The following is a 692136-nucleotide window of genomic DNA, read 5'->3' as shown; positions in this document are numbered from 1 at the left end:
ACTTAGAGTGGCGCAATATCGGATGACGTCCGCAAACCTTGTAGGCAAACTCCGAATCGTCCGTTTTGGGCACTTTGATGTCTTGTTGTGCTTTTCTTCGAAGGGATAGTCTCCGGACGTCGCTGATCATTCAGCGATCGGGCTTGGAAACCCGTCGAGCGTAGAGCAACAACGTGCCCAACATGACCGCAGGCGTTTACGGCTGCAATGCTGTGTCATGGCGGTTGTGCGTGGGACGTCTTCGGACGTGCCGGTTTCCTAAGCTCCCGGTTTTCCAACCTGCGCACAGCTGCCACCCATTCGCTTGGAAACGAACGTGGCGGCTCCTCAGCTTGGGAGATTTACCATGAGCAAAACTGATTCAGCATCAACCTCAAACCTAAAAACCATCGGCCTCACCCCCTTCATCTACTGTTCAAACGAAACACTGTTCCATGTCACTCGCGGTGTTCCCCTCGCCGAAGCCCTGGCCCAAGCCTCCAATCTGCTGTACCTGGTGAAAGCGCTGACCATCGACGCCGCCTACGTCAAAGACACCGACCGCCACGCCTGGGCCGCGCATTACCTGACAGCAATGAGCAAGGCAGTGATCGATGATGTGACAAAGGTATTGGAGCGCGAATCTGAGCAGGCCGGGGCGAATCCCAGGGCATAGCGGCGGACTGATCGTGGAATGAGCCTCGATAATTCGGGGCTCTCTCATCAGAGATCGACCGGTGCGCTAAGCCCAAACACCCAACGCTGGAATGGCCCGCACTGGCCGTAACCGCTCAAGGATTTCACGGGTAAAAACGACCTCATAGGTATCCGCCGCCCTGCCCCACTGCTCAACGATGACCATGCCGGCGACCAGCACGCGTGCCAATTCAGTGATCGTATCGGCCAGATCTTCGACGATTTCTTGGGTCCGGCCCCACACGCGATCAGTCATCACTCGGAGCTCAGCCGCAATACGCTCAGCGGACGCAGGGTCCGTATCGGGACAGGTGATATTGCGCAGCAAATGCTGAAGCTCTTTTACTTTTGCGTAATCCTGTTCCGCCCCCAGCGCACCTTTCAGGATGGTGACCGCTTTCGTTTTGTCGACGCGGTTCCCGGACCGATGGGTCGAAGAGAGTGTCTGGCCCATAGCGCCGGCCAACAGGACCATCATCCGGGCTTCCAAATGCGCTTTCATTGCTTCCATCGACGAAATCGGGCGCGCCAGGGTTATGGAAGCGCCCCCTTGATGCCGCAAGTCCATGGTCACCGACAGAGTCACGCCGCCCGTTGCAAACCCCAATGCGCGGGCCACGACGTAGTGGCCCATTTCATGATGGGCGATCTGTAATGCGTGATCCCGTACAACGGAAGGCGTCCTGTTCGTCATGTCCATCGCCTCACATCCCTCGATAGCCCGTTCGACTATGCCTGACGGTTTGCGTCCATCCTTCCCGCGTTGGGCGCCGGTGTCGGTGTCCAGTGCGAAAACTTTGCCGTAGACGGTGCAGGTGTAGACCGTGTCGCAGGTAAAAATGCCTGAACGGTACTGAGGCTAGACCAAACATCCTGCATGCGATTGGTGCTGTAACATGCGGCCCCATTGATGTGTGTTGCTGGAGACAACCTTTGCCTGACACTCGCCCGCCTGTGCTTGACGAAATCGACCGCCAATTGATCGCGGCCCTGCAGATCAATGCCCGCGAAAGCGTGGCCATGCTCGCCCGCCAATTGGGCATCGCCCGCACCACCGTGACGTCGCGGCTGGCACGACTGGAAAAGGCCAGGGTCATCACCGGTTACGGCGTGCGCTTGGGCCAGCGTCTGGTGGACGGCGGCTTGCAGGCGTACGTCGGGATCACGGTGCAACCGCGCTCCGGCAAGGAAGTGTTGCGGCGGCTGAGCGCCATGGCTCAGGTTCAGCAGTTGTGTGCGGTCAGTGGCGAATTTGATTATGTGGCGTGGTTAAGGACTGATTCGCCGGAGCAACTGGATCAGTTGCTGGATCAGATCGGCAGTGTGGATGGGGTGGAGAAGACGACCACGTCGATCATTTTGAGTAGCAAGATTGATCGGGGGCAGCCGGTTTGATTTCACCCGGAACGCTTCGGTGTCTGGCTGGGCGTCTTCGCGGGCAAGCCCGCTCCCACCTGGACATTGTGTATCGATAGTTCGTCGTTTTGGTCAAAAAATTAGCAAAATGACGACACATTGCGTCTTATTAACGTGTTCTACGCTCTCTAGAATGGCTGCCATCTTTTCCTATACTCAGACGCGTACCCCGCGTCCGGTCGCCAGCAAGGTCAGCCATGAACAAGAACAATCGCCATCCTGCAGACGGTAAAAAACCAGTCACCATTTTCGGCCCGGACTTTCCTTTCGCCTTCGACGACTGGATCGAACACCCTGCCGGCCTCGGCAGCATTCCAGCGCACAACCACGGTGCCGAAGTGGCAATCGTCGGCGCCGGTATCGCCGGTTTGGTCGCCGCCTACGAACTGATGAAACTGGGCCTCAAGCCCGTCGTCTATGAAGCCTCGAAAATGGGCGGTCGTCTGCGCTCACAGGCGTTCAACGGGACGGATGGCATCGTCGCCGAACTCGGCGGCATGCGCTTCCCGGTGTCGTCCACGGCGTTTTACCACTATGTCGACAAGCTCGGTCTCGAGACCAAACCTTTTCCCAATCCGCTGACGCCTGCCTCTGGCAGCACCGTGATCGACCTGGAAGGCAAAACCCACTACGCACAGAAACTGGCGGATCTTCCTGCACTGTTCCAGGAAGTGGCTGACGCGTGGGCGGATGCACTGGAGGCCGGCTCGCAGTTCGCCGATATCCAGCAAGCGATCCGCGACCGCGACGTGCCGCGCCTCAAGGAGTTGTGGAACACCCTGGTTCCGCTGTGGGACGACCGCACCTTCTACGACTTCGTCGCCACCTCCGAAGCCTTCGCCAAGCTCTCGTTCCATCACCGCGAAGTGTTCGGCCAGGTCGGCTTCGGCACCGGCGGCTGGGACTCGGACTTCCCGAACTCGATGCTGGAAATCTTCCGCGTAGTCATGACCAACTGCGACGATCACCAACATCTGGTCGTCGGCGGCGTCGAACAAGTGCCGCAAGGCATTTGGCGCCATGTGCCGGAACGTTGCGTGCACTGGCCCGAAGGCACCAGCCTCAAGTCGCTGCACAGAGGCGCGCCACGCTCCGGGGTTAAAAAAATCGCTCATGCGGCGGATGGCCGTTTTGCGGTGACCGATAACAACGGCGACACCCGCGAATACGCTGCCGTATTGACCACCTGCCAGAGCTGGTTGCTGACCACCCAGATCGAGTGCGACGAAACTCTGTTTTCGCAAAAGATGTGGATGGCCCTCGACCGCACCCGCTACATGCAATCGTCGAAAACCTTCGTGATGGTCGACCGCCCGTTCTGGAAGGACAAGGATCCGGAAACCGGCCGCGACCTGATGAGCATGACCCTCACCGATCGCCTGACCCGTGGCACCTACCTGTTCGACAACGGTGACGACAAACCTGGGGTGATTTGCCTGTCGTACTCGTGGATGAGCGACGCGCTGAAAATGCTGCCGCACCCGGTGGAAAAACGCGTCGAACTGGCGTTGAACGCGCTGAAAAAAATCTACCCGAAAGTCGATATTGCGGCGCGAATCATCGGCGATCCGATCACCGTATCGTGGGAAGCCGACCCGCATTTCCTTGGGGCTTTCAAAGGCGCACTGCCCGGTCACTATCGCTACAACCAGCGCATGTACGCTCACTTCATGCAGGACGACATGCCGGCCGAACAGCGCGGGATTTTCATCGCTGGCGACGACGTTTCGTGGACGCCGGCGTGGGTCGAAGGCGCGGTGCAGACCTCGCTCAACGCGGTATGGGGCATCATGAAACACTTCGGCGGTGAAACTCACGCCGAGAACCCGGGTCCAGGAGATGTGTTCAACGAGATCGGTCCGATCGCCCTGCCCGAGTAAAAGGAGTTCCAAATGCGCGTAGCCTTATACCAATGTCCACCGCTGCCCCTGGACGTCGCCGGCAATCTGCAACGCCTGCATCAACTGGCGCTGGAAGCGAAAGGCGCCGACTTGCTGGTGCTGCCGGAGATGTTCCTGACCGGTTACAACATCGGTGTCGATGCCGTCAGCGTGCTGGCGGAGGTGCACAACGGTGAGTCGGCGCAGCAGATCGCGCGCATTGCCAAAACGGCAGGGATTGCCATTTTGTACGGTTATCCCGAGCGCACCGCGGACGGGCAGATCTACAACGCCGTGCAATTGATCGACGCCAACGGCGAGCGCCTGTGCAACTACCGCAAGACTCATCTGTACGGCGACCTCGATCACTCGATGTTCAGCGCCGGGCAGGGTGATTTTCCGTTGGTGGAGCTCAACGGCTGGAAACTCGGTTTCCTGATCTGCTACGACGTCGAGTTTCCGGAGAATGCGCGGCGCCTGGCCCTGGCCGGCGCCGAGCTGATTCTGGTGCCGACAGCGAACATGATTCCTTACGACTTCGTCGCCGACGTGACCGTGCGCGCCCGCGCCTTCGAAAACCAATGTTACGTGGCTTATGCCAATTACTGCGGCAACGAAGGCGAGATTCACTATTGCGGCCAGAGCAGCATCGCCGCGCCGGACGGCAGTCGCATCGCTCAGGCAGGACTCGATGAAGCGCTGATTGTCGGTGAGCTGGATCGTCAGTTGATGGTCGACTCGCGCGCCGCCAATCGCTACTTCCTCGATCGCCGCCCGGAGCTTTACGGCGAGCTGAACAAGCGCTAATCCGCTAGCATTAGCGCTTCCCTGTTCTGGAAGTGCTCATGCCTGCGCTGAATCCCCCTCGCCCTCACACTGAAATCCTGGCCAACGGCTTGCGGGTGACCCTGCGTCATGCCCCGAATCTGAAGCGTTGTGCGGCCGCGTTGCGGGTCGCTGCCGGCAGTCATGATGTGCCGTTGGCATGGCCAGGCCTGGCGCATTTTCTTGAGCATCTGTTGTTTCTCGGTACCGAGCGTTTTCCTGCGGAACAAGGGCTGATGGCCTACGTGCAAGGTCATGGTGGGCAGGTCAATGCGCGAACCAGCGAGCGCACCACCGACTTCTTTTTTGAACTGCCGCCTCAGGCATTCAGCGGTGGGCTGGAGCGTCTGTCAGACATGCTCGCTCATCCGCGTATGAATCTGGACGATCAGCTGCGGGAACGGGAAGTGCTGCACGCGGAGTTCGTCGCCTGGTCGCAGGACGCGACGGCGCAACAGCAACTGGCGCTGTTCGACGGGCTTTCGCCGACTCATCCGTTACGCGGCTTTCATGCCGGCAACCGTGACAGCCTGCCGGTGGCGCAAGCCGAGTTCCAGCAAGCGCTGAAGGATTTCCATCAGCGGTTTTATCAGACCGGACAGATGACGCTAAGCCTGGCCGGCCCGCAAAGTATCGAAGAGCTTAAGCAACTGGCGCTGAGTTTCAGCGCGGCGATTCCCACGGGAGAAATCGTCCCGCAACTGGCTCCTGTGTCGCTGATGGAATCTTCGGACGCCAGTTATCAACAGGTGAACGAGCGCAGGCTTGATCTGCTGTTTACCTTCGAATCGCTGCCCACTTCATCGGCCGAAGCCTTGGCGTTTTTGTGCCATTGTTTGAATGCCTCGAAACGCGGCGGGCTGCTGGCTGAATTGAGCGCACGCGGTGTGGCTGAGCACTTGAACGCCGAGCCGCTGTACCAATTTGCCGGACAAGCCGTGCTGCACGTTGAGTTCACGACGGCAGAACCGGCGAGCGTCCTGCGCGGGCAGCTCCTGGACTGGATGGGCTTCTTTGCCTCTCAGCAAGACTGGCCCCGTCTGCGTGATGAATACGCCGCCATGCTTCAGCGCCAGCAACAAGTCAGCGGCGCGCTGCAACTGGCCCGACTCGATAGCGAACAGCTTGAAACCGGCCTGTCCGAGCAAGGCGTTGCAGCGCTCAAGGACATCCTGAACAAAATCGGCGCTGTGGATAACTTCAGCGGTGAATGGCAACTGCCCGCACCGAATCCGTTCTTGAGCACCGAAGCGCCGCCGCAAAACGCCGGCCTGATTCGCGGGCAAACCAGCAAGCACCGTGGCTTGCGCACATTTGCTCAGGACCGTTCGCGCAGCCGTCGTGAAAACTCGCCGATGCAATTCAGCCAGGCTTTGCCGGATAACACCGCTGAGGGCGCGATTTATTTGCGATGGCGGCTCGAGGCCGAACCTCATCCCCGTCTTCAACAGCATCTGGAAAACAGCCTGCAGCCACTGCGCGAGGAGGCACGCCAGGCGGGCGTCGACTTTTCCTTCAGCGCATCGGGCAATGAATGGCTGCTGAAGGTGACGGGGCTGCAGGAACCGATGCCGAGCGTTCTCGAACATGCACTGAAAGAGCTGACACAACCTGCTAGCGAGTTCTCACAGGAAGAACCGAAAAGCCCTGCGCTGATCCCGATTAAACAACTGCTCAAGGCGTTGCCCGATCTTCTCCTTGAGCACAGCGGTGTCTCTGAAGACCTGCAGCAGCTATGGTCAAGTGCGCGCTGGGAAGGTCTGGCGACTGGCCTTTCGGCACACACTCAAGCCGCAATGGGTTTGGCCCTGAGCCGGGTGCCAGGCGTTGCAGACACCCAACCGTCCACGCCGAACTTGATCAACTCACAGCGCCTTTGGACAACGCTTGACACCGGCTCCAGCGAACACGCGTTGTTGCTGTTCTGTCCGACGGCTACCCAGGACATCCGCGACGAGGCCGCCTGGCGTTTGTTGGCGCTTGTCTGTCAGACACCGATCTATCAGCGCCTGCGCGTGGAGCTGCAATTAGGTTACGCGGTGTTCAGCGCACTGCGTCAGATCCACGGGCTGACCGGGATCCTGCTTGGCGTCCAGTCTCCGGATACCTCGCCATTGAAGTTGCTGGAACACATGGTGCGCTTCCTGAGCGACCTGCCCGGATTGGTCGAGGCGATCGACGAGGCTTCTTTCATCGCCCAGCGCCAGGCGTTGGCCGATCAATTCGACATCGCCGCCTTACCCTTGGCCCAGGCTGCAGAGCTGCTCTGGCAAGGCAGGTTGACTGGCCGCCCGTCGGATTACCTGACGCAGCTGAGCTTGTCGATTCTAACCATCGACCGCTCCACCCTGCTGGCCGCCGCCCATCGACTGAAGAACGCCGAAGGCGGCTGGCGCTGTCTGGCCAGTGGTTCGCAGCCAGAGGCGCCTTGGCAAGTGGCAAAATGATCATTACCGCTGCTGCAATGAGCTTTTCCGAGATTGCAGGCCAATCAATGTGTAATTTTGAGTAACATAGCCACCTAACTATCTGAACATCTCCGGCTGGAGGTGGACTATATGTATAGATCTCAACCGTCCCATCACCTGAAGGAGCGCTCCCATGTCCTGGTCCAAACCTGCTTACACCGACCTGCGTATCGGCTTTGAAGTCACCATGTACTTCGCAAGCCGCTAAGTTTGTCCTGCCGTTCAGCGCCTCGGTTTGCCGAGGCGTTTTTATTTTCAGCGTTGAAATGATGGAGCACCCATGTTTGTCCAGATTCTAGGTTCCGCCGCTGGCGGCGGTTTCCCCCAGTGGAACTGCAACTGCGTGAACTGCGCGGGTTTTCGCGACGGGAGCCTGAACGCCAAGGCGCGGACCCAATCGTCCATCGCGATTTCCGATGACGGCGTGAACTGGGTGCTGTGCAACGCCTCGCCGGACATCCGTGCCCAGCTCCAGAGTTTCACCCCGATGCAACCGGGCCGCGCCCTGCGCGATACCGGCATCAGCGCGATCATCCTGATGGACAGCCAGATCGATCACACCACCGGCCTGCTCAGCCTGCGCGAGGGTTGCCCGCACAACGTCTGGTGCACCGACATGGTCCATGAAGACCTGAGCACCGGTTTCCCATTGTTCACCATGCTGACCCACTGGAACGGCGGGCTGAACTGGAACCGCATCGAGCTCGACCAAAGCTTCACCATCCCGGCGTGCCCGAGCCTGCGTTTCAGCCCTCTGCCGCTGCGCAGCGCTGCGCCGCCGTATTCGCCGCACCGCTTCGACCCGCATCCGGGCGACAACATCGGGTTGATCGTTGAAGACCTGAGTACCGGCGGCAAGCTGTTTTACGCGCCAGGCCTGGGCAAGGTCGACGCACCGCTGCTGGAGATCATGGCCGGCAGTGACTGCCTGCTGGTGGACGGCACGATGTGGGACGACGACGAAATGCAGCGTCGTGGTGTCGGCACCCGCACCGGCCGGGAGATGGGTCATCTGGCGCAGAACGGCCCCGGCGGTATGCTGGAAGTGCTGGAACAGTTGCCCAAGCAGCGCAAGGTGCTTATCCACATCAACAACACCAACCCGATCCTTGATGAGGATTCGCCGGAGCGTGCCGAGCTGGTTCGGCGTGATGTTGAAGTGGCGTATGACGGCATGAGTATTGTGTTGTAGGGCATCGAGACCGCTGCACGGTCTATCGCCAGCAGGCTGGCTCCCACAGGGGAATGCGATCAACTGTGGGAGCGAGCCTGCTGGCGATGAGGCCGATCCAGACGCCACAAAATCCACCGGCTGCACCCGGAGACCAAAATGACTGACACCGCAATGTCCCCCGCCGAATTCGAAGCAGCCCTGCGCGCCAAGGGCGCCTACTACCACATCCATCACCCGTACCACGTGGCGATGTATGAAGGCCGGGCGACCCGCGAGCAGATTCAGGGCTGGGTCGCAAACCGCTTCTACTATCAGGTGAATATTCCCCTGAAGGACGCCGCCATCCTTGCCAATTGCCCGGACCGGGAGATCCGCCGCGAGTGGATTCAACGCCTGCTCGACCATGACGGCGCCCCCGGTGAAGACGGTGGCATCGAAGCCTGGTTGCGTCTGGGCCAAGCCGTCGGCCTCGACCCGGACCAACTGCGCTCCCAGGAACTGGTGCTGCCCGGCGTACGTTTCGCCGTGGACGCCTACGTCAATTTCGCCCGCAGGGCCAATTGGCAGGAAGCCGCCAGCAGCTCACTGACCGAGCTGTTCGCGCCGCAGATCCACCAATCGCGCCTCGACAGTTGGCCGCAGCATTACCCGTGGATCGACCCGGCCGGTTACGAATATTTCCGCACCCGCCTGGGCCAGGCGCGCCGCGATGTGGAACACGGCCTGGCGATCACGTTGCAGCACTACACGACGCGGGACGGCCAGGAGCGCATGCTGGAAATTCTCCAGTTCAAACTGGACATTCTTTGGAGCATGCTCGATGCCATGAGCATGGCCTACGAACTGAAACGCCCGCCGTATCACAGCGTGACCGAGCAACGGGTCTGGCATAAAGGAATCACCTTATGAGTTTCGATCGCAGCAAGACCCCGACCTGGCGCCCCGGCTACCGTTTTCAGTACGAACCGGCGCAGAAAGGCCATGTGCTGCTCTACCCGGAAGGCATGATCAAGCTCAATGAAAGCGCCGCGCTGATCGGTGGTTTGATCGACGGTGAACGTGATGTCGCGGCGATCATCGCCGAACTGGACGCGCAGTTCCCCGGCGTGCCGGAGCTCGGTGACGACATCGAGCAATTCATGGAGGTCGCCCGTGCTCAGCACTGGATCGAACTTGCCTGATCCCGTGTCAGACACGTTACCGCCCAAACCGGAAATCGGTCTGCCGCTGTGGCTGCTGGCGGAACTGACCTACCGCTGCCCGTTGCAATGCCCGTACTGCTCCAATCCGCTGGATTTCGCCGAGCAAGGCAAAGAGCTGAGCACCGAGCAGTGGATCAAGGTGTTCCGCGAAGCGCGGGAAATGGGCGCCGCGCAGCTGGGCTTTTCCGGCGGCGAACCGCTGGTGCGCCAGGACCTCGCCGAGCTGATTGCCGAAGCGCGCAAGTTGGGTTTCTACACCAACCTGATCACCTCCGGCATCGGCCTGACCGAGCAGAAAATCAGCGACTTCAAGAAGGCCGGCCTGGACCATATCCAGATCAGCTTCCAGGCCAGCGACGAGCAAGTGAACAACTTGCTGGCTGGCTCGAAAAAGGCTTTCGCGCAGAAGCTGGAAATGGCTCGCGCGGTAAAGGCTCATGGCTATCCGATGGTGCTGAATTTCGTCACCCATCGGCACAACATCGACAAGATCGACCGGATCATCGAGCTGTGCATCGCCCTTGAGGCGGACTTTGTCGAACTCGCCACCTGCCAGTTTTACGGTTGGGCGCAGCTCAATCGGGTCGGACTGTTGCCGACCAAGGAACAACTGGTCCGCGCCGAACGCATCACCAACGAATACCGCGCCAAACTCGAAGCCGAAGGGCATCCGTGCAAGCTGATTTTCGTCACGCCGGACTACTACGAAGAACGCCCGAAAGCCTGCATGAATGGCTGGGGCAGTATTTTCCTGACAGTGACCCCGGACGGAACCGCGCTGCCGTGTCACGGCGCCCGACAGATGCCGGTACAGTTTCCTAATGTGCGCGATCACAGCATGCAGCACATCTGGTACGACTCGTTCGGCTTCAACCGCTTTCGCGGTTACGACTGGATGCCCGAGCCATGCCGCTCGTGCGACGAAAAAGAGAAGGACTTCGGCGGCTGCCGCTGCCAAGCCTTCATGCTCACGGGTGACGCCAGCAACGCCGACCCGGTGTGCAGCAAGTCGGAACATCACGACGTGATTCTCAAGGCCCGCGAAGAAGCCGAGCACGCGACCCAGACCATCGAACAACTGGCCTTTCGCAATGAACGAAACTCACGACTCATCGCAAAAAGCTGAGCCCTTCAGCGCCGCCAAAGCGGTCGCTGCCGGTGTCGACTTTGCCGAACTACAGGTTGGCCAGCATGGCCTGTTCTGGAACGAGTACCGCCCCGAGGACGCCGCTTGCCGCATCTGGCATTGGCGCGATGGCCAGGCACATTGCCTGACACCGTTGGGTTTCAGCGTGCGCAGCCGGGTGTACGAATATGGCGGCGGAGCGTTCTGTCTGACAGATGACGGGGTGGTTTTCGTCAACGAGGCGGATCAGCAGTTGTATCGCCAATCGCTGACAGGCGAAACGCCCGAAGTGCTGACATCCGGCGAATGCCGCTACGGCGATCTGCAATTTGCCAACGGGCAAGTGTTGGCCGTTGAAGAACATCGGGATCGGCATCGTCTGGTGGCCATCGATCTGGTGGACGGCGCACGTCATCTGTTGGCCGAAGGTGCGGACTTTTATGCCGCACCGACGTTGAGCCCTGACGCTCAACGGTTGGCCTGGATCGAGTGGAGTCGCCCGGACCAGCCATGGACCGCGACGCGCCTGATGGTTGCCGAGCGCCGGAGCGATGGCCGTTTCGCTCAAGCCCGCTGTGTGGCGGGCGATGGTGTTCAGGAGTCGCTGCAACAACCGCGATTCGATGACAGTGGTCGTCTGTATTGTCTGACGGATCGTGGCGGCTACTGGCAGCCGTGGGTCGAGTCGTCCAATGCGTTGCGTCCGCTGCCCGGCGCTGCGGCTGATCATGGGCCCGCGCCCTGGCAGTTGGGGGGTTGCACTTGGCTGCCCTTGAGTGAAAACAGCTATCTGGCCAGTTGGACCGAAGAGGGATTCGGCCGACTGGGCATTGGTGGTGACACCACAGAAGACTTCACCGGGGACTACAGCCGATTCCGATATCTCGCACTGGATGATCAATTCATCTACTGCATCGCCGCTTCACCGGTCAGCTCGTCAGCCGTGATCGCCATTGACCGCAAAACCCGACAGGTCAAGGTCTTGGCCGGGGGAGTCGCACCTTTGCCCGCCGAGAAAATCAGCGTCCCGCAAACCTTGCGCTACCCGAGCGGTGCAGGCGAGGCGCACGGTTTCTTCTACCCTGCAATGACTGGCGACACGAAGCCGCCGCTGGTGGTGTTCATCCATGGCGGCCCGACATCGGCGTGCTACCCGATGCTCGATCCGCGCATCCAGTACTGGACACAACGCGGCTTCGCCGTGGCCGACCTCAACTACCGAGGCAGCAGCGGCTATGGCCGGGCTTACCGCCACGCGCTGTACTTGAGTTGGGGTGACGTAGATGTGGAAGATGCCTGTGCGGTGGTCGCTCATCTCGCCGAGCGCGGATTGATCGACGGTGACCAGGCGTTTATTCGCGGTGGCAGTGCCGGCGGCTACACCACGCTGTGTGCGCTGGCGTTTCAGCAGGTCTTCCGTGCGGGCGCCAGCCTCTATGGCGTCAGCGATCCCGTCGCACTGGGCCGCGCGACCCACAAGTTTGAAGGCGATTATCTGGATTGGCTGATTGGTGATCCTGAACAGGATGCCGAGCGCTACGTCGCACGCACGCCATTGCTGCATGCGAGCAAGATCAGCGTGCCAGTGATTTTCTTTCAGGGCGAACTGGACGCCGTGGTCGTGCCGCAACAGACCCGCGACATGGTCGAGGCGCTGCAACAAAACGGCATTCTAGTCGAAGCGCATTATTACGCAGACGAACGTCACGGTTTCCGCAAGGCCGGTAATCAGGCCCACGCGTTGGAGCAGGAGTGGTTGTTTTATCGGCGGGTAATGGCGCTCGAAAGCTGAAACTGCGTCGCTTCAATCCCTGGCAAGCCAGCGCCTACAGGACCAGTGAGATCCCTGTAGGCGCTGGCCGGCAAGCGAAAGCGATCTATCTGACACCGTGATACTCAACGCTTGGCGATGATGTAGACCGCATGCACGATCCCCGGAATATAACCGCACAACGTCAGCAGAATATTCAGCCAGAACGCGCCGGCGAAACCGACTTGCAGAAACACACCCAGTGGCGGCAATAGAATGGCGATGATGATGCGAATGAAGTCCATAGGGCAGCTCCTGAGTTGAAGTGGGCTCGTGTGAGCCTTACTGCTAATCGACCAACACCGTTCGTCAGGGTTCAGTGCGAATGCTCACTGAATACCGATATCCAAACGAATCTGCGGACAAAAAAACGCCCCACGTCAAAAGAATCAAACGTGGGGCGATGCGTTATACCGCGAGACGGTTCGGGAATTCGTGTAGGGCGGTTCTGATCAGACGGCAATCCCTTTGCGGCATTGCAGTTGTGCGGTACGCACCCGGGAAAAGGCGCGAGCCAGGCGCAGGAGCATTTCGTCGATGTTCGCCTTGCTGACGCTGAGCGCCGGGGTGAGACGCAGGCAATCGGCTTGCGGGGCGTCGAGTAGCAGGCCTTCGTACAGCGCGGCTTTAACCACGGCGTCAGCCGAGTCGTCGGACAGGGTCAGACCCCAGAGCAATCCCTGACCACGCAGTTCGCCGTGACCATAGCGATGAGCCAGACGTGCCAGGCCTTCGCGCAAGTGCTGGCCGGTTTCCCTGACATGTTCGAGAAAACCCTTGTCCTGCACGCTATCGAGCACGGCCAGACCCGCCGCGGTCATCAGTGCATTGCCATGATGGGTGCCCGTCAGCTCGCCGACGTCGAAACAACAAGCCTTGCCTCGCGCCAGCAGCGCCGCCAAGGGCACGCCACCGCCGAGGCCTTTGCCGAGGACGACGATATCGGCTCGCACGTCGTAGGACTGTTCCGCGAGTAAGGTGCCGAGGCGACCGAGGCCGGTTTGCACTTCGTCGAAGATCAACAGGATGCCGAGCTCACGGCACAGGCGTTCGACACCCTTGAGGTAATGTTCGGTGGCGGGGATTACCCCGGCTTCGTTCTGGATCGGTTCAAGCATGATCGCCACGGTCCGGGCGTCAACGGCGGCGTGTAGCGCGGCCAGATCATTGAACGGCACATGGCTGAAGCCCGGAAGTTGCGGTTCGAAGCGATTTGCCAGCCTGGAACTGTCCGACGCCGGAATCGTCCCGAGACTACGGCCATGGCAACCGTTGTTGGCCACGATGATCCGCGACGCACCGCCGCGATGCCGCTGGCCCCATTTGCGCGCCAGTTTGATCGCCGCCTCACAGGCTTCACTGCCACTGTTGAGCAGGTACGCCTGATCACTGCCGGTGCTGACGCAGAGCCGCTCGGCGAGGTTGAGCATGCCGCGGTTGTGCAGGCCAAAACCGGGGTTGATCAGCGATTGAGCCTGCGCCGTAATCGCGTTGACCAGAACTGTAGGGCTATGTCCGAGGCTATTGGCCCCGCCACCCTGGGAAAAATCCAGATAGGCGCGGTCGTCGCTGTCCCATAACCAGGAGCCCTGACCGCGCACAAAAATCTGTTTCGGCCGCTCGACACTGGGCATCAGGCACTCGCTGGAAAGATTGTCACTTCTGGGCGGTAGGAAAGGGTCCGCGCTCAAGTCGTCAAGACTGGGCGCATTACGCCGTAAATTGAACAAATTCATCCGAAAAAACCTCGTTTGAGGTGTTTTGCCTTACCTATGTAAACACCTTCGGCGTAAACGCTAGTCATTGCGCTCCATGGCCCTGCAAGCCTTGTGAATGCGGTTAGACTAGGCTCAGCCAGGGCGTCGAGCCATTTCGATTTATCAGCAATTTCAATAAGTAAAACTTATGGATTTCAAGCAACTGCGTTATTTCGTCGCGGTCTACGAAGAGGGCCATGTGGGCCGGGCCGCCGAGCGACTTTCAATCTCCCAACCGGCACTCTCCCAACAGATTCGCCAGCTCGAAAAAAATCTCGATGTGAGCCTGTTCGAGCGCAGTAGCAAACGCTTGCTGCCGACCCTGGCCGCTCACACGCTGTACAACCACGCCTTGCCCTTGCTCGATGGCCTGCAACGGGCGCGTGAAGCATTGGGCAATTTCAAGGGACAAGCGCTGCGCACCCTGGCCATTGGCGTGCTGCAAACCGTTCACACCAGCCTGGTGCCGCAGATGCTCGAGCGCGTGCGTAAGGCGCAGCCGCACTTGGTGGTGCAGATCTATGAATTGACGGGATTGGAGATCGAACGGCGGCTGCTCAATGGTTCGCTGGACATCGGCATCAGTTACCTGCCACCCCGTCAGCCGGGGCTGCACGGCGTGATGTTGTACGAAGATGAACTGACACTGGTCATCCCGGCGGATCACCCGCTGCGCGAATTCAAGAAAGTCTCCATGAGTCAGGCCGCCGAGTTGCCGATGTTGCTGCTGGGCGAAGAGTTTCAGGTGCGGCAGATCTGGCAGACGCAATTGGCCAGCCTGGGTCGACGCCCGCAGGTGCAGGCCGAACTGAATAACATGGCGGGAATTCTCGACAGCCTGCCGCACACCCGGTTGGCAACCGTCCTGCCCGGTCGTTCGCAGAAGGTGCTGGGCAACGACGAACTGCTCTGGAAACCGCTGACCGAGCCACGGGTGCCGTTGAAAGTCGGGTTGGTATGTCGCGATGTGCAACGGCAACAAGCGTCACTGGCCCTGTTGCGGACCTTGCTGGAAGAAGTGATGAATGGACCGAATGAAGGCTCTACCACCCTGGATGGGCTGAGCTGACTACTTTTCTGCGGGCAAAAGAAAACCCCGCCGAAGCGGGGCTTTGCAGACTGTTTCCCTGACATCCATTTCGCTCCGCCGTCCTGGCAGAATCCTACGTGTCCGTGTTGTTGCTTTGCGCTTCCTGCGCGACGTCCATGAGAAGTAGATTAGCTGTGGATCCAATCTTCATCTATGGGAGAAGAGCAGCAAGTTATGTAAGCGAATGCTTACATGACGTTACATTGTCAGAACTGCGCTGCGTCCAGCAGGAACAGCGACTCGCTACCGGCCTTCACCGACGCGCTCAACGAATGAATACGCGGCAGTAGACGGGCGAAATAGAACCGCGCTGTGCCCAATTTGCTCGCGTAGAAATCGTCCTGCGCTTCTTTGCCGAAGGCAGCCTTGGCCATTAGTGCCCACATGTAAGCGTAAGCCACGTAACCGAAGGTTTGCAGGTATTCGACCGACGCTGCGCCGATTTCATTCGGGTTGTTTTTCGCCCGATCCAGCAGCCACACCGTCAGCTCGTCGAGCGTGGTCACGGCATCGTTCAGCGGCTTGGTGAACTCAGCCAGGTCAGCGCTGGCCGTCGCGGTGAAGTGACGAATCTCGTCGGCGAACAGGTTGTAGAACGCCCCGCCGCTACCAACGATCTTGCGCCCGACAAGGTCCAGCGCCTGAATGCCGTTGGTGCCTTCGTAGATCTGAGTGATGCGCACGTCGCGAACCAGTTGCTCCTGGCCCCATTCACGGATGTAACCGTGGCCGCCGAAAACCTGCTGGCCATGAATGGTGGTTTCCAGACCGAGGTCCGTCAGGAATGCCTTGGCTACCGGGGTCAACAGCGCCACCAGGTCTTCCGCGCGTTTGCGAGTGGTCGCTTCTTCGCTGAACTTGGCGGTGTCCAGTTGCATCGCCACGTACGTCGAGAAGGCACGGCCGCCTTCGTTCGAGGCTTTCATGGTCAGCAGCATGCGACGCACATCCGGGTGGACGATGATCGGGTCGGCCACTTTGTCTTTGTTCTGCGCGCCGGTCGGCGAACGGCTTTGCAGACGGTCGCGAGCGTATTCAACGGCGTTCTGATAAGAGCGCTCGCCAGAAGCCAGGCCCTGAATGCCGACGCCCAGACGCTCGTAGTTCATCATGGTGAACATCGCCGCCAGGCCTTTGTTCGGCTCGCCGACCAGGTAACCCACGGCTTCGTCGAAGTTCATCACGCACGTTGCGGAGGCCTGAATGCCCATCTTGTGCTCGATCGAACCACAGGTCGCCGGGTTACGCGCACCGAGGCTGCCATCGGCGTTGACCATGAACTTCGGCACCAGGAACAGCGAAATGCCTTTCGGACCGGCCGGCGCATCTGGCAACTTGGCCAGTACCAGGTGAATGATGTTCTCGGTCAGGTTGTGTTCACCGCCGGTGATGAAAATCTTGGTGCCGCTGACTTTGTAGGAACCGTCCGCCTGAGGCTCGGCTTTGGTACGGATGATCCCCAGGTCTGTACCGGCGTGTGGCTCGGTCAGGCACATGGAGCCGGCCCAGACGCCGGCGTACATGTTCGGCAGGTAAGCGGCTTTCAGCTCTTCGCTGGCGTGGGCGTTGATCGACAGGCAAGCGCCAGCGGTCAGCATCGGGTACAGACCGAACGACAGGCTCGCGGAGTTGACCATTTCTTCGACCTGAGCCGAAACCGCCTTGGGCATGCCCATGCCGCCGTAGGACGGATCGCCACCGACACCGACCCAACCGCCTTCAGCGTAAGTCTGATAAGCCTGTGGGAAACCTGCGGGCGTGGTGACGGCACCGTCCGCCCAATGGCAACCTTCTTCGTCAGCCGCACGGTTCAGGGGCGCGATGCTTTTGCTGGTGACCTTGCCGGCCTCTTCAAGAATGGCTTCAACGGTTTCCGCATCCACGGTATCGGCCAGTGCGGGCAACTCGGCCCAGAGTTTGGCGACCTCGAACACTTCATTGAGGACGAAGCGCATATCGCGCAGGGGCGCTTTGTAGTCAGCCATGGCAAACCTCGCAAGATCTTTACAGGTGATTCGTAGGAAGAGTGTTTTCTTTGGGTCCGAGTGTAACCCAACAACTTTTGCGACACATAGGGTCAGCTAGTGACCATTTTGTAATTTTTAGTCATCAACAAAAAGCCCGCGCAAGGCGGGCTTCCATGCAGAGGGATTGAGGCTACAGCGCAAACAGCTCCGCCGGCAGCTTCATCAGGCAATCGCTGCCCGCTTCAATGGCCGCGCGATGAGCGGCAGTACGCGGCAACAAGCGCTTGAAGTAAAACTCGCTGGTCGCCAGTTTTCCCCGGCAGTAATCGGCATCGCCGCTGCCCGCATCGAGATGCGCCTGAGCCACCAGCGCCATGCGCAGCCACAGATAGCCGAGGATGATGTAACCGCTATACATCAAGTAATCCACGGACGCAGCGCCCACTTCGTCCGCATTTTTCATCGCCGCCATGCCGACCTGCGTGGTCACTTCGCCCCACTGTTGATTCAACCCGTTGAGTTGCGCCACATAACTGGCGAGTTGCGGATGATCGGCGTTTGCCGCGCAGAACTTGTGAACGATTTTGGTAAAGCCCCGCAGCAGTTTGCCCTGGCTGCCGAGCACTTTGCGCCCGAGCAAGTCCAGCGCCTGGATGCCATTGGTGCCCTCGTAGATCGGAGCGATCCGGCAATCGCGAACCAACTGCTCCATGCCCCACTCACGAATGAAGCCGTGGCCGCCAAACACCTGCATGCCATGGTTGGTCACTTCCAGCCCGGTGTCGGTCATGAAGGCTTTGCAGATCGGCGTCAGGAACGCCAACAGGTCTTCGGCGTCCTGCCGCGCCGTTTCATCCGGGCTCAGATGGGCGACATCGAGTAACTGCGCGGTGAAATAGGTCAGCGCGCGATTGCCTTCGTTGAAGGCCTTCATGGTCAGCAACATCCGGCGCACGTCGGGATGAACGATGATCGGGTCGGCAACTTTTTCCGGTGCTTTCGGGCCGGTCAGCGAACGCATCTGCAAGCGGTCGTTGGCGTATTTGATCGCGCCCTGAAAACTCGCCTCCCCCAGACACAAACCCTGCATCCCGGTGCCGAGACGCGCATGGTTCATCATGGTGAACATGCAGTTCAGGCCCTTGTTCGGTTCACCGATCAGGAAGCCCTTGGCCTCGTCGAAGTTGAGCACGCAGGTGGCCGAGGCCTTGATGCCCATTTTGTGCTCGATCGAGCCGCAGGAAACGCCGTTGCGCTCGCCCGCTTCACCGTCGGCATTGGGTAGGAATTTGGGAACGATGAACAGCGAAATGCCCTTGGTGCCTGCAGGCGCATCCGGCAGTTTCGCCAGCACGAGGTGAATGATGTTGTCGCTCATGTCGTGTTCGCCGGCCGAGATGAAAATCTTGCTGCCGGAGATCGCGTAACTGCCATCGGCGGCAGGCACGGCGCGGGTCTTGATGATGCCCAGGTCTGTGCCGCAATGGGCTTCGGTCAGGCACATGGTGCCGGTCCATTGGCCAGCGGTGAGTTTGCTCAGGTAGGTGTTTTTCTGTTCTTCGGTGCCATGGGCGTGGATCGCCGACATCGCCCCGTGCGTCAGGCCCGGGTACATGCCCCAAGAGGTGTTGCTGGAGCCGACCATCTCGCTGATGACCAACCCCAGCGAACTTGGCAACCCCTGGCCGCCATACACCGGATCGGCCGCCAGGCCATGCCAGCCACCTTCCACGTATTGTGCGAAGGCTTGCTTGAAGCCTGTAGGCGTTGTCACCACGCCATTGTCGAAACGGCAGCCTTCTTCGTCGCCGCTGCGATTGAGCGGTGCGAGAACGTTCTCACAGAATTTCGCGCCTTCTTCGAGGATTGCATTGACCATGTCCGGGCTGGCATCCGTGGCGCCCAGCGCGGCGTAGTTGCTGTGAAAATCGAAGACGTGGTCGATCAGAAAGCGCATGTCGCGCAGAGGAGCTTTGTACTCGGGCATGGTCATTTCTCCGGCAGCAGATTGATCAAACCTACTGCTGCCGACCGCGCCTCACAATCACAGTCCAGACGCTGAATGCGCCATCATCACTCAACCCGCAGCCACCTCGCGCACTGCACCACGACGTTTCTGCCCGTAAGCCACCACACAGTTTCGCCCCGCACCTTTGGCGGCGTAGAGCGCCTCGTCGGCCGACTTGAGCACTTTTTCCGGGTTGCGTTGTTCCACGCGTTCGGCGACGCCGATGCTGACGGTCACCGACACACTCGAAGCCCCTGACCCGGCACGGCGCTGACGACCTTGCAGGTCGTCCTGAGGACGGTTGTCCTGGTTACGCAGTTGAATGTTGTAGGTGGCGATGGATTCGCGGATGACTTCCAGGTGCGGCATGCACTCTTCAAGCGTCTTGCCCGCGAACACCAGCGCGAATTCCTCACCGCCGTAGCGATACGCCCTACCGCCGCCGCCGATTTTCGACAGTTTGCTGGCAACCAGTCGCAGCACCTGATCGCCGACGTCGTGGCCGTGGGTGTCGTTGAATTTCTTGAAGTGATCGACGTCGCTCATGGCCAACACGTAATTGCGCCCCAGGCGCTGCATGCGCTCGTTCAACGCGCGACGGCCGGGCAAACCAGTGAGCTCATCGCGAAAGGCCATTTGATAGGCTTCATGGGCAACCGCCGCCGCAATCATCAACATCACCTGACTGCACATGATGTTCAGGGTGAACGGCAGGATGAAAGTCTTCGGCAACGCCCAGAACAACCCGAGCAAACCCACCAGTTGGGCGGCATGCAAGGGTCTCGGGTTACGCCAGTATTGCCAGCTCAGTAGCACGAACGAAGCGATAAACACCGGGTAGGACAGCTGAATCAGGCTCATCCACGCGCCATGCAGGGCTGGCCAGCGGATTTCCGACAGCCACATCAACAGCGCCTGTGGGTAACTTTGCTCCAGGCCTAATGCCACGCTGCCGACGGCCAGCAATACCGCGAAACGCGCGACCATGTCCTGGAACAGATGGGTGCGTTCCTGCCACGCCGCGAATACGCCAAACATCAGCGGCAACAACAGACAGCACAGGTGAAAGACCACGGCGGCATCTTCACGCACTCTGCCGTTGTCGCGGTAATAGTCGGTCTGGGTGTCGAGCAGGTAGTAGGCGATGTACACCGTGACCATCAGAAACAGTTCACGCTGACGTCGGTAAACCGCGCAATAAGCGCCGCCGAGCAACAGCACCAACGTCGGCAGCACGTTGAACAGCGAAGTGAAGAAGACGTTCAGGTCCTTGACGTAAGCAGCCGCCAGCCCCGCAAGCAAAAGCAGAAGTGACGGTAGGAAATGACTGAAACGTACAGCGGAAGAACGCGGCAAGGGTAAAGCTCCGACCCGTCATGTCTATAGATGGCATTGTGCCCACTACTTTAACGGCAGGACCTCGGATTTTCTGAGTGTTTTGATAAGGTTTTTTTGACGCCGCATTACTGACTACCTTCCGGCAGCCAGCAATGCACGTTTGAGCCCCCCTCAAAGGTCGTTAAAAAACGGCTGCAATGGCCCCTCTGCGACACCGCGACCTTCTGCGCCAACGGGCTTGAGCGTTACCACCGCGTCCATGCCCTGCCGTGTGGTTATCTTCGGACTGACCGGTTTTGGCGTCACCGCGTTTTCATCACCCACATGCCCCTGCGGAATCACCAGCGACGGATGATCGAATGGCGCTTGCTCCCACGCCACGCGCGGGTCAGTCAGGCCGACCTCCATGAATTTGACCAGGGCATCGACTTCGTCGGGCGTCAGGTTCAGCGACGTCATATCCGGATCAAGGTTCGAGGTGTTGTGCTGGTTCACACTGGAATGGTCAAAGCCACTGGTGTTGTTCGCTTCCGAGCCACGCCGGTCACCGCCGCGGTTGTAGAACTCCATGACCTGTTTGAGCGTCGCCCGGCTACCATTGTGGAAATACGGCCCGGTCAACGCGATGTTGCGCAGCGTCGGCGTCTTGAAGGCACCGTCGACGGCATCGCGGAAGCCGGGATTGGGTTTGAGCGTCGCATCGCAAGGCAATGCCGAGCTCAACGGTGCTTCGAAGGTGCAGACATCGACGTCCAGCGAATCAGGCACTTTACCGCCCTGGATCTGCGTGTTGTATTCGCGAGTGAACGCCAGCGGATTACCCCATGCATCCGTGCCGCCGAGCGCCAGGTCTTCCGAGGTCGGGCGCACACCGGTGTTGTAGAAACCGTTGTCGTATAGCGTGGTCAGGTTGTCGGCCATGACCATCCGTTCGATGCGCTCCCGTGGATGGAACAGCAAGCGACTGCCAGCGTTGGTCAACTCCGCGCCACCATGGCAACTGACACACTTGCCCTTGCCGAGGAAAAGATTCATGCCCTCGACCTGCTGGGCATTCATGGCCGAATGATCGCCCTGCAAGTAAGCGTCCAGCGGAGCCTTATCCGAGATCAGGGTGGATTCGTACATCTGGATCGCCAAGCCGAAGAACAGCGGGAAATTGGCCTCCATCTGGGTGTACGGCGCATCGCCCAGCAGCACTTGCTGCGTGGCATTCCACAAACGTGGCTGGAACGCAGCCTTGATCAGTTCACGGTAAGTCGGCCTGCGCGCACCGGAAACGGAGGCCAGCACCGAATCGGTCGAGGAAATCCGTTGCTGCTTGAGCATCAGCGTGTCGAGCATGCGCCGGCCAATGTCCGCAAACGTACGCCCGCCGCAGGACATTTCCACCGGACTGCCAGGAGGCCCCACGGCCTGCGAAGCTGCCGAGGCATCCTTGAGCGCCAGTCGCACCTTGGTCGCCACGCCACCGCGATCACCGGTGACGAAAATCCCGGCATCGGGGTCGCGGTTGCCAAAAGGCGAGAAACCATTGAACACATTGTTCGCCCGACCATCCCAGAAATTACGCACGTTGAACGCGGCGTTGATTACCGTCGGCGCGTTACGCCCGGTGCTGCGACGGACATTGATGCCGCCTACCTGGAATATGCCGTCTGGCTGCGCCGTGCACTTGTCGAAACGCGCTTGGTGCGGCTTGACGAAGTTGGCGTCGAACACGCCTTGGGAGCCGATCACATCGTCGGTGGAATAGAGGATCGGCGAATTGCGATCCAGTGGATCGGCCAGCACGTGGGTCGGGAAGTCGGTTTTCTTCAGCGTGTAGTTCGGACCGCCCTTACCGCCAGACTTGGTCAAGTAGGAAGCGACGTCGCCCGGAATGTCGGAGGCGACAAACGGTTTGTTAAAGATCGAGGCGACGTTGGCATTGGTGTTTGCCTGGCCAGGGTTGATCTGGTTGGTGATCCGGTGATCGACACCCGCGTGAAAGTGGCAGGACGCGCAAGCGGTCGAGCCATCGCTGCCGATCTCCATGTCCCAGAACAGCGCCTTGCCCAACAGGATCGCCGCTGAGCGATTGAGGACGTAGTCAGTCATCAGGTCGACTTTGCGCCCGCCTTCGCTTCCCGAGGGGTCGGGTGGCGTCATGCCGTGTAACGACTGCAAGCTGGGGACGTCTGCCACGGGCGTGACAACCTCTGGCGGGGAAGCAGCGATAGCGCTCTCGCAAGCCAGACTGACAGCGATCAGGCCACCCGCGATCGAGTAGGCCCAGCGGATAAGACGAAGGATGCTCAAGGACTTCATCATGATGGCATTCTCGATTCAGTACGGAGTAGCCAGGCTCCGGGATTATCCTGTTACGAGAGGAACTCATCACCAGGGATATTGCCGCTCGCACGAGTAAACGCACCAACTAGAAGTTGGCCGTTGCGAAACGAGGCCTAACTGGAAAAATACTCTCTTGGCTCAGGCTTAATTAAAACGTTGTTTTTGTCGCACCGTGAGGTGCGCTTAACTCAACTCTAGCTGTAACAAAAAATCTCAACAGCAAAATTTAATATTTTTTATCTCGACTGACCAACGCCTCAGCTAGTAGCCATCGGTCGGGAAGCCCATCAATGGCAACTACAAACACCCACTCAATTGCGGTGAACTTCCCCCCCATTCTTGGGTGCCATTCCCCAACCACAATTGATCAGCGATAAAATATCAATACATTACAACGTGTTAAGAAGATTATTCAGAAAAACAAATATTGGCAAAGTAATTGCTAATTCATAACTCGCAAGACAACCAGAACTGTCTTCCCTATTTTAGAGATCCGACAACTGGTTGAACTAATCATCACCAATCAAAAAAACAATACTCGTGCGCTAGTTGCATTGCGCGAGCTATTGTTTTTATTTTTATATGAGCGCAAAAAACAATTTACCTCATAGACCTCTCTATTTTCCACTTGCCATCCGCCTGATATTAAGCGTATCTATAGACAACGTTTCTCAATTACCTATTTATAACTGCCCGAGGGGAGATTAGTTCAGTACTCCCAAACATGGGCGCCTATCCCCCCCTACTTCGGTGCCATTCATATAGATATCGTTTCGTGGAATACCACAACACCAGCGCAGTGCGCATTTATTGCTGGCTAACGACCGTTGGTGCCAATTCGGCACGACTACTGCTTTGCACGTTCCAGGCTCAAGGAATGTCTCTCGCGATTGTGTCCGGAACCGGCCAACGCATCGCCGATTGAATGCATCTGAAGGCTGAGTGTCAGGTATGTCGTAACCATGCTCAGACACTTGCCCTCTGGATCGAGCTCCAACTCGACGCACACGCCTTTCCGTCTTCACTGCGCGGGATTCAGCGCATTGGCAGGTCTGCGAGTCGATTGGCCGGCAACAGGTCCCGCAAGATTGTGGAGAGAACCATGAGCTTATCCCTACACGCAAAAGCGCTGGCATTAGCGCCGTTCCTCAAGCGACTCAACGGCACCTCAGGTCACCACGCGCTGCTGGCTGGCGCTGTCGCCGTCGCGCTCGCCATTGGAGGGGCAGGTCATGCACTTGCCCAAGGCGGCGCGACGGCCAAGCCCGTCAAGGGCGTACCCTCGCCGTTCTCGACCCCCACGTTGCCTAATCCGGTGTTCACCAATCCGGAAGCGATTCATGGCTTTGACGTCACGGGTTTCATCCAGAGCATGACCTTGGACCCCACCAATGCGAACTGCCCCGGCACCACCGATCCTGGTCGGTTTGGCGGGACCGTCCAACTAAACGGCGTCACGATTACCGTCCCGTGCAATACGATTTTGCAAATGCCGGCCAATACCCTGACCTGGGCGGATTTTGTCAGGGGTGGGTCGCTTGCGCTCAACAAAGGACCGACTTCATACCCCTCGTTCGAGATCCATGTGGTGGGCAATACCGTCTCCAACAAGCAAATGGCCGGGCTGATCTTTGTCTCGCAGCAAGCGGCGAATGCCGGCAGCGGCTACATCACCCGGATCGACTACACCAACGGCAACCTCGAAGTTGATAGCGGCACGCCTCTGCAACCGACGATCATCCAGATCAACGACCCAAGCGGTCGCTTTGGTCGTGCTCAAAGCCCCGACCCCCGGTTCTCCGTGGATGACGCCAACCCGACTATCCACGCTGCCACCGGCTACCCGATGTGCGTGCCGCGCACAATTTCCGGGGACGATGCTCTCTGCCCTCAGAAAAACCGGCCAAAAGTCGTGACCCCGACCACCACAAACAACTGCCGCAACTTCAGCCAGGCGGGGGTGGTACCTCCGGCCAGCGGAGAGCTGTCCCCTCCGGTTCTGGGCCAGGTTTATTGCAGTCAGTTCGTCATGAAGCGCTTCAGCGATGCTTCGCGCACAGCGACCGACCCCGACCCTATGCAACAGGCACCGTTCGAAGTCGGCGACTTCATCAGCTACGCGGGTACGCTATTCAAATCGGCCACAGCGGGTACTCCGGACTTTATCTCTGCTCACACGATCGAGGCCAACATCGGGATCTACACCCAGCCCGGTACGCAACCCAGCTATCTGGCCATCGGGGAATTCGGTATCGGTACCGCCGACCCCGCCGCAACGGCCATCAACGGCGTAGCGCAGGAGACGCAGGACCGGATTTTCCTGGAAGCATCGACAACCGACGTGAAAACACCCGTCGATATCTATCTGATAGATGTCAATCCTTCGACGGGCATACAAACCAATCGCTGGGTTACGCCTTATGAGATGACAGGTGAATGCAACCCTGCACAGTCCCTTCCAGCCAGTTGCTTTGGTGTCTCGGGTGGCATCACGAGCCAGAACATCGGCCCTCAACCACAACGCGCGAGGATTCGCGCGACCAAGGCACCGACCGGGCTTCTCAGCCAGCCGACCCGCACCTTGCGCGTTGTTGCGCGGTCACTTTGTGTTCCACAGCTGACCGCTTCCCAGACCGCCGTGGACAGTTGCATTCAAAATGCCGGCCGGTTGACGGTGGCCAACGGTCTGATCGCCGGGCAGTACGTGGCGCCAGTGTTTGAGTTCATCTTTCCGGAAGGCGTCAAGCCTGGCGATCCGGTGGTCCCGAACGACTTCTGGCACCTGCCGTTCCTGCGTAACGGAGAAGGCGCAGGCACTCCGACCGGCGTCGGCCCTCTGGACCCGACCCCTTGGTAGGTAACGTCTGAGCAGTCAGGAAGAAGCAAAAAAACCGCCGCTCCCAAAAGAGCGGCGGTTTTTTTAGAACTGCGCTAAGGCTTAGTAACCCAGTGCGAAGTCTTCTTCTTTCATGTCCATCAGGTTGTTGGCGCCCGACAGCATGGTCACTACGTGAGTGCGGGTACGTGGCAGGATGCGCTGGAAGTAGAAGCGCGCGGTCTGCAGCTTGGCGGTGTAGAACGCTGTTTCGGTGGTACCGGCAGCCAGTTTTTCAGCAGCCAGACGCGCCATGTCAGCCCAGAAGTAGGCCAGGCAGGCGTAACCGGAGTACATCAGGTAGTCCACGGAGGCCGCGCCAACTTCTTCGCGATCCTTCATGGCAGCCATACCGACCTTCATGGTCAGCTCGCCCCACTCTTTGTTCAGCGCAGCCAATGGCTCGACGAACTCTTTGACGGCTTCGTTGCCTTCGTTGGTCTGGCAGAACTTGTGGACGATCTTGGTGAAGCCTTTCAGGGCCTCGCCTTGAGTCATCAGCACTTTGCGGCCCAGCAGGTCGAGTGCCTGGATACCGGTGGTGCCTTCGTACAGCATCGAAATGCGGCTGTCGCGAACGTTCTGCTCCATGCCCCACTCAGCGATAAAGCCGTGGCCACCGTAGATTTGCACGCCGTGGTTGGCGGATTCGAAACCGACTTCGGTCATGAAGGCTTTGGCGATTGGCGTCATGAACGCCAGCAGCGCGTCGGCTTTCTTCTTCTCTTCTTCGTCCACGCCGTACTTGACGATGTCGACTTGCTTGGCGGTGAAGTAAACCATTGCGCGGTTGCCTTCGGCGAACGCTTTCATGGTCAACAGCATGCGGCGCACGTCAGGGTGCACGATGATCGGGTCAGCGGCTTTTTCCGGCGCTTTCGGGCCAGTCAGCGAGCGCATTTGCAGACGATCGCGAGCGTATTTCAGGCCGCCCTGGAAGCCGATTTCGGCGTGGGCCAGACCTTGCAGCGCTGTGCCCAGGCGAGCGGTGTTCATGAAGGTGAACATGCAGTTCAGGCCTTTGTTCGCCGGGCCGATCAGGAAACCGGTGGCCGCGTCGAAGTTCATCACGCAGGTCGCGTTACCGTGGATGCCCATTTTGTGTTCCAGGGAACCACAGGTCACCGCGTTGCGCTCGCCGATCGAACCGTCTTCGTTCGGCATGAACTTCGGAACGATAAACAGCGAGATGCCTTTGGTGCCAGCCGGTGCATCCGGCAGACGTGCCAGCACGATGTGGACGATGTTGTCGGCCATGTCGTGTTCACCGGCCGAGATGAAAATCTTGGTGCCGGAGACTTTGTAGGAACCGTCGGCCTGAGGTTCGGCCTTGGTGCGCAGCATGCCCAGGTCGGTGCCGCAGTGTGGCTCGGTCAGGCACATGGTGCCGGTCCATTCGCCAGACACCAGTTTGGTCAGGTAGGCGTGTTGTTGCTCAGGCGTGCCGTGCTCGGAGATGGTGTTCATCGCACCGTGCGACAGGCCTGGGTACATGCCCCACGACCAGTTGGCTTCGCCGACCATTTCGCTGACGGCCAGACCCAGGGACTCCGGCAGGCCTTGGCCGCCGTGTTCCACGTCGTGAGCCAGGCTTGGCCAGCCGCCTTCGACGAATTGCTTGTAGGCTTCTTTGAAACCGGTCGGGGTTTTAACGCCGGACTCGCTCCAGGTGCAACCTTCGGTGTCACCCACGCGGTTCAGCGGAGCCAGCACCTGCTCACAAAACTTGGCGCCTTCTTCGAGAATGGCGTCAACCATGTCCGGAGTTGCGTCCGAGCAAGCCGGAAGGCTCTGATAGTGCGCTTCGTAGCCGAGCAGTTCGTCACGAACGAAGCGAATATCACGCAAGGGGGCCTTGTAGTCAGGCATAGCGATAAACCTCTGCTGATGTAACCGGGAATGAACGACCGCGTTGATTTGTTGTGACGGTCAAACAGTTGTTTGAAACATACGTTTACGCCTAAATCTTGTCAAGCGCCGATCTTTTGCCGTTCGTCATCACACGTCTCGAATGCCAGAAACGAGAAGACGCAACGCTGCTGCCCGAGCAACACGCCGTTTCAGAAAGTTTAGTTAAGGGAGAAGGACTTACGCACAAAAACGCCGCGAAGGGTCGCGGCGTTGGCGGTCGGGTTCAGCGGGTGATCAGGCGAAGGTGTCGATCAGCGTACCGAGCATTTCATCGGAAGCTTTGGCAACTTTGACACCGGCCTCAACCTGAAACTTGCCCTGAGCCATCTCGACCATGTTGCTGGCGAGGTCTGACTGCTGGCTGCGATCAACCGAACGCAGGCGATTGACCTGGGCATCGGAGGACTGGCTGGTCACCGAACGCTCGACCATATTGTTGGCGATCTGGCCCGAGGCCTGATCGACACGGTTCTGCCCTGTCTGAATAGTGCTCAGACCGGCATAAAAAGCGCTACTTCCTGAGATTTCCATGGGAGAACTCGTCCTATATAGGATCAACAGTCGCCATTGAACCAGACCCGCCCGCAAAAGGCCCGACAAAAACACTAATGGCACAGTGCCTTGTCATAGTTAAAACCAGCGCGTGCAACTTCAGTCCAGCAAATCCAGTTGAAGATACTCCGCCACCGCCTCAGCGGTCACTACCTTGAGCTTCGGCACGCGCCCCAGGCACGGCGCGGGGATCCGCTCGGCCAGCGTGGCGAGGTTTTCTTCCAGGCGTGAAGTCTTGGCATCGATGATGTTGGCCACCCAACCCGCCAGTTGCAAACCGTCCTGTGCAATCGCCTCGGCCGTCAGCAGTGCATGGTTGATGCAGCCCAACCGCACACCGACCACCAGAATCACCGGCAGATCCAGCGCCATGGCCAGGTCCGACAGGTTGTCCTGATCCGCCAGCGGCACGCGCCAGCCGCCGGCGCCTTCGATCAGAGTGAAATCTGCCTGCATCTGCAGAATCTCCTGCATGGGCACCAGCAACGATTGCACGGTCAACGCCACGCCTGCCTCGCGTGCCGCCAGATGCGGAGCGATGGCCGGCTCGAAAGCCACCGGGTTGACCTGTGCATACGTCAGCGGCACCGAACACTCCGCCAACAGCGCCAACGCATCGGCGTTGCGCAAGCCCTTGGGCGTCACGTCGCAACCGGAAGCCACCGGTTTGCCCGCCGCCGTACTCAGCCCGGCCAACCGCGCGGCATGCAGCAACCCCGCCGCCACGGTGGTCTTGCCGACATCGGTGTCAGTCCCGGTGATGAAATACGCTGCGCTCATAAGGGTTTCTCCAAAACGGCATACACCACTTGATAAGTCGCCGGCAGGCCTTGGGCCTGACGAAACTGTTCATACGCCTCGACCAGGCCGAGGATCCGCGCCCTGCCCGTCAAACCACCCGGCCGACCGGGGTTCAGATTGTGCGCGCCCAGCGCCTTGAGTTCATGGGTCAGGCTGCGCACGTCCGGGTAATGCAGTACGTGAGGACGGGTTTGCAGGCTCACGACCTGCAGACCACTGGCCGCGCACAGATGTTGATAAACCCCAAACTCGCGGAAGCGGTTGACGTGCACCATGCCATCGACCTGACGCCAACTGTCTCGCAGCTCAAACAACGTGCCCACGCACAGACTAGCAAACGCAAATTTTCCGCCAGGTTTCAGCACGCGATAGGCTTCGCTGAGCACCGACGCGAAGTCGGCGCACCATTGCACCGCCAGGCTGGAGAAGATCAAATCACAGGTCGAATCCTGCAATGGCAGCCGCTCCGCATCCCCGGCGATGAAGTGCGTGGCGCCACCCAATGGACGCGCGTGATCGAGCATGCCTTCGGCAATGTCCAGCGCCACGCCGTGACCGGCCGGAAAACGCTCGCCCAGCACGCGACTGAAATGCCCGGTGCCACACCCAAGATCCAACCATCGAACCGGGACGAAATCGCTCGGCAAACGGCTCAACAACTGACTGCCGACGTCACGCTGCAATTCGGCGACGCTGTCGTAGCTGGCCGCTGCACGGGAAAAGGACGCCGCCACCTGGCGCTTGTCCGGCAGACCGCCGGGCAGGTTGGGAAGAGATAAATCAGTCATCACCGAACTCATGCAAAAAGGCCTGGATCGCCCCCGCCACACCGTGGGGGTCTTCCAGAAGAAACGCGTGGCTGGCCTGTTCGATCAGACCGATTTCAACGTCCGGCAGCAACGCCAGCAAGTCCCCTGCCGCTTCGGCCGGAACCAGTCCGTCAAGGCCGGCGAACAGGTGCAATTGCGGGCCGCGAAAGGCCTGCAACGCCTGACGGGTATCCAGTTGTGCAAGCAACTCCAGACCGTTCATCAACACCGCAGCAGAGGCGTTTGGCGCACCGCCGAGCAGCAGCCGCGACAGCCCGCGCGGGTCTTCGGCGCCTTGCGCGCAAAGCAGCGAAAAGCGCTTCACTGTCAGGCGCGGATCGGCGTTGCAGCCTGCCAGAAATGCGTCAAAGGTCTCGCCGGGCATCGCGCTCGGCCACTGGTCGCGGGCAACAAAGGAAGGATTGCTCGCCAGGGTCAGCAAACCGCAGCAACGATCCCCGCGACGGGCTGCCAACTCGGCGGCGAGCATGCCGCCGAGCGACCAACCGCCAAGCCACGCATCCTGAGGCACGGTCGAGTCCAGCTCTTCGAGCCATTCTTCAAGGTCGCTGGATTCCAGCTCCGGCAACGGCTCGATCTCGACGCGCAGGTGTTCATCCAGCCCTTGCAATGCAGCCGCCAAGGGCTCCAGCGGAGAAATCCCGAGACCCCAGCCGGGCAGCAGAATCAGACGATCACGCATGGCTTGGCTCCGGTCCCAGTTGTTGAAAACAATCGGCCAGTCCATTTAACAATAGCTGCACCTGCGCCTCGCTGTGGGCAGCGGTCAGGGTCACACGCAGACGGGCGCTACCGGCGGGCACGGTCGGCGGACGAATCGCAGTGACCATCAGACCGCGTTCGCGCAGCATCTGCGACAGCCGCACCGCACGCCCGGCATCGCCAATCATGATCGGTTGAATCGGGGTGAAGCTGTCCATCAACGCCAGGCCGATCTGCTCGGCGCCCTGGCGGAACTGGCGGATCAGGATGTTCAGATGTTCACGTCGCCAATGCTCGCTGCGCAGCAATTCCAGACTTTTCAGCGTCGCGCAGGCCAGGGCCGGCGGTTGGCTGGTGGTGTAAATGTACGGACGGGCGAACTGGATCAGGCTCTCGATCAGCTCTTCGCTGCCGGCGACAAACGCGCCCGCCGTTCCGAATGCCTTGCCGAGAGTGCCGACCAGCACCGGCACGTCTTCCTGGCTCAAGCCGAAATGCTCGACGATCCCGCCGCCGTTGGCACCCAACGGACCGAAACCGTGCGCGTCGTCGACCATCAACCACGCGCCTTTGGCCTTGGCTTCCCGGGCCAGCGCCGGCAGGTCGGCAATGTCGCCATCCATGCTGAACACGCCGTCGGTGACCACCAGCGTATTGCCGGTAGCTTTCTCGAGACGATTGGCCAGGCTCGCCGCATCGTTGTGCAGATAACGATTGAAACGCGCGCCGGACAGCAGGCCGGCATCGAGCAACGAAGCGTGGTTGAGCCGGTCCTCCAGCACCGTATCGCCCTGCCCGACCAGCGCAGTAACCGCACCGAGATTGGCCATGTAACCGGTGGTGAACAGCAACGCGCGCGGGCGGCCAGTCAGGTCCGCCAACGCTTCTTCCAGCTCATGATGTGGCGTGCTGTGGCCGATGACCAAGTGCGAAGCCCCGCCGCCGACACCCCATCGAGACGCCCCGGCGCGCCAGGCTTCAATCACTTGCGGGTGATTGGCCAGGCCCAGGTAATCGTTGTTACAGAACGCCAGCAACGGCTGGCCATCGACCACCACTTCCGGGCCCTGAGGGCTTTCGAGCAATGGACGCTGGCGATAGAGATTTTCGGCACGACGGGCAGCAAGGCGTGCGGCGAGATCGAAAGACATGCAGGCCTCGCGGTTCAGGAATTAAAAAGCAGTATCACAAAACCTGTGGGAGCGGACTTGCCCGCGATGACGGCGTCACATTCAACATAGATGTCGACTGAAAAATCGCTATCGCGGGCAAGCCCGCTCCCACAAGGTTTTGCATTCCAATCAGAGGAATCGGCGGAGGCTTCAGACAGCCGCGTTATAAAACTGCTCGCTGCTCTTCTGCTCCACCAGCGCCTGTTCGATGGCTGCCTGGTGCACTTCATCAGCATGCTCTTCGCGTGCTTCCGGCAAGATGCCGAGGCGCGAGAACAGTTGCATGTCCTTGTCGGCCTGCGGGTTGGCAGTGGTCAGCAGTTTTTCGCCGTAGAAAATCGAGTTCGCACCAGCGAAGAACGCCAGGGCCTGCATCTGCTCGTTCATCGCTTCGCGGCCGGCGGACAGGCGCACGTGGGATTGCGGCATCAGGATGCGCGCGACGGCGAGCATGCGGATGAAGTCGAACGGGTCGATGTCTTCGGCATTTTCCAACGGCGTACCGGCGACTTTCACCAGCATGTTGATCGGCACCGACTCCGGGTGCTCCGGCAGGTTGGCCAGCTGGATCAGCAGGTTGGCGCGGTCGTCGAGGGTTTCGCCCATGCCGAGAATGCCGCCGGAGCAGATCTTCATCCCGGAATCACGAACGTAGGCCAGGGTTTGCAGGCGCTCGCTGTAAGTGCGGGTGGTGATGATGCTGGTGTAGAAATCCGGCGAGGTATCGAGGTTGTGGTTGTAGTAGTCGAGGCCGGCCTTGGCCAGCGCTTCGGTCTGATCCTGATCGAGACGCCCGAGGGTCATGCAGGTTTCCAGGCCCATGGCTTTTACGCCCTTGACCATCTCCAGCACGTACGGCATGTCTTTGGCCGACGGGTGTTTCCACGCCGCGCCCATGCAGAAACGGGTCGAGCCGATGGCCTTGGCGCGTGCAGCCTCTTCGAGGACCTTCTGCACTTCCATCAGTTTTTCTTTTTCCAGGCCGGTGTTGTAGTGACCGGACTGCGGACAATATTTGCAATCTTCCGGGCAGGCCCCGGTCTTGATCGACAGCAGCGTGGAAACCTGGACGCGGTTGGCGTCGAAATGCGCGCGGTGCACGGTCTGCGCCTGGAACAGCAGGTCATTGAATGGCTGAACGAAGAGTGCTTTGACTTCGGCCAAAGACCAGTCATGACGCAGGGTTGCAGAGGTGCTGGCGCTCATGGGCGTTTCCTTTGTTTTATGCTGGGCAAGCGGTCGGGGACGGAATACCCACAGACGCGACACGGATGTTCGGCATATTTAAGGAAGAGCGATGCGCTGTCAACCACGATACGAGAAGCCGGTTTACATCTGGTTAAAAAACAAACAACTCTGCTTGCTCTGCGGCGAGACGGCCGAAGACGCCACGCCGATCTGCATGGCCTGCGAAACCGAACTGCCCTGGCTCGGCGATCACTGCCAGACCTGCGCCCTGCCGTTACCCGCAGCGGGCATGACGTGCGGTCAATGCTTGCAGCAACCGCCGCCCTTCGAACAGGTGATCGCGCCGTGGACCTACGGTTTTCCGGTCGACAGCCTGATCACCCGGTTCAAGCACAACGCGAAGTGGCCGTTTGGTCGCCTACTCGCCGAACTTCTTGCGCAATCCCTGCAACATCACTTCGATGAAGCGTTGCAACGGCCAGATGCGCTGGTCCCCGTTCCGCTCGCCGCTAAACGTCTGCGCCAACGGGGGTTCAACCAGGCGTCGATGCTGGCCCGCTGGCTCAGCGCCAGTCTGAATATTCCATGCGATGAAACGCTGCTAAAGAGGGTTCAAGACACCAGCGCGCAACAAGAGCTCAAGGCCGACGCCCGTAAAAAAAACCTGCTCAACGCATTCGCACTGACACCGGGTGCGCCGATCAAAGGTCGCCACCTGGCGCTGGTGGACGACGTGTTGACCACCGGCGCCACGGCCCAGGCACTGGCCCGTCTGCTAATGAACGCCGGCGCCGCGCGAATCGACATCTACTGCCTCGCGCGCACACCAAAACCCGGCGACGCGGTTTGACCTGATGACACAAAACCTGTGGAAGTGAGCCTGCTCGCTCCCACAAGTGTTTGGCCTGACTTGACTCCCGGGCTTGCAGCCGCCAACTTCCTTTGCATCATCCCAGCCCAAAGCGCCTCGCCATGTCCTTGCCTACGTTGTTGTCCCAGCACATTGTCCGGCGCCCGCAGCGCATTGCCTTGTTGCAACACATTGCCGAGCAGGGCTCGATCACCCGCGCCGCGAAAAGTGCGGGCCTGAGCTACAAAGCGGCATGGGACGCCATCGACGAGCTGAACAACCTTGCGCAGAAACCACTGGTGGAGCGCAGTGTCGGCGGCAAGGGCGGCGGGGGCGCCAAGCTGTCCAGCGAGGGCGAGCGCGTGTTGCGCCTGTATCAAAAGCTGCAGATGTTGCAGGCTCAGGTTCTGGAAGCCGCCGAAGACGCCAGCGACCTCGATCTGCTCGGCCGCCTGATGCTCAGAACCAGCGCACGCAATCAATTGCACGGCAAGGTCATGGAAATCGAAGTTCAGGGACGCAACGACCTGATCCGCCTGGAATTGGCTGAAGGCTTGATCCTCGTTGCGCAGATCACTCACGACAGCACACTGCGCCTGGAGCTGGAAACCGGCACCGAAGTCGTCGCCCTGATCAAGGCCGGTTGGCTCGACCTGCTGGCCATCGAAGTCCCTGCAACCCCCGGACACAATGACCTGACTGGCATCATCGAAGAAATCCTCGACGCCGAAGATGGCCCCAGTGAAGTGCGCATTGGCCTGCCCAATGGCCAGACGCTGTGCGCGCTGGCCGAGCCGCTGCACCTGGGAATCCAGCGCCTCGCCGTCGACAAACCGGTGCGAGTGCAGTTTTCGCCGTCCAACGTCTTGCTCGGTACGCCGCTCTGAAACATAAGCGTCATTAACGCGCTTTAAGGTGACTGCAAAAACCCGCAGGGAGCCTGATGTGAGCCTATTAGAAGACAATCAAAACACCGACCTCGAGAACATGGTCGGCCTCAGCCGTCGCGGCTTCATCAGCGCGGGCGCCCTGTGCGGTGCTGCGATGTTCCTCGGCGGTAATCTGCTCAGCCGCAGTGTGCTCGCCGCGAGTGTCAGCGCCGGCACCAGCAAACTCTTGGGCTTTGACAGCATCCCCGCCGCCACCAGCGACGCCATCACCCTGCCAGCGGGCTACAAGTCTTCGGTGCTGATCAGTTGGGGCCAGCCACTGCAAAAGAACGGCCCGGCATTCGACCCGAGCGGCAACGGCAGCGCTGAGCAGCAGGAAGTCCAGTTCGGCGACAACAACGACGGCATGAGCCTGTTCGAGTTTCCCGGTGAGAAAGACCGGGCGCTGATGGCGATCAACAACGAATACACCAACTACCGCTACCTCTACCCGCACGGTGGTATGCCGCAATCGTCCGAAGAAGTGCGCAAGGCGCTGGCCTGCGAAGGCGTGTCGGTGATCGAAGTGCAGCGCAAGAACGGCCATTGGCAATTCGTCCAGGGCTCGCGCTACAACCGGCGCATTCACGGCAATGCACCGATCAGCCTGAGCGGTCCGGCCGCCGGCCACGCACTGGTGAAAACCAGCGCCGACCCGCACGGCAAAAACGTGCTCGGCACCTTCCAGAACTGCGCCAACGGCAAGACGCCGTGGGGCACTTATCTGACCTGCGAAGAAAACTTCACCGATTGCTTCGGCAGCAGCAATGCCGAGCAGAAATTCGACGCCGCGCAAAAACGCTACGGCGCGGTGGCGACCAGTAAAGAGATCAACTGGCATCAACACGACGAGCGCTTCGACCTGGCGAAAAACCCCAACGAGCTCAACCGTCATGGCTGGGTGGTGGAAATCGACCCGTTCGATCCGCAATCGACCCCGGCCAAGCGCACCGCGCTGGGCCGTTTCAAACATGAAAACGCGGCCCTGGCCGAAACCCATGACGGCCACGCCGTGGTGTACATGGGCGACGACGAGCGCGGTGAATTCATCTACAAATTCGTCAGCCGCGACAAAATCAACCACAAGAACCCGAAAGCCAATCGCGACTTGCTCGACCACGGCACCTTGTACGTGGCGCGTTTCGACGCGGGCGACGGCAATGCCGATCACCCGAAAGGCCAGGGCGAGTGGATCGAGCTGACCCACGGCAAAAACGGCATCGACGCCAGCAGCGGTTTTGCCGATCAGGCCGAAGTGCTGATTCATGCGCGCCTCGCGGCCACGGTGGTGAAAGCCACGCGCATGGACCGTCCGGAATGGATCGTCGTCAGCCCCATGGATGGCCAGGTCTATTGCACACTGACCAACAACGCCAAGCGCGGTGAAGACGGTCAACCGGTAGGCGGGCCCAACCCGCGCGAGAAGAACGTGTACGGGCAGATTCTGCGCTGGCGCACCGACCGTGATGATCACAGTTCGAAAAGCTTTGCCTGGGATCTGTTTGTGGTCGCCGGCAACCCGGGTGTCCACGCCGGCACGCCGAAGGGCGGTTCGTCGAACATCACGCCACAGAACATGTTCAACAGCCCGGATGGTCTGGGTTTCGACAAGGCTGGGCGCTTGTGGATTCTCACCGATGGCGATTCGAGCAATGCCGGTGATTTTGCCGGTATGGGCAACAACCAAATGCTCTGCGCCGACCCGGTGACCGGGGAGATTCGTCGGTTCATGGTCGGGCCGATTGGTTGCGAGGTGACAGGGATCAGCTTCTCGCCGGATCAGAAGACCCTGTTTGTCGGGATTCAGCATCCGGGGGAAAACGGTGGTTCGACGTTCCCTGAGCATTTGCCGGATGGCAAGCCACGGTCTTCGGTGATGGCGATTTCCCGTGAGGATGGCGGGATCGTCGGCGCCTGATAGGCCCTCATCGCCGGCAAGCCAGCTCCCACAGGGGACTTGCGGAGTGTCGCAGATCCAGTGTGGGAGCTAGCCTGCTAGCGATGGCAACACCACTCATCTCAAGCCTTAACACTAAAGTAAGCCCGTCTGCGCTACCATGCTTGGCCGGACGCGGCAGCCTGCTGCGCGCAGGAGTCAGCATGGCCCACCCGTTTGCAACCCTCACCCCCGACCTCGTGCTCGATGCCGTTGAAAGCATCGGCTTTCTCAGCGACGCGCGCATCCTGGCGCTCAACAGCTACGAAAACCGCGTCTATCAGGTTGGCATCGAAGACTCCGAACCGCTGATCGCCAAGTTCTACCGCCCGCAGCGCTGGACCAACGAAGCGATTCTCGAAGAACACCAGTTCACCTTCGAACTCGCCGAGTGCGACGTGCCGGTGGTGGCGCCGATGATTCACAACGGCGCCAGCCTGCACGAACACAACGGTTTCCGTTTCACCCTGTTCCCCCGCCGTGGCGGCCGTGCGCCGGAGCCGGGCAATCTTGATCAGCTGTATCGCCTCGGCCAATTGCTGGGGCGCCTGCATGCCGTCGGTGCGACCAAACCGTTCGAACACCGTGAAGCCTTGGGCGTGAAGAACTTTGGTCACGATTCGCTGAACACCTTGCTCGAAGGCAACTTCATCCCGAAAAGCCTGCTGCCGGCCTACGAGTCCGTGGCCCGCGACCTGCTCAAGCGCGTGGAAGACGTTTACGACGTCACGCCGCACCAGAACATCCGCATGCACGGCGATTGCCACCCCGGCAACATGATGTGCCGCGACGAGATGTTCCATATCGTCGACCTGGATGACTGCCGCATGGGCCCGGCGGTGCAGGACATCTGGATGATGCTCGCCGGTGACCGTCAGGAATGTCTGGGGCAGTTGTCGGAATTGATGGACGGCTACAACGAGTTTCACGACTTCAACCCGCGAGAATTGGCGCTGATCGAACCGCTGCGCGCGTTGCGCCTGATGCATTACAGCGCCTGGCTGGCACGCCGTTGGGATGACCCGGCGTTCCCGCACAGTTTCCCGTGGTTCGGGACGGAGCGGTATTGGGGCGATCAAGTGTTGGCGTTGCGTGAGCAATTAGCGGCGCTCAACGAAGAACCCTTGAAGCTCTTCTGACCCCTGTAGGAGCCGGCTTGCCGGCGATGGCATCGACGCGGTCACTCTGAATGACAGCGGTGATGCCATCGCCAGCAAGCCAGCTCCTACAAAACTCCTGACACATCTATACAATCCCCACTTTGTTAGCTGCCTAAGCAAGGATTCTGCATGCAAGCTGCCAACCCGCGTCGCGGGTACATCCTGGGCCTCACTGCCTACATCATCTGGGGACTTTTCCCCATCTACTTCAAAGCCATCGCCGCGGTGCCCGCCGTGGAGATCATCATCCACCGCGTGCTCTGGTCTGCACTGTTCGGCGCGTTGCTGCTGATGGTGTGGAAGCATCCGGGCTGGTGGCGCGAGTTGCGTGACAACCCGAAACGGCTGGCGATCCTCGCCCTGAGCGGCACGCTGATCGCGGCCAACTGGCTGACGTATGTCTGGTCGGTGAACAACGGGCGCATGCTCGAAGCCAGTCTCGGTTACTACATCAACCCGCTGGTGAACGTGTTGTTGGGAATGTTGATCCTTGGCGAACGTTTGCGACGCATGCAGTGGATCGCAGTGGGGCTGGCGGCAGTTGGCGTCGCGCAACAGGTATGGCAAGTCGGCAGTCTGCCGTGGGTGTCGCTGGTGCTGGCGTTGACGTTCGGTTTCTACGGTTTGATCCGCAAGCAAGCGCCGGTCAAAGCGCTACCGGGTCTGGTGGTGGAGACCTGGATGCTGGTGCCGATTGCCATTGCCTGGCTGCTATTCAATCAGACGGCCCTAAGCGCCCAGCCCGAGTTCTGGACTACGTCCCAAGCCTGGTGGCTGGTCGCCGCCGGTCCGGTAACGCTGGTGCCGTTGGTATGTTTCAACGCTGCCGCACGGCATTTGCCCTACACGACATTAGGATTTCTCCAGTACCTGGCACCGACATTGGTGCTGTTGCAAGCCGTCCTGCTGTTTGGCGAGCACCTATCGTCCAGCACACTGGTCGCGTTCATCTTTATCTGGGCGGGTCTGGCGGTTTACAGCGTCGACGCGTGGATAAGTCTGCGCCGCCGCAGCTGATCAAAAATCGTACGAACCTCTACAGGCCACGCCTCTCGTGGCCTGCATCGATCCTTCCCAAGGTTATCCACAGCGTGATCCCCGGCGTTTGTGCGCAACTTGTTGAAACTGATGGTTTTTTGATCAGATCTTGAAGAAGCCCGGCCGGCGTGGGCTGGCGGGCTGTCTCTACAGGTTATCCACAGGCAGGTGCACGTATAACTTGGATAACCCTGTCAGGGGTCACTGCGCAACACCAATTCCACCATCAAATCGTCCGCCAGGGTTTCCAGGCGCGACTGCAGCACGTCGAGCGAGAGGGTCAGCGGCACGGCGAGAATCGCTTCGGCGTGGAACAACGGCTCGCTGCTCATCGGCGCCGGACGCACTTCCGTCACCAGTCGTTCCAGATTGACCCCCTGCTCACTCAACAGACGCGTGATGTCGCGCACAATGCCCGGACGATCATTGCCGACCAATTCCATGGCAATCGGTTTCCAGGTGCAGGATTGCTCGATGCCGCTTTCAGCGATCAGCACACGAATGCCGTGGGCGGACAACGCTTGTAAGGCATCGACCAATTCGTCGTAGGCCTCAGCCGGCACGCCCACCCGAAGAATCCCGGCAAACTGCCCGGCCATGCGTGACATGCGGCTCTCCAGCCAATTGCCGCCGTGCTCGGCAATGCATTGGGCGATGCGCTCGACCTGCCCAGGCTTGTCCGGTGCGAAAACTGTAAGTACGAGGTGGTCCATGGCGCAGCCCTCTTTTGTTATAGAAAAAGAAGTATAGGCAAGGGGCAATTCTGTGTGGAATCGTCGGACGCCATCGCTGGCAAGCCAGCTCCTACAGGGTCTTGCGCAAACCTTGTAGGCGCTGGCTTGCCAGCGATCCGGAGCACCACCGATCTGAAGCGAACAACAAATCGTGTACAACTTCTTATATTTAACTGGAACAATCTCATACTTTTTTGAGAACATCCCCATCCCCGACGTGACTGCAATGCGTCACGGGGTCGCAGAACGACGTAATTAGTCTAATTTTCACAACCGCAACTCATCATGTAGTATGCCGCAGCGCGCACTACATAACGTTGGATCGATGTCTGCCACAGGCGCGGTCGCAGCCCTGAAAGCCCTATCAGCAAGGCCTCAAAGCCGTTGATCGGTTCCATCCCAGCCGCCCGAAATGGCATGTACTGGTGGAAGGGGTTTGTGGTTTAAATAGCCCGAGGCTTCATTGTTAATTTGAAGAGCTGAAAAGCGAAATAGCTGAGCAGAGTGAGGCAAGCAATGACTGAACACGTTCAAGTCGGTGGCCTGCAGGTCGCCAAAGTCCTGTTCGACTTCGTGAACAACGAAGCCATTCCCGGAACCGGCCTCACCGCCGACCAATTCTGGGCCGGTGCCGACAAGGTCATCCACGACCTGGCGCCGAAGAACAAAGCCCTACTCGCCAAACGCGATGATTTCCAGGCTCGTATCGACGGCTGGCACCAATCCCGTGCCGGTCAGGCGCACGACGCTGTGGCTTATAAGGCCTTCTTGCAAGACATCGGTTATCTGCTGCCAGAAGCGGCCGATTTCCAGGCAACGACGCAAAACGTCGATGACGAAATCGCCCGCATGGCCGGCCCGCAGCTCGTGGTGCCGGTGATGAATGCGCGTTTCGCGCTTAATGCTTCGAACGCCCGCTGGGGTTCGCTGTACGACGCGCTCTACGGCACCGACGCGATCAGCGAAGCTGACGGCGCGGAAAAAGGCAAAGGCTACAACAAGGTTCGCGGCGACAAGGTGATTGCCTTCGCCCGCGCCTTCCTCGACGAAGCCGCGCCATTGGCTGCCGGCTCCCACGTCGACTCCACCAGCTACAAAATCGTTGACGGCAAACTGGTGGTCGCCCTCAAAGGTGGCAGCAACAGCGGCCTGCGTAACGACGCTCAGTTGATCGGTTTCCACGGCGATGCTGCGGCACCGACCGCGATCCTGCTGAAAAACAACGGCCTGCACTTCGAAATCCAGGTCGACGCCAGCACCCCGGTCGGCCAGACCGACGCTGCCGGCGTCAAAGACATTCTGATGGAAGCCGCACTTACCACCATCATGGACTGCGAAGACTCCGTCGCCGCTGTCGATGCCGATGACAAAGTGGTGATCTACCGCAACTGGCTCGGCCTGATGAAGGGCGACCTGTCGGAAGAAGTCTCCAAGGGCGGCAAGACCTTTACCCGCACCATGAACGCTGACCGCACTTACACCGGCGTCGATGGCAAGGAACTGAGCCTGCACGGTCGTTCGCTGTTGTTCGTGCGCAACGTGGGTCACCTGATGACCATCGACGCGATCCTCGACAAAGACGGCAACGAAGTACCGGAAGGCATTCTTGACGGTTTGCTGACCAGCCTCGCGGCGATCCACAGCCTCAACGGCACCAGCTCGCGCAAGAACAGCCGAACTGGCTCGGTCTACATCGTGAAGCCGAAGATGCACGGCCCGGAAGAAGCTGCGTTCACCAACGAGTTGTTCGGTCGCATCGAAGAGGTGCTGGGCTTGCCGCGCAACACCCTGAAAGTCGGGATCATGGACGAGGAGCGCCGCACCACGGTCAACCTCAAGGCCTGCATCAAGGCCGCCAGCGAGCGCGTGGTGTTCATCAACACCGGTTTCCTCGACCGCACGGGCGATGAAATCCACACCTCCATGGAGGCCGGCCCAATGGTGCGCAAGGCCGACATGAAGGCTGAAAAGTGGATTGGCGCCTACGAGAACTGGAACGTCGATATCGGTTTGAGCACCGGCCTGCAAGGTCGTGCGCAAATCGGTAAGGGCATGTGGGCGATGCCCGACCTGATGGCGGCGATGCTGGAACAGAAAATCGCTCACCCGATGGCCGGTGCCAATACCGCTTGGGTTCCTTCGCCGACCGCCGCTGCGCTGCACGCGCTGCACTACCACAAGGTCGACGTGTTCGCCCGTCAGGCTGAACTGGCCAAACGTGCGCGCGCCTCGGTGGACGACATCCTGACCATCCCGCTGGCGGTAAACCCGCAGTGGACCGCCGAACAGATCAAGAACGAACTGGACAACAACGCCCAGGGCATTCTCGGATACGTGGTGCGCTGGATCGACCAGGGTGTTGGTTGCTCGAAAGTGCCGGACATCAACGACATCGGCCTGATGGAAGACCGTGCCACGCTGCGGATTTCCAGCCAGCACATCGCCAACTGGTTGCGCCACGGTATCGTCACCGAAGCGCAAGTGATGGAAAGCCTCAAGCGCATGGCGCCGGTGGTTGACCGTCAGAATGCCAATGACGCGCTGTACCGTCCGCTGGCACCAGACTTCGACAGCAACATCGCCTTCCAGGCGGCGGTCGAACTGGTGGTTGAAGGCACCCAACAGCCGAACGGCTACACCGAGCCGGTTCTGCACCGTCGTCGTCGCGAGTTCAAGGCTGCCAATGGCCTGTAACTGAGCGTTTGCGCTGGACAAAAAAAGGCCCTGATCTTCGGATCAGGGCCTTTTTTGTTCACTTGAAATCGGCGGTGCTGCCTTCGCGGGCAAGCCACGCTCCCACAGGGTTTTATATCGAATGGAAATTCTGTATACGACACAAAACCCTGTGGGAGCTGGCTTGCCAGCGAAGGCGTTCGAACAGGCAATCTATAACCTGGATCAGGGCTCCATCCCCAACTCACGTTTGACCAGCCCCAGCAGTTTCACGGTATCAACCGGCTTGAGCAGAAAGTCCACCACGCTCAAATGCATGGCCGCGATGGCGTCCTTCACGTCGGCATCGCCGGAAACGATGATGATCGGCATCGCTGCCCGAACCGACTCACGCACCTGGCGGATCAACTCCAGGCCATCGACATGCCCCATCCTCAGATCCGTAATCACCAGGCCGATCGAGGGTTTCTCTTCCAGCATCTTGAGCGCGGTTTCGCCGCTGGCGGCGGTCAGGCAGCGGATCCCATCCAGCCCCAGAATTTCCGAGAGCAGCTCCCGGGCGTCCTTGTCATCATCGACGATCAGCACGCGCTGCGGCGGCAAGTCGGGTTCCAGCATGATGGCACTCAGCGCCTCGCGCTCGGCGTCACTCAAAATATCGTGGTCGGACATGGCTTACTCTACGTTTTCATTTCTTTTCCCTAGCACATCCGTCAGACATCGCTAAGTGGCGCAACAATGTGCACTTCGTCGGATTTATTTCCTATAGGGGAAAGGATAGGTTCTTCCCAAGTTTGCGTAGGGTATTTCCGAAATTTCATCTCCGGCAGGGCCGACCTAGACTTACGTCCAATGGGCACCCTGCGCGCAGGGGCCGACCATGACTGAGTCATCCGACAACAACAATTCATAAAAAGACTGCGGTAATGGTTATGAGTAAAGCGGACGCCTTCACACAGGCAGGAAAAACCGCGGTGTTGCAGAACATCCAGGGCACTTTGCAATTCCTTCAGCGCTTCCCGCCCTTCAATCAGATGGAACACGCTCACCTGGCGTACCTGGTTGAACAATGTCAGCTACGTTTTTATGGCCCAGGCGAGAGCATCATCAAACCCGCCGATGGCCCGGTTGAGCATTTCTACATCGTCAAACAGGGCCGGGTCGTGGGAGAACGTCCCCACACGGCCAAGGGCGGCACGGAAACCACCTTCGAAATCACCACCGGCGAGTGTTTCCCCCTCGCCGCGCTGCTGGGTGAGCGTGCGACGCGCACCGAACACCTGGCCGCCGAAGACACGTTTTGCCTACAACTGAACAAACTGGCGTTCATCAAACTGTTCGCACTTTCCAACGCGTTTCGCGACTTTGCCCTACGCGGTGTGAGCAGTTTGCTGGATCAGGTCAACCAGCAAGTCCAGCAAAAAGCCGTGGAAACCCTCGGCACCCAATACTCGCTGAATACCCGTTTGGGCGAATTGGCCATGCGTCACCCGGTGACCTGCAGCCCGATCACGCCGCTGCGTGAAGCCGTAACCCTGATGCACGAGCAGCAGGTCGGCAGCATTGTGGTGGTCGATGAACACAAGGCGCCGCTGGGTATTTTCACCCTGCGCGACCTGCGCCACGTGGTGGCCGAAGGCACCAACGACTTCAACGAAGCCATCGAACGGCACATGACCCAGGCGCCGTTTTTCCTGTCGCCGGACCACAGCGCCTTCGATGCGGCGATTGCCATGACCGAGCGGCACATCGCCCACGTTTGCCTGGTCAAGGATCAGCGCCTGTGTGGCGTGGTCTCGGAACGTGACCTGTTTTCCCTGCAACGGGTCGACCTGGTGCACCTGGCGCGGACCATCCGCAGCGCCCAGAAGGTGGAAAACCTGGTGGCAATGCGCGGCGAGATCGGCCAATTGGTCGAGCGCATGTTGGCCCACGGCGCGTCGTCGACCCAGATCACCCACATCATCACCCTGCTCAACGATCACACCGTGTGCCGGGTGATCGAACTGACCCTGGCTGAGAAAGGCGACCCCGGTGTGCCCTTCAGCTGGTTGTGTTTCGGCAGCGAAGGTCGCCGCGAACAGACGCTGCACACCGATCAGGACAACGGCATTCTGTTCGAGGCGCGGGACGCGGCGCACGCCGCCGAGCTTCGCGGCAAGTTGCTGCCCATCGCTCAACAGATCAACCAGAGCCTGGCGCTCTGCGGTTTCACCTTGTGCAAGGGCAACATCATGGCCGGCAACCCCGAGCTGTGTTTGTCCCGGGCCGAATGGGCGCGGCGTTTTGCGGCGTTTATTCGCGAGGCGACGCCGGAAAACCTGCTGGGTTCGAGCATCTATTTCGACCTGCGCGTGGTCTGGGGCGACGAACAAAGCTGCGAGCAGTTGCGTCGGGGGATTCTTGATCAGGTCGCCGACAACCGGCTGTTCCAGCGAATGATGGCCGAGAACGCCTTGCGCAACCGTCCACCCGTAGGACGTTTCCGCGAGTTTGTGCTGGCGCGCAAGAACGGTGAGAAGGCCACGCTGGACCTGAAAGTCCAGGGCCTGACCCCGTTTGTCGACGGCGCCCGCCTGTTGGCGCTGGCCCACGGCATCGAGGCGAACAATACGCTGGAGCGCTTTCGCCAACTGGTCGAGAAAGAAGTCATCGAACGACTGGACGGTGCGGCGTACGAAGAGGCGTATCACTTCATCCAGCAAACCCGCATGCAGCAACATCAGCTACAGACCCGGGAGAATTTGCCCTACTCCAACCGGGTCGATCCCGACAGCCTTAATCATCTGGACCGACGCATCCTGCGTGAATCCTTGCGCCAGGCCCAACGCCTGCAAAGCAGCCTGTCCCTGCGGTATCAGCTATGAGCCTGTTTTCATGGCTGCGCCCGGCGGCGCCGATGCTGTCCGGGGAATTGCAACAGCGTCTGCAACGCTTGCCGGCGGGTGCCGAACTCAGGGAATGCAGCCTGCGCGAACAGCGCTGGGTGGTGCTGGACCTGGAAACCACCGGGCTGAACCTGAACAAGGATCGGGTGCTGTCCATCGGCGCGGTGGTGATTGAGGACGGGGCGATCGACTTCAGTCAGCAGTTCGAACGCACGCTGCAATGCGCTGACATGAAATTGGCGCCGAGCGTGTTGATTCACGGTTTGGGCCCGAGCGCGATTGCGGCCGGCAGCGATCCGGCGCAGGCCTTGGTCGAGTTCATGGAGTTTGTCGGCGACAGTCCGCTGCTGGCGTTTCATGCGCCGTTTGATCAGCACATGCTCGGCCGCGCACTGAAAGATCATCTGGGCTACAAGTTGCAGCATCCGTTTCTGGATGTGGCGGATATCGCGCCCCTGCTCTGCCCTCAGGCGCACATTCGCGAGGCGGGGCTGGATGAGTGGATCGACTGGTTCAAGCTGGAGGTGTTCGAGCGTCACAACGCCAGTGCCGACGCGCTGGCGACTGCCGAGCTCGCGCTGATCCTGTTCAGCCGTGCGCGCCAGCAACAGATTGATAGCCCATTGAATCTGCAGCAGCGGTTGAGCCAGTGGAAACGCAGGCAGCGAACGCCTTCCTTCTAAATTTGTTGCGCCTGTCCTGACGCCTTCGCGGGCAAGCCCGCTCCCACAGGTTTTGTCTCGCTCGCACATTGCTGAACGACCACAAAACCTGTGGGAGCGTGGCTTGCCCGCGATGAACGATGACTCGATCCCATTGAATACACGCCGTTAAACCCACCTGACCAGTGGCCAATTGCTTACCTCCCCCGCCTCTGCCACAATCGCGAACAATTCTCGTTACTTAACACTTCCCAATCGGTGATGCTGCGTGTCGTCAGTCCAAAGCCCCCACAGTGAGCTCGTCGGTGCGTTATATCGCGACCACCGCAGTTGGCTATTGGCCTGGCTTCGACGCAATATCGCCTGCCCGCAACGGGCCGAAGACCTGAGCCAGGACACCTTCGTGCGCTTGCTGGGCCGTGATCAACTGAATGAACCTCGCGAACCGCGGGCGTTTCTGGTGGCGATCGCCAAGGGCCTGCTGTTCGACTACTTCCGCCGCGCTGCGCTGGAACAGGCCTACCTCACCGAACTGATGCTGATCCCCGAAGGCGAGCAGCCGTCGGTGGAAGAGCAGCAGATGATCCTCGAAGACCTGAAAAACATCGACCGCCTGCTCGGCAAACTCTCGAGCAAGGCGCGGGCGGCGTTTCTCTATAACCGTCTGGACGGTCTCGGCCACGCGGAAATCGCCCAGCGTCTGGGCGTGTCGGTGCCACGGGTGCGTCAGTATCTGGCGCAGGGCATTCGTCAGTGCTACATCGCGCTGTACGGTGAGCCGGTGTGAGCCCGGTCAGTTCCAAACCGGTCTCGGCGCAGGTGCTGGACGCGGCGATTGCCTGGCAATTGTCACTGGATTCCGGCAACCCGGTGGAGCGCGAAGAGTTTGCCAAATGGCACGCCGCCCACGAAGAACACGCCCGCGCCTGGCGCCAGTTGGGCATGCTCGACCAACGTTTCAACGTGGCCAGCGGCCCGGCCCGCACCGCGTTGCTGCAATCACGCGAAAGCATTCGCCGACGAGTGCGCAAACTCGGCAGTGGCGTGGCCAGCATCGTTGCGGTGATTGGCCTGGCGCTGTTTGCCGGTGATCGTTATTTGCCGGTCGACTATTGGCTGGCGGACCAGCGCACCGCCACTGGCGAGCAACGCACCCTGCGCCTGAGCGACGGCACGCTGATCAACCTCAACACCCACAGCGCCGTGGATGTGCGTTTTGATGAGAAGCAGCGCCGGGTGATTCTTCAGGAAGGGGAAATCCTCGTCGAAACCGGCCACGGCGACGCTCGGCCGTTTATCGTCGAAACCCGCGAAGGCAGCATGCGTGCGCTGGGCACGCGGTTCCTGGTCAAGCGCGAGGAAGAAGGCACGCGCCTGAGCGTGTTGCAGTCGGCCGTGGCCGCCCACCCCGAGTCGAGCGCTGAAGAACAGATTCTGCGCGAAGGCCAACAAGTGCTGATGCGCAACAACGGCCTGGGCCCGATCATCGCGCTCAACCTCGGCGCCGATGCCTGGACACGCGGCATGCTGGTGGTGGACAACACGCGCCTGGAAGACCTGGTTCACGAGCTCGGTCGTTATCGGCGTGGGCATCTGGGCGTTACGCCCGAGATCGCCGACCTGCGCATCACCGGCAGCTTCCCGTTGCACGATACCGACCTGGCGTTGAGCGCCCTGCTGCCGACCTTGCCGGTGCAGATCGAGCAGCACACGCCATGGTGGGTGACGGTGGCGAAGGCGGATCCCAAGCCCTGAGCTGATGTTGTCTGAACGGACGCCTTCGCGGGCAAGTCGAAGAGGCCATCAGCCTCACCACAATTGTTGAATCGAAATTATTTTCATCCAGCCCTATCACTTTTGCATTCTCGTCCGGCACCTAGGCAATTGAGAAGTATTCCCTTTCAGGAGCCGCCGTATGTCCCGTTCGCTAGACACCTTGTTGCGCCCCAGTTTGCTGGCACTCGCCATCGCCCTTTGCACCCCTCTGGCCAGCAGCTCACTGATCGCCGCCGAGCAGACGTCCAGCGTTCGCGCTTACAACCTGCCGGCCGCGCCATTGGCCAGCACGTTGAACCAGATCGCCAGCCAGTCGGGTCTGGCACTGTCGCTGAATCCGTCGCTGGCAGCGGGCAAGACGTCGGCACCGGTCAATGGTCAGTTCGACGCGGCGGGTGCTTTGCGGGCAGCGTTGCGCGGCACCGGTCTGCAACTGGAACAGAGCAGCAGCGGCACCTACAGCCTGGCGGCCATGCCTGAAGGCGTGATGGCGCTGCCGGAAACCAGCGTAATCGGCGTAGAAAACACTGAAAACGCCTGGGGCCCGGTTGACGGTTACGTTGCCACTCGCACCGCTGCTGGCACCAAGACCGATACGCCGATCGTCGAAGCGCCCCGCTCGATGTCGGTGATCACCCGCGCCCAGATGGAAGATCGCGGCGTCCAGAATCTCGATGACGCCGTGCGTTACATGCCAGGGGTGATCGCCAGCAGTTATGGCAGCGACTCCCGCGCCGACTGGCTGCGCGTACGCGGCTTCGAGCCAACCCAGTTCCTCGACGGCCTGCCGTTGCCAAAAGGCTCCTACGCCAACCCGAAGGCGGAAACCTGGGATCTGGAACGCATCACGCTCCTGCGCGGCCCGGCCTCTTCGGTGTACGGCCAGACGCCACCGGGCGGCATGCTCGACATGGTCAGCCGCCGTCCCGATGCCATTGCCAGCCACGAAGTACGCGCCGAAGTCGGCAGCAACAATCGCAAGCAAATCAGCTTCGACAGCACCGGAAAAATCGATGATCAAGGCCAGTTCCTGTACCGCGTCGACGGCGTTGTCCGTGACAGCGGCATGCCGATCGACCACAGCGATGACAAGCGCTACAACCTCGCCCCGAGCCTGACCTGGAACATCGACGACGATACACACCTGACGTTCCTCTCGCAGTTCACCCGCGACGATACCGGGGTCAGCGGTCAGTTCCTGCCGCTGCAGGGCACCAAACTGGCGTCTCCGGCCGGGGCGAAAATTTCGCACCACAAAAACCTCGGCGATCCGGATTCCGATCACTACGACCGCACCTATTACGCATTGGGTTACGCCTTCGACCATCGCCTGAACGATGTCTGGCAGTTCAAGCAAAACCTGCGCTACACCAAAAGCGATTTGTCGTTCCAGCAAGCTTATGCGTCGTTCGGCGACGTCGTAGCGGCGGACGGCACCCTGCGCCGTCTGGTCGATCAGGTCGATGAGGACATCAGCCAGTTCGCCGTGGATAACAACTTCCAGGCTGACTTCCAGACCGGTGCGCTGAGCCATGTCGTGCTGCTGGGCCTTGACCACCAGCGGACCAACACCAATTACAAATGGCTCGAAGGCAACGCGCCGAACAGTAACGTGATCAACCCGATCCGTGGTGCGGACTTCTCCAACGTCGCGTACAACACCTTTTACGACTACAACCAGAAAACCAACCAGACCGGTCTCTACGCCCAGGACCAGATCTCTCTCGACAAATGGCGCCTGACCCTCGGCGGCCGTGAAGACTGGATTCACAGCTCGACGCAGTTCAATAACCAGGGCGATGCCACCAACACTCAGCGCGACAAGGCCTTCAGCGGTAACGCAGGCCTGAGTTACGTATTCGACTCGGGGATCACGCCGTACATCTCTTATACCGAGTCGTTCCAGCCTTCGATGGGCGCCGATGCCCGTTCGACCCAGTCGTTCAAACCAACCGAAGGCAAGCAGACCGAAGTCGGCGTGAAGTACCAGCCACCGGGCAGCCGCACCTTGCTGACCGCCGCCGCGTTCGACCTGCGCCAGCAGAACGTGTCGGTGTCGCAGAACAACGTCACCAGCCAGATCGGTGAATTGAAAGTGCGCGGTATCGAGCTTGAAGCCACGTCCGAAGTCACCGACAACCTGAAACTGGTGGGCTCCTACACCTACACCGATACCGAGATCCTCAAGGGCGACGACAAGGGCAACCGGATGAAACTGGTCCCGCGCAATCAGGCCTCTCTGTGGTCCGATTACACGTGGCACGCCGGTGCGCTCGACGGGTTTGGCGTGGGCGCGGGCGTGCGTTATGTCGGCGATACCTACGGCAACACCGCCAATACCAACAACGGTCACGTGGGTTCGTACACCGTGTACGACGCTGCCGTGCATTACGACCTGAGCCGTTTGAACCCGGTGCTGGCAGGCGTCTCGATTGACGTGACGGCGAAGAACCTGTTCAACAAGGACTACCTGTCGACCTGCGATGGCACCTGGTGCTACTACGGCGACGAGCGCAATGTCGTGGCGGCCGTGAACTACAAGTGGTAAGCCGCTGAGCGGGTTTCAGCCACACAAGGGTCACGGTACAGCTGTGGCCCTTTTGCATTTGGATGGGTCATGAAAAGCAAAACAATTCGCCGCTGGTCCTTCGTCCACACCTGGACCAGCCTGATCTGCACGGTCTTCCTGCTGATGCTGGCGCTGACCGGCTTGCCGTTGATCTTCCACCACGAAATCGACCACTTGCTGGGCGATGCCGCGGAGTTGAAGCAACTGCCGGCCGACACTCCGCGACTGGATTTGCAGCAGTTGGTACAGGCTGCGGAAAAACATCGGCCCGGCGAAGTCATGCAGTATTTCGGCTTCGACGAAGACGAACCGAACGCCGCCCTCGCGATCATGGCGGCCACCGCCGGCACCGAGCCGAATTCGTCGCACACCTTCATGCTCGACGCCCGCACCGGCGAAGCGCTGGAGATGCCGTCGGCCAACGGCGGTTTCATGATGGTCATGCTGCGCCTGCACGTGGACATGTTCGCCGGGCTGCCAGGCAAGTTGTTGCTGGCGTTCATGGGAATACTGTTTGTGCTGGCGATCGTGTCCGGGACGGTGCTGTACCTGCCGTTCATGCGTCGATTGAAATTCGCCACCGTGCGCCAGGACAAATCCACGCGCCTGCGCTGGCTCGATCTGCACAATCTGATTGGCGTAGTGACCCTGACCTGGGCGCTGGTGGTCGGCGTCACCGGCGTCATCAGTGCCTGCGCCGACCTGCTGATCGCCGCGTGGCGCAATGACAGCCTGAGCGCGATGGTCGCACCGTATCGCGATGCGCCAGCGCTGACGCAACTCGCGCCTGCGACCCGATTGCTCGAGATCGCCGAAGAAGTCGCGCCCGGCATGCAGCCAGACTTCATTGCCTTCCCTGGTACGCGGTTTTCCAGTGAGCATCACTACGCGGTGTTCATGAAGGGCAGCACGCACCTGACGTCGCACTTGCTGACGCCGGTGCTGATCGACGCGAGTACCCTGCAAGTCACCGCCGTGGCCGAACGGCCGTGGTACATGGACGCCATGGGCATGTCGCAGCCGCTGCACTTCGGCGATTACGGCGGCATGCCGATGAAAATCCTCTGGGCGATGCTGGATGTGCTGACCATCATCGTGCTCGGCAGCGGGGTTTATTTGTGGGTGGTACGGCGCAAAGCGGCCAGGCCTGTGCTGGAGCAAGCGGAGGCCAACGCATGAAGCCGCGGCAGTCGAACTTCTGGAAAGTCTTCGCCACGCCGACGGTCATTGCGCTGTTCAGCGCGGCGGGGTTGTTTGCCGCTCTATTGGGCGATGGCGTGTGGGATGCCTTGAGTTGGCTGGGTTTAGGCGTTCCCGCCGTGCTGGCCTTGCGCGGATTGCTACAGCGCCGTAAATCCCTGTAGGAGCATCTCTGGACCGCCAACAAAGCCACTTGAGCTGTCGGACCAACACGCTATGCTGCCGACACTGTCCACCGACCGAGACGCTGCCATGTCCGCCCCGAGCATGACCCTCTACCACAACCCGCTGTCACCTTTCGTTCGCAAAGTCATGGTGCTGCTGCACGAGACCGGTCAGCAAGACCGCGTTGCCCTGCAAAACTGCGTGCTCACGCCGCTCGCCCCGGACTTGCCCCTTATCAATGACAATCCACTGAGCAAGATCCCGGCCTTGCGCCTAGCCGATGGCAACGTCATTCACGACAGCCGGGTGATTCTCGACTACCTCGACCACCAACACGTCGGCAACCCGCTGATTCCACGCGCAGGCTCGGCCCGCTGGCGGCGTCTGACCCTGGCCTCCCTGGCCGACGGGATCATGGACGCTGCAGTGCTGACGCGCTATGAAGTCGCCTTGCGCGCCCCGGAAAAACATTGGGACGAATGGCTCGACGGCCAGCGCGACAAGATCCGCCGCGCCTTGGCGCTGCTTGAAGCGGATGCGATTGCCGAGCTGACCAGCCATTTCGATGTCGCGGCGATCAGTGTGGCGTGTGCGTTGGGTTACCTCGACCTGCGCCATCCGGATCTGCAATGGCGCGAGGTCAATCCGAAGTTGGCGGACTGGTATTTTGAGGTGAGCCAGCGGCCTTCGATGGTGGCGACGATGCCTAAGGTCTAGTTTTTCGCTGACTGTCAGGGCCTCTTCGTCGCAGGGCCGCCCGGAGCGAGCTTGCTCCGGGCGGCCCTGCGACGAATGCACCGCACCGGATCAACCGGAAACAACCCGAAAATCAGCGTCGCCAACCCCTCCCCCACCCGCTGATCCTCGCGCAAACCCAACGACCGGCTCATTTCACCACCCCGATATCAAACTCCAGCGGCTTGGCTGCCTTCTGCCCGATCCCGTACCAGTCCAGTTTGCGGGTCAGCACCATGAACACGCCCAGCAACCCGAACAGCAGCAACGAACCCATCAACAGCGCGTAATCCTCGGCACTCAACAAGCCATAGAGCAAGCCATACAGCGCCGCCAGTCCTGCCGAAAAACTCAAACCGTGACGCACACTGCGCAGCACGTGACAGACATAAAAACCAATCAGCAACACGCAACCGCTCGCCGACAACAGATACGCCAGGGCAAAACCGATGTGCTCGGACAACGACAGCAACAACAGGTAGAAAAACGCCAGCGCCACGCCCACCAACGCGTATTGCACCGGGTGCACCGCCAGGCTTTTCAGGACTTCGAAAAGGAAGAAACCGGCGAAGGTCAGGACGATGAACAGCAGCGCGTATTTGATCGCGCGGTCGCTTTTCAGGTACTGGTCCACCGGGTCGATGAAGCTCACGCCAAAGCTGCGGCCGCTGAACGCTTCACAATCGCCGCCGGACACGCAACTGCTCAGCGCTTCTTGCAGGTTGGTGGAGAAAAACGAAGTCTGCCAATTCGCGGTGAAGCCCTGATCGGAGACTTCGCGCTGGGCCGGCAGGTAGTTGCCGATGAAGCTCGGATGCGGCCAGTTAGCGGCCAGCGAGACTTTGCTGGTCTTGCCCACCGGGAGGATTTGCAGTTGGCCGGTGCCTTGCAAACGCAGGTCGAAACCGAAAGCCAGCTCCGTGGCTTGCAGGGTGTTCAGTGCTGGTAGCGTCACGTGCACGCCCTCGCCCAGCCAGCCCACCTGGCTGCCCGGCACGAAGTCCAGGCGCAGGTCATTGACTTCCAGTTTCAACGCATTCTCGATGCCGCGAATGTCGCTGATGCCGACCGCGAGGAACGGCTGATCGAACTGGTAATCAGCGAAGTTTTCCTTGATGCCCAATTGCGCCGGGATCGAAAAGTGTCCGCTGATGCGGTTGTCAGCGTGGAACAGCCGCGCCTCGTAAATGCCCCGCGCACGCAGCTCGGTCTGAACCTGCCCGTCGAGTTCGAAACGCTCCGGCAGGAAATATAAACGGCCGCGTTCTTCACCGATCTCCTGGTAACGCTCGTTGGTTTTTTCGTTGAGTTTCCAGCTGCGCACCACTTTGCGATATGGCACCACCATCAGCGGTCCGCTCAATCGCTGGCTGTAGCTGGAACTGCGCGCGATGTCTTCGAGCACACCGTCGCGCAGTTGTTGTCTGTCCTGGATCACGCCGTTGATCATCAGCAACGGGATCAGCAACAGCAGCATCAGTAGGGCGATGGCCCCGAGTTTAATGGTCAGATTTCGGTTCATGGGACTCTCCCTGTTTGGATGGGGAGAGTCTGGGATCGGAGTGTGTGGGGTTTATGGAGGGAATATGGAGAGTGTGTGGAGACTGGGCCGGCCCCATCGTCGGAACGCCGGCGATTGGCCGCGACTCGGTTCTAAGGCAGGCGCAGAGTCACTTCAACCCCACCCTCGACATTGTCGATGTTCAATGTCCCGCCATGTAACTTGACCACTTCTTCCACGAAGTTAAGCCCCAACCCAGTGCTCTTGCGCCCGCTGTCCGGACGCGGCAAGGAATAGAAGCGCTCACTCAATCGCGGCAACGCGTAGTCGGGAATGGCCTCGGCCTGGTTGAACAGTTTGAATTCAATCTGCTCCCCAATCGGCTTCGCGCTGAATCGCAGCGCGCCATTCGCCGGCGTAAAATCCAACGCATTTTCCAGCAGATTGCCCAGTGCCTGACGCAACAAAAACGGCTCGCCAGTGATCGCCAGATCCGCTGGAATCGCCTGATCCACGCATAACCGTTTACCTTCGATTCGCGCGGCCTGCGCATTCAGCAGTTCATCCACCAAACCCGCCAACGACACAGCCACCCTCTCTTCCAGCCCTTGGCGCTGTTCAACCTGCGCCAGGTTCAGCAGCCGCTCGATCAACTGCTGCATGCGCACGCTTTCGCTATCGATGTTGCTGACGAATCGCTGCCGTTGATCCAGCGGCATCTCCCCTTGCAGCAACTCCGCCGCGCCGCGAATCGCCGCCAACGGGCTCTTCAATTCATGAGTCAATGTGTGCACATAACGCTCGACGTACGCCTTGCCTTCGAGCTGGGTGCGCATCTGCTCCACCGCTGTTGCCAGTTGCTCCAGTTCGCCGCCGCGATAATGCGGGACCTCGACCCGCCGGCCTTCACTCACGGCTTTCGCGTAAGCGGTCAAGCGCCGCAGCGCCGCGCTCAACCACCACGACAACAGCGCGCCAAACAGCAGACCGAGGCCGATCAGCCCGGCGCCATAAGCGAGCAATCGCCGCTCTGTACGATCCACATACGGTTGCAATGAGCTGTTGGGCTTGGCCACGGTGACCACGCCGATGATCTGGCCGTTGTCGCGAATCGGTGCACCGACGTGCATCACGGAAGAGCCGGGATCATTCGGATCGCTGCGACTGGAACGGGCGCCGTACTCGCCCCGTAAAGTCAGTAACACGTCGTTCCAACGCGAATAATCCTGACCGACAGCCGCGCCACTGGAGTCCAGTACCACGATGCCTTTGGCGTCCGTCACGTAGATGCGATGGTTGACCTGATTTTTCGGCAGCCCCCAGATGCTCGCTTTCGGTTGCCGCTCGCCATAGGCCTTGAGCAGTTCGGGCCAGCGGTTCTGGTTGAGGGTGCCGGCCTTGAAATCGTCGCGCAGGATCTCGGCCATCAGGTTGGCAGTGTCGACCAGGGTTTCTTCGGTGGACTGGCGCACGCCGGGGCGGATTTCTTCCATCACGGTGCTGAGCACGAAATAGCCGGTCAGGCCGATGAACAGCACATAGACCAGGAAAATCCGAATCCCCAATGGCATCAGCTGTGCCCCGGACTGTAGCTGTAACCGAGGCCGCGATGGGTCTGGATTGGTTCGGCATCAGCCTTCACCAGGCGCAATTTGGCGCGCACGCTCTTGATGTGGCTGTCGATGCTGCGCTCGTACCCGGCGTCGGCGGGGACGCCCAGCGCATCCAGCAACTGCTCGCGGCTGAAGACGCGTTCGGGTTGTTCCAACAGGCATTGCAGCAGATGGAATTCGTGGCGGGTGAGGCTCAGCGACTGGTTTCGATAGCTGATCTGTACCCGTTCACTGTCGATACGAAACAGCGCAGATCCGACGTCAGCCACTGCACGCGGCGCCATGCGTTTGAGGATGGCCCGGACCCGCGCGGCCACTTCCCGTGGGCTGAACGGCTTGACTACATAATCATCGGCACCGATTTCCAGGCCCACGACGCGATCGATTTCCGCATCGCGGGCACTGAGGAAGATCACCGGCACTTCGCTGAAACGCCGCAATTGCTTGCAGGTTTCGAAGCCGCTGATGTCCGGCAGGCCGATGTCGAGAATGATCAGGTCGGCCGGGGTCTGGCGCTGATGTTCCAGCGCAGCGGCGCCAAGGCTCAGCCACGTCGTGGTGAACCCTTCGCCCTGCAAGGCGAAAATCAGGGTGTCGGCAATCGCCGCTTCGTCTTCGACAATCAGGATGTGAGGCATGGCGTCCGAGCCCGGCAGTTAAGTGGGCGAACGGTGCCCCAAGCCTCACGTCGCGTCAATGAGACCACTTGAAATCAGCAGTCGGGTTTGTCGGCCGTAAAACGTCGCGCCGGGTTCACGGCGGCGCCGAATTCACGCAGGGCTTTGGCGCCGATCAGCAGCGGGTAGTTGAAGCTGCTGCGGTCGGTCAGGTTGACCTCGACCGTGCGCTTGACGTTGCCCAGGCACAGTTCCAGATCGACCACTGGCCGCTTGGTGGGCGCCGCGGCATCTTCATCCTCGTCTTCTTCGGAGCGGGTCTTGATCTTGCTGATCCGCGCGACTTTGTGCTCGTAGACCTTGTTGCTCGCGTCTTTGGTGGCGAGGCGGAAACGCACCCACTCATCGCCATCGCGGGTGAAGGTTTCGATGTCCTTGGCCGACAGCGATGCGGTCAGGGCACCGGTGTCCATTTTGGCCTTGAGGACTTCACCGCCGATTTCCGGCAGCGCAATGTATTCGTAGCGCCCGTACAGGGTCGGCTCGGCAGCCAGGACCGGCAGGGCCACAAGGGAAAGCAGTGCGAGGAGGGATTTCACGTAAGGGGCATCCTGGGAAAGTGGGCAGCGGAATTTTAGACCGTCAGTGAGCAATTCGTTCGTTCTTGAGATCTTTCGCGAGCAAGCCCGCTCCCACAGGGTTTTGTGTCGCATCGCAATTCTGTGAGCGATACAAAAACCTGTGGGAGCGTGGCTTGCCCGCGAAGAGGCCAGTACAGTCACTGGAGCAATTTGATCTGAATGGCATCGAAATATACCGAGACATAGGTGAAACATTCGTCACCCCCGATTTGGCCTGTCGCCCGAAGCTGCTTATCATGGCGCGCCCAAACGCTTTCAAGAGTTACTTATGCGCCGCCTGCTCACCGGCTGTTTCGTTACCCTGCTGCTGTTGCTCAATACCCTGGTCCTCTTCGGGCCGCTGATGCTGTTTGCGCTGCTCAAACTGGTCCTGCCCGGGCGCTTGCGCGATCACGCCTCGAACGCGGTGATGTGGATCGCCTAAACCTGGGCCGAGATCGACAAGCTGACTTTCCGTCTGTGCATCCCCACGCAATGGGACATTCGCGGCGGCGCTGACCTGCGGGTCGACACCTCGTACCTGGTGATCAGCAACCATCAATCCTGGGTCGATATCCCCGCGCTGATCCAGACGCTCAACCGGCGCACGCCGTTCTTCAAATTCTTCCTCAAGAAAGAACTGATCTGGGTGCCGTTCCTGGGCCTGGCGTGGTGGGCGCTGGATTACCCGTTCATGAAACGCTACACCAAGGCATTCCTGGCAAAGCATCCTGAGTTGGCCGGCAGGGACCTGGAGATCACTAAAGCGGCGTGCGAGTTGTACAAGCGTCAGCCGGTGACGGTGGTCAATTACCTGGAAGGCACACGCTTTACCGCCGCGAAACGTGCCCGGCAGCAATCACCCTTCACCCACCTGCTCAGGCCCAAGGCTGGCGGCGTGGCGTTTGTACTGGCGGCAATGGGCGAACAACTGGATGCCATCCTCGATGTGACGGTGGTGTATCCGCAGCAAACGATTCCGGGGTTCTGGGATTTGCTCAGCGGTAACGTGCCGAGGGTCATCATCGACATCAAGACCCGCGAACTCGACCCCGCGCTGTGGCAGGGCGACTACGAGAATGATCCGGTATTTCGCGAAACGGTCCAGAACTGGGTCAACCAGCTCTGGATCGAGAAGGACCGGCGCATCGACGCGTTGCGCGCCGAGCACCGCTGAATCAGGTACCAGTGCCTGCGCCCCAGATCCCGCCCAGGCTTGTCAGCAGTGACCCACCGACGCCCTGCTGACCGAAAAATTGCAGAAGCACGGGGGCAAACAGGCCGATCATGCCCGTGTCCATGCCCAATGCGTTGAACGCACTGCCCAGGTCGTTGGCGTTATTCACGTTGCCCAAGACGTTGTCCAGACCTGCCGCTTTGCCGGACGAGCCAAGCAAGCCGCTGAGGACGCCCAGTTCACCGCCACCCGACAGTAAGTCGATTCCGGGCACGCTTTTGGCCAATTCCGAGTAGTCGGTCGAACTCAATTGATTCTTCGCCAGACCGAGCATCGCCCCGGCACCGCCAATGGCTTGTTGTGGCGTCACGTTCAATTGGCTAAGCGCACTCAGCAGACCGGCCGTCTGCGAGGTCGGCGCGGCTACGGCGGCGTCATCGTCCTGCGTGCCGGAGATGGCATTGGCCGCATCGAACAGGCTGAACTGAGCAAAGACCGGACTGGCCGCCAGACACATCAGCGAAGCCAGTGCAAAACCGCGTGAAATCTTCATCCAGACATCCTCATGTGCCATGAAAACCGCCCGGCAATGGGCGGCGAAAAATCCTGTTTTGGACTGGCGTCCAAGGGGATTGTTCCCAGCCTTGGCGAGCCCCTGACGAACAGTCGAAAAACAATTTACCGACGCTGCATCCAGTCCCGCCCCGCCTGCGTATATCAAGCACGGACAGACACTCTTGGCCGATTCCCTTCACGAGGATCATCACCATGAAATGCACTTCGATCAAAACGCCGTTGATTGCCAGCCTGGTGACCCTGGCCCTTGGCGGCGGATTCGCCATGAACACCGTACAAGCAGCAGACACAAGCCAAGCGGTCATCGTCGGCGGCCAGAGCATGATGCCGAGCAAGGACATCATCGATAACGCGGTGAACTCCGCCGACCACACCACCCTCGTCGCCGCCGTGAAAGCCGCTGGCCTAGTCGACACTCTCAAGGGCAAAGGCCCGTTCACCGTGTTCGCCCCGGTCAACTCGGCCTTCGCTGCGCTGCCAGAAGGTACTGTCGATACCCTGCTCAAACCCGCCAACAAGGCGACCCTGACTCACGTCCTCACCTACCACGTGGTCGCCGGGAAACTCGACATGATGACCCTGGCCGAGAAGATCAAGGCCGGTGGCGGCAAAGCCGAACTGACCACCGTAGCCGGCGGCAAGCTGTGGGCGATGATGAACGGCCCGCACAACATCACGATCAAGGATGAAAAAGGTGACGTCGCTGACATCACCACCTATGACGTGTACCAGTCCAACGGTGTCATTCAGGTCATCGACAAAGTACTGATGCCGAAAAGCTGAAGGATGCCGCCGACCCTGCGCATCGGGGTCGGCGGTTTTCCGAGGTGACCGCCCATGAATGGAACAACTGCGCACCGTGAACTAACCTCTGCCTGCAACCGGCACCTCACACAGCCCGCCTCGATTGCCTGGAGAACTGCTATTCCCACCGCCGACGCCGATCAGCTCAGGCAGCTTCTGGCCCAGTGTTCACTGGGTGACCGCCGCGCTTTCGAGACGCTTTACCGCAGCGTCGGCCCACGGCTGCATGGCGTAGCGCTGCGTTTCATGGGGCGACCAGATCTGGCTGAAGAAGTGCTGCAGGAAAGCTTCGTACGCATCTGGAACAACGCCTCGCGCTATGAGGCGCATTTGTCGGCGCCGCTGACCTGGATGATCAACATCACCCGTCATCAGGCCATCGATCAGTTGCGCAAACACCGCGACCGGCCGTTAAGCGACCTTGAAGAACAGGCGCTGGTGGATGAAAGCCCATCGGCCCACGAACAGCTCAGCAGTGCCCGTGAGGCCAACGCCTTGAACCGCTGCCTGGAAGGCCTTGAAGGTATGCAGCGTCAAGCGATTACCGTGGCTTACTTTCAAGGATTGTCCTGCTCTGAGCTCGCCGAACACCTGGCTGCGCCGTTGGGCTCGGTGAAATCCTGGATCCGCCGTGGCATGGAGCGCCTGCGCAGGTGCCTTGAATCATGAACTATCAAACCCCGACCTTGCGCCGCGCCCTCGCCGCCGATTACGCCATTGGCTTGATGCCTTTTGCTGCTCGTCGGCGTTTCGAACAGTTGTTGCTGGAAGACGCGGCGCTTCGTGCTGAATTGGCTCACTGGCAAGAAAGCCTCGCGAGCCTGACCGAAGCGCTGTCCGAGCAACCGGTGCCGGAACGAGTGTGGCGGGGAATTAAGGCGCGGATTGAGCCGCAAGTACTGCACATGCCGGAAAAACGTCGGTTCTGGAGTTGGTTGCGAGTGACGGCGGCGGTTTGCTCGCTGGTGATCGCCGTGACGTTGGGCGTGATTTATAACCGCGACAGCGCGCGTTACAGCGCCACGCTGCTGACGGCCGACGCGCAGCCTGCGCTGAAGGTTGAAGCGCATGAGGATTATTTGAACGTTGAAGCGCTGACGCTGGCAGCGGTTGATCCGGGGCGAAGTCTGGAGTTGTGGGCGATTCCGGCGGATGGCAAGCCGATTTCCCTTGGGGTGATTCCGGTGGGCGGCAAGGGTCGGGTCGAGCTGAGCGATGCGCAGAAGGCGTTGATCGGCAAGCCGATTGCATTGGCGGTGAGTCTTGAACCGAAGGGGGGTTCGCCAACTGGCCAACCAACCGGACCGGTTCTCTATCAAGGTGCGCTGGCGGCGCTTTGAGCCCACACCGCACCCTGCAGGAGCTGGCTTGCTGGCGGTGGCGGTGGCGGTGGCGGTGGCGGTGGCGGTGAATCTGGCGCACAGAGTTGTCTGCATCGCCCGCAAACCGGCGCCTACAGAGAAGCATGTTTGGCGTTGGAACCCGAAAACAGGAATGCGTGTTCGGCGCAGGCACCCTAAAAAACGGCGACCCGAGGGTCGCCGTTTTGTTGTGCGTGAAGCCTTACGCCGCGCTGAACAGCTTGTGCGGATCGATCACAAACTTCTTCGGTACGCCCGCATCGAACTCGCCATAACCACGCGGTGCGTCATCCAGGCTGATGACTTCCACGCCGACGATGTCAGCAATGTGAATGCGATCCCACATGATCGCCTGCATCAACTGGCGGTTGTACTTCATCACAGGCGTCTGGCCGGTGTGGAAGCTGTGGGATTTGGCCCAGCCCAGACCGAAGCGAATGCTCAGGCTGCCCATTTTTGCGGCGGCATCCACGGCACCTGGATCTTCCGTCACGTAGAGGCCAGGGATACCGATTTTGCCGGCCACCCGAACCACGCCCATCAGCGAGTTGAGCACGGTGGCCGGAGCCTCGTGTTTCACGCCGTCATGGCCGTGACCGCGTGCTTCGAAGCCTACGGCGTCGACGGCGCAATCCACTTCAGGTTCGCCCAGCAGCGCGGCGATTTGTTCGTGCAGCGGGGTGTCCAGGGACAGGTCGGCAATTTCGAAACCCTGCGCCTTGGCATGTGCCAGGCGAACGGTGTTGACGTCACCGATGATCACCACTGCCGCGCCCAGCAGGCGAGCGGAAGCAGCAGCGGCCAGACCGACCGGGCCGGCGCCGGCGATGTACACGGTGCTGCCGGGGCCAACGCCGGCGGTCACTGCGCCGTGGTAACCGGTCGGCAGGATGTCGGAGAGGCAAGTCAGGTCGCGGATTTTCTCCATCGCGCGATCACGGTCCGGCAGTTTCAGCAGGTTGAAGTCGGCGTACGGCACCATCGCGTACTCAGCCTGGCCGCCGGTCCAGTCGCCCATGTCGACATAACCGTAAGCACCGCCCGGACGGGCCGGGTTCACGCTGAGGCAGACACCAGTGTGCATTTCCTTGCAGGAGCGGCAGCGCCCGCACGCCACGTTAAACGGTACGGACACCAGGTCGCCAATCTGCAGGTTCTCGACGTCGCTGCCCTTCTCGATCACTTCACCGGTAATCTCGTGCCCCAGGACCAGGCCGGTTTGGGCGGTGGTACGACCGCGCACCATGTGCTGATCGGAACCACAGATGTTGGTGGAAACCACACGCAGGATGACAGCGTGGTTAATCTTCCTGCCGCGCGGGTCCTGCATTTTCGGATAGTCGATTTTCTGTATTTCGACTTTGCCATTGCCGAGATACACCACACCACGATTGCCAGACATGCTTTCACCTCGCTGTTGTTTTTATGTAGCGGTCGCGTCGCCATGGAGCGGCGGCGCGTTGATTGCTCGGGTTAGTGCTTGTGTCTTGTGTTGTTTGTCAGGGCCTCTTCGCGAGCAAGCCCGCTCCCACAGTTGACCTTTGGTGTGACCGGGATTTGTGAGCAGACACAAATTCCCTGTGGGAGCGGGCTTGCTCGCGAAGGCGATTTAAAGAACGACGGTCCTGTTCGCGTTAAGAAACACGCGCCTTTCGATGTGATATCCCACCGCCCGCGCCAACGTCAGCCCTTCAATATCCCGCCCCTTGGCGATCAAGTCTTCCGGGTAATGACTGTGGTCCACGACCTCTACGCCCTGAGCGATGATCGGGCCTTCGTCCAGGTCGTTGTTGATGTAGTGCGCCGTGGCGCCGACCAGTTTCACGCCTTTGTTATAGGCCTGGTGATACGGCTTGGCGCCTTTGAAACCAGGCAGCAGGGAGTGATGGATGTTGATCGCCTTGCCATCGAGTTTGCGGCACAGTTCCGGCGACAAAACCTGCATGTAGCGCGCAAGGATCACCAGTTCGGCGCCGGACTCTTCGATCACCTGCAACACCTGACGTTCCTGCGACGGTTTGTCGTTCGGGTCGAGCGGGAAGTGGTAATACGGAATCTGGTGCCAGTCGGCCAACGGCTTGAGGTCCGGATGATTGGAAACCACGGCGGCGACATCCATCGACAATTGGCCGATGCGCTGGCGGTAGAGCAAATCGTTGAGGCAGTGATCGGCCTTCGAGACCATGATCACCACTTTCGGCCGGTAGTTCGGCGGGGTCAGTTCGAAGATCATGCCGAAGGCCTGGCCACGCTCTGCCAGCCCGGCGCGGAAGGCTTGCTCGTCGAAGCCGTCGGGCTGACGGAATTCCACGCGAATGAAGAAACGGGACGAGAGCCGATCATCGAACGAATGGTGCTCGGTAACGTAGCAGCCCTGCTCGAACAGAAAGCGGGTCACCGCGTCCACGGTGCCGAGAACGCTTGGGCAGTCGGCGGTCAGAATCCATGTGTCTGGGGCGCGGCTCATAGTGCGGTGACTCCTGTTGTTATGGGCAACCGCTGCGCGGTTGATCGCCGGCAAGCCGGCTCCTACAGGGTTTTGGTGCCCCTGCAGGAGCCGGCTTGCCGGCGATAAAATCTCAAGCCTGGACGCTAAGGCCGTACTCAGCCGCCGCATCCTGCAACCACAACCACCAGTAATCCGAGAAGCTGCGGCGAATCACCAGTTCCCAGGTGTCTTCGGCGGTGTGGCGGATCACCAGTTGCGACTTGGCAAACACGGTGCCGACGGCCTTGCCCACCGGGAAGCTGTTGGGGTGAACGTCGTAGCTGGTGGATTTCATCAGCACCTGGCGCACGTTCGGGCCGCTCAGTTCGAGGACTTGCTGGCCACCGCTGACGTTGACGATCTGAATATGCAGGTCGCCCAGCGCTTCACGGAGTTTTTGCTCGGCGGCAAACTCTTCGCCGGTCGGCACGATCAGCAGCCACTCATCCGGCCCCACCCATTGCAGGCTGGTTTCACCTTTGACGATGACGCTCAGAGCGCCCGGCAATTCGATGCCGAGGGCCTTGTGCACGCCAGCAGCGAATGCGGCATCGTGGCCATCGCCACGGATCGTCAGGTGGCCGAGGAGTTTTTTCTCACGCACGATCACGCCGGCGTTTTTGCGGCCCTTGCCGACCAGGCTGGCGAGGTCGGCATGATGCAGCGACGACTCGGCCTTGGCCCCGGTGGTTGGGCGTTGTTGGTAAACATTGGCTGCGGTCATAAAGCACCTGTCTTGAATTCTGTTGTGCGGTTGGTCTCAACCCTTGTGGTGACCGGGCTGTCGTCTTCGCGAGCAAGCCCACTCCCACATTGATTGATGCCTGACTCAAATTCCCTTGGCGACTTCGATCCTGTGGGAGCGGGCTTGCTCGCGAATCGCTCAGACGACTCGGTGCAACTGCCCGCCCACAGGCCCCGAGGCCATCAAATGTTCTGGCGATCACCCTTCGGATCGAAGAACACCGAAGAAACGATTTCCGCCTCGATCACGCTGCCATCCGCCAGCGGAGCGAACACGCGTTCACCGATCCGCTTCAAGCCGCCCTTGACCACGCCCATGGCAAACGAATAGCCGAGGGAGTTGTGCAGGTAGCTGGAGGTGACGTGACCGACCATCGTCATCGGAATCGTCTGCTTGGTGTTGAACACCAGTTGCGCACCTTCCGGCAGCCATTTGGTTGGATCGATCGGCTTGAGGCCCACCAGTTGTTTGCGCTGATCGCGCACGCAGTCTTCGCGGTTCATGCCACGCCAGCCGATCCACGAGAACGGTTTGGTGCGACCGACACACCAGCCCATGTTCAAGTCGTCCGGGGTCATCGAGCCGTCGGTGTCCTGACCGACGATGATGAAGCCCTTCTCGGCCCGCAGGATGTGCATGGTTTCGGTGCCGTACGGCGTCAGGTTGTACTTTTTGCCAGCCTCGGCGATTTTTTCGAGTACGCCCATGGCGTAGTCGGCTTGCACGTTGACTTCGTACGACAGCTCACCGGTAAACGAAATCCGGAACACCCGCGCCGGAACACCGCCGACCAAGCCTTCTTTCCAGGTCATGAACGGGAAGGCTTCGTTGCTCAGGTCGATGTCGGTGACTTCGCTGAGCAGCTTGCGGCTGTTCGGCCCGGACAGGGTCATGGTTGCCCAGTGATCGGTCACGGAAGTGAAGTACACCTTCAGTTCTGGCCATTCGGTCTGGGAGTAGATTTCCAGCCATTGCAGCACGCGTGCCGCGCCGCCAGTGGTGGTGGTCATGACGAAGTGGTTGTCGGCGAGGCAAGCGGTAACGCCGTCGTCGAACACCATGCCGTCTTCTTTGCACATCAGGCCATAACGCGCCTTGCCCACGTCGAGCTTGGTCCAGGCGTTGGTGTAGATGCGGTTGAGGAACTCACGCGCATCCGGGCCTTGAATGTCGATCTTGCCGAGGGTCGAGGCGTCCAGCAGGCCGACGCTGTCGCGCACGGCTTTGCATTCGCGTTTCACGGCGGTGTGAATGTCTTCCCCGTTTTTCGGGAAGTACCACGGACGTTTCCACTGACCGACGTCTTCGAACTCGGCGCCGTTCTTCACGTGCCAGTGATGCAGCGCGGTGTGACGGACGGGTTCGAAGATGTGCCCACAGTGACGGCCGGCCACGGCGCCGAAGGTCACCGGCGTGTAGTTCGGACGGAACATGGTGGTGCCCATCTGCGGGATGGTCACGTTCAGCGAACGGGCGGCGATGGCCAGGCCGTTGACGTTGCCGAGCTTGCCCTGGTCAGTGCCGAAGCCCAGTGCGGTGTAGCGTTTGACGTGCTCGACCGACTCGAAGCCTTCGCGGGTCGCCAGTTCGATGGCAGCGGCGGTGACGTCGTTTTGCAGGTCGACGAATTGCTTCGGTGCCCGTGCGGTGTTCTTTTCGTGCGGCACCTGGAACAGCGCCAGCGTCGGCTCTTCCAGACGGCTCAGGGCTTTCGGCAAGGTGCCTTCGACCACGCTGAAACCGGCTTCGCTGGCGGCGCGAGCGCCACCTTCAAAACCATCGGCCAGGGAATCGCCGAGGCCGTAGACGCCGTTGATGCCACCGACGCACACGCGTTTCTGCGGTGCTTCGCCCGGTACGAAACCGAGGATGTCTTCACGCCAGATCGGCTTGCCGCCGAGGTGCGAAGCCAGGTGAACCACCGGGCTGTAACCGCCGGAACTGGCGATCAAATCGCAATCGAGCCACTCGCCAGGACTGGTCACGGCGTGTGCTTTGACGTCGATTGCGGCGACGCGAGCGGCAGTCACGTGCTTGCTGCCACGAGCTTCGATCACGGCGCTGCCGGTCAGGATGCGAATGCCTTTGGCGCGTGCTTCTTCCACCAGCGCACCACGCGGGTTGCTGCGGGCGTCAGCGATGGCCACCACTTGCAGGCTGGCATCGAGCCAATCCAGGGCAACGCGGTAGGCGTGATCGTTGTTGGTCGACAGCACCAGTTTCTTGCCCGGTGCCACGCCGTAACGACGCACATAAGTCGACACAGCACCGGCGAGCATGTTGCCCGGCACGTCGTTGTTGCCGTAGACCAGTGGACGCTCGTGAGCGCCGGTCGCCAGCACCACACGTTTGGCGCGAACCCGGTGGATGCGCTGACGCACCTGGCCAATCGGGGCGCGGTCGCCGAGGTGATCGGTCAGGCGCTCGTGAATGGTCAGGAAGTTATGGTCGTGGTAACCGTTGACCGTGGCGCGCGGCAACAGCAGCACGTCCGGGGTGTCTTTCAGTTCGGCAATGACGCTGGCGACCCACTCGGTGGCCGGCTTGCCATCGAGGCTTTCGCGGGAGTCGAGCAGGCTGCCGCCGAACTCTTCCTGCTCATCGGCCAGAATGACGCGAGCACCGCTGCGCGCAGCTGCCAGTGCAGCGGCCAGGCCCGCCGGGCCACCGCCGACGATCAGCACGTCGCAGTGCTGGTTCATGTAGTCGTAGGTGTCCGGATCGTTTTCGGTCGGCGAGCGGCCAAGACCGGCGGCCTTACGAATGTACTTCTCGTAAGTCATCCAGAACGATTGCGGGTACATGAAGGTTTTGTAGTAGAAGCCCGGCGGCATCAGCTTGCCGCCGACCTTGCCGAGAATCCCCATCATGTCGTTGTTCACGCTTGGCCAGCCGTTGGTGCTGGTGGCGACCAGGCCTTGATAGAGCGCTTGTTGCGTGGCGCGTACGTTGGGGATCTGCGTGGCTTCGGTCGCGCCGATCTGCAGCACGGCGTTCGGCTCTTCGGCACCGGCGGCGAAAATGCCGCGCGGACGGGAGTATTTGAAGCTGCGACCGATGATGTCGACACCGTTGGCCAGCAATGCAGCGGCCAGAGAATCGCCTTCAAAGCCTTTGTAGACCTGGCCGTTGAAGGTGAAGCTCAGCACTTTGTTGCGGTCGATCCGTCCGCCGTTGGACAGGCGATTGATCTGGCTCATACCTTCTCTCCCAGAGCCGTCGTAGCCGCTTTCGAGCTATCGGTCTTGTCGGTGAATTGTGGCTTGGTGCCGATCTTGTAGGTCTCGAGAATCTCGTAGGTCACGGTGTCGCGGGTGGCGTTGAAGTACTGACGGCAACCGGCGACGTGATCCCACAGCTCGTGGTGCAGACCGCGAGGGTTATCGCGGAAGAACATGTAGTCGCCCCACTCCTCGTCGGTGCAGGTGTTCGGATCCAGTGGACGCGGGATGTGCGCCTGGCCGGATGCGTGGAATTCCTCTTCGGAGCGCAGTTCGCCGCAGTGAGGACAGAAGATATGCAACATGGGGATTTCTCCTGTTAGTGGGCAACCGCAGCAGCGCCGTGCTCATCGATCAACGCACCGTTGTGGAAACGGTCGATGGAGAAAGGTGCGGCCAACGGGTGCATTTCACCCTTGGCCAGACTCGCGGCAAACACGTTGCCCGAGCCAGGTGTTGCCTTGAAGCCACCGGTGCCCCAACCGCAGTTGAAGAACATGTTCGGGACCGGGGTTTTCGAGATGATCGGGCAGGCATCCGGCGTGGTGTCGACGATGCCGCCCCACTGCCGGTTCATGCGCACGCGGGACAACACCGGGAACATCTCGACGATGGCCTGGATGGTGTGCTCGATCACCGGGTACGAACCACGCTGGCCGTAGCCGTTGTAGCCGTCGATACCGGCGCCGATCACCAGGTCGCCCTTGTCGGACTGGCTGATGTAGCCGTGCACGGCGTTGGACATGATCACGCTGTCGATAATCGGTTTGATCGGCTCGGACACCAGCGCTTGCAGCGGGTGGGATTCGATCGGCAGACGGAAACCGGCAAGCTTGGCCATGTGCCCGGAGTTACCGGCAGTCACTACGCCGACGCGCTTGGCGCCGATGAAGCCCTTGTTGGTTTCAACGCCGATGCACACGCCGTTTTCCTTGCGGAAACCGATCACTTCGGTCTGCTGGATCAGGTCCACGCCCAGTGCGTCGGCGGCACGGGCAAAGCCCCACGCCACGGCATCGTGACGGGCCACGCCGCCGCGACGCTGGACGGTTGCGCCCATCACCGGGTAGCGAGTGTTCTTCGAGCAGTCGAGGTACGGGATCTCGTCCGCCACTTGCTTGGCATCGAGCAGCTCGCCGTCCACGCCGTTGAGGCGGTTGGCGCTGACCCGACGTTCAGAATCACGAATGTCCTGCAGGGTGTGGCACAGGTTGTAAACGCCGCGCTGGGAGAACATCACGTTGTAGTTCAGGTCCTGGGACAGGCCTTCCCACAATTTCATCGCGTGTTCGTACAGGTGCGCCGACTCGTCCCACAGGTAGTTGGAGCGAACGATGGTGGTGTTGCGCGCGGTGTTACCGCCGCCCAGCCAGCCTTTCTCGACCACGGCCACGTTGGTGATGCCGTGTTCCTTGGCCAGGTAGTAAGCCGTGGCGAGACCATGCCCGCCACCGCCGACGATGACCACGTCATAGACCTTTTTAGGGGTCGGCGTGCGCCACATTTTCTGCCAGTTTTCGTGATGGCTGAGGGAGTGTTTGAAGAGGCCGAAGCCCGAGTAGCGTTGCATAGTCATTTACTCCAAAACCGCGCTCAGCGATAAACCGGGAAGTCCGCGCACAGGGCCGATACTTGCTGCGCGACATTCGCCTCGACATCGGCGTCGCCGAGGTTGTCGAGGATGTCGCAGATCCAGCCGGCCAGCGTGACGCACTGGGTCACCTTGAAGCCGCGCGTGGTCACCGCCGGGGTGCCGATGCGCAGGCCGGAAGTGACGAACGGCGACTGTGGATCGTTCGGGACAGCGTTCTTGTTCACGGTGATGTGGGCGCGACCGAGTGCTGCATCCGCCTCTTTGCCGGTGAGGCCCTGACGGATCAGGCTGACCAGGAACAGGTGGTTATCGGTGCCGCCGGACACTACATCGTAGCCGCGTTTGATAAATACGCCGGCCATGGCCTGGGCGTTGTCGATCACTTGTTGTTGGTAAGCCTTGAAACCTGGCTCCAGCGCTTCCTTGAAGCACACCGCCTTACCGGCGATCACGTGCATCAGCGGGCCGCCCTGTGCGCCGGGGAATACGGCGGAGTTGAGCTTTTTCTCGATCTCTTCGTTGGCCTTGCACAGGATCAGGCCGCCACGTGGACCGCGCAGGGTCTTGTGGGTGGTGGTGGTGACCACATCGGCATACGGCAGCGGGTTCGGGTACAGGCCGGCAGCGACCAGACCGGCGACGTGAGCCATGTCGACGAACAGCAGCGCGCCGACCTTGTCAGCGATCTGACGGAAGCGCGGGAAGTCGAGGGTCTTGGAATAAGCCGAGAAGCCGGCAACGATCATCTTCGGCTTGCATTCGACGGCCAGACGCTCGACTTCGTCGTAGTCGATCAAGCCGGTCTTGGTGTCGATGCCGTACTGCACGGCGTTGTACAGCTTGCCCGAGGACGACACCTTGGCACCGTGGGTCAGGTGACCGCCGTGAGCCAGGCTCATGCCCAGAATGGTGTCGCCCGCCTGGATCAGGGCCAGGTAAACGGCGCTGTTCGCGGAAGAACCGGAGTGCGGCTGGACGTTCGCGTAATCGGCGCCGAACAGTTGCTTGGCGCGTTCGATGGCCAGGGCTTCAACCTTGTCGACGTGCTCGCAGCCACCGTAGTAGCGCTTGCCCGGATAGCCTTCGGCGTATTTGTTGGTCAGGCCGCTGCCTTGCGCTTCCATGACGCGTTTGCTGGTGTAGTTCTCGGACGCGATCAGCTCGATGTGATCTTCCTGGCGTTGCTCCTCGGCATTCATCGCCGCCAGCAGTGCATCGTCGTAACCCTGGATCTGGTCTTGCTTGCTGAACATCGCGTCTCTCCCAGCGGCATCTGTGCGCCATTCGTCTCGGTAAGGCACGGCGTTTCGGCAGTGCCCTTTGATAGCGATGGTATGACCGGCGCAGACAGGTCAAATGCCTATGGACGCCACGCAAAGGTGCGTTTACGACATGGCGGGAAATGACAGGCCGAGCCCCATTCTCAAATCAGCGAGAAACCCTGTGGGAGCTGGCTTGCCAGCGATGGTGGCGGCACATTCAGCAGTGAAGGCGACTGACCCAACGCTATCGCTGGCAAGCCAGCTCCCACAGGGTTATGCGGCAATGTGGTGGATGATTAGCAGCAGGAGGAAATGCAACGGATACAAGGCATACGCCCAACGCCGCATTGGCGGCGGCTGGAAATGCCGGGCATGTCGCAACAGGAACAGCCCGAGCAATGGCGCGATCAGACAAGTGGCGATGCCGAGGATGGCGGCAGTGCTGCCAAACCGCGTGGCGTGATACAGCACCTCCCATTGATTGGCGGCCAGACAGATCAATCCCGGCAACAGGCTGAAATACCAGGGCCGCCTCAACACCAGCAACATCGCCAGTGGCAACAGCACACCGAAGAAACCAAACATCAGCCATTGCGGGAACAGCGCCGCCAGCGTTAGAGCGCCGACAGCCAACAGTCGCGATTGCAGCGTTGGCTGCTGCCAGCCACGCGCAACCAACAGCCCAAGGGCCAGCGTAGGCAACACGTTCAAAGTGTCGGGATCAGGAATGAACATCCTGTAAGGGATTTCGCTGATGGCACTGAACAGCACTAACCAGCCCAGATAGCGCCATTGATGTGTTAATTGCCGTGAACGCGCCAGGTTCGCCGCCATCGCCAGACAGAACCACGGGAATGCCAGTCGCCCTGGCACATACAGAAAATCGAGGGAGTAACCGACATATCGCAGGTGATCGAGCACCATGCTCAGCAGCGCCAGCCACTTCAGCAGATCCAGTGCCCCATCCCGTTGCGTCATGTGCATAATTGCCCGTCGTCTTTGTGTTTTTCTGTCAGACGCATCCTGTGTGCTCGCCGGATGATCTTCGGTAAAGTGCGCACCATCATTGACCACGAGACGCTTCACCATAAGCGTCCCGACCACGGAAAGCAGGGCCATGACCGATAAGAGCCAACAATTCGCCAGCGACAACTATTCCGGTATCTGCCCTGAAGCCTGGGCCGCGATGGAACAGGCCAACCACGGCCACCAACGCGCTTACGGCGACGATGAATGGACCGCTCGCGCGTCCGATGATTTCCGCAAACTGTTCGAAACCGACTGCGAAGTGTTCTTCGCGTTCAACGGCACCGCTGCCAACTCGCTGGCCCTGTCGTCGCTGTGCCAGAGTTACCACAGCGTGATCTGCTCGGAAACCGCCCACGTCGAAACCGACGAATGCGGCGCCCCGGAATTCTTTTCCAACGGCTCCAAATTGCTGGTCGCCCGCACCGAGAACGGCAAGCTGACCCCGGAATCGATCCGCGAAGTAGCCCTCAAGCGCCAGGACATCCACTACCCGAAACCGCGCGTCGTGACCCTGACTCAAGCCACTGAAGTCGGCAGCGTCTACACCCCGGAAGAAATCCGCGCCATCAGCGCTACCTGCAAAGAACTCGGCCTGAACCTGCACATGGACGGCGCGCGTTTCTCCAACGCCTGCGCATTCCTCGGCTGCACACCGGCCGACCTGACCTGGAAGGCCGGCGTTGACGTGTTGTGCTTCGGCGGCACGAAAAACGGCATGGCGGTGGGCGAGGCGATTCTGTTCTTCAACCACAAACTGGCCGAAGACTTCGACTACCGCTGCAAACAGGCCGGGCAACTGGCCTCGAAGATGCGTTTCCTCTCGGCGCCGTGGGTCGGAATTCTGGAAAACGACGCCTGGCTCAAATACGCCAAACACGCCAACCACTGCGCGCAACTGCTGGCGGAACTGGTCAGCGACATTCAAGGCGTGGAACTGATGTTCCCGGTGCAGGCCAACGGTGTATTCCTGCAACTCTCGGAACCGGCGATCGCCGCACTGACCGCCAAGGGCTGGCGCTTCTACACCTTCATCGGCAACGGCGGCGCACGGTTCATGTGCTCGTGGGACACCGAAGAAGAACGTGTTCGTGAGTTGGCGGCGGATATCCGCGAAGTGATGTCCCGCTAACTCTCGATGACGACACAAAGCCTGTAGGAGCTGGCTTGCCAGCGATCGCCTCGACGCGGTGTGCCCGACACACCGCCATCGCCGGCAAGCCGACTCCTACAATTTCGCATCAAAGCATCCCTCTTGTGGACGACACAAACCTGCAGGAGCTGGCTTGCCAGCGATCCAGGCGACCCGGTGTCCGCTCTGGCGACATCGATGACTGCATGATCGCACCACCCGCCTTGGTCTACATTGAATCGCTCAGATAACAATAATCAGGAGCGCACGCATGTCCCTACAAGGCAAAACCCTGTTCATCACCGGCGCCAGTCGCGGGATTGGTCGTGAGATCGCACTGCGGGCGGCGCGGGAGGGGGCCAACATTGTGATTGCGGCCAAAAGTGCCGAGCCGCATCCCAAACTGCCGGGCACGATTTTCAGCGTCGCGAAAGAAGTCGAAGCCGTCGGCGGCAAAGCGCTGGCCTTGCAGGTGGATGTGCGCGATGAAGTCGCAGTGCGCGAAGCACTGGCCCAGGCCAACGAACATTTCGGCGGCATCGATGCGCTGATCAACAATGCCGGCGCAATCAAGCTGACCGGCGTTCAACACATCGAGCTCAAGCGCTTTGACCTGATGCACCAGATCAACACCCGCGCCGTGTTGCTGTGCAGCCAGGCCGCCCTGCCTTACCTGAAGAAGAGCAGCGGCCACATCCTCAACCTGTCTCCGCCACTCAACCTGGCCACCCAGTGGTTTGCCCAATACAGCCCGTACACCGTGACCAAATACGGCATGAGCATGCTCACGTTGGGCATGAGCGAGGAATTCAGGAACTACGGTATCAGCGTCAACTCGCTGTGGCCGCAGACCATGATCGCCACCGCCGCCATCGAGTTTCAGCTCGGCTCGCGGGAGTCCTTCAAACACGCGCGAACCCCGGCAATCATGGCGGATGCGGCTCATGTGATTCTGGACAGCAGCGGTCGCCGCATCACCGGTCGGTTGCTGATTGATGAGGAAATACTTCGGGAGCATGGCGTGACCGAATTCGATCACTATCGGTTCGCCCCCGACAGCAGTGACAAACTGATGCCTGACCTGTTTATCGATTAATAAACGGTCAGTCATGACACCGCGAAACCTGTGGGAGCGGGCTTGCCCGCGATAGCGGTAGGTCAGGCAACGTTGATGTTGAATGTACCGCCGTCATCGCGAGCAAGCTCGCTCCCACAGGTTGCGTTGCGTGTATTAAAACTCGATGCGCACATCACCCTTCGGCACGCTGCAGCACGACAGGATGTAGCCCTCGGCTTCGTCTTCCTCGGTAATCCCGCCGTTGTGGTCCATCTCGACCTCGCCTCCCAGCTTCATCACCTTGCACGTACCGCAGATGCCCATCCCGCAGGCCTTCGGAATCAGCAGGCCGAGCTTGGCCGCCGCCGCATGCACGGTTTCACCCGGGGCCACGCGAATACTCTTGCCGGACGAGATAAATTCGACTTGATGCAGGTCCGCCAAATCGACTTCCGGCGCGTCGGCAGCAATTTCGGCCTGTTCCACCGCATCCGCACGAGCTTCCGGTGGCGTGGCACCGAAGGACTCCTCGTGATAGCGCTTCATGTCGAAACCGGCGGCTTCGAGCATGCGTTTCACCGCATTCATGTACGGCGTCGGGCCGCAGCAGAACACTTCGCGCTCAAGGAAGTCCGGCGCCATCAGTTCGAGCATCTTGTGATTCAGGTAACCGCGATAACCGGCCCACGGCTCGCCCAGGCCATGCTTCTCGCAGATCAGGTGCAGGCTGAAGTTGTCGATCCGCGACGCCATGTGTTCCAGCTCGCGGTGGTAAATGATGTCTTTCGGCGAACGGGCGCTGTGGATAAACACCATGTCGACGTTGCCGTTGGTGTCGTAGAACCAGCGCGTCATCGACATCACCGGCGTAATACCGACACCGCCGCTGAGGTAGAGCACTTTCGGCGCGGTGAAGTCCATGGCGTTGAACAGCCCGACCGGCCCGTGCACCGCCAGTTCCTGACCTTCATGCAGGGTGTCGTGCAGCCAGTTCGACACCTTGCCGCCCGGTACGCGCTTGATGGTCACGGAAAAGCTGTACGGCACCGACGGCGAGCTGGAAATGGTGTAGGAGCGCATGATCGGCACGCCGTCGATTTCCAGCTCCAGGGTGACGAACTGACCCGGCTTGAAGAAGAACAGGATCGGCTGGTCGGCCATAAAGCAGAAGGTGCGCACATCCCAGGTTTCCTGGATGACTTTGACGCAACGGACGATGTGTCGACCATTGGCCCAGGTCTGGGTGGTTACCGGATTCAGGAAGCTGTTGGACATGCTGTTCTCCACCGCCGATGGTCGGCCTTATGTTGACGATTCTGCGTATAGCGCAGGCCACCCATTTACCTATCTGCGACATTCACATACTTATCGCGACCAGCCCCCAACTACCGGGGGTTGCGCGTCGGGAACAGATTGGGCCATGTCGCCCATGGATAAGGTTCCGGGCAACGCCGGCCCCACACTCGCTCCACACAACGACAGTTTCTTTACACCTTGCGTAGCAAACCGCATCAGCCACTATTTCGCCGGCCACACAGAATGGCCATGAGGATCTAATCGATGGACGTCACCGCAAAAATCAGCCTGGGCGATCCGCTGGAACCCGCACGCAAGGCCACCGCGCAGATGTTGCAAGAGCGCGAGCGTACTTTCTCGCTGCCGCAGCCGTTTTACTCTGACGAGCGGCTGTTTGATATCGACATGCAGGAGATCTTCCAGAAAGAGTGGTTGATCGCCGGCATGACCTGCGAGATCCCGACCAAGGGCAATTACCTGACCCTGCAAGTCGGCAAGAACCCGATCATCGTGATTCGCGGCGCCGAGGGCGTGGTGCATGCGTTCCACAACGTCTGCCGTCACCGCGGTTCGCGGCTGTGCACCAGCGAAAAAGGCAAGGTCGCCAAGCTGGTTTGTCACTACCACCAGTGGACCTACGAACTGGACGGTCGCCTGCTGTTCGCCGGCACCGAAATGGGCGCCGACTTCGACATGAAGCAGTACGGCCTCAAACCGGTGAACGTGAAGACGGCCGGCGGCTACATCTTCATCAGCCTGTCGGAGAATCCGCCGGCCATTGATGACTTCCTGTCGACGCTGAACCATTACATGGAACCGTACGACATGGAGAACACCAAGGTGGCAATCACCACCACCTTGATGGAAAAGGCCAACTGGAAACTGGTGCTGGAAAACAACCGCGAGTGCTACCACTGCAACGCGTCGCACCCGGAACTGCTGAAAACCCTGCTGGAATGGGACGACGTCACCGACCCGCGCGCCGACCAGGCGTTCAAGGACCACGTCGCCGCCTCCGCCGCTGCCTGGGAAGCGGAAAAGATTCCTTACGCTCACGCCAGCTTCGGCCTGCGTAACCGCATCGTGCGCATGCCGCTGCTCAAGGGCACCGTGTCGATGACCCTGGACGGCAAACAGGGCTGCGCCAAACTCATGGGCCGCATCAAGAATCCGGACCTGGGCTCGATGCGCATCCTGCACCTGCCGCACTCGTGGAACCACTGCATGGGCGACCACATCATCGTCTTCACCGTGTGGCCGATCAGCGCGCAGGAAACCATGGTCACCACCAAGTGGATCGTGCACAAGGACGCGGTTGAAGGCGTGGACTACGACGTGGAGCGCATGCGCCAGGTCTGGGATGCGACCAACGACCAGGACCGTCGCCTGGCGGAAGAGAACCAGCGCGGGATCAACTCCACGGCGTACCAGCCGGGCCCGTACTCCAAGACCTATGAGTTTGGTGTGGTGAACTTTGTGGACTGGTACAGCGAGCGTCTGCTGAACAATCTGGGGGCTGAGCCTGCGCCGTACCTCAAAGGGGTGCCGGTTCAGGGTTAAAGATCAAAAGCATCGCGAGCAAGCTTGCTTCTACAGGTCCGGGTCGTTCACACAATGGGTGTACGCCCCCGAGTCCCTGTAGGAGCAAGCGTGCTCGCGATGGCGGCACTCCTCGCAATACATCCCCTCCTGATCCCCCCCGTTTTAGAACTGTACGAAATATGATCTATTCCGTTCAGCGCTATGCCCTCCGCGGCTTCCAGCCTTCCGCAAACAAGTTATCCACACCTCCACCCACAGCAAATGGGGACAAGTGCGTGATGACGAATAACTTTCTCCACAGAAATCGAAGAAAATCCGTGACTTATCCAGAAGCAGGGTTTTGCACAGCGATTGGTTGTTTTTTGACCTGATGCCTGAAAGCCACGCAATACGTGGCCTGTAGCGGATGGCGAACACCTTATCCACAGAAGCGCCAACAGACTTTGGGGGCAACTTCGGCGCCTCTGTGGAAAACCACCGAAAGCCACGATAAATCAGGCTTTGCGCGAGATTTGTGGCTTTAAATCGGCAAATTGATCATTTTTTAATCATGCGCCGGACAAGCCCGGTTTATAAGGCCTGTAGCGGACAGCGAACATCTTATCCACAGAAGCGCCAACAGAGATTGGGGGCAAGTATTGGTGAACGAGCAGTCTCATCCTCTGGAAAAAGCCAGAAAAAACCGCAACTTAGGCTGGTTGTTTTTTGTACGAAGGCTTGCAGGGCTTGATTTGTATAGCGTGTAGCGATGGGCGAACACGTTATCCACAGAAGCGCTAACAGGGATTGTGGGTAACTGCATCCGAATTGTGGAAGCTCGCTCGCGATAGAGGTCAACCGGTCAACACCATCGTTGAATTTGATGGCCTCTTCGCGAGCAGGCTCGCCCCCACAGGGATTTGCTTATGCTTGAGGCCGATACATCAAATAGGCTTCACCCGTAACCCGAATCATCGGGTGTGGCGTGATCTGGCAGGTATCGACGATGCGAAAGCCCTGGCGCTCGTAGAACCGGCGGGCGCCGGTGTTGACGGCGTAGTCGATCAGGCTCAAACCCTTGAGGCCCAACTGGCTGGCGCGCTCGTGCGCGTGGCCGAGGAACTGCTTGCCGAGGCCCTGATTGCGCCAGCCCTCGTGCAGCGCGAGGCTGGAGATGTAGAGCGTGTCGGGGACTTCCATGTCGGCATACGGCGCCAGCACCGGGTCGGTCGTGGGTTCGGCCAGCGGATCGTGGCGCATCGCGTAGCTGTGCATCATGCCGATGACCTGCCCGTCTGCTTCGGCAATCAGGCAGTTCTGCCAGGAGAAATCCACATCGTCGCGGGCATAACGACTGGCGCCCACTTCCAACAGATCCTGGCCTGGCTCGGCCAGTTGACTCCAGATGTAATCCGAAGCGCCCTCTGACGAAATCTGGAACAGACGAGCAATCTCGCGCGCGTCCGCGCGCAGGGCCGAACGAAATTCAACGGTCATTATTTTTCCTTGTGGGAGCGGGCTTGCTCGCGAAAGCGGTGTATCAGACAACATCAATGTCGACTGAACCGCCCTCTTCGCGAGCAAGCCCGCTCCCACATTAGATTTGCGCAGGTGATGTGTTAGCGAACCACACCTTCTTCGATCAGCAACTTGAGGATTGCCTCGGCACCCGCTTGCGCAGTCACGCCCTTGAGCACCTGCCCGCCGCCGCCACTGGCTTTGGCCGTCGCCGCTTTCATCCGGTCCGCACCGCTTTTGGCTTTGATCACTTTCAAGCGTTTAGGCCGTGGCTTGGCCGGTTGCAGGGTCGCGACTGCCAACAGTTCATCGTCGATCACTTCGACTTCATCTGCCTGCAACACCCCGCGCCGAGCCGGGCCGTACGCGCTCTGCCGAGGCTTCGGCGCCGCGTTATCCACTGTGGCGAGAAACGGCAGCCGCACCTTCAACCGACGGCGCTGACCACGCGGCAGCGCTTGCAAGACAAGCGCCGAACCGCCATCGATGGATTCAACCTGAGCCAGCCCGACCACCAGCGGCCAGCCAAGGCTTTCGGCCAGCAGGAACGGCAGCATGCCCGAGCCTTCGCCGGTTTCTGCCTGGCTGCCAGTCAGTACGACTTGCGCCCCGGCATCGCGCAAATACGCGGTCAATGCCGGCAAGGCATCAGCGCCGCAGGGTTGTTCCAGCACATGCAACTGTTCCAGGCCCATGCCCAGATAAGCGCGCAGCGCAGGTTCCGCGACATCACCGGCGTGCAACACTTGCAGGTTATCCCCAGCCAGTTGCAGACCCAATTCCACGGCGCGCGCGTCCTGCTCGGCGCGACGTGGCCGGCCGGAAGTCGGGTGGGCGCCAATGGACACCAGGCTGATGATTTTCGTGCTCATAACCCTTTCCTTCCCTTAAGCCGCATCGCGCTTGGCGTCGTCGCGGTAAGCCGCTACCGCATCGATCAAGGCTTGAAGAATCTCGGCGCTCTCGCCGATCACCGACAGGTCGGCCCGTTTGATCATGTCGCAACCAGGGTCGAGGTTGATCGCCACCACCTTGTCGCAGGCACCGATGCCTTGCAGGTGCTGGATCGCCCCGGAAATCCCCACCGCCACGTAAACCCGCGCAGTGACCCAGGTGCCGGATGCGCCGACCTGTCGGTCGCGAGCCATGAAACCATCGTCCACCGCCACCCGGGACGCGCCTTCGGTGGCGCCGAGGGCTTCGGCGGTCCTGTGGAAAAGTCCCCAGTCCTTGACCCCGTTGCCGCCGGAGAAGATGAACTCGGCTTCGGCCATCGGAATCGCCGCCGGGTCCACCGCCACCGCGCCGAGATCTTCGATCCGCGACAAGCTGCGCGCGACGGTTGTGGACAACTCCACCGGCAAGGCTTCGTGACGGGTTTCGCTGACCGGTTCTGCGCACTCGACAGCGGCCAGAATCAAGCGCGCCACCGGACGTGCAAGGTCTTGTAACCCGGCGCCTGCGCGACCGATGCACTCCTGATCCTTGACCTGCCAGACCCGCGTGGCCGGGCGCTCGCCAAGTGCAGCGGCAAAGCGTCGACCGAGTTCACCGCCACCGCTGCGGCTGTCCGGCAGCAGCCAATGACGCGGGCTGAACTGGTTATCCACAGCCCGCAGGCCCTGCACCCGTTGTTCCGGTGCATAACCGCTGAACTCATCGCCATCCAGCACCAGCAAGCGATCGACGCCAGCGGTGGCGAAGGCACTTTCCTTGTGTTCACCGAAGACCACGGCCAATACCGCGCCGTCCTTGCCGGCCAATTGATGCGCCAGACCGAGCAAGTCACGGTCGTGGCTGCTCAAGCGCCCGCCGACCATGTCCGGCACCACGCTGATGTAGAACGCCGGTGCAGGCACTTGATGCAGCGGCAACTGCACTTCAACGGCAGCCGAACGTTTGCTCGCGCCGCCCTGTTGCGCGCCGCTGCGGTCGATTCGCTTGATGCCATTGGGACCGATAAAACCGATGCCGTGAGGATTCTTGCGGATGACGCCGTTCGGCCCCATCCAGCTGTGTTGCGCCGGTTGCATGGCCGCGTGCAGCGGGTGCAAACGGTTACGGGCGATCCATTCGGCGCGGGGGTCGCGGCGGATAATGTCGCTCATCAGTGGGCCTCCGCAGGTTCACGTTGGGCCGGGGTGCCCGGTTTGCTTGGCGCTGCGTCTTCGAGCAAGGCGTCGGCCACCAGTTCGGCGATGTCCTTGATCAACGGACGCGGTTCGACCACGCCTTCGAGCATCGCGGTGCACTGTGGACAACCCACGGCCACCAGTTCGGCGCCGGTTTCGCGGATGTCGTCCATGCGCATGTCGGGGATCCGTTGCTTGCCCGGGATGTCGGTAATCGGCGCACCGCCACCGCCGCCGCAGCAGCGTGAGCGGAAACCGGAGCGTTGCATTTCTTTCACTTCAATCCCGAGGGCGCGCAGCACTTCACGCGGCGCCTCGTACTCGCCGTTGTAGCGGCCGAGGTAGCACGGATCGTGATAGGTCACGCTGCTGCCTTTGTGCTGGCCGAGATTGAGCGCGCCCGCGTCGATGATTTCCGCCATGTAGGTGCTGTGGTGCTGCACCAGGTAGTTGCCGTCGAAGGCGCCGTACTCGTTTTTCAGCACGTGGAAGCTGTGTGGGTCGCAAGTGACGATGCGGTTGAAGCTGTACTTGGCCAGGGTCTGGATGTTGCGTTTGGCCAACAACTGGAAGGTCGCTTCGTCGCCCAGACGTCGGGCCACGTCACCGCTGTCACGCTCTTCGAGACCGAGTACCGCGAAGTCGACTTTGGCCGCTTTCAGCACTTTGACGAAGGCGCGCAAGGTGCGCTGGTTACGCATGTCGAAGGCGCCGTCGCCGACCCAGAACAGCACGTCGGTGGATTTCTTTTCGCTGAGCAGATTGAGGTTCAAGTCCGCCGCCCAGTTCATCCGCCCACCCGGTGCGAAACCGCCCGGGTTGTCGGTGGCGATCAGGTTTTCGAGGACTTCGGCGCCCTTGTTCGGGGTCGCGCCTTTTTCCAGGGTCAGATGGCGGCGCATGTCGACGATGGCATCGACGTGCTCGATCATCATCGGGCATTCCTCGACGCAGGCACGGCAGGTGGTGCAGGACCACAGGGTTTCAGCGTCCACCAGACCGTTAACAATCGGTTGATGCGGATTGCCCGCGTGTTCGCCGATGGCTTTGCCCGGATAGGGGCTGCCGGCGAACTTGGCGTCGGTGCCACCGGCGAGGCCGACGACCATGTCCTGGATGAGCTTTTTCGGGTTCAGCGGCTGGCCGGCGGCGAACGCCGGGCACGCCGCTTCGCATTTACCGCACTGCACGCAGGCGTCGAAACCGAGCAGTTGGTTCCAGGTGAAATCCTTGGGCTTTTCCACTCCCAGTGGCGCGGTCGGGTCATTGAGGTCCAGCGGTTTCAAACCGGTGGAACGACCGCCATTGAAACGTTCGGCACGACGGTGCCAGGCCAGGTGCAGGGCCCCGGCGAAGGCGTGCTTCATCGGCCCGCCCCAGGTCATGCCGAAGAACAATTCCGAGACGCCCCACAGCACACCGACACCGAGGATCGCTGCCACCACCCAACCACCGAAGTTTTCCGGGAGGATGCCGGCGACCGGCAGGGTCACCAGGAAGAACGACGCCGAGAACGCCAACAGGCTTTTCGGCAGGCGCATCCACGGGCCTTTGGACAAACGGGCTGGGGGGTTGCGCCGACGCAGGTAGACAAAGATCGCGCCGATGAACATCACCGTCGTCATCAGCAACAGCGCATAGCCGAGGAAGCGGTTATGCAGGCCGAAACCGTGCACCAGAATCGCCAGCACCACGGACGCCACCGCACCACCGGCCGTGGCCACGTGGGTGTTGGCGATGTATTTGTCCCGCGCGACGACGTGGTGCAAGTCGACCATGTAACGCTTGGGCATAGCCAGCAGGCCGCCGATCAGGTCGACCTTGGAGGCTCGGCCCCGGCGCCACATAGCCACCCGCCGCAACGCGCCGAGGACAGCAAGGCCCAGGGCTGCGAACAACAGGATTGGAAGAAGGGTGTTCAACATGGTGGAGCTCCCAAAGACCGCAGGGTCTTGCAGGCCTAACTACCTGGATGCCTTGCTCGATTCCTGTGGGAGCGGGCTTGCTCGCGAAGACGGACTGACATTCAACATCGATGTCGTCTGATCCACCGCTTTCGCGAGCAAGCCCGCTCCCACAGGGTTATCCACAAGCTCTTAGAAATCCTTGCACAACCGCAGCGCGTCATAGATCGCCGCGTGGGTGTTGCGCTGGGCCACGCAGTCGCCGATGCGGAACAGCAAGTAGCCGTCGCCCGCCTGACTCAGCGAAGGTTGCGGCTTGATCGCGAACAAAGCTTCGATGTCCATCTGGCCTTTGTTGCGCGAGCCTTCCTTCATGGCGTAGTAGATTTCTTCGTCCGGACGCACGCCGTTTTCGACGACGACCTGGTCCACCACCCGCTCCTCTTTGGCGCCGGTGTATTCGTTTTCCAGCACCGCCACCAACTTGTCGCCTTCGCGGTAGACCTTCTCCAGCATCATGTCGCCGGTCATGATCACTTCTTTCGGGTACATGCTGCGGTAGTACGTCGGGAACGAGGTACCGCCAATCGCCACGCCCGGCTTGATGTCGTCAGTGACGATCTCGACCTGGCTGCCCTTGTCGGCGAGGAAGTCGGCGGTCGACATCCCGGTGAACTCGCAAATGGTGTCGTAGACCAGCACGTTCTTGCCCGGCGCCACTTTGCCGTCGAGGATGTCCCAGCTGCTGACCACCAGGCCTTCAGCCGCGCCCCAGTGTTCGTTCTGCTCCAGGAATGGATGGCCGCCGACGGCGAGCACTACCACGTCCGGACGCAGGTCGAGAATGGTCGCCGCATCGGCGGCCACGCCCAGGCGCAGGTCGACTTTCAGACGCGCCAGCTCCAACTGGAACCAACGGGTGATACCGGCGATCTGGTCCCGTTGCGGGGCTTTCGAAGCGGTGGTGATCTGCCCGCCGATGAATTCTTTCTTCTCGAACAGGGTCACGTCGTGGCCACGTTCGGCGGACACACGCGCCGCTTCCATTCCGGCAGGACCGGCACCGACCACCACGACTTTGCGTTTCACACCGGTCGATTTCTCGATTATGTGCGGCACGCCCATGTATTCACGGGAGGTCGCGGCGTTCTGGATGCACAGCACGTCCAGGCCCTGGTACTGACGGTCGATGCAGTAGTTGGCGCCGACGCATTGTTTGATCTGGTCGATCTGGCCCATCTTGATCTTGGCGATCAGGTGCGGGTCGGCGATGTGGGCGCGGGTCATGCCGACCATGTCCACGTAGCCGCCTTCCAGAATCCGCGTTGCCTGGTTCGGGTCCTTGATGTTCTGCGCGTGCAGGACCGGGGCCTTCACCACTTCCTTGATCCCGGCGGCCAAGTGCAGGAACGGCTCCGGTGGATAACTCATGTTCGGGATAACGTTGGCCAGGGTGTTGTGGGTGTCGCAACCCGAACCCACCACGCCGATGAAGTCGATCATGCCGGTGTCGTCGTAGTACTTGGCGATCTGCTTCATGTCTTCGTGGGACAAGCCGTCCGGGTGGAATTCATCACCGCACAAACGGATGCCGACACAGAAATCCGGGCCGACTTCAGCCCGCACAGCCTTCAGTACTTCCAGACCGAAACGCATGCGGTTCTCGAAGCTGCCGCCCCATTCGTCGGTCCGTTTGTTGACGCGAGGGCTCCAGAACTGGTCGATCATGTGCTGGTGCACGGCGGACAGTTCGACGCCATCCAGGCCACCGGCCTTGGCCCGCGCGGCTGCGCTGGCGTAGTTGCCGATCACCCGCCAGATTTCTTCCGGCTCGATGGTTTTGCAGGTCGCGCGGTGCACCGGTTCACGGATGCCCGACGGCGACAGCAGGGTCGGCCAATGCTCGCCGTCCCAACGCGAGCGTCGGCCCATGTGGGTAATCTGGATCATGATCTTGGCGCCATGCTTGTGCATGGCATCGGCCAGGTTCTGGAAGTGCGGAATGATCCGGTCGTCGGCCAGGTTGACCGACTTCCACCAGCCTTGCGGGCTGTCGATGGCCACACTGGAAGAACCGCCGCAAATCGCCAGGCCGATCCCGCCCTTGGCCTTCTCTTCGTAATACTTGACGTACCGGTCGGTGGTCATGCCGCCGTCGGTCGCGTAGACCTCGGCGTGCGCGGTGCTGAGCACGCGGTTGCGGACGGTCAGTTTGCCGATCTGGATCGGCTGGAACATTGCTTCGAAAGCCATGGCGGGTTCCTCGACTTACAACGGCTTGACGGTGAACAAACCGTCGTCGTGGCCTTCTTCGGAGCCACCGTAGACTTGCTCGGCAACCGTGCGAATGTTGCTGCCACGGGCTTGCAGAATCTGGTCCATGGCACCGGCAAACCAGCCAGTGAACATGTAGTCGACCTTGCGCCCGACCTTGCCGTAGACGTAGACGAACGCCGAGTGTTCGAGCTTGACGCTGGCGGTGCCTTTGTCGAGGTCGATGTCCTGGATCTTGAACAGGCCCCAGCCGCGTTGCGACAGGCGTTTCATGTAGTGCTCGAACACCGCGACGCCTTCCAGGCCGTGGCATTCGGCTTCTTTTTCACACCAGTGCCAGGCGGACTTGTAGCCGGCCTTGTAGAGGATCTCGGCGTAGGCTTCAGCACCCAGGACTTCTTCGATGCCCATGTGGTTGTTGACGAAGAAATGACGCGGCACGTACAGCATCGGCAGGGCGTCGGAGGTCCAGACACCGGTTTCGCTGTCGACTTCGATTGGCAATTGCGGGGCGATCTTGGCCATGGAAACTTAACTCCAGAAAAATTTTGGTGTTGCCCCCGACGCGGACGGCCGGGGGAAAGGATTCTTCAGATGCGACGGCTTATTCGCCCCAGACATCCTTCAAGACGTTGACCCAGTTCTCGCCCATGATCTTGCGCACTACGCGCTCGGAATGGCCGCGCTTGAGCAGGGTTTCGGTCAGGTTCGGGAACTCGCCGACGGTGCGGATGCCCAGCGGGTTGATGATCTTGCCGAAGCTGGTCAGACGGCGGGCGTAGCCCTTGTCATGGGTCAGGTATTCGAAGAAGTCCTGGCCATGGCCCTGGGTGAAGTCGGTGCCGATGCCGATGGCGTCTTCGCCAACGATGTTCATGGTGTATTCGATCGCTTCGGCGTAGTCGTCGATAGTCGAATCGATACCTTTGGCGAGGAACGGGGCGAACATGGTCACGCCGACGAAACCGCCGTGATCGGCGATGAATTTCAGTTCTTCATCGGATTTGTTGCGCGGGTGAATTTTCAGACCCGACGGCAGGCAATGGGAGTAGCAGACCGGTTTCTTCGATTCGAGGATGACTTCTTCAGAGGTTTTCGAACCGACGTGGGACAGGTCGCACATGACGCCGACGCGGTTCATCTCGGCGACGATTTCACGACCGAAGCCAGAGAGACCGCCATCGCGCTCGTAGCAACCGGTGCCGACCAGGTTCTGGGTGTTGTAGCACATCTGCACGATACCGACGCCGAGCTGCTTGAACACCTCGACGTAGCCGATCTGGTCTTCAAAGGCGTGGGCATTCTGGAAGCCAAAGAGGATGCCGGTCTTGCCCTGCTCCTTGGCCTTGCGAATATCGGCGGTGTTGCGCACCGGAATCACCAGGTCGCTGTTCTCGCGGATCAGCTTCTGGCTGGCAGCGATGTTGTTGACGGTGGCCTGAAAGCCCTCCCACACCGACACGGTGCAGTTGGCCGCAGTCAGACCGCCCTTGCGCATGTCTTCAAACAGCTCGCGGTTCCACTTGGCGATAATCAGCCCGTCGATAACGATGCTGTCGGCGTGCAATTCGGCTGGGCTCATCAGGCTGTCCCCTATTAGCGATTCATGCGCCGAATCGTGTGCCGGCGCTTTGGGGCCAGCATATGCCTGAGGACCGGTGCAGCCGGGTGCAAAAACGACAGGGGGTTTGCCGAAAGCGTCAATCTGCGACAAAGGGTCGTTATCGGGCCTTATCACCTGACTGTTCAATGCCGGCCGCTTGGGCCAGAATTCGGCGCATTACTGGATGCTTACTGGATTTAGGGCGACCCAATGAAATCGATCTTCCTGGCTTTGGCACTGATAGCGACCGGCGTACAGGCGGCTGAAGAGTCCGACACCAACCCCTGCGATGCGGTCGAAAACGACGTCCAGACCCTGGAATGCTCGGTCTACAGCCGAACCACCGCCGAAGACCTGCTCAAAGACAATTACCAGAGCCTGGCCGAGCGCATGCAAACGCTCTACGGCAAGAGCCCGACGCAACTGACCGACATCAGCGCCAAAATCAAGGCCGCCCAACAGCAATGGCTGAAGACCCGGGATGCCGATTGCGCAGTTGAAGCGTTTCCGGCGACCAGTGGCAGCAAGGCCTTCACCATTGCGCAGAATGATTGCGTGGCGCGGATGAGTGATGAGCGGTCGGAGTTTTTGGAGTCGATTGGGCAGGAGTGAGCCCGAGTTTCCGTCAGAAGCTGGCAACGTCGCCGGCTTTCGGTCCTCAAGAAATGCTGTTTCCTACAAACCTCACCGACCAAGGCTACAGCGCTCTCAATACCTCGTAGCGACCCCTGACAGCCGGGCAATATCCCGACATGCTTCGTTAATTGGCCGAGAGAGAAATATAAGTAACGATTGGAAAATCTTATAAAAGACTTATATTCTCCCATGAACAGTATTCACTGGACTCGAAAGGCCGTTAAGCAGCTTCTGAAATTGCATTCCGCTCACCAGATCCAGGTCCGTGATGCCGTCGCGGTGCTGATTGACATGCCTGACATAGGCAATGTCAAAGCACTGGTCGGTCATGACTACGCCTATCGACTTCGAGTGGGTAATTATCGAGTCATGTTCGACTGGGATGGCGCAATCAAAGTGGTCAGTATTCAAGAGGTCAAAAAACGCGATGAACGCACCTACTGACGTTCAAATCATCAACGACGCGGAAGGCAACCCTGCTTTCGTGGTCATTCCCTACGCGCAATATGTGGCGAAGAAGATTGAGCCCGATCTGATTCCCCACGAAGTCGTCAGCCGCATCGTCGATGGCGCAACACCGATTCGCGCCTGGCGCGAACACCTGAACCTTACCCAGGATGAAGTGGCCAAACGCATGGGTATTTCCCAGCCGGCGTTTGCCCAGCAAGAGACGGTTGCGAAGCCGCGCAAAGCCACCCGCGAGAAAATTGCCGCAGCGTTTGGCATCACGGCCAACCAACTTGAGCTGTAGGCTGCACACAACCATTTGTGAAAGGGATCGAAATGAAAATCTGCGGCATCGAAATCAAAGGCAGCGAAGCAATCATCGCCGTGGCCTCTCTCGACGATCAGGTGCTGAGCCACGTCGCGCTCAGTACCAAAAAAATCGCCCTCGACGATGACGACGAGGCCGCCAACGTCAAGGTCTTTGCCGCTCAAGTGGCGTCGTTTGTACGTGAGAATTCCATCGACCGGATCGCGATCAAGAAGCGCAGCAAGAAGGGCGAGTTCGCCGGTGGGCCAACCACGTTCAAGATCGAGGGTGTTTTTCAGTTGCTGGAGAGCTGCGAGGTGACGCTGTTGTCGCCGCAGACGATCAATGCGCAGAACAAGAAGTTTGATTTTGAGCTGCCGGCGACGCTGAACAAGTATCAGCATGAGGCTTACAAGGCGGCGTGTTCGGCGCTGGTGAAGAAATAACCCAATTCTCTAACGACACCCATCAACTGTGGGAGCGGGCTTGCCCGCGATGGCGGTGTATCAGCCAGCATCAATACTGAATGTGCCGACCTCATCGCGGGCAAGCCCGCTCCCACAGGTTTTTTGGGTGTTGCCGAAATTTGCGCTCAAACCAGCTCCCGCCCGTCTCCCAGACGTCGGCGATCTTCCCGTGGACACCGCTCAAAACGTGCCCGATAACTGCGGGTGAAATACGACGGCGATTCAAACCCGCACGCGATGCTCACCTCCAGCACACTCATGTCCGTCTGTCGCAACAACTGCCGCGCTTTCTCCAGCCTTAGCCGCAGGTAGAAATTGCTCGGCGTGTCGTTCAGGTGCAACCGAAACAACCGCTCCAACTGCCTGCGCGTCACCTTGATCGACTCCGCCAACTCCAATGTGCTCAGCGGCGGTTCGCTGTGCTGTTCCATCTCACCGATCACGTGAACGAGTTTCTTGTTGCTGAGGCCATACCGCGTGGCGACTTCCATGCGCTGGTGATCTTTGCGCGGGCGGATGCGGCCGAGCACGAATTGTTCACTGACCTGGATCGCCAGTTCCGGGCCGTGGGCCTGGGCAATGAGGTCGAGCATCAGGTCAATGGAGGCCGTGCCGCCGGCGGAGGTGATGCGCCGACGGTCTATCTCGAACAGCTCCTGGGTGACGCTGAGCTGCGGATACGATTCCTTGAAGGCGTCGATGGCTTCCCAGTGCAGGGTCAGGCGATGGCCGTCGAGCAGGCCAGCCTCGGCGAGGACGAAGCTGCCGGTGTCGATGGCGCCGAGAGTGACGCCTTCGTTGTCCAGTCGACGCAGCCAATGTTCCAGCGCCGGGGTAGCGAATTTCAGCGGTTCGAAACCGGCGACCACCAACAGCGTCGCACCTTTTTTCAGCGGTTCCAGCGCCGCATCGGCGTTGACCGACATACCGTTGCTGGCCAGCACAGCGCCGCCGTCCGCACTCAGCACATGCCAGCGATACAGCTCGCCGCGAAAACGATTCGCAACCCGCAACGGCTCAATGGCCGAGATGAAACCGATGGCCGAGAAACCCGGCATCAACATGAAGTAGAAATCCTGGGACATGGAGCGCACTCGATTCGCGGGTAACGAGAGGGAGGGGAGCGTGTGATGTTGATACGCCACTTGCGAGCGGCATTCAAGAGGACAGGTCGCTGCAGTGCAAGAGCTGGTCGCCGCTGTGCGCTTTCAGCGGGCCTTAGCTGCGTAACTTGGCATCACCGGCGCACAAAGACGACCGGACCCACAATAACGAACTGCCGAGGAAACCTGAGATGAAACGACTGATCAGCAGCTGTGTTCTTGCACTCAGCGGTACCGCTTTCCTGAGCGCCAGTGTCATGGCCGCCGAACCTGCATCGTGCCAGAACGTACGCATGGGCGTGGTGAACTGGACCGACGTGATCGCCACCAGCGCCATGACCCAGGTCCTGCTCGACGGCCTCGGCTACAACACCAAACAAACCAGCGCCTCCCAGCAAATCATTTTCGCCGGGATTCGCGACCAGCGCCTGGACCTGTTCCTGGGCTACTGGAACCCGTTGATGACCCAGACCATAACGCCATTCGTCGATGGCAAACAGGTCAAAGTGCTTGAAGCGCCGAGCCTGAAAGATGCCCGCGCCACCCTTGCCGTGCCGACGTACCTCGCCGACAAGGGCCTGAAAACCTTCGCCGATATCGCCAAATTCGAGAAAGAGCTGGGCGGCAAGATCTACGGCATCGAGCCGGGCTCGGGCGCCAATACTCAGATTAAAGAGATGATCGCCAAGAACCAGTTCGGTCTCGGCAAATTCCAGTTGGTCGAGTCCAGCGAAGCCGGGATGCTGTCGGCGGTGACCCGGGCGACCAAACGCAACGAAGCCATCGTGTTCTTCGGCTGGGCGCCGCACCCGATGAACGTCAACGTGAAGATGACTTACCTGACCGGCAGCGACGACGCGCTCGGCCCGAACGAAGGCATGGCCACGGTCTGGACCGTCACCGCGCCGAACTACGCCGAGCAATGCCCGAACATCGGCCGTCTGCTGAGCAACCTGACCTACACCGCCGAGGACGAGAGCCGGATGATGCAGCCGTTGCTGGATCACAAGGACGCCTTCGAATCGGCCAAGCAATGGCTCAAAGATCACCCGCAAGACAAGCAGCGCTGGCTGGAAGGTGTGACCACCTTCGATGGCAAACCGGCGGCTGACAACTTGAAAATCACCAGCAAATAAACCCCGTTTGAACCACCGACTCGCAGCCCTACGGGGCTGTGAACGGAATCATCACGCCTGCAAGGAACCCGCCTCATGAACCACGACGTCATCATCACCTGCGCACTCACCGGTGCTGGCGACACGACCAGCAAAAGCCCACACGTGCCGGTCACCCCGAAACAAATCGCCGCTGCCGCCGTGGAAGCCGCCAAGGCCGGCGCCACCGTGGTCCACTGCCACGTGCGCAACCCCGAAACCGGCAAGTTCAGCCGTGACGTGGCGTTGTACCGCGAAGTCATGGAGCGCATCCGCGAAGCCGATGTCGACATCATCGTCAACCTCACTGCCGGCATGGGCGGCGACCTGGAAATCGGCGCGGGCGAGAACCCGATGGAGTTCGGCCCCAACACCGACCTGGTCGGCCCGCTGACCCGTCTGGCCCACGTTGAAGACCTGCTGCCGGAAATCTGCACCCTCGATTGCGGCACCCTGAACTTCGGCGACGGCGACACCATTTACGTCTCCACCCCGGCGCAGCTGCGGGCGGGCGCCAAACGCATTCAAGAGCTGGGCGTGAAAGCCGAGCTGGAAATTTTCGACACCGGTCACCTGTGGTTCGCCAAACAGATGATCAAGGAAGGCCTGCTCGATGACCCGCTGTTCCAGCTGTGCCTGGGCATCCCGTGGGGCGCGCCGGCCGATACCACCACCATGAAAGCCCTGGTCGACAACCTGCCCGCCAACGCCGTGTGGGCCGGTTTCGGCATCGGTCGCATGCAGATGCCGATGGCGGCGCAAGCGGTGCTGCTCGGCGGCAACGTGCGGGTCGGTCTGGAAGACAACATCTGGCTGGACAAGGGCGTGCTGGCGACCAACGGCCAACTGGTCGAACGCGCCTCGGAAATCCTCAGCCGCCTCGGCGCCCGTGTTCTGACGCCGGCGGAAGGCCGGGCAAAAATGGGCCTGACCAAGCGCGGTTAATCCGAACCTACACCTCACCTGTGGGAGCGGGCTTGCTCGCGAAAGCGGTGGTTCTGACGCAAGAGGTCTGCCGGATGTACCGGCCTCTTCGCGAGCAAGCCCGCTCCCACATTAGATCACCGAATTCTTTCAGGACGTCGCCATGACCTTCATCACCGAAATCAAAACCTTCGCTGCCCTGGGCAGCGGTGTCATCGGCAGCGGCTGGGTGTCTCGCGCCCTCGCACACGGCCTCGATGTGGTGGCCTGGGACCCGGCGCCTGGCGCTGAAGCCGCCCTGCGCAAACGCGTCGCCAATGCCTGGGGCGCACTGGAGAAGCAAGGCCTGGCAGCCGGCGCCTCGCAGGATCGGCTGCGCTTTGTCGCGACCATCGAAGAGTGTGTTCGCGATGCCGATTTCATTCAGGAAAGCGCTCCCGAACGTCTGGATCTGAAACTGGAACTGCACAGCAAAATCAGCGCAGCGGCCAAGCCCAATGCACTGATCGGTTCCAGCACGTCCGGCCTGTTGCCGAGCGAGTTCTACGAGAGTTCGACCCACCCGGAGCGCTGCGTCGTCGGTCACCCGTTCAACCCGGTGTACCTGCTGCCCCTGGTGGAAGTGGTCGGTGGCAAGAACACTGCGCCGCAAGCCGTTCAAGCGGCGATGAAAGTCTACGAATCCCTCGGCATGCGCCCACTGCACGTGCGCAAGGAAGTACCCGGTTTCATCGCCGACCGTTTGCTCGAAGCGCTGTGGCGTGAGGCGCTGCACCTGGTCAACGACGGTGTGGCGACGACCGGTGAAATCGACGATGCGATTCGCTTTGGCGCCGGTTTGCGCTGGTCGTTCATGGGCACGTTCTTGACCTATACCCTGGCGGGCGGCGACGCGGGCATGCGCCACTTCATGGCACAGTTCGGTCCGGCGTTGCAGTTGCCGTGGACCTATCTGCCGGCCCCGGAGCTGACCGACAAGCTGATTGATGATGTGGTGGACGGCACCAGCGATCAGTTGGGCAAACACAGCATTTCAGCACTGGAGCGCTATCGTGATGATTGCCTGCTGGCGGTGCTGGAGGCGGTGAAGACCACCAAAGAGAAGCATGGGATGGCGTTCGCCGACTAAACCCCAGCGCTTTCTGTAGGAGCCAGCTTGCTGGCGATCGGATAGACGCGGTGTTTCAGAGTGACCGCGTTATCGTTCATCGCCAGCAAGCTGGCTCCTACAGGTTCTCGTTATTTCAGGACTTGATGACATGCCTGCACTGACCACCTACCAAACCACAATCATCCCCGATTGGGTCGACTACAACGGCCACCTGCGCGACGCGTTTTACCTGCTGATTTTCAGCTACGCCACCGATGCGCTGATGGATCGGTTAGGCATGGACAGCAACAACCGCGAAGCCAGCGGCCATTCGCTGTTCACCCTCGAGCTGCACCTCAATTACCTGCATGAAGTGAAGCTCGACGCCGACGTTGAAGTGCACACCCAGATCATCGCTCACGACAACAAACGCCTGCACCTCTATCACAGCCTGCATCTGGCCGGTGACGACAAAGAGCTGGCGGGCAACGAACAAATGCTGCTGCACGTCGACCTTGCCGGTCCCCGCTCCGCGCCGTTCAGCGAAGAAACGCTTGGCAAGCTGCAAACCATCGTTGCGCAACAAACCGACCTGCCCACCCCGGACTACATAGGTCGAGTGATCGCGCTACCCCTAAAAAAATAACAAGGAGATCGCCATGAACACCGCCGCCGCTTTTGCCGACTTCCGTACTTATCCGTTGATCAGCGCGCTGAGTGGCGTGCAGGCCCTGGCGGATCGCGTTCTTGTGACATGGGCGGATACCCGAGTCAGCCCTTTTCATCATCAATGGCTGCGGGACAACTGCCCGTGCCCGCAATGCGTCTACACAGTGACCCGTGAGCAGGTGCTGGAAATCGTCGATGTTGCAGAGAACCTGGCGGCGGCAAATGTGGGTGTCGATGCTGAAGGCTGCCTGTGTGTCGATTGGCAGGACGGTCACCGGAGTCGCTTCGATCCGGGCTGGTTGCGGGCCCACGCTTATGACGACGCGTCCCGCGCCGAACGCCGGGCCGGCAAGCCAAAATCCCGGCTGTGGAAAAGCGACTTGCCGCTGCCGGTGTTCGACTATCAGGCATTGATGAACGACAACCACGCCTTGCTGCAGTGGCTGCTGGCCGTGCGCGATATCGGCCTGACACACGTGCGTGGCGTACCCACCGAACCCGGTTCGCTGAAACTGATCGCCCAGCGGATTTCCTTCATCCGCGAGAGCAATTTTGGCGTGCTGTTCAACGTGCAATCCAAGGCCGATGCCGACAGCAACGCCTACACCGCGTTCAACCTGCCATTGCACAGCGACCTGCCAACCCGTGAATTGCAACCGGGGCTGCAATTTCTGCATTGCCTGGTCAATGACGCGGACGGCGGCGAGAGTATTTTTGTCGACGGTTTCGCGATTGCCCACGCGCTGCGCGAGGAAGATCCCGAGTCGTTCAAAGCCCTGTGTGAAATCCCCGTGGAGTTTCGCAACAAGGACCGTCACAGCGACTATCGCTGCCTCGCGCCGATCATCGCTCTGGATGCGGTCGGGCAGGTGTCGGAGATCCGCATGGCGAACTTCCTGCGTGGGCCGTTCGATGCGTCGGTGGAGCAGATGCCCAGGCTGTATCGCGCTTATCGGCGTTTTATTGCGATGACTCGCGAAGCGCGATTCCGGGTGATGACGCGGCTCAATCCGGGGGAGATGTGGTGTTTTGATAACCGCCGCACGCTCCATGCGCGCAATGCGTTCGATCCCGCCAGCGGCGCCCGGCATTTCCAGGGGTGCTATGTCGATCGGGATGAGTTGTTGTCGCAGATCCTCGTGCTCCAACGCTAGACCGCATCATCGTTCATCGCGGGCAAGCCACGCTCCCACAGGTTTGGCGTCGTTCGCCAAATCTGCGCCCCCACCCCAGTCCTGTGGGAGCTGGCTTGCCAGCGATGGCGGTCGCACAGGCAACACCCAATTCCCGCACTCACAGGCAAAAAAAACCCCGATCAAGCCGTGACAGGATCGGGGCAGAGGTGGGTACTGTTGAGGAGCCGTTGCGCGAGGGTGACCAAACCTTCGTGAAGCCAGCTGAATCCAGTGTGCCCCCTCCCCTCGATGGCAAGTTAGCCGAAAACGACCTGTTCATAGGTATTGCGGCCATTGCGACAAATCGTCCTTGCCGACGCCAACGGCCCCTACCAGAATCGAACCACGACACCGTTCCCTGAAGAAGGATTGCGTCATGATGTACGCCGATTTGATTGACCAGGAAGACCTGTTGGGCCAACTGAAATCGTTGGGCTTTCAAGTCCCGAGCGGCGCCACCGCCGAGCAGGCTTGCGAGTGCGCGGTGCGCGGTTTGAATAACGAACGGGCAACAGTGCTGCGCACCATGGTCAAGCAGATGTACACCAGCAGCGCGACGATCCTGCCGGCCGTGCGCCAGGCCATCGACAAGCAGTTGCTGCCGGCATTGGCTGAGTACCAACAAAGCCACCGCGCCTGACGCATCGCTGGTTTGCTAGAGTGGTGGCCTTCCTGACCACCACGAGCGATCACCGATGCTCCGTATCCACCCCTGCCAGTCCAGCGAACAAGTGGGCTGGCTACCTTTGCGCCAGGCACTCTGGCCCGATGCTTCGGAACAGGAGCATCGCGACGAAATCGCCGAACAGCTGCGTCAGCCGCAACGCTATATCAATTTCGTCGCCTACGACGCAGGGGAACAACCCGTCGGCCTGGCCGAAGCCTCACTGCGCCAAGACTATGTCAATGGCACCGACAGCTCGCCGGTGGTGTTCCTGGAAGGCATCTACGTGGTGCCGCAGCAACGCCGCCAGGGAGTGGCCGCACGACTGATCGAACAAGTGGCGCAATGGGGACGGGAACAAGGTTGCGGGGAAATGGCCTCGGACACCGACGTCGATAACCTGGTGAGCCAAGAGACGCACAAGGCGCTCGGTTTCGAGGAAACCGAGCGCGTCGTATTTTTCAGGCGCCAGCTCTGATCAGAGACGGACGCTGGCGAACGTCGACTCATTGCGCGCCTGACTCAGCGCCGACAACGGCCCGGACAACGGCGACAGCACCAATGCTTGCGGCAGCGGCATCATCGCCACTTGTTGCGTGGTGTTGGACCCTACGCGCTCGTCACGCGGTGGAATGCCGAAATATTCGCGGTAGCACTTGGAGAAGTGCGGCGTGGACACGAAGCCACACACCGACGCCACTTCGATGATCGACATCGGCGTTTGCTTGAGCAATTGTCGGGCGCGGATCAGGCGCAGCTTCAGGTAGTAACGCGACGGCGAGCAGTGCAGGTACTTCTGGAACAAGCGCTCGAGCTGGCGACGGGACACGGCGACGTACACCGCCAGTTCGTCGAGGTCGATCGGCTCTTCCAGGTTGGCTTCCATCAGCGCGACGATTTCCTGCAACTTCGGCTGGTTGGTGCCGAGCATGTGCTTGAGCGGCACGCGCTGGTGATCCTGTTCGTTGCGGATGCGCTCGTAGACGAACATCTCCGAAATCGCCGCCGACAGTTCGCGGCCGTGATCACGGCTGATCAGGTGCAGCATCATGTCCAGCGGCGCGGTGCCGCCTGAGCTGGTGAAACGGTTACGGTCGAGGGTGAACAGGCGCGTGCTCATGGCCACTCGCGGGAAGGCTTCCTGCATCGAAGCCAGACATTCCCAGTGCACGCTGCAATCGAAACCGTCCAGCAGGCCGGCGCAGGCCAGGGCCCAACTGCCGGTGCAGACCGCACCGAGGCGCTTGGATTGACGCGCCTGGCTTTGCAGCCACGACACATGTTCGCGAGTCACGGTGCGCTGGATGCCGATACCGCCGCAGACAATGATGGTGTCCATGGAGGGTGCTTTGTGCATGGAGGCGTCGGGGGTGATCTGCAGACCGTCACTGGCCCAGACCTGACCGCCATCGACGGTGAGGGTGGTCCAGCGATACAGCTCGCGACCGGACAATTGGTTGGCCATGCGCAGGGGTTCGACTGCGGAAGCCAGAGAAATAAGCGTGAAATTGTCCAGCAGCAGAAAGCCGATGGATTGAGGCGCACGGTTCTGGGGTTGAGCCCCGGAGTTGGACGTCGTCATCGCGGTATCTCCTCACACAAAGCGGGTGATGGCCTCAGGCGGAGGCTCTTGTTATTGCCATCATTCTCGCGTGGGAGACGGGCTTTGTAATGACAGAGCAATTGCCATGCCTAAAATTGAATGCGCGTTCAATAACTCCTGAAAACGACGTCGCGGCGCGTCTATATAAGCCGCGTCGCGCGTGTGGGTTATAAGGAGCATTCACGGGGGCAAGCGCTCTGCTGCTTTGCGTGTGAGCAGATCGGTAGCACTTGTGGGAACAGGCCTGCGGCGCCTCTGGAAAGAGTGTCACCGCAGGCACAGGAGACGGGCGGTCAGGGCCGGACTGGCTCCCTGACTTGTTGCAAGTGCCTTATCTGTAAGCGACGCGCCAAAACGTGGCGCGCCCGGGATTTTGTGTTCACTTAGTGCGCAGTTTTGACTGGTCTGGCGCCTTCGCGAGCAAGCCCGCTCCCACAGTGGATTTGTGAACGATACAGTCCAAATGTAGGAGCGGGCTTGCTCGCGAAGCAGGCGACCCGGTTTTACTGAATCAACACTCCACCGCACTCACCGCCAACCCACCGCGCGATGTCTCTTTATATTTGTCATGCATATCCGCCCCGGTATCACGCATGGTGCGGATTACCCGGTCCAGCGAAATAAAGTGCTGGCCATCGCCACGCAACGCCATCTGCGCCGCGTTGATCGCTTTCACCGCCGCAATCGCATTGCGCTCGATGCACGGCACCTGCACCAGCCCGCCGACCGGGTCGCAAGTCAGGCCGAGGTTGTGCTCAAGGCCGATTTCCGCCGCGTTGCATAACTGCTCCGGGGTGGCGCCGAGAATCTCCGCCAACCCCGCTGCCGCCATTGCGCAAGCCGAACCGACTTCGCCCTGGCAACCGACTTCCGCGCCGGAGATGGAGGCGTTCTTCTTGCACAGAATCCCCACCGCCGCAGCACTGAGAAAATAGTCGACTACGTTGGCCTCCGTCACCACCTCGCTGAACTTCATGAAGTAGTGCAAAACCGCCGGAATGATCCCCGCCGCACCATTGGTCGGTGCCGTGACCATGCGCCCGCCGGCGGCATTTTCTTCGTTGACCGCCAGGGCGAACAAGTTGACCCATTCCATCGCACTCAGGGTCGAACCGATCACGTTGGGCTTGTTCAGCTCTTGCAGGCTGCGGTGCAATTTGGCCGCACGACGGCGCACGTTCAGGCCACCCGGCAAGATGCCTTCGTGCTTGAGGCCTTGTTCGACGCAATCCTGCATGGCCCGCCAGAGTTTCATCAGGCCGGCGCGGATTTCTTCTTCGCTGCGCCAGATCTTTTCATTGGCCATCATCAGTTCGGCCACGCGCAGGTTGTGCTGCTTGCAGAGGCTGAGCAGTTCGACGGCGCTGGAGAAATCGTACGGTAACTCGGTGCGATCCAGGTCCACCACACCGCTGGAAGCCTGGGCTTCATCGACAACAAAGCCGCCGCCGATGGAATAGTAGGTGTCGCGATGCAGCTCGCCGTCCTCGCCTTCGGCGATCAGGGTCATGGCGTTGGGGTGGAACGGCAGGTTCTCGTCGATCAGGCGCATGTCCCGGGCCCAGATGAACGGCACGGACAAACGACCGTCGAGCAGCAGGGTGTGGGTTTCACGCAGGGTTTCGATGCGCAGGCCGATTTGCGACGGATCGATCGCGTCCGGCCACTCGCCCATCAGCCCCATGATCACCGCGTTGTCGCTACCGTGACCGATGCCGGTGGCCGACAACGAACCATAAAGCTGAACTTCGACGCGCTGCACTTGCTCCAAAAGGCCCTGCTCACGCAATCCTTGCACGAACAGCGCCGCGGCCCGCATTGGCCCTACGGTGTGCGAGCTGGAAGGGCCGATGCCGATTTTGAACAGGTCGAAAACGCTGATAGCCATTACTGCCGAACTCCTGGATGTGCCAACTCCGGACGCAAGAGCGCCCAGTGACGGAGCTGCTACGCTCAAGCTGCAATCCGTCGGGATGGCCGCATCATCAGGCTTTTATCGTGTGGTTCGACGTCTCACACCGACGCACTCATGCCCACTAACGCCGCAGGTCTTTTACGTAGCGTTTTCGCCGTTTTTTTGCGGTTCAGAACGGCAAAAGGGCCTGAAAAAATCTGTAAACGACGTCACCGACACTGGATGCGACCATCCCTGTACTGGTTACGACGCACCCTGTAGGCGTCAGATTTTCACTGGTACATGATCGTATCGACTCGATTGCAAGGCGCCGTGGTAGAGCTGTCTCCAAAACGCCATCCAACCGCAACCTATAAGTGCGGTGGTCCAGTCGGAACACTGCCAAAAAAAACACCAAGGAGTCCATCCATGAAAGGTTCCCCGTCGTTGTTGTTGGCCGCCATGCTGAGTCTGCCGTTACTGGCTCAAGCCGCAGAACCCGCTCAGTGCAGTACCGTAAACTTCTCCGATGTCGGCTGGACCGACATTACCGCCACAACCGCCACCACCAGCGTTGTGCTCAACGCCCTCGGCTACAAAACCAAAACCACGATGATTTCCGTGCCGGTGACCTACAAGTCTCTGGCCGACGGCAAGAACATGGACGTATTCCTGGGTAACTGGATGCCGACCATGGAAAACGACATCAAGGCTTATCGCGATGCTGGCACTGTGGAAACCGTGCGCACTAACCTCACCGGCGCCAAGTACACCCTCGCGGTGCCACAAGCGCTGTACGACAAAGGGCTACATGACTTCGCCGACATCGCCAAATTCAAGAAAGAACTCGACGGCAAGATCTACGGCATCGAGCCAGGCAACGACGGCAACCGTCTTATCCAGAGCATGATCGACAAGGACGCCTTCGGCCTCAAAACCGCCGGTTTCAAAGTCGTCGAGTCCAGCGAAGCGGGCATGCTGTCGCAAGTCGACCGTGCCCAGAAACGCGATACCGCCGTGGTTTTCCTCGGCTGGGCACCGCATCCGATGAACAAACGCTTCAAGATTCAGTACCTGACTGGCGGTGATGACTTCTTCGGCCCGGACTTTGGTGCCGCCACCGTTGCGACCAACACTCGCAAGGGTTATACCGAGGAATGCAGCAACGTCGGCCAACTGCTGAAAAACCTGGAATTCACCGTCGACATGGAAAGCTCTCTGATGGGCAACATCCTGGACGACAAAATGAAGCCTGACGCGGCCGCCAAGGCCTGGCTGAAAAAGAATCCACAGGTGCTCGATACCTGGCTCGCTGGCGTGACCACCATTGACGGTAAACCAGGCCTGGAGGCCGTTAAAGCCAAGTTAGCGCAGTAATCGCTTACGCCGGGCGAGCGTGCTCGCCCGGGCTGTTTATTTCCTTGCATGCGGACGTTCACTACCATGCTGATTGATCAGAAAATCCCTTTAGGCCAGTACATCGCGGGCTTCGTTGAATGGTTGACGCAACACGGCGCCAGCACCTTCGACGCAATCGCGGTGACACTGGAAACGATGATCCACGGCGTGACTTTCGCGCTGACCTGGTTCAACCCGCTGGCATTGATCGGCCTCATCGCGCTACTGGCACACTTCATTCAACGCAAATGGGGACTGACGGTCTTCGTCATCGCCTCCTTCCTGCTGATCCTTAATCTGGGGTACTGGCAGGAAACCATGGAAACCCTCGCCCAGGTGCTGTTCGCCACCCTGGTCTGCGTGGTCATCGGCGTGCCGCTAGGCATCGTCGCCGCGCACAAACCGATGTTCTACACCCTGATGCGTCCGGTGCTCGATCTGATGCAGACCGTACCGACCTTCGTTTACCTCATTCCTACCTTGACCCTCTTCGGTCTGGGTGTGGTCCCGGGTCTGATCTCCACGGTGGTGTTCGCGATTGCCGCGCCTATCCGCCTGACTTACCTGGGCATTCGCGATGTTCCTCAGGAACTGATGGACGCCGGCAAAGCCTTCGGCTGCTCGCGCCGTCAACTGCTCTCACGGATTGAACTGCCCCACGCTATGCCAAGCATCGCGGCCGGTATCACCCAGTGCATCATGCTGTCGTTGTCGATGGTGGTGATCGCGGCACTGGTGGGCGCCGATGGCCTGGGCAAACCCGTGGTCAACGCACTGAACACTGCTGATATCGCCCTGGGCTTCGAAGCCGGCCTGGCGATCGTATTGCTGGCGATCATGCTCGACCGTATCTGCAAACAACCCGACGCTAAAGTAGGGGGTGACGCATGAGCATTATTCGCTTCGAAGACGTCGACGTAATCTTCTCCAAAGACCCGCGCGAGGCGCTCAAGCTCCTCGACCAGGGCATGACCCGCGACCAGATCCTGAAAAAGACCGGGCAGATTGTCGGCGTCGAAAAGGCCAGCCTGGACATCGAAAAAGGCGAAATCTGCGTGCTGATGGGCCTGTCCGGCTCCGGCAAATCCAGTCTGCTGCGATGTATCAACGGCCTCAACACCGTGAGCCGCGGCAAGTTGTTCGTCGAACACGAAGGCAAGCAGATCGACATCGCGTCCTGCACCCCGGCAGAACTGAAAATGATGCGCACCAAGCGCATCGCGATGGTGTTCCAGAAATTCGCCCTGATGCCGTGGCTGACGGTGCGCGAGAACATCAGTTTCGGTCTGGAAATGCAGGGTCGGCCTGAGAAAGAACGGAAAAAACTGGTTGATGAAAAACTTGAGCTGGTGGGCCTGACCCAGTGGCGCAACAAGAAGCCCGACGAGCTCTCCGGCGGTATGCAGCAACGTGTGGGCCTGGCCCGCGCACTGGCAATGGACGCCGACATCCTGCTGATGGACGAACCGTTCTCGGCCCTCGACCCGCTGATCCGCCAAGGCCTGCAGGACGAACTGCTGGAGCTGCAAAGCAAGCTGAACAAAACCATCGTCTTCGTGAGCCACGACCTCGATGAAGCCCTGAAGCTGGGCAGCCGTATCGCGATCATGAAAGACGGTCGGATCGTCCAGTACAGCAAGCCGGAAGAAATCGTCCTCAACCCGGCGGACGACTATGTGCGGACCTTTGTCGCCCACACCAACCCGCTGAACGTTTTGTGCGGTCGCAGCCTGATGCGCACCCTGGACAACTGCAAGCGCATCAACGGTTCGGTATGCCTCGATCCGGGCGGCGATTCGTGGCTGGACCTGGCGGAAGGCAACACCATCAAAGGCGCACGCCAGAACGGTGCGAGCCTGGATCTGCAGAACTGGGTACCGGGCCAGGCAGTTGAAGGCCTGGGGCGACGGCCGACGCTGGTGGACTCGAACATCGGCATGCGCGATGCGTTGCTGATTCGTTATCAGACCGGCAACAAACTGGTGCTGCACGACAACAATCATGTGGTCGGGATTCTCGGTGACAGCGAGCTGTATCACGCGCTGCTCGGCAAGAACCTGGGGTAAGGCAGCAGACACAAAAACGCCGCGAGAGGATCGCGGCGTTTTTGTTTATGGGGATATCGGGTCATGCAGCGTTGCGGCTGATGGCCCCTTCGCGAGCAAGCCCGCTCCCACAGGAGTATGCATTCCAATGTGAGAGCGGGCTTGCTCGCGAATGAAGGCGACGCGGTGCCTCAGGCTGAAACACCACGCCTGTTCAACTCTCAGCTATAGACACGGCCAAGGAGCTGCCGATGGCTTTCAAACTGATCGAGCACGTCACGGGTGATCTGATCCTGAGTGAAGCCCATCAAGTCGTAGTCCTGGCTGCCGTTGTGCAGGTACACCTCGGCGCGGTAGTAGCGTGCACGCGGTTCGTCAGCGCTTTCGGCCGACACCGTGTCGCTCGCCGCCGCCAGATAGCCATCCAGGCTCACTTCGTAGACAAAAGGGTTGCCCTCTTCCATCTCGATCCGCACGCCCATGCAACGCTTGGACTTACCGAGCAACGTTTGCACGTCCAGACCTTGGGCGCGCAATTGCACGGTCGCATCTTCCAGCGCCGGGCTGACTTGCTTGTCCATGAAGCGCTGAACGATCGACTGGTTCGGTTGCAGGTCCAGTTGGGTCAAGCGCTCGCTGAAACCGCGACGACCGCGTGCGGCCAACTCCGCTTGCTCCTGTTCGACCTGCACATCCTGGCGCATCTGCTTGTGCAAACCGAACATGAAGAACACCAGCACCACCGAGAACGGCAGACCGGCCAGCACCACCATGGTTTGCATGGCTTCGAAGTTACCGGCGAACAGCAGGCCGATGGTCACCAGGGTAATCACCGCCGACCAGAAGATCCGCAACCAATGCGGCGCATCTTCATCAACGTTGCCGCCCTTGCAGGACAGGTTGGCCATCATCACCGCGCCGGAATCCGCCGGGGTCAGGAACAGCACGAAACCGACAAAGATCGACACGCCGATCACCACTTTCGACGCCGGGTAATGCTCCAGCAACTGGTAGATCGCCATGGACGGCTGTTCCAGCGCCGTCTTCCCGAGCTCCACCGCCCCATGGTTCATCACCAGGTCCAGGGCCGAGTTACCGAAGATCGACAGCCATGCCAGGGTGAAACCCAGCGGGATCAGCAGCACACCGGCTACCAGCTCACGCACCGTGCGACCACGGGAAATACGCGCGATGAACATGCCGACAAATGGCGCCCAGGAAATCCACCAGGCCCAGTAGAACAGGGTCCACAGGCCCAACCAGCGGTCGGACTTCTCACTGTCGCCTTCGTACACGTAAAGGTCGAAGGTCTTCAGTACCACTCCGTTGAGGTAGTCACCCACGTTCTGCACGAAGCCGTTAAGCAGGTGCAAGGTCGGGCCAAACAGCAACACGAAAATCAGCAGGCCGCTGAACAACACAATGTTCAGGTTGGACAGGCGGCGAATGCCGTTCTCCACGCCGGACACGGCCGCGATGGTCGCCACGGTGCTCATCACGATGATCACGATCAGCAGGTTGGTGTTGCTGTGCTCCATGCCGAACAGGTTTTCCAACCCGGAAGACACTTGCAGCGAACCGATCCCCAGGTTCGTCACCAGGCCCAGCAGGGTCACGAACATGCCGAAGCCGTCCACCGCGTGACCGGCCGCGCCTTTGACCCAACGCTCGCCCACCAGCGGATACAGCGCCGAACGCAACGCCAGCGGCTGGTTATGACGGTACGCAAAGTACGCCACGGCCAAACCGACCAGTGCGTAGATCGCCCAGCCATGCAGGCCCCAATGCAGGAAGGTCAGTTGAACAGCCTGACGCGCCGCCATGTTGCTCGCGGCCACGCCTTCCGGCGGGTTGAAGTAGTGGTCCAGCGGCTCGGACGCACCGAAGTACAGCAGCGAGATGCCGATACCCGACGAGAACAGCATCCCCGCCCAGGCGCCGTAACTGAAATCCGGGGTGTCGTCCTTGCTGCCCAGTTTGAGCTTGCCGTATGACGAGAACGCCAGGCCGACCACGAACACCAGATAGGCGGCGATCACCACCATGTAGTACCAGCCGAAGCTGCGGGACAGCCAGGCCTGGGCGATACCGAGCAATCTGCCAGCCTCTTGCGGGGCGATGATCAGAATGGCGGTCAACAGCAAAATCAGCGCGGTAGAGGTGTAGAACACCCAACCGTTGACCGTCACCTTCTCGGGTGGGGTCTTTATTAGAGAGGCAGAACTCATGGCACAGAGGCTCCGGGCAGTGCGGGAGAGGAACACAAGGCAACGCGTTACCCGACCAATCGGTTAGTTGGCAGCCGACCGGCGGGTGATATAAAGACAGCCCGAAAAAAGCCCGAAGCCCCGGAGCGCCAGTGCGCGGGGGTTTCGAGCGTTTTCAGATGTCGTTTTTCCGCCAACTACACGTAGGAAAAACCTGTAGGCAGCGACGAATTGTCGCAGATCTTATTCTTTGTTGATTGAACGTTCAATCAAAACAAAATAGACTGGCCTTCAATCCGATAGACGTTTTACGTCCGCCGGAAGGCCTAAGGAGATGTGCAAGATGCCCAAGGTCGGTATGCAACCCATCCGCCGCCAGCAATTGATCGAAGCCACATTGCAGGCTGTCGATCAGGTCGGAATGGGGGACGCCAGCATTGCGCTGATCGCCCGTTTGGCCGGTGTCTCGAATGGCATCATCAGTCACTATTTTCAGGACAAGAATGGCCTGATCGCCGCCACGATGCGGTATCTGATGAGCGTCCTCAGCGAGAACGTCACCGCGCGCCGCCAGGCGCTGGCAGATGACAGCCCACGGGCCCATCTGCAGGTGATTATCGAAGGCAACTTCGACGCCAGCCAGGTCAATGGCCCGGCAATGAAAACCTGGTTGGCCTTCTGGGCCACCAGCATGCACCAGCCGTCATTGCACAGGTTGCAGCGGATCAACGATCACCGTCTGTATTCCAACCTGTGCTGCCAGTTCCGCCGTGTGTTGCCGCTTGATAAAGCGCGCAGTGCCGCCCGTGGCCTGGCAGCCCTCATTGATGGCTTGTGGTTGCGCGGCGCGCTGTCGGGAGACGCTTTCGACACCGAGCAGGCGCAACAGATCGCTTACGAATACATGGATTTCCAATTGGCCAAGCAGGTGAGTTAGAGCACACATAAACGCTCAACCCCTGAACTGCTGCTGATCGGTGTTGCCACAACCTAATGGCATCACCCCAGTGGCCTACGCCAACCACTTATGCACTTGCGAGGACACTATGGCCCGTTTCGAACTGCAAAAACTCTACATCGATGGCGGTTACTCCGACGCCAGCAGCGACGCCACTTTCGAAGCCATCAACCCGGCTAACGGTGAAGTCCTCGCAAAAGTACAACGTGCGACCAAGGAAGACGTCGAGCGCGCCGTCGTCAGCGCTGAAAAGGGCCAGAAAATCTGGGCCGCCATGACCGCCATGGAGCGTTCGCGCATCCTGCGCCGTGCCGTGGACATCCTGCGCGAGCGCAACGATGAACTGGCCGCCCTGGAAACCCTGGACACCGGTAAATCGTTCTCCGAAACCAAATATGTCGACATCGTTACCGGCGCTGACGTGCTGGAATACTACGCAGGCCTGGTGCCCGCCATCGAAGGCGAGCAGATCCCGCTGCGCACCACGTCGTTCGTCTACACCCGTCGCGAGCCGCTGGGCGTAGTGGCCGGTATCGGCGCGTGGAACTACCCGATCCAGATCGCCCTGTGGAAATCCGCACCAGCCCTCGCGGCCGGTAACGCGATGATCTTCAAGCCAAGCGAAGTCACATCCCTGACCACGCTGAAACTGGCCGAGATCTACACCGAGGCCGGCCTGCCAGCCGGCGTGTTCAACGTGTTGACCGGCAGTGGCCGTGAAGTCGGCACCTGGTTGACCGAGCACCCGCGCATCGAAAAAATCTCCTTCACCGGCGGCACTGACACCGGCAAGAAGGTCATGGCCAGCGCTTCCGCATCGTCGCTCAAAGACGTGACCATGGAACTGGGCGGCAAATCGCCGCTGATCATTTTCGACGACGCCGACCTCGATCGCGCCGCCGACACCGCGATGATGGCCAACTTCTACAGCTCCGGCCAGGTCTGCACCAACGGCACTCGCGTGTTCATCCCGACTCATTTGAAAGCCGCTTTCGAAGCCAAGATCGCTGAGCGCGTTGCGCGCATCCGCATCGGCAACCCGGAAGACGAAAACACCAACTTCGGCCCACTGGTCAGCTTCGCCCACATGGAAAGCGTGTTGGGCTACATCGCCAAAGGTAAGGAAGAAGGCGCTCGCGTGCTGTGCGGCGGCGGTCGTCTGACCGACGGCGAATTCGCCAAAGGCGCGTTCGTAGCACCGACGGTGTTCACCGACTGCACCGACGAGATGACCATCGTTCGCGAAGAAATCTTCGGCCCGGTCATGGCGATCCTGACTTACGAAACCGAAGAAGAAGTGATCCGTCGTGCCAACGACACCGACTTCGGCCTGGCCGCAGGCGTCGTCACCAAGGACCTGAACCGCGCTCACCGCGTGATTCATCAACTGGAAGCCGGTATCTGCTGGATCAACGCCTGGGGCGAGTCCGACGCGAAGATGCCGGTCGGCGGCTACAAGCAGTCGGGTGTTGGTCGTGAGAACGGCATCAGCTCGCTGAACAACTTCACGCGCATCAAATCGGTACAGGTCGAACTGGGCGATTACGCCTCGGTGTTCTAAGACCCGGGTCTTGTATTGCCAGCGGGTCCGCCTTCGCTGGCAAGCCAGCTCCCACAGGTTTGGTGTTGCCCACCAAATCTGTGGCAACCCCGATCCCTGTGGGAGCGGGCTTGCCCGCGATCGAGTGCGCAGCACTCGCCAGACCTGACCAACTTCAAAGAGGGTGCATTTCAATGTCCCAAGAATTCGATTACATCATCATCGGTGCCGGCTCGGCCGGTAACACCCTGGCGACCCGTCTGACTGAAGACGAAGGCGTCACCGTCCTGCTGCTCGAAGCGGGCGGACCGGATTATCGTCTCGATTTCCGCACACAAATGCCCGCCGCATTGGCGTTCCCGCTGCAAGGCCGTCGCTACAACTGGGCCTACGAAACCGATCCAGAGCCACACATGGACGGTCGCCGGATGGAATGCGGTCGCGGCAAGGGCCTCGGCGGCTCTTCGCTGATCAACGGCATGTGCTACATCCGTGGCAACGCGATGGACTACGACAACTGGGCCAAACTGCCAGGTCTGGAAGGCTGGGATTACCTGAACTGCCTGCCCTATTTCCGCAAAGCCGAAACCCGTGACATCGGCCCGAACGACTACCACGGTGGCGACGGCCCGGTTAGCGTGACCACGCCGAAAGCCGGCAACAACCCGCTGTTCCACGCCATGGTTGAAGCCGGCGTGCAAGCCGGTTACCCGCGCACCGAAGACTTGAACGGTTACCAGCAAGAAGGCTTCGGCCCGATGGACCGCACCGTGACGCCGAACGGCCGTCGCGCCAGCACCGCGCGCGGTTACCTGGACACGGCCAAGAAGCGCTCGACCCTGACCATCGTCACCCACGCCCTGACCGACAAGATTCTGTTCGAAGGCAAGCGTGCGGTCGGCGTGCGTTACCTGATCGGTGCAGCAGAAGAGCGCGTTGAAGTGCGTGCGCGCAAAGAAGTGCTGCTGTGCTCCGGCGCCATCGCATCGCCGCAGATTCTGCAACGCTCCGGCGTCGGCCCGGCCGAATTGCTGAACAAGCTCGACATTCCGGTGGTCCACGACCTGCCAGGCGTCGGCGAAAACCTGCAGGATCACCTCGAGTTGTACCTGCAATACGCCTGCACCCAACCCGTCTCGCTGTACCCGTCGCTGCTCTGGTACAACCAGCCGGCCATCGGTGCCGAGTGGCTGTTCAACGGCACCGGCATCGGCGCCAGCAACCAGTTCGAAGCCGGTGGTTTCATCCGAACCCGTCCGGAATTCGATTGGCCGAACATCCAGTACCACTTCCTGCCGGTCGCGATTAACTACAACGGCAGCAACGGCGTGAAAGAGCACGGCTTCCAGGCGCACATGGGCTCCATGCGTTCGCCGAGCCGTGGTCGCATCCAGGCCAAGTCCAAGGATCCGCGCGAGTACCCGAGCATCCTGTTCAACTACATGGCCACCGAGCAAGACTGGCAGGAATTCCGCGACGGCATCCGCCTGACCCGCGAAATCATGCAACAGCCGGCACTGGACGCCTTCCGTGGTCGCGAAATCAGCCCGGGCATCGACGTGCAAACCGATGAGCAGCTCGACAAGTTCATCCGCGAACACGCCGAAACTGCATTCCACCCGTCGTGCTCGTGCAAGATGGGCACCGACGACATGGCCGTGGTCGATGGCGAAGGTCGTGTACATGGCATGCAAGGTCTGCGCGTGGTCGATGCCTCGATCATGCCGATCATCACCACCGGCAACCTGAACGCGCCAACGATCATGATCGCCGAGAAAATCGCCGACAAGATCCGTGGTCGCAAGCCATTGCCGCGCAGCACGGCCGATTACTACGTGGCCGGTGATGCACCGGTGAAAGGCAAGTCGTTGCGGGATGTGAGCCTGACTGCTCAATAAGCCGTAACACCGCGGTGCTGCCAATCGCGGGCAAGCCCGCTCCCACAAGGATCTCGGTCGGATCAAAATTTCAATCCGACACAATACCTGTGGGAGCGGGCTTGCCCGCGATGAGGGCAGACCAAACACCACACCTCTCCCGGCAAACCCTCCCCACACAGCACCGCCCTTGATCCCACCCCCCGCCCAGGCCTAATCTAGCGCCACGCAAACGTTTCACCCCCCGCGCAACACCGCTACACCGCCACTCCAGACCAAGGAGGTTCCCGAATGTTCGATTTCCACCCCCAGCTCAAGCAGCGCTTTGCTGCCTTGCGCACGGGCGCTGAATTCTTTTCGTTGCGTTATGTGCGCGAGTCCGGCCAGTACCTGTCGGTGCGCAAGAACGTCGCCGAACCTCCGAGCCTGAGCCGTGACGAAGGCGCGATGCTGACCGTGCGCGTCAACGGTGTCGAAGCCTACGCCGCGACCAACGACCTGTCGCCGCGAGGCCTGCAATCGGCGCTGGACCGAGCCGAGCAACAAGCTCGCCTGCTCAAGCCTCACGCCCTGCTCGACCTGCGCGACCAAGCCGTTTCCAGCGACCGCGCCGACTATTTTTCGCCAAACCTCGACCAGCCCTTCCCGTCCCTGAGCGATTGCTACCAACTGCTCGGCGCCGAATCCGCGTCGGTGCCCAAGGACGAGCGACTGGTGAACTGGCAGGTCAGCGTCGGCATCACCCACGTTGAGCAGATCTACCTCAACAGCGCCGGCGCCGAGCTGCGCCAGGCCCAACGCTTCGTCTACCCGGGCCTCGATGTCACCGCCTACGACGGTAACGACAGCCAGACCCGCAGCCTCGGCCGCGAAAACTTCGGTCAGCAGGGCGGCGCCGACGTGATCAGCCGTTGCGGCCTGATCGGTGCAGGCCCGACAGTCGCGGATCAGGCGCTGCAATTGTTGCTGGCGCCGAACACCCCGCAAGGCCCGCGCGACCTGCTGCTGATGCCCGATCAGATGATGCTGCAGATCCACGAATCCATCGGCCATCCGCTGGAGCTGGATCGCATCCTCGGCGATGAACGCAATTACGCCGGCACCAGTTTCGTCAAGGCAGAAGACTTCGGCCATTTGCAGTACGGTTCGACGCTGCTCAACGTCACCTTCGACCCGGACATTCCCGAGCAGCTCGCCAGCTACGGCCATGACGACGACGGCACCGCCGCGAGCAAGCAATTTCTGATCAAGGAAGGCTTGCTGCTGCGCCCACTGGGCGGCGCACTTTCGCAATTCCGTGCCGACATGGACGGCGTCGCCAACAGCCGCGCCTGCGGCTGGAACCGCCCACCGATTGATCGCATGGCCAACCTCAATATCGAGCCCGGCGATCAGCCGCTGGAACAACTGATCGGCAATATCGAGCATGGGATTTTGATGAGCACCAACCGTTCCTGGTCCATCGACGACGCGCGCAACAAGTTCCAGTTTGGCTGCGAGTGGGGCCAGTTGATCGAAAACGGCGAACTCAAAGGCGTGGTGAAAAACCCGAATTATCGGGCGATTTCCGCACAGTTCTGGAAAAACCTCAGCGCCGTTGGCGACGCCAGCACTTTCAAGGTTCTGGGTACGCCGAACTGCGGCAAGGGCGAACCGAATCAGGTGATCCGTGTCGGCCATGCATCGCCGGCCTGTGTGTTCAGCAATGTGGATGTGTTTGGGGGAGACGCCTGATGAGCACTGCAAAAAGTCAGGCTGATTCGTTCAAGGCCTTGGTCAACGGGTTGCACGAGGCGATTCGCGAGCCGGAGCAATTCACCCTCAGCTACGCCGCCGAGTCGTCGGCCTTCGTGCGTTTCAACCATGCCAAGGTGCGGCAGGCCGGCCAGGTGCAACAGGCGAGCGTCGGTCTCAAACTGATCAACGACGGTCGTCACGCTGACCTCGACATTACGCTGTCGGGCGATGCGCACGTCGACGCTCAGCGTCTGGCCGAAGGCCTGCAACAGTTGCGCGACACCCTGCCGCTGCTGCCGCAGGATCCGTATCTGCTGCTCAACTACACCGGCTGGCAAAGCAAGAACGTGCAAGAGCATCCGCTGCCAGATACCGAGCAGGTGGTCGCCGAAATCACCCGGGCCGCCGAAGGGCTGGACCTGGTCGGCTTCTATGCCGCAGGCCCGATCAGTCGCGGCTTCGCCAGTTCTTCAGGCGCGTTCGGCTGGCATCAGGCCAACAGTTTCAACTTCGACTTCAGCCTGTTCCATGCGAACGGTCAGGCGGTAAAAGCCAGCTACGCCGGGCATGACTGGAACAGCGAAGGGTTTGCCCGGCGCTTCCAACAGGCGCGTGAGCAACTTGAGTTTCTGGGTCGGCCGTTGCGTACCTTGGCTCCGGGTCAGTATCGCGCTTACCTGGCGCCGGCCGCGCTGGAAGAAATCATGGGCATGTTGTCCTGGGGTGGTTTCTCGGCGCAGTCGATTGCCAGCAAGAGCAGTCCGTTGCAGAAACTCTACGCGGGCGACCATTCGTTCAGTCCACTGGTGTCCCTCGACGAGCACGTCAGCGGCTCGTTGAGCCCGGCCTTTTCGGGTGAGGGGTATCCACGCACTGACCTGAAGCTGATCGTCGAAGGCAAGGCCAGCGCGCAATTGGTCGGCTCACGCAGCGCCGCCGAGTACGGCCTGACGGCCAACGGCGCCAGCAGCGGTGAATCGCCGACGGCGCTGAACATGGCGTCGGGCGCACTGCCGGATTCAGAGATCCTCAAGCAACTGGGCACGGGTCTGTACATCAGCAACCTCTGGTACCTGAACTACTCGGACCAGCCGGGAGCACGCATGACCGGGATGACACGGTTTGCGACGTTCTGGGTCGAGAACGGCGAGATACAGGCGCCGGTCAGCACCATGCGTTTTGACGACAGTGCGTACAGTTTGCTGGGTTCACAACTGGAAGCGTTGACCGAAGAGCGTGAGCTGTTGCTGTCGGCGAGCACTTACAGCCAGCGGGCCACGGCTTCGGCGTTGTTGCCGGGCGCACTGATCAGCCGCCTGACGCTAACCCTGTAACCCCGCAAATCCCGTAACGATGCAAAACCTGTAGGAGCTGGCTTGCCAGCGATGAGGCCGGCAAACCCAACATCACTGTCGCCTGACAGTCCGCCATCGCTGGCAAGCCAGCGCCTACAGGGATTGGGGAAACACCAAGATTTCTGCGACTCAAACCCTGAGGTCCCATGCCCAACCGCCAGCCTCTCGATGCCGTCACCGCCCGCTGGTTGCCGTGGGTCGTCGCCATTGCCTTCTTCATGCAGTCCCTCGACGGGACCATCCTCAACACCGCCCTGCCGGCCATGGCCCGCGACTTGGCGGAAGACCCGCTGCGCATGCAGGGCGTGATCATCGCCTACATGCTTACCGTCGCCTTGCTGATCCCCGCTTCGGGCTGGATTGCCGACCGCTTCGGCACCAAGAAAATCTTCTTCGGCGCGATCCTGCTGTTCAGCTTCGGCTCATTGCTCTGCGCCTTGTCGAGCAGCCTGAGCATGCTGATCGGCGCCCGAGTGATTCAGGGGCTGGGCGGTGCGCTGATGCTGCCGGTCGGACGGCTGGTGGTGCTGCGCGCCTACCCGCGCTCGGAACTGGTGCGGATCATGGGGTTCATCACCATTCCCGGCCTGCTCGGCCCGTTGATCGGCCCGACGATGGGCGGCTGGATGGTCGAATACCTGACGTGGCACTGGATCTTCCTGATCAACCTGCCAGTCGGCGCTGTCGGTTGCTATGCGGTGTGGAAATTCATCCCCGACTTGCGCGGCACTGAACGCACGCGGTTCGACAGCCTCGGCTTCTTGCTGTTTGGCGCGGCGATGGTGCTGATCACCATCGCCATGGAAGGCCTCGGCGAACTGCACCTGCCGCATCTGCGCGTGATGTTGCTGCTGTTCGGCGGCATGGCCTGCCTGGCAGCGTATTGGCTGCGGGCCGGGCACATCGAAAACCCGCTGTTCGCGCCGTCGCTGTTCAAGACCCGAACGTTCGCCGTGGGCATTCTCGGCAATCTGTTCGCCCGGCTGGGCAGCGGCGCGTTGCCGTTCCTCGTGCCGTTGTTGCTGCAAGTGGCGTTGGGTTACTCGCCCTCTCAGGCAGGGATGAGCATGTTGCCGCTGGCGGCGGCGGCGATGTTCGCCAAGTGGTTCGCCCGGCCGCTGATCGAGCGCTTGGGCTATCGCATCGTGCTCACCGGCAACACCCTGGCGCTGGGGTTGATGCTGGCGAGCATGGGCCTGGTCAGCGAACAGACGCCGTACTGGCTGCTGCTGGGCATGCTGGCGGTTCTCGGCGCAATCAACTCCTTGCAGTTCACCGCGATGAACACCGTAACCCTGATCGACCTCGACGACGCCAGCGCCAGCAGCGGCAACAGCCTGCTGTCGGTGGTCGCGCAATTGTCCTTGAGCCTGGGCGTCGCGTGCGCCGGTGCGCTGCTTGGCGGGTTCACGGCAGAGGTCGGAAACGATGGCGTGGACACCGTGCTGGGCGCGTTCCAACTGACCTTCGTGACGGTCGGAATCATGGCAATGCTGGCTGCAACGATCTTCTCGCAGCTGTCAAAGAAAGACGGACGGCGTGTCAAACGTCCGGAAGAACACATCGAACCTTAGGGCCAATGGCCACGGGGCTGATACACTGCGCGACATTTTGTTTTGCAGGCCAGTCCCGTGACCACCATCGCCACCGCTTTTAATACTTTGCCGCTGTCCGCCGCCATGCTGGCTAACCTCGACTCTTTGGGTTATGCCAAGATGACGCCGATCCAGGCGCAAAGCTTGCCGGTGATCCTGAAAGGGATGGACCTGATCGCCCAGGCCAAGACCGGCAGCGGCAAGACCGCCGCCTTCGGTATCGGCCTGCTGAATCCGATCAATCCGCGCTTCTTCGGTTGCCAGGCGCTGGTCATTTGCCCGACTCGCGAGTTGGCGGACCAGGTGGCCAAGGAACTCCGTCGTCTGGCCCGCGCCGAAGACAACATCAAGATTCTGACCCTGTGCGGCGGCGTGTCCTTCGGCCCGCAGATCGGTTCTCTGGAGCACGGCGCGCACATCATCGTCGGCACCCCGGGCCGGATTCAGCAGCACTTGCGCAAGGGTTCGCTGATCCTGCATGGCCTGAACACCCTGATCCTCGACGAAGCCGACCGCATGCTCGACATGGGTTTCTACGACTCCATCGAAGAAATCATTGCCCAGACCCCGCAACGTCGCCAAACCCTGCTGTTCTCGGCCACGTACCCGTCGGGCATCAAGCAATTGGCCGCGAAGTTCATGCGCAACCCGCAGATCGTCAAAGCCGAAGCGTTCCACGACGACACGCAGATCGAGCAGCGCTTCTACGAAATCTCCCCGGACGAGCGCATGAGCGCCGTGACCAAAGTGCTGGGCCACTTCCGTCCGGCGTCTTGCGTGGCGTTCTGCTACACCAAGCAGCAGGTTCAGGAAACCGTTGATCACCTGACCTCCAAAGGTATTTCTGCCGTCGGCCTGCACGGCGATCTGGAACAGCGTGACCGCGACCAGGTGCTGGCGATGTTCTCCAACCGCAGTACTTCGGTTCTGGTGGCCACCGACGTCGCCGCCCGCGGTCTGGACATCGATGCGCTGGACATGGTGATCAACGTCGAACTGGCCCGCGACTCGGAAATCCACATCCACCGTGTTGGCCGTACCGGCCGCGCCGGTGAGAAAGGGATTGCGATCAGCCTGGTGGCGCCGTCCGAAGCCATCCGCGCCCAAGCCATCGAGAAACTGCAGCAGTCGCAGCTGAACTGGGATCAGATCGAAAACCTCACCTCCCAGGGTGGTGGCCCGTTGCTGCCGGTGATGAGCACGTTGTGCATCGGCGCTGGCCGTAAAGACAAGGTTCGTCCGGGCGATATTCTTGGCGCACTGACCGGCGATGCCGGGATTCCGGGCGCCCAGGTAGGCAAAATCGCGATCTTCGACTTCCAGGCATATGTGGCGGTTGAACGCGGGATCGCCAAGCAAGCCTTGCAGCGTTTGAACGACGGCAAGATCAAGGGCCGTTCGTTGCGCGTGCGTATCTTGTAAGGGATCGTCTGGCTGACAGAGATCAAATGTGGGAGCGGGCTTGCTCGCGAAGGCGGACTGACAAACAACATCCATGTTGAATGTGCCGGCCGCTTCGCGAGCAAGCCCGCTCCCACATTGGTTTGTCGGTGAATCTGAATTTTGTATGAGGACACCGTTTTGCGCTCTACCGAAGTCGTGATCATTGGCGCTGGCGCCGCAGGGTTGATGTGTGCACTGACCGCCGCCGGGCGCGGGCGCAAGGTGATGTTGCTCGACCACGCGAACAAGGCCGGCAAGAAAATCCTGATGTCGGGCGGTGGCCGCTGCAATTTCACCAACATGTACACCGAACCGGGCAACTTCCTCTCGCAGAACGAACATTTCTGCAAATCCGCACTGGCGCGCTACACCCAGTGGGATTTCATCGGCATGGTCGCCAAGCACGGCGTGCCATACCACGAGAAGAAACTCGGCCAACTGTTCTGCGATAACAAATCCAGCGACATCCTTGAGATGCTCCTTAACGAGTGCGATCAGGTCAGCGTCAGCCTGCACCTGGATACCTCGATCCAGACCATCGAGAAGCTGGAAAGCGGTTATCTGCTGGACACCACACTGGGCCAGATCACCTGTGAATCGCTGGTGATCGCCACCGGCGGTCTGTCGATCCCGACCCTCGGCGCCACCGGTTTCGGTTATCAGGTCGCCAAGCAGTTTGGCCACGAACTGTTGCCAACCCGCGCCGGCCTGGTGCCGTTCACCATCACCGATCAGCTCAAAGAGCTTTGCACCGAGCTGTCCGGCACGTCGGTCGATTGCCTGGTGAGCTGCAACGATCAGAGTTTCCGCGAGAACATCCTGTTCACCCATCGCGGCCTCAGCGGTCCCGCAATCTTGCAGATTTCCTCGTTCTGGGAGTCCGGCGACTCGGTGGAGATCAACCTGATGCCGGATCACGATGTGCCGAGCTGGCTGCAACAGCAGCAGGCCGAACGTCCGAACAGCGAACTGAAAACCCTGCTTGGCGAGATTTTCACCAAGAAGATGGCCAATCTGTTGGCGGACAACTGGTTCGTCTCGAAACCGATGAAGCAATACACCCACGCGGAAATTGCCGACATCGCCGAGAAACTGGCGAGCTGGAAAGTGGTACCGGCCGGGACCGAAGGCTACCGCACGGCGGAAGTGACGCTGGGTGGCGTCGATACCAACGAAGTGTCATCCAAGACCATGGAATCGCTGAAAAGCCCTGGTTTGTATTTCATCGGCGAAGTACTCGACGTGACCGGGCACCTGGGCGGTTTCAACTTCCAGTGGGCCTGGGCATCGGGCTACGCGGCAGCGCAATACGTCTGACACACCGCGTTATCGTTCTTCGTCGCAACGCCGCCCGCAGCAAGCCGTCTCCTACAGGTTTTGCGTTCGCCACAAAATCCGGGCATGACGCAAACCTTGTAGGAGCCGGCTTGCTGGCGAAGGCGTCCTGACAGACGACAGGGAACTTAAGGAACAGATTTTGCTGTCAGATGTGATCGGCGCCATTGCGTCGGCGTCATTACTGGCTCAATTTAGCGTCATTGCCTCGGAAGGCCTTCGCACTTCATGCCATCGACCCCTTTTCGTCAGTCCCTGCGTCGCCTCTGGGCGCTGGATAAATTCAGTTACAGCGTGCGGGTGTTCATCGCCCTGACCGGCAGCATGGCGCTGTGTTGGTATCAGGATGAAATGGGGCTGCTGATCCCGTTGTTCCTGGGGATCATCGCCAGCGCCCTGGCCGAAACCGACGACAGTTGGCAGGGCCGCCTCAATTCACTGGCCGTAACGCTGGTTTGCTTTATCGTCGCTGCGTTGTCCGTCGAACTGCTCTTCCCCTACCCCGTCCTATTCATCATCGCCTTCGCCCTGGCAAGCTTCTGCCTGACCATGCTCGGCGCACTCGGCGAGCGTTATGGCGCGATTGCCTCGGCGACGTTGATTCTGTCGGTCTACACCATGATCGGCGTGGACCAGCGCGGCGGCGCAGTGACCGATTTCTGGCACGAACCGGTGCTGCTGGTGGCCGGCGCGGCGTGGTACGGCTTGCTCTCGGTGTTGTGGCAGGCGATGTTTTCCAACCAACCGGTGCAGCAGAGCCTGGCGCGGCTATTCCGTGAATTGGGCTTTTACCTAAAGCTGAAATCGTCGCTGTTCGAACCGATCCGGCAGATGAACGTGGAAGCGCGACGACTGGAACTGGCCCAGCAGAACGGTCGAGTCGTGGCAGCCCTGAACGCCGCCAAGGAAATCATTCTGCACCGGGTCGGCAACGGGCGACCGGGCTCGAAAGTCAGCCGCTACCTGAAGCTGTATTTTCTCGCTCAAGACATCCACGAGCGCGCCAGTTCCTCGCACTACCCCTACAACGCGCTGGCCGATGCCTTCTTCCACAGCGACGTGCTGTTCCGCTGTCAGCGCCTGCTGCGCCAGCAGGGCAAGGCTTGCCGGGCGCTGGCGGAATCGATCCAGATGCGCCAGCCGTTCATCTATGACGCCAGTTTCGCCGAAGCCCTCAGCGACCTGCACGCGTCCCTTGAACATCTGCGCATCCAGAGCAACCCGGCCTGGCGCGGTCTGCTGCGATCCTTGCGCGCACTGGCGGCCAACCTCGGCACGCTTGATCGATTGCTCAGCGACGCCAGTAACCCCGACGCCCTCGCCGACGCCACCGACAGCAGCCTGCTCGACCGTTCACCACGCAGCCTCAAGGATGTGTGGATACGCTTGCGCACGCAGCTGACGCCGACCTCGCTGCTGTTCCGCCACGCCCTGCGCTTGCCCCTGGCGTTGAGCATCGGCTACGGCATGGTGCATTTGATTCACCCCTCGCAAGGTTACTGGATCATCCTCACCACGCTGTTCGTCTGCCAACCGAACTACGGCGCGACCCGCCGCAAGCTCGGTCAGCGGATCATCGGCACCGCCATCGGCCTGACCGTGGCGTGGGCGCTGTTCGATCTGTTCCCGAATCCGCTGATCCAGTCGTGTTTCGCCATCGCCGCTGGCGTGGTGTTCTTTATCAACCGCACCACCCGCTACACCCTGGCCACGGCCGCGATCACGCTGATGGTGCTGTTCTGCTTCAATCAGGTCGGCGATGGTTATGGGCTGTTCCTGCCGCGACTGTTCGATACCTTGCTCGGCAGCCTGATCGCCGGCCTGGCGGTGTTCCTGTTCCTCCCGGACTGGCAGGGCCGACGCCTGAACAAAGTGCTGGCCAACACCCTGACCTGCAACAGCATTTACCTGCGCCAGATCATGCAGCAATACGCCGCCGGCAAGAGCGACGACCTGGCTTATCGCCTGGCCCGGCGCAACGCGCACAACGCCGATGCCGCGCTGTCGACGACACTCGCCAACATGCTGATGGAGCCGGGGCATTTCCGTAAGGAAGCGGATGTCGGGTTCCGCTTCCTGGTGCTGTCACACACCTTGCTCAGCTATTTGTCAGGACTGGGTGCACACCGTGAAACCTTGTTGCCGACGGACGTGCGCGAACAGTTGATCGAAGGAGCCGGCGTGAAACTGGCGGCCAGCATCGATGAGATCGCTCAAGGGCTGGCGAGCAAACTGCCGATTGCGATTCAGAGCGATGAAGAAGAGGCACTGGCCAATGAGCTGGAACAGATGCCGGACGAGATCGACGAGGGGCAGCGATTGGTGCAGACGCAGTTGGCGTTGATCTGCCGGCAGTTGGGGCCATTGCGAACGTTGGCGGCGCATTTGATCAAGGACACTGGCGAGGATTGAAATCTGTAGTGGCTGGGCAGGCCTCATCGCTGGCAAGCCAGCGCCTAAAGTAGGCAACACCGATCTCTTGTAGGAGCTTGCTTGCCAGCGATGACGCCATCAGCCCCCCACAAAAACTACATCCCGTGCTGCTTCATCAGCTGCTCATAACTGCCATCCGCTTTCATCTCCGCAATCTCGCGGTCGAAATTGGCCACGATCTCTTCATGATGCGGGTTTTTCAGGCTGACCAGAATGTGCAGGCTGTTCTCGCTCAACGGCTTGGGCAGGAACTCCACGGCATTGCGCACCTTGGCTGACTCCCGTGCCAGGTAGTAACGCGCGACGTATTCGTCCTCCAGCGTCAGCTTGACCCGATCGGCAGCGACCATGCGCACGGCCATGGCGAAGCTGTGCACCGGGACTTTCTGAAGCGAGGCGTCCTCATCGAACGCTGGTGCATAGGCGTAACCGCGCACCACTGCAATCGGGTAGGTGTGCAACTGCTCCAGGTTGTTGTATTCGATCGGTGCGTCCTTGCGTTTGAGGAAGCGCACGCGGTTGAGCAGGTACTCGCCGGAAAACTGGCCAAGTCTGGTGCGCTCTTCGGTATACCAGGCGTTCACCAGCACATCGTAACGTCCCTCGCCAACACCCATCAGGGCGCGCGCCCAGGGCACTTGCTCAAAGTCACTGGCATAGCCGGCCCGCGCCAACGCGGTGCTGACAATGTCCGTCGCCAGGCCGCCATTGATCAGTGTGGCGTCGGTAAAGGGCGGCCATGAATCGGCTACCAGCCGCAGCTTTTCCGCTGCCGCGCTCTGAGTCAGCAACAGCAATCCGGTCAAGGCCAAAGCTCGATGCAATCGCGGCATGCTCGAAAATCCTTAGCGGGCTGCTGCCCGACGTTTTTTCAGCCAAAACTCCAGGGCCCCGTACCGGCGAAACCCAGGTACTGACATTAGCTCATCGAAGCCACTGCACAGCGCTTCACCCCAGATTACACAAAGAAGACAACGCCGCGCGAAATGAATGATGGCATTTTGGCCTTTTTCACAGATTTCTCTGCCATAAAGACATCTTTCATCGAGGCGATTAGTATCGGAGCGACTTGGTCAACGGAATGTGAAAATGACAATCGATTGGATCTGCAAGCACCACAGCGATCTGGGCAAAGAGCAGCTGTACGCCATTCTGCAGCTACGCGCAGAGGTATTCGTTGTGGAGCAGAAATGCGTCTATCAGGACATCGACGGCCAGGACCTCGAGAGTGACACCTGCCACTTGATGGCCTGGAACGGTGATCGGCTGGTGGCGTACCTGCGCTTGCTCGACCCGGAACTTCAGGGCGGCGATGTAGTGATCGGCCGGGTGCTTACCGCCCCGGAGGCGCGCGGCAAAGGGTTGGGTCATGAGCTGATCGCCCAGGCGTTGAAGCAGGCGCAAAAACGCTGGCCTGACGTGCCGGTTTATCTGTCGGCCCAGGCGCATTTGCAGGGGTACTACGGGCGGTACGGGTTTGTCGTGGCGGGTGAGGAATACCTGGAGGATGGTATTCCGCATATCGGGATGCGTCGTCCTTGAGGGCCCTATCGCTGGCAAGCCAGCTCCTACAGGATTTGCGTGGCCGCCGGATTTGCGCACGACGCATCCCTTGCAGGAGCGGGCTTGCCCGCGATGGCGTCATAACTGGCACCGCAAATTTCAGGGATACTCCAACACCGCTTTGATCTGCCGCAGATTGCGCTCGATCCACCCCCGATCAATCGCTCCCCACTCGCGAATCCGATAACGCCCGGCATGATTGCGCGCGCCCTCTTCCTGCTCGAACTCGCAAATAATGTCCAGATCCGCCAACGCCGCAATGGTGTCCTGCGCCGTGCGCCGGGGCATGCCGGTCGCTTCGGTCAATGCCGGGACGCTGCTGGCCAGCCCGCTGTCAATCAGGTACGCCACGTACAAGCGGCGATAGAAGCTGCTTTTGGTCTTGCTTACGTCCATCCATACACTCCTTCGGCTACTGCATATCCCGCCACGTCAGGTACACCCGCAAATCGAATTCGACCTGGTGATAACCCGGCAACATGTGTTCGCACAGTTTGTAGAACGCCTTGTTGTGATCCGATTCCTTGAAGTGCGCCAGCTCGTGCACCACGATCATTTTCAGGAATTCGGAAGGTGCCTCCTTGAACAGCGAGGCCACGCGAATTTCCTTCTTGGCCTTGAGTTTGCCGCCTTGCACCCGCGAGATCGTGGTGTGCAGGCCGAGCGCACGATGGGTCAGGTCCAGACGGTTATCGAACAACACTTTGTCGATGGTCGGGGCGTTACGCAGGTGTTCCTGCTTGAGGTCCAGGGCATAGGCATACAGTGCCTTGTCACTCTGCACGTCGTGCTTTTGCGGGTAGCGCTTGTCCAGGTAATCGCCCAGCCGACCTTCGGTGATCAGCCAGCGCACCTGGTCCTGCAACTCAACGGGATAGGCCTGAAGGTATTTCAACGCAGTCATCGGGAGGGCAACATCAATTACTGAAAGGCCGCCAGTGTAGCGAATTCAATCGATCAACGTGCTCCAGTCGAACGGCTGCACAAAGTCGCCGACGTCCTCGGCCATCATCGGCCGCGCCACCAGGAAACCTTGCACATACTCGCAGCCATTGGCTTGCAGCCATTCATATTGCGCGACGGTTTCCACCCCTTCGGCAATCACCAGCATCCCGTACTGCTTGCACAGGTCGATCACATTGCGCACCAGCGCCGCATCCCGCGAAGACGCTGGCAAGCGAGCGATGAGATGGCGATCGAACTTGAGCGTGTCCAGCTCCAAGTCGCGCAGATGAGTCAACGAGCATGGCCCGGAACCGAAATCGTCCAGCGCCACCCGCACCCCCAGATTGCGCAGCAGGCGCAGTTGTTTGCGGGTTTCCTCGGGGTTGTGCATCAAGGCCTCTTCCGTGACCTCAACTTCCAGATGCCGCGCCTGCAAGCCATGGCGCTCCAGCACCTGACGCAACTCGGTGACCAGGTTGGGCATGCTGAACTGTGTACTGCTCAAACTGACGCCCAGCACCAAGTCCTCGGCAAACAAGGTTTCCCAGGCTTTACGTTGCCCGGCACCGCGCTGATAAATCCAGCTGCCCAGACGACTGATCAACCGCGCCTCCTCCAGCAACGGCAAAAACAGTCCGGGCGGCACATCGCCGACGCTTGGATGCTGCCAGCGCAGCAGTGCTTCGAACCCGCGAATCTGCCCTCCGGCAATGGGCACCTGCGGTTGATACACCAGATTGAAATCACGGTTTTCGATAGCGGTGCGCACACTTTCTTCGAGCATCAACCGTGAGCGCGCCCGTCCGTTCATGTCATGGTCATAGAAGCGATATTGCTGACGCCCGGCACGCTTGGCTTCGTACATCGCGATGTCGGACGCACGCAGCAAACCATCGAGATTGGCCCCGCAATCCGGATACGTGGCGATGCCGATGCTGGCGCCGAGGGCGATATCCAGGCCATCAATCTGCTGACAGATAGACACCCGTTCAATCAGCTTCTCGGCAATCTTGGCCGCTTGCTCGGGGAACTCCAGGTCGAGCAGTGCGGTGAACTCATCGCCACCCATGCGCGCCAGAATGTCGAAAGGCCGCAGGCAGGCTTTCAATTGTTCGGAGACCCAGCGCAACACCCGGTCGCCGGCGTCGTGGCCAAGGGAATCGTTGACCCGCTTGAACCCATCGAGATCGAGGTAGAGCAACACCCACGCGCTGTCAGAGCGCTCACCGCGCAGCAGCAGGTTTTCCACGGTCTGATAGAAACCACGGCGATTGAGCAGGCCGGTCAATGGGTCGGTCACCGCCTGAAATTCCAGTTGCTGATGCAGATGACGCACCACCGACATGTCCAGCACCGTCACCACCATCGCATGTTGCTCAGTGGGCAATGGCGCACATGAAAGTGCTACGGGCACCTGCTGGCCCGGTGCCGTACGCAACAGCGCATCGTGCAGGCGCAAAGTCTCACCGCGCTTGTAACCGGCCAGCAGTTCGGAGTCGGCCCAGACCGGAACATGTGGCTTTTGCAGGTAATTCAGAAACTCTTCGCGTTGCAGGTCTTGCACCGTGGCATTAAGCAATCGCGACATCGCCGGGTTGGCAAAGCGGATCAGACCGTCCTCACCGACCACCAGAATGCCTTCGGCGGCGTTGTCCAGCACCGAGGCATTAAAGGCGCGCGCGACCTCCAGATCGTGGCTCAGGCGCTGTAACGCCCGGCGGTTACGCTGATGTTCGAGCAGCGCCTGGACTTTGGGCTTGAGAATCTGCGGGTCGAACGGTTTGAACAGGTAATCCACCGCACCACTGGCATAGCCCTTGATCACGGCGTCCTGGGACTGCTCGTTGGCGGTGAGGAAAATGATCGGCGTGAGACAGGTACGCTGACTGCCGCGCATCAGGCGCGCCACTTCAAAGCCGTCCATGCCCGGCATCTGCACATCCAGCAGCACCAGGTCGATATCGTGTTCGAGTAAAAGACTCAGGGCTTCGAAACCGGACGCAGCGGTGATGACCTGCCAGTCCTGGCGCTGCAACAACGCGCGCATGCTGATCAGGTTTTCAGGGTAATCATCGACGATTAAAAGGGTTGAGCCGCCTTCAGCTGGCGTGGGTTGCGCGCATTCCATGCTGCTTCTCTATGTCGGGGCGTCAGGCCGGTTTCTCGTGAAAACCGGACACGTAACAAGCCTTCACTCTAGACCGGGATCTGCAAAAGCAGAAGCTGTCAGTACGCCATCATTTAACCAAAGGGTTCATTTGCCGACTAACGGTCGCCTCTACAGCCCGCTAAAACCGGGAAAGATGGCCTTTTAACAGGATTTTGACGTCATCCATTTGTCAGGCAGTCGTTAACAAAACCGCCTTCTACGCTTATAAAGAGCGCCCTCCAAGGCGCGTGCCAGAGCTTCTGGTACGTCCGTGCTGCAAAATTCGTGGAAGCTTTGCCTATGATCGATCTCGCATCCTGGAACCTCAGTGTTCCCGTCGGCAACCCGCCGTACACCGTTGAAACAGCCAAACTGGTGAAGGGTTTCAAGGATCAATACTTCCATTCCGACACCGGCACTCTGTTTTTCTGGTCGCCGGTGACCGGCACGAAAACCGAAAACGCTAAATATCCGCGCACCGAACTGCGGGAAACCTACAGCAACGGCACCCTGAAAAACTGGTACTACCCGGACGCCGACAACGCCCTGCGTGCCACGCTGGCGATAAACCAGGTGCCGAGCTCGGGCAAAATCGTCATCGGCCAGATCCACGCCTTTGAAAGCCAGAAGCCCATGGTCAAGGTCGAGTATCAGTACAAGACCAGCAGCAAGACCGGCAACATCGTCGCCAAAGTGCGTATGCACCCTGATGACGGCGAAGGCCGGGTGATCACCATCGCCACCGGCGTGAAGCTGGATCAGGAGTTTTCCTACCTCATCCACCTCAGCCCCGGCGGTGCGCTGGGCATCAGTGCCGCGGGTTACCAGTGGGACACCAACATCAGCGCCACATGGCGGGTCAAACCGTTGTATTTCAAGGCCGGGGTGTATGTGCAGGACAACACCGGGTACACCAGTGAAGGCGGGAAAGTGACGTTCAGCAAGCTGGATATTGATCACGACAAGTAAAATCATCCATAAAAAAACCCGCCTCTCGGCGGGTTTTTTATGCGGCTAAAACGCTGAAGGATTAGTTGACCTTGGCGTTCAACTCACCTTTCAGATAACGCTGGTACATCGCTTCCAGCGAGACCGGTTTGATCTTCGAAGCGTTGCCGGCGGTGCCGAAGGCTTCGTAGCGAGCGATACACACATCACGCATCGCCGTTACGGTCGCGCCGAAGAACTTACGCGGGTCGAACTCGCTCGGGTTGGTAGCCATCAGGCGACGCATCGCACCGGTGGATGCCAGGCGCAGGTCGGTGTCGATGTTGACCTTGCGCACGCCGTGCTTGATGCCCTCGACGATTTCTTCAACCGGTACGCCGTAGGTTTCTTTGATGTCGCCGCCGTACTGGTTGATGATCGCCAGCCACTCTTGCGGAACCGAAGACGAACCGTGCATGACCAGGTGAGTGTTCGGGATGCGTTTGTGGATTTCTTTGATGCGGTCGATGGCCAGCACGTCGCCGGTAGGCGGCTTGGTGAATTTGTAAGCGCCGTGGCTGGTGCCGATGGCGATGGCCAGGGCGTCGACCTGAGTGCGCTTGACGAAGTCAGCGGCTTCTTCCGGGTCGGTCAGCATCTGGCTGTGATCCAGAACGCCTTCGGCGCCGATGCCGTCTTCTTCACCGGCCATGCCGGTTTCCAGCGAACCCAGGCAACCCAGCTCGCCTTCTACCGAGACGCCACAGGCGTGAGCCAGGGCCACGGTTTGTTGGGTGACACGAACGTTGTAGTCGTAGTCCGTCGGGGTCTTGCCGTCTTCGCCCAGGGAACCGTCCATCATCACCGAGCTGAAGCCCAGTTGGATGGAGCGCTGGCAGACGTCAGGGCTGGTGCCGTGGTCCTGGTGCATGCACACCGGGATGTGCGGGAATTCTTCGATTGCCGCGAGGATCAGGTGACGCAGGAACGGCGCGCCGGCGTATTTGCGAGCACCGGCCGAAGCCTGGACGATCACCGGGGAGTCGGTCTTGTCAGCGGCTTCCATGATGGCGCGCATCTGCTCAAGGTTGTTGACGTTGAAGGCTGGAACGCCGTAACCGAATTCGGCTGCGTGGTCCAACATCTGGCGCATGCTGATAAGTGCCATTGTGTGTGTCTCTCCCGGTTTGGGTCGTTAATCGTGCCAGCCTGCCGGAGCGGCGGCGGCTATTCAAGTTATTGCAGATCGGGGGTCAGCCCGGCCTGCGAATTCGGTGTTGCAAAATTCTCAAGAACTACACAGATCCACTGTGGGAGCGGGCTTGCTCGCGAATGCGGTTCAACATTCAACATTTGCGCAAGCTGACCCGCCGCCTTCGCGAGCAAGCCCGCTCCCACATTTCGATCTGCTTCCACATTGGATCTGTGGTGTATCAATTACTGCGCTTTACAACCGCGGCCGATCAAATCGTTGGTGGCGACCCAGTAAACCAGGCCTTCCTCACCTTTTATGTGAAGCGCCAGCATGTCGTTGCTGTACAGCGAACCTTCGGCGCCCGGCTCGAGCTTCAAGCGATAGACCTGATCGGCCCCGCCGAGGCGCACGTCGACGGCCTTGCGACTGTCGTCGGTGTAGCGCCAAACCACTTTGGCCTGACTGTCGCAGGTCCAGGTGGTCCAGCTGTCCGTCGATTCGGCCGGCTTGAACAGGTTGAAATTCGAGCAACCTGCCAGCAGAGCCAGCGCCGTAATGGCGATAAAACCTTTCATCCGTGTTCCTCGACCGACGGCGCACGCTGCCAGCCCTGAGTAAGGAGTCAGACCCGTCAAGGGCAACCACGTTCCTTGGCGGGGGTCTGTGTTTCGTATTTGTCCAGTCCGTCAGGCCCGGAACGCTTGTTGAGCACCGGGTTGGTTTCCGCTTGCCAGTCAGCCTGGTAGCAGCCTTTCTCCACCGACTGCGGCGCAGGTTCCGGCTTGGCTTTCGGGTTACTCCCGCAAGCGGCCAGCGAACCTGCAACGATCAACAGCGCGAGCACCTTGACCATGTGAACACTCCCTTGCCTGGTCAAATCAGCGACCTCAGGCCTTGGCCCGACTTTCCAGGACTTCCACCGCCGGCAACACTTTGCCTTCGACGAATTCGAGGAATGCGCCGCCACCGGTAGAAATGTAGGAGATCTGATCTGCGACGCCATATTTATCGATGGCCGCCAGGGTGTCGCCGCCGCCCGCGATGGAGAACGCCGAACTTTCTGCGATGGCCTGGGCCAGCACTTTGGTGCCGTTACCGAACTGGTCGAATTCGAACACGCCCACCGGGCCGTTCCACAGGATGGTCTTGGACGACTTCAGCAGCTCGGCGAAATTCGCCGCGGTCTGCGGGCCGATGTCCAGGATCATGTCGTCTGCCGCGACGTCGGCGATCAGCTTGACGGTCGCAGTGGCGCTTTCAGCGAATTCCTTGGCGACGACAACGTCGACCGGCAGCGGCACGCTGACTTTGGCGGCGATGGCGCGGGCGGTGTCCAGCAGGTCCGGTTCGTACAGCGATTTGCCGACCGGGTGACCGGCCGCCGCCAGGAAGGTGTTGGCAATGCCACCGCCGACGATCAGCTGGTTGCAGATCTGGCTCAGGCTGTTCAGCACGTCGAGTTTGGTCGAGACCTTGGAACCGGCAACGATGGCGGCCATTGGCTGGGCCGGGGCGCCGAGGGCTTTGCCCAGTGCGTCCAGTTCAGCGGCCAGCAGCGGGCCAGCAGCCGCAACTTTGGCGAACTTGGCCACGCCGTGGGTCGAACCCTCGGCGCGGTGCGCGGTGCCGAAGGCGTCCATCACGAACACGTCGCACAGGGCGGCGTATTGCTGGGCCAGTTCGTCAGCGTTCTTTTTCTCGCCTTTGTTGAAGCGCACGTTTTCGAACAGGACGATGTCGCCGGCCTTCACGTCAACGCCGCCCAGGTAATCGGCCACCAGCGGCACTTCACGGCCCAGGGCCTTGCTCAAGTAGTCGGCGACAGGCTTGAGGCTGTTCTCGGCCGAGAATTCGCCTTCGGTCGGGCGGCCAAGGTGCGAGCAGACCATCACGGCCGCGCCTTTTTCCAGGGCCAGCTTGATGGTCGGCAGCGAGGCCAGGATTCGCGCATCGCTGGTGACAACACCGTCCTTGACTGGGACGTTGAGGTCTTCGCGGATCAATACGCGCTTACCTTGCAGATCGAGGTCGGTCATCTTCAACACGGTCATGGGTCGCACTTCCTACGGTTTTTTTGAAGTTGCTGTTTGCAGATAGTGTTCTGCAACGTCCAGCATTCGGTTGGCAAAACCCCATTCGTTGTCGAACCAGGCCAGGATGTTCACCAGCCGTGGGCCGGAAACTCGGGTCTGACTGGCATCGACGATCGCCGAATGTGGGTCATGGTTGAAATCGCAACTGGCGTGAGGCAACTCGGTGTAGGCCAGCAGGCCTTTGAGCGGGCCGCTGGTGGCAGCCTCGCGCAGTATCCGGTTAACCTCGGTGGCGTCGGTGTCGCTGACGGTCTGCATCGTAATGTCGAGGCAAGACACGTTCACCGTCGGCACCCGCACGGCTTTGGCCTGAATTCGTCCGGCAAGTTCCGGCAACAGGCGCTCGATGCCACGCGCCAGACCAGTGGACACCGGAATCACCGACTGAAACGCCGAACGCGTACGGCGCAAGTCTTCGTGATGATAGGCGTCGATCACCGGCTGATCGTTCATCGCCGAGTGGATGGTGGTGATCGACACGTATTCCAGACCGATGGCCTGATCCAGCAGGCGCAACAGCGGCACGCCGCAGTTGGTGGTGCAGGACGCGTTCGATACCAGCAGCTCGTCGCCGGTCAGGCAATCCTGGTTCACACCGTAGACGATGGTGGCGTCGACATCCGCCTCGCTGGCCATCGGCTGGGAAAACAGCACGCGCGGCGCACCGGCGTCGAGAAAACGCTGGCCATCTTCGCGGGTGTGGTAAGCGCCGGAGCACTCCAGCACCAGATCGACGCCCAGCGACGCCCAATCGATGCCTTCGGGGGTGGCACTGCGCAGGACCTTCACGCAGTCACCATTAATATGCAGACAATCGCCGTCGACCTTCACTTCGCCGGGAAAACGCCCGTGCGTGGAGTCGAAGCGTGTCAGGTATTCGATGCTGGCCATGTCTGCCAGATCGTTGATCGCGACAATTTCAAACCCGGCCGCCGACCCTCGCTCAAACAACGCACGCAAGACGCAACGACCAATCCGGCCATAGCCGTTGAGTGCAACTTTGTAGGGACGCGGTTGAGGCATGGGGTTCTCGATTACCGTAGTGAATCCATTATTGCAGCGCTGCCTGAACTACCGCTATCGCGGGCAAGCCCGCTCCCACAGGGATCTACATCATCCGTGTGGGAGCGGGCTCGCCCGCGATGGCGTCAGTTCAGACGACACATTTTCCGGATCAGTCTTCCAGCAGCTCTTCAGCCTGACCCAGGATGTTTTCCAGGGTGAAACCGAACTCTTCGAACAAGGCAGGCGCAGGCGCCGACTCGCCGTAGGTGGTCATGCCGATGACGCGGCCTTCCAGGCCCACGTACTTGTACCAGTAGTCCGCGTGAGCGGCTTCGATGGCGATACGGGCGCTGACTTGCAACGGCAGAACCGCTTGCTTGTAGTCGGCGTCCTGAGCATCGAACACGCTGGTGCAAGGCATCGAAACAACGCGCACTTTGCGACCCTGTTCAGTGAGCTTGTCGTAAGCCTGAACGGCCAGACCCACTTCCGAACCGGTCGAGATCAGGATCAGCTCAGGCTCGCCTGCGCAGTCCTTCAGCACGTAACCGCCACGGGCGATGTCAGCGATCTGCAGCGCGCTGCGCTCCTGATGCTGCAGGTTCTGACGCGAGAAGATCAGCGCCGAAGGGCCATCCTTGCGCTCGATGGCCGCTTTCCAGCAAACCGCCGATTCAACGGCATCGGCTGGACGCCAGGTGTCGAGGTTCGGCGTGCTGCGCAGGCTGGTCAGTTGTTCGATTGGCTGGTGAGTCGGGCCGTCTTCGCCCAGGCCGATGGAGTCGTGGGTGTAGACGAACACCACGCGTTTCTTCATCAGCGAGGCCATGCGCACTGCGTTGCGCGCATATTCCATGAACATCAGGAAGGTGGCGCCGTAAGGCACCAGGCCGCCGTGCAGGGACACGCCGTTCATGATCGCGCTCATGCCGAACTCGCGAACACCGTAGTACACGTAGTTGCCGCTGGCGTCTTCGGCGGTGACGCCTTTGCAACCTTTCCACAGGGTCAGGTTGGAGCCGGCCAGGTCAGCGGAGCCGCCGAGGAACTCCGGCAACAGTGGGCCGAACGCATTCAGGGCGTTCTGGCTGGCTTTACGGCTGGCGATGGTTTCGCCTTTGGCCGCGACTTCAGCGATGTAAGCCGAGGCTTTTTCAGCGAAGTCGGCCGGCAGTTCGCCGCTCAGACGACGGACCAGTTCGTTGGCCAGCTCAGGGAAAGCCGCGGAGTAGGCAGCGAAACGCTGATCCCACTCGGCTTCGGCCGCGCGGCCGGCTTCCTTGGCGTCCCACTCGGCGTAGATGTCGGCCGGGATTTCGAACGGGCCGTGGTTCCACTTCAGCGCAGCACGGGTCAGCGCGATTTCCGCGTCACCCAATGGGGCGCCGTGGCAATCTTCTTTACCTTGTTTGTTCGGCGAACCGAAACCGATGGTGGTCTTGCAGCAGATCAGGGTCGGCTGCGCGCTTTTGCGAGCGGTCTCGATGGCGGTCTTGATCTCTTCAGGATCATGACCGTCAACGTTGCGGATCACCTGCCAGTTGTAGGCTTCGAAACGCTTAGGGGTGTCATCGGTGAACCAGCCTTCGACTTCGCCGTCGATGGAGATGCCGTTGTCATCGTAGAAGGCGATCAGTTTGCCCAGGCCCAAAGTACCGGCGAGCGAACCGACTTCGTGGGAAATGCCTTCCATCATGCAGCCATCACCCAGGAACACGTAGGTGTGGTGATCAACAACGTTGTGGCCCGGACGGTTGAATTGCGCCGCCAGGACTTTTTCTGCCAGGGCAAAACCCACGGCGTTGGCCAGGCCTTGGCCGAGTGGACCGGTGGTGGTTTCGACGCCAGGGGTGTAGCCGAATTCCGGGTGACCCGGGGTGCGGCTGTGCAGCTGGCGGAAGTTTTTCAGGTCATCGATCGACAGGTCGTAGCCGGTCAGGTGCAGCAGCGAGTAGATCAGCATCGAGCCATGGCCGTTGGACAGCACGAAGCGGTCACGGTCGGCGAACGATGGATTGCTCGGGTTGTGCTTCAGGTAGTCACGCCAAAGTACTTCGGCGATATCCGCCATACCCATAGGGGCACCGGGATGGCCGCTGTTGGCTTTTTGCACGGCATCCATGCTGAGGGCACGAATGGCGTTGGCACGCTCACGACGGCTGGGCATCGCTGTTCTCCTGCGGATATTGAATCGAGAGTGAATAAAACGAATCGGAAAAAAGGCGAGCATTTTCCCTCACCGACCCGCCTCGGGGCAATGACAGATAGTCATCTGAAGGCGTTTTTCCGGTGGATAAAGTCGCATTCGCCTGATGAAACCTTTCCGCTGACGATTTGTAGACTGACCCTTTCTGCGAGAAGTGCCATCTATCGAGCAATATCAAAACTTTTTGATATTGCTCTTGCGGTGCTTTCTGACCGTCACTAGACTGCTGGCCCTATGAATTTACGCGTGCCTTCCATTCAACATGACGAGTGCGATGAGCTGGCGGCCTTGTGCAAGGCTGGCGGCGATCCTCTGCGTCTGAATGTATTGCGCGCACTGGCCAACGACTCGTTTGGTGTACTGGAGCTGGCGCAGATTTTCGGCATCGGTCAGTCAGGGATGAGTCACCACCTCAAGGTGCTGGCCCAGGCCGACCTGGTCGCGACGCGTCGTGAAGGCAATGCGATTTTCTACCGTCGCGCCCTGCCTCACACCGATCTGTTGGGTGGCAAGCTGCATGCCGCGCTGCTCGATGAAGTGGACAACCTGACCCTGCCTGCCGACGTGCAGTCGCGGATCGGTCAGGTCCACGGGCAACGAGCAGCGGCCAGTCAGGACTTTTTTTCACGGGTCGCGGAGAAGTTTCGCGCCCAGCAAGACCTGATTGCCGGCCTGCCGCAGTACCGCGAAAGCGTAGTGGCCTTGCTCGACAAGCTGGGTTTCAGTGAAGGCGCCACGGCCATCGAAATCGGCCCCGGCGACGGCGCTTTTCTGCCGGAGCTGGCGCGCCGCTTCACCCACGTGACGGCGCTGGACAACAGCGCAGCGATGCTCGAACTGGCGCGCCAGGTCTGCGATCGTGAATCTTTGACTAACGTCAGCCTGCAACTGGCCGATGCATTGAACGGTGTAAGCCTTCAGGCCGATTGCGTTGTACTGAACATGGTGCTGCACCATTTTGCCGCGCCGGCCGATGCACTCAAGCACATGGCCGGTTTGCTGCAACCAGGCGGTAGCCTGCTTGTGACAGAGTTATGTAGCCACAACCAGAGTTGGGCCAGGGAGGCCTGCGGTGATCTCTGGTTGGGGTTTGAACAGGACGATCTGGCCCGTTGGGCCACCGCTGCGGGACTCGTTCCCGGGGAAAGCCTCTATGTAGGCTTACGTAATGGTTTCCAGATTCAGGTCCGCCATTTTCAGCGACCGGCTGGCGACACTCACCATCGGTAAATTCAGGAAAAAATCGAGATGAGCGAATACTCCCTCTTCACCTCCGAGTCCGTGTCCGAAGGGCACCCGGACAAAATCGCCGACCAGATTTCCGATGCGGTGCTGGACGCCATCATTGCTGAAGACAAGTTCGCCCGTGTAGCGTGCGAAACGCTGGTAAAAACCGGCGTGGCAATCATCGCAGGTGAAGTCACCACGTCGGCCTGGGTCGACCTGGAAGAAATCGTCCGTAACGTCATTCTGGACATCGGCTACAACAGCTCCGATGTCGGCTTCGACGGCGCAACGTGCGGCGTGATGAACATCATCGGCAAGCAATCCCCTGACATCAACCAGGGTGTTGACCGTGCCAAGCCTGAAGATCAGGGCGCCGGCGACCAGGGCCTGATGTTCGGCTACGCCAGCAACGAAACCGACGTGCTGATGCCAGCACCGATCACCTTCTCGCACCAACTGGTTCAGCGTCAGGCCGAAGCTCGTAAATCAGGCCTGCTGCCTTGGCTGCGCCCGGACGCCAAGTCGCAAGTGACTTGCCGTTACGAAGGCGGCAAGGTTGTCGGTATCGACGCTGTTGTACTGTCGACCCAGCACAATCCTGAAGTGTCGTACAAAGACCTGCGCGAAGGCGTGATGGAGCTGATCGTCAAGCACGTGCTGCCTGCCGAACTGCTGACCAAAGACACCCAGTTCCACATCAACCCGACCGGCCAGTTCATCATCGGTGGCCCGGTAGGTGACTGCGGTCTGACTGGTCGCAAGATCATCGTCGACAGCTACGGCGGCATGGCCCGTCACGGCGGCGGCGCGTTCTCCGGTAAAGATCCATCGAAGGTTGACCGTTCGGCTGCCTACGCCGGTCGTTACGTGGCGAAGAACATCGTCGCTGCCGGCCTGGCCGAGCGTTGCGAGATTCAGGTTTCCTACGCGATCGGTGTTGCTCAGCCGACTTCGATCTCGTTGAACACCTTCGGCACCGGCAAAATCAGCGACGACAAAATCGTCAAACTGGTTCGCGAAGTGTTCGACCTGCGTCCATACGCAATCACCACCATGCTCGACCTGCTGCACCCGATGTACCAGGAAACCGCAGCGTACGGCCACTTCGGTCGCACTCCGGCGACCAAGACCGTGGGCGAAGACACCTTCACCACGTTCACCTGGGAAAAAACCGACCGCGCTGACGATCTTCGTCTGGCTGCCGGCCTGTAAGACTTCCCCGGCGGTACCCAAAAGCCCTGCACGGTTCGCCGTGCGGGGCTTTTTATTGCCTAGCGTTTGGGAGCGAATCGCGGCTCTCACGAGCAAGCCCAGTCACCCGGTAACACCAGGCAAAACACCCGCCTCCACCGCCAGAAAATACTGACTAGCCTTCGTATATTCCAATTGAGCAAGGACGCTCACGATGCTTCTGCGCCTGTTTCCGGCTTTCTTCCTGAGTTTTTTTTGCCTCACTACAACTGCAGCCGACTGCCCCGACTGGTCACCCGCCCGGACACTGGACGAAATCACCGCCCTGCAAAAAAAAATCGACATTTGGGACGACAACTATCACCGCCATGGTCGCTCACTGGTCGCCGACGAACTCTACGATCAGTCCCGTGCACGGCTGACCGAATGGCGAAAGTGTCTTGACCTGGATCTGGCGCCCGAACCCTTGCGTACCGCTGGCGGCAAGGTAAACCACCCTATTGCCCACACGGGGCTGGAAAAAGTTCGGGATAGTCATGCAGTCGAAAACTGGCTGCGCAGCCGCGAGGACATCTGGATACAACCCAAGGTTGACGGCGTAGCCGTGACGCTGATCTATCGCAACGGCGTGCTACATCAGGCGATCAGTCGCGGTGACGGCGTGAATGGGCAAGACTGGACGACCTCGGCGCAACTGATCCCCACCATCCCCCGCCAACTGTCGCAACCGTTGGACCTGCTGGTGCAAGGCGAACTCTATTGGCGACTGGCCGACCATGTGCAAGTCAAGGCCGGAAGCCTCAATGCTCGCGCCACCGTGGCCGGCTTGATGGCGCGCCGGGAACTCACCCCTGAGCAAGCCGCCGGTATCGGCTTGTTTATCTGGGAATGGCCACAAGGCCCGGCCGGCTTGCCCGCTCGCATTGCCGCGCTGGCTGAGCTGGGCTTGCCGAGCATCGCGCCTTACAGTCAGCCGGTGCAGACGTTTGCCGATGCCGAACACTGGCGCGATCACTGGTATCGCTCGCCCCTGCCCTTTGCCAGTGACGGTGTCGTCCTGCGCCAGAGCCAACGCCCTTCGGCCGAACGTTGGCAGGTGAAAACACCGCACTGGGCCGTCGCCTGGAAATACCCTTTCGCCCAAGCGTTAGCTGAAGTGCGCAAAGTCGACTTCAAGGTAGGTCGCACCGGACGGATTACCCCCGTCCTGGACCTGAAACCGGTGACGCTCGATGACCGGCAGATCAAGCGCGTTAGCGTCAGCTCCCTGCGCCGCTGGGCGGAACTGGACATCCGGCCCGGTGACCAGGTGTCCATCAGCCTTGCAGGGCTGACCATTCCCCGGCTCGATGGCGTCGTTTGGCAAGCCACCGAACGCCCGGCGCTGAAGGCGCCGCTGGCAGCCGACTTTCATCATTTGAGTTGTTGGCAGCCGACGCCGGGCTGCGAAAGCCAATTTCTCGCGCGACTGACCTGGCTCAGCGGCAAGCAAGGGCTGGCCTTGCCTCATGTCGGACCCGGAACGTGGGAGAAGCTTTTCGAAACAGGCCACCTGAATGGCCTACTGGATTGGTTGACACTCGATGCTCAAGAGCTTGCTAACATTAACGGCTTCGGCGAGCGCAGCAGTACTCGTCTCCTGAACAGTTTCAACAGCGCCCACCAACGGCCTTTTACTCGCTGGCTCAAAGCCTTGGGTTTACCACCGACCGGCCAGGCACGCCTCGCCGACTCCTGGCAGGAACTGGCACAACGAAACACCGAACAATGGCAGGCCGAAGCCGGAATAGGGCCGGGACGCGCGGCGCAATTGAGCGCATTTTTCCGCGACCCGCAGGTCCTGGCCTTGAGCGAAACATTACGTGCGGCGGGGATCGACGGTTTTTAGCGACCGCAGATACTCGCCCACCTGGGAACCCAAAGATGCCGATGGGCTCAAACGCCCATCGCCCTATCGACCCGATTGCACTTGCACATGGAGCTTTTATGAAATTCCTTTCACCGCTCGCCCTGCTGACCCTCTGCAGCGTGATGGCCGTTCCACTGATGGCCGCCGAAGAGGCCCCGGGGCTGACCGGTTGTGCCGCCAAGAAACAGGGCATCATCAACCAGATCGAGCTGGCCAAATCCCATGGCAACGCCGATCAGCAAGCGGGCCTGGAAACAGCGCTGAGCGAAGTCACCGCACATTGCACCGACGCTTCGCTGAAGAAGGAGCGGGAAAACAAGGTCCTCGACGCCAAGCATGAAGTCAGCAAACGTCAGGCCGACCTCGACAAGGCTATGAAGAAAGGCGATCCCGAGAAGATCAACAAACGCAAAGACAAACTGGCCGAGTCGCGCAAGGAACTGCAGGACGCGCTCGACGAGCTGGATAAGTAAAAGCAGCGACTCATCATGCATCCTTGGTGCTTTCGCGGACGCCTTCGCGGGCAAGCCCGCTCCCACAGGTTCAGCGCAATCCTTGTGGGAGCGGGCTTGCCCGCGAAGGCGTCAGTAAGAGCACCGCAATTTAATGATCCCGAAACTCTTTATGGCACGCACTGCAGGCATCTTCGACTTTCTGCACAGCAGGGCCCAGGTTACTGGCCTTGTAAGGCTGAACCTTGCTGGCAACCACCAATTCACCGGTGGCGGCTTCAAGGGTTCGGGCCATGTCCTGAAAGCGTGCCTGCTTCTGCCAGACATCGTCTTTGGCGCTGGTGTGATCTTCTTCGCGCACTTGCGGAAAATGCTTCCACGGCTCATGGGACAGCGCGTCGAGTTTCACCGCGCCGTCAGCGAATTTCGGGCCATCGAACGGAATGCGGCCGCGCAACATGCCACCAAGGTCTTCGCCGGTCTTGAGCATTTGTTTGAAGATTGCCTTGCGCTGACCCAATGGCGAATTCGGATCGACACCGCCGCACGCGGACAAGGTCAGGCAGGCCAGCAATACAACGGAAAGTCTTTTAAGAGTCATGGTGGCTTCAGGTCACGGGAAACGGCGGCCAGTATCCTCGCGTCATCGGTAAAGACCAATAGCCCTATTATCAATAAGGGTTGTTTGAGCGCATGGAGCACTCAGGCAACCGACAAAGGAATTACTCCATGAACAGCCGTTTCAAGGCATGGCGTCACCGCCTCGCCTGGACCCTTCCGATAGTGGCCGTGCTCGCAGGCTGCACCGGCGGTGACAACAACACACCGAAAACCCACGCACTGGCGACTTATTCCAGCGCCACCTGGGAAGCCCTGCCGACAGTCTCCGATAACGACCTGATCGCCGGTTTCGGCTCATGGCGCAGTGCCTGCGCCCGACTCAAGGCTGACCCGATCTGGGGCTCGACCTGCGCCGCTGCCGCCAACGTGCCGCTAACCGCCAATGACATTCGCGGCTTCCTCAAACAGAACCTCGACGTCTACGGCCTGCGCGCCGCCAACGACAATCCCAACGGTTTGATCACCGGTTACTACGAACCGGTCTACCCCGGCAGCCTGACCCAGACTGCCGTGGCGAACATCCCGGTGTACGGGGTTCCAGAGGACATGATCATCGTCTCTCTGGACAGCATCTACCCGGAGCTCAAAGGCAAACGCCTGCGCGGACGGCTCGAAGGTCGCGTGCTCAAGCCTTACGACGATGCCGCAACGATCGAGACCAAAGGCGTCAAGGCACCGGTCGTGGCATGGCTGACCGACCCGATGAACCTGCAATTCCTGCAAATCCAGGGGTCGGGACGCATTCAGCTCGACGACGGTCGTCAGTTGCGTATCGCGTATGCCGACCAGAATGGCCATCCGTATCGCCCCATCGGCCGCTGGCTGGTGGAGCAAGGCGAACTGAAGAAAGAAGACGTGACCATGGGCGCAATCAGCGACTGGGCCAAGGCCAATCCGGCGCGCATTCCGCAACTGCTTGGCAGCAACCCGAGCTACGTGTTCTTCACCCGTAACCCGGACAGCAACGAAGGCCCGCGCGGCTCGCTGAACGTACCGCTGACTGCGGGTTACAGCGCGGCAGTGGATCGCAAAGTGATCCCGCTGGGCAGTCTGTTGTGGTTATCCACGACGCGGCCAGACGGCACCGCACTGGTGCGTCCGGTGGCGGCTCAAGACACTGGCGGCGCGATTGCCGGCGAAGTTCGTGCGGACTTGTTCTGGGGCACCGGCGAAGCAGCCGGGCAATTGGCAGGTGACATGAAACAGCAGGGGCAGATCTGGATGCTCTGGCCCAAAGGCGCGGCGTTGCCGCAAGTGCCTCAGGTGGCTGATGCGGTGAAGACCAATCCTTGAGCCCTGGATTGGCAGTCAGATAGTCATCGCGAGCAAGCTTGCTCCTACAGGGGATCTGCGGCGCACACACAATGTGTGACCGAAGATAATCCAGTGTGGAAGCGGGCTTGCTCGCGAAGGGGCCAAGACAAACACCGCAGAAAAGTCAGACAGAAACCACAAAGAAACTGACAACCAACCCCATCCCCACAAACCACACCAGCGACCGCAGAATCGCCCAGTCCGCCAGGTAGCAAATGATGTACAGCAGACGGCTGGTGATAAATAAAACCGACAGCACATTGATGGTCACCAACTCGGCATTGCCAGCCAGATGCGCAACGATTACCGCCGCCGCGAACGCCGGGGTGATTTCAAAACTGTTCTGTTGCGCCGCATGTGCGCGCCTACCCAAGCCATTCAGCGACTCAAGAAAGTCCCGTGGATCATGGTTGTCTTTCAGACCATACCCGCCAACGACCTTGGCAATGGCCACGCAGAGATAAGGCAGGAAGATCGCGATCAAAATGCACCACAGAGCAACCGTCATATAGCAGTCCCTTGTTTTGAGTTTAAAAAATTCGGATTCCGGTCAAAACTTCATCACCAACATACCGATCAGCACCAACCCACAGGCTAAGAGCCGTGGCCGACCGAAAGGTTCTTTCAGGTAGCGCATACCAAACAGCACCACCAGAATCACGCTGATCTCACGCAAGGCCGCCGCCTCGGCAATCGACCCCAGTTGCATTGCCCACAGCACCAGAGCGTAGCTGAACAACACGCAAAACCCGACCGCCAACCCCAAGCGCCACTGTTCACGCCAGAACAGCATGAACGCCGGTCGCTTGCGCACCAACGCGAGCAAGGGAAACGGCCAGGCGCTGAGCAACGTCACCCAGACCAGGTAATCCAGCGGGTGCGACCAGCGCCGCAACGCCTGGCCATCGATGAAGGTGTAGCAGCCAATGCACAGCCCAATCAGCGCCACCACTGGCAACATCGACCACGGCAAACGCGCCCCGCCACCGCCCTGCCACAGCAGGCACAACATACCAAACGGGATAAGTAGAATTCCAAAGATCTGCTGATTCGTCAGCACTTCCCCGGCAAAGATCAGCGTCAAGGCCAGCACCACTAACGGCGACAAGCCACGCATCAGCGGATACACCAAACCGAGATCACCGACCCGATAGGCCTGAATCAGCAGATAACGATAGAGCAATTCGAACGCTGCCGATGCGAGAATCCATGGCCAGATTTCGATGGGTGGCAACGCCACGAACGGCAGCATCAGCGCGACAAAAAGCATCGCCACGCTGTCCATGCAGGCCACGACCAACAACCGTTCCGCACTGAATTTGATCAGGGTGTTCCACACCGCGTGCAACAGCGCCGCCATCAACACCAACGCCGTCGCAAGCACGGCACACTCCTTTTTATTGATCCCCCTACCCTGTAGGAGCTGGCTTGCCAGCGATGAACGATGACGCGGTCCGCCTGTTGGACCACGGCTCCTACAGAGCCGGGGGGAGAATTGATTCGCCATATGTCAGCAGCTGTTTATACTGCAAGCGACCACGCCGCACTCAGTTGCGCACAGACTAATTCCAATAATTTCTGCCATGGCCCGCTCTCTTCGAGAACGGCCGTCGGCTTGCGTATGCCTGATCACAGCGTCAAGACTACCGACCGAGACCTTGCGCATGCCACTCGCCTTGCTTGCCCTCGCTGTTGCCGCGTTTGGCATCGGCACCACTGAATTCGTCATCATGGGCTTGCTGCCCGACGTCGCTCGCGACCTTGCCGTGAGCATTCCCCACGCCGGTCTGTTGATCACCGGTTACGCCCTGGGCGTGGTGTTCGGCGCGCCGATCCTCGCCGTCGGCACCGCCAATATGCCGCGTAAAGCCACGCTGCTGGGCATGACGCTGATGTTCATCCTCGGCAACGTGCTCTGTGCGCTGGCACCCAACTACGCCACGCTGATGGCCGCGCGAGTCGTCACCGCATTGTGCCACGGGGCGTTCTTCGGCATCGGTTCGGTGGTCGCGGCCGGTCTGGTCGCGCCGAACAAACGGGCGCAGGCGATTGCCATGATGTTCACCGGCCTTACCCTGGCCAACGTGCTCGGCGTGCCATTGGGCACTGCGCTCGGCCAGTACGCCGGTTGGCGCTCGACGTTCTGGGCGGTGTCGGTGATAGGTGTGATCGCCGCGATTGCGCAGTGGGCCTGGTTGCCGAAAGACATCGTCATGGACAAGGCCAATCTCGCCAGCGAGTTCAAGGTGCTGGGCAAGGTCAACGTGCTGTTGGCTTTGGGCATGAGCGTGCTGGCGTCGACCAGCCTGTTCAGCGTGTTCACCTACATCGCGCCCATTCTTCAAGACATCACCGGGGTCAGCCCCCACGGCGTGACGATTATGCTGCTGTTGTTCGGTGTGGGTTTGACGGCGGGCAGCATGCTCGGCGGTCGCTTGGCCGACAGTCGTTTGTTGCCCTCGCTGGTGGGCATGGCGTTGGCGGTGGTGGTCGTGTTGGCCGCGTTCACGCAGACCAGTCACTCGGCGATTCCGGCGGCGATCACGCTGGTGTTGTGGGGGATTTTTGCCTTCGCTCTGTGCCCGATCCTGCAATTGCTGATCATCGATCAGGCGCATGAAGCACCCAATCTGGGTTCGACGCTGAACCAGAGCGCTTTCAATCTTGGTAACGCTGCAGGCGCCTGGATGGGTGGCCTGGTGGTCGCCAGTGGCGCGGATCTGGCGGACTTGCCGTGGACCGGGGCGCTGGTCAGTGGCTTGACGGTGCTGACAGCGCTTTTCTTCATTTACCTGCAACGTCGCGGTGTGGCTGCGGTCAATGTGTCCGGCTGAAAAATTACATCTTTGCTGAAACCGATTCGCGAGTCTGCTCTCGAAGAAGCTGACTCGCTGCATCTGCCAAAACCTGTTTTCCAACCAAGGACCCCGGATGCTTGAACTTGTCGCTGCCTTTATCTGCCTCACCACCCTTCTCACCTACGTGAATTTCCGCTTCATCGGCCTGCCCCCGACCATCGGCGTCATGGTCACCGCGCTGATGTTTTCCTTGTTGCTGCAAGGGTTGAGTTTCCTCGGTTATCCCGGCCTCGAAGAGCGTGTGCAACAGCTGATCGGCCAGATCGATTTCGGTGATCTGTTGATGAACTGGATGCTGTCCTTTCTGCTGTTCGCCGGCGCGCTGCACGTCAATCTCTATGACCTGCGCAGCTATCGCTGGCCCATCGGCCTGCTCGCAACGTTTGGCGTATTGATCGCCACTGCCGTGATCGGCAGCCTCGCGTATTACATCTTTGCTCTGTTCGGCTGGCACGTGAGCTTTCTGTATTGCCTGCTGTTCGGCGCGCTGATTTCCCCGACCGACCCGATCGCGGTGCTCGGCGTACTGCGAACTGCCAACGCGTCCAAGCCGCTTAAAACTACCATCGTCGGCGAATCGCTATTCAACGATGGCACCGCAGTGGTGGTGTTCACCGTACTGCTGGGCATCGCGCAACTCGGCGAAACCCCGACCGTAGGCGCCACCGCCATGCTGTTCGCGCATGAAGCGATGGGCGGCGTGCTGTTTGGTGGGCTGATCGGTTACCTGGTGTATCTGATGATCAAGAGCATCGAGCAGCACCAGATCGAAGTCATGCTGACCCTGGCACTGGTGATCGGCGGCTCGGCCATGGCGTCGGAACTGCATGTTTCCGCACCGATCGCGATGGTGGTCGCCGGCCTTATCATCGGCAATCTAGGGCGCAACCTGGCGATGAACGACATGACCCGAAAGTACCTGGACGGTTTCTGGGAGCTGCTCGACGACATGCTCAACGCCCTGTTGTTTGCCCTGATCGGCATGGAGCTGTTGCTGCTGCCGTTCAACTGGCTGCACGTGCTGGCGGCCAGTTTGCTGGCCCTGGCGATTCTGCTCTCGCGCCTGTTGACCGTGGCGCCGGCTATCCTGCTGCTGCGGCGCTGGCGCACAGTGCCGCGCGGGACAATCCGGATTCTGACCTGGGGTGGCTTGCGCGGTGGTGTTTCGGTGGCGCTCGCCCTGGCGCTGCCATTGGGCCCGGAGCGTGATTTGCTGCTGAGCATCACCTACATCGTGGTGTTGTCGTCGATCCTGTTGCAGGGCTTGAGCATCGGCAAACTGATCAAGCACGTGACCCGCGATGAGCCTGCGCCAACGGCACAGGCCGGGCATCACTGATTACTTTTTGACCTGCTGCGGGTCGGGCTCCCGATCCGCAGACTGCTTCGGCGGCCCGCTTTCGCTGCGAATCTGCGCATGACTCAACAGCGCAAAGATAAAGCTGCCACCGATGATGTTCCCCGCCAGCGTCGGCCCGGCGAACACCAGCCAGAAATCCTTCCACGGCAACTCGCCGGCAAACACCAGATACGACACCTCGGCCGAACCGACGACGATGTGGGTGAAATCCCCCAGCGCCATGAGGTAGGTGATGAGGATGATGATCCACATCTTGGCGCTCTCCATGGACGGAATCATCCAGACCATGGTCGCGATCATCCAGCCCGACACGATGCCTTTGGCGAACATCTTGCTCGCGTCGTTCTCCATGACCTTGCGCCCGATATCGAGGAAGGCCAGGTCGGTCTTGGTGTCGAAAATCGGCAGATGCAACATCACATACGCGACCAGCAAGGTGCCGCAGAGGTTGCCCACCAGCACCACCGACCACAGCCGCAACAACCGGCCGAAATTGTTCAGGGTGGGTTTGGTCATGACCGGCAGCACCGCCGTCAGGGTGTTCTCGGTGAACAATTGCTGGCGGGCGAGGATGACCGCAAGGAACCCGGCGCAGTAACCGAAACTGGCGATCACCTTGAAGTGTTCGCCGTCCGGCAGGCGCGAGTTGAGCAGCCCCATGGCCATCAGCGACAGGCCCATGGTCAGGCCGGCGGCGAACGCCGACCACCACAACGCGGCGACGCTGCGCTCGAGCTCCTGATCGCCCTGGGTGCGGATGATTTCGTGCAGTACCGCCGCACGTGGTGGCTGGTTTTTATCGACGTCGTGCTGTTCTTCAGCCGAGAGGTTCGGGGTCTTGCCGTCTTTTTGCGTGTCCATAAAGCTCCGCAACCGGTGGCGTGTCATGTAGGTACGACACGCGAGGTTCGGCGCTGTTCAGTGCTTACACAAATTGTAGGAGCCAGCTTGCTGGCGATGGGGCCGACTCGGTTTCTGTGATGAGGCTGATGACGCTATCGCCGGCAAGCCGACTCCTACGGACCCGCATTACTCGTCCCTGAACTGGTCTTTGACGTATTTGATCTCGGTCCGGCCGTGCGGCGCGGGCAGGCCATCTTCACCGAGGTTGACGAAGACCATCTTCTCCACCGTCAGGATGCTTTTGCGGGTGATCTTGTTGCGCACTTCGCAGGTCAGGGTGATCGAGGTGCGGCCGAACTCGGTGGCGGTGATGCCCAGTTCGATGATGTCGCCCTGGCGCGAGGCGCTGACGAAGTTGATTTCGGAAATGTACTTGGTGACCACGCGCTGATTGCCCAACTGGACGATGGCGTAGATCGCCGCTTCTTCGTCGATCCAGCGCAACAGACTGCCGCCGAACAGCGTGCCGTTGGGGTTGAGGTCTTCGGGTTTTACCCATTTGCGGGTGTGGAAGTTCATGTTCACTCCTGAGCGTCTGGCCGAATGATGGGCGCCATCATGGCAGAGCCCGGACTAGAGCTCTATCAAGCATCGTCTATGGCTCCGATTACCGTTCAGACATTGACCTGCAGAAAGGCTTTGGAAGATCAGCATAGCCCGCTATAATCGCCCCCGTTTCAAAACGGTAACGTTCCATTGATACCGTTTTCCCGCCACCTGTCCGAGGGGCGCTGCAGCAGGTTCAACCTGTCAGGCTCGGATGGGGCGTTGCCTGGTCTCATCGACCAGACACTAAACGCACAACGGCGCCCATTCGCATACATTACGAATGGAGGCTCTTCATGAGCGCTGTTATCACGCCTGCAGATTTTAACGATTACAAAGTCGCCGACATGTCCCTGGCTGCCTGGGGCCGTCGCGAAACCATCATCGCTGAATCCGAAATGCCAGCCCTGATGGGTCTGCGCCGCAAGTACGCCGGTGAGCAACCGCTCAAGGGCGCCAAGATTCTCGGCTGCATCCACATGACCATTCAGACTGCCGTGCTGATCGAAACCCTGGTTGCCCTGGGTGCCGAAGTACGTTGGTCGTCCTGCAACATTTTCTCGACTCAGGATCAGGCCGCTGCCGCTATCGCTGCTGCCGGCATCGCGGTTTACGCCTGGAAAGGCGAGACTGAAGAAGAGTACGAGTGGTGCCTGGAGCAAACCATCCTGAAAGATGGCGCGCCTTGGGATGCCAACATGATCCTCGACGACGGCGGCGACCTGACCGAGCTGCTGCACAAGAAATACCCGGCCATCCTGGACCGCGTCCACGGCGTGACCGAAGAGACCACCACCGGCGTTCACCGCCTGCTGGACATGCTGGCCAAGGGCGAGCTGAAAATCCCGGCCATCAACGTCAACGACTCGGTGACCAAGAGCAAGAACGACAACAAGTACGGCTGCCGTCACAGCCTGAACGACGCGATCAAGCGCGGTACCGACCACCTGCTGTCCGGCAAGCAAGCGCTGGTCATCGGTTACGGTGACGTGGGCAAGGGCTCGGCTCAGTCCCTGCGTCAGGAAGGCATGATCGTTAAAGTCTCCGAAGTCGACCCGATCTGCGCCATGCAAGCCTGCATGGACGGTTTCGAACTGGTTTCGCCGTTCATCGACGGTATCAACACCGGTACCGAAGCAAGCATCGACAAAGCGCTGCTGGGCAAGATCGACCTGATCGTGACCACCACCGGCAACGTCAACGTTTGCGACGCCAACATGCTCAAAGCACTGAAGAAGCGGGCTGTTGTCTGCAACATCGGTCACTTCGACAACGAAATCGACACCGCTTTCATGCGCAAGAACTGGGCATGGGAAGAAGTGAAGCCACAGGTTCACAAAATCCACCGTACCGGTCCTGGCGCATTCGATGCCCAGAACGACGACTACCTGATCCTGCTGGCCGAAGGCCGCCTGGTGAACCTGGGTAACGCCACCGGTCACCCAAGCCGCATCATGGACGGTTCGTTCGCCAACCAGGTTTTGGCTCAGATCTTCCTGTTCGGTCAAAAGTACGCCGACCTGTCGCCAGCCCAGAAAGCCGAGCGCCTGACCGTTGAAGTACTGCCGAAGAAACTCGACGAAGAAGTGGCCCTGGAAATGGTCCGCGGTTTCGGCGGCGTTGTGACTCAACTGACCAAGACCCAGGCCGACTACATCGGCGTGACCGTCGAAGGCCCGTTCAAGCCGCACGCTTACCGCTACTGATTCGACCCGCTGCCTGCTCTCCCTTGTGGGAGCGGGCTTGCTCGCGAAGGCGATTTATCATTCAACATTGATGTCGTCTGACACACCGCCTTCGCGAGCAAGCCCGCTCCCACATTGGGATGTGCAAGCCTCCGGCTTACGTGTTTCCAAGGATATGACCATGTCCCAAGACCGTCGCTACAGCTTCGAGTTCTTCCCTACGAAGACCGACGCTGGGCATGAAAAGCTGCTCGCCACTGCTCGCCAGCTGGCAACGTACAACCCCGATTTCTTCTCCTGCACCTATGGCGCTGGCGGCTCGACCCGTGATCGAACCCTCAACACCGTGTTGCAGCTCGAAAGCGAAGTCAAAGTCCCTGCCGCACCGCATCTGTCCTGCGTGGGCGACAGCAAGGAAGACTTGCGCGGCCTGCTGGCGCAATACAAGGCTGCTGGCATCAAGCGCATTGTTGCCCTGCGCGGTGACCTGCCTTCGGGCATGGGCATGGCCAGCGGCGAAATGCGCCACGCCAACGATCTGGTCGAATTCATTCGTGAAGAGACCGGTGATCATTTCCACATCGAAGTCGCCGCTTACCCGGAGATGCATCCGCAAGCGCGCAATTTCGAAGACGATCTGACCAATTTCGTGCGCAAAGCCAACGCTGGCGCCGACAGCGCGATTACCCAGTACTTCTTCAACGCCGACAGCTACTTCTACTTCGTCGAGCGTGTACGGGCGAAGGGCGTGAACATCCCGATCGTGCCGGGCATCATGCCGATCACCAACTACAGCAAGCTCGCGCGCTTCTCCGATGCCTGCGGTGCGGAAATCCCGCGCTGGATCCGCAAGCAACTGGAAGCCTACGGCGACGACACCCAGAGCATTCAAGGCTTTGGTGAACAGGTCATCACCGAGATGTGCGAACGCCTGCTGCAAGGTGGCGCGCCAGGGTTGCACTTCTACACACTGAACCAGGCTGAAGCGAGTCTGGCGGTGTGGAACAACCTGAAGTTACCGCGCTGACAAACGTTTAAAGCAAGATCAAAAGATCGCAGCCTTCGGCAGCGCCTGCATTGAATGTGTAATTCGTGCAGGCGCTGCCGACGCTGCGATCTTTTGCTTTTAACGCGCCTTTATTGTGAAGCAAGGCACGGAGATAGAGCTTCTGGAGCGGGTTTCTGGCTCTTTACGGTTTCTCGTCGTAATCTCTGGCCATGCCTTTGATCGCCCAGTTACTGACCGTGTTTCTTTTCACTTGCCTGAGCTTCGCCGCCCGGGGCGAGAAACTGCGCGTTGTTACTGAACCGTGGGCGCCTTATGTCTACGAGGAAAACGGCAAATCACTGGGCCTGGACTACGAAACCACGGCCATCGTCTTCAAGCGCCTGGGGATCGAAGTCGAGTGGCAGTTCCTGCCGTGGAAACGCTGCCTGTCGATGCTTGAAACCGGCCTGGCCGATGGTGCGCTGGACATTTTCCATAGCGATGAGCGCGATGCGACCCTGCTCTACCCCAGCGAACCGCTGTCGGAAGTCCAGTTCGTGATGTTCTATGCCAACGAACGCCCGCATCCGTTTAGCACCCTCGACGACCTGAAAGGCCTGACAATCGGCACATCGCCGGGCTATCTGTACAGCCCGGACTTTAGCGAATCGACCATGTTCACACGCGAACCGGCGCCGACCCATGAAGCCAACTTCGGCAAACTGGTGCGCGGCAGGATCGACCTGCTGATCACCGATCGCCGGGTGGGCCAGCATTTGCTCGACGAGTTGGACATCCGCGACAAGATCAGCGAAAACCCGACCATCATCAGCCAGCAGAGCCAGTTCCTCGCGGTGCGCCGCAACGCGGGCATGGACTTGCTGGTGCAGCGCTTCGGCGCCGAGCTCAAACGCTTCAAGCGCGAACCCGCGTACGCCGAACTGAGCGCCCGTTATGGCGCCGATCCGGCTGCCAGCACGAAAACGGCCGGGGCCACCGCCGCCGGCGAAAAAGCCGTTGAGCAGCAGGAAAGCGGCGCGCAGTGATTGCTCTGTTATACTCCGGCCTTCCCGCCAGGCTCACGCCCGGACGCTCGGACTTGTTCAAGGCATCTCGACCCCGTTACAGCGCAGCTTTTCAGCCCGCGCGAGCGCTCCAGACGAGCTTTCAAGGCCCAGCAGGACCGGACGGGATTGCGTTCTTCTTAAACGCCATTCGCGCCAGGCAAGACTCCCATTGGGCCAAGCCCTAACTAAAACAGGATTACTCATGTCCTTTGCTTCCCTCGGTCTCTCCGAGGCTTTAGTCCGCGCCATCGAGGCAGCGGGCTATACCGAGCCTACTCCGGTGCAACAGCGGGCCATTCCCGCCGTGTTGCAAGGTCGCGACCTCATGGTTGCGGCTCAGACAGGTACTGGTAAAACCGGCGGCTTTGCCCTTCCGATCCTGGAGCGGTTGTTCCCCAACGGTCACCCGGACAAATCCCAGCGTCACGGCCCGCGCCAACCGCGCGTATTGGTCCTGACCCCTACTCGCGAACTCGCGGCCCAGGTTCACGAGAGCTTCAAGGTTTATGCCCGTGACCTGAAGTTCGTCAGCGCCTGCATCTTCGGCGGCGTCGGCATGAACCCGCAGGTTCAGGCCATGTCCCGTGGCGTTGACGTGCTGGTAGCTTGCCCCGGTCGTTTGCTTGACCTGTGCGGTCAAGGCAGCGTCGATTTGTCCCACGTGGAAATCCTCGTGCTGGACGAAGCCGACCGCATGCTCGACATGGGCTTCGTCCATGACGTGAAAAAGGTCCTGGCCCGTCTGCCAAGCAAACGTCAAAACCTGCTGTTTTCGGCGACGTTCTCCAAGGACATCACCGACCTCGCCGGCAAGCTGCTGCACAACCCGGAACGCATCGAAGTCACGCCGCCGAACACCACGGTCGAGCGCATCGAGCAACGCGTGTTCCGTCTGCCGGCCAACCACAAGCGTTCGTTGCTGGCGCACCTGATCACCGCGGGCGCCTGGGAACAGGTGCTGGTGTTCACCCGCACCAAGCACGGCGCCAACCGCCTGGCCGAGTACCTGGACAAACACGGCCTCAGCGCCGTCGCCATCCACGGCAACAAGAGCCAGAACGCGCGCACCAAAGCCCTGGCCGACTTCAAGGCCGGCGAAGTGCGCATCCTGGTCGCCACAGACATCGCCGCGCGCGGCCTCGACATCGATCAGTTGCCACACGTGGTCAACTTCGAACTGCCGAACGTCGACGAAGATTACGTGCACCGTATCGGCCGTACTGGCCGTGCCGGTCGTTCGGGCGAGGCGATTTCGCTGGTCGCTCCGGACGAAGAAAAACTGCTGAAAAGCATCGAACGCATGACCAAGCAGAAAATCGCCGACGGCGACCTGATGGGCTTCGATTCCAGCGCCGTAGAAGCCGAGAAGCCAGAAGTCCGCGAGCGTCCGGATGTGCGTAACCCGCGCAACCCACGTGGCCCGCGCGGCGACGGTCCGAACGGCACTGGCGGCGGCGGCGGTCGTAAAGACAAAGGCAAGGACAAGGGCGGCAAGGAAAAACCTGCGGCCACCGGCCGTGGCGATCGCCCTGCCCGTGAGCACAAACCACGCGAAGGCACCCCGGCTCGCGAGCAACAGCGTCCGGCGCCACGTGCTGCCGCTGATCGCGCTCCAGACGAGTTCCTCGACGACGACGTGGATAACTTCGGTAACCGCGTTGACTACGTGCCTCAAGCCAAACCGGCCCAGGGCCGTGGCCGTCGTCCGGGTGCTCCGGCACAAGGCGCGGCAGCAGGCGCAGGTGCGGGTGCGGGTGCTCCGCGCACCGGCGGCAAGCCTCAAGGTCGCCAGAGCGGTCCACGCAGCAGCGACGGCGCAACCACCGGCACCCCGCCGGCCAAGCGCAGCGGCCCGCGCAATGGCGCGCCACGTGACGGTCAGGCCCGTCGCGAAGAGTCCCGCAACCGCCGCCCGGCCCGTACCGACGAGCAGCCTCGTTCGGAACCAGCCGTGCAGAACCCGCGTGGCCCGGCACCGAAGATCATCCATAAAGAGTCGAAAACCGATCGGTTCCCGACACCTGAGCAACTGGATCAACTGCCAGGTCGTCCGCGCGGCGAAAAACCAGCGTTGCTGACCCGCAATCGCTAATTTAACGCCGCAATAAAAAATGCCCCTGATCGCGAGATCCGGGGCATTTTTGTTTTCCGCGGCAGACACAAATCCTCACCCCACCAACAATCCGCTGTGGGAGCGGACTCGCTCGCGAAGCGGCCGTGTCAGTCCACATCAATATTGAATGTGCAACCGCATTCGCGAGCAAGCCCGCTCCCACCGGGGGGCTGCGTGATGCCTGGTATTTGTGTTCATTGAAGATCAAATGTGGGAGTGAGCCTGCTCGCTCCCACCGGGGATCTGCGTTTCCCATATAACTTTTTTCAGGCAATAAAAAACGCCCCCGACCGTAAGACCGGGGGCGTTTTTGTGTCGGGCGCGAAAGTTACTTCGCTTTGACACCTTCAAACGTGATGTACAGATCAACCGCGTCGGACTGTGGACCCAGGTCCATCATCTTGCCGAAATCAGAGCGCTTGATGCTGGTGGTGCCTTCGAAGCCTGCACGGTAGCCGCCCCATGGATCCTTGCCTTCACCCAGGAACGTGGCCTTGACCACGATTGGCTTGGTCACGCCGTGAATAGTCAGGTCACCGGCTACATCAGCAGTGACTTTGCCATCGGCGTTTTTGCCAGTGGTTTTAACGCTGGTGGAGACGAAGGTCGCCTTGGCGAATTTATCCACTTCCAAGAAGTCTTTGCTGGAGATGTGCTTGTCGCGTTCAGCGTTGTTGGTGAAAACGCTGGCGGTGTTCACGTTGAACTCGATCTTGCTGTCTTCTGGCTTGGCAGCGTCGAAGCTGAACTTGCCGTCGATATCCTTGAAGGTACCGGTGATGTAGCTGTAGCCCAAGTGGCTGATCTTGAAGTCAACGAACGCGTGCTGGCCAGTCTTGTCGACGGTGTAGTCAGCAGCCATTACGTTAGCGGACAGCAGGGCCGAACCGATTGCCAGAGCGGCCAGAGTCTTTTTCAACATGCTTTATTTCCTTTTGGAGTCGAGGTTGAATTTCAGGCTTTGCGACCGAGCATTCGCTTGAGGGTCACATCACGGTCAATAAAGTGGTGCTTCAATGCTGCCAACGCATGAAGGCCGGAAAAAATTACCAGCGCCCACGCCAGGTACAGATGAATCGCACCCGCGGTATCTGCCTGGTCCGGTAGGCCGGAAACCAGTGCAGGCACTTCAAACCAGTCAAACACCGGAATCCCGACACCTTCTGCGGTGGAAATCAGGTAGCCGGCAATCATTACAGCGAACAGACAGAGATACAGAAAAGCATGCCCGAACTTCGCGCCCAGGCGCGTCATGCGGCTGTAGCTGGCGAGGGTCGGAGGCGGTGGACTTATCAAGCGCCAGACCACACGAAACAGCATCAACCCCAGCAGTATCAGGCCAATACTCTTGTGGATATCCGGCCCTGCCTTGCGCCAAGGGTCGTAATAACCGAGATCGACCATCCACAGGCCCAGAGCGAACATCCCGAACACCGCCAGCGCTACGCCCCAGTGCATGAAGATGCTGACCCAGCCGTAGCGAGAAGAAGAGTTTCGTAGTTGCATTGCCGAGTCCCTGTAAGTGCTGGCCCAAGACTATCGAGTTATCTATCGATTTAAAGCGGAAAATTTCGCTTTGAAATATCGAGAAATACGATCAACAGTCTCCAAGGGATGAGTTAAGGAAAGATTAAAGGCCAATTTACCGAAAAATGTGGCTCACCTGAAGAACACCCCGGCCAAAGCGTTTATTCGCGGCGGACTGCGATTTTTTCGCTGGGGGTCTTTTTTGGCATCGGCCTTACGGGCTGTTTTTGACGGGGCTTTGGCGGGTGCCTTCTTGCCCGGGTCGGCTTCACCGATCCAGCGCACCCGATGGCTGCCGCTCCCTTTTCTGTTTTACGCCAGTTCGCGATGAGCTTTTTGACAAGCGATAAATATGTATAACCGTTTGCGCATTTGAACTTGATCAAATGAGACCTCAACAGTTCATTACCAAGGTGAAATACATGGCTATTCGTTATACACCCTTTCAAGCAAGTGACTCGCCGGTACTGCCGCCCAATCAAACGATGTCAGCGGGGCAGTACCTTATGCCCGTGAACGGACGATTTCGATTGGTATTGCAAGTTGATGGAAATCTGCTCATTAAGGAGGGTGAAGCTGTAGTCTGGATTGCAGATGGCAATCAGATTTACAGCAGAACCTTGCATCAGAAAAGAATGCGTGAACCTCTACAGTTTGCGATCAGCAACAATGGTTTTCTTTATGACCCGTCCAGAAAGCGTTTATGGATTGCTGAAAGCACCCATAGCATTGATAAATCACTTTAGTAGAACACTCGTATGGTTATCCAAAATGATGGAAATTTGGTCATTTATGATCAGCGCACGGGAAACCCGTGCTGCGCTAGCCTTGGGTTCGTCCCCGGCCGCATTCCGAAGCCGAAGGAAAGGCTGATCAGAGCACTACCGGACGGTAAACAGATTTATGAATGGAAGTTTTCAGCAGGCCCTCTTTAACCCTGGTTAATTACTTATATATTTAAGAGCTTTTGAAGACCGGAGGCGGCTGTAAGCAATCGGGACTGTACGGATCCATATCGCATTTATAGGCCTGCTCCTGGTTATATTCTTTAGGAAAAAAGTGGCCATTTTCACAACCAGAAAGTGCTATCAACACAATTATTACTGTAAGTGCTTTCATATGACCTCCAGTTTTTGAAGATCATAGATGTCAATATCAGGCGACATCTATCATTTCGCTCTGATTCGTTTGTGGGAAGTATCTGATATATCGCTGAGGCGTGTAGGACCGGGGTCATGATTGTGCGACTCTTGGGTACCGCACAGGCAAAGCCGGGATGTCTCATGTTTGATAAATAAGCAAAAAAAAACGCGGCCCTTGAGCCGCGCTTTTTTTACACCTGAACGTTACTGAGCACTGGTCTCAGTAGTCGCCGCCGGTTTGGCTGCTGGTTTCTTCGCTGGCTCGGCTTTTTTCGCCGGAGCCTTTGCCGGGGCTTTTTTCGCCTCGGTCTTGGCCGCAGGTTTCTTCACCGCAGCTTTGGATGTTGCCTTTTTGGCTGGCTCAGCTTTCACCGGTGCTGCTGGCTTCGGTGCTTCCACTGGCGCAGGGGCCGGGGTTGGCACTGGAGCAGGTGCCGGTGCTGGCGGAGCTACAGGCTCTGGCGCCTTGACCGGTTCCGGTTTCTTATCGTCATCCGAGCCACCGAACAGATTGGTGAAGAAGTTTCCTTTCTTCGCCGCCACCGCGCCGGCCGCTGCTGCGGTCGCAGCCGGAACAACCTTCGCCGGTTCAAACGACTTGCCCGCCGCCAGGTCTTCAACCTGAATGGCCGCACGCTGACCGGTGCGCAACGCGCCTTCCAGAGTGCCCGGGTACAAGGTGTCGGTGTGTTCGCCAGCGAACGCTACGCGTTGCAGCGGACGTTCCCACAAGCGCCAGTACTTGCTGATCTGGCCCGGACCGAAGGCCAGGTACGCGCCACCCATCGATGGGTCGGTGCTGTAGCGACGGATTTCATAACCGGTGAACGCACCGCGCGCCTGTGGATAAAACGCGTGCAGACGAATCAGCACCTGATCGACCATCTGCTTGTCGCCGAAGGCCTGCATCACCCGCGCGTTGTCGCCGGACAGGTTGATCACCACGTTGGCACCACCCTTCAGCGCCGGCTCGACCCACAACATGCCCAGGCCGGTGTTGCTGTAGATCTCGCCGGACATGCGCGCCTTGCTTTCCCACACTGGCGTCTTGAACTTCAGCATGATCTGGTCGCGCCAACCGTAGTTGGTGCCTTTGATCGCGCCCAAGTGCTGGGCATCCAGCGCCGGGGTCATCGCGATTTTGTTCAGTGCGCGCAACGGCACCGCTACCACGACGTAGTCCGCCTGATAGCCGACGCTGCCGACTTTGACGGTCACGCCGTCCTTGTCCTGGGAAATGGACGAGACCGGGGAGCTGGTCTTGATGGTTTTCAGCTGTTTGACGAACGCCTGGGCCAGCACCGGGCTGCCGCCGAGCAGGCGCGAAGCGCGCAGGTCGCGGTCGGACACGCCACGGTAAACCCGGCTCTGTTGCGCGTAGTACAGCAGCGACAGGCGCGAAGGTTCGTCATAACGGGTACGAATTTGCTGGTTGATCAATTTGCGGGCCGTGGCGGGCAACGTCAAACGGTCGAGCCAGTTGGAGACGTTGATCTGATCCAGGGCATGCAGCGTGCTGTTCGCCGCCGGATTCTGCGGGTCTTCGATCGAGCGCGCCAGATCGTCCAGGGTCTTTTCGTAGCGCTTGAGCGCGTCAGCGGTAGCCGGTTCTTTGGTGGCCAGGTCAGCGGCGGTGTAATACACGCCGTCGATCAGGTAGCTCGGCGTGCGCACGAACTCAGGGGCCGGCGTGGTGCTCAGCTTGAACGTCGAGACGTACTTGTTCAGCACCGGTTGAGTCTTGTCGTTGCCGATCCACTCGCTGGTGGCCATACCGGAACGACCGCCCAGGCTCGGCTTGGCTTCCAGCAGGGTCACCTGCCAGCCTTTGTTCTGCAGTTCGTAAGCCGCCGTCAGGCCCGAGAGCCCGCCGCCGATCACGATCGCCGTTTTATCCTTGGCCAGCGCAGACACGCTGAACAGCCCCAACATCACCAGCGCACAGGCGCGCAGCCAACCAGCAGACATTCAGCGAACTCCGGAAATACACGAGAAAAAAGCAGTTTTACGAGTCAGGCGACTCAAAGAACCGCGAAGAATACGTCAGCCATCAAGGGCCCGCCAGCAACGTCTGTCGCCCTAAACAAAGTAGCTCATTCGACACAATGGGTTGTCCCGATGCCACGCATTGCATAGGCTTGCGCGATTGTATGTCCGCGCCTGTCGCGGACCGCCTCGAGGAGACTGGATATGGGCCTGAATAATCAGTGGATGCAACGCGATCTCGCGGTGTTGTGGCATCCCTGCACCCAGATGAAAGACCACGAACAGTTGCCGCTGATCCCGATCAAGCGCGGTGAAGGCGTGTGGCTGGAAGACTTCGAAGGCAAACGCTACCTCGACGCGGTCAGCTCCTGGTGGGTCAACGTGTTTGGCCACGCCAACCCGCGCATCAATCAGCGCATCAAGGATCAGGTTGATCAACTGGAGCACGTGATCCTCGCCGGGTTCAGCCATCAACCGGTGATCGAGTTGTCAGAGCGCCTGGTGAAGATGACACCGGAAGGCCTGACGCGGTGTTTCTACGCCGATAACGGTTCGTCCTGCATCGAAGTCGCGCTGAAAATGAGTTTTCACTACTGGCTCAACCGCGGCCAGCCGAACAAGAAGCGCTTCGTCACCCTGACCAACAGCTACCACGGCGAAACCATGGCGGCGATGTCGGTGGGCGACGTACCGCTCTTCACCGAAACCTACAAAGCGTTGCTGCTGGACACCATCAAGGTACCGAGCCCCGATTGTTACCTGCGCCCGGACGGCATGAGCTGGGAAGAACACTCGCGCAACATGTTCGCCGCGATGGAACAGACCCTGGCCGAACATCACGACAGCGTTGCGGCGGTGATCGTCGAGCCGCTGATCCAGGGCGCCGGCGGCATGCGCATGTATCACCCGGTGTACCTGAAACTGCTGCGCGAAGCTTGCGACCGATATGGCGTGCACCTGATCCACGACGAAATCGCCGTCGGCTTCGGCCGCACCGGAACCATGTTCGCCTGCGAACAGGCCGGCATCCGCCCGGACTTCCTCTGCCTGTCCAAGGCCCTGACTGGCGGTTACCTGCCGCTGGCGGCCTGCGTGACGACCGAAGACGTCTACAGCGCGTTCTACGACGACTACCCGACCCTGCGCGCCTTCCTGCATTCCCACAGCTACACCGGCAACCCGCTGGCGTGCGCGGCAGCCTTGGCGACGCTGGATATCTTCGAAGAAGACAACGTCATCGAGAACAACAAGGCGTTGGCCGAGCGCATGGCCTCGTCTACTGCACATTTGGCCGATCACCCGAACGTCTCGGAAGTGCGGCAGACCGGCATGGTATTGGCCATCGAGATGGTCAAGGACAAGGCCACCAAGGAAGCTTACCCGTGGCAGGAACGTCGCGGCTTGAAGGTGTTCCAGCATGCGCTGGAGCGCGGTGCGCTACTTCGTCCATTGGGCAGCGTGGTGTATTTCCTGCCGCCCTACGTGATCACCCCGGAGCAGATCGACTTTCTGGCGGAAGTCGCCACTGAAGGAATCGACATTGCGACCCGCAATAGCGTGAGCGTCTCGGTGCCGAAAGACTTCCATCCCGGGTTCCGCGATCCGGGCTGATTGATTTCACTCAAGCGTCTGTGGTTCCTGCGCTGCCGCCATCGCGGGCAAGCCCGGCTCCCACAGTGACGGCGTACACCCTGTGGGAGCGGGCTTGCCCGCGATAGGGGCGCCAAGACCTACACATGAATTACAGAGACCCAGCATGAGACTGTCCCGCTTCTTTATCGACGCCCCCCTGAGCACCGGCGAGCACGAGTTGCCCGAGGCCCAGGCCCACTACATCAGCCGCGTGCTGCGCATGGCCGAGGGTGATGCGCTGCAACTGTTCGACGGCTCGGGCGATGAGTTTCGCGCGACGCTGGCCGAGGTCGGCAAGAAGCGCGTCGTGGTGCAGATCGACGAAAGCTTCGCCGGGCAAATCGAATCGCCGCTGCAGATCCATCTCGGCCAGGGTTTGTCCCGTGGCGAGCGGATGGATTGGGCGATTCAGAAAGCCACGGAACTGGGCGTGACTGAAATCACCCCGATCTTCAGCGACCGCTGTGAAGTCCGACTGAAAGACGAGCGTGCCGACAAACGCTTGATGCATTGGCGTCAGGTGGCGATCAGCGCATGCGAGCAATGCGGGCGTTCACGGGTACCGGTGATTCATCCGCCGGTGCTGCTGGCGGATTGGTTGAAGCAGATTGAGGCGGATTTGAAGTTGGTGTTGCATCCGGTGGCGGAGCCGTTGGTGAGTCACGCGAAGCCGGGGACGCTGGCGTTCTTGATTGGGCCTGAGGGTGGGTTGTCGGAGGCTGAGGTGGATCAGGCCAAGGGCGCTGGTTTTCATGCTGCTCGCCTCGGCCCGCGGGTGTTGCGCACGGAGACCGCGCCGGTTGTGGCGTTGGCGGTGGCCCAGCAGTTGTGGGGTGACTTCTAGGGCCCCATCGCTGGCAAGCCAGCTCCTACAAGGGTTCGTGGTGGCCGCAGATTTTGTGTGCGACACAAAACCTGTAGGAGCCGGCTTGCCGGCGATGGCCGTGACACGATTTAAAGGACGTAAAAGAAAATCGCCACAAAGTGCAGCAAACTCCCCGCAATCACGAACAAATGCCAGATCCCGTGCGCATGCCGCAACCGATGATCCAGGGCGAAGAAAACAATCCCCACGGTGTACAAAATCCCCCCCGACGCCAGCCACGCGAACCCGGTCGTGCCCAGCGCCGCCAGCAGCGGCTTGACCGCCACCAGCACGATCCAGCCCATCACCGCATAAATCACAATCGACAAAATCCGCGCTTCCGAACGCGGCTTGATCTCTTGCAGGATGCCGATCAGCGCCAGCCCCCAGACAATCCCGAACAACGTCCAGCCCCACGGCCCGCGCAAGGTCACCAGGCAAAATGGCGTGTAGCTGCCGGCGATCAACAGGTAGATCGAAAAGTGATCGACCTTCTGCATGATCGCTTTCTTGCGCCCGCGCACGCTGTGGTAAACGGTCGAGGCGCTGTAGAGCACCATCAAGGTGAAACCGTAAATCGCCACGCTGACAATCTTCCACGGGCTGCCGTCCATGCCGGCGATCACCAGCATCCACACCACCCCGACCGCCGCCGCCACCGCCCCGACCAAGTGCGTCCAGGCGTTCAATCTTTCCCCGTGATACATGTATTGCTCACCTCGAAATCCAATCCAACATCGCGCAAGGCTCAGGCCTCAAGCGTAAAAGCGCAATGTTTCAAACTACAAACACCCCAACATACGTGCACAATCGAGCCATTCGAACAAGAGTCACGCCCATGCTGATCGACGAAGAATTGACCCTGAAAAAGCTCGAGGTGTTCCTCGCCTTCATGCGCACCGGCAATCTGGCTCGCGCCGCTGCCGAATTGCAGACCAGCAACGTCAGCGTGCACCGGGCGATCCATTCCCTGGAAAACGCCCTGCGCTGCCCATTGTTCAAGCACGAAGGCCGAAACCTGACGCCGCTGGAAAGCGCTTATGTGCTGGAAGAACGAGCGCAGAAGCTGATTCAGGACGTGGTCGAAACCGTGCGCCTGACCCGCGAAGCCGCCGGGTTCTCGGCGGAGCGCTTCAAGTTGGGCTCATTGTATTCGCTGACGGTGAAGACCGTGCCGCAACTGATCATGGGCCTGAAGATCCGCCGCAGCGAACTCAACATCGACTTGATCCTCGGTTCGAATTTCGACCTGTTGTACAAGCTCAAGAACATGGAAGTCGACGCAATCCTGGTGTCTTTGGACGACAGCGTGAACGACCCGGACTGTGAGCAGATTCCGCTGTTTTCCGATGACATCTTCCTGGCGACCCCGGCGGACTCGAAGTTTGCCCAACGCATCGAAGTGGATCTGGCCGAAGTCCGCGACGAAACGTTCATCACCCTGACCCAAGGCTTCGCCACGCACCAGGATGGCAATCGGGTGTTCAAGCAGGCGGGGTTCGAACCGAAGGTGGCGATGCAGGTCAACGACATCTTCACCCTGCTGAGCATGGTCAGCTCGGGGGTGGGTTATGCGTTGCTGCCGGGGCGGATTGCGGCGGTGTATGAGAACCGGGTGAAGCTGATTCCGTTGCAGGAAAAGTATCGGTTGCAGCAGCACATCGGCGTGGTGTTCTTGAAGGCCAAGGAGCGCGATCCGAACTTGCTGGCGCTGCTGGCGGAGTGTCGGATGTATGCCAATCGCCACGCTTGAGACCGCGTCGCGGCCATCGCTGGCAAGCCAGCGCCTACAGGGTGTGCCGCATTCCTTGTAGGAGCCGGCTTGCCGGCGATGGCGTCAAAGCAGCCGATACAAATTCAGAACCTACCCAACAATCCCCCGAACAATGAAGTACAGCAACGAAGGCCCCAGCAAGCACCCTAGCCCGGTGTGGAACGTCGCGGTCAACGCGCCATAAGGCACCAACCGCCGATCCGTCGCCGCCAACCCGGCGGTCACACCGCTGACGGTGCCGGCCAACCCGCCAAACACCATGGCCGAGCGCGGGTTATCCAGCCCCATCCAGCGTGCGGCCATCGGCGTGCCGACCATCACCAGGATTGCCTTGATCAACCCGGTGGCAATCGACAGCGCCATCACATCGGAACTGGCGCCAATCGCCGCACCAGTCACCGGCCCGACGATGTAAGTCACCGCGCCCGCGCCGATGGTGGTCATGCTCACCGCATCGCGATAACCGAACGCCCAGGCAATGCTCGCCCCGACAATGAACGGCAGAATCGTGCCCAGCAGCAGCGCGATCACGCCGATCATCCCGGCCTTCTTCGCTTCGGTGGCCTGCACTTCGAAGGCCGTGGCAACGATGGCAAAGTCGCGCAACATCGCGCCGCCCATCAACCCGATACCCGAGAACAGCGTCAGGTCCGCCAGGCCTTTTTGCCCGCCGGTCATGGTGCCGCCGACCCAGGCCAACACCAGGCCGATGACGATGGCAATCGCCGAGCCATGAATTCGCCCGAACGTCAGGCGTTTGGACAAGACCACCGACACCCACATGATCACGCCGACAAACGCGAACGCCGTGACCAGACCGTTATGCTCCAGACCTTTCTCGATGAGATCCCACATATCAGCGACCTCCTACTGGCGTGCCAACCGGGGATACTTCCTCGGGTTCATCGGGCAACGGTTCGCCTTTGTGGGTCCGACTGATCAGGGCAATGGTGCAGCCGCAAAGCACCACTGAACCGATCGCGGCAAGCACCGCCACCGGGCCGCCGTGCAACGCAGTCACGACGTTCTGTTGCGCCGCCATCGCCACCACCACCGGAATGTACATCGCACCCCAGAAGCCGACGCCCATCTCGCAATCCTTGGTCATGCCGCCACGCTTTTGCATCCACAACCGTGCGCAGATCAGCAGGATCATTGCGATCCCGACCCCGCCCACATTGGATTTAACGCCGAGCAACACGCCAAGCGCGTCACCCATGATCACCCCCGCCAGCGTACAGATCGCCAACAGCGCCACACCGTAAATAATCATTGTTGTAGTCCTCAAAGTGCATCGTCGAATGTTGTTTTTGTTGTTCGAAGGCCTGAGTCGGTGGTCTAGGGTTGGCGGCTTCCCTCCTCACGCAACAGCGCCTGCAAGGTGTCGAGCCGCGCCCCGTCGAAGGCAATCACGGTGCCCTGCTCGAATACCCGGCGCGCCAGCCCGGTCAGCACCGCACCGGGCGGCATTTCGATCTGTAGCCGTACGCCGCGCTCGTAGGCGCTTTGTACCGTGCCGCGCCAATCGACGATGCGGCACATGTTGTAAGCCAGGTCATCGCGCAAGGCTTCGATGTTGATGATGGGCCGGGCGCGACTGCCGCTGAGATAGCCCAACGTCGGCGTTTTCAGCAGCACCTTGGCGAAGGCTTCGGCCAGGGTTTTCGCTGGTGCATCCAGCAGCGGACAGTGCGACGGCACACTGACGGCCAAGCGTTTTGCCAAACCGGCACCGCGACGCTTCGCCAACGCCGCCACGGCGTTCATTGCTTCATCGCTGCCGGCAATCACCACCTGGTTATCGGCATTGATGTTGGCCAGATAAACCGGCGTGTCGACGCTGTGAACCTGCGCCAGCAACGTTTCCACCGTCGCCAGATCGAGGCCGATGATCGCCGTCATGCCGTAACCGTGTGGGTAAGCCTGCTGCATCAATTCACCACGCAGGCTGACCAGATGCAGTGCATCACTGAAGCTCAAGGCCCCCGCTACCACTGCCGCCGGATAGGCGCCAATGGACAATCCCGCCACGTAATCCGGTGCCATGGACAACTGACGCGAAGCTGCGACACCGGCGATCAACAGGCAAAGCTGAACCGCCCGTGTCGACTTCAGCGCTTCGGCAGAATCGAGCAGCAACACCTCTTCACCGAGCACTTCACTGGCCTCGATCAGCGTCTCGCGCGGCAAACGATGGAGCATGCCCGGCTGCTGCGCGCCTTGCCCTGGGAACACCAGCAAACTGCTCACGCTGCTTGCTCCTGCGGGTTCCACGGATCAATCACCAGACAGGCTTCACGGGCATTTTTCAGCAGCACCCGGCGTGCGGAGCCGGCCCATTCGCGCAGGGCAACGGCACCGAAAGGCGTCTGCAATTGCATGTCCACCTGGCACACAGCCGTGTCCAGAATCTTCAGCAGTGCCTGCGCCTTCAAGCGATCCAACGGTTGCGGTGTGCGCAGGATCAAGTCGAGATCGCTGCCCTCGTGTAATGCCTGAAAACCGCCGGCCAACTCAAACCCGGCGCTACCGCTGACACCCCACACCCAACCGCAGCCATCGAGCAGCGGCCGCAGTTGGCGCAGGTCACGCACTGCCGGCAGATCCCGCTCAATCGAGACATGACGAAGCTCTTCCGGCCTGACGCAACGGGAAATCGCATCGACCGCCATCACCGTTGCAAAGCGCTGCTCGCGCAACCGTCCACGCACGCCGACCGCGATGAAGTCCGGCGTACTCAACGCACGCCGAACCACCACTGGCTGTCCCGCATGGAGCGACTCGACCACCCACGCGGGCGCATCTACGGGCAACTGCTCCGGGGTCATCCCCCACAGCAGGTCGTGAGCCAGAAACGTGTTCACCACTGTTCTCTCAGCAGTTGGCGAACCTTGCTCGAAGCGGCGCGGTTACTCGCGCCCAAGCGGCCGCTCAAATCGCGACCGCTTGCGGCAACATTGCCAATCGCCAGACTCAGGCACTCCGTCACCCGCGCCAGATCCGCTGATGTGGGCTGCTCAATCTGCTCCACCGACAGGGTTTCCCAAAGCAGACCGAGACTGGCGTAGCTGTCGATGTCATACGCCATCGGCGGCACACTGGCGGCCAGCGCCTCCAATTCTTCAACACTGCGCAAGGTCACCCGAGCTGCTGACGCCTTGCCCATCGCATGCACCATCACGCCCGGATCACGCAGCGCGATCAATCGATTGGCCTGATACCCATGGGCCAGAAACGCCCCGGACATCGCCTTGCCCACCAGCAAACCAATCACCGCATGGCCGGCCAACCGGGCACGGGCATAACTGTCTGCCGCAGCGGCAAGTGCCTGATGAATGCCGAGTGCTTCTTCGCGCCGACCGTAGGCCTGACTCGGCACATCGATGATCGCGATCACGGCGCGCTTGTGCGATTTGTCAGCGTCAGCCGCGATGATTTCATCCACAGCCTTGGCCAACCCCCAACCTTCCAGCAAACCCACTTCACCGTTGCGAGCGCGGACAAAACGGTTGTCGGGATCAGCCACCACCGCGATAAACCGCACGGGTTGTTCGCCCACCACACCATCAGCGACTTTCAACGAAGCCGGCAGGCCGTCCACCGGTTTCGCGCCCGCACTCAAGGCGTCGAACCAGTGCAAACCTCTCAACGAATACGAACTCATGAGCGCTCTCCTTGATACAGATCGCGAACCGTTGCCGCATCGATTTGCGGCTCGGCGTCCAGGCGGGCCAACCGTTGCAGGAACAGGTCGGCCTGACGGCTGCGTTGTTGTTCCGGCAAGCCTTGTTGCAGCAACTCACTGACCTGCTGCTGGATCTGCGCCACGTCATCGGCAACAAAGCGATCCGCCAACCCGCTGGCAAAACGTTGCTCGCCACCGGTCAGGCTCCAGATGAAAGGCCGGTCGCGGGAGTCGTATTCCTCAAGCCCGGCTTCCTGTTCGATCACCTGCGGACCGTTCAGACCAAGCCGTGCTTCCTGGGTGACCAATAAATAGCTGCACAACCCGGCGGCAATCGACATCCCGCCAAAGCAACCGACGCTGCCCGCCACCACGCCGATCACCGGCTGGTATTGGCGCAGATCGACAATCGCCGCATGGATGTCGGCAATCGCTGCCAGCCCGAGGTTGGCTTCCTGCAAGCGCACGCCGCCGGTTTCCAGCAGCAATACGGCGCGGGTGGGAATGCCGTTGCGGTTGTCTTCGGCGGCCAGCTCCAATGCACCGGCAATCTTCGCCCCGCCGACTTCACCGAGGCTGCCGCCCTGAAACGCGCCTTCGATGGCGGCGATCACCACTGGCAACCCACCGATGCTGCCCTTGGCGATCACTACGCCGTCGTCGGCTTGCGGCACCACGCCCTGGCGCGCCAGCCATGGCGACATGACGCGTTGAAACGGGTCGAGCAATTCGCGCAAGGTGCCGGTGTCGAGCAAGGCTTTCGCCCGTTGCCGCGCGCCCAGTTCGACGAAGCTGTGTTTGTGCAGGAGGTCTTTGCTGTCAGTCATGGCCGATCTCCTCAAAGCCTTGTTCCAGACGCAAGCGCACCACGCCGGGTGTTGCGCCGAAGTCGTGGATATCGATGGCCATCGCCGACGGTGTCTGGCCGTCGAACATCCGCGCAAACAGATGCTGCCAGCGTTGTTCGGCGCCATTGACCGAGGTCTGCACCTTGATGGTCAGCTTGCCGGCCTGACCCGGTTCGATCAGCACTTCCAGATCGCCCGAGCCGACACAACCCACCAGCGTGCGGCCGCGTGGCGGCTGCCCGGCGGGGAATTCAAAGGATAAGGTTTCCATCAAAACGCTCCCTGGTTGAGGCCGTCAGCCGACTCGATGCGGTCGATGAACAGGCAGGCGGCGAGCAGGTCCGCAGCACCGCCGGGCGAGGCATTCAACGCGATTAATTGTTCGTCCAGTTCATGCAAACGACGTCGGCCGGCGAGGCTGGCGCTGCCGCCCGCATCGAGCACCGCTTGCGCGCCGAACTGCATGGTTTGCAGGCCGTGTTCGCCGGCGCGGTAGAGCACGCAGGTGTCACTCAGTTGAGTCATGATCGCCAGCAAGGCATCGAGGCGGGCGTTCTGCTCGCCATGGCCGGCGGCGCGGCTGCGTTTGAGTTGCGGCAAGGCGCGTTGAATCACCGAAGGGAAACCGAGTTGGGCTTCTTCTCGGGCACCGCGAGCGCCGTAGCGTTGGGCGACTTGAGCGCCGTGGCTCAAAGGACGTGGCGCGTAGCGGTCATCGAGCAAGGCCAGGCGTGCAGCACGCAACGTGATTGAGCCGGCGGACGTGGATTGCGGCTCCAGCGCCATGGCAGCGACCAACAGGCCCAAGGCCCAAATCGCCCCGCGATGGGTATTCACACCCCCGGTGGTGGCGAGCATTGCCTGCTCCCCTTCCCGACCGATTCGTCCCACCGCTTCGCGCAGCGGCAAGCCAATTTCGCCAAACGCGCTGGCCGCTTCCGCCATTTCCTTGAACGCCGGCCACAGCGACAACGCCGACGCGTGCATCAGCCCGAGGTGCAAATCGGTATGCGCGCCATTGCCGCGACGATCGACCAGCGCCGGTTTCGGCGACAAGTCCGCTTCGTCGATCAGCGCGTCCACCGCCAGGTCCGCCAGCCGTTCGGCCAGGGTTAACGTTTTCGGTTGCAGGTTGAAGGCGTGCATTACCAGCTCCTGAATTTGGCGGGCGGGCTGTAGAGGCCACCGGACCACTCGACCAGATCGGCCACGCTTTTGGCGGCGAGCAATTCGCGGGTGGCGTCGGTGCGGCGGATGCCGAGATCTTCAGGCAAAGCGATCAAGCCTTCGCGGCGCATGCGGGCGGTGTCTTTCGGGTTGTGGCGCAGGCCGATGACGGTCACGCCGGCGACGGCGGCGATCATCGCCTGGCGTTCTTCCAGCGAACGCGCCTTGTACAGATAGGCGATGCCTTCCTCGGTCAGCAGGTGAGTAACGTCGTCGCCGTAGATCATGATCGGCGCCAGCGGCATGCCGCTTTTCTTCGCCACTTCAATCGCATCGAGGGTTTCGACAAAGGTCGGTTTGCCGCCCTCCTGGAAGGTCTCGACCATTTGCACCACGAGTTTTTTGCCGCGTTCGAGCAAGGGTTCCGGCGCATCGCCGTGGCGCATGTCGAGCCAGGCCGGCGTGCCGTGACGACGCCCACGCGGGTCGTGGCCCATGTTCGGCGCCCCGCCAAAACCGGCGAGGCGACCACGCGTCACTGTGGAAGAATGGCCGTCACCATCGACTTGCAGGGTCGCGCCGATGAACAGGTCCACCGCGTATTGCCCGGCCAGTTGGCTGAACATCCGGTTGGAGCGCAGAGAGCCGTCGCGCCCGGTGAAGAACACGTCGGGCCGCGCGGCAATGTAGTTTTCCATGCCCAGTTCAGTGCCGAAGCAATGCACGCTTTCGACCCAGCCGCTTTCGATGGCCGGGATCAGGGTCGGGTGTGGATTGAGCGTCCAGTTACGGCAGATCTTGCCTTTGAGGCCGAGGGATTCGCCGTAGGTCGGCAGGATCAATTCGATGGCGGCGGTGTTGAAACCGATGCCGTGGTTCAGCGACTGGACGTTGTGTTTTTCGTAGATTCCGCGGATCGCCATCATCGCCATCAACACGTGCACAGGCTTGATGTGCCGTGGGTCGCGGGTGAACAGCGGTTCGATGTAGAACGGCTTGTCGGCCACTACGACGAAATCGACCCACGAGGCGGGGATGTCGACGCGTGGCAGGTCAGTGACGTCGTCCACCAACTGATTGACCTGCACGATGACGATGCCGTCGCTGAAAGCCGCCGGCTCGATCAATGCCGGCGTGTCTTCGGTGCTGGGGCCGGTGTAGATATTGCCGGCGCGGTCGGCCATGAAACCGGCCGAGAGCACGACGTTGGGAATCAGGTCCACCACCAACCGCGCGTAGAGCTCGATGTAGGTGTGGATCGCGCCGATTTCCAGCAAGCCATCTTCAAGCAATTGGCTGATGCGCAGGCTTTGAGTGCCGGCAAACGAGAAATCGAGCTTGCGGGCAATGCCGCGTTCAAACAGGTCCAGATGCTCGGAACGGCCGACGCTGGGCATGATCATGTGCAGGTCGTGCAGTTTTGTCGGATCGGCTTTTGCCAGTGAGCGGGAGAGGAAATCCGCCTGCTTCTGGTTGTTGCCCTCCAGCACCACGCGGTCGCCGGGCAGGATCAAGGCTTCGAGCGCCGCCACGATATTGTCGGTGGGCAGGACCACACCGTCGGCCAAGCCTTTGACCAACGCCAGACGCCGCTGCTTTTCGCTGCGCCGCCGCGTCCATCGCGAGTCGGGGGATATTGTTGTTGTCATGACCACTCCACGGGTTCGCTGTCGTGGGGGTCACCTTAGGAGTGTTGGGGTGGGGGCATCAATCAAGCAGAGAGACGGATCGTTACGGTCAGGGTAATGATCGGCTGAAGGGATCAATTGGCAGTGCTGTCGCCTTCGCGGGCCAGCCCGCTCCCACATTGGAATGCATTTCAAATGTGGGAGCGGGCTTGCTCGCGAAGGGGCCCGTGAAGTCACAGCAAATTCAGGATCAGTCGATCAGCCCGGCGCTCACCAACAATTCCTCCAGCGCCAACAAATCCGGCACCTTCGCCACTTGGTCCCCCACCTGCACCGCCGCCTGTTCCAGCGAACACAACGGCACATCGACATAGCTCAATTGACTGTCGAGCTTGTACGAGCGTGGAATCCCCTGCACCAGCAATGCGATGAATTTCAGCTCCGGTCGCCCACCGAGCGCATTGAGAATGACGATCCGCGCCCGCTCCCCAATCACAATCTTTTCGCCGCACGCCGACTCAAAACTCAGCAGCGGAATCTGCCGGTTGCGCCATGTAACCCGCCCGAGATACCACGGTGGGGTGTCGAGGTCGAAGGCGCTGGATTGGTAATCGATGAGTTCCGCAACCGCGACGTTGGGCAAAATCAAATTGCGATCCGCCAAGGGCAACAACAGCCCCGTGAGGTTGCTGGTGCGATGTTCAAGCATGGGTTTTGCTCCACAGGGCGATGCTTTCGAGCAGCACCGATTCCTGGTACGGCTTGCCGAGGTAGTCGTTGACGCCGATGGCCATGGCGCGGTCGCGGTGTTTCTGGCCGGTGCGCGAGGTGATCATGATGATCGGCAGGTGTTGCAGGCGCTCGTCGGCGCGCACCTGGGTGGCGACTTCGAAACCGTCCATGCGCGGCATTTCGATGTCCAGCAGCATCAGGTCCGGCAGGTGTTCTTCGAGCAGCAACATGGCATCGACGCCATCCTTGGCGGTCAGTACGTTCATGCCGTGGCGTTCGAGCAAACGGCTGGTGACCTTGCGCACAGTGACCGAGTCATCGACCACCAATACCAGCAACGGCTTGTGCGGCTCGGTTTCTGCGTCCTGCCTCAGCGGTTGTTGCGGCACCCGCGCCTGCATCGCGCGGATCGGCGCCAGCAGATCGACAATCAGCACCACGCGGCCATCGCCCAGAATCGTCGCCCCGGACAAGCCCTGCACCGCGGCGAATTGCGGGCCGAGGCTTTTCACCACGATCTCCCGGGTGCCGGCCATGGCATCCACCTGAACCGCGATGTGGCGCTCGTTGCATTGCACCAGTAACACCGGCAACGGCAGGCTCTGGCCCAACAGTTTCGGGCGCGTGCTGGTCTTCAGCAGTTCGCCGAGGTAGCACAACTCATAGTGCTGCCCGGCGTATTTGTAGGTCGGTGGATCGAGCCGGTAATGCCCTTCAAGTTCGTTGGGCAGCACACGCACGATGCCGTCGATGGTATTCAGCGGGATCGCGTATTGGTCCTCACCGCACTGCACCATCAGCGCCCGATTGACCGACACGGTGAACGGCAGGCGAATGCGGAAATGCACGCCCTGCCCCGGCACCGAGTCGATGCTCATGCTGCCGCCCAGTTGCCGGACTTCCTCGTGAACCACGTCCATGCCGACGCCGCGCCCGGAAATCTGGGTGATTTTCTCGGCAGTGGAAAACCCCGGTTGCAGGATGAACTGCAGCACGTCGCGGTCGCTGATGTCGCTGTCCGGCGCGAGTAATCCGCGCTTGATCGCCTTGCGCCGCACCGCGTCCAGCGGCACACCGGCGCCGTCGTCGCGGATGTCGAAAATGATATCGCCGCCCTCACGAGACAGGTCGAGGGTGATTCGGCCCTGCGCCGGTTTTCCGGCCGCGATGCGCACTTCGGCGGATTCCAGGCCATGGTCCACCGCGTTGCGCAGCATGTGCTCCAGCGGCGCGGCCATGCGTTCGAGGACGTTGCGGTCCATCTCGCCTTCAGCATTACCGACCACGAATTCCACGTCCTTGCCCAGTTCGCTGGCGACCTGGCGGACGATGCGTTTCAAGCGCGGCAGCATCCGCTCGAACGGCACCATGCGCGAACGCATCAGGCCTTCCTGCAACTCGGTATTGACGCGGCCTTGCTGTTGCAGCAGGTTTTCCGCGTCCTGATTGCGCCGGTCGAGCGTGTCCTTGAGGTCGAGCAGGTCGGAGGCGGATTCGAACAGCGCCCGCGACAGTTGATGCAACTGCGAGTGACGGTCCATTTCCAGCGGATCGAATTCTTCGTAGCCCGAGCGCTCGGCGTCGACTTGCTGGCGGCTGAGAATCCGGCCCTGGGTTTCGGTATCGAGCCGACGCAATTGATCACGCATGCGTTCGATGGTGGTTTCCATCTCGTTCAACGCCACGCGGGCATCGTTGACCTGCTGTTCGATGCGGCCACGGAAGATCGAGGTTTCCCCGGCCAGATTGACCAAGTCGTCGAGCAGTTCAGCCGAGACCTTGACCATGTCGGCACCGGCATCAACTTGTGGCGCAGACGCCTCGACCTTTGGCGCAGCGGGCACGGCAACCGGTGCTTCGAGCACTTCCGGATGGCTGAAATTCCTGATCGCGTCGATCAGCCGATCCGCTGGCGGCAACGGTTGGCCGGCGCGGGTCGCGTCGAGCATTTGCGCCAGTCGGTCATGGCTGCTTTGCAACAGCCCGAACAGCGCGGCAGTCGGTTTCAGCGTGCCGGCGGACAAGCCTTCGTAGAGAAACTCCAGCTCATGGGCGAGGTCGCCGATCGGGCCGATTTCCACCATCCGCGCACCGCCCTTGAGGGTGTGCAGGTCGCGCAGCAGGGTTTCCATTTCCTGACGACTGGAAGGTTCGGCCTGCCAGCGCACCAACGCCGCGCCGGAGTTTTCGATGATGTCGAAACCTTCCTCGAGGAAGATTTCCAGCAGCTCCGGATCATGCCCCGGTGAGTCCTCGGCCCGTGCAGGCTCGGCGACTTCTGGCGCACTGGCGTTGCCGTGGCGGAACTCGCGAATGGCTTCGATCAGCTCAGCCGGATCACCCAGCGGCTTGTGGTGCTGTAATTGCTCAAGCAGTTGCGCCAGTCGGTCATGGCTGTGTTGCAACAGCTGCGCCAGCGTTTCGCTGTGACTGTAACGGCGATCGACAAGCCCTTCGTAAAGGCTTTCCAGCTCATGGGCGAGGTCTCCCACCGGATTGACCTCGGACATCCGCGCACCGCCCTTGAGCGTGTGCAAATCCCGCTGCAACGACAGCAACGGTGCGGCGTTGTCCGGGTCATTCAGCCAGCGCTGCAAGGCCTGACCCGCGCTTTCGAGGATATCCACTGCCTCTTCGAGGAAGATCGACACGATCTCGTCGTCCAGACCGCGATCTTCTGTAGGCGCTGGCTTGCCGGCGATGGTCGTTAACGTTGACGCGTTTTCATGGGATAAACGCGGCGCCTGTGAGTCCATCGCCGACAAGCCGGCGCCTACAGAGGTCTGCGCCAGTTCGGCGGTGACGCTGCCCAGTTCCCGAATGCTCAGGGTGCGGCTGCCGTCACTGCGAATCAGGCCCATGGCCGACGGGTCGAGGCTCGCGTCGAGCAAACCGCGCAAGGCCCGGATACGCTCCGGTTGCGGGCTGACTTCCTGACCGGCAGCCAACTCGTCGAGCATATTGATCAGCGCTTCGTGGGCACTTTTTGCCTCATGGAAAAACGCCTCGCTGACCGCCAGGCTGCTTTCTTCGACGGCACCGTAGAGATCAAGCAAGGCTTCACAGAGCTCATCCACCGGATGCAAGTCGGCCAGGTGCGCGCCTTCGCCGAGGGTGGTCAATTCATCCAGCAGCGCACTGAGTTCCTGACGTTCACCGGGGTGCTGCTGCCAACGCTGCAACAGGCTTTCGGCGTCCAGCAGGATGTCCATGCCCTGAGCCAGGAAGTTGTTGATCAATTGCGGATCGCGCTTGGTTCGCAGCGCCAGGCTCGGCGTGTTCAACAGGGCTTGCAGACGCTCGGCCAGCAGCGCCTGGGTTCTTTCGATCAACGAACGGGCGCCGGGAATTTCCGCCAGCGGATCGACCTTGAGCTGGCGCAGCCCGACGCGGAACACGCCTTCGGCTTCCAGCAGCAATTCGACCTCGTCGAGGTCCAGGGCGATCAGGTGCGCCTTGTACTCACGGGCCAGTTGGTCCAGCGGCGTCGCCAGCTCGGCAATCGGCAACACGCCGGCCATGGACGCACTGCCCTTGAGCGTGTGCAAGGCGCGTTGCAATTCGTCGCTGGCCTGCAACGGCACCTGTTCGGCGGCCTGATCGAGGAAACGGTTGAGGCTGGCCAGATGGGTTTCGGCTTCGTTGCGAAAGATCTCCAGCAACAACGGGTCGAGGGCCGCGACATCCTGCACGTCCTCATCGGCTAACGGCTTGTCACCCTTGGCGAGCGCATGGGCGCGGGCGGCCAGTTGGTCGACGTCGTTGCGCTGGCGCTGGGCATTGCCGGCAAACTCAGCCACCAGTTCCGGCAGCAGGTTCAGTACATCACCGAGCAGTTGCTGCACTGCCGGCCCGGGTTCAATGCTGTGCTCCAGCACGCGGTTGAGCAGGTTTTCCACGGCCCACGCCAGTTCACCCAGCACCAGCGCGCGCACCATCCGGCCACTGCCTTTGAGCGTGTGGAAGGCCCGGCGCAGTTCGCTCAGGGTCGATTCGCTCTTGGGATTGGCCGCCCAGCGTGGCAAATATTCCCGGAGGATCTCCAGGACCTCGTCGGTTTCTTCGAGGAAGACTTCCCGCAGTTCATCGTCCACCGGCTCTTCACCTGGTGGCGGTGGCAACAGGCTGCCCGGCGTACTCAGGGCCGGCGGATTGACCGCCGACACCGGGTTGGCGAGGACATCGGCCAAGGTCTGGACGACGTCCGGATCGTCCAGTTCCTGCAAGTCTTGCATGACCTGCGCCTCACTCGGGCTGAGCACATCGTCCAGCACCGGCACGGTCTGTTCGCTAGGGAAAAAGCCGAGCGCTGCCAGGCCCTTTTCCGCAACGTCGAGCAGTTGCTCACCGGACGCTTCCGGGTCATCGCTCAGACGCTCAAGGTAATACTCGATGCTGGTGATGACGTCGGCCAGGCTGTCCAGCGCCTGCCAGCCAGGCTGGTCCGGGTCCAGCAGCAGATGCTCGCGGATAAAGTGGTTGCAGGCTTCGATCAGGCTCGCCGCACGGCTCAGCGGGATCATCGCCAGCGCGCCGCGCACCTGAGTGAGCAAGGCCGGCAACGGTTGCAGATGCTGGCGGTCCCAGTCGGCGTCGATGTAGTCGACGATCATGTCCTTGGCCTGCTGCAGGCAGATGCGGGCTTCCTTGATCACGATCTGGTGGATCTGCGTCAGGTCGGTGGTCGGCAGGCGGCTTTCTTCCTGGCTCTCCGGCTCGACAGTGCCGACCATGCCGGCCAGCGTCGCCTCGACGTAGAGCAAGGCGCCGGCGACGTCCATCAGGATTGCATCATTGGGTTCGCGCTGGCCCTGGGCGAGGCTGAGCACCACCGCCAGTTGATCGATGATGACCTTGCGCGGCTGGCCGAAACCGAGCACCGCCAGGGTGTCGGCGATTTGCCGCAGCGGTGCCAGCAGGCTTTCGAGGTCCGAGGCGTGCTGGCGGTCGCTGCGCACGAACAGGTCCAGGCGTTCTTTGACCCGCACCAGCTCTTCGCAGAGCGCGGCCAGCACCGAGCGCATGGCATCGCGGTCAGGGCCGGCCAGCCGTGCCCGTTCTTCGTCGACCATCGCGCTGTCAGGCAGCGCGTCGTCCAGTCCGTAGCGATCTTTCATGGTCAGCATCTGCCCGGTGGGGTGTTCGGCTTTGGCGATGTAAAACAGCAAACTCTTGAGCAACTCCGGCGGCGCCGGCTGATTGATCGCGCACATGCCCTGTTCGAGCAGGCGTTTGAGTTCTTTGTCAGCGTCTTTTAACAGGCTGCGCAGGGCCGGACTGTTGGCGATCGAGCCGCCGTGCATGCCTTCGACCAGCGCCGAGCAAACTTGCCACAACGGGCTCAGCGGCGCATTCCCGCACAGCCCTTCGAGGCGTGAAAACACGGTGCTCAGGTAACCGAGATGGGTGTCGTCATCCTGCTCGCGCAGCAAACCGGCCAGGGCCATCTGCAGCATCTGGCGCAACTTGCGCAACACGTTCGGCAGGTCCGCCGGTTCCAGCAGCGCCAGCACCTCTTCATCCAGTGGCGGCAGGCCCGGCAATTGCGGGGTGAACAGGCTGGTTTCCGATAACAGGCTTTCGCCACGGGCGCTGCGCAGGTCGTTGATCAGCGGCAACACCACCAACGGCAAATCGCGGCGCGCGCCTTGTATGCGGTCGAGATAGACCGGCAGCTGACCGATCGCTTGCAGCAGCAAGCGGATCGCTTCGTCGCGATGAATGACGCGGTCCTGCTGCAAGGCTGCGGTCAGTTGCTCCATTTCTTCGGCGAGCAGGGCCGCGCCGTAAAACTCGACCATCTGCAAACTGCCGTGAACCTGATGGATGCACGCCAGGCATTCACTGAGGGCGTGCGTCGCCTGAGGGTCATCAAGCAACGTTTCAATCGCCTGGTGAGCCACTTTCAGCGTTTCGGCAATCTCGCCTTTGACCCATTCGAGGGCCACATAGTCGTGCCGATCACCCATAACCACTCCGTTCATCGTTCGAGCGCCCGCGGGCGCTTCACACTTTATCCACAGTCTGCGCCTTGGCCGCCGGCAAGGTGAAACCGGACACCGAGCGTCGCAACTGGCTGGCCATTTTCGCCAGGTTACCAATGCTCTCGGCCGTGGCGGTGGAGCCGGACGAGGTCTGCGTGGTGATCTGCTGGATCACGTTCATCGTCAGGGAAATCTGCCCGGCCGAAGACGTCTGCTGTTGGGCCGCGTTGGAAATACTCTGGATCAACGCCGCAAGGGTTTTCGACACGCCTTCGATTTCTTCCAGGGCCACACCGGCATCCTGCGCCAGACGCGCACCGCGCACCACTTCGGTGGTGGTTTGCTCCATGGAAATCACCGCTTCGTTGGTGTCGGCCTGGATCGCCCGCACCAGTGTTTCGATCTGCCGCGTCGCGGCGGAGGAACGCTCGGCCAGCCGTTGCACCTCGTCGGCCACCACCGCAAAACCGCGCCCGGCATCACCGGCCATGGAAGCCTGGATCGCGGCGTTGAGTGCGAGGATGTTGGTCTGGTCGGCAATGTCATCGATCAGGCTGACAATGTCGCCGATCTCTTGGGAAGACTCGCCCAGACGCTTGATGCGCTTGGCGGTGTCCTGAATTTGCTCGCGAATGTTGTCCATGCCGTGGATGGTGTTGTGCACCACTTCATTGCCCTTGTTGGCGATTTCCACGGAACGCTCGGCCACCGCCGAAGATTCGGCGGCGTTGGCCGACACCTGATCGATGGACTGCGCCATGTCGTTGATCGCGGTGGAGGCCTCGCTGATCTGTTGCGCCTGATGCTCCGAGGCCTGCGCCAGGTGCATGGCGGTGGCCTGGGTTTCCTGCACGGCGGCGGCGACCTGGCCGGCGGTGAGGTTGATGGTTGCCACCAGATCGCGCAGCTGGTCCACGGAATAGTTGATCGAATCGGCGATGGTCCCGGTGAAGTCTTCGGTCACCGAAGCGGTCACGGTCAGGTCGCCGTCGGCAAGGTCTTCGATCTCGTCGAGCAGGCGCATGATCGCGTTCTGGTTGCGTTCGTTCTTCTCGGCCGTCTCGCGCAGCTGACGGTTGGTTTCGCGCACCATCACCATCCCGATGAGGATGATCGACATCAGCGCCGCCAGCCCCAGAACGTAGCCGCCAATGGTGTCTGAATTGCGCCCGCCGGCGAGGTTTTCGAAGCCGGTGGCCAGGTGCGAGGCTTCGTCGAGCAGGGTTTGCGACAAGCTGAAAATATTAGTCGCCGATTCGCGGACCTTGAACAGCTGCGGCGAGGTTTCGAGGATTTCATCGACCGAACCGGAGACGAATTCGAACAGCTCGGAAATCTCGATCAACCGGGCTCGGGCATCACGGTCTTCGACCTCGCTGACCTTCAGTGCCGGATCGCCCTGCAGCATGCCGTTGAGGACTTTGCCGAACCGCGAAGCGTCGCGACCGAACGCATCGGCGGCCTGCTGCGAACTTTCGTCGCCGGACAGCACGGTGTTCACTGCGCCAAGGATACGTTCGGCCAACAACGACTGCCGCTGGGCCATCGCGACCTGAGCGGCAGGTGCGCCGCGTTGCAGGAGGATTTCGACAACTTTTTCGTATTCGACCTGCAACTGCGGCACGGTTTCGGCCAGGGTGGCGGCGACTTGATGCAGCGACAAAACCGTCTGTTCACTGGAGAGGATGGCGTCGGTGTTTTTCAGCAGGCGCTCCCAATCGAGCTGCACGGCGCGCATTTCCGGGCGCACGGTGGACGGTGCCGGCGGCAGGCCGGTGGAAGGGTCGCCTTTCTTCAGGTAGCCCCAGCGCTGGGCGAAATCGTTGCGCGCATCGCTGAGCAACTTGAACGCCGCCGCTTTGCCGGCGGCGGCTTCAGTAGCGTTCTTGGCGATGCGTTGGGACAGCACGCGCAGCTCACCGGCGTGGCCGATGTACTGTTTGTCGTACGAGGCCTGGGTATTGAGGTAAGCGAAGTTGGCGAACAGCAGCATGATGAAGACAATCAGCGCGATGAACAGCGCGATGATCTGCGATCGGCTGCGCGACCCTTCTGGCTTGCCTGTTTTTGCTTTTATCATCGGTCCTCGCCTGTTAACCAACCACCTTGAAACCTGGCACGGACCTGTGGGAGCTGGCTTGCCTGCGATGGCATCACCTCGGTTCCAAGTCAGACCGAGTCGCCTGCATCGCGGGCAAGCCCGACTCCCACAGGGTCCGTGTTTACAGCGCTACGTGCATAAAGCTTTGTGACTGCGCCAGCGCGAACGGGCTGAACACCTGCCAATTCTGCTCACGCTGAAACCGGCCTTTGATGAACGGTGCAATCGGGCCGCTCAAGTTATCCACCGGCTGAAAACTGTCCTGGGCAAAGTGCTGAAGGCCGAAAACCTCATCGACCATCAACCCGGCAAACACGTCGTTATGTTCCACCACCAACACCCGCCGCTGCTTGCGCACGGTCGATAGCTCATGGCCAAAGAAGCCGCACAAATCCATCATCGGCAACAAGCGCCCGCGCAGGTTGGCCACTCCCTTCACCCAGGGCTTGACCCCCGGCAGTTGCGTGAACCGTGGCTCGTGCAGGACTTCGCTGACTTCGCCCATCGGCGCGACGTACCACGCTTCGCCCAAACGAAAACCGATGCCGCTCCAACTGTCCTGTCGGGTTGGCTGCGACGGCAGATCCGCCGCCAGCAGACGACAACGCTGGTCGATCTGCAGCAGCAGTTCGAAGGCGGTCAGCGACTCGGTCATGGTCGGGTGATCAACCGGCCAGCACGTTATTCAGGGTTTTGATCAGGGTCTCTTCGTCGACCGGTTTGGTCAGGTAATCCTTGGCGCCCTGGCGCGTGCCCCAGACCTTGTCGGTTTCCTGATCCTTGGTGGTGATGATGATCACCGGGATGTGCCCGGTTTCCGGGTCTTTGGTCAACTGACGGGTCGCCTGGAAACCGTTGAGGCCGGGCATGACGATGTCCATCAGCACGGCGTCGGGTTTTTCCTGACGGGCCAGGGCCACGCCGTCGGCGCCGTTTTCGGCTTTCAACACTTCATGACCGTGCTTTTCCAGCATGCCGGTCAGTTTGTACATTTCGGTCGGCGAATCATCGACGATCAGAATACGTGCCATGGTTTTCCCCATTCTTCTTGTCGACGCCGGGCCCGTTGGCCGAGCGTCACTGTGCGTGTCCTACTGCGGCAAAACAGCGGCGAAGCCCGGTACATGGGCCTGGATCGCGTTCAGCAGTTCTTCCTTGCTGAAAGGCTTGGTCAAAAACTGATCGGAGCCGACGATGCGCCCCTTGGCCTTGTCGAACAGCCCGTCCTTGGACGACAGCATAATCACTGGCGTGGACTTGAACGCACTGTTGTTCTTGATTAAAGCGCAGGTCTGATAGCCATCCAGACGCGGCATCATGATGTCGACGAAAATGATGCCCGGATGATTGTCGGCAATCTTGGCCAGGGCATCGAAACCGTCGATGGCCGTGATGACCTCACACCCCACGTTCTTCAGCAGCGTTTCGGCGGTGCGACGAATCGTCTTCGAATCGTCGATCACCATGACCTTCAAGGCGCTGGAATGCTGGTCCATAGATGCTCTACCGTCGCCTTTGCGAATCAATTTGTCCGTTTCCGATAACCGGAGGCTCGAAACCCTTGATGTTTAAGGGCCAGAACGATATGGCAGCCTTTTTAGCACAGTCTCCAAATGCAATCTATCGGGCGGCCTTTGCAGTGGTTTTTCCTTGACCGGGAACACACTCAGCGCCACTCTGACGCCACTTTTTCTGGCCTTGCGCCTACCCAAATTTCGAGGAAATACCCATGAGCGTTCGCGTCGGGATTGTCATGGACCCTATTGCCAGCATCTCCTATAAAAAGGATAGCTCGCTGGCCATGCTGCTGGCCGCGCAGAAGCGCGGTTGGGAGCTGTTCTATATGGAACAGCAGGACTTGTACCAGGGCGAAGGTGAAGCACGCGCGCGGATGCGGCCGCTGAAAGTCTTCGCCAACCCTGAGAAATGGTTCGAACTGGAAGCCGAGACCGACGCGCTGCTGAGCGATCTGGATGTGATCCTGATGCGCAAGGATCCGCCGTTCGACATGGAGTTCGTCTACTCCACTTACCTGCTGGAACAAGCCGAGCGCGCCGGCGTGCTGGTGGTCAACAAGCCGCAGAGCCTGCGTGACTGCAACGAAAAACTGTTCGCCACGCTGTTTCCGCAGTGCACGCCGCCGACTGTGGTCAGCCGCCGCGCTGACGTGCTGCGTGAATTCGCCGCCAAACATGGCGATGTGATCCTCAAGCCGCTGGACGGCATGGGCGGCACCTCGATCTTCCGTCACCGCGCGGGCGATCCGAACCTGTCGGTGATCCTCGAAACCCTGACCGCGCTGGGCACCCAGCAGATCATGGGGCAGGCGTACCTGCCGGCGATCAAGGACGGCGACAAACGCATCCTGATGATCGACGGCGAGCCCGTGGATTATTGCCTGGCGCGGATTCCGGCGGCCGGCGAAACCCGTGGCAACCTCGCCGCCGGTGGCCGTGGCGAAGCCCGCCCATTGAGCGACAAGGATCGCTGGATCGCCGCGCAAGTCGGCCCGACCCTGCGCGAGAAAGGCCTGCTGTTCGTGGGCCTCGACGTGATTGGCGAGCACCTGACGGAAATCAACGTCACCAGCCCGACCTGCATTCGCGAGATTGATAACGCGTTCGGCACCGACATCGGCGGCCTGCTGATGGATGCCATCGATCAGAAGCTCAAGGCCCGTTGATATAGAACAGCCAAGATCGAACCAACATTGCGTTATCATCCGCGGCCTGTGAAAAACGCGATGTTGGTTTTTTTGTCATGACGCTCCCGTCCGATCTGCCCGCTGAACTCGCCCATCGTGGCGTGCGCCCGGCCGATCGCCTCGGATTTACCCTGTTTCTCGCGGCGCTGATTCACCTGGCCTTGCTGTTGGGCGTCGGCTTTACGATGGTCGAACCCAAGCAAATCAGCAAAACCCTGGAAATCACCCTCGCCACCTTCAAAAGCGAAAAGAAGCCGGCAAAGGCTGACTTTCTGGCGCAGGAAAATCAGGAAGGCAGCGGCACCCTGGATAAAAAGGCGATCCCCAAGACCACCGAGGTCGCGCCGTTCCAGGACAACAAGGTGCAAAAAGTCACGCCACCGCCGGCCGCCAAGCCTGAAGTTCAGGAAGCGCCGCCCAAGGCTGCCGTGACCACCGTCGCACCGAAGCCGAAAAAAGCCGCGGCCAAGACCGAAGAACCCAAACCGGTGACCAAACCTGCGGTCGCCGCGCCGACGTTCGACAGTGAACAACTGTCCACCGACATCGCCAGCCTCGAAGCGGAGCTGGCCAACGAACAACAGCTGTACGCCAAGCGCCCGCGCATTCACCGCCTGAGCGCCGCTTCGACCATGAAAGACAAGGGTGCCTGGTACAAGGACGAATGGCGCAAGAAGGTCGAGCGCATCGGCAACCTGAATTACCCCGACGAAGCGCGGCGCCAACAGATTTACGGCAATTTGCGCTTGATGGTCTCGATCAACCGCGACGGCTCGCTGTATGAAGTGCTGGTGCTGGAGTCGTCCGGGCAACCGCTGCTGGATCAGGCGGCGCAGCGGATCGTAAGGCTGGCGGCGCCGTTTTCACCGTTTACCGGGGATTTGTCGGATATCGATCGACTGGAAATCATTCGGACGTGGAAGTTTGCGCGCGGGGATCGCCTCTTCAGTAATTAGTCACAAAGCATAACCCTGTGGGAGCGGGCTTGCCCGCGAAAGCAGTCTTTCTGACACATTGATTTTGAATGTAGCGCCCTCATCGCGGGCAAGCCCGCTCCCACAGGGAATCAATTGTTGTCGGGATTTGCGGCATTTCCTACGCATCCCCAGCTTGTCAGTTCGCCCCTCCAACGCCACACTAGCGCTCATGAAAAACGTCAGCCCAAGCTACCTCAAGCATCACTTCCTGATCGCCATGCCGCACATGGCCGACCCGAACTTTGCGCACACCTTGACCTACATCGTCGAGCACACGGCCAATGGTGCCATGGGGCTGGTGGTCAACCGTCCGCAAGACCTGAGCCTGGCCGATATCCTCGAGCAATTGCGCCCCGATATCGAACCGCCGATGCTCTGCCAGCATGTGCCGATCTTCATCGGCGGCCCGGTGCAGACCGATCGCGGGTTTGTCCTGCATCCGTCAGGCAAGCAGTTTCAGGCGACCGTTGATCTGGAAGGCGACCTGTCGTTATCCACCTCCCAGGACGTGTTGTTCGCCATCGCCGACGGTGTCGGTCCGGCCAAAAGCCTCATCGCTCTCGGTTATGCGGGTTGGGAAGCCGGACAGCTTGAGGCCGAACTGGCCGACAACGCCTGGCTGACCTGCCCGTTCGATGCCGACATCCTGTTCAACACCAGCAGCGAACTGCGCCTCGACGCGGCGGCCAAGCACCTGGGCGTCAATCTCAGCCTGCTCACCAGTCAGGCGGGACACGCCTGATGGCCCTGCGGCTGATTCTGGGTTTCGACTACGGCACCAAACAGATCGGCGTGGCAGTCGGCCAGATGATTACCGGCCAGGCCCGCGAGTTGTGCACGTTGAAGGCGCAAAACGGGGTGCCCGACTGGAATCAGGTCGAAGCGCTGATCAAAGAATGGAAGCCCGATGCCGTGGTGGTCGGCCTGCCGCTGAATATGGATGGCACGCCGAGCGACATGTGCCTGCGCGCCGAAAAGTTCGCCCGCCGTCTCAACGGCCGCTACAACCTGCCCTTCTATACCCACGATGAACGCCTGACCACGTTTGAAGCCAAGGGCGAACGACGTGATCGTGGCGGGCAAAAAGGCAGTTACCGCGACAACCCGGTCGACGCCATCGCCGCCGCCCTGCTGCTGCAAGGCTGGCTCGACGAAAACAGCGCACTGTTCGAATCCTGAAGAGCCGTGACCAGCGACTCTCTATAGCGACAACCCGAGCCACCTCCTGCACCACCCGGCCCGGGCCCAAGAAGGAGCAACCATGAGCCTGCCCAATCCCGCCGAACTGATCAGCCAGATGGCGATCCGTCTCAAGGCACATCTGGAACACCGTGGCATCAGCGAACCGCGCTACATCGGTATTCGTACCGGTGGCGTCTGGGTCGCCCAGGCGTTGCTCGAAGAACTGGGCAGCGATGCGCCGCTCGGCACGCTGGACGTGTCCTTCTACCGCGACGATTTCAGCCAGAACGGCCTGCACCCGCAAGTGCGCCCATCCGCGCTGCCGTTCGAGATCGAAGGCCAGCACCTGGTGCTGATCGACGACGTGCTGATGAGCGGCCGCACCATCCGCGCCGCCATGAACGAACTCTTCGACTACGGCCGCCCGGCCAGCGTGACGCTGGTATGCCTGCTGGACCTGGACGCCGGCGAACTGCCGATCCGCCCGAACGTCGTGGGCGCGACCTTGTCGCTGGCGGCCCACGAGCGCGTGAAGCTGTCCGGCCCGGAACTCAAGCTCGAACTGCAAGACCTCGCCCTTTAATTCGCCCTATTGAGAGTCCCCCTCGCGATGACGCCTCTAGAAACCAAGCGCCCGCTGCAGCTCAATGATCAGGGCCAGCTGCGCCACTTCCTCTCGCTCGACGGTTTGCGCCGCGAGCTGCTGACGGAAATCCTCGACACCGCCGACTCGTTCCTCGAAGTCGGCGCCCGGGCCGTGAAGAAGGTTCCGTTGCTGCGCGGCAAGACCGTGTGCAACGTGTTCTTCGAGAACTCGACCCGCACCCGCACCACCTTCGAACTGGCCGCCCAACGGCTGTCGGCCGACGTAATCACGTTGAACGTGTCGACATCGTCGGCGAGCAAGGGCGAAACCCTGCTCGACACCCTGCGCAACCTCGAAGCGATGGCCGCCGACATGTTCGTCGTGCGTCACGGTGATTCTGGCGCGGCGCACTTCATCGCCGAACACGTGTGCCCGCAAGTGGCGATCATCAACGGCGGCGACGGCCGTCACGCCCACCCGACCCAAGGCATGCTCGACATGCTGACGATCCGTCGGCATAAGGGCGGTTTCGAAAACCTTTCGGTGGCCATCGTCGGCGACATCCTGCACTCGCGGGTCGCGCGCTCGAACATGCTGGCGCTGAAAACCCTCGGTTGCCCGGACATCCGCGTGATCGCGCCGAAAACCCTGCTGCCGATTGGCATCGAGCAATACGGCGTGAAGGTCTACACCGACATGACCGAAGGCCTGAAAGACGTCGACGTGGTGATCATGCTGCGCTTGCAACGTGAGCGCATGACCGGCGGCCTGCTGCCGAGCGAAGGTGAATTCTACCGCCTGTTCGGCCTGACCACTGCGCGCCTGGCCGGGGCCAAACCGGATTGCATCGTCATGCACCCGGGTCCGATCAACCGGGGCGTTGAGATCGAGTCGGCGGTGGCCGACGGTCCGCATTCGGTGATTCTCAATCAAGTGACCTACGGCATCGCGATTCGTATGGCCGTGCTGTCCATGGCCATGAGCGGGCAGACTGCCCAGCGTCAATTCGAGCAGGAGAACGCCCAGTGAAGCTCAGCATTCTCGGCGCCCGTGTGATCGATCCAGTCAGCGGGCTGGATCAAGTGACTGATATCCACATCGAAGCCTGCAAGATCGTCGCCCTTGGCGCCGCACCGGCCGGTTTCGTTGCCGTCGACACCCTCGACGCCCAGGGCCTGGTGGCCGCACCGGGGCTGGTTGACCTCAACGTCGCCCTGCGCGAGCCGGGTTACAGCCGCAAAGGTTCAATCGTCAGCGAAACCCGCGCCGCCGCCGCCGGAGGCGTGACCAGCCTGTGCTGCCCGCCAAAAACCAAACCGGTGCTGGACACCTCGGCCGTGGCCGAACTGATCCTCGACCGTGCCCGCGAGGCCGGCAACACCAAAGTCTTCCCGATCGGCGCGCTGAGCAAAGGTCTGGACGGTGAGCAACTGGCAGAGCTCGTTGCCTTGCGCGACGCCGGTTGCGTGGCCTTCGGCAACGGCCTGGAAAGCTTCCGCAACACCCGCACGCTATGCCGTGCGCTGGAGTACGCGGCGACCTTCGACCTGACGGTGATTTTCAACTCCCAGGACCATGATCTGGCCGAAGGTGGCTTGGCGCATGAAGGCCCAACCGCCAGTTTCCTTGGTTTGCCGGGCATTCCGGAGACCGCCGAAACCGTGGCACTGGCCCGGGATCTGTTGTTGGTCGAGCAAAGTGGCGTGCGCGCGCACTTCAGCCAGCTGACCAGCGCTCGCGGCGTGGCCCTGATTGCTCAGGCTCAGGCGCGTGGACTGCCGGTGACCGCCGACGTGGCGTTGTATCAACTGATCCTGACCGACGAAGCGCTGATCGATTTCAGCAGCCTCTATCACGTCCAGCCGCCGCTGCGCACCCGCGCCGACCGCGATGGCTTGCGTGAGGCAGTGAAGTCGGGGGTGGTCTCGGCCATTTCCAGCCATCACCAGCCACACGAGCGGGATGCCAAACTGGCGCCATTCGGTGCAACTGAGCCGGGGATCAGCAGTGTCGAACTGCTGCTGCCGTTGGCGATGACGCTGGTGGAGGATGGCTTGCTGGATCTGCCGACGTTGTTGGCGCGCCTGAGTGCCGGGCCTGCCGAAGCCTTGCGCCTGCCAGCGGGGAAACTGGCGGTGGGTGGGGCTGCGGACATCGTGCTGTTCGACCCGACGGCTTCGACCGTGGCCGGTGAAACCTGGCTGTCCAAGGGTGAGAACTGCCCGTTCATTGGGCATACCCTGCCGGGTGTGGTGCGTTACACCCTGGTGGATGGGCGGATCAGCCACCAGGCGTAAGACCGCGTCGCTCCAATCGCGGGCAAGCCCGCTCCCACAGTGATTGTGTGAGGCCACAAACGTGCGGCCAACCGATAATCCTGTGGGAGCCGGCTTGCCGGCGATGACTTACTGGAAGGTGCCGCGATTCTGCGCGTTACGCACAGAAACCTGATCATTCAGCGTCCAGAAGTCATACAAAACCCCCAGAAAGAACAACCCGCCCGTCACCAGGTACAGCAAACCGCTGATCCATTTCCCCTGATACATCCGATGCACGCCGAACACCCCCAGAAACGTCAGCAGAATCCACGCTACGTTGTATTCGATAGGCCCGGCGGTAAAACGCAGGTCCGCTTCACGGTCCATGGCCGGGATCAGAAAGACGTCGATCAGCCAGCCGATACCCAACAAACCGAAGGTGAAAAACCAGATCGTCCCGGTCACCGGCTTGCCGTAATAAAAGCGGTGAGCACCGGTAAAACCGAAAATCCACAGCAGGTATCCGATCACTTTGCTGTGGGTATCTTGATGTGGAACCGGGTGTTGATAGGTGTTCATGAATGACCTCGAATCACACGATAGATAAATATTCTTGAATTCTTTGTGACTTTTTTACAGGTGGCCGACGTATGGCAAGTGTTACCTTGTTTGCCGTCAAACCCTTATAGCACCTGACTTCTGTCCGACAATGGCGTCCATTTGCAGCGTATTTGGTTCCGTTGACCGCCAGGTTGAATCGACCAACGGCCTCGGAATGACAAAAAAAGCTGTTATAAAGTTTCGCGCTAACCCATATGAGCCTTGCCTAATGCGTCCATTTTTCAAGACATGGCTAACCATTTGCCTTTTGATGCCACTGGCCGCCCACGCCACCAATCGTGAGCAACGTCTTCCTAACGTTAATGGTTACACCCCAAAATCCCATGTTTCTGCTCCTTCGAGCAAAAACAAACAAACGGCCAAGCCATCGACTTCGCTGAGCAAGGCCAGCAGCAAGCTTGTCCCGCCGATGGCGAGCAAGGAAAGCAGCAACGTGCTGAGCCGCGCCGTCAACGTCCTCGGTACACCTTACCGTTGGGGCGGCAGCAGCCCAAGTAAAGGGTTCGATTGCAGTGGCCTGGTGAAATACGCGTTCAACGACGCCACGTTTGACCTGCCGCGCACCTCGAACGCCATGGCCAGCGGTCATGGCGAGAAAGTCGATCGCAAGGATCTGAAGCCGGGCGACCTGATTTTCTTCAACATCAAGAGCCGCCGGGTCAATCACGTTGCCATCTACCTGGGCAATGACCGCTTCATCCACGCACCACGCCGTGGCAAATCGGTGACCATCGACACCTTGAAGAAACCGTATTGGGAAAGCCACTACGTGGTAGCCAAGCGGGTTCTGCCTAAAGAGAAGAACACGCTGCAGGTTGTTCAGCGCTGATTCCAAATCCCGGGCCCAACCCGGGATTTTGCTTTGAACATGCCGGACCCTTCGCGAGCAAGCCCGCTCCCACAGGTTTCAGAGGTGTTCACACAATTTGTGTACGCCATAAATCCTTGTGGGAGCGGGCTTGCCCGCGAAGGGGCCATTGAAAGCACTACACATCTCCCGGTCAAAAATTATCCGGCGACCGCGCCTTCTCCCGCGCATGCTCGCGGCTGATCAAGCCCTTGGTCACCAAATCCTTCAAGCACATATCCAGCGTTTGCATCCCCAGATTCCCGCCGGTCTGAATCGACGAGTACATCTGCGCCACCTTGTCCTCGCGGATCAGGTTACGGATCGCCGATGTCCCCAGCATGATTTCGTGCGCCGCAATACGCCCGCCGCCGATCTTCTTCACCAGCGTCTGCGACACCACCGCCAGCAACGACTCGGACAGCATCGAACGCACCATCGACTTCTCATCCCCCGGAAACACGTCCACCACCCGGTCGATGGTTTTCGCCGCCGACGTAGTGTGCAACGTGCCGAACACCAGATGACCGGTCTCGGCAGCCGTCAACGCCAGACGAATAGTTTCCAGATCGCGCATCTCGCCCACCAGAATCACATCCGGGTCCTCCCGCAACGCCGAGCGCAAGGCCGTGGCGAAGCTGCGGGTATCGCGATGGACTTCGCGCTGATTGATCAGGCATTTGCGTGATTCGTGGACGAACTCGATAGGGTCTTCAATGGTCAGGATGTGGTGATGACGATTGTTATTCAGGTAGTCGATCATTGCCGCCAGGGTGGTGGACTTGCCGGAACCGGTCGGGCCGGTGACCAGCACCAGACCACGGGGGGAGTCGGTAATCTTGCGAAACACTTCTCCCATCCCCAGGTCATCCATGCTCAGGACCTTCGACGGAATGGTCCGGAACACCGCGCCGGCGCCCCGGTTCTGGTTGAACGCATTGACCCGAAAGCGTGCGACTCCGGGCACGTCAAAGGAAAAATCGGTTTCCAGGTGCTTCTCGAAGTCCACCCGCTGGGTGTCGTTCATGATGTCGTAGACCAGCTCCTGAACTTCCTTGTGATCCAGGGCTGGCAGATTGATGCGCCGTACATCGCCGTCGACGCGAATCATCGGTGGCAGGCCGGCCGACAGGTGTAAGTCGGACGCGCCCTGCTTGGCGCTGAAAGCCAGCAGCTCAGTGATATCCATAGCACTCCTCAATTCCAGTAGAATGCCGCCAACCTCAGACCCGCTGGCGCCTCTTGAATGTCCACGATAGCAGACAACATTGCCCTGGTTAGTTCACGCATCCGGGCTGCCGCCCTTGCCGCCCACCGCGACGAGCACAGCGTCCAGCTACTGGCCGTGAGCAAGACCAAGCCCGCCGAGGCCCTGCGCGAAGCGCATGCCGCCGGACTGCGCGACTTTGGCGAGAACTACTTGCAGGAAGCCCTGAGCAAACAACTCGAATTGGCCGACCTGCCCTTGATCTGGCACTTCATCGGCCCCATTCAATCGAACAAGACTCGGGCTATCGCCGAGCACTTCGCCTGGGTGCATTCCGTGGATCGCTTGAAAATTGCACAACGTCTGTCCGAACAACGTCCTGCCGATCTGCCGCCGCTGAACGTCTGCATCCAGGTCAACGTCAGCGGTGAAGCCAGCAAATCCGGCTGCACCCCGGCCGATCTGCCGGCCTTGGCCAAGGCCATCAGCGAACTGCCACGCATCAAACTGCGCGGGCTGATGGCGATTCCCGAACCGACGGAAGATCGCGCAGCCCAGGACGCCGCATTTGCGGCCGTGCAGAGCCTGCAAGCCAGCCTGAACCTGCCGCTCGACACCCTTTCCATGGGCATGAGCCACGACCTCGAGTCGGCCATCGCTCAAGGCGCCACATGGGTCCGTATCGGTACGGCTCTCTTTGGCGCCCGTGATTACAGCCAGCCTTGATGGCTTTCTTTATAAGGACCTGACATGAGCAAGACTCGTATTGCCTTTATCGGTGCCGGCAACATGGCTGCGAGCCTGATCGGCGGCCTGCGCGCCAAAGGTCTGGACGCCACGCAGCTGCGCGCCAGCGATCCGGGCGCTGAAACCCGCGCCAAAGTGAACGCCGAACACGGCATCGAAGTATTCGCCGACAACGTCGACGCGATTCAAGGCGCCGATGTGGTCGTTCTGGCGGTCAAACCGCAAGCGATGAAAGCCGTCTGCGAAGCTATTCGCCCGAGCTTGAAGCCGAACCAACTGGTGGTGTCGATCGCCGCCGGCATTACCTGCGCAAGCATGAACAACTGGCTCGGCGCGCAACCGATCGTGCGCTGCATGCCCAACACCCCGGCGCTGCTGCGTCAGGGCGTGAGCGGTTTGTTCGCCACCGCCGAAGTCAGCACAGAACAACGCCAGCAGGCGCAAGAGCTGCTGTCGGCCGTTGGCATCGCCTTGTGGTTGAACGAAGAGCAGCAACTGGACGCGGTCACCGCCGTCTCCGGCTCGGGCCCTGCGTACTTCTTCCTGCTGATCGAAGCCATGACCGCCGCCGGCGTGAAACTCGGTCTGCCGGCCGATATCGCCGCGCAACTGACCCTGCAAACCGCACTGGGCGCCGCGCACATGGCGGTTGCCAGCGATGTCGACGCGGCTGAACTGCGTCGCCGCGTCACTTCGCCGGCGGGCACTACAGAAGCTGCAATCAAATCGTTCCAGGCTGGCGGCTTCGAAGCGCTGGTGGAAAAAGCACTCGGCGCCGCTGCGCACCGCTCGGCCGAAATGGCTGAGCAACTTGGCCGCTAATCAGCTCTTACAAAGGAATCAATGATGCTCGGACTCAATGACGCTGCCATTTTCATCATCAAAACCCTGGGCAGCCTGTACCTGCTGATCGTGCTGTTGCGCTTCATCCTGCAACTGGTTCGGGCGAACTTTTACAACCCGCTCTGCCAGTTCATCGTCAAGGCCACCCAGCCGCTGCTCAAGCCGCTGCGCCGGGTCATCCCGAGCATGTTCGGGCTGGACATGTCGTCACTGGTGCTGGCGCTGATCGTGCAGATGCTGTTGATCGCGGTCATCGTGTCGCTCAAAGGCTTTATGGTCGACTGGGTGCTGTTGGTGCCTTGGTCGCTGATTGCACTGTTCTCGCTGTTTTTGAACATTCTGTTCTACGCGATGATCATCAGCGTGATTCTGTCCTGGGTCGCCCCGGGTAGCCACAATCCGGGCGCCGAGCTGGTCGCGCAGATTACCGAACCAGTACTCGCCCCGTTCCGCCGGATCATTCCGAACCTGGGTGGCCTGGACATTTCGCCGATCTTCGCGTTTATCGTGATCCAGTTGCTGCAAAGCTGGCTGATCCCGCGCCTGGCCTACTTTGCCCTGATGCCGCAAGGGCTGCTCGGGTTGATCTGAAGCGGGCGATAACCTGTTAAACCGAGTCATCGTTCATCGCGGGCAAGCCCGCTCCCACAGGAATTGCACAATACCTGTGGGAACGGGCTTGCCCGCGATGGGCGCGCCTCGGTCTAACTGAATGAATTGAGGCCCGGCCTTCGCTTGCCGCTAACCCCACCGGTCTTTAGACTTACGCCTCATTTCAACGAGAGCAGGGTCGATGCCAACTGCCTTTCCCGCCGATTCTGTTGGTCTGGTGACGCCGCAAATGGCGCACTTCAGCGAACCCCTGGCCCTGGCCTGCGGCCGTTCGCTCCCAGCGTATGACCTTATTTACGAAACCTACGGCACGCTGAACGCCACGGCGAGCAACGCCGTGCTGATTTGCCACGCCTTGTCCGGTCACCATCACGCCGCCGGTTTCCACAGCCCCGACGATCGCAAACCCGGTTGGTGGGACAGCTGCATCGGCCCCGGCAAGCCGATCGACACCCACAAATTCTTCGTGGTCAGCCTGAACAACCTCGGCGGCTGCAACGGCTCCACCGGCCCGAGCAGCATCAACCCGGAAACCGGCAAGCCGTTCGGCGCCGATTTCCCGGTGCTGACCGTAGAAGACTGGGTGCACAGCCAGGCGCGTCTGGCCGACCGCATCGGCATCAGCCAATGGGCCGCCGTGATTGGCGGCAGCCTCGGCGGCATGCAGGCGATGCAGTGGAGCATCACCTACCCCGATCGCATTCGTCACTGCCTGGCCATCGCCTCGGCACCGAAACTGTCGGCGCAGAACATCGCTTTCAACGAAGTGGCGCGCCAGGCGATCCTCACCGACCCTGAGTTCCACGGCGGTTCGTTCCAGGAAGCGGGCGTGATCCCCAAGCGCGGCTTGATGCTGGCGCGGATGGTCGGGCACATCACCTACCTGTCCGATGACTCGATGGGCGAAAAATTCGGCCGCGGCCTGAAGAGCGAAAAGCTCAACTATGACTTCCACAGCGTCGAGTTCCAGGTAGAAAGCTACCTGCGTTATCAGGGTGAAGAGTTCTCCGGTCGGTTCGATGCCAACACGTACCTGCTGATGACCAAGGCGCTGGACTACTTCGACCCCGCGGCAAACTTCGACGATGACCTGGCGAAAACCTTCGCCGGCGCCTCGGCCAAGTTCTGCGTGATGTCCTTCACCACCGACTGGCGCTTCTCCCCGGCCCGCTCGCGGGAACTGGTGGACGCGCTGATGGCGGCCAAGAAAGACGTGTGCTACCTCGAGATCGACGCTCCGCAAGGCCACGACGCCTTCCTGATTCCGATCCCGCGTTACTTGCAGGCGTTCAGCAATTACATGAACCGCATTACGTTGTGAGAAAGCCATGAGAGCTGATCTGGAAATCATCCAGGAATGGATCCCCGCCGGCAGCCGCGTACTCGACCTCGGTTGCGGTGACGGCGAGCTGCTGACCTGGCTGCGCGATAACAAGCAAGTCACCGGTTACGGCCTGGAAAACGACCCGGACAACATCGCCGAGTGCGTGGCCAAGGGCATCAACGTGATCGAGCAGGACCTGGACAAGGGCCTCGGCAACTTTGCCAGCAACAGCTTCGACATCGTGGTCATGACCCAGGCGCTGCAAGCCGTGCACTACCCGGACAAGATCCTCGACGAAATGCTGCGGGTCGGTCGCCAGTGCATCATCACCTTCCCCAACTTCGGTCACTGGCGCTGCCGCTGGTACCTGGCGAGCAAGGGCCGGATGCCGGTGTCCGAGTTTCTGCCGTACACCTGGTACAACACGCCGAACATCCACTTCTGCACCTTTGAAGACTTTGAAGCACTTTGCCGCGAACGTGAGGCCAAGGTCATTGATCGGCTTGCCGTGGATCAACAGCATCGGCACGGGTGGGCCAGTAAGCTATGGCCTAATCTGTTAGGTGAGATCGGTATTTACCGCGTCAGCAGTCCAGGGCTGCAAGACCACAAGGTCGCGGTCTGAACCACGACATTCCAAGGAGAACGATCATGGGTCGTCTAGCACTGTTTTTACTCACTGCCTGCCTGAGCGTCACCGCCATGGCCGCCGACGTCATCAAGGGCGAGCGCCAGGAAACCTTTGGCGACGTGACGGTGCACTACAACACCTTCAACTCCACGTTCCTGACACCGGACATCGCCAAATCGGCCGAGCTGATCCGCAGCAAGCACCAGGGCGTGATCAACGTCTCGGTGATCAAGGACGGCAAACCGCTGATCTCTAACGTCAGCGGCACGGTCAAAGACCTCACCAGCCAGACTGTGCCATTGAAATTCAAGCAGATCACCGAACAAGGCGCGGTCTACTACATCGCGCAATACCCGGTCGAGCAGCAGGAAATCCGCACCTTCGAGATCAAGGTGCAGAACGGTGACAAAATCAACACCATCAATTTCAACCAAGAGCTTTTCCCCGGCGAATGATCAATTTCACGCAACTCGTACTGGCCAGCCACAACGCCGGCAAACTCAAGGAACTCCAGGCCATGCTCGGCGACTCGGTGCAATTGCGCTCGATCGGCGAGTTCAGCAGCGTCGAGCCTGAAGAAACCGGCCTGTCGTTTGTCGAGAACGCCATCCTCAAGGCCCGCAATGCCGCGCGCATTTCCGGCCTGCCGGCGCTGGCCGACGATTCCGGGTTGGCGGTGGATTTCCTCGGCGGTGCGCCGGGGATCTACTCGGCCCGTTATGCCGATGGCCAGGGCGACGCGGCGAACAACGCCAAACTGCTCGATGCCTTGAAGGATGTGCCGCAAGCCGAGCGTGGCGCGCAGTTCGTCTGTGTGCTGGCGCTGGTGCGTCATGCTGATGATCCGCTGCCGATCCTTTGCGAAGGGCTGTGGCATGGGCGCATCCTGACCCAGGCCAGTGGTGAACACGGCTTTGGCTACGATCCGCTGTTCTGGGTGCCGGAACGCGATTGCTCCAGCGCCGAGCTGAGCCCGAGCGACAAGAACCAGATCAGTCATCGCGCCCGTGCAATGGATCTGCTGCGCCTGCGTCTGGGCCTGAAATGACCCACGACTCATCCGCGTCGCCGCTGATCTTCGGCGGCGCCGCACAATCGCCTCGGGCCGCGCTTCCCGTGCTGCCGCCCCTGGCGCTGTACATCCATATTCCGTGGTGTGTGCGCAAATGCCCGTATTGCGACTTCAATTCCCACACCGCCAGCCCGGTGCTGCCGGAGCAGGAATACGTCGACGCCTTGCTGGCCGACCTCGATCAGGACCTGCACGCGGTCTACGGCCGTGAGCTGAGTTCGATCTTCTTTGGTGGCGGCACGCCGAGCCTGTTCAGCGCCGAGGCCTTGGGCCGCTTGCTCAAAGGCGTAGAGCAGCGCATTCCGTTTGCCAGTGATATCGAAATCACCCTGGAAGCCAATCCGGGCACCTTCGAACAAGAGAAGTTCGTTGCTTACCGCGCACTGGGCATCAATCGCCTGTCGATCGGCATCCAGAGTTTTCAGGAAGAGAAACTCAAGGCACTGGGGCGGATTCACAACGGCGATGAAGCGGTGCGAGCCGCCGGCATGGCGCGTCAGGCCGGGTTCGACAACTTCAACCTGGACTTGATGCACGGCTTGCCCGATCAGTCGCTGGACGATGCCCTGAGCGACCTGCGCCAGGCCATCGCCCTGAAGCCGACGCACCTGTCCTGGTATCAGCTGACCCTGGAACCGAACACGGTGTTCTGGAACCAGCCGCCTGTGCTTCCGGAAGACGACACACTGTGGGACATTCAGGAAGCCGGTCAGGCGCTGCTCGCCGAGCACGGTTACGCACAATACGAAGTCTCGGCGTATGCCCAGCCCGGTCGTCCGGCGCGGCATAACCTCAATTATTGGAGCTTCGGCGACTTCATCGGCATCGGCGCCGGCGCTCACGGCAAGCTCAGTCATCCGGACGGGCGCATTGTGCGGACCTGGAAGACGCGTCTGCCGAAGGATTATCTGAACCCGGAAAAAAGCTTCAAGGCTGGCGAGAAAGCGCTGACCAACGATGAACTGCCGTTCGAATTCCTGATGAACGCTTTGCGTCTGACTGAGGGGGTCGAGTCGCGGCTGTATCCAGAACGCACCGGGCTGAGCCTGGAAAGCCTCGCCGAAGGCCGCCGGGTCGCCGAACAAAGCGGCCTGTTGCAGGTCGAACCGTCACGTCTGGCGGCCACCGAGCGCGGACAGCTGTTTCTCAATGATTTGCTGCAAACATTTCTGAGCTGATTTCAGCCTTAAGGGAAAACGAATGGATTTGATACTCGACCTGCTTGCCACCGTATCCCGATGGAGCCGCAGCAACCTGTCGGAAATCTCTCTGGCGCTGGTGGGCTGTTTGCTGGTGCTGTTCGGCGCGGACATCAAGGGCTGGGTCGACCAACGTCTGGGCAGCATCGCCGGCGCCTTGCGCGTCCCGCTGCTCGCGCTGGTGTGCATGGTCGGCAGCGGCCTCGCGCTGATCTACGCCACGCCGTGGATCATCAAAGGCCTGAGCCAGTTCAACAACTACAGCCTGGCGCCGGTGTTGTTGGTGGTGCTGGTGCTGATCGGCGTCGTCGCCGACCGCCGCTGACCTTCCACTACACACAAAACAAATGTGGGAGCGGGCTTGCTCGCGAAAGCGGTTGATCATTCAACATTGATGTTGACTGACACGACGCCTTCGCGAGCAAGCCCGCTCCCACATTGGGTATTGCGCAGGGCTCAGGACAGTTTTTCGAACTTCAAGTCCCACACGCCATGCCCCAGTCGTTCGCCACGGCGTTCGAACTTGGTGATCGGCCGTTCAGCCGGGCGCGGCACGCACTTGCCGTCTTCGGCGAGGTTGCGATAACCCGGCGCAACGTTCATCACTTCCAGCATGTACTCGGTGTACGGTTCCCAATCGGTGGCCATGTGCAGCACACCGCCGACCTTCAACTTGCTGCGCACCAGTTCAGCGAACGACGCCTGAACGATACGGCGCTTGTGGTGACGGCTCTTGTGCCATGGGTCCGGGAAAAACAGCATCAGGCGATCGAGGCTGTTGTCGGCGATGCAACGGTTGAGCACTTCGATTGCGTCGCAATCGTAGACCCGCAGGTTGGTCAGGCCCTGAGTCAGCACGCCATTGAGCAGCGCCCCAACGCCCGGCCGGTGCACTTCCACGCCAATGAAATCCTGCTCCGGCGAAGCGGCGGCCATTTCCAGCAGCGAATGGCCCATGCCAAAACCGATTTCCAGCGAACGCGGCGCCGAGCGACCGAACACCTGGTCGAAGTCCACCGGTGCATCAGCCAATGGCAGCACGAACAGCGGCGTGCCCTGTTCCAGGCCTTTTTGCTGGCCTTCGGTCATGCGTCCGGCGCGCATCACGAAACTCTTGATGCGGCGGTGTTGGCGCTCGTCGCCTTCTTCCGTCTGGATTGGCGTGTCGTTTGATTCAGTCATCAATGGCTCTTACTTGATCAGACCATCCAGCGGCGAAGAGGCGCTGGCATAGAGTTTTTTCGGCATACGGCCGGCGAGGTAGGCCAGGCGGCCTGCAACGATGGCGTGTTTCATGGCTTCAGCCATCATGATCGGCTGCTGGGCATGGGCGATGGCCGAGTTCATCAGCACCGCTTCGCAACCCAGCTCCATGGCGATGGTGGCGTCGGAAGCTGTGCCGACACCGGCGTCCACCAGCACCGGAATCTTGGCTTCTTCGAGGATGATCTGCAGGTTGTACGGGTTGCAGATCCCCAGGCCCGTGCCGATCAGGCCGGCCAGCGGCATCACCGCGATAACGCCGATTTCAGCCAGTTGACGGGCGATGATCGGATCATCGCTGGTGTAGACCATCACGTCGAAGCCTTCCTTGACCAGCACTTCGGCGGCCTTGAGGGTTTCGATCACGTTGGGGAACAGGGTTTTCTGATCCGCCAGCACTTCCAGCTTCACCAGGTTGTGGCCACCGAGCAGCTCACGGGCCAGGCGACAGGTGCGCACAGCCTCGGTCGCGTCGAAGCAACCGGCGGTGTTTGGCAAGAAGGTGTAGCGATCCGGCGACAGGACTTCGAGCAGGTTCGGTTCGCCCGGGTTCTGGCCGAGGTTGGTGCGGCGCACGGCGAAGGTCACGATCTCGGCACCCGAGGCCTCGATGGCCAGGCGGGTTTCTTCCATGTCGCGGTACTTGCCGGTGCCTACCAGCAAACGCGACTGGTAAGTACGACCGGCCAGGACGAAGGGCTTGTCGCTACGAACGATGCTCATGGGAAATCCTCTGTAGGGGTGAGGTTCTTGCAGAATTCTGTGCCCTTGCGAGCCGGGCGACTAGCCGCCGCCGATGGCGTGCACCACCTCGACGGAATCACCATCGTTCAGCGTGGTTTCAGCATGTTGGCTGCGCGGGACGATATCCAGGTTGAGTTCAACCGCGACCCGACGTCCGGTGAGTTCCAGACGGGTCAGCAGAGCCGCAACGGTTTCACCGTCGGGCAGTTCAAGGGATTCGCCGTTCAACTGAATGCGCATGCCGAATGCCGCCATCATTTTTAGGGGCTGGCATTCTAGCCCGATCAGTCTTGGCGACCCAAGCCATTCGTCATGAAATGGACCACCCGGTCAGCTCAACCGCCAGGCGGCAAGGCCCAGGCAGAACCAACCGACCAGGAATGCCAGGCCGCCGAAGGGTGTGATGATCCCGAGCTTGCTGATACCCGTCGTGGTCAACAGGTACAGGCTGCCGGAAAACAACAGGATGCCAATCGCAAACGAAGCGCCGGCCCACGTAATCAAACGGCCGGGAATCTGCGTGGCGAGCAATGCAACACCCAGCAACGCCAGGGTATGCACCAGCTGGTAAGTGACGCCGGTGTGGAAGATCGTCAGGTATTCAGGCGTCAGACGGCTTTTCAAGCCATGGGCAGCGAATGCGCCAAGGGCAACGCCAGTGAAACCGAAGAAAGCGGCCAGCATCAGAAAGCCACGCAGCATGAAGAACTCCAGTCAGACTCGATCAACAGGGTCTGTATAATGGCCCGCTCAACGGGTTCGGCCAAGCCATCAATATGCTGCGTTTATTTTTGCGACGATTTACAAAAGCCGTGCTCTGGTTCGCGGGTGGCAGCGTATTGCTGGTGCTGATTTTTCGCGTGGTGCCGCCACCGGGCACGACGCTGATGGTCGAGCGCAAGATCGAATCCTGGTTCGACGGCGAACCGATTGACCTGCAACGCACCTGGAAACCCTGGGATGAAATGTCGGACGACCTGAAGGTTGCGGTGATTGCCGGAGAGGATCAGAAATTCCCGGAGCATTGGGGTTTTGATCTGGGTGCGATCCGCGCCGCACTGGCGCACAACGAGCTGGGCGGTTCGGTGCGCGGCGCCAGCACCTTGAGCCAGCAAGTGTCGAAGAACCTGTTTTTGTGGTCAGGCCGTAGCTGGTTGCGCAAAGGTCTGGAAGCCTGGTTTACCGGGCTGATCGAAGTGTTCTGGCCCAAGCAGCGGATTCTTGAGGTGTACCTGAACAGTGTCGAGTGGGATGACGGGGTGTTTGGCGCGGAAGCGGCGGCCAGGCATCACTTCGGTGTTGGCGCTAAAAGCCTTAGCCGCCAGCAATCAAGCTTGCTGGCTGCGGTGCTGCCTAATCCAAGGGTCTGGAGTGCGAGTCATCCGACCAACTATGTTGCACGACGGGCTGGCTGGATCCGGCAGCAGATGAGTCAGTTGGGGGGCGACAGCTATCTGCTGGGCCTCAACGATTCGCGCCGGGCGCCTTGGGCTCAGTAGTCGAACGCTACTTTATGAACACTGAAGAGCCCTGTGGGAGCGGGCTTGCCCGCGAAGGCGTTGTGTCAGTCAACACAACAGTCACAGACACACCGCTTTCGCGGGCAAGCCTGCTCCCACAGGGGCCAAGGTGAAGCAGGAAACCCCGCACAAACAAAAACGCCCCGATCAATGATCGGGGCGTTCTTTATTGCCTTCGCGCAGCTTAGGCGGCGATCGACAACTTGAGCTTGTTCATCGCACTCTTCTCGAGCTGACGAATACGCTCGGCCGACACGTTGTACTTCTGCGCCAGGTCGTGCAGCGTGGCTTTCTCTTCAGCCAACCAGCGCTGATAAAGAATGTCACGGCTGCGGTCGTCCAGCACTTCCAGCGCTTCGTGCAGGTTGTGGTTGGAGTTGTCGCTCCAGTCGGCATCTTCCAGTTGACGGGCCGGGTCATACCGGTGGTCTTCCAGATAGTTGGCCGGCGATTGGAAAGCACTGTCATCGTCCGCTTCTGCGGCCGGGTCGAAGGCCATGTCATGGCCGGTCAGGCGACTTTCCATCTCGCGCACTTCACGCGGCTCTACGCCGAGGCTTTCCGCCACACGGTGGACTTCCTCGTTGTTGAGCCACGCCAGGCGTTTCTTCTGGCTGCGCAGGTTGAAGAACAGCTTGCGCTGGGCCTTGGTGGTCGCGACTTTCACAATGCGCCAGTTGCGCAGGATGAACTCGTGAATTTCCGCCTTGATCCAGTGCACAGCGAACGACACCAGACGCACACCCATTTCCGGGTTGAAGCGCTTGACGGCCTTCATCAGCCCGACGTTACCTTCCTGGATCAGGTCGGCCTGAGCCAGACCGTAGCCGGAATAGCTACGGGCGATATGTACGACAAAACGCAGGTGGGCGAGCACCATCTGCCGAGCCGCCCCCAAATCCTGCTCATAGTAGAGACTCTCGGCCAGTTCACGCTCCTGCTCCGGCGTCAGCAATGGAATGCTGTTCACGGTGTGCACATAAGCCTCCAGGTTCGCACCCGGGACCAGAGCATATGCAGGTTGCAAAGAATTGGTCATACGAAAAAACCTCCGTCTTACAAACTCGTGCAGTTCAGCACTGCGAAAATTGACCGGAAACCGAAAGACAAGTTCCCAAAAACGCTGAAAGGTCAATACGAGCAAAATGATACTACTTAGGCGCAAGCTCCCTCAGGTGGCGTGCGACTGCAATCCATGCACCGATATACCCCAACAGCACCGCGCCAAGCAAGAGAGACAGACCGTCGGCAGCTGGCACTCCGGCCAGCGCAAAATTACTGCCGTACAAACCGGCCAGTCCAACCACTGCCTCGTTCAGCCAGTTCAGGCCGAACGCCAATACGCCCCAGGAAAGTATCCCTGCACCGAAGCCATACAACGCGCCCATATACAGAAAGGGCCTGCGCACATAACTGTCAGTGCCGCCGACGAGTTTAATCACTTCTATCTCTGTGCGGCGGTTTTCAATATGAAGACGAATGGTATTGCCTATCACCAAAAGTAATGCAGAAACCAGAAGCACGGTCAGACCGAAGACAAAACGGTCGCCCAGCTTGAGGATGGCTGCCAGACGCTCGACCCAGACTAGATCAAGTTGTGCCTGTTGTACCTTCGGCAGCTCGGAAAGTTTTTGTCGTAATGCTTCAAGCGCGGGTTTGTCGACTTCGTTCGGCGTCACCAGCACCACGCCCGGCAGCGGGTTTTCCGGCAGCTCCTTCAGCGCTTCGCCCAGGCCGGACTGCTGCTGAAACTCTTCCAGTGCCTGATCGCGGCCGACATATTCCGCATCGGCGACGCCGGGCATGCCTTTGATCTGTTCACGTAACGACTCGCCTTCAGCCGGGCTGACCTCAAGTTGCAGGTACAGGGAAATCTGCGCCGCTCGCTGCCAGGAACCGCCGAGACGCTCCACATTACTTAGCAAAAGTGACAGACCCATTGGCAAACTCAGGGCCACCGCCATCACCATGCAGGTGAAGAAACTGCCGATGGGCTGCTTGCCCAGGCGGCGCAGGCTGTCCACCAGACTGGCGCGATGGCTTTCGACCCAGGCACGAAACAGCGTGGCAAAGTCCGGGCCGTCGTCATCGTCGCGTTTTTTCTTCTGCGGTTGCGGATCGGCGGCTTTCGGCGCCACGCGTTCGGAAACCTTGGGGCTGCGTGTCGCACTCATACGCCCGCCTCCCCGTCGCCGATCAGTCGACCGCGTTGCAGGGTCAGCATGCGGTGGCGCATGCGGGCGATCAGGGCCAGGTCGTGGCTGGCGATCAGCACGCTGGTGCCCAGCCGGTTGATGTCTTCGAACACACCCATGATCTCGGCCGCCAGACGCGGGTCGAGGTTACCGGTCGGCTCATCCGCCAGCAGCAAGGCCGGACGGTGAACGATGGCGCGGGCGATGCCGACGCGCTGTTGCTGGCCGGTGGACAGGTCGCCGGGGTACAGATCGGTTTTATCCGACAGCGCCACGCGCTCAAGGGCCGAATCCACACGCTTGGCAATCTCGGCTTTGGACAGACCCAGAATCTGCAACGGCAATGCGACGTTATTGAACACCGTGCGATCAAACAGCAACTGGTGATTCTGGAACACCACACCGATCTGCCGACGCAGGTAAGGAATCTGCGCGTTGCTGATGGTGCCGAGGTCCTGGCCGGCGAGCAGCAATTTGCCGGTGGTCGGCCGTTCCATGGCCAGCAGCAGACGCAACAAGGTGCTTTTACCGGCGCCAGAGTGGCCGGTCACAAACAAGAATTCGCCCCGACGGACTCGAAAGCTCAGCTCATGCAAGCCGACGTGACCGTTCGGGTAGCGTTTACCGACCTGTTCGAAACGAATCATGAACGCTCCCGCTCGGCAAACAGTGCCTGGACAAAGGGTTCTGCTTCAAAAGTACGCAAGTCATCGATGCCTTCACCGACGCCGATGTAGCGAATCGGCAGGCCAAACTGCTTGGCCAGGGCAAAAATCACCCCGCCCTTGGCGGTGCCGTCGAGTTTAGTCAGCGCCAGGCCGGTCAGTTCGACGGTCTGGTTGAATTGCTTGGCCTGGCTGATGGCGTTCTGCCCGGTACCGGCGTCGAGCACCAGCAGCACTTCGTGCGGTGCGTCGGCGTCGAGCTTGCCGATGACCCGGCGCACTTTCTTCAGCTCTTCCATCAAGTTGTCTTTGGTGTGCAGGCGACCGGCCGTATCGGCGATCAGCACGTCAATGCCACGGGCCTTGGCAGCCTGCACGGCGTCGAAGATCACCGAAGCCGAGTCAGCGCCGGTGTGCTGGGCAATCACCGGAATTTTGTTGCGCTCGCCCCAGACCTGCAATTGCTCGACCGCCGCGGCACGGAAGGTGTCGCCCGCCGCCAGCATGACTTTCTTGCCTTCGAGTTGCAGTTTCTTCGCCAGTTTGCCGATGGTGGTGGTCTTGCCGGCGCCGTTGACGCCGACCACGAGGATCACGAACGGTTTGCTCTGCGAGGTGATTTTCAGCGGTTGCTCGACGGGCTTGAGCATCGCCGCCAGTTCAGCCTGCAGGGACTTGTAGAGTGCGTCGGCATCCGCCAGCTCTTTACGCGCGACCTTTTGGGTCAGGCGCTGGATGATCACCGAAGTGGCTTCAACGCCAACGTCGGCGGTCAACAGACGGGTTTCGATGTCTTCGAGCAGCTCGTCATCGATGATTTTTTTGCCGAGGAACAGGCTGGCCATGCCTTCGCCGATGCTGGCGCTGGTCTTGGACAGGCCTTGCTTGAGACGGGCGAAGAAACCGGCTTTGGTTTCTTCGGTGCGCGCAGGTTCGGCGGGTGTTTCGACCGGCACGACGGGCGCGGCGGCAACCGGAGCGACAACCGGCGCAGGCGCAGGCTCTGGCTCAGGCTCAGGCGCTTGAACAACCGGAGCGGCTGGAGCAACGAATGCAGGCATCACAGGCTCTGGAACAACCGGCGCTGGCTCGGCCACAACAACCGGCGCAATCACGGGAACCTGAACCGGCTCAGGCGCAAACGCCGTCGGTGCCGGAATCGGCGGGGTAATGTGCGGTGCCAATTCGTCTTCGACCAACGACACTGGCTCTTCCGCCACAGGCAAGGTCAGCCACGGCTCGGCGACAGGCCTCAGCGGCTGCTCAGCCACCACGACTTCAGGTTCCGCCTCAACCACCGGTTGCAACACCGGCTCGGCGATCGGCAAGACAACCGGCGCCGGCGCTTCATCTATTACCGGTGCAGGTACTGGCTCAGGAATGGGTTGTGGCTGTTCGACGACGGTTTCCTGCGGCTTTTTGCGCAGCCATCCGAACAGGCTTTTCTTCTCGCCAGCCGCAGCTGGGGCTTTCTTGTCGTCGTTGGAACCAAACATGGAGGACGGCTATCTCACAGTAGCGACGCGCCAAAGGGCGCCTCGGCAAATAAATATTCGATGCAGAACAGACTGCGATTGACCCAGCTTGTTCACGCGCAACATTTTGTAGAGGTGCAAACAGCCCCTCAAAGGTCGACTAATACGAAGGACTGGAACGGCATCGTCGGCGAAAACGCAGAGTTTAGCTGACAAACTCAAAGCTTCCGGCGCAAACCCAAACAACCTGCTGACCGATCAAAGGCCTGATAGGCGTGGCCGCCAGTAAAACGGATCAGTATCCTAGCACCCTCTCGCCCGCCGACGCTAAGACCAAGCGGGCAGCTCAACAGGTTTAAAAACGAATGAATGCTCTAGCCCGCCGCGCTGCAGGCCTGCTGTTCAGCACAGTTTGTCTGCCACTTTCAGCCCTCGCTGCCGATCCGCAACCCACCCACGAGTTCACCCTCGACAACGGCCTGAAGGTCGTCGTGCGTGAAGACCATCGCGCGCCGGTGGTGGTTTCCCAGGTCTGGTACAAGGTCGGTTCAAGCTACGAGACGCCGGGTCAGACCGGTTTGTCCCATGCGCTGGAACACATGATGTTCAAGGGCAGCGAGAAAGTCGGCCCGGGCGAAGCCTCGCTGATCCTGCGCGACCTCGGCGCCGAAGAGAACGCCTTCACCAGCGACGACTTCACCGCGTATTACCAGGTGCTGGCCCGCGACCGTCTGGGCGTGGCCTTCGAGCTGGAAGCCGATCGCATGGCCAGCCTGCGCCTGCCGGCCGACGAGTTCGCCCGCGAGATCGAAGTCATTAAAGAAGAACGGCGCTTGCGTACCGACGACAAGCCAATGTCCAAGGCCTACGAACGTTTCAAGGCCATGGCCTACCCGGCCAGCGGCTACCACACACCGACCATCGGCTGGATGGCAGACCTGGACCGCATGAAAGTCGAAGAGCTGCGCCACTGGTACCAGTCCTGGTACGTGCCGAACAACGCCACGCTGGTGGTGGTCGGCGACGTGACGCCGGACGAAGTGAAAACCCTGGCCCAACGCTACTTCGGTCCGATCGCCAAACGTGACGTGCCGCCGGCGAAAAAACCGATGGAACTGGCCGAGCCCGGCGAACGGCAGATTACCCTGCACGTGCAGACCCAACTGCCGAGCCTGATGCTGGGTTTCAACGTGCCGAGCATCGCCACCGCCGAAGACAAACGTTCGGTCAACGCCTTGCGCCTGATCTCGGCCCTGCTCGACGGCGGCTACAGCGGGCGTATCCCGACGCAACTGGAGCGCGGCGAAGAGCTGGTGTCCGGCGGCTCGTCGAGTTACGACGCCTACACCCGTGGCGACAGCCTGTTCACCCTGTCGGCAACGCCGAACACGCAGAAAAACAAAACCATGGCCCAGGCCGAAGCGGGCTTGTGGAAGCTGCTCGAACAGCTGAAAACCACCGCGCCGTCCACCGAAGAGCTGGAGCGCGTGCGGGCTCAAGTGATTGCCGGCCTGGTTTACGAGCGCGATTCAATCACCAGCCAGGCCACTGCCATCGGCCAACTGGAAACCGTCGGCCTGTCGTGGAAACTGATGGACACCGAACTGGCTGAACTGGAAAGCGTCACGCCAGACGACATCCAGAAAGCCGCCAAGCTGTATTTCACCCGCGAACGTCTCAGCGTCGCCCATGTCCTGCCACTGGAGACGACTCATGAGTGAGCGTAAAAAACCACGTCTGGCCTTGATCGGCCTGATCGCTGTCGCACTGATCGGCTCTGCGGTCTTCTATTTCTCCAAGACCGCCGATTCCAACGCCAGCGAAGCCCTCGACAAGGCCAAGTCCAGCCAGAAACTGCAATCGCTGGCCGAACTCGACGGCAAGGCACCGAGCCGCCGCACGCTCAACGTGCAGACCTGGAACACCGCCGAAGGCGCCAAGGTGCTGTTCGTCGAAGCCCGCGAGTTGCCGATGTTCGACATGCGCCTGATCTTCGCCGCCGGCAGCAGCCAGGACGGCGATGCGCCAGGCCTGGCCGTGCTGACCAATGCGATGCTTAACGAAGGCGTGGCTGGCAAAGATGTCGGCGCCATCGCTCAGGGCTTCGAAGGCCTGGGCGCCGATTTTGGCAACGGTGCGTTCAAGGACATGGCGCTGGCGTCGCTGCGCAGCCTCAGTGCCGCCGACAAACGCGAGCCCGCGTTGAAGCTGTTCTCTGAAGTCGTCGGCAAACCGACCTTCCCCGCCGATTCGTTTGCGCGCATCAAGAACCAGATGCTCGCCGGCTTCGAATACCAGAAACAGAACCCCGGCAAACTGGCCAGCATCGAGCTGATGAACCGCTTGTACGGCGATCACCCGTACGCGCATTCCAGCGATGGCACGGCGAAAACCGTTCCAGCCATCACTCTGGCTCAGTTGAAGGCGTTCCATGAGAAAGCCTACGCCGCCGGCAACGTGGTGATTGCGCTGGTGGGCGACCTGTCCCGCGCCGAAGCGGAGGCGATGGCTGCGCAAGTCTCCGGCGCGCTGCCAAAAGGCCCGGCGCTGGCGAAACTGCCGCAACCGGCCGAACCGAAAGCCAGCATCGGTCACATCGAGTTTCCGTCCAAGCAGACCAACCTGATGCTCGCGCAACTGGGCATCGACCGTGACGATCCGGATTACGCCGCGCTGTCCATGGGCAACCAGATCCTCGGCGGCGGTGGCTTCGGCACCCGCTTGATGAGCGAAGTGCGCGAGAAGCGTGGTCTGACCTACGGCGTGTATTCGGGCTTCACCCCGATGCAGGCGCGCGGCCCGTTCATGATCAACCTGCAAACCCGCGCCGAAATGAGCGAAGGCACGCTGAAACTGGTGCAGGACGTGCTCGCCGACTACCTTAAAACCGGCCCGACCGAGAAAGAACTCGACGACGCCAAGCGTGAACTGGCCGGCAGCTTCCCGCTGTCCACCGCCAGCAATGCCGACATCGTCGGCCAGCTCGGCGCGATGGGTTTCTACAACCTGCCGTTGAGCTATCTGGAGGACTTCATGCAGCAGTCCCAGAGCCTGACTGTCGAGCAAGTCAAAGCAGCACTGAACAAACACCTGAGCACGGACAAAATGGTCATCGTCAGCGCTGGCCCGACCGTGCCGCAAAAGCCGTTACCGGCCCCTACTGATAAACCTGCCGAGCAGCCGCTCGGGGTTCCGGAGCATTAATGGCCACTCGTCCTAAAAAACCTGTTCACAACGTGCACAACGGCGTGAATCAACTGCGCATCATCGGCGGTGAATGGGGCAGCCGAAAGCTGAGCTTCCCCGATGCTCCGGGCTTGCGTCCGACGCCGGACCGGGTGCGTGAAACCCTGTTCAACTGGCTGGCGCCTTATATCGCCGGCGCCAAGGTACTTGATCCATTCGCCGGCAGCGGCGCGTTGTTCCTCGAGGCGCTGTCCCGTGGCGCGGCGATGGGCCAGGCGCTGGACGCCAGCAACATCGCGGTCTCAAGCATCAAGGAACATCTGGGCACCCTGCGCTGCACCACCGGCCAGATTCAGACGGCCGATGCCTTGCGCTATCTGGAGACTCAGACCGCGAGCGCTTATGACGTGGTGTTCCTCGACCCACCGTTCAACCAGAACCTGTTGCCGGCCGTTTGCACGCTGCTGGAAGAGCGCCATTGGCTGGCGGACGATGCGTGGGTATACACCGAAAGCGAAACCGCCCCTTCGACGCTTGGTTTGCCGGCGAACTGGCGCCTGCATCGCGAGCAGAAATCCGGGCGCGTCTACTACTCGCTGTGGCAGCGAAGCGCTGAAATATCTTCTTAAAGGAATCGCCTGGACGGAGAACCGTCCGTCCAGAGCGCCCTGCCGATTTCTCAAACAGCAACATACCCGGTTTGCCTAGTTCTTTTCCTTTAGTTCACTGTGAACTTGCGAAACAACTCGCATGGACGCAAAGGACTATTAACGGAATGAAAGCATCAACTAACGAGACAACTTCCAGCTCAACTACCGAGTTCACACTCGATAATGGCCTCAAGGTCATTGTGCGCGAGGATCATCGGGCACCGGTGGTAGCCTCCCAGGTCTGGTACAAGTTCGGCGCCAGAGGATGGGGATGAGTCCGGCGCCGGCAAAGTACCAGACAAGGAAAACTCCGACCAAGGACTGCAATCGCTGGCTGAACTCGACGGCCAGGCGCCAGGTCACCGCACGCTTGATATTCAGACTTGGAACACCGCCGAAGGCACCAAAGTATTGTTCGCCGAAGCCCGAGGGCTACCGATGTTCGACGTGCGCCTGACCTTCGCTGCCGGCAGCAGCCAGGATGGAGGCACTCCGGGTCTGGCCATGCTGACAAACTTGATGCTCAACGAAGGTGTTGCCGGCAGGGATGCCAACGCGATTGCCCAAGATTTCGAAAGCCTGGGCGCACAGTATGCCCCCGGCACTGGTCTGGATACGGCGCAGGTCTCCCTGCGCAGCCTCAGTGCCAAGGACAAACGCGATCCGGCATTGACGCTCTTCGCCGAAGTCGCAGGCAAGCCGACCTTCCCTGACGATTCGCACGCACGCCTGCGCAATCAGACCCTTGCCGCTTTCGAAGATCAGAAGCATGAGCCGGCCAAACTGGCGAGCCTTGAGTTGATGAACCGCCTATATGGCGATCATCCGTACGCGCACGCCAGCGATGGCACGGCGCACGCCATTCCGTCCATCACCCCGACACAGCTGCGCGCGTTCCACGAAAAAGCCTACGCGGCCGGCAACGTGGTGATCGCGTTGGTGGGCGACTTGTCCCGTGCCGAAGCCGAAGCCATTGCCGCGCAGGTATCCGCAACCCTGCCCAAAGGCCAGGCCCTGGGGAAAATTCCGCAACCGATGGAACCCAAGGCCAGCATCAGCCACATCGAATTCCCATCGAAACAGACCATTCTGATGCTCGCGCAACTGGGCATCGACCGTGACAATCCAGACTACGCGGCACTGTCCATGGGCAATCAGATCCTTGGCGGCGGCTTTGGTACTCGACTGATGAGCGAAGTGCGCGAGAAACGTGGCCTGACGTACGGCGTGGTTTCGACCTTCGCCCCGATGCAGGCGCGCGGTCCGTTCATGATCAAGTTGCAGACCCGCGCCGAAATGAGCGAAGGCACGCTGAAACTGGTCCAGGACCTGCTTGCCGACTACCTTGAAACCGGCCCGACCGAAAAAGAACTTGATGACGCCAAGCGCGAGTTGGCGGGCAGCTTCCCGCAGTCCACTGCCAGCAACGCACAAATCGTCTCGAAACTGGCGTCTATCGGCTTTTACAACCTGCCGTTGAATCACTTGGACGACTTCATGCTGCAGTCTCAGCGCCTAACCGTAGAGCAAGTCAAAAGCGCATTGAACAAACACCTGAGCATGGACAAATTAATCATCGTCAGCACAGGCCCGACCGTACCGCAAAAGCCATTGCCGGAGCCTACTGGCAAACCTGCCAGGTAATCACTCAATCTGTCAGGCGACTTGCGCCGCATCGGAATGCAGAAATCCGGGCGCATCTACGACGCGTTGTGGCAACGTATGTCAGAGATCGCCGGTAAACCGACCGGCCTGAAAAGGTGTGCACAGGTTGCGCACCGCTGCATCGAGAGCAATCGTGTCCCCTCCGTCAGAACGCTTCACCCCTGCCTTCGGCCTCGGCAACCCGCACCTGCAAACTTTGTGGGGACCGCTGTGGCGCAAAACCACGCACATCGAACGCGAGCGCGAACGCTTGTGGCTCGAGGATGGCGACTTTCTTGACCTCGACTGGCACGGTCCGCACAGCGCCGATGCACCGCTGGTGCTGGTGTTGCACGGCCTGACCGGGTCTTCCAATTCGCCTTACGTGGCCGGCGTGCAAAAAGCCTTGGGCGCCCAAGGCTGGGCCAGCGTTGCGCTGAACTGGCGTGGCTGCTCCGGCGAGCCGAATCTGTTGCCGCGCAGTTACCATTCCGGCGCCAGCGAAGATTTGGCCGAAACCGTCAAGCACCTGCGCGCCAAACGTCCACTTGCGCCGCTGTATGCGGTCGGCTATTCCCTCGGCGGCAACGTTTTGCTCAAACACTTGGGCGAGACCGGCAGCGACAGTGGCTTGCTCGGTGCCGTCGCGGTGTCGGTGCCGTTTCGCCTCGATCAGTGCGCCGACCGTATCGGCCAAGGTTTCTCGAAGGTCTACCAGGCGCACTTCATGCGCGAGATGGTGGGCTACATCAAGAATAAACAGCGACAGTTCCAGCATGACGGGCGCACAGATGGCCTGGCGGAATTGGCCGCGCTGGGCTCGCTGGAAAACATGCGCACCTTCTGGGATTTCGATGGCCGGGTGACCGCGCCGTTGCACGGTTTCACCGATGCGCAGGATTACTATCGCCGCGCCTCGAGCCGTTACTTTCTGGGCGAGATTCGCACGCCGACGCTGATCATTCAGGCCGCCGACGACCCCTTCGTATTTCCTCACAGCCTGCCGCAAACCGAGGAGCTGTCTGCCTGCACTCAACTCGAATTGCAGGCCAAGGGTGGGCATGTCGGCTTCGTCGATGGCTCGTTCCGGCAGCCGGGTTACTACCTGGAACGGCGCATCCCGCAGTGGCTGACCACCGTGGGTCGCGGGTAAGCCGATGAACACCGATCAGGGCGAATCGATCCGTTTCTGGCAAACAACGCCGCTGGCCGGGGTCGAGTTGTTGTCCGCGCGCTACATCGAACACCGTTTCGCCCCGCATGTGCATGACGGGTACGTGATCGGGATGATCATGGCCGGTGCCCAGCGGTATCGCTATCGCGGTGCCGAACACCTGGCGGGCAGCGGCACGCTTGTGTTGATCAACCCCGACGAGTTGCACACCGGGCACAAAGGCACGGAAGACGGTTGGTTGTACCGGGCGTTTTACCCCGATAGCGGGAAGATTCTGTCGCTGCTCGATGAGCTGGAACTGCCGACCCACGACTGGCCGGCATTTGGCGCCACGCTGTATCGCGATCCGGATCTGGTGAAGGGCTTCTGCCAACTGCATCGTCTGCTCGAAACGCCGTCCACCGCCCTGCAACAGCAGACAGCCTGGCGAGAGATGATGTTGTCGCTGCTGCAACGTCACGCCTCCGTTCCGGACGCCGGAAAACCCGGCAAGGAACACCGCGCGGTGACGCAGGCCAAGGAACTGCTGCAAACGCAATTGGCGGCACCGCCATCGCTGGAGGAACTCGCGGCAGTGGTCAACCTGTCGCCCTTTCACTTCGCCCGGGTGTTTCGCAGCGCTACGGGCATGCCACCGCACACCTGGTTGATGCAGCAGCGCATCGCTCGGGCGCGGGCGTTATTGCAGAAAGGCTGTTTGCCGTTGGAGGTAGCGACGCAATTGGGGTTTGCCGACCAGAGTCATCTGAGTCGACAGTTCAAGCAGGTTTACGGGGTGGGGCCGGGGGCGTATCGCAGAGCATTACTGTAGGAGCCGGCTTGCTCCTACAGGGGATGGGCGTTTATTCGCCGGTGGCGACGCCCCGCGCAGGCTCGTTGATCCATTCGCTCCACGACCCGGCATACAACGATCCCAATGGATAGCCCGCCAGGCACAACGCAAACAGGTTATGGCACGCCGTCACGCCGGAACCGCAATACGCCACCAGATCGGTCGGTGAACGATTGCCGAGTTTCGCGGCAAACCGCTGCTTGAGCTGATCGGCCGGCAGAAAACGCCCGTCGCTCCCCAGGTTGTCGGTGAACGCCGCACATTGCGCGCCGGGAATGTGCCCGGCAATCGGGTCGATCGGCTCCACTTCGCCCTTGAAGCGCGGCAAGGCGCGCGCATCGAGCAAGGTCAGATCGGGCCGGCCGAGACGCTGCTGAAGCTGTTCGGCGCTCAACAACAGCGCATTGTCCGGGCTTCCCGTGAAGGTGCCACGTTCAGCACCGCAAGCATCAAGACTCAAGGGCAAACCCGCCGCGTGCCACGCCTTGAGCCCGCCATCGAGGATAAACACGCCGTCACGCTTGCCCAGCCAGGCCAGCAACCACCACGCCCGCGCCGCGTAGGCACCGGGACCGTCGTCGTACAAAACCACATCACTGTCGGCATTGATGCCCCAGGCTTGCAGGCGTTCTATCAAGTCCACAGGTTGCGGCAACGGATGACGCCCGGTCACCCCCTTGACCACCGGCCCGCTCAAATCACGTTCAAGATCGGCGAAGCTCGACCCGGCGATATGCCCTTCGGCATAGCTGCGCTGGCCGTAGTCCGGGTCATCGAGGGCAAAACGACAATCAAGAATCACCAACCCCGGCGGGTCCTTTTTCAGGTCCAGTGCTTGCGGGCTGATCAGTTGCGCAATGGGCATAACGGGCTCCTGTGGGGGTGTCGATTTTGAATCCTACTGCACTTCTTCCAACGCCTGGGCCAGCGGCACGTAATACTCCTCGCACAGCGCGTTCACCGCATCGCGAGACTGATCGGTGACGAAGCCGGCCTCCAGCACCAGCACCTGATACACGCCTCTTTTAATCGCCTGCTCGCTCAGATGATTGGAGTTTTCCCGCGTGGTGCACAGAAAACGCACCCAGGACGTGAGGATGATCCACGCATTGAGCGTCAGGGATTCAATCTGCACCTTGTCCATTTGCAGGATGCCCGCGTCGACGAAGGCGGCGTAGATGTGCGTGCCATGGATCAGGCAGCGCTGGGAAAAGCGCCGATAACGGGCGGCCAGTTCCGGATCGCTGTCGAGCAAGTGCTCCAGATCACGGTGCAAAAACCGGTAGCGCCACATCGCCGCCAGCAACTCCTGAAGGTAGAAGCGCTTGTCCTCAACCGTCGAGGCGCGCCCCTGGGGCGGGCGCAGGAAGCTGTCCACCAGGCTTTCGTACTCACTGAACAACACGGCGATGATCGCCTGCTTGTTGGGGAAGTGGTAGTACAGGTTGCCCGGAGAAATCTCCATGTGGGCAGCAATGTGGTTGGTGCTGATGCTGCGCTCGCCCTGCTGGTTGAACAGCTCCAGGCTGTTCTGCACGATGCGCTCGCTGGTTTTGATCCGAGGGGCCATGGCTTGAGCTTTAATTCAGAGTGCGTTGAGGGGCATCTTACGGCCTAACCGCGAGTGGATAAAACAACACGATGCCAGGATGGCATTTGACTTTATAGAGCATAGACTCTAAAAAGCTCTTCATTACAATAAAATCCGGAGCCGACCATGACTGCTGACATCGCCTATCTGCAGAACCTGCAGCAGCCCCTGGAGGAACTTCAAACCCGGTTCGACGCCCAGCGCGCAGCCTATGCCGCCAACCCGATGCCGCCCGCCGCCCAGCGCCAGCAATGGCTCAAAGCCTTGCGCGATTTGCTGAGCAATGAACGTCAGGCCCTGATCGATGCGATCAGCCAGGACTTCAGCCACCGCAGCGCCGATGAAACCTTGCTCGCGGAACTGATGCCCAGCCTGCATGGCATTCATTACGCCAGCCAACACCTCAATGGCTGGATGAAACCTTCGCGGCGCAAGGTCGGCATGGCCTTTCAGCCGGCCTCGGCCAAAGTGGTTTATCAACCGTTGGGCGTGGTCGGGGTGATCGTGCCGTGGAACTACCCGCTTTATCTGGCCGTCGGGCCGTTGGTTGGCGCATTGTCGGCGGGCAATCGGGTGATGCTCAAACTCAGCGAGTCGACCCCCGCCACCGGCCTGCTGCTCAAGGAGTTGCTCGGCCGGATCTTTCCCGAAGACCTGGTTTGCGTGGTGCTCGGCGAGGCTGATATCGGCGTAGCGTTCTCCCGCTTGCGTTTCGATCACCTGCTGTTCACCGGCGCCACCAGCATCGGCAAACATGTGATGCGCGCAGCGGCCGAAAACCTGACGCCGGTGACGCTGGAACTGGGCGGCAAGTCCCCAGCCATCGTCTCTCGCGATGTGCCGTTGAAGGATGCTGCCGAACGCATTGCGTTCGGCAAGACGCTCAACGCCGGGCAAACCTGCGTCGCCCCGGACTACGTGCTGGTGCCGGAGGATCGCGTGGGCTCTTTCGTCGAAGCCTACCGTCAGGCGGTTCGCGGGTTTTATCCGACACTGGCTGACAACCCGGACTACACCGCGATCATCAATGACCGGCAACTGGCCCGGCTCAACGGCTACATCAGCGATGCCACCAGCAAAGGTGCGCTGCTGATTCCGCTGTTCGACCAGGGCCAAGGCCGGCGCATGAGCCATAGTCTGCTGCTCAACGTCACTGACGAGATGATGGTGATGCAGGACGAAATCTTCGGTCCGCTGCTGCCGATCGTTCCGTACAAGGATCTGGATGAGGCGTTTGCCTACGTCAATCAACGCCCTCGTCCGCTGGCGCTGTATTACTTCGGCTACGACAAGCGCGAACAAAACCGCGTCCTGCATGAAACCCATTCCGGAGGTGTGTGCCTGAACGACACGTTGCTGCACGTCGCGCAGGACGACATGCCCTTCGGCGGCATCGGCGCTTCGGGCATGGGCCATTACCACGGCCACGAAGGTTTCCTGACGTTCAGCAAGGCCAAGGGTGTGCTGATCAAACAGCGTTTCAACGCGGCGAAATTGATCTACCCGCCGTACGGCAAATCCATTCAGAAGCTGATCCAGAAGCTGTTTATCCGCTAACGACCGTCACCGTCGGGTAATAACAATAATGAGCCCAGGCCTGTCCGATACACCCGCGCTGTCACGGCGCGGCTTGCTTAAATTCAGCCTCGGCGCGAGTGCGTTTCTGGCCACCGCCGGACTCGGCGCGAGCCTCAGCGGGTGTTCGTCGAGCCTCCCGGCCAGCGGTTTCGCGATGCTGCGCAGCGGCGATCTGCTGTTTTTGCGGGCGCTGATTCCGGTGATGCTCGATGGCGCCGTGGTCGCCGGGAAAATGCCGATGGCGCTCGACCAGACCCTGCGCGGCCTGGATCACAGCCTGAATTACCTGTCGCCGGAAATGCTCAAGCTGACCCGACAATTGTTCGACGTGCTGGGGATGGCCGTGACGCGCGGGCCGTTGACCGGGATTTGGGGCAGTTGGGAGAACGCCAGTGCCGATGAGATTCGGCATTTTCTTGAACGCTGGGAAAACAGTTCGTTGAGCCTGTTGCGCATGGGCCACAGTTCGCTGCTGCAACTGGTGATGATGGCGTGGTACAGCCGCGCGGAATCGTGGGCGCATTGCGGGTATCCGGGGCCGCCAACGGTTTGAGACCCGGTCGACCCAATCGCGGGCAAGCCCACAGAGTTCGAGTCGTTCACAAAAGGGTGGCCCACCTTAAATCCTGTGGGAGCGGGCTTGCCCGCGAAGGCGTCAGCCGCTTCACCACAGAATCGAAAAACAATAAGAGAACCCAAAGATGCCCGTACCCGATCCGTTCCGCGAAGGCATGGCCCGTGGCTGGAAAACCCACAACGGCTCGCAACTGACCCAGGACCTGACCCTCGAAGCGGACGTGGCGATCATCGGCAGCGGCGCGGGCGGCGGTACTACCGCGGAAATCCTCAGCGCCGCCGGCTACAAGGTGTTGCTGATCGAAGAAGGTCCGCTCAAAACCAGCAGCGACTTCAAAATGCTTGAAGACCAGGCCTACACCAGCCTCTATCAGGAAGGCATCGGCCGCATGAGCAAGGACGGCGCGATCACTATCCTTCAGGGCCGCGCGGTGGGCGGCACCACGCTGATCAACTGGACTTCGAGTTTCCGCACCCCAGAGCCGACGCTCGAACACTGGGCCAGGGAGCACGACGTCAAAGGCCACAGCCCGGCCGAGATGGCGCCATGGTTCGAGAAAATGGAGCAGCGTCTCGGCGTCGCGCCCTGGAGGGTTCCGCCCAACGCCAACAATGACGTGATCCGCAAGGGCTGCGAGCAGCTTGGTTATAGCTGGCACGTGATCCCGCGCAACGTGCGCGGTTGCTGGAATCTCGGCTACTGCGGCATGGGCTGCCCGACCAACGCCAAACAGTCGATGATGGTCACGACCATTCCAGCGACCTTGGAAAAGGGTGGCGAACTGATTTACCTGGCCCGCGCCGAGAAACTGATGATCAAGGATGGCAAGGTCACGGGCCTGCAGTGCGTGGCGATGGATGACCGTTGCGTCGCCCCCACAGGCAAGACGATCACGGTCAAGGCGCGGCATTACGTACTGGCTGGCGGCGGGATCAACAGCCCCGCGCTGCTGTTGCGCTCCGACGCGCCCGATCCGCACAAACGTTTGGGCAAACGCACGTTCCTGCATTTGGTGAACATGTCCGCCGGGCTGTTCGACGAAGTGATCAACCCGTTCTACGGCGCACCGCAATCGATCTATTCCGACCATTTTCAATGGCAGGACGGCACGACCGGCAAGATGTCCTACAAGCTCGAAGTCCCGCCGCTGCAACCGGCCTTGGCGGCAACATTGCTCGGTGGTTTCGGCCAGGAAAGCGCCCGACACATGGAAAACCTGCCGCATACCCACGCCATGCTGGCGTTGCTGCGCGATGGCTTTCACCCGGACAGCCCCGGCGGCAGTGTCGAGTTGCGCGGTGACAATACGCCGGTGCTCGATTATCAGGTTTCACCCTACGCTTGGGACGGTTTGCGCCGCGCTTTCCACAGCATGGCCGAAATCCAGTTCGCCGGTGGCGCCAACGCCGTGATGCCGATGCACGCCGATGCGCACTATGTGAAAACCCTGGCTGAAGCACGCACGCTGATCGACGGCCTGAGCCTTGAGTTGTATCGCACCCGCCTGGGCAGTGCCCATGTGATGGGCGGTTGCGCCATGGGCGAAGACCCGAAAAACGCCGTGACCGACAGCCTTGGCCGGCATCATCAACTGAGCAACCTGTCGATCCACGACGGCTCGCTGTTCCCCACCAGCATTGGCGCAAACCCGCAATTATCGGTCTACGGGCTGACGGCGCAACTGGCGACTTCGCTGGCCGAACGTTTGAAAAACCCATGAAAAGAGCGAATATTCCCATCGTCTATAGTGCTTTCTTACCCAAAAGGCGACTTGGCCGACCGGGAAGGCTGCGATACCATCCGACTCCCCAACGGACTCCCGCCAGGACGACGCGATGAACCGAGTGTTGTACCCAGGTACCTTCGACCCTATTACCAAGGGCCATGGCGACTTGGTCGAACGCGCCGCGCGCCTGTTCGATCATGTGATCATCGCCGTCGCCGCCAGCCCGAAGAAAAACCCGTTGTTTCCCCTGGAACAGCGTGTGGAGCTGGCCCGCGAGGTCACTAAACATCTGCCGAACGTTGAAGTCGTCGGTTTCTCGACGCTGTTGGCACACTTCGCCAAAGAGAAGAACGCCAACGTGTTCCTGCGTGGTTTGCGCGCGGTCTCGGACTTTGAATACGAATTTCAGCTGGCCAACATGAACCGTCAGCTGGCGCCGGATGTGGAAAGCCTGTTTCTTACGCCGTCCGAGCGTTATTCGTTCATCTCCTCGACGCTGGTCCGTGAAATCGCGGCCCTGGGTGGCGATATCACCAAGTTCGTCCACCCTGCGGTGGCGGACGCCCTGACCGAACGCTTCAAGAAATAAACCTGTAGGAGCCAGCTTGCTGCGGGCGGCGCTCCGACGATGGACGTTAACGGTGGCGAGGGCTACCTGAATGAACGCGGCGCGCTCCCGTCCATCGCCAGCAAGCTGGCTCCTACAGCTCCAATGCGGCACAATTGCGCGCATTGGTTTTTAGCGCCCGGGCCTGCCGCCCCGGCTGGAGTTAGCATGTCCCTGATCATCACCGACGATTGCATCAACTGCGACGTCTGCGAACCCGAGTGCCCGAACGCCGCCATTTCCCAGGGTGAAGAGATCTACGTGATCGACCCGAACCTGTGCACCCAGTGTGTCGGCCACTATGACGAACCTCAGTGCCAGCAGGTGTGCCCGGTGGATTGCATTCCATTGGACGAGGCACATCCGGAGACTGAAGAGCAGTTGATGGCGAAGTATCGGGTGATTACCGGCAAGGCTTGAATGTGCGGTGTCTGTCCTGACGCCATCGCGCGCAAGCCCGCTCCCACAGGTATTGCGCGCTCCCCTGTGGGAGCGGGCTTGCTCGCGAAGAGGCCATCAGCCACACCGAAGACCTGACTGATCACTCCCGCTGCTCAAACCCCTCCCCGATACACCCCAGACACCGCACGAACGCTGCTTTCGCCGGGTCAACCACCAACGCCTGCCCTGCATCGCCGACATTGCCGCCCAACGCGGTAAACGGCAACGACACCACAAACGCCCCCGCGCCGATCACCGTTGCCACGACCAGCAAGGGTCGGGCAATCAGCAAGTCGCCGAGCATGGCGTACGCGGGGGGATTCTGGATGGTGTAGCGCGGATCGCCGCTGCCGGTACTTGCTGCCAGCGCTGGCGCACCGACACTCAGCAGCAAAACGACGGCAAGGGTTCGAAACAGGTTCATGGCACGGTCCTTCGACTAGGCAGTGAGAACACTGACTATAGACCGTAGGAGCATCAGCTCTGACAGCGCGGGCAAAAGACGCTGGCGCGCTGCCCGAGTTTGACTTCCCGCAGCTCTGTTGCGCAGACCTTGCACGGTTGACTGCCACGGCCGTACACGAACAATTCCTGCTGAAAATAACCGGGCTGACCATCGCCACCGATAAAGTCGCGCAACGTCGTACCGCCGCGCTCGATGGCGGCGGCCAGGATGCGTTTGATCTCGATCGCCAATTTCAGATAGCGTGCCCGGGAAATACTCTTGGCCTCACGACGCGGATCGATCCCGGCCGCAAACAGCGCTTCGGTCGCGTAGATATTGCCCACGCCGACCACCACCGCGTTGTCCATGATGAATGGTTTGACCGCCATCGAACGCCTGCGGGATTGCTGGAACAAGCGCTCACCGTCGAACAGATCGGTCAACGGCTCCGGGCCCAGGCGAATCAGCAATTCGTGGTTGAGCGGATCGAGGCTCCAGAGCATCGCGCCAAAGCGTCGCGGGTCCGTATAGCGCAATGCCAGGCCCGACTCCAGCTCGATATCCACATGCTCATGCTTGGCGGCCGGCATGCCGACTTCCACCAGACGCAGATTGCCCGACATGCCCAGATGGCTGATCAACGTGCCGACTTCGGCGTTGATCAGCAAGTACTTGGCGCGCCGTTCCACCAGCACGATACGCTGGCCGGAGAGACGCACATCTAGGTCTTCGGGGATCGGCCAGCGCAGGCGACGGTCACGCACGATCACCCGGCTGACGCGCTGGCCTTCCAGGTGAGGCGCAATTCCGCGGCGGGTGGTTTCGACTTCTGGCAGTTCAGGCATGGCGCACTCGAATCAGGCTCTGACGATACTCAGCGGTGAGTGCCGAGGTCGCGAATCGTTTGTTTGAGGGTTTCGAAGTCATAGTCCGAGAGGCCGACGTAATCGAGCACCAGCGGCGCGATGGTGTTCCATTCGTGGTCCTCGTTCTGGTTGCCCAGTACCCGGTAGGACGCACAAATGTGCTCGGCCATTTTCAGAATCGCCAACAGGTTTTTCAGCGGGCTGTTGCGCGATGACTCATCGCTGAAAATCGCCAGCGCGTTGTGGTGGTTGGCAATGGCGGTGCTCACGTGCTCCGGCAGGCGCCAGGATTTCGCCGTGTAATAACCCACCACCGCATGGTTGGTATTGAACACCCGATTCTCGGTGTCCACCACCCGGCATTCAGCGCTCGCGTTGGCGTAGGCCACTTCGAGTGTCGTCATGTAGTCAGGGAAGCGCTGCAACATCAGCGGCACGCCGCAGTCGTGGAACAGGCCCAAGGCGTACGCTTCATCCCCCGCCTGGACGCCGATGCGCTTGGCCAGGGTCAGGCAGGTCATCGCCACATCCTGCGCGGTGTCCCAGAAACGGTTCAGGGTGACGATGGTGTCATCGTTCATTTCACCCTTGATCGACTGTGCGTTGATCAGGTTGATGATCGAACGGCTGCCCAGCAGATTCACCGCACGCTGGATCGAAGCGATCTTGTTGCTCAAGCCGTAATACGGCGAGTTGACGATTTTCAGCAGGGAACCAGAGAGGCCAGGGTCCTGGGAGATCAGCTTGGCGATCACCTCCAGATCCGGGTCGGGCATGTACTGCTCCATCTGCAGATCCACCATGATCTGCGGCTGGGCCGGCACGCTGATGCCTTGCAGGGACTGTTGGATCTGTTCGGTGGTCAGCTCTTGGGACATAAGTACACACTCTGGGACAGGCGCCGATTCTAACCTTTATAAAGTTGGATCCGACACACTGGCTGACTGATCGGACAAAGTTTCATACAAATGTTTACAGGATCACGTGGACCTGGAGGCGCTGGCTTGCCGGCGAAGGCGTCATCAGCGTTTCATCGCCCACCCGGCCCGCCACCACCCTCAACACGCTATACTCCCGCTCTTTTTTCCGGAGCGACGTCATGTCCCTGCCTAGCCTGCGCCTCAAAGCCAACGCCGACCGTCGCCTGCGAAACGGTCACTTGTGGGTCTACAGCAACGAAATCGATGTAGCGGCGACCCCTTTGCACGGCTTCAAGGCCGGCGACCAGGCGATCCTCGAAGCTGCCGGCGGCAAGCCGCTGGGCATCGTTGCCATGAGCCCGAACAACCTGATCTGCGCCCGCCTGCTGTCGCGCGACATCAAGTTGCCGCTGGACAAATCGCTGCTGGTGCATCGCCTGAACGTCGCCCTGTCCCTGCGTGACCGCCTGTTCGACAAGCCGTTTTATCGCCTGGTCTACGGCGATTCCGACCTGCTGCCAGGCCTGGTGGTCGACCGTTTCGGCGACATCCTCGTGGTGCAGATCGCTTCGGCGACTATGGAAGCGCATAAAGACAACGTGATCGCAGCGTTGACCCAAGTGCTCAAGCCAAGCGGCATTCTGTTCAAGAACGACTCTGCGGCTCGCGATGCCGAAGGCCTCAATCGCTACGTCGAGACCGTGTTCGGCCTGGTGCCAGAGTGGGTGGCGCTGGAAGAGAACGGCGTGAAATTCGAAGCGCCGGTCATCCAGGGCCAGAAAACCGGCTGGTTCTACGACCACCGCATGAACCGCGCACGCCTGGCCCCATACGCCAAAGGCAAACGCGTGCTCGACCTTTATAGCTACATCGGTGGCTGGGGCGTGCAAGCGGCCGCGTTCGGCGCCAGTGAAGTGTTCTGCGTCGACGCTTCGGCCTTCGCCCTCGACGGCGTCGAGCGCAACGCAGCGCTGAACGGTGTCGCCGAAAAAATGACCTGCATCGAAGGCGACGTCTTCGAAGCCCTGAAAGAGCTAAAAGCCAGCGAAGAACGTTTCGACGTGATCGTGGCCGACCCGCCGGCGTTCATCAAACGCAAGAAAGACATGAAAAACGGTGAAGGCGCCTACCGTCGCCTGAACGAGCAAGCCATGCGCCTGCTCAGCAAAGACGGCATCCTGGTCAGCGCATCCTGCTCGATGCACCTGCCGGAAGACGATCTGCAAAACATCCTGCTGACCAGCGCCCGTCACCTGGATCGCAACATCCAGATGCTGGAACGCGGCGGCCAGGGTCCGGATCATCCGGTGCACCCGGCGATTGCTGAAACGCGCTACATCAAGAGCATTACTTGCCGGTTGCTGCCAAACAGCTAATCGCTGCCTGATTGCGGGAGCGAGTCAGCTCGCTCCCGCAATAGATTCGGAACAGTCCTACACCTCCTGCATTGACTTCCATGTCCATCAGGTCAACTCTCGGCCACCCCTCACGGATCGAGAGCGTTGTTGATGAACCCTTCCACGCACACCGCGAAAAAATCCTCGCTCATCCTGCTATTGATGACGATGACGCTGCTGGGTGTTTTCCCGCTGGACGTCGTACTCCCCTCTTTTCCCGCACTCTCTGACTACTTCCGTACCTCCGCGTCCGACATTGCCCTTTCGGTCAGCTTGTTCGCCATTGGCCTTGGGCTCTCCGTGGTGCTGGTCGGACCGCTATCGGATTTGTGGGGGCGCAAGACCCTGTTACTGGCCGGTATCGCCATCTCGATGGTCGGCGCGACCGGTTGCCTGCTTTCCAGCGAATACAGCGGGTTCCTGGTGTTTCGCGTCATTCAGGCCGTGGGTTGCGGTTCCTTTGTGCTGTCGCAGGCCTTGATTCAGGATTTGTTCGTCGGCAAAGAACAGGAGCGAATCAGGATCTGGATGACGACCGGCGGCGGGGTGTTCATTTCCATATCGCCGCTGCTCGGAACCTGGCTGCAAATGCATCTGGGCTGGGACGGCAGCTTCTATGTCTTTATCGCGTTGGCCGCCATTGTCTGGATAAAGGCTGGCGTCTTGCTCAAGGAAACGCCGCGCAGTCATACGGCGCCGCCCGCTCGCTTTTTCAGTGCCTATTGGCGGCTGTGTGCCGACGTACGCTTCATGGGCTACTGGCTTATTTCCGGCCTGGCCTTCGCCTGCCATTTTTCATTCATCGTCATGTCGCCGATCATTTTCATGGAGCGCCTGGCACTCACGCCCTACGAATTCGCCTGGACATTGTTGCTGTATGGCGTGGCTTATGTGTTCGGCGGGATAGTCGCCAGCGCGCTGCATCGGCGCCTGCCGGCCAACTCGCAGATCGTGATCGGCCTCGGGCTGATCGCCCTGTCGGGGCTGGTCATGCTGTGGCTGGCCAATCAGTTCGGGCTCACTGCCGCGGCGGTGCTGATCCCCATGCTCATTTGCACGGCCGGCACCACCATTGCCCGGCCTATCGCCAATTCCAAAGCCATGACCCTTTATCCACAGGATGCCGGTACGTCCTCATCGGTCGGCGGCGTGATGATCTTCTTCTGCGGCGGCGTGATCAGTGTGGTGATCAATCTCGCTTCGGAAGACCTCACCACGGCGCTCGCCTTGTGTTTCCTGGTCCTGAGCGCCGCAGGTCTGGGTCTGAACGCGCTGATCATGCAGCGCAATCTGGCGCTGAACGCGAGTTGATACACGCCGGTCGTCATCCCGCTCGCGCCACCGACGCCGGATCAGCGTTTCCCGGCATTCCCTCCTGACGCCAGCCGTGTAGAATCGCGACATTCATCGCCAGTCATCCCCCGGCGGGTTTATGAGCTCAAGCTGAAGCGCGCGGCGATCCCGCAAAGTTATCGGCAACTTCCGGACACACGGCCATTTCTGAGTGTTCCAGACGTCAATAGAAGCTCACTTCCCTTTTGATACCTGATTAGCCGCCCGGAGTGCTTCATGCCTGATTACCGCTCGAAAACATCCACCCACGGCCGCAACATGGCCGGTGCCCGCGCATTGTGGCGCGCCACGGGGATGAAAGATGACGACTTCAAAAAGCCGATCATCGCCATTGCCAACTCCTTCACCCAGTTCGTACCGGGCCACGTCCACCTCAAGGACCTGGGCCAACTGGTCGCCCGCGAAATCGAACGCGCCGGCGGTGTAGCGAAAGAATTCAACACCATCGCTGTCGATGACGGCATCGCCATGGGCCACGACGGCATGCTGTATTCGCTGCCAAGTCGCGAGATCATCGCCGACTCCGTCGAATACATGGTCAACGCCCACTGCGCCGACGCCATCGTCTGCATCTCCAACTGCGACAAGATCACCCCAGGCATGCTGATGGCCGCCCTGCGCCTGAACATCCCGGTGATCTTCGTGTCCGGCGGCCCGATGGAAGCCGGCAAGACCAAACTCGCTTCCCACGGCCTCGACCTCGTCGACGCCATGGTGATCGCCGCCGACTCCAGCGCTTCTGACGAGAAAGTCGCCGAGTACGAGCGCAGCGCCTGCCCAACGTGCGGCTCGTGCTCCGGCATGTTCACCGCCAACTCGATGAATTGCCTGGTTGAAGCATTGGGCCTGGCCTTGCCTGGCAACGGTTCGACCCTGGCCACCCACAGCGACCGCGAGCAGCTGTTCCTCCAGGCTGGCCGCACCATCGTCGAGCTGTGCAAACGTTACTACACCGACAACGATGAGTCGGTACTGCCGCGCAACATCGCCAACTTCAAGGCGTTCGAAAACGCCATGACCCTGGACATCGCCATGGGCGGTTCCACCAACACCATCCTGCACTTGCTGGCCGCCGCCCAGGAAGCCGAGATCGACTTCGACCTGAAGGACATCGACCGCCTCTCGCGCCACGTGCCGCAACTGTGCAAAGTTGCGCCGAACATCCAGAAGTACCACATGGAAGACGTGCACCGTGCCGGCGGGATCTTCAGCATCCTCGGCTCGCTGTCCCGTGGTGGTCTGCTGCACACCGACCTGCCGACCGTGCACAGCAAAACCCTGGCTGAAGGCATCGCCAAGTGGGACATCACCCAGACCGACGACGAAGCGGTGCATCACTTCTTCAAGGCCGGCCCTGGGGGCATCCCGACGCAAACCGCGTTCAGCCAGTCGACCCGTTGGGAAACCCTGGACGACGACCGTGAAAACGGCTGCATCCGTAGCGTCGAACACGCCTACTCGAAAGAAGGCGGCCTGGCGGTTCTCTACGGCAACATCGCCCTCGACGGCTGCGTGGTGAAAACCGCCGGCGTCGACGAGTCGATCCACGTGTTCGAAGGCAACGCGAAGATCTTCGAAAGCCAGGACAGCGCCGTACGCGGCATCCTCGCGGACGAAGTGAAGGCCGGCGACATCGTGATCATCCGTTACGAAGGCCCGAAAGGCGGCCCGGGCATGCAGGAAATGCTGTACCCGACGTCGTACCTGAAATCCAAAGGCCTGGGCAAAGCCTGCGCCCTGCTCACCGACGGTCGCTTCTCCGGCGGCACTTCGGGCCTGTCCATCGGCCACGCTTCGCCAGAAGCCGCTGCTGGCGGCGCGATTGGCCTGGTGCAGGACGGCGACAAAGTGCTGATCGACATTCCGAACCGCTCGATCAACCTGTTGATCAGCGATGAAGAAATGGCCGGGCGCCGTGCCGAGCAGGATCAGAAAGGCTGGAAGCCTGTGGAAAAACGTCCACGTAAAGTGACCACCGCACTGAAGGCCTACGCCCTGCTGGCGACCAGCGCCGACAAGGGTGCTGTGCGTAACAAGGCGATGCTCGACGGGCTGTAAGCTTCAGTCGCAGATATAAAAATGCCCCGCCAAAGTGCGGGGCATTGTTTTGATAACAAAGCCGGGTTGGCAGTAGTACCTCTGTGAATGTCACGCCGCCATCGCGGGCAAGCCCGCTCCCACAAGGTCTCGGGTGAAACACAGATTGTGTGAACACCCAAGATCCCTGTGGGAGCGGGCTTGCCCGCGATTGAAGCGCCTCGGTCTTACTGAATCTCTGCCGGTGTCACGACCACCCAGTTCTTGTCCGCCGTCACCGGCAACCCTTCCTTGGCCTGTGCTGCGGCGTGCTTGGCCATCATGCCGTTAATCTGGGTCATGTATTTGTCCTTGCGGTTGACCCACAAGTGGATGCCGCCCTTGGCCACGTCGACACTGTGGAACAGCATGTAACCGTCGCTGCTCGGGGTGTCGCCGCCGACCAGTACCGGTTTTTTCCATTCATCGATGTAGGTCAGGATCGCCGCTTGCTTGCCGGCCATCCAGGTCGCCGGGGTCCACAGGTACGGGGTCAACTCGAGGCCAAGGTTGGCCTTCTCGTCATACTTGCCAGCGGTGATTTGTTTGCGCGCCGTGGTCAGTTCGCCGGACTTGGGATCCTTGAGCAGCAGGCTTACGCCGATCACGTTTTGCGGTTTGACGTTGTAGCCGTACTTCGGATCGGAGGCGACCATACGCACCAGCTCTTCGGAAGCGGCGGTCATCACGTAGACCTCGATGCCGTTCTCCATCAGCTTGTTGTACAGCTCTGCCTGGCCGGTGAAGACTTTCGGCGGGTTGACGTCGAGGTTCTTGACCACGTCGCCTTCGTAATAAGTCGCAGGCACCGGTTTGCCAGAGGCCATCAACTCGTCGACATAGCCTTTGAGTTCCTGGAGGGTAAAACCGGAGAACACCTGGGCGACCCATGGGTAGCAAACCATGTCGTCGACTTCGCAGAGACGGTAGTAGTAACTGAACAGGCTTTCCTTGTGGTCGGCGGTGTCCTTGAACGGCATCAGTTTCAGGGAGGGGTCGAGTTTCTCGCGAGTGATCAGGCCCTTGTTTTCCATGAACGGCAGCAACGACTCTTCAAGGTCATAGCGGTAACTGGTGTTGTCCATGTCGAACACCGCGTAGTTACCCTTGTTGGCGTTCGCCGCGATCATCGCGTCCAGCGCCTTGGCCTGATCGGCTGGCCAGTGCTTCAAATCGGTGGCGAAGACCTGGCCGGCGAGGCCCAGACAGAGTGCAGCAGCCAGAAATTTCGGTGCGAGTTTCATCGGCGGTTCTCCCTGATTCAAAGATATCGACGCTAACAAATAACTGTGACAGTCCTCGTCTGTCAGCGACCGTACACGTCCCCTTCGCGTCAGTTGCATCCCCGACAGCGACATCCGCTTATTCCAAAAACGACAGTTATCAGACTTTTTTGATATTAATTCATTGAAAATCAAGCTGTTAGGCTTGCCGGTTCGCAGCTGCCCCGGAAGGCAGCTGGCACATGTCTAATGGGAGTTCCAATGAATCTGCCGCTGATTCTCAACCTGCTGGTGTTCCTCGCCCTGCTCGTCGCACTCGCACAAACCCGTCACACGACGTGGAGCCTGGCTAAAAAAGTCCTGCTCGCTTTGGTTTTGGGCGTGGTGTTCGGCGTCGCTTTGCACACGATTTACGGTGCCGGCAACCCGGTATTGAAAGCCTCGATTGGCTGGTTTGATCTGGTGGGCAACGGTTATGTGCAGTTGCTGCAAATGATCGTGATCCCGCTGGTGTTCGCCTCGATCCTCAGTGCCGTGGCCCGCCTGCACAACGCTTCGTCGCTGGGCAAGATCAGCTTCCTGACCATCGGCACGCTGCTGTTCACCACCGCCATCGCGGCGCTGATCGGTATCGGTTTGACCAACCTGTTCGGCCTTACCGCCGAAGGCCTGGTCGCCGGCACCCAGGAAATGGCCCGCCTGCAAACCATTCAGACCGACTATGCCGGCAAGGTCGCCGACCTGAATGTGCCGCAGTTGCTGCTGTCGTTCATCCCGCAAAACCCGTTCGCCGACCTGGCCCGCGCCAAGCCGACGTCGATCATCAGTGTGGTGATCTTCGCTGCATTCCTCGGAGTCGCCGCGCTGCAACTGCTGAAAGATGACGTCGAAAAAGGTCAGAAAGTGATCAACACCATCGACACCCTGCAAGCCTGGGTGATGCGTCTGGTGCGCCTGGTGATGAAGCTGGCCCCGTACGGCGTGTTGGCGCTGATGACCAAAGTGGTCGCCGGTTCCAACCTGCAAGACATCATCAAGCTTGGCAGTTTCGTCGTGGTGTCTTATATCGGCCTGGGGCTGATGTTTGTGGTTCACGGCGTGCTGGTCTCGGCGGCGGGGATCAACCCGCTGCGCTTCTTCCGTAAGATCTGGCCGGTGCTGACGTTTGCCTTCACCAGCCGTTCGAGTGCAGCGACGATTCCGCTGAGCATCGAAGCGCAGACCAGCCGCCTGGGTATTCCGCAGTCCATCGCCAGTTTCGCCGCTTCGTTCGGCGCGACCATTGGCCAGAACGGCTGTGCCGGTCTGTACCCGGCGATGTTGGCGGTGATGGTGGCGCCGACCGTGGGCATCAACCCGCTGGACCCGCTGTGGATCGCGACGTTGGTGGCGATTGTGACGCTGAGCTCGGCCGGTGTGGCCGGTGTCGGTGGCGGCGCAACGTTTGCGGCGCTGATCGTGTTGCCGGCGATGGGCTTGCCGGTGTCACTGGTGGCGTTGCTGATATCGGTGGAGCCGCTGATTGATATGGGGCGGACGGCGTTGAACGTGAGCGGTTCGATCACGGCCGGGGCGATGACCAGCCAGATCATGCAGCAGACGGATAAAGAATTGCTGGATGCGGATGAGCATTCGGAGTTGGCTCACGCTTAAGACTTTCATTGTCTGAGCGGGCCTCTTCGCGGGCAAGCCCGCTCCCACAGGGTTCCGCGGTGTGACTCACCGGAAGTCCTTGTGGGAGCGGGCTTGCCCGCGATGCTTTTAGATTTTTTCCCAGACTTCGAAGCTGTACGCTGGTTTGTCGCCTTCGGCCGGATTCGGCACATTCGACAGCAACTTCCACTGGTCCAAATCAAACTCGGGAAACCACGCATCACCGTCCGGGCTCAACGCCACGCGCGTCAAATACAACCGATCCGCCTGCGCCAACCCTTGCGCATACAGCTGCGCGCCGCCAATGAGCATCAGTTCATCGACGCCCTGCTCTTTCGCCCATTCTTCAGCGCGAACCACCGCAGCCTCCAGCGACGGATAAACCTCCGCGCCTTCCAGCACCAGATCCGCCTGACGGCTGACCACGATGTTCAACCGGCCCGGCAGCGGACGACCGAGGGAATCCCAGGTCTTGCGACCCATGATGATCGGCTTGCCGAGGGTGGTGGCCTTGAAGTATTTGAAGTCCCCGGGCAAGTGCCAGGGCATGCTGTTGTCGACGCCGATCACACGGTTTTCACCGAGGGCTGCGATCAGGCTGAGGGGGAGTGATTTAGTCATGTCGGCGAGGATACCAGAGCCTCCCGTACCCCGATAAGCGCCACAGCGGTTATGCTCACAGCTCAATTGAGCGACGGGATGCCGCGTGACTGAACTGAATAACCTCTGGCTGACGGAAACCATTCGTCTGCGGGAAGAACACGCCGGCCCTCTGGATGACCTGGAAGCCAACCGACTGGCCCGTAGCGCGGGCGGCGACCTGCCGACACGGATTCAACATCGAGCCTTGTGGCTGGCCGAGCGCGACGGTTTGACCGAAGCCCTCAGACATTGGCTGCAAGGCGCGCGACTGGCGCTGCTGATGTTGGCCGTGCTGGCCGTGGTCAGCGGCGCCGGTCTGGCGTTTGCCGCGCTGGGTGACGGACAAACCCCGGTCAATGTGTTCTGGGCCTTGGGCAGCCTGCTCGGGCTGAACCTCATTCTGCTGCTGAGCTGGGCGCTGGGCCTGGTGTTTGCCGGTGAACATGGCGCAACGCTGGGGCGCTTGTGGTTGTGGCTCAGCGAAAAACTCGCCCGCGACGCCAAAGCCGCGCAACTGGCACCCGCCCTGCTGTTGTTGCTGCAACGACAAAAACTCAATCGCTGGGCGCTCGGTGTGTTGGTCAATGGCCTGTGGTTGCTGGCGATGCTCAGCGCATTGGTGATTCTGCTGATGCTCATGGCAACCCGGCGCTATGGCTTCGTCTGGGAAACCACCCTTCTCGGCGGCGACACGTTCGTCGCCATGACCCAGGCTCTAGGCGCCCTGCCGGCGCTGCTGGGCTTTAGCGTGCCCACCGTGGAAATGATCCGCGCCAGTGGCGATGCCGCACTGAACATCGAAAGCGCTCGTCAGGCCTGGGCCGCGTGGTTGGTGGGCGTGTTGCTGGTCTACGGGGTTTTGCCGAGGTTGTTGTTGGCGCTGTTGTGCCTATGGCGCTGGAAAAGTGGCCGCGCCAGGTTGCGTCTGGATCTGAACCTACCCGGTTACGCGCAACTGCGCGAACGGCTGATGCCCACCAGCGAACGCCTGGGCATCAGCGACGCCGCGCCCGCGCATCTGCATCGCGTCGAAAGCACCGTCAGCGAACTGCAAAGTGCCGGCGCGTTGCTGGTGGCCATCGAGCTGGACGATCAACGGCCGTGGCCGCCAGCGCTGCCGAAAACCGTGAGCGACGCTGGCATCCTCGACAGTCGCGAATCGCGCAACAAACTCCTTGAACAGCTGAGCCGTTTCCCCCCGGCCCGATTGGCCATCGCCTGTGATCCACGGCGCTCGCCGGATCGCGGCAGTCTCGCACTGATCGCCGAACTGGCCCGCAACGCCAGTGCCACCCGCGTCTGGTTGCTGCAAGCACCGCCCGGCGAAGCGCTGGATGCCGAGCGCCTCGGTGACTGGCATGTGGCGTTGCAGCAACTGAACCTGCCCTTCGCCGACTGCGCGCCGTTGAGCTGGCTGGAGACCGGTCATGACTGATTCGTTGAAAGCGCCGTTGAAGCTCGCCGTGGTCGGCCACACCAACGTCGGCAAAACCTCGTTGCTGCGCACGTTGACCCGTGATGTCGGTTTCGGCGAAGTCTCCCATCGCCCGAGCACCACGCGACACGTCGAAGGCGCGCGGTTGTCAGTGGACGGCGAGCCCTTGCTCGACCTGTTCGACACCCCGGGCCTGGAAGACGCCATCGCCCTGCTCGACTACCTCGAACGCCTGGAGCGTCCTGGCGAACGCCTCGATGGCCCGGCGCGGCTGGCGCGTTTTCTTGAAGGCAGCGAAGCGCGGCAGCGGTTCGAACAGGAAGCCAAAGTGCTGCGGCAGCTGCTCACCTGCGATGCCGGCCTCTATGTGATCGACGCCCGCGAACCGGTGCTGTCCAAGTACCGCGACGAACTGGAAGTGCTGGCCAGTTGTGGCAAACCATTGCTGCCGGTGCTGAATTTTGTCAGCAGCGCCAACCACCGCGAACCGGATTGGCGTGAAGCGCTGGCGCGTCTGGGCTTACATGCCCTGGTGCGTTTCGACAGCGTGGCGCCGCCGGAAGATGGCGAACGTCGACTCTATGAAAGCCTGGCGCTGCTACTGGAAAGTTCTCGCGAGCAACTGGAGCGTTTGATCGCCGATCAACAAGCCCAACGTCTGGCCCGCCAACAAAGTGCGGCGCGGCTGATTGCTGAATTGTTGATCGATTGCGCGGCGTGTCGGCGCAGCGTGGTCAGCGACGCGGAACAGGAACAACAGGCGATCGGCGAACTGCGCAAAGCCGTTCGGCAACGGGAACAGCGCTGCGTCGAAGCCCTGCTCAAACTCTATGCCTTCCGCCCACAGGACGCGGCGGCCAGTGATCTGCCGCTGCTCGATGGCCGCTGGGGTGATGACCTGTTCAACCCGGAAACCCTCAAGCAACTGGGCGTGCGCGTCGGCGGCGGCATCGCGGCGGGTGCGGCAGCCGGGGCCGGGGTGGATCTGCTGGTGGGCGGCTTGACCCTCGGCGCAGCCGCGCTGGCCGGCGCGATTGCCGGCGGCGCCCTGCAAACCGCGCGCAGTTATGGCAGCCGGTTGCTGGGCAAGATCAAGGGTCAGCGCGAATTGACGGTCGATGACAGTGTGCTGCGGCTTTTGGCACTGCGTCAGCGGCAATTGCTTCAGGCGCTGAATGCGCGCGGGCACGCGGCGATGGACAGCATTCAAGTCGCCACGCCACAGGACAAGAGCTGGCGCGAAGGCAAACTGCCAGAAGCCCTGAACAAGGCTCGGGCACATCCGCAGTGGTCGTCGCTAAACCCGCACGCGAAGTTGAATCAGGCGGAACGGCAGGAGCAGATCGAGGTGTTGGCGCAGCAGCTTTAGTTCTGAGGTGTAAGCGCGGACCTCATCGCGAGCAGGTCGCACCGTCGCGCCCACAGGGAAATGCTTATTCCTTGCGGGAGCGACGGTGCGACCTGCTTCAGACTTCGACGCTTACTTCCATTTGAACTTCAGGTAGGTATCACTCAGCAACGACACCAGCTCACGATCCGCCGCATCCGTATCGCCATCGTTATCCATATCAAAGTGGATCGACCAGTCCAGTCTCCCATTGTTATCGGTGTCGTAGGCAGCCGCGGTGTAAGCCAGCGTCTTGTCCGTCGGTTTTCCCGTGCCTTCGTGAAAGTGCAAACGCACCGTATCCGGGCTGCCATCCCCGGCGACATCCTCGGTGAACATTTTCAAATAACGCTTTGTAGAAGCGCCGGGGTTGAACCAGTTGAGTCTGAGACAGGCATTGGCGAAGGTCTTTAACAGACGTTGGTCAACGCTGTTTTCCTTATCGTCATTAGTGACGTCGCCCATTTTGTAATCGACTTTGCCATCGGCATCGAAATCCAGTGCGAAGGCTTTGTTGACGAGGACATCGTCACCGGGTGTACAGGCGGATTCATAAAACTGCAGCAGAACAGAATCGGCCCGACCATTGCCGACCCGATCCTGAACGGTGACTTTCAAATAGCGCATGAGTGTTCCTCAACAATAAAGACACTCAAACACTAGCCGCTCGAAAACACGCGAGCCATGGCTCAACTTCGCCACAGTAAGTAAGGGGTTTCGCTAAAGACAAGCCGTAAAGGGATTCTCAGTTGAAGGAACACTGGCCTTGGCCAGCAGCGCCGATGCCTTTGCCTTTAACACTTCGAGATCAATCACTGGCACCCACATTTCCTTGGCCAACTCATCCCAATGCCGCATGCGCAAACTGACGGCGCACAGCGGGTCATGTTCGAACGCTTCAGCCTCCGCCTCGGTCATCACCCCGCCCTGATACGCCAGGGTCCGGCGGCTGGCTTCGCTCAATCGCGCGTAGTACCCAGGCGTTTTGAGTGTCAGATAACGCTTGGCCTGAACGTGGTACTCCACCAGCCGCGCCATACGCTCGCTGAAACCTGCGCGACGTAAGTATTCAGCACCCAACTGCTCGTGGCCGACCACGCCAAAACCGCCCATGTTCTCGGCACCCTCGACGCAGATGTGCCCGATGTCGTGGAAGAACGCGGCGAGCACCACTTCATCATCGAAGCCTTCCGCCATGGCCAGCTCCGCAGCCTGGGACATGTGCTCGACCTGCGACACCGGCTCACCGATGTAATCGCTGTCGCCAAAGCGCTCGTACAAACCGAACACCTCGGCGATCACTTGCGCAGTGCGGTCCATCAACGCTCTCCCAACAATGTCGCGACATTGTGCTCGGCCATCGCGGGCCCGACGCTCATGCCGACGCCGGTGTGCATCAGTGCCACGCTCACGCCCGGCATCGGCCGCAGGAACGAGAACGGCCCCGGCCCCCGCGAACCATAGACACCCTGCCAGCGTTCGAGCACTTGCACCTTGCAGCCCAGCGTCTGCTCGGCCAGTTCGATCATCCAGTCGTCGACCTGCTCGGCGTTGAATGGCGAGGGGTCGCGGCCATAGTGGTGGGAATCGCCAATGATCAGTTCGCCGTAAGGCGTCGGGCTGATCAGCAAGTGAATACCGTTTTCGTGCAAGTGCGGTTCTTCACGCAGGATCTGCGCCTGCACCGCCGCCGCTTCCGGCAGGTCGGCGAAGGCGCCGTAATGCACGCAACTCAAACCAGTGAGCAACGCGTGTTGAAGGTTGAGGTTGATCTGCGGTCGGGCGCGGAGCATTTGCAGGCGGCAGATTTGCGGGTCAAGCGCGGCGATCGGCTCGGCGAGCAAGGTCTGATAATCGTGGCCGGAGCAGACGATGATCTGCTCGGCGCTGAAGGTGCCGGCGGTGCTGTGCAAACGACCCGGCTCGATGTCGCGCACGAGGGTAGAGAAGTGAAACTCGACGTTCATTTCACGGCGCAGGTAATCGATCAACGCCGGGATCGCTTCGCGGGAATACAGTTGTTGATCGTCCATCCCGTGTAACGCGGCGCGGTGATGACGGAACTGGCCGCCGTACAGGTCACGCAATGCGGCGCCGCGCAGCAGGTCGACGCGGTAACCGTGTTCCACGGCGCGTCCGGCGCAAAAAGCTTCCAGCAGGTGTTCTTCGGCTTCGCTGCGGGCGAACAGGTACGAGCCGTTGCGTTTCAGTTGCAGGCCAGCCAGTTGCGCCCATTGGCCCCAGATCTCGCGGCTGGCCTTGGCCAGTTCGAGCATCGGGCCGGGTGGCTGGCCGGTGACCAGCGCTTGGCCGAAGTTACGCACCGAGGCGCCCAAGGGCGTTTCGCTGCGTTCGAAAACCGTGACCTTGAGACCGCGTCGGGCGGCAGCGTAGGCGTGGGACAGGCCGAGAATGCCGGCGCCTACGATCAGCAGGTTGTTGTGGTGTGTCATGTGGATTTGTCCTGAATTCAAAGCCGCCATCGCTGGCAAGTCGAAACGTCGCACCGCAGCTCCCACAGGGATTTAGGGTGAACACAGGTTTTGTGAACACCACGGACCCTGTGGGAGCTGGCTTGCCAGCGATGAGGCCCTGTCAGCCAATAGAGATCTTACTTGGCAGCCACTTTCTCGGACTTGCCGTCATAGCGCTTGCGCCACTCGCTCAGGATCTCGTCGCGATTTTTCGACGCCCAGGCAAAGTCGTTCTTGATCAGACGCTGCTCGTAATCCGCCGGCAATTCAGTCTGCGGCTTGGCAATCCCCGGCTGTGCAAGCACCGCGAAGTTCTCTTTATAAAGCTCCATCGCCGCCGGGCTGGCCGAGAAGTCAGCCAGCTTCTTCGCCGCGTCTTCGTGCGGGGTGCCCTTGATCACCGCCGTTGCTTCGATCTCCCAGCCCAAACCTTCTTTCGGCAGGATGATGTCCAGCGGTGCGCCCTGACGCTTCAACTGAACAGCCGGGTATTCAAAGGAAATACCAATCGGAAACTCCCCCGCCGCCGCCAGTTTGCAAGGCTTGGAACCGGAGTGGACGTACTGGCCGATGTTCTGGTGCAGGTCATCCATGTACTGCCAGCCCTGCTTCTCGCCGAAGGTTTGCAGCCAGGCGCTGACGTCGAGGAAACCGGTGCCGGACGAGGCCGGGTTGGGCATGACGATCTTGCCTTTGTACTCAGGCTTGGTCAGGTCCTGCCAGCTCACCGGTTTGCTCAGCCCCTGCTTTTCGGCTTCGACGGTGTTGAAGCAAATGGTCGCGGCCCAGACGTCCATGCCGACCCACGCCGGAGGGTTGGCGGCGTCGCGGTAGTTGCCGCCGATCTTGCCCAGGTCCTTCGGCGCGTAGCTTTGCAGCATGCCTTGCTGATCGAGAATCGCCAGGCTCGATGCCGCCAGGCCCCACACCGCGTCAGCCTGCGGGCGGGCTTTTTCCGCCAGCAGCTTGGCGGTGATGATGCCGGTGGAATCACGCACCCACTTGATCTCGACGTCCGGGTTGGCTTTTTCGAACGTTTCTTTGTAGGTCTTCAGTTGTTCGGCTTCGAGGGCGGTGTACACCGTCAACTCGGTTTTCGCCGCGAAGGCGTTCAGGCTGAAAGCGGTGAGGACAGCAGCGGCCAGGGCCAGGGGCTTGAACATGATCTTTTCCTGTTTTGAGTTGAGGTTGCGGGAGTGGAAATCAGTGACCGGGCGCGGTCTGCCGCCAGGCCTGGGAGCGGCGCAGCAAACCGCGCGAGGCCCCGGCCAGCAGCAGCGACACGCCCGCCGAGGTGAACAGAATCAGGGTCGACATCGCCGCCGCGCCGCCAACGTTGCCGGCGTCGTCCATGTTCAACACCGCCACCGCCGCGAGGAGGGTGTCGGGGCTGTAGAGGAAGATCGCCGCCGAGACGGTGGTCATCGCCGAGACGAACAAGTAGCGCACGATGTCCAGCAGCGCCGGCAGGCAGATCGGCACGGTGACGCGCAGGTAATGCCGGTATAGCGGCGCTTTGAGCGACAGCGCGGCGGCTTCGAACTCGGCGTCGAGTTGACGCAGCGCGGTGGTCGCGGTCATTTGCGCGGTGGTCAAATAGTGAGCAATGGTGCAGACCACCAGCAGGGTCATGGTGCCGTAGAGCACATGCAGCGGGTTGTCGCTGAGGTTGAAGAAGAAGACGTAACCCAGGCCCAGCACCAGACCCGGCACCGCCATCGGTACGAAACTGAGCATGCGCAGGGTCAGATTCAGTCCGCGCTGGCCCTTGGTTTTTTCCATCAGGTACGCGCCGGTGAAGATCAGCACGCTGCCGATCAACGCCGTGCACAGGGCCATCTTCACGCTGTTGCCGTAAGCCAGCCAACCGCCACCCGCCGTGTCGTTGAACTGGTAATGGTTGAGCGACAGCGACAGGTTGTACGGCCAGAATTTCACCAGCGACGAGAACACCGCCATGCCGAACACCAACAGCAACACCGCGCAGATCAGCAACACGATGGCCAGGTAGCAACCGTCGCGCAGCTTCGACGGTACCGGTTGAAAGACCTGTGCACGACCGCTCATGGAGTCACCGTGACGCCGACGCAACCAGGCATCAACCGCGAAGCTGAACAGCGCCGGCAGCAACAGGACCATGCCGATCAATGCACCGCGACCGAATTGTTGCTGGCCGACCACGGCTTTGTAGGCTTCCAGCGCCAGCACCTGATAGTCGCCGCCAACCACCACCGGCACGCCGAAGTCGGTGATGGTCAGGGTGAAGACCAAACAGAACGCTGCGAACACTGCCTGACGCGTCGCCGGCCAGGTGATGCTGCGGAAGGCCTTGGCCGGACTGGCGCCCATGCTGGAGGCGGCATCGAAGAGGCGCGCATCCGCCAGGGACAGCGCCGACAGCAAAATCATCAAGGCGTGTGGGAAGGTGTAGATCACCTCACCGAGAACAATGCCCCAGAAGCCGTAGATATTGTCCGAGAGCAAACCGCGCAACAGGCCCTGGTTGCCGAACAGATAAACCAGTGCAATGCCCGGCAGCATCGACGGCGCCATCAGCGGCAACAACGACATCCCACGCCAAATGCCTTTGCCCGGAATCAACGTGCGTTGCAGCGCGTAGGCAAACAGGTAGGCCAGCGGTACGACAATGGCCGCGACGCTGAGGGACACTTTCAGGCTATTGCCGAGCAGCCAGTGAAAATTCGCACTCGTCACCAGTTCACGCGCCGCGACCAGACCACCGCCCTGCCCGGCTTCCGAGCTGAAGCCACGCCAGAAGATCGCCAGCAACGGCATCAACACCGCGACGCAGAGCAACACCAGTAAAAGCACTTTGCCACCGACCACGAACACCCGGTCACCGATCTCGGCACGGGAGGTCTGCCGAACCTGCTTGTGCGGGATCGGCAGCGCGATGTGCGCGCTCATCAGGCAAACACCTGCAGGCTGTGCGGCGGCAAGGCGACCATGATTTGCTGCGCACCGAGGCGCGGCATGGCTTCCGGCGCCAATTCCGCCAGCAATGCGTGGCCCGGCAGTTGATCGAGTTCGAAACTCATGCGGCAACGGTTGCCGAGGAAGGTGATTTCGCGAACCTTGGCCGGGAACAGGTTTTCCTCATGCACCAGCGGGTTGACGTTGATCGCCTCAGGCCGGCAGAACAACCGGCCTGACGCGGCTTTGGCGCTGCCGTCCGCCAAGCGCATGTTCATCCCGCCAACCTGCGCATGGCTGTCGCTGCTGCGCTGGAATGGCAGCCAGTTGCCTTGGCCGACGAACTCCGCCACAAACGGCGTGGCCGGGCGGTCGTAGATTTCCTGCGGCGTGGCGTACTGCTCGACCTTGCCGTTGTTCATCACAGCGATACGATCGGCCATCAGCATGGCTTCGTCTTGATTGTGCGTGACCATCAGCGTGGTGATGCCGAGGTTGCGCTGCAGTTGGCGCAGTTCGGTGCACAAGTGCTCGCGAACCCGGGCGTCGAGGGCCGACATCGGTTCGTCGAGCAGCAACAAGGACGGCGACGGCGCCAAGGCGCGGGCCAGTGCGACCCGTTGCTGCTGACCGCCGGACAATTGGCCGGGGTACTTTTTCTCGCTGCCGGTCAGGCCGACCAGTTCCAGCATCTGACCGACACGCTTGCGCACTTCATCGCGACCGCTACCAGCGAGGCCGTAGGCAATGTTCGCTTCGACGGTGAGATTGGGGAACAGCGCGTAGGACTGGAACAGAATGCCGTAGTCCCGGGCCTGAGGTGCCAGGTGCGAGACGTCGCGATCGCCAAGGTACAACTCGCCGCTGTCCTGCTTCTCGAGACCGGCGATGCAGCGCAGCAAGGTGGTTTTGCCACAACCCGACGGCCCCAGCAGACACACCAGTTCACCGGCCGCCACGTCGAGGGAAACGTTATCCAGCGCAGTGAAGGCGCCGAAGCGCTTCTGCACGCCACGCACCCTCATTGGGGCGCCGGGGTTGGTCAGGGCAGTTGCGATGGAGTGGTTCATGGACAGGCCTCATCAAGCAGATGGGGCTCATCCTAGGGATGTAATGCGTCCGTCATGTGGCAGTGAGGCCAAAACGGCTGATAGTGGTATTCGGGGATTTGGGTTGGGCCTTCAAGGCAGGTGGTGTCTGGACTGACGCCTTCGCGGGCAAGCCCGCTCCCACAGTGGGCAGTGGTGCTCACACATCTGGTGCTCACCACAAAACCCTGTGGGAGCGGGCTTGCCCGCGAAGAGGCCATCAGCTTCGCCGAAAGTCTCAGGCCGGCGCCATCTCCTGCGCCAACCCGAGAAACGCCGCCGGCAACCGCGCGCCTTTGCGCTCCTTGAGGCAGTACAAATACTCGGGAATCTGCGGCGCATTCTCGATGGTCAGCACACGCAACTGCGGATCATGCGGTACTTCCTGCCGGGCAATGATGCTGATCCCAATGTTGCGCAGCACCGCCTCACGAATAGACTCACGGCTGCCAATCTCCAGCAACGGCCCGAAACTCACCCCGGCACTGGCCAGCAATTCTTCAGTCAGCCGCCGAGTGGTCGAGCCGGACTCACGCATCAACAACGTATGCCCGGCCAACGCACTCAGCGGCACATGATCATGCACCGCCAACGGATGATTGCGATGCACCGCCAACACCAGCGGATCGCTGCCGAGCACCCGGCGAATCAGTCGCGCATCATCAAGCAATTGCGAGGAAGCGGCGACGTCGACCCGGTAATCCTCCAAGGCTTCAAGGACCTGCTGCGAGTTGCCGATTTCCACCGACACTTCCACTTGCGGCAAGCGCTCGCGGAAGGTCTTCACCAGATCGAGGATGTAATACGGAGCGGTGGCGGCGATGCGCAGCGTGCCCTGGACCTGGCCGCTGTTACGCAGGAAAAACTCGATGTCGGCTTCCTGTTGCAACAGCGCCTTGACCATCGGCAACAACCGCGCACCTTCATCGCTGACACTGAGGCGGCGGCCGCCACGGTAGAACAGTTCGACCGAGTACTGGCTTTCCAGGTTGCGGATCTGCGTGGTCACGGTGGGCTGGCTCAGGCCAAGTTTTTTCGCCGCCAGGGTAATGCTGCCCAGGCGGGCCACCATGTAAAACGCCTTCAGCTCGGCACTCAGCACACCCGCTCCTCATCGCTTACTTGCGCAACAGGCGCAAACCGTTGAACACCACCAACAGGCTCACGCCCATGTCGGCGAACACTGCCATCCACATGGTGGCGATCCCGGCGAAGGTTACCCCAAGAAAGATCGCCTTGATGACCAATGCGAGGGCGATGTTCTGTTTGAGGATGCTCGACGTCTGCCGCGACAACCGGATAAACGCGGGAATTTTGCGCAGATCGTCGTCCATCAGGGCGACATCGGCGGTCTCGATAGCGGTATCGGTGCCTGCGGCGGCCATGGCAAAACCGATCTCGGCACGGGCCAGCGCCGGGGCGTCGTTGATGCCGTCGCCGACCATGCCGACGCGATGGCCCTGGGCATAAAGTGCTTCGATGGCTTGCAGTTTGTCGGTCGGCAGCAGATCGCCTTTGGCCTCGTCGATGCCGACCTGCGCGGCAATCGCCTGGGCGGTGTGGACGTTGTCGCCGGTGAGCATCAGGGTCTTGATGCCCAGATCGTGCAGCTGCTGGATCGCCTCGCGGCTGGATTCCTTGACCGTATCGGCCACGGCAAACAGCGCCAAGGGACCGGATTTGTCGAGCAGCAGCACCACGGACTTGCCCTGTTTCTCCAGCGCAAACAGCTTTTCTTCCAGCGCGGGCGAACACAGATTCAGCTCTTCCACCAAACGGTGGTTGCCCAAGTGGTAGGTCTTACCGTCGATCTCGCCGCGCACCCCGCGACCGGCGAGCGCTTCGAAGTTATCCACAACGAGCGAGGAAAACGATTTATCCACAGCCGCGTTGGCAATAGCCAGCGACACCGGGTGGTCCGAGCGGCCGGCCAATGCGGCCGCAATTGCCGGCGCCGAGGCCTCGGCCGTCGGATCAAGCGACAGATAATCAGTCTGCACCGGCTTGCCGTGGGTGATCGTGCCGGTCTTGTCCAAGGCCAGGTAATCCAGCTTGTAACCACCTTCCAGATAAACGCCGCCCTTGACCAGAATCCCTTTGCGCGCCGCCGCCGCGAGGCCGCTGACGATGGTCACCGGGGTGGAAATCACCAATGCGCAGGGGCATGCGACCACCAGCAACACCAGTGCGCGGTAGATCCAGTCGAACCAGACTGCGCCCATGAACAGCGGCGGAATCACCGCCACCGCGAGGGCGAAGATGAACACGGTGGGGGTGTAGATTTTCGAAAACTGGTCAACGAAACGCTGGGTCGGTGCCCGTGCGCCTTGCGCCTGTTCGACGGCGTGGATGATCCGCGCCAGGGTCGAATTGTTGGCCGCAGCGGTCACGGTGTATTCCAGCGAACCGGCCTGGTTGATGGTGCCGGCGAAAACCTTGTCGCCAATGGTTTTCTCAACCGGCAGGCTTTCCCCGGTGATTGGCGCCTGATCGATGGTTGAACTGCCGGACACCACTTCACCATCCAGACCCACTCGCTCACCGGGCCGAACTCGTACCCGCGCACCCAGTTCGATGGTTTTGACGTCCTGCAAAACCCAACTGCCGTCGGCCTGCAGCACCGTCGCCTGCTCCGGCGTCATCTGCATCAAGCCGCTGATGGCGTTGCGCGCGCGGTCCAGGGACTTGGCCTCGATCAACTCGGCCACGGTGAACAGGAACATCACCATCGCCGCTTCCGGCCATTGCCCGATCAGGACCGCGCCGGTCACCGCGATGCTCATCAATGCGTTGATGTTCAGGTTGAGGTTCTTGAGTGCGATCCAGCCTTTTTTGTAAGTGCTGAGGCCGCCACTGAGGATCGAAATCAGCGCGATGATTGCCACCACCCAGTTGGGCGCCGCACTGGTGAAGTGGATCACTTCGGCGGCGAGCGCGGTCACGCCGGACAGCGCCAACGGCCACCACGGTTTTTTCTCAGGTGCCGGCGCGGGTGTTTCGACACCCTGCTCCAGCGGCTCGGCCTGCATGCCGAGGGACTTGATCGCATCGATGATCGGCGCGGTGCTTGGCAAGTCGTGAGTGACGCCCAGCACGCGGTTGATCAGGTTGAATTCCAGTTGCTGCACACCGGCGAGCTTGCCCAGTTTGTTCTGGATCAGCGTCTGCTCGGTCGGGCAGTCCATCGCGTCGATGCGGAAACTGCTCAACCGCGCATTGGCGGTTGGCGTTTCGCTAAGTTTGATCAGCGCCGGCGCCGCCGCTTTTGAGGAGCAGCAGGAATCCCCATGACCACCATGGTCATGCTTGTGCACAGGCTGCAGCTTGTGGCTGTGATCGTGATCGTGATCGTGATCGTGATCGTGACCAGCCTCGGGGGTGTGGGTGTGTCGGGAATCGCTCATTGGGTCGCGTCCATGAAGGTGCCTGTTGCCAAGTAAAGACCCTGTAGCCACTATAGGGTCAAGCACCTATTTTGAGATGACCCTCATGAAGATCGGAGAACTGGCGAAACTGACGGACTGCGGCGTGGAAACCATCCGCTATTACGAGCGCGAAAACCTCCTGCCGGAGCCGGCCCGCAGCGACGGCAACTACCGCGTCTACACCCAGGACCACGCCGAGCGCCTGACCTTCATCCGCAACTGCCGCACCCTCGACATGACGCTGGAAGAAATCCGCAGCCTGCTGGCCTTGCGCGACAGTCCGCAGGATCAATGTGAAAGTGTGAATGCGCTGATCGATGAGCACATTCACCACGTGAAAGCGCGGATCGATGGGTTGTTGGCGTTACAGGCACAACTGCTTGACCTGCGCCAACGCTGCGGCGAAGGGCCGGAAATTGATCAATGCGGGATTTTGCAAAGGTTGGAAGTGAGCGGCGGGGTTGTGGCGACGGAGGTTGAGCATTCACATGTGGGCCGCAGTCACGGCCATTAAACCCACCGCATAACCAAATGTGGGAGCGAGCTTGCTCGCGAAGACGGTGTGTCAGTCGACAGAAATGTTGTCTGACACACCGTCCTCGCGAGCAAGCCCGCTCCCACAATTAGTGCGGTGTTGAGACTTAAACCGCCATCGGAGCGGTCATCGGCGGATGGTGCTCGTAGCCTTCTAGCGAAAAATCGCTCGGCTCGATCAACTCAAGCCATTCCGGCTGATAAACACCGGTCTTGGCAAACTCCGGCACACGATCACTGATCACCAGCTTCGGCATCGGGAACGGCTCGCGCTTGAGCTGTTCGTTGAGCATGTCCAGATGGTTTTCGTAGACGTGAGCATCACCGATGAAATAGGTGAACCAGCGCGGCGTGTAGCCGGTCAGGCGACCGATCAGGCTCAGCAGCGCAGCGCCTTCGGTGAGGTTGAACGGCGTGCCCAGCCCCAGGTCGTTGGAGCGGATGTAGAGCGTCAGAGAAATCTCTTTGGTCTCGACATTCGGGTGGAACTGGTACAGCAAGTGGCACGGCGGCAGGGCCATTTCATCGAGCTGCGCGACGTTCCAGCCGTGGAACAGGATGCGACGGCTGCCCGGGTCCTTGATGATGGTGTCGACGCACTGGCGGATCTGGTCGATCGCCTTGTACAGGACGACGTAGGCCTGACCGTCTTCTTCGCCTTCAGCAATCTGCCGGTAGCCTTGCTTCAGGGTCTGCTCGATGGCGGCTTGATTGCTGACCGGGATCTGCTTGTACGCCGGCCATTTGCGCCATTGCACGCCGTAGATCTCGCCGAGGTCGTCTTCGCCCTGACGGAACGGGTTGGCCAGCCATTGTGCGTTTTCGTTGGCGTTCTGGTCCCAGACCTTGCAGCCCAGCGCACGGAATTCGGCGGCGTTGTTCACCCCACGCAGAAAACCGCACATCTCGCCGATGGCCGATTTGAAGGCCATTTTGCGCGTAGTGATCGCCGGAAAACCTTCCTGCAGGTCATAACGCAGCATCGCGCCCGGGAAGCTGATGGTGTTCACGCCGGTGCGGTTGGCCTGTTTGGTGCCGTTCTTGATGACGTGGGCGACCAGTTCGAGATATTGCTTCATGAGTTACCTGTGTCCTTGAACCCGGAGGCCGTCGCCCCCGGGGTTCGAATTTATACGGCTGCCGCTGGAGTTGCCGGGGCGCGGTGATACGCCAGCCAGATCAGGAACAGACCGCCGACGATCATCGGCACGCAGAGCACTTGGCCCATGGTCAGCCAGTTCCAGGCCAGATAGCCCAGCTGCGCGTCCGGCACGCGGACGAATTCGACGATGAACCGGAAGATGCCATAGAACAGCGCGAACATCCCGGACACCGCCATGGTCGGCCGCGGCTTGCGCGAAAACAGCCAGAGGATGGCGAACAGCGCCACGCCTTCCAGGGCGAACTGATACAGCTGCGACGGGTGACGCGCCAGTTGCGCCGGATCGGTCGGAAAGACCATTGCCCATGGCACGTCGGTCGCCTTGCCCCACAACTCGGCGTTGATGAAATTGCCAATACGCCCGGCGCCCAGGCCGATCGGCACCATCGGCGCGACGAAGTCCATTAACTGGAAAAACGACTTGTTGTTCTTTTTACCGAACCACAACGCCGCCAGCATCACGCCGATAAAGCCGCCGTGGAACGACATGCCGCCCTTCCACACTTCGAAAATCAGCGTCGGGTTGGCCAGGTAAGCACTCAGATCGTAGAACAGCACATAACCCAGGCGACCGCCGACGATAACGCCCATCGACATCCAGAAGACCATGTCGGAAAGTTTCTCCTTGGTCCAGGTCGGGTCGAAACGGTTGAGCCGGCGCGACGCCAGCAGCCACGCACCGCCGATGCCGATCAGGTACATCAAACCGTACCAATGGATTTTCAGCGGACCGATGGCCAGGGCCACCGGGTCGATCTGCGGGTAAGGCAGCATTGCGACTCCTCGTTAGAGTTGAAAGCTTCAAAATTCCCGGGCGACGCTGCCACCTCAGGATTAAGCCAGGATTGTGCGATGGGTCAGATCAGAAAATTCAAACCCACGCAGAACAGCAAAGCGGCGAACAGTCTTTTCAGCAACTTCGGCGACAGCCTGTGGGCCAGCCGCGCACCGAGGCGGGCGAAGACCATGCTGGTCAGGGCGATCCCCAGCAGCGCCGGCAAATAAATAAAACCGAGACTATGGGCCGGCAGCAACGGATCGTGCCAGCCCAGAATCATGAAACTTAATGCACTGGCCAACGCAATCGGCAGACCGCACGCCGAGGACGTCGCCACCGCTTGCTGCATCGGCACGCTGCGCCAGGTCAGGAACGGCACGGTCAGCGAACCGCCACCAATCCCGAAAATCGCCGAAGCCCAGCCAATCACCGTGCCGGCCACGGTCAGACCGACTTTCCCCGGCACCGTTCGGCTGGCCTTGGGTTTGACGTCCAGCGCCAGTTGCGCAGCGATGACCAGGGCGAATACGCCAATGATTTTCTGCAGGTTTGGCCCGGATATCGCTTCGGCCGTCAGCGCGCCGAACCCGGCGCCGAGCAGGATGCCAACGGTCATCCAGGCAAAAATCGGCCAACGCACGGCGCCGCGGCGATGATGCTCGCGCACCGCGTTGACCGAGGTAAAGATGATCGTTGCCAGGGACGTACCGACCGCCAGGTGCGTCAGGATCGAGGCGTCGAAACCCTGCAAGGTGAAACTGAACACCAGCACCGGGACGATGATAATTCCGCCGCCGACGCCGAACAGTCCGGCCAGCACGCCTGCGCAGGCGCCGAGCGCCAGATAGAGCAGAAATTCCATGTACGACCCCCAAAGAAGAGCGGCATGGTAACGGATGCATGGCCTTCGGCTCCACTGGATGGCGATGGATACCCGCTCAATGACTGCGTAGAGTGGGCAAAAAACACACAAGGACCACCTTATGTGCCTGATTGTCTTTGCCTGGCGCCCGGGTCACGCCCAGCCGCTGATCGTCGCCGCCAATCGCGACGAATTCTACGCCCGTCCCACCCTGTCACTGGCGTCATGGCCCGAAGCGCCGCACGTCCACGCCGGACGCGACCTCGAGGCCGGCGGCACATGGATCGGTGTCGGCGCCAATGGGCGCTTCGCGGCGCTGACCAATATTCGCGATCCCCATCAACCGGCCGGTCGAAAATCTCGAGGCGAACTGGTCGCGCGTTTTCTGGGAGGGGACATGCCAATTGATGATTACTTGGACGACGTTGTCGGACGTTCGCTGGAATATGCCGGTTTTAACCTGCTGATCGGCAATGCCAATGAACTGTGGCACTTCAATGCGCGGGAGTCTGAAGCGGTGCTGCTGCCGGCCGGGGTGTATGGGGTGTCGAACGCGGGACTGGATACGCCGTGGCCGAAGTTGCTCAAGGCGCGGGCGGCGCTGGAGACTGTTCTGGAGGATCCGCAGCCGGAGGCGTTATTGGCGTTGCTCAGTGATTCGCAGACAGCAGCATTTGCAGACCTGCCGGACACGGGTGTCGGGTTGGCGACCGAGGCGTTGCTGTCGAGTGTGTTCATTGCCAGCCAGAGCTATGGGACTCGGGCGAGTACGGCGTTGATCGTTCATGCAGACGGGACACGACATATGGTCGAAAGGAGTTTCGGGCCATATGGGGGGCATCTTGGGGAAGTGGAGATCAGGATATAGATGGTTTTGTCAGGGCTGACGCCATCGCGGGCAAGCCCGCTCCCACAGGGTCCATGGTGTTCACACATCTGTGCTCACCCTAAATTCCTGTGGGAGCGGGCTTGCCCGCGATGGGAGCGCCGCAGATTCAGAGGGGTTTGACCGCAGCCGGATTGACCATCTTCGCCAACCCAAGGTTCTTCAGCGCCAATTGCAGCGAACTGTGGATCACTTGCGGGTTGTCGATGGTCATCAGCTCCGCGAGCAATTCCTTGGCCTTGCTCAGGTTGATCTGGCGCAGCATCCACTTCACCTTCGGCAGGTTGGTGGCGTTCATCGACAGGCTGTCGAAGCCCATTGCCATCAGTAGCACCGCCGCCGCCGGATCACCGGCCATCTCGCCGCAGATGCTCACAGGCTTGCCTTCGGCATGGGCATCACGCACCACGTTCTGCAACGCCTGGAGCACCGCCGGGTGCAGGTAGTCGTAGAGGTCGGCCACCCGTGGGTTGTTGCGGTCCACGGCCAGCAGGTACTGGGTCAGGTCGTTGGAACCGACCGACAGGAAGTCCACTTGCCGCGCCAGTTCCTTGGTCTGATAAACCGCCGCCGGAATCTCGATCATCACGCCAATCGGCGGCATCGGCACGTCGGTGCCTTCGTCGCGGACTTCGCCCCAGGCGCGGTGTATCAGGTGCAGGGCTTCTTCCAGTTCGTGGGTGCCGGAGATCATCGGCAACAGAATCCGCAGGTTGTTCAGGCCTTCGCTGGCCTTGAGCATGGCGCGGGTCTGCACCAGGAAGATTTCCGGGTGATCGAGGGTGACGCGAATGCCACGCCAGCCGAGGAACGGGTTGTCTTCCTTGATCGGGAAGTACGACAGCGACTTGTCGCCACCGATGTCCAGGCTGCGCATGGTCACCGGTTGCGGGTGGAACGCGGCGAGCTGCTCACGGTAGATCGCCAGTTGTTCCTTTTCGCTCGGGAAACGCTGGTTGATCATGAACGGCACTTCGGTGCGGTACAGACCAACACCCTCGGCGCCGCGCTTTTGCGCCCGCGCCACGTCCGCCAGCAGGCCGGTGTTGACCCACAGCGGCATGCGGTGACCGTCGAGGGTCACGCACGGCAGGTCGCGCAGGGAATCGAGACCGAGCGCCAGTTGCTTCTCTTCTTCCACCACCTCGGCGAACTGCTTGCGCAGCACGTCGCTGGGGTTGGTGTAGACCTCGCCGCGATTGCCATCGACGATCAATTCGATGCCGTCGACCTTGGCATACGGCAGATCGACCAGGCCCATCACCGTCGGGATGCCCATCGCCCGCGCAAGGATCGCGACGTGAGAGTTACCGGAGCCGAGAACCGAGACCAGACCGACCAGCGTGCCTTCTGGCACTTCGCCGAGCATTGCCGGCGTCAGTTCTTCGCTGACCAGAATGGTTTTTTCCGGGTAGACCAGATTCTGCTGGCGCTCTTCCTGCAAGTAGGCGAGCAAACGGCGGCCAAGGTCCTTGACGTCCGAGGCGCGCTCACGCAGGTAGGCGTCGTCCATCAATTCGAAACGATTGACGTGCTCGGTAACCACTTGGCGCAACGCGCCCTGGGCCCACTGACCGGTCTTGATCACCGTGGTCACTTCGCTGCCCAGCGCCTCGTCGGCGAGCATCATCAGGTAGACGTCGAACAAGGCCCGCTCTTCGGGGCGCAACTGCGAGGCCAGTTTGGCCGACAACGCACGCATGTCGGCGCGCACGCCTTCGATGGCGGTCTTGAACAGCGCCAGTTCGGCGTCGATGTCGGTGATGGTCTTGTCCGGCACCACGTCGAGATCAGCCGGTGGCAACATGACCACCGCCGTACCGACCGCCGCACCTGGCGAACCTGGCACGCCGACGAACTTGGCTTCCTGGATGCCTTTGCCCTGACGGCCCAGGCCACGGATCGAACCGGTGGCCTCGGCGTGGGCGATAACCCCGGCGAGCTGCGCGCTCATGGTCACGAGGAAGGCTTCTTCGCCTTCATCGAACTGACGACGTTCTTTTTGCTGAATGACCAACACGCCGACAACGCGGCGGTGGTGAATGATCGGCGCGCCGAGGAATGAGGCATAGCGCTCTTCACCGGTCTCGGCGAAGTAGCGGTAGCGCGGGTGATCCGCGGCATTTTCGAGGTTCAGGGGTTCTTCACGCGTGCCGACCAGGCCGACCAGACCTTCGTTGGGTGCCATGCTGACTTTGCCGATCGAGCGCTTGTTCAAGCCCTCGGTCGCCATCAGCACGAAGCGGTTGGTCTCGGGGTCAAGCAGGTAGACCGAGCAGACCTGGCTGCCCATGGCCTCTTTGACGCGCAACACAATAATCCCCAACGCCGCCTTGAGATCCTTGGCGGAGTTAACTTCCTGGACGATCTTGCGCAGCGTATTGAGCATGGCTCGGGGTCGAACTCCGTCGTCAGTCGCGCGCTAAAAGGCGCGGGGCAAGCTCTTTGAGAGCGCGTCGATACACCTCGCGCTTGAATGTCACCACCTGGCCCAACGGATACCAATAGCTGACCCAGCGCCAGCCATCGAATTCCGGTTTACCGGTCAAATCCATCCGCACCCGCTGCTCGTTGGAGATCAGGCGCAGGAGAAACCATTTCTGTTTCTGGCCGATGCACAGCGGTTGGCTGTGGGTACGGACCAGACGTTGCGGCAAACGATAGCGCAACCAGCCCCGGGTGCAGGCGAGAATTTCAACATCTTCGCGCTCCAGACCCACTTCTTCGTTCAACTCGCGGTACAAGGCGTCTTCCGGCGTCTCCTGAGGGTTGATACCACCCTGTGGAAACTGCCAGGCATCTTGATTGATACGGCGAGCCCATAGCACCTGTCCGGCATCATTCGTGAGAATGATCCCGACATTGGGGCGGAAACCATCGGGGTCGATCACGGCAACAACCTCGCAAACGCATGTCGCCGCATTGTTCCACAAAGGTTGTGAAGGCAGCAACGAGCCGGCCTACCTTATGTGCACTCTTGTGAAAAGTCCGTATTCTGGACGCCTTTCTACAGACTTTTCAGCGAGTAACTGCAATGCGCCTGGCTTTATTCGACTTGGACAACACGCTTTTGGGCGGCGACAGTGACCACGCCTGGGGCGATTACCTGTGCGAACGCGGCTTCCTCGACGCCGTCGCCTACAAGACACGCAACGACGAGTTCTATCAGGATTACCTGGCCGGCAAGCTGGACAACGCCGCCTACCTCAACTTTTGCCTGGAAGTCCTGGGCCGTACCGAAATGGCCACGCTCGATCAATGGCACAGCGATTACATGCGCGATTGCATCGAACCGATCGTGCTGCCCAAGGCGATCGAGCTGCTGGCCCAGCACCGCGAAGCGGGTGACAAACTGGTGATCATCACCGCGACCAACCGTTTTGTAACCGGGCCGATTGCCGAGCGCCTGGGCGTCGAAACCCTGATCGCCACCGAGTGCGAGATGGTCGATGGTCGCTACACCGGGCGCAGCACCGACATCCCGTGCTTCCGTGAAGGCAAAGTGACGCGGCTGAATCGCTGGCTGGAAGAGACCGGGCATTCACTGGAAGACAGTTACTTCTACAGCGACTCGATGAATGATTTGCCGCTGCTGGAACAAGTGGTGAATCCGGTGGCGGTTGACCCGGATCCTAACCTGCGCGCCGAAGCCGAGAAGCGTGGCTGGCCGGTAATTAGTCTGCGCGGCTGATATCGCCATCGCAGGCAAGCCAGCTCCTACAGAGGCTTTGGGTCGAACGCTAAATGTCGGCACGACGCAACACCTGTAGGAGCTGGCTTGCCAGCGATGGGTGCGACTTGGTGCCAACCCTTAAACCGGCTTCGCGCCCATCAACCCTGCAATCGCGATAAAACAAACAAAGCTGAGCAGTGCAAGGGCAAAGGTGAACTTGCCGCTCCCTCCCGATGCAGTACGCAATTTGTTAAGCCGCACCAGCAACCAGAACCAGCCCAACGCCGCCACGGTGTAGAGCACGCTGGACGCCAGCAACCAGGTCTGCCCCAGCGGCCAGCCCACCAGATGCACCATCCACCAGCCCGTAAACGGCATGCTCAGCAACGCCACACCCATCAGTAGCCAGACGAACACTCGTGGCCGCTGCAGCGTGCGTGCCGCAGCAGTCACATCGCCATTACGCCGCGTTTGCCAGACCCAGATCCCCAGGCCCAGCGCACAGCCCAACAGTATTGCCGTCGCCGCGGTGTGAGCCATTTTCAGGGCAGTTAACGTTTCCATTGTTCGATTTCCTTATGACCTGCCCATCAGCGTAGCCGCTCAGCCGAGAAACAGCTTATAGGCCGGGTTGTCGCTTTCGTCCCAGTACGGGTAGCCGATTTCTTCCAGCGCCGCCGGCACCAGATGACGCTCCTCGTGAGGTACTTGCAGCCCTGCGACCACCCGACCGTCCGCCGCGCCGTGGTTACGGTAGTGGAACATCGAGATGTTCCAGCGCCCGCCGAGCTTGCTGAGGAAGTTGAACAGCGCACCCGGACGCTCCGGGAATTCAAAGCGCAGCACCACTTCATCAACCACCTGCGCCGCGCGCCCACCGACCATGTGCCGGATGTGCAACTTGGCCAGTTCGTTGTCGGTCAGGTCCAGCACCGGAAAACCCTGCTCGGTCAGGCTGGCAAGCAGCGCACTGCGCGGATCGTTTTCCGGGTGCGTCTGCACGCCCACGAAGATGTGCGCTTCGCTGCCGGTGTTGTAGCGGTAGTTGAATTCGGTGATCTGGCGTTTGCCGATGGCTTCGCAGAACGCCTTGAAACTGCCCGGTTTCTCGGGGATGGTCACCGCAATGATCGCTTCGCGGCCTTCGCCCAATTCGGCGCGTTCGGCGACATGGCGCAAACGGTCGAAGTTGACGTTGGCGCCGGAATCGATGGCGACGAAGGTGTGCCCGGTGACAGCGTGCTGCTCGACGTATTTCTTGATCCCGGCCACGCCCAAGGCGCCGGCAGGTTCAGTGATTGAGCGGGTATTGTCGTAGATATCCTTGATGGCTGCGCAGATCTCGTCAGTACTGACGGTGATCACTTCATCGACATAGTCTTTGCAGATGTCGAAGGTGTGCTGACCGATCTGAGCCACCGCAACGCCGTCGGCGAAGATGCCTACGGTCGGCAACACCACGCGCTCACCCGCAGCCATGGCGGCTTGCAGGCAATTGGAGTCGTCCGGCTCGACGCCGATGATTTTGATTTCCGGTCGCAGGTATTTCACGTACGCCGCGATCCCGGCAATCAGCCCGCCGCCGCCCACCGGGACGAAGATTGCATCCAGTCGCCCCGGGTGCTGACGCAGAATCTCCATGGCCACCGTGCCCTGCCCGGCAATGGTGTGGGGATCGTCATACGGGTGAATGTAGACGTAGCCCTTTTCGTCGACCAGCTTCAGCGAGTAGGCCAGGGCTTCCGGGAACGAATCCCCATGCAGCACCACTTTGCCGCCGCGGGAACGCACGCCTTCGACTTTGATCTCCGGGGTGGTCTTGGGCATGACGATGGTGGCTTTGACGCCGAGCACTTTCGCCGCCAGGGCCAGGCCTTGCGCGTGATTGCCCGCTGAAGCGGTCACTACGCCGCGTGCGCGTTCTTCGTCGCTCAGCTGCGTGAGCTTGTTGTAGGCCCCTCGAATCTTGAACGAGAACACCGGCTGCAAGTCTTCACGCTTGAGCAAAATGGTGTTGCCCAGCCGCTCGGAGAGCTGGCGGGCAATCTGCAATGGGGTTTCTACGGCAACGTCATAAACGCGCGAGGTGAGGATCTTTTTGACGTACTGTTCGAGCATCGGAAAGCATCACTGAGCGGGTTGGGCAGGGCCAAGGAGTCTAACCCGGCTTTCGACCGGGCGACCACACGAATCAAGAGGTTTTAGCCCGGCATGGGGCTATAATGCCGGCCTTTCCGTTCTCCCCTTGCCCGCTTTCGGAGCCCGCATGACCCAGGATCAACTCAAACAGGCAGTGGCCCAGGCCGCCGTCGACTTCATCCTCCCGAAACTCGACGACAAGAGCATTGTCGGGGTCGGCACCGGCTCCACCGCCAACTGCTTCATCGACGCCCTGGCCAAACACAAAGGTGCGTTCGACGGCGCCGTTGCCAGCTCCGAAGCCACCGCTGCGCGCCTCAAGGGCCACGGCATTCCGGTGTATGAACTGAATACCGTCAGCGATCTGGAGTTCTACGTCGACGGCGCCGACGAAAGCGACGAGCACCTGAACCTGATCAAGGGCGGCGGCGCAGCCCTGACCCGCGAGAAGATCGTCGCGGCCGTGGCGAAGACCTTCATTTGCATCGCCGATGGCAGCAAGCTGGTGCCGGTGCTCGGCGCGTTCCCGCTACCGGTGGAAGTGATCCCTATGGCCCGCAGCCACGTGGCGCGCGAGCTGGTGAAGCTCGGCGGCGACCCGGTTTACCGTGAAGGCGTGTTGACTGACAACGGCAACATCATTCTGGATGTGTTCAACATGCAGATCACCAATCCAGTGGAGCTGGAGACGCAGATCAACGCGATCGTCGGCGTGGTGACCAACGGTTTGTTCGCGGCGCGACCTGCGGATTTGCTGTTGCTGGGCACCAGCGAAGGTGTGAAAACCCTGCGCGCCCGGTAAGCCCGACACAAAACACTGTAGGAGCCAGCTTGCTGGCGATAGCGGCGTAACAGGCAACATAGAGTTGAATGTCACGGCCTCATCGCCGGCAAGCCGGCTCCTACAGAGTCTGTGTTTATGTATTAGGGTTGTGCCGGTTTTTTGAAGACGTAGAACAGGTTCGGCTCGCTCACCAGGTACAGCGTACTGTCGTCATCCATGGCGATCCCTTCCGCTTGCGGCACCGTCTTCTGCAACCCCTGACGCCCTTTGTTCAGTGACAGGGTGCTCAGCGGACGCCCGTCCACATCCAGCTCCAGAATCAGTCGCGACTCGTCGGACAGCGCCAGCAAATGACCGCTGCGCTCGTCGTATTGCAGACTCGACAGGTCTCGCACAAACATCCCGGCATCACGCTTGGGGTTGTTGACCACGTGCACCGCGTAAGACTTTTCCGGGTTGTAATGCGGAAAACCCTGCACTTCGTAGATCAGCATCGGGTCACGCTCCTTGGCGACAAACAGTCGCTTGCCCACAGAGTCGTAAGCCAGGCCTTCGAAGCCCTTGTTGCTGCTCATGTGCACGCCGAGGGTTATCTGTTCGGCATCCGCCGCATCGAGGAACGTCGTGTCCTTCTCCAGATGAATCTTGATCAGCCGTTGCTGGCGCTCGTCAGTGACCACATACGTGTCGGCGCTGATGAACTCCACCGCCTCCGGATCACCGAAGCCGACCAGCGCGATCCGCCGAATGATCTGGCCTTCCAGCGACAACTCGATCAGCTCGGAGTTTTTGTTGGTGACGGTGAAGAGGCTTTTGCGCACCGGATCGAAGGTCAGCGCTGACACATCGTCGTCCAGGCCTTCGATGACCCGGCCCTCGACCGTGACCTGATAGTGACCCAGGCCGATGGACTGTTCGTTCTCCGGTTGCCAAAGCGTATGCAGATTGAACCAGGCCCGCTCGAACAGCCGCAGGTACTGCCCGAACGCAACCAGCACGATCAGCGCAATCACCAAGAAGATCAGGATCAGGGGTTTGGGACGGACAAGTCGACGCATTCAGGCAAGCTCGGGATCAGGACGGACGGATGAAATACCACGGCAGTCTGAATTGAAGCTTAATGGCCATTAGTCTGAGACTACAACCGAGTTACGCGTTTCCTACAAATCTTCTGTAGGAGCCGGTTTGCTGGCGATGGTATCAACGCGGTGTGACTGATTCGCCGCGGTGATGCCATCGCCAGCAAACCGGCTCCTACAGGTTCACTGTTGCTTTTCGAAACGATAGAACAGGTTCGGCTCGCTCACCATGTACAGCGCGCCATTGTCGTCCATGGTCACGCCTTCGGCGCGGGGTATGGTGCTCTTCAGGCCATTGAAACCACCCAGCAAGGTCATGAAACTGACCTGCTCGCCTTTCTCGTCCAGCTCCAGCAGCAAGTGCGAGTCGGCGGACAACACCAGCGTATGACCGGTGCGTGGGTCGATGGCCAGGGCCGAGAGGTTGCGGATGTCCAGCTCGTCGCTCGCAAGCTTCTGTTTGTCGCCGGTGAGCGTCTGACTGTCGGTGCTTTTCCAGGTGAACAGCGCCGGTGGCCGTTCCTCACCCAGTAGCATTTGTTGATTGCGCGCATCCCAGACGACCGCTTCGAAGGCTTTGTTCTGATCTTTCGATGGGCCGAGGTCGTACTTCGGGAAGTTGGCGATGTTCAGCTCACGGGTATCGGCGTCGACCTTGACGATGGTCAGCAAGTGCTCACGCTCATCGACGATGGCCAGTAGACCGTTGCCCATGACCGTCACGGCTTCCGGATTGCTCCAGCCCACCAGTGGCATTTTGCGCAGAACGTCGCCCTGCAAGGTCAGCTCCACCAGGAACGGGTTCTTGCCCATCACCGAGAACAGGGTTTTGGTTTGCGGGTTGTACGCCAGGTCGGACGCTTCGTCCTTTTCCATCCCCGGCAACAGCTTGGCGTCGATTACCGCACGGTAATCCGGCAGCCAGACACTTTCTTCGCGTTGGGCCGGGCTTTCAAAGCGCTCCAGCACCCAGAGCACACCGCGATCATCCCAATGCATCGCAAATGCAAGGCCATACGCAGCGGCCGCGACCAGCAAAAGCCAGGCATACCAACGCATGAAAAAGCGCGGGCGACGGGCAGTTTTAAGCGTGGGCAGCGGTTGAGTGGCCTTCAAGGGATGCGTTCCAGAAATTCAGGCTAAGGGTAATAGCACAATTGGGACCGGCTCAGACGCCGCAAACCCGGGAATTATCCAGACAAGATGTGAAAAAAACGGCAAATGGCGGGATTGCCCTGCATGAGCGCCGCTTTGCATGAGGCAGAAACACAATCCCCTGTAGGAGCCGGCTTGCTGGCTCCTACCAGGGTTGGCGCTGTGTTAGCGGACGCTGCTGGTGAAGCTGCTGGCACCTGGCAATTCGATAACCAATTCATCACCGACATTCAGCGGACCGACGCCCACGGGCGTGCCCGTGAGGATCACGTCACCCGCCTGCAGCGAAAAACAGCCAGCCATGTGCTGGATCATCGGCACGATCGGGTTGAGCATCGCGCTGCTGTTGCCATCCTGGCGCACTTCGCCGTTGATGGTCAGGCGAATGCCGATGTCGGTCAGGTCAGCAAAGGTGCTGCCGGACACGAACGGCGCAATCACGGCCGCGCCGTCGAAGGACTTGGCGATTTCCCACGGCAAGCCCTTGAATTTCAGCTCGGCCTGCTTGTCGCGCAGGGTCAGGTCCAGAGCCGGGGCGAAACCTGAAATAGCGTCCAGCACTTCTTCACGGCTTGGCTTGGTCGACAAAGGCTTGCCGATCAACACGGCGATTTCCGCTTCGTAGTGCACCGAACCGCGCTCGGTCGGAATGCTGAAACTGCCTTCCAGCGGCACGACGCAGCTGCCTGGCTTGATAAACAGCAGAGGCTCCGTTGGCACCGGGTTGTCCAGCTCCTTGGCGTGTTCGGCGTAGTTGCGGCCGATGCAGACCACTTTACCCAAAGGAAAGTGGATACGCGTACCGTCGACATACTGGTGCTGATAGCTCATTGACCGACTCCTGGTTCGTAGCTTTTAAGTTCGAAAGTCAAACAGCGAAAATCTTGCCCGGGTTCATGATGCCGTTCGGGTCGAACACCGCTTTGACCGCTTTCATGTACTCGATCTCAACCGGCGAGCGGCTATAGGTCAAGTAGTCACGTTTGGTCATGCCCACGCCGTGTTCGGCGGAAATCGAACCGTTGTACTTCTCGACGGTTTCGAACACCCACTTGTTCACGGTCGCGCATTTGGCGAAGAACTCGTCCTTGCTCAGGTTATCCGGCTTGAGGATGTTCAAATGCAGGTTGCCGTCGCCGATGTGGCCGAACCAGACGATTTCGAAGTCCGGATAGTGTTCGCCGACAATCGCGTCGATTTCCTTCAGGAACGCCGGGACTTTCGACACAGTGACCGAAATGTCGTTTTTGTACGGCGTCCAGTGGGAGATGGTTTCGGAAATGTATTCACGCAGTTTCCAGAGGTTCTGCAGCTGGGTTTCGCTCTGGCTCATCACGCCGTCCAGCACCCAACCCTGCTCGACGCAGTGTTCGAAGGTTTCCAGTGCGTGGTTGGCCACTTCTTCGGTGGTCGCTTCGAATTCCAGCAGCGCGTAGAAAGGGCAGTCGGTTTCAAACGGCGCCGGTACGTCTCCGCGGCCCATGATCTTGGCCAGGGCTTTGTCGGAGAAGAATTCGAATGCAGTCAGATCGAGCTTGCTCTGAAACGCGTGCAACACCGGCATGATCGAGTCGAAATCGGCAGTGCCGAGCACCATCGCTGTGAGGTTTTTCGGTGCGCGATCGAGGCGCATGGTCGCTTCGACCACAAAACCGAGGGTGCCTTCAGCGCCGATGAACAGCTGGCGCAGGTCGTAGCCAGTAGCGTTCTTGATCAGGTCGCGGTTCAGTTCCAGCAGATCGCCCTTGCCGGTGACGACTTTCATGCCGGCCACCCAGTTGCGGGTCATGCCGTAGCGAATCACCTTGATCCCGCCGGCATTGGTACCGATGTTGCCGCCAATTTGACTGGAACCGGCCGACGCGAAGTCCACCGGGTAGTACAGGCCTTTTTCTTCCGCGACGTTCTGCAGATGCTCAGTGACCACGCCTGGCTGACAAACGGCGGTGCGGTCGGTGAGGTTTACGTCGAGGATCTGGTTCATGTAGTCGAACGACACGACCACTTCGCCATTCGCGGCCACTGCAGCGGCGGACAGCCCGGTGCGACCGCCGGACGGCACCAGCGCGACCTTGCGTTCATTGGCCCAACGCACGATGGCCTGGACCTGTTCGGTGGTCTTCGGGAACACGATGGCGGTCGGGGCCGGGGCGAAGTGCTTGGTCCAATCCTTGCCGTAAGCGTTCAGGGAGTCAGCATCGGTCAGCACCTTGCCAGGCTCAACCAGGGTCTTCAGCTCTTCAATCAAGGCAGGATTGGTCATCGACAGAACTCTCGAACAATTCATGGTCATCCTGAGAACGCTTCACGTCGCAGGAATGAGTGTTTAGCGGGGAGCTTATGCTAGCATACCGACCCCGCAGGATAGTGCCCAACGGCTGTTCTGCGGCGACGGTTTAGTTGCCGTCCGGGTCAGCCTCTGTTGACCATTTCCTGCCATTTTTCTCCGGGATACAGGTTTACGCAGATGAGCAAGACTTCTCTCGATAAGAGCAAGATCAAGTTCCTTCTTCTCGAAGGCGTCCACCAATCGGCTGTCGACGTTCTCAAGTCGGCTGGCTACACCAGCATCGAGTACCTCACCGGTTCTCTGCCGGAAGCCCAGTTGAAGGAAAAGATCGCTGATGCGCACTTCATCGGCATTCGCTCTCGCACTCAACTGACCGAAGAAATCTTCGATCACGCGAAGAAGCTCGTGGCTGTTGGGTGTTTCTGCATCGGCACCAACCAGGTTGACCTGAACGCTGCCCGCGAACGCGGTATCGCGGTGTTCAACGCGCCGTACTCCAACACCCGCTCCGTTGCCGAGCTGGTGCTGGCCGAAGCGATCCTGTTGCTGCGCGGCATCCCTGAGAAGAACGCTTCCTGCCACCGTGGCGGCTGGATCAAGAGCGCAGCCAACTCCTTCGAAATCCGTGGCAAGAAGCTGGGCATCGTCGGTTACGGCTCGATCGGTACTCAATTGTCGGTCCTGGCTGAAGGCCTGGGCATGCAGGTGTACTTCTACGACACCGTGACCAAGCTGCCACTGGGTAACGCGACCCAGGTCGGCAACCTGCACGAGCTGCTGGGCATGTCCGACATCGTCACCCTGCACGTTCCGGAAACCGCTGCAACCCAGTGGATGATCGGCGAGAAAGAAATCCGCTCCATCAAGAAGGGCGGCATCCTGATCAACGCTGCTCGCGGCACCGTGGTCGAATTGCAAGCCCTGGCGGACGCGATCAAGGACAAGCACCTGATCGGCGCGGCCATCGACGTATTCCCGGTGGAGCCTCGCTCCAACGACGAAGAGTTCGAAAGCCCGCTGCGTGGCCTGGACAACGTGATCCTGACCCCGCACATCGGTGGTTCCACCGCTGAAGCGCAAGCCAACATCGGTCTGGAAGTGGCAGAAAAACTGGTCAAGTACAGCGACAACGGTACGTCGGTATCGTCGGTGAACTTCCCGGAAGTGGCTTTGCCGGCTCACCCTGGCAAGCACCGCCTGCTGCACATCCACGAGAACATTCCGGGTGTGATGAGCGAGATCAACAAGGTCTTCGCCGAAAACGGCATCAACATCTCCGGTCAGTTCCTGCAGACCAACGAGAAAGTCGGCTACGTCGTGATCGACGTCGACGCCGATTACTCGGAAATCGCCCAAGAGAAGCTGCAGCACATCAACGGCACCATTCGTTGCCGCGTGTTGTTCTGATCGCGACTCGATCGACAAAAAAGGAGACCTTCGGGTCTCCTTTTTCATGGGCGCTACTAACGTTACTTGACGTTGACGGTGATCTTCTCAGAGACGATCGGCGGATCGAAGGCCATATGGTTCATGTCGCCCAACTCCAACTGCAAGGTGTGCTTGCCCGGTGTCAGCGTCAGCTCGGTTTCTGTCTGCGCCTTGCCGAAATGAACGTGATTGGCATCTGCCGGAATGACTGCACCTGCTGCAACTACATCCTTGGCATCGACCAGCAAATGGTGGTGGCCAGTATTCTTGGTGGTATCGCCCGCTGGCGCCAACGCCACGTTCTCAACAGCGAATTTGATTTTGAACGTTTGCGGGACCGTCCCACCATCCTTAGGAGAAACGATGGACACTTCAGCACCCTTGGGTGCCGGCGTAGCCGCACTGGCCAGCACCGAAACGCCCATCAACAGGCCAGCCAATGCCGCTCGTGACATAAAGGTTTTCATTCTCTTCTCCAGTTTTTTCGTAAAATCCGCGTAGCCATGACAACTTCACGGCCTTTCGTTGTCGAAGGCACCGACAACCATAGCAAAGCGAGCCTGAACCAGCGCATCGCGATAAATGTATTCAAAGGAGTGACCATGCGCTTTTTGCCTGGCCTGATCTGCCTGCTACCCCTTTTGAGCCCCTTGGCTCATGCCGAACTGATTGACGACGTAAACGACCGCGGCGAATTGCGTATTGCCCTTGAGGCTAATACACCGCCCTTCAATTTCAAGGACGACGGCCAACTCAGCGGCTTCGAAGTCGAGTTGGGTCAACTGCTGGCCAATGAACTGGATATACGGGCCGACTTTGTCGTGACCGACGCCAGCGATCTGTTGACCGGCGTTGAAAGCGGCAAGTACGACATCGCTATCAATCACTTAACAGAGACCCCGGCGCTCAAGGATCGTTTCGACTTCAGCGAACCTTACCTTCACACCGATGCGCATTTGATCGCGCAGAAGGAAGAGCCACCGCGTTCCATCCTGTTGGTGCAGTCGCTGACCGAAGAAAAGCCGAAAGCCACCCCGGCCGAAAACCTGGCGATTCCGTTTCAGAAGGGTAACCCGGCGTTTCATGCCAGCCTGGAGAATGCATTGCAGCGAATCAAGGCCGATGGGCGGCTGGAGGCATTGCAGAACAAATGGTTCGGAGCGGATGCGAGCGCGGCACCGAAACCCTGAGCCCACCGACAATCAAATTGATCACCGAGATCCCCTGTAGGAGCCGGCTTGCCGGCGATGAGGCCGTAACATTCAAAATCTATATTGACTGTTACACCGCTATCGCCGGCAAGCCGGCTCCTACAAGGGATTCGCGTTTAAGAGTTGCAGCGCGGCGGCGGCTTCTGGCAATTGGAGCTCGCTGAAGACTTGTACGCCATGGCGCTTGAGCAACGCCGCTGTCACGCCTTCACCGCTGACCTTCACGCCACTGAACGTGCCGTCATAGGTCAACAAGTTGCCGCAGGATGGGCTGTTGGCCTTGAGCACGGCAATGTGGATGTCGTGTTTACGCACCAACTCCAACGCTTGGTAAGCACCACTTCGAAACTGCGCGCTGACATCCTCGCCGTCGGTAGTGATTACCGCCGCCTGCCCCGCCAGCACTTCACTACCCTGCCCGCCCGGGATTTCCGCCGCCGCCCGTGGCGTCGGCAAGCCACCGGCAACTTCCGGACACAACGGCACGACGCGACCTTCGTCGAGCCACTGTTGAAGCTGATCGAACGGCCAGCTGGCCCCGCCGTCGTAACGTACGCGGTGGCCGAGCAGACAGCGGCTTACCAGAATTTTCTGCATGATCAGAACGGCTCGTTGCCACGGCGCCGGAACCAGCCGGTCAACGACAGGCGATCCCGCGTCGCGGGCAGGACTTCGTGGGGCACTTCGCCCGACAGGAACACCACCAGGCATCCGCCGGTGGGCACCACATCGTATTCGGCGCCTTCCTTGAGGTACATGCGCAACTGACCGCCGTGCTCCGGCAGCCAGGCGTCGTTGAGGTAGACCACGGCCGAGACCATGCGTCGATCATCGTCGCGGAAGCGGTCGACATGCTTGAGGTAGAAAGCGCCGGGCGGGTACAGCGCGAAATGGCTTTCGAAGTCTTCCAGCCCCAGATACAACCCACGATTCATCGCCTCTCGCAGGCTGTCCATCAACTGCAGATAGCTGTCGCACGCCAGGGCCTGACCCGGCTCGATCCACTGGATTCGGTCACCGCGAATCCCCTCGCGAATCTCCGATGTCGGCCCGTGCCCCACGGCGGCCGGGGCCAATTCACCCTCGGCAGCACGTTTACGGCACTCAGCCGCCAGTTCTTGGGTCAGACCCAAAGGCAGGAAAATATTCTGCTGCGACCAGCCGTGCTCAGCCAGGTCGTCGACGATACGTAACAGCAGCGGGTGATCAGAGGGTATTGGCATGGCGCGCATAGTATTCCTGTGCCGGAAAATCGGACAGAGCCACGCGGCGGCTTGATACGAATTCTCGACAAGTCCGTATGCCGCACGGAGAATAGTCGCCTGCTGACAGGAGTCCCTATGCGCCGTTTGCTTTTCTCACTGCTGATGTTCTGCGTTTTGCCCGCGTGGGCAGACGGCCACGACCAGTTGTACAAGGTCGCCGGCTGGCCAGAACAACGCGCGCATTTCAACGATGCCCTCTCAGCCGCTCAGCAGCGTTACCAGAACAGTCTGCCGCCGGCGGTGTTTCAGGCGCTGGTGAACAACAGCAATCAGCGTTTTGCCCCGCAAGCGGTGGACCAGCGCGCCGAAGCGCAATTGCGCAAAACCCTCGCCGATCCGAAACCTGCCCTGACCTTCTTCCAGTCGCCGCTGGGCAAGAAGATCGTCGCCGCCGAGTTGCTGGCGACCCGTCGCGATCAGCTCGCGAAGAATGCCAAGGGCCTGCCGAAGATTGAGGCCAGCGACAGCCGTACGCTGATCATCGGTCACCTCGCCCAGGCCTTGCCCGCGCGTGAGGCCGGCGCGGAAGTCAGCCTGGCGATTGCCGGTGTCGCGGCCGACAGCCTGAGCTCGATGATCCCCGGCCTGCTCGGTGGCGGTCAGGCGCAGGGGCTGTTGAACGGTCAGCGTCAGCGCTTGATGGACCAGATCGGCAGCGACCTCAACAACACGTTGTTGTATGTCTATCGCGACCTGTCGGATAACGAGCTTGAGGAGTTCGCTACCTTTGCCGAATCGGCGGAAGGCAAGGCGTATTACCAAGCGGCGCTGGCAGCGATTCGGGCGGGGTTGGCGGTGGGGCAAACCCCTTCAAACCTCAGCCAGTAATTTCTGAAATCTGCAGCGCCCCCATCGCGGGCAAGCCCGCTCCCACAGGTTTTCGGTCGAACTCAAAATCGCGGTAAACATCGATCCTGTGGGAGCGGGCTTGCCCGCGATGGGGCCATAACGGCCGCTACAAATTCCGCCCCTTGATCCGCTTCGTCAAAAACCCGAAATATTCCCCGCGCAACGCCACGGTCTCATTCGCCAAATGATGCCGCGCCTCTGGCAACATCAATACCTGCGGCCGATCGAACTTGGCTTTCAACACCTCAAGGTTGTGCTGCCAATCCACCGTCATGTCCGCCTGCCCTTGCACGATCAGTGGTCGCCGAGTGCTGTCGGGCGCGGCTTCGATGCGTTTGATCCAGCGCGCCAGCGCCCCGACCCAGGCTGTGGGCAAGCGCAGCGGTTGCAACGGATCGGCTTGCAGGAACGGCAGGAAATCCGGGTCGTTGGAGTTTTCGCTGAAGCGTCGGGCGATGGCTTTGACGAATGGCCTGAGCAGGTAATAACTGAGCTGTGACCAGCCCCAGGCCCGCGGCCTCACCAGCGGCGACAACAGGATCACCTGACCCTGTGCCGGACTGCTCGCCCCTTCGTTGAGCACATGGTCGATCACGATGGCGCCACCGGTGCTCTGCCCGCACAGGTGCCACGGCTGCGGCAGATCGAGGGATTTCGCCTCGGCGAACAACCCTTGCAGCGTGTCCTGATACTCGGCGAAATCCTTGATGCTCGCCCGTTCGCCGCTGGACAGACCGTGCCCCGGCAAGTCGCAGGCAATCACCGCAAAATCCTGATCCAGCGCCCACTCGATCACATGCCGGTAGAGCCCGGTGTGATCGTAGAAACCGTGAAACACAAACAGCGTCGCCTTCGCCCGCTCCGGCCACCACACCTGGCTGACCACGTCATAAGCATCCACCTCAAAACGCCCAAGGCCTCTGCGTAGCTGACGCGCCGGAAAATCCACACCGTAGAACCGCTGATACGCCTGCGCCTCCACGGACAGCGGCTGCCACTCGGCCAAAGGCCGCAGGCTGGCACGCAAATGATCAGGGGCGAAAGTGGCAGACATGGGCAATTCCAGAGCACGAAGCGGACTTTGTAAGCCTGCGATATTCATCTGTCGCGGCAAGCATGGCAAGCTGGGCGACCTTCGAGGATCGACACCCATGCGTTCGCCCTACCGCCCCCCACTGCTTGCCTGCCTGCTGACCCTCGTGTGCGCCGGTGTTTTGTGGGCCGCTTACGACTGGTTTCAAGGACGCTACCTGCGGGCGTTCAGCGAGCACACGGCGGTGTTTTCCGGCGACCCATTGCACCTGCCCGACAACCTCGCCGGCCCCGGCGCCATTCGTCTGGTGCATTTCTGGGACCCGGCCTGCCCGTGCAACGTCGGCAATCAGCAACACCTGAGCGAACTGGTCGAGCAGTACGGGCCGCAGGGCGTCGAGTTTTATGCGGTGCAAAAACCCGGCAGCCACGGCCAGTTGCCGAGCACCCTGAGCAGCCTGAAGACCATCAGCGTCCTCCCAGGCTCAGAACAAATCCCCGCCAGCCCGGCCGTGGCGATCTGGGACCGCAGCGGCAAACTCGCCTACTTCGGCCCTTACAGCGAAGGCCTGACCTGCAATTCGAACAACAGCTTTATCGAGCCGATCCTGCAAGCGTTGAACGCGGGGCGCGCGGTGAATGCCACGCACACACTGGCAGTCGGGTGTTACTGCCCGTGGCCGGTCGATACAACGAAGTAGGGACAAACACGGCAGCAAGAATCCCTCCTACGGGTGATGGGCCGATTCAGCAGGTCGTGGTAAACAGTGACGCCAGGGAATTGCTGCCACTCATAACAAGAACAAGGAATCGCCATGAAACGTCTCCTGACTGCGCTCGCCCTGCTGATTGTCGTGCTCGCCGCCGGCGCCGGCTGGTACGTCTACAGCAAGCAGCCGACACGCCAGGGCATGGTTGAACTGCAACACCTGCAAGGCTCCGTCACCGTCCGTTACGACGAGCGCGGTATCCCGCACATCCGCGCCGAAAACGAAACCGACCTGTACCGCGCCCTCGGCTATGTGCACGCCCAGGACCGGCTGTTCCAGATGGAAGTCCTGCGCCGCCTCGCCCGCGGCGAACTGGCCGAAGTGCTGGGCCCGAAACTGCTCGACACCGACAAGCTGATGCGCAGCCTGCGCATTCGCGAACGCGCCGAAACCTACCTGGCGAATATGGACAAACAGTCGCCCGCCTTCATCGCCATGCAAGCCTATCTGGACGGCATCAACCAGTATCAGGACAGCCATGCAAAACCTGCGGAATTCGATGTACTGGGCATTCCAAAACGCCCGTTCACCGCGCAGGACACCATCAGCATCGCCGGTTACATGGCCTACAGTTTTGCCGCGGCGTTTCGCACTGAACCGTTGCTGACATACGTGCGCGACCAGTTGGGCGCCGAGTACCTGAACGTCTTCGATCTCGACTGGCAGCCCAAAGGCGTGCTGGCTAACAACCTCAGCGGCACCCCACCGCCCCTCGCCAGCGCCGACTGGAAAGACCTCAATGCCCTCGCCCGCCTGAGCGAGCAGGCCCTCGCGGACAACGGTTTGCCGCAATTCGAGGGCAGTAACGCCTGGGTCGTCGCGGGCAATCGGACCAAAAGCGGCAAACCGCTGCTGGCCGGTGATCCGCATATCCGCTTTTCCGCGCCGTCGGTGTGGTACGAAGCGCAACTCTCGGCGCCGGGCTTCGAACTCTACGGTCACTATCAGGCGTTGATGCCGTTCGCCTCGCTGGGGATGAACCGCGACTTTGGCTGGAGCATCACCATGTTCCAGAACGATGACCTCGACCTGATCGCCGAAAAGGTCAACCCGGACAATGCCAACCAGGTCTGGTATCGCGGCAAGTGGGTGGACATGGTCACCAGCGAACAGCAGATCGCAGTCAAGGGTCAGCCGCCGGTGAAGTTGCTGCTGCGCCAGTCGCCGCACGGGCCGATCGTCAACGATGCGCTGGGCAACAGCGTCGGCAAGACACCCATCGCCATGTGGTGGGGGTTTCTGGAAAGCCAGAACCCGATCCTTGAAGGTTTCTACCAGCTCAACCGTGCCGACACCCTGGCCAAGGCACGCAGTGCCGCCGCCAAGGTCCAGGCGCCGGGCCTGAACATCGTCTGGGCCAACGCCAAGGGCGACATCGGCTGGTGGGCGGCGGCGCAACTGCCGAAACGTCCGACGGGTGTGCGGCCGTGGTTCATCCTCGACGGCAGCAGCGCCGAGGCGGACAAGGACGGCTTCTACCCGTTCAGCGCCAACCCGCAGGAAGAAAACCCGGCGCGGGGCTACATTGTCTCGGCCAACTTCCAGCCCGTGTCGCCGACCGGCATCGAGATTCCCGGTTACTACAACCTCGCCGATCGCGGGCTGCAACTCAATCGCCAGCTCAGCGACAAGTCCGTGAAGTGGGATCTGGAGGCCAGCCAGAAGCTGCAACTGGGCACTACCACCGGCTACGGCCCGCGTTTGCTCGCGCCGTTGTTACCGGTGCTGCGTGAAGTGGTAAGCGATCCGGCCGAACTGAAACTGGTGGAACAACTGGCTCAGTGGACAGGCGACTACCCGCTGGACTCCACCAGCGCCACGCTGTTCAACCAGTTTCTGTTCAACCTGGCTGACGCGACGATGCACGATGAACTGGGCAACGACTTTTTCGAGACGCTGCTGTCGACTCGGGTGATCGACGCTGCGCTGCCGCGTCTGGCGGCGAACGCCGACTCGCCATGGTGGGACAACCGCAACACCCTCGGCAAGGAAACCCGTGCCGACACGGTCAAGGTGGCGTGGCAAGCGAGCCTCGCTCACCTCAAGAGCACGCTGGGTGCGGATTTCGCGCAATGGCAGTGGGGCAAGGCGCACACGCTGACCCATGGTCATCCGCTGGGGCAGCAGAAGCCGTTGGACCGGATTTTCAATGTCGGGCCGTTCGCGGCGCCGGGCACTCATGAGGTGCCGAACAACCTCTCGGCCAAGATCGGCCCGGCGCCGTGGCCGGTGACTTATGGGCCGTCGACCCGACGCCTGATCGACTTCGCCGACCCGGCGCACAGCCTGACCGTCAACCCGGTAGGCCAGAGTGGCGTGCCGTTTGACCGGCATTATGAAGATCAGGCTGAAGCGTATGTCGAAGGGGTGTACTTCCAGGCGCATCTCAATGATGAAGAGGTGACGGCGAATACGCGCAGTACGTTGAAGCTGTTGCCGGCGCGCAGTGCTCAGTAGGTTTGTATTGGCTGGACTGGCCTCATCGCTAGCAGGCTAGCGATGAGGCCCGCAAGAACAACGCAAATCCCGGTTCAAACCATCGCCGCAAAATTCAACCTGAACTGCTGCGGCGTCACCCCCAACCGGCGATTGAACACGCTGCGCATATGCTGGGCATCGCGAAACCCGCACTGATACGCCACCGTCTTCAACGGCGCAACGGTGCTTTCGAGCATCACCCGTGCCGCATCCACCCTCGCCCGCTCGACGAATTCCGCCGGGGTGATTTTCGCCTCTTTGGCAAACACCCGGGAAAAGTTGCGGGCGCTCATGTTCGCAGCGTTGGCGAGGTCGGCGTTGGTCAAGTCGCCGGTCAGGTTGGCCAGCACGTAGTGCTGAACCATCGCCACCGCCGACGTCGGCTCGGCGTGGGGCGTGAGGAACGGACTGAACTGTGATTGCCCGCCCGAGCGCTGGGTGAACACCACCAGACGCTTGGCCACGCTGAGCGCCACTTCCGGCCCATGATCACGGGCCAACAAGTACAACGACAGATCAATCCCCGCCGTGACCCCGGCCGAGGTGTAGAGCTCGCCATCCTGCACGTACAACCGATCCGCTTCGACCCGCGTCGAAGGGCACAACGCCGCGAGCGCAGCGGCATCGCCCCAATGAGTCGTCACCGTCCGTCCCTCGAGCAATCCTGCTCGGGCGAGCATGAACGCACCGTTGCAGATCGAGCCGAATCGTTGCGCCAGCGCACTGGCATCGCGCAGCCAGGCATCGAAGGCCGCGCCGAAATCCATGAACCGCAGCTGCGGACCGCCGGCCACCAGCAACAAGTCGTACGCCCCCCGCGCCTCGCTGAAATGCCGATGGGCGTTGAGCGACAAACCGTTGGAACAGGGCATCACTCCACGTTCGACGCCAATCACCTCCAATTGATAGTGATCCTCCGGTGCCAGGAAACGATTGGCCTCGGAAAACACATCCATGGGACCCGTGACGTCCAGGGACTGAACGCCGGCGAAGACCACGATGGCAACGGTTTTACTCATGGCAAGAACGCCCTCAATGACACCGAATGCACGCAACCTTTGTAGGAGCCGGCTTGCGGGCTCCTACAGGTGTGCGCAGGACTCCAACCGTAGCCAATCCACGCCCAACAAGCGAGGTTGGCGCGATATGCATGCTCATTGGCAAGGATCGCAGCCATGGATCGATTGTCCGGTTTTGGGGCCGGGAACAGACTTGCTCCATCAGCGCCGCCACGGCGTTCCCCACGAGGACAGCACCATGAGCAGCACCATCGCCGGCATCAAAATCCCCGACAGCGCGTTGGCCCGGGCCACCACGGAATACATTCGCGACGTCGAATCCGACCTGCTTTACCACCACTCGCGCCGGGTGTTTCTGTTCGGCGCGTTGAGCGGTGAACGCAAGCAACTGGCCTACAACCCGGAGCTGTTGTACGTCGGCGCGATGTTCCATGACCTGGGTCTGGTGGAAGGTCATCGCACGGACGACGAACGCTTCGAAGTCGATAGCGCCAACGCCGCCAAAGCGTTTCTCAAGCCTTATGGACTGAGCGACGACGATCTCGAGCAGGTGTGGTTGTCGATTGCCCTGCACACCACACCGGGCGTGCCGCAACACCTGCGCCCTAACGTCGCGCTGGTCACCGCCGGGGTTGAAATGGATGTGTTGGGTATCGACTACGCCGCGTTCCCCACTGTGCAGCGTGAGGCGGTGGTGCATGCTCATCCGCGGGGAGAGGGGTTCAAGGAATGCATTTTGTGTGCGTTCGCCAACGGCTTCAAACACAAACCGGATACCACGTTCGGCACGGTCAATGCGGATGTGCTGGTGGACAGTGAGCCTGGGTTCAAGCCGATGAACTTCGTCGAGATCATCCGCAAGTCGCCTTGGGTTTCCTAAAAACCTGTGGGAGCGGGCTTGCTCGCGATGACGTCGCCACATTCAACAGCAACGTTGGATGTGAGCTCGCAATCGCGGGCAAGCCCGCTCCCACAGGGATTTGGGCTGACCACCGGATTTGTGGTCAACCCTGTTTAAACTCACGCCGCTTCCGGCGCCTGCTGTGCGCGACGCACGTCCGGTTGCTTCCACGAATCGGCAGCGCTTTCTTCGATGGCCTGCTGAATCGCACGCTTGCGCGCTTCCTCGGCACGACGGCTGAAGAACCAGACCAGGAAGGTCATCAACGACACCGCCAGCAGAATCAGACTGGCCACGGCGTTGATCTCAGGCTTCACGCCCAGACGTACCGCCGAGAACACTTCCATCGGCAAGGTGGTCGACCCCGGACCCGACACGAAGCTGGCCAACACCAGGTCATCCAGCGACAGGGCGAACGACATCATGCCGCCCGCGCCCAGCGATGGCGCGATCATCGGGATGGTGATCAGGAAGAACACCTTCCACGGCCGCGCACCGAGGTCCATGGCCGCTTCTTCGATGGACAGGTCCAGCTCACGCAAGCGCGCCGACACCACCACCGCCACATACGCCGCACAGAACGTGGTGTGGGCGATCCAGATGGTGACGATGCCGCGTTCCTGTGGCCAGCCGATCATCTGCGCCATGGCCACGAACAGCAGCAACAGCGACAGACCGGTGATCACTTCCGGCATCACCAGCGGCGCGGTGACCAGGCCGCCGAACAGCGTGCGGCCCTTGAAGTGGGTGATCCGGGTCAGGACGAACGCCGCCAATGTCCCCAGCGCCACCGCTGCCACCGCCGTGTAGCAGGCGATTTCCAGCGAGCGCACCACCGAGCCCATCAGTTGCGTGTTGTCCATCAGGCCGACGTACCACTTGATCGACCAGCCGCCCCACACCGTCACCAGTTTCGAGGCGTTGAACGAGTAGATCACCAGGATCAGCATCGGCGCGTAGATGAACAGCAAGCCCGCGATCAGCATGAAACTCGAGAAACGGAAGCGTTTCATTCTTTACCCTCCATTTCCTTGGCCTGACTGCGGTTGAACAGGATGATCGGCACAATCAGGATCGCCAGCATCACCACCGCCAGGGCAGACGCCACCGGCCAGTCGCGGTTGTTGAAGAATTCTTGCCAGAGCACTTTACCGATCATCAGGGTTTCCGGACCGCCGAGCAGTTCCGGGATCACGAACTCACCCACGACCGGAATGAACACCAGCATGCAACCGGCGACGATGCCGTTCTTGGACAGCGGAATGGTGATCTTCCAGAAGCTGTTGAACGTGCTCGAACCGAGGTCCGATGCGGCCTCCAGCAGGCTGTTATCGTGCTTCACCAGGTTGGCGTAGAGCGGCAGGATCATGAACGGCAGGTACGAATAAACCACGCCGATGTACACCGCCAGGTTGGTGTTGAGGATCTGCAGCGGCTCGTCGATCCAGCCCATGGTCATCAGGAAACCGTTGAGCAGACCGTTGTTGCTGAGGATGCCCATCCACGCATAAACGCGGATCAGGATTGCGGTCCAGGTCGGCATCATGATCAGCAACACCAGCACCGTTTGCATCTCTTTACGGGCACTGGCAATGGCGTAGGCCATCGGATAACCGATCAGCAGGCAGAGGATGGTGCTGATCAGCGCCATCTTCAGCGAGCCGAGGTAAGCGGCGATGTACAACTCGTCACCGGCCAGCATCGCGTAGTTGCCGAGGTTGAGCAGCACCTGCAGCTTCTGGTCAACGAAGTTGTAGATTTCGGTGTACGGCGGAATGGCCACGTCGGCTTCGGCGAAGCTGATCTTCAGGACGATGAAGAACGGCAGCATGAAGAACAGGAACAGCCAGATGAACGGGACCCCGATGACCAGCTGACGGCCACCGGGAATTATTCGATTGAGGCGGCGTTTGAATTTGCGCATGTTCATGAGCGAAGTACCACGCCGCTGTCGTCTTCCCACCACACGTAAACCTGGTCACCCCAGGTTGGGCGCTGACCACGGCGCTCGGCGTTGGCGACGAACGACTGGACGATCTTGCCGCTCGGCAGTTCGACGTAGAACACCGAGTGACCACCGAGGTAGGCGATGTCGTGCACCTTGCCGCTGGACCAGTTGTACTCGCAGGTCGGCATGGTCGGCGTCACCAGCAGTTTTTCCGGACGGATCGCGTATGTCACGGATTTGTCCTGCACCGAGGTGCTGATGCCGTGGCCCACGTAGATCTGCCGATCCAGGTCTTTGCAGGTGATGGTCGCATGGCCTTCGGCGTCGTCGATCACTTCACCGTCGAAGATGTTGACGTTGCCGATGAACTCGCAGACCAGGCGGCTGGTCGGGGTTTCGTAGATGTCGATCGGGCTGCCGATCTGGGCGATCCAGCCCAGGTGCATGATCGCGATGCGCTCGGCCATGGTCATGGCCTCTTCCTGGTCGTGGGTCACCATGACGCAGGTTACGCCGACGCGCTCGATGATCTCGACCAGCTCCAGCTGCATTTGCGAACGCAGCTTCTTGTCCAGCGCACCCATCGGTTCGTCGAGCAGCAGCAGCTTCGGTCGCTTCGCCAGCGAACGCGCCAGGGCCACACGCTGACGCTGACCGCCGGACAGTTGATGAGGCTTGCGCTTGGCGTACTGGCTCATTTGCACCAGCTTGAGCATTTCGGCCACGCGGGCGTCGACTTCAGCTGCGGGGATTTTGTCCTGCTTGAGACCGAAGGCGATGTTCTGCGCCACGGTCATGTGCGGGAACAATGCGTAGGACTGGAACATCATGTTGATCGGTCGCTCGTACGGCGGCATGTCAGTGATGTCTACGCCGTCGAGGAAAATGCGCCCCTCCGTGGGCCGTTCGAAGCCTGCGAGCATGCGCAGCAAGGTGGATTTGCCCGATCCCGAACCGCCGAGCAGGGCGAAAATCTCGCCTTTCTTGATTTCCAGGGACACATCGTCCACGGCAATCGTCTCGTCGAACTTCTTCGTGACCCGGTCGATTTTGACCAGCACCTGTTTAGGTGACTGGTCGCCCTCGAGGGCTTTCTTATAGGCGCCGGAGGCAACTGCCATTTACGAAACTCCCAGAAAAAAAGAGTGCAGTTCGCTCAAGGTGAGCCAACCTTGGATAGTTTGAGCCTTGAAGCTATTTACCCGACTTGACCTTGGTCCAGCTGCGGGTCATCAAACGTTGAATGTTTGGTGGTAACTCGACCGACACGTAGGTCTTGTCGAGGACGGCTTGCGGTGGATAAACCGACTCGTCGGTGCGGATGGACTGTTCCATCAGTTTGTCCGAGCCTGGGTTGGGGTTCGCATAGCCAACAGAATCACTGACCTGTGCGATCACCTCGGGTTTCAACAAATAGTTGATGAACGCATGGGCCTCTTTGAGGTTGCTCGAATCCTTCGGTATCGCGAGCATGTCGAACCACAGCGCACCGCCTTCCTTGGGAATGGTGTAGGCCACATTCACCCCTTTGCCGGCCTCGGCCGCCCGGGCCTTGGCCTGGAACATGTCGCCGGAGAAACCGATGGCGATACAGATGTCGCCGTTAGCCAGGTCCGCGATGTATTTGGAGGAGTGGAAGTAGGTCACGTAAGGCCGGACTGCCAGTAACTTGGCTTCGGCCTTTTTGTAATCTTCGGGGTTGGTGCTGTTGGCGTTGAGGCCCATGTAGTTAAGAACGGTGGGCATCATTTCATCAGCGGAGTCGAGGAACGCCACGCCACAACTGTGCAGCTTCTTGATGTTCTCCGGCTCGAATACCACTGCCCAGGAATCGATCTTGTCGACTCCCAGCACAGCCTTGATTTTGTCGACGTTGTAACCGATGCCGTTGGTGCCCCACAGGTACGGCACGGCATACAGGTTACCCGGATCGTTTTGCTCCAGACGCTTGAGCAGCACCGGGTCGAGGTTGGAGTAGTTCGGCAACTTCGACTTGTCGAGCTTCTGGAAAGCACCGGCCTTGATCTGCTTGCCGAGAAAGTGGTTGGACGGCACGACCACGTCGTAACCGGTACGCCCGGCCAGCAACTTGCCTTCCAGGGTTTCGTTGGAGTCGAAGACGTCGTAAACCGGTTTGATGCCGGTCTCTTTCTGGAAATCTGCCAGGGTGGTCGAGCCGATGTAGTCCGACCAGTTATAAATATGCACCGTGCCGGCGGCCTGGACACTGACAGCGAGTGTCAGTCCGGCACCGACCAGCAATGCATTGCGCAACAAAGAAAAAATAGGCAAGTGGAGGTCCTCTAAAATTAGTTGGGCCCAAGTTGCCCCGCGTTACATGACAGTCGTGGCTGCCCAGCAACAAAACCGGCGCGCAACTTACCCTCGAAAAACCGTTCCAGCAAAACTTTCTGTCATTTAATTACACCGGCTGCCGTCGCCGCGCAGGCGACGACAACAGGTGGTTACTGCAAAACCGGCTTATTTACCCGATTTGATCTTGGTCCAGCTGCGAGTCAGGATCCGCTGGGTCGCGGCCGGCAAGTCGGCAATCGCGTACAGCTTGGCCAGCACGTCGGCAGGCGGGTAGACACCCGGATCTTCAGTGATATCTTTTTCCACCAGCGGGGTAGCCGCCGCGTTACCGTTCGGGAAACGTACGGCGTTGGTGATTTCGGCCATGATTTCCGGCTTCTGCAGGAAGGTCATGAACTTGTAGGCGCCTTCGACGTTTTCGGCATCTTTAGGGATAGCGACCATGTCGTAGAAGCTGCCGGCACCTTCTTTCGGAATGTTGTAGCTGACTTTCACCTTGTCACCGGCTTCAGCCGCACGGGACTTGGCCTGGTAGATGTCACCCGAATAACCCACGGCTACGCAGATGTTGCCGTTGGCCAGGTCGGAAATGTACTTGGACGAGTGGAAGTAGCCCACCGAAGGACGAATCTTCAGGAATAGTGCTTCGGCTTCGGCCAGTTGTTTTTTGTCCTGGCTGTCGGTTGGATAGCCCAGGTAGTGCAACGCCACCGGAATCATCTCGGTTGGCGAATCGAGGAAACTGATACCGCACGATTTCAACTTCGCGGCGTTTTCAGGTTTGAACAGCAGGTCCCAGGAATTGGTCGGTGCATCGGCACCCAGTGCAGCCTTGACCTTCTCGGCGTTGAAGCCGATACCGATCGAACCCCACATGTACGGGAAGGCGTGTTCGTTGCCCGGGTCGCTCACCGATACTGCTTTGAGCAGGTCAGTGTTCAGGTTCTTCCAGTTAGGCAGCTTGGACTTGTCCAGCTTCTGGTAAACGCCAGCCTTGATCTGCTTGGCCAGGAAGTTGTTCGACGGCACGACGATGTCGTAGCCGGACTTGCCTGCCAGCAACTTGGCTTCCAGGGTTTCGTTACTGTCGAATACGTCGTACACGACTTTGATGCCGGACTCGGCTTCGAACTTCTTGATGGTGTCAGGAGCGATGTAATCAGACCAGTTATAGACGTGCAACACCTTGTCGTCCGCCTGAACCGCACCCGCCATTATGCCCATCAGGGACATGGCGAGGAGTGTCTTGCCAGCAAGCTTTTTTCCTAATGCCTTCATGCGTAATGCTCCAAATTTTTTCTTTTTTTGAACCACTTTGTTCAGCGGCCGAACCCGGACAACTGGAACCGCGGCTAGTCTGGCAAGATCCGAGGCGGTCTTTCAAGGAAAGGCCACCCTTTGGAACTGCTCTGAGCGAAAGTTTCATGTCTCCCGCTCAGAGCCTAGCACTTAGCCCTGCAACGCACTCAGGGTCAGGTCCAGGCACTTGCGTGCCTTTGTTACCAGCTCATCGATTTCAGCCTTGGTAATCACCAGCGGCGGAGCAATGATCATGGTGTCCCCCACAGCACGCATGATCAGGCCGTTGTCGAAACAGAACGTGCGGCAGATCATGCCGACGCCCTTGCCTTCGTAACGTTTGCGCGTGGCCTTGTCCTGAACCAGCTCAATGGCCCCCAGCAGACCCACGCCACGAACTTCCCCCACCAATGGGTGATCACTCAGTTCCCGCAGACGCTTCTGCAAGTAAGGTGCCGTTTCGGCATGAACGTGCTCGATAATTTTTTCTTCGCGCAGGATGCGGATGTTTTCCAGCGCTACCGCAGCCGCTACCGGGTGACCGGAGTAGGTGAAGCCGTGGTTGAAATCGCCGCCTTCGTTGAGTACGGCGACCACTTCGTCACGCACGATCAAGCCACCCATCGGAATGTAGCCGGACGTCAGGCCTTTGGCGATGGTCATCATGTCGGGTTTGAGGTCGTAGAAATCGCTACCGAACCACTCACCGGTGCGGCCGAAACCACAGATCACTTCGTCTGCCACGAACAGGATGTCGTACTTGGCGAGGATTTCCTTGATGCGCGGCCAGTAGTTGTCTGGCGGAATGATCACGCCGCCGGCGCCCTGGATCGGCTCGGCAATAAAGGCACCGACGTTGTCCACGCCGATTTCCAGAATCTTCTCTTCGAGCTGATTGGCCGCCCACACACCGAACTCTTCCGGCGTCATGTCACCGCCTTCACCGAACCAGTACGGCTGGGCGATGTGAACGATGCCTGGGATCGGCAAGTCGCCTTGTTCGTGCATATAGGTCATGCCACCCAGGCTCGCGCCGGCCACGGTGGAACCGTGATAACCGTTCTTGCGGCTGATGATGACTTTCTTTTTCGGCTGGCCCTTGATCGCCCAATAGTGGCGAACCATGCGCAGCATGGTGTCGTTGCCTTCGGAACCGGAACCGGTGAAGAACACGTGGTTCATGCCTTCAGGTGCGATGTCGGCGATGGCCTTGGCGAGCTCAAGCACCGGCGGGTGAGCGGTCTGGAAGAACAGGTTGTAGTAAGGCAGCTCGCGCATTTGCTTGCTGGCGGCATCAGCCAGTTCATCGCGACCGTAGCCGATCGCTACGCACCACAGGCCGGCCATGCCGTCGAGGATCTTGTTGCCTTCGCTGTCCCAGAGGTAGACGCCCTTGGCGTTGGTGATGATCCGCGGGCCTTTCTCTTTCAGTTGCTTGAAGTCGCTGAACGGGGCCAGGTGGTGATCGTTGCTCAGGGTTTGCCATTCACGGGTTTGCGGGTTGTTGCTGGTCATGCGAATTCTCCTTGGAATCGGTTAGAGCGCCGCCAAAAGCAGCGGCGCCCGGCGCATCAGACGGCGAAGAGCAGGAATTCCCGCTCCCAGGAGCTAATGACGCGCTTGAAGTTTTCATGCTCGGCCCGCTTGACCGCGACGTAGCCAGTGATGAATTTTTTGCCCAGGTACTTCTCGACGGTCGCGCTGTTTTCCATACGTTCCAGCGCGTCTTCGATGGTCAGTGGCAGGCGCAGGTTGCGGCGTTCATAGCCGCGCCCCACCACCGGCGCACTTGGGTTCAGGCCTTCGACCATGCCGATGTAACCGCAGAGCAGGCTCGCGGCAATCGCCAGGTACGGGTTGGCATCGGCCCCCGGCAGGCGGTTTTCCACCCGACGGTTTTGCGGCCCGGCATCCGGAACCCGCAGGCCCACGGTGCGGTTCTCTTCGCCCCACTCCACGTTCACCGGCGCCGACGTATCCGGCAGGAAGCGGCGGAACGAGTTGACGTTCGGGGCGAACAGCGGCAACAGCTCGGGGATCAGTTTCTGCAAGCCACCGATGTGGTGCAGGAACAACTGGCTCATGGTCCCGTCTTCATTGGAGAAGACGTTCTTGCCGGTCTCGATGTCGATGATGCTTTGGTGCAAGTGCATCGCGCTGCCAGGCTCGCCGGTCATGGGCTTGGCCATGAAGGTGGCCGCCACGTCATGCTTGAGCGCGGCCTCGCGCATGGTGCGCTTGAAAATCAGGATCTGATCAGCCAGAGACAGGGCATCGCCGTGACGGAAGTTGATTTCCATCTGCGCCGTGCCGTCTTCGTGGATCAGCGTATCGAGGTCCAGCTCCTGCAGTTCGCACCAGTCGTAGACGTCTTCGAACAGCGGATCGAATTCGTTCGCCGCTTCAATGGAGAACGACTGCCGACCGATTTCCGGGCGACCGGAACGGCCAATCGGCGGTTGCAACGGGTAGTCCGGGTCGTCGCTGCGCTTGGTCAGGTAGAACTCCATTTCCGGCGCCACGATCGGCTGCCAGCCCTTGTCGGCATAGAGTTTCAACACTTTCTTGAGCACGTTGCGCGGCGACAGTTCGATCGGGTTGCCTTGCTTGTCGTAGGTGTCGTGGATCACCTGAGCGGTCGGTTCGATGGACCACGGCACCAGGTAAACCGCGTTCTGGTCGGGGCGGCAGATCATGTCGATGTCCGCCGGGTCGAGCAGTTCGTAATAGATGTCGTCTTCGACATAGTCGCCGGTCACGGTCTGCAACAGAACGCTCTCGGGCAGGCGCATGCCTTTTTCAGCAATGAACTTGTTGGTCGGCGAAATCTTGCCCCGGGTGATCCCGGTCAAGTCGGCGATCATGCATTCGACTTCTGTGATCTTGTGGTCTTTCAACCAATCGGTGAGCTGGTCGAGGTTGGTACTCATAAATGCCTCTTAGGCTGAGTTTCCTGACTCTTATAAGTCAGGCGTTGTTTGACGCATGGGCGTCGCTTGGTACAGATTGCCACTGCAATTACCGCGCACAAATACCTGCCTCGACGATGGCATGGGTGAACGAGCGTAATGCGAGACGTGCAGAATCATGAGCAGCGACCGACACGTTCGTCGGGCCAGCTCTGTAAAACGGTTCTATATTGGAAGGACAACCCGTAAAGAGAATGTCGCACGGACCGTCCAGAATATCGGACGGAGCCAGCAAGACTGCCGGGGAAGGAAGAGTCGACGGCACGCCTTCGGCAACACGGGCCTTGGCGTGGACGTGACGATCGCCACTGATGTGATGAGCATGCAGACCGATCTGCCTAGAGCAGATGGCGACGCCGATTAACGGCAGGCGAGACATGAAGCACCCCGGTATTATTGCTGTTATGGGTTTGATTCGAGCTTAGCCTTGTTCATTTTTTTACACAACACCCCCGTAAAAAATACAACACGGCCCGCTCAAGCCCGCGGTCAGCAAAGTGCTCAATGGCATAAAAACGCCCCAAAGTGCCTCAAAAAAGCCTCATGGGCGCTTTTTTAGGGCAAAAAAGGCCTCGCTTGACTTCGGCATGCCGTTCGGGTTGACTGAAACCCGAAGAGATCAATGATTGATATTTTTAACAACAAAGGTGTTGCATCATGTCGGTACCCCCGCGTGCCGTTCAGCTTAACGAAGCGAACGCGTTCCTTAAGGAACATCCTGAGGTTCTGTACGTTGACCTTCTGATTGCGGATATGAATGGTGTGGTGCGCGGCAAGCGCATTGAACGCACCAGTCTCCACAAGGTTTACGAGAAAGGCATCAACCTGCCGGCCTCTCTATTTGCTCTGGATATCAACGGCTCGACGGTGGAAAGCACCGGCCTGGGCCTGGATATCGGCGATGCTGACCGAATCTGCTATCCAATCCCTGACACCCTATGCAATGAGCCCTGGCAGAAGCGCCCTACCGCGCAACTGTTGATGACCATGCACGAACTCGAAGGCCAGCCGTTCTTTGCCGACCCGCGAGAAGTGCTGGCCAATGTGGTTCGCAAGTTCGACGAGATGGGCCTGACCATCTGCGCTGCGTTCGAACTGGAGTTCTACCTGATCGACCAGGAGAACGTGAACGGTCGTCCGCAACCGCCACGCTCGCCAGTGTCTGGCAAACGCCCGCATTCGACTCAGGTGTACCTGATCGACGACCTCGACGAATACGTCGACTGCCTCCAGGACATTCTGGAAGGTGCGAAAGAGCAAGGCATCCCGGCCGACGCCATCGTCAAGGAAAGTGCTCCGGCGCAGTTCGAAGTGAACCTGCACCACGTGGCCGACCCGATCAAGGCTTGCGATTACGCCGTCCTGCTCAAGCGTCTGATCAAGAACATCGCCTACGACCATGAGATGGACACCACCTTCATGGCCAAGCCTTACCCGGGCCAGGCGGGCAACGGTCTGCACGTACACATTTCGATTCTTGATAAAGACGGCAAAAACATTTTTGCCAGCGAGGATCCCGAGCAGAACGCCGCACTGCGTCACGCGATCGGCGGTGTGCTCGAGACCCTACCGGCGCAGATGGCTTTCCTCTGCCCGAACGTCAACTCCTACCGTCGTTTCGGCGCACAGTTCTACGTGCCGAACTCGCCGTGCTGGGGCCTGGACAACCGTACCGTAGCGATCCGCGTTCCAACCGGCGCTTCCGATGCCGTGCGCATCGAACACCGTGTGGCCGGCGCCGACGCCAACCCGTACCTGCTGATGGCTTCGGTGCTGGCAGGCGTGCACCACGGCCTGACCAACAAGATCGAGCCGGGCGCGCCCGTGGAAGGCAACTCCTACGAGCAGAACGAGCAAAGCCTGCCGAACAACCTGCGCGATGCCTTGCGCGAGCTGGACGACAGCGAAGTCATGGCCAAGTACATCGATCCGAAATACATCGATATCTTCGTGGCCTGTAAGGAAAGTGAGCTGGAGGAGTTTGAACACTCCATCTCCGACCTCGAGTACAACTGGTATCTGCATACCGTGTAAGCGGTTGCAGTAAAAAAGAACGCCGCAGGCTGATAAAGCCTGCGGCGTTTTTTTGTACTCGAGATTTGTTGCGAACATTCCCCTCAACAAATAGGAATGCCCCTACGGAAACGTCGGACGCAACCTGCATAGCTGAGCATTGCGCGATCACACACTCAAGAACGCCGGGACTTGGCCGGTATTCCTTCTAGAGTGTTGAAAAACGATCATGAAAAAACAGCTATTGGGTTCAGCGATCACGCTGATCATCGCCGGCGTGTGCAGCAGCGCCTGGGCAAGCACAGGAAAACCCGCTGACTGGAGCTACACCGCGCCGACCGGCCCGGAAAACTGGAGCGAATTGAGCAGCGAATACAAACGCTGTACCTCCGGCCAAGCACAATCGCCTATCGATATTCGTGATGCGATCGAGACTGAACTTGCCCCCCTGGCCTTCGCCTATCGACCGGGCACCGCCACCGTTCTGAACAACGGACATACCATCCAGGTGTCCTCATCGGGAGCTGGCAGCATCACCGTACCCTCTGGCGACTACGCGTTCGTGCAAATGCACTTCCATTCACCCAGCGAAGAAAAAATCATGGGGCGCACCTTCCCGCTAAACGCGCACCTGGTTCACCGCAACACCGCAGGCGAACTCGCGGTGGTTGCATTGCTGTTTGAAGAGGGAGCACACAACCCGACGCTGGAACCGATCCTGACAGCCATGCCTACTCAAGCGGGCGGCTTGGCGACCCTGGATTCGCTGAACATTGCCGATCTTTTGCCCACAACTCGTCACTACTATTCCTACACGGGATCGCTGACGACTCCACCGTGTTCTGAAGATGTGCGCTGGCATGTGTTTTCCACAGTGATGCAGCTCTCCACAGCACAGCTGCAGGCTTTCCAGGCGCTTTACCCGATGAACGCACGCCCGGTTCAACCCTTGAACGGTCGTAGTGTACAACTCGGCGGCTAAACCACTCCGACAGGAAACACGGGCATCAGGCAGCGTACAGACAAGGTGCAATGCGCCTCGTACAATGCCCGCTGCCTTTGCCGGAGACTCCAATGACGCGCCCCGCCACCATTCGCAAACCCCGCGCCCGCAGCCAGGCGCGGATCGATTCGATACTCGATGCCGCCCGCACGCTGCTGGCCGCCGAGGGCGTGGCCAGTCTGTCGATCTACAGCGTTGCCGAACGTGCGGAAATCCCACCCTCCTCGGTCTACCATTTTTTTGCCAGTGTCCCGGCCCTGCTCGAAGCGCTGACCGCCGATGTGCACGCTGCTTTCCGCGCCTGCCTGCAGGCGCCCATCGACCACGCCGCACTCAACGGCTGGCGCGACCTGTCGCGGCTGGTGGAACAACGCATGCTCGACATCTACGACGAAGACGCGGCCGCCCGCCAGTTGATCCTCGCGCAGCACGGGTTGACCGAAGTCACTCAGGCCGACCGTCAGCACGACATTGAACTCGGCGACCTCATGCACAAACTGTTCGATCATCACTTCGAGCTGCCGAAGCTTCCGGGTGATGTTGATGTGTTTGCCCTGGCGATGGAGCTGGGGGATCGGGTGTACGCGCGTTCGGTGCAACAGCATGGGCAGATCACGCCGCGCATGGCCGAGGAAGGGATGCGGGTATTCGACGCTTATCTGGGGTTGTATTTGCCGCCGTACCTGCCGAGTAGATTAATCACGACCTGAATTTTTCGCGGGCTGCACCGGCCCATCGCGGGCAAGCCCGCTCCCACAGTGATCTCCAGCGTGTGACAAATAGCGCGCATACCCGAAATCCTGTGGGAGCGGGCTTGCTCGCGATGGCCGCACCGCCGAACTCCACTGAATCACATGCATAAAAAACCCCGAAGGGCTAAAACCCTCCGGGGTTGTGTGCACTGCACGCGATCACAACTTGGCGATCGACACCTCGGTGGATTTCACAAACGCGATCACTTCGCTGCCGACCACCAGTTCCAGCTCTTTCACCGAGCGAGTCGTGATTACTGAAGTGACAATGCCGGAAGCGGTCTGCACGTCGATTTCCGACAGCACGTCACCCAGGACGATTTCCTTGATCGAGCCTTTGAACTGGTTACGAACGTTGATGGCCTTGATAGTCATGATGTTGATTCCTGTCGTTGGATGAGGCTTGAGTTATTGAGCCCAGCGCAATTGCGTAGGCAAGGGTGAAACAGGTTCCGGTTCCGGCGGCTGGCCGGGCAGCGCGAGGACGCGATTGAGGACTTCGGTTTCCAGCGCCGCCAGCCGATGCGAACCCCGAACCCGAGGGCGCGGCAGTTCCACGTGCAGGTCGAGGCCGACTTCGCCCTCTTCGATCAGGATCACCCGATCGGCAATCGCCACCGCTTCACTGACGTCGTGAGTCACCAGCAACACGGTGAAACCGTGCTGTTGCCAGAGCCGTTCGATCAGTTGCTGCATTTCGATGCGGGTCAGGGCATCCAGCGCGCCCAGCGGTTCGTCCAGCAGCAGCAAGCGCGGTTGGTGGATCAGCGCGCGGGCCAGGGCCACACGTTGCTTCTGCCCACCGGACAGCGCCGCCGGCCATTCATTGGCGCGATCCGCCAGGCCAACCGACTCCAACGCTTCCAGCGCGTGTGGCCGCCAGTTGCCTGAGAGCCCGAGGCCGACGTTGTCGATGACTTTTTTCCACGGCAGCAGACGCGCTTCCTGGAACATCAGCCGGGTGTCTTCCCGTGCATCGCTCAGCGGCGCGGACCCGGCCAGCAACTCACCGCCAGTCGGTTTATCGAGACCGGCGAGCAAGCGCAGCAAGGTGCTTTTGCCGCAACCACTGCGCCCCACCACGGCGACGAACTGGCCGGCCGGGATGTGCAGATCAATCTCGCGCAGCACCTGCCGCGAACCGAAGGTTTTTTGCAGCTTGCGCACCACCAGCGGAATGCCGCGCAGCAGGCGTGGAGGTTGTTGAGCCGTCATACGGCACCTCCTTTGACGACCTGATACGCCGGATGCCAGCGCAGCCACACACGTTCAAGTCCACGGGCCGCGAGGTCGGCCAGTTTGCCGAGCACCGCGTACATCAGGATCGCCAGCACCACCACATCGGTCTGCAAAAACTCCCGCGCATTCATTGCCAGGTAACCGATGCCCGCACTCGCGGAAATGGTTTCGGCGACGATCAAGGTCAGCCACATGAAGCCCAGCGCAAAACGCACGCCGACCAGAATCGAAGGCAATGCACCCGGCAAGATCACCTGACGGAACAGGCTGAAACCGGACAAGCCGTAGCTGCGCGCCATCTCCACCAGCGCCGGATCGACGTTGCGGATGCCGTGATAAGTGTTGAGGTAGATCGGGAACAAGGTGCCCAACGCCACCAGGAAAATTTTCGCCGACTCATCGATGCCGAACCACAGGATCACCAGTGGAATCAGCGCCAGGTGCGGCACGTTGCGGATCATCTGCACCGAACTGTCGAGCAGGCGTTCGCCCCATTTCGACAGGCCCGTGATGAAGCCCAGCGCCAGACCGATGCCGCCACCGATGGTGAAACCCAATGCCGCACGCCAGCCGCTGATTGCCAGGTGCGTCCAGATTTCACCGCTGCGCACCAAGCTCACGCCGGCTTCGATCACGGCAATCGGCGCCGGCAGAATCCGTGTCGACAACCAGCCTGCCGACACCGACAACTGCCACACCGCCAACAGCAAAATCGGCAGCGCCCAAGGCGCAAAGTTGTGGATGATTCTGTTCATGGCGCGCCTCAGCTCTGGGACGCAGCTTTGGGAAGAATGTCGTTGGCGACCATCTCGCCGAACGGGCTGACGTAACCGGCGCTCTTCGGCAGCTCCGGACGCTCGATGTCCAGGTGCGGGAACAGCAGCTCGGCGACGCGGTACGACTCTTCCAAGTGTGGGTAACCGGAGAAGATGAAGGTGTCGATGCCCAGGTCCGCGTATTCCTTGACGCGAGCCGCCACGGTCGGACCGTCGCCGACCAATGCGGTACCGGCACCGCCACGCACCAGGCCGACGCCGGCCCACAGGTTAGGGCTGACCTCCAGATTGTCGCGGCTACCGCCATGCAGCGCGGCCATACGTTGTTGACCGACAGAATCGAAGCGCGCCAGGGAAGCCTGGGCACGGGCGATGGTGTCGTCGTCCAGGTGCGAGATCAGTCGATCCGCCGCTTGCCAGGCTTCTGCGTTGGTTTCGCGGACGATCACGTGCAAACGAATACCGAAGCGCACCGTGCGCCCGAGCTTCGCGGCTTTGGCGCGAACCTGTTCGATCTTCTCGGCCACGGCGGCCGGCGGTTCGCCCCAGGTCAGGACCATTTCCACTTGCTCGGCGGCCAAGTCTTGCGCGGCTTCCGAAGAGCCGCCGAAGTACAGCGGCGGACGCGGTTGCTGGATCGGCGGATAGAGCAACTTGGCGCCCTTCACGCTGATGTGCTGACCGTCGTAATCGACGGTTTCGCCTTCCAGCACGCGGCGCCAGATCCGGGTGAACTCCACCGAAGCTTGATAGCGTTCTTCGTGAGTCAGGAACAAACCATCGCCGGCCAATTCTTCCGGATCACCGCCAGTCACCAGGTTGAACAACGCACGCCCACCAGACAGACGATCCAGTGTGGCAGCCTGACGCGCGGCCACCGTCGGGGAAATGATCCCGGGGCGCAGGGCGACAAGGAATTTCAAACGCTGGGTCACCGGGATCAGCGACGCCGCCACCAGCCACGAGTCTTCGCACGAGCGGCCAGTGGGAATCAGCACGCCGCCGAAGCCCAAACGATCCGCCGCTTGCGCGACTTGTTGCAGGTAACCGTGGTCAACGGCGCGAGCGCCTTCGGCGGTGCCAAGGTAATGGCCGTCGCCGTGGGTAGGCAGGAACCAGAAAATATTGAGGCTCATGGAGTGGTCTCCTTGGGGAATCGAATTACTGCGCTTTGGCAACGGCTGCCGGCGGCGTCCAGATCACGTCTTTGATGCTCAGCGGCTTCGGAATCAGCTTGAGCTGGTAGAAGCTGTCGGCGATTTTCTGTTGTGCGGCGACCACTTCCGGGGTCAGGAACAACGCGCCGTAGCCCTGGCGTTTCACCGAGGTCAGGGTGATGTCTTCCGGCAAGCCGAGCAGTGGCGAGACCTGTTTGGTCACGTCTTCAGGATTGGCCTTGGACCATTCGCCAACGGCGCGCACTTCTTCCACGAGGGTCTTGATCACCTCGGGATTTTTCTGTGCGTAGGGTTTGGTCGCCAGGTAGAACTGATGGTTGTCGACGATGCCCTGACCGTCGCGCAGGGTGTGCGCTTGCAGCTGCTTCTCGGCGGCGGCCTGGTACGGGTCCCAGATGACCCAGGCATCGACACTGCCACGCTCGAACGCGGCGCGGGCATCGGCCGGCGGCAGGAACACGGTCTGGATGTCGGTGTATTTGAGGCCGGCGTCTTCAAGCGCGCGGACCAGCAGGTAGTGAACGTTGGAGCCTTTGTTGAGCACGACTTTCTTGCCCTTGAGGTCCTTCACCGATTTGATCGGCGAGTCCTTCGGCACCAGGATCGCTTCGCTGTGCGGCGCCGGCGGTTCGTAGGCGACGTAGAGCAGGTCGGCACCGGCCGCCTGGGCGAATACCGGTGGGGTTTCGCCGGTGACACCAAAGTCGATGGAGCCGACGTTCAGGCCTTCAAGCAGCTGTGGGCCGCCAGGGAATTCGGTCCATTGCACGTCCACGCCTTGGGCGGCGAGGCGTTTTTCCAGGGTGCCTTTGGCTTTGAGCAGCACCAGCGTGCCGTACTTTTGATAACCGATCCGAAGCGTCTCGGCGTGTGCTTGAGTAATGGCGCCGAAGGACACAGCCGCAGCAAACAGAGCGACCAGACCACGACGCAAAATGACAGTGCGCATAGCGCTCTCCTTTTTGCAGTTGGGTTTTGGCTGCACCTGCTTGGCCGTTGGCGGCTGAGTAAGGTGAGTACATCAAGTTGGGGTGTGGCTTGAGTGCAGGCTTAAATGCTCCAGCGAGCACTCAACAAACGATCATTCAGCAGGTTCGGATCAATCGGCTTCGGCCGTCGGGCCATGGCGCTGAAGAACAGCTCCAGCGACTCATTCAGTCTTTGTTCCAGCTCCGGCGCCAATTGCGCCTGGGCGCTGCCTTCGCCGTAAGCGATCTGGCTGTCGACGGCGAAAATCCCGTGGAGCATTTCCTGGGCTTTCAATGCCGACAGCACTGGCTTGAGTGCGTAATCCACCGCCAGCATGTGAGCGATGCTGCCACCGGTCGCCATCGGCAACACCACTTTGTGGGCCAGGGCGCGTTCGGGCAGCAAGTCCAGCACGGTTTTCAGAGCGCCGGAGAACGACGCTTTGTAAACCGGGGTAGCGATCAGCAGGCCATCGGCGTTTTCAATCTGTTGCAGCAGGTCGATCACCTTGGGGCTGTCGAACCGGGCGTGCAGCAAGTCTTCGGCCGGGAAGTCCCGTACCTGGTAACTCACCACTTCCACCCCTTGCGCTTGCAACCAGCGTTGGGAGCGCTCCAGCAGCACCCCGGAACGGGAGCGTTGGCTTGGACTGCCACCGAGTGAGACGACCAGCATTCAGATGATTCCTTGAACGGTGTGGGCGATTCGCAGTGCGCGATCTCGCTTCAATGGAAGTGACCTTAACAGGTGATTTATATATCCATAAATCATATTTATTCATTTGGTTATGCGTTTAAGAGATATACAAAAACCGTTCTTCCGGGCAAAAAAACAGGCCGTGAAAACGGCCTGAAATGCCCCTGCTTTGTGGATGCTGCTGAATCTGAATATTGGGTTGCCTGATAGGCCGCTATCGCGGGCAAGCCCGCTCCCACAGGGTGTGGGGCTTGCCATAAATCTTCGGTCCTCCTTGATCCACCGTGGGAGCGGGCTTGCCCGCGATGGCGGCATCAGCCGCAGCGCATTCGCTGAGGGCTTACTTGTTCGGTTGTGGCGTCAGGCGCAGATACGGTTTCACCGCCCGATAGCCTTTGGGAAAGCGTTTCTTGATTTCCTCCGGATCCTGAAGCGACGGCACGATCACCACTTCTTCACCGTCCTGCCAGTTGGCCGGGGTGGCCACCTTGTAGTTGTCGGTGAGTTGCAGCGAGTCGATTACCCGCAGGATTTCATGGAAGTTGCGGCCGGTGCTTGCCGGATAGGTGATGGTCAGCCGAACCTTTTTGTTCGGATCGATCACGAACAGCGAACGCACGGTCAGGGTGTCGTTGGCGTTGGGGTGGATCAGGTCGTACAGGTCCGAGACCTTGCGATCAGCATCGGCCAGGATCGGGAAGTTGACGGTCGTGTTCTGGGTTTCGTTGATGTCCTCGATCCACTTGTGGTGCGAGTCCACCGGGTCCACGGACAGCGCGATGGCCTTGACCCCGCGCTGGGCGAATTCATCCTTGAGCTTGGCGGTGAAGCCGAGTTCGGTGGTGCACACCGGGGTGAAGTCCGCCGGGTGGGAAAACAGCACGCCCCAGCTATCGCCCAGCCACTCATGGAAACGGATGGTGCCGGCGCTGGAATCCTGTTCGAAGTCGGGTGCGATGTCGCCGAGTCTAATGCTCATGGTGGGCTCCTGATGAGTGGGTGTAGAACTCAACTGTAGCTTGTGTTTTGGATTTATTAAAAAGAATAAATATCGATCCTCTTAGATCACAAATGAATATTAAAAATCTGTTCACTGGACCTTCAAAGGCATCGCGACGACTATCGCTTCCAAGGTTCGAGAAGGCCTTGAGTTGCTGCAAAAGAGCGAAATTTCAGGGTGGGATTACGGGGGTGACCTCACCTCGAAAACGCAAAAGCCCCGCCCGGCGTGATGCCGGGCGGGGCTTTTTTTCAGCGGTTACGCGAGCGCTATTACAACAGCGGGATCGAGTAGCTGACGATCAGGCGGTTTTCGTCCTGCGAACGAGTGCTCGGCAGGTCGGTACGCCACATAGCGTTTTTCCACATGAAGCCAAGGTTTTTCAGCGGGCCTTCTGGTATTACGTAAGCCAGAGTAAGGTCGCGTTCCCACTCGGAAGCACCGTTAGCCAATTGCCCACCGCGAGCGTTGGAGGTATCAATGTCATCGCCTTTCAGGTAGACAACACCGGCCGTCAGACCTGGTACACCGACTTTGGCAAAGTCATACGAGTAGCGTCCTTGCCAAGTGCGCTCGCCGGCACGGGCGAACTTCTGGATTTGCATGTCAGTGATGATGTAAGCCGAGGAGCCGTCGCCCTGGTTAATCCACGGGAAGTCACTGCTACCGTTGCTTACCTGATAACCACCACCGAAGGTGTGACCGGCGACGGTGTAAAGGAACAGGCCGCTGTACAGGTTATTGTCGACCTTGCCTTTACCGTTTGGCGCATTGTAGTTGCCAGACGTGAAGTAGTTGGCGTCGTGACCGTTGGCACCGTCATCCCGGCTGTTGAAGTAGCGCAGGTCGGATTTCAGTACGCCCGGGCCGATTGCCCAGTTGTGAACCAGACCCAGGAAGTGCTGCTTGTAGAAGTCTTCCAGGTTACCGTAGTAGTACTGGGCAGTCAGGTCTTTGGTGATTTTGTAGTCACCGCCACCGTAATAGAATTTGTTGCTGTCGCGACCAGCCGCAGTGCGACCGTTGGCACCAGCGATCGACAACTCTTCGTTGTTGCTGGAGTTACGACCCTTGGCGTGCTCGATCTGACCACCGACCAGTGTCAGGTCCTTGATCTCGCCCGAAGTGATCTGGCCCCCCTGGAAGGTTTGTGGCAGCAGACGACCGTCGTTGGTCACGATGACCGGCAGTTTTGGCTGCAAGGTACCCAGCTTCAGTTCAGTCTGGGAGATCTAGGCTTTGGCAGTCAGACCCAGGCTGGAGAAGTTATCAACCGCTTCGCCGTTGGACTTGCTCGGGAACACGGTGCCGCCATAAGCGTTACCTGGGGTGCCATTGGCGTTAACGTTGCCGTTAGTGCCGCCGCCCGAATCCAGACGTACACCCAGCAGGCCGATGGCGTCGATACCGAAGCCGACAGTGCCTTGGGTATAACCGGAAGTGAAGCGCAGATCGAAGCCTTGGCCCCACTCTTCGTTTTTACTTGGGCTGGCAGTGCCGTCACGGTTATCCGTGTTGATGTAGAAGTTACGCAGCCCCAAAGTAGCCTTGCTGTCTTCGATGAAACCGGCGGCGCCTGCCTGCTGCGCCAAAACCCCTACGGCCACAGCCAGGGCCAAGGTGGACTTGTTCATTGTTTCGCTCCTCTCGTTTCTAATTTTTCGGTCCTGAGTCGAATGCTCTGGATCCTGAAATGTGCGTGTACCGCTGACGGCAATCCCCGCGCCATTCAACCGATGCGTCTAAGTCAAAGGTCTGACGGCGGCGAATGGGCCGGCATGGTAAACGTAAAAAAACTCAATTCATTCTTTTTCATGCCGTAAGGAAATAAAAAACGGCGTTTTGATCGCTACGGGACACTAGGTATCGGCCCCGACGGGATGCACTTTAGTGGGTTTATCTTAAAAGCTAAAAAGAATAATAAATTACTAAGTAATACCGAATTAGAATATGAAAAAAATCGCAAAAAAAAGCCTCGCCAACCGGCGAGGCTCTTTAGATAAGGCTGTTACAGGAAGCTGTAGGTGTAGTTGAAGATCAGACGGGTCTGGTCTTGGTCAACAAGGCTGGTGCCGTCGCCACGATAAGTACCGTGACGCAGAGTGGTGCCAAACCCTTTCAGCACGCCCGTTTGAATCACGTAATCGATACGTGCGTCGGTCTCATGCTCGCTGAGGTCTTTACCAGTACCGCTGGCAGCTTTGATGTCCTGACCACTCAGGTAAGCAATCGAAGCTTTCAGGCCGGGCACGCCCAGCGAAGCGAAATCATAGGAGTACTGACCGTACGTGGTGTTTTCACCAGCACGGATGAAGCTGCCCACCGTGGCGTCGGTAAACGAGTAGAAGCTGGCGCCGCCGCCGCCTTCAGGACGCCCGTTACCATCAACAACGTTAGCTTGGTTCAAGAAGACAAAGCCGCCGTCATCGTTGACACGCTGATGCCCGAGCAGGAACGCGCTGCCACCCAGGGTGTAGGTGAACGTGGCGTTCCAGGTCTTGTTATCGACCTCGCCCTTGTTCTTGGCGTAGCCACCGTTGTTGCTGAATTGGTACCCGGCGCTGCCGTTGCCGTTCTTGCCGTCGGAGCTGCTGTCAAAATAACGCAGGTCAGTCTTGAACGACTGGTTCGGGGCGATTGGGTAAACGTGCACCAGGCCGAGGAAGTTCTGTTTGTAGAAGTCTTCCAGGTTGGCGTAGTAGTACTGCAGCGTCAGGTCTTTGGTGACCTTCCAGTCAGCACCGGCGTAACGGAACTGGTTACTGTCCTGAGTGGCGCCCGCCACAGACAGGCCAGTGGAGTTCGAGGAGGCGCGACCTGTCGCTTGCTCCAGTTGACCCAGGTTGAACGTTACGTTGTCGATTTCCTTCGAGGAGATGGTGCCACCTTCAAAGGTTTGCGGCAGCACGCGGCTGTCGTTCGCAATCAGGATCGGCATGTTTGGCTGAAGAGCGCCACCCAGGTGAGCCTCGGTCTTGGAGAAACGCGCCTTGACGTTGCCCGACAGACGGCTCCACTCATTCGATGCCGATTTGTCGCTATCGCTAGGATTGAAGGAGTTGCTGTCCGGGTGATGGCCCTTGCCACCGTCCAGATGGATACCGACCAGCGCCTGGGCATCGATACCGAAACCGACGACACCTTGGGTAAAGCCCGACAGGTAATCGAACTTCAGACCTTCAGCGGTTTCTCGCTGTCTGTTTGAAGGAGTACTGGAAGTGGTGTTGGCAGCATTTTCACGGTTATCGGCGTCGAAATAATAGGTACGCGAACTAACCGATGCCTTGCTGTCTTCGATGAAACCGGCGGCGCCTGCCTGCTGCGCTAAAACCCCTACGGCCACGGCCAAGGCCAAGGTGGACTTGTTCATTGTTAAGCTCCTCTCGTTTCTAATTCTTGTATTCCTGGTCCTGGGTCGAATGCCCGGAATCCTAAGATCCGCGATTAGCGCCAGAGCGTGACCCACAAGTCAATCGTAACTATGTGTGTCTACGACTATGGTCTAACCCCCCATTTTTTGGTCCATGCAGGTCATGAGTTCGTCATAAACCTGAAAAGAATGACTGAATTCTTTTCTCATACCGTTTAGGAATTTAGCTCACCGTTTAGAACCCCCTCGGACTAGAGCGGCCAGCTCATAAGCTAATTGCTAAATGGTATTTATTAGGCGTTTTTTAGATCGATTAGGTTTGGAAGCACTTCCGCAACAATTCCTATCGATAAGGCCTTCGCCATGACGACCAAGCGCGCACTATCCAACCCAATTGTTACAGTTTGTGTATCGGTATTATTTTCTTTTTCCGCCCATGCCGCGAACCTCACCGTGGGTTATCAAACCGGCATAGACCCCAGCAAAGTCCCGCAAGCCGATGGCCTCTACGAGAAAACCATCGGCCAGAAAATTGACTGGCGTCGTTTCAATAGCGGTCCGGAAGTGGTGACGGCGATTGCCTCGGGTGATGTGCAGATCGGCAACCTCGGCTCAAGCCCACTGGCTGCAGCCGCTTCGCGCAATCTGCCGATTGTCGCGTTTATCGTTTCGGCCCAGATCAACGCCGCCGAAGCGTTGGTGGTGCGCAACGGCAGCGGCATTAATAAACCGGAAGATCTGATCGGCAAGACCATCGCCACACCGTTCGTTTCAACCTCTCACTACAGCTTGCTCGGCGCCCTGAAGCACTGGGGCCTGGACGCGTCGAAAGTCAAAGTGGTGAACCTGCAACCGGCGGAGATCGCTGCGGCCTGGAAGCGCGGCGATATTGATGGCGCGTTCGTCTGGTCGCCCGCGCTGGGGGAAATTCGCAAGACCGGCAAGACCTTGACCGACGCCGCACAGGTCGGCCAGTGGGGCGCACCGACCTTCGAAGTGTGGGTCGCGCGCAAGGATTACGCCGAGAAGCATCCGGACGTCGTGGCGAAATTCGCCAAGGTCACCCTGGACTCCTTCGCCGATTACGCAGCGCATAAAGATAGCTGGACCGCGGATTCGGTGCCGGTACAGAAAATCGCCAAACTGACCGGCGCCAATGCTGCCGATGTGCCGGAATTGTTGGCCGGTTCTACCTTTCCGGACGCCAAGGCGCAACAAACCACTGCGCTGCTGGACGGTGGCACGGCGAAGGCGATTGGTGAGACGGCGAAGTTCTTGAAAGAGCAAGGCAAGGTCGAGACGGTGCTGCCGGATTATTCGCCGTATGTCAGCGCGAAATTCGTCACCGAATAATTTTGCGGTTGCTTTGCAACCCATCGCCGGCAAGCCGGCTCCTGCAGGGGATCACCCAAACTCTGTAGGAGCCGGCTTGCCGGCGATGGCAACGACACGGTTACAAGGTTTTTTCGAAGATCTTCGAATTACGCTGATAGTTGTACAGCGATGCCCGCGCCGACGGCAGGCGCTCGACGCTGCTTGGCACGAACCCGCGCTCGCGGAACCAGTGAGCGGTACGGGTAGTCAGGACAAACAAGGTTTTCAAACCCTGAGCCCGGGCACGGGTTTCAATCCGTTCCAGCAGCTCATCCCCGCGACCGCCATGACGGTACTCCGGGTTCACCGCCAGACACGCCAACTCCCCCGCATCCGAATCGGCAATCTGATACAGCGCTGCGCAAGCGATGATCATGCCTTCGCGCTCGACCACACTGAACTGCTCGATCTCTCGCTCCAGCACTTCGCGCGAGCGACGCACCAGAATCCCTTGCTCTTCCAGCGGGCTGATCAAGTCCAGCAAACCGCCAACGTCTTCAATCGCCGCCTCACGCACGACCTCGAATTGTTCCTGCGCCACCAACGTACCGCCACCGTCACGGGTGAACAGTTCGGTCAGCAGTGCGCCGTCTTCGACGTAACTGACAATATGACTGCGCGCCACGCCGCCCCGGCAGGCCTCGGCCGCCGCATCCAGCAACTCGGCCTGATAGTTGCTGCCCAGGCGCTGCAAATGCGCCGGCACTTGTTGCGGGCGCAGTTCGCGCACCAGACGACCGTTTTCATCGATCAAGCCCAGGTCCGCGCCGAACAGCAGCAGTTTATCGGCCCCCAGATCAATGGCCGCGCGGGTGGCGACGTCTTCGCAAGCGAGGTTGAAAATCTCACCGGTCGGCGAATAGCCCAACGGCGACAACAGCACGATGGAGCGCTCGTCCAGCAGGCGATTGATGCCTTTGCGGTCAACCCGGCGCACTTCGCCGGTGTGGTGATAGTCGACACCTTCGAGCACACCGATCGGCCGTGCGGTCACCAGGTTGCCGCTGGCCACCCGCAGGCGCGAGCCCTGCATCGGCGACGAGGCCATGTCCATGGACAGGCGCGCTTCGATGGCGATACGCAACTGTCCGACCGCGTCGATCACACACTCCAGCGTCGCCGCATCGGTGATGCGCATGCCGTGGTGGTAATGCGGGGTCAGGCCGCGTGCGGCGAGACGGGTTTCAATTTGTGGACGGGAACCGTGAACCAGCACCAACCGCACGCCGAGGCTGTGCAGCAGCACCAGGTCGTGGACGATGTTGCCGAAATTGGGGTGCTCCACGCCGTCGCCGGGCAGCATGACGACGAAGGTGCAATCACGGTGGGCATTGATATAAGGCGAAGCGTGACGAAGCCAATTAACGTATTCGGGCATGAACCTGGGCCTGTAATAAATAGCAGCCAAAAAATGGGCGAAACAGAAAACGCACAGCGGGCTGATGGTTATCGTCGGAACAGGCTTGGCAACACGCGCGCTCTCCTCATGAATACGGGTTTGATCAACGGTTATTTACGTAACCTGTAGGAGCCGCCCGCAGCAAGCCGGCTCCTACCGGTCATGTGGCCGACACGGGTGTCAGGCAGTAATGCTCAATCAGTTGACGTAATAGATGCACGGTAGGCTGCAAACGTGACATTTCGAGGTATTCCCCCGGTTGGTGCGCACATGCGATGTCACCCGGGCCAAGCACCAGCGTTTCGCAGCCAAGGCGTCGAAGATAAGGCGCTTCCGTCCCGAACGCCACTGCTTCGGCGCGATGACCGGTGAGCTGTTCCGCGATGCGGACCAATTCGGCGTCCTCGGCCTGCTCGAAGGGCGGCACTTCAGGGAACAGCGGCGCGTAATCGATTTTCACCTGATGGCGCTCGGCAACCGGCTTGAGTCTCTGCAAAATCTCCGCGCGCAGCACCTTGGGGTCCATGCCCGGCAACGGACGCAGGTCGAATTCCAGTGAGCACTGGCCGCAAATCCGGTTGGGGTTATCCCCGCCATGGATGCAGCCGAAGTTCAGGGTCGGGGTCGGCACGCCGAACTGCGGATTGCGGAATTCACGTTGCCACAGCAGGCGCAGGCCGCGCAGTTCGCCAATCGCATCGTGCATGGCTTCGAGGGCACTATGGCCCAGGCGCGGATCGGAGGAATGGCCGCTCTGACCGAGAATGTCGATGCGCTCCATCATGATGCCTTTGTGCATGCGGATCGGCTTGAGCCCGGTCGGTTCGCCAATCACCGCTGCACGGCCCAACGGCCGCCCGGCGGCGGCCAACGCACGCGCACCGGACATCGAGCTTTCTTCATCGCAGGTGGCAAGGATCAGCAATGGTTGCTTGAACGGTTGGTCGAGCAAAGGAATCACGGCTTCGATGGCGAGGGCAAAAAAGCCTTTCATGTCGCAACTGCCCAGACCGACCCAACGGCCATCGACTTCGGTCAGCTTCAGCGGATCGGTCTGCCACAACGCGCCATCGAACGGCACCGTGTCGCTATGCCCGGCGAGCACCAGACCGCCAGGGCCGGAACCAAAACTGGCCAGCAGGTTGAATTTGCCGGGGCTGACTTGCTGGATATCGCAGGCAAAACCCAGATCACCGAGCCACGTCGCCAGCAAATCAATCACTGGGCGGTTGGATTGATCGAGGCTGGCCTGGGTACAACTGACTGAAGGTGCGGCAATCAGCGCAGCGAACTGATCTTTCATGGACGGCAAAAGCATCGCTGACTCCAACTCGCGAATTGAAGTCCATCATAGAGCCATCCAGCGACAGGAATAAACCGTCGCGGCGCGTAGGTCTTATGAGTCCTGTACACTGCACGACCTTGGCAGCCACACATTCCCCCGGCTGCGCTCCCGATCCTGGATTTTCCGGCCATGCAAAAAGAAACTGAAATCAAACTCCGCGTCAGCCGCGAAACCCTCGCCGCACTGCGCGAGCACCCGCTGCTGAAAAAACGCAACAAAAGTGGCTGGGAACGCCGTGAACTGATGAACCAGTACTTCGACACGCCTGAGCGCGACCTGGCCCGTGCCAAGGTGGCCCTGCGCCTGCGCCGTGATGGCGAAGAAGTGATTCAGACCCTCAAGACCCGTGGCCAGAGCGTCGCCGGTTTGTCCGAGCGAAACGAATACGACTGGAACCTGCCCAAAGCCAAGCTCGACGTGAAAAAACTCGACGGCGAATGCTGGCCTGAAGAACTGGCCGAGCTGGACAAGAAAACCCTGAAGCCGATTTTCACCACCGATTTCGTCCGCGAACGCGCTGAAATCGCCTGGGGCCGTGGCAAGACCAAAGTGGTCATCGAAGCCGCGCTGGACCTTGGCCACGTGGTGGTCGGCAAGCAGAAAGAAGAAATCTGCGAGCTGGAACTGGAACTGCGCGAAGGCGAACCGGCCGCGCTGCTGGAGCTGGCCGCCGAACTGGCCGCAACGCTGGCCCTGATGCCGTGTGACATCAGCAAGGCCGAACGCGGTTATCGCTTGTACGACGCCAACAGCTATTCGTTGAGCCTGCCGGCGCCGCAGATCAGCGCCGAAATGCCGCTGGACGACGCGTTCGCCGCGTTGAGCTGGCATTTGCTGAGCAGCAGCCAGCGTCTGGCCGAGCAATATCGCTTCAACGGCCACTGGCGTCTGTTGCAAGACTGGGTGGAAAACCTCGCTGAACTGCGCGCCCTGCTGAGCAGCCTTGGCCAAGCGGCGCCGCGTCAGTCGACGCACGATCTGCGTCTCGCGCTGGATGCCTTGCTTGAAGACTGGCGTCCGCTGGTTCAAGCCGGTCTGGACGACGAGGACGTACGTAAAGCTGCGCCGGAGCAGTTCCTCGAAGAGCTCGAAGACCCGCGCTGGGGCTTGTTCTCGCTGAATACCTCGCGCTGGTTGCTGGCCCGCACCTGGACCGCTGATCGCAATGTTCGCGGCAATCGCCAGGGCGCTGCGCAACTGGGTAGCTGGTTGCCGCGCTTGCTCGGCGAAGAAGCGACCTCCCTGCAATTGCAGCGCTACCAGCAGCAGCCGGAAGATCTGGCCGAGCAACTGCCGCGCATCGAGCGCATCCAGGCCTGGCTGCACCACGCCCGCAACGTGCTGGAGATCCCGGAAATGGATCGGCTGTATGGCGAGCTGAAGCAGCTGGCGCAACTGGCCAACGAGCCGATCACTGAAGAATCGCTGGACGCGCGCAAGCAGCAGGCGATTGCCGTGTATCAGAATCGTGCCTGGAAAATGCTGCTGCGCATGTAAGTCCGCTATCGCTGGCAAGCCAGCTCCCACAGGTTTTTGTGTTGAAACACTATATGCATTCCAACACTGAACCTGTGGGAGCTGGCTTGCCAGCGATGAGGCCAGCACAGCCAATCCAAAAACTCAGACCGGCAAACTCGTCGTGGACTTGATCTCCGACAACGCGACAATCGAGTTCACCTCCTGAATCCCCGGCACCATCGACAGCTTCTCGAAGAAAAACCGCTCATACGCCTCGATGTCCGCCGTGACAATCCGCAACAAGAAATCCACCGACCCCATCAGCACATAACACTCCAGCACTTCGGGAAAACCGCGAATCGCCTCGGTGAACTCCGTGAAGTTCGAACGCCCATGTGCGTTGAGTTTGACCTCGGCAAAAATCTGCGTGTTGAGCCCGATTTTCTTCCGGTCCAGCAGCGTCACTTGACCACGAATGATCCCCTCTTCTTTCATCCGCTGAATCCGCCGCCAGCACGGCGACTGCGACAGCCCCACCTGCTCGGCGATCTGCGCGCTGGAAAGCGAAGCGTCCTCTTGCAGCAACGCCAGAATCTTGCGGTCGTAGCCATCCAGCTCGCTTTGCATAGAAAAACCTGTAATCGATGTCTTGTTGAATAGCACGATTCGATAAATCGCCAATAAGCCCCATCATAGATAAGAAATGCCCAGCATCGAATGTAAAAATTCCTCCAGTGATTTTGGAGACCAACCATGCCGCATCTTGAAGCCGTCAACACCCCGCCCACCCGCGCTGATGTCTGGAACGCCAGCAACGCCCACTGTCGCGTGCACTATCAACTGCTGGCCGAAGCCGAACCGGACGTGCTGTGTCGGGCGCTCAATCTGTTCGCGTTGCAGTGCCTGACCCCGCAACAGGTCAACGTGCAGCGCACGGGCGATCTGCTGGCAATCGACATCGTCATGGACGGGCTGAGCTGGCACCGTGCTCAAGTGATCGCGGAAAAATTACGTAACCTGATCAGCGTCTGTTCGGTGGACCTGCAAGCGTCTGATTTTGCGTGGGTTGAAGCGACTCAGGCGACGGGCTGAAAAAACCCGATACGGCTTCGTCGGGTAGTGGCCCAACGATCAGCGGGTCCACGACTATCCTTTGCGAACTGTTGTTCACGAGGAGCCCGCATGTCCGTTCAACTTGCCCTTCAGGACCGCTGGCTGGATCTCAATGATTTGCTGCGCGAACTGGTCGCCCAGGGCTTTATCAGCCAGGACTCGGCCGAGCACGCGCTGAATGCCCGCCGCCGTCACGCCGCCAATGGCCAGATGCATCCGCTGGAGTTCATCGCCAGCCAACAGCTGGACGACCTCAGCCGTCCCGGCAAACACCTCGACCTGGAAAGCCTGACCCTGTGGCTGTCGCAGCAGGCCGGTCAGCCGTACCTGCGCATCGATCCGCTGAAAATCAACGTCGCAGCCATTACGCCGCTGATGTCCTACGCCTTCGCCCAGCGCCACAAGATTCTCGCGGTGTCCATTGATCGCGACGCGGTGACCGTGGCCAGCGCCCAGCCCTATGTCAAAGGCTGGGAAGCCGACCTGACCCACGTGTTGAAGCTGCCGATCAAGCGTGTAGTGGCCAACCCGGTGGATATCCAGCGCTTCAGCGTGGAGTTTTTTCGCCTGGCCAAATCGGTCAGCGGCGCGACCAACGCCGATCAACAGAGCAACACCCTGGGCAACTTCGAACAGTTGCTCAACCTCGGCGCCAGCGATCAGGAGCCGGACGCCAACGACGCGCACATCGTCAATATTGTCGATTGGTTGTTCCAGTACGCCTTCCAGCAACGCGCCAGCGATATCCATATCGAACCCCGGCGCGAGCAGGGCACGGTGCGCTTTCGCATCGACGGTGTGTTGCACAACGTCTATCAATTCCCGCCGCAGGTGACCATGGCGATTGTCAGTCGCCTGAAGAGCCTCGGGCGGATGAACGTCGCGGAAAAACGCAAACCCCAAGACGGCCGGGTCAAGACCAAAACCCCGGACGGGGGGGAAGTCGAACTGCGGTTGTCGACGTTACCGACGGCGTTCGGCGAAAAAATGGTCATGCGGATCTTCGACCCGGAGGTGCTACTCAAGGATTTCGATCAACTGGGGTTCTCCGCCGAAGACCTGCGCCGCTGGCAGGACATGACGAGCCAACCCAACGGCATCATTCTGGTCACCGGCCCGACCGGCTCGGGCAAGACCACCACGCTCTACACCACGCTGAAGAAACTGGCGACACCGGAGGTCAACCTCTGCACCATCGAAGACCCGATCGAGATGGTCGAGCCGGCATTCAACCAGATGCAGGTCCAGCACAACATCGACCTGACCTTCGCCGCCGGGGTGCGCGCGCTGATGCGACAAGACCCGGACATCATCATGATCGGCGAGATCCGTGACCTGGAGACGGCCGAAATGGCGATTCAGGCCGCGCTCACCGGCCACTTGGTGCTATCGACGCTGCACACCAATGACGCGCCCAGCGCTATCAGCCGCCTGCTGGAACTCGGCGTGCCGCATTACCTGATCAAGGCCACGGTGCTCGGCGTCATGGCGCAACGGCTGGTCCGAACGTTGTGCCCGCACTGCAAGGCACCGCTGACACTGAGCGAAGAAGACTGGCAAACCCTGACCAAACCCTGGCAAGCGCCACTGCCGGGCAATGCCCAGCGCGCCATCGGTTGCCTGGAATGCCGCGACACCGGCTATCGCGGCCGCGCCGGGGTGTACGAAATCATGCAACTGACCGATGGCCTCAAAGCGCTGATCAACCCCGACACCGACTTGCTGGCGATCCGGCGTCAGGCGTTCAAGGAGGGCATGCGCAGTTTGCGACTGTCGGGCGCACAGAAAGTCGCCGCAGGCTTGACGACGATCGAGGAGGTGCTGCGGGTGACGCCGCAGAGTGAGCAGAAGTAGCTAAGTCCGTGATGGAACTTGACCCAGTCATTGGCAATCCAAGCCCGTAGTTAACCAGTGGAGTCACCCATCATGCGTCTCAAACTTGCTGTCGCTACCATCGCCTTGTTGTCCCTTCCAGTCGGTTCGGCAATGGCCGACAGCTTTTGGCGTAACGTCATTTCATCCGGTGCAACCACCGGCTCGACTTACCTGACGTTCAAGGATCACAAACTGATCATTGCCGCCCAGGACGATGCCGGCAGCTTCGTCGCCAGCGACGGCGGCATTCGCGGCCCTTACCTGGAAGCGGCGATGCAGAAAGTTCGCGCAGACAACCCGGGCCTGCAAGCTACGGACATGGAACTGGCGAATGCGATCCTGGCGAAGAATGCCATCGCGTCGGAATAACATTTAAGGCTGAACAAAAATGCCGCTCACATGAGCGGCATTTTTTTGCCTCACACCCCCCCTGTGAGAGCGGGCTGCCCGCGATGACGTACTGTCAGTCGACATCAATGTTGAAGCTGAGGACCTCATCGCGGGCAAGCCCGCTCCCACAGGGTTAAGTGTGTTGTGGGAAATCAGCGGTAATCATCCACCGGCACACAGGCGCAAAACAGGTTGCGGTCGCCGTAGACGTTATCGACACGGTTCACCACTGGCCAATACTTGTGCGCCTTGGTGTGCGCATCCGGCGTAACGGCCTGCTCGATGCTGTAAGGCCGCTCCCACACCCCGGTGATGTCGGCCAACGTATGCGGGGCCCGTTTCAACGGATTGTCTTCCGCCGGCCAGTTGCCGTTTTGCACCTCAGTGATCTCCGCTCGGATACTCAGCATCGCCCCGATAAACCGGTCCAGTTCCGCCTTCGATTCACTTTCGGTCGGCTCGACCATCAAGGTGCCCGGCACCGGGAATGACATGGTCGGCGCGTGGAAGCCGTAATCCATCAGGCGTTTGGCGACGTCCTCTTCGCTGATGCCGGTCAGTGCCTTGAGTGGCCGCAGGTCGAGAATGCACTCGTGGGCCACCCGATCGTTGCGCCCTGTGTAGAGCACCGGGAACGCACCGGACAAATGCTGCGCCAGGTAATTCGCGGCAAGGATCGCCACTTCGCTGGCGTCCGCCAGTTGCGGCCCCATCATCGCGATGTACATCCAGCTGATCGGCAGAATGCTCGCACTGCCCCAAGGCGCGGCGCTGACTGCGCCGTTCTGCGGCAACGGGCCGTCAATCGCCACCACCGGGTGGTTGGCCACGAACGGCGCCAAGTGTGCCCGCACGCCAATCGGCCCCATGCCCGGACCGCCACCGCCGTGGGGAATGCAAAAGGTCTTGTGCAAATTCATATGAGAAACGTCGGCGCCAATGTCCGCCGGCCGCGCCAGCCCGACTTGCGCATTGAGGTTGGCGCCATCCATGTACACCTGACCGCCATGGCTGTGGATAACTTCACAGATCTCGCTGATGCCTTCCTCGTACACACCATGGGTCGAAGGATACGTCGCCATCAGGCAGGCCAGTTTGTCACCGGCAGCCGCGGCTTTTTCCTTCAGGTCATCGAGGTCGACGTTGCCCGCTTCATCGCACTCGACGATCACCACGCGCATCCCGGCCATTTGCGCCGACGCCGGGTTGGTGCCATGGGCCGAGGACGGAATCAGGCAGATCTCCCGCGCTCCTTGATGCCGACTCTCGTGGTATTTGCGAATCGCCAGCAACCCGGCGTACTCGCCTTGCGCGCCAGAGTTGGGCTGCATGCAGATCGCATCGAAACCGGTGATTGCACAGAGCCAGCGCTCCAGCTCTTCGATCATCAGCGAGTACCCAGCCGCCTGCTCTTTCGGCACAAAGGGGTGCAAATGGGCGAACTGCGGCCAGGTGATCGGGATCATTTCGCTGGTCGCGTTGAGCTTCATGGTGCAAGAACCGAGCGGAATCATCGATTGATTGAGCGCCAGGTCCTTGTTCTCCAGTTGCTTGAGGTAACGCAGCAGCTCGGTTTCGCTGTGATGGGCGCTGAACACCGGATGACGCAAATAAGGTGAGGTACGCAGCAGCCCGCCGGGAATGCCTGAAGGCAGGGTTTCAGCGTCCAGTTCGTCGACGTTGAGCCCATGATCGGCACCCAGGAAAACATCGAACAACTTCGCCACGGTGCTTTCGTCAGACGTTTCGTCGAGGCTCAGGCCCAACTGCCCGCGTCCCAGGATCCGCAGGTTGATCTGTGCGGCCTGCGCGCTTTCGATGATCGCGGTTTGAGTGCCACCGACCTCCAGCGTCAACGTGTCGAAGTAGTGTTTGTTCAAGCGGACAATGCCGCGCCGCTCCAGACCCGCCGCGAGGATGCAGGTCAGCCGGTGAACACGCTGGGCAATCTGCTTCAGGCCTTCGGGGCCGTGGTAGACCGCATAGAAACTGGCGATGTTGGCCAGCAGCACTTGGGCGGTGCAGATGTTCGAATTGGCCTTCTCCCGGCGGATGTGTTGCTCGCGGGTTTGCAGGGCCATGCGCAACGCGGTGGTGCCGCGCGCATCTTTCGAGACGCCGATGATGCGCCCCGGAATCGCCCGTTTGTATTCATCGCGACTGGCAAAAAACGCCGCGTGGGGGCCGCCGTACCCCATGGGCACGCCGAACCGCTGGGACGAACCGAACACCACATCCGCGCCCAACTCTCCCGGCGGCGTCAGCAACAGCAGGCTCAGCAGATCGGTGGCGACGCAGGCCAGAGCTTGCTGGGCGTGCAGGTGATCGATCAACGGACGCAGATCGCGAATCTCGCCGTGGGTGTCGGGATATTGCAGCAGCGCGCCAAACACCTGGTGCTGTTTCAAGTTATCCACAGCGTCGATGATCAGCTCGAAGCCAAAACCTTCGGCTCGGGTCTGCACCACGGAAATGGTCTGCGGATGACAGTTTTCATCGACGAAGAACAGATTGCTTCTGGACTTGGCGACACGCTTGGCCAGGGCCATGGCTTCCGCTGCCGCCGTGGCCTCGTCCAGCAGCGAGGCGTTGGCCAGCTCCAGGCCGGTGAGGTCGATGGTCAATTGCTGGAAGTTCAACAGCGCTTCGAGTCGACCTTGGGCGATCTCGGGTTGATACGGCGTGTAAGCGGTGTACCAGCCGGGATTTTCCAGGACGTTGCGCAAAATGACGGTCGGCGTCAGCGTGCCGTGGTAGCCCATGCCGATCAGGCTGGTCCAGACCTGGTTCTGCTCGGCGTAACCACGCAGTTTGGCTAACGCGGCTTCTTCGTCGAGGGCGGGTGGCAGGTCAAGCGCGCGGTTCAGGCGAATTCCCGGCGGCACTGTCTGCTCGATCAGTTCGACTCGGCTGCCGACGCCAAGGCTGTCGAGCATCGCCTGCTGCTCGGTGGCATCGGGCCCGAGGTGGCGGCGAAGGAAGGCATTGGGGTCGCGTAACTGGCTCAAGGACGGCAACTGGGACATGACGGGCTCTCTCTTGACTGGCGCTCAACGTCGATGCAACACGGTCAAACCAGCATAGCAGCCGCTGCCAACAGCGAATCTCGGTGGGAGGTTGACACCTACCCTGTGGGAGCGAGCCTGCTCGCGATGACGATAGATCAGTCAACATCGATGTTGAATGGCAAGCCGGTCTCGCTCCCAAAAGGGGGAATCTGCAGGCAATAAAAAGCCCCGACAGGTCGGGGCTTTGGGGTAACGCTGAAGGCTTACTCGCCGATGGCGGCCTTGTAGCCAGCCGCATCGAGCAGCTTTTCCAGATCAGCCGTGTTGCTTGGCTTCAATTTGAAGATCCAGGCACCGTACGGATCGGAGTTGAGCAGTTCCGGGGTTGCGCTCAGTTCTTCGTTGATCGCGATCACTTCACCGGCAACCGGGGAATAGATGTCGGACGCGGCTTTAACCGATTCAACGACACCGGATTGATCGCCAGCAGCGAAGGTGGTTCCGACTTCGGTCAGTTCAACGAACACCACATCACCCAAGGCTTCCTGAGCGTGATCGCTGATGCCCACAGTGACGGTGCCATCGGCTTCCAGACGGGCCCATTCGTGACTTTCGGCAAAACGCAGGTCGGCAGGGATATCGCTCATGTTCTGTGTCCTCAGGAAAATTGTCAGCGGTCGTTGCCCGCCAGAAAAGGTTAGATCAAGGTTTTGCCATGGCGTACGAAGGTCGGTTTGACCACTCGGACCGGGTACCACTTGCCACGGATTTCCACTTCTGCGCGGTCGGCAGTCGCCATTGGCACGCGCGCCAGTGCAATCGACTTGCTAAGCGTAGGAGAGAAACTACCACTGGTGATCTCTCCTTCGCCAACATTGGCGATGCGGACCACCTGATGAGCGCGCAAAACCCCACGTTCCTCAAGGACCAGACCCACCAGTTTGTGCTGTACGCCACCCGCCCGTTCGGCTTCGAGCGCGTCGCGGCCGATGAACTGACGAGAGGCTGGCTCCCAGGCGATGCTCCAGGCCATGTTCGACGCCAACGGCGAAACATCTTGATGAATGTCCTGACCGTACAGGTTCATACCGGCTTCGACACGCAGCGTATCCCGCGCCCCGAGGCCAATCGGCGAGATACCCGCGCCGACCAGATCGTTGAAGAAGCCCGGCGCCTGATTGGCCGGCAAAATGATTTCCAGACCGTCTTCGCCGGTGTAACCGGTGCGCGCGATGAACCAGTCACCGTCAGGCTGGCCTTCGAACGGCTTGAGCAACTGGATCAGGTTGCCGCGAGACTGGGTGACCAGTTCGGAAATTTTGTGTCGGGCATGCGGGCCTTGAATGGCCAGCATCGCCAGCTCGGAGCGCTCGTTGAGCTGCACATCGAAGCCGTCGAGGTGCGCTTGCATCCACGCCAGGTCCTGATCGCGGGTGGAGGCGTTGACCACCAGGCGATAACCGTCGTCGAGGCGATAGACGATCATGTCGTCGACGATGCCGCCACGCTCATTGAGCATGGTGCTGTACAAGGCACGGCCGGGGCTGTGCAGGCGTTCGACGTCGTTGCTCAGCAAATGCTGGAGCCAGGCCTTGGCCTGCCCGCCGCTGACATCGATCACGGTCATGTGGGATACATCGAAAACCCCGCAATCGCGGCGCACCTGATGGTGTTCCTCGACCTGCGAGCCGTAATGCAGAGGCATATCCCAACCGCCAAAATCGACCATCTTCGCGCCGAGGGCGAGATGAAGGTCATACAGAGGCGTACGCTGTCCCATGGGTTTCTCCTTCCGGGCGTGGCGAAGATGCGGGCCAGTGCTGCACGGGGTGAAAGCCTTGAAATAGAAGGCTTTCAGCCGATTTCAGCAACCGGGTCTGTAGGACGGACCGCACCGAATGCCGCGCATTGTAGCCTCAAGGTGTAGGACTGGCACCTAGGTGTTTCGATGCGCCGAACGTCGAATCAATCCGATGACCGGTAACAGCCCGACCAAAACCAGGGTCAACGCCGGCAATGATGCCCTCGCCCACTCGCCTTCGCTGGTCATTTCGAAGATGCGCACGGCCAGCGTGTCCCAGCCAAACGGGCGCATCAGCAGGGTCGCGGGCATTTCCTTCAGTACGTCGACGAACACCAGCAATGCAGCGCTCAAAGTGCCGGGCAGCAATAACGGCAGATACACTTTGAAAAACAGTCGTGGCCCACTGACCCCAAGGCTACGTGCCGCTTCGGGCAAAGATGGCCGTATTCGCGCCAGGCTGCTTTCCAGCGGCCCATAGGCTACCGCGATGAATCGCACCAGATAGGCCAGCAGCAAGGCCGACAGGCTGCCCAACAACAGCGGCTTGCCGGCGCCACCCAACCAACCCGATAGCGGAATCACCAGCTCGCGATCCAGGTAACTGAACGCCAGCATGATCGACACCGCCAGCACCGAACCCGGCAGCGCGTAGCCGAGGTTGGCCAGGCTGACACCGGAACGGATCGCCCGGGTTGGCGCCAGGCGTCGGGCAAACGCCAGTATCAGCGCGACGCTGACGGTGATCAGCGCCGCCATGCCGCCCAGGTACAAAGTGTGGACGATCAGCCCGCTATAACGCTCATCCAGATCGAAACGCCCGCGCTGCCAGAACCACACCACCAATTGCAGCACCGGAATCACGAAGGCGCAGGCAAACACCAGACCGCACCAACTCATCGCCGCCAGCGCTTTGAAACCGCGCAGTTGATACAACGCTTTGACTCGCGGTCGTTCGTTGCTTGCGCGGTTGGCCCCGCGTGCGCGGCGCTCGCCGTACAGCACGACCATCACCACCAACAGCAACAGGCTGGCCAGTTGTGTGGCCGTCGAAAGGCTGAAGAAGCCGTACCAGGTTTTGTAGATCGCCGTGGTGAACGTGTCGAAGTTGAACACCGACACCGCGCCGAAATCCGCCAGGGTTTCCATCAGCGCCAACGCCACACCCGCGCCGATGGCCGGGCGTGCCATTGGCAAGGCTACTCGCCAGAACGCTTGCCACGGCGATTGCCCCAGGACTCGCGCCGCTTCCATCAGGCCTTTGCCCTGTGCCAGGAACGCGGTACGCGCCAGCAGATAAACGTAGGGATAGAAGACCAGCACCAGAACGAGGATGACGCCGCCGGTCGAGCGGACTCGCGGCAATCGCAGCCCCGTGCCGAACCATTCGCGCATCAACGTTTGAACGGGACCGGCAAAATCCAGCAGCCCGACGAAGACGAAGGCCAACACATAGGCGGGAATCGCGAACGGCAGCATCAACGCCCAATCCAGCCAGCGCCGACCGGGAAACTCGCAGAGGCTGGTCAGCCAGGCGAGACTGACGCCCAACAGCGTTACACCGACACCGACGCCGAGCACCAGGGTCAGCGTGTTGCCCAGCAGCCGCGGCATCTGCGTGTCCCAGAGGTGGGACCAGATTTGATGATCGATGGTTTGCCAGGAGAGCAACAGAACACTGAGGGGCAGCAAGACCAACGCAGCAATGGCGAAGACCAGGGGATACCAGCGACGTTGGGCGGGGTGGGCCAAGGAAAAGCTCTCGTTTAAATGATTATGCCCACGCTCTGCGTGGGCACACATCTTGTGACGCTCTGCGTCACGCTTCGACGCAGAACGTCGGTGGATGCATTCCCGCGCGGAGCGTGGGAACGATCAGCACGCCCCGCATAAGCGGGGCGCAGTATATCGACAGACTTAGTTCCAGCCAGCCCGATCCATCATGCGAATCGCTTCAGCCTGACGCTTGCCGGCAACTTCCACCGGCAAGGTATCGGCGACGAACTTGCCCCAGGCGGCGACTTCCGCGGACGGCGACACCGCAGGGTTGGCCGGGAATTCCTGGTTCACATCAGCAAAGATCTTCTGCGCCTCAGGCGTGGTCATCCACTCCACCAGGGCCTTGGCCGCTTCCGGGTGCGGCGCGTGTTTGGTCAGGCCGATGCCCGACAGGTTCACATGCACACCCCGATCGCCCTGATTCGGCCAGAAAAGCTTCACCGCCAGGTCAGGCTTCTGCTTGTGCAGACGGCCGTAGTAGTAAGTGTTGACGATGCCGACGTCGCATTGGCCGGCGTTGATTGCCTCCAATACCGCGACATCATCGGAGAACACGTCGGTGGACAGGTTGTTGACCCAGCCTTTGAGAATCTTCTCGGTTTTCTCGGCGCCATGCACTTCGATCATGGTCGCCGTCAGGGACTGGTTGTAGACCTTCTTCGCCGTACGCAGGCACAGGCGACCTTCCCAGTTCTTGTCGGCCAGACCTTCGTAAGTGCTCAACTCGCCCGGTTTCACCCGGTCGGTGGAGTACGCGATGGTCCGCGCCCGCAGGCTCAGGCCGGTCCAGGCATGGGAAGCCGCGCGGTATTGCAACGGGATGTTGGTGTCGATGGTTTTCGAGGTGAAGGGTTGCAGGATGCCCATCTGCTCGGCCTGCCAGAGGTTGCCGGCATCGACGGTCAGCAGCAGGTCGGCTGTGGCGTTTTCGCCTTCAGCCTTGATGCGCTGCATCAGCGGCGCTTCCTTGTCAGTGATGAACTTCACCTGAACACCGGTTTTAGCGGTGTAGGCATCGAAGACCGGTTTGATCAACTCGTCGATACGCGAGGAGTAAACCACCACCTCGTCGGCGGCCTGGGCGGCGGTGCTGCCAATCAGGGTCAGGGCGAGTGCGGTCAGTAGACGCTTCGGTGCCAACATGGGAGCGATCTCTCGATTTGAAAAAGTGAGGCGAATGATAAGGACTCACATTTAGCTTCTCAATCGAACAGTTCGCGGAGGAGTTACCAGATGTTGCATGGCTGGAGCTATGGGATAGTTTTACCGGCCCCTTCGCGGGCAATCCCGCTCCCACAGGGATCTCCAGTGTTCACACTTAATGTGTGTCCACCTGAAATTCTTGTGGGAGCGGGCTTGCCCGCGATGAGGCCATCAGTCGCAGTGAAAATCTTAAGCCTTGGCAAGTGCCGGCAGATCCCCGATCAACCCCAGCGCCTCACGCACAAACAACGCTTTGGCCTCCGGCATCTGATCAACCATCTTCAACCCGGCATTACGCAACCAGCGCACCGGCAGCGGATCGGCCTGGAACAACCGCTCGAAGCCTTCCATCGCCGCCATCAACGCCAGGTTGTGCGGCATGCGCCGACGCTCGTAGCGGCTCAGCACTTTCACGTCCGCTAACCGCTCGCCCCTTCCAGCCGCTTGCAATAGCACTTCGGCGAGCACCGCAGCATCAAGGAAACCGAGGTTCACCCCCTGCCCGGCCAACGGGTGAATGGTGTGCGCCGCGTCGCCGATCAGCGCCAGACCTTCGGCCACATAACGCTTGGCATGACGCTGACGCAGCGGCACGCACAGACGCGGATCAGCGCTCAGCACCGTGCCGAGCCGGCCTTCAAAGGCGCGTTCCAGCTCCAGGCAGAACGCTGCATCGTCCAGCGCCATCAGCCGTTCTGCTTCGCTCGGCGTGGTCGACCAGACGATTGAACACCAATCCTGCTGACCGTCGCGTTCCAGCGGCAGAAACGCCAAGGGGCCATTGTCGGTGAAGCGTTGCCAGGCCGTCATTTGATGAGGCTTGGCGCTGCGCACACTGGTAACGATCGCGTGGTGCAGATAATCCCACTCGCGCGTGGCCACCCCGGCCAGGCGCCGCACGGCCGAGTTGGCGCCGTCCGCCGCAATCACCAGCGGCGCACGCAAGGTACGGCCATCGGCGAGCGTCAGCAGCCAGTCATCGCCGGAACGGCGCATCTGCTCCAGGCGCGCATTGGCCAGCATCCCGAGGTCGCAGTCGTGCAAACGGTCGAGCAAGGCGTCCTGAACCACGCGGTTCTCGACGATATGTCCGAGCACGTCGGCATGTACGCTGCTGGCGGAAAAGTGGATCTGCCCGGTGCCGCTGCCGTCCCAGACATGCATGTCGGTGTACGGGCTGCTGCGCCGACTGGCGATGCCGTCCCACACGCCCAGGCGTTCAAGAATCCGCTGGCTGGCCGCCGATAGGGCGCTCACCCGCGGTTCGAACGGCGCTTGCCCGTCGAAGGGCTTGACACTCATCGGGCTGCCATCCAGCAGCAGGACTTCCAGCCCGCTGTCCTGTAACGCCAGCGCCAGGGCGCTGCCGACCATTCCGGCTCCGACAATCAGCAGATCTGCGCGCATGTCCATGCTTTAAGCCTGTCTCGCTTGCGGCTTGAGCCGCACGTAAAGGGTTTTCTGGACCCGCGCCACCAAGGTGCCGGCGCCGTCGTGGATATCGACCTGCAACTGCGGCAGGTATTTTTCGCCGTTCGCCGTTTGTCGGCGGACCTCATCGAGCAAGGTCTCGTCGATCCTGAAATTGGCGAACACCGGGCCTTTGCCCGGCGAGATGAAATCGATGTCTGCCGCTTTGTCCCAGACGATGTAATGGCGTCCGAGGTTTTCCATCAGCATCAGCATGTAGAACGGGTCGACCATCGAATACAGGCTGCCACCGAACTGCGTGCCGACGTAATTGCGGTTGTACCAGCCCAATCCCATGGACACCTTGATGTCGCGAAAATCATCGCTGATGTGCCGCACACGAACCCCGGCGCCAAGGTACGGCGGGTAGAAGGTCATGAACCAACGCATCAACCGCGCTTTGCCGAACGTACTCGTCAGCCACTTAAGCATCGGGACGCGTTCCCAGCCCCATGGCCTGTCGGGCGAACCAGCGCTTGGCCGGCGGCAGCAGATCGAGGCCGAGCAGGCCGAGGTTGCGACCCAGCGACACCAACGGTTGAGTGCTGCCGAACAGGCGCGTGACTTGATCGGAAAAACCTACGGTCAGGTTCTGGTCCATCCGCTGGCGTTCGCGATAAGCCTGCAAGGTCGCGAAGTCGCCGGGCGAAGTCTCGCTCCCCAGCAGTGCGTCCGCCAACGCTTGCGCATCTCGCAGCGACAGGTTGAACCCCTGGCCGGCAATGGGATGCAGGCTGTGGGCCGCGTTGCCGAGAATCGCCAGATGCGGACGCACCTGCTCTTCGGCCTCGATCAGCGTCAACGGATAAAGATGCCGAGCGCCCACTTGTTTCAACGTGCCGAGGCGGTAACCGAACACGCCCTGCAATTCGCTGAGGAAACTGCGTTCATCAAGGGCCGCAAGCCGTTGCGCGTCCATGCCCAGACGGGTCCAGACCAGGGCGCAGCGGTTTTCCGGCAGCGGCAGCAACGCCATCGGACCGTCGTCGGTGAAACGTTCGAACGCCATGCCGTTGTGCGCTTCGCTCGGGGTGATGTTGGCGATCAGCGCACTCTGGTTGTACGGGCGCTTTTTGATGCCTATCCCCAGTTGCTCGCGCAGGCCGGAACGGCCGCCATCAGCGAGCACCGCGAGGTCGCATTCCAGGGTGGTTTCGTCGTTGAGGGTCAGGCGATAGCCGTCGGTCAGCGGCTCCATGCGCGAAACTTCCGCCGGGCAGCGCCAAGTGACCACGTCCTTGTCCAGGCCTTGCCAGAGGCATTGGCCGAGCCAGGCGTTTTCCACCACATAACCCAGCGCGGGCACGCCCTCCTCCATCGCCGACAAACGCGCGGTGGAGAAACGGCCACGGTCGGAAACGTGAATCTGCTTGATCGGCTCGGCGCGGCGGGTGATTTCCTGCCACACGCCCAACCGTTGGTAAATCTGTTTGGCACCGTAGGACAACGCCGAAGAACGGGCGTCGTAGCTCGGTTGATAGCTGTCGCCGGGGGCAAACGGTTCGATCAGCACGATCTTCCAGCCACGCGCCTTGGCCCCGGCTTGCAAGGCCAACGCGAGGCTGGCGCCGACCAGACCGCCACCGATAATTGCCAGATTGACTCGACTCATGCCGCTTTTGTCCGCGCTTCGGCCATCAAGGCCTCGATCTCGGCGACCGTTTTCGGTACGCCGCTGGTCAGGATTTCACAGCCGCTTTTGGTCACCACGACGTCGTCCTCAATGCGCACGCCAATGCCGCGCCATTTTTTCGCTACGTTCTGGTTGTCCGGGGCAATGTAGATCCCCGGTTCCACGGTCAGCGCCATGCCGACTTCCAGCACGCGCCATTCGCCGCCGACCTTGTACTCGCCGACGTCATGCACATCCATGCCCAGCCAGTGGCCGGCGCGGTGCATGTAAAACGCTTTATAGGCTTCGCTGGCGATCAATTCGTCGACGTCGCCCTGCAACAGGCCCAACTTCACGAGGCCGCTGGTAATCACCCGGACTGTGGCTTCGTGCGCCTGATTCCAGTGTTTGTTCGGGGCGATTTCGGCAAAGGCTGCTTCTTGTGAAGCCAGCACCAATTCGTAGATCGCCTTCTGTTCCGCTGAGTACTTGCCGTTGACCGGCCAGGTGCGCGTGATGTCGCTGGCGTAGCAGTCGATCTCGCAACCGGCGTCGATCAGCACCAGATCGCCGTCCTTGAGCACCGCGTCATTCTGCTGGTAATGCAGGATGCAGCTATTGCGCCCCGCCGCGACAATCGAGCCGTAAGCCGGCATCTTCGCCCCGCCCTTGCGAAACTCATAATCAAGCTCGGCTTCCAGGCTGAACTCATGCAACCCGGCCCGGCTGGCCTGCATCGCACGTATATGCGCCTGAGCGGAAATCCGCGCGGCTTCGCGCATCACCTTCACTTCTGCCGCCGATTTATACAGGCGCATGTCGTGCAGCAGATGATCCAGCGCAACGAACTCGTTCGGCGGCTGGGCGCCGAGGTGCGCCTTGGAGCGGATCACGTTGATCCAGTCCATCAGGTGGCGATCGAATTCCGGGTTGCTGCCCATGGCCGAATACACCCGGTCGCGCCCTTCGATCAGGCCCGGCAGGATGTCGTCGATATCAGTGATGGGGAACGCGTCGTCGGCACCGAAGTCGCGGATCGCGCCTTCCTGGCCGGCGCGCAGGCCATCCCAAAGTTCCCGTTCGGCGTTGCGCTCACGGCAGAACAACAGGTATTCGCCGTGCTCACGGCCAGGCATCAATACGATGACGGCCTGAGGCTCGGGGAAACCGCTGAGGTACTGGAAGTCGCTGTCCTGGCGGTAAACATGCTCGACGTCGCGGTTGCGGATGGCTACCGCGGCGGCGGGCAGGATGGCGATGCTGTTGGGTTCCATCTGCGCCATCAAGGCCTTGCGGCGACGGCTGTATTCCGATTTCGGGATATGAATCATGGGCAGATGGCTTTTCCTGGCTCGCGATTAATGCAACGACGGTTTGGCGGCGGCCTGTGCGTCCGGCTTCCGGGTCTCGGAGAACAGCAGCAGCGGCGCGACACGCAGGTATTCCATGACTTCCATGTAGTCGCTTTCGCCGTCGTCGGACTCTTCCAGCGCGTCTTGCACCTGGGAGATGGCCGCCAGATCCTGCAACACTTCGGTGGCCTCGGTGCTGAGCATGCTGCTGTCGCGGCAGTTCAGGCCAAAACCGCTGAGGAAGCCCTGGCACCATTGGCCCAGTGCGGCGGCACGGTCAGCCAGCGGTTCGTCATCGGTCGGCAGCAGCAGAACGACGGTCACGTCGTCGCCGGTGAGTTCGCCCTTTACCATCTCTTGCAGGCCGATCAAGGCATTGCGAACGTTGTCTTGCGGCTCGCCTTCGAGCAGCTCGGCGGCATCAACCAGCCAGCCTTCGGCATCGAAACCGGCGCCGGCGCAACTGCGGCCGAGCAGCAGGCCATGCAGTTCGGCGGGCGAGACGTTATGACCGCTGGAAGTCAGCAGGGTGGCGAAGGCTTGGTACGGAGAATTCTGAATGGGCATGGGCAGCTAGGCGCCAGACGGCGCTATGTCTAGAATGAAGGCCTTGTATCCTACATCGACAGACTCGCCAAGACTATTAAAGGCTGTCCGCCCGCGACTACCTCCATCAGTTAGATATTCAGTGGACACAATGGAAGACACCGACCTGCAAGCGCTGATGGCCAGACTCGAATTGCTAATTAGCCGAGTCGAGCAACTTAAGAGTCAAAATGGACTCCTACTAGCTCAGGAAAAGACCTGGCGCGAGGAACGCGCTCACCTCATTGAAAAGAACGAAATCGCCCGGCGTAAGGTCGAATCGATGATTTCGCGCCTCAAGGCCCTGGAGCAAGACTCATGAGTTCAAGCAATAGCGTAACCGTGCAGATCCTCGACAAAGAGTATTCGATCATCTGCCCCCAGGAAGAGCGCAGCAACCTGGTGAGCGCTGCGCGTTACCTGGACGGCAAAATGCGTGAAATCCGCAGCAGCGGCAAAGTCATCGGCGCCGATCGCATCGCCGTGATGGCCGCGCTGAACATCACGCACGACCTGCTGCATAAGCAGGAAAGTCCGGATGTGCAGGTCAGCGGCTCGACCCGTGAGCAGGTGCGCGACCTGCTGGATCGCGTCGATCTGGTGCTCGCTACTGACCCGGACGTCACCAAGGGCTGATTCGCCGAACAGCTTGGGGTATACTCGCGTCACTCCCTGGGGTGCTTGCCAGTTGACGATGTCCCTGAGCCGATTCGCACTACCCTGGAAGTTGCACGTTGGGCTGGTGTGCATGTCCGCTAGACGGAAAGCCTTAAAGCCTACTGCATCTTCCACCTTGAACTTTCGGGTTCAAGGGCTAAGTCAGCAGCGGTTCATCCGGGGAGCCTGATTCCAGTCCGATGCCGGTTTAAATACCGGCATCGGCTTTTTTACGGGTACGCTTTGTGTACCCGCACTGCCGAAGCCCGAACCCATGACCGAACCTGCGCTGCTGCCCCGCCCGCAACTTCGTCGCATGCTGCGCAAGGCCCGCCGCGCACTGACAGCCAGTCAGCAGCGACAGGCCGCTCGCGGGCTGTACAAGCAACTGGCCCAGCAGCCGTTGTTTCGCCGCGCCAAACATATCTCCCTGTACCTGCCCACCGACGGTGAAATCGATCCGCGTCTGTTGCTGCGCGCCGCGCAACGTCGGGGCAAGGCGACTTACCTGCCAGTGCTCAGTGCCTGGCCGCGAACCAAAATGGTGTTTCAGCGGATTCGCCCCGGCGAAAAACTCCAACCCAATCGCTTCCGTATTCTCGAACCCAGGCACAACCTCGCCCGGCAACGCAAAGTCTGGGCGCTCGATCTGGTGTTGTTGCCGCTTGTGGGGTTCGACGATGTCGGTGGCCGACTTGGCATGGGCGGTGGTTTTTACGACCGGAGCCTGGCGTATCTGGCGCGGCGCAAAAACTGGCGCAAGCCGACGCTGTTGGGGCTGGCCCATGAATGTCAGAAGGTCGGACGACTGGCTCAAGCGAGCTGGGATGTGCCGTTGCAAGGAACGGTGACAGACAAGGCGTGGTATTTCGCAGACTAGACGCCACTGGAATCAGCGGCGTCGAAAAGACAGTTTCAGCGCTTGAAGGCCGACGGCTGTTGTTGCTGCGCGATTTCAATCGGCGCATCGGTCTTGTTGCTCCACAGGCTTTGGGCATAGCCAGTGGTCACGACGCCAAGGCCGAACAAAATAACCAATATCCATAGTAAATCCGGTTTGCGTTTCATCGATTGCCCCCCAAAGGCACATCAACACGATGACAGCAGCGGTTTCCGTTGTAGGTGTAGGCCGTGCAGCAGCGTCAAGCTTAGAAGGCCGGCATTTTGCGACAACGTGAACCGACACGCAAACGCTGGCGTCAACCGACCGTCGGTTTGTCATAAAATTGCCCGACAACTTGCCCACCTGACTCGCAAGGAGCAAAAACCATGGCCTATTGGCTGATGAAATCCGAGCCCGACGAACTCTCGATCAAGGGTCTGGAGAAGCTTGGCAAAGCGCGCTGGGACGGGGTTCGCAACTACCAGGCGCGTAACTTTTTGCGGGCCATGGCGGTGGGGGATGAGTTTTTCTTCTATCACTCCAGCTGCCCAGAACCAGGAATCGCCGGAATCGGGAAAATAGTCGAAGCCGCGTATCCCGATCCAACGGCGCTGGAGCCGGAGAGTCATTACTACGATCCCAAGGCCACCGTTGAGAAAAACGCCTGGAGCGCGATTGATGTTGCGCACGTCGAGACGTTTTCCAAAGTGCTCAAACTGGATTATTTGAAACAGCAGACGGCGCTGGCGGAAATGCCTTTGGTGCAGAAAGGTTCGCGGTTGTCGGTGATGCCGGTGACTGCCGAGCAATGGGCCGCAGTGCTCGATTTGCGCTAAATACAGCAGAACCACTCAGTCATCCTCTTTTTAGTCACTCGATCGCGTAGGCTTGCCTCTTGAATTGACTGGTATCAAATCGTCTTGGTGTCAAATTCGCCAGACTAGGACGCAACAGCCGCAGGATGCTCGCATGTCTACCCATAGCCGCTCTTCGATTTTTTTCGCCAGTGCCTTGATGGCCCTGCTATTGGCTGCCGGTGGTTTCGGATATTGGAAGTCCATGCATGACCGTTTACCCGAAGGTTTGTATGTCGGTAACGGTCGCCTCGAAGCCACCGAAGTACAGATCGCCAGCAAGACACCGGGGCGCCTGGCCGAGGTGCTTGTCGATGAAGGCGACAAGGTGACCAAGGGCCAACTGCTGGCACGCATGGACACCCGCACCCTCGAAGCCCAGCGCAGCCAGGCCGAAGCCGAGGTGCTGCGCGCCCGGGAAAATCTTTCCGCTGCCCAGGCCAATGTCCAACTGCGCCAGAGCGAACATCTGCTGGCCCAACAGGAACTCAACCGCTCACAGGAGCTGTTCAAGCACGGTTTCGTGAGTGGCCAGATCATTGATCAACAAAAGGCCCGCCTCGACACCGGCAGTGCCGCGGTTGCAGCGTCCCGGGCACAGGTGTCGGCCGTCGGCGCGGCGATTGGTGCCGCACAGGCACAGGTTGCGATGTTGACCAGCGAAATAGATGACAGCAGCCTGCGGGCGCCTATCGATGGGGTCATCCAGCTGCGCATGGCCGAACCCGGCGAAGTGCTCGGCGCTGGCGGACGCGTTCTGCTGCTGATCGACCCCAACGACCAGTACATGAACCTCTATCTCCCCGCCTCGGTAACAGGTCGCCTGGCGGTCGGCGACGATGCGCGAATCCTGCTCGACGCCCTGCCCGACCACCCACTTCCGGCAAAAATCAGCTTCGTCGCAGGCAAGTCGCAGTTCACCCCCAAAGAAGTCGAGACCCGCGATGAGCGGCAAAAACTGGTGTTTCGCGTCAAGCTGCGCCTGACCGATCCGAGCGCCCTGCCCCAGGCTAAACCGGGTATGCCAGGTGCCGGGTATGTGCGCACCGCGCCGACTGACTGGCCGGCCAATCTGCAATGACCAGCCTGGCGCTGCAAGCGACCGGCATCAATCACCGCTACGGCCAGCAGCAGGCGCTGAGCGATATCCATTTCAGCCTGCCCGCAGGAACCCGCTGCGGGCTCATAGGGCCCGATGGCGCCGGCAAGTCCAGCCTGCTGGGGTTGATCGCGGGGGTGAAAATCCTGCAGGAGGGTCAGCTGGAAGTGCTCGGTGGCTCCATCCAGGATCGCCGCCATCGCAGCAGTCTTTATGCCCGAATTGCGTTTATGCCCCAAGGTCTGGGCGGCAACCTGTATCCCGAATTGTCTATCAGCGAGAACATTCAGTTTTTTGCCACCCTGTTCGGCCTGTCGAAAGCTGAATGCAATCAACGTATGCACAACCTCTTGCTGGCCACCGATCTTTTGCGATTTTGCGATCGTCCGGCGGGCAAGCTCTCCGGCGGCATGAAACAAAAGCTCGGACTCTGTTGCGCGCTGATCCATGAGCCAGACCTGCTGATCCTCGACGAGCCGACCACCGGGGTCGATCCCTTGTCTCGCCGGCATTTCTGGGAACTGGTCGACGACGTCCGCCGACAACGCCCGCAACTGACATTGCTGGTGGCCACGGCTTATATGGAAGAAGCCGAGCAATTCGAGCACTGCCTGATGCTCGACGCCGGCAAGCTGATTGCCACAGGGCTGACCGGCGAACTGGCAGCAGCGACGCCGAGCGGCAAACTTGACGCTGCATTCACGCATTTTCAGGACGACGGCAGCCAAGACAAACCGGCATTGGTGATTCCATCCAGAACCGGCGACAACGCGGACATCGCCATCGAAGCCCACGAATTGACCTTGCGCTTCGGCGATTTCACCGCCGTCAACAAGGTCAGTTTTGCCATTGGCCGAGGCGAAATTTTCGGTTTTCTCGGCTCCAACGGGTGCGGCAAAACCACCACCATGAAAGTTTTAACCGGGCTTATTCCGGCCAGTGAAGGCAGCGCCACATTGCTGGGCAATCCGGTGAATGCCAAGGACCTGGCGACACGCAAACGCGTCGGGTTCATGTCCCAGAGCTTTTCCCTGTACGGCGAACTCAGTGTCCGGCAGAACCTTGACTTGCATGCCCGGCTGTTCGATTTACCCAAGGCGGACAGCACTCAACGCATCAACGAACTGATCCAGCGCTTCAATCTGGGCAGCGTCGCCGATCAACAGTCCGGCGCCCTGCCCTTGGGTCTGCGCCAGAGACTGTCACTGGCCGTGGCCGTGCTGCATCGTCCGGAAGTGCTGATTCTCGACGAGCCGACTTCCGGCGTAGACCCGGCGGCGCGCGATGATTTTTGGCGATTGCTGGTCGAGCTCTCGCGTGAGCAAGGCGTAACAATCTTTCTTTCCACGCACTTCATGAACGAAGCCCAGCGGTGTGACCGCATCTCGCTGATGCACGCCGGCCAGGTACTTGCCTGCGACACCCCTGCGGCGCTGCAACAGCAGTTCAAGGGCGAGACCCTGGAAGCGGCGTTTGTCACGTGCCTGGAACAGGTCCAAGCCCCCATGGAAACCCCGGCGCCGGTAGCGTCCGACGAGCCACCGGTCAAACGCACCACGCCGCTGAAGGAACGTCGCTTCAGTCTCGGGCGCCTGGTGGCGGTGGCCAGCCGCGAAGGCAAGGAGTTGCTACGCGATAAAGTGCGGATGGCATTTGCCTTTCTCGGCGCCATTTTCATGATGGTGATCTTCGGCTACGGCATCTCCCTGGACGTGGAAAAACTCGCCTTCGCGGTCTTCGATCAAGACCAGACACCCCAGAGTCGCGCGTATCTGGAAGCGTTTCGCGGTTCTCGTTACTTCGACGAACAACCGCCCATTCGCGACGCGAAAGAATTGCACCGCCGCCTTCAACGCTCGGAAATCAAACTGGCGCTGGAGATTCCACCGGGATTTGGACGGGATTTGTACGCCGCTCGACAGCCCGTCGTGGCGGCCTGGCTCGATGGCGGCATGCCTTTTCGGGCCGAGACCAGCCGCAATTACGTGGAAGCGGTGCACCAGGCCAACATTGAACAACTGGCCGAGCAGAGCAGCCCGGCGTTGAAAGGGCAGGCGGCAGCCAAACTGGAAACCCGTTTCCGTTACAACCAGGATGTCGTCAGCGTCAATGCCATCGGCCCGGGAGTCATGGCACTGATCCTGGCGTTCATCCCCGCCATGCTGACGGCGCTGGGTATTGTCCGGGAGAAAGAACTGGGGTCGATCACCAATTTTTACGCCACGCCGCTGACCCGACTGGAGTTCCTGCTGGGCAAGCAGGCCCCTTATCTGGCCATCAGCCTGATCAACCTCGCCGTGCTGGTCGCCATGAATCGCTGGCTGTTCGGCGTGCCGTTCAAGGGCAGCGGTCTGACCCTGGCATTGGGCGGGCTGCTCTATGTGTTGGCAACCACCAGCATGGGCCTGCTGATCTCATCGTTCACCCGAACCCAAATTGCCGCAATCCTCGGCACGATGATCATCACCAGCCTGCCGACTATCCAGTTTTCCGGGTTGATCGTGCCACGCTCATCACTCGACGGTGCTGCAGCGATCATGGGGATGTTGTTTCCAGCCGGCTACTTCCTTGATCTTGCCGTCGGAACGTTCACCAAAGCTCTGGACCTGCGTCAGTTATGGCCACAATGCCTGGCATTGTTCGGATTCTTTCTGGGGTTCACCGGGCTCAGTCTGATCATGCTGAAAAAGCAGGAGGCCTGATGCATAAGTGTGCGCATATCCTGCGACTGGGTCTCAAGGAACTGACCAGCCTGCGACACGACAGCGTGTTGCTGCTGTTCCTGTTCTACGCCTTCACCGTAGCGATCTACATGCCCGCCGCCGGTTCGGTGATCGGTGTCCACAACGCCAGCGTGGCCATCGTGGACGAAGACCACAGTCACCTGTCGCGACAACTGGCCCAGGCCCTGCTACCACCGGAGTTCCAGCCACCGGTGTTGCTGCCTTACGGGCAACTCGATCAAGTCATGGACAGTGGTCGGTATACGTTCGTGATCAACGTACCGGCCGGTTTCCAGACAGACTTGTTGGCCGGTCGCCAGCCGGCGCTGCAAGTCAACGTCGATGCCACAGCCATGAGCCAGGCGTTCATGGGCGCAGGTTATATCGGGCGGATTTTTCAGCGCGAACTGCTGAACTATACCGGCCAGAGCAATGCCGCCAGCCAGTCCCCGGCGCTGCTTACCACCCGCTCGCTGTTCAATACCAATCTGGAAGGCGGCTGGTTTCTGGCGGTGATTCAAATCGTCAACAACATCACCATCCTCGCCATCATCCTGACCGGCACGGCGTTGCTGCGTGAACGCGAGCACGGCACCCTCGACCATCTACTGGTGCTACCGCTGACGGCGCTGGAAATCATGTTGGCGAAAATCTGGAGCAACATGCTGGTGGTGGTGCTGTGCACGTGGCTATCGCTGGAAGTGATTGTCAAAGGTGCGCTGGGCGTGCCGCTGGCCGGCTCGATGAGTCTGTTTTTGCTGGTCACCGCGGTTTATCTATTCGCCAGCACAGCACTGGGAATTTTCCTCGCGACCCTTGCCCGGTCTACCCCACAGTTCGGCCTGCTGGCCATTCCGGTGATCATTCCGATGTTGCTGTTGTCCGGTGGCAGCACACCGCTCGACAGCATGCCGCAATGGCTGCAATGGGTGATGCAGGGCTCGCCGTCAACGCACTTTGTCAGCCTGAGCGCCGCGATATTGTTTCGTGATGCCGGGTTGAGTGTGGTGTGGCCGGACCTGCTGGCGCTCACGGTGATCGGCCTGCTGTTCTTCGCGATTGCATTGCTGCGGTTTCGCCGGAGCCTGACGTCCTGAAGCATTGACCATTGGCGCCGCATGGCTTCCAGCGATGGCACTCTGAAGGCACCATCGCTGGCAAGCCAGCGCCCTTGAGATCCGGACTTACTGAATAATCAGGTTGTTGAACAACAGATCCTCAACCACCGGCTTGCCGGTTTCATCGTTCATGATTTGCTGGGTCTGCTTCAAGGCTTCCTGACGCAGCTTTTCCTTTCCCTCGATGCTGTTCATCGCCTCGGTGGTTTGCTGGGTGAACAACGCCACCAGTTGATTGCGAATCAACGGTTCATTGGCCTTCACCAGTTTGGCCGCCTCATCACCGGTGACCCGCAACGCCACGTCAGCCTTGAAGACCTTCAACTTCGGCGTGCCATCCAACCCGTAGTTACCCACGAATGGCGGGCTCAGGGTCAGGTAGCTGACTTTCGGGGCTTCACCTTCTTTGGCGGCTTCTTCAGCCACTGCTGCCACAGGCAGAGACAGGGCCAGCAACAACATGATCCACGCTTTCACAATTCGCTCCTTATCCGGTTTGCGGCCTAGCATAACGACCCGCCGCGCAAGCACAAGCTTATGGCTGACTATCAGGGCGGGGCATGCTCGTTGACCCGTTGACTCACACACCTACACTTATCGGCCATCACTCCCAAAGGAATAGCCCTGATGAAAGCCGTGCTGTGCAAAGCCTTCGGCCCTGCCGAATCGCTGGTGCTGGAAGACGTCGCCAGTCCTGTCGCGAAGAAGAACGAAATCCTGCTGGACGTGCACGCCGCCGGGGTGAATTTCCCGGACACGCTGATCATCGAGGGCAAATACCAGTTCAAGCCGCCCTTCCCGTTTTCTCCGGGCGGCGAAGCGGCTGGCGTCGTCAGCGCGGTAGGCGAAAAGGTCAGCCACCTGAAAGTCGGCGATCGGGTCATGGCCCTCACCGGTTGGGGCAGTTTCGCCGAGCAGGTCGCCGTTCCGGGTTACAACGTGCTGCCGATCCCGCCGTCCATGGACTTCAACACCGCCGCTGCTTTCAGCATGACTTACGGCACCTCTATGCACGCGCTCAAGCAACGCGGCAACCTGCAACCGGGTGAAACCCTGCTGGTGCTGGGTGCCTCCGGCGGTGTCGGCCTGGCCGCCGTGGAAATCGGCAAAGCCATGGGCGCCCGCGTGATTGCCGCCGCCAGTAGCGCCGAAAAACTCGCCGTAGCCAAGGCTGCCGGCGCCGATGAACTGATCAACTACAGCGAAACCAGCCTGAAGGACGAAATCAAGCGCCTCACCGACGGCCAGGGCGCCGACGTGATCTACGACCCGGTGGGCGGCGACCTGTTCGACCAGGCCATCCGCGCCATCGCCTGGAACGGCCGCCTGCTGGTGGTGGGCTTCGCCAGCGGACGCATTCCGGAACTGCCGGTCAACCTCGCCCTGCTTAAAGGCGCCGCGGTGGTTGGCGTGTTTTGGGGCTCGTTTGCTCAGCGCCAGCCTCAGGACAATGCGGCGAATTTCCAGCAGCTGTTTGGCTGGTTTGCCGAGGGCAAGTTGAAGCCACTGGTGTCGCAGGTGTATCCGCTGAGCAATGCGGCGCAGGCAATCAATGATCTTGGCCAGCGCAAGGCGATTGGGAAAGTGGTGGTGCAGGTTCGCTGAATCGCAGCAGGATGCAAAAAGGCCAGGACAACTGATGAGGTTGTTCTGGCTTTTTCGATACATGACTGGAAAACAGACAGCGCTTCATGTTTCCAATCAAAGTAACTCGCGAATTTCCTTCGGCAGAAAATGCACATACCGCGTCGCCTGATGCGTATTACAACGCCGAATAATCGAAGGCACGCTCTTGTTGAGTTTAGCGATGAGCTCCAGACGTCTCGCCTCCGGCAATTGCGCGGGCGAAAGGGAGTGAGTGAGGTAACTGCGCGTCCAGCTGAACACCGGCATGTCCACCCACGAGTAATCTGCAAGCCGCAGTGCTGCCTTGGCGACCTCACCACAACTCAACTTTTTCAACGCCTCGTTGGCATGAATCGGCATCTTGTCGTCCAGTCTGAACACCATCGGCGCGACCACCTGGATTTGCGCGGGTCGCTCGATGGAAATCTCCCAGGGCTTGTATCGCCATTGGCTTACCGCCGTTCGGGAGGCTTCGACAAGATCGGGATGAGCGTCCTTTGAGGCCTCGACCTGGCTGACCGATCCGTCGGCATGGACGGTAAAACTGACATTCAGCGCGCCGGTTATACCGCTTCGGGAAAGTGCTACAGGGTAAACCGGCTTGGGATTGTTCTCCGGAATCAGGAACACCTCGCCAGCCCTGACTTCGATGGACAAAACCAGCAAAAGCACACACAAAAACCACCGCATAACTCCCACTCCTTCGCGACTGAAAAGCCAGATCTGGCAACAGCACATAGGGTAAGGCTCGATGATTTTTTGCATAACGCCATGGCTTCCCCTTTAGACGCAGGACGTTTCCCAAAGCCCCGCCCTACTCTGGACAAAACCGCGTCATAAAGGATCGTCAGGTAACAATTCCCACAGCGCCCTTCACTTATACCTGAGCGACATGTTCGCAAAAGAACATGCGATCTCCAACATTTCCGCTTTTTTGAGGATGCGAACCAGTGCTATTTTCGGTAACGAAACTGTAACATTCGCATCCGCAGTCAAAACAAGAAATCTGGAGCTCTTGAATGTTTGCTTTCTTTCGTCCTGCCGCACATCAGGCTCCATTGCCTGAAGAAAAAATAGACAGCGCCTACCGACGCCATCGCTGGCAGATCTTCGCCGGCATATTCATCGGCTATGCGGGTTACTACCTGCTGCGCAAAAACTTCTCCCTGGCCATGCCCTACCTGATCGAAGAGGGCTATACCCGTGGTGAGCTGGGCCTGGCGTTGTCAGCGATTGCTATCGCTTACGGCTTGTCCAAGTTCCTGATGGGCATTGTTTCCGACCGTTCCAACCCGCGCTTCTTCCTGCCATTCGGCCTGCTGGTTTCTGCCGGCGTGATGTTCATTTTCGGTTTCGCGCCTTGGGCGACGTCCAGCGTGACCATCATGTTCATCCTGCTGTTTATCAATGGCTGGGCGCAGGGCATGGGTTGGCCGCCGAGTGGCCGGACCATGGTCCACTGGTGGTCGCAGAAGGAACGCGGGGGCGTGGTGTCCTTGTGGAACGTGGCGCACAACGTCGGCGGCGGCCTGATCGGCCCACTGTTCCTGCTCGGCATGGGCCTGTTCAATGACTGGCACGCGGCGTTTTACGTGCCTGCAGCAGTGGCCATGGCCGTGGCGGTGTTTGCCTTCGCCACCATGCGCGACACGCCACAATCGGTTGGCCTGCCGCCGATCGAGAAGTACAAGAACGACTACCCGGAAGGCTACGACGCCAGCCATGAAGAAGAATTCAGCGCCAAGGAAATCTTCGTCAAATACGTCCTGCGCAACAAAATGCTCTGGTACATCGCCATGGCTAACGTCTTTGTCTACCTGCTGCGTTACGGCGTGCTGGACTGGGCACCGACCTACCTCAAGGAAGCCAAAGGCTTCAGCGTGGATAAAACCTCGTGGGCGTATTTCCTCTACGAGTGGGCTGGTATTCCCGGGACGCTGTTGTGCGGCTGGATGTCGGACAAGATCTTCCGTGGCAACCGTGGCCTGACCGGCATGGTGTTCATGGCGCTGGTGACCGTGGCGACGTTGGTGTATTGGCTGAACCCGGCCGGCAACCCGACGGTCGACATGATCGCGCTGATCTCGATTGGTTTCCTGATCTACGGTCCGGTCATGCTGATCGGCTTGCAAGCGCTGGAACTGGCACCGAAGAAAGCCGCCGGTACGGCAGCGGGCTTCACCGGCTTGTTCGGTTACTTGGGTGGATCAGTCGCGGCCAGTGCAGCCATGGGCTACACCGTGGACCATTTCGGCTGGGACGGCGGTTTCGTCTTGCTGATCGGCGCATGCCTGCTGGCGATGGCGTTCCTTGCGCCAACCTTGTGGCACAAACAGGTCGCCAGTCAGTCCCGCGAAGCCATCGCTTGATCGACCTTTGATTTACAGCGCTTGAGCCGCGCCTCCAGATTCCGGTCTGGCATGGCGTGGCTACGCAGGGCGTTGGCGGTCTGCTCGACATAATCGCGAGTGGTGCCGTAACGCCCGCAAGCGTTTTCAAACACATGGCTCAGCACGTGATCCGGCAAGTTACCGGCATAGCTGGGCAAGTGTCGCTCCAACACGAACCCCAGCGCCTGAACCTGGCTGCCATCCTCGAGACGGCAGTTGAGCCAGTGCGGGCGATACGAAGGGAATGGCATTTCGCGCTGCCACAACGCGTAAAGAGAGGCTTCGAGTTGTTCTTCCGGCAAACGATAAGCGAAGCCGCTGCAAGAACCGCCGCGATCCAGGCCAAACACCAACCCTGGCACTTCCGGCGTGCCGCGATGTTCGTGGGACCACAAATACAAACCGCGATGGTAGCCATGCACCCGACCGCGAACGCGCTCAACTGCCGCGCACTCAGGGCGCCAGATCAGCGAGCCATAAGCGAACAACCAGACCGGCCCACCCTTGTGGCGTGCCATGGTCGACTGCATCGAACTGAGCAATTGTTCGTGCGTAAGCTGCGGCCCCAGATCGAGCCGCGGAGGGTAAGCCAGATTCATAAAAGCAGATTCAATGGCGCTCATGGCGAATAGCGTTCAGCTCCCCGCGGGTAATGAATTACTTAATAGAACGCACCGCTGTAACAATAAGGCACATATGTTTTAAGGCAATTTAAGTGCCATGGCACAGTTCTTAAATAATTGCCTGAGTGCGATATAACCTACCGATATTTATATAAATCTATAAATACCGATCGGCTATATAGGGAGTTATAACGATTAAGAGCTTGGCTCAAGAGCGCGGCGCGTACGCAAATACATCCGCACGCATCTGATGAGCATCCATCCCGGCTTCGACCAGAGCATCCAGCGTGCCATAGACCATGGCCGGAGAACCGCTGGCATAGACATGCAGCGCTTTGAGGTCAGAAAAATCCTCGCACACCGCCTCATGCAACATCCCGCAGCGCCCCTGCCAGCCGCACTGATCGCTGACGACTTTATGCAGGAACAGATTGGGCAGTTTCAGCCACTCATCCCAATGCTCGATCTCATAGAAGTCTTCAGGGCGACGTACGCCCCAATACAGGTGCACCGGATGCTTGAAGCCCGAGGCCCGGCAATGTTCGATCAGGCTATGGATCTGGCCCATACCGGTGCCCGCGGCGATCAGCACCAGCGGACCGTCCGGCAACTCCGCCAGATGGGTATCACCGAAGGGCATTTCGATTCGCACCAGCGGATTGCGCTGCAGTTGCTCGATCAGGCTCAACGCACTGCTTTCGCGCGCCAGTACGTGAATTTGCAGGTCACGCCCCGCATGCGGTGCCGAGGCCAGGGAAAAGGCGGATTTCTCGCCGTTCTCCCGCTCGATCATCAAATACTGACCGGCGTGATAACGCGGCGGCTTACCGGCCGGCGTGCGCAGGCTCACACGCCAGGTATCGCCGCCGACATCTTTGCATTCAATGACCTGACACGAGACGCTGCGCACCGGCAATTCTCCCAGCGCGAGCACGCCATCCCACAGCACGATGCAGTCTTCCAGCGGCTCTGCTATGCAAGTGTAGAACTCGCCATGGTCGCGCACACCACCGGCCTGTTCGACCCGTCCTTCCACCAGCAACGCGGCGCACACATGGCAGTTGCCGTTACGACAGCTTTGCGGGCATTCATAGCCCAGACGGCGTGCGCCATCGAGAATCCGCTCGCCGGGCAGAATCTCAAGCACTGCTCCGGAGGGCTGCAAAGTTACACGCATCAATCTATTCCTAACTGATTCCAGATGGCATCGATCCGTTGGGTCACGGCGTCGTCCTTGACGATCACCCGGCCCCACTCGCGAGTGGTTTCGCCCGGCCATTTATGCGTGGCATCGAGCCCCATCTTCGAGCCCAGCCCGGAGACCGGCGAGGCGAAGTCGAGGTAGTCGATCGGCGTGTTGTCGATCATCACCGTGTCGCGCTTGGGGTCCATGCGCGTGGTGATGGCCCAGATCACGTCGTTCCAGTCCCGCGCGTTGATATCGTCGTCTGTGACGATAACGAACTTGGTGTACATGAACTGTCGCAAAAACGACCAGACACCGAGCATTACCCGCTTGGCATGGCCGGGATACGACTTCTTCATGGTCACGATGGCCATGCGGTACGAGCAGCCTTCGGGCGGCAGGTAGAAGTCGGTGATCTCCGGGAACTGCTTCTGCAGGATCGGCACGAACACTTCGTTCAGTGCGACGCCGAGAATCGCCGGCTCATCCGGCGGACGACCGGTGTAGGTGCTGTGGTAGATCGGTTTGATCCGGTGGGTAATGCGCTCGACGGTAAACACCGGGAAGCTGTCGACTTCGTTGTAATAACCGGTGTGGTCGCCGTACGGACCTTCGTCGGCCATTTCGCCCGGATGGATCACGCCTTCAAGGATGATTTCGGCGGTGGCCGGGACTTGCAGGTCATTGCCGCGGCACTTCACCAGTTCAGTGCGGTTACCGCGCAGAAGACCGGCGAAAGCGTATTCGGAAAGGCTGTCCGGCACCGGCGTCACGGCGCCGAGGATGGTCGCCGGGTCAGCGCCGAGCGCCACGGAGACCGGGAACGGCTGGCCCGGATGCTTTTCGCACCACTCGCGGTAATCCAGCGCGCCGCCACGGTGGCTGAGCCAACGCATGATGACCTTGTTGCGGCCAATCACTTGCTGACGGTAGATACCGAGGTTCTGCCGGTCCTTGTTCGGACCTTTGGTGACGGTCAGGCCCCAGGTGATCAGCGGCCCGACATCGCCGGGCCAGCAGGTCTGCACCGGCAGCATCGCGAGGTCGACGTCGTCGCCTTCGATGACCACTTCCTGGCACACCGCGTCTTTGACGACTTTAGGTGCCATGGCGATGATCTTGCGGAAGATCGGCAGCTTCGACCAGGCGTCCTTCAAGCCTTTCGGCGGCTCGGGTTCCTTGAGGAACGCCAGCAGCTTGCCGATCTCTCGCAGTTCGCTGACCGCTTCTGCGCCCATGCCCAGCGCAACGCGCTCGGGGGTACCGAACAGGTTGCCGAGGACGGGAATGTCATAGCCCGTCGGGTTTTCGAAAAGCAGGGCCGGACCTTTGGCACGCAAGGTGCGGTCACAGACCTCGGTCATTTCGAGCACCGGGGACACCGGAACCTGGATGCGCTTGAGTTCGCCGCGCTGTTCCAGGCCGCTGATAAAGTCGCGCAAGTCGCGATACTGCATGCGTGAGCCTCGTATTGGCCGTGGCGTTCGGGGGCTGGCAGTTTAGCGCCGAACCCCTGTGTTCAGAACAACGAAGTGCCGTTCATCAAAAATCAGATAGCAAAAAGCCGGGTTTCCCCGGCTTTTGCTGGTCTATCGACTTACTTGCGTTTCATCGACAGGAAGAACTCATCGTTGGTCTTGGTCGTTTTCAGCTTGTCGACCAGGAACTCGATGGCAGCGATTTCGTCCATCGGGTGCAGCAGCTTGCGCAGGATCCACATACGCTGCAACTCGTCGTCGGCCGTCAGCAACTCTTCGCGGCGGGTGCCGGAACGGTTGATGTTGATGGCCGGGAACACGCGTTTTTCAGCGATACGGCGATCCAGCGGCAGTTCCATGTTGCCCGTGCCTTTGAATTCTTCGTAGATCACTTCGTCCATCTTCGAGCCGGTTTCAACCAGCGCGGTGGCGATGATGGTCAGCGAGCCGCCTTCTTCGATGTTCCGCGCGGCGCCGAAGAAACGTTTCGGTTTCTCCAGGGCGTGGGCATCGACACCACCGGTGAGCACTTTGCCGGAGCTCGGGATCACGGTGTTGTAGGCGCGAGCCAGACGGGTGATGGAGTCGAGCAGGATCACCACGTCTTTCTTGTGTTCGACCAGGCGCTTGGCCTTCTCGATCACCATTTCGGCAACCTGCACGTGGCGGGTTGGCGGCTCGTCGAACGTCGAGGCAACCACTTCGCCGCGCACGGTGCGCTGCATTTCGGTTACTTCTTCCGGACGTTCGTCGATCAGCAACACGATCAGATGAACTTCAGGGTTGTTACGTGCGATGTTGGCAGCGATGTTCTGCAACATGATCGTTTTACCGGCTTTCGGCGGTGCAACGATCAGACCGCGCTGGCCTTTGCCGATCGGGGCGCACAGGTCGATGACACGACCGGTCAAGTCTTCGGTGGAACCGTTGCCGGCTTCCATCTTCATGCGCACGGTCGGAAACAGCGGGGTCAGGTTCTCGAAGAGAATCTTGTTTTTCGCATTCTCGGGACGATCGTAGTTGATCGTGTCGACCTTGAGCAGCGCGAAATAACGCTCGCCTTCCTTCGGAGGACGGATCTTGCCAACGATGGTGTCACCGGTGCGCAAGTTGAAACGGCGGATCTGGCTCGGCGAGACGTAGATATCGTCCGGGCCGGCGAGATAGGAAGCGTCAGCGGAGCGCAGGAAGCCGAAGCCGTCCTGGAGAATCTCCAGCACGCCATCACCGGAGATTTCCTCGCCGCTTTTCGCGTGCTTTTTGAGCAGGGAGAAAATCACGTCCTGCTTGCGCGAACGGGCCATATTTTCTATGCCCATCTGTTCGGCCAATTCGAGCAGTTCGGTAATCGGCTTTTGCTTGAGTTCAGTCAGATTCATATAGGAATGACGTAATCATTTATGGAGGGGGGGGAAATTAAGCTTTTGGCTTAATGAGGCCGCGCCGCAGAGAAGGCGACAGGATCGCGTACTTATTCGAAAAGGAGTGCGTCGGCGACGGCTAGCAGGGGGCAGTGGAGAAACCAGTGCGGGGCCGAATGTACCACCTGAGTTTCGGAGCGTCTAGCCCTCAATAACGAAAAAGCCCCGCAATATGCGGGGCCTTTTTTCGGACACTTTACTGCGACGCTTAGATGTTGGCGTCGAGGAAAGCAGCCAGTTGCGACTTCGACAGTGCGCCGACCTTGGTCGCTTCAACGTTGCCGTTCTTGAACAGCATCAGGGTCGGGATACCACGCACGCCATGCTTGGCCGGGGTTTCCTGGTTTTCGTCGATGTTCAGTTTGGCAACGGTCAGCTTGCCTTTGTAGGTTTCAGCAATCTCGTCCAGAACAGGAGCGATCATTTTGCAAGGGCCGCACCATTCAGCCCAGTAGTCGACCAGTACAGCGCCTTCGGCCTTGAGTACGTCGGCCTCGAAGCTAGCGTCGCTAACGTGTTTGATAAGATCGCTGCTCATGGAAGTCTCCAGGTTGTAAGCAAAAAAACGTGGCCCATCATAGCCGCCCTTCCCTCGTTCAGGAAGGTGCAGATGATTGAGTCTCGCTATGGTGGTCCATGAGTTTGGGTATAGCTCAAGTCAGGATGTGGCGGGAGCGACGAAGGCAATTCCGGTGCGCAGCGCGGCATTGCGCACATGTTCGTGCATCGCCTTCTGCGCCGCAGCGGACGAGCGGCGGGCCAGTGCACGGAGGATTTTGCGGTGCTCCTGCCAGGTTTCCATGGCGCGCTCGGCCCGGATGAACGGTAGCTTCTGGCTCTCCAGAAAAATATCGGCACTGGCTGTCAGGATGCTCAACATCGCCTGATTACCGCTGGCCAGCAGGATGCGCCGGTGAAACTCGAAGTCCAGGCGCGCCGCCGCCTCGAAGTCGCCAACCTTCAATTCGTTGCGCATCGCGGCGACGTTGTCCTCCAACGCATCGAGTTCATCGGTGCTCAACGTCACGGCAGCCAGCCCGGCGGCAAAACCTTCCAGGGCATAGCGCAATTGGAAAATATCCAGCGGCGACGCCTGTGCCGCGAATGGCCAGCTCAGCGCCGCATCGGCGCGAGGCAGGTCTACCGGGGCCTGTACGAAAACGCCTTTGCCCGGCTGAATACTGATCACGCCCAATGCACTCAGCGACGACAACGCCTCCCGCAACGACGCCCGACTGACCCCCAATTGCACCGCCAGATCCCGTTGCGAAGGCAAGGCATCCCCCGGCCCGAAACCGTGTTCGGCGATCAATTTGCGGATGGCTTGCAGCGCCACTTCAGGTACAGCTCGGGAGATCGAATTCATGGTTTTCGGACGAACCAGGCGAATGAGCGGCTAGTTTTAAAGCTATTCGCGGCGCCCGGCAAGTCGTGCCCCACCGGGGTTCGGTGATTGGCGAAGATGCGCTATCAGAGTGCAAAACACCGCGCGACTGTTCAGACCAGTAAGACCGAGCAACACCAGCAATTCCGCAGCTTCGCGCCCGCAAAACCGATGTTGGCATGGCCCGTGCTCTGTCGATCCGCAGAAATCATTCCTCGCCGATCCGGAGATTTGCCATGACCCTGCGTTACAGCGCCCTCCTCGCCTCCCTGTTCGCCAGCCTGTTGCTGAGCCAGGCGCCCGCCCATGCCGACGGTCTGGAGGACGTGGTCAAACGCGGCGTCCTCAAGGTTGCCGTGCCTCAGGACTTTCCGCCGTTCGGCTCGGTCGGCCCGGACATGAAACCCCGCGGCCTCGATATCGACACCGCCAAACTGCTGGCCGACCAGCTCAAGGTCAAACTCGAGCTGACCCCCGTCAACAGCACCAACCGTATCCCATTCCTGACCACCGGCAAGGTGGACCTGGTGATTTCCAGCCTCGGCAAGAACCCTGAACGCGAGAAGGTCATCGACTTCTCCAGCGCCTACGCGCCGTTCTACCTCGCGGTGTTCGGCCCGCCGGATGCCGCCATCAAAGGCCTGGACGACCTCAAGGGCAAAACCATCAGCGTCACTCGCGGCGCCATCGAAGACATCGAACTGACCAAAGTTGCCCCCGAAGGCGTAACCATCAAGCGCTTCGAAGACAACAACTCGACCATCGCCGCCTACCTCGCCGGCCAGGTTGACCTGATCGCCAGCGGCAACGTGGTGATGGTCGCGATCAGCGAGAAAAACCCGAAACGCGTACCGGCGCTGAAAGTGAAGCTCAAGGACTCGCCGGTCTACGTCGGGGTGAACAAGAACGAGCCAGCGTTGCTGGGCAAGGTCAACCAGATCCTCGCCACCGCCAAGACTGACGGCGCGCTGGAAAAAAACTCACAAACCTGGCTGAAAGAGCCGCTGCCGGCCGATCTTTGATCGTCGCTCGGGAGACTTGATATGGCCTATCAGTTCGACTTTCTGCCGGTGGTGCAAAACACCGACCTGCTGCTGCGCGGTGCGCTGTTCACCCTGGAATTGACGGCCATCGGCGCGGTGCTCGGCGTCGGTCTGGGCATCATCGGTGCGCTGGTGCGGGCGTGGAACATCCGTCCGTTCTCGGCGATCTTCGGGGTTTACGTCGAGTTGATCCGCAACACGCCGTTTCTGGTGCAGCTGTTTTTCATCTTCTTCGGTTTGCCGTCGCTGGGCCTGCAGATCTCTGAATGGCAGGCGGCGGTGCTGGCGATGGTGATCAACCTCGGCGCTTATTCCACCGAGATCATCCGCGCCGGCATTCAAGCGATTCCGCGAGGACAGCTGGAAGCCGCAGCGGCGCTGGCGATGAGCCGTTTCGAAGCCTTCCGCCACGTGATTCTGCTGCCAGCGCTGGGCAAGGTGTGGCCGGCGCTGAGCAGCCAGATCATCATCGTCATGCTCGGCTCGGCGGTCTGTTCCCAAATCGCCACCGAAGAGCTGAGTTTTGCCGCCAACTTCATTCAGTCGCGCAACTTCCGCGCCTTCGAAACCTACGCCCTGACCACGCTGATCTACCTGTGCATGGCGCTGCTGATCCGCCAACTGCTGAACTGGATCGGCCGTCGATACATAGCGAGGAGCAGCCAATGAGCGATTTCACCTTCTGGGACATCGTGCGCAACTTGCTCACAGGGCTGCAATGGACGCTGGCGTTGTCGCTGGTGGCGTTTATCGGCGGCGGGTTGATCGGCTTGCTGATCATGGTCATGCGCATTTCGAAAAAAGCCCTGCCACGCAACGTTGCACGCACCTACATCGAGCTGTTCCAGGGCACGCCGCTGTTGATGCAGCTGTTCCTGGTGTTCTTCGGGGTGGCGCTGGCCGGAGTGGAAATCTCCGCGTGGATGGCGGCGGCGATTGCCCTGACCCTGTTTACCAGCGCTTACCTGGCAGAGATCTGGCGCGGTTGCGTCGATTCGATCCCCAACGGCCAGTGGGAAGCCTCATCGAGCCTGGCGCTCAACCCGCTGGAGCAACTGCGCTACGTGATCCTGCCGCAAGCGCTGCGCATCGCCGTGGCGCCGACCGTGGGGTTTTCGGTGCAAGTGGTCAAAGGCACCGCCGTGACCTCGATCATTGGCTTCACCGAACTGACCAAGACCGGCGGGATGCTTGCCAATGCGACCTTCGAACCGTTCATGGTCTACGGCCTCGTCGCCCTCGGCTACTTCCTGCTCTGCTACCCCTTGTCCCTCAGTGCGCGCTACCTGGAAAGGAGACTGCATGCCTCTGCTTAGAATTTCCGCCCTGCATAAATATTACGGCGACCACCATGTGCTTAAAGGCATCGATCTCAGCGTCGAGGAAGGCCAGGTGGTGGCGATCATCGGCCGCAGCGGCTCGGGCAAATCGACACTGCTGCGCACGTTGAACGGCCTGGAGTCGATCAACGACGGCGTGATCGAAGTCGACGGTGAATACCTCGACGCGGCCCGCGCCGATCTGCGCAGCCTGCGGCAGAAGGTCGGGATGGTGTTTCAACAGTTCAACCTGTTTCCGCACCTGACGGTGGGCGAGAACGTGATGCTCGCGCCGCAGGTGGTGCAGAAAGTGCCCAAGGCCAGAGCCAAGGAGCTGGCGCGGGAGATGCTGGAACGGGTCGGGCTGGGGGAAAAGTTTGATGCGTTCCCGGATCGACTGTCCGGCGGTCAGCAACAGCGGGTGGCGATTGCCCGGGCTTTGGCGATGTCGCCCAAAGTCTTGCTGTGCGACGAGATCACCTCGGCGCTGGACCCGGAACTGGTCAATGAGGTGCTGAGCGTGGTCCGGCAACTGGCCAAGGAGGGCATGACGCTGATTATGGTCACCCATGAAATGCGTTTCGCCCGGGAGGTTGGGGATAAGTTGGTGTTCATGCATCTGGGGAAGGTGCATGAGGTGGGGGATCCGAAGATTTTGTTCGCGAATCCGCAGACGGCGGAGTTGGCGAATTTCATCGGGACGGTGGAAGCGACAGCCTGAAGGTTTTTGAGGGTCTGTGATGGCCTCATCGCGGGCAAGCCCGCTCCCACAGGGTTCGCTGTGCGCTTCGATTCCGCGAACGACATAGATCCTTGTGGCAGCGAGCCTGCCCGCGATTGACCGCGCAGCAGCCACCTGCTTTCCTGCGCAGGATCAAGGCTTTGAACACTGCGCGTTGGCGTCAGCCTTTGATCGTGGCACGATGTCTGGGTTATCGACCGAGACCCCCTGACCATGCCGCAATCCCAAGCCAAGAATCTGTCCCTGATCGCCGCAATCGACCTGGGCTCCAACAGCTTTCACATGGTCGTGGCCAAGGCCCAGAACGGCGAAATCCGCATTCTCGAGCGTCTCGGGGAGAAGGTTCAGCTGGCCGCCGGCATCGACGAAGAGCGCAAGCTCAGCGAAGAATCCATGCAGCGCGGGCTCGATTGCCTCAAGCGCTTCGCCCAACTGATCAACGGTATGCCCCAGGGCGCCGTGCGGATCGTCGGCACCAACGCTCTGCGTGAAGCCCGTAACCGCAACGAATTCATCCACCGCGCCGAAGAAATCCTCGGCCACCCGGTAGAAGTCATCTCCGGCCGTGAAGAAGCGCGTCTGATCTACCTCGGCGTGTCCCACACCCTCGCCGACACGCCGGGCAAACGCCTGGTGGCCGACATTGGCGGTGGCAGTACCGAATTCATTATCGGCCAGCGCTTCGAGCCGCTGCTGCGCGAAAGCCTGCAAATGGGTTGCGTCAGCTACACCCAGCGCTATTTCAAGGACGGCAAGATCACCCCGGCCCGCTACGCCCAGGCGTACACGGCGGCGCGGCTGGAGATCATGAGCATCGAACACGCCCTGCATCGCCTGACCTGGGATGAAGCCATCGGCTCTTCGGGCACCATTCGCGCCATCGGTCTGGCGTTGAAGGCCGGCGGGCACGGCACGGGGGAGGTCAACGCCGAGGGCGTGGCCTGGCTCAAGCGCAAGCTGATCAAACTGGGTGACGTCGAGAAAATCGATTTCGAAGGCATCAAGCCTGACCGCCGGGCAATCTTCCCGGCGGGCCTGGCGATTCTCGAAGCAATCTTCGATGCCCTCGAACTGCAACGCATGGATCACTGTGAAGGCGCTCTGCGCGAAGGCGTGCTCTATGACCTGCTGGGCCGTCATCATCATGAAGACGTCCGGGAGCGCACGCTCAGCTCGCTGATGGAGCGTTACCACGTCGATCTGGAACAAGCGGCACGGGTCGAGCGCAAAGCGCTGCATGCCTTCGATCAGGTGGCAGCGGACTGGGATCTGGATGACGGCGTCTGGCGCGAGTTGCTGGGCTGGGCCGCCAAGGTCCATGAAGTGGGCCTGGACATCGCTCACTATCAGTACCACAAACACGGTTCTTACCTGATCGAGCATTCGGACCTGGCCGGGTTCTCCCGCGAAGACCAACTGATGCTCGCGCTACTGGTGCGTGGCCACCGTCGCAATATTCCCAAGGACCGGTTTGCCGATTTCGGCGACGACGGCATCAAGCTGATTCGCCTGTGCGTACTGCTGCGCTTTGCGATCCTGTTCCATCACATCCGCGGCACCCAGGAAATGCCTCAGGTGGTATTGCACGCCAATGGCCATAGCCTGGATGTGCAGTTCCCGGAAAACTGGCTGGACGAAAACCAGCTGACCCAAGCCGACTTCGCGCTTGAAGCGGAATGGCTGACACGGGTTGGTTTCGTGCTCAACGTTCGATAAACCACCGATAACCGCTCGGAAAACACGGGCATGTAGGAGCCGGCGTGCTGGCGATAGGATCTCAGCCTTGCGGTGATTGCAGGATCGTCATCGCTGGCAAGCCAGCTCCCACAGTGACCTGCAAGGGATAGTGGAAACAAAAATGGCGATCCGCAGGGATCGCCATTTTTTATGCCACGTGAGGCTTAACGAACGGCCAGAATCGGGCTGCCCAACCGCTCCAGCAACGTCGCCTGCGCACTGCGCGGGTTCTGGTTGCCGGTCGGTGTGTTGCGGATGTAACGACCGTCCGCCTGCAGACTCCAGCTGTGAGTGTTATCAGTGAGATAAAGCTCCAGCTCTTTCTTGACCCGCATGATCAGCTTCTTGCCTTCCACCGGGAAGCAAGTCTCGACGCGCTTGTCGAGGTTGCGCTCCATCCAGTCGGCACTGGAGAGGAACATCTGCTCTTCGCCGCCATTGAGGAAGTAGAAGACCCGGGTATGTTCCAGGAAGCGACCGATGATCGAACGCACGTGGATGTTGTGCGAAACCCCGGCAATTCCTGGACGCAGGCAGCACATGCCACGCACCACTAGATCGATGCGTACGCCGGACTGACTGGCCTTGTACAGCGCGCGGATGATCTTCGGATCGGTCAGCGAGTTGAACTTGGCAATGATGTGCGCCGGTTTGCCGTCGAGAGCGAACTGCGTCTCGCGGGCAATCATGTCGAGCATGCCCTTCTTCAGGGTGAAGGGTGCGTGCAGCAGCTTCTTCATGCGCAGGGTCTTGCCCATGCCGATCAACTGGCTGAACAGTTTGCCGACGTCTTCGCACAAGGCGTCGTCCGAGGTCAGCAGGCTGTAGTCGGTGTACAGACGGGCGTTGGCGGCGTGGTAGTTGCCGGTTCCCAAGTGGGCGTAACGCACAATCTCACCGGCCTCGCGGCGCAGGATCAGCATCATCTTGGCGTGGGTCTTGAAGCCGACCACACCGTAAATCACCACCGCACCGGCCGCTTGCAGACGGCTGGCCAGTTGCAGGTTGGACTCTTCGTCGAACCGCGCACGCAATTCGATCACCGCGGTAACTTCCTTGCCGTTACGCGCGGCATCGACCAGCGCATCAACGATTTCCGAGTTGGCGCCGGAACGGTACAGGGTCTGACGGACCGCCAATACGTGCGGATCCTTGGCCGCCTGGCGCAGCAGATCGACCACCGGCGTAAACGACTCGAACGGGTGCAGCAGCAGGATGTCCTGCTTGCTGATCACGCTGAAAATGTTCTCGCTGTTCTGCAGCAGTTTCGGGATCTGCGGCGTGAACGGCAGGTATTGCAGCTCGCGCTGACTGTCCAGGCCGGTGATGCTGAACAGGCGGGTCAGGTTGACCGGACCGTTGACCTGATACAGCTCGGTCTCGTGCAGGTTGAACTGCTTGAGTAAATAGTCGGACAGGTGTTTCGGGCAGGTGTCGGCTACTTCCAGACGCACCGCGTCACCGTAGCGACGGGAGAACAACTCGCCGCGCAGAGCGCGGGCCAGGTCTTCTACGTCTTCGGTGTCGACCGCAAGGTCGGCGTTACGGGTCAGGCGGAACTGGTAGCAGCCCTTGACCTTCATGCCCTGGAACAGGTCATCGGCGTGCGCGTGGATCATCGACGACAGGAAGACATAGTTGTCGCCAGGGCCACCGACTTCTTCTGGCACCTTGATGACGCGCGGCAACAGACGCGGTGCCGGGATGATCGCCAGACCGGAATCGCGACCGAAGGCGTCGATGCCTTCGAGCTCGACGATGAAGTTCAGGCTCTTGTTCACCAGCAACGGGAACGGGTGCGTCGGGTCAAGGCCGATCGGAGTGATGATCGGCGCGATCTCGTCACGGAAATAGCGGCGGACCCAGGTTTTAAGCTTGGTGGTCCAGTAACGGCGACGGATGAAGCGGACCTGATGCTTCTCCAGTTCCGGCAACAGAATGTCGTTGAGGATTGCGTACTGACGGTCGACGTAACCGTGCACCAGCTCGCTGATTCGGGCCAGGGCCTGGTGCGGTTGCAGACCATCGGCGCCGGCCTGTTCACGGGCGAAGGTAATCTGCTTCTTCAGGCCGGCCACACGAATTTCGAAGAACTCATCCAGGTTGCTGGAGAAAATCAGCAGGAACTTCAGCCGCTCCAGCAACGGATAGGACTCGTCCAGCGCCTGTTCCAGCACGCGGATATTGAACTGCAGTTGCGAGAGCTCGCGATGGATGTACAGGCTGCTGTCATCCAGGCCCGGAACGACTATCGCTGGCGCCGCCGGCGCGGTTTCGACCACCACCGCGGGTGGAGCAGGCTCCAGCACCGGTGGGGTTTCAGCGATTTGCTCCACCACAGGTTGAGCCTCTTGTACTGCAACTTCAGTGAGTCCTTCGGTATTCATCGAATGTTCCTGGGAGGGCTATTTTTGCTCTCGTAACAATTGAGCAGCACGAACGGCAAAGTAAGTCAGGATGCCATCAGCGCCTGCACGTTTAAAAGCGGTCAGGGATTCGAGGATAACCCCTTCGCTCAACCAGCCATTCTGGATCGCCGCCATGTGCATGGCGTATTCACCGCTGACCTGATAAACAAAGGTCGGCACTTTGAATTCTTCTTTGACCCGGTAAAGGATGTCCAGGTACGGCATGCCTGGCTTGACCATGACCATGTCCGCGCCTTCTGACAAGTCCGCCGCCACTTCGTGCAGGGCTTCATTGCCGTTGGCCGGGTCCATCTGATAGGAGGCCTTGTTGGCCTTGCCCAGGTTCAGCGCCGAGCCGACCGCATCGCGGAACGGGCCGTAATAGGCGCTGGCGTACTTCGCCGAATAGGCCATGATCCGCACGTTGACGTGATCGGCCAGTTCCAGGGCTTCGCGGATCGCCTGGATGCGACCGTCCATCATGTCCGACGGGGCCACCACTTGAGCACCGGCTTCGGCGTGGGACAAGGCCTGCCTGACCAGTGCGTCGACGGTAATGTCGTTTTGCACGTAGCCTTCTTCGTCGAGGATACCGTCCTGACCGTGAGTGGTGAACGGGTCCAGCGCGACGTCGGTGATCACACCCAGTTCAGGGAATTGCGCACGCAGGGCACGAGTGGCGCGCTGGGCAATACCTTCAGGGTTCCACGCTTCGGCGGCGTCCAGCGACTTGAGTTCCGATGGCGTGACCGGAAACAGCGCCACGGCCGGAATCCCCAGCTCGACCCACTTGGCCGCTTCCGCCAGCAACAGGTCGATGGTCAGGCGTTCGACGCCGGGCATCGAGGCCACCGCTTCGCGACGGTTTTCACCGTCCAGCACAAATACCGGCAGGATCAGGTCATCGACGGTCAGGACATTTTCACGAACCAGTCGACGCGAGAAATCATCACGCCGATTGCGGCGCAGGCGGGTGGCTGGAAACAAGCGATTGGCAGGGGTGAAGCTCACGGCAGACTCCTGAGCCCGCGCTAACGGGCGAGCGTGACAGTTATAAGCGGCCATTATGACGGACAGATGACAGTCGTGCTTAGCCCTGTGACACGTAGCCGCATTCCATTGTCCTTGTAGGAAATGTTCACGTCGAGACACATTTGGACACTTTCATGAATGTGCACGAAGGCGTAGGCTGCGCGTTCATTTCGCCAGCACCCAGACAATGCTCCAACAATTTCTGCATGACTTCGGCTACTTTGCCCTTTTTCTCGGCACGTTCTTCGAAGGCGAAACCATCCTGGTGCTCGCAGGCTTCCTCGCGTTCCGTGGTTACATGGACATTAACGTGGTGGTGGTCGTGGCGTTTTTCGGCAGTTATGCCGGCGACCAGCTGTGGTACTTCCTGGGACGCAAGCACGGCCGCAAGTTACTGGCGCGCAAGCCTCGCTGGCAGATGATGGGCGACCGGGCACTGGAACACATTCGCAGGCACCCGGACATCTGGGTCCTGAGCTTCCGTTTTGTCTACGGTTTGCGCACGGTGATGCCGGTAGCGATCGGCCTGTCAGGCTATCCGCCCGCACGTTACCTGTTGCTGAACGGGATCGGTGCCGCGATATGGGCGACCGCACTGGCGGCAGCGGCCTATCACTTCGGCGCGGTACTCGAAGGCATGCTGGGCAGCGTCAAAAAATACGAGCTATGGGTGCTTGGCGCCCTGCTGATACTGGGCGTCGTGCTGTGGCTGCGCCGGCGTTTCAAGAATGCGCGTCTGGCGAAGCAGGTCTACGCCGACGAGCAGGCCTTGAAGGCCGAGCAGGCCAAGGCCGCCGAGGTCAAGACGCCAAACGAGTGAAACGGTTTCTGCAACAGTAGAGACCGATTCCGCTGAGCAGGCTGTAACTCAGCAGGCCGACCCAGCCCACCGCGCTGGCCGGCCACAGCCCGAGCATCGGCGCCAGCCACACCAGCGGAACGTTCGACGCCAGCCGCAGCAACTCCAGCTTCAACGCCCACGGGCGATTCTCCAGGGCCACGCCCAACGTAAACAAACCCAATGCCACCGCACTCCAGCCGAGCACCAACGCGGCGGTCGGCAGATGCGGCTCGAAGTTCATCAAATAGCTGCCCAGCGCGATGTACACACAGAACTGCAGAACGACGTAGAGCTGCTGGCGCCCGTCCAGCGACACCTCGAATTTGCGGAACTGACTCAGATCCGGCTTGTTCATCGGGTACTTGGCCGCCACATCCGCCGGCCGCCAACCAGTGCGCATGAACCAGATCCGCAGCTTGTCCCACGTGCTTCCAGCCCGTCGCGCGTCATCCCAGAGCTGCGCGTAAAACTGCACGTTCGCCCACAACGGATTCCAGCTTGCCAGCGGCGTGGTAACGCCGAAGATCACCGGCTCGTTGTCGTCCTCTTCCTGGAACGAGCCAAATAGGCGGTCCCAAATAATGAACACCCCGCCGTAGTTGCGATCCATGTAGAGAGCGTTCTGTGCATGGTGGGCCCGATGATTGGATGGCGTGACGAAGAACCACTCGAACCAGCCAAGCTTGGGAATGTGCCGGGTATGCACCCAGAATTGATACAGAAGGTTAAGCGCGGCGACGCTGATGAACACCAGAAGCGGCACGCCGAGTACCGCCATTGGCAGGTAGAAAATCCAGCTCAACAGGAACCCGGTACTGGTCTGGCGCAACGCGGTGGAGAGGTTGTAGTCCTCGCTCTGGTGATGCACCGAATGCGCCGCCCAGAGGATGTTGCGTTCGTGGCCCATGCGATGCAGCCAGTAGTAGCAGAAGTCGTAGAGCACGAAGGCGAACACCCAGACCCAAACGCTGCTGGCCGAGAGTTCGAACAGCGCCAGATGCTTGAGGGCAAAGGCATAGGTCAGCAGCCCCACGCCTTTGGTCAGCAGGCCGGTGGTGGTGGACAGCACGCCAGTGCTGATGCTGTTGATTGCGTCGGCAACACGATAATTGCTCACCCCGCGCCAACGGTCGGCCAGCAGTTCGACGGCAATCAGCACAAAGAAAAACGGCACCGCATACAGAATGAAGTCCATGACGCGCCCCGGTCGGAATCTTGAGGACAGATGCTAGGTGTAGCCGCGAATTAACCCTATGGCAACGAGTGACAAATTAGTGGACATTTAACGCCATGAATCTGGAGAAAAGCCCATGAGCAAAAAAATTGCAGTGATCCTTTCCGGCTGTGGCGTCTACGACGGCGCCGAGATCCACGAAAGCGTGATTACCTTGCTGCGACTCGATCAGCGCGGCGCGCAGGTGCAGTGTTTTGCGCCAAACATCGCGCAGCTGCACGTGATCAACCACCTGACCGGCGAAGAAATGCCCGAGTCACGCAATGTGCTGGTGGAATCGGCGCGGATTGCCCGGGGCAACATCAAGGATCTGCGTGAGGCTGACGTCGAAGACTTCGACGCGCTGATCGTGCCCGGCGGTTTCGGCGCGGCCAAGAACCTGTCGAACTTCGCCATCGAAGGCGCTGGCTGCACCGTGCAACCCGATGTCCTCGCCCTGACCGAGGCGTTTGCCGAAGCGGGCAAACCGGTCGGGCTGATCTGCATCTCGCCAGCGCTGGCCGCGAAGATTTATGGACCGGGCGTGACCTGTACCATCGGCAATGATGCCGACACTGCCGCGGCGATGAACAAAATGGGGGCGACCCACGCCGACTGCGCGGTGACAGACATCGTCGAAGACAAAGCGCGCAAACTGGTGAGCACCCCGGCGTACATGTTGGCGCAAACCATTAGCGAAGCAGCGTCCGGCATCAACAAACTGGTCGACCGCGTGCTTGAACTGACCCACGAAAACGACGCCTGACACGATTCAAATGTGGGAGCGGGCTTGCTCGCGAAGGCCGTAAACGATGATGCGTCTAGCCTGACACCCCGCGTCAATCTCGGGTTTCTCGCGAGCAAGCTCGCTCCTAGAGCTTGCGCGTTAGCCGCGTAAGAATCCGGTCCAGCGCATTGGCGAATGCCTGCTTCTCACGTTCGCCAAACGGCGCCGGGCCGCCGCTCATCTGCCCCTGTTCACGCAAATCGGTGAACAGGTTGCGCACCGCCAGCCGATCACCCATGTTCTGTGCGTCGAACTCCTTGCCTCGCGGGTCCAGCGCCGCCACGCCTTTCTTCACCAAACGGTCCGCCAGCGGCACATCGCTGCAAATCACCAGCTCGCCGGGCACCGCGTGTTCCACCAGATAATCGTCCGCCGCATCCGGCCCGCTCGGCACCACAATCAGCTTCACCAGCGCCAGCCCAGGCTTGATCTGCGGCTGCCCCGCCACCAACACCACTTCGAATTGGCGCTTGAGGGCGAACTTCACCACCAGATCCTTGGCCGCCCGAGGGCAGGCGTCGGCATCGATCCACACGCGCATTGTGTTTTACCTCTCCAAAAAAAATCGCTGGCAGCCAGCCTCAACAGGTTATACCCAATCCTGTAGAGCCGGCTTGCCAGCGATTGTGAGCGTAGCGAATGCCTTTAAGAAACCTGCACCCGCCGCTTCTCCGCCATCCAGCTACGCCCATACAACACAATGATCGCAATGATCGCCACCGCCTGAGCACTCAGCGAATACGCATCGGCGTGAATGCCCAGCCAGTCGAAGTCAAAGAACGGCACCGGCCGCGTGCCGAAGATCCCGGCTTCCTGCAACGCCTTCACGCCATGACCGGCAAACACCACCGACAACGCACACAGCAACCCGGCGTTGATACTGAAGAACAGCGACAGCGGCAATTTCGCCGAGCCCCGCAGGATCACCCACGCCAGACCGACCAACAACACCAGTGCCGTCGCACCGCCGGCCAACACGGCGTTATGCCCCGCTGGCCCGGCCTGCAACCACAAAGTCTCGTAGAACAGGATCACTTCAAACAGTTCGCGATACACCGAGAAGAATGCCAGCGTCGCAAAACCGAAACGCCCGCCGCCGCCCACCAGGCTGCTCTTGATGTAATCCTGCCAGGCTGCGGCGTGGCGACGGTCGTGCATCCACACGCCGAGCCAGAGCACCATGACCGCGGCGAACAGCGCCGTCGCGCCTTCCAGCAGTTCACGCTGCGAACCGCTCACATCGATCACATACGCCGCCAGTGCCCAGGTCGCCAGACCGGCCAGCAGTGCCAGGCCCCAACCGACGTTGACGCTGCGCACCGCCGATTGCTGGCCGGTGTTGCGCAGGAAGGCAAGAATCGCCGCCAGCACCAGAATCGCTTCCAGACCTTCACGCAGCAGAATCAGCAGCCCGGAAACGTAGCTTAGGGACCAGCTCAGACCATCGCTGCCCAACAGGCCGGCGGATTCTTTCAACTTGGCTTTGGCCGCTTCCAGACGCTGCTGGGCCTGGGCCACCGACAAACCGTCCTGCAACGATTGACGGTAAGCCATCAGCGATTTTTCGGTGTCTTTGCGCACGTTGGCGTCAACGTTGTCCAGCGAGCTTTCGACTAGCTCGAAACCTTCCAGATACGCCGCCACCGACAAGTCATAGGCTTGATCATGATCGCCGGCACGATAGGCCGCGATGCTCTTGTCCAGCGTCGCGGCGGTGTAATCGAGCAGTTGCGCCGGGCCACGCTTGACCTGCGGCGGTTGCGCACGCTGGGCGCGGAAGGTCGCGGCGGCTTGCGGGCCTTCAGCGGCCAGCACTTCGGCCGGGGTCTGACGGGCCAGGTCGGCGATGTTGTAGGTTTTTTCGGATGTTGCCGTAGCCGGATCGGCACTGAAACTGGCGATGTAGGTCGCCAGGTCCCAACGCTGACGGTCGTCCAGTTGATCGGCGAAGGCCGGCATGTCAGTGCCTTCTACGCCCATCCCCAAAGTGTTGTAGATCGCGTAGAGGCTCAATCGGTCCTGGCGCGCAACATCGCGCAGATTGGCCGGCGGCGGCGTCAGGCCGACACCGGCGGGGCCATCCCCGGCACCGGTATCGCCATGGCAGACCGAGCAATGTTGGGCGTACAGCGGCGCGCCCCGGGTCGGGTCCGGCGTAATGATCGGTGCCTGACTGACTTCATAAGCCACCGCCAGCTTCGCTCCAAGCTGCCGAGCCTGACGGGCGACGTCCGCACCGTCCTGACGAGCAGCGATGGCGCTGTGCAGTGTGCTGACGCCCTGCTCCAACCCTGCCTTTTCCGGTTTGTCCGGCATGGCGGCGATCAAGCCTTGCAGCACCTTGGTAAATTCCAGCTGCTCGCGGTACTCGGATTCACTGATGACCTTGCCCGCTTGCACAGATTGCGGGTAGTCCGCGCCGATGTAATCGAGCAAATGCAGCGCTTGCGGCGCGCCTTCCACGGTGTCGGCCAGCAGATTGGAACTGCACAAGGCAAACAGCGGCAACACCAGCCAGGCCAGGAAACGGGACGGGGCAGTCATGAATGAATCTCAATTGGAAATACGAAGTAACACATTGTTCACTTCGAATGAGTTTCACTCAAGCTTTGTTGTGTGAAATGCAGAGGCCGCCGGTGTTTCCGCGCCAGGCCGTGCGCTCTGTGCAGGCGCCGGATTGCCGGCGATGCAGTCACCCAGGTGTTTCAGTAACACCGTGTGTGCTGCCTTCGCCAGCAAGCCGGCTCCTCCGGTTCGATGACACGGGAACGAAAAAGGCGACCTGTCGGGGTCGCCTTTTTTTGTGCCTGACGGTTTTACACCGCCGCTTTACGCAGCGTCGCCATGAACGCCGCTGCGCCAATGAACAGCCCGGCAAACGTGCGGTTCATGCGTTTTTGCTGTTTGGGCGTGCGCAACAGGCGCAGCACTTTGGACGCCAGACCGGTGTAACCGGCCATGACGATCAGGTCAACGCAGACCATGGTCACGCCGATGATCAGGTACTGAGCCAGCAGCGGCGCATGGGGGTCAATGAACTGCGGCAACACTGCCAGCATGAACACCAAAGCCTTGGGGTTGCTGATGTTGACCAGGAAGCCACGGAACACCAGGGCCATCGGCTTGCCGATCTGACGCACCGCCGCGTCGTCGCTCATGTCGCTGGGCAGCGCGCGCCATTGCTTGATCGCGAGATAAACCAGGTACGCCACGCCAAACCATTTGATTGCGTAGAAGGCGGTAGCCGAGGCCGTGAGGATCGCGCCGACACCGGCGCCGACAATCGCGATCTGCACCGCCAAACCCAATTGCAGTCCCAGGGCGTTCCAGTAACCGCGCCAGAAACCGTATTGCAGACCGCTGGACATCGACGCAATGGCGCCGGCACCGGGAGACAGGCTGATCACCCAGCAGGCGGCAAAAAACGCCAGCCATGTTTGAAGCTCCATCGAACACCTCGACTCAGACTCGTGACAGACGTCTAAGCTAATGCGGCTCGGGGCCGATGACTACCGATTTTTTTGCGGGATGTTACAACTTGAGGGCCCCTTCGCGAGCCAGCCCGCTCCCACAGTTGACTGCGTTCTTATGAGACGACTCGGTCTAATGTGGGAATGGGTTTGCTCGCGAAAGCGGTGTTTCAGGCTACAGAAAATCTATTTCTCGAAGCCGCTTGAAGGGAATACATCACTACCACGCCAGCGTCGAACCGAGCGCTGGAAGAACAAACTGTTGGGCACCTGCACCATCGCGCTGCCGGTGCCGAGCTCTTGCGCTTCGATCAGCGTGGTGTAGAGCAGATTGATCGCCACCACCCGACCTTTGACGCCGGGCTTGTCGGTGGTGTCCACCAACTCGACGACGTCGCCAATACGGAACGGGCCGACGGTGAAGATCAGGATCGCGCAGAGCAGATTGGAGAGCACACTCCACATGGCGAAAAACGCCACCGCGGCCACCGCGACGAAACCGGACAACGCGGTCCAGAGCACCGTCGCCGACACCCCAAGGCGTTCCAGCACGAAAATCAGCGCACTGCCCATGATCAGCCAGCGCAACCCGCCTCGTAGCGGCATCAGCAACTGCGGCGGAAACGGGTAGCGCTCGCCCAGCCGAGTCAGGCATTTGGCGACGAAACGTTGCGCGAAGTAACCGGCCAACAAGATCAGCAGGATTTGCACGACAAGCCAGATCGGCTCGATCCAGACAGCCGGCAGCGGCAGCTTGAACGCCTCCATCAGGACAGCGCCTCCAGCTCCGCCTGCATGCTTTCCAGCAATTCCAGGGCTTCCATCCAGGCTTCTTCCAATTCGGCTTCACGCACCTTCAGCCTGGCCTGTTCGGCCAGCAGATCACGCAGGTCGTTCTTGCGTGCCGGTTCGTAAATGTCGCTGTCGCCGAGGCTGGTGTCGATCTTCGCCAGTTTCTCGTGCAGCTTGCCCAATTCGGCTTCGAGCTTGTCAGCCTCGCGTTTGTGCGGTGCCAGTTGCTGACGTAACGCAGCGGCGGCCTGACGCTGGGCCTTCTTGTCAGTCTTGTCTGGATTGACCGGTGTGTTGCTGACCGGGGCGTTGCGCTGACGGTAGTCGACCAGCCAACGGGCGTAGTCTTCCAGGTCACCGTCAAACTCTTCGACCTTGCCGTCCGCCACCAGATAGAAATTGTCGGTGGTGCTTTTGAGCAGATGCCGATCGTGGGAGACCACCAGCACCGCACCACTGAATTCCTGCAGGGCCATGGTCAGCGCCAGGCGCATTTCCAGGTCCAGGTGGTTGGTCGGTTCGTCGAGCAGCAACAGGTTCGGCCGCTCCCAGGCGATCAACGCCAGGGCCAGACGCGCCTTCTCGCCGCCGGAGAAGTTCAGCACCGGTTCGTCGATGCGCGCACCACGGAAGTCGAAACCGCCGAGGAAGTCGCGCAGAGTCTGCTCACGCTCGGTAGGTGCCAGGCGCTGCAAGTGCAGCAACGGACTGGCCTTCGAGTCGAGGGAATCGAGCTGATGCTGGGCGAAGTAACCGACGACGGTGTTCTCGCCACGGGTCAGTCGACCAGCCAGCGGCGATAGCTCACCGGCGAGGTTTTTGATCAGGGTCGATTTACCGGCACCGTTGGGACCGAGCAAACCGATGCGCGCGCCGGGGGTCAGTTGCAGCTTGACCTTCTCCAGCACGGCTTTATCGCCGTAACCCAAACGGGCGTCAGACAGGTCGATCAGCGGGCTGGAGATCTTCGTCGACTCGCGAAAGACGAAGTCGAACGGCGAATCAACGTGGGCAGCGGACAACTCTTCCATCCGCTCCAGCGCCTTGATCCGGCTCTGGGCCTGACGGGCCTTGGTGGCTTGGGCCTTGAAGCGGGCGATGTAGCTTTCCATGTGCGCACGTTGCGCCTGCTGCTTCTCGTAGGCCTGCTGTTGCTGGGCCAGACGTTCGGCGCGGGCACGTTCGAAAGCACTGTAACCACCGCGGTACAGGGTGATCTTGCGTTGATCGACGTGAGCCACGTGATCGACCACGGCATCGAGAAAATCCCGGTCGTGGGAAATCAGCAGCAAGGTGCCGGGGTAGCTTTTCAGCCACTCTTCGAGCCAGATGATGGCATCGAGGTCCAAGTGGTTGGTCGGTTCGTCGAGCAGCAGCAAGTCCGACGGGCACATCAATGCCTGCGCCAAGTTCAGACGCATCCGCCAACCACCGGAGAAATCTCCTACCGGGCGATCCATCTGTTCGTTGGTGAACCCAAGGCCGGCCAGCAGCTTGCGAGCGCGGGCGTCGGCGGTGTAACCGTCAGCGCTGTCGAGCTCCGAGTGCAGGCGGGCCTGAGCGGCACCGTCATGGGCGGCTTCGGCCGCGGCGAGGTCACGTTGCACCTCGCGCAGGCGCAGGTCGCCATCAAGCACATAGTCGACCGCCAGGCGTTCGAGCGTCTCGATTTCCTGGCGCATGTGGGCGATGCGCCAGTCGGCCGGCAGGAAGCAGTCACCCGAGTCCGGGTGCAGTTCACCCCGGATCAAGGCGAACAGGCTCGATTTGCCGGCGCCGTTGGCACCGATGAGGCCGGCTTTGTGGCCGGCGTGCAGGGTCAGCTCGGCGTCTTCTAGCAGACGTTGCGGGCCACGCTGTAAAGTCAGGTTCTGAAGTCGAATCATAATGGCGGCGGAGTCTACCAGCTTCGTTCGCAACTGGCGCGAGTAGCACTATGTCCTCTGACCTGTGGAGCTTTTCCCTTGGCACTTACGCCCGTCCCGGCGTTGAAGCCGCGTGCCTGACCTTGCAGTCGGCGGGGGTGAATGTGTGCCTGTTGCTGTGTGGATTGTGGCTGGGACAGCGGGGTATCGCCTGCAACGAGCAACGATTGCAGGAGCTTCGCAATGTGGCGGAGCCCTGGGACGCAGAGGTCGTTCAACCGCTGCGCGGTTTGCGCATGCAATGGAAAGTCATCGCGACTGAGGACGCCGAACTGAATGCGTTACGCGAACAAGTGAAAACCCTGGAGCTGCAGGCCGAGCGGCATTTGCTGAGGCGACTGGAACGAGCAGCGTTGAATTGGCCGCAGAATGAAGTGACCGATGTATCGGCCTGGCTGGAGGGTGTGGCGGCGGGTGCCGCCCACCTGGACCGCGACGCGCTGTATCAGCTGCGCGTCGCGGCAACCGGCACTTAGGAAGCGCTGGTTGGGGTGGAGCTGGTGCTCGACGGTGCGACTGGCGTTGGCCCAGTGGTGGCTGTCGAGGTGGAGGCTGCTGGGGCTGGAGCGGCCGAAGCGGATGGCGCTGGCGTCGCTGGTTTGGCAGCAGGGGTCGGCTTGGCAACGGCGGCCGGTTTTTTTACGGCAGATTTGGCTGCAGTTGCTGGTTTGGCAACGGCTGGCTTGGCAGCAGCAGTTTTTGCGGCTGGTTTTGCGGCAGGTTTTGCGGCAGGTTTTGCGGCCGTTTTAGCAGCTGGTTTTGCGGCTGGCTTGGCAGCGGTTTTTGCCGCGACTGGTTTTGCAGCAGGTTTCGCAGCGGCGGTTTTAGCTGCTGGTTTTGCGGCAGGTTTGGCAGCTGCAGTTTTCGTCGCAGCAGGTTTGGCGGCAGCAGTTCTGGCAGCCGGTTTCGCAGCTGCAGTTTTCGCAGCGGCAGGCTTGGCAGCGGCGGTTCTGGCAGCCGGTTTAGCAGCAGCCGGTTTCGCAGCGCTGGCAGCAACCGCTTTTTTCGCCGCAGGTTTAGCTGCAGGTTTCGCCGCTGCTTTCACAGGTGCCTTGGCGGCAGGCTTGGCCGGTGCTTTTGCAGCAGCCGGCTTGGCAGCGGCTTTCTTGGCAGGGGCCGCAGCAGGCTTGGCCGAACGCAGGGACAACGCCTTGCCGACAGCCTCTTGTACACGACCGACGCCCTGGGCCAATTTCAGGCTTTCTTGAGCATCGCGCTTGAGTTGCAGAATGTAGGCACGGGTGTCGGACTGACGATCCTTGAGGGCATCGAGCACGTCTTCAAGTTGCTGCACGCCGTCCTTCGCCTTGGCTTGTGCCTTGGCTTTGCCGGCTGCCGCAGCGTCCTGCAATTTGGTGCGGGATTTGTGCAATTTTTCCTGCGCTTTTCCGCGCTGTTTTTCCAGTTTGGCGAGCAGTTTTTCAGCATCAGCCAAGGCTTGGGAACAAGCGGTTTCCAAATGCTCGAGCAGGCTGCCCAACAGTTGTTGGAGTAAGTGCAACGGGGTATTTACAGGCTTCTTGGTGGCCGACATGGTTTACCTCCTGGCTGACGTGGGTGCGGCTCATACTAGACCTCTGCAGGGACCGCCGCTAGGGCATGTTGACAGTATCGAAAGCGTCGCGTTGCAACGGATCGAAAATCTTCTGCGCTTGCGCAAAACAAGTTCACTGTCGAACGCATTCACACTGGCATAATCTGCCGCATCTCAGGTCGGAGAGTGCCCATGTCGCGCTACCTTTTTTTAACGTTTTGCGTATTTTTTTCCATCGCCCAAGCCGCCGAAAAAACCAAGGAAAATGAAGCTCACGATCTCGCTTACAGCCTGGGGGCGAGCCTCGGCGAACGCTTGCGCCTGGAGGTTCCCGACCTGCAACTTCAGGCGCTGGTAGAAGGTTTGCAGCAAGCCTATCAAGGCAAACCCCTGGCCTTGAAAGATGAGCAGATCGAACAGATTCTGACCGAGCACGAAGCGCAGACAGCGTTGCAGCCAACCCCGCCGCAGAGCGAAGCCGCCCTCGAAAAAGAGCAGCGGTTTCTCGCCGAGGAAAAAACCAGACCCGGCGTTCGCGAATTGGCCGATGGAATATTGTTGACCGAGCTGACACCCGGCACCGGCGTGAAAGCAGGGCCCAATGGCAAGGTCCAGGTGCTGTACATCGGTCGCCTTCCCGACGGCACCGTGTTCGATCAGAACACTCAGCCGCAGTGGTTCAGTCTCGACAGCGTGATCAGCGGATGGCGCAGTGCGCTGCAAAACATGCCGGTCGGTGCGAAGTGGCGACTGGTGATTCCATCGGCCCAAGCCTATGGCGCCGACGGTGCCGGCGACTTGATCGAGCCGTTCACACCGCTGGTATTCGAAATCGAATTGCGCGGCGCAACCAGCTAAAGAGCGGAAACAAAAAACGGCGCGCAGAGCGCACCGTTTTTTGAGGGTGTTGCAGGAAGGGGTTCAGGCTTGAACCGAATCCTCTTCCTTGTGAGCGGTGTGCAGCACTTCGATCAGGCAATCTTCCAGCTCGAAGCGTTCGTGCAACAGACCACCTAGCTCCTTGAATTTCTCTGCGACACACTTGCCTGCATCGCACAGGTCGTTGAACGCGAGCAGCTTTTCGGTGATCACGTCGATGCGTGGGTAGATCGTCTCGGCGAGCTCCAGACCACGCTTGTCGTTGAAAGCCTTGGCCTCCCCCGTCAGCTGTTCGTAGATCTCGAAGTGCCCGGCAGACACGTAATCGACCAGCACGCCGCAGAATTCCTGCAATGGCTTGCGGTTTTCACCCAGAGCCTCAGGCTTGGCGCCGAGAGCATCATAGGCCCGAACCAGTTCGTGACGCTCCTGCAACCAGCGATCGATCAGCAGATGCACTCCACCCCAGCGTTCCTGAGCATTCTGACAACTTTCGAGCATGGTGATCTCTCTTCCCTTGTGGGTCATGCTGCCCTACACCTGTCGCACACTTGAAAATCAAGAATCGGCCAGGCAGAGCGTCATTCGAGCAACATAATTCCAATGACACGTGCGGGCCAGATTATGCCCGCGCGACTGTGGCTTCAAGGTACGCAGGAGATAAAGTTCATACAAGTGTTTAATCGCCCGCCAGCGCCCGGTGCGACGACGTGCCGCTCAGTGGTCGCTGACAAGCGATCCAGACAACGCGCAGCAACTGGTAAGCACTCAGGATCGTTACGCCGATGAAGAAGAGCAAACTCCACTCGGGGATGCTCAGGTCGAACAGCGTCCAGGAAATCTGTGTGCATTCGGCCGCACCTTTGAACATCTGCTGCACCACATAAACCAAGGGAGTGCTTGTGGACGGATCCGCCAGATTGAGCGAGCACGCCGACAGCTGTTGCACCGGATCACTTTGCAACAACACCTGACGCCACGCTGTCACCGTACCCGCCAGACTGCACAACAGACCGAGCAGCCAATACAGGAACGAACCGACGCGACCGGGGCCATGAACCGAAGCCATCAGGCAGCCCCCCGTGAGCATGGTCAGGCAAAACCGCTGTAAGAGGCACAGCCCGCAGGCCTTGAGGCCGACTGCATATTCCAGGTAGTAGGAAACGCCCAAAGCCAGGGTGCCGGCAATGAAAACCATGAAAAACAAGGAGCGTGAGCAGGCCAACGACATGGCTTTTCCGTACCAGTAGAGACAAGTGGTTACGGTAGAGGAAAGCGCGCCAGCCTTTCAAGGCAAGGCAGCACGGACACTTCAACAGAAGTGTAGGGAATTCCCGACAGAAGCGAGAGGATCAAGCGCAGTCCTCTGTAGGACTCTGCCTAAGAGGCATTACGAAAGTAAGAAAACGTCGTTGCAACACCTACTGCGTGGCGAGGGCGCTAGCGCCCTCGCCACGTAATCAGGCGTGAACCGGCACGGGCAACGGCGCCGCCAGCAAGCGTTCATCCAGCAGGCCAAGGCCTTCCTGAAACAGCTGGTTGCTGCGTTCGGTGTCGCCCAGTTGCGCCAGCAAGCGGGCCAGCTCGGCACAGGCTTCCGGGTTGCGCTGCACACGCAGGCTGCTTTCCAGATAGTCCCGCGCCTTGCCCCACAAACTGTTTTGCAGACACAGGCGACCGAGGGTCAGCAGCAGGCTCGGGTCAGCCGGATGATCCTTGAGCCAACCCTCGGCGGTCTGCAACTGACGTGCTGAATCACTGCCGCGAACCAGTCCGTAAAGGCGTGCCAGATGGCTGTCGTAATTGCGCTTGAGCGCTGTTCGCAGGACCTCTTCGGCCTCGATCTGAGCACCCAGTTGCCGAAGTTGCTCGGCATACGCCAGTACCAACTGCGGTTCCTGGCGCTGAGCCGAAGTGAGTTGTTGCCAGGCGCGGTTGAGCGATTGCAAACCGACCGTTCCGTCTTCTTCCTGACGCGCTGCCAGCGACAGGTTTTCACCCCAGGCCCGGCGCTCGAGTTCGGCCAGCTCGGCCGCTGGCAAGACCTTGTCCTTGCGCAGCTCCGGCAACAGGCGAATCACCGCGGACCAGTCGCCACGCTGTTGATGCAAGCGCTGCAACTGACGCAGGGTCTGTGCGTTATGAGGATGACGCTCATGCATCGCCTGCAAAGTCGTGAGGGCGCCGTCGGTGTCGCCACGGTCGGTCTGCAATTGGGCGTGACTCAGGGCAATCGCCAGCTCGGCCTGGGGCTGGCGCTCCAGCGCGCGTTCCAGCAGGTTGTCGCTCTCCTCATAGTGACCCTGTTCGTTCGCCGCACGGGCAGCGCCAAGGTAGTAAAGCAGCGGCTGGCGCTCGGCTTCGGCGGCGCGATGCAGATGACGCTGCGCGCTGGCCCAGCGACCTTCAGCCAGGTCCAGTTGACCGTGTTCAATCGCCACTTGCACCCGACGACTGCGATTGCGCCGCGACCAGGGATTGACCACGCCGCTGGAGGCCGTCACCAATTCGATCAACGCCTTGATGCCCCAGAACACCAGCCACAGCACCGCCACTAGCGCCAGGGTGGCCCACAGGCTCGATTCGAAACGAAAGCTCTTGTAGGCGATCAGCACGTAGCCGGAATGCTCGGCAATCGCCAGCCCCAGCGTGGCGGCAACGGCGATGGCCAGAAACACGATCACATAGAGTCGTTTCATGGCGTGGCCTCCTGCGCGGTGCTTGCGGCAGGTTTGGCCATGGGTTTGATCGAGTCTTCGGCATTGACATTACGTCGCTCGAGATAGCCCTGAACCGCGCTCAGCGTGCCGGTCAGATCCGGCGTGACCACGGTGACTGGCTGCTTGCTCAACTCACCCACCTGCTCGAGCATCACTTTGCTCTGCGGGTTGTCCGGGTTGAAATTGCCCTTGAGCACGTCCCGCGCTTCGGCCAGCGCCTGAGTGTAAACCGCAGCCTGACCATTGAGCGCTGCCCACTGCGCCTGCTCCAGTGCCAGGCTCAGGGCCAGGCGCACCTGGCTCAGGCTCTGCCCTGCCAGCAGCGGACGGACATTTTTATCGGCGTTGAAATCGATGCGGATGTAACGCGAGATCTGATCCCACCACTGCGCCCAACGACTGGCGCCGTCGCCATCGGCAGTCAAGCCCAGCAGCGATTCGCCCCGATCCTTGAACTCGGGCGCCAGCTCAGTGAGGTTGATCACCTGATCGCGTAATGCACCCAGTCGCAGGAAGAGACCGGTGCGATCCGGTTGTTCGGTACTGCGCAAGGCGACCAGGGTTTTCGCCACTTGCTCGCGAGCGGCAAAGGAACCCGGATCGTTCTGCTCGCGAAGAATTTCGTCGGCGCCCTGCACCAGCGCTTGGGCGCTGCTGATGTCCTGCAACGCCGAAAGGCGCAGGCTGGCCAGGCGCAGCAAGTGCTCGGCCTCGGCCAGACGCCAGTCCTTGCGGCTGGCGCCGAGGACGGTTTCCAGACGTTGATTCAAGCGCTGCTGCTCGCCTTGCAGTTGAATCACCAGACGGCTGCGAGCGTCCAGTTCTTCGGCGGCAGGCATTTGCTCGAGGCGTGCGCTCAGGCGCTGTTCGTTGAGTTTCAGACTTTGCGCCTGATCGTTCAACGCCTGCACCTGACTCAACTGCTGCTGCGTACTGGCTTGCAGATGACGCACCTGCCAGACGCCCCAACCGCCCACCGCCACACCGGCGGCGCCCAGCAGCAGCGCGACGATTGCCAGCCCGTTGCCACGGCGCTGCACTGCAGCAGGCGGGGCACTTTCAACCGGTGCATCAACCGGCGCATCAATATCGATCACTGGCCGGGAGTCATCTTTTGGCAAGGCTGTTTCGCTCACGTATCCATCCTTTGCATTAGAGAACGGGTTCGGGATGCTCCCGTAACGCCGTCAGCAAAGCCGCGGCACTGGCGCCACGACAATCCACAACTGTTTGGGCCCCGGTGGCACGTGCCAGCTCGGCGACCCTGGGGCTTGGTACAAACAACGGTAACTGCGCCAATTGTGGCCAGGCATCGCCGGCCAATTGATACAGATGCTCAAAACCCTGTCCACTGCTGACCACCAGCCCGTTCAAGCGTTCCGCCCTGATCCGCTCAGGCAGTGCGGCCGGCGGGTAATGTGGAAGCTCGCGGCGATACAATTCCAGATACTCGACACTAGCACCAAGCTCGCGCAAACGCTCAGCGAGCAACTCACGGCCACCCTCCCCACGCAGGATCAGCACCCGTGGGTCAGGCCCCGCGATCGCCTCGCGCAAAGACGCAAGCTTGAGCAAGGCTTCACTGTCATCACCTTCGCCCGGGAAACTCACGTCCAACCCATGATCATCAAGAATCTGCGCCGTCGCCGCGCCCACGCTGAACCACTTCGGGCGCGGTGGTTGCGGCCAGTATTGGTCGACCAGCTCCACGGCGATTCTGGCGGCAGGTTTGCTGACCACGATGATCGCGCAGTAGCGATTCAGATCCTGAATCACCTGGCGCATTGTGGCAGAGACAGCAATCGGTTCGATTTCCAAAAGCGGCAAGCTGCTGCTGAAAATCCCCGCTTGGGCCAACACAGCGCTCAGCGCCGCCGACTCATCCGCCGGACGCGTCAGCAGCAGGCGCCAGCCCGTCACTCGTGACCTGCCTCACCGTAGACCGCTTTCAGAATGTCATTGGCACCCTGGCTCAGAAGGTCTTCGGCCACTTGCACGCCCAGGGCTTCGGCATCGCCGCGCGGCGCACGGGCTTCAGCACTGAGCAGCAAGCCGCCGCTCGGATCCCCCACCAGGCCACGTAACCAGATCTGCTCGCCTTCCAGCACGGCGTAGCAGGCGATTGGCACCTGGCAACCGCCATTCAGATGTTTGTTGAGGGCACGTTCGGCGGTGACACGGATGGCGGTGTCCTGATGGTGCAGCGGCGCGAGCAAGGCGTGAATTTCGCTGTCGGCGGAGCGGCATTCGATGCCCACGGCACCTTGGCCACCGGCAGGCAGGCTGTCATCGACACTGATCGCCGAGGTGATGCGATCTTCGAAGCCCAAGCGAATCAGGCCGGCCGCCGCGAGGATGATGGCGTCGTATTCGCCGGCATCGAGCTTGGCCAGGCGCGTATTGACGTTACCGCGCAGGAAGCGGATTTCCAGGTCCGGGCGACGGGTCAGCAATTGAGCCTGACGGCGCAGGCTGGAAGTGCCGACGATGCTGCCTGGCGGCAATGCGTCCAGGCTGGCATAAGTATTGGAGACGAAAGCATCGCGCGGGTCTTCTCGCTCGCAGATGCAGAACAGACCGAGGCCTTCAGGGAAGTCCATCGGTACGTCTTTCATGGAGTGCACGGCGATGTCGGCGTCGTTTTCCAGTAGCGCGGTTTCCAGCTCCTTGACGAACAGGCCCTTGCCGCCGATTTTCGACAGCGGCGAGTCGAGCAGCTTGTCGCCGCGACTGACCATGGGTACCAGCGTCACGAGCAGACCCGGATGGGCCTCTTCCAGACGGGCTTTGACGTATTCGGCCTGCCACAGGGCGAGTGCACTTTTGCGGGTGGCGATGCGGATTTCGCGAGAGGACATGGATCAATCCGTACTGAATAGATACGGCGGATAATAACAGCTCAGCCAAATCCACTTTGACTTGAATCAGGTATTGCCTGGCCTCCCTGGCCCCGGACGTCCGGCAATCGGGTGAGGAATTCGCCTGCGGGTGGCGAATTAAAGCTGTTGCATCATTTTGCGCACACCGGCCACATGGCGCCGACTGACGATCAGGGCGTCGCCGTTCAGGCCTTTGAGGAACAGCTGAAAATGTCCCAGTGGCGTGCGTTGCAGGCGTTCGATGCGTTCGCGGGCGACCAGGGCATTGCGGTGGATGCGCACGAAACGGTCGCCGAATTCATCTTCAAGGGCCTTGAGCGGCTCATCCAGCAGCACTTCGCCGCCTTCGTGGCGCAAGGTCACGTATTTGTGGTCGGCAATGAAGTAAACCACCTGCCCCAGCGGGATCAGTTCAATACCTTTACGGGTACGGGCGCTGATATGGCTGCGCGGGCCGCTGCCGGTTTCGGCGGCGGGACGGGTCAAAGCCGCAAGCTGGATACGATTGGGGCGCTCGGCTTTTTTCAACGCGTCATGCAATTGTTCTGTACGCACAGGTTTCACCAGATAGCCTACGGCGCTGGCCTGTAAGGCTTCCACGGCAAATTCATCGGGCCCTGTGCAAAACACCACGGCTGGCGGGGTCTCGCGTTCGCACAATCGTGCAGCCACTTGCAGGCCATCGAGGCCCGGCATGCGGATATCGAGCAGCACGATATCCGGTTTGTGGCTGTCGATCAGTGCCAACGCTTCTTCGCCGTTCGTGGCGCTGGGCTCCAGGACGCTGTATCCCTCGAGTTCGCCGACCATTCGGCTCAGGCGCTCGCGGGCAAGGGGTTCGTCATCAACGATCAGGACATTCATATTGCGCTGGATTCCTGCGTGAGTCTCGCACAAGGATAGCGTAGACAGGTGAAGTGACGTCCGTCACCGCGATCCACGCTAAGACTAGCGCGAGGGCCAAAAAGTGCCGCCGGGCCGACGGCTAAATTTTCATCATCCGGGCAATTGGCGACCCAGGCCCGCGTTGGCGAGGCATCGCCGTAGGGTTTGCTGATACACAATATGAACACCCCCTCTTCTTATAGTCCGCTGCAACACCGAGAAGTGCGCTGATCCTACTGTCCAACTGTAGACGGTTGCCGGGACGTTATTGCTCAAATGAAAAATATTCGTTGCGCAATTTCCGCACCACCTGCTTCGAGTATGGGCCGAAGGATGAGAAAAAAACGTGTCGACCAGTGTCAGCGACAGGATTGGCAACCCTGTTATTATCCGCGACAGCTTTCAACGCCATCTTTCTCCAGCCGATACGAGCGAATTCATGAGCACTGACAAGACCAATCAGTCCTGGGGCGGCCGCTTCAGTGAACCCGTCGACGCTTTCGTCGCCCGCTTCACCGCCTCCGTCACTTTCGACCAGCGCCTGTATCGCCACGACATCATGGGCTCGATCGCCCACGCCACCATGCTGGCCAAGGTCGGCGTGCTGACCGATGCCGAGCGCGACAGCATCGCCGATGGCCTGAAGACCATCCAGGGTGAAATCGAGGCCGGCCAGTTCGACTGGCGCATCGACCTCGAAGACGTGCACATGAACATCGAGGCGCGTCTGACCGACCGCATCGGCGTGACCGGTAAAAAGCTGCACACTGGTCGCAGCCGTAACGACCAGGTTGCCACCGACATTCGCCTGTGGCTGCGTGACGAAATCGACCTGATCCTGGCGGAAATCACTCGCCTGCAAAAAGGCCTGCTGGAACAGGCCGAGCGCGAAGCCGGCAGCATCATGCCCGGCTTCACTCACCTGCAAACTGCGCAGCCGGTAACCTTCGGGCACCACATGCTGGCCTGGTTCGAAATGCTCAGCCGCGATTACGAGCGTCTGGTCGATTGCCGCAAGCGCACCAACCGCATGCCGTTGGGCAGTGCCGCGTTGGCCGGCACCACGTACCCGATCGACCGCGAATACACCGCGCAACTGCTGGGCTTCGACGCCGTGGGCGGCAACTCGCTGGACAACGTGTCCGATCGTGACTTCGCCATCGAGTTCTGCTCGGCCGCGAGCATCGCGATGATGCACTTGTCGCGTTTCTCCGAAGAGCTGGTGCTGTGGACCAGCGCCCAGTTCCAGTTCATCGATCTGCCGGACCGCTTCTGCACCGGCAGCTCGATCATGCCGCAAAAGAAAAACCCGGACGTGCCAGAGCTGGTTCGCGGCAAGACCGGCCGCGTTTTCGGTGCACTGATGGGCCTGCTGACCTTGATGAAAGGCCAGCCTTTGGCCTACAACAAGGACAATCAGGAAGACAAGGAACCGCTGTTCGACGCCGCCGACACACTGCGAGACTCGCTGCGGGCCTTTGCCGACATGATCCCGGCGATCAAACCCAAGCACGCGATAATGCGCGAAGCGGCCCTGCGTGGTTTCTCCACCGCCACCGACCTGGCCGACTACCTGGTGCGTCGTGGCCTGCCATTCCGTGACTGTCACGAAATCGTTGGCCATGCGGTGAAGTACGGCGTGGAAAGCGGCAAGGACCTGGCGGAAATGAGTCTGGAGGAGCTGCGCAAGTTCAGCGACCAGATCGATCAGGACGTGTTCGCCGTGCTGACGCTCGAAGGTTCGGTGAACGCCCGCGACCATATCGGCGGGACCGCTCCGGCGCAGGTCAAGCAAGCGGTGGCTCGCGGTCAGGCGTTGCTCGCCAGCCGCTAAATCGTCAAAAGCTTCGCGAGCAAGCCCGCTCCCACATTAGATCGGCGGTGAACACACATTTTGTGAACACCAGAGATTCAATGTGGGAGCGGGCTTGCTCGCGAAAGCGACCTGTCTGACGCTACAAATCTACTTCTTGGACGCGACCATCGCCAGGAACGCGGGCATCGCCGCTTCCTTGTCCGCCGCAATCCGCTGCACGTTCGGGTTCTGCTCCAGACGCTCGAGCAGCGCCTTGGCCGCCGGCAAGTCGGCCAACAGATCAATACCAAACAGCTTGTGCGCCACCGCACAGGCCAGCGGCACGCTGTACAGGAAATACAAATCCGCAATGCTCAGGCTGTCGCCTGCGACATAAGGGGCAAACTTGCCGTGCCGTTCAAGCGAGGCAAAACCCAGCAGCAATTCGGCTTTGGTCTTGTCCTTGATCGCGTCCGGCACCGGCATGCCGAAAAACGCTTCGCCGTAGCAGGCGCGACCCGGCAGCTCGATGTACAGCTCGATTTCCTTGGCCAGCGCCAAGACCTGTGCACGCTCGAAAGGATCGCCCGGCAGCAGTGGCGTGCCCTTCTGGCTCTGTTCGATGTACTCGAGAATCACCGCGGTTTCGTTGATGAACCCTTGCTCGACGCGCAGCACGGGCACCTTGCCACGTGGACTGATCGCCAAAGCTTCGGGGCTAGTGCCCGCGTAAAACGGCACCTCCTCGAACGGCAGTCCTTTTTCCAGCAGCGCCAGTTTCACCATGTTGTAGTAGTTGCTGACGGGAAATCCATAAAGCTTGAGCATCACAAAGCCTCCGGGCCGTGCGGGGTTGGCAGTGCCTGCGTTATAGAACGCCAAGGCGTTTCTCGCCAGCAGCATCATCGCGCTGAATGCAGGTAAACTGCCCGCCTTAACTTGAGGAGCCTGCCATGAGCGAGCCGACCGACATCGACAGCGACGAAGAAGAATTCACCGAAAATACCCTGATTGAAGCGATCGAAAACCAGATCGAAAGCGACAACCCGCCAGCGGCCAAGGCGACCTTCAACAAGCTGACCCTGGTGGGTTACGAACGTGAGGAAATCCTCAACCTGATGGCCCACGTATTAGCGGTAGAAATCGACGCGATCCTTGAAGAAGACCGCGCATTCAACACCGAATGGTACGAAACAGCCTTGCGCGCATTGCCGGAATTGCCGCCGGAAAAGAAGTAAGCGAACACCCTCCGGGAGCGGCTTGCCCGCTCCCACACAAATTGTCACCCATCATTCCTGCCTTCCCCCAGACCGGGACTACACTGGTACGCACCCCGCTGCCGCACCACCCGCCGGGGAATGCTTCCCGCGGTGAAAAAACCCTGTTGCGAGCACTGGACATGCCGCGCGAGTGGGATCACCTTAGGGGCGCTGTCGTCCAATTCCTAGAAAGTCTGGAGTCCTTATGTCGCTTACCCCTGAGTTGGTTGCCGAACTGGAAATCCTCGCACTCTTCAACCTGGACAGTTCCCAGGAAGGTTTGAAAATTCATCAGACCGCTGCCCCGAAAGCCATTGCTGCCGCTCAACGCCTCTACGAAAAAGAACTGATCGACCAGCCCGATGGCGGTTACCTGACCAGTCTGGGTCGTGATGCCGCGCAAAGTGTGCAAACCGTTCTCACCATTCTGAGCGTCGAGGAAACAGCCTGATCCACCGTATCGCCCACGGAAACCCCTGTTACGGGATTTCCGCGGGCACTCTCTGATACAAACTGTCGCCCAACGATAGAAATCTGACGCCAAAAAACAAAATCAGCCTGATAGTCCCGGAGCCGAGGCGCTAAACTGCCCCTCATCCTGAGACCCTCCACGTCCGAGCCCTGCGAGCCGGTTTGAGCTGACATGACCCGCACCCATGAAATCCGCCCCGATCTGGACGAGGGAATCGACCGCAAGGTTCTCGGCCAGCTGCGCGCACGTTTTCTAAAGCTCAACGAGGGCCGCATGGCGCGAGCCATGGAAGGGCTGTCGACCCGTCAGCAAGGGGTGCTGACCCTGCTGCCGCTGTTTTTTCACGTCAATCATCCGCTGTTGCCGGGTTATGTTTCCGGAAGCACGCCCGCCGGGCTGTCTAACTTCGAGCCTGACGCCAACGCCCTGGCCGAAGCCCAACGCCTGACCCGTTCGTTTTCCTACAAGCCGCGCCACGGCAGCAATCCACCCCGACCGATTCACGGCCTGTTCCTGATGGGCAGCCTCGGCACCCTCGCCCAGGCTGATCAGAGCGATATGGACGTGTGGGTCTGCCACGCGCCGGACTTGAGCGAAAGCGAACTCAACGAGCTGCGTAAAAAGTGCCAGTTGCTCGAAACCTGGGCCGCGAGCCAGGGCGCCGAGGCGCATTTCTTCCTGATCGACCCGGCCCGCTTCGTGCTCGGCGAACGCGACACGCAATTGAGCTCGGAAGACTGCGGCACCACCCAGCATTACCTGCTGCTGGACGAGTTCTACCGCACCGCGATCTGGCTGGCCGGCCGCACGCCGATCTGGTGGCTGGTACCGGTTTACGAAGAGGCCGCCTACGACCGCTACACCCACACGCTGCTGTCCAAGCGCTTCATCCGTGCCGACGAAACCCTGGACCTGGGGCATATGGCGTACATCCCGCCCGGCGAATTCATCGGTGCCGGGCTCTGGCAGTTGTTCAAAGGGATCGAGTCACCCTACAAGTCGGTGCTCAAGCTGTTGCTGACTGAGGTCTACGCCAGCGAACACCCCAAGGTTCAATGCCTGAGTCTGCGTTTCAAGCAAGCGGTGTTCGCCAATCAACTCGACCTCGATGAGCTGGACCCGTACATCGTGGTCTACCGGCGCATCGAGGAATACCTCATCGCCCGTGGCGAACCGGAGCGCCTTGAACTGGTGCGGCGCGCGCTGTACCTGAAGGTCAACCGCAAACTCACCGGCAGCAGCAGTCGCACCCAAAGTTGGCAGCGCTCGCTGCTGGAACGCCTGGCCCAGGAATGGCACTGGGATCAGCGTCAACTGGCGCTGCTGGATAGCCGCAGTCAGTGGAAAGTCCGTCAGGTCAGTTCCGAACGCCGGGCGCTGGTCAACGAACTGAATTACAGCTACCGCTTCCTCACCGAGTTCGCCCGCAGCGAACAGACCGTCAGCCTGATCAACAAGCGCGACCTCAACGTACTGGGGCGACGTCTGTACGCCGCGTTCGAGCGTAAGGCCGACAAAGTCGAGTTCATCAACCCGGGCATCGCCCCGGATCTGGCCGAAGACACCCTGACCTTGGTGCATGCGCCAGACAAGAAAGAATCGGGACAGACCCAGTGGGGCTTGTATAACGGCAGCCTCACCGCCCTCGAGTGGGTGCAATTCGCGCCGATCAAGCGCAGCCGCCAATTACTGGAGCTGCTGACCTGGTGCCACCGCAACGGCGTGATCGACAGCAGCACGCGCCTGGCGTTGCACCCAGGCGACAGTGACCTGAGCGAGTTCGAACTGTTCAACCTGCTCGGCAGCCTGCAACAAAGCATCGCCCTGCCCCTGCCCACGGTCGCCGAAGAACCGCTGCTGCGCGCCAGCGTCCCGAGCGAGGCGCTGATTCTGGTGAACGTCGGCGTCGATCCGCTCAAGCATCACCGTGACCTGAATATTCTGATGACCACCGAGCGCACGGACTCCCTGAGTTACGCCGGGGTCCGCGAGAACCTGGTGCTGACCCTGGATCAGGTCACGCTCAACAGCTGGAACGAGGTGTCGGTCAATCGCTTCGACGGCCCTCACGCCCTGCTCGACTGCCTGCGCGATTACCTCAACAACCTGCCGAACGGCCCGCAGCAGCCCAAATTACGCGTGCGGTGCTTCTGCCACAACCGCGCGCAGTTCATCGCGCAACGGGTTGAAGAGGTGATCGACACCGCGCAGAACCTGCTGCTGAGCAAGCTCAATCACCGCTACCTGATTCAGGTCCAGCAGCATTACCACGTGCTGGAGTTGGTGCCGGGGCAGGTCAACCATGTCGCCCTCGCCACCCTGCCGGCGCTGTTCGACTACCTCGGTGAAGAACTGGCGAGCTACAGCCCGCTGCACCTGGACCCGATGGCGCTGGAGGATCAGGACCTGGCGCAGATTCTGCCCATGGGTCAGCCAGAGTGCGTTCAGGTGTTCTACCGAATTCACGAAGACCAGGCCGATCTGTACGTGCTGGATGAATTCAATGCCTTGTGGCAGCAGCGCTTGCCCTACCACGACGAACACAGCCTGTTGGTGCCGTTGCAACGGTTCCTGCAATCGATCCAATACCGGCGCGATGCCTTGCTGCCGATGGACGCCGCCCAGCCACTGAGCCTCGAGACGCTGTATTACCAACTGCTGCCGTCGGGTCCGGGACGAGCGCGCCGGGTCGACGCTCGAATCGCCCCGCAAACCCCGGTCAACAAGCCGTTCTATGATGTGCAGGCGATCGTCGGCAAAGCCGCGCCGGGCAAGGTGCAAGTCACGTTGTATTGCAATCAGCGGGAATTTTCAGAGCTGGAGCATGGCGACCAACTGTTCAGTGTGGTCGCCCGGGAAATCGTCGAGCAGCGCCGTGAAACCGAACGCTATCGCTGCTACATCACCGACCTGGACCTGTCGGGCCTGCTCGGTGATGGTCAGAGCTCAAGCAATTTGTATCTGCGCTACAAGGCCGATCTGGAGCGCGCATTGAATGACGCGCTCGAGCAGGTCTGAGGAAGGTTATTCCGGGAAGGCGCCGCCATTGGCAGGCTGCGATTCGACCGCCAGCAGGGTCAGTTTCAGGGTCTTGCCTCCTGGCGCCGGCCAGTCGATGTGCTGGCCAACCTTCAGACCCAGCAGTGCGCTGCCGACAGGCGCCAGAACGGAGATCTTGCCTTCGTCAGCGTTGGCATCCTTGGGATAGACCAGCGTCAGGTGATAGTCCTTGCCGCTGCTTTCTTCACGGCAATGCACACGGGAATTCATGGTCACGACATCGGCGGGCACTTCATCGTGACCGACCAGCGTATCGGCGCGATCCAGTTCGGTTTGCAGCGCGATAACGCCCGGCAGCGTGTCATCCAGGCTGTCGATCAGGCGCTCCAGACGTTGAACGTCCAGACGAGTAAGGGTGATGGAAGGTGCGGTCATGATAGAGGCAGACTCCTTTCTTCTGCACAGAAAAAGCAAAACCCCGCCAGAAAAAGGCGGGGTTTTCACGAACCTCGATGGGTTGAGGCGTTTCTGGACACTATCACAGCTCAAAAAATATACAAGCCACAAGCGGACAGCGTGCAATCCCCTGTAGGAGCCAGCTTGCTGGCGACAGGATCTTGAACTTTTCAGCGACCTTAAGGCCGCCATCGCTGGCAAGCCAGCGCCTACAGAGGATCGGCGCTGGCTTTGCGATTGGAGGCTTGGGCGCAAATCGTGCGCCGGCGCTCATCATCGGCCGAGCGCCATTCGCGGATGTCTTCGACATGGCGAAAACACCCCAGGCAGACCTTCTGCTCGTCCAGCCGACACACTCCGCTGCACGGCGAAGGCACCGCCGGGCTGACATTGCTGTAGAGCGGTTTTGGCGGTCGAGCGGGTGCAGGCTGGGTCACGATCTCACAGACCTTCGAAATCGAGTTCAACGCCAGCCTGTTGCTGGACGATGCGCTCAAGCATCTCGCCGAGCTGCTCTTCGCTCTTGTCGCACATCCAGCGCTCGCCCTCTTCGTCGTAGTCAAAGTGGAATCCACCCGACACCGCCGCCAACCACAGCTGACGCAGTGGCTCCTGACGGCTGAAGATCAACTGGCTGCCGTTTTCGAACTTGACGGTGAGCACACCGGCCGAGCTCTCCAGATCGATATCCAGGTCGCTCTCGTCGAAAATATCCTCCAGCGATTGCTGGGTGGCATCGACCAGATCGTGGAAACGGGCTTCGGTCAAACTCATTGCGGCAACCTCAAAAAGTGTCTGTTCACGCTCAAGCGCCGCAAGATACGGGCGAGCCCCGGTGATTGCAAAGGATAACGACCAAGCACCGATATAGGTACATCAAACACCGCCCCTGTGAGAGCGGGCTTGCTCGCGAAGGGGCCAGCACATTCAACATCTTTATTGACTGAGCCACCGCGTTCGCGAGCCAGCCCGCTCCCACAGGGGTTGCAGGATACCGACTGGCATCGGGCAAGGCCCGCCGGACGGGAGCCCCCTCGCATAGGCAAGCTGCCGGGTGGCCGGTATACTCCGGCGCAATTAACGCATTTTCAAGGATTTCGCCATGAAGCGCCTGATCTCTTCCCTTGCTGCGCTCGCCGCGGTTGCCTGCCTTGTGTCGGCCTGTGGTCAAAAAGGCCCGCTGTACCTGCCTGACGATTCCCAGGACCCTGCCGAGCAGGCCCAGTCCTCGCAAAAGCAGCCGTCGAAAGCTCACAAGCACGACGTCTACCAATAAGGGAACGCCATGGACGCTTTTAACTACCGTGACGGCGAGCTGTTCGCGGAAGGGGTTGCCCTGTCCGCCATCGCCGAACGCTTTGGCACACCGACTTACGTCTACTCCCGCGCCCACATCGAAGCCCAGTACCTGGCGTTTGCCGATGCACTGGCCGGCATGCCGCACCTGGTCTGCTACGCGGTCAAGGCCAACTCCAACCTGGGTGTATTGAATGTCCTGGCGCGATTGGGCGCTGGTTTTGACATCGTTTCCCGTGGCGAGCTGGAACGCGTACTGGCCGCCGGCGGTTGCGCCGACAAGATCGTGTTCTCCGGCGTCGGCAAGACCCGTGACGACATGCGTCGCGCCCTGGAAGTCGGCGTGCATTGCTTCAACGTCGAATCCACCGACGAGCTGGAGCGCCTGCAAGTGGTCGCCGCCGAACTGGGCGTTCGCGCACCGATCTCGCTGCGCGTGAACCCGGACGTCGATGCCGGCACCCACCCGTACATTTCCACCGGTCTCAAAGAGAACAAGTTCGGCATCGCCATTGCCGACGCCGAAGACGTGTACATCCGTGCCGCGCAGCTGCCGAACCTGGAAGTGGTCGGTGTCGATTGCCACATCGGTTCGCAACTGACCACCTTGCCGCCGTTCATCGACGCCCTCGACCGCCTGCTGGGCCTGGTCGACCGCCTCGGCGATTGCGGCATCTACCTGCGCCACATCGATCTCGGTGGTGGTTTGGGCGTACGTTATCGCGATGAAGAGCCACCGCTGGCCGCCGACTACATCAAAGCCGTGCGCGAGCGTCTCGACGGGCGTGACCTGGCGCTGGTGTTCGAGCCGGGCCGTTTCATCGTCGCCAACGCCGGCGTGCTGCTGACTCAGGTCGAGTACCTCAAGCACACCGAACACAAAGACTTCGCCATCGTCGACGCGGCCATGAACGACCTGATCCGTCCGGCACTGTATCAAGCCTGGATGGACGTCACCGCCGTGCGCCCTCGCGCCACCGCCGCTCGTGCCTACGACATCGTCGGCCCGATCTGCGAGACCGGCGACTTCCTGGCCAAGGATCGTGAACTGGCTCTGGAAGAAGGTGACCTGCTGGCCGTGCATTCGGCCGGTGCTTATGGGTTTGTCATGAGTTCCAACTACAACACCCGCGGCCGTACCGCCGAAGTGTTGGTGGACGGTGATCAGGCATTTGAAGTGCGTCGCCGTGAGACGGTAGCCGAGTTGTTTGCTGGCGAAAGCCTGCTGCCGGAGTAAACCCATGCTGCTGCGTTTTACCAAGATGCACGGCCTGGGCAATGACTTCATGGTCCTCGACCTGGTCAGCCAGCACGCGCACATCCTGCCCAAGCATGCCAAGCAATGGGGCGATCGCCACACCGGCATCGGTTTCGACCAGCTGCTGATCGTCGAGGCGCCGAGCAACCCGGACGTGGATTTCCGCTATCGGATCTTCAACTCCGACGGTTCCGAAGTGGAACAGTGCGGCAACGGTGCCCGCTGTTTCGCCCGCTTTGTACTCGACAAGCGCCTGACCGCAAAACGGCAGATTCGCGTCGAGACCAAAAGTGGCATCATCGAACTGGATATCCGCAGCGACGGCCAGATCAGCGTCGACATGGGCGCACCGCGCCTGGTGCCGGCCGACATTCCGTTCGTTGCCGACAGTCAGGCGCTGAGCTACTCGCTCGATGTCGACGGTACCGCAGTGGAACTGGCCGCCGTGTCGATGGGCAACCCGCATGCGGTGTTGCGCGTCGCGGATATCAACAACGCACCGGTGCATGAACTAGGTCCGAAAATCGAGCATCACCCGCGCTTTCCGGCACGGGTCAATGTCGGCTTTCTCCAGGTCATCGACCGGAACCGCGCGCAGCTGCGCGTCTGGGAACGCGGTGCCGGGGAAACCCAGGCCTGCGGTACTGGCGCCTGCGCAGCTGCAGTGGCCGCGATCAGCCAGGGGTGGATGGATTCGCCACTATTGATCGACCTGCCCGGCGGGCGTCTGTCCATTGAATGGGCAGGCCCAGGCCAACCGGTGTTGATGACCGGCCCGGCAGTCCGAGTTTATGAAGGACAAGTGCGTCTTTGAGTGAGTCAAACCCATGACCGACAAGCCCCAGGTTCCCGCCCTACAGCCCGACGAATCCCCTTCCGAAAGCCTTGAGGCGGCGGCGATTGCCGCGTACCTGGAGGCTCATCCGGATTTCTTCGTCGAGCACGAAGAACTTCTTCCGGCAATGCGCATCCCGCACCAGCGCGGCGACACCATTTCGCTGGTCGAGCGCCAGATGACCATCCTGCGCGACCGCAACATCGAATTGCGTCATCGCCTCTCGCACTTGATGGACGTGGCCCGCGACAATGACCGTCTCTTCGACAAGACCCGCCGCCTGATTCTCGCGCTGATGGACGCCACCAGCCTTGAAGATGTGGTGATCAGCGTCGAAGACAGCCTGCGCCAGGACTTCCAGGTGCCCTTCGTCAGCCTGATCCTGCTGGGCGACAACCCGATGCCGGTCGGCCGTTGGGTGACGCACGCCGACGCGCAAACGGCCATTGGCGGCCTGCTTTCGGAAGACAAAAGCGTCAGCGGCAGCCTGCGCGAGCATGAACTGGACTTCCTGTTTGGCGAAGAGCAGCGCAAGCAGATCGGCTCGACCGCCGTCGTCGCCATCAGCCATCAAGGCATACACGGCGTCCTGGCCATCGCCAGCCGTGATCCGCAGCACTATAAAAGCTCGGTCGGCACGCTGTTCCTCAGCTACATCGCTGAAGTCATGGGCCGCGTGCTGCCACGGGTCAACAACTCCCTTCGCTCGGTGCGCTGATCGTGGAACGGCAACTGGACGCTTACTGCGAACACCTGCGCAGTGAGCGGCAGGTGTCGCCTCACACGCTGTACGCCTACCGCCGCGACCTCGACAAAGTGCTGGGCTTCTGTGCCAAACAGAACATCGGCAGCTGGGCCGCGCTGGATATCCAGCGCCTGCGCAGCCTGATCGCTCGCTTGCATTCCCAGGGGCAATCGTCGCGCAGTCTTGCGCGGTTGCTCTCGGCGGTGCGCGGGCTCTATCACTACCTGAATCGCGAAGGTCTTTGCGACCACGACCCGGCCAATGGCCTGGCACCACCGAAAGGCGAGCGCCGCCTGCCGAAAACCCTCGACACCGACCGTGCGCTGCAACTGCTTGAAGGCGCGGTAGAGGATGATTTCCTGGCACGGCGGGATCAGGCGATTCTGGAGCTGTTCTATTCCTCGGGTTTGCGGCTGTCGGAGCTGACCGGGCTCAATCTCGATCAGCTCGATCTGGCCGACGGCATGGTTCAGGTACTCGGCAAGGGCAGCAAGACCCGACTGCTACCGGTCGGCAAAAAGGCCCGCGAAGCGCTGGAACTGTGGCTGCCGCTGCGAGCCTTGACCAACCCGGCGGATGACGCGGTGTTTGTCAGCCAGCAAGGCCGGCGCCTCGGACCCCGGGCGATTCAGGTGCGGGTCAAGGCCGCCGGCGAGCGCGAACTGGGGCAGAACCTGCATCCGCACATGTTGCGGCACTCCTTCGCCAGCCACCTGCTGGAATCCTCGCAGGACTTGCGCGCGGTGCAGGAACTGCTCGGCCACTCGGACATCAAGACCACCCAGATTTACACCCACCTGGACTTCCAGCACCTGGCGACGGTTTACGACAGCGCCCATCCACGGGCCAAACGCATTAAGGGCGATGATTCATGACGATCCAATTGATTACCTTCGACCTCGACGACACCCTGTGGGACACCGCCCCGGTGATCGTCAGCGCCGAAGCCGTATTGCGTGAATGGCTGACTGAACACGCACCGAACCTGGGCGCGGTGCCGGTGGAGCATTTGTGGGGAATTCGCGAACGCATCCTGAGCAGCGAACCGGGCCTCAAGCATCGAATCAGTGCCTTGCGTCGCCGGGTGCTTTTTCATGCACTGGAAGAGGCCGGCTACGGCCATGATCAGGCGTCAGACTTGGCCGATCAGAGTTTTGAAGTGTTTCTGCATGCCCGGCATCAGCTGGAAATCTTCCCGGAAGTCGAGCCGACGCTGGAGGTGCTGGCCAAACACTACGCACTCGGCGTCGTCACCAACGGCAATGCCGATGTGCGTCGTTTAGGGCTGGCCGACTACTTCAAATTTGCGCTGTGCGCCGAAGACATCGGCATCGCCAAACCGGACGCCCGCCTGTTTCATGAGGCCTTGAAGCGTGGCAACGCAATACCCGCAACGGCGGTGCATATCGGCGACCATCCGGGTGATGACATTGCCGGGGCGCAGCAGGCGGGGTTGCGGGCGATCTGGTTTAACCCGCAAGGCAAATTGTGGGAAGCGCAGAAGGCGCCGGATGCCGAGATTCGCAGCCTGACCGAGTTGCCGGCATTGCTCACGCGATGGAATTCGGTATCCGCCTGACACATAACCTGTGGGAGCGGGCTTGCCCGCGATAGCGGCGTGTCAGGCAACATCACTTTCGAATGTAATTGCCCCATCGCGGGCAAGCCCGCTTCCATAGGGGATCACAGCAGTCTTGGAATTTTTGTACCGCCCATGAAAAAGCCCGCAGCGACGGCGGGCTTTTTCAGCAAGCAAGGGCAGACGCTTAAATAGGCCGGCTGCCGTACTTGTTATCAGGCTTCTTGGGAGGATCGGCGACCACGTTGGCCTCCACTTCCTGCACCTTGCCGCCCTTGGCCAGGAACTCTTCCATGGCCTTGGCCAGGGCATCGCGCTCCTTGTTTTTAGCTTCGACGCTCGGCAGCTCATCGACTGACACAGCAGCCTTGGCCTTGCCTTTGGCGGTCGGAACCGGTGTCTCACCGCCGTCGTCGTCAGCAACGTCTTCCGCTGCTGCTTCCAGGCCTTCTTCAGCCTCGTCTTCGTCGCCTACTTCGAGGTCGTCGTTTTCCAGATCATCGTCGCTCATGTTCTACCTCATGACTTGCGAAAAGCAGATTAGTTATAGCCCAGCTTCACCGTCTGTCGACAGCCGCCGGAAAAATTCAATAACCACTGGTGACCAGCGGCTCATGCCCCTTCACCGTGCACGGTGGCGAGGACTTTACGGGCACCGCCAAAATCACGGTGCTCGCCCAGATAAACGCCTTGCCAGGTTCCCAGCGCCAGTCGGCCTGCCGCAATCGGCAAACTGAGCTGACAGCCAAGCACGCTGGCCTTGAAGTGCGCCGGGAGGTCGTCCAGGCCTTCGTCGTTATGCTCATAGCCGTCTGTGCCTTGTGGGATCAGACGATTGAAAAATCGTTCGAAGTCGCGACGTACCGCCGGATCGGCGTTCTCGTTGATGGTCAACGACGCCGAGGTATGCTGCAGCCACAAATGCAACAGACCGACCCGACACGCCTTGAGTTCAGGCAGGCCGGCGAGTAACTCGTCCGTTACCAGATGAAAGCCCCGGGGCCTCGCCCGCAGGGTAATCAGAGTCTGTTGCCACATACAGTTCTCCGCACGTTCGGGGCGCATTCTAGCGCGCTCTGGGAAAAAACAAAGGCCCTAATATTCCTTCAATCATGTAAGCCATTGGCCGCAGAAAAACGCCCGCCGTAAACCCCACTAAACGTGTGCGAAAAAACCTTTCAGCAGTCCCTTCACTGACAAACTCCAGACAAAAAAATGCCCGGCAAGCCGGGCAAGTTTTTTAGGCGCGTCTTACAAGTTGTAGCCGCGTTCGTTGTGAAGTGCCAGATCGATGCCGACGGCCTCTTCTTCTTCGGTGATACGCAGACCCATGACGGCGTCCAGCACCTTGAGAATGATGTAGGTGACGATCGCGGTGTAGATCACCGTGAAGCCCACGCCTTTGCACTGAATCCAGACTTGTGCGGCGATGTCGGTGACGGTGCCGAAGCCACCCAGCGACGGTGCAGCGAACACACCGGTCAGGATCGCGCCGAGGATACCGCCGATGCCGTGCACACCGAAGGCGTCCAGGGAATCGTCATAACCGAGTTTGCGTTTCAGGGTGGTGGCGCAGAAGAAGCACACCACGCCCGCAGCCAGACCGATCACCAGAGCGCCCATCGGGCCCACGGTGCCAGCGGCCGGAGTGATGGCAACCAGACCGGCGACCACACCCGAAGCGATACCCAGTGCACTTGGCTTGCCGTGGGTGATCCACTCGGCAAACATCCAGCCCAGTGCGGCGGCGGCGGTTGCGATCTGAGTCACCAGCATCGCCATACCGGCAGTGCCGTTGGCCGCTGCGGCGGAACCGGCGTTGAAGCCGAACCAGCCGACCCACAGCATGGCCGCACCCATCAGGGTGTAACCGAGGTTGTGCGGGGCCATTGGGGTGGTCGGGAAGCCTTTACGCTTGCCGAGCACGATGCACGCCACCAGACCGGCCACACCGGCGTTGATGTGCACCACGGTGCCGCCAGCGAAGTCGAGCACGCCCCAGTCCCACATCAGGCCGCCGTTGCCGGACCAGACCATGTGTGCGATCGGTGCATACACCAGGGTGAACCAGATGCCCATGAAGATCAGCATCGCGGAGAATTTCATCCGCTCGGCGAAGGCACCGACGATCAACGCAGGGGTGATGATGGCGAAAGTCATCTGGAAGGTGATGAACACCGCCTCAGGGAACAGCGCCGCCGGACCGGTCAGGCTCGAAGGCGTGACACCGGCGAGGAATGCCTTGCCCATGCCACCGAAGAACGAGTTGAAGTTGACGACGCCCTGTTCCATGCCGGTGGTGTCGAACGCGATGCTGTAGCCATAAATGACCCACAGAATGCTGATCAGACCGGTAATGGCGAAGCACTGCATCATCACGGAAAGAATGTTTTTGGAGCGAACCATGCCGCCGTAGAACAGCGCGAGGCCGGGAATGGTCATGAACAGCACGAGGGCTGTCGAGGTCATCATCCAGGCGGTATCGCCGGAGTTGAGGACTGGGGCCGCCACTTCGTCTGCCGCCATGGCCAGGCTGGGCATTACGAGGGACAACAGGGCTCCTAGCCCTGCGAATTTACGCAGAGTCATATTGTTTTCTCCTGGGGCGTTGGGTTTGTGGCGGCTTTTAAATCGCGTCGGTATCGGTTTCGCCGGTACGAATGCGAATCGCCTGTTCCAGATTGACCACGAAGATCTTGCCGTCACCGATCTTGCCGGTGTTGGCAGCCTTGGTTATCGCCTCGATAACCCGGTCAAGATCCTTGTCGTCAATGGCGACATCGATCTTCACCTTGGGCAGGAAATCGACCACGTATTCCGCGCCGCGATACAGCTCGGTGTGACCCTTCTGCCGACCGAAGCCTTTGACTTCAGTAACGGTAATGCCCTGCACGCCGATCTCGGACAGCGATTCGCGCACGTCGTCCAACTTGAACGGCTTGATGATGGCAGTGACTAGCTTCATGAAAACTCTCTCCCGAATTGGTGGACTTGCCCCAGGAAAACAAACCCGGCTCAAGTCTAAGCGCAGTGCCTGGCTTTGTAACGCATCGTCGGCCTTACCTGCCCGTCCGACGCCAGCTAACCGCTCCGTACGAAACACTTCCCCCGTTTCGCTTGGCGCACTGCATTCGTCACAGCGACTGCATCAGTGCATGGGTCACTAGGCACTAAGCAGAAAGCTTGCCATCTCCACAAAACTCTCTGTTTTCAAGCGGTTGGCCGTAGATGTCCACCACATCACCGCAACACCGGACGCGTTACGCACAACAACGGTGCGATGCCGTCCGTCCGCATGCGCGAAAAGCGTGCATCCCTGCCGTCGGGATTGACTATAGACACTGCGTGATACACTGCCCGCCATTGTTTCCAGGACCTTTCCCATGCTCGCGCCCAAAGACTTCCTCGACGCCCTGACCGGCACCGCCTCCCGCCTCTTCAGCGGCGAAACCCCGCTGCCGAAAAGCGAAATCGAAAGCCAGTTCAAGGCGCTGTTGCAGAGCGGCTTCAGCAAACTGGACCTGGTGAGCCGGGAAGAATTTGATAGTCAGATGGTTGTGCTGGCGCGCACTCGGGCCCGCCTCGAGAGCCTTGAGGCCAAAGTCGCGGAGCTGGAAGCGAAGCTCATTCCCCCTGCCGAGTAACCCACGATCCCTGTGGGAGCGGGCTTGCCCGCGAATGGGGTCGCCTCGGTCTACCAGCCATCCCACGCTGGACGGACCACCTCTGTAGGAGCTGCCGAGGGCTGCGATCTTTTGATCTCAAACCTCGCAAAAATCCCGGCACCTTCCTACAAGAAAACCACCGCCGTCCGATTGTGTCGCCAAGTATCCAGCCTCTAAGCTCCCCCCAGCTGAATATTCAGCTCCGGGTTTGGCGACCCGGATAGCATCCAGACACATCGCGACCACGTTCGAACCAGGGAATTGTTCCCATCTCGAATTATGGCGGCTATGCGTGGGAGACTTTCGGGTCTGCCGGTTGGGTGCGTTACCGGTTCGCCAACCCGCGCATGGCTGCCACCCTTTTCGTTTGGCGACGATCAGAGGCAGTTTTCTTCATCGCACCTCGAGAACTGCACCATGGACGACAACTATCTGATCCCCCACGTCTTCACGCGCCACAAACTCCACCTACACGCCCTTCTAATAGAAAACCAACCCTGGTTCTGCGCCCGCGACCTTGGCCGCCTCCTGCGCCTTTACATCGAAGAACGCACCCTCCGCAAACTCGACCCCCGACCAACACCAAACCACGCGAATGCTCATCCACGGCAGCATCGAACACACCTTGCTGATCAGCGAATCCGGCGTCTACGCATTATTGATCTACCACTACTGCCCCGAATATCGAGCCCTGCGCGAATGGCTGACTCACGACGTCGTCCCAACCCTGAGAGACGCTGAGCAACCCACGACAACCGAACGTCCAATGCTGAGCCTGCTGAACTGGCCGGACATGTCGCTAAGTTTGCTGCACTGGAACAACCAACCATGGATTCGGTTGCAGGATGTTCCGCAGTTGGTGCCCGAGCAGATGATTTCGATACCCGCTATCAATGCGCCTTGGTGGAAAAGAGCCGCGAAGATGCTTCACGTATTCTGAACAAAAGCCCCACGCTTTTGGCGTGGGGTCCAATAAATGCCAGACGACCATCAGGCACAGTGCGCGATTGTTTGATGGGGATCAGAGATCTACGTGGTAGCGAGCCTGAGTCGGAAATGCCCCTCAGACTTGCCTGTAGGAATTCCCGTGACTGCGATCTTTCCACCCGCATAAATCCCGGCAATGCCCTACAACGTTCTCATCCGCGGTCTGATTGCGCGCAAAAGCCCCCCTTTTTAAGCTCACTTCTCAAATGATTCATTTGAACGCACTCGTTCGGAGCAAATGCAGTCCACCTTGAATAAGGGATTCTGGCGACTGCGATCCCAGCAATGGAATGTTCAAAATACTACAAGGAGTAATACCCATGGAAATTTATAAGTCTTTGTTTGCCGCTTTAACTTTGACTGCACTTTATACAAGCCCGGTTGTTGCCGGACCACCTGTAACGGTGACCTTCAAAAATATTGGAATCAAAACTGCTACGTATACACCCATAAACAACAACGAGTTTATTACTAAAACAAACGCATCCCATACGCCTGAAGCTTCCATTATTCCAAACAGCACAGATACATACCGCATACAAAGCAACGCGGGCTACACCCATGCTAACTTGCGCTATCAGAGCGGCAATAAAACATGTGTTTATTTATCAACATTCGTGACTGCTCCCGGCCCTGGCGCGACGAAAGTCCCCAAATGGAATAACGCAGCCACTCCTAGCGGCGGTGCTACCTGCACCATCAGAACAACTAGAACAAATCCGTCCACCTATGCCTGGTCAATTGAAATCACCATGAAGTAAAGCTGGTCTAGAGACAATGATGCTCGGCAAACCTTGCCGACAATCAACCCACACATCATTTTCTACTCATAAATATCAGGAGCTAAAATCATGATCAACGCAATAAGCAGCCCTGTAAGTGATACCGGTCAAGCTCTGACAGGTACAAAAAAAGTGATCTCTATTCTCAAGAACGACAGAGGCATCAGCCAAAGGACCGTCCAAGATTCCGCCGGCGCAAATGGCAGCAACAAGGTGTCCATGTTAGCGAGCCAATTGAGCGAGGCCTCTACACGTGCGCAAGCTCGCGATATACGCATGACAAGAACGGAACTGGCGTCGATGGCCAGAAACACATTCAACGAACTGGAAAGCCCTCATTACACTGCGAATAAATCAACACATGACGCTGAAGTCCCTGACACGGACAACGCCGAGTTATTAGCACGAGCCAAAAGTGCAACTCAATACACGAGAGGGGCAGGCAATAATCCGTTTTCCGGGATGCCCGTGGATCAACTGGCGCTGATCACTTACGATGAAAGCGGAACCTTCACTGTCAACGAAAGACGGGCCGCACTGGAAGAATCTGCCAGACAAGAATTTGCGTGGCGACAGAAAGTCATTGCCGAAGCAGAACATGAATACAACACCACTGGGAAATCGGTGAAATTCTTCCAAAGCATCCTTGATCATTACAAGGGGCTACCCCTGATAGAGCAATCGAAGCATCCCGAGAATTACGCAACCAAACTGCAGGGATGGATTGATTTGAATTTCAACCATTTCACCCTTATGGCGGAAGGCAAAAACAAGCTGGACATCGAGATTTTCGCAAATAAGGTCTTGGCGGGCAGCAGCAGCTTATTTGGCTAAATGCCGTCTTCCGAATAGCCGTTCAAATTTAACGACAATGTCTTAATCCACACGCGCATTGACTATGTGGCGAGGGCGCTTGCTCCCTCGCCACATAGTCAATGCGCTGCCCGTAGAACCGAGCAACATCTTGCGAAACTTCCCCACCTTCAAATCACCGCGAAAACACGACTCGCCATCTACCCTTAAAAAACCCGCAGGAAGCGGCCTCCGTAAAGCTCAAGGAACGACCATGTCCCTCTCCATCGTCCACAGCCGCGCCCAGATTGGCGTGGATGCGCCCGCCGTCACCGTCGAAGTCCACCTGGCCAATGGTTTGCCATCGCTGACCATGGTCGGTTTGCCCGAAGCGGCGCTTAGATGTTGTATTCTCAAATTAGAACATCGTCCTTTGAGATAGCCACTCATGAAGAAAAAAGTTTTTTGCTACGTCCGATTCAGCTCGAAAAAACAGGAGCATGGAGACTCGATCGAGCGGCAGCAAAGGCTGATCAATGGTTACCTAGAAAAACATAACGCCGAGATCGTCGAGCAATTCAACGATCTGGGAGTCTCGGCATTTCGGGGAAAAAACGTAAAAGCCGGGCAATTGAGCAGATTTCTTGACCGTGTGAAAAAAGGCGAAATTGGGACTGGAGACACTCTTATTGTCGAATCACTGGACCGAATCTCCAGACAAAAAGAGCTAGATACGATCTCAATTCTCGCCTCTATTCTAAACGCTGGCGTTGTCATTTTTACTCTTGCTGACCAGCGAGTTTATAACGCTCAAGACGAAGATCATGCGAATCTAATTTTTCAGATAAATTTCATTATCAGTCGTGCGCATGATGAAAGTTTAACAAAACAACGTAGATCAATTTCTGCCTGGGCACGCAAGCACGAAGAAGCCCGAAGCGGAAAGGCAGTGATGACGAAAAAACTTCCGTACTGGCTGAGAACAATCGAAGATAACGGCGCAACAAAAATTGTAGTAATTGAAGAGAGAGCAAAAGAGGTTAGACGGGCATTTGAGCTTGCCTCATACAAGCTTGGAGCGCAGGCAATAGCAATAAAAATTAACGGAGAGGGTTCCGAAAAGAGATGGACACTTATTGCTATAAGGCATCTCTTAAGCTCGAAGTCAGTTTATGGCAGCTTTGAGGCTTTCAAAACGAAATCATTAAGTGGGACGTTGGAAAAAAACCAAGCATATGAAGAGATTGAAAATTATTTTCCTCCAGTAATTGAGAAAAGCGAATTTTACAAGGTACAGGCAACTTTAGAAAAAAACAAAGAGATATATGCCACACGAGGACGGACCCCGAAAGGCTTTCGTAATGTCTTCAAAGGGTTGATAAAGTGCCTCGACTGCGACTCCTATCTTCACCAAAGTTTTATGAAGAGGAAAGGAAAAGAGTACATGTATCTTATTTGCCATAAAAGTTTAGTAAATGCCTGTCCCAGTGGCAAAAAAGTGATAATTCCTTACCGACACGTGCTTGAGCCTTTCCTTCTATTCTTCAAAAATTATGGAATTGAGAAATTGCTCTCAAGTTCAAAATCTCATGATCTGAAAAATAAGTTATCAGCGGTAAACCAAGAAAGGGCTAGCAAAAATGCCTCCCTACTTAGAATGTCTAGTGATATCGAAAAAAACAATGGAATAATCCCCAAAACCTTAATATCGCTTATCACAAAAATCGAAAGTCAGCTGTCGAAACTTGAAGAAGAATATAACATGCTTTTGGGACAGCTTGAAAACCTAGAGGCATCAGACGTAATAAAAAATGAGATTACGCGCACAGAGCTTCAGGAGTTGCTAGAGAGCGAAGAAGGAAGATTGAAATTCAATTCCTTGCTATCCGTTCAGAAAATTGAAGTATTAGTTAGCAGGAACTTCGGTGAAGAATATAGCAGCATGTTCATTTTCTTCCATGAGAAAGGATTTTCTGAAAACATAAGATTTAACCGAAAGGAAGCCATACTCCCTTTTACGGGACGATACAATTTCTACACCCGAACATATAGCGATGGTTTCGTAGGCGAACCTACACCAATCGACAATGTAGATCATGAAAACTTCAAAATCGACTGGTCATTGTAGTTATTTTTTAAGATAATTCGCCATGCCGACGAACGGTGAAACATCAATAAACCATTAACGATCTTGCCAATGAACCCGCATCGTAAACGGATTTATTAAAAAACTCTAATTTTACAAAATTATAGGTTTTCAATACGATCTTCGTGAGACGCACGACAAAGGGCGACTAGGCTCCTAAAAGTCGTAAGCCGAAGTTAATTGTGCCTAAAACTCGTCAACTGTAGAAGCTTGAATTGGATTTATAGCTGGAGCTAGTACAGGAAAGGTAGGAATACAAAAGAATGCAAGAAGTCCAAATTGAAAATATTAAGCTGAAATCATTTAACGAAGAAAGACTGCCTCACTCTCCTTATTGCACCGACGATCGCCAAGACGGCCTGGTGATAAGGCCGCTGCGAACAGCGATTAAAAAACGCTACATACAATTCAATCCACCTCACGCGCTTTATTGGATAGTACTTGACATCGACATGCCAATTATGGGCAGCCTTACGATGAGTAAAATACTTGAAGGTGAAATCCCCCAACCCAATTTTCTAGTCGAAAATCGGGAGAATGGCCATGCGCATGCTTTCTTTGGATTGAAAACACCGGTAGCGAAAGGTGATCATGCGAGCAAATCGGCTTTAAACTATGTCGCTGCTATTGAAGCGGCGTTAATTCGAGCATTCGGTGCTGATGCGCTCTACACAAATCTCATCAGCAAAAACCCGCTCAATCCTCACTGGAATCTGATCGATTTAAGATCAGAGCTGTACACGCTGGGGGAATTGCATAAAAAATTGGATCTCCGTGGCCCGTCTAAAAATATAATGCGCCGCATCGCCCTAGAAGAAGCTAAAGCGCAAGGCATTGCGCGCAATTGCCAAATGTTTAACCGTATTCGCTCATATGCTTACCAAACTGTCAGAGAATACAGGCAGTCAGCATCGTTCAACGAATGGCAGCGCCTATTAGTTTCCAAGGCCGAAGTCTATAACGACTTCCCCGCCCCCCTCTTATCTAAAGAACTGAGCCATATAGTAAAGTCGGTAGCGAGGTGGACATGGTCAAAGTACACCGCTAAGAGCGCGGCTGAGTTTTCTCGACTGCAAGCGGAACGAGGCGCCAAGGGCGGTATAGCTAGCGCTCAAAAGCGCTCAGCTGATGCTGGTTCTGGTGATGCTTTTAATGAAAAAATGCGGCAGCTAGGCAAGCGAAATGGTAAAGGGATCTCGGCTGCTCAACCCTGGCTCGAAGAAGGCATTAGCCGCAGTCAGTGGTATCGAGACAAGAAAAAATTGGTCCCAATTGAATCAACTGGTTCGCAGCCTGTGCTAGAGGCACCGACTCAAACAACACAAGCCGAATTAGGCGTTTGGGGGATCATCTTTGAATTCCCATGGAAGCAACCTCTTCGTACCGCCCCTACTCCGACCCTGCACAATTCTTTCTCAATCGATCTAGACGAAGAAGACGAAGAGGTGCATCCGATCTGCCTCTACGATGAACTCGGTGAGCTAAAATAAGATACATAACTCCAATCGCCCGCCAAATGGGAAGCATTCCTGTCTTTGGCACAAAGCGAAGCCTAGTCAGATAACAGTGCCTTTAGGGGGGTTAGCTTTTGATCTTAGCTGTGTAGGGGCTCTAACACTATACTAAACCTATTGAAGATAAAGATTGAGTTGCCCCCACATAAGAACGATCAAAAAAGCCACCCTGAAACGCTCCAGAATCCGCTGTGGGGTGTTTGGACACACATATCAGCATACCTGAACACTTTCTGTAAAACTCGTCTTAAAGGCAGCTTGGAGGCCCTGTAACAGGAACCCGGACGTTCGCAGCCTGTGCGAGAGGCACCGATTCAAACAACACAACCGGAATAGGCTTTGGGGGATCAGCCTTGAAAACCAATTTCGTATGCGTACCGCCCCTACTCCGACTCTGCACAATTCTTTCTCAATCGATCTAGACGAAGAGTTGCATCCGATCTGCCTCTATCCTGATCTCAGTAAGCTAAAATGAGATACATAACTCCCATCGCCCACCAAATGGTAAACATTCCTGTTTGTGGCACAAAGCGAAGCCTTTTCAGATAACAGTGTCTTTAGGGGGGGGGGTAGCCCTTGATCTTAGCTGTGTTACTCATTACTAAGGAAATCCTGAAAAAGACTTCCTGATTTGGCAAAATCCCCGGACACCAATCGCCGAGCTTTTCGATGATGAAGCAAATGACCTTCGCCGATGCCGAGTACGCCGGTAAGCGCAAGCAGACCCGCAAGGAGCTGTTTCTTATCGAGATGGATCGGGTCGTACCCTGGAAGGGTTTGATTGCCCTGATCGAACCTCATTACCCGAAGGGCGAAGGTGGTCGTCCAGCCTATCCGTTGATGGCGATGCTGCGGGTTCATCTAATGCAGAACTGGTTCGGTTACAGCGATCCGGCGATGGAAGAGGCGCTGTACGAGACGACGATCTTGCGCCAGTTTTCCGGTCTGAGCCTGGAGCGAATCCCGGATGAAACCACCATCCTCAACTTCCGTCGCCTGCTGGAAAAGCACGAGTTGGCCACTGGTATTCTCGGCGTGATCAATGGCTATCTGGGCGACCGTGGCTTGTCACTGCGACAAGGCACCATCGTCGATGCCACGCTGATTCATGCGCCCAGTTCGACCAAGAACAAGGACGGCAAACGCGACCCGGAAATGCATCAGACAAAGAAGGGTAACCAGTATTACTTCGGTGCCAAAGCGCACATTGGTGTCGACGATGAGTCAGGGCTGGTGCACAGCGTGGTGGTCACTGCGGCCAACGTCGCGGACGTAACCCAAGTCGACAAACTGCTACACGGTGCCGAGAACGTGATCGGCGCTGATGCGGGATATATCGGTGTCGAGAAGCGCGAAGAACATGCGGGACGCCAAGTCATCTGGCAGATTGCAGCCCGGCGCAGCACCTACAAAAAACACGGCAAACGCAGCGCGTTGTACAAAGCGATACGCAAGATCGAGAAAGCCAAGGCCCAGGTTCGCTCCAAGGTTGAGCATCCCTTTCGGGTGATCAAGCGCCAGTTTGGTTATACCAAGGTGCGCTTCCGGGGCTTGGTGAAAAACACAGCACAGATGGTGACGCTGTTCGCCCTGTCGAACCTATGGATGGCGCGTCGACATTTGCTCTCCAGCGCAGGAGAGGTGCGTCCGTAATGGGAGAAATGGCTGCTACGAGGCGCTTGCAGCGGCAAAAATGGATGAAATAGACAGTAGATTTGACCGGGATTTGAACGGCTGTCGTTTTTTGAAAGCGCCGATGACGAAGTAGCCGGAAAATAGGGGTCTACTTCAGACCTTCCCTAACACTATACTAAACCTATTGAAGGTAAAGATTGAGTTGCCCCCACATAAGAACGATCAAAAAAGCCACCCTGAAACGCTCCAGAATCCGCTGCGGGGTGTTTGGACACACATATCAGCACACCTGAACACTTTCTGTAAAACTCGTCTTAAAGGCGGCCTGGAGGCCCTGTAACAGGAACCCGGATTAATCAACTGCTTGTAAAGGAAATTTATTCGTTTCCGAATATTTGATTCCCACCCTCGCGAAACTGCAATCCCCTTGCGTTAACGATCCGAATTTAGAGCCATTGATGCAATATAATCTCTGACAATAATCTTTGCGGCGGGGTAAACTAAAGCGCTGGTGAGTTGCGTGCCATCCAATCTGGATCGCTCAATAAATAAGTCAAACAGACTAGTAATTGCTTGATCTGACGCAACAAAAAAGACATCTGCTTCAATACGAGCTATCGCATAGCCAGCAAGAAGAGCCTCGCATTTAACCTTACGTTTAACATTAGCCTGCGCATCCAATATAGCCTGCAACTCCGAAGAATTCATAACGTCAATTGCTGAGGTAGCGACATGATCAGGAATACTAAAGTTATCCAGAATATATCTAGCCTTTAGCTTGCACACTCTTACATCCACATCTAATTCATTCATCTCAAACTCTCCTATGATTTCAAATAAAATACAGTGCAACACTTGAACAACCAAGACCAAATAAAAATTTATATGCCAGCAGGATGCAAAAATAATTGGTATAGCAAATTCCTATTTACTCCATACCTCTTGAACGTCATCGCTATCGATTAAGAATAGAAAATCGCCTCATGGTGCAAATGACAAACACCCCTCCGCTCTAGACCATTCAAATTATCAAGGAGACAAACATTAGATTATAAAATGTGAAATGCATTGATGCTAGTCTTATACAAACTCACAAATCGCCACGCATTAGATGCAGACGAAATCCTAGGACCTATCGTCAATAGGTACTTACAGTTACCGCCCGCCCCGCTGGGCGAATTCGACCAGTTAGGGTCGGTATTTCAATAAAATTTCATTTCGCGTGCTCAACTTCGACATCAGTACAGCACGCACAAAAAAGCATCGGCTTGTTCAGACCATGCTAAGCCCCGATTGGGATGAAGAGCATTAAGTGAAGTGAGAGTACTGCTTTTTCATTTCTAAACCACCTATGCGGCGGTGCGAGTTTCTAAACCGCTTATTCAGCGGTCAAGGCAGCTCTCACTTCCTCAAGACACCTGATTTCTAATGCCTATGCTACTAACCGTTTTCAGGGATTGCCAATTGAATGTTCGGATCAAATCAGTTATTGACATCGGTGAAATCTATGTCAATCACACAAACAATTTGCTTCATCTATACATCAGTGTAAACACCTCTCGGGGCTTCTCCCCTGTCCCCCGATAGCATCTCAGCAACAGGCGGCCAAAAGCCCGGCCACCCATCGCTGAGGTGCTCCACTAGGAGAGCATTCCGGCAAGCTCAGGTTTTCATACGGGACTTGTAGTCGCTGACAACCCGAGAAAGCTCTCGATCCGTCGCGAGAACCTCCCCTAACAACCGTGTGACGAGTGGAGTTGCGACAGGGCAAAGGCTGATAAAATCGCGCATCTGCGTACACAACTCCTGAGCCACTATCACCTGATCCCACCAATCATTCAAAGATTTGCACGAAGCTTTCAGATCCGTGCGGTGCAGTTCGCCCGTGGTATGCATGCCCACCCCACACATTCCAGCAATAAAAGCGTAGACATCCGCTCGCGTTTCGAATGAACGTCGGCGTGTCTCAACCAGCGTGAACGGTGGATTCGCTTCGAACTCCACATTCACCGGTCGCAGCTCCCGAACGTTAGATTCTCGCCGAATTAGGGAAACGGCCTCACGCACCCTTCGAGAATATAACCGATCCAGAATGAGCGTTTGCACCACGAAGCCCTTAAGCTTACTGCTCAGCCCCCGAGGTAATGGTTTTAGACCACTATCCGTCATCTCCTTACTCATTAAAACTTCACAAAAATTTTTGACTATCAATAAATTGCCCGCAACGACAAATAACTCTTGAGCCACGGAAAACGTGCAGAGATAACGATCATCGATCAACTCTATATTCAACCCAGGAACTGTTGTGCTCATTACCTGCCTCCTTATTAGATAACTCAATATAGAAGCATAAACTTTAAATGCCCAATGAAAAATTTTAGTTGCAACTAAAAAACCGATAGCTGCACTCTATGTCAATCACACAAACAATAGCCTAATTGAATAATATGACAAAAATAGTGATATAATAAGCTCATAAAAACAAGAGCTAAGAAATCATGGCCAAAGACCTGAAAGACAATGTAACAATCGACATGTTTAATGTTCTCTATCCAAAATTAAAACCCGGTAGAAAAGCCTTGTTTGGCGAGCCGATGTCAGCAGCACAACGATCGCGAAAATACCGCGCAGAAAAAAGAAATCAAAGCATTATCATCATGAACAAGGCTACTCAGGGTGGGTACTGCGTACTCACCCTGAACCTTGCGATGGGATTCTCCCCTCGACCCCTTAAAAGCAGCATCTGTGGGGACTCCCCACTCCCCATTTCAAGCCCATAATAATAAGAACAGGGTAATAGTCATGAGAGAAGTAGTACCGAAAAAAAAGAAAGCGGCACCAATAAATACGACGCGCATTCATATAAAGCTAAACAAAGATCTGAAGGCAGAGCTTGCTCAGAAAGCTGCCGATAACTATATGTCGCTCAGTCAACTGTTATTACAAAGTGCGCGCCTATCGCAGATTACAATCAAGCGCGTTGAAGCTCCAAAGTTGTCGAAAGAGCTATTAGCGTTGACGGCAGCGACGAATAAGTTTGGCGCACAATTGAATATGATCAGTAAACACTGCAATTTTTATAAAAATGGCAGTGACACCATGAAGATCTTTCAAGCGCTGATTGACGTTGAGCGTGGCCTTGCTGATCTGACTAGCGCTGTGCTGGCTGGTGGTGTGGAGGTAGGCGATGGCGCTCCACGGATTTAGCACACACGGGGCGGGGGGTGGATCAGGCCCCGTTGGCTACTTTGTGGCGGGTGAGTACTACGCAAAATCCGTCGATGAGAAGGGCGAGAAAGTCGCGGAGTGGAAGCCGCGTGAACCCTTGCCACAGGTAATAGAGGGTGATCCTGCACTGATGATTGCAATGATCGACGCCGTGCAGGCAAAGCATAAATACACAAGCGGGGTGCTGTCGTTCACAGCTGAAGATACCTTGAAGCTGAAAACCTTAGGGCTCGACGAAGCGGTTCAGGACATAACAGCACGACTGAAAGAAATGCTTTTCGCCGGCATCAGCGAAGAACACCAGCACATTCTGATAGTTGCACAGACGCATTTAGACCGGCTTGAGCTGCACTATGTGACACCTCGCTGGAACTACGAAGTGGATAGAGCTTTCAATCCAGCACCACCAGGCTCGAAGAAATTCGAGGCTATGGATGCCTTGATGGATTTTATAAACGTCAAGTATGGCCTTGATGATCCCCGTGATCCGATGCGTGCCCGAGTCACAAAAAATCCACTATGGACTCCACAAGAAACTAAGCCGCTTCGGGATCAGTTGAACAGTTTTTTTACCGATATTGTCGCTGATGGAGTGATCAATAATCGAGTTGAATTAATAAAATTTGCAAAAAATGCGGGATTTGAAATAACGAGAACCGGAGCTGATTACATAGGCATTAAGGCGCCTGGATCAGATAAAGCGGTCAGACTAAAGGGAGAAATATTTAATGAGCGATTCACTAGCCGTACTGAGCTTGCAAATACACAAGGAAAAAGCGCAGAACGAGCTGCTTATCTCGAAAAATCAGCAGTTGTTGAACGCTATAAAAACGCAGTCAGCGAACGTCGAGCGTTTATCGAAAAGCGTTTCAGCAAAGCACTCAGCAATATCAGGCGCGGAAAAACGCATGAAGAGACTCGCAGCTTCTACGCAAAAAGTCGAGGCAAGAGTATCGAAGTCAGCAAAAACAGTATTGGTCCTGTGCGCCCTAACAATAATAGCAAACGCGTTTATAAGGATGATGTGAATGACGGATTTGGAAAAGAAATTGATTCAATTATTACAAGAGCAGAACGCAATATTAGCGACAGGCAACGATCAACTCATAGAGCGAATAGCGCTTTTTACCGAGGAACTGAATTGCTTACGGCAGGAGCTACAGTTATTAAAGCAGCTAACCAGCGCCTAGAAGCACCACAGAATCGAAACTATGCGTTCTTACCATCTACACCTGCTGATGCGATAGCCGTTATCGGTGAATCTACCGGGACGATGGATAGTGGCGATGCTGAAGCTGATAGAGTAATAAATAAGAAACGATCTGAATCCGGATCACTGAATAACAAATTGCGGCAAATAGAAGCAGCTAACAAAAAGAATAGCGGTAATTATTCTCCAGCCTGAGTCGTGTTAAACTCGACGATATAACAACAAAGGGTGTACAACATGACAAACGATTCATTAGAGGTAAGTGTTGCTGAGTTCGTAAAGGGGGTTGATGACATTTTTGAACGTCAACTGAAGCTCATGGATGAACTCCGCGAGTCTTTTAGGCTCATCGCGGAAGCTATGCAGAAAAGCTTGCATCCCAAAGAGCTGCCATCACTGGAAGAAATCGGAGTAAACAAAAATTATCTCCATAGAAAAGTTACAACTTCAGAAATTAGCAGAACAAAATTTTCGAGCCCGTCCGTTCAGTTATAAGCGGTAGATTTCTAACTTGCTCTCGAAACCAAAAGCTAATCGCACCTAAAAATCATCGAATAAAAAAGCCCCGTCAACAGGCAGGGCTGTACGCTTTACAGTCACGCTAATGTATTATCTACCGTGCTCAGCCATCTTGTTGCGAGGGTCGGTCGCAACGCTTTTGTTTGCCGGATCAAGTTCATCCGCAGCAGCATATGCTTGAGCCGCGCTGATAGGGCGACCAGAACAACCAACCGACGGCAAGATAACTAGGCCGAGGAAAGCGACTGTCAGCAGAAATTTAATTTTTTTCATACGATCTACCGTTTATTCCTTAATTGTAAATCTAACGCTTTCTGTGAGGTTTAATAAGGCGAATTCCAATTACCTTGAAGGGTTGCCAAACGCAAGCCGCGCTTTGAAATGGTCTATTAACATTAAGTAGGCTGCGCTGAGTCCAATCAATGCAAATACAACGACAGACATTAATATTGAGTGCGTAGCTTTTAAAATCACGATAAAGAAAGGGCTCATTAACAGCGCAATGGCAAGTCCAAACATGCAAACCAAAAAAATCGGCCACGTCTTGCTCTCATTGATTACTTCACCATCTTCAAGCTGAATCGCATAAAGAGTGTGCGTTCCAAAAATCCTACGTACGAGTGATAATTTTACTTTCGCTCCGACCTTCAGAAATGATCGAGTATAATCATTACAACTTACGTTTCTAATGCGCTTACCGTTGATTTTGACAAACGAAAGCGTTCGTTCGCCTTGGTCATATGACCCAAATCCAATTTCTTCGATTAAGCCATCACAAATTACGAGCGCCATATTACCCCCAATGCGTACTGACTGCCGTTGATGTGTTACTGCTTACTTACTTACAAAGCAAGGAATTCACTTTATCGAACCCCTCGACTTTAAAGACGTATCCAACAGGTGTATTTCGACCCACAATACCTTCAGTTGTGATCACCAAATCACGTGCTCCCTGGAGAGATGTAGCGAGCCTACTACCGATAGGGGCTTGTAACTCGGTTCGCTTCAAGTCTAGCGACCATGTCTCGGTGAACTCTGGCTTGCTGTCGATTTTGAATGTCAGATCGAAAACCTTGTGGTTTCCGTTTGCAAATCCAAGCATGTAAGGCAAAGCCTCAAGATTCATGGTGCGTTCACCGATAAAACATGAAATTGATAACCTAAGATTTCCATAGTTCGGAACGCCCAATGTTCCGATAGCAGGCGTCATTGCAGAACTGAAGTAACCTTTTTTCCCCAAGCTTGGCTGAGTAGCCGTTTCTGGTTTGGTGCGAATCCAATTGCCAAAGATGGTGCCTCCCATGCTGGTCGCCTTCGCACGACATGAGGGGGCAGCTTTACCCGCCAAGATATCGCAAGCATCAGCAGATGCTGGGGATGGGATAACTAAAATTCCGATAGAAATGGGAGCCAGGCGAATGGCTATTTTTATTGACGCTCTTAAATGGAATGTCACCGAATCATCCTTATTCAAGTCCGAACATCAAATCTCTAGCTGGAAGTGTTGAAGAAGCCGCCACGTTTTCCGGCGTAGGTTCACAGCGATGGAAAATCGATCTCACATGGTGGCTTTAGGCAATCATCACATAAAAACCCGTTTTGGGATAATCCTTTTTCAGGATTATTAAAGTAGTCGGCCCATTTTCGACTGCCCACAGTGACTTCTACCTATTCAGAACCCTATCAGCTGATGCTTACGCTGCTTTTCGAGTCGCGTAAAAACGCCAAAATCACTCAAGCGCAGCTCGCCGAGCGTTTGGGCAAACCACAATCCTTCGTGTCCAAATATGAACGCGGTGAGAGGAAGCTCGACGTAATCGAATTCCTTGAGGTGTGCCATCAGATCGAGACCGATCCTCACGTAGTGATTCAGCATCTGTCGGATTTCGTCCGTAGGTAGCTCGCGAGAGGCACGAATAGGGTTTTGCTTGTAGAATCTATCCCTCGCTAGGTGCTGGCAGTTTTCATCTAGCTGGGTGGCTCAGCGTCTAGCGAGCCTTCTCAGCTTGATTGATGGCCAATTTGCTATGGTATGGGTAGAGACGGTTAGAAATGTCGCCGGATGAAATGGGCCGACCCGGTAGCTATCGTCCATCGCATATCGCCAAGTAGAATAAGTGTCTTCTGCCAATCCTTTGAGAACAATCAATTGCTGCGAGAATGTGAAATAACGAACCCTAAGCGTCACCTCGACTCAGAGGAGATCGCGGGGAGGAAATTGTTTCCGTACTACGCGGGCTTTTCCAGTAAATTTGTAGAGAACATTCTACCAACTTTGAATCTGCGCTCTGGAGCGAGGGTTTTAGATCCTTGGAATGGTAGTGGTACTACGACTATAGCAGCGTTCAATCAAGGGCTAACTGCAATCGGCTCTGATCTAAATCCTGCAATGGTCTTGGTTGCTAAAGCGGCCTTCGTCTCTAGATATGATGTAGAAAGTCTCATACCTTTAGCATACTCGATTACTGAAAAACTTAGCGACCACGTTGAAGGGGTCGAAGAAGATCCCTTGGGAAATTGGTTTCATCCAAGGTCCGTAGCACTTGTTAGAGCAATTGAAGGACGAATTAATCGCACCTTGGTGTCGCATAGCGCATATCTACCTCTTGATTCGTGTTGTGCATTAGAAAAAGTAACGCCACTAGCCGCTATCTTTTATCTTGCCTTATTTCGAGTAGTCCGCCGCTGGACGCAAGATTTCGTAGCGTCCAATCCTACATGGACTCGATTAGCTAAAAGCGCAGAAGAAAAGAAGCGACTTACTAAGAAAGATATTTCAGAGCAGTTCGTACAAGAAATAAAATTATTGTGTGAACACCGAGAGCGCTTTCCAGTTTACAGCGACACAGACCAGAGCCGATTACAGCTGTTGCTTTCTAATGCTGAAGCTCTCCCATTAGAAAGTGAAACAGTTGAAGCAATCATCACATCGCCTCCGTACTGTACTCGCATAGATTATGCTGTAGCCACTTATGTTGAATTGGCTGTTCTGCGAATAGGGGGGGAGAAGTTTTCCACCTTGCGGCGTAATCTGACTGGAAGTTCAACTGTTCAAAAAAATGCGATTGCGGTTAATCCTGCCTGGGGTGAAACTTGCCAGGCGTTCCTTAACGCAGTCTACGAACACCCATCTAAAGCTTCAAAGACTTATTACTTCAAGAACCACTTGCAGTATTTTGACTCACTTTACCGCTCATTAAACGAGGCAACAAGAGTTCTGGCTCCTCAAGCTCCCTGCGTTCTCGTAGTTCAAAATTCGTACTATAAAGAAATTCGCAATGACGTTGCCGCAATTGTGGGAGAGATGACTCAAGGCTTGGGGATGCGACTAAAAAAACAAGCTGACTTCTCAGCGTCCAGGTCGATGGTCGACATGAATAAGCGGTCACAAAAATATATAGGGAATCGCTCGACCTTCGAAAGCGTATTGCTATTTGAGAAAATCAGTTAGCGGTGTTTTGGCGGTACGCTGCCCTATAGCGTGGACGGACAAATTTGAGTTTCGACGCATGTTCTTCCACTGTATCCAAAAAGTAGGAACATATGCTGTAAGTTGCGCTTAGCCTAATTTCTATGTCTCGTATAGTCATACCTTTACCCGCATCTCCAGCCGCTTCTCTGCCATGAGCAACAGCATTTCTCTTCTCAGTGATTTCCTTGAAATAGCCTACCTCGCTCTCTTCGGCAGTGGCAGGCTTAGTTATACCTAGACACAAAAATATTTCTAGAACGGTTTTTGGGTATACATTATGAAGATACGAGCCAAACACCGTATCAGGTATTGAGCACGTTAGATCGCTTCCTACACCAGTAAATATCGCTCGCCGCGCTTCCCACTTCTTCTTTTCTGACGTGTCACGAGCCGACGTTAACTGAGAGTCCAATGCTATGGAATATAGGGCTTGCTCCAGATGCTTTGTACTGACATTCAGGCTACACAAATTATTTATGAAGGCTTGGGTGCCTTGCGTAATCGTGTACTCCATTGCACCGTATATCGAAACATATATAAGCCCCCGAAGAGTCAACGAGAGCGACGTAGGCAAGTTAGGGACGCCGTCTTCTGGCTCTTCTTGTTTGATGCTCTTCAGAAGCTCTCTCGCCTCAGACAGGCGCGTGTTCATTCCTTCTCGTACATATTGACAGATAGTCACAGCGCGTCTCGAACATATTCTATACGACCGATTACGAATTTTTTTTGATTAGACCCCGCGCCTGTATAGCTTTTAAGTGTTTTATCATCGATTAGTGGATGAAGCTTGTCTGCCTTCACGACTTTCCCCTGCTTTAACGCCAGAGCGACCCCCACAGCTAATGCCTCGTACAAATTCACTGGGGTGACAGCTCTACCACGGGATATCCCGAGGGGAAATGCTTCACTCAGGAGCGCAACAGTTTTGTCGAACAGCTTTTGGTCCGCCAAGTTGATCCTAGTGTTGCGATGGGTGCTCATGTACCCATTTAGAAAGTCTTTTACCGAGTGGTCGAACTTTTGGTAGTTTTCAAGATAAGTGAAAAATCGTAGAACTAATTCTTCATATGTTCCATTTAGGCTCTTTGTGTCGTGGACTTTAACGACTTTCCTAAAATCTTCTCTCGCGGCTAGTTCCTTAATGCTTTCATTAAAGTCGCCACGGTATACACAGTTTCTAATTTCTTGCGGCGTAAGCGATACTCCGCCTGTATTTAAACGTTCGAATAGATCAAATCGTACCGCAAGGTCACTTTTATCGTTAAGTACTGTAACCCTTATCGGTCTAGTCGATAAGTGCAGTTGAATGGACTTCGGAAGGTCATTAAAACTTACTCCATTGAAGTGGTCGAGCTTATCTAAACCCTTCAATGTTAGTGGTTCGTCACGCTTAATTCTTTCCAGTAGTGCCGGGCTTCCAATAAAATGGCTTAGCGACCCAAGCCTCTGCACTCCATCAACCACTTCCCACGTTGAATCGGGGTTTGTTGCCATAAACAAGCTTGGCACTGGAATTCCGAGAAATACTGATTCGATCAGCACCGATTGCCTTTCGGCGTCCCAAATAAACTGTCTCTGATACTCAGGAGGCACGAAAATATCACCGGACTCAACCATATCCATGACCTGCCGAACAGAAAGGTCGTAGCTATCGAAGGATACGGATTTTCGCTTACTTTCTAACTGGGATTGAATCGATGATATTTGTTTGGCAGTTAGAGCCATGAGTGAACCTCTGACTGCACCGATGTCGGTGCTCGAAACGTTATTGCCCGACTCTCGTGATGAGGATAGGCTGAAATGTGCCAATAGTTTTAGTCAACTTTAGTCGGAATGTCACGGTGTAAATCGCTAATATTTTCTATCACCTGCTTGCAGGTTGTTGTCCGTTGCTCTGGACTTATCGAAGGTTAGGTAGCCGGGCTATCCCCTTCGATGCTATTCACAATTTTTGCGATTTGCACAGGCTGCTGAGCGCTCTATGGCTGCTATGCGCATGGGAGCGGGCCCCAGCACTCCCCAAAAGCCACTTAGTGGATTCGGCTAATCTGTGGCGGGAGCCGCCTCCCGGTTCTCTTTGGAGACTTGCAAGGTTAATTGATAAACGGTGGTACAGAAATTTAGCGAGGATAATTCGAAAAGATGGATGCGCCTATTTTACTTCGCAGGCAACAACAGAGTAGTCATCACGAATTTTTCGTGACTCGATTGTGTTTTTTATTTCTGATATGAAATTGGTCATCGACTTAGCATTAACAGAAATATCTCGCATTTCATTCTTTTGTATCAAGGAATGAGCCCCGTCGGTCAAGAGCACCAAGCGATCTCCACTCTCAAGCCCGAAACTATCTAGCTGTAGCGTATAATCGTCTGCCGCATTCATTACTGAAAGGAGAATATTCTTTCTGTGGTAATTTTGCGCTCGTTGTTTACTTAAAATTCCGTCATCTATCAACCGCTGAACTTCAGTTTGGTCTTTTGTCCGAGAAACTAATCCGTTCGCACGTAGATGGTAAATTCGACAATCTCCAACATGGCCTACTACGGCCTGCTTATCTTTAATAAAAACCAAGCTTAACGTAGTGGCCATCTCTCTAAGCTCTTTCATCTCATCGCCCTTAAGAGCCAGGTTTTTTTTCACCTCCTCAAATAAGCTTTCTACCGAGATGCCAAAGTCTTTATCCACAAGCGAAGAAATTACTTCGACAGCAGTTTTGGAAGCTATCGCCCCTCCGGGCTTTCCTCCCATGCCGTCGGCAACGGCCAAAACAATAGCGCTATCTCCCAGCTCCTTTATTAAGGTCGAGTCCTCGTTTGGCTTGCTTCTGCCTGCCTTGGAAAAAGATACTGCTTCGTACTTCATCGATGTCATGCTAATGGCAAAAGGATTGGGTGCAGAGATGCTTTATTAAAACTTATAGATTTTTCCATCTGTGCAATTTTCCTCTTGAAATCTATCTGTTGTACATCGATCTCAATTTTAATTCTTTCCGCTAATGCCGGTGGCATAGCAGTTCCTAGCATGAATGCGGCTTTCCGCTCTACATACCAGCGGTTGTGAGACGTACCTAAGTCTAGCAGAGCGATAGTAATGCTTGCTTTCAATGCCAAACCGGCACCGTTATAAAAACACTCTGCCTTACTTGCTAAAACATCACAATATTCAAAATCAAAGCTATGACCACATATATGCTCAGAAAAGAAGCTTCCCATTGCGACGAACAAATCAGGAGCGTTGGCATTTAGATATTGAATATGGTCAATAGATAGCGCTTTAAGAATGTTTTCGACGCTTTGGTTTTTAGCAATATTGCGTTCGATTTGAAGAAAAACTGAATCCCACTCGTCGTCACCTAATGGTTTTCCAGTACGGAGCATCTCAACGATAGACTCCTCCCCAGAGGAGTTGAAGGATACGGGCTGAGTATTTAGAACTTGATAAAGTTCATCTCGGAGAACTGAGACGTTAGCGTATCTACGAAAAGTGACACGTTTTGTACACTTTTCTATGATCTTCCCAATTTCACCTGGCAGAGTCAGTTCGGTATAGGGGATACGTTGTGCAGAGTTACCAAAAATATCATGCAATATGGCGCCAAACGCATAGATATCTGCGCTAGGAGTTGCCTTCCGGAAGCTTCCAATCAATTCGGGAGCAGCGTAGTTTTCAGTGCCTCCATTAGCATTGGTGCCAGTCAGTGTTGAGGATTGACTATTTGTTGCACTCATCAAGCCGAAGTCAGAGATAGCGTAAAAGGGTTTACCATCTAGCGCTGTGAATCTCAGAATATTTGCTGGCTTTAGATCTCTATGGACGATGTCTAAGCTGTGGATATGCTCTAGTCCTGCGAGAATATCGAACAAGGCGGTGTGGAGGTTCTCGCCGAGAGTTGGGTCAAACTCCAGCTCTTCCTTCAGTGTGCAATCCGCCACCGGCATAATAAAGGCAAGCGGATCTTGATCCAAAAAGTGCTCTATTATCCTGACAACGTTAGGATGATTGATCGAACTTTGGTAGCGAACTTCTCGGATGAAACGTTGCTTTAGGTGCGCGTCACCAACCGCTGCAATCAGGTGGGGATGCGGGTCATACATTTTTTGCGCAAACATCTGCCCATGTTCATTGGTGACAATGTCGACCCGTGCAAAACCGCCTCGACCTTTTTCGCTTTTGAAGAAATAGCTCATCCTCGGTATTTCCCTATCAGGTATCTAGTCGATTTTGCTAGTTGTCCCAGCCCCCACGGACAGGCACCAAATCCCCTGATCATATCAATTTCGCCCTGAAAAGTCCCGACTCCCGGCCCCTGCTGCTTCACAAATTGATTTGTTAAATCGCTAGCTAAGTGCGGTAAAGGAAAGCAAGGACCGGGTGCGCAGTGCGATCATCAACTCAGGCCTGCAATTCCCGGCGCGGCGTATCACGCTGAATCTCGCTCCCGCTGATTTGCCGAAGGACGGCGGACGATTCGATCTGGCGATTGCCTTGGGGATTCTGTCTGCCAGCGTGCAGGTGCCAACGTTGACGCTGGATGACATTGAATGCCTTGGAGAGTTGGCGTTGTCTGGCGCGGTACGTGCCGTGAGAGGCGTGTTGCCGGCAGCGCTGGCTGCCCGCAAGGCTGGGCGCTCGTTGATGGTGCCGCGAGCGAACGCCGAGGAAGCGTGCCTGGCGTCAGGGTTGAAGGTGTTTGCCGTGGATCACCTGCTGGAAGCCGTTGCGCATTTCAATGGGCATACACCGGTCGAGCCTTACGTTTCCAATGGCCTGCTCTACGCCAGCAAACCCTATCCAGACTTGAATGAAGTACAGGGCCAACTGTCGGCCAAGCGCGCTCTGCTGATCGCGGCGGCGGGCGCTCATAACCTGCTGTTCAGCGGACCACCGGGGACCGGGAAAACGCTTCTGGCGAGTCGTTTGCCAGGACTGCTTCCGCCATTGGCCGAAAATGAAGCACTGGAAGTCGCCGCCATTCAATCCGTCACCAGTTGCGTACCCTTGAGTCACTGGCCGCAACGACCCTTCCGCCAACCTCACCATTCAGCCTCGGGCCCGGCGTTGGTGGGCGGTGGCTCAAAACCACAACCCGGCGAAATCACCCTCGCCCATCATGGTGTGCTGTTCCTCGACGAACTTCCGGAATTCGATCGCAAGGTGTTGGAGGTTTTAAGGGAACCACTGGAATCCGGCCACATCGTGATTTCCCGCGCCAAGGATCGGGTGAGGTTTCCGGCACGCTTTCAATTGGTCGCCGCGATGAACCCATGTCCCTGTGGATATCTTGGCGAACCCAGTGGCAAATGCAGTTGTACACCGGACATGGTCCAGCGCTACCGCAACAAACTGTCGGGGCCATTACTGGACCGTATCGACCTGCACCTGACGGTCGCCCGGGAAGCCACGGCGTTGAATCCTGCGCTAAAACCCGGCGACGACACCGCCACTGCCGCGCAGCTGGTCGCCGAGGCCAGAGAGCGGCAACACAAACGTCAGGGCTGCGCGAACGCTTTTCTTGATCTGCCGGGCCTGCGCAAACACTGCAAGTTATCCACAACCGACGAAACCTGGCTGGAAACAGCGTGCGAACGACTGACCCTGTCCTTGAGGTCTGCGCATCGATTGCTCAAGGTCGCGCGCACATTGGCGGACCTCGAACAGGTCGATGGCATCACTCGTGAGCATCTGGCGGAAGCGTTGCAGTACCGGCCAACCGCCAGCTGATGCCGTCACTCCTTGGTGAGATCCACCAACGGCGTCTGCCGTACCTCGGTTTCACGCCCGCCCTGAATATCACTCACCTGTTTCAGCGCCTTGTCCACAGCCCCCTTGTCCGCCAACAGGCTGTAGCTGATCTGAAACTGCTTGTGCTCCTTCGGTGCAATCGTCGGCACCAGCCCCAGCGGTCGCTGATAGCGCCGGTTATAGGAGAAGCTGGTCCCCGGCTCGAGACCGGTGACGTAGCCCTGGCCTTGGGTATCGGTGTTTTTCCACAGCGAAAACACGGGCAACTGCTGCGTATTGAACCCAACCGACACCCCAAGGCTCCCGGCCTTGTTATGCAGCACGGTCAACGTGTCACCCTTGGCATCGCCATAAGGCACAACGTTGTAAACCGTCTCGTCGTAGTCCTTGGTCGGTGCACGATAGGTCTGCCACTCGGGCAGATCACCCTTGGCCTTGTCGTTGAATGGCGACACCTGTTTAACCGGCGCAGCAAAACGCGCGCCTTGCTCCAGGAATGGCGTGCTGAAGTTGCTGTGGTACAGCGCCTGATATTCCTTCGGATAGTCGCCGTTGTTGGTCAGGGTATCGTTGAGGGTGAACGCTGCACTGCCAGGCTCAGTGACCAATTCAGTGATCACCGAGAAGTCGACTTTCTTGAACGCCTGCTCTTTCAGCTCGCCGCGCAGGCTGATGGCATACGGCGGTTTATCGTCGATGTGCAGGGTGACGGTGCTGGCCGGGATATTGGCAGCACGGCCGTGCAGGGTCAGGAGTTCGCCGTTGTCGACGCCGGGATGGCCGACCCATTCGTAGCCGCAGCGGGCGACCAATTCGTTGAAGCCTTCGAGCCAGCCGAGTCCGCCGCGACCGTTGAGTTCGATGAAGGACGGGTTGACCACGTCCTTGACCGGCGAATCCCAGCCCATGCGCACATTGCCGACCGAGGCCTGCAAAACGTTCATCCCGCGAGTCGGCACCACCGAGAGTTTCATCGTGCCGTTATCGATGTCGACGATGCTGACACCCTCCTGTCGGCCGCCGTGCAAGGTGCGCAGGGTTACGGAAAACGGTTTGTCGGTTTTGACGCCGAGTTGCTGGCTGGTGATCTGCCAGTTCTGCGCCGCCTTGTCGGCATCGAGCAGCACGTAATCCCAGGCCATGGCGTGGGAGGCAGCAGTGAGGGCGCCAAGAGCAACGGCGAATTTGAGCGGGGTCATGAGGGTAGCCTTTCTTGGAGTTGTGCATTTTTTATAGCGCTGATGAATCGTTTCAGCAAGATTAAAAACGGCACGCGTCCAAACGTTCTCCGGCCAATTCAAATTGACCTCAAGCAACGCCCGCTCTCTTACGCTAATCTCATACGGTTTTGGCCCACAGGCCGATTGACGGCGACATCATTATGACATTAAGGTCGCCAGCTAATTGCAGGAGCAAGCACGGGCATTTCCGCCCGTCATTTGCGCAACGGATCATATGGAGTTTGGATGCGCGGGGCACTATTACGCAGCGGTAAGAGCGGGTCATTCACTGCCCTGGGCGAAACAGGTCAACCGGTCTACCGGGCGGCTTTGCAGTTGCGCGAAGCGATTCGCCGCAAGAACCCCGAGATGGTCGATCACCTGGCCATCCCGCAAAGCGATGAACTCGGTAATCAGATCGACTGGTACAGCGGCCTCGAAGGCGATGTGATCCCGTGGAGCAGCGCGACCGAAGAAGAGCGCGCGCCTGCGCGCCGTCAGCTTGAAGCCCTAAAAACAGCCCTCGATGACTTGAGCCTGCGGTTCCTGGGCAGCGATCCAGCCGAACAGCAGCAAGGCGACAAGGCCGTTTTCGGCAAGTTGCTCAAGCGCGTCATTCATTTCCCCGACGAAAACTTCGTCTATCTGGTGCAAGGCAAACCGGTGCTGACCTTTTGGGGTTTCGAGCACGCCGGTGCCGACCGCAATCGCGATCCCCTGCACTGTCTCTATGAGGTTGCACCCGTATTCACCCTGCCACCCGTGGTTGAAGCGCCGGTCATTGCGCCCGTCGTGCCGGTAGTGGCTCGTCCGTGGTGGCGGCGCTGGTGGTGGCTGTTGCTGCTGCCATTCTTGCTGCTGCTGTTGTGGCTGTTGCTTGGGTTGCGCGGTTGCGTTCCGATTCCGCTGGTGGCGATAGATCTGCTGCCAGAAGGCGTCGTGCCGGTAGAAAACCACCTGGAAGAGCCACAATTGACCGGTCATGCCACGACGCTCAATGGTGTTCCCGTGACAGGTTCTGTCTCCGGCACGACCACCGGCAATCCCGGGGTTGGCACCGCCGAAGTGGAAACTCCGGCACTCGACGGCAAGGACACGGGGGCACCGGCGAACGATCCGGCCAAAGACCCGGCAGCCGAATCTGCTACCGCGCCACCTGATCAAGCACCGCCGAAAGCCGAAGCACCTGTGGCCCCACCCCTGGACGCAGAAAAACCGGCGTCCACCCAGGCTAAACCCGGCCCGGCGCTGAGCATTCCCCCTGACGCCGCCGACGGCGCCGCCGATTTCCTCGACGGTCAGTACCGCGCCGGGGCCGGCATTCAGGATCGCCGGACCGGCAAACCGTTGCGCCTTGAATACCAGTTCAAGGACGGCAAAGGCGAAGTCACCGTGCACCAGGCCGACGGCTCCAAATGCAGCGGCCCGGTCACCGCCGCCATGAAGGGCGGCAGCCTCGCCATCGACAGCCAGGGCCAGGCCGTGTGCGGCGATGGCAGCACTTACGACATGCCCAAGGTCAACTGCCGCAAAGGAGCGACCACGGTCGCGGACTGCACCGGCGGTTACGGAAAAGATCAATTCCCCATGTCCATGCGGCAAATGGGCGAATAAGCACGGAATAACCCGACATGTTGCCTGAAGTCACCCAATTCGAAGACACCGTCACGCTCGTCAGCGACACCGGTATCCAGTTCATGGATTTCGCCCTGCGCCTGGATCCTCGCAAAGAGCCGGCAGGAGAGTTCGCGCCGATGATCAGCGGGCTGATCTGCCGCTTGATGTACAACGAAGAGAAAGACTTCTACTTCTACGAGCCCGAACCGGAAAAGGTCGAAAAGGCCAAACCGGCGTTCAGCGTCGACATGAAAAGCAGTCTCGAACTGCTGGACGGTATCTGGCTGCCGACGCCGTTTTTCCGCTTCATGCCCCCCCACCGCTTCGACGAAGGCCCGAGCAACTGGTCGCGCATGCGTCTGGTGAAACTGGCGACGCCCGACATCGACGGCAACACCCATCGCCTGACGATGGCGTTCGACAGCCGCGTGATGCCCAAGCGCGACGGCACTGCCTATCTGGCGCCGAACGAAGAAGACATCAGCTCCGGCGTGTCCTTCAAACTGGCGACCAAGGCCAGCGAAACCCGCTGGTTCCTGGCCCAGCCGTGGGTCAACGAATGGCTGCTCGAAGTGTTCAACGAGGGCAATGCCCACCGTTCGCGTGAAGAGCTGGACATCGACATCCGCGCCAACTATCACCTGGCGCACTACCTCAACTTGCTGAGTCTTTTGAGCAAGCCATCGGCGGCGGCGCAGTCGACGGCCCGGCCGAAAGTTGAAATCCCTGAATTGAAAGTGGTCGCCAACGACAGCAATGGCCTGGTCAAACCGATTCCGGTGGACCTGGTGCTGGACGTCGGCAACTCACGCACCTGCGGCATTCTGATCGAGAACCACGGTCAGGCCGGCTCGGGCCTGAAGCAGAATTACGTGCTGGAACTGCGTGACCTGATCACCCCCGAGCACACCTACAATCAGCCGTTCGAAAGTCGCGTGGAATTCGCCCAGGCGTATTTCGGCAAGGACCACTGCTCGGTCAAAAGCGGTCGGCATGATGCGTTCCAGTGGGCGACGATTGCCCGCGTCGGCAATGAAGCCAGCCGTCTGGCCAGCCGTCGCCGCGGCACCGAAGGCTCGACCGGCCTGTCCAGCCCGAAACGTTACCTATGGGACGAAAACGCCTACGGCCATGGCTGGCGCTTCAACTGCTCGTACATCAAGACCGACAACGAACCGTACGCCACCGCTGCGCCGTTCTCGCACCTGATCAACGAAACCGGCGAGGCGCTTTACAGCCTCGAAGAAGACGATCGTCTGCCAGTGTTCATGCCGCGCTACTCGCGCAGTTCGCTGATGACTTTCATGCTCGCCGAGGTCCTGGCGCAGGCGCTGTCGCAAATCAACAGCCCGGCGCAACGCTCGCGCCAGGGTCACACCCGTGTGCCGCGCCAGCTCAACAGCATCACCCTGACCGTGCCGCCAGGCATGCCGCAGGCCGAGCGCAGCATCCTCAACGAACGCATGCAGCAGGCCATCGGCCTGGTGTGGAAAAGCCTCGGCTGGCACACCGGCGAGGAAGACCCGCATCAGGATCAGGCGGTCAGCCCGCGCACGCCGATCCCGAGCATCCGCGTCGAATGGGACGAAGCCTCCTGCGGCCAGTTGGTGTACCTGTACACCGAGGTCAATGAGAACTTCGCTGGTCACCCGGAAGAGTTTTTCGACACCATCGCCCGGCCGGACAAAACCGACCGTGAGCGCATTACCCTGGCGACCATCGACATCGGCGGCGGCACCACCGACCTGGTGATCACCGATTATCGCCTCGACCGTGCCGGCAATACCGGCAGCGGCAGCAACGTGCACATCGTGCCCGAGCAGCGTTTTCGCGATGGCTTCAAAGTGGCCGGCGATGACATTCTGCTGGACGTGATTCAGGACTTCGTCCTGCCGAGCTTCGAGAAAGCCTTGCAGGTCTCAGGCGTCAAATCGCCCGACTCGCTGATGTCGCGGCTGTGTGGCGATGAATCGGTCAGCGCCCAGGACATGATCCTGCGCCAGCAACTGAACCTGCAGGTATTCGCACCGCTGGGCCTGGCGCTGCTCAAGGCCTACGAGCATTACGATCCGCAGGACCAGCAGGAAGTCAGCACCCAGACATACCGCCAATTGCTGGGCGACAACGCGATCAGCCAGACAGTGCTCGACTACGTCAACGCCGCCGTGCGTCGCGATGTCGGCGGTCAAAGCGCCTTTGACCTGTATGAATCGCCGATCAGCTTCGACCTGCAAAAGCTCCACGCTGCGTTCCTCAACGATCAGATCAACATCACCAAAATCCTCGGTGCGCTCTGCGAAGTCGTCGCGCATTACCCGTGCGACGTCCTGCTGCTGACCGGCCGCCCTTCGCGTCTGCCCGGCATTCAGGCGTTCATCCGCAAAGTATTGCCGCTGCCACCGGGGCGCATCCTGGCACTGCAGAATTACCGCACCGGCGGCTGGTACCCGTTCCACAAGAACGGCCGGATCGACGACCCGAAAAGTACCGCTTCGGTCGGCGCGATGCTGTGCCTGTTGTGCGCCAACCACAGCGTACCGAACTTCTACTTCCGCTCTTCGGCGCTCAAACCGTATTCGACGGTCAAGCACATCGGCGTCATCGACCTGAACAACGTGATCAAGGATGCCGACGTGCTGTACCGCGACATCCAGTCCGAAGACTACAAAATCAAGCTGCCGGAGATCGGCACCGGCGATGCCGCCGACACGCCGCAACTGGAAATGCGCGGCGATCTGCGCCTCGGTTTCCGCCAGTTGGCCGCCGACCGCTGGGCCGCTTCGCCGCTGTACACCTTGCGTTTCACCAAGGCCGGTCGGGAGAAGTTCTCCCGCGCGATCGGTGAAAACGGCAGCGCGCCGCTGCTCAAGGTGCGCTTCGAAGTCAAACCGGCGGACAAGTACACGCGCAAGCAGGATCTGGTCAGCGACCGCCTCTCGGTACGCGACATCGAATCCAACAGCAGCAACGTCAACTTCAACCCGCGCAGCGACCTCGAGCTGGAACTCAACACCATGCTCGACGCCGGCCTGAGCGAGACCAAGTACTGGCTCGACAGTGGAAGTGTGAAACGCAAATGAATGACCTGACCCCCGATCAACATCAGCTCTCTACCCGCTGGGCCGCTGTTTATGAAGGTGCCGGTCAGGCGCTGGAGTGGATTGGCCAGACCCGTGTCAACGCGCCGCGTCTGGACAGCGAAGCCGACAACCTGAACATCCGCCTGCACCGTGCCCGCAACCTGGCTCACAGCCTCGGTCGCGTGGCCTGCACGCCGATGACCATCGGTTTTTTCGGTTTGTCCCAGGCCGGTAAGTCCTATCTGATTTCGGCCCTCGCGGCCGGGCAGAACGGCAAACTGGAAACCGATTTCGGCGGCCAGCGCCTGGACTTCATCAAGCACATCAACCCGGTGGGTGGCGGCAAAGAAGCCACCGGCCTGGTGACGCGCTTCAGCCGTCGGGCCACGCCAAGCCAGGACCCGGCTTTCCCGGTGGAGCTGACGCTGTTCAAGGAAATCGAGCTGGCGAAGATTCTCGCCAACTCCTGGTTCAAGGATTTCGACCTCGAACGGATTTCCTACGAGATCGATGAAGAACGCATCCAGCGCGTGCTGAAACCGTTTGAAGGCCGCGAGACCGGGCCGCTGCAACCGGGGGTCAGTGCTGACGATCTGGTGTCGCTGTGGGATTACCTGCGCGACAACTTCCGTAACTCGGTGAAGAAGCTCGAGCACCTGTATTGGCCGAAAGCCTTGCAACTCGCACCGCGCCTGAATTTCCAGGAGCGTGCCGAGCTGTTTGCCATCCTCTGGGGTGAGCAAAGCGAGCTGACGCGCGTGTATCAGCAACTGGCCGGCGCGTTGCACAAGCTGGGGCTGCCCGAGACCGTATTCGCACCGTTGAAGGCCTTGGTGAGTTTCGAAAACGACACCTACAGCCAGCGCGACAGCATCATGAACGTCGACATCCTCGAGCGCTTCGGCAGCCCGCGGGACTTGCCGATAGACGTGCGGCCTCAGGTCGCCGGTCGCCTGCAAAACAGCCAGGGCATCCCGGTGGCGCAACTCGCAGCACTGACCGCCGAGATGACGTTCGGCCTGATCGAAGACCCGGCTGATGACATCGTCAATCAGGTCGACTTGCTCGATTTCCCCGGCTATCGCGGACGTAAAAAGCTGCACGAAATCGCCGACTCCAACGACCCGGAGTCCGCCACCAAGGACAACTCCGTCTCGCAGCTGATTCTGCGCGGCAAGGTCGCTTACCTGTTCGAGCGCTACACCGACAACCAGGAAATGAACGCGCTGGTGGTGTGCACCGGCTCGACCAAACAGAGTGACGTCAACGACGTTGGCCCGGTGCTGACGCGCTGGATCGAAAAGACCCAGGGCGCCGACGCAGCCGCTCGCAGCAAACGCGACACCGGTCTGATCTGGGCATTGACCATGCTCGACCTGCGCATCACCAACTCCCTTAGCCTGACGCCCGATCAGTACGACGAGAGCTGGAACGGCATGGTCAAGCTGACCATGCTGGAGCGCTTCGGCAGCCTGAGCTGGATGAACGACTGGGCCGGCACGCCGTTCCAGAACACCTTTCTGGTGCGCAAGCCGCGCATGGATGCGGCGTTCATCGTCCAGGACGCCAGCGGCGCCGAAACCGGGATCAACGCCAGTTACCAGGAACGCGTCGATGCGCTGGGTGAAAGCTTCGCCCGCAACGCCCTGGTGTGCAAACACGTGAACAGTCCCGCCAATACCTGGGAAGAAATGCTGCGCAACGATGACGGTGGCATCAGCCACTTCAGCGGCAGTTTCAAGGGCGTGGCCAAGATCGAATTCAAACTGCAGCGCATCCGCGAGCAACTGGACGAATGCCTTGAAGGCCTGACCACGCACGGTCTGAGCACGTGGTATCACGCCGACGGTGATGGCGCCGCAGCCGCCAAGAAAGCCCAGGCACAGATGATTCTGTCGGTCCTGGGCCGTCGTCCGGCGATGCTGGGCGAACTCATCGATCAACTCGACATGCCGAGCGAAGAGGTGCGCGACCTGTACCTCAGCGGTGTGTACGAAACCGATGACGAACCCGCGGTCAGCGACGAACCGGTCGCCCCGACACCGAGTCAGAGCCTGTACGGCAACGACGCCGGTTTCGATTTCGATTTCGCTGATGACGCAAGCCCCGACAGCACACCGGCCAGCAGCAAGACCCACACACAGGCTCCGGAACTGCAAAGCAACGAGCACCGCTTTGCCAAGGCAGCCTTCAAGGCTTGGGTGGCGCACCTGCGGGATCTGACCACCCGGCAAAGCCTGCTCAACCTGCTGGGGCTGGAAAAGGCCTTGCTCGAAGCGGTGGTCGACGAGCTGATCACGGCCGGCTATCGCCAGGACTTGCCGGGGCAACTGAGCCGCGCTGTGCTCAAGCGTGCCCAGAGCGGCGCGCGGCGCGATCAACTGGTCGAGCGTCAGGTGCTGGAAGTGCAACGCGTACTGCGCGATTTCGTGTCCTGGTTCGGCTACCTCCAGAAACCCGTGAGCGAACGTCCAAACAGCCGGGCCGGTGCCAAGGCTCCGTTGTTCTCGTTCTACACCGACATCGATCCGGGACAGGTGCCGGTGCTGCCGCCGCAACCGGCGAACCAGGCGCAACGGTTTCTCGGCGACTGGCTTTCGGGCCTGGCCTACATCACACAGGACAACGCCGGCCATGGTGCCGGTCGCGAAATCACCCCTGAACAGAACGAACGGCTGGGCCAAGTGCTCACAGCCTTCGCAGCGAGATAAGCAATGCCAATTCGTGTCGACCTGCTCGCCTTAGAACCCAATGTGCCTGGCCGGGCCTGCCTCACTGTGAAGAAATGGCAGGGTGGCGAGGAACAGCTGGAATTCTCCATTCAGCGTAACCAGGACGGTTTCTACCTCCAGGATCAACAGGCCTGGAGCAACAACCCGTTCTGGTTCAAGGTTTCGCGCTTCACGGTCGCGGCCAGTGGCGAAGCGCTTGAAGCGCAGATCGGCCCGGAAGTGGTCGACCCGCTGCTGGAAGGCAGCGCCAACTCGCAATTCCAGATCGAACTGCGCGAGCAGAGCCTGGGCCATGCCGACAAAGGTGTGGTCCGGCCAGGCGTCGGGCTGCTGCCGTCCACGGCCGGTGGCGAGACGCGCTCGACGTACGGCGGCGCAGATTTGACTGCGCCGACCACACCGGCCCCGGAGATCCCGGAACTGCCGGAATTGACCCTGCCCACCACCGAACCGGAAATCGAACTGGAATCGGTGCCCAACGAACGCGCTTACACCCCTCCTGCGCCACCGGTGAAGAAAAGCAACAAAGGCCTGATCGGCCTGGCGCTTGTGCTGGTCTTGCTGCTGGCAGCAGCAGCCGGGTTCTGGTTCTACAAACGCACTCCGGCGCCCGCCCCGGCCGTCGCTGCCGCTGCACCGGCCAGTGCTGATGCACAAGCCTGCACCCTCGACAGCATGAACAGCCTGCCCGAACTGACCTTCGTCCAGACCTGCATCAAGGCAGCACCCGACAGCGCCAAGCTGCTGGAGATCATCAACGAAGCCAAGGCCGGCAAACACTGCGGTGTCGCCCAGCGCCTGTACGCCAACCGTGCCCAGGCTGGCGACGCGCTGATCGCCAACGCCTATGCCCGCGAGTACGACCCTAAATACCTGAAGGCCAGCGAGTGCTTCCCAGCGGCTGACAACGCCACCGCGGCCTACTGGTACGAAACGATCCTCACCCAGGACCCGAACAACGCCGAAGCCAAGCAGCGTTTCGAGGAGTTGCAGAAGTGATGCGTTCGCCCATGAGTCGTTTCCTGCTGAGCAGCGCCGCGCTGCTGGCGCTGTGCATCAGCCCGCTGTCCCAGGCGGATGACAAACCGCTGATTCAGGCCGGTAAAAAAACCTTGTTCCAACGCGTGCTGACCACCCCAGGTTGCAAGATCAGCCCGACGGCGGGCGGCGCGGCAGGCGAGGAGCAACCGGTATTCAGCCGTTTCTACGTGTACGAACGCGCCCAGGCGGCCAATGCCGAGTGGCTGAAAGTCGGCCCCGACAGTTATGGCAAAACCATTGGCTGGCTGCCGGCAAGTTGCACCACCGACTGGAAAATGCAGCTGACCCTGGCCTTCACCAACCCGGCCAACCGTGACCGGTTGCTGTTCTTCAAGGAACGCGCCACGGTCGAAGGCATTCTCGATGCGCCGGACCCGGTGAGCAAAGTCGCCCCGCTGCGCGCTACGTTAAAGAAGGGCAAGCAAGCGCCCGGCGTGCTGGCCGAAGAACCTGAATACTTCGTCGACCTGCAAAAGCAGTTCTACCTGCTGCCCGTGCTCAGCGGCGAAGAAGTCATGACCGAAGCCGGCTTCCGCACGCGCCTGCTCAATGTCGCATCGGTCAGCAAGCCCGACGAAAAAGACCCCAAGGGCGGGGCTGGCAAAAATGCGTCCGGCGGCAAAGAGGCCGAAGACAAGGCCGCCAGCCAACTGAAGGAATTCAGCGCGGCGGTGGTGTTTGTCATCGACTCGACGATTTCCATGGACCCGTACATCGACCGCACGCGCGAAGCGATCCGCAAGGTTTATCAGCAGATCGAATCGCAGAACCTCGGCAAACAGGTCAAATTCGGCCTGGTGGCGTTCCGTTCCAGCACTGAAGCGGTGCCGGGGCTGGAATACACCAGCAAGATGTACGCTGACCCGGCTCAGGTGAAGGACAGCTCCGACTTCCTCGCCAAAGTCGCTGACCTCAAGCAGGCCAAGGTGTCGAGCAGCAGCTTCGACGAAGACGCCTACGCGGGCGTCATGCACAGCATCGACAAGGTCGACTGGAGCCAGTTCGGCGCGCGCTACGTGGTGCTGATCACTGATGCCGGCGCCATCGAAGGCGACGACAAACTGTCGAAAACCGGTTTGAGCGCCTCGCAGGTTCGCCTTGAAGCCGCCAACCCTGGCGTGGCGATTTACACGTTGCACCTGAAAACCCCGGCAGGCATCAAAGACCACAGCAAGGCCGAGGCGCAGTACCAGAATCTGTCGACTTACCCTGGCACCAACACCTCGCTGTATTACCCGGTGAACGCCGGCGACATTCAGGAGTTCGGCCGCAAGGTCGATGCGTTGGCCACGGCGATCACCTCGCAGGTCAAAGCCGCCTACATGGGCGAAGACGCCATCGGCAGCGCCGCGAACGCCAAGCAGGACCCGGCCGAGAAGAAAATGCTCGAGGACGCCGCACTGATCGGCCACGCCATGCAACTGGCCTATCTGGGCGAGAAGACCAACAGCAAGGCCCCGCCGGTATTCAAGGCGTGGATCACCGACCGTGACCTGATCAAGCAGAACATCCCCACCACCGACGTGCGGGTGCTGCTGACCAAGTCCCAGCTCAGCGACTTGAGCGACGTGATGAAGCAGATCCTCGACGCCGCCAACGAAGGCCTGATTTCGCCGACGGAGATGTTCGATCGCCTGCGCTCGGTGGCCGCGACCATGGGCGCCGATCCGAACCAGCTCAAGCAGAACGGCAACGCCAAACTGGCAGACATGGGCGTGCTTGGCGAGTACCTCGAAGACCTGCCATACCAGAGCGAAGTGCTGAACCTGGATGAAGAGACCTGGAAGAGCTGGGACGGTCTGGCGCAGGAGAAATTCATCCGCACGCTCAACACCAAACTGCGGCACTACCAGCGTTACAACGCTGATGTCGACCGCTGGGTGGCGTTAGCCAAGGACAGCGATGCGCGGGACAACGTGTACCCGGTGCCTCTGGAAATGATGCCTTAACGAGACGCCCATGCTCGATATCAGGAACCTGCTGGTGCGCCGTGGTGAAGGCGCGCTGGCCCATCACGTGCGCCTGCCGCAATTGCAGGTCGGCGCCGGGGAAATCCTCGCCATCACTGGCGAGAGCGGCTGCGGTAAAAGCACGTTACTTGAAGCCATCGGCCTGCTGCTGGCGCCGGTCGAACTTGAGCGTTTTCGCCTGGGTGCAACGCAGGGTCAAGACATCGCCCAATTGCTTGCCTCAGATGATCAACCGGCTTTGGCGGCGGTGCGTTCGCGGCATCTGGGGTTCATTCTGCAAAGCGGCGGCCTGCTGCCGTTTCTGAGTGTGCGCGACAACATCAGCCTGCCCCGTCGCTTGCTCGGCATGTCGGCCAACAGCGCGCACATCGACCATGCGGTTGAGGTATTGCGCCTGCAAGGACTGCTGGATAAAAAGCCGCAGGCGCTGTCGATCGGCGAACGCCAGCGCGTGGCCTGCGTTCGCGCCATTGCCCACGAACCGCTGCTGCTGTTGGCGGACGAACCGACCGCCGCGCTCGACCCGCACAGCGCACGGCGCCTGTTTGAATTGCTGCTGAGTCTGGTCTCGAGCATGGGCCTGAGTGCCCTCGTGGTGTCCCATGACTGGGCGTTGCTCAAGGATTTCGGCTTGCCGCGACTCGGCGCTATCAGCCGTCAGGGAGAGACACTGTTTGAACCGATGGACTGATCGACTGCGCCTGCTGGGCACGCTGGCTCTGCAAGACCTGTGGCACGACCGCAAGGTGTCGCTGTGCATTGCCGCGTCATTGGTGGCGGTGATCGCGCCGTTGTTGCTGCTGTTCGGCCTCAAGCACGGCGTGGTCAGCCAGTTGCAGGACGAACTGCTACGCGACCCGCGCAACCTCGAAGTAAAGATGCTCAGCAACGGCAACTACGACACTGCCTGGATCGAGCGCCTGCGCCTGCGACCCGAAACCGGTTTTGCCCTCGGCCAGACCCGCTCGCTCAACACCCAGGCGGATTTGCTGATCGGCATGCAGCGCTTCGTCGAAGGCGCGGAAATCATCGCCACCGAACCCGGCGATCCGCAGCTGAACCTGCCGCAACTCAACCCCACCGGCGATCAAGTGATCCTCAGCGCCCGCGCCGCACAACGCTTGCAGGCCAAGGTCGGCGACCGCGTGCAACTGCGTGTGTTGCGTCGCCTGGAAGGCGTCAATGAGCGCGGCGAGATGACATTAAGCGTGCTGGCGATACTCGATGGTGCCCGTTTCGGCCGCGCTGCCGGGTTTGTCGCCCCACCGCTGCTGCTGAACCTGGAGCGCTTTCGCGACGGTTACCAGGTCAGCGCATTCGGTATCGACACCGGCAAACCTCAGGGCGATCTGCAACCGCTGTATGCCCGCGCCCGCGTTTACGCCCGTGACATCGACCAAGTGGCACCGCTGGAGCGCTGGCTCAACGAACAGCACATCGAAACCTCGAGCCGACTGGCCGACATCGACAACGTCAAAGCCATCAACCATGTGCTGGGGCTGATCTTCGGCGTTATTGCCCTGGCGGCGTTGATCGGCTGTGTGGCGTCGATGGTCGGCGCGTTCCTGGCCAACATCGACCGCAAGCGCAAAAGCCTCGCGGTGCTGCGCCTGCTGGGGTTCAAGCGCACGGCGGTCGCCGGTTTCGTGGTCCTGCAAGCGCTGTTGCTGAGCCTCGCTGGCTACCTCGGCGGATTAGCTTTTTACGCGGTCGGCAGCCATCTGTTCGACTACTTGCTCGGCAGCAGCCAGGCCACCGGCACCTTTGTCTGCCACATCACACTTTGGCATGGCCTCGCCGCCCTGCTCCTGACCTTTCTGGTCGCTGCACTGGTGGCCGTGATCGGCGCCGTGCGAGCCATCAGCATCCAACCTGCGGAGAGTCTGCGTGAGCTATAAACGTTTTGGCTTGCTGTTGCCCCTGAGCCTGGGCTACCTGCTCGACGCCTCGGCGGCGGGCTGGGAAGAGAAGTATTACAACCCGATGCCCGAGGCCAGCGACGTCGTGCTGCCGATGCCCTGCGAAGGCTCGATGGTGTTTCGCAAGGTGTTCATTCCGGTCACCGGACCGCTCGACGACTACCCGATCAACATCGGTCAGGACGGCGCGGAATACGGCTACGTCGAACAGACTCGACCGACGTTTATCGCCGGCAGTTTCACGGGGGCCAAGAACGACAAATCCCGCTACTACCTGATGGCCAAGTACGAGATGAGCCAGTTGCAGTACGCCGCCCTGACCGACGAAACCTGCCCCACCGCCGCGACCAAAATGCGCCTGCCGCAAGTCGCCGTGAGCTGGGTGCAAGCCGTCGAAGCGGCGGACAAATACAACCTGTGGCTACGCAAGAACGCTGCCGGCAAGCTGCCGAAAGAAGACGGCGCGCTGGGTTTCCTGCGCTTGCCGACCGAAGTCGAGTGGGAGTTCGCCGCGCGCGGCGGCCTGGAAGTCGGCGCCGCGGAGTTTCGCGATACGCGCTACCCGATGCCCGATGGCATCAACGCTTACGAGTGGTTCGCCGGGGCGCAATCGTCCAACGGCAAATTGCAGTTGTCCGGCCTGCAAAAGCCTAATCCGCTGGGCCTGCATGACATGCTCGGCAACGTCGACGAAATGATGTTCGAACCGTTTCGCCTGAACAAACTTGACCGTCAGCACGGTCAGGCGGGCGGCTACGTCGTGCGGGGCGGCAACTACCTGACGGCCCAGGCCGACCTGCGCACCGCTTTGCGCAAGGAAGAGCCCTACTACAACGCCGAAGGCCAGGTGAAAAACAAAACCACCGGCCTGCGCCTGGTCCTGGTCTCGCCGACCCTCACCTCTCGCGAACGCGTGGCCAGCATCGAAAGCAGCTGGAAGAAACTCGGCACCGGCAGCAAGGAAACCGAATCAGCCGACAAAGGCACGGTTCAGTCGCTGAACACGCTGGCCTCGGGCGTTGAAGACAAAGCGCTCAAGGAAAAACTCCAGGCCCTGGAAAACCAGCTGCGCGCCAGCAACCAGCAGCAGGAAGAAACCCGCGACCAGGCGATCCGCGCCAGCCTCAACCTGGGTGCGTTCCTGTGCACCAAGATGCTCGACGACGGCCAGTACGTGGACTTCCTGCAGAAAAACTACAAGCTCAATTGCGAAGCCGCCGACAAAGACGCCAGTTGCGACATGCGCAAGGGCAAGCTCGACGAGCAGAAGGATCGCCTGCACAAACTCAGCCGTTACTACGCCAGCAGCCTGGTGGAATCGGCGACGTTGTACGGTCAGCCGCTGCTCGAGGCACAGGTTCCGGTGATGGAAGAAATCATCACCCGCAACAAACAGCTTCAGGACCTTAAACCGTACTTGCGCACGCACTGGGCGAATCAGAAGACCTTTCTGCAAAAACAGAAGATCGATACTGACGCCTGGCTGACCAGCTGCAAGACCGTCACTCAATAACAACTGCCAACACCGTCATCAAGGAGCCCCACCATGTCGCGCAGCCTTTGGACTCGCTTCAAGCTACAGATCGCATTCGTTGTTACCGGCAGCCTGTTGCTGACCGGTTGCGCCAACACCGGCAGTTCAATGCTCGGCGGCAGCGACGGCACAGACCCGCGCCTGACCCAGGGCAATGACGCGCAGTTCTTCAGCAAATCCGGTTACCAGGCTTGCGCCGTCGGCGCCGGCGTCGGCATCCTCGGTTGCGCGCTGTCCAACAGCAGCAACAAGGCGGTCTGCGCCATCGCCGCCGGTATTACCGCGTGTGGCGTGGCCATGGGCGCGAACTATTATCTGGATCAACGTCGCAGCGAATACTCCGACACCACCACCCGCCTGGCGAAGATGAACAGCGACGTCGAGCAAGACACCCGCAATGTGATTGCCCGCACCGAGACCGCTCAGCAAGTGATCAAGGATGACCAGGTGCGCATCGCCCAGATCAAAAAGGACATCGTCAGCAAGAAGATCGACAAGACCAAGGCTCAGGTGCAAATCGCCGAAATCGATTCGAACATCGCGCGCCTGCGCAAGGACCTGGGCAACATGCGCAACAAGGTCACCGAGTACACCAAGGTGGCCGACCTTGAGCGTCAGCAAGGCTCCAGCGCCGAGATGAAGCAGGTGGATGTGAGCATTCTGAAAATGAACGAGAAAGTCGCGGCCCTGCAAAAGGAAGTCGACGGTCTCTACAGTCAGCGCTCCGCAATCACTCTGGGTTAAGCACATGACGTTACGACAATTTGCAGTCATGACCGCCGTCCTCGCCTTGAGCGGTTGCGCGACGAAACCCGGCGAATGCGACGCGACCAATCGCGACAGCAGCATGCTGACCAAGATGAACTGCGACTACTCTGGTGGTTACAGCGATCAGGTCAAACAGAAGGAACTGGCCCTGGCCGAGTCCCGCCAGCAAAACGCGATGTTCCGTCAGGTGTACGAGAACATTCAGGCTCAGCAGCTGAGCAGCAAAACCGATTTGGCCAGCCAGCAGAAATCCCAGGCTGAACTGAACCAGTCGCTGGGCAAGTTGCTGACCTCGCTGAAAGCGCGTCGTGGCAATGAAGGCCAGGTGCAGAAGCAGATCGCCGGGCTCGAACAGCAGCTCAAGGACTCGCAGGCTGCGCCCGTGACCAAGCCTTCACCGGCGGCACTGGCCGCCAAGCAGGAACAGCTGAAGACGTTGCAGAAGAAGGTCAATCAACTGCAATTCAGCCTCGGTTACGAAGAGTAACTTTTCACCCCGCAGGCCTCCCGCCGGAGGCCTGCAGCCTTTTCAGGAATCGACGTCATGCAGCGGGTCATCAGGGATGCGCAAGCCACACCGGAGGGGATGAGTGCGCTGCAAGCCAAAGTCGCCCTCATCCAGAAACACTTTCCGCCGACCGTCGCCAGTCTCTTCGCCATCCCGCGAATGGGCAGCGGCGAGGTGCTGGAATGGTGGACCGAACTGGGTGGCCAACCCACGCCCTATGCCGACCTCAACGAAGACGCTCAACGGCGATTGCTGGAAACCTATGAAGTGCGTCAGACGTCCCTCGGACAGTTGGCGGACGAACTGCAAAAACGCGGTCAGCCCACGGTAGCGGATGACTTGCGCAGCCTGCTCGGTACACCCGAGCTGGACAAACTGTACAGCCTCAACGGTGAACCGTTGGTGGTGCGCTGGAACCAGCGACCGCCAAAACCGATTGTGCCCCCGGTCGTCCCGCTTGCTCCGCTGGCTGCGGCCGTGCCGCCGTCGCGCCGGGGATGGTGGATCGCGGCGGCATTGCTGGCGCTGCTGTTGTTGCTCCTGGCGCTCTGGGCTTACTGGTGGTTCCTGCACCGGGAAAAAGTTGTACCGGTCGAACCGATCGCCCCTGTGGTGACGCCGATTGAGAAACCGGTTGCACCTGTTCCCGAGCCGGTGGTGGAACCGGAGCCTGTCGTGGAACCGGAACCGGAACCGGAACCCGTACCGGTTCCAGAACCAGCACCGGTGCCCGCCCCCAAACCGGTCCCGCCGCCCAAACCGGTGGTGGCTGCCCCGCCACCGGCACCGACGCTGGACAACTTCGCGTGCCGCAAAAAGGCGCCAAACGCAGAGATCCCGCAATTCGTGGTGGTGCTCGACACCTCGGGCTCGATGGATTTGAACATCAAGTCAGTGAAAGCCGATGAGGACTGGTTCTTCGGCAATGAGATGAACAAGTACCTGGATGCGAACCGCACCATGCAGATCTTCGCCAAACCCAGCCGCATGGACGTCGCCAAGGACTCGCTGGCCGGCATGATCAACGGGCTGGACCCGAAGATCGACACGCGCCTCATCACCTTCGCCGGCTGCAACAGCACACCGGACCAAGGCGTGTTCAAGTTCGGCGACCGCCAGCGGCTGATCAACGGGATTCGAGGCCTGGTTCCCAACGACGGCACACCGCTGGCCGACAGCCTGGCCCACGCAGCAAGCACCGTCGATGGGCGCAATAACGATGCGGTGATCGTGATGTTCGTCGACGGTGAGGACGGTTGCCAGAAAGACGCTTGCGCGGTATCGCGCCAAATCGCCAGGGAACAACCACGGCTGCGGGTCAACGTGGTGAAAATCGGTGCCGGTGGCCCGTCCCGCTGCATCGCTGAAAACACCGGTGGCCGGGTTTACAGCAGCACTAACGCGGCAGAATTGGGCAACCAGCTGAAAATGGCGACCAAGGAAGTGTCGAGCAACGCCAAGTGTGATTGATCGGCAGGACTGCAGATCGAGGTGAGACCATCGCGAGCAAGCTTGCTCCTACAGGATGTGTGGCGTTCTACGCTTTTGTGAACGACATCAAAACTGTAGGAGCAAGCTTGCTCGCGATGGCGATTTCAGGGGCGACTCAACGAAACCGGTCAACCTCTTGGCGCAATTCGGCCGCCAGACTCTCCAGCTCCTTGGCCGTAATCGCCAGGTTCGACACCACTTCCCGCTGCTCACTGTTCGCCAGCGCAATGCTTTGCAGGTTGCTGCTGAGCAGGGTCGCGGTGCTGCTCTGCTCCTGGGTCGCCGTGGTGATCGCGGCGAATTGCTCACCGGCGGAACGGCTTTGCTCATCGATCCGCGCCAGCGCCGAGGCGACGTTGGCGTTGCGCGACAAGCCTTCCTGCATCAAGACGTTGCCCTGCTCCATGGTGCTGATGGCGTTGCCGGTTTCCTGCTGAATGCTCTGGATCATCCCGGAAATCTCATCCGTGGCCTGACGGGTACGCGAAGCCAGGTTGCGCACTTCATCGGCCACCACCGCGAAACCACGGCCCTGCTCCCCGGCACGCGCCGCTTCGATGGCGGCGTTGAGCGCCAGCAAGTTGGTTTGTTCGGCAATCGAGGTGATCACGCCGACAATGCCGCCAATCTCCTGCGAACGCTGACCCAAGGTGTTGATCACCGTGGCGGTGCTGTTCAACGCGCCAGCGATTTGCTCCAGGGACGAGGACGCTTCATCCATCGATGTACGACCGATCTGGGTTTGCTGTGCGTTTTCCTGCGCCAGACGCTGAGTGCTGCCCATGTTGTCGGCAATGTTCAACGAGGTGGCGCTGAATTCTTCCACGGCCCCGGCCATGCTGGTGATCTCGCCGGACTGCTGCTCCATGCCTTCATAGGCACCGCCAGACAAACCGGACAACGCCTGGGCACGGCTGTTGACCTCTTGCGAGGCCCTGCGGATGTGCTCGACCATCGTCGACAGCGCCTGGCTCATCTGGTTGAAGGCGCGGGCCAACTGACCGATTTCGTCGTTGCTCGACACACTCAGACGCACGCTCAGATCACCCGCACCCAATGCTTCGGCCTGACGCACCAGATCGCCCAGCGGTGCGAGTTTGCTGCGCAGCAGCCAGACAGCCGAGCCCACGGCGATCAACATCGCCAGCAGACTGCCAATTGCCAATTGAATGCCAACGCTCCAGGTCACCTCGCGGATTTCGGCTTTCGGCATGCTTGCCACCACCGACCACGGCCCGCCTTCGAATGGCACGGCAATGCTGTAGAAATCTTCCGCCGTGTCGCTCCAGAAATTGCCCTTGCCCGGGGTTTTCGCCAGAACGGCGATGGCCGGGACGGCTTGATCCAGTGCTTGCACGCCGGCAATCGGCACCAGCCATTTGTTCTGTTCGTCCAGCAGCGCCAACGAACCGGTCTGGCCGATGCGGAAGCGCTTGAGGTTGGCGAACTGCGCGTTCTGCGCGTCGGTGTAATCGAATCCTACGAACAGTACGGCAATCACCTTACCGCTGCTGTCGCGTACGGGGGTGTACTGCGTCATGTAGGAACGTTCGAAGAGCAACGCGCGACCCACATAGCTCTGCCCCGCCATCAAGCGTGCATAGGCCGGATTGGCATGATCCAGCAGCGTACCGATGGCGCGGCTGCCGTCCTGTTTGCTCAGGGAGGTGCTGACCCGAATGAGCTCATCGCCGCTGCGCACGAACACCGTCGCCACGCCCGCGGTCATTTGCTTGAACTCGTCCACTTCCTTGAAATTGTTGTTCAACACTTCGCTGCCCAGGTGCAGGCCCGGGGTCTGCGTGCCCGCCACGGCCACCGGCTCGTCCGGATGTACGCTCAGCCCTGCGCTGAAGCGCTTCTCGAACAGCCCGGCCAGACGCTGGGTACTTTCACGCAGCGTGCCGTGAAACGTACTCAACTGGTCGGCCAGCAACCGCGCCTCGCTCGCCAGGTGCTCTTCGCGGGTGGCGAGGTTGGCCGTGTCCAGCGAACGCAGCGCAAACAGGGTACTACCGCTGATGACGATCGCCAGGATAACGGCGAGCGCAAGGCCAAGCTGTGAGGCGATGCGGGCACGAGGTTGAGACATGACAGCTCCTGGCCAAGTGGCCGGATCTTCATTGATCGGCTCTCAGCAACTTTTTTAATAATGGGAATTGCGTCGAACCTGCACGAAGGTTCCATCTGCAGATTTTCGGCGGCAAATCTGAATACTTGAGTAAAAAGCCCGGATATGGCTCAAGGCCGCTATTTCGAGGGCTCTATCGATTCAGCTCAAGTGTTCGACGTCCGGCAATTTCATCGCCTGCGCTTCGCTTTGCAGGAAATCGCTGAGGCGGCGCAAACGTTCACCTCCGGGGCGTGTTTTCGGCCAGACGAGGTAATAATGCTCACCGCTGGCGACGGCGGTCGGCCACGGTAAACTCAGACGGCCCTGCGCCACATCCTCGGCCACCATCAAAAGATCGCCCATCGACACGCCATAACCCCGGGCGGCGGCAATCATCCCCAGCTCCAGCGTATCGAACACTTGCCCGCCCTTGAGCGACACTTGATCCGTCAGCCCCATACGCTCCAGCCAGTTGCGCCAGTCACGTCGGTCCGGCGTCGGGTGCAGCAATTCGGCCTGGGCCAGGCGCGCGACGTCCCACGGTTGATCCTTCAAAAGATTCGGTGCGCCGACCGGAATCAGTTCCTCCGGGAACAGCAGACTCGCTTCCCAGTCCGGCGGAAAATGCCCGTTGCTGAGGATCACGGCGCAGTCGAACGGCTCATGATTGAAGTCCACCGAGTCGACGTCCATCCAGGCGCTGGTCAGTTGCACCTCGTTACCCGGTTGCAGGTGGCGGAAGCGGCTGAGCCGCGCCAGCAGCCAGCGCATGGTCAGGGTCGACGGCGCCTTCATGCGCAGGATGTCATCTTCGGCGCGCAAGGTATTGCAGGCGCGCTCAAGGGCGGTGAAGCCTTCGCGAATGCCCGGCAGGATCAGCCGCGCCGACTCGGTCAGTTGCAAGTTGCGCCCGCTGCGGTGAAACAGCCGACAGGCAAAGTGCTCTTCGAGCGTACGAATGTGCCGACTGACCGCACTCTGGGTAATCGACAACTCTTCAGCGGCACGGGTAAACGAGCTATGCCGCGCCGCCGCTTCAAATGCGCGAAGGGCATATAAGGGAGGAAGACGACGAGACATTCGGAAAGCTCCCATAGCGCAATGGCGTCAACTTATCAGAATCTCCTCAGGATGAGTTTTAATCATGCCACCCATCCTTTTTATCCCTTTGTGCAAACCCTGCAGAGCGCCGAGAATCGACGCTTTCCTGTTCTCTTTGACCCTAGAGCGTGATGACCATGCAGCATCCAGCGCGTATTGAACTCTGGGCCATCCTGCGGCTGGCGGGGCCGTTGATTGCCTCGCAGTTGGCGCACATGCTGATGGTCCTAACCGACACCTTGATGATGGCGCGCCTGAGCCCCGAGGCGTTGGCCGGGGGTGGACTCGGCGCGGCGACCTATTCGTTTGTGTCGATCTTTTGCATCGGCGTGATTGCGGCGGTCGGCACCCTGGTGGCGATCCGTCAGGGCGCGGGCGATATCGTCGGTGCGGCGCGGCTGACCCAGGCCGGGTTGTGGCTGGCGTGGTTGATGGCATTGGTGGCCGGGTTGCTGCTGTGGAACCTCAAACCGGTGCTGCTGCTGTTCGGCCAAACCGAAACCAATGTGCACTCGGCCGGGCTGTTCCTGACATTCCTGCCGTTCGCCCTGCCCGGCTACCTGAGCTTCATGGCCCTGCGCGGCTTCACCAGCGCGATTGGCCGGGCGACGCCGGTGATGGTCATCAGCCTCGGCGGCACGGTAGCCAACTTCGTGCTCAATTATGCGTTGATCACCGGGATGTTCGGCCTGCCGAAAATGGGCCTGGTGGGCATCGGTCTGGTCACGGCGATTGTCGCCAACCTGATGGCCGTGGCGTTGGCGATGCACATTCGACGGCACCCGGCGTACGACGCGTATCCATTGCGCCAGGGTCTTTCGCGGCCAAACCGGCAGTACTTGAAAGAGCTGTGGCGTCTCGGCCTGCCGATTGGCGGCACCTACGCGGTGGAAGTCGGGCTGTTTGCCTTCGCCGCGCTGTGCATGGGCACCATGGGCAGCACGCAACTGGGCGCGCACCAGATCGCGCTGCAGATCGTCTCGGTGGCGTTCATGATTCCGGCGGGGCTTTCCTATGCGATCACCATGCGCATCGGCCAGCATTACGGCGCCGGGAATCTGCTGGACGCTCGATTGGCCGGTCGAGTCGGGATCGTTTTCGGCGCGGCTTCGATGCTCGGCTTCGCGATGGTCTTCTGGCTATTGCCGAATCAATTGATCGGCCTGTTCCTGGACCACAATGACCCGGCCTTCCGCCCAGTCATCGAACTGGCGGTGAGCCTGCTGGCAGTGGCGGCGTGGTTCGAGCTGTTCGACGGCACGCAAACCATCGCCATGGGCTGTATTCGCGGGCTCAAGGACGCCAAGACCACGTTTCTGGTTGGGTTGGGTTGCTACTGGCTGATTGGCGCGCCGGCCGCGTGGTGGATGGCGTTCCATTTGCACTGGGGGCCGACGGGCGTCTGGTGGGGATTGGCGTTGGGATTGGCGTGCGCGGCGGTGAGCCTGACGCTGGCGTTCGAGTGGAAGATGAAGCGGATGATTCGGCGGGAGCCTTCGCAACAGCAGCGTTTCGAGGTCCCTCAGCCAGACTGAGATCCCCCTGTGGGAGCGGGCTTGCTCGCGAATGCGGCGTGTCATTCAGCATTGATGTGACTGACACCGCATTCGCGAGCAAGCCCGCTCCCACATTTCGTTCGGGGTTAGCTCACGATTTCCAGTACGGGCTGCTGGCTGCTGCCAAACGTCAAATAATCTATCAGCTCCGCCAACGGCAACGGCTTGCTGATCAGATAGCCTTGCACCTGATCGCAACCAAACCCGCGCAACAGATCCAGCTGCTCCGGCGTTTCCACGCCCTCGGCGACCACTTCCAGATTGAGGTTGTGCGCCAGGTTGATCATCGCGTGCACCAGTTTGCGATTCTCTTCGCGCCCTTCCATCCCGCCGACGAAACTCTTGTCGACCTTCAACAAGGCAATCGGCAGGCTGTTGAGGTGCACGAAGGACGAAAACCCGGTGCCGAAGTCATCGAGGGAGAAGCGCACGCCCAGGCGCCCGAGGGCATCCATCGTCTGCTTGACCAGATCGCTGCGGCGCATGACGGCGGTTTCGGTCAGCTCGAACTCCAGCCATTGCGCCTCGACGCCACGTTCGGTAATCAGCCGGCTCAGGGTCGAGAGCAACTGGCTGTCCTGAAACTGCCGGAACGACAGGTTGATCGCCATGTGCAGCGCCGGCAAACCGCGCTCACGCAACGCCTGCATGTCGCGCAACGCGCGGGAAATCACCCAGTAACCGAGCGGCACGATCAAACCGCTTTGCTCGGCCAGCGGCACGAACTCGCTTGGCGGCAACAACCCGCGCTCGGCATGGCGCCAACGCACCAGCGCTTCGAGGCCGACGATCTGGCCGTCCTCCAGGTTCAGGCGTGGCTGGTAATGCAGTTCCAGCTCATCGCGACGCAACGCCCGGCGCAGCTCGCTTTCGAGGTCGGCCATGCTGCGGGCATTGCGGTTGATGCGTTCGTTAAAGATGTGAAAGGTGCAGCCTTGGGTGCTCTTGGCCTGCTGCATGGCGATGTGCGCGTGCCACATCAGCGGGTCGGCGCCGGCTTGGGCGCGGGCGTGGGCAATGCCAAGGCTGGAGCCGATCAACAGGCTTTCGCCGTCGACCCAATAAGGCTCGGCCAACGCTTCGGTGATGCGTTCAGCCATCCACTCGGCGCGTTGCGGCGCGCGGCGGGTGTCGATCAGCAGGGCAAATTCATCGCTGCCCAGCCGCGCCAGTTGATCGCCGGCCTCGAGCTGGCTTTTCAGGCGCGCGACCACTTGCAGGATCAACCGGTCGCCGGCCTGATGGCCGAGGGCGTCGTTGGCGTGGCGGAAGTTGTCGAGGTCGAGATGACCGAGGGCCAGGCCACGTCCGTCGTTTTCTGCCAGGCGCGCGGCCAGCAAGGTCTGGAAACCCTGGCGGTTGGCGATGCCGGTCAGCGGGTCTTGCTCGGCCAGGCGTTGCAGGGTGTTTTCCAACACGCCGCGCTCGCGCACATGGCGCAGGCAACGGCGCAACATGCCAGGGTCGAGATGATCGCGCACCAGCCAGTCGCTCACGCCGTCGGGCGGCAACAGCGGCTCTTGTTCGAGCAGCAACACCGTTGGCAAATTGCAACGGCCGGGCGCCGGCTGAAGGGCCGGGATCGTCAACAACACCGCGCTGCGGTTGTCATCGAACAGAGCGCTGACCGACTCCCAGCTCGGAGCGCTGATGAGCACGGCCGAGCTCCCCATCGGAGCCAGACACTCGCGCAACAACGCTGCCCACGCTGGCTCTTCGGCCAATAGCAGCAAACGCAAGGGTTCGACAGGCGTAGACAAGCTAGCTCCCTAGACTCTGCAATGATGTAGGCGGCGGGCATTATGCCGTGCCGATAACCAATGACCAACGACATCAGTTATCAAACGAGACCTTTGTATCCGGAATTACGAACATTAGTCGCAAATTCATCGCGCATCCTGCGTGAAAGTAACAAAACCGGCAAATATAGATCGCGTGCTGCGTCACAAGTCGGAGAGAGCAGCACAATTCGCTGAGCCTGTTAAAATGCCGGCCCATTTCGCAAACGACTCCCTGATTTCGTATGTCCCGACTCAATCCCCGGCAGCAAGAAGCCGTGAGCTACGTCGGCGGCCCTCTTTTGGTGCTCGCCGGTGCAGGCTCCGGCAAGACCAGCGTGATCACGCGCAAGATTGCGCACTTGATCCAGAACTGCGGCATCCGCGCCCAGTACATCGTCGCCATGACCTTTACCAACAAGGCTGCGCGCGAGATGAAGGAACGGGTCGGCACCCTGCTCAAGGGCGGCGAAGGCCGTGGCCTGACGGTGTGCACCTTCCACAACCTGGGTCTGAACATCATCCGCAAGGAACACGCGCGGCTGGGCTACAAACCGGGCTTCTCGATTTTCGACGAGACCGACGTCAAAGCCCTGATGACCGACATCATGCAGAAGGAATACGCCGGCGACGACGGCGTCGACGAGATCAAGAACATGATCGGCTCGTGGAAAAACGACCTGATCCTGCCCGCCGAAGCCCTGGAAAACGCGCGCAACCCCAAGGAACAGACCGCCGCCATCGTCTACACCCACTACCAGCGCACGCTCAAGGCGTTCAACGCGGTGGACTTCGACGACCTGATCCTGCTGCCGGTGAAACTGTTCCAGGAACACGCCGACATCCTCGAAAAGTGGCAGAACAAAGTCCGCTACCTGCTGGTGGACGAATACCAGGACACCAACGCCAGCCAGTATTTGCTGGTGAAGCTGCTGATCGGCACGCGCAACCAGTTCACCGTGGTCGGCGACGACGACCAGTCGATCTACGCCTGGCGTGGCGCCCGCCCGGAAAACCTGATGCTGCTCAAGGACGACTACCCGTCCCTGAAAGTGGTGATGCTGGAGCAAAACTATCGCTCCACCAGCCGTATCCTGCGTTGCGCCAACGTGCTGATCTCGAACAACCCGCACGAGTTTGAAAAACAACTGTGGAGCGAGATGGGCCACGGCGACGAGATCCGCGTGATCCGCTGCCGCAACGAAGACGCCGAAGCCGAGCGCGTGGCGGTCGAACTGCTGACCCTGCACTTGCGCACGGACCGGCCGTACAGCGATTTCGCGATCCTGTATCGCGGTAACTACCAGGCCAAGCTGATCGAGCTGAAGCTGCAGCACCACCAGATTCCGTATCGCCTGTCCGGCGGCAACAGCTTCTTCGGACGTCAGGAAGTCAAAGACCTGATGGCCTACTTCCGCCTGATCGTGAACCCGGATGACGACAACGCCTTCCTGCGGGTAATCAACGTCCCACGCCGGGAGATCGGTTCGACTACCCTGGAAAAGCTCGGTAACTACGCCACCGAGCGCAAAATCTCGATGTACGCCGCCACCGACGAAATCGGTCTGGGCGAACACCTGGATGCGCGGTTCACCGATCGCCTGTCGCGCTTCAAGCGTTTCATGGACAAGGTTCGCGAGCAGTGCGCCGGCGAAGACCCGATCTCGGCGCTGCGCAGCATGGTCATGGACATCGACTACGAGAACTGGCTGCGCACCAACAGCTCCAGCGACAAGGCCGCCGACTACCGCATGGGTAACGTCTGGTTCCTGATCGAGGCGTTGAAAAACACCCTGGAGAAAGACGAAGAAGGCGAAATGACCGTCGAGGACGCCATCGGCAAACTCGTCCTGCGCGACATGCTGGAACGTCAGCAGGAAGAGGAAGACGGCGCCGAAGGCGTGCAGATGATGACCTTGCATGCCTCCAAGGGGCTGGAATTCCCTTACGTGTTCATCATGGGCATGGAAGAGGAAATCCTCCCGCACCGCTCCAGCATCGAAGCCGACACCATCGAAGAAGAACGCCGCCTGGCCTACGTTGGCATTACCCGCGCACGTCAGACGCTGGCCTTCACCTTCGCCGCCAAGCGTAAGCAATACGGCGAGATCATCGACTGCGCGCCCAGCCGCTTCCTCGATGAACTGCCGCCGGACGACCTGGCCTGGGAAGGCACCGACGACACGCCGGTTGAAGTCAAAGCCGTTCGCGGCAACACCGCATTGGCGGATATACGGGCGATGCTAAAGCGCTAGAATTGAGCACTTTTCAACCAAACACTTTTTGACAAGCTAGGCGCACACGGCGCCAGTAGAGGAACGCTTCATGGAAGCACTGCACCAGAAAATTCGCGAACAAGGCATCGTGCTTTCCGATCAGGTCCTGAAGGTCGACGCCTTTTTGAACCACCAGATCGACCCGGCGCTGATGAAACTGATCGGCGACGAGTTCGCCGCGCTGTTCAAGGACTCGGGCATCACCAAGATCGTCACCATCGAAGCCTCGGGCATCGCCCCGGCGATCATGACCGGTCTGAACCTCGGCGTGCCGGTGATCTTTGCGCGCAAGCATCAGTCCCTGACCCTGACCGAAAACCTGCTGTCGGCGACCGTTTACTCGTTCACCAAGCAGACCGAAAGCACCGTGGCGATCTCCCCGCGCCACCTGACCAGCAGCGACCGCGTGCTGATCATCGATGACTTTTTGGCCAACGGTAAGGCGTCCCAGGCGCTGATCTCGATCATCAAACAGGCCGGCGCGACCGTCGCCGGTTTGGGCATCGTGATCGAGAAGTCGTTCCAGGGTGGGCGTGCGGAACTGGATGCGCAGGGTTATCGGGTTGAATCGTTGGCTCGGGTGCAGTCGCTGAAGGATGGGGTTGTAACCTTCATCGAATAACCAGCAGCACCGTATATCCCCTGTGGGAGCCAGCCTGCTAGCTCCCACAGTTGGTTTTGCGTTGGGCGTTATTGCGCGGTGGCTTTCAGGCCAGCGAGCAACAACCGCTGAAACAAATCCTCTTTCAGGCCTTCCGGGTTGGTCAGTTGCATCCGCTCCAGATGCTCAGGAAACGCTGCCGGCTCCGGCGCATCCAGTGCTGCCTTGCCCAACTCCAGAATCTCCGTCAGCTTGAACTTGCTCTTCAACCAGTTCAGCGCCCGCAACAGGTCCCGTTCTTCAGCCGTGAAATCACTCCCCAGCGGATACTCCGGAAACAACTGCGGATGTCCGGCCTGAATCGCCTGCAAGCGTTCCGGATGGTTGTCGGCAAAGCGCGGATCGAGATGAAAATTCTTCGGTAGTTTGCCGGCGCTCTGCGCCTGCTCGATCAGCCCCGACTGGAAACGTGAATCGCTGATGTTGAGCAACGCCTCGATCACCGCCGCATCGGTCTTGCCGCGCAAATCGGCGATGCCGTATTCAGTGACCACGATGTCGCGCAGATGCCGCGGGATCGTGCAATGGCCGTACTGCCAGACGATGTTGGAACTGACCTCCCCGCCCGCCTCGCGCCAGCTGCGCAGCAGCAGAATCGAACGCGCGCCTTCCAGCGCATGGCCCTGGGCGACGAAGTTGTATTGCCCGCCGACACCGCTGAGCACCCGTCCGTCTTCGAGTTGATCGGCCACGCCGGCGCCAAGCAATGTCATGGTGAACACAGTGTTGATGAAGCGCGCATCCAGGCGCTGCAAGCGTTTGAGCTCTTCCTGGCCGTAGAGCTCGTTGATGTAGCTGATGCGGGTCATGTTGAATTCGAGCCGTTTGCTTTGCGGCAGCTCGCGCAGGCGTTCATAAAAGCTGCGCGGCCCGAGGAAAAACCCGCCGTGCACCGAAATGCCGTCGGTCTGCGCAGCCTCGTCCAGCGTGCCGGCATTCGCCTGTTGCTGAGTGGCCACATCCGGGTAGACCTTGCGCCGCACGATCCCGGCGTCGGCCAGCACCAGCAAGCCGTTGACGAACATTTCGCTGCAACCGTAAAGGCCTTTGGCGAACGGTTCGATGCCGCCCTCGCGGTCGATCAACTGCGCCCATTGGCTGAGATTGATCTCCGCCAGTAAGGCCTTGTAACCGGCATTGTCGGCCTGCCGCGCCAGCAACGCCGCCGTCAGCGCATCGCCCATGGCGCCGATGCCGATCTGCAAGGTGCCGCCATCACGAACCAGGGCGCTGGCGTGTAATCCGATGAAATGGTCCTGGAAACCCACCGGCATGTTCGGCGTCGAGAACAGCGTGGTGTTGTCTTTCTCGTCGACCAGCAGGTCGAAGGTATCGATGCCGATTTCGGCGTCGCCGGGCATGTACGGCAAGTCGTTGTGCACCTGGCCCACGAGCAAGACTGTCTGCCCCGCCGCCCTGCGCTTGGCGATCATCGGGAACAGGTCGAGGGTGATGTCCGGGTTGCAGCTCAGGCTCAGGCGATCCGGGTGTTCGGAGTGGCTGGCCACCAGTTGCGCGACCAGGTTCAAACCGGCAGCGTTGATGTCCCGCGCAGCATGACTGTAGTTGCTGCTGATGTAATCCTGCTGGGCGGACACGCTATGCAGCAGGCTGCCGGGTTGCATGAAAAACTGCTGAACATGGATGTTGGGCGGCAGGTTGTCCTTGCGCAGACCCGCGAGGAAATCCAGCTCCGGGTAGTCGCCGAACACTCGCTCGATGAAGGGCTCAAGGAAGCGCTTCTGCAAACCGTCGCCCAATGCAGGACGGCCCAGACACAGCGCGGTATAGATCGTCAGCTGCCGTTCGGGCAATTGCGCCACGCGTTGATACAGCGCGTTGACGAAGTGGTTGGGTTTGCCCAGACCGAGGGGCAGGCCCATGTGGATATGCGCTGGCAACCGTGCCAACACCTCATCGACCGCTTGTTCAATAGAACACAGCTGCACCATCTGATCCTCCCGTACTTTCCGTGAATTGGGGTTGGACCGAGCTTGCCGGGTCTTTGCTGCATTGAACAGCCTCGGGGCAGTAAATCACCTGTAGGAGCTGGCCTGCCGGCGATCCAGACGCTGCGGTTGGCCAGACACACCGCGTATTTCTTCACCTCCGGCAAGCCGGCTCCTACAGAAACCAGGTGAACAGGCACAAAAAAGCCGCTCGAAAGCGGCTTTTTCGCGAAAGATGTTGGCGTTTTACAGGCCGGACATCTCTTTGATGGCGCCTTTCAGCTCATCATCGGAGCAGTCGGCGCAGGTGCCTTTAGGCGGCATCGAATTGATACCGGTAATGGCTTTGGCCAGGATGCCGTCGAGGCCGCCCTGGTGATCGGCGCGTTCTTTCCAGGCAGCCTTGTCACCGATTTTCGGCGCGCCCAGCAGGCCGGTTCCGTGGCAAGCATTGCAATGTTTGGCAATCACGTCTTTAGGGGCCTTGGCACCGCCGCCGCCGCCAGAAGCAGCAGCCACTTCCATGCCCTTGCACTCTTGACCTGTCACGCAGACCTGGCCAACTGGCTCAAGGCGCTTGGCAATATCGTCGTTGGTCGCAGCTTGAGCGCTGACAGCCCATAGGGCCAATACGGTTGCTGGTGCAGCCAGCATTTTCATAATTAGGTTCACGCGTTCACCCTCAATGGTGGCTAGTCACGCCTACGGCCACGGTTCGCAGGCGGGCGCAAGTATAGCGGTAAGCCCGCCGCACTGAAACAACCCCAAAGTCGAAGGGGTCTTGTTGCGCCGCGGAAAAACCCGTTGGGTGCCGCTGCCGTGCTGGCAGGACGCCTCTTCTCTTAAAAATTCGCAGGTGTGGCTGCGCTGATTAGTCGCGCCGGCGCATCGAACGGATTACGGAAACGGTGCGGCTTGGTACTTTCAAAGTAGTAGCTATCACCGGCTTCAAGCACAAAAGTTTCCAGCCCGACCACCAGTTCCAAACGCCCTTCCACCAGAATCCCGGTTTCCTCGCCCTCATGGGTGAGCATTTCGTCACCGGTATCGGCGCCAGGCGGATAGATTTCGTTGAGGAAGGCGATAGCGCGGCTCGGATGCGCCCGGCCGACCAGTTTCATGGTCACTGCGCCATCGGAAATATCGATCAGCTCGTTAGCCTTGTAGACGATCTGAGTCGGTTTTTCCTGCAGGATCTCTTCGGAAAAGAACTCGACCATGGACATGGGAATCCCGCCCAGAACCTTGCGCAGCGAACTGATCGATGGACTGACGCTATTCTTCTCGATCATCGAAATCGTGCTGTTGGTGACGCCCGCGCGTTTGGCGAGTTCACGCTGCGAAAGACCTTTGAGCTTACGGATGGATTGCAGTCGTTCACCGACGTCCAATGCTTGCGCCTCCAGGGATTCAGGTTGTAGAAATATTGAGCGTTATCATGGCGACAGCGTTCAGTATTTACAACACTTTGGCCTGAATCCTGTTCGGCGAGGCGACTTCTGGTTCGCGAGGTTCGGGTCAAGCCCCGGAATAGAGCAGCGGAACCCGGCGCAGGTTGCAGAAGATCTGGTAGGGGATCGTGTCCGCGGCTTCCGCCACGGTGCTGGCGAGCACGTTTTTGCCCCACAACTCTACGGTTGAGCCGAGGCCGGCTTGCGGCACATCGGTCAGATCGATGCAGAGCATGTCCATCGACACCCGGCCGATCAACTGGCTGCGCTGACCGGCAACCATCACTGGCGTACCGGTCGGTGCGTGACGCGGATAGCCATCGGCATAACCCATGGCCACCACGCCAACGCGCATCGGCTTCTGAGTGATGAATTTGGCGCCGTAACCAATCGGCTCACCGGCCGGCAGCTCACGCACGCAAATCACTTTCGATTCCAGGGTCATCACCGGTTGCAAGCGCGACGCCGTGGCGTTGGCTTCCTCGAACGGCGTGGCGCCGTAGAGCATGATGCCCGGACGAACCCAGTCGCTGGGAATCTGCGGCCAACCGAGCACTGCCGGCGAGTTGCGCAGGCTGACCTCGGCCGCCAAGCCCTGACGCGCCGCTTCAAATACCGCCACCTGCTCGGCGCTGGCTTGGCTGTGCAGCTCATCGGCGCGGGCGAAGTGGCTCATCAGCACCACTTTCGCGACCTTGCCACTCGCCAGCAGACGCTGATAGCCCGCCTGGTAATCCTTTGGATGCAGACCGACCCGGTGCATGCCCGAATCAAGCTTAAGCCAGACCGTGATCGGCTTGCTCAGCGCGGCTTTTTCGATGGCTTCGAGTTGCCACAGAGAATGCACCACACACCAGAAATCATGCTCGACGATCAGCGCCAGTTCATCGGCTTCGAAAAAACCTTCCAACAACAACACCGGCGCCCGAATGCCCGCGGCGCGCAGCTCCAGCGCTTCTTCGATGCAGGCGACGGCAAACCCGTCCGCCTCGGCTTCCAGCGCCTGGGCACAACGCACCGCGCCATGGCCGTAGGCATCCGCCTTGATCACCGCGAGGGCCTTGGCCCCGGTGAGTTCACGGGCGATCTGGAAGTTGTGGCGCAGGGCTTGAAGGTCGATCAGGGCACGGGCTGGGCGCATGGCGGCAGGGCTTCTAGGCGGTCATGGGAATAAAATCCGGCGCTGGCTGACGGCGTGAACCGCCAACAGCACCGGAAGAGGGATCTTTCTGACAGGCTTACGGCAGCGCGGCTACAACCGACAGCTCGATCAGGATTTGCGGTTCGCACAGCTTCGATTCAACCGTCGCACGGGCCGGGGCAACGCCTTTAGGCAGCCACTTATCCCACACCGCGTTCATGCCTTCGAAGTGCGCGTCGATGTCTTTCAGGTAAATCGTCACCGAGAGCAAATGGTGCTTGTCGGTACCCGCCAGATCGAGCAAACGCTCAATATTGGCGAGGGTTTCGCGAGTCTGCTGTTCAATCCCGGCGCTCATGTCATCGCCGACCTGCCCTGCCAGATACACCGTACCGTTGTGAGCGACGATCTGACTCATGCGCTCATTGGTGAGCTGGCGCTGGATTGCCATGTTTTGCGGACTCCTGGATTTTGCTGCCATAACGGGAAATATCGAGGCCTTCGGCGCTGATCTGCGGCGTTTTCTTCGCCATCAGGTCGGCCAGCAAACGGCCGGAACCGCACGCCATGGTCCAGCCGAGCGTGCCGTGACCAGTGTTCAGGAACAGGTTGCTGAACGGCGTCGCACCCACAATCGGCGTACCGTCCGGCGTGGTCGGACGCAGACCGGTCCAGAAACTCGCCTGGGCCAAATCGCCGCCCTGAGGATAAAGGTCGTTGACGATCATCTCCAGGGTTTCGCGTCGACGCGGGTTCAGCGCCAGATCAAAACCGGCGATTTCTGCCATGCCGCCGACGCGGATACGGTTGTCGAAACGGGTGATCGCGACCTTGTAGGTCTCGTCGAGAATGGTCGAAGTCGGGGCCATTGCCGGGTTGGTGATCGGTACAGTCAGGGAGTAACCCTTGAGCGGATACACCGGAGCCTTGATGCCCAGCGGCTTGAGCAGTTGCGGCGAGTAGCTGCCGAGTGCCAGGACATAACGGTCCGCGGTTTCCAGCTTGCCGTCGATCCACACACCATTGATGCGGTCACCCGCGTAGTCGAGGCGCTGAATGTCCTGGCCAAAGCGGAACTCAACACCGAGCTTCACGGCCATTTCGGCCAGTCGAACGGTGAACATCTGGCAATCGCCGGTCTGGTCGTTCGGCAGTCGCAGGGCGCCGGCGAGGATGTCGGTAACGTTGGCCAGCGCCGGTTCAACGCGGGCAATGCCGGCACGGTCGAGCAATTCGAACGGCACGCCGGACTCTTTCAGTACGGCGATGTCTTTCGCGGCGCCGTCGAGCTGAGCCTGGGTGCGGAACAGTTGCGTGGTACCAAGGCTGCGGCCTTCGTAGGCAATACCGGTTTCAGCGCGCAATTCGTCGAGGCAGTCACGGCTGTACTCGGACAGACGGACCATGCGCTCCTTGTTGACCGCGTAACGGCTGGCGGTGCAGTTGCGCAGCATCTGCGCCATCCACAGGTATTGGTCGATGTCGGCGGTGGCCTTGATCGCCAGCGGTGCGTGGCGCTGCAACAGCCACTTGATGGCCTTGAGCGGCACACCCGGCGCGGCCCACGGCGAGGCATAACCCGGAGAGACTTGCCCGGCGTTGGCGAAACTGGTCTCCATGGCCGCAGCCGGCTGACGGTCCACCACCACCACTTCAAACCCGGCACGCGCCAGATAATAAGCACTGGTGGTACCGATGACGCCGCTACCCAAGACCATAACGCGCATTTTCATATCCCTCATCGCGGCGTGCCGCTGACGTTTGTAGTTCAGACCGTAGATGTGGGCAGTTTAAAAAAGATTAGCCAGTGCATTTCACTATATAAGTGCCTATATTTGGCGACAATTCTCGGCAAAAACGCTTTTCACGGAGGCGCATCCCCTATGCGTACCAACACTCAGACCAAACGTGAGCTGGACAAGATCGACCGCAACATCCTGCGGATCCTGCAAGCGGACGGGCGTATCTCCTTCACCGAGCTCGGGGAAAAGGTCGGGCTCTCGACCACGCCCTGCACCGAGCGGGTCCGGCGCCTGGAGCGCGAAGGGATCATCATGGGCTACAACGCCCGGCTGAATCCGCAGCACCTTAAGGGTAGTCTGCTGGTGTTCGTCGAGATCAGCCTCGACTACAAATCCGGCGATACTTTCGAAGAGTTCCGACGCGCGGTGCTGAAATTACCCCATGTGCTGGAGTGCCACTTGGTGTCAGGGGATTTCGACTATTTGGTGAAGGCGCGGATTTCCGAGATGGCCTCGTATCGCAAGCTGCTGGGCGACATCCTGCTCAAACTCCCGCATGTGCGGGAATCGAAGAGCTATATCGTGATGGAGGAAGTGAAGGAGAGCTTGAGTCTTCCGATTCCGGATTGAGACTTTGTGGTGCCTGTTCAGGCTTCATCGCTAGCAGGCTAGCTCCCACAGTTGATCTTCAGCGCACACAAGTCCGGTTGCGACACGGACCCATTTTGGGGGCTAGTCTGCTAGCGATTACAGGCGACTCGGTCTTCGCTCAGACGAGGACCTGTCGGGTCGACGCCATGTACTCATGAATCTGCTTCTCCACCCGCGGATGAATCAACTCCACCGGCCCCCGCCCATTGGGGCACGGCAATGTCTTGGTGGTCCCGAACAACCGGCAAATCAACGGTCGCTCGTCATACACCGTGCAGCCGTTCGGCCCTAAGTGAACGCAGTTAAGTTCATCCATCGCCGCATCCTGCTCGGCGCGGGTCTTGCGCGGCAGGCGGGACATCTCTTCGGGCGAAGTGGTCACCGGCCCGCAGCAGTCATGGCAGCCGGGCACGCACTCGAACGAGGGAATCTGCTGGCGTAGCGTGCGAATTTTCTGACTGTTGCAGCTCATCGAAACGGTGACCTAAAGCGGACTGAAGCGCGATTCTGACGCAAACGCGCCGATCCAGACAGCCACAACCGACCAGTGTTGCCCGTGCCGGAAGGTCCGGCTTATGCTCCGTCAAATTTTCCAAACACAAAAATCAGGATGACGCGCATGAATGCCCGTGCTCAGCACACTGCCTCGTATTACGCCGCCAGCAGCTTGCCGCAGCCCGAGTATCCGGTGTTGCAAGGCGAACGGGTGGCCGACGTGTGCGTGGTCGGCGGCGGGTTTTCCGGGCTGAACACAGCCCTTGAGCTGGCAGAACGCGGCCTCAGCGTGGTGCTGCTCGAAGCGCACAAGATTGGCTGGGGCGCCAGCGGCCGCAACGGTGGGCAGCTGATTCGTGGCGTCGGCCATGGGCTCGATCAATTCGCCCACGTGATCGGCGCGGACGGTGTGCGTCAGATGAAACTGATGGGGCTGGAAGCGGTGGAAATCGTCCGACAGCGGGTCGAGCGTTTTCAGATCCCTTGCGACCTGACGTGGGGTTACTGCGATCTCGCCAACAAACCCCGCGACCTGGAAGGCTTCGCCGAAGACGCCGAAGAACTGAGCAGCCTCGGCTACCGCTACGAAACCCGTTTGCTGCAAGCTCATGAAATGCATTCGGTGGTGGGTTCCGACCGCTACGTCGGCGGACTGATCGACATGGGCTCGGGCCATTTGCACCCACTGAATCTGGCACTGGGCGAAGCCGCCGCCGCGCAGCAACTGGGTGCAGAGTTGTTCGAACAATCGGCGGTAATCCGCATCGATTACGGCCCCGAAGTCAACGTCCACACGGCCCAGGGTTCGGTACGCGCGAAGACGTTGGTGATGGGCTGCAATGCCTATCTCAACCAACTCAACCCCGAGCTCAGCGGCAAAGTGTTGCCGGCCGGCAGTTACATCATCGCCACCGAGCCCTTGAGTGAAGAACAGGCCCACGCCTTGCTGCCGCAGAACATGGCAGTCTGCGATCAGCGGGTGGCGCTGGATTACTACCGGCTCTCGGCGGATCGCCGCTTGCTGTTTGGTGGCGCCTGCCATTATTCAGGTCGCGACCCCAAGGATATCGCCGCGTACATGCGGCCGAAGATGCTCGAGGTTTTCCCGCAGTTGAGTGGGGTGAAAATCGATTATCAGTGGGGCGGGATGATTGGCATCGGCGCCAATCGGTTACCGCAGATCGGCCGACTCAAGGACCAGCCGAACGTGTTTTACGCTCAGGCTTATTCCGGTCACGGGGTGAATGCCACGCATCTGGCGGGCAAGTTGTTGGCCGAGGCGATCAGTGGGCAACAGGGTGGCGGGTTCGATCTGTTTGCGAAGGTGCCGCACATGACATTCCCGGGAGGGAAGCATTTGCGCTCGCCGTTGTTGGCGCTGGGGATGTTGTGGCATCGGCTTAAAGAGTTGGTCTGAGAAATCTCAGTGCCCTCACTGACGCCTTCGCGAGCAAGCCCGCTCCCACATTAGGTCTTCAGCGAACATGGATTGGGTGTTCGACGACGATCAAATGTGGGAGCGGACTTGCTCGCGAATGGATCTAACGAACACCGCCAGTCTCAGATCCGCCAGAACGGCTTAAGCCCCTCCTCCCGCGCCTGCTCCCGACTCAACCCGACATCCTTCAACTGCTCAGGCGTCAGCTCCAGCAACGCCTTGCGCGTGTGCAGACGATGCCAGAACAGACCCCAGCGACTCAGGCCGGACGGTGCATTGCGCATCTGCGCCCCGCGTGTACCGTTGATTTGCCCTGCCGCCAGTTCCTGACTGCGTAACGTCAGCCGCACATCGCTCAAGCCGTTCATTTTGATTGCTCCTGTTTACTTGGGTAGCCAGAGCTTTCATGATGCGTGGGCGGCGAAAAGCATTACAGATTCAACTTAACAGTATTAATTCCATACAGATTTGGTACTTCAGCCTCTGAATCTTGATTTTTTAGCTGATCTGTACTGGTTAACGAAATCACCCACATCGAGACTGCGCCATGACCCTTTACGTCAACCTCGCCGAATTGCTCGGCACGCGGATCGAACAGGGCTTCTATCGCCCCGGTGACCGGCTGCCGTCGGTGCGGGCGTTGAGCGTCGAACATGGGGTCAGCCTGAGCACGGTGCAGCAGGCCTATCGGGTGCTGGAAGACAGCGGCCTGGCGATGCCGAAACCCAAGTCCGGCTATTTCGTCCCGGTGAGTCGCGACCTGCCGGAGCTGCCGGCGATTGGCCGGCCGGCCCAACGACCCGTAGATATCTCGCAGTGGGATCAGGTGCTGGAACTGATCCGCGCAGTGCCGCGCAAGGATGTGGTGCAACTGGGTCGCGGCATGCCGGACATCACCACGCCGACCATGAAACCGTTGCTGCGCAACCTTGCGCGTATCAGCCGACGGCAGGACATGCCCGGTCTGTATTACGACAACATCCACGGCACCCTCGAACTGCGTGAGCAAATCGCCCGCCTGATGCTCGACTCCGGATGCCAATTGACCGCCAACGACCTGGTGATCACCACCGGCTGCCACGAAGCGCTGTCCACCAGCATTCGTTCCATCTGCGAGCCGGGCGACATCGTCGCGGTGGATTCGCCGAGTTTTCACGGCGCCATGCAGACGCTCAAGGGCCTGAACATGAAGGCCCTGGAAATCCCCACCGACCCACTGACCGGGATCAGCCTCGATGCGCTGGAACTGGCCTTGGAACAATGGCCGATCAAGGCCATACAGTTGACCCCCAACTGCAACAACCCGCTGGGCTACATCATGCCGGAGTCGCGAAAACGCGCGTTGTTGACGCTCGCACAGCGTTTCGACGTGGCGATCATCGAAGACGATGTGTATGGCGAACTGGCCTACAACTACCCGCGACCGCGCACGATCAAATCCTTCGACGAAGACGGCCGCGTCCTGCTTTGCAGCTCATTTTCCAAGACGATCGCGCCGGGTTTGCGCATCGGTTGGGTTGCACCGGGCCGCTATCTGGAGCGGGTGCTGCACATGAAATACATCAGCACCGGCTGTACTGCGCCGCAACCGCAGATTGCCATCGCCGAATTCCTCAAGGCCGGTCACTTCGAACCGCATTTGCGGAGGATGCGCACGCAATACCAGCGCAATCGCGACATGATGATCGATTGGGTCAGCCGCTATTTCCCGGCAGGTACCCGCGCCAGTCGCCCGCAAGGCAGTTTCATGCTCTGGGTCGAATTGCCTGACGGCTTCGACACCCTGAAACTGAACCGAGCCTTGCACGACCAGGGCGTACAGATTGCCGTCGGCAGCATCTTTTCTGCCTCGGGCAAATACCGTAACTGTCTGCGTATGAACTACGCTGCCAAACCAACAGCGCAGATCGAAGAAGCGGTGCGCAAGGTCGGCGCCGCGGCAATTAAACTGCTGGCGGAAACCGACAGCAGGGCCGACTGACCTTTCTGCGCAATCCAGCGTCCATATGCCGACACCTGCCGCCAATCGGAACGATCCCACGTGAGAGTCAGACAGCCCCTGCTCGCTCTTCTGCTACTCGCCTCGTTCCTGGGCGGTTGCGCCAGTCTCGATGTTCAACGCGAACCGAGTCAGGCGCTGCCCGCCAGCGACTCGGCATTCGGGCGATCGATCCAGGCTCAGGCCGCACCCCACGAGGGCAAGTCCGGTTTTCGCCTGCTGTCCAATAGCGGCGAAGCCTTCATGGCCCGCGCCGAGTTGATCCGCAACGCCCAAAGCAGCCTCGACTTGCAGTACTACATCGTCCACGACGGCATCAGCACTCGCATGCTGGTGGACGAGTTGCTCAAAGCCGCCGACCGTGGCGTGCGCGTCAGAATCCTGCTCGACGACACCACCAGCGACGGCCTCGACTGGATCATCGCCACGCTGGCCGCGCACCCGCAGATCCAGATCCGCCTGTTCAACCCGCTGCACCTGGGCCGGGCCACGGGCGTGACGCGCACCCTGGGCCGACTGTTAAACCTGTCGCTGCAACACCGGCGCATGCACAACAAGCTGTGGCTGGCGGACAACAGCGCGGCCATCGTCGGCGGCCGCAACCTGGGGGACGAATATTTCGATGCCGAGCCCAACCTGAATTTCACTGACATCGACATGCTGGGCGTCGGCCCGGTCGCCGAGCAGCTTGGCCACAGTTTCGACCAGTACTGGAACAGCGCACTGAGCAAGCCGATCGATGAATTCCTGTCGAGCAAACCGACACAAAAGGACCTGCAAAATACCCGCACGCGCCTGGAAGAGTCGCTGGAAGAGACGCGCAAGCAGAATCATGCGCTGTATCAGCAGCTGATGACTTACACCACCAACCCGCGCATGGACATCTGGCGCCGGGAGCTGATCTGGGCCTGGAACCAGGCCTTGTGGGACGCACCGAGCAAGGTTTTGTCGGATGGTGAGCCTGACCCGCACTTGCTGCTGACCACGCAGTTGGCGCCCGAGCTGACCGGGGTCAGCAAAGAGCTGATCATGATCTCGGCTTACTTTGTGCCTGGCCAGCCAGGGCTGGTTTACCTTACTGGCCGCGCCGATGCCGGAGTCTCCGTCAGCCTGCTGACCAACTCGCTGGAAGCCACCGACGTGCCCGCAGTGCACGGCGGTTACGCGCCCTATCGCCGGGCGCTGCTGGAACATGGCGTGAAATTGTACGAATTGCGTCGCCAGCCCGGCGAAGGCGGCGGCAGCGGGCCGCATATTTTCTACGGCAAGTCGTTCCGGGGCTCCGACTCCAGCCTGCACAGCAAGGCGATGATCTTCGACCAGCAGAAATCCTTCATCGGCTCGTTCAACTTCGACCCACGCTCAGTGCTTTGGAACACCGAAGTCGGGGTGCTGGTGGACAGCCCCGAACTCGCCGCGCATGTGCGCAAAGCGGCCATGGAGGGTATGGCGCCGCCCGTGAGCTATCAGGTGAAACTGGAAAATGACCGGATCGTCTGGGTGACTGAAGACGACGGCAAAATGCACACGCTGACCAAGGAACCGGGAAGCATGTGGCGCCGTTTTAACGCCTGGATGAGTGAGGCGGTGGGTCTGGAGAAAATGCTGTAGCAGGCACTATAAAACCCTGTGGGAGCGGGCTTGCCCGCGAAGAGGTCGATACATCCGCCATTATTTTCTCAGCTGATACACCGCTTTCGCGGGCGAGCCCGCTCCCACAGGATATGTGTGTGACTGGCAGTTTGGAGTCAGGCAGGTTCGGGGACAGTGCCGAATGCCCCCTGACGCATCAGCAAAATCACCAACCCGAACGCCCCTGCCGCCATCAGCAACGGCAACGCATGACCGCTGATCCACTGACTGCCGGCGCCAGCCGCCAACGGCCCGATCAGACAACCAATGCCCCACAGTTGCGCAATGTGCGCGTTAGCCCGCACCAGCGCATCGTCGCGGTAACGCTCGCCGATCAGGATCAGTGACAGGGTGAACAAGCCCCCGGCACTGGCGCCGAACAGCACCCACAACGGCCAGATCAGCAACGTGTCGATCAGCAACGGGATCGCCAGGCTCGAGAGCATCAGCACCACGGCGCAACCGGTGAACAACGTACGTCGCGAAAGACGATCCGCCAGTGCGCCAATCGGCAGTTGCAGCAAGGCATCCCCGACCACCACGGTGCTGACCATGGCCAACGCGATTTCTGTGGTGAAGCCCTGGCGCAGGCAATAGACCGGCAGCAAGGTCAGGATCATCGCCTCGAACGCGGCGAACAGCGCCACGCCCCAGGCGATCGCCGGCAAGCCTCGGCAGAACCCCCACAAATCGCTGAAGGTCACGCTGCAGGCTTCACTGGTCGGTGCACCGCTGCGACCGAGCAACAGGAACGGTGCCACCATGAGCAAGCAGACACCCACCCAGAATCCATAATCGTGTTCGGTGCCCAAAACGCCCAGCAACAGCGGCCCAGCCAACTGACTCAGGGCATAGCTGCTGCCATACAGCGCCACCAGACGGCCGCGCCACTGCTCGACCACCAATTGATTGATCCAGCTTTCACCGAGGATGAAGACGAGGGTCAGGATCACCCCGATCATCAGCCGCAGCACCAGCCATACCGGATAACTCGGCAACAGCGCCAGCAAACCGATGGATGCCGCCCCGGCCCACAGACACAAACGCATCAGATTGGCCGTGCCAAGTCGCGCCGCCAGATGGCTGGAAATTTTCGCCCCCAGCAATACGCCAATCGCCGGCATCGCGGCCATTACGCCGATGGCAAACGAGCCGTAACCCCAGCCTTCCAGGCGAAATGACACCAGCGGCATGCTGACGCCCAGGGCCAGGCCGACACTCAAGACCGACGCCAACACGGCGAAATAAGTCGCCCAACGCATGTTCCACGCTCCTGTGGATTGTTATTTTTCACAGACAACACAAAACAAATGTGGGAGCGGGCTTGCTCGCGGAGAGGCCATTACATCCAACATCATGGTTGGCTGTTACGGCGCCTCCGCGAGCAAGCCCGCTCCCACAGGGATCTGCGTCGCTCAGGAGCCCGATAAACTGTCGGGCCCCATCACTGGCTTACAACTTGATCCAGGTCGCCTTCAGTTCGGTGTACTTGTCGAACGCGTGCAGCGACTTGTCACGGCCGTTGCCCGACTGCTTGAAGCCGCCGAACGGTGCGGTCATGTCGCCGCCGTCGTACTGGTTGACCCACACGCTACCGGCACGCAGCGCACGGGCGGTGAGGTGAGCCTTCGAGATGTCCTTGGTCCACACCGCAGCGGCGAGGCCGTACGGCGTATCGTTGGCAATCGCGATGGCTTCCTCGGCGGTATCGAAAGCAATGACCGACAGGACCGGGCCAAAGATTTCTTCCTGAGCGATTTTCATCGCGTTGCTGACGCCATCGAAAATCGTCGGCTCAACGTAAGTGCCACCGGTTTCCTGCAGCGTGCGCTTGCCGCCAGCGACCAGTTTGGCGCCATCGGCGTGACCGGATTCGATGTAGGACAGCACGGTATTCATCTGCTGGGTGTCCACCAGCGCGCCGACGTTGGTCGCCGGGTCCAGCGGGTTGCCTGGCTTCCAGGTTTTCAGGGCCTCGATCACCAGCGGCAGGAATGTGTCCTTGATCGAACGCTCGACCAGCAGACGCGAACCGGCGGTGCAGACTTCGCCCTGGTTGAAGGCGATAGCGCCGGCTGCTGCTTCAGCGGCAGCTTGCAGGTCTGGCGCATCGGCGAACACGATGTTCGGGCTCTTGCCGCCGGCTTCGAGCCAGACGCGCTTCATGTTCGATTCGCCGGAGTAGATCAGCAATTGTTTGGCGATCTTGGTCGAACCGGTGAACACCAGCGTGTCGACATCGTTGTGCAGGGCCAGGGCCTTGCCGACGGTGTGACCGTAGCCCGGCAGCACGTTCAGCACGCCTTTCGGGATGCCGGCTTCAACGGCCAGCGCAGCGATGCGGATGGCGGTCAGCGGCGATTTTTCCGACGGCTTGAGGATCACCGAGTTACCGGTGGACAGCGCCGGGCCGAGTTTCCAGCAGGCCATCATCAACGGGAAGTTCCACGGTACGATCGCGCCGACGACGCCCACCGGCTCGCGAGTGACCAGACCCAGCTGATCGTGCGGGGTCGTGGCAACTTCGTCGTAGATTTTGTCGATGGCTTCGCCGCTCCAGCTCAGGGCTTGCGCTGCGCCGGGAACGTCGATGTACAGGGAATCGCTGATTGGCTTGCCCATGTCGAGGGTTTCAAGCAGGGCCAGCTCTTCGGCGTGCTGTTTCAGCAGGCCGGCGAAACGGATCATGGTGGCTTTGCGTTTGGTCGGCGCCAGGCGCGACCAGACGCCGGAATTGAACGTAGCGCGAGCATTTTCAACAGCACGCTGGGCGTCGGCGGCGTCACAGCTGGCAATCTTGCCCAGCAGACGGCCATCGACCGGGCTGATGCACTCGAAGGTCTCGCTGGAGACGGCATCGGTGTATTCGCCATTGATGTAGGCACGGCCTTCGATCTTCAGATCGCGAGCCCGTTGTTCCCAATCGGCACGAGTCAGGGTGGTCATTCGAGTGTCCTCCTCTTATTGAATACGAGCGCCCCGCGTTCTTCGCGGACGTCCCCAGGAATTCTGCCCGGCCAGCCTGCAATTCGGCCCAAGGCAACCGCCACCCTAAACCAGTGACCGGGGTTGTTTCAATATATTTGACATAAGGTCGGCAAACGGCCTTGCGGTGTTCATTTTAATAAACATAGACTTTGGGCTTTCCAGCACCTTTCCAGCCACTCGCGCCGCAATCACGGGGGATAACAACAATGAGCATCCAGAACATCGTCGACTTCAGCCAGGCCACCACCAAGCCCGAGCGTTACAGACCAGACCAGGCGAAAATCTTGAAAGGCGACCCCGAGCAGGTGGTTTACAACCACTACAACAGCCCGTGTGGCCAGTTGAATGCGGGCGTGTGGGAAGGCGCGGTTGGCCAGTGGCACGTGAACTTCACCGAACATGAATACTGCGAAATCGTTCAGGGTGTTTCGGTGCTGCGCGATAACGATGGCAACAGCAAGACCGTGCGTGCGGGTGATCGCTTTGTAATCCCGGCCGGGTTCAGAGGCACCTGGGAAGTGCTGGAGACTTGCCGCAAGATCTATGTGGCGTTTGAACAGAAGGCCTGAAGATTTGTGTTGTCCCCGCCGGCCTCATCGCGGGCAAGCCGCTCCCACAGGTTTTGTGATCGACACAACGCCCTGTGGGAGCGAGCTTGCTCGCGATGAGGCACTGCCTGACACCACTAAATTCAAGCAACAAAAAAGGCCCGTATCTCGCGATACGGGCCTTTTTCGTAAGAGGGAAAAATCAATTACTTGATTTTGCCTTCTTTGTAGATCACGTGCTTACGAACAACCGGATCAAATTTCTTGATCTCGATTTTGTCCGGAGTAGTGCGCTTGTTCTTGTCGGTAGTGTAGAAGTGACCAGTACCGGCGCTCGAGATCAAACGAATCAATTCACGCATGATTATCTCCCTTAGATCTTGCCAGCTTTGCGGATTTCGGCCAGCACGACAGTGATGCCACGCTTGTCGATGATACGCATGCCTTTGGCAGATACGCGCAGACGCACGAAACGTTTCTCTTCTTCAACCCAGAAGCGGTGATGCTGCAGGTTCGGCAGGAAACGACGACGGGTTTTGTTGTTTGCGTGGGAAATGTTATTCCCAGTCACCGGACCCTTACCGGTAACTTGACATACTCTCGACATGCCTCAGCCCTCTAAAACCACATGCCCAACCCGGCATGGGTTGGCCGCTTAATCTCTCAGTCATTTGGCGCCAGGCGCCGCGTTTCTTTAGAGGTCTTACCGGCTACACCTACAGTGAAGGAACCGGGCCCCTAGAAAAGAGCGCTGCTTTATACCAGAAAGACTGAGGTGCAACAACATTCCGTGCGCACAGACTTGATAAAAAACCCATTTTTCAGGCTGCGAGCGCCTTGGATAAAGGCTATCGTCGATAAAGACCGCTCGTCGCAGAACATCGGCCAACCGGCCAATCCGGGAGTTTCCTCAAGCAGCACTCGCCGAAAACAATCGCACATACTCCCCTTAAAATGAAAAAGGGGATAGTCATTTGCAAAAGAGCCCACTAGGGTAAGCCTTTTCCAGACTGCACTTGCAGATGGGCCTTCGATCTGTAAAGGAATCCGACCATGCGCCTCGCTGCCCTACCGCTGTTGCTCGCCCCGCTTCTACTGAGCCCGCTGGCCCAGGCCGCCGCCCTGAGCGTCTGCACCGAGGCCAGCCCGGAAGGGTTCGACGTGGTGCAATACAACTCGCTGACCACCACCAACGCCTCGGCCGACGTATTGATGAACCGCCTGGTGGACTTCGACACGGCCAGCGGCAAAGTGGTCGCCGGCCTCGCGGACAGCTGGGAAGTCACCCCCGATGGCCTGACCTACGTGTTCAAGCTGCACCCGCAGGTGAAATTCCATCGCACCGAATATTTCAGCCCGACGCGCGATCTGAGCGCCGAAGACGTGAAATTCAGCTTCGACCGCATGCTCGACCCGGCCAACCCTTGGCACAAAGTGGCGCAGAGCGGCTTCCCACACGCGCAATCGATGCAGTTGCCGGCATTGATCAAGAAGATCGACGCACTGGACCCGCTCACCGTGCGTTTCACCCTCGATCATCCGGATTCGACGTTCCTGCCAACCCTGAGCATGGGGTTCGCCTCGATCTACCCCGCCGAATACGCCGACCAGTTGCTGAAAGCGGGCACCCCGGAGAAGCTCAACAGCCAGCCGATCGGCAGCGGGCCGTTCGTGTTCACGCGCTTCCAGAAAGACGCGTCGATTCGCTACAAGGCCAACCCGGATTACTTCCGTGGCAAGCCTGCAGTGGACCCGCTGATCTTCGCCATCACCCCGGACGCCAACGTGCGGTTGCAGAAACTGCGCCGTAATGAGTGCCAGATTGCCCTGTCGCCGAAGCCACTGGACGTACAAGCCGCGCTGAAAGAGCCGACGCTGAAGATCGAAAAGACCGACGCGTTCATGACCGCGTTCGTCGCCATCAACAGCCAGCATCCACCGTTGGACAAGCCGGAAGTGCGCCAGGCAATCAATCTCGCGTTCGACAAGGCCAGCTATGTCAAAGCCGTGTTCGAAGACACCGCCGAACCTGCCAACGGCCCGTACCCGCCCAACACATGGAGTTATGCCAAAGGCTTGCCGGGCTACGTGCATGACGTGGAAAAAGCCAAGGCCCTGATGGCCAAAGCCGGGCTCAAAGACGGTTTCCAGACCACCATCTGGACCCGTCCCTCCGGCAGCCTGCTGAACCCGAACCCAAGCCTCGGCGCGCAAATGCTCCAGTCGGACCTCGCGGAAATCGGCATTCAAGCCGAAATTCGCGTAATCGAATGGGGCGAAGTGATCCGCCGCGCCAAGGCCGGCGAACACGATCTGCTGTTCATGGGCTGGGCAGGCGACAACGGTGACCCGGACAACTTCCTGACGCCGCAGTTTTCCTGCGCGGCGGTCAAGTCCGGCACCAACTTCGCCCGTTACTGCAATCAGGATCTGGACAAGCTGATCAGTGCCGGCAAGACCACTTCCGAGCAAGGTGTACGCACCAAGCTTTATGAACAGGCTCAGGCGCAGATCCAGCAGCAGGCGCTGTGGCTGCCGCTGGCGCATCCGACGGCTTTTGCGCTGATGCGCAAGGAAGTCGAGGGTTATTCGGTGAGCCCGTTTGGCCGCCAGGATTACTCCAAGGTCAACCTCAAGTAGTCGCTACAACACTAAACCTGTGGGAGCGGGCTTGCCCGCGATGAGGCCGGCAGATCCAACCTAGGTGCCGACTGTGCAGGCGCCATCGCGGGCAAGCCCGCTCCCACAAGGTTTTCGGTTAACTGAAGCCCCTTCTACATCCACCCATATTCAGCCATCGACAGCGGATCTCCGTCGCCGATGATGAAGTGGTCGAGTATTCGCACATCGATCAGGTCCAGCGCCTCCTGGAGGCGCTTGGTCAATTGTCGATCGGCTTGGCTGGGGTCGGGATTGCCTGACGGATGGTTGTGGCAAAGGATCAACGCTGCAGCGTTATGGGCCAAAGCACGCTTGACCACCTGACGCGGATAAACGCTGGTGCAGTCGATAGAACCACGAAACAGTGATTCAAACGCCAGCACTCGATGTTTCGAGTCCAGAAACAGGCAGCCAAATACCTCATGAGGCTCGTGTCGCAGCATCGACTTGAGGTAGTCACGCACGACCAGCGGATTCTCCAACACTGAACTGTGGCGCAAGCGTTCAGCCAGGTGCCGACGGGCCATTTCCAACACTGCCTGCAACTGAGCGAATTTCGCCGGACCGAGCCCTAATTGCTTGCTGAATGTTGCTTGATCGGCTTCCAACAGCGAACGCAGACTGCCGAACTGATTCAACAGATGTCGCGCCAAATCCACTGCGCTTTTACCCGCCACGCCGGTCCGTAAAAAAATCGCCAGCAGCTCAGCGTCCGAAAGGCTCGCCGAGCCCAACTCCAGCAACCTCTCCCGCGGCCGTTCCGCCGCCGGCCAATCGCGAATACTCATAGCACCTCCCTGTCTGTGGGCGCCGCTGTTCCGTAGCGGTCGCTGTGATATCGTAGCCCATCTTTTTTGCGGGCGATTTCACTCCTGGGGAGGGGGTATCGCCACGCAGTCATTAACGAAATGAAAGGCAGACCTATGCAGCGGCTGTATCGGAAACGCATCGTTCTGGGCGTCGGCGGCGGCATTGCTGCCTACAAGAGCGCTGACCTGGTTCGCCGTTTGATCGACCAGGGCGCCGAAGTGCGCGTGGTCATGACCCGTGGCGGCGCCGAGTTCATTACTCCGCTGACCATGCAGGCCTTGTCCGGCCACCCGGTTCATCTGGACCTGCTGGACCCGGCGGCCGAAGCCGCAATGGGCCATATCGAGCTGGCCAAGTGGGCTGACATGGTGCTGATAGCTCCGGCCACTGCGGACCTGATTGCCCGTCTGGCCCAAGGCATTGCCGACGACCTGCTGACCACACTGGTGCTGGCCACCGACGCCGTGGTTGCCGTTGCCCCGGCGATGAACCAGGCCATGTGGCGCGACCCGGCGACCCAGGCCAACCTGCAAACCCTCGAAAACCGCAACATCAAAGCCTTCGGCCCGGCCTCCGGTAGCCAAGCCTGCGGCGATGTCGGGCTCGGCCGCATGCTCGAAGCCGTCGAACTGGCCCAGTGCGCGGCGGACTGCTTCCAGCGCCAGGCACTGACCGGCAAACACGTGCTGATCACCGCTGGCCCGACCCAGGAAAACATCGACCCTGTCCGCTACATCACCAACCACAGCTCCGGAAAAATGGGCTTTGCCCTGGCCGAGGCCGCAGTTGAAGCCGGCGCCCGCGTCACCCTGATCACCGGCCCGGTGCACCTGCCGACCCCGGATCGCGTCACGCGCATCGACGTGGTCAGTGCCCGCGACATGCTCGCGGCCTGTGAAGCCGCGATCCCTTGCGACCTGTTCATTGCCTCCGCAGCGGTCGCAGACTACCGCCCGGAAGTCGTCGCCCCACAGAAACTCAAGAAAGACCCTACGAACGGCGACGGCTTGTTGCTACAGATGGTCCGCAACCCGGACATCCTGGCCACCATCGCCACGCGCCCCGACCGTCCGTTCAGTGTCGGCTTCGCCGCTGAAACCGAACACCTGCTCGATTACGCGGCGCGCAAATTGAAAGACAAGAACCTCGATTTGATCGTCGCCAACGACGTCGCCAACCCGAGCATTGGCTTCAACAGCGAAGAAAACGCCTGCAGCGTGATCGACCGCGAGCTCCACGCCACACTTTTCGCCCAGACCAGCAAGAGCAAAATCGCTCGCCAGCTGATCACTTTTATCGCCGAACGTCTGAACCAGGTTTAATTTACATGCACGCTTTACAAGCCAAGATCCTCGACCCCCGCATCGGTACTGAATTTCCGCTGCCGCAGTACGCCACCCCAGGCTCCGCCGGCCTCGACCTGCGCGCCATGCTGGAAAAAGACACCGTGATCAAGCCGGGTGAAACCGTGCTGATTCCGACCGGCCTGTCCGTTTACATTGGCGATCCAGGCTTGGCGGCGCTGATTCTGCCGCGCTCCGGCCTGGGCCATAAGCACGGCATCGTGCTGGGCAATCTGGTCGGGTTGATCGACTCCGATTACCAGGGTCCACTGATGGTTTCGTGCTGGAACCGTGGCCAGACCGACTTCAACATGGTCGTGGGCGAGCGCCTCGCCCAATTGGTGCTGGTGCCAGTGGTTCAAGCGCATTTCGAAATGGTTGAAGAGTTCGTCGAAACCGAGCGCGGCGCGGGCGGTTTCGGGCATTCCGGCAGCCACTGATCGAAAAGCAGGCGACCTTGTGGCGAGGGGGCTTGCTCCCGCTTGAGTGTGCAGCGCTCATACCGGAACCGCTGCGCCCGAGCGCGGGCCGGCCTGCGGGAGCAAGCTCCATCGCCACAAATTGCACGAACGTCATCTGCAAGGTTTAACACTGGAAATCAAGGCATTGCCCGCCAAATGCTCAGTGAAACCGGTGTCATGGCCTTTTCGCACCACGAACTCTCTGCGGAAAACGCCGTCATACCCTTCAGTTTGAGCCGGCCGACGAGTTCTTCGCTGACAGGTCCAGCCACTTTCGAGATGGAGCATTCCTACAGATGAGCACCCCAGCCCAAGTCGCACCCACATTCCCCGACAGCATTTTCCGCGCCTACGACATTCGCGGCACCGTCCCGGAATTCCTGAACGCTGAAACCGCTTACTGGCTTGGTCGCGCCATCGGCGCCCAGAGCCTGTCCCAGGGCGAACCGAACGTTTCCGTTGGCCGTGATGGTCGCCTGTCCGGCCCGGAACTGGTCGAACAACTGATCAAAGGCCTGGCCGAGGCCGGTTGCCATGTCAGTGACGTGGGCCTGGTGCCAACGCCGGCGCTGTACTACGCCGCCAACGTACTGGCCGGTAAATCGGGCGTGATGCTGACCGGCAGCCACAACCCGTCGAACTACAACGGCTTCAAGATCGTCATCGCTGGCGATACCTTGGCCAACGAACAAATCCAGGCCCTGCACGAGCGCCTCAAGACCAACAACCTGAGCAGCGGTAAGGGCAGCATCACCCAAGTCGAGATCCTCGACCGCTACAACACTGAAATCGTCGAGGACATCAAACTCGCTCGCCGCCTCAAAGTCGTGGTCGACTGCGGTAACGGCGCGGCTGGTGTGATCGCCCCACAACTGATCGAAGCGCTGAACTGCGAAGTCATCCCGCTGTTCTGCGACGTCGACGGCAACTTTCCGAACCACCACCCGGACCCGGGCAAGCCTGAAAACCTCGTCGACCTGATCGCCAAGGTCAAGGAAACCAACGCCGACCTCGGCCTGGCTTTCGACGGCGACGGCGACCGCGTTGGCGTAGTGACCAACACCGGCAGCATCGTTTACCCCGACCGCCTGCTGATGCTGTTCGCCCGCGACGTAGTGGCGCGCAACCCGGACGCGGAAATCATCTTCGACGTCAAATGCACCCGCCGCCTGACCCCGCTGATCAAGGAATACGGCGGTCGTCCGCTAATGTGGAAGACCGGTCACTCGTTGATCAAAAAGAAAATGAAACAAACCGGCGCCCTGTTGGCCGGCGAAATGAGCGGGCACATCTTCTTCAAGGAGCGCTGGTTCGGTTTCGACGATGGCATTTACAGCGCCGCACGGCTGCTGGAAATCCTCAGCAAGGAAAAATCCACCGCAGAAGAGCTGTTTGCAACCTTCCCGAACGATATTTCTACGCCGGAAATCAATATCCATGTGACCGAAGAGAGCAAATTCAGCATCATTGATGCATTGCACGACGCGACGTGGGGCGAAGGCGCCGACCTGACCACCATCGACGGCGTGCGAGTCGACTATGCCAAAGGCTGGGGCCTGGTGCGCGCGTCCAACACCACGCCGGTGCTGGTGCTGCGCTTCGAGGCCGATGACGAGGCTGAATTGCAGCGCATCAAGGATGTTTTCAAAGTCCAGTTGAAGCGTGTTGCACCTGATCTCCAATTACCGTTTTGATCTTCTGATTCACCCGGAGCCCTGAATGACCCTCGAACGCGAAGCCGCCGCCAACACCGCCAAGGTCCTGTCCGAAGCGCTGCCTTACATCCGCCGCTATGTCGGCAAGACGCTGGTGATCAAATACGGCGGCAACGCGATGGAAAGCGAGGAGCTGAAAACCGGCTTCGCCCGCGACATCGTGCTGATGAAAGCCGTCGGGATTAACCCGGTGGTGGTTCACGGCGGCGGCCCGCAAATCGGCGACTTGCTCAAGCGTCTGTCGATCGAGAGTCACTTCATCGATGGCATGCGCGTGACGGATGCGCAGACCATGGACGTGGTGGAAATGGTCCTCGGCGGCCAGGTCAACAAGGACATCGTCAACCTGATCAACCGTCATGGCGGCAGCGCCATCGGCCTGACCGGTAAAGACGCCGAGCTGATTCGTGCGAAAAAGCTCACCGTGACCCGTCAGACCCCGGAGATGACCCAACCGGAAATCATCGACATCGGCCAGGTGGGCGAAGTGGTCGGGATCAACACCGACCTGCTGAACCTGCTGGTCAAAGGCGATTTCATTCCGGTGATCGCGCCGATCGGCGTCGGCGCCAACGGCGAGTCGTACAACATCAACGCTGACCTGGTGGCCGGTAAAGTCGCTGAAGCGCTGAAGGCTGAAAAGCTGATGCTGCTGACCAACATTGCTGGCCTGATGGACAAGTCGGGCACGGTCCTGACGGGTCTGACAACTCAGCAAGTGGACGACTTGATCGCCGACGGCACGATCTACGGCGGCATGCTGCCGAAGATCCGTTGCGCGCTGGAAGCGGTTCAGGGTGGCGTGGGCAGCTCGTTGATCATCGATGGTCGCGTGCCGAATGCGATCCTGCTGGAAATTTTCACCGACACCGGCGTAGGTACTTTGATCAGTAACCGCAAGCGTCACTGATATACCAATATCAGAAGATCGCAGCCTTCGGCAGCGCCCACGGACGTACGAATATTCCGTAGGCACTGACGAAGTCTGCGATCTTTTTTATGGGCATAGGAATCGCCTTACCTGACTCAGCGAAACGTCTGACATCGCGCAGGAATCAATCTGCATAGGATCTGCCCTGTATCCACAGGAGGACTCCCTCATGAAAAAAGATTACGTTCCTTACGGCAGCGATGTTTCCGCAGGCACTTACGAGTGTGTCGACTGCGGCCACCCATATTCGAATCAGGCCAAAACGTCGATGCCGCCGTGCCCACAGTTTCGTAAAACCGTACATTCGCTCTATGGCTGGAAAATTCTGACCGGCCAAGGCGACGCGGTGAAAGATCCCTACCCGGAGAAGTCGGAAAAACCTGGAATCAAAAGCGCCGAGGTCATCAAGCCAGCGAGCAAGAAATAACCTCGCGGACGCCCCCGATCCAGAAAAAAACCCCGATCAGCCTGACTGAGCGGGGTCTTTTTTCGCCTGCGATCCCTGAGGGAGCTGCGGTTATACGCCGAATTGGGCGCGGTAGGCTTCTACGGCTGGCAGGTGCTGCTTGAGCTGCGGATCGTCCGCGAGGAATTCGAGCACCTGGTTCAGCGAAACAATGCTGATCACCGGAATCCCGAAGTCACGCTCCACTTCCTGGATCGCCGACAGCTCACCATTGCCGCGCTCCTGGCGGTTCAGGGCGATCAGCACGCCCGCTGCCTTGGCGCCTTCCTGGGAAGCGATGATCTGCATCACTTCACGGATCGCGGTGCCAGCGGTGATCACGTCATCGATGATCAGCACGTCGCCGGTCAATGGCGCGCCAACCAGGCTGCCGCCTTCGCCGTGTGCCTTGGCCTCTTTGCGGTTGAAGCACCATGGCAAATCACGGTTGTGATGCTCAGCCAGGGCCACCGCAGTGGTTGCCGCCAACGGGATGCCTTTGTAGGCTGGGCCAAACAACACGTCGAACGGGATGCCGCTCTCGACGATGGCTGCCGCGTAGAAACGACCCAGCTGCGCCAGGGCCGAACCCGAGTTGAACAGGCCGGCATTGAAGAAGTAAGGACTGGTGCGCCCGGACTTCAGGGTGAACTCACCGAAGCGCAAAACGCCGCGATCGATGGCAAAACGAATGAAATCGCGCTGATACGCTTGCATGAAAAAACCCCAAATACCACGGATTTAGCTAATTAGGTTGACGCCGTGTATCATACACGCACGCGATTTTTGGGGCCATTTATGCGGATCATCAGTGTGAACGTCAATGGTATTCAGGCTGCAGTGGAGCGAGGTTTGCTCAGTTGGCTGCAAGCACAGAATGCCGACGTCATCTGCCTGCAGGACACCCGCGCCTCCGCCTTTGAACTGGACGATCCAGCCTTCCAACTGGATGGCTACTTCCTTTATGCCTGCGAAGCCGAAGTTCCCGCCCAGGGTGGCGTGGCTTTGTATTCGCGGTTGCAACCGAAGGCAGTCATCAGCGGTCTCGGCTTCGAGACGGCCGACCGCTATGGGCGTTACCTGCAAGCCGATTTCGACAAGGTCAGCATCGCGACCTTGCTGCTCCCTTCGGGGCAGAACGGCGATGAAGACTTGAACCAGAAGTTCAAGCTAATGGACGACTTCGCCCGTTATCTGGATAAACAGCGGCGCAAACGTCGCGAGTACATTTACTGTGGCTCACTGTACGTGGCGCAACAGAAGCTGGATATCAAGAACTGGCGCGACAGCCAGCAATCTCCGGGTTTCCTGGCGCCTGAACGGGCCTGGATGGACGAGATTGTCGGCAACATGGGTTATGTCGATGCCCTGCGCGAAGTCAGCCGTGAAGGTGATCAGTACAGCTGGTGGCCGGACAACGAACAGGCTGAGATGCTCAACCTGGGCTGGCGCTTCGATTACCAGATACTGACCCCGGGCCTGCGCCGCTTTGTTCGCAGCGCACGTTTGCCACGTCAGCCACGGTTCTCGCAGCATGCGCCGCTGATCGTGGACTACGACTGGACACTGACCATTTAATTTGTCCAGGTCGGTTGAAAAAAATGCCCGTATCGCAAGATACGGGCATTTTTTATGGATATTCAGCAGCGATCAGAACTTCAAGCAGCGGCAAAAAACGGCAGCGTGAGGTACAACTTGATCACGACGACATTAATGATGTCGATGAAGAAAGCGCCCACCATCGGCACCACCAGAAATGCTATTTGCGAAGGCCCGTAACGCTGTGTCACCGCCTGCATGTTGGCAATGGCCGTTGGCGTTGCACCTAATCCAAAACCACAATGCCCCGCCGCCAGTACTGCCGCATCATAGTTACTGCCCATGACTCTGAACGTCACGAAAATCGCATACAGCGCCATGACCAACGCTTGAGCAGCCAGGATGATGAAGATCGGCAACGCCAGTGCAGCCAGATCCCACAGTTTGAGTGACATCAGAGCGATTGCCAGAAACAGCGACAGGCTGACATTACCCAGCACGGAGACCTCACGCTCAAACACCTGATACAGGCCCAATGCGGAAAGCCCATTGCGTAAAACCACGCCCATGAACAAGACGCATACGAATGTCGGCAACTCAAACGCTGTTCCTTGAAGCTGGCCATTCAAGAGGGAGCCAGCCATCAGGCTGACGGCGATCAAGGCGAGTGTCTCAATAAACGAAAAAGGCGTGATCGAACGCTCTTTGTTTGGCTGCTCAAAACCCTTCGGCAACCGCAGCTTGTCTTGCTCGAGGCAGGGTGCCTGGACGCGCTTGATCAGCAAGCGAGCGACCGGACCACCAATCAAACCACCCAGTACCAAGCCGAACGTCGCAGAGGCCATCGCAAGTTCAGAGGCGGAGGCCAGGCCGTACTTCTCACTGAACGTGGCGCCCCATGCAGCGCCTGTCCCGTGACCGCCGGCCAATGTAATCGAGCCCGTCAACAAGCCCATCAACGGATCGAGCCCCAACGCCGTCGCGAGTCCGATGCCCATGGCATTCTGGACCACCAGCAGGCCGATGACCGCCAGTAGAAACACCCCCACAACGCGACCGCCTTTCTTCAGGCTGGCGAAGTCCGCACTCAATCCAATCGTGGCAAAAAACGCCAGCATCAAGGGCGTCTGCAGTGAAGTATCAAAGCGCACTTCAATATCAAGGCCCCGTAACGCCAAGAGCAGCAAGGCGACCACAAGACCACCGGCTACGGGCTCAGGGATATTGTAGGCACGTAAAAAACCAACACGTGTAACAAGGCCGCGCCCGAGCAACAGCACTAAAGAGGCGGCCACAAGTGTTCCGTAAAAATCGAGCTGAATCATTGAAATTATTCTTTTATATATATTCAGGGGCGAACTTTTTACCTGGACACGCCACTTGAACGGGTTGATCTCTCAACACTGGCTAGTATTTGATTCAAGGACCGTCAATGGTCAGAATATATCGAAATATTTCTTGATAAATATTACTTGGCGCAACTTTATCAACCACCAAGTCCCATTGCCAAGCTCCTACACCGCGCTGAGACCGTGCAGTTGTGACTAGAAGTGTAGGAAAGAGATTTGTACAAGTGAGAGTCTGGACAGTGGCTTAAGCTTTCAGCCATTTAACTTTCAGATCGAGGGAAAGTTCTAACTTTAAAAAAGAAAAGTCCTACAAGAAAGGGTAATTAAATTAAAATGTCGGCGCACTGCGCGTTGCACACAACCCGATGCCTATCGATATTTTTATGCACACTAAAATCTCAATATGGGAGCGGGCTTGCTCCCACAAGAGTTACGCGCTGCTCGCTACTTGATCAGCCGCCAAGTGAACGGATACCTGTAAGGGACTCCTTCATTGGCCTTCACACCAGCAATGATCGTTAACACCAACGCACCAATCGCCACCAGACCAAACAGGAAGAACCCGATGATCACCACCATCAGCAGGAAGCAAATGGCGGAGGCAATAGCGACGGTGATCTGAAAGTTCAGCGCCTCCTTGCCCTGCGCATCGACAAACGGGTCCATCTCGCGCTTCATCTGCCAGAGAATCAGCGGGCCGATCAGCGTACCGAACGGAATCCAGATCCCCAGCAAGGCGGACAGGTGACAAAACATCGCCCACTGCCGAACTTCTTTGCTCGGGGTGGGAAGCAGCTCTTGCTCGCCACTCATAACGTCCTCCTTGCCTGGAATGGTTCCGGTCAGTCAGCCAGTGCAGCCTTTTGCAATTCGAAGATTTCGCTCATGCCTTTCTTCGCCAGCTCCAGCATGGCAGTCAGCTCTTCAGGCTGGAACGGTGCGCCTTCGGCTGTGCCCTGCACTTCGATGAAGCCGCCAGTGCTGGTCATCACCACGTTCAGGTCAGTCTCGGCAGCCGAGTCTTCCAGGTAGTCGAGATCGAGCACAGGTTCACCCTGGTACATGCCGACCGAAACGGCCGCGATCATTTGCTTGAGCGGGTCGCCGCCTTTCAGGCCGCCACGCTTCTTGATCACTTTCAAGGCATCGACCAGTGCAACCATGGCGCCAGTGATGGACGCAGTGCGGGTGCCGCCGTCAGCCTGGATCACGTCGCAGTCGACGTACAGGGTGACGTCGCCCAGCTTGGACATGTCCAGCGAAGCGCGCAGGGAGCGACCGATCAAACGCTGGATTTCCAGGGTCCGGCCGCCTTGCTTGCCGCGACTCGCTTCTCGCTGGTTACGCTCGCCGGTGGCGCGCGGCAGCATGCCGTATTCGGCCGTCAACCAACCCTGACCCTGGCCTTTGAGGAACCGCGGCACGCCGTTTTCGACGCTGACGGTGCAGATGACTTTGGTATCACCGAACTCGACCAGTACGGATCCCTCGGCGTGTTTGGTGTAGTTGCGGGTAATGCGGATCGAGCGGAGCTGATCGGCAGCGCGACCACTTGGACGTTTCATAGGGAATACCTGTACGGGGGACGGAAAACTGCCGAGCATTATAGAGCCGTGCGCCAGGGCTGGGCACTTCTAAAAAATCCGCCCGACGATTGAAGGCTCTGACTCGAGCTTAGAACAGAGCTTAACCGACGGCCTGCAGCCCTTTGTCACACCGTGTGTTTGGGCGCATCCGCCCCACTGCGCTACAATCCTGCGCCTTTGCTGCCTCTCGGCTTAAATTCATATAGATCGGGTGTGCGAAACCTCTGGTAACGCATGAACCTGCATTGCGAGGTACCTCCATGGTGCACAGCATGACCGCCTTCGCCCGCGTCGAGAAAGCCGGCGCCCAAGGTACCCTGAGCTGGGAATTGCGCTCGGTCAACAGCCGCTACCTGGAACCGCACTTGCGTCTGCCGGAGTCGTTTCGCGATCTCGAAGGCGCGGTCCGCGAAGCGCTGCGCCAAGGCATCTCCAGAGGCAAACTCGAATGCACCCTGCGCTTCACCGAAGAAAACACTGACAAACCCCTGCAAGTGGATCGCGAGCGCGCCGCGCAATTGGTTGCCGCCGCTGAGACCATCGCCGGCCTGATCAAGAACCCGGCGGCGCTGAACCCGCTGGAAGTGCTGGCCTGGCCGGGCGTGCTGGTGGGCGACGCCACCGACCCGCAAGCCTTGAATGCCGAAGCACTGGCACTGTTCAACGAAGGCCTGAAGGAACTCAAGGCCGGCCGCGAGCGCGAAGGCGCGGAGCTGGCGCGGTTGATCAATGATCGCCTGACCGCTATTGAAGAAGACGTGGTGACCCTGCGAGAACTGGTCCCGCAGATGCTCGCCACCCAGCGCCAGAAAGTCCTCGACCGCTTCGCCGACATGAAAGCCGAGATGGACCCGCAGCGCCTGGAGCAGGAAATGGTCATGCTCGCTCAGAAGAGCGACGTCGCCGAAGAACTGGATCGCCTGAGCACTCATATCATCGAAGTTCGCCGGGTACTCAAGTCCGGCGGCGCTGCCGGTCGGCGCCTGGATTTCCTGATGCAGGAGCTCAACCGCGAAGCCAACACACTGGGCTCCAAAGCCTTCGACCCGCGCAGCACCCAGGCGGCGGTCAACCTCAAAGTGTTGATCGAGCAGATGCGCGAACAAGTACAGAATATTGAGTAAGGCAAACCCGACATGACCCACAGCACCGGCACCCTGTACATCATTTCCGCCCCTTCGGGCGCGGGCAAGAGCAGCCTGGTCAAAGCCCTGACCGACGCTGATCCGGAGATCCGCGTCTCGGTCTCCCACACCACCCGCGCCATGCGCCCCGGTGAAGTGAACGGGGTGAACTATCACTTCGTCTCGCGTGAAGCGTTTGTGAAGATGGGCGAACATGGTGATTTCCTGGAGCGCGCCGAAGTGTTCGGCAATCTCTACGGCACTTCGCAAAGCCATCTGCAACAGACCTTGGATGCAGGCCACGATCTGATCCTGGAAATTGACTGGCAGGGCGCCGAGCAAGTGCGCAAGTTGATGCCGCAAGCCCGCTCGATCTTCATTCTGCCGCCATCCCTGCAGGCCTTGCACCAGCGCCTGACCAATCGCGGCCAGGACAGCGACGAAATCATTGACGGCCGCATGCGTGAAGCCGTCAGCGAGATGAGCCACTACGTTGACTACGACTACCTGATCATCAACGACGATTTCGCCCATGCACTGCGCGATTTGCAGGCGATTTTCCGTGCCAATCAGCTGCATCAGAAGCGTCAGCAGCAGCGCAATGGCAAACTTTTGGCTGAATTGCTCGGCTAAAACAGCACTTCCCAAAACCGCCGCAAGGGCTTTACATTGGCACTTGCAGCGCGTTGAAGGGCTTGGTCAAAAAATCAGCGCTTCCCTAATCGCTGGTGATTTTTTAAACTGTTCAGTCCGCTCGCCCACCCGGGCAGCGCGCATATTGCATTCGCTCCGAGGAATACCATGGCCCGCGTAACCGTTGAAGACTGCCTGAACCACGTGGAAAACCGTTTTGAACTGGTCATGCTGTCCACCAAGCGTGCCCGTCAACTGGCCACCGGCGGCAAAGAGCCTCTGGTTCAGTGGGAAAACGACAAGCCTACCGTTGTAGCGCTGCGTGAAATCGCTGAAGGCCTGATGAGCTACGAGTTCATCGCCAACGCAGAAATCGTCGAAGACGAACCGCTGTTCGCAGCGTTCGAGGACGAGTCCAACGAGGCCGTCTAAGCCTATGCCTGGTCGACGTAGCACGGCGCGGGGTCACAGCGAACGGCAGGAGTCATCATGCCGAGCATAGACGCCCTCGCCGATCGCTTATCGACCTACCTCGGCAAGGACCAGGTCAACCTGGTCCGCCGAGCGTATTTCTACGCCGAACAAGCCCACGACGGCCAACGCCGCCGCAGCGGTGAGGCGTATGTCACGCATCCTCTTGCCGTGGCGAACATTCTTGCCGACATGCACATGGACCATCAGAGTTTGATGGCTGCGATGCTGCATGACGTGATCGAAGACACCGGCATTGCCAAGGAAGCGCTGCAAGCGCAGTTCGGCGAAACCGTGGCCGAACTGGTCGACGGGGTCAGCAAACTGACCCAGATGAACTTCGAGACCAAAGCCGAAGCTCAAGCCGAAAACTTCCAGAAAATGGCCATGGCCATGGCACGCGACATTCGCGTGATCCTGGTCAAGCTCGCCGACCGCCTGCACAACATGCGCACGCTGGAAGTCCTGTCCGGCGAAAAACGCCGGCGGATCGCCAAGGAAACCCTGGAAATCTATGCGCCCATCGCCAATCGGCTGGGCATGCACGCCATCCGCATAGAATTCGAAGACCTCGGCTTCAAGGCCATGCACCCGATGCGTTCCGCGCGGATCAACCAGGCGGTCAAGCGCGCCCGGGGCAACCGCAAGGAAATCGTCAACAAGATCGAAGAGTCCCTCAGCCACTGCCTCGCGATCGATGAAATCCAGGGCGAAGTCAGTGGGCGCCAGAAACACCTCTACGGCATCTACAAAAAGATGCGCGGCAAGCGTCGGGCCTTCAACGAGATCATGGACGTCTACGCGTTCCGGATCATCGTCGACAAGGTCGATACCTGCTACCGCGTGCTCGGTGCCGTGCACAACTTGTACAAACCGTTGCCGGGACGCTTCAAGGATTACATCGCGATTCCCAAGGCCAACGGCTATCAGTCGCTGCACACCACGCTGTTCGGCATGCACGGTGTTCCGATCGAGATTCAGATCCGCACCCGTGAAATGGAAGAGATGGCCAACAATGGCATCGCCGCCCATTGGCTGTACAAATCCAGCGGCGACGAGCAGCCCAAAGGCACTCACGCCCGCGCCCGCCAGTGGGTCAAGGGCGTGCTGGAAATGCAGCAACGCGCCGGCAACTCGCTGGAATTCATCGAGAGCGTGAAGATCGACCTGTTCCCGGACGAGGTCTACGTGTTCACACCCAAAGGCCGGATCATGGAGCTGCCCAAAGGCTCCACCGCGGTCGATTTCGCCTACGCGGTGCACACCGACGTGGGCAACAGCTGCATTGCCTGTCGGATCAATCGTCGTCTCGCGCCGCTGTCCGAACCGCTGCAAAGCGGCTCCACGGTCGAGATTGTCAGCGCTCCCGGCGCACGACCAAACCCGGCGTGGCTCAACTTCGTGGTCACCGGCAAGGCGCGGACGCACATCCGCCACGCACTGAAACTGCAACGCCGCTCAGAATCCATCAGCCTCGGCGAACGCCTGCTGAACAAGGTACTCAACGGTTTCGACAGTGCCCTGGACAAAGTCCCGGCCGAGCGCGTCAAAGCAATGCTCACCGAGTACCGCCTCGAACTGATCGAAGACCTGCTCGAAGACATCGGCCTGGGCAACCGCATGGCTTATGTGGTCGCTCGTCGCTTGTTGGGAGAAGGCGAGCAGTTGCCAAGCGCGGAAGGTCCGCTGGCGATTCGCGGCACCGAAGGGCTGGTACTCAGCTATGCCAAGTGCTGCACGCCGATCCCGGGCGACCCGATTGTCGGTCACCTCTCCGCGGGCAAAGGCATGGTCGTGCACCTCGACAACTGCCGCAACATCAGCGAAATCCGCCACAACCCGGAAAAATGCATCCAGCTCTCGTGGGCCAAGGATGTCACCGGCGAATTCAACGTCGAGCTGCGCGTCGAGCTGGAACACCAGCGCGGCCTGATCGCGCTGCTGGCCAGCAGCGTCAACGCGGCCGACGGCAATATCGAAAAAATCAGCATGGACGAACGCGATGGTCGCATCAGCGTGGTCCAACTGGTGGTCAGCGTGCACGATCGCGTGCACCTGGCCCGCGTGATCAAAAAACTGCGCGCACTGACCGGGGTGATTCGCATCACCCGCATGCGCGCCTAAGCCCACTATTACAAGGAGTCATTCATGACCAAGACTGTTATCACCAGCGACAAGGCCCCCGCCGCCATCGGTACTTACTCCCAGGCGATCAAGGCTGGCAACACCGTTTACATGTCGGGTCAGATTCCTTTGGACCCAAAAACCATGGAACTGGTTGAAGGCTTCGAAGCCCAGACCGTCCAGGTGTTCGAGAACCTCAAAGCCGTAGCCGAAGCCGCTGGCGGTTCGTTCAAGGACATCGTCAAACTGAACATTTTCCTCACCGACCTGAGCCACTTCGCCAAGGTCAACGAGATCATGGGCAAGTACTTTGATCAGCCATACCCTGCCCGCGCCGCCATCGGTGTGGCTGCCCTGCCAAAGGGTTCGCAGGTTGAAATGGATGCCATTCTGGTCATCGAGTAATGCGTCCGGCGCAGCCCCACAGGCTGCGCCGCTGATGTTGCAAAAGAAAGTGTTCTGAAAGGATTCCACCATGCGCCAAGCGCTTGCTCTCTCGCTGGTCGCCCTACTCTTGGGCGGATGTGCCAGCAACCCTGCCGACCGTGACATCAGCGGCACCTGGATCAACCAGGTGGCGATCGATGCTGCGTCCAAAGGTGGCCCTCTGCGCGAAGCGCTCCAGGCATACGGCCCAAACCTGGAATGGGACGTCAACACCAAGGCCAGTCAGGCCCGTTACACCAACGGTTTTGAGAACGTCGAAGGCAAGCTGCTCGGCGAAGCGTCCGGCGCCTGGAAAGTCGACTTCTACGGCAGTTCCGCCAGTGAGTTGAAGCGTGACGGCAAGCAACTGAGCCAGGCCGCCAGCGACAATGAGCCCGCACAAGTCTTCGACCGCGCATTGATTCCCGTGCCGGATGGCGCACCGATTGGCGCGAGCTTCGAACGCGCGCTGTATTCGGCCTACATGGGCGGTAGCTGGAAAGTCGTCAGCGGCCCCGGTGAAGGCAGCACCGTGCAGTTCCAGGCCGACGGCCAGGTGACCGGTTTGCCGGGGGCGGATCGCTATGCGCTGTGTCTGGCTGGCGATTGCGCATCGATGAGTGGCGGCAACGACAACATGTGGCTGCAACTCAAGGGCCAGGGCAACACCTGGATCTTTGCGCGCAAGGGCAAGGAACTGGAGATCCTCCAGACGGTGAACACCGCGCAGGCAGACGAAATGCCGCAGTTCACGCCGGGTCAGCGCAAGTGGTTGCTGGAAAAGCAGTAACCCGGTCTAAAGACCACCGAAAAACCAATGTGGGAGCGGGCTTGCTCGCGAAGGCGGTTTAACAGCCAACAATGATGTTGAATGTTATGACCCCCCTTCGCGAGCAAGCCCGCTCCCACATTTGGTTTGTGGTGACTGGGAATCAGCAGCGGCCTTCGAGGATCGCGGCGTAGCCTTCGCGATAGCTCGGGTACTTCGGCACCCAGCCCAAGGCCTTCGCCCGCGCATTGCTGCACTGTTTGCTGCCCGTGCGCCGCACGCTCGCATCCTCGGACCATTCGGTCACGCCCAGATATTCACGCAACCAATCCACCACTTCGGCCAGCGGTGCAGGCGCGTCGTCGACACCGATATAGACGTCATCCAACGCCACACCGCGCCGATCCGCCTCAAGCAGAAACGCCATCAGCCCCGCCGCGTCATCCGCGTGAATCCGATTGCCGTACAACGGCGGATCGATCGCCACGCGATATCCGCGACGGACCTGCGTCAGCAGCCATTCGCGGCCCGGGCCGTAGATGCCGGTCAAACGCACGATGCTCGCCGGGATGCCACTGTTGAGCGCCACTTGCTCCGCTTCCAGCATCAGTCGACCTGAATAGCCGGCAGCGATGGTCGGCGACGTTTCGTCGACCCACTCGCCGTCCTGCTGGCCGTAAACACTGCTACTGGAAACGAACAGCAGGCGATTGGGCACCTGCCCGTAGTCGTCCAGCCACTCGAGCACATGCTGCAAGCCCTCGACATAAGCGGCGCGGTAACCGGCTTCATCGTGATCGGTGGCTGCCGCGCAATACACCAGGTAATCCACCGCACCGACCGGCCAGGTTTGCGGACAGTCTTTGTTGAACAAGTCGCCGGCAACACCCATGACACCGTCCGGCAAGCGTGAAACATCCCGGCGCAGGCCATGGACCTCCCACCCGCCAGCCAACAATTGCGTGGCCAGACGACTACCAACATCACCGCAGCCGGCGATCAAAACAGAAGGCGCGGACATCAAAAAACTCCTATCGGAAAGCCACAGACTAGCGCCGGCAATGGACGAGCGGCTAGCAATGAAGGAAAAAAGATACTCTATTACTTTTGTTAACAAGAATTACTTGCAATAATGCCCGCCACTTTTGTTCTCGGCCTTCGAGGCCTGGAAGAACATTTACCGTCTTTTTCTCTCAGGTCCGGCCAGCATGACACGCTATCAATTCCCCGCTTCGCCAACCAAACGACCTCGCGCCTGGAGCGCAGTGGCCGCCCTGCTGCTCAGCCTGATGCTGGCGCCAACCGCCACATTCGCTGACGCACAAGCGCCGGCCACCCCGGCTGCCGCCACTGCGCCCGCTCCTGCCGACCACGCCACACCGGTCGCCACCGACCCGGCCCAGGCCGTAGATACCGCCAGCGAAGACACTCCGCAAGTCCTCGAAGCCGACAACACCCTGGGCATGGCCCATGACCTGTCGCCGTGGGGCATGTACCAGAATGCCGACATCATCGTGAAAATCGTGATGATCGGCCTCGCTATCGCGTCGATCATCACCTGGACCATCTGGATCGCCAAGGGTTTCGAGCTGATGGGCGCCAAGCGCCGGCTGCGCACTGAAATCGTCCACCTGAAGAAGGCGGCCACCCTCAAGGAAGCCAGCGCGACGGCCGCCAAGCCCGGCACGCTCGCCAACCTGTTGGTGCACGATGCGCTGGAAGAGATGCACCTGTCGACCAACAGCCGCGAAAAAGAAGGCATCAAAGAGCGCGTGGCTTTCCGTCTCGAGCGCCTGGTCGCAGCCTGCGGTCGCAACATGAGCAGCGGCACCGGCGTACTCGCCACCATCGGTTCCACCGCGCCGTTCGTGGGCCTGTTCGGTACCGTGTGGGGCATCATGAACAGCTTCATCGGCATCGCCAAAACCCAGACCACTAACCTCGCCGTCGTGGCCCCCGGCATTGCCGAAGCCCTGCTGGCGACTGCGTTGGGCCTGGTGGCCGCGATTCCAGCCGTTGTGATCTACAACGTGTTCGCCCGCTCCATCGCCGGTTACAAGGCGCAAGTGTCCGACGCCTCGGCAGAAGTCCTGTTGCTGGTCAGCCGCGACCTCGACCACCAGCCTGAGCGCAGCTCGCAACCGCACATGGTGAAAGTGGGGTAATCGGCCATGGGCCTGCATTTGAAAGAAGGCGCAGACGACGATCTGGCCGAGAACCACGAAATCAACGTCACGCCGTTCATCGACGTGATGCTGGTGCTGTTGATCATCTTCATGGTGGCCGCTCCGTTGGCCACCGTGGACATCAAGGTCGACCTGCCTGCCTCCAGCGCCAAACCGGCGCCACGACCAGAGAAACCGGTGTTCCTCAGCGTCAAGGCTGACCAGCGCCTGTTCCTCGGCGAAGACGAAGTGAAAGCCGAAGCCCTCGGCTCCACGCTCGACGCCAAGACTCAGGGCAAGAAAGACACGACGATCTTCTTCCAGGCCGATAAAGGCGTGGACTACGGCGACCTGATGAGCGTGATGGACAACCTGCGCTCCGCCGGTTACCTGAAGGTGGGTCTGGTCGGGCTCGAGACGGCAGTCAAGAAATGATCACGACGCGCCATAAGCTGACGCGTTACAGCGGGAGCCTGGCCGTGGTGCTGGGCGTCCATGCGCTGGCCATTGCGCTGGCGATGAACTGGACCGCACGACCACCCATCGAGCTGCCGCCGCAGGCGATGATGGTCGAGCTGGCACCGGTTCCGGCCCCGCCACCACCGGCACCGCCGAAGGTGATAACGCCGCCACAACCACCCGCGCCGGTGGAAGAACTGCCGATCCCGAAACTGGCCGAAGTGCCGAAGGCAGAAATTACCGTACCGAAGCCGGTCAAACCCAAGCCCAAGCCGCAACCGCCCAAGCCTGTGGAGAAAAAGCCAGACCCGCCGAAGGAAAAACCTTCCGAGGAAAAACCGGCCGACACTCAACCGACCCAGGCACCGACGGAGAAATCCGCGCAACCGGCACCGGGTCCATCGCCCGCGCAGCAAGCAGCCAAGGCCAGTTGGCAAGGCACCCTGCTCGCGCACCTCGCCAAGTACAAAAAGTACCCGGCCAGTGCTCAGGCGCGGGGCAAGGAAGGTTTGAACCGACTGCGCTTCGTGGTGGATGGTGAAGGTAACGTGTTGTCGTTCGAACTGGTGGGTCGCTCGGGCAACGCCGATCTGGACCGGGCCACACTGGAAATGATCCGACGCGCCCAGCCGCTGCCCAAGCCACCGGCGGACATGTTGAACAACGGCTCCATCGAAATTGTTGCGCCGTTTGTTTACTCGCTGGAACGCCGCCGTTAAGTCACCGCCGAACCACTGTAGGAATGAGCTTGCTCGCGAAGGAGGCGAACGATAACGCTTGAAGCCTGACACCCCGTGGCGGTCTCAGGTTTTTCGCGAGCAAGCTCGCTCTTACAGGGATATGTATCAACCATAAAAGGCGCCGAAAAGGTGCCTTTCGCATATCTGCCAGCGGCAAACCGGAATTGCCCGGTGTCACTCGACACACTCTCTCTGATAACGTGCGTCTATCGATTGCAGCCGGTATGCTTGGCCCGCAACTTCATGGACGCTTGCTATGACTCTTACAGAATTACGCTACATCGTTACTCTCGCCCAAGAGCAGCACTTCGGCCACGCGGCCGAGCGTTGCCACGTCAGCCAGCCGACCTTGTCGGTGGGCGTGAAAAAGCTTGAAGACGAACTCGGTGTGCTGATTTTCGAGCGCAGCAAAAGCGCCGTGCGCCTGACCCCGGTCGGTGAAGGCATCGTGGCCCAGGCGCAAAAAGTCCTGGAGCAGGCCCAAGGCATCCGCGAACTGGCCCAGGCCGGCAAGAACCAGCTGACCGCCCCGCTGAAAGTCGGCGCCATCTACACCGTCGGCCCGTACCTTTTCCCGCACCTGATTCCACAACTGCACCGGGTCGCCCCGCAGATGCCGTTGTACATCGAAGAAAACTTCACCCACGTGCTGCGCGACAAACTGCGCAACGGCGAGCTCGACGCGATCATCATCGCCCTGCCGTTCAACGAAGCCGACGTGCTGACACTGCAGCTCTACGACGAGCCGTTCTACGTCCTGATGCCGGCCCAGCACCCGTGGACGCAAAAAGAATCCATCGACGCCGCCCTGCTCAACGACAAGAGTCTGCTGTTGCTCGGCGAGGGCCACTGCTTCCGCGATCAAGTGCTGGAAGCCTGCCCGACGCTGACCAAAGGCAACGACGGCGCCAAGCACACCACGGTCGAATCCAGCTCGCTGGAAACCATTCGCCACATGGTCGCCTCGGGCCTCGGGATTTCGATCCTACCGCTGTCGGCCGTGGACAGCCATCACTACGCCCCCGGCGTAATCGAAGTGCGCCCACTGACGCCGCCGGTGCCGTTCCGTACCGTGGCCATCGCCTGGCGTGCAAGCTTCCCGCGTCCGAAGGCGATTGAAATTCTCGCCGACTCCATTCGCCTGTGCTCGGTGGCCAAGCCGCCCGCGCCGGTGGTTGCGGCTTAAGTCGCAGTCATGACCGAGTTGTCGCAAGTGTCGGTCACGGCACTCAAGGGTGTCGGCGAGGCCATGGCCGAGAAATTGGCCAAGGTCGGCCTGGAGAATCTCCAGGACGTGCTGTTCCACCTGCCGCTGCGTTATCAGGACCGCACCCGCGTGGTCCCGATCGGCCATTTGCGACCGGGGCAAGACGCCGTGATCGAAGGCACCGTCAGCGGCGCCGATGTGGTCATGGGCCGGCGCCGTAGCCTGGTCGTGCGCTTGCAGGACGGCACCGGCGGGCTCAGCCTGCGCTTCTACCATTTCAGCAACGCCCAAAAAGAAGGCCTCAAACGCGGCACGCGGATTCGCTGCTACGGCGAAGCGCGGCCCGGCGCGTCGGGACTGGAGATCTACCACCCGGAATACCGCGCCATCACCGGCGACGAACCGCCGCCGGTGGATGAAACCCTGACCCCGGTCTACCCGCTCACCGAAGGCCTGACCCAACAGCGCCTGCGCCAATTGTGCATGCAAACCCTGACGATGCTCGGCCCGACCAGCCTGCCCGACTGGCTGCCGACCGAGCTGGCGCGAGACTATCAACTGGCACCGCTGGCCGACGCGATCCGCTACCTGCATCACCCACCCGCCGATGCCGATGTCGATGAACTCGCCCTCGGTCATCACTGGGCGCAGCACCGTCTGGCCTTTGAAGAACTGCTGACGCATCAACTGTCGCAGCAACGTCTGCGCGAAAGCATGCGTTCCCTGCGCGCGCCGGCGATGCCGAAAGCCACAAAGTTACCGGCGAAATACCTGGCCAACCTCGGCTTCGCACCGACCGGCGCCCAACAACGCGTCGGCAACGAAATCGCCTACGACCTCAGTCAGCACGAGCCGATGTTGCGCTTGATTCAGGGCGACGTCGGCGCGGGTAAAACCGTGGTCGCGGCCTTCGCCGCGCTACAAGCGTTGGAAGCCGGTTACCAAGTCGCGTTGATGGCGCCGACCGAGATCCTCGCCGAGCAGCACTTCATCACCTTCAAGCGCTGGCTCGAACCGCTGGGCATCGACGTCGCATGGCTGGCCGGCAAGCTCAAGGGCAAGAACCGCGTGGCCGCGCTGGAACAAATCGCCAGCGGCACACCGATGGTGGTCGGCACTCACGCGCTGTTCCAGGACGAAGTGAAGTTCAAGAACCTCGCGCTGGTGATCATTGACGAACAACACCGTTTCGGCGTGCAGCAGCGGCTGGCGTTGCGGCAGAAAGGCGTCGGCGGGCGCATGTGCCCGCATCAACTGATCATGACCGCCACGCCGATTCCTCGGACATTGGCGATGAGCGCCTACGCCGACCTCGACACCTCGATCCTCGACGAACTGCCGCCCGGCCGAACCCCCGTCAACACCGTGCTGGTCACCGACACCCGGCGGGTCGAAGTCATCGAGCGGGTGCGCGGCGCTTGTGCCGAAGGGCGTCAGGCCTATTGGGTGTGCACGCTGATCGAAGAGTCGGAAGAGCTGACCTGCCAAGCCGCCGAAACCACTTACGAAGACCTCACCGCCGCCCTCGGCGAGTTGAAGGTCGGGCTGATTCACGGCCGCATGAAGCCCGTGGAAAAAGCCGCCGTGATGGCCGAATTCAAGGCCGGCAACCTGCAACTGCTGGTCGCCACCACCGTGATTGAAGTCGGCGTCGACGTGCCGAACGCCAGCCTGATGATCATCGAAAACCCCGAACGCCTCGGCCTCGCACAGTTGCACCAATTGCGCGGCCGCGTCGGTCGAGGCAGCGCCGCCAGTCATTGCGTGCTGCTCTACCATCCGCCGCTGTCGCAAATCGGTCGTCAGCGCCTGGGCATCATGCGCGAGACCAACGACGGCTTTGTCATCGCCGAAAAAGACCTGGAGCTGCGCGGCCCCGGTGAAATGCTCGGCACGCGGCAGACCGGTCTGCTGCAATTCAAGGTCGCCGACCTGATGCGCGACGCCGATCTGCTGCCCGCCGTGCGCGACGCCGCACAGGCATTGCTGGAGCGCTGGCCGGATCACGTCAGCCCGCTGCTCGACCGCTGGCTACGCCACGGGCAGCAATACGGCCAAGTGTGAGCACCGTCGCAGTTTCTGAACCCTGCCTTTAAACAAGCTGGTTATACTCCTGCAATTGTTTGAATACGGATACAGACCATGAATGAAGCTGCCCTCGTCCCCGAAACCCCGCACGCTCCGTCTGTTATTCGGCTGCTGCTCGCCAAACTGGGCATCGCCTACGAAGAAGTCCTCGATCACCACGGCCTGAATGCCTCGCGCAAGGTGCAAGCGGTGTTGCTCGACGACGCCGTGGGCGCGCTGATGGTGCTGTTCCCGCAAAGCCAATTGCTCGACCTCAACCGCCTCGCTGAACTGACCGGCCGCCGCCTCGCTGCCGTGTCGACCGAGCGCCTGGAAAAGATGCTCGGCAAACACAACCTGAACCTGTTGCCCGGCCTGCCGGCGCTGACCAGCTCGCCGTGCCTGTACGAAGAAAGCCTGCTGCGCGAGCCGAAGTTGCTGATCAACTCGGGCGAGCCGGGCGTGCTGCTGGAAATCACCAGCGAAGCCTTCAAGACCATGCTGACCAAGGCCAGCGCCGCCAACTTCGGCGAGAACGTGAGCAGCATCCGCCCGAACCTCGACCGCCCCGACGATGACCGCGAGGAAATCACCCAGGCCGTCCAGGCGTTTACCGCGCGGCGTATCCAGCAACGTCTGGAAGCCACCATCGAAATTCCGCCGCTGGCCGAGACCGCGCAAAAAATCATAAAACTGCGCGTCGACCCCAACGCCACCATCGACGACATCACCGGCGTGGTCGAAACCGACCCGGCGCTGGCCGCACAAGTCGTGAGCTGGGCGGCGTCGCCGTACTACGCCTCGCCGGGCAAGATTCGTTCAGTGGAAGACGCCATCGTGCGGGTGCTGGGTTTCGACCTGGTGATCAACCTCGCGCTGGGCCTGGCCCTGGGCAAAACCCTCAGCCTGCCCAAAGACCATCCGCAACACACCACGCCGTACTGGCAGCAATCGATCTACACCGCCGCCGTCATCGAAGGCCTGACCCGTGCCATGCCCCGCGCCCAACGCCCGGAAGCCGGCCTGACCTACCTCGCCGGCCTGCTGCACAACTTTGGTTATTTGCTGCTGGCCCACGTGTTCCCGCCGCACTTCTCGCTGATCTGCCGCCACCTGGAGGTCAACCCGCACCTGTGCCACAGCTTCGTCGAGCAACACCTGCTGGGCATCAGCCGCGAACAGATCGGCTCGTGGCTGATGCGCTACTGGGACATGCCGGACGAACTGGCCACGGCGCTGCGCTTCCAGCACGACCCAAGCTACGACGGTGCTTACGCTGAGTACCCGAACCTCGTCTGCCTGTCCGTGCGATTGCTGCGTAGCCGCGGCATCGGTTCCGGTCCGGATGAAGACATCCCCGACGCCCTGCTGGAACGCGTCGGCCTGACCCGCGACAAAGCCAACGACGTCGTCAGCAAAGTTCTCGAGGCTGAAGTGCTACTGCGCGAACTGGCCTCGCAATTTACTCAAGCCTAAAAAGCTTCGCGGGCAAGCCACGCTCCCACAGGATTTAGGTGATCCTGTGGGAGCGTGGCTTGCCCGCGATGAACCCACCTCGGTCTACGTGAAACTCCCCTCGCCACAGGGTTAATCATCGGCCTCAAACCTTGGCTTTAGCCTTAGCCTTCCGCGGCTTCAAATACTTGGTCAACCCCTGAAACCAGATCACCAGCGCCGGGTTGCCCTTGATCTGAATCGACTTGTCCTGAATCCCCGTCATAAACGCCAACTGCTTGTTCTTCGCCTGCATCGTCGCAAAGCCATACGCCGCATCTTTAAAGGCAATCGCAAACGCCGGCTCGGCATAAACGCCCGACTGGCTGGTAATGCGCTGATCCTTCACAAAGAAATGCCGCGCCACTTTCCCGTCCAGGGTCTGTAGCTGGAACACCAACTCCTTGTCGCCCAACTGCTGTTGAAACGCAGGATTGGTCCGACTGGCCTTACCCATCAACAAACCCAGCATCCACAGAAGAAAACGAAATTTCATGCGCACAGCCTCAAGAGAAAAATGAACGGCCGGCGCAGTGTAGCGGCTTCAAGCGAGAACGCCACCATTGCGCAGTGTTAGAAGAAGATGCCGTACTTTTTGACGCTGATGACTACCAAGTCATTGACGAAACACTGCTGTTTAAAAGGCCGGATTAATTGAGGTTTCTACGCTCGACCGTATCGGACATTTCCTTCGACTCACGGCGTTGTTCATGAACTAGGCAGCTACTGGCTTCGCCGATAGTCTTTGTTCGTTACCGCAAAAACGGTGACACGGACGTGCAAGTCCGGTACATATCGCCGCACACTCGCCAACCAAACGTCGAGCGTTTTTTTGCTCGCTGTAGATGCTTTATGGCGGCTGTGCGTGGGAGGTCCCTTTGGGGTCTGCCGGGTTCCGATATGCCCGGTCTTGCACACCTGCGCACGGCTGCCACCCTTATTCGAATGCAAGCGATGAGGAGTCAGCCACTCCCAATAACACATATCGGAAATGCCAATGATCAAGCCAACACCCAACCCCCCAGAACACGAAGCCACCTCCCCCTACGAATCCTTCGACTCCAAAAAACTCCACGAAGCCGCCGAACGCGCCCTCGACCATCACCTCGGCACCGCTCCGGATAAACAATCGAAACGTCGCAACGGTGCGCTCTTCATCGTCGCTCCCGACCTCCACACCGAAACCCTCTTGGCTAATGCTTCGGAAGACCTGCTGTCCATCAGCGCCATCGCCGCCGACCTCGCGGACGATGTGGACGGTTCACCCCGCTCCAAAGCCCTGGCGCTAAGTCGGATGGCCGACGGGGTGCATTTGTTGGTGGAGCGTGCGCTGGATCATCTGGATGAGCCGGAAATGGCGGCGATTTTCGCCAGACAACAACTCCGCGTCGATTGAACTGTAGGAGCCGGCTGCTGGCGATGGCGGTGTGTCAGGCGACTTCAATGTTGATTGATAAGCCGGTATCGCCAGCAAGCTGGCTCCTACAAGGGGCTCGCGTTGTCTGATCCGAGGGCGACCGGCAGGACCTTCACGACCATAAAAAAATGGGCACCCAACCCGGTTGGCGTGCCCATTTTTTGTTCCGCTCCCGCGCTGCGCGGGAAGTCGGTAGGTGTTACGGATTAACGCTGTCTTTCAACGATTTGCCGGGCTTGAACGCAACGGTGTTGCTGGCCTTGATTTTCACGGGCTCACCGGTTTGCGGGTTTTTGCCAGTGCGGGCTCCGCGGTGGCGTTGCAGGAAGGTGCCGAAGCCGACCAGCGTGACGCTGTCCTTGCGGTGCAGGGCGCCGGTGATTTCTTCGAGAACGGCGTTGAGAACGCGGTTGGCCTGCTCTTTGGTGAGATCTGCTTTTTCCGCGATGGCGGCAGCGAGTTCTGGTTTACGCATTAGTGAAGCCCCTTTGACGGTTTTTTGTTGTTATGTCCGTGCTGTTCTCGTTGGAACAGCGCCCAAAGCGCCGCAGGTGCTCTACTCTGCGGCAGACGGGAGTGAGGATGGCACGCACCGAAGAGCCGCGCCAGTCTCGGCGCGACGTTTGTAGGGGCAAAAGCGGGGTGATTCCGACAGAACGACCGGTATTTACGCCAGCAGCGGTGGAAGTTCTTTGTTAAGCGCGAGTTTTTCCATCACCGCCGCGCCTGTCAGGGCATATCCGAGCAATTTGCCCGTGGCATCGCGGCATAAAGCCTTGATGTCAGCGCCCTGCCCTTCGACCGTCCACACACCTTCCAAACCCCGTGGCGGCGGGGAAACCACCAAGGGGCAAACAGGCGTTTTGACGGTGATTGGCATTGCGCCATAGCTCACCGCGGTCGGGTTTCCGGCGAGGGTTTGTGCCAGCGCTCTCGCACAGCTCATGAGGGGCATCACGTACAGCAGATTCAGCCCGTCGACTTCGGCGCAGTCGCCCAGCGCGTAGATATTGGCGTGAGAGGTTTTCAGGTGACGGTCGACGACCACGCCGCGATTGACCTGCACACCGGCAGCCGCCGCCAGGTCGATGCGCGGACGCAGGCCGATGGCCGAAACGACCACGTCGCAAGGGATAACCTGACCGTCCGACAGATGCGCTTCCAGTCCATCGGCAACACGCTGCAAGCGATTGAGCACCGGCCCGAGGTGGAAACGTGCACCGAGGCTTTCCAGCCCGGCCTGGACCGCAGCGGCTGCTGCCGGGTGCAGCAGGGTCGGCATGACCTGTTCGCACGGTGCAACCAGTTGCACCTCGTAACCGCCCAAGATCAAGTCGTTGGCAAACTCACACCCGATCAGGCCGGCACCGAGCAACAACACCCGACGCTTGCCAGCCGCAGCCGCGCGAAAGCGCGCGTAGTCTTCGAGGTCATTGATCGGGAACACCGCGTCCGCCGCGTCACCCTCAATAGGCACCCGCACGGTTTCGGCGCCCCAAGCCAGGATCAGGTCGCGGTAGATCACCGATTCTTCGCCGATCCACAGGCGCTTGTGGCCAGGGTCGATGCCGCTGATGCGCGTGTGGGTGCGCACTTCGGCCTTCAGTTGCTCGGCCATGGCGCCCGGTTCGGCCATGCTCAGGCCATCAGCGTCTTTGTTCTTGCCGAAGCCCGTGGAAAGCATCGGCTTGGAGTAGGAGCGCCCGTCATCGGCGGTAATCAGCAGCAGCGGGGTTTCGCTATCGAGTTTGCGAAACTCCCGGGCCAGGTTGTAGCCAGCCAGCCCGGTGCCGACGATCACGACAGGTGCGTTCATTCCTTACTCCTCTAAATGTCTTAGTTGATTTCGATCATTTCGAAATCCATCTTGCCGACGCCGCAGTCCGGGCACAGCCAGTCTTCCGGCACGTCTTGCCACAGGGTGCCCGGCGCAATGCCGTCATCCGGCCAGCCGTCGGCTTCGTTGTAGATCAGGCCACAGACCACACATTGCCACTTTTTCATTCAGGTACTTCCTCAGGGTTCAGGCTTATTGCCGGCGCGAACGGTCGATGGTTACAGCGCTGCCGTCCGGCTCAGGGCGTTTTGTACTGATCGGGCCCGCCAGATGCAAGCCTGTTCGACGCAATGCCGTGCCGGATCAATCAAAATCGCCGACCGACATGGTAAGCTCGCCGCCTCATTTGCTGCCAATAATGACTCACTGTGCCGCACTCAAAACCTCCATTCTGGCTTCCCCAAAGCCGACTTTCGCCGCTCCCCGACACGTCTACCCGCGACTGGTTGTTCGACGAAGGTTCGCTGACCCGACGGCTGACCCGCTTGTCGAATGACGGCTTCAGCGTCACGCCATTGTTCGAAGGCTGGCAATCGCTGCGCGCCGACGAATGTGCGGCGCTGGACCTGGCCGAAGGCAGCGAAGGCTGGGTGCGCGAGGTGTATTTGCGCGGTCACGGCGAGGCCTGGGTGTTTGCTCGCAGCGTGGCGGCACGCAGCGCGTTGCAGGGCGATGGTTTGCACATGGACGAGTTGGGCAGCCGTTCGCTGGGCGAGTTGCTGTTCTGCGATCAGGCGTTCCAGCGCCGCGCCATCGAGGTTTGCCACTATCCTCAGGAATGGCTGCCGCTGGAGTGTCGGGCAGCTGACTTGTGGGGCCGGCGCTCACGTTTCGACCGTGGCGCCTTGAGCGTACTGGTAGCCGAAATCTTCCTGCCGACCTTGTGGCTCGCCACCCGCGCCCATCCGGAGAACTGCTGATGTACCAGAGCCTGCTCAAGTCCCTGAACCGCTTGAACCCAAGGGCCTGGGACTTCATCCAACTGACGCGCATGGACAAGCCGATCGGCATTTACCTGCTGCTGTGGCCGACGCTGTGGGCGCTGTGGATTGCCGGCAAAGGTTCGCCGTCGCTGGCCAACGTGGTGATCTTCGTGCTCGGCGCGGTGCTGACCCGCGCCGGCGGTTGCGTGATCAACGACTGGGCCGATCGCAAGGTTGATGGCCATGTGAAACGCACTGAACAACGGCCATTGGTGAGCGGCAAGATCAGCTCCAGGGAAGCGTTGGTGTTTTTTGCGCTGTTGATGGGCGTGAGTTTCCTGCTGGTGTTGTGCACCAACGCGGCGACGGTCTGGCTATCGTTCGGCGGCCTGGCGCTGGCCTTTAGTTACCCGTTCATGAAGCGCTACACCTATTACCCGCAAGTGGTGCTGGGCGCGGCGTTCTCCTGGGGGATGCCGATGGCGTTCACCGCTGAAACCGGCGAGTTGCCGGCGGCGGCGTGGCTGCTGTGGATTGCCAATCTGCTGTGGACAGTGGGTTACGACACGTATTACGCGATGACGGATCGCGACGACGACTTGAAGATCGGTGTGAAATCCACGGCGATTCTGTTTGGCGAGGCCGACCGGGTGATCATCCTGACCCTGCAAGGGTTGGCGTTAGGCTGCCTGCTGCTGGCCGGTTCGAAATTCGAGTTGGGCGGCTGGTTCCACCTGGGATTGCTGGCGGCGGCGGGCTGTTTTGCCTGGGAGTTCTGGTACACCCGTGGCAAGGACCGGATCCGCTGCTTCAAGGCGTTTTTGCACAACCACTGGGCGGGGTTGGCGATTTTTGTCGGGATTGTGCTGGATTACGCCATTCGCTGATCGCCCTAGCCGCTGCCGAACGCATGTTTCGGCAGCGGCTACAGGTTTGATCGGTTACTTCTGCGACTCGTGAACGACGTGCCACACGTCTTTCATGCCGTCGCCTTTCATTTCTCCAGGTTTTTCGTCCTTCACGAACGTGTACAGCGGTTTGCCGTCGTAGGCATATTGCATCATGCCGTCATCGCGCTTGATGACCGTCCATTTACCCTCAGCCTTGGCACCCGCTGGCGCCATCATCGGTGGCCAGTTTTTGGCGCAATCGGCATTACACATCGACTTGCCGCCAGCGTCCTTGTCGAACGTATAAACGGTCATGCCCTTGTGATCGACCATCATCCCGCCTTTCATCATGGCGGGTTCGGCAGCGAAGGCCATGGTTGGCAAAGCCAGAGCAGCAGCCAGCATCAGCGCCTTAAGGGAGAACGAATATTGAGTCATGGAAACCTTCTCTTGTGGTTGTCAGGATTCGGACTTAGAGCTTAGTTCAGGATCATGACTATCGCCGGGCGACTAAAATACTGTCACACGACTGCAATAATTCCGTTATCTAATGCGGCGCAAGACAGTTAAATGACAAGAGGATTAATGGCATGGTTGGCAGGAGCATTCTGATCGTCGACGACGAAGCGCCCATTCGCGAAATGATCGCCGTGGCGTTGGAAATGGCCGGCTATGACTGCCTGGAGGCCGAGAACTCGCAGCAGGCCCACGCGATCATTGTCGACCGTAAACCGGACCTGATCCTGCTCGACTGGATGCTGCCCGGCACCTCCGGCATCGAACTGGCCCGCCGCTTGAAGCGCGATGAGCTGACCGGGGACATCCCGATCATCATGCTCACCGCCAAGGGTGAAGAGGACAACAAGATCCAGGGCCTGGAAGTCGGCGCCGACGACTACATCACTAAACCGTTTTCCCCCCGCGAGCTGGTCGCGCGCCTCAAAGCCGTGCTGCGCCGCGCCGGCCCGACCGATGGCGAAGCGCCGATTGAAGTCGGCGGCCTGCTGCTGGACCCGATCAGCCACCGCGTGACCATCGACGGCAAACCCGCCGAGATGGGCCCGACCGAATATCGCTTGCTGCAATTTTTCATGACCCACCAGGAACGCGCCTACACCCGTGGCCAGTTGCTGGATCAAGTCTGGGGCGGCAACGTCTATGTCGAGGAACGCACCGTCGACGTGCACATCCGTCGTCTGCGCAAAGCCCTCGGTGATGCCTACGAAAATCTGGTACAAACCGTGCGCGGCACCGGCTACCGCTTTTCTACCAAAGCCTGATCCGGAGCTTTCCCGCCCGACAAGCTGACAAGGACGCTCGTTCAAGTGAACCAAAACTGGCATGGCACCCTGATTCGCCACATGCTGCTGCTGGTCACCGCCTGCCTGGTGATCGGCCTGATCACCGGCTACTACGGCTGGAGCCTCGCCGCGGGCCTGGGCCTCTACCTGGCCTGGACCCTCAAGCAATTGCTGCGTCTGCACGAGTGGCTGCGCCTGCACAAACCCGATGAAGCGCCGCCCGATGGCTATGGCCTGTGGGGCGAAGTGTTCGACAGCATCTATCACTTGCAACGCCGCGACCAACGGGTACGCGGACGCCTGCAAGCAGTGATCGACCGGGTCCAGGAATCCACTGCCGCGCTGAAAGACGCGGTGATCATGCTCGACACCGACGGCAACCTCGAATGGTGGAACCGCGCGGCGGAAACCCTGCTCGGGCTCAAGACGCCGCAGGACAGCGGTCAGCCGGTGACTAACCTGGTGCGCCATCCGCGCTTCAAGGAATATTTCGAGCAGGACAGCTACGCCGAACCGCTGGAAATCCCTTCTCCGATCAACGATCGCCTGCGCATTCAGCTGTACATCACCCGCTACGGCAACAACGAACACTTGATGCTGGTGCGCGACGTGACGCGCATCCATCAGCTGGAACAGATGCGCAAAGACTTTATCGCCAACGTCTCCCATGAACTGCGCACGCCGCTGACGGTGATCTGCGGGTATCTGGAAACCCTGCTCGACAACGTCGAGGACGTGAACCCGCGCTGGTCCCGTGCGTTGCAGCAGATGCAGCAACAAGGCGGGCGCATGCAGACGCTGCTCAATGACTTGCTGCTGCTGGCCAAACTGGAAGCCACCGATTACCCGTCGGACAACCATCCCGTGGCCATCGACGGTTTGCTGCAATCGATCAAGGGCGACGCACAGCAACTGTCCGGGCAAAAGAATCAGCGCATCACCCTCGAAGCCGATCCGACGATTCTGCTCAAGGGCAGCGAAGCCGAATTGCGCAGCGCATTCTCCAATCTGGTGTTCAACGCGGTGAAATACACCCCGGCCGAAGGCAACATTCGCATTCGCTGGTGGGGCGACGAGCAAGGCGCGCACCTGAGCGTGCAGGACTCCGGCATCGGCATCGACAGCAAACACCTGCCGCGCCTGACCGAACGCTTCTACCGTGTCGATTCCAGCCGCAACTCCAACACCGGCGGCACCGGGCTTGGGCTGGCGATCGTCAAGCATGTGCTGCTGCGCCACCGCGCACGGATGGAAATCAGCAGCGTGCCGGGCCACGGCAGTACGTTTACTTGCCATTTCGCGCCGGCCCAGGTCACCAAATCCCGGGTCATCAGCACGGCCGATTGATACCGACCAGCACTCGCCACTAGGCAATCAACAAGTCAGCCGCTACATTGGCTGACTTGTGCCTGCCCTTCAGGCACCGCATTTACCCCTTTTTCGAATTCACGGAAACCGCAAAACTCCATCATGGACCCTTCCCCTGGCTTTACCCTCGCGACACTCTTTGCCGACTTCGGCATGATTCTTTTTGCTCTGATCCTGGTTTTGCTCAACGGTTTTTTCGTTGCGGCGGAATTTGCCATGGTCAAACTGCGCTCGACCCGGGTCGAGGCCATCGCTGAGAAAAACGGCTGGCGCGGGCACATCCTGCGCACCGTTCACAGTCAGCTCGATGCCTACCTGTCGGCGTGCCAGTTGGGTATCACCCTCGCTTCCCTTGGTCTTGGCTGGGTCGGTGAACCGGCGTTCGCGCACATCCTCGAGCCACTGCTGGAAACCGTCGGCGTACAGTCGGCCGAGGTGATCAAAGGCGTGTCGTTCTTCGCCGCGTTCTTTGTGATCTCGTACCTGCACATCGTGGTCGGCGAACTCGCGCCGAAATCCTGGGCCATCCGCAAACCGGAGCTGCTGTCGTTGTGGACCGCCGTGCCGCTGTACTTGTTTTATTGGGCAATGTACCCGGCGATTTACCTGCTCAACGCCAGCGCCAACACGATCCTGCGGATCGCCGGTCAGGGTGAGCCCGGCCCCCACCACGAGCACCATTACAGCCGTGAAGAACTGAAACTGATCCTGCACTCCAGCCGTGGCCAGGACCCCAGCGACCAAGGCATGCGCGTATTGGCCTCGGCCGTGGAAATGGGCGAGCTGGAAGTGGTTGACTGGGCGAACTCCCGCGAAGACCTGGTGACGCTGGAGTTCAATGCGCCGCTCAAGGAAATCCTGGCGATGTTCCGTCGCCACAAGTTCAGCCGTTATCCGGTGTACGACAGCGATCGCCAGGAGTTCGTCGGCCTGCTGCACATCAAGGACCTGCTGCTGGAACTGGCAGCCCTGGACCACATTCCCGAGTCGTTCAACCTGGCTGAATTGACCCGCCCGCTGGAGCGGGTGTCGCGGCACATGCCGCTGTCGCAGTTGCTTGAGCAGTTCCGCAAGGGTGGCTCGCACTTCGCGCTGGTCGAAGAGGCCGATGGCAACATCATCGGTTACCTGACCATGGAAGACGTGCTGGAAGTGTTGGTCGGCGACATTCAGGACGAACACCGCAAGGCTGAACGCGGGATCCTCGCGTATCAGCCGGGCAAGCTGCTGGTTCGCGGCGACACGCCACTGTTCAAGGTCGAGCGCCTGTTGGGCATCGATCTGGATCACGTCGAAGCCGAAACCCTCGCCGGGCTGGTTTATGAATCCCTGAAACGGGTGCCGGAAGAGGAAGAAGTGCTGGAAGTCGAAGGTTTGCGGATCATCATCAAGAAAATGAAAGGGCCGAAGATCATTCTGGCCAAGGTTCTTATGCTCGACTGAGCCAAACCCTTGTAGGAGCCCGCAGCAAGCCGGCGCCTACAGATTGATCATTGTTTGCCCAACGCAAAGTTGGGCAACGCCCCCACCGGTTGATTGAACTGGTACGGAATCGACACCAGCCCCAACCCGGTATTGCGCTGCACCACGAAATGCAGGTGCGGCCCGCTGCTGTTGCCGGTGTTGCCCGACAGCGCCAACGGACTGCCCACCGATACGCGCTGCCCCTCGCGAACACTCACCGAACCTCGTTTGAGGTGCAAGTACACGCCCATCGTCCCGTCATCGTGCAGCACCCGCACAAAATTGCCCGACGGATCGTTGCCGCGCCCGGTCTGGGCATTTTCGGTTTTTACCACCACCCCGCCCCGCGCGGCGACGATCGGCGTGCCTTCGGGCATCGCGATGTCCATGGCGTAGCGATTCTTGGGGCCGAAGTGGCTGTATTGGCCATTGGCGCCCTGACTCAGCCGAAACGGTCCGCCACGCCAGGGGAACGGGTATCGATAGGCCATGGCAGCCCCTGAGGGATCGCCCAGGAAGTATTCAAATTTGGGGATGTACGTGAGCGGCCTTTCAGCCTGCGTCGCCGTAAGCAGCGCCAGACGAATGCTGCTGCGCGCCGGCATGACCCGGCGAATCGGTCGGCTCGGCGCACCGCTGACGTTCTGCAGGCCGGCGAAGCTCAACTCGATTTCTACCGGTGCATACAGGTCATTGCGCACGTAAACGCTGTCGACGCCCTTCTTCTTTGAGATGACCAGGTACACCTGCCGCTCAAGGTGCTCGACCATGCGATCACGAAACGTGAACACCTGGGAGTCCTTCGTGGGGCGGTCGCTGTAGGAGACCACGCCATTGGCATCGGTGGATTTGTAGATAGTCATCGCCATGGCTGCGGTGGACGCCATGAACAGACCACAGAAAAACAGCAAGCGCGCGAGCATGGGCAGGATTCTGTCGAGTAAGGCCTGGGAAAGAGCCTAGCAGCTGCAATGGACCCGGGTAGTCGGCAGATGTTTCAAAATGGGCAGTTAAGCGGATGTGTGGTGAATCTGAGGGCCCCTTCGCGGGCAAGCCCGCTCCCACAGGTTTTGTGTCGGTCATGTCATTGATGACAACCCAAATCCTGTGGAGCGAGGCTTGCCCGCGATGGCGGACTGTCAGGCGACGAAGATCACGCGCCTGGAACGAAATGCTTCTGCGCCGTACCACGTGCTATCAAACGGGAGATGTAATCGAGTTTCTGCGCGTCCTGATCAACGAAACGAAACGTCAATTGCAGCCATTCGCTGTCGGGCTTCTGCTCGTGGGCGACGATGGCGTGGAGGTAGCCGTTCAGACGGGCGACTTCAGCGTTGTCGCCCTGCTCCAGATCGAGCACGGCGCTGTCGAGTACTTGCGGCAGGGCTTCGCTGCGTTTGACCACCAGCAGCGCTTCCTTGAGGCTCAAGGCCTTGATCACGCATTGCTGAATGCCGTTCGGCAGGCGTAATTGGCCTTGGCCACGACCGCCGGATGGCGCTGCAGACGCCACGGGCGCTTTCACCGGCGGGCTGTTGAGCAAACCACGGGACGGTGCGGCAGCCGCTGGCGCAGCAGCGGCAGGACGGGCAATCGGGGCCGCCGATGCAGCAGCCGGCGCAACGCTGGCCACGGCAGGCTTGCCGCCGGTCAATGCGCTCAAAGAATCGTTGCCGAATGCCGAGTTCATTTTGGTCGGCGCGCTGTTCATCAACGTGTCGAGCTTGCCGACCTTGTTCAGCGCCTGCTTGACCTTGGTCAGCAGCTGTTCGTTGGTGAACGGCTTGCTGACGTAGCCGGATACACCGGCCTGGATCGCCTGGACGACGTTCTCTTTGTCGCCACGGCTGGTCACCATGACAAAGGGCATGGTCTTGAGGTTGTCCTGCTCGCGGCACCAAGTCAGCAGTTCCAGGCCGGACATTTCCGGCATTTCCCAGTCGCACAGGACCAGATCGAACGCTTCCCGAGCGAGAATGGCCTGAGCCTTCTTGCCGTTGACCGCGTCTTCAATGCGGATCCCGGGGAAGTAGTTGCGCAGGCACTTCTTCACCAGGTCACGAATGAACGACGCATCGTCCACGACCAATACACTGACCTTACTCATCCATCACCCCTTTAAAAAATCCCGGCAAGCATACCGCTTTGCTGATGGCACATTGCCAAAAACCTTCAGTCACGCCGGGACTTTTCGTTCGCGGGTGCTGCATTCAAATTCGTAAACCCGCAAACAAAAACGCCCGGCCAAAAGGCCGGGCGCTTTACTTGGGCAATATTACTTATCGTCAACTTTGCCCGGAACATTAGCGGTTTCACCACTTGTGCCTTCAACTTCTTCCTTCATGCGCTTGAGGCCCAAGTGGCGCACGTCGGTGCCGCGCACCAGGTAAATCACCAGCTCGGAAATGTTGCGCGCGTGGTCGCCGATGCGCTCCAGCGAACGCAGCACCCAGATGATGCTCAAGACCCGCGAGATAGAGCGCGGGTCTTCCATCATGTAGGTGGCGAGTTCACGCAGGGCGGTCTTGTATTCGCGGTCGATGATCTTGTCGTACTGCGCCACCGACAACGCCAGGTCGGCATCGAAACGGGCAAACGCGTCCAGTGCGTCACGCACCATGTTGCGCACCTGGTCGCCGATGTGGCGCACCTCGACGTAACCGCGCGGGGCTTCGCCTTCCTCGCACAACTGGATGGCGCGGCGGGCAATCTTGGTCGCTTCGTCGCCGATGCGCTCCAGATCGATCACCGACTTGGAGATGCTGATGATCAAACGCAAGTCGGACGCCGCCGGCTGACGACGGGCGAGAATGCGCAGGCATTCTTCGTCGATGTTGCGTTCCATCTGGTTGATCTGGTCGTCGATCTCGCGCACCTGCTGGGCCAGGCCGGAGTCGGCCTCGATCAGCGCGGTCACCGCGTCGTTGACCTGCTTTTCCACCAGCCCGCCCATGGCCAGGAGGTGGCTGCGCACTTCCTCCAGCTCGGCGTTGAACTGCGCGGAAATGTGGTGAGTAAGGCCTTCTTTACTAATCATGTTGGCGTCCTTGGAGCGTCCGGTAAGGTGCGGTGGGCCGCAGCGTCAGTTCAGTGAGCAACCACAGCTTCCTAGCCGTAACGACCGGTGATGTAGTCTTCGGTCTGCTTCTTCGCCGGATTGGTGAACAGGGTATCGGTGTCGCCGAATTCCACCAGTTTGCCCATGTACATGAACGCCGTGTAGTCGGAAACCCGCGCGGCCTGTTGCATGTTGTGGGTCACGATGACGATGGTGAACTTCGATTTCAGTTCGTAGATCAGCTCTTCGACTTTCAGCGTCGAGATCGGGTCAAGTGCCGAGCACGGTTCGTCGAGCAGCAGCACTTCCGGTTCCACGGCGATGGTCCGCGCGATCACCAGACGTTGTTGCTGACCACCGGACAGGCCGAGTGCCGACTCGTGCAGACGGTCTTTGACCTCGTCCCACAGCGCCGCACCTTTCAACGCCCACTCGACCGCTTCGTCGAGGATGCGCTTTTTATTAATGCCCTGGATGCGCAGGCCGTAGACCACGTTTTCGTAGATGGTTTTCGGGAACGGGTTCGGCTTCTGGAACACCATGCCGACGCGACGACGCAGCTCGGCAACGTCTTCGCCCTTGCGGTAGATGTTGTTGCCGTACAGGTTGATTTCGCCTTCTACGCGGCAGCCGTCGACCAGGTCGTTCATGCGGTTGAAGGTGCGCAGCAGCGTGGACTTGCCGCAGCCGGACGGGCCGATGAAGGCGGTCACGCGCTGTTTCGGGATGTTCATGCTGACGTCGTACAACGCTTGTTTGTCGCCGTAGAACAGGCTCAGGCCCGGCACTTCAATGGCCACGGTTTCCTGTTCGAGACTCAGGCTCTGTTTGTCGCGACCCAGGGCGGACATGTTGATGCCGTGGGTATGGGTTTCGTGCTGCATGGGAGGCTCCCTGTGCTGACAAATTCGGTTCGTTGATCCGCGGCGGAGCCAGCGGGTTACTCAAATTCTGTGTCTGTCGCGGTCCCTGTGGGAGCTGGCTTGCCAGCGATGCAGGCGATGCGGTGTTTCAATAACACCGCGGTGATGCCATCGCTGGCAAGCCAGCTCCCACAGGACTTGTATTAGCTGTCGAGTGCTTTGTATTTTTCGCGCAGATGGTTCCGGATATAAACGGCCGACAGGTTCAATGTCGCGATCACCAGTACCAGCAGCAGCGCCGTGGCGTACACCAGCGGTCGTGCGGCTTCGACGTTCGGGCTCTGGAAGCCGACGTCATAAATATGGAAGCCCAAGTGCATGATCTTCTGGTCAAGGTGCAGGTACGGGTAGTTGCCGTCCAGCGGCAGCGACGGCGCCAGCTTCACCACACCCACCAGCATCAGCGGCGCCACTTCACCGGCGGCGCGCGCCACGGCGAGGATCATGCCGGTCATCATCGCCGGGCTGGCCATTGGCAGCACGATCTTCCACAAGGTTTCAGCCTTGGTTGCGCCGAGGGCCAACGAGCCTTCACGCACGGTGCGAGGAATCCGCGCCAGGCCTTCTTCGGTGGCCACGATCACCACTGGCACCGCCAGCAGCGCCAGGGTCAACGACGCCCAGAGCAGACCCGGCGTACCGAAGGTCGGCGCCGGCAGCGCTTCCGGGAAGAACAAGCGGTCGACCGAGCCACCCAGCACGTAAACGAAGAAGCCCAGACCGAACACGCCGTAAACGATGGCCGGAACGCCCGCCAGGTTGTTCACGGCGATGCGGATAATCCGCGTCAGTGCGTTCTGCTTGGCGTACTCACGCAGGTAAACCGCCGCCAGGACACCGAACGGGGTCACGATCATCGCCATGATCAGGGTCATCATCACGGTGCCGAAAATCGCCGGGAAAATCCCGCCTTCGGTGTTCGCTTCACGCGGGTCGTCGCTGAGGAATTCCCAGACCTTGCTGAAGTAGAAACCGATCTTGGTCATCGTGCCCATGGCGTTCGGCTGATAGGCGTGAACCACTTTGCCGATGCCGATTTCAAGCTCTTTGCCGTTGGCATCGCGGGCCGTCAGGCTGTCGCGGTTGAACTGGGCGTGCAGGTCGTTCAGGCGCGCTTCAATGTCCTGATACCGTGCGTTCAGCTCGGCGCGCTCGGATTCCATGTCCGCTTGCGCGGTGGCATCGAGCTTGCCCGCCAGTTCCAGTTTGCGACCGTGCAGACGGATGCGCTCGAGGCCGGAGTTGATTGCGCCGATGTCGACCTTTTCCAGGGTCTTGAGCTGGGCCGCGAGCTTGTTCACGCGATCCACTCGTGCCTGCAACTCAGGCCACGCCGCTTCACCTTCGGCGATGACCTTGCCGTCCTGTTTGACGTTGACCAGGTAGCCGTAGAAATTGCCCCACTCGCGACGCTCAATGGCCATCAGCTCAGGCGGGGTTTTCTGATTAGTCAGCCACTCGCCGACGATCCAGGTGAAGTCGTTGCCGTTCAAATCACGGTTGCCGACCTTGATCAGCTCGCGGGTCATGAACTCCGGGCCCTGATCGGGCACAGGCAGGCCAGCGCTTTTCAGGCGCTCGCGCGGCACTTCTTCTTTCTGCACCACTTCGCCGATGACCAGGTGATTGGCCTGGCCCGGTACGTCGTAGCTGGCATGAATCAGTTCCGCCGGCCAGAAGTGACCCAGACCGCGCACGGCAATTACCGCGAGCAGGCCAATGGTCATGATGACCGCGATGGACACCGCGCCACCGCTGATCCAGACGCCGGGGGCGCCGCTCTTGAACCATCCATTCAGGGAGTTCTGTTTCACAGACTTCTACCTTTCTTAAAGCGACGAGTATTTCTTGCGCAGACGCTGACGAATCAGTTCTGCGAGGGTGTTCATGACGAAGGTAAACAACAGCAACACCAGCGCCGAGAGGAACAGCACGCGGTAGTGGCTGCCGCCAACTTCCGATTCGGGCATTTCCACCGCAACGTTGGCGGCCAGCGTTCGCAGACCTTCGAACAGGTTCATTTCCATGACCGGGGTGTTACCGGTGGCCATCAGCACGATCATGGTTTCACCGACCGCACGGCCCATGCCGATCATCAACGCCGAGAAGATGCCCGGGCTGGCGGTGAGGATCACCACCCGCGTCATGGTCTGCCACGGCGTGGCACCGAGGGCCAGGGAACCGAGGGTCAGGCCGCGAGGCACGCTGAACACGGCGTCTTCGGCAATGGAGTAGATGTTCGGGATGACTGCGAAGCCCATGGCCAGGCCGACCACCAGTGCGTTGCGCTGGTCGTAGGTGATGCCCAGGTCGTGGGAGATCCACATGCGCATGTCGCCGCCGAAGAACCAGGTTTCCATGTACGGGCTCATGTACAGCGAGAGCCAGCCCACGAACAGGATCACCGGAATCAGAATCGCGCTTTCCCAACCATCCGGCACTCGCAGGCGGATCGATTCAGGCAGGCGGCTGAAGACGAAGCCGGCCACCAGGATGCCAATCGGCAGCAGCATCAGCAGGCTGAAAATGCCCGGTAAATGCCCTTCTACATAAGGTGCGAGGAACAGGCCGGCGAAGAAACCGAGGATCACCGTCGGCATCGCTTCCATCAGCTCGATCACCGGTTTGACCTTGCGGCGCATGCCTGGGGCCATGAAGTACGCGGTGTAGATCGCCGCAGCAACGGCCAGTGGAGCGGCCAGCAGCATGGCGTAGAACGCGGCTTTCAGGGTGCCGAAGGTCAGCGGAGACAAGCTCAGCTTCGGTTCGAAATCGGTGTTGGCGGCGGTCGATTGCCAGACGTATTTAGGCTCGTCGTAGTTCTCGTACCAGACCTTGCTCCACAGCGCACTCCAGGACACCTCCGGGTGCGGGTTGTCGAGCAGCAGCGGTTGAATCTTGCCGCCCGCTTCGACGATCACGCGGTTGGCCCGTGGCGAGAGTCCGAAGATGCCCTGGCCTTCTACGACCTGATCCACCAGCAAGGTGCGGTGCGCGGTGCTGTGGAACACGCCGAGCTTGCCGGAAGCGTCGAGGGCGATGAAGCCTTTGCGACGTTCTTCGGCAGTGATTTCAACGATCGGCGTGGTGCCCATCTGGAAGGTGCGGATCTGCTTCAAGCGCAGTTCGCCGTCCGGGTCGCGAGCCATGAACCACTGGGCCAGGCCACCCTTGGAGTCGCCCAGGATCAGCGAGATACCGCCCACCAGTTGGGTACTGGCGGTAATCTCGGCATCGCCGTTTTCGAGCAGTTTGTAGCGACCGTTCAAGCTCTTGTCGCGCAGGCTGAACACGTCAGCTTGCGCACGACCGTTGATCACGTACAGCCATTGCTGACGCGGGTCGACGAAGATGTTCTTCACCGGCTCGGTCATTTGCGGCAGATCGATGCGTTTCTGCTCGCTGGTGATTTCGCCGGTCATCATGTTTTCTTCGCTGGTCAGCGACAGCACATTGAGTTGCGAACCGGTGGAACCGACCAGCATCAGGGTCGAATCAGTAGCGTTGAGGCTGACGTGCTCCAGCGCACCGCCCGCCTCGTTCAGCGCGATCGGAGTTTCGCCGTACGGGTATTCAACGGCTGGCGAGATGGTTTTCTTGCCGTCCGGGTAGCTGACTTTATAGGTGTGACGGAATACCAAAGCCTGGCCATTGGAGAAGCCCACAGCGACCAGTGGATGACCGGGCTGGTCTTCGCCGATGGACGTTACGCTGGCCCCGGCCGGAACCGGCAGATCGACGCGCCTGAGTTCGGCGCCACTGTCGATGTCGAAGAACAGCGCCTGCCCTTTGTCGGAAACGCGCATGGCGACCTGGTTCTGCTCTTCCAGGGAGATCATCAACGGCTTGCCGGCGTCTTGCATCCAGGCAGGCGTGATGGCGTCCTTGGCGGTGAGGTCGGCCCCCTGGAACAGGGGCAAGACGACGTAGGCGAGGAAGAAGAAGATCAGCGTGATCGCGCCGAGAACGGCGAGGCCGCCAACGAGGACGTACCAGCGGGTCAGGCGATCCTTGAGCGCGCGGATACGGCGCTTGCGTTGCAACTCAGGCGTATTGAAATCAATTCGCTTGGGGGGATTTGTAGTCATGGTGGAATTGGCCAGATCAGTCATGCGCACACCCTAGCGATCCTGTATGACAGAAAGATGACAATGCAGTGACGCGACAAATCCGCCGCCAGCGCTAACTGGCAGTGGATAGGAAATTTGGGGGTGTAGAAGCCGGCTTGCTGGCGATGGCATCACCGCGGTGAACCTGTCAGACCGAGTCGACAGGATCGCCAGCAAGCCGGCTCCTACAGGTCCGGGTTTACCCCGGACCTAGGGTTTTACTTTTTTGCGACTTCAGCGCCGCCTTCCGCAAGACCCAGGTCAGCCAGTGCTTTTGCAGCAACCTTGGCCGGCAGTGGGATGTAGCCGTCTTTCACTACAACTTCCTGGCCCTGTTTGGACAGAACCAGCTTCACGAACTCGGCTTCCAGCGGGGCCAGAGGCTTGTTCGGCGCTTTGTTGACGTAAACGTAGAGGAAGCGCGACAGCGGGTACTTGCCGTTCAGGGCGTTCTCTTCGGTGTCTTCGATGAAGTCAGTGCTGCCTTTCTTGGCCAGGGCAACAGTCTTCACGCTAGCGGTTTTGTAGCCGATACCCGAGTAACCAACGCCGTTCAGCGAGGAGCTGATCGACTGCACGACCGAAGCCGAACCTGGTTGCTCGTTGACGTTTGGCTTGTAGTCGCCTTTGCACAGGGCTTCTTCTTTGAAGTAGCCGTAGGTGCCGGATACCGAGTTACGACCGAACAGTTGAACCGGCTTGGTGGCCAGGTCGCCGGTCACACCCAGGTCGCCCCAGGTTTTCACGTCGGTTTTAGCGCCACACAGACGAGTGGACGAGAAGATCGCGTCGACTTGTTCCATGGTCAGGTGCTGGATCGGGTTGTCTTTGTGAACGAAGACAGCCAGGGCGTCCACGGCAACCGGGATTGCGGTTGGCTTGTAGCCGTACTTCTGCTCGAAGGCAGCCAGTTCGGTGTCCTTCATCTTGCGGCTCATCGGACCCAGGTTAGCGGTGCCTTCAGTCAGCGCAGGTGGCGCAGTGGCGGAGCCAGCGGCCTGAATCTGGATGTTTACGTTCGGGTATTCTTTTTTGTAGTTCTCAGCCCACAGGGTCATGAGGTTGGCCAGGGTATCGGAGCCGACGCTGGACAGGTTGCCCGACACACCAGTGGTCTTGGTGTAGCTCGGGATCGACGGGTCAACAGCGGCAACCGCGTTGGCAGTCGCAACGCCAGCAGCGACAAAAGTCATTGCCGCCATCAAACGCTTCAGTTTCATGCCTTACTCCTAGCAGATAGGGTGTGTTATTCGGGGCCAAGTATCAGCAGGCCGTGTGAACACTCTATGGCTGAAATATGACAATTGGATGAAAGGCCAGCATTTGGCTTTTTACAGGATAATTCGCGGCGCGTTCATCGCGGGCAAGCCCGCTCCCACAGGGATTCTGCGCAGAACACAGAACCTGTGGGAGCGGGCTTGCCCGCGATGAGGCCAGTACAGTCGATAAAGAAGTCGGCTTAACGCCCCTTCTTCCAGAGGTACGCACCCACCAGAATCCCGACACCACAGATGATCGCGACGTAATACGCCGGCCCCATCGGGCTCTCCTTCAGCAGCAACGTCACCACCATCGGCGTCAGGCCACCGAAAATCGCATAGGCCAGGTTGTAGGAGAACGACAGCCCGCTGAAGCGCACCACCGCCGGGAAGGCTTTGACCATCACGTAGGGCACGGCACCGATGGTGCCGACCAGCAAACCGGTCAGGGCGTACATCGGGAACAGCCAGTCCGGGTGGTTGAACAGGCTGTGATAGAAGGTCCACGAGCTGAGCAGCAACGCCGCACTGCCGAACACAAACACCCGGCCCGCGCCAAAGCGGTCGGCCAGCGCACCGGAAGCCACACACCCCAGGCTCAGGAACACAATCGCCAGGCTATTGGCCTGCAACGCGGTGGTCGGCGCAAAGTGGTAGACCGTCTGCAGCACGGTCGGGGTCATCAGGATGACCACGATGATGCCCGCGGACAGCAACCAGGTCAGCAGCATGGAAATCAGAATCGCCCCGCGATGGTCGCGCAACACAGCGCGCAGCGGCACTTCTTCGGCCAGCGCCTTGCGCAGTTGCAGCTCGGCGAACACCGGCGTCTCGTGCAACCAGCGGCGCAGGTAAACCGAGAACAGGCCAAATACGCCACCGAGCAGGAACGGGATCCGCCAGGCGTAATCCGCCACTTCCACCGGCGTGTAAAGGCTGTTGATCGCCGTGGCAACCAGCGAACCCAGGAGGATGCCAGCCGTCAGACCGCTGGTCAGGGTGCCGCAGGCGTAGCCGATGTGCCGCTGCGGCACGTGTTCGGAAACGAAGACCCACGCGCCAGGCACTTCACCACCAATCGCCGCGCCTTGAATCACCCGCATCAGCAGCAACAGGATCGGCGCCCACATGCCGATCTGCGCGTACGTCGGCAGCAAACCCATGATCAGGGTCGGCACCGCCATCATGAAAATACTCAGGGTGAACATCTTCTTGCGACCCAGCAGGTCGCCGAAGTGCGCCATTACAATGCCGCCCAGCGGTCGCGCCAGGTAGCCGGCGGCAAAGATGCCGAAGGTCTGCATCAGGCGCAGCCACTCGGGCATGTCGGCCGGGAAGAACAGCTTGCCGACCACCGTGGCGAAGAACACGAAGATGATGAAGTCGTAGAACTCCAGCGCACCGCCAAGGGCGGACAGCGATAAAGTCTTGTAGTCATTGCGGGTCAACGGACGTGCGGATTGCGTTGGCTGCGCAGTGCTCGAGGGCGCTGTGGTCATGGCAAGGCTTCTCTTATAGTCGGATCTGCAACCCCAGCAACGCTGGCGGAGGCTTGGGCAGGTCCGGCACGATAGCAAATTGTTCGAAAAAGCACATAGAGGTGCGTATTTGACGGTCAAAATGAGAACCGGACGGTCGTCTCGGAGTCTACCGACCGATATACTCGCGATCTTGCAACCGTTCGAAAGGGTTGCTGTGCGAAGACGCTGCTGGCGCGGCCAGTCGATTTCGCAGAGTTTCCCTTTAGGCGCCTTACGAAAAACGTGACGAACGCAGTATGTTCGGGGGAATCGTTTTTTCTGAGACGGCTATTCACCGAAGTACCAATGAAGAGTCACGGGTCAGAGGCACCCCCGGCATGATAGAGCTCGAACAAGAAGATCCAATCCCGCAAGGCGACCTGGCCCTGCAAATTACCGCGCTTCCGCGTGAAACCAATGGTTTCGGCGATATTTTCGGCGGCTGGCTGGTGGCGCAGATGGATTTGGCCGGCACCGCAATGGCCAGCAAAGTCGCTGGCGGGCGCGTGGCGACCGTAGCGATCGACCGCATGGCGTTCCTGGTTCCAGTGGCGGTGGGCGCTCAGCTCTCCTTCTATACCCAGGCCCTGGAAATCGGCCGCAGCTCGATCCAGATGATGGTCGAGGTCTGGAGCGACGATCCGCTGTCCAGCGAGTGGCGCAAAGTGACTGAAGCCGTGTTTGTGTTCGTGGCCATCGACGGCAGCGGTCGCACCCGTTCGGTTCCGCCACGCGCGCGTTAAACGCGGCGCGCGTTTTGCGGTCCATTGCAGTCATTGTTCCTGATCGAGAATTGCCCCATGAGCACGCCCAACGTTGAAGCCGTGAAGCTGGATGAACTGAACTGCTGGCGCATCCGCCACGGTCAGGCCGAATTGCTGGTCGCCCAGCAAGGTGCGCACATTCTCAGTTATCAATTGGCCGGCCAACCGCCGCTGATCTGGCTCAACGACGAGGCCGTGTTCAAGACTGGCAAGAGCATCCGCGCCGGCGTGCCGGTGTGCTGGCCGTGGTTCGGCAACCTTTCGCGCAACCCGCCGAGCGTTCAGGCGATGCGCGTCAGCAACGAACCGCCGAGCGCCCACGGTTTTGTACGGGCAATGGACTGGGAGCTGGGCGGCATCGAAACCGAAGGTGAAAGCCTTAAAGTGGAATTCGTCTTGCCCTACCCCGATGGCGGCTTTGCGGGCTGGCCGCATCAGGTCGATTTGAAGTTGAGCATTCGTCTGGATGAGCACCTGCACATCAGCCTGACCAGCCACAACCAGGGCTCGGAAAAAGTCACGATCAGCCAGGCGCTGCACAGCTATTTCGCCGTCAGCGATGTGCGCAATGTGCATGTTGAAGGGCTGGATGGCTTGAATTACATCGAGACGCTGGATGACTGGAAAACTGTGCCCCAGACCGGTGAGCTGCGTTTTACCGGCGAGACCGATCGCATCTACCTGAACACCCCGGCGAAGCTGAGCATTGTCGATCCGGCCTGGGAACGACGTATCGAGCTGACCAGCAGCGGTTCGCGTTCGGCAGTGATCTGGAACCCGTGGATCGATCGCGCGGCGGCGTTCAGCGACATGGCCGATGATGGCTGGCAGCGGATGCTGTGCATCGAGACGGCGAATGTGATGGATGACGTCGTGACGTTGGCGCCGGGTGCCAGCCATACGCTCGGCGTGAGCATCGCCAGCACTGTGCTGTAAAACTGTAGGAGCCAGCTTGCTGGCGATGGCGCCTCCAAGACCGCTATCGCCAGCAAGCCGGCGCCTACAATGTTTTTACAAATCCGACTCCTTGACCACCCGCACCTTCGCCGCATCCAGCGCATACGCCGCATCAGCCAGATCGTTGTTGACCTTCTCGATCTTCAACGTGCCGGTCACCCACAGCGGCGTGTAGATATCACTCAGCTTCAACCCTTTCGGATAACGCACCAGCACCAACTGGTTAGGCGGTGGTGGCGGCACGTGGATGCAGGCGCCCGGATACGGCACGAGGAAGAACAGCGTGCTGCGGCCCTTGGCGTCGGATTCCAGCGGCACCGGATAACCGCCGATACGGATGTTCTTGTCGTTCATCGACGGCACGGTTTTGGTCGAGTACATCACCGCCGGCAAGCCCTTGCTCTGCTTCATGCCACCCTTTTCGGTAAAGGTGCCATTGGCTTCGGGGGAGTTGTGGTCGATTTCGGGCATGGCTTCGAGGGCTTTCTGGTCCGACTTGGGCATCAGTTCGAGCCAGTCGGTTTCCGGCAATTCGCCGGCATGGGCAAGGCCCGAACCCAGTAGAAGAAGAGTCAACAGAAGACGGCGCATGAAGGTGCTCGGCAAGAGAGAGGACGATATAACGCCGAGCATTCTAGCCCTCCCTGCGTGCGGCGCAGAGAGGGCTTTGTCGCTTGGATCAGTTTCTTTTGATCAAGCCGTAGATCACCAGCAAAATCACGGCGCCAACCAGCGCACCCAGGAAGCCTGCACCCTGGCCAGCCTGATAGAAGCCCAGAGCCTGACCGCCATAAGTGGCCGCCAGCGAACCGCCGATACCGAGCAGGATGGTCATGATCCAGCCCATGCTGTCATCGCCCGGTTTCAGGAACCGGGCCAGCAGGCCGACGATCAAGCCGATAAAGATGGTTCCGATAATTCCCATGGCATTTCCCTCTGATTGGTTGGTTATGCGAAAGACTAGTCAGACTTTCGCATCCTGCCATGAGAGAACGGCGGTCCCTGAATGGTTCCGCCGCTGCCACATGAAACTGTTTATTCGGCGATCAGTGCTTCGACCTTGAGGATCTGTGCCGCCAGCGTCTCGCGATCTGCACAACGCAGGTTGGCGTGACCGACCTTGCGGCCGGTCTTGAACGCCTTGCCGTAGTGGTGCAGATGGCAATCGGCGATGGCCAGGACTTTTTCGGTCTCCGGCACTTTACCGATGAAGTTGAGCATCGCGCTCTCGCCCACCTTGGCCGTCGACCCCAACGGCAGGCCGGCAACGGCCCGCAGGTGGTTTTCGAACTGGCTGCACTCGGCGCCTTCAGTGGTCCAGTGCCCGGAGTTGTGCACGCGCGGGGCGATTTCGTTGGCCTTGAGGCCACCGTCGACTTCAAAGAACTCGAACGCCATCACGCCAACGTAGTTCAACTGCTTGAGCACGCGGCTGGAGTAGTCTTCGGCCAGGGCTTGCAGCGGGTGGTCGGTGCTGGCCACGGACAGTTTGAGGATGCCGCTGTCGTGGGTGTTGTGAACCAGCGGGTAGAACCTGGTTTCGCCATCGCGGGCACGCACGGCGATCAGCGACACTTCGCCGGTGAACGGCACGAAGCCTTCCAGCAGGCAGGCGACGCTGCCCAGTTCAGCGAAGGTGCCGACCACGTCTTCAGCGCTGCGCAGGACTTTCTGGCCCTTGCCGTCGTAACCCAGGGTGCGGGTTTTCAACACGGCCGGCAGACCGATGGAAGCCACGGCGGCATCCAGATCGGCTTGCGACTGGATGTCGGCGAACGCCGGGGTGGGAATCCCCAGGTCCTTGAACATGCTCTTCTCGAACCAGCGATCGCGAGCGATGCGCAGGGCTTCGGCGCTCGGGTAGACCGGGACGAATTGCGACAGGAACGCCACGGTTTCAGCCGGGACGCTTTCGAACTCGAAGGTCACCAGATCGACTTCATCGGCGAGCTGACGCAGGTGATCCTGGTCGCCGTAATCGGCCCGCAGGTGTTCGCCCAATGCGGCTGCGCAAGCATCCGGCGCGGGGTCCAGGAAAGCGAAGTTCATACCCAGCGGGGTGCCCGCCAGCGCCAACATGCGACCCAACTGGCCGCCACCGATTACACCGATCTTCATCGTCAACAACCTCAGGCGATGCGTGGGTCTGGATTTTCCAGGACGCTGTCTGTCTGCTCAGCACGGAAAGTCTTCAGCACTTCGTGGAACTGCGGGTGCTTGGCGCCGAGGATGCTCGCCGACAGCAGCGCGGCGTTGATCGCGCCGGCCTTGCCGATGGCCAGGGTGGCAACCGGAATGCCTGCTGGCATTTGCACAATAGACAGCAGCGAATCGACGCCCGAAAGCATCGACGACTGCACCGGCACGCCCAGCACCGGCAGGTGGGTCTTGGCCGCACACATGCCTGGCAAGTGGGCCGCGCCACCGGCACCGGCGATGATCACCTCGATGCCCCGCGACTCGGCCTCTTCGGCGTACTGGAACAGCAGGTCCGGGGTGCGGTGGGCAGAGACCACTTTCACCTCGTAAGGGATGCCGAGCTTTTCCAGCATATCGGCGGTGTGGCTAAGGGTGGACCAATCGGACTTGGAGCCCATGATCACGCCAACCAGTGCACTCATCGTCGTGCCTCTTCTCTCTGGGCGCCCGCAGGCGCGTCAAAAAACAACAAGCCACGCAAAAATGCGTGGCTTGATTGTACGAAAAATGGCCGGACGAACCGGCCGAAGGCCGCGCAGTATACCTCAATGAAGCGGATAAACAGCCCCCGAAACGACCATCTGTCATACGGCACAAAGTACCCGCTTTATTGACCTGAAGGTCAAGAGCACACAACACCCGCCACGGCACTTCAGAGCAATAACCGAATCGATGACCAATGCGCACAAGAAGTGCCACTTATAACCCTCAAACACCAAGTAATAAATAAGGGATACCCACAAGTTTAGATCCCGAAAAAACTCGTGTTATATATCAAACGGCACCAAATTAACGTGCCACCTACTTAATCAATAACCACTTTTAACGCCCTCACTTCATTGACCGAGAGCGATTTCTCCATGAGCCTTAACTATGCACACACTATTAAAAGCACTACTGATACTTGTCACCACCTTGAGCATCAACATCAGTGCCCACGCACTAAATGACAATCAACTCAAAGACGAGCCTTTGAACCCGATCCGGATTTTCGTCATCTTCCACGATGATGTTCCTGAATCGAAAAGAAGTTCAACCTACGTTGATCGCATTCGCCCCTTTGTCATCGAGTTCAAGCGTATCACTGGCCGGCACATCTCAGTGGTCTTCGATCGGAACCGGCCGCCCTATACCAACTTCAACTACCAATCCGATGACCAACAAAAAATGTTTGAACAGTGGAAAAAGCTCGCCTGGGCATACAAGAAAGAACGACATGACAATAATGAGTTCTTGTCTTCGCACAATGACCGGATTCTCTTGATCACCAACGATTACATCAAAGGCAGTCCACTAATGGGCGGCGTGGGTGGGCTCGCGACTCAACCTGGACACGCCGCAATTGCCTCGTTCGAGCAAGGACAGGCCATTGCGCATGAACTCGGGCATACCTTTAATGCACGCCATGAGGACAGTGAAGTTCTTTTTAAAGGGTGGTGGTGTGAAACCTTTATGTTTCCGGAATCGTTCGTGCTTCGCTCTAATTGCTATGTGTTTAGTAAAACAAACGAATACCGTATCAAGGCCTATGTCGACAGCCTCTATTGAAAGTGCCTCAGCTGCCCTCTCTTAACCCAACAAGAAACAACAAAAAGGAACACCGCGTGAAAAACAATAAAACAAATCAAGCCAAAAACCCCATCCTTTTAATGGTCTATATCCACGACGACCTGGATGGGTATGATGAAGGCAAACTTTACGACGACCATTTCGCCTGGCTGAAAACCGAGCTCGAATATATATCCGGTCGAGACGTCACAATCATCTTCAACTCTAAATCCACCTCTCCGGGAATGACCCATTACCACTACAAAAATGAAAGCATTTACGATTCAGGTCAGGGCTGGAAAGCAATGGTTAAAGCGTTTACTTCGAAGGTAGAGGAGACCCGACCTTACGATCCGGACCTCAATAAATTCCTCTTGTTAACTCGCAACCCGATCAACAGCCGCGTTGCCGGCGCTGCGATCGAAAAAGGTCAGAGTGGAATCGCTTCTATTTTCTACTACATGGCACCCGCACACGAAGTGGGCCATATGTTCGGTGCCACCCATGACGATGCGGACGTGATCTACGACGGCTGGTGGCATGACACGATCATGAAAGCTGACTGGGCGACGACTTTTCGTGGCAATGCCTACCGTTTCAGCGACAAGAACCGAGAGAATATTCGTCACTACCTCAATCAATTCGACTGAAACGCCGCTGAGTCTGACCATCGGGTGCAAGCCATTTGCATGGGCTTGCACCCGACTCAGGAAGCAGGGCTGGCCGCCCCGCCTTCCAGCTTGCGCCACAACAATCGCACGTTGGCCTTGCGCACCAGCGCACAGCGATACAGACGAATCTCCAGCGGCACATGCCATTGCGGGCCGCCGCAAACCACCAGCTCACCGCGCGCCAGTTCGGCGCGCACGCTCAGTTGCGGCACCCAGGCGATGCCCAGGCCTTCCAGCGCCATGCTTTTCAGGCTGTCGGCCATGGCAGTTTCGTAAATGGTGGTGAAGCGCAGCGCCCGCTGACGCAACAGCATATTCACCGAGCGCCCGAGAAACGCTCCGGCGCTGTAGGCCAGCAGCGGCACACTGGCATCGCCTTCCAGGTCGAACAGTGGCTTGCCGTCAGCGTCCGCCGCGCAAACCGGGAGCATTTCGGTGTGGCCCAGGTGCAGGGACGGGAAGATTTCCGGGTCCATCTGCATCGCGGCGTCCGGGTCGTAGAACGCCAACATCAGGTCGCAACCACCTTCGCGCAGCGCATGCACGGCGTCGCCGACGTTGGTTGCCACCAACCGCGTGGCGATGTTCAAACCTTCATTACGCAACTGCGCGATCCAGCGCGGAAAGAAGCCCAAGGCCAAGGAGTGGGCGGCGGCGACCTGCATCACTTCGCCCTGCCCGCCTTCCAGATGGTGCAGGTGGCGCAGCACTTCGCCGAGCTGTTCGACCACGGTCCGCGCAGTCACCAGAAACAATTGCCCCGCCGCCGTCAGCTCGATTGGCGTGCGTGAACGATTGACCAGTTGCAGCCCCAGCGCGGCTTCAAGGCTGCGGATCCGTCGGCTGAACGCCGGCTGAGTCACGAAACGGCGTTCGGCAGCCTGGGAGAAGCTGCGGGTGGCGGCCAGGGCACTGAAGTCCTCAAGCCATTTACTTTCCAGATTCATCACGTCCTCCCGGATACGCACCAAATTAGGTCACACGCTCGCCGCACACACGGCGTCACATGGGCATTATGCCGAATGTGCATAGGCCAGTGTTTAACAGCATTGGCCGAAAATTCTCCACAAGCCTAGCATTTGCAGTGTTCCGGCACAGACCGGGTCCATATCGAGATGATTTCTATCATGTCCTCCGCTGCATCTTTCCGCACAGAAAAAGACCTGCTTGGCGTACTCGAAGTACCGGCTCAAGCGTATTACGGCATCCAGACCCTGCGAGCGGTGAACAACTTCCGTCTCTCCGGCGTCCCGATTTCGCATTACCCGAAGTTGGTTGTCGGCCTCGCCATGGTCAAACAGGCCGCTGCTGACGCCAACCGCGAGCTGGGTCACCTGAGCGAAGCCAAGCACGCTGCCATCAGCGAAGCCTGTGCCCGATTGATCCGCGGCGATTTCCACGAAGAATTCGTGGTGGACATGATTCAGGGCGGCGCTGGTACGTCGACCAACATGAACGCCAACGAAGTCATCGCCAACATCGCGCTGGAGGCCATGGGCCACAGCAAGGGCGAATACCAATACCTGCACCCGAACAACGACGTGAACATGGCGCAGTCGACCAACGACGCCTACCCGACTGCGATCCGCCTGGGTCTGCTGCTGGGTCACGACGCATTGCTGGCCAGCCTCGACAGCCTGATCCAGTCGTTCGCCGCCAAGGGTGAAGAATTCAACCACGTCCTGAAGATGGGCCGTACCCAGCTGCAAGACGCTGTGCCGATGACCCTCGGCCAGGAATTCCGCGCCTTCGCCACTACCTTGAGCGAAGACCTGGCACGCCTGAAAACACTGGCGCCCGAGCTGCTGACTGAAGTGAACCTGGGCGGCACCGCGATCGGCACCGGCATCAACGCCGACCCGCGTTACCAGCACCTGGCCGTTCAGCGCCTGGCATTGATCAGCGGTCAACCGCTGGTTCCAGCCGCCGACCTGATCGAAGCCACCTCCGACATGGGCGCCTTCGTGCTGTTCTCCGGCATGCTCAAGCGCACCGCGGTCAAGCTGTCGAAGATCTGCAACGACTTGCGCCTGCTGTCCAGCGGCCCGCGGACCGGCATCAACGAAATCAACCTGCCGGCACGTCAGCCCGGCAGCTCGATCATGCCCGGCAAGGTCAACCCGGTGATCCCGGAAGCCGTGAACCAGGTAGCGTTCCAGATCATCGGTAACGACCTCGCACTGACCATCGCGGCCGAAGGCGGCCAGTTGCAACTGAACGTGATGGAGCCGCTGATCGCGTTCAAGATCTTCGACTCGATCCGCCTGCTGCAACGCGCCATGGACATGCTGCGCGAGCACTGCATCGTCGGCATCACCGCCAACGAAGCGCGCTGCCGCGAACTGGTCGAGCATTCGATCGGCCTAGTCACCGCGCTGAACCCGTACATCGGCTATGAAAACGCCACCCGCATCGCCCGTATCGCCCTCGAAAGCGGCCGCGGCGTGCTGGAACTGGTGCGCGAAGAAGGCTTGCTCGACGAAGAAATGCTCGCCGACATCCTGCGCCCGGAAAACATGATTGCTCCGCGTCTGGTTCCGCTTAAAGCCTGATCCGACGCGTTACTTGTAGCACCGCTCACCAGGTCGAGGGACTAGACACCTCTCACCTTTTGAGGGCTTGAGGATTTATTCCCCAGGCCCTTTTTTTTAACTTTTTGGCAGCCAATCAGAATGCTTGGGAGCTGAGAAATATGGGAGCGGGCTTGCTCGCGAAGGCATCGGCAGATCCAGCATTAATGTGTCTGACGCACCGCCTTCGCGAGCAAGCCCGCTCCCACAAAAAGCAGCTCCCACATGAACCGGACCTCGAAAGGGTCAGGTGTTTCAAAGCTTCGTTTCACCGAATGCACCACAACCGTGCAGACGGGCGCTGCACTGATAGGTATAGTGCCGCCCCTCTTCGCGTGAGCGGTCGTCGGTAACGAGGCCCAAACCCATGCGAAACCCGAACTAATAACAAACCCGCAATATGAAACCGGGACGAACCTTCGCCTCGCCTGTTTTGCCGTGCGCAAACCGGTGTAACGCGATGTTTCCGACCGCCCAGCATTTGCCTACACAAAAAACAGCGAGGAATAATCCATGCTCGAAGTCATTAACGACTTCCTCTCAGGGAAAGTACTGATCGTGCTCATAGTCGGGCTCGGTAGCTACTTCACGATCCGCTCGCGTTTCGTTCAATTGCGTCACTTCTTCCACATGTTCGCGGTGTTCCGCGACAGCCTCAAAAGCAGCGCCGGCCAACTCAGCTCGTTCCAGGCCCTGATGCTCAGCCTTGCCGGCCGCGTTGGTGCTGGCAACATCGCCGGTGTCGGCATCGCCGTGACACTCGGTGGCCCAGGCGCGGTGTTCTGGATGTGGGTGACCGCGCTGGTCGGCATGTCCAGCAGCTTCTTCGAGTGCTCCCTCGGCCAGCTCTACAAGCGCTGCGATTCCGACGGCACCTACCGTGGCGGCCCGTCCTATTACATCCAGCACGGCCTGCAGAAACGCTGGTTGGGCATGATCATGGCGTTCCTGTTGCTGGTGACCTTCGGGTTTGCCTTCAACGGCCTGCAATCCCACGCCGTGACGCACTCGCTGAACAACGCGTTCGGTTTCGATACCACCTGGACCGGTCTGGCCCTGGCGGTGTTGCTGGGCCTGGTGTTCATCGGCGGGATCAAGCGCATCGCCAAGGTCGCTGACCTGTTGGTGCCAGTGAAAACCCTGGTGTACATCGGCGTGACCATCTACGTGATCGTGCTGCAATTCGACCACGTACCGGCGATGCTGATGACCATCGTCAAAAGCGCCTTCGGTCTCGACCAGGCCTTCGGCGGCCTGATCGGCAGCGCCATTGTCATGGGCGTGAAGCGTGGCGTGTTCGCCAACGAAGCGGGCCTGGGCAGTGCGCCAAACGTGGCCGCAGTGGCTTCGGTCGAGCACCCGGTTGCTCAGGGCGTGGTTCAGGCGTTCAGCGTGTTCCTCGATACGTTCGTGATCTGCACCTGCACCGCGTTGCTGATCCTGCTCTCGGGCTTCTACACCCCGGGCTTCGAAGGCGACGGCATTGCCCTGACCCAGAACTCGCTCGCCGCCGTCGTGGGCGACTGGGGCCGGATGTTCATCTCCGTGGCACTGGCGCTGTTCGTGTTCACCTCGATTCTCTACAACTACTACCTGGGCGAGAGCAACCTGCGCTTCCTGATCGGTGAAAACCGCAAGGCGCTGATCGGCTACCGCGTGCTGGTACTGGTGTTGATTTTCTGGGGTGCGATCGAGAACCTCGGCACGGTGTTCGCGTTTGCCGACATCACCATGACCCTGCTCGCGTTCGTCAACCTGATCGCGCTGTTCCTGCTGTTCAAGGTCGGCATGCGCATCCTGCGTGACTACGATGACCAGCGCGCTGCCGGGATCAAGACTCCGGTGTTCGATTCGAGCAAGTTCCCGGATCTGGACCTGGACCTGAATGCCTGGCCAGCCAACCCGCCAGCCGCCGCCACCAAGGCAGAAGCTGAAGCGCAAGGCGTACCCGCAGCGCAACGCTGATCGGTAAAAAAACCGGGCGCATCCCCTGTGCCCGGCGTGACACAGCGTGCGGCCGGCGTCATGCTCGGCCGCACGCTGTCATCGTTCTCGGAGAACCCCCATGAATTCCTCGACTTACCCTGCCGCCCAGCACGTCATGGTGCTCTACACCGGCGGCACCATCGGCATGCAAGCCAGTGCGAATGGCTTGGCCCCGGCCTCCGGTTTCGAAGCGCGGATGCGTGAATACCTGCACAGCCAGCCTGAGCGGGTGGTGCCGCAGTGGCGCTTTCGCGAGATGTCACCGCTGATCGACAGCGCCAACATGTCCCCGGCGTATTGGCAGCAACTGCGTGAAGCGGTGGTCGACGCGGTGGATGTACAAGGCTGCGACAGCGTGCTGATCCTGCACGGCACCGACACCCTCGCCTACAGCGCGGCGGCCATGAGCTTTCAACTGCTCGGCCTGCAGGCCCGGGTGTGCTTTACCGGTTCGATGCTGCCGGCCGGCGCGACCGACAGCGATGCCTGGGAAAACCTCGGCGGCGCTTTGGTTGCGTTGGGTCATGGCTTGGCACCGGGCGTTCATCTGTACTTCCACGGCGAACTGCTGGACCCGACCCGTTGCGCGAAAGTCCGCAGCTTCGGTCGGCATCCGTTCAAGCGCCTGGAGCGTCAGGGTGGTGGCGTGAAGGCGACTTCACTGCCCGCCGCGTTGAACTACAACCAGAGCAAGCAGCTGGCGAAAGTCGCTGTGTTGCCGCTGTTCCCCGGCATTGGCGCCGAGCAACTCGATGGCGTGCTGAACAGCGGCATCCAGGGCCTGGTGCTGGAGTGCTACGGCAGCGGCACCGGCCCGAGCGACAACCCCGAGTTTCTCGCCGCGCTTTCGCGGGCGCGGGACAACGGTGTGGTGGTGGTCGCAGTGACGCAGTGCCATGAAGGTGGCGTCGAGCTGGACGTTTACGAGGCCGGCAGCCGGTTGCGCGGCGTCGGTGTGTTGTCCGGTGGCGGCATGACCCGAGAAGCGGCGTTCGGCAAGTTGCACGGGTTGCTGGGTGCGGGTCTCGAAGCGGCTGAAATTCGTCGGTTGGTAGAACTCGACCTCTGCGGCGAACTGAGCTGACACACAAAACCTGTGGGAGCGAGCTTGCTCGCGATGGCGGAATGTCAGTCACATCAATGTTGGATGTGCCGCCGCATCGCGGGCAAGCCCGCTCCCACAGGTTCATCATTGGGCACATAACTTGCTGCGTTCCAGCCATCCCAAGGCTGGAAGCCGCCCATGCTCCACTCGCACCTCACCACCCTCAACGCCGTCTCGTTGGTGCTCAATGCCTTCAAAACCGAAGGCTTGTCCAGCGACGCATTGCTCGCGGGCAGCGGCATCAGCGCAGCGGACCTGAACCGTGCGGACACGCGCATCACCACCAACCAGGAGATGCAAGTCTGCGCCAACGCGGTCGCGCTCAAGCGTGATATCGGCCTGGAGCTGGGTCGGCGCATGCACGTTTCCTGCTACGGGATGCTCGGCTATGCGCTGCTCACCAGTGCCACCTTCGGTGACGCTTTGCGCCTGGCGATACGTTATCCAGCGCTGTTGGGAACACTTTTCGAGCTGAGCCTGGAGGACGACGGCGAACGCATCTGGTTCGTCGCCGCCGACTACCGGGAGAGTCCGGCGATGGCGGTGTTCAATGCCGAGTTCTGTCTGGTGTCATTGAAAGTCATCTGCGACGACCTGCTCGGTCACCCGCTGCCGTTGATCGCCGCACGCTTCGAACATGCTGCTCCGGACTATCAGGCGACCTACGCCGAACACTTCAACTGCCCGCTGCACTTCAACGCGCGAGACAACGCCTTTGCCTTCGACAAGCGCTGGCTCGACCAACCCTTGCCGCTCGCCGATGTCATCACCCATCAGGCCATGGCCGAACGTTGCCGCAAGCAGAACCTCGAGTTCACCGGCCGCCAGGCGTGGCTGGGGCGAATTCGCCAGTTGCTCAGTGCTCAGCTCAACGCGGCGCCGGGCCTCGAAGGCCTGGCCGAACAGATGAATTGCTCGGCACGCACCCTGCGTCGGCACCTCAAGGATCTGGGGTGCAGCTATCAGGAATTGCTGGATGAACTGCGATTCGAGCAGGCCAAGCAAATGCTCTGCGAAGACCAGATGCCGATTTACCGGATCGCCGAAGTGCTGGGTTTCAGCGAGACCGCGAGTTTCCGTCATGCGTTTGTTCGCTGGAGTGGTGTGGCGCCGAGCCAATTCCGCCCGCACTGACACACCCTGTGGGCGGGCTTGCCCGCGAAGGGGCCAGTACCTCCGACACAGCATCATCGGTTGAAATATTGCCTTCGCGGGCAAGCCCGCTCGCACAGGGCCTGCATTTCACGCCCAAGGTCGGTGCACCACCTTGCCAACAAGGGGCGAATTTCGGTCAACTATTTTGGCCATATCGATCCCCTTTTGGCCTTTCCTGCCGTTCTCTGAATCGTCATCCGCCGCAAGACTGTGTTCAACCGAATCAGCCTGCGGAGAACAAGAAATGCTGACGATCTACTCGGATGATCACCACCTGCACCACGGCCGTTGTGAACTGATCGACGGGCAACTCAAGCCCTGCTTCGAAATGCCCTCGCGCGCCGACCATGTGCTGGCACGGGTACAAAACCAGAAGCTCGGCCCGGTAGAAGTGCCGAAGGACTTTGGCCTCGACCCGATCGCGCGCATCCACAGCCGCGACTACCTCGACTTCTTCAAAGGCGCCTGGGCGCGCTGGACCGAATTCAACACCGACGGCGACTTGCTTCCTTACACCTGGCCGGCTCGCACCTTGCGTCGTATCAAGCCCACCAGCCTGCACGGCGAACTGGGTTATTACAGCTTCGACGGCGGCGCGCCGATTACCGCTGGCACTTGGCAAGCGGCGTACAGCGCAGCCCAAGTGGCGCTCACCGCCCAGGCGGAAATCCAACGCGGTGCGCGCAGCGCCTTCGCCCTGTGCCGTCCACCGGGGCATCACGCCGCCAGCGACTTGATGGGCGGCTATTGCTACCTCAACAACGCCGCCATCGCCGCTCAAGCCTTCCTCGATCAGGGCCACCAGAAAGTCGCGATCCTCGACGTCGATTACCACCACGGCAACGGCACACAATCGATTTTCTACGAGCGCAGCGACGTGCTCTTCACCTCGATCCACGGCCATCCGGAAGCCGAATTCCCGTTCTTCCTCGGTTATGAAGACGAGCTGGGCGAAGGCGCAGGTGAAGGCTTCAACTTCAACTACCCTTTGCCGGCCGGCAGCGGCTGGGACAGCTGGAGCGCAGCGCTGGAGCAAGCCTGCAAAGAGATCGAAAAGTACGGCGCCGACATCGTTGTCGTGTCCCTGGGCGTCGATACGTTCAAGGACGATCCGATCTCCCAATTCAAGCTCGACAGCCCGGATTACCTCGCGATGGGCGTACGCATTGCCAAGCTTGGCGTGCCGACCCTGTTCGTGATGGAAGGCGGCTACGCGGTCGAAGAAATCGGCATCAACGCCGTGAACGTTCTCGAAGGTTTTGAAAGCGCTCAATGAGGAAACATCAATAATGAACAGACTCAAGCGTTTTATCGTCCCCGCCCTGTGCGCCACGGTGCTCAGCGGGGCCGTTCACGCCGAAGAGCGAACGTTGCGCGTCTACAACTGGTTCGACTACATCACCCCCAAAGCGCTGGAAGACTTCAAGGCACAGAACACCCAGACCAAACTGGTCTACGACATCTTCGACACCAACGAAGCGCTGGAAGCCAAGTTGCTGACGGGCAACTCCGGGTACGACGTGGTGGTGCCGTCCAACGTGTTCCTCGCCAAGCAGATCGAGGCCGGCGTTTTCCAACCGCTGGACCGTAGCAAACTGCCGAACTGGAACCACCTCGATCCGAAGCTGATGAAGCTGATCGAAGCCAACGATCCGGGCAACAAATTCGGCGTGCCATACATGTACGGGACCATCCTGATCGGCTTCAACCCGGACAAGGTCAAAGCCGCGCTGGGCGCCGACGCCCCGGTGGACAGTTGGGACCTGATCTTCAAGGAAGAGAACATCAGCAAGCTCAAACAGTGCGGCGTCGCCCTGCTCGACTCGCCGTCGGAGATCTTGCCGCTGGCCCTGCAACACCTCGGTCTGGACCCCAACAGCAAGAAGCCGGCGGACTACGAGAAGGCTGAAGCGCTGTTGATGAAAATCCGCCCGTACGTCACGTACTTCCACTCCTCCAAGTACATGGCCGACATCGCCAACGGTGACATCTGCGTCGCCGTGGGTTATTCCGGCAGCTTCTCCCAGGCGGCCAACCGCGCCAAGGAGGCCAAGAACGGCGTGATCGTCGACATGCGCCTGCCGAAAGAAGGCGCGCCGATCTGGTTCGACATGCTCGCCATTCCGAAGGGCGCGAAGAACACCGAGGACGCCTACACCTTCATCAACTACCTGTTGCAACCGCAAGTGATCGCGCCGGTCAGCGACTTCGTCGGCTACCCGAACCCGAACAAGGACGCCACTGAACTGGTCGACCCGGCGATCCGCAACAACCCCAACCTGTATCCGACCGAAACGGCCATGGGCACGCTATACACGCTGCAACCGCTGCCGCGTGATGCCGAACGTGCGCGCACGCGGGCCTGGACCAAAATCAAGTCAGGGACCTGAAGCGCCCCCCTGAAAACCGAAGACCCGCCGTGATGCGGGTCTTTTTTTGTCTGCGACATTTATGTACCGCCAGACACATGGGCACGCCCGATACCGTCCCCTGATCCAGCGCTGCGCAATCAACAGCGGCGCATCCTCAATCAGGAGACGACCATGCCCGAAACCGCTTCCCCGAGTGCAGAAAACACACTGACCCAACTGGTCACCGGCCCCTCGATCAGAGAGGTTGCAGCGACCGCATTGGCGCCTGCACTCAACGCGCTGTATCCGCAGTTGACGATTGATCCAACGCGGCGCATTCGAAGCTCGCAGTGCGAATGACGATCTCCATGCGATCTCGATCTATCGCAGCGAAATCAGCCCACAACTGGCGACTGCACTGTTCTTCGCAAAGGTTTTGCCATCGGCCTCAAAATCGTAAGCCTGGCGTCAGTAACCGCTTAACGCCGCCAGACCTTTTCCAGGCGCCCGAGTGCGGTACTGATGGCCGCCTCGGGCACAGCCGCGAAACCCAGGACCAGCCCCGCACGCTGGTCCACCGGGTGCTGCGAATCCGGCAACCAATAGTTGCTCAGCGGATTGATCTCGACATCGACGCTGGCGGCTTTTTCCACCAGTTCGTACTCGCGGGCCTGTGAGTCGACCGCCACCGTCAGATGCAACCCTGCCGCGACACTCGGCAGGCTGCCGATGCCGGGGATGTTCTGCGGCCAGCCGGCCAACAATGTATTGCGTCGACTCAAGGCGGCACGGCGCATGCGACGGATGTGCCGCTGGAAATGCCCGGCCGCCATGAACTCGGCCATCACCGCTTGGGTGCTGACTTCGGAATGCCGAACGTCCACCGCTCGACGCTGAGAAAACGCCTGCACCAGTGCGGGTGGCAACACCAGATAACCCAGGCGCAATGCCGGGAACGCGACTTTGCCAAAGGTCCCGACGTACAAGACCCGGCCCTGTCGATCGAGTGCCGCCAACGGCGCCAGGGGGGCGCCGCTGTAACGGTATTCGCCATCGTAGTCGTCCTCGACGATCCAGCCCTGGGTGCGCTCGGCCCATGCCAGTAACTCAAGACGCCGCGCCAGACTCATCACCACCCCGGTCGGGTATTGATGCGAAGGCGTGACATAGGCCAGCCGACAATCGCTTAATCCGGCCAGTTCGGTACAGTCGATGCCCTCACTGTCCACCGACACTCCGTGCAATTTCGCGCCGGCCACGGCGAACGCATGACCCGCCGCCCGATACCCTGGATTTTCAATCGCCACTCCGTCGCCCGGCTCCACCAGCAGCTGTGCACAAAGGCTAATCCCCTGCTGCGCGCCGCTGGTGATCACTATTTGCTCAGCCGTGCATTGCATCCCCCGTGAGCTGCGCAAATAAGCGGCGATCAGTCCGCGTAAGCGCGCGTCACCCGCCGGATCGCCATAACACAACTGCTGCAAATCCGGTTTACGCCAGAAAGCCGCATTCAGCTTGGCCCACACCGCGAAGGGAAACAGGTCGAACGCCGGAACGCCCACCCGAAAAGCCCGAGGCGGACCACTGGGCGGCGTGGCCAAATGGTTCTTTTCAACGCGCCCCAGCGCTCCGCTGTGGATAACTTTACTGGATGGAACCACAGGTAAATCCAGCCAATTTGTGGATAAGGCTGTGGGTAACCCTGTTGAAAACCCTGTGGATACTTTTGTGGATAGTTTTTTCGTGGGCAGCGCCGATTGAGGCAATTGCGCGACGTAAGTCCCGTCACCGACACGCCCCTCGATGAAGCCTTCTGCGTAGAGCTGATCGTAGGCCCGGACCACGCTATTGCGGGAAATCGCCAGCGCTGCCGCCAAATCCCGACTGGCCGGCAATCGTGTGCCGCTGGCCAGTCGCCCGTCGAGCACCCGCAGGCGCAAGGCCTGATAGAGCTGACGACTAAGACCCTGACGGCGGTCAAGTTCGATGCCGGCAGGGTTGAATGACAGGGAAAGCGGCGCTTCGCTCATGGCAATGGACCTATGAAATTGGTCGTTAATGGCTCTTACAACAGACCAATAGCCTGCCTAGGATGGGCGCATTCGCCAAGGAATTTTTCCATGTACAACCCCAGCGGCTTTGCCATCAAAGATTTGCATGAACTGCAGCAGCAGATAATCGATACGCGCCTGGCCGTGGTGGTCACCCACGACGAGCAAGGCTTGCAAGCCAGTCATCTACCGCTGCTGCTCAGCCCTGACCAAGGTCCGAATGGCACTCTGTACGGGCACTTCGCCCGAGCCAACCCGCAATGGAAGGCACTGCAAAATGGCGCCGAAGCGTTGGTCATTTTTGCCGGTGCCGACGCCTACGTCAGCCCGGGGTTTTATCCGAGCAAAGCCGAGCACGGCAAAGTCGTACCGACCTGGAACTACGTCGCTGTACACGCCTACGGCACCGCAGAAGTTTTCAGCGATGCCGACCGCCTGCTCAACCTGGTCAGTGCGTTGACCGATCGCCATGAAGCCGGTCGGGCCCAACCGTGGACAGTCGCCGATGCACCCGCCGATTACATCGACGGCATGCTCAAGGCCATCGTCGGGTTTGCCCTGCCGATCCAGCGCCTGGAAGGCAAACGCAAACTCAGCCAGAACCGCAGCGCCGCAGACATCGCCGGCGTGCGCGAGGGGCTCGCCGCCAGCCCCGATGCGCATGATCAGGCCCTCGCCCACTTGATGCGCTAAGGATTGAACATGAGTCAGATTGAAATCCGCCAGGTCACAGCCGACGAACACGCGGCGTGGCTGCCGTTGTGGCAGGCCTACCTGCGCTTCTACAACACCGAATTGCCTGAGGCAGTCACTGCCAGCACGTGGCAACGCTTGCTCGACCCGACCGAACTGACCCATTCGGCCTTGGCGTGGTGCGACGGCAAAGCGGTTGGCATGGTGAACTTCATCTACCATCGGTCGAACTGGAGCATTGAAAACTCCTGCTACCTGCAAGATCTGTTGGTAACCCCAGAAACCCGCGGCACCGGCGTCGGCCGCAAGCTGATCGAGTTTGTCTACGCGACCGCCAAAGCGGATGGTTGCTGCAAGGTCCACTGGTTGACCCACGAGACCAACGCCACCGCGATCCAGCTTTACGAGCGCATCGCCGAACGCCCTGGTTTCATCCAGTTTCGCAAAGCCCTTTAGTGTTCAAGGAGAACGACATGACGACTTCACTCGCGGACTGGAAAGGTGCCCCGGCCCCCTCCGTGCAAACCCTCGAAGGGCGGTTTATTCGCCTGGAAAAACTTGACCCGGCGCGTCACGCCGACGGCTTGTGGAAAGCCCTGCAAGGTCCCGGCGCCGACCCGAAACTCTGGGACTATTTGCCTTACGGCCCTTTCCCCGAGCGCAGCGTTTTCAACGACTGGCTGAACAACCACGCCGCCAATAGCGACCCGTATTTTTTCAGCGTGATCGACCGTGCCAGCGGTGATGTGCAAGGCATTCTCAGCTTGATGTCGATCGTTGCGGCACAAGGTCGCATCGAGATCGGCCACGTCACGTTCGGCGCGCCGATGCAGCGTTCGCCAAAAAGTACCGAAGCGGTGTATCTGCTGGCCAAAGAATCGTTTGCGCTGGGCTACCGGCGTCTGGAGTGGAAGTGCAACAACGGCAACGCCCGCTCCAAGTACGCGGCGGAGCGGTTGGGGTTCAGTTTTGAAGGGGTGTTCCGCCAGCACATGGTGGTCAAGGGGCAGAACCGGGATACCGCGTGGTATTCGATTCTGGATTCGGAGTGGCCGGCGATTGGTGCGGGGTTTGAGCGCTGGTTGAGCGATGAGAATCAGGCGGGGGCCGGGCAGGTGAAAACGTTGGCGCAGTGCCGCGGGTAATTTAGCGGCGCCCTTTCGGACGCCCTCGCGGGCAAGCCCGCTTCCACAGGGTTTTGGGTTGACCACAAATTTGTGATCAGCCCCAATCCAATGGGGGAGCGAGACCGGCTTGCCGGCGATTGGCTTCACCCCAACTTCTGGGCCAGCACCGCAATATGCTCCGGCCCAATCCCACAGCACCCGCCCAAATGGCTGGCGCCGCGCTTCTGCCAATCGGCCGCCCAATGCAGATAACCCGGCGGATCAAGGTCCTCGCGCAACGGGTCGAGACCGTCATTGGCCGTCGCCTCTTTCGGTTGCGGCGGGAAGGCATTGGCGTAAGCGCCGATGTGAATCTTCACCCCCAAACGCTCGAACGTTTCCCGCGCCGCATCAATCGCCGCACCAATCACTTCCGGCTGACTGCAGTTGAACAGCAACGTCTCGACGCCCAGCTCGGCAGCCACCGCAGCCGCTTCAGCCACAGGCTCACCGGAGCGTAAGCGCGGGACTTCGTCTGTGTCCTCATCCTTCAGGGTAAAAGACAGCCAGAACGGCTTGCCGTCTTTCGGCAGACCGGCGTGAATCGCTCGCGCCTCAACGATCGAACTCTGGGTTTCCGCCAGCCACAAATCAACATGGGGTCCCAGGCCTTTTACCAGCGGCGTCAGCAGTTCAGTTACCCGACTGGCGTCGAACAGGTCTGGGCGGTAGGAGCCAAACAGCGGCGGCAGTGAACCTGCCAGGCGGACCGGTTTGCCCGAGGCATCAACCGCACGCCGTGCCAGCTCACCGGCCAGCGCTGCAAGCGCCTGCCCCTCAGCAGCAAAACGCTCTTCGCCAATGTGAAACGGCACCACCGCGTAACTGTTGCTGGTGATCACGTTCGCACCGCTTTCGATATAAGCCGCGTGCACCGCTTCCACCGCCTGCGGCGCTTCGCTCAAGGCCAGCGCCGACCACTCGGGCTGCCTGAACGGCGCACCCCGGCGCTGCAACTCACGACCCATGCCGCCATCCAGAATCACCGTGCTTGCTGCGCCCATATGCTTTTCACTCATAAGCTTATGAAAAAAACTCACTACCGGAGTCATATTTATAACTATTTAATACGTACCATTCGGTGAATAACAACCAATTTTTTTCAGGGATCGACTGTGAAACTTCAACCACTCCTGGCCCTGGGCCTGACGATTCTGGCCGCCTCCACCCAAGCCTTCGGTGGCGCCACGCTGGACCGCATCGAGCAAAAGAAAGAACTGGTCGGCGTGCTGATGGAAAGCTATCCACCCTTCTCGTTCCTCAATGACCAGAACCAACTCGACGGCTTCGACGTTGATGTGGCCAAAGCCGTGGCGAACAAACTCGGGGTCAAACTGCGCCTCGAAACCCCTTCCTGGGACGTGATCGCCGCCGGCCGCTGGAGCGGACGCTATGACATTTGCATTTGCTCCATGACCCCGAGCAAGGCCCGCGCCGAAGTCTTCGACTTCCCGGTCGAGTACTACGCCTCACCTGCGGTGATTGTGGTCAACGCCAAGGACGACAGCATCCACAGCGCCAAGGACCTGAGCGGCAAGAAAGTCGGCCTCACCAGCGCCTCCAGTTATGAAAGCTACCTGAACAAAAACCTGGTGATCGAAGGGGCCGAAGACACGCAGTTGCAGTATCCCTTCGAGAATGTGCAAATCGCCCCGTACGACACCGACAACGTGGCGTTCCAGGACTTGGGGCTGGGCGCGGGCGTGCGACTGGATGCGGTCCTCACCAACCTGGTCACCGCGCAGCCGCGACTGACCGAAGACAAACGCTTCAAGCTCGCCGGCGAACCGCTGTACTCGGAGCCAAACTCGGTGGCCATCGAAAAAGGCGACGCGCAGTGGGACGCCAAGGTGCGTGACGTATTCGCGCAACTCAGACAGGACGGCACCCTGAGCAAGCTCTCGCAAAAATGGATCGGCGCCGACATCAGCAAATGACTTCCTTTCCCAATCCACCTCAGCCGCCCGAACCGGTGGCTGAGTCTCGGCTGCAACGGATCTTCGGTTTTCGCACGCGGCTATACCTGACCTGGGCGGCAATGCTGGGTCTGTTCGCCAGTTTTTTCCTGAGCTTCGACCTGAAGTTCTCGATCATCCTCGACAAACTGCCCAACCTGATCGGCCTGCACCTGGCGCCAAACGGCTTTCTGCAGGGCGCGGCGCTGACACTGTTTTTGTGCCTGTGCTCGATCCTCGCGTCGTCGCTGCTGGGCTTCATCACGGCCATTGCACGGCTGTCGAAAAGCGCTGTGGCCTTCGGGATTGCGAGTTTTTACGCCTCGTTCTTTCGCGGCACCCCTTTGCTGATCCAGATCCTGCTGATCTACCTGGGTCTGCCGCAACTCGGCATCGTGCCGGGCGCCGTCGTCGCCGGCATCATCGCCCTGTCGCTGAACTACGGCGCGTACCTGAGCGAAATCTTCCGCGCCGGCATCCTCGGCGTCCCCCACGGCCAACGCGAAGCCTCGCTGGCGCTGGGCATGCGCGAAACCGTGATCTTCTGGCGCGTCACCCTGCCGCAAGCCATGCGCACCATCATCCCGCCGACCACCAATCAATTCATCTCGATGCTCAAAGACTCGTCACTGATCTCGGTGATGGGCGTTTGGGAAGTGATGTTTCTGGCGCAATCGTATGGGCGGTCGAGCTATCGGTATATCGAGATGCTGACGACGGCGGCGATTATTTACTGGGTGATGTCGATTGGGTTGGAGCTGATTCAGGCGCGGATGGAGCGGCATTACGGGAAGGCGTATTTGAGCCGTAGCTAGGGAAGGATTGCAGCTTTCCAACATACGCAGCTCTTGTAGGAGCCGGCCTGCTGGCGATAGCGATCTCAAGGACGCCATCGCCGGCTAGCCGGGCTCTCCAGAGCAATCAGCTATGGGTAGACGAGTTTCCAGGCCTTAACAAACAGACCGGTCCTGAAATGCTGTAGGCAAAAACGCTGGCTCATGAAGGTCGCTACGCGAATAGACCTCAACGCCAAATTTTAGCTACAACCGAATGTCCAAGACCCTGCAAAGATGCCCGAAACGCCCGGCATTCAAGCACTGGGCTTGCCTCCTAAAGTTCGACCTCCTGAAAAACGAGGTCGCACTCAATGCCCAAGCCTTACACCCATCGCCCGCACCGACTCGCATTAGCAATCGCGCTCACACTCGGCAGCATCGAGCTGTCCATGGCTCAGCAAGCAGAGCCTGTTACCGTCATCGAAGCTCCCGTCAAGAAGACTAGTGCAGCGCCTTGGCCTAAAAAAGACGACCTTCTGGCGATCAGAAACTTCATAGGCCCGATGTCGCATGCCGTCAACGCCGCTGCGCCTGAACCGAAAGAACCGTCCATTCCGGTGGAATCCGCTCCACCGGCTCATGAACCTGTGGATCTTGCTGCAGACCTTTACGCGTTTCCCGAAACGCCCAACGATTCACGCTTGCCAAACCTGCCCGAAACAGTCGCAGAGCACATCACCGCAGAGCCGATCATCAATGACCCGTTAGCAACCGGGAAATTGCCCCCTTCGATGGATCAGCATGATGAAACTCACAAGACACCTGACACCCCTTTCGAACCGGTAAACGGCGACGTCCCGCTTACGTTCGAGGACTTTGCGAAAGCCGACACAACCAAGCGCACTGTTGCTTCAGGGCAGTACGCAAGCATCGACGGAGTCTCGCTGGCGCTAGGGGACGAAAATGACCTGTTGATCATCAACAAGGGCGCCAGCTTTTCAGGGGAAATACAGGGCGCAGAGGGGGTGAACGGCATACTCCTGGACTCACCCGAAGGCGGCATACTCGGCCAGACCCGAAACTTTCTTGGCTTGCGAGTCGCCCAAGGCGCCTGGACGTTGATCGGCACAGGTGACTTTGGCTTGGGAGCAGAAGTGTTGAGCGGTGCGAAGCTGTTCAACAGGGGCAGTATCGCGGGGGACGTCGGCGTTTTCGAGGGCGGCACCTACGGTGGGCACGGTGAAGTTCGCGACCTGTTTGTAGACGGTACGCTAATGGTCACTGAGCTGTTGGGGGCGCCCCACGTCAAAAGAAACCTGACCCTTACGGAAGACGCCACACTGTCTTACGCGGTAACCGCCGCCGGTAAAATACCGACCCTTGTTGTCGACGGTGTAGCCGAGCTTTGGAACTCCTCTCTGAATCTCGTCGCACTGCCGGGCAGCTATTCCACCAGCAACGTATATACCCTGCTCCGGGCCAGCAAAGTGAACGGTGAGTTCGATCATGTCACCAGCAATCTGGCGTACTTGACTCCAAAACTATTCCAGTCCGAAACCGAGGTGATGCTGCAATACGCTCGCAATGAATTGCCGTTGGGGTACTTCGCCCTAAACGACAACAGCGAGAACTTTGGCCAGAGTGTTGTGGAACCTGCCGCCTCAGCAAATGCCGCCATTGCTGCCCTCCTCGGTTCGACCGTGGACACTGCGGCCAATGCCCTCGATCAACTCGCTGGTGACAACACCGCCAATCTCGCCAAGATGACCCTGAACAGCGACGCCCCGATCAGCGCCAGCCTGCTTTCGGCCATGCGTCAGTTGGATAGCGCCGATAGCAAACCCGGCAGGCGAAACAACGCGCCTCGCTTGGCTGCCGGCAGCGAAAACGACGGTAGAGTCTGGCTGCAAGCGCTGGGACACGGTGGGAAAGTGGATCGCGACTATGACGCTCTGCGCCATTCCACCAAGGGTCTGGTCGTGGGAGCCGATTGGGCAATTGATGAGGAATGGCGCTTGGGTGTGATCGGCGGCAAATCCGACACTCGCCTGGATAGCCGCACACTCGATGGTGACCTTGATAGCTGGCATTTGGGGGCCTATGCAGTGCGTCAGAATGGACCGCAGGCGCTGCGTTTGGGGCTCACCCATAGCAGCCACGATGGCCGGACCAAACGTCGAGTAGCCTTCAATGGATTCAGCGACAATCCCAAAGGTCAGTACGAGGCCAATACGCAGCAAGTCTTCGCAGAAGCGGGTTACAACCTGGGGCGCGACGTCTACCGCATCGAACCGTTCGCCAGCCTCGGCTATCAGCGCTACCAACGCGACGGCTACACGGAAAAAGGTGGGGATGCGACCCTGAAAGTCTTGGGACAAACGCGCAACAACGTCAACAGTACCTTCGGTCTGCGCGTGGCGAAGCTCAATACGTTCGATAACGGCATGCAGTTGACCCCGCGTTTCAGCGCAGGCTGGAAGCAGACTTACGGTGAACTCGAGAGCCACACCCGACAAAAACTGGCGACGGGTGGCACGCGCTTCACCGTAGAAGGTGCACCGCTGGATCGTCACAGCGTGGTGCTCGATGCCGGGCTCGACCTGTCTCTTTCGGCGCGGCATACGTTGGGCGTTGGCGCCACCGGAGAGATCGGCACCGACAGCCGAAACCATGGCGTCACGGGCCAATGGCGAATGACCTTCTAACCCTCACAAATCCCGGGCGAAAAAAAAGGGGAGCACATGCCCCCCCGAGGTTTAAAGCGTTACATCGAGGCTGTTAACTCAGCCTTCGATCTCGATCAGTATTTCGCCCGGATTCACCCGATCGCCCTTGGCCACGTGGATGGCGGTGACTTTGCCGGCGATGGCCGCCTGCACTTCGGTCTCCATCTTCATCGCTTCGGTGATCAGCACGGCCTGGCCGGCTTTCACCACATCGCCTTCCTTGACCAGCACGTCGACGATGTTGCCCGGCATGGTGGTGCTGACGTGGCCCGGCGCAGTGGCTTGCTTGCGCTTGCTGCTGCCGCCGCTGACGAATTCGTTGAGTGGCTCGAAAACCACTTCCTCAGGCATGCCGTCGATGGACAGGTAGAAGTGACGCTTGCCTTCAGCCTTGACGCCGACACCGGTGATGTCGACGCGATAGGTTTCGCCGTGGACGTCGATGACGAACTCGGTCGGCACGCCTTCGCCACCGGCAGAGGCTACGCCACCCGCTTCTGGAATCGGCAACAGCACTTCCGGGGTGAGCGTGCCGGCAGCGCGTTCTTCGAGGAATTTGCGGCCGATGTCCGGGAACATCGCGTAGGTCAGCACGTCCTCTTCAGACTTGGCCACGGCGCCGATTTCGGCACGCAGCTTGGTCATTTCCGGCTTGAGCAGGTCGGCCGGACGAACGTCGATCACTTCTTCGCTGCCAATGGCCTGGCGACGCAGTTTTTCGTTCACGGTGCCTGGCGCCTTGCCGTAGCCGCCTTGCAGGTAAAGCTTCACTTCGTTGGTGATGGTTTTGTAGCGCTCGCCGGCCAGCACGTTGAAGAACGCCTGGGTGCCGACGATCTGCGAGGTCGGGGTCACCAGCGGCGGGAAGCCGAGGTCCTCGCGAACGCGCGGGATTTCCGCCAGCACTTCCCCCATGCGGTTCAGCGCGCCCTGCTCTTTCAACTGGTTGGCCAGGTTGGAGATCATCCCGCCCGGCACCTGGTTAACTTGCACACGGGTGTCGACGGCGGTGAATTCGCTTTCGAACTGGTGGTACTTCTTGCGCACGGCGTAGAAGTACAGCCCGATCTCTTGCAGCAGCTCCAGGTTCAGGCCGGTGTCGAACTCGCTGCCTTTAAGGGCGGCAACCATCGACTCGGTGCCTGGGTGGCTGGTGCCCCAAGCGAAACTGGAGATGGCGGTGTCGATGTGGTCGGCACCGTTTTCGATGGCCTTGAGTTGGCACATCGCAGCCAGACCAGCGGTATCGTGCGAGTGAATGAACACCGGCAGCGACTGCTCGGATTTCAATGCCTTGACCAGTTCGCCAGTGGCGTAAGGGGTCAACAGGCCCGCCATGTCCTTGATCGCCACCGAGTCGCAACCCATGGCTTCCATCTGCTTGGCTTGCGCCACGAACGCCTCGATGGTGTGCACCGGGCTGGTGGTGTAAGCGATGGTGCCCTGGGCGTGTTTGCCCGCCGCTTTGACCGCTTCGATGGCCACGCGCAGGTTACGCACGTCGTTCATCGCGTCGAAGATGCGGAACACGTCGATGCCGTTGACCGCAGCCTTGGCGACGAAGGCTTTGACTACGTCATCGCTGTAGTGGCGATAGCCCAGCAGGTTCTGGCCACGCAGGAGCATTTGCAGGCGCGTGTTAGGCAGCGCCGCGCGCAGTTGACGCAGACGTTCCCACGGGTCTTCTTTGAGGAAGCGCACGCAGGCGTCGAACGTCGCGCCGCCCCAGCATTCCAGCGACCAGTAGCCAACTTTGTCGAGCTTGTCGCAGATCGGCAGCATGTCTTCGGTGCGCATGCGGGTGGCGAGCAGCGATTGGTGGGCGTCGCGCAGGATGGTGTCGGTAACGTGGATTTGCTTGCTCATTGTTCTTTTCCTCACAGGCCTGCGTGGGCGGCGATGGCGGCGGCGATGGCCAGGGCCAGCTCTTCGGGTTTGCGCTTGATCGAGTAGTTGGTCAGTTCAGGGTGGGCTTCAACGAAGCTGGTGTTGAACTGGCCGCTGCGGAATTCCGGGTTACGCAGGATTTCCTGATAGTAGGCGGCGGTGGTCTTGACCCCTTGCAGACGCATGTCGTCGAGGGCGCGCAAGCCACGGTCCATCGCTTCTTCCCAGGTCAGCGCCCACACCACCAATTTCAGACACATGGAGTCGTAGAACGGCGGAATGGTGTAGCCGGTGTAGATCGCCGTGTCGGTACGCACACCAGGACCGCCGGGTGCGTAGTAACGGGTGATCTTGCCGAAGCTCGGCAGGAAGTTGTTTTTCGGGTCTTCGGCGTTGATCCGGAATTGCAGGGCGAAACCGCGGTGCTGGATGTCTTCCTGTTTCACCGAAAGCGGCAGGCCGGACGCGATGCGGATCTGTTCACGCACGATGTCGATGCCGGTGATTTCTTCGGTGATGGTGTGTTCCACCTGCACCCGGGTGTTCATCTCCATGAAGTACACCTCGCCCTCAGCGAGCAGGAACTCCACGGTACCGGCGTTCTCGTAGCCCACAGCCTTGGCCGCACGCACCGACAGGTCGCCGATGTAGGCACGCTGTTCCGGGGTCAGTTGCGGGCTCGGGGCGATTTCGATCAGCTTCTGGTTACGGCGCTGGATCGAGCAGTCGCGCTCGAACAGGTGCACCACGTTGCCAAAGCTGTCGCCGAGGATCTGCGCTTCGATGTGTTTGGGGTTGACGATGCATTTTTCGAGGAACACTTCCGCCGAACCGAAGGCCTTGGTGGCTTCGGAAATGACCCGAGGGAATGCTTGTTCAAGTTCTTCGCGGCTGTCGCAGCGACGGATACCACGGCCACCACCACCGGAAGTCGCCTTGAGCATCACCGGATAACCGATGCGGTCGCCTTCGATCAAAGCTTCGGCGATGTCCGCGACGTTGCCCTCGGTGCCTGGGGTGACGGGGACGCCAGCCTTGATCATGCTGCGACGGGCCTCAGTCTTGTCGCCCATGCGGCGAATCACTTCAGCCGATGGACCGATGAACTTGATCCCGCGTTCTGCGCAGATATCTGCCAGTTCAGCGTTTTCCGAGAGGAAACCATAGCCGGGATGCAACGCATCACAACCGGTTTCTACCGCCAGATTCACCAGCTTGCGCGCGTTCAGGTAACCGGCCAGCGGCTCGGCACCGATGCTGTGGGCTTCATCCGCGCGCTTCACATGCAAGGCATGGCGGTCGGCGTCGGAATAGATCGCGACCGAGCGAATGCCCATCTCGGCGCAGGCACGCACGATTCGTACGGCAATCTCACCACGGTTGGCGATCAGGATCTTTGTTATCACTTGGAGTTTCCCTTGAGCCGGTGGTACCCACGACCTGTTAGACCAGGTCGACGCGTGACCAAATGTTTCAATTTGGTCGCAGGCCCACACTAGTCCCCACAAGGAATAAACAAAAATGATTAATTATTGGGTCAGGCATAAGTAAAGACTTATAGTTGATTCATCAGCCTGCGGCGGGAGCGTTCAAATAATGCGTAAGTCATTGATGCGTATGACATTACGTCAATTGCAAATCTTCAATGAGGTCTGTGATTTACGGTCATATAGCCGCGCGGCCGACGAAATGTCGCTTACACAACCTGCTGTGAGCTTACAAATTCGTCAACTTGAGGAGCTGATTGGTCAGCCGCTGTTCGATTACGTCGGCAAAAAACTCTATATGACGGAAGCTGCCGAAGCCCTCCAGCGCGCCAGCCGGGATATTTTCGGACGCCTGGAAAACCTCGACATGCAGCTCTCGGACATGCAGGGATCGTTGCAAGGCCAATTGAAACTGGCGGTGGAATCCAGCGCCAAGTATTTCGTGCCACACCTGTTTGCCGCGTTCAAACGCCAGCATCCTGAAGTGAACCTGCAATTGACGGTGGTCAACCGTGGGCAAGTGATCCGGCGTCTCTCCGACAACCGCGATGACCTGGTGATCATGTCCATGGTGCCGCAGGACATGGGGCTGGAGTTTCTGCCGTTCCTCAACAATCCGATCGTGGCCGTGGCACCGCCGGATCATCCGCTGTGCCACATGGGCCCGCTACGTTTGCAGGACCTCGAACCCTACACGCTGCTACTGCGTGAACCCGGCTCGGGTACGCGACTGGCGTGCGAAGAGTATTTCAAGGAAAAGCGCGTGCACTTCAACCAGACCCAGGAGGTCGCATCGGCCGAAGCGCAACGTGAATGTGTGCTGGCGGGTCTGGGCGTTGCGCTGTTGACGCGCCACGCCCTGAACCTTGAATTGGCGACCGGTGGACTGATCGAGCTACCGGTCGAAGAACTGCCGCTGTTTCGCAGTTGGTGCCTGGTGCAGGCCAAGGCCAAACGGCTGTCGCCGGTGGCCCACGCATTCCTTGCGTTTATCCGCAGCGAACGGGTGCAGATCAGCGCCCTGGTTGAGCGTTTCGACGGGAAGTTGCGGGCGCTGCCTGCCAGTAATTGAGTTCCAGCTCAGGAAAATCACCGATCTCGGCCAGCAGCTGGCGGCGTTCGCAGCGATCTTCGATGGCGCGGCGAAACTCCATGCGCCGCTGGTCTTCTTGCTGACGACGGGTTTTGACGGCGCTGTTGCGTTCTTCGTAGGGCTGGGCCATTTCGAGTCTCCCAAGGCGAGTACGGGAGTTACAGGATGGGCGCGAGGGATGACGGTTTGGCGGCGGGCGGGTTACAGGCAGATGAAAGTTGTCGTGTTTGAGGACGCCTTCGCGGGCAAGCCTCGCTCACAGGAGAACGCGGTCAACTGTGGGAGCGAGCCCGCTCGCGATTAAGGTCGGAACGACCTTACGACGACGTCAGTCGTCGAGGGCTTTCACCGACTTGGGAGACAACCGCAAGCTGCGCAGGCTGCGCTTGACGCTCTTGAGGTGGTTGACCAGGCTCGGCCCGCGCGCCATGGCCACGCCCATCGCCAACACGTCGATCACCACCAGGTGGGCGATGCGCGAGGTCAGCGGCGTATAGATTTCGGTGTCTTCGTGCACATCGATCGCGAGATTGACAGTCGACAGTTCGGCCAGCGGTGTCTGACTCGGGCACAGGGTGATCAGCGAGGCGCCGCTTTCGCGCACCAGGTTGGCCGTGATCAGCAGGTCCTTGGAGCGCCCCGACTGGGAAATACAGATCGCCACGTCAGTCGGCTTCAACGTGACCGCCGACATCGCTTGCATGTGCGGGTCGGAATACGCGGCCGCCGTCAGCAGCAAACGGAAGAATTTGTGCTGGGCATCCGCCGCCACTGCACCCGAGGCGCCAAAGCCGTAAAACTCGACACGCTGAGCCTGGGACATCAGCGACACCGCGCGCTGCAATTCCACCGGATCGAGCTTCTCGCGAACCTCCATCAGGGTATGCAGAGTGGTATCGAAGATTTTCAGGCTGTAGTCGGCGACAGAATCGTCTTCATGGATCGCAAACTGGCCGAAGCTCGCGCCCGCCGCGAGGCTCTGCGCCAGCTTCAACTTCAGATCCTGAAACCCGGAACAACCGATGGCGCGGCAGAACCGCACGATGGTCGGCTCGCTGATGCCAACGCTGTGGGCCAGGTCGGCCATGGAGCTGTGCATCACCGCCGCCGGGTCAAGCAGCACGTGGTCGGCGACCTTGAGCTCCGACTTGCGTAACAGGTGGCGTGACTGGGCGATGTGTTGCAGCAGATTCAAGGGGCTGGACTCTTTGTTATTGGCATGCGCCGGGGATGTAGCAAGCTTGTAGTTATACTACATGAATTGGCCTTTTGCCTGCTCAATGCGTAACCGAATCCCTCGTTTTCAGGCGTGCGCGCTTCATGTAGCACTCATTGCCAGCGCTTCAGTGCAACCGAAGCACACCCTTGAGGCTGATACCTCCTCTGATCGACCTACTCGAAGTTTTCGTAGCTTAGTTGCCAGAACAACAAAGTAATTAAACACCCACACTTACAAATACAACTAATAAACCTCTTCCAAAAACAACTTAGCCTAGTTACTTTGATCGGGCAGGACGCAATCAAACTTAATTACAGGAGTTACACACCATGAGCATTAAAACCAAAAACTGGACCGCACAAATTGACCGCATGCCTGGCGCCGCTTCTTTCCGTGCCTTCGGCACCGTAACCGTTGCACACACAGGCATTACCCCTAAACTGGTAATGACGGATCTTCAGGATAAATCCTTTGATCTGCGACTGGAGTTGCTGCTTGAGAACTCTAACGACATTTCGCTACAAGTTGAAACAGACAAAATTGTCGAATATAAATCGCTGGGGGACTCCAATGTTTCCGGTGTGAGCATTTTCTATAAAGGTGAAAAAATTCACCACATCGATAAAGTGCTGATTACCAACTAAGTCTATAAACACCTTCCCGTCACTTTATGTGGCGGCAAGGTCTGATTGCGCAACGCACTTTCAGTGGGTCGATTGCGCTCGCAGAAGGTCCGCCAACCCACCCGCTTCTATCGGGCGACTGATCAGATAACCCTGCACTTCATCACAACGCTCAGCCTGCAAAAACTCGAGCTGCTCAGTGCGCTCCACGCCTTCAGCCACTACCTTCAACGACAATCCGTGAGCCATGGCAATGATCGCCCGGGTGATCGCGGCATCCACACTGCCCTCCCCCAGACCGCGGATAAACGCCTGATCGATCTTCACGTAATCCACCGGAATGCGCTTGAGGTAGCTCAAGGACGAATACCCGGTGCCAAAATCGTCGATAGCCAGTTTCACCCCAATATCACGCAACTGCTGGAAGGTCGCGATGATGTGTTCGACGCTGTCCAGCAACTGGCTTTCAGTGAGCTCCAGTTCGAGGTAGTGCGGCGCCAGGCCGGTTTCCTCCAACACCTGGCGCACCAGGCTGACCAGCTTGCCCTGCCGCAACTGATGCACCGACAAATTGACCGACACCCGAATCGGTTCCAGCCCCTGACGCTGCCATTCGCAGGCCTGCCAGCACGCCTGACGCAACACGAACTCGCCGATCGGGCCGATCAGGCCGGTTTCCTCGGCCAGGCCGATAAAGTCTCCTGGCGGCACGCTGCCCATGGTCGGGTGATCCCAGCGCACCAAAGCCTCGGCGGCATTCAGCCGGCCCGTGGCGAGACAGAGTTTCGGTTGGTAAAACACTTTCAGTTGTTTTTCTTCGATGGCTTTACGCAGTTGGTTTTCCAGCTGCAAGCGCTCAAGCGTGCTGGCTTGCAGACTGTCGGTGTAGAACTGGAAATTGTTGCCGCCCAGGTGTTTGGCATGTTGCATGGCCATGTTCGACTGACTCACCAGCGCGGAGATCTCCCGTGCGTTGTCCGGCAACATGCTGATGCCCATGGAGGCGCTGACCACCAGTTCATGCCCCTCGACGGTCACCGGCAAACGCAGCTTGGTCGACAGGCGAGTCGCGACCCGCGCCAGGCTCGACAGGTTGCCGTAAGCGTCGAACAGGACGGCGAACTCGTCGCCAGACAATCGAGCGATGGTGTCCGCTTCCGGCAGTGCGTTGACTAGCCGCCGGGCCATTTTCTGCAACAGCTGATCGGCGACTTCATGGCCAAGGCTGTCGTTGAGCAACTTGAAGCGATCAAGGTTGATGTGCAACAACGCGAGGCTGCGTCCGCCCTGACGCACACGTTGATGGGCTTCGCGCAACCTTTCGCGGAACAGCGAACGGTTCGCCAGGCCGGTCAGTTCGTCGTAGTGAGTCAGGTAGCGCATGCGCTCTTCGGATTCGCGTCGCGCCGAGAGATCGGCGAAGAAGCCGACTATATGACTGACATTTCCCCGCGTATCCCGCACTGCGTTCAATTGCAGCCACTGCGGATACAGTTCGCCGTTCTTGCGCGTCTCAACCAACTCGCCCTGCCAACTGCCGTGTTGCTCCAGCGCCTGATGAATCGCCCCGTAGTGGCGACGGGCATCGCGAGTGCACGGCAACTCCACGACGTTGCGCCCGAGCATGTCGTCGATGTCATAGCCCGTTAAGCGGCTGAACGCCTGGTTTACCGCGATAAGTGCGTAATTCGGATCGAAAATCATGATGCCTTCGCTGGCGGCCTCGAACACCGTCGCCGCCAGTTGCTGCTGGGCTTCCTGACTTTTGCTGGCGCTGATGTCGCGGCGGGTGCCGACCATGCGGATCACCCGGCCGTTTTCACTGCGCTCAACCGCTCGCCCGCGGTCCTCGATCCAGACCCAATGACCATCGCCATGGCGCACGCGGTATTCAATCTGGTAGTCCTCGCTGCGGCCCTTCAAATGCTCGACCAGCGCGCGCCTCAGCGACGGCAAGTCCTCGGGATGCAGGCGCGGCTTGAGGTGACGCAGCATGGCCGTGACGAATTCCGGCGCCAGGCCGAACAATTCCTGAATATGGGTGTGATGGACTTCGTCGGTTTGCAGGTTCCAGTCCCATAGCCCCAGCTCACTGGCCTTCAAGGCCAGCGCCAGGCGTGCCTCACTTTTGCTCAGGGCCTGGTTGGCCGCATCCAGCTCCAGGCTGCGCTGGGCGACGCGGCTTTCCAGTCCAATCTGAATTTCTCGCAACTCGTCTTCGGCACGACGGCGCTGATCGATTTCTTTGGCCAGATCGTGGTTCAACTGGTCGCTACAGCTCTGGGCCTGCTGCAAGTGCTCGATCAATGCCTGATTCTGGAAGCGGCGCAACAACCCACGGTCAATCAGCCGATTGACCTGCCAGGCGACCACGCTCAACGCCCCCAGCAAAATCAGGCCGAACCAGCCCCAACCCTGCTCCTGCTCGTCACCGCCCCAGAATAGATAGGCAATGGCCGGCAACAGGCACGGCAAGGTGAAGGACAGGAAGGCTGGCAGGCTGACCGCGTAGGCCACGCTGGCCGAAAGGGCTGCCGCGCCGATCAGGCCGAACACCCAGGCTTGCTGGATGAAATTGTCGGCGGGCACCAGGGCAATGCCGGCGCCGGCCAGGGTCAGGCCGGTCATGGCCGAGCCGAGCAAAAACATGCGCCGCCAGACCGGATGGGCCTGACGGTTGGGAATGGCCGAATCGAACGCGGCGACCTGAATTACCCGCAACGCCACCAGCGACAACAGCCACACCAGCCAGACGCTGACCAGAAAGTAGCGCTGCGGACTCCAAAGCAATCCCGCACACACCAGGCCATTGATCAGCATGAACAGCGTCGGCAACAGCGAGCCTTGATAAAGCAGGCGCGTGCGCTCGACCGCCATTTCCATGGCGTACTGTTTGCGGATAACCCGGGGCTCCACAGTGGGGCCCGACAGGTCGGAGCTGAGGGTCATAGGCAATGTTCTTGTTCTTATAATGATGAGCATGAGCCCGAAACGTGGACGGAGCATACACAAGCCAATGCCCTTACCAAACTGCTCCAGATCATAAATGCGACAAAAGTCTGGAGGCCCTTTGCCCCCCGAAAACGCTGGAAGCGAGCCCCGCCAACGCCTGCAGCCAGTGACCGACCGGTCGTCCTGCGCGTATCTTTCATCGGCTAAAGCAAAGCGGGGTTTGCCCGGTGTGACGTCGCCCCCTAGAATGCCCCGATGCGCGATGATCTCTCCCTTCTGCTGAACTCCCTCAACGATGCCCAACGCCAGGCCGTAGCTGCCTCCGTGGGTCGTCAGTTGGTCCTGGCCGGTGCTGGTTCCGGTAAAACCCGAGTGCTGGTGCACCGTATCGCTTGGTTGATCCAGGTCGAGAACGCCTCGCCCCACTCGATCCTGTCGGTGACCTTCACCAACAAGGCCGCAGCCGAGATGCGTCATCGCATCGAGCAGCTGATGGGTCTTAACCCGGCCGGCATGTGGGTCGGCACCTTCCACGGCCTGGCGCACCGCTTGTTGCGGGCGCACTGGCAGGAAGCCGGCCTGAGCCAGACCTTCCAGATTCTCGATAGCGACGACCAGCAACGCTTGGTCAAACGCGTTATTCGCGAGTTGGGGCTGGACGAACAACGCTGGCCGGCCCGTCAGGCTCAATGGTTCATCAACGGGCAGAAAGACGAAGGTCTGCGTCCGCAACACATTCAAGCCAGCGGCGACCTGTTCCTGGCGACCATGCGCAGCATTTATGAGGCCTACGAGGCCGCGTGCCTGCGCGCTGGCGTGATCGACTTCTCCGAATTGCTGCTGCGCGCCCTCGACCTGTGGCGCGATCACCCGGGTTTGCTGGCGCACTATCAGAAGCGCTTCCGGCACATTCTGGTGGACGAGTTCCAGGACACCAACGCCGTGCAGTACGCCTGGCTGCGACTGCTGGCCAAGGGCGGCGACAGCCTGATGGTGGTCGGCGACGACGATCAGTCGATCTACGGCTGGCGCGGCGCGAAAATCGAGAACATCTATCAGTATTCGGATGATTTCCCGGACGCCGAAACCATTCGTCTGGAGCAGAACTACCGCTCCACCGCCGGCATCCTCAAAGCGGCCAACGCCCTGATCGCCAACAACACCGGGCGCATGGGCAAGGAGCTGTGGACCGACGGCGGCGAAGGCGAAGCGATCAATCTGTACGCGGCGTTCAACGAACACGATGAAGCACGTTACGTGGTGGAAACCATCGAAAGCGCGCTGAAAACCGGCTTGGCCCGCAGTGATATTGCGATTTTGTACCGCTCCAACGCTCAATCGCGCGTTTTGGAAGAAGCCTTGCTGCGCGAGCGTATTCCGTACCGCATCTATGGCGGTCAGCGCTTCTTCGAGCGGGCTGAAATCAAGAACGCCATGGCTTACCTGCGTTTGCTGGAAGGTCGGGGCAACGATGCGGCACTGGAGCGGGTGATCAACGTTCCGGCCCGCGGCATCGGTGAGAAAACCGTTGAAGCGATTCGCGACCATGCGCGCCACAGTGATGTGTCGATGTGGGAGGCCATGCGCCTGCTGGTCGCCAATAAAGGCCTGACCGGTCGCGCAGCGGGCGCGCTCGGCGCATTTATCGAGCTGATCGAGAACCTTGCCGCCAAGTGCATGGAAATGCCACTGCACCTGATGACTCAGACCGTCATCGAGCAGTCCGGACTGATCGCCTACCACGAAGCGGAAAAAGGCGAAAAAGGCCAGGCTCGGGTAGAAAACCTTGAGGAATTGGTCAGCGCAGCGCGCAATTTCGAAAACGCTGAAGAAGACGAAGACCTGACGCCACTGGCGGCGTTCCTCGGTCACGCGTCGCTGGAGGCTGGTGACACTCAGGCCGATGAGCACGAAGACAGCATTCAACTGATGACTTTGCACAGTGCCAAAGGCCTGGAATTCCCCTACGTGTTCCTGGTGGGCATGGAAGAAGGCCTGTTCCCGCACAAGATGAGCCTGGAAGAGCCTGGCCGTCTTGAGGAAGAGCGTCGCCTGGCCTATGTCGGCATCACCCGGGCGATGCAAAACCTGGTGATGACCTATGCTGAAACCCGACGCCTGTATGGCAGCGAAACCTACAACAAGGTGTCGCGTTTCGTACGTGAAGTGCCGAAAGGCCTGATCCAGGAAGTGCGCCTGTCCAACAGTGTCAGCCGCCCGTTTGGTGGCGGGCAGCAGCAGAGTTCCAGCAGCCTGTTTGGCGGCAGCGAGATTCCGGACACCGGGTTCAGCCTCGGCCAGGCCGTACGGCATTCGGTGTTTGGCGATGGTGTGATTCTGAACTTCGAAGGCGCCGGAGCTCAGGCCCGGGTGCAGGTGAACTTCAGCGAAGGCAGCAAGTGGTTGATGTTGGGTTACGCGAAGCTGGAAGCGATTTAAGGGCTCTCCGTTTTAGGTGGGAGCGAGCCTGTTCGTGAATGTAGGCGCCTCCATGTATCCGGAAAATCGCGGTGCGGCTTTCGCGAGCAGGCTCGCTCCTACAGGGATTTTTGTTGAAACCACCTCGGCAGGTTGATCTGTATAGGCGCGAACCATGGGCTCAAGTTTCTTTTCTTCCTGGACATTCTGGGCCCTGATGTCGGCAGTCTTTGCCGCCATGACCGCGATCTTCGCCAAAATCGGCATCGAAAACGTCAACTCCGACTTCGCCACTTTGCTGCGCACCGTGGTGGTTTTGGTCAGCCTGGCCTTGATTTTGTACGCCACGGGCCAATATCAGTCTTTAGAATCGATTTCGGCCAGAAGCTACCTGTTCCTGCTGCTGTCGGGACTGGCCACCGGCGCCTCATGGATCTGCTACTTTCGCGCGTTGAAACTGGGGCCGGCTTCGCTGGTCGCTCCAGTGGACAAACTCAGCGTGGTGCTGGTGGCGGTGCTCGGTGTGATCCTGCTGGGTGAAAAACTCGACCTGCGCCAATGGGGCGCAATCGGCCTGATCACGGCCGGTGTGGTCATGCTAGCGCTGCGACGCTAAGCCCTCTCCTACAGAACTTATCCACTCGTCCTACGGACCAAAGTTAACAGGCCTTACTGCGCTGACTGAAGCTGAACGCAACCTGTCAGGCAAAAGCCCGAAACACTCTGCCGCTAGCCAGTAACACTTCAGCTGTGCAACATGGCGCGCGTGCCATCCACAAATGGGAATTCCCTTTATGAAACGTTTTCTTAGCATCGCCATGGCGTTGTGCATCGGCCTGACGATGAGCCTCGACGCCAACGCCAAGCGCTTTGGTGGCGGCAAGAGCTCCGGCGCTGCGCCGACTCACCAGACCAGCCAAATGGCTCCTTCTTCTGCTGCAGGTGGCGCTGCTGCCACTGCGGGCGCGGCCGGTGCCGCTGGCGCTGCGGCCAAGGCCGGCGGTGCTTCGCGCTGGCTCGGCCCTCTGGCCGGTATCGCGGCCGGTGGCCTGCTGGCCTCCATGTTCATGGGCGGCGGCTTCCAGGGCATGCAGATCTTCGACATCCTGATCATGGCGGTCATCGCCTTCCTGGTCTTCCGTTTCATCGCCGCTCGTCGTCGCAAGCAGCAGGAGCACCTGGCGCCAGCCGGCGCGCCGATGCAGCGTGAAGTGTTCGAGCAGAAGCCCACCGCCATGGGTTCGATCTTCGGTGGTTCGGCTGCTTCGGCTGCCGCTCGTCCGGTGATCAATGCGCCGGCCTGGTTCAATGAAAATAACTTCATTGAAGCTGCACGCAACCACTTCCAGTCCCTGCAGCAACACTGGGATGCCAACGAAATGGACAAGATCGCCGAATTCGTGACCCCGCAATTGCTTGAGTTCCTCAAGCGCGAACGTGCCGATCTGGGTGAGGGTTTCCAGTCCACCTACATTGATAACCTCAATGTTCAACTGGACGGCGTCGATGATCGCGCCGACAAGACCATCGCCACCCTGACCTTCAGTGGTGTGTCGAAAACCTCGCGTTTCGACCAGGGCGAAGTGTTCAGTGAAAGCTGGAACATGGAACGTCCACAGGGTGAAAACCAGCCTTGGCTGGTTGCCGGTATCCGCCAGAACGGTTGAACCGACCCGCGTTAAATGTGTCGCAACAAAACCCCGGCCTCGGCCGGGGTTTTCTATTTCGCGGTTGCATCTATAGCGAGCTACTGTATAAACCGCCCCAACTAAACCGCGCCATCAAGCAAGAGGATCCCGGACGTGGAAGAAATCATCGAACAACTGCGTGAAGCCAACGAACCGGTACCGGTCCCCTTGGAGTTGCCCGACGAAGATCAGATCGTGGAAATCGAAGAACAGCTGTTCATCGACATTCCGTTTGTTTTCAGAGAATTTTTGCTGACCGTCAGCGACGTGGTCTACGGCAGCCTGGAGCCGGTGACCGTCACCGACCCGCAATCCCACACCTACCTGCCGGACGTTGCCGCCAACGCCTGGGATGCCGGTGTCGATCGCAGCATGATTCCGATCTGCCAGGACGGCGACGACTACTACCTGGTCGAAGAAGACGGCACTGTAGTGCTGTGGCAAGCCGAGGAAGAGCTGATCGCCGAAGAAACCTGGGAATCGGTATGGCACTGGGCGCGGGACGTCTGGCTGGAAAGTTGAGTCGTCTGACGCGCAGCGTGGTCAATGCCCCGAAGATTCCTTGTGATTGTCCAGGGTTTCCAGCAAAGCCACCTGCATCCGCGTGTGCACGCGGATAAACCAGCGCCAGAGCAACGCCGCCACGGCGGCCGCGACCACGACAACCAGCACCAGCAACTTGTTGGTCGGCAGAATACTGGCCGACAAGGCTGCCAACAGCAGGAAGATCACCAGCAGCGACAGGATCGGAATCACCTCGGCGATCACCCGACGCACTCGCTGTGTGTGGCGACCAGCCATCTCCGGTTTCACGCCCATCTCCGCCAACAACATCGACAGCGCCTTGAGCTTGCGATAGGCGGCGATCAGGAACGGCAGCGACAACAGCAACGCCCCGCCCCAGATCAACGCCTTCTGCCAGCTCGGGTCACTGATCCAGTCCTGCAAATAGGCAGACATGCGCTCGGCAAAGAAAGCGCCCGAGAAGAAAATCGCAATCACCAGCGCCAGATTGACCCCCACCTGCAACAGAATCCGCCGGATCATCGACGCCAGTAGCGCGCCTTCACCCTGGGGCTGGATGCTGCGCAGCCATTCGCCGTACATCCCCAATACGCGGCCCAACCGCTGCGGCATCACGCCAGCCAGCTTGATCGACAGCGGGTCGGCGGCGCGGATCAGATAAGGCGTCAGCAGCGTGGTGATCACCGACACTGCCACAGCGACCGGGTAGAGGAAGTTGCTGGTGACCTGCAGGGTCATGCCCAAGGCCGCGATGATGAAAGAAAATTCGCCAATCTGCGAAAGACCCATCCCCACGCGCAGTGAGGTGCGTCCGTCATTGCCGGCGATAAAGGCACCGAGGCCACAGGACAGCATCTTGCCGAGTACCACAGCAACGGTAATGACTGCGATTGGCCAGGCATATTGCAGCAGGATCATCGGGTCCAGCATCAGCCCGATGGCAACGAAGAAGATCGCACTGAACAGGTCGCGAACCGGCTCGATCAGTCGTTCGATCTTCAGCAATTGCCGCGACTCGGCCATGATCGCGCCAATCAGGAACGCACCGAGTACCATGCTGTATTCGAGCTTGACCACCAACAGGCAGAAGCCGAAACACAGTCCCAGCACCGTAATAAGCAGCATCTCGTTGCTTTCGAATTCGGCCACGTAGGCCAGCAGTCGCGGCACCAGCAGAATCCCGATCACCAGTGCAACGATCATGAACAGCGACAGTTTTCCGACCGTGGAAAACACTTCGCCGGAACTGACTGTGCCGCTGACCGCGATGCTCGACAACAAGGCAATGATGCCGATGCCGAGAATGTCCTCGACGAACAGTACGCCGAAAATCAGCTGCGCGAAGCGCTCGTTTTTCATCTTCAGGTCATTGAGTGCCTTGACGATGATGGTGGTCGACGAGATGGCCAGGATCGCCCCGAGGAACAGCGAGTCCATGGTATTCCAGTCGAACCAGCGGCCGATTTCGTAGCCGATCCAGATCATCAGCACGATCTCCAGGAACGCCGCGATAAACGCCGTGGCGCCGACCTTGAACAGTTTGCGCAGGCTGAACTCCAGGCCCAGGCAGAACATCAGGAAAATCACCCCAAGTTCGGCGAGGGTCTTGATGGTTTCTTCGTCGTGGATCAGGCCGAAGGGGGGCGTGTGCGGGCCGATGATAAACCCGGCGACGATGTAGCCGAGGACGACCGGTTGTTTGAGGCGGTGAAACAGCACGGTGACCACCCCGGCGACCAGCATGATCACTGCCAGATCCTGAATAAAACTGATGGCATGCATGGTGTGGGGCTCCTTAGGGTGGACTTTCGGAGGGTAACACCGCGACTTCCGCCAGAAAGGCGGTGCAATATATGGAAACAGATCGATCCGGCGTGACGGCGATCACCCGCCCGGCGTCCCGATAACTGTGGTTTGAGAAAACCGAACAGGCACCCGCAGAGGTGCATCCCTCCGAAACCTGCCTTGAACCGTGAGAACGCTATGGAACCCGGAAACGCCCAGCTGTCGATGACGGTATTGATGACCCCCGACATGGCCAACTTCTCTGGCAATGTCCACGGCGGCACCTTGCTCAAGTACCTGGACGAAGTGGCCTACGCCTGCGCCAGCCGTTATGCCGGCCGCTACGTGGTGACCCTGTCGGTGGATCAGGTGATATTTCGCGAGCCGATCCATGTCGGCGAACTGGTGACCTTCCTGGCGTCGGTCAACTACACCGGCAACACCTCCATGGAGGTCGGCATCAAGGTAGTGACCGAAAACATCCGCGAGCGCTCGGTGCGCCACACCAATAGTTGCTTCTTCACCATGGTCGCGGTGGATGACGACCGCAAGCCGGCCGCCGTGCCGCCGCTGCAACCGCAGAACAGTGAAGACAAACGCCGCTTCATGCAGGCCCAGCAACGTCGGCAGATTCGTCAGGAACTGGAAAAGCGCTATCAGGAGATCAAGGGCGACGCCTGACACGTTTGGCCGTTAAATCGCATCCGACTTGCCCGCGAAGCTTTTAAAGGCTGATTGCCGTCGCTTCAAACCGCACGCGCGGATGCGCAATTCGGTCTTGCGCCCGCACCAGCTCCAGCTCGTAACTGGCGCACGCCTGGGTCTCCAGCAGCACTTCGTGCACTGCCGACGCAGCAAATTCAAACGCCGCCACCAGGTTGTCTCCCAACAGTACACGCGCCAGAAACAGCCCGGACGTCAGGTCGCCAACACCCACCGGCTGACGCGGAAACGCCAGCATCGGACGTCGCAGGTGCCAGCTGCCTTCACTCGTCACCAGCAACATCTCAAACGCATCCGCCGGTTTGCCGGGATAGGCCAGATGCTTGACCAGCACTGCCTGCGGACCGCGTGCCAGCAACGCTCGCGCCATGGCCAGGCAATCGAACAGCGATTGCGGCTTGCGGCCCGAGAAGCTGTCCAGCTCCAGCTGGTTCGGGCACATGAAGTCCGCCATGGCGGCCGCTTCCTCCAGCAAAAAATCGCTGACTTCTGCCGGTACGCTGCACCCCTTCTCCGGATGGCCCATCACCGGGTCGCACAGGTACAGCGCCTTGGGATTCATCGACTTGATCCGCGCCACACCCGTCAGAATCGCCCGGCCCTGAGCGGCACTGCCGAGGTAACCGGACAACACCGCGTCGCAATTGCCCAGCTCGCCAATCGCAGCGATGCCTTCGACCAACTCGGGAATCTGCTGCGGTGCCAGCACTTCACCGGTCCACTGGCCATATTGGGTGTGGTTGGAAAACTGCACCGTATTGAGCGGCCAGACGTTCACCCCGACCCGCTGCATCGGGAAAACCGCGGCGCTGTTGCCAGCGTGGCCGAACACCACGTGGGACTGAATGGCGAGCAGATGGGGCGTACGTTTCATGCGGTGAGTTCCGTAAAACGATTGAAATTCGAGCCGCGCAGTATGCGACTAAACGCAGCCTGTACGACAGACCGGCGACGCAGTTAAGCTGGCACTATCTTGTTGGAGCACCCTGTTGATGCTGACCCTCGGAAATATCTTCGTGCTGATGCTGCTGGCCACCGGCGGCGCGTGGCTGTGGCACAACCATGGCTTGCGCGAGCGTGCGCTGGAGCGGGTCAAGCAGCATTGCGGCAAGCTCGGGATCGAGTTGCTGGACGGCAACGTGGCGCTGAAAAAAATAGCCTTCATCAAGGATGCCAACGGTCGGCGACGCTTGGCTCGCGTCTACAACTTCGAGTTCACGGTGACCGGCGAAACCCGCCATAACGGCACCATCACCCAGTTCGGCGCCCACAGCGCGCAGATCGAACTGGCGCCTTACCCCATGCCGTTCGACGACACGCCTCCGGTGGTCGACGTAGTGAAGCCGAGCGCAGAAGTGATTGAGCTTAGTCAGTGGCGGCAAGAACACACAAAATGGCGTCCTTAATTCAATCGGCAGTCGGCCAGTGCTCTTTGCAGTGAATCAACTTCCTGTGGCTCTTTGAAAATCAGCTCGATTCGCGAGTCCCGGCGCCATTCGCTGGGCTGCCAATCCAGCGGCGAGTTATCCAGGGCATTCGCCGAAACCCAACCCGCGGCGCTGTGGATAACCAGCTTAGCCCGTCGCCACACAAGGCTTTCGAGCCATCGACCAACCCGAGTGGAATCGAATGTCTGGCTCGGATGCCAGCGCCAACCGATGCTCCAGCCGCCCTCCTGTTCCTGACTCAAGCAAATCGGCACCACGGGATCGCTCCAGATGGCCGGCATCTGCGCCAATCCTGTGGGTTGGACGAAGTTATCCACACCCGCCACCGCCCGCGCTTCCAGGCCCGGTAACTCGCTCAATGGCAACACCGCCTGCTGCGTCCAGTACACACGCCGTGCCGGCAACTGCGCGACGATTCGCTGACGATCGCCTGTGTCGAGATTTTCCGACTTGTTCAGCAACAGCAACCCGGCGCTGCCCAACGCCTCTTGCTGCGTCACAGGCAACGGTTTGCCGGCCGCCAGCGCTTGGGCATCCAGCACCAGTACGCAGGGCTGCACGGCCAGCACACCCAGCCACGGCGCCTCATGCAATTGCCTGAGCAACTGCGCCGGATGGCCCAGTCCGGACGGCTCGATGAACAACCGATCCGGTCGCGCCGTGCGCAGCAGGCGTCCGAGACCGATCTGAAACGGCGCACCATTAACGCAACATAAACAGCCCCCGGCCACTTCGCCCAGTGCGATACCATCGGCGTCCTTGGTCAGCAACGCCGCATCGAGGCCGATCTGGCCGAACTCGTTAATCAGCACCGCCCAGCGCTCGTTCGCCGGCCGCTGCGCCAACAGATGCTTGATCAAACTGGTCTTGCCTGCGCCCAAGGGGCCGGCAATGACGTGCGTGGGAATGTTCTGCAACATGGTCGGTGTTTTCTGAGGAGGTAAAGGATGCGGTTGATTGGCTGGACGTTGCTTTTGGCGCTGGTTTGCGGCGAGGCGCTGGCTCAGGCTTGCGTGGTACATAGCACGGCTGAGCGACTCGACGTAAAAGTCTGCCAGCAGAACCGCAACATCCCGGAAAAACTCTTCGCCGACGGATTTTGTCAGCCCAACCTTCCTGGCCAAAAAGTCGACGTGCAATACGTCGACCAATGCCCCGGCGGCGCATTCGGTGTGTGCAGCAATGCCCAAGTCGCCAATATGCCTTACCGGCAGGATATTCACTATTACGGCGTGGCGACCGACGCGGCGTACCTGAAGCCGTTCTGCGAAGGCCAGAGCCAGGGCAACTGGCTCAAGCCTTGATCCGCTAACTCAGCCAGTCGAGGGTCAGGATCAAGCGACGCTCGCCCGTCGCGAGTTGCGGCGAACGGTGGATCAGGCCAAAGCCTTCGTTGCCGTGCCATTTCTCGCCTTTGAGTAAAGCCACGTACCCGCTGTCGATGTGCTGGATCAGCGAGTCATCCATGGGTTCGGCTTCGGGTTTGCTCAATTGGCGACGATCCATCGCGCCTTCCTTCAGCCATTCGCTGCCGATTCCGGCATACGTGGAGATCAAGCGCACCGGCACATGATCGACGTGAAAACGCGGGCACATGGCGCTGTCCAGAACCCGCAGACGCACGCCAATACGCTGGGCGCCCAACAGACAGGCGAATGCGCTGACCAGCCAGGAAACGTCGGCGATAAAGCCTTCATACCCCTCAAGATCGCTAAAGCCCGAGGCCAGTCCGTGCAGATTGGGCTCGGTGTCGTCACCGGGCATTTCCAACACCAGCGACTCAGCCAATGGCTCGTTCAGCGACAGCAACAAACTGCAGAAATCGGCGATATGCGCCGGGAGTCGACGCTGCCAAATGGCGAGGTTCACGCCTTCGTCCAGAATCCGCGCGAGGGCTTGCGGCGTATCGCCCTGAACCTGACTAATGACCGGTCGCAACTTCAAGGTCGGCGTCAGCATCACGCGGTTTCCTCTGCATGCCAGGGGCCGAATGGATCGGGCAACAATTGCCAGCCCTCGACACCTGACGCCATCTCTTCATCACTCAGCAGGCAGTCGTCGAGTTCTACGTGGAGTAAGGGGAAGTCGATGTTCTGGCCAATGAACACCAGCTCCTGCCGACAATCGCCAGTGGCGGCCGTCCAGTTTTCCATAATCCCGGCGGTGCTTTCTTCGTCCTGCGGCCACTGGCTTTTCGGCACGAAACGCCACCAGCGTCCGGCATAACCATGGCGCATCAAGCCGCCCGCCTGGGACCAACTGCCCGCGTCCATGGGTTTGCTCGCCAGCCAGAAAAACCCTTTCGAACGCAACAGTTTGCCATTCACCCACGGACGGTCGATGAAGCTGAAAAAGCGCTGTGGATGAAACGGCCTGCGAGCTCGATACGCTGTGGAAGCGATGCCGTACTCCTCGGTCTCCGGCACGTGTGCACCGCGAAGCTCCTGCAACCAACCCGGCGCCTGCGCGGCTTTTTCAAAGTCGAAGCGACCGGTGTTGAGGATCTTCTTCAGCGCAATTTCGCCCATGACCATCGGGATGATTTCGGCTTGCGAGTTCAAGCGTTCGAGGATCGCGATCAGCTCCTGACGCTCGCGGCTGCTGATCAAATCGATCTTGCTGATGAGGATCACGTCGGCGAATTCGATCTGCTCGATCAATAGATCGGTGATCGAACGCTCGTCCTCTTCGCCCAGGGTTTCGCCACGGGAGGCGAGGCTTTCGGCGGCCTGATAGTCGAGCAGGAAGTTCATGCCATCGACCACAGTGACCATGGTGTCGAGCCGCGCGATGTCGGCCAGGCTCTGCCCTTCTTCGTCGCGGAAAGTGAAGGTTTCCGCCACGGGCAGCGGCTCGGAAATGCCGGTGGATTCGATCAGCAAGTAATCGAAGCGGCCGTCCCTGGCGAGTTGGCTGACTTCTTCCAGCAGGTCTTCACGCAAGGTGCAGCAGATGCAGCCGTTGCTCATTTCCACGAGTTTTTCTTCGGCACGGTTCAGGGTGACATCACGCTGAACTTCGCTGCCATCGATGTTGATTTCGCTCATGTCGTTGACGATCACGGCGACCCGCAGGTTTTCGCGGTTACGCAGCACGTAGTTGAGCAACGTGCTTTTTCCGGCGCCGAGAAAGCCCGACAAAACGGTCACGGGGAGACGATTGGGCATCAGGTTGAACCTCACAGGAGATGCCCGGTCGCAGGGCCGGGCTTAATTCAATGTTATAGTATAACAATGCAATTAAACCACTCCCCTCTTGCCGACCGTGACAAAGGACAGGATGCTGGAGCCCGTTCGCCCTGTGAGAAATCCCATGCGCATCGCCCTGAAATTAACGCTGATGAGCGTTTCGCTGCTGCTCGCCGTAGACACCTGGGCGCAAATCCCGAGCCTTGCCACCTGCACTCGCAGCGCCAACCTGCTGGCCTGCGTGGATGCGGACGGCAATGCTTACAGCGTCAACACCGTCGGCAGTACGATCTACTTGCGCGGCTTCGAACGGGCAGGCAAGCGCTATTGGGCGCAAACCAACAGTCGCTACGGGCAACTGACATTCTTCACCGGGATCGCTTCCGACGGGGAAGCCTGGGTGGGCTATAACCGGCGGGTTGGCTGGACCACCATCAACCGGTTTTCCAGCTCCGGCGGCAGCAGTGCAAGGTTCACCTGCAGCCGGATGACTGGCTGCTAGGCCTGCTGATGCGGTGCCGTGAGCAGCCGCTGACTGTCGCGAGCGTTGGAAATGAAGCCGGTTTCCACCAGGATCGACGGCACGTCCGGTGACTACAGCACAGCAATTCCCGCCTGTTCCACGCGCTTCTGATGCCGCGTGGTAATGCCCGCCAGACTGCCGAGCACGGTGCTGCCCAACTGCAAACTCGCGGCGAGGGTGGCGTTCATCGACATGTCGAGAATCACCCCGGCAAGCATCGGGTCCTTGTCCTTGAGATTGAGCAAGCGGGTGGCTCCCAACAGGTCCGCGCCGTTCTCTCGCTGCGCCATGAGCAAGTGACGTCTGTGCATGGTGAAAGCCGCTCGTGAAAAAGGCGTAGTCGATTTTAATGTAATAACATAACATGCAGGGCCGACTTCCACGATGGACCTGCTCATGAATGCGCTGACTCTGCCGGATATTGCCGCGCAGGCCTCACGCCAAGCCCTGCCACTTGAATGGGTGGGCATGTGCGGCATTGCTCTTCCAGTTCTATTCAATGGCCAGAGATTGAGCGCGAAGGCCGATGCGGGTGTGAGCCTCGATGATGGAGAAACGCGCGGCATTCATATGTCGCGGCTGTACCTGGCGCTGGAAATGCTCGAGCAGGAAAACCTGACGCCGGCCCTATTGCGGCGTGTCTTGCAGCGGTTTCTCGATACCCATGAAGGTCTATCCAACAGCGCCTACCTGAAAATTCATGCGGATTTATTGCTCAAACGACCCGCGCTGATCAGTCCCTTGGCCGGTTGGAAATCCTATCCAGTCAGCATCAATGCACGTTTGAAAAACGCGATGTTCCACGTGGAACTAAAAATCGACATCCCTTATTCCTCAACGTGCCCCTGCTCAGCCGCACTGGCTCGGCAGTTGATTCAGCAGCAGTTCGTCGATGACTTCGCCAATCAGCCACTGCAACACGCCGATGTTTTGGCTTGGCTCGGCGCCACGAAGGGCATCGTTGCCACACCGCACAGCCAACGCAGCAATGCGCAGCTTAAACTGCGTCTGGATGATTATCTCGATGACTTGCCACTGATTGCGCTGATCAATGACGCCGAAGCCGCCCTCGGCACCGCCGTTCAAACCGCAGTAAAGCGTGCAGACGAACAAGCCTTCGCGCTGGCCAATGGTCAAAACCTGATGTTTTGCGAAGACGCCGCTCGACGCTTGAATCTAGCCTTGAAGCGCTCGACCGGCATCAACGCCTTCCACCTGAAAGTCGTCCACGCCGAAAGCCTGCACGCCCACGACGCCGTCGCCGAAAGCCGATGGAATTGGGAGGCCGCATGATTCGCTGCGAAGCGTTGCGCTGGGGCGCACCGGGCCAACCGCTCACGCCGCCGATAGATGTCGAACTGAACCAAGGCAGCCTGACCGCCGTGATCGGCGCCAACGGCTCAGGCAAAAGCAGCCTGTTGAAAGTCATCGCCGGCCTGCAAAAACCACTCACCGGAAAAGTGATCCTTGATGTTCCACGCAAAGGCTCACTGTCGTTTCTGCCCCAGCAACAGCACCTCGACCGGCAATTTCCGATCAGCCTGCAAGAGTTGGTCGCGGCGGGTTTTTGGGGCAGCAAGCAATCCGCCGACGTCCGAAGCCAACGCCTCAAAGCCGTGCTGGAAAACTGGTGCCTGACCGGCCTGGAACAGCGCCCATTGATGGCCCTCTCCGGCGGTGAATTGCAACGCGCCCTGCTCGCCCGATTGAGCCTCGCCGAAGCCCCCTTGCTATTGCTCGACGAACCTCACGCCGCCCTCGATGAGCTCGGCCAATCATTGCTGTGGAAAAACATTCACGCCTGGCACGCCGAAGGCCGAACCCTGGTGGTCGTGTGTCATGACCTCGCCGCGGTGCGCCAACACATTCCTCAAACGCTGTTGATCAAAAGCAGCGGCTGCGTCCTCGGCTCAAGCACCGAGCTTATCCGTCAGCAACCACAGACGCAGGTGGCCTGATGCTCACCGCCGCTCATCTATGGCAGCCCTTCCACGAGTTTGTGTTCATGCGCCGGGCACTGCTCGGTGGCTTGGTGTTGGCCTGCAGCACGGCACCGCTCGGGGTGTTTTTGATTCTGCGGCGTATGAGTTTGATAGGCGATGCGGTCGCTCACGGCATCTTGCCTGGCGCCGCGCTCGGCTTCTGGTTCGCCGGACTGAGCCTGCCGGCACTGACCTTCGGCGGTCTCGGGGCGGGCCTGAGCATGGCCGGGCTCGCGGCATGGATCACCCGCCGCACCGGCCTGCGAGAAGATGCGAGCCTCGCTGCGATCTATCCCATCTCACTCGCCAGCGGCGTGCTGATCCTTGGCATCGCCGGCAAACGTCTGGACCTGTTGCATCTGTTGTTTGGCTCCGCGTTGGCGGTCGACGGCCCGACGTTGACCGGCATGTTATGGGTCTCAGGGATCAGCCTCATCGCCATGGTGCTTATCTACAAACCGTTGTTGCTGGATACCCTCGACCCACTCTTTCTGCAAACCGTCAGCCGTCTCGGTCCGTTGGCACACGGCATATTCCTGACATTGGTGGTACTGAATCTGGTCATCGGATTTCAAGCCATTGGGGCGTTGATGGTCGTCGGGTTGATGATGTTGCCCGCCGCCGCATCGCGTTTCTGGAGCCGACGGTTGCCTGTGTTAATGGCCATCGCGGGGCTGCTCGGTTGCCTCTCGGTATGGCTCGGCTTGTTGCTGTCGTTCTACTACTCGCTGCCCAGCGGCCCGGCGATCGTGTTGGTCGCCGGTGGTGGGTATGTGCTGTCCGTGGTGTTCGGACCGGTGCACGGCTTGCTGCGCCGCCCGCCCTTGCTCACATCCCAATGAGGTGTTTCCCGATGCGCGCTTTACTCGTGCTGTTCAGTTTGATGCTGTCGATGTCGTTGTCTGCGGCAGAAAAACTGCAGGTGGTCACCAGCTTCAGCATCCTCGCCGACATGACCCATCAGGTCGGCGGCGAGCACATCCAGATCACCAACATGGTCGGCCCCGATGCCGATGCTCACACCTATGAGCCGACCCCGGACGATGCCAAGGCATTGCTCAAGGCCAGACTCATCATCAAAAACGGCTTGGGTTTCGAGCCATGGCTGGATCGCCTGGTGACCAGCACCGAGACCAAAGCCCCGGTCATCAGCGCGAGCCACGGCGTCATCCCACGCTCGCTGGATGAAGACGGCGAGGCCGTTCCAGACCCTCATGCCTGGCACAACCTGGCCAACACCGAGCTGTACATCAGCAACATCACCAAGGCGCTGATTGCCGCCGACCCGGCGAACAAAACCGATTACGAACGCAACAGCCAGGTCTACCTGAAACAGATCTACGCACTGCTCGCCAAGGCCAAAGCCAAACTCGGCTCGCTGCCGCCGGGCAACCGCAAGATCGTGACGTCCCACGATGCATTTGGATACCTCGGTCAGGCCTATGGCATCGACTTCATGGCGCCACAAGGTCTGTCCACCGAGCGTGAACCTTCCGCCGCCGAAGTCGCGGCGCTGATCACCCAGATTCGTCAGGCCAAGGTCAAAGCGGTGTTCATGGAGAACATCAAGGACGCTCGTCTGCTCAAGCAGATTGCCGATGAAAGCGGTGCGCACATCGGTGGCACGCTGTACTCGGATGCGCTCGCGGCAACCGGTGCGGCGAGTACCTTCACCGGGTTGTTCGAGTACAACCTCAACACCTTGTACGAGGCGTTGAGCAAGCCATGATACGCAAAAATCCCTCCGGTGATTTGCCGCTGATTGCGGAGTCCGCCTACGTCGATAAAACCGCGATCATCTGCGGCAAAGTGGTGATCGGCGAGAACGTCTTCGTCGGCCCCTACGCGGTGATTCGCGCCGACGAAGTCGACGCCTCGGGCGAGATGGAGCCGATCACCATCGGCGCAAACTCGAACATCCAGGACGGCGTGGTGATCCACTCCAAGTCCGGGGCGGCAGTGACGATTGGCGAATTCAGCTCGATCGCCCACCGCTCCATCGTGCATGGGCCGTGCTCTGTCGGCGACCGGGTGTTCATCGGGTTCAACAGCGTACTGTTCAACTGCGCCGTCGGTGACGGCTGCGTGGTGCGACACAACTCGGTGGTCGATGGCCGCGACTTGCCCGCCGACTTCTACGTGCCCTCCACCACCCGCATCGGGCCCAACACTGACCTGTCGCAATTCCCGCCGGTGAGTGTCAGCGCCTCGGAGTTTTCCGAAGACGTGGCGCGCACCAACGTCGATCTGGTGCGCGGCTACAAAGCCCTGCAGAACGAGTTCTGACCATGAACAGCGTGCTGATTGGCAATGCCCGACTGGTCAAACACAGCGTGAGCACCACGCGGGTATCGGGGCAAATGGCCTGGCACGACAAACCTCTTAATGACAGCTGCCAGGATTTACCGCTACGGTTTATGCGCTAGCGCAGCACTCGAGAGCATCGACATGATCCACATCACTCTGAGCGATGGTTCATTGCGTGAATACGACCAACCGTTGTCGGTGTTTGAGTTCGCCGCGAGCATTGGTCCCGGGCTCGCCAAAGCAGCCGTCGCCGGCCGGGTGGACGGCGTGTTAGTGGACTGCGAGTTCATGATCGAGGCCGATGCCCGGGTCAGCATCGTGACGCCTCAAGAGCCCGATGGCCTGGAGATTTTGCGCCGCTCCTGCGCATTGATGCTGGCGATGGCCGTGAAACAACTCTATCCAAGAGCGCAATTACAGTCCGGATCGGCGCTGGGTGACGGGTTCTATTTTGAGTTTGCCTTGGAACGACCGTTAAACCTGGTCGACCTTGCAGGCATCGAAGCACGCATGAAAACCCTGGCGGCGACCAATCATTCGATCCGTCGGCGCGAGCCGTCATTGCGGTCCAGGGACATGGAAAAATTGACGCCCTACCTGCTCGGGGACTTCGAATGTGTGTCGACAGGTCCGCACGCCCCTGCCACTAGAGTGTTGCAGGCATTCGTGCTCGATCACATCAGCGGCACTGCGCCACAGCGGATCTATGGCACTTGCTGGTCCTGCCAGGAGGAACTGGAAAACTGGCGCGCCCCACCCCACGTGATGGTCGTGAGCATGGATGATCGCCAATCGGATTACGCACAGTGGGTGACCGAGGCGCTGCGCCGAAGCGACGTACGCGCCCGTGCGGATCTGCGCAACGAGAAGGTCCGCAACAAGATTCGCGAACACAGCCAGCAAGTGCCGTATCTGGTGGTGATCGGGGAGAAAGAAAAAGCAGGCGGGTTTGTCAGCGTGCGCAGTCGCACCGGGGAGGATTTTGGCCGGATGGCCATTGAAGCGATGTGTGACTGGCTGAGATTAACGGGCATTGCGGGCGTCTGACTGGACGCCTTCGACGGAACGCCGCCCGGAGCCGGCTCGCTTCCACAGGATGTACGCCATCCTGTGGGAACGAGGCCTGCCCTCGAAGCTTTTAGGCTCTTGGTTTTACCGTCCCGCAATCCTGCCCCAACCAGACTGCGCGAGTATCAAGGCTGCCCTTCTGCTGAATGCCAGTGGCGTTGAACGTGCCGTTGACCTTGGTGGTGAACTCACGATCACTCAAGAACGTCGCCACGCCCGCACCCTGCGCTTTCGGGCAGCTGAAGCGGAATTTCCACTGATTGCCGGTGCGCTCGGTGATTTCCTGCTTGCAGCCCGATTGCGGATCCGTCAGCGGAATGTTGTCGCTCTTCACTTGCTCCGGCGTCAGGCAAGACCGAATCCCCTTGCCGCCCATGGTGATGCCTTGCTTTTCCAATTGAGCGCGCTGTTCAGGCGTCATTTGGCTCTGAATCTGACCGAGGATCAGTTGCAGATCCGGCAGGTTCTGGTCATCGACTTTCATGTTGCTCGAGGTCAATTCCCACAAGCCCGGCTGCAGCATCTGCGCCTGAGCGGCCACCGGAAGTGCTAAACCTAAAGCCACAGCCAAACCCAGCAGACGAACGTTCATCGAGTAACTCCTGATCAGTAGTGGCCGTTAGACGTCAGCCACGGGCTTCGGTTCATGGGCCAATTAAATAGCGACATTCTGCACGGAACATGGTCTGTTAAGCACTGAATCTTCAGGAGCAAGGCTGCCCCCATGGATTATTTTGGACCGCATATTTTCGGTTACCTGATCGCACTGCTGCACTCCTTAGGCATGATCGCCGCCATCCATGCCGTACTGACCGTTCGGACCGCCCAGGGCTCGATCGCCTGGGCCTTGTCGCTGCTGTTCATTCCCTACCTCACGCTCATCCCGTATCTGGTCTTCGGCCGCAGCACTTTCGATGGTTACATCAAGGCGCGGCGACAGGCCAACGAGGAAATGCGCAAGGCCATCTCCGAGTTGAACTGGCGCCCGTGGGTTGAAGAAGCGCTGACCGCCCGCGCCTCCAACGCCTACGCATCATTAAGGGCGATGCCGAAACTGGGGCGCATGCCATGCCTGGCGAACAACGAAGTCAGCCTGCTGATCAACGGCCACGCCACCTTCGAAGCGATTTTCGACGCCATCAGCCAAGCAAAGGAAGCCGTGCTGATCCAGTTTTTCATCATCCACGACGACCGCCTGGGCCAACGCCTGCAAACCTTGTTGCTGAAAAAAGCCGCTGAAGGTGTCCCCGTTTATTTACTGTACGACCGCATCGGCAGCCACTCCCTGCCCCACAGTTATGTGCAGCCACTGCGCGATGCCGGTGTCGAGGTCAAAGCCTTTGCGACGCGTAGCGGTTGGCTCAATCGCTTTCAGGTCAACTTCCGTAACCATCGCAAGATCGTCGTGGTGGACGGTGTGGTGGGGTTCGTCGGCGGGCATAACGTCGGCGACGAATACATGGGTGAGAAGCCCCCCCTCGCCCCTTGGCGCGATACTCACGTGCGGGTATGCGGGCCAGTGGTGGCGTGCATGCAGGAGTCCTTCGCCGAGGACTGGTTCTGGGCTGCGCGCTCGTTGCCGCCGTTGATACTGCCGGACACGTATCCGGACAACGGCGTGCTCTGCCAATTGCTTGCCAGCGGGCCAGCCGATTCCTACGAAACCTGTTCGCTATTCTTCGTCGAAGCCATCCACGCAGCGACAGAGCGCGTGTGGATCACCAGCCCCTACTTCATCCCCGACGAAGCGGTGTTCGCGGCCTTGAGGCTGGCGGTTCTGCGCGGCGTGGATGTGCGATTGCTGCTGCCTTCACGACCGGATCACCGCATCGTCTACGCCGCCTCCAGCCTGTATGCCTTCGAAGCCGTGCGCGCCGGTGTGCGGGTATTCCGCTACGAGCCCGGTTTCCTGCATCAGAAAGTGGTATTGATCGACAGCGAAATCAGCGCCATCGGCAGCGCCAATATGGACAACCGTTCGTTCCGGCTGAATTTCGAAGTGATGTTGCTGACGGTCGACAGTGTGTTTGCCGACGAGGTGGAGCGGATGCTCAACGACGACTTCGCCCAAGCGCATGAAGTCGCCAAAGAAGAAAGCCGGGAGACCCACCGCCTGCAACAGGTCGGCATGCGGATCGCCCGGCTTATTTCACCGATACTTTAAGGGTTGTACATGTCGTCGCGGGTCCAGGGCAGTTCATGGCTGCCATCGGGGTGGGCTTTAACCGCGAGGATCTGGTGCAGGTTGATCCAGCCCCGGGCAAACGCATAGGCGCAGCCTGCCAGATACAGCCGCCAGATGCGCAAGGCCTGCTCCGGCACCTCCCGGGCCGCTGCTTCCAGGTTGTCCTCCAGGCGTTCGCTCCAATGGTCCAGGGTGCGCGCGTAGTGCAGGCGCAAACTCTCGACATCGACGATCTCCAGCCCGGCTTCGCTGATCTCGGCAGAGATCATCGACAGGTGCGGCAGTTCGCCGTTGGGGAACACGTATTTCTCGATGAAATCACCCGCGCCGCGCCCCACCGGCCGGCCATCGGTGTGCTTGGCGGTGATGCCGTGGTTCATCACCAGGCCGCCCTCTTTCACCGCGCCAAACAGGGTTTTGCAGTACTCGGCCAGGTTCGCGTGCCCCACATGCTCGAACATGCCGACGCTGACCACTTTATCGAAGCGTCCGTCCTGAGGCAGGTCGCGGTAGTCCAGCAGTTGCAGCTCGACCAGATCGTCGAGGCCTTCCGCAGTCACCCGTTCACGGGCCAGCGCCAATTGCTCTTTGCTCAACGTGATCCCGAACACCTTCGCGCCAAACTCCCGCGCCGCATAGCGCGCCAAACCGCCCCAACCACAACCGATATCCAGCAGGTACTCGCCAGGTTGCAGGCGTAACTTGCGACACAGGTGGCGGAATTTGGCTTGCTGGGCCTGCTCCAGCGTTTCGCTGCCGGTCTCGAAATAGGCGCAGGAGTACGCCATGTCACTGTCGAGCCAGAGCTGATAAAACGCGTTGGAAAGGTCGTAGTGATAGGAAATCGCCTTGGCGTCGGTTTCCTTGTCGTGGACGGTGCGAACAGGCTGACTGTCGAGGTCGCCGAGCAACGCCTGGCTCCATTCATCAACAACGCGGATCACTTCGCTGATGGAGCCTTCCAGCTCCAGTTTGCCCTCGACAAAGGCCGCTCCGAGCGCATCGAGGCTGGGATGAGTCAACTGGGTAACCATTTGTGGGTCCTTGACCACAATCGTGACGCTGGGCGTCGGCCCCAGATTAAATTCATGGCCGTCCCAGAGTCGCAGGCGTAGCGGTAAATGCAGATTCTGTAAGGCCGGTGGAAGTTGCGCGAGCATGGAATATCCCCCTTGTTTCAGACGTCTGATGTGAGGGTAGACCATGATTGAAAAATAGCTGGCTATCGATTTAATAGCCGCTTTCTATGCTTCACAGCGCTCTAAACAAGCGACGCACATTCACAGAAGTGATTGCCCTCACACTAGATGACTGCGAATTCCACGCACAGTTCTGAAATGTTCACATCCCTCAGACATCGTCCTTCATCTTGAGCAACGGCTCTTGGAAACGCAGCAACCGCCCAGCGTTCCCCAATACCAGCAACGTACTCAAGTTATGCAGCAGCGCAGCAATCATTGCCCCTGCCGCGCCGAGCCAGCCGAAGGCCGCGAAAGCGACAATTGCCAGTGTCCAGCCCAGGCCGATGATCACGTTGACCTGCAAGGTCTGCCGGCATTGACGGCTCAAACGTACGCACGTGCCCAGCCGACGCAGGTCGCTGCCGATCAGCACGATATCGGCGGAAGCCAAGGCAATATCCGCCCCACCCGCGCCCATGGCGACGCCCACCACACCGGCCTTGAGTGCCAGCGAATCATTGATGCCATCCCCGACCACCATCGGCCGGAAGCCGCTGCCGATTTCTTTCAGCACGCGGTTGAGTTTGTCCTCGGGCAAGGCCTGGGCCTCGACATCGCTGATTCCGACATCCCGGGCCAGGGAATTCGCGACACTTTGGCGATCGCCGGTGAGCAACAACTGTCGGCCCAATCCGAGTTCACGCAACTCACTCAGGGCGAACCGCGCTTCAGGTTTGACGCTGTCCGCGAGCAATAGCCAGGCAAGGAATTCACCGTTGAGCGCCAACCCGGCAATCGGGCCATCGTGGTCGGGAACGACTGAGGTGGCGATCGCCAATTGCGCGAACAACTCCGGTCGCCCGAGCGCCGCTTCGCCCTGCCCCGTCATCGCGACCACGCCCAGGCCCTGCCGCTCGTGAATGTCCGTGAGCAGCAGAAAGTGCTCCTGAGCGACCAAACCGGCGAGCGCGCGACTGACCGGGTGACTGCTGGCGGAACCCAGGCTGGCAGCCAGTTTCAGCACGTGGCTGCGGTCTTCCAGCGGACTGTCGATGGATTGCAGGCGCAAAGTGCCGAAGGTCAGCGTCCCGGTCTTGTCGACCACCAACGACGTCAGATCCGCCAACTCTTCGAGAAACGCCGAACTGCGGATCAGAATCCCGTGACGGGCGGCAACCGCGACGCCGGCAATCGCCGTGGCCGGTGCCGACAACACCAACGCACACGGGCAGGCTGCCACCAACACGGCGAGCATCGCTTGCGCATCGTTGGTGATGAACCAGGTCACAGCGGCCAGCAACAACACCAGCACCATGTAGCTGCCGGCGTAGCGTTCCAGCAACCGGGTGATTGGCGGTTTGGAGCGCTCGGCGCTTTGCATCAGCGCGATGACTTTCCCGAGTGTCGATTCGTTGCCGGTGCGGGTCACTTCAATGTGCAGCAGGCCATCAAGGTTGATCGCCCCGCCGAACACCGTCATGCCGACGCCCGCCTCCACCGGCACCGACTCGCCCGTGATCGACGCGGTATCGAGACTCGCCTGACCGGAGAGGACACGACCATCGGCCGGCACTCGATCACCAGCGCGCACCTCCACGCGGTCGCCAGCCTTGAGTGTGCTGTTGTCGACTTCAACGATGGAGCCATCCGTCTGAACCTTGCGCGCATGGCTGCGCGTCAGTTTGCCGAGCGCGTGAATCGCCTCCTGAGAACCGATGACGCTACGCTCTTCCAGCACATGGCCGAAGATCATGATGATCGGCAATAACGCAGCGGTCAGCAGATCGCCAGTCGCCCAGGCACCCAGCATCGCCAACGCAATCAACTGATCAGTGATCCCGTGCAGGCTGGGATAGCGCAGGCTGTACCAGGCCGAACGCATCACCGGCACGGCCACCAGCAACGAGGCAAAACCCAGCAGCAATTGACTGACGCCCGTCTGCTCCGGCGACCACCAGCGCCAGATCAAACCGAGCGCCAGCAAGCCTAGCGCGAGCATGGCCAGAGTCAGTTGGCGTGCAGCGCTGCGCTGTTCGGCCGAGGACAACATGCTCGGTGCGGCGGCAGTTTGGGCGGTCATTGTGCAGCTCCCTGAATGATCAGGCGGGAATCGTCTTTCGGATTGACCGTGGTCACCGAGCCAGCCTGGCCAAGTATTTTCGGCAAGCGTTCACGGTAAATGCGCAGCAGCATTTGCGGGTCGGTGCCTTGTTGTTGCGCCTTGGCCAGGCTCACTACCGTGGCCGTGTCGGCGGAGGCTTTGGCCAACCGTTCGCTGGCTTGAGCGTGGGCGACTTGCAGCGAGCGGTCGGCTTGCTCGTTGGCGGCCTGAGTGAGTTTCTCGGCGTCAGTGCGGGCATTGGCAACGGCTTTGTCGGCTTGCTGACTCGCCGTCAGAACCGCGTTGAACGCATTGACCGCAGGTCCTGGCAGACTCGATTGCACATCGACACGCGCCACTTCGATCCCCAGCCCCTGCCCGGTTGCGGTCAGTTGCGCGAGACGCTGATTGATCCCTTGGACCAGATCTCCGCGCAGGCGCTCGCGCCTTTCCGCCGCTTGATTGTCCGCGCCGATCAGCTCCGGTCGGGCGACCAGGATGGTGTCCAGATCTCGTGCGGCGGCCAGTGCCACGGCACTGCGGGTCACCAGCCGATCCAACGCAGGCAGCACGTGTTCACCTTGAACCACGAACGCATACGGCTCGGTGACTTTGTAGAACACCCGCACATCCAGTTGCACCACCCCCGCGTCACCGGTCAGCAGATAACCGGAACCTGCCAGCGCATCACTGATCGGCGTGGCGAACGTGGCGGCGCGGTCGGCCTGCAACGCGACATCGCTGCGCAGCAGATTGTCGACCCGACGCTCGATCACCCGATCTGCCGCCGGCAACAAAATCACCTGCTCGAACGGTCTCGGCCACGCCAACAACAAACCGGCATTCTGGATGCGATTCAGCGCGCCAAAGTGCAACACCACCGCGCGATTTTGCGGGTCGATTTGCCGTACGTTGGAGAACGCCCACGCCAACGCGGCCAATACCGTCACCGCATACAGGGCGAGAAAAGCCAAGCGCCCGGCCTGAATCCATGGGCTGCTCAATTCAATTGTTCCACGTGGAACCAAATTCATGGCTGCGACCCGGACTTGTTATCGAGCGTTGGCGGCCCGTCAACCAAGACCCGGAACGGCGCGGCATCGGTGCGCAGAATCAGTTTGGTTTCAGGCGTAACGATGGTGCCCAAGGTATCGAGGGAGCGCAGCAAGTTGTACAGCTGCGGCGAACCCGCGTAAGCGCGGCCGTAAATCTGTGCGGCTTCGACCCGGGATTGAGCTTCGATGTCAGCGGCTTTTACCGTGGCATCGGCCTGGACGATTCGGGCATCACGTTCGGCAGCGGAACGGATTTGCGCCGCTTCACGCTTGCCGATGGCCGTGCGTTCGGTGGCGATTGTTTCACGCTCGGCACGCATGCGATCGACCGTGGCGGTGAGGGTCACCGACGGCAAGGTCAACCGTTCGATGCCGACTTGCAGCACGCGAACGCCATAAGTGGTGAGTAACTGCTGATCGATTTGCTGACGCAACTGCGCTTCGAAGTCGGCAATGTGCACCTGGTTGGCATCGGTGTTCACCAGATTGGCCAGATCAAAACTGCTGGCCGTGGTTTCCAGTGCCGAGCCGACGAAGGTGCGAATTTGCCGCGCCGCTTCGTCCGGCTGATTCTGCACGGCACGCATGAAGCGCTGCACATTGTCCGGATCGCCTTGCACCTGCCACGCCACGTAAGCCTGAACGATGATGCGCAAACCGTCGCGCGTGCCCACATCCTGCAAACCGCTGGACGTGGTGCGCAGCCGCAAATCGACGGGAATCGCCGCTTCAAAAGGTGCGGGCCAACGCCAGCCCAGTCCCGGCTCCAGCAACACCCGCGACGGATTACCGAAGCGCGTGATCACCGTGGCCTCGCCGGAACGCACCTGCACCAGGCTCGCCGCAGCGATGGCAAACGCCACCAGCAACGCCGCCCATCCCATGCGTCGCCATGGGAATGGACCCGCTTCCTGTGGATCGCCATGGTGGTGATGCCCACCATGGCCGTGATCGTGGCCGGCGTGGTCATCATGATCGTGAGTGTGCGACTGGCTCAATTGGCAGCTCCTGGCTGAGCAGTTTTACGCGTCGATGCGGGATCAACCGGCAGCGTGAAAGTACGGAGGTCGATGGTCGGCGCGCTGCTGCCGCCGCCCAGACGGTGATCGAGAACCAGCAACCTGGCGTTGCTCAGGCCCTGGGAGAGCTGGCTGAAATACTGCTCCAGCACGAACGCCTGGCCGGCGCTGGCATAGGCTTTTTGCTCGGCGCTGAATTTCAGATCGGCCGCTTGCGCAGTAGCGTTGATTTCACGAGCGCTGGCCGTCGCTTGATCGCGCGCAATGCTGGCCTGCAATTGCGCCTGATGGGTGGCTTCGGCAGCTGCGCCGCGTTCACGCGAGATCAAGGCTTGCGCAGCAATTTGCGCCGCTTGCACGCCGTGATACGCGTTGGCCGCGCCGGCCGGTGGGTGAATCGCCTCGACCACGGTCGCGAGAATTTCCACACCGCTGTCGAATTTTTCCAGGTCCGCCTGCACCGCGCGGCCGATCTCCTCGGCGAGCCCTAGCCTGTCCTCACCGAGCAGACCGTCGAGGGTCCGAGAAGCAAAGTCGTGCACCAGAATTCGGCTGGCGGTGCTGCGGATCAGTGTGGGGACGTCGGCGCTGTTGTACGTCGCGGCCAACGCGGCTTGATCCGTGAGGCCGATGCGATAGACGAAACGCACGTCCATGTTGACGATCTGGAAGCTCTGTTTATCGGCGCGACTACTGGCAATCACCTGAGACTTGTCGTTCACATGACTGGCGTCCCACAAGCGATTGGCCGTCGTCGGCGCCGCACCTTCAGCCGGTTCAGCCACCCTCGGCGCCGCCGCTTCGCCGACACTGGTGGCCAACTCGTGAACCACACCGTTCTCGACACTCAACACCCGGCCCAGCGGCCACGGCAGACCTGCGTGCAAACCGGGCCCGAAGACCTCCACCGGTTTACCGAAACGCTCGTAGATGCCCCGCCCTTGCAGGGCAATTTCGTGAATACCGGTGAGCGACCAACCGACCAGTACCACCACCGCCAGCACCGGAACGAACGCCCGGCGCATGTAAGTGAAGGCCCAGATCTGCCGCAGATCGATGCCGAAGCGGTTATGTAACTCGTGTTGCAGCGCCAGCAACGGTTGGGGCGGCCAGCGCAGCATATCGGCGACGAAGCTGCGTGCCAGCAACGCAGGCTCGAGTTGTTCACGCTGCGGACTGAACAGTGACAACACCGCGCGTAGCAGCAATTCGACTGCGACCAGCCCCGGAAGCAGGCCAATCAGCACCGCCAGACGTACCGGCCACACCGACGCTTCGCTGCCCAACAAAAGGCACAGCGCGCTTAGCACCAGGCAGATGATTGCCACGCGCGTCAGCTGCGCCAGCGAACCTGCTTCGGGCCATTGCGCCACGTTTTCCTGGGCAAGCTGCCGTTCCAGCACCAGCAAGCCGAAGGCCAGCAGCAACGACAATGCCGCCGCGACACTGGCCGAAAAACCCAGCGCTGCGGGAGGCAGGGCCAGGTTCCAGACCTGTTCGACGCTCAACAATACCAGCAGAGCCCAAGCGCCAAGCCACAACGTCGAGGCGCCGATCTGCGCCAGCAGCCGTAGCCATCGCTGACCGATGCGCTCCAGCAGTCGTTCATACCAACCCATCGGCGGCGACTCAGCGACAACGTCTACTGGTTGCATCGCCGGGTTCATCGCCCTTGCGCGCCACTGCGTCACCCACCACGCCGATTGCAGGCCGGCGATCAGCACCAGCAAACCGGCGCTCTGATTGACCAGCAACGCCGGCCATAGCGACTGCGGCGCAAACAGCCCGACGAAAAACGCCAGCAGCCACCCTGCCCCTGCGAGCGCGCCGAGGCCGATTGCCAACTGGCGCAATCGCCGCCCTTGAAAGACTGCCTGTTGAAAGCGCGGCAGTCCGGCTACGGTTGCGCCCTCAATCTCGAGATCGACTTGCATACCACCCCAGTGATTTTCTTTGCTCACGTCGCAATTAGTTACGATATAACAAAACCCGTGAAATTTTTGTACTCAGTCCTTCTATCTAAGGACGCTCAACCTGTCGCTTGGCTGAAGCCTTGACCGAAAGGCCCGGCAGCGAACATATTACGCTCGTAATTTTATTCAGGAACTACGTTTATCCAGCCCGATTCCCGTTCAATTCAGGAGTACATCCATGAGCAACTATGACGTCGTGATACTGGGCGGAGGCCCCGGCGGTTACAACGCGGCGATTCGCGCCGGTCAGTTGGGCCTCAAAGCCGCCTGTGTCGAAGGCCGCGCCACCCTCGGCGGCACCTGCCTGAACGTCGGTTGCATGCCGTCCAAGGCATTGCTGCATGCTTCTGAACTGTATGACGCGGCCATGGGGGCGGAATTTGCCAACCTCGGTATCGAGGTCAAACCCACGCTGAACCTCGCGCAGATGATGAAACAAAAGGATGAAAGCGTTACCGGGCTGACCAAAGGCATCGAGTTTCTGTTCCGCAAAAACAAGGTCGACTGGATCAAGGGATGGGGCCATATCGACGGGCCAGGCAAAGTCACGGTGACGGACAGCCAGGGCGGCAAGACTGAACTGAGCGCCAAGGACATCATCATCGCCACCGGCTCCGAGCCCACTCCCCTGCCCAGCGTGGACATCGACAACACGCGCATTCTCGATTCCACCGGTGCGCTTTCTTTATCCGAAGTACCCAAGCATCTGGTGGTGATCGGCGCCGGGGTCATTGGCCTGGAACTGGGCTCGGTGTGGCGGCGTTTGGGCGCACAGGTGACGGTGGTCGAGTTTCTCGACCGGATCTGCCCCGGCGTGGACGGCGAGGCGGGCAAAACCCTGCAACGCTCGTTGAGCAAGCAAGGCATCAGTTTCAAGTTGAGTTCGAAAGTCACCAGCGCCACGACCTCGGCGAATGGCGTTCAACTCAGCGTCGAACCGGCGGCCGGCGGCACTGCCGAATTGCTCGAAGCCGATTACGTGCTGGTGGCCATCGGGCGCCGGCCTTACACCGACGGGCTGGGCCTGGAGAACGTTGGCCTCACCACGGACAAACGCGGCATGCTCGCCAACCAGGGTCATCGCACTGAAGCGGCAGGCGTGTGGGTCATCGGTGATGTCACCTCGGGGCCGATGCTCGCGCACAAGGCTGAAGATGAAGCCATGGCCTGTATCGAGCAGATCGTCGGCAAGGCGGGCGAGGTCAATTACGACCTGATCCCCAATGTCATTTACACCCGACCGGAGCTGGCCAGCGTCGGCAAGACCGAAGAGCAACTGAAAGCTGAAGGGCGCTCGTACAAGGTGGGTAAATTCCCCTTCACCGCCAACAGCCGGGCGAAGATCAACCACGAGACTGAAGGCTTCGCCAAAGTGCTGGCCGATGAACGCACCGACGAAATTCTCGGCGTGCACCTGGTGGGCCCGAGCGTCAGTGAAATGATTGGCGAATATTGCGTGGCCATGGAGTTCAGCGCTTCTGCTGAAGACATCGCGCTGACTTGTCACCCTCACCCGACCCGCTCCGAGGCGTTGCGCCAGGCGGCGATGAATGTGGAGGGGATGGCGACGCAGATGTAGGGCTGGAGATTTGCGGTGTCGGGCCTACCATCTTCGCGAGCAAGCCCGCTCCCACACTGGTTTTGTGTACGCCACAGATCCCATGCGTGCGAGCCTGTTCGCGATGGGTGCAACTCGGTTTAGAGCGGTAAATGCTCCAACGGCAACGCCCCCGGCGTTTTCACCGTGTGAATCGCAAAGTTGCTGCGGATGTCACTCACCCCCGGCAACTTCAGCAAACGCCCGGTAAGAAAGCGGTCATAAGCGCGTAAGTCCGGCACCACCACCTGCAACAGAAAATCCGATTCCCCTGACACCAGAAACGCCGAAATTACCTCGGGCAACGCCATCACCGCCACGCGAAAGGCTTCGGCCTGCTCGTCGTTGTGGCGTTCGACCTTGACCCCGACAAACACCGTCAGCCCCAGCCCGACTTCATCGCGATCCAGGTTGGCCTGGTAGCCGCGAATCACCCCGGCTTCCTCCAGCATCCGCACCCGGCGCAAACAGGGTGACGCCGACAGACCGATTTCATCCGCCAGTTGCACGTTGCTCAAGCGACCGTCCCGTTGCAGGGCGGCGAGAATCTTGCGGTCGTAAGCGTCGAGTTTCATGTTTGGCAGATCCTGCTGGCGTAGATCATATTGAGTGGCAGGTTATGCCAACCAACGACTATTTAGAAGCAAACTACGCAACCACCTGCCCTGCGCTTCAGCCCTAGACTGGCGCTACCGAATCGACAACGAAAGGAGTGCAGCATGGCGGGGCTTTGGCTGTTTTTCATGGCGCTGGCAGTGGTTTACCTGTTGCCGGGCCCGGACATGATTCTGCTGCTGCAGACCGGCGCACGCCAAGGCAAAGGCGCGGCGCTGGCCACGGCGGTGGGTTTGGGCATTGCCCGAGGTTGTCATGTGGCCTTGGCGGCGCTGGGGTTGGCGGCACTGTTCAAGGCTGCGCCCTGGACCTTCGATGTGGTGCGCCTGGCCGGGGCCGCGTACCTGTTGTGGATCGGCATTCAGTGCCTGCGAACCACGATGCTGCCAAACCTGAACGGAGCAGATGCAGCCTGTGGAAAACTTCATTGGCGCCAAGCCATTCAGCGCGGATTGCTGACTAACCTGCTGAACCCCAAGGCACTGTTGTTCTGCTCGGTGCTGTTGCCGCAGTTCATCGATCCACACGCCGGACCGGTACTCGCACAATTCGCCACCCTCGGCGTGGTGCTGGTTGGTGTCGGCCTGTTGTTCGACAGCACGTACGCCTTGGCCGGCGCCGCGCTTGGCCGTTGGCTGCAACGCAGTCCTTCGGCCCAGCGCTTCCAGCAATGGTTGTTTGGCAGCCTGTTGATCGGTTTTGCGGTGCGGCTGACCTTTGTACAGCAGGCGTGAAACTCACTGAGACTTACGGCGGCGACGATTAATCAGCAACAACGCCGCTGCGATGACCGCCAACACACCGCCAACCTTTAAAGGCGTTTTGTACGGCCGCAGCTCGGAGCGCGCTGCGTCAGTGACTTGGGTGACGTAGCGCTGGTCGGCGCTCTGAAAGTCCGGATCCTGACATTGGTGACCAAAATCACCCGCCCAGATGACATACGGACCTTCCTCGACGTAACGGCGATAGAACGCGCTTTGCTCTTGCAGGCTAGTGCCCCACGAAGAAGCCTTGCACAGCACCGACGCGAAAGCCTGACTGCTATGGGGCAAATGATCAGCCGCTTTACTTGCCAGCGCGGTGGCGACAAACCGGTAATGGAAACGCTCATCTGGTTGCGCCAACGTGGCTTGCTGCCGTTGCACCTCACCCGCGGCCATCAAGGGGCCGACCTTTAGCTCGGGAGCCTCCAGACTGTAATTGCCACCGAAGGTGGCGTAATCCGGAGACAGCTCGTAACCCAACAGCTCCATCCCGTCGAAACGAGCCAATGTCGCGGCATAGTAATAAGCGAATGCCCGTTTGGTTGGCCACCATTTCGATTCGGCGTCGTGGCGCAACTCCCCGTACCACTTGGCCTTGGCCTGCAAGTCGGCACTGTCGAAATAGCCCGGCGCTTCGTCGTAACGCTCCTCACGCAGCAAGCGCCGCCCAAGCAGGTTGCGCAACTTCGCCGCCACTGGCAGCGGCACGTAATTGTCGCGATCCTGCTGAGTCAGCGCAGGCGATGCCGGCACCTGCGTGTCGACGTAATGCTTGAGTTCATCGACGGTCAGCACGCGCTCAGCGACGGTCGCGGCATCGAACCAGTAAATGTCGTTGCTGCGATAAAGTTGATCAAACGCCTGCAGATAATCCCCACGTTGCAACGCCAGGATCGCGCTTTCCCCCTCGACCCGGCACTTGGGCTGAAGTGTTTCGAAATCCCAGTCCGGCGTCCGCCGCTCACCCCACGACTCGTTCTGCGGGAAGGCTTGGGCAGCCTTGGCGTACGCTGCGGCGGCAGCCGTTTTATCGCCCTCGCGCATCGCCAGTTTCGCCCGCAGCCACCACGCCAGGCCACCGTCGCCAGCGTGTTCAAGGAAGGCCTTCGCAGTGACGTAATCACCCTGTTGATAATTCACCGCGGCCAGGCGATCGGCGTTATCGAGGCTACCGCGCGTGCTGCTTTGCAGCAGTTTGATCAGTTTTTGTTCGTTCGGCGGTTGATCACCAAATGACCAACCCAAGCGACTGATCAGGGACGCCGTCACCAGTTGCTGCACTGGTTTGCCTTTAAGCAACGCGGACAGTTGCTCGTCAGGCATTGCCGCCAGATCCGCCATCAATAGCTTTAGCGAGGTGTAGCCCACCGCCGAGCCGTGGATATTCTGCGTGGCGTAGAGTTCGATTGCGCTGTCCCAGTCGCCCGCCGTGCGAGCAACGCGAGCTTCTTCGCCGAGGCTGGCGACACCCAGCTCCAATGGATCGCTGAAGCCTTCGATACTCAGCTGACGCGTCTGCTCGAAGGCCTTGCGCGATTGCGTCAGCAGGTCGGGCGTAGCGTCCGCTTCGCTGCTCATGGCAAACAGCGCCCGGCCCAGCGAGTACGCGGCCCAAGTACTGCGCAACGCGCGTTGATCCGCCGGCAATGCGAGCACTTTCTGGAAGTAATCGGCGGCCAATCCATGGTCACCGGCGTTGAACGCCACGGCACCGGCCAGATAGAACCTGAGCTCGGTCGGCAGGTTTGCGCCCTGCGCCTCGACCTGATGAGCATCGCTCAACGTGCGCAGTTGTTGGACCAACGCCTGCTGCTCCACCGTCAAACCAGCCTGTTCGGCCTCATCCCGCTGCACGGCATAGTCCGGCGCGTCCATGCCGCTGTAGACGACTTCGCTGACGTTTTTCAAACCCGCAACCGCCTGCCCGAGACGACTGATCTCGAAGCGGAAATTGCCCTCCGGCAACTCCGCCAGCGACTGGCCCCGGTTGTCGAGCAGGCGCATCGGGAAATCCGGCCCGCAGGCCATCGCCGAACCCAATGGAAAACTGAGGCTCAGGCAAAGCAAATGGCGGGGCCAGTTACGGAACAACATTCGAACCTCCTTGATCAATATTTGTGCAGCGCGCCCAACCAATGGCGCGCTGCCCGCCGGCCGGAATCCGACCGTCGCGCAGGCGGGTGAAGGTAAGCAGATCCGGGCTTTGTTGCAACGCATAACCGGCCAGGGCATCGGCGCCCTCGCAGCCTTGCACCGCGAGCGTCAGACGTACGGGCCAGGCGCTGTCGAGGTTGCCTTGATTGCTGACGCTGACGTCATAGAGGCCATCGCGCGCCGAGAGTTTCAGCGTCAGGCGACTATCGAGGGCATCGCCACGGGCTACGGCGCGCAAAGTCGTCAGGCTCCAGGCCCGGCGATCATGGGCCAATGGCAGGCGAAACCAGATCAGCCCGGCCAGATGAGGCGGTGGATCGTTGCGTAAATCGGTGGCCAGCGTGCTCAGTTGCTGCGGGTCGGCCAGCAATTCGCGGCGCTCGCCGGCGCGTTCAATCGGCACTTCGCTTTCCACGTCGGGTGCGCCGCTCGCCTGCGGTAACAGCGCTACGCCATAGGCCGGTAGCGCCAGATAAAAGGGTTTAGAAGTGATGCCGCTCCAGGCGCCGGCCCATTTTCGGGCCTGATCCGGGTCAAACAACCCCATGCGCGGGTCGCTCACCGCATGCACCTGCAACACGCTGCTATCGACTGTGGATAACAATGCAGGCAGTTCGGGACTGTCGAGCCACGCCGGCAACGCGGTAATGCTCAGCGGTATGGACGCCGGAAGAATCGCACGCAAATCCGTGAGGAATTTCCGATAAGCCGGTAGGCGAGCGTTACCGGCATCGTGGTCGATTTCCACACCGGAGAGCATCAGCCCCTGCGCCTGCCAATCGCTGAGCACTTGCTGGATCTGCGCGGTGACCTCGTCCTGGTCCAGCGACTTGAGCTGACCATCGAGACGAATCACCGCAATCAACGGCCGGCCATCCTGTTTGAGCAGCACCGGGTCGATTCGCGCCCGGCTCCAACCCGCCTTGGGGAACGCTTGCAAGGCCAGCACCCGCAGGCTCGAAAAATCCGCACGGCTGTCGTTGAGTGCGGCTTCGTGGGCCGGCGTCCATTGTCGTTGCCAGACGTAGAGTTGCTGATCGAGCGGCGGTGCGTCCTGTCGTTCACAACCGGTAAGCACAGCCAGCATCACCAGCAAGCCTGACAGGCGAGCGAGAAAAACCATAAAGCATCCTTTGAAGCTGCTGAAGGCAGTGTCCGTCAGATGCTACAGGTCGAGCACCAAGGGCTGCGAGCCCTGCGCCGGAATCGCACAACAAATCAGGACGTGTCCTTCATCCGGCACTTCCGCTGGCGGCTGTGGATAATTCACCTGGCCGCTGATCAGGCGAGTCTTGCAGGTCCCGCAGGAACCGCCGCGGCAACTGAATTCCGGGCGCAAGCCACGGCTTTCCGCCAACTCCAGCAAGCTGCCGCCATCGGGTTGCCAGCGGGCTTCTTTGGCCGAACGCTCGAACACCACCGGCACCGACGTGGTCGCGGCTGGCGGTTGCTCGATCACGACCGCGTCGGGGTCCGGCTGGCGACGCAAGGTCGATGGGCCGAAAGTTTCGGCGTGAATTCGCGTGTCGCGGATGTCCAGTTCCCGCAGGCCGTCGTACAGCGCCTGGGTAAAACTGCCCGGGCCGCAGAGGACAAAATCCAGCTGATCGTAGTCTTCCACCTCAAGAATGGTCTTGAGCAACGCGGTGTCGATCCGTCCGGTCTGGTCAAAGTCCTCGCCCTCTTGAGCATCGGCCTCCGGCTGACTGAGCAGACGCAGCACCCGCACCGCATCACCGGCGCCCTCCAACAAACGATCCAGCTCTGAACGAAACGGTTGATCGGCCAGCGTGCGCGAACTCTGGAAAAACCATGTAGGCCGAATGCGCCGGGTGCGCAGGCCTTGATACACCACCTCGCGGACCATCGACAGCAAGGGCGTAATGCCTACACCGGCGGCCAATAACACCAGCGGTCGACGCTCATGGGGTGCCACGGTGAAGTGCCCTTGCGGCGCGCGGGCCTCCAACAGATCACCGACACGAACCTGCTCGTGCAGGTGCGAGGACACCAGCCCTTCGCGCTTCACGCTGATGCGGAAAAAATCATCGGACGGCGCGCTCGACAGGCTGTAAGTGCGGATATGCAACTCACCGTCAATGGTGAACCGCAGCGGTAAATGCTGCCCTGCTTGGAACAGCGGCAACCCGGCGCCATCGGCGGGCTCCAGATAGATCGAGCGGATGTTGTGGCTTTCCGCTTCGATCCGCACCACCCGCAGCGGCCGCCAACGATCACCCAGCGCCTGGGCTTGCAGGCGTGAGTGGGCCTGCTCCCAGGTGCCTGTCAACAAACTGGTGGGAGAGACGCCGTCGAAGCGCCAACGCAGAGCCAGTGCCGCGGGCCGACGCACCACCTGCTCCACCTCGAATGTCCACAGACGCTCAGCACCTTGAAAGGCCTCGACCTGCGGGCCTTCAAGAATGACTTCGGTGCGACCGCTGAGGTGCAGCAGGTCGCCCGAGTTGAAATCGATAAACAGCAAACCCGCCCGGGGATTGATTAGCAAGTTGCCCAAGGTATTGAAAAACAGGTTGCCGGCGAAGTCCGGGATGGTCAGGCGATTACCTTCCACCTGTACGAAACCGGCCTGACCGCCACGGTGTGAAACGTCCACCGAGCGACGGTCGTCGACATCCACATAGCTGGCAACGAAAAAGGTATCGGCGCCGGAGATCGTGGCTTTGGCCGCATCATCCAGACCGTTCAGGTGCTGCGCGATGCGCATCGCGGGATCCGCCAGCGGCACCGTACGGAATTGCCGTAATTGAATGTATTGCGGGCAGTTGCCGAAGGATTGTTCGACCGTTACCCCGAAACCACTCGCCGTCACCGCGCCGACGCGACCATTGAGGCGGTTGCGCCGCCGCGTGTGCAGCTCGATCCCCAACAAGCCGATCGCTGCACCATCGGTCAATTGCGCCGGATCATCCGCGCCCGGCAAGCTGTTGAATTGCAGCACACCCGGCTCGGGCGAGTGAGCGAAGCCCGGTTGCCCTTCAAGAATGCTCGCCCAAGGGTTGCCGTCGACGTCCACCGCGCCGTACAGCATGAACGGCAGTTGCTCATAGAATGTACGGTGCTGGTCCGGCATCTCAGTGCGAACCACCCTACGACCCAACGCCTCCATTCGCTCGGCAACACCGACGTGTGCCTGCAACTGTTTTTCGCCCGCGTGCCAAGGTGAATGGTCCATTACGGCTTCTCCCCTGCGCGCCAGGCGCAGTGTGAACGGCCCGACAATGTCGGGCCGCAAGTATCAGGCATTTTTCTGCAGGCCGACGACGGTGCGCGGCATGCCGACAAAACCAGGCAAGGCTTCGATGCGCGCCAGCCAGGCTCGCACGTTGGCGTAGTCTTCGAGCGACACGTTGCCTTCCGGAGCGTGGGCGATGTAGCTGTAAGCTGCCACGTCGGCAATGGTCGGTTCGCTGCCAACCAGATAAGGCGAAGCAGCCAGCTCCTGATCGATCTGTTTGAGCCAGATGTGAGAGTAAGCAATCACCTCTTCAGCGTTATAAGCCGCGCCAAATACAGTGATCAGCCTTGCTCTGGCCGGACCAAACGCGATGGGTCCAGCGGCAATCGACAACCAGCGTTGAACCTTGGCCGCGCCGACCGGATCGGCTGGCAGCCAGCGGCCGTTGCCGTACTTTTGCGCCAGATAAACCAGAATCGCATTGGAATCACCCAGCACCACACCCTGATCGTCGATGGCTGGCACCTGCCCGAACGGGTTGATCGCCAGGTACGTCGGCTGTTTGTGCTCGCCCTTGGCCAGATCGACAAAGATCAGCTCGGTGGGCAGTTCCAGCAGGGACAGCATCAGTTCCACACGATGAGCATGGCCAGAGCGTGGGAAGTTATAGAGTTTGATCGCTTGCATGGTCGACTCCGCTGGGTGGTGGTGCCGTTCAGGAAAGATCAGCACCGATGAGCGCTATCTTCCACCCGCAACCAAAACAACAGAATAACCAGCAAACGCAATCAATTATTTCAGCCAGCGCAATAAACCATCAGCCCTGCAAGGCCGGGTGATCCCGCAGCGCTTTCACCGTGAAATCGACAAAGCTGCGAATCCGGGCCGGCGCATTGCGGCCGCCCTGATACACCACATGGATAGGCAGTGGCGGCAGTTCGAAGTCAGCCAATACGATTTCCAGTTCGCCGGAAGCGACTTTACTGGCGACCTGATAAGACAGGACACGGGTGAATCCCAACCCAAGGCACGCTGCATTAATAGCGGCCTGATTCGCTGTCACCACCAATCGTGATTCAGCCCGTACGCTGAGTGGCTGGCCCGCATCCTGAAAAGGCCAGCTTTTCAGCTGACCGATAGCGGACGTTGAAATAACCGGTGCACGCGCCAGCTCCTGAGGATGCACGGGCCTGCCCTGCGTCTCTAGAAATGGTGGAGAAGCGCAAATCACCCGCCGGACTTCGCCGACGCGGATCGCGTGCTGGTTGCTATCGGGCAACTCACCGATGCGCACAGCCACATCAATCCCCTCCTCGACCATGCTCACCACCCGATCGACCAGCACCCCATTGATGCAGACTTCAGGAAACTGCTTCAGATAACTCACCATCACCGGCGTAACGAACAACTCGCCAAATAACACCGGCGCGGTGATCGTCAGTTGCCCACGAGGTTCGGCGTGACTGCCCGCCGCCGAATCCTCCGCTTCCTGCACCTCAGCGAGAATCCTCCGACAGTCTTCGAGATACCGCTGACCCGCCACGCTCAAATGCACGCTGCGGGTGGTGCGCGTCAGCAGCAACGTGCCAATGCGTTTTTCCAGCGCGGCAACGGCACGCGTGACACTGGCCGCCGACATCCCCAAACGCCGCGCCGCCGCCGAGAAGCCTTGCTCCTGGGCGACGGCGGCGAAGACCTGCATTTCCTGGAATCGGTCCACTGGGCAAGTTCTCCATTCATATAAAAATCGCAACCGTCAGGCTGCGATTTTGAGCGCGACATCGAAAGCGACCTAGTCTGACATGACCGGGAAACAGTGAGGGCGTGGTCATGGCAAAGGACAAGAAGCGGGCACAAAAGCCGCAAATGGCTGACAGTCCGAAGATGAGCAACAAAGACTACCTGAAAGCGCTACGCGAACTGCACGTTGAAACCGTCAAGCTGCAGGAGTGGGTGCGGCACAAGGGCATCAAGGTGTGCATCGTTTTTGAAGGGCGCGACGGTGCTGGCAAGGGCGGAACCATCAAGGCGCTAACCGAGCGGGTGAGTCCGCGCGTCTTCCGGGTGATTGCGCTAGCTGCCCCTACAGAACGCGAGAAAAGTCAGATGTACGTGCAGCGCTACCTGCCGCATCTGCCGGCGGCTGGCGAAGTAGTGATCTTCGATCGCAGTTGGTACAACCGTGCGGGCGTGGAGCGGGTGATGGGGTTCTGCACCAAAGACCAGGCGACCCGTTTCCTGAAATCGGTACCCTTGGTGGAACGTGCAATCGTCGATTCAGGCGTCATCCTGATCAAGTACTGGCTGGAAGTCAGTCAGGAGGAGCAGACACGACGGCTTCAGGCTCGCATCAAGGATGGACGTAAGATCTGGAAGCTTACGGGCATGGACCTCAAGTCCTACAGCCGCTGGTACGACTACTCACGCGCACGTGACGACATGTTCAAGATGACCGACACCGAGCATGCCCCGTGGTTGGTGGCCAACTCCAATGACAAGCGACGGGCTCGCCTGAACATCATCACCGACCTGCTCAGCCGCATTCCCTATGAGCATGTTCCGAGGGAAACCGTGAAGTTGCCCAAACGCCAGAAGCCAGGCGCCTATCGGGAACCGGATTATCCACTGCGATTGATAGCGGAAAAATTCTGAGCTGAATGTAAAAGGGGCAAGGTCCTGTCAACAACAGGAACCTTACCCCTTGAATTTAGAGAATTAAAACTGTCGCGGAAGGGCTACGCATTTCGTGGCCTGCAGAGGCTTCGACAGAAAGCACAAAACTGTCGCAACCGTCCATTTAGTGGGTTCAGCCCCAAACTCTAGAGAATTAAAACTGTCGCAGCCGGAACCGACGCGGCCTTCATGCATATTCAAGAGCACCGTCGGTTGGTGAGCCGTTGATCCCAGGATTTAGCGCTGCGCTGGGAGCACTGACACAGTTCCCTACAAATGCGCTACTGGCATGCTAGGCAGCTTTCCCGCCCTGAGCCATCACAGAAGTCACAGTGACAGGCTTCACCTGCTTCACCCGTTCCATCGCACTCTTTACACTTTACCTCTTCCGTTCCTCCGCAAGCTAGGCAGTCGTCCTCAGATAAATAGCCTGTTCCACGGCATGGATCACAAAAAACGGTTCCCTGGCCACCACAATAGCCACATGAATCTGCTCCGACAGCCCCCTCGCCATCGCAGTTACTGCATTCCCGTGTCTTGTCAGCATATGGATCATAGGAATAACCACTACCGCGACAGTCAGGACATCTGACGTCATCCCGGCCGCCATGACAGGTTGCGCAGTTGGCATAACCATTTATACAGTGTGGGCACTCGATATCGGTAGGCTCAGAATCGCTCTCCGTTGGGCAAAAATGCGCAATGAGAGCTTGATACATTCCTTTCTTCCAATGGTTTACAAATGGAGCGGTAGCTTCACCCACATCTAAAATTGTTTCTCTAATAATTTGCTCGGATATTCCCTTACCACGCATACTATGCATTTGTGCCAGTATCGTTAGTGCGCTCTTACCCGCAATAGATCTATATCGACCACCGATATTGAAGTCTCTAAAATGCTTGGCCGCCCTTAACTTATCTACAGTTTCCCAACTATCGGGCGGCGCTACTTTAAAATCAAAAACGCCAGGCTTTTCATAACTTCCTGGTCTGAAACTGGCAAATATCCATTGATCACTGAAAAAGCAGTCCTTGTCAGTGTATGGCTGAATTATCTGATCTTCGGCTTCCACGGCATAATCAGTAGCCTTTGAATCCATATTACAGTCCCTACACGAGGGAACTAGATTACTTGGCAAAATCGCAAACTGTGGAAAATTAAACTTGGGCAAAAAGTGATCTAAATTTCTTGGCCTACCCAAGCCTCCACAGAAAGGGCAGTCATCAAGAGCTACTGCCAAGAGATATTCGTATATTTCCCTAGCCGGCTTAGTTCCCGGAACTAAGTATTGCTCATAAACCTTAATCAGATCCGACTTCCTCAGCACTCCAATGACAACTGGATCCGGATCAGCTGTCAGATCGAGTGGTGCGATCTTGTATAAAATTCCGCTTCTTGATGTCTGCTCATACTCTAAAGCCGCAGCTAAAAGCTTCTCTTTAGCTGCTTCTACTCCAGCTTTTAGTGCTGCATTTCCAGTTACGCCTTCTATGCAACGGTCAATTACATTTTCAGCACTGTACACAGCGCAGTTAAGACGCATCATAGGCACTCTCCTGATCTCTTGTCTCTACTAAAGATCTAAGCAGTGCCCTGCCTTCCAAACCTAGTTGGCCGTTATAATCTTCGATTATCTGCTCATACTTTTTTCCGGTTCTAACAGATGCGGCTAATAAGTCGTGAAACCCAGAACGTTCTACCTCTAAGTTGAAAACCTCACTGGTTAAAACACCAACATTCTCACCAAATGTTTCAATCTTTGGCCGACAGGTCACAGGTAGAGCGTCCAAACCATACCATTTGGACATTATTGCCAGATGAGAAAGTCGCATCGCAGAAGGGGCAGGATGCTAACAAGATAACATTATGATTCCCGCATACGGTCACGCCACGCTGATGGCTGCGGCGCCAGTAAGAATAACCAAAGGTACCCAAATCATCTCTGACGCATTCAGGACAATACGCATATTTGGTCTTATCTAGGCTTGGGCTATCACTCTTGGAAATATAATCTTTTTGCGAGTAGGAAATATCGTGAGTGTCCTTGAACACACCGGTAAGTGCATAACTGGTGTGATCATGAAGTAAACGATTGAAGCCATAGCATCCTGACCAATTCAGAACTGACGCAATGGTTTTTATCGTCAGCTTATCGATTCTGTATGGTAGGAGCTTTTTTAGCTTCGAGAAATCCGGATTTCCCAAATTGAGGTAAAGGGTTCGCTGCATATACGAATGTAGCGATTCATCGCGCTGGATTCTCGGAGTCATATGGAGGTCGGAGCAAGGCTGCTTCGTGCAGGCAATAGGGATTTTTGGCACGTCTGTAACAGGCGCTGATCAGAGCAATCAGCAACCTGCGACAGATTTAATTCACCAGCGACAGTTTTAATTCTCTAAAACCACCCTCGACTCAGCTGTGGATAACTTATTCCACAGTGACGGACTTCGCCAGGTTACGCGGCTGGTCAACGTCTGTGCCTTTCAACACTGCGACGTAGTACGACAGCAACTGCAGCGGGATGGTGTAGAGGATCGGCGACAGAATGTCGTGGATGTGCGGCATTTGCACAACGTGGGTGCCTTCACCGTTGGTCATGCCGGCCTGCTCGTCAGCGAAGACGATCAGTTGGCCACCACGGGCGCGGACTTCCTGGAGGTTAGATTTCAACTTCTCCAGCAATTCGTTGTTTGGCGCCACGGTCACTACCGGCATGTCGTTATCCACCAGCGCCAACGGGCCGTGTTTCAGCTCGCCGGCCGGGTACGCTTCAGCATGGATGTAGGAAATTTCCTTGAGTTTCAGGGCACCTTCCATCGCGACCGGGAATTGCGCGCCACGACCAAGGAACAGGGTGTGGTGCTTCTCGGCGAACAGCTCGGCGATTTTCTCCACAGTGCTGTCCATGGCCAGGGCTTCGCCCAGACGGGTCGGCAGGCGACGCAGTTCTTCAACCAGTGTCGCTTCGACGCCTTTGGCCAAGGTGCCGTGCACCTGCCCCAGGGACAACGTCAGCAACAGCAGGCCAACCAATTGAGTGGTGAAGGCTTTGGTCGAAGCCACGCCGATTTCGCGGCCGGCCTGGGTCAGCAAGGTCAGGTCGGATTCACGCACCAGCGAGCTGATGCCGACGTTGCAGATCGCCAGGCTGGCGAGGAAGCCCAGCTCCTTGGCGTTGCGCAGCGCGGCCAGGGTGTCGGCGGTTTCGCCGGACTGGGAAATGGTCACGAACAGGGTGTCGGGCTGCACCATGACTTTGCGGTAGCGGAATTCGCTGGCGACTTCGACCTGGCACGGGATGCCGGCAAGCTCTTCCAGCCAGTAACGGGCGACCATACCCGCGTGGTAGCTGGTGCCACACGCGACGATCTGCACGTTGCGCACTTTGGCGAACAGCTCGGCAGCCTGTGGGCCGAAAGCCTGCACCAATACGCCGTCCGGGCTCAGACGACCTTCAAGGGTACGCTGCACCACGGCGGGTTGTTCGTGGATTTCCTTGAGCATGAAGTGGCGGAATTCGCCTTTGTCCGCCACATCGGCGCCGTCACGGTACTGCACGGTTTCACGCTGAACAGTCTTGCCGGTAACATCCCAGATCTGCACGCTATCGCGACGAATTTCGGCGATATCGCCTTCTTCCAGATACATAAAGCGGTCAGTGACCTGGCGCAGGGCCAACTGGTCCGAAGCGAGGAAGTTTTCACCCAGGCCCAGGCCAATCACCAGCGGGCTGCCACTGCGAGCGGCAAGCAGACGATCGGGTTGCCGAGCGCTGATCACGGCCAGGCCGTAAGCACCGTGCAACTCTTTAACAGTGGCCTTGAGGGCCACAGTCAGGTCGTGCAGATCCTTGAGTTTGTGGTTCAGCAGGTGGGCGATGACTTCGGTGTCGGTGTCCGATGTGAACACGTAACCCAATGCCTTGAGTTGTTCGCGCAGGGCTTCGTAATTCTCGATGATGCCGTTGTGCACCACCGCCAGATCACCGGAGAAATGCGGGTGAGCGTTGCGCTCGCACGGCGCACCGTGCGTGGCCCAGCGAGTGTGGGCGATGCCCAGGCGACCGACCAGCGGCTCGGCCTGGAGCGCCAGTTCCAGCTCGCTGACTTTACCCGGACGACGCATGCGCTCGAGTTGTTGGTCATTGGTATAAACCGCCACACCGGCACTGTCATAGCCACGGTATTCCAGGCGCTTGAGGCCTTCGAGGAGGATGGCAGTGATGTTACGTTCTGCGACTGCACCGACAATTCCACACATGCTATTTCTCCTGACTGACAGCCGCGCATATCAGCGTGATACCGCGGGCTTGTATCTGATCGCGTGCCTCCAGCGGCAGGCGATCATCGGTAATTAGGGTATGGACGCTGCTCCATGGCAGCTCCAGGTTGGGAATCTTGCGGCCGATCTTGTCGGACTCCACCATCACGATCACTTCCCGAGCGACATCCGCCATGACGCGGCTGAGTCCCAGCAATTCATTGAAGGTAGTGGTACCGCGCACCAGGTCGATGCCGTCGGCACCGATGAACAACTGATCGAAATCGTATGAGCGCAGCACTTGCTCGGCAACTTGCCCCTGGAAAGACTCGGAGTGCGGGTCCCAGGTGCCGCCAGTCATCAACAGCACCGGCTCGTGTTCGAGTTCACTCAGGGCGTTGGCGACATGAAGCGAGTTGGTCATCACCACCAGACCCGGCTGCTGACCGAGTTCCGGAATCATCGCCGCGGTGGTGCTGCCGCTGTCGATGATAATCCGTGCATGTTCGCGAATCCGCGTGACCGCTGCGCGGGCAATCGCCTGTTTGTATCTGGACACCGGCTGACCAATATCGGCGACCAGTTCCTGAGGCATAGTGACCGCACCGCCATAGCGACGTAACAAAAGGCCGTTGCTTTCGAGTGCCGCCAGATCCTTGCGAATCGTAACTTCCGAGGTTTCGAAGCGCTTGGCCAGCTCATCCACACTGACTTCGCCCTGCTCATTGAGCAAGGCGAGGATGTTGTGACGGCGTTGAGGTGTATTGCGCTTGGACATGACTTGATAAGTTTCGATTCGAAAGATAACGGAAGCAATCAAAACCTATTGACGAAACTTCGTCAAGCGTGAGGCGATAAAAAGATCTGTGGATAACCTTGTAGGAGCCGGCTTGCTGGCGATTGCGGTTCCACTGATGTACCGCGTCGTTTCGATCGCCAGCGAGCCGGCTCCTCCATGGATTGTGGATAACTTATGGTTTTTTGATTTTCTCTGGCCGTTTCCAGCCGTCGATATTCTTCTGCCGTGCACGGCCGACGGCCAACTGCGCGTTATCCACATTCTGCGTGATGGTCGATCCGGCTGCAGTGGTTGCACCGCTAGAGATATCCACAGGCGCCACCAACGAGTTGTTGGAACCGATGAACACGTCCTCACCCAACACGGTTTTCCACTTGTTGACGCCATCATAGTTACACGTGATGGTGCCCGCGCCGATGTTGGTCCGCGCGCCGATCTCGGCATCGCCCAGATACGTCAAATGACCGGCCTTGGCGCCTTCGCCCAAGTGAGCGTTTTTCAGCTCGACAAAGTTACCCACATGCGCACGAGCCTCCAGCACGGTTCCGGGACGCAGGCGTGCGAATGGCCCGGCATCGCTGCCTTCGCCCATGATCGCGCCGTCGATATGGCTGTTGGCCTTGATCACCACGCCTTTACGCAGGGTGCTGTCCTTGATCACGCAATTCGGCCCGATCACCACGTCATCTTCGATGACAACCTTGCCTTCGAGAATGACGTTGATGTCGATCAGCACATCGCGTCCGACGGTGATATCGCCGCGGACATCGAAACGTGCCGGGTCGCGCAGGGTCACGCCTTGGGCCATCAAACGGCGACCCGCACGCAGCTGATAATGACGCTCGAGTTCAGAAAGCTGCTTGCGATCATTGGCGCCCTGCACTTCCATGGCGTCATGAGGCTGCTCGGTGGCCACCACCAGACCATCGCTGACCGCCATGGCAATCACATCAGTCAGGTAGTACTCACCCTGGGCGTTGTTGTTGGAGAGACGGTTCATCCAGCCGCCAAGTTGCGCGAACGGCAGCGCGAGAATGCCGGTGTTGCCTTCAGTAATCGCACGCTCGGCTTCGTTGGCGTCTTTCTGCTCGACGATGGCCGTCACCTTGCCGGCAGCATCACGGACGATGCGGCCATAGCCGGTCGGATCGTCCAGCTCCACGGTCAGCAAGCCTAATTGCTGCGGCGCAACTTGCTTGAGGAGGCGCTGAAGGGTCTCGACTTCGATCAACGGCACGTCGCCGTAAAGAATCAGGACGGTATCGGACTCAATGAATGGCACTGCTTGAGCAACCGCGTGGCCAGTACCCAGCTGTTTGTCCTGCAGAACGAAATTCAGATCATCCGCTGCCAGTCGCTCACGTACGGCGTCGGCGCCGTGGCCAATCACCACGTGGATGCGCTGTGGATCAAGTTGCCGAGCGCTGTGGATAACATGACCGAGCATCGAGTTGCCGGCAATTGGGTGCAGAACTTTCGGCAGAGCCGAACGCATGCGAGTGCCTTGGCCGGCAGCGAGGATAACAATTTCAAGAGACATGACAGGCTACCAATCCTGGGTGGTCAGCGGCTGCGACCAGGTTATGAAAATCGGAAAAGAAAAAAGGGTAGCCGAGGCTACCCTTTTTAATCAATCGCGCAACAAGTGATGGCCTGTTAGTGGCCGAACTTCTTGCGGATCTGCTGGACGGTGCGCAGCTGAGCTGCAGCCTCGGCCAGACGTGCGGCAGCAGAACCGTAATCGAATTCCGCGCCCCGCTCATGCAAGGCCTTCTCGGCAGCCTTAACGGCTTCCTGAGCGGAGGCTTCGTCCAGGTCGGCAGCTCGTTGCACGGTGTCGGCAAGAACCTTGACCATGTTCGGCTGAACCTCGAGGAAACCACCGGAGATGTAATACACCTCCTCTTCCCCGCCCTGCTTGACCAGGCGGATCGGGCCAGGCTTGAGATTAGTGATCAGCGGCGCGTGGCCCAGGGCGATACCAAGATCACCCAGTGCACCGTGCGCAATCACCATCTCGACCAGGCCGGAAAAGATTTCTCCTTCCGCACTGACGATATCGCAATGGACTGTCATAGCCATCTGATTGCCTCAACCTAAATTAGCGCCCGTTGCCGGGCGCCGGGATTACAGTTTCTTGGCTTTCTCGATCGCTTCTTCGATGCCGCCGACCATGTAGAACGCTTGTTCTGGCAGGTGGTCGTAGTCACCGTTGAGGATGCCTTTGAAGCCAGCAATGGTGTCTTTCAGGGAAACGTATTTACCCGAAGCACCGGTGAAGACTTCAGCCACGAAGAACGGCTGCGACAAGAAACGCTGGATCTTACGAGCACGGTTTACCAACTGCTTGTCGGTTTCCGACAGCTCGTCCATACCTAGGATCGCAATGATGTCCTTCAGTTCTTTGTAACGCTGCAGAACATACTGTACGCCACGAGCGGTGTCGTAGTGGTCCTGACCGATCACGTTAGGGTCCAACTGGCGCGAAGTCGAGTCGAGTGGATCGACCGCCGGGTAGATACCCAGGGAAGCGATGTCACGGGACAGAACGACGGTGGCGTCCAAGTGGGCGAAGGTGGTCGCTGGCGACGGGTCAGTCAAGTCATCCGCAGGTACGTATACCGCTTGGATCGAGGTGATCGAACCGTTTTTGGTCGAAGTGATACGCTCTTGCAGAGTACCCATCTCTTCGGCCAGGGTCGGCTGGTAACCTACTGCGGAAGGCATACGGCCCAGCAGTGCGGATACTTCAGTACCGGCCAGGGTGTAACGATAGATGTTGTCGACGAACAGCAGAACGTCGTTACCTTCGTCACGGAACTTCTCGGCCATGGTCAGGCCAGTCAGAGCTACGCGCAGACGGTTACCCGGCGGCTCGTTCATCTGACCGTAAACCAGTGCCACTTTGTCCAGAACGTTGGAATCCTTCATCTCGTGGTAGAAGTCGTTACCCTCACGAGTACGCTCACCCACACCGGCGAACACGGAATAACCGCTGTGCTCGATGGCGATGTTACGGATCAGTTCCATCATGTTTACGGTTTTGCCTACACCGGCACCACCGAACAGACCAACTTTACCGCCCTTGGCGAACGGGCAAACCAGGTCGATAACCTTGATGCCGGTTTCCAGCAGGTCGTTGCCGCCAGCTTGTTCAGCGAAGGTTGGCGCAGGACGGTGAATGCCCCAGCGCTCTTCGGTGTCAATCGGGCCAGCTTCGTCGATCGGGTTGCCCAGAACGTCCATGATCCGGCCCAGAGTCGCTTTACCGACCGGTACGGAGATGGCTGCGCCAGAATCGGTGACTTCCAGACCGCGCTTCAAGCCCTCGGTGGAACCCATCGCAATGGTACGAACCACGCCGTCGCCCAGCTGCTGCTGAACTTCAAGAGTGGTGCCTGCATCGCTTTTTACACTCAAAGCGTTGTAGATGCTCGGTACGCTGTCGCGTGGGAATTCCACGTCGATAACGGCGCCGATGATTTGAACGATACGTCCGCTACTCATAGCTGGATCCTCTGAATATTTGAACCGTTAAACCGCGGCAGCGCCGCCGACGATTTCCGAGATCTCTTGGGTGATCGCAGCCTGACGCGCCTTGTTGTAGACCAGCTGCAAATCGCTGATCAAATCACCGGCGTTGTCGGTAGCGTTCTTCATCGCGATCATCCGCGCAGCTTGTTCAGCCGCGTTGTTCTCGACCACCGCCTGGTAGACCTGCGACTCCACGTAACGGATCATCAAGCCGTCAAGCAGCTCTTTGGCGTCCGGTTCGTAGAGATAGTCCCAGTGGTGCTTGAGTTCTTGATCCGGGGTTGCCACCAGCGGAATCAACTGCTCCACGGTAGGCTGTTGCGTCATGGTGTTGATGAACTTGTTGGACACAACGCTCAAACGGTCGATACGACCATCGAGGTAGGCATCCAGCATCACCTTGACGCTGCCAATCAGATCATTGATCGATGGCTCTTCACCCAGGTGGCTGATAGCGGCTACGACGTTGCCGCCGAAGTTGCGGAAAAAAGCCGCACCCTTGCTACCAACAACACACAGATCGATCTCGACGCCGTTTTCACGGTTTTTCGCCATGTCCTTGACCAAGGCCTTGAACAGGTTGGTGTTCAAGCCACCACACAGACCACGGTCACTGCTCACCACGACATAACCAACGCGCTTTACTTCGCGATCGATCATGAACGGGTGGCGATATTCCGGGTTAGCGTTGGCCAAATGGCCAATAACCTGGCGGATGCGCTCCGCGTAAGGACGGCTAGCAGCCATGCGCATTTGTGCCTTGCGCATTTTACTGACCGCCACTTTTTCCATGGCGCTGGTAATCTTTTGCGTGCTTTTGATGCTCGCAATCTTACTGCGAATCTCTTTTGCGCCTGCCATGTAACACCTATCAGGTTAGCAAGCGGGAGCCTTGCGGCTCCCGCTGCGGCTTACCAGGTTTGGGTGGCCTTGAACTTCTCGATACCGGCTTTCATGCCAGCGTCGATTTCGTCATTGAAGTCACCCTTCACGTTGATCTTCGCCATCAAATCGGCGTGATCGCGGTTGAAGAAAGCAATCAGCGCTTGTTCGAAGCTGCCGATCTTGGCGATTTCAACGTCAGTCAGGAACCCACGCTCAGCGGCATACAGCGACAGCGCCATGTCAGCGATCGACATTGGTGCGTATTGCTTCTGCTTCATCAGCTCGGTAACGCGCTGACCATGCTCAAGTTGCTTACGGGTCGCTTCGTCCAGGTCAGAAGCGAACTGGGCGAATGCCGCCAGTTCACGGTACTGAGCCAGAGCGGTACGGATACCACCGGATAGCTTCTTGATGATCTTGGTCTGAGCGGCACCACCCACACGGGATACCGAAACACCGGCGTTCACAGCAGGACGGATCCCGGAGTTGAACATGGCCGATTCCAGGAAGATCTGACCGTCGGTGATGGAAATCACGTTGGTCGGAACGAACGCGGAAACGTCGCCAGCCTGGGTTTCGATGATCGGCAGTGCGGTCAGGGAACCGGTTTTGCCGGTCACTGCGCCGTTGGTGAACTTCTCTACGTATTCTTCCGAAACGCGGGATGCGCGCTCCAGCAGACGGGAGTGGAGATAGAACACGTCGCCTGGGTAAGCTTCACGGCCTGGTGGACGGCGCAGCAGCAGGGAAATCTGGCGGTAAGCCACTGCTTGCTTGGACAGATCGTCATAAACGATCAGCGCGTCTTCACCGCGGTCGCGGAAGAATTCACCCATGGTGCAACCGGAGTACGGTGCCAGGAATTGCAGTGCTGCAGATTCCGAAGCGCTCGCTGCCACGACAATGGTGTTAGCCAGTGCGCCGTTTTCTTCCAGCTTGCGAACCACGTTGGCGATGGTCGATTGCTTCTGACCGATCGCTACGTAGACACAGAAAATGCCGCTGTTTTTCTGGTTGATGATCGCGTCGATCGCCAGAGCGGTTTTACCGATCTGACGGTCACCGATGATCAGCTCACGCTGGCCACGGCCGACAGGGATCATGGCATCGACAGCCTTGTAGCCAGTCTGTACAGGCTGGTCTACCGACTTACGCCAGATCACGCCTGGAGCAACTTTCTCGACCGCATCGGTCTCGGTGTTGTTCAGCGGACCTTTGCCGTCAACTGGGTTACCCAGTGCGTCGACTACGCGACCCAGCAGTTCCTTACCAACCGGAACTTCGAGGATGCGGCCGGTGCACTTGGCGCTCATGCCTTCAGCCAGAGACTGGTAGGAGCCCAAAACTACGGCACCTACGGAGTCTTGCTCCAGGTTGAGAGCCATACCGAAGACGCCGCCCGGAAACTCGATCATCTCGCCGTACATGACGTCGGCCAGACCGTGAATCCGCACGATACCGTCAGATACGCTGACGACAGTGCCTTCGTTACGGGCTTGGGAGGTCACATCGAGCTTGTCGATGCGGCCCTTGATAATTTCACTTATTTCGGAAGGATTGAGTTGCTGCATTGCTCTGCTGCCCCTTCAAACTCAAGATTTCAATGCTTCGGCAAGGTTCGCGAGTTTGCCGCGAACCGAGCCATCGATAACCAGGTCGCCGGCGCGGATGACAATGCCCCCAATAAGGGATTTGTCTTCCTCGACTTGCAGGCGCACTTCCCGGTTGAGTCGTGCACTGAGAACCTTGGCGAGTTTGTCTTGCTGTTCTTGGTTCAATGCAAAAGCACTGGTCACTTCAACGTCTACCGATTTCTCTTGTTCGGCCTTGTACAGGTCGAACAGAGCGGATATCTCCGGCAAAAGCGGGAGACGGTCGTTTTCGGCAACGACGTTAATGAAGTTCTGCACCTTCACATCAAACTTGTCGCCGCACACGTCAATAAACGTGGCGGCCTTGTCTGCGCTCGTCAGTCGCGGGGCCTTGAGCACGCGCTGCATGGTGTCGTCTTGCGACACTGCTGCAGCCAGGCCGAGCATGGCTGACCAAGAGGCCAGTTGCTGGTGGGCCTGGGCGTGCTCGAAGGCTGCCTTAGCGTAAGGTCGGGCCAACGTGGTCAATTCTGCCATGATCGCCCTCGCTTAAATTTCAGCAGCCAGTTTGTTTACCAGCTCCGCGTGCGCGTTTTGATCGATTGTGGCACCCAGAATCTTCTCGGCGCCGCCAACGGCCAGAGCACCCAATTGGGCACGTAGCGCGTCTTTGACACTGTTCAGTTCCTGCTCGATCTCGGCCTGAGCCTGAACCTTCACACGGTCAGCGTCGATACGGGCTTTTTCAACAGCCTCTTCAACGATCTGGTTACCGCGTTTCTTGGCTTGCTCAATGATTTCAGCTGCCTGAGCCTTAGCTTCGCGCAGTTGTTGACCCGCTTTATCTTGGGCCAACTCCAGGTCGCGAGCTGCTCGGGCGGCAGCGTCCAATCCATCCGCGATCTTCTTCTGACGTTCGTGCAAAGCCGCGATGACCGGAGGCCACACGAACTTCATGCAAAACAGTACAAAAATGAAGAACGCAACGGACTGGCCAATCAGGGTTGCATTAATGTTCACGCCAACACCTCGCTCGTTCGTTGCACATCAAACCAATCACTCGAAGGTTCGAGTGATTAGCCAGCGAGTTGACCAACGAATGGGTTCGCGAAGGTGAAGAACAAAGCGATACCAACACCGATCATGGTTACGGCGTCGAGAAGACCGGCAACGATGAACATTTTAACTTGGAGCATTGGAACCATTTCTGGCTGACGCGCTGCGCCTTCCAGGAACTTGCCGCCCAACAGGCCGAAACCAATTGCGGTACCCAGTGCGCCCAGGCCGATCAACAGTGCAACAGCGATAGCGGTTAGACCAACTACAGTTTCCATCTTTCCTCCCGACTTTTACGTCGTATGGTTTAGGTTTTTTAGATTTTAAAGCGGTAAAACAAATCGTTTCATAGCCCTGTTCGGGCACCCACCCGTTTGACCGGGTGGGACATCAGACTAGTCGAGACTGGTCTTAATGGTTCTCTTCGTGCGCCATCGACAAGTAAACGATGGTCAGCATCATGAAGATAAACGCCTGCAGGGTGATGATCAGGATGTGGAACACAGCCCACGCCCACTGCAGAACTACGCCCAGGCCGCTAAGCCAGAGCAGACCGCTGCCGAACATCACAGCAATCAGAATGAAGACCAGCTCGCCGGCGTACATGTTGCCGAACAGACGCAGCGCCAAGGAGATTGGCTTGGCGATCAGGGTGACGAATTCCAGCAGGAAGTTCACCGGGATCAGCAGCGCTTGCAGGAAAATGTTCTTGCTGCCGAACGGGTGCAGGGTCAGTTCGCCGATGAAACCGCCGATGCCCTTGACCTTGATGCTGTAGAAAATGATCAACGCGAACACCGACAGGGCCATGCCCAAAGTAGCGTTCGGGTCAGTGGTCGATACGGCACGGAACGGAATGTGCGCATCGCCAGTGATCAGGATGGCCAGCTGAGGAATCCAGTCGACCGGGATCAGGTCGACGGCGTTCATCAGGAAGACCCAGACGAAGATGGTCAGCGCCAGCGGTGCAATCACCGGGCTACGGCCATGGAAGCTGTCTTTCACGCTGCCATCGACGAATTCGACCAATACTTCAACGAAGTTCTGCAAAGCACCAGGCTGACCGGAAGTCGCCTTCTTCGCCGCCATGCGGAAAAGAAGAACGAAGATCAGACCCAAAGCGACCGACCAGCCGAGAGTATCGACGTGGAAAGCCCAGAAGCCCATTTCTTTGGCTTCTGCTGCGGTGTGGGCAAAACCCCACCCGCCGGTTGGGTGCTGACCGAAAGTCAGGTTCTGCAAGTGGTGCTGGATATAGCCCGAAGCGGTTGTTTCTGCCATGGTTGCCTCAAACGCCCTAAGGTCTCGAAAGTCTTGTTCTCATCAGCAGGGGCGCGAACCAGCTGACCAGTTGGGTCAACACGAAGACGCCGAATACAGCTAGCGGCGCCAATGGCTTCACACCTGCGAACGTCAATGCAAAGAGCACTGCCGTCAAAATCAGTTTGCCCGCCTCACCGGCATAAAAAGACCGGACGATGGCTTGAGCTGCTCGGGCGCCGGAAAACCGAAATGCCCTGTGAGCGAAATAAACATTGGGCAGCAAGGCTATCAGGCCTCCGCAAAGTCCTGAGTATCCGGTAACGACTCCATGCCAGTACCAGAGCGCCAAAGCGGCCAGTAGCAAAACGACAAATTGAGCCATCAACACCGGAAAAACTGCCAGGCGATGGAACGGCAAGCGGTTTGGCATGCGGCTCTCCATCGTTTTTGCTCCCCAATGATCGGCTGCCAGAATTCAATAACTTGGCATAATTTGTGCCGACAAAATGCGCGCAGAGTATAGGGGCGGTTCTGCCCCTATTCAACTGTCAGGTAGTGATTTCCGACTGCACGCTACATGAGGAAATGTTTCAGCGGATGTGGGCAAGCACACCTTGAAGCTCATCGAGGGAGTTGTAACCAATTACCAACTGCCCCTTCCCCTTCTTTCCGTGTCGGATCTGCACCGCAGAGCCTAGGCGCTCGGCCAGGCGCTGCTCGAGTCGAGCGATATCCGGGTCCGGTTTTGTGGCTTCCACAGGCTCCGGTTTACCACTCAACCACTGGCGAACCAGTGCCTCGGTTTGGCGCACCGTCAGCCCCCGTGCGACAACATGTCGCGCCCCTTCAACCTGTTGATTCTCCGGCAAACCAAGCAAAGCACGCGCATGACCCATTTCCAGGTCACCGTGCGAGAGCATGGTTTTGATAACTTCCGGCAACGCGATCAAGCGTAGCAGGTTGGCCACGGTCACGCGGGATTTGCCCACCGCTTCGGCCACTTGTTGCTGAGTCAGCTGGAATTCCTGCTGCAAACGCTGCAGGGCCACCGCTTCCTCGATCGGATTGAGGTCTTCGCGCTGGATGTTCTCGATCAGCGCCATGGCAATGGCGGTTTCATCCGGCACATCGCGCACCATCGCCGGGATGGTTTCCTGGCCAGCCTGCTGGCTCGCGCGCCAGCGGCGTTCGCCGGCAATGATTTCGAAGCGGCCGCTGCCGATCGGGCGAACCACAATCGGCTGCATCACGCCCTGGGCCTTGATCGACTGGGCGAGTTCTTCCAGCGCTTGCGGGTCCATGTCCCGACGCGGCTGGTACTTGCCGCGCTGGATCAGATCCAGCGGCAGGTGCTGCAACTCACGCTGATCGGCTTGTACCGCCTGCTCTTCCAGCGAGCTGACAGTCGGACCGCTCAGCAGTGCATCCAGTCCACGTCCGAGACCTCGTTTCTTGACGGCCATGGGGATTCCTTAAGTTGCCTGAGCAGCGGCGGTGCGTGAGTTTTTGCGCTGACGGCGAACCATCTCGCCGGCGAGTGCCAGATAAGCAATGGCGCCCCGCGAAGTCTTGTCGTAGGCCAGCGCCGGCATGCCATAGCTTGGCGCTTCGGCCAGGCGGATGTTGCGCGGGATAACCGTGTCGTAAAGCTGCTCGCCGAAGTGTTCCTTGAGCTGCGCCGACACGTCGTTCATCAGGCTCAGGCGCGGGTCATACATCGTCCGCAACAGGCCTTCGACTTTCAGGTTCGGGTTCAACAGTTCAGTGATGCGCTTGATGTTATCCACAAGGTCGCTCAAGCCTTCGAGGGCGAAGTACTCGCACTGCATGGGGATAATCACCCCATCTGCAGCGACCAAAGCGTTCAGCGTGAGCATCGACAGCGACGGCGGGCAGTCGATCAAAATGTAATCGTAGTTTTCACGGATCGGCGCCAACGCACTGCGCAGGCGGCTTTCCTTCATCTGCATTTCCAGCAGAACCACTTCGGCAGCAGTCAGGTCACGGTTGGCCGGCAACAGTTGGTAACCACCGTGCTCGGAATAGTGCATGGCCTGGGCCAGATCGCATTCGCCGATCAACAGGTCGTAGACCGAGTTTTCCAGGCCGTGTTTATCCACACCGCTACCCATGGTGGCGTTGCCCTGTGGATCGAGATCGATCAACAGCACCCGGCGCTTGGTAGCGACCAGGGAAGCTGCGAGGTTGATGCAGGTGGTGGTTTTACCCACACCACCTTTTTGGTTCGCTATCGCGAATACCTTAGCCATTCTTGCTTGTGTTCCCAATCATGCCGTGCGGCGCAGTATCAGCAGATGGCGTTGGCCTTGGCAACCAGGTACGGCCAGGGCGTGTTCGCTATCGAGGTGGAAGTCTGCCGGCAATGCTACCAGCTCATCGGCCGGATGAACGCCCTTCATTGCCAGCCAGCGTGTATCGGCATCGCCGAGGTGGCGCGTCCAGTTGCTGAAGTTCTCCATGCTGCTGAACGCCCGGGAAATGATCCCGTTAAATGGCTGTGCAGGCTGGAAGGCTTCGACGCGACTGTGGATAACTTGCAGGTTATCCAGTTTGAGTTCGAGTTTGACCTGGGTCAGGAAGCGGGTTTTCTTGCCGTTGCTGTCCAGGCAGGTGACCTGGGACTCAGGAAACAGGATGGCCAACGGAATACCCGGCATGCCGCCGCCGCTGCCAACGTCCAGCCAGCGACCGTTTTCCACGAACGACATCACGCTCAGACTGTCGAGCAAGTGACGCGAGACCATTTCGTCCGGATCGCGCACGGCGGTCAGGTTGTAGGCCTTGTTCCATTTGATCAACAGGGCCAGATAGCCCAGCAGCTGCGTGTGCTGGGTTTCGGTCAGTGCGACACCGAGCTGGCAAGCACCTGTGGATAACTCTTCGGCGTGTTGCGAGGTGACCAACGAACTCAAGCGCTTTGCTCCAACTGACGGCCCGCGCCGCGTTTTTTCAAATGAATCATCAACAGCGAGATCGCTGCCGGCGTGACACCCGGAATGCGTGACGCCTGGCCCAAAGTTTCTGGACGGGTCGCACCGAGCTTGCTTTGGATCTCTTTGGAGAGACCGGAAATGTTCGTGTAATCGATATCCACAGGCAGTTTCGTATTTTCACTGGCCCGCAGACGTGCGATTTCGTCTTGTTGACGATCGATGTAACCGGCGTATTTGGTCTTGATTTCGACCTGCTCGGCAACCTGTGGATCTTCTGCGCCGCCACCGGTCACGGCGATCAGACCAGCGTAGTCGATTTCCGGGCGGCTCAGCAGGTTGAGCAAGTTGTATTCGTGGGTCAACGGTGTACCGAATTTCTCGGAAATCGCATCGCCCTGCTCGGTGCCCGGGCGGACCCAGGTGCTTTTCAGGCGTTGTTCTTCCAGATCGATGCTTTCGCGTTTCTTGCAGAAAGCCGCCCAACGCACGTCATCGACCAGACCCAGTTCGCGACCTTTTTCGGTCAAACGCAGGTCGGCGTTGTCTTCGCGCAGGATCAAGCGGTATTCGGCCCGGGACGTGAACATCCGGTACGGTTCCTGAGTACCCAATGTAATCAGGTCGTCGACCAGCACTCCGATGTACGCCTCGTCGCGACGCGGGCACCAGGCGTCTTTGCCCTGAGCACGCAGTGCGGCGTTGGCCCCGGCCAGTAAACCCTGGGCGCCGGCTTCTTCGTAACCGGTGGTGCCGTTGATTTGACCGGCGAAGAACAGGCCGGCAATCACTTTGGTTTCCAGGCTGTACTTCAGGTCACGCGGGTCGAAATAGTCATATTCGATGGCGTAGCCCGGACGAACGATGTGCGCGTTTTCCATGCCGCGGATCGATTGGACGATCTGCAATTGCACGTCGAACGGCAAGCTTGTGGATATCCCATTCGGGTACAGCTCGTGGGTGGTCAAACCTTCCGGCTCGATGAAGACCTGATGGCTTTCCTTGTCGGCAAAGCGATGGATCTTGTCTTCGATCGACGGGCAATAACGCGGACCTATGCCTTCGATCTGCCCTGCATCGGAATACATCGGCGAACGGTCGAGGTTGGCCGCAATGATTTCGTGGGTGCGGGCGTTCGTGTGGGTAATCCAGCAGCTCACCTGTTTCGGGTGCTGCTCTTTGGAACCCATGAATGACATCACCGGGATCGGCGTATCGCCTGCTTGCTCGGTCATCACCGAGAAATCCACAGAACGACCGTCGATACGCGGCGGCGTACCGGTTTTCAAACGACCAACGCGCAGTGGCAATTCACGCAAGCGGTGAGCCAGGGCGATTGATGGCGGATCACCAGCGCGACCGCCGGAATAATTCTGCATCCCGATGTGGATAAGTCCACCGAGGAAGGTGCCAGTGGTCAACACCACAGAATCCGCGAGGAAACGCAGGCCCATTTGGGTGACAACACCGCGCACGGTTTCCTGTTCGACGATCAGGTCATCAGCGGCTTGTTGAAATATCCACAGGTTCGGTTGGTTTTCCAGGGCTTCGCGGACAGCGGCCTTGTACAGAACCCGGTCGGCTTGAGCGCGAGTTGCACGCACGGCCGGGCCTTTGCGGCTGTTCAACACACGAAACTGGATACCACCCTTGTCGGTGGCCATGGCCATCGCGCCGCCGAGGGCATCGATTTCTTTCACCAAGTGGCTTTTGCCGATCCCGCCAATGGCAGGGTTGCAACTCATGGCACCGAGGGTTTCCACGTTATGCGTCAGCAACAGGGTTTTTGCCCCCATACGTGCTGACGCCAGTGCTGCCTCGGTACCGGCATGACCGCCGCCGATGACGATCACTTCAAAACGGGAAGGGAAATCCACCACGCACCTCGTGCCTGCTTCAGTTAGGTAATCAGGAATAGTTTGAGCTCAGGTTTTTGGACCTGGTCGACAAGTATAGGGACTTCGCCCTTCCTAAAGAACCCTTTGCACAAAATTTAACCAGCTGTGGAGAAGTCGGGGTTATAGAAATTAAAAAGAGAGAAATTTATTAAATCTTTGTTTTTATGTTTATTTCTACTGAGGCACATTTCTGTGGATAGATCTCTACAGGCCTTTATATTCAATATGTACAGAGATTCAAAAACCTGTGGTCATGTACCAACGAGGCCCTTGGATAACCGGTTTAAGCCTGTGGATTAAAGGGGTGGTTATCCACAGAGGGGGTTATCTTCAGTTTTTAGGCCCTGTTATCAACTGCCCTTAGTGGCAGTTATTCACAGGGCTTAATCCACAGAAAAGCGGTGATTGATCAATTCACGGACGCGGAAAAACCGCCCAGGCAGAAAGAATCTGCTCGGTGGTGGAGACAATTCAAGGAGAGGAGTGAGAACAGACAGGCGCGAATGGCCTGTCTGTGAACAACGGAAAGACTATTTACCGATGCAGAAGCTGGAAAAGATTCGTCCAAGCAGATCATCGGAGCTGAATGCACCGGTAATCTCGCCCAAGGCATGTTGAGCCTGGCGCAAATCTTCGGCCAGTAGCTCGCCGGCACCTGCCAGAGTCAGCTGTGCACGGCCGTGCTCAAGGGATGCGCTGGCATGACGCAATGCCTCAAGGTGACGCCTGCGAGCGCTGAAGCTGCTTTCCGACGTCTGCTCATAGCCCATGCAGGCCTTGAGATGATCACGCAGCAGTTCCAGGCCTTCGCCGGCCGACTTGGCGCTCAGGCTGATGGTCACATGGCCATCTTCACTGACTTCCAGGGCAATCGCTTCGCCGGTGAGGTCGGCCTTGTTACGGATCAACGTAACTTTCGCCGGATCCGGGCGAATTTCCAGAAACTCTGGCCACAACGCGAACGGATCAAGCGCTTCCGGTGCTGTGGCATCGACCACCAACAGCACCCGATCTGCTTCGCCAATGGCTTTCAACGCTCGTTCAACACCGATCTTTTCCACATGGTCATCGGTATCTCGCAGACCAGCTGTATCCACCACATGAAGCGGCATGCCATCGATGTGGATATGTTCGCGCAGAATGTCACGGGTGGTGCCGGCAATCTCGGTCACGATCGCCGCTTCGCGACCGGCCAGTGCGTTGAGCAAACTGGATTTACCTGCATTTGGCCGACCGGCGATCACCACCGTCATGCCGTCACGCAATAACGCACCCTGACCGGCTTCGCGCAACACGGTGGATAACTCGTCCCTGACCTTGTCGAGCATGCTCAGAACATGGCCATCGGCAAGGAAATCGATTTCCTCTTCCGGGAAATCGATAGCCGCTTCGACATAAATCCGCAGGCCGATCAGTTGTTCGGTGAGGTTATGCACACGATCGGAAAATGCCCCCTGCAAGGAACGCAGTGCATTGCGGGCAGCCTGTGCAGAACTGGCCTCGATCAGGTCAGCGATCGCTTCGGCCTGTGCGAGGTCGAGTTTGTCGTTGAGGAATGCGCGTTCGCTGAATTCACCAGGCCGTGCCAGACGACACCCCAGTTCAAGGCACCGCTTGAGGAGCATATCCAGAACAATCGGACCGCCATGACCTTGGAGTTCCAGCACGTCTTCGCCCGTGAACGAGTTCGGTCCTGGAAAATACAAAGCGATGCCCTGATCCAGCACCTCTTCGTTTTTATCGAGAAACGGGCCGTAGTGGGCGAATCGCGGCTTGAGTTCACGACCACTGAAGGCCTTGGCCGCAACGCTCGCCAGCGGCCCGGAAATACGGACGATGCCTACGCCGCCACGACCTTGAGCGGTGGCGACGGCGGCGATGGTTTCACGAGGAGCGCTCATAAACCGGTATCCAGACAAAAGTGGCAGATAGCAAAACGCCCCACTAGGGGGCGTTTTGAGTGGCTATTCACAGTGTAAATCAGGCAGCTGCTTTGGTAGCCGCTTCGATTTTACGAGTGATGTACCACTGTTGGGCGATCGACAGGCAGTTGTTCACTACCCAATACAGCACCAGACCGGCCGGGAACCACAGGAAGAAGAAGGTGAAGATGATTGGCATCAGCTTCATCACCTTGGCCTGCATCGGATCCGGAGGTGTCGGGTTCAACTGCTGCTGGATGAACATGGTTGCACCCATGATGATCGGCAGAATGAAGAACGGATCCTTGATCGACAGGTCAGTAATCCACAGCATGAACGGCGCTTGGCGCATTTCAACGCTTTCCAGCAGAACCCAGTACAGCGAAAGGAAAACCGGCATCTGCACGAGGATTGGCAAGCAACCACCCAGCGGATTGATCTTCTCCTTCTTGTACAGCTCCATCATGGCTTGCGACATTTTCTGCCGGTCATCGCCATGTTGCTCTTTCAGTGCCGCCAGCTTCGGTGCCACTGCACGCATGCGGGCCATGGATTTGTAGCTGGCTGCCGACAGCGGGAAGAAAATCCCTTTGATCAGCATGGTCAGGAAGATGATCGACCAGCCCCAGTTACCGACCAGCGCGTGGATGTGTTGCAGCAGCCAGAAGATTGGCTGGGCAATGAACCACAGAATGCCGTAGTCGACGGTCAGTTCCAGACCTGGGGATAACTCTTTCAACACAGCCTGGCTTTTCGGACCGGCGTACAGAACAGCGCTGGTTTCGGCTTTCGCACCTGGCGCAACAGTCATTGCCGGTGCGGTGTAACCGATGATGTAGTTGCCTTTGCTGTCTTTACGGGTCTGGACGACATTGTTTTCGCCCTTGGCCGGAATCCACGCGGTCACGAAGTAGTGTTGCAACCAGGCAACCCAACCACCATTAACGGTTTCTTTCAGCTGAGCCTTGTCCATGTCCTTCATCGACACTTTCTTGTACGGCTCGTTACTTGTCCACAGGGCGGCGCCCAGGTAAGTCGCGGTGCCGGTGGCGGTGCTGGAAGAAGGATCGGAGCTGGCGTCACGCTTCAATTGCGCGAACATCGCGCCGGACCAAGGCTTGGCGCTTTCGTTGTCGATCAAGTAGGAAACGGTTACGTCGTACAGGCCACGTTTCACGGTGAAACGCTTGATGTAGTTGACGCCGTCCTTGCTGAACTTCAGGTCCACGACCAATTGGTCCTGACCGTCAGCCAGTTGGTAGATCTTCTTCTCGGAGGAGTAAACCGGACGACCGGCAGGACTTGCGTCCGGACCATCGGTACCGATCAAACCGCTTTGAGCCAGATAAGTCCGCTCGTTGCCGTTATCGAACAACTGGAATGGAATTTCCGGGTGGTCCTGGCGACGTGGATACAGCGGCAACGTCAACTGAGCAACATCACCACCCTGTGGATCGATTGCCAGGTTGAGCACATCCGTTTTGATCTGGATGAGGTCTTTGCTTACAGCTACTGGTGTTTCAGCAGGTGCAGTGGCACTGGTATCGCTTGCGGCGCGTGGAATGTCGTCACTGACAGAAGCATTATTGCCAGTCGCCGTATCCGGTAGGCCCGGTGCGGTAGTACTGGAAGCAACATTCTGAGTCGGCAGGGCAGCCTGGCCATAGTCCTGGTTCCATTTAAGAACCATAACGTAGGACACGATTGCCAGGGCGACGATCAGGATCGTGCGTTTGATATCCATGATTACTCGGCCATCGAAGAAGAACGGGAGGTAGGGATAGGTGGAACCGGGTCATAACCACCGGGATTCCACGGATGACAGCGACCTAAACGACGAAAGGTCAGCCAGCCACCGCGCAGAAGGCCATGATTTTCTATGGCTTCTAACGCGTAGCAGGAACAACTGGGGTAGAAACGACAGTGACTGGCCATCAGGGGACTAATGGCATAGCGATAAAACTGGATCGGAACGAGTGCCAGTTTACGCATCGGGACTGTCTACCCCTACAGTTTCGGTTTTGACTGCTGGTACCGGCGTGCTGCGTGCCAGACGCTTCCAGAGTTTGCCGAAATGCTGAATCAATTCGGGGTTTTCTACGTCACCCAAACCTTTGCGCGCGACGATAACAATGTCCCAGCCGACCAGTGAATCCTGGTGCAGACGGAACGATTCGCGCATCAGACGTTTGAGGCGATTGCGCTCGACGGAGAGCTTTACGCTCTTTTTCCCGATAACCAGCCCGAGACGGGGGTGATCAAGATCGTTGTTGCGCGCAAGGAGCAGGAGATTTTTCCCCGGAACCTTGCCGGTAGGGGAGTCAAAGACTGCCTTGAAATGCCGGGGAGTAAGCAGACGCTTTTCCCGACTGAAGTCCTGACTCACCTCCAGTGCCGGATTATCAAACTGCCAGACGCGCACGACCTTTGGCGCGACGACGCGACAGGACGGCGCGACCGTTCTTGGTAGCCATGCGAGCACGGAAACCGTGGGTACGAGCGCGTTTGATAGTGCTTGGTTGGAAAGTACGTTTCATTGTCGTGTTACCTGGTTCGTCCACAACGGGCCGGAATGGCCCCCGTTTTAAGAGACCGGGGATTCTAGAGAAAGCAAGCCTCTAGGTCAATTTCCAACCAGCGTTTCCTTATAAATAGATCTGCAGACGTTTTGCTCGTCCCTGCTTCCTGCCAAATATAAAAATAAAGAAGGAAAGTATTTAAAGCTTTTCTGTAAAGCTTATAAAAGCTAGGGCGCCGACTATCTGTGGATAACTACCTTCAGACCTTCTACGACGGGATGTACAGAGAATGACAACTACAGTGGAAAACGGTGGTCAGCCTGTGCTGCACTGTCGGATAAGCTGTGTGTGAAAGGGTCTGTTATCCACAGGCAGGTTATCCACCGGGTTTCGCCCCCACTTGTGCAACGACCTCAGGGGCGGTTATCCACAGACCTTATGCACAGACCACTGGTCGTCTTTTTTACGTATAAAACGCTGATTCTTCTTGGTCGGTGAACAAGCTACGTGTGGATAAGTCGGCGTCTGGCCGCTACAATGGCCGCTTGTTTTTGCCTCACCGGCTTTCAACTTAGGGGATATCCGTGTCAGTGGAACTTTGGCAGCAGTGCGTGGAGCTTTTGCGCGATGAGCTGCCTGCCCAACAATTCAACACTTGGATCCGTCCACTACAGGTCGAAGCCGAAGGCGACGAGTTGCGTGTCTACGCACCGAATCGTTTTGTTCTCGACTGGGTCAACGAAAAGTACCTGGGCCGCGTCCTTGAACTGCTCGATGAGCATGGCAATGGCATGGCACCGGTGCTGTCCTTATTAATAGGCAGCAAACGCAGTTCGGCACCGCGTGCGGCGCCGAATGCTCCGTTGGCCGCTGCTGCGTCGCAGGCTCAGGCGCCTGCCAGTGCTCCGGCACCCGCCCCGACGACTACGCAAACCAAGCGTTCGACACAGAAAGTTGCCGAAATCAGTGAAGAGCCATCGCGCGACAGTTTCGATCCGATGGCCGGTGCCAGTTCTCAACAGGCTCCTGTGCGTTCCGAACAGCGCACCGTGCAGGTCGAAGGTGCGCTCAAGCACACCAGTTACCTGAACCGTACGTTCACCTTCGAGAACTTCGTCGAAGGTAAGTCCAACCAGTTGGCCCGGGCTGCGGCCTGGCAAGTGGCGGATAACCCGAAACACGGTTACAACCCGCTCTTCCTTTATGGCGGCGTTGGCTTGGGTAAAACCCACTTGATGCACGCTGTGGGTAACCATCTATTAAAGAAGAACCCGAATGCCAAGGTCGTGTACCTGCATTCCGAGCGTTTCGTGGCCGACATGGTCAAGGCGCTGCAACTGAACGCGATCAACGAATTCAAGCGCTTCTACCGTTCGGTGGATGCGTTGCTGATCGATGACATTCAGTTTTTCGCCCGTAAGGAACGTTCGCAGGAAGAGTTTTTCCATACCTTCAACGCCCTGCTTGAAGGTGGCCAGCAGGTCATTCTCACCAGTGACCGCTACCCGAAAGAAATCGAAGGCCTTGAAGAGCGACTGAAATCCCGCTTTGGCTGGGGCTTGACGGTAGCCGTCGAGCCGCCGGAGCTGGAAACCCGTGTTGCGATCCTGATGAAAAAGGCTGACCAGGCTAAAGTCGATCTGCCCCACGATGCGGCGTTCTTCATCGCCCAACGTATTCGTTCCAACGTCCGTGAGCTGGAAGGCGCGCTTAAACGCGTGATCGCCCACTCACACTTCATGGGCCGCGATATCACCATTGAGCTGATTCGCGAATCCCTGAAAGACCTGTTGGCGCTGCAAGACAAACTGGTCTCTGTGGATAACATTCAGCGCACTGTCGCCGAGTACTACAAGATCAAGATCTCTGACCTGCTGTCCAAGCGTCGCTCTCGCTCGGTCGCTCGTCCGCGTCAGGTTGCCATGGCTTTGTCCAAGGAGCTGACTAACCACAGCCTGCCGGAAATCGGCGATGTGTTCGGCGGCCGCGACCATACGACTGTTTTGCACGCCTGCCGCAAGATCAACGAACTTAAGGAATCCGACGCGGACATCCGCGAGGACTACAAGAACCTGCTGCGTACACTGACCACTTGATGAACACCAGCGCAGCTTATTAAGGCAAGGGACTAGACCATGCATTTCACCATTCAACGCGAAGCCCTGTTGAAACCCCTGCAACTGGTCGCAGGCGTCGTCGAGCGCCGACAGACCTTGCCGGTGCTCTCCAACGTGCTGCTGGTTGTCGAAGGCCAGCAACTGTCGCTGACCGGTACCGACCTGGAAGTCGAGCTGGTCGGTCGTGTACAACTCGAAGAGCCGGCTGATCCAGGTTCCATCACTGTGCCTGCGCGCAAGCTCATGGACATCTGCAAAAGCCTGCCGAATGACGCGCTGATCGACATCAAGGTCGACGAGCAGAAGCTGGTGGTGAAGGCCGGCCGTAGCCGCTTCACCCTGTCGACCCTGCCGGCGAACGATTTCCCAACGGTGGAAGAAGGCCCGGGTTCGCTGACCTGCAGCCTGGAGCAGAGCAAACTGCGTCGTTTGATCGAACGCACCAGCTTCGCCATGGCCCAGCAGGACGTGCGTTATTACCTCAACGGCATGCTGCTGGAAGTCTCGGCCGGGATCATCCGCGCCGTGGCCACTGACGGTCACCGTCTGGCCATGTGCTCGATGCAGGCCGACATTGGTCAGCCGGATCGCCACCAGGTCATCGTGCCGCGCAAGGGTATCCTCGAGCTGGCGCGCCTGCTGACTGAGCCGGACGGCATCGTCAGCATAGTTTTGGGTCAACATCACATCCGCGCCACCACGGGCGAGTTCACCTTCACCTCGAAACTGGTCGACGGTAAATTCCCGGACTACGAACGTGTTCTGCCCAAAGGCGGCGACAAACTGGTGCTTGGCGACCGTCAGGCGCTGCGTGAAGCCTTCAGCCGCACCGCGATTCTGTCCAACGAGAAGTATCGCGGCATCCGTCTGCAACTGGCCAACGGTCAGCTGAAGATCCAGGCCAACAACCCGGAGCAGGAAGAAGCAGAAGAAGAAGTGGGCGTTGAGTACAACGGCGGCAATCTGGAAATCGGCTTCAACGTGAGCTATCTGCTCGACGTGCTGGGTGTGATGACCACTGAGCAAGTTCGCTTGATCCTGTCCGACTCCAACAGCAGTGCGCTGGTGCAAGAGTCCGACAACGACGACTCGGCCTACGTTGTCATGCCGATGCGTCTGTAATCATGTTCAGCAGAAGCTAGATGTCATTAAGTCGCGTCTCGGTCACCGCGGTGCGCAATCTGCACCCGGTGACCTTCTCCCCCTCCCCCCGAATCAACATTCTTTACGGCGCCAACGGCAGCGGCAAAACCAGTGTTCTGGAAGCCATTCACCTGCTGGGGCTTGCCCGTTCGTTTCGTAGTGCCCGTCTTTTACCGGTTATTCAGTACGAGCAATTGGCCTGCACGGTCTTCGGTCAGGTTGAATTGGCTGAGGGTGGGCACAGCGCACTGGGGATATCGCGCGACCGCCAAGGCGAGTTCCAGATCCGTATTGATGGGCAGAATGCGCGCAGCGCAGCACAGCTAGCGGAAATCCTGCCGCTGCAACTGATCAACCCTGATAGCTTCCGTCTGCTTGAAGGTGCACCGAAGATTCGCCGGCAGTTTCTCGACTGGGGCGTGTTCCACGTGGAACCGCGATTCATGTCTACCTGGCAGCGCTTGCAGAAGGCCCTGCGCCAGAGAAACTCTTGGCTGCGGCATGGTACACTTGACGCCGTTTCGCAAGCGGTTTGGGACAGGGAACTGTGCCAGGCCAGCGCTGAAATTGATGAATACCGCCGTGCCTATATCAAAGCCTTGAAACCAGTCTTTGAACAGACCCTAAGCGAATTGGTTGAGCTTGAAGGTTTGACGCTCAGCTATTACCGAGGCTGGGACAAAGACCGCGAATTGAGTGCCGTGCTCGCTGGTTCCGTTCAGCGGGACCAGCAAATGGGTCATACCCAGGCCGGACCACAACGCGCTGATTTGCGTCTCAAATTGGGCGCACATAATGCCGCGGACATCTTGTCCCGTGGTCAGCAGAAGTTGGTGGTCTGTGCATTGCGGATTGCCCAAGGGCACCTGGTCAGCCAGGCCCGACGCGGCCAGTGTATTTATCTGGTGGATGACTTGCCGTCCGAACTGGACGAGCAACACCGCCGTGCGCTTTGCCGCTTGCTGGAAGACTTACGCTGCCAGGTGTTTATCACCTGTGTAGATCACGAATTATTGAGGGAAGGCTGGCAGACGGAAACGCCAGTCGCTCTGTTCCACGTGGAACAGGGCCGTATCACCCAGACCCACGACCATCGGGAGTGAAGGCATTGAGCGAAGAAAATACGAATACCTACGACTCAACGAGCATTAAAGTGCTGAAAGGCCTGGATGCCGTACGCAAACGTCCCGGTATGTACATTGGTGACACCGACGATGGTAGCGGTCTGCACCACATGGTCTTCGAGGTAGTCGACAACTCCATCGATGAAGCGCTCGCTGGCCATTGCGACGACATCAGCATCATCATCCACCCGGACGAATCCATCACCGTTCGCGACAACGGTCGTGGCATCCCGGTAGACGTGCACAAAGAAGAAGGCGTCTCGGCAGCCGAGGTCATCATGACCGTGCTGCACGCCGGCGGTAAGTTCGACGACAACTCCTACAAAGTATCCGGCGGTCTGCACGGTGTAGGTGTCTCGGTTGTTAACGCACTGTCCAAAGAACTGATTCTGACCGTCCGCCGCAGTGGCAAGATCTGGGAACAGACTTACATTCATGGTGTTCCGCAAGAGCCAATGAAGATCGTTGGCGAGAGCGAAACCACCGGTACCCAGATTCACTTCAAGCCATCGGCTGATACGTTCAAGAACATCCACTTCAGCTGGGACATCCTGGCCAAGCGGATTCGTGAACTGTCCTTCCTCAACTCCGGTGTCGGCATCGTCCTCAAGGATGAGCGCAGCGGCAAGGAAGAGCTGTTCAAGTACGAAGGTGGCCTGCGTGCGTTCGTTGAATACCTGAACACCAACAAGACTCCGGTCAACCAGGTATTCCACTTCAACATCCAGCGTGAAGACGGCATCGGCGTGGAAATCGCCCTGCAGTGGAACGACAGCTTCAACGAGAACCTGTTGTGCTTCACCAACAACATTCCGCAGCGTGACGGCGGTACTCACCTCGTGGGTTTCCGTTCCGCACTGACGCGCAACCTGAACACCTACATCGAAGCTGAAGGTCTGGCGAAGAAGCATAAAGTCGCCACTACCGGTGACGATGCGCGTGAAGGTCTGACCGCGATTATTTCGGTAAAAGTGCCGGATCCGAAGTTCAGCTCGCAGACCAAAGACAAGCTGGTTTCTTCCGAAGTGAAGACCGCCGTCGAACAGGAAATGGGCAAGTACTTCTCCGACTTCCTGCTGGAAAACCCGAACGAAGCAAAACTGGTCGTCGGCAAGATGATTGACGCCGCCCGTGCCCGTGAAGCCGCGCGTAAAGCCCGTGAGATGACCCGTCGCAAAGGCGCGCTGGACATCGCCGGCCTGCCGGGAAAACTGGCTGACTGCCAGGAAAAAGACCCTGCCCTTTCCGAACTGTACCTCGTGGAAGGTGACTCTGCTGGCGGTTCCGCCAAGCAGGGACGTAATCGCCGCACCCAGGCCATCCTGCCTCTCAAGGGCAAGATCCTGAACGTTGAGAAGGCGCGCTTCGACAAGATGATCTCTTCGCAAGAAGTGGGCACCTTGATCACCGCATTGGGCTGTGGCATTGGCCGCGACGAGTACAACATCGACAAGCTGCGTTATCACAACATCATCATCATGACCGATGCTGACGTCGACGGTTCGCACATCCGAACCCTGCTGCTGACCTTCTTCTTCCGTCAGTTGCCAGAGCTGATCGAGCGCGGCTACATCTACATCGCTCAACCGCCGCTGTATAAGGTCAAGAAAGGCAAGCAAGAGCAATACATCAAAGACGACGACGCCATGGAAGAGTACATGACGCAATCGGCCCTGGAAGATGCGAGCCTGCACCTGAACGAAGAAGCCCCGGGTATCTCCGGTGAAGCGCTTGAGCGTCTGGTGAATGACTTCCGTCTGGTGATGAAGACCCTCAAGCGTCTGTCGCGCCTGTATCCACAGGAACTGACCGAGCACTTCATCTACCTGCCTGCTGTCAGCCTGGAGCAATTGTCCGATCACGCAGCGATGCAGGATTGGCTGGCCAAGTATGAAGTTCGGCTGCGCACCGTCGAGAAGTCGGGTCTGGTCTACAAGGCTAGCCTGCGTGAAGACCGTGAACGTAACGTGTGGCTGCCAGAGGTCGAACTGATCTCCCACGGCCTATCGAACTACGTCACGTTCAACCGTGACTTCTTCGGTAGCAATGATTACAAGACCGTTGTCTCTTTGGGCGCTCAGCTGAGCAGCTTGCTGGACGAAGGCGCGTACATCCAGCGTGGCGAGCGCAAGAAGCCGGTCACCGAGTTCAAGGAAGCCCTTGAATGGCTGATGACTGAAAGTACCAAGCGTCACACCATCCAGCGATACAAAGGTCTGGGTGAGATGAACCCGGATCAGCTGTGGGAAACCACGATGGACCCAAGCCAGCGCCGGATGCTCAAAGTGACCATCGAAGACGCCATTGGCGCGGACCAGATCTTCAACACCCTGATGGGTGATGCGGTCGAACCTCGTCGTGACTTCATCGAAAGCAACGCCTTGGCGGTATCCAACCTGGACTTCTGATCCAGCGGATTTGCCAAATAAAAAACCAGCGCATTGCGCTGGTTTTTTTTGGGATTTTTCCGGGATTCGGCGTAAAGCGCCTGAAAAAAACGTGGTGTTGTCTTGATGATAGATGTTATATGTATAACATCATTGATTATAATGACATCTAGATAACAGTTCCTCGATCGGTGCGCTGACATGTCTACAGAAAAGAACAGCTTCCTTCAGTTGCTCGAGCAAGAGTTCTCCAACCTGACTCCGACTGGCAAACGCATTGCCAGCTACCTGTTGGGCAACCCGGATCAGCTACCGTTCGAGTCGGCCGACAGCATCGCGCAGCAGGCTTCCACCACCGGCATTTCCGTGGGGCGTTTTTTCCGTTCGCTGGGTTATCAGAACATTGATGAGGTCAAACAGAGTCTACGCGGCGAAGCGCCGGCGTCCTGGTTGATCACCGACCGCATCGGTGCCTTTCGCACTGAAAGCACTCTAGAAGACGCGCTCGACCGCTCCATGAGCCGTGAGATTGAGGCCATCCGGCACGTCTATGGCTTGGCGCGAAGCAGTGCCTTCGCTGAAATCGTGCAGCGCATCTACGAAGCCGATGCGGTATTCATTCTCGGCATCCAGTCGACGCGCGGGATTCTCACCGCGTTTCACAGCCACCTTGAATACATTCGGGCCAAGGTCTACTACGTCGACGGCTTGTCCGGCATATATGCCGAAACCCTGAATTCCGGCTTTGCCAATCCCTACGCAATCATTTCGGATTTCCGGGCCTATTCCAGTGTGACCCGAACCTTCTGCGACGCCGCCATCGACAGCAACCTGCCCTTGGCCCTGATCACCGATCTGCAATGCCCATGGGCACGTGACTACCCGCTGGATCTGCTGCAACTCAAAACCGATGTCGGGCAGTTCTGGGACTCCCCTGCCCCGCTGGCCTGCCTGTTGAACCTGATGGTGTCGGCCGTTGCGGAAAAGTACGGCGATCGCCTCGATGAACGTCTGAGCAAAAATCGACAATTGCAAAAAGCTTTCGGCCAGTTCGAAGGCTAGATCCATCCAATCCCAACTGGAGTTTTTGCGTGAACAACAGCCCCCTTGTAGAGATTGATGCCGAGCGATATCAGGTGCAAATCGATCTGATCTACGCCAGTGCCGACAATCTGGCAGGAAAGGTGATTTACCCCAGTGCCCGTTGCCTGCTGCATCGCCAAGCGGCCGAGTGCCTGGGCAAGGCCAGTGAACTGGCGCGGCTGGCCGGTTACACGCTGCGCATCTATGACGCCTACCGTCCACCCTTCGCCCAGTTTCTATTGTGGGAGGCGTTGCCTGACGGCAACTACGTGCGCGATCCCCATTTGGGTTCCCACCATAGCCGTGGCGTGGCAGTGGATTTGACTCTGGTGGGGAGTGATGGACAGCCGCTGGATATGGGCAGCGCCTTCGACACCATGGAAGAGAAGTCCCATCAGTTCTACCCCGACCTTCCCGTTCACGTGCAACGCAATCGTCTGCTGTTGCTGGGAATCATGCTCGCGTCCGGGTTCTGCGCAATTCCCACTGAGTGGTGGCATTACGAACTTCCGGATGCCGATGATTACCCCTTGCTGGAAGACGACCAGACTACGTTCTCGAACAACTAAAACCGCAACAAATCGATAACGAAACCAAAGAGTTTCGCAACCTACGCAACACGATAACAACAAGTCAGCATTACCTGCTTCACCTGCAACTGCCCGGTTATAGCTTTTATAAAAAACCTGACGTACTTCCATACATCGAATGATTAAGGAAACCGGCATGACCCCAATGAACACCGTGACCCGCAAAACCTTTCCACGCACCAGCAAGCTGCTGCTTGGTCTACTGTGCAGCGCGATGAGCCTGGGCGCCTGGCAAACCGCTTCGGCGGCGACGGCTCAGGACACTCTGGTCATCGGCAAGCCCGCCGACCCGCAAACGCTCGACCCGGCGGTAACCTTCGATAACAACGACTGGACCATCACCTACCCGTCCTATCAGCGGCTGGTGAGCTACAAAACCGACGGTGACAAGAGCAGCACCGAAGTGACAGGGGATCTGGCGGAAAGCTGGACCGTATCGCCGGACAACCTGGTGTGGGAGTTCAAGATCAAGCCCGGAAACAAGTTCGATGACGGCACCGCGGTGGATGCCTCCGCCGTGAAGTTTTCCTTCGATCGCCTGATGACCCTCAAGCAAGGGCCGTCCGGTGCATTTCCTGAGGACATGGTGGTGGCGGTGATCGACCCGCAGACCATCCGCTTTACGCTGAAAACGCCGTTCGCCCCTTTCCTGTTCACCCTGGCCCATAACGGCGCCTCGATTGTTAACCCGCTGGTGGCCAACAAAGGTGCCGAAACCAATGCCTGGCTGTCCAGCCACACCGCAGGCTCCGGTCCTTTCCGACTGACCAACTGGCAAAAAGGCCAGTCCATCACGATGGAGCCGAACCCCTACTTCGCCGGTCCCAAGCCTGCGTTCAAAACCGTGATCCTCAAGACTATTGCGGAGCCCTCGGTGCGTCGGCTGCAACTGGAGCGCGGGGACCTGGATATCATCGAAGACATGCCCGAAGATCAATTGGGTGCACTTGGCGGCAAGCCGGGCTTAGTGGTCAGGGATTTTCCTTCGCTGCGCGTCACTTACCTGTACCTGAACAACAAGAAGGGACCTCTGACCGACGTCAACGCCCGTCGTGCGATCACCGAAGCGGTGGACTACAACGGTATCGTCAAGGGCATTCTCAAGGACAAGGCCAAGCTGCTGAACGGGCCGATCCCGGATGGCATGTGGGGCTACGACAGTTCGCTGCCGGTGATGAAGCAGGACATGGCCGCCGCGAAGAACAGCCTGGCCAAGGCACCTCAGAAGATCACCAACCTGAACTACATGTACTCGGACAAGGACGCCAACTGGGAACCGATCGGCCTGACCTTGCAGGCGGCCCTGGCACCCCTGGGCATCAACCTCAAACTGGAGAAAACCGCCAACGCCACCCTGCGTGAACGTGTTGGCCAGGCCGACTACGACATCGCGGTAGGGACCTGGAGCCCGGACTTCGCTGACCCGTACATGTTCATGAACTTCTGGTTCGACTCCAAGATGCAGGGCCTGCAAGGCAACCGCTCGTTCTACAGCAACCCGGAAGTCGACAAGCTGATTCGTGAAGCGGCCGCTGTCAGCGACACCGCCAAGCGTGTCGAGCTTTACCAGACTGCGCAGAAAAAGGTGCTCGACGACAGCGTCTATGCCTACCTCTATCAGAAGAGCTACTCCCTGCCGATGCGTGATTCGGTCAAGGGCTACGTGTTCAACCCCATGCTCGAACAGGTGTTCAACCTGGGAAGCATGAGCAAGTAAACATGCTCCTTCGCGCCAGCCCCGGTGGTTGGCGCGGCTTCTGATTTCGTCGCTCGTGTAACTGAGGTGCCAGATGGCCTTCCTGACATTGTTGCGCAAGCGCCTGCTCGGCTTGATGTTGGTCGTGTTCGGTGTTTCGCTGATTACTTTTTCAATTTCCCACCTGATCCCGGGCGACCCTGCCCGATTGATCGCCGGTGACCGCGCCAGCGACGCTCTCGTAGCCGGCATCCGTCATCAACTTGGATTGGATCTGCCGCTGTATCAACAATACGGTCGCTACCTGATGGATCTGTTGCACGGGGACCTGGGAACCTCGATACGCACCAACCGTCCCGTCCTGGAAGACTTGCAAGCGTTCTTCCCGGCGACACTGGAACTGGCGCTGGTCGCACTGACATTGGCGATTCTGGTCGGTGTGCCGCTGGGCGTGTTGTCAGCGGTTTACCACAACCGGCTGATCGATCAGATCGCCCGGACCCTGGCGGTCACCGGTATATCCACGCCGGCCTTCTGGCTCGGCCTGGGTGCAATCGTGTTGTTCTACGGCCATCTGGGCTGGCTGCCCGGTGGTGGCCGGTTATCTGAAGGACTCTCGCCGCCACCGACGATCACGGGTTTTTATCTGATCGACTCGCTGCTGGCGGGGGATGTCCGGCTGTTTCTCGATGCGGCCGAACACCTGATTCTTCCAGCCGCAACGCTGGGCTTCGTGACTCTGGGGGTTGTCGCCCGGCAGATCCGCTCGGCCATGCTGGATCAATTGGGCGAAGACTACATCCGCACCGCGCGCGCCTATGGCCTTTCCCGGTGGACAGTGATCCTGCGTCATGCTCTGCCTAACGCTCTAATACCTTCGGTGACCGTCCTCGGGTTGACCCTGGGTGATTTGTTGTACGGCGCGGTACTGACCGAAACCGTATTTGCCTGGCCCGGAATGGGGGCCTATGTGGTCAAGTCGATCCAGTCGCTGGATTTCCCGGCGGTGATGGGCTTCGCCATTTTGGTTTCGTTCATCTATGTCCTGTTGAACATGGCTATCGACCTTTTGTATCGCGTGATCGACCCACGCATCGGCGAGGTGAATTGAAATGTCCGTGACTCTGACAGCGGCACATGGCCTGCGCAGGGCTGAAAAACTCGCCTACCTGGCATACCAGATCCGCCGGAGCCCGCTGACCATGGCGGGCCTGCTGATCACTTCTATCGTATTGCTGTGCATGATCTTCGCGCCCTGGCTCGCCAGCCACGACCCGAATGCACTGAACCTCGGCGAACGCCTGGCGCCGCCATCCGCCGACCATTGGTTCGGCACCGACGAAGTGGGCCGCGACTTGTTCAGCCGGGTGCTGTTCGGCAGCCAGCAGTCGGTGGGTGTCGGCCTGTTCGTGGCTTTTACCTCCTGTTTCATCGGCGGGCTGCTGGGGTGCTTTTCGGGGGTGATCGGGGGGCGTTTCGACGCACTCATCATGCGCCTGATGGACATCATGCTTTCAGTCCCGTCACTGGTACTGATCATGGCATTGGCGGCCGCATTGGGCGCGAGCCTGTTCAACGCCATGCTGGCCATCACCTTGGTGCGAATCCCATCCTACGTACGACTGGCCCGTGGCCAGGCCTTGAGCATTCGACAGATGGGTTACGTCAAGGCCGCCCATACGTTCGGGGCCGGACGCTGGCACGTGGTGCACTGGCACGTGGCGCGAAACGCAATGCCGCCCTTGCTGGTGCAACTGAGTCTGGATATCGGTAGCGCAATCCTCATGGCCTCGGCCCTTGGATTCATCGGCCTGGGGGCGCAGCAACCAACCGCCGAGTGGGGCGCAATGGTCGCCACCGGGCGCAACTACATCCTCGATAACTGGTGGTATTCGACCTTTCCAGGCGTGGCGATTTTGATCACCGCCACCGGTTTCAACCTGCTGGGCGATGGTGTACGCGACCTGCTCGACCCACGGCAACAGGGGAAATGACAATGCAGAATTCGAGCCCGGTGCTGGCCATCGACAATCTGAGCCTGGAATTCCCGGCTTACAAAAACAATGTGAAAGCCCTGAACGGCGTGACGTTGCACGTCAATCCCGGCGAAATCGTCGGTGTGGTGGGCGAGTCCGGGTCGGGCAAGTCGGTCACGGCCATGCTCAGCATGCGTCTACTTCCCGAGCGCAGCTATCGGATTACTGCGGGCAGCCTCAGCATGCTCGGCCGCGACATGCTGACAACGCCTGAAAAGGAGCTGCTGCAGATTCGCGGACGCGATGCGGCGATGATCTTCCAGGAGCCGATGACCGCCCTGAACCCGACCCGACGCATCGGTCGACAAATGCTCGATGTGATCATCCATCACCAGAAAATCAGTGCTGCCCAGGCGCAACTCAAGGCGATTGCCCTGTTGCGCGACATGCACATCGCCAGCCCCGAGCACGTATTGGAGAGCTACCCGTTCGAACTGTCCGGGGGCATGCGCCAACGGGTGATGATTGCGCTGGCGTTCTCCTGTGAACCGCAACTTTTGATCGCCGACGAGCCGACCACCGCGCTCGACGTGACGGTGCAACGCCAGGTGCTGTTGCTGCTGCGAGAAAAGGCCAGGCAACGGGGGACTGCTATTTTGCTCATTACCCATGACATGGCATTGGTGTCGCAGTTCTGTGACCGGGTGTATGTCATGTACACCGGCGCTGTGGTCGAAGAAGGCCGCACCGTCGACGTGATGAACAATCCGCAACACCCCTATACCCGTGGGCTGCTCAGCGGCCTTCCGGAAATGGTGGAACCGGGCCAGCCGTTGCTGACCATTCCCGGGCAAGTCCCCAACCTCGCTTCTTTACCCGAGGGCTGCACCTTTCAGGAGCGGTGCTCATACGCCATGCCTGTCTGTGCCAAACGCCCTACCCTCAATGCCATCAACGACCAACGTAAAAGCGCTTGCTGGTTGCCCGTCAAGGAGCTTTCGTGATGAACAATGCCGTCCTTCATAGTGCTATCGACATGGCTCCCCCGATTCTTCAACTCAACGATGTTCGTGTGCGTTTCCCCGTGAGTAACGACTGGCTGGGTCGGCCGCGAGGCTATGCTCACGCCCTGAATGGCATTGATCTTCAGGTACGAGCGGGCGAAACTCTGGGGATCGTGGGTGAGTCAGGCTGTGGAAAAAGCACATTGGCGCAGCTGTTGATGGGCTTGATTGCGCCCAGCAGCGGCGATTTGAACTGGGCCAGTTGTACTGGCAGCGAAGGCCGCAACAACGTGCAGATTGTGTTCCAGGACCCCCAGTCTTCGCTCGACCCGCGTCTGCCGATCTGGCGGATCATCACCGAGCCGCTGTACGCCCGGGGTCATGCCGATCGAGCACAGATGCGCGAGGTGGCAGCCAAGGTCGCGTCCCAGGTCGGTATCCGCCCGGAATACCTGGACCGCTTTCCCCACCAATTTTCCGGCGGCCAGCGTCAGCGGATTGCCATTGCCCGGGCTCTGTCCTCCGACCCGGACATTATCGTCCTCGACGAACCCACATCGGCGCTGGATATCTCGGTTCAGGCGCAGATCCTCAATCTGCTCGCAGAGCTGCAACGAGCCCGCAACCTGACCTACATCCTCATTTCCCATAACGTTTCCGTCGTGCGGCATATGGCAGACCGGGTAGCGGTGATGTATTTGGGGCAAATCGTCGAGCTTGGCCAGGCTGCCCAGGTGCTCGACCAGCCACGCCATCCCTATACCCGCCTGTTACTCGACGCGGTGCCGCGACTGGGCGCTGCGCTGCATGAAGAGCAGGTGGCGGCGCCTACCGAATTGCCGGGTAACCGTCATCTGCCAACTGGCTGCTTCTTTCGAGAACGTTGCAGTCTGTGCACCGTTGGCTGTGACAAACCTCAGGTCCTGCAGGGAGATGAGCAGCAGCGGGCGCGGTGTCATTTACAAGGCTGATTTCCTGTCGGCAGAAAGCATGTTGTAGCGCATAAAAAAACCGGCTTTATTAGCCGGTTTTTTTGACCTTAGGGAAAATCTATGCACATTTTTCCGAATTTTATGAATTTAAGAAATATATAGTTAAATCATAGCCTTAAAAGCAAAACACGGCGTGTGCCAGCAAAACGGTACACAGGTTATCCACAAAATCTCAGACAGCCATCTGATCGTTCGCGGCAGGCGCTTGCGGAGCGGGAGGAAGCGAGCCCATTTCCCGTTGCATCTGCTCGTTCCAGGCCTGAACCCGGTCATTGAGGTTGGCAATCGCGCGGGGCCCACTCCCTTCGGCGTACATCGGCTCGCCGATGATCACAGTGATGACGCCCTGTTTCTTCGCCCAACCGGTTTTCGGCCAGAATTTGCCGGCATTGTGCGCAATCGGCAGCACCGGTAGTTCGGCATTGACGGCCAACGCGGTACCACCTCGTGAGAATTTTCCGATGGTGCCGTAAGGAACTCGCGTTCCTTCGGGGAATATCAGCACCCAGACGCCATCCTTCAGCAGTTCATCGCCCTTCTTCGCAACATATTTGAGCGCGGCCTTCGGGTTGTCACGGTCGATGGCGATGGGGCGCAACATGGCCATGGCCCAGCCAAAGAACGGCACAAACAGCAATGAGCGCTTCAGTACCTGGCTCAACGGCTCGAAGTAGGCCGAGAGAAAGAACGTCTCCCAAGTGCTCTGGTGGTTCGATTGAATCACGCAGGGCTGGTCAGGCACGTTCTCGGCACCCTTTACTTCGTAGCTGATGCCCAGAAAGACTTTGCTCAGCCACAAGGCGCAGCGGCACCAGTACACGTTGATAAAACGATAGCGCGCCTTGAACGGCAGAAATGGCGCGATAAAAAAGCTCAGGCTGCACCAAAGCAAGGAGCTGGTGCCCAGCAGCAGGTAAAAGAGGAAGGTTCTGATGGCCTGCAGTATCGACATGGCGACGTTTACCGTGCGGGCTCTGCCCGTCTATATAAAGCGCACTCCCGATCAATCCTTGGTCAGGAATCTCGAAAACGCTCTAATTGTGGATAAGTTCTGCGGCAATCGCCGCGAGATCGTCAAAAATCAAGGTGCCTACCGGTAGGGTTTTGCCCAAAGTCTTTTCGCCTTTCCCGGTCTTTACTAAAACTGGCTGAGAATCGACGGCTTTGGCGGCTTCCAGGTCACCAAGACTGTCGCCGACGAACCATAGATTAGTCAGCGAAACGTCGTAATGCGCGGCGATGGTTTTCAGCATCCCGGGTTTTGGCTTGCGGCAATCGCAGCCTTCGTCCGGCCCGTGCGGGCAATAGACGATCAGCCCGACCTCACCACCCTGCTCCGCCACCAACGAGCGCAAGCGCTCGTGCATGGCGTCCAGGGTGGCGACGTCGTAATAGCCGCGAGCGATGCCCGACTGGTTGGTAGCGACCGCCACCGTCCAGCCGGCCATGCTCAACTGCGCGATGGCTTCGATCGAACCGGGGAGCGGATTCCACTCCTCTACCGACTTGATGTAAGCGTCGGAGTCGTAATTGATCACCCCGTCCCGATCGAGAATCAGCAGTTTCAAACAGTCTTACCCCAGCAACGAAATATCGGCGACGCCGAGGAACAAGCCCCGCAGACGCGCCAGCAGCGCATAGCGGTTGGCACGTACCTTGGCGTCCTCAGCGTTGACCATCACCGCTTCGAAGAATGCATCCACAGGCTCACGCAAGGCTGCCAGACGTGCCAGCGATTCGCTGTACTGACGCGCCGCAGCCATCGGTTGCACCGCTTGGTCCGCCTGCTGAATCGCCGAGTACAGGGAGAATTCGTTGGCGTTGTCGAAGTACTTGGCTTCAACGACTGTCGGAATAGAACCTTCAACCTTGCTCAGCAAGTTCGAAACGCGCTTGTTCACTGCAGCGAGGGCCGCTGCTTCGGGCAATTTGCGGAACGCTTGCACCGCTTGTACGCGCTGATCGAAGTCCAGTGCCGAACCCGGCTTCAGGGCACGAACCGACAGGTAAGTCGCAACGTCCACGCCTTCATCTTCGTAACGGGCACGCAGACGGTCGAAGACGAATTCGAGTACCGCGTCGGCCAGGCCAGCAGCCTTGATCTTGGCACCGAACGCATTCACGGCAAACGCCACGGCGTCGTTCAGGTCGAGGTCGAGCTTCTTGTCGATCAGGATGCGCAACACGCCGAGAGCAGCACGGCGCAGGGCATACGGGTCTTTGCTACCGGTTGGCAGCATGCCGATGCCGAAGATGCCGACCAGCGTGTCGAGTTTGTCGGCGATGGCCACGGCCGCACCGGTCAGGGTGGTCGGCAGCTCAGCACCGGCACCGCGCGGCATGTATTGCTCGTTCAGCGCCAGCGCGACTTCTTCCGGCTCGCCGTCATTGAGGGCGTAGTAGTAACCGGCGACGCCTTGCATCTCCGGGAACTCGCCGACCATCTCGGTCGCCAGGTCGCACTTGGACAGCAGGCCGGCACGGGAAGCCCATGCCGCGTTGCCGCCAATGCGTTGTGCGATAAACGCAGCCAGTTTGGAAACGCGCTCGGCCTTGTCGTAGACGCTGCCGAGTTTTTCCTGGAACACCACGTTTTGCAGGCGCAGGTTGAAGTCTTCGAGTTTCTGCTTCTTGTCTTGCTTGAAGAAGAACTCGGCGTCGGTCAGGCGTGGACGAACCACTTTCTCGTTACCGGCGATGATCTGCTGCGGGTCTTTGCTTTCGATGTTGGCCACGGTAATGAAACGTGGGAGCAACTTGCCGTCGGCATCCAGCAGGCAGAAATACTTCTGGTTGTCCTGCATGGTGGTGATCAGCGCTTCCTGCGGCACGTCGAGGAAACGCTCCTCGAACGAGCACACCAGCGGCACCGGCCATTCAACCAGCGCCGTCACTTCGTCGAGCAGGGCGGGCGGAACGATTGCCGTGCCTTCCTGCAGGGTCGCGAGTTCTTCGGTGCGCTTGCTGATGATGGCGCGACGCTCGTTGGCATCGGCCAATACGTAGGCGCCACGCAGGTCGGCCAGGTAGTTGGCTGGCGCGGTGATGCGTACGCTTTGCGGGTGATGGAAGCGGTGGCCACGGGAGTCACGGCCGGCCTTCTGGGCGAGGATGGTGCAATCGATGACTTGGTCACCGAGCAGCATCACCAGCCATTGGGTCGGGCGAACGAATTCTTCTTTGCGAGCACCCCAGCGCATGCGCTTCGGGATCGGCAGGTCGTTCAGGGAATCTTCGACGATGGTTGGCAGCAGGCTCGCGGTCGGTTTACCGGCGATGCTCTGGCTGTAACGCAGCTTTGGACCGCTCTGATCGATTTCGCTCAGCTCAACGCCACATTTCTTGGCGAAACCCAAGGCTGCTTGAGTCGGGTTGCCTTCGGCATCGAACGCAGCCTGACGTGGCGGGCCGTCGAGGTTGATGCTGCGATCCGGTTGCTGGGTAGCCAGCGCGGTAATCAGCACAGCCAGACGACGTGGCGCGGCGTAGACGGTTTTGGCTTCGTAGCTCAGGCCAGCAGCTTGCAGGCCCTTGTCGATACCGGCCAGGAACGCGTCGGCCAGGGTGTTCAGGGCTTTGGGTGGCAGTTCTTCAGTGCCCAATTCAACCAGGAAATCCAGAGCACTCATTGTGCAGCCTCCAGCTTAGCCAACACTTCATCACGCAGGTCCGGGGTCGCCATCGGGAAGCCCAGCTTGGCGCGAGCCAGCAGGTAGGCTTGCGCAACGGAACGCGCCAGGGTGCGAACACGCAGAATGTATTGCTGACGCGCAGTCACCGAGATTGCCCGGCGCGCATCCAGCAGGTTGAAGGTATGGGACGCCTTCAACACCATTTCGTAGCTCGGCAACGGCAGCGGCTGGTCGAGTTCGATCAGGCGCTTGGCTTCGCTTTCGTAGAAATCGAACAGCTCGAACAGCTTCTCGACGTTGGCGTGTTCGAAGTTGTAGGTCGATTGCTCGACTTCGTTCTGGTGGAACACGTCGCCGTAGGTCACTTTGCCGAACGGACCGTCAGCCCAGACCAGGTCGTAGACCGAGTCCACGCCTTGCAGGTACATGGCCAGACGCTCGAGGCCGTAGGTGATCTCGCCGGTCACCGGGTAGCACTCGATGCCGCCCGCCTGCTGGAAGTAAGTGAACTGCGTCACTTCCATGCCGTTCAGCCAGACTTCCCAGCCCAGACCCCAGGCGCCCAGTGTCGGCGATTCCCAGTTGTCTTCAACGAAGCGAATGTCGTGGACCAACGGGTCCAGGCCGACATGCTTGAGGGAGCCCAGGTACAGTTCCTGGAAGTTGTCCGGGTTCGGCTTCAGGACGACCTGGAACTGGTAGTAGTGCTGCAGACGGTTCGGGTTTTCGCCGTAGCGGCCGTCAGTCGGGCGACGACTGGGCTGCACATAAGCGGCGTTCCAGGTTTCCGGGCCGATGGCGCGCAGAAACGTGGCAGTGTGGAAAGTCCCGGCGCCTACTTCCATATCGTAGGGCTGAAGTACCACGCAACCTTGCTCGGCCCAGTATTGCTGGAGGGCGAGGATCAAGTCTTGGAAGGTACGCACGGCTGGCGTAGGCTGGCTCACGAAATTCACCTGTTTCTTGGGCTGCGATTTAAAGAGCGGGAGTATACCCGATTCATTGCTGCGCACGCCCCCTGGAGCCTTATGCCACGCTGCTTTTGGTGTTCCGAAGATCCGCTGTACATGGCTTATCACGATCAGGAGTGGGGCACGCCGCTACGCGATGCGCAGGGTTTGTTCGAGTTGCTTTTGCTCGAAGGGTTCCAGGCCGGCCTCTCATGGATCACCGTGCTGCGCAAACGCGAGCGTTATCGCGAGGTGTTGTTCGGCTTCGACGTGCAGCGCGTGGCGCAGATGAGCGACGCTGAAATCGATGAATTGATGCTCGATCCCGGCATCATCCGTAATCGCCTCAAACTGAATGCGGCCCGCCGTAATGCGCAGGCCTGGCTGGCGCTCGAAGACCCGGTCGAGTTTCTCTGGTCCTTTGTCGGCGGTGCGCCGGTAATCAATCATTTCAAGGATCGCACCGAAGTCCCGGCGGTGACGCCAGTCGCCGTGGAGATGAGCAAAGGCTTGAAAAAAGCCGGCTTCACCTTCGTCGGTCCGACCATTTGCTACGCGCTGATGCAGGCCTCGGGGATGGTCATGGACCACACTCGGGATTGCGATCGCTACGCGACGTTGACGAACGGCGGTTAGAATAGCCGCCTCGCGCACAGCACAAGATCAGGAGTGACCTGTGGATAAGTTGAAAGGCGCCTTGCTGGTAGGCGCTCTGCGGTTGTTTGCCCTGCTTCCGTGGCGAGCAGTGCAGGCGGTGGGCTCAGCCATCGGCTGGGTGATGTGGAAAACCCCTAACCGTTCCCGTGACGTGGTGCGGATCAATCTGGCCAAGTGCTTTCCCGAGATGGACCCTGCCGAGCGCGAGCGTCTGGTCGGCCAGAGCCTGAAAGACATCGGCAAATCGCTGACCGAAAGTGCCTGCGCGTGGATCTGGCCGGCGCAGCGTTCCATCGACCTGGTGCGCGAAGTCGAAGGGCTCGACGTCTTGAAAGACGCCCTCGCCTCCGGAAAAGGTGTGGTCGGCATCACCAGCCACCTCGGCAACTGGGAAGTGTTGAACCATTTTTACTGCAGCCAGTGCAAACCGATCATTTTCTATCGTCCGCCAAAGCTCAAGGCTGTGGATGAATTGCTGCGCAAGCAGCGGGTGCAACTGGGTAACAAGGTCGCCGCTTCGACCAAGGAAGGCATCCTCAGCGTCATCAAGGAAGTGCGCAAAGGTGGTGCAGTGGGCATTCCCGCTGACCCGGAACCGGCCGAATCCGCGGGGATTTTTGTGCCGTTCTTCGCTACTCAGGCGCTGACCAGCAAGTTTGTGCCGAACATGTTGGCAGGCGGCAAAGCGGTCGGGGTGTTCCTGCACGCCCTGCGACTGCCGGACGGTTCGGGCTACAAAGTGATCCTCGAAGCGGCGCCGGAAGCCATGTACAGCACTGATACCGCGACGTCCTGCGCGGCCATGAGCAAGGTGGTCGAGCGCTACGTGCGGGCTTACCCGAGCCAGTACATGTGGAGCATGAAACGCTTCAAGAAGCGTCCTCCTGGCGAAGAGCGCTGGTATTGAGTTGATTGGCATGATCTGTGGATAACCTTGGGTTCAGAGTTATCCACAACTGTTCAAGAAAGGGCGCAGAAGATGTCCGAACACCGTAAATCGTTTCGCATCAAGATCAGTCATGAAAGCTTCGGCGAATGCCTCGGCCAGACCCGCAATCTCTCGACCACGGGTGTCTACGTCAAGCATCCGGGCTTGTCGACGCTGCCCAAGGGCGCGGTTGTCTATGGTCAGGTACAGGGTTTACCCGCAGGCGCGCCGCGGGTTCGCATGGAAGTGGTGTTGGTGGACGCCGAGGGCATCGGCCTGCGCTACCTCTGATCAGTGAGCCTGACGCTCAAGCTTCTTCAGAAACACCGTCATCTCCTTCTCCGCCTGCTTGTCGCCGTGAGCCCGAGCAGCTTCCATCCCCTGCTCCCACGCCTGACGCGCGGCCGGATAATCCGCCAACGCCAGATGCGCCTTGCCCAACAACTTCCACGCCGCTGAATATTTCGGATCGAACTCGACGCAACGCTGGAAATGTTCGGCGGCCTTGGCGTTTTCCCCAAGATCCAGATAACCCTTGCCCAGGCCGAAGCGCAGCAATGAGTTATCCACACCCTTGGCGAGCATTTTTTCCAGGGATTCGATCATGGGTGGATTCCTTACCGAAGTTATTCAGATATGCCTGTGTGTTTTTGAGATCGCATCGCGGGCAAGCCCGCTCCCACCGGGATCTTCAGTGAACATAAAATGTGTGCACGACCGAGAACCTGTGGGAGCGGGCTTGCCCGCGAAGAGGCCGGTCTGACCACCGCAAATGCGGATCAGAAGAAGCTAAGCCCCACATGGAACAACTTCTCCACATCCCGAATATGCTTTTTATCCACAAGGAACAGAATTACATGGTCACCCGCCTCGATCACCGTGTCGTCGTGGGCAATGATCACTTCTTCATCACGAATGATCGCGCCAATCGTGGTGCCCGGCGGCAGACCGATGTTCTCGATGGCTTTGCCGATCACTTTGCTCGACTTCGCATCGCCATGGGCAATCGCCTCGATGGCCTCTGCCGCACCACGGCGCAATGAGTGCACGCTGACGATATCGCCACGGCGCACGTGGGCGAGCAAGGTGCCGATGGTCGCCAATTGCGGGCTGATGGCAATGTCGATGTCGCCACCCTGGATCAAATCGACATAAGCCGGGTTGTTGATGATCGTCATCACCTTCTTCGCGCCCAGGCGCTTGGCCAGCAACGACGACATGATGTTGGCTTCGTCGTCGTTGGTCAGGGCCAGGAAGATGTCAGCGTCGGCGATGTTCTCTTCCATCAGCAAGTTGCGGTCGGAGGCACTGCCCTGCAGGACCACGGTGCTGTCGAGGGTGTCGGAGAGATGGCGGCAGCGGGCCGGGTTCATCTCGATGATCTTCACCTGATAACGGCTTTCGATGGCCTCGGCCAGACGCTCGCCGATCTGCCCGCCACCGGCGATGACGATGCGCTTGTAGCTCTCGTCGAGGCGGCGCATTTCGCTCATCACTGCGCGAATATTCGCCTTGGCGGCGATGAAAAACACTTCGTCGTCGGCCTCGATCACGGTATCGCCTTGAGGCAGGATCGGCCGGTCACGGCGGAAAATCGCGGCAACGCGGGTTTCGACATTCGGCATGTGTTCACGCAACTGACGCAGTTGCTGACCCACCAATGGGCCGCCGTAATACGCCTTCACTGCAACCAGCTGCGCTTTGCCTTCGGCGAAGTCGATCACCTGCAACGCGCCCGGATGCTGGATCAGGCGCTTGATGTAGTTGGTGACCACTTGTTCCGGGCTGATCAGCACATCCACCGGAATCGCTTCGTTATCGAACAGTTCGGAGCGCGTGAGGTACGCCGCTTCGCGGACACGGGCGATTTTCGTCGGGGTGTGGAACAGGGTGTGGGCGACCTGACAGGCGACCATGTTGGTTTCGTCACTGTTGGTCACCGCGACCAGCATGTCGGCGTCGTCCGCGCCGGCCTGGCGCAGCACCGTCGGCAGCGAGCCGCGGCCCTGCACGGTGCGGATGTCCAGCCGATCGCCGAGGTCGCGCAGGCGTTCGCCATCGGTGTCGACCACCGTGATGTCATTGGCCTCGCTGGCCAAGTGTTCCGCCAGCGAACCGCCGACCTGCCCTGCGCCGAGGATGATGATTTTCATCCAGTCACTCCCTTAAAACCGGTTAACCGCGCGCGGCGGCGATCTTGATCAGCTTGGCGTAGTAGAACCCGTCATGGCCGCCTTCCTGGGCCAGCAACTGGCGACCGTGGGGCTGCTTGATGCCCGCCGTGGTGGCGAGGTCCAGCTCACGGGCGCCTGGCGTGCGGGCGAGGAAGGCTTCGATGACTTCGGTGTTCTCGGTCGGCAGCGTCGAGCAAGTGGCGTAAAGCAGAATGCCGCCCACCTCCAGAGTTATCCACATGGCATCGAGCAATTCGCCTTGAAGTACGGCAAGTGCGGCGATGTCATCCGGTTGGCGGGTCAGCTTGATGTCCGGATGACGACGGATCACGCCGGTGGCCGAGCATGGCGCGTCGAGGAGGATGCGCTGGAACGGTTTGCCATCCCACCAGGTGGCAGTGTCGCGGCCATCGGCGGCGATCAGTTCGGCACTCAGGCCCAGGCGTGCGAGGTTTTCTCGCACACGCACCAGCCGCTTGGCTTCCAGATCCACGGCAACAACACCGGCCAGTGCCGGTTCGGCTTCAAGGATGTGGCAGGTCTTGCCGCCCGGTGCACAGCAGGCGTCGAGCACCCGCTGGCCCGGCGCGAGGTCGAGCAAGTCAGCGGCCAGTTGCGCCGCTTCGTCCTGCACGCTGATCCAGCCTTGGGCGAAACCCGGCAGGCTGCGTACATCGGCGGCGGCGTCGAGGATGATGCCGTCGCGGCTGTAAACGCAGGGGTTGGCGGCGATGCCCGCATCACTCAGCAAGCCCAGGTACGCGTCGCGGGTCTGATGACGACGGTTGACCCGCAGAATCATCGGCGGGTGCGCGTTGTTCGCCGCACAAATGGCTTCCCATTGCTCAGGCCAGAAGGCTTTCAGGGATTTTTGCAGCCAGCGCGGGTGAGCGGTGCGTACCACCGGGTCATGCTCCAGCTCGGCCAGCAGCGCTTCGCTTTCGCGCTGGGCGCGGCGCAACACGGCGTTGAGCAAGGCTTTGGCCCATGGCTTTTTCAGTTTGTCGGCGCATCCGACGGTTTCACCGATGGCGGCGTGGGCCGGGACGCGGGTGTAAAGCAGTTGATAGAGACCGACCAGCAATAGCGCCTCGACATCGGCATCGGCGGCTTTGAACGGCTTTTGCAGCAACTTGGCCGCCAGTGCCGACAAACGCGGCTGCCAGCGTGCGGTGCCGAACGCCAGGTCCTGGGTGAAGCCGCGGTCGCGGTCTTCGACCTTGTCCATTTGCGTCGGCAGCGAACTGTTGAGTGAGGCTTTTCCGTTCAGAACTGCGGCAAGTGCCTTGGCGGCGGCCAGACGTGGATTCATTGCGCATCCACCGCTTGACCGAGCACGCTGCCGACGGCGAATTTCTCACGACGGCTGTTGAAGAAGTCGCTGAAGTTCAGCGCCTTGCCACCGGGCAATTGCAGACGGGTCAGGCATAGCGCTTGCTCACCGCAGGCGACGATCAAGCCATCTTTGCTGGCGCCGAGGATTTGCCCTGGTGCGCCCTGCCCTTCAGCAAGGTTCGCGGCCAGCACTTTCAGCGCTTCGCCGTTCAACGTGCTGTGGGTGATCGGCCATGGGTTGAAGGCGCGCACCAGACGTTCCAGCTCAACGGCCGGGCGATTCCAGTCAATGCGCGCTTCGTCCTTGTTCAGTTTGTGTGCGTAGGTGGCGAGGCTGTCGTCCTGCACTTCGCCTTCCAGCGTTCCGGCGGCGAGGCCGGCGATGGCTTGAATCACCGCCGGTGGACCGATTTTCGCCAGACGGTCGTGGAGGCTGCCACCGGTGTCTTCAGCAGTGATTGGCGTGGTGACTTTCAGCAGCATCGGGCCGGTGTCGAGGCCCAGTTCCATGCGCATCACGGTCACGCCGCTTTCGCTGTCGCCGGCTTCAACGGCGCGCTGGATCGGCGCCGCACCGCGCCAGCGTGGCAGCAACGATGCGTGGCTGTTGATGCAACCCAGGCGCGGAATATCCAGCACCACTTGCGGCAGAATCAGGCCGTAGGCGACCACCACCAGCAAGTCCGGCTTCAGGGCGGCCAGTTCGGCTTGAGCGTCTTCATTGCGCAGGGTCGGTGGTTGCAACACCTGGATGTGGTTTTCCAGCGCCAACTGCTTGACCGGGCTCGGCATCAGCTTTTGCCCGCGACCCGCCGGACGGTCCGGTTGGGTGTAGACCGCGACGATCTCGTAAGGGCTGTCGAGCAGGGCCTTGAGGTGTTCGGCGGCGAATTCCGGGGTGCCGGCAAAGACGATGCGCAGTGGCTCAGTCATGGGAGCAATCTCTGAAAAGAAAAAGGCTTGCCGCAGCAAGCCTTTGAAAGGAGGGCATCAAGCGTTCTGGCGATGGAGCTTTTCCAGTTTCTTCTTGATTCGGTCGCGTTTGAGGTTGGACAGGTAGTCGACGAACAACTTGCCATTGAGATGGTCGCATTCGTGCTGGATGCACACGGCGAGCAGGCCTTCGGCGATCAGTTCGTAAGGTTGGCCGTCGCGGTCCAGAGCCTTGATCCTGACCTTCTGCGGGCGATCGACGTTTTCGTAGAAGCCCGGCACCGAGAGGCAGCCTTCCTGGTATTGCTCCATCTCGTCGGTCAGGGTTTCGAACTCGGGGTTGATGAACACCCGTGGTTCGCTGCGGTCTTCGGAGAGGTCCATCACGACGATACGTTTGTGCACGTTGACCTGGGTCGCGGCGAGGCCGATGCCTGGCGCTTCATACATTGTTTCAAACATGTCATCGACCAACTGACGCACTTCGTCGTCCACTACGGCCACAGGTTTGGCGATAGTGCGCAGGCGCGAGTCGGGAAATTCGAGGATGTCTAAAATGGCCATAAGCTTAATTGCTGCACATGTGAGGTAAAGTCGGGTCGATGGCCTGGCGGGTCCGAAGATGCAGGCTACCGTTGTAAAACGTAGCTCCTTTCTTTGTGAAGAGCCAGGAGCGAGCCACGGGGGCTCTGGCGTTTTACGCGAACGCACATAATAAAGGGATTCACCGCATGAGGAAATCACTACTCGCCTTGCTCCTTCTGGCCTCGGCCGGTTTGGCGCATGGGCAAGTGCAACTCAAGGAAGGTTTTCCACAGCAATACACAGTGGCGGCGGGCGACACACTTTGGGACATCTCCGGGAAATTCCTCCGTGAGCCGTGGAAGTGGCCCGAGCTCTGGCAGGCCAATCCGCAGATCCAGAACCCCAATCTGATTTACCCCGGTGATTTGCTGTCGCTGGTCTACGTTGACGGTCAGCCGCGTCTGACCCTCAATCGCGGGGCTTCCAGGGGCACCATCAAGCTCTCGCCGCGGGTGCGCAGTTCGCCGGTGGCCGACGCCATCCCGAGCATTCCGTTGCAGTCGATCAACAGTTTTCTGCTGAGCAACCGCATCGTCGACAAGGTCGAGGATTTCGACAAGGCGCCGTACATCGTCGCCGGCGATGCCGAACGGGTGCTCAGCGGCACTGGCGACCGGATTTTCGCTCGCGGTCATTTCGACCCGAATCAACCGGTCTACGGCATCTTCCGCCAGGGCAAGGTTTATACCGACCCCGAGAGCAAGGAGTTTCTGGGGATCAATGCCGACGACATCGGCGGCGGTGAAATTGTCGCTACCGAAGGTGATGTCGCGACGCTGGCGCTGCAACGCACGACTCAGGAAGTGCGCCTCGGCGATCGCTTGTTCAGTGGCGAGGAGCGATCGATCAATTCGACTTTCATGCCCAGTGCACCAAAAAACCAAATCAACGGCCTGATCATTGACGTACCGCGCGGGGTTACCCAGATCGGCGCGATGGATGTCGTCACGCTGAACAGGGGCCAACGCGACGGTCTCGCCGAAGGCAACGTGCTGGTGGTGATGAAAACCGGCGAAACCGTGCGTGACCGGGTCTCCGGACAACCGCTGAAGATTCCCGATGAACGCGCCGGTTTGCTGATGGTGTTCCGCACCTACGACAAACTCAGTTACGGGTTGGTGCTCACCGCATCGCGCTCCTTGGCGGTGATGGACAAGGTGCGAAATCCGTAAGCAGGCTCCACAAGTTACCAACAGAGTTATCCACAGCTTATTCCCGTTTGAACGGGGCTCATAACGATCAAGGATGATCCATGTCGCTGTCTGCTGTTACACCGGTTTCCCCTGCGGAACTGGAAGCCCGTTTACGTCTGCATCGTTTGCCGGAGCTCGGTCCTGCACGTTTCAGAAAACTGCTCGAGGCCTTCGGCTCGGCGTCCAAAGCCATCAGTGCGCCGGCCAGTGCCTGGCGTTCGCTGGGCTTGCCGCCTGCTTGCGCCGAGGCTCGCCGGACCGATGCTGTCCGGGACGGCGCCAGCCACGCATTGGCCTGGTTAGAGCGTCCGGGCCAGCATTTACTGATGTGGGACCAGCCTGAGTACCCGGCGCTGCTGGCGGAAATCAGCGACGCGCCGCCGCTGTTATTCGTCGCGGGCGATCCGGGTATTTTGGAAAAACCGCAATTGGCGATGGTCGGCAGTCGACGTGCTTCCCGCCCGGGGATGGACACCGCCGCTGCGTTTTCGCGCAGTCTGGCTGGCGCCGGTTTCGTCATCACCAGCGGTCTGGCGCTGGGTATCGATGCCGCCGCGCACCAGGCTGCTCTGGACGTGGGCGGGCGAACGGTCGGCGTACTTGGCACGGGACTTGAAAAGTTTTATCCACAGCGCAACCGGAGGCTCGCGGAGGCCATGATTGCGTCGGGAAGTGCCGTGCTTTCAGAGTTCCCGCTGGACGCCGGACCTACGGCCAGCAACTTCCCGCGACGCAATCGCATCATCAGCGGTTTGTCTCTCGGTGTGCTGGTGGTCGAGGCCAGTGTCGCCAGCGGTTCTTTGATCACTGCGAGGCTGGCGGCGGAGCAAGGTCGTGAGGTATATGCGATTCCGGGATCGATCCATCATCCCGGTGCCAAGGGGTGTCACCAGCTGATTCGCGACGGCGCGATGCTGGTGGAAACCATTGAACATATCCTCGAAGCGTTGCGCGGCTGGCAACAATTGCCGTTATCCATGCAGGCATCGTCGGTGACGCATCCGTTGCTGATGCTGCTGCACGCGGCGCCGCATACCAGTGAAGCGTTGTCCGTCTCCAGCGGCTGGGCGCTGCCCAAAGTACTGGCGGCGCTGACGGAGCTCGAAATGGACGGCCGTGCGGTCTGCGAAAGCGGGCGCTGGTTTGCGCGGGTGAGCTAGGTTTTATAAGGAACATCGGTAAACTGCGCAGAGCCTTATTCCGGAGAGTTTTTCATGGTCAACAGTTGGCGTGTGCAACAAGCCGCGCAAGCCATTCGCGCAGGGGCGGTGATTGCCTATCCAACCGAGGCGGTCTGGGGCCTGGGTTGCGACCCGTGGGACGAAGAGGCGGTGGAACGTCTGCTGATGCTCAAGGGGCGGTCGGTGGAAAAGGGCCTGATTCTGGTCGCCGACAACATTCGCCAGTTCGACTTCCTGTTTGAAGATTTCCCCGAACTGTGGATGGACCGCATGGCCAGCACCTGGCCGGGGCCAAACACCTGGCTGGTGCCGCATCAGAATATGTTGCCGCAATGGATTACCGGCGTGCACGAAACGGTGGCGTTGCGGGTCAGCGATCACCCGTTGGTGCGGGATTTGTGCGCAGTGGTCGGACCGTTGGTGTCGACCTCGGCCAACCCTCAAGGACGGCCGGCGGCACGGACGCGGATTCGCGTGGAGCAGTATTTCCGCGGGCAGATTGATTTGATCCTGGGCGGCAATTTGGGTGGGCGCAAGAATCCGAGTGTGATTCGCGATCTGGCGACCGGGAATGTTATTCGCCCGGATTGAGACCGAGTCATCGTTCATCGCTGGCAAGCCAGCTCCCACAGGTTCGAGTCGTTTGAACATTTTTTGTACGACTTGGACCTTGTAGGAGCTGGCTTGCCCGCGATGGCGTCTTCAAGGCAACAAAACAGTCGAACCGGTAGTCCGTCGCGCCGACAATTCGGTCTGCGCCTTCGCCGCATCAGCCAGTGAATACTTCTGACTGATATCCACCTTCAACTTCCCGCTGATGATCATTTCAAACAACTCATCCGCCATCCGCTGCAGGTTTTCAGCGTTGTTGGCGTAAGTCGCCAGTGTCGGCCGGGTCACGTACAACGACCCTTTCGCTGACAAAATCCCCAGGTTCACCCCGTCCACCGCGCCCGATGCGTTGCCAAAACTCACCACCAGACCGCGAGGCGCTGCGCTATCCAGCGAAGTCAGCCAGGTGTCTTTGCCGACACCGTCGTACACCACCGGGGCTTTTTTCCCGTCGGTCAATTCCAGTACGCGTTGTGCGACGTTTTCGTGGCTGTAGTCGATGGTCGCCCACGCACCGTTTGCCTTCGCCAATGCGGCTTTCTCCGGCGAGCTGACCGTGCCGATCAACTTCACGCCCAACGCCTTGGCCCATTGGCACGCCAGCGAACCGACACCCCCGGCAGCGGCGTGAAACAGAATGGTTTCGCCGCCCTTGAGTTCGTAGGTTTGACGCAGCAGGTATTGCACGGTCAGGCCCTTGAGCATCACCCCGGCGGCCTGTTCGAAGCTGATCGCGTCCGGCAGGTGCACCAGATTGGCTTCCGGCAATACGTGAACTTCGCTGTAGGCGCCCAATGGGCCGCTGCCGTACGCCACGCGATCACCGACCTTGAAGCGGGTGACTTCACTGCCCACCGCTTCGACGATCCCCGCGCCTTCAGCGCCCAGGCCCGACGGCAAGGCCGGTGGCGCATAGAGGCCGCTGCGGAAATAGGTGTCGATGAAGTTCAGGCCGATGGCCTTGTTAGTGACGCGGACTTGCTGCGGGCCCGGCTCGGCAGGTTGGTAATCCACATACTCGAGCACTTCGGGGCCGCCATGGGCGCGGAACTGGATACGCTTTGCCATCTGAACTCTCCTTAGGTCATAGCTACTGAGGTGTAGCGCGAAGCGCCCTATCGAACTCCCAAGCTTGATCCCCGTCAACTGCGGTGTGTCCATCTGCAATGTTATGCTACGCGCCCATTTGCGCCGGCCCCCGCTCCAATGGAGCACCGCGTAGTTTTGCCCGATTCAAGGTGAAGACATGACGACCCGCACCGAGGCCGTAAAAGCCTACCTGCTTGACCTGCAAGATCGCATTTGCGCTGCCCTGGAAGCCGAAGACGGCGGCACGCAGTTCGTCGAAGACGCCTGGACCCGGCCTGCCGGCGGTGGCGGTCGCACCCGCGTGATCGAGAACGGAGCGGTCATCGAAAAGGGCGGCGTCAACTTTTCCCACGTGTTTGGTAGCGGTCTCCCACCGTCCGCCAGCGCCCATCGACCGGAACTGGCCGGGCGTGGCTTTGAAGCCCTCGGCGTGTCGCTGGTGATTCACCCGCACAACCCGCATGTGCCGACTTCCCACGCCAACGTGCGCTTTTTCATTGCTGAAAAAGAAGGTGAAGAGCCGGTCTGGTGGTTCGGCGGCGGCTTCGACCTGACTCCGTATTACGGCATTGAAGAGGACTGTGTGCATTGGCACCGCGTCGCCGAGCTGGCCTGCGCACCGTTCGGCCCGGACGTCTATTCACGCTACAAAGCCTGGTGCGACAGCTACTTCCACATCAAGCATCGTCATGAGCCGCGCGGTATCGGCGGCCTGTTCTTCGATGATTTGAACGAATGGGATTTCGACACCAGCTTCGCCTTCATGCGCGCTATCGGCGACGCCTACATCGACGCCTACCTGCCGATCGTGCAGCGTCGCAAGAACGATGCGTTCACCGCCAAACAACGAGAGTTTCAGGAATTCCGCCGTGGCCGTTACGTCGAGTTCAACCTGGTGTATGACCGTGGCACGCTGTTCGGCCTGCAATCGGGTGGGCGTACCGAGTCGATCCTCATGTCGCTGCCGCCGCAAGTTCGCTGGAGCTATGACTGGAAAGCTGAGCCCGGCAGCGAAGAAGCGCGTCTGACCGATTACTTCCTGCAAGACCGCGATTGGTTGGCCAAGGCCTGAACGAGGAATCCTGATGGACCGTTACGTCGTATTCGGTAACCCGATTGGCCACAGCAAGTCGCCGTTGATCCATCGTCTGTTTGCCGAGCAGACCGCTCAGCAACTGGACTACAGCACCTCGCTGGCGCCGCTCGACGACTTTTCCGACTTTGCCCGGGCGTTTTTCCTTGAAGGGCGCGGGGCGAACGTGACGGTGCCGTTCAAGGAAGAGGCGTTTCGTCTGGCCGACAGTCTGACGGAACGAGCGCAGCGGGCTGGCGCGGTGAACACCCTGAGCAAACTCGTCGATGGCACGTTGCTGGGCGACAACACCGACGGCGCCGGGCTGGTGCGGGACCTGACGGTCAACGCCGGTTTCAGCCTCAAAGGCAAACGCATCCTGCTGCTCGGCGCCGGCGGCGCAGTACGCGGCGCGCTGGAACCTCTGCTGGCCGCGCAGCCCGCCTCGGTGATCATCGCTAACCGCACGGTGGAAAAAGCCGAGCTGCTGGCAGAGTTGTTCGCGGATCTGGGGCCGGTGTCGGCCAGTGGTTTCGACTGGTTGCAGGAGTCGGTGGACCTGATCATCAATGCGACATCGGCCAGTCTGTCAGGCGATGTGCCGCCGATTGCCAGCAGTTTGATCGCGCCGGGCAAGACGGTGTGCTACGACATGATGTACGGCAAAGAGCCAACCTCGTTCTGCCGTTGGGCGACTGAACACGGCGCGGCGGTGTCGATGGATGGTTTGGGGATGCTCGCTGAACAGGCAGCAGAAGCCTTCTTCCTGTGGCGCGGCGTGCGCCCGGAAACGGCGCCGGTGCTGGCCGAACTGCGCCGACAACTGGCTGCATAAACCTGTAGGAGCCGGCTTGCGATCCAACGATTACGCGGTGTGCCTGATGCGCCGCGGGGCCCTTGTCGCCAGCAAGCCGGCTCCTGCAGGGCATTGTTTCAATCCTCGAAATGGATCGGGCATTTCTCCGCGCCTTCCAGCTTTCGCAACTCCTCTACCACTGGCGGCCGCGCCCCGCGCAAGGTCAGGCTACGGTTCTGCTTGCGCAGTCGCCGCGCTTCCTGGTGCAGCATTTCCACCCCCGAGTAGTCGATGAAGTTGATGTGTTGCGCCTCGATCACCACCCGTGCGCCGTGCATGCGTTGCAGGCGCACTTGCAGGTAATGACTGGCACCAAAAAAGATCGAGCCGCCGACCCGCAGAATGTCTTCATCGCCGTCGCGCCAGTGCTGCACTCGCGGTTGCGACGTGCGCTTGAGGTAGAAAAACAGCGATGCGAGCACCCCGGCATAGATCGCCGTCTGCAATTCCAGCAACAGCGTGGCGACACAAGTCAGGGCCATCACCACGAACTCGGCGCGGCTGACTCGCAACAACGCGCGAATGCCGCGATGGTCGACCAATCCCCAGGCGATCAACAGGATGCTGCCGGCCATGGCCGGGATCGGGATGTGCGAGATCAGCGCTGCGCCGAAAAGCGCAAACAACGTCACCCACAACGCGGAAAACACCCCCGCCATGGGCGAACAGGCGCCCGCGTCATAGCTGAGGCCGGAACGGGTAAAGGAACCGGCTGACAGCGAACCGGAAAAAAACGCACCGACCATGTTCGATAAACCCTGAGCGCGGACTTCCTGATTGGCATCGAGCAATTGCTGCGAGCGCGCCGACAAGGAACGGGCAATCGACAGGCTCGTCACCAGCCCGAGCATCCCCACCGCCACCGCACTCGGCAGCAATCGCAAAATCATGTCCAGATCCACTGGCAACGGACTGAAGGGCGGCAACCGCCCGACAAACGCGCTGACCAGCTTCACGTGGCCGAACATCGATGGCCACAGCCAAACCAGCAACCCGGCGAGGATCAGGGTGATCAACAGTGTCGGCCAGCGAGGCAGCGACCATTTCAGGATGATGCCGACGACGACTGTTGCCAGCCCCAGCACGAGCGAGGGTTTATCCACAGCATCGAGGTTGCGCAGCAGCATCAGAAAACTGTCCAGTGCGGTGGCCTGGCTGGGCAGGTCCAGCCCCAGCAGGTTGGGCATTTGACCGATGGCAATCACCACTGCGGCGCCGAGGGTGAAGCCCAATACCACCGAGTGCGAGACGAAATTCACCAGCGCGCCGAACCGCAGCAGCCCGAGCAACCACTGGAAAATGCCGGCGAGGAGCGTCAGAAGCAGGATCAGCGTGATGTAGTCCTTGGACGCGGGAACGGCCAGAGGACTGATACTGGCGAACAGGACGATAGAGATCGCTGCCGTCGGCCCACAGATCAAATGCCACGACGAACCCCAGAGGCAGGCGATCAGCACCGGGATGATGGCGGCGTACAAGCCGTATTCCGGTGGGAGACCGGCGATCAGCGCGTAGGCAATGGATTGCGGCAACGCGAGAATCGCGCCGCTGAGGCCGACGATCAGGTCCCGGCCGACGCTGGCGCGGGTCTGCCGGGGCAACCAGGTGAGGAAGGGGAAGAGTGAATGGCGGCTGGGAAGGGCCATGGGTCCTCTCGGTCGGGAATTTGCACAAGGGTAACAGGAACACCTGTAGGAGCCGGCTTGCCGGCGATGGTGGTGTATCGGGCGCCATCAATGTTGACTGATGCGCCGCTATCGCCGGCAAGCCGGCTCCTACAGGTAGCCATCCAGACCCTTGTGCAGAAGGGTCAGAGCTTGGCTTTTACCGCCGGCAACGCATCCTTGCCGTCCACCGTCTTCACGCCATCCAGCCACTTATCCAGCACCGCCGGATTGGCCTTGATCCACGCTTTTGCTGCATCAGCGTTGCTGACCTTCTTGTTCACCACGTCGGCCATGATGCTGTTTTCCATTTCCTGGGTGAAACTCAGATTGGTCAGCAACTTGCCAACATTCGGGCAGGCCTCGGCGTAACCCTTGCGGGTCAGGGTATGGACGCTGCCGGTGTCGCCGAAATACTTCTCGCCGCCCTTCAGGTAATGCATTTTCAGCTGCACGTTCATCGGATGCGGGGTCCAGCCGAGGAAGGTCACGAATTTCTGTTTCTTCACCGCGCGAGACACTTCGGCCAGCATCGCCTGCTCGCTGGACTCGACCAGTTTCCACTGGCCCATGTCGAAGTCGTTCTTTTTGATGATCTCTTGCAGCGAAATGTTCGCCGGAGCGCCGGAGCCGATGCCGTAGATCTTCTTGTCGAACTTGTCGGCGTATTTGTTCAGGTCGGCAAAGTTATGCACACCCGCGTCCCACACGTAATCCGGAACAGCCAGGGTGAACTCGGTGCCATCGAGGTTCTTTGCCAGTTGGGTGACGTCGCCGGTGGCCACGAACTTGTCGTAGAAGCCCTGCTGTGCCGGCATCCAGTTACCCAGGAACACGTCAACCTGGCCATCCTTCAAACCGCCAAAGGTAATCGGCACTGCGAGGGTGTCGACTTTAGGTTTGTAGCCCATGCCGTCCAGCAGAAACCCGGTGATGGCGTTGGTTGCGGCGATGTCGCTCCAGCCAGGGTCGGCCATTTTCACCGTCTCGCAGCTCTGATCGGCATACGCCGACGCACTGCCCAGAGCCAGCAGCCCGACCGTCAGTACTGTGGATAACTTTTGCATGGGCTTCCCCTTAACATTATTGGTTTTGGCAGGGTTGTGGATAACGTGCTTTGCGCTCCAGATCGTCGAGGTCGATGTGGTTGCGCATGTACTGCTGACTGGCGTCTACCAGCGGCTGGTGATCCCAGCTCTTCAGCTTGCCGATGGTCAGCGCGTCGGCGACGAAGCGTCGACGCCGCTGGCTCGCGAGCACCTGTTGGTGGATCGCCGGGATGTTCCATTTGGTCCGTGCTTCGGCCAGAAATTCCTCGAACAGGGGCCGATGTTGCGGCGAATGGCTGAGTTCTTCCTGTTCACGCGGGTCGTTGTGTACGTCGAAGAGTAGGCACGGGTCGTCTTCGCTGTAGATGAATTTGTAGGCACCGCGACGAATCATCATCAGCGGGCTGATGGTGCCTTCGGCCATGTATTCGCCGAAGACTTCGTCGTGACCGCCCTGCCCTTGCAGGTGCGCAACCAGTGAGCGGCCGTCCAGTGGCAGGCCCGGCTCAAGCGAGCCGCCGGCCAGCTCGACAAACGTCGGCAACAGGTCGGCGGTGGACACCGCTGCGCTGACCCGTCCGGCGCCAAACTGGCCCGGAGCACTTATCAACAGGGGCACTCGCGCGGCCATTTCGAACCAGTGCATTTTGTACCAGAGCCCGCGTTCGCCGAGCATGTCGCCGTGGTCACCCGAGAACACGATGATCGTGTCATCGATCAGCCCGGTTTCTTCCAGCGTTTGCAGGAGTTTGCCGACGTTGCTGTCGATATAGCTGCACGCACCGAAATAGGCCCGGCGCGCATCGCGGATCTTATCCACAGGCAGCGGCTTGTCCCACAGGTCGTAAACCTTGAGTAAACGCTGTGAGTGCGGATCAAGTTCGGTTTGATCCGGGGTTTCGGGCAGAGGAATGTCGGCATCGTCGTACATTTCCCAGAAAGCCTTGGGAATGGTGTACGGGTCGTGTGGGTGAGTCATCGACACGGTCAGGCAAAACGGCTGGTCGCCCTCATCGCGGATATGATCGAACAGGTATTGCTGGGCCTTGAACACCACCTCTTCATCGAAATCCAGCTGATTGGTGCGCACGCACGGCCCGGCCTGCAGCACCGACGACATGTTGTGATACCAGGTCGGGCGCACGTCCGGTTCGTCCCAATTCACCGCCCAACCGTAATCGGCCGGGTAAATGTCGCTGGTCAGGCGTTCTTCGTAACCGTGGAGCTGGTCCGGACCACAAAAATGCATCTTGCCGGACAACGCGGTGCGGTAACCGAGGCGGCGCAGGTAGTGGGCATAGGTCGGTACATCGGCGGGGAAATCGGCTGCGTTGTCGTAGGCGCCGATCTTGCTCGGCAACTGACCGCTGACCAGGGTAAAACGCGACGGCGCGCACAGTGGGCTGTTGCAATAAGCGGCGTCGAACACCACGCCTTCGGCGGCGAGGCGGCTGAGATTGGGCAATTTGATCGGCGAAGGGCCGTAGAACGGCAACATTGGCGCGGCCATCTGATCGGCCATGATGAAAAGAATATTCTTGCGCTTCATGTGATCGCGGCATTCCATAGTGAATATTTATGCGAAAGTGCTGCGATTGAGCATGGAGCCCATGTAGTTTGTGGTAAAGCCCATGCCAGGCAATGACTAGGATAAGCACAGCTTATGTATGACGCCCTCGGTGATTTGTCTCTGGATTTGCTTCGCGCGTTCGAAGCGTCCGCTCGCCAGCGCAGCTTCACCGCCGCTGCGGTAGAGCTCGGCACCACGCAGCCGGCCATCAGTCAGCAGATCAAACGGCTGGAAGATCAACTCGGGACGCGGCTGTTTGATCGCATTTATCGGGGCATTGAACTGACTGAGTCAGGAGCCATTCTTTTCGAGCAGGTTCAGCTCGGTTTGCAGAATATCGACGCAGGATTGAGTGCGATCAGTGCACAGCATCAGCATGAGGTATTGCAGGTCGCCACCGATTTTGCCTTTGCCGCTTACTGGCTGATGCCGAGGTTGCATCGCTTTCACGCGGCCAATCCTCAGGTCGACGTTAGCCTGGTCACCAGCGAACGCAGTCTGAACATGCTGCGCACCGATATCGACGTCGCCGTGCTGTTTGGTGACGGACGTTTTAAACAGGGCGAAAGCCATTGGCTGTTCAGCGAAGAAGTGTTCCCGGTGTGCAGCCCCCTGTTGTTGAAAGATCGCCGCCTGCCCATGCCGGCTCAAGGGTTGCTGGAATTTCCGCTGCTGCACCTGCGCGGCGAAAACAGCAGCAACTGGTTCGACTGGAGCGGCGTGTTCCGCGAGTTGGGGATTACTTCGGTGCCGGCACCCGGGCAATTGCGATTCGACAACTACACGTTGTTGATTCAAGCGGCGATTGGCGGCCAAGGCGTGGCGATTGGCTGGCGGCACCTTGTGGATAACTTGCTGGCACAAGGTTTGTTGTGTCGGCCAATTGCTGAAACAGTGATGTCCCGCTTGGGTTACTACGTGGTGCTGCCCCAACGCAAACGGCGCGGGGCGTTGATTCAACAGTTTGTGGATTGGTTGATGGCCGAACAGGCCAGCAGTGCGCAATCGCTGAGTGGCCTGCCGCTGCCGTCTATCGCTGTGTAGGGCCGGCCGCGATGAAATTTACGTGCTCGCCCACGTGCAGGTTGAGCTGCAGTTCATCGGCAATCCCCACCGCCACTCGGTTCAAGCGCTCCAGTGGTTCGGCCAGTCCCGGTTCCAGGCTGCTGCTGACGTGACTGAAATGCTCGATCGTCAGCCCCGCGACGCCGCGTGGCGCATTGACCAATGTCCAGCGCAACGCGCTGCTTTGCAGGGCTTCTCGGATTTCTTCGGCGGCGTGGCGTTGCAGTTGATCTTCGATCTCCGGTTCGTCGAGCACCTCGAAATCACCCACCAAAAACAGTCGGGCAATGCCGGCAGCCTGCATGCCGTCGATCAGCGCATCGACGGCCAGCACCTGTTCGACCGGGCCCGGAACAACGGTTTTTTCCACGTGTTCGCTGTTGAACGGCAACCCTGGTGCGTCTAGCAGACAGATGACGGCCGAGCAGCCCGCGACGCTTTGCTTCACGCGCTCGGCCTCGAACAGGTCGCCTGTCTTGGTCCGTAAACCGGGGCGTGGCGCGAGCGCCGTCAAGTCATCGAGGATGGCGATTACTTCATGCTGGCGCCGCAGCATTTCAGCCATCAGCGCACTGCCCAGGCTACTCATGGCACCATAAAGCACCACTTTTACCACCGAGGTTTCGGCATTTTTCATGGCTGAGCTCCGTTTTCCTACGTATATAGCGTGGGACCAGTGGGAAACGGCGACGGTTCGACTGGGATTCAGAGGGTTTCAGATGCAACAGATCAAGGGCTACCACGCCCACGTGTATTTCGACGCCACTACCATCGATCAGGCGCGCGCCTTGTGTGAGCGGGCGGCACGGTTATTTGCGCTGAAGATGGGGCGGGTACATGAGCGCCCGGTCGGCCCGCACCCGGACTGGAGTTGCCAGCTTGCATTCGAGCCGGAACTCATCGGCGACGTGTTGCCGTGGCTGGCGCTCAACCGCCAGGGGTTGGTGGTGTTGCTGCACCCGGACACCGGCGACGATCTGCTTGACCACACCGAACATGCGATCTGGATGGGCGCGATCCGGCCACTGGACCTGTCTATTTTTTGATCACAGGGTTTCTTCGGCTTCACCCGGCAGGTGCTCGTCCAGGTGCAGCCATGGCAGACGGCTGCCTGTCCAGATGTGCCGTTCGGCCGGAGCCTGCTCGGGATGATCGAGGGTGGCGATGGTCAAGTCGATGTTTTCGGGACTGAGCTGTGTCACCAGCGCGAGTTGCGCCCCACAGGTCGGGCAGAAATAGCGTACGCAGCTGGATGACGAGGCGTACTGCGCCGGTGTGCCTTTGCGCCATTCAAAGGTGGGTGCGGGCACGGTGATCCAGGTGGTCACGATCCCGCCGCTGACCCGCCGGCAAATCGAGCAGTGACAGTGGGCGATGTCGTCCAAAGGTCCGCGGAATTGATAGCGCAGATGTCCGCAGTGGCAGCCGCCGGTGTGTGTCTCGTTCATGGCATCGCTTCCTGATGTGTATTGACTGACGCCATCGCGGGCAAGCCCGCTCCCACAGTGATCTGTGTGTGCCACAAACTGCTGCTTCGCCGCAAAACCTTGTGGGAGCGGGCTTGCCCGCGATGGCCTCAACTCGGTTTCCCTCTCTGCCCGGTCCGACGACCGGTCGTACATCCGGTCAATGCTTTCATCGGCGAAAGCTCGGTGAAAGCTTCCCCGATTAGGATCGCCCCACTACCGGCAACAGACCGGTCGGCCAATGCCAGTGTTTTATCGCTCGCAGAGCCCATTTAACAACAACAATGGTGATCCTGATGTCTTCTGCTACCCGCCGCTTCGCTGCAACTCCGCCCGTACGCCTCGTGCTTCCCGTTCTGCGCTGACCTATCCGGTTCGCCCATTCCTTAGCCGCGCTACGCCTGGAGTATTCCCATGCTGACTTTCCTTGGCTTCGCCATGGTTATTACGTTCATGTTCCTGATCATGACCAAGCGCCTGTCCGCGCTGATCGCCCTGATCATCATTCCAATCGTCTTCGCCCTGTTCGGTGGTTTTGCGCCGAAAATCGGCCCGATGATGCTCGAAGGCATCACCAAGCTTGCGCCGACCGGCGTGATGCTGATGTTTGCCATCCTCTACTTCGCCCTGATGATCGACTCCGGCCTGTTCGACCCGGCCGTGCGCAAGATCCTCAAACTGGTCAAGGGCGACCCGTTGAAAGTTTCGGTCGGCACCGCCGTACTGGCGCTCGTCGTTTCCCTCGATGGTGACGGCGCGACCACTTACATGATCTGCGTGGCCGCCATGCTGCCGCTCTACAGCCGCATCGGCATGAGCCCGCGGATCATGGCCGGTCTGATCATCCTCGCCGGTGGCGTGATGAACATGACCCCATGGGGCGGCCCGACCGCCCGTGCCGCGAGTGCGCTGCATGTGGACCCGTCGGCGATCTTCGTACCGATGATTCCGGCGATGGCTGCCGGTGTCGTGGCCATCCTGGCGATCGCTTACTTCTACGGGAAACGTGAACGTGCGCGTCTGGGTGAACTGCATCTGGTGGGCGACGAAATCGACCACAGCGAAATCAGCGTTTCGCAGTTCCCGGACGCCCGTCGTCCGAAGCTGATCTGGTTCAACGGCGCCCTCACGTTCGCGCTGATGTGCACCCTGATCGCAGGCCTGTTGCCGTTGCCGGTGCTGTTCATGGTGGCGTTCAGTATTGCGATGATCGTCAACTATCCTTGCCTGCAACAGCAGAAGGATCGCGTCGCGGCCCACGCCGGTAGCGTGCTGGCGGTGGTCGGTTTGATCTTCGCGGCGGGTATCTTCACCGGTATCCTGTCGGGCACCGGCATGGTCGATGCGATGTCGAAGAGCCTGTTGGCGGTCATCCCGGATTTCCTCGGCCCGTACCTGGCCGTGATCACCGCGCTGGTGAGCATGCCGTTCACGTTCTTCATGTCGAACGACGCATTTTATTACGGCGTGTTACCAGTTCTTGCCGAAGCCGCCAGTCATTACGGTATAACCGCGGTTGAAATGGCACGTGCCTCGATCGTCGGTCAGCCCGTTCACTTGCTGAGCCCGCTGGTACCATCGACCTATTTGTTGGTGGCCTTGGCCGGTATCGACTTCGGTGACCATCAGCGCTTTACCCTGAAATGGGCAGTGCTGGTGTGCATGTGCATACTGGTTGCAGCATTGCTGATGGGGATTTTTCCGCTGTTCAGCACTCTATAAGCCCAAGACTCACCACAACGGGTCCAGGCTTCGCTGTTTGAAGCCTGGGCCCGTTCTGGTTTAACACTCGCTCAAAGGAATACACATGGAATGGCTGACCAACCCTGAAATCTGGGTTGCCTTCTTTACCCTGACCGCCCTGGAAATCGTCCTGGGTATCGATAACATCATCATGATTTCGATCCTGGTCAGCCGCATGCCCAAACACATGCAGCAGCGCACCCGGATCTTCGGCCTGGCGCTGGCCATGGTCACGCGGATCCTGTTGCTGCTGTCGATCACCTGGGTCATGCGCCTCACCGCAGACCTGTTCGAAGTGTTCGGCCAGGGTATTTCCGGGCGAGACCTGATCCTGTTCTTCGGCGGTCTGTTCCTGTTGTGGAAGAGCTCGCAGGAGATGTACCACGCGCTGGAAGGTGAAGACGAAACCAACGAGGAGCCGAGTGGCAAGGGCGGCAACTTCATCTACACCATCATTCAGATCGCGATCATCGACATCGTGTTCTCGCTGGATTCGGTCATCACCGCAGTCGGCATGGTTTCCCACGTACCGGTCATGGTCGCGGCGATCATTGTGGCAGTGCTGGTGATGATGTGGGCTTCGGGCACCATCAGCGAGTTCATTGACAAGCACCCATCGCTGAAGATGCTGGCGCTGTCGTTCCTGTTGATCGTCGGTACCGTGCTGATTGCTGAATCCTTCGACGTGCACGTGCCAAAAGGCTACGTCTACTTCGCCATGGCGTTCTCGCTGGCGGTGGAAGCGATCAACATCAAGATGCGCACCGCGATTGCGAAAAAGAGGAAACAACAGGATCCGGTCAAGCTGCGCAAGGACATTCCGGGCCAGTAACCCCGGACTTGCCTGAATACGCAAAACCTGTGGGAGCGGGCTTGCTCGCGAAGACGTAGTGTCAGTCGACATCAATGTTGCCTGATACGACGCTTTCGCGAGCAAGCCCGCTCCCACATTGTTTTTGCGCAACCGAAAGGCTCTGTTTTCATGACAGTTTTGTTTCAATCGTCTCTTTAGCTATGCGATGCTGGCGCGCAGACCGTTAGCCAACTACAGCTTAAGTACACAACGTAGAAAGTCGCGCGGCACCGTCAACTTGCTCCTTTGGGGCGCTACCACCACAGGGGGCCGTATGCTCACCCTGCTCAATTTGCTATCTGCCGTGGCCTTGTTGATCTGGGGCACGCACATCGTCCGAACCGGCATTTTGCGGGTCTACGGCTCCAACCTGCGCCATGTGATCGGCCAGAACATGTCCAAGCGCTGGCTGGCGTTCATCGCCGGCATTGTCGTGACCGCCATGGTCCAGAGCAGCAACGCCACCGCGATGCTGGTCACTTCCTTTGTCGGCCAGGGCCTGATGGCGCTGATGCCGGCGCTGGCGACCATGCTCGGCGCCGACGTCGGGACCGCGCTGATGGCGCGGGTGCTGACGTTTGATTTGTCGTGGCTGTCGCCGCTGCTGATTTTTCTTGGGGTGATTTTCTTCCTGTCGCGCAAACAGACGCGCCTGGGCCAGATGGGGCGGGTGGCCATCGGTCTGGGGCTGATCATTCTGGCCCTGCAACTGATCGTCGAAGCCGCCGCACCGATCACCCAGGCCCAAGGGGTCAAGGTCATCTTCGCGTCGCTGACCGGCGATATCCTGCTCGACGCCCTGGTCGGCGCCCTGTTCGCAATGGTTTCCTACTCCAGCCTGGCCGCCGTCCTGCTGACCGCGACCTTGGCCGGTGCCAGTGTGATCAGTTTGCCGGTGGCCATCGGCCTGGTGATCGGCGCGAACATCGGCAGCGGCATTCTGGCGTTCATGAGCACCAGCATGCAGAACGCTGCGGGTCGTCAGGTGGCGCTCGGGAGCTTGTTGTACAAGCTGATCGGCCTGCTGCTGATCATTCCGGTGCTCGACCCGTTGGTGCACTGGATCGACAGCCTCGACTTCAGTCCCCAGGAAATGGTCATCGGCTTCCACCTGCTCTACAACACCGCGCGCTGCCTGATCTTGCTGCCGACGGTCGGCGTGATGGCGAGGTTGTGTGCATGGCTGTTGCCGGAGCGCCCGGAAATCAACGGTACGGCCAAACCACGGCACCTTGATCCGACGGCGCTGGTCACCCCCAGCCTGGCGCTGGCCAACGCCGCCCGCGAAACCCTGCGTATTGGCGACCTGATCGACAACATGCTTGAAGCCATGCTCGACGTGCTGCGCGGCAAACAAACCGCCGTCACCCAGGAAATGCGCCGGCTGACCGATGACGTGGAAGCGCTCTACAGCTCGATCAAGCTCTATCTGGCACAGATGCCCCGCGAAGACCTCAGCGAGCAAGACAGTCGGCGTTGGGCGGAAATCATCGAACTGGCGATCAACCTCAAACTCGCCAGCGACTTGATCGAACGCATGTTGCGCAAGGTGCAGCAGCAGAAAACCTCGCAACGCCGGTCTTTTTCCGAGGTCGGCCTGGACGAATTGGCGGGGCTGCATAGCCAGCTGATTTCCAACCTGCGTCTGGGATTGTCAGTGTTTCTCAGTGCCGACAAGGAAAGTGCCCGCCAGTTGCTGCGTGAGAAACGTCGTTTTCGCGCACAGGAACGGCGCCTGGCCCATGCTCACGTCAGTCGGTTGCAACGTAAGATCGTGCAGAGTATCGAGACCAGCTCGCTGCACCTGGAGCTGATCGCCGACATGAAACGTCTGAATTCTCTGTTTTGCAGCAGCGCTTATGTGGTGCTGGAAACATCGGACACCGGCGCGTTGGCCGTCGACGATTTGGCTGACATCACGCATTCACCCTGAACGTCCACAGTTGCTTGAAGTCTGTTGAACTTACGCTAGCCGTATGGAAACTCGTTATGCGTTGTCTGTTGTTCGCCTGTCTGTTACTTGTCTCACTCCCTTCGTTTGCCCTGGACCGGTTTCAGGTTGAGGGCTATACCCTGCCCAACGGCTTGCAATTGCTGCTTAAACCCAGCACCGAACGCGGGCACGTGGCGATTCGCCTGGTGGTCGGTGTCGGTATCGATGATTTCAGCTGCGCCGACAAGGAGCTGCCGCACCTGCTCGAACACTTGCTGTTCAGTGGCATCGACGCCACCGGCGAAGGTGGACTGGAGGAGCGCATGCAGGCGCTGGGTGGCGAGTGGAACGCCTACACCAGCAACGCCGACACCACGTTCGTCATCGAAGCCCCGGCGAAAAACCAGCGCAAAGTCCTCGATCTGCTGCTGGCGCTGTTGACCCAGACCCGAATCGACGACAACGCGATCAACGCCGCCAAGCAAGTGGTCGAGCGCGAAGACGGTGGCCATTACTCGCACTTGCAACGCTGGCTGGATCGTCAGGACCTGGGGCACACCGCGAGCAATCAACTGGCCGTGGAGCTGGGCCTTAAATGCCCGGAGCGGGCCGAGGTCGATCACCTGACCCGCGAACAATTGGAGACGGTACGCAAAGCCTGGTATGCGCCCAACAACATGACACTGATCGTGGTCGGCGACCTCGACCGCTTGCTGCCGGGTTATCTGGAACGGGCCTGGGGCGAGCTTGACGCCATTGACCCAACCGATCATCCGCCGCTGCCGCAGATCCAGGCCAGCGCGACCCATGAACGCACCTTGAGTCACGGTTTCGTCGGCGGCGGTGCGAAATTGCACTGGCTGGTACCGGAGCCCGTGCTGGAAGATCAGCACGACGAAACCTTCGACCTGCTCAAGGATTATCTGGATTGGGCGCTCTATCGTCAGATGCGCCTCGCCCATGGCTTGTCTTATGGCCCCTCCGCCGAGCGTGAAGTGTTTGGCGGGGTGGGTTTCATGAGTCTCAACGCCGACCTTGAGCGCGACGCTGTGCCGCAGGCGCAACAGGTGCTGGATGAGTTGAAAGCCACTTTGCTCAAGGACGGCCTGGATGCCGACACCTTTAACCGCCTCAAACAGGCCGCCATCGCGCGGCAGGCTTGGGCCGTGCAAGGCAACAGTGCGTTGGCCGATTACTATTGGAGCGCGCTGGGTGACTACGAGGAAGGCCGTTTCGCCGACCCGGCCAAGGAACTCCAGGGGGTCACGCTGGCAGAAGCCAACAAGGCTATGCGCGAATTGCTCTTGCAACCGGGTTATCTGCGGATCGAGAAGCCGTTGATGAGTTATGACCAGGTGATGTGGGTGATTGCCGGGGTGTTTGCTTTGATGGTGCTCGGGCTGTTGGCCTGGCGCATCCATCGCCGCCGAAACCACCCCCTGTAGGAGCTGGCTTGCCAGCGATGGAATTCAAGGCACCGCGTTTATCCGCAAAGCACGCGTTATCGTTGACGACCATCGTCGGCAAGCCGGCTCCTAAAGTTCGTCGTAGGTCAGGATTTTGTGTTCGCCCATAGCGCGGCACTCTCGCCACACCGCCTCCTCGGCGGTAATCTGTCGGGGATATTTCCTACGACTATTGTGAATCGCCGAATGCCTACCCTGACCTTGTTCGTACAGCGCATCCTCGAGTTGATGAAGCGCTACCCAGGGGTCATTGCGCTCGGCGGTTTCATCTCCGGGGTCGGCAGCTTCATGTTGGTGGATCGCCAGCAAGGCCTGGCGACCTGGATCACCATCATCATGGTGCTCAGCTGGATCTGGCTGATGCTGGAAAACAGCCTCACCAAGCTTTTCACCCGAATCTTCAAGCGTGAAATCCCCCAGCCGCTGCTGCGCTACGCCACGCAGATGATCCACCAGGAAAGTCTGTTCTTTGTCCTGCCGTTCTTTTTCATCACCACCACGTGGAACAGCGGCCAGTTGTTTTTCACCGGGCTGCTGGGCATCGCGGCGCTGATTTCCATCACCGACCCGCTCTACTACAAATGGCTGGCGCCCCGGCGCTGGGCGTTCCTGGCGTTGCACACCCTGACGCTGTTCGCGGCGCTGTTGACCGCCCTGCCCGTCATCCTGCACCTGACCACCTCCCAGAGCTTCAAACTGGCGCTGGGCACGGCTGTCGTGCTGTCGTTCCCGAGCCTGGCGTCGATCTTCCCCATTCGTACCGTGCGCAACGCGTTGGCAATCTTGAGTATCACCGTCGGCATCGGTGGCGTGGGTTGGGTGCTGCGCTCGTGGGTGCCGCCGGCGACCTTGTGGATGACCGATGTGGCGATCAGCACGCAAATGCAGGACCGCACGCCCGGCAAAAGCCTGGACGAAGTCAGCGCCGAGCAGATCCGTGGCGACGGCCTCTACGCCTACACGGCGATCAACGCCCCGCGCGGTCTCGACGAGCGCATTTACCATGTGTGGCAGTTCAACGGCAAAGAGGTCGACCGCATCGCCCTGGATATCCACGGCGGGCGCAAGGAAGGCTATCGCGCCTGGACCCACAAGCAGAATTTCCCCGGCAACCCGGCGGGCGACTGGCAGGTGCGGGTGCTGACCGAAGATGGCCAGTTGATCGGCGTGTTGCGCTTCAAGATCACAGACAGCACACCGATCAAAGAAAAGTAGTGTGGTTCGTGCTATTACGTAGATCTGTGTTACAGCCGAACAAGCACGGAGCTTATGACCAGCAGCACAACGCCCGGCAGTGCCTTGATGGACACTTCGCACACCCCTGCACAATTGCGGGTCATGGGTGACTGGACGCTCGCCCATTACGCCGATCTCAAGACGTTGAGCGAAAAGCTCCGCGGCCAATACGACGACAGCACCCACATCGACCTCAACGGCCTCGGCGCACTCGATACGGCCGGGGCATCGCTGCTGGTGGAATTGCTCGGTTCCGACCGCCTGGGCAAATCCGCCGAACATCCCGACTGCACCTTGTCTGTCGCCGATCGTGCATTGCTGCAGACCGTTTATTGTTCGATGACGGACTTCTGCGTACCGATCAAGGAAGCGGAAATCGGCGTCGGCATTCAACTGCTGACCCGTATTGGCCGCGCGGTAGACGCCGTCTGGCAAGACACCCTGCAATTGCTGGGCTTCGTCGGGCTGATCCTGGAAACCATCGCCCGCAGCCTGTTCCGTCCCAAACGCTGGCGCATCACGCCAATGGTCGCGCACATCGAACAGACCGGCCTCGACGCCGCGCCCATCGTCGCCCTGCTGACGTTTCTGGTGGGCGCCGTGGTGGCGTTTCTCGGGGCGACGGTGTTGGCGAGTTTCGGTGCGAGCATCTTCACCGTGGACCTGGTGGCGTTCTCGTTTCTACGTGAATTCGGCGTGTTGCTGACCGCGATCCTGATGGCCGGGCGCACCGCCAGTGCGTTTACTGCGCAAATTGGCTCGATGAAGGCCAACGAAGAAATCGACGCCATTCGTACCTTGGGTCTCGACCCGATGGAGTTGCTGGTGGTGCCACGCGTGCTGGCGCTGCTGGTGGCGCTGCCGATGCTGACCTTTCTGGCGATGCTCTCGGGGATTGTCGGCGGTGGCGTGGTCTGCGCCGTGGCGCTGGATATCTCGCCGGCGATGTTCTTGTCGCTGCTGCAAACCGACATCGGCGTGCAGCATTTTGTGGTCGGCATCGTCAAAGCGCCGATCTTCGCCTTCCTCATCGCCGCGATCGGTTGTCTTGAAGGCTTCAAGGTCAGCGGCAGCGCCGAGTCTGTGGGCGCACACACTACATCGAGCGTGGTGCAGTCGATTTTCGTGGTAATCGTGCTCGACGCCGTGGCCGCGCTGTTTTTCATGGAGATGGGCTGGTGAGTCGTCTACCCCGAGCGCCCTCCGAGGCGGTGATCGAAGTCCGTGGGCTGTGCAATCGCTTTGGCCGCCAGAGCGTGCACGAGAACCTCGATCTGGATCTGTACAAGGGCGAAATCCTCGCCGTGGTCGGCGGTTCCGGCAGCGGAAAGTCAGTGCTGCTGCGCAGCATTGTCGGCCTGCGCCAGCCCAGCGAAGGTGTGGTGAAGGTCTTCGGCAAAAACCTGCCGACCCTGTCCGAGCACGAACGCTCGATGGTCGAACGGCGCTTCGGGGTGCTGTTTCAGAAAGGCGCGCTGTTCTCTTCGCTGACCGTGACCGAAAACGTCGCCCTGCCCCTGATCGAACACGCCGGCCTGAGCCGCAACGATGCCGAACACCTGGCAGCGGTGAAACTGGCGTTGGCCGGGTTGCCGCTGTCGGCGGCGGACAAGTACCCCGCTTCGCTGTCCGGCGGCATGATCAAACGCGCGGCGCTGGCCCGCGCATTGGCGCTGGACCCGGACATCCTGTTCCTCGACGAGCCCACTGCCGGCCTCGACCCGATTGGCGCGGCGGCTTTCGATCAGTTGATCCTGACCCTGCGCGATGCGTTGGGGTTGAGTGTATTTCTGGTGACCCACGACCTCGACACGCTCTACACCATCACCGACCGCGTGGCGGTACTGGCGCAGAAAAAAGTGCTGGTGGCTGACGCCATCGACAAGGTTTCGGAAACCGACGACGCGTGGATTCACGAATACTTCCATGGCCCTCGCGGCCGCGCGGCGCTGACAGCCGCTCAACAGCTCAACGAGGTCTGACATGGAAACCCGAGCCCATCACGTATTGATCGGCCTGTTCACGGTGATTGTGGTGGCAGGCGCCCTGCTCTTCGGCTTGTGGCTGGCCAAGTCCAGCGTCGATACCGAGTTCAAGGATTACGAGATCGTCTTCAACGAGGCGGTCAGCGGCCTGTCCAAGGGCAGTGCCGTGCAGTACAGCGGGATCAAGGTCGGCGACGTGGTGACCTTGCGCCTGGACCCGAAAGACCCGCGTCGGGTGTTGGCGCGGATTCGTCTCGGCGGCGATACGCCGATCAAGGAAGACACCCAGGCCAAACTGGCGCTGACCGGGATCACCGGGACCTCGATCATCCAGCTCAGTGGCGGCACGCCGCAGAGCCCGACGCTCAAGGGCAAGGGCGGTGACCTGCCGACCATCGTCGCATCGCCCTCACCCATCGCCCGGCTGCTCAACGACAGCAACGACCTGATGGCCGGCGTGAATGTGTTGATGCACAACGCCAATCAGATGTTTTCGTCGGAGAACGTCGAGCGCATCAGCAAGACCCTCGAACATCTGGAACAAACCACCGGCACCATCGCCGATCAGCGTGGCGATATCCGCCAGGCGATGCAGCAACTGGCGTCGGTCGGCAAGCAGGCCAGTGCGATGCTGGAACAGACGTCGGCACTGATGCGCAACGCCAACGGTTTGCTCAACGATCAGGGCAAGCACATGTTCGGCAGCGCCGAGCAGGCGATGAAGTCGCTTGAACAAAGCAGCGCGACGATCAACAAATTGCTGACCAACAATCAGGATTCCCTCAACAGCGGCATGCAAGGCCTCAATGGTCTGGCCCCCGCTGTACGTGAGTTGCGCGATACCCTGACCTCGTTGCGCGCGATTTCCCAGCGCCTGGAAGCCAACCCGAGCGGTTACTTGCTGGGCAATGACAAGAACAAGGAGTTCACGCCATGAAGCTGACTCACATCGCCCTCCTCGGCGCTTTTGCGCTGACCAGCGCCTGCTCGATCCTGCCCAAGTCCGAGCCGTCCGATGTCTATCGGTTGCCCTCGGCCCAGAGCGTTTCTCCCAGCCACGGCACGCCGCAACGCTGGTCACTGCGCCTGACCAAACCGCAGGCCAGCGAGGCGTTGAACAGTTCGCAAATCGCTGTGATTCCGCAAGGCGACCTGATCAGCAGCTACAAGGCTTCACGCTGGAGCGATCCGGCGCCGGTGCTGCTGCGTAATCGTTTGCTGGACGGTTTTCAGCGTGACGGTCGGGTCGTGTTGCTGAGCACCGACGACAGCAATTTCCAGGCGGACCTGGAATTGGGCGGGAGTTTGCAGGCGTTCCAGACTGAATATCAGGGCACGAATGCGAGCGTCGTCGTGCGGCTGGATGCGCTGTTGGTGCGCGGTTACGACCAGCGCATTCTCGCCAGCCGCCGCTTCGAAGTGCGTCAGCCGTTGAGCGATGTGCAGGTGCCAGCGGTGGTGGCCGGGTTTGGCCAGGCGAGTGATCAATTGACGGCGCAAGTAGTCAGCTGGGCGGTGGAGCAAGGACAGAAACTCGCGCCGTCACCGCGACCTTGAAACCCTGCACAGACCCAATGTGCGAGCGGGCTTGCCCGCGAAAGCGGTGTGTCATTCACTATTGATGTCGCCTGGCAGGACGCCTTCGCGAGCAAGCCCGCTCCCACATGGGGTTTTGTGGTTATCCGAAGAACCAGTAACAGACGCCGATAGCGCCGAGAACGCCCGCCAACTCCGCCAGCAATGCACACCCCACCGCGTGCCGTGCCCGCTGAATCCCTACCGCGCCGAAGTACACCGCCAGCACATAGAACGTCGTCTCGGTACTGCCTTGAACCGTCGCCGCCACCAATGCAGGGAAGCTGTCGACCCCGGACGTTTTCATGGTTTCGATCAGCATCGCCCGTGCGGCGCTGCCGGAGAACGGCTTGACCATCGCCGTCGGCAGCGCGTCGACGAAGCGCGTGTCCCAACCGGCCCATTCCACCAGATGACGAATCCCGTCGAGGCCGAAATCCAGGGCCCCGGATGCGCGCAGCACGCCCACCGCGCACAGCATCGCCACCAGGTACGGCAACAGATTCTTCGCTACATCGAAGCCTTCTTTCGCGCCTTCGACGAAGGCCTCGTAGACCTTCACTTTGCGCAGCGCGCCGATCACCAGAAACAGCATGATCAGCCCGAACAGCGTCAGGTTGCCGAGGATCGAAGACAGGCCGGCCAGCGCGGTCGCCGAGAGCGTCGCCAACAGCGCCATGAAGCCGCCGAGGGCGAGGGCGCCGGGGATCAGATAGGCGAGCACCACGGGGTCCCACAGGCGTAGACGCTGCATGAAGGCCACCGACAGCAAACCCACCAACGTCGAGCAACTGGTGGCCAGCAGAATTGGCAGGAACACCAGCGTCGGATCCGGCGCACCTTGCTGGGCGCGGTACATGAAGATCGTCACCGGCAGCAGGGTCAGCGATGAGGCATTGAGCACCAGAAAGAGGATTTGCGCATTGCTGGCAACGGTGGCGCTGGGATTCAGCTCTTGCAGCGCCTTCATGGCTTTAAGGCCGATTGGCGTGGCGGCGTTGTCCAGGCCCAGGCCGTTGGCAGCGAAGTTCAGGGTGATCAGGCCGATGGCCGGGTGACCGGCCGGCACTTCCGGCATCAGGCGCAGGAACAACGGGCCCAGCGCCTTGGCCAGCCATTCGACGATCCCGGCTTTCTCGGCAATCCGCAGAAAACCCAGCCAGAGGGTGAGGGTGCCGAACAGCAGGACCATCACCTCGACCGACAGCTTGGCCATGGCGAAAATGCTTTCCACCATCGCCGCGAAGATCCCGGCATTACCGCCGATCAGCCACTGCGCCAGCGCCGACACGGCCGCGACGATGAAGAAGCCAAGCCACAGGCCATTGAGCATCAGTTAAATCCCCCGAAGAATGCGGCGAATGATAGCGGGGTAGCCAGAAACGACAAACCCCGGATTTCTCCGGGGTTCATATACACGCCACGCATCTGTAGGAACCGGCTTGCTGGCGATCGTGACGCCGCGGTGTATCAGTCACACCGCGTTATCGTTCATCGCCAGCAAGCCGGCTCCTGCAGGGTTAGTTGTTAGACACTTCGCCAGCCGGCAATTTTTCCTTGCTGCGCCAGTGCGGCAGGGAATTCCAGTAGCGCTGACCCTTGGCGTCGTCGTACATGCCTTCCCAACGGGAGATGACCAATACGGCCAGGGCGTTGCCGATCACGTTCAGAGCGGTACGGGCCATGTCCATGATGCGGTCGACACCGGCAATGAACGCCAGGCCTTCCAGCGGAATACCTACGCTGCCCAAGGTCGCCAGCAGCACCACGAAGGACACGCCCGGAACACCGGCGATGCCTTTGGAGGTGACCATCAGCGTCAACACCAGCAGCAATTGCTGGCTGATCGACAGGTCGATGCCGTAGAGCTGGGCAATGAAGATGGCCGCGATGCTTTGATAAAGCGTCGAGCCGTCGAGGTTGAACGAGTAACCGGTCGGCACCACGAAGCTGCAAATGGCTTTCGGCGCCGTAGGCTTCCATCTTCTCGATCACACGCGGCAGCACGGTTTCGGAGGAGGCGGTGGAGTAGGCCAGCACCAGCTCATCCTTGAAGATGCGCATCAGTTTGATCACCGAGAAGCCGAACAGGCGGGCGATCAGGCCCAGCACCATGAAGGCGAAGAAGGCGATAGCGAAGTAAACCAGGATGACCAGCTTGGCCAGCGGCAGCAGGGACGCGAAGCCGAAGTTGGCGACGGTCACCGCGATCAGGGCGAACACGCCGATCGGGGCGTAGTTCATGATCATGTGGGTGACTTTGAACATGCTTTCCGACACGCCCTGGAACATTGTCACCAGCGGGTCGCGCAACTCGGGCTTGAGGCTCGACAGACCGAGACCGAACAGCACCGAGAAGAAGATGATCGGCAGCATTTCACCGCGAGCGATGGCTGCGAAGATGTTCGACGGGATCAGGTTGAGGATGATTTCGATGAACGCGTGTTCATGCTGCACCTCGGCGGCCGTGGCCTGGTACTTGGAAATATCCACGGTACCCAGGGTGCTCATGTCGATGCCGGCGCCCGGGTGGAACACGTTGGCCAGCACCAGACCAACGACGATGGCGATGGTGGTGACGATCTCGAAGTAGATGATGGTCTTGAGGCCGATGCTGCCGAGTTTCTTCGCGTCACCGACGCCTGCAATGCCGACGATCAACGATGAGATCACGATCGGGATCACGATCATCTTGATCAGACGGATAAAGATATCGCCTGCCGGTTGCAGAACGTTGCTGATCCACCAGACCTTCTCGGCACTGAAATGGTTGAGCAACGCACCGATTGCAATCCCCAATACCAGACCGATGAGGATCTGCCAGGCGAGGCTAAGCTTTGCCTTCTTCATATCTTTACCCTTACTTGCGTTTGACTCAGGCAGATGCAAGAACTGGAACGCCTGCGGCGAAAAAGTCTGGTGCATCTGCCCCCGTATAAGGTGCCCCGGAGCGAGTATTTATGGCTCTCTGGCAGGCGAAAAAAGGCGCAACTATTCCGATGCAAGGAAGCGACGTCTAATGCCGTAAACGCCTACCCTATGCCGAATCGGCATGAGGTTTTTTTACTGAAACCGACGTCGCAAACGGTTCGAATGTGACATTTCGGCAGGCATAAGTGCCGTGAACCGGCCATCTCAGGGCGGGGAGAGTGTTTTTTGATCAGTTGTGCAGGAGGGTTATTTCAGAAAAATCCGACTATGACAGGCGAGCAATCGCTACAAAAACAGGCGTTTTTTTCTCGATGTACGGTCACGCAAAAAACACCGGGGAAAGTATTTTCCAGTGATCCTCAGTATCAATGTGAGGGTAGACAAGCGAAACCGAATGGATCGCTCTACTTCAACGCTTTGCGCGGACAAGCTCTTCGCAAGTCCGTCGAACTCTGGTGGCTCGGCGAACTTGCGTCGCAGCTTTTTCCTGACCCGGCCCTTTCGCAGGTACTCCCTGTACCCGTAGGTCACTCCGCCCCTGAAACAGGCAGAACGTCCCGACCCCTTGGTCATGCGTCTACCTTCCTCGGGTAGCGCATTGGAGAGAAGCAATGCTGCTTCTTTCGTGTGACAAATTCAGTACCAGTTCGGATCTTTTTTCAGTTGTTCCATCAACAGGTCCTGCATGCCTTGGTCAGGCTTGCCGAGGAAGCGGTAATCGGCATGCCGAGTCGGCGACTTGTCAGCCGGCAATCCAGCAGGCACTTCGACCAACATGGCGTAAGCATCCTTCTTGTTGAAGCTGACGGCAACGATCAGGCGTTTGTTGAGGCATGTGTCATGCGATTCGCAGAGCGGCCCCACCAGATACTTGTCGCCATCTTCTTCCACTGCATTCATTTGCTCGGCGTCGCCGGACAGGTTCATCACCCATTCCGGCAAGCGTTCTTCCTTTTTCACCACGCCTTGCCAGGTGTTATGAAACTGCGAGTCTGCGCTTAACAACTCGTTGACCCGCGCCTGGCCATCATTGGCCGCCATCACCGTGGCGCTGCCGCCCAGAAACAGGGCGGCTGCCAGCGTTTTCAGTGAAACGTTCATCTTCAACCTCGACCGCGACGGCCAAAGAAGAACGACGCAATGAACATCACCAGGAACACGACAAAGAGAATCTTGGCGATACCCGTTGCGGTGCCCGCGATACCACCGAAGCCCAGTACTGCGGCGATGATGGCAATGATCAAGAATGTGATTGCCCAGCTCAACATGGTGATTCTCCTTACGCTTTTATTTAGAGGTGTTGCTCGTGATGCTTACCCCGGCGCAGCGAGCGCGCCAAGTTAGTGTGTTTAGAACACCCAACGTTCCTGACGTGGCATCTCGTCCGCAGGCTGAGCCTGGTCGACATCCATCATTCGCATCGGGACGCTGTCGGCGAAGCTGCTGCTGACGGCGCTGAAGTGGGTTTGGGTCGGATGTTGAATCGGCACGCGTGGCACTTCTTGCTGCTGGCTCTGCTCCCAACGCTGAAACTGCTGGCCGCCGATCAAAGTGATCAAGAGCGCCAGAACAGCAAACAGGCCTTGCTGGATATGCAGTGGCGAGATACGCAATTGGGCGGCACGTTGGCGATTCATCCTGAAGCTCCTCCCACTTCTGTGGTGATTTTGTAATGGGCTAGGAGTTGCTGAATGCCCTGGTTAATCAGGTTGTTGCAGCCTGCGTGCCAGTTCTTTATGTAAAAAAAAGTTAAGAAAATCAAAAGCTTATGTTCTTTGTTGAAAGCATGTCGGACGCATCCTGCACGATAGCCCTTTCGCAGTCGTGCGTAATGCACGATTAATTCGTAGGAGCTTTCACTTTTTTTGAATTGCGAGGAGGGCGCGGATGTCACAAGGGGAGATGGGAATCGCTTGAAAACCGGCTATCTGATTAAAAAACAACAAAATCAGGTAATTAGCCGTAGGGTGATGAGAGAGCTACCCTGCTGTGGTCGGAATCGACCAGAATAAACCATGCAACTTGCCCGATTTTTCCGGGACTAACCCAGATCATTCTTTAAGGAGCGTAGGAAAATGGAGTCAGCCACTGAGCATCAAGGCCGCATTCTGCTGGTGGACGACGAATCCGCCATCCTGCGAACGTTCCGATACTGCCTCGAAGACGAAGGCTACAGCGTCGCCACCGCCAACAGCGCGGCCCAGGCCGACGCGCTGCTGCAACGCCAGGTGTTTGACCTGTGCTTCCTCGATTTGCGCCTCGGTGAGGATAATGGCCTCGACGTGTTGGCGCAGATGCGCATTCAGGCGCCGTGGATGCGCGTGGTGATCGTCACCGCACATTCGGCTGTGGACACCGCGGTGGATGCCATTCAGGCCGGCGCCGCTGATTATCTGGTTAAACCGTGCAGCCCCGATCAATTGCGCCTTGCCACCGCCAAGCAACTGGAGGTGCGGCAACTGTCGGCACGTCTGGAGGCGCTGGAAGGTGAAGTGCGCAAACCCAAGGACGGTCTGGATTCCCACAGCCCGGCGATGAAAGTGGTGCTTGAAACCGCCCGCCAGGTGGCCAACACGGATGCCAACATCCTGATCCTCGGCGAATCCGGTACGGGTAAGGGTGAGCTGTCCCACGCCATTCACGGCTGGAGCAAACGCGCGAAAAAGTCCTGCGTCACCATCAACTGCCCATCGCTGACGGCCGAGCTGATGGAAAGCGAGCTCTTCGGCCACAGCCGTGGCGCGTTCACCGGTGCCAGCGAAAGTACCCTCGGGCGCGTGAATCAAGCTGATGGTGGAACGCTGTTTCTCGACGAAATCGGCGATTTTCCCCTGACGTTGCAGCCAAAGTTGCTGCGTTTCATCCAGGACAAGGAGTATGAGCGCGTCGGCGATCCGGTCACCCGCCGCGCCGATGTGCGCATCCTCGCGGCCACCAACCTCAACCTTGAAGACATGGTCCGCGATGGCCGTTTCCGTGAAGACTTGCTCTATCGCTTGAACGTCATCACCTTGCACCTGCCGCCGCTGCGCGAACGACGGGAAGATATTCTGAACCTGGCTGACCGTTTTCTGGCCCGGTTCGTCAAGGAATACGCGCGTCCCGCCCGGGGCTTCAGTGATGAAGCCCGTGAAGCGCTGCTCAGCTATCGCTGGCCGGGGAATATCCGCGAGCTGCGCAACGTGATCGAGCGGGCAAGCATCATTTGTCCACAGGAACGGGTGGAAATCAGCCACCTGGGCATGGCCGAAACCCCCGTCAACAATGCGCCACGCATTGGCGCTGCGCTGAGCCTGGATGAACTGGAGAAGGCCCACATCGGTGCAGTCCTCGCCACCGCCGACACGCTGGATCAGGCCGCCAAGACGCTCGGCATCGACGCCTCGACCCTCTACCGCAAACGCAAGCAGTACAACTTGTGAGCCTTGCCCGATGAAACTGGCGATGAAGTTGCGAACTCGGCTTTTTCTGAGTATTTCCGCCCTGATCACCGTGGCGCTGCTGGGGCTTTTGCTCGGCCTGGTCAGCGTGATGCAGATGGCGGGGACCCAGGAAGCGCTGATTCGCAATAACTTCGTCACTCTGGACCTGGGCCTGAAGATGCGTCAGGCCCTGGGCGATCAACTGATTCTCATGCTGAGCGACAAACCCGATGCTGCGGCGTTCGAAACGTCTAAGCAGCATTATTTTCAGCTGCTGGATGAAGGCATCGCCCATGAGCAGGTCCAAGAAAGAGGCCAATACGGGTTCAGACAAGCCAAGGACGATTACCTGCGTTTTCTTCAGGCGCTGAACCTGGCGCAAGATCCGTCTCATGTGCTGAGTGGTAACGAAGACCTCACCGAAAAATTCAACGTCTTGCGCAACGGGCTGATTACCGAGCACAAGCGCGCGCTGGATAACATCAATGAAACGCAACTTCGGGCGCGGGAACGGGCGCTGCTGATTGCCGGCCTGCTCGGGTTGGTGGGACTGACCGTGCTGATCATCGGTTTCGTTACCGCTCACGCGATCGCACGTCGTTTCGGCGAGCCGATCGAGGCTTTGGCCCAGGCCGCCGACCACATCGGCCAAGGCAATTTCGAGGTAACCCTGCCGATTTCCTCGGCAGTGGAAATGAACCTGCTGACCAAGCGATTCGGGATCATGGCAGAGGCTTTGCGTCAGCATCAGGCCACCAACATCGACGAGTTGCTCGCCGGCCAGCAGCGTTTGCAAGCGGTGCTCGACAGCATCGACGACGGTCTGCTGATGATCGACCGCGATGGCCATCTCGAACACCTCAACCCGGTGGCGCAGCGCCAGTTGGGTTGGGACACTGATCGGCTTGGCCAGGGGCTGGGCAGCGCGCTCGAACGACCCGAGCTGGACCAACAGTTGCAACTGGTGCTGCGTGGCGGCAGTTTGGAGCGGGCGCCGGAGGACCTCAGTATCGAGGTCGATGGCGAGTCGCGGTTGCTCACGTACAGCCTGACGCCGGTCAGTCATACGCAGGGCCATATTCTGGGCGCGGTGATGGTGTTGCATGACGTCACCGAGCAGCGAGCTTTCGAGCGGGTGCGCAGCGAATTTGTGTTGCGCGCTTCTCATGAGCTGCGCACGCCCGTCACCGGGATGCACATGGCATTCGGCCTGTTCCGTGAGCGCGCGCATTTTGCGCAGGACTCGCGAGAAGCTGATCTGCTGGACACGGTCAATGAAGAGATGCAGCGTTTGATGCAGTTGATCAACGACTTGCTGAACTTCTCCCGCTACCAGAATGGCCTGCAGAAACTCTCGCTGGCGCCGTGTTCCATCGAGGAACTCCTTGAGCAGGCCCGGTCGCGGTTTGCCGATGCGGCGCAAGAGAAGGGCATCGACCTGCGGGTGGAGGTGCAAGGGCCATTACCGTGGTTGCAGGCCGATCAGCCGCAACTGGACCGTGTGCTCGACAACCTGATCGACAACGCGCTACGCCATACCGGCCCTGACGGCCTGATACGTTTGCAGGCACGGCGTCACGGGGAGCGGGTGATCATTAGCGTCGAGGACAATGGCGAAGGCATCGCTTACGGCCAACAGGGGCGGATCTTCGAGCCCTTTGTTCAGGTTGGACGCAAGAAGGGGGGCGCGGGGCTCGGTCTGGCGTTGTGCAAGGAAATCGTGCAGTTGCACGGTGGGCGGATGGGCGTCTATTCGCGGCCGGGGCAGGGTACTCAGTTCTATATGGCGTTGGCGGTTTAACGCGGGTTTACGCTTCGTCATCCAGGCGTCGGCCGGCCAGTCGCCGACCCCGGGTAATCAATTCGATGAACTGTACGGCGCTCAATGCATGGGCAAACAACCAGCCCTGACCGAACTTCACCCCTTCACTGCTCAAGAATACGGCTTGGGCTTCATGCTCGATGCCCTCGGCAATCACCTTCAGGTTCAGCGACTGGGCCATGTGAATAATGTGCGGTGCCACGCCACTGCTGGCGGCGTCATGCCCCAACGCATCGATGAACGCCTTGTCGATTTTCAGGCAGTCCACCGGCAGGGTTTGCAGGTAGGCGAGGCTGCAATAGCCAGTACCAAAGTCATCGATCAACACCTGATGCCCGACATCGCGCAAGGCTTGCAGATTTTCCCGGGCCACTACCACGTCAATCAATCCTCGCTCAGTCACCTCAAAGGCAATCTGCTTGGCCGCGACCCGGTGCAAGGTCAGCAGGCGTGCCATCACCTGGCCGATACGCGGCACCATGACATCGCACGCGGCGAGGTTGACCGAGATGTACAGTTGCGGATTGGCCCGCAACAACTGGCCCAGCTGTTCCAGCAGGCGTTGCAGGACGAAGTCGGTCATCTGACGGATCTGACCGGTGTTCTCCGCCATCGGAATGAACAGGTCGGGGCTGGTCAGCGTGCCGTCCGGCCGCCGCCAGCGCAGCAATGCTTCGGCGCCGACACAGTTGCGGCTGTCGAGGTTGAAGATCGGTTGATACAACACCTGCAACTCGCCTCGTCGAATCGCACCGGTCAATTCCGCGTCCAGCGACTGCCGCTGACGCACCAGCAAAAACACCATGAAGCCCACCAGTATTCCCAACGCCAGGCTGGCCGGCACCAGCCACCACCAGGCGGTTGGCACATTCACGGCGGTGCGCGGGGTGATCAGCACCAATTGGTACTCAGGGCTCTTGGTCGGCATGAGATAGATCAAGCGAGTCGGGGTGACTTGCAAGGCTTCGCTGCTTTTCGGTGGCCAGGGCTCGGTCGGCGGCCAGACTTGCGCGGAGCCCAGCACCGGAATCGCGCGGGTGCCGTGGTCAAGTATCACCAAAAGACTGCTACCCGGTGACAGGTCGACCATGTCGGTCAAATGTCCACGAGAGGTCGCGACACGAAAATTGCCACGCCCGAGCATAAGCGCGGCCCGGTTTTCATCAGGTTCGGTGGTGGTGTTCAGCCAATAACTGTAAGTGGGGTCTTTAATGTCCGGTGCTCGTGCCAGCGACAGTCCTTCCTGGCGTGGACGGTTAGAGCAGATCTTCGAGGCATCCATATACGCGGCCTCGTAAACAAAGCGGTAGTTGAAGCTAACCTGCTGCAAAGTGGCGATCATTTCTTTGTCGCAGATTCGCAGCGGTTGGGCCTCCAGATCATCGAGCCCTTCGCGCAGTTGCCCGAACAACTGCTCCAGACGCGCAAGAAATCGCTCACCCTGCGCGTTCATTTCCAGGCTTTCGTTTTGCTCGATCTGATGAATGGCCACGAACAGGCTGAGCGCCAATAACAATACGCTGCTCAGGGCAGCAGCCAGCATCGCCAAAAACAATGGGCGATAGAACCAGCTACGAAGCGTCTCTCGAGCAGCAGGCATGTTGGAATATCCGAAGAATTACCAATGAGTTATAGCTGCTGATTGGGAAAAAGCCCGGACCGTCGGGCGGGCGTCATTATTTTGTCTGATTCAACACCTGAAGCAGCGCTGCGGTTTGCGCGTCTGGCAGGCCGTCGAAGCGTGACGGCCGGAAGTGCATTTGAAACGCTGCGATGACATGGCGCGTCGCGACATCCAGTTCACCGGTTTGTGGCGTGGCATACCCCAGGCGGGCCAACTGCCCCTGGAACCAGCTGATACTCGGCATTTGTACGTCGAACCGGTTCTGTTGACGCGCCACGTCCTGCTCGTCCGGCCAGACGCCGAGGCCTTCGGTCGCCAGACGTTTCCAGGGAAAGAGCGGTCCCGGGTCAAGCTTGCGCAACGGTGCGATGTCGCTATGGCCGATTATGCTGCGCGGGTTGATGGCGTAGCGCTTGCTGATGTCTTTGAGCAGGACGATCAAAGACTGGACCTGAGCTTCGCTGTAGGGGAACCAATAACGCCCTCCGGTCGGGGTTTCCTTGAAGCCCGGATTGACGATTTCGATGCCGATGGAGCTGGAATTCAACCAGGTCCTGCCTTGCCATTCACTTTCCCCTGCATGCCACGCCCGTAGATTTTCATCCATCAACTGGTAGATGGTGGCGTTTTTGTCGTCGCCGATGAGGTAGTGGCTGCTGACTTCGCCATGGGTCAACAATTGCAGCGAGCGTTCGAGCGAGGCGGAGGTGTAATGCACCACCACGAACTGAATGCGGCTGTCGTGATTGACCGAAGGGTGACTGGTGTCGAGGCGGGGGCCGCTGGCGCAACCGGCTAACAGGATCAGCGACACGATGAGGGCAAGATATTTCATGGTAGAAGGCAATACACGCAAGACAGTAATGCAACAGTGTAACGTACTGCCTTGCGCGAGAATGGTTGGCGCGAACTTTTAAACAAAATGGAACAATTGGCTGTCAGCCCAGTTCCACTCGGTTACGGCCAGCATGTTTTGCCCGATATAGCGCCTGATCGGCTCTTTTAAGCACCAGATCACTGTGTTCCCCAGGCTTGAACGCTGTCAGTCCCATCGAAATGGTGATGGTCACCGGCTCACTTTTGAAGTGGAACGGGCAGGCTTCGATTGCTGCGCGCAAGCTTTCCAGAAGTTTGGCGCCGACGGCCGGCACTGTGGCGGGCATTAACAGGACAAATTCTTCACCGCCAAAGCGGGCAATGAAATCCGTCCCGCGCAGCCGTTTGCGCAACACCGTGGCGATGATTTTCAGCACTTTGTCGCCGGCAAGGTGGCCATAGTTATCGTTGATGCGTTTGAAATGGTCGAGGTCGAGCATGGCCAGCAGAAGGGTGTTGCCGTGTTGTTGCCACTGATGGATTTCGTGGTCGAGCCGTTCGCTCCAGGCTGCCCGGTTCGGCAGCCCGGTCAGCGGGTCGATCAAGGCTTTCTGGCGCTGCTCTTCGAGGTGTTCGCGATAACCCTGGGCTTCCTGCTCCATGTGCGCCACTCGTTCGGCCAGGCCTTTCAGGCGGGCGGCCACTTCCTGTTCGCGTTCGTCGCGCTGCTTCTGGTGCTGGTCCATGGTGCCGAGCAGACCTTCGAGGTGGTTCTCCAGGACATGCTTGAGGTCTTCCAGGTCTGCGGCTTCCTGCATGCTGCTCTGCAAACCGTCGACTTGCTCGCGGATCTGCGTGTCCATTTGCCGTGCGGCAGATTGGTTATCGGCATGGCCATCGCTGGCGGCTTGCAAGTTGCTCTGGAACGACTCGAGGCGTTCGTTGAGTTGCTGCAAGTAAACTTCGAACTCGTGTTGCCCGCTGTTGTTGATGGCCAGCATCAAGGTTGCCAGATCGTCGAGGATCGGCAGCAGTTCGTACCAGTTCAAGCCGTTTTGCAGGCGATCACGCATCGCTTCAGCTTGTGGGCGGTGACGTTCGGGCAGCGACAGGTCGTCGAGCAGGCCCAGTAGCGTGTCTTCGATGTGCTTGGCCACCGAGCTGTAGGACGGCTCGGGCGAGTCCGGAAGGGCGTAGAGAATATCGTGTTCAGGTTGTTCCGGATCGATGGCTGCCAGCGCCTGGGCCATGGCCGAGGGCAGGGGCAGGCTGTCGAGAAACACCACTGGGGTCAGTTCGTCGGGATTGATGGGCGGTTGGGCCTCGACGACCGGCGTCTCTGCGGCGGGTACCGGCTGCTCTGGTTGTTGAGTCTCTGGTTGGACCGGTGTTTCTATCTCGGGCGCTGGCGGAGGTTCAACGACAGGCGGCACAAACGCCACCACAGCAGGCGGCGGGGTGTCTGTTGTCGTGTCGGTTGCCAGCGGCTCGGTGGCGGCCGCGGGGGCGTCAGGCACGGTCACTGGTGGCTCTTCGGCGGCGGTCGAGGATTCGACGACGACTCGCGGCGCGTCGGCAGGCAAAGCAACAGGGGCTTCGACAGGCGGTGGCGCGGACACATGGGGCTCAGGGGTTGCAGCTTCCGGAGCGGCTTCATCCGCTTCGCGACTGCCGAACAATCGTTGCAGCAAGCCTGGACGACCGGGTTCTGCCGGGTTCTCCAGCTGACTCAAGGCTTTACCTTGCAGGCCGCTCAGTTCGCTGAGCAGCAACGGGATCTCGCGTGCCTGGCTGACGCGTCCGTCCAGCGTTTTGGCGAAATTCTTGAGTGGCCGACTGACTTCCCGGGGCAGCGGCAACGTTTGCAGTTGCGCAACCAGCGAGGTCAGCGCGGCACTGGTTTGATTGACTCGGGTTTCGCGACGCTGTTCGGAGTCGAGTACGGCTTTTTCCAGTCGCGGAAGCAGCGCCGCCAGGCCCGCATCCATGTCATTGGTGCGGATGACCTCACGCATTTCTTTCATGCACTGGTCAACCGCGCGGTCGGTGCCCTCGGCCGCCAGAGTACTGCGCACCAATCCCCGACGCAGCAAGTCGAGCCGGGCGTCCCAGCGACGCTCGAGTTTTTCCTGTTGTTCGATGCTTTTGAGGTATTTCTCTTTCCAGCGTTGTGCTTCGTCGCTCATTCAAGGGTTCCGCGAGGGGCAGGACTCAACGCGGGGAATGCATCGGCCGTGAGCGAACCCGGCAGACGAATCTCTACCGCGACCGGCAGGTGATCGGAAATGGGTTGTGCCAGCACTTCGACCTTTTCGAGGGTCAGGGTCGGGCTTAGCAGAATGTGGTCCAGGCAGCGTTGCGGGCGCCAGCTGGGGAAGGTCGCTTCCAGTTGCGGCGCCAGCAGACCGAGGTCGCGCAACGCGGAGTTTTGCAACAGGTCACTGGCATGAGTGTTCATGTCACCCATCAGTACCTGGTGTTTATAGCCGCCAATCAACTCGCGGATGTAAGCCAGTTGCATGCTGCGGGCGCGTGCGCCCAGTGCCAGATGCATCATGACCACCACCAGCGCTTCCGGACCTTCACCGAAACGCACCAGAATCGCTCCGCGACCCTTGGGCCCCGGCAGCGGATGATCTTCAATCGCCCACGGGCGCAGGCGGCTGAGCACGCCATTGCTGTGCTGGCCGAGGCGACCGAGATTGCGATTGAGTTGTTGATACCAGTAGGGGAAGGCGCCGAGTTGCGCCAGGTGTTCGACTTGATTGACGTAGCCGGATCGCAAGCTTCCGCCATCGGCTTCCTGCAGGGCGACCAGATCGAAGTCGCCCAACAGATTGCCGATCTTTTGCAGATTGTCGGCACGCCCGGTATGCGGCAACAGGTGCTGCCAGCCCCGGGTCAGGTAGTGCCGATAGCGCTCGGTACTGATGCCGACCTGGATATTGAAACTAAGCAAGCGCAGACGGCTGTCTGCGGGCAGGCCCGTCGATTCCAGGTGATGTTCGTTGACCCGCGGATCGTGCAGGCCGACGACGCGTTCAGTTCCCCAGCGGCGCATGGCAGTCGCCGCGCTTAGTTGGCGGCAGCCTTGTTCGCCGCCCGCTCTTTGTCGACCAGTTTGTCGGCCAGTTGCAACGCCTGCTCGGCGCCGCCGGCAGAACCCACGTCAAAGCGATATTTACCGTTGACGATCATGGTTGGAACGCCGGAAATTTCATACTTCTTGGCCAGTTCGCGCGCCTTTACGATCTTGCCCTTGATGGCGAAGGAGTCGAAGGTCGCCAGGAACTTGTCCTTGTCTACGCCTTGAGTCGCCAGGAAGTCGGCCATTTCATTCTTGTCGACGAGTTTTTTGTGCTCTTTCTGGATCGCATTGAAGACCGCAGCGTGCACTTTGCTCTCGACGCCCATGGCTTCCAGGGTCAGGAACATCTGGCCGTGTGCGTCCCATGGGCCGCCGAACATCGCAGGAATACGGACGAAATTCACGTCGGACGGCAGCTTCTCGACCCAAGGATTGATCACTGGCTCGAAAGCGTAGCAATGCGGGCAGCCGTACCAGAACAGCTCCACCACTTCGATCTTGCCAGGCACCGCAACCGGAACCGGATTGCTCAGTTCAACATAAGGGGCGGCGGGGGCTTCGGCGGCTTGGGCAGTCATGCCGAACAGGCTGGCAGCGACGAGTGCGGCGCTGATGATCAGATTACGCATGCTTTACTCCTGGACAATTTTGGTCGCCTCGCGCGACCTGTTTTCAGACAGGTCATGGCGGGCTTGAGTTCTGTAGTGTAACGGCAGCAGGCACAAAAAAGGGTGGCCTGAGCCACCCTTTTTATACTTGCTGCGACGGATTAATAGAGCGTTAACGTTGCAGGAGATGTACGTCCCGCCCGCCGCGCGATTCGCCGGTCTTAGTGCAGGCCCTGAATGTAGCTCGACACTGCTGCGATGTCTTCGTCGCTAAGGCGTTTGGCAATGGTCTGCATGGTTTTGGTGTCGCCATCGTTGTTACGGCCGCCTTCTTCCTTGCGGAACTCGGTCAGCTGCTTGGCGATGTATTGAGCGTGCTGGCCACCCAGGTGCGGGAAGCCGGCAGCCGCGTTGCCGGCGCCATTAGGCGAGTGGCAGCCGGTGCAGGCTGGCAGGCCTTTGGCCAGGTCACCGCCACGGAACAGTGCTTCACCGCGAGCCACGACTTTCGGGTCGGCGGCGCCAACGCTGCCTTTCTGGCTGGCGAAGTAGGCGGCGATATCGGCCAGGTCCTGATCACTCAGGTTGGTCAGCAGGCCGGTCATTTCCAGTACCGTGCGTTTGCCGGACTTGATGTCGTGCAACTGCTTGTTCAGATAACGCTCGCCCTGGCCTGCCAGTTTCGGAAAGTTAGGCGCCATGCTGTTGCCATCCGGGCCATGACAGGCGCCACATACTGCGGCTTTCGCCTGACCAGCAGTCGCATCACCTGCAGCATGGGCAATACCGGAAATCCCCACGGTCAACAGCAGACTCACGATCAATTTGTTCATCAGCTAATCCAACTACGGCTAAGGGTTAAAGAGTTATGGACCGGGATCACTCGCTCATCCACTGGATGATGACTTGGTAATCCTCGGCACTGCAGTCCATGCACAAACCACGCGGCGGCATCGCCTTGAAACCCTGGGTCACGTGTTGCACCAGCGTCTCCATACCTTTCGCCAACCTCGGCGTCCAAGCTTCCTGATCGCCCTTTTTGGGCGCCATGGGGAGTTGGCCGGAATGACAGGCACCACAAACACGGTTGTACACAGCTTCCGGATCCTGTGTAGCCTGAGCGCCGTAAAGCGGCATCAAGACACCGGCAGCTAGCAGCCATTTCGTCATAAAACGACCTTTTCAGGGTTGAGAGCGTTCTGCGTTCTGATGCGGAATCAAGGTCAATCGCTCTCGTGAACTTCATCCTACGCTGGGACAAAGCGCACACAAAATCTGCGGCATTATATACTGGCGTCACTGAAACGGAAACGACACCGCTTGCCGCGTCCATTCCCGGCGCCGCCCACATCGGAAATCCCATGCAACTCAAGAACCCCATCCTCGGCCTGTGCCAACAGTCCACCTTCATGCTCAGCGCTGCCAAAGTCGACCAATGTCCCGACGACGAAGGCTTTGAAGTGGCCTTCGCCGGGCGTTCCAACGCCGGTAAATCCAGCGCGTTGAACACCCTGACGCATGCCAGCCTGGCGCGGACCTCGAAAACGCCGGGTCGCACGCAACTCTTGAACTTCTTCAAGCTAGACGAAGATCGGCGTCTGGTCGACCTGCCGGGTTACGGTTACGCGAAAGTACCTATCCCGTTGAAGCTGCACTGGCAGCGTCACCTGGAAGCTTATCTGGGTGGTCGCGAGAGTTTGAAAGGCCTGATTTTGATGATGGACATCCGTCATCCAATGACCGATTTCGACCTGTTGATGCTCGATTGGGCCGTCGCCAGCGGCATGCCGATGCACATTCTGCTGACCAAAGCGGACAAGTTGACCTACGGCGCGGCGAAAAACGTCCTGCTCAAGGTGCAGTCGGATATCCGCAAAGGCTGGGGTGATGCGATCACCATTCAACTGTTCTCGGCGCCAAAACGTCTGGGCCTGGAAGACGCCTACACTGTACTGGCGGGCTGGATGGAGCTGGCGGACAAGGGCGCGGAGCCCGTCGAGCAGTAAATCGCAGGCAAAAAAAACCCCGGACTTCTTATGGGGAGGGGGAAGTTCCGGGGTCCAAGTTCCGGACCGCTAGGGCGGGGTCCAGATATCTGCCAACACTTAACACAACATTAGGAGCATGAAGGGCTTCACCAGCCATTCAGTAACTCTGAGTGGCGGTTCACAGGTTTAGTTCCGGCGCTTCAAAAACCATTTGAAATAAGCCGAATCGCTATCCGAAATAAGCGCCCTGCGTCCCTTCTGCCGCGGCACTATGCCGCAGCAGAAAACACCTTTTCAGACGGCTCAGTGAGCCTCATCCCAGTTATTTCCTACACCCACCTCGACCAGCAGCGGCACATCCAGCTTCGCGGCGTCGCTCATGTGCACGCGAATTTCTTCACGAACCTGATCGACCAGGTCTTCACGCACCTCAAGCACCAATTCATCGTGCACCTGCAGGATGACTTTGGCGTCGAGACCTGACGACGTCAGCCAGTTATCCACCGCCACCATGGCTATTTTGATGATGTCTGCCGCGGTGCCTTGCATTGGCGCGTTGATCGCCGTGCGTTCGGCGCCTTTGCGCAGGGCCGGGTTTTTCGCGTTGATTTCCGGCAGGTACAGGCGACGACCGAAAATGGTCTCGACAAAACCTTGCTCGGCCGCCTGGGCGCGGGTGCGCTCCATGTATTCCAGGACGCCTGGATAGCGGGCGAAATAGCGGTCGATGTACGCCTGGGACTGTTTGCGATCGACGCCGATCTGCTTGGCCAGGCCAAACGCGCTCATGCCGTAGATCAAACCGAAGTTGATCGCCTTGGCGCTGCGGCGCTGATCAGTGGTGACCTGCGTCAACTCGACGCCGAACACTTCGGCGGCGGTGGCTTTGTGCACGTCCAGGTCATTGCGGAAGGCGTGCAGCAAACCCTCGTCCTTTGCCAGGTGCGCCATGATTCGCAGTTCGATTTGCGAGTAGTCAGCGGCCAGCAGCTTGTAGCCTTTGGGCGCCACAAACGCCTGACGAATCCGCCGGCCTTCGGCGGTGCGAATCGGGATGTTCTGCAGGTTCGGATCGCTGGACGACAAACGCCCCGTCGCCGCGACGGCCTGATGATAAGACGTGTGAATCCGCCCGGTGCGCGGGTTGATCTGCTCCGGCAGGCGGTCGGTGTAGGTGCTTTTCAGTTTGCTCATCGAGCGGTATTGCATCAGCACTTTGGGTAGCGGGTAATCCTGCTCGGCCAGTTCCGCCAGCACCGCTTCGGCGGTTGAGGCCTGGCCTTTGGCGGTTTTGCTGAGGATCGGCAAGCCGAGTTTTTCGTACAGGATCACGCCCAATTGCTTCGGCGAACCGAGGTTGAATTCCTCACCGGCGATGGCAAATGCCTCACGCTCCAGCGCGACCATTTTCTCGCCCAGCTCGACACTCTGGATACCCAGCAGGTTGGCATCGACCAACGCGCCCTGACGTTCGATCCGTGCCAGCACCGGCACCAGCGGCATTTCAATGTCGCTCAGGACCTTGCTCAGGCTCGGAATAGCGTTGAGCTTTTCCTGCAGGGTTTGATGCAGGCGCAGCGTCACGTCGGCGTCTTCGGCGGCGTACGGGCCGGCCAGTTCCAGGGAGATCTGGTCAAAGGTCAGCTGCTTGGCGCCTTTGCCGGCGATGTCCTGGAAGCTGGTGGTGGTGTGATTCAGGTACTTGAGCGCCAGGCTGTCCATGTCGTGACGGGTCGCGGTGGAGTCCAGCACATAGGATTCGAGCATGGTGTCGAAGGCAATACCTTGTACGGTGATGCCGCAGCTCTGATCGCCACCGATGGCGCAGTTGGCCAGGATGTTCATGTCGAACTTGGCGTGCTGGCCGACCTTGAGTTTGTTCGGATCTTCCAGAATCGGTTTCAGCGCACGAAGTACGGTGTCGCGATCCAGCTGATCCGGCACGCCCATGTAGGAATGGGTCAGCGGAATGTAGGCGGCTTCGTTGGCCTGTACAGCAAACGACAGGCCGACCAACTGCGCCTGTTGCGCATCGATGCCGGTGGTTTCGGTGTCGAAGGCGATCAGTCTGGCGTCGTTGAGCTTCTTCAGCCACAAGTCGAAATCGGCCTGGGTGAGGATTGTGGTGTATTTGAGTTCGCTCTCGACGGCGGCTTCTTCAACCACCGGCGCGGTGACTTCCTGGCCGGAACGTTTGGCGTCGCGCTGATTTTCTTCAAACCAGCTTTTGAACTCGAGCAGGGTATAGAGCTCGGCGAGCTTGTCGTGATCCGGCTTGCCCATTTGCAGGTCGTCGAGGCCGATGTCCAGCGGCACGTCGATCTTGATCGTCGCCAACTGATAGGAGAGGAAGGCCATCTCCTTGTGCTCTTCGAGCTTGGCTGGCAGGGTCTTGGCGCCACGAATCGGCAGGGTCGGGACGATATCGAGCTGGGCGTACAGCTCGGTCAGGCCGCCGTTTACTCCAACGAGCAGGCCGGAAGCGGTCTTGGGGCCGATGCCCGGAACGCCCGGGATGTTGTCGGACGAATCGCCCATCAGTGCCAGATAATCGATGATCTGCTCGGGAGCGACGCCGAATTTCTCCTTCACGCCGTCCACGTCCATGCTGCTACCGGTCATGGTGTTGACCAAGGTAATGTGGCCGTCGACCAGTTGCGCCATGTCCTTGTCGCCAGTGGAGATGATCACCGGACGGTCAGCGGCGGCGCTGCTGCGGGCCAGCGTGCCGATTACGTCATCGGCTTCGACGCCTTCGACGCACAGGAGCGGGAAACCCAGGGCGATCACGCTCTGGTGCAGCGGCTCGATCTGTACGCGCATGTCGTCGGGCATGCTTGGGCGATTGGCCTTGTATTCGGCGTACATGTCATCGCGAAATGTCCCGCCCTTGGCGTCAAACACCACGGCGAACGGACTGTCCGGGTACTGCTTGCGCAGACTCTTGAGCATGTTCAGCACGCCTTTGACCGCTCCGGTCGGCAGACCTCTGGAAGTGGTCAGCGGCGGCAGGGCGTGAAAGGCGCGGTACAGGTAAGAAGAACCGTCCACCAGGACGAGGGGGGCTTGGCTCATGAGCAGGATCAACCTTTTCGGCGGGTCCGGCGCTAGAATAGCGGGACCGTTGACGACAAAGGGACAAGGTTATCATGCGCACACTAAATCGCCTGTTGCTGGCTGGCTTGTTTGCAACCGTTCCAATGGCCGCCATGGCGGCGGATGATGCGCCGACTCCGGAGCCGGAAGTCACGATCCGCACGGAAGGGGACAAAGTCATTCAGGAGTACCGTCAAAACGGTTTCCTGTATGCGATCAAGGTCACGCCGAAGGGCGCACCCCCGTATTTTCTGGTGCGTGCGGACGGCACGGATGCAAACTTCATCCGCTCGGATCAGCCGGATATGCTGATTCCGTCGTGGAAAATTTTTGAGTGGAAGTAGTTTCTTAATTTCAATCGGCGCTGGCTCAAGCAGCGGCGCCCGTACTGGCAGTTAAAACATGTCTGTGTTCACCCCGCTGGCTCGGCCCGAGCTGGAAACCTTTCTCGCCCCCTACGGGCTCGGCCGCCTGCTTGATTTCCAGGGGATTGCTGCCGGCAGCGAAAACACCAACTTCTTTATCAGCCTGGAGCAGGGCGAATTTGTCCTGACCCTGGTTGAGCGCGGTCCGGTTCAGGAGATGCCGTTCTTCATCGAATTGCTGGACGTGCTGCATGAAGCCGATCTGCCGGTGCCCTATGCCTTGCGCACCACTGACGGCATCGCCTTGCGCGAACTGGCCGGCAAGCCTGCACTGTTGCAGCCGCGTCTGGCCGGCAAGCACATCAAAGTCGCCAACGCACAGCATTGCGCTCAGGTGGGAGAGTTGCTCGGGCACCTGCACCTGGCGACCCAGGCCAACATGATCAAGCGCAAAACCGATCGTGGGCTGGACTGGATGCTGGAGGAGGGTACGCAACTGCTGTCGCACCTGAATGCTGAGCAAAGTGATTTGCTGCAACGGGCGCTGGATGAAATCACACAGCAAAAAGAGAAAATCCTGGCGTTGCCACGGGCCAACATCCACGCGGACCTGTTCCGCGACAACGCGATGTTCGAAGGCACGCACCTGACCGGGTTGATCGACTTCTACAACGCGTGCTCGGGGCCGATGCTCTATGACGTGGCGATTGCCTTGAATGACTGGTGTTCGGACGACGACGGGTTGATCGATGGGCCACGAGCGCGGGCGTTGCTGGGGGCTTATGCCGCATTGCGACCGTTCACCGCTGCCGAGGCCGAGTTGTGGCCGACCATGCTGCGTGTGGCCTGTGTGCGGTTTTGGCTGTCGCGGTTGATTGCCGCGGAGTCTTTCGCCGGGCAGGACGTTTTGATTCACGATCCGATGGAGTTTCAGCAGCGCTTGGCGCAGCGGCAGAAGGTCAGTACGCCGTTGCCGTTCGCGCTCTAAGTGCCAGGCAAATAAAGACTGGCATTACTGCAATCACCTGTGGCGCGAGCATGCTCACGCCACAGGTTTTGTGTCGGTTACAACGACTCCAGACACCCCGCCAAATCATTCCCCAACTTCTCCAGCACCTGCTCATACCCCTGAGCAGTCGCCGGCGTGTACCCGCCCAGCGCATCCAGCTCCGCCAGTTTCACCGGCAAACCTGCCACCAGCGTTTCTGCCAGACGCGGCCGCAATGGCGGTTCACTGAACACACAGGTCTTGCCGACTTCCTGCAACCGCGTCCGCATCGCTGCGACGTGCTGGGCTCCCGGCTGCACTTCGGCGGCGACGCTGAATACGCCAGTGTGCTTGAGGCCGTAGGCGTCTTCGAAGTAGTCGAACGCTTCATGGAACACAAAGTACGGTTTGCCCGCGATACCCGCCAGCCGCGCTTTCAAGCGCAGGTCCAGCGCGTCGAGACGGCCATCAAATGCTTTGAGATTGCTCTGATAGCGCGCCGCGTTGTCCGGATCGGCAGTGCTCAGGTCCGCGGCCATTTTCGCTGCGATCACCCGAGCGTTGATCGGCGATAACCACAAATGCGCATCCAGGCTGCCCGGACGGTGATCGTGATCATGCTCGTCGGCTTCGTCTGCGTGCGAGTGACTGTCTTCGGCGAAACGGCGCAATTTCAGTCCCGGCAAATCCTGCACTGCAACGCTCGGCAGTGTACGACCATTCAGCACGCGAGGCAGGAAACCTTCCATGCCCGGCCCGATCCAGTACAACAGATCCACCGACTGCACCTTCCGTACGTCGGACGGGCGCAACGCGTAGTTATGCGGCGAAGCCCCCGGCGGCAGCAGCACTTCCGGAATTGCCACACCGTCCTGCACCGCAGCGGCAATCAACTGAAGCGGCTTGATGCTGGTGAGGACTTTGACCTCGGCCTGGGCGGAGCCGATCAGCAGGAAACTGGCGACAAATACGACAAAGATAGAAAAAAGTCGGGACACGATGACCACTCGAAGAGGCGAGAACGGGTAACATAATAACGTCTCTCACAAAACTCGTCGCCGCTCATGCCTAAAACACCGATTGCCAGCCGTCCCCACGACCACTCTCATTGCGTGCATAGCGCACTGTCTGAGGCCGATGCCTTGTGCGCACGTCAAGGCCTGCGCCTGACCGCCTTGCGCCGGCGGGTGCTGGAACTGGTGTGGCAAAGCCACAAACCGTTGGGTGCCTACGACATCCTTGCGGTGCTCAGTGAGCAGGACGGCCGCCGCGCCGCGCCGCCGACCGTGTACCGAGCGCTGGATTTCCTCCTGGAAAACGGCCTCGTGCACCGCATCTCCTCGCTGAACGCCTTCGTTGGCTGCAATCACCCGGAGCACGCGCACCAGGGCCAATTCCTGATCTGCCGCGAATGCCACGCGGCCATCGAACTCGAGCAGAAATCCATCAGCGACGCGATTATCAACAGCGCCAAGGATGTCGGGTTCGTTGTCGAAGGCCAGACCGTCGAAGTGGTCGGCCTCTGCTCGGGTTGCCAGGGGGCTTGATGAGCAACGCGTTGATCCGCCTCGAGCAGGTTGCCGTCACGTTTGCCGGGCAAAACGTGCTGGACAACATTGAGCTGAGCGTCGAGCCGGGGCAGATCGTCACCCTGATCGGCCCCAATGGTGCTGGCAAAACTACCCTCGTGCGGGCGGTGCTCGGTCTGTTGAAGCCGGACAGCGGCAGCGTATGGCGCAAGCCGAAACTGCGCGTTGGTTACATGCCGCAAAAACTTCACGTCGATCCGACGCTGCCGCTGTCGGTGCTGCGCTTTCTGCGTCTGGTGCCAGGCGTGGATCGTGTTCGCGCCTTGGCGGCCCTCAAGGAAGTCGGCGCCGAACAGGTGATCGACAGCCCGGTGCAAAGTGTTTCCGGCGGTGAAATGCAGCGCGTGCTGCTGGCTCGAGCACTGCTGCGCGAACCGGAACTGTTGGTGCTTGATGAGCCGGTGCAGGGCGTCGATGTGGCCGGGCAGGCCGAGCTGTACAGCCTGATCACCCGTCTGCGTGACCGTCATGGTTGCGGCGTTTTGATGGTTTCCCACGATTTGCATTTGGTGATGAGCACCACCGATCAAGTGGTCTGCCTCAACCGTCATGTCTGCTGTTCAGGCCATCCCGAGCAAGTCAGCGGCGATCCGGCTTTCGTCGAGCTGTTCGGAAAGAACGCACAAAGCCTGGCGATTTATCACCACCATCACGACCACGCCCATGATCTGCATGGTTCGGTGGTCAGCGCGGCCCCGGCGGCCCAACCTCACGTTCACGGAGATGGCTGCAAGCATGGCTGATTTTCTGCTCTACGCCCTGCTTGCAGGTCTGGCCCTGGCATTGGTGGCGGGCCCGTTGGGTTCGTTCGTGGTCTGGCGGCGCATGGCTTATTTTGGCGACACCCTGTCCCATGCAGCCTTGCTCGGCGTGGCATTGGGCTTTCTGCTGGATGTCAGTCCGACGGTGGCGGTCACCGTCGGTTGTTTGCTGTTGGCGGTGTTGTTGGTGACTTTGCAACAGCGTCAGCCGCTGGCGTCCGACACGCTTTTGGGAATTCTCGCACCGAGCACGCTCTCTCTGGGGCTGGTCGTACTAAGCTTCATGCACGAAGTGCGGATCGACCTGATGGCGTACCTGTTCGGTGACCTGCTGGCGATCAGCCCGACGGATCTGGCCTGGATTCTCGGCGGCAGCGCTGGCGTTCTCGTGTTGCTGGTGACGTTGTGGCGGCCATTGCTGGCGATCACGGTGCATGAAGAGTTGGCCAAGGTAGAAGGTCTGCCAGTGCCGGCGTTGCGCCTGACATTGATGTTGCTGATCGCCGTGGTCATTGCGGTGGCGATGAAAATCGTCGGCGTGTTGCTGATTACCTCGCTGTTGATCATCCCCGCGGCTGCGGCACAACGTCACGCCCGGTCGCCGGAACAGATGGCACTGGGCGCGAGCCTGCTGGGCATGCTCGCCGTGTGTGGCGGGTTGGCGTTGTCGTGGTTCAAGGACACCCCGGCGGGCCCATCGATTGTTGTGACGGCCGCCGCACTGTTTCTGCTGAGTTTTGTCCTGCCCCGCCGAGGGGTGTAGACTTGCTCGTTTTTTGCGCAAATAGAGAGTCGCAGGAATGAAGCCGTTCGCCTCCCGTTATCTGCTCCTTGTCGCATTTTCGCTGCTACTGGGCGCATGCCAAAGCACGCCACCGGCGGCCACCGAGGCCACTGATGCGCGGGCCACGGCCATCGCACAGCTCGAGCAAAGCCTCGCGAGCAGCGAACTGGCCACTGCCGAAGGTCAATTGGCGGCCTTGCAGGCCGAGTCACCCAACGATCAATCCCTTGAGCAATACCAGCGTCAGTTGGCCGAGGCCTATCTGTTGCGCAGTCAGATCGTGCTGCAAAAAGGCGATGTGAACGCTGCCGCGACAGCGCTGAGCCGCGCGCGGGTGTTGATGCCCAAGGCGCCAGCGCTGACCGGCGGGGTCAACAATGCCATCGTCAACGCGCGCAAGGCTGAGCTGGATAAAGCCGAAGCAGCACTGAAGGCTGCCGAGGCCAAGCCGCAGGCGAAAGTGATTGATCCGACGGCTGAAAGCACCACGGTTGAGTTGAACCTCATCGATATGGGCAAACTTCGTCGGCAACTCGACGCTATCGCCACGGATGTGGTGAATTATCAGTGTGACGTAAGCATTCAGGCGCCACGTACGCAGGACTACCCTTGGTTGGCGACGCTGCTGACCAAACGGGTAAAGAAGCTGGATTCGGGGTTTGACCTGAATCTGAAGAAACAGATCCTGCGCAACATTCCGGCGCAGATGGTTCTGAGCCCTCGCAAGCCTTAAAAGCATCGCGGGCAAGCCCGCGATAGCGTCATTTCAAACAACAAAGATCTTAAGCCGGAATCGCCTTGGCTTTAGGCTCCCGATCCCACACCCGATGCTGCCCGATCGCGGCGAAAAACGGCTTGATCAATTTGGCATCCGTCCCCACGATCAACCCCGCATCAGCCTCCAGCTTCAACACATCCAGCAACTGCTTCGCCTCGCCTTGCAGCGCGATTGCCTTCAAGTGCTTGTAAGCCTCCAGCACGTAGTGCAGCGCCACGCCATCACCGCTCAACGCCTTGATGGATGCCGCGCCACCGGGCACGAACACCGCGTCGAAGGCAATCGAAGGCAGCCCTTCCATCGAAGCATCCACCGGCAGCGTCTTGCCGTCAGCGGTGGTCACCGGCGCCGAAGTCGGGCCGAGCAATTTGGCGTGCGCACCTTCTGCCATCAGCGCTTTCTTCATGGCATCGATGGCGGCGCCATCAACCCCATTGGCCGCCAGAATCGCCACTTTTCGGGTTTTGATATCGCCCGGCAATAGATTTGCCTGGCTTAGCGCTGGCGAGCGATCCAGTGAGACTTTGCGCACCTCGACCGTCCCGGCTTTCGGAGCGGGCAAGCCGAGGTTTTGCGCCACGCGTTTGGCCAGTTCCAGATCGATGTTGGCGAGGATTTCGTTCACCTCGCGGGCGCGGATGTGCTCTCGCTCAACCTTGCCCAACTCGAAGCTGTAAGCCGAGATGATGTGTTCCTGCTCGTGCTTGCTCATGCTGTGGAAAAACAGGCGTGCCTGAGAGAAGTGGTCGCTGAACGACTCGCTGCGCTGACGGATCTTGTTGGCGTCGATACGTTCTGGATAACTCTCGAAGCCGCCGTCCTGAGCGGCTGGCGGCGTCTCTTTCGGCCAGCCGCCATCAATGGAGTTGGGCTCGTAGGACGCACGCCCCTTGTCGATGGTGGTGCGGTGCAACGCATCCCGCTGGCCGTTATGGAACGGCGCCACCGGACGGTTGATCGGGATCTCGTGAAAATTCGGCCCGCCGAGTCGGCTGATCTGCGTGTCGGTGTAGGAAAACAGCCGACCTTGCAGCAGCGGATCGTTGGAAAAGTCGATCCCCGGCACGATGTGTCCCGGGCAGAAGGCGACTTGTTCGGTTTCGGCGAAGAAGTTGTCCGGGTTGCGGTTCAGCGTCATTTTGCCCAGTGGCGTGATCGGCACCAGTTCTTCCGGGATCAGTTTGGTCGGGTCGAGGATGTCGAAGTCGAAACTGTGCTCGTTTTCCTCTTCGATGATCTGCACGCCCAGCTCCCATTCCGGGTAGTCGCCGATCTCGATGGACTCCCAGAGGTCGCGCCGGTGGTAGTCGGTGTCCTTGCCGGCGAGCTTCTGTGCTTCGTCCCACACCAGCGAACACGTGCCGGCAGTCGGGCGCCAATGGAATTTGACGAAGCGCGATTTGCCCTCGGCGTTGATCAGCCGAAACGTGTGCACGCCAAAGCCCTGCATGCTGCGCAGGCTTTTCGGGATCGCCCGGTCGGACATTGCCCAGATCACCATGTGCGCCGACTCCGGCACCAGCGAGACAAAATCCCAGAAGGTGTCATGTGCCGAGCCGCCGGTAGGCATTTCGTTGTGTGGCTCGGGTTTTACTGCGTGCACGAAGTCAGGAAACTTGATCGCGTCCTGTATGAAAAACACCGGCATGTTGTTGCCCACCAGGTCGAAGTTGCCTTCGTCGGTGAAGAACTTCACGGCGAAACCCCGTACGTCGCGCACGGTATCGCCTGACCCGCGTGGCCCCTGAACGGTAGAAAAACGCACGAACACCGGGGTTTGCTTGCCCGGATCCTGCAGGAAACCAGCCTTGCTCAGCACAGAATGGTTTTCATAGCTCTGGAAGTAACCATGAGCGCCGGTGCCGCGGGCGTGGACGATGCGCTCGGGAATGCGTTCATGGTCAAAGTGCGTGATTTTTTCACGCATGATGAAGTCTTCCAGCAACGACGGCCCGCGAGCGCCGACCTTCAACGTGTTCTGGTTATCCGACACCTTCACGCCCTGGTTGGTGCGCAGGGCCTGTTCGGTGGCGTCGGAGCGAAATTTTTCCAGGCTGTCGAGCTTGGTATTGGTGTTGCCGCGGTCGAGAGTTTCGGTCCCGGCCAGAGCGCTTTTGGGGGCGGCAGGTTTTTTAGTACTCATCAGTCGTAGACTCCTCGTTGCGATTCCTGCCGTAGCCAGGACGCTTATGCATGCCCCAGGCACGGCACCGGGGGCGTTTTCGAGTTGCCCTATTAGTGACTGATGGGGTTTTTAGCCGTTCCTTTTTTTCTGACCTTTGATCGCGTTATTGCCAAATCGAAGGTTGAATGCGGAATAAATGCTAATAACCTCTATACGGACAGGCTAAAATGCGCGCCCGGCTAACCGCTGATCCTTTTTCAACGCGCCCCACAAGGTTCGCTACGTGATCGAGTTTCAAAACGTCCACAAAACCTACCGCGTCGCCGGTAAGGATATTCCCGCCCTGCACCCGACCAGTCTGTCGATTGAGAACGGTCAGGTCTTCGGCCTGATTGGTCATTCCGGTGCGGGAAAAAGTACTCTGCTGCGTCTGATCAATCGCCTGGAGAACTCCAGTGGCGGCAAGATCATCGTCGACGGCGAAGAAGTCACGGCGCTGGACGCCAACGGCTTGCGACGCTTCCGTCAGCAGGTCGGGATGATTTTCCAGCACTTCAACCTGCTGGCATCCAAGACCGTGGCCGACAACGTCGCGTTGCCGCTGACCCTGGCGGGTGAACTGTCGCGCAGCGAGATCGACCAGCGTGTGGCCGAGTTGTTGGCGCGGGTGGGGCTGTCCGACCACGCCAAAAAGTACCCGGCGCAGTTGTCGGGTGGCCAGAAGCAGCGCGTCGGCATCGCCCGCGCCTTGGCAACCAAGCCGAAAATCCTGCTGTGCGACGAAGCCACCAGCGCCCTGGACCCGCAGACCACCGCGTCGGTCCTGCAATTGTTGGCCGAGATCAACCGCGAACTGAAACTGACCATCGTTCTGATCACCCACGAGATGGATGTGATCCGTCGCGTGTGCGACCAGGTGGCCGTGATGGACGCTGGCGTGATCGTCGAGCAAGGTTCGGTCGCCGAGGTGTTCCTGCACCCGAAACACCCGACCACCAAACGCTTCGTCCAGGAAGACGAGCAGATCGACGAAAGCGAGCAGCGTGACGATTTCGCTCATGTGCCAGGTCGCATCGTGCGTCTGACCTTCCAGGGCGAAGCGACCTACGCGCCATTGCTGGGAACCGTCGCTCGCGAAACGGGCGTGGACTACAGCATCCTGGCCGGTCGTATCGACCGCATCAAAGACATTCCCTACGGGCAACTGACCCTTGCGGTCACCGGCGGCGACATGGAGGCGGCGTTTGCCCGCTTCACCGCGGCTGACGTTCATATGGAGGTGCTGCGTTGATGGAAGCCCTTACAGTTTTCTTCTCCAATATCGACTGGTTCGAAATCTGGCTGGCCACTGGCGATACCCTGCTGATGCTCGGCGGTTCGCTGTTGTTCACCGTGCTGCTGGGCCTTCCGCTGGGAGTGTTGTTGTTCCTTTGCAGCCCGCGTCAGTTGCTGGAAGCCAAAGGTGTGTACGCGATGTTGTCGCTGGTGGTGAACATCCTGCGTTCGCTGCCCTTCATCATTTTGCTGATCGTGATGATCCCGTTCACCGTGTTGATCACCGGCACCTCGCTGGGTGTCGCCGGTGCGATTCCGCCGCTGGTGGTCGGTGCCACGCCGTTCTTCGCGCGTCTGGTGGAAACCGCCTTGCGTGAAGTGGATCGCGGCATCATCGAAGCGACCCAGGCCATGGGCGCGACGACACGTCAGATCATCACCAATGCCTTGCTGCCGGAAGCCCGCCCGGGCATCTTCGCGGCGATTACGGTGACAGCGATTACACTGGTGTCCTACACGGCGATGGCCGGTGTGGTCGGCGCCGGTGGTCTGGGCGACCTGGCGATCCGTTTCGGATACCAGCGCTTCCAGACTGACGTGATGGTCGTCACGGTGGTGTTGCTGCTGGTGCTGGTTCAAGTGTTGCAAACCGTTGGCGACAAGTTGGTCGTACACTTCTCGCGCAAATAATTTATGAGCAGGCCATTCGCTGGCGGGCGCCGCAAGCGGATATTCACAAGGAGTTAGCTGAATGAAAAAATTACTCGTCGCGTTTGCTGCCGTTGCAGCCTTTTCCGCTCACGCCGACACCCTGACCGTCGCGGCCACCCCGGTCCCGCACGCAGAAATCCTCGAATTCGTGAAGCCGGCACTGGCCAAAGAAGGCGTGGACCTGAAGGTCAAAGTCTTCACCGATTACATTCAGCCGAACGTGCAAGTGGCCGAGAAACGTCTGGACGCCAACTTCTTCCAGCACCAGCCGTACCTTGATGAGTTCAACAAGGCCAAGGGCACCCATCTGGTTTCCGTGGCCGGCGTGCACCTGGAACCGCTGGGCGCTTACTCCAGCAAATACAAAGCGCTGACCGAACTGCCGGGCGGCGCCAAAGTGGTGATCCCGAACGACGCCACCAACGGCGGTCGTGCGCTGTTGCTGCTGGCCAAGGCTGGCCTGATCAAGTTGAAGGATTCGAACAACATCCTGTCGACCGTCAAGGACATCACCGAGAACGCCAAGGACCTGAAAATCCGCGAACTGGAAGCCGCGACCATCCCGCGCGTGCTGACCCAGGTCGACCTGGCGCTGATCAACACCAACTACGCGCTGGAAGCCAAGCTCGATCCGGCCAAGGATGCGTTGGTCATCGAAGGCAGCGACTCGCCGTACGTGAACATCCTCGTTGCCCGCCCGGACAACAAAGACAGCGAAGACATGAAGAAACTGGTTGCCGCGCTGCACAGCCCGGAAGTGAAAGCCTTCATTCTCGAGAAGTACAAAGGCGCGGTCGTGCCGGCGTTCTGATCTACCGCTTGAACGAAAAATGGGGCGCATTGAATGCGCCCCATTTTTTTATGCCTGAAACACAGTGCCTGTAGGAGTCCGGCTTGCCGGCGATGGCGTCCGTGAGATCGCCATCGCCGGCAAGCCGGGCTCCTACAGGGTTTCGCGTCGCTTATTTGCGTTTGAGCATTACCGGCAACTGCGCCACCAACTTCGCGTTGTTCAACGGTGCGCGAATAAACCCGCGCTGTGTACCGTCCGGCCCGATCACCGCCAGGTTGCCGCTGTGGTCAACCGTGTAGTTCGGCTTGCTGGTGTCCGCCGGAATAAACGGGATGCTCACCGCGTTGGCCAGTTTCTGAATGTCGTCCACCGACGCCGCCGTCAGGCCCAGGAACTGCGGATCGAAGTAACCCAGGTATTGCTTGAGCTGCTTGGGGGTGTCGCGGTTCGGATCGACGCTGACCAGAATGATCTGCAATTTATCCACAGCCTCGGGCGGCAGTTCGCTCTTGATCTGGCGCAGTTGGGCGAGGGTGGTCGGGCAGATGTCCGGGCAGAAGGTGTAGCCGAAGAACAGCAGGCTCCACTTGTCTTTCAGCGCGTTGACCGCCACCGGTTTGCCGTCCTGATCGGTCATCGTCACGTCCGGCAGGTTACGGCTTTGCGGCAACAGGATGATCCCGGCGTCAATCAACGCGGTCGGGTCGCCCTGGCCTTTGCCGGACAGCACTTTGTTGATGGTCAGGCCCAGGACCAGCGCGATCAGGGCGACAAGGATGAAGACGGTTTTCTGGGTTCGAGTCATAGGTTCAACAGTAGGTAGTGGTCTACGAGCAGCGCGATAAACAGCAGGAACAAGTAGTAAATAGAGTACTTGAACGTGTTGATCGCTGCGTGCGGCCGAGTGCCACGGTACAGCACCACGGCCCATTGCAGAAACCTTGCGCCCAGTCCCAACGCACAAACCAGGTAAAGCATGCCGCTCATGTGGATCACGTACGGCATCAGGCTCACGGCCAGCAGTGCGAAGGTATAAAGCAGGATATGAATCTTGGTGTAGTGCTCGCCGTGGGTCACCGGCAGCATCGGAATGTCGGCCTTGGCGTATTCCTCTTTGCGGTGAATCGCCAGAGCCCAGAAGTGCGGCGGGGTCCAGGCGAAGATGATCAGCACCAGCAACAGCGGTTCGGCGCTGATGTGGCCGGTGGCAGCCGTCCAGCCAAGCAGCGGCGGGGCGGCACCGGCGAGGCCGCCGATGACGATGTTCTGCGGCGTCGCGCGTTTGAGGAAACCGGTGTAGACCACCGCGTAACCGAGCAAGGAGGCGAGGGTCAGCCAAGCGGTCAGCGGGTTGGTGAAGGCCAGCAGCAACGCCTGACCCAGCACCGCCAGCACCAAGGCGAACGTCAGCGCTGCCGTCGGTGAGACCCGGCCTTCGGCCAAGGGACGTTTGTGGGTGCGCGCCATCACTGCGTCGATGCGCCGGTCCACCACGTGATTCACCGCCGCCGCACCGCCAGCGCACAAGGCGATCCCCAGGTTGCCGAACACCAGCACCGTCCACGGCACCCCGGCGCGGGTCGCGAGGAACATGCCGACCAGCGAGGTGATGAGCATCAGCACCACCACTTTTGGCTTGGTCAGCTCCAGGTAGTCACGCCAGATCGCCTGACTGTGACGTGCGCCGATCAGAGTCGCCATGGCATCTCTCCTTTTATTGTTATGGGCCCGGCTGAATGTTTACGCGGGCTGAAGCGCCAGCGCACAGGGGATTGCTGTTTGACCCGAACCAGACGGGTTCGAGCGTGGTAATTGACCAGCACCATCGTCAGCAACAGCGCGGCGCCGCCGGCGTTGTGCGCAACAGCCACCGGCAGCGGCAGGTGGAACAGCACGTTGCTGATGCCGAGGGTGATTTGGGCGGCGAGGGCGATCAGCACCAGCCCGGCGAGGCGCGTCATGCCGACGACTTTCAGCTGCCACGCCAGCCCGAGCAGCACCAGCGTCACCAGCAGCGCGCCGATGCGGTGAGTGACGTGAATCGCGGTGCGGGCATCGCTGTCCAGTTGTCCGCCGAGGTAATTGGGGCCGATGTGTTGGGTCAGGTGAAAGCCATTGGCGAAGTCCGCCGGCGGCAGCCATTGCCCATGGCAGGTCGGGAAATCGATGCAGGCCACCGCCGCGTAGTTGGAACTGACCCAGCCACCGAGGGCGATTTGCAGGATCACCAGCAACAACCCGGCCGTCGCCCAGTACTGCAAACGCCGGGGCACGGTCAGCGCCGGCAGCACGCCGGACAGGCGCAATGTCAGCAGGAACAACAGGCTCAGCGTGGCAAAACCACCGAGCAAATGCCCCGTCACCACTTGCGGCCAGAGCTTGAGCGTCACCGTCCACATGCCGAACGCCGCTTGGGCAATCACTACCGCCAAAAGAAACAACGGCAACTTCACCGGTTGCCCCGGATGACGACGATGCACCCACGCGCGACCGGCCAACACCGAAATCAGCAACCCCAGCGTGCCGGCGAAGTAACGGTGGACCATCTCGTTCCAGCCTTTGTGCGCTTCAACAGGCGCATCGGGAAAGTGCAGTTCGGCATGGGCCAGTTGGGCTTCGCTTTTCGGCACGCTGATAAAACCGTAGCAACCCGGCCAATCCGGGCAACCGAGGCCGGCGTGGGTCAGGCGGGTGTAGGCGCCGAGCAGCACCACAATCAGTGCCAGCAGGGTGGCAAACAGCGCGAGGCGAAATCCAGGTTTGGCCATGACGATGCCCTTATCCGATGTTCGACAGTTTCAGCAAATGGCGCAGGTCGTTGAGCAGATCCTTGCCCTTCACCGTCGGGTCGTAGCGCAGCACCAGATTGCCGTGCGGGTCGATGATCCACAGTTGCGGCACGGTTTTGTCGCCGGTGGTCTTACTGAAGGTGGTCAGGTCCATGGGAAAGCGCTGCAGTTGCGGGTATTCGCGGTTCAGCTTGGCTTCGTAGTCGCTGCTCAGCGGTTGCGCGGCGGCCAAGGCGTGGCTGGCACGAGAGGCATCGCGACCGAGGCCGATCTGGATTTGCCGCGCCAGATACACCAGTTGCTGACAGTCCACCGAGCAATCCTTCGGCGCAGTGACCAGTATCTGCCAGCGTTCCTCTTGCGCCTGCACGCCGAGGTCGGCGCGGGTCTGGCCGTTGCCGATCAGTTCGCCGTGATAGCTGCGACCCTCCGGCACCCAGAACTGCAACTTGTACATGCCGGTGGCGAGGATCATCGGACCGATCACCCCGAGCAGGATCAGCAACAACTGCAAGCGACCCTTGCGCCGGTTTGCCGGCGTTTTCGCCTCAGACATGCTGGGTGGATTCATGGCCGCTCCCATGGTGTTTCTCCTTTGCGTTGTGCCAGCCGAGGTAGATAAAAAGGCCAAGCAGGGCGATCGACATGGCGAACCACTGCACGGCATAAGCGATGTGTTTTTCCGGCCCCATGGCCACCACCGGCCAATCGGCCTGGTAAGTCGCGGGTCCGGTTTCTGCGCGCAATTCGTAGGCAAACCCTTCACGGTCCAGCGCCTTCCAGAGCCTCGCGGGCTCAACGGCGGTGACTAATTCAGGCCAGGTGGCGGTGTTCGGATCGGCATGCAGTTGAAACGTCGCGCCGGGCGAAACGTAGACCCAGGCATCAAGACTTAACGCCTGAGTCGGCGTGGTGAATTGCGGCGGTGTGCGCCGGTCCGGCCACGGCAGCCAGCCGCGATTGACCAGCAGCCACAGCCCGGTGGCCTGATCCTGAAACGGTTGCAGCAGTTCGACGCCGACCTTGCCGTCACGCTGGCGGTTATCCAGCAGCAGGCTATGCGCGCCATCGAATTGGCCGTGCAGGCGGACGCGGCGGAACGCTGGGTCGTCGGTGTGTTGCAGCTCGGTGCTCGCCATCGGTTCGGCGGCACGGCGCTCGGCGTAGGTGTGCAGCAGCGCGCTTTTCTCCGCGCCCCGGTTCAGTTGCCAGAAGCCGAGCGACACCAGCAGCGGCAGCAGGAGTGCGACCACCAGCGTCGGCACGATGCCCGGCCGAAAGCGCTTCATGGCAGCGCCAGAAAGTCGGTCATCGCGATAGCTATACTCAAATGCATCGCCTTACCCCCGGAGTCTCACCATGCTCAAAGCAGCCATCGTCCTGATGCTGATTGCCACGGTTGTCAGCCTGTTCAGCGGCCTGTTTTTTCTGGTCAAGGACGACAGCAGCTCGAACCGCCTCGTCATTGCCTTGAGTGTTCGTGTTGCCCTGGCCGCCATCACCGTCGGCTTGATCGCCTGGGGTTTTTTCAGCGGCCAGTTAGTCTCTACTGCGCCTTGGTAAAGCCTCAGAGCACGTAGACGAAAACGAACAGCCCGATCCACACCACGTCCACGAAGTGCCAGTACCAACTCGCCGCCTCGAAGCCGAACTGGTGCTCGTTATCGAAGTGCCCGCGCATGATCCGCATCAGCATCACGAACAGGATGAGGGTGCCGATGGTCACGTGGGCCCCGTGGAAACCAGTGAGCATGAAGAAGGTCGCGCCGTAGATGCCCGAACCCAGGGTCAGACCCAGTTCGTGGTAGGCATGCATGTATTCTTCAGCCTGAAAACCGAGGAACGCGCAGCCCAGCAACACGGTGATCGCCAGCCAGATTTTCAGTGCGCCGCGATGGCCCTTTTTCAAGGCGTGGTGGGCGATGGTCACGGTGACGCTGGAGCTGACCAGCAAGATGGTGTTGAGCAGCGGCAGGCCCCAGGGGCTGATGACTTCCTTGGGCGGCGGGAACAGTTTCGAGTCGGGATTGTTCAGCAGCGGCCAGACGAACTCGAAGTTCGGCCAGAGCATGTGCGCGATCCCTTTGGTGCCTTCACCGCCGAGGGCCGGACCGGAGACATGGCGTACATAAAACAGCGCGCCGAAGAAGGCGATGAAGAACATCACTTCCGAGAAGATGAACCAGCTCATGCCCCAGCGGAACGAGCGATCCATCTGCGCGCTGTACAACCCTGCGCGACCTTCCTTGATCACCGTGCCGAACCAGCCGAACAGCATGTAGGCCAGCAGCAGGCCGCCGACGAAAAAGATCAGCGGGCCGTGGGATTCCGGCCGCGCGGCCTTCAGGTCGTTGAACCAGGTCGCCAGACCGAACACGGTGACGAACATGCCAACCGTGGCGATGATCGGCCATTTGCTTTGGGCCGGTACGTAATAGTGCTCATGAGTTGCCATTTATTGTTCTCCTTATCGGGCACGCTCAGCCGCCAGCGTTTACAGCTACCGGTGGATGTCGGGCGGTGATATCGAACAGCGTGTAAGACAGCGTCAGATGCTTCACATCCTTGGGCATGTCACGGTCAACGATGAAACGTACCGGCATCTCGATCCGTTGACCGGGCTGCAGTACTTGCTGGGTAAAGCAGAAGCATTCGGTCTTGTGGAAATAGGCAGCGGCGTTGCTCGGCGCAATGCTCGGTACTGCTTGGGCGCTCATCGGCTTATCCGTCGGGTTGTGCGCGATGAAAATCATCTCGTTCACTGCGCCAGGGTTGGCGGTCAGTTCATCGCTCTTGGGGTAGAAATCCCAGGACATGTCAGCGGAATTGGTCGACAGAAACTGCACCCGTACCTGCCGCGAGGTATCGACGGTTTGTTCGCCCTCGTACTGCCCGGCGGTCTTGCCGTTGATGCCGAACGCCTTGCACATCACGTCGTAGATCGGCACCAGGGCAAACCCGAAGATAAACATCGCCACCACCACCATCAGCAGGCGGGTAACCAATTTTTTCATCGAAATCGAGTCAGCCATGATTCAAACCCTCAACACCAACCCCTGTAGGAGCTGGCTTGCCAGCGATGGCGGTGCGTCTGGCACACCGCGTGGAATTCATCGCCGGCAAGCCGGTTCCTACAAGGAGGATGTTCATTTCACTTCCGGCGGTGTGGTGAACGTGTGATACGGCGCCGGTGACGGAATGCTCCACTCCAGGCCTTCCGCGCCATCCCACGGTTTGGCCGGTGCTGGCGGGCCGCCGCGGATGGTTTTGATCACGATGAACAGGAAGAAGATCTGTGTGGCGCCGAACATGAACGCGCCGATCGACGACACCATGTTGAAGTCGGCGAATTGCAGGTTGTAGTCCGGAATCCGCCGCGGCATGCCCGCCAGCCCCACGAAGTGCATCGGGAAGAACGCCATGTTCATGCCGATGAACGAGAGCCAGAAGTGCAGCTTGCCGAGGGTTTCGTCGTACATGTGGCCGGTCCATTTCGGCATCCAGTAATAGGCCGACGCGAAGATCCCGAAGATCGCCCCCGGCACCAGTACGTAGTGGAAGTGCGCGACTACGAAGTAGGTGTCCTGGTATTGGAAGTCCGCCGGCGCGATGGCCAGCATCAGCCCGGAGAACCCGCCGATGGAGAACAGGATCACGAACGCCACCGCAAACAGCATCGGTGTCTCGAAGGTCAGCGAGCCTTGCCACATGGTGCTGGCCCAGTTGAACACCTTGACCCCGGTGGGCACCGCGATCAGCAGCGTCGCGTACATGAAGAACAACTCGCCCACCAACGGAATGCCGACCACGAACATGTGGTGCGCCCAGACGATGAACGACAGGAACGCGATGCTCGCCGTCGCATAAACCATCGACGTGTAGCCGAACAGCGGTTTGCGCGAGAAGGTCGGGATGATCGAGCTGACGGCGCCGAAGGCCGGCAGGATCATGATGTACACCTCGGGGTGACCGAAGAACCAGAACACATGCTGGAACAACACCGGGTCACCGCCACCGGCGGCACTGAAGAAACTGGTGCCGAAGTGAATGTCCATCAGCATCATCGTCACGCACCCGGCCAGCACCGGCATCACCGCAATCAGCAGGAATGCGGTGATCAGCCAGGTCCAGACGAACAGCGGCATTTTCATCAACGTCATGCCGGGGGCGCGCAGGTTGAGGATGGTGGCGATCACGTTGATCGCGCCCATGATCGAGCTGATCCCCATCAAGTGAATGGCGAAGATGAAGAAGGTCACGCTTTCCGGTGCATAGGTCGTCGACAGCGGCGCGTAGAAGGTCCAGCCGAAGTTCGGTCCGCCGCCTGGAGTGAACAGGGTCGACACCAGCAGGATGAACGCCGCCGGCAACAGCCAGAAGCTGAAGTTGTTCATCCGTGGCAGGGCCATGTCCGGCGCGCCGATCATCAACGGGATCATCCAGTTGGCGAGGCCGACGAACGCCGGCATGACCGCACCGAACACCATCACCAGACCGTGCATGGTGGTCATCTGGTTGAAGAAGGCCGGTTCGACGATTTGCAGCCCCGGCTGGAACAGCTCGGCGCGAATCACCATCGCGAACGAGCCGCCGAGCAGGAACATGCAGAACGCGAACCACAGGTACAGCGTGCCGATGTCCTTGTGGTTGGTGGTCAGCACCCAGCGCATCAGGCCTTTGGCGGGACCGTGGGCGTGGTCGGCATGACCATGGTCATCAATGACGGCGCTCATGGCGTGTCTCCTGCAAACAGATGGGCTGGGCAGGCCGGGGCGCGCAGCCCCGACCGGTTCCTTACGTACGCAATAGACCGGGTCATTTGCTTTCCGCCTGTTTCAGCTCCAGCACTTCTTTTGGCGTGACCATGTCGCCCTTGTTGTTGCCCCAGGCGTTACGTTCGTAAGTCACGACCGCCGCGATATCGACTTCCGACAGCTGTTTGCCGAACGCCGCCATCGCGGTGCCGGGCTTGCCGTGGAAGACGATGCTCAGGTGACCTTCTTTCGGTCCGGTAGCGATTTTCGAGCCTTTGAGTGCCGGGAACATCGGCGGCAGGCCCTGACCTTCAGCCTGGTGACAGGCCACGCAGGTGGTGTGATAGATCTTGTCGCCGCGCTCTTTGAGCTCGTCGAGGGTCCATTCCTTGCTGGTCAGCTCTTTGAGCTGCAGGGCCTCGGCCTTGCGCTCGCCCAGCCATTTTTCGTAATCGGCCTTTTCCTTGACCTCGACCACGATCGGCATGAAGCCGTGGTCCTTGCCGCACAGCTCGGCGCACTGGCCACGGTAAATGCCGGGCTTGTCGATACGGGTCCAGGCTTCGTTGACGAACCCCGGGATCGCATCGCGCTTGACCGCGAAGGCCGGCACCCACCAGGAGTGGATGACGTCGGCGGAGGTCACCAGGAAGCGCACCTTGGCGCCAATCGGCAGCACCAGCGGCTTGTCGACTTCGAGCAAGTAATGCTCGCCCTTGGTTTCCTTGTTGTGGATCTGCTCGGCGGGGGTGGCCAGGTTGCTGAAGAACTCGACGTCCTGGCCCAGGTATTTGTAGTGCCACTTCCACTGATAACCGGTGACCTGGATATCGATATCCGGCTCACTGGCGTCGTACATCTTGATCAGGGTGGCCGTCGCCGGTACCGCCATGGCCACCAAAATGATGAAGGGCACGATGGTCCAGAGGATTTCGACGGTGGTGCTTTCATGAAATTTCGCGGCCACCTGCCCGGTCGAGCGGCGGTGGACCATCATCGACCAGAACATGGCGCCGAAGACGATGATGCCGATCACTACACAGATCCAGAAAATGGTCATGTGCAGGTCAAATACTGCGTGACTGATTTCAGTCGCTCCCGGCGCCATATTTACAGTCCAGGCGGCTTGCGCCTGACTGAAAATCGACCACAACAGGAGGCCCATCCAGACGTGTGGATGTCGCATCATTGCGGGTTCCCCTTATCGTTCTTGTTATCCCGCCGGCTTTCACCTGCGGCAAGGGAGCGGCTTTTTCAGACTACGAACTTGAATCGCCGGGTCTTGCTGCGCGTGCAGTCGGACGTCATCAGCTAACTCCATTCCAACCCGAGTATAGACAGCGACTGCTACCTCGCAATGTGAGGGCGTAAATCATCTGAAACAGCTGGGACTTGCGTTCGAGGTCACGAATGGAGAAGGATGCAGACGAGTGATGGCACATCGATATAACTTTGACGTCTCAAGGATGAAATATTTATGACAAATGCGTCTTAGCAGGTTTCGGATGCCAGCTAAGTTATGTCTTCCCTATTTCATTGCCTTTGTTCCCTGGAGTTTTCATGAACACCGCCGCATTGCGCGAGCAGATCCAAAAAGCCCAACAACACGAGGCCGAGACCGGCCTGCTGACGCGACAACTGGAAAGCAAACTGCCTCATCTTCACCCATCGATCCAACTGCCGGAGGCGGATGCCAAGGGCGTGCTGACGCGTTTTGTCGCCGCTTACATCAATGAAGTGCCTGATCTGCTGGATGCAGCCAATGAAGTTGCCAGGGAAGCGGGTATCGAGTCACAGATCAAACCGGTGCTGGAAATCGCCGAGCAGTACTTCCTCCAGCCGCCAGCGGTCATGGCCGGGCACATCGGGCTCGACAGTCTGCTGGACGAAGCCTATCTGGCGCATCGGTTTGTCGAAGAGGTCAACGACCTGTACATCAAGCACTTTGGCCAGCCACTGATCCCCTTGGACATGACTGTCGCCAACCTGATTGCTCACAATCTGATCGGTGAGGAGTTTGCCAACCAACTGGATGAAGTGGTGCACCACGCGGTGGACAACATGCTCAACGAGGACAGCTTTGCGCTGGAGTCGGTGGAAGCCTACCGCGAGAAGCTCAGCAGCCCGGATACCGGCGCTGCGTGGAAACGCTGGCCATGCATGTCCCGCCGGTTAGGCGTGGGCCTGGAGCTGGACCAGCCAGCAGCCTGATTCTTTGGAATCGACACCATCCCCTGTGGGAGCGAGCAGGCTCGCTCCCACATTGTTGGTGTTTTATGCCGTAGAACCTACTCCGGTGGTCGTCCGCAACCGTCCCTCCAGCCTGCGCTTCAACCCCCGCGCTTCAATCAACAGCGTCGAACCCTTGGCCGCATTGGCCCGCGCCCATTCCTCCAGCAACTCCAGGCACGAATGATCGATGTAGCTCAGGTTATTGAGCGGCACATGCACCGTCGCGCCGGCGGGAATGGTCCCCAGCACCTGAGTCAGCGCCGGCACCTTGAGAAAGGTCGCGGCCCCGATCAGTCGCAGCTCCATTTCACCGTCCTTGGGCAGATCGATCAGACTGATCTTCAACCGCGAGGCTTTCCACGCCAGTTTGGCCAGGGTCAGGCCGAAGCCGATCAGGACGCCGGTCAACAGGTCGGTGAAGATGATCGCCAGCGCTGTCGCCGCGTAAGTGAACATCGGCATCCGGCCGTATCGGCCCAGACTGCGGAAGGCTTTCAGGTCCACCAATTTGAAACCGGTGTAAACCAGCACACCCGCCAGGCTTGCCACGGGAATGCTTTGCAGCACGCTCGACAGCAGCAACACGAACGCCAGCAACCACAGGCCGTGGAAGATCGTCGACATTCGTGTGGTGGCGCCGGCCTGAACGTTGGCCGAACTGCGCACGATCACGCCGGTCATCGGCAACGCACCGAGCAAGCCGCAGAGCATGTTGCCGACACCTTGAGCCGACAATTCCCGGTCAAAGTCCGAGCGTTGGCCGCTGTGCATGCGGTCTACCGCTGCGGCCGAGAGCAAGGTTTCGGCGCTGGCGATGAAGGCCACGGCGAAGGCGGCGATCAGTAAGGTCGGGTCTGCGAGGTTGAGCAAGTCTGCCGGTTTCAGCCAATCGATGGCTTCCGCCAGATTGGCCGGGACTTCCACCCGTTTGACCCGCAACGCGAGCATCAGGCTGGCGACAGTCGCCAGGCCTACACCCAATAGCGCTCCCGGAATGAAGCGCAGGGAATGTGGACGGAGTTTTTCCCACAACCACATCACCGCTATCGTCGCGAGCCCGAGCAAACCAGCCTGCCATCCAAAAGACGGCAAGGCTTGCGCCACGGCAGCGGGGAAGGCCGCCAGGTTATCCAGCCCGGAAGGTTTCGGCACTGAGTCGAGCATCACATGCACCTGCGACAACACGATCAGCACGCCAATCCCGGCCAGCATGCCGTAAACCACCGCAGGCGCCGTCACCCGAAACCAGCAGCCGAGCTTCAATCGTCCGGCGACCAGTTGCAGGAACCCCGCCAGCAGCAGGATAGGCCCGAGCATGGCGATGCCATGCTGGCGCACCAGTTCGAACACCAGAACGGCCAGACCTGCCGCCGGACCACTGACTTGCAGGGGCGACCCCGCGATCCAGCCGACTACCAGACCACCGATGATCCCGGTGATCAGACCTTTGGCGGGTGGCAGGCCCGAGGCAATGGCGATGCCCATGCACAACGGCAGGGCGACCAGAAACACCACCACGGAAGCGAGCAGCTCCCGTGGCAGAACAGCTTTGAGTTGCGCAGCACGCATGTTGATTCTCCCGAAGTTTTCTTCAGGCATGGCGAGGCCGGGCCGCTGAAACAGCGGCCGGGCTCAAACCACACAGATTTTTAGGAAGATTTAGAAGCGCGCTTTGGGCGTCGCCACCGGAGTCGGATGGCTGCCATCGAGCGGCAGGAAACGACTCTGATCGGCGTCATAAGCTTTGATTGCGCTGGTTTCGATGTCATAGACCCAGCCATGGATGAACAGATGACCGTTCGCCATGCGCGAGGCGACCGAGGGATGAGTACGCAAGTGCTGCAATTGGGCGATGACATTCTCTTCGGTGAGGATGTGCATTGTTTCGTTTTCGTCGGCGCAGTTGCAGTTGTCATGCACCATGGTTTTCGCGACTTCCGCATGCCGCAGCCAGGCTTTGACCGTGGGCATTTTTTCCAGGCTGTCGGGATTGAGCACCGCACGCATCGCGCCACAATCGGAGTGGCCGCAGATGATGATGTGTTGCACGCCCAGCGCCAGCACCGCGTACTCGATGGCGGTGGAAACGCCACCGTTCATTTGACCGTAAGGCGGTACAACGTTGCCCACATTGCGGGTCACGAACAGATCGCCAGGTGAACTGTGGGTGATCAGTTCGGGCACGATGCGCGAGTCGGCGCAGGTAATGAACATCGCCCTTGGCTGTTGAGCGGTGGCGAGTTTCTTGAAGAGCTCTTCCTGCTGCGGAAAGATCTCATGATGAAAATGCAAAAAGCCGTCAACGATATGCTTCAACGCTGCATCGGCGGTTTCCGCTTCGGGCTGGGCGGAAGCCGATGCAGCCAACGGCTGTTTATCCTTGTCACTCATGAATTCATCCTCATTGGCGGAGTCAGGGAATTTTCCCGTTTTGTCCGGTGTGAAGCCAGTGGCTGTTAAAAAAACATCCGGGCGGTAAATCTCGACCCGTCAGTCACTCGATGAACAAGGTAGCGGTCGAAACTTAACTCAAACTGAATGAACCGCTCTAGAACGTGTGTTCCAGATCACAAAAAACGTGACCAGCCTAAGTGCGCCGCACGTTTCTCACTACTAAACCTTAGGCCAATTGTCCTCAAATCAGCGACATCTGGCGACCCGGCGGACAAAAGGCTTCGCAATCCAGATTGAAACCTTCCCGCTGATTGAGCCCCAGGCGCTTGATGGTTTTGGCAAAGCGTTGCGCCAGCAGGTCGGCAAATGGACCTTCGCCGCGCATCCGGCTGCCAAACCGGCTGTCGTAGAGCTCGCCACCGCGGCTCTGGCGGATCAGGCTCAACACATGGGCTGCCCGTTGGGGGTAGTGGGCCGCCAGCCATTCTTCGAACAACGGCGCCACTTCCAGTGGCAGGCGCAGCATCATGTACGCAGCACTCTGCGCACCCGCCGCATGCGCTTCAGTCAGCAGGCTTTCGAGTTCGCTGTCGTTGATCATCGGAATCATCGGCGAACACAGCACGCCTACCGGAATCCCGGCTTCACGCAGCACCCGGATCGCGCGCAATCGAGCCTTGGGCGCAGCGGCGCGAGGTTCGAGGATGCGTTTGAGTTCATCGTCCAGGCTGGTCAGGCTGATCATCACCGCCACCAGCCTTTGCTCGGCGAGTTCGGCCAGCAGGTCCAGGTCGCGAAGAATCAGCGAGCCCTTGGTGATGATGGTCACCGGGTGGCGGTAACGCAGCAGCACCTCCAGGGTTTTGCGGGTGATCTTGTGTTCGCGTTCGATCGGCTGGTACGGATCGGTATTGGAGCCCAGGTTGATCGGCGCACATTGATAGCCGCGTTTGGACAACTGTTCTTCCAGCACATCGGCGGCGTTGGTCTTGGCAATCAGCCTGGTTTCGAAATCCAGCCCCGGCGACATGTCCCAATAGGCGTGGCTGGGCCGTGCGTAGCAATAAATGCAGCCGTGCTCGCAACCGCGATAGGGATTGATCGAGCGATCGAAGGGCAAGTCCGGCGAGCTATTGCGGGTGATGATGGTTTTAGCGGTCTCGATGCGCACCTCGGTGCCCTGGGTCATCGGAGCCTCCTGATACCAGCCATCGTCCTGTGCCACCGAGCGGTTTGGCGCAAAGCGGTTGTGCGGGTTGGTGGCGGTGCCGCGGCCGCGGGGTGGCAAGGGAATACTCATCGGACGATACTCGTAGCTGTATGTGCATACAGTATCGAACGTTGAGCCCGCCGGCCAGTGCCGTTCGGCGCTCTGGCAAAACAGGACAACCATTTGCTGTGTAATTGACCGATAAGTACAACTTGGCGCAACGCCGGGAAACATATATCGAATAGCCCCTTCGCTAACTTGATAAGTACTATTCGCTTCGCACGTAGTTGCGTGTACTTACTCATTAAAGGGAATTAATAAATGTCGTTATTTAATCAACGCGGTATCTTTTTACAATTGCTCGCGCCGAGCATTGCCAATCCACGGGAGGCCCAGGTGTCGATGCAACTTGCTCGCAAGGAGTTGGGGTGGGATCCGGTGAATGAGCTGTCTACGGAGGCTTTGGTGGACTCTGTCTACGTGATGGCGTCCTCAAATGATGGTGGCCGGTCTTTCAATATCAAAGCAGTCAATAGCGATGTGGACGGTGACGGCGATATCGACAGTTATGATAAGGATAAACTGTTGGCTTTGGCAAAAGCGTATTCCAGCATCGTCAATCCTTAAATCAAGTTATCAACTAAGCCTGTGTGAAATTTTATGCAGGTTTAGTTGTAAGTCGGCATGAAGAACTGTCATGCATGGTTGATAAATCGTTTGCCAACGGACTGATTCACAATTCTTTGACAGACGGCTCACAGGTCTTTGACTGATCAGGGCGCAATCTGGCCTCGTCATCCCGCCTCTTCAGCATACGGTCGCCGAGCATGTCCCTACGCCTTATCCCTGTGATGTGCCTGTCGTTGCTCGCATTCCTCAACCTGACGTTCGCCCACGCTGACGACGCGGGCGCACCCCGTCCTGCGGAGTGGGCTCAATCGGTCGAGGTGCAGTACAACCTCTTCCAGATGTCTCCAACCCTCTACCGCAGTGCATTACCCGACCGCGGGGCCGTGCCGTTGCTGGAAAAACTCAAGGTCGCCACCGTGATCAACTTCCTGCCCGAGTCGGACTCAAGCTGGCTGGCCACGCCCGGTATCGAACAGGTGCAGTTGCCCTATCGCACCAATCATGTGGATGACGCAGATGTACTCAAGGCCCTTCGCACCATTCAGGCCGCCGAAGCCAAAGGCCCGGTGTTGATGCACTGCAAACATGGTTCGGACCGGACTGGCCTGATGGCCGCCATGTACCGGGTGGTCGTGCAGGGCTGGAGCAAGGAAGACGCCCTGAGTGAGATGACTCAAGGTGGCTTTGGCGACAGTACCCACTTCAAGGACGGTGTTCGTTACATGATGCAGGCCGATGTCGAGAAGCTGCGCACTGCGCTGGCTAACGGGGATTGCAGCACGAGTCCATTTGCGGCCTGCTCGATGAAGAGCTGGTTCAAATCGGCCCACGTCCAATAAACATCGCATCAGTGCATTGCGGATGTCGGTGCCGTCGGGAAAAAACCTTCGCCGATCGGCCGTCCGAGGAAGTCTTCAAGCGCCGTCAGCAAAGAACGCGAATCGCCTGGCGAGAAAAACGTTTCGCGAAAGGCCCGTCCCGTTTGGGCGTTGAAGATCCAGTCCCGCTGAAACCGTTTGAAGGCTTCGCTAGCCAACACCCCTGACCATTTGTAGGCGTAAACCGAGGCCCCGTAACCGGTCACCATGTAGTCAAAGCTATTGGCCAAGCGGCAATAGGACGGCAGTTGCAAGTGCGGAACCACTTGCTGCACGTCGTCAAATACCTGCTGGATGCTACGGCCATCACCTTGGCAGCGATGAAGCTCGAAGTCGAACAGAGCGCTCAACAACAGTTGTGCAGTCTGCCAACTGTTCTGGGATTGAATGGCCGCCAGCGCCGCATCGACGCGTTCTTCGCTCAGACGCTCGCCCGTCTGATAGTGAGCGGCGAGCCACAGTAAAAACTCCCGCGACAGGCACCACAGTTCGAACAGCTGCCCCGCGAACTCTCCGCTGTCGCGTCCCAGCTGGGAAATGCCGGAAAGGGTGTAGTGGGGTGAGCGCGTCAGAACATGCTGCAAACAATGGCCGAACTCATGGAAAAGAACACGCAGGTCCTGGTGCACGAGGAGGCAGGGTTGATCAGCGATCCCTGGCGTGAAGTTGCCAAAGAGAATGGCCATTGGCAGCGTCAACTGACCTTCGGCATTCACTCGCCGGGTTCTCGGCGTCGCGGTCCAGGCATAGTCCGCAGCCTCCTCCCGGTGAAAAGGATCGAGGTAGATAGGCCCGATCACTTGCCCATGCTCACTGATTTCAAACAGGCGCACACTGTCGTGCCAGCGGTCGAACACCTTCTGCTCGATGATCTGAATTCCGAACATGCGTTCGCAGAAGAGGCAAAGCCTCAGCAACGTTCCGTCCAGAGGAAAATAGACCTTCAGGTTTTTCAAGGCGCCGTTGTGCTGGTGCTGGCGCCATTGTTCGGCGAGAAACTCCTGGTCCCAGGGTTGGACCTGCTCGATGCTGTGCTCCGAAGCAAAAGCCTTGAGCACCTGTGCATCCTTCTCGAAGTCTGGCGTTGCCAGCGCTGCTTGCCGTCGCAGAAAGCCGTCGACTTGTGCGGTTGACTCGGCCATTTCCGTTTCCAGACTGAGTTGGGCGAAGTTTTCGTAACCGAGCAAGCGGGCTTTCTGGTGCCGCCGGGACAGCAGCAACTCCAGTACCGGACCATTATCGAATTGTCCGGCGTGAGGGCCTTGATCGGAAGCGCGAGTGGTGTAGGCCACGAAGTATTCTTCGCGCAGGGCTCGATCTACGGCGCGGGTCATGACGTGCTGGTAGGTGTTCTGGTCCAGGCGCATGAGCCAGCCGTCATGTCCGGCCTGTTGCGCGTTGAGCGCGAGGCGATCCTTTTCCGCCCCGGACAACCCCCTAAGCCGTTCGACATTGTCGATTCGCTTGGTCCAGGCCGCGGTGGCGCTCTGAAGTTGGGTCAAAAACAGGCTTTGGAGTGCGCTGATGTCCAGGTTGATGCGGGCCATTTGCGGCTGTTGCTCGACAGGCAAGTCGACGCCCGACAAGCGAAACCTGCGCAAAATCTTGTTCAGAGCCGCTTTGCGAGGTTCGTCGAAATTTATCGCGACCGAGCCTTGAGCCAGCCGTTGGTATGCCCGGTACAGTGCCTTATTGCTCCGCAGGTCGGACTTGAAAAGCGCCACGGCATTGCTGCACCGGGTACTCGCCTGGTCCCAGGCATTGTCCTGTTTGACCGTGCTGAGGATTTCGATGATGGCCATGGCTTCATCTACCCGTGCATTCGTTTCATCGACGGCCAGCACCAGGTCATCCCAGGTCGGGAGCATGGCTTGGGACTTGATGATGTCGGTCAGGGCCTGACGATTGTCAGCAATGATGGTTTCGATGGCCGGCACCAGATGCTCGGCGCGGACCTGCGACCAGGGCGGCAGGTAATGGGACTGTAGAAGCGGATTGGTGTTGGGCATGGCGTCTTCCTTGAACAACGTGGCTGGTTTCGATCAGCCTACAAAGGAAGCGCGGGGGAAAGGTGGTAGATAGTTACCACCTTCCACTCGTTCAGGAGTGGAAGGTGGCTATGACTCAGTGCTGCTCGTCAGGCTTTTTCTTCAGCTTCGGGTTCGGGAAAAACTGCACAGCCTGAACCTTGGCGTCCGGCACCTTCAGCGCCGACGTGTTGACCCGTGTGCCCAATTCCTTGGGCACGGACAGGCCTTGTTCATTCAGCGTGTCGGAATAACCGCAGGCCACGCACTCGCGATGTGGGACCTCGTCTTCGTTCCACATCATCAACTTGTCCGGCTCGCTGCACGCCGGGCAGACCGCCCCGGCGATAAAGCGTTTTTTCGTCTTCACAGGCGCCTCGCTCATGCTGCTGCGTCCTCACTCAGGCCGCTGTGGCGCAAGAGTGCGTCAATCGACGGGGCACGGCCACGGAAGTCGACGAACAGCACCATCGGCTCCTGCGAACCACCGCGCGCGAGGATCGCTTCGCGGAAGGCGCGACCGGTTTCGGCATTGAGCACGCCGTCCTCTTCGAATTTCGAGAAGGCGTCTGCCGAGAGTACTTCAGCCCATTTGTAGCTGTAGTAACCCGCCGCATATCCGCCGGCGAAAATGTGCGCGAAGCTGTTCGGGAAGCGGTTGTAAGCCGGAGGGCGCATGACCGAGACCTCGTCGCGTATACCTTCGAGCACTTGCAGCACGCTGCGGCCGTCACCGTGGGTGGCGTGCAGTTCGAAGTCGAACAGCGAGAATTCCAGTTGGCGCACCATCATCAGGCCGGACTGGAAATTTTTCGCGGCGAGCATCTTGCCCAGCAGGTCCTGAGGCAGCGGCTCGCCGGTTTCGTAGTGACCGGAGATCAGCGCCAGACCTTCCGGCTCCCAGCACCAGTTTTCCATGAACTGACTTGGCAGCTCGACCGCATCCCAGGCCACGCCGTTGATGCCGGAGACGCCCGCGTGTTCGACGCGGGTCAGCAGGTGATGCAGGCCATGACCGAATTCGTGGAACAGGGTGGTCACTTCATCGTGGGTCAACAGCGCCGGTTTGCCGCTGTCGGCCGGGGTGAAATTGCACACCAGATTGGCCACGGGGCTTTGCAACACACCCTCAGCCGTACGACGACGGTCGCGGGCGCCGTCCATCCACGCGCCGCCGCGCTTGTTGGCGCGGGCGTAGAGGTCGAAGAAGAAGCGGCCGACATGCTGGCCATTTTCCTTGATCTCGAACAGGCGAACGTCGGGGTGCCAGGTGTCGAAGCCTTTCTGCTCGGCGATTTCGATGCCGTACAGACGTTGCACGATGGCGAACAGACCGCCCAGCACTTTATCGATCGGGAAGTAAGCGCGCAGGGCTTCCTGAGCAACGCTGTAACGTTGTTCGCGGAGTTTTTCGCCGTAGAAACCACTGTCCCAGCTTTGCAGGTCCGGGCAGCCCTGTTCGGCGGCGTAGGCCTTGAACTGTTGCAGATCCTGAGCGGCGAACGGCTTGCTGCGCTTGGCCAGATCGCGCAGGAAACTCAGTACCTGATCGCTGGATTCGGCCATCTTGGTGGCCAGGCTCAGCTCCGAGAAGCTGGCGAAACCCAACAGTTTTGCCAGCTCCTGGCGCAGGTCGAGGATTTCTTCCATCACCGGGCCGTTGTCGTTCTGACCGGCATTCGGGCCTTGGTCCGACGCACGGGTGCAGTAGGCGGCGTAGACTTCTTCGCGCAGGGCACGGTCGTGGGCGTAGGTCATCACCGCGTAGTAGCTCGGGAATTCCAGGGTGATCAGGAAGCCTTCCAGACCTTTGGCCTGGGCTGCTGCAGCCATTTGCGCCTTGGCCGAATCAGTCAGGCCGGCGAGGGCGGCTTCGTCGGTAACGTGCTTGGTCCAGGCTTGAGTCGAGTCGAGCAATTGGTTGGAGAAGCGGCTGCCCAATTCGGATAGCTTGCTTTGCACTTCGGCGTAGCGCTTCTGCTCGGCTTCAGGCAGGTCGATACCCGACAGACGGAAGTCACGCAGGGCGTGTTCCAGGATAGTTTTTTGCGCGACGTCGAATCCGCCGGCTTCCGGGCTGTTGGCAAGGGCCTCGAAGGCCTCGAACAGTTCGCGGTTCTGGCCCAGTTCGGTGGAATAGGCGCTGAGCGCTGGCAGGCAGGACTCGTAGGCCTCACGCAATTCGGCGCTGTTGCACACGGCATTCAGGTGACTGACCGGGCTCCAGGCGGCGCCGAGGCGATCGTTGAGTTCGTCCATTGCCAGCACCAGGCCAGTCCAGGTCGGTTGTTTGCCCTGGGTTTTGAGGATCTCGATAATGGCGGCGCGGTTGTCAGCCAGGATCTGTTCAATGGCCGGTTGCACGTGTTCGGCCCGGATCGCCGAGAACGGCGGCAGGTCGTAGGACTGCAAAAGAGGGTTGTTCACGCTCACGTTTGGCACCTTGGCTGGAAGAAACATGCGGCCATCTTAATTACAATCGACGCTCACCGCAGCTATCGGCAACAGAGAGAATCCCTATCGTGACCCTTCGCAAGTATCAGAACCACACGCCGCTGCTGGGCAAAGGCGCTTTTGTCGACCGTTCGGCGGTGGTGATCGGCGACGTTGAAATCGGCGATGACAGCTCCGTTTGGCCGCTGACGGTGATCCGCGGCGACATGCACCGCATCCGCATCGGTGCGCGCACCAGCGTGCAGGACGGCTGTGTGCTGCACATCACCCATGCCGGGCCGTTCAACCCCGATGGCTTTCCGTTGCTGATCGGCGACGACGTGACCATCGCACATAAAGTCATGCTCCATGGCTGCAGCGTGGGCAGCCGAGTGCTGATCGGCATGGGCAGCATCGTCATGGACGGTGCGGTGGTCGCGGATGATGTAATCATCGGCGCCGGCAGCCTGGTGCCGCCGGGTAAGCGCCTGGACAGTGGTTTTCTGTATGTCGGGAGTCCGGTGAAACAAATCCGCCCGCTGACGGACAAGGAAACAGCTTTCTTCACCTACAGTGCGGCGAATTACGTGAAGCTCAAGGACCTGCATCTGGCTGAAGGCTACGATCAGCTCTGACTCCGGCGCTCTTATTCAGGATTCAACATGCATTACCAAACCGTTTTGTTCGACCTTGATGGCACCTTGACCGACCCGCGTGAAGGCATCACCCGCTCGATCCAGTTTGCCTTGAGCAAACTCGGTATCGAAGAGCCCGACCTGACCAAGCTCGAACACTTCATCGGCCCACCGTTGTTGCAGGCGTTCATGCAGTTCTACGACTTTGACGAACCGAAGGCGTGGGAGGCCGTGAATTTCTATCGCGAGCGCTTCAAGGTCACCGGCCTCTATGAAAACCGCGTGTTCGACGGCGTCACACCGCTGCTCGAAACCCTTTGCGGGCAAGGGCGGCAGCTGTATATCGCGACGTCCAAGCCATGGGTTTTCGCGACGGAAATCGCCCGGCACTTCGACTTCGCCAAACACTTCAAGGTGATTTACGGCAGCGAGCTGGATGGCACGCGGACCAATAAGGTCGAGTTGATCGCCCACCTGATGGCCGAAGAAGGCCTGGACCCGGCCAACACCCTGATGATCGGCGACCGTAAACACGACCTGATCGGCGCGCGCAGCAATGGGCTGGATGCGGCAGCGGTGGGTTATGGTTTTGGCAGCCGCGAAGAGCTGAGTGCCGAGGCGCCAACCTATCATTTTGAAACGCTCGATGAGCTGCATCAGGCGTTTTTACGGCGCTAGCAAGTACGCCTTCGCGGGCAAGCCCGCTCCCACAGTGGATTTGCGACATACGGAGATCCCTGTGGGAGCGGGCTTGCCCGCGAAGAGGTCGGTTCAATCACCGGAGATTTTCGATTGCGCTAACACGTTCAACGCCACTTTTCGTGCTCCGGCCGGTAACGCACCAAGCCTCTCCACCGCCGCATAAAACGCCACCCAGTCACCGCCCGTCTGCCTGAACAACGCCGCAAACGCTGGCACCCATTGGTCATACAACCCAAACGGCAACAGCCGGGCATTGTTCATCGGCGCGTTGATCCACGCGTCGTAGCGTTTATCTCCGGCCCACTGGCTGTCGCGTATCTGCCGGTATTCGGCTCGTAATCGCTCGAATTCTGCTGCTTTGCGTTGGCGCATCTGTTCGGCGGGTAGCGACTGAACATAAAGCCGTTCAAGCCGCGAGCGCGTAGCCAGAACCAACTCAATAAACTGATCCCGATGCTGCGCCTGGGCGCCATTGTCCGGCGCCAACCCACGATGGGCACGCCACTGGCGAGTGCCTTCCTGCTCCACGAACGTGGCGAAAGATTCGTTGAACTGGGTGTCGTCCTTCACATACACGCGCTGGTGTGCCAGTTCATGGAAGATCAGCGTGGCTAACCGCTCATCGCCCCAACCCGTCATCGAACTGATAATCGGATCATTGAACCAGCCGAGCGTCGAATAGGCCTCGACGCCGCCGATCGACACGTCCATACCTTGCAGTCGCAGCAACGCTGCCTCGCCACGGGCGGAGCTCTGGTTGTAATAGCCGCGGTAGGCGACACAACCGGCGACGGGAAAGCAGTGGTTTTGCGGCGTCAGGGAAAATTCCGGCGTGGCGAAGACGTTCCAGACTACAAACGGTCGGCCAATGTCGGCATACAAACGGTAGCTCTGGTTATCCGGGAGATGCAGTTGCTGGCTGGCGAACGTTCGTGCCTTCTGCGACTGGGCCAGATGTGCGCGCAGCTTTTGATCGCGGGCAGGGTCGGCAATCACCTCCGCAACCGGCTCCCGAGCCCGCAGCAATTGCAGCTGACCACTGGCCAATTGGCTGTAATAGCTGACGCTGGCGCAACCGTTGAGCAACAAAAACAACATGCCCGGAAACAAAACGCGCAAAACGCGATCAAGTAACCCAAGGCTTGGAAGCGGCCTGATCAAAATAAAAACATCCCTGGAGAGTCTGCCCGCAAGACTATCCCGCCTGACTGGAGCTCCGCTATGCGCAAGATGATGCTGACGGGAGGCCTGTTGATGCTGACAGGTTGTGCAGGATTCGGATTACCCCACCATGATCCGGCTCAAGCGTGGATCGATCTCGATACACCGCAGCAAGACACCGCGTTGCAAGCGCTGGAAGTCGATGACAAAGCCTCCACCGACAAGCGCTATTTCGAGGTCCAGCCCGGCAGCCATGAATTGACGGTGCGTTATCAATTCCCGGTCGAGCCGAGCAACATCGGGCCGGACGCCGAGCCGTTATGGCGCGATTGCCAACTGAATGTGAAATTCAACAGCTTCAACGCGGGTGAGAAATATCAGCTGCAAGCAGGGAATATCGGTTTTCGGCCGTGGGCCAAGCTCTATGACCAACAGCGAAAGGTGATAGGCCAAGGCACACCGGCAGGCTGTCAACGCACCTGATCGGCGCTATGCTGAATAATCAATCATCGGGACATTCATCATGCGCAGGTTTTTGCTATTGCTCGCGGCAGGTGCCTTTGCCGGTTGCCAGAGCCCTTTACCGGCGGTCAATCCGCAGATGGCCTGGATCGAATTCTCCACGCCATTCCCCAACGATAAGTTGCTGATGGCGGAACGACTGGACAATCAGCGATTGCGCGATGGGCGTTTCTTCCAGGTGACGCCCGGCAGTCATGAGCTGATCGTCCGTTTCGACTTTGAAGTGCCCGGTGGCGGGGGCTTGGGTGTGATAAATAATCCTACGGTACGGCTGTGCTACCTGACCATCAACTACGATCATTTCGAAGCAGGCCAGCGTTATGTGCTGGAAGGCCGTTCGATCGCGTTCACTCCCGGCGCCCGGCTGTATAACGCCAAGCGGGAAATCGTCGCGGAAGACCGAGAGTCCAATTGCCTCATGTGAGGCGAATCAGCGGTCGTTCTTCTGGTAAATGATGGCTTTTCTACCGTAGTCGCACGTGCCGACGACCATCGCGGCGTCATGCTTGTCGGCCTCTTCCTTCGAAACAATCTCCAGCGTGTAGGAGGGCACGGCATTCGCCTGAATCTTGACTTCGATCTCGTTCTTCAGTTCTTCGCAATCCTTGGGCGCTGCAAACGCCGAAGTGGCCAGTGCACCGCAGATAATCGCCAGGGCAAAACGTTTCATGGTTGAAGCTCCTTTGAGGCAGCACGCTGGTTGATGCGTTTTCGCTGCTGTCATTTATTCGACCACAGGGACGCCAGCCGGGTTTTGTTTCAGCGCAAAAAAAACGCAGCCCGTCGAAGGCTGCGGTTTTTTTGCTCTACAAGACGGCTCTAGACCAGCGTCGCCTCCAGACTGATCTTCGCATTTAGCACTTTGGACACCGGGCAGCCTTCTTTGGCCTTATTGCTCAGTTCCTCGAACTGCGCTTGGGTCGCCCCAGGGATTTTCGCCTTGAGGATCAACTTCACCGCAGTGATCGAAAACCCGCCGTCTACCTGGTCCAGTGTGACTTCGGCATTCGTGTCGATGCTGTCAGCCTTGAGTCCGGCGTCGCCGAGAATCATCGAAAACGCCATGGAGAAACAGCCGGCGTGGGCCGCGCCGATCAGCTCTTCCGGATTGGTGCCTTTACCACCTTCGAAGCGGGCCTTGAAACCGTAGGGCGCTTCTCTGAGCACACCGGTTTCGGTGGAAATCGAGCCGATACCGGTTTTCAGATCACCTTCCCAATGCGCCGATGCTTTCTTGGTAATAGCCATGTCTGCCTCCTCAGGATCCGGCGCGAAGCGTCGCGCCTTCGTAGTTTTCGGTTGCTAGGGTTCTGAGGATAGACGGCGGTGCAAAGTTCACCCGATCTCATTTGTCCTAGCGTTTTCGTAGGTTTTTTTGCCTCGGCTATTGAAACTCGGGTATATGCCCTCATTGCATAAAGCACGCTTATGGATTCGGCAGGTTTTCGTTTGTAAGAAAAAACCTGCGACCTCAACTGGAGAAGCAGGTTTATGAAACGACTGTCCGATATCAAATTCTCGACCCTTGATCTGGTGCCCGTGCGCGAGAACGGCAGCGCGGCCCAGTCGCTGCGCAACTCCCTGGACCTGGCACAGCACGTCGAAAAATTCGGCTACAACCGGTTCTGGGTGGCCGAGCACCACAACATGGACGGCATCGCCAGCTCCGCCACCTCGGTATTGCTTGGCTATCTGGCGGGCGGCACGTCGACCATTCGAGTCGGCTCGGGCGGCGTGATGCTGCCCAACCACGCGCCATTGGTGATCGCCGAGCAGTTTGGCACCCTCGAGAGCCTGTATCCGGGCCGGATCGACCTGGGCCTGGGCCGCGCGCCCGGTTCCGATCAGATGACCGCCCGCGCCTTGCGCCGTGAGCGTTCTGGCAGCGCCGACGATTTCCCTGAAGATGTGGCGGAGCTGGTGCGCTACCTTGGCCCACGCACGCCGGACCAGCGAATCATTGCCATGCCGGGCACCGGCACCAACGTCCCGGTCTGGTTGCTGGGGTCGAGCCTGTTCAGTGCACAACTGGCGGGTGAGCGCGGTTTGCCCTACGCCTTCGCTTCCCATTTCGCACCGCGCTTCATGCACGAGGCGATTCGCGTCTACCGCAATCACTTCAAGCCTTCAGCGGTATTGGACAAGCCCTACGTGATGCTTGGCGTTCCACTGGTTGCGGCTGACACCGACGAGCAGGCTGAGTATCTGGCAACTTCGGTTTATCAACGCATCCTCGCGTTAATGCGTGGCCAGAGCCTGGTGCAGCGTCCGCCGGTGAAAACCATGGATGGCCTGTGGCTGCCGCATGAGAAAGAAGCAGTCGGTGATTTCCTGGGACTGGCAATGGTGGGCAGCCCGCAGAAAATCCGGGCGAAGCTGGAAGTACTGATCGAGCAGACCCAGGCCGATGAGCTGATTTTCACCTGCGACTTGTACGAACACGCCGATCGCGTGCATTCCTACGAGCTGCTGGCGCAGGTCATGAAAGGCTGACACTCAAACAGCGCACATAAAAAAGCCGACGCAATCGCGTCGGCTTTTTACGTCTGTACGGGATCAACCGCGTTTATAGACTATTTCTTTAGTGCCTTTCTCACAGGTGCCGACGACTTTTCCGTCAGCAGCAGCGCCTTTATCGACAATTTCCAGTGAGTAGTTCGACGCGCCTTTGGCATCGATCTTCGCTGCAATTTCGGCTTTCAGCTCTTCACACGGCTTGCCGTCAGCTAACGCTGCACCCGCAAGGCTCAACAAACCTACCGCCAACATAAACTTCTTCATCGGTCGCATTCCCTGGTCGGATCAAAGGGGAGCATCCAGCCATCAGCCGGATGCACTCATGTAGCGCTTTGCCATTCCCTATGGCACTCGGCCAGCGCGCAAGTTCAGAAGCCTAGCGCAAACTCAGCTGCTGGCAATCCGGAACCCGACTTTGAGCGTCACCTGGAAGTGTGCAGCCTTGCCGTCCTTGATGTGCCCGCGGGTTTCGGTCACTTCGAACCATTCCAGGTGCTTGATGCTTTTATTGGCTTCGGCCAGTGCGTTGTTGATGGCGTCTTCAATGCTGCTGGTGGACGAGCCGACGAGTTCGACTTTCTTGTACGTGTGATGGTCAGTCATGGCGTTCTCCTCAGGGTGTGAAATACAGCCTAGCAGTGATTTTTCGTATTACTTCTGTCGGCCTTCGTGACGCAGAAGTTCAGATTTACTGCACTTTCTCGAACCCCTGAAGTCCCAACCAACACACGCCACTCATCATCAATGCAGGAGAGCCACCATGGCCAACACCTCTTTACGTAAAGCCTCATTGCAAAGCATGGAAGCCGAGATCGAGAGTTTGCTGAAATCTTTGGAAAACCTGAAGGACGATGCCTCGGACGAGTCGCGTAAAACCCTCAAGGCGTTGAAAGCCAACGCAGAGAGCGCACTCAAGCATTCGCGTCATTTGCTCAGCGATGCGTACGAAGAAGTCAAAGTCAAAACCCGTGAAACCGGGATCGCCACTCGGGACTACGCCCAGGAACACCCTTGGACTACGGCCGGTGTCGCTGTCGGTGCATTGGGTCTGCTGGCGGCTTACTTGCTGTGCAAACGCGGCGACTAATCTACTTGGCGCAGTTCGTTTTTGAGCCACTGCGCCAGTTGCCGAGCGCGCCCGTCCGCAGCGCGCTTGGGTAGCCACAACGCCAGTTGCGCCGGGGTTTCACTGAAGCCCCATGGCGCAACCAGGCGACCCGCCTTCAAGTCCTCGACCACTAAAGGTTCAGGGGCAATCGCAACACCCAGGCCGGCCACTGCCGCCTCCAGCAAATAATACAAATGCTCGAAACCCTGCCCGTACTTCAACGCTTTGGCGTCGAGGCCGCTTTGCTGCGCCCAGCTTGGCCAGGCCTGCGGACGTGAAGTGGTGTGCAGCAACGGCTCGTTCAACAATGCGCTGGCCGGCGCTTGTTTAAGCCGTTGGTAACCGGCGAAGCGTGGGCTCATGACCGGGCCGATGCGTTCGCTGGCCAATTCGTAAACCTGCATGTCGGCAGGCCATGGCGGCTCGGCGAACACCAGCAAAGCGTCCAGCCCAGGACGACGGGGGTCGAGATCGCCTTCTCCGGCAGAAAGGTGCAGGCGCAGGTCTGGCAGATCAGCATTCAACCGGCCCAAACGCGGAATAAACCAGCGCGCCAGCAGGCTTCCCGAACAGCCGAGCACGAACGGGGCGTCGGCGGTGCTTTGGGTCAATTCGGCGCAGACCGTGCGCAAACGCTCGAAGGCTTCAGCGCTGGCATCACGCAATCGCACGCCGGCATCTGTGAGTTTAAGGCCGCGACCCTCCTTGATGAACAGACTGACGCCGAGATGCTCTTCGAGCACTTTCAATTGCCGACTCACCGCCCCATGGGTGACGTGCAGCTGTTCGGCGGCCTGGCTGACGCTGTTCAGGCGGGCAGTGGCTTCGAAGGCGCGAAGGGCGTTCAGCGGGGGAAGGTCATGGCTCATGGGATCTGTGAGTTTTCCTGACAGGTTGCGGCGATCTTATCGGTTTTCAGCTCGGGACGTCAGGGGTAGAGTGAGCGTCATTGTCATCTCACGAATCCAACTGGAGCGACCCATGACCCAGACTCATCTGCGCAACGGCCCCGACGCCAACGGCCTGTTTGGCTCGTTCGGCGGCCGCTACGTCGCCGAAACCCTTATGCCGTTGATCCTCGATCTGGCCCGCGAATACGAAACGGCCAAGGAAGATCCGGCATTCAAAGAAGAATTGGCCTACTTCCAGCGCGACTACGTCGGACGTCCAAGCCCACTCTATTTCGCTGAGCGCCTGACCGAATTCTGCGGCGGCGCGAAGATTTATCTCAAGCGTGAAGAGCTGAACCACACCGGCGCGCACAAGATCAACAACTGCATCGGCCAGATCCTGCTGGCGCGGCGCATGGGCAAGAAACGCATCATCGCCGAGACTGGCGCCGGCATGCACGGCGTGGCAACCGCCACCGTGGCCGCGCGTTTCGGCCTCGATTGCGTGATCTACATGGGCACCACCGACATCGAGCGTCAGCAAGCCAACGTATTCCGCATGAAACTGCTGGGCGCCGAAGTGATCCCGGTGGTGGCCGGTACCGGCACCCTGAAAGACGCGATGAACGAAGCGCTGCGTGACTGGGTGACAAACGTCGACGACACGTTCTACCTGATCGGCACCGTGGCCGGTCCGCACCCTTACCCTGCCATGGTCCGCGACTTCCAGGCCGTTATCGGCAAGGAAACCCGTACTCAGCTGCAAGCTCAGGAAGGTCGTCTGCCGGACAGCCTGGTCGCGTGCATCGGCGGTGGCTCCAACGCCATGGGCCTGTTCCACCCTTTCCTTGATGACAAGAGCGTCGAAATCATTGGTGTCGAAGCGGCCGGTTACGGTATCGAAACCGGTAAGCACGCAGCGAGCCTGAACGGTGGCGTACCGGGCGTACTGCACGGCAACCGTACCTTCCTGCTGCAGGATGACGACGGCCAGATCATCGATGCGCATTCGATCTCCGCCGGCCTCGACTATCCAGGTATCGGTCCGGAACACGCCTGGTTGCATGACATCGGCCGCGTTCAGTACACCTCGGTGACCGATCACGAGGCCCTCGAGGCGTTTCACAAATGCTGCCGTCTCGAAGGGATCATTCCTGCACTGGAAAGCGCCCATGCCCTGGCCGAAGTGTTCAAACGCGCACCGACCCTGCCGAAAGATCACCTGATGGTGGTCAACCTGTCCGGCCGTGGCGACAAAGACATGCAAACCGTGATGCACCACATGGAACAATCAAAGCAGGAGAAACACTGATGAGCCGCCTGCAAACGCGTTTTGCCGAACTCAAGGAACAAAACCGCGCCGCCCTGGTGACCTTCGTCACCGCTGGCGACCCGAGCTATGACACTTCCCTGGCGATCCTCAAAGGCTTGCCCGGTGCTGGCGCCGACGTGATCGAGCTGGGCATGCCCTTCACCGACCCGATGGCCGACGGCCCAGCGATCCAGCTGGCCAACATCCGCGCCTTGGGCGCCAAGCAGAACCTGGCGAAAACCCTGCAAATGGTTCGCGAGTTCCGCGAAGGCAACAGCGATACGCCGCTGGTGTTGATGGGCTACTTCAACCCGATCCACATGTACGGCGTGCCGCGATTCATCGCCGACGCCAAAGAGGCCGGTGTGGATGGTCTGATCGTGGTCGATCTGCCGCCCGAGCATAACGGCGAGCTGTGCGATCCGGCCCAGGCTGCCGGTCTGGACTTCATCCGTCTGACCACCCCGACCACCGATGACGTGCGCTTGCCGACCGTTCTGAACGGCAGCTCCGGTTTCGTTTATTACGTGTCTGTGGCCGGTGTGACCGGTGCCGGCGCGGCAACGCTGGAGCACGTTGAAGAAGCCGTTGCGCGTCTACGTCGTCACACCGATCTGCCGATCAGCATCGGTTTCGGTATTCGTACACCGGAGCAAGCGGCGTCCATCGCGCGCCTGGCCGATGGTGTCGTGGTGGGGTCGGCGTTGATCGATCACATCGCCAATGCGACGACGCCGGATCAAGCGATTGATGGTGTGTTGAGTCTCTGCGCGGCGCTGGCGGACGGCGTGCGTAAGGCTCGCGTCAGTTGAAGGTAAAGTTCCTGATACAGAGGAATTAGAGCCTCACGGCACAGACTAAACAGCAAGACCGAGGGCTTCAGGACTACGTTCTGAAGCCCTTTTTGCTGTGTGTGCCGTGAGGAAAGATCCGATGAAAATGCCGAAACGTCTGATTGCCAGCCTGGGCGTACTGATGCTCAGTGCCACGCCGTTGCTGCACGCTAGCGCTGATCAGCGCGACGATCATGACCGCGGCGGTCAACAACAGGACCATTACGACAATCGTGGCGATGACCACCGCGGTCCGCAGGACAATCATCGCGGCGGCCCACCACCACGGGACTTTGGCCCGGTGCGCCAGACGATCCGCGACAATCATGGCTATTTCGTACGCGGTGCACCGCCACCTCGCGGCATTCATCTGGAGCGTGGTCGGCCGTTGCCGCACGGTTACTACGGTGAACGCCTGGACAATCGCGCGCTGAGCCGGTTGCCGTATTACCAGGGTTACGAATGGCGCCGCGCGGGTGCTGACATTGTGCTGATCGCCGTGGGTACCGGCATCGTTTATGAAATTCTGGAAGGGGTGCTTTGATCTAACCTGCAGGCAAAAAAAGGCTTCGCGGTTAATCCACGAAGCCTTTTTACTTATGGCAACTCCAGTCCGCCCGACGCTTTGTGCAATTTGCGCAAATGCTCGCCAACCTGCTTCAGGTTGGCTTCGTTGGCAGCCATCTCCGCCGCACGGCTCGGTTCGAGCAGCGCTCTCACTTCCTTGTCCAGGTCGCCGGTCAGCGCCTGAAGCTGCTTCTGCCGCAGGCTGCTTTCCGATTCCAGGCGTTGCCACTCGCTGGGCTGCGGCAAGCCATAACCGCCGGTACCGAGCAGCTCCGCCGGACGGCTGAGGAAGCCACTGTTGGCGAGAATCTGCTGCAACGTCGCATTGGCCTTGTCCATGCCGCCGTTCTTCAATTCCCGCGCACCGAGATAGCGTTGCTTTACTTCGTCCTGGGCCAGCACCAGTTGTTGTCGGAACGCCGCCTGCTCCAGTAGCAGCAAAGCCGCACTGGTGCGCAGGTCTGCCTGATCAATCCAGTTACGACGCTCTTCAGCCTTCAATGCCAGCCAGTCTTCGACCTTGTCCTGTTTGATCGGCAGGTGTTTTTTCAGCACCTCGAACATTGCTTGATAGCGATCGCGGAAAGAGTCGAAGCGATAGCCCAAGCGCAAGGCTTCACGAGGATCGTCCAGCACGCTGGTATCGGCCAGTCCTCGTCCCTTGAGCACTTCCAGCAAGCCGTTGGGCATGATGTTGTCCAGCCCGACCAGCTTCGCGTTGTTGGTGCCGCTGCGCAGCAACTTCAGGCCTTCTACCGCACAGTTGTTGGACAGGAAGAAGTAATTACCGTCGTAGCTCCAGTGCATCTCGGCGGCATGTTCCACCACGTCTTCGATCTCGTTGCGCGACAGGTTCAGTGGCACCGAGGCGAGGCTGCGCAATTCGGTTTTGGTGTACTCATCGATGACCTGGGCCAGCGGCAGGACAAACAGGCGCGACGGGTATTTGCCGACCAGTCCATCCCAGCTCGACAGCTGTACGTCGCCGACAAACGCGCGATAGGACAACACCAGATGCTGATCCAGGTCCAGCCGGCAATCCGGCCCGCGTGGCCGGCCGGGAGCACAGATCACCAAGCGCAACATGCTGTGGCCCCAGCGGCTGACCCAGTTCTGGTTGGCTTCGGCCAACAGATAGTCCACCGCATACACCCGCTCCGGATCGACCTGACCCAAAGGCTGTTTGGCGAAGTCATTGCCGGCGTTGAGGAAGGCGAAGGATTTGCCGCAGGTGTCTTTGGCGGCGGGAGCCCAGCCGAAATGCTCTTTGTAGTAGCGGTAGAGCGCAGGGCGGCGACACGCGTAGCTTGGGTCGAGGAGGAAATACTCCATGTTGACCGCAACGAACTCTTTGGGGCTGCTGGTCTCGTAGATGTCCGGGCTGCGGGCAATCTGCCGGTTGTACTGTTCGCGCTCGCCACGACGGCCCACGTATTGTGGCCAACCCGCGAGGTCGAGCAGGCGCGGGTCATCGCTGAGGGTAAAGCGTCGGTCGGACTGGCCGCGGCACTCATCCGGGATACCGATCAGGCCGGAGCTGCTGCTACGCCGGGTGCAGCGCTGGATCAGCGTGCGTTCGGCGGCTGGCCAAAACCGCGAGCGGTCATAAATGTGGGTGAGTTCGTGCAGTACCGTGGCCAGCATTTCCCGGCGTACTGTGCCGTGGGGGCGATAGGTCTTCTTGGTTTCGGCGCTGCCGTCGGTGAGGCTGGCGAGCAGGTTGCGGTTCAGGTCGAGTTCGGACACCAGCGATGCCTGGCCGTAGGCGTTGCTCGGCATGTCATCGGTCCAGCCGACGTCGATGCGCCGATCGAGTTGCTCAATGAACCGCGGCGGCAACGCCTGCATGGCTTCATCAAGCAGAGCCTGGCTGGCCTGCTGTTGCGCGGGACTCAGACCTTCGGTCTTGAGTTGTAATTGCAGCCCGGCCTGAGCGGTGTTGCCAAGCAGCAACATGGCCCCGGCCAGAAGCCAGGCATTTAGCGACCTCACAGTGCGAGGATGGCTTCGGCAAGTACCTGATCACTGGCGTCCCGAGCTTCCGGCACGCGGGTGCGCAATAGGTTCAGCGCTGCTTCCAGATGCGCGCCTCGGATATCGCCATCACTGGCGACGAAACTGGCGGCATCGTCGTGGGCTTCACGGACGATTTTCGAATCACGGATGGACGTCGTCGTATCGGAAGTGAAATCAAGGGTGCGGCGAGTGGCGTTGATGAGGATGTTGCTGGTGGCAACCAAGGTGTGCGCCTGGGCTACGTCGGCCAACAGCAACAGGCCAAGGATGGCGACAATCAGCGGGCTACGCATGGAACAACTCCGGAGGGACGAGGATAACTATTGGACGAGAATAGCGTGTGCCAGTTCAAGGTCGCTTGCATGAAGTTTTGGCTGGGTGCGGCGCAGGTGAATCAGGGCGGATTCAAGTTGTGCGCCTCGCAACTGGCCGTCACTGGCGATGAACGACGCTGCGTCATCCCGGGCAGCCAGCAGCAACTTACGGTCGAAGGGCGCGGAGGTCACCATGCTGGTGGCGTAGCCGGTGGCTACGAGGCCTTGTGTCGTCAGGTCAAAGGCATGAGCCGAACCGGCCCAACTGGCCGCCATGAAAACCGGAGTGATCAATAGACAGGTAAGAAAACGCATGAGACTCGACTGTTGAAAGCGAGTCCCAAGGCTAGCGCAACGCCCGATTTAGAGCCAGTGCCGAAACATCGGGACACGTTGGCGTGTCCCGGATGACGCTTAGTCAGATAGTCAGGATGGCCTGAGCCAGTTGTGCGTCTGTCGCGTTCAGTTGAGGTGCCTGGTGGCGAATGTGGTCCAGTGCGCTTTCCAGTTTCACGCCACGAATGGCGCCTTCGCTGGCGACGAAGCTGGCGGCGTCGTCACGGGCCGCGCGTACGATCTTGTCATCGCGAAAGGACGAGGTGACATCGGAAGTGGCATCGGACGTGGCCTTGAGTGCACCGACGACGGCATCGGTGGTCACGATGAAGCTGGTGGCGTGGGAATTGGCAGCCACGGCAAGCAGGGCTGCAACGCTGAGCAGACGAAGACGGGACATGGTGTAACTCCTTTGGGTAAACCGAGTGAGAGGTGGCGCGGTATCTGTTGAGTCAGACGCCTGTCGCGCAGTCATCGCCACGTTCTGAATGGATATTAGGCTTGTCGGTGTCGGTTCGCACAGTCCCGTCTGTTCAAGCGTAGGTCAGCGCCAGAAAGGCTTATCCAGCTCTCTGACACGATCTGAATGACTGAGGCCCAGGTCAGACAGCTGTCTGCCGTCGAGCTGCGCCAGTAAACGCCGGGTTCGGGCCCTTTCGAGACTGGCGGCGAGGCTTTTGAACAATCTCCCAAGCCAGGTAGACCGAGGCTTGGATTGTGAAGTGATCGCGGTGAGATCCAGTAGCTGATCCATGGTGCAGTCCTTTTGCTGGCAGGTCGGGATTTCATGATGATCCCGCCCGACACCCCGGGACAGACACACTCCATCAAAATTGTACTGGTTCAGTTTGAATTGTTTTTTAACTGTACCTGTCGTTGTCGATGCCTATTGTTTTGAGGATTTCGTGGCCCAAAACGACAAAACCCGTCGTGGTTTCCCACGACGGGTTTTGTTTGTTCAATTCGGGTGCTGGCGGTTGACCTTAAAGATCAGAGCCAGCGACGCTAACTTAGCGCCAGAACGGCTTGCTCAGCTCTTCGTAGCGTTGTGCTTCGCTAATCCCGGCGTCAGCCAGCAGACGCGAATCCAGGCGAGCCAGTTGATGGCGGCTGGAGATGCGGCGCTGCCACAACATCAGGTTGGCGATAACGCGAAGAGGCATGGAAGCCTGGGTTTTTGCAGCAGTATCTTCGAAGAACAGTTCGGAACTGAGTGTACGTTCCATGGTTGACATCCTTCCGCTTGTGGCGGGATTAGGTAGTGGTTTAACTGATGCCAATGATCCTCTCGTTTGGCCAGTCTCTCTAGATACAGTTCACCTGTATTGTGAGGGACCAGTTAACTGTTAAAGGGTGGTGTACTGGTCGAAATTGAGGCAACTGTACCTATAGGCACTGATATGGTGCAATTTTTGTGATTTGGGTCGGAAAGGTAGGACATTGCGGTAGGAAAAGACCAGTACAGCAGTACAGTTTTAAACACATTCTTGCTTGGCAATAGTCCGCTGACGAAACTGTGTTTGCGTCAGCGGCTATCTGTATCAATTACCTTGGCAGCATTCGTCCGGTTTCTTCCAGGTTGATGTGCCAGCTCAGCGCGTCACGCAGGATATGCGGGGTGTGCCCGCCGATGACGCAGGCGGCGGTGAAGTAGTCATCCAGTGCTTGGCGATAGTCCGGGTGTACACAGTTATCGATGATGACGCGAGCCCGCTCCCGCGGTGCCAGCCCGCGTAAGTCCGCGAGGCCGACCTCGGTCACGAGGATGTCAACGTCATGTTCTGTGTGATCGACGTGGCTGACCATCGGCACCACGCTCGAAATCGCGCCGCCCTTGGCAATCGATTTGGTCACGAAGATCGCCAGGTGTGCGTTGCGCGCGAAGTCGCCTGAGCCACCGATCCCGTTCATCATCCGCGTGCCGCAGACGTGGGTGGAGTTGACGTTGCCGTACAGGTCGAACTCCAGCGCGGTGTTGATGCCGATGATGCCGAGGCGGCGCACTACTTCCGGGTGGTTGGAGATTTCCTGTGGGCGCAGGACCAGTTTGTCCTTGTAGCGTTCCAGGTTGCCGAACACATCGGCGTTGCGGCGGCTCGACAAAGTGATTGAACTGCCCGACGCAAAGCTCAGCTTGCCGGCGTCGATCAGGTCGAAGGTCGAATCCTGCAACACCTCGGAATACATGGTCAGGTCTTCGAACGGCGAATCGATCAGTCCGCACATCACCGAGTTGGCAATGGTGCCGATGCCGGCCTGCAACGGGCCGAGCTTGTTGGTCATGCGCCCGGCCGCCACTTCCTGCTTGAAGAAGTCGATCAGGTGGTCGGCAATGGCCTGAGTATCAACGTCCGGCGGCAGCACAGTCGACGGCGAGTCGGACTGATTGGTGATGACGATCGCGACGATCTTTTCCGGCGGAATCGGGATAGCGGTGCTGCCAATGCGATCGTCCACTTTCACCAGCGGGATCGGCGTGCGGGTGGGGCGATACGTCGGGATATAGATGTCGTGCAAACCCTCGAGGTTCGGGTTGTGCGCCAGGTTGATCTCGACAATTACCTGTTTGGCGAAAATCGCGAAGCTGGCCGAGTTGCCCACCGAAGTGGTCGGCACGATGTGGCCTTGCTCGGTGATCGCCACGGCTTCAATCACGGCGATGTCCGGCAGTTTCAGCTGCTGATTACGCAGCGACTCCACGGTTTCTGAAAGATGCTGATCAATGAACATCACTTCGCCGGCGTTGATCGCCTTGCGCAATGTGCTGTCGACCTGGAACGGCATGCGTCGCGACAGAACGCCGGCTTCGGTGAGCTGTTTATCAAGGTCGTTGCCCAGGCTGGCGCCGGTCATCAGCGTGATTTTCAGCGGGGTGACTTTGGCGCGTTCGGCCAATGCATGAGGCACGGCTTTGGCTTCGCCGGCGCGCGTGAAACCACTCATGCCGACGGTCATGCCGTCCTCAATCAGCGCGGCAGCGTCAGCGGCGCTCATCACCTTATCCAACAACGAAGGCAAGCGAATACGATCACGGTACATGGATTGTTATCTCGGGCAACGGAAGCAAGGTGTGCAGTCTAGTGATTTCAAAAAAAATCCTCCCGCTACCATGGTCGAATGCAGACCCCTGATTTAGAGCCTTTGGTCGGGTTTCACGGGGAATAAAAAAACCCCAGCCTACTAAAGGCTGAGGTTTTGGGTATTGCGCTGGAGCAGTTTTTACTCGACGGCTTTGACCATGTCTTCGATGACTTTCTTGGCGTCGCCGAAGACCATCATGGTTTTGTCGAGGTAGAACAGTTCGTTGTCCAGACCGGCATAGCCGCTGGCCATCGAGCGCTTGTTGACGATGATCGTCTTGGCTTTGAACGCTTCGAGAATCGGCATCCCGGCAATCGGCGATTTCGGATCGTTCTTCGCCGCCGGGTTGACCACGTCGTTGGCGCCGAGCACCAACACCACGTCGGCCTGGCCGAACTCGGAGTTGATGTCTTCCATCTCGAACACCTGGTCGTAAGGCACTTCCGCCTCGGCCAACAGCACGTTCATGTGACCAGGCATGCGACCGGCGACCGGGTGGATCGCATATTTCACGGTCACGCCGCGATGGGTCAGCTTCTCGGTCAGCTCTTTCAGTGCGTGCTGCGCCCGTGCTACCGCCAGGCCGTAGCCCGGAACGATGATCACGGTATCGGCGTTGGTCAGCAGGAAGGTCGCGTCGTCAGCCGAACCGGATTTCACCGGGCGGGCTTCCTTGGCGCCCACCGGGCCAGCATCGGCCGTATTGCCGAAACCACCAAGCAGCACATTAAAGAAGGAGCGGTTCATCGCCTTGCACATGATGTACGAGAGGATTGCACCGGACGAACCCACCAGCGAGCCGGCGATGATCAGCATCGAGTTGTTCAGCGAGAAGCCGATACCCGCCGCTGCCCAGCCGGAGTAACTGTTGAGCATCGACACCACAACCGGCATGTCCGCGCCACCGATCGGGATGATGATCAGCACGCCCATCACGAAGGCCAATGCCAGCATCAGCGCGAAGGCACTGAGATTGCCGGTCAGCATGAAGGTGATACCCAGCCCCAGTGTCGCCAGACCCAGCAGCAGGTTCAGCTTGTGCTGGCCAGCGAACTGTACCGGTGCACCCTGGAACAGACGGAACTTGTACTTGCCCGAGAGCTTGCCGAACGCGATCACCGAACCGGAGAAGGTGATTGCACCAATCGCAGCGCCGAGGAACAACTCCAGGCGATTACCGGCAGGAATCGAATCCCCCAGTTGTTTGACGATGCCCAGCGATTGCGGCTCGACAACAGCAGCGATCGCGATGAACACCGCGGCCATACCGATCATGCTGTGCATGAAGGCGACCAGTTCCGGCATCTTGGTCATTTCAACGCGCTTGGCCATGATTGAGCCGGCAGTACCGCCGACCAGCAAGCCGACGATGACGTAGCCGATGCCGGCGGTCGCGAGTTCAGCGCCCAGCTTATAGATCAGGCCGACGGTGGTGAGGATCGCCAACGCCATGCCGAGCATGCCGTACAGATTGCCGCGCCGCGACGTGGTCGGGTGCGACAGGCCTTTGAGGGCCTGGATGAAGCAGATGGACGCGATCAAGTAGAGCGTCGTTACGAGGTTCATGCTCATTACTTAGGCGCCTCTTCTTTTACGACTTTCGGGGCTTTTTTCTTGAACATTTCAAGCATCCTGCGGGTCACCAGGAAGCCACCGAATACGTTGACTGCTGCCAGGGCCACGGCCAGGGTGCCCATGGTCTTGCCTAGCGGGGTCACGGTCAGCGCCGCCGCCAGCATGGCGCCGACGATCACGATCGCCGAAATGGCGTTGGTCACCGCCATCAGCGGCGTGTGCAGTGCAGGTGTAACGTTCCAGACCACGTGATAACCGACATAAATCGCCAGCACGAAGATGATCAGGTTGTAGATACCGGGGGAGATAAGCTCTTCCATCGTCTGAATCCCTGCTTAGGCGTTTTTGCGGATGACTTGGCCGTCGCGGCACATCAGGCACGCGGCGACGATGTCGTCTTCGAGGTTGATCTCGAACTGGCCTTCTTTGTTGAAGACCAGCTTCAGGAAGTCCAGCAGGTTGCGCGCGTACAGGGCCGAGGCATCTGCCGCGACCGCGCCGGCCAGGTTGGTCGGACCGCAAATGGTCACGCCATTCTCGATCACCACCTGATCGGCCACGGTCAGCGGGCAGTTGCCGCCCTGGGCTGCAGCGAGGTCGATGACCACCGAGCCCGGCTTCATCTGCGCCACGGTTTCCGCGCTCAACAGCGTCGGTGCCTTGCGGCCCGGGATCAGTGCCGTGGTGATGACAATGTCAGCCTGCTTGGCGCGCTCGTGCACGGCCAGTGCCTGACGCTGCATCCAGCTCGCAGGCATCGGCCGTGCGTAACCGCCGACACCGACAGCGCATTCACGCTCTTCATCAGTCTCGTAAGGCACGTCGACGAACTTGGCGCCGAGGGATTCGATCTGTTCCTTAACCGCAGGACGCACGTCAGATGCTTCAATCACCGCACCCAGACGTTTCGCGGTAGCGATTGCCTGTAAACCGGCAACACCGGCGCCAAGAATCAGCACGCGCGCGGCTTTCACGGTGCCCGCCGCGGTCATCAGCATTGGCATGAAGCGTGGATAGTGGTGAGCGGCCAGCAACACGGCTTTATAGCCGGCGATGTTCGCCTGAGAGGACAGCACATCCAGGCTCTGGGCGCGGGAGGTGCGCGGCGCGGCTTCCAGCGCAAACGCGGTAATGCCGCACTCGGCCAGCTTGGCAATGGTTTCATTGCTGAACGGGTTGAGCATGCCCACTACAACGGTACCGCTCTTGATCAGAGCAAGTTCGCTGTCGCTGGGGGCGACCACCTTGAGAATCAGCTCGGCACCAAACGCATCGTTGGCGCTGCCAATGGTTGCGCCTGCCGCTTCATAAGCACTGTCGACAACGCTGGCATTAATGCCCGCGCCGCTTTGCACAGTGACTTTATGACCCTGGCCGATCAGCTTCTTGATGGTTTCCGGGGTTGCAGCAACCCGTGTTTCACCCGTCTGGGTTTCGAGAGGAACACCAATGTGCACGTCAAATCTCCTGCGTGATCTTATTGAGTAAACCCAGGCACTTCGGATGGTGCGGCTGGGGCGGCCGATCAGCACGATCCCGCCAAATCAGGGCGGGGCGCGGCATTTTGCAGGCGAACTTTGTGCCCTTCAAGGGATTATGACGGGTGACGGAAAATTAACTACAAGTCACCCCGTGACCGAATGTCGCAACTAACTGCTTCAATCCCTTGCAGGCCTTGCCTCGTAAGGACTTTGGCGAAAATTCAAAAAATTCCCCATCGGTAAGGTGAATGCAGTGTTATTGCCAGTGAATAGCGGCTCAAGGCCACGTTTTTAGGCGCTTGTGGGACGTTTGTACCGTTTCTCGGTACAGTCTGCGAAATTGCGACAAATACTTATATCTGTAGGGCTTTTAATTTGCTGACTACGGAGTCAGCTAATGGCGTAAAGCCTTTAACCCTCAAGGCTGTAGCTTTGTGCCTGGCTCACCAGCCAGTCGCGAAATGCCTTCAAAGACGCCGATTCGACCTTTCGCTCAGGAATCATCAAGTAATACGCCTTGATGCTGGACAGCGCCTGAGCGTTGGCAATCACCAGGCGCTTCTCCGCCAGTTCGCGCTGAATCAGGAACGGCGGGATCAAGGCAATTCCCATGTCATGCATCGCCGCTTGGGCAAGCATGGAGAATAGCTCGTAGCGCGGTCCTGTCATGTCGCGCGGGATATTGAGATTTTGCGAGTTGAACCATTGGCGCCAGGCATAGGGGCGAGTGGTTTGTTGTAACAGGGGCAGTTCGGCGATTTCTGCTGGTGTGAGGTTTGTCCTTTTTTTCAGTAGGTTGGGGCTGCACACCGGCATCGGATTTTCGCCCATCAGTCTGTGGGATTCAGTGCCTGACCAGTCCGCATCGCCAAAGTAAATCGCGGCGTCGAAATCTGTATCGGCAAAAAGAAAGGGGCGGGTGCGGTTGGTGAGGTTGACCGTCACTTCCGGATGTTTTTGCTGGAAGTCCTTGAGTCGCGGCAGCAGCCACTGGGTGCCGAAGGTCGGCACAACAGCGAGTTCAATCACGTTGGTCCCCTGTTGACCCATCACTGACAGAGTGTCCCGCTCTACGGCGTCCAACTGTGTGGCTACGCGACGGCTGTAGGAAAGTCCGGCTTCAGTCAGCTTCACCCCACGTCGCGAGCGTCGGAACAATTCCACACCGAGGAAGTCCTCAAGGCTGGCGATCTGTCGGCAGATTGCTCCCTGGGTGAGGGAGAGTTCCTGGGCTGCCTTGGTAAAGCTCTCGTGGCGTGCCGCTGCTTCAAAGCTGATCAGGGCGGTTGTGCTGGGGATCTTCCTGCGCATGTACGTCAACCTCACTAATGCATTGCATAAAAGCTGTTTCTCGACGTTTCGGAGTGAGAAATTAGCACAACAGTATGCAAAAACCTCGTTTGCCGTGGCGACAAACCCGGCCTAGGATCAGTCCACGTTATTTGACCCGATTCGAGAGGAAACACTCATGGGCGGTAAAGCTAGCTTCAACTGGATCGATCCCCTGCTGCTGGATCAACAGCTCACCGAAGAAGAACGCATGATCCGCGACACCGCCGAGCAATTCGCTCAGCAGAAGCTCGCGCCGCGTGTTCTTGAAGCTTTCCGTCATGAAAAGACCGATCCGGCGATCTTCCGTGAAATGGGCGAAGTCGGCCTGCTGGGCGCAACCATCCCTGAGCAATATGGCGGCAGCGGTCTGAACTATGTCAGCTACGGTCTGATTGCCCGTGAAGTGGAGCGCGTCGACTCCGGCTATCGCTCGATGATGAGCGTGCAGTCCTCTTTGGTGATGGTGCCAATCAATGAATTCGGAACCGAAGCCCAGAAACAGAAGTATTTGCCGAAACTGGCTTCGGGCGAGTGGATTGGCTGCTTCGGTCTGACCGAGCCTAACCACGGTTCCGACCCGGGCGCGATGATTACTCGTGCACGTAAAGTGGAAGGCGGCTACAGCCTGACCGGCAGCAAAATGTGGATCACCAACAGCCCGATCGCCGATGTGTTCGTGGTCTGGGGCAAGGATGACGCGGGCGACATCCGTGGCTTCGTTCTGGAGAAGGGTTGGAAAGGTCTGAGCGCGCCGGCAATCCACGGCAAAGTGGGGCTGCGTGCATCCATCACCGGTGAGATCGTCATGGACAACGTGTTTGTCCCTGAAGAGAACATCTTCCCTGACGTCCGCGGTTTGAAAGGCCCGTTTACTTGCCTGAACTCGGCTCGTTACGGCATTTCCTGGGGCGCGCTGGGCGCGGCCGAGTTCTGCTGGCACACCGCTCGCCAATACACCCTGGATCGTCAGCAGTTCGGTCGTCCGTTGGCCGCTACTCAACTGATCCAGAAGAAACTGGCTGACATGCAGACCGAAATCACCTTGGCTCTGCAAGGTTGCCTGCGTCTGGGTCGTATGAAAGATGAAGGCACCGCTGCGGTCGAGATCACGTCGATGATGAAGCGCAACTCCTGCGGCAAGTCCCTGGACATCGCTCGCATGGCGCGTGACATGTTGGGCGGTAACGGGATCTCCGATGAGTTCGGCGTGGCGCGTCACCTGGTCAACCTGGAAGTGGTGAATACCTATGAAGGTACGCATGACGTCCACGCGCTGATCCTTGGTCGTGCTCAGACCGGCATCCAGGCGTTCTATTAATAGGAGAACGGCCATGGGCGCGCTTTCGCATCTACGGGTACTGGATTTGTCGCGGGTGCTGGCCGGGCCTTGGTCCGGGCAGATACTGGCGGACCTTGGCGCCGAGGTGATCAAGGTCGAGCGTCCGGGCAATGGCGATGACACGCGTGCCTGGGGGCCTCCTTTCCTGAAGGATGCCTATGGCGAGAACACCAGCGAGGCCGCCTACTACTTGTCGGCCAATCGCAACAAGCAATCGGTGACCATCGACTTTACGCGCCCGGAGGGGCAGAAGCTGGTGCGTGAGCTGGCGGCGAAGTCAGACATTCTGATCGAGAACTTCAAGGTCGGTGGCCTGGCGGCTTATGGGCTGGACTATGAGTCGCTCAAGGTTGCCAATCCGAATTTGATTTACTGCTCGATCACCGGGTTTGGTCAGACCGGTCCTTACGCCAAGCGCGCGGGTTATGACTTCATGATCCAGGGCTTGGGCGGCCTGATGAGCCTGACGGGGCGACCTGAAGGGGATGATGGTGCCGGGCCGGTCAAAGTCGGCGTGGCGCTGACGGACATATTGACCGGGCTCTATTCGACCGTGGCGATCCTCGCGGCGCTTGCGCATCGGGATCAGGACGGAGGCGGTCAGCATATTGATATGGCGTTGCTGGATGTTCAGGTGGCTTGTCTGGCCAATCAGGCGATGAACTACCTGACGACGGGCAATGCACCGAAGCGTCTGGGCAATGCGCATCCGAACATCGTGCCGTATCAGGACTTTCCTACAGCAGATGGCAATTTCATCCTCACTGTGGGTAACGACGGGCAGTTCCGAAAATTTGCGGAAGTGGCCGGGCAGCCGCAATGGGCGGATGATCCGCGCTTTGCGACCAACAAGTTGCGAGTGGCGAATCGGGCTGTGCTGATTCCGTTGATCCGCCAAGCTACGGTGTTCAAGACCACTGCTGAGTGGGTGTCACAGTTGGAGCAGGCAGGCGTGCCCTGTGGCCCGATCAATGATCTGGCTCAGGTGTTTGCCGATCCTCAGGTAAAGGCGCGCGGTTTGGCGATCGAGCTGCCTCATGCCTTGGCAGGGATGGTGCCGCAGGTGGCGAGCCCGATTCGTCTGTCCGAGACGCCGGTGGAGTACCGCAATGCGCCTCCGTTACTGGGTGAGCATACGCTGGAGGTGTTGCAGCGGGTGTTGGGTCTGGATGCGTGTGCGGTGGCTGCGTTTAAAGACGCCGGAGTGCTCTGAGGAATCCTTCTATATAGAGGCGTGTTTTTGCTCTCCTATATAGAGGGAAGCACGCTCTTTCCAGGCTTTCTGGAAGTTGTTGG

The 692136-nt window shown here is 59.6% G+C and carries 637 protein-coding genes, 1 other RNA gene, 11 pseudogenes and 1 riboswitch; of the genes and pseudogenes, 311 read left to right on the top strand and 338 right to left on the bottom strand.

Features of this window, described 5'->3' with window-relative positions; genetic code table 11:
• Window positions 1-346 precede the first annotated feature (346 nt).
• On the top strand, window positions 347-655 hold the full coding sequence (locus ACI77H_RS03245) for a DUF3077 domain-containing protein (protein ID WP_407010337.1): 309 nt from the start codon (window positions 347-349) through the stop codon (window positions 653-655).
• A 66-nt stretch (window positions 656-721) separates the two neighbouring features.
• Here the strand turns inward: ACI77H_RS03245 and ACI77H_RS03240 are convergent, their stop codons facing one another.
• Entirely contained in the window at window positions 722-1375 is a 654-nt protein-coding gene (locus ACI77H_RS03240; protein WP_407010335.1) for a peptidase M41, read from the bottom strand.
• A 233-nt stretch (window positions 1376-1608) separates the two neighbouring features.
• On the opposite strand from ACI77H_RS03240, the gene ACI77H_RS03235 reads away from it, so the two are divergent.
• The 10 genes from ACI77H_RS03235 to ACI77H_RS03190 all read left to right on the top strand — a co-directional run bounded on the left by ACI77H_RS03235 (window position 1609) and on the right by ACI77H_RS03190 (window position 12558).
• Window positions 1609-2070 (top strand): Lrp/AsnC family transcriptional regulator, encoded by a 462-nt coding sequence (locus tag ACI77H_RS03235; protein WP_150803095.1) that lies wholly within the window; start codon window positions 1609-1611, stop codon window positions 2068-2070.
• Window positions 2071-2288: 218 nt separating this feature from the next.
• A complete protein-coding gene (locus tag ACI77H_RS03230; RefSeq protein ID WP_407010334.1) occupies window positions 2289-3971 on the top strand; it encodes a flavin monoamine oxidase family protein in 1683 nt (560 codons plus the stop codon).
• Window positions 3972-3983: 12 nt separating this feature from the next.
• A complete protein-coding gene (locus ACI77H_RS03225) occupies window positions 3984-4778 on the top strand; it encodes a carbon-nitrogen hydrolase family protein (RefSeq protein ID WP_407010333.1) in 795 nt (264 codons plus the stop codon).
• A gap of 38 nt (window positions 4779-4816) precedes the next feature.
• Entirely contained in the window at window positions 4817-7243 is a 2427-nt protein-coding gene (gene pqqF / locus ACI77H_RS03220; RefSeq protein ID WP_407010332.1) for a pyrroloquinoline quinone biosynthesis protein PqqF, read from the top strand.
• A 154-nt stretch (window positions 7244-7397) separates the two neighbouring features.
• A complete protein-coding gene (pqqA, locus tag ACI77H_RS03215; protein WP_009045898.1) occupies window positions 7398-7472 on the top strand; it encodes a pyrroloquinoline quinone precursor peptide PqqA in 75 nt (24 codons plus the stop codon).
• A 72-nt stretch (window positions 7473-7544) separates the two neighbouring features.
• Window positions 7545-8456 (top strand): pyrroloquinoline quinone biosynthesis protein PqqB, encoded by a 912-nt coding sequence (gene pqqB, locus ACI77H_RS03210; protein WP_407010331.1) that lies wholly within the window; start codon window positions 7545-7547, stop codon window positions 8454-8456.
• A 138-nt stretch (window positions 8457-8594) separates the two neighbouring features.
• A complete protein-coding gene (pqqC, locus tag ACI77H_RS03205) occupies window positions 8595-9347 on the top strand; it encodes a pyrroloquinoline-quinone synthase PqqC (RefSeq protein WP_150633690.1) in 753 nt (250 codons plus the stop codon).
• On the top strand, window positions 9344-9619 hold the full coding sequence (pqqD, locus tag ACI77H_RS03200) for a pyrroloquinoline quinone biosynthesis peptide chaperone PqqD (protein ID WP_008024193.1): 276 nt from the start codon (window positions 9344-9346) through the stop codon (window positions 9617-9619). The genes pqqC and pqqD overlap by 4 nt, the downstream gene beginning before the upstream one ends.
• Window positions 9620-9623: 4 nt before the next feature.
• A complete protein-coding gene (gene pqqE / locus ACI77H_RS03195; protein WP_407010351.1) occupies window positions 9624-10766 on the top strand; it encodes a pyrroloquinoline quinone biosynthesis protein PqqE in 1143 nt (380 codons plus the stop codon).
• On the top strand, window positions 10732-12558 hold the full coding sequence (locus tag ACI77H_RS03190; RefSeq protein WP_407010330.1) for a S9 family peptidase: 1827 nt from the start codon (window positions 10732-10734) through the stop codon (window positions 12556-12558). The genes pqqE and ACI77H_RS03190 overlap by 35 nt, the downstream gene beginning before the upstream one ends.
• A 104-nt stretch (window positions 12559-12662) precedes the next feature.
• On the opposite strand, the gene ACI77H_RS03185 is transcribed toward ACI77H_RS03190, so the two are convergent.
• Both ACI77H_RS03185 and ACI77H_RS03180 read right to left on the bottom strand, forming a co-directional pair.
• A complete protein-coding gene (locus ACI77H_RS03185) occupies window positions 12663-12821 on the bottom strand; it encodes a YqaE/Pmp3 family membrane protein (RefSeq protein ID WP_007904205.1) in 159 nt (52 codons plus the stop codon).
• Between the two features lie 207 nt (window positions 12822-13028).
• Window positions 13029-14312 carry an aspartate aminotransferase family protein gene (locus ACI77H_RS03180; RefSeq protein WP_407010328.1) on the bottom strand — a complete coding sequence of 428 codons (1284 nt, stop codon included), beginning with the start codon at window positions 14310-14312 and terminating at the stop codon, window positions 13029-13031.
• Between the two features lie 169 nt (window positions 14313-14481).
• Between ACI77H_RS03180 and ACI77H_RS03175 the strand changes: the two genes are divergently transcribed.
• A complete protein-coding gene (locus ACI77H_RS03175) occupies window positions 14482-15402 on the top strand; it encodes a LysR family transcriptional regulator (protein ID WP_407010326.1) in 921 nt (306 codons plus the stop codon).
• Between the two features lie 227 nt (window positions 15403-15629).
• Here ACI77H_RS03175 and ACI77H_RS03170 read toward each other — a convergent pair whose 3' ends face one another.
• From ACI77H_RS03170 to ACI77H_RS03155, 4 genes are all read right to left on the bottom strand, one after another.
• A complete protein-coding gene (locus ACI77H_RS03170; protein WP_407010325.1) occupies window positions 15630-17408 on the bottom strand; it encodes an acyl-CoA dehydrogenase C-terminal domain-containing protein in 1779 nt (592 codons plus the stop codon).
• 172 nt (window positions 17409-17580) lie between these two features.
• Entirely contained in the window at window positions 17581-19377 is a 1797-nt protein-coding gene (locus ACI77H_RS03165; protein WP_407010323.1) for an acyl-CoA dehydrogenase C-terminal domain-containing protein, read from the bottom strand.
• 90 nt (window positions 19378-19467) lie between these two features.
• Window positions 19468-20754, bottom strand: a complete 1287-nt coding sequence (locus tag ACI77H_RS03160) for a GGDEF domain-containing protein (protein WP_407010322.1) — start codon at window positions 20752-20754, stop codon at window positions 19468-19470.
• A 153-nt stretch (window positions 20755-20907) separates the two neighbouring features.
• A complete protein-coding gene (locus tag ACI77H_RS03155; protein ID WP_407010321.1) occupies window positions 20908-23049 on the bottom strand; it encodes a cytochrome-c peroxidase in 2142 nt (713 codons plus the stop codon).
• Window positions 23050-24172: 1123 nt separating this feature from the next.
• Between ACI77H_RS03155 and ACI77H_RS03150 the strand changes: the two genes are divergently transcribed.
• Complete coding sequence (locus ACI77H_RS03150) at window positions 24173-25927, top strand: hypothetical protein (protein WP_407010320.1); 1755 nt, start codon at window positions 24173-24175, stop codon at window positions 25925-25927.
• An 81-nt stretch (window positions 25928-26008) separates the two neighbouring features.
• On the opposite strand, the gene ACI77H_RS03145 is transcribed toward ACI77H_RS03150, so the two are convergent.
• The 7 genes from ACI77H_RS03145 to bioB all read right to left on the bottom strand — a co-directional run bounded on the left by ACI77H_RS03145 (window position 26009) and on the right by bioB (window position 33119).
• A complete protein-coding gene (locus ACI77H_RS03145) occupies window positions 26009-27814 on the bottom strand; it encodes a phenylacyl-CoA dehydrogenase (RefSeq protein ID WP_407010319.1) in 1806 nt (601 codons plus the stop codon).
• A 276-nt stretch (window positions 27815-28090) separates the two neighbouring features.
• The gene (locus tag ACI77H_RS03140; protein WP_150639122.1) at window positions 28091-28387 is read right to left on the bottom strand and encodes a pyrroloquinoline quinone biosynthesis protein PqqE; all 297 of its coding nucleotides are present in this window, start codon (window positions 28385-28387) and stop codon (window positions 28091-28093) included.
• A 120-nt stretch (window positions 28388-28507) separates the two neighbouring features.
• Window positions 28508-29188, bottom strand: a complete 681-nt coding sequence (gene bioD, locus ACI77H_RS03135) for a dethiobiotin synthase (protein WP_407010318.1) — start codon at window positions 29186-29188, stop codon at window positions 28508-28510.
• On the bottom strand, window positions 29185-29997 hold the full coding sequence (bioC, locus tag ACI77H_RS03130; protein ID WP_407010317.1) for a malonyl-ACP O-methyltransferase BioC: 813 nt from the start codon (window positions 29995-29997) through the stop codon (window positions 29185-29187). The genes bioD and bioC overlap by 4 nt, the downstream gene beginning before the upstream one ends.
• A complete protein-coding gene (locus ACI77H_RS03125; protein ID WP_407010316.1) occupies window positions 29990-30721 on the bottom strand; it encodes an alpha/beta fold hydrolase in 732 nt (243 codons plus the stop codon). Before ACI77H_RS03125 ends, bioC begins: the two co-directional genes overlap by 8 nt.
• Complete coding sequence (bioF, locus tag ACI77H_RS03120; protein ID WP_407010315.1) at window positions 30714-31892, bottom strand: 8-amino-7-oxononanoate synthase; 1179 nt, start codon at window positions 31890-31892, stop codon at window positions 30714-30716. The genes ACI77H_RS03125 and bioF overlap by 8 nt, the downstream gene beginning before the upstream one ends.
• 171 nt (window positions 31893-32063) lie before the next feature.
• The gene (bioB, locus tag ACI77H_RS03115; RefSeq protein WP_407010314.1) at window positions 32064-33119 is read right to left on the bottom strand and encodes a biotin synthase BioB; all 1056 of its coding nucleotides are present in this window, start codon (window positions 33117-33119) and stop codon (window positions 32064-32066) included.
• 91 nt (window positions 33120-33210) lie between these two features.
• Here bioB and ACI77H_RS03110 point away from each other — a divergent pair, with 91 nt between their 5' ends.
• From ACI77H_RS03110 to rarD, 5 genes are all read left to right on the top strand, one after another.
• Window positions 33211-33951 carry a ComF family protein gene (locus ACI77H_RS03110; protein ID WP_407010313.1) on the top strand — a complete coding sequence of 247 codons (741 nt, stop codon included), beginning with the start codon at window positions 33211-33213 and terminating at the stop codon, window positions 33949-33951.
• Window positions 33952-34073: 122 nt separating this feature from the next.
• Entirely contained in the window at window positions 34074-34838 is a 765-nt protein-coding gene (locus tag ACI77H_RS03105) for a TOBE domain-containing protein (protein ID WP_407010312.1), read from the top strand.
• A 58-nt stretch (window positions 34839-34896) separates the two neighbouring features.
• Window positions 34897-36798, top strand: a complete 1902-nt coding sequence (locus ACI77H_RS03100; protein ID WP_407010310.1) for a PhoX family protein — start codon at window positions 34897-34899, stop codon at window positions 36796-36798.
• Window positions 36799-36980: 182 nt separating this feature from the next.
• Window positions 36981-37955, top strand: a complete 975-nt coding sequence (locus tag ACI77H_RS03095; protein ID WP_407010309.1) for a serine/threonine protein kinase — start codon at window positions 36981-36983, stop codon at window positions 37953-37955.
• 150 nt (window positions 37956-38105) lie between these two features.
• On the top strand, window positions 38106-38993 hold the full coding sequence (gene rarD / locus ACI77H_RS03090) for an EamA family transporter RarD (RefSeq protein ID WP_407010308.1): 888 nt from the start codon (window positions 38106-38108) through the stop codon (window positions 38991-38993).
• A 215-nt stretch (window positions 38994-39208) separates the two neighbouring features.
• Here the strand turns inward: rarD and ACI77H_RS03085 are convergent, their stop codons facing one another.
• Window positions 39209-39727: a glycine cleavage system protein R gene (locus ACI77H_RS03085; RefSeq protein ID WP_064680143.1), complete on the bottom strand. Its 519-nt coding sequence runs from the start codon at window positions 39725-39727 to the stop codon at window positions 39209-39211.
• 537 nt (window positions 39728-40264) lie between these two features.
• Here ACI77H_RS03085 and ACI77H_RS03080 point away from each other — a divergent pair.
• The gene (locus ACI77H_RS03080; protein ID WP_407010307.1) at window positions 40265-42442 is read left to right on the top strand and encodes a malate synthase G; all 2178 of its coding nucleotides are present in this window, start codon (window positions 40265-40267) and stop codon (window positions 42440-42442) included.
• Between the two features lie 204 nt (window positions 42443-42646).
• Here the strand turns inward: ACI77H_RS03080 and ACI77H_RS03075 are convergent, their stop codons facing one another.
• The gene (locus ACI77H_RS03075; RefSeq protein WP_407010306.1) at window positions 42647-43093 is read right to left on the bottom strand and encodes a response regulator; all 447 of its coding nucleotides are present in this window, start codon (window positions 43091-43093) and stop codon (window positions 42647-42649) included.
• A 254-nt stretch (window positions 43094-43347) separates the two neighbouring features.
• Here ACI77H_RS03075 and ACI77H_RS03070 point away from each other — a divergent pair, with 254 nt between their 5' ends.
• From ACI77H_RS03070 to ACI77H_RS03035, 8 genes are all read left to right on the top strand, one after another.
• A complete protein-coding gene (locus ACI77H_RS03070) occupies window positions 43348-45288 on the top strand; it encodes a putative nucleotidyltransferase substrate binding domain-containing protein (RefSeq protein WP_407010305.1) in 1941 nt (646 codons plus the stop codon).
• Window positions 45285-45992, top strand: coding sequence for a PolC-type DNA polymerase III (locus ACI77H_RS03065; RefSeq protein WP_407010304.1), 708 nt, complete (start codon window positions 45285-45287; stop codon window positions 45990-45992). Before ACI77H_RS03070 ends, ACI77H_RS03065 begins: the two co-directional genes overlap by 4 nt.
• Before the next feature lie 247 nt (window positions 45993-46239).
• Window positions 46240-46758, top strand: coding sequence for an RNA polymerase sigma factor (locus tag ACI77H_RS03060; RefSeq protein WP_150633716.1), 519 nt, complete (start codon window positions 46240-46242; stop codon window positions 46756-46758).
• Window positions 46755-47726 (top strand): FecR domain-containing protein, encoded by a 972-nt coding sequence (locus ACI77H_RS03055; RefSeq protein WP_407010303.1) that lies wholly within the window; start codon window positions 46755-46757, stop codon window positions 47724-47726. Before ACI77H_RS03060 ends, ACI77H_RS03055 begins: the two co-directional genes overlap by 4 nt.
• A 160-nt stretch (window positions 47727-47886) precedes the next feature.
• Complete coding sequence (locus ACI77H_RS03050) at window positions 47887-50295, top strand: TonB-dependent siderophore receptor (protein ID WP_407010302.1); 2409 nt, start codon at window positions 47887-47889, stop codon at window positions 50293-50295.
• Between the two features lie 69 nt (window positions 50296-50364).
• Window positions 50365-51495, top strand: a complete 1131-nt coding sequence (locus tag ACI77H_RS03045; RefSeq protein WP_407010300.1) for a PepSY-associated TM helix domain-containing protein — start codon at window positions 50365-50367, stop codon at window positions 51493-51495.
• Window positions 51492-51680 (top strand): hypothetical protein, encoded by a 189-nt coding sequence (locus tag ACI77H_RS03040; protein ID WP_407010298.1) that lies wholly within the window; start codon window positions 51492-51494, stop codon window positions 51678-51680. The genes ACI77H_RS03045 and ACI77H_RS03040 overlap by 4 nt, the downstream gene beginning before the upstream one ends.
• Before the next feature lie 88 nt (window positions 51681-51768).
• Window positions 51769-52398: a glutathione S-transferase family protein gene (locus ACI77H_RS03035; protein ID WP_407010296.1), complete on the top strand. Its 630-nt coding sequence runs from the start codon at window positions 51769-51771 to the stop codon at window positions 52396-52398.
• 169 nt (window positions 52399-52567) lie between these two features.
• Here ACI77H_RS03035 and creD read toward each other — a convergent pair whose 3' ends face one another.
• The 4 genes from creD to ACI77H_RS03015 all read right to left on the bottom strand — a co-directional run bounded on the left by creD (window position 52568) and on the right by ACI77H_RS03015 (window position 56746).
• Entirely contained in the window at window positions 52568-53938 is a 1371-nt protein-coding gene (creD, locus tag ACI77H_RS03030) for a cell envelope integrity protein CreD (protein WP_407010295.1), read from the bottom strand.
• 131 nt (window positions 53939-54069) lie between these two features.
• A complete protein-coding gene (gene creC, locus ACI77H_RS03025) occupies window positions 54070-55488 on the bottom strand; it encodes a two-component system sensor histidine kinase CreC (protein WP_407010293.1) in 1419 nt (472 codons plus the stop codon).
• Complete coding sequence (creB, locus tag ACI77H_RS03020; RefSeq protein ID WP_407010291.1) at window positions 55488-56168, bottom strand: two-component system response regulator CreB; 681 nt, start codon at window positions 56166-56168, stop codon at window positions 55488-55490. Before creB ends, creC begins: the two co-directional genes overlap by 1 nt.
• A 74-nt stretch (window positions 56169-56242) precedes the next feature.
• Complete coding sequence (locus tag ACI77H_RS03015; RefSeq protein ID WP_017341175.1) at window positions 56243-56746, bottom strand: ATP-dependent zinc protease; 504 nt, start codon at window positions 56744-56746, stop codon at window positions 56243-56245.
• 310 nt (window positions 56747-57056) lie between these two features.
• On the opposite strand from ACI77H_RS03015, the pseudogene ACI77H_RS03010 reads away from it, so the two are divergent.
• Window positions 57057-57944 (top strand): annotated as a pseudogene (locus ACI77H_RS03010) (acyltransferase).
• 1 nt (window position 57945) lies between these two features.
• Here ACI77H_RS03010 and ACI77H_RS03005 read toward each other — a convergent pair.
• Window positions 57946-58497, bottom strand: a complete 552-nt coding sequence (locus tag ACI77H_RS03005; protein WP_407010290.1) for a DUF2780 domain-containing protein — start codon at window positions 58495-58497, stop codon at window positions 57946-57948.
• Window positions 58498-58712: 215 nt separating this feature from the next.
• Between ACI77H_RS03005 and ACI77H_RS03000 the strand changes: the two genes are divergently transcribed.
• The 3 genes from ACI77H_RS03000 to ACI77H_RS02990 are packed head-to-tail and all read left to right on the top strand — an operon-like array spanning window position 58713 to window position 60664.
• A complete protein-coding gene (locus ACI77H_RS03000) occupies window positions 58713-59303 on the top strand; it encodes a fasciclin domain-containing protein (RefSeq protein WP_407010289.1) in 591 nt (196 codons plus the stop codon).
• Between the two features lie 54 nt (window positions 59304-59357).
• Window positions 59358-59993, top strand: coding sequence for a sigma-70 family RNA polymerase sigma factor (locus ACI77H_RS02995; RefSeq protein ID WP_407010288.1), 636 nt, complete (start codon window positions 59358-59360; stop codon window positions 59991-59993).
• Entirely contained in the window at window positions 59990-60664 is a 675-nt protein-coding gene (locus ACI77H_RS02990; protein ID WP_407010287.1) for an anti-sigma factor domain-containing protein, read from the top strand. Before ACI77H_RS02995 ends, ACI77H_RS02990 begins: the two co-directional genes overlap by 4 nt.
• Before the next feature lie 223 nt (window positions 60665-60887).
• Here ACI77H_RS02990 and fdhA read toward each other — a convergent pair whose 3' ends face one another.
• The 8 genes from fdhA to ACI77H_RS02950 all read right to left on the bottom strand — a co-directional run bounded on the left by fdhA (window position 60888) and on the right by ACI77H_RS02950 (window position 70979).
• Window positions 60888-62087, bottom strand: coding sequence for a formaldehyde dehydrogenase, glutathione-independent (gene fdhA, locus ACI77H_RS02985; RefSeq protein WP_007947729.1), 1200 nt, complete (start codon window positions 62085-62087; stop codon window positions 60888-60890).
• 207 nt (window positions 62088-62294) lie between these two features.
• Entirely contained in the window at window positions 62295-63152 is an 858-nt protein-coding gene (gene purU, locus ACI77H_RS02980; protein WP_407010286.1) for a formyltetrahydrofolate deformylase, read from the bottom strand.
• A 112-nt stretch (window positions 63153-63264) separates the two neighbouring features.
• The gene (locus ACI77H_RS02975; RefSeq protein WP_407010284.1) at window positions 63265-63897 is read right to left on the bottom strand and encodes a sarcosine oxidase subunit gamma; all 633 of its coding nucleotides are present in this window, start codon (window positions 63895-63897) and stop codon (window positions 63265-63267) included.
• Between the two features lie 203 nt (window positions 63898-64100).
• Window positions 64101-67118, bottom strand: a complete 3018-nt coding sequence (locus ACI77H_RS02970) for a sarcosine oxidase subunit alpha (RefSeq protein WP_407010282.1) — start codon at window positions 67116-67118, stop codon at window positions 64101-64103.
• Window positions 67115-67444: a sarcosine oxidase subunit delta gene (locus tag ACI77H_RS02965; protein ID WP_219096998.1), complete on the bottom strand. Its 330-nt coding sequence runs from the start codon at window positions 67442-67444 to the stop codon at window positions 67115-67117. The genes ACI77H_RS02970 and ACI77H_RS02965 overlap by 4 nt, the downstream gene beginning before the upstream one ends.
• A gap of 14 nt (window positions 67445-67458) precedes the next feature.
• Window positions 67459-68709 (bottom strand): sarcosine oxidase subunit beta, encoded by a 1251-nt coding sequence (locus ACI77H_RS02960; protein WP_007947735.1) that lies wholly within the window; start codon window positions 68707-68709, stop codon window positions 67459-67461.
• Between the two features lie 23 nt (window positions 68710-68732).
• The gene (glyA, locus tag ACI77H_RS02955; RefSeq protein ID WP_407010280.1) at window positions 68733-69986 is read right to left on the bottom strand and encodes a serine hydroxymethyltransferase; all 1254 of its coding nucleotides are present in this window, start codon (window positions 69984-69986) and stop codon (window positions 68733-68735) included.
• 282 nt (window positions 69987-70268) lie between these two features.
• Complete coding sequence (locus tag ACI77H_RS02950; RefSeq protein WP_407010279.1) at window positions 70269-70979, bottom strand: TraX family protein; 711 nt, start codon at window positions 70977-70979, stop codon at window positions 70269-70271.
• A gap of 133 nt (window positions 70980-71112) precedes the next feature.
• On the opposite strand from ACI77H_RS02950, the gene ACI77H_RS02945 reads away from it, so the two are divergent.
• Window positions 71113-72153: a low specificity L-threonine aldolase gene (locus ACI77H_RS02945; protein ID WP_407010278.1), complete on the top strand. Its 1041-nt coding sequence runs from the start codon at window positions 71113-71115 to the stop codon at window positions 72151-72153.
• A 271-nt stretch (window positions 72154-72424) separates the two neighbouring features.
• Entirely contained in the window at window positions 72425-73249 is an 825-nt protein-coding gene (locus ACI77H_RS02940) for an SDR family oxidoreductase (RefSeq protein WP_407010277.1), read from the top strand.
• Between the two features lie 135 nt (window positions 73250-73384).
• Here the strand turns inward: ACI77H_RS02940 and gbcB are convergent, their stop codons facing one another.
• The gene (gbcB, locus tag ACI77H_RS02935; RefSeq protein ID WP_407010275.1) at window positions 73385-74485 is read right to left on the bottom strand and encodes a glycine-betaine demethylase subunit GbcB; all 1101 of its coding nucleotides are present in this window, start codon (window positions 74483-74485) and stop codon (window positions 73385-73387) included.
• A gap of 285 nt (window positions 74486-74770) precedes the next feature.
• Here gbcB and gbcA point away from each other — a divergent pair, with 285 nt between their 5' ends.
• The gene (gene gbcA, locus ACI77H_RS02930) at window positions 74771-76066 is read left to right on the top strand and encodes a glycine-betaine demethylase subunit GbcA (RefSeq protein WP_407010274.1); all 1296 of its coding nucleotides are present in this window, start codon (window positions 74771-74773) and stop codon (window positions 76064-76066) included.
• An 885-nt stretch (window positions 76067-76951) separates the two neighbouring features.
• Here gbcA and ACI77H_RS02925 read toward each other — a convergent pair.
• The 7 genes from ACI77H_RS02925 to ACI77H_RS02895 form a co-directional block, all read right to left on the bottom strand.
• On the bottom strand, window positions 76952-77524 hold the full coding sequence (locus ACI77H_RS02925; protein ID WP_407010272.1) for an N-acetyltransferase family protein: 573 nt from the start codon (window positions 77522-77524) through the stop codon (window positions 76952-76954).
• A 122-nt stretch (window positions 77525-77646) separates the two neighbouring features.
• A complete protein-coding gene (locus ACI77H_RS02920) occupies window positions 77647-78417 on the bottom strand; it encodes an electron transfer flavoprotein subunit beta (protein WP_407010271.1) in 771 nt (256 codons plus the stop codon).
• Window positions 78418-78432: 15 nt separating this feature from the next.
• Window positions 78433-79653, bottom strand: coding sequence for an electron transfer flavoprotein subunit alpha/FixB family protein (locus ACI77H_RS02915; RefSeq protein ID WP_407010270.1), 1221 nt, complete (start codon window positions 79651-79653; stop codon window positions 78433-78435).
• The gene (gene dgcB, locus ACI77H_RS02910) at window positions 79653-81602 is read right to left on the bottom strand and encodes a dimethylglycine demethylation protein DgcB (RefSeq protein ID WP_407010269.1); all 1950 of its coding nucleotides are present in this window, start codon (window positions 81600-81602) and stop codon (window positions 79653-79655) included. The genes ACI77H_RS02915 and dgcB overlap by 1 nt, the downstream gene beginning before the upstream one ends.
• A gap of 171 nt (window positions 81603-81773) precedes the next feature.
• The gene (dgcA, locus tag ACI77H_RS02905; protein ID WP_407010268.1) at window positions 81774-83834 is read right to left on the bottom strand and encodes a dimethylglycine demethylation protein DgcA; all 2061 of its coding nucleotides are present in this window, start codon (window positions 83832-83834) and stop codon (window positions 81774-81776) included.
• 15 nt (window positions 83835-83849) lie between these two features.
• Window positions 83850-84380, bottom strand: coding sequence for a DUF5943 domain-containing protein (locus ACI77H_RS02900; RefSeq protein WP_010565965.1), 531 nt, complete (start codon window positions 84378-84380; stop codon window positions 83850-83852).
• Window positions 84381-84459: 79 nt separating this feature from the next.
• Window positions 84460-85437 (bottom strand): dipeptidase, encoded by a 978-nt coding sequence (locus ACI77H_RS02895; protein WP_407010267.1) that lies wholly within the window; start codon window positions 85435-85437, stop codon window positions 84460-84462.
• A 231-nt stretch (window positions 85438-85668) separates the two neighbouring features.
• Here ACI77H_RS02895 and ACI77H_RS02890 point away from each other — a divergent pair, with 231 nt between their 5' ends.
• From ACI77H_RS02890 to ACI77H_RS02875, 4 genes are all read left to right on the top strand, one after another.
• Entirely contained in the window at window positions 85669-86070 is a 402-nt protein-coding gene (locus ACI77H_RS02890; RefSeq protein WP_407010265.1) for a lysozyme inhibitor LprI family protein, read from the top strand.
• Between the two features lie 213 nt (window positions 86071-86283).
• Window positions 86284-86538, top strand: a complete 255-nt coding sequence (locus tag ACI77H_RS02885; RefSeq protein WP_407010264.1) for a type II toxin-antitoxin system RelE family toxin — start codon at window positions 86284-86286, stop codon at window positions 86536-86538.
• Window positions 86522-86845 (top strand): helix-turn-helix domain-containing protein, encoded by a 324-nt coding sequence (locus ACI77H_RS02880; RefSeq protein WP_407010262.1) that lies wholly within the window; start codon window positions 86522-86524, stop codon window positions 86843-86845. Before ACI77H_RS02885 ends, ACI77H_RS02880 begins: the two co-directional genes overlap by 17 nt.
• Window positions 86846-86877: 32 nt before the next feature.
• Window positions 86878-87294 carry a DUF3010 family protein gene (locus ACI77H_RS02875; RefSeq protein WP_407010261.1) on the top strand — a complete coding sequence of 139 codons (417 nt, stop codon included), beginning with the start codon at window positions 86878-86880 and terminating at the stop codon, window positions 87292-87294.
• A 146-nt stretch (window positions 87295-87440) separates the two neighbouring features.
• Here ACI77H_RS02875 and ACI77H_RS02870 read toward each other — a convergent pair whose 3' ends face one another.
• Window positions 87441-88400 (bottom strand): GlxA family transcriptional regulator, encoded by a 960-nt coding sequence (locus tag ACI77H_RS02870; RefSeq protein WP_407010260.1) that lies wholly within the window; start codon window positions 88398-88400, stop codon window positions 87441-87443.
• A 209-nt stretch (window positions 88401-88609) separates the two neighbouring features.
• On the opposite strand from ACI77H_RS02870, the gene choX (ACI77H_RS02865) reads away from it, so the two are divergent.
• From choX (ACI77H_RS02865) to aac(6'), 7 genes are all read left to right on the top strand, one after another.
• Window positions 88610-89554 carry a choline ABC transporter substrate-binding protein gene (choX, locus tag ACI77H_RS02865; RefSeq protein WP_407010258.1) on the top strand — a complete coding sequence of 315 codons (945 nt, stop codon included), beginning with the start codon at window positions 88610-88612 and terminating at the stop codon, window positions 89552-89554.
• A gap of 75 nt (window positions 89555-89629) precedes the next feature.
• On the top strand, window positions 89630-90517 hold the full coding sequence (locus ACI77H_RS02860) for a 3-keto-5-aminohexanoate cleavage protein (RefSeq protein WP_407010256.1): 888 nt from the start codon (window positions 89630-89632) through the stop codon (window positions 90515-90517).
• Window positions 90518-90659: 142 nt separating this feature from the next.
• Window positions 90660-91625, top strand: a complete 966-nt coding sequence (locus tag ACI77H_RS02855; RefSeq protein WP_407010255.1) for an L-carnitine dehydrogenase — start codon at window positions 90660-90662, stop codon at window positions 91623-91625.
• A gap of 130 nt (window positions 91626-91755) precedes the next feature.
• Complete coding sequence (locus ACI77H_RS02850; RefSeq protein WP_407010253.1) at window positions 91756-92232, top strand: thioesterase family protein; 477 nt, start codon at window positions 91756-91758, stop codon at window positions 92230-92232.
• 13 nt (window positions 92233-92245) lie between these two features.
• Window positions 92246-93409 carry a gamma-butyrobetaine dioxygenase gene (locus tag ACI77H_RS02845; protein ID WP_407010251.1) on the top strand — a complete coding sequence of 388 codons (1164 nt, stop codon included), beginning with the start codon at window positions 92246-92248 and terminating at the stop codon, window positions 93407-93409.
• 397 nt (window positions 93410-93806) lie between these two features.
• A complete protein-coding gene (locus ACI77H_RS02840) occupies window positions 93807-94070 on the top strand; it encodes a hypothetical protein (protein ID WP_407010249.1) in 264 nt (87 codons plus the stop codon).
• Window positions 94071-94125: 55 nt separating this feature from the next.
• Complete coding sequence (aac(6'), locus tag ACI77H_RS02835; protein WP_407010248.1) at window positions 94126-94572, top strand: aminoglycoside 6'-N-acetyltransferase; 447 nt, start codon at window positions 94126-94128, stop codon at window positions 94570-94572.
• Here aac(6') and ACI77H_RS02830 read toward each other — a convergent pair whose 3' ends face one another.
• Complete coding sequence (locus ACI77H_RS02830; protein ID WP_407010247.1) at window positions 94573-95676, bottom strand: GlxA family transcriptional regulator; 1104 nt, start codon at window positions 95674-95676, stop codon at window positions 94573-94575.
• A 532-nt stretch (window positions 95677-96208) separates the two neighbouring features.
• A complete protein-coding gene (locus ACI77H_RS02825; protein WP_407010246.1) occupies window positions 96209-97585 on the bottom strand; it encodes an L-serine ammonia-lyase in 1377 nt (458 codons plus the stop codon).
• Window positions 97586-98020: 435 nt separating this feature from the next.
• Between ACI77H_RS02825 and ACI77H_RS02820 the strand changes: the two genes are divergently transcribed.
• From ACI77H_RS02820 to choV, 3 genes are all read left to right on the top strand, one after another.
• Window positions 98021-98968 carry a choline ABC transporter substrate-binding protein gene (locus tag ACI77H_RS02820; RefSeq protein WP_407010244.1) on the top strand — a complete coding sequence of 316 codons (948 nt, stop codon included), beginning with the start codon at window positions 98021-98023 and terminating at the stop codon, window positions 98966-98968.
• Between the two features lie 66 nt (window positions 98969-99034).
• On the top strand, window positions 99035-99880 hold the full coding sequence (gene choW / locus ACI77H_RS02815) for a choline ABC transporter permease subunit (RefSeq protein ID WP_407010243.1): 846 nt from the start codon (window positions 99035-99037) through the stop codon (window positions 99878-99880).
• Window positions 99877-101055 (top strand): choline ABC transporter ATP-binding protein, encoded by a 1179-nt coding sequence (choV, locus tag ACI77H_RS02810; protein WP_407010242.1) that lies wholly within the window; start codon window positions 99877-99879, stop codon window positions 101053-101055. Before choW ends, choV begins: the two co-directional genes overlap by 4 nt.
• Before the next feature lie 200 nt (window positions 101056-101255).
• Here choV and ACI77H_RS02805 read toward each other — a convergent pair whose 3' ends face one another.
• Entirely contained in the window at window positions 101256-103205 is a 1950-nt protein-coding gene (locus tag ACI77H_RS02805; RefSeq protein ID WP_407010350.1) for a BCCT family transporter, read from the bottom strand.
• Between the two features lie 379 nt (window positions 103206-103584).
• Between ACI77H_RS02805 and betI the strand changes: the two genes are divergently transcribed.
• From betI to yccS, 9 genes are all read left to right on the top strand, one after another.
• Window positions 103585-104178 carry a transcriptional regulator BetI gene (betI, locus tag ACI77H_RS02800; protein WP_407010240.1) on the top strand — a complete coding sequence of 198 codons (594 nt, stop codon included), beginning with the start codon at window positions 103585-103587 and terminating at the stop codon, window positions 104176-104178.
• 109 nt (window positions 104179-104287) lie between these two features.
• A complete protein-coding gene (gene betB / locus ACI77H_RS02795) occupies window positions 104288-105760 on the top strand; it encodes a betaine-aldehyde dehydrogenase (protein ID WP_407010238.1) in 1473 nt (490 codons plus the stop codon).
• Between the two features lie 173 nt (window positions 105761-105933).
• Window positions 105934-107637, top strand: coding sequence for a choline dehydrogenase (betA, locus tag ACI77H_RS02790; protein ID WP_407010236.1), 1704 nt, complete (start codon window positions 105934-105936; stop codon window positions 107635-107637).
• Window positions 107638-107907: 270 nt separating this feature from the next.
• Complete coding sequence (locus ACI77H_RS02785; protein ID WP_407010235.1) at window positions 107908-109350, top strand: TldD/PmbA family protein; 1443 nt, start codon at window positions 107908-107910, stop codon at window positions 109348-109350.
• The gene (locus ACI77H_RS02780; protein WP_407010234.1) at window positions 109350-110687 is read left to right on the top strand and encodes a TldD/PmbA family protein; all 1338 of its coding nucleotides are present in this window, start codon (window positions 109350-109352) and stop codon (window positions 110685-110687) included. The genes ACI77H_RS02785 and ACI77H_RS02780 overlap by 1 nt, the downstream gene beginning before the upstream one ends.
• Before the next feature lie 167 nt (window positions 110688-110854).
• The gene (gene mdtD, locus ACI77H_RS02775; protein WP_407010233.1) at window positions 110855-112282 is read left to right on the top strand and encodes a multidrug transporter subunit MdtD; all 1428 of its coding nucleotides are present in this window, start codon (window positions 110855-110857) and stop codon (window positions 112280-112282) included.
• Window positions 112283-112339: 57 nt separating this feature from the next.
• Window positions 112340-113725, top strand: coding sequence for an ATP-dependent RNA helicase DbpA (gene dbpA, locus ACI77H_RS02770; RefSeq protein ID WP_407010231.1), 1386 nt, complete (start codon window positions 112340-112342; stop codon window positions 113723-113725).
• 159 nt (window positions 113726-113884) lie between these two features.
• On the top strand, window positions 113885-115063 hold the full coding sequence (locus ACI77H_RS02765) for an NAD(P)/FAD-dependent oxidoreductase (protein WP_407010229.1): 1179 nt from the start codon (window positions 113885-113887) through the stop codon (window positions 115061-115063).
• Between the two features lie 246 nt (window positions 115064-115309).
• Window positions 115310-117493, top strand: coding sequence for a YccS family putative transporter (yccS, locus tag ACI77H_RS02760; protein WP_407010227.1), 2184 nt, complete (start codon window positions 115310-115312; stop codon window positions 117491-117493).
• A gap of 116 nt (window positions 117494-117609) precedes the next feature.
• On the opposite strand, the gene ACI77H_RS02755 is transcribed toward yccS, so the two are convergent.
• Complete coding sequence (locus ACI77H_RS02755) at window positions 117610-118347, bottom strand: substrate-binding periplasmic protein (protein ID WP_407010225.1); 738 nt, start codon at window positions 118345-118347, stop codon at window positions 117610-117612.
• Window positions 118348-118603: 256 nt separating this feature from the next.
• Between ACI77H_RS02755 and ACI77H_RS02750 the strand changes: the two genes are divergently transcribed.
• Window positions 118604-119056, top strand: a complete 453-nt coding sequence (locus tag ACI77H_RS02750) for a GNAT family N-acetyltransferase (protein WP_407010224.1) — start codon at window positions 118604-118606, stop codon at window positions 119054-119056.
• 120 nt (window positions 119057-119176) lie between these two features.
• On the opposite strand, the gene ACI77H_RS02745 is transcribed toward ACI77H_RS02750, so the two are convergent.
• The 3 genes from ACI77H_RS02745 to ACI77H_RS02735 are packed head-to-tail and all read right to left on the bottom strand — an operon-like array spanning window position 119177 to window position 122150.
• On the bottom strand, window positions 119177-119473 hold the full coding sequence (locus ACI77H_RS02745) for a helix-turn-helix domain-containing protein (RefSeq protein ID WP_010466964.1): 297 nt from the start codon (window positions 119471-119473) through the stop codon (window positions 119177-119179).
• A gap of 16 nt (window positions 119474-119489) precedes the next feature.
• A complete protein-coding gene (locus ACI77H_RS02740) occupies window positions 119490-119981 on the bottom strand; it encodes a M48 family metallopeptidase (RefSeq protein WP_407010222.1) in 492 nt (163 codons plus the stop codon).
• 45 nt (window positions 119982-120026) lie between these two features.
• Window positions 120027-122150 carry a putative bifunctional diguanylate cyclase/phosphodiesterase gene (locus ACI77H_RS02735; RefSeq protein WP_407010221.1) on the bottom strand — a complete coding sequence of 708 codons (2124 nt, stop codon included), beginning with the start codon at window positions 122148-122150 and terminating at the stop codon, window positions 120027-120029.
• 321 nt (window positions 122151-122471) lie between these two features.
• Between ACI77H_RS02735 and ACI77H_RS02730 the strand changes: the two genes are divergently transcribed.
• On the top strand, window positions 122472-123140 hold the full coding sequence (locus ACI77H_RS02730) for a polysaccharide lyase family 7 protein (protein ID WP_407010219.1): 669 nt from the start codon (window positions 122472-122474) through the stop codon (window positions 123138-123140).
• Between the two features lie 61 nt (window positions 123141-123201).
• On the opposite strand, the gene fba is transcribed toward ACI77H_RS02730, so the two are convergent.
• The 6 genes from fba to tkt form a co-directional block, all read right to left on the bottom strand.
• Entirely contained in the window at window positions 123202-124266 is a 1065-nt protein-coding gene (gene fba, locus ACI77H_RS02725; protein WP_029297347.1) for a class II fructose-bisphosphate aldolase, read from the bottom strand.
• 269 nt (window positions 124267-124535) lie between these two features.
• Window positions 124536-124868 carry an MliC family protein gene (locus ACI77H_RS02720; protein ID WP_407010218.1) on the bottom strand — a complete coding sequence of 111 codons (333 nt, stop codon included), beginning with the start codon at window positions 124866-124868 and terminating at the stop codon, window positions 124536-124538.
• 56 nt (window positions 124869-124924) lie between these two features.
• Window positions 124925-125146, bottom strand: coding sequence for a hypothetical protein (locus ACI77H_RS02715; protein WP_407010217.1), 222 nt, complete (start codon window positions 125144-125146; stop codon window positions 124925-124927).
• A gap of 34 nt (window positions 125147-125180) precedes the next feature.
• The gene (locus tag ACI77H_RS02710; RefSeq protein ID WP_033060390.1) at window positions 125181-126344 is read right to left on the bottom strand and encodes a phosphoglycerate kinase; all 1164 of its coding nucleotides are present in this window, start codon (window positions 126342-126344) and stop codon (window positions 125181-125183) included.
• 12 nt (window positions 126345-126356) lie between these two features.
• Entirely contained in the window at window positions 126357-127409 is a 1053-nt protein-coding gene (gene epd / locus ACI77H_RS02705) for an erythrose-4-phosphate dehydrogenase (protein ID WP_008033294.1), read from the bottom strand.
• 151 nt (window positions 127410-127560) lie between these two features.
• On the bottom strand, window positions 127561-129558 hold the full coding sequence (gene tkt, locus ACI77H_RS02700; RefSeq protein WP_407010216.1) for a transketolase: 1998 nt from the start codon (window positions 129556-129558) through the stop codon (window positions 127561-127563).
• Between the two features lie 273 nt (window positions 129559-129831).
• Between tkt and ACI77H_RS02695 the strand changes: the two genes are divergently transcribed.
• The 4 genes from ACI77H_RS02695 to ACI77H_RS02680 all read left to right on the top strand — a co-directional run bounded on the left by ACI77H_RS02695 (window position 129832) and on the right by ACI77H_RS02680 (window position 134397).
• A complete protein-coding gene (locus ACI77H_RS02695) occupies window positions 129832-130827 on the top strand; it encodes an ArsR/SmtB family transcription factor (protein ID WP_407010215.1) in 996 nt (331 codons plus the stop codon).
• An 18-nt stretch (window positions 130828-130845) separates the two neighbouring features.
• Window positions 130846-132036 carry a methionine adenosyltransferase gene (gene metK / locus ACI77H_RS02690; RefSeq protein ID WP_123434685.1) on the top strand — a complete coding sequence of 397 codons (1191 nt, stop codon included), beginning with the start codon at window positions 130846-130848 and terminating at the stop codon, window positions 132034-132036.
• 193 nt (window positions 132037-132229) lie between these two features.
• Window positions 132230-133903 (top strand): NAD-dependent DNA ligase LigB, encoded by a 1674-nt coding sequence (gene ligB / locus ACI77H_RS02685; RefSeq protein WP_407010214.1) that lies wholly within the window; start codon window positions 132230-132232, stop codon window positions 133901-133903.
• Between the two features lie 98 nt (window positions 133904-134001).
• On the top strand, window positions 134002-134397 hold the full coding sequence (locus ACI77H_RS02680) for a DUF1090 domain-containing protein (protein WP_407010212.1): 396 nt from the start codon (window positions 134002-134004) through the stop codon (window positions 134395-134397).
• 130 nt (window positions 134398-134527) lie between these two features.
• Here ACI77H_RS02680 and ACI77H_RS02675 read toward each other — a convergent pair whose 3' ends face one another.
• Complete coding sequence (locus ACI77H_RS02675) at window positions 134528-134977, bottom strand: c-type cytochrome (RefSeq protein ID WP_407010211.1); 450 nt, start codon at window positions 134975-134977, stop codon at window positions 134528-134530.
• A 128-nt stretch (window positions 134978-135105) separates the two neighbouring features.
• On the opposite strand from ACI77H_RS02675, the gene ACI77H_RS02670 reads away from it, so the two are divergent.
• Window positions 135106-136290, top strand: coding sequence for a murein transglycosylase A (locus tag ACI77H_RS02670; protein ID WP_407010210.1), 1185 nt, complete (start codon window positions 135106-135108; stop codon window positions 136288-136290).
• A 145-nt stretch (window positions 136291-136435) separates the two neighbouring features.
• Here ACI77H_RS02670 and ACI77H_RS02665 read toward each other — a convergent pair whose 3' ends face one another.
• Window positions 136436-136819, bottom strand: a complete 384-nt coding sequence (locus ACI77H_RS02665; protein WP_407010209.1) for an MAPEG family protein — start codon at window positions 136817-136819, stop codon at window positions 136436-136438.
• A 42-nt stretch (window positions 136820-136861) separates the two neighbouring features.
• A complete protein-coding gene (locus ACI77H_RS02660) occupies window positions 136862-137695 on the bottom strand; it encodes an EamA family transporter (protein ID WP_407010208.1) in 834 nt (277 codons plus the stop codon).
• Window positions 137696-137975: 280 nt separating this feature from the next.
• Here ACI77H_RS02660 and ACI77H_RS02655 point away from each other — a divergent pair, with 280 nt between their 5' ends.
• On the top strand, window positions 137976-139145 hold the full coding sequence (locus ACI77H_RS02655) for an MFS transporter (RefSeq protein WP_407010207.1): 1170 nt from the start codon (window positions 137976-137978) through the stop codon (window positions 139143-139145).
• A gap of 97 nt (window positions 139146-139242) precedes the next feature.
• A complete protein-coding gene (locus ACI77H_RS02650) occupies window positions 139243-140508 on the top strand; it encodes a cation:proton antiporter (RefSeq protein ID WP_407010206.1) in 1266 nt (421 codons plus the stop codon).
• Here ACI77H_RS02650 and ACI77H_RS02645 read toward each other — a convergent pair whose 3' ends face one another.
• Window positions 140509-141390, bottom strand: coding sequence for a formate/nitrite transporter family protein (locus ACI77H_RS02645; RefSeq protein ID WP_407010205.1), 882 nt, complete (start codon window positions 141388-141390; stop codon window positions 140509-140511).
• 168 nt (window positions 141391-141558) lie between these two features.
• The gene (locus ACI77H_RS02640) at window positions 141559-141951 is read right to left on the bottom strand and encodes an acyl-CoA thioesterase (RefSeq protein ID WP_407010204.1); all 393 of its coding nucleotides are present in this window, start codon (window positions 141949-141951) and stop codon (window positions 141559-141561) included.
• Window positions 141952-142149: 198 nt separating this feature from the next.
• Window positions 142150-142251: riboswitch (S-adenosyl-L-homocysteine riboswitch) on the top strand.
• 23 nt (window positions 142252-142274) lie between these two features.
• Between ACI77H_RS02640 and ahcY the strand changes: the two genes are divergently transcribed.
• The 4 genes from ahcY (at window position 142275) to ACI77H_RS02620 (ending at window position 147810) form a co-directional block, all read left to right on the top strand.
• Window positions 142275-143684, top strand: coding sequence for an adenosylhomocysteinase (gene ahcY / locus ACI77H_RS02635; RefSeq protein ID WP_407010203.1), 1410 nt, complete (start codon window positions 142275-142277; stop codon window positions 143682-143684).
• 160 nt (window positions 143685-143844) lie between these two features.
• A complete protein-coding gene (gene metF, locus ACI77H_RS02630) occupies window positions 143845-144690 on the top strand; it encodes a methylenetetrahydrofolate reductase [NAD(P)H] (protein ID WP_407010202.1) in 846 nt (281 codons plus the stop codon).
• Window positions 144691-144881: 191 nt separating this feature from the next.
• The gene (locus ACI77H_RS02625; protein ID WP_407010201.1) at window positions 144882-145697 is read left to right on the top strand and encodes a substrate-binding periplasmic protein; all 816 of its coding nucleotides are present in this window, start codon (window positions 144882-144884) and stop codon (window positions 145695-145697) included.
• 223 nt (window positions 145698-145920) lie between these two features.
• Window positions 145921-147810, top strand: coding sequence for a DEAD/DEAH box helicase (locus ACI77H_RS02620; RefSeq protein ID WP_407010200.1), 1890 nt, complete (start codon window positions 145921-145923; stop codon window positions 147808-147810).
• Window positions 147811-148159: 349 nt separating this feature from the next.
• Here ACI77H_RS02620 and ACI77H_RS02615 read toward each other — a convergent pair whose 3' ends face one another.
• Window positions 148160-148753: a YceI family protein gene (locus tag ACI77H_RS02615; protein WP_407010199.1), complete on the bottom strand. Its 594-nt coding sequence runs from the start codon at window positions 148751-148753 to the stop codon at window positions 148160-148162.
• A gap of 32 nt (window positions 148754-148785) precedes the next feature.
• Window positions 148786-149337 carry a cytochrome b gene (locus ACI77H_RS02610; protein WP_407010198.1) on the bottom strand — a complete coding sequence of 184 codons (552 nt, stop codon included), beginning with the start codon at window positions 149335-149337 and terminating at the stop codon, window positions 148786-148788.
• 443 nt (window positions 149338-149780) lie between these two features.
• Between ACI77H_RS02610 and ACI77H_RS02605 the strand changes: the two genes are divergently transcribed.
• Window positions 149781-150104, top strand: coding sequence for a hypothetical protein (locus tag ACI77H_RS02605; protein ID WP_407010197.1), 324 nt, complete (start codon window positions 149781-149783; stop codon window positions 150102-150104).
• A gap of 600 nt (window positions 150105-150704) precedes the next feature.
• Here the strand turns inward: ACI77H_RS02605 and ACI77H_RS02600 are convergent.
• Complete coding sequence (locus ACI77H_RS02600; RefSeq protein WP_407010196.1) at window positions 150705-152468, bottom strand: flavin monoamine oxidase family protein; 1764 nt, start codon at window positions 152466-152468, stop codon at window positions 150705-150707.
• Window positions 152469-152690: 222 nt separating this feature from the next.
• On the opposite strand from ACI77H_RS02600, the gene ACI77H_RS02595 reads away from it, so the two are divergent.
• Both ACI77H_RS02595 and ACI77H_RS02590 read left to right on the top strand, forming a co-directional pair.
• Entirely contained in the window at window positions 152691-154097 is a 1407-nt protein-coding gene (locus ACI77H_RS02595; protein WP_407010195.1) for an adenosylmethionine--8-amino-7-oxononanoate transaminase, read from the top strand.
• 145 nt (window positions 154098-154242) lie between these two features.
• A complete protein-coding gene (locus ACI77H_RS02590; protein WP_407010194.1) occupies window positions 154243-154962 on the top strand; it encodes a 16S rRNA (uracil(1498)-N(3))-methyltransferase in 720 nt (239 codons plus the stop codon).
• A 110-nt stretch (window positions 154963-155072) separates the two neighbouring features.
• Here the strand turns inward: ACI77H_RS02590 and ACI77H_RS02585 are convergent, their stop codons facing one another.
• Window positions 155073-155690, bottom strand: a complete 618-nt coding sequence (locus ACI77H_RS02585; RefSeq protein WP_407010193.1) for a hemolysin III family protein — start codon at window positions 155688-155690, stop codon at window positions 155073-155075.
• Window positions 155691-155821: 131 nt separating this feature from the next.
• Here ACI77H_RS02585 and ACI77H_RS02580 point away from each other — a divergent pair, with 131 nt between their 5' ends.
• Complete coding sequence (locus ACI77H_RS02580) at window positions 155822-156736, top strand: LysR substrate-binding domain-containing protein (protein ID WP_407010192.1); 915 nt, start codon at window positions 155822-155824, stop codon at window positions 156734-156736.
• A 111-nt stretch (window positions 156737-156847) separates the two neighbouring features.
• On the opposite strand, the gene madM is transcribed toward ACI77H_RS02580, so the two are convergent.
• The 15 genes from madM to pilG form a co-directional block, all read right to left on the bottom strand.
• Entirely contained in the window at window positions 156848-157612 is a 765-nt protein-coding gene (gene madM, locus ACI77H_RS02575) for a malonate transporter subunit MadM (RefSeq protein WP_407010191.1), read from the bottom strand.
• 1 nt (window position 157613) lies between these two features.
• Window positions 157614-158030, bottom strand: a complete 417-nt coding sequence (gene madL, locus ACI77H_RS02570; protein WP_407010190.1) for a malonate transporter subunit MadL — start codon at window positions 158028-158030, stop codon at window positions 157614-157616.
• Window positions 158031-158095: 65 nt separating this feature from the next.
• Window positions 158096-159007: a malonate decarboxylase subunit epsilon gene (gene mdcH, locus ACI77H_RS02565; protein ID WP_407010189.1), complete on the bottom strand. Its 912-nt coding sequence runs from the start codon at window positions 159005-159007 to the stop codon at window positions 158096-158098.
• Complete coding sequence (locus tag ACI77H_RS02560; protein ID WP_407010188.1) at window positions 159004-159624, bottom strand: malonate decarboxylase holo-ACP synthase; 621 nt, start codon at window positions 159622-159624, stop codon at window positions 159004-159006. The genes mdcH and ACI77H_RS02560 overlap by 4 nt, the downstream gene beginning before the upstream one ends.
• Window positions 159618-160421: a biotin-independent malonate decarboxylase subunit gamma gene (gene mdcE, locus ACI77H_RS02555; protein WP_407010187.1), complete on the bottom strand. Its 804-nt coding sequence runs from the start codon at window positions 160419-160421 to the stop codon at window positions 159618-159620. Before mdcE ends, ACI77H_RS02560 begins: the two co-directional genes overlap by 7 nt.
• A complete protein-coding gene (locus ACI77H_RS02550) occupies window positions 160418-161269 on the bottom strand; it encodes a biotin-independent malonate decarboxylase subunit beta (protein WP_407010186.1) in 852 nt (283 codons plus the stop codon). Before ACI77H_RS02550 ends, mdcE begins: the two co-directional genes overlap by 4 nt.
• Window positions 161262-161561 carry a malonate decarboxylase subunit delta gene (locus ACI77H_RS02545; RefSeq protein ID WP_407010185.1) on the bottom strand — a complete coding sequence of 100 codons (300 nt, stop codon included), beginning with the start codon at window positions 161559-161561 and terminating at the stop codon, window positions 161262-161264. Before ACI77H_RS02545 ends, ACI77H_RS02550 begins: the two co-directional genes overlap by 8 nt.
• A complete protein-coding gene (locus ACI77H_RS02540; RefSeq protein WP_407010184.1) occupies window positions 161561-162436 on the bottom strand; it encodes a triphosphoribosyl-dephospho-CoA synthase in 876 nt (291 codons plus the stop codon). The genes ACI77H_RS02545 and ACI77H_RS02540 overlap by 1 nt, the downstream gene beginning before the upstream one ends.
• A complete protein-coding gene (mdcA, locus tag ACI77H_RS02535) occupies window positions 162436-164106 on the bottom strand; it encodes a malonate decarboxylase subunit alpha (protein WP_407010183.1) in 1671 nt (556 codons plus the stop codon). Before mdcA ends, ACI77H_RS02540 begins: the two co-directional genes overlap by 1 nt.
• Before the next feature lie 229 nt (window positions 164107-164335).
• Complete coding sequence (locus ACI77H_RS02530) at window positions 164336-164794, bottom strand: chemotaxis protein CheW (protein ID WP_407010182.1); 459 nt, start codon at window positions 164792-164794, stop codon at window positions 164336-164338.
• Window positions 164787-170786 carry an Hpt domain-containing protein gene (locus ACI77H_RS02525; RefSeq protein ID WP_407010181.1) on the bottom strand — a complete coding sequence of 2000 codons (6000 nt, stop codon included), beginning with the start codon at window positions 170784-170786 and terminating at the stop codon, window positions 164787-164789. The genes ACI77H_RS02530 and ACI77H_RS02525 overlap by 8 nt, the downstream gene beginning before the upstream one ends.
• 37 nt (window positions 170787-170823) lie before the next feature.
• Window positions 170824-172881, bottom strand: a complete 2058-nt coding sequence (locus tag ACI77H_RS02520) for a methyl-accepting chemotaxis protein (protein WP_407010180.1) — start codon at window positions 172879-172881, stop codon at window positions 170824-170826.
• Between the two features lie 142 nt (window positions 172882-173023).
• Window positions 173024-173557 (bottom strand): chemotaxis protein CheW, encoded by a 534-nt coding sequence (locus tag ACI77H_RS02515; protein ID WP_407010179.1) that lies wholly within the window; start codon window positions 173555-173557, stop codon window positions 173024-173026.
• 10 nt (window positions 173558-173567) lie between these two features.
• Window positions 173568-173933, bottom strand: a complete 366-nt coding sequence (gene pilH, locus ACI77H_RS02510) for a twitching motility response regulator PilH (protein WP_008068134.1) — start codon at window positions 173931-173933, stop codon at window positions 173568-173570.
• A gap of 60 nt (window positions 173934-173993) precedes the next feature.
• Window positions 173994-174398 carry a twitching motility response regulator PilG gene (gene pilG / locus ACI77H_RS02505; protein WP_027926573.1) on the bottom strand — a complete coding sequence of 135 codons (405 nt, stop codon included), beginning with the start codon at window positions 174396-174398 and terminating at the stop codon, window positions 173994-173996.
• Window positions 174399-174631: 233 nt separating this feature from the next.
• Between pilG and gshB the strand changes: the two genes are divergently transcribed.
• The 7 genes from gshB to ACI77H_RS02470 all read left to right on the top strand — a co-directional run bounded on the left by gshB (window position 174632) and on the right by ACI77H_RS02470 (window position 180648).
• A complete protein-coding gene (gene gshB / locus ACI77H_RS02500; RefSeq protein WP_407010178.1) occupies window positions 174632-175585 on the top strand; it encodes a glutathione synthase in 954 nt (317 codons plus the stop codon).
• Between the two features lie 77 nt (window positions 175586-175662).
• Window positions 175663-176562 (top strand): energy transducer TonB, encoded by a 900-nt coding sequence (locus tag ACI77H_RS02495; protein WP_407010177.1) that lies wholly within the window; start codon window positions 175663-175665, stop codon window positions 176560-176562.
• Between the two features lie 190 nt (window positions 176563-176752).
• Window positions 176753-177325 (top strand): YqgE/AlgH family protein, encoded by a 573-nt coding sequence (locus ACI77H_RS02490; RefSeq protein WP_407010176.1) that lies wholly within the window; start codon window positions 176753-176755, stop codon window positions 177323-177325.
• On the top strand, window positions 177325-177762 hold the full coding sequence (ruvX, locus tag ACI77H_RS02485; RefSeq protein ID WP_407010175.1) for a Holliday junction resolvase RuvX: 438 nt from the start codon (window positions 177325-177327) through the stop codon (window positions 177760-177762). Before ACI77H_RS02490 ends, ruvX begins: the two co-directional genes overlap by 1 nt.
• Before the next feature lie 82 nt (window positions 177763-177844).
• Entirely contained in the window at window positions 177845-178348 is a 504-nt protein-coding gene (pyrR, locus tag ACI77H_RS02480) for a bifunctional pyr operon transcriptional regulator/uracil phosphoribosyltransferase PyrR (protein WP_407010174.1), read from the top strand.
• A 27-nt stretch (window positions 178349-178375) separates the two neighbouring features.
• The gene (locus ACI77H_RS02475; RefSeq protein WP_007897943.1) at window positions 178376-179380 is read left to right on the top strand and encodes an aspartate carbamoyltransferase catalytic subunit; all 1005 of its coding nucleotides are present in this window, start codon (window positions 178376-178378) and stop codon (window positions 179378-179380) included.
• Window positions 179377-180648 (top strand): dihydroorotase, encoded by a 1272-nt coding sequence (locus ACI77H_RS02470; RefSeq protein ID WP_407010173.1) that lies wholly within the window; start codon window positions 179377-179379, stop codon window positions 180646-180648. The genes ACI77H_RS02475 and ACI77H_RS02470 overlap by 4 nt, the downstream gene beginning before the upstream one ends.
• A 108-nt stretch (window positions 180649-180756) precedes the next feature.
• Here ACI77H_RS02470 and ACI77H_RS02465 read toward each other — a convergent pair whose 3' ends face one another.
• The gene (locus ACI77H_RS02465; RefSeq protein WP_392892248.1) at window positions 180757-181188 is read right to left on the bottom strand and encodes an NINE protein; all 432 of its coding nucleotides are present in this window, start codon (window positions 181186-181188) and stop codon (window positions 180757-180759) included.
• 250 nt (window positions 181189-181438) lie between these two features.
• On the opposite strand from ACI77H_RS02465, the gene ACI77H_RS02460 reads away from it, so the two are divergent.
• Complete coding sequence (locus ACI77H_RS02460) at window positions 181439-182059, top strand: C40 family peptidase (RefSeq protein ID WP_407010172.1); 621 nt, start codon at window positions 181439-181441, stop codon at window positions 182057-182059.
• Window positions 182060-182231: 172 nt separating this feature from the next.
• On the opposite strand, the gene ACI77H_RS02455 is transcribed toward ACI77H_RS02460, so the two are convergent.
• Entirely contained in the window at window positions 182232-183266 is a 1035-nt protein-coding gene (locus ACI77H_RS02455) for a type IV pilus twitching motility protein PilT (protein ID WP_407010171.1), read from the bottom strand.
• A gap of 57 nt (window positions 183267-183323) precedes the next feature.
• On the opposite strand from ACI77H_RS02455, the gene ACI77H_RS02450 reads away from it, so the two are divergent.
• The 9 genes from ACI77H_RS02450 to ACI77H_RS02410 all read left to right on the top strand — a co-directional run bounded on the left by ACI77H_RS02450 (window position 183324) and on the right by ACI77H_RS02410 (window position 190037).
• Window positions 183324-184010, top strand: a complete 687-nt coding sequence (locus ACI77H_RS02450; protein WP_407010170.1) for a YggS family pyridoxal phosphate-dependent enzyme — start codon at window positions 183324-183326, stop codon at window positions 184008-184010.
• Window positions 184011-184034: 24 nt separating this feature from the next.
• Window positions 184035-184853 carry a pyrroline-5-carboxylate reductase gene (gene proC / locus ACI77H_RS02445; protein WP_407010169.1) on the top strand — a complete coding sequence of 273 codons (819 nt, stop codon included), beginning with the start codon at window positions 184035-184037 and terminating at the stop codon, window positions 184851-184853.
• 24 nt (window positions 184854-184877) lie between these two features.
• Window positions 184878-185465 carry a YggT family protein gene (locus tag ACI77H_RS02440; protein WP_214379502.1) on the top strand — a complete coding sequence of 196 codons (588 nt, stop codon included), beginning with the start codon at window positions 184878-184880 and terminating at the stop codon, window positions 185463-185465.
• 202 nt (window positions 185466-185667) lie between these two features.
• Window positions 185668-186807, top strand: coding sequence for a homoserine O-acetyltransferase (locus tag ACI77H_RS02435; protein ID WP_407010168.1), 1140 nt, complete (start codon window positions 185668-185670; stop codon window positions 186805-186807).
• Window positions 186808-186814: 7 nt separating this feature from the next.
• On the top strand, window positions 186815-187435 hold the full coding sequence (gene metW, locus ACI77H_RS02430; protein ID WP_027926558.1) for a methionine biosynthesis protein MetW: 621 nt from the start codon (window positions 186815-186817) through the stop codon (window positions 187433-187435).
• Window positions 187436-187461: 26 nt separating this feature from the next.
• Entirely contained in the window at window positions 187462-187896 is a 435-nt protein-coding gene (locus tag ACI77H_RS02425; RefSeq protein ID WP_407010167.1) for a DUF4426 domain-containing protein, read from the top strand.
• A complete protein-coding gene (rdgB, locus tag ACI77H_RS02420) occupies window positions 187893-188489 on the top strand; it encodes an RdgB/HAM1 family non-canonical purine NTP pyrophosphatase (RefSeq protein WP_407010166.1) in 597 nt (198 codons plus the stop codon). Before ACI77H_RS02425 ends, rdgB begins: the two co-directional genes overlap by 4 nt.
• Complete coding sequence (hemW, locus tag ACI77H_RS02415; RefSeq protein WP_407010165.1) at window positions 188486-189691, top strand: radical SAM family heme chaperone HemW; 1206 nt, start codon at window positions 188486-188488, stop codon at window positions 189689-189691. The genes rdgB and hemW overlap by 4 nt, the downstream gene beginning before the upstream one ends.
• Before the next feature lie 22 nt (window positions 189692-189713).
• Window positions 189714-190037, top strand: a complete 324-nt coding sequence (locus ACI77H_RS02410) for a DUF3392 domain-containing protein (RefSeq protein ID WP_407010164.1) — start codon at window positions 189714-189716, stop codon at window positions 190035-190037.
• 131 nt (window positions 190038-190168) lie between these two features.
• Here ACI77H_RS02410 and trmB read toward each other — a convergent pair whose 3' ends face one another.
• From trmB to ACI77H_RS02390, 4 genes are all read right to left on the bottom strand, one after another.
• Complete coding sequence (gene trmB, locus ACI77H_RS02405) at window positions 190169-190894, bottom strand: tRNA (guanosine(46)-N7)-methyltransferase TrmB (protein ID WP_407010163.1); 726 nt, start codon at window positions 190892-190894, stop codon at window positions 190169-190171.
• Window positions 190895-190903: 9 nt separating this feature from the next.
• Window positions 190904-191698 carry a thiazole synthase gene (locus ACI77H_RS02400; protein ID WP_008068101.1) on the bottom strand — a complete coding sequence of 265 codons (795 nt, stop codon included), beginning with the start codon at window positions 191696-191698 and terminating at the stop codon, window positions 190904-190906.
• A 60-nt stretch (window positions 191699-191758) separates the two neighbouring features.
• A complete protein-coding gene (thiS, locus tag ACI77H_RS02395) occupies window positions 191759-191959 on the bottom strand; it encodes a sulfur carrier protein ThiS (protein WP_007897898.1) in 201 nt (66 codons plus the stop codon).
• 90 nt (window positions 191960-192049) lie between these two features.
• Window positions 192050-192421: a DUF423 domain-containing protein gene (locus tag ACI77H_RS02390; RefSeq protein WP_407010162.1), complete on the bottom strand. Its 372-nt coding sequence runs from the start codon at window positions 192419-192421 to the stop codon at window positions 192050-192052.
• Between the two features lie 74 nt (window positions 192422-192495).
• On the opposite strand from ACI77H_RS02390, the gene mtgA reads away from it, so the two are divergent.
• Window positions 192496-193218, top strand: coding sequence for a monofunctional biosynthetic peptidoglycan transglycosylase (gene mtgA / locus ACI77H_RS02385; protein WP_407010161.1), 723 nt, complete (start codon window positions 192496-192498; stop codon window positions 193216-193218).
• 205 nt (window positions 193219-193423) lie between these two features.
• On the opposite strand, the gene rpoH is transcribed toward mtgA, so the two are convergent.
• From rpoH to ftsY, 4 genes are all read right to left on the bottom strand, one after another.
• Entirely contained in the window at window positions 193424-194278 is an 855-nt protein-coding gene (gene rpoH / locus ACI77H_RS02380; protein ID WP_007897890.1) for an RNA polymerase sigma factor RpoH, read from the bottom strand.
• Window positions 194279-194390: 112 nt separating this feature from the next.
• Complete coding sequence (gene ftsX / locus ACI77H_RS02375; RefSeq protein ID WP_407010160.1) at window positions 194391-195413, bottom strand: permease-like cell division protein FtsX; 1023 nt, start codon at window positions 195411-195413, stop codon at window positions 194391-194393.
• Window positions 195410-196081, bottom strand: coding sequence for a cell division ATP-binding protein FtsE (gene ftsE, locus ACI77H_RS02370; RefSeq protein ID WP_020295825.1), 672 nt, complete (start codon window positions 196079-196081; stop codon window positions 195410-195412). The genes ftsX and ftsE overlap by 4 nt, the downstream gene beginning before the upstream one ends.
• Window positions 196078-197595 carry a signal recognition particle-docking protein FtsY gene (ftsY, locus tag ACI77H_RS02365; RefSeq protein WP_407010159.1) on the bottom strand — a complete coding sequence of 506 codons (1518 nt, stop codon included), beginning with the start codon at window positions 197593-197595 and terminating at the stop codon, window positions 196078-196080. Before ftsY ends, ftsE begins: the two co-directional genes overlap by 4 nt.
• A 344-nt stretch (window positions 197596-197939) precedes the next feature.
• Between ftsY and ACI77H_RS02360 the strand changes: the two genes are divergently transcribed.
• The 7 genes and pseudogenes from ACI77H_RS02360 to ACI77H_RS02330 all read left to right on the top strand — a co-directional run bounded on the left by ACI77H_RS02360 (window position 197940) and on the right by ACI77H_RS02330 (window position 205039).
• Window positions 197940-199295, top strand: coding sequence for a M16 family metallopeptidase (locus tag ACI77H_RS02360; RefSeq protein ID WP_407010158.1), 1356 nt, complete (start codon window positions 197940-197942; stop codon window positions 199293-199295).
• Window positions 199288-200778: a M16 family metallopeptidase gene (locus ACI77H_RS02355; RefSeq protein WP_407010157.1), complete on the top strand. Its 1491-nt coding sequence runs from the start codon at window positions 199288-199290 to the stop codon at window positions 200776-200778. Before ACI77H_RS02360 ends, ACI77H_RS02355 begins: the two co-directional genes overlap by 8 nt.
• Entirely contained in the window at window positions 200778-201389 is a 612-nt protein-coding gene (rsmD, locus tag ACI77H_RS02350; protein WP_407010156.1) for a 16S rRNA (guanine(966)-N(2))-methyltransferase RsmD, read from the top strand. The genes ACI77H_RS02355 and rsmD overlap by 1 nt, the downstream gene beginning before the upstream one ends.
• A 146-nt stretch (window positions 201390-201535) precedes the next feature.
• Window positions 201536-201670, top strand: a pseudogene (locus ACI77H_RS02345) (hypothetical protein); the annotation flags it as partial.
• Between the two features lie 37 nt (window positions 201671-201707).
• Window positions 201708-203054 (top strand): annotated as a pseudogene (locus ACI77H_RS02340) (M16 family metallopeptidase); the annotation flags it as partial.
• A gap of 154 nt (window positions 203055-203208) precedes the next feature.
• Window positions 203209-204207, top strand: a complete 999-nt coding sequence (locus ACI77H_RS02335) for a hydrolase (RefSeq protein WP_407010155.1) — start codon at window positions 203209-203211, stop codon at window positions 204205-204207.
• A 4-nt stretch (window positions 204208-204211) separates the two neighbouring features.
• Complete coding sequence (locus ACI77H_RS02330; RefSeq protein WP_407010154.1) at window positions 204212-205039, top strand: AraC family ligand binding domain-containing protein; 828 nt, start codon at window positions 204212-204214, stop codon at window positions 205037-205039.
• Between the two features lie 31 nt (window positions 205040-205070).
• Here the strand turns inward: ACI77H_RS02330 and ACI77H_RS02325 are convergent, their stop codons facing one another.
• Together ACI77H_RS02325 and ACI77H_RS02320 are read right to left on the bottom strand one after the other, a co-directional pair.
• Complete coding sequence (locus tag ACI77H_RS02325; protein ID WP_407010153.1) at window positions 205071-205925, bottom strand: sulfurtransferase; 855 nt, start codon at window positions 205923-205925, stop codon at window positions 205071-205073.
• Window positions 205926-205958: 33 nt separating this feature from the next.
• Window positions 205959-206630, bottom strand: a complete 672-nt coding sequence (locus ACI77H_RS02320; RefSeq protein ID WP_150632758.1) for a TetR/AcrR family transcriptional regulator — start codon at window positions 206628-206630, stop codon at window positions 205959-205961.
• A gap of 147 nt (window positions 206631-206777) precedes the next feature.
• Between ACI77H_RS02320 and ACI77H_RS02315 the strand changes: the two genes are divergently transcribed.
• From ACI77H_RS02315 to ACI77H_RS02295, 5 genes are all read left to right on the top strand, one after another.
• Window positions 206778-208208: a coniferyl aldehyde dehydrogenase gene (locus tag ACI77H_RS02315; RefSeq protein WP_407010152.1), complete on the top strand. Its 1431-nt coding sequence runs from the start codon at window positions 206778-206780 to the stop codon at window positions 208206-208208.
• A 28-nt stretch (window positions 208209-208236) separates the two neighbouring features.
• Window positions 208237-208782 carry a twin-arginine translocation pathway signal protein gene (locus ACI77H_RS02310; protein WP_407010151.1) on the top strand — a complete coding sequence of 182 codons (546 nt, stop codon included), beginning with the start codon at window positions 208237-208239 and terminating at the stop codon, window positions 208780-208782.
• 148 nt (window positions 208783-208930) lie between these two features.
• Window positions 208931-210526: a GMC family oxidoreductase N-terminal domain-containing protein gene (locus ACI77H_RS02305; RefSeq protein WP_407010150.1), complete on the top strand. Its 1596-nt coding sequence runs from the start codon at window positions 208931-208933 to the stop codon at window positions 210524-210526.
• A 115-nt stretch (window positions 210527-210641) separates the two neighbouring features.
• Window positions 210642-211121: a pantetheine-phosphate adenylyltransferase gene (gene coaD, locus ACI77H_RS02300; protein ID WP_007945531.1), complete on the top strand. Its 480-nt coding sequence runs from the start codon at window positions 210642-210644 to the stop codon at window positions 211119-211121.
• Window positions 211122-211307: 186 nt separating this feature from the next.
• Window positions 211308-211559, top strand: coding sequence for a YfhL family 4Fe-4S dicluster ferredoxin (locus ACI77H_RS02295; protein WP_048722619.1), 252 nt, complete (start codon window positions 211308-211310; stop codon window positions 211557-211559).
• Between the two features lie 121 nt (window positions 211560-211680).
• On the opposite strand, the gene ACI77H_RS02290 is transcribed toward ACI77H_RS02295, so the two are convergent.
• The 3 genes from ACI77H_RS02290 to ACI77H_RS02280 are packed head-to-tail and all read right to left on the bottom strand — an operon-like array spanning window position 211681 to window position 213715.
• Window positions 211681-212004: a multidrug transporter gene (locus ACI77H_RS02290; RefSeq protein ID WP_407010149.1), complete on the bottom strand. Its 324-nt coding sequence runs from the start codon at window positions 212002-212004 to the stop codon at window positions 211681-211683.
• Window positions 212005-212057: 53 nt separating this feature from the next.
• On the bottom strand, window positions 212058-212870 hold the full coding sequence (mutM, locus tag ACI77H_RS02285) for a bifunctional DNA-formamidopyrimidine glycosylase/DNA-(apurinic or apyrimidinic site) lyase (protein ID WP_407010148.1): 813 nt from the start codon (window positions 212868-212870) through the stop codon (window positions 212058-212060).
• A 29-nt stretch (window positions 212871-212899) separates the two neighbouring features.
• On the bottom strand, window positions 212900-213715 hold the full coding sequence (locus ACI77H_RS02280; protein WP_407010349.1) for an HDOD domain-containing protein: 816 nt from the start codon (window positions 213713-213715) through the stop codon (window positions 212900-212902).
• A 275-nt stretch (window positions 213716-213990) separates the two neighbouring features.
• Between ACI77H_RS02280 and ACI77H_RS02275 the strand changes: the two genes are divergently transcribed.
• The 3 genes from ACI77H_RS02275 (at window position 213991) to ilvD (ending at window position 218619) form a co-directional block, all read left to right on the top strand.
• The gene (locus ACI77H_RS02275; protein ID WP_407010147.1) at window positions 213991-215187 is read left to right on the top strand and encodes a class I SAM-dependent rRNA methyltransferase; all 1197 of its coding nucleotides are present in this window, start codon (window positions 213991-213993) and stop codon (window positions 215185-215187) included.
• Window positions 215188-215319: 132 nt separating this feature from the next.
• Window positions 215320-216519 (top strand): MFS transporter, encoded by a 1200-nt coding sequence (locus tag ACI77H_RS02270; protein ID WP_407010146.1) that lies wholly within the window; start codon window positions 215320-215322, stop codon window positions 216517-216519.
• A 258-nt stretch (window positions 216520-216777) separates the two neighbouring features.
• Window positions 216778-218619 (top strand): dihydroxy-acid dehydratase, encoded by a 1842-nt coding sequence (gene ilvD, locus ACI77H_RS02265; protein WP_407010145.1) that lies wholly within the window; start codon window positions 216778-216780, stop codon window positions 218617-218619.
• Window positions 218620-218825: 206 nt separating this feature from the next.
• On the opposite strand, the gene ACI77H_RS02260 is transcribed toward ilvD, so the two are convergent.
• Window positions 218826-219881: a haloacid dehalogenase-like hydrolase gene (locus ACI77H_RS02260; protein WP_407010144.1), complete on the bottom strand. Its 1056-nt coding sequence runs from the start codon at window positions 219879-219881 to the stop codon at window positions 218826-218828.
• 240 nt (window positions 219882-220121) lie between these two features.
• Here ACI77H_RS02260 and ACI77H_RS02255 point away from each other — a divergent pair, with 240 nt between their 5' ends.
• Window positions 220122-221513: an L-cystine transporter gene (locus ACI77H_RS02255; protein WP_407010143.1), complete on the top strand. Its 1392-nt coding sequence runs from the start codon at window positions 220122-220124 to the stop codon at window positions 221511-221513.
• Window positions 221514-221621: 108 nt separating this feature from the next.
• Here ACI77H_RS02255 and ACI77H_RS02250 read toward each other — a convergent pair whose 3' ends face one another.
• Window positions 221622-222134, bottom strand: a complete 513-nt coding sequence (locus tag ACI77H_RS02250) for a dihydrofolate reductase (RefSeq protein ID WP_407010142.1) — start codon at window positions 222132-222134, stop codon at window positions 221622-221624.
• An 85-nt stretch (window positions 222135-222219) separates the two neighbouring features.
• Here ACI77H_RS02250 and ACI77H_RS02245 point away from each other — a divergent pair, with 85 nt between their 5' ends.
• On the top strand, window positions 222220-223590 hold the full coding sequence (locus ACI77H_RS02245) for a DUF2868 domain-containing protein (protein ID WP_407010141.1): 1371 nt from the start codon (window positions 222220-222222) through the stop codon (window positions 223588-223590).
• Window positions 223591-223594: 4 nt separating this feature from the next.
• Entirely contained in the window at window positions 223595-224959 is a 1365-nt protein-coding gene (locus ACI77H_RS02240) for a GTPase/DUF3482 domain-containing protein (RefSeq protein WP_407010348.1), read from the top strand.
• Between the two features lie 111 nt (window positions 224960-225070).
• On the opposite strand, the gene ACI77H_RS02235 is transcribed toward ACI77H_RS02240, so the two are convergent.
• The 8 genes from ACI77H_RS02235 to ACI77H_RS02200 form a co-directional block, all read right to left on the bottom strand.
• Window positions 225071-225604, bottom strand: coding sequence for a hypothetical protein (locus ACI77H_RS02235; RefSeq protein WP_407010140.1), 534 nt, complete (start codon window positions 225602-225604; stop codon window positions 225071-225073).
• Between the two features lie 93 nt (window positions 225605-225697).
• Window positions 225698-226297, bottom strand: a complete 600-nt coding sequence (locus ACI77H_RS02230) for a phosphonate degradation HD-domain oxygenase (protein ID WP_407010139.1) — start codon at window positions 226295-226297, stop codon at window positions 225698-225700.
• The gene (locus ACI77H_RS02225; RefSeq protein ID WP_407010138.1) at window positions 226297-227430 is read right to left on the bottom strand and encodes a TIGR03364 family FAD-dependent oxidoreductase; all 1134 of its coding nucleotides are present in this window, start codon (window positions 227428-227430) and stop codon (window positions 226297-226299) included. Before ACI77H_RS02225 ends, ACI77H_RS02230 begins: the two co-directional genes overlap by 1 nt.
• A 158-nt stretch (window positions 227431-227588) precedes the next feature.
• A complete protein-coding gene (locus ACI77H_RS02220) occupies window positions 227589-228614 on the bottom strand; it encodes a putative 2-aminoethylphosphonate ABC transporter substrate-binding protein (RefSeq protein WP_407010137.1) in 1026 nt (341 codons plus the stop codon).
• A 40-nt stretch (window positions 228615-228654) separates the two neighbouring features.
• A complete protein-coding gene (locus ACI77H_RS02215; protein WP_407010136.1) occupies window positions 228655-230379 on the bottom strand; it encodes a putative 2-aminoethylphosphonate ABC transporter permease subunit in 1725 nt (574 codons plus the stop codon).
• Window positions 230379-231455 carry a putative 2-aminoethylphosphonate ABC transporter ATP-binding protein gene (locus ACI77H_RS02210; protein WP_407010135.1) on the bottom strand — a complete coding sequence of 359 codons (1077 nt, stop codon included), beginning with the start codon at window positions 231453-231455 and terminating at the stop codon, window positions 230379-230381. Before ACI77H_RS02210 ends, ACI77H_RS02215 begins: the two co-directional genes overlap by 1 nt.
• Window positions 231456-231711: 256 nt before the next feature.
• On the bottom strand, window positions 231712-232575 hold the full coding sequence (locus tag ACI77H_RS02205; RefSeq protein WP_033060537.1) for a LysR family transcriptional regulator: 864 nt from the start codon (window positions 232573-232575) through the stop codon (window positions 231712-231714).
• Window positions 232576-232591: 16 nt separating this feature from the next.
• Window positions 232592-234877, bottom strand: coding sequence for a heavy metal translocating P-type ATPase (locus tag ACI77H_RS02200; RefSeq protein WP_407010134.1), 2286 nt, complete (start codon window positions 234875-234877; stop codon window positions 232592-232594).
• An 85-nt stretch (window positions 234878-234962) separates the two neighbouring features.
• On the opposite strand from ACI77H_RS02200, the gene cadR reads away from it, so the two are divergent.
• Complete coding sequence (gene cadR / locus ACI77H_RS02195; RefSeq protein WP_407010133.1) at window positions 234963-235412, top strand: Cd(II)/Pb(II)-responsive transcriptional regulator; 450 nt, start codon at window positions 234963-234965, stop codon at window positions 235410-235412.
• A 127-nt stretch (window positions 235413-235539) separates the two neighbouring features.
• Here cadR and ACI77H_RS02190 read toward each other — a convergent pair whose 3' ends face one another.
• The 3 genes from ACI77H_RS02190 to ACI77H_RS02180 all read right to left on the bottom strand — a co-directional run bounded on the left by ACI77H_RS02190 (window position 235540) and on the right by ACI77H_RS02180 (window position 238234).
• Complete coding sequence (locus ACI77H_RS02190) at window positions 235540-236511, bottom strand: thymidylate synthase (protein WP_407010132.1); 972 nt, start codon at window positions 236509-236511, stop codon at window positions 235540-235542.
• Between the two features lie 50 nt (window positions 236512-236561).
• Window positions 236562-237368: a prolipoprotein diacylglyceryl transferase gene (lgt, locus tag ACI77H_RS02185; protein ID WP_150638041.1), complete on the bottom strand. Its 807-nt coding sequence runs from the start codon at window positions 237366-237368 to the stop codon at window positions 236562-236564.
• Window positions 237369-237451: 83 nt separating this feature from the next.
• Entirely contained in the window at window positions 237452-238234 is a 783-nt protein-coding gene (locus ACI77H_RS02180) for a sulfite exporter TauE/SafE family protein (RefSeq protein ID WP_407010131.1), read from the bottom strand.
• Between the two features lie 121 nt (window positions 238235-238355).
• Here ACI77H_RS02180 and ACI77H_RS02175 point away from each other — a divergent pair, with 121 nt between their 5' ends.
• Window positions 238356-239102, top strand: coding sequence for an NRDE family protein (locus tag ACI77H_RS02175; RefSeq protein WP_407010130.1), 747 nt, complete (start codon window positions 238356-238358; stop codon window positions 239100-239102).
• A 127-nt stretch (window positions 239103-239229) separates the two neighbouring features.
• Here ACI77H_RS02175 and ptsP read toward each other — a convergent pair whose 3' ends face one another.
• Window positions 239230-241509: a phosphoenolpyruvate--protein phosphotransferase gene (gene ptsP / locus ACI77H_RS02170; protein ID WP_407010129.1), complete on the bottom strand. Its 2280-nt coding sequence runs from the start codon at window positions 241507-241509 to the stop codon at window positions 239230-239232.
• 22 nt (window positions 241510-241531) lie between these two features.
• The gene (locus ACI77H_RS02165; protein WP_007897732.1) at window positions 241532-242011 is read right to left on the bottom strand and encodes an RNA pyrophosphohydrolase; all 480 of its coding nucleotides are present in this window, start codon (window positions 242009-242011) and stop codon (window positions 241532-241534) included.
• Between the two features lie 143 nt (window positions 242012-242154).
• On the opposite strand from ACI77H_RS02165, the gene ACI77H_RS02160 reads away from it, so the two are divergent.
• Entirely contained in the window at window positions 242155-242811 is a 657-nt protein-coding gene (locus tag ACI77H_RS02160) for an HAD family hydrolase (RefSeq protein WP_407010128.1), read from the top strand.
• 120 nt (window positions 242812-242931) lie between these two features.
• On the opposite strand, the gene ACI77H_RS02155 is transcribed toward ACI77H_RS02160, so the two are convergent.
• Window positions 242932-243357 carry a DUF2269 domain-containing protein gene (locus ACI77H_RS02155; RefSeq protein ID WP_407010127.1) on the bottom strand — a complete coding sequence of 142 codons (426 nt, stop codon included), beginning with the start codon at window positions 243355-243357 and terminating at the stop codon, window positions 242932-242934.
• A 39-nt stretch (window positions 243358-243396) separates the two neighbouring features.
• Window positions 243397-244911, bottom strand: coding sequence for a threonine ammonia-lyase, biosynthetic (ilvA, locus tag ACI77H_RS02150; protein WP_407010126.1), 1515 nt, complete (start codon window positions 244909-244911; stop codon window positions 243397-243399).
• 148 nt (window positions 244912-245059) lie between these two features.
• Between ilvA and rpiA the strand changes: the two genes are divergently transcribed.
• Complete coding sequence (rpiA, locus tag ACI77H_RS02145) at window positions 245060-245734, top strand: ribose-5-phosphate isomerase RpiA (protein ID WP_407010125.1); 675 nt, start codon at window positions 245060-245062, stop codon at window positions 245732-245734.
• 122 nt (window positions 245735-245856) lie between these two features.
• Here the strand turns inward: rpiA and ACI77H_RS02140 are convergent, their stop codons facing one another.
• From ACI77H_RS02140 to ACI77H_RS02125, 4 genes are all read right to left on the bottom strand, one after another.
• Complete coding sequence (locus ACI77H_RS02140) at window positions 245857-246774, bottom strand: SdiA-regulated domain-containing protein (RefSeq protein ID WP_407010124.1); 918 nt, start codon at window positions 246772-246774, stop codon at window positions 245857-245859.
• Between the two features lie 204 nt (window positions 246775-246978).
• Window positions 246979-247854, bottom strand: a complete 876-nt coding sequence (locus tag ACI77H_RS02135; RefSeq protein ID WP_407010347.1) for an SdiA-regulated domain-containing protein — start codon at window positions 247852-247854, stop codon at window positions 246979-246981.
• Window positions 247855-248115: 261 nt separating this feature from the next.
• On the bottom strand, window positions 248116-248781 hold the full coding sequence (locus ACI77H_RS02130) for a fumarylacetoacetate hydrolase family protein (RefSeq protein ID WP_407010123.1): 666 nt from the start codon (window positions 248779-248781) through the stop codon (window positions 248116-248118).
• 37 nt (window positions 248782-248818) lie between these two features.
• The gene (locus tag ACI77H_RS02125) at window positions 248819-250213 is read right to left on the bottom strand and encodes an FAD-binding oxidoreductase (protein WP_407010122.1); all 1395 of its coding nucleotides are present in this window, start codon (window positions 250211-250213) and stop codon (window positions 248819-248821) included.
• 204 nt (window positions 250214-250417) lie between these two features.
• Here ACI77H_RS02125 and serA point away from each other — a divergent pair, with 204 nt between their 5' ends.
• Window positions 250418-251647, top strand: a complete 1230-nt coding sequence (gene serA, locus ACI77H_RS02120) for a phosphoglycerate dehydrogenase (RefSeq protein ID WP_407010121.1) — start codon at window positions 250418-250420, stop codon at window positions 251645-251647.
• A 62-nt stretch (window positions 251648-251709) separates the two neighbouring features.
• Here serA and ACI77H_RS02115 read toward each other — a convergent pair whose 3' ends face one another.
• Window positions 251710-252135 (bottom strand): DUF4399 domain-containing protein, encoded by a 426-nt coding sequence (locus ACI77H_RS02115; protein WP_150632140.1) that lies wholly within the window; start codon window positions 252133-252135, stop codon window positions 251710-251712.
• Between the two features lie 135 nt (window positions 252136-252270).
• On the opposite strand from ACI77H_RS02115, the gene ACI77H_RS02110 reads away from it, so the two are divergent.
• A complete protein-coding gene (locus tag ACI77H_RS02110; protein WP_407010120.1) occupies window positions 252271-252858 on the top strand; it encodes a transporter substrate-binding domain-containing protein in 588 nt (195 codons plus the stop codon).
• A 120-nt stretch (window positions 252859-252978) separates the two neighbouring features.
• Here ACI77H_RS02110 and ACI77H_RS02105 read toward each other — a convergent pair whose 3' ends face one another.
• Together ACI77H_RS02105 and ACI77H_RS02100 are read right to left on the bottom strand one after the other, a co-directional pair.
• Window positions 252979-253476 (bottom strand): DUF523 domain-containing protein, encoded by a 498-nt coding sequence (locus ACI77H_RS02105; protein WP_407010119.1) that lies wholly within the window; start codon window positions 253474-253476, stop codon window positions 252979-252981.
• 2 nt (window positions 253477-253478) lie between these two features.
• Window positions 253479-254111, bottom strand: a complete 633-nt coding sequence (locus tag ACI77H_RS02100; RefSeq protein WP_407010118.1) for a 2OG-Fe(II) oxygenase — start codon at window positions 254109-254111, stop codon at window positions 253479-253481.
• Window positions 254112-254219: 108 nt separating this feature from the next.
• Between ACI77H_RS02100 and ACI77H_RS02095 the strand changes: the two genes are divergently transcribed.
• Complete coding sequence (locus tag ACI77H_RS02095; protein ID WP_407010117.1) at window positions 254220-254972, top strand: DUF2059 domain-containing protein; 753 nt, start codon at window positions 254220-254222, stop codon at window positions 254970-254972.
• 127 nt (window positions 254973-255099) lie between these two features.
• On the opposite strand, the gene ACI77H_RS02090 is transcribed toward ACI77H_RS02095, so the two are convergent.
• On the bottom strand, window positions 255100-256047 hold the full coding sequence (locus ACI77H_RS02090; RefSeq protein WP_407010116.1) for an alpha/beta hydrolase: 948 nt from the start codon (window positions 256045-256047) through the stop codon (window positions 255100-255102).
• Window positions 256048-256144: 97 nt separating this feature from the next.
• Between ACI77H_RS02090 and ACI77H_RS02085 the strand changes: the two genes are divergently transcribed.
• A complete protein-coding gene (locus tag ACI77H_RS02085) occupies window positions 256145-256726 on the top strand; it encodes a DUF6436 domain-containing protein (RefSeq protein WP_407010115.1) in 582 nt (193 codons plus the stop codon).
• A gap of 114 nt (window positions 256727-256840) precedes the next feature.
• Entirely contained in the window at window positions 256841-259252 is a 2412-nt protein-coding gene (locus ACI77H_RS02080; RefSeq protein ID WP_407010114.1) for a penicillin acylase family protein, read from the top strand.
• Between the two features lie 74 nt (window positions 259253-259326).
• Here ACI77H_RS02080 and ACI77H_RS02075 read toward each other — a convergent pair whose 3' ends face one another.
• Window positions 259327-260292: a GlxA family transcriptional regulator gene (locus ACI77H_RS02075; protein ID WP_407010113.1), complete on the bottom strand. Its 966-nt coding sequence runs from the start codon at window positions 260290-260292 to the stop codon at window positions 259327-259329.
• A gap of 238 nt (window positions 260293-260530) precedes the next feature.
• On the opposite strand from ACI77H_RS02075, the gene ACI77H_RS02070 reads away from it, so the two are divergent.
• A complete protein-coding gene (locus ACI77H_RS02070; RefSeq protein ID WP_407010112.1) occupies window positions 260531-261172 on the top strand; it encodes an HD domain-containing protein in 642 nt (213 codons plus the stop codon).
• 140 nt (window positions 261173-261312) lie between these two features.
• Here the strand turns inward: ACI77H_RS02070 and ACI77H_RS02065 are convergent, their stop codons facing one another.
• The 8 genes and pseudogenes from ACI77H_RS02065 to ACI77H_RS02030 all read right to left on the bottom strand — a co-directional run.
• On the bottom strand, window positions 261313-262206 hold the full coding sequence (locus tag ACI77H_RS02065) for an ABC transporter permease subunit (protein WP_010466694.1): 894 nt from the start codon (window positions 262204-262206) through the stop codon (window positions 261313-261315).
• Window positions 262203-263123: an ABC transporter permease subunit gene (locus ACI77H_RS02060; RefSeq protein ID WP_407010111.1), complete on the bottom strand. Its 921-nt coding sequence runs from the start codon at window positions 263121-263123 to the stop codon at window positions 262203-262205. Before ACI77H_RS02060 ends, ACI77H_RS02065 begins: the two co-directional genes overlap by 4 nt.
• Window positions 263120-264262, bottom strand: coding sequence for an ABC transporter ATP-binding protein (locus ACI77H_RS02055; protein WP_407010110.1), 1143 nt, complete (start codon window positions 264260-264262; stop codon window positions 263120-263122). The genes ACI77H_RS02060 and ACI77H_RS02055 overlap by 4 nt, the downstream gene beginning before the upstream one ends.
• Window positions 264263-264335: 73 nt before the next feature.
• Window positions 264336-265433 carry a polyamine ABC transporter substrate-binding protein gene (locus ACI77H_RS02050; RefSeq protein WP_407010109.1) on the bottom strand — a complete coding sequence of 366 codons (1098 nt, stop codon included), beginning with the start codon at window positions 265431-265433 and terminating at the stop codon, window positions 264336-264338.
• 189 nt (window positions 265434-265622) lie between these two features.
• The gene (locus ACI77H_RS02045; protein WP_407010108.1) at window positions 265623-266735 is read right to left on the bottom strand and encodes a polyamine ABC transporter substrate-binding protein; all 1113 of its coding nucleotides are present in this window, start codon (window positions 266733-266735) and stop codon (window positions 265623-265625) included.
• 171 nt (window positions 266736-266906) lie between these two features.
• Window positions 266907-268271 carry an aspartate aminotransferase family protein gene (locus tag ACI77H_RS02040; protein ID WP_407010107.1) on the bottom strand — a complete coding sequence of 455 codons (1365 nt, stop codon included), beginning with the start codon at window positions 268269-268271 and terminating at the stop codon, window positions 266907-266909.
• Between the two features lie 56 nt (window positions 268272-268327).
• Window positions 268328-269686 carry a glutamine synthetase family protein gene (locus ACI77H_RS02035; protein ID WP_407010106.1) on the bottom strand — a complete coding sequence of 453 codons (1359 nt, stop codon included), beginning with the start codon at window positions 269684-269686 and terminating at the stop codon, window positions 268328-268330.
• Window positions 269687-269786: 100 nt separating this feature from the next.
• Window positions 269787-270104: pseudogene (locus ACI77H_RS02030) on the bottom strand (glutamine amidotransferase); the annotation flags it as partial.
• Between the two features lie 278 nt (window positions 270105-270382).
• Here ACI77H_RS02030 and ACI77H_RS02025 point away from each other — a divergent pair.
• The 3 genes from ACI77H_RS02025 to ACI77H_RS02015 all read left to right on the top strand — a co-directional run bounded on the left by ACI77H_RS02025 (window position 270383) and on the right by ACI77H_RS02015 (window position 273451).
• Window positions 270383-271759, top strand: a complete 1377-nt coding sequence (locus ACI77H_RS02025; RefSeq protein WP_259153858.1) for a glutamine synthetase family protein — start codon at window positions 270383-270385, stop codon at window positions 271757-271759.
• A 208-nt stretch (window positions 271760-271967) separates the two neighbouring features.
• Window positions 271968-272720 (top strand): carbonic anhydrase, encoded by a 753-nt coding sequence (locus ACI77H_RS02020; protein WP_407010105.1) that lies wholly within the window; start codon window positions 271968-271970, stop codon window positions 272718-272720.
• Window positions 272721-272812: 92 nt separating this feature from the next.
• The gene (locus tag ACI77H_RS02015) at window positions 272813-273451 is read left to right on the top strand and encodes a TetR/AcrR family transcriptional regulator (RefSeq protein ID WP_407010104.1); all 639 of its coding nucleotides are present in this window, start codon (window positions 272813-272815) and stop codon (window positions 273449-273451) included.
• Between the two features lie 201 nt (window positions 273452-273652).
• Here the strand turns inward: ACI77H_RS02015 and ACI77H_RS02010 are convergent, their stop codons facing one another.
• The 9 genes and pseudogenes from ACI77H_RS02010 to ACI77H_RS01970 all read right to left on the bottom strand — a co-directional run bounded on the left by ACI77H_RS02010 (window position 273653) and on the right by ACI77H_RS01970 (window position 282721).
• Window positions 273653-273868 carry a molybdopterin-binding protein gene (locus tag ACI77H_RS02010; RefSeq protein WP_003229256.1) on the bottom strand — a complete coding sequence of 72 codons (216 nt, stop codon included), beginning with the start codon at window positions 273866-273868 and terminating at the stop codon, window positions 273653-273655.
• A gap of 33 nt (window positions 273869-273901) precedes the next feature.
• A complete protein-coding gene (ssuB, locus tag ACI77H_RS02005; protein ID WP_407010103.1) occupies window positions 273902-274708 on the bottom strand; it encodes an aliphatic sulfonates ABC transporter ATP-binding protein in 807 nt (268 codons plus the stop codon).
• Window positions 274705-275487, bottom strand: coding sequence for an aliphatic sulfonate ABC transporter permease SsuC (gene ssuC, locus ACI77H_RS02000; protein ID WP_407010102.1), 783 nt, complete (start codon window positions 275485-275487; stop codon window positions 274705-274707). Before ssuC ends, ssuB begins: the two co-directional genes overlap by 4 nt.
• A gap of 8 nt (window positions 275488-275495) precedes the next feature.
• A complete protein-coding gene (gene ssuD / locus ACI77H_RS01995) occupies window positions 275496-276644 on the bottom strand; it encodes an FMNH2-dependent alkanesulfonate monooxygenase (protein WP_008026018.1) in 1149 nt (382 codons plus the stop codon).
• Window positions 276645-276669: 25 nt separating this feature from the next.
• Window positions 276670-277635: a sulfonate ABC transporter substrate-binding protein gene (locus ACI77H_RS01990; RefSeq protein ID WP_407010101.1), complete on the bottom strand. Its 966-nt coding sequence runs from the start codon at window positions 277633-277635 to the stop codon at window positions 276670-276672.
• A 101-nt stretch (window positions 277636-277736) separates the two neighbouring features.
• Window positions 277737-278330, bottom strand: a complete 594-nt coding sequence (gene ssuE / locus ACI77H_RS01985; RefSeq protein ID WP_407010100.1) for an NADPH-dependent FMN reductase — start codon at window positions 278328-278330, stop codon at window positions 277737-277739.
• 361 nt (window positions 278331-278691) lie between these two features.
• Window positions 278692-279330, bottom strand: a complete 639-nt coding sequence (locus ACI77H_RS01980; RefSeq protein WP_407010099.1) for a peroxiredoxin — start codon at window positions 279328-279330, stop codon at window positions 278692-278694.
• Between the two features lie 293 nt (window positions 279331-279623).
• A pseudogene (locus ACI77H_RS01975) lies at window positions 279624-280985 on the bottom strand (OprD family porin).
• Window positions 280986-281359: 374 nt separating this feature from the next.
• Window positions 281360-282721, bottom strand: a complete 1362-nt coding sequence (locus tag ACI77H_RS01970) for an OprD family outer membrane porin (protein WP_407010098.1) — start codon at window positions 282719-282721, stop codon at window positions 281360-281362.
• Window positions 282722-283084: 363 nt separating this feature from the next.
• Here ACI77H_RS01970 and tauA point away from each other — a divergent pair, with 363 nt between their 5' ends.
• Window positions 283085-284074 carry a taurine ABC transporter substrate-binding protein gene (gene tauA / locus ACI77H_RS01965; RefSeq protein WP_407010097.1) on the top strand — a complete coding sequence of 330 codons (990 nt, stop codon included), beginning with the start codon at window positions 283085-283087 and terminating at the stop codon, window positions 284072-284074.
• A 100-nt stretch (window positions 284075-284174) separates the two neighbouring features.
• On the opposite strand, the gene argA is transcribed toward tauA, so the two are convergent.
• The gene (gene argA / locus ACI77H_RS01960) at window positions 284175-285473 is read right to left on the bottom strand and encodes an amino-acid N-acetyltransferase (RefSeq protein WP_407010096.1); all 1299 of its coding nucleotides are present in this window, start codon (window positions 285471-285473) and stop codon (window positions 284175-284177) included.
• A gap of 181 nt (window positions 285474-285654) precedes the next feature.
• Window positions 285655-286812: an acetylornithine deacetylase gene (gene argE, locus ACI77H_RS01955; RefSeq protein WP_407010095.1), complete on the bottom strand. Its 1158-nt coding sequence runs from the start codon at window positions 286810-286812 to the stop codon at window positions 285655-285657.
• 156 nt (window positions 286813-286968) lie between these two features.
• On the opposite strand from argE, the gene ACI77H_RS01950 reads away from it, so the two are divergent.
• Complete coding sequence (locus ACI77H_RS01950; RefSeq protein ID WP_407010094.1) at window positions 286969-288336, top strand: inorganic triphosphatase; 1368 nt, start codon at window positions 286969-286971, stop codon at window positions 288334-288336.
• A 123-nt stretch (window positions 288337-288459) separates the two neighbouring features.
• On the opposite strand, the gene ACI77H_RS01945 is transcribed toward ACI77H_RS01950, so the two are convergent.
• Window positions 288460-288924, bottom strand: a complete 465-nt coding sequence (locus ACI77H_RS01945) for an Lrp/AsnC family transcriptional regulator (RefSeq protein ID WP_008024235.1) — start codon at window positions 288922-288924, stop codon at window positions 288460-288462.
• A gap of 126 nt (window positions 288925-289050) precedes the next feature.
• Between ACI77H_RS01945 and ACI77H_RS01940 the strand changes: the two genes are divergently transcribed.
• From ACI77H_RS01940 to ACI77H_RS01930, 3 genes are all read left to right on the top strand, one after another.
• A complete protein-coding gene (locus tag ACI77H_RS01940; RefSeq protein WP_407010093.1) occupies window positions 289051-289389 on the top strand; it encodes a hypothetical protein in 339 nt (112 codons plus the stop codon).
• Between the two features lie 90 nt (window positions 289390-289479).
• On the top strand, window positions 289480-291264 hold the full coding sequence (locus ACI77H_RS01935) for a GspE/PulE family protein (RefSeq protein ID WP_407010092.1): 1785 nt from the start codon (window positions 289480-289482) through the stop codon (window positions 291262-291264).
• Window positions 291265-291336: 72 nt separating this feature from the next.
• The gene (locus tag ACI77H_RS01930) at window positions 291337-291654 is read left to right on the top strand and encodes a DUF2388 domain-containing protein (protein WP_150638071.1); all 318 of its coding nucleotides are present in this window, start codon (window positions 291337-291339) and stop codon (window positions 291652-291654) included.
• A 173-nt stretch (window positions 291655-291827) separates the two neighbouring features.
• Here the strand turns inward: ACI77H_RS01930 and gcvP are convergent, their stop codons facing one another.
• The 10 genes from gcvP to ACI77H_RS01880 form a co-directional block, all read right to left on the bottom strand.
• Entirely contained in the window at window positions 291828-294701 is a 2874-nt protein-coding gene (gene gcvP / locus ACI77H_RS01925; protein WP_407010091.1) for an aminomethyl-transferring glycine dehydrogenase, read from the bottom strand.
• 245 nt (window positions 294702-294946) lie between these two features.
• Window positions 294947-295330, bottom strand: coding sequence for a glycine cleavage system protein GcvH (gene gcvH, locus ACI77H_RS01920; RefSeq protein WP_150632107.1), 384 nt, complete (start codon window positions 295328-295330; stop codon window positions 294947-294949).
• 50 nt (window positions 295331-295380) lie between these two features.
• Window positions 295381-296463, bottom strand: a complete 1083-nt coding sequence (gene gcvT, locus ACI77H_RS01915; RefSeq protein ID WP_407010090.1) for a glycine cleavage system aminomethyltransferase GcvT — start codon at window positions 296461-296463, stop codon at window positions 295381-295383.
• A 156-nt stretch (window positions 296464-296619) separates the two neighbouring features.
• Window positions 296620-298236, bottom strand: a complete 1617-nt coding sequence (locus ACI77H_RS01910) for an ABC transporter permease (RefSeq protein WP_407010089.1) — start codon at window positions 298234-298236, stop codon at window positions 296620-296622.
• A 165-nt stretch (window positions 298237-298401) separates the two neighbouring features.
• Window positions 298402-299406: an extracellular solute-binding protein gene (locus ACI77H_RS01905; protein WP_407010088.1), complete on the bottom strand. Its 1005-nt coding sequence runs from the start codon at window positions 299404-299406 to the stop codon at window positions 298402-298404.
• 249 nt (window positions 299407-299655) lie between these two features.
• Window positions 299656-300873, bottom strand: a complete 1218-nt coding sequence (locus ACI77H_RS01900; RefSeq protein WP_407010345.1) for a 2-octaprenyl-3-methyl-6-methoxy-1,4-benzoquinol hydroxylase — start codon at window positions 300871-300873, stop codon at window positions 299656-299658.
• A 9-nt stretch (window positions 300874-300882) separates the two neighbouring features.
• On the bottom strand, window positions 300883-301368 hold the full coding sequence (locus ACI77H_RS01895) for a DUF4442 domain-containing protein (protein WP_407010087.1): 486 nt from the start codon (window positions 301366-301368) through the stop codon (window positions 300883-300885).
• Window positions 301361-302548, bottom strand: a complete 1188-nt coding sequence (gene ubiH, locus ACI77H_RS01890; RefSeq protein ID WP_407010086.1) for a 2-octaprenyl-6-methoxyphenyl hydroxylase — start codon at window positions 302546-302548, stop codon at window positions 301361-301363. The genes ACI77H_RS01895 and ubiH overlap by 8 nt, the downstream gene beginning before the upstream one ends.
• Window positions 302545-303879: a Xaa-Pro aminopeptidase gene (pepP, locus tag ACI77H_RS01885; RefSeq protein WP_407010085.1), complete on the bottom strand. Its 1335-nt coding sequence runs from the start codon at window positions 303877-303879 to the stop codon at window positions 302545-302547. The genes ubiH and pepP overlap by 4 nt, the downstream gene beginning before the upstream one ends.
• Before the next feature lie 27 nt (window positions 303880-303906).
• The gene (locus tag ACI77H_RS01880; RefSeq protein ID WP_407010084.1) at window positions 303907-304467 is read right to left on the bottom strand and encodes a YecA family protein; all 561 of its coding nucleotides are present in this window, start codon (window positions 304465-304467) and stop codon (window positions 303907-303909) included.
• Between the two features lie 130 nt (window positions 304468-304597).
• Between ACI77H_RS01880 and ACI77H_RS01875 the strand changes: the two genes are divergently transcribed.
• The 4 genes from ACI77H_RS01875 (at window position 304598) to ACI77H_RS01860 (ending at window position 306022) form a co-directional block, all read left to right on the top strand.
• Window positions 304598-304807 carry a TIGR02449 family protein gene (locus ACI77H_RS01875; RefSeq protein ID WP_007942437.1) on the top strand — a complete coding sequence of 70 codons (210 nt, stop codon included), beginning with the start codon at window positions 304598-304600 and terminating at the stop codon, window positions 304805-304807.
• Window positions 304804-305121, top strand: a complete 318-nt coding sequence (locus tag ACI77H_RS01870) for a cell division protein ZapA (RefSeq protein WP_017341388.1) — start codon at window positions 304804-304806, stop codon at window positions 305119-305121. The genes ACI77H_RS01875 and ACI77H_RS01870 overlap by 4 nt, the downstream gene beginning before the upstream one ends.
• A 30-nt stretch (window positions 305122-305151) precedes the next feature.
• Window positions 305152-305330: non-coding RNA, 6S RNA (gene ssrS / locus ACI77H_RS01865), on the top strand.
• 86 nt (window positions 305331-305416) lie between these two features.
• Complete coding sequence (locus tag ACI77H_RS01860; protein ID WP_008024267.1) at window positions 305417-306022, top strand: 5-formyltetrahydrofolate cyclo-ligase; 606 nt, start codon at window positions 305417-305419, stop codon at window positions 306020-306022.
• Between the two features lie 35 nt (window positions 306023-306057).
• Here the strand turns inward: ACI77H_RS01860 and ACI77H_RS01855 are convergent, their stop codons facing one another.
• The gene (locus ACI77H_RS01855) at window positions 306058-306210 is read right to left on the bottom strand and encodes a hypothetical protein (RefSeq protein WP_008024268.1); all 153 of its coding nucleotides are present in this window, start codon (window positions 306208-306210) and stop codon (window positions 306058-306060) included.
• Window positions 306211-306411: 201 nt separating this feature from the next.
• On the opposite strand from ACI77H_RS01855, the gene ACI77H_RS01850 reads away from it, so the two are divergent.
• The 4 genes from ACI77H_RS01850 (at window position 306412) to ACI77H_RS01835 (ending at window position 311798) form a co-directional block, all read left to right on the top strand.
• Window positions 306412-306861: an EVE domain-containing protein gene (locus ACI77H_RS01850; protein ID WP_407010083.1), complete on the top strand. Its 450-nt coding sequence runs from the start codon at window positions 306412-306414 to the stop codon at window positions 306859-306861.
• 133 nt (window positions 306862-306994) lie between these two features.
• Window positions 306995-307960 (top strand): HlyD family secretion protein, encoded by a 966-nt coding sequence (locus tag ACI77H_RS01845; RefSeq protein ID WP_407010082.1) that lies wholly within the window; start codon window positions 306995-306997, stop codon window positions 307958-307960.
• Window positions 307957-310680 (top strand): ribosome-associated ATPase/putative transporter RbbA, encoded by a 2724-nt coding sequence (rbbA, locus tag ACI77H_RS01840; RefSeq protein ID WP_407010081.1) that lies wholly within the window; start codon window positions 307957-307959, stop codon window positions 310678-310680. The genes ACI77H_RS01845 and rbbA overlap by 4 nt, the downstream gene beginning before the upstream one ends.
• On the top strand, window positions 310680-311798 hold the full coding sequence (locus ACI77H_RS01835; RefSeq protein ID WP_407010080.1) for an ABC transporter permease: 1119 nt from the start codon (window positions 310680-310682) through the stop codon (window positions 311796-311798). The genes rbbA and ACI77H_RS01835 overlap by 1 nt, the downstream gene beginning before the upstream one ends.
• Before the next feature lie 87 nt (window positions 311799-311885).
• Here the strand turns inward: ACI77H_RS01835 and ACI77H_RS01830 are convergent, their stop codons facing one another.
• On the bottom strand, window positions 311886-312296 hold the full coding sequence (locus tag ACI77H_RS01830; protein WP_407010079.1) for a flagellar basal body-associated protein FliL: 411 nt from the start codon (window positions 312294-312296) through the stop codon (window positions 311886-311888).
• 150 nt (window positions 312297-312446) lie between these two features.
• Here ACI77H_RS01830 and ACI77H_RS01825 point away from each other — a divergent pair, with 150 nt between their 5' ends.
• On the top strand, window positions 312447-313424 hold the full coding sequence (locus tag ACI77H_RS01825) for an NADPH:quinone oxidoreductase family protein (protein WP_407010078.1): 978 nt from the start codon (window positions 312447-312449) through the stop codon (window positions 313422-313424).
• A 96-nt stretch (window positions 313425-313520) separates the two neighbouring features.
• On the opposite strand, the gene ACI77H_RS01820 is transcribed toward ACI77H_RS01825, so the two are convergent.
• Window positions 313521-314135, bottom strand: coding sequence for an energy transducer TonB (locus ACI77H_RS01820; protein WP_407010077.1), 615 nt, complete (start codon window positions 314133-314135; stop codon window positions 313521-313523).
• A gap of 329 nt (window positions 314136-314464) precedes the next feature.
• Between ACI77H_RS01820 and glpT the strand changes: the two genes are divergently transcribed.
• Window positions 314465-315814 (top strand): glycerol-3-phosphate transporter, encoded by a 1350-nt coding sequence (glpT, locus tag ACI77H_RS01815; RefSeq protein WP_150632091.1) that lies wholly within the window; start codon window positions 314465-314467, stop codon window positions 315812-315814.
• On the opposite strand, the gene ACI77H_RS01810 is transcribed toward glpT, so the two are convergent.
• The 6 genes from ACI77H_RS01810 to ACI77H_RS01785 form a co-directional block, all read right to left on the bottom strand.
• Window positions 315790-316458 (bottom strand): gamma-glutamylcyclotransferase, encoded by a 669-nt coding sequence (locus tag ACI77H_RS01810; RefSeq protein ID WP_407010076.1) that lies wholly within the window; start codon window positions 316456-316458, stop codon window positions 315790-315792. The genes glpT and ACI77H_RS01810 overlap by 25 nt on opposite strands.
• 208 nt (window positions 316459-316666) lie before the next feature.
• Complete coding sequence (locus ACI77H_RS01805; protein ID WP_407010075.1) at window positions 316667-317635, bottom strand: CDP-6-deoxy-delta-3,4-glucoseen reductase; 969 nt, start codon at window positions 317633-317635, stop codon at window positions 316667-316669.
• The gene (ubiD, locus tag ACI77H_RS01800; RefSeq protein WP_407010074.1) at window positions 317635-319101 is read right to left on the bottom strand and encodes a 4-hydroxy-3-polyprenylbenzoate decarboxylase; all 1467 of its coding nucleotides are present in this window, start codon (window positions 319099-319101) and stop codon (window positions 317635-317637) included. Before ubiD ends, ACI77H_RS01805 begins: the two co-directional genes overlap by 1 nt.
• A 140-nt stretch (window positions 319102-319241) precedes the next feature.
• Complete coding sequence (gene rho, locus ACI77H_RS01795) at window positions 319242-320501, bottom strand: transcription termination factor Rho (RefSeq protein ID WP_007942421.1); 1260 nt, start codon at window positions 320499-320501, stop codon at window positions 319242-319244.
• Window positions 320502-320751: 250 nt separating this feature from the next.
• Window positions 320752-321081, bottom strand: a complete 330-nt coding sequence (trxA, locus tag ACI77H_RS01790; RefSeq protein ID WP_003206727.1) for a thioredoxin TrxA — start codon at window positions 321079-321081, stop codon at window positions 320752-320754.
• A 120-nt stretch (window positions 321082-321201) separates the two neighbouring features.
• Window positions 321202-321909: a FadR/GntR family transcriptional regulator gene (locus tag ACI77H_RS01785; RefSeq protein ID WP_407010073.1), complete on the bottom strand. Its 708-nt coding sequence runs from the start codon at window positions 321907-321909 to the stop codon at window positions 321202-321204.
• Window positions 321910-322163: 254 nt separating this feature from the next.
• Between ACI77H_RS01785 and ACI77H_RS01780 the strand changes: the two genes are divergently transcribed.
• The 5 genes from ACI77H_RS01780 (at window position 322164) to ppx (ending at window position 326747) form a co-directional block, all read left to right on the top strand.
• Window positions 322164-322949 carry a transporter substrate-binding domain-containing protein gene (locus ACI77H_RS01780; protein ID WP_407010072.1) on the top strand — a complete coding sequence of 262 codons (786 nt, stop codon included), beginning with the start codon at window positions 322164-322166 and terminating at the stop codon, window positions 322947-322949.
• 21 nt (window positions 322950-322970) lie between these two features.
• Window positions 322971-323639 carry an amino acid ABC transporter permease gene (locus ACI77H_RS01775; RefSeq protein ID WP_407010071.1) on the top strand — a complete coding sequence of 223 codons (669 nt, stop codon included), beginning with the start codon at window positions 322971-322973 and terminating at the stop codon, window positions 323637-323639.
• Window positions 323636-324286 (top strand): amino acid ABC transporter permease, encoded by a 651-nt coding sequence (locus ACI77H_RS01770; protein ID WP_150638095.1) that lies wholly within the window; start codon window positions 323636-323638, stop codon window positions 324284-324286. The genes ACI77H_RS01775 and ACI77H_RS01770 overlap by 4 nt, the downstream gene beginning before the upstream one ends.
• Window positions 324273-325010, top strand: coding sequence for an amino acid ABC transporter ATP-binding protein (locus ACI77H_RS01765; protein ID WP_407010070.1), 738 nt, complete (start codon window positions 324273-324275; stop codon window positions 325008-325010). The genes ACI77H_RS01770 and ACI77H_RS01765 overlap by 14 nt, the downstream gene beginning before the upstream one ends.
• Window positions 325011-325244: 234 nt before the next feature.
• A complete protein-coding gene (gene ppx, locus ACI77H_RS01760; protein ID WP_407010069.1) occupies window positions 325245-326747 on the top strand; it encodes an exopolyphosphatase in 1503 nt (500 codons plus the stop codon).
• Between the two features lie 185 nt (window positions 326748-326932).
• Here the strand turns inward: ppx and ppk1 are convergent, their stop codons facing one another.
• Window positions 326933-329155, bottom strand: coding sequence for a polyphosphate kinase 1 (gene ppk1 / locus ACI77H_RS01755; RefSeq protein WP_407010068.1), 2223 nt, complete (start codon window positions 329153-329155; stop codon window positions 326933-326935).
• Window positions 329156-329173: 18 nt separating this feature from the next.
• On the bottom strand, window positions 329174-330187 hold the full coding sequence (gene hemB / locus ACI77H_RS01750) for a porphobilinogen synthase (RefSeq protein WP_407010067.1): 1014 nt from the start codon (window positions 330185-330187) through the stop codon (window positions 329174-329176).
• Between the two features lie 208 nt (window positions 330188-330395).
• Here hemB and ACI77H_RS01745 point away from each other — a divergent pair, with 208 nt between their 5' ends.
• Window positions 330396-331028, top strand: a complete 633-nt coding sequence (locus ACI77H_RS01745; RefSeq protein ID WP_407010066.1) for a DedA family protein — start codon at window positions 330396-330398, stop codon at window positions 331026-331028.
• Here ACI77H_RS01745 and ACI77H_RS01740 read toward each other — a convergent pair.
• Window positions 331009-332244, bottom strand: a complete 1236-nt coding sequence (locus tag ACI77H_RS01740) for a sterol desaturase family protein (protein ID WP_407010065.1) — start codon at window positions 332242-332244, stop codon at window positions 331009-331011. The two genes, ACI77H_RS01745 and ACI77H_RS01740, sit on opposite strands and share 20 nt — an antisense overlap.
• 115 nt (window positions 332245-332359) lie before the next feature.
• On the opposite strand from ACI77H_RS01740, the gene elbB reads away from it, so the two are divergent.
• Window positions 332360-333028 carry an isoprenoid biosynthesis glyoxalase ElbB gene (gene elbB, locus ACI77H_RS01735; protein WP_407010064.1) on the top strand — a complete coding sequence of 223 codons (669 nt, stop codon included), beginning with the start codon at window positions 332360-332362 and terminating at the stop codon, window positions 333026-333028.
• A gap of 106 nt (window positions 333029-333134) precedes the next feature.
• On the opposite strand, the gene ACI77H_RS01730 is transcribed toward elbB, so the two are convergent.
• The 5 genes from ACI77H_RS01730 to abc-f all read right to left on the bottom strand — a co-directional run bounded on the left by ACI77H_RS01730 (window position 333135) and on the right by abc-f (window position 339197).
• Window positions 333135-333590, bottom strand: a complete 456-nt coding sequence (locus tag ACI77H_RS01730; protein WP_407010063.1) for a YaiI/YqxD family protein — start codon at window positions 333588-333590, stop codon at window positions 333135-333137.
• Window positions 333591-333694: 104 nt separating this feature from the next.
• Window positions 333695-335593, bottom strand: coding sequence for an FTR1 family protein (locus tag ACI77H_RS01725; protein ID WP_407010062.1), 1899 nt, complete (start codon window positions 335591-335593; stop codon window positions 333695-333697).
• A 272-nt stretch (window positions 335594-335865) separates the two neighbouring features.
• Window positions 335866-336498, bottom strand: coding sequence for a homoserine/homoserine lactone efflux protein (gene rhtB, locus ACI77H_RS01720; RefSeq protein WP_017341420.1), 633 nt, complete (start codon window positions 336496-336498; stop codon window positions 335866-335868).
• 207 nt (window positions 336499-336705) lie between these two features.
• Window positions 336706-337287, bottom strand: a complete 582-nt coding sequence (locus ACI77H_RS01715; RefSeq protein ID WP_407010061.1) for a mechanosensitive ion channel domain-containing protein — start codon at window positions 337285-337287, stop codon at window positions 336706-336708.
• Window positions 337287-339197 (bottom strand): ribosomal protection-like ABC-F family protein, encoded by a 1911-nt coding sequence (abc-f, locus tag ACI77H_RS01710; RefSeq protein WP_407010060.1) that lies wholly within the window; start codon window positions 339195-339197, stop codon window positions 337287-337289. The genes ACI77H_RS01715 and abc-f overlap by 1 nt, the downstream gene beginning before the upstream one ends.
• A 50-nt stretch (window positions 339198-339247) precedes the next feature.
• On the opposite strand from abc-f, the gene ACI77H_RS01705 reads away from it, so the two are divergent.
• Complete coding sequence (locus tag ACI77H_RS01705) at window positions 339248-339712, top strand: TIGR02444 family protein (protein WP_407010059.1); 465 nt, start codon at window positions 339248-339250, stop codon at window positions 339710-339712.
• On the opposite strand, the gene ACI77H_RS01700 is transcribed toward ACI77H_RS01705, so the two are convergent.
• Window positions 339709-340770, bottom strand: a complete 1062-nt coding sequence (locus ACI77H_RS01700) for an AlgP family protein (RefSeq protein WP_407010058.1) — start codon at window positions 340768-340770, stop codon at window positions 339709-339711. The genes ACI77H_RS01705 and ACI77H_RS01700 overlap by 4 nt on opposite strands.
• A 192-nt stretch (window positions 340771-340962) precedes the next feature.
• Between ACI77H_RS01700 and ACI77H_RS01695 the strand changes: the two genes are divergently transcribed.
• Window positions 340963-341628, top strand: coding sequence for an FKBP-type peptidyl-prolyl cis-trans isomerase (locus tag ACI77H_RS01695; RefSeq protein WP_407010057.1), 666 nt, complete (start codon window positions 340963-340965; stop codon window positions 341626-341628).
• A gap of 63 nt (window positions 341629-341691) precedes the next feature.
• Here the strand turns inward: ACI77H_RS01695 and ACI77H_RS01690 are convergent, their stop codons facing one another.
• From ACI77H_RS01690 to ACI77H_RS01660, 7 genes are all read right to left on the bottom strand, one after another.
• Window positions 341692-342150, bottom strand: a complete 459-nt coding sequence (locus ACI77H_RS01690) for an Rsd/AlgQ family anti-sigma factor (protein ID WP_064680385.1) — start codon at window positions 342148-342150, stop codon at window positions 341692-341694.
• A gap of 178 nt (window positions 342151-342328) precedes the next feature.
• Entirely contained in the window at window positions 342329-342880 is a 552-nt protein-coding gene (locus tag ACI77H_RS01685; protein ID WP_407010056.1) for a disulfide bond formation protein B, read from the bottom strand.
• A 229-nt stretch (window positions 342881-343109) separates the two neighbouring features.
• Window positions 343110-344348 carry a heme biosynthesis protein HemY gene (locus ACI77H_RS01680; RefSeq protein ID WP_407010055.1) on the bottom strand — a complete coding sequence of 413 codons (1239 nt, stop codon included), beginning with the start codon at window positions 344346-344348 and terminating at the stop codon, window positions 343110-343112.
• Window positions 344345-345505, bottom strand: a complete 1161-nt coding sequence (locus tag ACI77H_RS01675) for a uroporphyrinogen-III C-methyltransferase (protein WP_407010054.1) — start codon at window positions 345503-345505, stop codon at window positions 344345-344347. Before ACI77H_RS01675 ends, ACI77H_RS01680 begins: the two co-directional genes overlap by 4 nt.
• 16 nt (window positions 345506-345521) lie before the next feature.
• Window positions 345522-346289 carry a uroporphyrinogen-III synthase gene (locus tag ACI77H_RS01670; RefSeq protein ID WP_407010053.1) on the bottom strand — a complete coding sequence of 256 codons (768 nt, stop codon included), beginning with the start codon at window positions 346287-346289 and terminating at the stop codon, window positions 345522-345524.
• A complete protein-coding gene (gene hemC, locus ACI77H_RS01665; protein WP_407010052.1) occupies window positions 346286-347227 on the bottom strand; it encodes a hydroxymethylbilane synthase in 942 nt (313 codons plus the stop codon). The genes ACI77H_RS01670 and hemC overlap by 4 nt, the downstream gene beginning before the upstream one ends.
• A gap of 138 nt (window positions 347228-347365) precedes the next feature.
• Window positions 347366-348112, bottom strand: a complete 747-nt coding sequence (locus ACI77H_RS01660; RefSeq protein WP_407010051.1) for a LytR/AlgR family response regulator transcription factor — start codon at window positions 348110-348112, stop codon at window positions 347366-347368.
• A 460-nt stretch (window positions 348113-348572) separates the two neighbouring features.
• Between ACI77H_RS01660 and argH the strand changes: the two genes are divergently transcribed.
• Window positions 348573-349967, top strand: a complete 1395-nt coding sequence (gene argH / locus ACI77H_RS01655; RefSeq protein ID WP_407010050.1) for an argininosuccinate lyase — start codon at window positions 348573-348575, stop codon at window positions 349965-349967.
• A 129-nt stretch (window positions 349968-350096) separates the two neighbouring features.
• Here argH and ACI77H_RS01650 read toward each other — a convergent pair whose 3' ends face one another.
• A complete protein-coding gene (locus tag ACI77H_RS01650) occupies window positions 350097-350756 on the bottom strand; it encodes a glutathione S-transferase family protein (protein ID WP_407010049.1) in 660 nt (219 codons plus the stop codon).
• Window positions 350757-350881: 125 nt separating this feature from the next.
• On the opposite strand from ACI77H_RS01650, the gene ACI77H_RS01645 reads away from it, so the two are divergent.
• The 3 genes from ACI77H_RS01645 to ACI77H_RS01635 all read left to right on the top strand — a co-directional run bounded on the left by ACI77H_RS01645 (window position 350882) and on the right by ACI77H_RS01635 (window position 354677).
• Window positions 350882-351166 carry a hypothetical protein gene (locus tag ACI77H_RS01645; protein WP_123403861.1) on the top strand — a complete coding sequence of 95 codons (285 nt, stop codon included), beginning with the start codon at window positions 350882-350884 and terminating at the stop codon, window positions 351164-351166.
• Between the two features lie 226 nt (window positions 351167-351392).
• Window positions 351393-351638, top strand: coding sequence for a TIGR02647 family protein (locus ACI77H_RS01640; RefSeq protein WP_150631417.1), 246 nt, complete (start codon window positions 351393-351395; stop codon window positions 351636-351638).
• A 192-nt stretch (window positions 351639-351830) separates the two neighbouring features.
• Window positions 351831-354677, top strand: coding sequence for a class I adenylate cyclase (locus ACI77H_RS01635; RefSeq protein ID WP_407010048.1), 2847 nt, complete (start codon window positions 351831-351833; stop codon window positions 354675-354677).
• A 6-nt stretch (window positions 354678-354683) separates the two neighbouring features.
• On the opposite strand, the gene rnk is transcribed toward ACI77H_RS01635, so the two are convergent.
• The 3 genes from rnk to cyaY all read right to left on the bottom strand — a co-directional run bounded on the left by rnk (window position 354684) and on the right by cyaY (window position 355889).
• The gene (gene rnk, locus ACI77H_RS01630) at window positions 354684-355094 is read right to left on the bottom strand and encodes a nucleoside diphosphate kinase regulator (protein ID WP_407010047.1); all 411 of its coding nucleotides are present in this window, start codon (window positions 355092-355094) and stop codon (window positions 354684-354686) included.
• A 230-nt stretch (window positions 355095-355324) separates the two neighbouring features.
• On the bottom strand, window positions 355325-355552 hold the full coding sequence (locus ACI77H_RS01625; RefSeq protein WP_407010046.1) for a DUF1289 domain-containing protein: 228 nt from the start codon (window positions 355550-355552) through the stop codon (window positions 355325-355327).
• Between the two features lie 4 nt (window positions 355553-355556).
• Complete coding sequence (gene cyaY / locus ACI77H_RS01620) at window positions 355557-355889, bottom strand: iron donor protein CyaY (protein WP_407010045.1); 333 nt, start codon at window positions 355887-355889, stop codon at window positions 355557-355559.
• A gap of 328 nt (window positions 355890-356217) precedes the next feature.
• Here cyaY and ACI77H_RS01615 point away from each other — a divergent pair, with 328 nt between their 5' ends.
• The 6 genes from ACI77H_RS01615 to ACI77H_RS01590 are packed head-to-tail and all read left to right on the top strand — an operon-like array spanning window position 356218 to window position 360828.
• Window positions 356218-356391 carry a lipoprotein gene (locus tag ACI77H_RS01615; RefSeq protein WP_150631411.1) on the top strand — a complete coding sequence of 58 codons (174 nt, stop codon included), beginning with the start codon at window positions 356218-356220 and terminating at the stop codon, window positions 356389-356391.
• Between the two features lie 9 nt (window positions 356392-356400).
• Complete coding sequence (gene lysA / locus ACI77H_RS01610) at window positions 356401-357648, top strand: diaminopimelate decarboxylase (RefSeq protein ID WP_407010044.1); 1248 nt, start codon at window positions 356401-356403, stop codon at window positions 357646-357648.
• Between the two features lie 4 nt (window positions 357649-357652).
• On the top strand, window positions 357653-358483 hold the full coding sequence (gene dapF, locus ACI77H_RS01605) for a diaminopimelate epimerase (RefSeq protein ID WP_407010043.1): 831 nt from the start codon (window positions 357653-357655) through the stop codon (window positions 358481-358483).
• A 13-nt stretch (window positions 358484-358496) separates the two neighbouring features.
• Window positions 358497-359222: a DUF484 family protein gene (locus ACI77H_RS01600; protein WP_407010042.1), complete on the top strand. Its 726-nt coding sequence runs from the start codon at window positions 358497-358499 to the stop codon at window positions 359220-359222.
• Window positions 359223-359224: 2 nt separating this feature from the next.
• Window positions 359225-360124 carry a tyrosine recombinase XerC gene (gene xerC / locus ACI77H_RS01595; protein WP_407010041.1) on the top strand — a complete coding sequence of 300 codons (900 nt, stop codon included), beginning with the start codon at window positions 359225-359227 and terminating at the stop codon, window positions 360122-360124.
• Window positions 360121-360828, top strand: a complete 708-nt coding sequence (locus ACI77H_RS01590; protein ID WP_407010040.1) for an HAD family hydrolase — start codon at window positions 360121-360123, stop codon at window positions 360826-360828. The genes xerC and ACI77H_RS01590 overlap by 4 nt, the downstream gene beginning before the upstream one ends.
• Before the next feature lie 187 nt (window positions 360829-361015).
• Here the strand turns inward: ACI77H_RS01590 and sutA are convergent, their stop codons facing one another.
• The 4 genes from sutA to glnK all read right to left on the bottom strand — a co-directional run bounded on the left by sutA (window position 361016) and on the right by glnK (window position 363793).
• Entirely contained in the window at window positions 361016-361339 is a 324-nt protein-coding gene (sutA, locus tag ACI77H_RS01585) for a transcriptional regulator SutA (protein ID WP_054617023.1), read from the bottom strand.
• A gap of 101 nt (window positions 361340-361440) precedes the next feature.
• Window positions 361441-361866 carry a secondary thiamine-phosphate synthase enzyme YjbQ gene (locus ACI77H_RS01580; RefSeq protein WP_407010039.1) on the bottom strand — a complete coding sequence of 142 codons (426 nt, stop codon included), beginning with the start codon at window positions 361864-361866 and terminating at the stop codon, window positions 361441-361443.
• Between the two features lie 213 nt (window positions 361867-362079).
• A complete protein-coding gene (locus ACI77H_RS01575) occupies window positions 362080-363417 on the bottom strand; it encodes an ammonium transporter (protein ID WP_407010038.1) in 1338 nt (445 codons plus the stop codon).
• Between the two features lie 37 nt (window positions 363418-363454).
• Entirely contained in the window at window positions 363455-363793 is a 339-nt protein-coding gene (gene glnK / locus ACI77H_RS01570) for a P-II family nitrogen regulator (RefSeq protein WP_002555808.1), read from the bottom strand.
• A 418-nt stretch (window positions 363794-364211) separates the two neighbouring features.
• Here glnK and ACI77H_RS01565 point away from each other — a divergent pair, with 418 nt between their 5' ends.
• The 8 genes and pseudogenes from ACI77H_RS01565 to ACI77H_RS01530 all read left to right on the top strand — a co-directional run bounded on the left by ACI77H_RS01565 (window position 364212) and on the right by ACI77H_RS01530 (window position 372367).
• The gene (locus ACI77H_RS01565) at window positions 364212-364472 is read left to right on the top strand and encodes an accessory factor UbiK family protein (protein ID WP_407010037.1); all 261 of its coding nucleotides are present in this window, start codon (window positions 364212-364214) and stop codon (window positions 364470-364472) included.
• 438 nt (window positions 364473-364910) lie between these two features.
• Window positions 364911-365433, top strand: a pseudogene (locus ACI77H_RS01560) (Bro-N domain-containing protein).
• 367 nt (window positions 365434-365800) lie between these two features.
• Window positions 365801-366241 carry a hypothetical protein gene (locus ACI77H_RS01555; protein ID WP_407010036.1) on the top strand — a complete coding sequence of 147 codons (441 nt, stop codon included), beginning with the start codon at window positions 365801-365803 and terminating at the stop codon, window positions 366239-366241.
• A gap of 90 nt (window positions 366242-366331) precedes the next feature.
• The gene (locus ACI77H_RS01550; RefSeq protein WP_407010035.1) at window positions 366332-367096 is read left to right on the top strand and encodes a hypothetical protein; all 765 of its coding nucleotides are present in this window, start codon (window positions 366332-366334) and stop codon (window positions 367094-367096) included.
• Window positions 367097-367328: 232 nt separating this feature from the next.
• Window positions 367329-367457: pseudogene (locus ACI77H_RS01545) on the top strand (magnesium chelatase); the annotation flags it as partial.
• Between the two features lie 45 nt (window positions 367458-367502).
• Window positions 367503-369182 carry a recombinase family protein gene (locus ACI77H_RS01540; protein WP_407010034.1) on the top strand — a complete coding sequence of 560 codons (1680 nt, stop codon included), beginning with the start codon at window positions 367503-367505 and terminating at the stop codon, window positions 369180-369182.
• Window positions 369183-369463: 281 nt separating this feature from the next.
• Complete coding sequence (locus tag ACI77H_RS01535) at window positions 369464-370690, top strand: replication initiation protein (protein WP_407010033.1); 1227 nt, start codon at window positions 369464-369466, stop codon at window positions 370688-370690.
• A 696-nt stretch (window positions 370691-371386) separates the two neighbouring features.
• A complete protein-coding gene (locus tag ACI77H_RS01530) occupies window positions 371387-372367 on the top strand; it encodes an IS5 family transposase (protein WP_407010344.1) in 981 nt (326 codons plus the stop codon).
• 414 nt (window positions 372368-372781) lie between these two features.
• On the opposite strand, the gene ACI77H_RS01525 is transcribed toward ACI77H_RS01530, so the two are convergent.
• A complete protein-coding gene (locus tag ACI77H_RS01525) occupies window positions 372782-373162 on the bottom strand; it encodes a hypothetical protein (RefSeq protein WP_407010032.1) in 381 nt (126 codons plus the stop codon).
• A gap of 849 nt (window positions 373163-374011) precedes the next feature.
• A complete protein-coding gene (locus ACI77H_RS01520; protein ID WP_347806227.1) occupies window positions 374012-374662 on the bottom strand; it encodes a hypothetical protein in 651 nt (216 codons plus the stop codon).
• 185 nt (window positions 374663-374847) lie between these two features.
• On the opposite strand from ACI77H_RS01520, the gene ACI77H_RS01515 reads away from it, so the two are divergent.
• Genes ACI77H_RS01515 through ACI77H_RS01500 form a run of 4 tightly spaced genes read left to right on the top strand, consistent with a single transcriptional unit; the run spans window position 374848 to window position 377282 of the window.
• A complete protein-coding gene (locus tag ACI77H_RS01515) occupies window positions 374848-375129 on the top strand; it encodes a hypothetical protein (protein WP_407010031.1) in 282 nt (93 codons plus the stop codon).
• A gap of 22 nt (window positions 375130-375151) precedes the next feature.
• A complete protein-coding gene (locus ACI77H_RS01510) occupies window positions 375152-375556 on the top strand; it encodes a hypothetical protein (protein ID WP_236216248.1) in 405 nt (134 codons plus the stop codon).
• On the top strand, window positions 375537-376982 hold the full coding sequence (locus tag ACI77H_RS01505) for a hypothetical protein (RefSeq protein ID WP_407010030.1): 1446 nt from the start codon (window positions 375537-375539) through the stop codon (window positions 376980-376982). Before ACI77H_RS01510 ends, ACI77H_RS01505 begins: the two co-directional genes overlap by 20 nt.
• A gap of 42 nt (window positions 376983-377024) precedes the next feature.
• A complete protein-coding gene (locus tag ACI77H_RS01500) occupies window positions 377025-377282 on the top strand; it encodes a hypothetical protein (protein WP_407010029.1) in 258 nt (85 codons plus the stop codon).
• A 114-nt stretch (window positions 377283-377396) separates the two neighbouring features.
• On the opposite strand, the gene ACI77H_RS01495 is transcribed toward ACI77H_RS01500, so the two are convergent.
• The 3 genes from ACI77H_RS01495 to ACI77H_RS01485 form a co-directional block, all read right to left on the bottom strand.
• A complete protein-coding gene (locus ACI77H_RS01495; protein ID WP_407010028.1) occupies window positions 377397-377579 on the bottom strand; it encodes a hypothetical protein in 183 nt (60 codons plus the stop codon).
• A 69-nt stretch (window positions 377580-377648) separates the two neighbouring features.
• A complete protein-coding gene (locus tag ACI77H_RS01490) occupies window positions 377649-378098 on the bottom strand; it encodes a hypothetical protein (protein ID WP_407010027.1) in 450 nt (149 codons plus the stop codon).
• Window positions 378099-378144: 46 nt separating this feature from the next.
• The gene (locus ACI77H_RS01485; protein WP_407010026.1) at window positions 378145-378762 is read right to left on the bottom strand and encodes a hypothetical protein; all 618 of its coding nucleotides are present in this window, start codon (window positions 378760-378762) and stop codon (window positions 378145-378147) included.
• Window positions 378763-378996: 234 nt separating this feature from the next.
• Between ACI77H_RS01485 and ACI77H_RS01480 the strand changes: the two genes are divergently transcribed.
• Window positions 378997-379206: a helix-turn-helix domain-containing protein gene (locus tag ACI77H_RS01480; RefSeq protein WP_407010025.1), complete on the top strand. Its 210-nt coding sequence runs from the start codon at window positions 378997-378999 to the stop codon at window positions 379204-379206.
• 162 nt (window positions 379207-379368) lie between these two features.
• Entirely contained in the window at window positions 379369-380757 is a 1389-nt protein-coding gene (locus ACI77H_RS01475) for a DNA methylase (protein ID WP_407010024.1), read from the top strand.
• On the opposite strand, the gene ACI77H_RS01470 is transcribed toward ACI77H_RS01475, so the two are convergent.
• The 4 genes from ACI77H_RS01470 to ACI77H_RS01455 form a co-directional block, all read right to left on the bottom strand.
• Entirely contained in the window at window positions 380750-381430 is a 681-nt protein-coding gene (locus ACI77H_RS01470) for an MAE_28990/MAE_18760 family HEPN-like nuclease (RefSeq protein WP_407010023.1), read from the bottom strand. The two genes, ACI77H_RS01475 and ACI77H_RS01470, sit on opposite strands and share 8 nt — an antisense overlap.
• Before the next feature lie 26 nt (window positions 381431-381456).
• Window positions 381457-382503: a DUF262 domain-containing protein gene (locus tag ACI77H_RS01465; RefSeq protein ID WP_407010022.1), complete on the bottom strand. Its 1047-nt coding sequence runs from the start codon at window positions 382501-382503 to the stop codon at window positions 381457-381459.
• 427 nt (window positions 382504-382930) lie between these two features.
• Window positions 382931-383641 (bottom strand): PP2C family protein-serine/threonine phosphatase, encoded by a 711-nt coding sequence (locus ACI77H_RS01460; protein WP_407010021.1) that lies wholly within the window; start codon window positions 383639-383641, stop codon window positions 382931-382933.
• A 5-nt stretch (window positions 383642-383646) separates the two neighbouring features.
• On the bottom strand, window positions 383647-384966 hold the full coding sequence (locus tag ACI77H_RS01455) for a serine/threonine protein kinase (protein WP_407010020.1): 1320 nt from the start codon (window positions 384964-384966) through the stop codon (window positions 383647-383649).
• Between the two features lie 157 nt (window positions 384967-385123).
• Here ACI77H_RS01455 and ACI77H_RS01450 point away from each other — a divergent pair.
• Window positions 385124-386500, top strand: a pseudogene (locus tag ACI77H_RS01450) (YifB family Mg chelatase-like AAA ATPase); the annotation flags it as partial.
• Window positions 386501-386505: 5 nt separating this feature from the next.
• Here ACI77H_RS01450 and ACI77H_RS01445 read toward each other — a convergent pair.
• On the bottom strand, window positions 386506-387720 hold the full coding sequence (locus tag ACI77H_RS01445; RefSeq protein ID WP_407010019.1) for an aldose 1-epimerase family protein: 1215 nt from the start codon (window positions 387718-387720) through the stop codon (window positions 386506-386508).
• 267 nt (window positions 387721-387987) lie between these two features.
• Here ACI77H_RS01445 and ACI77H_RS01440 point away from each other — a divergent pair, with 267 nt between their 5' ends.
• From ACI77H_RS01440 to ACI77H_RS01390, 11 genes are read left to right on the top strand one after another with little or no spacing between them, the layout of a single operon-like run.
• On the top strand, window positions 387988-389355 hold the full coding sequence (locus tag ACI77H_RS01440) for an SrfA family protein (protein WP_407010018.1): 1368 nt from the start codon (window positions 387988-387990) through the stop codon (window positions 389353-389355).
• Between the two features lie 17 nt (window positions 389356-389372).
• Window positions 389373-392438, top strand: a complete 3066-nt coding sequence (locus ACI77H_RS01435) for a virulence factor SrfB (protein WP_407010017.1) — start codon at window positions 389373-389375, stop codon at window positions 392436-392438.
• Entirely contained in the window at window positions 392435-395149 is a 2715-nt protein-coding gene (locus ACI77H_RS01430; protein ID WP_407010016.1) for a putative virulence factor, read from the top strand. Before ACI77H_RS01435 ends, ACI77H_RS01430 begins: the two co-directional genes overlap by 4 nt.
• A gap of 3 nt (window positions 395150-395152) precedes the next feature.
• Window positions 395153-396169, top strand: a complete 1017-nt coding sequence (locus tag ACI77H_RS01425; protein ID WP_407010015.1) for a hypothetical protein — start codon at window positions 395153-395155, stop codon at window positions 396167-396169.
• An 11-nt stretch (window positions 396170-396180) separates the two neighbouring features.
• Window positions 396181-398160, top strand: coding sequence for a vWA domain-containing protein (locus tag ACI77H_RS01420; RefSeq protein ID WP_407010343.1), 1980 nt, complete (start codon window positions 396181-396183; stop codon window positions 398158-398160).
• 10 nt (window positions 398161-398170) lie between these two features.
• A complete protein-coding gene (locus ACI77H_RS01415) occupies window positions 398171-398872 on the top strand; it encodes an ABC transporter ATP-binding protein (protein WP_407010014.1) in 702 nt (233 codons plus the stop codon).
• Window positions 398856-400079: an ABC transporter permease gene (locus tag ACI77H_RS01410; RefSeq protein ID WP_407010013.1), complete on the top strand. Its 1224-nt coding sequence runs from the start codon at window positions 398856-398858 to the stop codon at window positions 400077-400079. Before ACI77H_RS01415 ends, ACI77H_RS01410 begins: the two co-directional genes overlap by 17 nt.
• Window positions 400069-401613: an SUMF1/EgtB/PvdO family nonheme iron enzyme gene (locus ACI77H_RS01405; protein WP_407010012.1), complete on the top strand. Its 1545-nt coding sequence runs from the start codon at window positions 400069-400071 to the stop codon at window positions 401611-401613. The genes ACI77H_RS01410 and ACI77H_RS01405 overlap by 11 nt, the downstream gene beginning before the upstream one ends.
• 33 nt (window positions 401614-401646) lie before the next feature.
• Window positions 401647-402378: a hypothetical protein gene (locus ACI77H_RS01400; RefSeq protein ID WP_407010011.1), complete on the top strand. Its 732-nt coding sequence runs from the start codon at window positions 401647-401649 to the stop codon at window positions 402376-402378.
• Between the two features lie 4 nt (window positions 402379-402382).
• Window positions 402383-402889, top strand: a complete 507-nt coding sequence (locus ACI77H_RS01395; RefSeq protein ID WP_407010010.1) for a hypothetical protein — start codon at window positions 402383-402385, stop codon at window positions 402887-402889.
• Window positions 402890-402946: 57 nt separating this feature from the next.
• Complete coding sequence (locus ACI77H_RS01390) at window positions 402947-404380, top strand: vWA domain-containing protein (protein ID WP_407010009.1); 1434 nt, start codon at window positions 402947-402949, stop codon at window positions 404378-404380.
• Window positions 404381-404516: 136 nt separating this feature from the next.
• On the opposite strand, the gene ACI77H_RS01385 is transcribed toward ACI77H_RS01390, so the two are convergent.
• Both ACI77H_RS01385 and ACI77H_RS01380 read right to left on the bottom strand, forming a co-directional pair.
• Window positions 404517-406493, bottom strand: coding sequence for a methyl-accepting chemotaxis protein (locus ACI77H_RS01385; protein WP_407010008.1), 1977 nt, complete (start codon window positions 406491-406493; stop codon window positions 404517-404519).
• Between the two features lie 180 nt (window positions 406494-406673).
• Window positions 406674-407594, bottom strand: coding sequence for a LysR substrate-binding domain-containing protein (locus tag ACI77H_RS01380; RefSeq protein WP_407010007.1), 921 nt, complete (start codon window positions 407592-407594; stop codon window positions 406674-406676).
• Window positions 407595-407752: 158 nt separating this feature from the next.
• On the opposite strand from ACI77H_RS01380, the gene ACI77H_RS01375 reads away from it, so the two are divergent.
• The gene (locus ACI77H_RS01375) at window positions 407753-409150 is read left to right on the top strand and encodes a NorM family multidrug efflux MATE transporter (protein ID WP_407010006.1); all 1398 of its coding nucleotides are present in this window, start codon (window positions 407753-407755) and stop codon (window positions 409148-409150) included.
• A 107-nt stretch (window positions 409151-409257) separates the two neighbouring features.
• Here the strand turns inward: ACI77H_RS01375 and ACI77H_RS01370 are convergent, their stop codons facing one another.
• Window positions 409258-410931, bottom strand: coding sequence for a putative bifunctional diguanylate cyclase/phosphodiesterase (locus ACI77H_RS01370; RefSeq protein WP_407010005.1), 1674 nt, complete (start codon window positions 410929-410931; stop codon window positions 409258-409260).
• A 263-nt stretch (window positions 410932-411194) separates the two neighbouring features.
• On the opposite strand from ACI77H_RS01370, the gene rep reads away from it, so the two are divergent.
• A complete protein-coding gene (rep, locus tag ACI77H_RS01365; RefSeq protein ID WP_150631362.1) occupies window positions 411195-413204 on the top strand; it encodes a DNA helicase Rep in 2010 nt (669 codons plus the stop codon).
• 70 nt (window positions 413205-413274) lie between these two features.
• Entirely contained in the window at window positions 413275-413847 is a 573-nt protein-coding gene (locus tag ACI77H_RS01360) for a xanthine phosphoribosyltransferase (RefSeq protein ID WP_109626693.1), read from the top strand.
• A 68-nt stretch (window positions 413848-413915) separates the two neighbouring features.
• Here ACI77H_RS01360 and ACI77H_RS01355 read toward each other — a convergent pair whose 3' ends face one another.
• The 6 genes from ACI77H_RS01355 to dadA all read right to left on the bottom strand — a co-directional run bounded on the left by ACI77H_RS01355 (window position 413916) and on the right by dadA (window position 420154).
• Entirely contained in the window at window positions 413916-415838 is a 1923-nt protein-coding gene (locus ACI77H_RS01355; protein WP_407010004.1) for an acetyl-CoA hydrolase/transferase C-terminal domain-containing protein, read from the bottom strand.
• A 243-nt stretch (window positions 415839-416081) separates the two neighbouring features.
• A complete protein-coding gene (locus ACI77H_RS01350; protein WP_407010342.1) occupies window positions 416082-416495 on the bottom strand; it encodes a c-type cytochrome in 414 nt (137 codons plus the stop codon).
• Window positions 416496-416677: 182 nt separating this feature from the next.
• On the bottom strand, window positions 416678-417226 hold the full coding sequence (locus ACI77H_RS01345; protein ID WP_007947433.1) for a cupin domain-containing protein: 549 nt from the start codon (window positions 417224-417226) through the stop codon (window positions 416678-416680).
• 127 nt (window positions 417227-417353) lie between these two features.
• Window positions 417354-418427 carry an alanine racemase gene (gene alr / locus ACI77H_RS01340; protein WP_407010003.1) on the bottom strand — a complete coding sequence of 358 codons (1074 nt, stop codon included), beginning with the start codon at window positions 418425-418427 and terminating at the stop codon, window positions 417354-417356.
• 97 nt (window positions 418428-418524) lie between these two features.
• A complete protein-coding gene (locus tag ACI77H_RS01335; RefSeq protein ID WP_407010002.1) occupies window positions 418525-418878 on the bottom strand; it encodes a RidA family protein in 354 nt (117 codons plus the stop codon).
• Entirely contained in the window at window positions 418850-420154 is a 1305-nt protein-coding gene (dadA, locus tag ACI77H_RS01330; protein WP_407010001.1) for a D-amino acid dehydrogenase, read from the bottom strand. The genes ACI77H_RS01335 and dadA overlap by 29 nt, the downstream gene beginning before the upstream one ends.
• 156 nt (window positions 420155-420310) lie before the next feature.
• Here dadA and ACI77H_RS01325 point away from each other — a divergent pair, with 156 nt between their 5' ends.
• Window positions 420311-420799 (top strand): Lrp/AsnC ligand binding domain-containing protein, encoded by a 489-nt coding sequence (locus ACI77H_RS01325; RefSeq protein ID WP_003177284.1) that lies wholly within the window; start codon window positions 420311-420313, stop codon window positions 420797-420799.
• Between the two features lie 139 nt (window positions 420800-420938).
• Here ACI77H_RS01325 and ACI77H_RS01320 read toward each other — a convergent pair whose 3' ends face one another.
• Window positions 420939-421292: a YkgJ family cysteine cluster protein gene (locus tag ACI77H_RS01320; protein WP_007947437.1), complete on the bottom strand. Its 354-nt coding sequence runs from the start codon at window positions 421290-421292 to the stop codon at window positions 420939-420941.
• Window positions 421293-421439: 147 nt separating this feature from the next.
• On the opposite strand from ACI77H_RS01320, the gene ACI77H_RS01315 reads away from it, so the two are divergent.
• A complete protein-coding gene (locus ACI77H_RS01315; protein ID WP_407010000.1) occupies window positions 421440-422732 on the top strand; it encodes an NAD(P)/FAD-dependent oxidoreductase in 1293 nt (430 codons plus the stop codon).
• A gap of 143 nt (window positions 422733-422875) precedes the next feature.
• On the opposite strand, the gene ACI77H_RS01310 is transcribed toward ACI77H_RS01315, so the two are convergent.
• Entirely contained in the window at window positions 422876-423121 is a 246-nt protein-coding gene (locus tag ACI77H_RS01310; protein WP_407009999.1) for a DUF1127 domain-containing protein, read from the bottom strand.
• Between the two features lie 179 nt (window positions 423122-423300).
• Here ACI77H_RS01310 and ACI77H_RS01305 point away from each other — a divergent pair, with 179 nt between their 5' ends.
• Together ACI77H_RS01305 and ACI77H_RS01300 are read left to right on the top strand one after the other, a co-directional pair.
• Window positions 423301-424734: a PLP-dependent aminotransferase family protein gene (locus ACI77H_RS01305; RefSeq protein WP_407009998.1), complete on the top strand. Its 1434-nt coding sequence runs from the start codon at window positions 423301-423303 to the stop codon at window positions 424732-424734.
• Between the two features lie 60 nt (window positions 424735-424794).
• Window positions 424795-426363: a phospholipase D family protein gene (locus ACI77H_RS01300; RefSeq protein ID WP_407009997.1), complete on the top strand. Its 1569-nt coding sequence runs from the start codon at window positions 424795-424797 to the stop codon at window positions 426361-426363.
• Between the two features lie 137 nt (window positions 426364-426500).
• Here ACI77H_RS01300 and ACI77H_RS01295 read toward each other — a convergent pair whose 3' ends face one another.
• Both ACI77H_RS01295 and ACI77H_RS01290 read right to left on the bottom strand, forming a co-directional pair.
• A complete protein-coding gene (locus ACI77H_RS01295; RefSeq protein WP_407009996.1) occupies window positions 426501-427646 on the bottom strand; it encodes an MFS transporter in 1146 nt (381 codons plus the stop codon).
• Between the two features lie 190 nt (window positions 427647-427836).
• On the bottom strand, window positions 427837-429330 hold the full coding sequence (locus ACI77H_RS01290) for an aldehyde dehydrogenase (protein WP_407009995.1): 1494 nt from the start codon (window positions 429328-429330) through the stop codon (window positions 427837-427839).
• Between the two features lie 248 nt (window positions 429331-429578).
• Between ACI77H_RS01290 and ACI77H_RS01285 the strand changes: the two genes are divergently transcribed.
• Window positions 429579-429941: a cupin domain-containing protein gene (locus tag ACI77H_RS01285; RefSeq protein ID WP_407009994.1), complete on the top strand. Its 363-nt coding sequence runs from the start codon at window positions 429579-429581 to the stop codon at window positions 429939-429941.
• A gap of 185 nt (window positions 429942-430126) precedes the next feature.
• Here the strand turns inward: ACI77H_RS01285 and rpmG are convergent, their stop codons facing one another.
• Window positions 430127-430282, bottom strand: coding sequence for a 50S ribosomal protein L33 (gene rpmG, locus ACI77H_RS01280; RefSeq protein ID WP_007894709.1), 156 nt, complete (start codon window positions 430280-430282; stop codon window positions 430127-430129).
• 11 nt (window positions 430283-430293) lie between these two features.
• Window positions 430294-430527 carry a 50S ribosomal protein L28 gene (gene rpmB / locus ACI77H_RS01275; protein WP_007894701.1) on the bottom strand — a complete coding sequence of 78 codons (234 nt, stop codon included), beginning with the start codon at window positions 430525-430527 and terminating at the stop codon, window positions 430294-430296.
• A gap of 446 nt (window positions 430528-430973) precedes the next feature.
• Here rpmB and ACI77H_RS01270 point away from each other — a divergent pair, with 446 nt between their 5' ends.
• Window positions 430974-432560, top strand: a complete 1587-nt coding sequence (locus ACI77H_RS01270) for an ABC transporter substrate-binding protein (RefSeq protein ID WP_407009993.1) — start codon at window positions 430974-430976, stop codon at window positions 432558-432560.
• 134 nt (window positions 432561-432694) lie between these two features.
• On the opposite strand, the gene radC is transcribed toward ACI77H_RS01270, so the two are convergent.
• A complete protein-coding gene (gene radC / locus ACI77H_RS01265; RefSeq protein ID WP_407009992.1) occupies window positions 432695-433369 on the bottom strand; it encodes a DNA repair protein RadC in 675 nt (224 codons plus the stop codon).
• Window positions 433370-433504: 135 nt separating this feature from the next.
• Between radC and coaBC the strand changes: the two genes are divergently transcribed.
• From coaBC to ACI77H_RS01240, 5 genes and pseudogenes are all read left to right on the top strand, one after another.
• A complete protein-coding gene (coaBC, locus tag ACI77H_RS01260; protein WP_407010341.1) occupies window positions 433505-434713 on the top strand; it encodes a bifunctional phosphopantothenoylcysteine decarboxylase/phosphopantothenate--cysteine ligase CoaBC in 1209 nt (402 codons plus the stop codon).
• Between the two features lie 5 nt (window positions 434714-434718).
• Window positions 434719-435174: a dUTP diphosphatase gene (gene dut, locus ACI77H_RS01255; protein ID WP_059403885.1), complete on the top strand. Its 456-nt coding sequence runs from the start codon at window positions 434719-434721 to the stop codon at window positions 435172-435174.
• A 338-nt stretch (window positions 435175-435512) separates the two neighbouring features.
• Window positions 435513-436889 (top strand): annotated as a pseudogene (locus tag ACI77H_RS01250) (phosphomannomutase/phosphoglucomutase); the annotation flags it as partial.
• A gap of 25 nt (window positions 436890-436914) precedes the next feature.
• Window positions 436915-437820 (top strand): acetylglutamate kinase, encoded by a 906-nt coding sequence (gene argB, locus ACI77H_RS01245; RefSeq protein WP_008007602.1) that lies wholly within the window; start codon window positions 436915-436917, stop codon window positions 437818-437820.
• Between the two features lie 190 nt (window positions 437821-438010).
• Window positions 438011-438268, top strand: coding sequence for a hypothetical protein (locus ACI77H_RS01240; protein WP_407009991.1), 258 nt, complete (start codon window positions 438011-438013; stop codon window positions 438266-438268).
• A gap of 90 nt (window positions 438269-438358) precedes the next feature.
• On the opposite strand, the gene pyrE is transcribed toward ACI77H_RS01240, so the two are convergent.
• Window positions 438359-439003, bottom strand: a complete 645-nt coding sequence (gene pyrE, locus ACI77H_RS01235) for an orotate phosphoribosyltransferase (protein WP_407009990.1) — start codon at window positions 439001-439003, stop codon at window positions 438359-438361.
• 81 nt (window positions 439004-439084) lie between these two features.
• On the opposite strand from pyrE, the gene ACI77H_RS01230 reads away from it, so the two are divergent.
• Entirely contained in the window at window positions 439085-439864 is a 780-nt protein-coding gene (locus ACI77H_RS01230; protein WP_008030595.1) for an exodeoxyribonuclease III, read from the top strand.
• Between the two features lie 80 nt (window positions 439865-439944).
• On the opposite strand, the gene gltS is transcribed toward ACI77H_RS01230, so the two are convergent.
• The 3 genes from gltS to rph form a co-directional block, all read right to left on the bottom strand.
• The gene (gltS, locus tag ACI77H_RS01225) at window positions 439945-441150 is read right to left on the bottom strand and encodes a sodium/glutamate symporter (protein WP_407009989.1); all 1206 of its coding nucleotides are present in this window, start codon (window positions 441148-441150) and stop codon (window positions 439945-439947) included.
• 468 nt (window positions 441151-441618) lie between these two features.
• On the bottom strand, window positions 441619-441987 hold the full coding sequence (locus ACI77H_RS01220) for a DUF4870 domain-containing protein (protein WP_407009988.1): 369 nt from the start codon (window positions 441985-441987) through the stop codon (window positions 441619-441621).
• Window positions 441988-442016: 29 nt separating this feature from the next.
• Window positions 442017-442739 carry a ribonuclease PH gene (rph, locus tag ACI77H_RS01215; protein ID WP_084317764.1) on the bottom strand — a complete coding sequence of 241 codons (723 nt, stop codon included), beginning with the start codon at window positions 442737-442739 and terminating at the stop codon, window positions 442017-442019.
• A gap of 281 nt (window positions 442740-443020) precedes the next feature.
• On the opposite strand from rph, the gene ACI77H_RS01210 reads away from it, so the two are divergent.
• From ACI77H_RS01210 to ACI77H_RS01185, 6 genes are all read left to right on the top strand, one after another.
• On the top strand, window positions 443021-443884 hold the full coding sequence (locus tag ACI77H_RS01210) for a YicC/YloC family endoribonuclease (RefSeq protein ID WP_407009987.1): 864 nt from the start codon (window positions 443021-443023) through the stop codon (window positions 443882-443884).
• Between the two features lie 12 nt (window positions 443885-443896).
• A complete protein-coding gene (gmk, locus tag ACI77H_RS01205) occupies window positions 443897-444517 on the top strand; it encodes a guanylate kinase (protein ID WP_253433791.1) in 621 nt (206 codons plus the stop codon).
• Between the two features lie 168 nt (window positions 444518-444685).
• A complete protein-coding gene (gene rpoZ / locus ACI77H_RS01200; RefSeq protein WP_007894670.1) occupies window positions 444686-444949 on the top strand; it encodes a DNA-directed RNA polymerase subunit omega in 264 nt (87 codons plus the stop codon).
• A 57-nt stretch (window positions 444950-445006) separates the two neighbouring features.
• On the top strand, window positions 445007-447112 hold the full coding sequence (spoT, locus tag ACI77H_RS01195) for a bifunctional GTP diphosphokinase/guanosine-3',5'-bis pyrophosphate 3'-pyrophosphohydrolase (RefSeq protein WP_407009986.1): 2106 nt from the start codon (window positions 445007-445009) through the stop codon (window positions 447110-447112).
• A 24-nt stretch (window positions 447113-447136) separates the two neighbouring features.
• Window positions 447137-447517, top strand: a complete 381-nt coding sequence (locus tag ACI77H_RS01190; protein WP_003229509.1) for a RidA family protein — start codon at window positions 447137-447139, stop codon at window positions 447515-447517.
• A 70-nt stretch (window positions 447518-447587) separates the two neighbouring features.
• Window positions 447588-448328 (top strand): hypothetical protein, encoded by a 741-nt coding sequence (locus ACI77H_RS01185; RefSeq protein ID WP_407009985.1) that lies wholly within the window; start codon window positions 447588-447590, stop codon window positions 448326-448328.
• Between the two features lie 142 nt (window positions 448329-448470).
• Here the strand turns inward: ACI77H_RS01185 and ACI77H_RS01180 are convergent, their stop codons facing one another.
• Entirely contained in the window at window positions 448471-449328 is an 858-nt protein-coding gene (locus ACI77H_RS01180) for an SDR family oxidoreductase (protein WP_407009984.1), read from the bottom strand.
• A gap of 187 nt (window positions 449329-449515) precedes the next feature.
• Here ACI77H_RS01180 and exbB point away from each other — a divergent pair, with 187 nt between their 5' ends.
• The 6 genes from exbB (at window position 449516) to ACI77H_RS01150 (ending at window position 456421) form a co-directional block, all read left to right on the top strand.
• Complete coding sequence (gene exbB / locus ACI77H_RS01175) at window positions 449516-450472, top strand: tonB-system energizer ExbB (protein WP_407009983.1); 957 nt, start codon at window positions 449516-449518, stop codon at window positions 450470-450472.
• A gap of 6 nt (window positions 450473-450478) precedes the next feature.
• The gene (gene exbD, locus ACI77H_RS01170) at window positions 450479-450907 is read left to right on the top strand and encodes a TonB system transport protein ExbD (protein WP_407009982.1); all 429 of its coding nucleotides are present in this window, start codon (window positions 450479-450481) and stop codon (window positions 450905-450907) included.
• On the top strand, window positions 450904-451650 hold the full coding sequence (locus tag ACI77H_RS01165; RefSeq protein WP_407009981.1) for a TonB family protein: 747 nt from the start codon (window positions 450904-450906) through the stop codon (window positions 451648-451650). Before exbD ends, ACI77H_RS01165 begins: the two co-directional genes overlap by 4 nt.
• 277 nt (window positions 451651-451927) lie before the next feature.
• Complete coding sequence (locus ACI77H_RS01160) at window positions 451928-452857, top strand: hydrogen peroxide-inducible genes activator (RefSeq protein WP_017341496.1); 930 nt, start codon at window positions 451928-451930, stop codon at window positions 452855-452857.
• A 9-nt stretch (window positions 452858-452866) separates the two neighbouring features.
• Entirely contained in the window at window positions 452867-454942 is a 2076-nt protein-coding gene (gene recG, locus ACI77H_RS01155; RefSeq protein WP_407009980.1) for an ATP-dependent DNA helicase RecG, read from the top strand.
• A 78-nt stretch (window positions 454943-455020) separates the two neighbouring features.
• Window positions 455021-456421 (top strand): HDOD domain-containing protein, encoded by a 1401-nt coding sequence (locus ACI77H_RS01150; RefSeq protein ID WP_407009979.1) that lies wholly within the window; start codon window positions 455021-455023, stop codon window positions 456419-456421.
• 124 nt (window positions 456422-456545) lie between these two features.
• On the opposite strand, the gene ACI77H_RS01145 is transcribed toward ACI77H_RS01150, so the two are convergent.
• Complete coding sequence (locus tag ACI77H_RS01145; RefSeq protein ID WP_407009978.1) at window positions 456546-456935, bottom strand: helicase; 390 nt, start codon at window positions 456933-456935, stop codon at window positions 456546-456548.
• Between the two features lie 501 nt (window positions 456936-457436).
• On the opposite strand from ACI77H_RS01145, the gene ACI77H_RS01140 reads away from it, so the two are divergent.
• Entirely contained in the window at window positions 457437-457835 is a 399-nt protein-coding gene (locus tag ACI77H_RS01140) for a DUF6124 family protein (RefSeq protein WP_407009977.1), read from the top strand.
• 220 nt (window positions 457836-458055) lie between these two features.
• On the opposite strand, the gene ACI77H_RS01135 is transcribed toward ACI77H_RS01140, so the two are convergent.
• From ACI77H_RS01135 to ACI77H_RS01125, 3 genes are all read right to left on the bottom strand, one after another.
• Window positions 458056-458331 (bottom strand): HU family DNA-binding protein, encoded by a 276-nt coding sequence (locus ACI77H_RS01135; RefSeq protein ID WP_003213368.1) that lies wholly within the window; start codon window positions 458329-458331, stop codon window positions 458056-458058.
• 192 nt (window positions 458332-458523) lie between these two features.
• Window positions 458524-459672 (bottom strand): NAD(P)/FAD-dependent oxidoreductase, encoded by a 1149-nt coding sequence (locus ACI77H_RS01130; RefSeq protein WP_407009976.1) that lies wholly within the window; start codon window positions 459670-459672, stop codon window positions 458524-458526.
• A gap of 20 nt (window positions 459673-459692) precedes the next feature.
• Window positions 459693-459860 (bottom strand): rubredoxin, encoded by a 168-nt coding sequence (locus ACI77H_RS01125; RefSeq protein WP_007954349.1) that lies wholly within the window; start codon window positions 459858-459860, stop codon window positions 459693-459695.
• A 201-nt stretch (window positions 459861-460061) separates the two neighbouring features.
• On the opposite strand from ACI77H_RS01125, the gene ACI77H_RS01120 reads away from it, so the two are divergent.
• Together ACI77H_RS01120 and ubiA are read left to right on the top strand one after the other, a co-directional pair.
• The gene (locus ACI77H_RS01120) at window positions 460062-460613 is read left to right on the top strand and encodes a chorismate--pyruvate lyase family protein (protein WP_407009975.1); all 552 of its coding nucleotides are present in this window, start codon (window positions 460062-460064) and stop codon (window positions 460611-460613) included.
• Window positions 460613-461503, top strand: coding sequence for a 4-hydroxybenzoate octaprenyltransferase (ubiA, locus tag ACI77H_RS01115; RefSeq protein WP_407009974.1), 891 nt, complete (start codon window positions 460613-460615; stop codon window positions 461501-461503). The genes ACI77H_RS01120 and ubiA overlap by 1 nt, the downstream gene beginning before the upstream one ends.
• A 54-nt stretch (window positions 461504-461557) precedes the next feature.
• Here ubiA and ACI77H_RS01110 read toward each other — a convergent pair whose 3' ends face one another.
• A complete protein-coding gene (locus tag ACI77H_RS01110) occupies window positions 461558-461944 on the bottom strand; it encodes a hypothetical protein (RefSeq protein ID WP_407009973.1) in 387 nt (128 codons plus the stop codon).
• A gap of 152 nt (window positions 461945-462096) precedes the next feature.
• On the opposite strand from ACI77H_RS01110, the gene phoB reads away from it, so the two are divergent.
• The 3 genes from phoB to ACI77H_RS01095 all read left to right on the top strand — a co-directional run bounded on the left by phoB (window position 462097) and on the right by ACI77H_RS01095 (window position 465618).
• On the top strand, window positions 462097-462786 hold the full coding sequence (gene phoB / locus ACI77H_RS01105) for a phosphate regulon transcriptional regulator PhoB (protein WP_007896474.1): 690 nt from the start codon (window positions 462097-462099) through the stop codon (window positions 462784-462786).
• Window positions 462787-462867: 81 nt separating this feature from the next.
• The gene (gene phoR, locus ACI77H_RS01100; protein ID WP_407010339.1) at window positions 462868-464154 is read left to right on the top strand and encodes a phosphate regulon sensor histidine kinase PhoR; all 1287 of its coding nucleotides are present in this window, start codon (window positions 462868-462870) and stop codon (window positions 464152-464154) included.
• A gap of 123 nt (window positions 464155-464277) precedes the next feature.
• Window positions 464278-465618: a hemolysin family protein gene (locus tag ACI77H_RS01095; RefSeq protein WP_407009972.1), complete on the top strand. Its 1341-nt coding sequence runs from the start codon at window positions 464278-464280 to the stop codon at window positions 465616-465618.
• A 47-nt stretch (window positions 465619-465665) separates the two neighbouring features.
• On the opposite strand, the gene ACI77H_RS01090 is transcribed toward ACI77H_RS01095, so the two are convergent.
• The 8 genes from ACI77H_RS01090 to ACI77H_RS01055 all read right to left on the bottom strand — a co-directional run bounded on the left by ACI77H_RS01090 (window position 465666) and on the right by ACI77H_RS01055 (window position 476487).
• The gene (locus tag ACI77H_RS01090) at window positions 465666-466562 is read right to left on the bottom strand and encodes a peptidoglycan DD-metalloendopeptidase family protein (RefSeq protein WP_407009971.1); all 897 of its coding nucleotides are present in this window, start codon (window positions 466560-466562) and stop codon (window positions 465666-465668) included.
• Between the two features lie 230 nt (window positions 466563-466792).
• Window positions 466793-467746 (bottom strand): response regulator, encoded by a 954-nt coding sequence (locus tag ACI77H_RS01085; protein ID WP_407009970.1) that lies wholly within the window; start codon window positions 467744-467746, stop codon window positions 466793-466795.
• Window positions 467747-467914: 168 nt separating this feature from the next.
• A complete protein-coding gene (phoU, locus tag ACI77H_RS01080; RefSeq protein ID WP_084317714.1) occupies window positions 467915-468676 on the bottom strand; it encodes a phosphate signaling complex protein PhoU in 762 nt (253 codons plus the stop codon).
• Window positions 468677-468747: 71 nt separating this feature from the next.
• Window positions 468748-469581: a phosphate ABC transporter ATP-binding protein PstB gene (gene pstB, locus ACI77H_RS01075; protein WP_201184614.1), complete on the bottom strand. Its 834-nt coding sequence runs from the start codon at window positions 469579-469581 to the stop codon at window positions 468748-468750.
• A gap of 182 nt (window positions 469582-469763) precedes the next feature.
• Window positions 469764-471434 (bottom strand): phosphate ABC transporter permease PstA, encoded by a 1671-nt coding sequence (gene pstA / locus ACI77H_RS01070; protein ID WP_407009969.1) that lies wholly within the window; start codon window positions 471432-471434, stop codon window positions 469764-469766.
• A gap of 15 nt (window positions 471435-471449) precedes the next feature.
• Complete coding sequence (locus tag ACI77H_RS01065; protein WP_407009968.1) at window positions 471450-473732, bottom strand: ABC transporter permease subunit; 2283 nt, start codon at window positions 473730-473732, stop codon at window positions 471450-471452.
• A gap of 215 nt (window positions 473733-473947) precedes the next feature.
• Window positions 473948-474949, bottom strand: a complete 1002-nt coding sequence (locus tag ACI77H_RS01060; protein ID WP_407009967.1) for a phosphate ABC transporter substrate-binding protein PstS family protein — start codon at window positions 474947-474949, stop codon at window positions 473948-473950.
• A gap of 239 nt (window positions 474950-475188) precedes the next feature.
• Entirely contained in the window at window positions 475189-476487 is a 1299-nt protein-coding gene (locus tag ACI77H_RS01055) for an MFS transporter (protein ID WP_407009966.1), read from the bottom strand.
• Window positions 476488-476846: 359 nt separating this feature from the next.
• Between ACI77H_RS01055 and ACI77H_RS01050 the strand changes: the two genes are divergently transcribed.
• A complete protein-coding gene (locus ACI77H_RS01050) occupies window positions 476847-477251 on the top strand; it encodes an acyl-CoA thioesterase (RefSeq protein ID WP_007896491.1) in 405 nt (134 codons plus the stop codon).
• Window positions 477252-477308: 57 nt separating this feature from the next.
• The gene (locus ACI77H_RS01045) at window positions 477309-478208 is read left to right on the top strand and encodes a D-hexose-6-phosphate mutarotase (protein ID WP_407009965.1); all 900 of its coding nucleotides are present in this window, start codon (window positions 477309-477311) and stop codon (window positions 478206-478208) included.
• A gap of 75 nt (window positions 478209-478283) precedes the next feature.
• On the opposite strand, the gene ACI77H_RS01040 is transcribed toward ACI77H_RS01045, so the two are convergent.
• The 4 genes from ACI77H_RS01040 to purE all read right to left on the bottom strand — a co-directional run bounded on the left by ACI77H_RS01040 (window position 478284) and on the right by purE (window position 480850).
• Entirely contained in the window at window positions 478284-478820 is a 537-nt protein-coding gene (locus ACI77H_RS01040) for a DUF3299 domain-containing protein (protein WP_407009964.1), read from the bottom strand.
• A gap of 88 nt (window positions 478821-478908) precedes the next feature.
• Window positions 478909-479154: a GlsB/YeaQ/YmgE family stress response membrane protein gene (locus ACI77H_RS01035; RefSeq protein ID WP_084317707.1), complete on the bottom strand. Its 246-nt coding sequence runs from the start codon at window positions 479152-479154 to the stop codon at window positions 478909-478911.
• Between the two features lie 110 nt (window positions 479155-479264).
• The gene (locus tag ACI77H_RS01030; RefSeq protein ID WP_407009963.1) at window positions 479265-480347 is read right to left on the bottom strand and encodes a 5-(carboxyamino)imidazole ribonucleotide synthase; all 1083 of its coding nucleotides are present in this window, start codon (window positions 480345-480347) and stop codon (window positions 479265-479267) included.
• An 11-nt stretch (window positions 480348-480358) separates the two neighbouring features.
• The gene (purE, locus tag ACI77H_RS01025; RefSeq protein ID WP_150638213.1) at window positions 480359-480850 is read right to left on the bottom strand and encodes a 5-(carboxyamino)imidazole ribonucleotide mutase; all 492 of its coding nucleotides are present in this window, start codon (window positions 480848-480850) and stop codon (window positions 480359-480361) included.
• Window positions 480851-481301: 451 nt separating this feature from the next.
• On the opposite strand from purE, the gene ACI77H_RS01020 reads away from it, so the two are divergent.
• Window positions 481302-481976 (top strand): hypothetical protein, encoded by a 675-nt coding sequence (locus tag ACI77H_RS01020; protein WP_407009962.1) that lies wholly within the window; start codon window positions 481302-481304, stop codon window positions 481974-481976.
• 56 nt (window positions 481977-482032) lie between these two features.
• Window positions 482033-482626, top strand: coding sequence for a hypothetical protein (locus ACI77H_RS01015; RefSeq protein ID WP_407009961.1), 594 nt, complete (start codon window positions 482033-482035; stop codon window positions 482624-482626).
• Between the two features lie 56 nt (window positions 482627-482682).
• Here the strand turns inward: ACI77H_RS01015 and ACI77H_RS01010 are convergent, their stop codons facing one another.
• Complete coding sequence (locus ACI77H_RS01010; RefSeq protein ID WP_150634555.1) at window positions 482683-483594, bottom strand: LysR substrate-binding domain-containing protein; 912 nt, start codon at window positions 483592-483594, stop codon at window positions 482683-482685.
• Between the two features lie 180 nt (window positions 483595-483774).
• On the opposite strand from ACI77H_RS01010, the gene aspA reads away from it, so the two are divergent.
• The 7 genes from aspA (at window position 483775) to ACI77H_RS00975 (ending at window position 492174) form a co-directional block, all read left to right on the top strand.
• Window positions 483775-485199, top strand: a complete 1425-nt coding sequence (aspA, locus tag ACI77H_RS01005) for an aspartate ammonia-lyase (RefSeq protein WP_407009960.1) — start codon at window positions 483775-483777, stop codon at window positions 485197-485199.
• 531 nt (window positions 485200-485730) lie between these two features.
• Window positions 485731-487182, top strand: coding sequence for an alanine/glycine:cation symporter family protein (locus tag ACI77H_RS01000; protein ID WP_407009959.1), 1452 nt, complete (start codon window positions 485731-485733; stop codon window positions 487180-487182).
• Window positions 487183-487282: 100 nt separating this feature from the next.
• Window positions 487283-488287: an asparaginase gene (locus ACI77H_RS00995; protein WP_407009958.1), complete on the top strand. Its 1005-nt coding sequence runs from the start codon at window positions 487283-487285 to the stop codon at window positions 488285-488287.
• A gap of 159 nt (window positions 488288-488446) precedes the next feature.
• On the top strand, window positions 488447-489442 hold the full coding sequence (locus tag ACI77H_RS00990; protein WP_407009957.1) for an AraC family transcriptional regulator: 996 nt from the start codon (window positions 488447-488449) through the stop codon (window positions 489440-489442).
• Between the two features lie 265 nt (window positions 489443-489707).
• The gene (locus ACI77H_RS00985) at window positions 489708-490739 is read left to right on the top strand and encodes a histone deacetylase family protein (RefSeq protein ID WP_407009956.1); all 1032 of its coding nucleotides are present in this window, start codon (window positions 489708-489710) and stop codon (window positions 490737-490739) included.
• A 13-nt stretch (window positions 490740-490752) separates the two neighbouring features.
• Window positions 490753-491853 carry a polyamine ABC transporter substrate-binding protein gene (locus tag ACI77H_RS00980; RefSeq protein WP_407009955.1) on the top strand — a complete coding sequence of 367 codons (1101 nt, stop codon included), beginning with the start codon at window positions 490753-490755 and terminating at the stop codon, window positions 491851-491853.
• 153 nt (window positions 491854-492006) lie between these two features.
• A complete protein-coding gene (locus ACI77H_RS00975; protein ID WP_407009954.1) occupies window positions 492007-492174 on the top strand; it encodes a hypothetical protein in 168 nt (55 codons plus the stop codon).
• Window positions 492175-492293: 119 nt separating this feature from the next.
• On the opposite strand, the gene ACI77H_RS00970 is transcribed toward ACI77H_RS00975, so the two are convergent.
• Complete coding sequence (locus tag ACI77H_RS00970; RefSeq protein ID WP_407009953.1) at window positions 492294-493844, bottom strand: PLP-dependent aminotransferase family protein; 1551 nt, start codon at window positions 493842-493844, stop codon at window positions 492294-492296.
• Between the two features lie 90 nt (window positions 493845-493934).
• On the opposite strand from ACI77H_RS00970, the gene ACI77H_RS00965 reads away from it, so the two are divergent.
• From ACI77H_RS00965 to ACI77H_RS00955, 3 genes are read left to right on the top strand one after another with little or no spacing between them, the layout of a single operon-like run.
• Window positions 493935-494558 carry an FMN-binding negative transcriptional regulator gene (locus ACI77H_RS00965; protein ID WP_407009952.1) on the top strand — a complete coding sequence of 208 codons (624 nt, stop codon included), beginning with the start codon at window positions 493935-493937 and terminating at the stop codon, window positions 494556-494558.
• Between the two features lie 9 nt (window positions 494559-494567).
• Window positions 494568-495014: a GNAT family N-acetyltransferase gene (locus tag ACI77H_RS00960; protein WP_407009951.1), complete on the top strand. Its 447-nt coding sequence runs from the start codon at window positions 494568-494570 to the stop codon at window positions 495012-495014.
• Between the two features lie 17 nt (window positions 495015-495031).
• Entirely contained in the window at window positions 495032-495703 is a 672-nt protein-coding gene (locus ACI77H_RS00955) for a GNAT family N-acetyltransferase (RefSeq protein ID WP_407009950.1), read from the top strand.
• Between the two features lie 125 nt (window positions 495704-495828).
• On the opposite strand, the gene ACI77H_RS00950 is transcribed toward ACI77H_RS00955, so the two are convergent.
• Window positions 495829-496728 carry a homocysteine S-methyltransferase family protein gene (locus ACI77H_RS00950; RefSeq protein ID WP_407009949.1) on the bottom strand — a complete coding sequence of 300 codons (900 nt, stop codon included), beginning with the start codon at window positions 496726-496728 and terminating at the stop codon, window positions 495829-495831.
• Window positions 496729-496839: 111 nt separating this feature from the next.
• On the opposite strand from ACI77H_RS00950, the gene ACI77H_RS00945 reads away from it, so the two are divergent.
• The 3 genes from ACI77H_RS00945 (at window position 496840) to ACI77H_RS00935 (ending at window position 501160) form a co-directional block, all read left to right on the top strand.
• Entirely contained in the window at window positions 496840-497661 is an 822-nt protein-coding gene (locus tag ACI77H_RS00945; RefSeq protein ID WP_407009948.1) for an ABC transporter substrate-binding protein, read from the top strand.
• Window positions 497658-498494: an amino acid ABC transporter permease gene (locus tag ACI77H_RS00940; protein WP_407009947.1), complete on the top strand. Its 837-nt coding sequence runs from the start codon at window positions 497658-497660 to the stop codon at window positions 498492-498494. Before ACI77H_RS00945 ends, ACI77H_RS00940 begins: the two co-directional genes overlap by 4 nt.
• Window positions 498495-498826: 332 nt before the next feature.
• Window positions 498827-501160, top strand: a complete 2334-nt coding sequence (locus ACI77H_RS00935) for an autotransporter domain-containing protein (RefSeq protein ID WP_407009946.1) — start codon at window positions 498827-498829, stop codon at window positions 501158-501160.
• A 78-nt stretch (window positions 501161-501238) separates the two neighbouring features.
• Here ACI77H_RS00935 and oadA read toward each other — a convergent pair whose 3' ends face one another.
• On the bottom strand, window positions 501239-503047 hold the full coding sequence (gene oadA / locus ACI77H_RS00930; RefSeq protein WP_407009945.1) for a sodium-extruding oxaloacetate decarboxylase subunit alpha: 1809 nt from the start codon (window positions 503045-503047) through the stop codon (window positions 501239-501241).
• An 11-nt stretch (window positions 503048-503058) separates the two neighbouring features.
• Window positions 503059-504474, bottom strand: coding sequence for an acetyl-CoA carboxylase biotin carboxylase subunit (locus ACI77H_RS00925; RefSeq protein WP_407009944.1), 1416 nt, complete (start codon window positions 504472-504474; stop codon window positions 503059-503061).
• A gap of 190 nt (window positions 504475-504664) precedes the next feature.
• Between ACI77H_RS00925 and ACI77H_RS00920 the strand changes: the two genes are divergently transcribed.
• Entirely contained in the window at window positions 504665-505627 is a 963-nt protein-coding gene (locus ACI77H_RS00920; RefSeq protein ID WP_017341587.1) for a LysR family transcriptional regulator, read from the top strand.
• Here ACI77H_RS00920 and ACI77H_RS00915 read toward each other — a convergent pair.
• Together ACI77H_RS00915 and hexR are read right to left on the bottom strand one after the other, a co-directional pair.
• Window positions 505569-505778 (bottom strand): PA3496 family putative envelope integrity protein, encoded by a 210-nt coding sequence (locus ACI77H_RS00915; protein WP_008030742.1) that lies wholly within the window; start codon window positions 505776-505778, stop codon window positions 505569-505571. The genes ACI77H_RS00920 and ACI77H_RS00915 overlap by 59 nt on opposite strands.
• 198 nt (window positions 505779-505976) lie before the next feature.
• The gene (gene hexR / locus ACI77H_RS00910; RefSeq protein ID WP_008027445.1) at window positions 505977-506843 is read right to left on the bottom strand and encodes a transcriptional regulator HexR; all 867 of its coding nucleotides are present in this window, start codon (window positions 506841-506843) and stop codon (window positions 505977-505979) included.
• Window positions 506844-507196: 353 nt separating this feature from the next.
• Between hexR and ACI77H_RS00905 the strand changes: the two genes are divergently transcribed.
• On the top strand, window positions 507197-507511 hold the full coding sequence (locus tag ACI77H_RS00905) for a hypothetical protein (protein ID WP_407009943.1): 315 nt from the start codon (window positions 507197-507199) through the stop codon (window positions 507509-507511).
• Between the two features lie 60 nt (window positions 507512-507571).
• Here the strand turns inward: ACI77H_RS00905 and ACI77H_RS00900 are convergent, their stop codons facing one another.
• On the bottom strand, window positions 507572-510439 hold the full coding sequence (locus tag ACI77H_RS00900; protein WP_407009942.1) for an EAL domain-containing protein: 2868 nt from the start codon (window positions 510437-510439) through the stop codon (window positions 507572-507574).
• Between the two features lie 258 nt (window positions 510440-510697).
• Between ACI77H_RS00900 and uvrD the strand changes: the two genes are divergently transcribed.
• From uvrD to ACI77H_RS00880, 4 genes are all read left to right on the top strand, one after another.
• On the top strand, window positions 510698-512881 hold the full coding sequence (uvrD, locus tag ACI77H_RS00895) for a DNA helicase II (protein ID WP_150634574.1): 2184 nt from the start codon (window positions 510698-510700) through the stop codon (window positions 512879-512881).
• Between the two features lie 154 nt (window positions 512882-513035).
• Complete coding sequence (locus ACI77H_RS00890; protein ID WP_407009941.1) at window positions 513036-513476, top strand: EamA family transporter; 441 nt, start codon at window positions 513036-513038, stop codon at window positions 513474-513476.
• Between the two features lie 178 nt (window positions 513477-513654).
• Window positions 513655-514527 (top strand): Tim44 domain-containing protein, encoded by an 873-nt coding sequence (locus tag ACI77H_RS00885; protein ID WP_407009940.1) that lies wholly within the window; start codon window positions 513655-513657, stop codon window positions 514525-514527.
• Window positions 514528-514662: 135 nt separating this feature from the next.
• Complete coding sequence (locus tag ACI77H_RS00880; RefSeq protein WP_007943369.1) at window positions 514663-515070, top strand: SMI1/KNR4 family protein; 408 nt, start codon at window positions 514663-514665, stop codon at window positions 515068-515070.
• Between the two features lie 21 nt (window positions 515071-515091).
• Here ACI77H_RS00880 and ACI77H_RS00875 read toward each other — a convergent pair whose 3' ends face one another.
• A complete protein-coding gene (locus ACI77H_RS00875) occupies window positions 515092-516855 on the bottom strand; it encodes a cation:proton antiporter (RefSeq protein WP_407009939.1) in 1764 nt (587 codons plus the stop codon).
• A 201-nt stretch (window positions 516856-517056) separates the two neighbouring features.
• Here ACI77H_RS00875 and ACI77H_RS00870 point away from each other — a divergent pair, with 201 nt between their 5' ends.
• Window positions 517057-517539, top strand: a complete 483-nt coding sequence (locus ACI77H_RS00870) for an acyl-CoA thioesterase (RefSeq protein ID WP_010465381.1) — start codon at window positions 517057-517059, stop codon at window positions 517537-517539.
• A 43-nt stretch (window positions 517540-517582) separates the two neighbouring features.
• Here ACI77H_RS00870 and pdxY read toward each other — a convergent pair whose 3' ends face one another.
• Entirely contained in the window at window positions 517583-518455 is an 873-nt protein-coding gene (gene pdxY, locus ACI77H_RS00865; protein ID WP_407009938.1) for a pyridoxal kinase PdxY, read from the bottom strand.
• Between the two features lie 118 nt (window positions 518456-518573).
• Here pdxY and ACI77H_RS00860 point away from each other — a divergent pair, with 118 nt between their 5' ends.
• Window positions 518574-518987, top strand: a complete 414-nt coding sequence (locus tag ACI77H_RS00860; protein WP_407009937.1) for a DUF3301 domain-containing protein — start codon at window positions 518574-518576, stop codon at window positions 518985-518987.
• On the opposite strand, the gene ACI77H_RS00855 is transcribed toward ACI77H_RS00860, so the two are convergent.
• Window positions 518984-519949, bottom strand: coding sequence for a CobW family GTP-binding protein (locus ACI77H_RS00855; RefSeq protein WP_407009936.1), 966 nt, complete (start codon window positions 519947-519949; stop codon window positions 518984-518986). The genes ACI77H_RS00860 and ACI77H_RS00855 overlap by 4 nt on opposite strands.
• Window positions 519950-519976: 27 nt before the next feature.
• Here ACI77H_RS00855 and ACI77H_RS00850 point away from each other — a divergent pair, with 27 nt between their 5' ends.
• Window positions 519977-520333 carry an NADH:ubiquinone oxidoreductase gene (locus ACI77H_RS00850; protein ID WP_150630606.1) on the top strand — a complete coding sequence of 119 codons (357 nt, stop codon included), beginning with the start codon at window positions 519977-519979 and terminating at the stop codon, window positions 520331-520333.
• Window positions 520334-520337: 4 nt separating this feature from the next.
• Here ACI77H_RS00850 and ACI77H_RS00845 read toward each other — a convergent pair whose 3' ends face one another.
• Window positions 520338-520988, bottom strand: a complete 651-nt coding sequence (locus ACI77H_RS00845; protein ID WP_407009935.1) for a DUF1826 domain-containing protein — start codon at window positions 520986-520988, stop codon at window positions 520338-520340.
• Window positions 520988-522196: a zinc metallochaperone GTPase ZigA gene (gene zigA, locus ACI77H_RS00840; protein ID WP_407009934.1), complete on the bottom strand. Its 1209-nt coding sequence runs from the start codon at window positions 522194-522196 to the stop codon at window positions 520988-520990. Before zigA ends, ACI77H_RS00845 begins: the two co-directional genes overlap by 1 nt.
• A 145-nt stretch (window positions 522197-522341) precedes the next feature.
• Here zigA and ACI77H_RS00835 point away from each other — a divergent pair, with 145 nt between their 5' ends.
• Window positions 522342-522719 (top strand): glutamine synthetase, encoded by a 378-nt coding sequence (locus ACI77H_RS00835; protein ID WP_407009933.1) that lies wholly within the window; start codon window positions 522342-522344, stop codon window positions 522717-522719.
• On the opposite strand, the pseudogene ACI77H_RS00830 reads toward ACI77H_RS00835, so the two are convergent.
• A pseudogene (locus tag ACI77H_RS00830) lies at window positions 522719-523030 on the bottom strand (N-acetylmuramoyl-L-alanine amidase); the annotation flags it as partial. The gene ACI77H_RS00835 and the pseudogene ACI77H_RS00830 overlap by 1 nt on opposite strands.
• A 106-nt stretch (window positions 523031-523136) precedes the next feature.
• On the opposite strand from ACI77H_RS00830, the gene folE2 reads away from it, so the two are divergent.
• The 7 genes from folE2 to ACI77H_RS00795 are packed head-to-tail and all read left to right on the top strand — an operon-like array spanning window position 523137 to window position 528076.
• Window positions 523137-524033, top strand: coding sequence for a GTP cyclohydrolase FolE2 (folE2, locus tag ACI77H_RS00825; protein ID WP_407009932.1), 897 nt, complete (start codon window positions 523137-523139; stop codon window positions 524031-524033).
• Entirely contained in the window at window positions 524030-524698 is a 669-nt protein-coding gene (locus ACI77H_RS00820; protein ID WP_407009931.1) for a metal ABC transporter ATP-binding protein, read from the top strand. The genes folE2 and ACI77H_RS00820 overlap by 4 nt, the downstream gene beginning before the upstream one ends.
• Window positions 524698-525564: a metal ABC transporter permease gene (locus ACI77H_RS00815; RefSeq protein ID WP_407009930.1), complete on the top strand. Its 867-nt coding sequence runs from the start codon at window positions 524698-524700 to the stop codon at window positions 525562-525564. Before ACI77H_RS00820 ends, ACI77H_RS00815 begins: the two co-directional genes overlap by 1 nt.
• An 11-nt stretch (window positions 525565-525575) precedes the next feature.
• Entirely contained in the window at window positions 525576-526451 is an 876-nt protein-coding gene (locus tag ACI77H_RS00810) for a metal ABC transporter substrate-binding protein (RefSeq protein WP_407009929.1), read from the top strand.
• Window positions 526448-527008, top strand: a complete 561-nt coding sequence (locus tag ACI77H_RS00805; protein WP_150630614.1) for a DapH/DapD/GlmU-related protein — start codon at window positions 526448-526450, stop codon at window positions 527006-527008. The genes ACI77H_RS00810 and ACI77H_RS00805 overlap by 4 nt, the downstream gene beginning before the upstream one ends.
• A 2-nt stretch (window positions 527009-527010) precedes the next feature.
• Entirely contained in the window at window positions 527011-527148 is a 138-nt protein-coding gene (locus tag ACI77H_RS00800) for a hypothetical protein (protein ID WP_407010352.1), read from the top strand.
• A gap of 22 nt (window positions 527149-527170) precedes the next feature.
• Window positions 527171-528076: a His/Gly/Thr/Pro-type tRNA ligase C-terminal domain-containing protein gene (locus ACI77H_RS00795; protein WP_407009928.1), complete on the top strand. Its 906-nt coding sequence runs from the start codon at window positions 527171-527173 to the stop codon at window positions 528074-528076.
• Between the two features lie 91 nt (window positions 528077-528167).
• Here ACI77H_RS00795 and ACI77H_RS00790 read toward each other — a convergent pair whose 3' ends face one another.
• Window positions 528168-528689: a DUF3617 domain-containing protein gene (locus tag ACI77H_RS00790; protein WP_407009927.1), complete on the bottom strand. Its 522-nt coding sequence runs from the start codon at window positions 528687-528689 to the stop codon at window positions 528168-528170.
• 132 nt (window positions 528690-528821) lie between these two features.
• On the opposite strand from ACI77H_RS00790, the gene cls reads away from it, so the two are divergent.
• Window positions 528822-530261, top strand: a complete 1440-nt coding sequence (cls, locus tag ACI77H_RS00785; protein WP_407009926.1) for a cardiolipin synthase — start codon at window positions 528822-528824, stop codon at window positions 530259-530261.
• On the opposite strand, the gene cfaB is transcribed toward cls, so the two are convergent.
• From cfaB to hflK (ACI77H_RS00760), 5 genes are all read right to left on the bottom strand, one after another.
• A complete protein-coding gene (gene cfaB, locus ACI77H_RS00780) occupies window positions 530258-531442 on the bottom strand; it encodes a C17 cyclopropane fatty acid synthase CfaB (protein WP_407009925.1) in 1185 nt (394 codons plus the stop codon). The two genes, cls and cfaB, sit on opposite strands and share 4 nt — an antisense overlap.
• 190 nt (window positions 531443-531632) lie before the next feature.
• Window positions 531633-533543 (bottom strand): cation-translocating P-type ATPase, encoded by a 1911-nt coding sequence (locus ACI77H_RS00775; RefSeq protein ID WP_407009924.1) that lies wholly within the window; start codon window positions 533541-533543, stop codon window positions 531633-531635.
• The gene (gene hflK / locus ACI77H_RS00770) at window positions 533540-534598 is read right to left on the bottom strand and encodes a protease modulator HflK (RefSeq protein ID WP_407009923.1); all 1059 of its coding nucleotides are present in this window, start codon (window positions 534596-534598) and stop codon (window positions 533540-533542) included. Before hflK (ACI77H_RS00770) ends, ACI77H_RS00775 begins: the two co-directional genes overlap by 4 nt.
• Window positions 534595-535617: a protease modulator HflC gene (gene hflC, locus ACI77H_RS00765; RefSeq protein ID WP_407009922.1), complete on the bottom strand. Its 1023-nt coding sequence runs from the start codon at window positions 535615-535617 to the stop codon at window positions 534595-534597. Before hflC ends, hflK (ACI77H_RS00770) begins: the two co-directional genes overlap by 4 nt.
• Window positions 535614-537572 (bottom strand): protease modulator HflK, encoded by a 1959-nt coding sequence (hflK, locus tag ACI77H_RS00760; protein ID WP_407009921.1) that lies wholly within the window; start codon window positions 537570-537572, stop codon window positions 535614-535616. Before hflK (ACI77H_RS00760) ends, hflC begins: the two co-directional genes overlap by 4 nt.
• Before the next feature lie 217 nt (window positions 537573-537789).
• Here hflK (ACI77H_RS00760) and lpdA point away from each other — a divergent pair, with 217 nt between their 5' ends.
• Window positions 537790-539190 carry a dihydrolipoyl dehydrogenase gene (gene lpdA, locus ACI77H_RS00755; RefSeq protein WP_407009920.1) on the top strand — a complete coding sequence of 467 codons (1401 nt, stop codon included), beginning with the start codon at window positions 537790-537792 and terminating at the stop codon, window positions 539188-539190.
• A 119-nt stretch (window positions 539191-539309) separates the two neighbouring features.
• Here the strand turns inward: lpdA and ACI77H_RS00750 are convergent, their stop codons facing one another.
• Window positions 539310-539783, bottom strand: a complete 474-nt coding sequence (locus ACI77H_RS00750; RefSeq protein ID WP_008027506.1) for an Lrp/AsnC family transcriptional regulator — start codon at window positions 539781-539783, stop codon at window positions 539310-539312.
• 144 nt (window positions 539784-539927) lie between these two features.
• On the opposite strand from ACI77H_RS00750, the gene ACI77H_RS00745 reads away from it, so the two are divergent.
• Complete coding sequence (locus ACI77H_RS00745; protein WP_407009919.1) at window positions 539928-540557, top strand: LysE family translocator; 630 nt, start codon at window positions 539928-539930, stop codon at window positions 540555-540557.
• Between the two features lie 3 nt (window positions 540558-540560).
• Here ACI77H_RS00745 and ACI77H_RS00740 read toward each other — a convergent pair whose 3' ends face one another.
• From ACI77H_RS00740 to ACI77H_RS00720, 5 genes are all read right to left on the bottom strand, one after another.
• Window positions 540561-542681: a hypothetical protein gene (locus ACI77H_RS00740; protein WP_407009918.1), complete on the bottom strand. Its 2121-nt coding sequence runs from the start codon at window positions 542679-542681 to the stop codon at window positions 540561-540563.
• Complete coding sequence (locus ACI77H_RS00735) at window positions 542668-543864, bottom strand: DUF3142 domain-containing protein (RefSeq protein WP_407009917.1); 1197 nt, start codon at window positions 543862-543864, stop codon at window positions 542668-542670. Before ACI77H_RS00735 ends, ACI77H_RS00740 begins: the two co-directional genes overlap by 14 nt.
• A gap of 42 nt (window positions 543865-543906) precedes the next feature.
• A complete protein-coding gene (locus ACI77H_RS00730) occupies window positions 543907-545937 on the bottom strand; it encodes a pyridoxamine 5'-phosphate oxidase family protein (protein WP_407009916.1) in 2031 nt (676 codons plus the stop codon).
• A 63-nt stretch (window positions 545938-546000) separates the two neighbouring features.
• Window positions 546001-546627 (bottom strand): glutathione S-transferase family protein, encoded by a 627-nt coding sequence (locus ACI77H_RS00725; protein WP_407009915.1) that lies wholly within the window; start codon window positions 546625-546627, stop codon window positions 546001-546003.
• Window positions 546628-546757: 130 nt separating this feature from the next.
• Window positions 546758-547660, bottom strand: a complete 903-nt coding sequence (locus ACI77H_RS00720) for a LysR family transcriptional regulator (protein ID WP_407009914.1) — start codon at window positions 547658-547660, stop codon at window positions 546758-546760.
• A 110-nt stretch (window positions 547661-547770) separates the two neighbouring features.
• On the opposite strand from ACI77H_RS00720, the gene ppk2 reads away from it, so the two are divergent.
• Window positions 547771-548592, top strand: a complete 822-nt coding sequence (gene ppk2 / locus ACI77H_RS00715) for a polyphosphate kinase 2 (protein ID WP_407009913.1) — start codon at window positions 547771-547773, stop codon at window positions 548590-548592.
• Window positions 548593-548894: 302 nt separating this feature from the next.
• On the opposite strand, the gene ACI77H_RS00710 is transcribed toward ppk2, so the two are convergent.
• The 23 genes from ACI77H_RS00710 to rpmH all read right to left on the bottom strand — a co-directional run bounded on the left by ACI77H_RS00710 (window position 548895) and on the right by rpmH (window position 571312).
• Complete coding sequence (locus tag ACI77H_RS00710; protein WP_407009912.1) at window positions 548895-550160, bottom strand: hypothetical protein; 1266 nt, start codon at window positions 550158-550160, stop codon at window positions 548895-548897.
• 206 nt (window positions 550161-550366) lie between these two features.
• Complete coding sequence (locus tag ACI77H_RS00705) at window positions 550367-550885, bottom strand: TniQ family protein (RefSeq protein ID WP_407009911.1); 519 nt, start codon at window positions 550883-550885, stop codon at window positions 550367-550369.
• A gap of 157 nt (window positions 550886-551042) precedes the next feature.
• On the bottom strand, window positions 551043-552875 hold the full coding sequence (gene glmS, locus ACI77H_RS00700) for a glutamine--fructose-6-phosphate transaminase (isomerizing) (protein ID WP_407009910.1): 1833 nt from the start codon (window positions 552873-552875) through the stop codon (window positions 551043-551045).
• 1 nt (window position 552876) lies between these two features.
• A complete protein-coding gene (locus ACI77H_RS00695; RefSeq protein WP_407009909.1) occupies window positions 552877-553653 on the bottom strand; it encodes a DeoR/GlpR family DNA-binding transcription regulator in 777 nt (258 codons plus the stop codon).
• 193 nt (window positions 553654-553846) lie between these two features.
• The gene (gene glmU, locus ACI77H_RS00690; protein WP_407009908.1) at window positions 553847-555214 is read right to left on the bottom strand and encodes a bifunctional UDP-N-acetylglucosamine diphosphorylase/glucosamine-1-phosphate N-acetyltransferase GlmU; all 1368 of its coding nucleotides are present in this window, start codon (window positions 555212-555214) and stop codon (window positions 553847-553849) included.
• Window positions 555215-555330: 116 nt separating this feature from the next.
• Window positions 555331-555756, bottom strand: coding sequence for a F0F1 ATP synthase subunit epsilon (locus ACI77H_RS00685; protein ID WP_007969909.1), 426 nt, complete (start codon window positions 555754-555756; stop codon window positions 555331-555333).
• Window positions 555757-555801: 45 nt separating this feature from the next.
• Window positions 555802-557181: a F0F1 ATP synthase subunit beta gene (gene atpD, locus ACI77H_RS00680; protein ID WP_150630634.1), complete on the bottom strand. Its 1380-nt coding sequence runs from the start codon at window positions 557179-557181 to the stop codon at window positions 555802-555804.
• A 27-nt stretch (window positions 557182-557208) separates the two neighbouring features.
• Window positions 557209-558069 (bottom strand): F0F1 ATP synthase subunit gamma, encoded by an 861-nt coding sequence (gene atpG, locus ACI77H_RS00675; RefSeq protein WP_407009907.1) that lies wholly within the window; start codon window positions 558067-558069, stop codon window positions 557209-557211.
• A gap of 50 nt (window positions 558070-558119) precedes the next feature.
• Window positions 558120-559664, bottom strand: a complete 1545-nt coding sequence (gene atpA, locus ACI77H_RS00670; RefSeq protein WP_008155713.1) for a F0F1 ATP synthase subunit alpha — start codon at window positions 559662-559664, stop codon at window positions 558120-558122.
• A gap of 21 nt (window positions 559665-559685) precedes the next feature.
• Window positions 559686-560222 carry a F0F1 ATP synthase subunit delta gene (locus tag ACI77H_RS00665; RefSeq protein ID WP_407009906.1) on the bottom strand — a complete coding sequence of 179 codons (537 nt, stop codon included), beginning with the start codon at window positions 560220-560222 and terminating at the stop codon, window positions 559686-559688.
• A gap of 12 nt (window positions 560223-560234) precedes the next feature.
• A complete protein-coding gene (locus tag ACI77H_RS00660) occupies window positions 560235-560705 on the bottom strand; it encodes a F0F1 ATP synthase subunit B (protein ID WP_008027535.1) in 471 nt (156 codons plus the stop codon).
• A gap of 56 nt (window positions 560706-560761) precedes the next feature.
• Window positions 560762-561019 carry a F0F1 ATP synthase subunit C gene (gene atpE / locus ACI77H_RS00655; RefSeq protein ID WP_002555987.1) on the bottom strand — a complete coding sequence of 86 codons (258 nt, stop codon included), beginning with the start codon at window positions 561017-561019 and terminating at the stop codon, window positions 560762-560764.
• 133 nt (window positions 561020-561152) lie between these two features.
• Window positions 561153-562022, bottom strand: a complete 870-nt coding sequence (gene atpB, locus ACI77H_RS00650) for a F0F1 ATP synthase subunit A (protein ID WP_162437614.1) — start codon at window positions 562020-562022, stop codon at window positions 561153-561155.
• Between the two features lie 16 nt (window positions 562023-562038).
• Window positions 562039-562446 (bottom strand): F0F1 ATP synthase subunit I, encoded by a 408-nt coding sequence (locus tag ACI77H_RS00645; RefSeq protein ID WP_407009905.1) that lies wholly within the window; start codon window positions 562444-562446, stop codon window positions 562039-562041.
• Window positions 562447-562594: 148 nt separating this feature from the next.
• Window positions 562595-563467 (bottom strand): ParB/RepB/Spo0J family partition protein, encoded by an 873-nt coding sequence (locus ACI77H_RS00640; RefSeq protein ID WP_253434156.1) that lies wholly within the window; start codon window positions 563465-563467, stop codon window positions 562595-562597.
• Window positions 563468-563476: 9 nt separating this feature from the next.
• A complete protein-coding gene (locus ACI77H_RS00635) occupies window positions 563477-564274 on the bottom strand; it encodes a ParA family protein (protein ID WP_407009904.1) in 798 nt (265 codons plus the stop codon).
• An 18-nt stretch (window positions 564275-564292) separates the two neighbouring features.
• A complete protein-coding gene (rsmG, locus tag ACI77H_RS00630; RefSeq protein ID WP_407009903.1) occupies window positions 564293-564937 on the bottom strand; it encodes a 16S rRNA (guanine(527)-N(7))-methyltransferase RsmG in 645 nt (214 codons plus the stop codon).
• Window positions 564934-566832 carry a tRNA uridine-5-carboxymethylaminomethyl(34) synthesis enzyme MnmG gene (mnmG, locus tag ACI77H_RS00625; protein ID WP_407009902.1) on the bottom strand — a complete coding sequence of 633 codons (1899 nt, stop codon included), beginning with the start codon at window positions 566830-566832 and terminating at the stop codon, window positions 564934-564936. Before mnmG ends, rsmG begins: the two co-directional genes overlap by 4 nt.
• Before the next feature lie 551 nt (window positions 566833-567383).
• Complete coding sequence (gene mnmE / locus ACI77H_RS00620) at window positions 567384-568754, bottom strand: tRNA uridine-5-carboxymethylaminomethyl(34) synthesis GTPase MnmE (RefSeq protein ID WP_407009901.1); 1371 nt, start codon at window positions 568752-568754, stop codon at window positions 567384-567386.
• A 79-nt stretch (window positions 568755-568833) separates the two neighbouring features.
• The gene (yidC, locus tag ACI77H_RS00615) at window positions 568834-570519 is read right to left on the bottom strand and encodes a membrane protein insertase YidC (RefSeq protein ID WP_407009900.1); all 1686 of its coding nucleotides are present in this window, start codon (window positions 570517-570519) and stop codon (window positions 568834-568836) included.
• Between the two features lie 2 nt (window positions 570520-570521).
• Window positions 570522-570767, bottom strand: coding sequence for a membrane protein insertion efficiency factor YidD (yidD, locus tag ACI77H_RS00610; protein WP_010207715.1), 246 nt, complete (start codon window positions 570765-570767; stop codon window positions 570522-570524).
• Window positions 570760-571161 carry a ribonuclease P protein component gene (gene rnpA / locus ACI77H_RS00605; RefSeq protein WP_027926203.1) on the bottom strand — a complete coding sequence of 134 codons (402 nt, stop codon included), beginning with the start codon at window positions 571159-571161 and terminating at the stop codon, window positions 570760-570762. Before rnpA ends, yidD begins: the two co-directional genes overlap by 8 nt.
• 16 nt (window positions 571162-571177) lie before the next feature.
• Window positions 571178-571312, bottom strand: coding sequence for a 50S ribosomal protein L34 (rpmH, locus tag ACI77H_RS00600; protein WP_003213577.1), 135 nt, complete (start codon window positions 571310-571312; stop codon window positions 571178-571180).
• 566 nt (window positions 571313-571878) lie between these two features.
• Here rpmH and dnaA point away from each other — a divergent pair.
• From dnaA to ACI77H_RS00545, 11 genes are all read left to right on the top strand, one after another.
• Window positions 571879-573390 carry a chromosomal replication initiator protein DnaA gene (gene dnaA / locus ACI77H_RS00595; RefSeq protein ID WP_407009899.1) on the top strand — a complete coding sequence of 504 codons (1512 nt, stop codon included), beginning with the start codon at window positions 571879-571881 and terminating at the stop codon, window positions 573388-573390.
• A gap of 39 nt (window positions 573391-573429) precedes the next feature.
• A complete protein-coding gene (dnaN, locus tag ACI77H_RS00590) occupies window positions 573430-574533 on the top strand; it encodes a DNA polymerase III subunit beta (RefSeq protein ID WP_017341709.1) in 1104 nt (367 codons plus the stop codon).
• 20 nt (window positions 574534-574553) lie between these two features.
• Entirely contained in the window at window positions 574554-575657 is a 1104-nt protein-coding gene (gene recF / locus ACI77H_RS00585) for a DNA replication/repair protein RecF (protein ID WP_407009898.1), read from the top strand.
• Window positions 575658-575662: 5 nt separating this feature from the next.
• Complete coding sequence (gene gyrB, locus ACI77H_RS00580) at window positions 575663-578086, top strand: DNA topoisomerase (ATP-hydrolyzing) subunit B (protein ID WP_407009897.1); 2424 nt, start codon at window positions 575663-575665, stop codon at window positions 578084-578086.
• 180 nt (window positions 578087-578266) lie between these two features.
• Complete coding sequence (locus ACI77H_RS00575) at window positions 578267-579127, top strand: MurR/RpiR family transcriptional regulator (RefSeq protein WP_407009896.1); 861 nt, start codon at window positions 578267-578269, stop codon at window positions 579125-579127.
• Between the two features lie 29 nt (window positions 579128-579156).
• The gene (gene ddpX / locus ACI77H_RS00570; RefSeq protein ID WP_407009895.1) at window positions 579157-579717 is read left to right on the top strand and encodes a D-alanyl-D-alanine dipeptidase; all 561 of its coding nucleotides are present in this window, start codon (window positions 579157-579159) and stop codon (window positions 579715-579717) included.
• A gap of 157 nt (window positions 579718-579874) precedes the next feature.
• The gene (locus ACI77H_RS00565; protein WP_407009894.1) at window positions 579875-581455 is read left to right on the top strand and encodes an ABC transporter substrate-binding protein; all 1581 of its coding nucleotides are present in this window, start codon (window positions 579875-579877) and stop codon (window positions 581453-581455) included.
• A 73-nt stretch (window positions 581456-581528) separates the two neighbouring features.
• Window positions 581529-582545: an ABC transporter permease gene (locus tag ACI77H_RS00560; protein ID WP_047535659.1), complete on the top strand. Its 1017-nt coding sequence runs from the start codon at window positions 581529-581531 to the stop codon at window positions 582543-582545.
• 1 nt (window position 582546) lies between these two features.
• Window positions 582547-583428 carry a D,D-dipeptide ABC transporter permease gene (gene ddpC, locus ACI77H_RS00555; protein WP_407009893.1) on the top strand — a complete coding sequence of 294 codons (882 nt, stop codon included), beginning with the start codon at window positions 582547-582549 and terminating at the stop codon, window positions 583426-583428.
• A gap of 2 nt (window positions 583429-583430) precedes the next feature.
• Window positions 583431-584414, top strand: a complete 984-nt coding sequence (locus tag ACI77H_RS00550; protein WP_407009892.1) for an ABC transporter ATP-binding protein — start codon at window positions 583431-583433, stop codon at window positions 584412-584414.
• The gene (locus tag ACI77H_RS00545) at window positions 584414-585385 is read left to right on the top strand and encodes an oligopeptide/dipeptide ABC transporter ATP-binding protein (protein WP_407009891.1); all 972 of its coding nucleotides are present in this window, start codon (window positions 584414-584416) and stop codon (window positions 585383-585385) included. Before ACI77H_RS00550 ends, ACI77H_RS00545 begins: the two co-directional genes overlap by 1 nt.
• 193 nt (window positions 585386-585578) lie before the next feature.
• Here the strand turns inward: ACI77H_RS00545 and ACI77H_RS00540 are convergent, their stop codons facing one another.
• The 4 genes from ACI77H_RS00540 to glyQ all read right to left on the bottom strand — a co-directional run bounded on the left by ACI77H_RS00540 (window position 585579) and on the right by glyQ (window position 589985).
• Entirely contained in the window at window positions 585579-586358 is a 780-nt protein-coding gene (locus ACI77H_RS00540) for a lysophospholipid acyltransferase family protein (RefSeq protein ID WP_407009890.1), read from the bottom strand.
• An 82-nt stretch (window positions 586359-586440) separates the two neighbouring features.
• Window positions 586441-586974 (bottom strand): D-glycero-beta-D-manno-heptose 1,7-bisphosphate 7-phosphatase, encoded by a 534-nt coding sequence (gmhB, locus tag ACI77H_RS00535; RefSeq protein ID WP_407009889.1) that lies wholly within the window; start codon window positions 586972-586974, stop codon window positions 586441-586443.
• A gap of 6 nt (window positions 586975-586980) precedes the next feature.
• Complete coding sequence (gene glyS / locus ACI77H_RS00530; RefSeq protein ID WP_407009888.1) at window positions 586981-589035, bottom strand: glycine--tRNA ligase subunit beta; 2055 nt, start codon at window positions 589033-589035, stop codon at window positions 586981-586983.
• Window positions 589032-589985, bottom strand: a complete 954-nt coding sequence (gene glyQ / locus ACI77H_RS00525; RefSeq protein ID WP_003213601.1) for a glycine--tRNA ligase subunit alpha — start codon at window positions 589983-589985, stop codon at window positions 589032-589034. The genes glyS and glyQ overlap by 4 nt, the downstream gene beginning before the upstream one ends.
• Window positions 589986-590066: 81 nt before the next feature.
• On the opposite strand from glyQ, the gene tag reads away from it, so the two are divergent.
• The 3 genes from tag (at window position 590067) to ACI77H_RS00510 (ending at window position 591864) form a co-directional block, all read left to right on the top strand.
• Complete coding sequence (gene tag, locus ACI77H_RS00520; protein ID WP_407009887.1) at window positions 590067-590624, top strand: DNA-3-methyladenine glycosylase I; 558 nt, start codon at window positions 590067-590069, stop codon at window positions 590622-590624.
• A gap of 40 nt (window positions 590625-590664) precedes the next feature.
• Window positions 590665-591552: a lysophospholipid acyltransferase gene (locus ACI77H_RS00515; protein WP_407009886.1), complete on the top strand. Its 888-nt coding sequence runs from the start codon at window positions 590665-590667 to the stop codon at window positions 591550-591552.
• Between the two features lie 72 nt (window positions 591553-591624).
• Window positions 591625-591864: a PilZ domain-containing protein gene (locus ACI77H_RS00510; RefSeq protein WP_407009885.1), complete on the top strand. Its 240-nt coding sequence runs from the start codon at window positions 591625-591627 to the stop codon at window positions 591862-591864.
• Here ACI77H_RS00510 and ACI77H_RS00505 read toward each other — a convergent pair whose 3' ends face one another.
• From ACI77H_RS00505 to def, 5 genes are all read right to left on the bottom strand, one after another.
• The gene (locus ACI77H_RS00505; protein ID WP_407009884.1) at window positions 591865-592179 is read right to left on the bottom strand and encodes a tetratricopeptide repeat protein; all 315 of its coding nucleotides are present in this window, start codon (window positions 592177-592179) and stop codon (window positions 591865-591867) included.
• A gap of 173 nt (window positions 592180-592352) precedes the next feature.
• A complete protein-coding gene (trkA, locus tag ACI77H_RS00500) occupies window positions 592353-593726 on the bottom strand; it encodes a Trk system potassium transporter TrkA (RefSeq protein WP_407009883.1) in 1374 nt (457 codons plus the stop codon).
• A 22-nt stretch (window positions 593727-593748) separates the two neighbouring features.
• Window positions 593749-595059, bottom strand: coding sequence for a 16S rRNA (cytosine(967)-C(5))-methyltransferase RsmB (gene rsmB / locus ACI77H_RS00495; RefSeq protein WP_407009882.1), 1311 nt, complete (start codon window positions 595057-595059; stop codon window positions 593749-593751).
• On the bottom strand, window positions 595056-596015 hold the full coding sequence (gene fmt / locus ACI77H_RS00490) for a methionyl-tRNA formyltransferase (protein WP_407009881.1): 960 nt from the start codon (window positions 596013-596015) through the stop codon (window positions 595056-595058). The genes rsmB and fmt overlap by 4 nt, the downstream gene beginning before the upstream one ends.
• Window positions 596016-596072: 57 nt before the next feature.
• Window positions 596073-596579: a peptide deformylase gene (gene def / locus ACI77H_RS00485; protein ID WP_074872237.1), complete on the bottom strand. Its 507-nt coding sequence runs from the start codon at window positions 596577-596579 to the stop codon at window positions 596073-596075.
• A gap of 167 nt (window positions 596580-596746) precedes the next feature.
• On the opposite strand from def, the gene ACI77H_RS00480 reads away from it, so the two are divergent.
• The 3 genes from ACI77H_RS00480 to ACI77H_RS00470 all read left to right on the top strand — a co-directional run bounded on the left by ACI77H_RS00480 (window position 596747) and on the right by ACI77H_RS00470 (window position 599565).
• Window positions 596747-597772, top strand: coding sequence for a LysM peptidoglycan-binding domain-containing protein (locus tag ACI77H_RS00480; protein WP_407009880.1), 1026 nt, complete (start codon window positions 596747-596749; stop codon window positions 597770-597772).
• An 80-nt stretch (window positions 597773-597852) separates the two neighbouring features.
• A complete protein-coding gene (dprA, locus tag ACI77H_RS00475) occupies window positions 597853-598953 on the top strand; it encodes a DNA-processing protein DprA (protein ID WP_407009879.1) in 1101 nt (366 codons plus the stop codon).
• 54 nt (window positions 598954-599007) lie between these two features.
• A complete protein-coding gene (locus ACI77H_RS00470; RefSeq protein WP_407009878.1) occupies window positions 599008-599565 on the top strand; it encodes an L-threonylcarbamoyladenylate synthase in 558 nt (185 codons plus the stop codon).
• Window positions 599566-599676: 111 nt separating this feature from the next.
• Here ACI77H_RS00470 and ACI77H_RS00465 read toward each other — a convergent pair whose 3' ends face one another.
• Complete coding sequence (locus ACI77H_RS00465) at window positions 599677-600654, bottom strand: NADPH:quinone reductase (RefSeq protein ID WP_407009877.1); 978 nt, start codon at window positions 600652-600654, stop codon at window positions 599677-599679.
• A 178-nt stretch (window positions 600655-600832) separates the two neighbouring features.
• Here ACI77H_RS00465 and hemF point away from each other — a divergent pair, with 178 nt between their 5' ends.
• Both hemF and aroE read left to right on the top strand, forming a co-directional pair.
• Complete coding sequence (gene hemF / locus ACI77H_RS00460) at window positions 600833-601747, top strand: oxygen-dependent coproporphyrinogen oxidase (RefSeq protein WP_407009876.1); 915 nt, start codon at window positions 600833-600835, stop codon at window positions 601745-601747.
• Between the two features lie 13 nt (window positions 601748-601760).
• Window positions 601761-602582 carry a shikimate dehydrogenase gene (gene aroE, locus ACI77H_RS00455; RefSeq protein WP_407009875.1) on the top strand — a complete coding sequence of 274 codons (822 nt, stop codon included), beginning with the start codon at window positions 601761-601763 and terminating at the stop codon, window positions 602580-602582.
• A 98-nt stretch (window positions 602583-602680) separates the two neighbouring features.
• Here aroE and ACI77H_RS00450 read toward each other — a convergent pair whose 3' ends face one another.
• The 3 genes from ACI77H_RS00450 to betC form a co-directional block, all read right to left on the bottom strand.
• A complete protein-coding gene (locus tag ACI77H_RS00450) occupies window positions 602681-604249 on the bottom strand; it encodes a SulP family inorganic anion transporter (protein ID WP_407009874.1) in 1569 nt (522 codons plus the stop codon).
• 164 nt (window positions 604250-604413) lie between these two features.
• Window positions 604414-605334, bottom strand: a complete 921-nt coding sequence (choX, locus tag ACI77H_RS00445; RefSeq protein ID WP_407009873.1) for a choline ABC transporter substrate-binding protein — start codon at window positions 605332-605334, stop codon at window positions 604414-604416.
• A gap of 16 nt (window positions 605335-605350) precedes the next feature.
• Window positions 605351-606865 carry a choline-sulfatase gene (gene betC / locus ACI77H_RS00440; RefSeq protein ID WP_407009872.1) on the bottom strand — a complete coding sequence of 505 codons (1515 nt, stop codon included), beginning with the start codon at window positions 606863-606865 and terminating at the stop codon, window positions 605351-605353.
• A gap of 114 nt (window positions 606866-606979) precedes the next feature.
• Between betC and ACI77H_RS00435 the strand changes: the two genes are divergently transcribed.
• A complete protein-coding gene (locus ACI77H_RS00435; protein ID WP_407009871.1) occupies window positions 606980-607930 on the top strand; it encodes a choline sulfate utilization transcriptional regulator in 951 nt (316 codons plus the stop codon).
• Here ACI77H_RS00435 and ACI77H_RS00430 read toward each other — a convergent pair.
• Window positions 607917-608588 carry an NAD(P)-dependent oxidoreductase gene (locus ACI77H_RS00430; protein ID WP_407009870.1) on the bottom strand — a complete coding sequence of 224 codons (672 nt, stop codon included), beginning with the start codon at window positions 608586-608588 and terminating at the stop codon, window positions 607917-607919. The two genes, ACI77H_RS00435 and ACI77H_RS00430, sit on opposite strands and share 14 nt — an antisense overlap.
• Window positions 608589-608670: 82 nt before the next feature.
• Here ACI77H_RS00430 and ACI77H_RS00425 point away from each other — a divergent pair, with 82 nt between their 5' ends.
• Window positions 608671-608997 (top strand): DOPA 4,5-dioxygenase family protein, encoded by a 327-nt coding sequence (locus ACI77H_RS00425; protein ID WP_407009869.1) that lies wholly within the window; start codon window positions 608671-608673, stop codon window positions 608995-608997.
• Here the strand turns inward: ACI77H_RS00425 and ACI77H_RS00420 are convergent, their stop codons facing one another.
• Window positions 608998-609399 carry a GFA family protein gene (locus ACI77H_RS00420; protein ID WP_407009868.1) on the bottom strand — a complete coding sequence of 134 codons (402 nt, stop codon included), beginning with the start codon at window positions 609397-609399 and terminating at the stop codon, window positions 608998-609000.
• Window positions 609400-609831: 432 nt separating this feature from the next.
• On the opposite strand from ACI77H_RS00420, the gene ACI77H_RS00415 reads away from it, so the two are divergent.
• The 9 genes from ACI77H_RS00415 to ACI77H_RS00375 all read left to right on the top strand — a co-directional run bounded on the left by ACI77H_RS00415 (window position 609832) and on the right by ACI77H_RS00375 (window position 620190).
• Window positions 609832-611139: a CitMHS family transporter gene (locus ACI77H_RS00415; RefSeq protein ID WP_407009867.1), complete on the top strand. Its 1308-nt coding sequence runs from the start codon at window positions 609832-609834 to the stop codon at window positions 611137-611139.
• Window positions 611140-611224: 85 nt separating this feature from the next.
• Window positions 611225-611992, top strand: coding sequence for a TerC family protein (locus ACI77H_RS00410; protein WP_407009866.1), 768 nt, complete (start codon window positions 611225-611227; stop codon window positions 611990-611992).
• A 295-nt stretch (window positions 611993-612287) separates the two neighbouring features.
• A complete protein-coding gene (locus ACI77H_RS00405; protein WP_407009865.1) occupies window positions 612288-613946 on the top strand; it encodes a Na/Pi cotransporter family protein in 1659 nt (552 codons plus the stop codon).
• A gap of 56 nt (window positions 613947-614002) precedes the next feature.
• Window positions 614003-615391 (top strand): M16 family metallopeptidase, encoded by a 1389-nt coding sequence (locus tag ACI77H_RS00400; RefSeq protein ID WP_407009864.1) that lies wholly within the window; start codon window positions 614003-614005, stop codon window positions 615389-615391.
• Window positions 615392-615598: 207 nt separating this feature from the next.
• Window positions 615599-616627: a DUF5924 family protein gene (locus ACI77H_RS00395; protein ID WP_407009863.1), complete on the top strand. Its 1029-nt coding sequence runs from the start codon at window positions 615599-615601 to the stop codon at window positions 616625-616627.
• 54 nt (window positions 616628-616681) lie between these two features.
• The gene (locus ACI77H_RS00390; protein WP_407009862.1) at window positions 616682-617830 is read left to right on the top strand and encodes an MlaE family lipid ABC transporter permease subunit; all 1149 of its coding nucleotides are present in this window, start codon (window positions 616682-616684) and stop codon (window positions 617828-617830) included.
• Window positions 617827-618630 carry an ABC transporter ATP-binding protein gene (locus ACI77H_RS00385; RefSeq protein WP_192417834.1) on the top strand — a complete coding sequence of 268 codons (804 nt, stop codon included), beginning with the start codon at window positions 617827-617829 and terminating at the stop codon, window positions 618628-618630. The genes ACI77H_RS00390 and ACI77H_RS00385 overlap by 4 nt, the downstream gene beginning before the upstream one ends.
• A 1-nt stretch (window position 618631) precedes the next feature.
• Window positions 618632-619570, top strand: coding sequence for an MlaD family protein (locus ACI77H_RS00380; RefSeq protein WP_407009861.1), 939 nt, complete (start codon window positions 618632-618634; stop codon window positions 619568-619570).
• On the top strand, window positions 619567-620190 hold the full coding sequence (locus ACI77H_RS00375) for an ABC-type transport auxiliary lipoprotein family protein (protein WP_407009860.1): 624 nt from the start codon (window positions 619567-619569) through the stop codon (window positions 620188-620190). Before ACI77H_RS00380 ends, ACI77H_RS00375 begins: the two co-directional genes overlap by 4 nt.
• Before the next feature lie 121 nt (window positions 620191-620311).
• On the opposite strand, the gene ACI77H_RS00370 is transcribed toward ACI77H_RS00375, so the two are convergent.
• From ACI77H_RS00370 to ACI77H_RS00350, 5 genes and pseudogenes are all read right to left on the bottom strand, one after another.
• Window positions 620312-621541, bottom strand: coding sequence for a nucleoside recognition domain-containing protein (locus ACI77H_RS00370; protein ID WP_407009859.1), 1230 nt, complete (start codon window positions 621539-621541; stop codon window positions 620312-620314).
• Between the two features lie 187 nt (window positions 621542-621728).
• Window positions 621729-623058: pseudogene (gltP, locus tag ACI77H_RS00365) on the bottom strand (glutamate/aspartate:proton symporter GltP).
• Window positions 623059-623775: 717 nt separating this feature from the next.
• The gene (locus tag ACI77H_RS00360) at window positions 623776-624240 is read right to left on the bottom strand and encodes an inhibitor of vertebrate lysozyme family protein (protein ID WP_407009858.1); all 465 of its coding nucleotides are present in this window, start codon (window positions 624238-624240) and stop codon (window positions 623776-623778) included.
• Window positions 624241-624242: 2 nt separating this feature from the next.
• On the bottom strand, window positions 624243-624407 hold the full coding sequence (locus ACI77H_RS00355) for a DUF1328 domain-containing protein (RefSeq protein WP_003177151.1): 165 nt from the start codon (window positions 624405-624407) through the stop codon (window positions 624243-624245).
• A gap of 81 nt (window positions 624408-624488) precedes the next feature.
• A complete protein-coding gene (locus tag ACI77H_RS00350; RefSeq protein ID WP_150630678.1) occupies window positions 624489-624776 on the bottom strand; it encodes a hypothetical protein in 288 nt (95 codons plus the stop codon).
• 438 nt (window positions 624777-625214) lie between these two features.
• Between ACI77H_RS00350 and algB the strand changes: the two genes are divergently transcribed.
• A complete protein-coding gene (algB, locus tag ACI77H_RS00345; protein WP_407009857.1) occupies window positions 625215-626561 on the top strand; it encodes a sigma-54-dependent response regulator transcription factor AlgB in 1347 nt (448 codons plus the stop codon).
• A gap of 10 nt (window positions 626562-626571) precedes the next feature.
• A complete protein-coding gene (locus ACI77H_RS00340) occupies window positions 626572-628362 on the top strand; it encodes a KinB sensor domain-containing domain (RefSeq protein ID WP_407009856.1) in 1791 nt (596 codons plus the stop codon).
• 7 nt (window positions 628363-628369) lie between these two features.
• On the opposite strand, the gene ACI77H_RS00335 is transcribed toward ACI77H_RS00340, so the two are convergent.
• From ACI77H_RS00335 to ACI77H_RS00305, 7 genes are all read right to left on the bottom strand, one after another.
• Entirely contained in the window at window positions 628370-629983 is a 1614-nt protein-coding gene (locus tag ACI77H_RS00335; RefSeq protein ID WP_407009855.1) for an EAL domain-containing protein, read from the bottom strand.
• 76 nt (window positions 629984-630059) lie between these two features.
• A complete protein-coding gene (locus tag ACI77H_RS00330; RefSeq protein ID WP_407009854.1) occupies window positions 630060-630842 on the bottom strand; it encodes an N-acetylmuramoyl-L-alanine amidase in 783 nt (260 codons plus the stop codon).
• 103 nt (window positions 630843-630945) lie between these two features.
• Window positions 630946-633009, bottom strand: coding sequence for a diguanylate cyclase (locus ACI77H_RS00325; RefSeq protein ID WP_407009853.1), 2064 nt, complete (start codon window positions 633007-633009; stop codon window positions 630946-630948).
• On the bottom strand, window positions 633006-633884 hold the full coding sequence (locus tag ACI77H_RS00320) for an endonuclease/exonuclease/phosphatase family protein (RefSeq protein ID WP_407009852.1): 879 nt from the start codon (window positions 633882-633884) through the stop codon (window positions 633006-633008). Before ACI77H_RS00320 ends, ACI77H_RS00325 begins: the two co-directional genes overlap by 4 nt.
• 14 nt (window positions 633885-633898) lie before the next feature.
• Entirely contained in the window at window positions 633899-634540 is a 642-nt protein-coding gene (locus ACI77H_RS00315; RefSeq protein WP_407009851.1) for a thiol:disulfide interchange protein DsbA/DsbL, read from the bottom strand.
• Window positions 634541-634740: 200 nt separating this feature from the next.
• Window positions 634741-635352, bottom strand: coding sequence for a c-type cytochrome (locus ACI77H_RS00310; protein WP_407009850.1), 612 nt, complete (start codon window positions 635350-635352; stop codon window positions 634741-634743).
• Between the two features lie 46 nt (window positions 635353-635398).
• On the bottom strand, window positions 635399-635689 hold the full coding sequence (locus tag ACI77H_RS00305) for a c-type cytochrome (protein ID WP_407009849.1): 291 nt from the start codon (window positions 635687-635689) through the stop codon (window positions 635399-635401).
• A gap of 191 nt (window positions 635690-635880) precedes the next feature.
• On the opposite strand from ACI77H_RS00305, the gene yihA reads away from it, so the two are divergent.
• Window positions 635881-636525, top strand: a complete 645-nt coding sequence (yihA, locus tag ACI77H_RS00300) for a ribosome biogenesis GTP-binding protein YihA/YsxC (RefSeq protein ID WP_407009848.1) — start codon at window positions 635881-635883, stop codon at window positions 636523-636525.
• A gap of 285 nt (window positions 636526-636810) precedes the next feature.
• Here yihA and polA read toward each other — a convergent pair whose 3' ends face one another.
• Window positions 636811-639582 carry a DNA polymerase I gene (polA, locus tag ACI77H_RS00295; RefSeq protein ID WP_407009847.1) on the bottom strand — a complete coding sequence of 924 codons (2772 nt, stop codon included), beginning with the start codon at window positions 639580-639582 and terminating at the stop codon, window positions 636811-636813.
• Window positions 639583-639656: 74 nt separating this feature from the next.
• Here polA and ACI77H_RS00290 point away from each other — a divergent pair, with 74 nt between their 5' ends.
• On the top strand, window positions 639657-639947 hold the full coding sequence (locus ACI77H_RS00290) for a DUF2782 domain-containing protein (protein ID WP_407009846.1): 291 nt from the start codon (window positions 639657-639659) through the stop codon (window positions 639945-639947).
• A gap of 58 nt (window positions 639948-640005) precedes the next feature.
• On the top strand, window positions 640006-640956 hold the full coding sequence (locus tag ACI77H_RS00285) for a homoserine kinase (protein WP_407009845.1): 951 nt from the start codon (window positions 640006-640008) through the stop codon (window positions 640954-640956).
• Between the two features lie 77 nt (window positions 640957-641033).
• On the opposite strand, the gene ACI77H_RS00280 is transcribed toward ACI77H_RS00285, so the two are convergent.
• A complete protein-coding gene (locus ACI77H_RS00280; protein ID WP_407009844.1) occupies window positions 641034-641954 on the bottom strand; it encodes a zinc ABC transporter substrate-binding protein in 921 nt (306 codons plus the stop codon).
• A gap of 66 nt (window positions 641955-642020) precedes the next feature.
• Between ACI77H_RS00280 and zur the strand changes: the two genes are divergently transcribed.
• The 4 genes from zur to ACI77H_RS00260 are packed head-to-tail and all read left to right on the top strand — an operon-like array spanning window position 642021 to window position 644823.
• A complete protein-coding gene (gene zur, locus ACI77H_RS00275) occupies window positions 642021-642503 on the top strand; it encodes a zinc uptake transcriptional repressor Zur (RefSeq protein ID WP_407009843.1) in 483 nt (160 codons plus the stop codon).
• Entirely contained in the window at window positions 642503-643288 is a 786-nt protein-coding gene (gene znuC / locus ACI77H_RS00270) for a zinc ABC transporter ATP-binding protein ZnuC (RefSeq protein ID WP_407009842.1), read from the top strand. Before zur ends, znuC begins: the two co-directional genes overlap by 1 nt.
• A complete protein-coding gene (znuB, locus tag ACI77H_RS00265) occupies window positions 643281-644069 on the top strand; it encodes a zinc ABC transporter permease subunit ZnuB (protein ID WP_407009841.1) in 789 nt (262 codons plus the stop codon). The genes znuC and znuB overlap by 8 nt, the downstream gene beginning before the upstream one ends.
• A 37-nt stretch (window positions 644070-644106) precedes the next feature.
• Window positions 644107-644823 carry a PA5502 family lipoprotein gene (locus ACI77H_RS00260; protein ID WP_407009840.1) on the top strand — a complete coding sequence of 239 codons (717 nt, stop codon included), beginning with the start codon at window positions 644107-644109 and terminating at the stop codon, window positions 644821-644823.
• Between the two features lie 49 nt (window positions 644824-644872).
• Here the strand turns inward: ACI77H_RS00260 and katE are convergent, their stop codons facing one another.
• The gene (gene katE, locus ACI77H_RS00255; RefSeq protein WP_407009839.1) at window positions 644873-647011 is read right to left on the bottom strand and encodes a catalase HPII; all 2139 of its coding nucleotides are present in this window, start codon (window positions 647009-647011) and stop codon (window positions 644873-644875) included.
• Between the two features lie 265 nt (window positions 647012-647276).
• Here katE and ACI77H_RS00250 point away from each other — a divergent pair, with 265 nt between their 5' ends.
• The 3 genes from ACI77H_RS00250 to ACI77H_RS00240 all read left to right on the top strand — a co-directional run bounded on the left by ACI77H_RS00250 (window position 647277) and on the right by ACI77H_RS00240 (window position 649790).
• The gene (locus ACI77H_RS00250; RefSeq protein WP_407009838.1) at window positions 647277-648284 is read left to right on the top strand and encodes a methionine ABC transporter ATP-binding protein; all 1008 of its coding nucleotides are present in this window, start codon (window positions 647277-647279) and stop codon (window positions 648282-648284) included.
• Complete coding sequence (locus tag ACI77H_RS00245) at window positions 648284-648958, top strand: methionine ABC transporter permease (RefSeq protein WP_407009837.1); 675 nt, start codon at window positions 648284-648286, stop codon at window positions 648956-648958. Before ACI77H_RS00250 ends, ACI77H_RS00245 begins: the two co-directional genes overlap by 1 nt.
• Window positions 648959-649019: 61 nt before the next feature.
• Window positions 649020-649790: a MetQ/NlpA family ABC transporter substrate-binding protein gene (locus ACI77H_RS00240; RefSeq protein ID WP_407009836.1), complete on the top strand. Its 771-nt coding sequence runs from the start codon at window positions 649020-649022 to the stop codon at window positions 649788-649790.
• A gap of 151 nt (window positions 649791-649941) precedes the next feature.
• On the opposite strand, the gene ACI77H_RS00235 is transcribed toward ACI77H_RS00240, so the two are convergent.
• The 5 genes from ACI77H_RS00235 to ACI77H_RS00215 are packed head-to-tail and all read right to left on the bottom strand — an operon-like array spanning window position 649942 to window position 653850.
• Window positions 649942-650577 (bottom strand): SCO family protein, encoded by a 636-nt coding sequence (locus ACI77H_RS00235; protein WP_407009835.1) that lies wholly within the window; start codon window positions 650575-650577, stop codon window positions 649942-649944.
• A complete protein-coding gene (cyoE, locus tag ACI77H_RS00230) occupies window positions 650574-651473 on the bottom strand; it encodes a heme o synthase (protein WP_407009834.1) in 900 nt (299 codons plus the stop codon). The genes ACI77H_RS00235 and cyoE overlap by 4 nt, the downstream gene beginning before the upstream one ends.
• On the bottom strand, window positions 651461-652540 hold the full coding sequence (locus tag ACI77H_RS00225; protein WP_407009833.1) for a COX15/CtaA family protein: 1080 nt from the start codon (window positions 652538-652540) through the stop codon (window positions 651461-651463). Before ACI77H_RS00225 ends, cyoE begins: the two co-directional genes overlap by 13 nt.
• A 10-nt stretch (window positions 652541-652550) precedes the next feature.
• Window positions 652551-653144, bottom strand: coding sequence for a hypothetical protein (locus ACI77H_RS00220; protein WP_407009832.1), 594 nt, complete (start codon window positions 653142-653144; stop codon window positions 652551-652553).
• Window positions 653110-653850, bottom strand: coding sequence for an SURF1 family protein (locus ACI77H_RS00215; RefSeq protein WP_407009831.1), 741 nt, complete (start codon window positions 653848-653850; stop codon window positions 653110-653112). Before ACI77H_RS00215 ends, ACI77H_RS00220 begins: the two co-directional genes overlap by 35 nt.
• Before the next feature lie 70 nt (window positions 653851-653920).
• Between ACI77H_RS00215 and ACI77H_RS00210 the strand changes: the two genes are divergently transcribed.
• Entirely contained in the window at window positions 653921-654124 is a 204-nt protein-coding gene (locus ACI77H_RS00210) for a twin transmembrane helix small protein (RefSeq protein WP_094469789.1), read from the top strand.
• A gap of 4 nt (window positions 654125-654128) precedes the next feature.
• Here ACI77H_RS00210 and ACI77H_RS00205 read toward each other — a convergent pair whose 3' ends face one another.
• The 4 genes from ACI77H_RS00205 to coxB form a co-directional block, all read right to left on the bottom strand.
• Window positions 654129-655016 carry a cytochrome c oxidase subunit 3 gene (locus ACI77H_RS00205; protein WP_407009830.1) on the bottom strand — a complete coding sequence of 296 codons (888 nt, stop codon included), beginning with the start codon at window positions 655014-655016 and terminating at the stop codon, window positions 654129-654131.
• Window positions 655017-655041: 25 nt separating this feature from the next.
• Complete coding sequence (locus ACI77H_RS00200) at window positions 655042-655593, bottom strand: cytochrome c oxidase assembly protein (RefSeq protein WP_407009829.1); 552 nt, start codon at window positions 655591-655593, stop codon at window positions 655042-655044.
• A 114-nt stretch (window positions 655594-655707) separates the two neighbouring features.
• On the bottom strand, window positions 655708-657294 hold the full coding sequence (ctaD, locus tag ACI77H_RS00195) for a cytochrome c oxidase subunit I (protein ID WP_407009828.1): 1587 nt from the start codon (window positions 657292-657294) through the stop codon (window positions 655708-655710).
• Window positions 657295-657376: 82 nt separating this feature from the next.
• Window positions 657377-658504 carry a cytochrome c oxidase subunit II gene (gene coxB / locus ACI77H_RS00190; protein ID WP_407009827.1) on the bottom strand — a complete coding sequence of 376 codons (1128 nt, stop codon included), beginning with the start codon at window positions 658502-658504 and terminating at the stop codon, window positions 657377-657379.
• Between the two features lie 371 nt (window positions 658505-658875).
• Here coxB and ACI77H_RS00185 point away from each other — a divergent pair, with 371 nt between their 5' ends.
• Window positions 658876-659526: a hypothetical protein gene (locus ACI77H_RS00185; protein ID WP_407009826.1), complete on the top strand. Its 651-nt coding sequence runs from the start codon at window positions 658876-658878 to the stop codon at window positions 659524-659526.
• 63 nt (window positions 659527-659589) lie between these two features.
• Here ACI77H_RS00185 and ACI77H_RS00180 read toward each other — a convergent pair whose 3' ends face one another.
• From ACI77H_RS00180 to ACI77H_RS00170, 3 genes are all read right to left on the bottom strand, one after another.
• Entirely contained in the window at window positions 659590-661116 is a 1527-nt protein-coding gene (locus ACI77H_RS00180; protein WP_407009825.1) for a SulP family inorganic anion transporter, read from the bottom strand.
• A 90-nt stretch (window positions 661117-661206) separates the two neighbouring features.
• The gene (locus tag ACI77H_RS00175; protein WP_407009824.1) at window positions 661207-661938 is read right to left on the bottom strand and encodes a carbonic anhydrase; all 732 of its coding nucleotides are present in this window, start codon (window positions 661936-661938) and stop codon (window positions 661207-661209) included.
• A 244-nt stretch (window positions 661939-662182) separates the two neighbouring features.
• Window positions 662183-663241: a PA0069 family radical SAM protein gene (locus tag ACI77H_RS00170; RefSeq protein ID WP_407009823.1), complete on the bottom strand. Its 1059-nt coding sequence runs from the start codon at window positions 663239-663241 to the stop codon at window positions 662183-662185.
• Window positions 663242-663472: 231 nt separating this feature from the next.
• On the opposite strand from ACI77H_RS00170, the gene ACI77H_RS00165 reads away from it, so the two are divergent.
• Together ACI77H_RS00165 and ACI77H_RS00160 are read left to right on the top strand one after the other, a co-directional pair.
• On the top strand, window positions 663473-663778 hold the full coding sequence (locus ACI77H_RS00165) for a hypothetical protein (RefSeq protein WP_407009822.1): 306 nt from the start codon (window positions 663473-663475) through the stop codon (window positions 663776-663778).
• 200 nt (window positions 663779-663978) lie between these two features.
• Window positions 663979-664620, top strand: coding sequence for a dual specificity protein phosphatase family protein (locus ACI77H_RS00160; RefSeq protein ID WP_407009821.1), 642 nt, complete (start codon window positions 663979-663981; stop codon window positions 664618-664620).
• Window positions 664621-664628: 8 nt separating this feature from the next.
• Here ACI77H_RS00160 and ACI77H_RS00155 read toward each other — a convergent pair whose 3' ends face one another.
• The 3 genes from ACI77H_RS00155 to prlC form a co-directional block, all read right to left on the bottom strand.
• Window positions 664629-666668, bottom strand: coding sequence for a M3 family metallopeptidase (locus tag ACI77H_RS00155; protein ID WP_407009820.1), 2040 nt, complete (start codon window positions 666666-666668; stop codon window positions 664629-664631).
• Between the two features lie 115 nt (window positions 666669-666783).
• On the bottom strand, window positions 666784-667071 hold the full coding sequence (locus ACI77H_RS00150; RefSeq protein WP_407009819.1) for a YheV family putative zinc ribbon protein: 288 nt from the start codon (window positions 667069-667071) through the stop codon (window positions 666784-666786).
• Window positions 667068-669146, bottom strand: a complete 2079-nt coding sequence (gene prlC, locus ACI77H_RS00145; RefSeq protein ID WP_407009818.1) for an oligopeptidase A — start codon at window positions 669144-669146, stop codon at window positions 667068-667070. The genes ACI77H_RS00150 and prlC overlap by 4 nt, the downstream gene beginning before the upstream one ends.
• A gap of 62 nt (window positions 669147-669208) precedes the next feature.
• Between prlC and ACI77H_RS00140 the strand changes: the two genes are divergently transcribed.
• Entirely contained in the window at window positions 669209-669754 is a 546-nt protein-coding gene (locus ACI77H_RS00140; RefSeq protein WP_407009817.1) for a gamma carbonic anhydrase family protein, read from the top strand.
• Between the two features lie 27 nt (window positions 669755-669781).
• The gene (locus tag ACI77H_RS00135) at window positions 669782-670432 is read left to right on the top strand and encodes an HAD family hydrolase (protein WP_407009816.1); all 651 of its coding nucleotides are present in this window, start codon (window positions 669782-669784) and stop codon (window positions 670430-670432) included.
• Between the two features lie 93 nt (window positions 670433-670525).
• On the opposite strand, the gene ACI77H_RS00130 is transcribed toward ACI77H_RS00135, so the two are convergent.
• Window positions 670526-671617, bottom strand: a complete 1092-nt coding sequence (locus tag ACI77H_RS00130; RefSeq protein ID WP_407009815.1) for an aminopeptidase — start codon at window positions 671615-671617, stop codon at window positions 670526-670528.
• A 60-nt stretch (window positions 671618-671677) separates the two neighbouring features.
• Here ACI77H_RS00130 and ACI77H_RS00125 point away from each other — a divergent pair, with 60 nt between their 5' ends.
• Together ACI77H_RS00125 and ACI77H_RS00120 are read left to right on the top strand one after the other, a co-directional pair.
• Complete coding sequence (locus tag ACI77H_RS00125) at window positions 671678-672100, top strand: hypothetical protein (protein WP_407009814.1); 423 nt, start codon at window positions 671678-671680, stop codon at window positions 672098-672100.
• Window positions 672101-672140: 40 nt separating this feature from the next.
• Window positions 672141-672563: a hypothetical protein gene (locus ACI77H_RS00120; RefSeq protein WP_407009813.1), complete on the top strand. Its 423-nt coding sequence runs from the start codon at window positions 672141-672143 to the stop codon at window positions 672561-672563.
• A gap of 6 nt (window positions 672564-672569) precedes the next feature.
• Here ACI77H_RS00120 and ACI77H_RS00115 read toward each other — a convergent pair whose 3' ends face one another.
• A complete protein-coding gene (locus ACI77H_RS00115; protein ID WP_407009812.1) occupies window positions 672570-672809 on the bottom strand; it encodes a DUF1161 domain-containing protein in 240 nt (79 codons plus the stop codon).
• Window positions 672810-672958: 149 nt separating this feature from the next.
• Window positions 672959-673387: an OsmC family protein gene (locus ACI77H_RS00110; protein ID WP_407009811.1), complete on the bottom strand. Its 429-nt coding sequence runs from the start codon at window positions 673385-673387 to the stop codon at window positions 672959-672961.
• A 243-nt stretch (window positions 673388-673630) separates the two neighbouring features.
• Here ACI77H_RS00110 and ACI77H_RS00105 point away from each other — a divergent pair, with 243 nt between their 5' ends.
• A complete protein-coding gene (locus ACI77H_RS00105) occupies window positions 673631-674632 on the top strand; it encodes an LLM class flavin-dependent oxidoreductase (RefSeq protein ID WP_407009810.1) in 1002 nt (333 codons plus the stop codon).
• A 63-nt stretch (window positions 674633-674695) separates the two neighbouring features.
• On the opposite strand, the gene ACI77H_RS00100 is transcribed toward ACI77H_RS00105, so the two are convergent.
• Window positions 674696-674920 carry a DUF1161 domain-containing protein gene (locus tag ACI77H_RS00100; RefSeq protein ID WP_407009809.1) on the bottom strand — a complete coding sequence of 75 codons (225 nt, stop codon included), beginning with the start codon at window positions 674918-674920 and terminating at the stop codon, window positions 674696-674698.
• 123 nt (window positions 674921-675043) lie between these two features.
• Complete coding sequence (locus tag ACI77H_RS00095) at window positions 675044-675259, bottom strand: dodecin (RefSeq protein WP_010465710.1); 216 nt, start codon at window positions 675257-675259, stop codon at window positions 675044-675046.
• Window positions 675260-675416: 157 nt separating this feature from the next.
• Between ACI77H_RS00095 and ACI77H_RS00090 the strand changes: the two genes are divergently transcribed.
• Window positions 675417-675743, top strand: a complete 327-nt coding sequence (locus ACI77H_RS00090) for a YqjD family protein (RefSeq protein WP_008027738.1) — start codon at window positions 675417-675419, stop codon at window positions 675741-675743.
• Here ACI77H_RS00090 and ACI77H_RS00085 read toward each other — a convergent pair.
• Entirely contained in the window at window positions 675740-676633 is an 894-nt protein-coding gene (locus ACI77H_RS00085) for a LysR family transcriptional regulator (RefSeq protein WP_407009808.1), read from the bottom strand. The genes ACI77H_RS00090 and ACI77H_RS00085 overlap by 4 nt on opposite strands.
• Before the next feature lie 112 nt (window positions 676634-676745).
• Here ACI77H_RS00085 and trpB point away from each other — a divergent pair, with 112 nt between their 5' ends.
• The 3 genes from trpB to ACI77H_RS00070 all read left to right on the top strand — a co-directional run bounded on the left by trpB (window position 676746) and on the right by ACI77H_RS00070 (window position 679343).
• Window positions 676746-677966, top strand: coding sequence for a tryptophan synthase subunit beta (gene trpB / locus ACI77H_RS00080; RefSeq protein WP_407009807.1), 1221 nt, complete (start codon window positions 676746-676748; stop codon window positions 677964-677966).
• Window positions 677966-678778 carry a tryptophan synthase subunit alpha gene (gene trpA / locus ACI77H_RS00075; protein ID WP_407009806.1) on the top strand — a complete coding sequence of 271 codons (813 nt, stop codon included), beginning with the start codon at window positions 677966-677968 and terminating at the stop codon, window positions 678776-678778. The genes trpB and trpA overlap by 1 nt, the downstream gene beginning before the upstream one ends.
• A 121-nt stretch (window positions 678779-678899) precedes the next feature.
• Complete coding sequence (locus tag ACI77H_RS00070; RefSeq protein WP_407009805.1) at window positions 678900-679343, top strand: anti-virulence regulator CigR family protein; 444 nt, start codon at window positions 678900-678902, stop codon at window positions 679341-679343.
• Window positions 679344-679396: 53 nt separating this feature from the next.
• Here ACI77H_RS00070 and ACI77H_RS00065 read toward each other — a convergent pair whose 3' ends face one another.
• From ACI77H_RS00065 to ACI77H_RS00015, 11 genes are all read right to left on the bottom strand, one after another.
• Window positions 679397-681358, bottom strand: a complete 1962-nt coding sequence (locus tag ACI77H_RS00065) for a DUF4105 domain-containing protein (RefSeq protein WP_407009804.1) — start codon at window positions 681356-681358, stop codon at window positions 679397-679399.
• Complete coding sequence (locus tag ACI77H_RS00060) at window positions 681355-681675, bottom strand: DUF2388 domain-containing protein (RefSeq protein WP_407009803.1); 321 nt, start codon at window positions 681673-681675, stop codon at window positions 681355-681357. The genes ACI77H_RS00065 and ACI77H_RS00060 overlap by 4 nt, the downstream gene beginning before the upstream one ends.
• A gap of 27 nt (window positions 681676-681702) precedes the next feature.
• Window positions 681703-682011, bottom strand: a complete 309-nt coding sequence (locus ACI77H_RS00055) for a DUF2388 domain-containing protein (RefSeq protein ID WP_407009802.1) — start codon at window positions 682009-682011, stop codon at window positions 681703-681705.
• A gap of 103 nt (window positions 682012-682114) precedes the next feature.
• Complete coding sequence (locus tag ACI77H_RS00050; RefSeq protein ID WP_407009801.1) at window positions 682115-682432, bottom strand: DUF2388 domain-containing protein; 318 nt, start codon at window positions 682430-682432, stop codon at window positions 682115-682117.
• Window positions 682433-682576: 144 nt separating this feature from the next.
• Window positions 682577-682786, bottom strand: coding sequence for a DUF1127 domain-containing protein (locus ACI77H_RS00045; RefSeq protein WP_407009800.1), 210 nt, complete (start codon window positions 682784-682786; stop codon window positions 682577-682579).
• Window positions 682787-683042: 256 nt separating this feature from the next.
• Window positions 683043-683258 carry a DUF1127 domain-containing protein gene (locus ACI77H_RS00040; protein ID WP_007902752.1) on the bottom strand — a complete coding sequence of 72 codons (216 nt, stop codon included), beginning with the start codon at window positions 683256-683258 and terminating at the stop codon, window positions 683043-683045.
• 319 nt (window positions 683259-683577) lie between these two features.
• Window positions 683578-685071: an acetyl-CoA hydrolase/transferase family protein gene (locus ACI77H_RS00035; RefSeq protein WP_407009799.1), complete on the bottom strand. Its 1494-nt coding sequence runs from the start codon at window positions 685069-685071 to the stop codon at window positions 683578-683580.
• A 180-nt stretch (window positions 685072-685251) separates the two neighbouring features.
• The gene (locus ACI77H_RS00030; RefSeq protein ID WP_407009798.1) at window positions 685252-686685 is read right to left on the bottom strand and encodes an NAD(P)(+) transhydrogenase (Re/Si-specific) subunit beta; all 1434 of its coding nucleotides are present in this window, start codon (window positions 686683-686685) and stop codon (window positions 685252-685254) included.
• Entirely contained in the window at window positions 686685-687008 is a 324-nt protein-coding gene (locus ACI77H_RS00025) for an NAD(P) transhydrogenase subunit alpha (protein WP_007947884.1), read from the bottom strand. The genes ACI77H_RS00030 and ACI77H_RS00025 overlap by 1 nt, the downstream gene beginning before the upstream one ends.
• Before the next feature lie 15 nt (window positions 687009-687023).
• The gene (locus ACI77H_RS00020; protein ID WP_407009797.1) at window positions 687024-688145 is read right to left on the bottom strand and encodes a Re/Si-specific NAD(P)(+) transhydrogenase subunit alpha; all 1122 of its coding nucleotides are present in this window, start codon (window positions 688143-688145) and stop codon (window positions 687024-687026) included.
• A 435-nt stretch (window positions 688146-688580) separates the two neighbouring features.
• Window positions 688581-689480: a LysR family transcriptional regulator gene (locus ACI77H_RS00015; protein ID WP_407009796.1), complete on the bottom strand. Its 900-nt coding sequence runs from the start codon at window positions 689478-689480 to the stop codon at window positions 688581-688583.
• A 157-nt stretch (window positions 689481-689637) separates the two neighbouring features.
• Here ACI77H_RS00015 and ACI77H_RS00010 point away from each other — a divergent pair, with 157 nt between their 5' ends.
• Together ACI77H_RS00010 and ACI77H_RS00005 are read left to right on the top strand one after the other, a co-directional pair.
• Window positions 689638-690819 (top strand): acyl-CoA dehydrogenase, encoded by a 1182-nt coding sequence (locus tag ACI77H_RS00010; protein ID WP_010465741.1) that lies wholly within the window; start codon window positions 689638-689640, stop codon window positions 690817-690819.
• Between the two features lie 13 nt (window positions 690820-690832).
• Window positions 690833-692053: a CaiB/BaiF CoA transferase family protein gene (locus ACI77H_RS00005; RefSeq protein ID WP_407009795.1), complete on the top strand. Its 1221-nt coding sequence runs from the start codon at window positions 690833-690835 to the stop codon at window positions 692051-692053.
• Window positions 692054-692136: the final 83 nt, after the last annotated feature.

Source organism: Pseudomonas sp. O230 (genome assembly GCF_045447035.1).
Lineage (GTDB): Bacteria > Pseudomonadota > Gammaproteobacteria > Pseudomonadales > Pseudomonadaceae > Aquipseudomonas.
Note: the sequence above shows the minus strand (reverse complement) of the source record. Positions and strands in the feature narration are given on the sequence as shown.

Coding starts and splice junctions, on each gene's coding strand:
- ACI77H_RS03245 (WP_407010337.1), top strand. CDS start 347: ATGAGCAAAACTGATTCAGCATCAACCTCAAACCTAAAAACCATCGGC.
- ACI77H_RS03240 (WP_407010335.1), bottom strand. CDS start 1,375: ATGGACATGACGAACAGGACGCCTTCCGTTGTACGGGATCACGCATTA.
- ACI77H_RS03230 (WP_407010334.1), top strand. CDS start 2,289: ATGAACAAGAACAATCGCCATCCTGCAGACGGTAAAAAACCAGTCACC.
- ACI77H_RS03225 (WP_407010333.1), top strand. CDS start 3,984: ATGCGCGTAGCCTTATACCAATGTCCACCGCTGCCCCTGGACGTCGCC.
- pqqF (WP_407010332.1), top strand. CDS start 4,817: ATGCCTGCGCTGAATCCCCCTCGCCCTCACACTGAAATCCTGGCCAAC.
- pqqB (WP_407010331.1), top strand. CDS start 7,545: ATGTTTGTCCAGATTCTAGGTTCCGCCGCTGGCGGCGGTTTCCCCCAG.
- pqqC (WP_150633690.1), top strand. CDS start 8,595: ATGACTGACACCGCAATGTCCCCCGCCGAATTCGAAGCAGCCCTGCGC.
- pqqD (WP_008024193.1), top strand. CDS start 9,344: ATGAGTTTCGATCGCAGCAAGACCCCGACCTGGCGCCCCGGCTACCGT.
- ACI77H_RS03190 (WP_407010330.1), top strand. CDS start 10,732: ATGAACGAAACTCACGACTCATCGCAAAAAGCTGAGCCCTTCAGCGCC.
- ACI77H_RS03185 (WP_007904205.1), bottom strand. CDS start 12,821: ATGGACTTCATTCGCATCATCATCGCCATTCTATTGCCGCCACTGGGT.
- ACI77H_RS03180 (WP_407010328.1), bottom strand. CDS start 14,312: ATGAATTTGTTCAATTTACGGCGTAATGCGCCCAGTCTTGACGACTTG.
- ACI77H_RS03175 (WP_407010326.1), top strand. CDS start 14,482: ATGGATTTCAAGCAACTGCGTTATTTCGTCGCGGTCTACGAAGAGGGC.
- ACI77H_RS03170 (WP_407010325.1), bottom strand. CDS start 17,408: ATGGCTGACTACAAAGCGCCCCTGCGCGATATGCGCTTCGTCCTCAAT.
- ACI77H_RS03165 (WP_407010323.1), bottom strand. CDS start 19,377: ATGCCCGAGTACAAAGCTCCTCTGCGCGACATGCGCTTTCTGATCGAC.
- ACI77H_RS03155 (WP_407010321.1), bottom strand. CDS start 23,049: ATGATGAAGTCCTTGAGCATCCTTCGTCTTATCCGCTGGGCCTACTCG.
- ACI77H_RS03150 (WP_407010320.1), top strand. CDS start 24,173: ATGAGCTTATCCCTACACGCAAAAGCGCTGGCATTAGCGCCGTTCCTC.
- ACI77H_RS03145 (WP_407010319.1), bottom strand. CDS start 27,814: ATGCCTGACTACAAGGCCCCCTTGCGTGATATTCGCTTCGTTCGTGAC.
- ACI77H_RS03140 (WP_150639122.1), bottom strand. CDS start 28,387: ATGGAAATCTCAGGAAGTAGCGCTTTTTATGCCGGTCTGAGCACTATT.
- bioD (WP_407010318.1), bottom strand. CDS start 29,188: ATGAGCGCAGCGTATTTCATCACCGGGACTGACACCGATGTCGGCAAG.
- bioC (WP_407010317.1), bottom strand. CDS start 29,997: ATGACTGATTTATCTCTTCCCAACCTGCCCGGCGGTCTGCCGGACAAG.
- ACI77H_RS03125 (WP_407010316.1), bottom strand. CDS start 30,721: ATGCGTGATCGTCTGATTCTGCTGCCCGGCTGGGGTCTCGGGATTTCT.
- bioF (WP_407010315.1), bottom strand. CDS start 31,892: ATGTCTTTCGATCTCGCCGCACGCCTTGCTGCCCGTCGTGCCGAAAAT.
- bioB (WP_407010314.1), bottom strand. CDS start 33,119: ATGAGCGCCAGCACCTCTGCAACCCTGCGTCATGACTGGTCTTTGGCC.
- ACI77H_RS03110 (WP_407010313.1), top strand. CDS start 33,211: ATGCGCTGTCAACCACGATACGAGAAGCCGGTTTACATCTGGTTAAAA.
- ACI77H_RS03105 (WP_407010312.1), top strand. CDS start 34,074: ATGTCCTTGCCTACGTTGTTGTCCCAGCACATTGTCCGGCGCCCGCAG.
- ACI77H_RS03095 (WP_407010309.1), top strand. CDS start 36,981: ATGGCCCACCCGTTTGCAACCCTCACCCCCGACCTCGTGCTCGATGCC.
- rarD (WP_407010308.1), top strand. CDS start 38,106: ATGCAAGCTGCCAACCCGCGTCGCGGGTACATCCTGGGCCTCACTGCC.
- ACI77H_RS03085 (WP_064680143.1), bottom strand. CDS start 39,727: ATGGACCACCTCGTACTTACAGTTTTCGCACCGGACAAGCCTGGGCAG.
- ACI77H_RS03080 (WP_407010307.1), top strand. CDS start 40,265: ATGACTGAACACGTTCAAGTCGGTGGCCTGCAGGTCGCCAAAGTCCTG.
- ACI77H_RS03075 (WP_407010306.1), bottom strand. CDS start 43,093: ATGTCCGACCACGATATTTTGAGTGACGCCGAGCGCGAGGCGCTGAGT.
- ACI77H_RS03070 (WP_407010305.1), top strand. CDS start 43,348: ATGGTTATGAGTAAAGCGGACGCCTTCACACAGGCAGGAAAAACCGCG.
- ACI77H_RS03065 (WP_407010304.1), top strand. CDS start 45,285: ATGAGCCTGTTTTCATGGCTGCGCCCGGCGGCGCCGATGCTGTCCGGG.
- ACI77H_RS03050 (WP_407010302.1), top strand. CDS start 47,887: ATGTCCCGTTCGCTAGACACCTTGTTGCGCCCCAGTTTGCTGGCACTC.
- ACI77H_RS03045 (WP_407010300.1), top strand. CDS start 50,365: ATGAAAAGCAAAACAATTCGCCGCTGGTCCTTCGTCCACACCTGGACC.
- ACI77H_RS03040 (WP_407010298.1), top strand. CDS start 51,492: ATGAAGCCGCGGCAGTCGAACTTCTGGAAAGTCTTCGCCACGCCGACG.
- ACI77H_RS03035 (WP_407010296.1), top strand. CDS start 51,769: ATGTCCGCCCCGAGCATGACCCTCTACCACAACCCGCTGTCACCTTTC.
- creD (WP_407010295.1), bottom strand. CDS start 53,938: ATGAACCGAAATCTGACCATTAAACTCGGGGCCATCGCCCTACTGATG.
- creC (WP_407010293.1), bottom strand. CDS start 55,488: ATGCCATTGGGGATTCGGATTTTCCTGGTCTATGTGCTGTTCATCGGC.
- creB (WP_407010291.1), bottom strand. CDS start 56,168: ATGCCTCACATCCTGATTGTCGAAGACGAAGCGGCGATTGCCGACACC.
- ACI77H_RS03005 (WP_407010290.1), bottom strand. CDS start 58,497: ATGAAGATTTCACGCGGTTTTGCACTGGCTTCGCTGATGTGTCTGGCG.
- ACI77H_RS03000 (WP_407010289.1), top strand. CDS start 58,713: ATGAAATGCACTTCGATCAAAACGCCGTTGATTGCCAGCCTGGTGACC.
- ACI77H_RS02995 (WP_407010288.1), top strand. CDS start 59,358: ATGAATGGAACAACTGCGCACCGTGAACTAACCTCTGCCTGCAACCGG.
- ACI77H_RS02990 (WP_407010287.1), top strand. CDS start 59,990: ATGAACTATCAAACCCCGACCTTGCGCCGCGCCCTCGCCGCCGATTAC.
- fdhA (WP_007947729.1), bottom strand. CDS start 62,087: ATGTCTGGCAATCGTGGTGTGGTGTATCTCGGCAATGGCAAAGTCGAA.
- purU (WP_407010286.1), bottom strand. CDS start 63,152: ATGAGCCGCGCCCCAGACACATGGATTCTGACCGCCGACTGCCCAAGC.
- ACI77H_RS02975 (WP_407010284.1), bottom strand. CDS start 63,897: ATGACCGCAGCCAATGTTTACCAACAACGCCCAACCACCGGGGCCAAG.
- ACI77H_RS02970 (WP_407010282.1), bottom strand. CDS start 67,118: ATGAGCCAGATCAATCGCCTGTCCAACGGCGGACGGATCGACCGCAAC.
- ACI77H_RS02965 (WP_219096998.1), bottom strand. CDS start 67,444: ATGTTGCATATCTTCTGTCCTCACTGCGGCGAACTGCGCTCCGAAGAG.
- ACI77H_RS02960 (WP_007947735.1), bottom strand. CDS start 68,709: ATGCAACGCTACTCGGGCTTCGGCCTCTTCAAACACTCCCTCAGCCAT.
- glyA (WP_407010280.1), bottom strand. CDS start 69,986: ATGTTCAGCAAGCAAGACCAGATCCAGGGTTACGACGATGCACTGCTG.
- ACI77H_RS02950 (WP_407010279.1), bottom strand. CDS start 70,979: ATGCACATGACGCAACGGGATGGGGCACTGGATCTGCTGAAGTGGCTG.
- ACI77H_RS02945 (WP_407010278.1), top strand. CDS start 71,113: ATGACCGATAAGAGCCAACAATTCGCCAGCGACAACTATTCCGGTATC.
- ACI77H_RS02940 (WP_407010277.1), top strand. CDS start 72,425: ATGTCCCTACAAGGCAAAACCCTGTTCATCACCGGCGCCAGTCGCGGG.
- gbcB (WP_407010275.1), bottom strand. CDS start 74,485: ATGTCCAACAGCTTCCTGAATCCGGTAACCACCCAGACCTGGGCCAAT.
- gbcA (WP_407010274.1), top strand. CDS start 74,771: ATGGACGTCACCGCAAAAATCAGCCTGGGCGATCCGCTGGAACCCGCA.
- ACI77H_RS02925 (WP_407010272.1), bottom strand. CDS start 77,524: ATGACCGTTGAATTTCGTTCGGCCCTGCGCGCGGACGCGCGCGAGATT.
- ACI77H_RS02920 (WP_407010271.1), bottom strand. CDS start 78,417: ATGAGCACGAAAATCATCAGCCTGGTGTCCATTGGCGCCCACCCGACT.
- ACI77H_RS02915 (WP_407010270.1), bottom strand. CDS start 79,653: ATGAGCGACATTATCCGCCGCGACCCCCGCGCCGAATGGATCGCCCGT.
- dgcB (WP_407010269.1), bottom strand. CDS start 81,602: ATGTTGAACACCCTTCTTCCAATCCTGTTGTTCGCAGCCCTGGGCCTT.
- dgcA (WP_407010268.1), bottom strand. CDS start 83,834: ATGGCTTTCGAAGCAATGTTCCAGCCGATCCAGATCGGCAAACTGACC.
- ACI77H_RS02900 (WP_010565965.1), bottom strand. CDS start 84,380: ATGGCCAAGATCGCCCCGCAATTGCCAATCGAAGTCGACAGCGAAACC.
- ACI77H_RS02895 (WP_407010267.1), bottom strand. CDS start 85,437: ATGAGCCCAGCCGAATTGCACGCCGACAGCATCGTTATCGACGGGCTG.
- ACI77H_RS02890 (WP_407010265.1), top strand. CDS start 85,669: ATGAAATCGATCTTCCTGGCTTTGGCACTGATAGCGACCGGCGTACAG.
- ACI77H_RS02885 (WP_407010264.1), top strand. CDS start 86,284: ATGAACAGTATTCACTGGACTCGAAAGGCCGTTAAGCAGCTTCTGAAA.
- ACI77H_RS02880 (WP_407010262.1), top strand. CDS start 86,522: ATGAACGCACCTACTGACGTTCAAATCATCAACGACGCGGAAGGCAAC.
- ACI77H_RS02875 (WP_407010261.1), top strand. CDS start 86,878: ATGAAAATCTGCGGCATCGAAATCAAAGGCAGCGAAGCAATCATCGCC.
- ACI77H_RS02870 (WP_407010260.1), bottom strand. CDS start 88,400: ATGTCCCAGGATTTCTACTTCATGTTGATGCCGGGTTTCTCGGCCATC.
- choX (WP_407010258.1), top strand. CDS start 88,610: ATGAAACGACTGATCAGCAGCTGTGTTCTTGCACTCAGCGGTACCGCT.
- ACI77H_RS02860 (WP_407010256.1), top strand. CDS start 89,630: ATGAACCACGACGTCATCATCACCTGCGCACTCACCGGTGCTGGCGAC.
- ACI77H_RS02855 (WP_407010255.1), top strand. CDS start 90,660: ATGACCTTCATCACCGAAATCAAAACCTTCGCTGCCCTGGGCAGCGGT.
- ACI77H_RS02850 (WP_407010253.1), top strand. CDS start 91,756: ATGCCTGCACTGACCACCTACCAAACCACAATCATCCCCGATTGGGTC.
- ACI77H_RS02845 (WP_407010251.1), top strand. CDS start 92,246: ATGAACACCGCCGCCGCTTTTGCCGACTTCCGTACTTATCCGTTGATC.
- ACI77H_RS02840 (WP_407010249.1), top strand. CDS start 93,807: ATGATGTACGCCGATTTGATTGACCAGGAAGACCTGTTGGGCCAACTG.
- ACI77H_RS02830 (WP_407010247.1), bottom strand. CDS start 95,676: ATGACGACGTCCAACTCCGGGGCTCAACCCCAGAACCGTGCGCCTCAA.
- ACI77H_RS02825 (WP_407010246.1), bottom strand. CDS start 97,585: ATGGCTATCAGCGTTTTCGACCTGTTCAAAATCGGCATCGGCCCTTCC.
- ACI77H_RS02820 (WP_407010244.1), top strand. CDS start 98,021: ATGAAAGGTTCCCCGTCGTTGTTGTTGGCCGCCATGCTGAGTCTGCCG.
- choW (WP_407010243.1), top strand. CDS start 99,035: ATGCTGATTGATCAGAAAATCCCTTTAGGCCAGTACATCGCGGGCTTC.
- choV (WP_407010242.1), top strand. CDS start 99,877: ATGAGCATTATTCGCTTCGAAGACGTCGACGTAATCTTCTCCAAAGAC.
- betI (WP_407010240.1), top strand. CDS start 103,585: ATGCCCAAGGTCGGTATGCAACCCATCCGCCGCCAGCAATTGATCGAA.
- betB (WP_407010238.1), top strand. CDS start 104,288: ATGGCCCGTTTCGAACTGCAAAAACTCTACATCGATGGCGGTTACTCC.
- betA (WP_407010236.1), top strand. CDS start 105,934: ATGTCCCAAGAATTCGATTACATCATCATCGGTGCCGGCTCGGCCGGT.
- ACI77H_RS02785 (WP_407010235.1), top strand. CDS start 107,908: ATGTTCGATTTCCACCCCCAGCTCAAGCAGCGCTTTGCTGCCTTGCGC.
- ACI77H_RS02780 (WP_407010234.1), top strand. CDS start 109,350: ATGAGCACTGCAAAAAGTCAGGCTGATTCGTTCAAGGCCTTGGTCAAC.
- mdtD (WP_407010233.1), top strand. CDS start 110,855: ATGCCCAACCGCCAGCCTCTCGATGCCGTCACCGCCCGCTGGTTGCCG.
- yccS (WP_407010227.1), top strand. CDS start 115,310: ATGCCATCGACCCCTTTTCGTCAGTCCCTGCGTCGCCTCTGGGCGCTG.
- ACI77H_RS02755 (WP_407010225.1), bottom strand. CDS start 118,347: ATGCCGCGATTGCATCGAGCTTTGGCCTTGACCGGATTGCTGTTGCTG.
- ACI77H_RS02750 (WP_407010224.1), top strand. CDS start 118,604: ATGACAATCGATTGGATCTGCAAGCACCACAGCGATCTGGGCAAAGAG.
- ACI77H_RS02745 (WP_010466964.1), bottom strand. CDS start 119,473: ATGGACGTAAGCAAGACCAAAAGCAGCTTCTATCGCCGCTTGTACGTG.
- ACI77H_RS02740 (WP_407010222.1), bottom strand. CDS start 119,981: ATGACTGCGTTGAAATACCTTCAGGCCTATCCCGTTGAGTTGCAGGAC.
- ACI77H_RS02735 (WP_407010221.1), bottom strand. CDS start 122,150: ATGGAATGCGCGCAACCCACGCCAGCTGAAGGCGGCTCAACCCTTTTA.
- ACI77H_RS02730 (WP_407010219.1), top strand. CDS start 122,472: ATGATCGATCTCGCATCCTGGAACCTCAGTGTTCCCGTCGGCAACCCG.
- fba (WP_029297347.1), bottom strand. CDS start 124,266: ATGGCACTTATCAGCATGCGCCAGATGTTGGACCACGCAGCCGAATTC.
- ACI77H_RS02720 (WP_407010218.1), bottom strand. CDS start 124,868: ATGAAAGGTTTTATCGCCATTACGGCGCTGGCTCTGCTGGCAGGTTGC.
- ACI77H_RS02715 (WP_407010217.1), bottom strand. CDS start 125,146: ATGGTCAAGGTGCTCGCGCTGTTGATCGTTGCAGGTTCGCTGGCCGCT.
- ACI77H_RS02710 (WP_033060390.1), bottom strand. CDS start 126,344: ATGACCGTGTTGAAGATGACCGACCTCGATCTGCAAGGTAAGCGCGTA.
- epd (WP_008033294.1), bottom strand. CDS start 127,409: ATGCCTCAACCGCGTCCCTACAAAGTTGCACTCAACGGCTATGGCCGG.
- tkt (WP_407010216.1), bottom strand. CDS start 129,558: ATGCCCAGCCGTCGTGAGCGTGCCAACGCCATTCGTGCCCTCAGCATG.
- ACI77H_RS02695 (WP_407010215.1), top strand. CDS start 129,832: ATGAATTTACGCGTGCCTTCCATTCAACATGACGAGTGCGATGAGCTG.
- metK (WP_123434685.1), top strand. CDS start 130,846: ATGAGCGAATACTCCCTCTTCACCTCCGAGTCCGTGTCCGAAGGGCAC.
- ligB (WP_407010214.1), top strand. CDS start 132,230: ATGCTTCTGCGCCTGTTTCCGGCTTTCTTCCTGAGTTTTTTTTGCCTC.
- ACI77H_RS02680 (WP_407010212.1), top strand. CDS start 134,002: ATGAAATTCCTTTCACCGCTCGCCCTGCTGACCCTCTGCAGCGTGATG.
- ACI77H_RS02675 (WP_407010211.1), bottom strand. CDS start 134,977: ATGACTCTTAAAAGACTTTCCGTTGTATTGCTGGCCTGCCTGACCTTG.
- ACI77H_RS02670 (WP_407010210.1), top strand. CDS start 135,106: ATGAACAGCCGTTTCAAGGCATGGCGTCACCGCCTCGCCTGGACCCTT.
- ACI77H_RS02665 (WP_407010209.1), bottom strand. CDS start 136,819: ATGACGGTTGCTCTGTGGTGCATTTTGATCGCGATCTTCCTGCCTTAT.
- ACI77H_RS02655 (WP_407010207.1), top strand. CDS start 137,976: ATGCCACTCGCCTTGCTTGCCCTCGCTGTTGCCGCGTTTGGCATCGGC.
- ACI77H_RS02650 (WP_407010206.1), top strand. CDS start 139,243: ATGCTTGAACTTGTCGCTGCCTTTATCTGCCTCACCACCCTTCTCACC.
- ACI77H_RS02645 (WP_407010205.1), bottom strand. CDS start 141,390: ATGGACACGCAAAAAGACGGCAAGACCCCGAACCTCTCGGCTGAAGAA.
- ACI77H_RS02640 (WP_407010204.1), bottom strand. CDS start 141,951: ATGAACTTCCACACCCGCAAATGGGTAAAACCCGAAGACCTCAACCCC.
- ahcY (WP_407010203.1), top strand. CDS start 142,275: ATGAGCGCTGTTATCACGCCTGCAGATTTTAACGATTACAAAGTCGCC.
- metF (WP_407010202.1), top strand. CDS start 143,845: ATGTCCCAAGACCGTCGCTACAGCTTCGAGTTCTTCCCTACGAAGACC.
- ACI77H_RS02625 (WP_407010201.1), top strand. CDS start 144,882: ATGCCTTTGATCGCCCAGTTACTGACCGTGTTTCTTTTCACTTGCCTG.
- ACI77H_RS02620 (WP_407010200.1), top strand. CDS start 145,921: ATGTCCTTTGCTTCCCTCGGTCTCTCCGAGGCTTTAGTCCGCGCCATC.
- ACI77H_RS02615 (WP_407010199.1), bottom strand. CDS start 148,753: ATGTTGAAAAAGACTCTGGCCGCTCTGGCAATCGGTTCGGCCCTGCTG.
- ACI77H_RS02610 (WP_407010198.1), bottom strand. CDS start 149,337: ATGCAACTACGAAACTCTTCTTCTCGCTACGGCTGGGTCAGCATCTTC.
- ACI77H_RS02605 (WP_407010197.1), top strand. CDS start 149,781: ATGGCTATTCGTTATACACCCTTTCAAGCAAGTGACTCGCCGGTACTG.
- ACI77H_RS02600 (WP_407010196.1), bottom strand. CDS start 152,468: ATGTCTGCTGGTTGGCTGCGCGCCTGTGCGCTGGTGATGTTGGGGCTG.
- ACI77H_RS02595 (WP_407010195.1), top strand. CDS start 152,691: ATGGGCCTGAATAATCAGTGGATGCAACGCGATCTCGCGGTGTTGTGG.
- ACI77H_RS02590 (WP_407010194.1), top strand. CDS start 154,243: ATGAGACTGTCCCGCTTCTTTATCGACGCCCCCCTGAGCACCGGCGAG.
- ACI77H_RS02585 (WP_407010193.1), bottom strand. CDS start 155,690: ATGTATCACGGGGAAAGATTGAACGCCTGGACGCACTTGGTCGGGGCG.
- ACI77H_RS02580 (WP_407010192.1), top strand. CDS start 155,822: ATGCTGATCGACGAAGAATTGACCCTGAAAAAGCTCGAGGTGTTCCTC.
- madM (WP_407010191.1), bottom strand. CDS start 157,612: ATGTGGGATCTCATCGAGAAAGGTCTGGAGCATAACGGTCTGGTCACG.
- madL (WP_407010190.1), bottom strand. CDS start 158,030: ATGATTATTTACGGTGTGGCGCTGTTGGCGATCTGTACGCTGGCGGGG.
- mdcE (WP_407010187.1), bottom strand. CDS start 160,421: ATGAGTTCGTATTCGTTGAGAGGTTTGCACTGGTTCGACGCCTTGAGT.
- ACI77H_RS02550 (WP_407010186.1), bottom strand. CDS start 161,269: ATGACTGACAGCAAAGACCTCCTGCACAAACACAGCTTCGTCGAACTG.
- ACI77H_RS02545 (WP_407010185.1), bottom strand. CDS start 161,561: ATGGAAACCTTATCCTTTGAATTCCCCGCCGGGCAGCCGCCACGCGGC.
- ACI77H_RS02540 (WP_407010184.1), bottom strand. CDS start 162,436: ATGCACGCCTTCAACCTGCAACCGAAAACGTTAACCCTGGCCGAACGG.
- mdcA (WP_407010183.1), bottom strand. CDS start 164,106: ATGACAACAACAATATCCCCCGACTCGCGATGGACGCGGCGGCGCAGC.
- ACI77H_RS02530 (WP_407010182.1), bottom strand. CDS start 164,794: ATGCTTGAACATCGCACCAGCAACCTCACGGGGCTGTTGTTGCCCTTG.
- ACI77H_RS02525 (WP_407010181.1), bottom strand. CDS start 170,786: ATGGGTGATCGGCACGACTATGTGGCCCTCGAATGGGTCAAAGGCGAG.
- ACI77H_RS02520 (WP_407010180.1), bottom strand. CDS start 172,881: ATGATAAAAGCAAAAACAGGCAAGCCAGAAGGGTCGCGCAGCCGATCG.
- ACI77H_RS02515 (WP_407010179.1), bottom strand. CDS start 173,557: ATGACCGAGTCGCTGACCGCCTTCGAACTGCTGCTGCAGATCGACCAG.
- pilH (WP_008068134.1), bottom strand. CDS start 173,933: ATGGCACGTATTCTGATCGTCGATGATTCGCCGACCGAAATGTACAAA.
- pilG (WP_027926573.1), bottom strand. CDS start 174,398: ATGGACCAGCATTCCAGCGCCTTGAAGGTCATGGTGATCGACGATTCG.
- gshB (WP_407010178.1), top strand. CDS start 174,632: ATGAGCGTTCGCGTCGGGATTGTCATGGACCCTATTGCCAGCATCTCC.
- ACI77H_RS02495 (WP_407010177.1), top strand. CDS start 175,663: ATGACGCTCCCGTCCGATCTGCCCGCTGAACTCGCCCATCGTGGCGTG.
- ACI77H_RS02490 (WP_407010176.1), top strand. CDS start 176,753: ATGAAAAACGTCAGCCCAAGCTACCTCAAGCATCACTTCCTGATCGCC.
- ruvX (WP_407010175.1), top strand. CDS start 177,325: ATGGCCCTGCGGCTGATTCTGGGTTTCGACTACGGCACCAAACAGATC.
- pyrR (WP_407010174.1), top strand. CDS start 177,845: ATGAGCCTGCCCAATCCCGCCGAACTGATCAGCCAGATGGCGATCCGT.
- ACI77H_RS02475 (WP_007897943.1), top strand. CDS start 178,376: ATGACGCCTCTAGAAACCAAGCGCCCGCTGCAGCTCAATGATCAGGGC.
- ACI77H_RS02465 (WP_392892248.1), bottom strand. CDS start 181,188: ATGAACACCTATCAACACCCGGTTCCACATCAAGATACCCACAGCAAA.
- ACI77H_RS02460 (WP_407010172.1), top strand. CDS start 181,439: ATGCGTCCATTTTTCAAGACATGGCTAACCATTTGCCTTTTGATGCCA.
- ACI77H_RS02455 (WP_407010171.1), bottom strand. CDS start 183,266: ATGGATATCACTGAGCTGCTGGCTTTCAGCGCCAAGCAGGGCGCGTCC.
- ACI77H_RS02450 (WP_407010170.1), top strand. CDS start 183,324: ATGTCCACGATAGCAGACAACATTGCCCTGGTTAGTTCACGCATCCGG.
- proC (WP_407010169.1), top strand. CDS start 184,035: ATGAGCAAGACTCGTATTGCCTTTATCGGTGCCGGCAACATGGCTGCG.
- ACI77H_RS02440 (WP_214379502.1), top strand. CDS start 184,878: ATGCTCGGACTCAATGACGCTGCCATTTTCATCATCAAAACCCTGGGC.
- ACI77H_RS02435 (WP_407010168.1), top strand. CDS start 185,668: ATGCCAACTGCCTTTCCCGCCGATTCTGTTGGTCTGGTGACGCCGCAA.
- metW (WP_027926558.1), top strand. CDS start 186,815: ATGAGAGCTGATCTGGAAATCATCCAGGAATGGATCCCCGCCGGCAGC.
- ACI77H_RS02425 (WP_407010167.1), top strand. CDS start 187,462: ATGGGTCGTCTAGCACTGTTTTTACTCACTGCCTGCCTGAGCGTCACC.
- rdgB (WP_407010166.1), top strand. CDS start 187,893: ATGATCAATTTCACGCAACTCGTACTGGCCAGCCACAACGCCGGCAAA.
- hemW (WP_407010165.1), top strand. CDS start 188,486: ATGACCCACGACTCATCCGCGTCGCCGCTGATCTTCGGCGGCGCCGCA.
- ACI77H_RS02410 (WP_407010164.1), top strand. CDS start 189,714: ATGGATTTGATACTCGACCTGCTTGCCACCGTATCCCGATGGAGCCGC.
- trmB (WP_407010163.1), bottom strand. CDS start 190,894: ATGACTGAATCAAACGACACGCCAATCCAGACGGAAGAAGGCGACGAG.
- ACI77H_RS02400 (WP_008068101.1), bottom strand. CDS start 191,698: ATGAGCATCGTTCGTAGCGACAAGCCCTTCGTCCTGGCCGGTCGTACT.
- thiS (WP_007897898.1), bottom strand. CDS start 191,959: ATGCGCATTCAGTTGAACGGCGAATCCCTTGAACTGCCCGACGGTGAA.
- ACI77H_RS02390 (WP_407010162.1), bottom strand. CDS start 192,421: ATGCTGCGTGGCTTTCTGATGCTGGCCGCTTTCTTCGGTTTCACTGGC.
- mtgA (WP_407010161.1), top strand. CDS start 192,496: ATGCTGCGTTTATTTTTGCGACGATTTACAAAAGCCGTGCTCTGGTTC.
- rpoH (WP_007897890.1), bottom strand. CDS start 194,278: ATGACCAATTCTTTGCAACCTGCATATGCTCTGGTCCCGGGTGCGAAC.
- ftsX (WP_407010160.1), bottom strand. CDS start 195,413: ATGAGTGCGACACGCAGCCCCAAGGTTTCCGAACGCGTGGCGCCGAAA.
- ftsE (WP_020295825.1), bottom strand. CDS start 196,081: ATGATTCGTTTCGAACAGGTCGGTAAACGCTACCCGAACGGTCACGTC.
- ftsY (WP_407010159.1), bottom strand. CDS start 197,595: ATGTTTGGTTCCAACGACGACAAGAAAGCCCCAGCTGCGGCTGGCGAG.
- ACI77H_RS02360 (WP_407010158.1), top strand. CDS start 197,940: ATGAATGCTCTAGCCCGCCGCGCTGCAGGCCTGCTGTTCAGCACAGTT.
- ACI77H_RS02355 (WP_407010157.1), top strand. CDS start 199,288: ATGAGTGAGCGTAAAAAACCACGTCTGGCCTTGATCGGCCTGATCGCT.
- rsmD (WP_407010156.1), top strand. CDS start 200,778: ATGGCCACTCGTCCTAAAAAACCTGTTCACAACGTGCACAACGGCGTG.
- ACI77H_RS02330 (WP_407010154.1), top strand. CDS start 204,212: ATGAACACCGATCAGGGCGAATCGATCCGTTTCTGGCAAACAACGCCG.
- ACI77H_RS02325 (WP_407010153.1), bottom strand. CDS start 205,925: ATGCCCATTGCGCAACTGATCAGCCCGCAAGCACTGGACCTGAAAAAG.
- ACI77H_RS02320 (WP_150632758.1), bottom strand. CDS start 206,630: ATGGCCCCTCGGATCAAAACCAGCGAGCGCATCGTGCAGAACAGCCTG.
- ACI77H_RS02315 (WP_407010152.1), top strand. CDS start 206,778: ATGACTGCTGACATCGCCTATCTGCAGAACCTGCAGCAGCCCCTGGAG.
- ACI77H_RS02310 (WP_407010151.1), top strand. CDS start 208,237: ATGAGCCCAGGCCTGTCCGATACACCCGCGCTGTCACGGCGCGGCTTG.
- ACI77H_RS02305 (WP_407010150.1), top strand. CDS start 208,931: ATGCCCGTACCCGATCCGTTCCGCGAAGGCATGGCCCGTGGCTGGAAA.
- coaD (WP_007945531.1), top strand. CDS start 210,642: ATGAACCGAGTGTTGTACCCAGGTACCTTCGACCCTATTACCAAGGGC.
- ACI77H_RS02295 (WP_048722619.1), top strand. CDS start 211,308: ATGTCCCTGATCATCACCGACGATTGCATCAACTGCGACGTCTGCGAA.
- ACI77H_RS02290 (WP_407010149.1), bottom strand. CDS start 212,004: ATGAACCTGTTTCGAACCCTTGCCGTCGTTTTGCTGCTGAGTGTCGGT.
- mutM (WP_407010148.1), bottom strand. CDS start 212,870: ATGCCTGAACTGCCAGAAGTCGAAACCACCCGCCGCGGAATTGCGCCT.
- ACI77H_RS02275 (WP_407010147.1), top strand. CDS start 213,991: ATGTCCCTGCCTAGCCTGCGCCTCAAAGCCAACGCCGACCGTCGCCTG.
- ACI77H_RS02270 (WP_407010146.1), top strand. CDS start 215,320: ATGAACCCTTCCACGCACACCGCGAAAAAATCCTCGCTCATCCTGCTA.
- ilvD (WP_407010145.1), top strand. CDS start 216,778: ATGCCTGATTACCGCTCGAAAACATCCACCCACGGCCGCAACATGGCC.
- ACI77H_RS02260 (WP_407010144.1), bottom strand. CDS start 219,881: ATGAAACTCGCACCGAAATTTCTGGCTGCTGCACTCTGTCTGGGCCTC.
- ACI77H_RS02255 (WP_407010143.1), top strand. CDS start 220,122: ATGAATCTGCCGCTGATTCTCAACCTGCTGGTGTTCCTCGCCCTGCTC.
- ACI77H_RS02250 (WP_407010142.1), bottom strand. CDS start 222,134: ATGACTAAATCACTCCCCCTCAGCCTGATCGCAGCCCTCGGTGAAAAC.
- ACI77H_RS02235 (WP_407010140.1), bottom strand. CDS start 225,604: ATGCGCTATTTGAAAGTCACCGTTCAGGATCGGGTCGGCAATGGTCGG.
- ACI77H_RS02230 (WP_407010139.1), bottom strand. CDS start 226,297: ATGGACCGCACTGCGCAAGTGATCGCCGAGGTGTTCGGTTTGTACGAG.
- ACI77H_RS02225 (WP_407010138.1), bottom strand. CDS start 227,430: ATGACACACCACAACAACCTGCTGATCGTAGGCGCCGGCATTCTCGGC.
- ACI77H_RS02220 (WP_407010137.1), bottom strand. CDS start 228,614: ATGTTCAAGCCCCTGGCCCTGGCCGCTGCTGTCCTCACCGCTTTCAGC.
- ACI77H_RS02215 (WP_407010136.1), bottom strand. CDS start 230,379: ATGAGCGCGCACATCGCGCTGCCGATCCCGCACAAGCAGGTTCGGCAG.
- ACI77H_RS02210 (WP_407010135.1), bottom strand. CDS start 231,455: ATGAACCACTCCATCGCAACTGCCCTGACCAACCCCGGCGCCCCAATG.
- ACI77H_RS02200 (WP_407010134.1), bottom strand. CDS start 234,877: ATGAGCGATTCCCGACACACCCACACCCCCGAGGCTGGTCACGATCAC.
- cadR (WP_407010133.1), top strand. CDS start 234,963: ATGAAGATCGGAGAACTGGCGAAACTGACGGACTGCGGCGTGGAAACC.
- ACI77H_RS02190 (WP_407010132.1), bottom strand. CDS start 236,511: ATGAAGCAATATCTCGAACTGGTCGCCCACGTCATCAAGAACGGCACC.
- lgt (WP_150638041.1), bottom strand. CDS start 237,368: ATGCTGCCTTACCCGCAGATCGACCCGGTGGCCCTGGCCATCGGTCCG.
- ACI77H_RS02180 (WP_407010131.1), bottom strand. CDS start 238,234: ATGGAATTTCTGCTCTATCTGGCGCTCGGCGCCTGCGCAGGCGTGCTG.
- ACI77H_RS02175 (WP_407010130.1), top strand. CDS start 238,356: ATGTGCCTGATTGTCTTTGCCTGGCGCCCGGGTCACGCCCAGCCGCTG.
- ptsP (WP_407010129.1), bottom strand. CDS start 241,509: ATGCTCAATACGCTGCGCAAGATCGTCCAGGAAGTTAACTCCGCCAAG.
- ACI77H_RS02160 (WP_407010128.1), top strand. CDS start 242,155: ATGCGCCTGGCTTTATTCGACTTGGACAACACGCTTTTGGGCGGCGAC.
- ACI77H_RS02155 (WP_407010127.1), bottom strand. CDS start 243,357: ATGGAAACGTTAACTGCCCTGAAAATGGCTCACACCGCGGCGACGGCA.
- ilvA (WP_407010126.1), bottom strand. CDS start 244,911: ATGCTCGAACAGTACGTCAAAAAGATCCTCACCTCGCGCGTTTATGAC.
- rpiA (WP_407010125.1), top strand. CDS start 245,060: ATGACCCAGGATCAACTCAAACAGGCAGTGGCCCAGGCCGCCGTCGAC.
- ACI77H_RS02140 (WP_407010124.1), bottom strand. CDS start 246,774: ATGCGTCGACTTGTCCGTCCCAAACCCCTGATCCTGATCTTCTTGGTG.
- ACI77H_RS02135 (WP_407010347.1), bottom strand. CDS start 247,854: ATGCGTTGGTATGCCTGGCTTTTGCTGGTCGCGGCCGCTGCGTATGGC.
- ACI77H_RS02130 (WP_407010123.1), bottom strand. CDS start 248,781: ATGAGCTATCAGCACCAGTATGTCGACGGTACGCGTATCCACTTTCCT.
- ACI77H_RS02125 (WP_407010122.1), bottom strand. CDS start 250,213: ATGACCAATCCTGCCTTGATTGAAGAGCTGAAGACCCTGGTTGAGCCT.
- serA (WP_407010121.1), top strand. CDS start 250,418: ATGAGCAAGACTTCTCTCGATAAGAGCAAGATCAAGTTCCTTCTTCTC.
- ACI77H_RS02115 (WP_150632140.1), bottom strand. CDS start 252,135: ATGAAAACCTTTATGTCACGAGCGGCATTGGCTGGCCTGTTGATGGGC.
- ACI77H_RS02110 (WP_407010120.1), top strand. CDS start 252,271: ATGCGCTTTTTGCCTGGCCTGATCTGCCTGCTACCCCTTTTGAGCCCC.
- ACI77H_RS02105 (WP_407010119.1), bottom strand. CDS start 253,476: ATGCAGAAAATTCTGGTAAGCCGCTGTCTGCTCGGCCACCGCGTACGT.
- ACI77H_RS02100 (WP_407010118.1), bottom strand. CDS start 254,111: ATGCGCGCCATGCCAATACCCTCTGATCACCCGCTGCTGTTACGTATC.
- ACI77H_RS02095 (WP_407010117.1), top strand. CDS start 254,220: ATGCGCCGTTTGCTTTTCTCACTGCTGATGTTCTGCGTTTTGCCCGCG.
- ACI77H_RS02090 (WP_407010116.1), bottom strand. CDS start 256,047: ATGTCTGCCACTTTCGCCCCTGATCATTTGCGTGCCAGCCTGCGGCCT.
- ACI77H_RS02085 (WP_407010115.1), top strand. CDS start 256,145: ATGCGTTCGCCCTACCGCCCCCCACTGCTTGCCTGCCTGCTGACCCTC.
- ACI77H_RS02080 (WP_407010114.1), top strand. CDS start 256,841: ATGAAACGTCTCCTGACTGCGCTCGCCCTGCTGATTGTCGTGCTCGCC.
- ACI77H_RS02075 (WP_407010113.1), bottom strand. CDS start 260,292: ATGAGTAAAACCGTTGCCATCGTGGTCTTCGCCGGCGTTCAGTCCCTG.
- ACI77H_RS02070 (WP_407010112.1), top strand. CDS start 260,531: ATGAGCAGCACCATCGCCGGCATCAAAATCCCCGACAGCGCGTTGGCC.
- ACI77H_RS02065 (WP_010466694.1), bottom strand. CDS start 262,206: ATGAAACGCTTCCGTTTCTCGAGTTTCATGCTGATCGCGGGCTTGCTG.
- ACI77H_RS02060 (WP_407010111.1), bottom strand. CDS start 263,123: ATGAACATGCGCAAATTCAAACGCCGCCTCAATCGAATAATTCCCGGT.
- ACI77H_RS02055 (WP_407010110.1), bottom strand. CDS start 264,262: ATGGCAGTTGCCTCCGGCGCCTATAAGAAAGCCCTCGAGGGCGACCAG.
- ACI77H_RS02045 (WP_407010108.1), bottom strand. CDS start 266,735: ATGAAGGCATTAGGAAAAAAGCTTGCTGGCAAGACACTCCTCGCCATG.
- ACI77H_RS02040 (WP_407010107.1), bottom strand. CDS start 268,271: ATGACCAGCAACAACCCGCAAACCCGTGAATGGCAAACCCTGAGCAAC.
- ACI77H_RS02035 (WP_407010106.1), bottom strand. CDS start 269,686: ATGAGTACCAACCTCGACCAGCTCACCGATTGGTTGAAAGACCACAAG.
- ACI77H_RS02025 (WP_259153858.1), top strand. CDS start 270,383: ATGTCGGTACCCCCGCGTGCCGTTCAGCTTAACGAAGCGAACGCGTTC.
- ACI77H_RS02020 (WP_407010105.1), top strand. CDS start 271,968: ATGAAAAAACAGCTATTGGGTTCAGCGATCACGCTGATCATCGCCGGC.
- ACI77H_RS02015 (WP_407010104.1), top strand. CDS start 272,813: ATGACGCGCCCCGCCACCATTCGCAAACCCCGCGCCCGCAGCCAGGCG.
- ACI77H_RS02010 (WP_003229256.1), bottom strand. CDS start 273,868: ATGACTATCAAGGCCATCAACGTTCGTAACCAGTTCAAAGGCTCGATC.
- ssuB (WP_407010103.1), bottom strand. CDS start 274,708: ATGACGGCTCAACAACCTCCACGCCTGCTGCGCGGCATTCCGCTGGTG.
- ssuC (WP_407010102.1), bottom strand. CDS start 275,487: ATGAACAGAATCATCCACAACTTTGCGCCTTGGGCGCTGCCGATTTTG.
- ssuD (WP_008026018.1), bottom strand. CDS start 276,644: ATGAGCCTCAATATTTTCTGGTTCCTGCCTACCCACGGCGACGGCCAT.
- ACI77H_RS01990 (WP_407010101.1), bottom strand. CDS start 277,635: ATGCGCACTGTCATTTTGCGTCGTGGTCTGGTCGCTCTGTTTGCTGCG.
- ssuE (WP_407010100.1), bottom strand. CDS start 278,330: ATGCTGGTCGTCTCACTCGGTGGCAGTCCAAGCCAACGCTCCCGTTCC.
- ACI77H_RS01980 (WP_407010099.1), bottom strand. CDS start 279,330: ATGAGCATTAGACTCGGCGACATCGCACCCGACTTCGAACAGGATTCC.
- ACI77H_RS01970 (WP_407010098.1), bottom strand. CDS start 282,721: ATGAACAAGTCCACCTTGGCCTTGGCCGTGGCCGTAGGGGTTTTAGCG.
- tauA (WP_407010097.1), top strand. CDS start 283,085: ATGACGACCAAGCGCGCACTATCCAACCCAATTGTTACAGTTTGTGTA.
- argA (WP_407010096.1), bottom strand. CDS start 285,473: ATGCCCGAATACGTTAATTGGCTTCGTCACGCTTCGCCTTATATCAAT.
- argE (WP_407010095.1), bottom strand. CDS start 286,812: ATGCTTTTGCCGTCCATGAAAGATCAGTTCGCTGCGCTGATTGCCGCA.
- ACI77H_RS01950 (WP_407010094.1), top strand. CDS start 286,969: ATGCAAAAAGAAACTGAAATCAAACTCCGCGTCAGCCGCGAAACCCTC.
- ACI77H_RS01945 (WP_008024235.1), bottom strand. CDS start 288,924: ATGCAAAGCGAGCTGGATGGCTACGACCGCAAGATTCTGGCGTTGCTG.
- ACI77H_RS01940 (WP_407010093.1), top strand. CDS start 289,051: ATGCCGCATCTTGAAGCCGTCAACACCCCGCCCACCCGCGCTGATGTC.
- ACI77H_RS01935 (WP_407010092.1), top strand. CDS start 289,480: ATGTCCGTTCAACTTGCCCTTCAGGACCGCTGGCTGGATCTCAATGAT.
- ACI77H_RS01930 (WP_150638071.1), top strand. CDS start 291,337: ATGCGTCTCAAACTTGCTGTCGCTACCATCGCCTTGTTGTCCCTTCCA.
- gcvP (WP_407010091.1), bottom strand. CDS start 294,701: ATGTCCCAGTTGCCGTCCTTGAGCCAGTTACGCGACCCCAATGCCTTC.
- gcvH (WP_150632107.1), bottom strand. CDS start 295,330: ATGAGCGATATCCCTGCCGACCTGCGTTTTGCCGAAAGTCACGAATGG.
- gcvT (WP_407010090.1), bottom strand. CDS start 296,463: ATGGGACAGCGTACGCCTCTGTATGACCTTCATCTCGCCCTCGGCGCG.
- ACI77H_RS01905 (WP_407010088.1), bottom strand. CDS start 299,406: ATGTTGGCACCGAAGCGTCTACTGACCGCACTCGCCCTGACCCTGATT.
- ACI77H_RS01900 (WP_407010345.1), bottom strand. CDS start 300,873: ATGCGCGCAGATCTGCTGATTGTCGGAGCCGGAATGGTCGGCAGCGCC.
- ACI77H_RS01895 (WP_407010087.1), bottom strand. CDS start 301,368: ATGCTTAAGTGGCTGACGAGTACGTTCGGCAAAGCGCGGTTGATGCGT.
- ubiH (WP_407010086.1), bottom strand. CDS start 302,548: ATGAGTCGAGTCAATCTGGCAATTATCGGTGGCGGTCTGGTCGGCGCC.
- pepP (WP_407010085.1), bottom strand. CDS start 303,879: ATGATTCATATCCCGAAATCGGAATACAGCCGTCGCCGCAAGGCCTTG.
- ACI77H_RS01880 (WP_407010084.1), bottom strand. CDS start 304,467: ATGCCCATTCAGAATTCTCCGTACCAAGCCTTCGCCACCCTGCTGACT.
- ACI77H_RS01875 (WP_007942437.1), top strand. CDS start 304,598: ATGGAAGACACCGACCTGCAAGCGCTGATGGCCAGACTCGAATTGCTA.
- ACI77H_RS01870 (WP_017341388.1), top strand. CDS start 304,804: ATGAGTTCAAGCAATAGCGTAACCGTGCAGATCCTCGACAAAGAGTAT.
- ACI77H_RS01860 (WP_008024267.1), top strand. CDS start 305,417: ATGACCGAACCTGCGCTGCTGCCCCGCCCGCAACTTCGTCGCATGCTG.
- ACI77H_RS01855 (WP_008024268.1), bottom strand. CDS start 306,210: ATGAAACGCAAACCGGATTTACTATGGATATTGGTTATTTTGTTCGGC.
- ACI77H_RS01850 (WP_407010083.1), top strand. CDS start 306,412: ATGGCCTATTGGCTGATGAAATCCGAGCCCGACGAACTCTCGATCAAG.
- ACI77H_RS01845 (WP_407010082.1), top strand. CDS start 306,995: ATGTCTACCCATAGCCGCTCTTCGATTTTTTTCGCCAGTGCCTTGATG.
- rbbA (WP_407010081.1), top strand. CDS start 307,957: ATGACCAGCCTGGCGCTGCAAGCGACCGGCATCAATCACCGCTACGGC.
- ACI77H_RS01835 (WP_407010080.1), top strand. CDS start 310,680: ATGCATAAGTGTGCGCATATCCTGCGACTGGGTCTCAAGGAACTGACC.
- ACI77H_RS01825 (WP_407010078.1), top strand. CDS start 312,447: ATGAAAGCCGTGCTGTGCAAAGCCTTCGGCCCTGCCGAATCGCTGGTG.
- ACI77H_RS01820 (WP_407010077.1), bottom strand. CDS start 314,135: ATGCGGTGGTTTTTGTGTGTGCTTTTGCTGGTTTTGTCCATCGAAGTC.
- glpT (WP_150632091.1), top strand. CDS start 314,465: ATGTTTGCTTTCTTTCGTCCTGCCGCACATCAGGCTCCATTGCCTGAA.
- ACI77H_RS01810 (WP_407010076.1), bottom strand. CDS start 316,458: ATGAGCGCCATTGAATCTGCTTTTATGAATCTGGCTTACCCTCCGCGG.
- ACI77H_RS01805 (WP_407010075.1), bottom strand. CDS start 317,635: ATGCGTGTAACTTTGCAGCCCTCCGGAGCAGTGCTTGAGATTCTGCCC.
- ubiD (WP_407010074.1), bottom strand. CDS start 319,101: ATGCAGTATCGCGACTTGCGCGACTTTATCAGCGGCCTGGAACAGCGC.
- rho (WP_007942421.1), bottom strand. CDS start 320,501: ATGAATCTGACTGAACTCAAGCAAAAGCCGATTACCGAACTGCTCGAA.
- trxA (WP_003206727.1), bottom strand. CDS start 321,081: ATGAGCAGCGATCTTATCAAACACGTTAGCGACGCTAGCTTCGAGGCC.
- ACI77H_RS01785 (WP_407010073.1), bottom strand. CDS start 321,909: ATGAATTCGATCTCCCGAGCTGTACCTGAAGTGGCGCTGCAAGCCATC.
- ACI77H_RS01780 (WP_407010072.1), top strand. CDS start 322,164: ATGACCCTGCGTTACAGCGCCCTCCTCGCCTCCCTGTTCGCCAGCCTG.
- ACI77H_RS01775 (WP_407010071.1), top strand. CDS start 322,971: ATGGCCTATCAGTTCGACTTTCTGCCGGTGGTGCAAAACACCGACCTG.
- ACI77H_RS01770 (WP_150638095.1), top strand. CDS start 323,636: ATGAGCGATTTCACCTTCTGGGACATCGTGCGCAACTTGCTCACAGGG.
- ACI77H_RS01765 (WP_407010070.1), top strand. CDS start 324,273: ATGCCTCTGCTTAGAATTTCCGCCCTGCATAAATATTACGGCGACCAC.
- ppx (WP_407010069.1), top strand. CDS start 325,245: ATGCCGCAATCCCAAGCCAAGAATCTGTCCCTGATCGCCGCAATCGAC.
- ppk1 (WP_407010068.1), bottom strand. CDS start 329,155: ATGAATACCGAAGGACTCACTGAAGTTGCAGTACAAGAGGCTCAACCT.
- ACI77H_RS01745 (WP_407010066.1), top strand. CDS start 330,396: ATGCTCCAACAATTTCTGCATGACTTCGGCTACTTTGCCCTTTTTCTC.
- ACI77H_RS01740 (WP_407010065.1), bottom strand. CDS start 332,244: ATGGACTTCATTCTGTATGCGGTGCCGTTTTTCTTTGTGCTGATTGCC.
- elbB (WP_407010064.1), top strand. CDS start 332,360: ATGAGCAAAAAAATTGCAGTGATCCTTTCCGGCTGTGGCGTCTACGAC.
- ACI77H_RS01730 (WP_407010063.1), bottom strand. CDS start 333,590: ATGCGCGTGTGGATCGATGCCGACGCCTGCCCTCGGGCGGCCAAGGAT.
- ACI77H_RS01725 (WP_407010062.1), bottom strand. CDS start 335,593: ATGACTGCCCCGTCCCGTTTCCTGGCCTGGCTGGTGTTGCCGCTGTTT.
- rhtB (WP_017341420.1), bottom strand. CDS start 336,498: ATGGAGCTTCAAACATGGCTGGCGTTTTTTGCCGCCTGCTGGGTGATC.
- ACI77H_RS01715 (WP_407010061.1), bottom strand. CDS start 337,287: ATGGAGGCGTTCAAGCTGCCGCTGCCGGCTGTCTGGATCGAGCCGATC.
- abc-f (WP_407010060.1), bottom strand. CDS start 339,197: ATGATTCGACTTCAGAACCTGACTTTACAGCGTGGCCCGCAACGTCTG.
- ACI77H_RS01705 (WP_407010059.1), top strand. CDS start 339,248: ATGTCCTCTGACCTGTGGAGCTTTTCCCTTGGCACTTACGCCCGTCCC.
- ACI77H_RS01700 (WP_407010058.1), bottom strand. CDS start 340,770: ATGTCGGCCACCAAGAAGCCTGTAAATACCCCGTTGCACTTACTCCAA.
- ACI77H_RS01695 (WP_407010057.1), top strand. CDS start 340,963: ATGTCGCGCTACCTTTTTTTAACGTTTTGCGTATTTTTTTCCATCGCC.
- ACI77H_RS01690 (WP_064680385.1), bottom strand. CDS start 342,150: ATGCTCGAAAGTTGTCAGAATGCTCAGGAACGCTGGGGTGGAGTGCAT.
- ACI77H_RS01685 (WP_407010056.1), bottom strand. CDS start 342,880: ATGTCGTTGGCCTGCTCACGCTCCTTGTTTTTCATGGTTTTCATTGCC.
- ACI77H_RS01680 (WP_407010055.1), bottom strand. CDS start 344,348: ATGAAACGACTCTATGTGATCGTGTTTCTGGCCATCGCCGTTGCCGCC.
- hemC (WP_407010052.1), bottom strand. CDS start 347,227: ATGTCCTCTCGCGAAATCCGCATCGCCACCCGCAAAAGTGCACTCGCC.
- ACI77H_RS01660 (WP_407010051.1), bottom strand. CDS start 348,112: ATGAATGTCCTGATCGTTGATGACGAACCCCTTGCCCGCGAGCGCCTG.
- argH (WP_407010050.1), top strand. CDS start 348,573: ATGAGCACTGACAAGACCAATCAGTCCTGGGGCGGCCGCTTCAGTGAA.
- ACI77H_RS01650 (WP_407010049.1), bottom strand. CDS start 350,756: ATGCTCAAGCTTTATGGATTTCCCGTCAGCAACTACTACAACATGGTG.
- ACI77H_RS01645 (WP_123403861.1), top strand. CDS start 350,882: ATGAGCGAGCCGACCGACATCGACAGCGACGAAGAAGAATTCACCGAA.
- ACI77H_RS01640 (WP_150631417.1), top strand. CDS start 351,393: ATGTCGCTTACCCCTGAGTTGGTTGCCGAACTGGAAATCCTCGCACTC.
- ACI77H_RS01635 (WP_407010048.1), top strand. CDS start 351,831: ATGACCCGCACCCATGAAATCCGCCCCGATCTGGACGAGGGAATCGAC.
- rnk (WP_407010047.1), bottom strand. CDS start 355,094: ATGACCGCACCTTCCATCACCCTTACTCGTCTGGACGTTCAACGTCTG.
- cyaY (WP_407010045.1), bottom strand. CDS start 355,889: ATGAGTTTGACCGAAGCCCGTTTCCACGATCTGGTCGATGCCACCCAG.
- ACI77H_RS01615 (WP_150631411.1), top strand. CDS start 356,218: ATGAAGCGCCTGATCTCTTCCCTTGCTGCGCTCGCCGCGGTTGCCTGC.
- lysA (WP_407010044.1), top strand. CDS start 356,401: ATGGACGCTTTTAACTACCGTGACGGCGAGCTGTTCGCGGAAGGGGTT.
- dapF (WP_407010043.1), top strand. CDS start 357,653: ATGCTGCTGCGTTTTACCAAGATGCACGGCCTGGGCAATGACTTCATG.
- ACI77H_RS01600 (WP_407010042.1), top strand. CDS start 358,497: ATGACCGACAAGCCCCAGGTTCCCGCCCTACAGCCCGACGAATCCCCT.
- ACI77H_RS01590 (WP_407010040.1), top strand. CDS start 360,121: ATGACGATCCAATTGATTACCTTCGACCTCGACGACACCCTGTGGGAC.
- sutA (WP_054617023.1), bottom strand. CDS start 361,339: ATGAGCGACGATGATCTGGAAAACGACGACCTCGAAGTAGGCGACGAA.
- ACI77H_RS01580 (WP_407010039.1), bottom strand. CDS start 361,866: ATGTGGCAACAGACTCTGATTACCCTGCGGGCGAGGCCCCGGGGCTTT.
- ACI77H_RS01575 (WP_407010038.1), bottom strand. CDS start 363,417: ATGACTCTGCGTAAATTCGCAGGGCTAGGAGCCCTGTTGTCCCTCGTA.
- glnK (WP_002555808.1), bottom strand. CDS start 363,793: ATGAAGCTAGTCACTGCCATCATCAAGCCGTTCAAGTTGGACGACGTG.
- ACI77H_RS01565 (WP_407010037.1), top strand. CDS start 364,212: ATGCTCGCGCCCAAAGACTTCCTCGACGCCCTGACCGGCACCGCCTCC.
- ACI77H_RS01555 (WP_407010036.1), top strand. CDS start 365,801: ATGGAAATTTATAAGTCTTTGTTTGCCGCTTTAACTTTGACTGCACTT.
- ACI77H_RS01550 (WP_407010035.1), top strand. CDS start 366,332: ATGATCAACGCAATAAGCAGCCCTGTAAGTGATACCGGTCAAGCTCTG.
- ACI77H_RS01540 (WP_407010034.1), top strand. CDS start 367,503: ATGAAGAAAAAAGTTTTTTGCTACGTCCGATTCAGCTCGAAAAAACAG.
- ACI77H_RS01535 (WP_407010033.1), top strand. CDS start 369,464: ATGCAAGAAGTCCAAATTGAAAATATTAAGCTGAAATCATTTAACGAA.
- ACI77H_RS01530 (WP_407010344.1), top strand. CDS start 371,387: ATGAAGCAAATGACCTTCGCCGATGCCGAGTACGCCGGTAAGCGCAAG.
- ACI77H_RS01525 (WP_407010032.1), bottom strand. CDS start 373,162: ATGAATGAATTAGATGTGGATGTAAGAGTGTGCAAGCTAAAGGCTAGA.
- ACI77H_RS01520 (WP_347806227.1), bottom strand. CDS start 374,662: ATGAGCACAACAGTTCCTGGGTTGAATATAGAGTTGATCGATGATCGT.
- ACI77H_RS01515 (WP_407010031.1), top strand. CDS start 374,848: ATGGCCAAAGACCTGAAAGACAATGTAACAATCGACATGTTTAATGTT.
- ACI77H_RS01510 (WP_236216248.1), top strand. CDS start 375,152: ATGAGAGAAGTAGTACCGAAAAAAAAGAAAGCGGCACCAATAAATACG.
- ACI77H_RS01505 (WP_407010030.1), top strand. CDS start 375,537: ATGGCGCTCCACGGATTTAGCACACACGGGGCGGGGGGTGGATCAGGC.
- ACI77H_RS01500 (WP_407010029.1), top strand. CDS start 377,025: ATGACAAACGATTCATTAGAGGTAAGTGTTGCTGAGTTCGTAAAGGGG.
- ACI77H_RS01495 (WP_407010028.1), bottom strand. CDS start 377,579: ATGAAAAAAATTAAATTTCTGCTGACAGTCGCTTTCCTCGGCCTAGTT.
- ACI77H_RS01490 (WP_407010027.1), bottom strand. CDS start 378,098: ATGGCGCTCGTAATTTGTGATGGCTTAATCGAAGAAATTGGATTTGGG.
- ACI77H_RS01480 (WP_407010025.1), top strand. CDS start 378,997: ATGCTTACGCTGCTTTTCGAGTCGCGTAAAAACGCCAAAATCACTCAA.
- ACI77H_RS01475 (WP_407010024.1), top strand. CDS start 379,369: ATGAAATGGGCCGACCCGGTAGCTATCGTCCATCGCATATCGCCAAGT.
- ACI77H_RS01470 (WP_407010023.1), bottom strand. CDS start 381,430: ATGAACACGCGCCTGTCTGAGGCGAGAGAGCTTCTGAAGAGCATCAAA.
- ACI77H_RS01465 (WP_407010022.1), bottom strand. CDS start 382,503: ATGGCTCTAACTGCCAAACAAATATCATCGATTCAATCCCAGTTAGAA.
- ACI77H_RS01460 (WP_407010021.1), bottom strand. CDS start 383,641: ATGAAGTACGAAGCAGTATCTTTTTCCAAGGCAGGCAGAAGCAAGCCA.
- ACI77H_RS01455 (WP_407010020.1), bottom strand. CDS start 384,966: ATGAGCTATTTCTTCAAAAGCGAAAAAGGTCGAGGCGGTTTTGCACGG.
- ACI77H_RS01445 (WP_407010019.1), bottom strand. CDS start 387,720: ATGACCCCGCTCAAATTCGCCGTTGCTCTTGGCGCCCTCACTGCTGCC.
- ACI77H_RS01440 (WP_407010018.1), top strand. CDS start 387,988: ATGCGCGGGGCACTATTACGCAGCGGTAAGAGCGGGTCATTCACTGCC.
- ACI77H_RS01435 (WP_407010017.1), top strand. CDS start 389,373: ATGTTGCCTGAAGTCACCCAATTCGAAGACACCGTCACGCTCGTCAGC.
- ACI77H_RS01430 (WP_407010016.1), top strand. CDS start 392,435: ATGAATGACCTGACCCCCGATCAACATCAGCTCTCTACCCGCTGGGCC.
- ACI77H_RS01425 (WP_407010015.1), top strand. CDS start 395,153: ATGCCAATTCGTGTCGACCTGCTCGCCTTAGAACCCAATGTGCCTGGC.
- ACI77H_RS01420 (WP_407010343.1), top strand. CDS start 396,181: ATGAGTCGTTTCCTGCTGAGCAGCGCCGCGCTGCTGGCGCTGTGCATC.
- ACI77H_RS01415 (WP_407010014.1), top strand. CDS start 398,171: ATGCTCGATATCAGGAACCTGCTGGTGCGCCGTGGTGAAGGCGCGCTG.
- ACI77H_RS01400 (WP_407010011.1), top strand. CDS start 401,647: ATGTCGCGCAGCCTTTGGACTCGCTTCAAGCTACAGATCGCATTCGTT.
- ACI77H_RS01395 (WP_407010010.1), top strand. CDS start 402,383: ATGACGTTACGACAATTTGCAGTCATGACCGCCGTCCTCGCCTTGAGC.
- ACI77H_RS01390 (WP_407010009.1), top strand. CDS start 402,947: ATGCAGCGGGTCATCAGGGATGCGCAAGCCACACCGGAGGGGATGAGT.
- ACI77H_RS01385 (WP_407010008.1), bottom strand. CDS start 406,493: ATGTCTCAACCTCGTGCCCGCATCGCCTCACAGCTTGGCCTTGCGCTC.
- ACI77H_RS01380 (WP_407010007.1), bottom strand. CDS start 407,594: ATGTCTCGTCGTCTTCCTCCCTTATATGCCCTTCGCGCATTTGAAGCG.
- ACI77H_RS01375 (WP_407010006.1), top strand. CDS start 407,753: ATGCAGCATCCAGCGCGTATTGAACTCTGGGCCATCCTGCGGCTGGCG.
- rep (WP_150631362.1), top strand. CDS start 411,195: ATGTCCCGACTCAATCCCCGGCAGCAAGAAGCCGTGAGCTACGTCGGC.
- ACI77H_RS01360 (WP_109626693.1), top strand. CDS start 413,275: ATGGAAGCACTGCACCAGAAAATTCGCGAACAAGGCATCGTGCTTTCC.
- ACI77H_RS01355 (WP_407010004.1), bottom strand. CDS start 415,838: ATGGTGCAGCTGTGTTCTATTGAACAAGCGGTCGATGAGGTGTTGGCA.
- ACI77H_RS01350 (WP_407010342.1), bottom strand. CDS start 416,495: ATGAAAATGCTGGCTGCACCAGCAACCGTATTGGCCCTATGGGCTGTC.
- alr (WP_407010003.1), bottom strand. CDS start 418,427: ATGCGCCCAGCCCGTGCCCTGATCGACCTTCAAGCCCTGCGCCACAAC.
- ACI77H_RS01335 (WP_407010002.1), bottom strand. CDS start 418,878: ATGGCAATCCAGCGCCAGCTCACCAATGAGCGCATGAGTCAGATCGTC.
- dadA (WP_407010001.1), bottom strand. CDS start 420,154: ATGCGCGTTATGGTCTTGGGTAGCGGCGTCATCGGTACCACCAGTGCT.
- ACI77H_RS01325 (WP_003177284.1), top strand. CDS start 420,311: ATGCGTACCAACACTCAGACCAAACGTGAGCTGGACAAGATCGACCGC.
- ACI77H_RS01320 (WP_007947437.1), bottom strand. CDS start 421,292: ATGAGCTGCAACAGTCAGAAAATTCGCACGCTACGCCAGCAGATTCCC.
- ACI77H_RS01315 (WP_407010000.1), top strand. CDS start 421,440: ATGAATGCCCGTGCTCAGCACACTGCCTCGTATTACGCCGCCAGCAGC.
- ACI77H_RS01310 (WP_407009999.1), bottom strand. CDS start 423,121: ATGAACGGCTTGAGCGATGTGCGGCTGACGTTACGCAGTCAGGAACTG.
- ACI77H_RS01305 (WP_407009998.1), top strand. CDS start 423,301: ATGACCCTTTACGTCAACCTCGCCGAATTGCTCGGCACGCGGATCGAA.
- ACI77H_RS01295 (WP_407009996.1), bottom strand. CDS start 427,646: ATGCGTTGGGCGACTTATTTCGCCGTGTTGGCGTCGGTCTTGAGTGTC.
- ACI77H_RS01290 (WP_407009995.1), bottom strand. CDS start 429,330: ATGACCACCCTGACTCGTGCCGATTGGGAACAACGGGCTCGCGATCTG.
- ACI77H_RS01285 (WP_407009994.1), top strand. CDS start 429,579: ATGAGCATCCAGAACATCGTCGACTTCAGCCAGGCCACCACCAAGCCC.
- rpmG (WP_007894709.1), bottom strand. CDS start 430,282: ATGCGTGAATTGATTCGTTTGATCTCGAGCGCCGGTACTGGTCACTTC.
- rpmB (WP_007894701.1), bottom strand. CDS start 430,527: ATGTCGAGAGTATGTCAAGTTACCGGTAAGGGTCCGGTGACTGGGAAT.
- ACI77H_RS01270 (WP_407009993.1), top strand. CDS start 430,974: ATGCGCCTCGCTGCCCTACCGCTGTTGCTCGCCCCGCTTCTACTGAGC.
- radC (WP_407009992.1), bottom strand. CDS start 433,369: ATGAGTATTCGCGATTGGCCGGCGGCGGAACGGCCGCGGGAGAGGTTG.
- coaBC (WP_407010341.1), top strand. CDS start 433,505: ATGCAGCGGCTGTATCGGAAACGCATCGTTCTGGGCGTCGGCGGCGGC.
- dut (WP_059403885.1), top strand. CDS start 434,719: ATGCACGCTTTACAAGCCAAGATCCTCGACCCCCGCATCGGTACTGAA.
- argB (WP_008007602.1), top strand. CDS start 436,915: ATGACCCTCGAACGCGAAGCCGCCGCCAACACCGCCAAGGTCCTGTCC.
- ACI77H_RS01240 (WP_407009991.1), top strand. CDS start 438,011: ATGAAAAAAGATTACGTTCCTTACGGCAGCGATGTTTCCGCAGGCACT.
- pyrE (WP_407009990.1), bottom strand. CDS start 439,003: ATGCAAGCGTATCAGCGCGATTTCATTCGTTTTGCCATCGATCGCGGC.
- ACI77H_RS01230 (WP_008030595.1), top strand. CDS start 439,085: ATGCGGATCATCAGTGTGAACGTCAATGGTATTCAGGCTGCAGTGGAG.
- gltS (WP_407009989.1), bottom strand. CDS start 441,150: ATGATTCAGCTCGATTTTTACGGAACACTTGTGGCCGCCTCTTTAGTG.
- ACI77H_RS01220 (WP_407009988.1), bottom strand. CDS start 441,987: ATGAGTGGCGAGCAAGAGCTGCTTCCCACCCCGAGCAAAGAAGTTCGG.
- rph (WP_084317764.1), bottom strand. CDS start 442,739: ATGAAACGTCCAAGTGGTCGCGCTGCCGATCAGCTCCGCTCGATCCGC.
- ACI77H_RS01210 (WP_407009987.1), top strand. CDS start 443,021: ATGGTGCACAGCATGACCGCCTTCGCCCGCGTCGAGAAAGCCGGCGCC.
- gmk (WP_253433791.1), top strand. CDS start 443,897: ATGACCCACAGCACCGGCACCCTGTACATCATTTCCGCCCCTTCGGGC.
- rpoZ (WP_007894670.1), top strand. CDS start 444,686: ATGGCCCGCGTAACCGTTGAAGACTGCCTGAACCACGTGGAAAACCGT.
- spoT (WP_407009986.1), top strand. CDS start 445,007: ATGCCGAGCATAGACGCCCTCGCCGATCGCTTATCGACCTACCTCGGC.
- ACI77H_RS01190 (WP_003229509.1), top strand. CDS start 447,137: ATGACCAAGACTGTTATCACCAGCGACAAGGCCCCCGCCGCCATCGGT.
- ACI77H_RS01185 (WP_407009985.1), top strand. CDS start 447,588: ATGCGCCAAGCGCTTGCTCTCTCGCTGGTCGCCCTACTCTTGGGCGGA.
- ACI77H_RS01180 (WP_407009984.1), bottom strand. CDS start 449,328: ATGTCCGCGCCTTCTGTTTTGATCGCCGGCTGCGGTGATGTTGGTAGT.
- exbB (WP_407009983.1), top strand. CDS start 449,516: ATGACACGCTATCAATTCCCCGCTTCGCCAACCAAACGACCTCGCGCC.
- exbD (WP_407009982.1), top strand. CDS start 450,479: ATGGGCCTGCATTTGAAAGAAGGCGCAGACGACGATCTGGCCGAGAAC.
- ACI77H_RS01165 (WP_407009981.1), top strand. CDS start 450,904: ATGATCACGACGCGCCATAAGCTGACGCGTTACAGCGGGAGCCTGGCC.
- ACI77H_RS01160 (WP_017341496.1), top strand. CDS start 451,928: ATGACTCTTACAGAATTACGCTACATCGTTACTCTCGCCCAAGAGCAG.
- recG (WP_407009980.1), top strand. CDS start 452,867: ATGACCGAGTTGTCGCAAGTGTCGGTCACGGCACTCAAGGGTGTCGGC.
- ACI77H_RS01150 (WP_407009979.1), top strand. CDS start 455,021: ATGAATGAAGCTGCCCTCGTCCCCGAAACCCCGCACGCTCCGTCTGTT.
- ACI77H_RS01145 (WP_407009978.1), bottom strand. CDS start 456,935: ATGAAATTTCGTTTTCTTCTGTGGATGCTGGGTTTGTTGATGGGTAAG.
- ACI77H_RS01140 (WP_407009977.1), top strand. CDS start 457,437: ATGATCAAGCCAACACCCAACCCCCCAGAACACGAAGCCACCTCCCCC.
- ACI77H_RS01135 (WP_003213368.1), bottom strand. CDS start 458,331: ATGCGTAAACCAGAACTCGCTGCCGCCATCGCGGAAAAAGCAGATCTC.
- ACI77H_RS01130 (WP_407009976.1), bottom strand. CDS start 459,672: ATGAACGCACCTGTCGTGATCGTCGGCACCGGGCTGGCTGGCTACAAC.
- ACI77H_RS01125 (WP_007954349.1), bottom strand. CDS start 459,860: ATGAAAAAGTGGCAATGTGTGGTCTGTGGCCTGATCTACAACGAAGCC.
- ubiA (WP_407009974.1), top strand. CDS start 460,613: ATGTACCAGAGCCTGCTCAAGTCCCTGAACCGCTTGAACCCAAGGGCC.
- ACI77H_RS01110 (WP_407009973.1), bottom strand. CDS start 461,944: ATGACTCAATATTCGTTCTCCCTTAAGGCGCTGATGCTGGCTGCTGCT.
- phoB (WP_007896474.1), top strand. CDS start 462,097: ATGGTTGGCAGGAGCATTCTGATCGTCGACGACGAAGCGCCCATTCGC.
- phoR (WP_407010339.1), top strand. CDS start 462,868: ATGCTGCTGCTGGTCACCGCCTGCCTGGTGATCGGCCTGATCACCGGC.
- ACI77H_RS01095 (WP_407009972.1), top strand. CDS start 464,278: ATGGACCCTTCCCCTGGCTTTACCCTCGCGACACTCTTTGCCGACTTC.
- ACI77H_RS01090 (WP_407009971.1), bottom strand. CDS start 466,562: ATGCTCGCGCGCTTGCTGTTTTTCTGTGGTCTGTTCATGGCGTCCACC.
- ACI77H_RS01085 (WP_407009970.1), bottom strand. CDS start 467,746: ATGAGTAAGGTCAGTGTATTGGTCGTGGACGATGCGTCGTTCATTCGT.
- phoU (WP_084317714.1), bottom strand. CDS start 468,676: ATGATTAGTAAAGAAGGCCTTACTCACCACATTTCCGCGCAGTTCAAC.
- pstB (WP_201184614.1), bottom strand. CDS start 469,581: ATGCAGCACGAAACCCATACCCACGGCATCAACATGTCCGCCCTGGGT.
- ACI77H_RS01065 (WP_407009968.1), bottom strand. CDS start 473,732: ATGACTGATCTGGCCAATTCCACCATGACTACAAATCCCCCCAAGCGA.
- ACI77H_RS01060 (WP_407009967.1), bottom strand. CDS start 474,949: ATGAAACTGAAGCGTTTGATGGCGGCAATGACTTTTGTCGCTGCTGGC.
- ACI77H_RS01055 (WP_407009966.1), bottom strand. CDS start 476,487: ATGACCACAGCGCCCTCGAGCACTGCGCAGCCAACGCAATCCGCACGT.
- ACI77H_RS01050 (WP_007896491.1), top strand. CDS start 476,847: ATGATAGAGCTCGAACAAGAAGATCCAATCCCGCAAGGCGACCTGGCC.
- ACI77H_RS01045 (WP_407009965.1), top strand. CDS start 477,309: ATGAGCACGCCCAACGTTGAAGCCGTGAAGCTGGATGAACTGAACTGC.
- ACI77H_RS01040 (WP_407009964.1), bottom strand. CDS start 478,820: ATGCGCCGTCTTCTGTTGACTCTTCTTCTACTGGGTTCGGGCCTTGCC.
- ACI77H_RS01035 (WP_084317707.1), bottom strand. CDS start 479,154: ATGGGAATTATCGGAACCATCTTTATCGGCTTGATCGTCGGCCTGCTG.
- ACI77H_RS01030 (WP_407009963.1), bottom strand. CDS start 480,347: ATGAAGATCGGTGTAATCGGTGGCGGCCAGTTGGGTCGCATGTTGGCG.
- purE (WP_150638213.1), bottom strand. CDS start 480,850: ATGAGTGCACTGGTTGGCGTGATCATGGGCTCCAAGTCCGATTGGTCC.
- ACI77H_RS01020 (WP_407009962.1), top strand. CDS start 481,302: ATGCACACACTATTAAAAGCACTACTGATACTTGTCACCACCTTGAGC.
- ACI77H_RS01010 (WP_150634555.1), bottom strand. CDS start 483,594: ATGAATCTGGAAAGTAAATGGCTTGAGGACTTCAGTGCCCTGGCCGCC.
- aspA (WP_407009960.1), top strand. CDS start 483,775: ATGTCCTCCGCTGCATCTTTCCGCACAGAAAAAGACCTGCTTGGCGTA.
- ACI77H_RS01000 (WP_407009959.1), top strand. CDS start 485,731: ATGCTCGAAGTCATTAACGACTTCCTCTCAGGGAAAGTACTGATCGTG.
- ACI77H_RS00995 (WP_407009958.1), top strand. CDS start 487,283: ATGAATTCCTCGACTTACCCTGCCGCCCAGCACGTCATGGTGCTCTAC.
- ACI77H_RS00990 (WP_407009957.1), top strand. CDS start 488,447: ATGCTCCACTCGCACCTCACCACCCTCAACGCCGTCTCGTTGGTGCTC.
- ACI77H_RS00985 (WP_407009956.1), top strand. CDS start 489,708: ATGCTGACGATCTACTCGGATGATCACCACCTGCACCACGGCCGTTGT.
- ACI77H_RS00980 (WP_407009955.1), top strand. CDS start 490,753: ATGAACAGACTCAAGCGTTTTATCGTCCCCGCCCTGTGCGCCACGGTG.
- ACI77H_RS00975 (WP_407009954.1), top strand. CDS start 492,007: ATGCCCGAAACCGCTTCCCCGAGTGCAGAAAACACACTGACCCAACTG.
- ACI77H_RS00970 (WP_407009953.1), bottom strand. CDS start 493,844: ATGAGCGAAGCGCCGCTTTCCCTGTCATTCAACCCTGCCGGCATCGAA.
- ACI77H_RS00965 (WP_407009952.1), top strand. CDS start 493,935: ATGTACAACCCCAGCGGCTTTGCCATCAAAGATTTGCATGAACTGCAG.
- ACI77H_RS00960 (WP_407009951.1), top strand. CDS start 494,568: ATGAGTCAGATTGAAATCCGCCAGGTCACAGCCGACGAACACGCGGCG.
- ACI77H_RS00955 (WP_407009950.1), top strand. CDS start 495,032: ATGACGACTTCACTCGCGGACTGGAAAGGTGCCCCGGCCCCCTCCGTG.
- ACI77H_RS00950 (WP_407009949.1), bottom strand. CDS start 496,728: ATGGGCGCAGCAAGCACGGTGATTCTGGATGGCGGCATGGGTCGTGAG.
- ACI77H_RS00940 (WP_407009947.1), top strand. CDS start 497,658: ATGACTTCCTTTCCCAATCCACCTCAGCCGCCCGAACCGGTGGCTGAG.
- ACI77H_RS00935 (WP_407009946.1), top strand. CDS start 498,827: ATGCCCAAGCCTTACACCCATCGCCCGCACCGACTCGCATTAGCAATC.
- oadA (WP_407009945.1), bottom strand. CDS start 503,047: ATGAGCAAGCAAATCCACGTTACCGACACCATCCTGCGCGACGCCCAC.
- ACI77H_RS00920 (WP_017341587.1), top strand. CDS start 504,665: ATGCGTAAGTCATTGATGCGTATGACATTACGTCAATTGCAAATCTTC.
- ACI77H_RS00915 (WP_008030742.1), bottom strand. CDS start 505,778: ATGGCCCAGCCCTACGAAGAACGCAACAGCGCCGTCAAAACCCGTCGT.
- ACI77H_RS00905 (WP_407009943.1), top strand. CDS start 507,197: ATGAGCATTAAAACCAAAAACTGGACCGCACAAATTGACCGCATGCCT.
- ACI77H_RS00900 (WP_407009942.1), bottom strand. CDS start 510,439: ATGACCCTCAGCTCCGACCTGTCGGGCCCCACTGTGGAGCCCCGGGTT.
- uvrD (WP_150634574.1), top strand. CDS start 510,698: ATGCGCGATGATCTCTCCCTTCTGCTGAACTCCCTCAACGATGCCCAA.
- ACI77H_RS00890 (WP_407009941.1), top strand. CDS start 513,036: ATGGGCTCAAGTTTCTTTTCTTCCTGGACATTCTGGGCCCTGATGTCG.
- ACI77H_RS00885 (WP_407009940.1), top strand. CDS start 513,655: ATGAAACGTTTTCTTAGCATCGCCATGGCGTTGTGCATCGGCCTGACG.
- ACI77H_RS00875 (WP_407009939.1), bottom strand. CDS start 516,855: ATGCATGCCATCAGTTTTATTCAGGATCTGGCAGTGATCATGCTGGTC.
- ACI77H_RS00870 (WP_010465381.1), top strand. CDS start 517,057: ATGGAACCCGGAAACGCCCAGCTGTCGATGACGGTATTGATGACCCCC.
- pdxY (WP_407009938.1), bottom strand. CDS start 518,455: ATGAAACGTACGCCCCATCTGCTCGCCATTCAGTCCCACGTGGTGTTC.
- ACI77H_RS00860 (WP_407009937.1), top strand. CDS start 518,574: ATGCTGACCCTCGGAAATATCTTCGTGCTGATGCTGCTGGCCACCGGC.
- ACI77H_RS00855 (WP_407009936.1), bottom strand. CDS start 519,949: ATGTTGCAGAACATTCCCACGCACGTCATTGCCGGCCCCTTGGGCGCA.
- ACI77H_RS00850 (WP_150630606.1), top strand. CDS start 519,977: ATGCGGTTGATTGGCTGGACGTTGCTTTTGGCGCTGGTTTGCGGCGAG.
- ACI77H_RS00845 (WP_407009935.1), bottom strand. CDS start 520,988: ATGCTGACGCCGACCTTGAAGTTGCGACCGGTCATTAGTCAGGTTCAG.
- zigA (WP_407009934.1), bottom strand. CDS start 522,196: ATGCCCAATCGTCTCCCCGTGACCGTTTTGTCGGGCTTTCTCGGCGCC.
- ACI77H_RS00835 (WP_407009933.1), top strand. CDS start 522,342: ATGCGCATCGCCCTGAAATTAACGCTGATGAGCGTTTCGCTGCTGCTC.
- folE2 (WP_407009932.1), top strand. CDS start 523,137: ATGAATGCGCTGACTCTGCCGGATATTGCCGCGCAGGCCTCACGCCAA.
- ACI77H_RS00820 (WP_407009931.1), top strand. CDS start 524,030: ATGATTCGCTGCGAAGCGTTGCGCTGGGGCGCACCGGGCCAACCGCTC.
- ACI77H_RS00815 (WP_407009930.1), top strand. CDS start 524,698: ATGCTCACCGCCGCTCATCTATGGCAGCCCTTCCACGAGTTTGTGTTC.
- ACI77H_RS00810 (WP_407009929.1), top strand. CDS start 525,576: ATGCGCGCTTTACTCGTGCTGTTCAGTTTGATGCTGTCGATGTCGTTG.
- ACI77H_RS00805 (WP_150630614.1), top strand. CDS start 526,448: ATGATACGCAAAAATCCCTCCGGTGATTTGCCGCTGATTGCGGAGTCC.
- ACI77H_RS00800 (WP_407010352.1), top strand. CDS start 527,011: ATGAACAGCGTGCTGATTGGCAATGCCCGACTGGTCAAACACAGCGTG.
- ACI77H_RS00795 (WP_407009928.1), top strand. CDS start 527,171: ATGATCCACATCACTCTGAGCGATGGTTCATTGCGTGAATACGACCAA.
- ACI77H_RS00790 (WP_407009927.1), bottom strand. CDS start 528,689: ATGAACGTTCGTCTGCTGGGTTTGGCTGTGGCTTTAGGTTTAGCACTT.
- cls (WP_407009926.1), top strand. CDS start 528,822: ATGGATTATTTTGGACCGCATATTTTCGGTTACCTGATCGCACTGCTG.
- cfaB (WP_407009925.1), bottom strand. CDS start 531,442: ATGCTCGCGCAACTTCCACCGGCCTTACAGAATCTGCATTTACCGCTA.
- ACI77H_RS00775 (WP_407009924.1), bottom strand. CDS start 533,543: ATGACCGCCCAAACTGCCGCCGCACCGAGCATGTTGTCCTCGGCCGAA.
- hflK (WP_407009923.1), bottom strand. CDS start 534,598: ATGAATTTGGTTCCACGTGGAACAATTGAATTGAGCAGCCCATGGATT.
- hflK (WP_407009921.1), bottom strand. CDS start 537,572: ATGCAAGTCGATCTCGAGATTGAGGGCGCAACCGTAGCCGGACTGCCG.
- lpdA (WP_407009920.1), top strand. CDS start 537,790: ATGAGCAACTATGACGTCGTGATACTGGGCGGAGGCCCCGGCGGTTAC.
- ACI77H_RS00750 (WP_008027506.1), bottom strand. CDS start 539,783: ATGAAACTCGACGCTTACGACCGCAAGATTCTCGCCGCCCTGCAACGG.
- ACI77H_RS00745 (WP_407009919.1), top strand. CDS start 539,928: ATGGCGGGGCTTTGGCTGTTTTTCATGGCGCTGGCAGTGGTTTACCTG.
- ACI77H_RS00740 (WP_407009918.1), bottom strand. CDS start 542,681: ATGTTGTTCCGTAACTGGCCCCGCCATTTGCTTTGCCTGAGCCTCAGT.
- ACI77H_RS00735 (WP_407009917.1), bottom strand. CDS start 543,864: ATGGTTTTTCTCGCTCGCCTGTCAGGCTTGCTGGTGATGCTGGCTGTG.
- ACI77H_RS00730 (WP_407009916.1), bottom strand. CDS start 545,937: ATGGACCATTCACCTTGGCACGCGGGCGAAAAACAGTTGCAGGCACAC.
- ACI77H_RS00725 (WP_407009915.1), bottom strand. CDS start 546,627: ATGCAAGCGATCAAACTCTATAACTTCCCACGCTCTGGCCATGCTCAT.
- ppk2 (WP_407009913.1), top strand. CDS start 547,771: ATGGCAAAGGACAAGAAGCGGGCACAAAAGCCGCAAATGGCTGACAGT.
- ACI77H_RS00710 (WP_407009912.1), bottom strand. CDS start 550,160: ATGATGCGTCTTAACTGCGCTGTGTACAGTGCTGAAAATGTAATTGAC.
- ACI77H_RS00705 (WP_407009911.1), bottom strand. CDS start 550,885: ATGACTCCGAGAATCCAGCGCGATGAATCGCTACATTCGTATATGCAG.
- glmS (WP_407009910.1), bottom strand. CDS start 552,875: ATGTGTGGAATTGTCGGTGCAGTCGCAGAACGTAACATCACTGCCATC.
- ACI77H_RS00695 (WP_407009909.1), bottom strand. CDS start 553,653: ATGTCCAAGCGCAATACACCTCAACGCCGTCACAACATCCTCGCCTTG.
- glmU (WP_407009908.1), bottom strand. CDS start 555,214: ATGTCTCTTGAAATTGTTATCCTCGCTGCCGGCCAAGGCACTCGCATG.
- ACI77H_RS00685 (WP_007969909.1), bottom strand. CDS start 555,756: ATGGCTATGACAGTCCATTGCGATATCGTCAGTGCGGAAGGAGAAATC.
- atpD (WP_150630634.1), bottom strand. CDS start 557,181: ATGAGTAGCGGACGTATCGTTCAAATCATCGGCGCCGTTATCGACGTG.
- atpG (WP_407009907.1), bottom strand. CDS start 558,069: ATGGCAGGCGCAAAAGAGATTCGCAGTAAGATTGCGAGCATCAAAAGC.
- atpA (WP_008155713.1), bottom strand. CDS start 559,664: ATGCAGCAACTCAATCCTTCCGAAATAAGTGAAATTATCAAGGGCCGC.
- ACI77H_RS00665 (WP_407009906.1), bottom strand. CDS start 560,222: ATGGCAGAATTGACCACGTTGGCCCGACCTTACGCTAAGGCAGCCTTC.
- atpE (WP_002555987.1), bottom strand. CDS start 561,019: ATGGAAACTGTAGTTGGTCTAACCGCTATCGCTGTTGCACTGTTGATC.
- atpB (WP_162437614.1), bottom strand. CDS start 562,022: ATGGCAGAAACAACCGCTTCGGGCTATATCCAGCACCACTTGCAGAAC.
- ACI77H_RS00645 (WP_407009905.1), bottom strand. CDS start 562,446: ATGGAGAGCCGCATGCCAAACCGCTTGCCGTTCCATCGCCTGGCAGTT.
- ACI77H_RS00640 (WP_253434156.1), bottom strand. CDS start 563,467: ATGGCCGTCAAGAAACGAGGTCTCGGACGTGGACTGGATGCACTGCTG.
- ACI77H_RS00635 (WP_407009904.1), bottom strand. CDS start 564,274: ATGGCTAAGGTATTCGCGATAGCGAACCAAAAAGGTGGTGTGGGTAAA.
- mnmE (WP_407009901.1), bottom strand. CDS start 568,754: ATGAGCGCTCCTCGTGAAACCATCGCCGCCGTCGCCACCGCTCAAGGT.
- yidC (WP_407009900.1), bottom strand. CDS start 570,519: ATGGATATCAAACGCACGATCCTGATCGTCGCCCTGGCAATCGTGTCC.
- yidD (WP_010207715.1), bottom strand. CDS start 570,767: ATGCGTAAACTGGCACTCGTTCCGATCCAGTTTTATCGCTATGCCATT.
- rpmH (WP_003213577.1), bottom strand. CDS start 571,312: ATGAAACGTACTTTCCAACCAAGCACTATCAAACGCGCTCGTACCCAC.
- dnaN (WP_017341709.1), top strand. CDS start 573,430: ATGCATTTCACCATTCAACGCGAAGCCCTGTTGAAACCCCTGCAACTG.
- recF (WP_407009898.1), top strand. CDS start 574,554: ATGTCATTAAGTCGCGTCTCGGTCACCGCGGTGCGCAATCTGCACCCG.
- ACI77H_RS00575 (WP_407009896.1), top strand. CDS start 578,267: ATGTCTACAGAAAAGAACAGCTTCCTTCAGTTGCTCGAGCAAGAGTTC.
- ACI77H_RS00565 (WP_407009894.1), top strand. CDS start 579,875: ATGACCCCAATGAACACCGTGACCCGCAAAACCTTTCCACGCACCAGC.
- ACI77H_RS00560 (WP_047535659.1), top strand. CDS start 581,529: ATGGCCTTCCTGACATTGTTGCGCAAGCGCCTGCTCGGCTTGATGTTG.
- ddpC (WP_407009893.1), top strand. CDS start 582,547: ATGTCCGTGACTCTGACAGCGGCACATGGCCTGCGCAGGGCTGAAAAA.
- ACI77H_RS00550 (WP_407009892.1), top strand. CDS start 583,431: ATGCAGAATTCGAGCCCGGTGCTGGCCATCGACAATCTGAGCCTGGAA.
- ACI77H_RS00545 (WP_407009891.1), top strand. CDS start 584,414: ATGAACAATGCCGTCCTTCATAGTGCTATCGACATGGCTCCCCCGATT.
- ACI77H_RS00540 (WP_407009890.1), bottom strand. CDS start 586,358: ATGTCGATACTGCAGGCCATCAGAACCTTCCTCTTTTACCTGCTGCTG.
- glyS (WP_407009888.1), bottom strand. CDS start 589,035: ATGAGTGCTCTGGATTTCCTGGTTGAATTGGGCACTGAAGAACTGCCA.
- tag (WP_407009887.1), top strand. CDS start 590,067: ATGCCACGCTGCTTTTGGTGTTCCGAAGATCCGCTGTACATGGCTTAT.
- ACI77H_RS00510 (WP_407009885.1), top strand. CDS start 591,625: ATGTCCGAACACCGTAAATCGTTTCGCATCAAGATCAGTCATGAAAGC.
- ACI77H_RS00505 (WP_407009884.1), bottom strand. CDS start 592,179: ATGATCGAATCCCTGGAAAAAATGCTCGCCAAGGGTGTGGATAACTCA.
- trkA (WP_407009883.1), bottom strand. CDS start 593,726: ATGAAAATCATCATCCTCGGCGCAGGGCAGGTCGGCGGTTCGCTGGCG.
- rsmB (WP_407009882.1), bottom strand. CDS start 595,059: ATGAATCCACGTCTGGCCGCCGCCAAGGCACTTGCCGCAGTTCTGAAC.
- fmt (WP_407009881.1), bottom strand. CDS start 596,015: ATGACTGAGCCACTGCGCATCGTCTTTGCCGGCACCCCGGAATTCGCC.
- def (WP_074872237.1), bottom strand. CDS start 596,579: ATGGCCATTTTAGACATCCTCGAATTTCCCGACTCGCGCCTGCGCACT.
- ACI77H_RS00480 (WP_407009880.1), top strand. CDS start 596,747: ATGAGGAAATCACTACTCGCCTTGCTCCTTCTGGCCTCGGCCGGTTTG.
- dprA (WP_407009879.1), top strand. CDS start 597,853: ATGTCGCTGTCTGCTGTTACACCGGTTTCCCCTGCGGAACTGGAAGCC.
- ACI77H_RS00470 (WP_407009878.1), top strand. CDS start 599,008: ATGGTCAACAGTTGGCGTGTGCAACAAGCCGCGCAAGCCATTCGCGCA.
- ACI77H_RS00465 (WP_407009877.1), bottom strand. CDS start 600,654: ATGGCAAAGCGTATCCAGTTCCGCGCCCATGGCGGCCCCGAAGTGCTC.
- hemF (WP_407009876.1), top strand. CDS start 600,833: ATGACGACCCGCACCGAGGCCGTAAAAGCCTACCTGCTTGACCTGCAA.
- aroE (WP_407009875.1), top strand. CDS start 601,761: ATGGACCGTTACGTCGTATTCGGTAACCCGATTGGCCACAGCAAGTCG.
- ACI77H_RS00450 (WP_407009874.1), bottom strand. CDS start 604,249: ATGGCCCTTCCCAGCCGCCATTCACTCTTCCCCTTCCTCACCTGGTTG.
- choX (WP_407009873.1), bottom strand. CDS start 605,334: ATGCAAAAGTTATCCACAGTACTGACGGTCGGGCTGCTGGCTCTGGGC.
- betC (WP_407009872.1), bottom strand. CDS start 606,865: ATGAAGCGCAAGAATATTCTTTTCATCATGGCCGATCAGATGGCCGCG.
- ACI77H_RS00435 (WP_407009871.1), top strand. CDS start 606,980: ATGTATGACGCCCTCGGTGATTTGTCTCTGGATTTGCTTCGCGCGTTC.
- ACI77H_RS00430 (WP_407009870.1), bottom strand. CDS start 608,588: ATGAAAAATGCCGAAACCTCGGTGGTAAAAGTGGTGCTTTATGGTGCC.
- ACI77H_RS00425 (WP_407009869.1), top strand. CDS start 608,671: ATGCAACAGATCAAGGGCTACCACGCCCACGTGTATTTCGACGCCACT.
- ACI77H_RS00420 (WP_407009868.1), bottom strand. CDS start 609,399: ATGAACGAGACACACACCGGCGGCTGCCACTGCGGACATCTGCGCTAT.
- ACI77H_RS00415 (WP_407009867.1), top strand. CDS start 609,832: ATGCTGACTTTCCTTGGCTTCGCCATGGTTATTACGTTCATGTTCCTG.
- ACI77H_RS00410 (WP_407009866.1), top strand. CDS start 611,225: ATGGAATGGCTGACCAACCCTGAAATCTGGGTTGCCTTCTTTACCCTG.
- ACI77H_RS00405 (WP_407009865.1), top strand. CDS start 612,288: ATGCTCACCCTGCTCAATTTGCTATCTGCCGTGGCCTTGTTGATCTGG.
- ACI77H_RS00400 (WP_407009864.1), top strand. CDS start 614,003: ATGCGTTGTCTGTTGTTCGCCTGTCTGTTACTTGTCTCACTCCCTTCG.
- ACI77H_RS00395 (WP_407009863.1), top strand. CDS start 615,599: ATGCCTACCCTGACCTTGTTCGTACAGCGCATCCTCGAGTTGATGAAG.
- ACI77H_RS00390 (WP_407009862.1), top strand. CDS start 616,682: ATGACCAGCAGCACAACGCCCGGCAGTGCCTTGATGGACACTTCGCAC.
- ACI77H_RS00380 (WP_407009861.1), top strand. CDS start 618,632: ATGGAAACCCGAGCCCATCACGTATTGATCGGCCTGTTCACGGTGATT.
- ACI77H_RS00375 (WP_407009860.1), top strand. CDS start 619,567: ATGAAGCTGACTCACATCGCCCTCCTCGGCGCTTTTGCGCTGACCAGC.
- ACI77H_RS00370 (WP_407009859.1), bottom strand. CDS start 621,541: ATGCTCAATGGCCTGTGGCTTGGCTTCTTCATCGTCGCGGCCGTGTCG.
- ACI77H_RS00360 (WP_407009858.1), bottom strand. CDS start 624,240: ATGAACGTTTCACTGAAAACGCTGGCAGCCGCCCTGTTTCTGGGCGGC.
- ACI77H_RS00355 (WP_003177151.1), bottom strand. CDS start 624,407: ATGTTGAGCTGGGCAATCACATTCTTGATCATTGCCATCATCGCCGCA.
- ACI77H_RS00350 (WP_150630678.1), bottom strand. CDS start 624,776: ATGAATCGCCAACGTGCCGCCCAATTGCGTATCTCGCCACTGCATATC.
- algB (WP_407009857.1), top strand. CDS start 625,215: ATGGAGTCAGCCACTGAGCATCAAGGCCGCATTCTGCTGGTGGACGAC.
- ACI77H_RS00340 (WP_407009856.1), top strand. CDS start 626,572: ATGAAACTGGCGATGAAGTTGCGAACTCGGCTTTTTCTGAGTATTTCC.
- ACI77H_RS00335 (WP_407009855.1), bottom strand. CDS start 629,983: ATGCCTGCTGCTCGAGAGACGCTTCGTAGCTGGTTCTATCGCCCATTG.
- ACI77H_RS00330 (WP_407009854.1), bottom strand. CDS start 630,842: ATGAAATATCTTGCCCTCATCGTGTCGCTGATCCTGTTAGCCGGTTGC.
- ACI77H_RS00325 (WP_407009853.1), bottom strand. CDS start 633,009: ATGAGCGACGAAGCACAACGCTGGAAAGAGAAATACCTCAAAAGCATC.
- ACI77H_RS00320 (WP_407009852.1), bottom strand. CDS start 633,884: ATGCGCCGCTGGGGAACTGAACGCGTCGTCGGCCTGCACGATCCGCGG.
- ACI77H_RS00315 (WP_407009851.1), bottom strand. CDS start 634,540: ATGCGTAATCTGATCATCAGCGCCGCACTCGTCGCTGCCAGCCTGTTC.
- ACI77H_RS00310 (WP_407009850.1), bottom strand. CDS start 635,352: ATGAACAAATTGATCGTGAGTCTGCTGTTGACCGTGGGGATTTCCGGT.
- ACI77H_RS00305 (WP_407009849.1), bottom strand. CDS start 635,689: ATGACGAAATGGCTGCTAGCTGCCGGTGTCTTGATGCCGCTTTACGGC.
- yihA (WP_407009848.1), top strand. CDS start 635,881: ATGCAACTCAAGAACCCCATCCTCGGCCTGTGCCAACAGTCCACCTTC.
- polA (WP_407009847.1), bottom strand. CDS start 639,582: ATGAGCCAAGCCCCCCTCGTCCTGGTGGACGGTTCTTCTTACCTGTAC.
- ACI77H_RS00290 (WP_407009846.1), top strand. CDS start 639,657: ATGCGCACACTAAATCGCCTGTTGCTGGCTGGCTTGTTTGCAACCGTT.
- ACI77H_RS00285 (WP_407009845.1), top strand. CDS start 640,006: ATGTCTGTGTTCACCCCGCTGGCTCGGCCCGAGCTGGAAACCTTTCTC.
- zur (WP_407009843.1), top strand. CDS start 642,021: ATGCCTAAAACACCGATTGCCAGCCGTCCCCACGACCACTCTCATTGC.
- znuC (WP_407009842.1), top strand. CDS start 642,503: ATGAGCAACGCGTTGATCCGCCTCGAGCAGGTTGCCGTCACGTTTGCC.
- znuB (WP_407009841.1), top strand. CDS start 643,281: ATGGCTGATTTTCTGCTCTACGCCCTGCTTGCAGGTCTGGCCCTGGCA.
- ACI77H_RS00260 (WP_407009840.1), top strand. CDS start 644,107: ATGAAGCCGTTCGCCTCCCGTTATCTGCTCCTTGTCGCATTTTCGCTG.
- katE (WP_407009839.1), bottom strand. CDS start 647,011: ATGAGTACTAAAAAACCTGCCGCCCCCAAAAGCGCTCTGGCCGGGACC.
- ACI77H_RS00245 (WP_407009837.1), top strand. CDS start 648,284: ATGGAAGCCCTTACAGTTTTCTTCTCCAATATCGACTGGTTCGAAATC.
- ACI77H_RS00240 (WP_407009836.1), top strand. CDS start 649,020: ATGAAAAAATTACTCGTCGCGTTTGCTGCCGTTGCAGCCTTTTCCGCT.
- ACI77H_RS00235 (WP_407009835.1), bottom strand. CDS start 650,577: ATGACTCGAACCCAGAAAACCGTCTTCATCCTTGTCGCCCTGATCGCG.
- cyoE (WP_407009834.1), bottom strand. CDS start 651,473: ATGGCGACTCTGATCGGCGCACGTCACAGTCAGGCGATCTGGCGTGAC.
- ACI77H_RS00225 (WP_407009833.1), bottom strand. CDS start 652,540: ATGGCCAAACCTGGATTTCGCCTCGCGCTGTTTGCCACCCTGCTGGCA.
- ACI77H_RS00220 (WP_407009832.1), bottom strand. CDS start 653,144: ATGGGAGCGGCCATGAATCCACCCAGCATGTCTGAGGCGAAAACGCCG.
- ACI77H_RS00215 (WP_407009831.1), bottom strand. CDS start 653,850: ATGAAGCGCTTTCGGCCGGGCATCGTGCCGACGCTGGTGGTCGCACTC.
- ACI77H_RS00210 (WP_094469789.1), top strand. CDS start 653,921: ATGCTCAAAGCAGCCATCGTCCTGATGCTGATTGCCACGGTTGTCAGC.
- ACI77H_RS00205 (WP_407009830.1), bottom strand. CDS start 655,016: ATGGCAACTCATGAGCACTATTACGTACCGGCCCAAAGCAAATGGCCG.
- ACI77H_RS00200 (WP_407009829.1), bottom strand. CDS start 655,593: ATGGCTGACTCGATTTCGATGAAAAAATTGGTTACCCGCCTGCTGATG.
- ctaD (WP_407009828.1), bottom strand. CDS start 657,294: ATGAGCGCCGTCATTGATGACCATGGTCATGCCGACCACGCCCACGGT.
- coxB (WP_407009827.1), bottom strand. CDS start 658,504: ATGATGCGACATCCACACGTCTGGATGGGCCTCCTGTTGTGGTCGATT.
- ACI77H_RS00185 (WP_407009826.1), top strand. CDS start 658,876: ATGAACACCGCCGCATTGCGCGAGCAGATCCAAAAAGCCCAACAACAC.
- ACI77H_RS00180 (WP_407009825.1), bottom strand. CDS start 661,116: ATGCGTGCTGCGCAACTCAAAGCTGTTCTGCCACGGGAGCTGCTCGCT.
- ACI77H_RS00175 (WP_407009824.1), bottom strand. CDS start 661,938: ATGAGTGACAAGGATAAACAGCCGTTGGCTGCATCGGCTTCCGCCCAG.
- ACI77H_RS00170 (WP_407009823.1), bottom strand. CDS start 663,241: ATGAGTATTCCCTTGCCACCCCGCGGCCGCGGCACCGCCACCAACCCG.
- ACI77H_RS00165 (WP_407009822.1), top strand. CDS start 663,473: ATGTCGTTATTTAATCAACGCGGTATCTTTTTACAATTGCTCGCGCCG.
- ACI77H_RS00160 (WP_407009821.1), top strand. CDS start 663,979: ATGTCCCTACGCCTTATCCCTGTGATGTGCCTGTCGTTGCTCGCATTC.
- ACI77H_RS00155 (WP_407009820.1), bottom strand. CDS start 666,668: ATGCCCAACACCAATCCGCTTCTACAGTCCCATTACCTGCCGCCCTGG.
- ACI77H_RS00150 (WP_407009819.1), bottom strand. CDS start 667,071: ATGAGCGAGGCGCCTGTGAAGACGAAAAAACGCTTTATCGCCGGGGCG.
- prlC (WP_407009818.1), bottom strand. CDS start 669,146: ATGTTTCTTCCAGCCAAGGTGCCAAACGTGAGCGTGAACAACCCTCTT.
- ACI77H_RS00135 (WP_407009816.1), top strand. CDS start 669,782: ATGCATTACCAAACCGTTTTGTTCGACCTTGATGGCACCTTGACCGAC.
- ACI77H_RS00125 (WP_407009814.1), top strand. CDS start 671,678: ATGCGCAAGATGATGCTGACGGGAGGCCTGTTGATGCTGACAGGTTGT.
- ACI77H_RS00120 (WP_407009813.1), top strand. CDS start 672,141: ATGCGCAGGTTTTTGCTATTGCTCGCGGCAGGTGCCTTTGCCGGTTGC.
- ACI77H_RS00115 (WP_407009812.1), bottom strand. CDS start 672,809: ATGAAACGTTTTGCCCTGGCGATTATCTGCGGTGCACTGGCCACTTCG.
- ACI77H_RS00110 (WP_407009811.1), bottom strand. CDS start 673,387: ATGGCTATTACCAAGAAAGCATCGGCGCATTGGGAAGGTGATCTGAAA.
- ACI77H_RS00105 (WP_407009810.1), top strand. CDS start 673,631: ATGAAACGACTGTCCGATATCAAATTCTCGACCCTTGATCTGGTGCCC.
- ACI77H_RS00100 (WP_407009809.1), bottom strand. CDS start 674,920: ATGAAGAAGTTTATGTTGGCGGTAGGTTTGTTGAGCCTTGCGGGTGCA.
- ACI77H_RS00095 (WP_010465710.1), bottom strand. CDS start 675,259: ATGACTGACCATCACACGTACAAGAAAGTCGAACTCGTCGGCTCGTCC.
- ACI77H_RS00090 (WP_008027738.1), top strand. CDS start 675,417: ATGGCCAACACCTCTTTACGTAAAGCCTCATTGCAAAGCATGGAAGCC.
- ACI77H_RS00085 (WP_407009808.1), bottom strand. CDS start 676,633: ATGAGCCATGACCTTCCCCCGCTGAACGCCCTTCGCGCCTTCGAAGCC.
- trpB (WP_407009807.1), top strand. CDS start 676,746: ATGACCCAGACTCATCTGCGCAACGGCCCCGACGCCAACGGCCTGTTT.
- trpA (WP_407009806.1), top strand. CDS start 677,966: ATGAGCCGCCTGCAAACGCGTTTTGCCGAACTCAAGGAACAAAACCGC.
- ACI77H_RS00070 (WP_407009805.1), top strand. CDS start 678,900: ATGAAAATGCCGAAACGTCTGATTGCCAGCCTGGGCGTACTGATGCTC.
- ACI77H_RS00060 (WP_407009803.1), bottom strand. CDS start 681,675: ATGCGTAGCCCGCTGATTGTCGCCATCCTTGGCCTGTTGCTGTTGGCC.
- ACI77H_RS00055 (WP_407009802.1), bottom strand. CDS start 682,011: ATGCGTTTTCTTACCTGTCTATTGATCACTCCGGTTTTCATGGCGGCC.
- ACI77H_RS00050 (WP_407009801.1), bottom strand. CDS start 682,432: ATGTCCCGTCTTCGTCTGCTCAGCGTTGCAGCCCTGCTTGCCGTGGCT.
- ACI77H_RS00045 (WP_407009800.1), bottom strand. CDS start 682,786: ATGGATCAGCTACTGGATCTCACCGCGATCACTTCACAATCCAAGCCT.
- ACI77H_RS00040 (WP_007902752.1), bottom strand. CDS start 683,258: ATGGAACGTACACTCAGTTCCGAACTGTTCTTCGAAGATACTGCTGCA.
- ACI77H_RS00035 (WP_407009799.1), bottom strand. CDS start 685,071: ATGTACCGTGATCGTATTCGCTTGCCTTCGTTGTTGGATAAGGTGATG.
- ACI77H_RS00030 (WP_407009798.1), bottom strand. CDS start 686,685: ATGAGCATGAACCTCGTAACGACGCTCTACTTGATCGCGTCCATCTGC.
- ACI77H_RS00025 (WP_007947884.1), bottom strand. CDS start 687,008: ATGGAAGAGCTTATCTCCCCCGGTATCTACAACCTGATCATCTTCGTG.
- ACI77H_RS00015 (WP_407009796.1), bottom strand. CDS start 689,480: ATGCGCAGGAAGATCCCCAGCACAACCGCCCTGATCAGCTTTGAAGCA.
- ACI77H_RS00010 (WP_010465741.1), top strand. CDS start 689,638: ATGGGCGGTAAAGCTAGCTTCAACTGGATCGATCCCCTGCTGCTGGAT.
- ACI77H_RS00005 (WP_407009795.1), top strand. CDS start 690,833: ATGGGCGCGCTTTCGCATCTACGGGTACTGGATTTGTCGCGGGTGCTG.